The sequence below is a fragment of the Aliikangiella sp. G2MR2-5 genome (assembly GCF_015687155.1).
Classification (GTDB): Bacteria; Pseudomonadota; Gammaproteobacteria; order Enterobacterales; family Kangiellaceae; genus Aliikangiella.
The window spans coordinates 922,744-1,816,076 of sequence record NZ_JADPQF010000001.1 but is presented as its reverse complement, the minus strand read 5'-3'; the positions used below and the strand labels follow the sequence as shown (position 1 = coordinate 1,816,076).

General features: G+C 41.1%; 747 protein-coding genes, 11 tRNA genes, 1 other RNA gene and 1 riboswitch (1 of these 760 running past the window's edge). Of the genes, 425 read left to right on the top strand and 334 right to left on the bottom strand.

Annotated elements, in window-relative coordinates; genetic code table 11:
- Positions 1–119: 119 nt before the first annotated feature.
- Complete coding sequence (locus IYN84_RS07425) at positions 120–479, bottom strand: hypothetical protein (protein ID WP_196138509.1); 360 nt, start codon at positions 477–479, stop codon at positions 120–122.
- Positions 480–585: 106 nt separating this feature from the next.
- On the opposite strand from IYN84_RS07425, the gene IYN84_RS07420 reads away from it, so the two are divergent.
- Both IYN84_RS07420 and IYN84_RS07415 read left to right on the top strand, forming a co-directional pair.
- Complete coding sequence (locus tag IYN84_RS07420; protein WP_196138508.1) at positions 586–876, top strand: GIY-YIG nuclease family protein; 291 nt, start codon at positions 586–588, stop codon at positions 874–876.
- On the top strand, positions 877–1,413 hold the full coding sequence (locus IYN84_RS07415; RefSeq protein WP_196138507.1) for a SprT-like domain-containing protein: 537 nt from the start codon (positions 877–879) through the stop codon (positions 1,411–1,413). It begins immediately after the preceding gene.
- 117 nt (positions 1,414–1,530) lie between these two features.
- Here IYN84_RS07415 and IYN84_RS07410 read toward each other — a convergent pair whose 3' ends face one another.
- A complete protein-coding gene (locus tag IYN84_RS07410; protein WP_196138506.1) occupies positions 1,531–1,842 on the bottom strand; it encodes a LysR family transcriptional regulator in 312 nt (103 codons plus the stop codon).
- Positions 1,843–2,590: 748 nt separating this feature from the next.
- On the opposite strand from IYN84_RS07410, the gene IYN84_RS07405 reads away from it, so the two are divergent.
- From IYN84_RS07405 to lysA, 3 genes are read left to right on the top strand one after another with little or no spacing between them, the layout of a single operon-like run.
- Positions 2,591–3,598: an aspartate-semialdehyde dehydrogenase gene (locus tag IYN84_RS07405; RefSeq protein WP_196138505.1), complete on the top strand. Its 1,008-nt coding sequence runs from the start codon at positions 2,591–2,593 to the stop codon at positions 3,596–3,598.
- A 26-nt stretch (positions 3,599–3,624) separates the two neighbouring features.
- Positions 3,625–4,938, top strand: coding sequence for an aspartate kinase (locus IYN84_RS07400; RefSeq protein ID WP_196138504.1), 1,314 nt, complete (start codon positions 3,625–3,627; stop codon positions 4,936–4,938).
- Positions 4,935–6,083, top strand: coding sequence for a diaminopimelate decarboxylase (gene lysA / locus IYN84_RS07395; protein WP_196138503.1), 1,149 nt, complete (start codon positions 4,935–4,937; stop codon positions 6,081–6,083). Before IYN84_RS07400 ends, lysA begins: the two co-directional genes overlap by 4 nt.
- Before the next feature lie 59 nt (positions 6,084–6,142).
- Here the strand turns inward: lysA and IYN84_RS07390 are convergent, their stop codons facing one another.
- The 3 genes from IYN84_RS07390 to hutC form a co-directional block, all read right to left on the bottom strand.
- Positions 6,143–8,143 carry a urocanate hydratase gene (locus IYN84_RS07390; RefSeq protein WP_196138502.1) on the bottom strand — a complete coding sequence of 667 codons (2,001 nt, stop codon included), beginning with the start codon at positions 8,141–8,143 and terminating at the stop codon, positions 6,143–6,145.
- Positions 8,144–8,153: 10 nt separating this feature from the next.
- Complete coding sequence (gene hutH / locus IYN84_RS07385; RefSeq protein WP_196138501.1) at positions 8,154–9,671, bottom strand: histidine ammonia-lyase; 1,518 nt, start codon at positions 9,669–9,671, stop codon at positions 8,154–8,156.
- An 84-nt stretch (positions 9,672–9,755) separates the two neighbouring features.
- Entirely contained in the window at positions 9,756–10,466 is a 711-nt protein-coding gene (hutC, locus tag IYN84_RS07380) for a histidine utilization repressor (RefSeq protein WP_196138500.1), read from the bottom strand.
- Positions 10,467–10,661: 195 nt separating this feature from the next.
- Here hutC and hutG point away from each other — a divergent pair, with 195 nt between their 5' ends.
- From hutG to IYN84_RS07365, 3 genes are all read left to right on the top strand, one after another.
- The gene (gene hutG / locus IYN84_RS07375) at positions 10,662–11,453 is read left to right on the top strand and encodes an N-formylglutamate deformylase (protein ID WP_196138499.1); all 792 of its coding nucleotides are present in this window, start codon (positions 10,662–10,664) and stop codon (positions 11,451–11,453) included.
- Between the two features lie 61 nt (positions 11,454–11,514).
- A complete protein-coding gene (locus tag IYN84_RS07370) occupies positions 11,515–12,750 on the top strand; it encodes an HD-GYP domain-containing protein (protein WP_196138498.1) in 1,236 nt (411 codons plus the stop codon).
- 65 nt (positions 12,751–12,815) lie between these two features.
- Complete coding sequence (locus tag IYN84_RS07365) at positions 12,816–13,325, top strand: hypothetical protein (protein WP_196138497.1); 510 nt, start codon at positions 12,816–12,818, stop codon at positions 13,323–13,325.
- A 124-nt stretch (positions 13,326–13,449) separates the two neighbouring features.
- On the opposite strand, the gene IYN84_RS07360 is transcribed toward IYN84_RS07365, so the two are convergent.
- Complete coding sequence (locus tag IYN84_RS07360) at positions 13,450–15,150, bottom strand: Zn-dependent hydrolase (protein ID WP_196138496.1); 1,701 nt, start codon at positions 15,148–15,150, stop codon at positions 13,450–13,452.
- 153 nt (positions 15,151–15,303) lie between these two features.
- Here IYN84_RS07360 and IYN84_RS07355 point away from each other — a divergent pair, with 153 nt between their 5' ends.
- Entirely contained in the window at positions 15,304–16,416 is a 1,113-nt protein-coding gene (locus tag IYN84_RS07355; protein WP_196138495.1) for a choice-of-anchor H family protein, read from the top strand.
- 76 nt (positions 16,417–16,492) lie between these two features.
- Here the strand turns inward: IYN84_RS07355 and zapD are convergent, their stop codons facing one another.
- The 11 genes from zapD to IYN84_RS07300 all read right to left on the bottom strand — a co-directional run bounded on the left by zapD (position 16,493) and on the right by IYN84_RS07300 (position 28,144).
- Positions 16,493–17,278: a cell division protein ZapD gene (zapD, locus tag IYN84_RS07350; RefSeq protein ID WP_196138494.1), complete on the bottom strand. Its 786-nt coding sequence runs from the start codon at positions 17,276–17,278 to the stop codon at positions 16,493–16,495.
- 55 nt (positions 17,279–17,333) lie between these two features.
- Complete coding sequence (coaE, locus tag IYN84_RS07345) at positions 17,334–17,963, bottom strand: dephospho-CoA kinase (protein ID WP_196138493.1); 630 nt, start codon at positions 17,961–17,963, stop codon at positions 17,334–17,336.
- On the bottom strand, positions 17,963–18,871 hold the full coding sequence (locus IYN84_RS07340; RefSeq protein ID WP_371734812.1) for an A24 family peptidase: 909 nt from the start codon (positions 18,869–18,871) through the stop codon (positions 17,963–17,965). The genes coaE and IYN84_RS07340 overlap by 1 nt, the downstream gene beginning before the upstream one ends.
- A gap of 58 nt (positions 18,872–18,929) precedes the next feature.
- Positions 18,930–20,204, bottom strand: coding sequence for a type II secretion system F family protein (locus IYN84_RS07335; protein WP_196138492.1), 1,275 nt, complete (start codon positions 20,202–20,204; stop codon positions 18,930–18,932).
- A 30-nt stretch (positions 20,205–20,234) separates the two neighbouring features.
- Entirely contained in the window at positions 20,235–21,950 is a 1,716-nt protein-coding gene (pilB, locus tag IYN84_RS07330) for a type IV-A pilus assembly ATPase PilB (protein ID WP_196138491.1), read from the bottom strand.
- A 156-nt stretch (positions 21,951–22,106) separates the two neighbouring features.
- Entirely contained in the window at positions 22,107–22,865 is a 759-nt protein-coding gene (locus tag IYN84_RS07325; RefSeq protein ID WP_196138490.1) for a WbqC family protein, read from the bottom strand.
- Positions 22,840–23,874: a sulfotransferase gene (locus IYN84_RS07320; RefSeq protein WP_196138489.1), complete on the bottom strand. Its 1,035-nt coding sequence runs from the start codon at positions 23,872–23,874 to the stop codon at positions 22,840–22,842. The genes IYN84_RS07325 and IYN84_RS07320 overlap by 26 nt, the downstream gene beginning before the upstream one ends.
- The gene (locus tag IYN84_RS07315) at positions 23,864–24,859 is read right to left on the bottom strand and encodes a lysylphosphatidylglycerol synthase transmembrane domain-containing protein (RefSeq protein WP_196138488.1); all 996 of its coding nucleotides are present in this window, start codon (positions 24,857–24,859) and stop codon (positions 23,864–23,866) included. The genes IYN84_RS07320 and IYN84_RS07315 overlap by 11 nt, the downstream gene beginning before the upstream one ends.
- Before the next feature lie 59 nt (positions 24,860–24,918).
- The gene (locus tag IYN84_RS07310; protein WP_196138487.1) at positions 24,919–25,662 is read right to left on the bottom strand and encodes a glycosyltransferase family 2 protein; all 744 of its coding nucleotides are present in this window, start codon (positions 25,660–25,662) and stop codon (positions 24,919–24,921) included.
- Positions 25,659–26,336, bottom strand: coding sequence for an HAD family phosphatase (locus IYN84_RS07305; RefSeq protein WP_196138486.1), 678 nt, complete (start codon positions 26,334–26,336; stop codon positions 25,659–25,661). Before IYN84_RS07305 ends, IYN84_RS07310 begins: the two co-directional genes overlap by 4 nt.
- Positions 26,333–28,144 (bottom strand): glycosyltransferase family 39 protein, encoded by a 1,812-nt coding sequence (locus IYN84_RS07300; RefSeq protein ID WP_210330313.1) that lies wholly within the window; start codon positions 28,142–28,144, stop codon positions 26,333–26,335. Before IYN84_RS07300 ends, IYN84_RS07305 begins: the two co-directional genes overlap by 4 nt.
- A 137-nt stretch (positions 28,145–28,281) precedes the next feature.
- Here IYN84_RS07300 and IYN84_RS07295 point away from each other — a divergent pair, with 137 nt between their 5' ends.
- The 3 genes from IYN84_RS07295 to IYN84_RS07285 are packed head-to-tail and all read left to right on the top strand — an operon-like array spanning position 28,282 to position 31,941.
- Entirely contained in the window at positions 28,282–29,292 is a 1,011-nt protein-coding gene (locus IYN84_RS07295) for an NAD(P)-dependent oxidoreductase (protein ID WP_196138484.1), read from the top strand.
- A 1-nt stretch (position 29,293) separates the two neighbouring features.
- The gene (locus tag IYN84_RS07290) at positions 29,294–30,385 is read left to right on the top strand and encodes a DegT/DnrJ/EryC1/StrS aminotransferase family protein (RefSeq protein WP_196138483.1); all 1,092 of its coding nucleotides are present in this window, start codon (positions 29,294–29,296) and stop codon (positions 30,383–30,385) included.
- Positions 30,385–31,941 (top strand): PfkB family carbohydrate kinase, encoded by a 1,557-nt coding sequence (locus IYN84_RS07285; RefSeq protein WP_196138482.1) that lies wholly within the window; start codon positions 30,385–30,387, stop codon positions 31,939–31,941. Before IYN84_RS07290 ends, IYN84_RS07285 begins: the two co-directional genes overlap by 1 nt.
- Positions 31,942–32,098: 157 nt before the next feature.
- Here the strand turns inward: IYN84_RS07285 and IYN84_RS07280 are convergent, their stop codons facing one another.
- From IYN84_RS07280 to IYN84_RS07265, 4 genes are all read right to left on the bottom strand, one after another.
- Entirely contained in the window at positions 32,099–33,835 is a 1,737-nt protein-coding gene (locus tag IYN84_RS07280; RefSeq protein ID WP_196138481.1) for a tetratricopeptide repeat protein, read from the bottom strand.
- A 108-nt stretch (positions 33,836–33,943) separates the two neighbouring features.
- Entirely contained in the window at positions 33,944–34,354 is a 411-nt protein-coding gene (locus IYN84_RS07275; protein WP_196138480.1) for a pilin, read from the bottom strand.
- A gap of 402 nt (positions 34,355–34,756) precedes the next feature.
- Complete coding sequence (nadC, locus tag IYN84_RS07270; protein ID WP_371734811.1) at positions 34,757–35,629, bottom strand: carboxylating nicotinate-nucleotide diphosphorylase; 873 nt, start codon at positions 35,627–35,629, stop codon at positions 34,757–34,759.
- Between the two features lie 42 nt (positions 35,630–35,671).
- Positions 35,672–36,232 (bottom strand): TIGR02281 family clan AA aspartic protease, encoded by a 561-nt coding sequence (locus IYN84_RS07265; RefSeq protein ID WP_210330312.1) that lies wholly within the window; start codon positions 36,230–36,232, stop codon positions 35,672–35,674.
- A gap of 444 nt (positions 36,233–36,676) precedes the next feature.
- On the opposite strand from IYN84_RS07265, the gene IYN84_RS07260 reads away from it, so the two are divergent.
- The 7 genes from IYN84_RS07260 (at position 36,677) to IYN84_RS07230 (ending at position 48,055) form a co-directional block, all read left to right on the top strand.
- A complete protein-coding gene (locus IYN84_RS07260) occupies positions 36,677–38,923 on the top strand; it encodes a DUF1631 domain-containing protein (protein WP_196138479.1) in 2,247 nt (748 codons plus the stop codon).
- Positions 38,924–38,966: 43 nt separating this feature from the next.
- Positions 38,967–39,506: a 1,6-anhydro-N-acetylmuramyl-L-alanine amidase AmpD gene (gene ampD / locus IYN84_RS07255; protein WP_196138478.1), complete on the top strand. Its 540-nt coding sequence runs from the start codon at positions 38,967–38,969 to the stop codon at positions 39,504–39,506.
- A 118-nt stretch (positions 39,507–39,624) separates the two neighbouring features.
- Positions 39,625–40,479 (top strand): regulatory signaling modulator protein AmpE, encoded by an 855-nt coding sequence (ampE, locus tag IYN84_RS07250; RefSeq protein WP_196138477.1) that lies wholly within the window; start codon positions 39,625–39,627, stop codon positions 40,477–40,479.
- Between the two features lie 581 nt (positions 40,480–41,060).
- Positions 41,061–43,736 (top strand): pyruvate dehydrogenase (acetyl-transferring), homodimeric type, encoded by a 2,676-nt coding sequence (gene aceE, locus IYN84_RS07245; RefSeq protein ID WP_196138476.1) that lies wholly within the window; start codon positions 41,061–41,063, stop codon positions 43,734–43,736.
- A gap of 15 nt (positions 43,737–43,751) precedes the next feature.
- The gene (aceF, locus tag IYN84_RS07240) at positions 43,752–45,404 is read left to right on the top strand and encodes a dihydrolipoyllysine-residue acetyltransferase (protein ID WP_196138475.1); all 1,653 of its coding nucleotides are present in this window, start codon (positions 43,752–43,754) and stop codon (positions 45,402–45,404) included.
- Positions 45,405–45,490: 86 nt separating this feature from the next.
- Complete coding sequence (lpdA, locus tag IYN84_RS07235; RefSeq protein ID WP_196138474.1) at positions 45,491–46,912, top strand: dihydrolipoyl dehydrogenase; 1,422 nt, start codon at positions 45,491–45,493, stop codon at positions 46,910–46,912.
- A gap of 57 nt (positions 46,913–46,969) precedes the next feature.
- Positions 46,970–48,055, top strand: coding sequence for a polysaccharide deacetylase family protein (locus IYN84_RS07230; RefSeq protein ID WP_196138473.1), 1,086 nt, complete (start codon positions 46,970–46,972; stop codon positions 48,053–48,055).
- A 26-nt stretch (positions 48,056–48,081) separates the two neighbouring features.
- On the opposite strand, the gene IYN84_RS21660 is transcribed toward IYN84_RS07230, so the two are convergent.
- Positions 48,082–48,219 (bottom strand): DUF3149 domain-containing protein, encoded by a 138-nt coding sequence (locus tag IYN84_RS21660; protein WP_196138472.1) that lies wholly within the window; start codon positions 48,217–48,219, stop codon positions 48,082–48,084.
- Between the two features lie 287 nt (positions 48,220–48,506).
- Here IYN84_RS21660 and IYN84_RS07220 point away from each other — a divergent pair, with 287 nt between their 5' ends.
- Both IYN84_RS07220 and IYN84_RS07215 read left to right on the top strand, forming a co-directional pair.
- The gene (locus IYN84_RS07220) at positions 48,507–51,653 is read left to right on the top strand and encodes an ATP-binding protein (RefSeq protein ID WP_196138471.1); all 3,147 of its coding nucleotides are present in this window, start codon (positions 48,507–48,509) and stop codon (positions 51,651–51,653) included.
- A 91-nt stretch (positions 51,654–51,744) separates the two neighbouring features.
- Positions 51,745–52,911 (top strand): MFS transporter, encoded by a 1,167-nt coding sequence (locus IYN84_RS07215; protein WP_246722605.1) that lies wholly within the window; start codon positions 51,745–51,747, stop codon positions 52,909–52,911.
- Positions 52,912–52,957: 46 nt separating this feature from the next.
- Here the strand turns inward: IYN84_RS07215 and IYN84_RS07210 are convergent, their stop codons facing one another.
- Positions 52,958–53,332 carry an FHA domain-containing protein gene (locus tag IYN84_RS07210; RefSeq protein WP_196138470.1) on the bottom strand — a complete coding sequence of 125 codons (375 nt, stop codon included), beginning with the start codon at positions 53,330–53,332 and terminating at the stop codon, positions 52,958–52,960.
- 581 nt (positions 53,333–53,913) lie between these two features.
- Between IYN84_RS07210 and IYN84_RS07205 the strand changes: the two genes are divergently transcribed.
- The 4 genes from IYN84_RS07205 to IYN84_RS07190 all read left to right on the top strand — a co-directional run bounded on the left by IYN84_RS07205 (position 53,914) and on the right by IYN84_RS07190 (position 57,540).
- Positions 53,914–54,396: a peptidylprolyl isomerase gene (locus tag IYN84_RS07205; protein WP_196138469.1), complete on the top strand. Its 483-nt coding sequence runs from the start codon at positions 53,914–53,916 to the stop codon at positions 54,394–54,396.
- An 88-nt stretch (positions 54,397–54,484) separates the two neighbouring features.
- On the top strand, positions 54,485–55,150 hold the full coding sequence (locus tag IYN84_RS07200) for an SDR family oxidoreductase (RefSeq protein ID WP_196138468.1): 666 nt from the start codon (positions 54,485–54,487) through the stop codon (positions 55,148–55,150).
- 165 nt (positions 55,151–55,315) lie between these two features.
- Positions 55,316–56,326 (top strand): PLP-dependent cysteine synthase family protein, encoded by a 1,011-nt coding sequence (locus tag IYN84_RS07195; protein WP_196138467.1) that lies wholly within the window; start codon positions 55,316–55,318, stop codon positions 56,324–56,326.
- 47 nt (positions 56,327–56,373) lie between these two features.
- A complete protein-coding gene (locus IYN84_RS07190; protein ID WP_196138466.1) occupies positions 56,374–57,540 on the top strand; it encodes a cystathionine gamma-synthase in 1,167 nt (388 codons plus the stop codon).
- 111 nt (positions 57,541–57,651) lie between these two features.
- Here IYN84_RS07190 and IYN84_RS07185 read toward each other — a convergent pair whose 3' ends face one another.
- From IYN84_RS07185 to IYN84_RS07175, 3 genes are all read right to left on the bottom strand, one after another.
- Positions 57,652–57,849, bottom strand: a complete 198-nt coding sequence (locus tag IYN84_RS07185) for a DUF6316 family protein (RefSeq protein ID WP_196138465.1) — start codon at positions 57,847–57,849, stop codon at positions 57,652–57,654.
- Positions 57,850–58,133: 284 nt separating this feature from the next.
- Positions 58,134–58,535 (bottom strand): EscU/YscU/HrcU family type III secretion system export apparatus switch protein, encoded by a 402-nt coding sequence (locus IYN84_RS21655; protein WP_196138464.1) that lies wholly within the window; start codon positions 58,533–58,535, stop codon positions 58,134–58,136.
- Between the two features lies 1 nt (position 58,536).
- On the bottom strand, positions 58,537–60,378 hold the full coding sequence (locus tag IYN84_RS07175) for a flagellar hook-length control protein FliK (RefSeq protein ID WP_196138463.1): 1,842 nt from the start codon (positions 60,376–60,378) through the stop codon (positions 58,537–58,539).
- Positions 60,379–60,822: 444 nt separating this feature from the next.
- Here IYN84_RS07175 and IYN84_RS07170 point away from each other — a divergent pair, with 444 nt between their 5' ends.
- Together IYN84_RS07170 and IYN84_RS07165 are read left to right on the top strand one after the other, a co-directional pair.
- Positions 60,823–61,185, top strand: a complete 363-nt coding sequence (locus IYN84_RS07170; RefSeq protein ID WP_196138462.1) for a hypothetical protein — start codon at positions 60,823–60,825, stop codon at positions 61,183–61,185.
- A 168-nt stretch (positions 61,186–61,353) separates the two neighbouring features.
- Entirely contained in the window at positions 61,354–62,082 is a 729-nt protein-coding gene (locus IYN84_RS07165; RefSeq protein ID WP_246722604.1) for a VacJ family lipoprotein, read from the top strand.
- Between the two features lie 99 nt (positions 62,083–62,181).
- Here IYN84_RS07165 and IYN84_RS07160 read toward each other — a convergent pair whose 3' ends face one another.
- Positions 62,182–62,487, bottom strand: coding sequence for a PilZ domain-containing protein (locus IYN84_RS07160; RefSeq protein WP_196138460.1), 306 nt, complete (start codon positions 62,485–62,487; stop codon positions 62,182–62,184).
- Positions 62,488–62,663: 176 nt separating this feature from the next.
- On the opposite strand from IYN84_RS07160, the gene IYN84_RS07155 reads away from it, so the two are divergent.
- Together IYN84_RS07155 and IYN84_RS07150 are read left to right on the top strand one after the other, a co-directional pair.
- Positions 62,664–63,863: a response regulator gene (locus IYN84_RS07155; protein ID WP_196138459.1), complete on the top strand. Its 1,200-nt coding sequence runs from the start codon at positions 62,664–62,666 to the stop codon at positions 63,861–63,863.
- Entirely contained in the window at positions 63,863–64,345 is a 483-nt protein-coding gene (locus IYN84_RS07150) for an STAS domain-containing protein (RefSeq protein ID WP_196138458.1), read from the top strand. The genes IYN84_RS07155 and IYN84_RS07150 overlap by 1 nt, the downstream gene beginning before the upstream one ends.
- Positions 64,346–64,353: 8 nt before the next feature.
- Here the strand turns inward: IYN84_RS07150 and IYN84_RS07145 are convergent, their stop codons facing one another.
- The 3 genes from IYN84_RS07145 to IYN84_RS07135 all read right to left on the bottom strand — a co-directional run bounded on the left by IYN84_RS07145 (position 64,354) and on the right by IYN84_RS07135 (position 67,548).
- Positions 64,354–65,106, bottom strand: a complete 753-nt coding sequence (locus IYN84_RS07145) for a hypothetical protein (protein ID WP_196138457.1) — start codon at positions 65,104–65,106, stop codon at positions 64,354–64,356.
- 92 nt (positions 65,107–65,198) lie between these two features.
- Positions 65,199–65,885, bottom strand: coding sequence for a sensor histidine kinase KdpD (locus tag IYN84_RS07140; protein ID WP_196138456.1), 687 nt, complete (start codon positions 65,883–65,885; stop codon positions 65,199–65,201).
- A 22-nt stretch (positions 65,886–65,907) separates the two neighbouring features.
- Positions 65,908–67,548: a response regulator gene (locus IYN84_RS07135; RefSeq protein ID WP_196138455.1), complete on the bottom strand. Its 1,641-nt coding sequence runs from the start codon at positions 67,546–67,548 to the stop codon at positions 65,908–65,910.
- Positions 67,549–67,699: 151 nt separating this feature from the next.
- On the opposite strand from IYN84_RS07135, the gene IYN84_RS07130 reads away from it, so the two are divergent.
- The 3 genes from IYN84_RS07130 (at position 67,700) to IYN84_RS07120 (ending at position 70,467) form a co-directional block, all read left to right on the top strand.
- Positions 67,700–68,602 (top strand): 5'-nucleotidase, encoded by a 903-nt coding sequence (locus IYN84_RS07130; protein WP_196138454.1) that lies wholly within the window; start codon positions 67,700–67,702, stop codon positions 68,600–68,602.
- 338 nt (positions 68,603–68,940) lie between these two features.
- The gene (locus IYN84_RS07125) at positions 68,941–69,915 is read left to right on the top strand and encodes a LysR substrate-binding domain-containing protein (protein ID WP_196138453.1); all 975 of its coding nucleotides are present in this window, start codon (positions 68,941–68,943) and stop codon (positions 69,913–69,915) included.
- A gap of 126 nt (positions 69,916–70,041) precedes the next feature.
- Positions 70,042–70,467 carry a hypothetical protein gene (locus IYN84_RS07120; RefSeq protein ID WP_196138452.1) on the top strand — a complete coding sequence of 142 codons (426 nt, stop codon included), beginning with the start codon at positions 70,042–70,044 and terminating at the stop codon, positions 70,465–70,467.
- Between the two features lie 52 nt (positions 70,468–70,519).
- On the opposite strand, the gene IYN84_RS07115 is transcribed toward IYN84_RS07120, so the two are convergent.
- The 4 genes from IYN84_RS07115 to IYN84_RS07100 form a co-directional block, all read right to left on the bottom strand.
- Positions 70,520–73,612: an efflux RND transporter permease subunit gene (locus tag IYN84_RS07115; protein WP_196138451.1), complete on the bottom strand. Its 3,093-nt coding sequence runs from the start codon at positions 73,610–73,612 to the stop codon at positions 70,520–70,522.
- A gap of 3 nt (positions 73,613–73,615) precedes the next feature.
- On the bottom strand, positions 73,616–76,867 hold the full coding sequence (locus IYN84_RS07110; RefSeq protein WP_196138450.1) for an efflux RND transporter permease subunit: 3,252 nt from the start codon (positions 76,865–76,867) through the stop codon (positions 73,616–73,618).
- A gap of 67 nt (positions 76,868–76,934) precedes the next feature.
- Positions 76,935–78,155: an efflux RND transporter periplasmic adaptor subunit gene (locus IYN84_RS07105; protein WP_196138449.1), complete on the bottom strand. Its 1,221-nt coding sequence runs from the start codon at positions 78,153–78,155 to the stop codon at positions 76,935–76,937.
- Positions 78,156–78,540: 385 nt separating this feature from the next.
- Positions 78,541–79,047, bottom strand: a complete 507-nt coding sequence (locus tag IYN84_RS07100; RefSeq protein WP_196138448.1) for a hypothetical protein — start codon at positions 79,045–79,047, stop codon at positions 78,541–78,543.
- Positions 79,048–79,349: 302 nt separating this feature from the next.
- Here IYN84_RS07100 and IYN84_RS07095 point away from each other — a divergent pair, with 302 nt between their 5' ends.
- From IYN84_RS07095 to IYN84_RS07035, 13 genes are all read left to right on the top strand, one after another.
- The gene (locus IYN84_RS07095) at positions 79,350–80,015 is read left to right on the top strand and encodes a TetR/AcrR family transcriptional regulator (protein ID WP_196138447.1); all 666 of its coding nucleotides are present in this window, start codon (positions 79,350–79,352) and stop codon (positions 80,013–80,015) included.
- 2 nt (positions 80,016–80,017) lie between these two features.
- Positions 80,018–82,477, top strand: a complete 2,460-nt coding sequence (locus tag IYN84_RS07090) for an acyl-CoA dehydrogenase (RefSeq protein WP_196138446.1) — start codon at positions 80,018–80,020, stop codon at positions 82,475–82,477.
- A 323-nt stretch (positions 82,478–82,800) separates the two neighbouring features.
- The gene (locus IYN84_RS07085) at positions 82,801–83,490 is read left to right on the top strand and encodes an OmpA family protein (RefSeq protein ID WP_196138445.1); all 690 of its coding nucleotides are present in this window, start codon (positions 82,801–82,803) and stop codon (positions 83,488–83,490) included.
- A gap of 219 nt (positions 83,491–83,709) precedes the next feature.
- A complete protein-coding gene (locus IYN84_RS07080) occupies positions 83,710–84,549 on the top strand; it encodes an ion transporter (protein ID WP_196138444.1) in 840 nt (279 codons plus the stop codon).
- A gap of 151 nt (positions 84,550–84,700) precedes the next feature.
- Complete coding sequence (locus tag IYN84_RS07075) at positions 84,701–85,627, top strand: hypothetical protein (protein WP_196138443.1); 927 nt, start codon at positions 84,701–84,703, stop codon at positions 85,625–85,627.
- Positions 85,628–85,633: 6 nt separating this feature from the next.
- Complete coding sequence (rimI, locus tag IYN84_RS07070) at positions 85,634–86,089, top strand: ribosomal protein S18-alanine N-acetyltransferase (RefSeq protein ID WP_196138442.1); 456 nt, start codon at positions 85,634–85,636, stop codon at positions 86,087–86,089.
- Positions 86,090–86,302: 213 nt separating this feature from the next.
- Positions 86,303–87,952, top strand: coding sequence for a cache domain-containing protein (locus IYN84_RS07065; RefSeq protein WP_196138441.1), 1,650 nt, complete (start codon positions 86,303–86,305; stop codon positions 87,950–87,952).
- 127 nt (positions 87,953–88,079) lie between these two features.
- Positions 88,080–89,651 (top strand): peptide chain release factor 3, encoded by a 1,572-nt coding sequence (gene prfC / locus IYN84_RS07060; protein WP_196138440.1) that lies wholly within the window; start codon positions 88,080–88,082, stop codon positions 89,649–89,651.
- A gap of 288 nt (positions 89,652–89,939) precedes the next feature.
- Positions 89,940–90,719 (top strand): TatD family hydrolase, encoded by a 780-nt coding sequence (locus IYN84_RS07055; protein ID WP_196138439.1) that lies wholly within the window; start codon positions 89,940–89,942, stop codon positions 90,717–90,719.
- A gap of 151 nt (positions 90,720–90,870) precedes the next feature.
- A complete protein-coding gene (locus IYN84_RS07050; RefSeq protein WP_196138438.1) occupies positions 90,871–92,640 on the top strand; it encodes a GspE/PulE family protein in 1,770 nt (589 codons plus the stop codon).
- 246 nt (positions 92,641–92,886) lie between these two features.
- The gene (locus tag IYN84_RS07045) at positions 92,887–94,236 is read left to right on the top strand and encodes an Npt1/Npt2 family nucleotide transporter (RefSeq protein ID WP_196138437.1); all 1,350 of its coding nucleotides are present in this window, start codon (positions 92,887–92,889) and stop codon (positions 94,234–94,236) included.
- A 149-nt stretch (positions 94,237–94,385) separates the two neighbouring features.
- Positions 94,386–96,011, top strand: a complete 1,626-nt coding sequence (locus IYN84_RS07040) for a diguanylate cyclase (RefSeq protein ID WP_196138436.1) — start codon at positions 94,386–94,388, stop codon at positions 96,009–96,011.
- 58 nt (positions 96,012–96,069) lie between these two features.
- The gene (locus IYN84_RS07035; RefSeq protein WP_196138435.1) at positions 96,070–96,720 is read left to right on the top strand and encodes a hypothetical protein; all 651 of its coding nucleotides are present in this window, start codon (positions 96,070–96,072) and stop codon (positions 96,718–96,720) included.
- A gap of 108 nt (positions 96,721–96,828) precedes the next feature.
- Here the strand turns inward: IYN84_RS07035 and IYN84_RS07030 are convergent, their stop codons facing one another.
- From IYN84_RS07030 to pepA, 3 genes are read right to left on the bottom strand one after another with little or no spacing between them, the layout of a single operon-like run.
- Entirely contained in the window at positions 96,829–99,663 is a 2,835-nt protein-coding gene (locus IYN84_RS07030) for a valine--tRNA ligase (protein ID WP_196138434.1), read from the bottom strand.
- A gap of 41 nt (positions 99,664–99,704) precedes the next feature.
- Positions 99,705–100,166: a DNA polymerase III subunit chi gene (locus IYN84_RS07025; protein WP_196138433.1), complete on the bottom strand. Its 462-nt coding sequence runs from the start codon at positions 100,164–100,166 to the stop codon at positions 99,705–99,707.
- A gap of 13 nt (positions 100,167–100,179) precedes the next feature.
- On the bottom strand, positions 100,180–101,673 hold the full coding sequence (gene pepA, locus IYN84_RS07020) for a leucyl aminopeptidase (RefSeq protein WP_196138432.1): 1,494 nt from the start codon (positions 101,671–101,673) through the stop codon (positions 100,180–100,182).
- 290 nt (positions 101,674–101,963) lie between these two features.
- Here pepA and lptF point away from each other — a divergent pair, with 290 nt between their 5' ends.
- The 10 genes from lptF (at position 101,964) to IYN84_RS06970 (ending at position 110,768) form a co-directional block, all read left to right on the top strand.
- On the top strand, positions 101,964–103,124 hold the full coding sequence (gene lptF / locus IYN84_RS07015) for an LPS export ABC transporter permease LptF (RefSeq protein ID WP_196138431.1): 1,161 nt from the start codon (positions 101,964–101,966) through the stop codon (positions 103,122–103,124).
- Positions 103,117–104,184 (top strand): LPS export ABC transporter permease LptG, encoded by a 1,068-nt coding sequence (gene lptG / locus IYN84_RS07010; RefSeq protein WP_196138430.1) that lies wholly within the window; start codon positions 103,117–103,119, stop codon positions 104,182–104,184. The genes lptF and lptG overlap by 8 nt, the downstream gene beginning before the upstream one ends.
- 224 nt (positions 104,185–104,408) lie before the next feature.
- A complete protein-coding gene (locus IYN84_RS07005) occupies positions 104,409–104,894 on the top strand; it encodes a hypothetical protein (RefSeq protein WP_196138429.1) in 486 nt (161 codons plus the stop codon).
- 582 nt (positions 104,895–105,476) lie between these two features.
- Positions 105,477–106,247 carry an RNA methyltransferase gene (locus tag IYN84_RS07000; RefSeq protein WP_196138428.1) on the top strand — a complete coding sequence of 257 codons (771 nt, stop codon included), beginning with the start codon at positions 105,477–105,479 and terminating at the stop codon, positions 106,245–106,247.
- A gap of 42 nt (positions 106,248–106,289) precedes the next feature.
- Positions 106,290–107,468 carry an IscS subfamily cysteine desulfurase gene (locus IYN84_RS06995; protein ID WP_196138427.1) on the top strand — a complete coding sequence of 393 codons (1,179 nt, stop codon included), beginning with the start codon at positions 106,290–106,292 and terminating at the stop codon, positions 107,466–107,468.
- A gap of 201 nt (positions 107,469–107,669) precedes the next feature.
- Positions 107,670–107,745: transfer RNA gene (locus IYN84_RS06990), tRNA-Lys, on the top strand.
- Between the two features lie 195 nt (positions 107,746–107,940).
- Positions 107,941–108,016 (top strand) — tRNA-Lys (locus IYN84_RS06985).
- A 235-nt stretch (positions 108,017–108,251) separates the two neighbouring features.
- On the top strand, positions 108,252–108,725 hold the full coding sequence (locus IYN84_RS06980) for a methylated-DNA--[protein]-cysteine S-methyltransferase (protein WP_196138426.1): 474 nt from the start codon (positions 108,252–108,254) through the stop codon (positions 108,723–108,725).
- A gap of 100 nt (positions 108,726–108,825) precedes the next feature.
- Entirely contained in the window at positions 108,826–109,722 is an 897-nt protein-coding gene (gene xerD, locus IYN84_RS06975) for a site-specific tyrosine recombinase XerD (protein ID WP_196138572.1), read from the top strand.
- A 173-nt stretch (positions 109,723–109,895) separates the two neighbouring features.
- Positions 109,896–110,768, top strand: coding sequence for a DsbC family protein (locus IYN84_RS06970; protein WP_196138425.1), 873 nt, complete (start codon positions 109,896–109,898; stop codon positions 110,766–110,768).
- A 77-nt stretch (positions 110,769–110,845) separates the two neighbouring features.
- Here the strand turns inward: IYN84_RS06970 and IYN84_RS06965 are convergent, their stop codons facing one another.
- From IYN84_RS06965 to IYN84_RS06950, 4 genes are all read right to left on the bottom strand, one after another.
- The gene (locus IYN84_RS06965; RefSeq protein ID WP_196138424.1) at positions 110,846–111,214 is read right to left on the bottom strand and encodes an Mth938-like domain-containing protein; all 369 of its coding nucleotides are present in this window, start codon (positions 111,212–111,214) and stop codon (positions 110,846–110,848) included.
- Between the two features lie 176 nt (positions 111,215–111,390).
- A complete protein-coding gene (locus IYN84_RS06960) occupies positions 111,391–112,110 on the bottom strand; it encodes an exonuclease domain-containing protein (RefSeq protein ID WP_196138423.1) in 720 nt (239 codons plus the stop codon).
- The gene (locus tag IYN84_RS06955) at positions 112,111–114,036 is read right to left on the bottom strand and encodes a putative nucleotidyltransferase substrate binding domain-containing protein (protein WP_196138422.1); all 1,926 of its coding nucleotides are present in this window, start codon (positions 114,034–114,036) and stop codon (positions 112,111–112,113) included. It lies immediately after the preceding gene.
- Between the two features lie 211 nt (positions 114,037–114,247).
- Positions 114,248–115,555 (bottom strand): DcaP family trimeric outer membrane transporter, encoded by a 1,308-nt coding sequence (locus tag IYN84_RS06950; RefSeq protein ID WP_196138421.1) that lies wholly within the window; start codon positions 115,553–115,555, stop codon positions 114,248–114,250.
- Positions 115,556–115,937: 382 nt separating this feature from the next.
- Here IYN84_RS06950 and acs point away from each other — a divergent pair, with 382 nt between their 5' ends.
- Positions 115,938–117,881, top strand: a complete 1,944-nt coding sequence (gene acs, locus IYN84_RS06945) for an acetate--CoA ligase (RefSeq protein WP_196138420.1) — start codon at positions 115,938–115,940, stop codon at positions 117,879–117,881.
- A 150-nt stretch (positions 117,882–118,031) separates the two neighbouring features.
- A complete protein-coding gene (locus IYN84_RS06940) occupies positions 118,032–118,700 on the top strand; it encodes a response regulator (RefSeq protein WP_371734821.1) in 669 nt (222 codons plus the stop codon).
- Positions 118,701–118,739: 39 nt separating this feature from the next.
- Here the strand turns inward: IYN84_RS06940 and IYN84_RS21425 are convergent, their stop codons facing one another.
- Positions 118,740–118,853, bottom strand: coding sequence for a hypothetical protein (locus IYN84_RS21425; RefSeq protein WP_371734820.1), 114 nt, complete (start codon positions 118,851–118,853; stop codon positions 118,740–118,742).
- A gap of 1 nt (position 118,854) precedes the next feature.
- Positions 118,855–119,760 (bottom strand): integron integrase, encoded by a 906-nt coding sequence (locus tag IYN84_RS06935; protein ID WP_256435571.1) that lies wholly within the window; start codon positions 119,758–119,760, stop codon positions 118,855–118,857.
- Positions 119,761–120,039: 279 nt separating this feature from the next.
- Between IYN84_RS06935 and IYN84_RS06930 the strand changes: the two genes are divergently transcribed.
- Positions 120,040–120,261, top strand: a complete 222-nt coding sequence (locus IYN84_RS06930; protein WP_196138419.1) for a hypothetical protein — start codon at positions 120,040–120,042, stop codon at positions 120,259–120,261.
- A gap of 510 nt (positions 120,262–120,771) precedes the next feature.
- Here IYN84_RS06930 and IYN84_RS06925 read toward each other — a convergent pair.
- Complete coding sequence (locus IYN84_RS06925) at positions 120,772–121,746, bottom strand: transposase (RefSeq protein ID WP_196138418.1); 975 nt, start codon at positions 121,744–121,746, stop codon at positions 120,772–120,774.
- 282 nt (positions 121,747–122,028) lie between these two features.
- Here IYN84_RS06925 and IYN84_RS06920 point away from each other — a divergent pair, with 282 nt between their 5' ends.
- The 14 genes from IYN84_RS06920 (at position 122,029) to IYN84_RS06855 (ending at position 142,398) form a co-directional block, all read left to right on the top strand.
- The gene (locus IYN84_RS06920) at positions 122,029–122,907 is read left to right on the top strand and encodes a DUF5050 domain-containing protein (RefSeq protein ID WP_196138417.1); all 879 of its coding nucleotides are present in this window, start codon (positions 122,029–122,031) and stop codon (positions 122,905–122,907) included.
- A 136-nt stretch (positions 122,908–123,043) separates the two neighbouring features.
- Complete coding sequence (locus IYN84_RS06915) at positions 123,044–123,460, top strand: hypothetical protein (RefSeq protein WP_196138416.1); 417 nt, start codon at positions 123,044–123,046, stop codon at positions 123,458–123,460.
- Between the two features lie 603 nt (positions 123,461–124,063).
- Positions 124,064–124,201, top strand: coding sequence for a hypothetical protein (locus IYN84_RS06910; protein WP_196138415.1), 138 nt, complete (start codon positions 124,064–124,066; stop codon positions 124,199–124,201).
- A 169-nt stretch (positions 124,202–124,370) separates the two neighbouring features.
- Positions 124,371–126,572, top strand: a complete 2,202-nt coding sequence (locus IYN84_RS06905) for a tyrosinase family protein (protein WP_196138414.1) — start codon at positions 124,371–124,373, stop codon at positions 126,570–126,572.
- Between the two features lie 11 nt (positions 126,573–126,583).
- The gene (locus IYN84_RS06900; protein ID WP_196138413.1) at positions 126,584–128,776 is read left to right on the top strand and encodes a LodA/GoxA family CTQ-dependent oxidase; all 2,193 of its coding nucleotides are present in this window, start codon (positions 126,584–126,586) and stop codon (positions 128,774–128,776) included.
- Positions 128,766–129,212 carry a hypothetical protein gene (locus IYN84_RS06895; protein ID WP_196138412.1) on the top strand — a complete coding sequence of 149 codons (447 nt, stop codon included), beginning with the start codon at positions 128,766–128,768 and terminating at the stop codon, positions 129,210–129,212. The genes IYN84_RS06900 and IYN84_RS06895 overlap by 11 nt, the downstream gene beginning before the upstream one ends.
- Positions 129,202–130,479, top strand: coding sequence for a tryptophan 7-halogenase (locus tag IYN84_RS06890; protein WP_196138411.1), 1,278 nt, complete (start codon positions 129,202–129,204; stop codon positions 130,477–130,479). Before IYN84_RS06895 ends, IYN84_RS06890 begins: the two co-directional genes overlap by 11 nt.
- A 95-nt stretch (positions 130,480–130,574) precedes the next feature.
- The gene (locus tag IYN84_RS06885; RefSeq protein ID WP_196138410.1) at positions 130,575–131,321 is read left to right on the top strand and encodes a DJ-1/PfpI family protein; all 747 of its coding nucleotides are present in this window, start codon (positions 130,575–130,577) and stop codon (positions 131,319–131,321) included.
- Positions 131,322–131,360: 39 nt separating this feature from the next.
- On the top strand, positions 131,361–136,976 hold the full coding sequence (locus tag IYN84_RS06880) for a hypothetical protein (RefSeq protein WP_196138409.1): 5,616 nt from the start codon (positions 131,361–131,363) through the stop codon (positions 136,974–136,976).
- 219 nt (positions 136,977–137,195) lie between these two features.
- Complete coding sequence (locus IYN84_RS06875; protein WP_196138408.1) at positions 137,196–139,148, top strand: YncE family protein; 1,953 nt, start codon at positions 137,196–137,198, stop codon at positions 139,146–139,148.
- Between the two features lie 6 nt (positions 139,149–139,154).
- The gene (locus tag IYN84_RS06870; protein ID WP_196138407.1) at positions 139,155–139,736 is read left to right on the top strand and encodes an SCO family protein; all 582 of its coding nucleotides are present in this window, start codon (positions 139,155–139,157) and stop codon (positions 139,734–139,736) included.
- A gap of 59 nt (positions 139,737–139,795) precedes the next feature.
- Entirely contained in the window at positions 139,796–141,298 is a 1,503-nt protein-coding gene (locus tag IYN84_RS06865) for a c-type cytochrome (RefSeq protein ID WP_196138406.1), read from the top strand.
- An 85-nt stretch (positions 141,299–141,383) separates the two neighbouring features.
- Positions 141,384–142,034 (top strand): hypothetical protein, encoded by a 651-nt coding sequence (locus IYN84_RS06860; RefSeq protein WP_196138405.1) that lies wholly within the window; start codon positions 141,384–141,386, stop codon positions 142,032–142,034.
- Between the two features lie 109 nt (positions 142,035–142,143).
- Positions 142,144–142,398 (top strand): hypothetical protein, encoded by a 255-nt coding sequence (locus tag IYN84_RS06855; protein WP_196138404.1) that lies wholly within the window; start codon positions 142,144–142,146, stop codon positions 142,396–142,398.
- 40 nt (positions 142,399–142,438) lie between these two features.
- Here IYN84_RS06855 and IYN84_RS06850 read toward each other — a convergent pair whose 3' ends face one another.
- Entirely contained in the window at positions 142,439–146,251 is a 3,813-nt protein-coding gene (locus tag IYN84_RS06850; protein WP_196138403.1) for a NahK/ErcS family hybrid sensor histidine kinase/response regulator, read from the bottom strand.
- Between the two features lie 223 nt (positions 146,252–146,474).
- Here IYN84_RS06850 and IYN84_RS06845 point away from each other — a divergent pair, with 223 nt between their 5' ends.
- From IYN84_RS06845 to recJ, 5 genes are all read left to right on the top strand, one after another.
- Positions 146,475–146,738: a DUF4212 domain-containing protein gene (locus tag IYN84_RS06845; protein WP_196138402.1), complete on the top strand. Its 264-nt coding sequence runs from the start codon at positions 146,475–146,477 to the stop codon at positions 146,736–146,738.
- A 9-nt stretch (positions 146,739–146,747) separates the two neighbouring features.
- Positions 146,748–148,568, top strand: a complete 1,821-nt coding sequence (locus IYN84_RS06840) for a sodium:solute symporter family protein (RefSeq protein WP_196138401.1) — start codon at positions 146,748–146,750, stop codon at positions 148,566–148,568.
- Positions 148,569–148,838: 270 nt separating this feature from the next.
- Complete coding sequence (locus IYN84_RS06835; RefSeq protein WP_196138400.1) at positions 148,839–150,098, top strand: amidohydrolase family protein; 1,260 nt, start codon at positions 148,839–148,841, stop codon at positions 150,096–150,098.
- Between the two features lie 128 nt (positions 150,099–150,226).
- Complete coding sequence (locus IYN84_RS06830; protein WP_196138399.1) at positions 150,227–151,183, top strand: hypothetical protein; 957 nt, start codon at positions 150,227–150,229, stop codon at positions 151,181–151,183.
- A gap of 19 nt (positions 151,184–151,202) precedes the next feature.
- A complete protein-coding gene (recJ, locus tag IYN84_RS06825) occupies positions 151,203–152,978 on the top strand; it encodes a single-stranded-DNA-specific exonuclease RecJ (RefSeq protein WP_196138398.1) in 1,776 nt (591 codons plus the stop codon).
- Between the two features lie 68 nt (positions 152,979–153,046).
- On the opposite strand, the gene yacG is transcribed toward recJ, so the two are convergent.
- A complete protein-coding gene (gene yacG, locus IYN84_RS06820) occupies positions 153,047–153,232 on the bottom strand; it encodes a DNA gyrase inhibitor YacG (RefSeq protein WP_196138397.1) in 186 nt (61 codons plus the stop codon).
- 139 nt (positions 153,233–153,371) lie between these two features.
- Here yacG and IYN84_RS06815 point away from each other — a divergent pair, with 139 nt between their 5' ends.
- Complete coding sequence (locus IYN84_RS06815; protein ID WP_196138396.1) at positions 153,372–153,650, top strand: peptidylprolyl isomerase; 279 nt, start codon at positions 153,372–153,374, stop codon at positions 153,648–153,650.
- 79 nt (positions 153,651–153,729) lie between these two features.
- Here IYN84_RS06815 and IYN84_RS06810 read toward each other — a convergent pair whose 3' ends face one another.
- The 3 genes from IYN84_RS06810 to ispB form a co-directional block, all read right to left on the bottom strand.
- Positions 153,730–155,265, bottom strand: coding sequence for a phosphoenolpyruvate carboxykinase (locus tag IYN84_RS06810; RefSeq protein WP_196138395.1), 1,536 nt, complete (start codon positions 155,263–155,265; stop codon positions 153,730–153,732).
- 365 nt (positions 155,266–155,630) lie between these two features.
- Positions 155,631–156,125: a YkgJ family cysteine cluster protein gene (locus IYN84_RS06805; RefSeq protein ID WP_196138394.1), complete on the bottom strand. Its 495-nt coding sequence runs from the start codon at positions 156,123–156,125 to the stop codon at positions 155,631–155,633.
- 20 nt (positions 156,126–156,145) lie between these two features.
- On the bottom strand, positions 156,146–157,114 hold the full coding sequence (ispB, locus tag IYN84_RS06800; RefSeq protein ID WP_196138393.1) for an octaprenyl diphosphate synthase: 969 nt from the start codon (positions 157,112–157,114) through the stop codon (positions 156,146–156,148).
- Positions 157,115–157,469: 355 nt separating this feature from the next.
- Between ispB and rplU the strand changes: the two genes are divergently transcribed.
- The 3 genes from rplU (at position 157,470) to cgtA (ending at position 159,439) form a co-directional block, all read left to right on the top strand.
- The gene (gene rplU / locus IYN84_RS06795) at positions 157,470–157,781 is read left to right on the top strand and encodes a 50S ribosomal protein L21 (RefSeq protein ID WP_196138392.1); all 312 of its coding nucleotides are present in this window, start codon (positions 157,470–157,472) and stop codon (positions 157,779–157,781) included.
- A 30-nt stretch (positions 157,782–157,811) separates the two neighbouring features.
- A complete protein-coding gene (gene rpmA / locus IYN84_RS06790; protein ID WP_196138391.1) occupies positions 157,812–158,069 on the top strand; it encodes a 50S ribosomal protein L27 in 258 nt (85 codons plus the stop codon).
- A 161-nt stretch (positions 158,070–158,230) separates the two neighbouring features.
- Positions 158,231–159,439, top strand: coding sequence for an Obg family GTPase CgtA (gene cgtA / locus IYN84_RS06785; RefSeq protein ID WP_196138390.1), 1,209 nt, complete (start codon positions 158,231–158,233; stop codon positions 159,437–159,439).
- Between the two features lie 128 nt (positions 159,440–159,567).
- Here cgtA and rpsT read toward each other — a convergent pair whose 3' ends face one another.
- Entirely contained in the window at positions 159,568–159,831 is a 264-nt protein-coding gene (gene rpsT, locus IYN84_RS06780) for a 30S ribosomal protein S20 (RefSeq protein ID WP_196138389.1), read from the bottom strand.
- 351 nt (positions 159,832–160,182) lie between these two features.
- Here rpsT and murJ point away from each other — a divergent pair, with 351 nt between their 5' ends.
- From murJ to IYN84_RS21420, 12 genes are all read left to right on the top strand, one after another.
- Positions 160,183–161,721 carry a murein biosynthesis integral membrane protein MurJ gene (gene murJ, locus IYN84_RS06775; RefSeq protein WP_196138388.1) on the top strand — a complete coding sequence of 513 codons (1,539 nt, stop codon included), beginning with the start codon at positions 160,183–160,185 and terminating at the stop codon, positions 161,719–161,721.
- 129 nt (positions 161,722–161,850) lie between these two features.
- Complete coding sequence (gene ribF, locus IYN84_RS06770; protein WP_196138387.1) at positions 161,851–162,792, top strand: bifunctional riboflavin kinase/FAD synthetase; 942 nt, start codon at positions 161,851–161,853, stop codon at positions 162,790–162,792.
- 114 nt (positions 162,793–162,906) lie between these two features.
- Positions 162,907–165,747, top strand: a complete 2,841-nt coding sequence (gene ileS / locus IYN84_RS06765) for an isoleucine--tRNA ligase (protein ID WP_196138386.1) — start codon at positions 162,907–162,909, stop codon at positions 165,745–165,747.
- Positions 165,740–166,309 carry a signal peptidase II gene (lspA, locus tag IYN84_RS06760; RefSeq protein ID WP_196138385.1) on the top strand — a complete coding sequence of 190 codons (570 nt, stop codon included), beginning with the start codon at positions 165,740–165,742 and terminating at the stop codon, positions 166,307–166,309. Before ileS ends, lspA begins: the two co-directional genes overlap by 8 nt.
- A 47-nt stretch (positions 166,310–166,356) precedes the next feature.
- Entirely contained in the window at positions 166,357–166,794 is a 438-nt protein-coding gene (fkpB, locus tag IYN84_RS06755; RefSeq protein ID WP_196138384.1) for an FKBP-type peptidyl-prolyl cis-trans isomerase, read from the top strand.
- Positions 166,795–166,831: 37 nt separating this feature from the next.
- Positions 166,832–167,761 (top strand): 4-hydroxy-3-methylbut-2-enyl diphosphate reductase, encoded by a 930-nt coding sequence (gene ispH / locus IYN84_RS06750; RefSeq protein ID WP_196138383.1) that lies wholly within the window; start codon positions 166,832–166,834, stop codon positions 167,759–167,761.
- A gap of 229 nt (positions 167,762–167,990) precedes the next feature.
- Complete coding sequence (locus IYN84_RS06745) at positions 167,991–168,470, top strand: GspH/FimT family pseudopilin (RefSeq protein ID WP_196138382.1); 480 nt, start codon at positions 167,991–167,993, stop codon at positions 168,468–168,470.
- A 3-nt stretch (positions 168,471–168,473) separates the two neighbouring features.
- Positions 168,474–169,031, top strand: a complete 558-nt coding sequence (gene pilV, locus IYN84_RS06740; protein WP_196138381.1) for a type IV pilus modification protein PilV — start codon at positions 168,474–168,476, stop codon at positions 169,029–169,031.
- Positions 169,031–169,816, top strand: a complete 786-nt coding sequence (locus tag IYN84_RS06735; protein ID WP_196138571.1) for a PilW family protein — start codon at positions 169,031–169,033, stop codon at positions 169,814–169,816. Before pilV ends, IYN84_RS06735 begins: the two co-directional genes overlap by 1 nt.
- A gap of 11 nt (positions 169,817–169,827) precedes the next feature.
- The gene (locus IYN84_RS06730; protein WP_196138380.1) at positions 169,828–170,328 is read left to right on the top strand and encodes a PilX N-terminal domain-containing pilus assembly protein; all 501 of its coding nucleotides are present in this window, start codon (positions 169,828–169,830) and stop codon (positions 170,326–170,328) included.
- A gap of 61 nt (positions 170,329–170,389) precedes the next feature.
- Positions 170,390–174,586, top strand: coding sequence for a pilus assembly protein (locus IYN84_RS06725; RefSeq protein WP_196138379.1), 4,197 nt, complete (start codon positions 170,390–170,392; stop codon positions 174,584–174,586).
- Between the two features lie 16 nt (positions 174,587–174,602).
- A complete protein-coding gene (locus IYN84_RS21420) occupies positions 174,603–174,992 on the top strand; it encodes a type IV pilin protein (RefSeq protein WP_196138378.1) in 390 nt (129 codons plus the stop codon).
- 59 nt (positions 174,993–175,051) lie between these two features.
- On the opposite strand, the gene IYN84_RS06715 is transcribed toward IYN84_RS21420, so the two are convergent.
- Positions 175,052–175,585: a hypothetical protein gene (locus IYN84_RS06715; RefSeq protein WP_196138377.1), complete on the bottom strand. Its 534-nt coding sequence runs from the start codon at positions 175,583–175,585 to the stop codon at positions 175,052–175,054.
- Positions 175,586–175,723: 138 nt separating this feature from the next.
- Between IYN84_RS06715 and queA the strand changes: the two genes are divergently transcribed.
- The 6 genes from queA to IYN84_RS06685 all read left to right on the top strand — a co-directional run bounded on the left by queA (position 175,724) and on the right by IYN84_RS06685 (position 183,296).
- Positions 175,724–176,788, top strand: a complete 1,065-nt coding sequence (gene queA / locus IYN84_RS06710) for a tRNA preQ1(34) S-adenosylmethionine ribosyltransferase-isomerase QueA (protein WP_196138376.1) — start codon at positions 175,724–175,726, stop codon at positions 176,786–176,788.
- A gap of 2 nt (positions 176,789–176,790) precedes the next feature.
- The gene (gene tgt / locus IYN84_RS06705) at positions 176,791–177,903 is read left to right on the top strand and encodes a tRNA guanosine(34) transglycosylase Tgt (RefSeq protein ID WP_196138375.1); all 1,113 of its coding nucleotides are present in this window, start codon (positions 176,791–176,793) and stop codon (positions 177,901–177,903) included.
- Between the two features lie 129 nt (positions 177,904–178,032).
- Positions 178,033–178,371, top strand: a complete 339-nt coding sequence (gene yajC, locus IYN84_RS06700) for a preprotein translocase subunit YajC (protein WP_371734819.1) — start codon at positions 178,033–178,035, stop codon at positions 178,369–178,371.
- A 109-nt stretch (positions 178,372–178,480) separates the two neighbouring features.
- Positions 178,481–180,373, top strand: coding sequence for a protein translocase subunit SecD (gene secD, locus IYN84_RS06695; RefSeq protein WP_210330311.1), 1,893 nt, complete (start codon positions 178,481–178,483; stop codon positions 180,371–180,373).
- A 13-nt stretch (positions 180,374–180,386) separates the two neighbouring features.
- A complete protein-coding gene (gene secF / locus IYN84_RS06690) occupies positions 180,387–181,328 on the top strand; it encodes a protein translocase subunit SecF (RefSeq protein WP_196138373.1) in 942 nt (313 codons plus the stop codon).
- Positions 181,329–181,457: 129 nt separating this feature from the next.
- Complete coding sequence (locus tag IYN84_RS06685; protein WP_196138372.1) at positions 181,458–183,296, top strand: DEAD/DEAH box helicase; 1,839 nt, start codon at positions 181,458–181,460, stop codon at positions 183,294–183,296.
- Between the two features lie 31 nt (positions 183,297–183,327).
- Here IYN84_RS06685 and IYN84_RS06680 read toward each other — a convergent pair whose 3' ends face one another.
- Entirely contained in the window at positions 183,328–185,415 is a 2,088-nt protein-coding gene (locus IYN84_RS06680) for a M13 family metallopeptidase (RefSeq protein WP_196138371.1), read from the bottom strand.
- 305 nt (positions 185,416–185,720) lie between these two features.
- Between IYN84_RS06680 and IYN84_RS06675 the strand changes: the two genes are divergently transcribed.
- Positions 185,721–186,152: a 7-cyano-7-deazaguanine reductase gene (locus IYN84_RS06675; protein ID WP_196138370.1), complete on the top strand. Its 432-nt coding sequence runs from the start codon at positions 185,721–185,723 to the stop codon at positions 186,150–186,152.
- Between the two features lie 49 nt (positions 186,153–186,201).
- On the opposite strand, the gene IYN84_RS06670 is transcribed toward IYN84_RS06675, so the two are convergent.
- The 3 genes from IYN84_RS06670 to IYN84_RS06660 form a co-directional block, all read right to left on the bottom strand.
- The gene (locus tag IYN84_RS06670) at positions 186,202–189,051 is read right to left on the bottom strand and encodes a TonB-dependent siderophore receptor (protein WP_196138369.1); all 2,850 of its coding nucleotides are present in this window, start codon (positions 189,049–189,051) and stop codon (positions 186,202–186,204) included.
- Between the two features lie 310 nt (positions 189,052–189,361).
- Positions 189,362–191,098: a DUF885 family protein gene (locus IYN84_RS06665; protein WP_210330310.1), complete on the bottom strand. Its 1,737-nt coding sequence runs from the start codon at positions 191,096–191,098 to the stop codon at positions 189,362–189,364.
- 193 nt (positions 191,099–191,291) lie between these two features.
- The gene (locus IYN84_RS06660) at positions 191,292–191,768 is read right to left on the bottom strand and encodes a hypothetical protein (RefSeq protein ID WP_196138367.1); all 477 of its coding nucleotides are present in this window, start codon (positions 191,766–191,768) and stop codon (positions 191,292–191,294) included.
- A gap of 368 nt (positions 191,769–192,136) precedes the next feature.
- Between IYN84_RS06660 and gltB the strand changes: the two genes are divergently transcribed.
- Both gltB and IYN84_RS06650 read left to right on the top strand, forming a co-directional pair.
- Entirely contained in the window at positions 192,137–196,570 is a 4,434-nt protein-coding gene (gltB, locus tag IYN84_RS06655; RefSeq protein ID WP_196138366.1) for a glutamate synthase large subunit, read from the top strand.
- Complete coding sequence (locus IYN84_RS06650; protein WP_196138365.1) at positions 196,567–198,015, top strand: glutamate synthase subunit beta; 1,449 nt, start codon at positions 196,567–196,569, stop codon at positions 198,013–198,015. The genes gltB and IYN84_RS06650 overlap by 4 nt, the downstream gene beginning before the upstream one ends.
- Positions 198,016–198,153: 138 nt before the next feature.
- On the opposite strand, the gene IYN84_RS06645 is transcribed toward IYN84_RS06650, so the two are convergent.
- Both IYN84_RS06645 and IYN84_RS06640 read right to left on the bottom strand, forming a co-directional pair.
- Positions 198,154–200,106 (bottom strand): diguanylate cyclase domain-containing protein, encoded by a 1,953-nt coding sequence (locus tag IYN84_RS06645; RefSeq protein WP_196138364.1) that lies wholly within the window; start codon positions 200,104–200,106, stop codon positions 198,154–198,156.
- Between the two features lie 307 nt (positions 200,107–200,413).
- Positions 200,414–201,094, bottom strand: coding sequence for a MaoC family dehydratase (locus IYN84_RS06640; protein ID WP_371734806.1), 681 nt, complete (start codon positions 201,092–201,094; stop codon positions 200,414–200,416).
- 286 nt (positions 201,095–201,380) lie between these two features.
- Between IYN84_RS06640 and IYN84_RS06635 the strand changes: the two genes are divergently transcribed.
- Positions 201,381–202,073, top strand: a complete 693-nt coding sequence (locus IYN84_RS06635) for a zinc metallopeptidase (RefSeq protein ID WP_196138363.1) — start codon at positions 201,381–201,383, stop codon at positions 202,071–202,073.
- 10 nt (positions 202,074–202,083) lie between these two features.
- Positions 202,084–202,698 carry a hypothetical protein gene (locus IYN84_RS06630; protein ID WP_196138362.1) on the top strand — a complete coding sequence of 205 codons (615 nt, stop codon included), beginning with the start codon at positions 202,084–202,086 and terminating at the stop codon, positions 202,696–202,698.
- A gap of 413 nt (positions 202,699–203,111) precedes the next feature.
- Here IYN84_RS06630 and IYN84_RS06625 read toward each other — a convergent pair whose 3' ends face one another.
- The 9 genes from IYN84_RS06625 to IYN84_RS06585 all read right to left on the bottom strand — a co-directional run bounded on the left by IYN84_RS06625 (position 203,112) and on the right by IYN84_RS06585 (position 213,321).
- Entirely contained in the window at positions 203,112–203,534 is a 423-nt protein-coding gene (locus IYN84_RS06625) for a DUF3617 family protein (protein ID WP_196138361.1), read from the bottom strand.
- A gap of 138 nt (positions 203,535–203,672) precedes the next feature.
- The gene (locus IYN84_RS06620) at positions 203,673–204,353 is read right to left on the bottom strand and encodes a hypothetical protein (RefSeq protein ID WP_196138360.1); all 681 of its coding nucleotides are present in this window, start codon (positions 204,351–204,353) and stop codon (positions 203,673–203,675) included.
- A 150-nt stretch (positions 204,354–204,503) separates the two neighbouring features.
- Positions 204,504–205,709, bottom strand: coding sequence for a tyrosinase family protein (locus IYN84_RS06615; protein WP_196138359.1), 1,206 nt, complete (start codon positions 205,707–205,709; stop codon positions 204,504–204,506).
- A gap of 419 nt (positions 205,710–206,128) precedes the next feature.
- Positions 206,129–207,424 carry an argininosuccinate lyase gene (argH, locus tag IYN84_RS06610; protein WP_196138358.1) on the bottom strand — a complete coding sequence of 432 codons (1,296 nt, stop codon included), beginning with the start codon at positions 207,422–207,424 and terminating at the stop codon, positions 206,129–206,131.
- 10 nt (positions 207,425–207,434) lie between these two features.
- Positions 207,435–208,436 carry an N-acetyl-gamma-glutamyl-phosphate reductase gene (argC, locus tag IYN84_RS06605; protein WP_196138357.1) on the bottom strand — a complete coding sequence of 334 codons (1,002 nt, stop codon included), beginning with the start codon at positions 208,434–208,436 and terminating at the stop codon, positions 207,435–207,437.
- Positions 208,433–209,824, bottom strand: coding sequence for an acetylglutamate kinase (locus IYN84_RS06600; protein ID WP_196138356.1), 1,392 nt, complete (start codon positions 209,822–209,824; stop codon positions 208,433–208,435). The genes argC and IYN84_RS06600 overlap by 4 nt, the downstream gene beginning before the upstream one ends.
- Entirely contained in the window at positions 209,817–210,935 is a 1,119-nt protein-coding gene (locus IYN84_RS06595) for an acetylornithine deacetylase (protein WP_196138355.1), read from the bottom strand. The genes IYN84_RS06600 and IYN84_RS06595 overlap by 8 nt, the downstream gene beginning before the upstream one ends.
- 7 nt (positions 210,936–210,942) lie before the next feature.
- Positions 210,943–212,274 (bottom strand): argininosuccinate synthase, encoded by a 1,332-nt coding sequence (argG, locus tag IYN84_RS06590; protein WP_196138354.1) that lies wholly within the window; start codon positions 212,272–212,274, stop codon positions 210,943–210,945.
- Between the two features lie 33 nt (positions 212,275–212,307).
- Positions 212,308–213,321, bottom strand: a complete 1,014-nt coding sequence (locus IYN84_RS06585) for an N-acetylornithine carbamoyltransferase (RefSeq protein ID WP_210330309.1) — start codon at positions 213,319–213,321, stop codon at positions 212,308–212,310.
- A gap of 577 nt (positions 213,322–213,898) precedes the next feature.
- Between IYN84_RS06585 and IYN84_RS06580 the strand changes: the two genes are divergently transcribed.
- From IYN84_RS06580 to IYN84_RS06565, 4 genes are read left to right on the top strand one after another with little or no spacing between them, the layout of a single operon-like run.
- Positions 213,899–215,179 (top strand): HD-GYP domain-containing protein, encoded by a 1,281-nt coding sequence (locus tag IYN84_RS06580; protein ID WP_196138353.1) that lies wholly within the window; start codon positions 213,899–213,901, stop codon positions 215,177–215,179.
- 12 nt (positions 215,180–215,191) lie between these two features.
- Positions 215,192–215,755 carry an NnrU family protein gene (locus tag IYN84_RS06575; RefSeq protein ID WP_196138352.1) on the top strand — a complete coding sequence of 188 codons (564 nt, stop codon included), beginning with the start codon at positions 215,192–215,194 and terminating at the stop codon, positions 215,753–215,755.
- Positions 215,756–215,781: 26 nt separating this feature from the next.
- Positions 215,782–216,477: a GDSL-type esterase/lipase family protein gene (locus IYN84_RS06570; protein ID WP_196138351.1), complete on the top strand. Its 696-nt coding sequence runs from the start codon at positions 215,782–215,784 to the stop codon at positions 216,475–216,477.
- 8 nt (positions 216,478–216,485) lie between these two features.
- The gene (locus IYN84_RS06565) at positions 216,486–216,938 is read left to right on the top strand and encodes a thioesterase family protein (RefSeq protein WP_196138350.1); all 453 of its coding nucleotides are present in this window, start codon (positions 216,486–216,488) and stop codon (positions 216,936–216,938) included.
- Between the two features lie 47 nt (positions 216,939–216,985).
- Here the strand turns inward: IYN84_RS06565 and IYN84_RS06560 are convergent, their stop codons facing one another.
- Positions 216,986–217,426: a hypothetical protein gene (locus IYN84_RS06560; protein WP_196138349.1), complete on the bottom strand. Its 441-nt coding sequence runs from the start codon at positions 217,424–217,426 to the stop codon at positions 216,986–216,988.
- Between the two features lie 336 nt (positions 217,427–217,762).
- Between IYN84_RS06560 and IYN84_RS06555 the strand changes: the two genes are divergently transcribed.
- Together IYN84_RS06555 and IYN84_RS06550 are read left to right on the top strand one after the other, a co-directional pair.
- The gene (locus IYN84_RS06555) at positions 217,763–220,120 is read left to right on the top strand and encodes a GGDEF domain-containing response regulator (RefSeq protein ID WP_196138348.1); all 2,358 of its coding nucleotides are present in this window, start codon (positions 217,763–217,765) and stop codon (positions 220,118–220,120) included.
- Positions 220,121–220,814: 694 nt separating this feature from the next.
- Positions 220,815–222,182: a DegQ family serine endoprotease gene (locus IYN84_RS06550; protein WP_196138347.1), complete on the top strand. Its 1,368-nt coding sequence runs from the start codon at positions 220,815–220,817 to the stop codon at positions 222,180–222,182.
- 55 nt (positions 222,183–222,237) lie between these two features.
- On the opposite strand, the gene IYN84_RS06545 is transcribed toward IYN84_RS06550, so the two are convergent.
- The 4 genes from IYN84_RS06545 to IYN84_RS06530 form a co-directional block, all read right to left on the bottom strand.
- The gene (locus IYN84_RS06545) at positions 222,238–223,563 is read right to left on the bottom strand and encodes an IS4 family transposase (protein WP_196137805.1); all 1,326 of its coding nucleotides are present in this window, start codon (positions 223,561–223,563) and stop codon (positions 222,238–222,240) included.
- A gap of 156 nt (positions 223,564–223,719) precedes the next feature.
- Entirely contained in the window at positions 223,720–224,121 is a 402-nt protein-coding gene (locus IYN84_RS06540) for a hypothetical protein (protein ID WP_196138346.1), read from the bottom strand.
- 130 nt (positions 224,122–224,251) lie between these two features.
- The gene (gene metH, locus IYN84_RS06535) at positions 224,252–227,944 is read right to left on the bottom strand and encodes a methionine synthase (RefSeq protein WP_196138345.1); all 3,693 of its coding nucleotides are present in this window, start codon (positions 227,942–227,944) and stop codon (positions 224,252–224,254) included.
- An 80-nt stretch (positions 227,945–228,024) separates the two neighbouring features.
- Entirely contained in the window at positions 228,025–229,005 is a 981-nt protein-coding gene (locus tag IYN84_RS06530) for a LysR substrate-binding domain-containing protein (RefSeq protein ID WP_196138344.1), read from the bottom strand.
- Positions 229,006–229,283: 278 nt separating this feature from the next.
- Between IYN84_RS06530 and cysG the strand changes: the two genes are divergently transcribed.
- Together cysG and cysK are read left to right on the top strand one after the other, a co-directional pair.
- On the top strand, positions 229,284–230,708 hold the full coding sequence (gene cysG, locus IYN84_RS06525) for a siroheme synthase CysG (RefSeq protein WP_196138343.1): 1,425 nt from the start codon (positions 229,284–229,286) through the stop codon (positions 230,706–230,708).
- Positions 230,709–230,783: 75 nt separating this feature from the next.
- Positions 230,784–231,722 carry a cysteine synthase A gene (gene cysK / locus IYN84_RS06520; RefSeq protein ID WP_196138342.1) on the top strand — a complete coding sequence of 313 codons (939 nt, stop codon included), beginning with the start codon at positions 230,784–230,786 and terminating at the stop codon, positions 231,720–231,722.
- A 168-nt stretch (positions 231,723–231,890) separates the two neighbouring features.
- Here cysK and metJ read toward each other — a convergent pair whose 3' ends face one another.
- Positions 231,891–232,181: a met regulon transcriptional regulator MetJ gene (gene metJ, locus IYN84_RS06515; RefSeq protein ID WP_196138341.1), complete on the bottom strand. Its 291-nt coding sequence runs from the start codon at positions 232,179–232,181 to the stop codon at positions 231,891–231,893.
- 257 nt (positions 232,182–232,438) lie between these two features.
- On the opposite strand from metJ, the gene metB reads away from it, so the two are divergent.
- The 11 genes from metB (at position 232,439) to IYN84_RS06460 (ending at position 247,145) form a co-directional block, all read left to right on the top strand.
- Complete coding sequence (gene metB / locus IYN84_RS06510; RefSeq protein WP_196138340.1) at positions 232,439–233,635, top strand: cystathionine gamma-synthase; 1,197 nt, start codon at positions 232,439–232,441, stop codon at positions 233,633–233,635.
- On the top strand, positions 233,628–235,091 hold the full coding sequence (locus IYN84_RS06505) for an aspartate kinase (protein WP_196138339.1): 1,464 nt from the start codon (positions 233,628–233,630) through the stop codon (positions 235,089–235,091). The genes metB and IYN84_RS06505 overlap by 8 nt, the downstream gene beginning before the upstream one ends.
- Positions 235,091–236,008 carry a methylenetetrahydrofolate reductase gene (gene metF / locus IYN84_RS06500; RefSeq protein ID WP_196138338.1) on the top strand — a complete coding sequence of 306 codons (918 nt, stop codon included), beginning with the start codon at positions 235,091–235,093 and terminating at the stop codon, positions 236,006–236,008. The genes IYN84_RS06505 and metF overlap by 1 nt, the downstream gene beginning before the upstream one ends.
- A 102-nt stretch (positions 236,009–236,110) precedes the next feature.
- Positions 236,111–238,021 (top strand): ATP-binding cassette domain-containing protein, encoded by a 1,911-nt coding sequence (locus IYN84_RS06495; protein ID WP_196138337.1) that lies wholly within the window; start codon positions 236,111–236,113, stop codon positions 238,019–238,021.
- Between the two features lie 15 nt (positions 238,022–238,036).
- A complete protein-coding gene (locus IYN84_RS06490; protein ID WP_196138336.1) occupies positions 238,037–239,176 on the top strand; it encodes a hypothetical protein in 1,140 nt (379 codons plus the stop codon).
- A complete protein-coding gene (locus IYN84_RS06485) occupies positions 239,173–239,952 on the top strand; it encodes a DUF4922 domain-containing protein (RefSeq protein WP_196138335.1) in 780 nt (259 codons plus the stop codon). Before IYN84_RS06490 ends, IYN84_RS06485 begins: the two co-directional genes overlap by 4 nt.
- Positions 239,953–240,040: 88 nt before the next feature.
- Complete coding sequence (locus tag IYN84_RS06480) at positions 240,041–240,868, top strand: zinc-dependent peptidase (protein ID WP_210330308.1); 828 nt, start codon at positions 240,041–240,043, stop codon at positions 240,866–240,868.
- Positions 240,869–241,177: 309 nt separating this feature from the next.
- Positions 241,178–243,280 carry a transketolase C-terminal domain-containing protein gene (locus IYN84_RS06475; RefSeq protein ID WP_196138334.1) on the top strand — a complete coding sequence of 701 codons (2,103 nt, stop codon included), beginning with the start codon at positions 241,178–241,180 and terminating at the stop codon, positions 243,278–243,280.
- A gap of 15 nt (positions 243,281–243,295) precedes the next feature.
- Entirely contained in the window at positions 243,296–244,576 is a 1,281-nt protein-coding gene (locus tag IYN84_RS06470) for a dihydrolipoamide acetyltransferase family protein (protein WP_196138333.1), read from the top strand.
- Positions 244,577–244,636: 60 nt separating this feature from the next.
- Entirely contained in the window at positions 244,637–246,703 is a 2,067-nt protein-coding gene (gene paaZ, locus IYN84_RS06465; protein ID WP_196138332.1) for a phenylacetic acid degradation bifunctional protein PaaZ, read from the top strand.
- 196 nt (positions 246,704–246,899) lie between these two features.
- A complete protein-coding gene (locus IYN84_RS06460; RefSeq protein WP_196138331.1) occupies positions 246,900–247,145 on the top strand; it encodes a hypothetical protein in 246 nt (81 codons plus the stop codon).
- Here IYN84_RS06460 and IYN84_RS06455 read toward each other — a convergent pair.
- On the bottom strand, positions 247,135–247,722 hold the full coding sequence (locus IYN84_RS06455) for a transferase hexapeptide repeat family protein (RefSeq protein WP_196138330.1): 588 nt from the start codon (positions 247,720–247,722) through the stop codon (positions 247,135–247,137). The genes IYN84_RS06460 and IYN84_RS06455 overlap by 11 nt on opposite strands.
- Positions 247,723–247,873: 151 nt before the next feature.
- On the opposite strand from IYN84_RS06455, the gene paaG reads away from it, so the two are divergent.
- The 6 genes from paaG (at position 247,874) to IYN84_RS06425 (ending at position 255,261) form a co-directional block, all read left to right on the top strand.
- Positions 247,874–248,662, top strand: coding sequence for a 2-(1,2-epoxy-1,2-dihydrophenyl)acetyl-CoA isomerase PaaG (gene paaG / locus IYN84_RS06450; RefSeq protein WP_196138329.1), 789 nt, complete (start codon positions 247,874–247,876; stop codon positions 248,660–248,662).
- Between the two features lie 162 nt (positions 248,663–248,824).
- Entirely contained in the window at positions 248,825–249,757 is a 933-nt protein-coding gene (locus tag IYN84_RS06445; protein WP_196138328.1) for an ABC transporter substrate binding protein, read from the top strand.
- Between the two features lie 3 nt (positions 249,758–249,760).
- Entirely contained in the window at positions 249,761–251,344 is a 1,584-nt protein-coding gene (locus tag IYN84_RS06440) for a HAMP domain-containing sensor histidine kinase (protein WP_196138327.1), read from the top strand.
- A gap of 161 nt (positions 251,345–251,505) precedes the next feature.
- Positions 251,506–253,638, top strand: a complete 2,133-nt coding sequence (locus IYN84_RS06435; RefSeq protein WP_196138326.1) for a TonB-dependent siderophore receptor — start codon at positions 251,506–251,508, stop codon at positions 253,636–253,638.
- Positions 253,638–254,459 carry a citrate/2-methylcitrate synthase gene (locus IYN84_RS06430; protein ID WP_196138325.1) on the top strand — a complete coding sequence of 274 codons (822 nt, stop codon included), beginning with the start codon at positions 253,638–253,640 and terminating at the stop codon, positions 254,457–254,459. The genes IYN84_RS06435 and IYN84_RS06430 overlap by 1 nt, the downstream gene beginning before the upstream one ends.
- Positions 254,449–255,261: a hypothetical protein gene (locus tag IYN84_RS06425; RefSeq protein WP_196138324.1), complete on the top strand. Its 813-nt coding sequence runs from the start codon at positions 254,449–254,451 to the stop codon at positions 255,259–255,261. Before IYN84_RS06430 ends, IYN84_RS06425 begins: the two co-directional genes overlap by 11 nt.
- Before the next feature lie 19 nt (positions 255,262–255,280).
- Here IYN84_RS06425 and IYN84_RS06420 read toward each other — a convergent pair whose 3' ends face one another.
- Positions 255,281–257,086, bottom strand: a complete 1,806-nt coding sequence (locus IYN84_RS06420; RefSeq protein ID WP_196138323.1) for a thiamine pyrophosphate-binding protein — start codon at positions 257,084–257,086, stop codon at positions 255,281–255,283.
- A 160-nt stretch (positions 257,087–257,246) separates the two neighbouring features.
- Complete coding sequence (locus IYN84_RS06415) at positions 257,247–259,730, bottom strand: GGDEF domain-containing response regulator (RefSeq protein ID WP_196138322.1); 2,484 nt, start codon at positions 259,728–259,730, stop codon at positions 257,247–257,249.
- Between the two features lie 273 nt (positions 259,731–260,003).
- On the opposite strand from IYN84_RS06415, the gene IYN84_RS06410 reads away from it, so the two are divergent.
- Positions 260,004–260,879 (top strand): universal stress protein, encoded by an 876-nt coding sequence (locus IYN84_RS06410; protein ID WP_196138321.1) that lies wholly within the window; start codon positions 260,004–260,006, stop codon positions 260,877–260,879.
- A gap of 104 nt (positions 260,880–260,983) precedes the next feature.
- Entirely contained in the window at positions 260,984–261,607 is a 624-nt protein-coding gene (locus tag IYN84_RS06405) for a HAMP domain-containing sensor histidine kinase (protein WP_196138320.1), read from the top strand.
- Positions 261,608–261,671: 64 nt separating this feature from the next.
- Here the strand turns inward: IYN84_RS06405 and IYN84_RS06400 are convergent, their stop codons facing one another.
- The 3 genes from IYN84_RS06400 to pabB form a co-directional block, all read right to left on the bottom strand.
- On the bottom strand, positions 261,672–263,036 hold the full coding sequence (locus IYN84_RS06400; RefSeq protein ID WP_196138319.1) for an L-serine ammonia-lyase: 1,365 nt from the start codon (positions 263,034–263,036) through the stop codon (positions 261,672–261,674).
- Positions 263,037–263,142: 106 nt separating this feature from the next.
- Complete coding sequence (locus IYN84_RS06395) at positions 263,143–263,703, bottom strand: CoA pyrophosphatase (protein ID WP_196138318.1); 561 nt, start codon at positions 263,701–263,703, stop codon at positions 263,143–263,145.
- 51 nt (positions 263,704–263,754) lie between these two features.
- The gene (gene pabB, locus IYN84_RS06390; RefSeq protein WP_196138317.1) at positions 263,755–265,161 is read right to left on the bottom strand and encodes an aminodeoxychorismate synthase component I; all 1,407 of its coding nucleotides are present in this window, start codon (positions 265,159–265,161) and stop codon (positions 263,755–263,757) included.
- Positions 265,162–265,328: 167 nt separating this feature from the next.
- Here pabB and IYN84_RS21650 point away from each other — a divergent pair, with 167 nt between their 5' ends.
- The 5 genes from IYN84_RS21650 to IYN84_RS06370 all read left to right on the top strand — a co-directional run bounded on the left by IYN84_RS21650 (position 265,329) and on the right by IYN84_RS06370 (position 269,874).
- Positions 265,329–265,664, top strand: a complete 336-nt coding sequence (locus IYN84_RS21650; protein WP_371734804.1) for a DUF6122 family protein — start codon at positions 265,329–265,331, stop codon at positions 265,662–265,664.
- A 111-nt stretch (positions 265,665–265,775) separates the two neighbouring features.
- On the top strand, positions 265,776–267,062 hold the full coding sequence (gene aroA / locus IYN84_RS06385; RefSeq protein WP_196138316.1) for a 3-phosphoshikimate 1-carboxyvinyltransferase: 1,287 nt from the start codon (positions 265,776–265,778) through the stop codon (positions 267,060–267,062).
- Positions 267,063–267,103: 41 nt separating this feature from the next.
- Positions 267,104–268,081, top strand: a complete 978-nt coding sequence (tyrA, locus tag IYN84_RS06380; RefSeq protein ID WP_210330307.1) for a bifunctional chorismate mutase/prephenate dehydrogenase — start codon at positions 267,104–267,106, stop codon at positions 268,079–268,081.
- A gap of 87 nt (positions 268,082–268,168) precedes the next feature.
- A complete protein-coding gene (gene aroC / locus IYN84_RS06375) occupies positions 268,169–269,248 on the top strand; it encodes a chorismate synthase (RefSeq protein ID WP_196138314.1) in 1,080 nt (359 codons plus the stop codon).
- Between the two features lie 200 nt (positions 269,249–269,448).
- The gene (locus IYN84_RS06370; RefSeq protein ID WP_196138313.1) at positions 269,449–269,874 is read left to right on the top strand and encodes an SRPBCC family protein; all 426 of its coding nucleotides are present in this window, start codon (positions 269,449–269,451) and stop codon (positions 269,872–269,874) included.
- Between the two features lie 80 nt (positions 269,875–269,954).
- On the opposite strand, the gene IYN84_RS06365 is transcribed toward IYN84_RS06370, so the two are convergent.
- Genes IYN84_RS06365 through arsC form a run of 3 tightly spaced genes read right to left on the bottom strand, consistent with a single transcriptional unit; the run spans position 269,955 to position 271,336 of the window.
- Positions 269,955–270,377 carry a DUF2069 domain-containing protein gene (locus IYN84_RS06365; protein WP_196138312.1) on the bottom strand — a complete coding sequence of 141 codons (423 nt, stop codon included), beginning with the start codon at positions 270,375–270,377 and terminating at the stop codon, positions 269,955–269,957.
- A 15-nt stretch (positions 270,378–270,392) separates the two neighbouring features.
- The gene (gene wrbA / locus IYN84_RS06360; RefSeq protein WP_196138311.1) at positions 270,393–270,983 is read right to left on the bottom strand and encodes an NAD(P)H:quinone oxidoreductase; all 591 of its coding nucleotides are present in this window, start codon (positions 270,981–270,983) and stop codon (positions 270,393–270,395) included.
- Complete coding sequence (gene arsC / locus IYN84_RS06355; protein ID WP_196138310.1) at positions 270,983–271,336, bottom strand: arsenate reductase (glutaredoxin); 354 nt, start codon at positions 271,334–271,336, stop codon at positions 270,983–270,985. The genes wrbA and arsC overlap by 1 nt, the downstream gene beginning before the upstream one ends.
- A 59-nt stretch (positions 271,337–271,395) precedes the next feature.
- Between arsC and IYN84_RS06350 the strand changes: the two genes are divergently transcribed.
- The gene (locus tag IYN84_RS06350; RefSeq protein WP_196138309.1) at positions 271,396–272,631 is read left to right on the top strand and encodes a YihY family inner membrane protein; all 1,236 of its coding nucleotides are present in this window, start codon (positions 271,396–271,398) and stop codon (positions 272,629–272,631) included.
- On the opposite strand, the gene IYN84_RS06345 is transcribed toward IYN84_RS06350, so the two are convergent.
- Positions 272,567–274,315: a hypothetical protein gene (locus tag IYN84_RS06345; RefSeq protein ID WP_196138308.1), complete on the bottom strand. Its 1,749-nt coding sequence runs from the start codon at positions 274,313–274,315 to the stop codon at positions 272,567–272,569. The genes IYN84_RS06350 and IYN84_RS06345 overlap by 65 nt on opposite strands.
- A gap of 225 nt (positions 274,316–274,540) precedes the next feature.
- Between IYN84_RS06345 and IYN84_RS06340 the strand changes: the two genes are divergently transcribed.
- From IYN84_RS06340 to IYN84_RS06220, 25 genes are all read left to right on the top strand, one after another.
- Positions 274,541–275,059, top strand: coding sequence for a TlpA disulfide reductase family protein (locus tag IYN84_RS06340; RefSeq protein WP_196138307.1), 519 nt, complete (start codon positions 274,541–274,543; stop codon positions 275,057–275,059).
- Between the two features lie 301 nt (positions 275,060–275,360).
- Positions 275,361–276,005: an AraC family transcriptional regulator gene (locus IYN84_RS06335; protein ID WP_210330306.1), complete on the top strand. Its 645-nt coding sequence runs from the start codon at positions 275,361–275,363 to the stop codon at positions 276,003–276,005.
- A gap of 28 nt (positions 276,006–276,033) precedes the next feature.
- Positions 276,034–277,938 carry a lipopolysaccharide assembly protein LapB gene (locus IYN84_RS06330; RefSeq protein WP_196138306.1) on the top strand — a complete coding sequence of 635 codons (1,905 nt, stop codon included), beginning with the start codon at positions 276,034–276,036 and terminating at the stop codon, positions 277,936–277,938.
- A 1-nt stretch (position 277,939) separates the two neighbouring features.
- The gene (locus IYN84_RS06325; protein ID WP_196138305.1) at positions 277,940–280,840 is read left to right on the top strand and encodes a tetratricopeptide repeat protein; all 2,901 of its coding nucleotides are present in this window, start codon (positions 277,940–277,942) and stop codon (positions 280,838–280,840) included.
- On the top strand, positions 280,824–281,513 hold the full coding sequence (locus tag IYN84_RS06320; protein ID WP_196138304.1) for a tetratricopeptide repeat protein: 690 nt from the start codon (positions 280,824–280,826) through the stop codon (positions 281,511–281,513). The genes IYN84_RS06325 and IYN84_RS06320 overlap by 17 nt, the downstream gene beginning before the upstream one ends.
- A gap of 19 nt (positions 281,514–281,532) precedes the next feature.
- Entirely contained in the window at positions 281,533–281,937 is a 405-nt protein-coding gene (locus IYN84_RS06315) for a hypothetical protein (RefSeq protein WP_196138303.1), read from the top strand.
- Between the two features lie 452 nt (positions 281,938–282,389).
- Positions 282,390–283,103 carry a MotA/TolQ/ExbB proton channel family protein gene (locus tag IYN84_RS06310; protein WP_196138302.1) on the top strand — a complete coding sequence of 238 codons (714 nt, stop codon included), beginning with the start codon at positions 282,390–282,392 and terminating at the stop codon, positions 283,101–283,103.
- 40 nt (positions 283,104–283,143) lie between these two features.
- Entirely contained in the window at positions 283,144–283,704 is a 561-nt protein-coding gene (locus IYN84_RS06305; RefSeq protein ID WP_196138301.1) for a biopolymer transporter ExbD, read from the top strand.
- A gap of 2 nt (positions 283,705–283,706) precedes the next feature.
- A complete protein-coding gene (locus IYN84_RS06300; protein WP_196138300.1) occupies positions 283,707–284,231 on the top strand; it encodes a biopolymer transporter ExbD in 525 nt (174 codons plus the stop codon).
- 4 nt (positions 284,232–284,235) lie between these two features.
- Complete coding sequence (locus tag IYN84_RS06295) at positions 284,236–285,174, top strand: AgmX/PglI C-terminal domain-containing protein (protein WP_196138299.1); 939 nt, start codon at positions 284,236–284,238, stop codon at positions 285,172–285,174.
- 123 nt (positions 285,175–285,297) lie between these two features.
- On the top strand, positions 285,298–286,269 hold the full coding sequence (locus IYN84_RS06290) for an FAD:protein FMN transferase (RefSeq protein WP_196138298.1): 972 nt from the start codon (positions 285,298–285,300) through the stop codon (positions 286,267–286,269).
- A gap of 159 nt (positions 286,270–286,428) precedes the next feature.
- Positions 286,429–287,766, top strand: a complete 1,338-nt coding sequence (locus tag IYN84_RS06285) for a DUF2066 domain-containing protein (RefSeq protein WP_196138297.1) — start codon at positions 286,429–286,431, stop codon at positions 287,764–287,766.
- On the top strand, positions 287,763–288,338 hold the full coding sequence (locus tag IYN84_RS06280; RefSeq protein WP_196138296.1) for a CDP-alcohol phosphatidyltransferase family protein: 576 nt from the start codon (positions 287,763–287,765) through the stop codon (positions 288,336–288,338). Before IYN84_RS06285 ends, IYN84_RS06280 begins: the two co-directional genes overlap by 4 nt.
- A 14-nt stretch (positions 288,339–288,352) precedes the next feature.
- The gene (gene hda / locus IYN84_RS06275) at positions 288,353–289,036 is read left to right on the top strand and encodes a DnaA regulatory inactivator Hda (protein ID WP_196138295.1); all 684 of its coding nucleotides are present in this window, start codon (positions 288,353–288,355) and stop codon (positions 289,034–289,036) included.
- A gap of 514 nt (positions 289,037–289,550) precedes the next feature.
- Positions 289,551–289,886, top strand: a complete 336-nt coding sequence (locus IYN84_RS06270) for a hypothetical protein (RefSeq protein WP_196138294.1) — start codon at positions 289,551–289,553, stop codon at positions 289,884–289,886.
- Between the two features lie 100 nt (positions 289,887–289,986).
- Positions 289,987–290,313 carry a hypothetical protein gene (locus tag IYN84_RS06265; RefSeq protein WP_196138293.1) on the top strand — a complete coding sequence of 109 codons (327 nt, stop codon included), beginning with the start codon at positions 289,987–289,989 and terminating at the stop codon, positions 290,311–290,313.
- Positions 290,314–290,413: 100 nt separating this feature from the next.
- Positions 290,414–299,077, top strand: coding sequence for a polymorphic toxin-type HINT domain-containing protein (locus tag IYN84_RS06260; RefSeq protein ID WP_196138292.1), 8,664 nt, complete (start codon positions 290,414–290,416; stop codon positions 299,075–299,077).
- 4 nt (positions 299,078–299,081) lie between these two features.
- On the top strand, positions 299,082–299,378 hold the full coding sequence (locus IYN84_RS06255) for a hypothetical protein (RefSeq protein WP_196138291.1): 297 nt from the start codon (positions 299,082–299,084) through the stop codon (positions 299,376–299,378).
- A 366-nt stretch (positions 299,379–299,744) separates the two neighbouring features.
- Complete coding sequence (locus IYN84_RS06250; protein WP_196138290.1) at positions 299,745–300,722, top strand: transposase; 978 nt, start codon at positions 299,745–299,747, stop codon at positions 300,720–300,722.
- Between the two features lie 179 nt (positions 300,723–300,901).
- Positions 300,902–301,468 carry a polymorphic toxin type 24 domain-containing protein gene (locus IYN84_RS21645; protein WP_196138289.1) on the top strand — a complete coding sequence of 189 codons (567 nt, stop codon included), beginning with the start codon at positions 300,902–300,904 and terminating at the stop codon, positions 301,466–301,468.
- Between the two features lie 9 nt (positions 301,469–301,477).
- Complete coding sequence (locus IYN84_RS06240; protein ID WP_196138288.1) at positions 301,478–301,903, top strand: hypothetical protein; 426 nt, start codon at positions 301,478–301,480, stop codon at positions 301,901–301,903.
- A 954-nt stretch (positions 301,904–302,857) separates the two neighbouring features.
- On the top strand, positions 302,858–303,187 hold the full coding sequence (locus tag IYN84_RS06235) for a hypothetical protein (RefSeq protein WP_210330305.1): 330 nt from the start codon (positions 302,858–302,860) through the stop codon (positions 303,185–303,187).
- Between the two features lie 807 nt (positions 303,188–303,994).
- Positions 303,995–306,781: a PKD domain-containing protein gene (locus IYN84_RS06230; protein WP_196138287.1), complete on the top strand. Its 2,787-nt coding sequence runs from the start codon at positions 303,995–303,997 to the stop codon at positions 306,779–306,781.
- A 304-nt stretch (positions 306,782–307,085) separates the two neighbouring features.
- Entirely contained in the window at positions 307,086–307,397 is a 312-nt protein-coding gene (locus tag IYN84_RS06225; protein WP_196138286.1) for a hypothetical protein, read from the top strand.
- Between the two features lie 152 nt (positions 307,398–307,549).
- Entirely contained in the window at positions 307,550–309,493 is a 1,944-nt protein-coding gene (locus tag IYN84_RS06220; RefSeq protein ID WP_196138285.1) for a S9 family peptidase, read from the top strand.
- 140 nt (positions 309,494–309,633) lie between these two features.
- Here IYN84_RS06220 and IYN84_RS06215 read toward each other — a convergent pair whose 3' ends face one another.
- The 3 genes from IYN84_RS06215 to IYN84_RS06205 form a co-directional block, all read right to left on the bottom strand.
- Positions 309,634–311,061, bottom strand: coding sequence for a hypothetical protein (locus tag IYN84_RS06215; protein ID WP_196138284.1), 1,428 nt, complete (start codon positions 311,059–311,061; stop codon positions 309,634–309,636).
- Between the two features lie 269 nt (positions 311,062–311,330).
- On the bottom strand, positions 311,331–312,047 hold the full coding sequence (locus tag IYN84_RS06210) for a YebC/PmpR family DNA-binding transcriptional regulator (RefSeq protein ID WP_196138283.1): 717 nt from the start codon (positions 312,045–312,047) through the stop codon (positions 311,331–311,333).
- A 249-nt stretch (positions 312,048–312,296) separates the two neighbouring features.
- Positions 312,297–314,063, bottom strand: a complete 1,767-nt coding sequence (locus IYN84_RS06205; RefSeq protein ID WP_196138282.1) for an acyl-CoA dehydrogenase C-terminal domain-containing protein — start codon at positions 314,061–314,063, stop codon at positions 312,297–312,299.
- A 212-nt stretch (positions 314,064–314,275) separates the two neighbouring features.
- Here IYN84_RS06205 and tcdA point away from each other — a divergent pair, with 212 nt between their 5' ends.
- Positions 314,276–315,115 (top strand): tRNA cyclic N6-threonylcarbamoyladenosine(37) synthase TcdA, encoded by an 840-nt coding sequence (gene tcdA, locus IYN84_RS06200; RefSeq protein WP_371734803.1) that lies wholly within the window; start codon positions 314,276–314,278, stop codon positions 315,113–315,115.
- A 308-nt stretch (positions 315,116–315,423) separates the two neighbouring features.
- Here tcdA and IYN84_RS06195 read toward each other — a convergent pair whose 3' ends face one another.
- Positions 315,424–315,618, bottom strand: a complete 195-nt coding sequence (locus IYN84_RS06195) for a DUF6316 family protein (RefSeq protein ID WP_196138281.1) — start codon at positions 315,616–315,618, stop codon at positions 315,424–315,426.
- A gap of 498 nt (positions 315,619–316,116) precedes the next feature.
- On the opposite strand from IYN84_RS06195, the gene IYN84_RS06190 reads away from it, so the two are divergent.
- Both IYN84_RS06190 and IYN84_RS06185 read left to right on the top strand, forming a co-directional pair.
- Positions 316,117–318,579 carry a serine/threonine-protein kinase gene (locus tag IYN84_RS06190; protein WP_196138280.1) on the top strand — a complete coding sequence of 821 codons (2,463 nt, stop codon included), beginning with the start codon at positions 316,117–316,119 and terminating at the stop codon, positions 318,577–318,579.
- 65 nt (positions 318,580–318,644) lie between these two features.
- A complete protein-coding gene (locus IYN84_RS06185; protein WP_196138279.1) occupies positions 318,645–320,546 on the top strand; it encodes a hypothetical protein in 1,902 nt (633 codons plus the stop codon).
- Positions 320,547–320,598: 52 nt separating this feature from the next.
- On the opposite strand, the gene queG is transcribed toward IYN84_RS06185, so the two are convergent.
- Positions 320,599–321,753, bottom strand: a complete 1,155-nt coding sequence (gene queG / locus IYN84_RS06180; protein ID WP_196138278.1) for a tRNA epoxyqueuosine(34) reductase QueG — start codon at positions 321,751–321,753, stop codon at positions 320,599–320,601.
- 204 nt (positions 321,754–321,957) lie between these two features.
- Between queG and IYN84_RS06175 the strand changes: the two genes are divergently transcribed.
- Positions 321,958–322,034, top strand: a tRNA-Arg gene (locus tag IYN84_RS06175).
- Positions 322,035–322,067: 33 nt separating this feature from the next.
- Here the strand turns inward: IYN84_RS06175 and IYN84_RS06170 are convergent.
- Positions 322,068–322,430, bottom strand: a complete 363-nt coding sequence (locus tag IYN84_RS06170) for a response regulator (protein ID WP_196138277.1) — start codon at positions 322,428–322,430, stop codon at positions 322,068–322,070.
- Between the two features lie 130 nt (positions 322,431–322,560).
- Between IYN84_RS06170 and IYN84_RS06165 the strand changes: the two genes are divergently transcribed.
- Positions 322,561–322,785 (top strand): YheU family protein, encoded by a 225-nt coding sequence (locus tag IYN84_RS06165; protein ID WP_196138276.1) that lies wholly within the window; start codon positions 322,561–322,563, stop codon positions 322,783–322,785.
- 126 nt (positions 322,786–322,911) lie between these two features.
- Positions 322,912–323,436: a beta-lactamase hydrolase domain-containing protein gene (locus IYN84_RS06160; RefSeq protein ID WP_196138275.1), complete on the top strand. Its 525-nt coding sequence runs from the start codon at positions 322,912–322,914 to the stop codon at positions 323,434–323,436.
- Between the two features lie 110 nt (positions 323,437–323,546).
- Here the strand turns inward: IYN84_RS06160 and IYN84_RS06155 are convergent, their stop codons facing one another.
- The 6 genes from IYN84_RS06155 to IYN84_RS06130 all read right to left on the bottom strand — a co-directional run bounded on the left by IYN84_RS06155 (position 323,547) and on the right by IYN84_RS06130 (position 330,106).
- Entirely contained in the window at positions 323,547–324,611 is a 1,065-nt protein-coding gene (locus tag IYN84_RS06155) for a DUF3108 domain-containing protein (RefSeq protein ID WP_196138274.1), read from the bottom strand.
- Positions 324,571–325,212: a phosphoribosylglycinamide formyltransferase gene (gene purN, locus IYN84_RS06150; protein ID WP_196138273.1), complete on the bottom strand. Its 642-nt coding sequence runs from the start codon at positions 325,210–325,212 to the stop codon at positions 324,571–324,573. The genes IYN84_RS06155 and purN overlap by 41 nt, the downstream gene beginning before the upstream one ends.
- Positions 325,213–325,226: 14 nt before the next feature.
- On the bottom strand, positions 325,227–326,267 hold the full coding sequence (gene purM, locus IYN84_RS06145; RefSeq protein ID WP_196138272.1) for a phosphoribosylformylglycinamidine cyclo-ligase: 1,041 nt from the start codon (positions 326,265–326,267) through the stop codon (positions 325,227–325,229).
- 98 nt (positions 326,268–326,365) lie between these two features.
- Positions 326,366–326,671, bottom strand: coding sequence for a DUF6763 family protein (locus tag IYN84_RS06140; protein WP_196138271.1), 306 nt, complete (start codon positions 326,669–326,671; stop codon positions 326,366–326,368).
- A 204-nt stretch (positions 326,672–326,875) separates the two neighbouring features.
- Positions 326,876–328,822, bottom strand: coding sequence for a transglycosylase SLT domain-containing protein (locus IYN84_RS06135; protein ID WP_210330304.1), 1,947 nt, complete (start codon positions 328,820–328,822; stop codon positions 326,876–326,878).
- Positions 328,823–329,410: 588 nt separating this feature from the next.
- Positions 329,411–330,106 carry an OmpA family protein gene (locus IYN84_RS06130; protein ID WP_196138269.1) on the bottom strand — a complete coding sequence of 232 codons (696 nt, stop codon included), beginning with the start codon at positions 330,104–330,106 and terminating at the stop codon, positions 329,411–329,413.
- 393 nt (positions 330,107–330,499) lie between these two features.
- Between IYN84_RS06130 and pdsR the strand changes: the two genes are divergently transcribed.
- Together pdsR and IYN84_RS06120 are read left to right on the top strand one after the other, a co-directional pair.
- Positions 330,500–331,192, top strand: a complete 693-nt coding sequence (gene pdsR, locus IYN84_RS06125; RefSeq protein WP_196138268.1) for a proteobacterial dedicated sortase system response regulator — start codon at positions 330,500–330,502, stop codon at positions 331,190–331,192.
- Positions 331,193–331,242: 50 nt separating this feature from the next.
- A complete protein-coding gene (locus IYN84_RS06120; RefSeq protein ID WP_196138267.1) occupies positions 331,243–333,291 on the top strand; it encodes an ATP-binding protein in 2,049 nt (682 codons plus the stop codon).
- A 93-nt stretch (positions 333,292–333,384) separates the two neighbouring features.
- Here IYN84_RS06120 and IYN84_RS06115 read toward each other — a convergent pair whose 3' ends face one another.
- The 3 genes from IYN84_RS06115 to IYN84_RS06105 all read right to left on the bottom strand — a co-directional run bounded on the left by IYN84_RS06115 (position 333,385) and on the right by IYN84_RS06105 (position 336,157).
- Positions 333,385–334,044 (bottom strand): HAD family hydrolase, encoded by a 660-nt coding sequence (locus IYN84_RS06115; protein WP_196138266.1) that lies wholly within the window; start codon positions 334,042–334,044, stop codon positions 333,385–333,387.
- A gap of 9 nt (positions 334,045–334,053) precedes the next feature.
- Positions 334,054–334,764: a bifunctional 2-polyprenyl-6-hydroxyphenol methylase/3-demethylubiquinol 3-O-methyltransferase UbiG gene (gene ubiG / locus IYN84_RS06110; RefSeq protein ID WP_196138265.1), complete on the bottom strand. Its 711-nt coding sequence runs from the start codon at positions 334,762–334,764 to the stop codon at positions 334,054–334,056.
- Between the two features lie 73 nt (positions 334,765–334,837).
- On the bottom strand, positions 334,838–336,157 hold the full coding sequence (locus tag IYN84_RS06105) for a TRZ/ATZ family hydrolase (protein ID WP_196138264.1): 1,320 nt from the start codon (positions 336,155–336,157) through the stop codon (positions 334,838–334,840).
- Positions 336,158–336,360: 203 nt separating this feature from the next.
- Between IYN84_RS06105 and IYN84_RS06100 the strand changes: the two genes are divergently transcribed.
- The 14 genes from IYN84_RS06100 to IYN84_RS06035 all read left to right on the top strand — a co-directional run bounded on the left by IYN84_RS06100 (position 336,361) and on the right by IYN84_RS06035 (position 351,213).
- Complete coding sequence (locus IYN84_RS06100) at positions 336,361–337,707, top strand: pepsin-like aspartic protease (protein WP_196138263.1); 1,347 nt, start codon at positions 336,361–336,363, stop codon at positions 337,705–337,707.
- Entirely contained in the window at positions 337,704–338,270 is a 567-nt protein-coding gene (locus IYN84_RS06095) for a GNAT family N-acetyltransferase (RefSeq protein ID WP_196138262.1), read from the top strand. Before IYN84_RS06100 ends, IYN84_RS06095 begins: the two co-directional genes overlap by 4 nt.
- 33 nt (positions 338,271–338,303) lie before the next feature.
- On the top strand, positions 338,304–339,092 hold the full coding sequence (locus tag IYN84_RS06090) for an SAM-dependent methyltransferase (RefSeq protein WP_196138261.1): 789 nt from the start codon (positions 338,304–338,306) through the stop codon (positions 339,090–339,092).
- Positions 339,093–339,237: 145 nt separating this feature from the next.
- Complete coding sequence (locus IYN84_RS06085) at positions 339,238–339,528, top strand: hypothetical protein (RefSeq protein ID WP_196138260.1); 291 nt, start codon at positions 339,238–339,240, stop codon at positions 339,526–339,528.
- Positions 339,529–339,689: 161 nt separating this feature from the next.
- Positions 339,690–341,327: a GGDEF domain-containing protein gene (locus tag IYN84_RS06080; RefSeq protein ID WP_210330303.1), complete on the top strand. Its 1,638-nt coding sequence runs from the start codon at positions 339,690–339,692 to the stop codon at positions 341,325–341,327.
- A 249-nt stretch (positions 341,328–341,576) separates the two neighbouring features.
- Complete coding sequence (gene gyrA, locus IYN84_RS06075) at positions 341,577–344,243, top strand: DNA gyrase subunit A (RefSeq protein WP_196138258.1); 2,667 nt, start codon at positions 341,577–341,579, stop codon at positions 344,241–344,243.
- 42 nt (positions 344,244–344,285) lie between these two features.
- Positions 344,286–345,377 carry a 3-phosphoserine/phosphohydroxythreonine transaminase gene (gene serC, locus IYN84_RS06070; protein WP_196138257.1) on the top strand — a complete coding sequence of 364 codons (1,092 nt, stop codon included), beginning with the start codon at positions 344,286–344,288 and terminating at the stop codon, positions 345,375–345,377.
- Positions 345,370–346,059, top strand: coding sequence for a (d)CMP kinase (cmk, locus tag IYN84_RS06065; protein WP_196138256.1), 690 nt, complete (start codon positions 345,370–345,372; stop codon positions 346,057–346,059). Before serC ends, cmk begins: the two co-directional genes overlap by 8 nt.
- Before the next feature lie 219 nt (positions 346,060–346,278).
- Positions 346,279–347,955 (top strand): 30S ribosomal protein S1, encoded by a 1,677-nt coding sequence (rpsA, locus tag IYN84_RS06060; protein WP_196138255.1) that lies wholly within the window; start codon positions 346,279–346,281, stop codon positions 347,953–347,955.
- A 129-nt stretch (positions 347,956–348,084) separates the two neighbouring features.
- Positions 348,085–348,381 (top strand): integration host factor subunit beta, encoded by a 297-nt coding sequence (ihfB, locus tag IYN84_RS06055; RefSeq protein WP_196138254.1) that lies wholly within the window; start codon positions 348,085–348,087, stop codon positions 348,379–348,381.
- A 149-nt stretch (positions 348,382–348,530) separates the two neighbouring features.
- The gene (locus IYN84_RS06050) at positions 348,531–348,824 is read left to right on the top strand and encodes a lipopolysaccharide assembly protein LapA domain-containing protein (RefSeq protein WP_196138253.1); all 294 of its coding nucleotides are present in this window, start codon (positions 348,531–348,533) and stop codon (positions 348,822–348,824) included.
- Positions 348,825–348,842: 18 nt separating this feature from the next.
- Positions 348,843–350,021, top strand: coding sequence for a lipopolysaccharide assembly protein LapB (lapB, locus tag IYN84_RS06045; RefSeq protein ID WP_196138252.1), 1,179 nt, complete (start codon positions 348,843–348,845; stop codon positions 350,019–350,021).
- Positions 350,022–350,029: 8 nt separating this feature from the next.
- The gene (pyrF, locus tag IYN84_RS06040; protein WP_196138251.1) at positions 350,030–350,740 is read left to right on the top strand and encodes an orotidine-5'-phosphate decarboxylase; all 711 of its coding nucleotides are present in this window, start codon (positions 350,030–350,032) and stop codon (positions 350,738–350,740) included.
- Positions 350,741–350,886: 146 nt separating this feature from the next.
- Positions 350,887–351,213, top strand: coding sequence for a helix-hairpin-helix domain-containing protein (locus tag IYN84_RS06035; protein ID WP_196138250.1), 327 nt, complete (start codon positions 350,887–350,889; stop codon positions 351,211–351,213).
- Between the two features lie 46 nt (positions 351,214–351,259).
- On the opposite strand, the gene rrtA is transcribed toward IYN84_RS06035, so the two are convergent.
- Positions 351,260–351,919, bottom strand: a complete 660-nt coding sequence (gene rrtA, locus IYN84_RS06030) for a rhombosortase (protein WP_196138249.1) — start codon at positions 351,917–351,919, stop codon at positions 351,260–351,262.
- Positions 351,920–352,113: 194 nt separating this feature from the next.
- Positions 352,114–352,190: transfer RNA gene (locus tag IYN84_RS06025), tRNA-Asn, on the bottom strand.
- Between the two features lie 301 nt (positions 352,191–352,491).
- Here IYN84_RS06025 and uvrB point away from each other — a divergent pair.
- Positions 352,492–354,501: an excinuclease ABC subunit UvrB gene (uvrB, locus tag IYN84_RS06020; RefSeq protein ID WP_196138563.1), complete on the top strand. Its 2,010-nt coding sequence runs from the start codon at positions 352,492–352,494 to the stop codon at positions 354,499–354,501.
- An 18-nt stretch (positions 354,502–354,519) separates the two neighbouring features.
- Here the strand turns inward: uvrB and IYN84_RS06015 are convergent, their stop codons facing one another.
- Positions 354,520–354,876 carry a carboxymuconolactone decarboxylase family protein gene (locus IYN84_RS06015; protein ID WP_196138248.1) on the bottom strand — a complete coding sequence of 119 codons (357 nt, stop codon included), beginning with the start codon at positions 354,874–354,876 and terminating at the stop codon, positions 354,520–354,522.
- Positions 354,877–355,150: 274 nt separating this feature from the next.
- Here IYN84_RS06015 and IYN84_RS06010 point away from each other — a divergent pair, with 274 nt between their 5' ends.
- The 4 genes from IYN84_RS06010 (at position 355,151) to IYN84_RS05995 (ending at position 361,769) form a co-directional block, all read left to right on the top strand.
- Positions 355,151–356,872: a pentapeptide repeat-containing protein gene (locus IYN84_RS06010; RefSeq protein WP_196138247.1), complete on the top strand. Its 1,722-nt coding sequence runs from the start codon at positions 355,151–355,153 to the stop codon at positions 356,870–356,872.
- A 235-nt stretch (positions 356,873–357,107) separates the two neighbouring features.
- Positions 357,108–358,379: an HD-GYP domain-containing protein gene (locus IYN84_RS06005; RefSeq protein ID WP_196138246.1), complete on the top strand. Its 1,272-nt coding sequence runs from the start codon at positions 357,108–357,110 to the stop codon at positions 358,377–358,379.
- 138 nt (positions 358,380–358,517) lie between these two features.
- Positions 358,518–360,797 (top strand): carbohydrate binding family 9 domain-containing protein, encoded by a 2,280-nt coding sequence (locus IYN84_RS06000; RefSeq protein WP_196138245.1) that lies wholly within the window; start codon positions 358,518–358,520, stop codon positions 360,795–360,797.
- Positions 360,798–360,926: 129 nt separating this feature from the next.
- Positions 360,927–361,769: a YdiY family protein gene (locus tag IYN84_RS05995; RefSeq protein WP_196138244.1), complete on the top strand. Its 843-nt coding sequence runs from the start codon at positions 360,927–360,929 to the stop codon at positions 361,767–361,769.
- 40 nt (positions 361,770–361,809) lie between these two features.
- On the opposite strand, the gene IYN84_RS05990 is transcribed toward IYN84_RS05995, so the two are convergent.
- From IYN84_RS05990 to IYN84_RS05975, 4 genes are all read right to left on the bottom strand, one after another.
- Entirely contained in the window at positions 361,810–362,466 is a 657-nt protein-coding gene (locus IYN84_RS05990; RefSeq protein WP_196138243.1) for an MBL fold metallo-hydrolase, read from the bottom strand.
- A 34-nt stretch (positions 362,467–362,500) separates the two neighbouring features.
- Positions 362,501–364,696: a GNAT family N-acetyltransferase gene (locus tag IYN84_RS05985; protein ID WP_196138242.1), complete on the bottom strand. Its 2,196-nt coding sequence runs from the start codon at positions 364,694–364,696 to the stop codon at positions 362,501–362,503.
- Positions 364,697–364,768: 72 nt separating this feature from the next.
- A complete protein-coding gene (locus IYN84_RS05980; RefSeq protein ID WP_196138241.1) occupies positions 364,769–365,209 on the bottom strand; it encodes a hypothetical protein in 441 nt (146 codons plus the stop codon).
- Positions 365,210–365,380: 171 nt separating this feature from the next.
- Positions 365,381–365,956 carry a Fe-Mn family superoxide dismutase gene (locus IYN84_RS05975; protein WP_196138240.1) on the bottom strand — a complete coding sequence of 192 codons (576 nt, stop codon included), beginning with the start codon at positions 365,954–365,956 and terminating at the stop codon, positions 365,381–365,383.
- Between the two features lie 228 nt (positions 365,957–366,184).
- Between IYN84_RS05975 and grxD the strand changes: the two genes are divergently transcribed.
- Together grxD and IYN84_RS05965 are read left to right on the top strand one after the other, a co-directional pair.
- Positions 366,185–366,493 (top strand): Grx4 family monothiol glutaredoxin, encoded by a 309-nt coding sequence (gene grxD, locus IYN84_RS05970; protein ID WP_196138239.1) that lies wholly within the window; start codon positions 366,185–366,187, stop codon positions 366,491–366,493.
- A 226-nt stretch (positions 366,494–366,719) separates the two neighbouring features.
- Entirely contained in the window at positions 366,720–368,354 is a 1,635-nt protein-coding gene (locus tag IYN84_RS05965) for an AMP-binding protein (RefSeq protein WP_196138238.1), read from the top strand.
- A 65-nt stretch (positions 368,355–368,419) separates the two neighbouring features.
- Here IYN84_RS05965 and IYN84_RS05960 read toward each other — a convergent pair whose 3' ends face one another.
- A complete protein-coding gene (locus tag IYN84_RS05960) occupies positions 368,420–368,596 on the bottom strand; it encodes a hypothetical protein (RefSeq protein ID WP_196138237.1) in 177 nt (58 codons plus the stop codon).
- A 23-nt stretch (positions 368,597–368,619) separates the two neighbouring features.
- On the bottom strand, positions 368,620–368,874 hold the full coding sequence (locus IYN84_RS05955; RefSeq protein WP_196138236.1) for a hypothetical protein: 255 nt from the start codon (positions 368,872–368,874) through the stop codon (positions 368,620–368,622).
- 438 nt (positions 368,875–369,312) lie between these two features.
- Between IYN84_RS05955 and IYN84_RS05950 the strand changes: the two genes are divergently transcribed.
- The 5 genes from IYN84_RS05950 to IYN84_RS05930 all read left to right on the top strand — a co-directional run bounded on the left by IYN84_RS05950 (position 369,313) and on the right by IYN84_RS05930 (position 375,158).
- Positions 369,313–370,113 carry an SDR family NAD(P)-dependent oxidoreductase gene (locus IYN84_RS05950; protein WP_196138235.1) on the top strand — a complete coding sequence of 267 codons (801 nt, stop codon included), beginning with the start codon at positions 369,313–369,315 and terminating at the stop codon, positions 370,111–370,113.
- Between the two features lie 39 nt (positions 370,114–370,152).
- Positions 370,153–371,982, top strand: coding sequence for a DUF885 family protein (locus IYN84_RS05945; protein WP_196138234.1), 1,830 nt, complete (start codon positions 370,153–370,155; stop codon positions 371,980–371,982).
- A 112-nt stretch (positions 371,983–372,094) separates the two neighbouring features.
- Positions 372,095–372,445 (top strand): PilZ domain-containing protein, encoded by a 351-nt coding sequence (locus tag IYN84_RS05940; RefSeq protein WP_196138233.1) that lies wholly within the window; start codon positions 372,095–372,097, stop codon positions 372,443–372,445.
- 159 nt (positions 372,446–372,604) lie between these two features.
- Positions 372,605–372,985, top strand: a complete 381-nt coding sequence (locus IYN84_RS05935; RefSeq protein ID WP_196138232.1) for a BlaI/MecI/CopY family transcriptional regulator — start codon at positions 372,605–372,607, stop codon at positions 372,983–372,985.
- Positions 372,986–373,028: 43 nt separating this feature from the next.
- Positions 373,029–375,158 carry a TonB family protein gene (locus tag IYN84_RS05930; RefSeq protein WP_196138231.1) on the top strand — a complete coding sequence of 710 codons (2,130 nt, stop codon included), beginning with the start codon at positions 373,029–373,031 and terminating at the stop codon, positions 375,156–375,158.
- Positions 375,159–375,161: 3 nt separating this feature from the next.
- Here IYN84_RS05930 and smrA read toward each other — a convergent pair whose 3' ends face one another.
- Positions 375,162–375,800 carry a DNA endonuclease SmrA gene (smrA, locus tag IYN84_RS05925; RefSeq protein WP_246722603.1) on the bottom strand — a complete coding sequence of 213 codons (639 nt, stop codon included), beginning with the start codon at positions 375,798–375,800 and terminating at the stop codon, positions 375,162–375,164.
- Between the two features lie 80 nt (positions 375,801–375,880).
- Here smrA and IYN84_RS05920 point away from each other — a divergent pair, with 80 nt between their 5' ends.
- The gene (locus IYN84_RS05920) at positions 375,881–376,402 is read left to right on the top strand and encodes a hypothetical protein (RefSeq protein WP_196138230.1); all 522 of its coding nucleotides are present in this window, start codon (positions 375,881–375,883) and stop codon (positions 376,400–376,402) included.
- 36 nt (positions 376,403–376,438) lie between these two features.
- On the opposite strand, the gene cysZ is transcribed toward IYN84_RS05920, so the two are convergent.
- Positions 376,439–377,206, bottom strand: a complete 768-nt coding sequence (gene cysZ / locus IYN84_RS05915) for a sulfate transporter CysZ (RefSeq protein WP_196138229.1) — start codon at positions 377,204–377,206, stop codon at positions 376,439–376,441.
- Positions 377,207–377,542: 336 nt separating this feature from the next.
- Here cysZ and smc point away from each other — a divergent pair, with 336 nt between their 5' ends.
- From smc to IYN84_RS05895, 4 genes are all read left to right on the top strand, one after another.
- Complete coding sequence (smc, locus tag IYN84_RS05910; protein WP_196138228.1) at positions 377,543–381,046, top strand: chromosome segregation protein SMC; 3,504 nt, start codon at positions 377,543–377,545, stop codon at positions 381,044–381,046.
- A 16-nt stretch (positions 381,047–381,062) separates the two neighbouring features.
- Positions 381,063–381,884, top strand: a complete 822-nt coding sequence (gene zipA, locus IYN84_RS05905) for a cell division protein ZipA (RefSeq protein WP_196138227.1) — start codon at positions 381,063–381,065, stop codon at positions 381,882–381,884.
- Positions 381,885–381,944: 60 nt separating this feature from the next.
- Positions 381,945–383,987: an NAD-dependent DNA ligase LigA gene (gene ligA / locus IYN84_RS05900; protein ID WP_196138226.1), complete on the top strand. Its 2,043-nt coding sequence runs from the start codon at positions 381,945–381,947 to the stop codon at positions 383,985–383,987.
- 367 nt (positions 383,988–384,354) lie between these two features.
- The gene (locus IYN84_RS05895; protein ID WP_196138225.1) at positions 384,355–384,543 is read left to right on the top strand and encodes a hypothetical protein; all 189 of its coding nucleotides are present in this window, start codon (positions 384,355–384,357) and stop codon (positions 384,541–384,543) included.
- 99 nt (positions 384,544–384,642) lie between these two features.
- Here the strand turns inward: IYN84_RS05895 and IYN84_RS05890 are convergent, their stop codons facing one another.
- Positions 384,643–386,730 carry a S9 family peptidase gene (locus tag IYN84_RS05890; RefSeq protein WP_196138224.1) on the bottom strand — a complete coding sequence of 696 codons (2,088 nt, stop codon included), beginning with the start codon at positions 386,728–386,730 and terminating at the stop codon, positions 384,643–384,645.
- 236 nt (positions 386,731–386,966) lie between these two features.
- On the opposite strand from IYN84_RS05890, the gene IYN84_RS05885 reads away from it, so the two are divergent.
- The 6 genes from IYN84_RS05885 to IYN84_RS05860 all read left to right on the top strand — a co-directional run bounded on the left by IYN84_RS05885 (position 386,967) and on the right by IYN84_RS05860 (position 392,563).
- A tRNA-Ala gene (locus IYN84_RS05885) sits at positions 386,967–387,042 on the top strand.
- A 75-nt stretch (positions 387,043–387,117) separates the two neighbouring features.
- Positions 387,118–387,193, top strand: a tRNA-Glu gene (locus IYN84_RS05880).
- Positions 387,194–387,550: 357 nt separating this feature from the next.
- On the top strand, positions 387,551–389,077 hold the full coding sequence (locus tag IYN84_RS05875; protein ID WP_196138223.1) for a fumarate hydratase: 1,527 nt from the start codon (positions 387,551–387,553) through the stop codon (positions 389,075–389,077).
- 331 nt (positions 389,078–389,408) lie between these two features.
- On the top strand, positions 389,409–390,311 hold the full coding sequence (gene prpB / locus IYN84_RS05870; protein WP_196138222.1) for a methylisocitrate lyase: 903 nt from the start codon (positions 389,409–389,411) through the stop codon (positions 390,309–390,311).
- Between the two features lie 12 nt (positions 390,312–390,323).
- A complete protein-coding gene (gene prpC / locus IYN84_RS05865; RefSeq protein WP_196138221.1) occupies positions 390,324–391,469 on the top strand; it encodes a 2-methylcitrate synthase in 1,146 nt (381 codons plus the stop codon).
- A gap of 98 nt (positions 391,470–391,567) precedes the next feature.
- Positions 391,568–392,563 (top strand): hypothetical protein, encoded by a 996-nt coding sequence (locus IYN84_RS05860; RefSeq protein WP_196138220.1) that lies wholly within the window; start codon positions 391,568–391,570, stop codon positions 392,561–392,563.
- 90 nt (positions 392,564–392,653) lie between these two features.
- Here IYN84_RS05860 and IYN84_RS05855 read toward each other — a convergent pair whose 3' ends face one another.
- The 6 genes from IYN84_RS05855 to IYN84_RS05830 all read right to left on the bottom strand — a co-directional run bounded on the left by IYN84_RS05855 (position 392,654) and on the right by IYN84_RS05830 (position 398,358).
- The gene (locus IYN84_RS05855; RefSeq protein ID WP_196138219.1) at positions 392,654–394,039 is read right to left on the bottom strand and encodes an Ig-like domain-containing protein; all 1,386 of its coding nucleotides are present in this window, start codon (positions 394,037–394,039) and stop codon (positions 392,654–392,656) included.
- Positions 394,040–394,403: 364 nt separating this feature from the next.
- Complete coding sequence (locus tag IYN84_RS05850) at positions 394,404–394,691, bottom strand: hypothetical protein (RefSeq protein ID WP_196138218.1); 288 nt, start codon at positions 394,689–394,691, stop codon at positions 394,404–394,406.
- 104 nt (positions 394,692–394,795) lie between these two features.
- A complete protein-coding gene (locus tag IYN84_RS05845; RefSeq protein WP_196138217.1) occupies positions 394,796–395,758 on the bottom strand; it encodes a GGDEF domain-containing protein in 963 nt (320 codons plus the stop codon).
- Between the two features lie 209 nt (positions 395,759–395,967).
- Positions 395,968–396,621 carry a high frequency lysogenization protein HflD gene (gene hflD, locus IYN84_RS05840; RefSeq protein ID WP_196138216.1) on the bottom strand — a complete coding sequence of 218 codons (654 nt, stop codon included), beginning with the start codon at positions 396,619–396,621 and terminating at the stop codon, positions 395,968–395,970.
- A gap of 51 nt (positions 396,622–396,672) precedes the next feature.
- Positions 396,673–397,812: a tRNA 2-thiouridine(34) synthase MnmA gene (gene mnmA, locus IYN84_RS05835; protein WP_196138215.1), complete on the bottom strand. Its 1,140-nt coding sequence runs from the start codon at positions 397,810–397,812 to the stop codon at positions 396,673–396,675.
- Positions 397,813–397,866: 54 nt separating this feature from the next.
- Positions 397,867–398,358, bottom strand: coding sequence for an NUDIX hydrolase (locus IYN84_RS05830; RefSeq protein WP_196138214.1), 492 nt, complete (start codon positions 398,356–398,358; stop codon positions 397,867–397,869).
- Between the two features lie 30 nt (positions 398,359–398,388).
- On the opposite strand from IYN84_RS05830, the gene moaC reads away from it, so the two are divergent.
- From moaC to IYN84_RS05805, 5 genes are all read left to right on the top strand, one after another.
- On the top strand, positions 398,389–398,862 hold the full coding sequence (gene moaC, locus IYN84_RS05825) for a cyclic pyranopterin monophosphate synthase MoaC (protein ID WP_196138213.1): 474 nt from the start codon (positions 398,389–398,391) through the stop codon (positions 398,860–398,862).
- Positions 398,863–398,915: 53 nt separating this feature from the next.
- The gene (gene moaD, locus IYN84_RS05820; RefSeq protein WP_196138212.1) at positions 398,916–399,173 is read left to right on the top strand and encodes a molybdopterin converting factor subunit 1; all 258 of its coding nucleotides are present in this window, start codon (positions 398,916–398,918) and stop codon (positions 399,171–399,173) included.
- Between the two features lie 36 nt (positions 399,174–399,209).
- Positions 399,210–399,692, top strand: a complete 483-nt coding sequence (locus tag IYN84_RS05815) for a molybdenum cofactor biosynthesis protein MoaE (protein ID WP_246722602.1) — start codon at positions 399,210–399,212, stop codon at positions 399,690–399,692.
- Between the two features lie 2 nt (positions 399,693–399,694).
- A complete protein-coding gene (locus IYN84_RS05810; protein WP_196138211.1) occupies positions 399,695–400,381 on the top strand; it encodes a pseudouridine synthase in 687 nt (228 codons plus the stop codon).
- Positions 400,382–400,598: 217 nt separating this feature from the next.
- Entirely contained in the window at positions 400,599–401,702 is a 1,104-nt protein-coding gene (locus IYN84_RS05805; protein WP_196138210.1) for a hypothetical protein, read from the top strand.
- Positions 401,703–401,896: 194 nt separating this feature from the next.
- Here the strand turns inward: IYN84_RS05805 and IYN84_RS05800 are convergent, their stop codons facing one another.
- The 5 genes from IYN84_RS05800 to IYN84_RS05780 form a co-directional block, all read right to left on the bottom strand.
- A complete protein-coding gene (locus IYN84_RS05800; RefSeq protein WP_196138209.1) occupies positions 401,897–402,211 on the bottom strand; it encodes a hypothetical protein in 315 nt (104 codons plus the stop codon).
- Positions 402,212–402,428: 217 nt separating this feature from the next.
- Positions 402,429–403,064, bottom strand: coding sequence for an endonuclease III (gene nth, locus IYN84_RS05795; RefSeq protein WP_196138208.1), 636 nt, complete (start codon positions 403,062–403,064; stop codon positions 402,429–402,431).
- An 8-nt stretch (positions 403,065–403,072) separates the two neighbouring features.
- Positions 403,073–404,257 carry a hypothetical protein gene (locus tag IYN84_RS05790; RefSeq protein WP_196138207.1) on the bottom strand — a complete coding sequence of 395 codons (1,185 nt, stop codon included), beginning with the start codon at positions 404,255–404,257 and terminating at the stop codon, positions 403,073–403,075.
- Positions 404,258–404,290: 33 nt separating this feature from the next.
- A complete protein-coding gene (locus IYN84_RS05785; RefSeq protein ID WP_196138206.1) occupies positions 404,291–405,820 on the bottom strand; it encodes a PH domain-containing protein in 1,530 nt (509 codons plus the stop codon).
- Positions 405,810–406,367, bottom strand: a complete 558-nt coding sequence (locus IYN84_RS05780) for a PH domain-containing protein (RefSeq protein ID WP_196138205.1) — start codon at positions 406,365–406,367, stop codon at positions 405,810–405,812. The genes IYN84_RS05785 and IYN84_RS05780 overlap by 11 nt, the downstream gene beginning before the upstream one ends.
- A gap of 231 nt (positions 406,368–406,598) precedes the next feature.
- Between IYN84_RS05780 and IYN84_RS05775 the strand changes: the two genes are divergently transcribed.
- The 9 genes from IYN84_RS05775 (at position 406,599) to IYN84_RS05735 (ending at position 416,798) form a co-directional block, all read left to right on the top strand.
- On the top strand, positions 406,599–407,723 hold the full coding sequence (locus IYN84_RS05775) for a M14-type cytosolic carboxypeptidase (RefSeq protein WP_196138204.1): 1,125 nt from the start codon (positions 406,599–406,601) through the stop codon (positions 407,721–407,723).
- A gap of 212 nt (positions 407,724–407,935) precedes the next feature.
- Positions 407,936–408,337 (top strand): DUF2237 family protein, encoded by a 402-nt coding sequence (locus tag IYN84_RS05770; protein WP_196138203.1) that lies wholly within the window; start codon positions 407,936–407,938, stop codon positions 408,335–408,337.
- A gap of 30 nt (positions 408,338–408,367) precedes the next feature.
- A complete protein-coding gene (locus IYN84_RS05765; protein WP_196138202.1) occupies positions 408,368–408,982 on the top strand; it encodes a DUF2238 domain-containing protein in 615 nt (204 codons plus the stop codon).
- A 105-nt stretch (positions 408,983–409,087) separates the two neighbouring features.
- Positions 409,088–409,879 carry a VOC family protein gene (locus IYN84_RS05760; RefSeq protein ID WP_196138201.1) on the top strand — a complete coding sequence of 264 codons (792 nt, stop codon included), beginning with the start codon at positions 409,088–409,090 and terminating at the stop codon, positions 409,877–409,879.
- A gap of 122 nt (positions 409,880–410,001) precedes the next feature.
- On the top strand, positions 410,002–410,679 hold the full coding sequence (locus IYN84_RS05755; RefSeq protein WP_196138200.1) for a GntR family transcriptional regulator: 678 nt from the start codon (positions 410,002–410,004) through the stop codon (positions 410,677–410,679).
- A gap of 167 nt (positions 410,680–410,846) precedes the next feature.
- Positions 410,847–413,456, top strand: coding sequence for a Fe/S-dependent 2-methylisocitrate dehydratase AcnD (acnD, locus tag IYN84_RS05750; RefSeq protein WP_196138199.1), 2,610 nt, complete (start codon positions 410,847–410,849; stop codon positions 413,454–413,456).
- A gap of 151 nt (positions 413,457–413,607) precedes the next feature.
- Positions 413,608–414,795: a 2-methylaconitate cis-trans isomerase PrpF gene (gene prpF / locus IYN84_RS05745; RefSeq protein ID WP_196138198.1), complete on the top strand. Its 1,188-nt coding sequence runs from the start codon at positions 413,608–413,610 to the stop codon at positions 414,793–414,795.
- Between the two features lie 197 nt (positions 414,796–414,992).
- Positions 414,993–415,595, top strand: coding sequence for a hypothetical protein (locus tag IYN84_RS05740; protein WP_196138197.1), 603 nt, complete (start codon positions 414,993–414,995; stop codon positions 415,593–415,595).
- 120 nt (positions 415,596–415,715) lie between these two features.
- On the top strand, positions 415,716–416,798 hold the full coding sequence (locus IYN84_RS05735) for a c-type cytochrome (RefSeq protein WP_196138196.1): 1,083 nt from the start codon (positions 415,716–415,718) through the stop codon (positions 416,796–416,798).
- A 154-nt stretch (positions 416,799–416,952) separates the two neighbouring features.
- Here the strand turns inward: IYN84_RS05735 and IYN84_RS05730 are convergent, their stop codons facing one another.
- Complete coding sequence (locus IYN84_RS05730) at positions 416,953–417,465, bottom strand: Dps family protein (RefSeq protein ID WP_210330302.1); 513 nt, start codon at positions 417,463–417,465, stop codon at positions 416,953–416,955.
- A gap of 353 nt (positions 417,466–417,818) precedes the next feature.
- Here IYN84_RS05730 and IYN84_RS05725 point away from each other — a divergent pair, with 353 nt between their 5' ends.
- The 4 genes from IYN84_RS05725 (at position 417,819) to IYN84_RS05710 (ending at position 421,633) form a co-directional block, all read left to right on the top strand.
- Positions 417,819–419,207 (top strand): sigma-54 dependent transcriptional regulator, encoded by a 1,389-nt coding sequence (locus tag IYN84_RS05725; RefSeq protein ID WP_196138195.1) that lies wholly within the window; start codon positions 417,819–417,821, stop codon positions 419,205–419,207.
- Positions 419,208–419,418: 211 nt separating this feature from the next.
- Entirely contained in the window at positions 419,419–420,282 is an 864-nt protein-coding gene (locus tag IYN84_RS05720; RefSeq protein WP_196138194.1) for a universal stress protein, read from the top strand.
- A gap of 52 nt (positions 420,283–420,334) precedes the next feature.
- Positions 420,335–420,793 (top strand): hypothetical protein, encoded by a 459-nt coding sequence (locus tag IYN84_RS05715; protein ID WP_196138193.1) that lies wholly within the window; start codon positions 420,335–420,337, stop codon positions 420,791–420,793.
- A 459-nt stretch (positions 420,794–421,252) separates the two neighbouring features.
- Entirely contained in the window at positions 421,253–421,633 is a 381-nt protein-coding gene (locus tag IYN84_RS05710; protein WP_196138192.1) for a VOC family protein, read from the top strand.
- Positions 421,634–422,190: 557 nt separating this feature from the next.
- On the opposite strand, the gene IYN84_RS05705 is transcribed toward IYN84_RS05710, so the two are convergent.
- Positions 422,191–422,589, bottom strand: a complete 399-nt coding sequence (locus IYN84_RS05705; RefSeq protein ID WP_196138191.1) for a ribonucleotide reductase subunit alpha — start codon at positions 422,587–422,589, stop codon at positions 422,191–422,193.
- A 146-nt stretch (positions 422,590–422,735) separates the two neighbouring features.
- A complete protein-coding gene (locus IYN84_RS05700) occupies positions 422,736–423,779 on the bottom strand; it encodes a zinc-binding dehydrogenase (protein ID WP_196138190.1) in 1,044 nt (347 codons plus the stop codon).
- 177 nt (positions 423,780–423,956) lie between these two features.
- Between IYN84_RS05700 and IYN84_RS05695 the strand changes: the two genes are divergently transcribed.
- On the top strand, positions 423,957–424,796 hold the full coding sequence (locus IYN84_RS05695) for a formate/nitrite transporter family protein (protein WP_196138189.1): 840 nt from the start codon (positions 423,957–423,959) through the stop codon (positions 424,794–424,796).
- Positions 424,797–424,857: 61 nt separating this feature from the next.
- A complete protein-coding gene (locus IYN84_RS05690; protein WP_196138188.1) occupies positions 424,858–425,556 on the top strand; it encodes a YceH family protein in 699 nt (232 codons plus the stop codon).
- A 36-nt stretch (positions 425,557–425,592) separates the two neighbouring features.
- Here the strand turns inward: IYN84_RS05690 and IYN84_RS05685 are convergent, their stop codons facing one another.
- Positions 425,593–427,062: an aminotransferase class V-fold PLP-dependent enzyme gene (locus IYN84_RS05685; protein ID WP_196138187.1), complete on the bottom strand. Its 1,470-nt coding sequence runs from the start codon at positions 427,060–427,062 to the stop codon at positions 425,593–425,595.
- Positions 427,063–427,330: 268 nt separating this feature from the next.
- Between IYN84_RS05685 and IYN84_RS05680 the strand changes: the two genes are divergently transcribed.
- On the top strand, positions 427,331–428,506 hold the full coding sequence (locus IYN84_RS05680; RefSeq protein WP_196138186.1) for a tetratricopeptide repeat protein: 1,176 nt from the start codon (positions 427,331–427,333) through the stop codon (positions 428,504–428,506).
- Positions 428,507–428,650: 144 nt separating this feature from the next.
- On the top strand, positions 428,651–431,050 hold the full coding sequence (locus tag IYN84_RS05675) for a DNA polymerase II (RefSeq protein WP_196138185.1): 2,400 nt from the start codon (positions 428,651–428,653) through the stop codon (positions 431,048–431,050).
- 2 nt (positions 431,051–431,052) lie between these two features.
- Here IYN84_RS05675 and IYN84_RS05670 read toward each other — a convergent pair whose 3' ends face one another.
- Both IYN84_RS05670 and IYN84_RS05665 read right to left on the bottom strand, forming a co-directional pair.
- A complete protein-coding gene (locus IYN84_RS05670) occupies positions 431,053–432,090 on the bottom strand; it encodes a hypothetical protein (protein WP_196138184.1) in 1,038 nt (345 codons plus the stop codon).
- A gap of 158 nt (positions 432,091–432,248) precedes the next feature.
- On the bottom strand, positions 432,249–433,640 hold the full coding sequence (locus tag IYN84_RS05665; protein WP_210330301.1) for a M48 family metallopeptidase: 1,392 nt from the start codon (positions 433,638–433,640) through the stop codon (positions 432,249–432,251).
- Between the two features lie 211 nt (positions 433,641–433,851).
- Here IYN84_RS05665 and IYN84_RS05660 point away from each other — a divergent pair, with 211 nt between their 5' ends.
- Positions 433,852–434,085 (top strand): sulfurtransferase TusA family protein, encoded by a 234-nt coding sequence (locus tag IYN84_RS05660; protein WP_196138182.1) that lies wholly within the window; start codon positions 433,852–433,854, stop codon positions 434,083–434,085.
- A gap of 17 nt (positions 434,086–434,102) precedes the next feature.
- Positions 434,103–435,191: an AI-2E family transporter gene (locus IYN84_RS05655; RefSeq protein WP_196138181.1), complete on the top strand. Its 1,089-nt coding sequence runs from the start codon at positions 434,103–434,105 to the stop codon at positions 435,189–435,191.
- Between the two features lie 30 nt (positions 435,192–435,221).
- On the opposite strand, the gene IYN84_RS05650 is transcribed toward IYN84_RS05655, so the two are convergent.
- The 5 genes from IYN84_RS05650 to pyk form a co-directional block, all read right to left on the bottom strand.
- On the bottom strand, positions 435,222–435,416 hold the full coding sequence (locus IYN84_RS05650) for a hypothetical protein (RefSeq protein ID WP_196138180.1): 195 nt from the start codon (positions 435,414–435,416) through the stop codon (positions 435,222–435,224).
- A 215-nt stretch (positions 435,417–435,631) separates the two neighbouring features.
- Complete coding sequence (locus tag IYN84_RS05645; RefSeq protein ID WP_196138179.1) at positions 435,632–437,047, bottom strand: PhoH family protein; 1,416 nt, start codon at positions 437,045–437,047, stop codon at positions 435,632–435,634.
- 96 nt (positions 437,048–437,143) lie between these two features.
- Positions 437,144–437,602: a peroxiredoxin gene (locus IYN84_RS05640; RefSeq protein WP_196138178.1), complete on the bottom strand. Its 459-nt coding sequence runs from the start codon at positions 437,600–437,602 to the stop codon at positions 437,144–437,146.
- A gap of 35 nt (positions 437,603–437,637) precedes the next feature.
- Positions 437,638–438,165, bottom strand: coding sequence for a glycine cleavage system protein R (locus IYN84_RS05635; protein WP_196138177.1), 528 nt, complete (start codon positions 438,163–438,165; stop codon positions 437,638–437,640).
- 154 nt (positions 438,166–438,319) lie between these two features.
- Positions 438,320–439,765, bottom strand: a complete 1,446-nt coding sequence (gene pyk, locus IYN84_RS05630; RefSeq protein WP_196138176.1) for a pyruvate kinase — start codon at positions 439,763–439,765, stop codon at positions 438,320–438,322.
- A gap of 246 nt (positions 439,766–440,011) precedes the next feature.
- Between pyk and htpG the strand changes: the two genes are divergently transcribed.
- Both htpG and IYN84_RS05620 read left to right on the top strand, forming a co-directional pair.
- Positions 440,012–441,928, top strand: a complete 1,917-nt coding sequence (gene htpG, locus IYN84_RS05625; protein WP_196138175.1) for a molecular chaperone HtpG — start codon at positions 440,012–440,014, stop codon at positions 441,926–441,928.
- A gap of 95 nt (positions 441,929–442,023) precedes the next feature.
- A complete protein-coding gene (locus tag IYN84_RS05620) occupies positions 442,024–442,458 on the top strand; it encodes a hypothetical protein (protein WP_196138174.1) in 435 nt (144 codons plus the stop codon).
- 107 nt (positions 442,459–442,565) lie between these two features.
- Here IYN84_RS05620 and IYN84_RS05615 read toward each other — a convergent pair whose 3' ends face one another.
- The 3 genes from IYN84_RS05615 to fabV all read right to left on the bottom strand — a co-directional run bounded on the left by IYN84_RS05615 (position 442,566) and on the right by fabV (position 444,750).
- Complete coding sequence (locus IYN84_RS05615) at positions 442,566–442,847, bottom strand: hypothetical protein (protein WP_196138173.1); 282 nt, start codon at positions 442,845–442,847, stop codon at positions 442,566–442,568.
- Positions 442,848–442,901: 54 nt separating this feature from the next.
- Entirely contained in the window at positions 442,902–443,381 is a 480-nt protein-coding gene (locus IYN84_RS05610; RefSeq protein WP_196138172.1) for a hypothetical protein, read from the bottom strand.
- A 190-nt stretch (positions 443,382–443,571) separates the two neighbouring features.
- Positions 443,572–444,750, bottom strand: coding sequence for an enoyl-ACP reductase FabV (gene fabV / locus IYN84_RS05605; RefSeq protein WP_196138171.1), 1,179 nt, complete (start codon positions 444,748–444,750; stop codon positions 443,572–443,574).
- 222 nt (positions 444,751–444,972) lie between these two features.
- Between fabV and IYN84_RS05600 the strand changes: the two genes are divergently transcribed.
- Positions 444,973–445,815, top strand: a complete 843-nt coding sequence (locus IYN84_RS05600; RefSeq protein ID WP_196138170.1) for an ABC transporter substrate-binding protein — start codon at positions 444,973–444,975, stop codon at positions 445,813–445,815.
- Between the two features lie 82 nt (positions 445,816–445,897).
- Here the strand turns inward: IYN84_RS05600 and IYN84_RS05595 are convergent, their stop codons facing one another.
- Positions 445,898–448,111 carry a M3 family metallopeptidase gene (locus tag IYN84_RS05595; RefSeq protein ID WP_196138169.1) on the bottom strand — a complete coding sequence of 738 codons (2,214 nt, stop codon included), beginning with the start codon at positions 448,109–448,111 and terminating at the stop codon, positions 445,898–445,900.
- A 158-nt stretch (positions 448,112–448,269) separates the two neighbouring features.
- Positions 448,270–448,665, bottom strand: a complete 396-nt coding sequence (locus IYN84_RS05590; RefSeq protein ID WP_196138168.1) for a rhodanese-like domain-containing protein — start codon at positions 448,663–448,665, stop codon at positions 448,270–448,272.
- 154 nt (positions 448,666–448,819) lie between these two features.
- Here IYN84_RS05590 and IYN84_RS05585 point away from each other — a divergent pair, with 154 nt between their 5' ends.
- Genes IYN84_RS05585 through IYN84_RS05570 form a run of 4 tightly spaced genes read left to right on the top strand, consistent with a single transcriptional unit; the run spans position 448,820 to position 453,766 of the window.
- Complete coding sequence (locus IYN84_RS05585) at positions 448,820–451,363, top strand: RND family transporter (protein WP_196138167.1); 2,544 nt, start codon at positions 448,820–448,822, stop codon at positions 451,361–451,363.
- 19 nt (positions 451,364–451,382) lie between these two features.
- Complete coding sequence (locus IYN84_RS05580) at positions 451,383–452,225, top strand: outer membrane lipoprotein-sorting protein (RefSeq protein ID WP_196138166.1); 843 nt, start codon at positions 451,383–451,385, stop codon at positions 452,223–452,225.
- A gap of 31 nt (positions 452,226–452,256) precedes the next feature.
- On the top strand, positions 452,257–453,519 hold the full coding sequence (locus IYN84_RS05575; RefSeq protein WP_196138165.1) for a hypothetical protein: 1,263 nt from the start codon (positions 452,257–452,259) through the stop codon (positions 453,517–453,519).
- 31 nt (positions 453,520–453,550) lie between these two features.
- Positions 453,551–453,766, top strand: coding sequence for a DUF2892 domain-containing protein (locus IYN84_RS05570; RefSeq protein WP_196138164.1), 216 nt, complete (start codon positions 453,551–453,553; stop codon positions 453,764–453,766).
- Positions 453,767–453,792: 26 nt separating this feature from the next.
- Here IYN84_RS05570 and IYN84_RS05565 read toward each other — a convergent pair whose 3' ends face one another.
- Both IYN84_RS05565 and IYN84_RS05560 read right to left on the bottom strand, forming a co-directional pair.
- Positions 453,793–454,116: a helix-turn-helix transcriptional regulator gene (locus IYN84_RS05565; protein WP_196138163.1), complete on the bottom strand. Its 324-nt coding sequence runs from the start codon at positions 454,114–454,116 to the stop codon at positions 453,793–453,795.
- A gap of 199 nt (positions 454,117–454,315) precedes the next feature.
- Positions 454,316–454,531 (bottom strand): bacterioferritin-associated ferredoxin, encoded by a 216-nt coding sequence (locus IYN84_RS05560; protein ID WP_196138162.1) that lies wholly within the window; start codon positions 454,529–454,531, stop codon positions 454,316–454,318.
- Positions 454,532–454,704: 173 nt separating this feature from the next.
- Here IYN84_RS05560 and bfr (IYN84_RS05555) point away from each other — a divergent pair, with 173 nt between their 5' ends.
- On the top strand, positions 454,705–455,169 hold the full coding sequence (gene bfr / locus IYN84_RS05555) for a bacterioferritin (RefSeq protein WP_196138161.1): 465 nt from the start codon (positions 454,705–454,707) through the stop codon (positions 455,167–455,169).
- A gap of 58 nt (positions 455,170–455,227) precedes the next feature.
- Complete coding sequence (gene bfr / locus IYN84_RS05550) at positions 455,228–455,695, top strand: bacterioferritin (protein WP_196138160.1); 468 nt, start codon at positions 455,228–455,230, stop codon at positions 455,693–455,695.
- Between the two features lie 95 nt (positions 455,696–455,790).
- On the opposite strand, the gene IYN84_RS05545 is transcribed toward bfr (IYN84_RS05550), so the two are convergent.
- Entirely contained in the window at positions 455,791–456,336 is a 546-nt protein-coding gene (locus tag IYN84_RS05545; RefSeq protein ID WP_196138159.1) for a DUF2062 domain-containing protein, read from the bottom strand.
- 124 nt (positions 456,337–456,460) lie between these two features.
- Here IYN84_RS05545 and IYN84_RS05540 point away from each other — a divergent pair, with 124 nt between their 5' ends.
- The 7 genes from IYN84_RS05540 (at position 456,461) to IYN84_RS05510 (ending at position 463,389) form a co-directional block, all read left to right on the top strand.
- Positions 456,461–458,827 carry a DNA internalization-related competence protein ComEC/Rec2 gene (locus IYN84_RS05540; protein WP_196138158.1) on the top strand — a complete coding sequence of 789 codons (2,367 nt, stop codon included), beginning with the start codon at positions 456,461–456,463 and terminating at the stop codon, positions 458,825–458,827.
- Between the two features lie 229 nt (positions 458,828–459,056).
- A complete protein-coding gene (locus IYN84_RS05535) occupies positions 459,057–459,671 on the top strand; it encodes a MotA/TolQ/ExbB proton channel family protein (RefSeq protein ID WP_196138157.1) in 615 nt (204 codons plus the stop codon).
- A 5-nt stretch (positions 459,672–459,676) separates the two neighbouring features.
- Positions 459,677–460,093, top strand: a complete 417-nt coding sequence (locus IYN84_RS05530) for a biopolymer transporter ExbD (protein ID WP_196138156.1) — start codon at positions 459,677–459,679, stop codon at positions 460,091–460,093.
- The gene (msbA, locus tag IYN84_RS05525) at positions 460,086–461,831 is read left to right on the top strand and encodes a lipid A export permease/ATP-binding protein MsbA (RefSeq protein WP_196138155.1); all 1,746 of its coding nucleotides are present in this window, start codon (positions 460,086–460,088) and stop codon (positions 461,829–461,831) included. Before IYN84_RS05530 ends, msbA begins: the two co-directional genes overlap by 8 nt.
- An 11-nt stretch (positions 461,832–461,842) precedes the next feature.
- Positions 461,843–462,832, top strand: coding sequence for a tetraacyldisaccharide 4'-kinase (gene lpxK, locus IYN84_RS05520; RefSeq protein WP_196138154.1), 990 nt, complete (start codon positions 461,843–461,845; stop codon positions 462,830–462,832).
- Positions 462,833–462,843: 11 nt separating this feature from the next.
- Positions 462,844–463,038, top strand: coding sequence for a Trm112 family protein (locus tag IYN84_RS05515; protein WP_196138153.1), 195 nt, complete (start codon positions 462,844–462,846; stop codon positions 463,036–463,038).
- A 57-nt stretch (positions 463,039–463,095) separates the two neighbouring features.
- The gene (locus tag IYN84_RS05510) at positions 463,096–463,389 is read left to right on the top strand and encodes a DUF2007 domain-containing protein (protein WP_196138152.1); all 294 of its coding nucleotides are present in this window, start codon (positions 463,096–463,098) and stop codon (positions 463,387–463,389) included.
- 15 nt (positions 463,390–463,404) lie between these two features.
- Here the strand turns inward: IYN84_RS05510 and kdsB are convergent, their stop codons facing one another.
- The 3 genes from kdsB to IYN84_RS05495 all read right to left on the bottom strand — a co-directional run bounded on the left by kdsB (position 463,405) and on the right by IYN84_RS05495 (position 466,501).
- On the bottom strand, positions 463,405–464,136 hold the full coding sequence (gene kdsB / locus IYN84_RS05505; RefSeq protein WP_196138151.1) for a 3-deoxy-manno-octulosonate cytidylyltransferase: 732 nt from the start codon (positions 464,134–464,136) through the stop codon (positions 463,405–463,407).
- A gap of 87 nt (positions 464,137–464,223) precedes the next feature.
- Complete coding sequence (kdnB, locus tag IYN84_RS05500; protein WP_196138150.1) at positions 464,224–465,297, bottom strand: 3-deoxy-alpha-D-manno-octulosonate 8-oxidase KdnB; 1,074 nt, start codon at positions 465,295–465,297, stop codon at positions 464,224–464,226.
- A 19-nt stretch (positions 465,298–465,316) separates the two neighbouring features.
- Positions 465,317–466,501, bottom strand: coding sequence for a DegT/DnrJ/EryC1/StrS aminotransferase family protein (locus IYN84_RS05495; protein WP_196138149.1), 1,185 nt, complete (start codon positions 466,499–466,501; stop codon positions 465,317–465,319).
- A 278-nt stretch (positions 466,502–466,779) separates the two neighbouring features.
- Here IYN84_RS05495 and IYN84_RS05490 point away from each other — a divergent pair, with 278 nt between their 5' ends.
- Positions 466,780–467,262 carry a low molecular weight protein-tyrosine-phosphatase gene (locus IYN84_RS05490; RefSeq protein WP_196138148.1) on the top strand — a complete coding sequence of 161 codons (483 nt, stop codon included), beginning with the start codon at positions 466,780–466,782 and terminating at the stop codon, positions 467,260–467,262.
- A gap of 77 nt (positions 467,263–467,339) precedes the next feature.
- Here IYN84_RS05490 and rne read toward each other — a convergent pair whose 3' ends face one another.
- Positions 467,340–470,102 (bottom strand): ribonuclease E, encoded by a 2,763-nt coding sequence (gene rne, locus IYN84_RS05485; RefSeq protein WP_196138147.1) that lies wholly within the window; start codon positions 470,100–470,102, stop codon positions 467,340–467,342.
- Positions 470,103–471,062: 960 nt separating this feature from the next.
- Here rne and IYN84_RS05480 point away from each other — a divergent pair.
- Positions 471,063–471,353: a DUF1315 family protein gene (locus IYN84_RS05480; RefSeq protein WP_196138146.1), complete on the top strand. Its 291-nt coding sequence runs from the start codon at positions 471,063–471,065 to the stop codon at positions 471,351–471,353.
- Positions 471,354–471,355: 2 nt separating this feature from the next.
- The gene (locus IYN84_RS05475; protein WP_196138145.1) at positions 471,356–472,630 is read left to right on the top strand and encodes an alanine dehydrogenase; all 1,275 of its coding nucleotides are present in this window, start codon (positions 471,356–471,358) and stop codon (positions 472,628–472,630) included.
- A gap of 45 nt (positions 472,631–472,675) precedes the next feature.
- Here the strand turns inward: IYN84_RS05475 and IYN84_RS05470 are convergent, their stop codons facing one another.
- The 8 genes from IYN84_RS05470 to IYN84_RS05435 all read right to left on the bottom strand — a co-directional run bounded on the left by IYN84_RS05470 (position 472,676) and on the right by IYN84_RS05435 (position 485,828).
- Positions 472,676–475,897 carry an error-prone DNA polymerase gene (locus IYN84_RS05470; protein ID WP_371734795.1) on the bottom strand — a complete coding sequence of 1,074 codons (3,222 nt, stop codon included), beginning with the start codon at positions 475,895–475,897 and terminating at the stop codon, positions 472,676–472,678.
- On the bottom strand, positions 475,867–477,495 hold the full coding sequence (locus tag IYN84_RS05465; protein WP_196138144.1) for a DNA polymerase Y family protein: 1,629 nt from the start codon (positions 477,493–477,495) through the stop codon (positions 475,867–475,869). Before IYN84_RS05465 ends, IYN84_RS05470 begins: the two co-directional genes overlap by 31 nt.
- Before the next feature lie 11 nt (positions 477,496–477,506).
- Positions 477,507–478,313: a translesion DNA synthesis-associated protein ImuA gene (gene imuA / locus IYN84_RS05460; RefSeq protein ID WP_196138143.1), complete on the bottom strand. Its 807-nt coding sequence runs from the start codon at positions 478,311–478,313 to the stop codon at positions 477,507–477,509.
- Between the two features lie 217 nt (positions 478,314–478,530).
- A complete protein-coding gene (locus tag IYN84_RS05455; RefSeq protein WP_210330299.1) occupies positions 478,531–479,532 on the bottom strand; it encodes a hypothetical protein in 1,002 nt (333 codons plus the stop codon).
- Between the two features lie 255 nt (positions 479,533–479,787).
- On the bottom strand, positions 479,788–481,935 hold the full coding sequence (locus IYN84_RS05450; RefSeq protein ID WP_196138141.1) for a transporter substrate-binding domain-containing protein: 2,148 nt from the start codon (positions 481,933–481,935) through the stop codon (positions 479,788–479,790).
- Between the two features lie 38 nt (positions 481,936–481,973).
- Positions 481,974–482,900: a lipid A biosynthesis lauroyl acyltransferase gene (locus IYN84_RS05445; RefSeq protein ID WP_196138140.1), complete on the bottom strand. Its 927-nt coding sequence runs from the start codon at positions 482,898–482,900 to the stop codon at positions 481,974–481,976.
- Positions 482,901–482,909: 9 nt separating this feature from the next.
- Entirely contained in the window at positions 482,910–484,142 is a 1,233-nt protein-coding gene (locus IYN84_RS05440) for a serine hydrolase (RefSeq protein WP_196138139.1), read from the bottom strand.
- A 129-nt stretch (positions 484,143–484,271) separates the two neighbouring features.
- Positions 484,272–485,828, bottom strand: coding sequence for a SulP family inorganic anion transporter (locus IYN84_RS05435; RefSeq protein WP_196138138.1), 1,557 nt, complete (start codon positions 485,826–485,828; stop codon positions 484,272–484,274).
- Between the two features lie 554 nt (positions 485,829–486,382).
- On the opposite strand from IYN84_RS05435, the gene rmf reads away from it, so the two are divergent.
- Positions 486,383–486,556: a ribosome modulation factor gene (rmf, locus tag IYN84_RS05430; protein ID WP_196138137.1), complete on the top strand. Its 174-nt coding sequence runs from the start codon at positions 486,383–486,385 to the stop codon at positions 486,554–486,556.
- A gap of 218 nt (positions 486,557–486,774) precedes the next feature.
- The gene (nadA, locus tag IYN84_RS05425) at positions 486,775–487,791 is read left to right on the top strand and encodes a quinolinate synthase NadA (protein WP_196138136.1); all 1,017 of its coding nucleotides are present in this window, start codon (positions 486,775–486,777) and stop codon (positions 487,789–487,791) included.
- Positions 487,792–487,871: 80 nt separating this feature from the next.
- Here nadA and IYN84_RS05420 read toward each other — a convergent pair whose 3' ends face one another.
- On the bottom strand, positions 487,872–489,008 hold the full coding sequence (locus tag IYN84_RS05420; protein ID WP_196138135.1) for a PilT/PilU family type 4a pilus ATPase: 1,137 nt from the start codon (positions 489,006–489,008) through the stop codon (positions 487,872–487,874).
- A gap of 231 nt (positions 489,009–489,239) precedes the next feature.
- Here IYN84_RS05420 and IYN84_RS05415 point away from each other — a divergent pair.
- The 6 genes from IYN84_RS05415 (at position 489,240) to IYN84_RS05390 (ending at position 493,110) form a co-directional block, all read left to right on the top strand.
- Positions 489,240–489,329, top strand: a tRNA-Ser gene (locus IYN84_RS05415).
- Between the two features lie 47 nt (positions 489,330–489,376).
- Positions 489,377–489,473, top strand: an RNA gene (gene ffs / locus IYN84_RS05410) — signal recognition particle sRNA small type.
- A 146-nt stretch (positions 489,474–489,619) separates the two neighbouring features.
- Positions 489,620–491,644: a DNA polymerase III subunit gamma/tau gene (gene dnaX / locus IYN84_RS05405; protein ID WP_196138134.1), complete on the top strand. Its 2,025-nt coding sequence runs from the start codon at positions 489,620–489,622 to the stop codon at positions 491,642–491,644.
- Between the two features lie 74 nt (positions 491,645–491,718).
- Positions 491,719–492,039, top strand: a complete 321-nt coding sequence (locus tag IYN84_RS05400) for a YbaB/EbfC family nucleoid-associated protein (RefSeq protein WP_196138133.1) — start codon at positions 491,719–491,721, stop codon at positions 492,037–492,039.
- Between the two features lie 16 nt (positions 492,040–492,055).
- Complete coding sequence (gene recR, locus IYN84_RS05395; RefSeq protein ID WP_196138132.1) at positions 492,056–492,646, top strand: recombination mediator RecR; 591 nt, start codon at positions 492,056–492,058, stop codon at positions 492,644–492,646.
- Positions 492,646–493,110, top strand: a complete 465-nt coding sequence (locus tag IYN84_RS05390; RefSeq protein WP_196138131.1) for an N-acetyltransferase — start codon at positions 492,646–492,648, stop codon at positions 493,108–493,110. Before recR ends, IYN84_RS05390 begins: the two co-directional genes overlap by 1 nt.
- Before the next feature lie 122 nt (positions 493,111–493,232).
- Here the strand turns inward: IYN84_RS05390 and ansA are convergent, their stop codons facing one another.
- Both ansA and sppA read right to left on the bottom strand, forming a co-directional pair.
- Positions 493,233–494,249: an asparaginase gene (gene ansA, locus IYN84_RS05385; RefSeq protein ID WP_196138130.1), complete on the bottom strand. Its 1,017-nt coding sequence runs from the start codon at positions 494,247–494,249 to the stop codon at positions 493,233–493,235.
- 140 nt (positions 494,250–494,389) lie between these two features.
- Positions 494,390–496,240 carry a signal peptide peptidase SppA gene (gene sppA, locus IYN84_RS05380; RefSeq protein ID WP_196138129.1) on the bottom strand — a complete coding sequence of 617 codons (1,851 nt, stop codon included), beginning with the start codon at positions 496,238–496,240 and terminating at the stop codon, positions 494,390–494,392.
- 287 nt (positions 496,241–496,527) lie between these two features.
- Here sppA and IYN84_RS05375 point away from each other — a divergent pair, with 287 nt between their 5' ends.
- From IYN84_RS05375 to IYN84_RS05355, 5 genes are all read left to right on the top strand, one after another.
- The gene (locus IYN84_RS05375) at positions 496,528–498,561 is read left to right on the top strand and encodes an NADPH-dependent 2,4-dienoyl-CoA reductase (RefSeq protein ID WP_196138128.1); all 2,034 of its coding nucleotides are present in this window, start codon (positions 496,528–496,530) and stop codon (positions 498,559–498,561) included.
- Positions 498,562–498,746: 185 nt separating this feature from the next.
- Positions 498,747–499,091 carry a hypothetical protein gene (locus IYN84_RS05370; protein WP_196138127.1) on the top strand — a complete coding sequence of 115 codons (345 nt, stop codon included), beginning with the start codon at positions 498,747–498,749 and terminating at the stop codon, positions 499,089–499,091.
- A 121-nt stretch (positions 499,092–499,212) separates the two neighbouring features.
- Positions 499,213–500,169, top strand: coding sequence for a 23S rRNA pseudouridine(955/2504/2580) synthase RluC (gene rluC, locus IYN84_RS05365; RefSeq protein WP_210330298.1), 957 nt, complete (start codon positions 499,213–499,215; stop codon positions 500,167–500,169).
- Positions 500,169–500,831 (top strand): HAD-IA family hydrolase, encoded by a 663-nt coding sequence (locus IYN84_RS05360; protein WP_210330297.1) that lies wholly within the window; start codon positions 500,169–500,171, stop codon positions 500,829–500,831. The genes rluC and IYN84_RS05360 overlap by 1 nt, the downstream gene beginning before the upstream one ends.
- Positions 500,832–500,876: 45 nt before the next feature.
- Positions 500,877–501,788 carry a DMT family transporter gene (locus IYN84_RS05355; protein WP_196138125.1) on the top strand — a complete coding sequence of 304 codons (912 nt, stop codon included), beginning with the start codon at positions 500,877–500,879 and terminating at the stop codon, positions 501,786–501,788.
- Here IYN84_RS05355 and IYN84_RS05350 read toward each other — a convergent pair.
- Positions 501,781–502,377 carry a nucleoside triphosphate pyrophosphatase gene (locus IYN84_RS05350; protein WP_196138124.1) on the bottom strand — a complete coding sequence of 199 codons (597 nt, stop codon included), beginning with the start codon at positions 502,375–502,377 and terminating at the stop codon, positions 501,781–501,783. The genes IYN84_RS05355 and IYN84_RS05350 overlap by 8 nt on opposite strands.
- Positions 502,374–504,200: an ABC transporter ATP-binding protein/permease gene (locus tag IYN84_RS05345; protein ID WP_196138123.1), complete on the bottom strand. Its 1,827-nt coding sequence runs from the start codon at positions 504,198–504,200 to the stop codon at positions 502,374–502,376. The genes IYN84_RS05350 and IYN84_RS05345 overlap by 4 nt, the downstream gene beginning before the upstream one ends.
- 165 nt (positions 504,201–504,365) lie before the next feature.
- Here IYN84_RS05345 and IYN84_RS05340 point away from each other — a divergent pair, with 165 nt between their 5' ends.
- The 16 genes from IYN84_RS05340 to IYN84_RS05265 all read left to right on the top strand — a co-directional run bounded on the left by IYN84_RS05340 (position 504,366) and on the right by IYN84_RS05265 (position 517,370).
- Entirely contained in the window at positions 504,366–504,728 is a 363-nt protein-coding gene (locus tag IYN84_RS05340) for a DUF2750 domain-containing protein (protein WP_196138122.1), read from the top strand.
- Positions 504,729–504,752: 24 nt separating this feature from the next.
- Entirely contained in the window at positions 504,753–505,445 is a 693-nt protein-coding gene (locus IYN84_RS05335; protein ID WP_196138121.1) for an aspartate/glutamate racemase family protein, read from the top strand.
- Positions 505,446–505,599: 154 nt separating this feature from the next.
- Positions 505,600–506,124: a YceD family protein gene (locus IYN84_RS05330; RefSeq protein ID WP_196138120.1), complete on the top strand. Its 525-nt coding sequence runs from the start codon at positions 505,600–505,602 to the stop codon at positions 506,122–506,124.
- Between the two features lie 16 nt (positions 506,125–506,140).
- The gene (gene rpmF, locus IYN84_RS05325) at positions 506,141–506,311 is read left to right on the top strand and encodes a 50S ribosomal protein L32 (RefSeq protein ID WP_196138119.1); all 171 of its coding nucleotides are present in this window, start codon (positions 506,141–506,143) and stop codon (positions 506,309–506,311) included.
- 80 nt (positions 506,312–506,391) lie between these two features.
- Positions 506,392–507,426 carry a phosphate acyltransferase PlsX gene (gene plsX / locus IYN84_RS05320; RefSeq protein WP_196138118.1) on the top strand — a complete coding sequence of 345 codons (1,035 nt, stop codon included), beginning with the start codon at positions 506,392–506,394 and terminating at the stop codon, positions 507,424–507,426.
- 158 nt (positions 507,427–507,584) lie between these two features.
- The gene (gene fabD / locus IYN84_RS05315; protein ID WP_196138117.1) at positions 507,585–508,520 is read left to right on the top strand and encodes an ACP S-malonyltransferase; all 936 of its coding nucleotides are present in this window, start codon (positions 507,585–507,587) and stop codon (positions 508,518–508,520) included.
- Positions 508,521–508,575: 55 nt separating this feature from the next.
- Positions 508,576–509,319: a 3-oxoacyl-ACP reductase FabG gene (gene fabG, locus IYN84_RS05310; RefSeq protein ID WP_196138116.1), complete on the top strand. Its 744-nt coding sequence runs from the start codon at positions 508,576–508,578 to the stop codon at positions 509,317–509,319.
- Positions 509,320–509,561: 242 nt separating this feature from the next.
- Complete coding sequence (gene acpP / locus IYN84_RS05305) at positions 509,562–509,804, top strand: acyl carrier protein (RefSeq protein WP_142894082.1); 243 nt, start codon at positions 509,562–509,564, stop codon at positions 509,802–509,804.
- Positions 509,805–509,946: 142 nt separating this feature from the next.
- A complete protein-coding gene (gene fabF, locus IYN84_RS05300; RefSeq protein ID WP_196138115.1) occupies positions 509,947–511,191 on the top strand; it encodes a beta-ketoacyl-ACP synthase II in 1,245 nt (414 codons plus the stop codon).
- A gap of 35 nt (positions 511,192–511,226) precedes the next feature.
- A complete protein-coding gene (gene pabC / locus IYN84_RS05295; RefSeq protein ID WP_196138114.1) occupies positions 511,227–512,081 on the top strand; it encodes an aminodeoxychorismate lyase in 855 nt (284 codons plus the stop codon).
- Positions 512,082–512,094: 13 nt separating this feature from the next.
- Positions 512,095–513,120 (top strand): endolytic transglycosylase MltG, encoded by a 1,026-nt coding sequence (mltG, locus tag IYN84_RS05290; protein WP_196138113.1) that lies wholly within the window; start codon positions 512,095–512,097, stop codon positions 513,118–513,120.
- Positions 513,121–513,190: 70 nt separating this feature from the next.
- Positions 513,191–513,838 (top strand): dTMP kinase, encoded by a 648-nt coding sequence (tmk, locus tag IYN84_RS05285; protein ID WP_196138112.1) that lies wholly within the window; start codon positions 513,191–513,193, stop codon positions 513,836–513,838.
- Between the two features lie 9 nt (positions 513,839–513,847).
- Positions 513,848–514,837 (top strand): DNA polymerase III subunit delta', encoded by a 990-nt coding sequence (locus IYN84_RS05280; protein WP_196138111.1) that lies wholly within the window; start codon positions 513,848–513,850, stop codon positions 514,835–514,837.
- A gap of 215 nt (positions 514,838–515,052) precedes the next feature.
- On the top strand, positions 515,053–515,406 hold the full coding sequence (locus tag IYN84_RS05275) for a PilZ domain-containing protein (RefSeq protein WP_196138110.1): 354 nt from the start codon (positions 515,053–515,055) through the stop codon (positions 515,404–515,406).
- 126 nt (positions 515,407–515,532) lie between these two features.
- Entirely contained in the window at positions 515,533–516,306 is a 774-nt protein-coding gene (locus tag IYN84_RS05270) for a TatD family hydrolase (RefSeq protein WP_196138109.1), read from the top strand.
- Positions 516,307–516,422: 116 nt separating this feature from the next.
- Complete coding sequence (locus IYN84_RS05265; protein WP_196138108.1) at positions 516,423–517,370, top strand: universal stress protein; 948 nt, start codon at positions 516,423–516,425, stop codon at positions 517,368–517,370.
- Between the two features lie 321 nt (positions 517,371–517,691).
- On the opposite strand, the gene IYN84_RS05260 is transcribed toward IYN84_RS05265, so the two are convergent.
- Positions 517,692–518,525, bottom strand: coding sequence for a YiiX/YebB-like N1pC/P60 family cysteine hydrolase (locus IYN84_RS05260; RefSeq protein WP_196138107.1), 834 nt, complete (start codon positions 518,523–518,525; stop codon positions 517,692–517,694).
- Positions 518,526–518,916: 391 nt separating this feature from the next.
- Here IYN84_RS05260 and IYN84_RS05255 point away from each other — a divergent pair, with 391 nt between their 5' ends.
- The 3 genes from IYN84_RS05255 (at position 518,917) to dapA (ending at position 523,623) form a co-directional block, all read left to right on the top strand.
- Positions 518,917–520,092, top strand: coding sequence for an acyl-CoA dehydrogenase (locus IYN84_RS05255; RefSeq protein ID WP_196138106.1), 1,176 nt, complete (start codon positions 518,917–518,919; stop codon positions 520,090–520,092).
- A gap of 317 nt (positions 520,093–520,409) precedes the next feature.
- The gene (locus IYN84_RS05250) at positions 520,410–522,566 is read left to right on the top strand and encodes a carboxy terminal-processing peptidase (RefSeq protein WP_196138105.1); all 2,157 of its coding nucleotides are present in this window, start codon (positions 520,410–520,412) and stop codon (positions 522,564–522,566) included.
- A gap of 142 nt (positions 522,567–522,708) precedes the next feature.
- A complete protein-coding gene (dapA, locus tag IYN84_RS05245; protein ID WP_196138104.1) occupies positions 522,709–523,623 on the top strand; it encodes a 4-hydroxy-tetrahydrodipicolinate synthase in 915 nt (304 codons plus the stop codon).
- Between the two features lie 38 nt (positions 523,624–523,661).
- Here the strand turns inward: dapA and IYN84_RS05240 are convergent, their stop codons facing one another.
- Together IYN84_RS05240 and IYN84_RS05235 are read right to left on the bottom strand one after the other, a co-directional pair.
- Complete coding sequence (locus IYN84_RS05240) at positions 523,662–524,945, bottom strand: ABC transporter substrate-binding protein (RefSeq protein WP_196138103.1); 1,284 nt, start codon at positions 524,943–524,945, stop codon at positions 523,662–523,664.
- Positions 524,935–526,857, bottom strand: coding sequence for a TonB-dependent siderophore receptor (locus tag IYN84_RS05235; protein WP_196138102.1), 1,923 nt, complete (start codon positions 526,855–526,857; stop codon positions 524,935–524,937). The genes IYN84_RS05240 and IYN84_RS05235 overlap by 11 nt, the downstream gene beginning before the upstream one ends.
- A 392-nt stretch (positions 526,858–527,249) precedes the next feature.
- On the opposite strand from IYN84_RS05235, the gene IYN84_RS21640 reads away from it, so the two are divergent.
- Positions 527,250–528,389, top strand: coding sequence for a helix-turn-helix domain-containing protein (locus tag IYN84_RS21640; protein ID WP_196138101.1), 1,140 nt, complete (start codon positions 527,250–527,252; stop codon positions 528,387–528,389).
- A 129-nt stretch (positions 528,390–528,518) separates the two neighbouring features.
- Entirely contained in the window at positions 528,519–529,961 is a 1,443-nt protein-coding gene (locus tag IYN84_RS05225; protein WP_196138100.1) for an amidohydrolase family protein, read from the top strand.
- Positions 529,962–530,063: 102 nt separating this feature from the next.
- On the opposite strand, the gene IYN84_RS05220 is transcribed toward IYN84_RS05225, so the two are convergent.
- From IYN84_RS05220 to IYN84_RS05210, 3 genes are all read right to left on the bottom strand, one after another.
- Positions 530,064–531,845 (bottom strand): amidohydrolase, encoded by a 1,782-nt coding sequence (locus IYN84_RS05220; protein WP_196138099.1) that lies wholly within the window; start codon positions 531,843–531,845, stop codon positions 530,064–530,066.
- 134 nt (positions 531,846–531,979) lie between these two features.
- Positions 531,980–533,260 carry a sensor histidine kinase KdpD gene (locus IYN84_RS05215; protein ID WP_196138098.1) on the bottom strand — a complete coding sequence of 427 codons (1,281 nt, stop codon included), beginning with the start codon at positions 533,258–533,260 and terminating at the stop codon, positions 531,980–531,982.
- Positions 533,244–533,924 carry a response regulator transcription factor gene (locus IYN84_RS05210; protein WP_196138097.1) on the bottom strand — a complete coding sequence of 227 codons (681 nt, stop codon included), beginning with the start codon at positions 533,922–533,924 and terminating at the stop codon, positions 533,244–533,246. The genes IYN84_RS05215 and IYN84_RS05210 overlap by 17 nt, the downstream gene beginning before the upstream one ends.
- A 283-nt stretch (positions 533,925–534,207) precedes the next feature.
- On the opposite strand from IYN84_RS05210, the gene IYN84_RS05205 reads away from it, so the two are divergent.
- The 7 genes from IYN84_RS05205 to IYN84_RS05175 all read left to right on the top strand — a co-directional run bounded on the left by IYN84_RS05205 (position 534,208) and on the right by IYN84_RS05175 (position 541,119).
- Positions 534,208–534,690 (top strand): STAS domain-containing protein, encoded by a 483-nt coding sequence (locus IYN84_RS05205; protein WP_196138096.1) that lies wholly within the window; start codon positions 534,208–534,210, stop codon positions 534,688–534,690.
- A complete protein-coding gene (locus tag IYN84_RS05200) occupies positions 534,683–535,027 on the top strand; it encodes a hypothetical protein (RefSeq protein WP_196138095.1) in 345 nt (114 codons plus the stop codon). Before IYN84_RS05205 ends, IYN84_RS05200 begins: the two co-directional genes overlap by 8 nt.
- Positions 535,002–535,388, top strand: coding sequence for an ATP-binding protein (locus IYN84_RS05195; protein ID WP_196138094.1), 387 nt, complete (start codon positions 535,002–535,004; stop codon positions 535,386–535,388). The genes IYN84_RS05200 and IYN84_RS05195 overlap by 26 nt, the downstream gene beginning before the upstream one ends.
- Complete coding sequence (locus IYN84_RS05190; protein WP_196138093.1) at positions 535,389–537,260, top strand: ATP-binding protein; 1,872 nt, start codon at positions 535,389–535,391, stop codon at positions 537,258–537,260.
- Between the two features lie 176 nt (positions 537,261–537,436).
- Positions 537,437–537,844, top strand: coding sequence for a response regulator (locus IYN84_RS05185; RefSeq protein WP_196138092.1), 408 nt, complete (start codon positions 537,437–537,439; stop codon positions 537,842–537,844).
- Between the two features lie 279 nt (positions 537,845–538,123).
- On the top strand, positions 538,124–539,530 hold the full coding sequence (locus IYN84_RS05180) for an alpha/beta hydrolase-fold protein (protein WP_196138091.1): 1,407 nt from the start codon (positions 538,124–538,126) through the stop codon (positions 539,528–539,530).
- A 299-nt stretch (positions 539,531–539,829) separates the two neighbouring features.
- Complete coding sequence (locus IYN84_RS05175) at positions 539,830–541,119, top strand: alpha/beta fold hydrolase (protein WP_196138090.1); 1,290 nt, start codon at positions 539,830–539,832, stop codon at positions 541,117–541,119.
- A 200-nt stretch (positions 541,120–541,319) separates the two neighbouring features.
- Here the strand turns inward: IYN84_RS05175 and IYN84_RS05170 are convergent, their stop codons facing one another.
- Positions 541,320–542,639: a dicarboxylate/amino acid:cation symporter gene (locus IYN84_RS05170; protein WP_196138089.1), complete on the bottom strand. Its 1,320-nt coding sequence runs from the start codon at positions 542,637–542,639 to the stop codon at positions 541,320–541,322.
- 270 nt (positions 542,640–542,909) lie between these two features.
- On the opposite strand from IYN84_RS05170, the gene IYN84_RS05165 reads away from it, so the two are divergent.
- Entirely contained in the window at positions 542,910–544,247 is a 1,338-nt protein-coding gene (locus IYN84_RS05165) for a magnesium transporter (RefSeq protein ID WP_196138088.1), read from the top strand.
- Positions 544,248–544,343: 96 nt separating this feature from the next.
- Here IYN84_RS05165 and IYN84_RS05160 read toward each other — a convergent pair whose 3' ends face one another.
- The 6 genes from IYN84_RS05160 to gltX form a co-directional block, all read right to left on the bottom strand.
- Positions 544,344–545,357, bottom strand: coding sequence for a succinylglutamate desuccinylase/aspartoacylase family protein (locus tag IYN84_RS05160; protein ID WP_196138087.1), 1,014 nt, complete (start codon positions 545,355–545,357; stop codon positions 544,344–544,346).
- A gap of 92 nt (positions 545,358–545,449) precedes the next feature.
- Positions 545,450–545,806 carry an MmcQ/YjbR family DNA-binding protein gene (locus tag IYN84_RS05155; RefSeq protein ID WP_196138086.1) on the bottom strand — a complete coding sequence of 119 codons (357 nt, stop codon included), beginning with the start codon at positions 545,804–545,806 and terminating at the stop codon, positions 545,450–545,452.
- A gap of 27 nt (positions 545,807–545,833) precedes the next feature.
- Positions 545,834–546,961: a hypothetical protein gene (locus IYN84_RS05150; RefSeq protein ID WP_196138085.1), complete on the bottom strand. Its 1,128-nt coding sequence runs from the start codon at positions 546,959–546,961 to the stop codon at positions 545,834–545,836.
- 167 nt (positions 546,962–547,128) lie between these two features.
- On the bottom strand, positions 547,129–548,145 hold the full coding sequence (astE, locus tag IYN84_RS05145) for a succinylglutamate desuccinylase (RefSeq protein WP_196138084.1): 1,017 nt from the start codon (positions 548,143–548,145) through the stop codon (positions 547,129–547,131).
- A gap of 9 nt (positions 548,146–548,154) precedes the next feature.
- Positions 548,155–549,099 (bottom strand): M23 family metallopeptidase, encoded by a 945-nt coding sequence (locus IYN84_RS05140; protein WP_246722601.1) that lies wholly within the window; start codon positions 549,097–549,099, stop codon positions 548,155–548,157.
- A gap of 105 nt (positions 549,100–549,204) precedes the next feature.
- The gene (gene gltX, locus IYN84_RS05135) at positions 549,205–550,626 is read right to left on the bottom strand and encodes a glutamate--tRNA ligase (RefSeq protein ID WP_196138083.1); all 1,422 of its coding nucleotides are present in this window, start codon (positions 550,624–550,626) and stop codon (positions 549,205–549,207) included.
- A 143-nt stretch (positions 550,627–550,769) separates the two neighbouring features.
- Here gltX and IYN84_RS05130 point away from each other — a divergent pair.
- The 5 genes from IYN84_RS05130 (at position 550,770) to IYN84_RS05110 (ending at position 556,082) form a co-directional block, all read left to right on the top strand.
- Positions 550,770–550,845, top strand: a tRNA-Val gene (locus IYN84_RS05130).
- A gap of 342 nt (positions 550,846–551,187) precedes the next feature.
- Positions 551,188–552,573 (top strand): FAD-binding oxidoreductase, encoded by a 1,386-nt coding sequence (locus IYN84_RS05125; protein ID WP_196138082.1) that lies wholly within the window; start codon positions 551,188–551,190, stop codon positions 552,571–552,573.
- Positions 552,570–553,319 (top strand): hypothetical protein, encoded by a 750-nt coding sequence (locus IYN84_RS05120; RefSeq protein ID WP_196138081.1) that lies wholly within the window; start codon positions 552,570–552,572, stop codon positions 553,317–553,319. The genes IYN84_RS05125 and IYN84_RS05120 overlap by 4 nt, the downstream gene beginning before the upstream one ends.
- 98 nt (positions 553,320–553,417) lie before the next feature.
- On the top strand, positions 553,418–554,719 hold the full coding sequence (locus IYN84_RS05115) for a HAMP domain-containing sensor histidine kinase (protein ID WP_196138080.1): 1,302 nt from the start codon (positions 553,418–553,420) through the stop codon (positions 554,717–554,719).
- Entirely contained in the window at positions 554,712–556,082 is a 1,371-nt protein-coding gene (locus IYN84_RS05110) for a sigma-54 dependent transcriptional regulator (RefSeq protein ID WP_196138079.1), read from the top strand. Before IYN84_RS05115 ends, IYN84_RS05110 begins: the two co-directional genes overlap by 8 nt.
- A 50-nt stretch (positions 556,083–556,132) precedes the next feature.
- Here IYN84_RS05110 and ggt read toward each other — a convergent pair whose 3' ends face one another.
- From ggt to IYN84_RS05035, 15 genes are all read right to left on the bottom strand, one after another.
- Positions 556,133–557,914 carry a gamma-glutamyltransferase gene (ggt, locus tag IYN84_RS05105; protein ID WP_196138078.1) on the bottom strand — a complete coding sequence of 594 codons (1,782 nt, stop codon included), beginning with the start codon at positions 557,912–557,914 and terminating at the stop codon, positions 556,133–556,135.
- A gap of 35 nt (positions 557,915–557,949) precedes the next feature.
- Complete coding sequence (locus IYN84_RS05100; RefSeq protein WP_196138077.1) at positions 557,950–561,180, bottom strand: two-component regulator propeller domain-containing protein; 3,231 nt, start codon at positions 561,178–561,180, stop codon at positions 557,950–557,952.
- 49 nt (positions 561,181–561,229) lie between these two features.
- Entirely contained in the window at positions 561,230–561,802 is a 573-nt protein-coding gene (locus IYN84_RS05095; protein WP_196138076.1) for a lysophospholipid acyltransferase family protein, read from the bottom strand.
- Complete coding sequence (gene purF, locus IYN84_RS05090) at positions 561,803–563,347, bottom strand: amidophosphoribosyltransferase (RefSeq protein WP_196138075.1); 1,545 nt, start codon at positions 563,345–563,347, stop codon at positions 561,803–561,805.
- Between the two features lie 22 nt (positions 563,348–563,369).
- Complete coding sequence (locus tag IYN84_RS05085) at positions 563,370–563,882, bottom strand: CvpA family protein (protein WP_196138074.1); 513 nt, start codon at positions 563,880–563,882, stop codon at positions 563,370–563,372.
- A gap of 119 nt (positions 563,883–564,001) precedes the next feature.
- Complete coding sequence (locus IYN84_RS05080; protein WP_196138073.1) at positions 564,002–564,685, bottom strand: SPOR domain-containing protein; 684 nt, start codon at positions 564,683–564,685, stop codon at positions 564,002–564,004.
- 42 nt (positions 564,686–564,727) lie between these two features.
- On the bottom strand, positions 564,728–565,984 hold the full coding sequence (locus tag IYN84_RS05075; protein WP_196138072.1) for a folylpolyglutamate synthase/dihydrofolate synthase family protein: 1,257 nt from the start codon (positions 565,982–565,984) through the stop codon (positions 564,728–564,730).
- A gap of 115 nt (positions 565,985–566,099) precedes the next feature.
- Positions 566,100–568,688 (bottom strand): bifunctional aconitate hydratase 2/2-methylisocitrate dehydratase, encoded by a 2,589-nt coding sequence (gene acnB, locus IYN84_RS05070; RefSeq protein WP_196138071.1) that lies wholly within the window; start codon positions 568,686–568,688, stop codon positions 566,100–566,102.
- 431 nt (positions 568,689–569,119) lie between these two features.
- Positions 569,120–570,511 carry a Si-specific NAD(P)(+) transhydrogenase gene (sthA, locus tag IYN84_RS05065; RefSeq protein ID WP_196138070.1) on the bottom strand — a complete coding sequence of 464 codons (1,392 nt, stop codon included), beginning with the start codon at positions 570,509–570,511 and terminating at the stop codon, positions 569,120–569,122.
- 257 nt (positions 570,512–570,768) lie between these two features.
- A complete protein-coding gene (locus IYN84_RS05060; RefSeq protein WP_196138069.1) occupies positions 570,769–571,095 on the bottom strand; it encodes a hypothetical protein in 327 nt (108 codons plus the stop codon).
- Between the two features lie 103 nt (positions 571,096–571,198).
- Positions 571,199–571,936, bottom strand: coding sequence for a tRNA (adenosine(37)-N6)-threonylcarbamoyltransferase complex dimerization subunit type 1 TsaB (tsaB, locus tag IYN84_RS05055; protein WP_196138068.1), 738 nt, complete (start codon positions 571,934–571,936; stop codon positions 571,199–571,201).
- Entirely contained in the window at positions 571,936–573,927 is a 1,992-nt protein-coding gene (locus IYN84_RS05050; RefSeq protein WP_196138067.1) for an ATP-dependent DNA helicase, read from the bottom strand. Before IYN84_RS05050 ends, tsaB begins: the two co-directional genes overlap by 1 nt.
- Positions 573,924–574,430: a hypothetical protein gene (locus tag IYN84_RS05045; protein WP_196138066.1), complete on the bottom strand. Its 507-nt coding sequence runs from the start codon at positions 574,428–574,430 to the stop codon at positions 573,924–573,926. Before IYN84_RS05045 ends, IYN84_RS05050 begins: the two co-directional genes overlap by 4 nt.
- A 148-nt stretch (positions 574,431–574,578) precedes the next feature.
- The gene (locus IYN84_RS05040; protein ID WP_196138065.1) at positions 574,579–574,980 is read right to left on the bottom strand and encodes a hypothetical protein; all 402 of its coding nucleotides are present in this window, start codon (positions 574,978–574,980) and stop codon (positions 574,579–574,581) included.
- A gap of 55 nt (positions 574,981–575,035) precedes the next feature.
- Positions 575,036–575,308, bottom strand: a complete 273-nt coding sequence (locus IYN84_RS05035) for a hypothetical protein (RefSeq protein WP_196138064.1) — start codon at positions 575,306–575,308, stop codon at positions 575,036–575,038.
- Between the two features lie 329 nt (positions 575,309–575,637).
- Between IYN84_RS05035 and lon the strand changes: the two genes are divergently transcribed.
- On the top strand, positions 575,638–578,004 hold the full coding sequence (gene lon / locus IYN84_RS05030; RefSeq protein ID WP_196138063.1) for an endopeptidase La: 2,367 nt from the start codon (positions 575,638–575,640) through the stop codon (positions 578,002–578,004).
- 7 nt (positions 578,005–578,011) lie between these two features.
- On the opposite strand, the gene hemH is transcribed toward lon, so the two are convergent.
- The 3 genes from hemH to IYN84_RS05015 all read right to left on the bottom strand — a co-directional run bounded on the left by hemH (position 578,012) and on the right by IYN84_RS05015 (position 581,872).
- Positions 578,012–578,983 carry a ferrochelatase gene (hemH, locus tag IYN84_RS05025; protein WP_196138062.1) on the bottom strand — a complete coding sequence of 324 codons (972 nt, stop codon included), beginning with the start codon at positions 578,981–578,983 and terminating at the stop codon, positions 578,012–578,014.
- A 77-nt stretch (positions 578,984–579,060) separates the two neighbouring features.
- On the bottom strand, positions 579,061–579,714 hold the full coding sequence (gene adk / locus IYN84_RS05020; protein ID WP_196138061.1) for an adenylate kinase: 654 nt from the start codon (positions 579,712–579,714) through the stop codon (positions 579,061–579,063).
- 184 nt (positions 579,715–579,898) lie between these two features.
- Positions 579,899–581,872: a YfiR/HmsC family protein gene (locus tag IYN84_RS05015; RefSeq protein ID WP_196138060.1), complete on the bottom strand. Its 1,974-nt coding sequence runs from the start codon at positions 581,870–581,872 to the stop codon at positions 579,899–579,901.
- 147 nt (positions 581,873–582,019) lie between these two features.
- Here IYN84_RS05015 and IYN84_RS05010 point away from each other — a divergent pair, with 147 nt between their 5' ends.
- On the top strand, positions 582,020–583,570 hold the full coding sequence (locus IYN84_RS05010; protein ID WP_196138059.1) for a DUF3369 domain-containing protein: 1,551 nt from the start codon (positions 582,020–582,022) through the stop codon (positions 583,568–583,570).
- Between the two features lie 136 nt (positions 583,571–583,706).
- Here IYN84_RS05010 and IYN84_RS05005 read toward each other — a convergent pair whose 3' ends face one another.
- Positions 583,707–584,486 carry a hypothetical protein gene (locus IYN84_RS05005; RefSeq protein WP_196138058.1) on the bottom strand — a complete coding sequence of 260 codons (780 nt, stop codon included), beginning with the start codon at positions 584,484–584,486 and terminating at the stop codon, positions 583,707–583,709.
- A gap of 325 nt (positions 584,487–584,811) precedes the next feature.
- On the opposite strand from IYN84_RS05005, the gene IYN84_RS05000 reads away from it, so the two are divergent.
- The 5 genes from IYN84_RS05000 (at position 584,812) to IYN84_RS04980 (ending at position 591,317) form a co-directional block, all read left to right on the top strand.
- Positions 584,812–584,888 (top strand) — tRNA-Arg (locus IYN84_RS05000).
- A gap of 120 nt (positions 584,889–585,008) precedes the next feature.
- On the top strand, positions 585,009–588,473 hold the full coding sequence (mfd, locus tag IYN84_RS04995; protein ID WP_196138057.1) for a transcription-repair coupling factor: 3,465 nt from the start codon (positions 585,009–585,011) through the stop codon (positions 588,471–588,473).
- A 48-nt stretch (positions 588,474–588,521) separates the two neighbouring features.
- Positions 588,522–589,793, top strand: a complete 1,272-nt coding sequence (locus tag IYN84_RS04990; protein ID WP_196138056.1) for a CsiV family protein — start codon at positions 588,522–588,524, stop codon at positions 589,791–589,793.
- Between the two features lie 89 nt (positions 589,794–589,882).
- Entirely contained in the window at positions 589,883–591,019 is a 1,137-nt protein-coding gene (locus IYN84_RS04985; RefSeq protein ID WP_196138055.1) for a saccharopine dehydrogenase family protein, read from the top strand.
- Between the two features lie 52 nt (positions 591,020–591,071).
- Entirely contained in the window at positions 591,072–591,317 is a 246-nt protein-coding gene (locus IYN84_RS04980) for an EF-hand domain-containing protein (protein WP_196138054.1), read from the top strand.
- A 58-nt stretch (positions 591,318–591,375) separates the two neighbouring features.
- On the opposite strand, the gene IYN84_RS04975 is transcribed toward IYN84_RS04980, so the two are convergent.
- Complete coding sequence (locus IYN84_RS04975; RefSeq protein ID WP_196138053.1) at positions 591,376–591,849, bottom strand: DUF4826 family protein; 474 nt, start codon at positions 591,847–591,849, stop codon at positions 591,376–591,378.
- A 708-nt stretch (positions 591,850–592,557) separates the two neighbouring features.
- On the opposite strand from IYN84_RS04975, the gene IYN84_RS04970 reads away from it, so the two are divergent.
- The gene (locus IYN84_RS04970; protein WP_196138052.1) at positions 592,558–594,078 is read left to right on the top strand and encodes an aldehyde dehydrogenase family protein; all 1,521 of its coding nucleotides are present in this window, start codon (positions 592,558–592,560) and stop codon (positions 594,076–594,078) included.
- A gap of 105 nt (positions 594,079–594,183) precedes the next feature.
- Complete coding sequence (locus tag IYN84_RS04965) at positions 594,184–595,227, top strand: Glu/Leu/Phe/Val dehydrogenase (RefSeq protein WP_196138051.1); 1,044 nt, start codon at positions 594,184–594,186, stop codon at positions 595,225–595,227.
- Between the two features lie 66 nt (positions 595,228–595,293).
- Here the strand turns inward: IYN84_RS04965 and IYN84_RS04960 are convergent, their stop codons facing one another.
- Together IYN84_RS04960 and IYN84_RS04955 are read right to left on the bottom strand one after the other, a co-directional pair.
- Complete coding sequence (locus IYN84_RS04960; RefSeq protein WP_196138050.1) at positions 595,294–595,857, bottom strand: YSC84-related protein; 564 nt, start codon at positions 595,855–595,857, stop codon at positions 595,294–595,296.
- 68 nt (positions 595,858–595,925) lie between these two features.
- Positions 595,926–596,402 carry a CinA family protein gene (locus tag IYN84_RS04955; protein WP_196138049.1) on the bottom strand — a complete coding sequence of 159 codons (477 nt, stop codon included), beginning with the start codon at positions 596,400–596,402 and terminating at the stop codon, positions 595,926–595,928.
- A gap of 167 nt (positions 596,403–596,569) precedes the next feature.
- Between IYN84_RS04955 and mutS the strand changes: the two genes are divergently transcribed.
- From mutS to IYN84_RS04940, 3 genes are all read left to right on the top strand, one after another.
- Positions 596,570–599,146, top strand: coding sequence for a DNA mismatch repair protein MutS (gene mutS, locus IYN84_RS04950; protein WP_196138048.1), 2,577 nt, complete (start codon positions 596,570–596,572; stop codon positions 599,144–599,146).
- Positions 599,147–599,251: 105 nt separating this feature from the next.
- On the top strand, positions 599,252–599,575 hold the full coding sequence (fdxA, locus tag IYN84_RS04945; protein ID WP_196138047.1) for a ferredoxin FdxA: 324 nt from the start codon (positions 599,252–599,254) through the stop codon (positions 599,573–599,575).
- Positions 599,576–599,765: 190 nt separating this feature from the next.
- Entirely contained in the window at positions 599,766–600,284 is a 519-nt protein-coding gene (locus tag IYN84_RS04940; RefSeq protein ID WP_196138046.1) for an SCP2 domain-containing protein, read from the top strand.
- A gap of 153 nt (positions 600,285–600,437) precedes the next feature.
- Here the strand turns inward: IYN84_RS04940 and IYN84_RS04935 are convergent, their stop codons facing one another.
- The 13 genes from IYN84_RS04935 to sdhC form a co-directional block, all read right to left on the bottom strand.
- A complete protein-coding gene (locus tag IYN84_RS04935) occupies positions 600,438–601,190 on the bottom strand; it encodes a hypothetical protein (protein ID WP_196138045.1) in 753 nt (250 codons plus the stop codon).
- Positions 601,191–601,889: 699 nt separating this feature from the next.
- A complete protein-coding gene (locus IYN84_RS04930; RefSeq protein ID WP_196138044.1) occupies positions 601,890–602,702 on the bottom strand; it encodes a peptidylprolyl isomerase in 813 nt (270 codons plus the stop codon).
- 405 nt (positions 602,703–603,107) lie between these two features.
- A complete protein-coding gene (locus IYN84_RS04925; protein WP_196138043.1) occupies positions 603,108–603,914 on the bottom strand; it encodes an ABC transporter substrate-binding protein in 807 nt (268 codons plus the stop codon).
- 788 nt (positions 603,915–604,702) lie between these two features.
- The gene (locus IYN84_RS04920; protein ID WP_196138042.1) at positions 604,703–605,602 is read right to left on the bottom strand and encodes a U32 family peptidase; all 900 of its coding nucleotides are present in this window, start codon (positions 605,600–605,602) and stop codon (positions 604,703–604,705) included.
- A gap of 38 nt (positions 605,603–605,640) precedes the next feature.
- Complete coding sequence (locus IYN84_RS04915) at positions 605,641–606,630, bottom strand: peptidase U32 family protein (RefSeq protein ID WP_196138041.1); 990 nt, start codon at positions 606,628–606,630, stop codon at positions 605,641–605,643.
- A gap of 2 nt (positions 606,631–606,632) precedes the next feature.
- Complete coding sequence (locus IYN84_RS04910; RefSeq protein ID WP_196138040.1) at positions 606,633–606,935, bottom strand: chorismate mutase; 303 nt, start codon at positions 606,933–606,935, stop codon at positions 606,633–606,635.
- Positions 606,936–607,035: 100 nt separating this feature from the next.
- A complete protein-coding gene (locus tag IYN84_RS04905) occupies positions 607,036–608,238 on the bottom strand; it encodes a PHB depolymerase family esterase (protein ID WP_210330296.1) in 1,203 nt (400 codons plus the stop codon).
- A gap of 189 nt (positions 608,239–608,427) precedes the next feature.
- A complete protein-coding gene (gene sucD, locus IYN84_RS04900) occupies positions 608,428–609,300 on the bottom strand; it encodes a succinate--CoA ligase subunit alpha (protein ID WP_196138038.1) in 873 nt (290 codons plus the stop codon).
- Positions 609,301–610,467, bottom strand: a complete 1,167-nt coding sequence (gene sucC / locus IYN84_RS04895) for an ADP-forming succinate--CoA ligase subunit beta (RefSeq protein ID WP_196138037.1) — start codon at positions 610,465–610,467, stop codon at positions 609,301–609,303.
- 431 nt (positions 610,468–610,898) lie between these two features.
- Entirely contained in the window at positions 610,899–611,600 is a 702-nt protein-coding gene (locus IYN84_RS04890) for a succinate dehydrogenase iron-sulfur subunit (protein WP_305852093.1), read from the bottom strand.
- A gap of 19 nt (positions 611,601–611,619) precedes the next feature.
- Positions 611,620–613,383 carry a succinate dehydrogenase flavoprotein subunit gene (sdhA, locus tag IYN84_RS04885; RefSeq protein WP_196138035.1) on the bottom strand — a complete coding sequence of 588 codons (1,764 nt, stop codon included), beginning with the start codon at positions 613,381–613,383 and terminating at the stop codon, positions 611,620–611,622.
- Positions 613,384–613,731, bottom strand: coding sequence for a succinate dehydrogenase, hydrophobic membrane anchor protein (gene sdhD, locus IYN84_RS04880; RefSeq protein WP_196138034.1), 348 nt, complete (start codon positions 613,729–613,731; stop codon positions 613,384–613,386).
- Positions 613,725–614,096, bottom strand: coding sequence for a succinate dehydrogenase, cytochrome b556 subunit (sdhC, locus tag IYN84_RS04875; protein WP_196138033.1), 372 nt, complete (start codon positions 614,094–614,096; stop codon positions 613,725–613,727). Before sdhC ends, sdhD begins: the two co-directional genes overlap by 7 nt.
- A 355-nt stretch (positions 614,097–614,451) precedes the next feature.
- Here sdhC and gltA point away from each other — a divergent pair, with 355 nt between their 5' ends.
- A complete protein-coding gene (gene gltA / locus IYN84_RS04870; RefSeq protein WP_196138032.1) occupies positions 614,452–615,741 on the top strand; it encodes a citrate synthase in 1,290 nt (429 codons plus the stop codon).
- A 60-nt stretch (positions 615,742–615,801) separates the two neighbouring features.
- Here gltA and IYN84_RS04865 read toward each other — a convergent pair whose 3' ends face one another.
- Complete coding sequence (locus IYN84_RS04865; protein ID WP_196138031.1) at positions 615,802–616,815, bottom strand: XrtA/PEP-CTERM system-associated ATPase; 1,014 nt, start codon at positions 616,813–616,815, stop codon at positions 615,802–615,804.
- Positions 616,816–616,911: 96 nt separating this feature from the next.
- On the bottom strand, positions 616,912–618,303 hold the full coding sequence (locus tag IYN84_RS04860) for a TIGR03013 family XrtA/PEP-CTERM system glycosyltransferase (RefSeq protein WP_196138030.1): 1,392 nt from the start codon (positions 618,301–618,303) through the stop codon (positions 616,912–616,914).
- Positions 618,304–618,737: 434 nt separating this feature from the next.
- Between IYN84_RS04860 and IYN84_RS04855 the strand changes: the two genes are divergently transcribed.
- Positions 618,738–619,829 (top strand): tryptophan 2,3-dioxygenase family protein, encoded by a 1,092-nt coding sequence (locus IYN84_RS04855; protein ID WP_196138029.1) that lies wholly within the window; start codon positions 618,738–618,740, stop codon positions 619,827–619,829.
- A gap of 119 nt (positions 619,830–619,948) precedes the next feature.
- Here IYN84_RS04855 and IYN84_RS04850 read toward each other — a convergent pair whose 3' ends face one another.
- Positions 619,949–620,428, bottom strand: coding sequence for a GAF domain-containing protein (locus tag IYN84_RS04850; RefSeq protein WP_196138028.1), 480 nt, complete (start codon positions 620,426–620,428; stop codon positions 619,949–619,951).
- Between the two features lie 256 nt (positions 620,429–620,684).
- On the opposite strand from IYN84_RS04850, the gene asnS reads away from it, so the two are divergent.
- Positions 620,685–622,088, top strand: coding sequence for an asparagine--tRNA ligase (gene asnS / locus IYN84_RS04845; RefSeq protein ID WP_196138027.1), 1,404 nt, complete (start codon positions 620,685–620,687; stop codon positions 622,086–622,088).
- Between the two features lie 78 nt (positions 622,089–622,166).
- On the opposite strand, the gene IYN84_RS04840 is transcribed toward asnS, so the two are convergent.
- The 4 genes from IYN84_RS04840 to IYN84_RS04825 all read right to left on the bottom strand — a co-directional run bounded on the left by IYN84_RS04840 (position 622,167) and on the right by IYN84_RS04825 (position 625,058).
- Entirely contained in the window at positions 622,167–622,736 is a 570-nt protein-coding gene (locus tag IYN84_RS04840; RefSeq protein ID WP_196138026.1) for a nitroreductase, read from the bottom strand.
- Between the two features lie 159 nt (positions 622,737–622,895).
- Positions 622,896–622,971 (bottom strand) — tRNA-Glu (locus IYN84_RS04835).
- 160 nt (positions 622,972–623,131) lie between these two features.
- Positions 623,132–623,818, bottom strand: a complete 687-nt coding sequence (lolD, locus tag IYN84_RS04830; RefSeq protein WP_196138025.1) for a lipoprotein-releasing ABC transporter ATP-binding protein LolD — start codon at positions 623,816–623,818, stop codon at positions 623,132–623,134.
- The gene (locus IYN84_RS04825; protein WP_196138024.1) at positions 623,811–625,058 is read right to left on the bottom strand and encodes a lipoprotein-releasing ABC transporter permease subunit; all 1,248 of its coding nucleotides are present in this window, start codon (positions 625,056–625,058) and stop codon (positions 623,811–623,813) included. The genes lolD and IYN84_RS04825 overlap by 8 nt, the downstream gene beginning before the upstream one ends.
- A 277-nt stretch (positions 625,059–625,335) precedes the next feature.
- Between IYN84_RS04825 and IYN84_RS04820 the strand changes: the two genes are divergently transcribed.
- The gene (locus IYN84_RS04820; protein WP_196138023.1) at positions 625,336–625,923 is read left to right on the top strand and encodes a PilZ domain-containing protein; all 588 of its coding nucleotides are present in this window, start codon (positions 625,336–625,338) and stop codon (positions 625,921–625,923) included.
- Positions 625,924–626,004: 81 nt separating this feature from the next.
- Positions 626,005–626,298 carry a hypothetical protein gene (locus tag IYN84_RS04815; protein ID WP_196138022.1) on the top strand — a complete coding sequence of 98 codons (294 nt, stop codon included), beginning with the start codon at positions 626,005–626,007 and terminating at the stop codon, positions 626,296–626,298.
- Positions 626,299–626,357: 59 nt separating this feature from the next.
- On the opposite strand, the gene IYN84_RS04810 is transcribed toward IYN84_RS04815, so the two are convergent.
- The 3 genes from IYN84_RS04810 to IYN84_RS04800 form a co-directional block, all read right to left on the bottom strand.
- Complete coding sequence (locus IYN84_RS04810) at positions 626,358–627,449, bottom strand: mechanosensitive ion channel family protein (protein ID WP_196138021.1); 1,092 nt, start codon at positions 627,447–627,449, stop codon at positions 626,358–626,360.
- Between the two features lie 35 nt (positions 627,450–627,484).
- On the bottom strand, positions 627,485–628,516 hold the full coding sequence (nagZ, locus tag IYN84_RS04805) for a beta-N-acetylhexosaminidase (protein WP_196138020.1): 1,032 nt from the start codon (positions 628,514–628,516) through the stop codon (positions 627,485–627,487).
- Between the two features lie 212 nt (positions 628,517–628,728).
- Positions 628,729–629,316 (bottom strand): chalcone isomerase family protein, encoded by a 588-nt coding sequence (locus IYN84_RS04800; RefSeq protein ID WP_196138019.1) that lies wholly within the window; start codon positions 629,314–629,316, stop codon positions 628,729–628,731.
- A gap of 360 nt (positions 629,317–629,676) precedes the next feature.
- Between IYN84_RS04800 and IYN84_RS04795 the strand changes: the two genes are divergently transcribed.
- Entirely contained in the window at positions 629,677–631,512 is a 1,836-nt protein-coding gene (locus IYN84_RS04795) for a M2 family metallopeptidase (RefSeq protein WP_196138018.1), read from the top strand.
- A 78-nt stretch (positions 631,513–631,590) separates the two neighbouring features.
- On the opposite strand, the gene IYN84_RS04790 is transcribed toward IYN84_RS04795, so the two are convergent.
- On the bottom strand, positions 631,591–632,895 hold the full coding sequence (locus IYN84_RS04790; protein WP_196138017.1) for a hypothetical protein: 1,305 nt from the start codon (positions 632,893–632,895) through the stop codon (positions 631,591–631,593).
- A gap of 526 nt (positions 632,896–633,421) precedes the next feature.
- Here IYN84_RS04790 and purB point away from each other — a divergent pair.
- From purB to IYN84_RS04775, 3 genes are all read left to right on the top strand, one after another.
- On the top strand, positions 633,422–634,786 hold the full coding sequence (gene purB / locus IYN84_RS04785; protein ID WP_196138016.1) for an adenylosuccinate lyase: 1,365 nt from the start codon (positions 633,422–633,424) through the stop codon (positions 634,784–634,786).
- A 76-nt stretch (positions 634,787–634,862) separates the two neighbouring features.
- A complete protein-coding gene (locus IYN84_RS04780) occupies positions 634,863–636,044 on the top strand; it encodes a cupin domain-containing protein (protein ID WP_196138015.1) in 1,182 nt (393 codons plus the stop codon).
- Between the two features lie 7 nt (positions 636,045–636,051).
- On the top strand, positions 636,052–636,489 hold the full coding sequence (locus IYN84_RS04775) for a GNAT family N-acetyltransferase (RefSeq protein ID WP_196138014.1): 438 nt from the start codon (positions 636,052–636,054) through the stop codon (positions 636,487–636,489).
- Positions 636,490–636,514: 25 nt separating this feature from the next.
- Here IYN84_RS04775 and IYN84_RS04770 read toward each other — a convergent pair whose 3' ends face one another.
- Both IYN84_RS04770 and IYN84_RS04765 read right to left on the bottom strand, forming a co-directional pair.
- Complete coding sequence (locus IYN84_RS04770; RefSeq protein ID WP_196138013.1) at positions 636,515–636,934, bottom strand: hotdog fold thioesterase; 420 nt, start codon at positions 636,932–636,934, stop codon at positions 636,515–636,517.
- 36 nt (positions 636,935–636,970) lie between these two features.
- A complete protein-coding gene (locus IYN84_RS04765) occupies positions 636,971–637,480 on the bottom strand; it encodes a TIGR00645 family protein (protein WP_196138012.1) in 510 nt (169 codons plus the stop codon).
- A gap of 176 nt (positions 637,481–637,656) precedes the next feature.
- Between IYN84_RS04765 and IYN84_RS04760 the strand changes: the two genes are divergently transcribed.
- The 3 genes from IYN84_RS04760 to IYN84_RS04750 all read left to right on the top strand — a co-directional run bounded on the left by IYN84_RS04760 (position 637,657) and on the right by IYN84_RS04750 (position 640,636).
- Complete coding sequence (locus IYN84_RS04760) at positions 637,657–638,214, top strand: hypothetical protein (protein WP_196138011.1); 558 nt, start codon at positions 637,657–637,659, stop codon at positions 638,212–638,214.
- 75 nt (positions 638,215–638,289) lie between these two features.
- Entirely contained in the window at positions 638,290–639,072 is a 783-nt protein-coding gene (locus IYN84_RS04755; RefSeq protein WP_196138010.1) for a hypothetical protein, read from the top strand.
- A gap of 205 nt (positions 639,073–639,277) precedes the next feature.
- A complete protein-coding gene (locus tag IYN84_RS04750; protein ID WP_196138009.1) occupies positions 639,278–640,636 on the top strand; it encodes an MATE family efflux transporter in 1,359 nt (452 codons plus the stop codon).
- A 585-nt stretch (positions 640,637–641,221) separates the two neighbouring features.
- On the opposite strand, the gene IYN84_RS20935 is transcribed toward IYN84_RS04750, so the two are convergent.
- The 3 genes from IYN84_RS20935 to IYN84_RS04735 all read right to left on the bottom strand — a co-directional run bounded on the left by IYN84_RS20935 (position 641,222) and on the right by IYN84_RS04735 (position 643,503).
- On the bottom strand, positions 641,222–641,440 hold the full coding sequence (locus IYN84_RS20935; RefSeq protein WP_210330295.1) for a glutathione S-transferase N-terminal domain-containing protein: 219 nt from the start codon (positions 641,438–641,440) through the stop codon (positions 641,222–641,224).
- An 86-nt stretch (positions 641,441–641,526) separates the two neighbouring features.
- Positions 641,527–641,931, bottom strand: coding sequence for a hypothetical protein (locus IYN84_RS04740; protein WP_196138008.1), 405 nt, complete (start codon positions 641,929–641,931; stop codon positions 641,527–641,529).
- A 204-nt stretch (positions 641,932–642,135) separates the two neighbouring features.
- Positions 642,136–643,503 (bottom strand): formimidoylglutamate deiminase, encoded by a 1,368-nt coding sequence (locus IYN84_RS04735; protein WP_196138007.1) that lies wholly within the window; start codon positions 643,501–643,503, stop codon positions 642,136–642,138.
- Between the two features lie 134 nt (positions 643,504–643,637).
- Between IYN84_RS04735 and hutI the strand changes: the two genes are divergently transcribed.
- The 14 genes from hutI to infA all read left to right on the top strand — a co-directional run bounded on the left by hutI (position 643,638) and on the right by infA (position 658,540).
- Positions 643,638–644,870 (top strand): imidazolonepropionase, encoded by a 1,233-nt coding sequence (hutI, locus tag IYN84_RS04730; protein ID WP_210330294.1) that lies wholly within the window; start codon positions 643,638–643,640, stop codon positions 644,868–644,870.
- A gap of 352 nt (positions 644,871–645,222) precedes the next feature.
- Complete coding sequence (locus IYN84_RS04725) at positions 645,223–645,594, top strand: MerR family DNA-binding transcriptional regulator (protein WP_196138006.1); 372 nt, start codon at positions 645,223–645,225, stop codon at positions 645,592–645,594.
- A 12-nt stretch (positions 645,595–645,606) separates the two neighbouring features.
- Positions 645,607–646,767, top strand: a complete 1,161-nt coding sequence (locus IYN84_RS04720) for an isovaleryl-CoA dehydrogenase (protein WP_196138005.1) — start codon at positions 645,607–645,609, stop codon at positions 646,765–646,767.
- A 168-nt stretch (positions 646,768–646,935) separates the two neighbouring features.
- Positions 646,936–648,117: an acetyl-CoA C-acyltransferase gene (locus tag IYN84_RS04715; RefSeq protein WP_196138004.1), complete on the top strand. Its 1,182-nt coding sequence runs from the start codon at positions 646,936–646,938 to the stop codon at positions 648,115–648,117.
- A 148-nt stretch (positions 648,118–648,265) separates the two neighbouring features.
- Positions 648,266–649,405: an acyl-CoA dehydrogenase gene (locus IYN84_RS04710; protein ID WP_196138003.1), complete on the top strand. Its 1,140-nt coding sequence runs from the start codon at positions 648,266–648,268 to the stop codon at positions 649,403–649,405.
- A 151-nt stretch (positions 649,406–649,556) separates the two neighbouring features.
- Positions 649,557–651,164 carry a carboxyl transferase domain-containing protein gene (locus IYN84_RS04705; protein WP_196138002.1) on the top strand — a complete coding sequence of 536 codons (1,608 nt, stop codon included), beginning with the start codon at positions 649,557–649,559 and terminating at the stop codon, positions 651,162–651,164.
- A gap of 101 nt (positions 651,165–651,265) precedes the next feature.
- Complete coding sequence (locus IYN84_RS04700; protein ID WP_196138001.1) at positions 651,266–652,063, top strand: enoyl-CoA hydratase/isomerase family protein; 798 nt, start codon at positions 651,266–651,268, stop codon at positions 652,061–652,063.
- Positions 652,064–652,120: 57 nt separating this feature from the next.
- Positions 652,121–654,115, top strand: a complete 1,995-nt coding sequence (locus IYN84_RS04695; RefSeq protein WP_210330293.1) for an acetyl/propionyl/methylcrotonyl-CoA carboxylase subunit alpha — start codon at positions 652,121–652,123, stop codon at positions 654,113–654,115.
- A 34-nt stretch (positions 654,116–654,149) separates the two neighbouring features.
- Complete coding sequence (locus tag IYN84_RS04690; RefSeq protein ID WP_196138000.1) at positions 654,150–655,052, top strand: hydroxymethylglutaryl-CoA lyase; 903 nt, start codon at positions 654,150–654,152, stop codon at positions 655,050–655,052.
- A gap of 83 nt (positions 655,053–655,135) precedes the next feature.
- Positions 655,136–655,837: a CoA transferase subunit A gene (locus tag IYN84_RS04685; protein WP_196137999.1), complete on the top strand. Its 702-nt coding sequence runs from the start codon at positions 655,136–655,138 to the stop codon at positions 655,835–655,837.
- An 11-nt stretch (positions 655,838–655,848) separates the two neighbouring features.
- A complete protein-coding gene (locus tag IYN84_RS04680; RefSeq protein WP_196137998.1) occupies positions 655,849–656,505 on the top strand; it encodes a CoA transferase subunit B in 657 nt (218 codons plus the stop codon).
- 197 nt (positions 656,506–656,702) lie between these two features.
- Positions 656,703–657,437: a leucyl/phenylalanyl-tRNA--protein transferase gene (gene aat / locus IYN84_RS04675; protein ID WP_196137997.1), complete on the top strand. Its 735-nt coding sequence runs from the start codon at positions 656,703–656,705 to the stop codon at positions 657,435–657,437.
- Between the two features lie 80 nt (positions 657,438–657,517).
- Positions 657,518–658,240, top strand: a complete 723-nt coding sequence (locus tag IYN84_RS04670) for an arginyltransferase (RefSeq protein ID WP_196137996.1) — start codon at positions 657,518–657,520, stop codon at positions 658,238–658,240.
- An 81-nt stretch (positions 658,241–658,321) separates the two neighbouring features.
- The gene (infA, locus tag IYN84_RS04665; RefSeq protein WP_196137995.1) at positions 658,322–658,540 is read left to right on the top strand and encodes a translation initiation factor IF-1; all 219 of its coding nucleotides are present in this window, start codon (positions 658,322–658,324) and stop codon (positions 658,538–658,540) included.
- Positions 658,541–658,668: 128 nt separating this feature from the next.
- Here the strand turns inward: infA and clpA are convergent, their stop codons facing one another.
- Both clpA and clpS read right to left on the bottom strand, forming a co-directional pair.
- Positions 658,669–660,948, bottom strand: a complete 2,280-nt coding sequence (gene clpA, locus IYN84_RS04660) for an ATP-dependent Clp protease ATP-binding subunit ClpA (RefSeq protein ID WP_196137994.1) — start codon at positions 660,946–660,948, stop codon at positions 658,669–658,671.
- A gap of 67 nt (positions 660,949–661,015) precedes the next feature.
- On the bottom strand, positions 661,016–661,336 hold the full coding sequence (gene clpS / locus IYN84_RS04655) for an ATP-dependent Clp protease adapter ClpS (RefSeq protein ID WP_196137993.1): 321 nt from the start codon (positions 661,334–661,336) through the stop codon (positions 661,016–661,018).
- Positions 661,337–661,680: 344 nt separating this feature from the next.
- On the opposite strand from clpS, the gene cspD reads away from it, so the two are divergent.
- Entirely contained in the window at positions 661,681–661,911 is a 231-nt protein-coding gene (cspD, locus tag IYN84_RS04650) for a cold shock domain-containing protein CspD (protein ID WP_196137992.1), read from the top strand.
- Positions 661,912–662,266: 355 nt separating this feature from the next.
- Here cspD and IYN84_RS04645 read toward each other — a convergent pair whose 3' ends face one another.
- The gene (locus tag IYN84_RS04645; protein ID WP_196137991.1) at positions 662,267–664,489 is read right to left on the bottom strand and encodes an NADP-dependent isocitrate dehydrogenase; all 2,223 of its coding nucleotides are present in this window, start codon (positions 664,487–664,489) and stop codon (positions 662,267–662,269) included.
- Positions 664,490–664,746: 257 nt separating this feature from the next.
- Here IYN84_RS04645 and IYN84_RS04640 point away from each other — a divergent pair, with 257 nt between their 5' ends.
- The gene (locus tag IYN84_RS04640) at positions 664,747–665,481 is read left to right on the top strand and encodes a pseudouridine synthase (protein WP_196137990.1); all 735 of its coding nucleotides are present in this window, start codon (positions 664,747–664,749) and stop codon (positions 665,479–665,481) included.
- Positions 665,482–665,643: 162 nt separating this feature from the next.
- Positions 665,644–668,571: a M14 family zinc carboxypeptidase gene (locus IYN84_RS04635; protein ID WP_196137989.1), complete on the top strand. Its 2,928-nt coding sequence runs from the start codon at positions 665,644–665,646 to the stop codon at positions 668,569–668,571.
- A gap of 123 nt (positions 668,572–668,694) precedes the next feature.
- Here the strand turns inward: IYN84_RS04635 and tnpA are convergent, their stop codons facing one another.
- The 3 genes from tnpA to IYN84_RS04620 form a co-directional block, all read right to left on the bottom strand.
- Positions 668,695–669,126: an IS200/IS605 family transposase gene (tnpA, locus tag IYN84_RS04630; RefSeq protein ID WP_196137988.1), complete on the bottom strand. Its 432-nt coding sequence runs from the start codon at positions 669,124–669,126 to the stop codon at positions 668,695–668,697.
- A 175-nt stretch (positions 669,127–669,301) separates the two neighbouring features.
- Positions 669,302–671,386, bottom strand: coding sequence for a M14 family zinc carboxypeptidase (locus IYN84_RS04625; protein WP_196137987.1), 2,085 nt, complete (start codon positions 671,384–671,386; stop codon positions 669,302–669,304).
- Between the two features lie 130 nt (positions 671,387–671,516).
- Positions 671,517–672,659: a GNAT family N-acetyltransferase gene (locus IYN84_RS04620; protein ID WP_196137986.1), complete on the bottom strand. Its 1,143-nt coding sequence runs from the start codon at positions 672,657–672,659 to the stop codon at positions 671,517–671,519.
- A gap of 130 nt (positions 672,660–672,789) precedes the next feature.
- On the opposite strand from IYN84_RS04620, the gene IYN84_RS04615 reads away from it, so the two are divergent.
- The 6 genes from IYN84_RS04615 (at position 672,790) to yegQ (ending at position 677,394) form a co-directional block, all read left to right on the top strand.
- Positions 672,790–673,497 carry a DUF445 domain-containing protein gene (locus tag IYN84_RS04615; RefSeq protein ID WP_196137985.1) on the top strand — a complete coding sequence of 236 codons (708 nt, stop codon included), beginning with the start codon at positions 672,790–672,792 and terminating at the stop codon, positions 673,495–673,497.
- A gap of 97 nt (positions 673,498–673,594) precedes the next feature.
- Positions 673,595–674,197 (top strand): Yip1 family protein, encoded by a 603-nt coding sequence (locus IYN84_RS04610; protein ID WP_196137984.1) that lies wholly within the window; start codon positions 673,595–673,597, stop codon positions 674,195–674,197.
- A gap of 56 nt (positions 674,198–674,253) precedes the next feature.
- On the top strand, positions 674,254–674,418 hold the full coding sequence (ccoS, locus tag IYN84_RS04605; RefSeq protein ID WP_196137983.1) for a cbb3-type cytochrome oxidase assembly protein CcoS: 165 nt from the start codon (positions 674,254–674,256) through the stop codon (positions 674,416–674,418).
- 62 nt (positions 674,419–674,480) lie between these two features.
- Entirely contained in the window at positions 674,481–675,209 is a 729-nt protein-coding gene (locus IYN84_RS04600) for a DUF2057 family protein (RefSeq protein ID WP_196137982.1), read from the top strand.
- 51 nt (positions 675,210–675,260) lie between these two features.
- Entirely contained in the window at positions 675,261–675,950 is a 690-nt protein-coding gene (locus tag IYN84_RS04595) for a sulfite exporter TauE/SafE family protein (protein ID WP_196137981.1), read from the top strand.
- A gap of 109 nt (positions 675,951–676,059) precedes the next feature.
- On the top strand, positions 676,060–677,394 hold the full coding sequence (gene yegQ / locus IYN84_RS04590) for a tRNA 5-hydroxyuridine modification protein YegQ (RefSeq protein ID WP_196137980.1): 1,335 nt from the start codon (positions 676,060–676,062) through the stop codon (positions 677,392–677,394).
- Between the two features lie 61 nt (positions 677,395–677,455).
- Here yegQ and IYN84_RS04585 read toward each other — a convergent pair whose 3' ends face one another.
- The gene (locus tag IYN84_RS04585; RefSeq protein ID WP_196137979.1) at positions 677,456–678,643 is read right to left on the bottom strand and encodes an alginate export family protein; all 1,188 of its coding nucleotides are present in this window, start codon (positions 678,641–678,643) and stop codon (positions 677,456–677,458) included.
- 256 nt (positions 678,644–678,899) lie between these two features.
- Positions 678,900–679,041, top strand: a riboswitch (molybdenum cofactor riboswitch).
- Here IYN84_RS04585 and moaA point away from each other — a divergent pair.
- The 3 genes from moaA to IYN84_RS04570 all read left to right on the top strand — a co-directional run bounded on the left by moaA (position 679,033) and on the right by IYN84_RS04570 (position 681,639).
- On the top strand, positions 679,033–680,019 hold the full coding sequence (gene moaA, locus IYN84_RS04580) for a GTP 3',8-cyclase MoaA (protein ID WP_196137978.1): 987 nt from the start codon (positions 679,033–679,035) through the stop codon (positions 680,017–680,019). It overlaps the preceding riboswitch by 9 nt.
- An 18-nt stretch (positions 680,020–680,037) precedes the next feature.
- Positions 680,038–681,303, top strand: a complete 1,266-nt coding sequence (locus IYN84_RS04575; RefSeq protein ID WP_196137977.1) for a molybdopterin molybdotransferase MoeA — start codon at positions 680,038–680,040, stop codon at positions 681,301–681,303.
- 15 nt (positions 681,304–681,318) lie between these two features.
- Entirely contained in the window at positions 681,319–681,639 is a 321-nt protein-coding gene (locus IYN84_RS04570; RefSeq protein WP_196137976.1) for a hypothetical protein, read from the top strand.
- Positions 681,640–681,715: 76 nt separating this feature from the next.
- Here IYN84_RS04570 and mobA read toward each other — a convergent pair whose 3' ends face one another.
- Positions 681,716–682,303: a molybdenum cofactor guanylyltransferase MobA gene (gene mobA, locus IYN84_RS04565; RefSeq protein ID WP_196137975.1), complete on the bottom strand. Its 588-nt coding sequence runs from the start codon at positions 682,301–682,303 to the stop codon at positions 681,716–681,718.
- A 167-nt stretch (positions 682,304–682,470) separates the two neighbouring features.
- Between mobA and IYN84_RS04560 the strand changes: the two genes are divergently transcribed.
- Positions 682,471–684,435, top strand: coding sequence for a pyridoxal-dependent decarboxylase (locus IYN84_RS04560; protein ID WP_196137974.1), 1,965 nt, complete (start codon positions 682,471–682,473; stop codon positions 684,433–684,435).
- Between the two features lie 50 nt (positions 684,436–684,485).
- Here the strand turns inward: IYN84_RS04560 and fnr are convergent, their stop codons facing one another.
- The 3 genes from fnr to IYN84_RS04545 form a co-directional block, all read right to left on the bottom strand.
- Positions 684,486–685,214 carry a fumarate/nitrate reduction transcriptional regulator Fnr gene (gene fnr, locus IYN84_RS04555; RefSeq protein WP_371734786.1) on the bottom strand — a complete coding sequence of 243 codons (729 nt, stop codon included), beginning with the start codon at positions 685,212–685,214 and terminating at the stop codon, positions 684,486–684,488.
- 142 nt (positions 685,215–685,356) lie between these two features.
- Positions 685,357–686,739 (bottom strand): oxygen-independent coproporphyrinogen III oxidase, encoded by a 1,383-nt coding sequence (gene hemN, locus IYN84_RS04550; protein WP_196137972.1) that lies wholly within the window; start codon positions 686,737–686,739, stop codon positions 685,357–685,359.
- A gap of 178 nt (positions 686,740–686,917) precedes the next feature.
- On the bottom strand, positions 686,918–687,742 hold the full coding sequence (locus tag IYN84_RS04545; RefSeq protein ID WP_196137971.1) for a glucosaminidase domain-containing protein: 825 nt from the start codon (positions 687,740–687,742) through the stop codon (positions 686,918–686,920).
- A gap of 368 nt (positions 687,743–688,110) precedes the next feature.
- Here IYN84_RS04545 and IYN84_RS04540 point away from each other — a divergent pair, with 368 nt between their 5' ends.
- From IYN84_RS04540 to cmoB, 4 genes are all read left to right on the top strand, one after another.
- Positions 688,111–688,752, top strand: a complete 642-nt coding sequence (locus IYN84_RS04540) for a TetR/AcrR family transcriptional regulator (RefSeq protein WP_196137970.1) — start codon at positions 688,111–688,113, stop codon at positions 688,750–688,752.
- Between the two features lie 71 nt (positions 688,753–688,823).
- Positions 688,824–689,543: a dipeptidase PepE gene (pepE, locus tag IYN84_RS04535; RefSeq protein WP_196137969.1), complete on the top strand. Its 720-nt coding sequence runs from the start codon at positions 688,824–688,826 to the stop codon at positions 689,541–689,543.
- 1 nt (position 689,544) lies between these two features.
- Complete coding sequence (cmoA, locus tag IYN84_RS04530; RefSeq protein WP_196137968.1) at positions 689,545–690,273, top strand: carboxy-S-adenosyl-L-methionine synthase CmoA; 729 nt, start codon at positions 689,545–689,547, stop codon at positions 690,271–690,273.
- A 35-nt stretch (positions 690,274–690,308) separates the two neighbouring features.
- On the top strand, positions 690,309–691,298 hold the full coding sequence (gene cmoB, locus IYN84_RS04525; RefSeq protein WP_196137967.1) for a tRNA 5-methoxyuridine(34)/uridine 5-oxyacetic acid(34) synthase CmoB: 990 nt from the start codon (positions 690,309–690,311) through the stop codon (positions 691,296–691,298).
- An 8-nt stretch (positions 691,299–691,306) separates the two neighbouring features.
- Here the strand turns inward: cmoB and IYN84_RS04520 are convergent, their stop codons facing one another.
- Positions 691,307–692,524 (bottom strand): NnrS family protein, encoded by a 1,218-nt coding sequence (locus IYN84_RS04520; protein WP_196137966.1) that lies wholly within the window; start codon positions 692,522–692,524, stop codon positions 691,307–691,309.
- 86 nt (positions 692,525–692,610) lie between these two features.
- The gene (locus IYN84_RS04515) at positions 692,611–693,261 is read right to left on the bottom strand and encodes a 1-acyl-sn-glycerol-3-phosphate acyltransferase (RefSeq protein ID WP_196137965.1); all 651 of its coding nucleotides are present in this window, start codon (positions 693,259–693,261) and stop codon (positions 692,611–692,613) included.
- Positions 693,262–693,866: 605 nt separating this feature from the next.
- On the opposite strand from IYN84_RS04515, the gene IYN84_RS04510 reads away from it, so the two are divergent.
- Entirely contained in the window at positions 693,867–695,174 is a 1,308-nt protein-coding gene (locus IYN84_RS04510; protein WP_196137964.1) for a DUF3391 domain-containing protein, read from the top strand.
- 64 nt (positions 695,175–695,238) lie between these two features.
- On the opposite strand, the gene IYN84_RS04505 is transcribed toward IYN84_RS04510, so the two are convergent.
- Both IYN84_RS04505 and moaB read right to left on the bottom strand, forming a co-directional pair.
- Positions 695,239–697,023: a DUF885 family protein gene (locus tag IYN84_RS04505; RefSeq protein ID WP_246722599.1), complete on the bottom strand. Its 1,785-nt coding sequence runs from the start codon at positions 697,021–697,023 to the stop codon at positions 695,239–695,241.
- Between the two features lie 113 nt (positions 697,024–697,136).
- On the bottom strand, positions 697,137–697,637 hold the full coding sequence (gene moaB / locus IYN84_RS04500) for a molybdenum cofactor biosynthesis protein B (protein WP_196137963.1): 501 nt from the start codon (positions 697,635–697,637) through the stop codon (positions 697,137–697,139).
- A gap of 308 nt (positions 697,638–697,945) precedes the next feature.
- On the opposite strand from moaB, the gene IYN84_RS04495 reads away from it, so the two are divergent.
- The 9 genes from IYN84_RS04495 to IYN84_RS04455 all read left to right on the top strand — a co-directional run bounded on the left by IYN84_RS04495 (position 697,946) and on the right by IYN84_RS04455 (position 705,805).
- Entirely contained in the window at positions 697,946–698,719 is a 774-nt protein-coding gene (locus tag IYN84_RS04495; RefSeq protein ID WP_196137962.1) for an inositol monophosphatase family protein, read from the top strand.
- A 227-nt stretch (positions 698,720–698,946) separates the two neighbouring features.
- Complete coding sequence (gene iscR / locus IYN84_RS04490; RefSeq protein WP_196137961.1) at positions 698,947–699,423, top strand: Fe-S cluster assembly transcriptional regulator IscR; 477 nt, start codon at positions 698,947–698,949, stop codon at positions 699,421–699,423.
- A 32-nt stretch (positions 699,424–699,455) separates the two neighbouring features.
- Entirely contained in the window at positions 699,456–700,892 is a 1,437-nt protein-coding gene (gene sufB, locus IYN84_RS04485) for a Fe-S cluster assembly protein SufB (protein ID WP_196137960.1), read from the top strand.
- 49 nt (positions 700,893–700,941) lie between these two features.
- Entirely contained in the window at positions 700,942–701,685 is a 744-nt protein-coding gene (sufC, locus tag IYN84_RS04480) for a Fe-S cluster assembly ATPase SufC (protein ID WP_196137959.1), read from the top strand.
- Between the two features lie 11 nt (positions 701,686–701,696).
- Positions 701,697–702,989, top strand: coding sequence for a Fe-S cluster assembly protein SufD (gene sufD / locus IYN84_RS04475; RefSeq protein WP_196137958.1), 1,293 nt, complete (start codon positions 701,697–701,699; stop codon positions 702,987–702,989).
- Positions 702,990–703,107: 118 nt separating this feature from the next.
- Positions 703,108–704,331 (top strand): aminotransferase class V-fold PLP-dependent enzyme, encoded by a 1,224-nt coding sequence (locus tag IYN84_RS04470; protein WP_196137957.1) that lies wholly within the window; start codon positions 703,108–703,110, stop codon positions 704,329–704,331.
- 40 nt (positions 704,332–704,371) lie between these two features.
- Positions 704,372–704,737: an iron-sulfur cluster assembly accessory protein gene (locus IYN84_RS04465; RefSeq protein WP_196137956.1), complete on the top strand. Its 366-nt coding sequence runs from the start codon at positions 704,372–704,374 to the stop codon at positions 704,735–704,737.
- Positions 704,737–705,270, top strand: a complete 534-nt coding sequence (gene sufT / locus IYN84_RS04460) for a putative Fe-S cluster assembly protein SufT (protein ID WP_196137955.1) — start codon at positions 704,737–704,739, stop codon at positions 705,268–705,270. The genes IYN84_RS04465 and sufT overlap by 1 nt, the downstream gene beginning before the upstream one ends.
- 124 nt (positions 705,271–705,394) lie before the next feature.
- Entirely contained in the window at positions 705,395–705,805 is a 411-nt protein-coding gene (locus IYN84_RS04455; protein ID WP_371734818.1) for a SufE family protein, read from the top strand.
- Between the two features lie 146 nt (positions 705,806–705,951).
- Here the strand turns inward: IYN84_RS04455 and IYN84_RS04450 are convergent, their stop codons facing one another.
- Complete coding sequence (locus IYN84_RS04450; RefSeq protein WP_196137953.1) at positions 705,952–708,414, bottom strand: RND family transporter; 2,463 nt, start codon at positions 708,412–708,414, stop codon at positions 705,952–705,954.
- A gap of 469 nt (positions 708,415–708,883) precedes the next feature.
- On the opposite strand from IYN84_RS04450, the gene uspE reads away from it, so the two are divergent.
- From uspE to IYN84_RS04410, 8 genes are all read left to right on the top strand, one after another.
- On the top strand, positions 708,884–709,786 hold the full coding sequence (uspE, locus tag IYN84_RS04445; protein WP_196137952.1) for a universal stress protein UspE: 903 nt from the start codon (positions 708,884–708,886) through the stop codon (positions 709,784–709,786).
- A gap of 233 nt (positions 709,787–710,019) precedes the next feature.
- Complete coding sequence (ccoN, locus tag IYN84_RS04440; protein ID WP_196137951.1) at positions 710,020–711,435, top strand: cytochrome-c oxidase, cbb3-type subunit I; 1,416 nt, start codon at positions 710,020–710,022, stop codon at positions 711,433–711,435.
- A 2-nt stretch (positions 711,436–711,437) separates the two neighbouring features.
- Entirely contained in the window at positions 711,438–712,049 is a 612-nt protein-coding gene (gene ccoO / locus IYN84_RS04435) for a cytochrome-c oxidase, cbb3-type subunit II (RefSeq protein ID WP_196137950.1), read from the top strand.
- Positions 712,050–712,054: 5 nt separating this feature from the next.
- On the top strand, positions 712,055–712,234 hold the full coding sequence (locus tag IYN84_RS04430; protein WP_196137949.1) for a cbb3-type cytochrome c oxidase subunit 3: 180 nt from the start codon (positions 712,055–712,057) through the stop codon (positions 712,232–712,234).
- A 4-nt stretch (positions 712,235–712,238) separates the two neighbouring features.
- Positions 712,239–713,120: a cytochrome-c oxidase, cbb3-type subunit III gene (ccoP, locus tag IYN84_RS04425; protein WP_196137948.1), complete on the top strand. Its 882-nt coding sequence runs from the start codon at positions 712,239–712,241 to the stop codon at positions 713,118–713,120.
- A 90-nt stretch (positions 713,121–713,210) separates the two neighbouring features.
- On the top strand, positions 713,211–714,599 hold the full coding sequence (ccoG, locus tag IYN84_RS04420) for a cytochrome c oxidase accessory protein CcoG (RefSeq protein ID WP_196137947.1): 1,389 nt from the start codon (positions 713,211–713,213) through the stop codon (positions 714,597–714,599).
- 42 nt (positions 714,600–714,641) lie between these two features.
- Positions 714,642–715,151, top strand: coding sequence for a FixH family protein (locus IYN84_RS04415; RefSeq protein ID WP_196137946.1), 510 nt, complete (start codon positions 714,642–714,644; stop codon positions 715,149–715,151).
- Positions 715,148–717,589 carry a heavy metal translocating P-type ATPase gene (locus IYN84_RS04410; protein ID WP_196137945.1) on the top strand — a complete coding sequence of 814 codons (2,442 nt, stop codon included), beginning with the start codon at positions 715,148–715,150 and terminating at the stop codon, positions 717,587–717,589. Before IYN84_RS04415 ends, IYN84_RS04410 begins: the two co-directional genes overlap by 4 nt.
- Before the next feature lie 54 nt (positions 717,590–717,643).
- On the opposite strand, the gene IYN84_RS04405 is transcribed toward IYN84_RS04410, so the two are convergent.
- From IYN84_RS04405 to apbC, 4 genes are all read right to left on the bottom strand, one after another.
- Positions 717,644–718,357, bottom strand: a complete 714-nt coding sequence (locus IYN84_RS04405; protein ID WP_196137944.1) for a DUF599 domain-containing protein — start codon at positions 718,355–718,357, stop codon at positions 717,644–717,646.
- Positions 718,358–718,387: 30 nt separating this feature from the next.
- Positions 718,388–719,209 carry a PhnD/SsuA/transferrin family substrate-binding protein gene (locus IYN84_RS04400; RefSeq protein WP_196137943.1) on the bottom strand — a complete coding sequence of 274 codons (822 nt, stop codon included), beginning with the start codon at positions 719,207–719,209 and terminating at the stop codon, positions 718,388–718,390.
- A gap of 197 nt (positions 719,210–719,406) precedes the next feature.
- Positions 719,407–719,970, bottom strand: coding sequence for a dCTP deaminase (gene dcd / locus IYN84_RS04395; protein ID WP_196137942.1), 564 nt, complete (start codon positions 719,968–719,970; stop codon positions 719,407–719,409).
- Positions 719,971–720,025: 55 nt separating this feature from the next.
- Positions 720,026–721,129, bottom strand: a complete 1,104-nt coding sequence (gene apbC / locus IYN84_RS04390) for an iron-sulfur cluster carrier protein ApbC (RefSeq protein WP_196137941.1) — start codon at positions 721,127–721,129, stop codon at positions 720,026–720,028.
- Positions 721,130–721,379: 250 nt separating this feature from the next.
- Here apbC and metG point away from each other — a divergent pair, with 250 nt between their 5' ends.
- From metG to IYN84_RS04350, 8 genes are read left to right on the top strand one after another with little or no spacing between them, the layout of a single operon-like run.
- A complete protein-coding gene (gene metG, locus IYN84_RS04385; protein ID WP_196137940.1) occupies positions 721,380–723,410 on the top strand; it encodes a methionine--tRNA ligase in 2,031 nt (676 codons plus the stop codon).
- On the top strand, positions 723,410–723,781 hold the full coding sequence (locus tag IYN84_RS04380) for a hypothetical protein (protein WP_196137939.1): 372 nt from the start codon (positions 723,410–723,412) through the stop codon (positions 723,779–723,781). The genes metG and IYN84_RS04380 overlap by 1 nt, the downstream gene beginning before the upstream one ends.
- 20 nt (positions 723,782–723,801) lie before the next feature.
- Positions 723,802–724,383 (top strand): electron transport complex subunit RsxA, encoded by a 582-nt coding sequence (gene rsxA / locus IYN84_RS04375; protein ID WP_196137938.1) that lies wholly within the window; start codon positions 723,802–723,804, stop codon positions 724,381–724,383.
- Positions 724,383–724,970 carry an electron transport complex subunit RsxB gene (rsxB, locus tag IYN84_RS04370; RefSeq protein WP_196137937.1) on the top strand — a complete coding sequence of 196 codons (588 nt, stop codon included), beginning with the start codon at positions 724,383–724,385 and terminating at the stop codon, positions 724,968–724,970. Before rsxA ends, rsxB begins: the two co-directional genes overlap by 1 nt.
- A gap of 27 nt (positions 724,971–724,997) precedes the next feature.
- Positions 724,998–726,602, top strand: coding sequence for an electron transport complex subunit RsxC (rsxC, locus tag IYN84_RS04365; protein ID WP_196137936.1), 1,605 nt, complete (start codon positions 724,998–725,000; stop codon positions 726,600–726,602).
- Positions 726,602–727,654 carry an electron transport complex subunit RsxD gene (rsxD, locus tag IYN84_RS04360; RefSeq protein ID WP_196137935.1) on the top strand — a complete coding sequence of 351 codons (1,053 nt, stop codon included), beginning with the start codon at positions 726,602–726,604 and terminating at the stop codon, positions 727,652–727,654. The genes rsxC and rsxD overlap by 1 nt, the downstream gene beginning before the upstream one ends.
- Positions 727,647–728,306, top strand: coding sequence for an electron transport complex subunit RsxG (rsxG, locus tag IYN84_RS04355; protein ID WP_196137934.1), 660 nt, complete (start codon positions 727,647–727,649; stop codon positions 728,304–728,306). Before rsxD ends, rsxG begins: the two co-directional genes overlap by 8 nt.
- Positions 728,303–729,034 carry an electron transport complex subunit E gene (locus IYN84_RS04350; RefSeq protein WP_210330291.1) on the top strand — a complete coding sequence of 244 codons (732 nt, stop codon included), beginning with the start codon at positions 728,303–728,305 and terminating at the stop codon, positions 729,032–729,034. The genes rsxG and IYN84_RS04350 overlap by 4 nt, the downstream gene beginning before the upstream one ends.
- Positions 729,035–729,097: 63 nt before the next feature.
- Here the strand turns inward: IYN84_RS04350 and IYN84_RS04345 are convergent, their stop codons facing one another.
- The gene (locus IYN84_RS04345; protein ID WP_196137933.1) at positions 729,098–729,598 is read right to left on the bottom strand and encodes a DUF3016 domain-containing protein; all 501 of its coding nucleotides are present in this window, start codon (positions 729,596–729,598) and stop codon (positions 729,098–729,100) included.
- A 286-nt stretch (positions 729,599–729,884) separates the two neighbouring features.
- On the opposite strand from IYN84_RS04345, the gene IYN84_RS04340 reads away from it, so the two are divergent.
- Positions 729,885–732,038, top strand: coding sequence for a tetratricopeptide repeat protein (locus IYN84_RS04340; protein WP_196137932.1), 2,154 nt, complete (start codon positions 729,885–729,887; stop codon positions 732,036–732,038).
- Positions 732,039–732,081: 43 nt separating this feature from the next.
- Entirely contained in the window at positions 732,082–732,465 is a 384-nt protein-coding gene (locus IYN84_RS04335; protein WP_196137931.1) for a DUF2288 family protein, read from the top strand.
- A gap of 93 nt (positions 732,466–732,558) precedes the next feature.
- Here IYN84_RS04335 and IYN84_RS04330 read toward each other — a convergent pair whose 3' ends face one another.
- The 4 genes from IYN84_RS04330 to IYN84_RS04315 all read right to left on the bottom strand — a co-directional run bounded on the left by IYN84_RS04330 (position 732,559) and on the right by IYN84_RS04315 (position 734,967).
- Entirely contained in the window at positions 732,559–732,744 is a 186-nt protein-coding gene (locus IYN84_RS04330) for a hypothetical protein (RefSeq protein ID WP_196137930.1), read from the bottom strand.
- Between the two features lie 80 nt (positions 732,745–732,824).
- Positions 732,825–733,742 carry a hypothetical protein gene (locus IYN84_RS04325; protein WP_196137929.1) on the bottom strand — a complete coding sequence of 306 codons (918 nt, stop codon included), beginning with the start codon at positions 733,740–733,742 and terminating at the stop codon, positions 732,825–732,827.
- The gene (locus tag IYN84_RS04320) at positions 733,742–734,596 is read right to left on the bottom strand and encodes an ABC transporter ATP-binding protein (RefSeq protein ID WP_196137928.1); all 855 of its coding nucleotides are present in this window, start codon (positions 734,594–734,596) and stop codon (positions 733,742–733,744) included. The genes IYN84_RS04325 and IYN84_RS04320 overlap by 1 nt, the downstream gene beginning before the upstream one ends.
- Complete coding sequence (locus tag IYN84_RS04315; protein ID WP_196137927.1) at positions 734,593–734,967, bottom strand: GntR family transcriptional regulator; 375 nt, start codon at positions 734,965–734,967, stop codon at positions 734,593–734,595. The genes IYN84_RS04320 and IYN84_RS04315 overlap by 4 nt, the downstream gene beginning before the upstream one ends.
- Positions 734,968–735,140: 173 nt before the next feature.
- Between IYN84_RS04315 and IYN84_RS04310 the strand changes: the two genes are divergently transcribed.
- The 3 genes from IYN84_RS04310 to IYN84_RS04300 are packed head-to-tail and all read left to right on the top strand — an operon-like array spanning position 735,141 to position 737,602.
- Complete coding sequence (locus IYN84_RS04310; RefSeq protein WP_196137926.1) at positions 735,141–736,073, top strand: YeiH family protein; 933 nt, start codon at positions 735,141–735,143, stop codon at positions 736,071–736,073.
- Between the two features lie 24 nt (positions 736,074–736,097).
- On the top strand, positions 736,098–737,069 hold the full coding sequence (nudC, locus tag IYN84_RS04305; protein WP_196137925.1) for an NAD(+) diphosphatase: 972 nt from the start codon (positions 736,098–736,100) through the stop codon (positions 737,067–737,069).
- Entirely contained in the window at positions 737,066–737,602 is a 537-nt protein-coding gene (locus IYN84_RS04300) for a peroxiredoxin (protein WP_196137924.1), read from the top strand. The genes nudC and IYN84_RS04300 overlap by 4 nt, the downstream gene beginning before the upstream one ends.
- A gap of 11 nt (positions 737,603–737,613) precedes the next feature.
- Here IYN84_RS04300 and IYN84_RS21635 read toward each other — a convergent pair whose 3' ends face one another.
- From IYN84_RS21635 to IYN84_RS04275, 5 genes are all read right to left on the bottom strand, one after another.
- The gene (locus IYN84_RS21635) at positions 737,614–738,003 is read right to left on the bottom strand and encodes a TraR/DksA C4-type zinc finger protein (protein ID WP_196137923.1); all 390 of its coding nucleotides are present in this window, start codon (positions 738,001–738,003) and stop codon (positions 737,614–737,616) included.
- A 12-nt stretch (positions 738,004–738,015) separates the two neighbouring features.
- Complete coding sequence (locus IYN84_RS04290) at positions 738,016–738,273, bottom strand: FeoC-like transcriptional regulator (protein ID WP_196137922.1); 258 nt, start codon at positions 738,271–738,273, stop codon at positions 738,016–738,018.
- 4 nt (positions 738,274–738,277) lie between these two features.
- The gene (gene feoB / locus IYN84_RS04285) at positions 738,278–740,593 is read right to left on the bottom strand and encodes a Fe(2+) transporter permease subunit FeoB (protein ID WP_196137921.1); all 2,316 of its coding nucleotides are present in this window, start codon (positions 740,591–740,593) and stop codon (positions 738,278–738,280) included.
- A 23-nt stretch (positions 740,594–740,616) separates the two neighbouring features.
- On the bottom strand, positions 740,617–740,862 hold the full coding sequence (locus IYN84_RS04280) for a FeoA family protein (RefSeq protein ID WP_196137920.1): 246 nt from the start codon (positions 740,860–740,862) through the stop codon (positions 740,617–740,619).
- Positions 740,863–741,039: 177 nt separating this feature from the next.
- Positions 741,040–741,768, bottom strand: coding sequence for a class I SAM-dependent methyltransferase (locus IYN84_RS04275; protein WP_196137919.1), 729 nt, complete (start codon positions 741,766–741,768; stop codon positions 741,040–741,042).
- A 213-nt stretch (positions 741,769–741,981) separates the two neighbouring features.
- On the opposite strand from IYN84_RS04275, the gene IYN84_RS04270 reads away from it, so the two are divergent.
- Positions 741,982–742,773, top strand: a complete 792-nt coding sequence (locus tag IYN84_RS04270) for an ABC transporter substrate-binding protein (protein WP_196137918.1) — start codon at positions 741,982–741,984, stop codon at positions 742,771–742,773.
- 25 nt (positions 742,774–742,798) lie between these two features.
- Here IYN84_RS04270 and IYN84_RS04265 read toward each other — a convergent pair whose 3' ends face one another.
- The 20 genes from IYN84_RS04265 to IYN84_RS04170 all read right to left on the bottom strand — a co-directional run bounded on the left by IYN84_RS04265 (position 742,799) and on the right by IYN84_RS04170 (position 773,008).
- Complete coding sequence (locus tag IYN84_RS04265) at positions 742,799–743,398, bottom strand: hypothetical protein (RefSeq protein WP_196137917.1); 600 nt, start codon at positions 743,396–743,398, stop codon at positions 742,799–742,801.
- Positions 743,399–743,638: 240 nt separating this feature from the next.
- The gene (locus tag IYN84_RS04260; RefSeq protein WP_196137916.1) at positions 743,639–744,580 is read right to left on the bottom strand and encodes an MBL fold metallo-hydrolase; all 942 of its coding nucleotides are present in this window, start codon (positions 744,578–744,580) and stop codon (positions 743,639–743,641) included.
- Between the two features lie 268 nt (positions 744,581–744,848).
- A complete protein-coding gene (locus tag IYN84_RS04255; protein WP_196137915.1) occupies positions 744,849–745,409 on the bottom strand; it encodes a hypothetical protein in 561 nt (186 codons plus the stop codon).
- Positions 745,410–745,679: 270 nt separating this feature from the next.
- Positions 745,680–745,877 (bottom strand): hypothetical protein, encoded by a 198-nt coding sequence (locus IYN84_RS04250; protein ID WP_196137914.1) that lies wholly within the window; start codon positions 745,875–745,877, stop codon positions 745,680–745,682.
- A gap of 258 nt (positions 745,878–746,135) precedes the next feature.
- A complete protein-coding gene (locus tag IYN84_RS04245) occupies positions 746,136–746,732 on the bottom strand; it encodes a hypothetical protein (protein ID WP_196137913.1) in 597 nt (198 codons plus the stop codon).
- Between the two features lie 235 nt (positions 746,733–746,967).
- Complete coding sequence (locus IYN84_RS04240; RefSeq protein WP_196137912.1) at positions 746,968–747,453, bottom strand: GNAT family N-acetyltransferase; 486 nt, start codon at positions 747,451–747,453, stop codon at positions 746,968–746,970.
- A 490-nt stretch (positions 747,454–747,943) separates the two neighbouring features.
- Positions 747,944–749,368 carry a serine hydrolase gene (locus IYN84_RS04235; protein ID WP_196137911.1) on the bottom strand — a complete coding sequence of 475 codons (1,425 nt, stop codon included), beginning with the start codon at positions 749,366–749,368 and terminating at the stop codon, positions 747,944–747,946.
- Positions 749,369–749,813: 445 nt separating this feature from the next.
- Positions 749,814–752,600 (bottom strand): fibronectin type III domain-containing protein, encoded by a 2,787-nt coding sequence (locus tag IYN84_RS04230; RefSeq protein WP_196137910.1) that lies wholly within the window; start codon positions 752,598–752,600, stop codon positions 749,814–749,816.
- A 779-nt stretch (positions 752,601–753,379) separates the two neighbouring features.
- Positions 753,380–754,885: a hypothetical protein gene (locus tag IYN84_RS04225; protein WP_196137909.1), complete on the bottom strand. Its 1,506-nt coding sequence runs from the start codon at positions 754,883–754,885 to the stop codon at positions 753,380–753,382.
- Between the two features lie 304 nt (positions 754,886–755,189).
- The gene (locus tag IYN84_RS04220; RefSeq protein ID WP_196137908.1) at positions 755,190–757,010 is read right to left on the bottom strand and encodes an SLC13 family permease; all 1,821 of its coding nucleotides are present in this window, start codon (positions 757,008–757,010) and stop codon (positions 755,190–755,192) included.
- Positions 757,011–757,137: 127 nt separating this feature from the next.
- A complete protein-coding gene (locus IYN84_RS04215; RefSeq protein WP_196137907.1) occupies positions 757,138–757,575 on the bottom strand; it encodes a hypothetical protein in 438 nt (145 codons plus the stop codon).
- Between the two features lie 77 nt (positions 757,576–757,652).
- Positions 757,653–758,159 carry a GNAT family N-acetyltransferase gene (locus tag IYN84_RS04210; RefSeq protein ID WP_196137906.1) on the bottom strand — a complete coding sequence of 169 codons (507 nt, stop codon included), beginning with the start codon at positions 758,157–758,159 and terminating at the stop codon, positions 757,653–757,655.
- A 597-nt stretch (positions 758,160–758,756) separates the two neighbouring features.
- Positions 758,757–761,357: a M14 family zinc carboxypeptidase gene (locus tag IYN84_RS04205; RefSeq protein WP_196137905.1), complete on the bottom strand. Its 2,601-nt coding sequence runs from the start codon at positions 761,355–761,357 to the stop codon at positions 758,757–758,759.
- A gap of 511 nt (positions 761,358–761,868) precedes the next feature.
- The gene (locus tag IYN84_RS04200; protein WP_256435583.1) at positions 761,869–762,477 is read right to left on the bottom strand and encodes a site-2 protease family protein; all 609 of its coding nucleotides are present in this window, start codon (positions 762,475–762,477) and stop codon (positions 761,869–761,871) included.
- 206 nt (positions 762,478–762,683) lie between these two features.
- Positions 762,684–763,433, bottom strand: a complete 750-nt coding sequence (locus IYN84_RS04195; protein ID WP_196137903.1) for a DUF3667 domain-containing protein — start codon at positions 763,431–763,433, stop codon at positions 762,684–762,686.
- 195 nt (positions 763,434–763,628) lie between these two features.
- A complete protein-coding gene (locus IYN84_RS04190; RefSeq protein ID WP_196137902.1) occupies positions 763,629–765,161 on the bottom strand; it encodes a triacylglycerol lipase in 1,533 nt (510 codons plus the stop codon).
- 99 nt (positions 765,162–765,260) lie between these two features.
- A complete protein-coding gene (locus IYN84_RS04185) occupies positions 765,261–767,441 on the bottom strand; it encodes a patatin-like phospholipase family protein (RefSeq protein WP_196137901.1) in 2,181 nt (726 codons plus the stop codon).
- A gap of 136 nt (positions 767,442–767,577) precedes the next feature.
- Positions 767,578–770,226, bottom strand: coding sequence for a hypothetical protein (locus IYN84_RS04180; RefSeq protein WP_196137900.1), 2,649 nt, complete (start codon positions 770,224–770,226; stop codon positions 767,578–767,580).
- Between the two features lie 442 nt (positions 770,227–770,668).
- Positions 770,669–771,868 carry an alpha/beta hydrolase-fold protein gene (locus IYN84_RS04175; RefSeq protein WP_196137899.1) on the bottom strand — a complete coding sequence of 400 codons (1,200 nt, stop codon included), beginning with the start codon at positions 771,866–771,868 and terminating at the stop codon, positions 770,669–770,671.
- 186 nt (positions 771,869–772,054) lie between these two features.
- Complete coding sequence (locus IYN84_RS04170) at positions 772,055–773,008, bottom strand: MBL fold metallo-hydrolase (protein WP_196137898.1); 954 nt, start codon at positions 773,006–773,008, stop codon at positions 772,055–772,057.
- 476 nt (positions 773,009–773,484) lie between these two features.
- Here IYN84_RS04170 and IYN84_RS04165 point away from each other — a divergent pair, with 476 nt between their 5' ends.
- Positions 773,485–773,976 (top strand): DUF1203 domain-containing protein, encoded by a 492-nt coding sequence (locus IYN84_RS04165; protein WP_210330290.1) that lies wholly within the window; start codon positions 773,485–773,487, stop codon positions 773,974–773,976.
- A gap of 229 nt (positions 773,977–774,205) precedes the next feature.
- Here IYN84_RS04165 and IYN84_RS04160 read toward each other — a convergent pair whose 3' ends face one another.
- Positions 774,206–775,933 carry a hypothetical protein gene (locus IYN84_RS04160; protein WP_196137897.1) on the bottom strand — a complete coding sequence of 576 codons (1,728 nt, stop codon included), beginning with the start codon at positions 775,931–775,933 and terminating at the stop codon, positions 774,206–774,208.
- A 534-nt stretch (positions 775,934–776,467) separates the two neighbouring features.
- On the opposite strand from IYN84_RS04160, the gene IYN84_RS04155 reads away from it, so the two are divergent.
- From IYN84_RS04155 to IYN84_RS04135, 5 genes are all read left to right on the top strand, one after another.
- Positions 776,468–777,406 (top strand): hypothetical protein, encoded by a 939-nt coding sequence (locus IYN84_RS04155; RefSeq protein WP_196137896.1) that lies wholly within the window; start codon positions 776,468–776,470, stop codon positions 777,404–777,406.
- A complete protein-coding gene (locus tag IYN84_RS04150) occupies positions 777,406–778,365 on the top strand; it encodes an ankyrin repeat domain-containing protein (RefSeq protein WP_196137895.1) in 960 nt (319 codons plus the stop codon). The genes IYN84_RS04155 and IYN84_RS04150 overlap by 1 nt, the downstream gene beginning before the upstream one ends.
- 800 nt (positions 778,366–779,165) lie before the next feature.
- Positions 779,166–780,983, top strand: a complete 1,818-nt coding sequence (locus tag IYN84_RS04145; protein ID WP_196137894.1) for a hypothetical protein — start codon at positions 779,166–779,168, stop codon at positions 780,981–780,983.
- A 90-nt stretch (positions 780,984–781,073) separates the two neighbouring features.
- Positions 781,074–782,354 (top strand): hypothetical protein, encoded by a 1,281-nt coding sequence (locus IYN84_RS04140; protein WP_196137893.1) that lies wholly within the window; start codon positions 781,074–781,076, stop codon positions 782,352–782,354.
- 139 nt (positions 782,355–782,493) lie between these two features.
- Complete coding sequence (locus IYN84_RS04135) at positions 782,494–783,207, top strand: DsbA family protein (RefSeq protein WP_196137892.1); 714 nt, start codon at positions 782,494–782,496, stop codon at positions 783,205–783,207.
- A 158-nt stretch (positions 783,208–783,365) separates the two neighbouring features.
- Here IYN84_RS04135 and cysS read toward each other — a convergent pair whose 3' ends face one another.
- The 9 genes from cysS to IYN84_RS04090 form a co-directional block, all read right to left on the bottom strand.
- Positions 783,366–784,790, bottom strand: a complete 1,425-nt coding sequence (gene cysS / locus IYN84_RS04130; RefSeq protein WP_196137891.1) for a cysteine--tRNA ligase — start codon at positions 784,788–784,790, stop codon at positions 783,366–783,368.
- Positions 784,791–784,988: 198 nt separating this feature from the next.
- Complete coding sequence (locus IYN84_RS04125; protein WP_196137890.1) at positions 784,989–785,363, bottom strand: hypothetical protein; 375 nt, start codon at positions 785,361–785,363, stop codon at positions 784,989–784,991.
- A gap of 86 nt (positions 785,364–785,449) precedes the next feature.
- Positions 785,450–788,557: an efflux RND transporter permease subunit gene (locus IYN84_RS04120; RefSeq protein ID WP_196137889.1), complete on the bottom strand. Its 3,108-nt coding sequence runs from the start codon at positions 788,555–788,557 to the stop codon at positions 785,450–785,452.
- A 9-nt stretch (positions 788,558–788,566) separates the two neighbouring features.
- Complete coding sequence (locus IYN84_RS04115; protein WP_196137888.1) at positions 788,567–789,679, bottom strand: efflux RND transporter periplasmic adaptor subunit; 1,113 nt, start codon at positions 789,677–789,679, stop codon at positions 788,567–788,569.
- A complete protein-coding gene (locus IYN84_RS04110) occupies positions 789,676–790,275 on the bottom strand; it encodes a hypothetical protein (RefSeq protein WP_196137887.1) in 600 nt (199 codons plus the stop codon). Before IYN84_RS04110 ends, IYN84_RS04115 begins: the two co-directional genes overlap by 4 nt.
- Before the next feature lie 75 nt (positions 790,276–790,350).
- Entirely contained in the window at positions 790,351–790,704 is a 354-nt protein-coding gene (locus IYN84_RS04105) for a hypothetical protein (RefSeq protein ID WP_196137886.1), read from the bottom strand.
- A 351-nt stretch (positions 790,705–791,055) separates the two neighbouring features.
- A tRNA-Leu gene (locus tag IYN84_RS04100) sits at positions 791,056–791,142 on the bottom strand.
- 252 nt (positions 791,143–791,394) lie between these two features.
- Positions 791,395–792,015, bottom strand: a complete 621-nt coding sequence (locus IYN84_RS04095) for an L-threonylcarbamoyladenylate synthase (protein WP_196137885.1) — start codon at positions 792,013–792,015, stop codon at positions 791,395–791,397.
- 139 nt (positions 792,016–792,154) lie between these two features.
- A complete protein-coding gene (locus IYN84_RS04090) occupies positions 792,155–792,988 on the bottom strand; it encodes a PHP domain-containing protein (protein WP_196137884.1) in 834 nt (277 codons plus the stop codon).
- A 143-nt stretch (positions 792,989–793,131) separates the two neighbouring features.
- Here IYN84_RS04090 and IYN84_RS04085 point away from each other — a divergent pair, with 143 nt between their 5' ends.
- From IYN84_RS04085 to IYN84_RS04065, 5 genes are all read left to right on the top strand, one after another.
- Entirely contained in the window at positions 793,132–793,755 is a 624-nt protein-coding gene (locus IYN84_RS04085) for a cytochrome c oxidase subunit 3 family protein (protein WP_196137883.1), read from the top strand.
- Positions 793,756–793,767: 12 nt separating this feature from the next.
- Entirely contained in the window at positions 793,768–794,070 is a 303-nt protein-coding gene (locus tag IYN84_RS04080) for a cytochrome C oxidase subunit IV family protein (RefSeq protein WP_196137882.1), read from the top strand.
- A 104-nt stretch (positions 794,071–794,174) separates the two neighbouring features.
- Positions 794,175–794,840 (top strand): inner membrane-spanning protein YciB, encoded by a 666-nt coding sequence (locus tag IYN84_RS04075; protein WP_196137881.1) that lies wholly within the window; start codon positions 794,175–794,177, stop codon positions 794,838–794,840.
- Between the two features lie 120 nt (positions 794,841–794,960).
- Positions 794,961–795,260, top strand: a complete 300-nt coding sequence (locus IYN84_RS04070; RefSeq protein WP_196137880.1) for a YciI family protein — start codon at positions 794,961–794,963, stop codon at positions 795,258–795,260.
- A gap of 37 nt (positions 795,261–795,297) precedes the next feature.
- Positions 795,298–795,579: a BolA family transcriptional regulator gene (locus IYN84_RS04065; RefSeq protein WP_196137879.1), complete on the top strand. Its 282-nt coding sequence runs from the start codon at positions 795,298–795,300 to the stop codon at positions 795,577–795,579.
- A 203-nt stretch (positions 795,580–795,782) separates the two neighbouring features.
- Here IYN84_RS04065 and rpoS read toward each other — a convergent pair whose 3' ends face one another.
- The 7 genes from rpoS to ispF all read right to left on the bottom strand — a co-directional run bounded on the left by rpoS (position 795,783) and on the right by ispF (position 801,854).
- A complete protein-coding gene (rpoS, locus tag IYN84_RS04060) occupies positions 795,783–796,748 on the bottom strand; it encodes an RNA polymerase sigma factor RpoS (RefSeq protein ID WP_196137878.1) in 966 nt (321 codons plus the stop codon).
- A 197-nt stretch (positions 796,749–796,945) separates the two neighbouring features.
- Positions 796,946–797,929 carry a peptidoglycan DD-metalloendopeptidase family protein gene (locus IYN84_RS04055; protein WP_196137877.1) on the bottom strand — a complete coding sequence of 328 codons (984 nt, stop codon included), beginning with the start codon at positions 797,927–797,929 and terminating at the stop codon, positions 796,946–796,948.
- A gap of 227 nt (positions 797,930–798,156) precedes the next feature.
- Positions 798,157–798,741 carry a YqaA family protein gene (locus IYN84_RS04050; protein ID WP_196137876.1) on the bottom strand — a complete coding sequence of 195 codons (585 nt, stop codon included), beginning with the start codon at positions 798,739–798,741 and terminating at the stop codon, positions 798,157–798,159.
- Positions 798,738–799,409, bottom strand: coding sequence for a protein-L-isoaspartate(D-aspartate) O-methyltransferase (locus tag IYN84_RS04045; RefSeq protein WP_196137875.1), 672 nt, complete (start codon positions 799,407–799,409; stop codon positions 798,738–798,740). Before IYN84_RS04045 ends, IYN84_RS04050 begins: the two co-directional genes overlap by 4 nt.
- A gap of 4 nt (positions 799,410–799,413) precedes the next feature.
- Positions 799,414–800,160: a 5'/3'-nucleotidase SurE gene (gene surE, locus IYN84_RS04040; RefSeq protein ID WP_371734817.1), complete on the bottom strand. Its 747-nt coding sequence runs from the start codon at positions 800,158–800,160 to the stop codon at positions 799,414–799,416.
- Positions 800,161–800,218: 58 nt separating this feature from the next.
- Complete coding sequence (truD, locus tag IYN84_RS04035; protein WP_196137873.1) at positions 800,219–801,334, bottom strand: tRNA pseudouridine(13) synthase TruD; 1,116 nt, start codon at positions 801,332–801,334, stop codon at positions 800,219–800,221.
- A gap of 40 nt (positions 801,335–801,374) precedes the next feature.
- On the bottom strand, positions 801,375–801,854 hold the full coding sequence (gene ispF, locus IYN84_RS04030; RefSeq protein ID WP_196137872.1) for a 2-C-methyl-D-erythritol 2,4-cyclodiphosphate synthase: 480 nt from the start codon (positions 801,852–801,854) through the stop codon (positions 801,375–801,377).
- A 337-nt stretch (positions 801,855–802,191) separates the two neighbouring features.
- Between ispF and IYN84_RS04025 the strand changes: the two genes are divergently transcribed.
- Positions 802,192–803,385, top strand: a complete 1,194-nt coding sequence (locus IYN84_RS04025) for an amino acid aminotransferase (RefSeq protein WP_196137871.1) — start codon at positions 802,192–802,194, stop codon at positions 803,383–803,385.
- Between the two features lie 93 nt (positions 803,386–803,478).
- Here IYN84_RS04025 and ispD read toward each other — a convergent pair whose 3' ends face one another.
- The 8 genes from ispD to rlmD form a co-directional block, all read right to left on the bottom strand.
- Positions 803,479–804,195, bottom strand: a complete 717-nt coding sequence (gene ispD, locus IYN84_RS04020) for a 2-C-methyl-D-erythritol 4-phosphate cytidylyltransferase (protein WP_196137870.1) — start codon at positions 804,193–804,195, stop codon at positions 803,479–803,481.
- 14 nt (positions 804,196–804,209) lie between these two features.
- Positions 804,210–804,512: a septum formation initiator family protein gene (locus tag IYN84_RS04015; protein ID WP_196137869.1), complete on the bottom strand. Its 303-nt coding sequence runs from the start codon at positions 804,510–804,512 to the stop codon at positions 804,210–804,212.
- Positions 804,513–804,530: 18 nt separating this feature from the next.
- Positions 804,531–805,805 carry a phosphopyruvate hydratase gene (gene eno, locus IYN84_RS04010; protein WP_196137868.1) on the bottom strand — a complete coding sequence of 425 codons (1,275 nt, stop codon included), beginning with the start codon at positions 805,803–805,805 and terminating at the stop codon, positions 804,531–804,533.
- Positions 805,806–805,907: 102 nt separating this feature from the next.
- Entirely contained in the window at positions 805,908–806,744 is an 837-nt protein-coding gene (kdsA, locus tag IYN84_RS04005) for a 3-deoxy-8-phosphooctulonate synthase (RefSeq protein WP_196137867.1), read from the bottom strand.
- Positions 806,745–806,747: 3 nt separating this feature from the next.
- Positions 806,748–808,382: a CTP synthase gene (locus IYN84_RS04000; RefSeq protein ID WP_196137866.1), complete on the bottom strand. Its 1,635-nt coding sequence runs from the start codon at positions 808,380–808,382 to the stop codon at positions 806,748–806,750.
- 261 nt (positions 808,383–808,643) lie between these two features.
- Positions 808,644–809,489, bottom strand: coding sequence for a nucleoside triphosphate pyrophosphohydrolase (gene mazG / locus IYN84_RS03995; RefSeq protein ID WP_196137865.1), 846 nt, complete (start codon positions 809,487–809,489; stop codon positions 808,644–808,646).
- A 31-nt stretch (positions 809,490–809,520) separates the two neighbouring features.
- Entirely contained in the window at positions 809,521–811,773 is a 2,253-nt protein-coding gene (relA, locus tag IYN84_RS03990; protein ID WP_196137864.1) for a GTP diphosphokinase, read from the bottom strand.
- Positions 811,774–811,871: 98 nt separating this feature from the next.
- On the bottom strand, positions 811,872–813,206 hold the full coding sequence (rlmD, locus tag IYN84_RS03985; RefSeq protein ID WP_196137863.1) for a 23S rRNA (uracil(1939)-C(5))-methyltransferase RlmD: 1,335 nt from the start codon (positions 813,204–813,206) through the stop codon (positions 811,872–811,874).
- A 307-nt stretch (positions 813,207–813,513) separates the two neighbouring features.
- Between rlmD and IYN84_RS03980 the strand changes: the two genes are divergently transcribed.
- Together IYN84_RS03980 and barA are read left to right on the top strand one after the other, a co-directional pair.
- Positions 813,514–814,536 (top strand): ABC transporter substrate binding protein, encoded by a 1,023-nt coding sequence (locus tag IYN84_RS03980; RefSeq protein WP_196137862.1) that lies wholly within the window; start codon positions 813,514–813,516, stop codon positions 814,534–814,536.
- Complete coding sequence (barA, locus tag IYN84_RS03975; RefSeq protein WP_196137861.1) at positions 814,533–817,340, top strand: two-component sensor histidine kinase BarA; 2,808 nt, start codon at positions 814,533–814,535, stop codon at positions 817,338–817,340. The genes IYN84_RS03980 and barA overlap by 4 nt, the downstream gene beginning before the upstream one ends.
- A gap of 93 nt (positions 817,341–817,433) precedes the next feature.
- On the opposite strand, the gene IYN84_RS03970 is transcribed toward barA, so the two are convergent.
- From IYN84_RS03970 to IYN84_RS03955, 4 genes are all read right to left on the bottom strand, one after another.
- Positions 817,434–817,745 (bottom strand): hypothetical protein, encoded by a 312-nt coding sequence (locus IYN84_RS03970; protein ID WP_196137860.1) that lies wholly within the window; start codon positions 817,743–817,745, stop codon positions 817,434–817,436.
- Between the two features lie 65 nt (positions 817,746–817,810).
- On the bottom strand, positions 817,811–819,151 hold the full coding sequence (mtaB, locus tag IYN84_RS03965; protein WP_196137859.1) for a tRNA (N(6)-L-threonylcarbamoyladenosine(37)-C(2))-methylthiotransferase MtaB: 1,341 nt from the start codon (positions 819,149–819,151) through the stop codon (positions 817,811–817,813).
- A 57-nt stretch (positions 819,152–819,208) separates the two neighbouring features.
- On the bottom strand, positions 819,209–819,697 hold the full coding sequence (locus tag IYN84_RS03960; RefSeq protein ID WP_196137858.1) for a DUF4442 domain-containing protein: 489 nt from the start codon (positions 819,695–819,697) through the stop codon (positions 819,209–819,211).
- Positions 819,698–819,766: 69 nt separating this feature from the next.
- Positions 819,767–820,861 carry a YhdH/YhfP family quinone oxidoreductase gene (locus IYN84_RS03955; protein WP_210330289.1) on the bottom strand — a complete coding sequence of 365 codons (1,095 nt, stop codon included), beginning with the start codon at positions 820,859–820,861 and terminating at the stop codon, positions 819,767–819,769.
- Positions 820,862–821,117: 256 nt separating this feature from the next.
- On the opposite strand from IYN84_RS03955, the gene IYN84_RS03950 reads away from it, so the two are divergent.
- Complete coding sequence (locus tag IYN84_RS03950) at positions 821,118–822,563, top strand: peptide MFS transporter (RefSeq protein WP_196137857.1); 1,446 nt, start codon at positions 821,118–821,120, stop codon at positions 822,561–822,563.
- Positions 822,564–822,677: 114 nt separating this feature from the next.
- Positions 822,678–823,091 carry a CBS domain-containing protein gene (locus tag IYN84_RS03945; RefSeq protein ID WP_196137856.1) on the top strand — a complete coding sequence of 138 codons (414 nt, stop codon included), beginning with the start codon at positions 822,678–822,680 and terminating at the stop codon, positions 823,089–823,091.
- A 101-nt stretch (positions 823,092–823,192) separates the two neighbouring features.
- On the opposite strand, the gene IYN84_RS03940 is transcribed toward IYN84_RS03945, so the two are convergent.
- The 10 genes from IYN84_RS03940 to IYN84_RS03895 all read right to left on the bottom strand — a co-directional run bounded on the left by IYN84_RS03940 (position 823,193) and on the right by IYN84_RS03895 (position 837,589).
- Positions 823,193–828,112, bottom strand: a complete 4,920-nt coding sequence (locus IYN84_RS03940; protein WP_196137855.1) for a PKD domain-containing protein — start codon at positions 828,110–828,112, stop codon at positions 823,193–823,195.
- Positions 828,113–828,351: 239 nt separating this feature from the next.
- Positions 828,352–829,308 (bottom strand): AgmX/PglI C-terminal domain-containing protein, encoded by a 957-nt coding sequence (locus IYN84_RS21630; protein WP_196137854.1) that lies wholly within the window; start codon positions 829,306–829,308, stop codon positions 828,352–828,354.
- Positions 829,309–829,310: 2 nt separating this feature from the next.
- Positions 829,311–829,898 carry a biopolymer transporter ExbD gene (locus tag IYN84_RS03930; protein WP_196137853.1) on the bottom strand — a complete coding sequence of 196 codons (588 nt, stop codon included), beginning with the start codon at positions 829,896–829,898 and terminating at the stop codon, positions 829,311–829,313.
- Between the two features lie 11 nt (positions 829,899–829,909).
- Complete coding sequence (locus IYN84_RS03925) at positions 829,910–830,410, bottom strand: biopolymer transporter ExbD (RefSeq protein ID WP_196137852.1); 501 nt, start codon at positions 830,408–830,410, stop codon at positions 829,910–829,912.
- A 22-nt stretch (positions 830,411–830,432) separates the two neighbouring features.
- Positions 830,433–831,137 carry a MotA/TolQ/ExbB proton channel family protein gene (locus IYN84_RS03920; RefSeq protein WP_196137851.1) on the bottom strand — a complete coding sequence of 235 codons (705 nt, stop codon included), beginning with the start codon at positions 831,135–831,137 and terminating at the stop codon, positions 830,433–830,435.
- 8 nt (positions 831,138–831,145) lie between these two features.
- The gene (locus tag IYN84_RS03915) at positions 831,146–831,496 is read right to left on the bottom strand and encodes a hypothetical protein (RefSeq protein WP_210330288.1); all 351 of its coding nucleotides are present in this window, start codon (positions 831,494–831,496) and stop codon (positions 831,146–831,148) included.
- Positions 831,496–832,311 (bottom strand): M48 family metallopeptidase, encoded by an 816-nt coding sequence (locus IYN84_RS03910; RefSeq protein WP_196137850.1) that lies wholly within the window; start codon positions 832,309–832,311, stop codon positions 831,496–831,498. The genes IYN84_RS03915 and IYN84_RS03910 overlap by 1 nt, the downstream gene beginning before the upstream one ends.
- A complete protein-coding gene (locus IYN84_RS03905) occupies positions 832,292–835,159 on the bottom strand; it encodes a tetratricopeptide repeat protein (RefSeq protein WP_196137849.1) in 2,868 nt (955 codons plus the stop codon). The genes IYN84_RS03910 and IYN84_RS03905 overlap by 20 nt, the downstream gene beginning before the upstream one ends.
- Positions 835,159–836,970 (bottom strand): lipopolysaccharide assembly protein LapB, encoded by a 1,812-nt coding sequence (locus tag IYN84_RS03900; RefSeq protein WP_210330287.1) that lies wholly within the window; start codon positions 836,968–836,970, stop codon positions 835,159–835,161. Before IYN84_RS03900 ends, IYN84_RS03905 begins: the two co-directional genes overlap by 1 nt.
- A 7-nt stretch (positions 836,971–836,977) precedes the next feature.
- On the bottom strand, positions 836,978–837,589 hold the full coding sequence (locus IYN84_RS03895; protein ID WP_196137848.1) for an AraC family transcriptional regulator: 612 nt from the start codon (positions 837,587–837,589) through the stop codon (positions 836,978–836,980).
- A 782-nt stretch (positions 837,590–838,371) separates the two neighbouring features.
- On the opposite strand from IYN84_RS03895, the gene IYN84_RS03890 reads away from it, so the two are divergent.
- From IYN84_RS03890 to IYN84_RS03880, 3 genes are read left to right on the top strand one after another with little or no spacing between them, the layout of a single operon-like run.
- The gene (locus tag IYN84_RS03890) at positions 838,372–839,019 is read left to right on the top strand and encodes an outer membrane beta-barrel domain-containing protein (protein WP_196137847.1); all 648 of its coding nucleotides are present in this window, start codon (positions 838,372–838,374) and stop codon (positions 839,017–839,019) included.
- Positions 839,020–839,033: 14 nt separating this feature from the next.
- Entirely contained in the window at positions 839,034–839,855 is an 822-nt protein-coding gene (locus IYN84_RS03885) for an SH3 domain-containing protein (RefSeq protein WP_196137846.1), read from the top strand.
- Positions 839,825–840,451, top strand: coding sequence for an outer membrane beta-barrel domain-containing protein (locus IYN84_RS03880; RefSeq protein ID WP_196137845.1), 627 nt, complete (start codon positions 839,825–839,827; stop codon positions 840,449–840,451). The genes IYN84_RS03885 and IYN84_RS03880 overlap by 31 nt, the downstream gene beginning before the upstream one ends.
- A 42-nt stretch (positions 840,452–840,493) precedes the next feature.
- Here IYN84_RS03880 and queF read toward each other — a convergent pair whose 3' ends face one another.
- Entirely contained in the window at positions 840,494–841,321 is an 828-nt protein-coding gene (gene queF / locus IYN84_RS03875) for an NADPH-dependent 7-cyano-7-deazaguanine reductase QueF (RefSeq protein ID WP_196138548.1), read from the bottom strand.
- A gap of 26 nt (positions 841,322–841,347) precedes the next feature.
- Positions 841,348–841,719, bottom strand: coding sequence for a DUF1820 family protein (locus IYN84_RS03870; protein ID WP_210330286.1), 372 nt, complete (start codon positions 841,717–841,719; stop codon positions 841,348–841,350).
- Positions 841,720–841,800: 81 nt separating this feature from the next.
- Between IYN84_RS03870 and IYN84_RS03865 the strand changes: the two genes are divergently transcribed.
- Positions 841,801–842,400 (top strand): class I SAM-dependent methyltransferase, encoded by a 600-nt coding sequence (locus IYN84_RS03865; RefSeq protein ID WP_196137843.1) that lies wholly within the window; start codon positions 841,801–841,803, stop codon positions 842,398–842,400.
- Positions 842,401–843,009: 609 nt separating this feature from the next.
- Here the strand turns inward: IYN84_RS03865 and IYN84_RS03860 are convergent.
- Positions 843,010–844,245: a nucleoside recognition domain-containing protein gene (locus IYN84_RS03860; RefSeq protein WP_196137842.1), complete on the bottom strand. Its 1,236-nt coding sequence runs from the start codon at positions 844,243–844,245 to the stop codon at positions 843,010–843,012.
- A 181-nt stretch (positions 844,246–844,426) separates the two neighbouring features.
- Here IYN84_RS03860 and ttcA point away from each other — a divergent pair, with 181 nt between their 5' ends.
- Complete coding sequence (ttcA, locus tag IYN84_RS03855) at positions 844,427–845,398, top strand: tRNA 2-thiocytidine(32) synthetase TtcA (RefSeq protein ID WP_196137841.1); 972 nt, start codon at positions 844,427–844,429, stop codon at positions 845,396–845,398.
- 429 nt (positions 845,399–845,827) lie between these two features.
- On the opposite strand, the gene IYN84_RS03850 is transcribed toward ttcA, so the two are convergent.
- The 7 genes from IYN84_RS03850 to IYN84_RS03825 all read right to left on the bottom strand — a co-directional run bounded on the left by IYN84_RS03850 (position 845,828) and on the right by IYN84_RS03825 (position 852,088).
- Positions 845,828–846,208 carry a hypothetical protein gene (locus tag IYN84_RS03850; protein WP_196137840.1) on the bottom strand — a complete coding sequence of 127 codons (381 nt, stop codon included), beginning with the start codon at positions 846,206–846,208 and terminating at the stop codon, positions 845,828–845,830.
- Between the two features lie 709 nt (positions 846,209–846,917).
- Positions 846,918–847,076 carry a hypothetical protein gene (locus IYN84_RS03845; protein ID WP_196137839.1) on the bottom strand — a complete coding sequence of 53 codons (159 nt, stop codon included), beginning with the start codon at positions 847,074–847,076 and terminating at the stop codon, positions 846,918–846,920.
- Positions 847,077–847,488: 412 nt separating this feature from the next.
- A complete protein-coding gene (locus tag IYN84_RS03840) occupies positions 847,489–848,205 on the bottom strand; it encodes a MerR family transcriptional regulator (RefSeq protein ID WP_196137838.1) in 717 nt (238 codons plus the stop codon).
- 116 nt (positions 848,206–848,321) lie between these two features.
- A complete protein-coding gene (locus IYN84_RS21540) occupies positions 848,322–848,531 on the bottom strand; it encodes a GDCCVxC domain-containing (seleno)protein (protein WP_305852092.1) in 210 nt (69 codons plus the stop codon).
- Between the two features lie 83 nt (positions 848,532–848,614).
- On the bottom strand, positions 848,615–849,280 hold the full coding sequence (locus IYN84_RS03835) for an HAD-IB family phosphatase (protein WP_196137837.1): 666 nt from the start codon (positions 849,278–849,280) through the stop codon (positions 848,615–848,617).
- Between the two features lie 76 nt (positions 849,281–849,356).
- Positions 849,357–851,669: a TonB-dependent receptor gene (locus IYN84_RS03830; protein ID WP_196137836.1), complete on the bottom strand. Its 2,313-nt coding sequence runs from the start codon at positions 851,667–851,669 to the stop codon at positions 849,357–849,359.
- A 119-nt stretch (positions 851,670–851,788) separates the two neighbouring features.
- Positions 851,789–852,088 (bottom strand): hypothetical protein, encoded by a 300-nt coding sequence (locus IYN84_RS03825; RefSeq protein ID WP_196137835.1) that lies wholly within the window; start codon positions 852,086–852,088, stop codon positions 851,789–851,791.
- Between the two features lie 353 nt (positions 852,089–852,441).
- On the opposite strand from IYN84_RS03825, the gene IYN84_RS03820 reads away from it, so the two are divergent.
- Positions 852,442–853,347 carry a hypothetical protein gene (locus tag IYN84_RS03820; RefSeq protein ID WP_196137834.1) on the top strand — a complete coding sequence of 302 codons (906 nt, stop codon included), beginning with the start codon at positions 852,442–852,444 and terminating at the stop codon, positions 853,345–853,347.
- A 158-nt stretch (positions 853,348–853,505) separates the two neighbouring features.
- Positions 853,506–854,954: a methyl-accepting chemotaxis protein gene (locus IYN84_RS03815; protein ID WP_196137833.1), complete on the top strand. Its 1,449-nt coding sequence runs from the start codon at positions 853,506–853,508 to the stop codon at positions 854,952–854,954.
- A gap of 331 nt (positions 854,955–855,285) precedes the next feature.
- On the opposite strand, the gene IYN84_RS03810 is transcribed toward IYN84_RS03815, so the two are convergent.
- The 4 genes from IYN84_RS03810 to IYN84_RS03795 all read right to left on the bottom strand — a co-directional run bounded on the left by IYN84_RS03810 (position 855,286) and on the right by IYN84_RS03795 (position 858,439).
- On the bottom strand, positions 855,286–856,362 hold the full coding sequence (locus IYN84_RS03810) for a tetratricopeptide repeat protein (protein ID WP_196137832.1): 1,077 nt from the start codon (positions 856,360–856,362) through the stop codon (positions 855,286–855,288).
- 404 nt (positions 856,363–856,766) lie between these two features.
- Positions 856,767–857,306, bottom strand: coding sequence for a manganese efflux pump MntP family protein (locus tag IYN84_RS03805; RefSeq protein ID WP_196137831.1), 540 nt, complete (start codon positions 857,304–857,306; stop codon positions 856,767–856,769).
- A gap of 23 nt (positions 857,307–857,329) precedes the next feature.
- Complete coding sequence (locus IYN84_RS03800) at positions 857,330–858,163, bottom strand: zinc-ribbon domain containing protein (protein WP_196137830.1); 834 nt, start codon at positions 858,161–858,163, stop codon at positions 857,330–857,332.
- Between the two features lie 15 nt (positions 858,164–858,178).
- Complete coding sequence (locus tag IYN84_RS03795; protein WP_196137829.1) at positions 858,179–858,439, bottom strand: DUF5062 family protein; 261 nt, start codon at positions 858,437–858,439, stop codon at positions 858,179–858,181.
- A gap of 301 nt (positions 858,440–858,740) precedes the next feature.
- Here IYN84_RS03795 and IYN84_RS03790 point away from each other — a divergent pair, with 301 nt between their 5' ends.
- The 12 genes from IYN84_RS03790 (at position 858,741) to IYN84_RS03735 (ending at position 872,904) form a co-directional block, all read left to right on the top strand.
- On the top strand, positions 858,741–859,703 hold the full coding sequence (locus IYN84_RS03790; protein WP_371734816.1) for an AAA family ATPase: 963 nt from the start codon (positions 858,741–858,743) through the stop codon (positions 859,701–859,703).
- Positions 859,704–859,717: 14 nt separating this feature from the next.
- Positions 859,718–860,773, top strand: coding sequence for a DUF58 domain-containing protein (locus IYN84_RS03785; protein ID WP_196137828.1), 1,056 nt, complete (start codon positions 859,718–859,720; stop codon positions 860,771–860,773).
- On the top strand, positions 860,770–861,309 hold the full coding sequence (locus tag IYN84_RS03780) for a DUF4381 domain-containing protein (protein ID WP_196137827.1): 540 nt from the start codon (positions 860,770–860,772) through the stop codon (positions 861,307–861,309). Before IYN84_RS03785 ends, IYN84_RS03780 begins: the two co-directional genes overlap by 4 nt.
- A gap of 2 nt (positions 861,310–861,311) precedes the next feature.
- Complete coding sequence (locus IYN84_RS03775) at positions 861,312–862,481, top strand: VWA domain-containing protein (RefSeq protein ID WP_196137826.1); 1,170 nt, start codon at positions 861,312–861,314, stop codon at positions 862,479–862,481.
- Positions 862,471–864,324 (top strand): VWA domain-containing protein, encoded by a 1,854-nt coding sequence (locus tag IYN84_RS03770; protein ID WP_196137825.1) that lies wholly within the window; start codon positions 862,471–862,473, stop codon positions 864,322–864,324. The genes IYN84_RS03775 and IYN84_RS03770 overlap by 11 nt, the downstream gene beginning before the upstream one ends.
- Entirely contained in the window at positions 864,324–866,003 is a 1,680-nt protein-coding gene (locus IYN84_RS03765; RefSeq protein WP_196137824.1) for a BatD family protein, read from the top strand. The genes IYN84_RS03770 and IYN84_RS03765 overlap by 1 nt, the downstream gene beginning before the upstream one ends.
- A 315-nt stretch (positions 866,004–866,318) precedes the next feature.
- The gene (locus IYN84_RS03760) at positions 866,319–868,469 is read left to right on the top strand and encodes an adenosylcobalamin-dependent ribonucleoside-diphosphate reductase (RefSeq protein WP_196137823.1); all 2,151 of its coding nucleotides are present in this window, start codon (positions 866,319–866,321) and stop codon (positions 868,467–868,469) included.
- Between the two features lie 75 nt (positions 868,470–868,544).
- A complete protein-coding gene (locus IYN84_RS03755; protein WP_196137822.1) occupies positions 868,545–869,231 on the top strand; it encodes an NrdJb in 687 nt (228 codons plus the stop codon).
- Positions 869,232–869,416: 185 nt separating this feature from the next.
- On the top strand, positions 869,417–869,965 hold the full coding sequence (locus IYN84_RS03750) for a GNAT family N-acetyltransferase (RefSeq protein ID WP_196137821.1): 549 nt from the start codon (positions 869,417–869,419) through the stop codon (positions 869,963–869,965).
- A complete protein-coding gene (locus IYN84_RS03745; protein ID WP_196137820.1) occupies positions 869,965–870,582 on the top strand; it encodes a PepSY domain-containing protein in 618 nt (205 codons plus the stop codon). Before IYN84_RS03750 ends, IYN84_RS03745 begins: the two co-directional genes overlap by 1 nt.
- Before the next feature lie 77 nt (positions 870,583–870,659).
- Positions 870,660–871,169: a hypothetical protein gene (locus IYN84_RS03740; protein WP_196137819.1), complete on the top strand. Its 510-nt coding sequence runs from the start codon at positions 870,660–870,662 to the stop codon at positions 871,167–871,169.
- Between the two features lie 313 nt (positions 871,170–871,482).
- Positions 871,483–872,904, top strand: a complete 1,422-nt coding sequence (locus IYN84_RS03735) for a GGDEF domain-containing protein (RefSeq protein WP_196137818.1) — start codon at positions 871,483–871,485, stop codon at positions 872,902–872,904.
- A 78-nt stretch (positions 872,905–872,982) separates the two neighbouring features.
- Here IYN84_RS03735 and gspG read toward each other — a convergent pair whose 3' ends face one another.
- A complete protein-coding gene (gspG, locus tag IYN84_RS03730) occupies positions 872,983–873,447 on the bottom strand; it encodes a type II secretion system major pseudopilin GspG (RefSeq protein ID WP_196137817.1) in 465 nt (154 codons plus the stop codon).
- Between the two features lie 168 nt (positions 873,448–873,615).
- Here gspG and IYN84_RS03725 point away from each other — a divergent pair, with 168 nt between their 5' ends.
- Positions 873,616–875,424 (top strand): serine hydrolase domain-containing protein, encoded by a 1,809-nt coding sequence (locus IYN84_RS03725; protein WP_196137816.1) that lies wholly within the window; start codon positions 873,616–873,618, stop codon positions 875,422–875,424.
- Positions 875,425–875,488: 64 nt separating this feature from the next.
- On the opposite strand, the gene IYN84_RS03720 is transcribed toward IYN84_RS03725, so the two are convergent.
- Positions 875,489–877,309: an EAL domain-containing protein gene (locus tag IYN84_RS03720; RefSeq protein ID WP_196137815.1), complete on the bottom strand. Its 1,821-nt coding sequence runs from the start codon at positions 877,307–877,309 to the stop codon at positions 875,489–875,491.
- Between the two features lie 250 nt (positions 877,310–877,559).
- Positions 877,560–878,300, bottom strand: coding sequence for a cytochrome b/b6 domain-containing protein (locus IYN84_RS03715; RefSeq protein ID WP_196137814.1), 741 nt, complete (start codon positions 878,298–878,300; stop codon positions 877,560–877,562).
- 202 nt (positions 878,301–878,502) lie between these two features.
- Between IYN84_RS03715 and IYN84_RS03710 the strand changes: the two genes are divergently transcribed.
- The 3 genes from IYN84_RS03710 (at position 878,503) to IYN84_RS03700 (ending at position 883,011) form a co-directional block, all read left to right on the top strand.
- Positions 878,503–879,003, top strand: a complete 501-nt coding sequence (locus tag IYN84_RS03710; RefSeq protein ID WP_196137813.1) for a LuxR C-terminal-related transcriptional regulator — start codon at positions 878,503–878,505, stop codon at positions 879,001–879,003.
- A gap of 386 nt (positions 879,004–879,389) precedes the next feature.
- The gene (locus tag IYN84_RS21535; RefSeq protein WP_196137812.1) at positions 879,390–881,390 is read left to right on the top strand and encodes a S8 family serine peptidase; all 2,001 of its coding nucleotides are present in this window, start codon (positions 879,390–879,392) and stop codon (positions 881,388–881,390) included.
- Between the two features lie 202 nt (positions 881,391–881,592).
- A complete protein-coding gene (locus IYN84_RS03700) occupies positions 881,593–883,011 on the top strand; it encodes a diguanylate cyclase domain-containing protein (RefSeq protein WP_196137811.1) in 1,419 nt (472 codons plus the stop codon).
- 58 nt (positions 883,012–883,069) lie between these two features.
- Here IYN84_RS03700 and IYN84_RS03695 read toward each other — a convergent pair whose 3' ends face one another.
- The 4 genes from IYN84_RS03695 to IYN84_RS03680 form a co-directional block, all read right to left on the bottom strand.
- Positions 883,070–883,681: a peptidoglycan recognition family protein gene (locus IYN84_RS03695; protein WP_210330285.1), complete on the bottom strand. Its 612-nt coding sequence runs from the start codon at positions 883,679–883,681 to the stop codon at positions 883,070–883,072.
- Positions 883,682–883,866: 185 nt separating this feature from the next.
- Positions 883,867–885,447: a choice-of-anchor Q domain-containing protein gene (locus IYN84_RS03690; RefSeq protein ID WP_196137809.1), complete on the bottom strand. Its 1,581-nt coding sequence runs from the start codon at positions 885,445–885,447 to the stop codon at positions 883,867–883,869.
- 283 nt (positions 885,448–885,730) lie between these two features.
- A complete protein-coding gene (locus IYN84_RS03685) occupies positions 885,731–886,663 on the bottom strand; it encodes an electron transfer flavoprotein subunit alpha/FixB family protein (protein ID WP_196137808.1) in 933 nt (310 codons plus the stop codon).
- A complete protein-coding gene (locus IYN84_RS03680; protein ID WP_196137807.1) occupies positions 886,663–887,412 on the bottom strand; it encodes an electron transfer flavoprotein subunit beta/FixA family protein in 750 nt (249 codons plus the stop codon). The genes IYN84_RS03685 and IYN84_RS03680 overlap by 1 nt, the downstream gene beginning before the upstream one ends.
- Positions 887,413–887,613: 201 nt before the next feature.
- On the opposite strand from IYN84_RS03680, the gene IYN84_RS21410 reads away from it, so the two are divergent.
- Together IYN84_RS21410 and IYN84_RS03675 are read left to right on the top strand one after the other, a co-directional pair.
- Positions 887,614–887,742: a hypothetical protein gene (locus IYN84_RS21410; protein WP_256435517.1), complete on the top strand. Its 129-nt coding sequence runs from the start codon at positions 887,614–887,616 to the stop codon at positions 887,740–887,742.
- Positions 887,743–887,816: 74 nt separating this feature from the next.
- The gene (locus tag IYN84_RS03675) at positions 887,817–889,472 is read left to right on the top strand and encodes an electron transfer flavoprotein-ubiquinone oxidoreductase (RefSeq protein ID WP_196137806.1); all 1,656 of its coding nucleotides are present in this window, start codon (positions 887,817–887,819) and stop codon (positions 889,470–889,472) included.
- Between the two features lie 47 nt (positions 889,473–889,519).
- Here the strand turns inward: IYN84_RS03675 and IYN84_RS03670 are convergent, their stop codons facing one another.
- The 4 genes from IYN84_RS03670 to IYN84_RS03655 all read right to left on the bottom strand — a co-directional run.
- Positions 889,520–890,845 (bottom strand): IS4 family transposase, encoded by a 1,326-nt coding sequence (locus IYN84_RS03670; protein ID WP_196137805.1) that lies wholly within the window; start codon positions 890,843–890,845, stop codon positions 889,520–889,522.
- 148 nt (positions 890,846–890,993) lie between these two features.
- Entirely contained in the window at positions 890,994–892,406 is a 1,413-nt protein-coding gene (locus IYN84_RS03665; protein WP_196137804.1) for a DUF3466 family protein, read from the bottom strand.
- 51 nt (positions 892,407–892,457) lie between these two features.
- On the bottom strand, positions 892,458–893,108 hold the full coding sequence (maiA, locus tag IYN84_RS03660) for a maleylacetoacetate isomerase (protein WP_196137803.1): 651 nt from the start codon (positions 893,106–893,108) through the stop codon (positions 892,458–892,460).
- Between the two features lie 158 nt (positions 893,109–893,266).
- On the bottom strand, positions 893,267–893,333 hold the 3' portion of the coding sequence (locus IYN84_RS03655; RefSeq protein ID WP_196137802.1) for a MarR family winged helix-turn-helix transcriptional regulator. Its footprint extends 479 nt past the window's final position; the window shows 67 of its 546 coding nt (coding positions 480–546); its start codon lies beyond the right edge, outside the window — the gene reads right to left on this strand; it ends in the stop codon at positions 893,267–893,269.

Below are 893,333 nucleotides of genomic sequence, written 5' to 3'. Positions count from 1 at the left end.
TTTATCACAATATTTTGTGCTGTCTATTTCACCAACGACAATTGCTAATTTATTTAAAAACAAAAATAAAAAATCCCGCATAATGCGGGATTCTTACCTAATCAAAAAGTAAATTTCTATTAAGGTAGCTGAATCTTACTTGCTGTGTCCTGTCCGGGAACTACAATTTTAGAAGCCTGTTCTCGTTGGTATTCCTGAATCTCTTTCATGGTTCGTTCCATAGCTGCCTTAGCGTTATCACCAAACTGTTCAAAAGCCTCTTTTAAAGAGTTAACTTCAATTTCGAAATTTAGTGGAAGAGGGCCTGCCTGGGTCATAACCTGGGTCTGACCAAAGTAGATTACATTTCTTGAGTCATCGGTTTCACCATTGGCGTTAACCGGTGTTAACACTCGAACACTTCCGATCTTTTGATCTGTGTAGACGTCTTCTTTGACTAGGTTAGTCATATCGATTTGAATTTCAGGTAATTGTTGCATTTTAAAGTCCAGTTGTTTAACTTCAGCACTAATTATATCGAGCCCTCATCCGAAATACTATGGGCTGGTCTTTTTCCCTTTGATTATCTCGGGATATAACGCTCAAATGGCAAATAACTGGTATGTGTACATCATAAAAGCAAGTGACGACTCTCTTTACACAGGGGTAACAACTGACATAAAACGCAGATGGAAGGAGCACAATAGCGGAACAAAAGGAGCAAAGTATTTTCGGGGAAGAAAGCCCAAAGTTTTGCTATATTTGGCAGAATTTCCAGGTCGCTCAGAATCACAACGTGAAGAATATAGAATAAAAAAGCTAACGAAAAGAGATAAGTTATTGTTAACAAATGCAGGTAACAATCTTACTAGTTCAGTTAAGTTGGATATTTATTAAATGAGTTATTTCGAAGCGATAGAACTTGCTAAAGGTTTGATTGATAACCTTGGTAAAGATTATCCATTTTTAAAAGATTGGCGTATAAAGCTCGATAGTGCGAAGAGAAGAGCTGGGGCATGTAAGCCGGTAGTAAAAGAAATCACGATAAGCCGTCATCACATTGAGCACAATAGCTTCTTGATCGTCAAAGATACGATATTACATGAAATAGCGCATGCTATTAATTACGAATTAAATAAAGATATTTCACATGGTCCAAATTGGAAAACTATCGCAAAATTAATAGGGGCGACTCCAAAGGCTACGGGATTGTTCGATATACCTGAAGCACCTTGGCTATTGGTAAGTGTTTGTTCAAAAACGAAAACACTCAAACTGATTGCCAGAAGATATCGTCGTCGAAAAAATATAAGAAACTTCCATTTGAAAGGAAAACCTGAAACCCTAGGCTCATTATATTATCTCTCCAATGAAGATTATTCTCTTTACAAAAAAGAACTGAAATCATTTAATGAGCTGACTTTTTTTCAATAGTATCAATTATTAAGTGACAAACGAACAATTGAGTCGAGGTTCATTACAAGGTTTACTCTGCAGTGTTTGTCAAAGATACTACACAGAGTAAACCTGTATTTTGCTCACAATCATATATTAAGCCGCAACAGAAAATGATTGAATCGTTAATGGACGACGGTTTGGATTCATTTCATTAGAGAAAGCTTTAATCTGATTTATTTGACTCATTACTGCACTCGCTTTTTCCAGAATGACACGGCCTTCATCGGTAACTCCTACGAGGTTTTTACCATTACGGGCAAAGATCTGAATTCCAAGTTCGTCTTCCAAAAGACGAAGTTGCTTGCTTACCCCTGGTTGAGAAGTGTATAGCTTTTCAGAAGCTTGTGTGATGTTCAGTCCGCTTTCGGCTATTGCGAGGATGAACCTCAGTTGTTGCAATTTCATAGTAGTTTTCCTTCTGTAGTTTCGATTGTTAAAATTAAAAAAGTAAAAAAAACGCCACTGAGCTTTTGGCTGAGTGGCGTTTTAAGGATTCTATTGCTTGTTAAATCATCAAGTCACCACTCTTTCCCTATGTTTCTTAATAAAGAGCATGTGTTTAGACATAGGGAACCACACACATGCACGCACAATCACAGGCTTAATAAAGCGCGCGATTGCGTTGGTATAGGTGTATGTGCAATGGTTAAGTTTCATAGTTACCTGATATCTTCGTTAATAACAGACTGAATCATTTCAATCTGAGTTAGTCTCACTTGTATTTACTTTCTGTGTAATTTAACTATTTATTCCTGGTAGTTATTATTGTCTATATAGGTTCGAAAAAGCCTCTATCGACTCTCCAACCGGTGTGCATACTACAAACCTTTAGGTAGCTGACTAGCACAATTACCAGAAACAAAAATCTTCTAAGAAGGAAAATTTCCCTCGTGTGGTTAGTTTATATCACTCGAAGTTCTAAGCCGTCAACCTGTAGAAAATAACATTTGGTTATAAAGTATGCATTCAATAACTCATGCATAACCAAAAATTATGCGTTATTAAAGACTGACTTGATATATCCTTGCCGCTCGAAAAATATCGAACGATACAAAATTACTCAATATCATGAGGCTAAAACAAGTTTCATGCGTTATTGGGTGGTATACTTTTATTTAAAAATTTTCTTTAATAAACAGAGGCTTTATTAAAAATGTCAGACTTTAATGTAGCGATCGTGGGTGCTTCTGGAGCTGTAGGACAGGAGCTGGTAAGAATTCTGGAAATGCGAAAATTTCCGGTTAAACAATTGACTTTGTTAGCTTCCAAACGATCTGCTGGTAAGACCATTGAATCTGAGTTTGGTAATATAACCATCGAAGAGTTTTCTGTAGAAAAATTTGAAGGACAGGATTTTGTCTTCTTTGCGACTTCTGGCGATCATGCAAAGGAGTTTGCGCCAAAAGCAGCGCAAGCCGGAGCTGTTGTCATCGACAATAGTAGCGCATTCAGGTTAGACGATAACGTACCTCTGGTTGTCCCTGAAGTAAATCCAAAAGACGCTTTTAGTCACAAGGGAATCATTGCAAATCCAAATTGTTCAACCATCCAAATGGTCGTGGCACTTAACCCTATACATCAGTATTCTCGTATCAAGCGTATAGTTGTATCTACTTATCAGGCTGTTTCCGGAGCCGGACAAGATGCAATAAATGAATTAAACGAACAATTAAAAGCTGTATTAGATGGCTCCACAGTCAAGGTGGAGCAGTTCACCAAGCAGATCGCGTTTAATGTCATTCCGCATATCGATGTTTTCCAGGAAAATGGTTATACCAAAGAAGAGATGAAAATGGTTAATGAGACCTGGAAAATTATGGGTGACGATCAAATTAAGATCAGCGCTAACTGCGTCAGAGTCCCTGTTATAAGAGCTCATTCTGAAGCAATCAATATCGAAACCGAATCATTCGTAGGTGAAGCTAAAGCTCGTGAACTTTTCGATGCCGCACAAGACCTGGAGGTCATAGATAGTCGTGAAAATGGCGGATATCCGACACCGATAGAAGTAAGCGAAACTATGAAAACTTATGTGGGAAGAATTCGCGAAGATATTTCCTGCGATAATGGTTTAGCTCTTTGGTGTGTTGCCGACCAGCTATGGAAAGGTGCAGCGTTAAATGCGGTGCAAATAGCAGAGTTGCTAGTAAGTGGCGAGTAGTCAAACGAATAAGTCAGGATATTGAAATGAAAGTTTTAAAGTTTGGCGGTACGTCGTTAGGCGATGCTTCGCGAATGAATAACGTATCTAATATTGTTTCCCAACAAGGAAGAGTTCTTGTTGTTCTATCGGCAGTTGCAGGAACAACTGATTCGCTGGTTAAGATAGCCGAATTTATTAAACACGCTGAATCGACAAAAGCATACGAAGTTGTAGATGTGCTTCGTAATCATTATAAGCGCTATATCGAAGCGCTTTACAACGACAGTGAAAATAAGGAGCTCGCTGAATCATTCGTTGAATCGCAACTAAATGACATTAATGAGTTAGCGCTATCGCCAGCAACGCCTTCAACAGAATTTCACGTCCTGGCAAAAGGCGAGATTATTTCAACTGAGTTGTTTCAACTGTTGCTACAAGAGCAAGGCAAGTCTTCACGGTTGTTATCATCGCTAGATTTTTTGAGATTGAGCAGAGACAGCGCACCGGATGAGAAGTATCTTTCCGAAAAACTCAGTCAGTTAATTTCTGAAACTCCTGATGTCGAAATATTTGTCGCTCAAGGTTTTATTTGTCGAAATGCTTTCGGTGAGATTTCAAACCTTAAGCGTGGAGGAAGTGATTATTCAGCATCATTATTTGCTGCTGCAATCGACTGCGAGGAAGTTCAGATCTGGACGGATATCGATGGTATGCATAATAACGATCCTCGATATATTGAAAATACACATCCAATTCGAGAATTGTCCTTTGATGAGGCTGCTGAGCTGGCTTATTTTGGCGCTAAAATCTTACATCCAAGTAGTATTAAGCCGGCTAGAAAAAAGAATATCCCGGTAAGATTATTGAACACTTTAGAGCCTGAAGCCGTTGGAACTTTGATTTCTCACCAGTCAGTTAGTTCTCAAATTAAAGCTGTTGCTGCAAAAAGCGGAATTACAGCGATAAAAATCCGATCTTCTGAAATGTTACAGGCACCAGGCTTTTTGCGCAGGGTGTTTGAAGTTTTCGAACTTTACCATACATCTATTGATGTAATCACAACCTCCGAAGTAGCGGTCTCTGTGACCATTGATGATACTACCTACTTGGAGCCAATTGTTAAAACGCTAAATGAGTTTGGGCAAGTGGAAGTTGATAGAAATCTATCAATTATCTGTGTTGTCGGAGAGTTTTTAGTGGAGAGCTCGGGGGTAGCGGCTAGAGTGATTAGCTCTTTACGGAATATCCCGCTAAGAATGATTTCTTATGGTGGTAGTGCCCATAACATAACCTTGCTAGTATCGGAAGAGCTCAAGGTCGAAGCGTTAAAAGCTCTTCATGAAGGGGTGTTCTCATGATTAGCAACAGTGCAGTTGAGTTGTTTCAACAGAGAGAAACACCTTTTTACCACTATGATTTAACGCTTTTAAAAGGAACTATCGATAGTGTAAAAAGTTTAGCAAAGCAGTTCGATTTTGATATTCATTATGCGGTAAAAGCTAACAGCAATGAAAGGATTCTTCAGGAGCTTAGAGACGCTGGGTTTGGTGCAGATTGTGTTAGCGGGAATGAAGTTAAATTGGCGGCTGAAATGGGCTTTCCGGTTGACAGTATTTTGTTTGCCGGGGTCGGCAAAACCGATAAAGAAATTAATCTGGCACTTGAGTTAAATATCAAAGCATTTAATTGCGAGTCAATTCAGGAAGTTGAAGTGTTGAATCAACTGGCATTGGCTCAAGACAAAGTTGCGGAGATAGCCCTTCGGATAAATCCGAATGTAGATGCCAAAACTCATAAGTACATTACTACCGGACTGGATGAAAACAAATTCGGGATTAACCAGATCGACTTACCTGAATTTATTTTGAGACTACCTGAGTTTTCTAATGTAAAACTCACCGGATTACACTTTCACATCGGTTCACAAATAACTGATATGAAAGTATTTAAAGGGCTTTGTTTGAGAGTCAACGAAATTCAAAACTGGTTTGCTGACAACGGTGTTCAAATTGAACACCTTAATCTGGGGGGAGGCCTGGGGATCGACTACAATTCTCCCGACAAGAATTCAATACCAGATTTTAAAACCTATTTTACGATTTTCTCAGAGTTTTTAGAGAGAAAAGCGAATCAGAAAGTACATTTCGAGTTAGGAAGATCGATTGTTGGCCAGTGCGGTAGTTTGATTTCAAGAGTTGTATTTATAAAAAAAGGCTTGAATACCAGTTTTGCAATTGTTGATGCAGGCATGACAGAGCTAATGAGACCCGCACTTTATCAGAGCTATCATCAAATAGATAATCTTACATCAAGCGGAGAAGAAGCTGTTTACGATGTAGTAGGACCCATTTGTGAATCTACAGATTGTTTTGGTAAAGCGGTTAAGTTGCCTGAGACTAAAAGGGGAGATTTAATCGCACTACGCAGTGCTGGCGCTTACGGAGAAGTAATGACATCTCGTTATAACTTGAGAGATCAAAATGAGCCGCTTTATACGAATTGATCTGTTTTAGGTTAAGCAACAAAGGGCCTTTATCGCCCTTTGTTTCTTTTGGTAAAGTATTAGAATGTCAGGTTTTCTAATATGTTATCGTCTACCAGATTAGCCAAAGTCACTTTGAGCCTAGGCGTTCTTTCCATTTCGCGTTTAATCGCAAAATTGGCTTCTTCATTTCGTGCCCAGCTACGTCGAGCTATACCATTGTTAACGTCAAACAACAGCATGGACTTGAGACGGCGCTCAGCGTTTTCACTACCATCGAGCAACATACCAAAACCACCATTGATAACTTCGCCCCAGCCAACGCCACCTCCATTGTGAATAGAAACCCAGGTAGCGCCCCGGAAGCTGTCACCGATAACGTTGTGGATTGCCATATCGGCAGTGAAGCGGCTACCATCATATATATTCGAAGTTTCGCGAAAAGGAGAGTCGGTGCCACTTACATCGTGATGATCTCTTCCTAAAACCACAGGCCCAATTTCTCCACGTTTAATTGCATCGTTAAACGCTTTTGCGATTTCCATTCTGCCTTGAGCATCGGCATAAAGAATTCGCGCTTGCGAGCCAACCACCAGCTTGTTTTGTTTAGCGTCATTAATCCAGGTTATATTGTCCTGCATTTGCTGTTGAATTTCTTCAGGTGATTCGGTCATGATTTTATTCAAGACTTGTGCGGCAATAGCGTCTGTCTTATCAAGATCTTCCGGGTTACCGGATGTACATACCCAGCGGAAGGGACCAAAGCCATAGTCGAAACACATAGGGCCGAGAATATCCTGCACATAAGAAGGATACTTAAAGTCGACTCCATTTTCTGCCATCACATCGCCACCTGCGCGAGATGCTTCCAGCAAGAAGGCATTGCCGTAGTCGAAGAAGTAAGTACCCCTTGCGGTATGCCTATTAACGGCAGCTGCGTGGCGTCTGAGAGACTCCTGAACTTTGACTTTAAATACTTCGGGCTCTTCACGAATCAGTCGGTTCGATTCTTCATAGCTGATGTCGACCGGGTAGTAACCGCCTGACCAGGGGTTGTGTAATGAAGTTTGATCAGATCCCAGGTGGACGAAAATTTCTTTTTCATAGAAAGTTTCCCATACGTCGACCACGTTACCGATAAATGCGATGGATACCACTTCTTCATTCGCCTGTGCCTCTCTAACGCGTGTAATCAACTGCTCCATATCGTCAATCAATTCATCGACCCAGCCCTGCTGATGACGTTTAGTTGCGGCCTTTGGGTTAACTTCAGCACATACAGTGATACAGTTGGCGATGTTACCTGCTTTGGGCTGAGCACCACTCATGCCGCCGAGACCTGCGGTCAGGAATATTTTGCCTTTTGGACTTTGGCCCTTCTCCAAAACTTTTCGAAATGCATTCATTACCGTAATGGTGGTTCCATGAACGATACCCTGAGGGCCTATGTACATAAAAGAGCCCGCAGTCATTTGCCCGTACTGGGTAACACCAAGAGCATTGAATCTTTCCCAGTCGTCTGGTTTGGAGTAATTCGGAATCATCATGCCGTTGGTAACCACTACGCGAGGAGCATCTTCAGAAGAAGGGAACAGACCCATTGGATGTCCTGAATAAAGATGCAATGTCTGATCACTTTCCATTTCGCTCAGATACTTCATGGTCAACAGATATTGTGCCCAGTTCTGGAATACTGCGCCGTTTCCGCCATAGGTGATTAGCTCCTCCGGATGTTGAGCAACAGCCGGATCAAGGTTGTTATCAATCATCAGCATAATCGCGGCTGCCTGTTCACATTTGGCGGGATAGTCGTCTATCGAACGGGCTTTCAAGTTATAGTTCGGCTTAAAACGGTACATATAGATACGACCGAAATCCTTTAGCTCCCGGGCAAATTCTTGCGCGAGTTCCTGATGCCACTTTTCCGGAAAATAGCGCAGTGCGTTTCTTACAGCGAGCTGTTTTTCTTCGCTGGACAGAATGTCTTTTCGCTTAGGCGCACGGTTGGCATCCGCTGGATATGGCCTGGCTGGCGGTAGCTCGTCAGGGATACCTTGCTTAACTTGTTGATGGAAATTCATTTATCTCTCCCTATTTTCTTGAGCTGGCTTTATCGGGGTTAACATTGAAAGCTTGTGCTTTAACTAATTCAACCATTGCGTCGATGTCTGGTTTTAAAAGACGATCTTCTTCCAGTTTTGCTACTTTACTTCTAATCAAGTTAAAGTTCTGTTCAATAATGTCTGAGCAGGTATTAGGGCGCCTGAAATCAATTGCCTGAGCTGCATACATCAGCTCAATAGCAAATATCTTTTCCAGATTACCAAGAATTTGATTTAATTTTCTTCCCGAAATACTACCCATTGATACATGGTCTTCCTGACCCATTGAGGTTGGAACACTGTCAGCCGATGGTGGGAAGCAAAGTGACTTATTTTCGGTTACTAGCGCTGCAGTAGCGTATTGTGGAATCATCAATCCAGAGTTGAGTCCACCCGCAGTGGTCAACAGTCTAGGCAAACCGTGTAGTCCTTCCAATAAGAGGTAACAGCGACGATCAGATATATTGCCTAGTTCTGCCGCCGCGATCGACGCATAGTCAAGCACCATAGCTAATGGTTGGCCGTGGAAGCTACCGCCTGAAATTGCCTCTTCATTACTGATTACGATCGGATTATCGGTAACCGAATTCATTTCGATTTCCGCCAGTTCCTTTAAGTGTTCAAAAGCATTTCGTGACGCCCCGTGGACCTGTGGAATACATCGTAAAGAGTAGGGGTCCTGGACACGGTCGCAATCGGTGTGTGCGGCCATATTTTGAGAGTCTTTAAAGAACTCCCGCATGCGTGTGGCGACCTTAATATTCCCCGCAAACGGGCGAGTTTCGTGGAGTTCCGCTCTGAATGGCGAACCGCTACCTTGCATACCTTCAATACTCATAGCTCCGGCCAGGTCTGCCAGGTCCAGCAAGTAGTTCATTTTGGTTAGCGCCGTAATTGCATGCGCCAGTATAAACTGAGTGCCGTTGATGAGAGCGAGGCCCTCTTTGGCATGCAGTTCCATTGGTTGTAAATTGTGCTCTTTTAATACGTTAGTGGCTGGCTTTCGTTCATGGCCTTGCCAAAATTCGCCCTCACCAATCAAGGGAAGGAATAAATGAGATAGCGGTGCTAAATCACCTGATGCGCCCACTGAGCCTTGTTCAGGCACAACTGGTATGAGGTCAAGCTCTATGAATTTTAACATTCTCTCGACAACCTCAAGACGAATGCCGGAAAAACCCTGGCTTAAGGCATGCACTTTAGTGATCAGCATTAATTTTGAAATACTTTTAGCGATTGGTTCACCAACCCCAACAGCATGTGTTATCAACAAGTTTTTCTGAAGCAGATGAGTTTCTTGTGGTGAAATCTGGGTATCACAGAGAGGACCGAAACCAGTATTGATACCGTAGATGGCCTTGTCTGAGTTTGCCATAACCTCAACATTCTGCCGGCTCCTATTGATTTGTTTTAGAGCCTGTTCGCAAAGCTTTGCTTTGATGCTGCCATTGGCAATACCATTGACAATATCGAGATTTAGATGGTCAACACCGTATCTAAATGTCATTGTTGCTTTCCTCATTCTTACATTGATGAATATTCAGCTATCTTAAACTGACGATTTTCTATAAAACCTTCGCTTGCAATTAAGCTAGCCTGTCTTAAATTTGCTTCCTAATCGGTATCTGTTTCCAGGGTGATATAGCTTGGCATAGCTAATCAATTGGTCGTGACACCAGGTTTTTCTTTCCAACGACAAAATGGCTTCGTCTTCACTTACTTTAAGCAATGAGCGAACTCGCATGCTACCAATAATGGCTTCTACCAGATGCTCTGCTTCAGTTACCGGCGCGATACTGCTCAAGTATTCGCTCGGTGTTTCAAGTACAAAGTCTTGTTCACAGTATTCCGGAACTGCCTGTAAATTTACCCAGCGCAGTTCAAGCTGGATTGGATGGTCGTCCTGAAAGTGGAGAATCTGACTATGTCCGACCCCACAACCGTTTTCCACTTCGAGCGCCTTTGCTATGGCAGCGTTGGCGGACTGTTTCTGACAAATAATCAATTCCGCGTGGTGGTCAAATCCTTGCTCTTTTATTTCTGCTGCAATACTTCGAATTTGTATCAGGGAAGACTGTTGTTTCTCTTCAGCAACAAAACTTCCTTTACCTTTTATGCGAACCAGGGTTCCTTCGTTTAAAAGCTCCTGAAGTGCTCGTCTGGCGGTCATACGGCTAACTTTGCAAAGATCGCAAAGTTCGTTTTCGGATGGTACTCTTTCTCCCGCTGTCCAGCTGCCTTGTCTGATTCCGTCGAGAATGTATGTTTTTACTTTTAAGTAGAGACTTTCTGACTTTGCCAAAATGCTTTTCTCTAAAGTTTTATATATATGGTTTTAAATTGGGCTGAATAATAGCCTAGCCTAAAGGTTATAGATTATGCATATTTAAACTTGTATATACAAGTTGTTTTTTCTCTGACAGAGAGATAAAATAAATTTGATTTTATCCTCTGTTAAATCGCGTTAGTATTTGATATACGCAAAAGGATGTTATAAATGATTGATGTTTATAAGCTTTCTAGGGGGAAGTTCCCTATTTTAGTGTCTATGCCACATAACGGCAGTCTTATTCCAGAGTCTATTAGTAATAAGATGACCGAATCGGCAAAAATGTCGAAAGATACTGACTGGTTTCTTGATAAGTTGTATAACTTTTGTACTGAAATGGAGCTCAGTATCATTGAGCCAATATTTTCACGCTATGTTATCGATTTAAACCGATCTGAGGATGATGAAAACCTGTACCCCGGAGCGGATACAACAGGGTTATGTCCAACTTCTCAATTCGACAAAACCCCAATCTATTTACCCGGAAATGAGCCGACTGCTGAGGATATAGAGGCAAGAGTTGAACAATTCTGGCGGCCATACCATAACGCGCTAAAAGCCGAGCTTGTTCGCCTGAAAGAAAGGCATGGTCGAGTATTACTTTTCGAAGCTCATTCAATTAAGTCAGAGGTGCCTCGTTTTTTTGATGGCGTTTTGCCCGACTTCAATTTTGGTGATAATAGTGGAAAGTCAACGTCTCATAATCTGCATAAAAGGATTAATGACTGGCAACCAGAAGCGTACAGCAAAGTATTTAATCAGCGCTTTAAGGGAGGATACATTACTCGCGAATATGGTGTACCTGACGATAATATGGAAAGTCTTCAACTGGAGCTTTCTCAGGCAACCTATATGAATGAGGATGAATTAAGCTATAATGATGAAAGAGCGAAACAGGTACAGGTTGAATTGAGAGCTTTATTTAACAACCTTAAGGAATACGTCGCATCAAAATTTTGAAAGTAAAACCATTAATGGAAAATATTATTCGAGCTCTGATGAAATGGAATCGGGATGAGCAATGCAGCATTTAAAACGAGTTAAAGTTCAATGTGAAGATCTTGTTCCCGGGATGTTTGTGGCAGAGCTGGATAGGCCTTGGGAAGAAACCAGTTTTTTGCTACAAGGTTTCAAGATAGAAACAACTGCTGATCTCGATGCGGTTCGCAGTGTTTGCGACTACGTCTATGTTGATTTTCGAAGCGATGAAGAATTCAAACGTTACAAACTATTGACTTCACCATCGAAGAGTTACAAAAAGAAGTTAGAAAGTTCTGTCAATCTAGAAGGCGGTCACTACAACCTTCGAAAAAGATTAAAACCTGCCTTGGCGACGAGGAGAAAGTCTACCAAGCTTTTTAAGACTGTACTGGACAAGATAGCTCTCGGACAGGACTTTGAAGTGAGTGCCGTTCGTGACTCAGTTAAGGAAAATGTGAAAGCGATTCTTGAGAATAGTGAAGCTATGCTCATGATGACAATGTTGGGCCGAACGCATGAAGATATTGCTGCGCACAGCTTAAATGTTAGCATCTTGGCGATCGGATTTGCACAATCTTTGGGATTCGATGAATTTCAGTTAGAAGATATCGGAATGGCTGCGATGCTGCATGATATTGGTCAGGTTCGAGTACCTTCTAATATTGTCAACAAAAAGGGCCGACTCAATGAGAATGAGAGAGTCGAAGTGAGTAAGCATACTCAATACGGCTTTGACATTTTGGCTTCTAAAAAAGGCTTGACTCAATCTTGTGTGGATGTGGCCTTATCTCATCATGAAAGGCTAAATGGGCAAGGGTATCCTAGAGGGCTTAAAGACTCCCAGATAAGTGATGTAGTGAGAATTGTTTCTATCGTTGAAGTCTTTGAGTCACTTACCAGCCACCAAAGTTACAGAAAGGGGATGGCGGTAATGGATGCTTATAAGGTGCTTATGGCAGGCAAAGGAAGCCACTTTGACGAAAGTCTTGTCCTGAGGTTTATTCAGTGGCGAAGTATATTTCCTCCAGGTTGTATTGTCGAAATGGACAATGGTCAGGTGGGTATAGTGATCAAAACAAACCAGAAGCACAAACTTAGACCCAAAGTACTCATCGTAATGGATGAATACAAGCAACCTTGTAATGAAAGAGTTGTTGACATGTCAAAGCTTGATTTGGATGCAGAGTCTAATCCTTATAAAATTAAGAAAGCATACGAAAATATGGCCTTTGGCATCGATATTCAGGAATATGCCGAAAAAGGTCTGAAAATATAAGCCCCGTATTACTATTAACACCTCGAATTACACCTTTTAATTTACAATATTTTAAGTAGAACACTATGAATAATATGTTAGGCCAGATGATAGCCAAGTTATCAGATGAAGATAAATTAATTTTTAATGATTTAGCTGAAAAGTTAAAAAAGGTTGATGGGAAAGTAGAGCTTCTTAGTGAAGACGATCTTTTGTTGATACGTGAAATGGAATCAAAATATGGAAGTGAAATTAACAAGGTACATGAAGAAGAGTCTTCAACGCCGGACGAAATAGATCTATTGAGAACCGGATTTGCTCAATTTGTCAGGCAAATTTTGGCTCGAGATCTGGTAAAGGAGTTTCCAATGGAAGGCGATGCTGTCGGTTTTGTTTTTGAAAATAAATGGTTACCGATTGATTGTCAGGATGATAGTCTGGTATCAGATGTGTTTGAGAAATATCGAGAAGATATTATTGAAGCTAATCAATGGCGTGACGAATTGGTCTCGGTCGATGACGATAAGAAAATGGCTGTAGGCTTAGCCTGGTTTATGGTTGTGTATCAACTAAACAAAAGATTAAATGAAGAATAGACTATCGGTTGTTTTAGCGGGAAAGGAGCTAGTTTTAAATACAGCTCCTTTCCGTTGAACCAATAGCATTAAGGCTGTGCACTAAGTTGTAAGTATAATTTCTGAACAGCCATACTGCCGAAAACTATTGAGGAAGACCCAAAACGGCTTTTCCTTGTTCGAAAATAATGTCGACAGGAATATTCGCTTCGGTTAATTTATCAAGTTCAGCCTGTAAGTCTGCGGTTATTACGCCTTTAGTTTCCAATAGTTTTTTGGCTCCTTCGTAATCGCCATTCCCTTGCAGCGTTAACAGCAGGTTTGTGAGGTCATTCATTGCGACGGTCATTTTTTCAAAGTCAACACTATATCGACCGGTGGCGGGATCGACCTTAAAGGCTCCTTTTTCTTTAAAAAAGTTAAACCTGACCATGTTGGCTTTTCCGTGTGCAGAAGAGGCTCCAAATCTTACTGAGCGGAAAATTCCGGCAAGAAATGTGACGTAATTGTCCATTAGTTTACCTTCGGTAATTTCGCCTTTTTCAAAAAGTGATTTCACCATATAAAGTCCAAGAATGTCCGCTTTGCCTTCTTCTAAAGCTGATGCCGTTTCCTTAAGTGCTGTACGAACAGCGCCTTTATCATTAATTGTATTTTTGATTCCGAGTCCATGAGCGACTTCATGGAACATGGTATTGCCGAAGAAAGCATCAAAGGTAATGAATTGCTGTTGTTCTTCTGCGATTAGTTGTTTTGAAATTGGCACTAAAATCTTGTCGAATTTTGCTTTCATTGCATTCTTTAATTGCAGACGACGAGTCCCTTTTTTGAGTTGAACTTCTTCATCATTTGGCAAATTAATGGCAATGGTTTTGGAACCAGCATTGCTATGCCCTGCATAGTAAATGACATCATAAGCATTTAAGTCGGAGTCCGTACCAGGAGTTTCCTGTTTATACTTTGCTTCAACCGGTAAGCCTTTTTGCAATTCCGGCAGAAAAGCTGCGTATTTGGCAAGCTTTTCGCTCCAGGCCAGATCTTTTATCAATACATAGGCTTCATATGACGCACGATAGCCAAACAGGAGATCTTCATAGGTTTCAATAGGTCCTATAACCAGATCAACAGGATTGGTCTTCATGTCCATCCAGGCAAAGTCGCTAGGTTGGAAGTTATCGGTAATTAACGCATCTGCTCTCATTTTCAAGTAGTTAGCAAATTCCTTATTGACTGCAAGTTCAGATGCTTCAATCAGTAATCTCGCAGCCTCTTGAAGCTCTGCCTTATATTCCTGATGGAAAGGGACGATATAAAGTTCTCCCTGCTGTTTGCGCTTGATAACTGAATATAGACCGGCTTTGCCTTGCAATTCCAGCGATTCAAACTCTTGCTTGGTCATATCTGACGGATAGAATTGTGCGCCTAGTGGCTTTTCCTCAAACGAGGCCAAAAATGGTTTGTCGCCGTCCAGTCTATCCCAGGGGCCATAATTGATGTCAGCAAATTTACGCGCCTTGGGATCATCTATTGCACTTAAAAATGCTTTTTTGTCGCCAAAAGACTGTTTCCAAAATAAATCATCCATTATTTTGGATGCGTCGATTAGCTTGGATAGCATGGCTTTTTGATTGTCGCTAAGGTGACTAAGATCGCTTGTCAGCTTAACTGTTTCGTAAATATCGAAGCGAGGGTTAGCGAGGGCTTGCTCCGCAATTGCCATTTCCTTCTTTTCTATTGTGGATTCAGCCGTTGCTCGCTTTTCTTCTTTGGGGAGTTCTACCTCTTTTTGTCCACATGCAGAAATTGTGATGCCCATAACCAGGTAGCTAATTAGCTTCAGTTTCATTGTTCCTCCAGATTGGGTTTATCGTTATTTGCTCAGCATATTATCACTTACAACCTGTAAATTCTCAGTTTTCTTTGGTTCAGGAATAATTCATTTAAGCTGTTGTTTAATAGAGTCATGTATATATCAGGGGACAGATAGCAAGGTGAGGCTATGAAAAAATTACTATTAATTTCGTTATTTGTATGTTTTGGAAGTTTGCCTTTATGGGCGAGTGAGCGCGTGAGTGCAAAAGCGGGCGGTACAGGTGTTCAGGTAAAGTCTGAGAGAGCAGCAATGACTGCTAAATCACTGCCTTCAGGAAGTGTCTCGGTTGTCAGGAGTACCAAGGAAAAAGTCAGTGATTCTCACAGGGCTACTGCAAAGTCAGAGAAATCTTCAGAGATTATTTATAGACCAGAAAAGTTGAACTCATCGCAGCGAGCTGGCTATTTTTCAATATATGACGCCTGGGTTACGCTGGACTATGATGGAGACTACGATGGTTTCCACAGTGAGTTTACTGTGACTTTTGATGCGGATGTGTCTACAGGATCAGCCATTGTAAATGCCGATATTTATATTGCCATGCCTGGAGGAGAGTGGGAGTACCTATACACAACGAATGATTTTTCAATATATGAAGATGATACAGACCCATATAGCGTTAGTTTTGTTGTCCCTCAAAGATTCGCTACCAACGACTACGATATTCTGATTGATTTGTATGAATCTGGTTACAGTGGTCTGGTAGCAACCATTGATAATACTGACGATAGCGATCTCTATAGAGTGCCACTTGAGAGTCCTCGTTATGATGGTGAAACTTTAATTACCTATGTCAGCTCCGTTTTGTCAGATGATTATGATCATGATGGTTTCTATACCGAACTTAGACTCGAGTATGATATTGAAACGCTAGATGTGGGAAGAAACGTTTATGTTTTAATTGATTTGATTGATACTCACAATAACGAAAGAATCAATGTATCGCATGTAGACTTTGTATTGGGAAATCAGACCGAAATACTGGACTTGAGCTTTGTGTCAAATATTTATGGCGATTGGTATGATGTCGAAATTAGAATTATGGACGCATATTCTAACGAAGAAATTACCTATGCTGGTTACGAGTTTTCTGCACTAAAAGGGTTGCCAATAGAGTCCTATGACTACGATGATGATGTTGAAGTCGTGGTTGTCGCAGAAGGTGGCGGCAGTTTAGGAATGTGGCTAGGTGGTATCGCTGGATTACTCTTTATCCGCAGGAAAAAAGGGAAAGCGTAGAAAAAATATCTTTAGCAGGGTATCGAATTTAGGGGCTGTTTTAGAAAAAACAGCCCTTTTTAATTTGTTCCCGAGTTTACTGACAACAGGCCAATTCAAACTCAACGGGATACTGGATTGCAATCTTTTTGTGAAATTCATTGAAACGCATAAAGTGAATATTGCTCCGATGTTTTCCACAGCTAAATTCTGGAAATAATTGACTTTCAGTTGAAAGGCGAACTCTTAATAGCTGGAAGGTAACTTCAGAGGTCTCTAGCATAAAACTACCAAGTGGAGCCGTGCGATCTTCCCAGCATCCATTGTCTCTTGTAATTCTTAGGATAACCTCTATACTCGTTTTCACTCCTTGAATATCATCTATCCAGTTTTTTAGCTGTTGTTGTCGCACTTGAGAAGATTGATTCAAGAAAAGAAATAAATCAGGACAGTCAAATTGACAAGTGCCTCCGGGAATGCTCGCGCGGTATTTTACTGTTTCAATAAGAGGATCTTTTCTTAATTTGTCTCCAAACTTTCCTTCATAATTTAATACCCATTGATGCAGCTGTTTTATTTGTCCCAGAAAATTAGTTAACTTTGATGAGTCAACATTGGGGTTCTCCTTAAGATTGCTGAATAAAAGTGATAACCGGGAAAGCTCTTTAATTAATTCAGAGCGAGTATCTCCTCGTTCAAGAATTTCAAGAATTTCAAAAAGAAGCTTTAAAGCGTGCAGGTGATTGTCCGGATGCACAGCAATTCGACTACGCTCGAATAAACTAAAAAGAGATTCGAGTCTTAGAAAGCTCCTGATCTGCTCACGCAGCGGATACTCAAAAATTACAGGGGTATTTTGTGATTGTTTAGTTTCTTGTATCACAAACGCTCCATGTCTTTGCAAAGTGTTCAATCGGGAATATCAGGTTAATTGTAGCTCAATTTTTGATTGTTTGAGCCAAATTCAGGTATCTTTGATGGAGTTTCTCTACTTGAGTAGAAAGTGCAGAGATGTCACTGTTATTATCAATTATATCATCAGCTAGTGCCAGTTTTTGCTTGGTTGTTGATTGATTTAACAAAACTTTCTTAGCCTGTTCAACAGAAATTTTGTCTCGTTCAACTAACCGCTCGATTTGTCTTGATTCATCAATATCGATTACGAGAACTCGATCAATGAAAGGCTTAAGGTGAGAAGGAACTCTCCCTACTTTATTTATTAACAATGGAATATCGAAGACGACATAAGCACTGTTGCTTGATTCAAATTGCTTGTGCATTTCTTGTGCGACTTTCGGGTGAGTAAAGTTATTCAGCCACTGAAGAGCATCTTTGTCACTAAAAACAATATTTCTGAGCTTTCGTCTATCGAGTACTCCTCGCTCAGTGAATATTTCGTCACCAAACTTTTCCCGTAGATCTTGTAGCAGGGGAGAGCCATCTCTAAACAGCTCGCGCGCAATTTTATCAGCATCGATAACATCAATGCCATAACTGGAAAAAAGTGAACATACTTTTGACTTACCGGAAGCTATTCCTCCGGTTAGGCCTATTTTTAAGGGAAGCATTACTTAAGACCTGCAAACTGCAGATACTGATCAAGCAAATAGTCTCCCCATAGAAGAGTAATCCATCCCGCAATAGCCAGGTAGGGGCCAAAAGGAATTTTCGTCTGCGAGCTTTTGTTCTGTAAAATCATCATTCCTCCTCCAATCAATGCTCCTGCGCCAGCGGAGAGAATGATGACTAAACCTAATTTTTGCCAGCCGACTAGAGCTCCTATGGCTGCGAGTAACTTAAAATCTCCGTGACCCATGCCTTCTTTTCCAGTAAGCAATTTAAAAAGCCAATAGACTGTCCAAAGAGCTAAATAGCCAGAAATAGCTCCAATAACTGCTTGCTCAAGAGGAATAAAAAGATCATCGAGTCCCGCAATAAGTGCCAGCCATACAAGGGGAAGGGTCATATTGTCGGGGAGAATTTGGTGATCAATATCGATCATACTCATAGAGACAAAGTATGCTGAGATGATAAGCGAAACTAATAGCTCCAATCCATATCCAAATTTCCAGGCGCATAAGCCAAAAATAGCACCAGTTAAGGCTTCTATCATTGGATATCGAATCGATATAGGCGTTTTGCAACCACGGCACTTTCCTCCTAAAGCTAAATAGCTTAATACAGGAATATTCTCCAATGCTGTAATTTTATGTCCGCAATTGCGACAAGATGAACGAGGGGTAACAATTGTATAAGTTTCAGGATCTTTATCTATTGGAGACTTCTCTGGCGAAATAGTGAAACCACGTTCACTAAGAACATCTTTTGCCATGCTTTCCCACTCTCTGTAGAGCATAACCGGATATCGATAAATCACAACGTTCAAGAAAGAACCAAGCATGAGGCCAAAAATAGCAACAGCAATAATTAATGCTGAGTGATTATTTTGGAAGAACAGAAAAACATCTTCAAACACTAGATGAAACCTTAACTAAGAGATTCGGCCTTCCCAGATTGAAAGGCCTTAAGAAGCATTAGACAACTTGACCCATTTGGAATATTGGTAGATACATCGCAATGATAAGGCCACCAACCAATACACCGAGGACAGACATTATTAAGGGTTCTAACAGGGCACTTAAGCCATCGACGGCATCATCTACTTCCTGTTCATAAATGTCAGCGATTTTGGAAAGCATTGCATCGATTGAGCCAGACTCTTCGCCTATAGCAACCATCTGAACTACCATATTAGGGAACACGCCAGATGATTGCATGGCAAGATTCATTTGCATACCAGTAGTTACTTCGTCCTTAATTTTCAATATTGCATCACGATATAATGCATTACCTGACGCGCCAGCTGCAGATTCGAGAGCTTCTACCAAAGGTACCCCTGCCGCAAATGTTGTGGAGAGAGTACGCGCAAATTTGGCTACTGCTGCTTTATGAAGCAGTTCTCCAATTACAGGAAATTTTAGAAGTACTTTATCTTGTCGATCTCTGGCATCTTTTGAGTTTTGCAAAAGCCTTGAATAGGCTACAACTGCAACGACAGTGGTCGCTAGCATATAGAACCAGTTAGCTACCATGAAGTCCGATATGCCAATCACAAAAAGTGTGAATGCTGGTAAATCTGCTCCGAATCCCTGAAAAATATCTCTAAATTGGGGAACCACTTTGACAAGAAGAATTGCTGTAACAACTACTGCAACAACTACTACAGCAACAGGATAAGTTAGAGCCTTTTTGATTTTTGATTTTAACGCTTCAGTTTTTTCTTTGTAGGTGGCTATTCGATCCAACATATTTTCTAAAGCACCAGATTGTTCACCTGCTTCAACCAAGTCACAAAATAGATCATCAAATTCTTTAGGGTGCTTTCTCAAAGAGTCAGCCATTGTATTACCTGCTTCAATGTCTGCTTTGACGCTCAGCAGTAAATTTTCAACTGAAGCTTTTTCATTCCCTTTCCCTATGATATCAAAAGATTGGACGAGTGGAACACCTGCCTTCATCATCGTCGCAATTTGTCTCGAAAACATTGCAATATCCTTAGGCTCTACAGGCTTTCCTTTACCTCCGCCAAAAAGCGGTGCCGCTTTTTTCTGCACCTTAATCGGGCTTATTCCTTGTTTTCTTAGATGGGCTTTGACAAGAGCAGGTGTCTCCGCGTACATTTCACCCTTGACTTTTTGACCCTTTTTATCAGCGCCTTCCCAGCCATATTGATTTTGTTTGGGGGCCTTAGCTGCTTTTGTACTTTTTTTCGCCGCTTTTGCATTCTTGTTAATCGCTTTAACAGCCATTAGTCTGTCCTATTAATCTTATCCAGAGCTTTAATGTTGTGTAACGCGGCTAACTTCTTCTAAAGAAGTTACTCCTTGCATTACTTTTTGAAGGGCCGAACGGTGTAAGTCATTTACGCCTTCCTTCGCTGCCTGATCGCCAATATCAATAGCATTGCCGCCTTCCATGATTATTCTACCCATCTCTTCCGACATCTTCATTACTTGATAGACGCCGACTCTTCCTTTATAACCGTTTGTACAACTATCACAACCAACTGGTTCAAATATTTTAAATTTCCCTATTTCTTCTTCTTTAAATCCAGCATCCTTAAGTACTTCTTTGGGTAAGTCTACTTCAGTTTTACAGTTCTCGCACAATCTTCTTGCTAGGCGTTGTGCTATCACCAAATTGACGCTGGTAGCCAAGTTAAATGGAGCTACCCCCATATTAACCATTCGAGTTAGAGTTTCTGGTGCACTATTAGTATGCAGTGTAGATAAAACTAAATGACCTGTTTGAGCTGCTTTTATTGCGATTTCTGCGGTTTCCAGATCTCGAATTTCCCCAACCAGAACCACATCTGGATCTTGGCGAAGAAACGCCCTTAATGCCGAGGCAAAAGTTAGGCCGGCTTTAGGATTGACATTAACCTGGTTAACGCCCTCCAGGTTAATTTCTACAGGGTCTTCCGCTGTTGAAATATTCCGTTCAGGTGTATTTATAATATTGACAGCTGTATAGAGTGACACGGTTTTACCGCTTCCAGTCGGACCTGTAACGAGAACCATTCCCTGAGGTTTATGGATTGCTTCCATAAATAGATCTTTTTGCTCCGGCTCATATCCAAGAACATCAATTCCCAGTTGCGCGCTGGTGGGATCGAGAATACGCATTACGATTTTCTCGCCAAAAAGTGTAGGAAGAGTACTTACACGAAAGTCTATTGCTTTATTCTTCGAAAGCTTCAGTTTAATACGCCCATCTTGGGGTTGACGCTTTTCAGAGATATCCAGCCTGGACATTACTTTTAAACGAGCTGCAATTCTAGTAGATAAATTAATCGGAGGGGCTGCAACCTCTGTCAAAATTCCATCAACTCGGAATCTTACACGGTATCTTTTCTCATAAGGTTCAAAGTGGAGATCTGAAGCTCCTTTCTTGATAGCATCTAGCAGAATTTTGTTAACGAACCTTACTATAGGTGCATCATCAGCCCCTGATGCATCATCGTCTTCCTGCTTGTCATCATCAACTGACTCAAGATCCAGGTTTTCTAGGTCCGCATCATCAAAATCACCTAACTCTTCGCTTTCTTTTTCTTCAATTATCTTTTCTATTGCACGAGTTAGCTTTACTTCTTCAACTAATATAGCTTCAGTTGTAAGCCCGGAATGGAACTTAAACTCGTCTAGAGCAACTAAATTAGTGGGATCTGAAACCGCGACATAAAGCCGCTTTCCTCGCTTAAATAAAGGAATCGCGTGATGTTTACTGATTAGCTTTTCGCTGATTTCTGAGCCTGGTATTTGTTCTACGTCCATCGCATCGAAATCAAACAATGGAACTCCAAATTCATTGGAAGCAGCGTTTGCTATTGATGCGGAGTCAACCAGTGCATTTTCAACAAGGTATGGAACTATACTTTTTTTTGTTTTTTGCGCTGCAACAACCGCTTCGACTGCAAGATTTTCTTCCAGAAGTCCATCAGAAATTAGTCTGCGAGCAAGCCCGCTTAATACAACGTTTGTTTGTGCAGTAGCCATATTATTTAAGGATTAATTTACGCAAATGAAAGTTTAGGCCAAAAACTGGCAATTATCAGCTTTTTCGTCAATCATTTCAGTATAAGATGCGAATTGCAATTTGTCACTTTTTATTTTAAAAAACAACTAGATATGTGATATTGTTCATAACATACATCAAATATAGCTTGGTAGGCTTTCTATTGATGTGCAGTCACTAATGTCAAGCCATTTGCGACCTTGTTTAAGAAAAGCGAGAGAACTTGGGCCTTCGTGAAAAAGCAAATCTATAATTGACGCAAAACTGTGGAAATTTGCAGAATCTTTAAATTGTGTATATTTGGGGTGCTGATAGTCCTGCATATAAAATTTAATTTCTTGTTCTTTGAACTGATAAGGTGCATAAAGTCCACTGAGTACGCCATTTCTAAAGTTATAGTAGGATTTCGCCCCGACTAGTTTGGCTGTAGACAGAATTTTATCTTGAGGGGAATGGTGAGGCGGCAAATTCAATTCAGAGGAATAAATAACTTCGATTTTTATGCCTAATATTTGACAAATAGATTTAATGATCTGGGTGTTATATTTTGAAAGTAAAAATTCACCTTCGGGGAGTAGATTAAATAATCCATCTGAGTATTGAGAGAAATATCGGGCTTTTCTATAGTATGCGCACAGTTTGTTAACGATAGAGTTTTTCCACTTACTGTCTACGTGGATAAAGGTTTCATTGATATTTTTGCGGTGATACTGCTTAGCCACGTTTAAGGATAGCCAGCTAGGCTTGCCCGTCTTATCGACTACTCTGTTTCTAACGACAAAAGAGCGCTTTGTTAGTTGCACGTCGTCTAGACAAACCCATAAGTCCACGGTATCAAGTAAATCAAAATATCCTATCCATGGTAAAAAATTAGGTTGTGTGATAGCTACTTTCATATTTTCGCCTAAGTTGTTCGAATTTCTGTTCCAAACTATTGTTCATCCATCCTTTCGATGACTTTGAGACTATTTGTTTTTTAAGAATGTTTGATTGAATTTGAGATTTAATAGAAAATTTCTTAGAAATACTAATTAAACTAGCTTCGGGATCTTCAATAATTTGAGAATAATCCAACGTTAATTTCTTTTCTGGCGGAAGTTTTTCAAGTTGACTATATATTTCATATTCACAAATAAGATATTGATGAAATATCTGCTCCCAAGCAGACAATTCTGATAACTCTTTTTTCGATTTTGGACGGATACTCCACCAATTAATATCACTTCCATACTCTCTAATACGAGCATTGTATATGGAGCTACATACATCTGCTGGATTACGAGTTATGTGAATAAATTTTGCATCTAGTTTTTCATAAATACTGGAAATTTTAAAATTTATATAGTTTAGATTTTTTAATAATAAAGGAGAACCAAAATTATGGGCTAAATAATTTAGAGTCTTTGAGAGGTTTGGCCAATCAATTGTGGTTAAGTCGTTTTCTGAAAGTTGATCATGGTCTTTATGGTTTAACCAGTATTGCCAAAAATATCCAAATTCACTTGGAGAGTTTTCACCGCTAGTTCTACCATAACTCGAGGAGAATCTAGATTCACTAATGCTAGATTTCGATTGGTTATCTAAAAGAAATTGTTTTGCATAATTTGGTGCCATCCAATATTTTGACAAGGCATTTGATATATAGGCGATATCTAGATGTTCAGCTAAAAGCTGATGGAGAAGCGTGCTTCCCGATCTTGGAACTCCAACAATAAATATCAGATCAGGGGCTCTTCCTATGAAAGAATTTAACATTTTCTTTTCTTTGTGAACTAGTGATTTATTTAGAATATATTGCTTTACATCTTTAAAAAGACTACGTCTATTAGATATTCTCAATCCATTATCATGGTAGATTTTTTCAAAAAAATCTCTCATATCTGGTTGTACTAGCCTATTTTTCATCGATGTTTTTATAGTGAGATAATATAAAATGTAAGCATAATGGAATAAAAAGAATTGTAAACGGAAATATTGAAATTGCATGTCCAATTATAGCAACTGAAACGGCGGTATCATTGTTTACACCTAACATACTAAGAGCAAAAGCAAGAAAATAGTGGTATGTGCCTATATTACTGGGGGCTGAAGGTAAAAAATTTCCAAGAGAAACAAAAATAAGAACAACGATTGGTGCAAACCATGGTAATGATAAGTTGAAGGCGATCAGCCATATATAGACAGACAATATTTGAGTTAACCAGTATCCGAGCGAAAGCAGCAATGCTAGTAGCAGTCTACTTGGAGAATGGATCATTTTTATTGCATCTATAATAGAATGAATTGTGCTGGTTAGCCTGGACGATAATTTTTCAGGAAATTTATTTATGACTATATTTGCTATTGATTTTGTTTTTGACGGCGACTTAGCTACTAATACTAGACATATATAAAAAACTGAAATGCCTGAGCAAAGAAGAGATAGGGCTATAAAGTCAAATTTCGCATTTACAAGATATGGGACCGCAATGAATACTAAAATCATAAGGCAGGTTGCATCTAACAATCTTTCAAATATTAGAACAGGAAAACACTTACTAAATCTTGCGCCAGATTTATGCGAGAAAAACTTTGTTTTTAACAGTTCCCCAATTCTAAAGGGTAAAATATTGTTTCCAGTAAAGCCAACGGCGACACCTGTAAATGAGTCTAAGAATTGAAACTTATAAATTGGACGAAGAATAGTTCTTATTCTTTCCGTCATAAAAATAAAACCGAAAAATTTAGATAATAGTGCGATTGACAATATATAGATATTAGCCTTGGTAATCTCTTCAATTATGGTTTTCCAATTGGTATCCTTTAAAAAAAGAAAAATGAATATGGATGAAACCAATAGACCTGTGATGATTATTTTCTTATGGGATGATTCAGTACTTTGTTTATTCATTTTGGCTTATTAGAGTCACGCTCATTATATTGCTGAATATGCAATTAGATAATATATAGCTAATAATCTTGGCTTTCTATTACTTTCTTTCTAAATTGATTCACAGAACGGTAGCCTCTAAAAACCTCGGATATGGCTCTAAAAATTGATTTGACCGAGAAGGCTTTTGAGTTTCCTGTGTTTCTTCCTCTTGCTAAAAATGGAGACTCACCGATCCTGATAAATGGATTTCTAAGCTTTGCTTTGGCTATGAGCTCTGCATTGAAAGCATGACCAGAACTTATTATTTCTATATCTTTGAAAACATGAGCTCTGTAAAGTTTAAAACCGTTAATATATCTAAAGTGGAAACCATACAAAAACTGTATTGTTTTCGTAAACATACTAGAAGCTAATCTGCGAATAAGTGGTCTAATTAACTCATTGTCAACATAACCAAGTATTAGATCATATTCGTTTCTAACTTTTAGGTGGTTTCTTAGAGAGTCAAAAATGAATTCGTTATCTCCAGGGGTGACTGTTACCCATGCTTCATCAGGAAGTTCATTGATCGTATTTAAGACAGTTCTTCCTAGACCAAGATTCCTATGGTTTTTAATTACCTTACAATAGCTATTTTCTTCTTTGAGCTGTTCCATTTTTAATAAAGTTCCATCCGTTGAGCCATCATCAATAAGAATAATTGTAAAATTAAGCTCGTCTACTAGTGTCAACATGGTATTCATTACTGATTTTACAGTGCTCTCAATATTCCGCTCTTCGTTTAAGCATGGGATCAGAATATATATATGCTCTTTATTCATGGGATGATTAAGCTCTCTATTTGATTTTTTATTTCATCTAATTCTTGAAACATTAATAGATGTCTGGCTATTTTATTTCTTGCTTTTTTATCGGAGTTGAAAACGTATGTCTCGATTCCAGCGCTTAATGCTGATTTTATTCCTGTAGTTGAGTCCTCTATTGCAATACATTCGCTCCTATTTAACTCTAGCCTTTTAAGTACCTCTAAATATACATCTGGATCTGGCTTTGCTTTAATTTCACTTGATGGAAAGCTAATGTACGAAAAGTATTGGAAAAGCCCAAGTCTTTTAACTATGTCACAAGCCATCATGCTCGAGCTTGCAAGCGCAATCTTAATATTGTTTTGATGAATATATGATAAAAGTTCTCTGGCTCCTGAATGAGTATGAACTAGTTGTTCTATTTTATTTTGGGAACTGTTTCTAAGTAACTGTTTAAGAACTATTCCTTTATTTTTCGCAATACTTTCAAGAAGTTCATTATCTTCCTCAGTTATCAAAGAGCGTATAACGGCTTCTCGCGAAAGGCCTTTGCTGACAAATTTCGTGATGGCTTCACGACTGAATGAATATCCATGCATTTCAAATGCCCTTTGAAATGAAGTTGTATGAAGCTGAGATGACTCAATGATTACGCCATCTAGATCAAATATAACGCACCTTAATCTCATTTCAAATTTTTATCTAGTTTTTCAAAGTTTAGTTGGCAACTTTTTTCTTTCCAGCTCATAATATAAGCATTATGATTTGGAAAGTTACTAAGAAATTCACTATTTAGCTTATCTGAAACATAGTTTACCCAAAGAACATCAGTCTCTATAGAAGGGAGGCTTACAGGACGGTTAAACATTGACAGTCTCGAGGGTAAAGATATGCAAGGATGAACAAATGGTCTAGGCGAAAATATGATTGCCGGTTTTTTTACTAGCTTATTCGCAGATATTATTGGAAAGTTAGATGATTGCGCTAACTTGATTGTGGTTCCCAGTCGAATTGGAACATAAAATAAATACGATAGTACAACCAATGAGAGAATCAGATTTGGGATTATGTTTACCTGACAAATTTTACTCGAATTCCTGGCGAGTGATTTGATTGATATATTAGCTGTCCGTAGACCACTAACTACAAGAATAATCCATACCCATGATTGCTCAAAGAAATGAACCGGCGCAATAGTACCAAAACCTGCGTCATCAATACCTAGGTGAAAGATTAGATAGCTAAATACCATCAGCCATGGTAGTAATAATTTTCGTCGAACAGATAGTAGAGCAAAAATTAAAAATATTGGCCAGCCTGATATTGAAAAATTATGTCTTATTGTTGCTAAACTAACTGTTTCTAATACTGAGTCAAGAGATTTGAAACTTAAATTAGCAACTTTATCCGGGGCTATACTTTTGTTACGACCAGAAAATCGGAAATCATTCTCTATGTCGTACTCGATAGAGCGTTGATATGCTACTTTAGTAACTAAACCATTCTGGTAATAATTTATTGCGAAGAATATGGATGAAAAAAACAGCGAGGTTACACCAAAAGATAGAATAGTACGGAGTTTTAAACGACCTTTTATCGCGATTGATAACCAAACACATAAAAGAGGAAGTAACAATCCAAGAGTAGATAATGGTCTTATTAAAAAAGCTATAGCGAAAAAAGCGGCAAATAAAAAGTGGTAGCGACTAAGGTTCGGCGCATCAAGTAGTCTGTAAAAATAGTATGAGCACCATAAAAGAGCAAAAGTACAACTAGTATGAGACAATTTAGTTGCTGCCATAGTTATAATTGAAGGAGATGAAAGAAAAATAAATATAACCAATATGCTCCAATTTTTTCCTAGATAACGCAGCGATATTTTGTAAAGCGGATAAACCGATAATGCAAGTAGTGTAGGATTTACAAAGTGTTCAAGGTCTAATAGGATTCCTATGGCAAAAAAGAATGGCCAACCCAGGAAGTATTGTGAATAAAATTTACCGTCATTAATCATGAATGCTCGGTCGAAAAATATCTTGTTTTCCGGAGAGTCGAAGTAAAGCTTTCCTTGAGCCAGAGCCCTTGCACTATATTCATAAGCTGATTCGTCATCAGTGAAATAGGCGTTGTTGAATAAAAAATGACCTGCAAGGGAAGGAATGAGAAATGCCAACAAGGAAGCTAATACTATGAATGTCTTTTCATTAAAATAATAACGCTGCATTAGCGCGGAAGGGTTTAACCCTAGTATTGACAGTCCTTTCGCCGAAAGTAATGCTCCCAATCCGCCATAGATCATCCAATAGTGAGTAAAATATGTGTAAAAAATATCAGGAATGTTAAAAAAGAATAGACTTTGTTGAAAGTTATTGAGATTTTGCTTACCTACTTGATAAAAAGCTACAAGACAAACTGCGCCAGCTAACAAATAAGCATAGCCACTAATTTTAGAGGAAATTGAGTGGCTAATTGAGAAAAGTCTATCATTTTTGAGCATTATCTTCATATTAGAGACTAAAATATATAGATTTTGGTTATACTATCCACATTGCATTGAGCTGTCTATTAAAGATGCATTTAAGGACACAAATTTGTTTATTCTAAACCAATCTACGATTAATCGGAGTACCCGTAATGAGTAAAAACAAATATTCTATTTTGGTAACTGGTGGAGCAGGGTATATCGGTTCAGTATTGTGCCCTAGGCTAATATCGCTAGGACACGATGTTACTGTTTTAGATACGATGTTCTTTGGTAACAACTTTGGGAGTGAGCTCAATAGTAATAGCCGTTTTAGCATTGTAGAAGGTGATATTAGAAACTATTGCTTGATAGACCAAGTTCTTAGGGCGGGAAAATTCGATAGGGTTATACATTTAGCTGCTATAAGCAATGATCCATGTTCTGACTTGGATGAGGAGTTAACAACTTCTGTGAACCTGGAAGCGACAAATAATTTAATGCATGCTGCTAAAAAGCATGGTATTAAAAGATTTATATATGCCTCGTCAGCAAGCGTTTATGGGATTAAAGACACTAAAGATGTAAATGAAACATTGTTGTTAGAACCTATTACTCTTTACGCTAAGTATAAGGCTCGAGGAGAGGTGATTCTTAATAATCTAATTGATGACCAGTTTGAAGGGGTCTCAGTACGGGCTGCAACAGTTTGTGGTTTCTCTCCGAGATTGCGTTTAGATCTAACTGTTAATATTTTTACTTATCAGGCTGTTTGCGAAGGAAAAGTTAGAGTTTTTGGTGGGAGCCAAATGAGACCTAATATACATATTCAAGATTTAGTTGAGTTCTATGTTTCTCTTCTTGATGCACCTAACGTCAGTGGACAAGCTTATAATGTTTCCCATTCAAACTCTTCTGTCAAAGAGTTAGCCGAGCTAGCTGTCAAGGTAACCGATCAAGAAGCATCTTTAGAGGTAGAAGAATCCAATGACAACCGTTCATATCATCTATCCTCTGAAAGGGCTCAAAGGGAGCTTGGTTTTTTTCCAAAGTTTACTATAGAAGATGCGATAGCCTCTGTCGAAGATGCATTGAAAAGTCGAATACGAATTCCTGATCCTACTGCAAAGGTTTACAGAAATGTTCAATATATGTGTGAGAATTTAGGAGCTTGGAAAATTTAGTATGAAAATTCCTTTCTTTACATTAGATCGACAAAGCCGTGAGATAAAAGATACCGTCTTAGATGCAATAGGAACTGTTATTGACAGTTCTATGTTCATTCTCGGAACAGAAGTGGAAGAGCTTGAAAAAGCATTATCAAATTACATCGATTCAGCTGAGTTTGTTTCAGTATCATCTGGGACCGAAGCATTACGGCTGTGTTTATTATTGAATAATATAGGTTTTGGCGACGAGGTAATAACTGTTTCTAACTCCTACTTCGCTACTGCAGCAGCTATCGCAATGGTCGGCGCAACTCCTGTATTTGTTGATATAGAGCCAGACTCCATGTTGTTAGACCCTACTAGAATTGAAAAAGCTGTGACAGCCAATACTAAAGCAATTATTCCTGTTCATTACAACGGCTACCCTTGCAATTTAGAACTTATTCATGCAATTGCTGACGCCTATAATGTTGTTGTTATCGAGGATTGTGCTCAGGCGTTCGGAAGTAAAACGAAAAACAGACATGTGGGAAGTGATGATTTCGGATGTTTTTCATTTCACCCGTTAAAAGTTTTTGGTGGGTATGGAGATGGAGGCGGTGTCAGTCTTAGTTCTGTTGAGTATATCGATACTTTGAAACAGTTGAGAAATAATGGGCTAGTAGATAGGGACAACGTTGCTCATATATCCGGTAACTACCGTTTAGATACTTTACAGGCGGCGGTGTTATTGCAAAAATTGAAGTATATTGATTCTTGGTTAATGAGGCGCAAAAAAATAGGACAATATTACTTGGAAAATTTGAAAGGCATTCGGCTTCCTGTAGTTGAAAAATATGTCGACTTTAACTTTAGTTCATTTGTGGTAAGGCATCCGAAAAGAGACGCATTATTAAGACGATTGAATGATAAAGGTATAGATTGTAAAGTACAGTATCCTATAGCGATTCATCAACAGCCTCCTTATAGTAAGTTTTCCAAAACTAGTTTGCCAATAACTGAAAAAGTTGTTTCCGAAATTATTTCAATCCCAATTTCTCAGGACTTGACCGATATCGAAGTCGAGTTTGTAGTAGACTCGATAAATTCTATAGCGAGCCTAGTGTGATGCAAAAAATTAACAAAAAAATTTTCGTAGTAAATGAGCTGGAAAAAAAACTAAAAGCAGATAGAGGCGCGGGCAAGTCTATTGTCCAATGTCATGGTTGTTTTGATATCGTTCATCCAGGACATATACGCTATCTACAGTTTGCTAAAAAACACGGTGACATACTCGTTGTAACAATTAGCTCTGATAACAGTGTTTTCAAAGGGGTAGGGCGGCCCTACATTAACGAGAAACTAAGAGCTGAAAACCTTGCTGTTCTAGAGTTTGTTGATTATGTTGCAATAGATGACAACGAGTGGGCTGGTCCTGTTTTGGATAAATTAAAACCTGATATATATGTGAAAGGGAAAGAGTACGAAACCAATCAAGATCCGCGTTTCTCCAAGGAAAGAGCTTTGGTGGAAAGTTATGGCGGAAGTGTTATATTCGGTTCAGGTGATGTAGTATATTCTTCGACAAAAATTATTAATACTTTTTCTCAAAAGTTTGATTTGGAACATCAAAAAATCAGCTACTTTTGTGAAAGAAATCAACTGACTTATGATAGGTTGATTAAAGTCATTCGAAATTTTTCTGACTTTAGAATTCTTGTTGTTGGAGACTTAATTTCGGATCTTTATATCAGTTGTGAAGATATGGGGTTAGCTAGTGAAAGTCCAATGCTATCGGTTAGGCCTGTTAGAGAGGAACGATATGTTGGAGGGGCTGGTCTAATAGCCTTGCAATTGGCTCAGCTAGGTGCAAAAGTTATCTTCTTAACAGCAGTAAACAAAGATAGCCCAGATGTTTGTATGGCTGTTGATATTTTGGAGGCTGGCGGGGTAGAGGTCGAAGTTCTCCATTGCTGTCGCCGCGAAATATACTTAAAGAAAAGATATGTAGCGCAAAATCAGAAACTATTAAAGGTCGATTATGGTTCTCCTATGCCACTAACTCCTGCAGAATCACAAGAATTTATCTATAAGTTAAATGATTTGACGGAAGGTGTTGAGGCTGTTGTTGGAACGGACTTTGGTTATGGGTTGTTTAGTCAGTGTCTGCTAAGTGAGTTATCCACAATAGGAGACAAAAAAAAGCTGTATTTTGATGTAAGCAGCAGAGCAAGTTCAAATCTGCGCAAGGTCAAAAATACTCGCTGCGTGATGCCCACTGAGACAGAAATTAGAGCTGCCTACGGAGATTTTGAAAGTGGGTTATCCAATTTGGCAGCTCGTTATTTCAATGAAACAGATGGTGAACAAATAGCCATCACTTTAGGTGAAAAAGGAGTTGTTTATTTTGAGAACAATGAACAAGATCATCCTTTGAGAACTGAGTACTTACCTTCTTTAGCATCAATGGTAATTGACACTGTTGGTGCTGGAGATGCTTTTCTCTCTGGTTTTGTCCTTGCTGATCTTGTTAATGAAAATGCCTTTTCTATGGGGTTTTATTTTGGAAGTTGCCTTTCTGCAATGCATTTGTCTAAAATGGCAAATTCTCCTGAAAGTTTAATACAGCTAGAAGAGTTTCTGAAGAATAGATCGGAGCTAGTATTAAATAGCTGTGCAGAGTAAATAATTTAGTTATCCTTTTTTGGAAAAACTGTATTTCCTATTAGCTATAAAGTATGGAATAAATAGCCATAAGCGTTGTCAAAAGATAAGTATTTAATTCAGGAATTTGCTTCTAGAGTTTGAAAACGAACCTGGAGAATTATTAAGCCTTTTATACTCATTCCGATAAAAACTGTTCTGTAAGGAGTTGTGTGTAATAGGACTTCTGTTCTCCATATGATAGTGAGATTGCTTTTTCTAGACTAGATTTGGCAAGCTCTTGGTTTTTCTCTTGAATGTAGTACTGGTAGTACCTTAAGTAAAGTGAATGAGAGTATGGTGTGATTTTTTTCGCCATTCCTAGCAATTTTAATACGTCTTCTTTTTTATTCTGCTGTAACTGAGCTGTAGCTATTTTTTGAAGAGTTAATGCGTAGTCTTTAGGATGCATTAAATAGTTTAGAGAGTCTTTTAAGGTTATTTCAGCTTCTTTGTTATTGCCCATATTTCCAAGAATTGTGCCTTTTATCGTTAGGTACTTAGCAATTTTCTTTTTGTCCAAAGCTTTGTCAATATACTTGAGAGCTTCATCATACTTTTTATAATTTGACAATGAAGCTGCCAAATTTGCATTTGCTTCCGAGGAGTTCGGTTTTGCGCTCACTGCCCAACTCCATAACGCGAGGTTGTTGGTCCAGAGAGGAATAGTGACTTTGGTGTTTAAGATATTAACTAGAAGTATGAGCAATACCATTGCATTTATTGGTCGTTTGATGCTTTTAAGCAAGGTCTCATCATTTTTAGCAAGTAAAAATATAGTTGCTAATATTATCCAGGCAAGAGGAAATACTAAGAATCTTCCTTGGACGATATTTTCGCCTATCGTCATACTAATGAAGTGTAATACCGGGAATAAAGAGAGAATAAATAGAGAAAGCAATAGCCCTAGGCTTTTAACATTTTTGAAGAAAAAGCTTAAAATTAGAACTAAAACTAGTAACGCTATTACAAATATTGCTAGCGGATCTTCATTTGATATTGGAAGGGATTCTGCATGAATAGGACTCAAATTGGTAAAAGGTATTATGAGAATTTGTAAATACAACCCCAATGATTTGGCGCTTAGCATAATACTGTTTATTAAGTCATGGTTCGCTGTATTTGAACTCGGAAGGTAAATATAACCTAGCGCAAATTGTCTGATAGAAAGGTATACTAACCCCGATATGAAAATCGCTGAATAGACAGCAAATTGTTTGGAATGAAGAAATCTTTTTATGTTTTTTATTTCGAGCTGTGGAGCGTAAACAATTAAGTGCCAAATTGGTAGCGCCAGAGCAAAACCTAACGCCATTTCTTTACAAAGGGCTGCTAGTAAAAAGCAAACACCAACAGATATAGCTCTAGCTACTTTGTTAATTATTTTCAAATCCAAAACTAGCGCAATTAGTAAGAATGTTGTTAAAACTAAGTCAAAACGGCCAGATATCCACGCAGCTACCTCAATTGTAGCTGGATGTAAGCCAAAAAAAATGCAGCCAATCAAAATAGTATGTGAATTAATTTTTTTGTTAATATGAAGATATAACAACTTTATTAGATAGCCAACAAGAGCAACATTTAAGCAATGAAGAATTATGTTGGTTAGGTGCATAGATATTGTACTAGTATTAGTTAGATCTGCCTCAGCATATAACCACAAAGTGACTAACGGACGATAGTAATTATGAGATACCAAAAAGGGTTTTGTTAGCGCGTCTAAATTGTAGTCAGGGTTAAGATGTGTTGAAGTAATGTTAAAATAAGTCACATCGTCCCAAACAAAATCGAAAAATATCGCGGGATAGAAGAAGAAGAAAACTGAGCTTACTGCAATGCTGATAGCTATTACGGGGGTGATTTTGATCTTGGCCATATTCGACTTTTAAGAGGTACGAGCAAAAAAATAAATAAAACTAACTAAGAAGGACGTAAAAAAGCAGCCTAAAAGGCTGCTTTTTTACAATAGAAAGAAAATTTAACTCTATTGACGACACTCTGCAGGAACATATTCGGTATCACTTGCGTTATTGCAATCCCATGCTACACCACCAAGTGTATCTAGTGTTCCAACCAAGTCGAAAGTCACGGTAACATTGTTTACACCTGTAGCGACAGTTGCGCTGATTGTACCCGCAGCAGTAGTCCCAGCACATTGAAGAGTAGTCATACCAATTTGGGTTCCTGCACGTACACCTGAACATGCACTTACACCGTTTGCCAAGTTTTCTGAAATGGTCGCTTTAGCGCCGCTTGCCTGAACAACACCTTCAGAAACTTTTGCACGGATTGTGTAATCCTGATAAGCAGGAAGTGCGATAGCTGCCAAAATACCGATAATCGCAACAACGATCATCAATTCAATCAATGTAAAACCTGATTGTACTTTTTTCATATTAATAACCTCGGTTAGTTAGTTTTGATTAATCAAAAATAGGCTCTTGTATGTCTTTAAATATAAAGTAGTCCATTTTTCAGAAATCACAAGAATCAGTCCATTTAGTCCTCAGACGATACTAAAGCAATCATGATGCCAGTTAAAATGGATGTTTATGTAATATGTGACAAATATCACAAAAATATTCAAAGAGAGATTGGTTTTCTTGATTATTTTCTTTATAAATCAATGAGATGTAAAGTTTGGCAGAAAATAACTAAATTCAAAAATTATTTTTGAGTTTAAAAAACTTAAAATATCGAAAATAAAGATTTGAGTGACTTTTCACCAAGAGTGACAATTTTTGTCAATCAGGGGCCCATTCTATGACAAAATGTTACATGCAGCATGGATTGGCTGCTAATTTAGGTCAATTCGCATAGAAAGATCGAGTGCAGTGACATTTTTGGTCAGAGCTCCAACAGAAATATAGTCGACTCCCGTTTCGGCAATTTGGGCCAGCGTTTCGAGGCTCACGTTGCCGGAAGCTTCAAGTTTTGCTTTATTGACGTGTGAGTCTCGTAGTTGCGTCGCTGACTTCATATCTTTCAGAGAAAAATTATCAAGCATAATAACCTGCGCCTTGCCGTCTAATGCCTGAACTAACTCATCAAGACTTTCCACTTCGATCTCCAGTAATTTCTCCGGATTATTGTTAATGGCTGTGGCAAGCGCCTGAGCTATCCCTCCACAGGACATAATATGATTTTCCTTGATCAGATAAGCATCTGAAAGTCCGAGTCTATGATTACTGCCACCGCCACAAGTGACCGCATATTTTTGACCAAAGCGCATTCCCGGTATTGTTTTACGGGTATCTAGCAGCTTGCAGGTTGAGTTGCCAAGCTGTTCAACGTATTGATTCGTCAGGGTAGCGGTAGCGGAAAGGGTTTGCAGGAAGTTCATTGCGCTTCTTTCACCAGTGAGCAGGGCGCGAGCATTGCCTTTCAGTTTACATAATATTGAACCAGCTGCGACTTTGTCCCCATCTTGATACTGCCAGTCAATTGTTACCTGGCTATCAACGAGTTCAAAAACCTTATTTACCCAGTCAACGCCACATAAAATACAATCTTCTCTGGTTATTAGTGTTGCTGAAGCATACTTTTCCGCCGGAATGAGAGCGGCTGTTATATCCTCGTTATTTTCTCCCGCGAGATCTTCAATTAGAGCTAAGCGACACATTTGCTCAATTTCTCGAGCGAGAAGGGTGTTGAACTGCTGCTGGTCCACAATTATTGCCTATGTTATTTAACTGCGCGGCTATTTTAGCAACTAATAAGCCTGCCGCAAGGTTAATACACCGGCTTTTTGTGTATATTCCAGTTGTCCCAGAGCAGACATTCCCAAGAGAACCTCATTTCCAGCCATATTGGGTGCTATAGATGCTTTAACATTGTAAAGAGTGATCTCGCCGATTGTTAGTTCATCGATTGTTGTTAGGTAACCAGTTGATACTCCGTTTGCAGTATAAAATTTCTGTTGTGCACCTCTCCTTAGTCCGATATCACTAGCAAGGCTGCCTGGCACAGCGACTGATGTAGCTCCCGTATCAACAAGAAAGGTTACCGGAGTCCGGTTGATATTTCCTGATACTACATAGTGGCCGCCTCGATTTTTTTGCAGTTTTACTTCGATGACTTCTCCCATTCTTAGAGAGTCGGGTGTCTGGTTGGGGTTATACTGTTTCTCTTCCCATCCGCCAAAGATCCAGGTGAGAAGGCCTATCGCTATAATCCAGGCTACAAATATCATGTTTTTGCCGATTTGCGACTCAATGCCGCTCTCGGCATCTGGCCCAGACTGATTAGGTGATTGAGAGTTGTCTGTTTGCATATATTAGAGAGTTCTATTTAAGACTGTTACAAAGTAGTAGTTTGAATAAGAGTCACTTCAAATTGAGGCTATTATTCATTTTTAACAACCACTGATCAATGTGACAATACCTTTTATCGCGAAATCTGAAAATGTGGATTATTACCAGAGAAAACGCAGAGAAAAGCTCCTTCAAAGACTATACTAAATAGATGGAATTCGGCCAAATTATTAGTAGTACATCAACGTCGATAGTGGGATCGAGGAAAGTGAATACAGTCTCTGTATCTCGGATGGTGATAAATTGTTCGGTTTTGTGATGAACTCGTCAAATATTCCGGGACACTCGGGTCGAGGTACAGGTATGGACTATATTATCAACAATAGGTTGCAATATTTGTTGCGGGTCCCAGTTGTCAGATCTGGACTTTTTTGTCCATTTCTTATCTTTAACAGGTAAGCGTTGTGGGAAATTCCAATAAAATAGTCGAGCTTTCATCCAAGCAGGAGTCTTCTCTCTCGAAGAAATCTAAGTTGTCGACTTCAATTGACCAGGTTCTATCAATCTATCTGGACGAACTTAACGGCAGGTTAGAGGAGCTTTTCTCTGACACCGATGACCACCTCTTTGATAAGTCGAGTAAAAGCGATGATAGCCGGCATTTTGCTGCTATGCGTACTCTTCGTATGAAAAAGCTGGAAGTTCTAAAGTCTTTTTCTCAAGGAGTTAGAAACGAGTTTGTTGACTCTATTGGTAAGATTGAAGGCGCTGCGTTATTTGGTGAATGTGAGGAAGAGATTTCTTTTGAAAATCTGGCGCTTGTCGAAGAAGATGATCTGGAAGAGCGAATAGCTCTTGAGTCAATGACAAATAAGGCGCAAAAGGCTAATAAACAAGCCTTAACTAATATTCGCCAGCGCCTTGATGTACTTGTTCCTTCCGTTGCTGTAACCGATGAAATTAACCCGTTTGATCCTTCATGTATCTGTACCGCAATAAGCCAGTCTCTTTCCTCCATTGATTTAGGAACTGAATTTAAGTTAGTGCTTTATAAGTTCTTTGAGAGAACAGTTATTGATGAAATGGATTTGATTTACGATAAAGTTAATCAGTTCTTTATCGAAAATGGAATACTTCCTGATTTAAAGTCAGTGGCGATAAGCCATGATCGAAGAAGAAGGCGCACTCAATCTTCTGATAATGGACAGGAAAAAAGTGAGCAAAGCACAAAAGATAGTGATGAAATTCTCAATTTATTGGGAGAACTCCTGTCTCAACGTCGAGGAGAAGATAGCCAAAGAGTGAGTCAACAAGTCGATACTGGCCAGCTGGTTGCTGTGTTATCCAATTTGCAAGCTCATACCGGTACAACCTTAGAAAATGATTTAAGAGATATCCGTAGTCAAATAGGGGCACTGCTTCCCGGAAATGTCGGCGGACAGGTAACTCAAGGCGCTCTGGGTCAAGCAAATGACGACATGATTGATGTGGTCACCATGTTGTTTGATTTTATTCTAGATGATGATAATTTACATGCTGAAATCAAAGCTGTCATAGCCAGACTACAGATTCCCATCTTAAAAGTTGGCCTGACTGATCGTACGTTTTTCTCAAATAGAAAACATCCCGCTCGTTTGCTCTTGAATGAGCTGGCACATGCAGGCTTGTCGTGGGAGCCTGACGATAACAGCGCTGCTCCAATGTTAAGTAAAATACAGGGCGTTGTCGAAAAAATTTGTAATGAGTATACAGAGCAACCAAATTTCTTCGAGCAGTTGCTGGAAGATTTCATAGCCTTTAAAAATGACTTTAGACGTCGCGCGAATATTTTTGAAAAGCGTACAAAAGAAGCGGAAGAAGGGAAGGCAAAAGCTGAGACCGCCCGTTCGAAAGTTAATGAACAAATCAAGCGTATTTGCGCGAGAAAGAATGTACCTGAAGTAGCAAGGCAAATCCTGAAAAACGTCTGGGTACATGTGATGTTTCTCGAGAGCTTAAAAGAGGACAAGGAAGGCTGGGAGAAGGTTAGCAAAATAGCACAGATGCTAATTTGGAGCTTACAACCTGTTAAGGACCAGGCTCGTCTGGACAAATTAATTAAAGTTGTACCGGTACTGGTTAAAAATATCAAACTGGGGTTTGACAAAATCTCTTTTTCTCAACTTGATGCCTCTGCTTTAATGGATAAACTGGAAGACGCACACCGGACGATAATCTCTGAAGGTAAAGTCTATATTGAAGAAAGTCAAAAGGATGAAATTATTCGTTTGATGCCTGTTGATCCATTCACTCAAGGTTCTGCAACTCAAGAAACAGTGTCGACCAGTGAGGCCGAAGAAGAAATTGAAGAGGTTGTTGTTGAAGAGATTGCATTTTCCGAGGAAGAAATTGGTAAATTACACACGCCAAAACCGAAAGTAAAAATTACTGAAGACAGCAAGGCTACAGTAGAAAATTTCTCTGCAGGCAGCTGGTTTGATCTGAAAATTGATGAGGAGTACCGTCGTTGCAAACTGGCAGCTAGAATTGTGTCGACAGGAAAGTATATCTTTGTAAACCGAGCCGGAGTAAAGGTCTCAGAGTTTTTTACAGATGAACTGGCAGCGGCGTATCAGTTAGGGGAAATAAAAGTATTGGATGATGAAGCCTTGTTTGACCGGGCGTTGAAAGCGGTCATTTCTAACCTACGAGACATGAAAGCAGAAGCCTGATATTCTTGCTGGCTTGTTTGTTAACTGACTCATGGATTGCTGAATGCAAGTCGTAGATGGCTGGTTGTCTACTGCCGAAAAAGTAGTTTCTCCCCACTTTAATGAGCGACCTGATGGCTGTTCAATTCGCTTACTGGTTATTCATAACATCAGTTTACCTCCATACCAGTTTGATGTTGACTGGGTCGAGCCATTTTTTGTAGGACAACTGGATACTCGAGCTCATCCGTATTTTTATCAACTCGAAGGACTTAGAGTTTCTTCACATCTATATATCAAGCGAAATGGCAAAATTATTCAGTTTGTGCCGTTTGAAAAAAGAGCCTGGCATGCAGGCCAATCTGAATTTATGGGGGATGCTGACTGTAATGACTTTTCTATTGGTATAGAAATGGCTGGTGCTGACAGTTTACCTTACACAAAGCTTCAGTATGAGGCTTTGATTGATGTCACCAGAGTTTTACAGAAGAATTATCCTTTGATTAAGAAAGAGCATATTGTAGGTCATTGCGATATTGCTCCTCAACGCAAGACAGATCCTGGCATCAGCTTTAACTGGTCACGTTACCTGGATGCTCTTTGAGAATTTTAATGACTATTAGCTGGTTGGATGAGGACTTTTAGCTAATAGTATTAATATATTGTTTTTTAAGCTAAAATCTGACAAAAACCAAATAAAAATAACTTTCCTGGACGATAATATGATTCTAATCCCTGTATTGATTGCACTGTCGTTGGAGTATTACTTTCACTGGGGAGCTGAGCTTCGCCAATTCGGATGGTTTAACCTGTATATTAAGAAAGTTGAATCCCAATTTGAAAAACATTCTTTCTATGTTAGTTGGATTGGTGTGCTTTTAATTGTACTGGGTCCTGTCTTCTTGCTTTATTTTATTGTTAATTTATTTGATGGTACTAACTACTTTATTTTGCTTTTTTTAGTATCTGTGGGGGCCTTATTTTATTCATTAGGTCCGAAACCATTAGCCGAAACTATGGCTGGCTATTTTAGTGCGATGGAACGGGGTGATCAGGAAGCTGCATTTTTGAGACTTAAAGAGGAAATAGATAACGATGATCTGCCTGAAAGCCAGGAATTCGTCAGGAATGTTACCAGGTTCGTGCTAGTTGAAAGTAACAAGCGTTACTTTGGTGTCATATTCTGGTTCATCATTTTGGGGCCTTTTGGTGCTTTATTTTATCGTCTGGCCTATTTGTATCATAAGGAATGCCAAAAACAGGTAAACGAACATCTTATCCAGACAACTCAGCTCATTCACTGGATTGATTGGTTACCTGCGAGATTAACCAGCTTCCTCAACCTTTTAACAGGGGATTTTCTTGCCGGCTTTTATCGATTAAAGGATTATCTGACAGACTTTCAATCGAGTAATAATCAGGTTCTTAGTGAAACTGGAATTTCCGCTTTGGGTTTAACCATGGGGCTTGCCGAAGATGGAGTAAAAGAGAACCGAGACGCTATGGATATGGTACAAAGAACTGGAATATTCTATTTAGTTGCTGCAATTTTTCTAAGTCCACTAGCCTTGTGGTAGTCCTCCAGGCTGTACTTCTTTGTAAGGGCCTCTGCAAAGACTTCCTCAGCCAGGGCTGGATACAAATATCATTTCGAAATTTCCCTAGTTAACTTCTTTATTTTAATTAGTATGGCTAAGATAAATGTCGGAGTTGTCACAGGATATTTTTCTTACTTTTTTGTTGTGCCGTGGCCGCTCCAAAATTTAATTAAAAGCTATATGTTTAATAGTAAGTATGGCTAAATATTGAATCTTGTCCAAATAGTTGCTATTTTGTCGCAGCACTGCTCGTTGGAATTAGATCCATTTTCCTAGAGAGACAATTAAATTCTGCTGAAGATATAAGTTAGTTAGGCAAACTAAGTCTGTTTTCACCTAATGCAAATCTCTCAAGAAACCATGTAGATAGCAGCCGAAAGCATAAATACAGTAAAAGTTATTGCTGTTGCTATACTTGGCGTGCACATCAACAGCAATATTGATGAACTAGAGCCTGAGCTATCACCGGCAGATAATTATGAGCATTTGAATTATCTTTGAGAGCAACTTTTTTAATGTTGGTCTTGAAACAGAATCAAAATGATCCCGAGAGGACAAAAATGACCGATCTACAACAAGATATTGATCCGATTGAAACCCAGGAATGGCTAGATGCACTGGAGGCCGTACTGGAAGAAGAGGGCACTGATAGGGCTCACTTTTTATTGGAGAAGCTTATCGATATGGCGCGCCGCTCAGGCGCTCACTTGCCTTATAAGTTGACAACCGCTTATTTAAATACAATTCCGACTTCGAAAGAAGCCCTGATCCCGGGTGATCAGGAAATGGAGCAGAGGCTTCGTTCTATTATCCGCTGGAATGCAATTGCCCTGGTATTGCAGGCGAGTAAGAAAAATCAGGAGCTGGGCGGACATCTATCCAGTTTCGCTTCTTCGGCGACTCTCTACGATGTTGGTTTTAACTATTTCTTCCACGGTACTAATGAAGAAAGAGAAGGTGATCTGGTTTATTTCCAGGGACACTCTTCTCCTGGGATATATGCGCGTGCATTTTTAGAAGGACGATTAACTGAAGATCAGATGAAGAATTTCCGTCAGGAGGTCGATGGTAAAGGGTTGTCTTCTTATCCGCACCCTTGGTTGATGCCCGATTTCTGGCAGTTTCCGACTGTTTCTATGGGACTGGGTCCTATTCAGGCTATTTACCAGGCGCGCTTCCTGAAATATCTGCAAAACCGTGAATTGGCGAATACACAAGATCGAAAAGTATGGGCTTTCATGGGTGACGGTGAGATGGATGAGCCAGAGTCATTGGGGGCAATATCACTGGCCGGTCGTGAAAAGCTGGACAATCTGGTATTTGTTATCAACTGTAACTTACAACGCCTGGATGGTCCGGTCCGAGGAAACGGAAAGATTATTCAAGAATTAGAAGGTGATTTCCGTGGCGCTGGTTGGAATGTAATCAAAGTTATTTGGGGCCGCTATTGGGATCCGCTTATCGCTCGTGACGTAGAAGGTAAGCTGCTCAAGATCATGGAAGAAACCGTTGACGGCGAATACCAGAACTACAAATCTAAAGGTGGTAAATTTACCCGGGATTATTTCTTCGGTAAAGATCCCGCTTTGCTCGAAATGGTTGCTAACATGTCTGATTCAGATATCTGGCGCCTTAATCGAGGAGGCCACGATCCAACCAAGGTATTTGCAGCCTATCATGCGGCTGTAAACCACAAAGGCCAGCCTACCGTTATACTGGCAAAGACTGTCAAAGGTTACGGTATGGGAGAAAGTGGGGAAGGAAAGAACATTTCTCACCAGGTTAAAAAAATGAATCTGGAAGCACTAAAACAGTTCAGAAATCGGTTTAATGTGCCTATATCTGATGAGCAGTTAGAAGATGCGCCTTTCTACCATCCTGGTGATGATAGTCCTGAGATTAAGTATCTGAAAGAGCGTAGAGCTGCTCTGGGAGGCTATCTGCCGGCCAGAAGAGCCAAGTCTGCTGATTTAACTATTCCACCGATGAAAGCATTTAGTGCGATCACAGGAGGCTCTAACGGAAGAGAAATTTCTACCACTATGGCTTTTGTCCGCATTCTTAATGTTCTGATCAAAGACAAAGAGATCGGGCAGCGTATCGTTCCGATCATTCCTGATGAAGCGCGGACTTTTGGTATGGAGGGGATGTTCCGTCAAGTTGGGATTTACTCTTCAGTTGGGCAACTCTATGAGCCGGTAGATTCTGATCAGGTCATGTATTATCGCGAAGATAAAAAGGGCCAAATCCTTGAAGAAGGTATTAACGAAGCGGGAGCAATGTCGTCCTGGATTGCAGCTGCAACCAGTTATTCCAATAATAACCTGCCCATGATTCCTTTTTACATTTACTATTCAATGTTTGGCTTTCAGCGGATAGGAGATCTGGCGTGGGCTGCGGGTGATATGCAGGCCAGAGGTTTCCTTATTGGCGCGACTTTCGGCCGAACTACGCTTAATGGGGAAGGCCTGCAGCATCAGGATGGCCATAGCCATTTATTAGCTTCTACAATTCCTAATTGTATTAGCTATGATCCGACTTACGGATATGAACTGGCATTGATTGTTCGCGATGGTATGCGTCGTATGTATGAAAATCAGGAGAATGTTTTCTATTACATTACTACCCTGAATGAAAATTACGTTCATGCTGAAATGCCAAAAGGTGCCGAGGAAGGAATTATCAAAGGAATGTATTTGCTGCGGGAAGGCAAAAAGTCCAAAGCCAAAAATAAACCCGCAAGAGTACAGTTATTGGGGTGCGGTGCGATATTGAATGAAGTGATTGCGGCAGCAGAACTGTTAGAAAAAGATTTTAATGTGGTTTCCGATATCTGGAGCGTTACCAGCTTTAATGAGCTGGCCAGAGACGGTCAGGAAGTGACTCGTCAAAACCTGCTAAATCCTGAAGCCAAGAAGCCGGCAACAAGCTTTGTTGAAGAATGCCTGGCTGGACGAGAAGGTCCGGTAATTGCGTCAACAGATTCAATGAAATCATATGCTGAGCAAATTCGAGGCTATATTCCTGCTCGCTATAGTGTGCTTGGGACGGATGGATTTGGGCGTAGTGATAGCCGAGAAAACCTGCGTCGATTCTTTGAAGTTGATCGCCACTACGTCGCGATCGCCGCTCTTAAGGCTCTCGCTGATGAAGGGACAATTAACGCGAAAGATGTGAGCAAGGCTATCAAGCTTTATAACATCGATATCAACAAACCTAACCCGCTATTTAGCTAATCGGAGGCATTGACCATGAGTAATTTAATTGCAGTCAATGTTCCCGATATTGGGGATGTAAGCGACGTTGATATTATCGAGGTACTGGTTTCTGTCGGTGATACTATTGCCAAAGAAGACTCACTTATTACTTTGGAGACCGATAAAGCCACCATGGATGTACCGTCCAGTGAGGCTGGAGTAGTAAAGGCGATTCACGTAAACGTGGGTGATAAAGTTTCCCAGGGAGACTTAATTTTAGAAGTGGAAGCTTCTGGCGCTTCTCAGGAAATCTCTCCGGCGCCGATTGAAGCATCTTCAAATGACACTGTTATTGCGGAGAAAGGAGAAACGGAAACGGTTAACACTGAAACTGTCAACACTGAAATGGTATCAGGTGGTGAAGTTGAAGAAAAAGATCTGGTTGTTCCTGATATTGGGGATGCCAGTGATGTTGATGTAATCGAGGTCCTTTTCAAGGAAGGAGACGTTGTTGAGAAAGAGCAGGGCTTGATTACCCTGGAAACAGACAAGGCTACCATGGATGTACCTAGCTCAGACGCTGGGACCATACTTTCCGTGTCAGTTAAAGTGGGTGACAAAGTTTCACAAGGAGATGTGATAGGCCGTATTAAAGTTAGCACCGCGACAGCGCCTGCTGATAAAACTGCGATAGATACTAAAGCTGTTCCGGTGCCCGCTCCCGCTCCAAAGAGCGCGCCTTCCAATCGTACCGCTCCGGTTCCAGAACATCCGCAAATGAAGAAAAAGTCTTCTGGTGGTGTTGTACATGCCAGTCCTGCGGTCAGACGATTTGCCAGAGAGCTGGGGGCTGATCTAACTCAGGTTAAAGGTTCAGGACCGAAAGGTCGTATACTGAAAGAAGATGTACAAAACTTTATCAAGTTTGAGTTGTCCCGTCCGAAAGCGACAGCTGCAACAGGTGCATTCGCGACGCCTCAGATGCCGGAAGTTGATCATGAAAAATGGGGGAATGTTGATACCAAACCTCTAACCAGAATACAGAAAATTAGCAGTGTTAACCTGCATCGAAACTGGATAAGTATTCCTCACGTTACCCAGCATGAGGATGCCGATATTACTGATCTGGATGATTTCAGAAAATCTCTAAAAGAAGAAGCTGCCAGAGATGGAGTTCGTCTGACACCTCTCGCTTTTATCATGAAAGGGCTGGTATATAGCTTAAAAGCATTTCCTAAATTTAATGCTTCTTTGGCAAATGACGGAGAAAATCTGATTCTTAAAAACTACTACCATATCGGGGTGGCGGTTGATACACCGAACGGGTTGACAGTTCCTGTGATCCGTAACGTCGACCAAAAGGGTATCTACGAACTGGCGAATGATTTGGCTGAAATGAGCGCCAAAGCCAGAGATGGAAAATTATCCGCTGATGATATGCAAGGCAGTAGTTTCACTATTTCCTCTCTGGGGGGAATAGGTGGTACTGGCTTCACGCCTATTGTAAAATGGCCCGACGTTGCCATTCTGGGCTTGTCTCGAAACAAGATGCAGCCGGTATGGAATGGTAAAGAATTTGTACCAAGGCTAATGCTGCCTATGTCTCTGTCATATGATCATCGAGTAATCGATGGCGCTGATGCGGCAAGATTTGCAGTTCACTTAGCTGAGACGTTGAAAGATATTCGACGAGTTCTATTAAAATAATTCAACTTTTCGAGAGAAAGTAAAAGGAAACATCGGGCTTTTGATTGCTTAAAGCCTGATGAATAAATTTATAAGGTGAAAGCACTATGAGTAATACTATTCAAGCGCAGGTTGTTGTAGTTGGCGCAGGTCCTGGGGGATACACCGCCGCATTTCGCGCCGCAGACTTAGGTTTAAACGTTGTTCTTGTTGAGAAATATTCAACCCTGGGTGGCGTTTGCTTAAATGTTGGCTGTATTCCATCCAAGGCATTGCTGCATTCAGCTAAAGTAATCGACGAAGCGAAGAGTATGGAGTCTCATGGTGTTTCTTTTGGTGAGCCTACTATCGATGTAGACAAAATCCGCTCCTATAAAGAAGGGGTTGTCGGCCAGTTGACCAAAGGCCTGGCGGGTATGGCAAAAATGCGCAAAGTTAAAATTGTGCAAGGTGTTGCTAAATTTACGTCTAATAATTCTTTATCTATAGAAGGAGACGAAGACGTTTCAGCGATTAACTTTGAAAACTGTATTATCGCTGCCGGCTCTCGCGTTGTACAACTTCCTTTCTTACCACAAGATGATCGTATTATCGACTCAACTGGTGCGCTAGAGTTAAAAGATGTGCCCGAAAAAATGTTAATTCTGGGGGGCGGTATTATCGGTCTGGAAATGGCAACCGTATATCGTGCTCTGGGCAGTGAGATAGATGTTGTTGAAATGTTTGACCAACTGATCCCCGCTGCAGATAAAGACGTTGTCAAAGTTTTACAACGTTATGTTAGCAAGCAATATAACAAAATCATGCTAGAAACTAGCGTGACTAAAGTCGAAGCGAAAGACGATGGTCTCTGGGTGACTTTTGAAGGTAAAAAGGCACCTAAAGAGCCTGTTCGCTATGACAAGATTCTGTCAGCGGTAGGACGTCGTCCTAATGGTGATCTACTGGACGTTGAAAAAGCCGGTGTTACCGTTAATGAGAGAGGTTTTATTCCGGTTGATAATCAATTAAAAACCAACGTTCCAGGCATTTATGCTATTGGCGATATTGTCGGTCAACCAATGCTTGCACATAAAGCAACGCATGAAGCGCATGTCGTTGCTGAAGTGATTGCTGGTAAAAAGCATGCTTTCGAACCTCAATGTATTCCAAGTGTGGCATATACAGATCCTGAAATTGCATGGGTTGGAATGACCGAAAAAGAAGCCAAGGAAAAAGGTATTGATTATGGTGTTGGCACTTTTCCCTGGGCAGCAAGTGGACGCGCTATCGGAGCGGGACGCACAGAAGGATTTGCAAAGTCTATCTATGATAAGTCAAATAACCGAATTATTGGTGCCGCGATTGTCGGGATTAATGCGGGAGAGATAATTGGCGAAGCTGGCCTTGCGATAGAAATGGGTTGCGATGCTGAAGATATTGCTTTGACCGTTCATGCTCACCCGACACTTTCTGAGTCGCTCGCTTTTTCTGCCGAAGCTTATGAAGGAACCTGTACTGATCTTCCTCCGGCACGTAAAAAGAAATAGACTATCGTTTATATCCAAATATTGCTCCCTCTCTCAAGAGAGGGAGAGATGCTAACAATGCGCTTTTTTACGATTACTTGCAAACTCATTCTAAGCCTGGTGGTTTTATCGGGCCCCCTGTCTCTAGCTCACTCAGCTGTAGTTATCCAATATCATCACGTCTCAGATAGCACTCCTCGTCAAACTAGTATCAATCCAAAGCTGTTTCAGGCGCATATGGATTATCTTGAAAAGAGTGGGTTCAAAGTCATTTCGTTGGAGTCTTTTGTAAAACAAGTCGAACAGGGTATTGATTTCGATGATAAGACTGTTCTGATAACTTTTGATGATGGCTATTTGTCGGTTTATGAGGATGCGCTACCGATTCTGGTTAAAAAGCAGTATCCATTCACTGTATTTGTTAATGCAAAACCGATTGAGCAGGGATTAAGTCAGTGGATGACCTGGGAGCATTTACGAGAACTAAAGCGAAAAGGCGCAACTATTGCAAATCATTCCTATTTACACCAACATTTAATACGAAAACAAGAGGGCGAATCCGATGGTGACTGGCTAAACAGAGTCAGTCATGACCTTGCCCTGAATCAGCAAAAACTCGACAAAGAACTAGGAAAGTCTGTCAAAGCATTGGCTTATCCTTATGGCGAGTATAACTCAAATATTCAAAAGCTTGTCCGTCAGTTGGGGTATGTAGGATTTGCCCAACATTCAGGAGCGGTAGATAAGTTCGTTGACCTGTCAGCAATTTCAAGATTTGCTTTTGGCGGAGATTACGGCAACATTGAAGATTTTGCCGTGAAAGTAAATACATTGCCATTACCTGTTATAAAGTGGAAGTTGCTCGACTCTCAGGGCGGAGAATTAACCGATCATGTATTGCCTGAAGGTGAATTCAGACCGAGACTTAAACTATGGCTGGAAGATGGGGACATTATCAAACGGCTTAACTGTTATTTTTCGGGGCAGGGTAAAACGGGCAAATTAACCAGCAAAGATAGCGTTGTTTTTGAATTGAAGGCCAACATCAAGGCTGGCCGTTCACGCTTTAACTGTACTGTAGCAGCTGACAAGGAAGGCAGGTTTTACTGGAGTTCTTATCCGGTAATTAAAGGCCTGCCTAATGGTCAGTGGTATAAAGAGTAGGCTTGGGAAGAAAACTTAAAATTCCTTCATCTGGATTGCGGTCCTTCATTTATTTTTTGTTTAACCATCTTGAAAATATAAATAGCAATTACAAAAACAAAAAATATTACACCAAAACTCATTATTCCTTCTGGGGTTGAAAAAAGCTCTTGTAGTAATCTCATATTGACTCTCCGATTAGATAACCTTAGTCATTCTATGGATATTCTAAAACTGATCCTTTGATCGGGGTCAACTCTCTGTGATAGCGACGCAAATTGTAGAAATAAGCGCTAATTCTTCGCTTTGGCGAACCGATCATTGCTCGTTGCCACTGAGCCAATAGAAAGGATTATCGGTATCCTGTGGAAATCCCCGTTTTTTTAAACTATAACAATAAGATAGGTGACTATTTCTATGTAAATAGGTCATGGATATTTAAACCAACCTTTTCAACCATTTAGTATCCTCAATGAAAAAAGCCAGTCTTGGACTCAAGGAAACTCTCGACAATTTTGATGTGCTCGAATTTGCTGAGTTTGAAGATGTGGCTATCTCTCCAAACTATAAAGTTTCTATTAAGAAAATAGGAGCATCAATTGTCTATGTGAAAAGCTCCGGTCCGTTAGAAGAAGTGACAGTTGAAGCAATGTATCGCCTGATAAATCAGTTTATCTCCGTGGCAAATGTGGAGCGACCTTACGTCGAAATTCGTGATGTTTTGAATACAACTGGTCGTCTTTCTGGTAAAGAAGTTGTTCATCAAAAAGAATACTTGTCAAAAAATGCAAGACATTTTAGAGCGTGGATATTGGTTAGCAACTACCGTTGGATGACGGTGTTTGCAAAAATAGCTTTTTTGACTATGAGAGTGGGGTTTCCTTTTATTTCGACTCACACGAGTCAAGAGGCAATATTGAAGGCACAAGCAGTCATCAATCAGGATTTCAAGGCTATAGAAAATGACAGGTCAGAGTTAAGTCAGGAGTTGTTCATAACCAAGCCTGACTGGGAGTACAAGAAAGATAAGACTCTGTATACAAATGCGGCAATTCCAGGGAAAATCCACTATTCAAAACTGAGCGGCTATTTTGACTTCGAGGAGTTAGAACTGGTTCGCGTTTGTCTCGAAAATTTTTTTAGTTCAGGAATTATCCCTCCAGGTCAATATATTCGAATTGCTGACTATTCCAGCGTTGTTGACGCTTCTTTTCAGGTGAGAAGTCAATATGGAGTAATTCTCAATGAGATGAATCATAAATACCACTGTTTTCCCGAAATTACCTATATCATAGGAGCGACAATTTTTGCGAAAACTTCGCTAAAAATTTATGCGGCATTTTCAAAAACAAAAATAGTGTTTGTTAACTCGCTCGACGAGGCATTCCAGAAAATTAATTATCATCAAACTGAAAAAGAGGCAAAAGGCAAAATACTGGTTTCCCAACGAGATATTGATGAGGTTAATGCTATTTGTGGACAGTTGCTCTGGGGGGCGTCTATAAAAGTAGAAGAGCCTTTAGTATCTGATGATAATGCACTTGCCGACCTGGTCAATTCGGTACTTGTTCTTAAAGAAGATATTGCGTCTCTAAGATTAAGAGATGTAGAACAAACTCGCGCGTTGGAAAAAAGAACCAGGCAACTCAATAACCTTTTAGAGGAGTTGTCTTTTGGTATAGTCATCGTTAGTTTTGATGATAGCAAAATATACTTCGCTAATAGAACAGCAGCAGATTATCTTAGAAGTTCAAAAGAAGAATTAATAGGTAGTTGTTGGAAGGAGTTTCTGTTCGAAAGTAGTCTAGATTATCAAGGCTTTATCTCTTCAAAGCTTCTTTATGAAAATATAGAAAAAACTATCAGGCGAAGAGATGGTAGTGAAATTGCTGTTTTGCAAAGTTCAAAGCCTTTTGAATACAACATGGAAAATTGTGTGCTCGAGACTTTAGTCGATATTTCCGAATTAGCTGATGCTCGACAAAAAATGGCCGACTATCTACATGAACTAGAACGAAATAAAGTTAAGATATTGACAGCGGTAGAACAGGCCGAAAAAGCGAGTAAAGCTAAGAGTGAATTCCTTGCAAACATGAGTCACGAGATTCGCACTCCGATGAATGGCGTTATCGGAATGACAAACCTATTAGCTGAAACGGAACTTAGCGATGTTCAGAGTGAATATGTTGATGCAATAAATACATCAGGTAAGGCATTACTCCACTTGATCGACAATATTTTGGATTACTCCAAAGTAGAAGCTGGCAAAGTAGAGCTAGACTCGGTTGAGTTTGATTTACGAGAACTAATTGAGGCGACAACACAAACGTTTAAACTGTCGAGTGCCAGAAAAAATCTTGACTTCTATCTGCATTTTCCAATCGGTTCAATCCAGTGGGTTATTGGTGACCCGGGTAGAATTCGTCAAGTTATTAGCAATATTCTTGGGAACGCTTTCAAATTCACAGAAAAAGGGGAGATAAATGTCGTTGTCGATTCTAAAGAAACTAACGACAGACAGGAGGCAATAATTGCAATTAAAATAAGAGATACAGGTGTTGGTATGAGTATGGAACAGCAAAACCGAGTTTTTGAAGCGTTCACTCAAGCTGATGCTTCAACTACAAGAAAATTTGGTGGTACGGGGTTAGGGTTATCGATTAGCAATCAACTTGTTGACTTGATGGGGGGAGTGCTGTCGGTGGAAAGTGAGACAGGAAAAGGAACTCAATTCAATGTGACCATGTGTTTGCCAATTGCCAGGAGCAAGCAGGAAAAGCTTCAACATCTAGTTAAAAATGTTGCTGATAATCAGTTCAAATCTAAAAAGGTTCTTTATTGGGGCGGAGGCAGGCACACCGAAGATATTAAAAGGTCTCTGCTAGGCTGGGGCTTTAGTATTGTGCCTGAAAGCGGGACCTTTGACATAGTATCTTATTTAAATGAGAAGAAGGCAGAAGATATTGCTTTGATTATTCTGGATGAGGCTAAAGAGCTAGAGCACCTAGTCGATGAAGTTGTAGAAATTAAAGAGAAAAAATACCCAGACTGTCAATTAATAGTTGTCACCACACAATTGATGGATGATTTGAGAAGAAAGTTCCGAGCAAGGAAAGTCTTTTTTGTTTCAGCACAGCCTCTTAGGATTATGGTTTTGTTTGATTGCTTGAGAAAGATGTTTGGAGGGATCGCTGATGACCAACTTTTAACCAATATTAACTTATCAAAAGATTATCCTGATATTTTCGGTAAACGAGTTTTGGTTGTGGAAGACAATCAGGTTAATCAACTAGTGGCTTCCAGAGTTTTGGAAAAGCTTGGGATTAGAGTTGGGCTTGCTGAAAATGGAGCAATAGCAATTGATGAAGTAAAAAACGGAAATTATGATCTGATTCTCATGGACTGTGCAATGCCTGTGATGGATGGCTATCAGGCAACCGCAAAAATTCGCTCGCTCTCAACTGATAAAAGTAATGTACCTATCATCGCTATGACAGCACATGCTATGCCCGGAGACAGAATGAAAAGCCTGGAAGCGGGAATGAACGACCATATCACTAAGCCTATCAGATTAAGCGAAATTGAACGAGTATTGCATAGTTACCTTTTAAAAAGCTAAATTAAATAGCACGAAACTATTAGACAATCGGTCAATATTTAGTGAGAATTCATTTTCTCCTGAATCAACAACAATAGTTTTGAGTATTCTCTTGAATTTTCTTTCACGTCTGCAAACCAAACAGAATTTTTTAGCCGTTACAACCATTCTAATGGCGATCACTTTTGCGGGCTGGTTGGCCATGTTAAATAATTTTGCTATCGAAAAGGCTAATTTTACTGGAGCCGAGATTGGGATGTTGCAAAGCCTAAGAGAAGTTCCCGGCTTTTTGGCGTTTACGGCTGTATTTATATTGTTAGTTGTTAGTGAGCAGACTTTGGCTCTTGTCGCTCTTTGTCTCATGAGTATCGGTGTAGCTGTGACCGGCCTGTTTCCGTTTGAAATTGGACTTTACGCCACGACGGTATTGATGTCGATAGGGTTTCATTATTTTGAAACGGTTAACAACTCTTTGGCGCTACAGTGGTTAAGTAAGGAAGAAGCTCCTGGCGTGTTGGGGAAATTAATATCAATACGCTCTATGGCATCTCTTGTTACCTATGCCCTTGTCTGGTTTTTCTTTTCTGTAATTATGATCGACTACTCTACTGCGTATTTAATTATTGGTAGCATTGGCTTCTTGCTTTTTCTATTTTTATGGACTTCCTTTCCAGCATTTAAGCCAGAAGTAGTCCAGCATAAAAAGCTTATTTTAAGAAGTCGCTATTGGCTCTATTATTCGCTGACTTTCCTCAGTGGTGCCAGACGACAAATTTTCATGGTTTTCGCAGGTTATCTGATGGTGGAAAAGTTTGGCTATTCAGTATCAAATATTGCGACGCTCTACATTATTAATCATATTTTGAACTGGTTTTTGGCACCCAGAATCGGTAAATGGATTGGCAGAATTGGTGAAAGACGCGCGTTAACTATTGAATATTCAGGATTGATTCTTGTTTTTGTTGGCTATGGTCTTGTTGAAAATGCTGAGTTTGCTGCTGCATTGTATGTGATTGATCATGTGTTTTTTGCCATGGCTATCGCCATCAAGACATTTTTCCAAAAGATAGCTTTTCCCGAAGATATAGCTTCGACTTCTGGAGTAAGTTTTACCATCAACCACATCGCGGCAGTGGTTATTCCTGCCAGCTTCGGATTACTGTGGCTCATCAACCCATCGATGGTGTTCTTCGCTGGCGCAGCTATGGCTTTTGGGTCATTGCTTTTGTCACAGTGGGTAGACAAAGAGTTGAGTTTAAAGGAAGCCGTAACTTCCTGATTGAAGTCATCTAATTTCCGAGATTTATTCTAGTAGTCAAGAAACATTAATCTTCCAGGTAATACATACCTGGGATCCAGCTCTTCTTGAAGGCTTTTGTTTGAGCAAGTTCCTCATTTTCGGCATCAATGAACTTAAAGTGTTTGGTGCCAATATTAATTAAATCCTGATCCGATAAAAGGTGAGTTTTAACTTCCTGATTATTCACAAAAGTATGGTTGGTACTTTCCAGATCATGTAAAAAGCAAACATAGGCGCCATCGGTAAGTTGCTTGAGCTCTATTTTGGCGTGCTTTTGACTGACAGATGGGTCATCAAGGAAAACATCATTACTAACTGATCGGCCAACAGTTATCCCTTTCTCGCTTATCTCGAACTTATTTAAAACTTCGCCGTCTACAAGTTGAACTAAAACTGCCATAGTCTTCTCTGTGGTAAATTATTCCAAAGCTATTTGGACAATTTTAAAATGTTTAATCGCTTTAATGAAACTTTTCTTTGTCGAATGCATTAATTTAACGATGTTTTGGGGCAGAGTTGGCACATTTGACTTCTACTGGCTTGCTCTGACAAGGCTATTCCGGTTTTTGTTGTAACACAGTGAATTCCCAGAAGAACCAAGCCTGCCATCAATAAAATCATGCATGTTAAATGTTTGGCTGTTCGCGCACTGCTCATTTTTGTTTACTCGATAATAATCTACCTTATTAGTGAGTAAGGCAATAGTTGTGCCTGCTATTTCAATTTCATACAACATATTGAAAATTAAAGAATTATTGTTTTTTTTTGCTACAGCCGTTCGAGACAGTGTCCGTAAATGGGAAAGGTACAGTCTTTGGTGTCCGTAAATGAGACTTCCGTAAATAATGCTTTGATAGTTAGGGTGAGCTTACTGGTCCATCGTCTTCTAGAACACGAACCCTTCTATATACAAAATTTGCGCTTTCAATTTGAGTTATCAGGTATAATTCTTTCGACAAAACTGACCTCATAAGGATAATTATGAAAATTGAAGAAAACAAAGTTGTTCAGTTCAAGTATAGGCTTTCCGATGTTAATGACAATTTACTGGAGGAAAGCGATGAAAAGGTTCCAATGGCATATTTGCATGGGCATGGAAATATTCTAAAAGCTCTTGAAAAAAAGCTGGAAGGAAAGGGCATAGGTGATTCATTTTCAGTAATTCTGGAGCCAGACGAAGCTTACGGAGATGTAAAGCCGGATGCTGAGCAAAGAATTCCTGTAAAGCATTTACAAGGAGCCAGGAATTGGAAAAAAGGGATGATTGGTGTAGTCCAGACAGAGCAGGGAAGGAAACAGGTTACAGTGGTGAAAGTCGGCAAGTTTATGGTAACTGTCGATTTCAATCATCCATTTGCCGGTAAGACGCTCAAGTTTGACATTGATATCCTGGATATTCGCGACGCTACCAATGAAGAAGTTGCGCATGGTCATGCTCATGGACCGGGCGGACATCATCATTAATATTGAAGGTTCATAAATTTAAATAATTTGTAAAAACAAAATCACTTGGTTGCATTTACAAATTGCAGCTGAGCTGATTGGAGGTGCTATGTCTGAAACAGTATTGATCACCGGTGCTAATCGGGGAATAGGTCTTTCGTTGGTAAAACAATACTTGTCGAGAGGAGACAAAGTTATTGGTGTTTGCAGGACAACTTCTGCAGAGCTATCTGCTTCTGGAGCTGATGTTATAGAAGGCGTTGATGTTTCAAAAGACACGGGGATCGGTCTTTTAGTTGAAGCTATGAATGGGAGACAGATAGATGTCCTCATCAATAATGCTGGTATTTTGCTTGGTACCAGTTTTGATGAGCTGGATTTCGACGCAGTCTTAACTCAATTCGAAGTAAACGCGGTTGCTCCTTTGAGAGTTGTTGTAGCTCTCAGCGATTGCTTGAAGAGAGGAAGCAAGGTTGCCATGATAACAAGCCGAATGGGATCTATTGAAGATAACTCATCCGGTGGCTCCTATGGTTACCGGATGTCCAAGACTGCGCTAAATGCAGCCGGAAAATCACTCGCGTTAGATTTAAAAGCAAGAGGTATTGCCGTTGCTCTTATTCATCCGGGTTGGGTTAATACTGAGATGGTTAATTTTAATGGCTTGATTGAACCAGAAGAGGCTGCCGAGGGAATTGTTACTCGAATTGATGAGTTGAACCTGGAAAGTACGGGGGGGTTCTGGCATTCCAACGGTGAGCCACTGCCTTGGTAAGTTTTGAATAAATTTTAACTAGTTAACTAATATTCTGTCCGGCCAACAACTTATGAACTAAGAGTTTGTCAGTAGGGTAATTGTCAGAATTATGGTAGAGTACGCGACTTTACTGCTCAGATTGAAGCAAGCTAACGTTTAAATCAGTACCATTCTGGAGAATTTATGTCTCATCAAACTGGAGAGTTCAGGTCTAATCAGACTTATAGCCATGTTGAAGATAACATCCTTAACATGATTGGCAACACGCCGATGATTGAATTGAGCAACCTCGACACCGGATGTTGTCGGCTTTTGGTTAAGCTGGAACTTGCAAACCCAACTGGTTCCGTTAAGGACCGTATTGCACTTGAAATGATAAACACTGCCGAGGCTGAAGGAAAGTTAAAACCAGGAGATACTATCATCGAAGCCACGGCAGGGAATACGGGGTTGGGACTTGCCCTGGTTGCCGGGCAACGAGGCTATCCGCTGGAAATTATACTGCCTGACAAAATGAGTAAAGAAAAAGAGTTCAACCTTACTGCCATGGGCGCTAAGGTTACCAGGACTCGATCAGATGTTGAAAAAGGGCATCCCGAATACTATCAAGATCTTGCAGAAAGACTTTCAAGAGAAAACGGTTATTTCTATGTCAACCAGTTTGGCAATCCGGCGAATGTTGCCGCGCATTATAAGACTACTGGCCCTGAAGTTTGGACTCAAACCGAGGGTAAAGTCGATGCGTTTGTTTGCGGGGTTGGATCAGGAGGAACTCTATCTGGAGTGGGCAAATATTTGAAAGAACAAAACCAGGCAATTGAAATGGTCCTGGCTGATCCCAATGGTTCTATTCTTGCGCCGTTAATTGAAACTGGCGAGGCTCCTCCGGCTGGAAAATGGCTTGTCGAAGGAATCGGCGAAGACTTTGTTCCTAGTATTTGTGATCTTGACCTTGTTAGCAAGGCATACACAATAACAGATAAGGAAGCTATGCTGACAGCACGAGAGCTATTGTTAAAAGAAGGTATTATGGCCGGATCTTCAACGGGTGTTTTACTTAAAGCCGCTCTTAAGTACTGTCAGGAGCAAACTGAGCCAAAAACAGTAGTAACACTGGTATGCGATACTGGAAACCGCTATCTTTCCAAACTTTACAGTGATGACTGGATGAGAGAGCAGGGTTTCTTGTCCTGAGCCGGGTAACAATTGAAATAGTTTTAAATGTGGAATCGAGTAAAACAATGAGCGAAAACAAGAACCTTAAATTTGATAGTTTGGTTATTCATGGTGGGCAAAGCCCCGATCCATCTACAGGGGCGGTAATGCCCCCAATTTATCAAACCTCTACCTATGTGCAGGCTGCGCCTGGGGAGCATCAGGGGTATGAATATTCTCGTTCTCAAAATCCGACGCGTTTTGCCTATGAGCGATGTATTGCGAGCCTGGAAGGTGGTTCTCGAGGGTTTGCGTTTGCGTCAGGAATGGCTGCCACTTCTACAATTCTGGAGTTGATAGATTCAGGCGATCACGTAATCGCCATGGATGATCTTTATGGTGGCACTTTCAGACTATTTGATAAAGTCCGAAAGCGCTCTGCAGCAATAGAGTTTGACTTTGTTGATATGACAGATATAAATGCATTGAAAGCGGCGATTAAGCCAAATACGAAAATGATCTGGGTTGAAACGCCGACAAACCCAATGCTCAAGTTAGTCGACTTGAAAGCAGTTGCCGCTATTGCTAAAGAGCACAATCTCATCGCTGTTGCCGATAATACATTTGCCACTCCCTATAATCAGAAACCTCTCGCATTAGGTTTCGATATCGTAATGCATTCGGCCACTAAATATATTAATGGTCACTCTGATATGGTAGGTGGTGTCGCGGTAGTTGGAGATGATACTGATTTAGCCGAAAGACTGGCATTTTTACAAAATTCATGTGGCGCGATCGCCGGCCCATTCGATAGTTACCTGGCCTTGAGGGGGCTCAAGACCCTTTCTCTGAGGATGCAGCGGCATAATGAAAGCGGTATTCGTATTGCTCAATGGTTGACCGCTCACCCTAAAGTAGAGCGCGTTTATTTTCCTGGATTACCTGAACATCCGCAATTTGATTTGGCGAATGAGCAAATGCGTGGTTATGGTGGAATGATTTCCATATTAGTTAGAGGTGGACAGAAAGCTGCTAGCCAGTTTATGCAAAACTTGAACATTTTTGCGCTAGCAGAGAGTCTCGGCGGCGTTGAGAGTCTGGTTAATCATCCCGCGATAATGACTCATGCCTCAGTACCAAAGGAGGTTCGCAAAAAGCTGGGGATCGAGGATAACCTTGTACGTTTGTCAGTAGGGATTGAAGATGTTGAAGATTTGATCGAAGATATTCGACAAGCCTTGGACTCTCTCTAGGAATGAGTATACAAGGCTAGATTTAAAACTAGCCTTGTATCAATTTTTTCATATGAATTTTTTACACTGCTAAACTGAATAAAGCAGTAAAATTTGATGCAAAAGGTGAAGCTAACTCGCCTTTGACAGTTTTATCATGCTTCTAAGGTAAAACGATATTTCGTGCTCTGCAGAACGTTTGCTGGGAAAAGGGCCCATGTCGAGTCCCTCTCTGGTCGCAAAAAACCAGCCATTTTTCTTTTTGAATATGCGGTCATTTCTTTGAGAGTGAGAATGGCTAAATTCCTGTGGTATTGCATCTTGCTGCATGGTACTTGTCCTTTTTCTTCCTCCGTATGTTTGAATTCTAGGAAATTTGTGACGATAAGCCTAGAGGAGATCTACTCATCCTTTTGTGAGATATTGTCCATTCCTGGTTAATTGAGCTCTGTATACTCAATCGGACAGACAAATTTAGTTAAAGGTGACGGATTAGATACAAGCTCAAAGTTTTTGAAACACTAAAATAGTCGTTGTTGGGCAAGCAAGTTGAAACTAGGTAACCAGGTTGTAACTAGGAAGCCAGATTGTAGAGGGTTAATCACCAAGGGTACTTACTCTTCAGAGTCAGATTTTTCGTGGTTCAAAAACTGTGTAGAAGAATTGTCGTTAGAATTGGGATCTATTATGTTGTCAGGCTCTACCGAGTTAAGGATGGAGGAAGTCGGCGTATGGTATCCATCTGACTTTTGACTTTGCAGGAAATAAGCGAAAGCGATGATTTTTGCAACAGTCAAATAGAGTTGCTCAGGAATCTCCTCTCCCAACTCGAGACGGCTCAAAACACTTACCAGCATTGGGTCATTATGAATATGAACATTGTTTTCCAACGCTAACTGGATAATTTGTTTCGCCTGTTCTCCACTTCCTTTGGCAACTAGTTTGGGTGCATTAATACCGTCAAATTTGAGGGCCGCTGCTTTGTTTTCTGGTTTGTCTCTGTTTTTGGATTTCATATCATGCTTTTAAATCAATCTTTTGCTCATCATCAACCAATAGCTTTTCAGGCACAATGCCAACTTGACCTTTTAACTCATCGACTTTTACACCGGCTAGATTGAGGCTATCTTTCAGTTTATCAAGGTGTTCTACTATAAGCTTTGCAGTTGATTCATCTTGTGCAAAAAAGTGGGCACTTATCCTTTCTCCCGCTAGTTGTACTCGCGCGAACATCGGACCTAGTGGTTCCAACTCGAAACGAATGGTGACGCTCCAGTTTTTTTCTATTTCTTTTTTCTTTTTTGTTCTATTTCGTTTAAAAAGAACTTCAAATGAGTCAACCGCTCCAGCATGATAGATCGGAAGGTCGAAAAGAAGCTGTTGAATACCAACGGATTCCGAGCGAACTGACAGTAATTGATTTGTTTCAATTTTATGAGTAATCGCTTCACTGCTTGTAAGTAGTCGGTTCAATATCGATATTTGCTGAGATTGCACTGATTTTTCCGCAGCTGCGGCACCGACGCGGTCATTGGCTTTAATGTAGGCTCCTGTCAACAGATTAACCAGAGTATTGAGCCCTAGAGAACCTAGTTGACTGAGTAAAAAGTGCTGGGGTGTCTGAGGCACAGAACCAGGAATCGCTACATTTGTAAAATGGCTACTCTCCAATACCGGAGGCGAAAAACTTGTTGTTGTAGTCCAGTTTCTAAGCGCTGGCAAATTGGCAATCTCGCGAATAATATTCTCAAGTTGCAGAGGCTGAGATTTCGTCAGCATCATGTTGTGCAACAAATTTTCGGCGAGCAACTTCAGTTTCCCTGAAATTGCCTTAAGATCAAGTTGGTTAGGTAGAATTAACTCTCTATCAGTAACAGGAGAAACTTGACTACTAAAGGCTGAAGTGGATTCAAATTTCAGGTTGCTTGAAGCAACTTCTGACGGACTGGATGAGTTAGTACTTGTCGCAATGTTACTCATTCTTGACTCCATAAAGTTACCACTAAAAGTAAGGCGGTGACCAATGGATAGCCGATCTTGTTTGTCTAGAGGCCTAATTATTTGTTGAAGCGCTTGTTTCAGATCCAATAGCGAGACCAGCTTGTTTGCAAGCTCCAATACTGTCGCTTTCTGTGACTGTGATAGGCTCGAACCGGAAGGTGACTCCTTGATGACCTGATTTTTAAATAGTTCCAATAGTCCTCGAATTTGCTCTAATTGAGAGGTGATACTTTTAGTTTGCGAATGGCTGACAAGAGAGTCTCTTAGCTCTTTCAACAGTTTCAGCGTCTGGCTGATGGGTTCTGCTACAGGTTGTGTGTCTCTTGGAAGCCTGGTTAAAGCCAACTTTATGATCTGGCGTATATTGTCACTGTGAGAAGAAGGCGTTTTATTGGCTTGGACAGTTAAAGAAGAGTCTGTGAGTTTTTCAGTTGTGCCTGAGTTGATTTTTAGCCAGCTTTGCAAGTTTGCACTGGGTACTAATTGGGTCAGGTTCAGCGTTTGTCTGGGCCCGACAGACGCTTGTCGAAATTCAAGAGGAGGCAGTCTGGTTTCTTTTGTGCTGAAATTATCGTTTAAAAATTCTAGTTTAATAAGGTTGCCACTTTTGGACAGTCGGATTTCCCAGGGAGATTGAAGCATAGTTGCGCTCAGGCTTTTGTCTATCTGAGGCATTGCTATTTTCGAAATAAGAGCATTCGACTCTAGTGTGAGCAATAAGCTACCGCTGCCTTGTACAATTATCCCCTGTATAGCCAGGATTTTATTGTCCAGTTGAGATATTAGACGGTTCAGATAATCTGAATTGATCTGTAACTTACTGTTGGTGTTCGCTATTTCGTTAGGGGTGACTTTCATCTGTGTCTGTAATTTTTAAGCCAAAGTTTTCAATATACCTGTTTTAATTATAGTCACAGATAAGGAATCTTAAGCAAAGGACTTGAGTATTATAGAAACATTGCTCGAAATATTCTTAAAGCATAGTTAACTCATTGTAAAATATTGAATTTTAAGAAAAACTCTGCATTTGAGGTTAGATTGTGAGTTATTCCGCAATTTTAATTTGCAAATAGTGTCCCTTTGATGCATCTTAGGGCATACAAGGCTGATGGCTTTGTTTTTGTTTGGTTCAGGTTTAAGGTTTTGCTGTACTTGAGCGCCTGGCTAAAGCTTGATGTGTTGAACTCATATACTAAAAGAAATTTTGTAAACTGTGGGTGTAACAATCTAGATAATAATGACTCTATAAGATACCCAAAACAAATTCGGGTTATTATTTAAATTAATAGGAGCAAAACTCTCATGAAAAAACTAACTAAAATCGCTGCAATTATCAGTTCTTTAATGATGGCTGCATTGTTTATGAATACAGCATCTGCAGACGCCAACCCTTTTGCACAGAATGATCAGATTCAAACTATTGCTGGTGATGATGGCAAATGTGGTGACAGTAAAAAAGAAAAGAAGGAAGGTAAGTGCGGCGAAGGCAAATGCGGCGAAGGTAAGAAAGATAAAAAAGAAGGCAAATGCGGCGAAGGCAAATGCGGCGAAGGTAAAAAAGGCCACAAAGAAGGCAAATGCGGTGAAGGTAAAAAAGAACGCAAAGAAGGTAAATGTGGTGAAGGTAAAAAAGAAGAAAAAGAAGGCAAGTGCGGCGATCACTAATTAGCTAAACTTCGTTCTTAATAAGACTCCGCTTTCCATATTAATGGAAAGCGGAGTTTTTGTTTGTGTGTATGATTGGTGTGGAAAAAGAATTTAATTTAAAATACCGGCTTTGTTATTTATCTCGACTGAATAATGGTTAAGAAATTGTATTTTAGGGAATTGTTAATGTTCAAATTACTCAAAGAAAGCTCGTTGTTTATAGTGCTTTTGATTATTAGCGGGTGCGCTAGTAAAGGTAGTCATCCGGATGACCCATGGGAAGGTTGGAATCGCGGAGTGTATAAGTTTAATAAAGCTATTGATAGCGCGATTGCAAAACCGGTAACAAAGGGATACAAAGCTATCACTCCAGATATAGTAGAAGAGGGGGTTAGTAACGTATTTTCAAATATCGGTGATGTACCCACAATGATTAATAATTTGTTGCAAGGCAAAATTGTAGACTCAATGTCTGATCTGGGACGTTTTATCGTTAACTCAACTGTTGGTATAGCAGGAATCTGGGATCCTGCTTCAAAAATTGGACTTGAGAAACACGATGAGGATTTCGGCCAAACTTTAGGCAAGTGGGGGGTTGGGTCCGGACCATATTTAATGCTTCCTCTTCTAGGTCCTTCAACACTAAGGGATACTTCCGGCCTGCCAGTGGATTCTTATCTGGATCCTTTAAATCAGATTGAGCATATTCCGACAAGAAATCAAGCTAAATTACTTCAATTAATCGATAAGCGTGCCCAGCTAATGAAGTTTGAAGATCAGCTAGAAGATGCGAACGACGAGTACTTGTTAATTAGAGATGTTTACTTGCAAAACCGTCGCTATAAGGTACTGGATGGGGATATTCCCTTTGATGAAGAATGTGATCCTGAGTTCGAAGAGGACTGCGATTTTTAAGTCCGATAAACAGTTAGATAAAAGCAGCGTTTTTTCGCTGCTTTTTTAATCTCTTTAGGTTTGTATGAAAAATGTACAAGGGAGAAGTTTTGCTCATCTCTATTTTACACTGCTGATTTTACCCGCAACTTCATATTCGCCTCCATTTACCGGTTTTACACGGACAACTTCAAACTGAGCACTTAGTGGCGCTAGCTTACTTTGTTCTGAACGAATATCAACATTAAGTATTTGATTTTCTTTAAATTGCTGTTCAGTGATGAACATAACGCCGTCACCGCTCAGATTTTTGCTATCACCTTGATATGTTTCGCCCGTCTCTGGATCGGTTATCACAACCTGAGCATCTACAAACATGCGGATAAAGTTTCTTTTTTCTTCATAATCGTTATTTGCCGACGACATCAAGGTCCTCCTGAATCATGAATGCTTCTTCTACGAAGTCATACTAGAAAATTAACGAACAGTCGTCAATTAAAAACCTCAAACAATTCCCTTGTGATTATCTATAGTTATGCTATAACGTTCTACGAGAATAACGTTATTATAACGGCGCCCTTTCGCCGAGTCTGGAGAATACGTTGAACAGACAGGAAGCCTCGTCAACACAAACAAGAATTCTGATAATTGACGATGAAAAACTAGTAAGGGAAAGTATTGCCATTTATCTAGAGGATAGTGGTTATCTCGTTTTAGAAGCCGATGATGGAAGAAAAGGTGTAGAGCTCTTTTGTGAGTTTAATCCAGATCTGGTTTTATGCGATTTGAGAATGCCTGAAATTGATGGCCTTGAGGTTCTTAAAAGCATTTCGGAACTATCGCCTAAAACTCCAATTATTATTGTTTCTGGGGCGGGACAGATACATGACGTTGTAGAAGCTCTTCGCTTGGGTGCCAGAGATTATTTGGTAAAGCCTGTTAGTGATCTTGCTGTTCTGGAAAATGCAGTATGTAATGCGCTTAATCAGCAACAACTAGAGAAAGAAAATCAGCTTTATCGAGATGAACTGGAAGCAGCGAATTCTGAATTAGAAAGAAACCTGGAACTTCTCCAGCAAGATCAGGAGGCAGGAAGAAGAGCACAACTACAGTTACTGCCAGAGCCTGATGCTAGTCTTCAAGGTTATAAATTTCGTCACGTCATCATCCCATCATTAAACTTGAGTGGCGACTTTATCGATTACTTCAGTATTTCTGAGAGATATCTAGGCTTTTACATTGCCGATGTTTCGGGGCATGGCGCGGCTGCCGCTTTTGTTACCATGACTTTGAAGAGTCTGGTTAATCAACCATTAAGACAATTTCGCATCGGTGAAAATGAAATTGTTATTAGCCCTTCAAAATTCCTTCATTATTTGAATAAAGAGCTTATAGATGCAAATCTGGGCAAACATATTACCATTTTTTATGGTGTTTTAGACTGCGATAGTAACCAGCTGACTTACTCTGTCGCTGGACAATATCCGGCACCGGTCGTTATTAACAATCAACAGGTTAGTGTATTAAATAGTTGTGGCTTTCCTGTTGGATTGTTTGAATGGGCAAACTTTGAAAATGAAACTATTACTGTTGGTAAAAATTTTAAGCTGGTCATGGTTTCCGATGGTTGGCTTGAACTTGTGTCAGAAGAAAACGGTCCAGCGGGGGAAGAGTTTTTGGTTAATTATCTGCACACAAACTCAATTACTATTGACAACTTAATGAAGCCTGTCAGGCAATATCCTGAAGATAATTTGCCTGATGATATCACTGTTTTTATCATCACCAAGGAATCACAATAATGGACGGGGCAATATATTCATCAAGAGTGGATGATATAGAATATATCAAGTTTTGTGGAACGGTACGCTATTCCCATTGTAGTGGCCTTGAGGCTCATATAGACAAAATTTTTGGTGAAAATGAATTTGCTGAGATAGTAATTGATCTGAAAGAAGCCGATATTTTAGATAGTACAGCGCTTGGCTTAATGGCTCGAATTGCAATTGAGTTTAAAAAGAGGTCGGAATTACAGCCTGTTGTTTTTGTTAGGAAAGGAGAGTTATACAATATCTTGAAGCGCGTATGTTTTGATCAGGTATTCAGATTGATCTGTGATGAACCAGGAGTAGATTCTGCGGACAATTACCAAGAACTGGAAAGCGTTTCTCAAGATGAACAACAAGTGCTCAATCGCGTCATTGAAGCGCATCGATATCTGGCGCAAATTGATGCCAGTAATGAAAAGCTATTTGAAGATATCACTCAGGCGTTAAAAAAATAGGGGGCCATTTACCATTTTTTACGAGGGCCAAACAAATTATCGTGCTCTTCTTCGCCTTTTGACTCTTCATTGAAAGAAAGCTCCTTATTGGCAGCATCCGCCGGAGAGCTTGTAATGAGTTGAACTAATTCTTGTTCAAGCTTTTTTAAGCGATCGTTCTTTTCTGGAATTTTAAGCATCATTTGTTGTGCCATAATAAAGCTTCTTTGCGCTGGGACGTACTCATGCCTGCTTAAGTGCTCTTTTCCTTGTTGAATATAAGCACAAATTTTAGATTCAGAAATCAATCCCATGACTCGCCGAACCGCTACTGACACTATGTTAGGATCTGCCAGATTTGATTTATTTATTTTTAGAATGAGCTTGGCTAAATTGGAGAGTTGATTGACTTGTCGAGTTAAAAGTGTCATATCATTGGGAATAGACAAACGTTGTTTGTCTGCTGGAGCCCCGGGATTTTTTAAACTATGTTCGACCGATTCTATTTGTTTCACTATATTCGGATCAGAAGGGGACAATCCTTTTATCGCTCTGAGATTTGCTAAACAATATCTGAGCAATACCAGTCTGGCCTCAGGGCCGATTGGTAGTTGGCTGAAATTACTCAATATCGCTGAAGCATTGTTTGCCCGATATCTATATTGAGCAATTTTTTGTCTGATAGCTGCTTTTTCTTGCTCGCGCTTTTGAATAATCGTCAATGCGGCTACGCATGCCACAAGGACAAGTAATATGATAATTATTGCGCTCAAAGTGCTCATAGGCCTAATGCAAAGTTCCCCGACACTATAATTGCCAATCTCTGACTAGTAGACTTGTTTAAATAATATTTAATCATAGTTTAGCGTACTTTTTATGGAATAGTGATCTTAAATATGCCTCCATTTAGTGGCCCTCCATTTTCTAGGGCTATTTTTCCTCTTTTATCGCCGTGTTGATGCATTCCTGCAACTTTATCAGCAAAAAATAACCCCAGTCCGGTACTTCCTGTGCTCTGGTTTATCCCCAGTAAGTAATTTCCAGCCATATCGATCATTGATTTCGGATATCCAGGTCCGTCATCATTAATTAGAATTGAGTGACTCTCCTCGTGTTCATAAGTAACCCTGATTTTCTTATTAGCGTATCGAATTGCATTTCCAAGTACATTAGTAATGATCAACGTCAGGAGCGAGTCATCGAAAAAAAGTTCGATTTCATCATCGATATCAATCTCTACTTCAAAACCTTTCGCATCTAGCAGCGGAGAATGACCAACAACTTGTTCTTCTATAAAGTCATACAAATTATGATATCCAGGGTTAAAGGGAAGTTTCTCATTTTCAATTTTGTATATTGCCAATAGTTGCATCAATGCGTTATTAACCCTGGATGACTCATATTGTACTACTCCAAAATGATTTGCAGATTTGACCCTTTGTTCATCGGGTATAGAAGAAAGGATCGAATTTAGTGCATCAAGCATCATTCCCAGTGAGTTTTTCATATCATGAACAGTTGATGCGAGAATTGTACTGAAAGTATGGGCTTTTTCTGTCATAACTGTATCCTGAGCTAAAAGCTTATAGAGATTGCATCATGAGTTGAGTTAATCTTGATAATTCCGAGTATCTTTCATATCTGGGGTCACTGTATGCCAGTCGCGTGATATTACTCAGTAACTCTTCTGCCTTATGCAATATTTCAGGCTTTTTCTCACCTGACTGATAACGTTTTAAAAGTGTTTGAACATTATTGAGGTTAATGTTGACATTGTTAGGTGCAATTTCCAGGGCTTGTCCAAAATATTCACAAGCTTTTGTATATTCTTTTTGTGAAAAATGCTTAATAGCTTTGTTATTTAGCTTATTAGCCTTCTGACTATTGGCTATCAGATTTTTGTTAGTGGTTAGTTTTTTTGCTTGCTCAATGAATTTTGGATCGTCAAAGTATTGTTCGACCGCTTCTTCAAGAATACTTTCTGCAAGTTCAGATTGCCCTAGATGTTTCAGAGACTCAGTAATTTCCAGGCTCTCTTCACATCCTATATGTTCTTCAATGCGATCATAATACTTGTTAGCAGCAGCGAGGTATTTTTCTACTTTTTGCTGATCATTGGTAATGGAGCTGAAGTCCGCATGAGCTACAGCACTTCGAAATTGAGTTCCTGCGTCGCTTTTAAATCGGCTATCAAGTTTACTAAACACCGATTCGGCTTCGTCTAGTAGCTTTTGCCGGTCGACATCCGAGTTTCCTTTAAGTTGTCTACCGATTGATTTGGTTAATTTGACGTACTCATCAGGACTGGCAAATACGGAGTTTTTACCATATTTTACTGCCTGCCTGAAAGCCATGGTCATTGTATCGACATCGTCATTTTCTTCGGCGACATCTCCCAGTAATTTCTGTCGCTTTAATGCTTTTGGCGAGCGCTCGATTGCACGCTCCAAAGTATGCTGCGCCTCTATCGGGCGGCCGAGAACTCTTTGAGTCTTAGCAAGCCAGTCATAGCCTTCTAAAACCATAGGGAATTCATTTGTCATATCTGTAAAAAGGTCAATCGCTCTTTCATACTCTTTCTTTGCGAAAAAAACTTCGCCGACCCCGAGCATAGCCCAGGGGATAGGACGTTCATTTACTATTTTCGTGGTCAACTCCAGTGCTTTGTCGTATTGTCTTAGTGCCATTAAACACTTGAGTTTTTGCCGCTCGCAGGCCATCCGAAACTTGGGGTTCTCTTCTTCGATGAGCTCACATTCTTTGAGTGCGTCCTTCCATTTCTTTTTACGGATATTACGCAGCATGGGGGCTAATACGTCCTTTTTATGGATTGCTTTGTCGAGTCTGGATTTGAGAATATGACCGTTAAATGGCTTTGTCAGGTAGCTGTCAGGCTGGTATTCTAGCGCTCCCATCACCATTGCTGTTGTATTTTCTGCGGTTACCATGACAAATACAGTCGTTGACTTTAAAAGATCAAACTCGATAAGCTCCTCCAGCATTTGCTGACCATCTTTGGAATCACCTAAGTTGTAGTCAGATAAAATGATGTCATACTTTCTCTCCTTACAAGCTTGAATAGCGTCTTCTCCATTGTAAACGAGGTCGATTTTCTTGCTACCCATTGTCGACATCATGCCTCGGAGAGAGCGAGCAAATTCTGCAAAATCTTCGACGATTAATACCGTCTTTTGAGAATAGCGAACCAAAGGCTTTTTCATCATAGGCTAAAGTCTTGCTTTTTATTTCCGAATGTACATACTGTGCTTGATAGCGACTTGATTAATTCCTTGTAGATTCAATTCGCTATATCTATTAGATGAAGTATAGAATGTATTTGAAATAATTCAGTTTTTATTAGTTTAAGGAAATTTGATGCCGGGGAAATTAGGAGACAAGTTGGTTGTTGCTATATCGTCTCGTGCTTTGTTTGATTTAGATGAAAGTCATCATATATTTGAAAGCCAGGGGATAGAAGCTTATTCTCAATATCAAATTGAACATGAAGACAAGCCGCTAGCGCCCGGAGCGGCCTTTTCTCTGGTTAAGAAACTGCTTGCCCTCAATTCAGACAAGGCGGATAACCCTGTAGTCGAGGTAGTATTGCTTTCTCGGAACAGCGCCGATACCGGGTTGAGGATCTTTAATTCTATCCAGCACTATCAACTGGATATTAGTCGGGCTGCATTTACAAGCGGCCGTAGCCCATATGGATATGTTTCAGCTTTTGCGAGCCACCTTTTCCTGTCAACGGATCCAGAAGATGTAAGGGCCGCTTTGGACGATGGTTTCGCGGCCGCAACGATATTGTCGCAGCCAGGCAAAGATACCGACGATACGACTGAACTTCGATTTGCGTTCGACGGTGATGCAGTCATTTTTTCAGACGAAGCTGAGCAAATATATAAGTCCAAGGGACTCAAGGCTTTTACCGAAAGTGAGACTGCTTCGGCAAATAAGCCCCTTGCAGGGGGCCCTTTTAAGAATTTTCTGGCAGCATTGCATCGCTTGCAAAAAGAGTATTCTGTTGAGCAGTGCCCGATTCGTACGGCTCTGGTAACCGCGAGAAGCGCCCCGGCTCATGAAAGAGTTATTAAAACTTTGAGAGAGTGGCAAATTCGAATAGATGAAGCATTGTTTCTGGGAGGGATGCCAAAAGGGCAGTTTTTACGTTCTTTTAAAGCCGATGTATTCTTTGATGATCAGACAACCCACTGTGATGATGCTTCAGAGCATGTTGCCACAGGTCACGTTCCCCATGGTGTCGCCAATAACTAGGTATGGCAAGTCATATTCGGTCGCTAATTGAGGCTTGGTTGCCTATTTCTTGCGCTTGTATAACCGCCTGAAAATAGGCACTTTTCCCTGTCTCATCGGATGCCTCCGGTAGCGGCTAGTAATAGTTATAGTCAGTAATGATACTCCAATTATTAGATTTTCTTGTGAAATACCAAATTGGGTCTATGCTTATAGGAAAATCGAGTTTTAAAAGTTTTGACTATAAGCGCAATTTTAGAGCTGGATGGAAGCGTCGCGCCAACAGGATGTCTCATCGACTATTTTGTTGAAGGGATTATTTTTGGAGGTTGCTTGTTATTTTATGATTGGTATTCACGATGAAGCTTCAGCAAATTAAGTATATTTTTGAAGTGGCCAGAAACCAACTGAATGTTTCTGCAACAGCCGAAAGTCTCTTTACTTCCCAGCCTGGTATAAGCAAGCAAGTCAGGCTTTTGGAGGACGAACTTGGTGTAGAAATATTTGTGCGAAGTGGGAAGCACCTGACCAACATTACTCCCGCTGGGCGAGAGATTCTACCGGTTGCTGAGCATATTTTGAAGCAGGTCAGGAAAATTCAGGATATAGCGGCGAGTCACGTAAATCACAAGGAAGGGCGACTTAACCTATCTACTACACATACTTTTTCGCGTTACTTTCTGCCCGAAGTAGTTGAAAGTTACCGTAAAAAATACTCGAAAGTTGCAATGCATATTTTTCAGAGTTCCGGACAGCGAACTAACTCTGATCTTGATGAAGGCAAGCTAGATTTTGCACTTGTGCACGAAAGTGAATCTGGATTTGTTGATAAAATCCATCTTCCCTGTTTTTACTGGAAGCGCTGCATTGTTGTTCCCGGGAATCATCCTCTGGCTAAGAAAGAAAATATTAATTTTGATATTTTGGCTCAGTTTCCACTTTTAACACATACTAGCTCCGGAGGCGATCGCAATCCAATATTGCAAAGATTTAAGGAAAACGGGTTTTCTCCGGAAATAGTGTTTAGTGCTACTGATTGTGAGGTCATCAAATCTTATGTTCGAATGGGGCTTGGCGTTGGGGTGATTGCCAATATGGCATATGAAGAACATTTGGACTCCGATCTGGTCAGAATTCCGATCGATCATTTAATCGAACCTTCACTCGTCAATGTGGTTTTTGACAGGAATCTATATTTTCGAGAGTATATTTTTGCTTTCATTGAAGCTCTGGCTCCTCAATTATCCAAAGATCTGATATTGCAAGCTCAGCAGACGAAGTCATCTAATAAAATTGCAAAGCTAGTTGATAAAGAGTCAATTCCCGTATTGTAAATTCAGCACCATCATTCACTTAAGAAGACAGACGGACTTTGTCTGTCAATTTCTATTGTTTTGTTTGATGCATTTACTGGTAGAATATCGTAATTTCTTATTTTTATTCCGTGAAATAATCAGTTAATGGACTCACTTCAACCCAATAAAAAGAAAGAGAAGAGTGAACCGCTTCTTTTCGAACACCATCCAGTTAGAAGACTTCTACTATTTCAGTTAAAACTTGCACTGGATGCTTTAAGAGACATTCTTTTAAGCCCTGTATCTATCGTAGCTACACTGCTCGATTTGGCCCAGAAAAAGCATGGGAAAAACAGTCACTTTGAGATTATGTTAAAACTGGGAAGGGAAAGTGAGCGCCGTATTAACCTGTTTGATCAAAACCGAGCAAGTAAGCAATCTAAAACTGTAGATTCCGTGCTAAAGCAGGTAGAAGATATTCTGGTTAAAGAATATAAAGAGGGAGGTATCTCTGAAAAAGCGCGATCTGCACTCGAAAAGTCATTGAAAATAAAAGCATCCAAAAGCGTTAATCTTGATAAGATGAAATAAACAAGGTTTTGGACACGGAAAGGGCCCGAAATTCGGGCCCTTCTGATTAGCGTTAGCGAGAAGATATTCTAATATTAACAAATGACCAACGACTTCCTCTTTGTCCAGTTGCCCGCCACAACATAGCAAAGAAATTTCTTGTATAGTCGAGGAACAGATAGATAACCGGCAAGCAGATTAACGTCGTTATTGTAGAAAAACCCAGTCCTCCGATAACTGCTCTAGCCATTGGAAAGTAGGGTGGACCACCACCTCCCAGTTGAGTATCACCAAGACTTAAGGGTAGCAAGCCTAAGATAGTTGTAAGTACGGTCATTAAAATCGGACGAAATCTGTCATTTGCTGCATGCAAAACAGCTTCCTGTTTAGCCACTCCTTGCTTCCTGTAATAGATGATTCGATCCACCAGTACAATTCCATTGTTTACCACCACTCCCATTAAGACCAAAATACCGATAATGCCCATTAACGAAAGCGTGGTATTAGTGAAAAGGAAGTACCAGAAAACACCTACAACTGCATACAAAATTGAAGTGATAACAGCTAACGGGAGTATCAGGGACTCAAACAGAGCAGCCATAACAATAAAGATCATCAGAATCGCCAATGCCATGTTTGTTAGCATAATACTTTGAACTTTTTGTTCGCGATCTGTACTGCGGCCGAACCCCCAGCTATAACCTTCTGGTAGCGGTACATTTTTCATCAATTGATTTGCTGACTTCCTTATTTCTTCCGCAGTTGTATCTGAATAATCCATTTTCATGCGAATCGAGGTTCGTCTGTCAAACCGGGTAATTTGTGGTAATGATTGAGTGACTTTCATTTCAGCAATCGAGTCGAGACGAACTGTGCGGTTATTGTCGCTCAGAGGGTTGGGAAGTTCTATCGGTAATCCTGCCAGATCTTGCATTGAGGCTCGCTTATTACCGACAAAAGTTACCGTAATATCAGTTTCACCCATGTCAGAACGGAATGTTTTTAGTTGCTGTTTGCGTAAAGCAATAGATATCGTGGTGGCGACACTCTGTGGTGATAACCCTAGTTGATTTAAACGTTGTGAATTCAACTTTATTCGTACTTCCTGACTTCCATTTTGAGAGCTAGGAGTAACCTTGGTAACTCCTTTAATGGTTGCTAAAATTGGAGATACTTGTTCTGCAAGTTCTAGCAATGTTTCTGTATCTTCGCCATTGATACCGATCGTTAAAGCATCTTGTCCACCACTTCGCCGACGTTCAAAACCAGGTGATCCTATAGCAATTTTGGGGATGTTTTTTTCAATAAACTCTCGAATTTCTTTGTTGGTTTTGGTTCGCTTTTCATCCTCAACCAGAAGAAGGGTAGAACCGGCAGAGTTGTTGACATAAAAAGAGTACACGTTCTGGATGTCCAGCTCTTTTTGATGCGCGTATAAAAAGTCTTCGATATGGCTTACCGCCTTTTCGACCTTTTCCAGTTCATAATTTCCCTTGATATGATAGTCAATAAAAAGTCGTGTACTTTCTTCATCTGGAAACATGTCTTTTTTTACAGCTCCCATAGGAATAACTCCGGAAAAGAGCAGCGAAACAACAATAAGCCCAGACCAGACCGGATGTTTCATCATCCAACTGAGAAAAGCTGAGTAACGACCATGTTCTTTAATTGTATCAGTATGACTAACCTCCATTGACTTTGGCTTTAACTTACTTAAGCAAAGTGGAATTATGGTGGTGGCTATAAACAAGGACGCTACCAGCGAGATAATAATGGTAATCGCTACGTGGCTGAGAAAAACTGTTATATCCATTTTTTCACCAATAATATTTGGCAAGAAAACAATGGCCGTTGTTAATGTTCCCGCCAGTACAGGAATACCAACGTCCTTAACCCCAAGTAGTGTTGCTTGTACAGGTTTATCCGGCATTTGCTGTCGGTAACCAAAAATACTTTCGCTAACCACCACCGCATTGTCGACCAGCATACCTATCGCCAACATTAGTCCCATCATTGAGAGAAGGTTGATACTGACATCAAGAAAGAACATGGCTGCGAAAGTAATCAACAACGAAAAAGGCACAGCAAGCGAAACTATCAACGTTAGTCGAATGTCTCTCAGGAAAATAAAAAGTACAATTGAAGAAAGAATAAAGCCAACAAGTCCAGAGTTGGCAATATCTTTTAGGGAACTTACCACTCCGTCGGCTTGATTTTCCATAATAAAAAGCTTGATACCTTCAAAGTCAGGCAAGTCTTCAATGGTTTTCATTTCTTTTACAATAGCATCTGCTGTTTCAACCAGATTGGCATCGGCCTCTCGAGTAATTTGAATGCCGACTGCATATTTTCTATCTAAGTGTCGCCCCACTTCTATTTCATCTTTGCTATAAGATATTTTCGCAATGTCGGAAAGTTTTAAGCCGCGCTCATCAACAATAAAATTCTCAATATCTTCTTGAGAGGTAAACTGCTGATTAAGCGTAATTCGTATACTTTCTCTCGCGTTTTCTACCTCTCCAGCCGAGACAAGACTATTAGCCTGACGAAGTTTTGCCAATAGCTGGTTAGTATCAATATGGTAGGCGGCTATTCTCTCCGGGAGTAACTCTATCTGGTAAGTTTTGGCTGCAACACCATGAATATTGACCTGTGAAACTCCTGGAATTCTTTCCAGACGCTGTTTTAGCTGACGATTAAGAACCTGATATGAGTCGCTAAGATCATTTTCAGCGGACAAGCGTGCTTCAACAATGGGCTGGTCGTTTGTACTACCAGTAAAAATGAATACTCTTCTTAAATCATCTGGTAGTTCTGACTTAATTGCATCGATCTTTTCTCTGGCTTCGACACCTTTTAATTTGGCATTCACTCCCCAGTCAAATAGCATGAAGACCTGAGACTGGTTTTGAGTTGTGAACGATTGCATTTGCTCTACAGAGCCGATGGTAGAGAGAGCCTTTTCAAGAGGTTGCGTAATATTCTTTTCTATCTCTTCCGGGGTTGAGCCTGGGTAATTAGCCTGGACAAAGACTCCTGGAAACTGAACGGTTGGAAAAAATTCCAGTGGTAGCAAACGACTTGCTGCTAGCCCCATGACAACAGCACATACAAATACCATGGAAACAGTTACCGGTCGTTTTAATGCAATTTTTGTAAACCACATTGATTAGGCCTCCTGTTCGATTTGAGTACTAGTTTCAATTTCCATTTTCCGGGAATAGTCTTTGCGATCGAGAATCTGATACATCACAGGTATAACGATCAGAGTTAAGAATGTTGAAACTAACAAACCTCCGATTACCGTAATAGCCATAGGCGCTCTCATTTCTGCTCCTTCTCCTATTCCCATTGCTAAAGGAAGCATACCCAAAGTAGTCGTCAAAGTGGTCATTAAAATTGGTCTGAGTCTGGATTCGGCAGCTTGCTTTATCGCTGCTAACTTTTCTTCTCCGGCTAACCTGAGTTGGTTAATTCGGTCAATCAGGACTATTGCATTATTGACTACGATACCTGCAAGCATGATAAGCCCAAGGAAAACCACAACACTTAATTCGGTGTTTGAAATTATTAACGCACCAACAGCACCAATAATTGCTAGAGGTATGCTTAGTAGAATAATAAAAGGGTGAAGTAAAGACTCAAACTGGGATGCCATGACAAGATAAACCATGAATACAGCTAGCCCAAGAGCCATTAGCAGTGATTGATAACTGCTTTCCATCTCTTCACCTTGACCGCCATAAAGCATGCTGACACCTCGAGGTAGTACTACTCCGTCTAATTTGTTTTGCGCATCGAGTATTGCTTCATTGATTCCGCCATAAAGGATTTGACCTTCAACCAAAATTACTCTTTGCTGATCTATACGCATTATTTCACTAGGCCCCTGAGTTTCAACAATTTCCGCTACTGCATGTAATGGAATAGGGCGACTTGAAGTTGGGTTGATTATCAAATTTTTCACATCGTTGATTTCGTCTCGTGAACTATCATTTAACCGAACCAATACGTCAATTTGACGATCTCTAAGACGATATCTGGTGGCTTTGTTGCCGCGAATAGAGTTAACAACCGCGGTGTTAGCCTGCTCTATTGAAAGGCCAAGAGAAGCCATTTTTTCCTGATCGAAAATAACTTGTGCTTCAGGGTATCCGCTTTTCATGTTGGTATGTAGATCAACGAAGCGATCGGACTTAGATAGTTTTTGTATTACCAAATCCGCTGACTCTTTTAGCGTGTCGATCTCAAAACCATAGATTTCTATGCTGATTGGCGTAGAAAAACTAAACAATTGGGGGCGTTCAGCGTCTGCATTTAGTCCTTTACTTTCTTCTGCAAGAATTCTTCTTATTTCGTTTAGAAGTTGGTTTTCGCCTTCACGAGAAATTCCCTTATTTAGAAGCAAAGTAAACTCGGCCTGATTTTCTCCTTCCTGCTCAGGATTTGCGGTAAGTTTATTACCTGCACCTGCGGTTGCGAAAACTTCCTTTATTCCTTCAAGGCTAGACAGCTTTTTGGATAGATCGATAACTTGTATGTCTGTCATTTCTATTGCTGTTCCTGGCGTATACTGAACCTTAACGACAAGTTCTCCTTGAGCCATTTCTGGAAGAACAACTTTGGGAATTTGTTGAACTGACATCAAACTTAGTCCAAGCAGTCCAAAGGCAACCACCAATGTCAACGTTTTTGCTTCAAGTGCGGCGCTAAGCAGACGATCATAGAGTGCCGGAACTGGTTTGAAAATCGTTTGTAACACTCTTTTTAATAAGCGGAAAAGGTTTCCAAACGTTAGCGAAATAAATCTTCCAGATAGTTTGAATAGTAAGAATATTAATGCGAAAACTGCAATGATTAATTCTATCGGCAAAAGTAATAACCTTAACCAAACAGGTTTTTGGGACCTTTCTAATACTGCTTTTTCTAACTTTCTTTCTTTCATGTGAGCAGCCATAGTCGGGATTAAGGTTAATGCGACAGCGAGTGAAACAATAAGTGAGAAGGTAATCGTTAATGCCTGGTCTTTAAACAATTGTCCTGCAATTCCTTCAACGAATATTAATGGCAGGAAAACGGCGATTGTCGTTAATGTGGAAGCAGTAATAGCTCCAGATACTTCTGTCGCTCCTTCGAAAGCCGCTTGCGAGGTCGAAAGCCCTTGTTCTTTTTTTCTGGATATATTTTCAAGAACTACGATAGCATTGTCGACAAGCATACCCACCGCGAGTGCCAGTCCGCCCAGAGACATTATATTCATGTCGATATGAGCACTAAACATCAGGTTAAATGTGATGATAACAGACAAAGGAATTGTTGCTGAAATAATAACGGTAGGACCAAACTCTCCTAAAAAAAGGTAGATAATTATCATCGCTAGAAGGCCACCAATAATCGCTGACGACACTAGTTCAGAAATAGCCTGGTCTATAAATTTTGAAGCATCAGTTAGTACGGTTAATTTTTTCTCTTTTCCAATTTCTTTGATGAGGCTCTTTAACTGGCCATTGACGGCTTCAGCTACTTTAACTGTATTAGCGTCCCCCTCTTTGTAAATGGCAATTTCTACTGCTTGTTCTCCGTTGTGACGAATGATAGCGGTAGGATCTTTGTATGTAGCTTTAATCTCTGCAATATCTTTTAGTCGAACTACTCGTCCCTGACTTGAAATCACAATTGTATTGGCAAAATCATCAACGCTCCTATACTCATTAAATGTTCTCACCAGAAGCTGTTGTTGGCCATTGCGAATTTGGCCGCCACTCATATTTATGTTTTGAGTTCTTAATTTGTTCGCAATATTTTCGACTGTAATATTGAGTTGAGCTAGCTGGTTTTGGTCGAGTAAAATTTGAATTTCGTCTTCAAGACCTCCACTGGCTTTTGTTGCAGCTACACCTTCAATCGTTTCCAGCCGTCTTGAAAGCTGCTGATCTGCGTAACGTCTGAGCGAGGCTAAAGATGCTTGAGGATCGTCCCCCTCATTTAGTTTTTGACTGAGACTCATACGAATAATTGGAGCGCTATTCGGGTTGAAGCGCAATAAGGAAGGAGGGGATACCTCCAAAGGTAATTGTACCTGCTCCATTTTCTCTCGAACATCAAGGCTTGCCAGATCAATATTTGTTCCCCAATGAAACTCCAGGTAAATATCACTTCGACCGGCTTTTGAAACCGAACGTAACTGCTTTAGCCCCTTAATTGTGCCTAAAAGTCCTTCTAACGGGCGAGTAATAAGGTTTTCAACTTCTTGTGGTGCCGCTCCCTCGAAATCAGTACGTACAGTTAACGTTGGATAAGACAATTCTGGAAGCAAGTTAAAACCGAGGCGATTGACTAACACTAAACCAAAAACCAAAGCGGCGAGAGTGAACATTGCTACAGTTACAGGGCGTCGTATCGCTACCGCAATAATATTCATAGAGTTTCCTTCTGGTAGTGCGCTCTAGAGAGTATAGAGCGCATGGGCAATTATATATTAATGATGATTAAGGGTTCGAAGCAATAGAGTCGCTATTAGGAGTATTTTCTTTTTCTTCTGTCTGTTTTTTAGCAACTTGATCTCTTACATTGACATCATCAATTGCAACTACTTCAATTTTTGACTCATGTTTTAATATCTGCTGGCCTGTGCTAATAACTTTATCTGATTCAGTAACTCCCTCTAAAATTTCAACCTTTCCATTATGTTTAATACCAATACTGACTGGAGTTTGAATTGCTTTGTTATCTCGCACCACAAAAACGTGTGAACGGTTGTCTTGAGTGATTACTGTTTCTTGAGCCAGAACAAGAGAGTTTTCATGCACGTCAAAAACAACTTCAACTTTTCCAAACATGCCCGAGCGTAGTAAGCCGGTTTTATCGTTAAGTTTTGCTACTACTTTAAAAGTGCCTGTTTGCGTATCAATCGACGGACGAATTCGTTCGATAGTTCCTTCAATCACCTGGTTCCTCATTGCGTCAACGGTTAATAGGATTGCTTGTTCCTTTTTAACATGTTGAAGTTCTTTTTCTGGTAAGTGAAGAACCGCTTTTAATGACGCCGGATCAACAATTTTGAATAGAACCTGATTATTAGCGATTAAGTTACCCGGCTTTACAAGTCGCTCTGTAATAACGCCATCGATCGGAGCTCTAATGGTTGCGTAGTCCAGTTTTAGTTTAGACAATTGATATTGAGCGCTTTGTGCTTTGTATTCAAATCTAGCTCTATCGAGTGCATCAGAACTAGCTAGCTTCTTATTGAAAAGGGCTTCCTGTCTTTTTAATTCTTTTCGCAATTTATTTGAAGTTGCTTCTAATTGTGCAACTTCCAGGGACAATTGTTCAACGTCCAGTTGAGCCAACGCCTGACCTTTTTTAACCTGGTCACCTTCCTCAACGAGGATATCTTGCAGTATTCCGGTAGAACGGGCAACAACATCTGCATCCGACTCTGCTTCCAGGGTCGTAATTGTAGTGTAGGTTTGTTGTATATTGCTTCTTTTAACTGTAACGACTTCAACAGGTATTGCTGCTTTTTCTTTCTCTTTAGCAACGACTTTTTCACCGTCTTTCTTCTCAGTTTGTTCTTGCTTGGCTTGTTTGTCATCTTTAGCTGAATCATCTGAGCAACCAGCAGTAATCATCGATAACCCCAATAAAGAGGAGATCAGTGTTGCTTTAACTAGTCCTGAATTTGATTTTGAGGCTGAAGTTTTCATCATGTACCTTCGTTTTTAAAAGTTACAGTTATCGGTTAACCGTTATTGATATCGGGTAACCGGATTTTGCAGAATGCGTGCCAGGTTGCTCTCGTTTGCTTTAATACCCGAAACTTTCTACTCAACGCCCATAATTCCTAAGGGGTATGCTGTATTATATGACTATAACACCTTTCAATTTGTGTGCGATTTGTAACAAAAGGTTATGATTGGCTGAAATGAATGGTTTAACACCTTAAATTTTAGTAAATCACGCCATTCTATTGAACCAAAATTAAGGAAGCTTATATTCTGAAAGTGTTTCTATAGAGAAGCATGCGGTGTTTATGCTCAAGGTTTAAAGGGGCTTGATATCAACTTTAAACAGGTAATGTTGACTCAAAAATTTTTAAAAAAGCTCAATATCAGGCTCAATAGCCTCTTTCTGGGTCGTTTTCTCAATCAGACTCTTAACTGCTGTCTCGAACCCTTGCCCCTGTTTAATTGCCAGATACAGGTCTCGTTCCTCTCTCATGGTATAGCTTTGCTCGATTCTATTGAAAATCTGTTCCCATCGGGACTCATCTCTAAATGCTTCTGCATCACCCAGTACTAAAATAGCTTGCTGAATATTGCTCAGAATATGCCTTAAACGTTGACTCATGCGGTCATAGAACTGGAAATCTACAACAGAGACTTTGACTTTTTCTTCAGTCTGCTTGTGTAGCTTATGGAGTTTTGCAATATCCGGGACAGGCTTTTGCTGCAAAAGCTCATCAATTTTTCGGTGGTGCTCCACTATTTCAAGGAATAACCTGGTTAGATCGGTAAAAGGTTTTTCTGTTTCTTCAAGAGACAACGCAAGTTGGGCAGCTGCCAGCTGCAGAAGCATTACCTGGTTTTCCGAGTTATCCATTAATTTCCTTGTGATATTAGTTGGATATTAGTTGGCGACTTTTGTTTTTTTAGAGTATAGCCAACTCTCACTAGATTGCTGTTTTTTATTGCGATTTCATCTGACTAAAACGGGCTAAAAAATGAACACCTTGTCTAAAATTTAAGATGAGAAGGTAGCTTGTACTTTTTCGAATAAGGGGAGTAGAGACTAGGAGTTGAATAGAGTTGACTGTTAATAGCGTATTTAGCGACTTCCACTTGACAAAAATTTAATTTGAACGTATGTTTCAAACAAGTGTTTAACTTTTGGTGCCATAATTTATGTCAAATAAATCTCAGACTAAAGCAAAAGTGCTTGATGCTGCTGAATTATTATTTGCTGAGCATGGTTTTGCGGAAACTAGTTTACGTGAGATTACTGCACGAGCAGAAGTTAATCTGGCATCGGTCAATTATCACTTCGGCTCTAAAAAGTCATTAATAGAAGCTGTATTTGATCGTTTTATGGAAAGTTTTACTAACCAGTTGATTACCGAGATGGCCGAACTTGATAAGAATTCTGAGCAGGTTACTGTAAACCAGGTTTTGGGAACTTTAGTTAAGCCTTTAATTTATATAGACGAAATAAGACCAAATGGTTCTTCGGTCTTTATGAAGTTACTAGGCCGGGCTTATGCTGAAACTCAAGGACACATACGCCGTTTTGCTATGGAAAGATATTCTCATGTATTAGCCCGCTTTACTCGACTTTTGCATAAAGCTTCACCAAGTTTAAGTCCGGCAGAAATGTTCTGGCGACTCCATTTTATGCTCGGATCTTTTATATTTACACTGGCTGGGCATGAAGCTCTCCAGGAAATATCAGAAAGTGACTTTAATCAAGCTGTTACAGTTGAACAAATTATTAATCGTTTAATTCCATTTTTATCCGCCGGTTTCGACTCAAATGAAGCTCCGGCTAAAATAATGTCTGCGGGAGAAGCATAGATATGATTACCCTTACCCAAATTCTGGTTCTCATTGGCGTGACCTGGGGGGCCGCATATATGCGGGCTCGCATGGGAATAGCGCTGGCGATTGCCGGAGCTGCTTTAGCGATCATGTCAATCCATGGCGAGTTCAAACTGATTCCTTGGTTATTGTATGGCGCTGTAGCTTTGTTGTTCTTCGCTGATGACCTGCGTAAAGACAGAATTACGCGTCCGATTTTTAAAATGTTTAAAAGTGTATTGCCACCCATGAACCAAACCGAGAGAGAAGCGCTTGAAGCTGGTGATGTTTGGTGGGATGGAGAGCTGTTTAAAGGAAACCCTGACTGGAAAGAGATGCTTTCCTATGAAAAACCTGAGCTGAGTGCTGAAGAACAGTCGTTTGTCGACAATCAGGTCGAAACTGTATGTAACATGTGTAGCGACTGGGACATTAATTTTAAAGATAAGGACTTGCCTTCGGAAGTGTGGGAGTACCTTAAGAAAGAAGGTTTCTGGGGACTTATCATCCCCAAAGAGTACGGGGGGAAAGGTTTCTCCGCTCTTGCTCATTCGACTATAGTCACCAAGCTGTCCACTCGAAGTGGTGTTTTAGGAGTCACAACTATGGTACCTAACTCGTTAGGGCCGGCGGAACTCCTATTGCACTATGGAACTGATGAGCAGAAAAATTACTATTTGCCCCGGTTAGCAAAAGGCGATGAAATTCCTTGTTTTGCATTAACGGGTCCTAAAGCAGGTTCAGATGCTGGCGCAATTCCAGATACAGGTATTATCTGTAAAGGAGAATATGAAGGGGAGGAGGTACTCGGAATCCGCTTAAATTGGGACAAGCGTTATATCACATTGGCACCAGTTGCAACTGTATTGGGCTTAGCCTTTAAGATGTATGATCCTGATGGTTTGATTGGAGATAAAGAGGATATTGGTATTACAGTTGCCCTTATTCCTACCAATCATCCAGGCGTGGAAATTGGTGACCGCCATTATCCGATGGGACAAGCGTTTATGAATGGTCCTACTCGCGGAAAAGATGTATTTATTCCATTGGATTGGATTATTGGTGGTCAAGATTATGCCGGTAAAGGTTGGCGTATGCTGGTTGAGTGTTTGTCTGCAGGTCGAGGTATATCATTACCTTCTTCTTCAACCGCTACAGGAAAACTTGCCTACCGTGCTACCGGCGCCTATTCAGTGCTGCGAGAGCAGTTCAAAACTCAAATTGGTAAATTCGAAGGTGTAGAAGAAGCGCTCGCTCGTATCGCGGGAAATACCTATCAGCTGGAAGCGGCTCGTCTAATGACTGCCGGCGCCGTAGATATGGGCGTTAAGCCATCGGTAGTGACCGCAATCGCCAAATATCACATGACCGAAGCTGCCAGAAATCTGGTGACAGATTCTATGGACATACATGGCGGACGAGGAGTAATAATGGGAGAGCGTAACTACCTATCTAGTGGTTACATGTCAATGCCCATAAGTATTACGGTTGAAGGCGCTAATATTCTGACACGTAACCTGATGATCTTTGGTCAGGGAGCTGTGCGTTGTCATCCGTTTGTGTTCCGTGAAATGCAAGCCGCAAACAATCCAAACGAACAACAAGGTGTTGACGAGTTTGACTCGTTATTTTTCCGCCACATTGGATACGGGCTGAGTAATTTTATTCGAACTCTCACGCTTGGTTTGACTTCAGGTCGCATTGTTCCTAAACCGGTTACAGGTCCTACTGGTCGTTACTACCAGCAGTTGACCAGAATGAGTTCAGCATTGGCATTGGTATCGGACTTATCGATGGCAGTGTTAGGTGGTGATCTTAAGCGTAAGGAAAGGTTATCTGCTCGTCTCGGTGATGTTCTAAGCTATTTATATTTGAGCTCAACTGTACTTAAATATTATGAAGATCAGGGCTGCCAGGAAGCTGACCTGCCTTATGTTCAGTGGAATTTGGAGAACAACTTATACTTGATGCAGAAAGCGTTTAATGAGTTTTTTGACAACTTCAAACCTTCCTGGTTAGGAAAAGTTCTTAAGCGAGTCGTTTTTCCATTTGGTAGCTGGCATAAAAAACCAAGTGACAAACTTGACCACAAAATTGTTGCGCCAATGTTTAACCAGAATGAGTTACGTGACCGTTTAACCAGGAATATCTTTATCGGGAACGAAAATGATCCTATGGGGCGAATCGAAAACGCCTTTAACAAAGTGTTGGAAACTGCACACATAGCAGAAACTCTCAAGCGAGCGATAAAAGAGGGTAAATTAACACCTGCCAGAGAGCTAGGGGAGACAATTAATACTGCTGTAGCTGCAGGGATACTTACTCAAAAAGATGCAGATGATTATCTTGAGTCTGAAAGGCTCCGTTTGGATGCAATGCAGGTTGATGAATACAGTAAGGCCTATGTTGCGGGAGACTTTGCGAAAAGTGAGCAAGCCCAGGCAGGTAAAGCTGCATAATCTTTGTTCACTTTAGAGTAAACTACTTAAAAGGCTGCTAATTGATTGGCGGCCTTTTTTCATTGTTATGTGCTGTTGGCATTTAAAACATGTGAATTATCATTCATAAATGTGTAAAAATCATTTGGCAATTATTATTGTATGCTAGAATTCCCATCAGGGTTCAATTCAGTTAGCGTTAATGTTGGAAGGTTGATAATCTCTCCCTGTAAAGCGTCAAGATTACTATGGCTGTATTTTTATTTTCCAACTAACAGGCAAAGCTATACACTGATATTTAGTTTTTCTTCAGATCTAATACAAATGAAAAAGGGTTTTTCATCATGGCTATTCTAAAAAAATCACAAGTGAAATCAGGATTGGGTAAAGTCGCAACAGGATTACTTGCGAGTGCGTTAATTCTAACGACGGGATGTAAGAATCTTGATCCATACACTGGTGAAGAGAAAACCAGTAATACCGTTAAGTATGGTGCAATTGGTGCCGCGATTTGTGGCATTATAGGCGCACGAGATTCCGGTCAGCATGCGCGAAACGCTGCTGTAGGCTGCGGTATCATCGGAGCTTCTATTGGTGCCTATATGGATAATCAGGAAGAAAAACTACGTCAATCATTAGAAAATACAGGGGTAAGTATTAAGCGAGAAGGCGATCAGATTCGTCTGATCATGCCTGGCAACATAACTTTCGCTACAAATAGCTCCGATATTCAAGAGGGCTTCAAGCCCGTTCTCAATTCAGTAGTAACCGTTTTAAGAGAATACGACGAGACAATTGTTGAGATAGAAGGCTATACCGATTCCACTGGTTCGCTATCATACAACTTACAGTTGTCGCAAGCGAGAGCACAGTCTGTATCTAATTATTTGCAAGTAGGTGGAATTATCACGCAGCGTCTGGTGACTTCCGGTAAGGGGCCGAACAACCCGATAGCAAATAATGCAACACCAGAAGGACGAGCAATGAATCGTCGTGTTGAGATTCGACTGAGAGCGATTGAAGCGAGAGGCTAATAACTCTCCAATTGAAAAAGCCGTGCGCATGCGCGGCTTTTTCATTTAGTTTCCAATGATAGCCAACTCACTTTGTTAATAACTCCTCGTTGTTTTATTCGGGGATTAGTCATCATACGGCAACAAACTTAAGTTTGTGACTTCCAACCATTTGCAATAGCGCTTAAAATTGTCATTCCTGACTTTTCGGCAGGAGTAATTGATTATTATGATTGAGCAATGAGAAAACCAATAAAAAAATACAGTCAAGGAGAACCCCTTTCTCCCTGGAGAGAAAAGCTTCACGAAATTATATTTGAAGCGGATACGCCAGCAGGTAAGGCTTTTGATACAGTATTAATCATAGGTATTACTTTGAGTGTGATTGCCGTTATGCTGGACAGTGTCGAAACCATCAGATTAGGCTTTGGCCAAATCCTCGATATTATCGAATGGGGGTTTACTCTGATTTTCCTGGTTGAGTATATATTGCGCCTGATTTCTGTGCGTAAACCGTTACTTTATGCCACTAGTTTTTTAGGTGTTGTTGATCTGGTATCAATATTGCCCAGCTTTATTGGGCTCGTATACGCAGGTGCGGAAACTTTACTGGTTATACGGGTATTGCGAGTACTTCGGGTTTTTCGTGTTTTCAAGCTAGCCGAGTATCTCGGGGAAGCTGATTATCTGATGAGAGCGCTGCGCTCCAGTCGAAAAAAAATAGCTGTTTTTTTGTACACGGTTTTTATCTTTGTGGTCGTGTTCGGTTCTATCATGTATTTAGTTGAAGGCGCTGAAAGCGGTTTTACCAGTATTCCCAAAGCTGTATACTGGGCTATTATCACGCTGACCACCGTGGGGTATGGTGATATTGTACCACAGTCGCATCTCGGGCAAATGATCGCATCAGCCGTTATGATCATGGGTTATGCAATAATTGCTGTGCCCACGGGGATTTATGCCACTGAATTGTCTAAAGTCTACAAAGATGATATGACAAATATTGCGTGTATTAATTGTGGTGAAGATGGTCATGACGCCGATGCTGTTTATTGTAAGTACTGTGGTGGACAGCTCTGAGAGCCAGGAGCAAGAGTGCCAAGAGCAAGAGAACTAAGAGAACTAAGAGAACTAAGAGAACTAAGAGAACTAAGAGAACTAAGAGAGTGTTGCACTATCTAGTTTAACTTTTGATATGTAGTTACGGAAACCAGGAAAATAACTATTCATTATGCGAGAAAGATTACCGCAGCAGCTAGAAGATAGCGCTCGAAGTCAATATCTAGAGGCGATGGGTATTACCTGGTGGGTGCCCAAAGCACATCCTGAAGCAGACAAGTCGATTGAAACCTTTATTGATGAACGTGCACAAAGCAACTCTCTTGAAGATTCGGATTCCAGTAGTGGTCAAAAAACTTTTTACCCAAATGAGGTAGAAAGAGAAGATAATAACAGCCACCTTTCCCATTCTGAAAGTTCTAAACCTGCTAGTTGCATTGATAGAGACTTGGAGACGAAACCGGTTATCGGCGATGAACTTGACAGCAATTGCGATGGTCAGAGTTTGCTTTCTAATACAGCCGATAATTTAAAAGCACTTGAATCTAATGAAGGTCATTTAGTGACTGGTGATACTGGTTCTTCCAAAAAAGACACGCTTGAAGATTTTACAACGGAGTTAAAACTTAAAGGCTATCTAAAGTTAGTGAACTGGAAAGGAGGAGATTTTGCTGGAAAGTCGGTGATGGTCTTGTGTCGACATGATACCGAACAACCCGCTCAGAGTTTTGCTCGTCCGCATGGACCAAGCCAGTTTATGTCGGATTATTTAGATGCGTTTAAAGGAATGCTCGTTAATCAGGAAGTTCAGTTTTCCATGGGGCACCTGGCTGAAGCTGGTTTAGGTGAAAATAGTGTTCTCCTGAGCGATAGTTTGTCAGAATTAAACCCCGACCTGGTTTTGTTGCTTGGTGATGAAGCCGTGAAGTTACTTTTAGGTGAACAACAATCATTAGCTGAGTACAGAGGACGAGTAATTCAGCTCGCTGATACATTTCCAACAATTATTAGTTACCATCCTTATTCATTAATATCTGAGCCTTCCCTTAAGCGATTAGCCTATGAGGACTTAAAGCTGGCTGCGAAAGTTTTTAGTTAAAGCTATATGATAGTCAGAAGTGTAAGACCTGCAGATCTTCCAGCTATTTGGAAAATAGAAAAAGAATCTCATCCTTTTCCGTGGAGTGAGAAAGCACTGAAAGACAGTATGAATGGTCAAATTTTTAATTGTCTGGAAAAGCAGGGAAATATCATTGGTTTTTATATTTTAGCTCAAGTCCTCGACGAGCTTGAGATTCTTAATATTGCAGTATCGCCTTCACTTCAGGGCAAAGGACTCGGAACTCTTTTAATGAAAGATATCAGGTCATTGGCTACCAGGCGCGAAGTTAATACTATTTTTCTGGAAGTTCGGTCTTCAAACCTTAAGGCGATTTCTCTATACAAAAGAGCTGGTTTTGAAAGTATAGGGATAAGAAAACAATATTATCGCTCTGATAATGGCAGAGAGGATGCGATCATGATGAAATTGTTGTTAGAGCAGAAGGCAGAGAACTTCTAGAGAGCAGCATAGCGATTAGTGCTATTTCTCTGCCATAAAGTAGATGGCCGAAACATCTAATATTGACTAATCTTTGACTATATGCCGTCAGCAACTGAAATTGTTCTTTGGCGACTAACTATTGCCTGTTTTATCCAGAAAAATGACATATGCAGAAATTATTTTAGAGACGTTAAACTCAGTAAATTGATGCAAGAATAGCAAGGATTCGAGGTGAAAGCAGAATTTTTTATCAAACACATTAAGCTCTTTTTAACATTAATTATTCTGGCTGCAGTGACAATTCCTTTGTTGTCGCTTGCATTATCATCAATGGATTTTATTCGAGAACAAGCAAAGAGAGCTTTTCAAAACCAGTTTAACGGTGAAGTCAAACAAATCGATCGAGGGTTTAGTCTCTATTTCAACAAGATAGAAAATGATGTTGAGTATTTTGCCGGTAATGGGCTGGTGCTTAATGCCGGAAGTGATATTCAGACCTATATGGAATCTGAGTATCGACAAATGGAGCCAGAAGAGGGGAGTAGTCTCGAAAAGCGACTTTATAGTCTGTTTGAGGATTATGGAAAAACACATGAAAATGTTTCCTACATTTACTTTGGAAATTATGAAGGCGGCTATGTTCAGTGGCCTAAAGGTCCTGTGGTTGCCAACTATGATCCAAGGATTAGACCGTGGTTTGTGACTGGAAAAAATGCAAGAGGCAAAGTTGTACGAGCTGATGCGTATTATTGGGTCGGTGATGATACTACTATTGTTTCAACCGTGAAGAGAGTTTCTGACGCTGAAGGACGTCCGGTTGGAGTTATTGGAATAGATGTAACTCTTGATCAACTAACGTCAATGCTTGATTCCGTAAAATTGGCACCCGGGAGTGCCATGATGTTGATAGAGCAAAATGGACGCGTAATTGCTGACACAAGAAACAAAGATAATAACTTCAAGTTTATCCACGAGATAGAAAAAGGACGGCTAGCTTCGATTAACTATCGAGACTATAACCTCGAAGTTTTGTCGATTGATGGCATTGAATACATGGTCTCCAATTATGATTCATTGGAGTTGGGGTGGCGGTTTGTAAGCTTCGTCCCCGCACATATTGTTGAGGATAGAGTTAAACAAGCGGTTGATGAGTTTATGTTGATTACTCTATCAAGTATTCTCAGTTTTGTGCTTATCTCATTTATTGTTGCTTCGGTTATCTCCAGAACAATCTCTCACTATATACGTCAGGTAGAGTTCCATCAAAAAGAGACCGAAAAATTGGCCGCTACACGCAGTCACTTTTTAAAAAATGTATCACATCTATTGCGAACTTCGCTGAACCACATACACGGTTACTGTCAGTATTTATTGACCCGAACCTCAAAAGATGCTGACGACAAAGAAGCCTTGGCTGTCCAACGGATTTTTGATAGTAGTAATACACTAAAGCAACATATTGATGATATTTATACATTAGTCGAGCTTGAGACTGGCTCACCCTCGTTAGAAATGGCGTCTCTTCAAAGCTTTAGAGCTGCAATGTCTCAAGTAGATATTCAGGTGGATTTTGCTGGAAATGTGATAGACGAAGGCTCTCTCTCTATCGAGTCCAGGCACCTTGAAGTTCTGGTTTCAACTCTGGAAAGAATTAAAAATCAGCTCGTTAAAGGTGGAATTTCTTGCCTGATAGAAGCTAATAGTGGGCAAAGGCAATTGTTAATTAATATCGAAAGTATGTCATTGATTGGTATGTCTGACACTCAAAACCGAGATTCAAAAGAGTTACTACTTAATGGATTTGTCGATCTTTATGGTGGGGCTTATGAAGAAAAAACGGAAAAAGACAGAGTTTCCATATTAGTCACAATACCTTGCTAAACTTCCTCTTTTTCGAGTCAAATCGATAAAAAACGCCTGTAATATCGTCAAATTACGGTGGCAAATTAGTGGTTGATCATGGATAATCCGCCCTTGATTTTTGAAATGCTAACTGCCGGGTTTAGTCGTGAGCACAGAATCTGATTTAAGACGTACATTTGCAATAATTTCCCACCCTGATGCGGGTAAGACAACCATTACTGAAAAGCTGCTATTGCTGGGACAAAAGATCCAGGAAGCAGGAACGGTGAAAGGAAAGAAGTCAGGAAAGCACGCGACTTCTGACTGGATGGAAATGGAGAAAGAACGTGGAATTTCGGTTACTACCTCGGTAATGCAGTTTCCTTACAATGGGCGTGTTGTTAACCTGCTTGATACTCCCGGCCACGAAGATTTTTCTGAAGATACTTATCGAACTTTAACCGCGGTGGATTCTGCTCTGATGGTAATCGATTCCAGTAAAGGGGTAGAGGACAGAACCGTAAAATTAATGGAAGTCTGCCGTTTACGAGACACGCCTATTGTGACCTTCATGAATAAGCTTGACCGTGATATCAAAGATCCTATCGAGTTGATGGATGAGGTTGAAGAGGTCTTGAATATCAAATGTGCTCCGGTCACCTGGCCGATAGGTATGGGTAAAGAGTTTAAGGGCATCTACCATCTACATCAGGACAGGATTTATTTCTATCGAACCGGTCAGGGGCATACTATTCAGGAAGTTGACACGCTGGATGGAATTGATAACCCTGAGCTAGACAAAAGAATTGGTTCGCTAGCGCAAGACTTACGTGATGAGTTAGAGCTTGTTTTAGGTGCAAGTCATGAGTTTGATCTTGATGAGTTCGGTAAAGGTGCTTTGACTCCCGTCTTCTTTGGAACCGCTCTGGGAAATTTTGGAGTCACTCAGATGCTCGATGGATTTGTTGAATGGGCGCCAAAACCTTTAAGCAGACAAACGGACAAAAGAGAAATCAGCTCTTCGGAAGATAAATTTTCCGGCTTCATCTTTAAAATTCAGGCCAACATGGATCCACAGCATCGCGACCGTATCGCGTTTATGCGAATTGTTTCAGGAAAGTACAATAAAGGTATGAAAATGCGGCATGTGCGAATTAACAGAGACATTCAGGTTTCGAATGCGGTAACTTTTCTGGCTGGAGATAGAGCGAACCTTGAAGAAGCTCACGCCGGTGATATTATCGGGCTGCACAATCATGGAACGATTCAGATTGGCGATACCTTTACCGAAGGTGAAGAACTGAAGTTTTCAGGGATACCAAATTTTGCTCCGGAGCTGTTTAGAAGAGTTCGACTAAAAGATCCGCTTAAGAATAAGGCGCTCTTAAAGGGGCTAATTCAGCTGTCCGAAGAAGGTGCTACCCAGGTTTTCAGGCCTATGAATTCAAACGATCTGATATTAGGGGCTGTAGGTGTACTGCAGTTTGATGTTGTTGCGCATCGCCTTAAAGATGAGTACAAGGTAAGTTGTATTTTCGAGCCCGTATCCGTGAATACTGCTCGTTGGGTCGAGTGTGATGATGAGAAAATGCTTGATCAGTTTAAGAACAAAGCGTCTGATAATCTCGCACTTGATGGAGGAGACAACCTGACCTATCTCGCGCCAACTCGAGTAAACTTAAATCTGACAGAAGAACGTTGGCCAGATATTCGGTTCACTCATACCAGAGAGCATTAGGCTAGCGTTTTTAGAGCTGTACAGAAAAAGAGTAGCCGAGAGAGAGCCGCCTTCGGCTATTTCCAATTTCGCTTTAATTTTCGCCTATACTTAAACAGAACAATGCAGCAGTTGATGACTTGGTGCTCGAACAACCTGAAGTAATTCTGGACTACATTTCATTACCTGGCACCAGCTTCTGTGAAAATGTATTGTTGAACAACAAAATATTGTTGCATAAGTCGCATTCTACCTATAAAGTGAACGCGCAATAAAAATAATTAAATGAGATATTTTCGCAGGTCACGAATGTCTACCCAAATTACACTTTTTGACTCGCATTGCCATTTAGATTTTCCCATATTTGACGGTAAGCTGGATGCTATCGTGGAGAAGTGTGGGCAGGTGGGTATTGGTGGTATTTTAATCCCCGGAGTGAATCGCGATGGCTGGCGACGTATTCGTCAGATAACTGCGCGCCTGCCAATCTGCCATACGGCCCTTGGCTTACATCCGATGTATATCGACTCCCACCAGGAACAACATTTACACGATCTCGAAATGGCACTTTCTGTTGGTCCTATAGCTGCCATTGGTGAGATAGGCTTAGATTTTTATGAAGGACGTAAATCAGAAAAAAAGCAGCTTCAGTTTTTCCAGGCCCAAATAGATATCGCCAAAACAGCTCGCTTGCCAGTTATTTTACATGTTCGTAAGGCTCATGATCAGGTTTTGCAAATATTGAATCAATCCCATTTTGCTTTTGGTGGCTTCGTGCACGCATTTAACGGTAGTGAAAACCAGGCTGAAAGATATACTCATCTAGGATTTAAACTCGGATTCGGCGGCGCTATGACCTATCCGCGTGCAGCTAAAATTAGAAAACTGGCTAGTAGTTTACCAATAGAGTCAATCGTACTGGAAACAGATGCTCCGGACATGCCTCCTATAACCTGCAAGCAAAAGCACAATACACCGTTTCACCTGATCGATATTTTGAAATGTATGGCAGAATTGCGTGGAGAAAACGTTGCGCAAATTGCGAGACAAACGACACGTAATGTACATTCTGTCTTAAATCTTGATTAGTCCCATGCTTTAAACAATATGTGGCGCTACTTTGCGCGGAAGGGTTCGCACTTTGTGAAGTTAGTATAATTTGCTAAAACAATTCTATTTGCTATTTAAAATCAATGCATTAGACTTAGATCTTACTTTAGTTTGTTAATAAAATAGTCGCATGCAAACCACTGTCTCGAAAAAACTAGATTTGGTCAGTTTTCTTACACTCCTTGAAAAAGGTGGTGTCTTATCACCTGAACAAGCAAAAGAAGCCTTGATCGAGTTAAGGCCCAAAAAAGGGCGAGAGCATCCGATCAATCAGGTTGCCAGTCTCAAACTAAAGTCGAAGGCGTTACGAAATAAAGAACTAGGCGCTGAGTTATTGTCTGAATGGTATGCCAAGCACTGCAAATTGCCCTATGTCCGTCTAGATCCTCTCAAAATTGATGTTGACGCCGTAACTGCAGTCATGTCCAGAGCGTTTGCTTTACGCCACAATATTCTTGCTTGTGAAGTGCATCATGATGGTGTCGAAATTGCGGTTATTGATCCTGAGGAGACGAGCTGGGAGTCTGGACTTTCTCACATTTTAAGGAAGCCGATTCAACGTGTATTTGCTAATCCTGAAACCGTCAAACGGCTTCAGAGCGAATTTTATAGTCTAAGTAGCTCAATGAAAGGTGCATCAGGAGAATCGCTGCAAAATGTTAAACTTAGCAACCTTGAGCAGCTTCTTGAAGTTGGCAAGGGAGCTGATGTAGATGCTAATGACCAACACGTAGTCCAAATTGTTGACTGGTTATTACAGTATGCTTTCAGTGAAAGAGCAAGTGATATTCATATTGAACCTCGGCGCGAGAAGGCCAATATTCGGCTTAGAATCGACGGTGTATTGCATAAAGTTTATGAAATGCAGGCCAATATTGCTGCAGCTGTCATTGCGCGACTCAAGATTCTAGGAAGGATGGATGTCGCGGAGAGACGCAAACCGCTGGATGGTCGAATAAAGACAAAAACCCCTAATGGGCTGGAAATTGAACTACGACTATCGAGTTTGCCGACCGCCTTTGGTGAAAAGCTGGTGGCTCGTATTTTTGATCCCACTGTATTACTACGCGACTTTAAAGAATTGGGGCTGGACGAGAAAACCGAGAAGAGCTGGCTTGGTATGGCACGACAACCTAATGGCATTGTTCTATTGACAGGACCTACCGGTTCAGGAAAAACAACTACGCTATATACCACGCTTAAGCTGATTGCGACGCCGGAAGTCAATGTATGTACTATTGAAGATCCGATCGAAATGGTAGAACCCGCTTTTAATCAGATGCAGGTTCATCATGATATTGAGCTTGATTTTGCCAGTGGCGTCAGAGCATTGCTGCGCCAGGATCCTGATATCATAATGATTGGTGAAATCAGGGATAAAGAAACCGCGAATATGGCAATCCAGGCATCGCTGACCGGTCATCTGGTTATTTCGACACTACACACCAATGATGCTTCTTCAGCAATTACACGATTGCAGGATATTGGAGTTCCTCATTATCTGATCAACGCTACCTTGTTAGGTGCCATGGCGCAGCGACTGGTTAGAACGCTTTGTCCACATTGTAAAAAAGCAGTCGAACCGAACAAGGAAGCCTGGAGCGAACTGACTCAGGGATTTGACCTACCGGCTCCTAAACTCATGTTTGAGCCTTCAGGGTGTGATGAGTGTCGTCAGTCAGGTTATTTAGGAAGAATCGGTATCTATGAGTTACTCGAGTTTGATTCAGAGATAAAGTCGCTGGTGACCGAGAAATGTGAAGTATCACCGATTAAAAATAAGGCGGTCGAAAAAGGAATGAGTCTGCTAAGGATGAGTGGCGCGAGGAAAGTTGCAGAAGGGAAAACTACCATTGCAGAGGTAATGAGAGTTGCTTCTCCTGCAATGGAAGAGTTTTAACTGGGTTGTAAAGCTATCCTTCTTCCTGCGATATTCTTTTAAATAGCATCATTGCGAGCTAGACAACGGAAATCTCAATTTGTGAGTAAGGCATTTTTCATTTTGAGTGGTCCAGTAAATAGTTTTCAAGAAAGTGTCCTTTCAAGAAGGTGTCCTTTCAGTCATTAATTTAAATCTTGCTCAGGCGTCTGATAGTCTATGCTATTAGGAGCAGCTTATGTTCAAGCAAATCTCCCGGAGAGGGAAATGAGTATTCGATTTAAACTATCTTCTCTTATTTTAATCCTGTTTATTGCAGCTATTCTTAATTCTGTTTTCTTTTTCAGAATCGAACATCTCGGGCAGGAAAAAATAGCCTGGATCGATCATACCCACAGTGTTCTCTATTCGACGGAAAAACTCCTCAGTGCTATAAAAGATGCAGAAACCGGCCATCGAGGGTACTTGCTGACGGAAGATATTGTCTACCTAAAGCCTTATTATGATGGTTTAACTTTCGCTAAGGAAGAGCTTAACCGTTTAACTAGCCTGACCTCTAACAAGCCTTTGCAACAAAATGTAATGATGAAAATCAGTGAACAGTTTCAGTTGATGTTTAAAGGACTTGCCAATTCAATATCATTAGTACAGGAAGGAAAGCGAGCAGAAGCCTTAAAACTAGTCTCTCTGAATGAAAGTAAGGCATATATGGATAGTATTCGAGACTATTTTTCTGATTTTACGAAAAATGAGCTGATCTTGCTGGAAAAAAGAAAAGGGGACTATAGAGAATATAGAACTCAAATCACAACAATTATTGTGATTGAAGTTGTTTTGTTTATTGGACTTGCGTTGATTACATTTCAATATCTTAACAAAAGTTTATTTTCGCCACTAAAACTATTGGTAAAAAATGCAGAAAAAGTTAAGAAAGGAGAAGCGATAAAAACAGTAGATATTGTTGGTCAGGATGAAATGGGGAGTCTTTTGTCTACGTTTTATGATATGGGGGAAAAAGTTTATCAAAGAGAACAGAAGCTGGCGCACGAAGTAAAACATGATAGCTTGACCGGGCTTAAAAATAGAAGCACCGTTCTTCCCGAAATTGAGGAATCTATTTCCAGAACAAAAGTATCTAAAACAAAAACAGCAATCCTTTTTATCGACCTGGATTCATTTAAACAGGTTAACGATACTCTGGGACATGAAATAGGGGATCTTATTCTCAAGCAAACTGCGTCAAAACTGGCTTCGTCGGTACGTTCGAGAGATAGCGTTTTTCGTTTAGGAGGCGATGAGTTTCTAGTGATTGTGAAAGATCTGGAAAGTACTGAAAATGTTATTACTATTATTCAAAAAATACGCAACGCGACAAGTGAACCATTGGAAGTTAACGGAAGTTTTATTGATACCTCTCTCAGTATCGGTGTATCAATATCTCCAGATGATTCTATATGTAGCACAGAGTTGATTAAATATGCTGATATAGCTATGTACGCATCGAAGAAAGAAAACACCGACTATAAGCTCTTTAGGCGAGATATGCTGAAAAGAGCCAGTGATATACCTCTTTCCGAAAGTCTGGGTCATTTAAAAGAACAAACTTCCTCACAGTAAGCGCTATAAAAGTGACTAAATCGTTTTTTAGGATTATTCCATAAAACACTCTAGTATATCTGCGATTGATGCTGTATATCCTCAGCGTGATTCTACAAATTGATATGATTTTGACTATACTTATTGGATAGTACTTTCAGGGAAAGTTGATGCTTTTCAATGTTATAGCCAGAAGTTTGCGACTCAAGTTGCTACTTGTTTTTATTTTACTTTTGTTCGCATTCATTGCGATACATGCCTTTATTCGAGTCTTTTGGATTCTTCCTCAGTTCAGCGCTCTTGAAGCTGCCAGCGATCTTAAAGACGCACAACGAGTGGTAGCTGCATTTGACAGGATTTATGACGAGTTGGAAACAGTTGTTTATGACAATGCGGTTTGGGATGAACTTTATCACGTAATCAAAAAGGAAAATAAGCATTATCTGAGAGAAAACTATTTTCTCGCCGAATCTTTTTCTTCCTTAAAAATTAATGGCATGCACTTTTACTCTCCTGAGTTCGAGTCTATTGACTATTTAATCTTGGATAACTTGCAAAAGCCTCTGCAGAATTCAATCTTCATTAATCCAACAGAAGAGATCAAAAATAGCGCTTTGATATCTTCCAGTGACGTGCTCAATAATCAGAGAGCTCCCGTATTCAAACGTGGTCTGATCAATGATGAAAGCAATATCATTATGTTTGTTAGTGGGAGCGTGATGCCCTCTAATGAAAAAGGCGATATCGCCGGAACCATGCTCGTTTGGCGCTATGTTGATGAAAGAGTTACCAAACTACTCAGGCAAATCTTGCAAAGTGAAATTTCCTTACTTTCGTTAACAGGGGAGGGCTCTATTCCAGAGACTGCTTTTCATGTTCGTGAGCTTGAATTGGGAAAAAACTTTCGAAATAGGGATAATAATGTTTATTTATTGTTTGATGATCTGGAGGGGATTCCGTCTTTGATGGTCAGCTATCGAGCTCCGAAACGGATGTTTGAAGACTCCTGGCTTGAAAATTCACTAGTAGCGGCAATCCTGGCTTCTTTCACTCTACTTATTTTTCTATTCTTTTTACTGAATGAAATGCTGATTTCTCCACTAAAGCGCTTAAGAAATACGATTAGAAAAGTAATGAATGAAGGTGATTATGAGGGAACAACTAGTATTCACCGGCAGGATGAGATCGGGAGACTAGCGCATCTGATCGATATTCTATTCGAGAAGGTTTTGAGTCAGCAAAAACAGTTAGTGGCACACAATATCGAGTTGAGAGAGCTAAGCGATACTGACGAATTGACTGGAATTGCTAATCGTCGAGCACTGAAAAATTATATCGAAAGAGTTGGACGTGAGCTAGATGAATCCGGTATCAAGTTAAGCTTTTTAATGGTCGACGTTGATCATTTCAAGCTGTTCAATGATGAGTATGGACATAAAGCCGGAGATCAGGCATTGCGTGCAGTTGCTCAGACTATGACAGAATACACTCGAGAATCTATTGATTTGGTTGCGCGCTATGGCGGAGAAGAGTTTGCTGTACTGTTAATGAATATTGATCAGGACAAAGCTGTTAAAGTTGCAACCAAGTTGTGTAGAGCGATTGAAAATTTAAAAGTCGAAAACCGAGCTTCGCCAACTTCCCATTATTTAACGATATCAATTGGAATAACCTTTAGCGACTCAGTAAGAAATTGCTCCAGTGAAACGATGTTTCAAATGGCTGACAGAGCATTATATCAGGCAAAGAAAGAAGGCCGGAACCGGGTAGTCTATTTACCTTGTAAGATAGACTGAGGCAAGCTACGCGATAGCATTTTGAAGGGGGTATTTATCTATGTTAGCGGGGTACCAGATGAAGTTAGCCCTCAAAATAATGCTACTCTTTTCCAGTATGATAACCAGTTTCTGTTTTGCAGAATCTTCTTTGTCTGGCTATTTAGGATTTAGTTCAAAATATATTGATAGGGGGGTTATAATCAAGACTGGTTCCGCCAATCTGGGATTGGACTGGCAAATTAATAATTGGTCCACTGAGCTATGGGTTGCTGACCTTGGTACCGGATTAGAACAGGAAGTTTCGGGAAGTTATTCTTTTGATATTAATAGTGACGGATTTCTATCTTTAAGATATGGATATACTACTTACACAAATGAGTATGACCAACCTTATGAAGAATTCTCGGTTTTTACTGGTACAGGTAAATTTTTCATTGAATTGACTCAAGGTTATTGGCAAGGAGACAATGCGCAAGAGGATGAATACTCCTTTTATTCGATTAATTATACTCCGGGTAATTTTCTACTTAGTTACGGAGTATTTGGAAATGAATATGAAGGAGATTACCTGGAAGTAGGCTACAACTTTGTTTTTCAAACATTTGATTTGAACTTTTCAGTTGTAGTTAGTTCTGAAGAACTCTCAGACGATATGTATTTTCCAGAAGACGCCGAAACGAAAACTCATCTGGTGTTGTCCATCTATAAAAACTTCGATGTGTTCTAATTGATCGGATACGTTTTCTACAAGATGTTGTAATAAAATCAGAATAATAAAAAAGGCGCCGTTAGACGCCTTTACCAGAAAGTTAAACTTCGCAATAAATGAAAATATTTAACTTCCAATATTTTCAAGTTCAGCTTTTTGCTCTGTGAGCTTTTTAAGCGCTGATTCTGCATCTGCCAGTTTTTCTTTTTCTTTAGCGACAACAGCATCTGGTGCTCTCTCAACAAAATTTGCATTATTAAGTTTGCCGGACAAGCGCTGTGTTTCTTTGGTCAGCTTTTCAATTTCCTTATTTAAACGATCAACTTCTGCAGTCACATCAATCAGTCCGGCCAAAGGAACCAATACTTCCATTTCCCCGGCTAACGCAGTAGCTGAGGGTGGAGTCGATTCGCTGGCTTCTTCAAGAGACTCAAGCTTGGCGAGTGCTGAGATAAAACCTCGATACTCCTGCATACAGCGACGATCATTATCATTGGCATTTTTAAGCAGAACATTGACAGGTTTTCCTGGTGAAACGTTAAGTTCCCCACGAATATTACGCACACCGACAATCAGCTTTTTTAACCACTCCAGATCCGTGAGCGCTTTATCGCTAACTTTTGATGCATCGAATTTGGGGAAAGCCGCCAGCATTATTGAATCTGTTTCTGTATTGACCATCGGCTTCAAGCGTTGCCAGATTTCTTCTGTGATGAAAGGCATCATCGGATGAAGCATTCGCATCATATTTTCCAGAACATTGACCAGAGTATGACGAGTACCACGTTTTTGTTCATCACTATAGGCGTCACCATAAAGTATTGGCTTTGAAAGCTCCAGGTACCAGTCGCAGTAATCGTTCCTACTGAATTCATAAAGTGTTTGAGTCGCAAGGTCAAAACGGTATTCATTGACATGTTTTTCGTATTCAGTAATCGCCTTTTGTAAGCGACTAATGATCCATTCATCAGCTATACTAAGTTCCATATTGCTGTTTTCTTTCCCGCAATCCTCGCCCTCAGTATTCATCATTACATAGCGTGCAGCATTCCATAATTTGTTGCAGTAATTTCGATAACCTTCAACTCGACCAAGATCGAAATTGATATCGCGACTTGTGGAAGCAAGCGCACAAAAAGTAAACCTTAGCGCATCGGTTCCATAAGCTTCGATACCATCGGCAAATTGTTTGCGCGTGCGTTTTTCCACCTGTGAAGCTATTTTAGGGTTCATCATCCCGCTGGTTCGCTTGGTTACAAGAGAGTCCAGATCGATACCGTCGATCAAATCGATAGGATCAAGAACATTTCCTTTCGATTTTGACATCTTGTCGCCGTGTTCGTCGCGAATAAGCCCGGTAATATAAATTTCTTTAAACGGAACTTTGCCGGTGAACTTCATGGTCATCATGATCATTCGAGCAACCCAGAAGAAAATAATATCAAAACCGGTTACCAGTACACTCGATGGGACAAATTTTTCCAGCTCAGGAGTTTCATTAGGCCAGCCCATAGTCGCAAATGGCCAAAGTGCAGAGGAGAACCAGGTATCCAATACATCATTGTCCTGGCGCAAAACTACATCTGCAGAAAGCCCATTGGCTTCTCGAGCTTCCTGCTCACTTCGAGCCACATATACTTTGCCATTTTCATCATACCAGGCGGGAATACGGTGTCCCCACCAAAGCTGACGACTAATACACCAGTCTTGAATGTTTTCCATCCAGTGATAATAGGTTTTATCCCAGTTTTCAGGGACAAATTTGATGTCTCCATTTCTAACCGCTTCAATTGCCGGTTTAGCCAGACTTTCTACTGCGACATACCACTGGTCTGTCAACAGAGGCTCGATAACGTCGTTACTTCTGTCGCCCTTTGGCACTTTCAGGGCGTGGTCGTCAATTTTTTCTAAAAGACCATTTGACTTAAACTCTTCAACAATTTGTTTTCTAGCATCAAATCGATTCAGGCCTGCATAGTTTTGTGGCAATGAGTTATCAATATCTTCTCGCGGTTTGCCTCCAAACTCGTAAACTTCAGCTTGCGCTAAAATGTCTGCCTGTGGAGACATAATGTTGATTAATGGGAGGTTGTGACGTTTACCAACTTCGTAATCATTAAAGTCATGCGCCGGGGTGATCTTCACGCAGCCGGTTCCAAATTCCATATCAACGTAATCGTCTGCAATAACTGGAATTTTACGATTCACCAATGGCAACATAACAAACTTGCCAACCAGATCTTTATAGCGTTCATCATTCGGGTTTACCGCTACTGCAGAGTCACCCAACATGGTCTCTGGTCGGGTTGTTGCTACCACCAGATAGTCTTTTCCTTCCGATGTTTTAGCGCCTTCAGCCAGCGGATAACGGAAATGCCACAAAAAACCTTTTTCGTCATGATTTTCAACTTCCAGATCCGATATCGCGGACTGAAACTTGGGATCCCAGTTGACCAGGCGTTTACCGCGATAAATGATACCTTCTTCAAACAGTTGAATAAAAACTTCCTGAACCGCATTGGACAGATCTTCATCCATGGTAAAAGCTTCACGATCCCAGTCAGGGGAGTCTCCCAGTCTGCGCATTTGCTGACTAATGGTTCCTCCAGAAGTTTCTTTCCACTCCCAGACTTTTTCGACAAATTGTTCTCGGGTGAAATCTGTACGTTTTTTTCCTTCGGCGTCCAGAAGTCGTTCCACTACCATCTGAGTCGCAATCCCCGCATGATCGGTTCCACATTGCCACAAGGTATCGTCACCTTTCATACGATGATAACGAGTCAAAGAGTCCATTATGGTATGTTGAAAAGCGTGTCCCATATGAAGACTACCGGTGACATTGGGCGGCGGAATCAGAATGCAGTAGGGTGAACCTTCTCCCGAAGCTTTAAAATAATTGTTTTTTTCCCAGGTTTCATACCATTTGGTTTCGATATTTTGGGGAGTGTAGGACTTGTCCATGACTAAAATAACTCGGTTGTGTTGAATTTAAAGGTACTAAATTAAGATTGAATCTGACGGTGATTTAATGGGTAACCTCTTTCGCGGTAAAAGCGAAAACGACTACGTGCTTTTTCTTTGCTCTCTTCATCGCCATAAGCATATTCAAAAACCCATTGAAAATGGCTAAAAAATAATGGCACGTCTTGTCCGAGGTTGACCAATACATCAGGTCTGACGGAAGGTTCCTGACCGAAGCCGATCTCAATCGGTGGTACAGATTCGGTATCTTCTCCCGCCAGGTGATGTGGTAAAAAACTCTTGCTATCATTCGACCAAAGTAATTCATCAATTCTCTCTGCAAGTCTGCGGTTATCGGTATGAATAAAAACTTTTTGGCCTTTTCTATAAGCACGTTTGATTACTTCACATAAGTGGTTATATGGAAGTTTTGAAGGAAGGGGAGAGTCTGGCTCTCCTTCCGTCTTTATATCGGCTACTGAGTAAAACTCTATCTGAGTCACGCAGACAATCCCGCTAACTTTCGCAACGATTGATCAAGTATTGGCTTAACAAGGGGACAGGTCTTCCTGTCGCGCCTTTCGCCTTACCTGATTGCCATGCGGTTCCCGCAATATCCAGATGTGCCCAGTGGTACTTTTTGGTAAAGCGAGATAAGAAACAGCCTGCGGTAATTGTGCCTGCTCCTTTGCCACCAATGTTAGCCATATCAGCAAAGTTTGACTCAAGCTGTTCTTGATATTCGTCCCAGATAGGCAGGCGCCAGACTCTGTCACCACAAAGTTCTCCCGCATTGAGGAGATCATGTGCGAGCGGGTTATGGTTACTCATTAAGCCGGAAGCCTGATTACCTAAAGCTATAATGCAAGCTCCGGTCAAAGTGGCAACGTCGATTACGATTTCTGGTTCATATCGCTCTACATAAGTAAGCGTGTCACATAGAACCAAACGTCCTTCGGCGTCGGTATTAAGAATTTCGATCGTCTGTCCAGATAGCGAAGTTACAATATCTCCAGGACGACTAGCTTTGCCGCTTGGCATATTTTCGGCGGCCGCAATAGTCATAATAAGATTAATCGGGAGCTTCATTTCAACTGCGGCTACAAAAGCGCCGAAAACTGCCGCAGCACCGCCCATGTCGTATTTCATTTCATCCATCCTTTCACCTGGTTTCAATGAAATACCGCCACTATCAAAAGTAATACCTTTACCGACAAGTACGACAGGTTTTTGTTCTGCTGAACCTCCGTTGTATTTCAGGATGATCAATTTTGCGGGTGTATCCGAGCCACGTGCAACCGAACAAAACGCTCCCATGCCCATCTCTTCCAGCTCTGATTCGTCGAGAACCTCACAGTCGACACCTTCATTATTCACTGCGAAAGTTTTCGCTTCTTCTGCCAGGTAGGTTGGGTTAGCTATATTGGGGGGAAGGTTCGCTAGATCTCGAGCCTTATGCGCCCCCTTAGCAATCGAAAGGCCTTCCTCAATTGCTTTTTCGCCAATCGTTAATTCTTTTCGAGTGGTTACATTGAAGGTAAGTCGACGAAGAGGGCGGCGAGTCGAGTCTGTTTTGCTCTTAAACTCATCAAACGCATACAGAGTATCTTGAGCCGCTTCTACCGCGTGGCGAACTTTCCAGCGGGTATCGCGTCCTTTGACATTCAGTTCACTCAGGAAGCAAACGGCTTCCATCGAGCCAGTATCATTCAGGGTTGTAATGGCTTTGGCGATGACTTTGGTGTATGACTTATCACCAAAGTCTCTTTCTTTACCACAACCAATTAACAGGACTCGGTCCGATAAGGTGTTAGGAACATTGTGCAAAAGTAGAACTTGACCCAGCTTGCCTTCCATGTCTCCTCGGCGTAGCAAGTTACTCAGATAGCCTTCGCTTACCTGGTCCAGCTGCTCACCCATAGCAGACAATTTTCTTGATTCGAATACTCCAACGACAACGCATGCACTACGTTGTTTTTCAGGATTACCACTTTTTACATTAAATTCCATCAAGCAAACCTTATTTTTAATATGATCTCTGTTTCTTTTGTAACCAGTTTTCAGGTATGAGCTTCAGATAAATAATATGAGAACTCACATCTCTAGTAGATTAAATTGAAGTCCAAACATATTGGAATGTCTGGATTTCTATGTTTAATTGTTAGTGGCAGCTATGTTATATTGAGCCCCCAGCAGTGCCCAAGCAATAGGCCTATCAGCTACAAAAGCTTATAAAATGGAAGTTTAACGTAAAAATAACGAATTTTTAAGTAAAAGTAGCAGTTTTCTGAGTAATTAGTTTGATTCTTAGACGATATATTAATAGTGAGATTCTTAAAACCAGTCTGGCGATTTTAGTCATTCTGGTGTTGCTATTCGTTAGCAGTCGTTTTCTTAAATATATTCAGTTGGCTGTAGATGGAACTATTTCTTCCTCGGCAGCATTCTACTTGATGGCTCTCAATATACCCGCAGTAACCGGCTTTCTGTTGCCTATGTCCTTTTTTATTGCAGCTCTCACGACTATGGGTAGGCTTTATGCGGAAAATGAGATGGCCATAATTCATAACGCAGGCCTTAGTGATTATCAGATAGCCCGCAATATATTGCCTTTGGCGACGATAATTGCTTTAGTGTCTGCAGCTTTATCTTTTGCGCTCAATCCGTGGGCAAACTACGAGGCAAAACAGGTTAGTGCGCGCGAGGGGGCTCAAATCCAGTTGGGTGGAGCCATCGAAGGCCGGTTTCAGGAAACGAGAGATAAAAATGGGGTAATTTTTATCGAGCGGAAAGGAGAGTATGGCCAAATTCATAAGCTTTTTACTGTAAGCGGTCTTGACTCAACTGACGACTCATTCACTCTTCAAGTTGCCAAACGAGGATATCTCGAACAATCGGTTGATGACAACTCTTCTGCTTTACAATCGGCTACGATGCTCTCTAACCCAGAGCGTAAAACAACTGATTACCTGGTTTTAAAAGATGGCGTTAATTATCAATTTGACAGAAATCTGGGGCGTTGGCAGATAACAGAATATGAAAGTTATTATATGCCGGTAAAGCGAGTCGAGCTTGAAACGGTCGAAAGGCCTCTGCGTACATTATCAACAATCGATTTGATAGCGGATGATTCAATCGAAGGATCTGCTGAGCTTCACTGGCGTTTATCTGCACCGATTTCAGTATTTATAGTGACTTTTATGGCAATTCCATTGGCTAGAACTCAGCCGCGTAAAGGAAAATTTTCAAGACTCTTTCCTGCCATCATGGTCTATATGGTTTATGCGCTATTTATGATGAATGGCAGACAGTTAATAGAAACTGGAAAAGTCCCTGCGGTTCTGGGGTTCTGGTGGATTCATGCGCTGGCCGTTGCTTATACTTACTGGATTTACAAGCGTGGGAGTAAATTAAAACCGAATAAAAAGAAAGTTAAGTTGAGGAAGCTGGCTCATGGTTAATTTACTGGATCGTTATATATCTCGCCAATTAATCATCAGTAGCATAATGATATTACTATTGATTAGTCTGCTTAGAGCACTATTGAGCTTTCTGGGCGAAGTTGCTGAAACTGGTGAAGGAAATTATCAAATTAGTGATGCGTTACTCTATACCCTGCTCATGATTCCTTCACGAATACTTGAAATGTTTCCAATGAGTGTACTTATCGGATCGCTGGTATCTTTAGGGAACATGGCAACCAATAGTGAAATTACGGTTATGAGAGCGGCTGGAATGACGACATGGCGTATTGCCGGAGCAGCCATTAAAGGTTCAATCGTTTTAATGCTGGCAGTGATATTTATTAGCGAGTGGATGGCTCCGCCTGCAACGAAAGCAGCACAACAGTTAAAATCTGCTGCAAAAAGTAGCGAAGATTTAAGCATTTCAAAAGGTGGACTCTGGCTCAAGAAAGGAAGTCAGATTTTGCATATCGACCAGGTTCTCAGTGATGAACTGTTAGAAAATATCAGTATTTATACCTTTGATAATAACGATAGAATTCACAAAGTGCTGAATGCAAATAAAGCCAAAATGAACGATGGTGTCTGGGAATTGTACGATGTTGAAGAAAGCCTTTTTGAACTCGAGCAGATAAAGGTAAGTCGATATACCTCAAAAATATGGATTGATCCGATTGAACAAACTCAACTTGATACCCTTAGTGTGGCCCCGGAAGCTCTCAGTATATTTGGTGTTATCGAATATTTATCCTACTTGCAACAGAATAGCATGGAAACCAACGTTTTTGAGCTAGCGTTTTGGCGAAAACTTTTCCAGCCCTTTTCAATCGCGATAATGATTTTCCTTGCAACGTCATTTGTTTTCGGTCCGATGCGTTCAGTTAGTATAGGCGCTAGAATTCTGACTGGTGTTGCTCTGGGGTTCGGCTTTCACCTGGCCAGTCAGTCTTTTGGCCCTATTAGTCTGGTTTATAAATTTCCACCTTTATTAGGGGCGTTTATACCTCTGGCAATATTTGGATTCATTGCTTACTATCTGATGAAACGTTCTGCCTGATGATCGCGAGCTAGTAGAGTAGGTTGTAAGCTTACCGTCTCTAAACTTAACAACATCTTTTTATCGAAAATCTATATAAACACTTTATTCTGCTATACTTTTAATGGATAAGTAGCGGACTGGCATAAATTTTCGAAAGCGGCTATTGATTGCTATTAACGGTTGATAAGATCATATCGCGGTAATTTATTGTCACGTTTTAGAATAAATATAGAGAAAAGGGTATGCTCAAATTAAGTGATTTTTTCGGCCTGTCAATTGATGAAGATGTGTCCGATATCAGACCCTTGCTTGAAGCTTTGTCTATTAACAAGGAGATAGAAAAGACAAAGGTTGTTACCTCTTTAAAAAAGAAAAATGGTACCGATGCTGCAATTGTAAATGTTGGGCGAAGGCAACAAGTACTCAAGCTTATTCAACCATTGGTAAACAGCGACATGCTGGATTATGAGGCCAACTATTACGATAAGGAAATCAACACTTCCAGTGATCACGATCGCCGCTATGGCGCAGAGGATAAGCTTCTGATGTTTTCCATTATTGTTGCCTCCACCAAAAGCTTAAAAATAGCGAGAGATGATACCAATCTTCCTACCATAAAGTTGTTACGTGAAGCTAAATTTAAAGAAACTCGTTTTGACAGGCTTTGGGATGTATTGTCGGACGAAACAAGTCATATCGTGAGCGCTTATCGAAAATCCAAAAAATAAGCTGCATCAAGTCTATAGTTCCCTATCTAATCAACAAGATAAGGCAATAACTCACCAGAAATTGAGATTCACTAACTTTCACTTTTGACCAGGCAAAAAAAATCCCGGTCAGATTGGCAGATCAGGCCGGGAACAGGCTCCATGACAGGAGAACTACTAGGGAACTGTATGTTTGATTAAATCCACCACCGGTTCTTAAATATAGACGTCAAAAAGTTCAAATAGTTTGCTTGCCTTATTAAATTTTATCGCCCGGTTATTGATTTTCTTTAACTGAGTGAAAGTATAGAACAGGCCAATTTTTAAACAGCTATCCTGCTGAGATATTGCTAATCCCCAGATCACCCATAGGACGGGGAATAGCTCAAAACTTAGCCATCTTGACTGTTTTTTTGTGTTATAAAAACAAACATTTATATTTAAAAATATTCTATAAAAAGAGGGGGATTATTGATTTTCAGCTTTTCACTGATGGGCAGACGGGCAGGTATTGCTCTGTGTGGCTATTATTGACGGTTTTTTGCTTCAGCTTCTAGTGTTAAACTTCGCATCCAGAAATTTTTTGTCCTGGCTGTAGCCGTAATGCTTGATCAGATTCGAACCGTTTTATCCCATACAACTCACCCCGGTAACGTCGGCGCAACAGCGCGAGCACTTAAAGTTATGGGGTTAAGTCAGTTAGCTCTAGTTAATCCCAAAGACTATCCTTCTGCTGAAGCTACACGGAGAGCCTCGCGAGCGACGGATATACTTGCTAACGCGACGATTCACGACAATCTTGATTCAGCGATTGCAGATTGTCAGCTCGTCGTTGGTACCAGTGCACGAACAAGAACCTTGCCAAGTAAGCTTATTTCACCTCGAGAGCTTGCCGAGGAAATCAAGACGACCCCAGACAGAGTGCCGGTTGCAATACTATTTGGAACAGAGAATTCGGGACTGACCAATGAAGAGTTGCATAAATGTCACTATCACGTGTGTATTCCGACCAATCCTGAATACTCTTCACTCAATCTTGGCTCGGCAGTTCAGTTGATTGCCTATGAAATGCGCCTGGCACTATCTGAAGAGGCAGTGTTACCTGAACAAAGAGTCGTTGACAGCGAGCAACATATTACTCATGAGCAGTTGAGCGGTCTGCTCCAGCACTTTGATAAGGTTATGCAGCTAACAGGATATAAAATACCCAAGCACGCCAAATATCTTGATCTTCGACTGGAGCGCTTACTATGCAAGGCGGAAGTCACTACAAGCGAATATAATATTCTGAGAGGCTTTCTAAGTTCGGTTGAAAAGTACTCAGAGCGACTTAGTTCCGGTGTATTGGAAAAAATTGAACAGAGCCAAAAGTAAAATCCTTAACAACACTAAAGTGCTAGCACTAGAAAACTGTCTATGAAAAAAGTTATTTATCTGGATTACGCCGCAACGACGCCTTGTGATCCTGCGGTTGCTGAAAAAATGATGGCCTGTCTTACGATGGATGGTGACTTTGGAAATCCTGCTTCTCGCTCTCATCGCTATGGATGGCAAGCTGAAGAACTGGTTGATATTGCCCGTAATCAGGTCGCGGATCTGATTGGCGCTGATCCTCGTGAAATAATATGGACTTCAGGAGCGACCGAAGCTGATAATTTAGCCATTAAGGGGATTGCTGCCTGGCAAAAAAGAGGTCATATCGTTACTAGCTCAATTGAGCATAAAGCTGTACTAGATACCTGCCTGGCGCTCGAAAAAGAAGGCTTTCGCGTGACCTATGTTAAGCCTGACGCAAGCGGTGTCATTAACCCTGAAGACGTCAGTGCTGCAATTTGTGAAGATACAATCTTAATATCGATAATGCACGTTAATAATGAGCTGGGAACAATCCAAAAAATAAAAGAGATTGGTCAGATAGCACATAATGCTCACATTCCATTCCACGTGGACGCAGCACAGAGTGCTGGCAAGTTGCCCATTGATGTGAGTGAGTTACCTGTAGACTTTATGTCTTTGTCAGCCCACAAAATTTATGGTCCCAAAGGTATCGGTGCGCTTTTTGCCCGGCGCAATCAACAGCCACATATAGAAGCGCAGATCCATGGTGGTGGGCATGAAAGAGGACTACGCTCGGGGACTTTGCCAACTCATCAAATTGTGGGAATGGGGGCTGCTTTTGAAATAGCGAGAAATAACTTAAAGCTTGAAGCGGAAAAGATTCAGTTACTTAAAGATAAGTTCTGGCAAAAACTAGGTAATATCACAGGTGTTTTCGTTAATGGTGATATTGCTCAATCAATACCGGGTATCATCAACATTCGGTTTGACTATGTTGATAGTGAGACTTTGTTAATGGCGTTTAAAAATCTGGCCATTTCTTCCGGTTCTGCGTGTACATCGGCAAGCGTGGAGCCATCTTATGTATTAAAGCAGCTGGGTTTAACTGACGAGGAAGCGCATTCTTCTTTACGTTTTTCTTTCGGTCGATTTACCAGCGAAGAAGATGTTGATAAGGCGGTTGAAATAGTGACTTCTGGACTGGACAAGTTGCGAGCCATGTCGCCTGAATGGTTGGCTCTGCAGGAAAACTCCTGATTTATAAGAATATATTTATTGATACAAATATATTTGGAAAATGAAACTTCTTTTTTGCAACAAGTTCGGTGAAGATAGCGAGCAAAAATTAATTTTATTGACTAAGATTTATACGGTTTTTAGTAAAAAAGAAGAATTCCAAAGTTTTTTTTAAAAAATGCTTGTATTTTTTCTGAAAACCCGCATAATGCGCTCCGCATCGGGTCGTTAGCTCAGCCGGTAGAGCAGTTGACTTTTAATCAATTGGTCGGGCGTTCGAATCGCCCACGACCCACCATATTCGATACAGAAAAAGCTTCCTAAAAGGAAGCTTTTTTTTTGCGCTAAATTCATCCTGAATCACATCAATTTTAAATAAGGGCTTGAAATCCTCGAGCCAAGTCTGTACTATCCGCGGCTCAAATTTTTGCGATAGCTATATCTCATAGGTCTTCGAAAGCCCCTGTGAAGCAGTTTCGCATTTATCTGCATCGGGTCGTTAGCTCAGCCGGTAGAGCAGTTGACTTTTAATCAATTGGTCGGGCGTTCGAATCGCCCACGACCCACCATCTTTAAAAGCCGCTTAAACAGCGGCTTTTTTTATGACTTCAATAATCTGGCTATACTTAGCCTATCTGAATTCCATTGTCCGAGTATCACTAGCGGAATATCAGACAAAAGTGATTTTGGTTAAAAAGCCTACAATGATATGGCTAATTTAGTTTCCCACTTGAATTTTCTTTGCTGGAATCAATCCGACTCTATTGGTAGGATGGGATTAAGCAGAAGGAGAAAATAAAAATAATGCATGAAACTGCGGTTATTGAAACCCCTGTTGGAAAGTTAAAAATCAGCATTCAGCAAAACTGTCTTTATGAAATTACCTTGAATACTGAACTAAGTGAGAGCCCTCCAATCACTCGAATGGGAAAGCGAGTGGTTGATCAGTTAGCCGATTATTTTCGTTCAGCAGGTAACAGCTTTCAAATTCCATTAGTGCCCAGAGGCACCGAATTTCAGACAAGAGTCTGGATTGCTCTTTGTGATATTCCTCCAGGTAAAACCGAAACCTATGGCGAGCTAGCTGCAAGAATTGGCTCAAATGCCAGGGCTGTGGGGAATGCGTGCCGGCGAAATCCGACACCAATTGTGGTGCCTTGCCATCGAGTTGTCGCTCAAAAAGGCCTGGGTGGCTATGCCGGAGATACAGGCGGAGAGTTAATGAATATTAAGCGATGGTTACTTTCGCATGAAGGTATCGACTTATCCCGGATTTAGGCTGGTCATGTTAATAAGCAAGGCCATGTGTGGTTGAGCTTATTGGCACAGGTTTATCTCATTAGTGAGCCAAAGTAGAGTGAAGCAAAAGAAAAACAAGGTGTCAGCGGAACACGAAGACTTAATCTGCTTGTTCATCGACAATATCTGGATGCACGATGGACTTAGTCAAAACACGCTAAGTAGTTATAAGACCGATCTTGTTCAATTTGTCATCTGGTTGGAGCAAAGTAAGAACACTCTGGTAAAAGCCTCTTCAGCCGAAGTCGAAGATTATTTGAGTTTTCGATATCAGAAAAACTATTCTGCACGCTCGACCGCCAGAAGCCTTTCCTGTTTGAGGCGATTTTATGCTTATGCTCTTGAACAGGGAATCTGTGTAAAGGATCCCACTTCGAAAATCGAGTCTCCCAAGCTGGGACGCCCATTACCTCATACATTGTCAGAGTCAGATGTGGAAGCCTTGTTGTCTGAGCCTGATACCGATGATGCGCTGGGGACTCGTGATCTGGCAATGCTGGAGCTGATGTATGCCAGTGGTCTCAGAGTCAGCGAGTTGATCAAGTTAGAGTTTTCGCAGATCTCAACTGTTCAGGGGGTTTTAAGAGTCAGCGGAAAGGGAAATAAAGAGAGGTTAGTGCCCTTCGGTGAAGCTGCAGGTGAAGCTATCGAGAATTACCTAAAGTATGGACGTGGCGAATTGCTGGGAAACAAGCAAAGCGATCTCCTGTTTCTTTCCAAAAGAGGGCAGGGAATGACCAGACAAACCTTCTGGTATCGGATAAAGCATTATGCTTCGATGGCCGGGATCAAAAAACATCTGTCGCCACATACTTTGCGGCACGCTTTTGCTACTCATTTATTGGCTCATGGTGCTGATTTAAGAACTTTGCAAATGCTGTTAGGTCATAGCGATCTGTCAACAACGCAGATTTATACTCATATTGCCAAGGAAAGGCTCAAAAGTTTACATGCTACGCACCATCCAAGAGCCTGAATATCACGTTTTGTCCAGTGAGAACTACCGTCTGTCGTTGAGTTTGCAAAACTGATATAGTCTCTGATTAACTAGGTGCAAAATTAACAATGCGGGTTTTGCTATTCAATGGTAGATTATTGAGTCACCAAAGCTGCAAGCCCGAAATTAACATAGAGTTCAGGATTAATTAAATGTCACTAAATCGTAAAATAGGTGTGCTGAGTGCTTTAGTTGCCTCTGGTTTTATACTTTACCAGGGAATAAGTAACCGTCAGGCAATGAACCAGCAAGTTCCACTTAATGAGGCGCAAACTCCGGAAGTTGCAGAGTGGCAACTGGAAAGTATTCCGGGGGCATTAACTGCTGATGAGGTTAAATCTCAACTGGAAAAAAATTTACAGGGGATTGAAATATCTGATATTGAGAAGAGCCCGCTTAAAGGTTACTACCAGGCATTTTTGGGTGGAGAAGTACTTTATGTTTCAGTTGACGGTAGATTCCTAATGACTGGAATGATGCTGGAAATTGATGAAGGCGCACCAATAAACCATACCCAGCTGGCTTTAGCCCGACAAGACCTGAAACGCGCACCGATGCGAGCCAAACTAATTTCAGGAATTGACGAATCTGATATGGTTGTCTTCAAAGCCAGTGATGAAAAGCATGTAGTCACTGTTTTTACCGACGTTGATTGCGCCTATTGTCGAAAGTTGCACAAAGAGATGCCTATGTTAAACGAGAATGGAATCACTGTCAGGTACATGGCTTACCCGAGGGCAGGTATCGGCTCATCGGCGTATAGGAAACTGGTATCTGTCTGGTGTGCGGATGACAAACAGGAAGCAATGAATATTGCCAAGCTTCAGAGACAGTTTTCTGATAAAACATGTAAAAATCCGGTTGCCGCACATTATAACCTTGTTCGTTCACTCAATTTAAGTGGTACGCCAGCGGTAATTACGGAGACTGGAGAAGTCATCGGAGGTTATTTGTCGGCTGATGATATGTTGTCACTACTAAACAAACTGAAATCGGAAAAACTGTCAATGAATAGTCAGAATTAATATTTTTCGAGTTTTAGTTCTCATACTTTATTATAAAAGAGCGCCTTCGGGCGCTTTTTTATGTGGTGGTGAGAGCGTTAAGGAAATAACAATGCAACTACTATTCGGTTGTCATGAATTAGTACTTGCAGCGTATGGCAAGCTTGTCGCGTTGCCATAACCTCAACGGCTATCCCTTTTTTATTGAGTTCGCGCATTGTATTCGCTGGCATCAACTTATGCGCAGGTCCTGTTCCAATAAGCAAAACTTCTATGTCATCAGGAAGCGCTTCAAGCAGGTGTTGATAATCGACTTCTTCAAATTCTTTTGCCTGAAGGTATAAGTCGACAGAATTATTGCTCACCAGAACAGGCTCCGAATAGATGCCATTAAAAAAGACAATTTCACCTGGTTTGTAAGCTTTTATTGCAACTGGACCGGCATTGTTTTCTTTTTGAAATTGCATTTAATTTGATCTTTGAAACTATATAGATATGGTCAGTATTTCCATTATATAGCCTTCTTGGTATGAAGGTAAGTTTAGTTTAGTTTAGTTTAGTTTAGTTGTTATCAACTTTACCGCTTTAAGTGTTTTCACTGGTGATTGTTTCTAAAAGCGGGTTATTATATTAAAAACTCCAATTAAATCTGAATTAATGAAAGGTCTCTCAGACGAATTTCTTGCAGAGGGCGGTTGATTGAAGCCAGTTGGGCAAGAAATAGCTCTGCAGTAGAGATAGCATCTTCCAGCGCGTTGTGTGCATTATATGCTGGTAACCCATATTTTTTTCGTAGATTGAAAAGCCTCAGGGATGTTGCTGATATGGCTTGTTGTCTTCTGGCCATTATTTTCTCCTCAATGATAAATGTATCCAGAAAAAAAATGGGAATTTTGTTTCCGGTGATATGCATTGCAAGCTTTTGCAGGAATTTCTTTTCTACCGGATGATAATGAACAAGTAGCAGTGAATGATGACAGTAATTTAAAAACTGTTTGAATGCGGAAATCGAATCAATTCCTTTTGCCATCTGATCATGGGTGATTTTATGAATGACTACGCTGTCTTTTTTTAACGCTGAGTCAGAATTAACCAGAAAGTGGCGACATTGTACCAGCTTGATCGATAAATTCTCAAAAGGGCAAATTCCCATGCTGACAATATTATCATCGTCATTGAGACCGGAAGTTTCCAGATCGATTGACACAATGGGTGTATTGATTAAGTAATCATCACCTGAAAAATAGCAGTTTTCAAGATAATTTTTGAGTTCGGGGCGAACCTCCTCAGGCGAATTATCGAGTATTTTCGCCGTATTGTATGCTCTGCCTTTCAGCCAGCCTGTTATTGAAGATATATCCATCTAGCCAATTCTTCCGGTCTGATAACGAGAGGCAAGGGCGCTTTGATAGGTTCTGACGACTTCGAAGGTATCCTTGAGATGACGTCTTTCAAGAGATGATATTTCTTCCGGGATCAGATAGTTGTCGGGCGCTTTTCCTTGCTCTATATTTTTGGCTTGATGTTGCAAACGTAGCTCGCTTAAAAACTCAAAGGCATCTGTTAAATCCATTAATCCGGGTTCACTGATTGAGTTGGACTGTCTTGCTGCTATCAACCGTTCCAGAGTATTGATTGGTCTGGCACCGCAATCAAGCGCATAGACTCGGCTTAAGTCAATGATGGGAACGACTCCTCGCTTTTTAAGATCAAGAGACTTCTCTTCGCTTCCGTGTCTTTCGAGGACAAAATTGCGAAATAATCCCAGAGGAGGAGTGTGATGAAGTGCATTTGCCGCCATAAAATTAAGAAACATTTTATTCTGAACGATTACTTCTTTTACATGAATATTTAAAGCTGCAAGCAGACTATGTTCTCCGTGAAGTCCATTAAGATCAAAAAATATGCTGGCATACATTAATGATTTGGGCTCTGGAGATAAAATCCATTGAGAAAAATACTGTTTCCACTGGCTCAATGGCTGTCGCCATTTTGGGTTGCTGGCCATAACGTCACCGGGACAATAGATATACCCACATTTGTTTAAACCATCACACACAAATTTTGATAGCTTTTCAAAATAAGTGCCATGTAGTGCTTCCTCGTAATCATCACTTAAAATAATCAGATTATCCTGATCGCTTTTTGCCGTTTGCTCGTTTCTGGCCAGTGAGCCTGCGATTACCCATACATAGGGGATTGGAGGTTTCCCCAATTCTAATTCAGCCAGATTTAGTAATTGCTGGTTAAATGCACGACCGATGGAACTGATTGTATAGGCGACGTCATTGGCGCTTAATCCCTGTTTAACTAACTGCAATAAAGATGGTTGTATTTGGTGCGACAGGCGAATCAGTGAATCAATCTGCAGAGTTCTATGGATCTGATTTATCAGGTAAACGGGGTTATTGCTTTGCCGGTGAATTAAATCCGTTGCAGTTAATACACCCAGGATTTTTTCATTTTCTATTACCGGCAAATGACGAATATTATTTCTTGCCATTATCAATAATGCTTCGGAGGCTGTTGCATTTGATTGAATAGTTAATAAACCTTCACTCATTATTACGCCCACAGGCGTCTGGTGAGAAATATTTTCAGCTACCACTTTAGTGCAAAAAGCTCTGTCGGTTACAATTCCTTTTACCCGGTTGTTCTGGGTTATAAGAAGTGAGGTACTTGCGGTTGACTGCATTAGTTGCGCGCATTCGGAAACCGTTTTTGTGTGGTCAACCATTAAAGGTTTATCATGCAACAAGGCACAGACTTCTACCGAGCTAAGATTACCTGAATGTTGAGTTGATGTTTTTCCAATATTCCTTTTTTGTTCGGCACTCATTGGTAAAAAGTCGTTTCTTTCAAAGTAGAATCTGAAATAGGGTTCTTCCTGGAAAAACGCTTCAAAAGTTTCCTTGGGGATTTTATAGAAAAGAGTATCTTCCAGTGCTTTGATTTCTCGTTTTACTTCTCCACCACGGCGGATAGAAGCATGTCCAAACATGTCATTTTCGGCGAACCTTGCAGCTACTGTACCATCAATTTCCAGTCTTTCGACTGCACCACTTCTGATAATAAAAAGCCATCTATTTTGAGCTCCGGGCTTAAGTATTATTTGCCCGCGCCTGGCGTAATCAATTTCTATAGAAACTAATAATTGTTTTTTTCGGGAGTCGGAAAGCCTGGATATTGGTTCAATTGAGCTCAGGTAATTGAATATTTCAAGACTCTCTACTTCTAACAGGTCGAGGTCAGAATTTTTACTCTCATTATTTTCGAATTTGTTATTCAAAGACTAGGCTCCAGAATCAAAATTATTCAGGTAGTCGCATACCTGCCGACTTCAGTCAGTGTGTTTGATTATAGTGCGAATTGAGTCATCTTTCAGTTAGCAAATCGTATAACCGTGATCAGAGTCAGGCGATTCCAATTCTTTAATACCAGTAAAAACGGCTGATGGATGACCATCAGCCAAATCAAGGCACTTTGAACAGTTTATTCATTTAGAACCCGTATTTCGCAGTAAAAATCAAGCGGTCCATTTTTCCTTCCTGTCCGTTTTCGAGCTCTCTGGTCGCATCCAGATAACCGACACCAATGGTCATTTTCGCAGTCGGACTATACAATAGGTTGAGCTGATAGCTGTTAACTGATTCGGTAACGCTGGTACCGGTGAGTTGAGTGTCGTTGTCAACGCTTGTCCCTGAAACAATTAAGTTGCTGCGCCATTGAGAGTTCCATTTATGCTGATAGGCGATCGCATAAAGGTTTGAATCGATCGCGTTTAGCTCACCTGTCGCATTTAGGACGGCACCATTGCTGGTATTGAGTGCTACATATCGTCCAAGGCCCGAGCCACTGGCATAATTAAATTTTATGTTATCGCCGTTACTGAAAGCATATTTACCGGTGAGACTGAAGCCGGCTGCAGATTCTGACTCATCGCTTGAACCGTTATTATAAGCAAGGCTACGTAGCAGTGCTGCTGCGCTAATATGTCCCCAGTCGGCTTTGTAGTTATAGCGAAGAACAAAATCCGGGGTGCTGTTATCATCCGTAACGATTCGACCACCACCGCCGAAAGGCGTTATCGTTGTTTCCGGATTTTCTAGCGAAAACTGCCACGCCCCTGAGGTATAGCGAACCTGTGGTTGACGGTCGAAAACAATTCCATCCGGTGCGGCAAGAAAGTCTACCGATTCTGGAAGTGCCCCGACATCCTGAAAGGTCGACCAGGTTTGACCGAAAAGCCAATTATCGTAGGTAAAAAATGCATGTCTTAATCGCGGGTTATAGGAATTGCTTACCCGCTCGTTACCGCCGGGGGGGAGCAGGAAATCCATTTCCAGATAGGTTTTAACGGTTTTGCCATTATCAAGCAAATGGGTTGACTTAAAGTTGATTCGAGTTTCCTTGGCGGAGAAATCGAAATCACCGGCTTCTCCTTCACCGCCAACAGGTATTGCTCCGGGAATATAAAAATCTCTTAAACCACTATTGGCATCCAGATCACCGTCGCTGTAATCGCTGAGCGTGGCCGTTGCCTTAATAAAACCGCCAAACTGGTAAGTGTGCTTGCTATCCTTTGCTGTTGAGTTTTGAGTTTGCTTATTCTTTTGTTCTTGCTGTGCAATTCGTAAAGCTTTGATTTGCGCTTCCAGCTGATTGATGCGTTCATCGACGCTTTCTTCGGCCTGAACTGGTGAAGTAGTCATTAGTAGCGGAATGATAGCCAGGGAAACGGCTAAAATTTTTGCAGTTTTGCTAATGGTTGTTGTCGCGTGCCTGTATGTTTTTGTTGCTGTTTTCATAGGTCCCTCACCAATTAATCAAGCGGTTATTTCTGGTTTTACTTTTATCTCAGGGTTACTTTTAAATTTTTATTGGATATGGCGCTTAGTTTGCGGCGAAATTTTCTGGAGTGTTATTAGCCATTAGTCTAATTGTTGGCCTCATACCGTGGAGAAATGATCCGGTATTTCATCGCCGGAGATCTCACTGCTGTTATCAAAGCGCGAAAACTGGCGGCTTGTTCGGAAGTTTGAGTAACAGGTAACAACAATAGAGCGCTCAATAATCTTTGGTTTTATTAGACTAATGTCTAATGGTTCCGACATAGTTTTGAGGCTTCATATTTCATAGAATCAGATGATTCAATAAAAATCACAAAATTCAGCCGAGTAGGAAGGTTTTATGTCAAAGGTTTATCCAGTCAATGCGGTGTTTAAGGAAAAGGCGTATCTCAATGAGTCGCAGTACAGAGAGATGTATCAGCACTCAATCGAAGACAATGAGGGATTCTGGCGCGAGCAGGGGAGTCGGCTCGACTGGATAAAGCCTTTTACACAGGTAAAAGACGTTTCTTACGATAAAGATGATCTGCATATCCGTTGGTATCAGGACGGAACTTTGAATGTTGCCGCCAATTGTATTGATCGCCATCTGAAAGACAAAGCGGATCAAGTTGCTATTATTTGGGAAGGTGATGACCCCGGGGTTTCAAAAAACATCACTTATCGGGAGCTCTATGAGGAGGTATGTCGATTTGCCAATGTACTCAAGAGGCGAGGCATTGGTAAAGGAGACAGAGTGACCCTCTATATGCCAATGATTCCTGAGGCGGCGTATGCAATGTTAGCCTGCGCCAGAATCGGCGCAATTCACTCAGTCGTTTTCGGCGGCTTTAGTGCTGAAGCGCTTGCCGGTCGAATTGTTGATTGTCAAAGTAAGCTGATTATCACTGCAGATTTTAGCCGTCGTGGCGGTAAGAAGATCCCGCTCAAGCAGAATGTCGATGCAGCGACTGAATTGGCAGGAGTAAGAGATTATCTGGAGTCTGTGCTGGTTGTCCGGAATACCGGCGATGAAGTTGCATGGAATAATGAGCTCGACTACTGGTATCACACAGAAGCTCAGAATGAATCCACCGATTGCATTGCCGAAGAAATGAGTGCTGAAGATCCGTTGTTTATTCTTTATACATCGGGTTCTACCGGTAAACCAAAAGGTGTGTTGCATACTGGTGGAGGCTATCTGGTATACGCCTCGCTAACGTACCAGTATGTGTTTGACTATCATCCTGGTGATATATTCTGGTGCACCGCCGACGTAGGCTGGATTACCGGTCATAGCTACATTGTCTACGGCCCGCTGGCTAATGGCGCCACCACATTGATGTTTGAAGGTGTTCCAAACTATCCTGATTGCAGCCGATTCTGGCAGGTATGTGACAAACACAAGGTGAATACCTGTTATACGGCGCCGACAGCAATCCGCGCACTGATGCGCGAAGGCGATGAACTGGTTAAATCCACTTCCAGAAAATCGCTAACCTTGCTGGGCAGTGTCGGTGAACCAATCAACCCTGAAGCCTGGCAATGGTATTTTGACGTGGTTGGTGAAGAGAGGTGTCCAATTGTTGATACCTGGTGGCAAACTGAAACAGGGGGGATTTTAATTTCACCGCTGCCCGGGGCAACACCACTAAAATCCGGGTCGGCCACTCGACCTTTGTTTGGTATTCAACCAGCGCTGGTGGATGGTGAAGGTAATGAACTGGAGGGCGCAGTGGATGGAAATCTGGTGATTAACGACAGCTGGCCTGGGCAGATGAGAACCGTTTACGGTGATCATCAACGATTTATAGAGACTTACTTTAGTACTTTTAAAGGTCGCTACTTTACCGGAGACGGTGCGCGTCGGGATGACGATGGTTACTACTGGATAACGGGAAGAGTCGATGATGTTCTTAATATCTCGGGTCATCGCATGGGTACCGCAGAAATTGAAAGTGCCATGGTTGCCCATCATGATGTTGCCGAAGCCGCAGTGGTTGGTTTTCCGCATGATATTAAAGGGCAGGGCATTTATGTGTTTGTTACGGTTAATGCCGGAGTTAATGCAACTGACGAGCTGGAAAAAGAATTAGTCCAATGGGTAAGAAAAGAGATTGGTCCGGTAGCGACACCGGATCATATTCAGTTTGCCCCGGGTTTGCCTAAAACGCGTTCAGGTAAAATCATGCGCCGGATTTTACGTAAAATCGCCGAAAATGAATTTGGAAATCTAGGGGATATTTCTACCCTGGCTGAACCGGCAGTGGTTGATGATTTAATTGAAAACCGTAAGAATCGGTGATATTAATCTAGCTATAAAGCCATGCTTTTCAGATTGAAAAACTTTCAATAAAGCATAAAAAGCTTAAAAGAAGCAAAGAAAGCACTGAGAAAGCACAGAGAAAGAAAATATGTCTGGCTTGTCTTTGAACAGGAGAATGTCATTAATAATATTTCGATCAACAAGATCATAATTGCCGATGATCATCCATTATTCAGAAGTGCTCTGGTACAGGCCTTAAAAACGAATATGCCGGATGCAAGCTTTTATGAAGCGGAGAGCATTTCGCAGTTGGAAGAGATCTTGTCGGATGATAATGCTGATGCGGATCTTTTGTTGATGGATTTACACATGCCGGGAGCTAATGGTTTTGCCGGACTTTCTCATGTCACTCGGCGTTATACTCAGCTTCCGGTTGTGATGATTTCAGCCAATGAAGACTTATCCATTGCCGCAAAAGCGCGGCAATATGGAGCTTTAGGATTTATTCCTAAATCTTCCTCCATTCCAATGATGCAGCAGAGTATTGAATCGGTGTTAATAGGGGATACCTGTTTTCCGATTGGGGTTGAATCAGTTGAGTTGCAAAAAGACAATGAGCTGGAAAACTATATCGGTAAAGTTTCTGAACTGACGCCGAAACAGCTAGAGGTTTTTAATCTTCTGGCTGACGGATTACTTAATAAACAAATTGCTTATGAGCAGGATGTTACCGAAGCCACGGTAAAAGCGCATGTTACCGCTATTATGCGCAAGCTCGGGGTGAATAATAGGACTCAAGTGGTTTTAATTGCTAATAAAGTGAATCTTGATGAGAGTTTTGGTGAGGTTGGGAGCTAAAATTAATTCTTATATGAATTAACCCTAACATTAATGCATCTAAAGTTTATCCAATGGACTTAGCGTACCTGAAGGATTTCGATTGAGTACATGCGTATAGATCTGTGTTGTGCGCACATCATTATGCCCGAGTAATTCTTGGACTGTTCTGATGTTATCTACAGGGAAGTAGTGTATGCAGCTTTTGCAGGAGCAAAAAGCTGTCGGAACCGGATTCTAGTAAGTGTGTAGCAAAAGAATGTCGGAAAACATGCGCGGTGACTTTCTTATTTATTTCTGCTTTCTCAATCGCTTTCTTAACATGCTTTGCAAAAACTGTTGGATGAGCGTGGTGTCTTCGTACAATAAATGTTCTAGGATCGGTGCTAATGCGTAAGCTCGGAAATATCCATTGCCAAGCGAGAGACTTCCCTGCATTGGGTTCCTTTCTTTCGAGGGCGTAAGGTACTTCTACTCCATTAACATTTTCTCGGCGATCTTTTAAATGAAGCTGTTTGACGAATGCTAGTTGCTTTAACAGTTCTTCTTTACACGACTGCGGTAATGGCAGTGGTCTATCTTTGTTCCCTTTGCCTCTTTTTACAATGATCTGATTTCGTTCAAAGTCAATATCCTTAACTCTCAGCCGGTGAACTTCACTTTTTCTTAAACCAGTGCCATAAATAATTTGAGCCATTAATTTCGGTAAGCCATACATATTACTAAGTAAACGTTTGACTTCATTCGTCGAAAGTACAACTGGCAGATTCTTATGATATTTTGCTCTCACCGCATTGACTGTGTTTTCGCCCAAAGGGGAGTGGAGAACTTGTTTATAGAGAAAAACCAAGGCGCAAAGTGCTTGATTTTGAGTCGCAGGAGATACCTTCAAGTCTACAGCAAGATGGGTGAGGAAAAGTGTAACCTCTTCAGCTCCCATATCCTTTGGATGGCGAAGGTTGTAGTAATGAATGAATCGTTTGATCCACTGCGCGTACGAACGCTCAGTTTGGTAAGAGTAATGTAATGCTCTAATCTTACTTCTGACCTGCCACATTAATTTGGGTTTTCTATTTTCCATTTTGACGCTCCTTGTCTTAATAAAAAATATACTACCTGTACAAGTGGTTTTTGGTCAAGCGATAATGTTCTTACCACGCTTCATTATCTAACTATGTAATTGATTTTAGTAAATATTCTGTTTTTGAGATGTGTTTTTATCGTCAGTAAATCACGATAATAACGAGACTTTACTTTAACTTTCATACCTAACTTGTCGCTACGAGAGAAAAAGCTCTTTTACTTACAAAAATATTTCCGTATTATCGTGATTTACTGAAGATAATAAGCTGTTAATGCTATGGAACCCAACAAAGTCCAGTTTGCCCTATACTTTTTAATTGCTACGCTCATGGTGATTTTTTTGTCCGCGGGAGCGATGAACATGGTTAAGCAGGATGAAACTATTAAAGAATATTCTGGAGTCTATGTTCGTGAATTCGAAAGCCACTTATTCTATGAGTGCAAGAACACTGAGTATTGGTGGGTAAGCTCAGGACATTCGACTGACGTAGATTTGTGAGTTAAGTATAACTCAGTAAAAGATCATGATTCTAAGTATGTATATTTACGGATTCGGGCTGAGCTAAGTGAGCCAGGAGAGTTCGGACACTTTGGAATGAGCAATAGAGAAATATTTGTCCATGAAATTCTGGAGCTGAGACCTGAAATACCAGAGGTTTGCATGGATATTGAGTATGAGCATTAACAAGACAATGAAAATTGAAGCAAGAAAAACGCTCAATTTATTTGGGCGTTAAGTGTAAAAAACATATGGACCAATATAAGATATGGGATGTCGCATCATACGCTTGGACAGAGAAAAAATAAAAAGACACCCTAAAATCCAGATTCTAAGCTTCTCAAACGAGAGCGAGACTCTCGCGAACTAAAAAAGCAGGAGTTGAGGATTTAGAGCTCTTGTTTTTGATGACTAGCTTCAGTTTAGCTTTTTAGACAAAGGTTTTTTTCCAAGTATCAGATATTTAGAAATACCTTCAGAAAAAACTGCAGGAATGGTGAAAAATTGCACCTAAGATTGATACAGCAATTTGGCTTGACCTATACCTTTGACCCATCGCTTCTTTATAGTTTGAGCTTTTTCTCTCAGCTTATCTATCGAGCCCATCATCGTCGGGTTACTGTTGCAAAGCCGTTGGATTTGGTCAAGCCAATGACCTTGTTGCAAGTTAAGTCGCTGAATGATTGAAGAGATATGAGGTGGTATCGATGCTTTATTTGGATGAACAATAGCCCGTCCTGTCCAGTCGACTAATGCCAGATAATCATTCAAATTAAATGAGTAAAGTGAATTATCACTTGACTGATTAACAGGTGTTAATGGCTCGCCCAATTTAATTGGTGCAGATTGGAGTTTATCGATCCGTTTTTTAATCGATGTATGAAATGCGTTTTCGAGTGTTTGTGTGATACCGGCTCGAATTGGATTTAAATCAACGTACGCCATACAAGCTAATACCGCTGTTTCATCCAATAGCGGGATCGATTGATAGCGAGATTCCCAAAAGCGTCCCTTAACACAATCTTCTAAGTTACTTCGTTTAGCCAAAGGCTCATTCAATCGAGACATAAACCAAGACAACTGGCCGAGCCTTTTACGATATTTAGCTAATTTGGTTTTATCCGCCAAGATTGCCTGCTTCTTCATTTCTCTCAGCTTGGCATGTTCCGGTTTATCGAGTCTACCAGGGTAAGCCAGCAACCAGCGTTCGGCTATCTCAGTATCAGACCAAGTCAAAGGCGCTTTGGGATCAATTTTTAAGACGAGATGATAGTGATTATCCAGCACTGCATAGGCATAAAGTGACACCGCGAAAATATCCGCTAGTTCAAACATGCGTTTTTCGAGCCAAGCTTTTCGATGGTTGCAGTTCCGACCTGAAACCGGGTCATCACCACACAGATAAGCGCGGCGCACGCAACGGGAAATACAGTGATAAAAGCCAGCCGATTCATTATCAACCAGATACTTTCGAGGTATGGCCATTGATTCTCATCCTTGAGAAGAAAGTCCTGAGTTGATTCTACTGAAGCCAATAAATAAGCCAATCAGTTAAATCCAAACCTGTTGTAGGAAATTATGGATTGATGTTGTAGGATATTGGATTAAATCAGGGTGTCTGAAAATATTTATCGGCGCCAGAGCAAAATCATCTAAAAGTCATAACAACGTCAGGTATTTGGAATCCAGATTGGTTAAGGTGACCGCGTATTTAATCCAACTTAAGTGGCGTCAATTAATTCGTTGATTTCAAAATAAGGAAAAACCATGAAATCTATTTACCCTTCATTGTCTCTATTACTGACCCTGTTGATGATTGGTTGCACAACTCATAATCATGATGGCTCTCCAGCGCTCGAAAGCTCCCATACAATTGCTGTTAGTGGTGCGGGAGCAAAAATTTATTTAACTGATAGAGAAGGTCAATCAAGTATCCAAGTTTCAAATGTGATAGGTGATTACGTAACTTGGTCACCAGACGGAAAAAAACTTGCTGTTCGACAATATCATGATGATGGAAAGACTTGGTCTATTCATACAATGAATAGTGATGGTACGAATTGGAAACGATTAACCCATGCCAAAAATAAATTGGATAGTGTTCCTGCATGGTCTCCAGATGGAAAAAAAATTGCTTTTGCAAGAGAGTATCAGGATTCGGAAGGCGTTTGGCAGGCTGAAATTTGGATGATGAACTCCGATGGTAGCGAACAGACTCAAATAGAATCGCTAAAAGGGAGTAACCCTCATTTTACGCCAGATGGGAGAATCGTCTATTCTTCGGAATACAAAGATAAAAAAAGTGAGATAAGCATAGCTGATATTGATGGTAATAACATTATTCACTTAACAGATACTGAAGCTGAAGAATGGCACCCTGAGGTTTCTCCTGATGGCAAGCACATCGCTTTTATGTCCAAACAAGATGGAAATTTTGAAATCTATGTAATGGATATCGATGGTTCTAATCGAAAACAATTAACATTTGGTGATATTGATAATTGGCAACCATCCTGGTCTCCTGACAGTTCCGAAATATTATTTTCACACCACGCGGATACAGGGTGGGATATCTATATTATGAATAAAGATGGCTCTTCCCCTAGGAAACTTATTTCTGGCAGAGATGCGATGTTTAAGCGATAGCCAGATCCAAATAGTGAACATATAACAATCGCAGCCAGTAAAATCAGACATATATGTCTAAAAATATATGTCCACATTAGATAACGTCAATAAGCGGCGTGACTGAGTTTAAGCGCTAACTACCTCGAGGGAAACTATGCATTTATTAAATACCTTTTTATATGGAGAGCCAGGAGATTGGTGCAGAGAAAAGGTTTTTGAGTTGATTAGAGATTATTTTTCCAAAAATGCTGATGTTAAGTTCGCAGAAGAAATAGTTCCAATTGGAAATTTACCACCAAAGCTTAGGGTGAGTTTTGGAGACTACTTTTTTAAGGTGAGCGTTATTGAAAACGAAACAATTAATGAGAGTATCCGATATATAAAAGATGTGACGGGGGAAAAATTAGAGTCTCAAAAACAGTTGTTATGCGAAGTGCGTACTACATTTGCCAATGATAAAAATTCTGACTATGACTATATTGCAATCAATATGTATCAATTTTTAGAAGATTTACCATTTTCACTTGTCTACGACGATAATCATAAAAAAATTCTATACAAAAGTATTTAACAAAAAATAACCCAGCACAGGCTAGACGCTGACGCACACTTTAGATGCTGTGTTAGAAGTCAGAGCGTTGCAAAATCAGCAAACATTGCTCCTGGCCAGAATAAGTCTCACCATTGAGGCGAAAAGTATCCAAATAAAAATCTCGTTAATAGCGGTCATGAAAATAAATGGTTCTCTCATCTGAACAATTATTTTGAGTTTATCTCGACACGAATTAAGCATTAACATGCTATTCCAATTTGTCTCTGATGGGGCTTTGACTTTCTAGATGAAGCTGTCGAAACACTATGCGCTAAGTGGTCCAATGTAGCTCAAAAGAACCTGGCTCTAAGAATTCAACACAACAAATAACTCTCCGACTTTTCCTGCAAACATAGAGAGTAATCGAAAAAATAGTGGCGCCAATAACTGCTGGTCTGACTTTACTTGCAAGTAAAAAATATTTGCTATACTGGATACTATTTGCTTTTTATTCCACACTGTTTTTTTTTCAATATAACTACCAATCATATTCTTCTAATTATCTCAAGCTGAGTGTTGCTCGAGTCAAGTCTATGGCGTATAAGTCTTACAGGGTTACGATAAATTTCCCCAACAGTTAGCATGCAGAAAATATTGTTATCAGGTTTTAAAGCTAAAAGTATGCTCGATGTTAATCATGCAGAAAAGCTAAAGCTGAAAGCTGACATTCCTTATAAGTTTCTGGTGATTCAGAATGGAAATCTAAGATTGGTAAAGTAAGAGTAAAAGCGACAGAGTAGAAAACACAAAGAAGAATGACAATTTCATTACCTCAAGTTCCCGGGTTAGGTTAGTAGCAATATTTTGAAAAACAGCATGTTTAAATTTGTGCGCAGTTAATCAAACTTGCTTACCCCAACTACTTGAATAAAAAACGAAAGGAATAATAATGAAAAAGACGGAGAAGTCTAGTTCTGCTTACGATCGAGTCAAGCAAATCCTCAATGATATTCAAGGTGATCGCGTACCAGACTACCAGGGTTACAAAGCATTTTGGCTTGCGATAGAAACATTTGAAACGGTAGAGCTATATGGGCAAAGGATGATCAGTCCTCCCATTAGCGGCGATAACACTGACAATAACTTACCCAAAAAGAAAAGCTGTTGTGGTGGCTCTAGTGGCGAAGAGCCGAATGAAGGCGAGGACCGCTCAGCTATTGCTGAAGACGATGCAGTGCAGGCGGTCAATACCGAGCCAAGTGGACATGCCGATCCCGATTGTTGGCCTTCCGGCGGTAGCACTGGAGGCGGTGCTGGTGGAGGTGAAAAGCGAAGTGATCGTTCGGGGATAATTAAAGGACTCAAAGGTGAATATCCTTTTGATGGTTCTATTTTTCCGCCATTGCTCTGGGATGCAAAACGTCGAGCTACAGCCTCCGAGATTCAGTTTATTGCTCAATGGATAGATGACGGTTGCCCAACTGAATCAGAGTCGATTAATACGGAGTCAGAGAAAAGTCTTTCGGCGAAAAATATTAGCGTAGAGCGAAATGAATTAGTGGCTTTAGCTTGTGGAGAAAAAGCCCATAAAGTTTCTAACAAGTGTAGTAATGTTAATCGCAAAGCTAACAAAGGCCTCAATGTTCGAAAAGAAGTTAGCACTCTAACAGATACTGAAGTTCAACGACTACGTAACGCGCTGTCCTGTATGTATCAGTACAACGACCATTGGATGGATGAAAGAAGCTTTGACTATTGGGCAAGAATACACACCAATTCCTGCCAACATGGTTGGGAACAGTTCTTGCCCTGGCATCGATTGTATCTGTACTTTTTCGAACAGACATTACAGGACTACGATGAGTACATTACTTTGCCTTATTGGTCCTGGGCTGACTACGCCGATGCGAATACTCGTACTTTCAATACCAACAAACTTGACCAGGGTGTGATTCCTGAAGCTTATCGTTGTTGGCTAACACAAAAAGCATACAATCGACTTGAGGCTTCAAATTTATTTTCTGAAAAAGAGCTGGCTGGGTTGCAAGCCCTGGCGAAAAGTGGCGCGACTTTTAACTCAGGACTTAGATTTCTAAAGGCTGCGTGCATTCCTTATCAACTGATAAAAAATCCTGATACCGGCAAAGCAGCCTGGAGCGATAAAACACGGTTGATTTACAACGAGCTTCGTCTGATCAATCCGCTGTGGTTTCCTAACCGTTGGCCCGGAGCGATGGTTTCCCCGATGCACTATCCGACTAAAGCCAATATTAATCAGCTGCTTTCAATCAAGAACTGGAGTGATTTTGCCGGCGGCCCTGAGAATGACCACCATTTTGGAAAATTGGAAGAAGTGCATAACGGCATGCACAATTTTTCTGGTGGTCAAAATCCGCATTATCCACCCCCCAAGTCACTCAAAATTCTCGACCCTGATATTCAGAATACTGAAAATCCTCCCTATGGCTGGATGACTGATAATCGTATAACAGCGTACGATCCGATTTTCTGGGCACATCATTCGAACGTTGATCGGATATGGGCTCGTTGGCAGGAACTTCATCCCGATGTGAAGCCTGAAGACATGGACGGCGTTTTACCCCCCTGGTCGCTAAGTATTAAAGATACACTCAGTGTCAAAAAGCTTGGTTATGAATACATGCGTGATAGCTATCACTATGAAGCCAGTTCATCTGTTTCTTTTAGCAAATTCAATTCAGAAAAAGCGGGTGTCAAAGGTGATGTTCTGGACACTTACCGAAAGGCGGATATTCGCCTTCATCGAGTTCAGCTAGGCAACATGTTTAATACCACAATTCGAATGTTTCTCAACGCCCCTGATGCCAGCGCAGATACGCCGATTGTCGATAACGAACATTTTGTCGGTGAAATCACCACTTTTCACGGCACCTGTTATGGCGGACCGGGTCATTGTAATTTGCCTCTTGATAAAACACGACAGTTCGATCGACGAAGTCTGCATCATCATGAGCCTCGCAATTATCGTGTCGACGCCAGCGATGCTGTTCGCCGTATGCTGGCTAAAGGAGAAGAAGATATCAGCGTCCATTTAGTTGCAGTCGGATTAGATGGTAAACCCATCGATAATGCTTTGTTTTTCGACGGCGTATCATTGAACTTTATGGATTAGGGAGCAGCAAGATGAAGGAAAATTTATTCAAAATACACCCGGCGATCGGCATTGCGCGCCTGGGAAATAGTGAAGATTTCTATCTGTCACCCGAGCAACCCGGAGCACTCCCGATTGAATGTGACTCTGACGGGGTCGAAATAAGAGAAAAAGGAAAGCCTAAGAGAATTCAATCTTTCAAAGATGAAAGTGATTTGTCAAAAGTTAAACGACAAGCCGCTCGGTTTCGAATTTTCGTTTATGAAAATGAAAGTGATCTTGTTGGAAAAGAAATTAAAATTGGTGGTGTTTACAATATGCAGCTGGTCGCCAATGCTGCAACCGTTGTGCAAACCGTTAAAGGCACTGTGACAGATATTCAATGGACAGTCCACGTGGCCAATAAAAAGGCCTCATGGTATGACTTTACGGAAAACTCTGGAATGCACGGGTACGCTTCTGATCATCCTTTACGTAATCCTGAAGTCACTGAGCCTGCGCTTCGTCGACAGCTAATCATTGATCCGGGTCCGCAGACAGTATCATCCAAGAATTCCTGCGCAAAATTTAGCAAAGGACAGAATCCCGGTTACCCGCAAACATTTCCGCCGGTTAACATTTCTCCCAATCCGATTGATACTCTGGGCGAATTAAAGACCAATGTTCAGGACGATCATCCACGTTTGATTTTCCTCGGCGGTAACGGCAACTCTGGTTCAAGCAAAACTCCGGTAATCACCAGTTTTGTCAATAACGATGGCTGGTTTGATGATATATCTGATGGTCCGGTGACCGCTTCGATTATTTATAACTACACTCAAGAGTCTTACGACAAAAAAGGCAAAAAGGTTAAGACTGTAAAAAGCGGCAGCATGGATGTACAAATCCCTGCCTGGGTTGTAGTGGGTTATCCCCGATATGTCCCCCAAATGATGGACATGATTACCCTTGATGAAGCAATGTTTGATCTTTTTGTACGCAACAAGGCATATCAACCTCAGCTATTTGGGGTTCCGCCATTTGAGCCGGAAAATAATCAACCAAAATCAGAACAAGAACTGGATCTATGGCTTAATGAAGCGCATTTTAATCCCGGCTTTTACCCTCAGTTCTATCGCGATATCTGGCCAATTTTAACGCGGCCCGACTGCTATCGTTATACCTATGACTTCGACTATTTTGGCGGAGCTGATCCTCATAACCGGGGAACCGGCGGTAATCTTGATATGAACGCGCTATCAAAGCCTCCGTCCCATGGTGATGATCCTAACTTTGAACATCGTCAGTTTATTTATAACATCATGCGCAAGAGTGGTCAGGAGAATCTGTTTACCGCTGAAGGTGCAGCCAGCAAGTCCAACCCCAACTATAAACCCCGACTAATGCCGATGCTCTGTGGAAATAATCCAATAACGAATATATCCCCGGACAAATTTCTTGCGATGACGCCAACACAATTATTTTTTCTTAAACAGTGGGCTGATGGGAAATTTGTGAATGAATGTCAGGAATGGGGGGAGGGAAGTAATAACTGTAATGATCCCTGGGCTAATCCGCCAGTTACTGGTGAAGCCATTGATCGAGGTGTTCTTAGCAACATGCTAGGTGGAGCCTTTTGTCCTGGTGGGGAACTTAGCTGGATTATGATGAATCCGGCAGTCTATAGCGAACCTTACCGGGTGAAGCACGCTGTTTACCAAGCGGGTTTGCTAAGTTTACCCGCACCAATTGCCAATCTTGACGGAAGTCCTGCTCCCGATTTGGCTAAAGGAATGGAGCCGGGAGATTTAACTAAATATATTGGCATTCCATGGCAGGCCGACTTTCATGAGTGTACCTATCAAAATATCGACATTACTTACGATAACTGGAACAACATTGAGCTTGATTCAACCGGTGACCCAGCGAAGCAAAAAATTGCATACAACATTCCCTGGTGGCCAGCGCATCGACCAATTGTCGTTTATGACAAATCGATGAGTTCTCAGGTTTATTGGGCTTCTGGTATTCCACCGAATTTATCGGGTGACCTACAAATGGTTGAAGCCTGGAAAGACCTTGGATTTTTGGCTTCCAGCGGAACAGGTATTACTCGTTCATTCTATCAGGTTGAGCGAAATAACTCTGCACTGGGAGAGCCGGTGAAACCGGGCGATAGGCAATTGGGTCAAGTAACGGGAGTGCAGTCTTCTGTAGGCAAAAAGCGAGATCGAAATGACAGATAAAATAGTAACAGGTGAAATTCCACAGATTTTACTTGGACAGTGGACCTATCGCAGCTTTGTCAGCGATACCGATGTTAACGCAGAATTTAATTCACTTGAGTTTGGTCGCGGTACGATAGAGATTGACAATGGCCCGATGCAATTGTTAACCGGCAGAATCTTTGGACCTGGTTGGGAACTCGATTTAAAGGGATCAATTGGTTACGGCGATCCCTTCGCTTTGCGATTTCAGGGAGCAGGGATTGTCGGCGGGGCGCAGTGGATTTATGACTATAGCGGTTATCTGGTTCCACAATGGCCCAATGGTATTGCTCAGGTTCCTGCCTTAGTAGGCTCGATTGTTCGAGCAATTCCGCATCCAACTGGACCGAATGGAAAATCTACAGCGCCCGCGGGAATAGTTGCACAGTGGATTGCGGTGAAAAGTGAATCCTAGAAAATCAGTCCACTACGACCTGGTCATACTCGGTGCAGGCGTCGCTGCTTGCGCCGCCGCGATAGCTATCAAAAACCTCAATCCTGAAATTAAGATAGCGCTATTCGAACGGCGCCAGCTTAATGCCCAACAAAAATATTCGCTATTAATCAAGCAACGTATTGGTGAAACTTTACCGGGACATGTGGTTGTTCCATTGAAGCGACTGGGACTTTGGCAAAACTTTGTTCAATGTGGATTTATGGCTGCACATGGTACTTCTGCCTGTTGGGGGGATGAGCATTCGTTTAGTAATGAGTTTATCGCTTCGCCGTATGGCAACGGTTGGCATCTGGATAGACAAAAATTTGATAGCTGGTTACTTCGAGAAGCGTGTGAACGCGGTATCGAATTAAAGTCCGGATGGACATTACAGAAAACTCAAAGACTGTCCGTGAAATCCCAAATTGAAAAATGGCAACTAACATTTAGGCGCGAAAAGCAAGAGGACTTAACTGTCAGTAGTGCATTTGTCATCGACGCGACGGGACGTAATGCTAATTTTGCACGAAAGCAGGAAGCAATCATTCAAAAGACGGATCAGCTGGTGGCGATTTATCGTTTCTATTCGATTTCTCCGTTTATTAGTCAACGGCCTTCCTGTTCAGAGAGAAAAGGTGCAAATCAGTCAAACCTATTTCGAGAAACGGATTCTTTGGTAGAGAGTCATGCTTTGGGCTGGTGGTATAGCGCGCTGCTTCCCAATCGCCAATGTGTGGTTTCTCTTATGACAGACGCTGACCTGGTCAAGCAAAGTCAGTTAAAAGATGAAAACCAATGGCAACGTTTGCTGGATGCATCTGCTGCGACTAAAAAACGAGTTAGTCGATTTACCACCTTTGCCGAAGCATTCAGTTCCAGTAGAGAATGTGAAGTAAAAACAGTGCCCGAACAAAGTCAGTTGATGTTGATAGCTGCGCACAGTCAATGTCTGGATAAGCCAGCGGGAAAAGGGTGGTTGGCTGTTGGTGATGCGGCGTCAACTTATGATCCATTATCTTCACTCGGGATTTTTAAGGCGCTCAGACATGGATTATTGGCTTCTTTTGCCCATGCTGACTACCTGTCAGAAAAAGATTTATCTTTGTCAAAATACCAGCAGGTGATAACAGCCGAATACCAGGATTATTGCAGCAAAAAAAGCGACTACTACGCACAAGAAAAAAGGTATCAGGATTCACTTTTTTGGCAACGTCGTCATGATAGTCAACTACAGCAGGCCAGTTAAATGATACGCGAATCCAGTTTGTGTAACTGGATTAAAATAAATTGAATTGAATTGAATCAAACTAAATTAAAGAGAAATAAAAGGACACTTGCAACATGGAATCTTTAGACAAGAAAAGTGAATCGATAATTGTAGGCTTTCCGTTGTATCCAGGGTGTACGCTATTGGACTTTGCAGGAGCCAGTCAGGTGTTTGGTATGGCGGAGGGGTTCAAGGTCGTCTGGCTAGCAGAAACATGTGGAAGTGTAATGACCACCGAAGGCGTTGAGGTACACGCAAGTTGTAATTTTGAAGATACTCAAACATTAGATGTTCTTTTTATGCCTGGGGGAGGAGGTCCGGGAGTTAGCGAAATGATGCTTAACCAGGCAATGCTTGATTTTGTGAATCGTATTGCAGCAAACCCTCAAACATCTTGGGTTGGTTCAGTTTGTACCGGAGCATTTATTCTGGCTGCGGCAAATCTTTTCAAGGGGGCAAAAGTCACGACATACTGGAGCCAGCTAGATAATCTTGCTTTGTTTCCAGAACTGAGTGTCGAACGAGATGCTTATCCAAGGTCGGTATTCGACGAAAAATTAAAACGTTTTAGCGGCGGCGGTGTTTCTTCCTCTATCGATCTGGCATTGGGGTTGGTTGAAAGAATTAAGGGACGAAAACTTGCCGAAGAAACCCAACTCAAAATTCAATACGCACCCAATCCGCCTGTTAGCACTGGTGACCCACATCAGGCAAAAGACTCTGGATGTTCGAATATTATTCAACCCATTCTGGAGCAACAACAGGCTTTTATTCAAACTATTCGAGAAACGGTAGAGTGTATTTTGTCGGCGCGCTCTTAAATCAGAATCACAAAAGTGGCAACTCAAAGGTAGCTTCTTATGCAAACTAAAAAAATGAGTGTTAGTGTTATAGCCTTGGTATTTTTGATTTTTACATTTCCTGCTTTAGCCGAATTGATAGCAGCAAATACTTATCAGGGCGCAACTGATCGAACGATTCATGTTGATATGGTGGTGTTAAATCAAACTATCAAAAATAATCGCCTCGGTGCTGAAATCAGTAATGGACAGATTTATGCGCTAGCGCGAGATGTTACTCACATGAAGTTGCCGCGGGCTGGTGGTGAAGACCTGGAAGTTGTTAAAGTTAAAAATATGAAACCAGGTCAGGTCAGGTTGAAGTCTTACAAAAGACCAAGACCCATTACGATTAGGGCTAATGTGGGTGATCGTTTAGAAATTCGATTAACAAACCTGTTAACGCCGAGTAAACAATCTCAACAAAATAATCTTGATAGTGCCGGCGTGCAAATTATGGGACTGGACTGGGGAAAAGACCGTAAAGGAAATGCTGCGGATAATAGTAAGCGAATTAAGCCAGGTGAGTCGCACACCTACCATTATATCGCTAATGCCGAAGGCGTTTTTATGCTTTATTCTCCTAACGGTAATAGTTTTACTACGAGTCAACTCGACTATGGGCTATTCGGTGCAGTTAATGTTCAGCCTCAGGAAGCGGAATGGTATCGTTCTCAAGTTACCGAAGCCGATCTAAGGCTTGCAACTTATCGCACTTCCCGACAATTTTTAGAAAAGTACTGGGGAACAAACGACAAATCCATTTGTGAAAAATCATTTGATCACAAAGTGACAGGTTTACCTCGCGCGGTACGTTTGCAGAGAAAATTAACCTACAAGAATTCCAAACTCGTTTGCCCGGATGGTAGTGAATCAACTATCTGGGAAATGAAAGTGGCAACGCTGAAACATAATGAAACGACGAAGATTTCTGAAGTTGTCATTGACCGAGACGGGCTCATTAAAACCCAGGCCGGGCAACCAGTCGTCAATTATCAGGCGATATACCCTGATAAACATGCCAGAGCGGGACTTCCCATTTTGAACATGCTGGCGAAGGACAAACGGAAAAATCGTTATCATCTGGTTCATAGTGATTTGACTGCAATTATAACCGGTCCTCAAGCTGGTAGATTTCCATATTACCTGAACAGTCCTACATTTACTGAAAATCCAGCAACGCCTGATCGCAGACAGCCATATCGAGAGTTCACCATTAATTACCACATATCGCCTAACACAACTCAGGCTTTTGACTCATTTACCAGTGGTCCGTTGGCAAGTACTTTAGCTGCAGGTAAGGATGCTTTTGCAGTGAACTATGGTATTGCCGGGATCGCGCCTGAAATTTACGCTAATCGTATTAAAGTGGGTCCGATGGGGATCAACGGGGATGAAGTTGATTTATTGTTTGAAGAATTTTTTCTGAGTGCCTGGGCTGTAGGTGATCCGGCAATGATCGTCGATGTACCGGCCAATATTCAAGGGAGAGCCAAAAAGTCTCTTTATCCGGACGATCCATCTAATGTTTACCACAGTTATATGCGTGATCATGTCAAGTTTCGAGTTATCAATGCTGGTTCGGTTGCGCCGCACATTCATCATCAGCATGCTCATCAATGGTTACATACGCCAAATAGTGACAATGGGCACTATCTGGATAGTCAAATGATTAATCCGGGTTCAACCTACACGCTTGAAATGACTTATAACGGTAGTGGTAATCGAAACCAAACTGTCGGCGATTCGATTTTTCATTGCCACATCTATCCGCATTTTGCACAGGGAATGTGGGGTATGTGGCGAGTCCATGATGTATTCGAAGAAGGTACCAAACTCGATCAAAAAGGTTTTCCAGCGAAAGGTTCACGAGCATTGCCTGACGGAGAGATCAAGCTGGGTACACCCATTCCCGCACTCGTGCCAATGCCAACAATTGCAATGGCTCCTATGCCGGCAAAAATAAAGTTAGCGGAAGACGGTAGAAGGGTGATTGTTGAACAGTCTGGAACCGATACGAACGGAATGCCAATTTATGAGAATCCGGGATTTCCATTTTTTATTCCGGGTCTTGCTGGTCATAGAGCGCCGCACCCGCCCATGGATTTTGCCTGGAAGGAAGATCGCAACCTGGAGCCTAAACGTTTAACGGCAAAAGAAGCTGCAGCCAATCCTTTTAGAAAAACTGGCGATATTGATTATCTTGATGGCGGATTACCTCGACATCTGGTACTTGGTGGCAAAGTCGAAAGTGAGTTTCATACCCGTTGGGACTTTACTAAAAAGCTCAACGCAATGAGCGCACTGGAATTGCCGGAAGAGGGCACTGCGGTGGAACAGGCTGCAATGAAAGCACATGCAACACGTACACATGCATCTTTCTTACCTGATGGACTGCCGGGTAATTTTATTTTAAATGGACTGCCGCCAGCGCCAGGAGCGCCTTATGCTGCGCCAGAAGTTAATGATGATGGCAATTCAACCTTTGACAAACGTCGTTATAAGGCGGCAGTTATTCAGACTGATGTCGTCTTCAACAAAGAGGGGTGGCACTATCCACAACAACGATTCATTACTCTTCTGGATGACGTTAAAGAAACCGTCAAAGGAACCAAAGCGCCCGAACCATTCTTTTTCAGAGCTAATACCGGAGAAACCATAGAGTTCTGGCATACCAATCTGGTACCTAATTATTATGAGCTTGATGATTTTCAAGTGAGGACTCCGACCGATATATTAGGTCAGCATATTCATCTGGTTAAATTTGATGTGACCTCTTCAGATGGTGCGGGAAACGGTTTTAATTATGAAGACGGAACCTTCAGTCCGGATGAAGTTCAGGAACGGATTGAAAACATCAATAAAACAGGTGGACTTTATCATTTCGATCCCAAAACTCAGTTCAAAAGTAATCAGCAGTCGCAACTAACCCTGTCGAACTATGTAGACGATTATGGCAAAAGTTTAGGAAAGCCGCCGGCGGGTCAAAACTGGAATGGTGCACAGACGACTATCCAACGATTTGATACCGATCCGCTCCTCAATAATCAAGGAGAAGACAGAACACTGAGAACCGTATTTACCCATGATCATTATGGGCCTTCAACTCATCAGCAAGCAGGATTATACGGTGCGCTTCTAGTTGAACCTGCCGGTTCGAAATGGTTTGATTCAGTAACAGGCAAGCCCATGCCAAGTGTTGAGCGTACTGATGGTGGGCCAACCAGTTGGCAGGCGATGATTGAAACTGAAGATTCAGAAGAAAGCTATAGAGAATTTGCGTTAGCTATGGGAGATTTGCAACTCGCCTATACTGCAGACAGTATTCAACATAAAAAATCGATCAAGGATCAGGTGCTATTTACTTCATCAAATGGTGATACAGGTAATGCTAATCAGAACCTGACTCGCGCTAAAAATAAAGGAGTCGATAAAAATAGCGCTAACGAACCGAGGAAAGCTGAAAATATCAACACTATTTGTCCAGACGTTGCAAAAACATCGAATTACCAGACTGCACTAGACCAAAAAATAATTCCTTTTGGCCTGTGTCGCGAATTTTATCAAAACGGGATTGTTCTTGGCGATCATTCTGTTGTTACAGTCGTTGAGCCGGGCAAGCACTGGCTCATCGAAAGAAATTCTCACGATATCTTTAAACTCGATCTGATTAACAGCAAGAATATTGATATAAAAATTGAAACGATGCAGCCTGGGTGGGCAGATACCCGCAACGCAATTTATCCGCCGACTACGGCTTTTCCTGCCGAAGGTCCTGCCAAAAAATATGAACCATTCCCAACGGTTATTTCGGATCCCGGTGGTGGTGGAAATATTGGTACCTGGGTGACCAACTACCGTAATGAGCCGTTGGACCTTCGGATTCAGAAAAGTCCGGATAATAAAGTTTCAAAAGGCATAGATGCGGAAAAAGCGATTGATCCTGCTTTTGCCTTTAGCTCGATAAAACGACTGAACAAAAAACTGAACGAGCAGCCAGATCTATATGATAAGCCGCTTGTTCCTCTGGGTAAGGATGGCGTTAGAAAAACAGATCCTTACACGCCCATGCTGAGAGCATACGCAAATGACAAAGTTGAAATTCGTACTATTGTTGGCGCGGTTGATTCTGTTCACTCTATGCGAGTACAAGGCGTAAACTGGGACGCAGAGCCTTCGTATTCCGATTCAGGAAAGCGAGATACGCAGGGAATGGGGATCTCTGAACACTTCGAGTTACTATTTCAGCTACCTCCTGCCGGAAAAGAAAAGCAGGTCGACTACCTTTATTCTCCTTCTACTTCAAATATGGGCCTGGCGAAAGGGGCGTGGGGAATAATGAGAAGTTATAGTGAACCGGTGAAAGGACTTAAAGCTTTACCTAATAATAAGCCCGGAAAGATTGTAATTGATAATCTTTACCAGCTGCCTCAAAAATCTGACCTTGCTATTCGACATTTTAAAATAGAACAAAACGTCAACGCTCGCGGGACCTGCGCGCAGTATACGATTCCTGGCACTCAGCAAACTGATTGCGAAGTGCAGTGCAATGTTTTACAGGGAAGTTTACAAATTTGTGGAGAGAATCCGGCTAAGACTTGTGATAATAGAAATGGTTGTAGCAATGTCGCATTGAATTTCGATCAAATGTCGAACTGTGCGGCAAAAAATTCGATTGGATTTCCTGCGCAAGCGGCAAAAGCCAATCAGAATCCAGAGTGCTCTTTGACTATGACAAACAACCCTTTGATTCTTCGAGTAGCGGCAGGCGACTGGGTTAAAGTTTCGCTAACAAATAATTTGACCCGTCAACAGACTCAAGGTTTTGTTACTCAATGGGGCTTGTTTCAAGGGACTCAGGGATTCGGAGGAAATGGTCAGGGAAGTTACACTTCTATAGATACTGTCAAACCCTACAGTATGTCGTCACAAGCAGGAATCAACCCGCAATTAATTGCCTATGATGGGGCGACGAGTGCTGGTTTTAATATTGGTTCGAATCAGACCAGTTCTGTGGCTGCTGGTGAGACTAAGGATTTTATCTGGTACGCGGGTAATATAGCGGTGGACAAAAGTGGCAACAAAATTTATACGCCGGTTGAATTTGGCGGGGTCAATCTGATTCCTTCTGATCCTTTACTTCAGCAATCCTGGGGCTTATACGGCGTATTGGTTGTAGAACCTGAAGGTGCGACCTGGGATAGTTCTGAACAGCACAAATTTGCCGCACAAATTAAAGATGGCAAAGGAAACCTCCTGTTCAGTGAAGTTATTGTATTGGGCAACCAGTCTTCCGATCTGGATGCGATTGCAGGAAAAGAAGTGCGTCTAAGAGTGCTTAATCCAAATAGCGCTCCGCCTGGTACAGTTAATAACAACACCAACCTCATTACTATTGAAGGTCATGGCTGGCCGGAGGAACCCTATCGTTCAGATTCTACCGTCATCGCCAATAATCCAGTTTCGCAGTGGATGGGAACACAGCAAGTGACGCCGATCGAAACATACAACATGCTATTGCCTTCAGCGGGAGGTGAAGAGGGACTGCAGGGAGATTACGCCTTTTACTATTATCCTAAAGGACCTTATTCAACAAACGTGCTCGGCACTTTGAAGGTTCGAAAGGAAAAAAAATAAAAACTTACAGATCTGGTTTTTAAAAGATAGTAATGAAGGCAATGAAAATCCTTTGTGAGTTTTTTGCCATGGTAACGCTCTCCAAATAGCTACCATGGCGAGCGTTAATCTGATGTTGGAAAAATGTAACCAAGTTTCTATAGCTGTCATGTATTAGAACAAAAAGGGACCAGAACGAAAATGATAAAATCGATACTAGCTCAAAGGAAGTTCACACTAATGGAAAGCTTTTTGCGTATATTGCTGTTTCTTTGTTGTTCTGTGGCCTGGGTTGAAGTATCTGCAACCGATCGTTTGAATTTCAGGGAGAATGCACAAAAAAACTCGGTTATTGAAAGAGCTGAGTTTGACGGAGTTTTTGTTGAACTGGCTCTTGAAGAAATCGATTCGAAAAATCAGGAAAGCAGATCGACAGATCATGATAAGAACTTTCTTTCTGAAGGAGAACTAGCCCACATCCGATTTTTTGTACATGACTCAAATCAGGCCGGAGTCAGTGGTGGATATCCTGCAGCATGGATTCATCCGCGTCTTACTGATGATATGAATGATACTAAAAGCTGTCAGAACAAAGCTCAGAAGTTTATCGGTAGCAGTTTGTTTTCCAAAGCCGAACTTGATCTCAATGTTTTTTATGTAGTTACCTTGAATGACGATGCTACTTTGTCAGTCGTTGATCCTTTATTTGGCTTTGGCGGGTCTAAACTGCTTTCAATGGTTTCCTTGCCGGCTCCCGGTTACGACTGGGCGAAAAATGGTTCGCAGTCACACCTTTATATTTCTGTGCCTGCGACCAATGATATTGTGAAGCTGAATACGCTTGACTGGCAATTAGAGAAGCTGAGCGGTAATATTCCAACAGACACCGAAAAGCATTCATCACCAGTCAGTAAGGTTAAGTGGCAAAATCCGAAACGAGTTGCTTTGCAAGCGGATGACAGCTTTTTATGGGTTGCTGTTGATGAAGGGGTAGCGGTAATTGATACCGAACCATTTGAGTTAGTCAAAATCATCAAAGTTGGCAAAGGGGTTAAGGACATTGTATTTTCAGAAGATGGCCAATACGCTGCTGTTCTAAACGCAGAACTCGAAAGCGTTAGTTTGATTGATACTTTAACCTTCGAGATTGAAAGAACCATTAAAACAAATGCTGAGCCAATCAGTATGGACTATTCTAGCCTCGCACAGACACTCTATGTAGGTCATAAAAAAAGCGGAAATATCCTCGCTATCGACTTAAAAAGTCATCGATCGATAAAAACGATTCAAACAGAGTCAGGACTGGTAAAAATAGCGACTAGTCCGGATCAGCGACTGTTATTTGTTATCAATATAGAGAGTCATCGTCTATCAATTATCGATACAGCCTCGAATCGGATTATTCAGTCGGGAATCGTTGAAGCCAAGCCCTTTGATATCCATTTTTCAAAAGAGTTTGCTTATATTAGCCATCAGAATAGTTCTACTCTACTTATGGTTCCGCTGGCTGACAAAGACGTCGGTAGAGAAGGTGCTACTATTCCAACTGTTGATACGCCGGGAGGTGACGCTTCGCCTGCGGTTAAAATTTCTGCCGCACCAAGAACGATTGTAAGGGCACCTGGCAGCAATGCTGTTTTAATTGCTAATTACTATGATCAGGCAGTTTATTTTTTTAAAGAAGGAATGGCTGCACCAATGGGACAGTTTAATAATTATGGACGCTCGCCACGAGCTGTAAAAACGATTGATCGTAGTTTGAGAGAGCTTCATAAGCCCGGTGTGTATGAGACATCGGCAAAGTTACCATCTGCCGGCATTTATGATGTTGTGTATTTTATGGACAGCCCAAGAATTGTTCACTGTTTTACACTAAATATTGAAGCAAAAAAAAGACCATCTGTAGTAGCTGAAAAGATAATCGCTTCCGTTGATGAGCAGCAGTTCCTTAAGGTAGGTGAACCTGCAAAATTATTTTTTCGCTACTCTCAAGTTGCCAACGATGAAGTGCCTCATTTTCTTAGCGGTACAGTTGCATTGAGCTCCGGAGTTTGGCGTGATCAAAAAGAACTGACATATCATTATGATGATGTCTATAGCTTTACCTTTACGCCCCCGATTAATGGTTTTTACCAGCTAATGGTCGCGGATGCGAACGGGGTAAAAAAGAGATTTGTCTATCAAGCGGAGTAGTCAACCTTGAAAACTAATTTGACAGTGAATTTACGCAGTGCCTTATTCTTGGTGTTTACACTATTGGGGAGTTGGTCATTTATTGGTGATGTCCTCGGAGAAGAATACTCTTCCAGATACAAGGTTCCAGACATTGAGGTTTTAGATCAGTTTGGAAATCATCACAGGTTTTACTCTGATCTGGTGAAAGGAAAGACGGTGGTAATCAACTTTATTTTTACACAATGTCAAATGACTTGTCCATTGCTGGGATACAATTTCGGCCAGTTAAGGGAGTTGCTGGCAGCTAGCGCAGGTGAAGAAATCCATTTGATTTCTATCAGTATAGACCCGACAAATGACACGCCTTCTCGACTTAAAGCATGGTCTGACAATTTCGGTAGCGGCAAAGGTTGGACCCAGATAACTGGTGAAAAAGTCGAGATTGATCGACTCGTTAAAGCGCTTCAAGCGTTTACCCCCGATATTGGTGACCACAGCACTATGGTGTTAATTGGTAGAGAAGATAAGAATGAATGGGTAAGACTAGATGGCTTGAGTTCAGGAAAAAAGCTCTTTTCTGCGATAAAAGCTAATTTCCATGGATAGAAAGTAATGTTTGATGAAAAACAAAATCAAGCTTATTTGATCAATGTAGTTGCTGATTGATGAAATACCTAAAGTCAATAATATTTTCAGTCATAGTTGTTGCTTTAACTATGACACCAAAATATTTGATTGCAAAGGACGTCAATAAAAATTCAGCCATAGAATTTGTTGGTAAAAAAATTTATGAGACAGGACAGACTCTTGCACAAAAAGTGACTTTTAATGACTCGAAAGCACCTTCAACGCTTTTTGCCTGTAAAAATTGTCATGCTAAGAATGGTAAGGGGAGTAGTGAAGGTGGTGTGAGTGCTCCGGATATTCGCTGGACCCGTTTAATTAGAGATAGTCGAACAATAGTTCGTCGAGAACAATTGGTGGGGGAGAAACGTCGACCCTATGATCGAAATTTATTGAGTATATTGTTAACACAAGGTATTGATTCTGAAAATCAAAAAATCTCAACTGTCATGCCCAGATATCATCTGACCGAAAAAGAAATCGATAGTTTAATCGCCTATCTTAAGGTTGTTGATAAAAAACAGGCGGTAGCGGTAAGTGATAATAAAGTGGTTATTGGACTTTTACTACCTGAAGTTCAATCACAAAAGTCAATGGTCGCGCTGCAAACAATTCGGTCCTTTTTTGATTACCTAAACTCTCAGGGCGGAATTTACCAGCGACAGGTCGAAACATATGTCGTTGATACTGCTAGTCAAACTGATCAATCTGCTTGCTGTTTCATGTTTCTCGATTTAAATGTAGAACAAAAAGAACATATTAAACTGAAGGAAATCTTAGACGAACAGTTGGTTATTTCGATTTTTCAAAGTTCCGAAAGCAGTTCTGAAAATACAAACTTTCAAAAAAGTGAAAGTATTTCTGATATGCATTTTTCGCTCTACTCGAGCCAGGAATATTCACGATACTGGCTATATAATTATTCAAAAAAGGTGAGTCGAATAGAGAAGTTAAACTCAGATTCGACTCTTTTATCAGCGGGTATAGACGAGTATAGTCAAGATTCGGGGTTTAAAGCGAATCTAACCAGATTTTCCCGAAATAGAGAAATGGTGGTAGTTGAAGCAGGGGAACTTGATGAGTTTCTCGACGTTGAAAATGTCAGTAAGGAGTTCGAGAGTTTGCCTGACCTGTATATATCTGGCCCTCTATCAAAAAGCGATATTATATCTCTTAATAAGCTATCGAGAGTTACTGTACGCGTGATGCCGCCGTCGCCACGACTAATGACTCGAAATGGATTAATACAATACAAAAAGCTGGTAAGTTCGCAGCGACTTCCACAAAAACAGTTAACCAGCCAGGTTTGGACACTCGCATTAGCCAATCTGACCACTCATTTATTACAGGAAGCGGGAGCGAAACTGGATAAGGAGCTCGTCCTTAAAAATTTGAGACAACTCCATCGATTTCCAACAGAATACGGTCCTGTATTGAGTTTTGTAGGCGGGCGACGCATCGGGGCCAAGGGGGCTCTGTTTGTCCCAATAAAATTGCAAGAAAACGACAAAGACTCTACGGCGAATTGGATTGAGTTTAACTAATATCGACTCAATTGAATTTATTGGAAAAAAGCAAAGATGGCTGAGTAGATGCAGTTAGACAATAATTAATATGGAGAGTAGCTCGTTGGTAGAAAGAGTTAAGAAAATTCCTGGTACCAGTTTGTTATTGCTAAACATAATTGCTCTGATTTTTCAATGGCTAGTGTTGACTTCAATCTGTACGCCACTGGAGCTAACTTTTTTTCTCGGTGTAATTTTTTTCTTGTGGCATCAATGGCATCGTACTGAGAAGCTGTCATATTGTATGAGCGTAATAGCAATGTCATTTGGCGGGCTGGGAATGATTATCGGACACTTTAATTTAAGTCTGGCTCACTTCTTTAATGCAAGAGCAATTAGTTCTCAGCATGGTCATCATGTTCCTTCTATTGCAGGAGAGGTTTCAGCGTTGGAATTTCAATTGCAAGATGCCATGCAAGTGGTTGAACACTGGGGATGGATGATCGGTTTTTGTTTTGTTGCTTGCAACCTGGTTTGCAAACGCTATTCATTTAAGTGTAGTATTTGCGATTTACACTGGAGTTTGCACCTGTGTGCGATGCTCCCCATGTGCTTGGGAATGTGGGCTTTAATGTCAGTTGCAAGTTTACTTTCTTTGTCTCCTTCTTTATCATTTTTCTTTTCTCTAGCAGGAATGACGTGTGGTACCTGGCTGGCCTATAGAGCGCTCGAGCTTGGATACGAATATCGACAGAGAAGAGGCGGTCATCTATAGTTTTGTTTTTGCTTTTGCTTCGTTTTCCAGAAGAGAAGTGTGAGTATTCCAACTGCTAATAAATAAGCTATTCTGATCTAAAATCACTCAAATATGAGCTAGCGCCAAGATGGAAAAAGTCATATACGGAAAAATTAGCCTGAGCACTATACAAATCGTCAAAAGAGACGACAAGTTTTACATTCGTTACGATGCCGGCGCGCACCAGATTGTGTGGCGCGAAGATGAAATAACTGAGTCAGAAGTTGTTGCAATGCTTAATGGGCAGGCAAGTGAGTCACAGGTTCTATCAAGTTTACAGCAAAGGTTACTACAAGTCGGCGTTAAACCTTATGTGTCTAACTGGAGCCCGAAGCATAGCTAGCCTGTTATCAAAGCAGAATGTTTAGCTCGTAACTTTATATTTACCGCATTAGATTTCCAATAGTTGCTCTTAGAACTGCGGGTTTAACTGGTTTGTTCAACAAGATAAGTCCGGCATCATTAATTTCCTTTTTAATCTCTGCAGAGTGATCTGCTGTCACCACAATCGCTGGAATTTCAATACCGGTCCTAGAGCGAATTTTCTGGATAAAATCAATACCGGTTTTTCCATGATCAAGCTGATAGTCAACCAACATAACTTCAGGTACAAACGAATCTGTTAGTATAGGATCTATTTCACTTTCACCTCTTGCAGTTTTAACATCACACCCCCAACGTTCAAGTAACATTGACATTGCTTCGACAATCTGCTGCTCGTTATCAACACATAATGCTTTGACATTTTCTAAATTAGCTACCCTGGTCTTAGAAACTTGTGCAGGAGAATTCGTTGGTAGTTCCACAAGATCTGCTAGCTTAACGTCGACATAGAATACACTGCCGCGTCCATATTCCGATCTGAACTGAATGGGATGATTCAACATGTTTCCTATCCTTTCGCTTATGGAAAGTCCAAGTCCTAATCCTGATTCGGAGTTCTTAATGTTTGGGTCAGATAGCCGTTTAAATTCATTAAATATTTCCTGGCGATTAGTTTCGGGGATTCCTATTCCGGTATCCCAAACCGAGAGTCTGACAAAATTATTTCGCTTCTGAGCAGATATCAGAATTCCGCCATTTTCTGTGTAGCGAATAGCATTGCTAACAAAATTTTGCAGCACACGATAGAGTAGTTCCGGATCGCTATCTACCTGAACGTGTTTTTTCATTACCTTAAATTTGAGATGTTTATTCTGTGCAAACCTTGAAAATTGTTGTTCGATTGAATTTAAAGTTTCAAACAAATCAAAGCTTCTTCGTTTGGGCTGGATAGTACCGCTGTCCAGCTTTGAAATATCAACCAGTGAGCGAATGATGTTTTCTGCGACGACCAGGCTTTGATCGGTTTTCTTTACTAGTTGAGCTTGAGTCTCTGTCATATTGGACGATTCATTTTTAAGCATTTCAGCAAATAGTCGTGCTGCATTAAATGGTTGCAACAAATCGTGGCTGGCGGCTGCTAGAAATCTAGATTTACTTTGATTGGCCTGTTCCGATTCCTTTTTTGCTACCTCCAGTGCTCTCACTGTGGCATGAAGTTCTTCAGTCCGCATCTCGACACGCTCTTCCAGAGTAATATTAATTTCTTTTAGTGCTAGCTCTGCCTTTCGTCGATTAGATATGTCCTGTGAAATGGTATAGACGCCAGTCACATCTCCCTGGCTGTTAACATTTGGAATATAGGTAATTAGATAATAGCGGCTATTATTTCCTTCGCTGGCGTATTCAAATTGTTGCTTCTTGTTTTGCAACGCGAGTTTTACATAGGGTAACTTAAATTCCATTTCCCCGGGCGAAAGTACTTCATATGCACGTTTGCCAAGTATTTCAGATTTCTTCAGATTGAGACTGTCGGCAAAAGTTCGATTTACAAATCGATAAATTAGTTGTGTATCGAGATAAGCCAGAAGGGCAGGAGAGTTATCGGTGTAGAGCGCAATATTTCTCTCGTTTTCCTTTAATGCTGCTTCGATTTTCTTATATTCAGAGATGTCTGTATAGGTTGTTACATAGCCTCCCTGCGGAAGTGGATTGCCAACAATTTCAAGGGTGATGCCATCACTTCTTTCTCGTTCAAATCGATAGCTCAATCCAGATTCGAGGTGAGCTAAGCGCTTGGCAATATGTTCGTCTGTGTCACCTGGTCCACAGTAGCCTCGCTCAGCGTTATAGCGAATTAATTTCGCAATCGGCATACCTGTCTGTAAAAAGCCCTTGGGGTAGTTTAGAAGTTTTTCATAGCGGTTATTCCAGGCCACCAGATTCTTATCAGGGTCACTTACACTGATACCCTGAGTGATATTATCCAGTGTAACTTCGGTTAAATGACGATTAAACTTGAGGGCTTGTGAAGTTGAACTGAGCAGGTTGATAACATCATCTACCGCAATACCTTTATCTTTTAAGGCCGACAGAATAACCACTCTGGCGGATGAAGAGCCTATGGCTGCTGAAAGCACTCGTTCGGTCTGATTTAATAATAGTTGGTCGGCTTTATCGGTGTCTTTAAAATTTCGATCAAAATTTTCAAAAGCAGAGATCATTCGTTCTGAACCAACAATTGTTGCGGTGAGGTTTTTGAGATCTTTGACCAGCAACTCTGAATTAGTTTTTATTGCTTTTTTCAGATTCACTTCTTTTATTCTGCGTCTTGTGTAAGCGTATGCCTGAATTTTCTCAGTAAGTGACTGTTCCGTTGAAAAGGAAATCAAAACTGTCGCCAAAATATTGATGACAAGAGAGATGAAAACTGACTCGGTCAAAATTGAATAACCGAAATAGCTTCCTTTGTTTGCTAAAAGATCAGCGCCGTTAATACTCGGAATCCAGGTCAAAATGAACCAGCATAAAATTCCGCAGAGCAGGCCAGCAATAGCCCCTTTTTCATTTGCTCTATTCCACACAAGACCAAGAAGCAGGGCAGGAGAAAACTGCAGTACCGCAGTAAATGAGAGATAACCAATGGCGGCCAGCGATTGGCTTTTATCAATGAGCCGGTAGAATGCGTATGAAAGTAAAAGACAAAATGCAATAATAATTCGTCGCGCCAATAGTAGCTGTTGAGCAAACTTTTTATTTTTAAACTGTTCGCTTCTGGCTCTTTTCAGGAAAAGCGGCAACACCAGATCATTACTCACCATCGTACTTAGTGCAACGGTTGCAACAATCACCATTCCTGTTGCTGCCGATAGTCCGCCAATAAACACCAGTGCGCTGAGTGCGCTTTGATTTTGGGCGATGGGAAGTGCAAGAATGTATGTATCGGCCGGCACGTTGCCACCACTGAACTGCTTCATTCCAGCCAAAACAATCGGAATGACGAAGAACGAAATTAGAGTCAGATAAATGGGGAATATCCAACGCGCAAAAAGCAGATCTTTTTTCTGATGAAACTCTACAACAGAAACATGAAATTGACGGGGCAGACAAAATATTGCACTTGCTGCCAATATTGTTTGAGTAAAAAAATTTTCCCAGTGAATATTAGAAATCCAGAGTTGTTCTGCAGGTATCGTTGTTTCTATGGCTTCCAGCATTTCAGATGGGCCGTCAAATACAGAATAAAGTGCAAAGTAGCCAACAGAACAAAATGCAATTAACTTTACGAATGACTCAAAAGCGATCGCATTCATCATTCCGTGCTGATGCTCAGTCACATCAATGTTTCGTGTACCAAATAGAATCGAGAAGACAATTAACATTAAGGTGATATAGAAGGCACTGCTATATTGTTCTGTAAACAGGTTTTGTTGTGCATCAAATATTTCAATGCTGGCGGTTATCGCTTTTAGCTGAAGTGCTATGTAGGGAATAATAGCTATGACCGCAATAATAGTGACAATGGTCGCGATAATTTGTGATTTACCATATCGAGCAGCAATAAAATCAGAGATGGAAGTGGTATTTTGTTCGTGTCCGACACGAACAAATCGTCGTAGCAGAGGAAAGCCCAGAGTGTAAACCAGTATCGGTCCGAGATATATTGGAAGGTAACCCCATCCATTTTCAGCGGCGCTACCGACTGCCCCGTAAAATGTCCATGAAGTACAATAGATTGCTAAAGAGAAACTGTAAACCAGCGCTTTGCGTGTCGGATTAATTAATGGCTTTTTGTATTTATCGCTGTAGTAGGCGATCAGAAACAGAGCAAAGACATAGGAAAAGGCGATAGCAATAATCTGGATAGTAGTCAAAAGCGTTTCCCAAAAAATATAGAAATAAGTCTTTGTTTTTGTTTAAGGTATTGCTAATTTATGTTGCTGTCAAACGGCCGTACAGTTTTATAGACTAAAGTCGAAAGGAAATAGGCCAGGATTTTGGTTAAAGTCAAATGGTCGAAATTTACATAGGACTAGATATCCAACCTGCACTTTTTAGGTCAAGTTTGCCGGTTGAGATTGGATTGGGGAGAATGCGATGAGTAATAGCAATAATGATAATCATGATTCGTACTGGCGAGCCAACATCAAGCTTGTGTTGATGTGTCTGGTGGTCTGGTTTGTGGTGTCATTCGGTTTCGGTGTGTTGCTGGTGGATCAGCTAAATACCATCCGTTTGGGCGGTTTTAAACTGGGCTTCTGGTTTGCACAGCAAGGCTCGATTTACACTTTTCTTGCACTGATTTTCTTTTATGTTCACCAAATGAACAAACTTGATAAAAAATATAACGTCCACGACTAGGGGGAAAACATGGAATTGCAAACCTTAACTTTCCTCTTTGTAGGAATCTCTTTCGCCGTCTATATTGGTATCGCTATTTGGGCAAAGGCTGGTACCACAGGAGAATTTTATGTTGCCGGTGGTGGGGTAAAGCCGGTATTTAATGGTATGGCAACAGCCGCCGACTGGATGTCAGCAGCATCTTTTATTTCAATGGCTGGATTAATCGCCTTTTTAGGTTATGACGCCTCAGTCTATCTGATGGGATGGACTGGTGGATATGTGCTTTTGGCCATGTTGCTTGCTCCCTATTTGAGAAAGTATGGGAAATTTACCGTGCCCGAGTTTATCGGTGAGCGTTATTATTCGCAAACAGCAAGAATAGTCGCGGTGATCTGTTTAATATTTATTTCGTTTACCTACATTGCCGGGCAAATGCGGGGGGTCGGTATTGTCTTCTCCCGTTTCCTCGAAGTCGATATTATTACCGGTCTCATGATAGGTATGGCGATTGTTTTTGTTTACGCAGTTCTCGGCGGTATGAAGGGAATTACCTATACCCAGGTGGCACAATATTGCGTTTTGATTTTTGCCTACACAGTGCCTGCAGTCTTTATCTCACTTCAAATCACGGGAAATCCGCTTCCGCAAATAGGCTTTGGTAGTACACTGGCTGCCGATCCCTCCACCTATATGCTGGATAAACTTGATCAGGTGGTTACTGATCTTGGGTTCACTGCCTATACCGATGGAACCCAGACAACCACCAATCTGTTTTTCCTGACAATGGCACTAATGGCGGGGACCGCAGGACTACCCCATGTGATTGTGCGTTTCTTCACGGTGCCCAAAGTATCCGATGCGCGTAAATCAGCCGGATATGCTTTACTTTTTATCGCATTGCTTTATACGGTTGCGCCTGCCGTCGGTTCTATGGCTCGTTTTAATTTAATTAACACAATTAATGGCGAAGATGTTACCGGAACTGAATACACTAAAATGCCATCCTGGTTTAAAACCTGGGAGAACTCGGGATTATTGGCCTGGTACGATCATAATGGGGACGGCAAAATTCAATATGCTAAGGGAAATCCTCTTGAAGGAAAGAAGCCTGTTTTTGCTGAAGAGCGTGGCCAATATGGTGAAAAAGTAGTTACCAATCCGGGTAAAGGAGAGGTGGCTGCAGGTGCTCCCTTTGCTAATGAGGTTTATGTTGACCGAGATATCATGGTGTTGGCCAATCCTGAAATTGCCGGGCTTCCAGCCTGGGTGATTGCTTTGATTGCTGCTGGCGGTATTGCGGCTGCGCTATCGACTGCCGCAGGCTTATTACTGGTTATTTCGGCAGCGATTTCTCACGACTTGCTAAAAAGTACTTTTGCACCGGAGATTTCTGAAAAGCAGGAGTTAATGTATGGACGTATTGCGATAACCGTGGCCATATTGATTGCAGGATATCTAGGCGCTAATCCCCCTGGATGGGTGGCTGAAACGGTGGCAATGGCATTTGGTCTAGCCGCATCTTCGTTGTTCCCGGTTATTCTTCTTGGCATCTTCAGTAAGCGAGTCAATCGCAAAGGGGCGATAGCTGGAATGCTCACCGGATTAATTTTCACTTTTTGCTATATTGTTTACTTCAAAGGCGTATTTTTCGAGCCAATTGGAGTCAACGCGCCGGAAAACTGGCTGTTTGGGATTACTCCGCAAGCCATCGGAGGGTTGGGAATGGTATTTAACTTTGTTGTAGCCCTTACCGTTAGCCATCTGACCGAGGAGCCGCCGCAGGAAGTTCAGGAAATGGTCGCCAGTTTACGGATTCCGCGTGGAGCTGCGAGCGCGACAGCGCATTAACTTTAAGTCATTCATTTTACTGGGGGCATCACTAAGATGTCCCTGTTTTGATCTTCAATAAAGTGTCGACGTTTAATTGTCTATTCTCTAGCGGTCTATTCATTACCAGTCTACTTATTAGCAGTCTATTCATTCCGGTCTACTTATATTAGTTTAGTCATTCCACTAAAAACTGAAACGCCTCTTTTTATTCGTCTGATTTGTGTTTATTCTAGAGCTAATCATGGGAGCGAGCTCCCGCTGTTTTTTCAGGTGAAATAAGGAATTCAATTGGATAGACGACGATTTGTAAAGTCGCTTACCAAAGTGGGAGCGTTTGGCCTGGCTGGCGTAGCCGCCAGTTCTTTGGCCTGGTACAACTATTTTGACGGGCCGGTGTTTAACCCTTGTATGAGCGGTAAGCTTCCGCAACATTTATGGGATCACGAGCTAATGCAGTTGGCATTTGAAAATGTTGACCCGACAAACCTGTGGGACTGTCATTTTCATCTAATTGGCAACGGACTTAAACCATCGATCGATAGTAAACCCAGTGGTGTCTGGCTTAGCCCCAATATGAGTAGCTACTCCAGTCCATTGCAGCGACTTCAGTATAGTTTTTATATGAATGCCGGTTGTATTCAGGAGCCAGAACATGCAGATAAGATTTACCTCCAAAATATCAATCGCTTAAACAAACAACTCCCTGCGGGAGTGCGCTTTATGCTTCTCGCGTTTGATTATCACTATGATGATAACGGACAAGTAGACCGTGATATGTCCACTTTTTATGTGCCGAATGAATACGCGGCTCGAATTGCCGGTCAATTTGAACATTTTGAGTGGATAGCATCTATTCATCCTTATCGTGAAGACGCGCTGGAGGAGCTGGAGTGGTGCGCTGCACACGGTGCCAGGGCGGTAAAGTGGCTTCCTCCCGCAATGAACATAGACCCTTCATCAAAGCGTTGCGAGAAGTTCTATGACAAGTTAGTTTCGCTGAATATTCCGCTGCTGACTCATGCGGGAGAGGAAAAAGCTGTGCATAGTGAAGAGCTGCAAGTTCTTTCAAATCCTTTGCTTTTGAGGAAGCCTCTGGATAGGGGGGTTAAGGTCATCGTCGCCCATTGTGCATCCCTTGGAGAAAACGAAGATCTGGATTCCAAATCCAGAAAGATGACGTCTAATTTTGAGTTATTTTCCCGTTTGATGAATGAGCCGCAATATGGAAACAATCTAAAGGCTGACATTTCAGCTATTAATCTGTTCAATCGTGATATTGATGAAATTAGAAAATTGCTCAAGAATCAGCACTGGCATTCAAGGTTACTCTACGCTTCCGATTTTCCGTTACCAGGCGTCATTCCAATTATTTCGGTTAAAAACCTGGTGAGTCATGGGTTATTGAAGCCTCAACAGGTATCTTTTTTAAATGAAGTCAGGCAGTATAATAGCTGGCTGTTTGACTTTCTGGTGAAAAGGTTTATGGCCGCGGATGGTGTTCGATTTGCCGATGAGTGTTTTGCGACCAGAGGCCACTTTGTTGATTAATAAATACTAGTGAATAGTACTAGTTATGAGTATTGGTATTGAGTACTATTGATGAGTGAATACCATTGATATAATTAGTATTGATTTAAGTCCCTAACGATAATAATTACAAAATCAAGAATAATTAAATGAAGTCATCTTTTACATTATTTCTTCCTCAGGCATCTCTTGCACAACTAAGTCAGGTTGGACTAAGCGAAAGCGAACAGCTTGAATTTTCTCCTTTGCAGAAAGACTGGCAGGAGTATTTTGCTGAGAGAATCGGATATCCTCAGAATGAACTTCCCTGGAGCAGGCTCAGGCAGGACCAATTTGGTCAGATGTCGAGCAAAAAAATGGTTTGTTGCTGCGATCCGGTAATTATGCAAATGACTCATCGCGGTGCCTATATGACCGGCCAGTCTCAACTACGGCTTTCCGCTAATGATGCCATTCGAATTGTAACCCGTATTAATGAAGAATTAATGCACGAGGGAGAGCAGATCAATGTTATTGATCAATTCGCCTGGCTGTATACCAGCGAAGATAACAAGAAATTCGAGATGCCTTCGATCGGAGCCCTTACTGGAAAAGACATGTTTAACTTTTCCTATCAGGGAGAGGATGGAAAATATTTTCAACAATTGAGTATGGAAATTCAAATGTTGATGAAACAGATGGTTGATAGGGGAGAGTTAGAATCTTTGCCACCGGAAACTATTCTGCATGTACACTTTTATGATCCAGTTAATCTGGGTGAACGGCAGCATATTCCATTTATAAAAGATAAAGGCCAGCTATTGGTTTCAGATAATGAATTAATGAAATCTTTCGCTAAAAATATTTTCATGTCTCATTCTCCTGTTAGCGAATTTTTTAGCTGGGAAAAGTCGACGAAAAGCACACCTGAAATTCATGATATTTATTTAATATGTTTCGAAAGTGAAAGAGAGCAGTATTCTGATGCTATTGATAGCTGGTATCGCTGGCTTGAAAATTATCCAAAAGATAATCTATATCTTGTGTGCCAGGATGGCGTAGTTCGATCTAAAACTAAAAACAGTTTGCTCAAACGAATATCATCCAAAGTGTTTGCTGGTAACTAGACGGCTGTGAAGTATTAAAATGATTAAACGAAGTATTGTTCGCCGTAAATATGTAGAGCCTGAAGGTTCGCTATCCTATCTTCCTGAAAAAATACAACAGCTGTATGCAAGTCGAGGTATTTCACAGTCGAGTGAACTGGAATATGAACTGAAAAATTTACTAGCGCCAACTGGATTAAAAGAAATTGATGTTGCCTGTGAGATTCTATTCGATGCAATCACCCGCAATAAGAAAATATTGATTGTAGGTGATTTCGACGCTGATGGAGCGACCAGTTCAAGTATTATGATGAAAGGCCTCGCTTTATTGGGGGCAAATAATATCGATTTTCTGGTTCCTGATCGTTTTAAATTTGGTTATGGTTTATCTGTAAAACTGGTGGAACATGCTAGTCTTCGAGAGCCGGATCTAATTGTAACCGTCGACAATGGTATTGCTAATATTGAAGGTGTCGCGAAAGCGAATGAGCTAAATATTCCTGTATTGGTTACCGATCATCATCTGGCGGGAGAGCAACTCCCAGACGCTGTAGCAATCGTTAATCCGAACCAGCCTGGTTGTGAATTTGAAAGCAAAAATCTGGCAGGCGTAGGTGTCGCTTTTTATTTAATGTTGGCGCTGCGTAGTTTTATGCGTAATAAGGGATGGTTTGAATCACAGCAAATTGAAGTACCTAACCTGGCAAATTTGCTGGATATTGTGGCACTAGGCACAGTCGCCGATGTAGTACCGCTTGATCGCAATAATAGAATACTGGTTGAACAGGGACTAAGGCGGATTCGAAGCGGTTTAGCCTGTCCAGGCATAAAAGCTATCTTACATGTTGCAGGTAGGGATGAAACAAAATGTCAGTCGTCTGATCTTGGTTTTGCGCTAGGGCCGAGAATAAATGCTGCTGGTCGATTGGATGATATGACGGTCGGAATAGAGTGCTTGATGGCAAAAACTTTTGAGCAGGCGCTTCCTATTGCGCAAAGACTTGATCAGTTAAACCGTTCCAGAAAGCAAATCGAGCAGGATATGTTAGTCCAGGCCAATCTTGATATTGACGCGTTTCTGGAGAGCAATCTTGAGGAAATAACAGATTCTTTTGCTAGTGAATCACTATCTGAGCAACGGCCTTTTTCACTCTGTCTGTTTGATCCTGAATGGCATCAGGGAGTTATAGGAATTCTCGCCTCGAGAGTGAAAGATAAAATTAACCGACCGGTGATTGTATTTGCAAAAGATGACGATTCAGCAGAACCAACAATTAAAGGGTCCGCTCGCTCGGTTAAGGGAGTCCATATTCGTGATGTATTGGCATTTCTTGATGCAAAACATCCTCACCTGATTGAAAAATTTGGGGGACACGCTATGGCTGCTGGACTGTCAATCAAACAAAAACATTTTCAGGAGTTTGCTGAATATTTTTGTGAAGCTGTCGAGTCTCATCTCAATGGTGAAACTATCAAAGATGAAGTTATTACCGATGGTGAGTTAGCACAATGCGAACTTAGCATTAATTTTGCGATGGAGTTAAGAAAAGCCGGACCATGGGGACAGGGATTTCCTGAGCCGCTTTTTGATGGCGAGTTTTCTGTTGTTACCAGCCGTATAGTTGGTGAAAATCATCTGAAATTGATTGTGGAAAATCAAGGGCTCCAGCTCGATGCAATTTATTTTCGCTGTCCTGAATACTTGCAAGCTCAGCCCGGAGAGCGAGTGAGAATAGTTTATAAGCTCGATATCAACGAATTCCGAGGAAATATTTCCGTTCAGATGTTAATTGAGCAGTTGGAAATTGTCGACTAGTTAGAGGGTGACTGAAGACTCTCTAACTTAACGTTGAAAAAGCATTAAGCTGACAGATTTACTACACACTATTCGAAATCATGTTCTTCTGGCGAGATAACTGGTTCACCGGCGATGGCATGATTTTCATTTGCCCACTCGCCTAAATCCGCTAACTGACAGCGCTTAGAGCAGAAAGGGCGGTGCTCTTCTGCATCTTTCCAACGTAGACTTTTTTTACAGGTAGGGCACGAAATAATCAGTTCTTCATTCATTTATACAACTCCAAAATACCATTGGTATTATCCTTGATTCGTTGTTTGATAGCAAAATTTGGTGTTAAGAACTTCATTTTATCTTTCGAGCTGTCTATACTTGCTGCCAATATGAATCCAGTCAGATAGGAGACTAACAATGGTGACTGCAACTGCAAGACATATTCTTGTATCGAGCGAAGAAAAATGTAATGAACTAAAGCAGCAAATTGCTGAAGGAGCGGATTTTGCAGAATTGGCAAAGTCTCACTCATCTTGTCCATCAGGTAAGAGTGGTGGTGAGCTTGGCGCTTTTGGTCCAGGTATGATGGTCAAAGAGTTTGATGAAGTTTGCTTTAATGAAGATGTTGGCGTGGTACATGGGCCGGTAAAAACACAGTTTGGTTATCACCTTGTTGAAGTAACCAGCAGAACTTAATTTTACAGTTAATATTATGTCCGAATAAAAAAACGGAAGCAAAAGCTCCCGTTTTTTTATTGCATTTATAGTCGATTGACTAAGCTTGAGGTCCTGCTGCTTTAATTGCATCAGAAATTTCAAACTTGGCAATATTCTCCTGGAAGAGCTTGGCTAATGCTTTTGCTTCTTCGTCATATGCAGCGTGATTATCCCAAGTTTTCTTTGGTTGAAGTAGTTTGCTTTCCACTCCGTCAATTTCAACAGGAACGTCCAGATTTAACTCAGGGATATGGACTGTTTCCGCGTCCGCCAGCTTGCCTGACTGAATAGCTGAAATAACTGCACGGGTTGTAGGGATGCTGAAACGCTTGCCGCCATTGGCATAAGAGCCGCCTGTCCAACCAGTATTTACCAGGTAAACTTTTGCGTTATTTGCTTCGATACGCTTCATTAGTAGTTCAGCGTATACACTAGCAGGACGAGGGAAGAAAGGAGCGCCGAAACAGGTTGAGAAGGTAGACTCAATTGCCGCGGTTGAACCAATTTCGGTAGAACCAACTTTGGCGGTGTAACCACTTAAGAAATGGTAAGCAGCCGCTTCTTTTGACAATATTGAAACGGGCGGTAGAACGCCGGTAAGGTCGCAAGTAAGGAAGATAACCGCTTTTGGCTCGCCAGCGCGATTTTCTTCAACGCGCAGATCGATATGCTCGCGTGGATAACCGGCACGACCATTTTGACTCAAAGAAACGTCGCTGTAGTCAGGCGTTCCATTTTCGTCCAGTACGACGTTTTCAATAATTGTTCCGCGCTTGATAGCGTTCCAGATTACGGGTTCATTTTTTTGCGAAAGATCGATAGTTTTCGCGTAGCAACCACCTTCGATATTAAATACTGTGCCAACACCCCAGCCGTGTTCGTCGTCACCAATTAATTCGCAAGAAGGATCCGCAGACAAGGTGGTTTTACCTGTACCAGACAAACCAAAGAATAATGTAACGTCACCTTTTTGATCTTTGTTTGCTGCACAGTGCATAGGTAATACGTCTTTTGCTGGAAGCAGGAAGTTTTGGACAGAGAACATGGCTTTTTTCATTTCACCCGCGTAACGCATACCAGCCAGAAGAACTTTACGTTGACCAAAGTTGATGATTACGGTTCCGTCACTATTAGTCCCGTCACGCTCTGGATCGCACTTGAAATGAGCACAGTTTAGAATTTGCCACTCGTCTTTACCCGCTGGGTTGTATGCGTCAGGACGAACAAACAGGTTGCGGCCAAACAGGTTTTGCCAAGCTGTTTCGGTGCGTACATTGACCGGCAGGTAGTGTTCAGGATCTGAGCCTACGTGCAGTTCAGAAGTGAAGTATGCATCTTTCTCGTTCAGGTAGTTTTCAACCCTTTCCCAAAGCGCGTTAAATTTGTCTTCGTCGAAAGGACGGTTTACGTTGCCCCATTCGATATCTGCTTCAGTAGAAGCTTCTTTAACAATAAAACGATCTTTAGGTGAACGTCCTGTTCTGATTCCTGTTTCCACGCTTAAAGCGCCATTTGAAGCTAAAACGCCTTCGTTGCGTTCAAGCGCCAAATCGACAAGCTGATCACTTGTCAGGTTGAGGTGTTGCGTCGCCATTTATCTCCACCATTTTTAGGGTTGTTTTTGCCTTCGTTGAGTGTTTTTTCTGCATACGAATGCAATAGGGTAAAAATTGGGCGCGATTTTAGCAAATATGACCCAGCTAAACTACCTCAAAAGTGAATAATTACAAGGATATTCTCGGTTAATTTTAGGTAACCGATGTCATTTTTGATAAGTTTCCTCATAGATTTATCGATTCTGCTAGATTAATCCAGCGATTTGCTTGTAGATTCAAGTAGTTGCTTGATTAAACAGGGTTGGCAGAAAGAGAGGGAAGCTTCCTCTTATTGCATTTGCTACTAATAATATAGAAATGATAACTATCGTTTTGAAAAAGCGAATTTTAATTAGACTTCTTTCTAATTTTTTGAAAATCGGTTGTCCCAGCTTTTAAATTTTCCACGGCAGTACTGGTCAAGTGAATGATAATCACGGAAATAAAGATCACAACCTTCATCGTGGCGAGCATTAAATTCGCACTCCTTGTTATCATGTTCTCGACAAATAAAGGGGCGCTTTTCGTAGATGGAGCATCTGCCAGTGGACTCGAGATGCTCACATTGCTGGTAGACAATTAAATACCAGCCACCTTTGTCCTTGAATATATGAATATTTCGATGGGATATCTGCCAGAGCAGAAAGTCATAATCGCGAATAGAGCGAGGGCTATCAATTGAGCTGGTAATGTATTGGCAGCATTTGCTACCGGTGCAAAAAGAACATTTGTTGTCGGTTGTTATCTTGACAGGTTTTTTCTTTTGGTTGGCAGAGTCTCTTCCGACCTTAACGGCAATAGTTTTGACTCTGGTTGGGACTTGGGCAATATCGATAAAATCCTGTTTTGGTCGACTCATCGCTTTCCCTTATCTGATATTTAACTTTTTCGCTCAACCGCAAGTTCAGCTAATCTTGCCAAAGCATCGGTATATGGGTTCTCAGGCATTAACTTCAGTTCAATTCTAGCTTTTTCAACTTCTTCTTTGGCTTTTGAGAGGGTGTAATCAATTGCTCCAGTTTGCCTGATTAGCTCCTGTATTTCTTGCAAATGCTCGAGCCCTCCGTTTTCGATGCACTTTCGTATCAGCTTTTCACCTTCAGCATTACTATTTTGTTTGGCGTAAATCAAAGGTAAAGTAGGTTTTCCTTCGGCGAGATCATCGCCAACGTTTTTACCAAGTTCTTCACTATCCGCGAAATAATCAAGCGCATCGTCCATTAGTTGAAAAGCCAGGCCCAGATGAAGACCAAAGCGATGCATTGGCTCTGCCAGATCATCTCTATCACTAATGATTGCACCCAAACGGCAAGCTGCGGCAAACAAAATAGCGGTTTTATTTTTGATTACTTCAAAATAGCTATCTTCGGTTGCATCCGGATCATTGCAGTTCATTAACTGAAGAACTTCGCCTTCCGCAATTTGATTGGTAGTATTAGCCAAAATTTGCATTACCTGCATTTTGTCCATGCCAACCATCATTTGAAATGAACGAGAATAAAGGAAATCTCCAACAAGCACGCTCGCGGCGTTACCAAATAAAGCGTTAGCTGTTTCTCGCCCGCGACGCCTGTCGCTTTCGTCAACTACATCATCATGTAATAAAGTTGCCGTGTGGATAAACTCGATGATTGCTGCAGTAATATGGTGCTGGTTACCGCAATAGCCGAGTGCTTTGGCTACGATCAACACGAGAAGCGGTCTCAGTCTCTTACCACCAGCAGAGACTATATAATGGCCTAACTGGTTGACCAATACGACATCTGATTTCAACTGGTCTAAAATGACCTGATTGGTTGCATTAAAGTCGTCTTCAACCAGCGCAGTAATACTTTTAATATCTGACATTGATTTTATTTTGTTGATATGAGAAGTGAAAAAAGGCCAATGCCTTCTTTTTCTTAATATTTATGGGCGAATGCTAGGGCTTGACTCGGGGATGGTCAAGAAAAAACTCATAGAAAAGTCGAGGTATTAGTTTGATTGGTGTAAATAGAGCATAAATCACCAATTTTCTTGTATTTAGGCTTGCTACAATGAGGCTAATGGCTTAAAATGCGCGCCCTCAAATAGGAATCCCCAGTGTTTCAGAATGCTTTCGAGCTACCTAGGGGGCCTGACTAAAATGTAAAACTAAACCAGTATATGTCTAGTTTTCTAACGAAAATCAAGAGTATACAATTAAGTGACGGAGAGTTTCACTATGTACGCGGTGATTCAAAGTGGTGGTAAGCAACACCGAGTTTCTGAAGGTCAAGTTGTTCGCCTTGAGAAAATTGACGCTGAAAAAGGCGCAACTATCGATTTCGATAAAGTATTATTAGTAGGTGAAGGTGCTGAGTTAGCACTGGGTGCACCATATTTGGAAGGCGCGAAAGTCTCCGCTGAGGTTGTCGAGCACGGTCGTGGTAAGAAAATCAAGATCGTTAAATTTAGACGTCGTAAGCACCATCGTAAGCAGATGGGCCATCGTCAATGGTTTACTGAAGTTAAAATTACTGGCATCAGCAAGTAATAGAACTGATAGAGATTTTGGAGAGATAAAATGGCACATAAGAAAGCTGGTGGTAGTACCCGTAACGGTCGCGATTCCGAAAGTAAACGCCTTGGTGTAAAGCGCTTTGGCGGTGAAAAAGTTTCTGCAGGCAGCATTATCGTTCGTCAACGTGGAACTCATTTCCACGCAGGCACAAACGTTGGTGTTGGCAAAGATCATACTTTGTTTGCAAAAGCAGACGGTGAAGTAAAATTTGAAGTTAAAGGTTTACGTAACCGTCGCACTGTTAGCATTATCGCTAATTAATTGCGAATAACAGCTGGTTGGTTGGTACTAGTTACGACCAACAGTTGAAAAAGAATAAAAAAGCTCCGATGTTCGGGGCTTTTTTTGTATTGAGCGTTTCTTCTAATTTTCTGCGATAATCACTTATCGCATTTGTTAGGATTATTTAAACAGGTTTTCCGATGAAATTTGTTGATGAAGTCACCATCAAGGTTAAAGCTGGCAACGGCGGAAGCGGTATTGTGAGTTTTCGCCGAGAGAAATATATCCCTAAAGGTGGACCTGACGGCGGGGACGGCGGTGATGGCGGAAGCGTCTATCTGGTCGCTGACAGTGAGTTAAATACACTGGTTGACTATCGTTATGTGCGCTTCTATGGCGCGGAAAATGGTGAGAAGGGCGGTCCTAAAAATATGACTGGCGCTAAAGGTAATCATCTCTTTTTACCGGTTCCGATAGGGACTAGAGTAACCAACAGTGAAACAGGTGAACTAATAGGTGATCTGAAAACTGTCGGCGAAAAGCTGCTAGTGGCCAGAGGAGGGTTTCACGGTCTGGGTAATACCCGTTTTAAAAGCTCAGTCAACCGCACGCCTCGTCAAAAGAGTCTGGGAACAGAGGGCGACCTGAGGGAGCTGAGGCTAGAACTTAGAGTTCTTGCAGATGTAGGCTTGTTGGGACTTCCTAATGCTGGGAAATCAACTTTTATCCGCAGTGTTTCTGCTGCCAAGCCAAAAGTAGCGGATTACCCGTTTACTACTCTGGTGCCAAATCTTGGTGTTGTCGCACCAGAACCCCACCGAAGCTTTGTCATTGCCGATATTCCTGGAGTTATTGAAGGTGCTGCTGAAGGCGCCGGACTAGGTGTTAGATTCTTGAAACACTTATCAAGAACGCGCCTTCTGTTACATTTGGTGGATCTAAAGCCATTTGATGAGTCTGATCCTTTGCAAAATATCCAGGCGATTCATGAAGAGTTACGTCGTTATTCGGAAGAGTACGAAAGCAACCTGATGGAAAAGGAAATCTGGTTAATTTTCAATAAAGTGGATTTACTTGATGAGGATACTGTTGCTCGAGAGAGAGAGAGAATTCTAGAAGCGCTAGATTGGCAAGGGCCATACTACACCATTTCGGGATTGAAGAGTGAAGGAACCAAAGCATTGTGCTTTGATATTCTCGAACACATTGAAGGCATGTCTGAGCAAATGAATGAAGAAGACAAGGCTGATTTTCTGGAGTCGCTTGATGAACCATTTGAAGTGCCCACTCCGATGGATGACGAGGATATTGAAGACGAGTTGGTTGAAGATGACTTTTATGACGATGACGATGACGATGATGATGATGATGATGACGAGGACGACGGAAACTGGGAGTATGTTCGCTAAGGAGGAGTTTTAACTCAAGCTCCGGAGTTGAAGCTGTAAGCAACGGGGTCTAAAAACAGAATCTAACATCAATAAAAAACCCGCTAGAAGCGGGTTTTTTGATATCTGGTAGGTCAATAATCGAGCGATTATGCCATTGCCTTGATTTGCGCATTGAAACGGCTCTTATGACGAGCAGCTTTGTTTGCGTGAATAAGACCTTTACCTGCAGCAACGTCCATTACAGACACTGCTTTAGTGTATGCAGCTTCAGCTGCAGCTTTGTCGCCAGATGCAATCGCAGCAACAACTTTTTTCATATATGTGCGCATCATAGAACGACGGCTAGCGTTATGCTGGCGACGACCTTCAGCCTGACGTGCACGCTTCTTTGCGGATTTGATATTAGCCAAGGCTTTGCTCCTGAAAATTAGGCATTAATTTAAGGTGCGGCAATATACCCGTTTTTATTAGGGATATCAAGGCATAATCCGTTAAAAATAGCAGGTTGAGGGAATTTTATCATTTAGAGGAAGTCTCAGCTGCCGACAGACAAATTAATTGACTGAAACACCTTATATGGCTAATCTAGCGGGCTCCTGTCGTTTGGTCATAACTTCAAGTCCAAAAATGGCGTTTAAGCCGAAACCAGCATAATCTGATGGTAGATGTGGCAGTTTTTATCTTTTCGTTCTCCATTATAAGAGAATTTTCCATCACTAATACATGGTTGCTTCACAATAAGAACGGAGAAAAGTAACTAGATGTCAAAGCAACTGTTAAAGTCGGGCATTATTGTTAGTGCAATGACCTTCATTTCTCGTGTGCTGGGGTTAGTACGCGATATTGTCGTTACCTTTATTTTGGGGGCAGAGGGAGCCACAGATGTTTTTCTGGTCGCGCAAAAGATCCCTAATTTTCTGAGACGCCTGTTTGCTGAAGGCGCCTTTTCGCAAGCATTTATTCCTGTATTATCTGAGTATCAGACGAATAAGACTCTCGACGAAGTAAAGCGCTTGATTGCTGAGACTTCGGGAACACTGGCTTTGATTTTAGTGGCTGTAGCGATCGTGGGAGTCGCAGGCTCTCCTGTACTGGTAACGCTTTTTGGTCCGGGCTTTGTCGGAGAGCCTGAGAAGTTTGACCTGGCATCATTGATGCTGAAAATTACTTTTCCGTATATTCTGTTTATTTCACTCACTGCCTTTTGTGGTTCAATTCTCAATAGTGTCGGAAAGTTTGGTATACCTGCTTTCACACCGGTGCTTCTTAATGTTTCCATAATTTCCGCTGCAATTATCGTAACTCCTGCTGCGACTGACGCCACCGCAATTGCGCTAGCATGGGGGGTATTTGTTGCCGGAGTTGTTCAACTATTGTTGCAGCTACCTTTCTTGTGGAAAGAAGGATTGCTAGTCAAACCAAAATGGGGGTGGCATTCGCCCGGTGTACAACAGATATTGACCCTGATGGGGCCGGCTCTGTTTGGGGTTTCCGTTGGCCAGATTAACCTGCTATTGGATACGGTACTGGCATCATTTTTACAAACCGGCAGCATTACCTGGCTTTATGTCTCAGATCGTATGCTGGAATTTCCTTTGGGAATGTTTGCCATTGCCATATCTACGGTCATTCTACCTTCGCTTTCCAGACAACATGCTGAAGATAATAAAGAAGAGTTTAATCAAACCTTTAACTGGGGATTAAGACTGGTCTTCTTAATTGGCGTGCCTGCGGCAATCGGACTATTCATAATGGCAGAGCCAATCATCTTAACGGTGTTTCAACACGGTAAGTTTCTGATTTCAGACGCCTATTTGGCCTCCCTTAGCCTTAAAGCCTATATTGTTGGATTACTTGGGTTTATGCTGATAAAGGTGCTTGCAACAGGCTTTTTCTCACGCCAGGATACTAAGACCCCGGTTAAGATTGCCATCAAAGCAATGGCTACTAATATGTTGTTTAATTTGATACTGTTTTTCCCGCTAAAGCATGTCGGTTTGGCTCTGGCGACTGCCATATCCGCAACGGTAAACGCCTCTCTCTTGTATTTTAATCTTCGCAAACAGGATATTTTCACTCCAGATAGTCAATGGAGAAGCTGGTTTTACAAGCTTATACTTGCAAACTCGGCTTTGATTGCTTTTATCTTCTTGCTGATGGCACCAGTCACTGAGTGGCAAGCGTGGGGACTTTACCAGAGGGTCTGGAATATGCTCATTCTGGTTTTTGGTTCTATAGCTGTGTACGCCGTTGCTTTAGTAGTTTGCGGCGTCAGGTTCAAAGATTTGAAGCACGCCTAAACTATTTGATTGCTGTGCTAATCAAATGGCTACACCCAACTCATTGACTAGTATATAATTCTGTCTTCGAAGAGACCTGCTTTAGGCAGGTCTTTGTTTTTATAAGTTAAGTGATTCTTTCTGAGCCCTATGCAATTAATTCGAGGACTGATTAACTTAAAACACCAGAAACAAGCCTGTGTTGCCACCATTGGTAACTTTGATGGTGTACACAGTGGTCATCGTGCGATAGTTGACCGGGTTTTGGCAAAAGCCAAATTACTCGGGCTACCTTCCTGTGTGCTTTTATTCGAGCCTCACCCCAAAGAGTTCTTCATGAAGGAGCAGTGTCCGCCGAGACTTGCCTGCTTCAAAGAAAAGTACCAGCGACTAAAAAAGCTCGGGATCGACAAGCTGGTTGTGCTTCAATTTAATCAGCCGTTAAGAGAAATGGAAGCGGAAAAATTTGTTCATCAGGTGTTAATAGACAAGCTTCAGGTCAAGCATCTGGTTGTCGGTGACGATTTTCATTTCGGCCACAGGCGCAAAGGAAACTTTCAGTTATTGGAGCAGCTATCCACTAACCAATATACTTTGGAGCCTACTCCTAGCGTATTGGTCGATGGACAAAGAGTTAGTAGTACTCTGATTAGGGAGGCTCTGGCAAACCAGGCTCTGGACCTGGCAGAAAGCTACTTAGGTCACCGTTTTTCGATGACCGGAAGGGTTGGCTATGGCGAGCAACTGGGGCGCCAAATTAAATTTCCGACAGCCAATGTTGCGATAAAGCGTCGTAAATTGCCGGTTAGTGGCGTCTATCTGGTTAAATGTCACTGGCAACAAGGTGGAAAAAAATATAGTGCCTGGGGAGCTGCAAATTGTGGAAAGCGGCCCACGGTCAACGGTCTGGATTATCGTTTGGAAGTACATCTTTTAGGTGTTAGTCCCGAGCTTTATGGGATAGAATTGGCGGTCGATTTTTATGCACCTATCAGGGCGGAAAAGAAATTCGAGTCGCTTGATGCTTTAAAAGCACAAATCAACAAAGATATTGAACAAGCTGAATTGCTTATTGAAAAAATAGAAAGCTGAAGCAAATAACCGCCTACCAGCGGTGAATTCTGTTTTTAACTGACAGAGTATTAAAAAATTTCAAAGAACCTTAATTAGTAGAACAAACATTAATAGAGAACTGGAAAGAGAATAATGACTGACTACAAACCGACACTTAACTTGCCGGATACTGATTTTCCGATGCGCGGCAACCTGGCTCAAAATGAGCCCAAAATGTTGGCTAACTGGACTAAAAATGGTTTGTATCAGAAGATTAGAGAGGCCTGTGCAGGCCGTCCAAACTACACTCTGCATGATGGTCCTCCTTATGCAAATGGGGACATCCATATCGGTCACGCGGTCAATAAAATCCTTAAGGATTTTTGCATCAAGAGTAAGACTCTGAGCGGTTTTGATGCCCCTTATGTACCAGGTTGGGACTGTCATGGGTTGCCTATCGAAAATCAGGTAGAGAAAAAAGTAGGTAAAGCGGGCACAAAAGTTCCATTTGGAGAGTTCCGCCAGAAATGTCGAGATTATGCGGCTAAACAAGTCGAAGGCCAGAAAAAAGATTTTATTCGTTTGGGTGTATTCGGTGACTGGGATAAGCCTTATCTGACCATGAACTATGAAACCGAAGCCGATATCATTCGTTCGCTCGCCAAAATCGTTGACAATGGTCACTTACATCGTGGCTTCAAACCTGTTTACTGGAGTGTGGTTGGTGGTTCTGCTTTAGCTGAAGCTGAAGTTGAGTACCATGACAAAACGTCTTTCTCGATTGATGTGCGTTATGCTCCAGAAAATGAAACACAAGTACTCGATAAGTTCAATGCCGTTGATTCCGGTCTGGGTGAAGGGCCAGTTTCAGCAGTTATCTGGACAACAACGCCGTGGACGCTTCCTTCCAGCCAGGCGATTTCAGCCAACGCCAATCTGGACTATGCATTGGTTGAACTGGATGTATCGACTGAAGATGATGAGCGTCTGGGGCAGGGTAAGGAAAGAATTATCATGGCAGAAGCCATGGTGGAAGTCATTCTGCAACGCTGGGGCGTTGAGGACCATAAAGTAGTCGGTCGCGCCAAAGGCAGCGATCTGGAAAACCTTGTCTTCCAGCATCCTTTTGCCAGCAGAAAAATCCCGTTGATCCTTGGCGAGCATGTTACTACCGATGCAGGTACCGGTCTGGTCCATACTGCGCCAGACCATGGTATGGAAGATTTTGTAGTCGGTAAGGAATACGGCATTGGCACATTAAATCTTGTTGGCCCTAACGGTGTTTTTGCCGAAGAAACGCCTGAAGTGGCTGGCGAACATGTTTATAAAGTCGACGAACCAATTACTGAGATGCTGGCTGAAAAAGGGCGTTTGATCCGTCAGGCTAAAATCAGACACAGCTACGCTCACTGTTGGCGAACCAAGACTCCTTTAATCTATCGAGCGACGCCTCAATGGTTTATCTCGATGGAACAAAACGGCCTGCGTGAAAGCGCACTTGAAGCAATCAAAGGTGTTCAATGGGTTCCAGGTTGGGGACAAGAACGTATTGAGGGCATGGTTGACGGCCGCCCTGACTGGTGTATTTCTCGTCAAAGAACCTGGGGCGTTCCACTTTGCCTGATCGTCAATAAAGAAACCGAAGAGCTTCACCCTCGAGCGACAGAATTAATGGAGTCAGTTGCCAAACTTGTTGAAGAAAAGGGAATGCAGGCATGGTTTGATCTGGAGCTAACTGACCTACTAGGTAATGAAGCGGATGATTATGTAAAAATCGACGACACTCTGGATGTCTGGTTTGATTCTGGAGTTACTCATTCTGCGGTAATGGGGCGACGTGAAGAACTGAGTGAGCCTGCTGATCTCTATCTTGAAGGTTCGGATCAGCATCGTGGCTGGTTCCAGTCTTCTCTATTGACCGGCATTGCAATGAATGGCCATGCGCCTTACAAAGCTGTTTTAACTCATGGCTTTACCGTTGATGCCAATGGTAACAAGATGTCCAAATCTTTGGGTAATGTAGTTGCACCGCTAGATGTTATTAATAAACTGGGAGCAGATATTTTGCGTTTGTGGGTTGGTTCAACCGACTATCGCTCGGAAATCACTGTATCTGATGAAATTTTAAAGCGTACCGCTGATAAATATCGTCGTATGCGTAATACTGCCAGATTCTTCCTGGCTAATATCAAAGGTTTTGATCCCGCTACCGATATGGTTGCTCCTGAAGATATGTTGCCACTTGACCGTTGGGCGGTTGCCAGAACCTTACAGGTTCAAAATGAAATTAAGGCTGCATTTGAAGACTATAACTTTATGGTTGCCACCAATGCAATGCATCACTTCTGTTCGTTCGATATGGGAAGTTTCTACCTTGATATTATCAAGGACCGTCAATATACGGCGAAAGCCGGTTCATTGGCACATAAATCTTGTCAAACTGCCCTTTATCATATCGTGCAGGCTGTATGTCGCTGGTTTATGCCGGTACTATCCTTTACTGCGTATGAAATCTGGCAGCAGATTCCGGGACAGCAGGGCGATGAAATTTTCTGGCAGACCTGGTATGAAGGACTGTTTGAAAACGCGCAAGATGCAAAAATTACCGAAAATGACTGGAGGGTTATCGATTCGGTAAAAACTGAATGTAATAAAGCGCTTGAGTTGATGCGTAAAGACGGCAAACTGGGCTCTTCACTGGAAGCTGAAATTACTTTGTACGTTAATGACGAGCTGGCCAATGTTCTGGAAAAGCTGGAAGATGAGCTACGTTTCGTACTTATTACTTCACAAGCCAAAGTCGTTCGTGATAGCGAAGGTAATGCAACTGAGCTGGAAGGACTTAAACTTGCTATCGTTGCTTCAGAGCATAAAAAGTGTGATCGTTGCTGGCATCGTCGTGAAGATGTTGGAACCAACGAAGCGCATCCTGATTTGTGTGGTCGTTGCGTAACAAATGTTGAAGGAGAAGGGGAAGTTCGTCTTTATGCCTAGTAATTGGATAAAGCCCAGCCACTGGATTAAACATGATTTAAAGCCCTGGCAAACAGGGCTTCAATGGCTTTGGGTTACTTTAATTTTCCTGATTATTGATCAGGCGACCAAGCAGTATGCTGTCGCTTATTTCACTGAAGTGGGTGTTTATGAAACGGTTGAAGTGATGCCGTATTTCAATTTTATACTCCGCTACAATACCGGAGCTGCTTTTTCATTCCTCGCTGATCAAGATGGGTGGCAGGTTTTCTTTTTTGGAGCGATTGCTGCCAGCGTTTCGGCAGTTTTGCTCATATGGCTATACAGTTTACCGGCTAAAAACCGATGGCTGTCTATTGCGCTTTGTTTAATTATTGCTGGCGCATTAGGAAATCTCTATGACCGTATTATGCTGGGTAAAGTCGTTGACTTCATTGACTGGTATTACGGAGATTATCATTGGCCCGCGTTCAATATCGCAGATAGTGTCATAATGCTAGGTGCGGTAATGATGCTTCTGGATGGTTTTTTTGGCAGTGATGCTGAAAATTCTGAACAGAAGGCAGGAGCTTCTCACAATTAATGTTTTTCCAATTTTTTTGAAATTTTAGTTTAGTCCTAGTTTAAGTCATGTCTGAAACAGTGTTAGATAATAGTCGTGTACTCGCTGACGTCACGATCAAATTAAAAGATGGTAGTGTTGCTGATTCTACCAAAGTCAGTGGCAAACCCAGCTGGTTAGTTCTGGGCGATGGCAGCTTTAGTCAGGCTTTTGAAGAGTATCTTGTTGGAAGTGCTGTTGGTGATGAACTGACATTTGAGTTAGAGCCAAAAGATGCTTTCGGCGAGTCAAACCCGGATAGTATTCACTTTATGGACATCAGTCAGTTTCCTCAGGATTTAAAGCTGGAAAAAGGTGCGATAATTGGATTTGAACAACCTAATGGTAGTCAGCTTCCAGGAATCATCAGAGAGGTTCAGGGTGGCTCGGTAAAAGTTGATTTCAATCATCCTCTGGCCGGCGAAACCGTTATCTTTGAAATCGTAATCAAACAGATTTCGGAATAATAATTTCAACTTAAAGCAGATACAGGAATTTGCATCAATGAAAATCTATTTGGCCAATCCTCGCGGGTTTTGTGCAGGTGTAGACAGAGCTATTGAAATAGTAAATAGAGCATTGGATTTGTTTGGTGCACCTATTTATGTCAAGCATGAGGTTGTACATAATAAGTTTGTTGTTGACGGACTAAAGAAAAAAGGCGCTGTTTTCATTGAAGATTTGGCCGAGGTGCCCGAAGGCTCTACTCTAATCTATAGTGCGCATGGTGTTTCACAGGCAGTCAAAGATGAGGCAAAGGAGAGAGGGTTCAGGGTTTTTGATGCGACCTGTCCTCTGGTCACCAAAGTTCATATGGAAGTTGTTCGAAAAAGTAAAAATGGTGAAGAGGGTGTCCTGATTGGCCATAAAGGTCACCCTGAAGTCGAGGGGACCATGGGGCAGTATTCCAATAAGGAGGGGGGAATGTACCTAATTGAAGACTCTGATGACATTAAATCGCTAGAAGTTAAAGATGAAAGTAAACTCTTCTTCGTATCGCAAACGACTTTATCAGTTGACGAAACTAAAGGTTTGATTAGTGAACTAAAGGACAAATTTCCGGCAATTCAAGGTCCCAAAAAGGACGATATTTGTTATGCGACACAAAACAGACAAGATGCTGTCAAGCAGTTAGCCAAAACCAGCGAGCTGATACTCGTGGTCGGCAGTCGTAACAGCTCAAACTCAAATCGACTCAAGGAATTAGCAGAAAAAGAAGGTAGAATAGCTTATCTCATTGATAATGCAGAGGAAATTAAGGATTCGTGGCTAAAAGGAGTGTCGAGTGTAGGTGTTACTGCAGGAGCATCGGCGCCAGAAATACTTGTTGAAGAGGTTTTGGACAAACTCAAAGAAAATGGCGGGGAAATGGCTGATTTCAAGACTGAAAATCCTGAGAATATGTACTTTCCTGTACCAGCTGAACTCAGATAATTCCACCAACTATTTACTGTAATCGAAGTGGCTATTAGTGGTATAACACTTCGCAGCAAGCCCTGTCCGGTCTGATTAATTTTAAAGGATTATGTGACTCTGATCACATTAGTAGAAGCCTTAAGTCCATTTATCTAGTATTCGCGTACTACTATCGGACTCTAGTTGATATATTGCCCGCTTCACACGATAGTTACATTGAAAGTAACTGTTTTTCATGTATCAATTCTTGAGTACTATTTCTATGCTATCAGGCATCAAAAAACAAATAGGCTTCACTCTGGTAGAGCTGTTAATCGCAATAGCTCTAATAGGCATTTTGTTAAGTCTGGCTTTGCCTGCCTTTAATAATACGGTGGCAAACGCTAGCCTGACTTCCAATGTTAATCTTCTGGTTGGCGCAATTAATTTAGCTCGCTCTGAAGCCGTTGAAAGAAATGCTTCGATTACGTTTTCAGTTTCAGGTGACGGCAGTCAGTGGCAGATTACAGAAGGGGCTAATTTAATCCAGACTTACTCCCCCGATCAGAAGAGAATGTCTTACGACGGTAATGGATTTACTTCAATGGTAATTTTGCCCACTGGCTTTAGACAACTACCGGCAAGTGCAGTGCAACTGGACTTTTGCAATGAAGAGATTAATAGTGGCCGAAGGGTCACCATTAGTGTTAGCGGTAGTCCTTCTGTTAGTACTTTGGGAGGTTGTTAATCAATGATTTCAAAAGTTAAACAGGCCGGCGTTTCTTTGTTGGAAATTTTGATAACTGTCCTTGTTCTAGGAATCGGTCTACTTGGTGTCGCCGCACTTCAGGTTTCCAGTGTTGCGAGTAATCAGGAAGGTTTTTTTACAACTCAGGCAACATCTATCGGGGAGGATTTTGCTTCGCGTATAAGGAATGCAAAAATGGCGTCGGCAATTAGTGACATGACACTTGATGGGGTTCTAACTGCCTATGATGTTGAAGGGGCATTTGACTGTGCTAACCCACCGACGATGTGCCGGGTAGATGGTAACTCTGCAGCTCAGTCCTGTACTTTGGCTCAATTAGCCGCTTTTGATCGTTGGGATGTTTGTCGTGCAGCAGAAGAAACACTCCCTCAGGGACAAGTGAGAGTTGAACGAAGTGGTATTCGAATGACAATTGTAGTGGACTGGAACTCTGCAGCGGGAAACTCTACTACCGGCATTAAAAAGAGTATCAATACTGCTTGCACTGGGATAAATAACAACGCTGACAGGAACTGTGTCATATTGGAGGTGGTGCCATAATGACAACTCAACGTATGCATTTACAACTTTCTTTTAAAACCTCAAAGGGCTTCACTATTGTGGAGTTAATGATAGCTTCTGCTCTAGGATTGATACTACTGGCTGGGGTCATTCAGTTGTTTCTGGGCTCTAATCGTAATCACTCCCTACAGACTGAGTTGGCTTCAATTCAGGAAGATGGTCGTTTCGCGTTAACTTTGCTCGAAAGAGAGATTCAGCGAGCGAGTACGTCTAATGATGCAGCAGACACACCCAGACCGATAGATTTGTTGCTATCGAGTGAAGGCACCAGTAATGCGAGTGATGGTGTCGCTTTATTGCGAATTGAAGATACAGATGGAGTATCCAATATAGATTGTAATGGCGCCGAAGTAGCCGATGGTAGAGTTATCAATCACTTTTATGTCGATAATGGTAGCTTGATGTGTCAGGGCAATGGTGGCGGAACAGCTCAGCCTTTTATATCAAATGTAGAGTCTTTTCAGGTACTTTATGGTATTGAGACCGATGCCTGTACTGACGGTGTTGTTAATAGTTACGTTAAAAGAGATAGCATTTCTGCAAGTACCGGGGTGTTTGCGGTTCAGGTGGCACTTTTATTGCGAAGCCAAAATGCGGTTAACCAGACAAGTGAGTCTCACGAGTTCGACATTTTAGATCAAACATACACATCTCCGTCTGATAAATTTATCAGACGATTATTTAAGAGAACCGTCTATATGCCGAATGCAGTGTTTGTTCACAGTAGCATTCAATCTTCAGATGGCGCGTGTATTTCATTTTAGGGTGGTAGTAGATGAAAAATTTTAACAGCTTGAAAAGTCAACAAGGTGCAGCACTGTTTGTAAGTTTAATCATGCTACTTGTATTGACCGTTTTGGGGCTTTCCTCCGCGCAAAGGAGTGGGTTACAGGAAAAAATGGCGGCTAATACCCATATGCAACATATGGCATTTAATGCTTCAGAGGCTGCAGTAGGCGCATTTTTTTACGAAATGAATACTAATGAAACAACCATGTCCACTTTGAGGGAATCAGGCAGAATTTCCGGACAGTGTTTTGACGAGTCAGGAACTCGTATGGATTGTGGCGATGTATTTCTTGATGGGGATAAGAAAAGTGTGGTAACTGCCGAAGCTAGTGCTGTTGTAGAAACACAATGCGCTGCTGTTTGTCCAGGATATAGTGTGAATGAATCTGTCAGGTGCCGCTATTTCAGAATAGATGGTAAAGGAACAGTTGGCGGTGTTGAGGCAAATACTAGTTTGTGGGCTAGTGAGAAGCGAGTATGCCTCTAAGTAGTTTTTTTATAGATACTAAGTGAGTGTAAACAAAAGGTTTTCATCCGAGGTAAAGGTTATGAAGTTGTTTGGTTTAAAAGTGCGGTTGTGTCTGGGAGCGTTTATATACAGCGCGCTAGCATTAAATACTGCTATAGCAGACGATACAGAAGTATTTTTCGCAAATAATTCACAAAACAACGGCAGAATAAAACCGAATGTTTTGTTTGTTTTTGATACGTCTGGCTCTATGAGCAATTCGGTAAGAATCGAAGATGAAGATGGAAACTCTGTTAATGCATCCAAGATGAGTATTGTTCAGGATGTAATGACCGACGTTTTGGCCAGGTTAGACGGTATTAAAATGGGAATGGGGCGTTTTAGTGTGCCTGGAGGTCCAATTTTATATCCGGTTAAAGATCCCGATGAGCAAATGTCTCCATCCATTGTAAGGGCTGTTATTTCTGGTAATGACGATGGCGTTGAAAGTAATAATCAGGTTTCTCTGTCTGATTTTTATCTTGATGATGGAAGTTTAAGTGATGGCGATATCATCGCAGTTAGATTTCAAAATGTAGGAGTTCCGCAAGGTGCCGTTATAGAAAATGCACGAGTAATTTTTGGCGCTGATAGTGATTCTTTGTTAGATACCGGTTATGAAATCTATGTTGAGCAAACGCCAAATGCTTCTGAGTTAGTTGAGTCAGCAAAAAACTTTTCAAATCGCATATCCGGAACCGCAGTTAAATGGGTGCCTGAAGCATGGGACGCAGAGCCTATTATTGATCCCGAAAATGACGGACCAACAACTTTTGAAACTCCGAATATAAAAGATGCACTTCAATCGGTGATTAATCTAAAGGGCGGAGATTTTACCGACACTGCAGGATGGTGCGGTGGAAATGACCTGGTTGTATTGTTCAAAAAAGTGGGCGATGCACCACGTAAAGCACTGGCCTATGAACAAAGCCCCGACTTTGCTCCGCGGCTGAAAGTTGATTTTAGTGCCGATATTCCTGATGGTATGAATGGCTGCTACGAAAACACAATTGTTAAAACTGTCGGAAGTGGCCAGGATGATACTGTAATGTACAGCGATGGAACATTTTCCTATGGTCCTGGTAGCTGGTATACCATGATTTCTCCGCAGCTGAAGAGTACGGTACTGACTTTCCGGGATTTATTGATTCCTCAAGGTTCCGTTATTACTTCTGCCTCTTTAAGTGTGATTTCTGCCAGTACCAGAACCAGCGGAAACAAAGTATCTTCTATTTACACTTATCGCGGCACTTCAATTGCTGACAACGACAACTGGAATATACATAACTCCAGTAGTGTATACGGTCCTGTATCCTGGTCTATTGGCGCCTGGGAGTTTGGTGTACCTTATGATACTCCTCAAGTAGAGGATATTGTTCAGCCTTTGGTGAGTTCTGGTGGATGGGTTAGTGGTGAAAGTGATATAGCCTTTGTGCTTACCTATGATAGTAACAGTAGTAACCGCGTTTTTTATTCCTATGAAGGTTCTGCAGCAAGAGCTGCGACGCTTGAAATAAAATATATAGGTCGTTATGAACCATCTAGCTCGACTCGTAGAAGTGGAATGGTCAATACCGTTATCGACTTTAAGTCTAATGGTAATACTCCGATTAGTGACACATATGCGGAAGCAATAAAGTACTTTAAAGGCGAAGAAGTTCTGTACGGCTTGCAAAGAGGTAGCCCGGAGAAAAGGGACAATCGCGTTAGCCATTTTGAGTCGATGGTCGAGGGGACAGGTTCGATAGTGACCCCACCAGGTTGTACCGAGAGTAATCCAAGTGCGACGGTATGTAAGGATGAAAAAATTGTCTCCGTGGGTTCGAATAAGCCTACATATGACAGCCCTATTGAAGATGCTTGTCAGTCCAATCACATCGTTTTGATTACCGATGGTGAGCCGACAAGTCATGACACACAAACAAGCGACCTTTATGAAGCCTGGGTTCAACAGCTTTATCAAGCAAGAGGTGAAACTATTCCAGATGGAGAGGTCAGTTGCGCGGACAATGACAACGGAAAAGACTGTACCGAGAAACTTGCTGGTCTGATTCATGCTAACGACGCACTGCCCAGTACTTCCGGTGATGAAAGAATAACAACCCATACTATCGGTTTTTATTCGAGTCAGGATTTTCTGCAACGAGTGGCTAACAAAGGCGGCGGAATATACGCGACAGCCTATAGTAAAGATGCGCTGGAAAAAGCGATTACAGAGATTCTGGAATCAATTCTAGATGTCAATACGACCTTTACTTCAGCGGGTGTTACGGTTAACCAGTACAACAGGTTGACTCACAGTGATCAGATGTATTTCTCGCTATTTGGACCGTCTTCGAAAACCGTTTGGCCAGGTAATTTGAAAAGGTATCGTTTACTTGATGGAAAAGTGGTTGATCAGAATAATACTGCTGCGGTAAATCCTTTAACCGGAAAATTCAGGACAACAGCACAAAGTTTCTGGTCTACAGATATTGATGGTGATGAAGTATCACTGGGTGGCGCAGCCTCTAAACTAACGAACTCACGCAATGTTTACTCGAACTTATCAGGTGATGTTAACGCTGACCTGACCGGAACTAGCAATGTTATCTCTGCGTCAAATCCATCAGTTACAACAACCTTGTTAAATGCAACCGATGACGCTGAGAAGAATAAAATTGTGAAGTGGGCACTTGGGCAAAATGTTAATGACGCGAGTGACCCAACGGCCGCAAGATATGAAATGGGCGACCCTCTGCACTCACAACCGACGCTTATTATCTATAAAGATACAACGGCTACCAGTGGCTATCGTACGTCGGTTTATGTGGGAACCAACGAAGGTTATTTACACTCAATTGATTCTGATACCGGAAGTGAAAACTGGGGCTTTATTCCTCGAGATCTGATGGGTAGATTGAAAGAAGTAATGAATGAAACCGCTGGAAATCATACCTATGGTGTTGATGGCTCTGTATCCGTATTGATTGTGGAAGATGACACTACGGGTACTCCGGGAGTTGTGGAAGCGGACCTTGGAGAGAAAGCCTATATTTACTTCGGTATGAGGCGAGGCGGTACCAGTTACTATGCACTGGATGTGACTGATCCTGCTAAGCCTATTTTGAAATTTAAGATTACTCCAAGTAGCCTGGGGATAACAGGTAGTAGACAGCTTGGTGAAACCTGGTCTCAGCCGGTACTCCGCAAAATGAAGTTCAACACTAATGAGCATGTTATGATTTTTGGTGGAGGGTATAGTACTGTACAGGATACTGAAGGTACGGCTACTCAGAATGATACCGAAGGTAGAAACGTTTTCATTGTTGATGCATTCACCGGAAGTTTATTGTGGAGTGTAGATGATGCAGAGGATGTATCGTCAACAACGAGTGCAGGCAGCTTGTCGACCATGAATGCAATTCCTGATCAGATTACTGCATTTGATATTGATGATGACGGTTATGTTGATCATTTCTATGCCGCTGATACCCGAGCTCAGATATTCCGTTTTGATGTTGATTTTGCCAATACAAAGCCAATTCGTGGCGGCAGAATTGCTCATTTGCAGAATGTAGCTGACGCCGATAATAATCGACGATTCTATAATACGCCTGATGTTGCATTGATTCAGTCTGATCAGGGAGCCTTTATGTCAATAGCCATTGGCTCCGGTTATCGCGCGCATCCTCTTGATGAAACGGTTAATGATCATTTCTATATGATTATGGATAAGGGCGTTCTTAGTGAAGAATTTGACATGGACGCTGGTTTGAGTGACCTGGCTGATGTGACTGACCTGGTTGGTGACACAGATGGTGATGGTCAATCTGATGCGCTGGAAGCGATTCAGGATCCAACATCTCCGAAAAAGGGTTGGTATATTCGCTTTACTCGCTCAGGTGAAAAAGTGATAACAAGCTCAGTTACATTTAATAACCTGATTTACTTTACTACTTATGAGCCGCCAGATCTGACTGGTGTGACTTGCGAAGCTAAAGCAGGGAACTCAAGACTGTATTTGATGAAGGCTGTCGATGCTAGTCCTGTAATAGATACTAACTCGGACAGTTTGATAAATCAGGACGATCGAGCGATGGATTTGCAGATTCCGGGTATTGCGCCACCACCACAGATTCTTCTGGAGAGTACATCTGGAGGAGTGAAAGCCAGGGTTTGTGTGGGTAACCAGTGTGAACTGCCAGCTCCTGATGATGATAATAAAGTTAAGCCATTCCGCTGGCGCGTAAACTAAATTGGAGAAACAGATTATGAATCGTAAGGTAAAGGCCTTTACCCTTATCGAGTTGATGATTGTTGTAGCAATAGTCGCGATTATCGCGGCTATTGGCTATCCCTCTTATCAAACCTATGTTGTTAGAAGTAAGGAAGCTGATGCAACGGCCGCTCTGATGAACGCGGCGCAGGCAATGGAAAGATATAAAGTTAATAACTACACCTATGAATTGCCGAGTAGCGGCACAGATCTCAGCGCGGTGTTTGCTACCCAGGTCCCGGTGGATGGGGGCGATGCCTATTATAATTTGACGGTGGCTTCTACTGCTACCACATATACTATTACTGCAACTCCGACTGGAAGCATGAGCGGAAAAGGCAGTACCCTTACTATTTCTCAGGATGGCAGCAGGACAGGTTGGTAAACCTGTCCTTTTTTCTTAAATGGTTTGATGTTATCAAATAGAAGCATTCCTTCTTTCGGTTAACCCTGTTGGTAGCGGCTTTCTATACTTGCTACTTGTATCATTGTTTTTCCATTCCATTGAAGTATTTGAGTTGTTTTGTTTATACGATTGATAGCAAGAACAAAGCTGACACCTTCAGGAGCTTTGGGAGAGTTAGTTTTGAATAATTCAAACTCTCTCAGTGTAATTTCTTCCAAATGGATTTCTGTAGGAGGTTTGTCATATTCCCAAATATCGACGAGGGAGTAAGTATTTCCATTGCTGAATATCCCGCTGAGCAAGATTTTTCCATCTTTTTCTACCAGTCCAATCCAGTCCTTACGTCTGTCACCAGTAAAATCCTGTGATATCTGCCATGGGCAGAGAATTTCATAAGCATCCATCCGATGCGCCAACTCATCGTTAGGTGTCATCTTGGCTAATTGCAAATCAATGGTAGTTCTCTTTTTGATATCGTCCAGCGCGCTGTTTTGACACCTGTTTTGCGCATTGGTGGCCGAAGCCATTGTAGTTGCAAGTAAAATAGCAGGTAGAATGGATTTAATTTTCATAGGTTGAGTCCGTTATCAGTGAGATTGTTACAAATATTAGTCATTAAACAGCTTAAATAAAGACTTATATATAAAATCTTTTAACCAGTTCTGGTAAAATCGCCACCACTTTAAGTAAAGGTAAAAAGTTTTTAATCAGTGCGTAAACAAGACTTTCACTTTGAATTACCAGAACATCTAATTGCGAATGAACCGGCAAAGACGCGTTCACTTAGTCGTTTAATGGTACTCGATCCTCTGGAAAAAGACATTCTGGATAAGCAATTCTTTGAATTAGTTGACTTTTTGCAACCTGAAGACTGTTTGATTTTTAATAATACTAAAGTCATTCCTGCACGCTTGAGTGGCAAGCGTGAGACAGGGGGAAAAGTTGAGGTATTGATAGAAAGAGTGACTCCCGGAAATGGCGGGCAAGCCGATACTTGCATTGCTCAATTAAGGGCAAGTAACTCTCCCAAGACGGGAGCCCAGGTTATAGTCGCCGAGGATCTCATATTAAATGTGGTAGGAAGGGAAGGAACTTTTTTTCGATTGGAATCAGCGAATGACAGACCATTGCTCGAGTTAGTAGAGCAATATGGCTCAATGCCGCTTCCTCCCTATATTCAACGAGAGGCTGGTGAAGACGATAAGAGTCGCTATCAAACCGTTTATGCCGTAAAACAAGGAGCCGTAGCCGCGCCTACTGCTGGTTTACACTTTGATGATGAGGTTTTTGCAAAGATAGCAAAGAAGGGGATTTCATACGACTTTGTTACTCTCCATGTGGGAGCTGGAACATTTTCTCCCGTTCGAGTAGATAACATCAAGGAACATCAAATGCACTCAGAGTGGTTTGAAGTGCCAGAGTCAGTTGTCGAGTTGGTGCGAAAAACTCGTGATAAAGGTGGTAGAGTTATTGCCATTGGTACAACAAGTGTACGCTGTCTGGAATCTGCTTCTGTGTCAGGTGAGCTTGAGCCGACCTGTGGTGAAACCAATATATTCATTTATCCTGGTTATGAATTTAAATCAGTGGATGCTCTGGTCACTAACTTTCACCTGTCAGAGTCTACATTAATAATGTTGGTCAGTGCTTTTGCTGGTAAAGATTTTATCCTGGAAGCATATAATCATGCGGTATCTCAGAAATATCGCTTTTTTAGTTATGGCGATTCGATGTTTATTCAGAATCGAATGCCTGCAGAAAACAACGGTTTATAGAAATGAAATTCGACTTAAAAGCAACTGATGGTCAGGCTCGACGTGGTCAGATTGAGTTCAAACGTGGAACAATTGAAACGCCTGCATTTATGCCGGTAGGTACTTATGGTTCGGTAAAAGGGATGTCGCCAGAACGCGTTAAGGCAACTGGCGCAGAAATTATCCTCGGAAACACATTTCATTTAATGCTACGTCCCGGCACAGAGATTATTTCCCAGCATGGAGATCTGCATGACTTTATGAACTGGGAAGGCCCCATATTAACTGATTCTGGCGGTTTCCAGGTGTTTAGTTTAGGTGAGCTACGTAAAATTACTGAAGAAGGGGTCACTTTTCGCTCACCGGTCAATGGCGACAAAGTATTTCTGGGGCCTGAAGAATCTATGGAAGTTCAGCGCGCGCTTGGCTCCGATATTGTAATGATCTTTGACGAGTGTACACCTTACCCTGCAACCTTTGAACAAGCCAGGTCATCAATGGAGCTGAGCCTGAGATGGGCGAAACGATCGAAAAAGGCGCATGCTGATAATCCTTCTGCTTTATTTGGTATCGTTCAGGGAGGCATGTATCCGGAGCTTAGAAAAGTCTCTTTGGAGGGACTAACTGAAATTGAGTTTGATGGATATGCCATAGGCGGGCTTTCTGTCGGTGAAACCAAGGAAGAAATGCGGATGGTGCTTGATAATCTTACGCCTGAAATGCCCAAAGATAAGCCTCGTTATTTGATGGGGGTTGGCAAACCCGAGGACATTGTGGAGGCTGTTCGGCGTGGCATAGATATGTTTGACTGTGTGATGCCAACACGAAATGCAAGAAATGGCCATCTATTTACCTCCACAGGAGTTGTAAGATTGAGAAACAGTCCCAATAAAAAGGATACTGGCCCTATTGACGCCAACTGTGATTGTTATACCTGCCAAAACTATAGCCGGGCGTACCTTCATCACATGGACAAGTGTGGCGAGATGTTTGGTGCTGAACTTGCGACAATACATAATCTGCATTACTACCAAACTTTGATGAAGGGTTTGCGTGGAGCAATAGAAACGGGTAAATTGTCGGACTTTGTCGAAAACTTCTATCAGGCACGAGGGATGGAAACGCCTCCGTTATAAATACTGTTCAGAAAATAGATGCTTACATAAGTTTTAGTCTGGACAAAACTAGAGGCTGGTATGTCGATGAGTAAAAACATCGGGATAGTTAACTAAGAATTAATTGTATTAAATATAAATTACGGGGAAATTAAAATGTTTATTAGTAATGCTATGGCTGCAGAAGCTGGTGGAGCGGCTACAGGTAGCGGAATGAGCTCAATCATTATGATGGTGTTGTTTGCACTGGTTTTTTACTTCTTGCTCATTCGACCTCAAAGCAAGCGTCAGAAAGAACATAAAAGTATGATTGAATCTATCCAGAAAGGAGATGAAGTAGTAACCAGCGGTGGCATTCTGGGAAAAGTAACCAAAGTAACTGACAACTTTATCGTGCTCAATGTTGCTTCAAATGTGGAAATGAAGTTTCAGAAACATGCTGTAACTGCGACCTTGCCAAAAGGAACCATTAAAGCCGTTAATGAATAGAAAGAATACCCAGCTTTGCTGGGTTTTCGTTTTTTGAATACAGCGGTTTAAAGAAATAATAAGGCGCTTCTAATTTGAAGCGGAAAAATAAACAACAGAGTTAATCAAGATGTTTTCAAATCAAGCTAATATGAGACCCATAAACTCTTACCCTAAATGGGTTTATGGTTTTTTATCCGTCCTGCTTGCACTGATGGTGTTATACGCTTTACCTAACATGTATGGTGAAGATCTAGCGCTGCAGGTGACAGGAGAGAAAGGTGAGGCGATATCTGAGCCTTTGTTTAAAGAGATTGAACAGCACCTGACTGATAGTGGATTAGTTATTAAAAAGTCATCTAATGATGAGTCCAAGGCCTTGTATCGCTTTAATGATTCTGAATCTCAGTTGAAAGCGAAAGATCTCACTCAAGCATTGTTACGAGCCAAAAATGCCGGAGACTTTAGTGTGGCGTTAAACCTTGCTCCTGCTACGCCAGATTGGTTGAAGGATTTTGGTGCAAACCCGCTGAAATTAGGTCTCGATTTGCGCGGTGGAGTCCACTTTTTGATGGAAGTGGACATGAACGTAGCGCTCAAGAATCGGGAAGAACAGTACATTGCAGATTTGAAAACCAAGTTTAGAGAAGCCAACGCGAGATACGCATCAGTTGTGCGCTCGGCAGATGTGGGGTTAGTTGCTAAATTTAGAAATGAAGAGTCACGTGATAAAGCCGATGTAACAGTTCGTCAAAACTTTCCGGAGTTGCAAACTCGTACAAGAGAGCAAGGTGAAATTTTTGAGTTGGTCATGACCATCAGTGAACAAAAACTCAAGGAAATTAAAGATTACGCAGTTAAGCAAAATACGGCAACTTTAAGAAACCGAATTAATGAACTGGGTGTAGCTGAACCATTAATCCAAAGACAGGGAGCTGATCGAATTCTTGTTCAATTACCAGGTGTTCAGGACTCGGCACAAGCCAAACGTATCTTGGGAACTACTGCTACTTTGCAATTCCGCCTTGTCAATGAATCCGGCGGAATTAATCCACAAAGAGCGCCTGCAGGAGCTGAGCTTTTCAAACAGCGTGAAGGCGGAAATATTGCGTTAAGAAAGTCTGTGATTGTTGACGGCAGTCACTTAACGGATGCGTCGGTTGGATACGATGAACGCAGTATGCCACAGATTAATGTTCGTCTGGATGCTGAAGGCGGCAGCAAAATGTTGGCAGCAACATCTAAAAATGTTAACAAACCAATGGCCATACTGTTAATTGAAACTAAGGGTGTTTATGAAACAGTAGATGGTGAACAGAAGCTGGTTGATACCTATGAAGAGGCTGAAGTAGTTAGCGCACCGAATATACAAAGTGCTTTGGGTAGTAGTTTTAGAATTACTGGTCAGTTCACTCCCGCTGAAGCCCATGAACTTGCATTGATTTTACGCTCGGGTTCATTGATCGCACCAATTTATATTGTTGAAGAAAGAACTGTAGGACCTAGCCTGGGTAAGCAAAATATTGAATTAGGCAAGCAATCAATTCTTGTTGGTTTCGTCGCTGTGCTCATTTTTATGCTGATTTATTATCGTATGTTTGGACTAGTTGCCAATATTGCTTTAATCAGTAATCTTGTTTTTATTATTGCGATTATGTCTATGGTGCCGGGAGCTGTGCTTACATTGCCCGGAATTGCAGGTATTGTCTTGACTGTTGGTATGGCAGTAGATGCCAATGTATTGATTTTTGAGCGGATCAGAGAAGAGCTGAAAGAAGGCACTGCACCCGCCCAGGCGATTCACAATGGTTATGACAAAGCTTTTTCAACTATCGCTGATGCGAATATTACTACTTTAATCGCCGCATTAGTCTTGTTCGGAATTGGAACTGGTCCGGTTGCCGGATTCGCAGTAACCTTGTTTATCGGAATTATGACCTCTATGTTTACTGCCATTGTCGGTAGTCGAGCTCTTGTAAACCTGATTTATGGTGGCAAGAAACTAACTAAAATTTCGATATAAGGATAAGAAACATATGAAAATTTTAAAATCAGGTCTAAATATCGACTTTATCAAGTTTAGAGTTCCAGCAACTTTTTTGTCCGCGATGCTTATAATTGCTTCGATTGTAAGTATCAGCTTTAACAGTTTGAACTTCGGTCTGGACTTTACTGGAGGAACTTTAATTGAGGTTGGTTATGAAAAAGAAGCTAATCTTGACTCTATTCGCTCTGATCTGGCTGGAGCCGGTTATGAGAAAGTAACCGTCCAATATTTTGGTACCTCCAGAGATGTCATTATTCGTTTAGCGCCAGTTAAAGGTAAAAAAGCGAATGAGGTGGGTAACCATGTGCTGGATACGCTAAAAGCAACAAGTGATGATGTTGCTATGCGAAGAATTGAATTTGTTGGTGCAAGCGTTGGTGAAGAGCTAACCGAACAAGGCGGTCTTGCAATTTTGGTTGCGCTCATCGGAATTCTTATCTATGTATCTTTACGATTTGAATGGAAGTTTGCATTGGGCTCAGTAGCCGCATTAGCTCATGATGTCATTATTACTTTAGGCTGGTTTTCTTTAATCCAGATGGAGTTTGATCTGACTGTGTTGGCAGCAATTCTAGCGGTAATAGGTTACTCGTTAAACGATACTATCGTTGTGTTTGATCGTATTCGTGAAAACTTCCTTAAATTGCGAAAGCAGGAGTCATCTGATGTTGTCAATACATCTCTGAATCAAACGCTTGCTCGAACGATTATGACTTCATTAACAACCTTATTGGTATTATTGGCTTTGTTCTTTTTAGGCGGCGCAACCATTCATGGATTTGCTACAGCTTTGATTGCCGGTGTTTTAGTAGGTACTTATTCTTCGATTTATGTCGCATCAAATGTTGCCCTAGCCCTGGGCATTACTAAAGAAGACTTGATGCCACCAGAAGTTGAAAAAGAAGGTGCAGATCAAGACGCCCTAATGTAAAAACATGCATTTCATTTTTATTTACGAAAGCTCTCACTTTGGTTGAGAGCTTTCTTTTTAGCGATAAAAAATTATTCAGCTATACTTAACTTTTTATCGCATTCTTAATCATCCCACTCGGTAATATAAATGTCTCAAACAAACTCAGATGATGCTTCATCTAATATTTCTTTCGAACAACTTAGCTTAAGACCAGAAATCTTCAAAGCAATTCAGGAGCTCGGCTACGAATCTCCATCTCCTATCCAACAAAGCAGTATTCCTGTTCTGCAAAGTGGAGCCGACCTTATTGGTATGGCACAAACCGGGACTGGAAAAACAGCGGCTTTTGCATTACCTACGTTAGGTAAAGTCGACCTGGAAAACTCTAATCCTCAAGTTCTGGTTCTTGCGCCTACCAGAGAGCTGGCAATTCAAGTTGCAGAAGCTTTTAAAAGCTATGCCAAGCATCTGGAAGGTTTTAGAGTGCTTCCTATCTATGGTGGCCAGTCTTTTTCAGTTCAGTTAAAACAGTTGAAAAGGGGACCTCATGTCATCGTAGGGACACCTGGAAGAATTATGGACCATATGCGTAAAGGAAAGTTGATTTGGGACGATCTTCATACCTTGGTACTTGATGAAGCAGACGAAATGCTGCGAATGGGATTTATTGAGGATGTCGAGTGGATTTTGGAACAAACTCCGGAATCGAGGCAGGTAGCTTTATTTTCAGCAACGATGCCGAAAGAAATTAGAAGGGTTGCCGATCAGTTTTTAAAAGAGCCACAAGAAATAAAGATTAAGACTAAAACGACAACCGCCGTTACGATTGAACAACAGTACTTAATGGTTAGTCAGCAACAAAAACTCGATGTGCTTACCCGCATTTTAGAAGTAGAAGAAACTGATGCGGTTATTATTTTCGTACGCACTAAAACCGCAACTTTGGAAGTTGCTGAAAAATTGAATGCGCGTGGTTATTCAGCTGCTGCTATCAACGGTGATTTGCAGCAGGCGGCCAGAGAACAGACTATTGAGCGACTGAAAAATGGAAAACTTGATATTCTGGTTGCTACCGATGTTGCCGCTCGTGGTTTGGATGTTCAAAGAATTTCACATGTCGTTAACTACGATATTACACAGGACGTAGAGTCATATGTTCACCGAATCGGAAGAACTGGTCGAGCTGGTCGAGAAGGTAAAGCAATTCTTTTTGTAACGCCTAGAGAAAAAAGAATGTTGGCACTGATTGAACGTGTTACCAAGAAAAAAGTAGAGCGCATAGGTTTGCCCTCGACTGAAGCAATCAATGATCAAAGAGTAGAAAAGTTTAAGCTTAGTATTACCGAAAAAATTGATTCTGGCGACCTCGATCCTTATTTGGAGATTCTTCAAGATTACCAATATGAGTCAAGTCGTACAGGTATTGAAATTGCAGCTGCACTAGCGAGTCTTGCGCATGATAGTTCGCCGTTATTACTTGAGGATTTACCGTCTCCTAAAGAAAATCGAAGGGAACGGAGAGAGAATGACTCGGGTAACTATGGAAGGGAAAGAAAGCACAAAAGAAAAGGTCATGAATCTAGAGACGGTAAAGATTTTAATCGAAATGCTGAGAAGCTCGAAGAGTTTCCTGAGATCGAAATGGAACGGTTTGTCGTTATGGCTGGGTTTCAGGATGGTATCAAGCCAGGAAATGTTGTTGGAGCTATAGCCAATGAGATTGAAATTGAGAGTAGATACATTGGTCATATCAAAATTTATGACGACTTTTCAACCGTAGATTTACCTCAAGGTATGCCTAAGTCAACATTGACTCATCTTAAAAAAGTTCGAGTTTGTGGTAAGCCTATGCGCTTGACGAAAGCTAAGGATTTTGACGAGTCTAAAGGTGTCCCTAAAGGAGAAGGGGATAAAAAGAGAAAAAATGTTGAAAGCCGTAAAGGTCGGAATAATCGATCTGACAAAAAGAAAAAAGGGAAGCAATAAGCTTCCCTTTTTAATTGGCTGGAGAAAGCCTTTACCAGATTTTTACTCTTTCTTCAGGCTTTCTAAACATACCATCTCCTTGCTTGACGTCGTATGCATCCATAAATTCAGGCATATTCATCAAGGTTCCATTTGCACGATAAGGTGCTGGTGAGTGAGGGTCGGTTGCTAATCGATTACGAAGCGCTTCATCACGGAACTTGTATGCCCATACCTGAGCCCAGCCCATAAAGAATCGTTGTTCGCCAGTTAACCCGTCGATAGTAGGAGCATCTTTTCCTTCAAGCGATAACTTGTAGGCTCGATGTGCAATAGTTAGCCCGCCCAGATCACCAATGTTTTCACCTAAAGTCATTTCTCCATTGATGTGCTCACCAGGTAAGGGTTCAAATGCTGAATACTGCTCAGCCAGTTTGCCTGTTCTTAACTTAAACTCTTCCAGGTCCTTTTCGGTCCACCAGTTTCTGAGAACACCATTACCATCTGACTTGGCTCCCTGATCGTCGAAGCCATGTCCCATTTCATGACCAATTACACCGCCGATACCGCCGTAGTTGACTGCATCATCAGCTTCCATATTGAAAAATGGTGGCTGTAAAATAGCTGCCGGGAATACAATCTCATTCATAACCGGGTTGTAGTATGCATTTACCGTCTGTGGTGGCATAAACCATTCGGTTTTATCAATTGGTTTTCCTAGTTTGTTGATTTGACGATTGTAAGAGAACAATGAGGCTCTTCGATAGTTTCCTGCTAAATCGTCTGCACTGATTTCTAACGAACTATAATCTCTCCATTTATCGGGATAACCTATTTTAGGAGTAAACTTGTTTAGTTTATCGATAGCTTGTTTTTTGGTCTCTTCACCCATCCAGTCCAGATCCAGAATTGCCTGGCGATAGGCTTCTCTTAAATTTTCAACCAGCTCAACCATTCTGGCTTTAGCCTCAGGTTTAAAGTGTTTCTTAACATAGATTTTACCGACGACTTCACCTAGTAGACTATTTACTGAGGAGACCGCTCTTTTCCAACGAGCTTCTTGTTCTGGCGTACCATTAAGCGTTTTACCATAGAATTCAAAGTTAGCCTGATCGATTTCTGTGCTAAGAATATTGGCAGTATTATTGATGAGTGACCACTTGAAGTAACGCTTCCAGTTATCAAGTGTAGTTTGCTTGAATAACTTGCTGAAACCTTCAAGATAAGTAGGCTGTCTGACAATGACTTCTTTTTCGTTGGCCACACCTGCGTGAGAGAAGTAGTTCTGCCAGTTAAAGTCACTGGCCAGCTCTGCAAGTTTGGATATTTCATATTTGTTGTAAGTTTTGTCGCGATTTCTGTTATCGACACGACTCCAGTGTAATTTGGCAATCTCGGTCTCAAGTGCCATGATTTCCTTGGCATCGTTTTCCGCAGTCTCAATGCCTGCCAGCTTTAGCATTCTGGCGATGTGAGCGACATATTTCTCGCGTAACTCGACCGATTTTTCATCAGTTTTAAAATAGTATTCTTTATCAGGAAGTCCCAGACCAGACTGAGTCATATACATGATATAGGCTGTTGGGTTTTTAGAGTCATTGTTAACCCAAAAGCCAAATGGAGTTGTCAGGCTCAATTTCTCTGCTTCGGCAAAGTAGGTTGAAAGTTCGTCATGATTTTTAAGTGCGTCTATTTTTTCCAATTCTGGTTTAATCGGCGCAATACCAAGCTTATCGAGAATTTCAGTATTCATGTAACTGCGATACAGATCGCCTACCTTCTGTGCATCGGAGCCATGCTCAACATTTTCCAGTTTTGCTGTTTCTTCAATAATACTTTTAACATCTTCGCGAGATTTATCTCGTAATGCTGTAAATGAGCCATAAGAAGACTTATCTGCAGGTATTTCGGTTTTGTCCAGCCATGCTCCGTTTACATGTCGGAAAAAGTCATCTTGAGGACGAACAGACTTGTCCATGTTGGCAAGTTCAATTCCAGAGTTTAAATCAGTCTTTTCAACTATCGATTTTTCTGACTTCTGGGGTTGAGCTTCATTCGAAGTGTTCTTAGCGGGTTCTTGTTGCCCACAAGCAGTAACCAGGGCAAAGCAGACAGCGCTTGCGATTAAGGTTTTTTTCATTGGGTTTCCCTCAAATTATTCTAATAATGAATTGATCGGCCTGGACCTAAACTATTGTTATTGGGTTAGCTAACAGCGAAGCTAGCTTTTATGCGACAACCGATTAACCTGTAATAAGAACATATTCATTTGGTCGGGTACAAGTCCCAGTAACAGAAAATCGTTACTGAATATGAATTTTGAGGATGAATTCCTATACTTTTAGTTAGTGGATTGACACCAAAATAGTGAATTGACACCAAAACTTCGACATTGTCCTATAGTTAAAAGGCTCAATTAACCCGACAATTGATTAAGGAAACCAGATGGCCGTTAAAACTTATGAAGAAATTGATGCCAGCATATTAGTGGCGCTTCCCAATCCTTCTCAACAAGCATACGAGATCAATATTAAAATACCTGAATTCACCTTTTTAGGCGTTCAAGAACAACCGGACTTTGCCACTATATACCTGACTTTTTATCCGAAGGATAAGATTATTGAGCTAAAAGCATTGAAGCTCTATGTCTATCAGCTACGCAATATTGTCGTTTCTTATGAGCGTCTGATTAATATATTTTATGACCATTTGATGCAGGTTTATAAACCGGACCGGTTAAGAGTAGTGATGAATTGTAATCCTCGTGGCGGGATTAGCTCTCGGTTGACAATAGATTCTGACTGGAAAAGCCGAGGAGGAGAGGAAAGGTACAAGGACTGGATGCCGGATGTCGATGAGTGGCAAAGGTTGGAATGACAAGCCCTGCCTAAACAGGGCATGTCACTAGCTTATCGCTAAGCTGGTGTTAGAACCGATAATTCAAAGTAAGGAAGTATTCGGTGCCTACGCCGCCATTGGTGTAAGCATAAGAGTTATAGAAAGGCCATGACTCCCACTTTGCTTTCTCTGGAGGTCTGCTATTAGTCAAGTTAGCAACTGTTAGACTGGCATCGAAATCATCAGAATAGCGATAAGCCAGGTGCAAGTTTGCTTTTGTATAGGCTGGTGTGCGGGTGTCGCCATCCCAGGTTAAAGTACTGCCAACTCGATTAAAGTACAAAGTCGTGGTCCAGTCAGAATACTCCCAAGAGGTGGTCAATGTTGCTCTATGTCGGTACGGATATTGATACCAGCTAGTGTCGCGAGCTTTTTCGTCTACGGGTTCGGTTTTTAGTACCTGGACTCGAATTTCGTCAACATAGCTATAATCAAGACCGATGTAGAACTTGCCAAAATCTGACACTTCCCATTCATAGTCGACTCCCAAATCAAGACCGGTTTGCTCCTGTAGGCCCATATTAATCGAACTAAGGAAAACTTCGCTAATAGGATCTATATCGGATGGAACTGGCCCTTGTTGCCTTTGAATACGACTATAGAGTTCCTGACAGTATTCAGAATTACTGTCTACGGGATTACCTAGCATATCAAATCCAAGGCGACATTCCGCTTCCAGTTGCGAATAAACTGAAGCACTTAATGTAGTGACCATGTTCTCGATATTTATTCGATAAACATCTAATGTAATATCTAGATCATCAATGGGTGACCAGACAATTCCAAAGTTTGCCGAGAACCCTGTTTCTTCTTCCAGATTGAGGTCTCCCTGAGTATTTTGTCGAGTAGTCACAGCATCGGCTTCTACACTGCATTGTTGGAAGTTGGCAAAAGCAGTTTCTGCCGTAGTCCCTAAATCAGATAAGCAGGTGTAGTAGTCCGTTGTCGAGCCAAAATACTGGTTATTATCCGCAAATAATCGATGCAAGTCTGGAGCACGGAATGTTGTGCCATAGTTGGCTCTAACCAATAAGTCATCTGTTGGTCGCCACGCGAGTCCAAGCTGAAAAGTTTCTGCTCCGCCAACATTGGAGTCATCCTGATAGTCGTCATAACGAGCAGCAACCGTTGCTTCTAGAGTATCAGCTAATGGAATCAGAAACTCCGCGCCAACAGCATAGTGATCTCGATCTCCGCGTCCACCGACACCTGACCAGCCAACGTATTCTCCAGCATCGGTAACCGGATCAATATCAAGGTTATATCCCTGCTGGTTATACTCAATCACTGTTGCAAAACTGATTGGGCCGGCGTATGTTTCTCCCAGATCGCCCGAGACTTCAAAGCTCACGCTACGAGCGTAACTGCCTCCTTCTGCGGTGGAGAATCCATAAAGTCCATCGAGCTCTCCACTATTATAGTATCCGTATAAATCTAGACCGTTAGCGGAAGTGAAACCGTCTGCCTGGAAGTCGGAGGGCTGCATAAGATAAGTGTTCCAGCTATCCAGGAATCGGTTTCGATCTGGGTCATTACCGTCTACCCCGAAAAATGCCGCCAGACCACCGAGTCGACTAAACTTGGCAATTGACTCTTTGTAATCATAGTCTGATAAGGAAAAGGCCAGTTTGTAGTCGAACTCTTCGGTTAAAGCGCCTTCAAATCCGAAGTTAATCATCACCGCATCTTCATCAAAAGCTTGTTCGTTAGGAACTTCTTCTGGCGCAAAAGTCCGCTGGTAATAGATATCATATAACCAGGAAGGGTTTTCTGCAGTAATATCGTCAACAACTGATACCTGTTGCCACCAGCTGGTATACCAAAGCTCTGCATCAGCCTCACTTTGCCAGAAAATTGCGGAGGCAAAAAATTCGGTATCATTGTTGATTTGCTGAGTATAGTGAGCAAAAGCACTTAATCTATCCCTGGGGGCTCTGAGGGCCCGGTCTCCGGTACTATCATGACCGCAAAAGTTGCCTCTCTCTGGTCGATTGGAATAGTCAAAATTAGGATTTGTTTGACAGGCTGTTGCGCCAGGATCCTGGTATGTCCAGTTATCTAACCAGGTGGAGCTAGCTGAGTCCCAGCGCCCCCAGGGGTAGGCGACTAAAATATCCCTGTCATTGACCAACCATGGATCTTCTGCCGGCGAGTCACTTGCTTCGTCAAGCCAATCACGGTCATGGCCGAACAGGCCGTTGCGTTTGTCAATTTCAATGCCATAGAATAGGTTTGAAGACTCCCAGGAAACACCACCCATAAAATTCAGTCGGTGGGTTGAACCTCCGCCGTCTTTAGTGTCTGTGTAGCGATAGGAAATCTGGTTTCCTTCGTAGCTGTCTTTCAAGATAACGTTAATAACACCAGCGATGGCGTCGGAACCATAGATAGCTGAACCGCCAGTTGAAAGATATTCCACCCGATCAACGGCCGTTGTAGGGATCAGGGCGAGGTTAACAAAGTTATCTTCACCACCGTAGGGTTTTGGATTGCTTGGTAAACGATTGCCATTAAGCAATACTAACGAGCGTCCAGGTCCGAATCCCCTGACATTGACGGCTTGTGCAGCTGCCGTAAAACTGTTGGTTTCCTGTTCGTCAAGCACTCCGCCGGTATTTGCAGTCATGCTCCGAATCGCTTCATATACATTGGCATGACCCTGCCGTTCAATTTCAGCTGCGGTAACCGTAATAACCGGAGCTACGCCTTCAATATCTGTTTTTTTGATCCGAGAGCCGGTAATAACGACTTTATTCTCTTTTTCCTCATCATTGTTTTCCAGTGCATCTTCTGCTGCGATGATGCTAAAACTGGTAGATAGCAATGTCGATGAACCTAAAATTAGCGCTATCGACTTTGCTAAAGTCTTTGGTTTCATAAGATTTACCCCTTTTAAAAGCTTATAAATCACTTAGTTAAAGTTTTTGCTGTGGCCCTGTTTGTTACTTCAGGTGTGGGAGAGATAAGTCAGACGTAATTTGTCTAAAGTACGAGCTAAGAAGCTGACTATCTCATGCATAAATAAAATACATTAAAATTATATTGCGCACAATATATTGTATGTGGGATTCAATGAATTTAATTGTCAAAGAATGTTGCAACCTATATTTCTTGTAGCGACTGGCCACGGACTATTAGCCTTTGGGTGGGAGTGCCAAGTAGGTTCAGCAGGTGTTTTGTGAGCTAAGTTATCGGGTAAAACTCTTTGAATTAACCCAGGTTTTCAGTTTTCGTTCGAGGATTGGAAGAGGAAGGCTTCCATCGATGAGCAATTCTTTATGAAAAGCTCGAATATCAAAGTCTTTGCCTAGCTTGCTGGATGCATAGGTTCTCAATTTTTGGAAGGTACGCTCGCCCAGTTTATAAGCTAGTGCCTGCGCGGGAATAACCATATATCTTTCTACTTCGGCAACAACGTCTGATCGTGCCATCGAAGAATTTTCCATCATATAAGCAATTGCTTTTTCTCTAGACCAGCCTTTGGCATGGATTCCGGTATCAACGACGAGCCGCATTGCACGAAGCTGTTCGTCAACCAGTCTTCCATACCACATGATAGGATCATTAAACAGCCCTAATTCTTTTCCCAGACTTTCAGCGTAAAGTGCCCAACCTTCTGCGAAAGAGGTGTAGCTGTTAAATCGTCGGTAACTGGATAAGTGCGAAGACTCTTGCTGAATTGCAATTTGAAAGTGATGTCCGGGAGCGGCTTCATGCAAGGATAAGGTTTCCACCAGAAATCTTGGTTGGGCTTTCAGGTTGTAACTATTAATGTAAAAAATGCCTGGAACTTTGCCATCCAAAGAAGGACTCTGGTAGTAGGCTCCCGGAGCCGCTTGTGCACGATAGGACGGGATGGTTTTAACAACATAGGATGCCTGTGGAGCAAAGCTGAATAGCTTGTACAGTTGCCCGTGAATTTTTTCTTGAATGCCCCTATAGGCGTTTAGTAATTCTGCTTCAGAGTTGAAATAGTAATCATTATTTTGTCTCAAATAGCTAAAAAATTCTGCCAGGCTTCCTTCAAATTCTAGTTGTTCTTTCACTTGAGTCATTTCATTTCGAATTCTCTTGACTTCCTCTAGCCCCAACCGATGGATCTCTTCTGTTGAGAGCTCACTGGTGGTGTATTGGCGTACCAAAAAGCGATACCAATTTTGACCATTCTCAAGTTGGCCATAGCCTGCAGTTTTTCGAGAAAGCGGTAAATATTCTTTTACCAGGAAGTGATAAAGCTTTTGATAGCTGGCTATTATCGTATTTTCAACGGTGGCCTGGTATCTGCTAGCAAGTAAGTATTTTTCGTGGACAGACAAACTCCGAGGAAGATTTTGAAGCGGTTGATAGAAAATATTTTCAGATGGCGAGTAGCTTAAATGAGCTGCTAATTGCGCTGCAATTTTTTTTACAATTGCTTCCGGATGAGTCGTGCCTTTTTGGGCTCCTTCTCGCATTGTATTAATTGCACTATCGACCCATAGTGAAAAACCCTGGGCGCGCTGAATAAATCTTTCGTAATCTCTAAGTGTTCTGAAGGGCTGGGCGGACTCTCCTGATCCTAGCAGAGCAAACGCATTGTGCGCTCCAAAAATTTGGTTGAATGGCAAATAGTGTGAAGGGTAATCAAAGCTTTCGATCGCAATCTCTAGATCATGTTTGAATAACTCGTAAGTTAGCTGTTCTTGATAAGTCAGCTTCTGAGGAGATATGTTTTTTAGTTGCTTAAGATACTTTTTTAAAAAATCGACTTCTTTTTGGCGATTGGTCAGGGTTATTTCGGGAAGAAAAAGGTGATTATAGTCACTGACTCCGAGCAAGGTTGCTTTTAGAGGGTTAAATTTAAGCGATTCACTGGAGAAAGCGGCTATTAAGTTATTAACATCAGGAGGCTGGGCTTTTTCACTTTGCGATACGGAGTGAGTCATGGAAGCACAACCTGCAATACACAAGCTCAATATTATCAGATAAAGTTTAAAAATTAGATAAAGCCTGGAGGTGCAACTTTGCAGATGACTTGTTTGAATGTGACTTGCGCTATAGTCGTCCATACTCTAAGTATAGACAGCGAAAAATTGATTAGGCGGAAAAGTTTTCCGATTTGAGATAGATCATTAGCTATCAGTGCTTGGTAACGCTGTAGGTGTCTTTGCTTGAGTGTTCTCGCTTAAAAGTGGTTGTTACCACCGGCGATGTTGATATGTCGATAGCGACTTGATGGAAGTACATTTCCGTGTTGTCAAACAGGCTGCTCATCTTCACAGATCGGAAAAGTGACATAAGGACAAACTTGATTATTGAGTTGTCAGCAATTCGTGACAAAATCGCAATCTGTTCTTCATCGGTTACTGAGTGGTAATGCTTAAAATGAGGAATAACTTTAGACTCTGCGCCGACAGTGACATCCAGCTTCTCCATCATAAAGCCGGACTCTTTAAATAGTGCATCGGAATTATTAAGTTCAGAAATTACTGCTTTTATCCGATCGGTATTCAATGAAGAGCTATCTGGTGCGGCCTTGGCTGATTCGTCGGAGTCTTCAATTGAAGATTTTTCACCCGTTTTTGGTCTAAAGTGGTCAAGTAGTTCTTTGAACATTGAGCAGATACCAGAAATTAATGTGTAAGGTCGATACCTGCTCTAGTGTAACAGGCCAGTATTAATGTTCAATGATTTATGTTCCGTGCCAATAGTTGGTTTCCAATATCATGTTTGAGAGATTGCATATAACGACAAAATCTAAACGGGCGTTTGAATTTTGCTGCCAACATGGCCTAATCTAGAGGAAACGCGGCCAGGTCACTGATTATGGAGGCTGTTAAACCAATTAAATATAAGACAGCTGCAGTAAGACCAATTAGTATCTACCGAAACAATCGAAAGAATTGTTCATCTATAAAAATAATAACGATAAAGAAGAAAGGCGGCACATCCGAATAAATATTTAAGTCACACAAGGGGGACAAATGACCTTATACCAGGCATCTCAGGCTAAGGATAACTGTGGATTCGGTTTAATCGCTCAGCTTGATGGTCATCAAAGTCACAACTTGATTCAAACAGCAATTACCGCTCTGGAGCGAATGACTCACCGTGGTGCAGTTCATGCGGATGGAAAAACTGGAGATGGTTGCGGAATTTCCATTCAGTTATGCGAATCCTATTTTCGAAAAGTAGGCGAGTCTCTCGGCTATAGTCTCGGCGCCAAATTTGCTGTTGGTCAGGTATTTTTAAACCCGGATCAAGCAGAAGCCGCTCATAGCAAAAAGATTCTTGAAGAAGAACTTGAAAAAGAAACGCTGACTATTTGTGGGTGGAGGAAAGTGCCCATAGATACCAGTGTTTGTGGAGAAAATGCGCTAAAAACTTTGCCCGTAATAGAACAGATCTTTGTTAGTGCACCGCCAGGCTGGGGTAAATACGATCTTGAAAGACGACTTTTTATGGCCCGTCGACGTGCAGCCGATCGTATTAAGGATGAGCATTATTATGTGGTATCGCTATCCAACTTAATGATTGTCTACAAAGGGCTGGTCATTCCCAGGTATTTAAATCACTTTTATCCTGATCTGGCTGACAAGGCTATGCAGAGCGCTATCTGTCTGTTTCATCAACGCTTCTCAACTAACACGGCGCCTTTATGGAAGTTCGCGCAACCATTTCGCTTTCTTGCCCACAATGGTGAAATTAACACCATATCAGGTAATCGTCGCTGGGCGAAAGCACGCCAGCCAAAACTCTATACACCATTGTTACCCGATCTGGGGAATCTGGAGCATCTGGTCAATCAGACTGGTTCTGATTCCTCGTCTCTGGATAACATGCTGGAAGTGTTGCTTGCTGGAGGTATGGATATCTTTAGAGCACTTAGAATGCTGGTTCCGCCAGCCTGGGCCAACCGAAGTAACATGGATCCCGAACTGAAAGCGTTTTATGAATTCAACTCAATGCATTCAGAACCTTGGGATGGACCAGCGGGAATCGTGATGTCCAATGGACAACAAATCGCGTGTACTTTGGATCGCAATGGTTTAAGACCGGCCAGATATGTGATCACAAAAGATCGAATTCTCACCGTAGCCTCTGAAGTTGGTGTCTGGGATTACGACGAAGCGGATGTAATCGAAAAAGACAGAGTTGGTCCTGGAGAGATGCTTGCGGCTGATATTTCCACCGGAGAGATCTGGCGTACCAATAAAATCGACGATATGCTCAAAGGTCGTCATCCGTATCTTGAGTGGTTAAGAGAAAATACCATTCGATTGAGGAGTAATCCCTGGTTAGAACGTCAGGGCGCGCAAAAATATATTGATGAAAGTCTCAAGAATTTACCGCGATTTGAAAAATTTTTCGACGTTTCCATTGAAGAAAAAGAACAAATTATACGCGTCATGGCTAACCAAAGTCAGGAGGCGACTGGTTCTATGGGAGACGATACTCCAATTGCAGTGTTATCCAATAAACATCGAAGTTTATTCGATTATTTCCGACAACAGTTTGCCCAGGTAACAAATCCTCCAATCGATCCGTTACGAGAAAAGGCTGTCATGTCGCTTGAAACCTGTTTCGGGCGTGAACACAATGTTTTTCAGGAAACCAATGGGTTGGCATTTCGGGCGATTATTGGCAAACCTATTCTTAATTACGCAAAATTAAAACAGCTTGAAGAGCTGGATCAAAGGTATTATCGACAGGAAAAACTGTCGCTCAATTATGATGAATCTGACAGCCTTGAAATTGCCATTCGAAAGCTGGCTGATAGAGCGGTTGAACTGGTCAAGGATGGAGCTGTCATTCTTCGATTGTCAGATCGTGCTATCACTCAGGGGCAACTTGTAATTCATGCCGCTCTGGCAACTGGTGCGGTCCATAATCGATTGGTTGATGAAGGATTGCGCTGTGATGCAAATATCATTGTGGAAACCGGTACTGCCAGAGACCCTCATCACTTTGCGGTTTTAATTGGCGTAGGTGCAACAGCAATCTATCCTTATTTAGCGATTCAAATTATTAATAATCTTCATCTTGAATCACAGCTGGACTTCGATCTGATCGACGCCAGAAGAAATTATTTTATCGGTCTGAATAAGGGCCTGTTAAAGATAATGTCAAAAATGGGAATTTCCACAGTAGCCAGTTACCGAGGTGCGCAATTATTTGAAGCCGTTGGACTGGATCAGGAAGTGATTGATCTTTGTTTTAAAGGTGTTCCTTCTCGCATCGGTGGCGCCCGCTTTGAAGATTTACAGGTGGATAGTCAGATTTGCGCGCGCAATGCCTGGAGAGACTCTGTCAAAACACAGCGTAATGGCCAACTAAAATACGTGCATGGAGGAGAGTATCATTGTTACAACCCCGATGTGATTCAAACGCTTCAACGGGCTGTTTCTTCTGGTAGTTACGAGGAGTACCTCAGCTATGCGAACACTGTCAATGAGAGACCTGTTGCTACTCTGCGAGACCTACTAAAGCCAAAACTTGCAGAATCAGCACTGAGTGATGCACAGGTAGAAGCTAAAAGCGAAATTATGCGTCGTTTTGATTCCGCTGGAATGTCAATCGGTGCATTGAGCCCGGAAGCTCATGAATCATTGGCAATTGCTATGAATCGCATTGGCGGTCGTTCAAATAGCGGGGAGGGAGGAGAGGACCCTGCAAGATACAACACTGAGCGAGTTTCCAAAATTAAACAAATTGCTTCAGGACGATTTGGGGTAACCGCAAGCTATCTGGTTAACGCCGAAGTTTTACAAATCAAAATTGCGCAGGGAGCCAAGCCCGGTGAAGGAGGTCAATTACCAGGCAATAAAGTAACGCTGGAAATTGCCAAATTGAGAAATGCGACACCCGGCGTCACGCTAATTTCACCGCCGCCGCATCATGACATCTACTCTATTGAAGATATAGCGCAATTGATTTTTGATCTGAAACAGGTTAATCCAGATGCACTCATTTCAGTTAAGCTGGTTTCTGGACCCGGTGTCGGCACAATCGCCGCCGGTGTTGCCAAAGCCTATGCTGATATGATTACCATAGCCGGTCATGACGGCGGCACTGGCGCCAGTCCACTTACATCGGTTAAGTATGCTGGTACTCCATGGGAACTGGGGTTAGCAGAAGCCCATCAAGCTCTGATTGAAAATGGTTTGCGCGACCGAGTCTGCCTGCAGGTAGACGGGGGACTTAAAACGGGACTGGATGTAATCAAAGGTGCAATTTTGGGGGCAGATAGTTTCGGTTTTGGTACCGGTCCCATGGTGGCGCTGGGGTGTAAATATTTAAGAATCTGTCACCTTAATAATTGTGCAACAGGCGTAGCCACTCAGAACAAAACGCTTCGCAGCCAACACTATCTCGGTTTACCGGAAAAGGTCATTAATTATTTTGATTTTATTGCGACAGAAACACAGGAGTGGTTAAAAAAACTTGGAGTAGCCAGTTTAAATGAGTTGGTTGGTCGCACTGATCTGTTAGATGTTGTTGAAGGAAATACGCGTAAACAGAGTCGCTTGAACTTGCAGGTGATTCTGGACTCAGCCAAACGTCCGAGTTCAGGTGCACCTCACTACCTGGGAACCAAAAATACGCCCTTTGACAAAGGAGAGCTCAACCAGAAAATTCTGCAAGATGTTAAAGCCAATATTCACCTGGAGAGAGAACTTGATTTTACTTATACAATTAAAAATCATGATCGCTCAGTTGGTGCAAGTATTTCAGGCTATTTTGCCAAGCAGCAAATTAATAAAAGCCTAACGCTTAACTTCAAAGGAATCGCGGGTCAGTCATTTGGTGTTTGGAATCAGGCAGGTATCGATATTAACCTGCAGGGAGACGCTAATGACTATGTTGGTAAAGGAATGTCTGGCGGGAGTATCGCTATATATCCGCAGGACAATATTCAGTACGTCGCCAGTCGTGGTGCGATAATTGGCAATACCTGTCTTTACGGTGCCAGTGGCGGACAATTATTTGCCGCAGGGCAGGCTGGTGAGAGATTTGCAGTTCGCAATTCCGGCGCTGAAGCTGTCGTAGAAGGTGTTGGCGATCATGGCTGTGAATATATGACCGGCGGGACTGTAGTCGTTCTCGGTCCGGTAGGGGAAAACTTTGCTGCAGGAATGACAGGTGGAGTTGCCCTGGTGCTTGACTTACGAGAAACACTGAATAAACGAACCAACTTCGAGCATGTCGAATTGCTCTCACTGGTGGAGCCAGAATGTGAATCTTACAAAGATGATCTGATTCGATTGATAGATCGTCATATTGAAACAACGCACAGTCCTCAAGCTCAAAAAATTCGCAACAATCTCGCTCATTATCTGGATTATTTTATGGTGGTTGTCCCCAAAACAACCGGGCATGTGATGACGGAAGTGACACCTTTGAGGATTGTAAAATGAGCCAGCAGGAAAACAGTGTGAAGAAAATAGATCCGCTAGAGTTCTTGAAGCGGCCTCGCAGTGAAAACAAAAAAAGAGACGTCTGTGAAAGGAAAATAGACTTTAAAGAAATTTACATCGGCAAAGAAGAAGCTGAACTAACCACTCAAGCAGCACGTTGTCTAGACTGTGGAAATCCCTATTGTGAGTGGCGCTGTCCATTACATAACTATATTCCTAACTGGCTGGAATATGTGAGAACGGAAAAGTTTGAAGATGCTGCAGCACTAATGCACGAAACTAATCCGCTGCCAGAAATTTGTGGAAGAGTTTGTCCGCAAGATAGACTTTGTGAGCAGGCATGTACTTTAAATACCGGCTTTGGTGCAGTGAATATTGGTGCGATTGAAAAAAATATTTCTGATAGAGCACTTAAAAATAACTGGCGTCCGGACTTATCCAAACGTTCTATGACTGATAAAAAAGTGGCCGTTGTCGGAGCTGGACCTGCCGGGCTAGGGTGCGCGGAGCTGCTAGCCAGAAACGGCGTTAAGCCTGTAGTGTTTGATCGATATCCCGAAATTGGCGGACTTCTTACTTTTGGCATTCCAGGATTCAAACTGGAAAAATCTGTTATCAGAAAGCGACGAAAGTTTCTAGAAGATATTGGTGTAGAGTTTCAACTTAATACGGAAGTTGGAAAAGATATTTCTGAAAAGCAGTTAAAAGAAGACTATGATGCACTGTTTCTAGGGATGGGGTGTTATCAAAGTGTGACCGGAAAATTACCGGGCGCAGACGCTCAGGGGGTCCTTAAAGCGTTAGATTTTCTGATCGGAAACGTGAATAAACAGGAGTCCTATGCAATGGATGAATTTCCATTCCAGAACTTGAGAGACAAGAAAGTTGTTGTTCTGGGGGGCGGTGATACAGCAATGGATTGTGTGCGATCAGCGATACGTCAAAACTGTCATTCTGTCACTTGTATTTATCGGCGGGATCAAGAAGCGATGCCGGGTTCTCCTTCTGAAGTAAAAAATGCTATGGAAGAGGGAGTCAATTTTGAGTTCAATCAACAGCCGTTGAGAATTATCGTTGAATCGGGGAAAGCAACAGGTGTTGAAGTCGCTCGGACCCGACTGGTAGAAAAAGAAGGTAGCGATAGGATGTCGTTTGAAGTAGATCAAACTGATACTTCAATCATTGAGGCGGATATCGTTATTATGGCGTTTGGCTTTAATCCGAGTCCGGCAAACTGGTTTAACGAATTAGGGGTTACTTGCGATGACCGGGGGTTGGTAAAGACAACTCAGCCTTCAACCAGTAACGAGGTTGGTATACAGCAAACGGAAGCTGAAGGAATATTTGCCGGAGGTGATATGGTGAGAGGCGCTGATCTGGTAGTTACCGCAATCGCGGAAGGGAGGCAGGCTGCTAAAGAAATTCTGGAGTTTTTAGAGGTTTGAACGAGTAGCTTGATTGTGTCTAGCTATGTCCTAAATGTTTTGTAATTTGATTTAGTTTATTTATCTAGTATTCGTCTGTTTTGATAGACGAATACTAGAGAGTTAATTTTACTATTTTTTCGTCGAGTCCTTGCTTTTCTACGCTTCAGCAGGTGGGATATAGGGATTTTTTTGAGAACCCTGTTTGACCTTATACATTGCCAGATCAGCTGTTTTTAACAATACTTCTGCCTGCTTTCCGTGCTCTGGATATATTGAAGCTCCGATTGAAGAGTTGATCACAATTGTATTATGATCATCTAGTTCAATCGGTTGAATAAGTTCGCTGAGTACTTTTATAGAGATGTTTTGCACGGCATCCCGCCCGTTTACATCATATAGCAGAACGACAAACTCATCCCCTCCGATACGAGCAATGACATCACTATCTCGACATACCTTGATAAGTCGTTCTGCAATTGATTTTAGTACGATATCTCCCGACTCATGACCGTAACCATCGTTAATATCTTTAAATTTATCCAGATCAATAAAAAGGAGACCAAGCTTGTTATTGTTTCGTTTAGCTTGTTTCAAGGCGTGATTGAGTTTTAAATAGAAAACACTTCGATTATTCAGGCCGGTCAATGGATCGGTGTAGGCTCTGACTTTTAGTTTTTCTTCGAGAAGTTTCTGTTTGGTAATGTCGACTGCAGTTGAAATAATATAGGTTTCACTGGATGTTTTATCATTCACCAGAATATTTTTCCATTCACATAAAATTCTTTCGTTATTTTTATTTAGATTCCATTGCCTGGTAGTTGTTGGTCTTTTATCGTTGAATGAACTCTCTACAAAATTTTTAACTTCCGCAATTTTTTCTGGTGGCAGGAGAAGACTGTATGCACTTGCACCGATAACTTCAGAAGATTGCCATCCAAAAATAATTTCGGCTTGATGATTCCAGCTCTTGATAATGCCATTATTGTCACTGACAATTAACGCACTTGGTGAATTATCTACAATGCTCTGCAGCTTTACCTCTTCAGCGAGTAGCTTTCGAAAAAGAGAGTAGACGAAAATGCCAAGGAATATTAGACAAATAATAAAAACAATCGCAGAGGCAAACCAGGGACGGTATTCATCCAGATCAATTTCGCTGACCGGGGAGTAGATAAAATTGTCAAGCTGGTAAGTCATGTCGAGCAGTCCCTGACTTTGATAGGTCTTAATGATGTGCTTCCAACGGCCCTGATGCATATAACCTGGCTCGACAAGTTCCGGTTGCATCAGTCTTCTCATTTGACTCGCTTCAAACCTTAAGTGATCAATACTGTGACGCTGACTGTATCGTTGATATATTAGCTGGATTATTTCTTCCGGATTTTCCATTGCGTAACGCCAGCCTTTAAGTGTGGCCTGGCGAAAAGCTTCAACTCTTTCAGGATGAGATTTTATTTCATTTTTGGTGGTAAACAGATTGTCACCATAGAAGTCTATTCCGCCCAGTCTTGGTTCAAAAAGTATATATTGATGCCGTTTTTGATTAAGTATGAATGGTTCGTCCGTGACATAGACAGACATTGCTTTAACTTTACCTGAGACCAGATCATCGGTATTGAAGGTATGGTTAATAATATTCAGAGCAGATTTGTCCAGTCCTTCAAGCTTCAGGTAAGCAAGTAGCTCTGCTGAATTAAGTTCGATCATTATTGGCGAGTTGGCTATGTCGAGAAGGGTCGTCAGCTCGCTATTTTTGCTAACAGCTATGCCAAGGGGAGAGTGTTGAAAAATGACCGCAAGCACAACTACAGGGTCACCATTGGCATGATTAAGTATGAGCTCGCTGGTGCCTACTCCATATTCGGCATTACCGCTGGTGACTTCTTCAACGGGATCAACCCCTTGTCTGGCTTCTTTAATAACTACATCCAGTCCGGCTTTCTGGTAGAAGCCTTTTTCACGTGCAGCGTAGTAGCCTGCAAATTGAAATTGATGCTTCCATTTCAATTGCAAAGTGACGGTTTCTGTTGAATGGGAAAAGCTGGAAAAAAGCGACAGGCTCATGACAAGCGTAATAAGGATATTATGCAATAGGTGACGCGTTTTCACTAATTACTCTTGAGAAATATTTTGGCTATTTTATTGTTTTATAAGTACTTTTCTTGAAGTTCAGTAAAAATTGGGGTCGAACTGCTGGCAAATCACTAATTGGAACACATCTGTTCAAGTCATATTTTCTAGCCAGTTTGTTCTTTTAATGACCATATTTTATAGCATTAAGAATAGTATAAATTATTGGAATTAATAGTTTTTGTTTCTCAGAATGAGTTATATGAGTGCCTTAATTGGCTGGCTAGAGGGAATAGACTGGACTGATGGAAAACATTAAAAGCGGAGAATTCTCCGCTTTGTAGTGCTAAAAATATAGTCGTAGCACAGTTTCTGCAACACAGGCCAGGCGTTTACTGTTCTCTACTTCGATACTAACTTCATTAACCAGCTCTATGCTTTTGCGCATTGGACTGAGTTCAACCAGCTTGGTTCGGGCTCTGACTCTTGAGCCAGCTTTGACTGGATAAGGGAAGCGAACCTGATTAAGACCATAATTCACTGCCATCTTGGCTTCAGGGTAGGGGTTATTGTTGTCATCAACGGTATCCGTCAGTTTAGGCAAGAGAGACAGTGTTAAAAAACCATGCGCAATTGTTGACTTGAATGGGGATTCCTTCTCTGCTCTTTCTGGATCAGTGTGGATCCATTGTTTATCTCCGGTAACTTCGGCAAATTGGTTGATGCACTTTTGGTCAACAGTGAACCATTCGCCAACAAAGGTCTCTTCTCCGAGTTGCCTCTCCAGCTTTCGATACATTTCCGCTGCAGCAGGGACTAACACCAATGGTTGAGGAGGCTTTTCTTCTTCTTCTTGCTCTTCGAAGGGGTTAAATCTGGATATCCAGGGATTATTCAACGTATTGGATATAGTTTTCGTGATCAGGTCGGATAGATTTTTAAATTGGGGCTCAATTTTTGCCCTGAACTCAGCATTATTTTGCTGAAATCGCTCTTTTTTCTCCCTAATGAACTCAACTACATTCACTATTACGACTCCTTTGGATCGGATCCTTAACTTTACTTCTTAACTGTTGCAAACAGGAATTGTGACTAATTTAAGTTGGTAAAATAGTCTGTTTACTAACATATGGAAATCAGGTTGAACTGAAATCATGACTAAAAGTCAGTCATTATTTGATTGTTATTATACATTGCCTGAATTAGCTTGTAATATTTTATTGTGAATATGTGAACAATTCATTAACGCGATAGACATTTTCAATAAGTATTGAAAATTCTTGTAAGCTTCAGGTTGAATGGTGACTAGTTAGATGGGAATTTTAATTGTTGTTTTACTGCTTCTTGCACTTATTCTTGCACCCCAGTGGTGGGTAAGATTCGTGTTGAGAAGGTATGACAAACAATTGGAAGGTATGCCCGGTACCGGCGGCGAGCTAGCCAGGCATCTGCTCGACCGTTTTGATTTAAAGGCGGTTGGGGTAGAGGTCACAGAGGAGGGGAGCGACCATTATGATCCCGAGGAAAACATGGTTAGGCTGAGCCCTGGATATCTTAACGGAAAGTCTTTAACCGCCGTAGCCGTTGCAGCACACGAAGTTGGACATGCTATTCAATTCAACAAAAATGAGCCGGTTAGCTGGCTACGCAAGAAATACCTCCCCAAAGCAATTAAAATGCAGCGCATAGGCGCTTCTATTCTGGTTGCTCTACCATTAATAGCCGTTATTATCAAAGTTCCCCATTTAATGGTTATAACCGGGCTGACAGGCCTGGCGGTTCTTTTTTCTTCAGTTTTTGCTTACGCAGCTATTTTACCGGAAGAGTGGGACGCCAGCTTTAACAAAGCTTTGCCCATATTAGAAGAGGGGGAATATATACCTGATATCTATTTGCCTGTGGTAAGACGGATATTGAAAGCCTGTGCATTAACCTATGTTGCTGCTGCTTTAGCAGACGTACTTCGACTTTGGCGCTGGCTAGCCCTGTTGAAAATGATCAGGTAAATATCAATAAATGAAAATCTCTGGTCTTCTGAATTCTGCCATTTTATTCGGCATCAGGCATCTACCGCAGATAACCTGGATGCTAGAATTGTCAGTATTCAGGTTGTACTTCTTGGTAACTATGTGCATGCTGCTCACCGCCTGCAGTTCGATGCCCTTTACTTCTATTTTGAGGTTTTCTGATTTTGAACATAGCGATTTACTTTCAATACATGGAAGAGATGTTCGAGCCAGAATTAGTCTGGACTCTCCCTTGAAGCTGGAGTTGAAAAACGTCCAGCTTGCTCTTCAATTTCGATACGCTGGTAGTCGAGTTGATGAGTACCGCTTTCAGCTGCAACCGACGAGTGAGAAACAGGTTGAGATGAGTCACTGGGTTTTCTCTACTAGACTCGTTAATCAATATACGTTCCGTATTGACGAAAATTCTCTGGCTGAATTTAGAAAATTTCAAACAGAGTTTCTACGACGAGATAAACCTGCTTACTACCATTGGACCGTGTATTATCATTTACAGGAAAAGTCAAAAAGCATCGACAAAGCCTATCTTGATCTTGAGCTAAAGTTTAAACAAAAGGAAGCGTTCTTTTATCTGTTGAAGGGAGCTGAAATACAAATTAATTGAGAGTGATATTTTTATCCAGTCAATGCTCTTTTGTTAGTGTGAAATATTCACTCTGTAACTATTTAACTATTTTTTTCTAGTCAAGCTCTATATATTACACCCAGAATTAGCTTCCTTTAACTACAACTCAACCTTGGTAGAATGATAGACAGATGTACAGCTCTACTTTAAACAAACATTATAACTCTTTGAAAAATAAGGTTGAATTGAAAAAAGTGCAGGCTCGTAAAGGGCAGCAATACAACATTCGCTTACCGTTTTGGCGAAAAGCATTACCTTTCGCTGTATTAATGTCGGTGTTATTTCAAGTCTACTTAATCGTCTTCTTGTACTAGTTTAAAGGTCTTGAGTCGGGAGCCGCCTGTTAGCGACTCCAACTGTGAGAGGTTAATTGAGCTAACTTTTTAAGCAAATTAGCAGTCGCCAAGTCTTTCTGATTCCCAGTCCAGTTTCATTTGCATGGACATTCCCTGAACTTCAAATTTCATATCCATATGGCCGTTACCTTTTTCTTCTTCGGCAGTAAACTGACCATTGATTGACGATTTGCCACCGTTCATATCGCATTCCATTTTGAACGACACAGTCTTACCGTCAAGTTTATTATCTAACATTTTACAGCCTTGTGCTTCTTTTAATAACTCTTGTGGATCAAATGACTTTTTCTCTTTAATGCATTCCTGTTTTGTCTCGGTCACTGGTTGATTGGAAAAAGAATTGGTAATCGTTGAGGTACTTTTCCACAGACCCGGATTAACGCTCAGCTCTTCAGCAATTGTCGCCGATGTGGTGGCGGCAATAAGCGAAAGCGCGATTGAGCATTTTAGCATTTTCATATTTTTCTCCATTTGGGTTGTTCTGTATGTTTGAATACGCTCATAGGATAATTTCAAATAATGTTCCAATGCAACAGTTTGTAATGAGTAAGTGGCCCTCAATCGAAAAAAGAGGGCATTTAATTGAAACAACGCCAACTAGTCCTCAAATTCTAGCTGTGGTAGTGATGCATCAGCCCTCGACAGGTAAAGCACCGCAGAGTTAGGCGTTGCATCGTAGTGAACAAAGCTATCACTACCGAGTATACTGCCGGCATTAAGGATAAATGGTTCCAGCTTTTTATAGTCATTAACTGAATGGTAGGATAGATTGAGTGCACAAATACTTTCTCGACAGTCGGTTGATTCTAGTTCAAGTGGCTTTATACCAGGAAGCATCTGACTCATTGCATTATATTTTCTTGTTAGCTCATCTGCCCAGGCAGGGTTTTGATTTTCCTCATCCATTTTCCGAATGAGTAACTCAGCTCTGGCGACTCTTCTTTCTGCATATTTTTGACGGACTAGCTCAGGATTACCTGAATTAATATAGCTCGCCATTATTTCGTCCTGGGTAGCCGGAGTGTCTTCCACGTCAATTTTTTTCTCTTTTTTAAATGTAATTCCAGAATTTGAATCTGACTGCTTTAGAGGAGGCAAAATGCCTTTAGCCAGATTAGCTTCCGGCAACTGTTTTTTATTTGAGAGCGTTGCTACCTTTTCGGAAACGGTTGCTTTAGAAACGCCAATCAAGCTTTTATTTTTGTCAGTAACTTGCAGGCTTAAAAATAGTAAGACGGTAGCAAAACTTGCGGCAAGAAAAACTATCCATTGTTTCATTGTTTTCTCCTTGTTGTGAATGAGCAACTAGTACTTTATCTGATCTATTAGAAACGAAATTTCGGATTAGCTCTCATCAAGATAAAACCTAAAGTCAAAGGAAGGACCTGCCTGTTATAATACAAGTCCTTCCGACTAAAACCTGTTTAATCAGGGACAAGCCTTATAGTCTAACCAGACATCATTTATTGCGTTATGCCATGTGAAAAACAGTGGGTTTGCCGGAGAGTCGAAAGTGCCGAAGTGACCACCAGTCAAAACATGACCGTTACCGTGCCAGCCATTCGAAGCTGCTGCAACGTCGTCAACGGTTGCGTAGTTACAAACGTTTGTTGGAGAAATCTGGCTTGGTTTGGATGCATTCGGTGTTGAGTCCGTGATCGCGTCTGAGCGCCAGCCATTACAGGTCCAGCTGTTACAGCTACCATTTGGAGAGACTTCTGCATTCTGAAACTGAGTCGGGATCCAGGTACTTCCATTCCAGGCTGGAATCTTGCCGACAGGCATCCATGGGTAGTCGTAAACCATTACATGTCTTTCCATACGACGAATATAGCGTTCATGTCCACCAAAAAATCCGCCTAGTTCACACATGCCATTATTTCCAGGCTGACGGCCACAGGTGTTGGAGGTATCGTTGCCAAGTTGATTTTTTGAGTCAGCATTAGCGGAGTTGTGGTTGATTTCGTAATGCAGCAAGATCATGTTTTCGTCAATTTTTTCTCGCATATGATCACTAATAATCGTGCGCGCGCAAGACGGGATCTGGTGCATCATGTAGTGCTCATGAGTTTTTGCAAGTGTTGCTGATGGCGTAGGACAACTGGCTGCCCCTTCTCGATAGTTAGCGGTATAGATATAGGCTTCTCCACGATGAGAGAAACAATTGTCCAGCATATAGTTTAGCGTGTTACCTTCATTGTTGTAGTTTTCGGTAAAGCAAGTTAGCCAATCTTTTCGCGATACCAGTGTGTTATACCATGAACCGTTGCTAAGCCACTGGGCCCTTAATCGTGCGTAGTTACCGCCAGTGCCAGAATACCAGTAGGCTGCTGGAATCGTCATATTGCCTGCATCCCAGAAGAACAAGTCTGTACCATCTTTTGTTGTCCAGCTTTTTGATGCACTGATACTAATGTTGCTTTTTAACGTCACCCAGCCTCCGGTTGAGGCATTCCTTGCCTGTATTCTTACCATATCCCCTGAAACAGGAGCTTTTGTTACATAGCCTGTCGGTTTGACTGTGCTGCCGGTATTGTTGACTCGCATTCCATCTTGAACACCAACGGTACAGCCACCTGCAATAAATGTGGCTAAAACGATAAGAAACAAATAGAGTTTCCTTGATAATTTCATTACTGTCTCTCCTTGTGGAAAATTTCCATTTTATTTTTAAGCCCATAGAGGGAACTATGAGCACTAAACACGCTACGAAATAAATCATAAGCGCTTCGCCAAACAACTATGACGAATCCTTTTCTGTGTAATGATTTTTAATTTTTTTCAGATATTTGTCTTGTTAATCTGGAGAAGATTCTAGTTTTTAAAATAGATAATTGATGTAGAAAAAATACTTAAACTCGTCGAAGACTATGTTGCATTTTTCTGTGAGATAAAGACCATAGCTTTTCTGAGATTTCATGGTCTTTATAAAAGGTTGACGCTACGGAAAGAAGATTAGCAAGCAGGAAAAAATTAATCTAAATATGTTAATAAATTATGACCAGATTATTTCATTTTGAAATAGTCTGGTCATATGCTGCTAAGGTATTCGTCTACTCAATACTTCTAAACCGCTCTTCAATGATGTTTAGACCTAAATTAGCTGAGCCGCCCAGAGATATTCTTTTAGCAAGGCTTTCTTCCGGACTTGCTCTTTCTAATTGCTCATAATGATTTGCGGTCTGTTTGTAGGCTTCTCTGAAAGGGACGCCTTCAGCTGCCATTTGTGTTGCCAGGTCTGTGGCGTACATAGGCGCATCAATGGCTTCGCGTAGTTTACTTTCATTAAACCTTGTTGCTCGAACAAGCTGAGGAAATAGCTTCATAGTCTCCAACGATTTATTGACTCCACGGATAAGTGGTGATTTGGTCAGTTGCAGATCTCGTTGATAACCTGAAGGAAGCGAAAGAACTGATTCTAACTCGACCTTGGCAGCTTGCACTATTGAGTAAGCTGCTCTCATCAGTTCTACAAGATCCGGGTTGCGCTTGTTGGGCATGATCGAACTTCCGGTTGTCATTTCATCTGGAAGAGAAACCATGTTAAATTCTTGCGTCATAAATAGTGATAAATCCCAGCAGTATCTCCTTATATCGAGTAAGCAATTTGATAAAGCACTGAGTAGATTGAGTTCGAGTTTTCCACGGCTATTTTGCGCATAAATAGGATTGACTTGAATTCTGGAAAACCCGAGTTTTTCAGTAGTTAGTTGACGATTCAAATTCAAGTTAACACCATAGCCAGCAGCTGTCCCCAAAGGGTTCGCGTCGATCAGCTCTAATGATGATTTTAAAGGTATTTTGTTGTCTAGCATGGATTCAGCAAAAGCGGTAAACCACATCCCACAGGAAGAGGGAACTGCGCGCTGCATGTGGGTGTAACCAGGCATAGGTATAGTTTGTGTTTCCTTGGCTTGAACAAGCAAGGTTTCAATTGTCTCGTTGGCTAATTCAAGAGCTTGCTTTATAGCGTCTTTCATATATAGACGAGTGGCGACCAGCACCTGGTCATTTCTCGAACGTCCTGTGTGAACCTTTTTACCGAGATCACCAAGTTTTTCGGTCAGATAGAATTCAATTGCAGAATGTCCATCTTCAAAGCGTGAATCCAGTTGAAACTGTTTGTTTTTAAGGGCTGTGCAAAGTTCATTAAGATTTTTAACTAGATTTTTAGCTTCTTGCTCGGTAACGATATTGATTGATGCCAGCCCTTGCACATGGGCTATGCTGGCCTGAATGTCATATTGAATAAGATGCTTGTCAAGAAGGCAGTCTTCTCCAGCCATATAATTCATTATTGATTGATCAATTTTTGCTTGCTTTTGTTTTTGCCAGATAGGTGAACTCATTTCAATTCCTCTATGCAGTCAGCTTGAATGAATTTGTTTCAGTAGAAAGTCCCAGAGTAGGTGATAAACCTAATGCCAGGTTTATGTTTTGTATTGCCTGGGAAGCGGCTCCTTTTAACAGGTTATCAAGCACACAATTTAGGTGGAGGCGTTTGTTATCTTGCGCGAGAGAAAATCCACCGATTACTGCGCAATGAGTATTTACAACCTGTTGAATAGTCGCTGCTTCTTTCTGTATTTTCACTAGCTCTGAATCAGAATAGTAGTTCTGATATAAAGATAATAGAGTGTGATAAGGAACTGATTGCGCCAATTCCAATTGAACTGTCATACTTATTCCGCTAAAAAAATCAGCTACATGTGGAGTAAAGCTAATAGGTGTGTCGAGATGAAAACTAACTTCCTTTTCATGGAAGTGATTTATAAGCTGGTAAGGAATAATATTATTTTCCAGATTTTTTTGGTTGTTGGTTGCGCAGGGGGTTGTTCCCGCGCCACTGTATCCAGAGACCCCGAAGCAGCCAGGTCTTGATTCGATCAAGGGTAAAATTGGGGCAAGTGCCAACTGCATGGCGGTAGCGTAGCAACCCGGATTGCTTATCTTTATTGTCTTCCCTTGTGATTTCTGTGAGACAAATTTTTCACCATTAATTTCCGGTACTAAATATTGCCATTCATCATTAAATCGATAGTCGGCCGAGAGGTCAATGACTAATTTATAGTTTAAATGTCTAACGTGATTAACATAGTTGTTAGCAAGTCCATTAGGTAACGCCAGAATCAAAATGTCGCAAGGGTTATTTTTTAAATCGGTTGGTGAAAAACAATCTATAGTCAGTGGAGGGTGTTCTGGTTCCAAAGTTGAAAGGCATAAACCCTTAAGCTGTCTAGAGCTAATCCATTGCAACGAAAGCTGTGGATGATGGTTGATTAATTTAACTATTGCTCTACCAACGTATCCTCTAACCCCAAGCAAGCCTACGGTATAGTTTTGTTTGAGCTCTGTTTTCATGATACAACTCCTACCTTGAGAGAAAAACTTTCAGGTGCGACAGTATCTGCCGTAATAAAGCTGGCGGGTTTGTTCTTTGCTTTGGCTACACATGAACTTATTTCGTCAAATTTATCTATACCCTTCCAGAATACAAACCACTTCTTACTCTTTTGCATTCCGCTCGCTTTATTAAAGTAGAATGGGTTAATAGGGTTACTGACTTTTGAACGCCAATAGAATGCTGGTGTATCTGAAGTTAACTTCTCCCATAGTACTTTGCCAAGACCTTCGCCTTTTGCTTCATCGGCGACAACGAATTTATCAAGATAGTGATGCTGTCCATCAAAAGTTACTACTGCTGCAGCTCTGTAACAGTAGGTTATATACGCCTTACTGATTTTCAGTGCTTCAAAATAGTCGTTTTCAAGTTGTTGTTTAAAAGATGATTCGATTAGATTCTTCAGTTTTTTTAGCTTGATACTCTCTATAGACTCGTGTGTCATAATTGACTCACCTTTTCTAACCAGTGTTCCTGAGCCTTTGTGAGTAAAAAGTTCTTTTGCCAAATTAGCTGGTTTGGTGATCGATACAGAAGCCGTAGAGGGTAGTTGACTAAGTATTTCTGCTATTTGTGTTAGTTTTAGTTTCATACCTCCGTTTAACCAGGGCTGCTCGACAAGATAGTTGAAGTCGGTCACAAGATTAATAGAAGAGATTATTTTATTGTGTTCGTCAAGAATTCCTCCTGTACCGGTTAAAAATATTATTTTGTAAGGTTTTAGTGCTATTGCAAGTTGGTTTGTAGCCATATCTGCATTGATGTTGAGTAATTGTCCGTCAAGCGTTTCACCAAGGGAGGAAAGTATGGGAATCGAACCATTTTCAATTGCAGTTTTTATTGGTGATAGATCGATATCTACGATTTCTCCGACTAGTCCCATTTTTTTATCCTTACTTGGACTAGCAATAAATACTCCCGAAGTAATTGAACTAGCCCTGACCCCGAGAGATTGCAGTCTATTGGATAGCTTCAGGTTTTCGTGAGTGAACACCTTTTTTGCATTATGTAAAACCTCACTGGATGTAACTCTTTGGCCTTCAATGAATTGGCAGTCAATATCCTGCTTAATAAGTTGCTCGCTAAGCTGTGGCCCGGCACCATGAACAATGATTGGAAATAAACCAATTTGCTCCAGGAAAGCAAGAGATGAGCATAGACTATCTATTTCTGTTTTTAATATTGAACCACCAACTTTGATAACCGCAAAATGAGTTTTACCTGCACCGACAAAACGTTTTAGATATTGTTCAATCTCTTTTGGGTTAGCCAGGTTTGACAATAACTGAATAATGGTTTCTTTAGCTTTTGTCTTTTTTTCTCTGGACTGTGAAATTACGTTATCCATTTTTCTGTCCTGTATTTTCGATAATTTCAATATACTGATTGGTAACTTCTTCTAACTGCTTTAGTTCTACCCATTCGTTAGCGGTGTGAGCCTGATTGATATCTCCTGGTCCATAGACAATTGAAGTTAATCCAGACCTGGAAAAAAGGCTGGCTTCTGTCCAGAAGTTTACTGGTTCAGCTAAGGGCAGATTCAGTGAGTTAATCAAAGCTTTTGCTTTTCTCACTTCTTCGTCAAAGAGAGAGTGGGTAGCGGGGAGTGCAGGACCACTAAATGAAGATTTAATGGTAACTTCTGCATCATTCGGGGCTGCTATTTTCAGCTGATTAATCAGTGCTTCTACATTCGTCCCGGGAAGTGGTCTGAAGCCAAAAGAAACTTCACATTCAGAAGCCACCATGTTGGCTTTAATTCCGCCATTAATTTTACCTGCATTAAATGGAAGACCCTTCAAGTTTTCAAATTGAAAAGCCTGTGCTGCTATCCAGTCAATTGAGTTACTGATCCATTTGGATGCATGGTGTATGGCGTTAAATTTAAGAGCATCAAGCGAAGATGCATGTCCTGATTTTCCCTGGAAAGTAATGGTGGCAGACTCAATTCCTCTGTGTGCACAAACGGCGCCCCCATTAGTTGGTTCGGCAACAATCACACTTTCGAAGTTGTGTTTAAATGATAGGAAGTGTTTTATGGCTGCACTTGAACCAAACTCCTCATCACTTGAAAAGAGTAGTGCTAGATCAGAGTTGGTTGCGTTGGCTGCGGTTAGCATACAGGCTGAAGCACCCTTAATATCGCATGCTCCGAGACCATAAGCCTTATTGTCTCTTACTTTCAGTATAAACGGGTTACTTTGCCACCCGTCCGCTATTGGTACAGTATCAATATGAAAATTGAAAAGTAGCTTTGGATTCCCCCTTACCGCCAGAAGTGCAATACAGCCATCGCCAGCGTCATAGATTTTGAAATCAAATTCTGGTAGGTTTTCCTTTAGAAAACAAAATATGGGTGATGAGCTGTCAACTCTACGTGGCGGGTTTTGTGTGTCAGATCCCACCAAAGACTCCAGATAAGTAAGAGTTCTCGATAAAAGTGTTTTTGAGTTATTCATAATAGAGCTAACCTGCTTGTTCACATAAGTTGCTATTATTTAAAACAATGCTGTTTTTTGCTGCAAGCACACTGGATTGTCCAAACAATTTGATAAATCCCTGCGCTTCATCGATTGTCCAGCTCGCCGATTGTGCGTATACCGCTGAGTCATCTTTAAGGATGTTGCCGGACTCGATGCTGACTGCAAACGCTTGGCCAGTGGAGAGAGATAGAGTGACTTCTCCGGTAACATTAACCTGTGTTGAACGAATGAATGCTTCCAGATCGACTTTTAGGGGCTCGTAAAAGAATCCTTCATAGACTAGCTCAGTCCACTTTTGTGCGACGAGATTTTTAAATCTGTTTTGTGCTTTCGATAGTACGGCCTGCTCGAGCGCAATATGAGCCGTGTGTAAAATTTCAAGAGCAGGAGACTCGAAAACAATTCTACCTTTTAGTCCTATTGTAGTGTCGCCAGTGTAAATACCTCTTCCTATAGCATAATCACCACCAATTTTATTGAGAAACTGAATGACCTTTTCACCATTGAATTGATGATGCAATTTTTCGTTGTTTACAGATACTAATACGCCTTGAACGAATCCAAGTTTTAGATTGGTAGTTTTTTTTTCCGTTAGGTGTGGTTCTTGAGTTAGAACGTAGCTACCTTTCCCGGGTGTCTGCCATAAATCAATTTCCGAACCAGAAATAGTAGCGCCCAGAAGGTTTTCGTTAATTGAATATTGCGATGCTTTGTCTGACACAGTAAAACCTTTATTTTTCAGATACTCGATCTCGTAGTCTCTGACTTGACTTGTTTTTCTCTGAATCTCTCGAATTGGAGAAATTATTTTGTAGTCTCCAAGACTTTTTACAGCCAAATCAAAACGAACCTGATCATTTCCCATTCCGGTACAACCATGGGCGAACAGATTTGTTTGTAGTTGATCACAAAGCTTTAAACATTCTTCAACAATTAAATATCTGTCGGAGCAAAGTAAAGGATATTGATTCTGATACCAGTGGCCTGATTGGATTAATGGAATTACCACCTGTTTCCATAGACTTTCACCGATTGAAACTTCATGATGTTCGGTTGCACCCAGTTCCATCGCTCTACGTTTAATATTTAGCTTTTCTTCATTGCTAACGCCGCCAGAATCAACAAAGATAGTGTGTACACTGTAGCCTTTCTCCAAGAGGTAAGGAACGCAAAAACTGGTATCGAGTCCGCCAGAAAAGGCTAATACGATTTTAGAGTTAGAGTTAGAGTTAGAGTTAGAGTTAGAGTTAGAGTTGTAGCCAGTATCGTTGCTATTGTTATTTAAGTTTTGTGTATCACTTTTTTGGTTTTTCATTAGATTAATCCTATCGAAGTTGAGTCAATATATTTACTGTGTAATGAGTTGACTCATTACAGCTTTTTGTACGTGTAATCTGTTTTCAGCTTCGTCAATGGCGAAACAATAGTTTGAGTCCATCACTGCATCTGTTGCTTTGACATTTCTTCTAAGTGGTAGACAGTGAGAAAATAAACCATCATTTGTTAGCGCCATTTTTTCTTCGTCAACAATGAAGTGTTTGTATTGGTCGCGGATCGATTTTTCAGCTTCCCACTGACCAAAATAGGGGAGTGCACCCCAACTTTTGGCATAAACGATATCGGCTCCCTCATAAGCGCTGGCGATATCATGACTTACCTGCAAACTGCCACCAGATTCTTCTGCGTTTTGTTTGCTTAAAGACAGGTATTTTTCGTCAAGAAGGTAGCTTTCATTAGGGCATAATAAAGTTATATCCATACCAAACTTTGAGGCTATAAGTAGAGACGAGTTAGCTACTGCAGTATTAAGTGGTTTTGGGTGATAGGTCCAGGTCAGTAGGTATTTCTTATTTTTCTGGTGTGTTTTATTCACCTGAGAAAGCTGTTCCTGAATAGCCATCATATGAGCCAGTTCCTGACAGGGATGGGTGATAGTTTCCATATTTATTACAGGAACAGAGGCATATTTGGCAAAAGCATTGATAACATTATCCTGTTTGTCTTCGTCCCAATTTTCAAACTTAGGGAATGCTCTTATCGCAATCAGATCACAATAACGGGATAAAACTTGAGCTGCTTCAATGACATGTTCTTCTGCGAGTCCATTCATTTCTTCACCAAATTTAAACTCAAGCGGCCATGCGCTTTTACCAGGCTCCAAAACAACTGCATGCCCTCCCAGTTGCCAGCAGCCGAGTTCGAAAGAGGTTCTGGTTCTTAAGCTTGGATTGAAAAACAATAACGCGACCGATTTGTTGTGTAGTGCATTGCTTTGCATTCCACTCTTGAAAGCATTTGCCTCATCTATCATGTTTTGAAGTTCGTTTTGACTCCAGTCTGTTGTCGTGATGAAGTGTTTCATTGGTATTCCTGTTGGTTGTTGAAATTAATTGGGTCGAAAATCAGGCATAAAAAAACCCGGCGCGATGGCCGGGTTTTTCGAAAGTGTTTTTTAAAAAATACTATACACCATCGCACCCAGCCCAGTAGGTACGGCGGCGGCGACGGATTACAGCGATACTAGAAGAAGTTATTAATAATGCACAGCCTGTTGCAGCCGAGAAAGCTGAATCAGTTGATAGTTTAGGCTGTGGTCTAATATTCATAGTCTGCGATAATTAATTAAAAAATGAAATTTTTATCGGTAGCGATTTATTCTCACTTCTCAACTTTTGCAACATTAGACCGGGGAAATATTACCTGAGCTATTGTTACAAAGAAGTTCTGTTTCCAGAAAAATTGCTACAAATTAATGGCTAGATTTTTAACACAATAATATTCCTTTTAGCAAGCGTCTGGCTCAAAACTATTAGTTATAAACTCTGGCTGGCGCAAATACAGGCGATATTTACGGTAGAAGTTCGATTTATGAGATTTATGGTATAATTTCACAATTTCCCTCAAGCATATTTTTAACTTATTGATTTTATAGACATTAAATGAAAGAGTATACCTATATAAAACGCGTTGAAATGGATGTCACTCGTCTGGAAGTCGGTATGTTTGTCGGTCAGCTGGATAAACCCTGGGAAAAGTCTTCTTTCGCATTTCAGGGATTTCCAATTGAGAATCAGGAACAAATTGAGCGACTAAGAAAAGAATGTCGTAAGGTTTATGTCGACTTCAAGAGTCAGCAAGCATACGATGTTTACTTGCTAAAAGCGGGCAGCGAGGTCGTTGTAGAACATACAGAAAGCGATATAGAGCTGGTTAAAGAATTACCGATGGCTAGCGAGCTTAACGTTAAGCTACTGCAAGCTCTCGTTGGAATAAGCAAGCAGGTCTTGGCCGATCAGGTTGTAGAACTTGAGAGTTTAACAGGCTATGTGGAACAAGCTATTACCAGCCTGAAGCGTTGTCCTCAGGCATTGTTACTCGTTATCGCCAGTAAGTCGAAGCGTCTCTATCATTATCAGCATTTAATAAGAGTTGGCGTTATCGCAATAGCCTATGGGATAGAACTTGGCTTAAGTGAACAGCAGCTGGTTAAGCTGGGGCTAGGAGGGATGTTGTTTGATATCGGTAAACTAAAAGTTACTCCTGGCATACTAAATAAAGCAGGAAAAATAGATAAACATGAAGCTTTGGTTTTGAGAGAGCACCCCAGAGAAAGCTTTAATATTTTATCTCGAGTTGTCGGTATTAGCGATACTGTTCGAGAAATTGCGCTCTCTCATCATGAAAGAGTTGATGGAAAAGGCTACCCAAGAACGATCCACGCAGAGCGGGTATCTCGATACGCTAAAATTATTTCAATCATCGACTTTGTTGATGCAGTTATGAGTGACAGACCATACTCTTCTGCCAGGCCGGCTCCTGAGGCGATAGGTTTACTCGAGAAAAATAAAGGCAGCAAATTTGATAAAAATCTGGTTGACTCTTTTACAGGCTGGATGGGAAAAACTCCCGTTGGCAGTTTGGTGGAAATGAGGACTGGGGAAGTGGGCATTATCTTGAACTATCGTAAAGACTTTCCCGAACGTCCCAGAATTATGTTAGTTTCGGATGAACTAAAGCAACTTGGAGTTACTAAAGTGATCGATTTACGGGACACAGCAGTACATTCGAGTGGAAACTTGTATCGGATTGCTAACAGCCTGGCTAGTGGTAGTTTTCAGGTTGATGTTAGCCAGTATATTAATAAAGATTCGTTTGATGTACCTGAATGGATAAAAAAGAGCAATATCACTACAAATTCACCTTTTGCCAAATTTCTTTAAAGGAGTAGAACAATGTTTTTACTGGTAGCCGGCATTGTTTTATGGGCGTTCACTCATCTGGTACCTGGAATGCTTCCAGATTTAAAAAAACTAGTCATTAAAAAACTCGGAGTGATTGGATATAAAGGCGTTTTTTCACTTTCGATTTTAGTCGCTATATTAATGATTGTTTTTGGTTGGAAGTCTAGTGATACTGCTCATTTATTTTATCTAGGGCCTGAAGTACATAAAGTTTCCTTGCTATTGATGATTATATCTGTGTACTTATTATCGGTTGCCAATTTTCCCAGTAAAATAAAGACCCTGATCCGTCATCCAATGCTGGTTGGCCTTATTTTGTGGTCGTCGGCACACCTATTAATGAATGGAGATATTCGTTCGCTAGTATTGTTTGCTGGTTTTTTTCTCTGGTCCATTGCAGAGATTATAGTAATCAACCGACGAGATAATAAGTGGATAAAGCCTGAGCCTCCAACATTTATGCGAGAGCTTGCTAATATTGTAATTGCCATAGGTGTTCTGATGGCATTGGTACACTCTCATATTTACTTTGCGGGTATGCCGGTACATAGCTAGTTCGATAGCCTGGAAAAAGAAAGCATATGATCAACGTATTTTGCTTTGGTGATAGTGTTACTGCTGGCGAAAAAGATGAAGAACTGGGTGGATGGGTTAATAGATTACACATTGCCTCGATACGATATCTTGTCAAATCCAATCTTCAGTCACTTCGTATTTTTAATCTTGGTCTAGGCGGGGAAACGAGCGATGGACTTGTTAGTCGGTTTGAACAGGAAGTCTCTTCTCGCTATTTCAAAAAAGAAACGAATTTAGCTATTCTCCAATATGGCCTTAATGATGTAGTAATTCATAAAAATAAGAATATTGCACCGATTGAATATTATCGTAGAAATATTCAAACTTGCATTAAAGTTGCCAGAGAAATGAATTTAACACTGCTATTGTTGGGTAACTATTATGTCAGTGAGAAAAACAATGGCGTGATTGATTGTCACGGTAAACTCCGTTTTAACTCCCATATTGAATTATACAATCAGACATTGGAAAAGCTGGCGAATGATTTCACTCTTGATTTTCTGGATCTAAATAAACTATTAAGTTCGAAAATTCACTCTGAAGCTAACGATAGAAGATTGATAGATAATGATGGCGTTCATTTAGGTCGTTATGGACATCACTTACTTTCGGTTTACGTTGCTAAGTGGATTTCTGATAATTCTGAAGTAGACCAAATTGAATTTACAAATATGGTTTCTAGCTTGTCGCAAAATAATTGAGTAATCAAATGACTAATCAACAAAATAATACTAATCAGTTTTCTTTTTCAATCGAACAAGATTTGATTTGGGGTGATATGGATGCTTTTAATCATATTAACAATACAAAATACTTTCGATATTTTGAGAATGTAAGAATCGAATACTTTCAAAAAGTAGGCATTAACCAGTTTATGGCAAAAGAAAAAGTAGGGCCAATACTTGGGGAAACCAGCTGCCGTTATCTTTCGCCTCTCACTTACCCCGATCGAATTACTATTCGAACAGGAGTGACGATACTCCGAGAAAAGCGTTTCACCATGAATTACGAAATACTAAGTAAGAAGCAAAATAAAGTTGTCGCTACCGGCTCAGGTGAAGTTATTTTTCTCGATTATAAAACTGGAATTACCTGCCCGATTCCTCTTGAAATTACTAAACAGATCAAAGCTTTAGAAAAGCAGGCCGGTAAGGTGCTTTGAACCAGTGAATCGAAAAATGTTTTATCGTCAAATGTCGCTTTATGAATCTACTTTGTGATTTTATCCGTCTGATCGATGACGAGTGAAACTTGCTGATTGAGTCCCTGGTCAAAGCTGACTATCCGACTGAAGCCAATTAAATCCTGTTCGCTTTTTTTGTGAGGATCAGTGCTTTTGCTTATCTTTGCTACTACAACTACTTGTTTCGCATCTTTTAGAGTTAACTCTGGTAGAAGATACATAGATTCATCCAGAGTAATACTAATTGGCAGATCACTGACTTTGCCTTTGTAAGAGGATAGTGGAAGCCTGGTATTCGGACGTGCAGCGTAGATATAAAGAGGCCAGCCATCCGATTTTTCAGGCAGTAGATTTTGCTTAATGGAGACTGATACTTTGATCGTTTTGCCCGTCGGACTTAAAGTATATGCTAAAAATGGAAAAGCGAGTGCCGTACCTATACATAGTCCCAACAATATTCTCTTCATTTCTCTCTCCCAGGTATATTATTTTTAGCCTTGACCGAGAGAGTATAATTCCAGCAGAGCCGGTAAAGCCTGAGTTAGATCAAGTCTTTTAACCTTAATATAATACCAATAATTACATAGAGTTACGCCAGCTAATTTGTTCGTTTGTTCCACTATATCGGTAATGGCGAGAACTTGTGTTCACTTTTTAACTAATTGACTGAAATAATTAATAATTTTGCTTTATTTTGGACGAATGGCCTAAACTCTAGATAAAGCAATTGTCAGAGCATTCTATTTAATTGTTAACTAGGGTATTCTTTCTTAAGAAATATTAAGTCGGGGTGATAGGTATCTGTGATACTGGCTCTTATAAGTGATTCCAAAAAATTTGCTCACCTGTTAGAAGAGGTGAATCAGCATCATTCAAAGGTACTCTTCTTTGATACGATAGCGCATGCCCAGCAATGGCTAGAACTTAACCCTCAGCCTGGTGGGCTGATTGTTGATCTGGTTTTACCCACTTATCAAAGCTTTTTAACTCGCTTTTCATTAAGATATCCTCAAGTGCCCATCTTTTGTTTGAAAGAACAACCGGAGACGCAATTTAAGCTTAGATTAAGGGCTTTTTGCAATCGAATCGGCACAGCTGATGATGAGATGAGCCAAAGTAAGGCTAAAATTTTGTTGGTGGATGATTCGAAAACGATTCAGGTTAAATATAAAAAGATATTGCAGCGGCAAGGCTATCTGGTTGATTTAGCGGGGAATGCTGAAGAAGGGTTCAGCAAGATGAAGCAAAACCAGTATGATCTTGCCATTATTGATTACTATATGCCCGGCGACACCGGAGCAGAACTTTGTGCCAAAATGCGCGCTGATGACGAGGTATATGAGCTCGAAGCAGCCATTCTGACTGCGGAATACAAGGCTGAAGTTGTTGATAAGTGTATTCGAGCGGGCGCTCGCGAGTGCATGTTTAAAAATGAATCAGAGGAATTGTTCCTAACTCGTGTTCGCACACTGGTAAAAAGTGTAGAAAGTAAAAGACAAATTTCCAGTGAACGCTCAAGGTTAATCGGTTTACTCAATTCTGTCGCAGAAGGTGTTTATGGAATTACCCCTGATGGCAGGATTCAGTTTGTCAATCCGGCTACCATGAAGTTACTCGGTCAGTCGCTTGGTGAACTCATGGGATGCTACCCGCATGAAGTGATTCATCCTACAGATAATAGTGGCGAACAAACGTCGTTCGATCACTGTTTTTTACAGCAGGCCTACTTGTTGGGAGACGAGCTGAGGGAGTGGAGAACCTTGTTCCAACGTTCGGACGGCTCTCTATTTCCTGTAGAGTGTAACTTAACCAACCTTGGTGATGGCACTTCCAATTTAGGATCTGTGGTGGTGTTTAGAGATATTTCCGAGCAACAGAGGCTTGAAAAGAACTGGCAGTGGCAATTAAGTCATGATCATCTCACTGGATTGCTAAATCGAAGTGCCTTTGAAGATATGTTGAATCGAGAACTGAATCGTGTGAGGCGCACCAAAGAATGCTCATTACTTTTATTCATCGATCTTGACCGATTTAAGTTGATTAATGATGAGCTCGGCCATGCTGCAGGTGATCAGCTACTTATTAACCTCGCCGAAAACCTTAAAGAGAGATCAAGGGGGACAGATTATCTTGGGCGAATGTCCGGAGATGAGTTTCTGGCTTTATTGACTCATGTGAGCAAAGAGGAATTTGCTGAAGTCATCGAGAGTTATCGGTTGTTGTTGGAAGAGACGCTGCTACTCTGGGAAGGTAAGAGTTACAGCGTAACAGGCTCTATTGGTGCGGTGGTTCTTGATCAGCATGCTGATTCAATCGGAGAATGTCTTGCTCGAGCGGACAGTGCCTGTCAAAGAGCAAAGCAAAAGGGCAAAAATCAGTGGGATATTTATGAAGAGCAGTCAGCCGTGCACATGGAACAGGGGAACTGGTATCAGCGCCTGACAAATGCGATGAAAGAGCAACAGTTCACACTTCTTGAGCAACCTGTATATTCGACTTTTGATAGTCGAAAGATTGGAGCCAACTGTCTTTTGCGGCTAAGAGAAGGCGCCGCATTGATATCTCCAGCGGTATTTATGTCGAATGCAAAGCGATTTGGCGTGATTACAAAAATAGATGAAAAAGTCGTAGACATGCTGGTTTCCTATGCGAAAGAAAATCATGATAGTCACCTCGCCTGGTACTCCTTGAGTCTTTCGATTGAGGCAATGTCGGATGAAACCTTTCTGATTAACATTTTAGACAAGTGGTACAACTCCGGGCTGCTGCCCAAACACTTACGGTTCGAATTTGCAGAAGAAGATTTGTTTAATTTTCCGCAATGGAAATCTCGATTATCAAGTCTTAGAGCAAAGGGATTTGGTATTATCATCAGCCATTTCGGTATGAACTCTTCTTCTGTACTAGCTCTCCCGCAAATGCCGGTCGATGCAATTAAATTGGATACTTCACTCACTCGTGAGCTCGAAACCAGTTTACCTCGATGTAATTTGATTGATGCCATTGTTAAAACTGCAAGACAGAACTCGATCGAAGTTATTGCCACGCATATAGAATCGGCGGCAGAGTTAGAATTACTTCAGGCGCGTGATGTTGATATGGTACAGGGGTTTTATCTGGCTAAGCCTGACTCTCTTGTAGAAAAGTGCGATATAGACTAGTTAGCCAATAAAAGATTTTGTTCACTGGCATTTTTCTCTTCTGGTTTATGGTTTATTCTCTTTTCTTTGATGATTGAATCGTAAAACGGTCCGGACTTTGTTGGCTTTGAAAAGCGATATGACCTGTAAGTCAAAGACTCGCCCGGAAACTATCTCAACGACTGTCTCAAAGCTAATACTTTAAATAGAGAAAAGATGCCGATACCTCTCATGTATAGAGAAGAACTTTTTCATCTTATTTTTCTTTGAATCGAACCTGGCAAAAAATTATGTAAAATCTCTTTTGGTATAAGTTGGTGAAAATTTAGACGGACTAGTATTGGTCGTCACAAGCCCACAGAAGATTGTCTGCTATCGGCGTGCATGTAAAATGTTACGATTTATTAATGAAACAGGATAAATCGCTGCAGTGTCAAATAGCCAGGTGTTCTCAGGTGTAATTCAAGGGGAAAAGTAGTCGTCCCTTGAAAATTAGAAAGTAATCCCTATTTTAGGGATATCAACAGCGGTGTGTGAGTACTGATGGATTATATTCGAGCCTTAATTGAGCTGTCCTAATCTAGCTTGAGCACGGTATCCGAGGTTGAAAACTATATAGTAGAAACGATTGAACCGAATCAACCCATGGCTGAAGTGAACCAAAAGGTTTTACTATGGTCATAGCAGCGAATAATCATAAATTGGAGGATACTCAATGAGAGCTGTTATTCAATCCTTGTTTGTACTCTTGAGTCTTAGTGCACTATCTCTTAATGCCGGAGCATCTTTGCCGCAAAAAGATAGTGAAGGTCGAGAGCTACCGTCGCTTTCTGGAATGCTGAAGGAAGTCAACCCTGCGGTGGTCAATATCGCAACATTTTCCGAACAGCAACAAGCTCAAAACCCATTGTTTAACGACCCATTTTTTAGACGGTTTTTCAATATACCGGAACAGCCTCGTCGAGATGAAAGACCCAAGAAGCGACAAATGAGCGCAGGATCAGGTGTCATTGTCGATGCTAAAGAAGGAATCGTGCTAACCAATCACCATGTGATTAAACAGGCGGATGAAGTCAGGGTGTCATTGATAGATGGTCGCCATTTCAATGCCAAAGTTCTCGGAAGTGATCCTGAGCTTGATGTCGCAGTACTAAAAATCGATGGCAAAAATCTTTCATCCGTGAAGCTGGGAGATTCGCAAAAATTGGAAGTTGGTGATTTTGTTGTAGCTATCGGAAACCCATTTGGTCTGGGACAAACAGTGACAACAGGAATTGTCAGCGCTCTAGGTCGCACGGGATTGGGGATTGAAGGGTATGAAAACTTTATCCAGACGGATGCTTCAATCAACCCGGGAAATTCTGGCGGCGCATTGGTGGATTTAAAAGGCCGGTTGATAGGAATTAATACAGCCATTATTGCTCCTGCTGGTGGCAATGTAGGAATTGGTTTTGCAATTCCGGTTGATATGGTTAAAGCATCCATGGAGCAAATTCTTGATGCTGGTGAGGTTCGTCGAGGGCAGCTGGGCATTGGAATCCAGGAAATTGATGTGGATCTGCAAATCGCATTTGAGCTTAAAAATGGTCAACAGGGTGTCTTAATAACCAGTGTAAGTGATGGTTCTCCTGCAGAAAAGGCCGGGTTGAAGCCAGATGATATTATTGTTGCTATTGATGGTAAGAAGATTACTTCTTCCGGTCAGCTGAGGAGCCAAATTGCCAAACGTAAAATTGGAGATGAGGTTGAGGTGACAGTATTACGTGGCGAAAAAGAGAAAACCTATGATGTCGAAATCGGTGAGCCTGGTGATATTGCAGCCTCCAGCGGTGAATTCCATCCGTTACTTGAAGGAGCGCGATTCGAAAACGCTGAAGATGGTAATGGTATTTTGGTTGCGTCAGTTGAACAGTATTCTAATGCCGCCTATGGCGGATTACGTCCAGGAGATCTCATCTTGAGTGTCAATAAACGCCGAGTTGATAACTTGAGAGATTTTGCCAAAGCGCTGAGGTTGGATAGTGACAAAATCTTGCTACGGATTAAGAGAGGACGAGCAGCCTTTTATATGGTCATACGCTAGCAGAATATGTCATTTGTAAGAAACCAAAAAAAGCCCTCAGTAGAGGTAATGCCAGTCAGTTAAGAACTGACTGGCATTTTTTTTGCGCATAGCGTTGCGGTCTTTTCTTGACGACTCGCGGATAACTCCGCTGTCGCCTTGGTTCATTCACTAGACTTTTTGATAATTCGTAAAATGTCTTAAGTTGTCCAGGTATAGCGCCGGGAGACGAAAACGGTAACCCAACTAATAACCTGACGATATGGGCTAAAGCACCATTAAAGCTAAGTTGATAAGGCAGATAGTCTCCTTTTAGATGATGAGTCATTTTAACCATCTGAAATCGAATCATATTGTAAGTCAGTAGTATTCCCCATAGCTCCTGACGGGCCATTTCCGGAAGCTTGCTGCGTAAGGTTAAACGATTGCCGAGCATATACTGTTTTTGCTCTCGAAAACCGAGCTCAATTTCCCAACGGTGACTGTATAAATCAGCGATATCTTCAACTGGATACCTCTGTACATTGGTCATCGATGTGAGCACTTGAGTGAGTTTCCCATTGATTTTCTTGCTCACTAACCGAGCTTCTATCGTTTCGGGGAGGTTCGGCCAAAGCTTTCTGGCTCTCGGATTACTCGTTAAGCGGACAATGCTTTGAGTACGGCCAAGTTTTCTCAGCACTTCATATTGTGTGCCTTTTCTAAGTGGAATTAGCCAGTGGCGTTCAGTTCCCTCAGATTGCCAATGGTGGAGTAATCCAAGTGAGTAAAACCCCCGGTCAAATAATGTCAGACTATGATCGGGCGTATTGATAATCAGCCGCTCAGCGAGCTTCATTTCATTAACAGAGTAATCATCAAAAGCACTGGCGGTGATTAGGTGGCTGCTGAGTTCCATCTGGCAGACCATACGAACTTGGGGGTATTCACTGTTTGTTTTATTCGCGTTGATATGGCGGCTATACGCGGCTTTATTTTCATCGCTGTCCGGTAAGCGCCAGACGACACCGTCTACGCCCAATAAAGTCAAACCATTCCAGTGGGGATGAAGCGCTTGGTCATTCCAGTGTCGTTGAGTCAGTTCAAACACGGCTTTTATCGCGTCTTCACCTAGGGCTTGGCGTCTTTGGACTATGGCACTTGGTGCAACAAAAGGCTTTCCTTGACGGTTTACTATATCCAGCATGTTAACCACTTGAGAGAGTGGTTTATCGTTGTAGATAGCCATTCCTATGGTGAGCCACACCATCGACTCTAACGAGAGTTTACGCTTTCTCAATGTCACCGTTTCGGTTTGTTCAAGGGCTTGATTGATTAAATCAAGGGGTAGCAAGTCACATAAGGTGTCTATTTTGTTCGGTGCGAAATGATTGATGGCATCTAAAGCTTGGGCGAGTTGCATAAAAAAATCCGGTGATCATCGATCACCGGATTTTGATCTCATTGCCGAAAAAATCAAGCGGTTTATGCTTAACTGATCGGCATTACCTCAGTAGAGGGCTTTTTATTTAATATCAGGATTGCTCCAAAAATGAAGTTAACTTTAAATCCGCGTAGGCTAGTATTCTTCTGCTGCAACTAGTAATGCAATGCTTCCGCCGATAATAAGAAGGGGGAGCAGAAGGATACTTCCGATTACTGCTAAAGTTGTCTTACCACCATCAATTTCTTCCACCTCAAGCGCTGCAACCTCATCAAGATGAATGGAGACCGAGTTAAGCGGGTTGGCAACAAGAGCCCCCGTGATTTGTTGTTTGTCGTAAGAAACGACTGTCAACTCGACAATTCTTCCGGTTTTGAGGTAAACCTTAATTTTGTCTTTGATTTTTAGTATCGGTTTGACTTGTTTTGGCTCCGACTGTAACTCAGTACTAACAATCTGGCGTGGTTGAAATGTGGTGCAGCCAGCCAGAGCGAATAGCGTTAAATAGATAATGATTTGCTTAAGATTTTGTTTCATTGAGCTAGAAAAATAACGGAATTAATCTTAGTTTAGCTCTAGTGTCGGCGTTTTGCGAATGCCGATAGCAAGTTGCTGACAGGACTTGGACACACGAATATTAGGATATGCAAGTCCTGTTAAATTCTAGTCAGTAGTCGTAAGCCAGATTAGGCGCGAGCCACCGCTCGGCTTCTTCGAGCGACCAGCCTTTGCGTTTTGCATAGCTTTCCACTTGTTCTTTGGAAATTTTACCTACACCAAAATACTGTGATTCAGGGTGTGCGAAATACCAGCCTGAAACAGCCGCAGTAGGGTACATCGCAAAACTTTCTGTAATTTTAAGTCCGATATTCTCATCCGGCTTAAGCAAAGACCAGAGAGTTGCTTTTTCAGTGTGATCGGGACAAGCGGGATAACCTGGAGCAGGGCGAATACCTTTGTACTTTTCATCAATCAGTTCTTCATTGCTCAGGCTTTCATCCGAAGCATAACCCCAGAACTCTTTACGGACCAGCTCATGCATTCTCTCTGCAAATGCTTCTGCTAGTCGATCGGCTAGTGCTTTAAGGAGAATTGCAGAATAGTCGTCGTGATTTTTTTCGAATCTTTCAACATGTTCATCTATTCCTATGCCAGCAGTTACCGCGAAAGCCCCAATATAGTCACTTACTCCAGTCTCCTTTGGCGCAACAAAATCAGAAAGGGCATGATTTGCTTTTCCCTCTCGAGTCTGCTTCTGTTGTCTTAAAAAATGTAACCTGGTTAAAGTGGATTCACGTGATTCATCTTGATAAATTTCAACATCATCGTGATATACAGAGTTGGCTGGATAAAAACCGATAACGGCCCTGGCTGTTAGCCACTTTTCCTCTACAAGACGTGCAAGCATATCCTGAGCATCCTGATAAAGTTTACGCGCTGACTCGCCTACTACTTCATCTTCCAGAATTCTCGGGAATCGTCCAGCCAGTTCCCAGCTGCGAAAAAATGGAGTCCAGTCAATACGCTCAAGCAAATCTTCCAGAGGGTAGTCATCAAATATTTTCTCTCCAAGAAATTGAGGTTTAGTCGGGGTGAAGTTCTGCCAGTCTATTTGAGCTTTGAAGGAGCGCGAATCATCTAGCGCTGTAGCTCGGATCTTGGTAGTTTTGCTTTCTCGCGCAATACGCAAATCTTCATATTCCAACCTCACCTGATTTACATAGTCACTTTTATGCTCCTCACTAAGAAGATGCGTTGCCGCTGTGACCACTCTTGAAGCATCCGTAATATAGATAACCGAGTGTTCATAGTTTGGCTCAATTTTTACCGCAGTGTGAATCTTGGAAGTAGTCGCTCCACCAATTAGAAGTGGAATTTTTAATCCGCTACGCTGCATTTCCTTGGCGACAAAAACCATTTCATCCAGAGACGGAGTAATTAAACCTGATAGACCGATAAGATCACATTTTTCCTCTTTGGCAACTCGAATAATTTCTTCGCAACTTACCATTACACCCAAATCAATTACCTCATAGCCATTACATTGCAATACAACGCCTACAATATTTTTGCCGATATCATGAACATCGCCTTTAACCGTCGCGAGCAATATTTTACCTTTGGCTTTATCTTCTAGATTAAGTGTTTTTTTCTCTTCTTCCATGAATGGTTCAAGATAGGCAACTGCTTTCTTCATAACTCTTGCAGATTTAACAACTTGCGGCAGGAACATTTTTCCTGAACCAAAGAGATCGCCCACAACATTCATTCCGTCCATCAAGGGACCTTCAATCACGTTAAGCGGTCGTTCGACTGCTTGTCTGGCTTGCTCAATATCTTCATCGATAAATTCAGTGATTCCCTTGACCAGTGCGTGACCAATTCGCTCATTCAGCGGAAGTTCTCTCCAGGCAAGGCGGTTATCTTCTTTTTGGGCTGTCGTTCCGGGTCGGAAGTTTTCAGCAATGGTAACCAGCTTTTCTGTCGCTTCAGGGTGACGATTTAATACGACATCTTCAACTGCTTGCTTAAGTTCTGGCTCTATTTCAGAGTAGACTTCAAGTTGCCCTGCATTGACAATCCCCATGTCCATACCTGCATTGATGGCATGGTAGAGAAACACCGCATGAATGGCCTCTCGGACAGGATTGTTACCGCGAAATGAAAATGAGACATTGGAAACGCCACCAGATACCATTGCTCCAGGCAGGTTCTGCTTAATCCATCGAGTCGCCTCAATAAAGTCCACCGCGTAATTGTTGTGTTCTTCAATTCCGGTTGCAATTGCAAAAATATTGGGATCGAAAATAATATCTTCAGCCGGAAAATTGACTTTTTCGGTCAGTACATTATAGGCGCGTTCACATATTTCAATTTTTCTCTCATAAGTATCTGCCTGACCTTTTTCATCGAAAGCCATGACAATAACGGCTGCTCCATAGCCCTTAGCTTTTCTCGCTTGTTCAATAAAAGCCTGTTCACCTTCTTTCATCGAAATCGAGTTAACGATACCTTTGCCCTGAATGCATTTCAGGCCTGCTTCAATTACTTCCCACTTTGAAGAATCGATCATAACTGGAACTCTAGATATGTCGGGCTCTGCGGCTATCAGATTTAAAAATCGTTGCATGCTGGTGACGGAATCCAACATGCCTTCGTCCATGTTGATATCAATTATCTGGGCACCATTTTCCACTTGATCTCGTGCAACATCCAGCGCGGTTTCAAAGTCTCCTTCTTTTATCAGCCGCAAGAATCTGGCTGAACCAGTAACATTGGTTCTCTCTCCTACGTTAACAAAGAGACTGTCTCTATTGATAGTTAACGGCTCTAGTCCAGACAAGTGGCATGCCTTATCGGAGGGTGGAATTTTTCTGGGAGAGTAGTTATCTGTTAATGCTTTTAGGGCTCGAATATGATCGGGAGAAGTACCGCAACAGCCGCCAACAATATTTAACAATCCCTGTTCTGCCCATTGAGAAAGCTCCTCAGCCATATCCTGTGGCGTTTCGTCATAGCCACCAAATTCGTTGGGTAGACCAGCATTCGGGTGAGCCGATACATAACAGTCGGCAACTCGGGATAACTCGGCAATATATTGTCTAAGTTCTTTTGCTCCTAAAGCACAGTTAAGTCCAATACTAATTGGTTTTGCATGTTGTAGTGAGTTGTAGAATGCCTCGGTGGTTTGGCCGGTAAGAGTACGACCTGATGCATCAGTAATAGTACCCGATATCATTACCGGAAGTTGAATGTTTTCAGTTTCGAAAAGCTCTTCAACGGCGAATACCGCGGCTTTGGCGTTTAAGGTGTCAAAAATGGTTTCGATCAAAATAATATCTGCGCCACCATCTACCAATGCTTTGGCTGACTCATAGTAAGCTGTTTTTAGTTCATCAAAGTCGATAGCTCGAAAACCGGGATCATTTACATCAGGAGATATGCTGCTGGTTTTATTGGTCGGGCCGAGTACACCAGCGACAAATCGCGGTTTATCTTCCGTTGAAAATTCTTCTGCAATTTCTTTGGCAATACGGGCTGACTCAAAGTTAATTCGAGCGCTGATACTTTCCATAGCATAATCGGCCATCGCGACCTGAGTCGCGTTGAAGGTATTAGTTTCAATAATATCGGAGCCAGCTTCCAGATAAGCGCGATGGATAGATTTGATCGCCTCGGGTTGGGTCAAACTTAACAGATCATTATTGCCTTTCAAATCGCTAGGCCAATTCTTGAATTCTTCACCGCGATAATCATCTTCCGTAAATTTGTATGACTGTATCATGGTTCCCATGGCGCCATCTAAAAGTAAAATGCGCTCTTCAAGAATTTCTTTTAATTGACTGGTTTTATTACTCATGGAATTTTTTTCAACTTTTTTAACAGGTAACTATCAAGGCCAAGAAGTCAGAGGTTGCTCTGATTTCAATTCACTAAATATCAATGCATCGGCAACGGACTTTTATTGTTCGCTTGTATAAACCGATTTTCGTAAGCTGCATCTTTATTGATGTAGCTTTCGAGCCACTCTCTGGTTATATGTGGTGCGAAGAGCTCGATGAAGCAATACATATAGCGACGAAGCAAAAGGTTTTTGTTAAAAGCTAACCAGGTTGTACAGCGGGGTAATATTCCTTTCGCGGAATAGCCAATCAAGTCCTGATCTTCCTTTGGGTTAAAAGCCATGCTGGCGACAATGCCTATCCCCATACCGTTCTGAACATAAGTTTTTATCACGTCTGCATCTCTGGCAGTAAAAACAATATTCGGCTTCAAGCCTTTAGCTTTCATGCTTTTTACCAGACTGGATTCACCAACTGTTGGCTCTTTATAGGTAATGATAGGATACCTGGCAAGATCTTCCAGCGTTGGTTTAGTTAGATCACCCAAAGGGTGATCTTGAGGAAAGATTATGACTCTGTCCCAGTGATAACAAGGGACTTTGATGATGTCCGGTGATAATTGAGTATTATCTGAAGCAATTGCAAAATCGATCTGCTTTTTATCGAGTTGATCGCTCATTTGCTCAGCGGAACCATGTTGAATGTCGATTTGCAGATTAGGATAGCGAGCATGAAAACGCTTAAATACCTGAGGTAGCACATATTTGGCCTGAGTTTGTGTTGTTGCCAGACTAAAACTGCCAGACTCTACCTGGTTTTTGTCCTGAGAAATCCGTTTAATGTTTTCCACTTCCTGTAGGGCGCGGCGCGCATGTTTTACAACATCTTCACCTAAAGCTGTCAAGCCTATTAGCTGTTTTCCGCTTCGCTCAAATATTCTCAGGTCGAGTTCGTCTTCCAACAAGCGCAGTTGTTTACTGATACCCGGTTGTGAGGTGTAGATCTTTTCTGCCGCGGTTGTAATGTTGAAATTATTTTCGACGATTGCGACCAGATATTTCAATTGATGTAGTTTCATTTCATTTTCACACGGGTTTATACCCTAATCTCTATATTTCATTTGGACGTCCAGACGTCAAGATGGCGCAAATTTAACACCCTTTGAAGGGAATAGCAATACCTTATTAATAATAGGTCTGATAGTCGAAAATAACCATCTAGCCCTAATGAACAGTGGGTATTTCTGCTGGTTATGTTCCAAGAGCAAATGCCTATTTCTTAAATTTGTGCGCTCATGTTCTGATGTTGTCTGGATAAAGTTTGATCAAATAACCAATGATTTGAAGGTTAATACTTATGGATTATTTGCCAATTACCGTCGATATGAAAGAGCGACTCTGCCTGATAGTTGGTGGAGGTGAAGTTGCTGCGCGTAAGCTGAAGCACCTGTTAAAAGCGAAAGCAATGGTTAAAATGGTTAGTCACGAGTTCAATACCGAAATCATTCAATTGGCCGAACAGGAAAAGATAGAATTAATCAAAGGTGATTTTACTATCGAACTGTTGAAAAATGTTTATCTGGTGATTGCTGCTACCGATGATAACCTGATTAACAAACAGGTCAGTGACTCAGCTAAGACTCACAATATTTGGGTTAATGTTGTCGACAGTCTTGAGTTAAGCACTTTTATTATGCCCGCGATTATCGACCGTTCGCCTTTGTTAATAGCCGTATCCAGCTCAGGGGTTTCCCCCGTGTTAGCGCGCAAGCTGAGAGAGAAAATAGAGTGGTTGCTGCCCGCAAACTTTGGACAGCTAATGGCGAACTTAAAGCGACTTAGACCGCTGGCTAAAAAAAAATTCAACTCGATGATTGAGCGCAAGCGTTTTTCAGAGTGGTATATTGAAAAAGCAATGACAAAACCTGAGTCTTTGGAGTCTGGCGTTGAAGGCGCGATTGCTGACTATCAGGATAGAGACCAGAAGTCAGGCAAAGTCTATCTCGTTGGTGCAGGTCCTGGTGATGCTGAGTTGTTAACCGTCAAAGCACTTAAAATCTTGCAAAAAGCAGATGTAGTATTGTATGACGCCCTGGTATCGCGGGATATTCTGGATTGTGTGCGCAAAGATGCGACTCTGGTTCATGTGGGGAAGAGAGCGAACAGGCACTTTGTAACTCAGAACAGAACTAATGAGTTATTGGTCGAATTTGCCGAACAGGGAATGGATGTAGTTCGCCTTAAAGGTGGCGACCCCTTTATTTTTGGGCGTGGAGGAGAAGAAGCGCAAGTACTGGTACAAGCAAATATTGAATTTGAAATAGTTCCGGGAATTACTGCCGCTATTGGTTGCGCCGGCTATGCTGGTATCCCGCTGACTCATCGTGATTTCGCCCAATCGGTCAGGTTTATTACCGGACACGAGCAGGGAGAAGCGTCAAGCCTTAATTGGGTGGATCTGGCAAAACCAAATCAGACACTGGTGTTCTATATGGGATTACTTAAAAGTCAACGAATCGCTGAACAATTGATTGGTCATGGTCGTGCCGGTTCAACGCCAGTGGCTATTATTGAGAAGGGGACAACTAGTGAGCAACGCGTAATTCTCGGGAAAATTTCTGAATTGCCTGAACTAGCCAAATCTTATGATGTTAAGTCTCCTGCTTTGATTATTGTCGGAGAGGTCGCTTCACTGGCAAATGAGCTACAATGGTATTCAAGAGGAAGCATGATCGACTCCTGTTTTTCTCAGCCTGACTTGAAAAAAGTAGTCAATTTGTAATTAATAGCTCGTTAAATAGTAAAGAATTAAATTTAACTTAAAATAATATCTATTTAATTTATAAAGGAAAATCCAATGAAATATAACTCGATTCTCGAGACTATCGGCAACACGCCAATCATTAAGGTTAATAAGCTGGCACCAAAGCATGTCACTGTGTATGTCAAAGCAGAGTTCTTTAATCCGTTGTCTTCGGTTAAAGACCGGTTGGCGTTTGCTATTATTAATGACGCAGAGCAAAAAGGACGTTTGAAACCTGGTCAGACGGTAATCGAAGCGACTTCAGGTAATACTGGTATCGCCCTGGCGATGGTTTGTGCTGCCAAAGGCTATCCTTTCGTGTCAGTCATGGCTGAAAGCTTTTCAGTAGAGCGTCGCAAAATTATGAAAGCACTTGGTGCCAAGGTTGTTCTTACTCCGGCTGCTGAACGAGGTACAGGAATGGTTAAGAAAGCCGCTGAACTCGCTGAAGCTAATGGTTGGTTCCTGGCACAGCAATTTGAAAACCCAGCAAACCCTGAATACCACCGTAATACAACTGCTCCGGAAATCTTGCGAGATTTTGCCGGTGAGCGTCTGGATTACTTCGTCAGTGGGTACGGTACAGGTGGAACCATTACTGGTGTCGGTCAGGTACTCAAGGCCGCTCGACCTGAAATTCAAATCATCGGAACTGAACCTGAAGGTGCAGCATTACTCCACGGAAAAGAATGGAATCCCCATAAAATCCAGGGTTGGACTCCTGATTTTATTCCTGAGGTGCTAAATCGTGATGTTATCGACGAAGTGTTGACTATTTCAGATGACAAAGCCATCGAAACATCACTTGCTCTGGCGCAAAATGAAGGCATATTCTGTGGAATTTCGGCTGGTGCTACTTTCGCAACGGCCTTGAATGTTGCCGAAAAAGCGGCTGAAGGATCGGTGATTCTGGCTATGTTGCCGGACACTGGAGAGCGTTACCTGAGCACTCCATTGTTCGAAGGCATTACTGAGGCTTCTGACGAAGTTTAGTGGCAATTGTCTGTACCCATGCTCGCGATGTTACGAATTTCTCTTCGAGTCTTAATGAAGAGTGACGAGCCAGGGTATGCGAGAGGGCGCTAACAGCGCCTTTTCGTTGCGCAAAGTGAATAACTTTTGGTTATGTCCTGGCGCTGTGGTTATGGCCTTTAAATTTACTTAAGATTCTGATTCCTGCTCGGCGTAGGCCAAAACATAATCTTCTTTTTCCTTGCTTAAATCTTCATCGGTCGGTAAAGGTTGCCCCGTGTAAGCATGCAGAAAAGCCTCACATAATAGCTCGCTATTCGTTGCGTGGCGCAGGTTTGAGACCTGACGGCGAGTTCTCTCGTCAGTTAAGATCTTAAGCACCTTGTATGGAATTGAAACCGTAATTTTCTTTACATTTTCTTTCTTAGAACCGTGTTCTACATAGGGGTTAATGAACTCCCCATTCCACTCTTTAGCCATAGAATCCTCTAAATCTTAATAATTCGTGGTTATTTTACACCATTTTAGCCATCTAACCATCTTGACATATGAAAAAACCCAAATATACTTCTAGGCATATAGACGTCCAAACGGCTCTATGGGTGGTTCGGTCATATGACAAAACCTGAGAAGAGGTCGGCGTGTGGATATACGCCACCTGATCAGAATTCTTTCCCGCGAGCCAGTGGAACCAGAAAAATCCCTTAATGGGAAACGAGTTAATCGAGGAACACAAAATGACTAAAGTAGTAAACCATTTCGCTAGCGATACCATTGCTGTCAGGGCGGGTATCGAGACCGATACTCAGCATGGTGCAATTACACCGCCGCTCTATTTGTCGAGCAATTACAGCTTTGCCGGCTTTGATGAGCCGAGGGAGTTTGATTACACTCGTTCAGGCAATCCTACAAGACAAATTTTGGGACAAGCTATAGCTGATCTGGAACAAGGTGTGGGCGGCGTCATTACCTCGAGTGGCATGTCTGCAGTTTTTCTGGTTTTGCAGCTACTTAAAGCCGGCGAACGTGTCTTAGCGCCTCATGACTGTTATGGAGGATGTTTTCGATTATTTCGCTCATATAATGAAAAAGGCATTATTAGTGTAGATTTTGTTGACCAAACAAATGATGAGGCTTTACTCGCGGGTCTGGAAAAAAATCCGAAAATAGTCTGGATAGAAACACCCAGTAATCCTTTGCTAAGGGTGGTGGATATTGAAAAAATTTCGCGACTTGCCAAAGAGAAGGGCGCACTTGTAGTAGTCGATAATACTTTCCTTTCGCCCGTTTTACAGAAACCTTTATTACTTGGTGCTGACATTGTAATCCATTCCGCTACCAAATATATTAATGGCCACAGTGATGTCGTGGGCGGAGCTGTTGTTGCCAAAGACGCAGCCGTATATGAGGACTTGAAATGGTGGGCGAACTGTACCGGGATAACGGGCGCTCCTTTTGATAGTTTTTTGACTCTTAGAGGCTTGAGAACGCTGGATGTTCGTATTAAACGCCATTGTAAAAATGCGCTTCGAGTTGCTGAGTACCTACAGGCACATCCTCAAGTAGAAAAAGTTTATTTTCCTGGTCTTGAAGACCATGAAGGCCATGAAATCGCCAAGAAACAACAGAGTGGCTTTGGTGCAATGATTTCCTTCAAGCTGAATGGTGATGTTGAGGATGCTAAAAAATTCTTGAGCGGACTTTCTGTGTTCTCTCTTGCTGAGTCTTTGGGGGGCGTAGAAAGCTTAATTTGTCATCCTTCAACCATGACTCATGCCGCAGTAGCAATTGAAGATCAAATAACTGCTGGTATCACACAAAACCTGTTGAGACTTTCAATTGGTATTGAAAATGTTGAAGATCTATTGACTGATTTGGATAGTGGATTCGAACAGTGTCGCTTGCACGAAGTCAAGGAAGTTTCAAATGGCTAGCTTGATTGGTTGCCGGTTTGAAAATCAAGTGAGTGAGCAGCAGAAAGTTGCTGTTCACAAGTTTGGCGGTTCAAGTTTGGCGAGTGCGAAACGGCTTAACAATGTTGTTAATATAATTGAAAAATATTCGAGCAATGATGATTATATCGTTGTATCGGCAAATGGTGATATCACCGATTTTCTTGTAGAGTTGAGTGAGGGGGGAAAGCAGGCATTACAAGCCATAAAGACTTATTACCAACCGTTGATTGAAGATACTTTGACCCAGCCAGAAGAAACCTTAGGTTTGTTTGAAAAAGACCTTGTTGATTTACAAAGTCAGAATAAAACACAGGATGAAATACTATCCTATGGTGAGGTCTGGTCGGCAAGGTTACTTGTCGCTTTGCTAAAAGAAAGACATATCAGTGCTCAGTTTATTGATGCGAGGGAGCTTTTTATAACCGGCAGCATCGATGATTTTAAAAGCTTTGACGTTTCATACTTCAATTCCGGATTGACCAGAAATACTTACGGTAATTATGGCAAAAGAAAAATAATTACCGGTTATATTGCGAAAAACATTGCCGGAAAAACAATTACTTTGGGACGTAATGGAAGTGACTATAGTGCTTCACTAGTTGCCAGGTTTGGCCAGGCCGAAAGTGTAAATTTATGGACAGATGTTAAAGGAATTTATTCTGCAGACCCCCGGTTGGTTGACAAGGCCTTTCCAATTAAGCACCTCAGTTATGAGGAGGCCAATTCTCTTGCTTCTGTTGGAACCAATGTGCTCCATCAAAAAGCGATCGCGCCGTTAGTTGACAGGAATATTCCGCTATTTGTTCGTTCGTCGTTGGCACCAGATTCTTCCTGTACTCGGGTTAGCCTGTTTTCAGAAACAGAGTTTTCAATTAAATCAGCTGCTCTAAAAACAAATTTGAGCACAATAGTTTTTGATTTCGAAGAAAAAGTATTGCTTGACTGGATTATTCATTCCTTATTTGAAAAACATGTCGTTGTACTTAACTGCGAAGTTGAACAGAGAGAAACAATAGCAGATGCCAGGCAAAGGGCCTCATTGCTCATTGATACTTGCCATCTTCAACAGGCACTAGATTGTTTTTCGAGCCACGGCAGTATAAGCAAAAAACTGGATATTAGTGTATTAAAAGAAGAGTGTAGTGTAATTGCTTTGGTCGGATATAAAGCTTCAGAAAATAATCAGTTGACTCAAAAAATATTGAGTGGCATTCAAGAAAAATCGCAACTTAAATTTCTGAATAATAGAGATGAACATTCAATCTATTTGGCAACAAATAGTCCAACACCGGAAGTGTTACTGGAAAAAATATTCGCAATCTGTTTTCAGCCGCAGTTAACTTTTGATAGAACAGCTTCCACTGTCTATAGCAATAATAGAACTTACAATAAACAAGATGAACTAACAGGTTCACAAGTAGAGGCAATCATATAATGGGATTTAATCACGCTCAGCAGGTTGAGATCCTGAACCAAAATTTAAACGACCTTGAAGGCAAGGTAAACGTGTCTTTTGAGTTTTTTCCACCGAACTCACCAGAGATGGAGCAGACGTTGTGGCAATCAATCCAAAGACTGGAAGGATTACAACCAAAATTCGTCAGTGTTACTTATGGTGCAAATAATTCGACACGTGAAAGAACGCATCGCATTATTAATAAGATTCAAAATGAAACTTCACTGACCCCGGTTCCTCATCTAACCTGTATTGGTGCGAGTCAGGAAGAGCTTGTAGATATTGCTCAAAACTATTGGGATTCGGGTATAAGACATATTGTTGCGCTGCGTGGAGACTTGCCGGAGCAAACTCAAACACAGCCTAATATGTATGCGCTCGATCTGGTGAAGCTACTTAAGTCAGTTGCCGATTTTGAAATCAGTGTCGCGGCTTATCCGGAAGTTCACCCGGAAGCGCCCAATTCGCAGTTTGATTTGATAAATTTGAAGAGGAAAGTCGATGCAGGTGCGTCTCGGGCAATCAGTCAGTTCTTTTTCGATACTGAGACCTATTTAAGGTATCGGGATCGCTGTCTGGCATCAGGGATAGAAGTAGAAATAGTTCCGGGAATTTTGCCGGTAACCAATTTTAAACAACTGCTTAAATTTTCGTCAATGACCAATGTGACAGTTCCACAATGGATGCATCGTCTTTATCAAGGTCTGGATGATGACCCCATGACGCGTAACCTGATCGCGGCTAATGTAGCCATCGAGCAGGTTAAGGTTCTCGCCAAGGAAGGAGTGCGAGATTTCCACTTTTACACCCTTAATCGCTCCGATTTAACCTATGCGATCTGCCACTCTCTGGGGGTTCGTGAGCGTTCTTTGGTCCCTCAGGCGATAGCTGTTTAAGTTTATCTCCACATTAAGGCTCTGAAAGCGACAGAGCCTTATACAGCCGAATACTAATTTGCTAGAATGCTGCCAGTTTTTATTTCTTTGGCAAGGTATAGCATGTCTTTAATCCGCGGTGATAAGCTCTCACTCGCTTATGGTCCACAAATTCTTCTCGATAACGCTTCTTTTGCTCTCGAAGAAAGGCAGAAAGTCTGTCTGGTAGGACGTAACGGTACCGGTAAATCAACTCTGCTAAAAGTTATCAACGGTGAAGTGGCACCAGATGATGGCGTGATTAACCGTTCTCGTAACCACCTGATTGGATTCCTGCCGCAAGCACTGCCTGAAAAGTCTGCTTTGACGGTCAGGGAATTTGTTGAAACCGGACTGGCGGAAGTTCAAGAGTGGGTGGAGCAATACCAGAAACTCATCATGGAAGATATGGACTCGCCGAAAGTCGCTGAACTGGAGAGTCTGATCAATGCTCATGATGGCTGGACTATTGAAACAAGAGTTTCACAGACCTTGTCCCGTTTAGGACTGGATGGCGCCGTACAAATGTCCGAGCTCTCTGGAGGTTGGCGTCGCCGTGCTGCTTTGGCAAAAGCTCTGGTTCAGGAGCCAGACCTGCTCATTCTTGACGAGCCGACCAATCACCTCGACCTTTCCAGCATTCAATGGCTTGAAGAACAGCTAGTAAAGTTTAAAGGGGCATTGTTGTTTGTATCGCATGACCGCCAATTTGTGAACAAAGTCGCTGACACCATCATGGAGCTAGACCGTGGTCACATCAACTTCTTCCCTGGAAACTACCAGAAATATACCGAACTTAAAGCGCAACAACTCAAAGAAGAAGAGAAGGTCAATTCCGAGTTCGATAAGAAACTGGCTCAGGAAGAAGTCTGGATAAGACAAGGCATCAAGGCTCGAAGAACACGTAATGAAGGTCGCGTCCGTGCGCTCAAAAAGATGAGAGAAGAACGATCACAAAGACGTAATCAAGTCGGCACCAGTAATATTAAAGCCAGCGTGGAAACTGCCGGCAGTAAAGTCGTCGCTAAACTCGATGACTTACAAGTGGGTTACGATAAAGCCCTGAACCTGCCATTCTCGACGATTATTCAAAAAGGCGACAAAGTCGGAATACTGGGTGATAACGGTAGTGGCAAGACGACCTTTATAAAAACGCTTTTGGGTCAAATAAAACCTTTCGCCGGTGATATTCAAGTCTCAGATACACTGGAAATTGCCTATTTCGATCAATTGCGTGAAGCCATCGATTTAAATAAAACGGTTTCAGACAATATTGCCGATGGTAAAGATTTTGTGGTGGTTGATGGGAAGGAGCTTCACGTAATCAGTTATATGGCTGATTTTAATTTTACCGCTGACAATGTTCGTGCTCCCGCCAGCTCACTTTCGGGTGGGGAGATCAATCGTTTATTGCTTGCTAAATTATTCACTCGACCGGCTAATCTGTTTGTACTGGATGAACCTACCAACGATCTGGATGTTGAAACGCTGGAAATTTTGGAACAAATGCTGGTTGAAATTAAGGCAACGGTCATCATTATTAGCCATGACCGTTTATTCCTGGATAACTGTTGTTCGGAATTATTGGTATTTGATAACCAATTACCCCCGCTGCGAGGCGAAGACACCAAGCTCTATCAGATTATTGAAATAGTGGGAGGGTATCAGGAGTGGCAGCATTATTTTGAAAATGCCAAGCCCAGAGAAGAAAAGAAAAGTGAGGCAAAAAAGGAAAAAGCCAAGTCTAAGCCAAAACCTGCCAAGCTTTCCTATAAAGAGCAGCGAGCGCTTGATGAATTGCCAGCGAAAATTGAGGCTGCTGAAGAAAAAATTGGTGAAATAGAAGAAGCCATGTCACAACCGGATTTTTATCAAAATAGAGAAAAAGCGGATGGAATGGTTAAAGAGTTTGAACGTTTACAGGAAGAGCTGGCTAAAGACTATGAACTTTGGGATGAGCTGGAAGAAAAAGTGGCTAATTTGAAGGAAAACTAGGCCAGGAAAAAATCAATGGTAAAAACAGGAATTGCAATTTTATTTTTTTTCGCCTTTGTAGGGTTGGCCTATTATTCTTGTAGTATTTACATCGAGCCAGTAAAAAATGAGGAATCAAAAGTAGAGCACAATGAAGGCAAAAGAGAAATAGTTAACAAGCCTGTTACTAATGAGAAACTTAATAGCGAAAATAATGAGGTGATGACAAGGAGCGGGGTTACTACTCCAACTGGCGACGGATATATTATCGAATGTATTGATGATGGAGGACACGGTTCTGCTAGAACAAGTTTTTCTGTCGAGGATATGATCCAAGACTATAAAGATTACTCTCGAAAAAAATCTGCGTTGCTAGAGATTTTTGAATGGGAGTCAGATTTGCGCAATGAAAAAGTTGAAAAGCTTGGTTGGTTATTACCTTACGTGGAAGATAAAGAACTTCTTTATTGGGAAATACTAAAAAATTGCTCGATCGAATTGACTCCTTCTTGTGAGGATAACCTCATCGCGGAGTCATTAAGTGCACACAAGGATAATGCAAAAGCTTGGTTGCTCTACTCCTCGTTACAAATTCAAAAAAATGACGTAGTTCAGGTTGTTGAATCGTTAAAAGCCTTTCTTTCCGCACCCGATTACCGAGATTATTTGGGGGAGAAGCTTTCCCTTTATAGTCGAGCGATGAATGATTTGTCCAGATATTCAGAAAATGAAATTGGACTGACTGTATTGGGCGTTCATGCAGCAAACGAGCTTCCAGCGTATCAATTTGCAAACTGGTGTAAAGAAAACTCTAGTATAAATGTTGAGTTCTCTGAACTATGTTTACGAGTAGGAGAGCGCATAGCCGCTGATTCGACTAGTGGTATCGAGAGAGTATTGGGAAACAACCTGCAAAATGATATTTATGCCACGTTAGGTAATCAGGAGATGGCAAATAGCTATAAAAATAAGGCCGAGGAAGTGTTGGCTGCCATTTCAGGAGAAGATTACTCAAAAGTGTTTAATCTGGCATTGTATGATCATTCACTATTTCAATACTGGTCACAAGCTCTGATTAATTACGGTGAGATTGAAGCGCACGCACTTTTGGTAGAAGAAGCCGTGAGGCGTTCCAGTGATCCTGCCTACAATCCTTGTCCAGGTGGCAAAAAATGATATGGTCAAAAGCAGAAAAAATTGCTATTTCAGCAAAAAATTGTGGATCATTGTTCCCGATAACGACAAATGCGAAGCAGTTAAGTCAGGACTCGATTGATTTTGAGTTACGCGTAATTAATCAAAATATTCATACAAAAATATCCACTTCCAAAACTCAAGGTAACCCGTTCTTACCCTATGATGACGACATGTATGTGTGCGATATCGGTGATGAGCATGTTTGTCTGTTAAACAAGTTTCCAGTGTTAACACCCCACATTCTGGTTTGTAGTAAAACATTTGTCGAACAGCGCGAAGCTTTAACGCTGCAGGATTTTGCTGCATGGATTGAATGCTTCCAAAATGGAGATGAGCTGGGCTTTTATAACGGCGGAAGAGATGCCGGGGCAAGTCAACCACACCGTCACATGCAGCTTGTTCTAGGAAAAGCACCACTGGAGACCACAATTCTTAAGGGGCAATTGCCATTTGAGCACAAGCTCTATCGGTTTGATGAATTGAATGCAGAGGATGTTTATTCTTGTTATCTTGCAGGTATGAAGGAGTTAGCACTTTTAGCGAAACCCTATTGCAAAGCTAATAATCTTCTTCTAACTAATCGCTGGTTTTTGATTGTTCCTCGTTCCAAAGTTAAACATGAAGATATCTTTCTCAATGGTTTAAATTATGCAGGATACTTCTTGTTAAAATCTGAAGAACAACACACTTATTTGAAAGAAAACTCCTGCTTGTCGGTGTTGACGGAATGTTCTTTTGCCGTGAGCGGCCGCTGACGATTATTTTTGGCTTCAGGCTTGAAAAAGCAGTTTTCGCCTTCAAATAAAGTCTTATTGCCAACTCTAATAATCGAGCGCTTCTCAATTGCAAATAGATACTCCAATAGTTTTGCTTCTCCTTATTCCGGCTGCATTAATTACTTTTATTGTTTTTCGTCCCAAATGGGATAAATGGAGACGGCAGAAAGTTGCAGAGACTCCATTTCCAAAGTCCTGGCGGCAGATTTTGCGCAAGAATGTGCCTTACTTCTATCGGATGCCTGCCGATTTGCAGCTACAGCTTAAAGACAAAATTCAAATATTTCTCGATGAAAAGGAGTTCTATGGATTCGAAGGGCTTGAGATCACCGATGAAATTCGAGTCACTATTGCTGCGCAAGCCTGCCTGTTGATTCTTAATCGAGACATTGAATTTTATCCTAAATTAAAGTCGATCTATGTGTATCCCATGGCGTTTGTAGCAAAACATAAAGGAGTAGATTCAGCGGGTGTTCTTCAGGAACATCATAGAGTCTTAAGTGGTGAGTCGTGGGAGCTGGGAAAGGTCATTCTTTCATGGAAAGATTCAAAGGAAGGTGGACTGGATCAGGAGGACGGCCACAATGTGATCATTCATGAGTTTGCCCATCAACTGGATCAGGCTACAGGAGCGGCCAATGGCGCTCCTTTTCTTGCGAATAATTCAATAAAAAGATGGTCTGAAGTCTTCCAGAAGGAGTTTGAGAATCTTGAGTGTCAAATCAGAAAAGGCCATAAAACACTAATTGACCCTTATGGAGCCACTAATCCGGCCGAGTTTTTCGCTGTTTCTTCCGAGGTTTTCTTTGAAAGAACCTTCGAATTAAAACAACAACACCCTGATCTATATAAGGAGCTGAAGGATTACTATCAGCTGGATCCTTCTGTATGGTAAGGACCATTGTTTTCGCAATTACTACAATTATTAGATTTTCGTAATCTGTTTGAAATATCACAATAAAGATTGCAGCTGCAAATAAGTTGTTGAAAGCTCAATTCAAGCTAAATTATAATTAGCTACATATCATCAAGCACCAGCTAAAATTACACTAGCCCGTTTTGTAGCAGGCCAGGGGCAGGTTCAAATACCTGCGCTAGCGGCTCAAACGCTGTTTATCAAGATGAAGCTAGAGGTGAAACATCAAGTAATTACAATCAACTGGTGCCAATTACCCGCAAGATAACAGGTACAGGATAGAGACATATGGCAATCGAAGCAGTCGACTCAAACGCACCAAGCCCGGATTTTGATTGGAAGAAAGTGGTATACACCATGTTGCTCTCCCGCGCGATGGACGATATCGAAGAGCAGGAACTGGTTCCGGCAAAGCTGGTGTTTAACCAGTTCTCCGCCAGAGGACACGATCTGGCTCAGATCCTTATCGGCTCTCTGTTAACTCATCCTCATGATGGTGCTACCGGTTATTATCGCTCAAGACCTTTTGTTCTATCTTTAGGACTGGATATTGTCGATGCTGTGGCTTCACCAATGGCTAAGTCAGGCGGCTATAGCGATGGTCGAGACATCGGTGTCGTTTGTAACTATCCCAATGTTAAAAGAGAAGGCGCCATGCTTTTCCCTATGTGTGGCGGGGTAGGTTCACAATATTCGCCTATTTCAGGCTGGGCTCAGTCAATTGTGTATTATCGCGATGAATTGAAAGACGATAGTTATCGAGGTGCAATAGGTGTTTCTATGGGCGGTGACTCTTCCATGTCTACCAGCGGATTCTGGGCAGCACTTAATATTTCTACCACAAATAATCTACCGCATCTTTTCTATATCGAAGACAACGGTTACGGAATTTCTGTTCCTCAGGAAGTACAAACGCCGGGTGGCGACCAGGTGGCCAATCTTAAATCCTACAAAAACCTTAAAATTGTTGATGGTGACGGCACCTGCCCAATTGAAGCGCCACGCTTGATTAAGGAAGCCATCGATTACACTCGTGCCGGACTGGGAACCTGCTTGTTAAGACTCAGGGTACCTCGTCTGTGTGGTCATACATTTCAGGATACGCAGACTTATAAGCCCGCCGAGCTGGTGGCAGAGGAACAGGCGAACGACCCACTACCCAAATTGAAAGACCATCTGGAAAAATACGGTGTTGTGACGGCTGAGCAATGGAAAGCGATTGAAGAAAAAGCCTATCAGGAAGTCAAAGATGCGGTTGACCAGGCGAAACAACGTCCGGAGCCGGATACCTCGAAATTAACTCGCTATGTTTACGCTGAAAAAGATGCTTTTGGTAATCCTGAAGTTCAACTGCGTGGTGGACTACATGCTGACGATTTCAAATTTCCAAAAACGTCGGTAGAAGCCAAACCCGAAGGCCCGAGATTAAACATGTTGACAGCTATTCGACAGACTCTGGACTTTGAGCTGGCCAATAATGATCGAGTACTTGTTTTTGGTGAGGACGTTGGGCCAAAAGGGGGGGTTCATGCTGCAACCTTAGGGCTAAACCAGAAATACGGTAATAACCGGGTGTTTGATACCAGCTTGTCTGAAGAGGGTATTATCGGTCGTTCAGTGGGAATGGCGCTTGCCGGACTGATGCCGGTACCCGAGATACAGTTTAGAAAATATGCGGAGCCAGCAGCAGAGCAACTGACTGATACAGGAATTATGCGCTGGAGAACCAATAACCAGTTCGCAGCACCTATGGTTGTTCGTATTCCCGGTGGATTTGCAGGTCGTGGTGATCCCTGGCACTCAATGTCAGACGAAGTCGAGTGGGCTCATAAAACTGGCTGGCAGGTGGTTATGCCATCAAATGCCGAAGATGCGGTCGGTCTTTTAAGAACTGCCTTACGAGATAACAACCCGACAATTTTCTTTGAACACCGCTTCCTGTTGGATAATCGCTGGGCACGACGTCCTTATCCAGGTGATGATTTCGCACTACCGCTGGGGAAAGCAAAAATTCTGACTCGTGGAAACAAATTAACCGTTGTTACCTGGGGCGCGATGGTTGAGCGCTGCGAAGGCGCTGCCCTGGAGCTTGCCAACGGCGTTGAAGTTCTCGATCTGAGAACGATTCAACCATGGGATAAAGAAGCGGTACTTGAGTCAGTTAAGAAAACTGGGCGTTGTCTGATAGTTCATGAAGATAATTTGACCGCCGGTTTCGGTGCAGAAATTTCTGCAATATTAGCCAAAGAAGCTTTCTTTGATCTGGATGCGCCGATCGAGCGTTTAACTATGCCGGACACACCTAATCCGCATAATATTCATTTATTGAATGCAGCAGTTCCTACTCAGGAAAAAATCATGCAGGCAATGAAAGACTTAATAGAAGTTTAGGGCTGGAGAAAATCGATGAGTAACTTAATTGATATTGTTCTGCCTGAAGGGCAGCTAGAAGGAACTTCTGCAACCTTGTCTGCCTGGTTGGTAAAAGAAGGAGACTCGGTTAAGAAAGGCGATCCTTTGGCTGAGCTGGAAACAGATAAGGTTGTCATGGAAGTTTGTGCCGATGCAAACGGCGTTATTTCCAAATTGACCGCTAATCTGGGTGACGATGTGGCGCCTGAGCAAGTATTGGGTCAGTTGGCAATCGGTGAAGTGAATGCTGTTGTCACATCTGGCGTCGGAGCGAGTGCCGAGAAAATGGTTGAAATGTCAGCAACTACTGAAACCGCTGAGGTAAGCACAACCGAACTATCCGGTGATGAAAGCGCGCGCGCATTTATCAGTCCTGCTGTCAGACGATTGCTCAGAGAAAATGACCTGACTATCGAGCCTATCCCTGGAACTGGTAAAAGGGGAAGGGTGACCAGAGATGATGTTATTAATTATCTCAAAGATCCTAAACCTCGCACTATCGAGACAGCACAGGAAGCTGCACCGGTAAAATCGCCGAGTCCTTTGGCAAGTATCGACAGACAAAGTCGTCCTCTTAAAGGCGAAATGGTTGCGCATTCACAAATGCGTAAATCCATTGCCAGTCATATGGTGGAAAGCCTGTTGGAAACATCACCCCATGTGACCAGTGTGTTTGAAATGGATATGACTAATATTATGGAACACCGCAAATGGCATAAGAAAGAATATGAAGAGTTGGGTGTTAAACTGACATTTACCTCTTACTTTCTTGCAGCAATGGCTAAAGCGGTCAAAGAAGTGCCACAAACCAATGCGCGCTTTCATGCTGATGCATTGGAAATATTTACTGATGTAAATATCGGTGTCGGTACCGCCTTGGGTGATGCCGGTTTGGTTGTTCCTGTTATTGAACAGGTTCAGGAAATGAATCTGTTTGAAATTTCAAAACGTCTTGGTGAAATGACCACCAAGGCGAGAAATGGTAAGCTGACTGCGAACGATATGAAGAATGGTACAATCACTATTTCCAACCATGGTGTGAGTGGAAGCTTATTTGCAACGCCCATCATTATTAATCAACCACAAGTGGCTATACTGGGGGTTGGTAAACTTGAAAAGCGAGTTGTGGTTGAAGAAGTCAATGGTGTAGATACAATGGTTATTCGTCCTAAATGTTACGTTTCTTTAAGTATTGATCATAGAGCGCTGGATGCGCACCAGACGAACCTGTTCTTGAGTCATTTTGTAAATGTCATCGAGAACTGGGGACAGTAGTTAATATTCATTATTAGTTAAAGTCATAGCAGAACAAAATAGAAAATTCTGGAAGATAAAATGAGCAACAGTGAAAATTTAATTAAAAGTTATGTCGGCGGCGAATGGGTTTCTGGTGACGGACGTAGCGATGTTTTAGTCAACTCAATTAATGATGAAGTTATCGGTGAGGTAAAATCTTTAACCAGTGGTTTTGACGAAGTTCTTGCCTACGGACGAAATGTTGGTGGGCCTGCTCTGCGTAAATTGACGACTCATGAACGAGCAGAAAAATTAAAGCTTGTCGCAAAATATCTGATGGATCGAAAAGATGAGTTTTACCGAATTTCCTATATGACCGGTGCGACAAAAGCCGACTCCTGGGTTGATATTGAAGGCGGTATCGGTACTGTATTTAGCTATACCGGTATTGCTCGTCGAGAGCTGAATAATGATACATTTGTTGTTGAAGGTAACGTTGAGCCTTTGTCAGCCGGTGGTACTTTTGTTGGTCAACATATCCTTACTTCAAAGGAAGGCGTTGCTCTTCACATTAATGCATTTAACTTTCCTGTCTGGGGCATGCTGGAAAAAATTGCACCGACGTTGATTGCTGGTGTACCGGTTGTTGTTAAGCCTGGAACCGTTAGCTGTTATTTAACCGAAGCTGTCGTTAAAGCAATCGTTGAATCTAAAATTCTACCAGAAGGTTCACTGCAATTAATCTGTGGTAGTGTCGGCGATATCATGGACCACCTCAACGAGCAGGATGTTGTGACTTTTACCGGTTCGGCATCAACGGGTCAAATGTTGAAAGCGCATAAAAATATTATTGCCAAAAGCATTCCATTTACTATGGAAGCGGATTCCCTTAACTGTTGTATTTTGGCTCCCGACGTTTCAGTCGAAGATCCAGAATTTGATCTGTATATCAAGGAAGTCGCGAGAGAAATTACTACCAAAGCGGGACAAAAATGTACAGCTATTCGCCGTGCAATTGTTCCAACTGATAAAATTGATGCCGTTACTGAAGCGCTGATCAAGCGATTGACGGGTACCGTAATTGGAGACCCAACTCAGGAAGGTGTTCGAATGGGCGCGCTGGTAGGAAAGGCTCAACGCGACGATGTACTAGCCGCAGTAGAGCAACTTAAACAGGCTAGCGAATGCGTACTTGATGGTTTCGAACAGTTTAAAACGATTGGGGTTGAAGGTGATAAAGGAGCGTTTATGGCGCCAACCTTACTGCACTGTAAGAATCCATTAACTTCAACAACTCCTCACGAAGTAGAAGCTTTTGGTCCGGTTAGCACTTTGATGCCTTACGACAATCTGGATGATGCAATTCTGCTGGCGAAAATGGGTAAAGGATCGCTCGCCGGATCGGTATTTACCAGAAGTAGAGAAAACGCGCGTGACATTATTTTGGGTACGGCTTCTCACCACGGGAGAATGCTGGTAATTGATGCTGAATGCGCAAAAGAATCGACTGGACATGGTTCTCCTTTGGCTCCACTTGTTCATGGTGGACCAGGCCGGGCCGGAGGTGGTGAAGAGTTAGGTGGCGCAAGAGCTATTAAGCACTATATGCAGCGAACCGCAATTCAAGGTTCACCTACTTCTATTATGGCAATTACCAATCAATACGCGCCGGGAGCACAAGTAAAGAATGATCCTGTTCATCCATTTAGAAAGTATTTTGAAGAGCTTGAAATTGGAGAGTCATTAACGACACATCGTCGTACGGTAACCGAAGCTGATATTGTTAATTTCGGCTGCATCTCCGGCGATCATTTCTACGCACATTTTGATGAAGTTGCAGCTAAAGATTCATTCTTTGAAAAACGTGTTGCACACGGTTACTTTGTGATTTCTGCGGCAGCAGGCATGTTTGTTGACCCTGGTGTAGGGCCGGTAATTGCCAATTATGGTATTGATAACTTGCGTTTTGTTGAGCCAGTGGCAATAGGTGATACGATTCAGGTAAAACTCACATGTAAGCGTAAAATCAATAAAGGCAAGAAGCCGGATGATAAGTTCCATACTGGTGTAGTTGCCTGGGCTGTTGAGGTAACGAACCAGCATAACGATCCGGTAGCAATTTATGACATTTTAACTTTGGTGGAGCGTAAAAACTCCGACGCTTAAAAAGCACGCTGTTTTCACTTCCCTCTCTTTTTCGAGAGGGAAGAAGAAAGCAAGTGACTTATGTGGTGGAAAGTATTTTTGCTAACCTAAAATTTTTTGCCATTCTGAAAGCCATTCACTAATGAAAGCTTTTGGCTAACCAGGAAATTCTTATCCACATATTTTTGATTTTCTTTTTCACGGACAGGATATTAAATTGGATTTATCTTTAGCCGATTTGTCAATTCTTATCGAATTAACCGAAAGAGAGATGATCGAATTGCAAAGCTTGATCGACAATTCGCCGAGCCAGGAAATTGTTAACGATAGTGGAGAAAGTCTGGTGACGGTGAGTATCACCGCTTCCAAACTCAAAAAGTTATACGAACAAAAGTGGAGCCCTGACTGTAATTATTGCTCGTATAAAGAGCTAGTAAGAGCTGCGCACTCATTTAAGACTTAGTTTTGTGTTCTGAATCTTGAAATCGAGGTCTGTTTTCCTGAACTTCTGAAAGCGGTTCGATGACTCGCATACTGCTTAAAGCGCGCTTTGTCAGTTCGATGTATTCCTGAGTGCCTCTGGATTTCCAGGTGACTTCTTGTTCACTTAATTCTCGCGCTATTTTGGCGGGTGTCCCCATAACCATGGAACGAGGAGGGCATTCAAATTTTGCACGGACAAAGGAGCTGGCAGCGACCATTGATTCTTTACCGATCACTGCATCATCCATTACTACTGCATTCATTCCTATTAGCGAATTTTCTCCAATACGACAACCATGTAATACCGCAGCGTGACCAATATGGCTGTAGGGCTCCAAAAAACAATCTTTGTCGGGAAAACTATGAAGCACACAGTTGTCCTGAACATTGCTGTGATGGGAAATATGAACACGTCCGAAATCGCCTCTTAACACTGCACAGGGCCCGATAAAGCAGTTTTCTTCGATGATAACATCACCGATAATTTCCGCACTTGGATGAACATAACTATTGGCTTTAATAACCGGGATAAAATTATCGATGGCATAGATTGGCATTGGCGACTTCCATTAAAACTTAATTATTCAATGGGCGATTTATCGAACCATATAAAAACGGTATACTAGCGCCCATAACAAGGTAGTAATTGAGAAACTACCACCTACTGAAAAAGAATTATTGAAAACGAATTATAAACGAGGCTCTCCTATGTACCAAACAATCGAGTTAGAAAAAAACAATGGCGTTGCCAAACTGACTTTAAATCGACCAGATCGCTTAAATAGCTTTAATGTAGAAATGCATGAAGAATTGCAGGTTGCGTTAGATGATATTGCAACGGATGGCGAAACTCGTTGTTTGTTGATTACAGGAGCAGGAAGAGGTTTTTGTGCTGGTCAAGATTTGAACGATAGAGCTGTGAGTGCCGATCAAAAGGCACCTGATCTCGGAATGTCGGTTGAGAAGTACTATAACCCGTTAATTCGTAGAATCACCAACTTAAAAATGCCGGTTATCTGTGCTTTAAATGGTGTAGCTGCTGGCGCCGGTGCAAGCCTTGTTATGGCGTGTGATATTACTATAGCTGCGCGTTCCTCAAGTTTTATCCTTTCATTTGCCAAGGTGGGATTAATCCCTGATTCAGGTAGCTCATGGCACTTTGCTCGAGCAATAGGTCTTCCCAGAGCAAAAGCTATGGCAATGCTGGGAAATAAAGTTAAAGCGGAACAAGCCGAGCAATGGGGATTGATATATCAGGTTGCTGATGACGAGGCATTTCTTGAAGAAGCACAAAAAATGGCTGATTATCTGGCAACTCAACCTACTGAAGCATTGGCCAACATTAAATCACTGGTTCACAATGCTTTTGATTTCAGTCTGAACGATCAATTAGAGAAAGAACGTCTTGCAATGCAACATCTTGGTCGTAGTCATGATTATCGTGAAGGCGTGGCGGCATTCATTGAAAAACGTGAACCAAATTTCAAAGGAAGCTAATCATTAGCACTGATCGCCAGATTAATAATTAGACAATGAGTAGGCGGCTTGGGATTCTGGGTCGCTTGCCGCTGTTGGCTTTTACTACTTGCTTTCAATCTTGGTAAAAAACTTGCAAAAAGATGTATACTCAAGATTGAAGCTTTTCCGGGTCAATATTATTTGGGAACAATTACTCGCATAATAATAACCATTTTTATTCTGCTCAGCGGAAGTCTTTCACCCGTCTCTATTCTTCATGCCAATCAGAAAAGCAAAGTCGCCGTTTTCTATCCTGAAGTTCGTGAACCCTATAAAACTATTTACCAGGAGATTCTGCAAGGAGTTAAAACTTCAGCGGGGACTGAGGTGATCGAAAATGTCTTACCAAAAGAGTTTGATGTTTCTGAAATTACTCAAAAGCTCGAAGTCCAGGGAATAAAAAAAGTTATCGTTTTGGGAAGAGCTGGGTATCAGCTGGCGAAGAAGCTTCCTGCTGATATTACCGTCGTTTCCGGAGCACTTCCAATACACCCAAACGGAATATCCGGGATCAGTTTGATATCCGATCCGGGAAGTTTATTTTATTATCTAAAACAAGTAGCACCAGAGGTCGCCAGAATTCATGTTGCCTATAGTCAAAGAAATGAGTGGCTGATCGAATTAGCGAAACAGGCTGCTATCGAGCATAAACTGGAATTAAATGCGAAGCAGGTCGAAAGCACGGGAGATGCAATTGCATTCTACAATCAGCTTTTTGATTCAGATATCTCAAATGTTGATGCGATTTGGTTGCCACTCGATAAAGTGTCTTCTCATGACAAGGTCACATTACCTTTGATACTTGAAAAAGCCTGGTCCAAGGAAGTTCCTGTCTTTTCCTCAAAACCTTCGCATGCCAAGCGCGGTGCTCTTTTTTCAACTTATCCTGATAATGTTGCATTGGGCAGTCGGCTCGCGATTATGGTGAACGAGTTAGCCGACCAGTCTACGCAGGAAAAGTTCGCAGCGCTTAAATCGCTTCAACTTGCTGTCAATTTGAGAACCGCAGCCCACTTAGGGTTGAAGTATTCAGACGAGCAGCTCGATACATTTAAAGTAACGTTTCCGGAGTAAGCGATGGTCGTCAGGAATATTACTTTTAAATCTGAATCAGCGCTAAAGAAACAGCTTATCAGTTTCTTTGTTTTTGGGGTCGTTTTACTTTCTTTATCGACTTCAATAGTAACCGCGTGGCAAACGAGCAAGAATGTAAGAGAAGAAGCAATCAAAACGGGTCTGCAGATAGCGAATAGCTTTGCACAACAGTCGGTAGTCGGCTTGTTGACAGGCAGTCAGGAAAACGCGAAAGAGGCAGTTGATACCGCGTTAGGTTTTGAGTCAGTAGATGCTGTTGCTATATATGGACAAAGTAATCAACCTTTGTTGGCCGTCAGCAAAAAAGGCGGTTCCGAAATAGAAGAACAACTAGAGAGTGAGTTACAACAACCCATTCTTGTCAATGAGTTTTCTGAATACTGGGTGTTTGCTGCGCCGGTCTTGTTTGAAGAAGAAGTTGATGATGAGGCATTTTTTGAGCCGGATGAAGTGCAGCGCTCTGTCCAGTATCTTGGTTATGTTCTTCTAAATTACGACAAGAGTGCACTCGCTCAAATTCAACGTTCCATATTTATCAATAATATTCTGATTGGTGCGCTTATTACCGCAGTTCTGGTTGGTTTGATGAGCTGGGGCATTAATCGTTTAATGGCGCCACTATCGAATCTTTCGACAACAATGAAAAATGCAGGCGATTCCGGAGATTATCTTTTTGCGGAAGTCTCTGGCGCCAAGGAAATCAGAAGAATTGCGGCAGTATACAATCAAATGATGAGTCGTCTGGCAAAGCAGAGGGCGGAACTGGAGAAACATCGAGCGAATCTGGAGTCGGAAGTAGAAATTAGAACTCAGGAGTTAAAAGCGGCACGAGATACGGCTTTAACCGCGAGTAGACACAAATCCGAGTTTTTAGCAAACATTAGCCATGAGTTAAGAACACCACTGCAGGCAATTATTGGCTATGTTGATCTGGTGCGAGAAGACTTAATGCTTGAATGTTTGGACGCACAGGTAGAAGACTTAACGAAAGCAATTCGTAGCGCTCATATTTTACTTGGATTAATCAATAATATTCTTGATATCGCAAAAATAGAAGCGGGAAAAATGGACCTCTATATTCAGTCGGTCAGCATGCATTATCTTGTCAGTGATACAATTGAAACTGTGACTCCTATGGCCAATGCCAATGACAATAAGTTGGTTTTGGAGAAGGGAGAGTTGGCGGAATCATTGAATATTGATCGTCAGAAGCTGATGCAGGTATTTCTCAACCTTTTAAGTAATGCCTGCAAGTTTACCAAGCATGGCACAATCACTTTTAAAATAGAGAACGATGATAAGGCATTACGTTTTTCTGTTGAGGATACAGGGATTGGAATTCCAAAAGATAAATTGAGTTACATATTCGAGCAATTCACTCAGGTTGATGGCAGCCAGTCACGTAAGTTTGAAGGCACGGGTCTTGGGATGGCGATTACACAGAATTTCTGTGAAATGATGGGGGCAGAGATTACCGTTGAAAGTGAGGAGGGTGTTGGTACCGCATTTAGAGTTTCCATTCCTCTACAGTTAGAAGGTCAGGTTTTAACCGTTTCAGCGCAGTAATTTGTACATCAAATCTTGCTAATTAACTGATTTTTTTAAGAATATTCGTCGTTATTGCTTGAGAATATTTTGATTTAAACTAGACTCTATTAAAATAATTCGAACTAAGTCGCTATTTAATTATTAACCGCAGTAAAAAAGATTATAAGAAGGTGGTTTAAATGTCTTATCGCTTGAAATTCGTTGCGCTCTCAATTTCTCTGGCTTTATCAGGAATAATGGCTGTTCATGGTCAAGAAGAGGAGTTTGATGAAAGTCTGGGAGACTTTTACGGTGACGAAGAGTTTGTAAGTATAGCGACAGGGAGTAAACAGCCAATAAGAAAAGCCCCGTCTGTGGCATCGGTAATAACATATGAAGAAATTAGGCAGCTAGGTGCTAGAAATTTAAAGGGGGTTTTGGAGTCTGTTCCGGGTATTCATGTTGCGCCTTCCTCATTATCTCGCATGTCTCCCGTATACTCAGTAAGGGGAATTCATACAGGATTAAATCCTCAAGTTTTATTACTATTCAACGGGTTACCATTTCAACATCTGGCTACGGGAGGTAAGCCTACACTGTTCACTATGCCTGTCGAAAGTATAGAAAGGATTGAAGTTATACGAGGACCAGGCTCTGCTGTTTATGGTGCTGATGCTTATGCAGGCGTGATTAATATTATTGCTAAGAAAGATGAAAATAGTGAAAGAAGTATAGGTGGTCTAATAGGAAGTTTCGGTACTCATGAGCTTTGGTATCAAAAATTTTTAAAGCTGAATAGTTGGAACGTATCGTTATCGCTAGAAACATATGAAACGGATGGAGATGAAAGCAGGATCGCAGACTCAGACCTGCAAACAATATTTGATTCCATATTTATGACCAGTGCATCTTTAACTCCCAGTTATCTGAGAACAAATGACTCTGTTCAAAATATGCATGCTAATTTTAATAATGAAAATTTTGATATTGATTTTTGGTTCTGGAATCAAGATAAAGTAGGAATAGGCTCTGGCGGCGCACAAACGATCGATCCTGTAGGTTTCCAAAATGCCTCCCAATCCATTCTGGATATTAGTTATAAAAGTGAAAGCTGGTTTGACGGTTGGGATTCAGAGTTATCTTTTAGCTATAAATATTTGGATGACGATAGTAAATTTGTTTTGTTTCCTGCTGGAGCAGTACTCCCAATTGGTGGGGATGGAAACTTAAATCTTACAGCTCCGGTAGGTGTTAGTCTATTTAGTGAAGGTTATATAGGAAATCCTAAAGGAATAGATGAGGCGTCGAGATTAGAGTTTACTTTGACGACCAACAATCTTGAGCAACATAAATTAAGAATAAATTTAGGAGCAAATAATCAAAGCTTGGATACAAGCGAGTTCAAAAATTTTGGGCCGGGTGTTTTAAATGGAACTGAATTGGTTGTCTCTGGTGAATTAGTTGATGTTTCAAATACGCCTTTTGTTTTTGTGGAAGATGTGGAAAGGGATATTTGGTTCTTATCTGTTCAGGATGAATGGCAAGTTGCTCCTGATTGGAGTCTGACTTTAGGCGCTCGTTACGATGATTATAGCGATTTTGGCTCGACGTTTAATCCAAGAGCATCATTAGTATGGGCGACAAATTTAAACTTAACTACAAAACTACTTTATGGTAGTGCGTTTAGAGCACCTTCATTTCAAGAGTTATATATAAAAAACAATCCGGTTTCTATAGGTAACGCGGGACTTAATCCTGAAACAATTGATACTCTTGAACTTGTTTTTGATTATCGTTCTTCTGGAGATAGCAGCTATATATTAAATCTTTTCAGCTATAAAGCTGAAGGATTAATCGAGTTTATTCCAGACGGTACAGGAAATAGTATTGCCCAAAATGCGAGAGCTCAAGATGGATATGGTATTGAGTTAGAGGCCAAGTGGAAGCTAAGTGAATCTTTGAAACTTAACGCGAACTATTCGATGCAAAATTCTGAAGATAGCGATACCAATTCAGAAATATCTGAAGCGCCAGGAAGACAGTTGTTTGTCAAAATTGATTGGAAAGCTTCAGACTCTTTGGTTTTGAATTCAACAATTAATAGGGTGATGGATAGAAAGCGACGAGAAGGTGACGTTAGAGCCGCGGTGGATGATTATACTATGATAGATCTGGGCTTAACATATTTGACTGGTCGTGAAGGAATAGAAGTTGCTTTGAAATCTAAAAATGTCCTAGATGAAGACGCTTACGATCCAAGCGATGGATTAATTCCTAATGATTTTCTTAAAGAGGGTCGTAGTGTCTGGCTTGAGTTGAGGTATAAATATTAATGGGTTCTAAAAAGCATCTAAATGTCGAAAAAAGGGCTGAAGAGTTTGCAAGCCGTTTTTCTACAAAAATCTTTATGGAAGAGCCATCTAAAGACAACCCTTTTGTGGCATCCAGGCAATATTGTCATGGGTATGATATTACAGAGTTAATGGAGAAAAAAGATAGTACAGACATGTTATTTCTACTATTTTTAGGGGATCTTCCTAATGAAAAGCAAAAGAAACTATTTAACTATTTATTAATTTCATGTATGAATCAAGGCTTAAGAAATCCAGGGGCCAGAGCTGCTATTTGTGCTGGAGTAGGAAAAACAGATCCATTACATATATTACCTATAGGGCTTTCTGCTTTTTCTTGTGAGCATCAAGGAGCTGGGCTCACTTCTCAAGTTATGCAAAGTATTAGAAAGCTTTCTAGAGTTGAACCAAGAGACGTTGCAGTAGAAATCAACTCTGACTCTAACACTGAAGAATTAGAGATACACATTATTCCAGGCTTCGGGAGAATCTATAACTCTATTGATGAGATGAGTGTTTCGATTGGAAAGAAAATAATCGAAGATATAAATGATTTAAAATTTTTATCTTGGTCTTTAGAATTATCGGATAGGTTAAAAGGGGTAAATGCGGGTATTCTTCGTTCAGGTTTAGTTTCTAGTATACTTTTAGATTTGGGAATTAATTATAAATATGGCAGTGTAATTCACCAGTTGATTTCAGCTCCAGGTATACTTGCGCATGGGATGGAATATGCGTCAAAACCTCTTTCTTCAATGCCATTTGTCCCAGATGCAAATTACGAGATTATCAATGACAAATAAATTTCAATATTGGCAAGAGCGGAAAAACAAAATCGTTAGTCACACCGGTGGTTGGAAAATAGGTGAAGGAGTATTTTGTCACGGCTTCTCCATGATGGATGATTTAGTAGGTAAGAAATCATACATGCAAGTTTTAATTCTTAACGCTACAGGAAAATTGGTAAGTGAAAATTTAGCAAAGTGGTTCGAAGCTGTTTTCATCTGTTTAAGCTGGCCTGATCCTCGTATTTGGTGTAATCACATCGGAGCTCTTGGGGGGAGTTATCGAAATAGCATAGTTGCGTCTACTTGTGCAGGAATACTCGCAGCAGATTCTAGAACTTATGGCTCTCGACCAATATTGGAAGGAGTAGATTTTATTAAAAGAGCTGTGGAGTTCAAGACTAAAAGCGAAGACATAGAATCTTTTGTAAAATTGGAGCTAAAAAAGACTCGAGGTAAACCTCAGTTTATGGGGTATGCTAGGCCAATAACAAAGGGAGACGAACGTATAATTGCCATGGAGCCTTTTACAAAATCATTAGGTTTTGATTTTGGCGAGCATATGGAAGCCGCTTATGAAATAGAAGAGATCCTTATTCGAGATTTTAATGAAGGAATGAATATAAATGGATACGTGAGTGCGTTTTTAGCGGATCAAGGAATATCTCCAGAAGAAGCGTATTCAATTTTTACAATCGTCGTTAACAGTGGTGTTTTAGCATGTTATCTCGACTCCTCACATCAATCACAGGGGGCTTTTCTACCAATTGCTTGTGGTGATATTGAGTATATAGGAAAGCCAAAGCGCTCAATTGAATAAGTTATAAATTGTATTAATACTACCCTCCCGGCGTAGCCGACTGATCAGCCAGCCCTTTAACTCTTTGCCCCATCGGAGGCATTTCTTCTCCGTCAACGATGATATCAATCATTGTTGGACCTTTCTTATTTCCTAGCCTGGTCCAGTCTATCGCCAGCAAGTCTTCAGGCGTTTCAACCCGGATACCTTCAATCCCCATTGATTCAGCCATTTTGGCAAAGTCTATTTTAGGTAGTTCAAATCCGACTTCTTCAGCACCACCGAGTCTTTGACCATGTTTTACCATGCCAAGAGATGAATCATTAAAAATAACCATGATGACTGGCAGGTTATGCTGAAGTGCGGTAGTGATTTCCTGCCCGGCCATTAAATAACTACCGTCTCCGGTAATACACACACTTGGTTCTTTGCTGGCAATCGCAGTTCCAACTGAGGCGCCAATCGCCCAACCCATTGAACCGAATCCCATGGCAATATGATAGTGACCTTTAGCGCTTGCGCGATGGAAATAATGAGTGAACCAGGACCAGACGTTTCCTGCATCAAGATGAATTCTAAAAGAGGAGGGGATAAGCTTCGCAAACTCTGTGGCAACTCTTTGCGGCTTCAGAGGAACTTCATCTGAATGACATTTCTCAGGATCTCTAAGTCGAATCTGGTAACCATGATCTGTGCTCGGGGTGTGGTGATCAAGAAAATTCTGTTTAACCGGGTCGACAGCATCCCAGGTTCGTCCCCATTTTTTGCCTAGTCTGACGTTCACGTTTAGTTGGTTAAAAACTCCTTTGATATCACCACATACATGAAGCTGAGCCATCGGAGAGCGAGAGAAATGCTCAATAGTTGAATCAATGTGTACTAATCGATCACTTAAAAGAGACCCCTGCCATCCACCCGTACCTAGTTCCGTCATTGGCGTACCGACAGCCAATAAAAGGTCGATAGTGTCATCTTCCATAGTCATATCTGCACTTTGATGACCGGCAAACCCAAACACTCCCCGGTAAAGTGGATGAAAACCGTTAATCCAACGTTTACCGGCTGGGCCGGTCATAATCGGAGAGCGAGTTAATTCCGCAAACTCCATAATTTCATTAATCGCTGAGCCACAGCCTTTTCCCAGAAATAATCCAACGCGCCATGCACTTGAAAGCATATCCGTTAACTGCTCAACAGCATTGTTGTCAGTGAGAACAAACTCCTGCTTCAGGCGGTCAGCCTTGACTTTTGTGGACGAGCAAACCGGTTGTCTGAGAATATCGGAAGGGATACTGATATGGGCCGGACCCGCAGGCACTTGTTTTACATGCATTAACGCACTGATTAGTTTGGTGTTTAGTTGATCAGAATGCGAGATCAGCGTGTTATAACGGGTGCAATGTCGAAAAATCCCGACGGTATCAATTGCGGTACAAGACGACTCCTGAAGCGCATTACGCCCAAACTTGGGCAGTGGAGTTTGGGCGGTAATAACAAGCATCGGAATATTATCGGCGTAGGCGGAAGCGACACCGGTCAACAGGTTTGTCGCACCAGGTCCTGTCGTAGCAATACACACACCGGTCTTTCCAGTTTCACGGGCGTAGCCCTCAGCCATAAAAGCGGCGCCAGCTTCATGTCTGGCGACGACTATTTCAGGTCCGCCGTTAGCCATGTTTCTGGAAATTGAATTAAACAGCGGCTCTATCGCTCCTCCCGGAACGCCAAAAATATAATCGATATCAAGGGCTTTAAGGTAGTCGATAATCAGGTCGCTGTTGTCACGGCAGGGACTACTCTGATTTGAAACTCCAGGATGGATTTCTGATACTTTTCTAACTGACATGAACTACCTCATAACGCTCGTTATTCTTATTTTTATATCATAAGGAGATTAAACGGGCGCTTATAATCTCATATCGTATAAGTGTAGTTCAAATATTAATCAATGTTTAAGATAAAAAATTATTTAAAAGAATGAAAAACCGATATTTAGCATTAACGCGTTAGAATATTTCGGAGACCGGTTTCGGTTTATCGATATGATACCCTTGAGCGTAAGATACCCCGATCTCTTGTAGCAATAATAAAGTTTCTTCGTTCTCTACAAATTCAGCAACGGTTTTTTTCTTAAGTGCAGTAGCAACTTCATAAATCGCTTTTACCAGAGCCTGATCAACTGGGTTATCCACCAGATCGACCACGAAAGAGCCGTCAATTTTTACCGAGCGGGCCGGTAATTCTTTTAAGTAGTTGAATGTACTGAAGCCTGTACCAAAATCATCGATGGAAAATTCACAACCGAGCTCCTCGATTCGGGAGACAATGCGTCGGGTCGCTGAGATATTGGAAAGACTCGCGCTCTCGGTTAGCTCAAAAATAATTTGTCGTCCATCTACTCCGTATTGTTGAAGCTTATCTTTTACCAAAGGGACTAAACGATCATCACTAAAACCCTGAGCTGACAAATTCACTGCAATCCTGTTCAAGGCAGGGTAGTCCTTTAAATATTTTATGGCTTTGCTCACAACTTGTCGGTCAAGCAAACTCATATCTCCCTCTCGCTCAAGGGCAGGAATGAACTCTCCGGGTGAAACAATACGATTTTCAATTCTTAATCGAACCAAAGCCTCATAATAAACCGTTTCTCTGGTTTTAATATCGATGACCGGTTGAAAAAATAGTTCGAGGTTATCGTCGGCAACCGCCTGGTGTAATTTTCTCGCCCATTCCAGGCTCGCTTTTAAAGCCGCACTGTGCTCATCATTGATATCATAGATATGTGCAAGATTTCGTCCCTGTCTTTTTGCAGCATAAAGTGCAATATCTGCTTGTTTCATATATTCATCAGCGTTGATTTCTTCTCCGGTAATTTGCGAAATACCGATAGAACCACTGATCTTGAATATTTCTCCTTCGACCTGGCATTTGTATTGATCGAGTAACTGACAAATGTCTTCAGCAATAGACAGGGCTGTTTCCTGCTCGGTATTAGGTAGCAACAATGCGAACTCATCTCCGCCAATGCGAGAAAAAATATCGGACTCTCTTAAACGGCCGGAAATCAGTTCAGCAATGTTTCTTAAAACAGCGTCACCCTGATGATGTCCGAGTGTGTCATTGATCACTTTGAAGTGGTCAAGGTCAATATAGAGTAAAGAGTGAGGTCCATTTCCTCGTACTGCCATTGCTGAAAAGTGTTTCAGCTCTGTCTCGAAATAGTGGCGGTTAAACAGGCCAGTTAAAGCATCATGCATTGCCAAATATTCAAGATCCCTTTGCGCTTTTTTACGATCAGTAACATTATCAATAGTTCCAGAAATGCTACGGCTTTTATGATCTTGAGAAGGAGATATTTCAAGGCGCGCTTCTACCCATAGTTCCTCGTTGAATTTATTTTTTAGTCGAAACTCAAAGCGGTGAGATTTAACACTTCCGGACAAAAGACCGTTTAATTCGTCGGAAATGTAGACTCCAGGATTAAGCGGCTTTTCGATGAAATCAAGTAAGGATTTTTGCTGGCTCTCATCTATCGCATACCCGGTTAGCTTTTCCCAGGCTTTATTTAGAAAGCAGATATCTCCGTTAGCGTTTAGTTCTATTACCACGCTACCAAGCTGGTCCAGGAGGTGCTGATGAGCATCCAGTATTCTTTTATACTCTTTACGGCTCTTATTCAGCGAGTCGACTTTATCGGCAAACTGCTCGTTGCTTATCATGAAATCTTCTCTTCTGGCAGCTGTTTCGCATACCTGGCGCAGTTGTTCAGCTCTGAATGGCTTAGTAACAAAGTCCGCGGCGCCGGCCAGCATCAACTCTTCAGCCAGTTCTGCATGATGATTTGCTGTCATAATTACGACCGATTGACCTGGCTTCTCAGCCATTATTTTTCTGAGTATTTCATTGCCGGTCATTCCGGGTAACATAACATCGAGTAGTACCAGTGCAAATTCAGATTCTGACCAAAGTGCTAAACCCGAGGTACCGTCTTCTGCGCCGACAATTTCGAATCGATTTCCCAGAATGCGAGAGACTAAATGACGTGTATCGGGATTGTCTTCTATAACGAGTAACTTTTGCTTCTGATTGGTGCTGTTTGTTTTTTGCTCAACGAGTGTAATTAGCTGTGGCAATTCGTTTCTTTGATCGTAGGCTGTTAATGCATTGATATCGAACTCGCGTGCGGTAGTGTTGGCTATATGCTCACACCAGGTATTGGCGACAATAATAAAAGGGGTGGTTGCTTCACATCTCAAAACGCCTGAGCGGACGAGTCTGGCCAGTCGCCAGCCGTCAAGGTCTGGTAACTTGATATTACTGATAATTAAATTGATCTGTTCCGATTTTAGCCAGTCAACTGCTTTTTGTGCGGTAGTGGCTGTTAATATTTGGTAATCAGTTTCCGATTTAAGCAGTTCTTTGAGTACTTGAAGTCTTTCCTCATTGGAATTGACCAATAATAATTGTTTTTTTAATGCTACTTGAGTCATAAAACTCCTAGTTTACTGACTTCAATAAAATCCCCAAATACCGAATGCGCCAGAGCACAAGTGGTCTATTGTGCTTACCCTGGTCGATATTGTCTAGAGTATAGACTATTTGGTATCGAAAATGGCAGCTTTCCATTACTTATTTTTATTAGTCGACTAGCTCAAAGTTATTAAAAAATAAGAGAAAATTCTTGAATTGGATCATGATTTAGTCAAGAAATGTTGCTAGAATGGCTTGAATATAAAAGGCCATAAAATTTCTTGGAGTCAGAAATGCGCGAATTACTTGTTATTGCCGATAAGGAAGGTGGAAAGCAGTCTGCCTTTTTCCATGCTCTGGAGATCGCAGAAAATACCGGTGCGAAGATTGAATTTGTCGGTTTTGTTCATGCGCCAGGTGTAGATAGTTCAGAGATTCTATCTCATGAAGAAAAGCGTAAAGTTCACCATTCTTATATCGATAAGAAACAGGAAGAGATAGACAACTTTCTGAAAGGCGTTGATATAGGCAATGTTCATGTTCATGTTGATGTAGTTTGGGAAAAGTCATTTGAATCCTGGGTAATCTCCCGTTGTGATCAAAAAGCTTTTGATATGGTATTTAAATCCGGTCATCGATCAGAAACTTTCCTGTATACGCCTTCCGACTGGCAGCTAATGAGACAATGCCCTGAACCGGTAATGATTGTGGGAGATAATCCATGGAAAGAAGGGGGCGTAATACTGGCAGCACTCGACCTGGGTTCTACAAGTAAGCGAACTCTGGATTTGAATGAGGATATTTTGCGTCAATCTATCAAGTTAGCTAATGCGACAAATAGTGTTGTTCACGCTTGCTATTCGATTGCAGTGCCAAAGGCATTGGCGGATCTCGATCTGATTGATCCTAAAACTTACGAAGAAAGAATGAAGTCTACTTTGGATCCAATGATTAGGAAGCTGGTTGAAGAAGCCGGTCTTGATCGAAGCAAACTTCATCTGGTTTCAGGTAAGCCGGCGAAAGAGATTTGTCGTATTAGCCAGAATATTGATGCTGACGTTGTTGTTATCGGCAATAAGACTCGCACCAGTTTGCGTGGACGTTTGCTCGGTAACACTGCTGAAAATGTATTGCATAGTGTTGCTTCAGATGTAATGGTTATAAAGTAGGTTCTACTAGCAAATACTATTTTAAAAAGCGGGATATTATTCCCGCTTTTTTGTGTCTGATATATAGTTAGTAGATTCATTGGGTAAAGCGGTGAGAAATAAAGATGGATAAAGATACTATCGGCCTTCTGGTGCACTCATACAATAACTACCTTGCCGGGATGATGGGATTTACCGAGCTGTCATTAATGGAAGTTGAAAACGAAGAGGTGAAAGACAGATTGGAGCTGTCGCTAGCCTCCGGGAAAGAAGCGGTGGTATTTGGCAAACAGCTATTATCGATGATTTCTCGTCTACAGGCACAATTTAAACCGGTAGATCTGGTACCCATTCTGAAAGAAATTGCCAATGGGAATGGGTTCAGTTTTGAAACTGAGCTTTCCAAAGCTGAAGTAGCATCTGATGTGCAATGGTTCTGGTATTGTCTGGAATCGTTGTGTCGATTTTGTCGAGCGTTTAGTCCGGAGTGCCAGTTGTGTTTCCGCCTAACACAAGAAGAAAAGCATTTTTATTTGCAGCTGGAATCAGCAGGCGTCAGTTTTAACGAAGAGCAGAAAACGAAACTGTTTGAGCCTTTTTATTCCAGTCGCATGCTTTTGGGCAGTAAAGATGTGGGTCTCGCATTTATCAAAGGTTTTGTAGAGCAAATGAAGGGAAGATTAGAATGGCGCGAAGAACAAGGTTTCGAGTTTTATCTTCCTCTGTTTGAAGAAAAAGGCTCCGTGTAAACGGAGCCCGATGTTTCAAGGTGAAACCCGATATTTTTAATAGAAGAGAATGTTTCTGTTCGAACTAACATTCAATTATATTAACAGCCAGCCCTCCACGAGCAGTTTCTTTATATTTGGTTTTCATGTCTGCGCCTGTTTCGCGCATCGTCTTAATGACTTTGTCGAGTGATACCTTTTGGTCGCCGTCGCCCTGTAAAGCCAGACGAGCGGCATTAATCGCTTTAACTGCACCCATCGCATTACGTTCTATACACGGAACTTGAACCAGTCCACCTACCGGGTCGCAAGTTAACCCCAGATTATGCTCCATACCAATTTCTGCTGCACATTCGACTTGCGCCGGTGAACCGCCAAGTGCTTCCGCTAGTCCTGCCGCGGCCATTGAGCAGGCAACACCGACTTCACCCTGACAGCCAACTTCTGCACCGGAGATAGAAGCATTGATTTTATACAGAATACCAATTGCAGCCGCGGCTAACAAAAATCTCTGTGTGGTTTCCTGGCTCTGTGGCTTGTAGAAGTGTTGGTAGTATTTAATTACCGCAGGGATAATGCCGGCTGCTCCATTTGTAGGGGCTGTTACAACTCGACCGCCTGCAGCGTTCTCTTCGTTTACTGACAAAGCATACAGATTAACCCAGTCCATTGCTGAAAGCGGGTCAGCGTTTTCGGCGCGCGAAAGCAGTTTCTTGTGTAAAGCCGGGGCACGGCGTTTAACCTTTAAACCGCCAGGAAGAATTCCTTCAACTCTCATGCCTTTCTCTATGCAGTCGTTCATTGTCTGCCAGATACCGTCTAGTCCCTGCATGATTTCTTCTCGTGTGCGCCAGGCTTTTTCATTTTCCATCATCAAACTACTAATGCTCAGGCCACTCTCTTTTGTCATTTGCAGCAGTTGTTCTCCAGTTTGAAAATCGTACGGAAGCTTAAGATGGAGATCTTTGATTGGTTGTGTATCTGTATCTTCTCCAATGACGAAGCCACCACCAACAGAATAATAAATTTTCTGTAGAAGCAGGTTTCCTGATTCGTCAAAAGCCGTGAACATCATACCGTTTGCATGGCCAGGTAGTGTTTTTTTACGATGAAAAATCAGGTCAGATTTGTCATCGTAGCGGATAGCCAGTTTACCATTGAGTTTGAGTACTCCCTGGCGACGAATGGTATCCATTCTTTCTGCGACAGAGTCTGTATCCACCAGATGAGGACGCTCACCTTCAAGACCCAGTAGTACTGCAACATCGCTACCATGGCCTTTACCGGTATGACCCAGCGACCCATACAGCTCTGATAAAATACGGTGCGGTGGAGTCTCCAGAGTTAAAACCTGTTGAATGAATTTTTTGGCCGCACGCATCGGGCCTACAGTGTGTGAGCTACTTGGACCTATGCCAACAGTAAATAAATCGAAAACAGAAACAGCCAAGCGATACCTCGGTTTATTGTAGTGAGTTAAATGCTAAATTCGAGACTAATATACAAGAGCCATGATTCAGGGCTCTGTCGAGTCCGACTGATTTTCAAGTTGTGCTTTACCGGCTGATACGGCGGGTAAAATTGACCAGAATTCTAGCAGTCGCGCCCCAGATATTATAATGCTTATATCGAATAACGTAGAAGCTATATTGGTGCCCATTGATGGTTTCGGTGACTTTTTCCTGATTGGTCTGATCAGTTACAAAGGTCAGAGGTGCGGTAAAGACTTCTTCTACCTCGTTTCGATCAATTGTCAATTTATAATCTGAATCTACGATGCCTACGTAAGGGGTGACATTATACTGAGAGACTGTTTGTTGTTGAGGGAGCCTGCCGATAAGCTGTATTTTATTGTCAGGGATTCCTATCTCTTCATAAGTTTCCCGGGTTGCTGTTTCAGATAGCGAGTCGTCCTTGTCCTCATATCCACCGCCGGGAAAACTGATTTGACCCGGGTGGTGCTTCAAGTGCTCCGCACGCCGAGTAAGAATAACCTCCCATAAATCGTCTTGTCTGTTAAACACCAGGGGTAACAAAACAGCGGCGCACTTTAAAGAATCCTTTATATCAGGTTGTTCGTCTAAAGGAATGAGATGTTGTTTAATCGTATCTATCATTGGTAACACTTTATTCCGGGTTGAGGAAAAATTCAAAGTGCTCTCGGGCTCTTATTCGCTCTTTGCAAGCACTGGAAGAATTTTAGCCAACTTATCAAAGGTTTCCTGATATTCTACTTCCATTTCAGAGTCGGCGACTAGTCCGCCGCCAGCCCAGCAATAGAGTTGATTGTTTTTTGCTATTAACGTGCGTATACAGATATTGGTGTCCATATTGCCGTTAAAATCGAGATAACCAATGACGCCGCAGTATAAATTGCGTTTGCACTTTTCCAGTTCCTCAATGATTTCCATTGCTCTGATTTTAGGGGCGCCGGTAATCGAGCCTCCAGGCAGAGTTGTGGCTAAAAGATCAAAGTTATCAAATCGCTCATCAAGTTTTGATTCGATAGTTGAAATTAAGTGATGAACTGATTCGAATCGATAGTGGCCAAAGAGTTCGCCTACTTTTACACTTGCTTTTGCCGCGGTTCGACTTAGGTCATTACGTAACAGATCGACAATCATCAGATTTTCTGCTTTGTCTTTTTCACTGTTTTTTAATGCCTCTCCCAATTTCTTATCTTCCACCGGATCGGCGGAGCGGGGTCGAGTGCCTTTAATCGGCTGAGTGGTAACTTTGCCCTGATGCGACTCAATAAATCGTTCCGGAGATAAACTGAGTATCTGATGCTCTTCGCATTGCATATAAGCTGAAAAGGGGGCTTTATTTGCCAGCGAGAGCTTACAATAGGCTTGATAGCTATTGCCCTGATAACGGCATGAAAACTGTTGGGCATAATTAACCTGATAACAGTCTCCGGCGTGAATATAGTTCTGGATTTTATTAAATGCTTCGGCGTACTCTGTTTTGGAGGTATTACTTTCCCACTCTCCAACCAGCGAAAAGTTCTCTGACTGCTGACTATCGGTTTGTGCATGGTAAATGCGTCTGACTAATTCAACATTTTGCTGCCATAGCGAAGGTTTCAAACCAAAATTGTAAACTCGAGTGGTTTTTTGTTTGTGGTCATTTATTAGCACCCATTGATAGAGTCCCATTTTAAGCCATGGCAGGGCTATAGCATCATCGGTTGTATCAGGCAGCGTTTCCAGATGTCGCCCAAAATCATAACTAATGTAGCCTACTAGTCCGCCGTTAAAAGGAAGCTTCAGATTAGTCTCATTCGACTGCTGGTGGGATTTTTTCTGGTAGAAAGACAATATTTTTCTCAGACTTTCCAGCGGTTTGTTTTCATTAATCTCAGGGAGTGAATGGTCGGCAAAATTGTTGATTGAGAGTTTTCCATTCGAAAAGTTGATGCCCAGAGTTGGTTCGCATACGACTATGTCATATCGGTTGTAATTCAGATCATGGCCGGCACTATCAAGCAGGGTAAACCAGGGTCGGTGTGACAGTGGTTTGAGTTTTTCTAATTTTTCTGCCGGCTGGATATAAGGCAGCTCAATAAATTGCATAGTTTCTAAACAACGACTTATTATCAGTTGCGATATTTTAACTTATTTCTCTGACTTAGGCTTCCTGACTTAATTTTGGTATCATTTATCCAGATTCAAACATCACCTGGCGAGCAAAAAAATCTCGTCGTAAACTGGTGAACTAATAAAACGGAAATTACTTTTTCGTGCTCCACATACTGTTACACTTTGTTCTGCCTGCATTAATTTCACCCTTGTTTGGGAAGAAGCGTTGGCTCAGAAACTGGCTTATTCTGTGCGCCACAATGCTGGTCGACCTCGATCACTTGTTGGCGACACCGATTTATGATCCTCTGCGCTGTAGCATAAATTTTCATCCACTTCACACTTATTGGGCAATAGGGGTATATATTGTTTTTCTAGGCTTCAGGCCAACACGGATTGTTGCTACCGGATTGATAATACACATGCTTCTGGATTGGCAAGACTGTTATTATAAAATTACTTTTACTATGATTTTCAATAGTTTAATAATGTTCTAAAAATTAGATTTAGAATATAAAATATTGTTATATAGTTAAAAGTGAATTTACATTGTCCGATCATCAAGGTTTAATCGATGATTATATGTTAGCAATAACGGAAAGCAGGCATTGCAAAGAATTATACAGCCAACAAACCAGATTGACGCACAAATTAAACTGCCGGGTAGCAAATATGTGGCTAATCGCCTGGTACCATTGTGTGCTTTGGCAAGCTCAAGGTCGCAACTGACAAACCTGGTTGAAAACGATGATATTAATCACGCCATCGACGGGCTTGGTCAACTAGGTTATCAATTTAACAGGATTGAAGGAGGACTTGAGGTCCTACCCAGAAGTCAGGCGCTTGCTGAAGCTGCAACTATCTATACCGCCCATAGCGGAACCTTTTCACGCTTCGTTGCTGCTATAGCCGCCTTAGAGACAGTACCGGTGACTATTAATTGCTCAGAAAAAATGGCTACTCGGCCAATGCAAGAGCTATTTGAGACATTAAGGGCTTTATCCGTTGATGTAGACAGTCCGAATGAATGCCTGCCTGCCATTATTACCGGTTCGCTAAAAGGGGCACAATGTCGGTTAGATGCCTCAAGAAGTAGCCAATATTTAAGTGCTTTACTCATTGTTGCTCCTTTTCTAAAAGATGGGTTGATTATTGAGCTGGAAGGGGAGCTGGTTTCCAGAGCCTATGTCGATATGACCATCCAGCTAATGTCAAAAATGGGAGTTGAGGTCATAGAAGAGGGTCATTGTTTTATTGTAAAACCTGGTCAGGTGTATCAGGGGATTGATTACGATATTCCTTGTGATCCCGTTTCTTCAACTTATTTTATGGGCGCGGCAGCAATTGCTTCCGGCAGAATAAAGATTAAGGATTTCGATTTTGATTCGACACAGGGAGAAGCCAGGTTTTATCAGGTTTTGGAGAAGATGGGAGTAAAAGTTAGCAAAAACAATGATGCGCTGGTTATTCAGAGTAACGGCGTTTTGAATGGGGTTGAAGTCGATATGGGCGGGATGCCTGATGCGGTTCAGACTCTCGCGGTAGTGGCGTGTTTTGCTGAAGGAAAAACAAGAATTAACAACATTGCGCACCTGGCCTATAAAGAATCCAACAGAATTGAGGATACCGCCACCGAACTCCGTAAAGTCGGTGTAACTGTGAATTCAGGCTTGGATTTTCTGGAAATTGAAGGTTTAGGCCGAGAGACGGAGCTTCTTAAAGGTGCAAAAATTGAGACACACGAAGACCATCGAATGGCGATGAGTATGGCTTTGCTGGGGATAAAAATTCCTGAAATAGAAGTCCTTAATGCCGAAGTTGTCGCCAAGTCCTTTCCTACCTTTTGGAAGGCAATGGAAAGTATTGGTGTTAATAGTCTGGAAATATCCGGCTAGGTTCAATTTCTAATTGCTGAAATCGCGTTAAATAAGACAGAATGATGATGGAAAACCATACAATAGCACAATTGTCTTTAGAGGAGATTGAGTCTGCCATTGACCGTTTGAAAGAACGAAAGGCGTTTCTTTTATCGAACAATAAAAGGGAAGTAGAGCCATGTTTGATTCCTCGCAAAATTGTTGTCATCGGTGGCGGAGGCCGGTTAGGAAGTCGATTTGTGCAGGCATTCAAAGCTTGTGGTCATAATGTTTCGACTCTGGAAAAAGATGATTGGATTGATGCTGAAGAAATACTGGGAGAAGCAGAACTGGTTTTAATATCTGTGCCTATTGAACTGACCAATGAGGTTATCCATAGTGCAGCCAGTTTGCTCGAAAAACTTGGTCGTAGTGATTTTTGTACGCTTGCGGATATAACCAGTATTAAACAAAGTCCATTGCGAGAAATGATGTCGCGTCACGATGGGCCCGTTTTAGGGTTACATCCAATGTTCGGTCCGGACATTCAGAATTTTGAAGATCAAACTATTGTTGTTTGTCATGGCAGAGGCCAGGAAAAATATCAGTGGGTTATCGATATCCTGGCCAAAATGAAAGCACGGCTGGTCAATGTTGAGGCTAAGAAGCACGATTCAATAATGGCCTTCGTTCAGGTGTTGCGCCATTTTTCAACAGTAGCTTATGGAGCTCACCTGGCGAATGAAAATCCCGAACTTAAGGAGATACTTGCTTTGAGTTCTCCTATCTACCGACTTGAATTGGCCATGGTTGGCCGACTTTTTGCTCAAGCGCCAGAGTTATATACCGAAATTATTTTTGCCAATCTGGAAAATGTTAAAATGATGAAGCGTTACCTCGATATATTCCGCCAGCTATTGGAGTTGATCGAGCAAAACGATAGGAAAGAATTTAAGCGCGTGTTTCTTGCAACACGTGAATGGTTTGGTCGTTATGCAAGTCAGTTTATGAAAGAGAGCAGTGAAATGCTTGCCGCAGCGCACGAGATTAGAAACTAGTAGTTAAAACTAGACAGAACAACCAGAGTATTATTTTTATTCTGCAATTTAAATTAATACTTGTGAAACTTGATAAAGGGTTTAATTATGGCTGGTGATAGCCTGGGAAAAATTTTTAGAATCACTAATTGGGGCGAGTCTCATGGACCAGCTGTTGGTTGTGTTATTGAAGGCTGTCCTCCAGGGATTGAACTTTGCGAAGATGATATTCAACCTTATCTGGACAAAAGGCGTCCAGGACAAAGTCATCTGGTAACACAGAGAAATGAAGCTGATAAAGTTAAAATTTTGTCAGGTACAGTAGATGGAAAAACGACCGGGACAGCGATTAGCTTGTTAATAGAAAACAGTAATCAGAAATCTAAGGATTATTCAGAGTTTGCAAAGCTTTACCGACCGAGTCATGCTGATTTTACTTATCAACAAAAATATGGAATTCGAGATGTGGCCGGTGGTGGTCGAAGCTCTGCCAGAACGACTGCTGCAAATGTTGCTGCAGGTGCTATCGCGCAAATTGTTTTGGCAAAACAGGGTATAGAAATCATATCCTGGGTAGAGTCGGTTGGCGAAGTGAAAGCAGGTATTGCAATCGATTCAGTAACGACTGAACTTGTTGAAAGCAATCCTGTTCGTTGTCCCGACAATGTTGCTGCTAAAAGTATGGAAGAAAAAATACTTGCGATCCGAAAACAGGGAGATACCATCGGTGGAGTGGTTCGCTGTGTGGTGAGAAATATGCCTGTCGGATTAGGTGAGCCATTGTTCGATAAGTTGGAAGCCGATCTGGCTAAGGCAATGCTTTCAATTAATGCCAGTAAAGGATTTGAAATTGGTTCAGGTTTTGAAGGTACAAAAGTACCGGGCAGTCAACATAATGATCTTTTCTATAAAGATGCCGATGGTCAGGTTAGAACTCACACCAATAATTCAGGGGGTGTACAGGGAGGCATTTCCAACGGTATGGATCTTGATTTCAAAGTGGCGTTTAAATCTGTTGCAACATTAATGCAAAACCAGACGACGATAGACAAAGAAGGAAATCTTGTTGAGTATCAAGGGAGAGGGCGACATGATCCTTGTGTACTTCCTCGAGCAGTACCTATTGTTGATGCAATGACGGCCCTGGTTTTAATCGATCATTATTTACGGGATCGCGCTTACCGCTAGGTCAAGGCGTTGGGTAAAAGATATAGTCATCTTCGTTTTATTCGCAGCAGGTATAATCTGTTGCGAATTTTCTAATTTTTCATTATAAACTATCGATTTTAAGGTATTCGCACGTCTGCTGAATTGTTCTCTGGTTTGTTTGCGCTATAGTCAATTGGTGAAGCTTTGAAAGCGTCGTTAATTTGATGGAGGATAGTGCGATGACCGGTTGCTACAACAAGATTGAACTTGATGAGGCTATTGATAAAGTCTGGCAAAGATTTACTAATTTTCACGATCTTAGCTGGGCACCAGAAGTAGTCACATCAGTGGAAAAAGTGGGAGATATCGAAGGTGATCAGGTTGGTGCGAGGAGAATATTAAATGACGTTTTTCATGAAACCTTAACTGAGTTGAATCCACAAGAATATTCTCTTTCCTATACCATCGATGATGGTCCCGGACCGGTAGCCAAGGATACGGTGAAAAACTATGTTGGCAATGTAAAGCTTTCAGCCAATGGAGACGGCACCCTGGTGGAATGGAGTTCTACCTTTGAGTCGCAGGATGAAAAGCAGGTTCAGGATTTTTGCAATCCAATCTACCGCTCGCTCTTGACTGCGCTTAAATCTAACGTCGACGGATAGTGTTTTAAATACGAAAAAGGGAGCAGATATGGCTCCCTGTAGCTTTCCGTGCCTTTCGATCTTTGATGAATCCAGAGTCGCTATTTTTTTTTCTTTGGCAGCTGTAAGCCCAGTTGTTCTCCTCGCCATTTTGCAAAGTACATTCCACCAAACAAAAACATATTCGCCAGGATGAGTTCAATAACAATTGCGGGCCACTCTGCTAGATGAGTGATAAAGCTTGCCAAAGCATGGCAAACATAGATAACGGCAATAAAGCCTGACCAGGCATGAGTATAGGCTTTGCCTTTGACCAGTCCTATCAGCGGAAAAAGTAACGGGACTAACCAAAAACCAGTAATTACACTGTTGTTGAACTGCGGTGAAGGAAACCATATTAGATTCCAGAAAGGAATAAATACAATTAAACCGAAATAGCCGGCCAATGTGACACGGTGAGCAAACAGCATTTGTTCGGTTGGCGCTTGAATTGTCTTATTATCCGTTGACTCAATTTCTGACATTTGAAAGGCTCGAATTTAGTTTTTAAGTTTTTGGGCAACAGCTGCAATACGTTTACCCTGGGCTATTGCAAGTCGTTTTTCAGAGTCACTGATCGGACGGTTGTTATTGCTTCCGTCCCAATGGGTGACACCATAGGGAGAGCCGCCACTCTCGGTATGAAGTAATTCTGTTTCACTATAAGGTAAACCACACACCAGCATGCCATGATGTAGAAATGGAATCATCATGCTAAGCAAAGTAGATTCCTGACCGCCGTGCATTGAACTACTTGATGTAAAAAAGCTAACAGGTTTGTTGGCAAGCTTTCCTCCCATCCACATGTCGCTGGTTTGATCGAAAAAGTATTTCAGTGGAGCGGCCATATTACCGAACCGGCATGGACTACCCACCACCAGAGCGTCACACTTCAGTAGGTCATCGGTAGTCGCGTAGAGATCGCCTTGCTCGGGAATATCTGATTCGGTGGCTTCACAATTTGTTGATACTCTTGGAACTGTTCTTAAAACTGCCTCTGCGCCAGTTTGTTCCACGCCACTGGATATAAGTTTTGCCAACTGGCGAGTGGCACCACCCGCCGAGTAATAGATGATTAGGACTTTAAGCATTAGTCAATTAAGTCCAGCACATTCTCAGGTGGGCGACCAACGACAGCCTTATTACCTTTAACGACAATAGGACGCTCAATTACTTTTGGATAAGCAATCATTTTTTCAACTTGTTGTTCGACAGAAAGGCCTTCCTGATCCAGGCCTGCTTCTTGATATTCTGCTTCTTTTTTACGCATGATGTCACTGGGTGTAACGCCCAATGCTTTGATTACTGCGGTGAGTTCACTTTTACCCGGAGGGTTTTTCAGGTATTCCACAATTTCTACGTCTACACCTTTTTCATTTAAAATCTCCAGAGTTTGTCGAGATTTTGAACAGCGCGGGTTATGGTAAATTTTATACTCAGCCATTTGGTATTCATCCTGTGCTTGGGGTATATTGCAAGAAAGCGTTATTTTAGGGCGAAGCCGTGGTAGAGGAAAGGATAAAATACCTCAAAGCATTTGTTTTCCATATATTTAAACAATACTCAAAGGACCGGTGCTCTTCGATCGCAGCTGAGCTTACGGTTACCAGCTTGTTGGCGTTGGTGCCACTAAGTGCCGTTATATTTGCGCTGCTGGCCTTTGTCCCCAGCTTTCAGGCCCTTGGTGAGGAAATGCAATCGTGGCTGTTCAAGTATTTCGTTCCCGGCACGGGAGAAACCGTAAGGCAATATATTAATGAGTTTGTGGGCAAAGCGAGAGAGCTTTCTACTGTTGGAAGTTTAATGCTATTAATCACTGCATTGCTGATGATGCGGACAATCGATACCAGCTTAAACAAGATCTGGCATGCCAGATCCAATAAGTCCTTTATTCGAACATTTCTTGTATATTGGGCGGTCCTCACATTAGGCCCGCTGCTACTGGGTTCGAGTCTTTTTATTACTTCCTATATCAAGTCAATACCGGTTGTCTCTGACGTTGTTGAAAATCATAGCCAATGGTTCACCTGGTGGTTGCCGTTTCTAATGGAGTCTATTGCCTTTAGCCTGATTTTTTACGTTATTCCGAACAGGAAGGTTCCGATCACTCATGCGCTAATATCTGGTGGTTTAACCGCAATTTTGTTTGAGGTAGCAAAATGGGGCTTCGGTGTCTTTGTCACCAGCTTTTCGACCTATCAGCTGATTTTCGGGGCACTGGCGGCGGTCCCACTGTTTCTTATCTGGATATATCTAACCTGGAGTATCTTGTTATTTGGTGCGGAAATATGTCATGGCATTGAAGCATTCGAAATGGAAAGGGACAAAGCCAAAGAGCATCCCTTTATTGAAATAGTTAACCTGATCTTGCTGTTGGGGGATTTTCAAGATGCTGGTAAGACTATAGATGAAGAACAGTTGAAATTAATTTCGAAAAAAGGTAAACGACAATCTAATGTTGACTGGCTGGAAAAGCTGGTAGAAGCCGGGCTTGTGGTAAAGACTCAGGAGCAGAGTTACTGTTTGCTGAAAAGTCTCGATAAAATCGATTTTCTCTCTATCTACCAGGTAGCCGGAAACCAGTTTCCGACACAGTTCCAGGTTAACCAGTCGCAGCTGCCGGAAAATACACAGAAGCAACTGCTGGCTTTTTCACAAAGTATGACTGAGATGCTTAGTGGTCACCTGGTAAGCGTACATTGTCCAGAGAAATCTCCTCGCCAGCTTCCTGTTCGTTAAAAGCATCATCAATGTTGCCTTTTTCGTGTGGAATAGCGGTCCACGGAATTATATCTGAGATTTCTTCCTGGACTTCCTCGGCAAGTTCGTCTCGCAACTCGTAAGTCTGGAAAAAGAAACGTTCAATACAAGGAGTGATCTCCACTTTAACCCGAGGTCTGACTTCGACAGGATTATCAAGCCCTATCATAGCGTAAACGCGATCCCCTTGTGACGACCCTCTATGGGTAATAATTGTTGCCGCATTACTACCCTCAACCATAGTATCCGATATGACCAGACCCGGCTGTCCGCCTTTCTCATTTTTACCCTGATAAAGAATGAGGCGCACCGGAGTGACCTTACCGTCGATATATTTCAAACCCATCATGGTTCCATTATGCTTGTCGCCGGTGTACCAACGACAAACCGCCAGGCGCCAGTGCGGAGCCGGCTTGCCATCCATATATTCTCTAACCAGCACGATATCACCTAATGAAATACTAGGGAGCAGGTAGTGTCGCGTACATAGTCCTATCCCGCCAGCACTCACGTTAATTGCATCCCAGGTCAGTTCTTCCCGGCTTTTAACGGTCGTGAGCTTGGCAATATCTTCATATTGAAGGGCTTGCCTGCCAAGTTGCTGGGCTCTGCTTGCTACCTTGGTAACATTTTGCATACCCCAGACTACGTCCACTTTGGTAACAATCGGATAGCGGCGAGCATTCCGCTCTATGCGTGATCGCCAGTGTTTTGACAGGTGCTTCCATAAATAATTAGCTGAGTCGATAGATATGGAAGGGTGAAATGACTTCTCTGGCAGATTGTCTGTCATTTCAAGGTTCTCACGGTCATAATTAATCTGTCTTAGCAGATCAAAGGTGAGAAGCAATCGAATCTTTGGATCTTCAGGATCATCAAGTTCGCTAGTAACAAAATTGGGTTTATTTTCGCTGGTGACATCTATAATGAAGCATTCCTCTTTTCTAAAATCATCAGGATCTTCTGAGATGTAGGCGAGGTGTATCCAGTTCTGGAGGTAGTAGAAGACATGCCAGTGATCCCCTTTATCGAGGTGATAGGGATCTGCCAGTGCAATCAGACAGTTCCTGACATAGTTTTTCTCGACGGTATTCAGGCAAAGCGTTTCGCAGGTATCAAATTCAGTCTTTTCAAGTTCTTCCTTGCCTGCATAAGCAAAAAGCGCATTAATTTCTCGCCACAGATAAATTGGAACCGGGGTATACAGTTGATACTGTTCAATCAGCATTATGCCAAGATAGAATATCGCGTAACCGATGGCTTTGTGTTTGTGCTTGTTTTTATTCCAAAATAGCTTCTTGTGTTGACTGTCATTAATAATAATTTTGTGAGCGAAAGCCATTTCACGGGTCAGGTTATGAAGCTTTTCCAACACTTCTTCACTCTGACGGTTTCCTACCATTTTCAGTGTTCTTTGTGGTCGAAAGTAATCATGAATAAATCGATAGGTCTTATCAAAAAGTTCCACCAGCTCGGCGCGTTGTTTGTAAGGAAGCTCGGTACGATTAAGACTGGATATTGCTCTGGTAACTTCCGGCAATGTTTTTGACATGTCGGCAAGCGGCAGTGACTTAAGCCAGATCGCCAGTTTATTTCGATCTGTCTCGACTAATATATGTTGGCCTTCCTGTTGAGAAGGGATGGTAAGTCTCAGGCTTTCCATGTTTGCTACTACTCTCTATAACTCAGACAGTTCGGTACTTCCCCCCGAAACTCTCTATTTAATCCTTTATTCGCTTCTAACTGACTTGTTTTTTTACTTGTTTGAACTTGTCTTTGTCGGAGTTACTGCTTATTCTGCACTGTGCAAATTTTGCAGTGTCTATCATTTCGCCGCCAAGATATCATTATATTGGTGAATTTTGAATCTTAGCAAACAAAAAACAACATGATTATCAAGTCAATTAATACCAAGTTGATGAAAACTATAGCATATTTGCTGCCCAGAGTTCTAATTTCCTGTGTATTGTTTTTGCAGGCTTGTAGCCAAAATGGAGACTTCTACTTGCTTTCCGGGGAGCGAAAGTCACTGGACGATTATCGCGGGCAATGGCTATTGGTTAATTTCTGGGCTGAGTGGTGTTCCCCTTGCCTGGAGGAATTTCCTGAATTAAATCAACTGGCTCAAGCAAAGTCTGAGCAAGGCATTCAGGTGATCGGTATCAGCTATGACCCACTGAGTAATACTGATTTAAAACAGAAAGTAGAGGATTTGAATATATTGTATCCAGTAATGGCGACTGATCCGGTTCCTGTACTACCATTTGGTTTGCCACCGACGTTGCCGACAAATTATCTGATAAGCCCCCAGGGAGAGGTTGTCGCGAAGCTTGTCGGAAAGCAGAGTGCTCACTCAATCAACAAAGTTATTCAGGAATACCGCGCTAATTCTGGTCGGAAGGAATAAGAGATTAACCAGATTCTGACGCTCACTCGCATCGTTAGGGTGTGAAATGATAATATTGAATCACGCAGAAGACGGTTTTTATTACACTTGAATTTAAATTGAATTGTTTGCCTGTGATATTTTACCTCAATTAAAATGAGCACTGGTCGGGATTTTTCACCTTGAGTTTAGGATAAAATCCGTGGAAGATATAACACTGTCCAATTTTAGAATAATTAATTGCTAAACTCTTAATATTTAAAGAGTAATCATAGGGCGTGTTCGAGTAGAGCTAACTAATTTTGCTCTCATGCAGGGAATAATGAATAAAATGCAACAGAATTGTATGGCCTTGGCCGCAAAGCCGGCCTTAAAATTTGGTAAAACTGGTCAAAATCGGAACTATCGCTCGTTAAGGGTGAAAAGTCGTCAAACTTTTTTACGAAAGAGGCTTGCGCGACTGTTACAACTGATCATTGTTGGCTGTATGATATTTACCGGTGGTTTTGTCAGCGCTGAAGAGGGACAAACAACAGCCTCTAAACTCGAAGCACTTAAGAAGGAAGTTTTAAGTGTTAATCGTGATCTTTTTATTTTGGAAGAAGATCTTCTTTTTCCAGCTTCAACCCAAGTCGCTGTTTACCTGTCGATAGATGTCGGCCAGTTTTTCGCCCTGGATAACGTAAAGCTAAAAATCGACGATAAGGAAGTGACTCATTACCTGTACACAGAAAGAGACGTTGATGCACTTCATCGCGGAGCAATTCAAAAACTTTATCTTGATAATTTGAGTGCAGGTACTCACCAAATAGTAGCGATAATCCTCGGTACAGGTCCTCATAATCGAGAGTATCGAAACGCGATTGCCTTTGACTTTGAAAAGGGCAGTGAAGCCAAAGCTTTAGAGATTCAGATAAGAGACGATACTTCAAAGCTCCAACCTCGTTTAAATGTGGTCGAGTGGTAGTCTGAATTATATGGTTATCGCACGGAATATGCGTAAGTTTGGATTGCGTTTAATTAGCATTGTTTTATTTTCCGGAAGCCTTGTCGCGGCAGAAGGCGATAATGCAGTTAAGGAAGATCTTAATAAGGAAGATCTTAAAAAGCCTGTCGTGATTGAAGACCTGGCCTATGGTCACATTCTTTTTGAATATTATCGAGGAAACACGATAGAAGCGCTGAATGCTATCCTGGTAGCACAAAAGCGTAATCAACTGGCCAATCATAAACAAAGTGCAAAACTTTTGTCGGGCGTGATTTATCTGGATTTAGGAATGCTGGATCATGCGCAGTCTATATTTAACGAGCTACTTTCCGAAGAAGAATTAAAAAGTACTTTACTCGCAAAGATAGAGTTCTATCTTGCCAAAGTTCATTATCGTCAAGCTGACTATGCTCAAGCAGAGTTTCGATTATTGCGCGTAATGCCGTCGTTGAAACGCAGCTTAAAAGATGAAGCCTTGATCATGCTGGCGAATATTGCAGTTTATAAAAACGAAAAATCAAAAGCGGAAGAGTTTCTCTCACAAGTTGAAGCGGACTCCGAGTTATTAGCTTACAGTCGATATAATCTAGGTATACTGTTTTTGCGTGAAACCAATCTTGAAAAAGCATTACCATTTCTTGAGAGGGTTAATCTGGAGTTTACCGATGATCGAGTGGTGAATAGTCTGCAGGATAAAGCTTTTACCGCGCTTGGTTTTTTCATGCTTTCAAGCAAAGAATACGATAAAGCCCGTAGCTACTTGCAACGTGTTCGCTTGTCGTCTCCCTCTGCTAACAAAGCCCTTCTCGCTATGGGGTGGAGTTATCTTGAGTCTCATTCACCTAAACGCGCACTTTCTCACTGGTTAGCATTAAGAGAAAGAGATATTCGAGATCTGGCCGTTCAGGAAGCGCTCGTTGCTATTCCATACGCTTACCAGAAACTCGACTCTATGCAGGAAGCACTGGACGGCTATATTCATGCGTCGAATGTTTTTCAGCAACAGATTGAAATGATTGACGAATTAAAACGAAAAATCAGGGAAGACAATTTAATTGAAAGTTTTCTGGACAAACTAATTCTTGCTCAAACAAATGAGATTGACGATGACGGTGTGCAAGATTCGAACTTGTTTGGCGATGAGTTTGATTATTACCTGTTTGAACTGGTGTCACAGCATCAATTTAATGAAAGCTATCGTAACTATCAAAAGCTTGGCAAGCTGGCACAAATTCTTAAGCATTGGGAAGGTCAGCTTCCTATTTTTGATGAAATATTAAATGCAAATCAAACTCGATTTAATGAAAAGCTACCCTTGGTAGAAAAGTATCTGGCGCAAGGGGCATTTGAACAGTATGAGAATGAGCTTGAAGTTATCAGAACTGATATTGCTGCACTAAAGACAAATAAAAAACTTCATCTGTTGGCAAATGAGGAACAACTTGACCTTTATGCAAGAATAGAGCGAGTCATAGAGAAAATTTCTCGTTTACCAGAAGGCATGATTTCAGAAGAACAAAAACAAAAAGCAAGACGAGCGCAAGGGGTATTACAGTGGCAGCTGGAAACCAATAAAGTTGAAAAGATCTGGCAACTGGAAAAGCTTGCTAAAACTATTGGAGAAACAATTGACCAAATCCGGCAGCGAAAATCCAAGCTAGCATATTCGCGGGACATCGCAGAAATCAGATTTGCGGGATTTGAGTCAAAAGTGGAAGATGGAAAAGCCGGACTTTATGGACTTCGGGATAAAATTCATCAGCAAATAGCAAGAGAAGCATTCGATTTAAAAGAGCAGATTATTAGTGTGCTGGATCAGCGACGCGCGACGCTGGACCATTATTTACTACAATCAGATCTTTCGGTAGCGAGGCTGCATGATCAGGCTGTCGAAATTCCGGAGGCTGAGTAGTATGCAACGGCAAATATCTATTGAAGGTAGAAAGTACCTGAATACGCTCAGAACATCCTTAACAAAAAGCCGAACATTAAAAGTTGCTTTGTCATGGCTGGTGGTGACCGGTTTCCTCGCGTCGTGTGCCAGTATCAAGCCGATAATTCCAATTAAGCCGGTTAATCCTGCTGACCTTGAGCCCAAAGTAGAGTTTATTGATCAGCAGGAAGTCGAAGTGAAAACTTCACAAATACAAAAAATTAACGCTGAACAAGTGGTTCAGAGCTATGAAAGGCTGCTGACCAGGGGAAATCCCATTGTTCGACAGGAAGCTCTGCATCGATTAGCTGATATTACTTTACGTCTGGCCGAGGCTAAGATGGAGTTTGTTGAGTCAGGGCAGGCAGATAAGATGACGCCTGCGGTCAAGTCGGCTTCATTTGAAAAAGCGGTGGGTCTTTATCAAACCCTGCTCGACGAATTTCCCCAGTACGCTTCAGCGGATGAGGCTCGCTACCAGTTAGCACGGGCACATGCGCTCAATAAGAACCCCGAAGCTTCTTTGCAACTTCTCGACAAAATCGCAGTGGTTCATGATGAATCGAATTCTTATGTAGAAAGTCAGTTTAGAAGAGGCGAGTCATACTTTGTTCGCAAGCAATATGCAACAGCTGAAAAAGCTTATGGTGAAGTTATTAAAAATGGTCAAAATACCGAGTACTTTGACAAAGCTTTATATAAGAGAGGTTGGTCTCGTTTTAAACAAAGTTTTTATATGGAAGCCCAGGAAGACTTTTTTACGCTTTACGAACGCCTCCTATACCAAAAGAAGAGCCGCACAGGTCTGGTGCAGTTAACCGATGACTTGCTCGCCGATACGCGTCGCGTAATTGCGCTCGGATTTTATAATCTGGAAGGCGCCGATTCTGCGAAAACTTATTTTGCCAAGTTTGGTAGCAAGTCCTTTGAAAATGAGATCTATCAAGCCCTGGCAGAACTTTATGTTGAACAGGAAAGATATCAAGATGCCGCGGATACATATTTTGCTTTTATCGACGGTCATCCGCTATCTTTGTCATCGCCGGAATTTCACACACGGATTATTGAGATTTATCGAGTTGGCGGTTTTCCGAGTTTGATTTTGCCAGCAAAAGAAAAATTCGTAGTTAACTACGGTCGTCAAAGTGCATTCTGGCAAAAGTACTCCGGCAAGGTTATAGAAGACCTATTACCGTTTTTGCGAACTCACCTGGATGATATTTCACGTTTTTATCACGCTCAGGCGCAGAGCACAAAAAAGCCCGGGGATTATCTGATTGCAGCGAAATGGTATCGAGAGATACTCTATACATTTAATGACCCTTCTGTTGATTCTCAATATCGTTTCCTATTAGCTGAAGCTCTTAGTGATGGTGGACAGTTACTGGAGTCAGCCAAGGAATATGAAGTTGTCGCCTATCAAAACCCTGCGTCCAAATACTCCAGAGATGCTGGCTATAGAGCTTTGGTTGCGTACCAGAATGTCAGCTACCCGAAAAATATTTCTACTTCACAAAAACTGGCCAGTGTAATTAAGAGCGGGCAAATGTTTGTTAAAGCATTTGCTTCAGATGAAAAAGCTCCGGAAATACTTGCGAGGGTTGCTGAACAACAATTGATGATCAAAGATGTTGCTGGCGCTATTGCATCGAGCGAACAGCTATTGCTATTACCCAGAAAACCAACGCAGAAGCAGGCAAATCGTGCAAGAATCATAATTGCCAATGGTCTGTTTGATTTGAAACGCTATGCAGAAGCGGAAGTTGCGATTACCGACCTTCTGAAAAATGCCACTTTAACCAAGAAACAGCGTCAGACCTTTCGAGAAAGAAGAGTTGAGGCGGTATACCAGTTAGCTGAAGGGGCAAAGTCTGAAGGAAAAAGTGAACTTGCAGTTTCTCTTTACTTGAAAGTTACTCAGTTAGAGCCAGGCTCTGCTGTAGCGATCAATGCTCACTATGATGCAGCAACCTTGTTACTGGTTGGTGAGCAGTGGGGGGAAGCTGGGAAGTTATTTGAATCATTTAAAGTGAAATACCCCAAACACCGATTGACCCAAACTATACCTGAGAAATTAGCTTTAATTTATGAGAGCAAAGGTGACTGGAACAAAGCAGCACAAACACATTTAGCCATAGCTGAGAGCCAAAGCGATCCTAAGCTTGCGCGTGAAGGATACTGGAGAGTTGCTGACTATTACCTTAAAGCTAAGAATAATAAGCAGGCAATAGCCAGCTTTAAGAACTACGTGTGGAAATATCCATCACCTTACTTACTGGCTCAGGAAGGACGCAACCATCTGGTGACCTTGTATGAGCAAGCTGGCGATAAAACTAAAAGTTTGTTCTGGCGCCAAAAAATTGTTGATTTCTACTATAAACATAAATCAGAAAATAACAGTCGAACAACATTTTTGGCTGCGGAAAACAAATTTTTATTGAGTGAAGATTTATTTAAACAGTTCCAGGCGATCAAGTTAAACTTACCATTAGCCAATTCGCTAAAGAAAAAGCGTGCTGCCATGAAGACTGCGCTGCAAGCTTACAATTCGATCGCACAGTTTGGCGTCGCCAAGTTTACGACTGCAAGCACGCATAAAGTGGCGGAAATCTACCATATACTTTCAAAAGACCTGCTTTCATCACAAAGACCGAAAGGACTCGATGAGGATGAACTTGAAGAGTATGGATACCTTCTTGAAGATCAAGCATTGCCATTTGAAGATAAAGCAATTGAGTTTTATGAAGTGAATGCAAGACGAACGGCTGAGAAGATATACGATGAATCCGTCAAAAATAGTATTAGTGAGCTGAAAAAACTGAAGCCAGCGCAATACGATAAAAACGAAGTATTGGAGGCCCTGAATGAAGTTCAATTTTAGTCGTTTAAAGTGGCTACCGTTATTCAGTGGATTTGTACTGCTTACTTCTTGTTCTTCAATGAAACCGGGCGAGTCAGATTCTTCTTCGGCACCGGATCAACAAGTTACTGCAAATAACCAAAACGAAGCAGCACAGGATAGCGCGCAACCAAGAATTAAAGCAAAAGACCCGATGAATGGTATTACGGCTCCTTTGTCGCTCATCAAAATTTATGCTGAAGTTAATACTCTGCTAGAAAACAAAAATTTCGATAAAGCCGTGGAGGCTTTAAAGAAAGCGCAGGTTGACCATCCTGAGTCTTCAGGCCCTGGTTATCGACTGGCAAGAGTCTATATGGTGCAAGGTAGGAATGATCTCGCTCTGGACTCGGTAGAGACTGCACTATCAATCAAGCCCGATAACTATGTTGCGCTAAATCTCAAGGCTATTCTGCTAAAGGAAAACGGAGAGTTTGACAAGTCTTTATCTGCTTATCAGAAAGCACTCGAAGTTTACCCTGATTATTTGGCTGGCCATTTGAATTTGGCGATTCTGGCTGATATTTATTTGTACCAGCCTGAGTTGGCTTTAAAGCATTTTGAAACATATCTTATGCTAAAATCTGAGACTGAAGAGCCTGAAGATAAAAAGGTGACTGGTTGGGTTGCGGATCTAAAGCGCCGCTTACAATGAGTAATGGTGGGAAATACAAATGAAGTTAAAAACATTGCCAGCACTTTCAGCCATCGCTAAACGGGGATTCCTGCTTTTGCTCGTTTTTAGTTCCAGTAACTTGATTGGAGCTGAGTCTGCCCAAGAGCAAGAACAGAATATGCCAGAAAATGAAGCTGCGCCTGCGCAAGAACAAAAGGCAAATCCAAGAGCAAAAATACAGGAAACTGTTTTAGGGATGAATATTTCCGGAAATAAAGAGCTACCCAACGTACTCTACATTGTCCCATGGAAATCGAATGCCGTACCGGCGGCTTTGCCTAAAGTTAATCGATTAGTGGACGAAATTTATGCCCCGGTCGATCCGGATGTATTTTCTAAACAGGTAAATTTTTATTACCAGTTAACTGAAAATAAAGCAGAAAAAGACGGTGAAGCCGAATAAGCTGTCAATAAGGCGTTTATATCAGGCATCTCATTATGTGAACTGATTAGGCTTTTAGAGGATGGCTGTTAGAGTCTACTTGCACGAGATCGAGATTCTGTTATGTTATTCGAGTCATTCGCATTTTGAGCAAGCAGACGAGTGTACACTAAACCCGTAATGTAATGCTTAACAACTCTTGTGATAGAGTCGCCGAGAGAAAAGCAGGAAAAGTAGTAAATTAATCTATTGGAAAAGGATATATAGGTTAATATAAAGGCTTTATATCTAACCCGACTGTTAAACGGGATAATAAATCATTTGCTATTTGGAGCTCACAATTTGGAGTTCACAGTAGTGGGCTATAAATAGGAAACAAAGAAGTTATCATCAGGATACGGCATAACTTTAAACGCCGTCTCCTTATCATTTTTAGTTTTTAGAGATTAGTTAATATTAAATAGAGAATGACCATGGCTGAATCGAATCTACCACTTCCATCCGCAGAACAAGCTGATCCAGGCTTATTTTCGACGATTATTAGTTTCTTTCAGGATGGTGGTGCATTTATGTACCCCATTATGATCGTATTTATTCTGGGATTAGCTATCGCACTCGAGCGATTTATATTCCTGAATATGATGAAAGCAAAAAATAAGAGCGCCTGGAAAAGGTTACTGCCTATTTTGAATCAGGGTAATTTCCGTCAGGCACTGGAAGTTGCCAGTAACTCAAAGTCTGCGATTGGTAGAATTTTGGCGTACGGTTTACATAAAGTTGGTAAAGGACGTCGTCATGACGATCTCGAAATGGCGATGGAAGAAGGTTTGATGGAAATTCTTCCTCGGCTAGAAAAGCGCACACCTTACCTTGCAACATTCGCTAATATTGCAACCTTGCTTGGATTATTAGGGACCATTTTAGGTCTGATCAAAGCATTTACCGCTGTTGCCAATGTTGATCCTGCCGAGAAGGCAAATATTCTGTCTGCCAGTATTTCTATTGCAATGAATACAACAGCATTCGGATTAATGGCAGCGATTCCGCTGTTACTGGCTTTCACTTTCTTACAAACCAAGACAACAGAAATAGTTGATAGCATCGAGATGGCTTCGGTTAAATTCGTTAACTTGATCAGAGATGCAAGACCAGCTGAGCCTAAAGCTCCAGCTCGACCAAAGAGCTAGTTTTTAGGGCATAAGGTAAATTTAACTAAGCGGGTCTTTTATGTTCCGAGAAAGAAAAGCAAGACGGAGTAAAGAAACTAACGCGGAGCTGAATATTACAGCTTTTATGAACCTGATGGTGGTGTTAGTTCCTTTTCTGTTAATTACAGCAGTATTTTCACAGGTTTCAATTCTGAATCTGAATTTACCTGCAGGGGTAAGTGAAGAAATTCCAACTGAAGAAGAGCCTCCTAAAGCATTGGAAGTCGTTATTCGTGCAGATCGCTTCGATGTACTTGAAAGAAATTCAGGTTTGTTAAAGCGTATTCCAAATCTTGAGTCAGGATATGATTATCAGGGACTCAATGCGTTTTTGCAGCAGGTAAAGGCGCACCCGGAATTTAATACCGACACTGGCGTAACCTTGTTGATGGAAATGGATACTCATTACGATATTATGGTTCAAACTATGGACGCTGTTCGTCTTATAGAACGTGAAGAAAGAGAGCTGGATGAGTACGGTAATGTGATTCAGGGGGAGCTCTTTCCTAATATTTCGATGGGCGATGCTCCGCCTGATGATAGCGCTGGTGCAAATAAATCTGCGACGGGGGCAAATTAATAATGAAAAAGTCCTATCGCGCAGTAAGAATGGAAAGACACCACAAGCGGTTTGGTACCGGCGGATTAAATCTGGTTTCACTGATGGATATCTTTACCATTCTGGTGTTCTTCCTATTGGTAAACTCGTCGGCTGTTGAGCAGTTACCGAGTAGTAAAGCGGTTAAGCTTCCCGAATCAACGGCTCAGCAATTGCCCAAAGAGACTGTAATTGTCCTGGTTAACAATGATCATATTCTGGTGCAGGGGCGAGCAATTGCACGAGTAGCAGACGTTCTTGCTAATGAAAAACTGATTATTCCTGAGCTTCTGAAGGAAATGAAAATTCAGGCAGCCAACAGCTGGGCGGGTCTTTCTGCAGAAGAAGTGGCAGAAGACGAAGGCCTGGATGTAACGGTTATGGGAGATAAGACCATTCCTTACAAATTACTTCGAAAAATTCTGTCGACTTTAAGTCAGGCTAATTACACCAATATTTCTATGGCGGTAATGAAGCGCGGCAGCAAAGATTCTGGAAGAGCGGGGTAGTTAGATGGCCAGTTATTTATTCCGCTCAGTCTATGATCCGATTTTGCCCTGGGATGTTGATGAACAGGAGTCGTCACGTTATCGTAAAATTCTTGTTGTTTTACTCGTTCTCAGTTTGCTTTTCAGTATTGCGGTACCTTTTATTGAAGTCGAAAAACCGGACCGCAATCGACAAACGACAATACCACCTCGACTAGTCAAGATGGTACTGGAACAAAAGAAAAAGGAAGTAAAGCCTCCTCCACCGGTGGAGCAACCCAAGGAAGAGGAGCCTAAACCGGAAGAAAAGGAACCGGAAAAGCCTAAAGAAGAGCCTAAGCCTGAAGAAAAGAAACCGGAAGAAAAGAAGTCTGCAAAGGAAGTCGCCAAAAAGCATATCGCTGTTTTTGATGCGCTGGCGGATTTGCGTGACCCTGATGATATGCAAGACTTGAAAAAGAACCAAAGCATGTCAAATGATTCGGGACAGGCTGCTAAAGTGGAAAGGTTCCAAATCACTAAAAATGCCACCAAAGGCAGTGGAGGGCGAAAGGTTGCTCAGGCAAGCTCCTCATCAGGGACGGGGCAGTTGGCAGGACAAAATACCACGAATATTAAGAGTGAAATCGGTGACGCGGTTGAAAACACCAAGCGTCGTACAAAAAGCGGAGCCTTGAAGCGAAGCGACGAAAATATTCAGCTGGTATTTGAAAAGCATAAGCCCGCGATTTTTGGTTTGTATCATCGAGCTTTACGCAAGAAGCCAACTTTGCAGGGCAGAGTTAATTTCCGAATTACCATCCAACCTGATGGTAGTGTGACCGATGTTGTAGTTGTATCCAGCGAGTTGAACGATCCTGAGCTGGAAAAAAGAATAATGCGAAAAATTAAGAAGATTAATTTTGGTGCTATGGATGTTGCGGTGTGGAAAAGTACCTACTTGATGAACTTCTTCCCAAGCTAAGTAGCCAAAATTATAGGTTAAAAAATAGCGCCGTCTGTTGAACATCAGGCGGCACTACTTTTATAAACTCAAACTGCATCAATATTACTTTTCCAAGAAAACGCTTTGGAAACTGCTTAACTAATGAAAACATCAATACCCTTAGCTTTCATTCTTCTCATACTAAGCTTTCAGGTTCACGCAAAGTGGTTTAGCCATCAGTTTGAAACCATGGGAACTTTGGCGAAAGTGGAATTTGAGCTTTCCGACGAAAAATCTGGACAGAAAATAGTTAATCAGGTCGTTGCCGAAATGGAGCGTATTAATCAGGCAATGAGTCCCTATATTGAGTCCAGTGAATTATCAAAGCTCAATCGCTCCGCTGCAAAGGCTCCACAGAAAGTCTCGAAAGAGCTGTTTGATCTGGTCGCGCGTTCACTTGAAATATCCGAACTGACTCACGGTGCTTTTGATATCAGTTTTTCCAGTATTGGTTATTTGTATGATTATCGACACTCTAAAAAACCCTCGGAAAGTCAGTTGGCGGAATTGAAATCAGCCATTAACTATCGCAATATTCACTTAGATAAAGAAAAACAGACCATTTTTTTTGATGATAAACGATTAAAAATTGATTTGGGCGGGATCGGAAAAGGTCACGCCGTCGATCGTTGCATTCAGCTTTTGCAAAGAGAAGGAATACACAATGGTTTTGTTAATGCTGGAGGGGATACCAGAATTATCGGGCGAAAAACAGACCGTCCCTGGTATATTGGAATTCGTCATCCGAGAGATGAAAGTAAACTGATCGCTAATTTACCATTGGAGGATGTTGCATTATCAACATCCGGAGACTATGAGCGATTTTTTGAAGCCGATGGTATTCGTTATCACCATATTATCGACCCCAAAACCGGAGACTCTGCACGAGCTATACAAAGTGCGACCATTCTGGCTGACGACTCAACTTTTGCCGATGCCTTGTCCACCAGCATTTTCATTCTTGGAGTAAAAGACGGAATGGCACTGGTTAATCAGTTGGAAAACGTTTCTGCGATTATGGTGGATAACAAAGGAAAAATGTTTTTATCCAGTGATCTTACTCAAGCCAATTAATGGCAGCAGACAAGTTTGAGCAAGAAGTCTCAAAACTTGTCACAATAGTGAGCAAACTTCCGTAATAACTATCTGTCTGATTTATAAGCTATTTTAAAAGCCTTGGCTCACCTTCCAACATAGATTATCATTGGCATCAGACAAAAGTCAGAGATACATATGATTAAAAAAGCAATATATCGTACGATTTTTACCCTGTTTACACTTGGAATCGGTTTCCCGGTAGCCTGGGCTGTAGAAGTTGAAAATTTGTACCAGGTTGAAGTCGCAGTTAAAGACCAGTCGCAAAGCGCACGCTGGAAAGCTGCGGTAACCGGATTTAAAGAAATTATGGTGCGTCGTAGTGGGAGTGAACAAGTCCTTTCAGCGCATGAAGTGCAAAAAGCCTATTCAAAGGTCACTGCCTACTTACAGCGATTTGAATACGAGGCCATTGAAAGTGACGATCCTGAGCAGGTATTTAATCTGGTTCTCCATTATGAGCCACGGCTTATCGATCAGTTGATTCAGGAAGCAGGAATGCCTATCTGGAGTAGTAATCGTCCATTAACCATAATGTGGTTTGTGGTAGAGGAAAGTCTTCAGCGGCAAGTGCTCAAAGGAAATGAAGAAGTTCAGCCACAGGTTGAAATGTTACGCAGCGAAGCAAGGCGCAGAGGTTTGCCTGTTATTTTTCCTCTGATGGATCTGGAAGATCAGGTTAATATATCGCAAAGCGATATCTGGGGAAGGTTTAGTATGCCGATAGCTGAAGCAAGTCAGCGATATGCGGCGGATGCTATTATCTTTGGTCGTATCGCTCAGCTTGGAGAAGGCTGGGAAGCGAGAGTAACCTACTATAATGAAGGCGAGGAAGAGAGCCTTGATCTAAATGAGTCCAGCATAGAGTTGCTCTATGCGAGTCTGACAAATCATCTGGCTGAGATGCTCTGTACTAAGTATTGCGTAGTGGAGCAGCTACAAACGAATCAATTATTGATGCAGGTATCCAATGTTGGCAGCTTTGCCGCTTATAAATCGTTGCAGAAATATCTGGATGGACTGTCTTCAGTACGCAGTATTGAAGTAAGTCGTATTGCTTCTAACCATGTTGAACTTAAAGTCAGCTTGTTAGGAGAGTTGATTAATTTGCAGGAAGAAATAAGACTAAGCAACGATTTAATTGAAGAGACTGCTCCTCAGATCAATCCCTTTGCGGTAAAAAAGGCGGGGGAAGGTGACTTTATTAATCCTGAGATTGCTGCTCAGTTAAAAGATGGCCCTCTGATAGAAGATAGCGCTCTGATAGACGGTAGCTCCCAGATAGACGGTAGCTCCCTGATAGAAGAAGAGCAGGCTAACGCGAACCAAACTAAAACAGAACAGCAAGAGCAGAATGCCGAAGCAGGCCTTGAGCTACCTGCGCCAGTAGAATCTATAGCCGATAATGAGCAAGTGAGCGCCACGGATAATACTGAGGCGCCTCCCCAGATCGTATATTATCGGTGGCAACGATGATTCTAAGGTACCTGCCCAATTTCATTACAATTTTGAGAGTGGTTCTCCTGTTTCCACTCTCGTTTTTGCTGATTGAGCAGCAGTATCAGCATGCACTCTACATTTTCCTGATTGCCGGATTTTCCGATGGCCTGGATGGATTCCTCGCCAAAAAATTTAACTGGGTGAGTCGATTCGGTGCAATCCTGGATCCTTTAGCTGATAAAGCGCTTCTGGTTATTACCATGGCTATTTTGACCTATAACGGCGAAATCAGCTGGCTGCTGTTCGGTGTGGTCGCGGCAAGGGATATCTTTATTGTTTCCGGCGCTTATTATTATCATTATCGACTGGGCCCCTATGAAATGCATCCCAGCTATTTCTCTAAATTCAATACATTTATTCAGATCCTGCTGGTTTTTAGTATTCTGGTTTCCCTTGGTTATAAAACACTTCCAGCCTTGTTTCTTGAAAGCCTCGTATATTTAACCTTTTTCACCACTATTGGCAGTGGTATTCATTATGGTGTGCTGTGGGGAGGAAAGTATCGGCAAGAAATGAAAAAACGAAAAGGAGAAGAGAGCGACTCTTAGCTTTTGCGTTTACCATGCGACAGATCCCACTTAAAGTTCAATTAGACGACAATGCTACTTTCGATAATTTTTTTATTGGTAGCAACAGGCAGTTATTGTCCAGAATGAAGTCAGCTGCCCAAACTCGAAATGAATTTATCTATATTTGGGGAAGTATTGAAAGTGGTAAAACTCATCTTGCTCAGGCTCTATGCAGTGAATTTAATAAAGCGGGTTTGAGTAGTGCCTATCTGCCGCTGGGAGATTCTAATTTAACCTCTGAAATACTACAGGGCATGAACTTTATGGATCTGGTGTGTATCGATGAGCTTGAGAAAGTAGAAGGCAATAGTTCCTGGGAAAATGCTTTATTTGATCTTTATAACAATCTAAAAAATGAAAACAGATCATTGGTGGTTTTTAGTGATAAGGCTCCAGCTCAGACCCAGTTTTCGCTAGCCGATCTTAAATCACGACTTACTGCCATGGAGGTTTATAAACTAGAGTCTATGGATGATGAGCAGAAGGTTGAATTATTTATCAGTCGAGCTTCACATCGAGGACTGGAAGTCCCACCTGAAGTGGTTAAATTTCTGATTACACGAAAAAGCCGTTCGGTGGCCGCTCTAATGGCGATGCTGGAACAAATTGATCATTCCAGTATGGCTCTGCAAAGAAAAGTGACTATCCCTCTGGTTAAAGAGTTGTTTGATCTTTAATCTGACTCCATATTGACGCAGAAGCCTCCCTATTGATGAATACCGAGAACAATTAAAAGAACGCTTTTATATTATTTGTGAAAATTTACATTTTTTCCAATCCAGCCTTGAGATTTACTTTAAATTCAATTATCGTATCGCCGTTTTAAATTGGTGCAAAATTTAAGCAGGTTATTTGCCCTCTAGTAGCTTAGTTGGAGTAGTAGCTTAGTTGGAGCTTTGAATAAGGAAATTCGGCTAATTATTGACCACTCTTTAATTTCATTTCTCTTTCTTTAATACGTCGACTGAACAATTTTTGAACATATTAGGGTGTTTTAACAATACCGGTTGATCTCTATCAATATGGCATTTGTTCAATTAACGAAGATGCGGCTTTAGTAGGAAGGCTGCGAATTGCTAGACGGTAAATATCGGTTAAAGCTTTATTAGGCTTGGGCCTGTTCATGTGTAAGAAATACTCAACGGTTGTAAATAATCGTAAAAGGTAAAGTTATAATTTGGGAGAATAAAAGTGAAAAAGTCTTTGTTAACAATTGTCGCTTTCCTGATGTCAGGAAATGCACTTGCACTTGATTGTACTGCAAATGTTTTAGCGGTCAGAGTAACCAAACAAGGAATGCTTGAGCTAAAAATGGACGGTCCTGTAGAAAGTAACTATGCCAACATATGCAATGTTTCACAAACCAGTTCGAGCGGTATAACAGTAGAAACCTGTAAATCCTGGATGTCATTGGCGCTTGTCGCGCACTCAAATAATAAAAAGCTTAAGTTTTGGGATGTGAGCAATACTTCCTGTGCAACAGGTTCTACGTTGAATTTCGACCGAGTCAGTCTTGCCGAAAATTAATGCTGATTTTTAGAAAATGACCTGAAGTCGAAGTTAGGTCGATGAAGTTGCTTGTTCGTTTAGTGCGAGTTGAAAAAATAAGAGAAATATAGAGTTTAATATGAAAAAGGTTTTACTAGTTTTAGTTGCTGTTATAGCGTCCAGTAATGTTTTTGCGGAAACCTGGATTAACGATACGAAAGTAAAACGAATTTACACTTACGGCGTGGAAACATCTTCTGCCAAATGGGCTTGTTTTACCGTTGAAAATGGACCGGGTCGACCACTATGTTTTGATCATACATTACCCGGTGGGAATATTCAGTTTAGCCTGTTAATGACGGCAAAAACTAGTGGTGCTTCAGTTCAAGTTTCGTATAACGAGAATGAATCGGCGAGCTTCTGGGTTTCTAACTACAAGGCGAAGCATATCTACCTTATAGAGTAGTGATAGCAGTCGTTCAGACTAGTTGTCAGCGTTAAAACGTTAGTTTTACCAGGTTAGTTTTAAAAAACACAGAATAGAAATATTTATTTTGGGGAAAATAATGAATAAATTTTGGATGTCCATTACATCTTTGATGTTACTGGCTGCGTCAGGCTCTGTATCTGCCTTTGGCGACCCTTATATTAATATAACCAGTTGTCAGATACCGCAAAACAGTGCGCAGACTACCTGTAGTATTCAGGTAAGCTGGCATGGACATTCAGTTAGCACAGGTTTCAGTGAAGATGATTTATCTCCAATAGACAGACCGCCTTGTCTTTATTACTTGGGAGAGAGCCAAGGGTGTAAAGAAAATGGCTCTATAACTCTTAATGTATCGGCTGGGGCTCACACTTTTAACCTTAAGGTTTTGGGACAAGTCAATGAGTCACAAGCACTAAAAAGTACAAAGGTTTTATATGAAGCATACGCAAAACCTTTTAACTGGAGTGGTTCAACTCATACAGAAATTACAGGTGATTTTAATGGAGACCAGAGCAGTACTTTTTTTAGCAATGGCAATTTAGATATTCTTGTTCAGCCAATTAATAAAGGTGATCAAACCGGACTCTTTCCCCAAAGTCCAAATGATCAATATATTTCCCCTTATCATAGAGCCTGGTCAACGACTCATTCAGATATTCCCCAAATCGAAGATTGGAGTCAGGAAAGTTACGGAATTTTTGTCGGTAATTTTAATAGTAATCCGGGTGATGAGTTATTAATGCTCGGTAAGAAAAAAATTATCATGTTGCATGGTGATATCGTTACACCAATTGTCACTTTCCCTGCGGTTAACAATGCCATTGTTTCCTGGAATGCAAATCGTGTTGCGCAAATGGGTGCTTTTGAATTTGATGCCAGCCCGGATAATTTTGAAGTGGTTATTGGAGACTTAACCGGTGACGGTTTTGATGAAATCTTTTTACAAGGTAAATCGAAAGGTGCGACTTCTTACATATTAAGTAATACCGGAGAACTTGTTCAAACACTGGAAAATGGTTTTCTGAATATTGACTGGAGTGCAGCGGCTTATAAGGCGGTTATTTCTGGCGGGAGTATTCAGCTGACGGCTTTGACTTCGGCGGACGATGATAATGTGACTAATCATAATTCATCAGGTGCTGTGACTAGTTTGCAGACGCCGGTGACTAAGCCAGAGATTTTTGGCAGCCCTAAGCTTTACTATTACAAAGGAAGTCAGTACGAGTTCACCCCATCAACGATACAACAAGCTACTTTACTTTTTGATGTTGCTGGCGAACCTGATTGGATGGAGCAAGACAAAACTACAGGGAGAGTTTCTGGAACAACATTAAACTCTCAGGGTAATCAAAACTATGTTATATCAATAATAGCAATTGAAGATAAAAACTATTCTGTTCCATCTAGTATGAGCTTTAATTTAGCTGTATTAGAGGCCTTTACTATTGAAGAAAAAAGTTATCAGGTTTATGTAGATAATGCTGGAAATATCTATTTAGTAGCCAGTGACGGAAATGCATACTTCAGACTTGTTAAAAATGGCGGGCAACAATGGCTTGAGAAGATTACTGAGTCAGAGTTTAACAACGCATTGGCAACTCTGACTGATAACTATAAGTATTTATTTAAGGACTTTGACGGTGACGGTTCCTTGGATTTGATTATTTACGATGAAAACTTTGAGGAACAGTCTATTGCAATAACATCAATCAACTCGACCGAACACTCAACTTTCATAGGCAATCCTTTTGAATTTGTTATTGCTGATTCTCCTTTAGATTCACAAACAGTCCCTGAGCAAGAATCAATAGGTGCTTTGGAAGGTGGCGCTAGCGTTTCTGGAGGAGCATCTACATATAATATTCCCATAGCTATTCCTCCAGGAAGAAATGGAATACAACCGAATGTTTCTTTGAGCTACTCTTCACGAGGTGGTAATGGTATTGCTGGTATAGGATGGAGTTTAAATGCTAGTTCAAACATTCACCGTTGTGCAGCGACTACAGCGCAGGATGGGTTTACTTCTTCTCCCCAATTTGACTCTTCTCGTGACAGGTTGTGTATCGATGGCCAAAAGTTAATTCTGGTAGAAGGATCTGAGTACGGGGTTAGTGGAGCTAAATATAAAAGCGAATTAGATAGCTTTATAACGGTGACGCAGCATGGAAACATAAACGGGAGTTCAACCTATTTTCTCGTGGTCGATAAGCAAGGAAAGTCCAGCTGGTATGGAGATGCTTCGAAGTCAGCTAACTCTTTTCAGAAGCTTGAAAACAAGAGCATGGCATTGACCTGGGCCATTTCAAAGACTCAAGACTTGTCTGGTAATAACATATTTTATTACTACAACTATCATGGCAAAGGTGAATATACCTTAAGAAAGATTTCTTATACCGGATATGGGCCTAGTGAAGGTGACCGCCATCTACTATTTGAGTATGAGAATAGAGTAGATTCAGAGGGAAATACTGATTATAGAACTTCTTATCTTGCGGGAGGGAAATCTCGTATTACTAAGCGACTAAAATCGATCAAGACTCTATATAAGGGTACTAATATACGAAAATACTCATTGGTATATGGAAAAAGCAGTCTTTCTTCAGGAAGAACATTGCTGAGAAGTGTACAGGAGTGTGCGAACAATAGTGGGTGGAAATGTCTTCCGGAAACCTCATTCGAGTGGCAGGAAGCTGCTCCAAAATATGTTTTAGAACCGGTTGAATTTAATTTTAATGGTAGCACTGTCGCAGCCAATGTCGCGGACAAAATTAGTTGGGTGGTTCCAAAAGCTGACATAGACGGCGATGGTGTTAGAGACTGGCCAGGATTAGATACTAATAGCGACAATATTCCAGACGTAGCTGGTTATATGGTAAATGCAGAAGGCCAGGTTACCAATACACATATGAGCCCAACAGACGGCTGTTTCGTCCGTGCGAATTTGAAATTTGGAAAGCAGTGTCTTACTGTCGATTTTAACCAAGATGGAAAAACCGATTTCTTTAAGTTATCTGACAATACTAGTGGAGAGTTCCTTATCAAGTTGAATGGAAGTTCTTCTTGGGTTACTGCGCCATTCTCATTAGAGTTTTATCAAGATAAATTAATTAATATCAGCGATTATAATGGTGATGGTTGGCCTGACGTTATTGTTCAGCTCGTAGAATCGCAATGGGAGTTGCCAAAGCTGTATGTTTATCCACACACAAAGAATAACTCTCAGCCGTACACAACTGCTTCGAGGTTATTCTTATTTCAGCTGTCTCAAAACGATCCTAGCGTGTTATTTGAATATGCTGAACAAGTACAAGTAGCCGGAGATATGGATGGCAACGGTATGCAAGACTTGCTTATCTCACTATTGCCTCGCCCGGGTGAAAATCAACCTGGAATGCCTTACCCCGATCGTCTCATATTGTTTAAAAACTCAACCGGCGGTCAGCTGCAATATGACACATACGAGTTTTCAGACTATCTGGTACCACAAGACAGTTTAAACCTAGGTGATGCGCACTTTTTTCATGATATTAACGGTGACGGATTAGATGACTGGTTGAGCATGAACTCTGGCAATTCACAATACTGGCTGGAAGCGAAGCTCAATACTGGTGGAGCTTTCACTGGTAATTGGATTAACTTGGGAGTTAACGTACCTACTCGAGTTCAATTTTATTATCACACTTCAGGAGAGCCCGAAGGATATGTTTTTCCGGTAATTGAAAAAACGATGTCGATGGACTACAACGGCGATGGCAAAGCTGAACTCCTTTTTGCAAGCGACGTTGTTGCTTCAGCATGCTCGCTAGTATTTCACTTTCAACCCGGGTCAACCGCTCGGATTGAAGAGTATATGTGCGATGATGAACTATGGGGAAATACGTACTTCAATTCAATGAGTAACCGGCGTTCACCGATAGACGGAAATCGTAAAGATGTTTCAGCGCGTAATTTTAAGGCTATTTATTTCGATGAAGCACTAGATGGCTCCATCTCCACTCGTGTTGAAGACACAGATATTGTTGCAGCTTCAGTTGAGCGAATAGCATTAGATGCTACCGGCAACGGATTAACTGACGTCGTAACAACCTTTGAATGCCAAATTGAAGGTTGTGCATGGAATACCGAATCACAGCAATACGGTGGTAAAGTCGTCGACCCATCATTGGTCGCAAATCGAATTTATATCAATAGAAATATTGGCGCTTCTCCAAGTGATAATGGTTATGAAGCAATAGATGTGATTAAACGTGTTAACCAGGGGCTAGGTGTGGTGGATGAATGGACCTACCGTCCCCTTGGTAGTGATGAGTACAACACTGACAATGGTGATTTCTACAAACCCGATCATGACTATGTTAGTGGTGATATTCAATCAAATGATCAAGCCTATTTCCATTTTGGTTCTAGCATGATGGTAGTGGCAGAGCATCGCAGCAGTAGTGGTATAGCTCATGAAATGAATCCTACTCAATACAAATATCGCGGGGCAGTATTTAATAACCAGGGGAGAGGCTTTCAAGGATTTAGAACGATTATTGTTGATAGTCCATCCAAGCTTGATGAAAATGGAAATTTGGAATTCCTGCGATCTGTTACGGATTTTCATCAAAAGTTTCCAAAGTCAGGAAAAATTGAAGAAATAAGAACTTGTATTGAAAGTAACAATGATGAGTATTGTGAAAATGATAAGTTGAATCATCAATCGATAACTTATCATATTAAAAACACCGCGACAGAATCTAACTATTGGATAGTGCCGAAAGAAGAAACTAATACTCACTATCCGTTAGAAGGAGGCGCAAGGTATTTGTCTCGAACAATGAATACTATTGCTTTTTCCGACTTGGATAATTATGGAAATATCAAAAAAGTAGTTAGTGACATCAACAGTGCTTTCAATACTGTAACAATCACAAAAGAGTTCGATTTTGATACTACTAATCCGGATTGGAGAAATAAATTAAATTTCACTACAGTCCAATATGAAACTAAAACTGGTTTTACTGTTCACGACTCGACGCTGGATCCGATTAAGAAAACAAAATCGACCTTTACCTGGACAAATGAGCGTCTACCAGATCTGATAACAACCGAGTCATTGCTGCCTGTTAATGACAGCAGTAAAACGATTGTTGTTGATACTGACTATAACGCTTATGGTTTACCGACAACGGTTTCTACTTATGAGTTAGGACATGAAAATGAAGCTCGTGTAACTTCAACCCAATATTCAAATAACGGTCTCCATCAAGCCAACGATGGTTATTTTCCATTTGAATTAACTAATTCAGAGGGACACAAGACCAAAATTACCAGTGCCCCTGTCCATGGTCAGCCTCTATCTGTTACTCAAAACGGAGTTACTTCCTGGACAGAGTATGATGCATTTGGTCGAGTAGAAGAAGTCATTCCGCCAACTAATACTGGGCAAACGACCTATAAAAGATACTCAAATTGTAGTGGTGGTTGTGATGGGATCGCTGATAGTAATGTTCGTTACAAAATAACGACATATCAGGTGGGAACCCCGGTGTCGACTGTGTATATGGATATGTTTAACCGGGCGAAATATTCAAGGGTTGAAGGTTTTGACGGTACAATTTCTTATACTAAAGTTATTTACAACAGGCTTGGGCAAAAAGTTTTCGAATCCATTCCAAGTTTAGATATCGATGAAGTTAAAGGCGTAAGTTTTGGAGAGTATGACTTATTAGGCAGGCCACTGACCAAGTCAATTAGTCAGCCATACGATCAGTCAATGGAAGTTACCTACAGTTATGAGCAGCATACGACAAATATTATTGTATCTGGAGGTTCTAAAGTATTGAATATGAGTCGAATCCATAGTGGTGATGGAAAACTGGTGCAAACGACTCAAAATGACGGTACTCAGGATATTGTGACTCAGTACGCTTATGATGCTATGGGTAATCCCATTGTATTACAAGATGCAAAAGGTAATTCGATCCGAGCGAAATATAATGCATTGGGGCAAAAAGACTTCGTCGATGATCCTAATATGGGTGTTAAGTATTTTACTTATACGCCATTTGGAGAAGTATATAGTGAGTCAGATGCTAACGGTGATGTCTATTATTACCTTTATGACGATTTGGGCAGGCTTACATACCGATATCTTAACCAGGAGCCAACTGCTAACAACTTCAACCTGGCAGAAGCTTTTTTCAGTTATGATGCTCAATGTGAAGGAGCGATAGATACAGAAACTCGTCTTGATTTAATCGAAGGAGAATCTTTTTCTAAGGAGTACCTCTATGACTCTTTTTGCAGGCCTTCTGAGACGATAACAAATATTGATGGTTCTAGTTACAAAACAAAGACTTTCTATGACGGAAATTATGGACGAGTCAAAGGCGTTCTCTATCCGAATAACCTGTTGGTTGAAACTCAGTATAATGCTAAAGGTTTCGCTACGAAAACGCAGAATCCGTTAACAGGTTATGTTTACCATGAAGTTACTAACATGGATGTCCGAGGGAATGTGCTTTCTGCTAAAAAAGCAAATGGTGTTCTGGCAGAAGGTTTTGAATATTGGGCAGAAACAGGACAAATGAAAACGGTCTATGCTCAGACCGAAAATGGAGGACAACAAAGACATCGTATTGAATATACCTACGATAGTTTTGGGAATCTTGAAACCCAAACAGTAGAGAATATGCGCTCTTCAGTTATTACTTCAATTGAGTCTTATACTTATGATGACCTCCACCGACTTAAAAATTCTACTAGAGTTGTCAATGGCGTTTCCTTGGCAGATATTAATTATGATTATGATGTGGTCGGAAACTTATTGCTTAAAGACGATTATGCAAACAATTATATTTATGGCAATAAGGAAAGGTCATCTGGTAATGCTGGGCCCAATGCTGTTTATTCAATAGAAAAAGTTGGTGTAGGTACGCAAACTTATACTTATGATAACAATGGAAACCTGTTAACAGGTGACGCGAAGTCTCTTAGCTACAATGCGCAAAATAAACCAGTCAGTATTAGTCGCAATGGTATTACCAGCGATTTTTATTATGGTTCAGACCATATGCGCTACAAGCAGGTTAAAAAAGGAAAGTCTCTAGGAGATGAGGTCACTTTATATATCGGTAAAACATTTGAAATTATTAGTTACGCTGGTGAAACTCAGAAAAAGCTATACCTTGGCGACACTATTATCACTGACACATTAGCTGGTGGTCTGTCTACAAGTAAAATGAGTTTTGTTCATCGTGATCGTCTCGGTTCTGTTGTAACCATTACCGATGAGAATGGTGATGTTGTTGATAATAGAAGTTACGACCCATTTGGGAAGCCTCGTAAAGGAACTATGGAAGATGTGCAGCCGGCCACTTTAAGGGATGTTGCGTATCAGGATAACTTTATATCTGTAGTTGATGATCTTAGACTTGAGACACGGCGAGGCTATACAGATCATGAGCACTTGGATGATGCTCAGCTCATTCATATGAATGGACGGGTTTACGATTATAACCTTGGGAGATTCTTGTCGGTTGATCCGTTTATTCAGAGTCCTGGGAATTCGCAGAGTATGAATCCTTACAGCTATGTGCTCAACAATCCACTAGTATTTAAAGACCCTTCGGGATACTTCAGAGAACCGGGAGAAAGCGCTGCTCATTTAGGTTTAATGCTTGCAGTAGCTACTGGTGGCATATCAGCCGAAAATGCACAGAAGATTGCAGATTTTGAGTCAGCTGTTGGTAATCACGCGCTTCAAGGGGCTGCTGAAAATGGAGAAACAATTAGGGTTGCAATCGCTACCGGGAGTGTAGAGGCTGCAATCATATACGTTGCAGAGAAAGCGAAGAATGGAGAGATTGGACCCAAGGGTAAGCGAGGGAAGAATAAAAATACTCAACAGGCTACTCAAAACGGTCATAAAAACAATAACCAAGGAACCACTGCGAATAAGACTGATTCTCCAGAAAACACGGAAAGTCAATCTCAAGTAAACAAGCAAAGTAATACCGGAGGGTGCAGCTTCATAGCCGGAACTTTAGTTGCAACACCACTTGGTTTCCGAGAGATTCAAGACCTTAAAGCTGGTGATTTAGTTAAAGCTAAGAACGACCAAACTGACGAAGTTAAAGACAAGAAAGTCAACGCAGTGTTTGATGAGCTTCATAAGGAAGTGATTGAGTTAACCATTAAGTTACCTGATGGTAAAATAGAAGTTATCACCACTACAGCAGAGCATCCGTTTATGTTGTATGATGGTGAATGGTTACCTGCGGGTGAGCTTGAGGTCGGAGCATTTGTTGAGACTATAGGTGGTCTTAAGGCTGAAGTTGTTGGCTTTGAGATTATTAAGGAGCAACAGGTTGCTTATAACTTTGAGGTTGATGAGTTCCATACTTATGCTGTTGGTGAAGGTGAGCTTTGGGTTCATAATGAGTGCGGTGATGATGAAGTAAGAGTTCGCCATTACACTAATAAATCATCGGCAGACAAGATTAAAGAAGATGGAACCATTAAAGCAAGTGACAATAACCGAGTCTATTTCGAAGATGCCAAAAAGAAGCCTTTATCTCCCAAAAAAGCTGAAGCAAAGCATAAAATAAAAGAAGGGAAGGGCAATAGTTATGTAGAAACTAACGTAAAGAAAAGCGATATTGAAATGGTCAAGAACCCTTTAACCGGTAAAAAAGAAATGACAGTTAAAGGTGATGTAAAACTGAAAGACGAAGAAGTCGTTAACAGGAAATAAACAGATGGTAGATAATACAGAAATTTCGTATTCAACTTCTGACATTGTTGATATTTTAAAAGACCTTAATCTCATGGTTGTTTCGTTTAACAATATAGCTATGGCAAGTGTTGACAATGAAGAAGTGAAGTTGGCTGAGGATATTCTCAAATTCATGCAAGACAAAGAGATACTAGATAAACTCGCCTCTGCGAGGTTAACTCTATCGGCTCCTTTTGAAGAACTTGAAGATGAAAGTTCAATAAATCTTGAAGAAATAATGAGTAAACTTCCTTACTGGAGCCAACCAAAAAACAGATGAACACAGGCGGCTACCCAAAGTAACCGCTAGTTCGACCTTAAGTCCAGCCTGAGGTTCCCCCTCGGGCTTTTCTTTGTCTACAAGATAGCCAACGCTAGGAGTGCTCCAGATAGACCAGAGCAGACCATAGTTAGAATCACGTAGTTGATTGTTGATAGCTTATCGAGGATGTTGAGTTGAGCTTCGAGAGACTTACAGTTGGAGCAAAAGTACCGGAAAAAAGTACCGGGACACCCAAAATAAATTAATTTTACAAAGATCAAGGACACCCACAATAAATTAATTTTATATCTCAAAATCGATTTGACTATAGCTACTTGTGTGAGTAGTCTTGCTTTATGTGCTGCTTGAAAAGGAATTTCAATCATGACCCGAGCGCGTGAAAGCATTATCGATTTGGAATCGACGCCTTATTACCACTGTATTTCTCGTTGTGTGAGACGAGCCTTTCTTTGTGGTGAAGACCATTTTTCCGGTAAAAATTATGAACATCGCCGCGACTGGATAGTTGAACGCATTGCCTATCAGGTCGAGTCATTCGCCATTGAAGTCGCAAGCTATGCGGTGATGTCCAATCATTATCACCTGGTACTCAGAGTGGATGTTGAAAAGACACGCAGTTGGAGTGAAGCCAACATTATTCGACGCTGGAAAAGACTCTATAAAATCCCCGAAGTTGTTAAACAGTATCAAAAAAATCCACAGGCAAATGGCATTGCACAAGTCGCGCAAGATATCATTGAAGAATGGCGAAATCGATTAATGGACATCTCCTGGTTTATGCGAGGCTTGAATGAATATTTAGCCAGAGAAGCGAATAAAGAAGATAACTGTAAGGGGAGGTTCTGGGAAGGACGATTTAAATCCCAGCCGCTGCTCGATGAAGCCGCGGTATTAACCGCAATGAGTTACGTTGACCTTAATCCTGTTCGTGCAAAAATGGCGAAGACTCCTGAGCAATCCGACTACACATCCATACAGCAACGTATAAAAAAATTGCTCAACACCAAATATAGATTGCCAATCCCATTAATCAAACTTACCCAATCAAAACAACAACACAAAAACTCGATAGCTTTCACACAATCAGACTATATTGAATTGGTTGACTGGCTAGGTCGCGCAATGCTTCCGAATAAGCGCGGTTCGATTCAACAAGAAATTCCGCCTGTTTTAGCAAGACTTAACTTGCAAAGTAGTGAGTTTATAGAACTGATGAAAAGTAAAGATGACCTGTCTGGACTTAGCGCTATTGGCTCTCCGAGTATATTAACTCTCTACTCAGAAAAACTAGGTAATAAAAGAGTTAGAGGAAAGGCTCTCACCCAAAAGCTTTTTGCTTAATCTTATACAAATCTACACATAAAAAATTCGTTTTTTCTGACGAGGTTTTGTGCAACCTAAAATTAACGTATTCGCTTTGCTCGACAATCCAACCTGCATACTCAACGACGCTGAATAAAGCAGTCATTTATATTTCTTGAATAGTTTAAATTTGCTACTATGGCTTAATATTTGGATGGGTGTCCTTTTTATCTTATAATCCTGGAGAATTTACTTATGATTCAGTTTTGACCGTAGCCGATGCGGTAAGTTATTTTCCTGAAATGCTCTTTGGCTGGGCCGGATATCCTGAGGGAGCAAAACGTAGAATGGATGCTAGAATAGATGGTGTTCTAGGCGATATGAAGGCTAATGGAAACGCTGCGCTTGAAGCTGCTGCAAGGAATGACGCTCAGGCATTTGGGAAGCATGGTGGAATGCTGTTGTTAGCAGTAATGCCTAAGCCTAGGGTTACAAAGAGAGAAGCTCCTTCTATAAAAGAGCAAGCTCTTGAATTAAAATCACTAAATAACAATAAAAATTCAGTACGCATTCAGACACAGGACAAAAAAATCCATTATGACTTGGATGGAGCTTCTCACAAGGGGGTAGAGACACCGCATGTTCAAACGAGTTACCCCAATACTAACCCTAACACTGGGCAAACCTTTTGGAATAAAGATAACTCTGCGGCTGGTGTTAAACCGATGACTCAGCAAGATATACGAACTGTTCGTAAGTATTTAGAAAAGAAAGATAGTAATTAGAGGTTGGATATGGTCGAAATTAAAGAAACTTGGTCTGATTCTGACTTTGAAAATATGGGGTGGCATGATTGCCGCCTATATGACCTAGCTTTTCCAGATGAAAACTTTGAACTTAAGCTAGATATTGATTATATCTTTGAGTGGCTAAAGGATAACAAGGGTGATGTGTCTGGGTTTTTAGTCTCTCCGTGTGAATTAGTTTTTGAGAATGTGTCTGCATTTAAGGTCGATGTGGACTTCAATGATTCTATGTTTTTATTTATTGAAAACATTATGCGCTTCAATGAGCGACTGACACCCAACAAAAAAATGACTATGTGGGACTTCAAAATTGAATGTGAACACGGTTACATTTCTTTTTCTGCAACAGGGTTTAAACAAAAAATTATGAAGCCTCCAGTCCGCTCTGAAACACAAGATATTAAAAGAGTTTAATCCAGAGCCCTTCGGGGCTTTTTTCTTTGCCCACAAATCATTAATAAAACGGATGTTTATTAGAAAGGCTAATAATCTGCCTGTTTTTTAGGCTAAAAAAATTGCGTTTGCTGTATTAGGAATTTTTATAATCGCCTTTTTTTGACGAAATTTGCAAAAAAATGAAAAAAAATTGAAGTTTTTTTCTGAGTGAAAAGTGAACGATTTTTCGCTGATTTTTTAGGGAAGGGGTCGGGTTAGTTTTACAATAAGGTGGTTAACACTGAAGAGTTGATAGTGTCAGAGTATTTGATTTCGTGGAGTTAAGGGCTAAGAAGTAAAGGAGATGTTCAGGCCTTAAGAGTGGTTCCGCAATATAACCAAAAGTTAAGAGGACACCCATAATAAATTATTTTTACATCTCAAAATTGATTGAATAAAAGTTAAGGGGCAAAAGTTAAGAGGACACCCATGATAAATTGTTTTTATATCTCAAAATTGATTGAATAAAAGTTAAGGGGAAAAGTTAAGGGGACACCCATGATAAATTGTTTTTATATCTCAAAATTGATTGAATTAATTGTTCAGGGAAAATATGCCATTAACGAAGGTCTTTTTTTTTGTTACTTTACAGAAAAAGTGAAAAATCCATTCCGGGTAGAATAATTCGAATCGATATTCGAGAAAGATAGAGTGCATCCAATAAGTAATAATCAATGGGGTCAGAGTATTTGATTTCGTGGATTTAAGGGCTAAGACGTAAAGGAGATGTTCAGGCCTTAAGAGTGGTTCCACAATATATAACCTGTTTGCTTTAAAATTAGCGCCGTTAGGCCTTGCTTTTCCCGAATTTTGACAGACGGCTGAAAGAGGGTGGTTCGGAAAAAAAGGCTGTCTAAAAGTGTTTATTTTTATATCAGGATATTGGTATTGAAATTAGTTAACTAAAAAGTATCGAAATTATAGGATTTAAAAGTGAAAAAATATCTTGCAATGGCTATTTTGCTATTTTCAGCAAACGCATATTCAGAGAATGAATCAACTGATTTGACTAAAATCAATAGTGTTATTTCTTACAGCACCTACGGTAGTGGAGATGTGATTTTTAAAGTAGAAAATCCATCTACTAATTGTTACGGCTATTGGATTAACAAAAATGATATGGGTTTTAATGCAAACTTAACGATAATTATTGCTGCTTATCAAGCTAAAAACACAGTGGTAGCAAAAGGCCTCACCGATGAAAAGTGGGCAGGTAGTAGTAAAAACTGGTGTAAGTTATATTCCATTTCACTAGCAAGTTAGCAAGGTTAAAGGGGGGGGGCAGAGCACTGAACTGATCTCCCTCTGTTTTGATAGTTGATTACTTACAAAGAAAACAACAATAACTCAACTCACAATATCTATTTGCTGATTGCATAATCGCGTTTTAAATACAAAAATGAACAAACCAAACATTTCAAGGATGAAATATGGCTCGCTTACCAAGGCTCAATTTGAGTAAGAATTCTGACCCTTGACCAGAGAGTCGGAGAAAAGCAACATATTTATTAGAGTCAATTGAGTTGGTGAAAATTGACATTTTTCTCAATCGAACCTTGAGATTTTTGTCGAAGTCAATTATTGTACCGCTGTTTAAAATTAGACGGAAATATGACCAGCAAATAAGTTGCTAATAGTCATATTTTAACTTTGAATAAGGATATTCAGCTCCAGCGCTATTTATAATATCAGTGCCTGACTACCTCCATAATTCAAGATTCCACCTGACTTTACTGATTTCGTTCTAATCACTCTTTGCTGATTAGAATCAATTAAATCGAGATAAAAGTTAGAGATACTTGGCACTTTGTCGTTTCATTGTGATTAATCCTTGGTCTGAAGAAAAGTGTCAAGCTCAGATGGATTTGTCCACATACTCAATGAGTTGCGTGAGAGTCAGTGAATATTGAGGCTTTCTTCGGCGGTCAGCTCCTCAAAGAAGCTTGCTACATCAGAGAGTTGAATTGAATATCCTCGTTTTTTTAGATAAAAATTATTTTCGAAGAATATGTAGATGACTTGGTTAAAGTCATCAAAAAGTTGGCCGTGATTTGTTGTTGGAGTACTGCTGTGCGTTTTTTTTCTCTTATCTTCGCTATTTCACTCGTTTATATTGTTGGCTGTAGTAGCAGCGCGGGCGAAACAGAATCATTGACCCCTCGAGTTATGGGACTGTCTTTTAATAGAATGCCTGTCGGAGAAACTCGATCGGTAGATATCAATTATGGTAGCTATGGAACAGGTGTTACCTTTCTGACTGAAATAGTAGGTGTTCCAAATGGAAGCTCTCTACTGGGTACGAAGTTTACGGATAGGCGTTTTGACTTGACCTTAGATAGAGTTGGTGCCTTTCGATTTGATATAACTGTAAGTGATAGCGAAGGGACCAGGACGCAAAGCGCTAAGATTGACGGTATTAATACAGCACCAATCATTAATATTACCAGTGACTACGGAGGTGTTTTTGTAAAGGGAGTGTTTGATGCTAGCGAATCGTATGATCCCAATGGAGATGTGATTACATTTAACTGGGAGTTACTTAGCATGCCTGCAGGGAGTGCTGTTTCGCTTGATTCAACGACTTCCGATATTGTTTCATTTGTTCCTGATAAAGCGGGTGATTACATGTTACAACTCACGGTGACCGATAACAGTGGAGTGTCAACCGTAAAAGAAATCAGTATAAATGTGCATCGCTTCAGGTTAGTTGAGCTAGATACCGATATTGTAAAGTCAGAGTTTATTCAGTCAAAAGATACCTTGGTTTTTCTAGGCGAAAATAACAATTTATATTTCTTTGAAATCTCTTCGCAACAACTCAAAGTCATTGAGCTACCAAAAGAAAGTTTTACGTTTGGTGTTTCTAATGACGCTTCTAGAATTGTTGTTGGTCATTCTGACTTTGTAAGTATCATCGATATTGAAAAAGGGGTAGTCGAAAAACATTTTCAGACTTCGGCTTCGGAACTAAAACCTCAAAGTATAGCAATGGTCGACGAGTCTATATATCTACTTGTTAATTCAAACCTGTACTCATTTGACTTTAATACAAGTGAGCTCTTTGATCGGAAAAGTCTAGATAGTAGTTATCGTAATATAATCGTCATTCCTGATAAAAAAGATATATTATTAACTAGTGTCTACAATTCTTACCCACTTAAAATTGAACGATTTGATGTGTCATCTTCTGTGCCGATGCCTGTTAGTTCGAATGAAGAATACAATAGCGGTACCTGCGGTAGAGCTTATCTAAATAGTGAAGCAACTGAAGTTATTTCTAGTTGCGGTAATATTTTTCAGCTTTCGGACAGTCCTAGTACTGACTTGCATTCTTCAGACAATTTTCCATTTGAGTACTCGGCGACTTCTATATCAATGCTTAACGGACAGATTTCCTTGATCTACAACTCTTATGACTCAAGCTCCGACGAAATTGTCTATTTTGATCGAGAAACACTTTCAGAGACTTCTCGTGAAGAGTTACCTTTTGATTCGAACTTTTTAGGACGAAAAGTTTTCTATCGAGCTAACGGAGAAACGTTATTCTGGGCTAGAGATCAATATCACTATGAAGGTACGAAAAGAATCATTATCGGTTATACGCCTGACATTGAGGTTTATTCAGCCCTTCCTCCTGTAGCAGTAATAACCTCTGAGATAGAAGCAAATATGGGAGAAAGTCTAGCATTGAGCGCAGTTAATAGCTTTGATTTCCAAGGTCTTGCTTTGAACTATTTTTGGGAAGTTAAGCAGGCTCCATCAGGAAGTCAGGCGGTGTTATCTGAACCTGAATCAGCATCAACAAGTATAACTCCTGATGTCAAAGGTGAATATACTATCGACCTAATTGTAAACAATGGTTTGGCGAGCAGTACAGCAGCGAGTGTATTGATTCAAGTGTCAAGCGATGAAGATTATTATATCGAACCACTCGAATATTCAAATTTCCGCCATATTGACTATTCAGAGAGTCTAGACTCTATGATATATCTTACCTACGAAGGTTCACTTGTTGCGTTTAATTTGCAAAGTCGCGAGAAAAGAATTCTTGAGGTACCTGCAGATGCGATATATGTAAGTCTAAATCCAGCAAAAGATAAAATAGCGCTGTCATCGTCAAGTCAGCTGTTGCTGATTAACCTGATCGATATGGCTGTTGAACAGATTTACTCGATTAACGCTGATAGTCCGAAAATAGCGTTAGCTGACAACGATACGGCTTATTTGTTTTATGTGAACGACTACACGCAATCATATGACTACCTGGACCTATCAAGTGGAAATCAAATAAGCGGAATCGATACTGGGCTCTCGCCATTTCGACAAGTTAGAGCTTCATTGGATAGCAATTGGTTGGTAGCTATCTCTATGGGAGGGACTATTCACTTATACGACATCTCACAACAAAGTCCTCAACTCATGGAGTCATTTGAATTTAGTGATTCTTCTAGTCGCTGCTTTGATATGTGGGTCTTAGAAGATATAGATTCAACGATTAATAAATGTGGTCAAATAAGCAAACTAAACACCAATAGCGCTGACACTATTGAAGAAATCGGAAGATTGCCAGTGAACAACTATCTATCTGATTCACATGCTGATGGTAATCGAATTGCTGTACTGTTTTCTAGCTCCTTCGCGGGAGATAGTGGCTCTCTGCTATCTGCTAATCACTTATTTCGCCTATATGATGCTGAGTCTCTCGAGGTTAATGCGAATGTATTCTTACCAAAGGTTGAGAATTCAAGGCTAGAAAGCTACAGAATCTTCTATAACGATGAACAGAAAAAAGTTATAACTTTCGCTAGAGCGCAGCGAAGCAATCAATATTATTTATTTGTAACCACAGAAATCTAATTAATGTCGGGGAGGAACATCTCCGATATTTTCTGTTTTCGGTAGATGCTTTTTCTGAGGAAGATAGGGTGGGATAATGGGCTGCGAATCAATGAATAATAGGGCGGAGAGTGAATCTGCTCTGATTTGATGGATACTTTAAATCAGAGATTCAAAGTATCCAAGGAGGATGTAAAGTGTCTCCTCGAACAAGAATGAGCTAGCAAAAGTAAAAATTGATGTAAGCGAGATTCAAACTATTTGGCAAGTTAGTTGGAGTTTGAACTTTTACTAACGTATTAATCAATGAAAGGTTGAAAATCAAGTGAAAAAATTCATATCATTAATTGTGTTTTACTCTTTTGTAACGACAGCATTTGCCGAAACCGGCGCTGGAGAAGTCGCAAGAATCTATCCAAATAGCGGGGGAGTGTTTTTTAAGCTGAAAAATGATCCCTGTGCAGCCAAAGGACCTTCGAGTCGATACTATTACTTTGATCATGACAATGTCAGTGCTGATAAATGGTTTTCGTTATTGCTGGCTGCTGCTAATACTAAGGCTGTTGTCAAAGTTGCTGTACCTGATTGCACTAGCGTTGACCATGTGAAAGTGAATTATGTATATCAGGATTTTTAGTTAGCGCCAATTAGTGCGTATTCCAAACCTTAGTCTCTGTTAAAACTGTCTGTGACTATTGAGTTTGATCGCGGTTTTTCCGATATGATAGCGTAGCAGATTAAGCTCAGGATCTAATAAGTAATAGAAGACGTTGTAAAAGTAGAAGTGTTATGAAGAAGTATTTGTTGTTTTTTTATTTATTTATTCTTCCATTAAGCCTGGTTCAGGCGAAGGAGATTCCAATTGAAAACTTCGTCAAGGAAGCGCAGTTTAAAGATGCAAAACTTTCACCCGAAGGTGATTATCTTGCGGTTTCTCTTCCACTTATTGATAGAACCGGACTAGTTATTTTAGACCGACAAACGATGAAGCCGAGTTATGTATATCGTTTTCCTGAAAATAACCATGTCGATGAGTTTTATTGGGTCAACAACGAGCGACTGGTTTTTACCAGAGTGTTTAAAGAGCCCTGGCGAGAGCAGCCGGTAACCAATGGCCAGATATACGCTGGTAACTATGATGGTTCGAAAGGCGATGTGATTTTTGGTTGGTCTGCTGGTACTAATCGAACAGGCAATCTAAGAATGAAAAAGAACAAAGGGCCTGATCGTTCATTTGGCGAAGTATTACATATTCTACCTGATGACCCAGAACATATAATAATATCAGCGCGGCATATGGATCATGATTATGATTCTCCGCTAAGAATTTTAAAACTTAATGTCTACACGGGTAAGAAAAAACTAATTACACGAACGCCCTACGGAAATATGCATATCAACCTTGATAGTGCTGGAAATCCTGTTTTCGCAAATGGAACTGATTCAAAAGGTAAGTTCCGTTCATTTTTTTATGTTGATAGAGAGTGGATTGAAATCAAAGAAGATGAGCCACTAAACGACTATCGTCCTGTTGCATCGGATTCTTCTGGTAAAAAACTGTATATGAAGTCACATCTGCAAGATAAAACCGATGCACTATTTGAATACGATATGGCTAGTAAAAAAATCAAAATGATCTTTAATCACCCCGAATCAGATATTCACTCTCTTATAAGAGAACCATCGACTCAAATTGTTGTTGGTGCGGAAGTAATGCCCGATTATTTTGAATATCACTATTTTGAGCCAGATAACGAGTTTGCTCAAATCCATAACTCGCTGGCTGGAGTGTTTGCCGGAGAAGACATCACAATCACTTCAAGAACCAATGATCTGAGTGAGATGATAGTGTTGGTGCAAAGTGATAAAAACCCCGGAGACTTCTATCTTTACAATCATAAAAAGAAACAAGTCGGTTTGATGTTAAAGCGAAAGCAATGGCTAGCTTCCCAAGATTTAGCTGATAGACAGCCGATTAAATTTAAAGCAAGGGATGGCAAAACAATCTATGGTTATTTAACACTGCCGAAAGAAATTTCAAAACCTGTGCCATTGGTCACTTACGTGCATGGAGGCCCCTATGGGATGCAAGATACCTGGTTCTACGACACGGACGCACAACTGTTGGCGAATAGAGGGTTTGCTGTGTTGCAGGTAAATTATCGTGGTTCAGGTGGGTATGGCTGGGAATACGAAAAAATAGCTTATAAAAAACGTCATTCTCTTATTCAACAGGATATCATTGATGGCACTAAATGGGCGCTTTCTCAACCGGAAATTAGTGATAAAGCTTGCATAATGGGCTGGAGTTTTGGAGGCTATTCTGCACTAATGTCTCCTTTGATAGAGCAGGATCTTTTTTCATGTAGTATTGCTGCTGCCGGTGTATATGATGCAGTTTTACAGGAAGAAGAGGCTGATTATTCGGAAATCAGCTCAGTGGCTTTAGGGGCAGCTGCAAAAAGGTATGGTACTGATGAAAAATTGCTTACCGAAGAGTCGCCTTTAACCTATATTGATAAACTTAGAACGCCTATCCTGATTGTTCACGGTGGCAAAGACAAACGTGTCCCGCCCGAGCAAGCCTATTTGCTAAAGGAGGCACTGGATAAGAGAAACATGGAATATGAATGGCTTTTTAAAGAAAAAGAAGGTCATGGTTTCTATAAGGAAGAGAATCAGATCGAATTCTACGAGAAAGCAATTAAGTTCTTAAATAAATATTTAAAGTAGCCATAGCATTTCTAGTATCCGTCAAGATTATATCAAGTCAAGATGACTGAGAATCAAACTAGAAAAACTATAGCTAGAACTATTAACTAAAGATAAATCTGCAGGTAAAAATTATTTTTATTTACCTGCAGATGATGCTACTAGTTTTTAATGTTGATATTGCGGCTTTGAGTGTTTCCGCGAGCATCTCTTCCTGAAACAGTCAAAGAGTCACCACTCACAGTAGCAGAATTCACAGTTACCAAATGGATGTTGTTTGGTGATGTTGCCGCCAGCTTTAAAGTATCAATTATTGAAAAATAATAAGTTATTTGATTATTAATCAGTCCTTTTAGTAGTAACGCAATATATTTATCTTTTGCCTGCCCCATATTCGCGAAAAATGTTTGATTGGAGATGGATTGAATCAGATAATTTTGAGGGTAAAATACTGATTTTAAGTATTGAAGCTGCCCGTTAATAGCTTTTGAATGCGAATAAATGTGAACGCCATTGACTTGTTCTGCTCTATGTCCTGAGGGAACTGTATTTGTTCTAATGAAATGAATAAGAAGATTGTTTAACGAACTTGAATAAACCTTTCCGATAGATGTTGTGGTATAGCCGTTGGGGTTAGCATAGCTATCGATACTTTTGCTCAAGCGGCACTGATGCAAATCATAAAAATCGAGGCGGAAGAGCGAGTAGTAGCCTAACTTAAGAGGAAAGCCTGTGTTGTCCCACTTTTCCCTTTTAGCAACCACCAGCGCCCAGGTTAAGTCCTTGGAATAGTATACGTCTCTTGCTTGTAAACTGTATCCTGGTTTACTTCTCTGATGAACATAGCCAGGCAATCTTGTTTGACCGGTGGACGATTTTAAATAAACTTCATAAACATCTTTTTTTTCGATCGTACAGTTAGCCTGACGAGGTTTTTTAACATTGATTGTTAAGCTTTTGATTAACTGGTTAAAGGGGTTTTTGACAAGCAGATTATATTGCGTCGTCTGGCTCGGACTAACTACCTGACTACCATTAAGATTAACATTGTTGCCATTGAGTGTGACGCTTTTAGCATTGGTTGTCGTCCAGGTGATTTTGCTCGATTCTCCTGCGTAAATATCCTTTACTGATGACTGAAGAGTTGCCGCGACATTATCCCACGCTGATATTTTTAGCATAGGAGTTGAGCTTGAAGTGATTGAGCCATTACCGCTATCAAATGTTGCTTTTGCCTGAGCTTCGATAGTTTCTCCTGCTTGTATGGCTTTGAGCATTACGGTATCAGTTGAAAGCGATTGTGTACTTTTACTGGCGAGTTTTTCAAGCTTTCCGCTATCGACTTTTGCTCCTTTTAGTTCAAGCTTTACCTTTTTAACACCTTGCTTATAACTACCAATTCCTACCAGCCGGTATTTTCTTCCAGGTCGAATATTAATTTCTTTGTTCTGATTTTTGTCACTTGTGACAACCAGTGACTGATTATTACCATTTGAGTCATCCCAGACGGCCATGAGTTTTACATTAGGAGAAGCGCAGGCGCTTAAAACTAAAAAAATGCAAAGTAGAAGAGGAAATCTGATTATCATTTTAAATATCCTTATAAAAAATGGTGTTCTGTCTATTTTCATCTAAAACATAGGTAGTGCTTACAACCTTGTCAAACACAAACGTCAGTCTTATTTTTTATTGAGATATCATTTTTGGCGATGAAGCTGTGAATGAAATGCTTTGATGTCAATTGGTATTGAAAGGAGTTGTACGGAGAGGTGCTGGACGGAGAGGAGTTAAGTGGTCTAAAAAAACGCCCTCCAGAGAGGGCGTTGAATAAAAATAGAAATTTCAAATCGGTTTAAGATTATGCTTCGGCATTATGGTAAACGTTCTGAACATCATCCAGATCATTTAGCATATCCAGAAACTTGTCGAACATTTCCTTGTCTTCATCAGCAATTGCGACAGTGTTTTGTGGCACAAATTGAATTTCATCAACTTCAAATTCAACACCTTCAAAAGCATCCATCAATGCTTGCTTTGCTTTAAAGTATTCGGTTTGAGGAGCAAAAACGGTAATCTTGCCATCTTCACATTCAATATCAGTCACATCTACATCGGCCATCATCAGTGCATCGAGAGCTGCTTCTTCATCATCGCCCTTGAATACAAAAATGGCGCTGTGGTCAAACATGTGGCTAACGCTACCCTGAGTACCGATTTTGGCTTTAGTTTTGGTAAAGCAAACACGAACATCACCAAAGGTTCGGTTAGGGTTGTCAGTCAGGCAGTCAACAATGACCATACAGTTACCTGGCCCAAATCCTTCATAGCGAGCTACAGCAAAGTCTTCGCCGCCGCCGCCTTCAGCTTTTTTTAGTGCTTTTTCGATAACGTGAGCGGGTACCTGATTACGTTTTGCTCGGTCGAGTAGAGAGCGCAGAGCCAGGTTGCCGTCAGGATCAGTACCGCCGGATTTGGCGCAAACATAAATCTCGCGACTGAATTTACTGTAAACCTTGGCGTTTTGATCCGAGGTTTTTGCCATTGATTCTTTTCTGTTTTGAAACGCGCGACCCATTTTTGATTTCTTGTGGTGATTAAAATTGCGCAGATTTTACCACTATCTGACGACTTGAAAAAGTTTGATATCTCTAATTTGTAAGACTCAAGGAAAAATTCGAACTGAGAGCTTGTCGGTTTTGCATCTATTGTTAACTGCTACTCTGTAGATAGCTAATAATGTATAAGGTGCCGGAAGGCAGATAAAAGGCCCGGTAAATGGGCCTTTAAATAGCGAGTCTTTAAAACGCCACTGAAAAAATAAAAGCTAAAGCTCAAAATCTTCACATTGAAGCGTTTCGTTACCACTCAATAGCGAGGCTTTGTGTGTTTTGATTCGTGGTAAAAGACGAGCAAAATAGAACTTGAGCGTTTGCCGTTTAGCCTTTTTAAATGATTCACTTTTATCTGAACCGGTGACTACCTGAGCCTGCTGCAATAAAATATGAGCCACTGACAGATAGCCTGAATACATTAGAAAATCAAAGGCCGCTGCACCGACTTCGTCCATATCCTGCTGCGCTTTGGCGCCAATTTGCTGGGTTAATCCTAGCCACTCATCACAGTACCTGAGTAAGGTTTCGGCATAAGGTTTTAACTCATCATTCACAAGTGCTGCTTGTTGTTTAATTTCACTTACCCAGCTAACCAGTGCTGCGCCTTTATCTCTCAGAACTTTTCGGCCAAGAAAGTCGAGGGCCTGAATACCGCTCGTACCTTCGTATATCAAAGAGATGCGACAGTCACGAACTTGTTGTTCCATTTCTGATTCACAAATGAACCCGTGACCACCAAAGACCTGAACGCCATGATTAGTACACTCAAACCCGGTTTCAGTCATAAAAGCTTTACAGATCGGGGTAAGCAGACCTAGCCTTGCTTCTACCTGGCCGTCATTGTCATTGCCACTTTCCACACTGTCCACCAGGCTTGCAGTGTAATAAGCCAGTCCTCGATTTCCTTCGACCAGAGCTTTTTGTGTAAATAACATTCTTTTTACATCGGGGTGAACAATGATTGGATCTGCTGGTTTGTCCGGTGCTTTGACTCCACTGAGCGAACGCATTTGCAGGCGGTCTTTGGCGTACTCCAACGAGCCCTGTAAAGATAGCTCGGCGATAGCATAACCTTGTACACTGGTGGCCAGTCTTGCGGTATTCATCATGGTAAACATGCAGGCTAGTCCCTTGTTCGGCGGACCAACCAGATAGCCAATGGAGTCTTCAAAATTGATTACGCAGGTAGCAGAGGCTTTTATTCCCATCTTGTGCTCGATTGCACTACAGGTCACCTGATTGTCTGTTTTACCCTCAGCCGTTTCAAGATTCATTATTTTGGGAACGACAAACAACGATATTCCTGCGCTGCCTTCAGGTGCATCCGGCAAGCGAGCAAGTACCAGATGGATAATATTCTCCGACATGTCGTGCTCGCCGGCTGAAATAAAAATTTTAGTACCAGTGATCGCGTAACTGCCATCTTCCTTAGGAATAGCCTTTGTTCTCAGCAAACCGAGGTCAGAGCCGCAGTGAGCTTCGGTCAGACACATGGTACCGGTCCATTCGCCAGAGATAAGCTTGGGAAGGTATCTTTGCTTTAGCTCATCAGTGCCGTGATGACTGAGCGCATTAATCGCTCCATGTGTTAGGCCGGGATACATACTCCAGGAGGTATTGGCTGAAGTGTTCATTTCCGCAGTGACTACAGAAAGAGAGTGCGGTAGCCCCTGGCCGCCAAAATCCGGGTCAAATGCCAGAGCACCCCAGCCGGCTTCGCAATATTGCTTATAAGCCTCGGCAAACCCTGTCGGAGTGGTCACTGCGCCATTTTCAAGTTTGCAACCCTGTTCGTCGCCGGGATAATTCAATGGAGAAAGAACTTCACTGGCAAATTTGCCAGACTCTTCAAGTATTGCATTGACCATCGATTTATCGGCCGCATCTTCGAATCCAAGCTTTTGATAATGTTCACAAATATTAAGACAGTCATGCAGAATGAATTGCATATCCTCGAGTGGTGCAATGTATTTTGGCATTTTAAGTAGCTCCGTAAATGTTATCTTTTCTAATCTAACTGGTCAGATGAGTTGGGTCAAGTTTCATAAGCTAAATTTCTCCTGGTTAAATCAGAAATTTTTGGAATTAAAGCTTTTGTCTTGCCATTAACCCAGTGTTTCACCAATATTTACTTCCAATGGTATACTCCGCACCTGTTTTATTTGGTTTTAGATCGGAATTTTTGACACAAATGCCTGAAATGTCAGAGCAAGACGTCCTTGCTAGTAATACAAATGCTGTTAACCCTGAAAACCCTGCAAAAGATGAACGCTTCGGTGGGACTCGTCGTCTGTATGGCAGCAAAGCAATCCAAAAACTGACTGACAGCCACGTTGTGGTAGTTGGTATTGGCGGAGTTGGGAGCTGGATTGTTGAAGCTTTGGCAAGAACCTCGATTGGAAAGTTAACCTTGATCGACCTGGACGATATCTGTGTTACCAATACCAATCGCCAAATCCATGCCATGCAGGGAAATATTGGAAAGCTTAAGGTTGAAGCAATGGCTGAGCGGGTTCGAGCAATTAATCCAGGCTGTGATGTTGATCCTGTTGCTGATTTTATCAGTGAGAAGAATCAGGCGGAATTACTTTCCATGAAGCCAGATTTCGTTGTAGATGCTATCGACAGTGTACCTGCCAAAGTAGCCCTAATTGCTTACTGCAAAAGAAATAAAATAAAGATTATTTCGATCGGTGGAGCAGGGGGACAGACCGATCCACTCAAAATTACTGTCGGTGACCTGAGCCGAACCATTCAGGATCCCTTGGCCGCGAAAGTCCGTAGTGAATTAAGACGTAAGCATCAATTCAGTAAGAATCCCAAGCGAAAGTTTGGGGTTGAGTGTGTATATTCTACAGAGCAACTCGTTTATCCGACGCCTGAAGGTGAGACCTGTCAACAGAAGCAGTTTGTCGACGGCAGTGTCAAACTTGATTGCAGTGGCGGTCTGGGAGCGGCAGTATCTGTTACCGCCACTTTTGGTATGGTTGCAGCTTCAAGGGTAATAGATAAATTAACCCGGATCATTTAGGGCGCTTTAGCATAGCCGGAGAGCGCAACAAATGCTCATTTCTGGTAGCAACGAGTATATTACTTGATAGTAACCTGTATATTTGATAGCAACCTGTATAGTATTAGCGAGCCTTGCTGCTGATTGCGACAGATATTAAAGTCTCGTTTATATCCTGATCTCGTTTATAAACAGGCCTCGCAATATATCCAGATCTCGCAGATGTCACTTTGACCGGTCTTTAAAAGCTATTTTAGAAAAGTGCTATTACATCAACTTTTTCAAAACATGACAGACCTGGTTTTTGAAAGTGATTACAAAGCTAAGCGTTAGCTCGTGGGATAGTTTCCAACCTGGTTAACTTTTCTAATATATAGAGTCAGCTCGTTCTCAGCTTCAGATTGAGAGTCGAAAGGACCTTCTTCGGTCTTTTCCCGAGTGAGAAACCACCAGCCTTCATTAGTGTGGTAATAACGGTTCGTCCTGAACCAGGGTCTTACAGCTTCGCCTGTTCGTGTACGCATCTTAATCTCCCTTGCATTCGTTAGCATTTTGATACTACAACGACTTGATACCTTCAAAACTTTAAATAATAAGCTTTAACAATATTTATAAATCAATGAGTTGCCTGGCATTTCCGGTTAGACCCGTGCTTAATAACCGCTAAAGTCTGCTGGATTTGCCTTGTTTCGCTCAAACATCCTGAAGTTTAGTTTAACCGAATTATTGCTCTGCGCCAATAAATGACACTGATATTGCGATAAGAGATTGTTTGGATAGGCTAAAATTAACTAGCTAACTGCAATTATTTGTGAACTTGGCGGGATTATTGAGATGTTTTTAAGCTAAACTTTGCTAGGAGACCGATAGTTATTCACAGTAATTAGGGGATTTGTTAAGATGCCGTGATAACTTACTGATAATTAAAATGAAAATCTTGTTTATCAAATAGACATTTTGACAATATAGATTAGCAGTTAAATAAAATAATAATTCTAACAACAAATGAACGGGATGACTTCGTGAGCACAGTTGATATTCCAGGATATAAAATAGTAAAAACTCTGGGAGTAGGGGGACAAGCGACAGTCTATCTGGCAATCCAGAAAGGATTCGATAGAGAAGTTGCATTAAAAGTGATGTCGCCTGCGTTGGCGGCTGATCCCACTTTTGGCGAGCGTTTTATTCGGGAAGCCAAAATTGTAGCCAAACTTTCCCATAAAAGTATAGTGACCGTATATGATGTCGGGGAGAGCGGTAACTTTTATTATCTGGCAATGGAATATCTGCCCGGGGGAGATTTAAGAAAACGTATTGAAGAGGGAATGAAAGCACGCGAAGCGCTGACGATTATTGAAAAGCTCGCCAGTGCGCTTCATTTTGCCCATGAGAAAGGGTATATCCATCGAGATGTAAAGTCTGAGAACATTCTTTTTAATTTAGATGGAGAGCCGTTATTGACTGACTTTGGCATTGCCAAAGCCTCAGACTCGTCCACCCAGATGACACAAACTGGAAAACTGATTGGTACACCGGAATACATGAGTCCTGAGCAGTGTCGTGGTAAAACTGTCGACGGGAGAAGTGATTTATATAGCCTTGGCGTAATTTTTTATGAAATGTTGACTAAAACTGTGCCCTATAAAGGAGAAGACTCGGTTGCTGTCTGCATTAAACATGTTACCAAGCCGGTTCCACAACTACCTGTCAGGTTAAAACATTTCCAGTGGCTTATTGACCTGCTTCTTGCAAAAGATCCTGAAAAGCGCTTTCAAAATGGAATCGATCTCGCTAAAGCGATTAATGAGTTCAAGTCTTCAGGTAAACAGGGAAAGAGTACGGCTACCAATCAGTCTCCGGGGTCTAAGTCCAGGCAACCTTCAAGAACGGTCGTTCGCAATAATCCGCACGATGATATTACAGATGAAGATATTGCCAAGTTTGATGATTTGCATACAGAAAGAAGGGTTTATAACGAGCCAGAGAAGAAGAGTGGTATTGGCCTATACGTTGCTTTCATCACGTTAGTTCTTGTTGGTGTCGGAGGTTATTTCTCTAAAGAGAAGTGGCTGCCATATGCACAACCGTTGATTGCGAAGATAACTGGAGACACTTCGCAACAGGAAGCTAAACCGGATTTAGGAAATAGTCAAAAAGATGCAAACAATGACGCGGTTAATAAGCAGGAAAACAAACCAGTAGAAAGTAGCAATAGTTCGTCTCAATCTGAACCGCCAAGCCCCGAAACTTTGCTGCAAGAGGCTGATGCTTTAGTTCAGTTTTTGCCTCAAAAAATTGAAGATATTAAAAAGGCATTAAAATTAGTTGCAACTGTCAAGACTCTTGATGAAACGAATACAAATGCGGAACTTGTTTACCAGAATATTATTAGTGTGAGCTTGAGTGAAGCAGTAACTTTGGCTGAAGCGAGTGAGTTTGAAAAAGCCGAAATCTGGCTAAAGTTAGTAGAAGTTGAGAAGCCTGACCATCCATTGCTTGGCGCAACACAACAAAAAATTTCAAATCTTAAGCAGAGTTATCAAGGTCAACAGGATGAGATAGCCAAAGAAAAAGCACAGCTTAACCAATGGTTAACAGATGCAGCACTTGCATTGCAAGAAAAGCGGTTATCTTCTCCGGTACGAAATAATGCAATCTATTTTTATCAGGAAGTTCTTAAACTACAGCCAGAAAACGGAGAAGCCATTGAAGGATTGGAGAAGGTTTCTGAAGAGTTTGAAAGTTTAATCGCCGAGGCAATAAAACAAAACAGTTATGCCAAAGCGAAAACAATGTTAACGCGCTACGGAAGCATTTCTGATAATGAAGCGAAGAAAAATGCATTGAGACAACTGATTAATCAAAGTGAGACTCAATATAAAGAAGAGCAAAAGGAACGTCAAAGAAAAGAAGCTATCGCAGAGAAAAAACGAAAAGAAGAGCAAGCAAGGAATGATCGCTTGAATGATCCTCTGGTTCAAATGTCAATTAATAGTCGTTTATTATCGGCAAAGACTTTAGAGGAGCAAATGGTGCTAGTTGAGCCTGCCGGAAATAATGCCTTGGACAAATACAAAAGCGTGCTTGAAATAGATGATCGAAATCAGGATGCGAAAGATGGGATTGAGCGTATAGAAGCGAGAATTCTGGCAGAATTAACTGAAAAAATTGCAGCAAATAATAAAGATGATGCTTTGCTGTGGTTGAATAAACTCAGGATTTTAAATAGTGAGCATAGTCAGTTGAGCTCATATGAGGCTGCAATTAATAATATTGTTGTACCTGAACCGGAAACGAGCACAGAAAGCGATGAATCGGCGGGCATACAAAATAGCGAATCTTTAGATGCTGTGAATGCAGATGATTCAATTGAGCAGTCACCTGAATCTATTGATAACCGCGTTGAGCAAAAAGAAGATGTTAACGGCAATTCTTTATCTGAGCAGACAACAGATTCTCAGGATGATTCAGATAAGGTTTTTTAACCGACTGGTTGGTGCCGAACCAATATTTAGCATATAAGAAATATAATTAAGTAAAGGTTTATTCCATGAAAACAACTCATTTTCAAATTTTGACTGCAGCGTCTTTGGCGTTTTTTCTTGCCTGCGGTGGCAGCAATAAAGCGCTTATTACCCAATCAGAAATTGATTCGGCAAGGCAATCTGGAACACTCTCAGCTTTATATGATAAGGCGACAAAATTAATTTCAGAATCTGGTGGGAGTAGTAAAAAGGAAGCGATTGCTTTGCAGTCAAAGATAGCTGGGTTACTAACTGCCAAGCACTCTGGTGAGGTTGAAGCACTTTTATCACGTGATGAGTCCGCTCAGCCGATTACACGAAGTGAACTATTGTCTTCAAAATCAGCGATTGCAGATATGCAACAATGGTCGGCAACCGATTACACAAAACTTGCTTCGAAGCTTGACGCTAAAATTGCAGAACTGAACAAGAAAATTAAAGTTGAAATTGATAAGTCTGAATTACCAGGCGTGTCTTTGGTCGACAAAGTGCTTACATTAAAGCGGGCTGCATTATTGGCCGGTACAGGAGAGCCTGAGACATTGCTTTATGAAACTGAAAAGCAAAAAGCAATTGAATATTATCAGTATGAAGGTAGTGACGGTTTGCAAAAAGGGTTGTATAACACCGCGATGAAAGCCGCAGAGTCTGGCTTGATGTTAGATGAAGGGAACCTTCAATTTGAGTCGATGTTGTCACAAGCGCAAGCGGGAATGTTCCAGAAAGATTTCAGTTATGCGCTGGAAAATGGTAAACCCGAATCGGCTTATCTATCTCTGATGCAGGTAGCAGATAAGCCAATATTTCTTCAACTGAAGAAGTCAATGGGAACCAATATGCAGGTTCTAGCTAACTACTTTGCGGGGTCGGCAGCTAAAAATTATCAAAAGGAAATGCTGGATGCCGCCTATAATGATTTCAGAAAAGGCCGGGATATTCAGGAAAAACTCGGGATCAGTAATAAAGGCTTTATCCAGGAAAAGCGTTTTTTGGACTTGGTGATGGCGAGAGCGAAAAACAAGCAATCCGGCGTAGGAAAAAGACAAGCTTTGCTCAGAGTGATTCAGTCATTTGATCCTAATTATCCGCGCGTTCAATCAGAATATAATAAGTTAACAGAAGAAATTAGAGCGCGGGCATTAACTAAGCTTTCCGTTGACAGCTTCAAGGAAGTTGCGGCCGCGGATCCTGTGGTGACTTCTGTTGGGCGTCGCATAGGTAGTAAACTAGAAAAATACTTATTTGAAAACCTGGGAAATGAAGTGTTAATTGTCGCTGAAACAAATGGTCAGGCCGGGAATGGGTATCAGGGTTTGAATTTGAAAGTAGATGGTGAAGTACTGCAGGCGGCTATTGAAACCAAAGTTAATAAAGGGCAACGTTCGCAACAAGTTCAGATTGGCGTTGATAAGCAATTAACTGAAGCCTACCAGAAATGGTCAAAAAGAAAGCGTGGTGAAGCGCCAAAGCAATATATTGAAAATCCGATCATGGATGAAGTGATCCTCACGGTAGAACATATTAGAAAGCAAGCGATCGCAGAAGTTGCTTTTAGAATCATTGAGCCTTCTTCAGGAAAAATTTTATTGACGGATAACTATGTTAAAGAGGCGCAGTATTCTGGTGAGTCTATTAACGAGTTTAAAAAGGGAGATTTTCATCAGCCCTATTTACCAGCGGATATGCCGACGGATATTAAAATAATGGATTCTCTGGCGAGTGAGCTGGCTTTGACTCTGGGAGAAAAACTAGGGACATATTTGGCTAAACCAGAAGAAGTTTTTTATAGGAAAGCCAATGAATCTAAAGCTCGTGGAAACCTTAATGCTGAAATTGAGTTGCTGGCGAATGCTGTTTTTATTGCTGAAAGTAAAGGCGTTGATAGTGACCAATGGTTGGAGCAATTAAAAGAGTTATCATTGCGCTAGTATTTGAGTTGGGTAGTTTATAGGCCCGCCTAAGGCGGGCTTTTTAGTAGAGTTAGGCATCTCGCGGATGCATATTGACTACACAGTTAATTAGCTTTTTGGTTTTGGATAAAAGTTTACTTCGGGTATTATTGAGGGCATGTTTTTCGCCAAGTGTTTTTATCGCCCAAAGAATATGTTCAGTTACCATAGCATTGGCATCCGGTAATTTTTTTTCAAGTAATTCTATATAATCCGGGTTTCCAGTGTTCCCGATAGCTACAGCAAGGTTTCTTAACCAGTTCTGATAACCAATACGCCTTACAGGGCTGCCTTCGAAATTGGAAAGAAACATATTTTCATCCCATAGCCATAGGTCCTTAAGTTCAGAACTTTCAAGGCCATGTCTAGGATAAAAGTCCTTGTCTTCAGAAACTGATGAATAACGATTCCACGGGCAGGCGAGCTGGCAGTCGTCGCAACCGTAAACTCTATTGCCTAATGATGTTCTGATGTCTTCGGGAATTGGGCCCTTGTTCTCAATTGTTAAATAGGAAATGCAACGTCTGGCATCAACCGTTTTTCCGTCAATGATTGCATCAGTTGGGCACAATGAGATACAAGCAGTGCAGCTACCACATTTATCCTCGACTGGAGCATCAACCTGAATGGGTTGATTGATAAAAATTTCGCCTAGAAAAAACCAGGATCCACCTGACTCATTGATGATCAAGCTGTGTTTACCTTTCCAACCTAGTCCTGATTTTTCTGCAAAAGCAGTTTCAAGTACTGGAGCGCTATCAACCAAAACCCTGGCTTCAATAAATTGCTCAAGATTTAGCTGGTTAGCTGCTTGCCTGACAATATTGGAAAGTTTTTTCCGGATTAGTTTGTGGTAGTCTCGGCCCAATGCATAGCGCGAAATGTTTGCCATGTCTGGATTTTTAAGCGGTGCTGAGAACTGCGCATTTGTCGGTAAGTAGTTATATCGAAAAGATAGAACACGACAGGTACCAGCCTGCAACGAGTCGGGATGCTGCCTTAGTTCCTGATTACGTTCCAGAAAAGACATTTCACCATGATAGCCATTATTTAACCAGGATTTAAATTTTTCAAAGTAACCTGAAGTGTTGATATCAGATACCCTCATATCTTGAAAATTTTCTTCAAGAGCCAACTGATAAATTGTTTCTTTCAGCTGCGAAAGCTGGCTTTCCGATAGTGTCATCGATAGGAAGATATGAGGATTTGGAAGAGATATTATCCAATAAAATAGTTAACGAAACCAGATAATAGGCAAGGTTGGTTACGAATTAATCGATGATAAGTAAAATTAATAATTTATTGGCAATAATCAGGAAAATTGCTTGAGTCTTATGGGTTCATCGGTTAGATTATGCGCCATTGGCTGGTTGTTACCGCTGATAATTTTGCGCCATTAGCTCAGCTGGATAGAGCATCAGGCTTCGAACCTGAGGGTCGGGCGTTCGAGTCGCTCATGGCGCGCCAGATTAAAAAGCCACCGAAAGGTGGCTTTTTTGTTTATTTCATCACTTTGTTAACTGTTCTAATCAGCGTTTCAGGATTAAAGGGTTTTACTATCCAGCCTGTAGCTCCGGCATCTTTACCTTGAGTTTTTTTATCGTCAGCAAACTCAGTAGTCAGTAAAAGGATAGGAGTAAATCGATATTCGCTCATTTCTCTTAAGCTTTTTGTTAATTCAAGTCCGTTCATTTCTGGCATATTAACGTCTGAGATAATCAGATCGATATGGTTTTGAGAAGCAATTTCTATGGCTTGCTTGCCATCTTTTGCTTCCTCGACTTCAAATCCTCCAGCTTTTAAGGTAAAACTTACCATCTGACGAATGCTTGCTGAGTCATCGGCAATTAGTATTTTGGGCATAAACACTCCGAAATAGTCACGATATCTCTAAGGTAGAGATTAGGTACCTCTACTAAAAAAGCATAGCCTATCTATGTATTATTTGGAGCCATTTTTGTTATGAAGTCGAAAAAAAGCGAGAACAATTATTATGTTAATTGATTATCAGGAATTAACAGCGGATGCCTTGTACGGTCTTTGCAGGGAGCACGTCATATCTCATTTGACAGATTCCGATGTTGAAGTAGAGCTTGAAAGCTGGATTCAAATGGTAGTTGATAAAGTGAAGAGCGGGGAGTTAGTTATTGAGTTTGCTGAAGTAAACCAGTCAGTTGTCATCAAGAATCGTGATGAGGTCGCTTTCGATGAACAATAGTTGTGTGGGCTTAGTTAAAACTTAGAATATCCACTATATTAGTAATTGCTAATTTCATGTTAGCATATGGACGGTTAATAAGATGATTTATAACAAATATAGAAACTCACATAACGGAGTCAATCAATGAAACGTGTTTACCCTAACTTTTTGCTTCTTGCTTTTGTCCTGATATCTCCATTTTGTTTGCATGCGATTGCCTGGGATCTAGAAGAGACCGTTTCATATGAGATGAAAAATGCAAGAGTTCAGAACGAGAAGCTGATGACTGGCGGGCAGCCATCCCTTAAGGACCTGGGACTTTTAAAAAAGAACGGTTATAAGGTAATTATCAACTTGAGAGGAGAAGGCGAGTCGGCAGGGTATAATGAAAAAGAAGAAGCCGAACGTCTTGGTATGGCCTATGTATCAATACCTGTTGAGGGGGCTTCAGGCGTTAATCTGGAAAACGCGCTGGCTTTAGACAAGGCGCTCAAAGAGAACGAAGGAAAAGTGCTCATACATTGCGCGAGTAGTAATCGTGTTGGGGCGCTTATGGCTATTATCGCTAACAAAGTGGAAGGAAAGGCGATTGAAGAATCACTAGAGATCGGACGTAAGGCTGGTATGACTCGGCTGGAAGAAAAAGTAAAGGTTTTGTTAGAGAAGTAACCTGCAAAATGCCCCTGTTCTATTGTTTTACTTAGGGGCTTTGCACCCAAATCCTCAAAAAACTGATAAAAGTTTGTTTTGCAGGCTTCCAGTAGCAGTTAAATACTGATTTAGTTTATGTATTCGAACTCAACAAGTGACATGGTGACATCGGGCTTATCTTGTTCAACCTGTGCTATCTGAACTGGTAAATAGTTTAATTCGGGGCTCAACCACAGAGAGAATCGGCTCTCGTCGCCTTTGATACGATCAATACGAATAGTTTCCAAGTTACCCAGATTGGATTTTAATGTTTCCTGTCCTGAAATTTGATACTGATAAAGCTTGTGTCGTCCCTTATAACTTACATTGTACAGGAGGTTTTCTGTGCCGTTTAGTAAATCTGCTCTAAGCTGAATAAGGTGCGACATTCGGTCGTAAATTTTACACTCGAATGAAAGTTCCCATTGTTGTTTATCTCGTTTTCCAGTTTCTTTTCTGGCTTGCCAGTCAAATGACTGTTCTATTACCCTGGGTGATTTGAAAGTAACTTTTGACGAAGTATAGAATTTCCTGGTTTTGATCAAAGAGTTAGCTGGAACAAACTCGGTAAATTCATTGCTTCTTAAGGTAAGCATCCATTTTGATAGTTTACTTTGAATCTGAAGTTTCCAGATATTGTTAACTTCTGTCAGGGTTCTCGTTGCTTTACCTAGCTCTTTACCATCAGAATTGACCGAGTAAACCGCTCTGTACTGACGGAGGAAACGCCATTGGGTATCAGGTTGTGCATCAGGTTGTGCATCAGCGGTTATGCCTGAGTCACAATCACTAGCCGTCCCGGCAGATAAATCAACACTGAGAGTTGCTGATGGGATCTCTACATTTTCATCTAGAGCAGACTCATTGATAGGTGGAGTGCTGAGGCTGTTATCAAGGTCCTGTAAGTTCTTTCCTGTTAAAGTCGCTGATTCTTGAGCTTCTTCCTCAGTAATGCGTGGTTCAAGTATTTTTTCTCGAGAGACTGTTGTTTTTTCTAAAACAGGAGCAAGATCTGATTCGGTGTCTTTGTTTTTTTCGCTGGCAATAGACTGCGAGCTAAAAAGGATTGCAAGAAGCAATAAAAGCAAAACGCGCCGAAAAGGCGCGATCATGCTAGTTAAGTAATACGGGATTATCCATTTTCTTTCCGTCAAGATAGATTCCTTCCGCTTTAAGTTCGAGTCGGCCGGTCAAAAACCACTGAGCTACTTCTGGATAGAGCTGGTGCTCTAAAGTTTGTATCGCTGTTTTGACATTATCTTCGTCGCTGTATGAACTCAAACTTAATCTGGCTTGAGCTATAACTGGACCACCATCCAACTCTTCGGTCACAAAGTGTACGCTGGTCCCGTGGAATTCATCCCCATTCTCCATTGCTCGACGATGTGTATGCAGCCCCTGGTACCTGGGTAGTAGAGAAGGGTGAATATTTAATAGCCTTCCACTAAATTTTTCCACAAAATAGGGAGTCAGTATTCGCATAAAACCAGCAAGAATAACCAGATCGGGGTTAAAACACTCAATTGATTCGGCAAGCGCGATATCAAAAGCTTCTCTGGATTCAAAACTCTTATGTGAAATCGTTTTTGTTTCAATACCTGCTTTTTCCGCTCTGGTTAGGCCGTAGGCATCTTCAATATTACTGATAACCCCTACAAGCTGTCCCCCGAGCTCTCCTGCGTTTGCTCTTTCTATAAAAGCCTGCAGGTTAGAGCCACTACCTGAAATAAGAACTACTACGCGCTTGTCGTTCATCTACCAAACTCTCGTTAACTAAAGCTAACTTGCTCTGAGCCATCTGAATCAACAATTTCTCCCAGATGCCATGCATGCTCACCAGCTTCGTTAAGAAGTGAGATGGCTTTATCCAGTTGTTCGCCAGAAACAACGATAACCATTCCAACACCACAGTTAAAAGTACGATACATTTCGAGCTGCTCAACGTTGCCGTGTTCTTGTAGCCATTTAAAAATTTCTGGAAGTTGCCAGCTTGAGGTATTAATTTGTGCACAGGCATTTTCAGGTAAAACTCTCGGAATATTCTCGAGTAAACCGCCGCCGGTAATATGAGAAAGCGCTTTTACTTCTACTGATTTGATGAGCTCAAGAAGTGGTTTTACATAAATCCGAGTCGGCTCCAACAAAGTTTCAGCCAATGTTTTACCGTTGAAGTCTTGTTCGAGGTTTGCGCCACTGACTTCAATGATTTTTCGGATTAAGGAGTATCCATTTGAATGAGGTCCACTGGACTTAAGCCCGATTAGCTGATCTCCGGTTTTCACCTTAGTGCCGTCGATCACTTTGGACTTTTCCACTATGCCGACACAAAAGCCAGCCAAGTCGTAGTCATCGCCCTCATACATACCGGGCATTTCAGCAGTTTCCCCGCCAATCAATGCACAATTGGATTGTTTACACCCTTCACCAATGCCGGTAACTACGTCGGCTGCAGTATCAACATCAAGTTTTCCTGTCGCGTAGTAGTCAAGGAAAAATAGCGGTTCGGCGCCTTGTACAATAAGGTCGTTTACACACATGGCGACAAGGTCGATACCTACTTTATCGTGAATACCTGCATCGATCGCGAGTCTTAGTTTTGTACCTACGCCATCGGTACCTGAGACTAGTACTGGCTCTTTGTATCCTTTAGGTAGCTCAAACATTGCTCCGAAGCCACCTAGATTAGAGACTACCTCGGGGCGACTGGTTGCTTTGGCAACGCTTTTAATGCGGTCAACCAGCTGGTTTCCAGCTTCTATGTCAACGCCAGCGTCTTTGTAACTAAGGGATTGTTTATTCGAATCGGTCATCGGAAATGATCTCGTGCTGCTAGTGCCTTGAAATTGCGCGCTATTCTACCACGGCTATCGTCGAGATCGAGGATTTTAGTAGGCAAAAGGATGATTTTTTAGTTTTCTGAAGAGAATTCCTGGGATAGTTCAATCGACATCAAAGCTTCATTCATTGCATATTCATTGAACGCCGGGTCTTGTCGATCTATTTCAAAGGGGCCGGTCCAATCTTCAGGAGGAGGTGTTTCCCTTGGAGCCAAGGTTTTCCAGCCTCCGAAATCCAGCTCATCAATCTCGCCATCAAAGTACTGAATTTCGACGGTTTGATCATCATAATCAATAGCGACTACCTCGAATAGACCGTCGCCTAATACCGGTCGATACCAATGGCCTATTTCGGCCGAAATCTGTCCAGACATCATAACCCCGCACCCCACATTATTAGGTTTAAAGCTCTGCTTTTAATCCCCCTGACTTAACTGCAATAGGCCAGCGAATAGTCTGATGACCTGTTAGTTTTACCCTTATAATCGTTCATAAAGTGGTATTTTCAAAGGACCAATTTGTTCGTAGTAAAAGTGGTTTTAGAATGATTTTCTATTAATGACAAAGCTTCATTGACATGCCTAGTTTTCAGGTGGAACTGCAACTTCCTGAGGGTTCGCGGTAGCTGAGGAGCCTTCCAGCTCTGTATTGTTGAGAGGCTGAATTGGAAGAAGGGGATTGTTATTGTTTGATGCGATGGAGAGCTGCTCGATTTGCCCGATGAAGCTTTCCGGTTGTCTGGTTAATTGAGCATAAATAAGCTGATAGGTGAGCACATTCTTCACATATTCACGAGTTTCTTTATAAGGAATCTGTTCAATCCAGTGGATAGGATCACTGGTGGTAGAATTTTCAATCCACTTGACCACCCGGGTTCTTCCTGCATTGTAAGCCGCTGTAGCAAGGATTGGATTATTGTTAAAAGAACGGTACATTTTGGCCAGATGCGCGGTTCCAAGCTTGATATTGGTTTCAGCAGTATAGAGCTGTGAAGGAGACCTGTAACCACTGCTGTGCATAGAAACCTGCTTTGCAGTCGCAGGTGTTAACTGCATTAAACCGCGGGCGTTAGCGCTAGAGCGTGCATCAGTTTTAAAAGCGCTTTCCTGCCGAGTAACGGCAAAGGCCCAGCTGAGCGGGATATTATGTTTTTGAGTATTTTCTACGTAAGTATCGAGATAAGCCAAAGGAAAGCGTTTTTCGACGTCATCGATTTGCTTGCTTCTGGCAAAAGCCAAAATCGCTTGATGTTGCCAGCCCCATTTGTATGCGAGCGCAGCTAGCTTTATCTGTTGATCGTTAGAAGTTTTCGCAACAAGATGGTTCCATTCTCTTCTCGCGTCACCAAGACGGTTCATTTGATAGAACTCAAAAGCTCGCTGAGCGGCCGGTTCTTGCGCGATTTGCGATAACTCTGAAAAAGTAAATTCGACGGGCTTTTGACTTAGGCTAGCCTTCTGGTTGAGCTGTCTGGCAGCGAGGAAACCATAGTAGCTTCGTTTATGGGCAATCTTACTGAAAGTTGCGCGAGCCTCTGTCAAATTACCTAGTTGAGTTTCAGCCACTCCGAGCCAATAGTTCCATTTATGTGTATCTTTGTCTTTGTCACTGAGAGCCCTTGAGTAATAAGCGACCTTTTCCCAGTCGCCATTTTCCAGCGCTGTCGATAAGAACCATTGATTTACCGACTCATCTTTTTCCACGCCCAGGCTTTCAAGCCAGAAGGAAGCCGCGGGTTCTTTGTCAATAGCCAGGCTAAGTGCAATTATCCTTCTTAACTCATTGCTGCTGGTATGATAATCAAATTTTTCTCCAAGTCGCTGCCATATCTCGATAGCTTTGTTGGGATTTTTCCATGCCAGTCTGGAAAGACCAAGAGTAATGATATCTTCTGCTCGAGATGTTAGTGGTTGACGAAAGTCCGTTGATTCAAGGATATCGGGGTTTTTAACTGTTTTGGCCAACAAGGAGGCCGCACCTTTGCTTTTGCTCGAAAGTCTGGATGTGAGGTATTTGGCAAGCGAGTTGTTGTTTTTCTTATACGCAAGCAAAAGTCGACGCCAGATCAGGTTATCGTCAACAGGGCTAACCTTGTTCCAGGATGTAAATAGTCTGTCACAAGCTTTAGGTAGTGAACTACCGGTAAGCCACAAGTTGGAAATCTGACTATTGATATCATTGTTCAGCCCAGTTTGCTTTAATTGAAATTTCAGATAATGGCATTTCAGGGTGATACTACCAAGATTTTGATAGTGTCGCAGAAAAAGAGAACCATGGTTGTTTTCTGCTAACCAGTAAAGCCACTTATATCTGAGTTTTCGACTAACAGGTTGATCGCCGTGCTGTGTGAGAAAAGTGGATATAGCTTCAGAATGCTTTAGTGACAAGTCATTCAATAAATAGTCTCTCTCAAGATAGTACTTGAGTGGATAGCTCTGTAGCTCCTTTCTCAGTTGGTTGAAATGTACGAACTGCTTTTTATTGAGGGCTTCTTCTGCCTGTTGAAACAGCTTTCTTTCTTTCGCCAAAGAGATGCCTGTTAATGTAGTAGTATCTATTTTGACCGCTGGAGATTGGCTTCTAATAGTCCTGCCCGAATCATTTGAGGTTGTCGAAGGCACTATATTTACGGAAGGTGACGAAGTTGCTGTGAGGCTAATTAAACATGACACAATTGCCGAAATGCCTATGAACACTCGGTTTTGTATGAGCTTTTTAATTGCCATTAATATCACTATCTTTTAGATAAATATTTTCTCTGTTGATAACTTCTTGAAAATAAAGCTTTTTAAGCTATTTCTTCAAACGACGACAGCAACCTTTTTTATCTGGCTTCTACTTATTATCGTAGCTTATTCAAATAAGTTTAGCTGTTTATTTCATAACGCCTGATTTTTGAAACAATATCAGGTTTTAACACTTTATTTCCAGCTTAAAGCAACCAAAATTTTCACCACTAGTATCACCCTGTAAACAATTACAGTAGTTTTTCCAAGGTTAACCGCCAGTAAATTGGTCTGCTGTGTTTTAAAACATTTACATTGTAAAAAAGACGCTCCGAAGGAGCGCCAATGGGGTGGAGGTAGGGAAATAATTTGGATAGGACAAATCAGGAGCTAGTTTTGCGCAACTTTTTCTACCGAGTCAGTAGTAAAGTTCACACTAACCTTGCGTGCCATTGCATAAGAATCAGGGTTAGCATCTGTCTGCATACCAGCCAGTTCACCATGAGCTTTAATTTGGACTCTTTTACTTTCAATCCCAAAACGCTCAAAAGCCTGTTGAACTGCCTCGGCACGGCTTCGAGACAAAGCAAGGTTATAGTCCTGACTTCCGCGTGGGTCCGCATATCCGTCAAGCTTAATTGACAGACCTGGGAATTCATTGAGTATTCCGGCTAACTTTTTTATGGCCCCCATATCCATATCAGACAGAGTTGTCGAGTCAGTAGTGAACATGACATTCATTGTTAAGCCTTCGCTTAACCACTCAGCATTCATTTCTGACTTTTGTTCGAACTCTAATGTTTCTTGTAGCATCGCAAACTCCTTTTCTAATTTGATCTTCTGATTTTTGGACTCAGCTAGCTGAATTTTGGCATCTTCTAATTCGTTAGCTTTTTTGACCTGGTTGCCAAAGATTGCGCCAGTTGCTGCTCCGATAATAAAACCTACTGGTCCGCCAACTGCTGCTCCCGCAACTGCTCCAGAAGCAAATCCTATGTTTTCCTCTTTGCTTGCCTCCGCACTAGCTTGTGAGATATTGAGGGCAGCTGTAGCGATTAATGTTGAGATTACGATTGCTTTTTTCATGATATTTCCTCTATGAGATTAAGTTTTAAGTTTGTAACTTCTAAAAAAATTAAATAATTTGTTTCTACCTGCTTTAAAAGTTGCCTTCCTTGGCACGACACAAGCTGCATAATTGAGTGTCGCTTCCATTCTTCGTTTGGTCAGTTCATCCAGGGTGTAGGTCCTTTAAGTTTTAACTCTTCGGCCTTCTATTCAACTAAGGTGGGTTGCTTGTTTCACCTTGTTTGCCTTGGGTGATTCCATTAAACCTTCTTTATCGGGCAAGTAAGGGGAGTAAAAAAGGAGAGTCAGCGGAAGAATATGGCAAAAAGATGGCTTTGAGTCTAAATCGCTTTTTTTCCAGAATAATTCGAGTACTATTGCATTTAGTGAAAATGAAGAGGATATCTATCGATGGCAAAAAGAATCGCGCTTGTAGAAGATGAAAAGGCGATCAGAGATAACTACGCTACCTCGTTAAGAAAACAGGGCTATGAGGTAATTACCTACTCATCCAAACCTGAAGCCTTGAAGGGATTCGAAACCAGGCTGCCTGATCTGGCTATTTTAGATGTAGGCCTTCAAGATGAGCCGGAAGGGGGGTTTGAGCTATGTCGATACCTCAGAGCTCAATCGACAACTTTGCCGATAATTTTTTTAACGGCGCTTGATAGTGAGTTTGATACAATTTCCGGTCTGAGATTAGGCGCTGATGATTATTTGACCAAAGATATCAGTCTGGCCCAGGTTCTGGTAAGGATTTCTACTCTTTTTCGGCGTGTGGATGCGATGAAAGCCACTGAAGCTTTTGAAGAAGAGTTAATAGAAGTTAGTAAACTAAAACTTGATATAAATCGTTTTGTTGCAAGCTGGAGTGAACAGCCTTTAGATATTACTTTAACGGAATTCTGGATTTTGCATGCGCTGGTTAAACGACCCGGGCATGTTAAAAATAGAGATCAGTTGATGGAAGCTGCCAAAGCAGTTGTAGACGATAGTACAGTTACCTCGCATATCAAAAGACTTCGTAAGAAGTTTGTGGCGCTTGACGAGACTTTCGATCGTATTGAAACTGTATACGGTATGGGATATCGTTGGAAGGCATAATCACTATTTGAAAAATACGTTGCCAGAGGCCAATAATTAGTTAAAACATAATGATAAAACTAAATCCGGCCCATTGGCCCCTAAAAGGTAAGTTTATTTCTATTTTACTACTGGTGTTTTTAATACCGGTTGCAGCTATTCTGGTGTTAAAAGAAGTCGAAAAAGCACTTCTTGATAATCTACTTAAGAATCTTCGGTTGCATAGCGAACTAATTGCAAATCGACTACAGTCACACCAGGACTGGTTTGAAGAAAGTCTTTTGCCAGACTCAGAAAAATTTATGGCTAAAGAGCTATTTGTGTTCCCGCTGAGTGATTCGTTTTTGTTAGATGGATATTTTGATGACTGGAAGTTACTAGAAAGGTTTAGAGAATATTTTGGTAATAAGGATAATCGATTCGGTATACTGCTTGGTGAATCTGAAGGAGCTTTATATTTGTCTTTGCGCGTCGAGGATAATGGAATTATTTATCCGGATGTGGCCGAAAATTCAAAAGCGGATCAGCTGGAAATTAACTTCCTGGATGAACAAGGACTATATCACCAGATTTTTGTTTCCCCCAAAGCTCCAGGGAAAATTCCAGTTAAAAGAAAGATTGGAAAGCAGTTTCGTATTGACTGGCGATACAACGCAGTCTGGGCTGAGTACTCAACAGGATTTAATCTGGAAATCAAATTTCCCTCCGGCAAGAAGCCCAGTCAGCTAAACGTCCTGCATTATGATGTGGACTCTCCGCAAGATTCTTATACCATTGTTGCGACAAATCGTTACGAACTGAGTCCGGTTGTCTGGCCATCTGCGAGTTTGACGGCTTTTACAGAAAGCCTGGATATTAGACCAGGACAAAGAGTGTGGTTACTTGATTTAAAAGGGCGAGCGCTTGCACAAAAGGATCGTTTCAAAGAAGTGAACTGGAAGCAAGATGATAATCCGCTGATTAACTGGTTACTGATGAATCAGGATAGTGAGCTGAAAGACAGGCGTGCGTCAGCATTACGGTTAGATTCAAGTGTTATTTATCAGGCTCTTCAAGGTCAGGCGGCGACTTCGGTTGAAAACACCATGAATAAGGAAAACTCAATTGCTTTGGCAGCGACACCAATTGTTCACAACGATAAAAAGCTCGGCCTTGTTTTTATTGAAGAAAATATAGCAAGTGTTCAGTTAATACAACAAAAAACGTTGTTGCAAATGATCTATTATTCTGCAATTACCATGTTTACTATTTTTACCATTTTACTTTGGTACATATCGCGCTTAACTCTGAGAATTAGTCGTTTAAAAAATCAGATCAACGAGGTTGTCGATGACGAAGGAAGAATGAATACACCTATTGTCATTGAATCGAAAAAAGGTGATGAGCTTGATGAGCTGGGTAATGCTTTTGCTCATATGAGTAATAGGCTTTACGAATATAATGATTATCTTGAGCAGCTGGCGTCCAGGTTGTCTCATGAGTTGAGAACGCCAATCGCAATTGTTCGCAGCTCATTGGATAATTTGTCTTTGATGGAAAATGAAGAGCAAAAAGAAGTACTACAAAGAGCTATAAGCGGAACTGAGCGACTAGGAGAAATCATAACCAGAATGCGTCGTGCAACAGGAATCAGGCAGGCAATGCAGAATGCGGATTTGGAAACCATCGACTTAATTGAAATGCTTGGTTTTTTGGTAGAGGGTTATCGCTCATCCTTTCCTGATTTCAATTTTCAGTTTCTGGCAAAAATTGGTAGTTGGAAAAAAGAAGTGTCTGGCGAATTATTTGCTGAGATGCTGGACAAACTGGTTTCCAATGCTATGGACTTTTCCGAGAAGGAGCAACCCATTGTGGTTAGAGTCGAGGAAAATAATACCGGCTATGTGCTAAGTGTAGAAAATAAAGGTCCGCAAATTCCTAGAAAAAATTTAAAGAAAATATTTAACTCTCTTGTTTCTATTCGTGATTCAGTGAGCAGTTCTACAACTCAACGTGGTGCAAACTTGGGGCTGGGATTGTTTGTGGTCAAGTTGATTGCCGAGTTTCATGGTGGTAAGGCTTTGGCCAAAAACCTGGCGGACGGTTCTGGTGTTGCAATACAGATAAAGTGGGATAAGTAATCTGACGGTAAGTAGTCTGAAATAAGTCGGCCGAAATTTTACTGCAAGGCCTTGTCGTTGAACGACGTCAATAAAATTTTTGTTGCTGTTTCGCTAGAGAAGTGATTTCAGAAAAGGTTGCAAATCACTACTTGCATTTAAGTGATACTTGGCTTGCCAATCTAACGGATTTTTTTCTCCGGGATATCCCCAGCCAACAGAAACACTGAGCATTTCTGCGGCCTGAGCAGCAACAATATCTCGGTGGTCATCACCAATATAAAATGTATGTTGCGGCTTAACATTGATAATTTTACAAGCTTGCAATAACGGAAAAGGATCTGGTTTTTTTCTATCATAGGTGTCTCCACTAATGGTTACAGCACTACGATGTGAGAGGTTCAATACTTCCAATAAAGGTTTAGTTAAGTAATCTGGTTTATTGGTTACTATTCCCCATTGAATTTCATTCGTTTCAAGAAAAGTTAAAGCATCAAGAATTCCATTGAAAGGCTTGGAATAGCGACAAAGATTCTGCTCGTAATAGTCTAAAAATGCTTGCTTAAGCGAGGGGAACTCTGGATCTTCCATTTCATAGCCAAAACCCAGTTTGATTAATGCTGGAGTACCTCCAGATACAAATGGACGAATGCTTTTATCTGCAAGAGGTTCTCTTCCTGATTTTATCAGCAGATAGTTGAGAGCATTACCGAGATCTAATGCGGTATCGACAAGAGTACCATCTAAATCAAAAAGTACTGCAGAGTAAGGCATAAGCTATTCTTATATTAATGGTTTTAAATGCATCAGGTAGTTGACATCAACACCGGGTGCAAGCTTATAGGTTTTAAGCAGCGGGTTATAATGCATTCCAATCAGGTCTTTTACTTCTAGCTCTGCATCTCTGGACCAGCTTGCGAGCTCAGATGGCTTGATGAATTTTGCGTATTCATGTGTGCCTTTAGGTAGCATTTTTAGTAAATACTCGGCTCCCACTATGGCGAAAGCGAAAGCTTTGGCTGTTCGGTTAATAGTAGAAAAGTATAAGTCTCCGCCAGGCTTTACTAATTTTGCACACGCAGTAACCACCGATGACGGATCTGGGACGTGCTCCATCATTTCCATACAGGTTACTACATCAAATTCTCCTGCATGTTTTTCTGCCATAGCTTCAACTGTTGTCTGGATATAGTCAACCTTTTGACCTGATTCTAATTGATGAAGTCGGGCAACAGACAGGGGGGCTTCGCCCATATCGATACCAGTCACTATTGCCCCTTTAGCAGACATTGAGTCGCTCAGAATTCCACCGCCACAACCTACATCGATAATTTTTTTGCCGCTTAAGCCATCACTATTTTTTTCGATATAACCTAATCGAAGTGGGTTGATATCATGAAGCGGTTTAAATTCACTTTCCTTGTCCCACCAACGAGACGCGAGGTCTGAAAATTTTTTAATTTCACTGTGGTCAACATTTTCGGTGTAGGTCATCTTACTTCCTGAATTAAATGATATTTCCCAAATAATGAGCGTTATCTATTTCATTACCCATTAATTGCTTCTTTTATCGATTAATAATCTTGTTCCGCCAATGCCTGGCATTTTGCAAAATCAAATCGCTATTTAACGTTTTCAGTTTACGGTTCGACATTAATTGCTTTCCGTTGACCCAGACATTGCTTACTTGTTCTCTACCGGCAGCATAAACAATTTGTGATACCGGGTTATAAACTGGTTGTGTTTCGATACAGTTTAAGTCAATAGAAATAAAATCGGCAAGCTTGCCCGCTTCCAATGATCCAATGCTTTCCTGTAACCCTAAAGCTTTCGCTCCACCCATGGTAGCGGCGTACAGAGATTCATAAGCAGACATCGCAGTTGGATCAAGATAGTCGAGTTTGGCTAGCAGGGCAGTTGAGCGAATTTCATCAATCATATCAAGATCGTTGTTACTCGCTGCGCCATCGGTTCCTAGTGCAATATTTACTCCAGCTTCGAGCAGTTGTTTTGTAGGACAAACACCGCTGGACAATTTCATGTTTGATTGCGGGCAGTGGATGACGTGGCTCCCGCCGTCAGCTAACCATTCAATTTCGCCTTCATTCAATTGAGTCATGTGGACAGCATTAAGTAACGGACTTATCAGGCCTATTTCTTTGAGTCTGGTAAGTGGCCTGACACCGTGCGCTTCAATAAAAGTTTCAACTTCGTAAGCCGTTTCGTGTATATGCATTTGTAGCGGCAAACTCAACTCGTTAGATAACATTCCTAGCTTTTCGAGAGTTGTTTTTTCAACGGTATATGGGGCATGGGGTGCAAAATTGAAGTTAATTGTCGGGCTGTGTTTAAACTGGTCAAATACGTCCAGTCCCTTATCAATACAATCTTGAGCATTTTGTGCCCAACTTGTTTCAAACTCGACAACAACCATTCCAATGGAAGCCCGGATACCTGACTCCTTGACGGCCTTGGCCGCTTGATCAGGCATAAAGTACATATCCTGGAAGCAGGTGGTACCGGAACGTAGCATTTCGGCAATAGCATGCTGAGTGCCTTGATAGACAAAGCTATTATCAACGAACTGAGCTTCAACGGGCCATATTGCTTCTTCGAGCCACTGCTTTAATGGTAAGTCATCCGAAAGGCCCCTAAGTAAGTTCATTGCTGCATGACAGTGACTATTGATGAAACCGGGGAGCAATGCCTGGCCTTCCAGATGGGTGTGTGAAACTTCCGGATACTTTTCAGTTAATATGTCTAACTTGTCCACAGCAATTATTTCTGTGCCTCTTATTAAAAGACCAGCATTTTCTATCCAATGATCGGCCTGGGTCATAGGTATTAGCCAATCGGCGGTTATTATTTGCTCAACTTTAGTTTCCATAACTTGAGTACCTGAAGATTAATTGTTATTCACCTATATATCGCAAGAAGATAATCTTGTATGAATTTTGCCCTTCAATGAACAAAGCTTGCGTCACGGTTAAGTGGCTGATATTTTACCTGCTTTTAGATTGCCGCTAAAGCTATTTACCGGCAATTGTCAGGATCAAAATCAATTTATTAGTCTTATAAGAATAAAAATTCATGGAAAGTCAAAAACAAGAAGCTAACGAGTCGTTACAAAAAGAAAAAAAGCTGTGTGGCGCCAGTACAGATACTAGCCAAAACGGAAGCCGCAAAACCTTGCGAATGCCGATAACTAATGTCCATGCCAGAGGAGGCTTCTCGGTAACAGTTGCTTTTGGCAGTGAAACTGATACAGCTGAATTGGTTCTGGATAGTGGTAGTAGTACTCTGGTAGTAACACAAACTGCCTATGAATCAAAAGTCGATCGTGAGCTGGTGCCGACATCCTTTGCTCAATATGTTCGCTACGGTGTTGGTGGTTGGTACGGACCGGTCGTTAAGACTGGTGTTGACATGATATCTCACAATGGGAAGATGCTACTGGACAATACACATGTCTCGATCGCTGCAGAGTTTCAACAAGGCATGTTTGCTGATGCGGACGGGATATTGGGGTTGGCATTTTATGAACTGAATGATGCCCATTGTCTACAGGATTACCTAAAAGAGCAGGGTATTGCTCCGGAAGTCACTTATCCCTGGTCCAATACTGGTATTGAGAAACAAAGTGTTAAATCTTTCCGATCATTTGTGAAAAACAAACCTAAGAGCGAACTTAGACCCTATTTTACCTGTTTGGAAGAACAAGGTGTTTCAGCCAATAAATTTTCATTTGTTACTCGACGCTCCAGTATTCATCATGCTGCGCCAAATTTGTCTAAAGAAGACCTGAAACAAGACCCTCTTAATCAGGGGCTATTTATCTTGGGAGGTGGCGAAGAAGATCAAGACCTTTATGAAGGCGAATTTACTCGAATTAAAGTTGTTGATGATGTTTACTACAATGTCAGGTTGCTAAAAGTAAAAGTCGATGGTTTCGAAGCCTTTGACGTACCTGTTCTCGAAGGAAAAGAACTGGAAAAGCATCACTCGAATGCTTTTATGGATACTGGTGCTACCTTGCTCGTATTGGATAATGTTGTCTTTAACTATATTATCGAATGCATGGAAAAGGTTGATCCCAAGTTTAAGGATATTTTGGAGCCATTCTTGTCATTTGAATATAAGGAAGAAGGCGTTGACGCCAGTTTGGTAAATCTGGAGGAATGGCCGGATATTGAGTTTATCTTTGAGGCTTCAGTCGATTCAGAGGAAGAGGAAGTCAGTCTCATTTGTAAAGCGGATGACTATTGGCAAGTTAACGCTCCACAGCATGGACAGGCTTCTTTTAAAATTATTTCGCAGCTTCCTGGGTGGCCTGATCAATCAATTTTGGGGTTACCTCTGATGTCTGATTATTATGTGATATTTGCTCGATTTGAGAATGAGTTCGGGGACATGAAGTTTGCGAAAGCGAAGTTTTGAATAAAGCAATGTCCAGTAAAAAACTTCCCATTTTGGAAACGGATGAGTTTAGGTTGGTTCCTCTGAGCGGAATACATAAGCCGATTTATAAAAAAGCGTTCTTATGTAAACGAACGACAAGATATATTGATAGGGCTTTCTCAAAAGATGAAGTTGATAAAAATTTTGATGTGGCTTTAAACTCCTTGAGTAGTATCAACTACTTGATCGTCTTGAAACGAGATAACCTGGAGGTAGGATTTATTGGCGTTCAGGTTTGTAGTAAGCAGATGACAGCAGAGCTTGGTTTTATGTTAATGGCAAAAAAAGCCCCAAAAGGAACTGCCAGGCTGACCGCTATAATGTTAATAAATTACTTATTCAACTATTTGGGATTAAATAAAATTGTTTTTGTTACTTCTATTAGAAATAAAGCGGCAATACGAGCTTGTTTAACTATAGGAACAGATTTTTCTGGCTCTCCAATCAAGCAAAATCCCCAAATAGGCGTTATTTTGAAGAAAAACTGGCAATTTTCGGATGTCGCCTGCACTGTTAGAATGGACGATTCTAAGTATCTTTGATTGTCAAAATATCGGTTTTTAAGGAAATAGAGATTGACTAATACCACTGAAGGAAGCCTGGTTTGTGTCGGAACCGGGATTCAAATAGGCGCTCAATTGACGCCTGTTGCACGTCGTTGCATTGAGGAAGCAGATGTAGTGTTTATGTCTGTGTCGACACATATTATGGAAGAGTGGGTGTCGAGCATGAATAGCGATGTAAGAAATTTACAGTCGTATTATGAAAAGGGACTTCCTCGAAACAAAACTTATAAGTCTATGGTTGATGTTGTCGTTCACGAAGTCGAATGTGGAAAGAAAGTATGTCTTGCTCTTTATGGTCATCCAGGGATGTTTGCGATCGTTGCACATAAAGCGATAGAAAAGACCAGGGAGATTGGGTTTAAAGCCCGAATGGAGCCTGGAATCTCTGCAGAAGACTGTCTTATCGCCGATTTGGGTTTGGATCCCGGCACATGCGGAATACAGCAGTTTGAGGCAACGCAATTTATGTTGTATCAAAGATTGATTGATCCTAGTGCTTACCTTTTACTTTGGCAAATTGGCGTTGCCGGTGACTTAACATTGACCAGCAGGACTCCAAATAAAAAATCGCTTTCGATTCTATTGGAGCTACTTTTTGAAATATATCCGGAAAGTCATCAAGTTGTGTTATATGAGGCACGTACAACACCTTTAACCCAATCCAGAGTTGAATATCTGTCACTTAATGAACTTTCAAAGGCACAGCTGCATGATTATACAACTTTAGTTATACCTCCCTGCGAAGTGATGAAGAAGAATACAGATATTGAAAAAAGACTTAAATTGATTTTTACCTGATACATAACATAAGCGTTTGATTTTAAATATTTATAGCGTATTATTGTCGAACGTGATAATAAGTATATTTTTTGAATAGACTAGGATAAAAGTCGTACTCTTTTACGACTGATCTTGGCTTGATTAGCTGAAAGGAAACAATAAAATGAAAAACTATATCGAAGCTATTGAAAGAATTTCTCTTTGTCCAAATTTTGAACAAGGTGAGCTGGATATTGATTCTCTGGTGTCTGATCTAAATCTTTCTGAAGAAATGATTACTGTACTTAAGTCTAAAGATAGTTCTCAGATGGAATCTATCCTGGGAAGCCAGCACAAGATTGTATGTATGCTTGTACCTGCCAAAGATGACGATGATAATGAAGATGAATCCGAAGATGACAAGTCTGACGAAGAACAAAGTGAGTCATCAAGCCTCGTAGCTGTAAGCTTCTAACCTGAATCCTTCAAATTTATACCTAATAGGTGTCTGATCTAATGAACAGGCCGTTTTTTCTTTATTTATTTTTTAGTGTGGTCTTAATGATCACACATAGCGCAAAGTCTGGAGAAGCTAGATCCGAGGACAGCCCAATGCCGGCGATTAAAGTGCTGCGGATGGCTGATAAAGTTAAATCTTCAGACAGTGCCCGGTTTGTATCGCTTTTGCGGCAACTAGAGCCTCAGTTTCAAAACCTTTCGATAAATGAACGCTATTTCTTTTTATATCTAAAAGGGTATGAAAGCGCTTTAAAGGGCTTGGTGGATGAAGCTGAAAGATCTTATTTGCATGTTTTCAAAAACGCACAAAGTGTAGAAATTCGATACCGTGCAGCGCTTTCACTGGTTAACCTGTACGCTTTTAGTCGTAAATGGGGAGCGGGATTAGAGTTCATCAGATTTATCGAGATAAGCAAAGAAAAGATTATCGATACTAATATTCGGCATCAAGGTTTGATTGCCGCAGCGATTTTTTATGATGAGATCGAATATCATAAAGTTACGATTACTTATTTAAGTGAGGTTCTAAAAGAAAGTAACGACAAGCGCTCTATTTGTTTGGCCCAGGGAATGAATCTTAAAGCACAAAGGTTAATCGGAGCAGAGTTGGACTTTAGGAAAGAGTTTAATAATGCGATTGATATTTGTGCTCAGGCTAACGAGCAGATAATCGCTAACGTTATTCGAATTCATTTAGCGCACTTTCTTTTGAAGGAAGGAAAAGCAAAAGAAGCTTCAGATCTTATTTTAGAAAATTTGCCCAATATTGAAAAAACACGATATCAATTAAATATTGTTCAATCCTATTCTATTCTATCGAGAGCTTATTGGAGTCTTGAAGATATATTAAATGCCAAAAAATATGCTCAGAAAGCGGTGGATAGTGATGCTCAGGTAAATACCACGCGTTCAGTGGCTGAAGCCTATAACATACTCCACTTAAGCAGCTTAAAGCAGAATAATCTTGAAGATGCAATTCGTTATTTAAGGGATTACTTTGAAGCCGAAAAGAAGCACTTTCAGGAAATTAATGGACGTCAGTTAGCTATAGAATCCGCAAAAAGACAGTCTGCGGAAAAAGATGCGGAAATTGACTCACTCAATAAACAAAATAGTATTCTTCGGTTGCAGCAGGAACTGGCAAAGGAAGAAGCAGAAAATAATCGCTGGATCATTAGCTTGCTGGTGTTTTGCGTGGCGATACTCATTGCCTGGATATTGTATTTCAGAAGTTCTCAAAGAAAGTTGAAGTATCTAGCTGAGTATGATGGCCTAACTGGAATTTGTAATCGCGCACATTTCACGCGAAGTGCTGAGGATGTTTTGCAAATCATGACCAAGTCTGGGCGAAATGTAAGCATGGTCTTGTTCGATTTGGATAACTTTAAGAAGATTAATGATGCTTATGGGCATCCGGTTGGAGATATTGTTCTACAGTTGGCAACTAAGGCTTGTTCTCAATGTGTTCGCAAGGTCGACGTTTTCGGTCGTATTGGAGGAGAGGAGTTTGCCATTCTTCTACCTGGATGTGAAATAGAGCAAGCGCAGAAAATTGCTGAAGACTGTAGAAAACGAGTTTCAGAAATTGATACTAGCAGTACCGGCTTCGAGTTTGATGTTTCGGCCAGTTTTGGTATCGCCAATACCCGGTCAACAGGCTATTTACTAAAAGATCTGATTTCTCACGCTGATGAAGCTATGTATCTGGCTAAGCGCCGTGGTCGCAATCAGGTTGTCGTTCAACCCACCGAATAAAAGTTTTATTGAATAGGCTTCAATTGTCAGGACCAAACGGTCAAAATTTGACCGTTTGGCAATAGTGATATTTTATCCCCTCTTAAACAAAATAAACTCACCAATTATCCCTGCTTTTATGCTACAATCGGCCGCTTGATAGCGCCTCGTGCGCAACTATAAATTGAACGTTTTTTAAACAGTTTTCTTGCCAAAATAAAAGGTTTAAAAAACGTATAAAATCAATAAGATAAGGAACGATTGTAGTTTATGGGTGAGTTTGCAAAAGAAGTCCTGCCGATTAACATCGAAGACGAGTTAAAAGTTTCCTACCTTGATTATGCCATGAGCGTTATTGTTGGGCGTGCATTGCCTGACGTAAGAGATGGTTTAAAGCCGGTTCATCGCCGAGTGTTATACGCAATGAATGAGCTGGGTAATGATTACAATAAAGCTTATAAAAAATCTGCCCGTGTTGTCGGGGATGTAATAGGTAAATACCACCCGCATGGTGACACCGCTGTTTACGATACTATTGTTCGTATGGCTCAGCCATTTTCTCTTCGTTACATGCTTGTGGATGGTCAGGGGAACTTTGGATCTGTTGATGGAGACTCTCCTGCAGCGATGCGTTACACAGAAGTTCGCATGGACAAAATGGCCCATCAGTTACTATCGGATCTAGAGAAGGAAACTGTTGACTGGGCTGAAAACTATGATGGCACAGAATCAGAGCCGACAGTTTTGCCGACCCGCATTCCAAATCTATTAGTTAATGGTTCTGCTGGTATCGCGGTTGGTATGGCTACCAATATTGCGCCGCACAATCTAACTGAAGTTATCGACGGTTGCTTAGCCGTTATGGAAAATCCTGAGATCGATATTGATGGATTGATGGAATATATTCCAGGCCCGGATTTTCCTACCCAGGGTATTATCAATGGCCGGGCGGGTATTGTTCAAGCATACAAGACCGGTAGGGGGCGTATTTATATTCGAGCTCGTCATCATATTGAAACAGATAGTAAAGGCAAAGAAAGCATTGTTGTTACAGAAATTCCTTACCAGGTTAACAAAGCTCGCCTGATTGAAAAAATTGCTGAGCTAGTAAAAGACAAAAAAGTAGAAGGTATTACCGGACTTCGCGATGAGTCAGACAAAGACGGTATGCGCATGGTTATTGAGCTTCGTCGCGGCGAAAATGCCGAAGTGGTGATGAACAACCTATACGCCCAGTCGCAGATGCAGACGGTGTTCGGTATTAATATGGTGGCTTTGGAAAATGGTCAGCCGAAGCTTTTCAACCTCAAGGAAATGATTGAAGCCTTTATTAGACACCGTAGAGAAGTTGTTACTCGTCGTACAGTATTTGATTTACGCAAAGCTAGAGAAAAAGCTCATGTTCTTGAAGGCCTGGCTATTGCTCTTGCTAATATTGATGAAATTATCGAGTTGATCAAAAAAGCACCGACACCAGCTGTAGCAAAAGAGCAATTAGTTGCAAAAGGCTGGGAAGCTGCTGCGGTATTAAGCATGCTAGAAGGAGCCGGCGCTGACGCATGTCGTCCAGATGACCTGGAGCCTCAATATGGCTTAAAAGATGGTTTATATCACCTTTCACCAGTTCAGGCACAAGCAATCCTTGACTTGAGGCTGCATAAGTTGACAGGTCTTGAGCATGAGAAAATCATCAATGATTATAAAGATTTAATCGCGTTGATTGCAGAGTTGTTGGCTATTTTGGGAAGCACCGAGCGGTTGATGGAAGTAATCAGAGAAGAACTGGTGGAAGTTCAGGAAGCTTTCGGAGATGAAAGACGAACTGAAATTACCAATAGTTCTGCAGATCTAATGATCGAAGATTTGATTCCAGAAGAAGATGTTGTAGTGACTCTATCTCACCAGGGATATGTAAAATACCAGCCATTAACTTCTTACGAAGCACAAAGGCGTGGTGGTAAAGGCAAGTCTGCCACCAAAATGAAAGATGAAGACTTTATTGAGAAGTTGCTGGTTGTGTCGACTCACGCAACAATCCTTTGCTTCTCGAGCATCGGTAAAGTCTACTGGTTAAGAACCTTCCAGCTTCCACTTGCAAGCCGAGGCTCACAGGGTAAGCCAATCGTTAACATTCTGCCTTTAGAAGAAGGCGAGCGAATTACTTCTATTTTGAATGTTAAAGAGTTTGATTCTGAGCATTATGTGTTTATGGCAACTGCTAGTGGAACGGTTAAAAAGACTTCACTTGAAGCGTTTTCTCGACCACGCTCAAACGGTATTATCGCACTAAGATTAGATGACGGTGATGAGCTCATTGGTACTGTTGTAACAAACGGACAAGATGAACTTATGTTGTTCAGTGATGCAGGAAAAGTTATTCGATTCCACGAGGAAAATGTTCGTGAGATGGGAAGAACTGCTCGCGGTGTTCGCGGCATGCGAATAAGCGAGGAACAGGAAGTGATTGCATTAGTCAGAGCCGATGAAAACAGTCAGATTTTGACTGTTACTGAGAACGGTTACGGTAAGCGAACCTGTATGAGTGAACATCCTGTGCGTGGAAGGGGTGGTCAAGGGGTTATCTCTATCCAGTTAAGTGAAAGAAATGGTAAAGCAATTAGCGCAGTACGTGTTGCTGATGGTGATGAAATTATGCTTATCAGTAAAGGTGGTACTTTAGTCCGTACTCGTGTTGATGAAATTCGTACTATGGGCAGAAATACTCAGGGCGTGCGCTTGATCCGATTGCAAGAAGGTGAAACCCTTGTGGGACTTCAACGAATCGATGAACTCGAAAGTGATGACGAAGTCGAGGGCGAAGAAGGTGCTAGTCAAGCAATAGATAACGAAAATAATGAAAACCAGGCTTCAACAGAAAGTGAATCGGGTGATAACTCAACCGCAGAAGACGCAACTAGCGACGATGGGGAAGAGTAGTTAATTCAACAAAATAACTCACTTTTAATCTGAGGTAATCAGGTGACTAATCAAACCTATAATTTTTGTGCGGGGCCTGCGGCCCTGCCTGTACCCGTAATGCAGAAAGCACAACAAGAGTTGCTTAACTGGCGGGGGCTTGGCGTTTCTGTAATGGAAGTTAGCCATCGTTCGAGCGAGTATCAGGAGCTGGCTAACAAAGCTGAGTCTGACTTGCGCAAGTTAATGGGGATTGGAGAAGAACATGCTGTATTGTTTATGCATGGTGGAGCGTCACTTCAATTCTCCAGTATTCCTATGTCTCTTTTGTCCGAAAACAAGACCGCTGAATATATTGAAAACGGAATCTGGTCATCCAAAGCCGCTCAGGAGGCTGCACGTTACGGTAAGATAAATTCAATTCCGGCTTTACAGATGGATGATAGTGGAATACGTTCACTGTCTTCACCTTCAACCTGGACTAGAAGCGAGTCACCGGTTTATACCCATTATACGCCGAATGAAACAATAGAAGGGATCCGTTTTCCTTTCCTGCCTGAAACCAACGGTTCTTTAATTGCTGACTTGTCATCTTGTATATTATCCGAAAAGCTCAATATGAGTGATTTCGATATGATCTACGCTGGTGCTCAAAAAAACATTGGTCCCGCAGGGATGACCATCGTCATTGTTAAGCATGAATTGATGGACAAAATGGACTTTAGTCGAGTCCCCAAAGTTTTTAATTACAAGGCGCAGGCTGAACAGGGCTCAATGATCAATACGCCACCAACCTATGCCTGGTATCTGGCTAGTCTGGTTTTTGAGTGGTTGCTCGAGCAAGGTGGTGTAGAGGGAATGGAAAAACTTGCTCATCAGCGGGCAAATCTTCTATATAGCTACCTGGATTCAGACGACTTTTACCACAACCCTATCGCTCCAGAATATCGTTCACTGATGAATGTACCTTTTATACTTAAAGATGAAAGTCTTAATGATAAATTCTTGAAGGAAGCTAGATCTGCTGGCTTGGTTGGCCTGAAAGGACACCGAAGTGTTGGTGGTATGCGGGCAAGCATCTATAACTCCATGCCAATTGAAGGCGTTGAAGCATTAATTGCCTTTATGAAAGAGTTCAAGCAACAAAATGGATAATCAATTTATTATTACTGTTGATGGACCTTCTGGAGCAGGTAAAGGTACCGTCAGTCAGTTGCTTGCAGACAAGTTAGGATGGCATATGCTCGACAGCGGGGCTCTATACCGTGTGCTGGGGGTTGCTGTTGAGAAACATGGAATCGACATTAATAATGAGTCTGAAGTTACTGATTTAGCAAGAAATCTGGATATTGACTTTATTTCAAATAAAGATACAGGTGAAATAGAGCCTCTTCTTCAGGGAGAAAATCTTGGCGCAATGATACGAACCGATCAAGCAGGCCAGGCCGCTTCGAAAGTCGCAGCAATTCCAACCGTGAGGGATGCTTTGCTGGCGCGACAAAGAGACTTCTATCGATTACCAGGTCTGGTTGCGGACGGTCGGGATATGGGGACGATTGTTTTCCCCGACGCTCCTGTAAAAATATTTCTCACCGCTAGCGCAGAGTGTCGCGCTGAAAGACGCTATAAACAGTTGAAAAATAAGGGCGTGGATGCTAATATGCGCGCGCTTTTAGATAGCATTAAAGCACGCGATGAGCGTGACCAAACGCGTTCCGTGGCACCATTGGTTCCTGCGGAGGGCGCTTTTGTTGTTGATAGCTCGAATCTTTCGATATCTGAAGTGCTTACGCAAGTGCTTGATTTCGCTTCTAAAAGCTTTCCGGAACTGGCTTAACTGCAAGTCCATTTTTCGTTTACTCGAGTAAACGTTGGTCTTTCAGGGAATCAAAAAGTTCCAAATAAATTTAAAGTATTAATCTGGATTGCTAAAGGATTGGCGAGCCACTTTTTAATAATCCCGAACTAACTGGACGTTATTCGGAGTTTTAGACAACGCGTATTGATTTAAGGTTAAGAAGAGCCATAGATCGTTACGTTTATTCAGGTACTTAAGATGAGCGAAAATTTCGCAGAACTGTTTGAACAAAGTTTAAATGAAATCGAAATGCGCCCAGGTGCGATTGTTAAAGGCACTGTGGTAGCGATTGATAACGAAACCGTAATTGTTAATGCTGGTTTGAAATCTGAAGGTGTTATTCCACTTTCACAGTTCATCAACGAGCAAGGTGAAGTTGAAGTAGAAGTAGGCGACGAAGTTGATGTATCGCTTGACTCACTGGAAGACGGTTTCGGGGCGACTCAATTGTCGCGTGAAAAAGCCAAGCGTTTTGAGACTTGGTTAGAGCTTGAAAAAGCTTGTGAAGCAAATGAAAGCGTTATCGGTATCATTACCGGTAAAGTTAAAGGTGGTTTCACTGTAGAAGTCAAAAATGTTCGTGCATTCCTTCCTGGTTCTTTGGTTGATGTACGTCCAGTTCGTGATACTACTCATCTTGAAGGTAAAGAGCTTGAATTCAAAGTTATCAAGCTTGACCAGAAGCGTAACAATGTTGTTGTTTCTCGCCGCAGCGTAATCGAAGCTGAAAGTTCAGCTGAGCGCGAAGAATTGTTAGCTCGTCTTGAAGAAGGCGCGAAAGTTAAAGGTATCGTTAAAAATCTTACTGACTATGGTGCATTCGTTGATCTTGGTGGTGTTGATGGTCTTCTTCATATCACTGATATGGCTTGGAAGCGAGTTAAGCATCCTTCTGAAGTTGTCCAGGTTGGTGATGAAATCGATGTTAAAGTCCTTAAGTATGATCGTGATCGTTCACGTGTATCACTAGGTATGAAGCAGCTTGGCGAAGATCCATGGGCAGACCTTAACCGTCGTTATCCAGAAGGCGCGCGTCTGTTTGGTCGTGTAACCAACCTGACTGACTATGGTTGCTTTGTTGAAATTGAAGAAGGCGTTGAAGGTCTTGTTCACGTTTCAGAAATGGACTGGACTAACAAAAACATCCACCCAAGCAAAGTTGTTAATCTGGGTGATGAAGTTGAAGTTATGGTTCTTGATATTGACGAAGAGCGTCGTCGTATCTCTCTAGGCCTTAAGCAGTGTGTGCCAAATCCGTGGACAGAATTTGCGAGCAAATTTAACAAGAACGATAAAGTTACAGGTAAAATCAAGTCGATCACTGACTTTGGTATCTTCATCGGTCTTGACGGCGGTATTGATGGTCTTGTTCACTTGTCAGACATTTCCTGGACTCTTACTGGCGAAGAAGCCGTACGTGATTACAAGAAAGGGGACGAAGTTGAAGCGGTTGTTCTTTCTGTTGATGCAGAGAGAGAGCGTATTTCTTTAGGTATCAAGCAAGTTGATTCTGACCCATTTGCGCAATTCCTTGCTGAAAATGGTAAAGGTACGGTTGTTACAGGTACTGTTACAGAAGTTGAACCTCGTGGCGTTAAAGTATCTTTGGGTGAAAACGTTGAAGGTTACTTAAGAGCTTCAGAAATCAGTGATGATCGTGTTGAAGACGCTGGCAAGCACTTTGCTGTTGGCGACTCAGTTGAAGCAAAGTTCACTGCAGTAGATAAGAAAAACCGTGTAATTACTTTGTCTATTAAAGCCAAGCATAAGCAAGAAGAAGCTGAAGCTATTGCCGAGTTTAGCAAAGATAGTGACACTGCAGCAGCACCTGCAACCTTAGGTGACTTGTTGAAAGAGCAGATGGATCGCGATTAATTCTGCTAAATCTTAAGAAAATGCCCTTAATCTATTGATTTTGGGCATTTTTTTTTGCTTTTTATAAATAAATTGTCTATTGTATAAGTCATTGAATTAATGGCTATTTATGACGAAAGGAATGGATTGATGACAAAATCCGAGTTAATTGAAAAATTAGCTGCACGGCAGACTCAGTTATCGTTGAAAGATGTAGAGCTGGTCGTAAAATGTATTCTAGAGCATATGGCTCAGTCACTAGCCAAGGGTGAGCGAATCGAGATTCGAGGCTTTGGAAGTTTCTCGCTTCATTATCGTGCACCCAGAGTTGGCCGTAATCCGAAAACCGGCCAATCTGTTGAGCTAGAAGGCAAATATGTACCCCACTTTAAACCTGGAAAGGAACTCAGAGAGAGAGTTAATTCTGCTTTGGAGGAAAATGGTTAGCCGTCCTGTTTAATCTCATGTAGTTAAAAAGCATATCATTGATATGCTTTTTTTGTGTCAGTGGAACTCATATTTTATTTTCGTCGACTTATCGACCTGCTTATTTAATCTAGGATAAAATAAGCTCTCTGTCGGCGTGGGGAAAGAAATTGCGAAACTTTATTACAATCATAATAGCGTTACTAATTTTTGTCGCATCTGCGCTTTTCTTTGCGCAAAATGACTCGATGGTTATGATTGACTATTTTAGTGGTCAAGTAGAGTGGCAGTTAAACTGGGTAATGGTTCTATGTATTATTGTCGGTTTTCTTCTGGGCGTTGCATCTTTGTTTGGAAGCTTAATGAAAACTAAATTTCTCCTCAAGCAAGCCCGAATTAAACTCGACAAGCATCAGAAAGAGCTTAATAGTTTACGCTCATTACCACTTAAAGATGATTATTAGGTCAAGGGACAGGATTTAATGTCAAACGAAATTCTCATTATATTCGCCCTCTTGTTTCCAATTGCATGGTACTTTGGATATCGCAATGGAAAACAAAGCGGCAAAAGTGAGGTTAACGATAAGAGTGCCGGTTTATCCAGACAATATTTTACCGGACTAAATTATTTACTAAACGAACAGTCTGATAAGGCTATCGATACTTTTGTCAGTTTGTTAGAGGTTGATTCTGAAACAGTAGAAACACATTTAGCGCTTGGTAATTTATTCAGAAAAAGAGGTGAAGTTGATCGAGCAATTCGAATTCATCAAAATCTAATAGCCAGACCCTCTCTTTCGGCAAAACACAGAAAGATGTCACTATTGGAGCTGGGCGATGACTATATGGCTGCCGGACTACTTGACAGAGCAGAGCATATTTTTAAAGAGTTGGTTCTAGACCCTCAACACAAGCAAGCAAGTCTCTCTCAACTTTTGCAAATTTATCAACAAACAAAAGATTGGCAAAACGCAATTAAAGTGGCTGAGAAACTTCATCTCGGCGATGCTCCGGAGAGAAGAAAAGAGATTGCCCATTTCTACTGCGAGTTGGCGGAAGAGTTTATCTTTGAACAGTCGATGCGTGAAGCGGTTAACCAGGTCAAAAAGGCGTTAAGTATTGATCCATCATGTGCCAGAGCAACTCTGATTAGCGGGACGATACACTATAATAATGGCCGCTATAAAAAGGCGATTAAATCATATCGTGACTTGATGCATCAAAATATTAACTTGCTCCCTGAAGCTATTGATAATATCAGAGCTGCATTTATACAACTTTCAGACCAACGCGGCTTCATTAAGTTTCTAGAGCAGTCTATAGAAGCCGGTGCCGGAATTTCAGTTATTCTAAGTTATGCCCAAGAGCTACAAGTAGAGCAGGGCGACAAGGTTGCAGCAGATTTTATTGCTCGTCAAATGGTAAAGCATCCGTCTATTAAAGGGCTTTTAAAGCTGATCAATCTGCACTTGAAACACGCAAGTGAGACAGCCAAGCCAAGCCTTCAAATGCTACATGATGTAGTTACCAAATTGTTAAAGAATAAGCCTGTGTACCACTGTAACCATTGCGGTTTTGATACAAAAACTTTGTTTTGGCAGTGTCCCGGCTGTAAAAGCTGGGGAAGTGTAGAGCCAATACAGGGAATCGAAGGAGAGTAGTTGTCGATATGTCAGTTAATAAAGATTCGAAAATTATAGTTGCACTAGATTTTAGTGACCTTGATAACGCAAAAGCACTGGTCGATAAACTTGATCCTGAATTATGCAAATTAAAAGTGGGTAAGGAAATGTTTACAGCTTTCGGACCCGACTGGGTTCGTCAATTGGTGGAACAAAAGTTTGACGTTTTTCTTGATCTAAAGTTTCATGATATACCCAATACGGTCGCCAAGGCTTGTGTTGCCGCTGCGGAACTAGGCGTTTGGATGGTCAATGTTCACGCCTCTGGAGGTCAAAAAATGATGTCTACGGCATTAGATGCTTTGACCGAGTATGGAAACAAACGGCCACTACTTACTGCAGTGACTGTGTTAACAAGTATGGATGAAGCTCAATATTCGAATATAGGGTTTCAAAAAAGCATTGGGGAACAGGTTTTACACTTGGCTGAACTGGCAAAATCCAGCGGACTTGACGGAGTGGTTTGTTCCGCGCAGGAGGCTGAAGTGCTCAAAAAGAAACTAGGATCGTCTTTTAAACTTGTTACTCCGGGAATTCGTCCCTTGGGTAGTGACGTAGGTGACCAGTCTAGAGTAATGACACCTCAAAAAGCGATAAATGCTGGTTCGGACTATTTGGTAATAGGTCGACCAATCACTCAAGCGGAAGATCCGCTTAAGGTTGTGTGCGAAATATCTGAATCTATTGCGAGCTTGTAGTTTTTGCTTTTTTTTTGAAGTAAATTAGCTCTTGTTCGAGGATAACTACATTTTGAAATCTTTGAACATTAACTGGGATGCCCGGTTCTGGTATTTAACGAAGATCAGAGTATGGAGTAGGGCAAATTAAATCTAAGGAGAGAAAAATGAAAAAATTTGCAATATTGTTATTGTCGTTTACCTTGTTTGGCGGTTTTAATCAAATGCTTATGGCTAAAACTGAAGTTGTGAAGCCTGCTAGCAAAGTTGTTAAGGTTAAAGACATAAAGCATACAACCAAAGTTAACCTGAATTCAGCTGGAGCGAAAGAAATTGCGGAAGCGTTAACTGGGGTTGGAATGAAGAAAGCCAGTGCTATAGTCGAATTTAGAAAACTTAACGGCAAATTTAAAAAAGTCGAGGATTTAGCGGCGGTTAAAGGCATTGGTGTCGCAACAATTGCAAAGAACGAAAGTAGGATTCTATTGAACTAGTTCAAGAAATCCCGATAGTTAAAAGGCGCTAAGAATAAGCGCCTTTTTAGTTTTTGAAAAAAATATGGTAGAAAGAGGGATAGAAAATCACAGCCAGTAAAGCTGCTATCAGTCCGGATAAGTGGGCTTCTGCGAGCACTTGAGTTCCAATTAGTTCTGCAGTCGATTGATTAATATTCCAGTTCAGTTCAACAAATACTTTCGCGACAACGCCAATCGATACAAGTCTAAAGATAGGCTTTACGTTGAAGCAAAGAGACTTAAAGAAGAGAAATAGTTCCGCTTTATCTTTAGAGTTCCAGAGCAGTAAGCTCCCACCCAGAAGATATCCATGCAATGCTCCAGAAGCCCCAACATACCAGTCCAGCTCTTTAATGAAGTGAAGAACTATCACATTGAGAGCAAAACAGAATATGAGCAGGTAGGCGCGTTTTGCTACTTCTATGAATTGTCCCAGTAGCCGATCGATAATAACTAAACCTGCTAAGTTTAGAAGAGCATGGTTCCAGTTGCTATGGGTAAAATTGGCTGTTATTAGTCTCCATAGTTCTCCCTGATTTACCGAATGAGTTTCGTATCTTAGCAATAATATTGAATCCGGAGCCAATAGCATTACAAACAAGCAAATGAGAATAACAGGGAAGGTCAAGATTAACTCTCTGGGCTGAAATAGTTCATTAATATGGTGTGTTAAATTTTTTAACATCTACTATTTGAGTCTTCTAAAACTATCGGATTAAACCATTTTATCATGTAAGAGCGAGGATAAAGATAGATCAATGAAATAAAGCTTGGCGATCTAACTTGAAAAGACTAATTATTGTTGTTTTTCGGGTGAAATAAAATCTGGACAAAAAAAAGGCCGCTTAGCGGCCTTTTGGATGGTATAAATACCAAATTTGGCTCCCCCTCCCCGACTTGAACGGGGGACCTGCGGATTAACAGTCCGTCGCTCTAACCAACTGAGCTAAGGGGGAAGAGTGTCTCTCCTTGAGAGCGAGCGCAATAATAAATAAGAATTTCCGGTCGGTCAACAAAGAATTTAAAAAAATTTTAAATAGTTTAGTAAATGGCTGATTTTAGTTCGTTTTATAACCTTGCATGGTTAAAATGTGCTCACATTTGCGTCGGGATAGGGATTTGCCTGTTTAAAATAATGCTAGTTTTGCTTCTAAAGGGCGTTTTTGTTTTAGAAATCTAAAAGTAGCACTGGTAGCTGTTTTATGGATCAAATATGATGTGAAACTATCGAAACCGAAAAAGCATACTTACTTATTTATGAGTGATCTTGAGTTTAAAATTAGCTCACAATTCGCACCGTCAGGTGATCAACCTAATGCGATTAGCAGTCTGGTTGAAGGACTGTCAGACGGCCTAAGTCATCAAACCCTATTAGGTGTGACGGGATCGGGCAAGACTTTCACAATAGCAAATGTTATTCAGGAAACCAGAAGACCTACAATTATATTAGCTCCAAACAAAACCCTTGCAGCTCAATTATATGGAGAGATGAAAGAGTTCTTCCCAAATAATGCTGTTGAGTACTTTGTTTCCTATTATGACTACTACCAGCCAGAAGCTTATGTTCCTAGCAGTGATACCTTTATCGAGAAAGACGCTTCAATAAATGATCATATTGAACAAATGCGACTTTCCGCCACAAGAGCTTTGCTTGAAAGGCGAGATGCAATAATTGTCGCTTCAGTCTCCGCTATTTATGGCTTGGGTGACCCTAAGCAGTTTCATAGTATGGTGATGCACTTAAAGCCAGGAGATGAAATTGATCAACGGGAGATACTGAGAAGGTTAGCAGAACTTCAATTTACACGTAACGATATGGAACTTCAAAGGGCTACTTATCGCGTTAGAGGAGATGTGATCGATATATTTCCGGCAGAGTCTGATCGATACGCTATCAGAATTGAGCTATTTGATGATGAGGTCGACTCAATAGCGAGCTTTGATCCGTTAACTGGAGAGGTGTTAAAAAAATTGACCCGGGTAACCATTTACCCTAAGTCTCATTATGTTACCGCGAGGCAAACCATACTTGATGCTATTGAATTGATTAAAGTAGAACTCAAAGAACGTTTAGACTACCTCAAGTCTGTTAATAAGCTGGTTGAGTATCAGCGACTTGAGCAAAGGGTCCGGTTTGATATCGAAATGATGCAGGAATTAGGCTATTGCTCCGGGATAGAGAATTATTCGCGTTTTTTATCAGGGCGAGGTGCTGGAGAGCACCCGCCAACACTTTTGGATTATTTGCCTGATGATGCTTTATTAGTCATCGATGAGTCGCATGTCATGGTGTCTCAAATTGGCGCTATGTATAAGGGTGATCGTTCTCGGAAAGAGACGCTAGTTGAATTTGGTTTTCGCTTACCCTCTGCACTTGATAACAGGCCATTGAAATTTGAAGAGTTTGAACGATTGGCTCCGCAGACCATTTTTGTTTCTGCGACGCCTGCAGACTATGAGAAAAGCCATTCGGGTCAAATAGTCGAGCAAGTAGTAAGGCCTACGGGGTTATTAGATCCTGAAGTCGAAGTGAGGCCGGTTTCAACTCAGGTTGATGACTTGCTGTCAGAGATTACTGATAGAGCAGACAAGAATGAACGTGTGTTGGTTACAACGCTAACAAAAAGGATGGCAGAAGATTTAACAGAATATCTAAATGAGCATGGAGTGAGAGTCAGATACCTTCACTCAGACATAGATACTGTAGAGCGAATGGAAATTATCCGCGATTTGAGAAAAGGTGAGTTCGATGCGTTAGTAGGAATCAACTTACTGAGAGAGGGCCTCGATATGCCAGAAGTTTCCTTAGTCGCGATACTTGATGCGGATAAAGAAGGTTTTCTGCGCTCTGAGCGCTCATTGATTCAGACCATTGGGCGTGCTGCTCGAAATTTGAAGGGTAAAGCCATTCTTTACGCAGATAAGATAACCGGTTCGATGGAAAGGGCTATTGGTGAAACCAACAGACGAAGAGAAATTCAACACCGGTTTAACCTGGAAAATAATATTACGCCTAAAGGTGTTAGCAAGTCGATTAACGACGTGATGGATACCGGAGAAAAAAACAGAGCAAACAAAACCAAAACACGTAAAAAGATTGCTGAACCTGAAACCAGCTATGATGCCAGTTCAGCAGCAAAAGCAGGCCAAACTATCGCAAAGCTTGAGAAATTAATGATGGAGTCTGCCAAGAACCTCGAGTTCGAAAAGGCCGCAGAATATCGCGACCAGATTGCCGAACTCAGACAGATGTTATTTAAGTCGTAGAAAGTATGCTGTAGCCGGTTAGCTTTCTAACTGCTCTGCAAACAGGAAATCGAGACTAGATGCTGCGTGGCGGGCGTGAGGAATAACAATTGAGCCTCCGACGAGAATAGCAATACCAATTGCTTCGTCTATTTCATCGCGAGTCAGACTTTCCTTAACACAGGTTTCCAGGTGATAGTCGATGCAGTCGTTACAACGTAGAACCATTGAAGCAGTCAGAGCCATTAGTTCTTTTGTTTTCTTGGGGAGAGCGCTGTCCCCATAAGCCTGTTTATCCAGTGACATCAGCCTTTTGGTTACCAGATTATTCGTTTCCAAGAGCTTTTCGTTGCCTTGCAGGCGTTTTTCTCTAAATTGCTCGAACGGGTGTTGCATTCAATGCCTCTTTGAATAAAAAACGGGTTGCTAGTTAAAGTAACCTATTTCGTCGCGTAATAGAATATCCAGAAGTAGAAAATCTAGTAAATATTCAACAGTAGGGATGTTAGCATTTATTCTCTATTTAATTTAAAATTCCGTTGCCTTATTAAAATATCTGAACAATGTCAGATTCCCGGCTGGAAGTGATTGAATTAGGGAGTATCACTAACAGCTGTGGTAAAACAGGTTGTTGATTTATCAAGCAAAGTAGCAAAGTTGGAATGCATTTATGAATCAAGCTTTAAGGGATCCAGTGTTTTTTACCAAACCGGATAATTGGTCGCGGTGGAAAGCTTCACATGGCAATCAGCCTATCGTTATTAAAGATTTAAGCTTTAAGTCATTTGACTTTGATGAGCTGGATTTCTCAGGTGTTTCTTTCGTTAATTGCAAATTCAGTGACTGTAAATTCAGACGTACGAATCTGATTTCTTCTAACCTCAGCTACAGCCACTTTAGCTGCTGTGACTTTGATTCTGCAAAGCTGATTGCTGCTAATTTAAAGTCTAGTGAATTTATCAGGTGCAATTTTGCTGGTTCTAACTTGTTAACTGCAATTACAGAGAATACTGCGATTATTGAATCTGATCTTTCAGGATTGGACTTGCAAAGTTTTAACTTAATCGGTATTCGACTGGAGTCATGTGATTTAAGAAATCAGAATCTGTCAAATAAGAACCTGTCAAGGTCATGTCTTAAAAACTCAGATTTGCGAGGAGCAAATCTGGAAAGAACCCAGTTGAATGAAGCTAATCTGGAAGGCGTTCTTCTTGCGGGTTGCAAAATCTCTCATACTTCATTTAAATCCGCTAACTTGAAACGAGTAAGCTTGGCTTCAGCTAATTTGTCTAAAGTTAATTTCGATAACGCAGATTTACAAGGGTGTGATCTTCGTGGAGCAGATTTATGTGGAGCCTGCCTTAACGGAGCCAAGCTAACTGGCGCGAAGTTATTCAATATAGAAACAATAGGTTGGGAGATACGGAAGGTTGAATGTAAGTTTGCTTACTGGGATCAGGATACTTCTTTAAAAACGGACTACAAAAGGGGAGAGTTCGAGCGAATCTATGCCGACTCATTAATCATTGACCTAAAATATGACTTTCGCCTCACTGCAAATGAAATTGCTACCCTGCCTATTATGATCGAACACTTACAGGCCTGCCACTGGGGGACTTCGCTTAGGCTAAAGTCAGTTAAAGATGTTGCGGGAGGTGCTTTAGTCCAGTTGGTTGTGGAAGAGGCCGGTAATTATTCGCTTGATGAACTGGAAGACTCCCTCAAGGAGGAAGCGAGTAGATTACAGTACGCACAGCTCACTTTAAGGGCTGATAGAAAAATGCAAAAGCGCCTAAAAGAAGCCGTTGCTGGCATCAAGGAGCAGTTTTGGCCGCGTCTTCTTGAGCTGGCGGCAGAACACGAAATCGATCAAATTAGAAATTTTTGCGTACTATTTATTGATCTTAAAGGTTTTACCCAATGGAATGAACGGGTTATTTCTGAAAAGCTTTCGCTATTCAGAGGGCTACTAAAGCCTGTTCTTGAAAGGTGGAACGCTAGTTATCCCAATATGGAGGGGGATTCTTTAAGAGCCACTTTTAGAAGTGCTAAGAATGCTGTGGAATGTGCCTGCATGATTCGCGATGTACTTATGGCCGCCGGCTTTGAGCTGAGAATAGGGATAGATCTGGGACAAGTAAATATTGTGCATAATGAAGTGACCAATCAATCTGATCTAGAGGGTAGTGCTGTAAGTATGGCAGCAAGACTCGAGGCCATGGCGGACACAGGTGATATTGTCGTATCGGAAAAGGTCAAGCATTACGCGGAACAGGAGTCTGACGCTTTTGCCTTTTATCCTCAGAAAGGCCAGCTAACTAAAGCCATTGGTGATAAAAAAGCAGGTGACTGGATCCATGTATATCATGTATATAGGGATTTAACAGATTGATATAAAAGGATAAATATATAGGTGCGCGTGTTTAAGTTAGTTACCTTATTAAGTTCCTTTAATACCTTATCCTCAAGGCTTACTTCGAGTCTGGAAAATAATTTGTCAATATTGATATATTGTACAAAAACACCTGTCTTTGGCGGCCGCCCGAATAATCGTCTAAATTAATGTAAAGGATTTACCTGATTGGGGCTAATCGAACTTCAGCCCAACGACTTCTAAGTGGTTCAATATGATCATTGAAAGAGATGTTTCCCAGCTAACTGTTGGTTCATATATTGTTGATATAGTTAAGCAGAAGGGAAAAGTTAAAATAAAAACTTCTGGTTGGATAAGAGATTTTCATCAAATAGAAGCACTTATTGAGCAGGGAGTCCAGCGAGTTTCTATTGACACTACAAAGCATTTGGACTCGCTTGACGTTGATTCGGTGGAACGGACCCCAGTTACAGATGATAGTGAAGCATCTCGCGAGCAGTTAGTTAAGGAAAAAACTGCCACTCAATCAAGCAAATCACAAAGTAAACCTCGGAACAAAGTCAACATTAACAAACAGAGTTTTGCCGAACGACTGACAGATGCTAAGGGGGTTTTTGATGAAGCTAAAAGTATCCAGGAAGGGGTTCTAAGAGACATTCAATCTGGCCGAGAAATTGATATAGAGGCAGCAAGTCTGGTGGTTGATAAATCCCTGGAAATTATATTTCAGAATCCCGATGCCCTGGCATGCGTACTCTCTATACGAACTAAAGATGCTTATCTTTTAGAGCACTCTGTTTCAGTATCCATTTTAATGGCAATATTTTGTCACTACATGGGGTTTGATAAGACATTGGTAAAGTCTTTATCATTGGGGGCTTTTTTACATGATGTAGGTAAAATTAGAATTCCGGATAAAATACTGCACAAGCCGGGAAAACTCACGCAAGAAGAGTTTGAAGTAATTAAAATGCATGCCGTTTATTCCAAGGAAGTGGTTGATTCAGTTGACGGCTTGCCAGAAGTGAGCAAACAGATTGTAGCTAACCACCATGAAAAACTTAATGGAAAGGGGTATCCTCAAGGTTTACGTGAAGACAGCTTGACTGTTTATGACAGGATGATAAGTATCTGCGATATTTTTGATGCTCTGAGTGCAGATCGAGTTTACAAAAGTGGTTTTCCGCAGCTTAAAGCCTTCGCCATATTAAGAGAACTAGCACAAGCAGGAGATTTAGACGTTTCATTGGTAGACAATTTTATCCATTGCATGGGCGTATACCCGGTAGGTTCTTTGGTTCAATTACGCTCTAATAGACTGGCCATGGTAGAGAAAAGAAATGAGGAAGTTCCAACTAAGCCTGTTGTAAAATGCTTTTTTAACTTGACTCAAAATGCCTTCACTGAAATTAGAAGCATTGACCTTGCCCAACAGCCAAACGAAAAGATAGAAAAAGCAGTGAGAGCAAATGACTTTGATTTAGATATAGGCAAAATATCAGAGTTTTTAATGATGCAAGGTTAAGTTCTGCTAATCTCTCAATGTGATATATATTGGGAATTTGTCAAATTATAGCGATTATTAGATTGAATATTTTGGTTTAATTGTTGATCATTGTGGCTGTGAAGCTATTTGCATAATAAAGATAATAAAGAAATATTAATGAATTGTCGTTTACACTCAGATAACCCACTTTTTTTAGCAAATCTACAGTTTTTTGTATTCATATTTCTACTATTTTGCTTTCAGAGTACGATTCAAGCGAGAGATGGTCGAGTCGTAAAAGAAGAAAAATTGCTTGGAGATATTCCTTTTTTGAAGGGCCAGAACTCGCTTGATGGCAAGCTGAGTGAAGTTGTATGGAAAAATGCTCTCGAAATTCCTTTATTAATTGAGACCGAGCCAGCAGAAAACCAGGTTGCAAGTGAAAAGACTATTGCCCGAATATATCAAGATGGTGAATATCTCTATATTGGAGTGATCGCATTTGATCCGAATAAAGACCAAATAAGAGCATTTCATACCGATAGAGATAAAATTTGGGCTTCTGACTATATTAGCGTCAAATTAGACACTTTCGATAACTCGCGACAAGCTTACCAGTTTTTTGTGACACCAACTGGAATTCAAGCTGATCAAATTCTGGACGACAACATCGCTGAAGAAGACTTAACTTGGGACGGTATCTGGTATTCTTCTGGAGAAGTTAATGACACTGGGTATACAGTAGAATTTAAAATTCCTTTTAATACGCTTAGATTTAATAATGGAGGCGATGTAAAACAGTGGGGAATAGAGGTGATTAGGTATCGCCCCAGAGAACTGGATCATCGTTATTCAACCCAACCTCGTGAACGAAATCAGAGTTGTATGGTTTGCGAGCTGAATAAAGTAAGAGGTTTAAGCCAGATAAAGCCGCCTCTCAATGCGACCTTGATTCCTTCATTGATCGTAAATAGTCAAAAAGAAAGAGATATCGACGGTGCAGAGGCTTGGTCAAATAGTGAGTCAGAAACCAGATCCAGTTTTGATTTACGCTGGGGAATTAATGAACAAAATTTCTTAAATGCAACCATTAACCCTGACTTTAGCCAGGTTGAAGCTGATGCTTTTCAGCTCGATGTGAATACTCTGACAGTCCTCTATTTAGCGGAAAAGCGACCATTTTTTCAAGATGGGGCTGATTACTTTAATCACTGGGGAAACCTTATTTACACCAGAATTTTTGAAGAACCAGACTACGGTATAAAGTTTACCGGAAAGGATAACCATCATAGTTATGGGGTCATGCTTCTAAAAGACAAGGTAACTAATTTTCTTGTTTCACATAGTCAAGGTGCTTATCTGGAATCGAGGGCTGTTGAAAGTAATAACTTTGTCGGACGTTATCGTGTTGATCTGGGAAAAAGAAATCATTTGGGACTCACCTTAACCAATCGAGACGGTGATGGCTATAAGAATATTGTTTACGGCTTAGACTCTAAGACATGGGTAAATGATACAGACTATTTTAAAATTCAGTCTTACTGGTCTGAATCGACTTATCCCGACGATGTCCTGGCTGATTTTAGCGGTATCGAAGACGCTGGAAAAGCATTGGTCAGGCCGAATATGAATGATAATTCCTTTTCTTTAAATTATACCCACTCCAGTCGGGATTGGCGTTGGTATTCGACATACCATCAATTCGGTGAAGATTTTAGAGCTGATGCTGGGTTTATTTCGCGAAGCAATTGGCAACGAATTGCCGGGGGAGTTTATCGTTATTGGTACTCAGATGATAAAAATAAGTGGTGGCAAAATGCGTCAGTTTTTATCGGTCATGCTGATACCGCTGAAATGAATGGTGATGCGTTAGAAAAGCAAAGTAATATCAATTTTGAGGTTAATGCTACTCTAAGTTCATCCTTTGGTCTGGATAGTGTTAACAAGGAAGAGCACTATGACGGCCAGGTATTTTCAAAAGACGAAAATATCTTATGGTTTGAGTTGACCCCATTGTCAATGCTTGAGATTACCGGTGAAGTGAGCCGCTCTGATGCAATTTATTACACTGAAGCAAGAGCAGGTGAAACATTTACCACACAGCTTGGCTTTAACTTTCAGGCTACGGAAAAGCTCAATATTGAATTAGAGATGATCAGTCAAACCTTCGACTTGCCTGAGGGAGAGCTGTATCAACTCGACTTATTGAACAGTTCCCTGACGTACCAGTTTAATGAAAGAAACCAGTTAAGAGTTAGTGCTCAATACCGAGAACTGGAACTTTCGAGTGTGGAGAAATATATCGGTAGCCAAGTACTCTATTCTTACAAAGTAAACCCGTTCACGCTCATCTATATAGGCTATTCCGATAAAGCCAATACAACCAGATACTCGATGTCTCCGCTCATTTTTGAAAAAACTGCATTTGCCAAGTTTTCTTATGCTTGGCAGCTCTAATTCTATTTGCCTCTATTGCACATAAAAAATACTTAGAAAGTATTCTTAATAGCCGTCAACACTGGTATCATGGCGGCTTCATGCCATTTATTGGTTGGTTATTAATTTTTCCAAGGGTATTACTAAAAGATGGGTTCACTTTTTAAGGTAGTTAATGCTTTTATATTCAGCGTAATGTTTGCGTTCCCTGCAGTTGGCGACGACTTCTGGATGGGAAGGCCTTCAGATGAAAGTGATGAAGAGGTTGTGTGTGAACCAGGAAAGGAAGACTGTGATGCGAAATGGGAAGGAAGTGTCGAGTTCGGATATGTAGCTGTTTCTGGAAATCAGGAAACTGACTCCTTGAATGGAAGGTTTGCTTTGAGTTATGAAGTTGAGAAGTGGCGTCATGGTGGTTTTGTTGCCACTCAGTCTAGCTCTACCGATGACAAAATAAACGATATTCAGACCGAAGCTAGAAAGTTAGTCGCACAGTTAAAATCACAATACAAATATAGCGACAATGCCTACGCATTTGGCATATATGACTTTGATGATACCAAAGATTCCGGCTTTGACTATCAGTCTTCCATTGCATTTGGTGCAGGTTATAGCTTTCTGAATTCTGAAGAGCATACTCTAGAAGCCGAACTAGGTTTGGGTATCAGGGAAACTAAAAATACTTTCGTCGCGGATAATCCTGATACAGTTGAAAATGAAGAGGTACCTAGCGTAACTTCAAGTGAACAAATAGCGAGATTGGCAGGACTTTATAAGTGGAATATCAGTGAAAACTCGAATTTTGAACAGACTATCTCTGCCGAAATAGGTGAAGATAATGATGTATACAAGTCTTACTCTGCTATTTCAGCTAATATCATTGAAAATCTAGCGCTTAAAATTTCATATACGGCAAAATACCAGTCGGAAGTCCCAGAAGGAAATGAAGATTTAGAAACGGTTAGCTCTTTCACCGTAGTGTATTCATTTTAGTAAGCGTCAGTCTTTCAAATGGCCGCCAAATTGGCGGCTTTTATTTTTCTAGCAGAGCTGAATCTGAAACAAACGGATTTGACTCTCTTTCAACACCAAAGCTTGATAACGGACCATGTCCTGAGACGAACCGAGTTTCATTACCTAGTGGCCATAATTTTTGAGTTATTGAGTTAATCAGGGTATTGAAATCTCCCCTTGGAAAGTCTGTTCGGCCAATACTCCCCTTAAACAAAACATCGCCAACAAAAGCAAGGTGTGACTGTCTGTGGAAGAAGATCACGTGGCCTGGAGTATGTCCAGGACAGTGGTAGACTTCGAGCGTTTCGTTGCCTACATCAATTCTATCGCCATCGTTTAGCCACTGATCGGGATGGCATATTTCGACTCCGGCGAAACCGTAACTTTGCGCTTGCTTTTCCATTCCTTCTAGCCAGAACTCATCTTGCTGGTGCGGGCCTATAATTTTAACTTCGAGTTCTCGTGAAAGAGCTGCTGCACCACCAGCATGATCGAGGTGTCCATGAGTCAAAAGTATCTTCGACACCCTTAGCTGATTAGACACAATAACTTTCATAATTTGATCGATATCTCCACCAGGATCAATTACTGCGCCCTGTAAAGTTTGTTCGCACCAGATTACTGAGCAGTTTTGCTGAAAAGGTGTAACTGTAACTACTTCAACCCTTAACCCCATGGTTAACCTCTAATTTTTTGATGATTCTATAATTTTATGATGACGCCAGCTGTTGAGCAACAATTTCCCTAAGCCATTGTTGAAGCTGCTTTCTGCCGGAAAGTTTATATGTGGACAATATTACGTCGTTGTCCTTTTTAAGAAATAATAGATCGATTAAAAATGCAACTTCATTCTTTCCTATTAGCGGTGGGATTTTCGTGAACTTCTCTGATGATAATGCCAGTGTATTGCCCAGCCAGAAGTAGAGTAAGTCACTTACCATCGAAAGAGAACGGTACCCTTTAGAGAAGTTAAGTAGTTCCTCTTGTTCGCATGAGGTAAGCTGAACTTCATTAAAAACAGGCTGGTTGGTGACAATTGTTACTATGAGTTCTGAATCTAGCGAGCGATACTCCGTTGTAGACTTAAAGTTAAGCTGATTCTTGAATCTGCATTTTAGTATTGAGTTAATTGCATCTGCTTTTGGAGACAGGGGATAAATCATTTCAGCATTGTATGCTCCAGAAGAAGAATCCTTGCTACTACCGATTCTATAAATAGAGAACCGATTTTTGAACCAAAAATTTAATACTTCAGCTGTCATAGCAAAGCTGGTAGAAATTGCATCGACTTCCTTCGCTTGCCGAATAAGGCTTTCCACCATAAAAGAGCCCAGACCTTGGTTCTGCAATTGAGGGTGAATCGCAATTCGCATGATTCTCAAATAGCTTAATGGGCCGGCTTCTTTTAGACCCAGGTGCGAAATGATTGATTGAGGTGTAAATTGTCCGGCCATACTTTTTCGGCCTTTATAAGCACTTTCAATCTGTGAAGCTGAGAAATCACCTTCTTTAACAGCGAGTATCACTCCCAATATTTTTTCTTCTGGCTGCAAGACGGCTACTTGCATAGCAGGGTTTGAAAGGATTTGCTCAAGATCTGCTGGACGAGTCTGATAATGTGCATTGATTAATAAAGCGATGATTTGTGTTAATAGCTTCTCATTTGTTTTTAATTCACTCTTAGTTAGAAGCCGGAAACAGTCGTCATATTGAAATAACTTGGGCTCTAATTCATTTTTACTTAATGAAAGAATTGAAGAGTTCAGTAGGAACCCTTTGAACATAGCGCTCTCGATTAGATCGCTACTTGACCATCTGATAGGTTCTATGAGCTTCGTGAAACGGGTCTGGGGAAAGACATCAATAAGATGTTTCTTAAAGCGAATTTCAAATCCTTGACCATTACCTTCGTAACCGTGCGTTGTTGTCGAAAATACCATTCGGTTAAATCGTGTGCACAATTTTTGTAAAACAGATACAGGAAGCGCAGCAGCTTCGTCAATATATATTGTATGAGCTTGTTCGTCTGAACCAATTACTTTGTCACAGGGAAAAAACTTTAGTTCTGAGCCATTTGACAAGACAGCATGGAAGGGATGTTTTTGCTCCGGTTTTACTGACAGAGCTTCGCACCGACGATAAAAATGTTCAAATATTTTTGTGGTATTGCTTTTACTTCTCGAGGTCACAATGATCTTTAACGACTTGTGACTGAGTAGATTGGCTGCTGCGATACCCAGAGTGGCCGATTTGCCTCTACCGCGATCGGCAGTTAACACAAGAGGCCGCCTGGCGTGACCTGTGGACACTCTCTCAACCTGTGACACTACAGATTGTTGCTGTTCAAGTAGGTCGATAGTTTGCCGCAAACAATCACTTTGCTGCGCTATTTTTCTTGCAGAAATACTTTGAGTTAGAATACAGCCGGACTGTTTATCAATGATAGTCAAATATGGCAGGGGAGAGTTTAGATTTTCCATTAATTCAGACAAAAAACGAGACAGTACCGGACTAAAATGCTCCACTTCTATCTTTTTTAAAGATGAATCAGAAATATGATTTTTTATAGACTCAATAGTTTTTGACGGCAGAATTAAGCTGAGAATACCTCCCCCAGGTACCAGTCCGCACACTGTAGCGAACAGGTTTGGATCAAACTTGCTATCACATTCAAACTCAACAAACCTGTATTCGCTGCCAAGAAGCCCTACTGCTTTGTTCGTATGACTGACATAGTCTTTTGCAGAGAGAGAAGGGGAGAGAGCGTTATTTAAGCGTTTCTTAATTGAGTCGTAAAGTTGATCTTCTCTGGCTGTGATAATACACCCTCGAATATTAAAACGCTCGAGTGACGGAAGCCATTCATCGAGGAAATATTCGGTATTGACAGGCTGAAAAGTAGGCATCTAGAGAGAGGTTCTATTCTGATTGATTCTCTATTATATGCTGAAATCTGAATCAAGCCAAAGCTCAATACCTTAGCAGCGTTTTCTCTTTTCCCATCTTAATTTGAGTAGCTTGTCTTTAGTCCTGTCAAAATCTTGAGCTGGTAGTCGTTGCTCGAGTTTGGACATCGCCTTAGCGAGCTTTTGCTCAATGCGAAGGCAAAACAATGCGTTTTTATCGGTTGAGGAATCATTTAGTTTGCTTCTTACCGAACTGTTTAGGATTTTTGTATTACGGCGATTTACATTGGGAATCTTGGCCCACTTCGTGGTTTCCTTCTTTGGGAGTAGAATTTCCTGGTATTTTTTAGTTGCAGGTTTAGTTTGGGAGTAGACCTTGTACCCGTTGTGGTCGAGATACACATAGAGCTTATTTAACTTAGGTTCTTTGGCGAAAATAGTCCTGGTACCAAGGCCTGAATTCAGAATCAGAAAAACGGTGATTAGTAGCACGATGTTGGACTTGCGACTCATTTGACCTCCTTGTCAAACTTATCAACTCTGGAATGGAGAATAGTGTAGCGAATAAAGTGTTATTTCAGAATGAGTCAAAAGAGAGTTGTCGTGTAAGAAATTGTCTATTTATAGATAGCAAAAAGTAAAAAAGCGGCAATAGCCGCTTTTTTACTTCGATACTTTAAACGCTTACGAGAAGTTCTCAGAAACGAAATCCCAGTTGATAATTTCCCAAATAGATTCAAGATATTTAGGGCGAGCGTTTCTATAGTCAATATAGTAAGCATGCTCCCAAACATCGATGGTTAATAGTGGAGTGTAATCTTCTGTTAGGGGGCAACCAGCATTACTGGTATTGACAATTTCCAGGTTACCTTCAGCGTTTTTGACTAACCAGGTCCATCCAGAACCGAAATTAGTTGCAGCAGCAGTAGTGAATTTTTGTTTTAGCTCTTCCATAGAGCCGAATGCTGTGTTGATTGCTTCTTCCAGGCTAGCAGAAGGTGACGTTGAGTTAGGGGTCAGGCAATTCCAGTAAAAAGTGTGGTTCCAGATTTGTGCCGCATTGTTAAAAATTCCACCATCTGATTTTTTGATGATTTCTTCAAGGCTCATAGAAGCATAATCTGTATCAGCAACCAGGTTATTCAGGTTTACAACGTAAGTGTTGTGATGTTTGCCGTAATGGAAGTCGATAGTTTCTTCAGAAATTGTTGGTGCGAGTGCATCTTTGGCATAAGGTAATGCCGGTAGTTCAAAAGACATGTTAGCTCCTACATGTTTAGAATTGTTGTGACTAAAGCTGTATTTTAGACTTTTTTCGGGTAATGTATCAAAGAATTATTATATTCTAACTTAGAGTTAATAGATTACAGCTATTATCATCATAGCTTGATCAATATCATAGTAAATTGGTCGGATATTCATGGCCATTGAAAAAGAAGAAGGGTAGAATTGCGCCATTCTCTATTAGGTATTTTATTGAGGTATTAGATGGATACTATTGACAAAATCAAGCAACAAATCGACGAAAACAAGATTCTCATTTATATGAAAGGATCTCCAGAGGCGCCTATGTGTGGGTTTTCGGCACAGGCATCACAAGCGTTAATGTCATGCGGTAAAGAGTTTGCGTACGTAGATATCTTGCAAAACCCTGATATAAGAGCCGAACTGCCTAAATATGCAAACTGGCCGACTTTCCCGCAACTATGGGTTAACGGAGAATTAATTGGTGGTTGCGATATTATGCTGGAGATGCATCAAAGTGGCGAACTAGCTGAAGTCATCAATAATGCCTGAGGTTTGAAATAGATTTATCGTTTTTCTTACCTATTCTAAAGCGCTCTCTCGAGCGCTTTTTTGTTGATTACGACTTTACAAGCCTGTCAACTTAGCCCCGCGAGATATAATACAATTCAGGTGACAGACTAGGTTACTGCTCGTTTGTGCAGAATATCTCTGTATGCTTAACTTTATGTCGTAAGATGTTTCTGTTTGCACAATTAATCTACAACTGGAGGATTCGTTGCCATTTATCAGCCCTCATCAGATGCTTCTTGATTCAGGTAAAAAGCGCGGAAAAAAGGTTTTCCTGCACCAACCAATCGGAAAAGGTTATAGGCTTACAACCTGGGCTGATGCATATCAGCAAGTTATGTCTATGGTCAGTTATCTTGTAAAGTTCCCAAAGGGAAGCAAGATAGGTATTTATTCACTCAATTGCGACCGCTGGATTATGGCTGACCTGGCAATTATGATTGCTGGGCATGTAAGCGTACCTATATATCCGACAGCAAGCGCGAGAACAATTTCTTTTATTGAGAAACATGCTGAATTGAAGCTTGTGTTCATCGGAAAGCTCAATGAAGCTATTCCTAAAGGAGCGTTTACCTCGCAAATAGAGAAAGTCTCTATTTTTACACAAGATTCAGATTTACCTTTTTGGAATGACATCATTAATCAAAATTCCCCGGCTAAAAGCATAGTCATGCCTGATCCGCTAGATGTTGCGACTATTGTTTATACTTCTGGAACTACAGGAGAGTCAAAAGGAGTTGTCATCAGTTATCTTGCTCTATATAACGCGTTTGAGTCGATAAGGAACACCTTTAATGTATCAAGTGAGGAGAGATTCTTTTCATATTTACCTTTGGCGCATGTTGCAGAAAGGGTCGCAGTTGAGATGGGAGCTGTATTTTACGGAGCCTCCATCTACTTTGTAGAGAAGCTGGATACTTTTGCAGAGAACCTAAGATTTGCTCAACCATCTATTTTTTTCGGTGTACCTAGAATTTGGCTAAAACTTAAACAGAACATCGAATCCAGGCTCGGCGGAGAGCGAATCCTGTCGTTACTCTTGAATCTTCCTGTGATGGGTATTTGGCTTAAAAAAAAGATTGTAGCAAAACTTGGATTGGAGAATGCCTGGCTCTGTTTAAGTGGTGCGGCATCGATTTCCAAGGAAGTAATAGAGTGGTATGAAGAGTTAGGCATAGTTATTTATGAGGTTTACGGTATGTCTGAAACTTTGGGTATCGCTACGGCAAATGCCGTTGGTAAACGAAAAGTAGGAACAGTTGGAAAGCCTTTGCATAACTGTAAAATCCTCATCGCAGATAACCAGGAGATACTATTGCAAGTGCCATCAATGATGAAGGAGTACTACAAACTTCCGGAGCTCACCCAAGCCGCAATTCAGGATGACTGGTTTAGAACGGGAGATCTTGGAGCTGTTGATGAGGAAGGTTACTTACGGATTACTGGTCGAGCTAAAGATCTATTTAAAACCTCCAAAGGAAAATATATTGCCCCGACTCCAATTGAGCAGAATTTAGCTTCGTTATTTAAGTGTGACAATGTGTGCGTGATGGGAGAGGGGCTGGCACAACCCGTTGCTATAGTTTCGATGCAAGCCACTACTCTTTCTCAGACCAAAAAAAATGGTAAACAAATAGCTTCCAAGTTGAATTTATTAAATCAACAGCTTGAAAAACATGAGAAGCTTGGCTTTTTGGGCCTGACTAGCGAAGAGTGGAATTCGGATAACGAATTATTGACGCCCACATTAAAAATTCGCAGACAGGCAGTCGAAACATACTATAAGGCGGACGTTGCCAAATTAATGAAATCGGGAAAGCGTTGGGGGATTCTGGAAAAGTAGTCGGGTTATTATCTTTGAGTAACAAAAAAGGCCCTTTCAGAGCCTTTTTTTGAATTACGAGAATATTATTCTAACCAGGACGTCACCTGCGTATGCCCGGCTTCTCTGTAGCTATTGACTTCTGCCTCTATGGCTTCAATCGCTATTCCCAGGTTTTGATCTTTGTCTTCATTTGTTAATTCTTTGATGAACTGTTTTTCTTTAAGCGTTCCATGCTCTACTTTCGGTTCATTTTTGTACATAAATTCTCCTGACTGAGTAGAGTCTAAGCGGTCAACTGAGTTAATGAGCTTTTGTTTAATCCAAAATAATGTTTGGCGATCTTGTTGATCTTGCTGTCAATGTCATTGTCGTTGAACCAGTCTTCTGGGTAAGAGCCAATAAGTTCGACGTGTTCTGGAAGTAGAGGTGTAGTTATAGGCGAACTTAATACAACATCGGTTGCCACATGAAAGTTAGCGTATTGGCCAGATTGAGTGCCCAAGCACAGGCGTCCATTATCAATGGTGTACCACTTCATAATAATAATAATACCTTAACTATTTTCCCCAAAAACACATGGCTGATAAATCTTTTACCAATTCAACCCATCCAAATTTAAGGTGAGATTGAATATTTCATCGAAGTTGATTAAATATCAGCCACACATCATCTTAACAGATACTTGTGGTGAATTTGTGACTTAGTTCACGCTTCGATTTTATTTTGAAAAAAAACAAAAATTCTTTAAAAACAATTATATAAGTCAATAATATCAATCTATTTCTAAGATAAATTTAAAAGATACAGTATTTTTTATTGCCAAAAAGAATAAGTAAGGTAAAAATTTGGCTGGATATCGTTTGTTACAGTTATTTAATCCATAGGACTTTGTTTCGATTTAATCGCTAGATATACTCGATATTTAACTGGAAGTATTAAATTCTATAAAAAAACAATAATAGAAAAGGGCCGTTTTTTGGATTATCTAAATAAAGTAGTCTGGGTTACCGGGGCGTCGTCAGGAATTGGAAAAGCTTTGTGCGAAAAGCTTGATGCGTTGGGGGCTCGCCTAATTCTGTCATCAAGAAAAGAGCAAGACCTGCGAAGTGTATTGAATACTCTTGGCAACCCCGCCAAGCACCATATTTTGCCATTCGATCTATCTCACGGCGATCAAGCGAGATCCTGGGTCGAAACTGCATGGCAATTCAATGGAGGCATTGACATTTTGATAAATAATGGAGGGATTAGTCAGCGAGGATTAGCAGTAGATACCCTTTTACCTGTTGACCGAAGGATTATGGAGGTTGACTATTTTGGTACGATTGCATTGACTAAGGCGCTGCTCCCTTACTTTATTGAGCGAAGAAGTGGCACCATTGTCAATATTGCCAGTATCGCAGGAAAGGTTGGTGTTGGTATGCGTACAGCCTATTGCGGTGCAAAGCATGCTCTGGTTGGGTTTATGGATTGTTTACGAGCAGAAGTTGCTAGCTCAGGTATTAAGGTTTACACCGTGTGCCCGGGGTTTGTGAGAACAAATCTTAGTAGAAATGCACTTAAAGGGAATATGAAACCTTATGCCAAAATGGACAACGAAATTAATAACGGCATGTCGACAGACAAATTTGTAAGGCTAATGTTATCAAAGATTGGCGGATGGAGAGGAGAAATTATTATCGCCGAGGGCCTCGCTAAGTTTGGGTATCAAGCTCGTAGATTTGTTCCAAACATCTACCACTGGATGTTGCCGAAAATTTATACACGAAAAGACTAATTATATAAGCCGGATACATGGCTAAAGGATGCAGTTGGAATGAAAAAAATTGTTTTATGGGGGATAGCACTTCTATTTTGCCTGATAGTAATACCTCTGGGGGCGTTTGCGGCACATGAATGGTATGGACGTCCATTTTTTATTAATAACTTTTTTAACCGCTTTGCGCTAAAAATAGCGCTTGATAGTCCTGAAACACTAACGTCATTGAAAGTTTTGGAACAGTTTGGTATCGATGGCCACAATGGTGAATTAGATGATGCGAGTCCTGAGTCAACTGATGAGTTTTTCAAGTTCATTAGCTCTGAATATGAAGTTTTAAAAACCTATTCAAATGAAGAGTTAACAAAAGAAGAAAAGCTTTCAAAGCGTATCGCAGAATACTTGTTCCAGTTTGCAAAAGAAGCAGAAGAGTTCAAATATCATAATTATCCGGTTAATCAATTGTTTGGTGTACAAAATGGCTTCCCTACCTTTATGGAGTCACAACATCAAATTAATGATCTTAAGGACGCGGAGTATTATGTTAGCCGTTTGCATAAGCTCCCTAGAAAGTTCTCTCAAGTTGTAAGAGGGCTAAAACTGCGCACTGAAAATGGAATTATCCCGCCACAATTTGTAATTGAACGAGTAGTAGAAGAGATGCAAGGGTTCACAGAAACCAAGGTTGAAGAGAATATTCTCTATGCTTCTCTCAAAGAAAAGCTGGAAAAGGTAGAAGGTATTGCGCAGGAAGATAGAGATGAAATTCTAGCAAAAGCAAAGTTGGTGATAAATGAGGAAGTATATCCAGCTTATATTGAGTTAACACGTTATTTCAGTGGGCTTTCTGATAAAGCTGATCATCGAGATGGGTTCTGGAAACTTCCGAATGGCGAGAAAGCTTATCGGCTAGCGTTAAAGCTATTTACATCAACCGATTACTCTCCTGATTATCTACACAATGTAGGAATTCAGGAAGTCGCCAGAATTCAGGCCGAAATTTTGGAAATACTGCAAGCAGAAGGCTTTGATACTACAGAAGGCTTTACGCAAAGTATGAAAGCCTTATCTGAACAGGAGAGATTCTTTTACCCTGATAGTGATGAGGGTCGGCAACAAATTTTGGATGATTACCAGACAATAATCGATGAGATTGATGCGGGTTTAGCGAGCGCTTTCAATGTCAGGCCTACAGCAAAAGTTAAAGTAGAGAGAATTCCAGAGTTTAAGGAGAAAACAAGTCCAGGTGCCTATTACAATGCTCCTTCTCTAGATGGTTCTCGACCGGGTATTTTTTATGCGAATCTTTACGATATCAAAGCAACCCCCAAGTACAGTATGCGAACTCTGGCTTATCACGAGGCCATTCCTGGACATCACTTTCAAATAACAGTCGCTCAGGAGTTAGAAGGACTACCGATATTCAGGCGGTTTTCACCTTTTACCGCATATGTAGAAGGATGGGCTCTTTATGCGGAAAGGCTCGCGTGGGAACTTGGGTTTCAAGACAACCCTTATGACAATATCGGGCGGCTTCAAGCTGAGCTTTTTAGAGCGGTAAGGTTAGTCGTGGATACCGGAATTCATGCTAAACGCTGGACGCGTGATGAAGCCATAACCTACATGATAAAGAATACCGGAATGGCTGAGTCAGATGTCGTGGCGGAAATAGAGCGCTATATTGTTATGCCTGGTCAAGCTTGCGCATATAAAGTTGGAATGATAAAAATACTTGAATTAAGAGCTAAAGCGAAAGAATCTTTGGGCGATAGATTTGATTTAGCTGAGTTTCACGATGTCGTCCTAAAAAATGGTGCGGTTCCTCTAGACATTTTAGGGGAGCTGGTTGATGAATATATAGAATCCAAGGCATATTTGAGCGAATAGGTCTGTATTGCACTGGTGGACTATGATTGATAGCAATATAGTCCACCCTAAACTATAATTTGTAGGCTAGAGCTTGAATCTCTCAAATAGGTTATCGGAGTAGGTTTTTCTTATGTCAGATGAAAAACGGAAAGACAGACGACACAGTCGCGAAGAAAAGATCTTCATTGAAGTTCTAGCTGCTTCCAGTGACACAGCTTCCGACAACTTGATGCTGGAATGCTCAACTCGTGATATTTCAAAAAATGGGTTAAAAATTCACGCCAGATTTCCGTTTATACAAGGCTCTATTTTAGAATTACTACTGAACTTTGAGTCGGGTGGATACAAGTTTTTACTGACCGGAGAGGTCAAGTGGGTGGAAAACATCTCTGATGAAGACTATCTTGCGGGCTTTGAACTTGTGGATGCCGAGCATTCTGACTACATGGTGTGGCAGAAAATGTTTGCGGAAGCTAGTTAGCGCCACTCTGCGGCAAACTTATGTTAGCGCCCTAATGTTAAACGCCCCAAAATATTGAATTTTGTTTAAAAATGTTGAATCCCTTGATTTTATAGAGAGCTTCAGGATAAGCTCAGCCAGGATATAGGAGTCGTAAAACAATATTTTTGGGGGAGTTGTATGGCGACCAGTCAACAGCCTACAAAGGCGGAACTTCAGGTATTGCAAGTACTTTGGCAGAAGGGAGCTTCTACAGTAAGAGAAGTTCATGAGATCTTATCTAAGTATCAGAAGACGGGATATACGACCGTCTTGAAAATTATGCAAATTATGTACGATAAGTCTCTTGTCGACAGAGATGAATCTGCAAGGGCGCATGTGTATTCTGCTAAAATTACCGAAGCTGATACTCAGGGTGTGATGGTTCGTGACATGATTTCGAGAGTATTTAAAGGCTCTACTTCTCAGATGTTAGTCAGTGCTTTGAATGGGAAAACTAGCAGGCAGGAAATCGCAGAAATAAGAAAAGTTTTGAACGAACTCGAAAATAATAATAAGTAAGCGAGTTGTTTGAGTTTGGATATACCAATTCAGGATCAGGGGTATGGACTTAGGGAACTGGCTAGTTGATGGCGTTCTAATAAAAAGCTTAGCACTAACAATTCTTCATTTTTCCTGGCAGGGGCTCATCCTTGCTGTTCTATTGAAGTTGTCGTTATTTTTTATTGATCAACAGAAATTCTACTTAAGATATAGAATAGCTACAGCCACCTTATTAATCACAATCGCTGCACCAGTAGTGACCTTCTACTGGTATCTTAGCGCGCGTACAGGTACCGGTATCGACTTGACTTTTGTGCCGGTGGAATCTGTTGTTCCCTTAGGAAGTATTCTAACCGGAATAGATGTGCAGACTTCCGACTTGTCATTTATCCAAAATGAATCTGGGGCGACGCCCCTAATTGGTGATTTTGAAATCGTTTTATTATGGGGCATAGGTGTAATAGCTGCGCTATCCAAATTTCTGGTAGATGTTAACAAGACCTACCGTTTAACTCGGGTTGGAGTGAGATCATTAGGAAGCTCGATTGAATCAATGGCTGGAGCCATAAAAGTTAAAATGCGGGTTGGACAGACGGTTACTTTCCTTAAATCGGATATTGTTAATGTTCCAGTGGTTGTCGGCTTCCTGAAGCCAGTTATCTTGCTTCCCGCAGCTGTTGCAATAGGCCTGGATAGAGAACAATTAGCCCTTATTCTTGCTCATGAGCTTGCTCATGTTAAACGCCGAGACTTTTTAGTTAACATTTTACAGGGTGTTGTTCAGGTTATTTTCTTTTACCATCCATGCGTTTACTGGATTAACCGGGTGATTCGTGAAGAAAGGGAATTCATCTGCGACAAAATGGCGATAGAAGCTCAAGGTGAATCTGAAGAGTCAAGATTGGGTCTGGCGAAGGCGCTATTGAATACTGCCGAATTAAAGCAAGGCAATTTTTCGCTGGTTGCTGTGTCCGCTTCCGGAGGCCATCTCAGAAGACGGATTTACCGTATTGTCAGCAAGGAATACAGTCGATTTCCATCAGCTAACGGGATAGTTGTACTGCTAAGCGCCATAGGATTTAGCTTTGCTGCAATGGCTGCTACTTCCCAAATGACTGATGAGACAAGTTCTATCACTCAAATTTCAGATAGCAGCCTTGTTTCGGATAGTAGCCCTGAAACTTCGAAAAATATTGAATTAGATAGGTATTTTGAGGCTGGAGCAAATCGACAACAGTTGAAGAAAGTTGCTGAGAAATTGCCTGTTTTTGATCTGGAGCTGGAAAAGCAGGACAATCTGAGGAGCTTGAACAGGAGCCAGGATAGATTCAGTCAAAAAGAAATGGCGAAACAACAAAAAATTAAAGTGAATTCAGAAGAAAAGGTTGGCGAACAAGAAAATGGCGCTTTAGTAACTGGTGGACAGGAAGCTGAGCCCCTGATTTTGGTGGAGAGTGTTGAGAAAGAAGATGCAGAAAGCGAAACCGACAAAGAAATTATTGAAAATTCGAACAATTCAGGTAGCTTAAGCAAGTTAAGTAGCAATGTTGATTCAATGAGTGCAAATACTTTTGTACAAGAAAATGCTTCAGCCAAGAAGAAAGAGACATTAAGAGTGGCTGTTATCTCTCCAGGCGTTTCCAAAGTTAAATCAGCTATAGAGTCTACACCCGTTCTTGAGTCTAAACCTGTTCTCGACCATGGTTTTGCCAACACGAGTGGTTCCATCTCCTCAAGTGCTATCAAAAAAGTAGATAATGAAACCGTTATTTCAAGACTGTTACGAACTTCCAAGCTGGAGAGGATTGATTCGGTTGTCTCCTCAGATGACATCATTAGAGAAGTCGAAGTAAAAGACTTGTATACAGAACCAAGGGCCTTGAATACCCCTTATCCTAGCTATCCTGCGGAGGCCTTCTTGCAAAAGCTTAAAGGAAAGGTAAAGGTTGATTTCATTATTGATGAAAATGGTAATGTTGATGATCTTGAAATATCTAATTCGATTTCAAGAGTGTTTGTCAGGGAGATAAAAAATAAGCTTCGACGGTGGAAATACGAACCCGCCACTAAGAATGGTGTGAAGGTGGCACATCAGGCTAGCATGCTTTTTGAGTTTGATGTTCCTGAGCAAAGGCCTTACTACAAGCGGGTTACCGGATCTCGACTAAACTATAGAATTCGAACTCTTTAATGATTAGTCGAATTTATTGCGATAAAAAGAGTCCTCTTTACTAGGCTTTTTCAGAAGAACGTATACAGACCCGGCTCCGCCATGGTTAGGCTGGGCTGAATGGAATGCTATTACGACATCCACCTGTCTGAGCCAATAATTTACATAACTTTTCAGGCGAGCCGGTGGTGTACTCATGATTCCTTTGCCGTGAGTTATTAGCAAGACTCGGCGGTTGAGGGAGTTTGCAGTGCGTAGTAGATGATAAACCTCGTTTCGAGCCTCTGCGACAGTTTTTCGATGTAAATCAAGATGGAAGTCGAATCCATACTTACCTTGTCTTAATTTTTTGTATACGCCCGGTTGTACGCCATCTAGCTTGAATTCCAGTATTTCTTCAGGCTCCACTGGCGGCACTTCGCCATCGGTTAAGAAGTTTTTATCTTTGCGAGCAAATGATTCAGCAATTTTTTGCCTATAAGGAGTGTTGATATCTTCCCCTGGCTTTTTCAATTGGTGGACTTTATCTTGCTTAATTGGCCTGACTCCAGCCATTTCACTTAAAAAGTCACTATTTTTATTGTCATTCGACATTAACAATCGACCCAGTAATAACTCTGATTCTACGAATACCCAGTATTCTAAAAAAATATCTCCTCGCATGGTAGATGAAACTCATTGGTAATTTACCTATAATAGCTATAGCGGTAGTCAATTCATTGGAATAGTGACGGAATATCAATATGATAGATGGCAAATTTGATGTGGTTTTTCGCGGTCAAATAGTAAAGACTGCAGAAATTGGAGATGTAAAGGCCAAGTTGGGACAGCTGTTTAAGTCAAGTCCAGATGCAATTGACCGTTTGTTCAGTGGTACAGAAGTGGCTATTCGCAAAAACCTGGATTACCCAGCAGCTATGAAGTACCAGTCGGCAATGAAACAAGTTGGTGCGTTAGCTCTGATCAAGGAAGTAGAAAGTACCGATTCTGAATCAGAAGTTACAGAAAACAAGAATAGGGTAGCAGAGGGTGCTACAGGCTCGAATACACCACCACAGGAAAGCGAAAAAGACGCAGAGCATGAAGATAGTGGAACACTTACAATTGCCGAAACTGGAGCCCAAATCTTGCCGCCTAAAGTCTACGAGAAACGAGAAGTAGATACGAGCAACTTATCCCTGGCTGCGGCAGGAGAGCGAATTCTGCCTGAAAAAGAGCCTGAAAAACAAGAAGGCCCTTCAATTGATCATTTAAGTCTTGAGTAGCAACTGAAAACGCTGTCCTAATATAGCATTGTCTGATTAATTCATGTTTGGGCGAGGATAGTGGTCTACCCATAAATTGGTCGCTCCAGCTACCGCTGCAGGCATCACAAGAATATTGAGGCCTGGAATCATAGTAAGAAGCATCACCATGCATCCGAATCCCATCGAGCCGGAACGTCGTTCCTTGATTTGATCAAGCATTGCTGAGAATGGGATTCGATGATTGTCCATTGGGTAATCAATATATTGAATGGCAGCCATCCACGAATTGAAAAAGAACCAGACTATAGGCGAGATAAAGAAAAAAGGGGTCCAAAATGTCAGTAAAAAGAGTAATAGACACCCTATAGCTCTGGGTAAAAAGTAGACAAGCTTTCTCCACTCTCTGCCAAATAGTCGGGGAATGTCGGCAAAAAAGTTTTTCCAGCTAAACGAATCAGTTTTATAATTTTCCCCTCTTAGATTCTTTTCCACTGCTTCTGCCAGCAAGCCATTGAAAGGGGCTGCAATCCAGTTAGCAATGAAGGCAAAAATAAAAAACACTACTATGACAACCCCGATAACTATCAGGGGCCAAATCAGCCACTCAAGATTTTCGACAGTCCATTGAACCCAGCTGTATTCGCTTTGCTTTAGCCCAGCGAACCAGTCTCCTATCATGTTAAAGGCCCATAAGCTGGCAGCACTTAACAATATCAAGTTAATTGTAAGTGGAATCAAAACAAAGCTTCTTATACCTGGCTTAAGAATGAGACGAAATCCATTGCTCAAATAATGAGCGCCACTGAATGCGTTGTTTGTCATATTTTAGAATTAACCTGTTTTTGTAGTGATTTTTGATGTGTTTTACAGGTGAAATAATTTAAACTAATGCGTTTGTTATCACCACCGGTAAAATGTAAAAAGTTTTGGTTATTTTTGTAGCTTTGACTTTGTAATATGATTACAGGCGGTTAAATAATGTACAGTTTTCATCAGCTAGATTCTAAAAATGGATTGTTCAGAGAGGCGATGATAGTACATTTAATACCTGTTTTTGGGTTGAGAACACTGGCTCAAAGATTGCGTTAGAATTCGAGATAAAGCCCGTGATTATGGGCTGACGTTGTGTAGATAGTAATAATTAGAAGACCTTGATAGATGCGCTTAAAACAAATAAAACTCGCAGGCTTTAAATCATTTGTTGATCCAACTACGGTACCGTTTCCTGAAAATCTTACCGCAATTGTTGGCCCGAATGGGTGCGGTAAATCCAACTTAATCGACGCCGTACGTTGGGTAATGGGGGAGTCTTCCGCCAAGCACCTTCGTGGTGACTCAATGACGGACGTAATTTTTAATGGTTCAACCTCTCGTAAGCCAGTGGGCCAGGCCAGTATTGAACTTGTTTTTGATAATAGCGACGGCACTATTACCGGAGAGTACGCAAATTATGCTGAAATTTCGATTCGAAGAAGTGTTACCAGAGATGGAATTGCGAGCTATTTTTTAAACGGTACCAAATGTCGTCGTAAAGATATTACCGACATATTCCTGGGTACCGGATTAGGTCCTCGAAGCTACGCCATTATCGAACAAGGTATGATTTCTCGTTTGATTGAATCTAAACCTCATGAGTTGAGAATTTTTCTGGAAGAAGCTGCCGGTATTTCGAAGTACAAGGAAAGAAGACGAGAAACTGAAAACAGGATCAGGCATACGCGTGAAAATATGGAGCGTTTGAGCGATATTAGAGAGGAGCTCGGTAAACAGCTTGCGCACCTGCAGAGACAGGCAAATGCCGCCACAAAATACAAAGAGTATAAACAGGAAGAAAGGCAGCTGAGAGCTGAGTTATCAGCACTTAAGTGGCAAAAATTTCATGGTCAGGCTGAATCATTGTCTCTTGAGATTAGAAAGCTGGAAGTTGAACTGGAAGCCAGAATCTCTGATCAGCGCTCTGCTGATAATCAGATCGAACAAACTCGTGAAAAGCATATTGAACTCACCGAGTCTTTTAATGGAGCACAAGGTCGTTTTTATGGTGTAGGAGCTGACATTGCTCGTCTCGAACAAGGTATTGCCCACCGAAAAGAGCGAAAGTCTCAGCTGAGTGATGATTTGCGTCAGGTCAGTGGCTCATTAAAGCATCTTACTGAGCAAATGGGTGAAGACGAGATTCAGTTAGAAACGCTTCAAGCTAGGCTTCTGGAGAGTGAGCCTGAGCTTGAGTTACGCCGCGAAGCAGTTGAGCAGGCGCAGGAGAGTTTGTCAGAAATAGAGTCCAGTATGCTTGATTGGGAAGAGCGCTGGGACTCTTACAACAAACAAAGTTCTGAAAATAATCAGAAGATGGAAGTAGAGCGCACCAGGATTCAGCACTTTGAAAAGGTTATAGAAAACCTGGTAAAGCGAATTGAAAAGACCGAAGAAGAGATTGCAAAATTAGAAGCTGAACCGCTAGAAGACAGTATGGTAGAGGCTTCGGTTGAGCTTAGCAAAGCTGAAGAAGAGACTGAAACACTTTCCGAAAAAGTTGATTCATTATTGGATGAAATCTCTTCACTGCGTCAAGAAAGAAGAGAGGAGCAAAGTGAACTCGATCAGTGTCGGAAAGAGGTACAATCGGTTCAAAGTAAGCATATTTCTCTGTGCGCTATGCAGAAAGCTGCATTAGGTGCAGACAGCGAGCACGTCAATGAATGGCTCGAATCTAATGGTCTTAAGAACAATCAGAAAATAGCACAAGATATCAAGGTCGACGAAGGTTGGGAAAGAGCTGTTGAAGTTGTTCTGGGGGATCAACTTGAAGCCGTGTGTGTCGATGAGCTGGGGAATTTGATTGAAAGCTTTGGTCAGATACAGGAAGGCAGGTTAACTTTACTAGAGAAAGGAGTCGTACAGGAGTTATCTGCCAAATCTGATAGTTTACTTTCTAAGGTTTCAAACGGTGAAAGATTGGCTCATTTACTGGCCAATATCAAGATTTGTAATTCGGTAGAAGAGGCTTTATCCATAAGGGGGGAGCTTGCTCTATATGAGTCAGTAATCACAAAAGACGGATTATGGCTTGGCAGAAACTGGATCAGAATTTCGAAAGCATCTGTTAATGAGAGTAGCGTTTTAGAAAGAGAATCTGAAATTGAAGCACTAGCTCAAGAACTGGAAATTTTGGAGTCTAAATATGAAGCACTTTCTGATAAGTCAGATCTCAGTAGAGAAAAGCTTAAGGATTTAGAGGCTTCCTGGGAAGAAAAGCAGCGTTTATTGAGTGCTGCGAACAAACGATATAGTGAGTTGCGTGCGAAGGTGGGGTCTCACCAGGCTAAAATGGAACAAATGTCAAAGCGCAAAGAGTCCCTAAGCAAAGACCTGGTTGAATTGAATCAACAATTAGAAACTGATGAAGAGCTTTTGTCAAAAAGTCGTGCCAGTTTAGAATCTCTGGTCGACGCGATGGCTGATGACCTGGAAAAGAGAGAAGAGTTAACCCAGTTTAGGGAAGATAAAAGAAATGCTATAGAGCAGGCAAGAAACCAGGTGCACAATGCAAAAGATTTGGCACACAAAATTGAGCTTGAAGTAGCTAATATCAAGTCTGAAATTAATTCCGTTCAATCGACGAATCAGCGTATGCACACACAGATTGCAGAACTGCAATCTAGAAAGGTTTCGTTAGAAGATAATTTGATGACAATTGATTCTCCCGATGATGACTTGCAGGTTGAATTGGAAGAAGCGCTTGAAAAAAGGCTTGAGTCGGAGACTGAGCTGGCTAAAGCAAGAGAAGCGCTGGAAGAAGTTGATAAGCATATCAGAGAGTATGAAAAGAAACGTCATGATGCAGAGCAAGCTGCGCAAGGCGTGCGTAGTAGACTCGAAGGCTTACGAATGAAGTGGTCAGAAAATACTACGATGCAAAAAAATCAGGCAGAAAACCTTTCTGAAGATGCAGAGAATATTGAAGAAATTCTTGCAAAAATGGAGGAAGGGGCAACTGAGAGTGAGTGGGAGTCTAGAATTGAAAAGGTAGTCGCAAGGATCCAACGTCTTGGAGCGATCAATTTGGCTGCAATAGAAGAGCATGAACAACAGTCAGAACGCAAAATTTACCTGGATGCTCAATTCGAAGATCTGGAAGAATCTTTAAATACTCTGGAAGGAGTAATCAAGAAAATCGATAAAGAAACTCGTACGCGCTTCAAGGAAACTTTCGATAAAGTGAATTCCGGAATGAAAGAACTATTTCCAAAAGTATTTGGTGGTGGTCATGCTTACCTGGAAATGACAGGTGAAGATCTTTTAGATACCGGTGTTGCAGTTATGGCTAGACCTCCTGGAAAGCGAAATAGTACTATCCATTTACTTTCTGGTGGAGAAAAAGCCTTGACGGCGTTGTCGTTAGTATTCTCTATTTTCCGTCTAAATCCTGCGCCATTTTGTATGCTTGATGAGGTCGACGCGCCTTTAGATGACGCTAACGTTGGACGATTTTGTAAGCTGGTTAAAGAGATGTCGGAAACAGTTCAATTTATTTACATCACGCATAATAAGGTGTCAATGGAAATGGCTTCTGCACTTGCGGGAGTTACCATGCAAGAGCCAGGTGCTTCGAGACTGGTAGCTGTTGATGTTGATGAGGCTGCGCAATTGATTACCCAGTAAGGAGACTGAATTAGTTATGGATTGGCAAATCAGAATTGCACTAATTGTTCTTGGTCTGGGACTAATTGGCTATATCGTTTATGACTACAAGCGTCGTCAAAAGTCTAATCAAGAAAAAGAGTTTTTAATAAAAAAAATGCGGGATTCTGCTGAGCAAGTGGACTCCGCCGGCTTTGATTATACCGGCGTAGGAAATGTCAGAAAGGTTGTTAAGGAGCCTACATTTTCAGAAATAGATAGTGAACCAAATCTTGCAAGTAGACCAGATCATGAAGATATTTCCTCCGAAGAAGTCAACCAAACAGAGTCAACTATTGAAATCATGGGTGAGATAGAAACTCATGACAAAGTTTCAATAACAGAAAAAGCTATGCCGTCAGAACAGCTGAGTTTCGATGAGCTATCTGAGCCTGATATGGTTTGCTCGCTTATTCTAAGAGCAAAGGAAGGCGAAGCATTTAAAGGTGGTGAGTTTTTGCCATTGTTACTTTCTCAAGGATTAAGACATGGTGATATGGGGATTTTTCACCGGCATGCAACTCATAACGGCAAAGCTGGCCCCGTGATATATAGTGTCGCCAATGCTGTTAAGCCTGGAACTTTTGATCTCAAAAATATTGAGAGGTTTGAAACACCAGCTTTTGCATTTTTTATGACTTTGCCTGGACCGAAAGAGCCTGTTTCTGCATACGAAGGAATGGTTAAAACTATTCGGATGATTCAATCAGAACTCGGCGGGCAGATTTTGGATGAGTCTAAAAGTGTCTATACCGAACAAACACACCAGCATCAACTAGAGCTAATTAGAAGTTATCTAACAAAAAAAATTACTAGTTAGTTATTGTCTATAAATCATTTCAATTTAAATAATTAAATTTTAAGTTAGAGCGATCGTTTAATGAATCAATCGATAGTCGAAAAAATTAATCAATTGCGGACTCAGATAGAAGAGCATAATTATCAGTATTATGTCCTGGATAATCCAAGTGTTCCAGATGCCGAATATGATCGGCTAATGCGTGAGTTACAGGCGCTTGAGAATTCCAATCCTGACTTGGTTGATGCCAACTCTCCAACACAAAAAGTTTCAGGAAAGATGGACGGTGCTTTCCAGCCAGTTAATCATTTGACGCCAATGCTGTCTCTGGATAACGTCTTTTCTGAAGAGGATCTTGAAAGCTTTATTCAAAGAATTAACAGGCGTTTACACAGCGAACAGGAAATTGAATTTACATGTGAACCCAAGCTCGATGGATTAGCTGTCAGTATAGTATATCAAGATGGGGTATTAGTTTCAGCGGCTACAAGAGGAGATGGACAAACAGGTGAAGATGTAACCCAAAATGTCAGAACCATAAAAAGTGTGCCACTCAAACTTAGAGGAAACTATCCTTCGTTACTGGATGTACGCGGTGAAATTTTTATGCCCAAAGATAGTTTTGATAAATTGAATGAAACAGCAATTGCTAAGGGTGGTAAAACATTTGTTAACCCGAGAAATGCTGCTGCAGGTAGCTTAAGGCAACTTGATCCTTCAGTTACAGCTGAACGTTCTCTTGCTGTTTATTTTTATGCAATTGGCAGTGCTCAAGATGATGAGGGAAAATCAGAACTAAAACAGAGCCATTTTGATAGATTACAGCAATTAAAAGATTGGGGATTGCCAGTTTGTCCAGAGATTGAGGTCTGTATGGGCAAAAAAGGGTGCCTCGACTTTTATAGCCGCATCCTGAGGAGGAGAGATTCTCTTGCCTATGAAATTGATGGGGTGGTGTTGAAAGTAAATTTAATAGAATTACAAGACGAGTTGGGGTTTGTTGCAAAAGCTCCAAGATGGGCAATAGCGCATAAGTTTCCTGCGCAAGAAGAAATGACTAAGTTGCAAGCGGTCGATTTTCAAGTTGGAAGAACCGGTGCAATAACGCCTGTAGCCAGATTAGACCCTGTTTTTGTAGGTGGCGTAACTGTATCCAATGCAACTTTGCACAATATGGATGAAATTGATCGATTAGGCGTAATGGTTGGCGATACTGTCATTATAAGACGGGCTGGAGATGTTATTCCTCAAATTGTCAAAGTCGTTAACGAAAGGCGTCCTGACAATGCAAGAATGGTCACCATACCATCTCATTGTCCGGTATGCGGTTCGCCTGTTGAGAAAGAAGAAGATCAAGCCATTTACCGGTGTACAGGTGGACTTTTCTGTGACGCTCAGAAAAGGGAGTCAATAAAACACTTTGCTTCGCGCAAGGCGATGGATATAGATGGATTAGGTGATAAGCTCGTCGATCTACTATGCGAGCAGGGGCTCCTGAATAGTGTTGCAGACATTTTTATACTTAATAAGGAGACTATAGCTTCATTGGAAAGAATGGCAGATAAGTCTGCAGAAAATTTAATCTCTGCCATAAACAAAGCTAAAACTACTACTTTTGCCAAGTTTATCTACAGCCTTGGTATTCGAGAGGTCGGTGAAGTTACCGCCAATAATTTGGCAAATCATTTTTTAACGATTGAAAAGTTACTCATGGCAAATCATGATGAGCTAGTCCAGATCAAGGATATCGGTGAAGTTGTTGCCCAACATATAGTAGCGTTTTTGGGAAATGAGCATAACCTCGATGTGATTGATAAACTTCTGGACAGAGGAGTTCATTGGCCTGAAGTAAAAATTATGTCCTTGGAGGAGCAGCCTCTGATTGAGCAAACCTGGGTACTAACTGGCACTTTAAATAGAATGAAGCGAAATGATGCCAAGCAAATATTGTTAAGCTTGGGGGCTAAGGTTAGTGGCAGTGTTTCCAAGAAAACTAGTATTGTTGTTGCGGGAGATTCTGCTGGATCTAAATTAGCCAAAGCCAATGAGCTTGGAGTTTCGGTCATTGATGAAGACACTTTTATTGAAAGACTTTCATCTCTGGGTGTCAAAGTAACAGACTAGTATCTAGAGATTAGTAATATTTATTAGTTTTATATGGAATAATGAAACTGGTTTTTATGTTTTTTTAAGTTCTTATTAGTATTGTTAAGCTATCTTACGCTAGAGCGCAATATTTTAGTTGTAAGCAATCATTTTGCGAAGTGAATATTTGAAAGTTGGGATTCTTTAAAATAAACATGGAGCAAAAATAGGGTTTTTAGAACTAGAACGAATTTCGGGTTTTTTTCCTATACGTAATGAGAAATCTCTCACAAAAAATTACGATAAATCGCCATACATATTTCAGATTTGTGTCCTATGCTTACTCTTAAGATTTGTAGAAAATATTTCTACAAGATGTTAAAGGAGTCGAGCAGAGGAATACATTATGGTTAAAGTTAAACATCAATGGGCAACTTTTCACAAGGGCAGAATGAAAGTGAAAGCTTGTGCTTGCTGTGGAGAACTTCATCTTCCTAGTAATACTGAAAAATTTTGTGAAAGTAGCGATGTGCTTGATAGCCAAATTGTTAAAGCAGGTTATCGACTCTATGGAGGACATGCTTCACTACACTAGCATGGATAGTTAGCTAATAAAGAATTTAGAATAAAAAAGCCAAGGCTAATTCGCTTTGGCTTTTTCTTTTTGCTATAGAGTTCCAATGTTCAGTCGGGCCTAGAATAAAAATTCTTTTAGCCACTTATTAACTTCGTTGTGCCATTGAATACTGTTAGCAGGCTTTAAGACCCAGTGATTTTCATCTGGGAAATATAGAAGCTTACTTTTAATTCCTTTTCGCTGTAGAGCGGTAAATGTTGCAAGAGCTTGAGTGACGGGAATTCGATAATCCAGTTCTCCTTGAATCACCAGCATAGGTGTTTTCCAGTTTCTCACATAATTTGCCGGATTATATTTTTCGTGGTTTTGAGGTACGTCAAAATATGTTCCCCCATTCTCCCATTCAACAAACCAAAGCTCTTCTGTGGCGTAATACATCATACGATTATCAAAAACACCATCATGATTAACTAAACATTTGAATTGTTCGGGCCAATTTCCGGCAATCCAGTTAATCATATAGCCTCCATAGGAAGCTCCTAATGCACAGCTTCTTTCTTTGTCGATAAAAGAATATTTATTCTGAGCATAAGCTAAGCCTTTTTGTAAATCTTCGAATGGTTTGCTTCCCCAGTTTTGAGAAATTGAGTCGGTGAACGCCTGGCCGTATCCTGTTGAACCATGAAAATCGATCATCACGGAGACAAATCCCTGGCCTGCATAGGTTTGTGGATTCCAACGGTAATGAAAATGATCTCCAAAGCTACCCTGTGGTCCTCCATGTATCAAGTATGCCAATGGATATTTCTTCTTTGGATCAAAGTTTACAGGTTTAACTATATATCCATAAACAGTTTCGTCATTCCAGCCCTTAAAACTAAATTGTTCATATTCTCCAAAAGCAATTTTTTCTAATTTATCCTTATTGGCAAAAGTGATTTGCTTTTGATTTTTTCCATTGAGGTCACTGGAGAAAAGTTGTACTGGAGAAGTCAGTGTGTCTTTAGCAAAAACAACTTTATCCTGGCCTACGGTTACTCCGACGACAGCACCATTTTTATTAAAGAGTGTTTTTTGCCCGGTGGCAATTTCGTATTTCCACAGAGCTTTTGTACCTAAATGATTGCCGGTTAAAAAAAGAAATTTGTCGTCTGTAGAAAATTGCAAGCTACCAAAAGAACGGTCCCAGGTCTCGGTAATTCTCTTACTTTTACCGCTTCGAAGATCTCTCAACACAACATCAAATTTATCTGCCTCAAATCCAGGACGTTTCATTGCAAGGTATGCGAGAGTTTGTCCGTCGTGACTGATAACGGGAGAAGTATCCCAAGCCTTATTTTGTTTTGTAAGATTTTGTGGACTCTTTGTGTTACTAAAATTGACACGGTAAATGTCAAAATTTGTTGAGGTCGGTTCAACTGCATCTTGTAGTCGAGCAGAGAAATAGACGGCGTCTCCGCTTTTGGAGAGCGTATACTCTTCATCACCACCGAAAGGATCTGATGGAATATTGGCATTGACCGACGATGTAATAGAGACGAGAGACTTGGCAATAGAATGACCTTTGTTGTCAAGTCTTACTAGAAAAAGTTGAGATTGTTTCTTATCTACCCAGTGATCCCAATGGCGTACAAACATTTTGTCATAAACAACACCGGAGGATTTCTTCAGCTTTTCCTTCTTATCAATTTCTACAGTACATTGGAAGTTTTCACATTCCGGATAAACACTAGAGGAAAAGACAAGTTTTTTACCATCTCTTGAGAGTTTAAAGCTGGTCACATCGATTGGAAAGTCAGTAATTTGTTCAACTTTTCTATTCTTTGTATTGACGCGCCAAACCTGCGTTGAACCAGAGCGAGTCGAGAGGAAGTATATCCAGTTAGTTTCTGCGTACCATTTTGGAGCAAAGTCAGAAGACTTATCTGTTGTTAGCTGAATCGCCTCGCCTGACTTCACCCGACTTAGCCAAATATCTGTTCTGCCTTTATTGGCGTCCAGATCTGTTTTCCTTAAAACGTAGGCAACTTCTTTGCCGGAAGGGGAGAGGGTAGCACTTGATATTCGATCCAAAGTCACCAGGTCTTCGACTTTAAAGGGGGCTTTGCCATTTGAGGTGTTCGAGGGTGTCTCTTTCGATAATGTTGAGTTGGAAATAGAAAAAGCTAATCCTGCGAACACCGCTATGAAATGAGTTTTTTTCATTTGATCTCTCTTTTTTATTGTGGTGTTTGTTTTTAGATTTATCATTTTAATCGCTGTCTGTATTTTGCGCTTTCAGTTTAATGAATTCAACATGAGAATTTAGCGGTAATTTGTCTAAAGATTGAGCGAAAATAAAAGTCATTGAATGCAAATCAATCAAAATTAAAAAATCTTTCAGTTTTTAAATAAAAGCGGTTGACAGGCAAAGTCAATCTCCATACAATGCCCGCCAATTCGGGGCTATAGCTCAGCTGGGAGAGCGCTACACTGGCAGTGTAGAGGTCAGCGGTTCGATCCCGCTTAGCTCCACCAGTTACTTTTTTCTATTCAATAGAAACAAGTCGAGTTTGCTAAAAAGTCTTACGAGTTTTTGAGCATTCAAGTCCAGTCCCCTTCGTCTAGTGGCCTAGGACCCCGCCCTTTCACGGCGGTAACAGGGGTTCGAACCCCCTAGGGGACGCCATATTAGAAAACCAGCCTGCCACAGGCTGGTTTTTTTCGTTTTAAGCACCTATCTAGTTTATTTGGTATAAGGTCACCCTCGTTACCTATTGAAATCATTAACGATTTTTATCAGATATAAGCATAATATTGAACTCCGACTACTGAAGTTAGCTCGCGCTTGAGCTATAATACGCACACCATTTATCGGTGATAAAATTTCGCTAATTTCAACATGGTATTTCCCTTACGCTAAGCCATTTCTTGCATGGGAATGATGACTTGGTGTATCGTCTCAACTAGCTAACTGGACAGACCAGTTATCTCATTATAAGAAACGGGATTGATTGGGTCGATCAATCACCGCTGGAGATAATAAATGACAGTAATTAAGAAATCAGATTTTATCGATAGTGTAGAGAGTGCTCTACAGTATATTTCTTATTACCACCCTAAAGATTTCATTGACTCGCTTTTTGAAGCCTATAAACGTGAAGAAAACCCAGCCGCAAAAGATGCTATGGCGCAGATGCTAATTAATTCGCGTATGTGTGCCGAAGGTAAACGACCAATTTGCCAGGATACTGGAATTGTTACTGCTTTTGTCAAAATTGGTATGGAAGTGCAGTGGGACTCTGATATGACGGTTCAGCAGATGGTGGATGAAGGTGTGCGAAGAGCATATCAAAATCAAGACAACCCACTCAGAGCTTCCATAGTCCAAAATCCAGTTGGACCAAGAGTTAATACCAAAGATAATACTCCCGCTGTAGTGCACGTTGAAATGGTGCCGGGAGACAAGGTAGATGTCACCGTTGCGGCCAAAGGCGGTGGATCAGAAAACAAGTCGAAGTTTGTCATGCTAAACCCAAACGATTCTATTGTCGATTGGGTACTTAAAACTGTACCGACGATGGGGGCTGGATGGTGTCCTCCTGGTATGCTTGGGTTAGGAATTGGCGGAACGGCTGAGAAAGCCATGGTTATGGCAAAAGAGTCGTTGATGGATCCTATCAATATTCATGAGCTAATAGAAAAAGGGCCGGAAACCCCGGTTGAAAAGTTGAGAGTAGAGTTATACGAAAAAGTTAATGAGCTGGGAATAGGGGCCCAAGGACTAGGAGGGCTGACTACAGTGCTCGATATCAAGATTAATGATTGCCCAACTCATGCTGCCTCTTTGCCTGTAGCAATGATTCCAAACTGTGCAGCAACTCGTCACGCCCATTTTGAATTGAACGGGTCCGGACCTTCATTTATTGAAGCTCCAAGCCTTGCTGACTGGCCGGTTATTACTCAGGAAAAATCTGACAATATTAAGGAAGTTAACCTTGATAATATTTCTCAGGATGAAATTGAAAGCTGGAAACCTGGTGATACATTGTTGTTGTCAGGCAAAATTCTTACCGGACGCGACGCTGCGCATAAGCGGATCAAAGACCTGCTAGATAGCGGCGAAAGCCTTCCTGAAGGTGTTGATTTTGAAAATCGCTTCATCTATTACGTAGGCCCGGTTGACCCTGTACGGGATGAAGTTGTAGGGCCTGCTGGACCAACAACTTCGACGCGGATGGATAAGTACTCTGAAATGATGCTTAACTCAAAAAGCGAAGGCGGTTTGGGACTTATGGGAATGATCGGCAAAGCAGAGCGTGGAGATACTGCTTTGGCCGCCATCAAAAAGAATAAAGCTGTTTATTTAATGGCTGTAGGCGGTGCTGCCTATCTCGTTTCCAAAGCCATCAAAGAGTCTCGAGTTGTCGCGTTTGAAGAGCTCGGAATGGAAGCAATTTATGAGTTTGAGGTTAAAGATATGCCTGTAACTGTAGCCGTAGACACTAATGGCGACTCAGTACATAAGACGGGACCTCAAATTTGGAAAGTAAAAATTCAGGAATCTAAATAAAGACTTTTGAGTTACGGGCAAATTTGCCCGTACTCTTTGTTGCTGGTGATTCGGTACTAAAGCCTGATTGCCCGCGCTTGCTTCACAAGTTCTAATGGGGAAATAGCGGTTGAATTAATAGTCATGCTTTTGTAATGACTATTATGGAAACTAGCCAGATTACCTTATTGATTTTAGCACTATGGAGCGAATTGGAGATGAGTCCTTAAAACTACAAAAATCAGATTCATCGAAATTAAGGATAAATCGCTCTGACAGAAAGTGTTGTTGAGGAATTCGATGCACTGAGTATGAGCAAAGTCCAGATTAACTAAATGAAGAGAGACTGTGTATGAGCACAAATTTGACTCCAGGCGCAAAGCTTCGCCAGGCAGTGGCTGATAGCAAGCCATTGCAATTAGTTGGAACCATCAACGCCTTTACTGCGCACATGGCGAAACAGTCGGGCCACAAAGCAATTTATCTTTCCGGTGGTGGCGTTGCTGCGAACTCACTGGGTATGCCCGATCTTGGTATCAGTACCATAGACGATGTGTTAACCGATGTTAGACGTATTACCGACGTTTGTGATTTACCTTTGATGGTCGACGCTGATACAGGGTTTGGCGGTGCTTTTAATATTGCTCGAACAATTCGTTCACTTACAAAGTTTGGTGCTGCTGGTTGTCATATTGAAGATCAGGTTGCCGCAAAGCGATGTGGTCATCGTCCCGGTAAAGAAATCGTTTCTCAACAGGAAATGGTCGATCGGGTAAAGTCCGCTGTTGATGCCAGAACAGATGAATCGTTTGTCATTATGGCAAGAACTGATGCATTGGCTGTAGAGGGGATGCAATCAGCTATCGATAGAGCCAATGCTTGTTTGGAGGCTGGAGCGGATATGATTTTCCCTGAAGCCATGAATCAACTCGAGCAATATGCGGAGTTTAGAAAGTCGGTTGACGCTCCTATTTTAGCCAATATTACCGAGTTTGGTGCGACACCTCTGTTTTCAACTCCCGAGCTTGCTGAAGTTGGTGTCGATATCGTCCTTTACTGTTGTGGAGCTTATCGTGCGATGAATAAAGGTGCGGAGACTTTCTATAAAGCATTAATCAACGATGGTCATCAGCGCAATGTTGTAGAAATTATGCAAACACGTGAAGAGCTTTATGGCTATTTGAATTACCACGAATACGAGCAAAAGCTGGATGCGCTATTTGCAAGTCAAAAACAGTCTGAAGAAAATGAATAAGGAGAAGTGAGCATGAGTGAAACAGTTTTACCGAAGCCAAAAAAATCCGTTGCGCTTTCAGGTGTAGCGGCAGGAAATACTGCTTTGTGTACCGTAGGTCGAACCGGTAACGATTTAGCTTATCGTGGTTACGACATTCTCGATTTTGCTGAGACTGCAGAGTTCGAAGAGATCGCTCACCTTCTGATTCATGGGCGTTTACCAACAAAAGCTGAGCTAAAGAATTATAAACGTAAATTGAAAAGTTTACGTGGTCTTCCTGCCCCGGTAATGGATGTTTTGGAGGCTATTCCTGCGGCAGCTCACCCTATGGATGTATTAAGAACCGGTTGTTCTGTGCTTGGCACGGTACTGCCAGAAAAAGACGAGCAAGCACCGGCTGACGCGAGAGATATTGCAGATCGCTTGATGGCTTCTTTCGGATCAATGTTGATGTATTGGTACCATTACAGTCACAATGGGAAAGTAATTAATGTTGAAACTGATGACGATTCTATCGGGGCTCACTTTCTGACCTTACTTCACGGTGAAAAACCTAGCGAGTTATGGGAGAGAGCTATGCATACTTCATTAATTTTGTATGCTGAGCATGAATTCAATGCCTCAACTTTTACTAGCCGAGTTATCGCAGGCACAGGCTCAGATATGTATTCTGCCGTGAGTGGTGCAATCGGAGCACTTCGTGGTCCTAAACATGGCGGTGCAAATGAAGTCGCGTTAGATATTCAAAAACGCTATTCTACTCCGGATGAAGCTGAAGCCGACATCAAAGAAAGAATTTCTCGAAAGGAAATCGTAATTGGATTTGGCCATCCAGTTTATACTGTGTCAGATCCGCGCAATGAGGTTATCAAGAAGGTCGCCAAACAGCTTTCTGAGGAAGAGGGAGATCTGAATCTTTACAATGTTGCAGAGCGTTTGGAGACTGTTATGTGGAACGAAAAGAAGATGTTCCCAAATCTGGATTGGTTCTCAGCTGTTTCGTATAACAAAATGGGAATACCTACTTCAATGTTTACCCCGATCTTTGTAATGTCTCGAATTACCGGTTGGGCGGCACATATTATGGAACAACGTGTTGATGGTAAGATTATTCGACCCAGTGCAAACTATACTGGCCCAGAAGACCTGAAGTGGGTACCAATTGAAGAAAGATAAGACTGAAATTTTTATTTCATTTTGAGAAAAGGAGCCATAGGCTCCTTTTTTTGCTTATACTTTAGTGAAATAAAGCAAAGTAACTAAAGGCTGGTTGTATGGCTAAAGATGATAATTCGAATGAAGTTGATATAGTCGAACACAATTTGGCTTTAGCAGGAAACATTGCTTATCTTATGTATGACGCTGAATTCGAAAATGAAAACTATTTGTTAACTGAAAAATTAAAACTACTTTTATTACTGGCAAATGCGTTTCAATCAGTCAGCAGTCCTGAATGTAGAGCTTTACTAGGAGAGGGAGGGGCTGCATTCAAAGTTACAGGTAATGGAGAGAGCGTTAGCCAATATAGTACTTTGGCACATAAGGTAGCATTCGACCTGGGTTGTATGTTTAACTTTTTGGATGAGAAAGAGACTGATAGTCATCAGAATTTTAGTCGAAATTCCTTCAATAAATTTTCCTGTGCAGTCAGATTTTCATGTTTACTCGCTTTAGCTGAACGCTTGTCTTTGTTAAGGATCAAAAATGGTGTTTCCTCAATTAGCATGAAGAGGTTATTAAGCATTTCTGCAAGGTGCCACGCAGTCGAATGCTTATTGCGAGATTCAATAGTATGCGAACAGTCTTCCAATGAAAATACAAACCGGAAGTTTTGTGCAAAACTATCGTCTTTGGTCGGAGGTCTAATGCTAAATAGTGCAGATGAAAACTTTATCCTGCCTGCTTTAAAGCTCTCGCTTAGTGACGATTGTCAGGGCTGCTTATCGGAAAGTGAACTTACAAGATTTTGGTTGGCAGGAGATTTAAGCCGTAGAGTACATCAGTTGCTAGATTTTTTGCTGGTAAATAAAGACTTTGAGTTAACCGCCGAAGAATTAATATCTACTCCTTTTAAAGCATCCAGGGTGGAGAAGAACTACATGCTTGTTGCGGATGATATTTTTGATAAAGATCTGGTGTTTGCATATTTTACTAAAAAACTGGAAATATGTTTTAACAAAACTCGTAGTGAGTCTATTCTTGAATTTGTAAAGAGTGACCATTTTTTTGATTATTCGGTAAACGAGTTTATATTGGCTACCGCGCTGTAATACTTATTGAACGTATATTTTTTTGAAGTTGAGTAAAGAGTGGCTCCAGGATTTGAATAGCTAACCTGGAGCCTGCAATAGATTTTTGGTTTACTCCTCTGAAGGAAATACTATAAATGTGATTTCCACTGTTTCAGAATCGGCCTTGCCATCATTTACTTTTATTCTCATTGAGTCAACTCCCGCAGCTCCATCTATTGGCGTGTAAATAAAGTCTGGTCCACTACCGGTAATCTCTCCGGACAAAGGATAATCTACGATAATGTAGGTGAGGGGATCTCCGTCGGCATCGAAGGCATCAACAATAAATTCTAAGGATGAAAATTGAGGAAGTTCGTGGGTTGCCGGCTCTATCGTTGGTGCGGTATTGGCTGCCGGGTTTACCTGTATTGAAACCGTTGCAATGTTGGAGTCGTCAGTTCCATCGTTAGCCAAAAACGAGAAAGTATCCGTTCCGACAAAACCAGCGTTTGGTGTATATATGTAGTTAGGCCCATCACCGGTAAGTATGCCATTGGTTGGAATATTGACAATTTCGTAGGTCAATGGGTCCATATCTGGGTCATTTGCTTCAACTACTACATCAAAAGCTATCGACTCAGTCGTTTCCAAAGAAGCATTGTAGGCAACAGGAGGGTTGTTTTCGAAAGGAATAATTGAAATTGACACAGTCGCAATATTTGAATCATTGGTCCCATCGTTTGCAATGAATTGAAATTCGTCCAAACCGGTAAAGCCTGAATTAGGTGTATAGGTGTATTCGGGGCCTTCTCCATTGTCGCCGTTGCCCACTAATAATCCGTTTTGCGGAGGCTGCACAACTATATAGTCGAGAGGATCAAGATCGGGATCTTCAGCTGTTACTGTGAAGATAAAACTGGTTGATTCAGTTGTTTGTAGCGATACGCTGAATGCCTGTGGAGGAGAGTTTTCTGCACAAGAAGTATCGCCATGATAAATAAAAGATATCCAGCCTTTGCCATTTAGCTTGTAGTCAGTTAGTTCTATTGTAGCAAAACTTGATACCAGGTAGTCGAATTGGCTACCCTGACCAAGGTTTTCAGACCAAACAGGGATCTGAATAGGCACGTTAAGAAGCACATCAAGATTTGCCCGGATACTACTGCTGTTTTTTACTCCCGGGCGTCCCTGCACCCAGTCATTCGGATCAAGTTGGGTGTCTTGCGCATCGTTGGGATTGATATAAATATGGCTATTGCCCGGACGAAGCAGGCTTTCTGCAAGAGACGGTGAATCGTTACGACCATCCCAGCTTAACCAACTATAGTTCCCTTTACCTACACCTAACGGAATCTGATGAAAAGCCTGGCCATCACTGATTTCAGAAAATAATTCGGTTGAAACTGTTATAGGGTACAGCTCACATTCTTCCGATTTTACAGTCGTGACTGAAAAGATATGCAAGATTAGCCCAGCAAAAATAGACATCTTTACGTTGTTAACTACAAATTTCATCGTTATACCTCACTTAATTACTACAAAAAATAATAACGATAGTCGTGATTTTTAGGTCTGTGTCTTTAGACTTGGAGTTGCAATATGCTTTGTTTTTATTTGATAGGAATAGTCTGGACAGCTACACAATGTTCATTCAACGAATGCCAGGTACAATGTGGAACTTCAATAAAAACCAGCTGCCGTTCATGACTAGATTAGGGAAGTTTTCAGCGATTAAAAATATTAGTTTGAGATGATTTATTCTTAATTAAATAAATATTATCAGAAGAGATGATTAGCCGAAGAGTTTGAGATTTTCTATTACTTTTCTAACTGTTTGACACAGGAGGGTTATAAAAATAACTAATAAAGGCCAGGTAAGTTAAATTCTGGATATCCGCTGTGATTTTCTTAAAAGAAAACCTTTAACTACAAATAACATAAATAGAGAAACACCCAGAAAAGCGATTAGTTTAATGGTGTTTTGCATTAAACTCACACCTTTTAAGATGTTTTCTCTTTCTTTGGCTGCTTCTTCGCTCACTTGACCAAGCAGAACCAGAACTTCGACACCTGCGCCTTTAGCGCAGGCCATATTAAGAATGATCAGAATAAAGCCGGTGATTAGCAATGAGCGAATTGCATTTCTGAAATAAGATTTGTAAGGCATGAGCTATTAATAGTCGATATCAACTTTTTTGTCTGAAGGTTTAATATAGATTGTAAGTATCAATATAACAACACTTGTCAAACAGAAAGCGTCTTCAGCGAGAGCTAGTTCTCGCAATTTACACAATTACGACCAAGATCTTTAGATCGAAGCATTGCTTTTTTGGCTTTCATAAATGCCTTGTCGAAAGAACCCTGGCCACTAAACTCTGCTACGCCAACAGATACTGACGCTTTTACCGGTGTCATACTGCTTTTCTTTTTAAGCGAAATTGCGAGTACACGTTTTCTAAGATTTTCGGCGACTGCTACTCCTGACTTTAATGGTGTTTTGGGTAGAAAAACAGTAAATTCATCTCCCTGGTATCTGGAAATGATATCCTCCCCTCTAAGTTGAGCATTAAAAGCTTTGGCCAGGCTTTTAAGCACTGCATCGCCCATAACTTTGCCATTTTGATCATTCAGCTGCTTAAACTTATCGAGGTTGATTCGCAAGATGCTGACTGGAAAGTTTTCGCTATCTGCCAAAAGGCATTTGATAACGGTAAAGGCGCCCTGATTGTCGAGAAGCTCAGTTAATTTATCGTAAGATAGAGGTTTAGCGTCAACATCGTTACCCTTGTTCAAAGCTTTGACTGCGCTTTCCAGGTTTGCCGCTGCTGTTCGAGCTTTTTGGGCAAGCGCCTGATCGACTTCAGAGTCTCTATTTTCCTGACTTTCGCTAAGTTTTTCTGAGATATGCTGAACATCTTCTTTTGTTCCTAATAGCAGAGAAAGGGCTGCGGCTGCATACTCTTCAGTGTGCTCATCATGCATGCTCAACTCTTTGTAGCTCTTGGCGATGATATGTTTATTGTAGATTTGTTTTATTTTATCGTGCTCATCATCATCCGAGAGTTTGAGGGCATCAATGTCCTGTTTAAGTTGTCTGTTTTCGGTGAAAAGATATTCGTAAGCAAGCGTGTAGCATATGGGATCTGCTGGTAGATGGTTATCACGAAGCCAAGCCATTGCAGCTCGCGACTTTAATCCCGCTTCTTTTATATCTTTTTGCCTTTGCGATGTCATGCTAATTATTCTGGACTGGTTTTACCCGAAAAATGTTAAAGGAAATATAGTTTCATTGCAGTCTTTTGAATGGCTGTTCCTTGTATTGCCTTGTATTGTGTATTGGTTAAATTATAGGACAAAAATCAACAGGAAAGTGACAATATTTGAGAGGATGAGAGGACCTGTTCATAAGGATGAACAGGTTACTTGAAGTACATCTGAAGAGTCTATTTGCTCACCGGGCTGGCAATTAAATTCTTAATTGCTGAGAGAAGTTGGCGCTTTTTAAAAAGGAAGTGCCAGCGAGTTCCCCCTGATTGACGCCAGAGGAATATCGCGCGAATAGCTGCTAGTAGAGAGGCTCTTATCTGAGCTTGAATCATAGGCTGTTGGAGAAATTTCGGTTCTCCCTTTACCTGAATTCTTAATGGCATTTTTGAAAGCGTTTGCTTATAAATCTCTGAAGCTTCATTAATGAATTGTTGGTAGCTTTCTTCGTTTTCGGCAATATCCGAACCTGAAAAGCGCTGCGCAAGCTGGTCTATTTTTTGAGTAAGAGTGGTTAAGATGTCATTGTTCTTATTTAGCTGGGCCTGGAGAGAAATCAAGTTGATTGCCAGATTTACAAACTCAGGGTCTTTGTCTTTATCTTGTGGATCGATTTGCCTGGCGAGAAGACGTAATCCGTTATTCAGTTCAAAGCTCCCACCATAGATGTCGACCGGACTACCCGCATCGATTTCAACTAGACTACTGACTACAGCCCTAAGGTCGCTCAGGTTTGTCTGTCCTTTCCAGGCCAGGTTTTGGACTGAACGAATAGCTTGAGATAGTGCTCCCAAACCAATGCATTGGCCTAACAACTGATTATTTTTACTCATAATTTTATAAATGCTGGGTATAAAGTGAATATTTTGTGTCATCTGAAGGAATCATTGACATATTTGATCAATAATTCCACCGCCAAGACACTTGTCTCCGTTATAAAACACGACTGATTGCCCTGGAGTAACGGCTCTTTGAGGCTCGAAAAAGTCGACCTTCCAATCTGTTTCGTTAACGCGGATTACTTTGCATTTGAAATCTTCCTGACGATATCGGCTCTTGGCAGTACATTCAAACTCAACTGGCATCTCATCTGGCTCGACCCAATGCAGTTGAGTTGCAATTAATCCCTGACTCATTAGAAGAGGGTGGTCGTGACCCTGACCTACAATTAATACATTGCGTTTCATATCTTTTTTCAGTGCATACCATGGGGCATCATCTGCACTCGCCATACCGCCGATACCGATTCCTTTTCTTTGGCCCAAAGTATGATACATCAAGCCGCTATGCTTTCCGATTATATTACCTTGATCGTCTTCTATATTACCTGGTTGCGCCGGTAAATATTTCTGTAAAAAGTCTTTAAACTTTCGTTCACCAATAAAACAAATACCGGTACTGTCTTTTTTCTTGGCGGTTACAAAACCTTGCTCTTCCGCTATTCGTCGGACTTCAGGCTTTTCCAGTTCGCCAACCGGAAACAGAGTTTGACTCAGTTGGGCTTGCTGTAGTGTGTAAAGGAAGTAGGTCTGGTCTTTATTGGTATCAATTCCACGCAGCATTTGAGAGCCTTGTTCACTATGCAGCACACGCGCATAATGACCTGTTGCAATGTAATCTGCGCCGAGAATTTTGGCGTAATCAAGAAATGCCTTAAATTTTATCTCTTTGTTACACATGATATCCGGGTTAGGTGTGCGTCCATTTCGGTATTCCTCCAAAAAGTACTCAAACACCCGGTCCCAATACTCTGCAGCAAAGTTTATTGTCTTAAAAGGAATATTAAGCTTTTCAGCTACTGCTCGAGCATCAGCCATGTCTTCGGCCGCCGCACAATAGTCATCGGTATCATCTTCTTCCCAGTTTTTCATAAAGACGCCTGTCACCTCGTAGCCTTGCTTTTTTAGCAAGTAGGCTGCGACAGACGAATCCACTCCACCGGACATTCCAACGACAACTTTGATTGGTCGCTTTTCAGAAGTGTCTGCATCACTTTGATTGTTGTTGATGACTATATTGTTCATTTAACTATATATACCGATACTTAATTTGGGGCGCAAAACTAGAATAATTGGCACTTATTTTAACTCTTTCCAGCATTCGTTGGCTAAATGGAGCTCATTATTGGAAAAAACAAGTGACTCCAGTGGAATTCTTTTTCCTTGAAGGTAGTCTGAAAGGCACTGTAATACCAAGGCACTTCTCAGCTGCTCCTTGGGTAATTCACTAACTTCATCTTTGGTGAACCACAAAGCGTCCAGAATATCTGGATCTTGTGGAGAGGGGTCTTGATTTTCAGGTACATCACCCACGAAGCAAAAGCGCAAGTATGTTTTTCCGTTGGTAGCCGGGCTTAGCAAATAGGTACCTGTTAGTCCTGTCGGGGTAAAAGAGAGACCTGTTTCTTCTTCTACTTCTCTGATAACGGCTTCCTCAAGAGATTCCTGCAGCTCTACATGACCTGCAGGCTGATTGAATACTATTTGACCACTGCTAGCTTTTTCTTTTACTAACAAATATTGGTCTTTTCGCCTTATAATAGCAGCCACGGTTACGTGGATTGAATCCATTTACTTTTTCCATTTTACAGCTTAAAGATTATGACGCATTTTACCCATTTGAATGAAAAAGGCGAGGCCCAAATGGTCGATGTGACCAAGAAAAGCCATACTGAACGCTCTGCCACTGCTACCGGCTTCGTCAAAATGCAGCCGGAAACTCTGCGAATGATTGTTGAAGGCGAGCATAAAAAAGGCGATGTTTTGGCAACCGCACGTATTGCTGGTATTCAGGCGGCGAAAAAGACTTCTGATTTAATACCCTTGTGCCACCCATTAATGTTGACTTCGGTAAAAGTTGATCTAAGTCCAGATGAAGATGCTGGAGGTGTTAGAATTAGTGCAACTTGCAAGCTGTCCGGTCAGACTGGCGTTGAGATGGAGGCATTAACAGCTGCTTCTGTGGCTGGATTAACCATTTATGATATGTGCAAGGCAGTAGACAAAGGCATGGTTATTTCGAATATCCAGCTGGAGGAAAAGAAAGGTGGCAAGTCAGGGTATTGGAAGCGCTAGAAGCTCTTGTAATATTTAGCACTCAGATCGAATAAACATTAAAAGGTAAATGAATGAAGGTAGAAGTTCTATTTTTTGCCAGCTTTAAGGAGCAACTGGATTGCTCAAGGCTCTCTATTGATTTAGCTAGTGGCGATCATGTGAGCGAGCTTTGCGAGCTTTTAAGCCAGCGAGGTCCTGAGTGGTTGGAGCTGTTTGGTAACCCGGCAAATATGGTAAAAGTTTCAGTTAATCAAGAAATGGCGGAGTTTAACAAAAAGCTTAATGAAGGTGACGAGGTCGCTTTTTTCCCACCAGTGACTGGCGGTTAGTTTGCTAGCCTATTATCAACAGGATCTTCAAAGGGGATGAAAGTGTCTTCCCAATCAAAATTTTATGATGCGATATCTATTAGCGATGTAGCGCTCGATATGGACGAGCTGATTAAGGAAGCTCATGCAAACAATGGAGAGAGTGGCGCTGTTGTTACTTTTACCGGGGCTGTTCGAGTTTCAGATGAAGAACAGGGATTAACAGGGATGACATTAGAGCATTATCCGGGAATGACTGAATCCCAGTTAGCTTCGATTTTAGAGGAAGCAGAAGAGCGCTGGCGGTTAACCAGAATGTTAGTATCTCACAGAGTCGGGTATCTGGCTCCTGGCGATCCAATTGTATTTGTCGCCACAGCAGGCCTTCATCGAAAGGAAGCTTTCGAAGCTGCCGAGTTTATTATGGATTATCTTAAGAAAAAGGCGACTTTCTGGAAAAAGGAGCATTATGGCGATCGAACGCAATGGGTTGAAGCAAAAGAGAGTGACGAGCAAGCAGCTGCGCGCTGGGAGCGATAAATTTGAGGCTCGACAAGTACCTTTCTAAAGGGCTAAATATTAGCCGAACAGACGCCAAAAAAATTATTAAATCCAATTTAGTTCGTGTCGAGAGTATCACTAAACCCAAAGCCGATTTAATTGTTAAAGGACAGACCGTACTTTATAAAAATGAGCCTGTTGTTTTACCCGGTAATGTTTATATTTTGCTAAATAAACCGAGCGGTTATATCTGTTCGACTCAAGATGAAGTCTATCCTAGCGCACTCAAATTAGTTGACTCCATCAATTGCAATCAACTTCACTTTGCTGGTCGGCTTGATGTTGATACGACTGGACTTGTTCTAATCTCCAACGATGGTGAATGGACGCATAGAATTACTTCGCCTCGGAAGAAGTGTAGTAAGCAATATAATGTGGAATTGGCAGACCCTGTTTCAGATGAGAGCATCAAATCTCTTGAAAACGGTATTCTTCTCAAAGGGGAAAGCAAAGCAACACGAAAATGTGTAATACAGAGGCTTGCGGACAGCAGGGTGTTGATCGAAATTAGTGAAGGAAAGTATCACCAGGTTAAAAGAATGTTTGCGGCAGTAGGGAACAGGGTTACTGCTTTGCAGAGAATAAAAGTTGGCGGGTTAGATTTATCTGAACTTGAAGTTGGAGAATGGCGCTATCTAGAAAAAGATGAAGTGAAATCTTTTGAGTGATTCATTTTCATTGTTAGAGTAGCCTGGATTGAATAAGTATTATTCCGCATGCCCATTGAATTTGGCATTAAAATGCTATCGCTTTATAGATTACTTGAGATAGAGATTTGATTAGTGGTGATTTGAGCGTCTGTGTACAATATGCTTACTTGGTAAGATGAGCTGTAAAAGCTAATGCATAAAGTAACTATTTAATATGGATTAAAAAGGCAGGTTAATGAGAGTTCTCGGTATTTTAGTTTTATCGCTTCTAATCGCTGGATGTGCGACTTACGCTCGATTGTTACCTAAAGATTACAAGGGGGCAGTCGCTTCGATAGACGATAGCTTTCAAAGGCAGAGTTTAAGTAACGCGAATTTTTTCTATATTAAACTAATAGATGGCAAGCCAATCTATCATGCGCTTGTTGCTTCTTCTCAGGCATCGGCTGGAAAAGGTTCCCGCTTGATTACTATGGGAGAGTCAAGGAATGTCCCTGTTAGACCAGTAAAATTATACATTGTTGGTCAAGTCCATCATGCAGCTATAATTGGATCTATTCTAAATTCCGAGACAAATTATATAGTCGAAGGAGAGTTTGAATTTACACCAGAAAAAGATGCTAAGTATCTTGTTAATGGAAGTTTGAGTAAGGATTATTCAGCGGTATGGATTGAGGATGTTAATGGAAATGTTGTATCAAATATTATCGAAAAAAGCTCCTCATCTTATGTTCCCAAGGCTAGAATGAAAGACCGGTCGGAGAAGAAGAAGCCTTCAAGAAAAGAGCTATTTCACAATCTAACAGGCGGAGAAAGTGAAAGATTAGTGGTCTCAAAAATTGGAAATCCTGATAAAGTTTTTAAAAACGAAGGGAATTTCTTTTCAGGAAGAGCTCCCAATGTTACTTATGAGTATGATTCTCTCGGTAAGATTCAGTTTAGTGCCCGAGATGACATCCCACTTTTTATCGACAAAGTCATACCTATAGTTAAGTGGTCAGGTAATATCTCATCAATAAAAACGCAGTTGAAAAGTTCCGGTGAGGCTCTTCAGCGATATGCTAAAAGTTACTATCAGCAAAGCGAGCTTCAAACAGATATATTGGATTTAATTGCAGCCAAAATTTGGGAAGCCAAAGACACTCAATCTCCCTATAACGTCGATGCAATTTCATGGCTATGTAAAGTCCTTGGAAAAAGCCATAACTCTCGCTACAGAACGCTGTTAGAAAATGTCGCAAGGATGGCAAATTCAAATAAACTACGAAAATATGCAAAGAGTAGTCTGGACTTATTACCAGAGACAAAAGTAGAGCAGTTTAGTGTCGTTAATAAGTGAGTTGGTGTTTTTTCTTTGAAACCAATAGCAAACTACTTAATCGAAGAGTAGTCACTATGAAGGCGTATCAAAAGGAATAATTCAGAAGTTCTGCATAGTTTATATAGCTTGAGATGGGCACTATTACGTCTGCCTGAGAGGTTGAAGCGAATACAAAAAATAATATAGAAAAAATGTTTGGTTGAGTTGCTGAATTAGTTTTGATGAGTTATCAACTCGCATTTTCCATCACTCTGCTTAATTAATCTGGCTTTAGAAACTTTCAAGCTAGCAAATCCAACCAGAACTTCGACATTACCCCGAAACTCGACGGAGTTTTCCAGTTTTAAAATTTCATCCGCTGTGACATTCACTTTACAACTATTGAGCTGAAGCTTGGAAATGCTGCTCTGTTTGAGTTCTCCGGCTGATACATTAACGGATAAAAAGTAGAGTGAAAATAAGGCAGATAAGGCCAATCGTCCAACATTGTGAATCGGTTTCTTATGGATTGGTCTTGATGTTTTCATTTCAGCAGCCTTTGTTGTTTTAGTCGATTTAGATAACTGCAGTAGCCGTTCGAGTATAGCTGAGTAAGATGTTCCTGTTAAGCTGAAAAAGATTGAATTTTAGAATATTGGCACCATTTTCGCTGAAAATGGTGCCAAATGACTAGATATACGCTAGATGAATAGAAAAGTATTATTGACGAGGATATTATTTTTGAATAATCACTTTTCTTGGGTGTCAAACCTCTGTTTTCTGTTTAAATTCGCATAAATCTTCAATGATACAAGAACCACATCTGGGTTTACGGGCAACGCACGTGTATCGACCATGCAAAATGAGCCAATGATGGGCATCCATCAGATATTCTTTGGGTACTAATCTTAACAGGCGCTTTTCTACTTCAACAACATCTTTACCTTTAGCTATTGCTGTTCGATTAGAAACCCTGAATATATGAGTGTCAACGGCCATCGTTGGTTGGCCGAAAGCCGTGTTTAAAACAACATTTGCAGTTTTTCTGCCCACACCGGGAAGTGCTTCGAGAGCCTCTCTGGTTTCGGGAACCTGAGAGTTATGTCTATCTATCAGGATTTTGCAGGTTTTTATGACGTTGGTTGCTTTACTGTTAAAAAGCCCAATGGTTTTTATATAGTCTTTTAACCCTTCAACGCCTAGTTGATATATTGCTTCCGGTGTATTTGCAACAGGGTAAAGCTTTCGCGTAGCCTTATTTACCCCGACATCGGTTGCCTGAGCTGACAAAATAACCGCTATTAGTAGTTCAAATGGGGTCGTGTATTCCAGCTCGGTTGTTGGATTTGGGTTTTCGGCTCTGAGACGAGCAAAAATTTGTTGTCTTTTTTCTTTATTCATTTTTACGACTAAATTTCAGTCAGTGATAGTTTAAGCATTTCGGTAATTTGTTCGACAATTGCTCGATTGGTTTCTTTGTCGAACTCATAGATACGCGGTGTATGAATGTGGCCCGTTGGAATTTTCGAGCCTAATTCATTGCGAAGGCGAATACTACGATAAGATATTTCGTTGGACAAGTATCCGCCGCCAGAGCCTTTGACGGCTATTTCTCCTGTCAACTCTTTGATATGTAAAGGTCTAAATGACTTTGTCAAAGTTGTTACCTGAGGGTTGTCTATAACTCTGAACTTTCCAGAAGCCTTAGTCATGCTCCTGACTGGCAGACTGAATTCTACAAACTCATTACCTTTGAGTTGGTTCCCATTCAAACTCGGGATTACTGGCTTTTCCAAGCTTCCGTTTCCATACGCATTATGGTTATCAGGAGCAGAGGCGCTTCGTCTAAGACCGGGAAAACGTTCGAGATCAAAGTCTTGCCTACCCATGCTTACTGTAGTCACCAGATCGACATTATTGGCTAGATAAAAATCTTCTAAAATACTTTCGATTAAACCATTGTCGAAATCACTGTATCGAACAGGTACAAGAAAAGTTTGAATTTCTGCTTTTTCGCCGTTCAGCTCGATAACTTGTCCGTCCAGTGACATTGCTGTTACGCCTGACGGGTTACTCTGAGCAATATTATTGTCCAGGAGAAAGGGGTCAAATCCGCTGAGCAATATCTTTTTAAAGCCGTTATTTCTAAATTTCAAGTCAAGTAGTCCGCGACTACCTTTTTCTATGATTTCCTGTAATAGTTTTAATTGCTGTAAAGATAAGTCTCTCTTTTTGGCATGAATTCGGACTACTGAAAGTAGCTTTAGTCTTTGCCAATAAAGGCTTCGATCATCGAAGGAATGACTGGTATGAAGTTGTTCTTTTGCTTGTACCCACAAAGCAGAGGCTGCTTTTTTAGCTACTGCTTTCGATTGTTCAAAGCTGTTGCAAGCACCTAGCTCCTGTTGCAAGACCTTAAAATGATCATCCAGTCTATTAGCCACCTCTTTTAGCTCTGATTGTGCAACATTAAGTCTTTCCTCTTCAACTATTGATGAATTGAAAAATAATCGAGCTTCTTTTGCATTTGGGGCCATATTCGGATAACAGCTAATCAAAAATATAAGGCTGACTAGCAAAAATGATTTTTGCATTACTACAGGTCCTGAATTAATTTTTTGTCGCACCTAGAACCAATTTTCGTTACGAGTTTCTATTTGTGTGCTGATTTTATCGAACCATTCTACCGCAGATCGCATAGGGATATAAGGTATCGTAATAGATTCGGAAGCCATATACAAAGTTAAAGTTGCTAAATTATTGCGTTTCTGTAGAAATGACTGGCTGATACTCACTCTTTGTACTTTGAACAAGGGAAGACAGGTATATCTGTATCCAATCACTCCTTTCCTGACGAAGCCAAAGTGACTTGTGATTTTATAACCAAGTTGCTTCCATTTCTGTCGATAAAATAGCCAAATAAGTGGTGTCAGGCTTAAAGGTAGTAAAGAGAGTAGACTCGAGCTATTTATCCATAGAATGATACTAAGAATAAATACCGGAACAGAAAGAATTAGAGTGTTCTTCCGGATGTAGCGACGGTCGACAGAGTCCAGCAGGTCGGGTAGTTTGTTTACACCGAGAAGTCGCTTTAACAATTCAATACTTTCCTGTCTGACTCGCGACGGTATTATGAAAAGGTTAGAGCGACTGCTTTCATTATTCACTTGAGTCGAAGCCTGTTTAATAGTGATATTTTCAGCTTTTAGCCAGAGCCCGATAAAATTTGTCTGAAAAGTCATAGCTTGAATTTTTGAGAGCTTTAATGATTCTTCGTGAGTTGAAATCAGCCCGCTATGTCTTCTTAAGGTATCTTTCTCTTGCGTTAAATGATATTTGTAAAAGCGTAATATTGAACCCGTAATCGAAAACAGCAGCATCACGAAAAGCAGTGAAAATAGAGCTACTGCAATTAATACCAGGCCACCTTTTAGGCCGCCACCGAAACTATTCACAAAAGCGTCAACGGTTTCGTCACCAATCCAATTTTCGATTACATCATCCAGCGCGCCAAACAAAGGGGCCAAGAAAATGAGAAACCAGAACATTGCGTTGCTGGTGAGCCCGTATTGAACCAATTGATTCAAATTTGCAGTAGCCAGGGTAGATGTCGAGGCAGATTCGATGGGCTCTGAGTTTTCAACAATACTATCTTCAAATTCAGGAGCTTTAGCTAGAATATTTTGCTTAATTTTTTCTGCGCTTTGTCTACTAATGCCTGCCAGATTCGCTTCATTACCTTTTGAACCGGCAGTTTCCAGGTTCAGTGTAACCAGATCAAATATTTTGAAGTAAACAGGCTGAATAATGTTAACGTTTTGGATCCGATCATGCTCAAGTGTTCTTTGCCTTTTCTTAAAAACGCCATCATTAATTAAAATCTTATCTTCTTGTAAACGATACTTAAAGAAAAGATACTGTAGGACGGCACTAACTATAGTGAGTAGGACAATGCCGGCGATGACCAGCCCAACAACCCAGGTCTTATTCTCGGAATTAAATATGAGTACACCTAAAGGTGCTAATCCGGGAAGAGCATCTTTGAGAATGCTGGAGATAGACTTTCCCAAAAAAAATAAAACCGATATAGGCGAGAGTCTGGACCATTGTTCTTGTGATTGATCAACGCTACTATCGACATTCTGACTAGTCTTCATAGATTGTCTCTTGCACTTTATTCAACGGGATTTGCTTTTCAATAGATTCAAGAGCCTTCGAGCGGAGCTTTTCAGTTATCTCGACAGGTAACCCAGAAATTTTTAAGTCAGCGTGTGAACCACCGGCCGTAAAAAACTTAATACTTCCTAGCCCGAAATATCTTTCAATAGGGCCATTCGAAAGGTCGATATGCTGAACTCGTTTAAAGCTCACGCCTGTTTGTGTTTTCCAAAAAATCCCTCGTTTATAAAGTATATCCTTTTCTCTCAGGGCGTAGCCCTTTGCCTTGGCACCCAAATAGGTTATTACCAATGACAAAATAAAAATGGGAGCCAGCAGAAAGTACAGCCACAAAGGTGGCGTTACTGATTTAAATAAAGTTAACAAGAAAGCACCACCAGCCAATATTATCCATAATAACAAGCTTTCCAATACACTTAAGATCGCATATTTGTTCGCCAATGGAGAAAAGGCAATGTTTGCTATCGATGGAATAGTGTCCAGGTCTATCGGTCTGTTCATTAAAACCACTTCGGAATCACTCATTTTAAATCTCTACGGCTCTATAGGTAAAATGTTAACGTTTTATTGAAACCTGATATTCCCGAACTCACAAACTGAAATTGACCAATTTTAAAATAAGCTGGGTCTATCAATGGTATATTACGCAATCTTTGTTGGATATGGTAGAGTGCGCATTAGTCGGGCCTGAACCTCTGTTTGATTATTCTGGGAGGGCAGGTATCTTTCCGTTTATAGAGGTCAAAAAACAACCAAATGAATATCAATAGCAATTTTGATGGTGGAAATATTCGTGTAGTTAATAGCCAGGATCCTTCAAATATTGAGCTGGAAATTAACAAGGATAATAATAGTGAGTTTTATCAATGGTTCTATTTTCGATTAACCGGAGCTGAAGGTATTGATTGTCGCCTAAATATTACTAATGCAAAAGGCGCAGCCTATCTGGATGGTTGGAATGGCTATCAGGCCGTCGCATCTTATGACAGACAATTTTGGTTCAGAGTACCTACAAAATTTGAAAATGGTGTCCTGACAATTGAACATATGCCAGAGTATGAGTCTGTCTACTATGCTTACTTTGCTCCTTATTCAATGGAAAGACTCGCGGATTTTATCAGTTGGACATTGTCAGATTCAAAAGTTCGTTTGAAAACTTTAGGTCAATCTCTCGATGGTCAGGATATCGATCAGTTGGTGGTCGGCTCTGACGACGCAGGTAAGAAAAAAATCTGGATTCAGGCTCGTCAGCATCCAGGTGAAACTCAAGGTTCATGGTGGATGGAAGGGTTTGTTCAACGTTTACTCGATGAAGATGAACCGATTTCCAGATATCTGTTGGATAGAGCTGTTTTCTATATTACTCCAAATATTAATCCTGACGGGAGTCGACGCGGACATCTTAGAACCAATGCTGCCGGTGCTAACCTGAACCGAGAATGGATGGAACCATCGATGGAGAGAAGTCCTGAGGTATACTTGATGCGTCAGCAAATGGAGAAAATCGGAGTCAATTTCTGTCTGGATGTACATGGAGATGAAGGACTACCTTATAATTTTATTGCCGGGAGTGAAGGAACTAGCGTCTGGAATGAACATTTAGCCAACTTACATGATACTTTTGGCGAGACCTATATGGCTGCAAATCCAGACTTTCAGACTGAGTTTGGTTATCCAAAAGACAACCCCGGAGAAGCTAATATAACGGTTTGTACCAACTATATTACTGAGACCTTTAAATGTTGTGCCATTACACTGGAAATGCCATTTAAAGATACTGCTGATACGCCTCAACCAATTCAGGGCTGGTCTCCAGAAAGATGTATTAAGCTGGGGGAGAGTGCAATCGATGCAATTTATGCGATTGTCGATGACCTATAGTCGCGGAATATTTATACTCCTAAGAGATATTAAAGTTGTAAAGCATATATTCAGAAGTAACTGACACACTATTGTCGGAAATAATTGATGAAACGCTGGAAAGGCCGCGAAAGCGGCTTTTCTTTTATTAGAGATGATAGTAGTGAGCTTTTGAATGTAAGCTTAACTTAGTATACATTTAGTAACTAAAATAAATGGAAAAGAACAATCGGATGGCTGATAACAACTCAACACAATATGATATGGATGAATCACTCAATGTATTTAATGAGCCACTTATTCCTTGCTCTAATGATCCTGTGACCGGTTTTTTCAGGGATGGTTGTTGTAATACCAACGAGGAAGATGTCGGTTCTCATACTGTTTGTGTTGAAGTTACTCAAAAGTTTTTGGAGTATTCTCGCTTTAAAGGCAATGACCTGTCGACACCAGTTCCTGAGTTTGGTTTTCCCGGTTTAAAGCCCGGTGATGCATGGTGTTTATGTGCTGCCAGATGGTTGGAGGCATATGAAGCAGATATGGCACCTCGGGTTTTTTTACAAAGAACACATAAACGAGCGCTTGAAATTGTTCCGATGGAAATTCTAAACCAATACGCAAAAGATCTTAATTAGTTTCTTTATCGATTCAATCAGGGAGGTTGGATGAGTACCAAAATTACTTGGTTATCCGTGTTTTTCGTTACTCTGATATGGTCTGGGATTGGCCCAAAAGATCAACTTACCTGGTTTTTGGAAGTCTTGCCTGCAATTATAGGGCTAGTGATCATATTGGCTACTCGGGCTCGATTTCCTCTCACATCCTTACTCTATTTTTTGATCCTGGTTCACTCGCTGGTACTTATGGTGGGTGGGCATTATACCTACGCTGAAGTTCCACTTGGAGAGTGGTGCAAAAGCTGGTTTGGATGGGAGCGTAATAATTACGATAAACTGGGGCATTTTCTACAAGGTTTTGTTCCTGCAATATTGGCGCGGGAATTGTTCATTCGACATAATGTCGTCAACGGGAATGGCTGGCGGCATCTTTTTATTATCTCAGTTTGTCTTGGCTTTAGCGCTTTTTATGAATTAATCGAGTGGTGGGTCGCGTTGCTATCAGATGAAGCGGCTGATTCATTCCTTGGAACTCAGGGATATATATGGGATACCCAGTCGGATATGATGTACGCTTTGACTGGCGCAGTAACGGCGCTGCTAACCTTATCTCAATTTCACAACAGGCAATTAAGTCTATTGAAAAGAGCTGATTTTGAATGAAGCCTGCTAAACTCGATAGGTAAGCTGTCTTAATCCACAAGCCGTTTAGGTCGAATGTTGTTGATAGCCGGTCACCTTCATCTTTAATTGAAAAGAGGGTATGTAATGGGTAAACGAAGTGAATACAAAAACGGAACCTTTTGTTGGCCTGAACTGGCCACCAGCGATACCGATAAAGCCAAAGAGTTTTATAGTGAAGTAATGGGGTGGACTACAACAGATATGCCACTGGAATGCGGTGGCTACTACTCAATGTGGCAATTAGGTGAAGACGTTATTGGCGCCATGTATAAACTTGTGGATGATCAAATCAAACAAAACATTCCGCCGCACTGGATTGGATATGTCTCTGTCGACTCTATCGAAGAGACAATCAAAAAAATCAATTCGCTCAATGGCAAAATACTAATGGGACCGGCTGATGTTGGTGATGCTGGTCGTATGGCATTTGTTCAGGATCCTCAGGGTGCAAACTTTGCGTTATGGCAAGGGCTCAACAATAAAGGGGCAAGCCTGGTTAACGATCCAGGCTCTTTATGCTGGAATGAGTTGGCAACCAAGGATATCGAAGCTGCGAAAAGTTTTTATTGCGGTGTATTCGGCTGGACTGTGCAGACCGATGACTCAGTTGATCACCAATACACAGTCTTCTATAACGGTGAAGCCATGGCTGGCGGTATGATGGAAATGACTGAAGAGTGGGGGGATATGCCACCGCACTGGATGATATATTTTTCAGTCAAAGATACCGACAGGCAATGCGAGGTGATTGAAAAGTCAGGTGGTAATGTTTGTGTGCCACCTATGGATATAGATAATATTGGTCGTTTCGCAGTTGTAAACGATCCACAGGGAGCAACTTTTTCAATTATCGACCTGAACTCTCCAGATCCTTAAGTTTTATGATAGAGCATTTAAATAAAAAATGCTATTTTGTCGACAATTTGGCTGCATATCATTGACTGGATATTAAATATTGCTATTATTGTCGACAATTTCGGTATCTTAAGTCTCTCAATATGGTTCAAGCCGTACAACCCATAACTTCAGCAGATAAAACTTTTATCCAGCTAAGACGAGATATCGTCGAAGGCGAAATTCCTGCATCATCCAAGTTAAGCGAAGTCGAACTGTCGACAAAATATGAAGTTAGTCGTGCCGTAATCCGGGAAGCGATAAACAGACTTGAGTCTTGCCGACTGGTGGAGCGAAAGCCCAACGTGGGTGCCAGGGTCGTATCATTAACACCTCAAGGGTTGAAAGAGCTTTATCAGGTCAGGGAATCGCTTGAAGGGATGGCGGCCAGATTGGCCGCGGTTAACATGTCTGAGGAAGAAATAGATGATTTAAGAGCGCTGCTTGATACCCACTTTAAAAATGTTAAAGAGGCTGAAAATTATTATCAGGAAGCGGGAGATCTCGATTTTCATTACCGTATTATTTTGGGCAGCAAGAATGCACAACTCATGTCCATTTTGTTTGATGGAATTTACCACTTGATTCGAATGTATCGAGTACAGCTGGGTATGGCCGGACCAAGGATAACGACTGCTTTTGATGAACACAGAAATATTGTCAACGCCATTGCCAATCGAGATCCGGAGCTCGCTGAAATGCTGATGCGCAGGCATATTCAATATAGCGGAAATGTACATCAAGAGAACCTGACCAAAAATTCGGCTAAATCCATAAGCTGATTTAAGTGTAAATGGCCAAGAGCTAAGAGCCCTACACAATGAAATATTAACAAAAAGCTATATTTAAGACCTTGATACATAAATAAGATTATTGTTTAAGTAAAATTTTTCAAGTATCGAATGAGTAAAGATTAATCCCGTTTTAAATTAACCGTTTGGACAAAAATATGAATCAAAATTATAGAAAATCATTAGAAGGTAGTAATCTCGACTATTTCGACGTAAGAGCTGCTATCAATGATATCGCTGATGGTGCTTACCAAAGTTTGCCATATACTTCACGTGTTTTAGCTGAAAACCTCGTCCGTCGTTGCCAGCCGGAGTCTTTGACTGACTCATTGAAGCAAATTATTGAACGAAAGCGCGAACTGGACTTTCCATGGTTCCCGGCTCGTGTTGTTTGTCATGATATTCTGGGGCAGACTGCTTTAGTTGATTTAGCAGGGTTGAGAGATGCTATTGCAGATAAAGGAGGAGACCCTTCCAAAGTTAATCCAGTAGTTCCGACACAGTTAATTGTGGACCATTCTCTGGCCGTCGAGCACGCCGGTTTTGAAAAAGATGCGTTTGAGAAGAATCGTGCTATAGAAGATCGACGTAACGAAGATAGATTTCACTTTATTAACTGGACAAAAACGGCATTTAAAAATGTTGACGTCATTCAGCCAGGCAACGGCATTATGCATCAGATTAATTTGGAGAAAATGTCTCCGGTAGTGCACGCTCGTGATGGTGTTGCTTTCCCCGATACTCTGGTTGGTACAGATAGTCATACACCCCATGTTGATGCTCTCGGGGTTATCGCGGTCGGAGTTGGAGGGCTGGAAGCTGAAAGTGTCATGTTAGGACGAGCTTCCTACATGCGTCTACCCGATATTGTTGGCGTAGAACTGACTGGCAAGAGACAGCCAGGGATTACTGCTACTGATATTGTTCTTGCCATTACTGAGTTTTTAAGAAAAGAAAGAGTGGTGGGGGCCTATCTTGAATTTTATGGTGAAGGAGCGCGAGATTTAACTTTGGGAGATCGTGCAACAATTTCTAATATGACGCCCGAATTTGGCGCGACTGCAGCGATGTTCTATATCGATGAGAAAACCATTGATTATTTAAAGTTGACAGGACGAGATGATGAACAAGTCAAACTCGTTGAAAACTATGCAAAAACTGTCGGTTTGTGGGCAGACGATCTGGAAAATGCTGAATATGAGCGTGTTTTAAAGTTTGATCTTTCTAGCGTTTGTCGAAATATTGCCGGCCCTTCAAATCCTCATCGTCGAGTGGCAACTTCTGAACTGGGCGCGCAAGGAATTACCGGTTCAGTTGAAATGCCGAGTGATGAAAACTGGAAAGGCAGTATGCCCGATGGAGCCTGTATTATTGCCGCGATTACCAGCTGTACCAATACATCTAATCCGCGTAATGTTATCGCAGCCGGATTACTAGCGCGTAATGCCAACGCCAAAGGTTTGTCTCGTCGTCCCTGGGTAAAAACATCTCTGGCTCCCGGCTCAAAAGCGGTACAGCTTTATCTGGAAGACTCAAATCTTCTGCCTGAACTTGAGAAGCTTGGTTTCGGGATTGTTGCGTTTGCCTGTACTACCTGTAACGGTATGAGCGGCGCGCTTGATCCGGAAATCCAGAAAGAAGTGATTGACCGCGATCTGTATGCAACAGCGGTTCTTTCAGGAAATCGAAATTTTGACGGTCGTATCCACCCTTACGCCAAACAAGCATTTTTGGCGTCACCTCCATTAGTAGTCGCCTACGCAATTGCCGGTACCACACGCTTTGATATCGAAAAAGATGTGCTGGGACATGATGAGCAGGGCAACCCGGTAACGCTTAAAGACATCTGGCCTACCGATGAAGAAATCGATGCGGTAATTGCTGAGCATGTAAAGCCGGAGCAATTTAAATCTGTTTATGAGCCAATGTTTGATTTAAAGGTTGATTACGGAGCAGACAACAATCCACTTTACGACTGGCGTGAAATGAGTACCTATATTCGAAGACCCCCGTACTGGGAAGGTGCATTGGCTGGTGAAAGAAGCATGAAAGGAATGCGACCCTTAGCTGTGTTAGGCGACAATATTACAACGGATCACCTGTCGCCTTCGAATGCTATTTTAGCCAGTAGTGCGGCAGGTGAGTACCTGGCAAAAATGGGGCTGCCGGAAGAGGATTTTAACTCTTACGCGACTCACCGCGGCGATCACTTAACCGCGCAAAGAGCAACATTCGCTAATCCGAAACTGTTTAACGAAATGGTTAAAGACGAAAATGGGGAAGTTAAACAGGGCTCGCTTGCTCGGATAGAACCGGAAGGTGAGGTCACTCGTATGTGGGAAGCGATTGAAACCTATATGAACCGAAAACAGCCGCTTTGTATCATCGCTGGTGCCGATTATGGTCAGGGTTCTTCGCGAGACTGGGCTGCGAAAGGCGTGCGTCTGGCCGGGGTCGAGGCTATTGTTGCTGAAGGTTTCGAGCGTATTCACCGTACAAACCTGATAGGTATGGGTGTTCTTCCACTTGAATTTGTTAATGGTGAAACCCGTCACACCTACAACATTGATGGTACTGAAACTTTTGATGTAGTGGGTGAGCCTGCACCGGGTGCAATGCTAAAAGTTGTAATTCATCGGAATGACGGCGAAGAAGTAGAAGTGCCTGTTAAGTGTCGTCTGGATACCGCGGAAGAAGTTTCAATTCATGCCGCTGGCGGTGTTTTACAAAGGTTTGCTCAAGATTTTCTTGAATCTGAAGGTAAATAGTAAAAGCTAAGAAGTCTGAAAGACTTTAAATAGTATGACTTTTGGTGATCAGAACCTATAACATCTGATCTGATAAGGTCAGATCTAGTCCAATTCTCTTTTGGATAGAAGGGAATTGGACTTAATAATCAATTTTTTCAGGAAAAATCACATGACTTCCGAACAGAAACTTCATGTACCCCAAATTAAAGTGCCGGCAACTTATATGCGTGGCGGTACCAGTAAAGGAGTGTTTTTTAAACTGACTGATCTGCCACAATCTGCTCAGGTTGCCGGTGATGCGAGAGACAATTTGCTGCTTCGAGTTATCGGCAGCCCTGACCCATATGGAAAACAGACAGATGGTATGGGAGGTGCGACTTCGAGTACCTCGAAAACGGTCATTCTGTCGAAAAGTGACCAACCAGGTCATGATGTCAACTATCTTTTTGGCCAGGTCTCTATCGATAAGCCCTTTGTCGACTGGAGCGGTAATTGCGGTAACTTGACTGCGGCAGTTGGCTCATTTGCAATCTCAAATGGTCTGGTTGACGCAGCACGTATTCCAGAAAATGGCATTGCTGTTGTACGTATATGGCAGGCTAATATAGAAAAGACGATCATTGCTCACGTACCAATAACTAATGGTGAAGTTCAAGAGACTGGTGATTTTGAACTGGACGGCGTGACATTCCCTGCTGCAGAGGTCAAGGTAGAGTTTGTTGACCCGACTGACTCGGCATTATTTCCCACCGGAAATTTAGTCGACGATTTGGAAGTGCCCGGAATTGGAACCTTTAAAGCGACTATGATCAATGCCGGTATTCCAACAATATTCCTGAATGCAGAGGATATCGGGTATAGCGGTTGTGAGTTGCAAGATGCCATTAATAATGACGAAGACGCATTAGCCAGATTTGAGTCTATTCGTGCCCATGGCGCAATAAAAATGGGACTTATTGAAACGCTTGAAGAAGCTGCCAGTCGTCAACATACTCCCAAGGTCGCTTTTGTAGCTGCACCGATGGCTTATCATTCTTCGAGTGGTAAAGCTGTTGCTGAAAAGGATATCGATCTTAATGTTCGAGCGCTCAGCATGGGCAAGTTACATCACGCAATGATGGGGACCGCGGCTGTTGCTATTGCTACTGCATCGGCCATCCCGGGAACATTAGTAAATCTAGCTGCTGGTGGCGGAGAGCGTGATTCAGTGGTTTTCGGACATCCATCGGGCACTCTTAAGGTTGGCGCTGAGACTCTTGAAGAAAATGGCGAATGGCAGGTTAAGAAAGTTGCAATGAGCCGTAGTGCAAGAGTATTGATGGAAGGATGGGTTCGAGTACCTGGAGACTGTTTCTAGTTTTTGAAACCATAGAATTAAATAAGCTTTTGTCAAACCACATAAAGCTTCAAGATCATAAATAATGAAATAAGCTCTTTAAAAGTCCTGAATCAATAGTGAATCAGGACTTTTAGTTTATTTTTTCGGTTTTACCAACTTTTTCTAATCGCCTGTCGACTTAAGTATCAGAACACAATAATTGACAGGAGATTTTAATGAATCCTTTTCGCAAACCCGTTCTTAACAAATTTGCCACGTTTGGCGCTAGCCTGGTAGTAGTTCTTGGGACTCAGCTTTCAGTCAATGCTATGTCAAATACTGACCTTGCTGCTGAAAATAAGTCCACCTCAAAAGAAGTCTCTGTTCATCGCTTTGGTCACGGCGATAGAACGCTAATTATTGATGGTAAAGTCATTAAGTGGGAACAACTATCAAAAGAACAACAAGATAGAATCATTACTGCTGAAAAGAATCTGGAAGCAGTTGAAAAAAAGATTCAAATCGATGAAAAGAAAGTCGAGGAAATCAGCAGGAAAATGGAAGAAAGAGCAAGGTTTATTGAGGCTGAAGTGGAAAAGCTGGAAGCCGTTACAGTTCAAATGGAAAGCAAAGAAGTTTCTTTACGTGACCTTAGTAGACTTTCTGCAGAATTGAGCGAAAAAGTAAAAGTAAATGAAGAGGCAATGCGCGAAAAAGAGAGAGAAATGCGTAAGCTCGGCGAAGAAATGGAAAAACTGCATGATTTTGACTTCACTGAAATAGAACAAAGAGCAAAAGAGCTTGAAAAAGTTGTTGAAGAAATAGCTGCTGAGTTTTAAATATTTTTGTCTGTTTCTAACATTTCTCATTACATTTTTGTTCGATAAAAGCCCGCCTTTATAGTGGGCTTTACGAGTTATAGGGAGTATATTAATTCTTTTGCCTGAACGGAGATAAAATTGAAAACTATCACTTTGTTGTGCTCTGCATTAGTTCTTTGCTTTTCATCCAGTTTATTTGCTAAAGAATATGAATATGAAAAGCTTGGACCACCAAGAAAATTGACTAAAGAGCAAGCAAAAGTTGCCGAGGCAAATTACAAAAAATATTGTACTTTATGTCATGGTGAAGACCGGCAGGGACATGTAAATGACCACGCTCCGTCTTTAAAAAGTAGAAGTCTTTTCGAATCGGGAGTGCCTCACGCGGTTTTAAGGCCTTTGTCTTATGGAAGAGAAGGGACTGCCATGGGTGGATATCTCGACGAGGTCGGCGGGCCATTGACCTTGGATGAAACCTGGAATCTAACTTACTGGCTCTTTGAGCAGTCTGGAGCAGAGAGGGTAAAGCTATCAACTGAGCCTGTATCTGGTGACATCAGGCGAGGAGAGCAGGTCTATCAAAAAGAGTGTTCATCCTGTCATGGCAAGAATGGTGAGGGGGTTACCGCTCCGGCTCTGGGAAATCCTTCAGCGCTAGCCCACAATACTGATGAAGTGATTCGATACGCGATACGCCATGGTCGTCAGAATACTCCAATGCAGGCTTTTGCCGATAAGCTCTCTGAGCAGGATATCGATAATGTCACTGCTTTTTTAAGAAGTAAGGCAAGTGGCTGGACTTATAAAAAAGCGGTCCTCAAAGAACTACCCAAACCTGAGGAATATATTATTAATCCAGAAGGTGGCGATCCCGGGTTTGAGTTAATGGATGGACTCTATGTCTCTGCTGAAGACCTGAATCAAGCGCTTGTCGCAAAAAGGAAAATGGTATTACTGGATACCAGGGTCCCATCAGTATGGCAAACGGCTCATATTGAAGGATCTGTGCCACTGCCGTATTATGCGGATCTTGATGAAACTGTGAAAGATCTTCCGCGGGATGTACAGATTGTCGCTTACTGTTCTTGTCCCAGAGCTGCTGCTGATCATGTCGTTAAACAACTACGTGATAAAGGCTTTGATAACACCGCAGTATTGTATGAAGGCATTTTTGGCTGGATGCATTTGGGTTATCCAGTGACCAGAAGAGACATCAAGTAACCAGCATACCTTAATTTGTAATAGATTTCAGAAAATGAAATGAGTAAATGAAATGAACTGTTAATCTATATGCGTTAACTTTGAGCAGAAAAAGGCGCCGGTGGCGCCTTTCTGTTAGTAGCGCAATACAAGACCTTTGATTGGCCCTCAGAGCTTAAGAAACCAGTGCATTCAGCATCCAGGCATTCTTTTCATGCTGACCGATTCTATCACTAAGAAGCCCAGCGCTTTCTACATCTTTAACCATTTCAGCTTCTTCCACTGCACTTCTCAGGATTTTGGCACAGTACTCGTTATCTCTAGCCAGTTCGCGTACCATATCCACTGCACCCAGGTTCTTTTTAAAATCCCGGATTGACGCGTAATGGCGTAGTTCATCAAAGTTAATTGGCGTAACAAAGCCAATTGCACGAATTCTTTCAGCAATGTTATCTATAGCGCTGTTCATATCCTTATATTGTTGTTCTGTGATTTGATGGACTGCATAAAATAATGGCCCCGAAATATTCCAGTGAACAACCTGAGTCTTCAGATTCAACATATAACTATCTGCCAGCACTTCTGAGAGTTTGACCGAAAGTAACTTGCGGTCGCTTCGGATGACACCATTGTCCATTCTTGATTCATTGGTGTGAGTATTCAGAACTGCCTTTATTGGCGTATTCATTGTTCCTCCTGTGTTGTGTGGGTTAAGTTTATAATTACAGTTGTTATTGTTACTTCTAGTTAGTGGCAAAATAGAACAACTGCACTAAATGACGATCTGATTCGCCAGTATTTTGTATCAAGCAGGATAGATGCCAGCTTTATTAATTTCTAATATCAGGAAAATTTGAATTAAACTATACAGAGTTCGGTTGGTTTGAACCGCAGACATGTCAAATCAACCGACTGTGCCTGTATTTCAACTTTGCTTCGATTCTGCGGTTTGATGCTGGTTAGAAAGCGAGCCTTTTGAGTTTTACTTTCGTTCAAGTAGAATGTCCTACAAATTAAAAAGAAAAGGATGCTGTTATAGTCGTGGCTAAAAAACGGTTGTTAATAATAGGACAAGATAAAGATACCTTATCGGGAATTCAGAGTGTTTTTCCTGTAAAAGAATGGCAGCTGCTTTCTACGGAAAATTTTCTGTCTGCCAGGGAGGTAGTAAAAGATGGAGCAGAGCCTCAAGTGATCATTGCTAAACTGGAGGATTCTGAGGAAGTCTTCCTTGACTATTTAAAGGAGTTACATGCCGATATTCCTTTTGTTGAGTGGATTATTGTGACAGCCACACAAGAAAAGGAATATTCAACTGAAATTGAAGAAGTAGCTTTCGACTTTGTCAATCAACCGCTTGACCTGAAAAGAATACAAAAACTTGTTAAGCGCGCGTTGAGAGCATCATTACTACGACAACGGCTCAATAGTTATTCTGAAGCAGATAGTTCGCGTTACTCAATTAAAGCGTTTCTAGGAAAGAGTGAACCTGTGAAAAAAGTTAAGGGACTACTCGAACAATTAAAAAGTGTTCCATTAACGAGCATGGTGATAACCGGGGAAACAGGTACCGGTAAAGGTCTTGCTGCAGGAATAGTGCACTACTCGGGACAGCGAAAAAACGGACCATTTATTGAGCTAAATTGCGCTGCATTGCCTAGAGAACTTCTCGAATCTCAACTTTTTGGTCATGAAGCCGGGGCTTTTACCGGGGCAAAATCTCGACATAAAGGTTTGTTCGAGCAAGCTGACGGCGGAACCTTGTTTCTGGATGAGATTGGCGATATGGATCTTGAATTACAATCCAAATTACTCAAGGCAATCGAGGAACAAAAAATTCGCAGACTCGGTAGCGAAAAAGAAATTAACATAGATGTACAAATTATTGCTGCAACTGGACTCGACTTGCAACAGGCCGTTATTCAAGGCGATTTCAGAGATGATTTATACCACAGGCTCAGTGTTTTTCATGTTGAATTACCTGCACTTAGAGAGAGAAAAGAAGACCTGCTAGACTTGGTGCCTCACTTTATCGCAGAGTATAATTCCAAAGCCAAGAAAAATGTTAATTATATTTCTGATGAAACCTGGGAACTATTGCTCGAGTATGATTGGCCGGGTAATGTCAGAGAACTCCGTAATGTATTGGAGCGTTGTGTTCTTTTATCACAGTCAGATGTTTTACCGGTTGAATGGCTTCAACTAAAGCAAGAGATGGCTGCGAATATCGATAGAGAGAAAAGTGCATTTGATGAAGATGCTTTAATAATTCCTCTAGATGGCTCACTGGCTTTAGATGATATGGAGAAAATTATTATTGAAGCTGCTCTCGATAGAACCCAGTTTAATGTAGCTGAAGCGGCTCGGTTATTAAAAACAACGCGTCAAACATTACGCTATCGAATAAAAAAGTTTCACATAACTTCTTAAGACCACTGAATAGAGTGGCTCATATGAACAGGTGCGGTTGTTTTGAGCCGCAATTATCAAATACTATTTCGAAAAGTGATGAATTTTAAAGATTATTGGACTGGTATACCTTTTGCAGTTCTACGAATGACTTAGCTCCAAAGGGAAAGTTGAATTTCCTTCAATGAAATTGAATTGAGCTGATGTATTAACTTTATAAAAGGCGAAAAACATGTCCATAAAAAGAATCTTAGTCCACGTTGAAGATAGCGAAAGTAGTCGTGTCAAGTTGGAAACAGCAATTGGAATGGCAAAACATTTTAATGCAGTTGTATCGGCGGTTTATATAAAAACTCTAGGAGAACAGTCGTTGGTCAGTGCTCTGGCAAATCCGCCGGGCATGATTGCACCTGCTATCACTGAAGAGCTTAAGAAAAACGATGATGTGGCTGTTGAAAGCTTAAATAATGTTTCCCATATGGTAGGGCAGACGGAGAGATTATACCATTTTGAAATCGAATTTCTTACCTATACAGGAGACACCAAACACCTGCTAGCAGAAAAAAGTCATTGCTATGATCTTTTGATCGTTAACTCGGAACTGGAATCTGATTTTGGTGTTGGTCAAATTAGCTCTCCAAGTAATACTCTGGCTACAAAAGCAGGATGTCCCATTTTGGTTCTGCCAGGTGATAGCAATAGTGTGTGTCAATTTGAAAAGCCTTTAATTGCGTGGAACGGAACTCCGGAATCTGCCCGTGCCATATCTGATTCTATGCCAATTCTTGAAAAAGCGAAAAGGGTTTCGGTCGTCAATATGCAAAAAAGACATGCAAATTTTACAAGCAGAGACGAGCTAAATGAAGAGTTGATGCGTTATTTGAAACTGCACAAAATAGATGCTCGATTGCTTAACAAAAAAAACGGGGCAGCAATTAAAGAAAGTGAAGATATTAATAAAGTTATCAACAAGAACAATAGCGACTTGTTGGTACTAGGCGCTTATGGATACTCGCAACTAAGGGAATTGTTTTTTCATAGTCAAACTAAGGAACTACTTAATATTGCGAAGGTTCCTGTTCTATTGTCCAAATAGTCGAAATTCAAAATATGCGAGGTATTTTACCGATAAATACTGGAGGTAAGAGATGAAATTTGTCAGTAATGGAAATCAGATTGAATGTATCAGGAGAGTTAGAGATCTGAGCGATGGCGGTATGAATGACGTGTTAATCGTTTCCTTTGATCAGGAGCAAGAGAGTATCCCTCCCCATGTAGCGGCGTGCCTGTCACCTTTCGAGGTTAAGAAACTAAAATCCTGGCTACATGAAAGGGTAGAGCTTAACAGAAAGTTGGAAAATGAAACAATGGAAGATACTATTTTGGACACTCTTCCTCAAATGCTGAGTATTGCGAAGGAAGCATTAAAGGATATCGATGTAATTGATATTGGACTATTTAAGCAGTTGAAAGTTGAATTGAGGGAGTTTGACGAAATGCTCAGCCGTTTTAGGAACATTTCGAAGACTGATACAATTGAACTCGATAAAATGCAGGATAGTGAGGTTTTAAAAGAAAAACTGTCGACTATTCAGGAGCAACTTTAGTTAAAAGGGCTGGTAACCAGAAAAAATGAGAGCAACTGGCTTGCCGGCTGCTCATTCTGATATTGAGAGAGATAGGGATATCTCTTAATTCATTGATTTTTTTTGCCTATCGTTACTAGTGTCTCGCAATTGTGTGCATTTCGACTCAAATACTAACGCTTGAGAATCTTGTTCGCTTCTGTAAGATAATAATTTTGATGTTATATTTCGCTTTTACGGTTAGACAGTACAGCTATTTAGGAGCTAGGGGGCAAGGAGAGGGATAACATGTAAAACATAAAGTCTCTTATTCCTTTATAATCAATTTGACTGTTTTGTTTAGCTTGGGCAATAAAACCTGATGCTAACATGACGATCAAACTCAACAGGATAAATCGTCACTATGTAGCTAACGCAACGCTCATATTTTTCGAGGCTATTTTTGGTGGCAGTACAATGCTTATAACAACTGGAGTTTAGATGAACCTCAATCAGATAACTTTGCCAGTCAAAGATATGGACAAAGCCGTTGAGTTTTATCTTTGTCTGGGACTTACCCTGATAGTGGACACACCACACTATGCCAGGCTTTCTTCTCCGGAGGGTAACTCAACACTGTCACTATCACTAGTAGACCACGAATTTGAAAACCATTCTGTGATTTATTTTGAACACGAAAGTCTTGAAGCGCTGTGCCAAAATCTTGCAGATAAAGGCATTATTTTTGAACAACAACCAACAGAGCAGAGGTATTTGTGGAAAGAAGCGATTATCAGAGATCCTTCTGGCAATAAGATTAAACTCTATTGGGCTGGAGAAAATCGTTTGAACCCACCGTGGAAAGTTGAAAAACATGTTTAACAGTCCAAATTCTTTGAATAGGAAGTGGACATCCAGTAGGGAAACTATATCTGTTATTTCGCCTACTTTTTTTGAATTTCGTATATGCTTTATAGAGAAAGCTAAGTGTCAACTAACTATTTGAAATTGCTCGGTTCAACTTCAAGTTATGTTAGCGTTAATCTATTTATGAAAGGTGAAATTGACTAGTCGTTTGGAGCAGGGCAAGGTGATGACGATTTTGATTTTACTTCCGCTAAATTTAAATATCGAAAGGATGGAGCCTGGCAGGAGAAAAGGTAAAGCCTGATTGCATGGTAATGACCAATGCTTGATTGTTGTCGGTCTTTATTTTTGAGGATAATTCAGTTGTCTTTACTCTTTAATTATTTGAGCCTATAGTGTTTGGATTTACACTATGGGCTCAAATATAATCAATACAGATAGTTAAATCCAGATATATCAAAGAACAGCATTAGCTGAACTGCACTTTATAAGTGTTATCAATATAAAACTGGTAGTTTCTATTTAAGCTCTGCGAGGCGAATAAAGCTGTGCGTAAAACTTAACAGACGATACTATTCAGCCATCAGCTCAACCATCTCATCATCGCGAGTGAGTATTAGGTATCGCGACAAGTCCGCTGCAGAAAGCAAATCACTGGCCATTTTTTCTAATAGTGGAGCCGCATCTTCTGTGGAGGGGGCAATCTCGTTTTCCCCTGACATTCCTGCGATAAAAACCATGTCCCAGTCAGTGGTGATCTGATCTGCCTCTTTAATAAAATCCATGAGGTTAGTTAATTCCTCGGGCAGCTTATCGACACAGGCTACTGGAGAAATTGTTCCTCGAGCTTTTGATTTCTTAGCCTTGTTATCTCTTTCGCTCTTCGCGAGTAAAAACAAAAGCCTTTGTGGTTTTGATTGTGCTTTTGCAGCTTCGAGCAGGTGTAAAAAATTGGAGTTTGTTTTGGTCATAGTTACGTTTAGTCTTGTATCAGCTGTTGCAAATTGGCCTATTGCCGCTAAAACTAGTCTCTTTTCTCGAGAGATACTCGGTAAAATCGCCGCCAGCAATATTAAGGGTATTATATCTGGAGTGAAACACGAGATAGTGATCGTTATCAATCTTTTGCAGGTGGAGTGAGCAATACTTTACCATCGCTTTTGTTCTCGGCGTAATGTTCAAGTCCATCGAGAAAATCACTAAACCCGTAACATCCAAAAATATCAGTACTAAAAATACCCTGAGCGAAAAGCTGCTGGACCTTTCGGGTCAACACCAGCGTCGAGAACAGGGAAGAGCGTTTTATGTGGGTTGCGAGCCAGAAACCCTCAAGCTTGATGTCGCGAAATATCAGGTCCGAAACGCTGAATTGTCCGCCGATAGGATCATGTGTATCTGTTAACCTTCCGTAGACTATGGCTGTTGACCCTGCGGGCATGCAGCCTAATACTGTCGGCGTATCAATGTCAGCAACGGCATCCAGAAATACCCTGGCATCCAAGGTTGTGCAAGCTTCCTTTAACTCCTGTTTATACTCTTCATTTGTGGTCAACAGAACTTTGTCTGCACCCAGTGATTTTAGCGGTTCAATATTCTTTGGGTTTCTTACTGTAGCGATTGTTTTTATATTATTTAACCTGGCATAACGTATAACGCCTTTTCCGACCTGACTCGCACCGGCATTTATTACTACGGCCTTTGAGCCTAAAGCCATTGCTCTATCAACAAGGCAGACCGATGTACAGGGATTAACTACCAGGGTGGCTGCCTGTTCATCGCTTAATGTGGACTTTACCGGAATAACAAACGCGGTTCTAGTAATCGCATACCTGGCCCAAACACCATCGTTGCCAGGAGTTGCAAACAGGGCCACTCTTTTGCCTTTTAACCATTTACCATACAACCCAGCATTGGCATCAATGACTTCCCCACAAGCTTCAAAGCCAGCGTATGCACCATCAATTGGTGGAACACCATATTTGCCCATTAAATACACAAGATCGGAAGGATTTATTGGAGCCGCCAGAATCTTTACCAGCACTTCGCCGCGTTTAAGTGATGGAATATCTTTTTCAATCAACTGCAACCTCTGAGAAAGAGATATTTCGTCGGAGTCCAATTCCGGTGGAACGAGTTTGAGAGCAAAGCCTTTATTTTTCATATAATTATACTTGTTCAAGTTTTAATGTTTACTCAGGTCAGACCACCATATCTGATAAAAATGATCTTGTAAATTGTATTGCGCTTTTATTATGTTTTATAAAGAGAGAAGATAAATGTTCTGCAGGATTATCGACACAGGCAAGAGCTTCCAATAAACCGAATAACAGGAGATGACATGGATAATTTCTCGATAGATGCCTATACGCCGAAAGAAATTGCCGCCCGAGTGGAAAAGGTTTGTATCAGCAAGACAACAACTAGCCCATTCAAGGTATTCGTTCTTGGAATACTTGCAGGGGCGTTTATAGCTCTCGGTGCAGCGCTCTATACTTCAGTTATTCATGACTCTCAAGGAGTTCCTCTGGGTCTGTTAAAGCTGATAGGGGGACTTAGTTTTTGCCTTGGTCTGGTTCTGGTGGTCGTGGCCGGGGCCGAGCTATTTACCGGTAATAATCTTCTGGTAATTGCTTGTATTGATGGCAAAATCAGTCCAGGACAGCTTCTGACAAACTGGCTTGTGGTGTTTGTTGGCAATTTTCTGGGAGCGTTAATCATTGTCGCGCTTGTATATGTGAGTGGTCTTTGGCAAACCGGTAATGGTATGCTCGCAGAGAAGGTTATACTGCTGGGAGCGGGCAAGGTAGAGTTGAGTTTCTTAGAAGCTTTCAGTCGGGGTGTACTTTGCAATCTCCTGGTGTGTCTTGCTGTCTGGCTTTGTTTTGCTGGACACACGGTAACCGATAAAATTCTTGCTATATTATTTCCTATTACGGCCTTTGTTGCACTTGGCTTTGAACATTCAGTTGCTAACATGTATTTTATTCCAGCCTCAATCATTGCAATCAACGATCCGGTTATTACCCAGTCAATTTCCAGTGATGCCATACTGGTACAGTCAAGTTCGCTTAATTTTAGCGGTTTGCTTGCGAACCTGGTTCCAGTAACACTGGGAAATATTGTCGGCGGAAGTTTATTTGTTGGTTTGGTTTACTATTTTCTTTACGTGAGAGACTAGTAATGCTTCCTCGGCTATTAAAAGTAAATGTTAATCTAACTTAAGGAACAAATACGAAGAAATGAAAATTTTGCTAAATCCAGTTGAACAAAGAATTATTGGTTGCCTGATTGAAAAATCGATTACAACACCGGATCAGTATCCGCTTTCTTTAAACGCCCTGACAAATGCGTGCAATCAAAAGACAAATAGAGAGCCTGTAATGAGTTTGTCAGAAGGGGAGGTTCAGGACTGTCTCGATCAGTTAAAACAAAGGCATCTCGTTATGACTCAGGCAGGTATTTCAAGTCGCGTTGCCAAGTATAATCATCGGTTCTGTAATACTGAATTCGGCGATTTGCAGCTGACAGCACAGGAGCGCGGCATTATCTGTGTAATGTTACTTCGTGGGCCACAAACGCCGGGAGAGTTGAGGGCTCGAACTAATCGTCTATGTGAGTTTGATAATGTCGTCGAAGTGGAGTCTTTATTGCGTGAAATGGCTTCGGTTTCCAAAGGGTATGTTGTTGCCTTGCCCAGAGAGCCAGGAAAAAGAGAGATCAGATATCAGCATTGCTTTCAAGATCTGGAAAACATGGGGGAGATCAAAAGCGAGAAAATGGCCGAACAAGCTTCAGAAAATTCCGGCGTCAAAAGTAGCGATACGATAAGTGGGGATAGCATTGCTGGCGACAGAATTACTCAACTAGAAGAAAGAGTCGAAATGCTGGAGCTCGAAATTCAGGAAATTTACGAGAAACTAAACTCACTTAGTCAATAAACTGTTATTCAGTTAGTTGAAGTACACTTTAATGATTTATTGGCTGTGTGTCATTTCTTTGCCTATTCTGATTACAGCATTGACCAGGCCCTCAACTTGTTCCAACTCCGCCCTTGCTCCAATATAACAGGGGCGTATTGCAAGCTCACCATTCACTTTAGTTGTGCTTGGTAAAAATTGATTTTCTCTAATGAGTCGCCTGTGTAAGACTTGAGTAAACTGATTTAAATCTTTAATTGAAGCATCAACGTATCTGAAGCAGCAAATTGAAAGCTCGGCAGGACTGAGTACTTCCAGGTTAGGATGAGCGCTAGCTAGTTTTTCGAGCAGTCGGGCCATCTCGTTGTGTCGAATGATTCTCTGCTTTAATCCATAAAGGCCTATTTCTTTCAGAATTGCCCAGACAGCAATTCCGCGACAGGGAGCGCTTAGCTCAACACCATAGTCGAAGTAGGGAATACCAAAGTCATCCATTGAATGAGCGGGTTCCTTGTCTGATGAGTGATTATCTTGCTGGGCAAGTGCAGAGCCCTCCAAATAATCGGCCGGTTCTTGAGTAAAGGCTCGCTGTAACAATTCTCTGTCTTTAACGAATGTTGCTGCGACACCTACGGCAGCGCCTAGCCACTTGTGCGGGTCTACGATGACAGAGTCTGCATGTTCAAGGCCTTTGTATTTTTCCTTTAAACGATCATCAAGAATGCCTGGAAGTCCATATGCACCATCAACATGGAACCAGATTTCGTGTTCTCTAGCGATACAGGCTATCTCGTAAACAGGATCGATCATTCCTCTGTTTGTGGTCCCTGCATTTGCCACAACTGCGACCTGACATCTATTCAGAGTAGCGTTCGACTTAATCGCCTGGGACAAGGCTCTCACATCCATCCTTCCCAGTTTATCGCAAGGAATTATCTGAACGTTTTTCCGTCCCAAACCAAGCACTCCGGCCGAACGTTGAATCGTGTGGTGACATTCTTCACTCGCATAAATAATACCTGGACTCGTTAAACCGTCAGCGGCTGGATCATAGCCCAGCTTTTCATAAGCACTTTGTCTCGCTCCGCCAAGCGCAATCAAGTTTGCCACTGAGCCCCCACTGGAATAGACGCCTCTCAGATTTGCCACACCACAAAGCTCAGCTAGCCAAAGCAAACTTAGTTCTTCAATAAAATTAAAGGCGGTTTTTAAATAACGTTGAGGTGAAGCGACGGAGGCTGCCGTGGTAGCCAGCACTGAGCTTGTGGTCGCTCCGGTTGTTATGAAAGCGCTAAAATTTGGGTTCGGAACGGGAGAACCATTTGGGATGACTAGTTGATTGAGCTCTTGCACAAGCTTATCTATGCCGATTCCGTCTAATGGTAGAGGTTGTTCAATTTTGTGTTGCCAGTTTTGACTGTCAGTAAGGGCGTCGGGGTGTTTGAATTTGAGAAAATTATCCAGCGAATGACCTATTTCTTGAAGGTATTTTGCAAGATGATTTATTTCTGCTTTGTCTGTTTTCATTGAAATATTTCCTGCAGCCTGGTTGTCTGTTGCAGCTATCGGGAACTAGCAGCATTATTCTCAAAGTCTTTTCTTATGTTTCAATTTAGTTCGCAGCTATGGTTTCAGCAAACTAATTTGAAAAATAATTTATGATGCATTTTTCTATGGGAACGAGTTGAACTTCTGAAAATAACAATTGAGACTGTTTCATTAATTATTAAATTCAATCTTTTTATACCGTTATTGATTGGAAATCAAACCAAATAAGGCTTAAACTAATGTTGTTATGCGATGTATTGTTCTGATTCTAGCATTGTTGATTAGTGCTTGTGCAAACTTTTCTCATCAGGTAAAACCTTTTAACCTGAATGATATTCCTTCACCCCCAATCAGCTCCCAGCTTTTCATTGATAGTAGTAATGTCGTTGTTGAAATAGATGATGTATTTCGATTAACAAAAGCACAGCAAGAAGACTTTTTTAAATATTATAATCGTCCTAAAAATCGAAATTTGTACCCCAATAAAAGGATCTATCAATATTTGACAGAAAAAATGAAAGGATTTAATTTCTATTCAGATACTCTAACCGCAAATGAAGCTATCTCGCAAAAGCTTGGTAATTGTTTGAGTTTGGCTATAGTAACTCATTCACTTGCAACACTTGTTGGAGTTGAAGTTCAGTATGAGCTAGTGGAAACTCCTCCGATATATCAGAGAGAAGGGGAGTTTGTACTTAGTTCGCAGCATGTCCAGACGCTACTGTTTGAACCTGAACCGGGAGATTTTTATGGCCAAGCGCCTCTATGGCGTGGGTTTATTAGAGTCGACTATTATCCTGCACAAGGTACGGAGACCCTGCGTAAAGTTTCGACAAAAGAATTTTACGCCATGTTTTATAGAAATAAGGCTGCTGAAGCTATGACGAAAGCTGATTATGAGGTGGCTTTTCAATATTTACGCAAGGCGTTAGAGCTAATAAAAAATGACAATCAGGCTATCAATATGATGGCAATAATTCATGAACGCAAAGGTCATAGCGAGAAGGCTGAAGAGTTATATCTTTACGCGCTTGAGTACGGAAGAAAAGACGAGCAGTTTGAACTGCTATTTAATTATCATCTTTTCCTAGAAAGTCAAGGCCGTCATAGCGAAGCGCTTGAGATACAGAGAAAAATTGCTTATCAACAAAATAAGAACCCGTACAAATGGGTAAATTTGGGGGATAGCGCATTTGCTCATAAAGATTACTCTAGTGCGTTAGGTTTTTATCGAAAAGCATTAAAGCTAGCTGATTATTTGCATGAGCCTTATGCTGGTATAGCAAAAGCTCAGTATCAGCTTGGCAATGTGAAAGGCGCACTTAGAAATTTTAAGAAAGCAATCGACAAATCACATGATGATAGTATTAAAAAATTGTATTTTTTAAAGTACAACTTACTTAAAAAAAGAGTGAGTAGCTAGCAAGGCTAGTATGGTCTTTAACTCATTTTTTGCCAGTGTTTCGCCCTGTTTATAGATAAACACGCGTGGATAATATAATATACCGGTCTACCTCAATAGTATTCCCCAATATATAGAGCTTTCGTGCTCTTTCATTTTTTATTTATGTCAGAATTTGAATTGAAGTCAGGTTTTATCTTAAGCAAGAGGAGCTTTGACCTAAACAAAAGAGCGGCTATCAGATATTGGTTAAGTACAGCTGATGGTCCGCTTCAGATTGTTATCGAAACAGAAAAGCCTATGTTTATGGTGGAGTCAGTGCAATATAGGTTTCTTGTGGACGAGCTTAAGCAGGAAGGGATACCTTTTCTCCATAAAGAACCAACGCTTAAAACCTTCAAACAAGAACCGGTGACAGTTGTTTATTTCTATTCATATAAAGATTTTTATAATGCAAGGACAATAGCGGAAAACATTAGTGTGACTACCTATGAATCGCATATAAGAATGGAAGACCGGTTTTTGATGGAACGATTTATTTACGGCTCTTTAAACTTGCAAGGATGTATTGAGAAAAGAAAGGGCTATTTTTATTGTTTGAATCCGCGAGTCAAACGGGCAGACTATACACCTGAACTCAAGAAACTTTCTATTGATATAGAATGTAGTGAAGATGAAGAATTGTTTAGTATCGGCTTCTATTGCAACTCAGATAATGTGAGCTTTGAAAAAGTATTGATGATAGCAAGCGCTGCGCAAGCAAGTTGTTACACCATTATTCCCGATTTTGTCGAGTGGGTTGCAGATGAGAAGGTACTATTAAAACGTTTTGTTGAAATAGTTTCGGTTATCGATCCGGATGTTATTGTTGGATGGAATGTGATTAATTTTGATTTCAGAGTCCTACATTTTAGGGCTCTGAGTCTAGGTCTCGATTTAAAGTTGGGCAGGAATGGAGGCAGTGCGACATGGGTTGATAGTAAAACGAACAAGGGACAAGGATATATTGATATTCCTGGGCGAGTTGTTGTTGACGGGATTTCAGCATTGAAGGCAGAAAGCTACTTGTTTCCTAACTATTCTCTCGAGAATGTTGCTCAATATTTTTTAGGTGAAGGTAAATCGATTGATAATGTAAATGAAAGATTAGAAAAAATCATGAGAAATTTTAAAGAGAATAAAGTGGAGCTTGCCACATATAATCTTAAAGATTGTGAGCTAGTATGGCGAATTTTCGAAAAAACCAATGTTTTGGATTTCTTGATTTTCAGAAGTAAGTTAACCGGGTTGGTTCTTGATCGAGCAGGCGGTTCAGTTGAGTCATTCAATAATTTATATTTACCTAAACTTCATAGAAATGGTTACGTGTCTCCAAATCTTCCTCAAAGTGGTGGATTGGTCAGTCCGGGCGGATATGTTATGGATTCAAAGCCCGGGCTCTATGAGAATGTAATTGTACTGGATTTCAAAAGCCTGTATCCCTCTATAATCAAAACCTTCAAGATAGATCCATACGGTCTCGTTGAAGGTACGGTTAATGAAACTAACGCAATAGAGGGATTTAAAGGAGCAAAATTTGATCGAGATGAGAATATTCTACCCCAGATAATTGCGGAGTTATGGGAACAAAGAGAGAAGGCAAAAAAAGCGAAGGATAGCGCCAAGTCACAAGCAATAAAGATATTAATGAATTCTTTTTATGGGGTACTTGGTTCTGGTGGGTGTCCATTTTACGATCCTAAACTGGCTAGTTCTATTACAATGCGCGGACATTGGATTATGAAGTGGACTGCACAATGGCTGGAAAAAGCCGGATACGAAGTACTTTATGGCGATACGGATTCAATCTTTGTATTGCTTGATAGTGGTTTAGCTAGAGAGAACTGCATTGAGATTGGCGAGCGTTTAAAAATGAACATTGATGCTTTCTGGAAAGCAAAACTGGAAAAGGAGTATCAGATAGTATCTTTTCTTGAAATCGAATTCGAAACCCTCTTTAGTAAGTTTTTTATGCCCACTATTCGTGGTGCTGAAAAAGGAAGTAAGAAGCGGTATGCGGGGCTAACTCGAAACGGCCGAGAAAATACTCTTATTTTCAAGGGACTGGAAAATGTCAGGACTGATTGGACGCAGATTGCAAGAGAATTTCAATTTCAACTTTACTGGACAATATTTGAGGGTAAAAGTCCTGTTGAGGTTGTCGAAGAAACCGTGAATGCAATTTATAGTGGACAAGTCGATGAAAAACTGGTTTATCAAAAAAGATTGCGGAAGCAATTAGAGGAATATAAATTGAGCGTTCCACCTCATGTTAAAGCCGCTTTAAAAACTGAGGTTTTAAGAGGAAAAGAGGGTAAAAAGCCTCTTTATACAAATTTAGGAAGTATCCATTATTATATTACGATTAATGGACCCGAAGACATAGCTTATGTAAGCTCACCTATCGACTATCAACATTATATCGATAAACAGATAAAACCTATCGCAGATGCTATTCTTCCATTTGTTAATTTGGAGTTTGATGAAATAGTAAATCGTCAATACACACTGTTTAATGATGTATAACTCTACAGAATTTTTGTCGCTCTAATCAAAAAATCGCCAATAATGCCTCTGTCACCATCCACTGTATTATAACTTGATGTGGACTGAAGCAAGTTTTTTCCATAATAGCTCTGACTTTCCTCAATGCTATTTAAAAGCAATTCAGTTATTCCAAAGCTGGATAGCTTCTGTAAAGAGATCGCTTCTGTCGCTTCAAGTGATGTAAGAGTCAATCTCTCATAGACAGGGTCATTTTGATCAATTTTCATATTGCCGTCTGCATCATATTTTGAAAGTTCATGAAATCCGTCTGACGCGCCATTTTGGTCGCCAAAAAGCTCCTTCCCACTGTCAATTACCCCGTTTTCATTTAAGTCCAGAGCAAGGAAATAATTACCATTAGCTAACGCATCAAACTTGTCTGCAATACCATCACCGTCAAGATCAAATACAATATCATGATCGCTTTTAAACACTGATTCTGAATTGTTAATGCTTAATATTAGTGGATCAACCATTTGTTCTTCTTCAGACATGAGTGTGGTGTTTACAACTGAAATCTCCAGATCAATAGTGAACACTTCATTAAAAGCAGTAACTTCAACGTCTTTGTTGGTAAGTTTTACAAAATCTAGTTCATAGCTTAACGAAAAATTGAGTTCAAAAACTGAAAAGGTTTGCACCGAGGTGCTGCTCGTATGAGAAGATTTGTAGAATGAAGCTGCATAGCTTTCAATAGTTAAGTCGATTTCCACAGAGTGCATGAATAAATCGCTTTTTCTGTGCTCTTTAATGGCTGATGCTGTAATGCTCTCTTCCGTTTTTAGTCCTTTTCTTGCAATTCTTTCAATCGCTCTTAGCAGTTGATAGGCAAGGTTCTTCTGCTTTTCTCTTATCAAATTATCGCTTATGTCAAGCCCTTCTTTTTCTATATCAACCTTGTTGTTTTCTCTGATCTGTTGTTGTCTGTCAGGGAAGGGCTTGTGAGTTTTGGTTAATGATGGTTTTTGTGGGCCAAACGATTGACGAGAAAAATTAGAGTGGCCTGGCATAATATCCACTGTAGATCTCCGATAATTTAAAGCGCTGTCGTACCTCATCTATCGGATATTCTAATGATGACTTTAAAAACTGCTCATTAAGGTATTACAAAGAGCTCAGTTATAACGATGTTATTTAAGCCGTCCGAATACTTTGGACTTGATAATTTAGGCAAAGCCTAATGCCGTAAACTTCTTTGTCTGATAAATTCTTTAATTTTGGTCAAGTGAGAGTTTATTCTGGCCCTTGCATATGGGTCATCGGTATGAACATTTAGGGCTTGCTCAAACTGAATCCTTGCACCGACAAGATCTCCCATTGCAAGAAGGTAGTTTCCCTCAGTTTCAAACACCTCGGATGGATGTCCTGAACCGTCTTGAGCTTCGGACAAAAGTTTTAATAAATATGGGGCGTACTCGGTCATGTGGATATTGGCGAGCAGTAGCTCTCGGGCTTTAGAAAATTGTTCCGCAGCCAAATATAGCTCTGCCAGAGTTTCTACTAGCGCTTGATTTCCTGGAGATTGAATTAACAGTTGCTCTATCTTTTTTATTGATTTTTCTGGTGTTTTTCGTTCGATATCCAGTTGAGCAAGTGCTATTGTATAAGAGGGTTGCTGTGGATCTTTAAAGCGTAAACCTGCTAGCAATTTTTCAGCAACTTCAAACTTTTTGGCTCTTATCATGAAAATTGCATAGCCGTATTTTTCAGCATCTGATTTATCTTTTTCGCTGGCAAATTTCTTAGTCATTGAATCAATAGTTACAGGATTGATTTTCGCAGTGAGTGCTGCAACTTTCTCCTTCATTAGTTGATATATAACTCTGTTGTTACGATAACGCCTTGGATATTCTCTGGCTCTTAATCTTGCATCCGTTATACGAGAACGAGAAAGAGGGTGAGTTCGTAAAAACTCAAAGGCGTTTGAATAGTATCGCGAATTCTCTTGCATTTTTTCAAAAAAGCTTATTGCGCCGTTCGGGTCAAAGCCCGCCTCATATAGGGTAGCGATACCAATTCTATCTGCCTCAGCCTCATTTGAGCGGGTGTGGTTGATCATCGCTTGCTGAGCTAATCCTTGTGCTCCGGTAAGTGCTCCGACTCCCGCTTCGGTACTTTTACTTTGACTCGCAATCAAAATTGCAGCAGCAAATGCGGCAAGAGAAGGGAGGGTTAACTGGTTTTGTAATTCAAGCCTTCGAGCCAGATGCCTCTGGGTAACGTGGGCCACTTCATGCGCGATGACAGATGCTAGTTCACTTTCATTTTCTGAACGGGTAATTAAACCAGTATGAATTCCGATATAGCCTCCTGGCAAAGCAAAAGCGTTGATTGATTCATCCAAAATTACAAAAAAGGAAAACTTTCTGTCTTGAGCAGATGTGTTGTGCTCGACCAGTTTGAAGCCAAGGTGTTGAATGTAGTCATTGATCTCTGCATCATTGATTATTGGCGCAATTGCTCTAATTTGTCGCATATAATCGTCGCCAACAGCTTGTTCTTCGCTAATACTTAAAATACGAGAAGAACTACTGCCGATGTCTGGAAGCTCAGCTGCAACTACAGACATAAACAGGAAACTCGCGCTCAAGGCTAGTGTAAGCAGTTTTTTCAAAATAGTACTAATCCACAGTTAATTGATATTGGGGTAAAATAGTTAAAGAAAACAATAAGATTTCGAATTAAACGTATTTGCTTATGAGAACACATTCAGTATTATTAGTTCCATAAAGCTTTCAGATAAAATAAGTCTATCACTAATGACAAAGCTAGAAAACAGCATGGCAAATTACGACCAATTATTGGATGCCTCAGGACTTTCGTGCCCTATGCCACTGCTAAAGATGAAGCAGGCGTTACATAAGCTTTCGGCTAACGAAACACTCTTAGTAAAAGCCAGCGATCCTGGCTCTTTGAGGGATTTTGAAGCTTATATTAAGCTGACCCCTCATCATATGACTCATGAGTTGAGAGATGGGGTCTACTTATATCTAATCACTAAGGTAGAGCAATAAAAAGGAACTATAGTCCTATGACAAAGTTGTTCGTTCGTTGGTTTAAAAGAAATTTTTCTAACCCTCAGGCCATCATTTTAGCTGTATTGCTTTTAATATTGTTTACCGGGATATGGCTTGTTGGTCCGATAATTATGCCTCTTTTGGTTGCAATAGTAATTGCATATTTGCTTGAGTGGGCCGTTACCGCTTTACAGAGCTATAAAGTGCCAAGAGGTGGGGCTGTGGTTATTGTATTCTTGGGGTTTGTGACCTTGAGCCTTACTGTATTGATTGGAATATTTCCACTGATTGGTAAACAAATAGAAACGCTTTTTTCTGATTTGCCATCTATGGCTGAACAAATGAAGTCTATGTTATTAAAATTGCCTGAAAAATATCCTCAGTTGGTAAGCAAGGAAAAGATAGAAACAACATTTCAGCTCGAAATTTTACTAGAACAGTTTAAAGGAAGCCTGGGGAATATTGTCTCCTTTTCCCTGGCCAGCTTTAAAAATATCGTATCGGTTATGATTTATATGATCCTGGTGCCCTTATTAGTTTTTTTCTTACTGAAGGACAAGGAAAAGATATTAAACTGGTTTCTTCGCTGGCTACCTGACGAAAGGCAACTTTCAACGCGCGTATGGCAGGAGGTCGATGGTCAAATCGGCGCATATGCTCGTGGTAAGGTGATGGAAATAATTATCGTAGGAGTCGCTAGTTACATTGCTTTTGCATTTTTTGGGCTAAATTACGCCTTATTACTTGCAGTGTTGGTCGGTTTTTCTGTTCTTGTGCCATATATTGGAGCTACTATAGTAACGATTCCTGTCGCTTTGGTAGCCCTTATTCAGTGGGGACCTAGCGAAACCTTTGTCTATTTACTCGTCACCTATTTAGTTATTCAAGCTTTAGATGGAAATATTTTAGTTCCATTGCTTTTTTCAGAAGCCAATAATCTTCACCCGGTAGCCATAATTGCAGCAGTTCTGTTTTTTGGTGGCATTTGGGGGTTTTGGGGAGTATTTTTTGCCATACCGCTGGCTACGCTTGTTGTAGCGGTTATGGAGGCATTAGATGAAGCGAAGAAAGAGCAAAAGCTGACAGATGAATTAACTGAATAATTTCTGTCAGCTCATTAACGATTGGAATATTTAGTCAATTTTTACCTTTTTTCTAGGCGGATTTACCCATACCGTTTTAATTGAGTGAGGGCTAGACATGCTAGCCTGTTCGATCTTTTTCATTTTCTCTTTATCAACGACTATTCGATAATCACCAGGTGTATTATTACTGGCACAAGCCGTTAAAGTAAGAGATAAAACTAACGTGAAGAGCTTTGCTTTCATAATTGCCTCCGATAGAGTTGCCTTTGCAGCAATAAAAATAATCTTATTATAAAAACGAGATTATTTTCCTGTGCTTACTATTAGACTAGGTTAAAAATTGAACAGATCCAAGCGAAAAGTTGTTGAATTTTTATTCCATTTCCTGATTAGATTTTGAGATATTATGAAAGGACCAGTGAATAGATTAATGCTGGTCCTCGAGCTGGAAGGCTAACTTAGAGATTATCTGAAGCAAAATCAGCTAGTCTGGAGCGTTCTCCTCTGTGAAGTTTTATATGGCCGCCATACTGCCAGTTTTTAAATCGGTCTACCACATAGGTAATGCCCGAACTGCTTTCTGTAAGGTAGGGAGTATCAATTTGAGCGACGTTGCCCAAACAGACCATCTTAGTCCCAGGTCCGGCACGTGTAATCAAGGTTTTCATCTGTTTTGGTGTCAGGTTCTGAGCTTCATCGATGATTACGAACTTATTGATAAAAGTCCGTCCTCGCATAAAATTCAGCGAGCGAACTTTTAGCCATTTTTGCAGAATATCCTGGGTTGCTTGTTTACCCCATTCATCATTAGATTGGGAAGGAGAGAGGACTTCAAGGTTATCGGTAAAAGCCCCCATCCAGGGATTCATTTTTTCTTCCTCTGTTCCTGGTAGAAAACCTATATCTTCCCCTACGGGTACCGTTACTCGGGTTACGATAATTTCATTATATATCTTTGTTTCTATGGTTTGTTCTAACGCTGCTGCGAGTGCTAACAGCGTCTTACCTGTACCTGCAGGCCCTTGTAGAGTGACAAAATCGATTTCTGGATCCATCAACAAATTTAGCGCAAAACTCTGTTCAGTATTCCTCGCAGTGATTCCCCATACATCATTAGCAGGAGAAGAGTGGTCTTTAGCAAGTTCAATAGTCGCAGAATCTTCTTCAATCTTTCTTACAATAGCAACAAAGCCGGAGCCATCATCCATATAGATAAACTGGTTAGTTACCCAGCTTTTTACTAAAGGTCCGGAAAGTTTGTAGAAAGTACGTCCTTCTTCTTGCCACGACTTCATTTCTTTATCGTGCGACTCCCAAAAGTCAGCAGGCAATTCGCTTTGGCCGGTAAACAGTGTTTCGAGATCATCTAAAACTTGATCATTAAAGTAATCTTCTGAATGAACGCCCAGGATTTTTGCTTTTATTCGAAGGTTGATATCTTTTGATACCAGTGTGACCAATTTGTTCTTATTATCTTGCTGTAGCCTATGGGCAATACTAACAATGGTATTATCGACTTTACTGGAAGCCAGGCCAGACAACATTTTTGTTGGTTCAATGTCGCTGGTCTGAAAGAAAAGCAAACCGTCGGTGCGATCTTCTTTGGGTAAATAAGGAGAGTTACCTAAAGGTAGTCCTTTGCTTATTTCCTCTTCGCTTGCTTGCTCCATTAAGGTATCAAAATAGCGACTTACCTGACGTGCATTGCGTGCGACTTCTGACATACCTTTTTTGCCATTGTCGAGCTCTTCGAGAACAACCATCGGTATGTAGACATTGTGTTCAGCGAATCGAAATATAGAAGTTGGATCGTGAAGTAATACGTTTGTGTCTAACACAAATAGGCGAGAACCAGAAAACTTCAATCTTGGCATCGAGTATTCCTTATTTTCAAGGAAGAGGTAATTTAAGACGAACCTGAAACTTTAATTCAGCATTCGCCTATGCCTCTTTGTTAAGAATATGAGGTCTTACAATTGCCTTACAGCCTCTAAAACCTCGTCTACGTGGCCTTTGACGCGTACTTTCCTCCATTCATTTGTCAGCTTGCCGGTTTTATCGAACAAAAAAGTGCTTCTATCTACTCCGAGATACTCCTTTCCGTAAAGTTTTTTCAGCTTGATCACATCAAACTTTTTACACAGTTTTTCTTCTGGATCTGAAAGAAGGTCAAACGGGAATTCCTGTTTTTCTTTAAATCTCTCATGAGATTTAATTGAATCTCTGGAAACTCCGAAAATTAAGCAGTCCATGTCAACGAACTCTTTATACAGGTCTCTGAAGTTTTGACCTTCCGTAGTGCAGCCAGGGGTGCTGTCTTTGGGGTAAAAGTAGACAATAACGTTATTGCCTTTTAGTTTAGATAAGTTTATTTTTTGTTCCCCGGTTGCCTCGACAACCAGGTTAGGCAGTTTTGAGCCGATTTTCATTGGTGATGATATCCCTCGTTTAATTTAAGTATAGATTATTGTGCGATAGGATCCATAGTCCCATCTAAATTTGTTGTTGCACAGAAGTCATTGAATTTGTCTTTTATTTTGGATACAGATTGATCGGTGTTTATCCCTATAGTCAATTTTATAGCGCCAATCATTGCTCCTGTCTGCTGAGCAGGATAGGTATTGCAACTCATCTCTTGAATATTAATGTTCAATTTTGCAAAAAAATTAGTGATTTCTTTGGTGATTCCTGGATTGTCTAATGCGATTATTTTAATTCGATAGGGGAGTTCTTGTTTGGACTCTGCCTTATCGGTTCTTTGCATCATTGTGGTCATTCCCAAAGCCGAAGCCTTTTGGGGGAGAATATGCTCGAGCTTTGCAACCGCGTTCCACTCTCCTTCAGCCATCAAAACCAGGCTAAAAGTATTTCCCATCGCTTTCATTTTGCTTTCAATAATATTGCAGCCGCAATAAGTCACCAATGAGGTCACCTCATGTGCTATGCCTGGTGTATTTGGGGCAATTGCGGAAATGATTAGATAACTGGCCATTTTTTGTTCTATTCTTCTATAAATGCTAAACCACTTAGGGTTGAGTATAAGTGGTTTAGACAAAAGAGTGAATAGCTAAAAATGCTTAGACTTTGCTCAAAAATATCTCAAAGAGATAGTTAATCGCAGTTACTATAGAAATATAGAGCAGGGTCTAAACTATTTTACCGACCTTGAGTATTTTTAAAGCGTTGGTTCCCCCAAGAATCCCCATGTGGTCGCCTTTGGTGAGCAGTATTAAATCACCTTCTTTAACCACATCACGTTTAACTAATTCATCGACCGCCAGACGATTAACATCATGTCGAGCTAACACCGTAGGGTCGAAGCTGATTGCTTCAACACCTCTATATAGAGCCATTTTTCGTTTGGTTTCTTTTAAGCGAGTGAGTGCATAGATAGGCATACCACTCCTTATACGAGACATAAGAAGCGGGGTAGAGCCTGATTCGGTTAAGCAAACGATGGCTTTAATATCGGAAAGGTGGTTTGCAGCAAACATTGCAGCCATAGCAATTGTTTCATCGATTTCAGTCCACTGAAGCTCGACCCGGTGGCCAGAAATTTGAGTAGACTTCTGGCGTTCTGCGCCAATGCAGACTCGCGACATTGCTTCTACAACCCTTATCGGGTGTTCACCCATTGCGGTTTCAGCAGAGAGCATCACTGCGTCAGTACCGTCAAGTACGGCATTAGCTACGTCAAATACTTCGGCTCGAGTAGGAATTGCGTTGGTTATCATTGACTCCATCATTTGGGTTGCAGTTATTACTGCTCTATCTAAAGCTCTGGCTCTTTGAATTATTTTTTTCTGTACGCCAATTAATTCAGCGTCACCGATTTCTACGCCCAGATCGCCTCGAGCAACCATTACAGCCGATGATGCCTTGATTATTTCATCTAAAGTTTCATCGCATGATACTGTTTCTGCTCTTTCTATTTTTGCAACGATTCCTGCGTTACTGCCAGCGGCTCGCGCTAATTTTTCGGCGAAACGTATATCTTCTGCTGTTCTTGGAAAGGAGACCGCTAAATAGTCGACCCCCATTTGGGCTGCTAACTTAATATCTTCCATATCTTTATTCGTTAACGCCGGTGCTGACAGTCCACCGCCCTTAAGGTTAATTCCTTTATTATTAGAAAGCTGTCCGCCAATGATAACTTCAGTAATCACCTTGCTGCCATCAATCGCTGTAACTTCAAATTCGAGCCGTCCATCGTCAAGTAGCAGAATATCCCCAACTTTGCAGTCGTTCGGGAGTTCCTTATAATCTATGCCTACCTGTTTTTCATTTCCAGCGTCATTCTCCAGCTTACCGTCGAACACAAACGGCTGGCCCTGTTTTACCTCGACTTTGGTGTTTTTAAAGCGCGCTATCCTGATTTTAGGCCCCTGTAGATCGCCCAGGATGGCGACGTTATGGCCAATTTCTTTCGCCACTCGTCGAACCATCTCAGTTCTTTTTAAGTGGTCATCCGCAGAGCCGTGTGAAAAGTTCATTCTTACCACATTTGCCCCGGCTATAAACAACTCGCGCAGCGCGTTTTCGTTATCGGTGGCAGGACCTAATGTAGTGACAATTTTGGTGCGACGTTTCAAAATAGACTCCGTTTGACTAATTCGGTTAGCAAGCTTGGTTAATATTTAGTCGTTACTAGATGGTTTATAAAAGTTTTATAATTTTTAGTAAATTTTAACCTTGAAAAGGGCAAGATGTAACCCAATTGTTAGGTCAATAAGTAATTTTTGTCCTGTAGTTTGCTTCTGAGGCGACTATACAGGAGCATTATTCGGTCGTTTTTAACGAAAATTTATTAATTGGTCAAAATTTGATAGGAAGAAGCCATGTCTGAAACTGTGACAAAAGAAACCCATAGTTTTCAAACTGAAGTAAAGCAACTACTTCATTTGATGATCCACTCTCTATATAGCAATAAGGAAATATTTTTAAGAGAGCTCGTTTCAAATGCTGCTGACGCTGCAGATAAGCTGCGCTTTGAAGCCTTGTCTCATGATGATTATTTTGAAAATGACAGTGAATTGAAGATCCGCATTACCTCAGATAAGGATGCCGGTACTCTTACTATTTCTGACAATGGTATTGGAATGAGTCATGATGAAGTCATGTCAAATCTGGGTACCATTGCTCGCTCGGGCACTGCTGAGTTTTTAAAAAGCCTAAGTAAAGAACAACAGTCGGATAGCAATCTAATCGGACAGTTTGGTGTAGGATTTTATTCTGCTTTTATCGTAGCCGATGAAGTCGAAGTTAGAACTCGTCGTGCCGGCTTAAAAGCTGATGATGGCGTTAGCTGGCGCTCAAAAGGAGAAGGAGAGTTTACTGTTGAAGGTATCGAAAAGCCCGAGCGTGGGACTGAAATCATTCTTCATTTGAAGGATGACGAGAAAGAGTTTCTAGAACCATGGCGCTTACGCTCTGTTATTTCCAAGTACTCCGATCACATTTCGCTTCCGGTAGAAATGGAAAAAGTGAATATGGGAATGCCGGAAGAAGAAAAGAAAGAAGAGGATGAAATTGTCGTTCCAGAATTTGAAGTAGTCAATAAAGCGACCGCTTTATGGACTCGTCCAAAGTCTGATATTAAAGATGAGGAATACAAGGAGTTTTACAAGCATATTTCTCATGACTTCAGCGAACCATTGACCTGGGCACACAATAAGGTAGAAGGTAAACAAGAGTACACTAGCTTACTTTACTTGCCGAAAAAGGCGCCTTTCGACCTTTGGAATCGAGAAAAGCCTCGAGGTGTCAAGCTCTATGTACAACGTGTGTTTATTATGGATGATGCTGAACAGTTCTTGCCGGTTTATCTTCGAATGGTAAGAGGTGTACTAGATAGCAATGATCTGCCACTAAATGTTTCTCGAGAGATTTTGCAAGACAGTGGTGTTACTCAATCTTTAAAAAATGCATGTGTTAAACGAGTGCTTAGCATGTTGGAGAAAATGGCTAGAAGCCAGAAGGAAGATTACCAAGGTTTTTGGAATGAGTTTGGAAGTGTTTTAAAGGAAGGTCTGGCAGAAGATTTTGCGAACAGGGAAAAGATTGCAGGTTTGATGCGCTTTGCTTCAACCAACGATAATAACGATTCTCAAACTGTATCCTTGGATGATTATATCGAGCGTATGAAGCCTGAACAGGATAAAATTTACTATCTGGTAGCTGATAACTTTGCAACAGCCAAGAATAGTCCTCATCTGGAAATTTACCGTAAGAAAGGAATTGAAGTCTTACTTCTTTCAGACAGAATTGACGAGTGGGCTATGGGTCATTTAACGGAGTTTAAGGATAAGAAACTACAAGCAGTAACCCATGGTGAGCTTGATCTTGGTGGCCTTGAAACGGAAGAAGATAAAAAAGCTGCAGAACAAGCGAACAAAGACAATTCAGATTTGATAGACAAAATGAAAGAATACCTTGGAGACAAGGTGGAAGATGTTAAAGTTTCTTCCAGACTACATGAGTCTCCTGCTTGTGTGGTCGCAGGTAAAGATGGAATGAGTTTGCAAATGGCCAGGATGCTTAAAGCTGCAGGACAACCAGCGCCCGATTCGAAGCCTGTGTTTGAAATCAACATCGAGCATAAATTGGTAAAGCAGTTGGCCCAGGAAATGGAGCAATCAGAATTTGAGGACTGGGTTGCATTGTTATTTGACCAGGCTGTTCTTGCAGATAGTGGTCATTTAGATGATCCTGCTTCTTTTACGCAAAGACTAAACCGTCTACTTCTAAATAAATAAATTTGAAGCCATAAAAAGGGAGCGTAGCTCCCTTTTTTATTAATGTCAGAAAAAATGCTAATCTTTGGTTATGCCTGAGTCAACTAAGCGAATTCATGAGCCCCAAAAATAGATTACTTCAATTAGTGGATCGAAATCTTTTGGCTGTTATCAGTCTAGCTGTAGCTATTGCAGCTTTGAGCTATAACTCATGGAGAAATGAACATAGTGAAGACAATAGGAATCATAGAGCGGCAGGTTTCGAAATCATGCGAGAAGCTGCACATTTGCAATTGACTGTCGATCGAGCGACCTATGCATCAAACTTTAAAGATGATGACGCTATTCAAGGTTGGGTGAGAGTGAATTTGATAGTTTCGCTTTCCAAAACGACTACAAAAGAGATAAAGGAGAAAGCGTTGGCTCTGAAAAAAGTATGGGAGGAAAACTGGAGTCAGCTTTATCAAAGCGAAGAAGCAAATAAAAAAGTCACCAAGTCTATTAATTTACTTGTCGAACAAGTGAGTTTTAATTTGAAGTCGCTCAGATAGTAAGCATCGATGAATATCATAAACAATAACAGGCTTAATAGAGCCAGTTGAGGAAAAGTTGCTAACCGCAATTATATACGGCTAGCGTTACATAGTTTGTCATCTAACTAAACATTAATATCCAGTTGGCTTCCCAGAGTATCGTCAGCGTTTGCATTTTGAGGTTGTTGGGTCTGCTGCTCTCTTGACTCATTTCTTACCTGATTGTTAGTTTCACTTGATTCAGAGTTTGCTGCAACGGTTTCTGTTGAGTTGTTGAGTGTTTCGTTGGTCGTCTGACTCTCGTTAACTTGACTCTGCTGTAAGTTTTGTTCAACTTGTTGTTGATCATTATTGGTTGGCCTCGGGGCGTTAAGGTTTTGACTGGTTGGTGATATATTAATCGCCATTATTGCCTCCTATAATGAATGTTGTTTCGGTTAAACTATTTAACAATATTAATCTTAAGCGCTAGTGTTAATTAAGCTACCAACACTTGCCTGTTGCCTTAATTTCAATTTTTTTAAAGCTAATTCTGACTCGCGTTTTTCCAGTTGTAGAATTTCCTTTTCTATACTTTGCTGCTCTTCAGTTAACTGTTTCTTTTGTTGTCGAACGCTACGTTGCTGTTGATCAACATTCGCAATTAAACTGCTTGTTTCATTCCTTTTCTGGGAGAAATTCGCTTCAGTTATATCCGGTTGTCGTAAATCATTCACCTCTTGTGTAATATCAACAAAGGGTGCCTGTATAAAGTCGTCCTGGTTGACTGATACCAGCGGCTCAGGCTTCAATAGATTCACTGGGCCAGTGGTATTAATCTGTATGTTTTGAGTCGAACTGCCTGTTTCTGGCTCAGTTGTTAAAGCGCCGGATATTCTCGGTTGCAAACCTCCGACTGAGCCAGTCAAACTTGTATTTTCGAAACCGACCGAAATTGCCACGACAACACCTGTATAGTTATTAGTTAAATACTATCAGTGTTTTCAACTACTTATTAAACATTTGTGGCTTTAGGATTTTATTATTACTTAAAATATGATTATTGTAACTCTGGGTTATATGTTGGAAATTCCCGAGGAATAAAAAAGGCGACCAGTATGGTCGCCTTTGGAGATGACAAGGTAGTTAAATCTACCAGTCTGCTAATGGGCTTACGTCCTGGTCATAATCAACAGAGTCAAAGGCGAAGCCAAAGAGTTTTAGAAAATCCTCGTGATAACCTGCATAGTCACCTAATTCAGGGAAGTTTTCGGTAGTAACTTTAGGCCAGATAGCCTTGATCTTATCCTGGATTTCATCGCGAGTTTCTACAGTGTCCATTCGCAAACGGTTAACTTCATCTGTCACAGGGTTCTCAGTAAGTAACAGCTTGCGGAAAAGACCATCTATCTGTTCAATGACTCCTTCATGACAGCCTTCATCTTTCATAACCTGATACATAAGGGAAATGTATAGAGGCATCACTGGAATCGCTGAACTAGCCTGAGTGACTACTGCTTTTAATGAAGTCACGTATGCTTTGAGGTTAATGTTCTTGTAATTTTCATTAATCGCGGCAGAAGCTCTGTCAAGGTCTTCTTTGGCTTTGCCGATAGTTGCGTGCCCATAAATTGGCCATGTTAATTCTTTACCTATATAGGTGTAAGCAGTAGTTTTTGCATTTTCTGCTAAAACTCCAGCTTCGTTTAGAGCCTTCATCCATAGCTCCCAGTCTTCTCCACCCATTACCTTGACTGTATTGTTAATTTCGTCTTCTGTTGCAGGTTCAAGTGTTATTTCGTGAACAATCTGTTTACTGGTATCGAAGGTTTTAGTTGTATAGGTATCACCAACGGGCTTCAAGCTTGAAATGTAAGTTTCTCCTGTATCCGGGTCGGTTCGTCTGGGAGAGGCAAGGCTATATATTACCAGGTCTACCTGACCTAAATCTTTCTTAATAAGGTCGATTACATCGGCTTTAATCTGGTGAGAAAAAGCGTCTCCGTTTATTGTGTTGTAATAAAGACCTGCCTTTTCAGCTTCTTTATGAAAAGCTGCGGTATTGTACCATCCTGCAGTTCCTGTTTTACGCTCACTTGGTTCCTTTTCGAAACAAACGCCCAGAGTTTTCGAGCCAGCACCAAAAGCCGATACAATTCGAGACGCAAGTCCATAACCAGTGGAACATCCAATAACCAGAACGTTTTTAGGCCCGTTTTCAATAGGTCCTTGATTTTTAACGTATTTTATTTGCTCTTCTACGCTAGCAGCGCACCCTGAAGGGTGAGCATTTGTACAGATAAAACCTCTGACTTTTGGCTTAATTACCATAGGAGTTTTTCCTTGTGTTATTAATCAATTTAGCGGTTTAATTTATAATTTTAATCCGCTATTACAAAGCATGCGGCATGTTACCTCGCATTGTCGTGGATTGAAAGGGGATTTGAAGAGGTCGGCGAAGTTGTTTTTTTGTGGATATTTATTAACACGGCTGCAATTATCAAATACTTGGCTAATATTATTTAGAGAGATATTTACCAAGGCATAGAAGGGATGACTGCAGCTATTGAGGCTTTAATGACAAGATTGTCTAGTGTTGTACGTACACTATTGGTAGTGGTCTGGTTACCATTGATGTCTATGCAATCGGCTGTGGTTACAGCTAGCGAGATGGTGGCAGATGGACAATGTGAATTAGTTTTTGGGTGGGATGTGGTAAAGCCATACCAATATTGGGGAGAAGATGGCAAGGTCACAGGCCTTCAAATTGATTTAGTCAAAGCGATTGTCAGTAAGAGTGGCTGTAGGATTAAATTCAGGAATGGTACCTGGCATACACTTCTTGGGGATTTGAAGCAAGGAAACATTGATTTTATGGCTGACATGACTGTCAGTGATGAAAGAAAAGAATATGGCATTTTTTCTGATGCCTATCGCAGGGAGTCTTATACCCTTTATGTCAGGAAATCAGATTACCTCAAATACATAGAGATGGATCTTGAAACAATGCTGGAAGGTGGTTTCAGAATAGGGTTAACGCGAGGATATTTGTATAACAACAAAATTGAAGAGCTTAAAATACAGCCGAGATTCAAGTCTCAATTTAGCTATGTAGATAGTAATTTTAAAAATTACGAAAAATTACTTAATGATAAAGTTGATGGTTTTCTTGAAGACTCAATGGTAGCCGGTTTTACTTTAAGAGATAGGAAAGTACAGGAATTGGTTAAAGGGATGCCTTTCGAGTTTTATACGGGAGAGATTTCATTCCTGTTTAGTAAAAAAAATGTTTCACTCGAGTACGTTAAAAGATTCAATGAGGCGATGGAAAAGGTAAAGAAGACCGATGAATATGAAAAAGCCTGGATTAGAGGTTTACAGACCCGAGATGACTGACGGTCGAGTGTACTAATTCGGGCGCTATAAAAAAGGTAGCTCATAAAAAGAGCTACCTCTATTAGTGACAAGGCTCTAGCTTTTATTTTGTAACTGGAAAACCTCGATCTCTCATTAGTGCCTCAACTTTTGCATCTCTTCCTCTGAAAGCTCGATAGGCTTCTGCAGGATCGACTGCGTTACGTACACTAAATAAGTGCTCGACAAGTTTTGCTGCGACGTCTTTATCGTAGAAACCGCCAGGGGCTTCAGAGAAAGCTTCAGCAGCATCAGAGGTCAGGACTTCAGCCCACATGTATCCATAATAGCCTGCAGAGTAGCCTTCGCCCGAGAAAATATGACTAAAATGTGGTGTTCTATGGCGCATCACTATCTCTGATGGCATGTTCATCGCGGTAAGAGTGTCTCGCTCGAATTTGTCTGGGTCTATACCTTCAGGGTCCATAGTATGAAGCTTCATATCGATTAATGCAGAAGCTAAATACTCTGTTGTCTTAAAGCCTTCATTGAAAGTTGATGCATTCTTTATTTTGGCTACCAGTTCTGCAGGCATAGGCTTACCTGTTTGATAATGAGTAAGGTACTGATTAATGACCTCATCAGTGGATAACCATCTCTCTAAAAGCTGGGATTGAAACTCGGTATAGTCCCTTACCCCGTCATTTAGGGTTGGATAGGCGACTCTTGACGAAAGTGCGTGCAGGGCATGTCCGAACTCATGGAAGAATGTTTCTGCATCATCCCAGGAAATGAGCACGGGCTCACCAGGCTCACCTTTAATAAAGTTTGAGTTGTTTGATGCCAGGACGTTCTTCTTACCCTGAAAAGTAGTATGGCTACGATAACTGGTTGCCCATGCGCCAGAACGTTTTCCCTGGCGTGCAAAAGGATCAAGATACCATAAGCCAACATGCTCTCCTGAAGTTAAGTCGGTTACCTCCCAAACTTTCACATCTTCGTGAAATACAGGAACACTGCCTTCTTTTACAGGGGTGAATTTGAAGTTGAATAAACGACCGGCCACATAGAACATAGCTTCTCGAAGCTTATCCAGCTGCAAATATTGTTTGACTTCGTCAGAATCAAGTGAATATTTTGCTTTACGAACTTTTTCCGCATAGAAGCGGTAGTCCCAAGGCTTAATATTGTCTTCCATACCTTCCTGAGTAGCGATTGCCTGCATATCTGAAACTTCCTGCTTAACTCTCGCAATTGCTGCAGGCCAAACTTGTTCCATTAGTTTGATCGCATTTTCAGGCTTTTTGGCCATGCGATCTTCGAGGCGCCAGGAAGCATAATTTTTGTAGCCGAGCAGGTTGACTCGTTCATGTCTGAGCTTAAGAATCTCTGCTATTAGCGCATTATTATCATATTCATCACCGTTGTCACCGCGGTTATAATATGTTTCCCACACTTTCTTGCGAAGTTCTCTTTCGGTAGAGTAGGTAAGGAATGGATCCATTGAAGAGCGGGTATTTGTTATTGCAAATTGACCTTCCTTGCCTCGTTCTTTGGCCGCTGCTGCTGCCGCCTTCACTATAGAGTCTGGTAACCCTCCTATTTGCTCCTGGTTTAGATAAAGAACATAATTTTCTTCATCAGCTAACACGTTATTAGCAAATTTGGTATGAAGTTCGGCCAATCGCTGGTTGATATCGGCGTAGCGCTGTTTTGCTTCTCCATCGAGGGTTGCGCCGTTTCGGGCAAATCCATTATAGGTCAATAGAACCAGTCGCTGCTGATCTGGTCTCAAGGACTTGACTTCATCACTCTGATAAACAGCTTGAACTCGTTTAAAGAGTTTTTCATTTTGATTAATTTGTGAAACAAAGGCTGATAATTTGGGCGCCATCTCTGCTTGAATCGCTCTAAATTCTGGTGAGGAACGGTTATTGCTCCATATACCCCAGAAAGTAAAGATACGGTTTAATGACTCACCAGCTTTTTCCATTTCAACAATTGTGTTTTCAAAAGTTGGTGATTCAGGGTTGTTGGCGACTGTTTCAATTTGCGCCAGGTTTTCCTTCATGGCGATTTCCAGTGCCGGTTTTAAATCCTCCAGCTTTACTTTGTCAAATGCTGGGACACCTTGAAAAGGACCTGTCCATTCCGCTAGCAGGGTATTTGTGTTAGATATCAAATCTGCATTACTATTTTTGTCGCTAGTATCACTAGTAACTGACACATTTTGTTCATCTTTTTTGCTGGCAGTGCTAGCTGCTTTGTCATCATTGCTACCACATCCTAAAAGGAGGGTAGAGACAACCGAAGCAATTAAAAGCTTTTCAAACTTCATGAAGTTATTCCCCTTAAGTTAAATTATCTAATTCTATTTATATAAAGCGTTTCTACCATACACAGCGAACTAAAAAGAAACTAGATAAAATATGTAATATTTCCTTTATGTCGACAAAAACAGTAAAAAAATCAACTTCTTGTCGACTTCGCGCAAACTTAGTAGTGATAATTTTCTTCTTTCGAAATCTGATATCCTTCCGCTTCCCAACCCATGATGCCTCCTTTTAGGGAGAAAACCTTGTTAAATCCGAGTTTGTTCAGGGATTGAGCCGCTAAAGCAGAACGTCCACCGCTTTTGCAATAGAGGTAAATGGGGGTTTCGGATATATTGTCACATAGGAGAGGTTTAACCTTTGGGTGTTCGAAAATTGCGAACTCGATCAATCCACGCGGAATATTGATAGCATGCGAAATAAAACCCTGGCTGTATTCCTCGCCTTCGCGAACATCAATTAACAATGCTTTGTTATCGATTGCGCTGCACAGGTCTTTGTTTTCTATCTCTTTTATTTCACTTCTTGCCGTTTTAACCAGATCTATTGGTGTTTTCATATGACCGGACTACCTGTTGTAATTAAGTTTCTTCAATATATTTACCAGAGTTTATATTAATATTCTATTAGGATTTTTTAAATTAGCTATTGCTAATATAATGTCGATTGAATATTATATTAAACAATTAAAAGTGACTGGAACTATTTCTCGAATGTCAGAAAGACTGATTAATTTCTCCCTATCCAGACCGGTATTGGTATATTGGCTACTCCTTGTGCTCACTATAGCCGCGGGCGCACTTATCGTAAATATTGAAGTCGATACTGATCCTGAAAATATGTTGTCACCAGATGAGCCTGCAAGAGTTTTTCATAACCAGGTTAAAAGTGACTTTATGCTAAGCGATATCATTGTTGTCGGGGCAGTTGCCAGGGAGCAAAAAAGTATCTTCAACCAGAAATCGCTAGCGGACCTAAAGCGATTAAGCGACTCAATATTGAAGTTAGAAGGGGTAAAAACTGAAGATGTTAATAGCCTTTCTACGATTGATAATATAGAGCAAGCTGATCAAGGGACTATTCGCTTTGAGTGGATGATGCCAGAAGAGCCTGTGTCTGAATCGCAAGCACAAAGCATCGGTAATAAGTCATTACGACTACCTTTTGTCGTCAACAGTCTGGTCTCCGGAGATCAGAAAGCGGCAACTATTTATGTACCAATATTGGATAAAAACGAAAGTTACCGTATTGCTCAGGACATACGAGGAGAGGTAGCAAAGCTCTCTAATTCAAATGACTATTACATAACCGGTTTACCAGTCGCTGAGGACACCTTCGGTTTTGAAATGTTTGTTCAAATGGGGATTTCAGCACCTCTAGCCGCTGCAGTTATCTATCTATTAATGCTTTATTTCTTTAGAAGTGCATCTTTAGTCGCAGCGCCGATGGTTGTCGCAATGTCTTGTGTAATTATCATTATGGGCGCGATGATTGGATTGGGTTATACAGTCCATATAATGAGCTCAATGATTCCTATATTCCTTATGCCTATTGCAGTAGTAGACTCGGTTCATGTTATGTCTGAATTTGCGGACCGGTACAAGCCTGGCGAGAGAGCAGAAAAGGTTATTCGAGAAGTGACCGGACACCTTTTCCAACCAATGCTCTTTACATCGGTAACTTCAGCTGCTGGCTTCTTCTCGTTGGCAATAACGCCTATTCCTCCTGTACAAATCTTCGGAGTATTTGTTGGATGTGGAATATTGTTGGCTTTTTTAGTTACCATTTTCTTTGTACCTGCGTATGTTTCTCGTATGAGCGAATCGGCGTTAGTCAATATGCAGAGCAAGCTGCACAGTGGCAATGAGTCAAAAAGCTTAATTGCTAAAACCCTTCCGTCATGGGGACGATTTAGTGTTAAGAATAGTAAGCTGATTGTATTGTTCTGCTCAGTGACGGTAATCGTTTCTGTTTATGGGATTTTTAAGATACAGATAAATGACAACCCGGTACGCTGGTTCAAACAAAATCATGAAATACGAATAGCGGATCGAATATTGAATCAGCATTTTGCCGGAACCTATGATGCTCATCTGGTTTTTGATTTCGAGGAGAAAAAACGGTTACAGGAAAGTTGGTCGGAATCAATTAAACAGCTGGCTAATTCGACTTCGTTGGATACAGAAACTGTGAAAAGGTTGAATGAAGTTCTTAAAAATATTTTAGTTTCGCCTCATCAAGTATTAGCTGTTGCAGATGACCTTGCATTTGAAGCAACTGAAAAAGAAATGCATATTTTGGAAAAAATTATTCTGGAGTCGGAGAAAGCTATAGTTGGCCTAAAAAAGTTTACTGAACCCGAAATGTTGGCCTATATTGAAAAACTACAAGCTTATCTTTTGACATCCGGGTATGTTGGTAAATCTAACTCTGTAGTTGATTTGATAAAGACTGTAAATCGTGAATTAAGAAGTGGTGATGATAGAGATTTTATTATTCCTGATAGCCAGGCTGCAGTAGCTCAAACTTTGTTGCAATTTCAGTCCTCACATCGACCACAAGATTTATGGCATTTTGTGACACCTGATTACACAAGCTCGTTAGTCTGGCTGCAGCTTACCAGTGGCGATAATCAGCACATGGCGCAAGTTGTTGAAACGGTAAACCAATATATTGTTGACCACCCCTTACCATCCGGAGTTTCAGTAAACTGGGCGGGGAAAGCTTACTTGAATTTGATATGGCAAGATAAAATGGTAAGCGGCATGGCAGACAGCTTAATGAGTGCGTTTGTTATTGTATTGGTAATGATGATATTCCTATTTCGATCTGTGATATATGGTCTTCTCGCTATGCTTCCTTTATCGATCACCATCGTCTTTATGTACGGAATGATTGGTTGGACAGGAAAGTATTATGATATGCCGATTGCTGTTCTATCTGCTTTGACTCTCGGGTTATCAGTCGACTTTGCAATTCATTTTATCGAAAGAACCCGTACCTATTATCAGCAGACGGGTAGCTGGAATGAAACTCTAAGTCTAATGTTTAAGGAACCAGCAACCGCAATAAGTCGTAATGCACTAGTTATTGCTTTGGGATTCACTCCTCTTCTTTTAGCGCCTTTAGTTCCCTATATTACGGTCGGAGCATTTTTAGCTACCATAATGGCTGTTTCTGCGATGGTTACTATTATCGTTCTTCCTGCGAGTTTTAACTTGCTGAAAGTTTTTTTGTTTAAAACAAAAGCTTCTTGATTTGTCTAAGGAGACGAAAATGACTAGTCAGAAAATTTCTACTCTAAAATACCTATCTAGCCTTAAGTTTTTACTGGTGTTAGTTGGCTGTATTAGCAGTCCCATATTGTTTGCGAAAAACATCAATGATGACGAACTTACTGCGGATGAAATTGTTGTCAAAGCTTCGCTTGCTTCTTATTACGGTGGTAATGACGGTAGGACGATGGCTCGAATGAAAATTGTCGACGCGAACGGAAGAACTCAACTTCGACAGTTCACTATATTAAGAAAAGATGTCGAAGAGGGAGGAAAGCAAAAATTTCTAGTTGTGTTTTCTCGTCCCACAGATGTGGCCGGTACCGTTTTTATGGTGCATAAAAAACCAGGTTCGCAGGATGACCGTTGGCTTTATTTACCTGCTCTGGACCTGGTTAAACGCATTTCTGCGGGAGATAAGAGAACAAGTTTTGTTGGTGCACACTACTTTTACGAAGATGTTTCAGGGCGTTCTCCTGATGAGGATAAACATGAACTTGTAATGGAAAGTGAAGCATTTTATCAGATGCGTCATACGCCAAAGGAACCCACATCTGTTGAGTTTTCGTATTATTTGACCTGGATAGATAAAAAAACTTTTTTACCGGTCAAGATCCAATACTTTGATGCTAGCAACAAAGCAACTCGCTTAATTGAAGCCGTTGAAACAATAAATGTCCAGGGAATTCCAACCGTTGTGCGAGCGAAAGTAAGTAACTTGACTGACGGTTCCTATACGCTGATGGAGTTTAAGAAAATGACTTATGATCTTGGCATTGATGAGGACGTATTCACGGAAAGTGCTTTAAGAAACCCTCCAAAAAAATGGCTAGATTTTAATTAAGATTTATGTGTCGGGCTGGAGGCGCTAACTGTTGAAAACCTTGTTGCTTATTTTCAGTATCATTGTATCGATGAATGTTCATTCTGCGGAAGAAGATGAATGGAGCGATAGCTGGAGCGAAGAAGAGTGGGGAGAAACCTCTCCCTGGTTTTGGTCGAACAAAGTTGATTATAGCTATGGAGGGCTATTGAAATCTTCTGCAGCTAATATTAATGACTCAACTTTAGATGAATTCAGGTGGCGTTCAAAACTTGACTATGCTGGTAGTAGTTTCAAATTAGAGACAGAAATTGAAGGTTTGTCAGATAAATTCAATAAAGAAGAGCTAAAAATAACTCGTTTTTCTTTGTACAAAAGACTCGGAAAAAACTGGGAAGCTAAAGTTGGAAGACAGGTAATAACCTGGGGAACTGCGGACTTACTTTTTTTAAACGACCTGATGGCCAAGGATTGGCGTTCGTTTTTCAATGGTCGAGAAGACTATCAGTTAAAACCAGAGGTGGATGCTATTCGGCTTAGCTATTATGGACTTGTTAATTTTGAAATTGCATATTTGCCGGAGTTTGCTCCCGATATTACGCCCAACGGTGAGAGGTATTCATTTTATATACCAGGTTCAGGAATTATCCAGCCGCAGCCTGAGATTGTAAGTCTTGTTCCCGACGAGCCAGAGCTATCCGCGAGAGTTTTTACTACTTCTGGTGGAATCGAATGGAGCCTTTACTATTATCAGGGATTCTTTAAATCACCAACAAAATATACCGTTAAAGGGTTCGGTTATGCCGAGATGGATTCTCTGGGTGCAAGTCTAAGATTGCCTGCATTTGGTGGATTGTTTAACGCAGAGATTTCTTACTATAACAGCAAGGAAGATCCTGATGGGACCAATGCACTTATTCCAAATGATCAACTTAGATTTTTAGTTGGCTACGAAACTGAAATTGCAAACGATATTTCTTTGGCGACACAATTCTATCTGGAGAAGACCGGAGATTACCAGTCATTATTGAGTAATGCGCCGAGTAGCCAGGTCTTACCTGAAGAAAACCGTACAGTAGTAACAATGCGTTTAACTCATTTAGCTCTGCAACAGCGTCTGGTGAATTCATTAATGTTTTTTTATTCTCCTAGTGATGAGGATCATTATTTACGTTATAGCTCAACATACAAGATTAGTGATAGTTGGCGCACAGCTTTTGGAGTCAATTTATTAAAAGGAAAAAGGGATGAAACTTTCCTTGCCCAAATGAAGGATAATTCTAATTTGTTTTTTAGAGTCCATTACAGTTTTTAGTGACTGATTGTAAACGATGGGGAGATTGATTATGTCGGTAGAAAGAGCGGTACTAGCATTTGCTGGTTTTATGGTATTGCTGTCAGTTGTGTTGACCTTAGTTGTTCACTCAATGTTTATCTGGTTTACGGCTTTTATCGGAGCAAACCTCTTTCAAAGTGCTTTTACCGGTTTTTGTCCGGCAGCAATCGTGATGAAAAAGGTATTTGGACTTAAGAGTGAGAAAGAACAAGCTCTCGGTTTTTAATCATTGGAGCCGGTTAAAATGTTGTTTTATCCGGCACAATAAAAATCGTGGAGGGTATTAATAATATTCTTTGCTACCCCTTCCTTTAGAGAGTAATAAATTGTTTGAGACTCTCTGCGTGTATTGACCAGATCATCGGCTCTTAGTTTGGAAAGGTGTTGGGAAAGAGCGGATTGAGATAGATCGATCATTTCATTAAGTTCACTGACTGATAACTCTCCTTCTGAAAGAATGCAAAGAATCATCAAACGATTAACATTTGCCAGTGCTTTTAGTTGCTTTGTTGCTGAGTCTGCATGCTCTCTTAAGTCTTCAGCGCTTTTTTGACGACAACTTTGGACTTCATTCATAAAAGAAATAATCAGAATTAATATAAGATATTTCTAATGTAATAAATTAGAGACGGCGTGTCTAGTCCAAGAGTGTATTTCAAAACCTGTATAATTCATCATTTACTGGTGGAGGGCAGGTTCACCGATAGAACCCGGTGGTCTAGCAAAAATAAATCAATTTGCTAATATCAAGGTTAAAATTGAGGGAAGGGCAAGTTTAAGCTGGAACCAAAGACGGGTTTTCTGCCATTTGGGGAATGAACTTCCGTACCCCAGAATTCTCAGCAAGAACTTCTTTTGCAGTTTCTACGCAACGTCCACAGCAATTACCTACACCGAGGTGCTCGGTAATTTGCGCCATCGTTTTTAAGCCATTTTGTTGTGCTTCAATTATTTGCGTATCAGTTACTGCGTTACAAATACATACGTACATAAATAGGTGCTCGTAAAGCGGATTTGAATTTGAGAATAATTATAGGAATCATTCTCATTTAAGTCAATACGGATTCGGAATAAAACGAGTGATTTGGATCAACAAATGTCATAAAAACACGTATACTAGTGCAATTGACCAAATGTTATCCCGCAAACGAAAAGGACAACTCAATGAAAGGTGATAAGCAGATTATTTCTCAACTAAATCAAGTACTAAAGTCACTTTTAACAGGTATCAATCAGTATTTTCTACACTCGAGGATGAGTGAAAATTGGGGGTTTAACCACCTCAAAAAGAAAGATTACGATTATTCTATCTATTTAATGAAAGCTTCAGACAAAGTTATTAAGCGAATTTTATTTCTAGAAGGGTTGGCGAATCTACAGGACCTGGGAAAGCTCTATTTGGGAGAAGATGTTCCGCAAATCTTGAGTGGTAACATGCGTTTTGATTTAGAGTTAAGAAAGTTACTGGTTGAAGCCATTGAGTTGTGTGAAAAGGGGAGTGATTACATTAGTCGAGAAATGTTAGAGTCAATATTGCACGAGTGTGAAGAACAAGTTGACTGGCTGGAAGCCCAGCAATATCTAATAGATCATACTGGACTTGAGAACTATCTGCAGTCGGCAGTCTAGCTAATTTCAGAATAATTCAAGAATCTAATATCATGAATTCGCAATAGGATATTTAAATATGCAAGGTAGTCAGAAAGTTATTGAGCAGTTGCAAAAGCTACTCGAATCAGAAATGAGCGCTTTTGATCAGTACTTCATTCACGCAAGAATGTACGGAGACTGGGGACTGGGTAAGCTTGAAGAGCGTATTTCACACGAAGCTGAAGAAGAAAGGGAGCACGCGCAGCTTCTGATTGATCGTATGTTGTTTTTAGAAGCCACACCTGATTTATCAAAACGTACGCCTCTGAAGATAGGAAAAGATGTTCCGGAAATGTTAAAAAATGACCTGGACTACGAATACCATGTCGCAGATGCCTTAAAAGTCGCAATTAGTGTATGCGAGCAGGAAAGAGATTACCAAACTCGTGAAATTCTACTCAAGTTACTAGCGGATACAGAAGAAGATCATATGTATTGGTTAGAGCAACAAATGGGGTTGATTGATAAAATGGGGTTAGAAAATTTCATTCAAAGCCAACAATAACCAAGTTGAATCAAGTTGAACAAAAAAGCGCGCCTCTAAGGCGCGCTTTTTAGTATGTAAATATTTTAAATAGAACTAGTACACCTAATCTCGAGTTATGAATTGCTATTTGTATTTGCCTCTTGCTTAGCTTTTTCACGCTTTTTTACCCTTTCTTGCCAGGCACTCAATATATGGAGTCTCCAGAAAAGTCGTATACCGAGATAGCCCAGAATGGCACAAATCGTACCGCATAGGAAACAGCCCCATAAAAATGGCGCCCAGAAGTCATTTGCTGCAAGCCAATCCCAGCTTAATTCAAATTCAGCATTTGAGGTGTCCTGACCAAGGGTCCATAGGCCGACTAAATAGGCGAAGCCGAATATTACCGGCATAGTGAGCGGATTGGTAACCCAGACCAGAGCGATAGATATCGCTATGTTGGCCCTGAAGACAATAGCGCCACCGGCTGCTAATACCATCTGGAAAGGTACTGGAATAAAGGCACAGAAAAGCCCAACCAGAAAAGCATGTCCAACAGAATAGCGTGTCAGGTGCCAAAGTTGCGGGTCGTGTATGACTTTACCGAATACCCTTAAAAATCGATTTTCTTTTATCGCGTCTGGATCTGGCAGATAGCGCTTGATGAGTTTGCGCGGCATAATTACTTATCTAAAGTGGTTTTATTTAATCTAGCGGCAAGATATAGTAAAAGCCAGCAATAAACAATTGTTAATAGTCAATGTAGAAGAATTTGACTAGTCCTTATTATCCAGGGAAGAGATAATGCTTAGGCTTGGAATAGCTTATTTAGCGGGATTTTGTTCGCTGCTGATTATAGAAAATCATAGGCAGGCGGAGTACCTTTGTATCTTTTCCTGTCTTTACTTTATATTTTTGTTCGTCTACTCGAAACTCTTTTCTAATAAGCTGAGTTGTGCTCGTAAGATATATTTCGATCTGCTTCGCTCTGCTGCATGCAAAATATTCATTTCCGGACTCTTATTATCCAGTGCCGCTGTCTTATTTTGGAAATACTATTCTGGACAATTATTACAGGCCCCTAGAAAAACAGTTGCTCTGGGATATGTTTGTTCAATACCTCACCTTCAATCAGAGTATAGGAAGTTTGATTTCTGCATAACAGAACTAGAGGGAAAAAAGGTTGGTTTTGCCGTCAGGTCAAAGTTTCAGCTAGGTTGGGGAGCTTACTCAGAGCCTCCATCTGAAGAAATAAAAGCAGGTCAGTTCTGGTCACTGGAATTAAAGTTAAGGCCGGTACACGGGCGTTATAACCCAGGCGGCTTTGATAGTGAAAAGTGGCTAGTGGCACAAGGTTATGCCGGCAAAGGCTCGGTAAGAGGTGGGAAGAAAATAAGTTTGAAGCCTAGTCTCAGTAGCTCTTATCATGGTTTTCGGCAGCATATCTTTGAAAAAATTAGTCGTGCGAGTCAAAAATCTGAGAATCTGGGACTCATTCTAGCAATAACTTTGGGTGAAAAATCTTATATTTCAGATGCTCAATGGGAGTCATTCAGACAGTCAGGGACCTCTCATTTATTGGCTATATCCGGATTACATATCGGGATAGCGGCGCTATGGAGCTACTGGTTGTTTTCGCTTTTATGGAGAGCTAGTAGTCGATTGTGCACTTGGCTGCCAGCTCAAATAGCCGGCCAGATAATGTCTTTATGCGGTGCTGCATTTTTGTTGAGTATGAGCGGCTTTGGACTGCCTGGTCAGAGGGCATTTGTGATGTTGTCTGTTTTTATTATGGCAAGTTGGTCAAGTCGCCACTTTAAGCTAGGCAATGTACTTGGATTAGCAATAATTATCGTTTTAACATTACACCCATTTGCGATTCTTTCAACCGGGTTTTGGTTGTCTTTTATTGCAGTATTCATAATTAGCTGTGTTATTCAGCGCCAGTCTTTGCCTACCAGGAAATTGCAGGGCTATATTATAGTCAATTGGTATCTTTTTATCGGACTAGTGCCGATCAGTATCAGTGTTTTTGGCTTCTACAGTTTTGCTAGTTTAGTAGCAAACTTGATATTGATTCCTTTTACCAGTTTTGTGTTAACCCCTGTGACTTATCTTGGACTTGTGCTGGCATTAGTCTGGGAGTCGGCTGCGGTATTGGTACTCGCTGTAAGTAGTTTTTTGATGGATTTTGTCATTTTTACTCAGAGTCTGGTCAATGCTGCTTCCTTTCTGCAGGTACATATAGATATTTCAGGTATACAGCTAGTTTTGGCGTCGCTTATTGGTTTAGTCTTGCTAGTTCCTCAGAAGATCATTTCGAAAATAGTCATACTACCTTTAACTCTTATATTTATCGGTGTCCATGAGAGCAAACCTGAACAAAGTTTACTCGAAATGGCGGTCTTTGATATTGGACAGGGATTATCCGTCTACCTTGAAACGGAGAAGGGTAATGTTCTATTTGATACTGGATGGGGGAACGAAAATTATGCAACGGCTCAAAGTAGTGTTCTACCATTCTTAAAGGTAAGGGGGGTAACAGGAATAGACAAGTTCATTGTGAGCCATGCAGATAGCGATCATGCTGGCGGGGTTAAGCAGATAGTGGAAAATTTAGCGGTAAACTCGATTATTAAAGGGGAAAAGCTAAGGCCCTGGGCAGAAAAGATAGTCAAATCCAGACAATTGCCATCAACTCTATGTAGCGAAGATGCAAGTTGGAGCTGGGGAAATGTTAGTTTCAACTTTATGGAGCACCTTGGCTGGCCGGAACGTATAGGCAATAATGCATCTTGCGTTCTCTACATCAAGGCTGGAGATAAAAAGATTTTAATCACGGGAGATATCGAGGAAAAGGCCGAAAGAGCGCTTTTAAAGCAGTTGGGTGATGCGATGGATGTTGTAGTTGCACCTCACCACGGTAGCAAAACAAGCTCGACTCAGGCATTTGTGGATCAATTTCGACCTCGGCATGTTATATTTTCTACCGGGTACGATAATCAATGGCACTTCCCTAGAAAAGAAGTTGTTCTCCGATATATTGAAAGGGGGAGTCAAGTCTGGACAACTCATGTTGATGGAGCTCTTCTGGTAAGCGTGTCGCCAGACTCTGGCCTAAAAGTTAATAGTTGGCGACAATTAAACCAGCACTTCTGGTTAAATCCTTGAAAAACTGGGAAGAAATCACAAAATAGAGGGCCAGCAATTGAATGCCTTGATATAATTCTTGTCATAGCTAAAATCGACTGGACTATATCCCGTTGGTTAGCCGTCATCTAATAAGATGGCCGTTCGACTGATTAGATAACAATCAATATAAGCTTGAACCCAACAAAATAAACTGGGTGAAGGCACAATAAATAGAAAAATTTTTCTAATTCATAGGAAGTTTACAATAATGTTCGAATTATTCAGGGCCGGTGGTTGGCTGATGTACCCAATCGCTCTTTGCTCAATAGCTGCTTTAGCTATTTGTGTTGAAAGAGGCTGGAGCTTAAGACGCTCCCGAATTACTCCAAAGCACCTCGTTGCGCAGGTGTGGACTTGGATTAAGAATAATCAACTGGATAAGAGCAAGCTTAAGCTACTTAAGTCCAGCTCACCGTTAGGTGAAATACTTGCAGCCGGTCTTGTTAATCACGTGCACGGCAGAGAAACGATGAAGGAAAGTATCCAGGAAGCAGGGCGCCATGCCGTATTGTCTCTTGAGCGCTACCTGAACACATTGGGTACCATTGCACAGATTACACCGCTTTTAGGCTTGTTGGGAACGGTAATCGGAATGATTGATGTATTTACCGTTATTACCATTCAAGGAACAGGAGATGCTAATGCGCTATCCAAGGGAATTTCAGAGGCATTGATTACTACTGCGACGGGATTGACGATTGGTATTCCAGCTTTGATTTTTCATCGACACTACGAGAGAAAAGTTGAAGAGTTGGTGACTGCGATGGAGCAGGAGGCGCTTAAAATGGTTGAAGTGCTTCACGGTGAGAGAGAAAAAGGATAGCTCAAGTGTTTTATCGAAAGCAAAAACAAGATGTGGCCATAAACCTCACGCCTTTAATTGATGTCGTTTTTTTACTATTGATTTTCTTCATGGTGTCGACTTCCTTTACCAGAGAAACTCAGATCAAGTTAGAGTTACCCAAGGCCGATACTGAGCAGATGCAGGCTGAGCCTAAAATGATAGAAATCAGTGTTGATCGCGAAGGGCGTTTCTTTGTTAATGGAAAAGGTTTGGTAAACTCGCAAGTTGAAACTTTAAAGAAAGCGGTACAGCCCTTGTTGGCAGATGACCCGGAAATACCTGTCGTAATCAGTGGTGATAAAAACACTCCCTATCAATCGGTTGTGTCAGCAATGGATGCTGCTTCACAATTAGGCGTTACCAACCTGAAAATGGCTACACAGAAAAGTACCGATGACTGATAAGAAACAACAATCTAACGGCAGGAGCTATCGTCGACTGCTTAGTTATTTAAGAGATCTCAAAACGCCTTTTATCATTGCAATTTTAGGAAATCTTCTTTATGCCGCAATGGATGTTTGGTTTATTTCACTGACCGAAGTACTTACAGATGAAGGGCTAATTGCTGGTAAGGTTGAAGTTCTTAAATTAGCACCTGTTTTTATAGTAGGAATTATATTTGTCAGAGGGATTGCTTCCATTATTTCAGTCTATTGTATGGACCGAGTTGGTCAAACAGTTGTTCAAAAACTCCGAGAACAATTAATTGAAAATTATATTGGATTGTCATGTTATTTCTTCGACAAAAACTCCTCCGGTGAGTTAATTTCCAAAGTAACATTTAATACGCAGCAAGTAGCAAATGCGAGTTCAGATGCTATTACTAAAATGGTTAGAGAAGGCGGATCCATTATCGGCGCAATTGGCGTTATGTTTTACACGAATTGGCGCTTGGCGAGCATATTCTTTCTATCAATGCCTGTGATCGCTATTTTGGTTGGATTTGCTAGTAAGCGCTTCAAAAAAGTCAGCAGAAATATACAAGATGCAATGGGAGGAGTAACACAAACTGCACAGGAGATAGTTGAAGGATATAAAGTAGTGAAGACCTTTGGTGGTGAAGCCTATGAAACTAAAAGATTCAGTGTCGCTGCACAGACAAATCGCCGTCAACAATTAAAACTGACGCTTGCCAAAGCTGTTAGTGTGCCTTTAATTCAACTCATTGCTGCGTTTGCCATGGCTGGGGTTATTTTTTATTCAGCAATAGAAATGGAGGGGAATAGTTTAACGCCTGGTGAATTCGTGGCTATGATGCTTCTGATGATGTTTATTCTGAAACCGCTAAAAGTAATTTCCAATGTTAACGTAGTATTGCAACAAGGAATTGCTGCCGCAGAAAGTATTTTTGAGATTTTGGATTTTGAGAAGGAGAAAGATGAAGGAACTAGCGATCTATCTTCGATCTCACAGAGTATTAATTTCAGCAATGTTAGTTTTAAATATCCTGAGAGCGAACAACTTGTCTTAAAAAATATTAGCTTCGAAGCAAAGCAGGGAGAAACTGTCGCTTTTGTTGGCAAGTCTGGAAGTGGTAAATCAACATTGACAAATTTGCTGCTCCGGTTTTATGAAGTCTCTGAAGGCGCTATAGAGTTTGATGATAAAAATATCAACCAGTTCAAACTGGCCTCCCTCAGGAATCAAATCGCCTACGTTTCTCAGCAGGTTGTTTTGTTTAATGACACGGTTAAAGCAAATATTGCCTACGGCGAAAAAGAAATTGATGAACAGCGTTTGATAGAAGCTGCTAAAAAGGCACATGCACTGGAATTTGTAGAAAAAATGCCCAATAGATTTGACACTTATATTGGAGAAAACGGTTCCAAGCTTTCCGGTGGCCAACGACAGCGACTAGCTATCGCAAGGGCAATTTATAAAAGCGCACCTATTATTATTTTGGACGAAGCAACCTCGGCTCTTGATACAGAATCTGAGCGACATATACAGGCAGCATTAGATGCACTAACTGAAAATCGAACTACCTTTGTGATCGCACACAGGCTTTCAACTATTGAGCGCGCAGATAAAATAATAGTAATGGAGGAAGGTGAAATAGTGGAGCAAGGCGATCACCGGTCTCTTTTAGAAGAAAATCGTGTTTATGCGAAATTACAAGCAATGCAATTTTCTGAGTAGTTGAAATACCGATGTCAAGTTCAATCGAAAGGTTTTGGTATAGAAAAGACGTTCTACGCTGGTTCTTCTGGCCTTTGAGTTATCTAATATCTTTGTTTGCCAGGCTTAAAAGGTTAATGTTTATCCTCGGCATCACTCGTAACTATAAAAGCCGACTTCCTGTTGTTGTTGTTGGAAATATTTCAGTAGGTGGTACAGGTAAAACACCATTTATCCAGTTTCTTGTTGCTGAACTTGCTAAAAAAAATATAAAGGCTGGTATTGTCAGCCGAGGCTATGGGGCGAAGATAAACAACTTTCCACACCTTGTGGATGAAAGCGATAACGCTAAGATGGTAGGTGATGAAGTATATATGCTTTATAGACAAACTGGTGTTCCAATCGCAATTAGTCCGAAACGTTCAGAAGCAGTTAAGCTAATTGAAACAATTTCTGACTTGGACCTCATAATCAGTGATGATGGGTTGCAACACTATGCAATGGATCGTCAGTATGAATATGCCTTAGTTGATGGACAAAGAGGTTTGGGTAATCGGCTAATGTTACCTTTTGGTCCGCTTCGTGAACCGGTTTCAAGGTTAAAATCAGTTGATCAGGTCATTGTGAATGGTAAAAGTGAGGAAGCTCTATCTGGACTGACAACAAGGAACGTGCAGATAGAGGTCGTTGGTCTGGTCCATATTAAGTCGGGAGAGCAAGTAACTCTGTCCAACCTGTCTGAACACTCAGTTACGGCGGTTGCGGGTATCGGGAATCCAGATCGTTTTTTTAAAACATTGGCGGAGCATAAAACGAGTTTTAACTCGATGGTCTTTGATGATCATCATGATTTTTGTGCAGAAGACTTTGATAAAATAAGCTCCGAGATTGTAGTAATGACTGAAAAGGATTCAGTAAAGTGTCTGCCTTTTGCTAAAGAAAATTGGTATTTTCTCAAAATTCGAATGAAAGGTGGTGAGCAGATAATTCATCAGTTAATTAACCGAATATTAGAACACTAGTAGGGATTAGAATGGATAAAAAACTTGAAGAAATACTTGTTTGTCCAATGTGTAATAGCAAATTAACTCACTTGGTTGAAAAAAAATTATTGATATGTCGGTTCGACAGGGTCGCCTATCCAATTGATGATGGGGTACCGGTATTACTGCCAGAGGAAGGAAAACCGCTAACTGGAGACGAGCTGGATAACTTAATTGAAAGTTAAATTGTTGTGGAACAAGAATTAGACTAATCGTAAGACTCAGAAAGGAGAGCTATTGTAATGGAGTTACTGTATAGAAATGAAAATCGATTGGTCGTCTATAACATAAAGAACCTACTTGAATCAAAAGGAATACCGTCAGAGCTAAGAAATGAGTTTGCGTCGAATGGAGCTGTCGAGGCTCCACAAATTTTCGTAGAATTATGGGTCGATAAAAACCAAATAGAATCTTGCAGAGAAATATTGGAGAGTATTGAAAGTAAGAACCTCAAAGATTGGATATGCTCTCAATGTGGGGAAAGAAATGGCGGAGCTTTTGAGTTATGTTGGAATTGTCAGAACGAAAATGGCTAGTTTTCACTAGCCTGGTTATGCAAGTTTCGACTCGCAAATCTCTATATCTTCCTTAGTGTCCACTTCAGGGGAGTCATATTTTGATATTGCCGTCATAATCTTCATGCCATTCTCTAATGCGCGCAGCTGCTCAAGTTTCTCAAGCGACTCTAAACGGCCTACAGGGAGACTGGAAAAACGTGATACAAAGCGTTTTGTATAGGCATAAATTCCCAAGTGCTTATAAACCGGGTAATCACTGGTGTCTCGGCCATAAGGTATTTTTGCTCGGGAAAAATAAAGTGCATATCCTTTGTCATCAAAAACCATTTTTACATGTTTAGGATCATCAAGTTCTGATTCGTCAGTAATTTCGTAGCCGAGGGTTGCCATTTCAAAATCGCAGTCCGGACGATCGAATAGCTCAACTATTTGTGAAATAGTCTCAGGATTGACTAATGGCTGATCTCCTTGAAGATTAATAATAAGATCATCCTCCACAAGACCTAATTGAGTGCTTGCATCGTCAATTCGATCTGTTCCTGATTCGGCTTCGGCTCCTGTCATTACAACTTGACCACCAAAATCTTCAACAGCTGCCTGAATTCTTTCATCATCAGTAGCTACATAGACATTGTCAATGCCACTCGCTTGTGAAGCTCTCTCATAGACATGCTGGATCATTGGCTTACCTTTGATTAGCGCTAATGGCTTACCAGCAAATCTTTGTGAACCGTATCGTGCAGGAATTAATAGAGTAACGCTCATTTTGAACCTGAATTATTGTAAAACTGAAAATTAAAAAAATTAGTAAAACTCAGGCTGCTAAACCAGCCTGAGTTAAATTGTATTAGCTTAGATACGACGATACAATTCGGTTAGCATTTCGTCAGTTACTTTTTCTTCCCAGCCATCTCCGTAAACATTGTGCCACAGAGGCCCCATGCTCTTGGCAACTTTAACCATTTTTTGAATAGTCTCGTCTGGAAGGTCTTTACAAATATTTTTAGGTAGGGTGACATTGTGCTTTTTCAGCATTTGACGGAACTCTTTAACGCCTTCAGGATAGAATTCATCTAGCACATCAAAAGCAATACAGTTGCCAATACCGTGATGGTATCCCAGAACATATCCCAATCCATAAGAAACTGCATGGCAGGCCCCAACCTGGCTGTAAGCGATACTCATTCCTCCCATGAAAGAAGCCATCATCAATTTGTCATCTTTTTCCGGGTGATCCTCAAGGAAGACCTGACGACAAAGTTCTAAAGACTTTTCTCCGTAAGCTTTAGAAAACTCATTTAAATAGGTGCCCTCAAGCGATTCGATACAATGGATGTAGCAGTCCATTCCAGTGTAAAACCACTGATCTGTAGGAACTGAAGCAATAAGTTCTGGATCCATAATGATTTGATCAAAAACGGTATAGTCAGAGTTGAGCCCTAGCTTTCTTTCCGGTCCACATAATACCGCAGTGCGTGAAGCTTCGGCCCCGGTACCCGATACTGTCGGGATTCCGATATGGTGTACCGCCGGGTTTTGGATAAGATCCCACCCCTGATATTTGGCTGAACCACCAGGGTTGGTCAGCATTAAAGACACCGCTTTAGCGAGATCCATTGCTGAGCCTCCACCAATCCCAACCACACTGACCGGATTATTATTCGAGTGAGCTTTAACTTGATTGGTTAACTCATCGACCTGCTTAGTGGTAGGCTCTTCTTCATCAACATAGACCCAGAGAGTCAGGTCCTGCTCTTTTTTTGGAATTCTATTTTCAAGTTCTTTACCTTGGTGAACTTTGTCGACAACATAAACGACAAAATCATTTTCTGATTTTCTTTCCTCTGCCAGTACTTCATCTAGTTGAGAAAAAGAACCTCGACCGAAGATTAGCTTGGGTACGACTTTAAAGTTTTTGAATGACATAAAAGTTACTCCTCGGCTTTTAGGCGAAAGCCCGTTTAATATTTTCAATTCGCTGTTGAATTTCTTCTTCTGTCCAGGAAAGTTTAATCAGCATAGAAATAGTTCGACTCATAATATCATCCGATTTTGGGGTATTGACCTGAGTATAGTCCGGTCTGTCCTCAATCAAATGGATTGGCAGTCGAGCAGGGGAGCGCAAGTTTTGAATATGGTCCCAGTTTTTCAAATAGTGCCAGTTGTTAACATACCAGTAGAAACATCCATCCACACCTTCTTTCGCAAGACATTTATTGATTTCGATGGTCTTCTCTTCAGTAGGCAACATGAATGTTAAAAAGCCAGCTGAATCACCTTCTGGATCAGGGATCTCTCTAAAGGTGACTCCTTCAATTTCGCTCATAGCAGCTTTGATTAGACTTTTATTTTTGCGTTGTGTCGCAATAATATCATCAAGTTTACGTAGTTGAGCCAAACCAAGAGCGGCGTTTAATTCTGAAATTCTAAAATTCAATCCCATTATCGGGTGGCTTTCTGCTCCACGATCATTTCCTTCGTGGTCGTGTCCGTGGTCGGTGAACTTGTGAGAGTGCTGATAGATGGTGTCATCGTTGGTTATCACCGCGCCACCCTCACCACAGGTAATCGTTTTTACCGAGTCAAACGAGAAGCATCCGACATGACCGATACTTCCAAGAGCCTGGCCTTTATATGAGCCACCAACGGCCTGGCAAGCATCCTCTAACAGCACAAGGTTGTGTTTATCGCATATCGCTTTAATCTCGTCCAGTTTAGCCATAGAGCCACACATGTGAACCAGGTTTACTGCTTTTGTTTTAGGTGTTATAGCGGCTTCGATTCCTTCTGGTGAAAGACACAGAGTTTCATCAATTTCTGCAAATACAGGCACTGCACCAGCCATTATGATTGCTTCAACAGACGCGACAAAGGTAAAAGGAGGAACTATCACTTCATCACCAGCGCCAATTCCGGCTGCTGCCAGTGCAGTTTGGAGAGCCGCAGTACCGCTGGATAACAGATGCGCATATTTTACACCCATTTTTTCACATAACATGGCTTCCATTTCTTTTGCTTTCCAGCGGCCATTTCTTACAGGATCAAAGTTGTATCGAAAAATAAAACCATTTTCCATTACATCGGCGATTTCCTGTTTTTCTTCCGGCCCAAAAATTTCAAAACCTGGCATTTATGCTCTCCTTAAGGCGAATATTCTGCATTTCACGGGTTCAGTCGGTAACTTGCTTTATTCATTACCAAGCAACGTTAAATTGGCCGAATTATACCGTTTCTTCATTGGTATCGCTAAGGTTTCTTGAATAGTTTGCGTGTTTTCATAAGCTTAGCGATAGGAGGCGATTATAAAGGTCTGGTCATTGAGAAATTGTTTTACAATTGCTCAATCGAATATAATTGCAGGCCAAGGCTCTTTGATTATTGAATATAGGCTAATTCCAGGGATTTAACATGGCGAATTCAGTTCTTTTTGTTTGCATGGGTAATATTTGTCGATCACCTACTGCTGAGGGGGTTTTCAGACAAATGTTTGAAAATTCGGATATCGAACGCTCAATTCTGATCGATTCTGCCGGAACTATAGGTTACCACGCGGGAGAGCATGCAGATCGACGGGCCATTGCAGCTGCTAAACGACGAGGTTACGATTTGAGTGCGATTATTTCAAGGCAGGTTGAAAGCTGTGACTTCGAAAAATTTGATTTAATAGTTGCTATGGATTCGGAAAATTTTACCAATTTAAAAACTCAAGCTGAGCGTTCGGGACATGGAAAGAAAGTAGACAAGATCAAAATGTTTTTGGAGTATTCGACTCAGACAGAATATGATGAAGTTCCCGATCCCTATTATGGTGGAAGCAGCGGTTTTGACTTGGTGATTGACTTGATAGAAGATGCGAGCGAAGGGTTAATTGAGCATTTGAAGAATGTATAAAAGTCTTAGAAAAAGTTTATAAAAAAGCCTCCATACGGAGGCTTTTTTATAGGCATTAATTACCTGTCAGAGATAGACTATTCAACAAAAGACGGCTTTGTCATTGGTGCGTAACTAGAGTCTTTGTGATTTCGTGCCATATCTGTCGTTACTTTTTCATCAGAATTAAAAGTTGGGTAATTAATACTGATTTTTAAAGGTTCAATCGCTTCCGCCGGCTCAGGTTTTGTCATTGGAGCAAAAGATTTTCTCATTTCTACAACTACCGCTGCTTCCTGCTTAACAGGCTCTTCTTCACTAGCACAAGAGCTGTCTTTAGACTCAGTGAAAGCTTGGTCATTAGCTTCAAGCTGAACAACTTTTTCGTTTTGAACTGTTAGTTCCTGTGAAGCAGGGCTTTCAGGTTCCTTCGATATTATTACATCTTTCTCTTGAGCTTGTTCTACGACCCCATCTGATTCTTGCTTCACAGCTTCAGGTGACTGGTTAGCGACTAATGAGTCATTTGACCCAGAGCTACTCTGTTCACTTTTTACCGCTACAGTTTCATCAACTGGTGAGTCAATTTGTTTAGTCGCTTCTTTTGGAGACGTATTTTCAGTCGTCGCCGCCGGTTCACTGGAAACAGGCTTTACTATTTGATTAGTAATCTCTGTATCAGAGGCTATCTCAGTCTTTACAGCTTCAACTGACTCTGTTTTTTTATTGGACTTTCTCTCTTGTTGAGTCGTTCTTTCCGGACGATTTCCAGAAGTTGTTCTTTTTTCAGCTCGCTGTTTGTTCTTTTGGCGGGCTTCAGCTTGCACTTTCTGACGTTCTTCGCGAGATTGGCGCGGAGAGCGTTCAGCTTGAGTTTCTGCTGCCTGGTTACCTTTGTTTCGGTTATCTTTGGCGCGATTGTCGTTGCGTCTATCCTGGTTACTTCCACGTCGACGGTTCTGTCTTTGACCATCCGCTTTGTTTTTGTTGCCTTGTTGATCTTTATTTTGATCTCTATTTTGCTCCTGTTTCCCATCTTGCTTTTGGACATTAGAGCGGTTGGACTGTTCATCTTTACGCTTGCTTGGACGTCCACGTCTGTTTTGATTTCTCTGACGTTTATCGTAGCGGTTGCCCTTGCGACCCTTAGCGTGACGCTTACTCTTGTTATTCTTTGATTTTTCTTCTTTTCCAAATAGCGCCTGCCATAACTTTGCAAAGAAACCTGGCTCCTTAGTTTCTTTCTTCACGTGCACCGGTGCAGACGGCGCAACAATTGAGGTTACTGCGGCTTGCTCTGTTTGCAAAGGTGTCTGTGGATCGCTAGCGGGCGTAATAATTTCAAGTTGAGGCTGCACAGGGATTTCATGTGTCGCCTTTTCGAGTTTTTCACTACCGCGCATGCGCACAATTTCATAATTCGGTGTTTCCATGTACGGATTAGGAATTATAAAAATCTGAACTTTTTGTCTTCTTTCAATCGCATGGATTATTTTGCGCTTTTCGTTTAGTAAGAATGTCGCAACTTCAACCGGGAGCTGGGCCTGAACTGATGTTGTAGAATCTTTTGTGGCTTCTTCTTCAAGTAGACGTAAAATTGAAAGTGACAGTGACTCTACTCCACGAACCACACCGGTTCCCGTACAGCGTGGACATACATGATGTGCAGATTCGCCTAAAGAAGGTTTAAGTCTTTGCCGTGACATTTCGAGCAGTCCAAAGCGAGAGATTTTGCCAACTTGTACTCTTGCTCTGTCTCGAGTTAAAGCTTCTTTTAATACAGACTCGACTTCACGCTGGTTTTTGACCGGAGACATGTCGATGAAGTCGATAACTATGAGACCTCCCATATCCCTTAAGCGCAGCTGGCGGGCAATTTCCTGGGCAGCTTCTTTATTAGTTTGTAGTGCAGTTTCTTCAATATCCGCACCCTTGGTCGCTCTAGAGGAGTTGATATCAATCGATACTAATGCCTCAGTCGGATCAATAACTATCGAACCACCTGAAGGTAGTCGGACTTCTCGTTGATAGGCTGTCTCAATTTGTGACTCTATCTGATAGCGATTAAACAATGGAATTTCACGATCTTCATTGAGTTTAACTCGATTGACAAAAGTCGGACGAATAAACTCAATTTGACGTTTTACTTTTTCAAATACTTCTTTTTTGTCGACGATAATTTCGCCGATATCAGAACGCAAATAGTCGCGTAAAGAGCGGATAATGACATCACTTTCCTGATGAATAAGGAATGGAGCAGGGCGTTCTTCGGCCGCTTTTTTGATTGCAGTCCAAAGATTCTGCAAAACGGTCATATCCCATTCTAGTTCCTCTGCATTTCGGCCAACGCCAGCAGTTCTAACAATGCACCCCATGCCTCGAGGAGTGCTAATGTTACGCATGGCTGCTCGTAGCTCTTCTCTTTCTTCGCCTTCAATACGACGAGAAATACCACCTGCACGAGGATTATTTGGCATCAATACAAGGTAGCAACCGGCCAGGCTAATAAATGTGGTTAACGCTGCGCCTTTATTGCCTCGCTCTTCTTTGTCAATCTGAACAATAACTTCCTGACCTTCCTGAATAGCGTCCTTAATGTTAGGACGTCCTTTAAAATTCTTTTCCGCAAAGTATTCGCGAGAAATTTCTTTTAAAGGAAGAAAACCATGGCGTTCAGCACCATAGTCAACAAATGCGGCTTCCAGGCTGGGTTCTACTCGAGTGACCTTACCTTTATAAATATTGGCCTTTTTTTGCTCTCGACCGATGAGCTCGATATCCAGGTCAAACAATCGCTGACCATCAACTAATGCAACGCGAACTTCTTCAGGTTGAGTCGCATTGATTAACATACGCTTCATATTTTTTATCTCTCGTTATTATGAGGCGAAGGCTTGAGCAGAGGGGAATTTTGGCCGGCTTTTGACCGTTTTGACTGAATGGTATTTTCTAACAAGCTAGATTGTTTAAAGTCTATATTGGCAAAATGCGAGCCAAGATAGAGTGTTGATAACTTTTTTCTTTAGTTATCAAACAGTTAGTTCGGTCTCGTCTTGTACTTCACCTGGGGCGCTTGAGCCTGGAGGTTTGCTTTGAAATGTCTAAAAGCCTGACGGCCGTACTTTTTCTTATAATCTATCGCTACAAAATCTGTAGCCCATTGTCTTATTTCAATACATTCAGGTCATATGACCTTCAAAAATTCTTTTCTGTTGCTTGGCGTTCGCCTAATCTCTTTCTTGCTAAACAGGGCTAATTTGTGCCCTTTAATCTTTCATTATTTACGCCAGTAGTTATTATCCAGTGTAAACAATGCTAAAAATCTTTTAACTTACAATGACAAACTAACCAGGGTTATTTGCCTATAAACTATGGGTAAACTCGGATTAATATGGGTCTTATCGGTACATTTTAGAATACAACCTTTCGGCCGAATTATTCTAAAGGAGGTCGATTTAACTCATTTTCTGAAATAAGTACCTAAAATGGTCTATTCAGCTATGGTTTACCAGTGGCTGAACTATAGCAATTATTATTTAAAGCATCAATTTTTAAGCGTGTTTTCTTTGTAAAAACCGTCATTTAGCGACAAGTTGAATAGAATTTAATCGAATTTCATTCGTTTTGTCGCAATTGCAGTCTTTTAGCGGGGTAAATATTGAACAAATGCTTCAGGTCAATTGCTTGAAATAGGCAGATTACCTATAATTCCGGCGCTTGTGGCGAGTCTTGTATTGAAGACAGGTTTCAAAAGAATTCGCCAGTTAGTACGATATCCCCTTTAGCAGCGACATTCAGGTCGTAAAACTGGAGAACCCCAAGTGAATTATCAACAAACTGTATCCAACCTGACACCGGAAATGATTAGCAAATTAAAAACAGCGATCGAGCTCGGTAAGTGGGAGAGCGGTGAAAAGTTGACATCAGAACAGGTCGAGTCAGCTATGCAGGCGGTGATGCTTTGGGAAGCTAAAAATAGAGGCAACCAGGATAATGAGCCATTTGTTGTAGGAAGTAAAGGGGAGTTGTTCACAGGAAAGGGCGAGAGTCACAAGGTGGCATCTTCTCCCAAAGTCGATGATGCAAGTGTCATCGCAAAAAATAAGGTCTAGGTATGTTAAACACTGTCATTAGGAAAGAGCATAAGAATGATTGGGAAAAACGCACCGCGTTGACTCCATCGGATGCTGCTGAACTGGTCGAAAAAGGTTTCCCGGTCAGCGTTGAGCCAAGCACTATTCGTATTCATAAAGATAATGAGTATGAATCAGCAGGTGTATCATTGTCGGGATGTCCCGAAAAAGCAGAGTTTGTTATTGGAATTAAAGAACCTCCGGTTTCTTCTATCCGCGCCGGTCAGGTTCATTTGGCATTTTCCCATACAATTAAAGGACAAGATTATAATATGGGATTACTGCAAAAGTTTATCGACCAAAAGGCAACGCTGATCGATTATGAACCAATTGTCGACGATAGCGGCAAGCGTACTATTGCTTTTGGTCGGTTTGCAGGTATAGCAGGAGCAATTGATAGTTTTTTTATCGCTGGCAAAAAATATGCTGCTAGAAATGAAGAAAGTTGTCTGAGAGCAGTTAAGCAGACATGGGAATATGGCTGCATTGAAAAAGTTAAGGAACATTTTGCTGCTATCGATGTTGATGCCGGTGTTCCCGTTCAGGTTTTAATTGTCGGTACTGGTAATGTCGGTAAGGGTAGTGAAGAGGTTTGTCAATGGTTAGGGTTACCAAGAGTTGACATTCAACAGCTACTGGATGGCGATGCTCCTGAAGGAAGCTGGTATGCGGTTGCAAGTAGTCGACATATTAATGCTCATATTGAAGGCGAAGCTTTCGATATGGATGATTTCGTAAAATACGGAGTTGAGAAGTATAAAAGTACTTTTGATCAATTATTGGGCAAGTTTTCAATTTTGCTACAGACTCCTTATTGGACTGAAAAATATCCAAAGCACCTGGATCAGGCAAGAATGGAAGCTAATAAAGAAAGACTTCCACTGGTTGTTGGCGATATTAGCTGTGATATTAATGGCTCGTTGGAATGTACGACCAAAGCTTCAGATATCGATACTCCAGCTTTTACTTATGATATCGACTCAAAAACTTCAACTGATGGTGTTATCGCTGACGGTATTACGGTGATGTCGATTGATAACTTACCGTGTGAGTTATCACTGGATGCGTCCAGACATTTCTCTGCTATTTTGAAAGGCTATATGGAGAATATGATGTCAATGGACCTTTCAAAATCATTTGAAGAGTGTGGTTTGATCCCCGAGCTTGCCCGTGCGGTTATTGTTTATAATGGTCAATTGACACCCGCGTATCATTACTTGCAGTCATTTTTGGACGAGTACAATTCATCTAAATAGTTGACTTTCTGGTTAGGCAGAAGAGGTGGTGATTGCCGCCTCTTTTTAATGAAAATCTCGAGAGTGTCTTCTAAAGTCTGGTAGCTTATCACTAATATCTTTGATGAAACCGGCTATTACATGAACGACTTTTCTTTCTCTTTCGATAAGACCTTTAACCATTAAAAGTTTACTGGTTAAAATTTCTTTTTTAAATTTATCCAAAGTATTTTTCCACACAATAATATTCATATTGCCTGTTTCGTCTTCGAGTGTCAGGAATAAAACTCCGGCAGCTGTTCCGGGGCGTTGTCGACCAGTGACTACTCCAACAACTTTAACAAACTGACCCTGGCGCATTGTTTTTAGGTCGCAGGCTTTCTTGCACTTTTCAATCCATTGATTTTCTCGCATTATAGCTATAGGGTGTTTTTTTAATGTTAGTCCGATCGATTTGTAATCGGTGATCATATCTTCAACAACCGTTGGAGAAGCCAATGATAGCTCTGTCTTTGAAATTTTTCTCTGGCTGGTGTCCAGTGGATATAAAAGTGGCTTTTCTGCTTCGATTGCCAAAGACTGCCATTGTGCCTGATAACGATTTTTTGCCAAGCCTGGTAGGGCATTTGCCTGAACTAAAGCACTTTTCTCTGTAGCATTAAGTTTTGCTCGGTATACCAGGTCTTTTATATTTTTAAAATAGCTTATTTCTCTTTGTTCGATAATTCTTTCGGCCGCATTTTTGTTAAAACTTTTTACCAGATGAAAACCGAGTCGAATTTTTTGTGGTGCTTTCTTTGAACCTTGCTTTTCTACAACAATATGAGACTCCCACAAGCTAAATTCAATATCGATAGGTAATATTTTAAGGCGATGCCTGATTGCGTCCTGAACCAGTTGAGAAGGAGAGTAGAATCCCATAGGTTGACTATTAAGTAAAGCACAATAAAAGGCCGCACTATGATGACGTTTTAACCATGCTGAAAAATAGGCGAGTATGGCAAAACTGGCTGAGTGAGATTCGGGAAAGCCATAACTGCCAAAGCCTTTCATTTGTTCGAAAACTCTTTCTGCATAATCCTGGCTATAGCCTCGTTTTAACATTCCATTGATGAGTTTTTCTCTGAATTGAAAAAGGTCGCCATTGCGTCCCCAGGTTGCCATTGCCCGACGCAGTTGATCTGCCTGGCCACCGCTAAAACCTGCAGCAACCATGGCGAGTTTGATGACCTGCTCCTGAAAAATAGGAACTCCCAGGGTTCGCTTCAAAACCTGACGAATTTCTTCATTGGGATAAGTCTCTTCAATTTCTCCATTTCGCCTTTTTAAAAATGGATGCACCATATTTCCTTGAATAGGACCTGGGCGAACTATGGCTATTTGAATAACCAGATCATAAAAACAACGAGGCTTTAATCGGGGAAGCATGCTCATTTGGGCGCGAGACTCTATCTGAAAAACACCAACCGTATCGCCATTGCATAACATATCGTAGGTTAGTGGATCTTCTTTTGGTATATCGGCCAGAACTTTGATGGGGGAATAGGTTTGAGTCATTTCCAGACATTTACGAATCATGGTCAACATGCCCAGTCCCAATACATCCACTTTGAGTAATCCTAAAGTTTCAATATCATACTTATCCCACTGAATCACTGTACGTTCGGCCATTGTTGCGTTTTCAACAGGAACTAGTGTAGACATCGCTCTACGAGTAATGATAAAGCCACCCACGTGTTGAGAAAGGTGTCTGGGAAAGTGCAGGATTTCCATAACAAGCTGATAAAAGTTCTGAGTCAAGTTAGCAGACAGAGACAAATTCATTTCTTTCAGGTAAGAATGCAAAGAGTCTGGCTTGTCCCACCAGGCTAGAGACTGACTAAGGTGTTCAAGCGTGGTCTGGTCAAAGTCCAGCGCTTTACCAACATCACGTATAGCGCTCTTTAAGCGGTAGGTAATTACGGTTGCGGTAAGTGCTGCTCTTTCTCGGGAGTATTTTTTGTAGATATATTGAATTACTTCTTCTCTGCGTTGGTGTTCAAAGTCAACATCAATATCTGGTGGTTCATCTCTTTCTTCAGAGATAAATCGTTCAAATAGAAGTTCGCTGTGACTCGGGTCTACCTCTGTGATAAACAGACAATAACAAACCGCAGAATTAGCGGCAGAGCCTCTTCCTTGACAAAGAATTTTCTGTTTACGGGCAAACTGGACTATGTCATAAACGGTTAAAAAGTAGTGTTCATATTTAAGCTGTTTTATTAGTGACAGTTCATGGTTAAGCTGCTTTTTCATTTTCTCCGGAATTCCATCAGGCCAGCGTATTTTTGCTCCGTTAAAACTGAGTTGATGTAAATATCGGGATGGAGACAGACCTGGAGGCAATATTTCATCCGGGTATTCGTATCTAAGTTCATCGAGTGAAAAGTGACAGCGAGAAGCAATGCTCTCTGTTTCAGCCAGCAGCTTGTCAGGATAAAGTTGTTTGAGTCGGTTTAAGCTCCTTAATCTTTGCTCGGCATTGGCGCAAAGCTGAGAGCCAAGAGTTTGAAGCGCTTTATTTTGCTTTATTGCAGTTAGGCAATGTTGCAGCTTTAGACGTTTAGCGGAATGCATCAGAACCTGATTTTGTGCTACCAGAGGAATTTGCAAATGCTGAGTCAGTTCAAGTGTTTGTAAATATAATTGATAATCAAAAGAGCATAATAACCTGGGATAACCTATCCATAGACGATCAGAAAATATTGATTTTAAGGCTTTAAGCTGAGTAAAAGCCGATTGAAATTTGATAGGAGGCTGATTGCTATAAGTTGTACTTTTTTTGCTTGTCCCTGGTAGCCATATGCAGAGACAGCGCTTGATAAGCCGGATTAGATCTTTAAGTAGAATTTGATAGTTGCCTTTTTCTGCACGACGTCGACCAAGAGTAATTAGAGAAGAAAGTTCCGCATAACTTTCGCGGCATGGACAGAGTAGAATGATCTCCAGGTCTTTTTCTGCATGAAAATCAATTCTTAAGCGGGAGCCAATAAGTAGTTTGAAAGGCGGTGATGGCCGGTTTTCTTTATTATATCTTTTAGCAACTGCATGAGCACGAACAATACCGGCAAAGCTACATTCGTCGGTAATTGCGATTCCGGCATAACCTAATTCGATTGCACGTTCTACCAGCTCTTCGGGATGGGAAGCTCCGGTCAAAAAGGTAAAATTAGTTGTCGTATTTAATTCGTAGAAAAGCATCGTTGAGTGGATACCTGTTACCCGTAGATACCATGCAAAAACCAGCACTGTTTTAACTGATCAAAGAATACCCAGTAAATTGTGCCGTCTTCATGTTCCGCAAGGTAATAGTCTCTTGCGATTTCTTTTTTCCACCAGTACTGGGTAACTTTTTCCTGTGCAGATATGATCTTCATTTTCCCCTGATATAAAAGACTGGTCTGGTTAAAATTAATTGGTTTGGGTTTTTCTAGTAGCCAGGCTGGTCTTGATGGTATGGTTTGATGAGAAAAATCAATCGCTGTTGAACCACCATAATTAAAATTTGGTGATTGAGGATAAGTGTATGTTGCTTTATTAGTCTCCGTACTTTCATTAAAATGTTGTGCTGTCTCAGTAACAACTTGAGTAGCTAACTCGGGAACATGTTCATTATGTACTGATATTTGATAGCAGCTACTAGCACCGAGTTTAGCTTTTATTTTGCTAATAAAGTGAGCGTCCTGTTTAAAATCTCCATATTCATCAAACAGATTTTTATTGTCAGTATTTAAGCTGTAGAGCTGGTTCACTGATAACGCGATAGCTTCAATTGGTGCATGTAAACTGTAACGTTCGAGATTGAGCATTGTTAATTCAAGATAAATATTTTCATCAATATTGCTTTCGGATAATAAAACATCAAAGCCAATAATGTTTTTTTCTGAGTCATATAACTCCCAATATAAACACTGACATTGCTTTTGTTTTAATCTTAGAAAGTAAGCCAGGTCTTTAGTCAACCGCTTTATAGGATAAGAGAGAGCTGCCCTTTGATGAATCACATCAATAAATTCAATTTTCTGATGAAAGCTTTCAGGTGGAGTAAATAATTTTATTGGTGCTTTTAGAGTGTCAAAAAGCTGCATAAGGTAATTACACAGAGGGCGACCAAAGCGTTTTGTTAAAGTGGCTTGAGGTATGCGGTACAGATCATTAATGCTGCGAAATCCGACAGAAGACAGCTTTTCTATTGTTGCAGGATCCACTTCCATCAGTCCAATAGGTTGTTCACATATCAGTTGGAGCAAGGCTTTTTGAGCTGGCTCATCACAGATGTGTTGAACGCCACGACTTAGGCAGTTGAGAGATTTTTCGAGAGGTACCTGTGATAATAATCTGGCGCTTTTTTCATTGTAACCAATACCGAATTGATATTTTGTCTTTTCATTATCCAGCTGTTTACCTATTTCAGAGAGAAGGTTGTCAACTCCCTGGTAAAGTTTAAGGCTGCGACCAATTTCTAGCGTCAGTAAATGATCCTGAATAGATTCATTTTTTCCTGTTACAGGGTAGTTAATGCTTAACGTTGATGAAAATTGATAAACTAAGACTGCCAGATTTCTCAGGCGCTGCTTTTCCTGAGCAATTGATCTTTCACAGCTTTTAAGTTTTTGACAAAGTGCAAGTGCATTACTCAAACTGTGACCAGAGCGAATACCGCATTCATAGGCCGACTGGTTAAGACAATAAATTACACTGTTCTCAATAACAACCTGTGGAGAGTCTTGTGGAGCCTTCTGCAGGGCGTAATCATTTTCTGTATGTTGTTTTACTTCCTGAGTTATCTGCTCCGATGTATACAATGTTTCCAGAGGTAATAAGGGAAAACGAACTGTTAACCACATAGTGAGCTGCCTTAGTGGTACATCGATAGGTTATGGTTATTGAAAGTCGAAGGTGAGCTTTGAATTTGTGAGTTATTTTGAGCTCGAACTTCTTGTTTATGTTCAGTAACACAAGTGGGACGGATGTTTTCCTTCGAATTCAAATTTATCTGAGGCCAATCAGTGGCAGCCTGATTAGTCCAATAAAGACTTTCTGGAAAAAGTTCAAGGGTTATTTCTTGACCTGCCCAGCCTCCAGGCTGCTTTATGATTGATAGTTGTCGCTTTAGTTTTGTTGTATTCTCAAGAGTAATTCTTAAAGCGGCCGGACTTGGTTGGGTATGCATTTTGTAATGTCGCAAAATAAATCCCCAGCAATTGCCAGATTTTACTGCCAGAGATAGCTTGCGTATTTCACGGTTAAGGCTTTGTGCTGGTAACCAGCAAAGAACCGCTGAGCAGGCATTTGACGACATTGCTTGCTGAGCTGTCCATATAGTTTGTTGTGTCGTTTGTGTACGAATAAAAATCAGTTTTTCTATCTGTATTTGCTGTTCGAACAAGGCTGTAGCATTAGGTAAAAAAGGTGGATTTATCCAGCAGATATAGCCCGGTTTCTGACTTAGTTGTGAGAGCAGGGGAGACAGCAGGCGAATTTCTCCTATTCCATGCTGAGGTAGTAAAATTTCACTCAATACTGCTTGCGGCCAGCCGCCATAGTGAAGTGATTGATCCAATTTTCGGTAGCCACTGCTCATGCTTGTCGTTTTAGACTTACGACAGGCAGCTTGCCAGATAGACTGGTTTCTAAGTAATTGCTTGAGTGCACTGGAAGACATGAGAGCTTAAAATAACCTGATCAAAACAAACTAATGCTACTTATATAAGTAGCATTAAAATGAGTGGTTATCCAGTGCTTTTTTGGGGGATTTTGCTAAGTTTTTGAATTTGTGGGATCTTTATTTTTAGACGGAGAATAAATAGTCAATTTGGAACAAGATAAAAAGCGAAAAGTCTCACTAACTATAGTGAAAGTCAGATAAGATAAAAGACTGGCTAAATACAAAACCATTCCTTTTTAAGCTGATCTGTTTTACAAAGCTTTTCGGCAACAATGGCTACATCGACCGTATAGTAGAGAGAAGCAAGTCCCAGTTCCTGTCTACCCATATTATGAAAGATGATGCCTGTGGCTATATCCTGTGCAGTATATTTACGAGCATGACTGGCAAAATATAAACTAGCTTTATTAAATTCGGAATTGGTTAGCAAGTTAAGGATTCGTCCGATACCGCTGTGGTAGCTTTGTGTTAGTAATAGTGAAAAAAGTGTATCTCTTTTTTGTGCAGGCAAGTGGCCGAAAACTTGTTTAAAAGCGGGTTTCAGATTTCGATAGTTTTGTTGAAAGAGTCGAACCGCGCAATCAACCTGTGCCATTCGGTGTCGATAGAATTTTTCAGGAATTTGACAGTCGCTCAATACTTCAGGCCTAAGTTGCAAAAGGCCTATGGCATTTGCAGCTGAGTGACTATGTTTTTGAGCTCCGCTTTCAATGATTATCTGTGCAAGAAAATGGCGAAATTCAGAAGCATTTATCGATTGTTTGGTAATTTGGGATTTTGCTTGATAAACCTGATCGACTAACTGAAAAAGTGGAACCGGATTACTTTTTGTTCCTGCTGATAATCCATCCCAGGTCCCCCAGAGACGATCTTCTTTATTGATACCATTTAAGCGGCTTATAGCCGCGTCAATGTCAGCATGAGGCTGATTACAGTTAAGTGCGAACGGATATCCAGATTCATTACTGGTGCCACTAACAAAATGATTGACTTTATTTGTTCTATAAAGTTTTTCACGCACAGTATTTAGTTTCTTTTGTGTTGACAGAGGGCTTTCCTGGTTGTCGATATAACCTAAAAATTGGCCCCGGGTATTATAGAAGATATGACGCTTGCGTTCTTCGCAGAAACTGCGTTGAAACAATACCCATTGACGGATTTGGCTGAGATTAGCATGAAAATTCTGACTTAGGTGATAGGGCGAACTTCTGATCACCTGCAACCAGTGATCGGGCGAGTTTAGTTTGAAGCCAGTTAGGTTGCTAAGCAAGAAGGTAATTAAAACAATTTTTTTAATAAACATGTTATCAGGATAAAAATTATTCAGATCAACAAAAAATCAATTTAGCGCATCTCAATAATGACGGGCCCTTAACAAAGTTATCCCCAATGATATCCACTAAATCTGGGGATAAATAAAACACTTTTCGATCAGAAATTGATCAATAGAGAAAACTATACGCTGTCTTTTCTACATGATATTTAAATAGCTTAAATATCTCTGATTAATTTCTCGAACATATTGGACCGGCTCACTACCTCTACAATAGCCAAATCTTGCTTTTTTATAATATTCGGGACGCTGTAATAACAGCATGGCTTTCTCAACATGGTTGAACCACTTGTCATCTCTCCATCCTTTTTCTCTGGCAAGTCTTTGTGCGTCTTTAACATGACCATAACCTGCATTATAAGCTGCTAACGCAAAAAGAATCCTTTCTTGAAGTGGTAGCTCGTCTGAAAAGCGTAGTCTTGTCCAGTTTAAATAGTCGACACCAGCTGCAATCGCTTCTTTAGGATCGAAAAGGTTCTGATAACCAAGCTCTTTCGCTGTTCTTGGCAGAACTTGCATTAATCCTAAAGCCCCTGCACCTGATTTTGCCTCAGGGTTAAATCGACTTTCCTGATACATTTGTGATGTAATTAAACGCCAATCGAAACCATAAGGCTTAGTTTTTTCTTTCACAAGTGAGTCATATGGAGAAAGAGCAGAACCATCAGTGATTCGTTTTTCACGATATTTTTGCTTGCGCTTGTCATTACTAAAATATTTGTTTTTGACTACGTTATAAAAAGTGTTGCGGTATTCTTTCTTAATAAAGGTATTGAGAGAATTCAGCAATAGAGGGTTGTTTTTGCGAACGATATAGGCATATGGAATATCTTCTTTTAAAGTGAGAGGAGAATTAATTTCTTCTCGAAAGCTTTCTTCAATACTGATTAGGTTACTATCAGCGATCGTTAAATCGATTGACTTTCGAGCAACCTGATCGATTAATAGTTCAGTTGACAGTAATTCATCTGCAGCCTCGACCTTGACGCCATATTTTTCCCTTAAACTAACAGCTGTACTCCAAAATGCGCTAGATTGGCGTACACTAATAGTTCGTCCTTTCAAGTCATCTAATCTTTTCAGTGGCGGCGAATTCTTGTGAGCAACAATCTTTTCAGAGACACGGTTGTAGCGAAAACTGAAGTTTAAAGATTTCTTTCGTTCTTCTGTTCGAGATATTCCAGCGGCAATAAAATCTCCTTTTCCTTGCTCCAACATGTCGAGCATTTCCTGATAGGTTTCTGCGACTATCACAGAAAGTCGTAGTCCATTTTGTTTCGCAAACTCCCTGGCCAACTCATACTCAAACCCCATTAGCTCTCCTTTCCATAGAAAGTAGGTTTCAGGGCTATTGCGAGTGATCATGCGTAGGCTCCTCCCTGAATGCTTAATCTTATCCAGATCATAAGTCCTACTTTCATTTGAGGTTTTTTCAATATGATGTAACGCGACAAACTGATTTAACTTATCTTTTAACTCGATATTTCCTTTGGCGAGAGCCCATGCATAAAGTTTATTTTGCGGAAGTTGTAATATTGAAATTATGTCGCTTCGATATTCTCTTAAGGATCTATATTGAACTTGATCGATGATTGAAAATTGAAACTCTTTACTGGCAACTTTATCGGCAAGCTCATCAGAGTCCAGAGCTTCAGTGAACTTGGATATTTTCCAGGATGGATAATTTTGGGAAACAGTATCAAGATAGGAAGATTTCTCAGGCAGAAATAACATTAGATCTGATTCGATTATGTTTTTCGAGTCTATCGAAGACTGATTGCTGGTCGCAGTAATTAGTACTTCTTTTCCGTTAGCTAGTGGGGATGTGAAATCAAACTTCTCTTTTCTGCTATCAGTAACAGTCAGGTGCCTGGGAATAATATCTATTTCATTATTTTCAAGAAGTGCGAGAAGCTCTCCCAAATTATCAGCGCTTATCCAGTCAATTGCCAGATAATGTTCCTTTGCGAAAGACTGTACTAAATCGAAGTGAAATAGACTCGATGTACCTGCTCTAGGAAGCTGATTTTCCTCTTCCCAGACCAGCTTACCTAATCGCAATTTTCCGGAAGCTTTAATTTGTTCCCAGTTTTTCATTGAACGAGCAGGTGAATTTCCCCGTAATTCTTTATTACTTATTTTAAGCTCTTTTGCTTCAACCTTCTGAGCTTCAGCCTGAGCTGTTTGTGGAGAGGATTCAGGTTCCTTTTCTGAACATCCTGAATTAAAAGCCCAAATTAATAAGGACAGTAGAAAATGTGTAAAAAATTTTTTATGTATAGACATCTTTATTCCCTGTAAGATCCTGATCAGTACGATTGTCGTTATTTTTTGGGAGGGTAGATAGGCGGTTCTCCTTCCGGTCTTGTGCGAAACCTTTGATGTATCCAGAGATAGTTAGCAGGATGCTGTTTTAAAAAACTTTCCAGAAACAGGTTGATTTGTAAGGCATCTGCTTCAGCATTTTCTCCTGGGAAGTTTTCGAAAGCAGGGTGAACTTCGATTTCCAGTCCTGCGTAGTTATTTGTACGGACATTGGTTACAGGCAACACTGAGGCGCCAGACATTTTTGCAAATTTAGTAATGGCAGTTACTGTTGATGCTTTGATACCAAAAAAAGGAACAAAACTGCCTTTTTTATTTCCAAAATTTTGATCGGTAGCATACCAGATGGTTCCGCCGTTCTTGAGACATCGAATCGTTGCTCTGGCATCATCCTGAGTTAAAAGTCCGTGGACATGTCTTAGCCTTCCATTACGCATCATATATTCAATGAGTGGGCTTTTCTTGTTGGGTTTATACATTGCGAAAAAATCAATTTTCTTACCCATTAGACAACCTGAAACTTCCATGGATGTAAAGTGAAAGAAAATCATTATGACGCCTTTACCATTAGCCTTGGCTTTATCTACATTTTCCAGTCCTTTATATGTTGTATTTTTTTCCATTCTTTTTAGATCGGAAAACCAGCTTGTTGCTGTTTCTATTATTCCCAGAGCTGTCATAAACAGGGTTTCTTTCACAAGTTCCTTACGTTGGTTCTCTGTATACTCGGGAAAGCAAAGTTCGATGTTTATCTCGGCAATCTTACGGCGTTTATGCGCATACTTTTCCAGTAGCCAGGCAAGCGCTTTGGCTAACTTAAGTTGAATATAAAAAGGTAGTCTGGCGATAAGCCAGGCAAAGCCCATAAATACTAATCCGGCCCAATGTTTCGGCCTTGCAAAAAAATAGGAAAGGGATTTATCCATAGTAACTTCTTAATTTAATACTTGTCTAAAATTTGAGTTTAATTTTTGGGCAATATACTGAAACATTGCGGTTGTCTTATAGTTCTCTTCACTACCGGAACGCCATAGAGGGTCAGCAGAGTTTTTTACTATGACTATTTTTTGTTGCGGATTAACATAAATGTATTGCCCGTAAACGCCGCGTGCCATAAAGTCATTTTTAGATGAGTCTGGAACCCACCATTGATAGCCATAACCAAATTTACTTGATGAGTAGCGGTTATCACCAGGCATCAAATGTGGTTTGTCTGGAGTAGTTGATCGCAAAAACCAGTCTTCAGGAATGATTTGTTCGCCAAGCCAGTTGCCTCTATTTTGAAAGAGTAGACCAAAGCGCGCGTAATCACGTAAAGTCACATTAAGCGTACCAAAGGCAAGTTCCATACCTGTATCATCAACTAGCCATTTTGCATCACTTCGCATTCCAAGTTTTGACCAAATTTTTTCATGGAGGTATTCACTTGGTGATTTTCCAACCGCATTTTTTAAAACTACTCCAAGCACCTGAGTATCCATGCTTACATAGTGGTGAAATTTACCTTGAGGCTTATGCGCTTTCAAAGTAGCAGCAAACTCGTTGATAGATGCCCCTAAAGCGATAACTCGTCCCATGCGATTTATATCGGAATAAAAGTCAGCATAGTCTTCATTAAATGATACGCCTGAACTCATTTGCAATACATTCTCTATCGAAACACCGTCATAGCCACTCTCAGTAAACTCTGGGGCATAGCGAGTAACCGGTTGGTTAACATTGTCAATATATCCCTCAGAAATAGCGATTCCAATCAAGGCGGACACAATTGACTTGTTGACTGACCAGGAAATATGGAGCCTGTCTTTGTTATGGCCTGAAAAGTATTTTTCAAAAACTATCTGACTATCTTTTAGCACAATAAATCCAGTGGTTCGTGTTTGCTCGAGATAGTCCTGTATATTGAATTTTTGGTTATTAAATTCAAATTCGAGGGGAAGCTTTAAAGGTGAATTGACAAGTTTGAAATTTGGTTTTCCTTTAGCAATAGTACGATAGGGAAAAATATCACTCATATGCTGAAAATTGTAACTTATTTGGTCAGCATCAAACAAAGTAACGACTTTATAAAGACGATAGGCTTCTCGGTGGTAGAGGCCCAACCCTAATAAAAAGAAGAATATTGACAAAAAAGCTATAAAGCGTTTTTTTCCAGAAAGTAGCTTCATTATTTAGCGGAATAGTTATGTTTATCAACTGATTATATGCAGCTGAGCGATTAATGTCATTGATTTAATTCTTCCGTATAGATAAAAGAAAAGCCCGTTGAACGGGCTTTTCTTTTGTTCTATCTAAATCTAGGCAAGAGAACTGTCAGCCACGTGGTAGTTGGGATCTTCAATTACATTAACTTCTACCAGGTTGCCAGCCTTTCTTAGGAGTTGTTTACATTCAGGACTTAAGTGCCGGTAGTGCAGCGTTTTACCTCTACGCTGGTACCTTTCGGCCAGTGTGTCGATTGCTTCGACTCCTGAGTGGTCGTAAACCCTTGCATCTAAAAAATCAACAATAACGTCGTCGGGGTCGTCTTTCGGCGTAAAAATATCCTGAAAATTACGGGCGGAGCCAAAGAAAAGGGGGCCGTGCACTATATAGACTTTGGAACCACTTTCATCAATAGTCTTTTTCGCATAAATATTTTTGGCATGTTTCCATGCGAAAACAAGAGCTGAAATTACAACACCTATTATCACCGCTATTGCCAAATCAGCTATTACAGTAATAGCTGAAACTGCAACAATAATGAATATTTCTGATTTTTGTACTTTATTTATCATTTTGAAACTGGCCCACTCAAAAGTGCCTAATACGACCATGAACATTACGCCAACTAGCGCTGCTAATGGAATAACTTCGACCCATTCCGAACCAACCAGAATAAACAGTAGTAGAGCAACCGCAGCCGTTATACCCGAAAGTCTGCCGCGACCGCCTGAGTTAATATTAATCATTGATTGACCGATCATGGCGCAACCGCCCATGCCACCGAAGAAGCCGTTGACTACATTAGCAGTACCCTGACCAATACATTCCCGATTACCTTGCCCGCGGGTTTCGGTTATCTCATCAATTAAAGTCATTGTTAGAAGTGATTCAATCAGGCCAACACCTGCCAGAATCAATGAATAGGGTAAAATAATTTGTAAAGTTTCAAAGTTGAACGGGACTGACGGTATTGAAAAACTCGGTAGGCCAGCTGCGAGTGTTGCATCAGGATTTCCAGAATTAGAGCGAACATAGTCAATGACATTAGGTATCGGGAGATCTGCAGCTATGACGATGCCGGTGACGACTAATATTGCGACCAATGAAGAAGGAACTGCTTTTGTTAATTTTGGTAGAAAGTGAATAATCAGCATCGTCAAAGTAACCATTGCTGCCATCCAGACCAGCATTTCCCCCTGCATCCATTGAGCTACATTACTTTCATTAATGACTTTAAACTGACCTAATTGTGCCAGGAAGATAACGATAGCCAGACCATTTACAAACCCTAACATCACTGGAAATGGAACCATCCTTATGAACATTCCAAGTTTAAAGACACCTGCAAGTATTTGAAAAATGCCTGTTAAAACAACAGCTGCAAAAAGGTATTCTACGCCATGAACCGCTACCAGACTCACCATAACAACGGCCATGGCGCCTGTTGCGCCGGATATCATGCCGGGACGCCCACCTATGACCGATGTGACTAAACCCACCATAAAAGCTGCATAGAGTCCTATCAGGGGATCCACTCCAGCGACAAAAGCGAATGCAACTGCTTCTGGAACTAGCGCTAGCGCCACTGTTAGTCCGGAAAGCACGTCATTTTTAATACTATTGGTTGAATAGGAGTTTAGATCGAACATTGCAAGTCCTTCAGTTATGAGCTCCGCCCAAAAACTTTGTAGGTTAAAAGGGCGCGAATACTACACGATGAGATACTTATGTCAATCCAACAGCTTCAACAGATTTTGAGGTAAATTATTGATAGTCAGTGTTTTACAACAAATTAATAAGTAGCTCACAAAGAGTGTAGTCGAACATTTAGTGAGGATAAGTCGCAAGAAATATTTAAATATCTTCATCCAATAATGATCGAATGAGACAAAAGTCATAAAATGGATAATAAATGGTTATTAAAGTATCTTTAATAATGCTTTTCTTAGCTATTTTATATTATCGTTATAAGAAATAATTTTTTTTAAAAACAATTGGTTAGGATAAATAAGTTAAGTAAGACTTTAACTTTAGATATATTTCGAAATCGATTTGGTTATTTTAATGCCAAAATTTTATTTGCGGAACTAATCCGATCCTCCTAAGGTCTATAGGTGGCCAACGGAAAATTGGACAGGTTACTAAGAAAACGCAAAAACACAGTTTTTGTCGAACACCTACTAACTCAGAGGTAACTGCATATATGAAAAGACAGAAGCGCGACCGATTCGAGAGAGCCCACAATAAAGGATTTGCAGCCGGTATTAGCGGTAAATCCAGTGAAGCTTGCCCATTTACCACCGCGGACATTAAAGAGCAGTGGCTTGGGGGCTGGCGAGAAGCTAGAGCTGAAATTAGTCGTGGTTATTTTACTTAAGCAGCAATTTTTGAAAGTTTGTCCAAAATCCGTGTAGTTGAATGTAAGGGGAAGCCCACTCAAGCTTCCCGGCGGTGGCCCACCGCTAGAATCTCCCCTAAAGCCTCCTATTGGAGGCTTATCTTTTTAAATAAGATCATAAAGCATCAAAAGCTATTGCCCTTTTGCCCAATGTATTTGATATAATCACCGCAACGATTTTGCATTCATCAAGTATTATGTTTAACCCACAAACTGTTGATTTCCCTTTCCCCAGACCCCCAAAAGTACTATCCAGCGACGAGTCAGAGCGTTTGCGGGAGATATGTAAGCAGAAGCTAAAATCTAACAATGCGGTTTTAATCGCTCATTATTACACTGACCCCGAGATTCAACGGCTAGCAGAAGAAACTGGTGGTTTTGTTGGCGATTCACTTGAAATGGCCAAGTTTGGCGCAACTCATCCTGCTGATACTCTGGTTGTTGCCGGGGTAAAATTTATGGGTGAAACTTCTAAAATGTTGAGTCCTGAAAAGCGGGTTATTATGCCAACACTTGAAGCTACGTGTTCATTGGATCTGGGCTGTCCCGCGGAGGAGTTTGAGAAGTTTATCCAACAGCACCCTGAAAGGACTGTTGTCGTATATGCGAATACGTCTGCTAAAGTCAAAGCATTAGCAGACTGGGTAATAACTTCGAGTATTGCAGTTGACGTGATTGAGTATCTATCCGCAAAGGGAGAACAAATTCTATGGGGGCCTGATCGTCATTTAGGAAGGTATATTCAGCAAAAAACTGGAGCGGATATGGTCCTGTGGAAAGGCCACTGTATAGTTCACGATGAATTCAAACATATTGCATTGGAGAAAACCAAAGCTTTGTATCCTGATGCGGCAGTACTAGTTCATCCAGAGTCTCCAGAATCCGTGATAGCGCTCGCAGATCATGTCGGCTCAACTTCACAACTCATTAAAGCCGCACAAACCTTGCCGGAAGAACAGATCATAGTCGCTACAGACAAGGGCATATTCCACAAAATGCAACAGGCGGCGCCTGATAAAGAATTAATCATAGCTCCAACAGCAGGTGAGGGTGCGACTTGTAAAAGCTGTGCTCATTGTCCCTGGATGAAAATGAATGAGCTAATCAATTTATCAGAAGTGTTCGAACAGCAGAATAATGAAATATTTGTTGAACAGAACTTAATTCAACGAGCGTTGAAACCTTTGGAAAGAATGGTGAATTTCAAGAAATAACTTTCCGATTAATATTTAGCATTATGCAGAAATAGCAAAAAAGGGGGAATAGATAACCCCCTTTTTTTAATTTTAAAGAGTTAAAGCTTAGTAGAAAAGTTTGGGCCACTTGGCTTTTTCTTTTCGCCCGGCATATCCATACTGGCGGTTTTTTGTCCGCTTTCGGATAATCGCATTTGAAGGTTCAAATCGGTTCTCGATTCAGCAAATCGAAGCGCATCCTCTCGGGTAATAGTTCCAGCTTTATATAGCCTGAAAAGAGATTGATCAAATGACATCATGCCATCCATCTGATGTTTCTCAATCGCCTTTTTAAGTTCTTCGAGATTACCTTTTTGAATAATTTCCTGAATATCAGGAGCTTTAAGCATTATTTCTAGCGCTGCAACTCGTTTTCCTTGCTGGCTCATAACCAACCTTTGCGACACAATACCTTTTAAAACACTGGAAAGCTCTTTCATAACTGAAGGCCTTTGTTCTGAAGGTATCATGTTACGGATTCTTTCAAGCACTTGTTTGGCATTATTCCCATGAAGTGTGGCCAGACAAAGGTGACCCGTTTGTGCATAGCTGATCGCATATTGCATAGCTTCTCTGTCTCTTATCTCACCAATTAGTATGACATCTGGAGCTTCGCGCATTGCATTTTTCAGAGCGTTGTGGAAACTTTTTGTATCTACACCGATTTCACGTTGGTCAATAATTGAGAGTTTGTGTTCATGGAGAAACTCAATAGGGTCTTCAATTGTCAGGATATGACTAGTATCCTTGCGATTGCGGTAATCAATCATTGCTGCTAGTGTAGTTGATTTCCCACTGCCCGTTGGTCCGCAAACCAAAACAAGTCCAGCTCTTTCCATAACCAGTTTTGCAGTTTGTTTGGGAAGCTTGAGTTCTTCAATACTCGAAATATCCGACTTAATATGGCGCATCACCATACCGACTTCACCCCGTTGAAGAAATACATTTACCCTGAAACGGCCTATGTCGCCTACAGATATAGCAAAATTTTGCTCCCACTCTTCTTCGAATTCTTCTATTTGCTTCTCGTCCATAAGCCCGTAAGCAATATCTTTAATAGCGCCGGGAGGCATTGCGCCTTGTCCCATTGGTGTAGAAACGCCTTCAATTTTCATATGAGGAGGAGCGCCTGTGCTAAAAAACAGATCGGAAGCATTTTTTTCCGCCATCAAACGAAGTAATAATTTGATATCCATCGGTTACCTTTTTGGTTTTATCGTAAACATTAAGTGAATGATTTTACGACTAAATCGTGAGTTGGACTTGATCTAAAGCCATTGAGTTATCATAGACTGAAATTAATCTTTTATAAAGCATTGCCATTTAATTCGAATTTGTATAATCTACGCGCCTCAATTCAAGAGGAATATTTATCAGATTATCCTCAAGAATTTTGTGAAATTGGTTAGTAAATTAACAATTTCCTAGGTGAGGTGTCCGAGTGGTTGAAGGAGCACGCCTGGAAAGCGTGTATAGGTTAACACCTATCGAGGGTTCGAATCCCTCTCTCACCGCCAGATCAATGCAGTTTTTTCTGGTTAACCAGATGACACAATGGTGGCCCTATTGGTCCTCCCGCAACGATAGGTTGTAAACCCCGCCAGGCCCGGAAGGGAGCAACGGTAGCAACTGACTCGTGTGCCGGGATGTGGCTGATAGGGCCGCTTCCATTTTAACAACCCCTCGTTGAATTTCGTTTTTTACTAGGGCGATATTTGATGCTCTAAATATCCTGCATTTTACCCTGTGACTCGAATGCTTGTTGCATTATAATGATATTCAATAATCAACAGCTTAGAGGCAGTGAATGAGTTATCAGGTTCTTGCGCGCAAATGGCGTCCCGGTAATTTTAACGAATTAGTTGGTCAAAAGCAGACGGCTCAAGCTTTGAGCAATGCTTTGCAAAGCCAACGTTTGCATCATGCTTATCTATTTACTGGTACTCGTGGCGTAGGTAAAACAACAATAGCTCGAATTTTAGCCAAGAGCTTAAATTGTGAAAAAGGAATTACCGCTGAGCCATGCGGTCAGTGTGGGTCATGCATTGAGATCGCTCAGGGAAATTTTGTCGATCTGATGGAAATTGATGCGGCCTCAAAAACGAAAGTAGAAGACACTAGAGAGCTTCTTGACAATGTTCAATATCGTCCAACCCGTGGTCGTTATAAAGTTTATTTGATTGATGAAGTCCATATGCTTAGCGGGCATAGTTTTAATGCGCTGCTCAAAACTTTAGAAGAGCCTCCACCACATGTAATCTTTCTATTGGCGACAACTGACCCGCAGAAGCTACCAGTAACAGTATTGTCTCGCTGTTTACAGTTTCATTTAAGACGTATGGACGCAGTTGAAATTATCAATCATCTGTCCAATATTCTACGGGCGGAAAACATCGAGTTTGAAGAGGGGGCCCTTGTTACTATTGCAAAAGGTGCTGATGGTAGCATGCGTGATGCATTGAGTTTGATGGATCAGGCGATAGCTTTTTGTGGTGGAAATATTTCACATGCACAGGTACTTGATATGTTGGGTACCATAGACAGATCTTATGCGGTTAAGCTTTTGAAGGCAGTGATCTCTGAAGAGCCGATAAATTTAATCCACTCGATCAATGAAATAGCTGAGTTCTCACCGGATTTTGATGAGCTTATGTCTGACTGGTTAACACTGTTACACCAAATTGCAGTGTGTCAGGCTGTAGGCTCTTCAAATGATAGTCAAGTAGAAGAGATGGCAGAATTAGTATCTCCAGCTGATTTGCAATTGTTTTATCAGTTATCCCTTCATGCAAGAAAAGACATGCCATTTGCACCAACCCAAAGGCAAGGGTTCGAAATGGCCATGTTGAGAATTATGGCCTTTAAACCAGATGGTCAATCACCAAAGAGACAATTACCATCTAAAAAAAAAACCAATAGAGAGCCAATTGAGTCGTTAAATGCTGGAACAAGCACTACTTCTGATGTGACTAGTAATGCCAAGGCGACTAAAGTTGACAAAAATACAGAGAAAGACAATACAGATACATCTTTATATCTAGAGCCGGGCTCATACAGCAATCAGCAGTTTGCACTTAAACAGCAGGCTGAAGCTGAAGAATTTGTTCAGCTAGACGTTAGTCAGGAAAATATTGAGGAAAAAAAAGCAAGCTTGCGTGTCGTTGTTGACAATAAGGTTACCGAAAGCGGAGTCCTGTCTGATGAAGTCGGAAATGAGAATGCAGACGATGCAAGTGTGTTGGAAGAATACGATGCTGAACTGAGCGACAAGCTTGGCGAACAAAAAGTAAAAGCCATAATGCAGTCGATACAAGAGCCAATTGTTAATCCAGTGTCTACTGCCTCGCATGAGAATAAAAGCCAAAAGCGGCAAGAAAACATATCGCCAATTAGGGAAGAGTATGATCCGATTGAATTGCAGGACGTTAACCGCGAGTCATGGTATCAAGTAGTTAACGCCCTGGCTATTGAAGGTAATGGCAAACAGATACTTTTAAACTCAGTCGCCGAAACTGAAAATAACAAAATTACGATCAAAATTTTAGAAAAAGTCGAACCATTATTAACCAGCTCAGCGAAAGAAATGATTCTTGAGCAGATTAAAAGTTATTTTTCTGCAACAGGTCTTTCAATTGAATTTGTAGCAATTAAAGATGATGATGAAATTTTAAATGGAATTGAAACGCCAAAGGAAAGACAAGTTAGGCTGTTAGAAGAAGCGATAGACAAAGCTGAAGAAAAGTTAGCGTTACATCCGCAGGTGAGCTTATTGCTCGAACAACTCGGTGCAAAGATTATTCGTGAGTCGATTGAGTTTAAGGCGCCTTTTTAAGACGCCAAATGAATTTAATTGTCCATTTATCGTTAAATTGAAATAGAAGATCAGTTGTAAGAATAGAGGTAAGTATGAAAGGTTTAGGCGGCTTGATGAAACAAGCCCAGGAAATGCAGGAAAAAATGCAAAAGGCACAGGAAGAAGTAGCCAAACTTGAGGTTACTGGACAGTCAGGAGCCGGAATGGTTTCCGTTACTATGACTGGCAGGCACGATGTTAGACGTGTTGAAATTGCCGATGAACTTCTAAATGATGACAAAGAAATCCTGGAAGATCTTATCGCTGCAGCAATTAATGATGCAGTTAGAAAAGTTGAAAGTGAAACACAGGAGAAAATGTCTTCTGTCACTTCAGGACTTCCAATCCCTCCAGGCTTTAAAATGCCGTTTTAATGGTTAGTTAATTCCCTTGTCGAATACATTACTTAATCAATTAATAGAGCGCCTGCAATGTTTGCCGAGCGTTGGAAAGAAGTCTGCACAGCGCATGGCTTACTATTTGCTTGAGCATAATCGATCGGGCGCGATAGCTCTGTCTGAGATACTATCCCAGGCAATGACAGATATAGGAAACTGTTCCAAATGCAGAGATTACACGGAAGCAGAGCTATGTAGTATTTGTGCTAATGAAAAACGTGATCCGGCTTTGTTGTGTGTTGTTGAGTCTCCATCAGATGTTGTGGCGATTGAATCAACAGCGACTTATTCAGGTCGGTATTTTGTATTAATGGGAAATCTTTCTCCACTTGACGGAATAGGACCAGATGAAATTGGCTTGCCTAAGTTAAAACAGCTTGTTGAGCAGGAATCTTGTGAAGAAGTCATAATCGCAACCTCTGCTACCGTCGAAGGTGAAGCCACTGCGCATTACATCCGTTCTCTGCTCGATCCGTCAATCAATGTATCACGTTTGGCGCAAGGAGTGCCTATCGGTGGTGAGTTAGGCTACCTTGATGGTTCAACACTTTCATTGTCTTTGGCCAACCGTCAACGTATTTAATGGAAGATCTAGTAATACCGGAAATCAAAGAGGTTGACGGAAATTCATTGCCTCTATCTCTATTGGCTATCGCAGATCCTTGTGAAGATAAAATTCGCAAATATCTGAAAAACGCTATTTGTTTTGGCGCTTTCACTCACGGTCAAATTGTTGCAGCGTGCGTAACTAATTTCAATAGCGCTGACGAAATTGAAATCTATAATCTTGTTGTTACACCTGACTACCAAGGTTTGGGAATTGGTACAATTCTTTTAACCTTTGTTATCGACGAATTTAAGCGAAGGCCGGTTTCAAAGCTTGTGTTAGGAACAGGTACATTTGGTTATCAGCTTACATTTTACCAGCGTCTTGGTTTTCGAATTGAAAGTGTTGATAAGAACTTTTTTACGCGAAACTACGCAGCTCCCATATTTGAAAATGGAATGCAACATCATGATATGTTGAGGTTAGCGCTTTGCTTGTAATGCTTGTAAAAAAAATTACTTGGCGTAACACGAGATAACGCTATATACGATTTCGTTTTATATAGGGCTGAGTTAGTAATAAAAAATAGGATGAGAGCCTCCATGCTCGATGACAATAGAGGCTAGGACCGAGTTAACTCTCCACGCAAATTTAGCTGCATTTTTTGTTTAACTTCTTCCAAGGTTAATTCGCTGCTCAACAGGTAGCTAAGTTTTGTTAAAGTTGCTTCGGGAGTCATGTCATAACCACATACGACGCCAGCATCCAGTAAAGCGTGGCCTGTTTCATATCCGCACATATCGACCGTTCCTTTGTAGCACTGGGTACAATTGATAACTACAACACCATTATCTGAAGCCTTTCTAAGTACTGAAAGAAAGTTTTTGTCGTCAGATGGTGCGTTGCCCATACCATAGGTCATAAGCACCAAGCCCTGAATATCGGTATCCAGAACCTTTTCTAGCATGTCAGCATCAAAACCGGGAAATAGCGATAATATAACTACCTTTGGTGGAGCGATCCTTTGGATTTTTAAAGGTTTGGCAGGCTCTTTAAGTAACAGGTGCTCTTTTATCTGTATTCTAGTTCCAACCTCTGCAAGTGCCGGGAAATTCGGAGACTGAAAGGCGTGAAAGCCACTTGCATCGAGCTTTCGCGAGCGGTTCCCACGGTAGAGTCTATTATGGAAATAGAGTCCTACCTCGGGGATATCGTAATTTCCCGCTAACATTAAAGAGGTTATCAGATTGTCCCGAGCATCTGTCCGCATCTGTGACCAGGGTATCTGGGAACCAGTAACGATAACTGGTTTGGATAAATCCTCCAGCATAAAAGATAATGCCGAAGCAGTGTATGCCATGGTGTCGGTTCCGTGTAACACAACAAAACCGTCAAATTCATCAAATCTTGATTCGATATCTTGAGAAATCTGGTACCAGTGCTCAGGAGTTATATTAGAAGAGTCAATTAATGTCTCATATTCATGCATTTCGATCTGAGGCATGTCTGGCGACATAAACTCAGGTAAACGGGAAATTTGATCAGAAAAGTAACCATACTCGGGAATGAAACCCTTTTCACTTGGCTTCATACCTATAGTTCCGCCTGTATAGGCAACATAGACTTTCTTATCATTCATGCTGAGATTTCTTGATTAAATTTAAAGTGTCGGTTAATGACGAGTGACGACAAAGAATAATCGATCTGAAGTGGGAAAACAAAGAATAAAAAAGCGGTGAAAACTCACCGCTTTTGCTTTCAGTCTGTTTAATTCAAAAACTACTGTATCGAACAGAAACAGGTTGCATAAGCATTATTTGGATCGTTCCACTTATCCAGCTCTGCAAAAGTATCTTTTAACTGTTTCATTAACTCTGATTTCATTGTTTGTTGCTTACTTTCAGCTCCAACAAACTCACGAAGTTTATTTTCCATATCAGCTTGACCAAATAGCTGTTGCATGAACTTCTCTTGTTCGGTTAATTCGCGCTTAACTTCGAGTCGATCATATTTTTCCAGACCTGCCAGTTTGGCTGCTGATTCTACCGCCTGGTCCAATGAGCCGAGCTTGTCTACAAGCCCTAATGCATGAGCTTGTTTACCGGACCAAACTCGTCCCTGGGCGATCTTATCGACTTCATCTCTTGTCATACCGCGGCCTTCACCCACAATTGTCAGAAATTTTTCATAGCCTGATTCGATGCTTGTTTGAATAATTTGAGCTACCTCATCTTTTAGAGGCTGTCCGGTATCAACAGGGTTAGCAAATTTAGTTGTTCCTATGCCGTCTCTAAAGATACCGTATTTATTCATTGGCTTTTCGAAGGTCGGAAACATTCCGAAAATACCAATTGAGCCTGTAATTGTTGATGGACGTGCCCAGATTTCATCAGCGTTCGCGGAAATCCAGTAACCGCCTGATGCAGCTACATCTCCCATAGAAACAACTACCTTGATCCCTTGCGCTTTTGCCTGGAGTAATTCTTCTCGTATGATTTCTGAAGCAAATGCGCTTCCACCACCACTATCAACTCGCAATACGATAGCTTTAACTTTTTCATTTTGGCGAGCTTTTCGAATCAACTTGGAAACAGTATCACCACCGATACTGCCTTCCTTTTGTGCGCCATCTACGATAGTTCCTTTAGCAGTAACAACCGCTACCTTTGAGGTATTTGGGTTAACATAAGGGAATGGGCCTCTGATTGCTTTAAGATAGGCCTGATGAGTCATTTGTTTGTAGCTTTTATGTTTTTCGTCCTGTCCAACCAGCTTTATCATGTAATCCCTGAACTCTATGCGAGTCATCAATTGATTAACAAGGCCTTTTTCCACAGCCATTTTTGCAGAATCACCCTGATAATTTACCAGCTCATCTTTATAGTTGCTGATATACGCACTTATGTCGTCTGCCTGAAGCGAGCGGTTATTAGCAATATCTTGTGTAAAGTCGTCCCACAAATCTCCTAACCATGCGCGATTTGCCTCCTTTGCTTCTTCCGACATATTGTCGCGAATAAATGGTTCAACAGCAGACTTATAAGTTCCTACTTTGAAAACATGCATATTAACACCTATCAGGTCGAGGAAAGACTTAAAATAGGTTCCTACCCGAGCAAAACCAGTCAGGAATACACCGCCTTGAGGACCCATGTAAACTTCATCTGCTGTCGAAGCCAGGTAATACTGAGACTGAGAAAAATTATCATCATAGGCAATGACCTTTTTTCCACTTTCTTTAAAGTCCGAAATTGCATCTGATAAATCCTGTAGCTTGGTTACTCCAGCTCCCCACATGTACTTCGGATAGATAACAAGTGCAGTGATTCTATCGTCTTCTTTTGCATTCTTAATCGCATCAATCATGTCGTATAAAAGAGTTTCTGGTGGCTCTTCGTTACCGGTAGCTTCTTGCATAGCAGCTTCTACTGGATCACGGTAAGTTAATTGTTCGACAATATAACCTTTGGGCATTAGTACCAGAGCGACTCCTTTGTCGACGCTTGATTTATCTCCCGAGCTGAGCATTACCGCAATCAACCAAAAAAATAGAATGAAGAAAATAATGTTCAGAAGTATCTTTCGAGTTAAATCGAGCCCGAACCACAGATTTTTAAATAATTTAGTCATGAATGTCCTTGATTACCTAATTAATTTAAGCACTTAGCAATAACAACGATATTTTAAACCATGCAAAAGGCAAGTGTTAGTACAAAAGTCACTCAGTTAACAGGTTACCTTCACTCTGAATACTATGTTTTTGAAATATAAAGAAAAAAAACAAGAAATAAAGTGTTAACAGATTTTTCATTGGAGTGTTAACCATGAAACTCAATCTGATCAGACATAATAATTTACAGCAACTGGTCTAATCTGTTATAACTAGCGGCTTCTAAGAATTAATACCTGGTATGACAATGCAGAAGAACGCTTTCTATCCATCTTTATTTGAACCAATTCAAGTCCACAAGCATAAGTTAGCTAATAGAGTCATTATGGGGTCTATGCACACTGGATTAGAAGAGATGCGTGGCGGATTTGATAAACTGGCTCAATATTACAAAGAAAGAGCAGAAGGCGGAGTGGGTCTTATTGTTACCGGAGGAATAGCGCCTAATTTTGCGGGAAGAGTTTCCCCGCTAGGTAGTCAGCTAAGTTATTTCTGGCAAGTAAATAAGCACAAAAAGATTACTGATGCTGTTCATTCTGTCGGAGGAAAAATTGCAATGCAAATATTGCATACAGGCAGATACGCTTATCATCCGTTCTCGGTTGCTCCTTCTGCTATAAAGGCTCCAATTACTCCCTTTAAGCCAAAAGCGCTATCAAAGCGGGGAATTCAGAAAACGATTAAAGATTTTGTTAATTGCGCAAAAAAAGCCCAGCAAGCCGGTTACGATGGCGTAGAGATTATGGGTTCTGAAGGATATCTAATTAACCAGTTTATTGTTAGCAAAACGAACAAGCGAACTGATGAATGGGGCGGCTGTTTTGACAATCGGATGCGTTTTCCTGTAGAGATAGTCAAAGCTGTCCGTCAGGCCACAGATGAAGACTTTATTATTATTTTTCGCCTATCAATGCTCGACCTTGTCGACAACGGTAGTAACTGGGATGAAGTAGTTGCTTTAGGCAAGGCAATTGAAAAGGCGGGAGCTTCAATCATTAATACCGGAATAGGTTGGCATGAGGCACGGGTACCAACGATCGCCACATCGGTACCTAGAGCTAACTTTACCTGGGTAACTGAAAAAATAAAACCGCACATTTCAATTCCGGTAATAACCACAAATCGAATTAATACACCTGAAGTAGCTGAACAAATTCTAAAATCTGGTGCCAGTGATATGATATCAATGGCGAGGCCATTTCTGGCAGATCCTGAGTTTATGATAAAAGCAGAGCAGGGAAAAGCTGACCGAATTAACACCTGCATTGCTTGCAATCAGGCTTGTCTTGATCATATTTTCGAGCACAAGAGAGTAACTTGTCTGGTTAATCCCAGGGCTTGTTATGAAACCGAGTTGAACTTTATAAAGACCTCGAAACAGAAAAAGCTGGCTGTTGTAGGCGCGGGTCCTGCTGGCCTTTCTTTTGCTACTTATGCTGCAGAAAGAGGCCATAAAGTTACATTGTTTGACCAATCCGACAAAATAGGAGGGCAACTCAATGTAGCGAATCAAGTACCAGGGAAAGAAGAGTTTTTCGAAACTTTAAGATACTTTGCAAAAAGGATTGAAGACACCGGTGTTGAAGTTAAGCTAAATCAAAAAGTTGATTTGGCGTTGCTTAGCTCTGCTGAGTTTGATGAAGTGATTATTGCCACGGGTATTTCTCCAAGAACTCCAAACATTGAAGGGGTAGAACATTCAAAAGTTCTAACTTATCTTGACGTGCTCAAATACAAGAAGCCTGTTGGAGATCGGGTTGCCATTATCGGTGCTGGAGGCATAGGTTTTGATGTTGCTGAATATTTAACTCACCAGGGAGAATCGTTAAGCGTAAATCAAGAGCTTTGGTCTAAAGAGTGGCAGGTTGATCTCGACTATGAAAATCGAGGCGGACTACTAACAAAACCTGAAGTTGTTCCTTCTCCACGCGAAGTCTTTTTATTGCAGCGTAAGCCAACAAAAGTTGGCAAAGGTTTAGGTAAGACTACCGGCTGGATACATCGTGCAAGTCTCAAGAATAAAAAGGTAAAAATGATTGCTGGCGCTGATTATAGAAAGATCGATGACGAAGGGTTGCATATCATAGTTAACGATAAGGAAGAGAACCTTAAAGTCGATAATGTTATTATCTGTGCAGGCCAAAATCCGTTGCGAGAACTTTTCGATCAGTTAATAGAGAATCAAATAAAGGCGCATTTAATTGGTGGTGCTGATGTTGCCGCTGAGCTGGATGCTAAGAGAGCAATAAGGCAAGGAGCAGAATTGGCTGCTGAGATATAATTCTGTGAACTAGTTATTTTTTTTAGGAATATTTGGTGTGTCCTTAGTAAGACTTGTCACTAAAAGGTTATAACTTAATGCCAAATTATTTCTAAATTGGCATGTGAAACCCATAATGCGCTGCTATATTTACAGTAATAGTAGCCAAATGGAGTCAGTGTAGACTGATTTACAGGTGTAGTCACATGCTGGTTTATAAAGGTTTCATCGGTCAAATAGACTATAACAGCGAATCTCATAAGTTAGTTGGAGAAGTTGTTAATTCCGTAGACCTCATCGAATTTGAGGGTGAGAGTGCGGCGGAGATCAAGGAAAATTTCCAACAAAGAGTAGATGAATATTTGGCTTTTCAAAATGAAGTGGTCGGAAATCGACCAACTCCATTTGTTGGCAATTTCACTATCTGCTTAACAACAGAAAAACAGAACAAAGTTATTCAAGCCGCTCAGCAACAAGGACAAAGTGTTACCCACTGGCTTAATCAACAAATTGATCTTCACCTCAGTCAATACTTCGATAAAATTGCTTAAAAAACTATCTGTTTATAAATCAAGTTAGGGTTTAGAGTATCTCGCCTTTATCTCAAAAATAAAGTTAAAGAAATATTTTTCTCCAATCTGGTATAATTGCCTATCTTTCAATCAAGACATTATGATCGCTGTGCAAGAATTTAATCAGGTGCATTTCATTGAAATTGATGAAAATGCTGATGGTCAAAGAGTAGACAACTTCTTACTTAAAACACTTAAAGGTGTACCCAAAAGCCGTATCTACCGAATAATTAGAAAAGGTGAGATTCGACTAAATAAAAAGCGAGTTAAAGCTGAGAGCAAGTTAAGGACAGGTGATAGCTTACGCATTCCACCAATTCGGCTTCAGCAGGAAGATAAGCAAGTGGATCTTAGTAAATTTGATAAGGTTCAGGCTTTGGAGTCGTGCATAATTGAAGAGACTAATCAGTTTATTTTACTCAATAAACCTTCAGGCTTGGCTGTCCATGGTGGCAGCGGTTTGTCATTCGGAGTGATTGAAGGGCTAAGAGCATTGCGACCAAAAGAGAAATTTTTGGAGTTAGTCCATCGATTAGATAGAGATACATCCGGCTGTTTACTTATTGCAAAACGCAGAAGCTTTTTAACGAGTTGTCATGAGCAACTTAGATGCAAAAAAATGCGTAAAGAATATTTGGCCGTCGTTTCAGGGGCTTGGAATAATCAATTTAATCAGGTTACAGCCCCACTCAAAAAGAATCAGCTACGTTCAGGTGAAAGACACGTAACTGTTGATCCGGAAGGAAAAGCCTCTGATACTCGCTTCAAATGTTTGAAGCGATTTAAGCGGCATAGCCTGGTAAGGGCGCTACCACAAACTGGAAGGACACATCAAATTCGGGTTCACGCACTTTACGCAGGTTGCCCTTTATTAGGAGATTTTAAGTACAACGACAACCCTGATGAGGAAAAGGTTGCGATTGAGCTTGGACTTAAGACATTTCTATTACATGCAAACAAGTTGACGTTCAATTTACCTGACAGTGATAAAAGGCTAACTTTCGAAGCACCGATTCCTCCACAAATGAATAATGTTATTGAGAAGTTGAAAGATTAATGAGTATTTTAAAAGAACGTTATTCTCTCGTTATTTTTGACTGGGATGGTACATTGATGGACTCGACCGGACGAATTGTCTCTGCGATGCAAACGACGGCCCGAAATCTGTCTTTACCAGTACCGTCTGTCGAAAAAGTAAAGTCGATAATTGGACTGGGTATGGATGAAGTGTTGGATGTCATTATCCCCGAGGCTGATTTGGACACACGGAATAAAATGCTCGTAGAATATCGTTACCAATATATCGAAGGTGACAATACTCCCACGCCCCTGTTTCCTGGAAGTCGAGATTTGATCAGCTGGCTAAAAGAGCAAGGGGTTATCGTGACTGTTGCCACAGGCAAGGCAAGAGCGGGATTAAACAGAGTTCTGGGAGAAGAAAACCTTTTGGATTTCTTTCACCATACAATTTGTGCCGATGAAGCTCAATCCAAACCCAACTCGGAAATGGTGGAACGACTTATAAACGTATCAAATAGCACTAAAAGTGAAACAATTGTGATTGGCGATAGTGTTCATGATCTTGCCATGGCTAATAATGCCAGAGTAGATTCTATTGGTGTAACAAGCGGAGCAAATTCTAGACAAACACTTGAGTCCCATAGACCAATCGCTATTCTTGACAGCGTTTGTCACTTAAAGGATTGGTTCAAACAATAAAAGCATATAAGAAGATAGCCAGAATTTAAACAGGATATAAATAAATTGAACTCTCACAATAAAGCGGTACTCATGTTATTGGGGACGCTTGCGGCTGTTTCACTGGTCACTGTTCTTGCCAAGAATACGTTAAAGTCTGTCGACTTTCTTTCGTTCGTCTGGTTACAAATGGCCTTTGCCAGTTCATTTATGTTAATAATCGGTTTAACAAACAAGCAGCTCGGTATTAAAAATATTGACCTTAAAGTGATGAGTATTATCTTTGCCATAGGAATCCTCAACTTTGCTATTGTTAGAGGTATATTTATTTACGCACTCGATTTGTTACCGGCAACCACTCACGCATATGTAATTAATTTTGTCGGTATAGTAACCATGTTTTTGAGTACTCTAATACTGCGAGAGCCGCCAAATCTAATTCAGATTCTGGGTGCCGTTTTAGCACTTATTGGTGTTAGATTATACTTTTGGGAGTTGCCGGACGGAGCAGAATTAAGAGCTCTATTATGGTTGATGGGCGCCGTTATTTGCCTGGCACTGACCAATATCTTAATGCGTTATTTGCATACCATTAACCGAAATAAAATATCTAATCATCAGATATCCACACTTTCTATACTATTTGGTTCAATACCATTAATATTGCTGGGGATTGCCTCGGGGAATGATATAGAAGAAATTAAAGCTTACGACTGGCTGATTATTGCTTTAAATGCGATTGTTGCAATTTGTATCGGAATGATTGTCTTCAATCATGTATTGAAGACATTAAAAGCTTTTGAAGCCAGCATTCTCGCTTCTAGTGGAGTGATTTTTACCGGTATATTTTCTGCTTTGCTGCTTGAGGAAGTCATCAGTGCAAATGAAGCAACCGGGATTGTTATAATGATTGCAGGAATCTTTATTGTTCAAAAGTTTTCCAAGTCTTCAGGCTGGAAAAAATCTCCAGCTAAATAGTTGACCTGGAAAGGCTCAAGAGATCAATTCCTGCATTTTCAAATAGATTAGTCAGAGCAATTAAAGGAAGCCCTTCAAGAGCAGTTGGATCTTTAGTTTCAACCGAGTTAAACAGGCAGATTCCAAAGGATTCAACTTTGAATGAGCCTGCGCAGTCATAAGGCGTATCAATGGCTAAATATTGAGTTACTTTCTCGGTAGATAGTTTTTTAAAGTGGACTTCAGTGATATCCGAATGATACTCCTGAAACTGGCTGTTCAAGTGAATAAGTGAGACTCCTGTTATAAACTCAACTTTTTTGTCTGAAAAACTAAACAACTGTTGTTTAGCTATCTCAAGAGTTCCCGGCTTTCCTAACACTTTACCATCAAATAATGCAACCTGGTCTGAGCCGATAACCCAGGCATCGGGATATTTCCTGGCAATTGATTCCGCTTTTTGTATGCTTAGTCTCATTGCCAGTTCTGATGGGGCTTCATTTGTTTGAGGTGTTTCATCGATAGCAGGAGAGACACATTCAAAGTCGTTCAGTATTCTTGAGAGTAATTTCTTACGGTAGCTCGAACTGGATGCGAGGATAATCTTCATTTTTCATGATCCCCCTGTTTTCTTTGTGCATTCCACAGCTGCGCATAACGGCCATCTAATGCCACCAGTTCACTGTGTGTTCCAGACTCGATGACCCTTCCTTTATCCATAACAATGATTTTATCAGCTTGAATTATCGTCGATAGCCTGTGGGCAATTACCAAACTTGTATATTGGCCGGTGATTTCTTTAATAGCTTCAAGAATAGCTTGCTCTGATTCACTATCCAAAGAAGAAGTAGCTTCATCGAAGATCATTATTGGAGGCTTTTTAAGAAGGGCTCTTGCAATTGCTACTCTTTGCTTTTCACCTCCTGATAATTTTAGTCCTCTTTCTCCCACCAGTGTTTCCAGTCCGTCAGGCAATTGCTCGATGAAATGACTCAAATGCGCCATTCGGATAGCATTTTCGACTTCTTGCCGAGTAGCACCCGGATTGCCATATAGGATATTTTGGTAGATTGTATCATTGAAAAGTACAGCATCTTGGGGAACAACCCCAATGGAGCTACGAAGAGAGTTTTGAGTGATCTTTTTAATGTTTTGCTGACCAATGGTGATAACGCCATTGGTCGGGTCATAAAATCTTAATAAAAGCTTGGCTATAGTTGACTTACCAGCGCCACTACTACCGACGATTGCAACGGTTTGTTGTGCTTTAATATCGAAAGAAATATCGATTAAGATGGGGCGGTCATGATGATAAGAAAATGAAACATTATTAAATCTAATGGGCAGAGGGTCAGTAGACTTTAAAAGCTCTTCTTTCTCTGGATCCACTATCGCCGGTTTTTTATGCAACAATGTAAACATGTTTTCGATATTGACCAGTGCGGTTCGAATCTCTCGATAGACAAAACCGAGGAAGTTGAGAGGCATAAAAAGCTGCATCATAAACGCATTGACTAATACCAGGTCACCTACGCTCATATTGCCTTTGATTACATTGTGAACAGTCAGATACATTAATGCTGTAATTGCCAAGCTAATGATAAGCGCCTGACCGGCATTCAATGCGAACAAACTAAAGCGATTTTTCAGTTTGGCGTTTTCCCAAACGCTCAAGTCTACGTCATAACGTCTTGCTTCGTAATCTTCATTAGTAAAATATTTTACGGTTTCATAGTTTAACAAGCTGTCGATAGCTCTGGTGCTGCTCGCAGAGTCTGCATCATTCGCTGCGCGGATATACTTGTTTCTCCAGTTAGTGACTAACACGGTAAATATGCCGTAGCAAATCACTGAACCAAAAGTAACCAAACCGAACCATAGTCCGTACTGGGTTAATAAAATACTGATAACCATCGAAATCTCGATAATGGTCGGAATAATATTGAATACCATAAAACGCATCAGAAAGTTAATACCGTGGGTGCCACGTTCTATATCTCGCGCCAGTCCACCTGTTCGTCGATTTAAATGGAATCCGATATCCAGTGCATGAAGATGTCTAAAAACTTTGAGGCTTACCCGCCTGATTGCTCGTTCAGTAACGCGGCTGAAAATAGTATCTCTTAACTCGCCAAATAGAACATTACTAAAACGAAAAAAGCCGTAGGCAATCACCAGCGCAAATGGAGCCATGACCCATTCTGGTAAATAGGCTGGTACCTCTACCGAGCCCGTTGTTTCCGAATTGCCTAAAATATCAACCATGTACTTAAGCGCGAATGGCATAACAATTGTAGATAATTTAGCCAGGATCAAGCACAAAAGAGCAAAAGCTATCCTTAATTGGTACTCTTTAAGAAAGGGGATTAACTCTCTTATAATCGACCAGTTTACCTTCACGCTGGAATCTACAGTATTTCCACTTCTTCTCATGATTGTCTATTTTTATCGGTGGGTTTTAAGTTGATTTGTCTGTAGCATAATGTGGCAATTATCAGGCTTCAAATAAAAATTGTTTATTCAAAGTTTAAATTCAACGATAATCCCTGACTAATGACCAGGCTATATAGAGTAGCTGACTGTATTTGAGGCATTACTATGAGTGATAAATCTGAATTTTCCATGCGCGCGGCTTATGAGCAGTTCCTGGAAGAGGTTATTGGAACTGATATCGTCTGGGGAATTAGCGATGGAGAAATTTGGGCTACGTGTGATTCGGAAGATTTCGATGAAAGGGAAGTAATCCCTTTTTGGTCAAATGAATATTTGGCTGCAAAACTTTGTACGGATGACTGGGCTGCTTTTAAGCCGACGCCGATCAGGTTTGATGAATTTATTGATGACTGGCTTCACGGCATGCATGAAGACAATGTCTTAGCCGGAGTTAACTGGAACGAATCGCTCGAAGGCGCTGAAATAGAGCCAGTGTTATTGATCGATGATTTACTGGATGAAGAATAACTTAGTAGCCAGGGAATATTGTTTTTGAAAACTATTGGTATTCTCGGCGGAATGAGCTGGGAAAGTACACAGACTTACTACCGTTTAATCAACCAAGGCGTAAGAGACAAGCTTGGTGGTAATCATTCTGCTGAGATCATTATTAATAGCCTTGACTTCGCACCAATAGAGAAGCAACAAGCAGCTGGTCAATGGGACGATATGGCCAATGTGCTTGCCCAAAAATCCAAAGGTATAGAGGCTGCAGGTGCAGACTGCCTTTTGATTGCGACCAATACCATGCATAAGCTATATCCTCAGGTACAGTCATCAGTGAATATTCCTGTTTTACACATTGCGGATGCGATCGGAAAAAAATTAGAAAGTGAAAGTATACAAAAAGTCGGGCTTTTAGGGACCGCGTTTACTATGGAACAGCCTTTTTACCGAAAATGGTTAATTGATAACTTTAATATCGAAGTGGTTATCCCGGGGGATGAAGAAAGATCCTTAATACATCGAGTCATCTACGAGGAGCTTTGCCAGGGGAAATGCTTCGCCCAATCCAAATCTGCTTATCTGAAAATTGTTGATCAATTACACGATCATGGCGCAGAAGCAGTGATATTAGGGTGTACCGAAATTGGCTTGCTCATTAACCAGAGTGATACCCAGGTACCTTTGTTTGATACTACCGAGGCTCACACCGCTGCGGCGGTTGAATTCGCTCTATCCTGAAGATTGAAACCGAGCATTAAATTAGCTGGTTTCACGAACATAAAGAGTAGATTAGGCTAAATTTTAAACCACCAACTAGAAAATCAGCCCATATAATCTTAAATCAATGAAATACTTTGCGTTTTTGGGATGATTTGGGTAGAATCGCGCGCCTATGCGAGAATCCAAGCAAAATAGTAGTATACAGCCTTATAAGTTAGCCAATAAAGAAGGTGAACTCAGACACCATTGGCAGGTTAGCGAGTTTAAACGGCTGTCTGAAATGCTAATAGATGATTCAGGCAGGGTAGAGGTTATCGTTCAGGCTTATTTTGACGATAGACGCCGATGCTTGCTCAAGGCCAATATTAAGGCAGAGCTAAAGTTGGAGTGTCAAACGACGTTTGAAGCCATTACCCATAAACTGGATAAAGTAGTTGTTTTTTGCGCAGTTAATGCGGAAAGCCAGTTTGCCGAAGTCGAAGAGGAATTTGAGCCGGTATTGATGGAAGACGGTTTTCTGGATATGGCGGAAGTCATTGAAGATGAAATTATTTTGTCAGTACCGATAGTGGCAAATAAGTCACTTGAAGAGATAGATAAGAAGATGAGTTACGGAGAGCTTGATGAGGAAGCTATTGCCGCAGAAAAGGCCGCAAGTAACCCATTTTCTGTTTTACAGAATTTAAAGAAAACTTAAGTTTAGGAGTATAGTCATGGCTGTTCAACAAAATAGAAAGACTCGTTCAAAGCGCGGTATGCGTCGTTCTCACGATGCACTAGTAGACAACACATCTTCTCTTTCAGAAGACCAAACTACTGGTGAATTACACCGTCGTCATCATATGACTGAAGATGGTTACTACCGCGGTCGTAAAGTACTTTAATTAAAGTACTGTTAGTTAGGTTTTTTGTAAACCGAGCTAATTGATCTATTACAATACGCGTTATTCGTATTGGAGCTAAATTGACCGACGTCATATTAGCAATCGATTGCATGGGGGGCGATTACGGCCCCCCAGTTACTATTCCTGCCGTTAAAAAGGCCCTCACTAAGTACCCTAATGTCACGTTCAGGTTATTCGGTGATATCCAGAAAATTGAATTTCATTTAAAACAAAACAGAATCGACAATCATCCCCAGGTTAGAGTGCATGGTTCGGAAGATGATGTTTTGATGACTGATTCACCAGCGCTGGCGTTAAAAAACAAAAAGCAATCTTCTATGAGACTTGCATTGGAGTCACTTAGAGATGGCCGTGCAACTGCCTGTGTTAGTGCCGGTAATACGGGTGCGCTAATGGCGATATCTCGGTTTGTACTGAAGATGTTGCCTGGAATCGATAGACCGGCAATCATTTCAGCGATACCGACATTACAAGACAGTCATGTATATTTGCTGGATCTAGGGGCAAATGTCGAGTGTGATGAAAAGCGACTCCTACAATTCGCAATAATGGGGAGCGAGCTGGCTAAGTGTGACAACCTTCGTCCTGATCCCGTTGTAGGTTTGCTGAACGTTGGTGCTGAAGAAATTAAAGGCTCACCAATCTTGAAGAAAGCATCTGATATGATGGCTTCATTCGATAGCTTGAATTATCAGGGGTTTGTCGAAGGCAATCAGATATTCAGTGGGAATTACCAGGTTGTTGTTACTGACGGCTTTACCGGAAATAATGTGCTTAAGGCTTCCGAAGGATTGAGCCATTATCTAACCTACAAGATAAGAAAGGCGTTTGAACGTAACTGGTGGACCAGATTCCTCGGAATCTTATCAAAGCCAATCCTTGCGGCCTTCAAGTCTGAAGTTAATCCCGAAAAATATAATGGCGCCTGCTTGATAGGATTACGGGGAATCGTCATAAAAAGTCACGGCAGTGCAAATATCAATGCAACATTTTGTGCTTTTGAAGAAGCAATATTACAATCAAATCAAAAACTGACGCACAAAATCCGCCAGGAACTTGAAAAAGCCGCTGAAAAAATGGCCCAGGTTAATTAACATTTGCTTCCGATAACTGGTTGGCTTTGTTTACAGTGTTTTCAAACAAGTAAAGCGTATATAATTCGGGCCAACTATGGCCTCAGCCAAATTAAGATCTTGTTTAAAATCTCAATATAATAACTGATAATCTAGTCCTAATAATTAAAGGAAACTTCATGTCAGATTCAAAATTTGCATTTGTATTTCCCGGTCAAGGTTCCCAAGCTGTTGGAATGCTTGGTGATTTTGCAGATAACTCTGTTGTAACTCAAACATTTGAAGAGGCATCGGATGTGCTTGGCTACGATATGTGGAACCTGGTAAGTGAAGGCCCGGCGGAAAGTCTTAATGAGACTCACAGAACACAGCCTGCATTGTTAACTGCAAGTACAGCGTTGTGGAGAGTGTGGTGTGAAAATGGTCCTAAACCCGACTTTGTTGCAGGACACAGTCTTGGTGAGTATTCTGCTCTGGTCGCTGCTGGCAGCCTTGAATTTGCTCAAGGCGTCAAATTAGTTGAACAGCGTGGACAATTTATGCAACAAGCAGTACCTGCAGGTACAGGCAAGATGGCTGCAATAATCGGATTAGATGATGATGCAATTAAGGCTGCTTGTGAAGAAGCTGCACAAGGAGAGGTTGTCTCTCCGGTAAATTACAATTCACCCGGACAAGTAGTTATTGCAGGTAGTGCAGCTGCTGTAGAGCGTGCCATGGTAGCCTGTAAAGAAAAAGGCGCGAAAAGAGCATTGCCATTGCCTGTAAGCGTACCTTCTCACTGTTCTTTGATGAAGCCAGCGGCCGATTCTCTCGCTGCGGTTCTAGAGTCAATTGAATTCCAAGTGCCAACTATCGAGCTAATTAATAATGTTGATGTTGCAATTTGTAATGAGCAACAGGCTATAAAGGAAGCCTTGATCAGGCAGTTATACAGTCCGGTACGCTGGACCGAAAGTGTGCAAAAGCTAGCCGCAAGCGGAGTCAGAAAGCTGATAGAATGTGGTCCAGGAAATGTGTTAAGTGGCTTGGCGAAGCGCATAGATCGTAGTCTAGAAAGCTCGCAAATTTCAAAGAAAGAGTCTATAGAACAAATAGTTAAAGAGCTTTCTTAAAGTATTTTATTAAGTTATTAACTAACCAAGATTTTATAAATTGGAGAAATAAACAATGAGTGATAAAAGATTGGCTTTGATTACTGGTGCATCTCGAGGTATCGGCAAGGCAATCGCTGAGTCTCTTGGAAAGTCGGGATTTATTTTAGCGGGTACTGCAACTTCGGAGGCGGGAGCGGAAAAAATTAGTGCCGCTTTTGCAGAAGCAGGCCTCGAGGGTAAAGGATTTGTGGTTGATGTATCCAGCGCAGACTCTATTGAAAGCTTAATGGCGTCTTTAAAGGAGCATTTTGGAAAGACGCCAGAAGTCCTGGTCAATAATGCCGGTATTACCCGTGATAACCTGTTGATGCGAATGAGTGATGATGAGTGGGACTCTATTTTGAATACCAATCTGACTTCGATTTTCCGTCTGTCAAAAGCTTGTTTACGCGGAATGATGAAGTCTCGTTGGGGTAGAATCATCAATATAGGTTCTGTTGTCGGTACAACCGGCAATCCGGGACAAACCAACTATTCAGCGGCAAAAGCTGCAGTTATAGGCTTTAGTAAGTCATTAGCTAAGGAAATTGGAGCACGCGGAATTACGGTTAATACTGTTGCGCCAGGCTTCATTGATACAGATATGACACAGGCGTTAGACGATAACCAACGTGAGGTACTGTCGAAGACAATTCCTCTTAATCGCTTAGGCCAGCCCGAAGAGATTGCCGCCGCTGTAGCTTTTCTGGCATCAGAAGGTGCAGGTTATATCACAGGTGAAACTTTGCACGTAAATGGCGGAATGAATATGGCCTAACGGCCTTCATACACCTATTCTAAGTGAGATATACGGCAGTTTGCCATATTAAGCCTTTATTTTTAATCAAATTTTGTGTTTAATATGGCTTCGCCAAATTTGGGCAGTTTAGTTTAGATTTTGGTTGTCATGCTGGTCCGACCTTAAATAAAGGCCAGAGCTCAACTTGAAACTTTTTACAAAATCAATAAACTACACGCCTCAGCGTTTGCTGGATTAATTTTTAGAGGAAAAAATATATCATGAGCACTATCGAAGACCGCGTTAAGAAGATCGTTGTCGAACAACTAGGCGTAAATGAAGAGCAAGTTACAATGGAAGCGTCTTTTGTTGACGATCTCGGAGCAGACTCACTAGATACAGTTGAGTTGGTCATGCTACTTGAAGAAGAATTTGACACCGAAATCCCTGATGACGAAGCGGAAAAAATCAACACTGTTCAAGCGGCTGTTGACTACATCAAGGCGAACGTAGAAGGCGCGTAATCAGGTCTCTGTTACGGTTTGCAAGAGCTGCGATGGTTATACTATCGCAGCTTTTTTGTTTCTGGAATATTGCTAATTATATGTCCGGTTAACTTATCTTAACTGGCATTGTATCTAACTTATATTATAGACAGGCAGTTATATGAAAGGCAGAAGAGTAGTTGTTACTGGATTGGGAATGCTGACGCCATTGGGCAATGATGTTGCTTCGACTTGGGGAGAAGTTATTAAAGGCCAAAGTGGTGTTGCTACAATTGACTCTTTCGAAACAGAAGGATTATCGACTAAATTTGCCGCAAGTGTTAAAGGTTTCGATGTAGAAGCTTATATGCCCAAGAAGGAAGCTCGTAAGTTTGACCGGTTTATCCAGTATGGGGTGGCTGCATCTATTCAGGCAATTAACGATTCTGGTCTGGAAATTACTGAACAAAATGCTCATAGGGTAGGCGTTTGCGTTGCTTCAGGTCTTGGCGGGATGGAGACAATTGAGTCTAATCATGCTCAATTATTAAACCGTGGTGCCAGAAGAGTATCTCCTTTCTTAATCCCAGGTTCGATCATTAATATGGTTGCGGGTCAGTTGTCGATAATGTATGGCATGAAAGGGCCTAATATTTCTATAGTAACGGCTTGCACGACAGGGGTCCATAATATTGGTCATGCTGCTCGTATGATTGCATATGGAGACGCTGATGCAATGGTCGCTGGTGGCGCAGAAATGGCGACAACTCCACTGGTTATTGCTGGATTTGCTTCTGCAAAAGCTCTCTCAACCAGAAATGAAGATCCGCAGGCTGCGAGTCGTCCCTGGGATAAAGACAGAGATGGTTTTGTGTTGGGAGATGGTGCCGGTGTGGTTATGTTAGAGTCACTTGAGAGTGCTCAAGCGAGGGGGGCAAAAATCTACGCAGAACTCACTGGATTTGGAATGAGTGGGGATGCCTATCACATGACTTCTCCTCCGGACGATGGTGCTGGTGCCGCCGCCGCGATGGTAAATGCGCTAAGCGATGGAGAACTGAATAAGGAAGATGTTCAGTATATTAATGCTCATGGAACTTCCACGCCTACCGGTGATATCGCCGAAGTTCAGGCAGTTAAGTCAGTGTTTGGTGAGCACGCACACCAGTTGTGCGTAAGTTCAACCAAGTCCATGACAGGACACCTATTAGGAGCGGCAGGTAGTGTTGAAGCAATATTTTCGATCCTGGCCATAAGAGATCAGGTTGCTCCACCAACAATTAATCTGGAAAATCCTGATGAAGGTTGCGACCTGAACTTTGTTGCCAATCAAGCCCAGGAGGTAGTGATTAATAATACTCTCTGTAACTCATTTGGCTTTGGCGGTACAAATGGTTCTCTGTTGTTTTCCCGGTACAAGAATTAGCCTGGTAAGGAAAGTAAAACGTCGAGATCTAGCAGGTGAATTTTTATTTTGACAATGCCATGTCTGAAGCAGATGAACAGTCTGCTTCTCCTGCTCGACATTTAGAGGACGAAACGCCTCAAAGCTACATTGAAATTGAAGAGTTTGCCCAAAATAGGGGAATGCTTTTTGGGGATGGCTTTTTTACTACCGGTATTGTCAAAAATGGAAATATCGAACTTTTACCCAGCCATTGTAAAAGATTAAACGATTCCATTAGTCGTCTTAAGTTCGACGAATTTTCTATTAAATCACTCATTCATTTTCTTGAAATATCTACAAACGCTGTTGCTTTAGCTGGTTTCAGATTAACAGTTGCTAGAAGGCAGAAGGAAAGAGGTTATTCAATCTCAAAAAATCACTCTTATGATGTACTGTTGCAGCTATTCGACTTGCCTCTGAAAAAGATCGACTTCTGTCGGTTGAGCTTTGCCAATACTCCAGTCTCTCTCAATCCCGCATTGGCTGGAATAAAGCATTTAAACAGACTCGACAATGTGTTGGCTTCCTCTGAAATTGATTGTCCTGAAGCTGAGGTCATAATGTGCTACGGTGATCAGGTTTTCAGTGGAAGTAAAAGCAATATTTTTATCAAGAAAGATGGTGTATGGAAAACTCCTGAAATAAATTTGGCTGGAGTAAACGGAATTATGCGACAGAGAGTTATTGAGTATTTCCGGGCAGAGAATATTCCTTTCGAAGAAACCAAACTGTTTAAAAGTGACATTCTCAGTGCTAAAGAAGCTTTTGTTACTAATTGTATAATCGGGGTTTGGCCAGCTTCAAAAATAGAAGATAAAAAACTTGATACCAAGGAATCTTGCACCATAAAATCCTACTTTATCAAATAAGAAATATGTATCCATGTCTTTAAAAGCTTTTCTATCATTTCGATTTATTTTTGGTGCTTTGCTTTTGGCCATATTTTTTGCTGTTTATTGGCAATATTTCTCCTATCAACGCTTTCTTTCAGAGCCTCTTAAAATTGATAGAAATGCTCAGGTTATTGTTAAAAAAGGACAAGGCTTATCCTCTTTAGCAAAAGAGCTGACCCAGAAAAAAATTATTTCAAACTACTACTATCTACGCCTTTACTGCTACTTAAATCCTGAGCGAAGCAAATTGAAATTGGGAGAATACCTGCTTGACGAATCAGATACCCCGGTATCTTTAATGGAAAAAATAAGTAAAGGAAAGGTTATCCAGTATCCCTTTACCATCGTTGAAGGAGCCAACAGTTTTCAAATATTAAATAAACTTGCTGAGGAAAGTAAGCTGGAGCAGGACTGGGGAGAGTCAGAGGCTGACTTACTGAACAAACTGTCTATTAAACACGATAAATTAGAAGGCTGGTTATTTCCGGATACTTACTATTATACAAAAGGCGCTTCGGCATTGGCTTTGCTAAAGCAGGCAAACCAGAAGATGAATAATGTACTTAACGAACTGTGGCAAAATCGTTCAGAGGGCTTGCCTTATGAATCTGCCTATGAAGCGTTGATAATGGCTTCAATAATCGAGAAAGAGACCGGAATAGCCTCTGAAAGAGATATGATTGCAGGTGTTTTCGTGAGAAGACTTCAGAAGAATATGAGGTTGCAAACCGATCCCACAGTTATTTATGGAATTGGTCCTGAATTTGACGGGGATATAACTTACAAACACTTGAGAACGCCGACTGCGTATAATACATACGTTATCAGAGGGTTACCTCCGACACCAATAGCTATGCCGGGAAAAGAAGCTATTCACGCCGCTTTAAACCCAGCGGGTGGTGAGTGGCTTTACTTTGTCGCTACCGGAGATGGTGGACATAAATTTAGTGAAACGCTTGAGGAACACAACAAAGCAGTTAAGGCTTATCTTAATCGGCTAAAAAGTTCAAATTGAGCCTCGACAGCCTTTTATCGGATAACGTAAACTAACACTCGAATTCATAATCAAGGAATAGCTCACCTCAATGTCAGATAGTAAAGGTTTCTTTATAACGCTAGAAGGTAGCGAAGGCGTCGGAAAAACAACCAGTCTAAGATTCGTTAAAGAAATAATAGAATCAAAAGGTCATAAAGTGCTAGTCACGCGAGAACCTGGTGGTACTCCTTTGGCGGAAGATCTTAGAGCTACTCTGTTAGCAAACAGAGAGGAAAAAATAGAAGCTGAAACCGAGCTTTTATTGATGTTTGCAGCACGTTGTCAGCATGTTAATCAAGTAATCAAGCCTGCTCTCGAATCTGGAACCTGGGTTATTTGTGACCGCTTTGTCGATGCAAGTTACGCCTATCAGGGAGGTGGTCGAGGCATAGGAAATAGCAAGATCAAAGAGCTAGAAGACTGGTGTCTCGATGAGTTTCAACCAAATCTGACGATATTGTTGGATATGTCTGTAGAAGAAGGAATGGCGAGAACGAGGCAAAGAGGAGCGCCAGACCGCTTTGAATGTGAGAAAATTAACTTTTATGAACGAATTCGTAAGGCCTATCTGGCAAGAGCTAATGCCAACCCTGAGCGAATAAAGATAATAGATGCTTCGCCCGATATTGAAGAAGTCCAATCTTCTATCAGGGCTCTATTGCAAGAGCATTTGCCACAATTTTCCAAAGCTAGTTAATTTATTGATATGAATTGTTACGCCTGGTTTGAGAAGGCCTATTGCACCTTACAAAAAGCTGCAGACCAGCAAAGACTAGCTCACGGACTTCTAATTGCTGCTCCCTATGGGAGCGGAAAGCTTGACTTTGCCTACTATCTCGCTAAATCTCTCTTGTGCGAAAAGCATCCGGATCGTCTAACTTCTCCATGTTGTGAATGTAAGTCATGTTTATTGATTGATGCAGAAACCCATCCTGATTTTTACTTTATAGATACGCTAGTTGATTCTAAGGGAAAGAAAAAGCAGAGTATTGGAGTCGATCAGATAAGGATGCTCAATGATAGTCTATTAGAAACTGCTCAACTTGGTGGTTGGCGAATAGCAGTTATCAGTTCAGTTACTGCAATGACAACTTCATCATTTAATTCATTATTGAAAACACTGGAAGAGCCCAAGAGCCGAACAATGATAATTCTGCTAACAGATAGCGCTGCCAAAGTACCTGCGACGATTAAGAGCCGTTGTCAGATGGTTATCCCGGACTTAAATAACGGCTTGGTCAAGCCTTGGTTAAAAGTACAAACTAGCGCCTCTGATAAGGTTATTGATGATGCCCTTGTATATAGCGACAATTCTCCAATCCGGGCAATGAAAGCCATACAGGATAATGAACTTGAAGAGGTTAGGACTTTCCATGAGTCTCTTGACTATCTGCTTAAAAACAAAAGAACTCCACAAGAAGTTTTGGATGATACTGATCTGGAGAACGAACAAGTTTGGAATTGGTTAGCTTCCTATTTTTACCAGATTAATTTTGGGACGGCCTCCGCAGGAAAACCTGTCGAGCAATATAAACATCTCGATATGAAACATACGTTCAAGCTTTACGATAAGGTCTTGGCATATCAAAAAGCGAGATTTTCTGGTAGCAATTTGCAGTCAAAACTTCAATTTCAAGCTATACTCATACAGTGGTTTGAAATTGGTCGCAAAATAATACATATTTCAAATAGTTAAAGAATAAAGTTAAAGTTAATAATGTGATGTGACAAGTTGCTTTTTCTAGCTAATTAAGATAGTTTTAATGCGATAGTAATGGAAGGTTTGCAAACCGAGATATATTTAGGGCCGCGATTTTCCGTTTTAGTCTCATTCAACTCTAAAGAAATCCAGACAAAGTTGAATAATGAGTAAATTACACAACTGAATAGTCATAACCTGTAGCCTAAGTAATGTCAGCACCTAATGCACCGAAACACGGTATATTACAGTTAACGATAAAAGACAAAAGCGCCTTGTATGCTGCGTATATGCCGTTTGTTAAAAATGGTGGACTTTTTATTCCTACTAATAAGCAGTATAACATTGGTGATGAAGTTTTTATGTTGCTTACTCTCATGGATGAAAAAGATCGACTTCCGGTTGCTGGTAAGATTGTCTGGGTGACTCCAAAAGGCGCACAGGGCAATAAAGCTCGCGGTATCGGTGTACAGTTCAGTGAGCAGGATAAAGGCGTAACCAGAGGTAAAATTGAGACTCACTTAGCCGGTATTCTTGAATCTGAACGTATTACCCATACGATGTAGTTTTTTGCCTGGAGCAGAGCTGAGCTTTATCAATATTGTTATTGATTGAGCTAAGCTATTGGTATCCTGCCTTTAAAATCAGATACAATTCATCCCCACTCATACTCCCTAACAGATTTAATTAAAATGCTAGTAGACTCGCACTGTCATCTGGATCGACTAGATTTGTCACCATTCAACGGTAATCTTGATGAAGCTCTTCTTTCAGCCAGGAATTCCGGTGTAGAAGAGTACTTATGTGTGGCTATCAATAAGGAAAACCAGCAGGCAGTAATCCAATTGGCAGAGCAATACGAAAGTGTATATGCATCAGCCGGAATCCATCCTCTCAATACAGAGGGACAGGATGCGGATGTTGAATACCTGTATGAAATTTCAAAGCATCCTAAGGTAGTTGCTATTGGTGAAACCGGGTTAGATTACTACTATGCAAAAGACACAGCTACGAAGCAAAAGTCTTTATTTCACACTCATATTCAGGCTGCTGTAAAAGCTGATTTACCGCTGATTATTCATACTCGCGATGCACGCGAAGATACGCTTAGAATTCTGAAAGAAGAGGGTGCTGAAAGAGTTGGAGGTGTACTTCACTGTTTTACAGAGTCGTTGGAAATGGCTATCACAGCAATTGAAATGGGGTTTTATATCTCCTTTTCTGGCATAGTTACTTTTAGAAACGCTGAGTCATTGCGAGATGTCGCACGCCAAGTACCTCTTGAACGCATACTTGTGGAAACAGATAGTCCTTACCTTACACCAGCACCTCATCGAGGGAAACCTAACTCCCCACGACACGTTGTAGACGTCGCACGTTGCTTGTCAGAACTTCGCGGACTGGACTTTGATGAGTTTTGCGCTCAAACAACAAGGAACTATAAAAAACTATTTTTTAATAAATGATAACCAAATGTCCCAAGTCAACAAGTTGTATAACATATTGTCTATAATTGTACTAAGCCTGTAGTTGATCCACTGCGATTAAGGTCCAAATTAATCAACGATAAGGGGTAGTTACGATGCAATCACTAGACAGGATTCTAGTTTGCCTGGATCCGGATAGAGAAGAACAACCAGCTCTCGCCAAGGCAATTTATTTAGCCAAAGAATTTGATAGTCATATCGAGCTATTTTTGGCGGTATATAACCGAGGTCTTGTAAGCAATTTGTTTTTTAGCAGTGAAGAGTTTGAAGCTGCGAAGCAAGGTTTTATCAACTCACAAAAGCGATGGCTCACGACTTATCAGGAAGAAGTTGCTAAAGAAGGAATTGGTTGTGACATTGATATAGTCTGGCACAAACCTTTATATGAAGCAGTCATCCAAAAAGCAAAAGAAAGCAAGGCTCAATTAGTTATAAAGTCGACTCACCATCATCCGACAATCAATAAGGTTTTCTTCACGCCTAATGACTGGCAGTTGTTAAAAGCCTGTCCCGTTCCTTTGATTCTTGCAAAAAAAGAAACTGGGCCGGCATATTCAAATATATTTGCCGCAATTGATCCGTCTCATCATCATGACAAGCCAGAACAGCTTGACTCACATATAGTGTCGAATGCTGTGTCATTGTCTAATAAGCTAGGCGGCAAGGTAAAGGTAGGCCATTGTTATGATCCTATAGGATACCAACTGTGGAGTGATATTGGCTTTGGAATGGGAGTCGGAATGGGACCAACCGACTTTACAATGGGTGAAGAAAATTACGAAGCTTACGTCGAGCAATTGCACAAAACACAGAAGGAAGCTTTCGATAAAATTGTTGCTCCTTTTTCTCTCCCTGATGGTGACAAGGTCTTAGAAGAAGGCTATCCGGAAACTTTGCTTCCCGAGATGGTGGAGCGATTTGATATAGACTTACTGGTTCTGGGGAATGTTTACCACTCAGGATTAGTGGGAAGTACATCTGAGAAAATTCTGGACCAGGTTAATTGTGATGTATTGTCCATTAATATGGAAAAGCACGACTAGCAATTAAAAGCACCTATATTGCCGGCATTATAGCATTGCCGGCATTTTTATGGATTTTGTGAGATAAAAAAAAGCCCAGGCTCTTTCGCAGATTACCTGGGGTAGGGGAAGTAGAAGAAGAAAAATTTCCTAAAGTTTGAGTACACTCTCTAACAAAACTCTTAATTTAAATGTAGTCCAGCCTGAATTAATTTCAAATTTTTTTTCGAAAACTTTAATCTTTATATCATTTTCCAATAAAACTTATTCGTGCTTAGTTTTACACTTCTGGAAAGGGCCAATAGATTGTGAGTTGATAGCTGCAATTTAAATGCTTTTGCATTAAATTTTAGACTTTCTCGAGAATGATTTATGGTAGACATCAAAGTCCTGTTCACCATGGCCTACGACGCCGTCTTTATTCCAGGGTAAATTTCTATAGGGACTAACACCGGAAGTGCCGAAGAAAGGATACTTTTTGATATCAAAGTATGGAGAGTAATCAAAATCTGCAGGCGTATACAGCCGAGTGTTCCTCGGAATTAGTTCAACTCCGTCTTTTCCAATTCTTCTAAATAATGGGAGTATAGGGTATTGAACAGAATAAAAAGCCTCGGCAATTAGCGAAGAGCATACGGTCTTAGTCAATATGTCCGGGTTACGCGTGAACAGGGAGCTTCTCCATTTTCTGGGCAATATTCTCCAGGGAAAGATAAAGCGAGCGAGATCAAATAGCTGCCTTACATCATATCCAACGCCCAAACGATCAATCGTGTAGTTAATCACTGCCTGGGCATCAGAAGCTGATAAGCTGGAAGGGCGACAGATTCGCAGATTGTCTTTTGCATAGTCAGTTAATGGTGTAACTATCATTCCTTTGCCTAAAATCCCCTCAATCAATAGTTGCTGGTCAGGTGTCGCGTTGAAATGCTCCAGTAATTGATTCCGCCTCGATTCATCTCGAATATCGTGAATACGGCCAACGTAAAGGGCTGAGTGTGACCATCGACTCTGGGTAATAACCCTGATGACGTTGGCTACTCGGCTCCTGCCTTCGACCAGAACGACATCGCCTGGCCTAACGCCATAACTTAATTTGCCAAAATCGCAAATCGGAAAGCGCGCAGGTGGTCGTTCATAATTTAACCAACTTTCAAGTTTACTTTTTATACGCATTGTGTACTTCTTAAATAAGAGTCGTTTTATATAGAGTTTGTTTTATAACTAAATAGCTCAAACATTCATAGATTTCATATATTTAAATTATAGCTTCAATACCAAACTTGTCGACTAACTTTGAATATATGACGAGTACTCTGTTTCTTCTGTAAGAGTTGTTAACAAAGCTTTGTATACAGTCAGGTCTGGGTTTAAGAGGAGATTCATCGCGGGATTTAAAACGTAAATCGGATTTGTATGACTGAAGTCATACAAATCCGACCTTAAATTGCCTTCTTTCACTGGTGTATTTCACCAAATTTGGCTAGACTTAGCGCTCTTTTCTCCCCCAGAAATTAGAGCAATAATTAAATGGGGACTGGTTTTATTATCATGAGTGGCAACGACTATGAGTTTGGATATCTGGGATGATTTATTCCTATTAGATCAGCAATTAAATGAAGACGAGCGAATGATTCGAGACATGGCTCACGGCTACGCTCAGGAAAAACTTCTTCCTCGCGTACAGGAAGCTCATCGAAACGAAGTATTTGATACCGAAATAATGCGTGAAATGGGGGAGCTTGGACTTTTGGGCTCAACAATTGACGGGTACGGCTGTGCTGGTGTGAGCTATGTTTCCTATGGTTTGGTCGCAAGAGAAGTGGAGCGAGTAGATAGTGGTTATCGCTCAGCTCTTAGTGTTCAATCGAGCTTGGTAATGCATCCGATTAATGCATATGGTACAGAAGCACAGAAAGAAAAGTACTTGCCCAAATTAGCGACAGGCGAATATATCGGCTGTTTCGGTTTAACTGAACCTGATAGCGGATCAGACCCGGCGAGTATGAAAACTCGAGCTAAAAAGGTTGATGGAGGCTACATTTTAACAGGTAATAAAATGTGGATTACAAACTCTCCTGTAGCGGATGTATTTGTGGTCTGGGCCAAGAATGAAGCAGATGACAATCGCATTTGTGGTTTTGTTCTAGAGAAAGGGATGAAAGGGTTAAGTGCGCCAAAAATCGAAGGAAAATTTTCATTAAGAGCTTCTATAACTGGCGAAATCGTGATGGATGAAGTCTTCGTTCCAGAAGAAAATATGTTCCCCGAAGTCAGAGGTTTATCTGGGCCATTCGGCTGCTTGAATATGGCTCGATATGGTATTGCCTGGGGGGCGCTTGGAGCGGCTGAGTTTTGTTGGCATTCAGCAAGACAATACGGACTCGATCGCAAGCAGTTTGACCGTCCATTGGCTGCGACTCAGTTGTTTCAGAAGAAGCTGGCAGATATGCAGACAGAAATAACCATCGGTTTACAAAGTGCTTTGAGAGTCGGTCAACTCATTGATGCTAAAGCATTCAAGCCAGAAATGATCTCTTTAATTAAGCGTAATTCTTGCGGTAAAGCGCTTGAAATTGCACGTACCTCGCGTGATATGCATGGCGGGAATGGTATCAGTGATGAGTTTCATGTTATCCGTCATATGATTAATCTGGAAGCGGTTAATACCTATGAGGGAACGCATGACATTCATGCGTTAATATTAGGTAGAGCACAAACCGGGATCCAGGCCTTCAAGTAGCTTGTTTCGTCTAATAGCTGTGAAAAAGCCGGTGAATGATGTTACCGGCTTTTTTATTCCTTTCTAAACTCTCGCGTCTGTTTTTTGTGCAATATTCAATAAAAACTCAACTAAAGACACATTATTTTACAATGGTTGTTGATATTGGGCTCGTTTTCCTTGAGTTTTGCTGACTTTGGCGTTATTAATTTACCTAGAAAGTGAACGATGAACACCAAAACAAGTCGATAATATTGGTTAGTTGTTCAAAACGCATTCGTAGCAACTTTAAGGCTAAAGGCAACTATACTTAAAGTATCAGTTATACGGAGTTACGAATGAAGCTGCAAAATTGTCGCAATATCAGGACCAAGAAGTTAATGATTAAACTAAAGTCTCTTTGTAAAACGGGTTTGCTCTCTGTAGCGCTAGCTACTTCATTTACTGCAATTGCAAGTAAAGATATCGATAGGCGAATAGCGGCGTTAGACGATATCAAGATGGCTAATGTCTCGCCAAAGTCGGTGCATCACCAGGCAAGTCGTTATATTTCCTGGTTCATTCATGACTATCACTATAAAAAGCCTAAACTCGGGGATAAAGAGTCCGCTCAGATATTAGACGCCTATATTGAAATGCTGGATCCTAATAAAAGCTATTTTCTTGCAAGCGACATAGATAGTTTTCAAAAGTATCGGGACAAAATGGATGATTCTATATCTTACGGTATGTTGAGTCCTTCATTTGAAATATACAGTGTTTTTCAGAAACGTTGGTCTGAAAGGAATAATTTTGCGATAAGTATGTTAGAAAACAAAATGGACTTTACGGTCAAAGAGAGTTTTGAAATTGATCGAGAAGATGCCAACTGGGCAACCAGTGAACAGGAGATTAATGATTATTGGCGAAAAAGAGTTAAAAATGACGCGCTTAATCTTGTGTTAGCTGACAAGACTTTTGAAGAAGCGAAAGAGATTTTGACCAAGCGTTATAAAGTAGCGATGCGCAGGGTTGCTCAAATAAATAGCGAAGATGTTTTTAGCTATTTTATGAATGCTTATGCGAACACTGTCGATCCTCACACGTCATACTTTTCTCCTCGTACAGCCGAGAATTTTAATATCGATATGAAGCTATCTCTCGAGGGTATTGGGGCTGTGCTACAAACTGATGATGTTTACACAAAAATCAACAGGATTGTAGAAGCCGGACCAGCAGATAAGTCTGGAGAGCTAAGTGTCGATGATAAGATCATTGCTGTCGGTCAAAATAATGAACCCCTGGTTGACGTTGTTGGTTGGCGCCTGGATGATGTAGTAGACCTGATTCGCGGAGATGCCGGTAGCGTCGTTCGACTCGAGATCGAACCAGCCAATAGCACAGTCACCGGCAAAACTAAGGTTGTCTCGATTGTCAGAGAAAAGGTTAAACTTGAAGAGCAAGCGGCTAAGTCTGAGGTTATCGAAATTAACGACAAAGATAGTGTGCACAGAGTCGGCGTGATTGACTTGCCCAAATTCTACGTCGACTTTAAAGCTCGTTACGAAGGAAAGAAAGATTACCGAAGTACCACTCGTGATGTAAAAAAGCTCATCGAAGAAATGAAAGAGAAAAATAAGATAGATGCTTTGATTATCGACTTACGCTCGAATGGTGGTGGTGCACTTTCTGAAGCCACCTCGCTTACTGGCTTGTTCATTGATAAAGGACCTGTGGTTCTGGATCGTAATAGGAGAGGACAAGTTGAAGTTCTGAAAGATACAGATCCTGGTACTGTATGGGATGGACCGCTTGCAGTATTAGTTAATGGGTCGAGTGCATCCGCTTCTGAAATCTTTGCCGGGGCTATTCAGGACTACGGTAGAGGATTGATTGTAGGAGAACAGACTTTTGGTAAAGGGACTGTACAAACCGTTCTTGATCTCAATCAGCAGGTACGTTCGGAAGAGTCTGGTTTCGGTGCGTTAAAACTGACTGTTAATAAATTCTACCGAATTACCGGAGAAAGTACCCAACTAAAAGGCGTTGTTCCAGATATAGCTTTTCCAGACCCTTATTCGAGAGAAGATTTTGGAGAGCAAAGTTATGATTCTGCTCTCGAGTGGGATGTTATCAAACCTGCCAAATATGAGAAAGCGGGAGATGTAGAGAACTATGTGGAAGTTCTCACAAGGAAGCATAAAGAAAGGATCGTTAAAGACAGAGAGTTCAGCTATCTGATTTCAGACATTAATATCTTAAATGAGCGTCGTGCTAAAAAGACAATCAGCTTGAATATTGATGAAAGAAAGAGCCAACGAAAACAGGACAAACAGAAGCGTCTGGAAAGAGAAAATGAGAGACGAGCAGCCTTGGGCAAGAAGCCAATCCTGGAAATTGATGAAAACACGGAGTTGACTGAACCGGAAGACAGTAAACTGAATGAGACGGCAAATATTCTTGTTGATTTAATTAGTTTAGAAAAATCTGCGAGAGTTGCAGAAATAAAGCACTAGGTCAAAGAGTTTATAGCAGTGCCCCCACGGCGATTCGTGGGGGCATTTTTATACTTGAGATACGGCCATAACATCAAATTATTAGGAAAATTTTTCTTCGACGCTAAAATTACGCCATTCTTATAAAACTCAGCATAGAAAAATGACGACACAGCGTATTTTAGACTCCAGCGTTATCACTGCAATAAAAACTCCGTTCAAGCCTAACGGTGAGATTGATCTAGACACCTATGACAAACTTGTTGATGCGCAAATAGCAGCGGGTTGTGATGGTTTAGTGGTTGGTGGAACAACCGGGGAAGGCCATCTCCTTAACTGGGAAGAGCATTTAATGTTGATTGCTCACAGTGTGAGTAAATACGGCGATAAGCTGGTCATAATTGGAAATACCGGCAGTAATAACACAAGAGAAGCCATTAAGGCGACTGAATACGGTTTTGCTTCAGGCATGCATGCGTCACTTCAAATCAATCCTTATTATGGTAAAACGACTCCCGCTGGTGTCGAAACTCATATCGGCAAAACTTTGCAAATCGGTCCCGCCATCGTCTACAACGTAGAGTCGAGAACCGGTCAGGATATTTCAAAAGATGTAATGCAAAAACTAGCAGAACACGAAAACTTTATTGGGGTTAAAGAGTGTAGTGGTAACGAACGAATTAGCTTTTATGAAAGCCGAGGTATTGCCTGCTGGTCTGGAAATGATGACGAAGCATTTTTAGGTCGACACGAATATGGCAGTCACGGCGTTATTTCTGTGACATCAAACCTGGTACCCAAACTGATGGTTCAGTTGATGAATGAAAAAGATGAAGAACTGAACAAAAGACTACTTCCTTTGTTCGCATGGTTATTTTGTGAACCGAACCCTATCAGTATTAACACTGCGCTTTCGATGACTGGAGCAATTGAGCCGGTTTTTCGCCTTCCATATTTACCTTTATCAATGGAAAAAAGAGAAGAGGGTATTGCTATTCTGGAAAAGCTTTCTTCTAGAGAAATTATCGGCAGTGAGCTTAACCTGTTGGATGATGCAGATTTTAAAATCGTAGTCTAAGGTAATGCTTTATTTGAGCAGTGTATCTACCAGAAATTTTAAGGAAAGGCAGCTTCACGAATTGTATCAAATGTGAGTTGCCCATTTATTTCGATTATTTCCCAAGCGATGTAGTTACCTGAAGTAACATCTCCAAACTCATCAAAATTAATGCTTCCGGCAGCACCTTCAAGATCAAGATCTTGTGTCAAATTTTCGAGTGCAATTTTATATCCTTGTGAGCCTACGTTTATAACTACCGGATTTATGCTATCTGCTTTCGATAAACTTCTAAGGTTATTTTTGATAGCTGCCGAAGAGTTTTCACCAGCTACGGCCATGGACAGAGCGAGCAGGTAAACAGCATCATATGTTGACTCGGTAAATACCGGAGGCGGCTTGTTAAAGTACCTTTCAAAATTTTGAGCAAAGGCTATATAGTTCGGTGAAGTAGCAGGAGCAGTGGGGGCACTTCCTTTCATTCCCAATAGCAAGCTCTTTGGTGCATTTTCTAAAAGCTCTTCTCGTTTATTTCCATCAACACCATAAAGTATAGGCATTGGAGATTGACTGCTATTGGCCAAAGATACCATAATATTTGCCCCGTCAGTCACGAAACTGATAATCACAATCGCATCAGGTTTTCCGCTGGCAAACAAATCGCTTACCTGGCTATCAAAGTTGTTTTCTTTATTTGCCGGATAGGGGACTTCGGCGAGAACCGTTCCTCCCTGCTGAGTAAAAGAGTCTATTAAACTTTGCTTTAAACCTATTCCATAGGCATCTCCTCGATAGATCACGGAGATCGAATTAACCTGATCCAGAATAAGCTGCTCTGCAAGGAATTTTCCTTGAAAGGCATCTGAAGCTACGGTACGCCAGACCAAATCTGAATCATCAAGCTCGGTTAAAGCTGGAGATGTTGCTGAAGGAGAAATTATAGGAACCCCGTTAGCGATAGCTGTTGGCGCAATTGTAATTGTAGTGCCGCTTCCTGCTGGTCCGATAATGCCTATTACTCCAGATTCAATCAACTCCTGTGTAGCTTGTAGAGCGGCCTGCTCAGAATCTTCGCGACCCAATCGACTATCTCTCACTATAAAGCCGATTGATTGCCCATTTATTCCTCCGAGCGCATCTATTTCATTCGCAGCCATTCTGGCAGTGTTTTCAAAGTCTTGTCCAAAACCAGCCAAAGGTCCAGTAAGTGGTGCAAGGATACCTATTTTTACCTGAGAGTTTTTTACTTCCGGATGACGATCATCAACTTCGGTATTGCACGCCAATAGCCAGCAAAATATGAAGCTTGAAAATATGATGTTTAATTTGCTGTTAAAGTTCATAACCAAATTTAAGATACCAGTTTCTTGACATTCCAGGGACATCGATACCACCAAAGCCCGGCTCATCATAACTTTCGTTCAAAACGTTGTTTAAGTTTAAATTGATTGAAAAATTATTCCACTTTTTGAGAAATGAAAAGTTAAGCAAAGTATAAGATTCCAGCGAGTAGGGGACAAAAAAGTTTTCCCTGATATTCTGGTTAGACGCTCGTCTTTCGGAAGCGTATTGCACAGAAAAACCAGCCGAGGTAGCCGGGCCAATCTGGTAGCGGTATTTGAGGTGAGCAGTTAACTTGGGATAAAGGTTAGTTGGTAGCACTTCGACGGGCTGGAATAGAAGATTTGTTTTATTCTTCATATTCTGGAAGGCGCTATTGATAGCCAATGAGTGTGGTGCCCTGATCCATCGGTATTCGACTTCTAACCCGCTGCCTTCTTGCCTGCCTGAATTCTGTGGTTGAATATTTGGTCCATTCGGCAACAATTCTACTTTGTCAGTGATTTCATTCGCCCAGATATCGAGAATTAATACCTGTTGCTGTGATACCCTCCAGGTTAATTCTGTTTCAACAGTTTTACCTTCTTCTGCTTTTAGCTCACTATTGCCAATGACTTCTCCTGGATATAAAGGTTGCGCATATAGTTGCATTGCTGCGGGAGCTTTGTATGATGTGCCATAAAGTAGCTTGGCGGAAAAGGAAGGGCTAAATTTTTGGACCAGGCCCAGTCGATAATTATGATGATTACCGTAGATATTATGATTGTCATTTCTGTAGTTGAGTGTAACGCGTCTTTTCTCACCAAAAGGTCGAGTATATTGGAGATAAATTCCAATATTCTCCAGAGTGCTACTTGTAGAGTCGGGTGTTAATCTGGTGACCTCGCCGGAAGATGAGTCCACCGAGAAAATCTCAATTAAAGACTCCCTATCTGACGTAATGTCCAACCCTAGAATGTAACTAGATTCTGCAGAGGTCTGATAGTGATACTCCGTCATAAGCTCCAGAGTCTGAGAATTAAATTCTCGTTTGGGATAGCTATTTTCAAGGTTAAGGCTCAGTCTTTCATCACTTCCTGGTTTTCCATTAGTATAAGCGGCCTTCATCTTTAGTTCGCTTTGTTCATTAAATTGCCAGTCAAGTTTGTAGGAAAGATTCCAGTTAATTAGTGATATTTTGTTTTCGTGGCTCAAAGTTCCAAAGTCCAGAAATTCTGACTTGCTTTTGAGGTGAGAATAGATTCCGGTTATAGAGTGTTGGTATTCCCCAGAACCAAAGCTTAAATTTGAGTATAGTGATAGAGGTGAAAACTCTGAATTTTGCGAGACTTTGTCCTCATAAAATCCATAATTAGGTGAAGAGAGAGGAAGTTGCAAACCATCATATTCTGAATAAGTTTTATGGAGGCCCACTTTATATCTCCAGTCACCCAGATCACTAGCGGTAGAAGTTTCAATACTAGTGTAATCATAATCGCCCACAGCAACCGAGACTTCAGTTGGAAGCTGCTTTGTGGACTTAGTAATGACATTAACCACACCAAGAAAAGCATTCTCTCCGTATAGTGCGGAAGCTGGCCCTCTGACCACTTCTATTCGCTCTACAAGGTTCATGGGAATCAATTCAGGCCCAAAGAAATTGGTGGAGTCTGCTCGAAAAGGGATTGCAACTCCGTCAATCATCACTTTCATGATTCTTGAGTAAGCTCTTTGACCGCCATTGATGCCTCTAATGCCGTAATTGAACCCTGTGTAATCGAAGATTCCGTAAAGCCCCGGAACTTGTGCCAGAGATTCACCAACGGAGCGATACCCCCAGTTTTTGATATCAAGCTGGGTAATGATTGAAACAATCGCGGGAGTCTCCTGAAGAGTAGAAGCTTTCTTGGTGGCAGTCTGTACTGTTAATCGCATTAGCTCTTCCAGGCTAATGTTTAGAATATCCACATCATTCTGGTTTTGCTGTGAACTAGCCTCAACCTCGGAAGAGAACGCATGAAAAGAGCTTATACTAATGAAAAAATTGACGAACAAAAGGCAAAAACTTTTTGAGTAGCCTGAACGAAACTTCTTTAAAAGCGCTCTGTAATATTGCGGCATAAGGTAACTTTCTGATTAATATGGTTTTATTATTATTTATCTACACCTTTTGATATTAGAACATATCAAGATTTATTCAACAAAAATCGTAGTAGTGTAAAAGCTGTTGTATCTCTGCGTGAGAATGTCTTTCTTGGCGTGTTAGTTTGTACACAATCGTAATGGCTAATGGTGTACAATTATTGTAAACGCAATATACAAAAGTAGTGCGAGTAATTTTCTTTGTTGGTTTGGTAATATTGCTACAAAGCAACGCGCAACAAGAGCTTCTTATTCAGGTTCCTAAACAGTTTCCTATGCAGTTTCAAATTATTAATGTTGTACAAGCAGTTTTTGTATTCCAGGCGGGATTTGGAATATTGCTGTTGCTAAATCATCGAAGGTTTCGAGGCCTTATGCTCCTACTTGTCATGTGGTTAATATCTATGGCATTTAATCTTCTCGAAGAAGTTGGTAATAGTCGAGAGGTATATTTGATAACGCCGATATTTACTCTTGCTTGTGGTCCGCTTATATTCTTTTTTGTGGAGGGGTTGGTATTTAAAAGTGACTTGTCCAAAAGACGCGTATTGCTTCATTTAATTCCCATGGTGATCGCCTTGCCATTTACTGAATGGCCACAGGCCGTGATCGCTTTAGGAACCTTTAGCCAGCTTATTTATTTGTATTTTTCAGTAATGCTTTTAACGCGATATAAAAAAGCATCATACGCCATGTCATCAGCGGCAGATACTATGCAGATAACCTGGGTATATTACGTATTAGTAATCCTGGTAACTTCAAATCTACTTGATTTGGTCAGGCTTAATTTGCAGCCCTATATTTCCTTAGTGACTAATCAAGCCGGCCAGCTTGTAAATAATTTTGTCGGATTATTAATAATTAGTTCGTTAATATTTAAAGCATTACGTCAGCCCGTACTGTTTGACGGGCTTGCAAAGTATGAAAAAGAGGTGATTGATAAAGCTTCGCCGGTTTGTCCTTCAGGCGAAGACGATTATCATTCTATATTTGAAGAACTTGAAAGATTAATTCTCAGCAAAAAGCTATATACGCAGCCAAGACTATCATTAGATGACCTGGCGAAGGAAACTGGCCTCAATATCAGAGATATATCGGCTTCATTCAATCAGACAGATAAAGGCGGTTTCTGTAATTACATTAATAGACTTCGTGTGCAAGCGTTAAAAGATAGTCTTAAAAAGCAGGGCAGAAATGCTCGAATACTGGATATCGCATTAGAAACAGGCTTTAATTCTAAATCAAGTTTAAATTCGATTTTTAAACGGGAGGTTAAAATGACACCTTCTCAGTATTTGAACTCCATACTCAGCGAACAAAAATAGAAGCCTTCATTTATTGATTGATTAATAAACAGAAATTCATCCAAAAAGGTCCATAATCAAGAAACTGGACGCATTTGTGAGCGTTTCATTGAAAAATACTCTGAAATTGAACCCGTATGGAGCAAACTCATGAGTATTAACAGAAAAGCTCGTTTCACATTAAGGCTAATATTGGTCTTCATTTCTTTGGTATTTCTTACCGCAGTTTTTCCAATTTTATCTGCCAGATTTGAGTCAGCGAGATCGATGCTCGCGGTGAATCATGAAGTCGCGTTGGCAATAGACAATGTCAATATAATAAGCATGAGTGACTCCCAAGTACTTCGAGCTAAACAGCTATTGCTTAAAAACGGAAAGGTTTGGGATATTAGACCCGCAGGATCCCGCATAGCCGCAGAATTTAAATTGGTTGATGGACAGGGCGCATTTATCTTACCTGGTTTGATTGACATGCATGTGCATATCCTTGATCGGTCTTATGCCAAAAGTACTCTTGCATATGGCGTGACTACCGTTAGAAATATGGGGGGCTTTCCCATGCACCTTCGCTGGAAAGATGAGCTCAGAGAAGGGGAGTGGTTAGGAAGTGATATTGTGACTGCATCGCCAATTATTAATGGCATTGAGTATTCGGATCCTTATTCTCAGAAAATAGTTACGAATACAGAAGAGGCCAGAAAGCTTGTCAGGCGCTATAAAAAAGAGGGATACGATTTTATTAAAGTATACGAATCACTGAGTTCTGAAGTCTACGCTGCGATATTGGAGGAAGCAAAAATTCTATCGTTCCCTGTGGCAGGGCACCCTTCTTACGATTTATTAAAAACAAAACCGCAGCTTATCGGTGAATTATCGAGTTTTGAACATGTCGAAGAGATTTATGACGGATATCTGCAATGGAAATTTGACGAGCTAAAGCTCAAACAGGCGGCGAGAAAGCTTGCAGAAATGAAGGTAGCCTTAACACCTACGTTAGCGGTATACGACCACTTAACTAAAATGAGTGTTGATAAGAACGCTTATATTACCTCGTTACAACTAGAGTATATTAATCCTTTATTTCAAAGCTATGCGCGAAGAAATTCCGTCGAGAGGTGGTTGTCTGCTGATAGTAACATGGCGGAGTACAACCTTAGAGTAAATCAGTTTCTCACACGTATTGTGAAGGTACTGCAGGAAAATAATGTCAAAATGATTCTTGGTTCAGATACCGGAGCTATTTTTACAATTCCTGGTCAGGCTACGCATTGGGAGCTTCAGTTATTGCAAGCATCTGGTTTATCGGCATTTGAAGCTTTAAAGTCTGCAACCATTAATGCCGCTCAAGTTCTTGGTAGAGATCAAACTATCGGAAGTGTCGAGAAAGGTAAAAATGCTGACTTGATCATCGTGAAATCTGATCCGTTAGACAATCTGGCTGCGTTAGAGTCTCCATTCGCCGTTATTAAAAACGGACAATGGCTCGGTAGTAAGGAACTACAGCTACTTAAACAAGAGGGTGCAAGACATTCCAGTAAACTCAACACTTTTGGTCGCTTATTGGAGTTTTATCTATTAGAGTCGCTTTTCTAGCAGGCTATGAAAGTGCAAGCTTCGATAGCCAACGAGTCCATAAGGCTGGATAAAATCACCATTGATTTATGGCGAGCCAAAAAGTAGCTACAGGTCTAATGATTAAAAATCACTAGACCTGTAGATCTCTCTGCCGTCGAGTAAAGTTTGCAGAACTTTGGTTTTGCCAATACTATCTGGATTGATTTCGAACAGGTTTTGGTCTATGACAATCAAGTCCGCTTTTTTTCCTACTTCAATACTACCGACACTATTTTCCTGTCGTAAAACATAGGCGGAGCTGAGCGTATATGCCTCTATGGCTTCAGAAAGTGTCAGGTTTTGAGGGAAGCGCGTGACAGCATTTTGCATGCCAATGAAAGGGTTAAAAGGACTAACGCTCCAGTCACTACTAAGAGTTATTCGAGCGCCCGCATCTTTCAAATCTCGGAGTGGAACTATATTGTCTGACTTTGTATCTCCGATAAGTTCAGAATATTCATTCCAATTTTCGGGATGGGTAAAGTTTCCCGCGACCTGAGCATCGACAGTAACATTAAGTTCAGCAAATCTCGAGTAGTCATTTGGATCAACAATTTCAACATGAGTTAAGCGGTGTCGGCCTTTTCCCTGGCTTGCTCGTTGGATTGCATTCAGTGATTCAAATATTCCGCGCTCGCCAATAGCGTGAATGTGAAAATCAAAACCAGATGGTTCAAGTGCTCGAATATATTTTTCAATTCTCTGTTCAGAGAAATAATTCAGCCCCAGGTTACCGGGAATGTCCAAAAAATCTACCAGGTAGGGGGTATGCAGTGCTGCCGTTGTGTTAGATGGTATACCATCACTATACAGCTTGATTTGATTAATTTTTAAAAGCTTATCTTTATCATTTGATAATAAGGATTTAAACATATTGATTTGAACTTCATCATCATGTTCTGGGTAGGCCCACAAGCCTAATACTACCCTGGCTGTTAAATATCCATCCTGCTCGACTTTTTTCCATGTTTCGTGATGCTTTCTTTTCCAATATGCTCTGGCGTCCGCAATAGAGGTAATACCCACTTGAGCTAACGCTGGTAGTGTATAGTGGACTAATCCCTTATAGTCGTTTTGTAGCGTTTCTTCAGTCGGAGCCATAGCTATATCCATTGCCAGGTTGCCGGCATTATCGATTAAAATGCCGTTTGGCTCTCCGTTTGAATCATTCTTCATAATGACCCCGCCAACGGGATCGGCAGTTGCTTTACTGAAGCCGATGACTTCCAACGCTTTTGAGTTTACCCACATAGAGTGAGAGGTTTGCTCCATTATGATTACGGGACGATTTGGTACTGCCTGGTCGAGAATATCTAGTGGAGATCTTTGGGAATCAAGCAGGGTATAAAGGTCATGTCCGTAACCAATTAACCAATTCTGTCCGGGGTAATCGCGTGCCGCCTTTCTGATAGTCGGAATAAAATTTTCAGCATTGGATTCCAGAGGACTAAGTTCAAAATGGGTATTGTTGGAACCTGATTCAAGAGGATGAATATGAACATCATGCAGCCCTGGCAAAATCATTTTGCCTTTTAGATCGACTACTTTTTTTGCTTTTTCCTCAAATTTAATAGCGTCATTGCTACTACCTACAAAACGAATGATGCCGTCCTTAATGACCAGAGCCTCTGCCCAAGGCTGATTTTTATTAACCGTATAGATACTACCGTTTTTGTATAGGATTATTTCTTCCGATTGCGAAAGGTTGTCAGATTGTAGGTTATCAGCTACTGATTCCTTGTCTTTACTGTTACAAGCCGAAAGTCCCGCTAACAGAATGACCAAAAAAATAGTTGTAAGGGATTTTGCTTTTATCGCCTGCTTTCTTTCTTGTTTATTTCTAAACTTGATCTTCTCTTTCATATAAACCTTCTAGTACTTATGCATGGTATTATTATGAATAGAGACTAACATCCTCAAAGTAACAGAATGGTCACAAGTAAAAAACTGAATATGCTGTTCTTATCAAAAAATGAATCCTTACCTGGGTTAACGGGCTAGCACCGGACTTTTAAAGATGCGCGAAAAAGCTTATCGTCGCTGGTCAAATCAAAAGACCAGTGTTGCTGAGTACAGATTTCGTTGACAAGAAACAGACCAACTCCGTAACCATGGTCGAAGTTGAAGTCAATCGATTCGTTATTCCGGGTTTGGCTTGAGTTGGGGGATGGATTGATGATTTCAAGCATTTCAGATGATGCTCTAATCTCGATAGTACCATCCGCGGTGTATTGAAAGGCATTACGAATCAGATTGTTTGTAACCATAAATAATAGTTTTTGTTCTGCTGTGAAAGTGAGCTCAGGCTGTATTTCGAGCGATATGTCTACTGATTTCCCTCTTAACAGGTATTTGTTCTTGCTGATACATTCTTCTATTAATCGTGAGATAAGAATACTTTCTTTATTCATTATTACTTTTTTACGTTTCCATAACCATAATAAACACTCGTTTGTAGAAAGCATATTGTTGCTGGCATTTTGAATTTTTTCGAGCCAACCTTGCTGTTTTTCGTTGATGAAATCTCCGTTCATTTTTATGAGTTCAAGAGCAGCATTGATTACAGTAATTGGTGTACGTAATTCGTGACTTAATGATTGTAGAAAGTTAACCTCTTTTTTGGTTAGTTTTTTTATAGTTACAATTGCAGATTCTAGACGCTCGGCCACAATCGTCAACTCAGAAAACTTTAAATTGGGTAGGGCGACCATATAGTTTTGCTCTGTGCTCGACTGAATTGAGTTTGCCCACCGGGTTAGGGAACGAATTGGCGCGATTATACCGACTACAAGCATTCGAACTAACAAAACAAAGATAAGTAAAATTAATATGGCAAGCATCAGCAATAGCTCTGGAATATCAATTTCAACCTCATAGCTATCGAGCGACTCATTGTAAATATTAACGATATAGAAAAACTCATCGCCAATTGGTGACTGTGTAGGCAATAGATAAACAACCAAACCATCAACTTCCTGCACCAGAAGCTCACCTTCTTTATGCTTTTTTCGTGGAAATAATTTGCCAAGGTTTTGTGGAATATCACTAAAATCCAGATAGTAGTCTGTATCAGCTAGTATTGGTTGAGGAAGTTTTCCATGCTTTTCCAGGTATTTTGCAAGCCTTTCTGCATCAAGGCTCATATAGTAGTGGGTGGTATCAAAGGTTCCCCAGTTATAAACCCTGCTGATAGTAAATGAGTAAACAGCTATTAGTGAAACGATCAACAGACCAGTATTAATTCCAATGTAGCGAATGACACTAGTTTTTGGATTCATCACTGCTCCTCAGAGTAATACCTGCTCCTCGTATAGTATGAATTAAAGGGCGGTCACTATTATTGTCAATTATTTTGCGTAGCCGGTATATTAAGGTTTTCAATGCATTGGTAGAGGGTTCTCCGTCGGGCCAAATCAGAGTTTCCAATTGACTACGTGGTACTACTCGGGGGCTATTGCGCATTAAGAACTCTAGTACTTTCCATTCATTAGGACTTAGTGTTAAGAGTTTTTCATTTCTGAAGGCCTGATGTGTAGCTGTATTAATAAAAAGATCGTCTACTGTCAGCTGATTGGACGGATTGATGTAACGCCGACTGAGTGCTTTTACTCTAACAAGAAGCTCCTTGAGCTCAAATGGCTTCACAAGGTAATCGTCACTACCACTTTCAAACCCTTTGATTTTGTCATCAATAGTATCACGCGCAGTGAGCATCAGGATTGGTGTTGAAATCCCGTTGTTACGACATTCGGAACAGAGCGACAATCCATCAAGGCGAGGCAAGTTTAAGTCCAGAATTATGACATCGTAACTATTTCGCCTGATAAGCTCTAATCCCATAACACCATTAAATGCGGTGTCACATTCGATTGACTCTGACTCGAGAAATTCTGCGATCAACTCGGATAGATCAATATCATCTTCAACAACCAGTACTATCATAATAAAACCTTGAATATGCTGCTAACAGGATAATATATGAAAAGTCACAATAAGGTCACAATCTCTAATGGAGATGCGTGCTTTTGATTGTGCCAAAAGACGATACTTTAATTAACCCTGTCAAAAAAATTGCATGTTCCGAAGTAGAAAATCTATATAACCACTTCTATACTAAAACAAACTTTTAATACTAAATCCCATTTAATGATAAATCTCATTTATTACTTAAGCTAGCACACCCTCCAGCCAATTAAAAAGGCTAACATTAGATAAGGAATTCTTTATGAGCAATAAGAAAACTACTGGTGATTCTGATAAGACTAATAAAATTCAATCGCAACAAAAAGAAATCGATGGCCTGTATGACCAAATAGAATCCTCACGCTTCGACCTTCCGATGCTGAAAATTGCGGAGCGCGTACTAATGGTTCCTTTGGTGGGCGCAGTTGATTCGGTAAAGTCACAAAAGATAATGGAAGATGTGCTTGACAGTATAAAACCAATGTCCTTAAGAGTGGTAGTGCTGGACATTGCTGGAATTAAGGTCGTGGATAGTGCTGTCGCCGCTCACTTAATAAAAATTGCTAAAGCGACTAAATTAATGGGATGTAAAACTATAATTACCGGCATTTCGCCAATCATTTCACAAAATATAGTTAACTTAGGTGTGGATGTACGCGATATTGATACAACCAGCACGTTACAGGATGGTATGCAGAAAGCTTATGAAGCAGTTGGATTAAAGCTGGTTCAATTTAATGAATAGTCTTAACAGCTCTGTAGTGGTGATCGACAATGTAGCAGTAATTGGTCTACAAAGAGATGATCTCGAGATAGCAAATTGCGGATTTCTTGTCAGCAAAAGAATTAAGGAAGAAAGTATCTCGAAGACTGCTATCAATATCGAGTCTTTCGAATATATCACCAGTGAAAATGTTTACGCATTGCAGAAGCTTATTGATGTGTTGGAGATTAGTGGTATTAGCGTTTGTGTTTGTGGATTCGATGCGGTTAGTGCTTCGATTATATTTACTTTTGTAGACGACATTTACTTCTCTACTGCGTTAGATGTTAGAAATGCCATACTTGAACTTAATAGTTGATAAAAATATCAGTATTGATGGAATTATTAGTCGAGCAGAGCACTTTGCTAAGTCGATCACTGATGATGAAATTAAGACAACTGAGATAACAACGATAATATCGGAGCTTGCCTATAACATTATTAAATATTCATCAGAAGGGGTGATTACCCTTTCAGTGGACTTGCCAAACAGCCTTCTGATTATTGCCGAAGACAATGGTCCCGGATTTGTTAATGATTTTGAAGCTGCTATGCAAGATGGTTATAGTAGTTCAGGTAGTCTTGGGCTTGGAATTCCATCACTAATTCGTATGTGTGATGATCTGGATATTACGACTTCTTCATCTGGAACAAAATTAACTTGTGTAAAGGAACTATAAATGCTTCATGTCGGTCAATTTTGTCAACCGTTTAACCAAAAGAGTGGTTGTGGAGATTTTATTATCCATGTGGAAGAAAATGAAAATCATCTATTGGTGGTGGGCGATGTAGGGGGGCATGGGCTACGAATTGCCGGTATGATAGCTGATGAAATTCAGGACGTGGTAATTCAAAATGCCTCACTGCCAATTACCAGACTTTTCTCCATGATATCTAAATTGCCAAGTTTAAAAAAGCAAGGGTTGGCATTATTTGTAGGTCGTATTAAGAAAAATATTCCAATGCTTAGCTACCAGTGTGTTGGAAATCTCCAGTTGATTATCTGTCGAAATGAAAGTGTGATTCAGTTAAAGAGACAGGAGGGCTTGCTTGGTTTGCTTCCTCCAGACACAATCCTCTCGAATGCCACAAAGCTAAAGCATAACGATTATATTTTTCTGTCAACTGATGGTGTGAAATCAGCAATAAAAAATGCCATTGCAAGCCTTACTTCTATTGACGATGAAAAACTAATTGCTAAAAAGATTGTTGAAGACTATGGAACGCCTAATGACGATGCCGCCTGCCTTTTTGCTAAATACTCTATGCCCGGTACTATTGATTCGGTCATTAATTATCCATCAGAAAACAAAGAAATATTGCCAATTAAAGTCATAAAACCGGTAATAGCCGAATCTGGAAGAAGTATCAGACTCGAACAGGAAAATGCTCAAAAAGTGGTAGTTCAGGACTTGGATTTTATCTTCAAAAACTATTCGAAAAATTCTTCTTTAGATAATGAGTTGATAAAAAGTGAATGTTTTTTAACTTTACACTACTCACCATTAATCGACCGTAGACTCAACGATATATTTGATTTTTTGGACTTATCAAAAAAATTGAAATGCAAATTGATTACGGTACTAATAGAGGTGGCCAGAGATTTTGATATGGAGATACGGCTTTATCTGAAAGGAAATTACTTATATCTCCAATTTTCGCTTGAAGAGAATATGGCTAAGAAAATATTCCCGATTTTTGGCAAGGGGGCCTTCTTTTATCGTCAGGACAGTAAACAGTGTGTAATACAAGTAAGATTAGAAGAATCAGTTGATACTTCCTCCAAAGAGCTTGAAAACATCAGAGAAATGGTTCAATTTGGTCTGGATAAGAAAAGCTATTCGAATTTTAAGGATCACCAAAAAAAAGACAAGTTAATCAGCCAGCAGGCAAAGCTGGCGTCGATGGGAGAAATGATCGGTGCAATTGCACATCAATGGCGTCAACCTATCAATGAAATCGCCATAAGAATTCAAAAAGTAAAGTATATGTATAAGCATCAAAAAGTTGATGAGGCCTATATTGATGATTTTGTCAGTAGTAATCTAAAAACAATTAATTTTATGAGTAAGACGATAGACGATTTCAGAAATTTTTTTCGCACTGATAAAGAAAAGGAACTTTTTAAAATTAGCGAGGCAATACAAAGTGTAATATCAATGCAGAGAGCTCAGCTGGCTCGACATAAAATATTGGTAAATTTGGACGCAGATAATTTTCAGTTGAATGGATATTACTCTGAGTTTCAGCAGGTAATTTTAAATCTTATTTCAAACGCGAAAGACGCATTTATCGAGAATAATATCGAAGAGCGCAGAATAGATATACTGTCCCGGCAAGGTTTAGTCGTCATCGAAGATAATGCTGGCGGGATCCCGGAGCTTGTTGCAAACAGAATATTTGAACCCTACTTTACAACAAAAAGCCATGGCAACGGCACAGGAATGGGACTCTATATTTCTAAAACCATAGTTGATAAAAATATGGGCGGCAGTTTAACCTACGCGCCGATAGATAATGGCACCAGATTTTCAGTAAACCTGGTGGCTTGATTTTTTATAGTATTTAAATGTAATAAAGTTTATTGAAATATCCGATAATTTTATTAAAGCACTTTGTTTTGCAATTATTGGAATTAATTGCGACTGCGTTCTAAACTTCTAGGTGAATTATTCCAAGGATTCATAGCGTTCAAAGATGTCGGAGAATCTCTGATTAAGGATGAAATATGTCTGCATTTAATGAGATAAGTGAGCCTGCTGAGCAAGTGCTAAAAGGCTTAAATGTGTTAGCTGTTGACGATGAGAATATGACTTTAGGGATGTTGGAAGATATTCTTGAAATGGAAGGTGCTATAGTAGCAACGGCTACCGATGGCAAGTCTGCATTTACTTTGGCTTCCACTCAGCCTTTTGACGTCATTCTAATGGATTATCAAATGCCTGAATGGGATGGGGTTAGAGCGACTCAGGAAATTCGCAATATAGGCATTACAACGCCAATTATTGCGTTAACGGCAGCATCTGAAGCTGAAAAAGACGAATTATTAAGTCTCGGTATGAATGATTATTATCAAAAGCCTGTCGAATTTGACTCATTACTGGAACTGATTGCTAAGTGGGGAGCATCAGCCTAATCGTTGTAGCTATTCTGGATTCGTTAACCTGTTGCTAGTATTTAAATGAAATACTAAGCTATTAGATATAAAAATAGAATTTTTGCCACTCAAACATTGGAATTACCAATGAGCTCTAACTTGCTGATATTAAAAGATTATTAAGGTGAACTCCGCTTTTTACGCCAAGTAATTGCATCCACCCTGTCTTATCTAATTCAAGATAAAGTAAAAATCAGCTAAAGACCCAAACTATTTATGAATTTTTAGAGACTTATTAGTTTTGTAAGGAATAGTGAAATGATTAGAGTGATATTATCTTTGTGCATGTTTTGGTCGCTGAGTGTGCAGACATCCGAGGAAAGTCCGTTTGTAGAAAATTTAGAAGTTAAATCTAATATCTTACAGAAAAGCTTATCGATAAAAGTGACTTTGCCATTAGGTTATAATGACTCTCTACATGAATATCCTGTAATGTATTATTTGGATGCGAATCAGAATTTTCGGCATATTTCAGGCGCTCTGGATGTGCTAATTCGTTCCGGCAAGGTACCACCTATAATTGCTGTTGGCATAGAAAGTGACAACCGAGACTATGACTTCAAGCCACTTTTTGATAATGAAGAGAACTTGATAAAGCGTGGAGCTGTTAGTTTTCACGATTTTATTACTAGTGAATTAATGCCGGTAATTGAAAAAAAATATAGAACTCATGATTTTAAGGTACTCCAGGGTCATTCGCTAGGTGGACTTTTTGCCGGCTTTTCATTAATTAAATATCCTGGTGATTTTGACGCTTATATCATAAATAGTCCTGCTTTTTGGTGGAATAATAATTGGTGTATTAGAGAAGCCAGCAAACGGTTCAAGCTAGACTCTAATTTTGACTCTTCAGTATATTTTTCAATTGGTAGTGAGGAGGGCGTTGGAATGAAAAATGAGCTCAAGTCTTTCTACGATGCTCTTCCTGCTAAAGCGAAAGAACAAAAAATTGTTAAGCATGCAATATTAGAAGGCGAAGGTCATATGTCTGTTCCATTGCTTGGCAATTACCATGGTCTTGCTCATATATTTCAAGATATGCATTTATCAGATATAAAAATTGAAGACTTTTCAATTGAAAAATTTGAAAAACATGAGAAACTAATGACTGAAAAGTATGGAACTGCCGCGAAGCAAAAAGAAGAAAGCTACGCCTTTTTAGCAAACGATCTTCTAACCCGTCAAGATTATAAGAGCGCACTCTCTGTTAGTGGATTTTTGGTAAATCACTACCCAAAAAACCACTATAACTTCCAAATCTTAGCTCAGTCTTATGAGCTTAATGGTCAAATTAATGAAGCCATATCTGCTTATAAAGATGCTTATAGACTTTCTAGTAGCAAAAATAATGGCAGCTACAAGCCAGAAATATACCTCTACAACATAAAGATTCTAAAAGCACCGATTACACAAAAAGTCCTGGAAGATTACGCTGGAGAATACAAGTCACCAAATACATCGATAAAGATTCGAGCTGTGGGTGGCAGACTGAAAGGAGATATTCAAGGGCTAGGCGTGTTTGATTTATTTCCGCAAAGCGAGAAAACTTACGACTTAAGAGTTGCTCCGGCGTTTTTCGAGTTCGTACAAAATGATGAGGGTAAAACATTTAAACTCAATATTCATCAAGGCGGAATTACTGAAGCTATTAAGATCTTTAAATAATGCCTTGATGACATATTCTGCGGCTTAAATATTTCGTAAAGCTATAGCTTCATAAATCCAATTGAACTGATTTAATATAACTCTTAACATGAAACGCTTAACTTACGAAGTGTTTCAGGGTGAAAGTTAGTCTGGAAATACCTCATATAAGATTAAGTCTTGAACTCGGTAATATAATGGACGGATTCAAGCCTGAACATTTAGATTTTGAATAAGCAAAGAATACAAAGTGGAAAGACGATGAGTCTGAAGGAAAAGAATGAAGGCCAAGTTTAAAACATCAATCACTAGGGCGTAGGATGAAACGATTTATACTCATATTTATCGGTGTATTAACATCAACTATTCTTCACGGAAAGGAAGTGAAGCAAGATTGGACATCTTACGCACAAAGCGTAAATGTTAAGCAATATATAGGTAAGAGATTTGCGGTATCTGCTGCAATAAGAATGAGAAAGGTTAGTCCAGCATCGAAAGCTAGCCTTTGGGTTAGGATCGACAAAAATGATGGCTATAACTTCTTCAAGAATGATGCGGGATATGGAAAGGTTGACGAAGACTGGAAGCACTTTAAGATCGAAGGCGTTATTCAGGAAGAGTCTTCTACACTGAATTTCGGGGCACTATGTTTTAACAATGGGGACTATTTCTTTGATGATTTCGAGCTTAAAATCGAGAATGATTCAGGTCAGCTAGTACCTGTTGAGATTAAAAATGAAGGCTTTGAGGGCTCAAAAAATGAAGAAGGCTGGAACGAAGGAATTGTAAAACGCAAGTTCACAACGAGCAATTTCAAAATATCTTACTCTTCTGAAAACCCTTATAAAGGTAACTTCTCGCTAAGAATTCAAGCAGACTCGATCCCGGGTAACATGAAGAATGGAAAGTATGTCAAAGTAAATGGTGTACGGCTATATTACGAAGAGTATGGAGAGGGTGAACCTCTACTATTAATCCACGGCAATGGACAGTCGATTAGTGCATTTATAAACCAAATTGATATATTTTCAAAAAAGTACAGAGTAATAGCACTGGATTCTCGTGGTAGAGGAAATTCAAGCATCAACGAAAGTGAGCAGCTTACATACACATTACAAGCCAAGGACACAAAATTATTCTTAGATAAAATTGGCATAGAAAGCGCCCATATTGTTGGATGGTCTGACGGTGGCATTATAGGGTTAATTCTCGCTATGAAGTATCCGGAAAAAGTAAAAAGCTTGGTATCTATGGCAGCTAATGTTTTTCCCGAAGGACTAGTTGACTTAGATGGTTTAAAAGAAATTGTTGCCAAGGAAGATACAAAGAAAACAAAAAAATATAGTATAGGAAGTGAATTAATTCGTATGATGATTCATTATCCCCAATTGAAATTTGAGGACCTGTCTACAATCAAAGCGCCAACACTGATCATTGCTGGAGACAAAGACCAAATAAAAACCTCACATACTGTAAAAATAAGTGAGGCTATAAAAGAGTCGCAATTAGCTATACTGCCAAATACAGATCATTACATGCCTAGGTCAAGTCCGAAAATTTTCAATGAAACGGTACTAAGATTTTTAGAGACTGTGAATATATCTCGGTAATTCATGTGTATAGAAAAATAGTGCAGAAAATTTATTAGTAAAACACACCCAATGGCTTTGACTTGATATAGACCTTATAAATCAATCAATTAGAATATATGTGTGCGCATAATGTATATTATGTTAAATAAAGTGTTTGGTTAACTGTACCCTTATCAGTAGCTTCCGGCTATCTATAGAAATTTGAAGATCAGGTGGTATTAATTCTTACCTCTTGTGAAGTAACTCACCGTAGAACATGCAACAACATCACCTAATACATTGACTGAAGTTCGGCACATGTCAAGAATCCTGTCGACTCCGAGTATTAAAGCAATACCGGCAGCGGGAATGCCAACACCCTCAAGCACCATACTTAATATTATTATTCCGGCGCCTGGTGTTGCCGGAGATCCTATTGAGGCTGCTACTGCCATGGTTACTATAAATAGAAAGCTGGAAATATCCAGATTAACGTCAAAAACCTGGGCCAGGAAAACTGTCGCTATTCCCTGATAAAGTGCTGTTCCTGTCATGTTGATAGTCGCTCCAAGTGGAATTAGAAGTCTGGCGATTTCTGTTTTGATGTGCAACTTATCTTCGACTATTTGAAGAGATAAAGGCATTACGGCTGCCGAACTACTGGTGGAAAATGCCAGCAATAGCAGCTCGCGTATACTCTTCAAAAAGCTTGTAAAATCTTGGTTTAAAGTGATTCTTGCGGTAACCAGGTAGATTATGGCGATCAACAAAAGTCCTAAAACTACGGTTAATACGTACACTCCCATTCCAATGAGTACTTCTAGGCCCAGATTCGCGACTAGACGAGTTATTAAGCCAAATACTGCAAGCGGAGCCAAAATCATCGCCCATGATACAATTCTTAATGCGACTTCCTGTAAAGCTCCGAGGAGATCAAAAAGTGGTCTTGATTGTTCTTCAGGAATTGAAATCAGGGCCGCACCGAGAACTATTGCAAATAAAATTACCTGTAACATCTCTCCTGAAGCCATCGATGCCAATGGGTTTTTAGGAATTATCGCGGAAACTTTTGCCGGGAGTTCCGATGCTTCAGGAAATCCTTTGGCTACACTTTCACTGACAGTAGCTAAGCTGCTATCCATAAGAAAAGAAGCATCGACTAACTCTCCAGGTTGGATATAGAGGGCTAAACTAATACCTATAACTGCAGCCAAAGCGGTAGAAATAAAAATGAATATTAATGCGATAACCCCATTTTTTCTAAGAGACGAAATATTCCTGTTCGATGCAAGTCCCCTCACAACTGAAGCAAGGACAAGTGGTACTACAATCATTTGAATAATTGCAAGAAAGATCTGTCCGGGTAACGCTAGCCAAGCAGTAATGACTTTTACAGTAGATGAAGACACAAGGTTAACGTCGGGTCCAAGTATAACCCCCACGATGATCCCGGCAAGAAGGGATAACAGTACTTTTAACCACAACTTCCCCTTTATCATTTTTGAAAGATTAACAACAAGTGCTTTAAGGGGGGTAAAAGGCTGATTATTTTTTTTCATTTTACCTCCAGGCTCAGAGTCGATTGGTTGTTACGTAACTATGTTTGTTATGAAGTCTTTAAAATAGACTGGATGGCTTTTAATTATAGACGAAATTTAGTTTATGAAGAGGCGGTCTCGCTGTATGATTATTAAAATCAAAACGCAGTGGGCAAGCATCATCATAAACGGATTTAGCATCTTTTGTAACCAGGCTAACTCCCCTGCTTCACCGATAAATAGTATTAATCGTCACCAACTATTAAGAAATAAAAATAAAGGCGCCGAAAGATGAGCCAAGATCTACAAGACCTTATTGAAGATTACGCCGAAACAGACTCAGAGAATCTAGCTGACAAGGTGGAAGCTATCGTTTCCGTTTACGATCCTGAAGAGATCGCACTTTTTTTAGAATCTCTTCCATTAGAACAGCGGCTAGAATGCTGGAATAATATCGAAACCGGACAACAGCTCGAAATACTTCTCGTGATGAGAGGCGATCCAAGGGAAGCTATAATTGATAGTATGAGCCTTGAGTCGCTTGACGGAATATTTCGTGATATTAACGCAGAAAAGCTGGTTGAATTATCGGAATCAATGCCTGGTCGATTAGTAGAACGGGCTTTTAATGCGATGGACCAGCAGCAGCAGAAATATTTTGAAGGCGCACAGCAATATGACAATAAATCTGCCGGTCACTGGGTCGATCACAATGTACTACTATTACCACCTAATGCAAAAGTTAGAGATGCACTTCGTATATTGCGTAGAGAAACGCCTGATTTTTCTGACCTTATTTATCTGGTAAGCCGATCCGGCCATTTAACAGGAGTTGTCGAAGTTAAGGAAGTTATCAGAGCGTTGGAACATATATCAATAGCAGACCTGGTAGATAAAGAAATAGAGTCATTAAATGGTGAAGAAGATGCGTATAAGGCCGCCCAGCGGGTACAAGTTGCAAGAGTGTCAGCATTGCCGGTTGTGAGTGAAAATAATCAGTTTTTGGGGCGTATAAATATTTATACTGCCTGCGAAATTGTTAATCAGGATTACGAATCAAAACTTATGGCGAGCGCAGGTTTAGATGAAAATGAAGACTTATTTGCACCGGTAATTAAGAGTGCCAAGAGCAGGATGATTTGGTTAGGGATTAATTTGATCACAGCATTTCTAGCTTCCTGGTTTATTGGCTTATTTGAAGCTACTTTACAGGAAGTCGTGGCCCTGGCGGTTCTCATGCCTGTTGTTGCGAGTATGGGAGGTATTGCAGGATCACAAACTCTGACGCTTATTATTCGAGGATTAGCATTGGGGCAAGTTAGTAAATCAAACTTTTACCCTTTACTAAAGAAGGAATTGAGCGTTGGTGCATTAAATGGTGTCGTCTGGGCCATTGTAATTGGTATTACAGCCTATTTTTGGTTCGATAGCTATATGATTGGTGCGGTTATCGCATGCGCTATATTAATAAATATTTCAGCAGCGGCTCTATCTGGTGTCTTTGTTCCTGCTGCATTAGATAAATTGAAGTTGGACCCTGCATTATCTGGTTCGGTTATTTTGACAACTGTAACCGACATAGTCGGCTTTGTCGCTTTTCTGGGTCTTGGCTCTTTATTATTAATGTAAGCCGGGGATGATTAAGGAGAAATCTGGTTTTTACACAGTAATCAGGTTTTTACATAGTAATCAGGTTTTTACACAGTAATCAGGATTAGTCAGTTTTTAGTCATTCATTTCTTCTGGAAAATGTTCTTCTTGCAGTTGCTCGATATGGCTAACGACATCATCCGGATCATTAAAGTATGCAATGTGATATATTGCTTCACCTTCCTGTGCCAGGGGAATATTTTGTTTTCCGATTATCACCCCGGATAAAGCAGCTTTAATAACGTCAATTTGCTGGCCGAAAGGATCATGGATCTCTGCGATTACCTGCCCTTTTCTAACATGATCGCCAAGCTGAAAAAGATGGTTGATAATACCGCTATCGGTAGCTCTGACCCAGAGGCTCTTATCAGCTCGAAATGGTTCGATTACTTTCTTTACTCGATTAGACTTAGACATTCCCAAGTGTTTTAAAACCTGCTTGATGCCCTTAATTCCGATTCTTATCGATAGCTCATCGAAACGGAGCGCCTCCCCTGCTTCATATAAAAGAATTTTAGTCCCAATTTCTTTCGCTGCATTGCGCAGAGAGCCATCTCTTAAATTTGCATTTAGTATAACCGGTGCTCCAAATGCTTTCGCTAGCTCCAGAGTCTCTTCATCGTCCAGATCGGCTCTAATTTGAGGCAAGTTACTTCGATGAATAGCCCCGGTATGAATATCGATACCGTAGTCGCATTTTGAAACTACTTCTTCAAGAAAAAGATTAGCTACTCTTCCTGCGAGAGAACCTTTTTTTGTCCCGGGGAAAGAGCGATTTAGATCCCGTCTGTCAGGCATATATCGATTTTGATTTAGTACGCCGTATACGTTAACCATAGGTACAGCGATTAGTGTACCCTTTTTTAATACAAGCTTCTTACTAATAAGACGTTTGATGATTTCGATACCATTCAATTCATCACCATGAATTGCCGCACTTATCATTAATACAGGTCCCGGTTTTTTCGAGCGAGCAACAAAAATTGGAATTGAAATCTCTGTATCGGTGTAGAGTTTGGCGACAGGGAGTTGAATTTGTCGTTTTTCGCCAGGTAATATAGATTCCCCTGCTATTATAAGTTCATTCATATCATAGTTCCGCGGCGATTACTTTGCTTGACTCTCAAACTGTCTTGTATTTAACAATTAATTCTAGTAGAAGAAAAGTAAAAATTATTACCTCAGCTTTTTTCAAGAGATTCGATTTTTGACTTCGGAAGTGATTGATAAATAAGTTTGTAAGAGTTATCTATCATTCTTTCTAACTCTCCAACCGGAACATCGCCGTCTAATATTACGGTATTCCAATGTTGTTTGTTCATGTGGTAGCCAGGAATAACAGATTTAAAAATATCACGTAGGGCGGCTGCTTCGTCAGGATCACATTTCAGGTTAACTCTTAAAGGTGTTTCTTTTAATGAAATTAACGCAAACATTTTTCCGCCAACTCTAAATACATGAACGTCCGGTCCGAACGGAAAGTCGTTGGTAGAAAATGGTTTTGACTCAAGATATTGTTGAAGATTTTTATAGTCCATCAGAAGAGCTAAATCAAAAAGTTGTGGCTATTCAAGTGACCATCTTAATCCCAGAGAAAGCTTTCTCTGTTCATACTCAAACAAAGGATCGGGACTATCGAAAATCTTTGCTTCTAAATTTACATAAAACCCAAGGTTGGTTTCGAACATAGTAGCAAGCACCCAGGTATAACCAAAGAAAATGTCAAAACCTCTCTGTTCGACCTCTGACTCTTCGAAAAATTCGTATGGCTGATTGAGATCTTCGTCGTAATAAAAAGTTCGATAACTAAGGCTTCCTTCGATAATATGGTAATCGGCGACCTGGTAAAACGCTTCTATATCGATACTGGCGCTTTGCGTATCGTAAAATGTTGTGCCCTGAGAATAGCGATTGATGTAGCGGAAAACATAATCCCATTTAGTATCTTCGTCTGGTTGATAAACGTATCCCAGACTTGATATCACTCGATTAAACTCGAGCTGACTTCCGATGACATACTCACCCTCTTCATCTCTGTCCATACGATCCAGATAAACTCTGTTGTCAAAAGCTACATCAGCGTAAAACCGTCCTTGATTAGTCGTGTTTAAATCTAATCCAACCGCCAAAGTTGTCGAATCATAATCCAACCTGTCGACTCCGGTGACAACATAATCGGTAAAGTCTCTGCTTGACTGAGAAAGTTTGAAACGGTAGTTAAAGGTTTCGCTAGATGCAAAATCTAAATGCAGATAATAGCCTTGCCCTTGGTAGTCAAAGCGATTAGCTAACGATGTATCATCCAGCGTTGCAACTAGCCCGGTTTCACGAGACACAAAAGTCTTGTCCTGCTGTTGGTATTCAACTCCAATACCATAGTGGTAGATGATGTCTGAAAGCTCGAAATCGAGAGAAAGTTTGACGTCAGCATCCACTGTGAACCGGTCTGCACGACCATCATCCGGAAAGACTTCCTTTATTGCATTCACGTCCCAGTAGATAATATCCCGGAAGTTGGATTCGCTCTGAAGACTAGTGTGAGCAAACAGCTCATTTGAATAGCTGTGTTGCTCTGAAAGCTGATGCGGATTACTGTCAAAGCCGACGTAGGCTAGTGTTTTGAACTGAGCGCCATAGCTATTGGCTGATAGTAGCGCAAAAACGCTTGTTGTTACAGATAGAAACTTCCTCATACGCTTCTTATTTTTCCCTGAAATTCCCTAGAAATATGGCTAATTTGTTGGCGTTGACACTAGTTTTGCCCCTGCCAGGAGTTTGCAGGGGCAACCTAGTTTAATCTATCTGCTCAATTGCGCAATGGTAAGGCTTCACAATATCTGTAAATTCTACTCCCTGATATCTAATCTTCTGATATTCGAGTAACCATTACAGCCACTCTTTGTCCTATAGGTACATTGGGGTTTGGAAACACAACCGCTTCTTCAAAATAAGCGACCCGATAGTTGTAGTTATCATCTTCGGCAATTAAGTATCCTTGTGGAAATGCAGTAAAATTAGGAACATCTTCTGCCACATTAAATTTAAAGTTTTCAGATTGTTTGATCACTTCTGCCACAACTTTATATTCGATGATATCTGTAGACGAAGCCCCGCCGATAGCTTTGTCCTGTACCAGATTATCAAGACATTCAATTGCTTTGCAGAAATCTTGCATGTCGTTCTCACCAAAGGGCTTTACCTTCCCAAGCTCCAATGTGTAAGCCTCCGCATCGAAAGTCTCAACTGAAAAAGCAGAAAAAGTATTTGAAGGCTTATTGTGCTGTAATACTGCTTCAATACCCATTGATGCCAACAGTTTTTTAGACTCTCTCTCCATCGGCATATTGTTATATGGCCTGATAGCAAAAGTTTTGTGAAACGATGGTTTGATAGCTGTATGCAGGTCAAAATGCTGCTTGCTTGTCGTGTTGTAGCGCTCATAGAAGTCGCTTACAGCATTTTCCAGTACGATAGCTCTTTCTATTTCATATCGAGTTTTCTCATTCAATTCGTAGTTTTGATGAGCTTTGTTGAAAAGCCTGTTCATGTTGATCTCGACAAACCTTTGAGAAATCAGCATTGACTCAGGGTTGCCTAATATAAACAATAAATTGACTTTGGGCTCAATTGAACCAGTGACTATTCTGCTGATCAAACCGGAAACTATTTCTATGGGAGCGGTTTCATTACCATGAACACCGCAAGATATAACTACACTTTTCTTTGCAAGTTGAGCTGGTTTAACTTCCAGAATGCCCTGACACAGGTACTTTAACGACACCTTATTCGGAAGCTGAAGCCATTCTGGCGCTATTTCTGCATTTTTCTTTGAAGAAAGCTCAATAAAACCATTGTTTACTTCTAAATAACTAAGCACTGTTTACCCTTACTCGTTAAAGTTGTTTGTTGATCTGACTTCCCGACTTTTAGCTTTTGCTAAAAGAGTTTTCTCATTAATTTTAAGTGGTCTATCTCTTAAAAGTAACCCAGGATCGAGTCTTACATTGTACCAGTTTAAGCGCCAATCCAGGTGTGGCCCAGTCGCTCTACCGGTAGCGCCTATACTCCCAATTTTATCTCCTTGTTTAACCTCTTGCCCATTTTTTACATCAATAGAATTTAAATGTATATATGTCGAGCTAACACCAAACCCATGATCAATAATCAGAGTGCCACCAGAATAGTACATGTCAGGATGGGTAAGGGCTACAACTCCGTCTGCTGGTGCCACAACAGGAGTACCTGTTTCATTAGCAATGTCTAAACCAAAGTGCGGGCGTTTGGGTTCTCCGTTCAATATTCTTTGAGATCCGTAAACCCCTGATATGCGTCCTTGAGCAGGGTAAATAAATTGCTGAGCAAAGGACTCGTGGCCGCTTGCTCTGTTTCTGGCCTCTCTAACCAAAAGCGCTTCTTCACGTATTCTTCTTAAAACTTCTTCACCTTTGGGGGTAACTTTTGATGGTGGTAACCCATCGACCTTTTCTATATTCCAGTCTCTTTTTCTGACTTTTAATGTAACCGTTTTTTCCTGTCCCAATGAGCTAAGTTTGAGTTTGATACTTTCAGGGGCTTCTCGGCCTACACCGAAAACAACCAGCCCTGCAGGACTTTTCTCTAGTGGTTGGCCTAAATAGCTAACATCGGTGTGTTTGTTGACTTTGGCAATTATCAAACTTCCTTGCTGAGGATGCTTTGTTATCAGCTCGAAAGAGGGTTCATTATGATGAGATTTTGTTTTTTCGATGGACTCTGCTTTATGAGTGAAACAAAAAGCTAAAGCGACAAGAATTGTATGAAGTAAAAATCGCGACATTTGTGCGTGTAACATTTACTTAGGTCATTCCTCTTAAGGTTAGTCCAGATTATCTCTGTTTATCGGATATTCGAGATAATCTGGAGCTTGAATTATGTTAGGGATTTAAAATTAAAGCTATCAATTCTGAGCTTGCTCTCTTTCGGCAATAAATTCAAGTGCTTTATTTATTCTTGATAATGCTCTGTCTTTGCCAACCCACTTTAATGTTAGGTCGAGACTAGGAGACATACCGATTCCGGTTACAGCAACTCGAAGCGGCATCCCAACCTTGCCCATTCCAATCTCAAGTTGTTCTGCGGTGGCGTTGATCGCATTATTCAAGGCTTCTGGCGACCACTCCGTCAGAGCTGACAGTTTTTCTTTAACTAGGACTAGTGGCTCTTTAGCAACTCCTCTCAAATGCTTTTTAGCCGCCTTCGCTTCGAATTCTTCGAATTCTGAATAGTACGGACGAATGCTTTCTACTAATTCTTTAAGAGTCTGTGCTCTTTCAGCAAACTCGGGAATTAATTCTCCTATATCGGGGCCGCCTTCGAGAGAAATACCAGCCTTTTCGAGGTGCCATTGTAAGTGGGGCAAGATTTCGCTAACAGGCAGTGTTTTCAGATATTGCTGGTTAAGCCAGTTAAGCTTCTGAGTATTAAATGCTGACGGTGCTTTGTTGATGTCGTTAACATCAAATAGTTCGATCATTTCGTCGATAGAAAAAATTTCCTGATCGCCATGTGACCAACCTAGTCGCACCAGATAGTTAAGTACCGCTTGAGGTAAATAGCCATCATCACGATATTGCATCACACTCACTGCACCGTGACGTTTTGAAAGTTTCTTCCCATCGTCACCCAGTATCATGGGAACGTGGCCATAGTCAGGAATCGGGGCATCCAGTGCTTTAAATATATTAATTTGTCTTGGCGTATTGTTGATGTGGTCATCTCCACGAATAACCTGGGTAATCTGCATATCCATATCATCTATAACTACAGTGAAGTTATAGGTAGGAGAACCATCAGTCCTTGCAATAATCAGATCATCTAGCTCACTATTGGAAATTGTAATCTCCCCTTTTACTACATCCCTAAAGGTAACGGAGCCATCTTTGGGGTTTTTAAAGCGAATTACGTGATCTTTTGTAAGGTCTATATCTTCTTTGGCTAAATGCCTGCATTTTCCATCGTATCTCGGCTTTTCTTTATTCGCCATTTGCTCTTCTCGCAAATCGTCGAGCCGCTCGCGACTGCAGAAACACGGATATGCTTTTCCTTGTTCAACCAGCTGATTGATCACTTCTTTATAGCGATCAAAACGTTTAGTTTGATAATAAGGGCCTTCATTCCAATCCAGGTTTAACCACTTCATACCATCAAGAATAGCTTCGACTGCCTCTGGCGTAGAGCGTTCAAGGTCGGTATCTTCGATGCGTAATACAAATTGACCATTGTTAGCTTTCGCATGCAACCATGAATATAACGCAGTGCGCGCACCGCCAACATGAAGATACCCTGTCGGAGAAGGGGCAAATCGAGTTTTAACAGACATCTAGTGTTCACTTATTAATCAATTGAAATCAGGTGCAATATTTTAACAAAATCGGTTCTTAAAAAAATATTTAATTTAGGTGTTGACCTCGAATAATTTTGTCTCTAGAATGCGCCCCAGATTCGAGATGAGTCATACGACATGGGCGCTTAGCTCAGTTGGGAGAGCATCGCCCTTACAAGGCGAGGGTCAGTGGTTCGAGCCCACTAGCGCCCACCATGTCGTCCTTTCTTTTCCACGCAAAACCCGCTACCTCACTTCCTGCTAGCTGCCGCTAAGCAATAAACGCAGAGAAAAATTTACTTCTTAAATTTGAACCATATCGATCATTCGATTCCATTAATTATTTTCATTCGGTAGTCCAAAAACTCGGTTAATTAATCTCGAAAAACATCTTAGTAAAAATTATAAAAAAGATACTTGAACCCTGCTATCGCTAAGGTCACAATACCGCCATAAGTGAATTACATAATAATTGCGCCAAATATAAGAGCTACCGAGCTAATTGTGTTGGTAAATCGGAGCTCATTAATGCAATTGCACTAAAGGTAATATATATCCATGCAAGACTTCCTGGAACAACTGAAAGCCGTTGTAGGTGAATCCTATTTGTCGACTCAAGCCGATGACCTGGAAACCTATGGCCAAGACTGGAGCAAGTTATATGAAGCCAAGCCGTTGGCGGTTATCAGGCCAGCAAATACATTGGAAGTGGCAGAGACGGTAAAACTTTGTGCAAAAAATAACGTTGCGCTAGTTCCCTCAGGAGGAAGAACCGGCTTAAGCGGGGGAGCTTATGCGACTAATGGAGAGCTGGTTCTTTCACTGGAGAGACTTAACGATATTAGCAATTTTAACCCGGTGGACAGAACCGTAGAGTGTGGTGCGGGAGTGATCACCGAGCAACTGCAAAATTTTGCTACTGAAAACGGACTCTACTATCCGGTGGACTTTGCCTCTGCTGGTTCCAGTCATATAGGCGGAAACATTGCAACAAATGCAGGCGGAATTAAAGTTTTGAAGTATGGCTTGACCAGAGATTGGGTATCTGGACTTACAGTAGTCACCGCTTCCGGCGAGACTCTGGAGTTGAATAATGGGTTGGTTAAAAATGCAACTGGCTACGACTTGAGGCATCTTTTCATCGGTAGTGAAGGAACTCTCGGAATTATTACCAAAGCAGTAATGAAATTGACTAATCCGCCCGTCGAGCCCACAGTCATGTTGTTGGCCGTTGAAGACTTGGCGAGTGTTTCTAATCTGCTGAACCATTTTCAGTCTAGTATCGAGTTGATGGCTTTTGAATTCTTCTCTCAACAGGCTTTGGAAAAAGTACTTGCGCATAGAGAGTTAAAGAAACCATTTGACCAGGAAAGCGCCTTTTATGTTTTAATCGAGTTTGAAGCAAAGTCAGAAAGCTCGATGGATGAAGCTTTTGCTGCGTTTGAATCTGCTGCTGAAAATGGATGGTTGGTCGATGGCATTATTAGTCAAAGTAACCAACAGGCAGAAGAGTTATGGCAATATCGCGAAGGAATTTCAGAGTCTATTTCACACTACCCTCCCTACAAGAATGATATCGCGGTCAAGCCTTCTCAGGTTGGAGAGTTTCTGCAACAGGTGGACGCTTTTGTTACCGCCAATTACCCGGAATTTGAAAACATCTGGTTTGGTCATATTGGCGACGGAAATCTCCATCTGAATATTCTAAAGCCGGCGGCAATGCCTCTTGAGGAATTCAAGTCCGCTTGTGCAGAAGCTAACCCGGAAATTTTTACAATTTTGAAAAGTTTCAACGGTTCCATCAGTGCAGAGCATGGTGTCGGGCTTCTCAAGCGACCTTATCTTGAGTATTCCCGCTCGGTGGAAGAGATTGAACTTATGAAGTCGGTCAAAAAGGTATTTGATCCAAAAGGAATCATGAATCCTGGCAAGCTTTTCGAATGATTGCCCTGGTAGCCAGTTTCTTTTCATTATTTGTAGGGCCATTAGTTTACCAGACTTTTGGTCCCCTGAGACGAACCGACAAGATTGTCGGGGGTATGGTATTGGTAATTATTTCAGGCGTAATACTGCTCGATATATTACCTGATTCCTATAAAAGTATAGGAATCATCGCCCTGCTCCTCGCTGCTGCAGGTTTTGCCGGACCGACTCTTATTGAGAGAACTTTCCGCGGCGCTGCTGATACTACGCATAAGATGACGCTTTACATCGGTCTTTTGGGGCTGATGTTGCACGCTCTCATGGACGGCGCAGCTATACAATCCGAAGCTAGCCATGGCGCTAATGGATTAACTCTGGCCATCCTGGTGCATAGATTGCCGGTTGGCTTGACTATATGGTGGTTATTAAAGCCGATTTTGGGAGAACGTTACGCATTATTGATGCTTCTTGGTATGGGGTTATTTACCTTTGCCGGTTACTTTCTGTATCAAACGATAGGTCAATATGACGATAGAGCTATTTTCGCGGCGGTGCAGTCTATAGTTGCAGGCTCGTTACTTCACGTAGTTATATACAAACCTCATGCAGATGGTTGCATGCATACTAGTGAAAGTCATCATGATCACTCTCACTCCTCCAACTCAAATCATGAAAAGGTTGAAAGCAGGCTTTCTCTTTCCCGATGGGAATTACTTGGCATTGCCTTAGGAGTGATCGTTCTGATTTTCATGCACTTCACCCATTAACAGAGACTTTAATTTACCGATTATTAAGTTGGCATGATCCCTGCTAAAATTCTACAGTCTGTGTATTCGAATTTAATTCGGGGTAAATTTCAACGCTTATGTCTTTTAGAAAATTAAGTCTCTTATTTATTTCCGGCTTACTAACAGGAGTCTTACTGCTTCAGTGGTGGTCTATTACCCGATTTACTCAAGACGTAGCGAAACAGATTGGAGAATCAGCCTTTGAAGTTAGCAGAAATACCGCCGAAAGCTTGATGTTCGACCAACCGAGAGTTGAGTTTCAAAGTTTCGCCTATGCATCTCAAAATGGAAAGCTGGATAAAGACAAAATTCATCAGGTATTGTCAAGTTTCAGGCAAGATGTAACTATCGAGTTGTACGACGAGCAGCGTGATGAGTACATAAAACTTAATGCCGATGGTACTCTGTATGAAATTCCAATACCTCGTACCGGTATACATAAATCTTTGGAAAATTTTTCTGAGAATGTTTTATTTTCAACATTAGCCTTACTTGTCGCAGGTATTATTCTTGCCGTTTACTTTACCCACAAACTTACACGACCTCTATTTTATCTTCAAAAAGCCAATGAAAAAATTGGCCACGGCCAATTCGGGCATCAAATCAAAATGGGGAAACATTGGCAAAGCCAGGAAACCAAGGCTACGGTTGATTCCTTCAATCAAATGTCCAGACAAATTGCTGAATTAGAGAATCAAAACCGTCATCTTCGAGAAAGGGTCCATTTAGCCGAGCTTGCAGAAGTTGCCAGAGGGATGGCGCACTCTATTCGAAACCCATTAAATACATTAAATCTTGCTATTGACCAATCTGAGTCCAGTGACAACAGCGAAGAGCGTAAAAAGCTCGCGACAATTGCTAAAGAACAAATTAAGCGAATTGATTCCTGGATTAAGTCGCTAATGGATGTTATGAGCGATGATAGTGATATATCGAAAGAAATTAATATCAACGACTTGATCCAGAACGCGATCCATGACGTTAAACTGTCAACAAATAAATCTGTTAATATCAATTTTTTAACAAAATCTACCGACTGCAGATTAACTGTTGTAGAGCCGGAGATTAAAAGCATTTTTTTAAGTATTCTGAATAATTCAATAGATGCTTCGGAAAACAATGACGTAATCAAAGTTTCTGTTTCTAAAGATGGAAATGCCATACGAATAGATATTGAAGATCAGGGGAAAGGTTTTCAACAGTCAGTTCTTGAAAAGCTTTTTACTCCTCATAATACCAACAAAACATACGGTGCGGGAATGGGTCTATATCTCGCTCATAGAATTATTACACACAAGTATCATGGTGACATTAACATTAGAAATAATCAGACCCGTGGTAGCCTGGTAACGATACATCTAAGGGACAGAAATGCCTGATTTAAAGATTCAAAGTGCAAATATTTTGCTAGTTGAAGATGAGACGGACCAAAGAGACATCATCAAGTCTATTCTGGAATCAGCTGGGTACAGGGTTAGTGATTGTGCGACAGCCGAAGAAGCCTTCAAATATATAGAGACTAACCCGTTTGACCTGGTTATCTCTGACTGGAAATTACCAGGAGTTAATGGTGACAAGATACTGGACTTTTTAAAAGAAAACTCTCCTCAAACAGGGTTTATTCTGATAACAGCTCATAGTGACGCATCTCATGCAATTCGTATTATTCGTGCCGGCGCTGACGATTATTTACCCAAACCATTTGACAAAACCAGCCTGCTTTTTACCATCCAGAAATTACTCTATACAAGGTCGATCGAAACGGAAAATATCAAGTTAAAACAGCAGTCAAAACATAGGACTGAATTGCTTGATATGATTGGTCAATCAAGAGAAATGAATAAGCTGTTTCAAAGAATTGAAAAAGCAGCGCCGACGAATGCGACAGTTCTTATTAGCGGTGAGAGTGGGACAGGAAAAGAACTTGCTGCACGAGCAATACATCAACTATCTAACCGTTCTGAAAATACATTTTTACCGGTTAACTGTGCTGCAATTCCTGAATCTTTGGCCGAGTCAGAATTATTTGGCGCAGAAAAAGGTGCCTATACCGGAGCAAATAAGAAGCGAATCGGTAAAATTGAAGCGGCAGATGGCGGTACCATTTTTTTAGATGAGATTGGAGAGCTTCCATTAATATTACAGAGTAAATTGCTGCGCTTCCTACAAGAGGGAAAAATAGTACGGGTAGGCTCAAACGAAGAAGTGAAAGTTAATGTGAGAGTTGTTACTGCTACCAACAGAGAGCTCCAGGAAGAAGTAAAAAATGGTAACTTCAGAGAGGACCTATACTATCGTTTAAATGTAATACCGGTAAACCTTCCCCCGTTGAGACAGAGACAGGAAGACTTGTTGCCACTCATTAACCATTTTGTTGAATATTTTTCAAGCTTTCATAATACTGAAAGTAAAGCTCTCGCCCCGGCAGCCCTGAAAGTTCTATTACGCTACTCCTGGCCCGGAAATGTGAGACAGTTAAGAAATAGTATTGAACGACTGGTACTCTTATCCTATGGAAACAAAATAACACTTGAAGATGTAAATGATCTTGAATTAGCAAATGAAAAACAAGGTGCAGGCTTTTCTCTTCCGCATCAGGGAATTAATTGGGAAGATCATGAAAAAGACTGCCTGTTGCAGGCACTTAGTTATTGTGCAAACAATCGTACTCAGGCCGCGAAACTTCTAAACTTAAACTACAAAGCCTTTTTATATCGGCTGGAAAAATACGGAATCAAGTAACTACAAATCCCGAAATAAGGAATGTTTTCCTATTTCGGGATTTAAACAAGTTATTTAACACCTTGTGAAAATGCTCCAGGACGCCGCGTATCGGAATAGCCTAAAAACTTGCCGTCCTGAAACTCGACGGTTTGCAAACTACCCCAGGCTCCCTGAACAACTACATTGTGCCCCTTTTGCTTTAACAGCTTGATAGTATCGAGTGGAAAACCATTCTCAACAAATAGTTTATCAGGAAACCATTGGTGATGAATTCTTGGCTCTATGGTCGCTTCAGCAATATTCATATCATGAGCGAGGCGATTAAGTATAAGATTTAGAACCGTAGTAATAATTTTGCTTCCTCCGGGACTGCCCGTAGCTAACCATGGTTTGTCTTTTTTTAAAGCGATCACTGGGGTCATTGAGCTCAAAGGTCGTTTGTGTGGTTCTATAGAGTTTGCTTCGCCTCCAATCAGACCAAACCCGTTTGGGACGCCTGGTTTTGCAGAAAAGTCATCCATTTCATTATTTAATACTACCCCAACTCCCGGGATCGATATACCGGAACCAAAACTGAAATTTAGAGTATAAGTATTGGATACAACGTTACCGTAACGATCCATTATCGAATAATGCGTCGTTTCGATGCTTTCACTACTCAGGTTTTGTCCTGGCTTAATTTGGTTGGAAGGCATTGCTTTATCAGGGTTGATATTGGCAGCGATGCGCTTGGCATATTGTATGGAAGTCAGCTTTTCGACCGGAACTTTAACATAGTCAGGGTCGCCTAGATAAAAGCTTCTATCAGCATAGGCATATTTCATCGCTTCTGCTTTGATATGAGTGGTATAGGCTGTGTTGGACCCAAAACCATTGATAGGAAACTCTCGAATAATATTTAATAATTGAATTAAGTGAATACCTCCAGAACTGGGTGGTGGCATCGCATAGATTTTATAGTCGCCATAAACGGCAAATACAGGTTCACGCCAAATCGCACGGTAGCTTGAAAGATCGTCCAGTGTAATAATTCCACCTTTTCTTTCGAAAAAGCTGGCAATCATTCTCGCAGTTTCACCTTGATAGAAATCGTCACCATAAGATTTCTGGATGCGTTCGAGTGTATTTGCCAAATGCTTCTGGACTAGCGTGTCGTTAAGAGACCATAAAGTACCATCAGGCTTTACGAACAGCTCCCTGCTTGTATCGTCACGTGAAAGAAACTCTCGCTTTAGATTGAGCGAGTTCATCAACCAGGGCTCCATAGGTAATTCTTTTGCAAGCTTAATCGCAGGCTCTAATAACTTAGAGAAAGGCATACTTCCGAATTTCTTATGCGCTTCTACTAAACCTGCTACAGTACCCGGCACTCCTGAAGACAGTATGGAATATCTGGCCAGTTTCTTGTCGACGTCCAAGGATTTATTCAAAAACATATCTCTATAGGAAGCCTTGGGTGCTTTTTCGCGATAGTCCAGAGCCTTGATCTGATCTGTTTTCGCGTCATAAATCATCATGAAGCCACCACCACCAATATTACCTGCTCTTGGTAGCGTTACTGCAAGCGCGAACCCCACTGCCACCGCAGCATCAATGGCATTACCACCCTGCTCTAGTATTGATACTCCAACCTGAGTAGCTCGCTTTTCCTGAGTCGAAACCATTCCTTTTGATGACGTCTCAGGAAAAATCCTGCTCTCGAACTGCAGTAGAGGACTATTTTTATTTTGAGGCTTACTTTGCTCTTGATGAATGTTTTTGGAGTTTGAATTAGAAGCAGCGTAGTTAGTCGCTAACATCAAAAATGTGGTAAAGATTAGTAGTGCAAAATTGTATAGGAATTTTTTCATCTTCAAAAAAGGTTATTTAATTTGTTTACCAGCTATTAAATGAAGTTTACCGAGACCAGGTGTTTTACAGTTTCTGACGCTTCATTGTTACTTTGTAAATAGTAATTTAGTTTTTCATTCAAACTAACACGCATGACATCTTTATCTATCTTGTTATTTTCGGCTTTATGAGTGTTAAAGAGTAATTTCGAAAGTCTCGTTAATAGACTCATATCCTTAATATTATCAGGGTAGATTTCCAGATAACTGACTCTGAGATTTATCTGAATATGGATATCGTTTGCGATCCCCATATGAGTTCTCGAAAGTTCATTCTTAACATTAAATATTACATTCGTAAGATTTTTATATTCGACTGTATTCCCAAAAATTAATATTGTGCTTGGGTTATAGCTTGATAACCTGACATTTGAAGGAAGTGCCTTGCCTATATACTCTGCAACATGAGCTCTTACCTCAGCTATTGACACAACACCATATTTGCTTCTAAGCGATTCGAAGTTATCAATTTCAAGCAAGACTATTAGGTTAAATGCCTGAATCAGCTGGCTTTCTAGCTCACTGTCTCCGACTAATCGATTGATACTTTCGAATTTAACAAGCTGGGTTACAGGGTCTCTGAATTCGAATTCATCAATGATTTGCTGTTTGTCTTTAATATTGGATTGTAACAGCCTTACTTTCTCTATATTAGTCTCCAAAAGCTTGCTTAGTTCATCATTTTGTCTTTTAGATTCTTTAAGTCTTACAGTTTCTACTTTTAATCGATTAATATGCTTTAGGATTTTGCTGTTAAACCTGAACCTTAAAAGTAGAAAACTTGATAAAACTAATATTAGCGCGATAAATCCTGTTAAATAAATTGCTGCTTCGCTACGCCAGAAGTTTTCACTAACCACAAGTCTTATTTCAAGAGAGTCCTTTCCCCACTTTTCTTCTCCAACTCTGGACTCAATCATTAATAGATAGGTTCCCTGACGTAAGCCTGCTAGCGTTATCTTTCTGTCTCTTCCAAGGTAGACCCAGTTATCATTAAGCTCAGGTATTTTATAACGGTAGGCTTGAGTTCCTAGCTTGCGAAAATATAAGTCACTAACTGTAATCTGGATCGAAGCATCTTGAAAGCCAGCGGTTATTGTTGGTCTACTGGCACTGATGATTTTTTCAATATTGAGATCTTTCTGGCCAACTTTAACTGCTCTAATGGTAAGGTTTGTCTTTCTCTCTTGCGGGGTGATTTGCTCACTATTGACTAGTGTTATTCCGTTAATGCTTCCAAAATACAATAGTCCATTTTCATCAGCGTAATAGGCACTCCGATTAAATTCGTTACTAGATACTCCATCCTTGCGTGTGAAGCTTTTGATTGAGTCATTAAAGTTTGAGTATCTGACTAGTCCAAGATTAGTTGATAACCATATTTTTCCACTGATATCCTCCAAAATTCCATATATCGCATTATTTGGCAGGCCATCTTTTTTGGTAATTCTTTTGAAAGAAATCTGACCATCTGCTTTACGCTCGACACGATTTAGTCCATTAGAGGTGCCAGCCCATAGAATCCCTCTACTGTCCTCAAATAGAACCTGCACATCATCATTCGACAGCGAATGAGGGTTTTCCTGTTCATACTGAAAATGCTGCCATACATCTTTCCCATTTGGCTTCATTAGTAATCCACTAGATCCACCTAGCCAGAGAGCCCCATCTTTAGTTTGCATTATGGTTGTTATACTCAAACTTCTGTCTCTGAAACTATGTGGAATACGCTTATCGTCTTTACTAAAGTTTATCTGCGCTAAGTTATTGTCATATATAAACTGGGTTAAGCGATAAAGACCGTTACTTGTCGCCAACCAAATATTTGCATCATTGTCCTGGTAAATTTGAAACACATAGGCGTCTACTACTTCAGCTTTATCATTAACTGTTGTTTTCACAGGAATGACATTTTCGGTAGCTAGATCGAGTATAAAGAAACCTTCATTTGTACCAACCCACAATAGGTGGTTATGATCGACAAGTAAGCTATATGCATATTTGTCTTTGTGGGGCTCAAGTATTTCCGGTCTCGATATCTCTCCACTCATCAAATTAAGTTTTAGGACACCGCTACTAAAAGCTGCGATCCATAAATTTTCGTTGCTGTCTTTTGCTATTCCATGAACCGTATTTTCACCATCAAGTTTGGACATATCGGACTTGGACAGGATGTGCAAAAAGCCTTCCTGGGTAGGATCCAGAATGTTTACTCCTCCGGCATAGGTACCAAGCCATACCAAACCACTAGCATCAACATAGATTGACATGATGTCATCGGAGGTGAGTCCTTCTTTGTCATAAATACTTTTTTCGTATCTGTAAAAAGCATTATGTTTTTTTGAGAAGCGATTGAGTCCTGCTGCGGTTGCAACCCAAAGATCGCCATCAGGTGATCTTTGTAGGTCTTGAACCCAGTTGTTACTTAATGAGCGTCTATCATTATTTTTGTGCACGTGGTGGGTAATTTTATATGAGCTTAACTCAACCTTATAGAGACCATTGGTCGTTCCTAACCAAACTGCGTTTTCATCTTGAACGACAATTTTCAAAGAAACTTCTTTAAAATTCGACCAAAAATCTTTTTCACAGTAGTTTTCTATAGAGGAAGTTTCGATTGATACATGGTAAAGGCAGGTTTCTGATGTTGCCCATAAGTAATTGTCGGACAAATGTAAGGATGTTATTTCATCTTCTATTTTTTCACCCGTTAGCGAATGAAAAAGCTTAACTGAATGTCGCTGTGGTTCTAATACAAATAATCCATTTTCGGAACCAATAAATAGCTCTCCTGTGTCGGATTGGGCAAGAGCAGTTGTTGATGCTAGTCCGGTTTGTCCGGTTGAAGTGAATGCAGTAAATTTGTGATTTGATGGACTATAATAACTTAATCCGTTACCGGTTCCTAACCAGAGTCCTTCCTTGTAATCTTCGAGTATGGTGTACACCATATTATCGTGAATTGAATCAGGGTTATCATGTTCCTGTTGGAAAACCTCAAATTCATACCCATCAAATCTATTTAATCCATCTTCTGTAGCAATCCAGACGAAGTGGTCTTTATCCTGGACAATATCGTTGACCACACTTTGAGATAAACCATCTTCAATTGATAGAGGTTGAACACTAAAAGCTTTTTGAAAGCGATAGTCTATGGCGTTGGCATTTAAAAGGAAACTGGCCAATCCGATTAAAATAGTGCCTATTAAGAAAATTCTTTTAGTCAATCATGATTCCCTGATAGTAGAACTTTGCTATAACACGACGCGCAGATAATTATTTAATCTTTTTATTTTCCTTGAACTTAATATCACTAAAAAGCTCCTGCCGAATACCTCGCTTATCGTGATAAAAGTCTCGAATACTTGCTAAATCTTTTTCCTCATCCCCTGTCAATTTAATCAAAGGACCAAACCCAAGTTTTTTAGTCGGGGCATCCAGATAACAAAACTGAACCGGAACTTCGGCGCTTAAAGCAATATGATAAAATCCTGATTTCCAATGATCTCGATAACTTCTTGTGCCTTCGGGCGCAAGGGCAAACACCATTTCTTCGCGCTGTTTAAATGCGTTGACAATTTCATTAACAATATTGTGACTTGCACTACGATTGACTGGAATTCCTCCCAGTTTTTTTAAAAACCAACCCACGGGTCCTACAAAAATTGTATGCTTTCCTATGAAATTAACTTTCATCCGTAAACCGAATTTCATTAATACAAATATAAAGAAATCCCAATTAGAAGTATGAGGCGCGACGATAGCCACATACTTCTTAACCTCTGGTGGTTTACCAACTATTTCCCAACCAAATAACGACAGTATTTTTCTGCATAGCCAGGCAAACATCTAAGCGCCACCGACATTGTGAAGCTCCATAATGTTGTCATCACCACCTTCCATATCGTCATCAACATTTTTGACGGTCTTCCCACTTTTAGCCTGATCGTTTCTTTTATCATCCAACGCCTTGAGATAAGCCTCATCGACATCGCCTGTGATGTAATTTCCATTAAATACCGAGGTGTCAAAGCGTTTAATTTTTGGGTTACCTTCACGACAGGTTTCAATGAGATCTTCCAGATCTTGATAGATTAACTTATCAGCTCCTATTAGTTTTTCAACCTCTTCTTCTGTCCTGTCGTGAGCAATCAGCTCTTTGGCTGAAGGCATATCGATTCCGTAGACGTTTGGATACCTTACTGCTGGTGCTGCTGATGCAAAATAAACTTTTTTAGCACCAGCCTCTCTCGCCATCTCTACTATTTGTTGACTAGTCGTTCCTCGGACAATCGAATCATCCATTAAAAGAACATTTTTACCTCTAAATTCGAGATCTATCGCGTTAAGTTTTTGTTTAACTGACTTCTTACGCATTTGTTGTCCGGGCATAATAAAGGTGCGACCAATATATCGGTTCTTAACGAAACCGTGTCTTAGCTTTACATTTAGCTTGGAAGCCAATTCAATTGCTGATGTTGTTGATGTATCCGGAATAGGAATTACGACATCAATGTCATGATCTGGCCAAACACGCATGATTTTGTCAGCCAGTTTCTCTCCCATACGAAGTCTTGCTCGATAGACTGAAACATCATCCATAAATGAATCTGGTCGAGCAAGGTAAACATGCTCAAAAATGCAAGGGGCAAGTTCACTCTCTTCTGCGCAATGTCGAGAATGAAAATTTCCAGATTCATCAATAAAGATTGCTTCGCCTGGCTCAATATCTCTGACTAGTTCAAATTCAAGCGCATCCAGGGCTACACTTTCTGACGCAAACATATACTCAGTTTTACCTTCAACTTCCCTTTTGCCGAACACAATTGGGCGAATGCCATAGGGGTCTCTAAACGCTACCATGCCATGCCCATTAATCATTGCTACCGCAGCGTAACCACCCTGACAACGTCGGTATACGGTTTCAATCGCGCTGAAAACCAAGTCGGATGATAATGGTTGATCACAAGTCTTCTGTAACTCGTGAGCAAATATATTTAACAATATTTCGGAATCTGAGCTGGTGTTGATATGGCGACGGTCTGTTTCATATAGTTCTTTTTTAAGATCGTCTTGATTGACCAGGTTGCCGTTGTGGGCAAGTACTATTCCGTATGGAGAGTTTACATAAAGAGGTTGAGCTTCTGCCGAACTGGAACAGCCGGCGGTTGGGTAGCGCACATGGCCAACTCCTTTATTACCCTGCAAGCGTCTCATATGACGAGTGTGGAACACATCCTTTACCAGCCCGTTCGCTTTTCGAAGGAACATTCTTCCTTCATCTTCAGTGACAATCCCTGCCGCATCCTGTCCTCGGTGCTGAAGCACTGTTAGCGCATCATAAATCCCCTGATTTACTGGAGTCGCACCAATAATACCGACAATACCACACATAACTTGCTTTACCTTCTTAACTCTAGGATTGATTTTTTAAGGGCAACCTTTCGCCCACTTCAGGAATTGTATCTTTGAGATGATCGTAGAACCAATTGCCAATGATTTCAACGTGAGGGATTAATTGTGACCTCTTCCACCAGGGATCTTGTGCAACAGGAGTGAATGCACGTAAGGCTATTATTGCAAATGACACAACCAAAATACCCCTCAAGGCCCCAAATGCCATGCCCATAATACGGTCCATCCCACTTAAACCAGCCTTCTCAACTAGTTGCCCTATAATGTAATTAACAAGGCCGGCGGCGGTCAATGTGATGAAAAATAATGCAGCCCAGGAGACAGCTAAACGTAAACTGGGAGTTTCTATATGAGATTCTAGTAAAACCGCAAAATCCTGGTAAAAGCCTTTGGCAACAAAGAAAGCCAGTATCCACCCGGCTAAAGACAGAGCTTCCCGGACAAAACCACGTAACAAACTTATCCCGGCAGACAAGCCGATTACGATCAGGATAGCCCAATCAATCCACTGCATTTGCGATTAATCTCATTATCAAAAGATGTGCGCATTCTACCAATTACCTTATAACAAGTCAGCATTGAATTATTGGTGATAATATGATTATCAACTAATAATCTCTTATACGTACAACTTTAGTGCTTTGTTGGGTCAAAAGGCAGCATTAATCCTTTGGTCTGGCTGATGCTGTTAACCTTTTCAAGCGACGCTTCAGCTTGAGTTTTCTTGATGTAGGGGCCTGCATAAACCCGGTAAACAGGATTCCTGGTATTTTTATTGGCATCCCGTCGGTAGGCTTTATGCCCGGCGAGTTTAAGCTTTTCTACCAACCTTATTGCGTTTTCCTTACTGGAAAACGCTGCAACCTGTATTATCCAAGCTGCTTGAGTGTATTCCGGACTTATTGTTTGTGGCTGCTCAACAGGCTTATCATTTAAACTTTGTTGGCTCTTAGTACTAATAACCTGGCTTTGTGCCGGCTTTTGCGGTGGCTCGTTTTCATTTTTAGGAGTAGTGCTATCTTTCGAAGATAAGCTATTCCGTATCTCGACATTCGGATCTTTGCTTGATGTCTTCTCCAGTTCTTTTCTGCTTCTATCGGTTTGCTCAAGCTTGTCCAGTGCTTGTCGAGTCTTTTGGATTTCTTGCTGCGACTCTTTGCTCAGGCTTCTATCAACTAATACTTCTGGTTTGGCCGGAATCTGAGTTTGAAATGGTTCTTGCTGAGACTTTTCCTTGAGGATTGATGGAAGGAAAATAACAGCGAGTGCAATTAAAACTATAGCACCGACAATTCGTTGTTTTAGTGTATTTTCCATAAAAATCCCTAAATCTTTAAATGATAAAGTAATACGTTTTATTTAGTTATTATTCTTCGCTAGATATTCAAGCAAATTTCCGACAGTAATGAAAGACCCAAATACGAGCAAAATGCTTTGCTCATCGAGTTTTGTCTGCATTTCGGAAAACGCATTTTTAACAGATCCAAAAAGTTTTACTGACTTAAGAAGCCCTGCGTTTTCATAGATTGCTTTTAACTCTTTGGCCTTGGCTGCTCTTGGTACAGGAAGATCTACAAAGCCCCACTCGTCCACCAAGGGATCCAGAATAGAGACAACCTCGACAATAGACTTATCTGCCATCATACCACAAATCGCAACAATCCTTGTGACCGGCTTTTCGCTATTTCTGCTGCGTTCAAGCATATTTATCAGTTGTTCTCTAATCTGACCGGCTGCTTGTGGATTGTGGCCGACATCAACAATGGTCGTTGGCTTATTGGCAAGGCGCTGAAATCTACCGTTAAGCCGTATTGTTACAAGTGCCTCTTTTTGAGTTTTTAGATCAATTGGTTTAGCGAAGAGCAAGGTTAGTCCCTGACAGGCCAGAGCTACATTTTGAATCAACAGCTGGTAAGGGTTAACTGTGTCCGATTTAATAAAATCGATAAACTCTTTTTTCGGGGAAGGTAGCAAACTGACGTTTTTGGCGTCAAATTTCAGGTTGTCGCAAACCAGATCAAAGCTTCTTTTATCACCAACAAGGGCTGGAGTATCTGGTCTTATAATACCCGCTTTTTCAAAAGCGATTTGATTGAGATCGCTACCAAGCCAATCGGTATGGTCAATATCAATTGTGGTAATGATGGAAAGATCGGGCTCAACAATATTGCAAGCATCTAACCTACCGCCGAGACCAATTTCCATTACTATCAAGTCAAGATTATGTTGTTTGAAAATCCATAATGCGGATAAAGTAGTAAACTCAAAAAAAGTCAGTCTAATGTCTTTCTGCGCTGATGATATTACTTCAAAGGCTGTAACCAGTTTTTCATCTGAAACCTCTATACCGTTTACTTTGATCCGCTCATTGAACCTGACAAGGTGTGGAGAAGTATATTGGCCGACGTTCAAACCTTCGATTAATGCCAGCGACTCTAACATGGCACAACAACTACCTTTACCATTTGTTCCGCTAACTAAGACAGTTTTAGCGGTGGTTTCTAACAAATCAAGTGATAGAGCAACCTGTCGTATTCTATCAAGTCCGAGTTCAATATCAGCCGGATGAAGGCTTTCGATATGCTCTAGCCATTGATCTAGGGATTTATTTTGCATGCTAAATTTTTCTTAATGAATAAGGTTTGAATTATAATTAGGCAAATACTTTTCATCTAGCGAAAAAAAGGCACCTGTTTAAAGGTGCCTTTTCAGATACAAGCTTCTCTGCTGATTATTGAGCAACGTAAACCTTGTTTTGAACAGGTATAGTTACTTTTGCAGCAGATTGCTTAAAGTTTTCAATTTCATGGAAGTTGAGGTAACGATAAACGTCTGCAGCCATAGTATCAAGGTCACTTGCATAACTCATATATTCTTCTACTGTTGGAAGCTTTCCTAAGATGGAAGCTACGGCAGCTAACTCGGCTGATGCCAGATATACATCCGCGCCATTACCCAAACGATTCGGGAAGTTTCTAGTTGAAGTAGAAACTACAGTTGAATTAGGAGCAACACGAGCCTGGTTACCCATACATAGTGAACATCCTGGCATTTCTGTTCTCGCTCCGGCTGTCGCAAAAATGTTGTAGTAGCCTTCTTCCATCAATTGATGCTCATCCATTTTGGTAGGAGGAGCAATCCATAATCGAGTCGGGATACCATCTGTTTTCTGGAGTAATTTACCAGCTGCGCGATAATGACCAATATTAGTCATACAACTTCCAATAAAGACTTCATCAATTTTGGCGCCCTGAACTTCCGAAAGTAGCTTAACGTCATCAGGATCATTTGGACAGGCCAAAATCGGCTCCTTGATCTCGTTCAGATCAATTTCTATAACCGCTGCATAATCTGCATCTGCATCAGCTTCAAGAAGTTCTGGTGCTTCTAACCATTTTTCCATGGCTTCGATACGACGGCTGATTGTTCGGGCGTCACCGTAACCTTCTTTGATCATCCACTTGAGCATGGTGATATTTGAATTTAAGTACTCGTTGATTGGTTCCTGGTCAAGTTTGATAGTACAGCCGGCAGCACTACGCTCCGCTGAAGCATCTGACAGCTCAAATGCTTGCTCTACTTTAAGATGCGGGAGCCCTTCGATTTCCAAAATGCGACCAGAGAAGATGTTTTTCTTACCAGCCTTCTCTACAGTCAATAAGCCTTCTTGAATCGCAGCGTAAGGAATTGCATTTACAAGATCACGTAAAGTTACACCGGGTTGCATTTCACCTTTGAAACGCACTAACACAGATTCCGGCATATCGAGTGGCATTACTCCGGTAGCGGCAGCAAATGCAACCAATCCGGAACCCGCCGGGAATGAAATACCTAGCGGGAAACGAGTATGAGAGTCACCGCCGGTACCAACAGTATCTGGTAGTAGCATACGGTTTAACCAGCTGTGAATGATACCATCGCCTGGGCGAAGAGAAACACCGCCTCGGTTCATGATGAAGTCAGGCAATGTATGTTGAGTTTCTATGTCGACTGGTTTCGGATAAGCCGCCGTATGACAGAAAGACTGCATTGTTAAATCTGCAGAGAAGCCTAGACAGGCCAAATCTTTTAACTCATCTCGAGTCATAGGACCGGTAGTATCCTGAGAGCCTACAGTAGTCATTTTAGGTTCGCAGTATTGGCCTGGGCGAATACCTTCAACGCCGCATGCTTTACCAACCATTTTCTGGGCTAAAGTAAAGCCTTTGCCGCTGTCTTCGATTTGCGCAGGTAAACGGAAAAAGTCTGCTGCTTCCAAACCAAGGAACTCACGCGCTTTTGCAGTGAGACCACGTCCGATGATCATAGGGATACGACCACCTGCTTGTACTTCGTCCAACAAAACTTCAGTTTTAAGTTGGAACTCAGCAATTACTTCGCCATCTTTTTCAATTTTGCCCTGATAAGGGTAGATATCAATAACATCTCCCATTTCCATTTTGCTCACGTCTACTTCTACCGGAAGTGCGCCAGCATCTTCCATGGTATTGAAGAATATTGGCGCGATTTTTCCGCCTAAGCAGAAACCGCCAGCACGCTTATTGGGAATATGGGGAATATCTTCCCCCATCAACCATAGAACCGAGTTGGTTGCTGATTTTCGTGAAGAGCCCGTTCCAACAACGTCACCCACGTAAGCAACCGGATGTCCTTTTTTCTTAAGTTCTTCAATCACTTCAAGAGGATTACCTTCCAGACCTTCGCGAGGATTTTTGAGCATGGCAAGGGCGTGTAAAGGAATATCTGGACGTGACCAGGCATCTTGTGCCGGAGAAAGATCGTCAGTGTTTGTTTCGCCAGGAACCTTGAAAACAGTTAATGTAATTTTGTCTTCCAGGGCAGCACGTGATTTAAACCACTCAGCATCAGCCCAGCTCTGAATAACTGCTTTTGCATTTTCATTTCCTTCTTTCGCAAGATCGGCTACGTCATGAAAAGCGTCAAACATTAGTAAAGTGTGCTTTAGTTCTTCTGCAGCCACAGAACCCAGCTCTGAATCTGTTAACAGTTCTACCAAAGTAGCAATATTGTAACCACCCAGCATAGTTCCCAGTAGCTCTACCGCCAACTTTTTGTTTACGATTGGAGAGGATAACTCACCTTTAGTGACAGCAGTCAGAAAACCCGCTTTGACGTAGGCTGCTTCGTCTACACCCGCAGGAATTCTATTCGAGAGAAGATCCAGCAAGAACTCTTCCTCTCCGGCTGGTGGAGCTTTCAATAACTCAACAAGATCAGCAACTTGCTCTGCTGAGAGTGGCTTAGGGACAATGCCTTGCTCGGCTCTTTCCTGGACATGCTTACGGTAATCTTGTAACACTCTGTAAATCCTCGTTATATCTGAAAGTTAAGACTTTATCTGCGAGCTATTGCTGCGAGTAAATTGTCTTTAAATATTAGATTAAGACTGACGTTCTTACTTTATTATTGTTATTGTGAGATTTTTGGACGATAAACGTCGGTGTCCTTGTCGATCTGACCGAAAATATAGACTTTCTGAGCTATTTTACCGATCGAACATCAGAATTGGCGCGAATTATAACGTTATTTGAGGCAATAATAAATCCACAAAAGCTATAAGATAACAGGAATAACTTATTGAGAGTGTTATCCTTTAGTTTAAAATGGTTGTATTTTGAACAGCAGATATAACAGATTTAATGGAATGAGCTTTTAGTTTAAAGCAAGCACTCCAAAGGAACCTTTGATCCCTTTGAAGTTAAGTCTGATATTTCTAAATTCATTATCAAGTTATAAACGGTTCAGGCCGTTTAATGCCGCTACTCGATAAGCTTCAGCCATTGTGGGGTAATTGAAGGTATGAGTCGCAAAGTATTCAATCGTATTGCCACCCTCTTTTTGCGCCATAATGGCCTGACCGATATGCAAGATTTCTGCTGCCTGGTCACCAAAACAATGAATGCCCAACAACTCGAGTGTTTCGCGGTGAAATAACAGTTTCAAAACGCCGGTATCTTCTCCGGTTATTTGAGCTCTCGCTGTATCCTTGAAGTAGGCTTTCCCAACTTCATAAGGCACTTTTGACGCGGTTAACTCACTTTCAGTTTTTCCAACGCTGCTGATTTCAGGAATTGTATAAATACCGGTTGGAATATCTTTGATCAGTAATGGATGTTCTCGATTAACGATTCTCGAGGAAGCACAACGTCCCTGGTCGTATGAAGCACTTGCCAGAGCAGGTGCTCCTATTACATCTCCTACCGCATAAATGCCCTGAGTACTAGTGCGGTAGTACTGATCAACATCCAGTTGACCTCTACTGTTAGCTTCCAGTCCAACGGCCTCCAAATTGAGTCCCTCGGTGTTCCCTGCCCTGCCGTTGGCCCAGAGAAATATGTCTCCTTTAAGGACTTTGCCGCTTTCCAGGTTAATGATCACTCCAGAATCCTCGGCTTCAAGAGACTTAAATTTTTCGTTATGTCGGATTAACACACCCAGGCTTCTCAAGTGATAACTCAGGGCGTCGGAAATTTCATCGTCCATATAACTTAGTAGTCGTTCACCAGGATTGACCAGATCGACCTTACAACCTAGCCCGTTAAAAATTGAAGCGTATTCGCTGCCGATGACTCCAGCACCGTAAATAATGACTCTCTTCGGTGTATCGATTAACTTAAGTATCTTGTCTGAATCAAATACTCGAGGATGCTTGAAGTCAACATTGGTTGGACGATAAGGTCTGGATCCTGTGGCAATTATGAATCTCTCAGCAGTCAGAATAAGATCCGAATCTTCTTCTCTTTTCACTACAATGGTATTTTTATCATGGAACTGGGCAAAACCATGAAACAGTCTGACATCATTTCGACTATAGAAGCGGCTTCGCATCTGCACCTGCTTTTTGATAACATCTTCCACGGACTGCATAACTTGTTTGAAGGTCAACTGCTTCGGTTCACTGATTGCACGAAAAAGCGGATTACGATTGAACTTCATCATTGAGTGAACCGAGTGACGCAACGTTTTTGAAGGGATAGTGCCCTGATGAGTACAGTTTCCTCCAACAATTTGTCTCGCGTCCACTATGGCTACAGACAATCCATGTTTTCTTGCATTTATTGCAGCACTTTCACCGGCAGGTCCGGAGCCGATAATAATCAGGTCAAAATGTTCTTGTGTCATTATTAGGTAAGCTATTGATTTTCTGTGAATTACTGTCGCATTTCCAAGTAGCGGTCAGGCCCTGGAGGCAAAGTGTTTTTGAATAAACTCTGGCGCTTTTTGAAGTTGTTGTTATCGCCGATAACCCTACTTGCATTAAGGTGGCGTATTATGATGAAAACTAACCTAATAATCCAGTAGTCTTAATTAAAAATTCATGCGTAAGAGCAATTATGTAAACAGCATCAATTAAAGTACTCGAAAGCTGTAACTCGGGTTTAAACATATATATCGACTGAAAAAACATTCGACAAAGCCTCCTTTCGCAACAGCTCTTCGGTTTGCTGGTACTGATTAGAAGGAGAATTACGCCTGGCTAATGGCGTTGATAATGTGTCGTTGGTACGATTACCAAATTCAGAAACCTCTACCCCATTCTTTGCGACTCTTATAACACGAACAGGATTGGCCTCATTTCTAAGTTTGAAAGTTTGCTGAGGGCTATCGGTACGAGGTCCGTTTTCGGTGCGCGGTGAGTCCTCGCGCGTTTGCCTTGGCTTGGGATACCCGAGACTGGAATTAAATAAGGGGTCAATTAAGTTCATGAATACCTCAACAGAAAAAACAGTATAGCTTAAATCTTGAGGTAATCATTAAAAACCTATATTCACCAATTAATATAGTTGCTAATCAAAACCTTGACCTACTTCACGCAGTCGCCTTTTTCTTGGCGACATTATTTCGCAGATAGACAGGCTGAAGTTCGTTCGGCTGCGATACTTCATTGGCATTAAAGCGCTTTACAGCAAGCTGCAGACTATGTTTTGCTCTTGGATAACCGTCAGCGAAAAGAAAAGATGGGGTTAATCCACTTTCGTCCGAAAAAAGCTGGTCTTGGTAGGCCTGCCATCCACTCCCGATTAAGTTAAACCGGGCTCGACTTTCCTGATTACCAATTTTAGACCAGTCCACGGCTTCAGGGGAAATGACGCAAGGCTCGAATATGCAGTTAGCCTTTCCCTCAGTTGAGACGCTATATGCTGCCATATAAATTTCATTCATTCTGGCGTCAATCGCGCATATCCAGTGCTTGTTTGAGTTCTGTCCGGTATTTGAACTGACAGACGCTTGAGAAAAACCTGTATAGGCCATATTTTCGAGGCTCGATATTCCTATAGTTGGCAGCTGAGCGCCAAACGCCAGTCCTTGTGCGACCGCCACTGCAATGCGAATACCAGTAAACGCCCCGGGCCCAAGATTGCAGGCAATCGCATCTAGTTGAGTCAAAGTAAGTCCTGAGTCAGCTAATAACATCTCAACCCGGGGGAGAAGCAGTTTCGCGTGCTCTCTTGGCGCTAACTTATAGAACTCAGTAACCTCTCCCCTATTATAGAGAGCTACAGAGCAGGCTTCAGTTGAAGCATCGAGGGCAAGAATTCGTGTCATCAGGCTTTTTCTTCTTGTGGAATGTTTTTACTCACGTCAATAGGCGCGATTATATCAGCCAAAAACTCTGCAACCAATTGCTCATCTCGAGTTCTGCGCATCTCAGGTAGGCTATTTATGAATATTTCACCATAGTGACGAGTAACCAGTCTTGGGTCGCAGACGCAAACAACTCCTCGGTCTTTAACACTCCGAATCAGGCGGCCAACACCTTGTTTTAAGCTGAGTACAGCATCGGGGATTTGTAACGACATGAATGGATTTTCACCATTTTTCCTCGCTCTTCTGATTTTAGCGTTTAGTACTGGGTCGTCTGGCGGTGCAAATGGGAGCTTGTCTATAATTACAAGAATCAGATCGTCTCCACTTACGTCAACACCTTCCCAGAAGCTGCCTGTTGCCAGAAGAACACTATTTTTTGTCCTTAAAAACTTATCCAGTAAGGCCTGTTTACTTGCTTCACCTTGTACCAGTAGATTAAAACCTTCGAGTTGTTTAAGCTTTTCCGCCCCTTCTTTTAGCGCTCTGTGACTGGTAAAAAGCACAAAAGTCCTACCGCCTGCTTTTTCAATCATCGGGTAAAGACGCTCAATCAATTCTGCACTTCGGTTTCTATTTCCGGCGGCAGGTAGATAGCGAGGTACATAAAACAGAGACTGTTCGGGGTAATCGAAACAGGAAGCTAGCTCCAGAGTAGCAATATCTCCCCATCCAAGCGCTTCAATATAGTGGTCAAATGACTTGTTAACACTCAGAGTGGCGGAAGTCATTATCCAACTCGAGTTGGCGTATCGGCTTCTGCTGTTTTGAAACAGGTTGTCTACATCTATTGGTGTACTATGAAGACGAAAGCCACTTTTCATTGTCTCGTACCAGTTTATTCTGCCGAGTAACCTGTCTTCATTGCCGGAAGAACTCATCTGGGTTCCTAGGAAGTAAGTCAATGCGTTTTTAATTGATACTATCCGCTCAAAACAGGATTCCAATACCTTTGTCCTGTTCGAATTAACTTTAACAACATCAAATAATCTATTGACTTTATGATATAATTCTTGCGTAGCGTCTAGTAGTTTAGAGTCAGGTTTCCAATCTTCCTTAACATCATATTCTGGCAGTGCCAGGCGAAACTCTTTAACTTCCTTGGCAAGCCGCTGAGCGTCAAGCATTAGATCGCGGCAATCGGTAACCTGGGTTCTGTACTCAAGTTCTAACTCTCGGCAAAGTTCGGTAATCTGACGGCTGCTAACCGAGTCGCCATAGAATTGATAGGCCGTTTTCACGAGGTGGTGAGCTTCATCCACTACAAATACATCTGTATCTGGCAGTAACTCCCCAAAACCATCTTCCTTTAACACAAGATCTGCTAACAGCAGGTGGTGATTAACCACCAGTATTTTAGCTTTTCTTGCTCTTTCTCTCGCAGCCGCCAGAAAACACTTTTCGATAAAGGGGCAATCCTGACCCAGGCAGTTATCAGTGGTACTGGTTACAAATGGAATCACCGCTGAGTCTTCCGGTAGTGGTGATAGTTCAGCTAGATCACCTGTCAAAGTCTTCTCTCGCCAATTATTAACCAGATTAAGGTGCTTAACCGCTTTAGGATCTGGCAGCCGGCCGGCCGCAAGTGTATTTTCCAACCGGTATTCACACAGGTAATTATTTCTACCTTTAAGCTGGGCGATCAAGGGAGATTTTCCAAGCATTTTTAGGACAGCCGGAAGATCTCGCTTGAAGAGTTGATCTTGTAAATTTTTTGTTCCAGTAGATACTACGATCTGCCTTTCCGATAATACCGCAGGGACAAGGTAAGCGAAGGTTTTTCCCACTCCGGTGCCGGCCTCTACCAGCAAGTTGTCAGAGTTTTGAATTGCTTTATTTATCGCCCTGGCCATCTCCTGCTGTTCGGGACGAGCCTTAAAATTTGGATTGTTTTCAGCAAGTGGGCCATGATCTCCAAGAATCTCGTCGACCTGATTTTGTGTTATTTTCAAGAGTCAGCGGCCCATACTAAAGCCCCAATAGCCTTATACTTTGCAACAGTCATTGAGCCTCGTTTATCCTTTTGAGTATTTTCCAGTTCCTGCTCAATTATTTTTCTGTCAATTTTATAGATTTCACTGGGTTGATAATCAGCATCATAGATGACCATTAGTAATTGGTTCCAATCCGACTCAAGATTTAGTTGTCCTAATTTTTGCCGCGCCTTGCCGCCTTTAAAAATCACTCTTCCTTTAATTTGATAGCGCACATTGGCATCTTCAGGATCAAGCGCGTCAACCCCTTCGTCCTGACTTACCTTCTTTAAATGCAGTTTATCAACCGCATCAAATCGTGCTAACTCAGCTGTCACCGGGAGAGCGTTACCAGTCGTATTACGATAATCTGCTGCCACCAGCCTGGTCTGTTCCATTATCAGCCCGATTTTATATGCTGATGTAGGAGCTTTTGACTGTTTAGTTTGAGTAACGTCAGCCTGATCGTTTTGGGAGCTCATGAAGTTATTTGTCTGATGGCTATGAGTTAATTGATTTACGCATTCTAACGATTACAGTGTAAAGGCTCAAATTTCCTTTATAAAAAATCCAAATTATATCAGAGCCCTTGCTTATCCAGGCGAGGTCGCATTAGTTAATGATTTGCGCTTAGGTGTGTTTGTCGGTTTCAAGCTGACTGATTATAATGAAAACAATGCCTAGAACGAGAACCATTGCAGTTATTACAGACCAAAAAGAGTGATAGCCAACTTCCCTGGCGGTTAAAACCAGATGAGACAGGTAGAATGCATTAAACACTATGGCACAAGGTATCGTTAGAATACACAATAATACTCCGCCTTTTAAAGGATGATAAAAAGCATAAACAATATTGAATGCAGTAGATAGTAATACGACTACAACCGCTGTATTTTCTAATGATTTGCTTTCTGGGATATCTTGAGATAGCAGTGTTGCGCTCCCTAAAAATAAAAATAAAGCGATGACAAGCCCTCCTAAGGTCCTGGCTACAAGCTTTAGTAAATAGACTGTTTGCGGGCCTGATTTCATTGGCTAGTAGACACTTTGATTGTGCGTTTGAAGGTATGCTGACAACATCTTATATCTATACCTTGACATCAATGTGGCCATCAAAGTCATCATTATCATTACCATTTGAAGTTGTTCGTTTTCCCCCTTCAACACCTTGGGCATCGGATTTCTTTTTAACGGCTTCCTGCTTATTTTCTTTCCTGGAGCGTCTGGTTGACTCATTAACTTTCCGCGTTGCATCAATCGGCTCTGTCTTTTCTAACTTATTTGAAGCATCAGCCTTGCGAGATGGACTCCCGCCTTTTGTGCTGACGCTCGGTTTTGATATATCGGCGATATTGATCATTTAATAGCTCCCTTTTAAAGTTTATAAATTTCCTGAAACTACTCCGCTGAAATCTTAATTGTTCCACAAGCTGCCAAATTAAAGGGCTTGTCTTGCTCCTGAGTTTTGTTTGGCGGAAAATCGAACTTGATATACAGCAATATAAATTCGATCATCTCTAGTTAATATATCGGCATTTTTATAATTAAATTAAACTTATTATTAAAATAATCAATATAAACAGCATGCTATCTATTTAACAAGTTTATAAGGTAACCGCTGCTTGAATTAACGGAAACGGCATCTTAATTGCTATAATAAAGCTGAATCTTCCGACAGGAAATAACTCTATGGAAAACCACGAAAAACAGATTTCGAAGATACGTAACAGTGATAAAAAAGCTGACTATTTGCCCACCAGAATTTGCTTACTTCCAATTAGCGAGAGACCATTTTTCCCTCCTCAGACGCTACCGATACTAATGAATGAGGATAACTGGCGGGAGACGATAGATGTTATTAGTGATGATTATAAGGATACAACGGGGTTGGTGCTGGTAAGAAACCCCTCTGCTGAAGACGCAAAACCGGAAGAGTTCTTCAAAGTTGGCACCTTGGTTAAAATACATCATCCTGTTTTGTCTTCAGGTAAAATTCAGTTCATCGCGGAAGGATTGCAACGCTTCAGAATTAAAAAGTGGATTAGTAAACAGCCACCCTTTGTTGTTGAAGTCGAATACCCGAAAGAGCCTGCCTACAAAGAGAGTGATGAGCTTAAGGCTTACGCAATAGCAATTATCAATACTCTGAAAGAGCTGGTACCGCTAAACCCTCTTTACAACGAAGAATTAAAGTTTTTCTTAAATCGTTTTGATCCGAATGAACCTTCTCAACTAGCCGACTTTGCTGCAAGTGTTACTACAGCAACCAGAGAAAATCTTCAGGAAGTATTGGAAACTGTTCATCTCAGAAGGAGAATGGAAAAGGTTCTTGTATTGATTAAAAAAGAGCTCGAAGTGGCATTGCTTCAAAAAGATATCCATGATCAGGTAGAAGAAACCCTGAGTGAGCATCAGAGACGATTTTTTTTAAGGGAACAATTAAAAGCCATTCAAAAAGAGCTGGGTATAGCTAAAGATGACAAAACAGCAGATATGGAGCGCTTCGAACAAAATGTTTTAAATAAAACTCTGCCTCTTTCTGCTCAGGAAAAGTTTTATGATGAGCTCCGCAAGCTTTCAATTCTGGAATCGGGCTCACCTGAATATGCAGTGACAAGAAACTATCTGGATGTATTTTCAAAACTACCCTGGGGAATTTACACTAAAGACAATTTAAAACTTAGCTCTGCAAAGCGCTCGCTAGATAAAGAGCATGCCGGTCTTAATGATGTTAAACAGCGAATAATCGAGTTTCTGGCACTCGGAGCGATGAAAGGAGAAATTTCAGGTTCTATATTGCTTCTAGTGGGCCCTCCAGGTGTCGGCAAAACTTCGATTGGGCGCTCTATCGCTGGAGCATTAAAAAGAGAGTTCTTTCGATTTTCTGTTGGGGGAATGAGAGATGAAGCGGAAATCAAAGGTCACAGGCGCACTTACATTGGAGCGATGCCAGGAAAAATTGTTCAGGGTTTGATTGAGACTGGCTCTGCCAACCCGGTCATTATGCTGGATGAGATCGATAAAATAGGTAGTAGCTATCAAGGCGATCCGTCATCAGCGCTTCTCGAAGTCCTCGATCCGGAGCAAAATAATCAGTTTCTGGATCACTACCTAGATGCCAGGGTTGATTTATCGAAGGTGCTCTTCATCTGTACCGCCAACCAACTTGATACCATACCTCGCCCTTTGCTGGATCGTATGGAGATGATCCGTTTAAGCGGATACATTCTGGAAGAAAAAGTTGCCATTGCACAAAAGCATTTATGGCCAAAACTACTGGAAAACGCGGGAATTAAATCGTCCCGAATAAAACTGTCTGATTCAGCACTGAAATGTCTGATTGACGGTTATGCTCGAGAGGCTGGTGTCAGAAGCCTGAATAAACTACTCGCAAAAATAATCCGAAAGTCTGCAGTTAAACTAGTTGCCGACAGTAAGGCCAAAATATCCGTCACTCAGAAGAATTTGGTAGATTTTTTGGGAATGCCTCACTTCTCCAAAGAATCTCTGATGAGTGGCGTTGGAATTTGTACCGGATTGGCATGGACATCCTTAGGAGGAGTAACACTCAGTGTCGAAGCTGCAATGATTCATGGAGGCTCGCGCGGATTCAAGTTAACCGGTCAGCTAGGGAACGTAATGAAGGAGTCAGCCGATATCGCTTATAGCTACATCGCTGCTAACCTTGAGAAATATGGCGCTACTAAAGATTCTCTGGACAGAAAGTACATTCACTTGCACGTACCAGAGGGCGCTACACCAAAAGATGGCCCTAGTGCAGGTATAACTATGGCTAGCGCCCTGCTCTCATTAGTACTTAATCGAAAAATTCGGCCCAAATTCGCGATGACGGGAGAATTGACTCTTAGTGGAAGTGTTTTAGCGGTAGGAGGTATTAGAGAAAAAGTGATCGCAGCTAAAAGGGAAGGAATCAACAATATCATACTTCCCAAGTCTGTAGAGGGTCGGTTCAACCGTTTCCCAAAACATATCCGGGATGGGTTAAATATTTATTTTGTCAGTCATTACAACGAGGTGTTTGGACTACTTTTTTAGTCGTAAACTATACCGTTTCCATTTTTGTGATCAGAGACAACATCATCTCGATGTGTCTCTCCCGATCATTGAGCGCAGGGATATAATCAAATTTTTCTCCGCCATTCTCTAAAAACAGAGCTTTATTTTCCATGGCGATTTCCTCTAGTGTCTCAAGACAATCTACCGAAAACCCGGGACATATAACCGCAATTTTACTTGTTCCTTCCGCAGCAATTTCTGGCAAACGCTCATCCAGATAAGGCTTCAACCACTCTTCTTTACCTACTCTTGATTGATACGCTACTTCCCACTGATTTTCGGCTAACCCTAGTTCCTTAGCAAGTAATTCTGCGGTCTTTTCACACTGCTCCTGGTAGGGATCTCCGCTAGTTACATATCGCTTGGGGAGTCCGTGAAATGACATGACCAGTTTATCTTTACCTTTTATCGAATCTCTGGCCGAGGCGGCCAATGCCTTTATATATGAGCGGTGGGAGTGATATTCCTGAATAACATTCATTTGAAAAGAATAGTCTTTCTCAAGTAATTCGAGCTGGTCTGTTACCGGAGCCGTTGTGGTTGTTGAATATTGCGGATAAAGAGGCAAAATAGTAACCTCATCAGCGCCCCACTCCGCGAGCTTGTCTAGACCTTGTTTGATACTTGGCTCAAGATAGGTCATTCCTACAACGACCTTAAATTCAGTACTACCAACTAGTGAATTCAATGCGGTTTGTAATTTTTCCTGTTGCCGTTTAGTTAGCACTAGAAGCGGAGAACCATTTTCAGTCCAGATTTTGCGATAGTTTTTTGCGACTTTGGCTGGGCGAAAGTTTAGAATAATCCCATACAATATTGGGAGCCATATCAGACGAGGCAAATCTACTACCCGCCGGTCACTCAGAAAAGCCTTTAAAAATCGACGAACTGCCTCGGGCGTTGGTTCTGAAGGCGTGCCCAGATTAACGAGTAAAATACCGCGTTTTTGATTTTTCATATCTTAGAGATGATTTGTTTAAGAAGAGAACTCGCCATTTGCTAAGCCCTGCTCTGCGGCAGGACTTAACATTTTAGTTAACTCAGTGCTGAAAAAATAGCTTCTCTGATAGAATCGAGATCGCCAACACCCGGGACTGTTACATACTGAGGAGCACCTTCTCCTCCCTTATCGGCCCAACTTGAATAATAATCCACCAATGGCTTTGTTTGAGAGTGATACACAGCTAGCCTGTCTTTTACGGTATCTTCAGAGTCATCTGGTCTTTGTATCAAATCTTCACCGGTTTCGTCGTCCTTGCCTTCTACTTTGGGCGGATTAAAAACCACATGATAGGTTCTTCCAGAGCCCGGATGCACACGTCTTCCACTCATTCTTTTAATAATTTCTTCGTCATCTACGTCAATTTCTACAACGTAGTCAACGTCAATACCATTCTCTTTCATTGCGTCAGCTTGTGGAATCGTGCGTGGAAAACCATCTAACAAGTAACCGTTTTCACAGTCCTTTTCCGCCACTCTCTCTTTTACCAGACCGATAATGATATCGTCCGAAACTAATTTTCCTGCGTCCATGACTTCTTTTGCCTGTAAACCCAGAGGTGTGCCCGCTTTAACGGCAGCTCTAAGCATGTCCCCGGTTGATATTTGCGGGATTCCATACTTCTCTTTAATAAACTGTGCTTGAGTCCCTTTTCCGGCCCCCGGCGCTCCCAACAGAATGATACGCATTTTATTCTCCAAATTGCGTTGAATAGTCATGTCATGAGGGTGTCATTATAGACAGCTGGTTATTTAGTGCAAACCTAATTTTGATGAAAGTAGAAACCTCACTATTTGGCGCTAATTAACCAAATATTAACCTTGCTATAGAGCTAGAGATGAGAATCTTACTGCATTGGTGCACTTGCTCAGTTTACTCTACTTCTGATGGTTGCAGCTTTTTTATATCTATGGGCATTTGTAGGCTAAAATGTGCGCCACTATCACTGTGCAGGCAGCGTATTTTTCCTTTAAGCTTTTGATGCATCAGGTTGAAGCAGATGTTTAGTCCTAGCCCTGTGCCTCCGTGAGCTCTATTAGTAGTAAAAAAAGGGTCAAAAACTTTTTCGACCTGTTGATCCGGAATGCCTTTTCCGTTGTCTCTGTATTCTATAGTAATATTGTCACCTTCGACCCGGCAGCAAATTGATATTTCCCCGTCGCTAATTGCATTTCCAAAACCATGTAATAAGGAATTTACTATCAGATTGGTTATAATTTGAGCGAAAGCTCCTGCATAGGAAGTTATTTTTATTGCTTCGTCGCAATCTATTTTAACCCGATGATTCCCCTGCTTAAGTTTGTGACGCAAATTCTGACATATCTCGCCGAGGTATTGCTCTAACCCAAAGGTACGGACTTCCTCTGTCGTCTGGTCAGTAGACACCTGTTTAAAACTTCGAATTAGCTGACTAGCGCGGAGAAGATTTCGGTCGAGTATTTCACCGGATTCATTTAAGTCTTCGAGAAGTAGTTCGAGCTCTGACTTTTTGAGCTGGCCCTTCTCGTACTTTCTTTTGAAGTTCTTAATCGATTCCAAAAGGTGAGATACTGAAGTTACACCAACCCCTATAGGAGTATTGATTTCATGTGCTACACCAGCCACCAGTCCACCCAACGCGGCCATTTTTTCAGATTCAACTAACTGGTCCTGGGTTTCTGTTAACTGGGCATGAATTTCTTCCAGTTGACGATGCTTTTCCTCAAGCTGGCTATGTGAGCGTTTTTTTAGCCGGTAGCTTCGATAGATAACGACTACACTGAAAGCCACTGAGACAATCAATAATATTGAGCCATATAGCGCGATAGTTTGGTTCTTAATTATTGAGCTTTGCTCCAGGAGTGTTTCTTTTTGAGTTTCCAGTTGTAATAACGAGTCTTTCAGCTCTTCCTTTTGTTTATTGATCTCTTTCGATTGTTCAAGTAAGAGTTGCTTATTTCTTTCGATCAGTGTTGCCAGGTCATCAATTGCCGCTGACTTTTGTTCCAGCTCTTGTTGTTTAGTTCCAAGGAGCTGATTGTTTTCAACTAGCTCTTTTCTAGAAAGATTGAGGGATGCGTTTAATCGCGAATATTCATCTTTTAGTTTGTCGTATGAGTCTTTTTGCGCCTTTATCGTAGTATCCAAAGTTTGCAGTCGTTTTTCCTGAGCGCCAATTTTCTGCGATTGTGATGCCAGGACTTCACTTTGCTTATCAAGCAGCCCCTGTTTACGGTCAACTTCTTTTTGAAGCGCTCTTAGCATTGATTGACTTTTGACCATATCCGCTTCTAAATCCTTTACTAAACTGGCAATATCAATTTCAGTACCACCAAGGATTACGAAATCAGAAGAGACTTTAAGGCCTTGATATATCAGGTTATAGCGGTTTAACTCAAACCCGATTCGGTTTCTGGACTCGTAAAGAAAGTTAATTCCAAATAGTTGTTTTTCATCAATTTCCTGAGTTACCAGTAGCACTGGCTTATCCTTAATTAGCCCATTTAGCTGGCGGAGCTGATCGGCGGAGGATTTTTCCAGAAATATCAAATCAGCAGGTAGTAGATCTGCATGGCTTTTAGCATATCGAATGGTAATTGACAGGTTACGAACTTTTACTTTTTTGAGCTTTTCCAATGCTTCCAGTTGCTTGCGATTATCTCCTAAATAAACAACCTTGATTGATTGCATACTTTTTTCGTCAGGCCATTCGATATAGCGTATGAAATTAACTATAAAGGCTGCTTTGAGGTCTTCTGCTGTTGACTCTGCTGCCTGCAACACCGGTGATAAGTAAAAGCAGCAAAGGAAAACAGTGGCTAATGCCATTTTGAATGCAGAATGAGTACCTTTTTGTACATCAAACATCAGGTAACGCCTGTGAAGTTACATAAAATCAATAGGTTAATTATAGAAAAACTATTGATAACTCGCATAAAAGTTGAGTAAAAAATGGCTGTTTTGCAAAATTATTACTATAACTTAAAGATAGGTATCAGAGATTACTATTAGCTTATGAGTGATAATGACGAATTAATTTTTGCGGACGAAGACGACGGCTTAGAAGAGGTCAGTCAGCCCCCTCGAAGCGAAAAGCACTGGCATTTGCTAGTTGTCGACGATGAGCCTGAAGTCCATCAGGTTACTCGACTTGCACTCAAGAACTTTACATTTCAGGATCTTCCGCTTGAAATAGACTCCGCTTTTTCTGCAAAACATGCCAAGCAAGTACTTGAAGAGAATGATTATGCAATCATTTTATTGGATGTTGTTATGGAGACAGACCATGCAGGACTTGAATTGGTAAAATGGATCCGAGAGGTACATCGAGATCAGCATGTGAGAATTATTCTTCGAACAGGACAGCCGGGGCAAGCGCCTGAAAGAGAAGTCATCCGGGACTACGATATTAATGACTACAAAGAAAAAACCGAACTTACCTCTAACCGCCTTTTTACTTTGATGTACTCAGGATTAAGGTCATATAGAGACATCATCAGCCTGCACCGAAATAAAAAGGGGCTCGAGACTATTATCAAAGGGACTGCGAAGGTTTTCGCGCAACATTCACTTAAAGAGTTAACTCAAGGCGCTCTGGAACAGCTAACCGCCCTGCTCCAAATCAGCGAAGGTGCAATTTATGGGGAGTTAGAAGGGTTAACTGCGACACAAAGCGGTAACGAAAGCCAGGTAGTCGCCGCTACAGGTAAATACAGCAATTACATTTCTAATAATCTTGAAGTCGCGGTCAAAGATTTTCCCAAACCTAATTTACTTGATAATTTAAGGCTGGGGCGTAATCAGTTTGAAGAAGATTACTTCATAGGCTTTTATGAGTCTCATCTAAAGAAAAAGAATATTCTTTATCTTGAAGGGCTTCCTCCATTAAGTCAGCTTGATAAACATCTTATCCAGATATTTTGTAATCACATTGGTATTGCTTTTGATAACACTTCAATGTTTGAGGAACTTGAAGTTACTCAAAAGGAAATTGTTTATCGGATGAGTGAAGCTGTTGAGAACCGCTCAAAGGAAACTAGTCATCATGTAAAAAGAATGGCCGAGATCTGTTTGCTGCTAGGCAAAGCCATAGGACTTGGTGAAAGGCAACAGGAAGTTCTCTATATGGCGGCTCCACTGCACGATATAGGCAAAGTAGCGATTCCCGATGCGATACTTAACAAGCCCGGAAAGTTAGACCCTGAAGAATGGGAAATTATGAAGAATCATGCAGCCATCGGCAGGGATATTCTTGCGGGCTCTAAACTTGAAGTGATTCAGGTCGGATCATTGATCGCAGGCGAACATCACGAACGATGGGATGGTAACGGTTATCCCAATGGAAAGTCCGGAAAAGACATTTCCGTTTATGCAAGAATTGCAGCTCTGGCAGATGTAATTGATGCTTTGTACAACGAAAGGTGTTACAAACCAGCTTGGCCATTGGATAAGATTCTCGACCTGCTAAAAGCTGAAAAAGGTAAACAGTTTGACCCTGAATTAGTAGATATAGTACTAGACAAAATCGATGATATCATCGCTATACAAAATCGATTCCCAAACTAATTTTACTCAAAGCTTGGCCATCTTTCATTTTGTATGAGGCTTTATATAGGAGGCTTTGCAAATGTACAAATTCTCCTACTATATGAAATATGTCAATCCTATCTGGTCAACTGTTTTGAAGCTGGTTGCCTGGTTTCTAGTTTGATTGCCAAAGCGTAGCATCATGACCCGAAGTAATATCCGTGCTTAATGGCAACATCGGTCCTGGATTATAAAGCCTTTCCTGTGGTTCCTTGAATCCGCTTTTACCCGGCCAGCCCGGCCCAACTATTCTTGCTCTCCGAATTTTTAGCGGCTTTTTACCTATCGATTCGAAAAACTCAAAACATTCAGGTTTGGTAGCCGTATCGAGAAAAATAACTAGCACTTGATACTTCCAACCTGTTTGCTCTGGTGTCGTTTGCGGACGAATGCTTTTTGAAAAAGAGCAGGAAGCTGGCTTGTTTTTTAGTAAGTCGCCAGTATCAAGAGTAACATGAAAAGTCCAGCCGTCTCTTCCTGTTCCAGTTATTAAACCTTCTCCATGTACAGTACCGCTTACAACAACGTAGGAGTTCTGTTCAAACTCATAATAACCTTCAAATGGTGTTTGATTATTCCATTTGAGCCCTTCTATTCTGGCTCCGCCCACAGGGTTAAAATCAACGTTATCGAGTACATAAACACCTGTTCCGCCGTGTACTTCTTCGTTTGTCTGATTCTCACCTGGTGAGCGGCTTTGAATCACTTGTTTTAACTTCTTTGGATCAACTCTAATTGTATTCTTATCCTGAACGCGTGATATTTCTTTCGAAATGGTTTCCTTTTTTAATTCTGCCGCCAGTGAAAGACTACTAAAGAGATACAAAATGGCGGTGCCCAGAAATGTAGAATAAAGTGCCTTTGTTTTTAGGCCCTTCGACAGATTTGCGTTCATATCAACCTCCTCCGATGATTTCCCTGTATACCGGGTTATTTTTTCTTCTCTTTTTGTGCTAACCTTCATTATCCAGACTAGCAGATTGGGTGTTTTTTCGCCTTATCTAGATCACAAAAACTGGCAACTAAATAGATTTATCCAAGAAGTATGTTTGTCGCTGTTAAGATTAAGACACTTTCAATCTGATTTTGGCTAATAATTAACCGATAAATAAACTATCTTGCTTATTGGTTAAAGAATAATTTTAAAATAGAGACTTTTATCCTGCAGGACTATTTATTTTTTTTCTCAGTTCTTGTTAAAATCCCCTCTCTCATATTTAGCGCCTGTAGCTCACTTGGATAGAGCGGCCCCCTCCTAAGGGGCAGGTAGCAGGTTCGACTCCTGCCAGGCGCACCATAGAAACATCCACTTGTGAAAATATAGATTTCACGCTTATTCCCCCTCCACCTTATGAGCAGGCTAAGGTATAATCTTGCGCCTGAAAATGTAACTTAACTACCTATCTGCGACAGACCTTTGAAAGATCTATCAAAACTTCTACGTTTAAAGCCTGGTTTCCAAAATCACTGCCATAATGTCTATGGAAGCTCTTTTGCTCTGACGATTGCAGAGACTGCCAAGCTACATAATGGGCTAATTATAGTTCTACTTCCCAATGCGTTAAGCTATCTTAGCCTCAAACGAGAAGTAGAGTTTTTTCTGCACGATCAACAACCTGCTGGACCAGTTAGCGCTGGTTCAAGCAAACAGATACCAGTGTTTACTTTGCCGGACTGGGAAACACTGCCTTATGACTATTTTTCACCCCATCAGGACATAATTTCGGAGCGTTTAAAAACGCTAAACCAATTACCAGGAATTAATAAAGGTGTTTTATTATTGCCGGTTAGTTCTGCGCTTCAGAGACTTCCCTATCGACAGTTTATTGAGCAACAGTGCCTGTCTTTGTCAGTTGGACAAAAAATAGATCTCAAAGCGTTACGTAAAGAGCTGGACGACAATGGTTACGCTTTTGTTGCCACTGTTATGGAGCATGGTGAGTTTGCGGTAAGAGGGTCAATTATAGATCTCTTCCCAATGGGATCTGACGAACCAATAAGGATAGAGCTGTTTGATGATGAAATTGAGTCCTTACGCTTTTTTGATCCAGAAACACAGTTAACCAAAGTAAAAGTAGATTCAATAGACCTGTTAGCGGCTAAGGAATACCCGACCAATGAGACTGGGATAGCAACTTTCAGACAAAAATGGCGAGCACTATTTGATATCAGTGAGTCATCGATTTATCGAGACGTTAGTAATGGAGTTTTCCCTGCCGGGATTGAATATTATTTGCCTTTGTTCTTCGATCAGCTGTCAACAATTTTTGATTTTATTAACCTTGAACAATCTCTTGTTGTCAGAGGAGAAGATCTTTCGCAAGCAACCAGAAGTTTCTGGATTGATTTAAAAGATCGGTACGAACAGTACCGGCATGATATCGAGAGGCCGATTATGCCTCCGCAAAGCCTTTTCATTGAAGAGAGCGAATTCAATTCATTTTTAAAAGGGTTACCTCACTTATCGCTTGAGCAGGATGTATCAAGAGCAGAGAAATCGACCAGCCTGAACTTTGGGCGCTGTCCACAAGTAACTGTCGAACACAAACTATCCGACCCAACCGAAAAGCTCAAAAATACGGCCAAGAACTACTCCAAGATACTGATATGTTCGGAGTCGTCAGGACGACAGGAAGTATTGCGGGAACTTCTCACTAAACACAAGACTTCACCTGTTATTATTGAAACGTGGCAACAGTTCCTGGAATCCACCGATTCAGTCAACTTAACGACGGCTCCACTTCAGCATGGTTTTAGTTGTGATGAGTATCTTGTTGTATGCGAAAGTGATCTTTTTGGTAGCCAGGTGTTGCAATCCAGAAGGCGTCAAAATAAAGAAGTTTCTCCCGATCAGTTAATTCATAGTCTGGCAGAGCTAAAACACGGCGATCCTGTTGTCCACATTGATCAGGGGGTTGGCAGGTATCTTGGGCTTCAGACATTAAATGCAGGCGGTGTAACAACAGAGTTTTTGACTCTCGAATATAACGGCGGTGATAAACTCTATGTACCTGTACAAAGTTTACACCTTATTCATCGCTATAGCGGTAGTAGTCCGGAAACAGCTCCTTGGCATAAACTAGGAAGCGAATCATGGACTAAAGCCAAGCACAAAGCGATCGAAAAAGCGCGTGACACTGCGGCAGAACTTCTAGACCTTTACGCAAGAAGAGCTGCAGAAAAAGGCGTTAGCCATAAGCTTGATCAGTTAGATTACGTTAAATTTGCTAGCGAATTTGAATTTGAAACAACTCCTGACCAGCAAGACGCTATTGATGCTGTTATCAAAGATATGAAATCGAGCACTCCTATGGATCGATTAGTTTGTGGCGATGTCGGGTTTGGAAAAACAGAAGTAGCTATGCGCGCAGCCTTCATTGCTATCCAAAATGGCATGCAAGTGGCAATGCTAGTTCCTACGACACTGTTAGCGCAGCAACATACAAACTCTTTCCAGGATCGATTCTCACAGTGGCCGGTTAATGTCGGCTCATTATCCAGGTTTCAGACCAAATCTGAGCAATTACAGGTACTGGAGCAATTGGAAAACGGAAAAATCGATATTGTTATTGGAACTCACCGTCTTCTGTCCGGTAATCCTAAGTTTAAAAATCTGGGTTTATTGCTCATTGATGAAGAACACCGGTTTGGAGTGCGTCAAAAGGAAATTCTCAAATCTTACCGGGCGAAAGTTGATATCCTGACCCTCACTGCTACCCCAATTCCGCGGACATTAAACATGTCAATGTCCGGAATGCGAGACCTATCAATTATTGCTACTCCACCAGCAAAAAGATTAGCCATTAAGACTTTTGTTCGTCAGCATAATGCTCCACTTATTAAAGAGGCAATCCAAAGGGAGATCAGACGTGGAGGCCAGGTCTATTTTCTGCACAATTCAGTAGAATCGATCGAACGAGTGGCACGAGAATTAAAGGATATGCTCCCAGAGCTGGAAATCGGTGTTGCCCACGGCCAAATGCGCGAACGTCAACTCGAAGACGTAATGAAACAGTTTTATCATCAGCGTTTTCATGTACTGGTTTGCACTACTATTATTGAAACCGGTATTGATGTACCAACCGCTAATACCATTATCATGGATCGGGCTGACAAGCTCGGACTTGCACAGCTGCACCAATTAAGGGGGCGAGTCGGTCGGTCGCACCATCAGGCGTATGCCTACTTGTTAACACCAGGTCCAAAATCCATGACCAAGGATGCTAAAAAACGTTTGGAGGCTATTGAAAACCTGGATGATCTAGGTGCAGGCTTCATATTAGCAACCCACGACCTTGAGATTCGAGGGGCTGGAGAGTTACTAGGTGAAGAGCAAAGTGGTCATATGCAGACCATTGGTTTCAGTCTTTACATAGAGTTACTGGAAAAAGCTGTCGAAGCGTTGAAATCAGGCAAAGAACCCTCTCTAAAGGTAGCTCAGGAAGAACAAACAGAAGTTAATCTTGGCCAGTCCGCACTGTTACCAGACAATTATGTACCTGATGTTGGGCTAAGACTATCTCTTTATAAGAGAATTGCTAATGCCAAAGACAGGGAGACCTTGAAACAGCTGCAAATTGAGTTGATCGACAGATTCGGATTACTTCCTGAAGCAACCAAGTCACTCTTTGTAGCTGCCGAACTTAAGTTAAAACTAATCCCGATGGGTATTACCAAGCTAGAAGCTGATGAAAAAGGACTAACCGTTGAATTTAGCGCTGAACCCAATATAAACACCCACAAGCTGATAGAGCTCATACAAACAAACCCTACCGGCTACCAACTCGTTAAAGGAACAGTTCTTAAAGTCAAGTGTCCAAATGAAAGTCTGGAACACCGTAGACAACAAATTGATTCTTTGATTGAAACGATTAGCTTGTAAAGGTTAGTATTCAAGTGAAAATATAACAATTAGCTGTATCTCAACCCGATGATTTTATTTAAAAAAGCCAAGTATATTAGTTTAGTTCTAGCAGGAATTGCCTCTAGTGCTATTTCCGCTGAAGAAAGTGACCCAGTTCAGGATGGCCCTAAGTGGTATCAGGTAGAGGTTGTCTTATTCAAATCAGAAAGCTTGAACGCTTTAAGTGATGAGTCGTGGGACCCGGAAACCAAACTGGAATTGTCTACTGATTTTCGTGATTTTCTCCAACCCTACCGTGTGATCAACGGTCAGCCTTCTGCCGAGTTCGAAGATCTGATAGAGCAAGAAATTGTGAGTCAGCCAGTTTCAAGTGACTCTTCTATTGCAACAAATACCGACAATAATTTAGCTTTCGACGCTGACGCCGGGGAGCTTGAAGTTCCTTTTCAATTGTTGCCTGAATCACAGCTGTCTCTAAATAATGAAGTTAAGAGCTTACAGAAAAATCCCGAGTATAACGTTTTATTTCACATCGGATGGAAACAGCCTGTCTTGTCCTCAAATGAAGCTCGTTCTATCCGAATAGCTGGCGGGCGCGACTATAGCTTAGATTATTTGTACGATGGAGAAAAAAGGCAAGCGGGTTTGAACCTGTTCTCATCCCCAACGGACTCTGACGATTTTACTGCATCAGATGAAAACTTTTTGACAAATAATTCCGGCTCAGATTTCAACGAGTTTTCTTCGAATAATGAGAGCAAAGAGGAAGAAGTTCTTCCAAGTATGGACACAATTGAACCGACCTTATGGGTTCCAGAAATTGATGGTGATATTAAGATATATGTTGCCAGATATTTACATGTTAAAACTAACCTTTATCTGAGACGTCCGGATAAGTTCGAAATTGAAGCGATTGATCTGGACCTCTTCAAAAATGATGAGTTCAATGTTTTAAAGGAGAGCAATCCTGTCAGTACTTCTCTGAGTGATAATCAGTCTGTCTTTACTTCCGACACGTTTAACGAAGCAAGTCAGTTAGACAAAACTAAAACGGTTAGCGACAATTTAGCTTTACTACAAAGCCAGGCGGAAAAACAGGGAGTAATGTCTGATATTAACCAAAACCACAAGTTTTCTTGGGAAATTGACGACGACTTTTTAAACAGCGAGTCTCAAAAGCTGTACAAAGAGCGCCTTTTTAATTATTCAATGAAACAGGCGCGGCGAATGAGAAGCGGAGAACTCCACTATTTTGACCATCCGTTATTTGGTATGTTGATATTAATTACGCCGATAGAATTAAATGAAGAAGAACCATCGGTTCCCCCTTCCTTTTAAAAATAAAAGTGGACTTTAGTTTAGGCTCAAGTTTTAAAATCAAGCGCAGGTTTATGGCGTAAAGTACGCAATTATAATTGGAGTGTTATATGGCAAAGATTGTAGTATTAGGTGCAGGGATGATTGGGAATGCCATGGCACTTGATCTCGCTGGTGAGCACCAGGTTACCGCCGTCGACATAAACAAACGATCTCTAGAACGTATAAGAAAAGCAAACTCGTCTGTAGAAACTGAACTGTTCAATCTTAAAGAAAATGACGACTACAATGACTTACTTTCTGAATTTGACTTAGTAGTTTGCGCAGTACCCGGCTTTATGGGTTTTGAAACGTTAAAAAAGATTTTAAACGCGAAAAAGCCTGTTGTTGACATTTCTTTCTTTCCGGAGAATTGCTTTGATCTTGATTATCTAGCAAAAAAGAATGATGTCTTTGCTATAGCTGACTGTGGGGTAGCTCCTGGAATGTCCAATGTGATACTGGGACATATTGACAGCACCATGGAAGTAAAAAAATATGAATGTCTGGTTGGTGGTCTGCCGATAAAACGGGAGTGGCCTTTCAATTATAAAGCGCCTTTTTCACCAATTGATGTTATTGAGGAATATACTCGCCCTGCTCGATATGTAGAAAATGGTGAGCTCGTTGTTCGCGCGGCTTTATCAGACTGCGAGCTTATGGAAATCAAACGGGTAGGTACACTTGAAGCCTTTAATACTGATGGCTTGAGAACACTGATCCACACAATGGATCATATACCTAATATGAAGGAAAAGACTCTTAGATATCCTGGACACGCGGAATATATTGGCGTTTTGCTAAAGTCGGGATTTTTCTCAACTCAGGAAATGGAAGTTGAGGGCATGGCGTTCAGACCGATAGATGTAACAGCTCGCATTCTAAAAGATAACTGGAAGTTAAAACAGTCAGATGAAGAGTTCACTGTTTTGAGAATTACCATTGAAGGTGATAGAAATGGTAAACAGAAAAGATATATCTACCGAATGCTTGATCATGGCTGTCAGCAAAGTAAAACATCTTCCATGGCAAGAACAACAGGTTATACTGCTACGGCTATTGCCAACTATGTGTTACAAAATAAACCGGAGTCCGGGGTGCTTGCCCCCGAAACAATTGGCGCGCAAGAAGGTGCATATGCTTATGTTCTGGACTATCTAAAAAGCCGTGGTGTTGATTATAGAATTGAAGAATTCACTTTAGATTAAGTATACAACGTGTTGAAATATATAATTTTTATAAGTAATTTAAGGAATACTAATGACTGATAAATCACTCTCTCAAGAGAAGTTGAGCGAAATCAAAGAAAACTTCGCATTTTTTGATAGCGATAATAACAACGAAATAGATAAGGATGAATTTCTGCAGTTACTGAGAGTCATTTCGCCCAAAACGACAAAAGAACAAGCAGAGTCAGGCTTTGCTATGGTCGATGAAAATAATGATGGCCATATAGATTTTGAAGAGTTTATCGACTGGTGGCAAGCCTGTTGGTGGGAATACTAGTTCTTTATGCAAAAAAAAGCCTGCATCGCAGGCTTTTTTTTACCGATAATTCTTCACTTTAACTGGCTTTTAGCCCTGTTTGAGCCCAAAGCTTTTCATCACTATATATTTGATAAAGTGCTTCGGCTTTTGAAACCAGTTCTTTTGCAAATGCTTCTTGTGTGTTTTTGTTTTCGCCAGTAAATTTTCCTTCAGCGATTGCATCTTCTATGTTCGCAGCTTTGAGTTGCCAGTTCATAGAGAAATAACGAAGAGCTTCTCTGGCATGGTTTGCAACTTTAGCTGGCGCGAGGTCGGTAGGCAGTTGTCCACTGAGCACCCAGTAGTCTTCACCTTTAGTCGTTGAATTTACATACCAAACGCCTAAAACTGGCGGTAAACACTGTGTTCTACTTTGCTCTATTTTCTTCGGTTGAACACCTTTTGATACGCAAAACTTTTGAACCTTTACAAATTCTTCCTGATTCCAACGCTTGATTTGTTCTTCTTTTTCTTGTGCGCTCATTGGTTCCTGTTGGACTTGCTCTGTCATATGACTCCCTCTTAATGTATCTACAACAGCGTTTCCGGTAGTTTTACGTGGATATTTACTAATGTCGTGCAGTTAAAGACATAAAAGAGTCCTAAACCAAGCAAAATAACAACATTGCTTTGACCGGAAATGCAACGAAGGCGCTAAAACTAAGTGATTTAAAGGGATAGTTCAAGCAAATTCGCCACCAAAAATGTAAATATTTTACAATTTTCTACTATACAAACGTTTAAATTATCCCCATAACTGCTTAATTTTTAAGCCATTTACGGCCATCGCAAAAGCGCATTGCCCCTGTTTCTTATTTTGCTAGTCCTGTTAATAATAGTTGGCTGAACTGGTCAGATGTGCTTTTACACCACGAAATGCGCCGAATATGAAGGTTACTTCCGCTAAATCACTTGCAAAATGCACGATTAAACTGGCTATTCTCTCCCTTCAATGGTATCTTTGCGCCAAATTTTCAGGCAGCCCGGGCAGCTTTTTAGCTGGCAACAGAGCCGGTTTTTATTGTCTGCTTTGCCTGACAGCAAGTTAGAACAGGTCCACTTGCTGAAAATGGGGAGGAACTTAATAAGGAATCTGATGATTCTAATCATAATAAGAGCGGTCTAAATCGCTATACTTACGACACCAAGTGGTTGTTTCAATTTCATATGAACAAGTAACTTGGGCACTAGGCACGACAATTTATTTTTGAGGAATCCAATGAAACTCTTAGACGATCTAGGTATTAAGTCAATCAACTCCGGTGCTTGCTGGGGTGTCGACCAGTGGTCTACTGCACAAGAAGAAGTTATTACTTCTTTTAGTCCTGCCAACGGTGAGGAAATAGCCAAAGTTTATGCTGCGTCTGAATCAGACTATGACACCATTATTGAGAAAGCGGAAAAAGCGTTTGAAGAGTGGCGTGCTATCCCTGCTCCAGTGCGTGGAGAACTAGTTCGAAAGATGGGTGACGCTCTTCGTGAAAAAAAGGACGCTCTTGGCAGTCTGGTATCACTAGAAATGGGAAAGAGCAAGGCCGAGGGAGACGGTGAAGTACAGGAAATGATTGACATGGCAGATTTTGCAGTTGGTCAGTCAAGAATGCTGTACGGCAAAATGATGCATTCTGAGCGTCCTCAACACAGAATGTATGAACAATGGCAGCCACTTGGCCTTGTTGGAGTAATCTCGGCATTTAACTTCCCTGTAGCAGTCTGGTCATGGAACGCATTTATCGCAGCAATTTGCGGTAATGTAACTATTTGGAAGCCTAGCCCTAAAACTCCACTTACCGCTGTCGCTGTACAGCATATCTGTAATGATGTTCTTAAGGCGTCAGGATACTCCCCTATTTTTTACATGTTTGTAGATGGCGAATCTAACAAGCTAGCCCAGAAATTTATTGAAGATAAAAAAGTCAAGAAGATGTCTTTCACCGGCTCTTCCGTTGTAGGAAAAATGGTTGGTGTTAAAGTTGCTGAACGAATGGGTAAATGTCTACTTGAACTTGCAGGAAACAATGCGTTAATTGTTGATGAGACAGCAAATCTTGAGCATGCAATTCCTGCAATTGCTTTCGGAGCTGTTGGAACTGCAGGGCAAAGATGTACAACCACCCGCCGCTTGATTGTTCATGAGTCGATTGCTGAAAAAGTAACTAATATTCTGGTAGATGCATATAAACAAGTAACTATTGGTGACCCACTTGACACCGCTAACCTGATGGGGCCTCTGATAGACGAGACGGCCGTTAAAAACTTCGAAGATGCTGTAGCAAGAGCAAAAGAGCAAGGTGGCGAAGTGTTATTTGGTGGGAATCGTATCGATCGCCCTGGTCATTATGTGGAACCTACGATTATTCGCGCCGAAAATGATTGGGAAGTAGTTCAAAATGAAACATTCGCTCCGATCCTTTATGTTATGACCTATAAAACAATCGAGGAAGCGATAGCACTCAACAACGGCGTACGCCAAGGATTGTCATCTGCGATGTTTACCCAAAATATCAGCAATGCGGAAAAGTTCCTTTCCTATGCCGGCTCTGACTGTGGAATTGCAAACATCAATATCGGTACCTCTGGTGCTGAAATTGGTGGTGCATTTGGCGGTGAAAAAGATACAGGTGGAGGCCGTGAAGCAGGCTCTGACTCCTGGAAAGCATACATGCGCCGTCAAACCAATACCATTTTCTGGGGTGATACCCCAACTCTGGCTCAAGGTATCACCTTTAACATTGGTTAATGGTTAAGGCTATTGCCTTGAGACTAATCTTTACGACAACTATGTCAAAGCAGCTGGCAGAATCGCTGGCTGCTTCTTTCAGTTCAATCTCATTAGGAGAATAACATGGCTGTATTTAACTTACGCGCTTATGATGACCACGAAAAAGTAGTCTTCTGCCGTGATCCTGAATCAGGCCTAAGCGCTATTATTTGTGTTCACTCTACTGCTTTAGGTCCTGCAGTTGGCGGATGCCGTATGTGGGAATATAACTCAGATGAAGGAGCGCTTATCGACGCACTTCGTTTATCTCGTGGTATGAGTTACAAGAATGCATTAGCCGGTCTGAAAATGGGTGGTGGTAAATCAGTAATCATTGGTAACTCTAAAACAATGAAATCTGAAGCGCTTTTTGAAGCATTCGGTAAGTTTGTAAACAACTTGAATGGACAATATTACACCGCAGAAGATGTTGGTATAAACCCAGATGATATGGCGATTGTACACCGCAAAACCGAGTATGTTTTAGGTCTCGAAGGTCGTAGTGGCGATCCATCACCAGTTACTGCTTATGGTGTCTATAAAGGTATGAAGGCTGCAGTTAAGCACCGATTAGGACGAGATACTCTGGAAGGCGTTAAAGTCGCAGTTCAAGGTCTGGGCCACGTTGGCTACTATCTGTGTGAACATTTACGTAATGAAGGCGCTGAGCTTTTCGTTACCGACATCAACAAAGAATCTATTGATCGAGTTGTTGATAATCTGGGCGCTACTGCAGTTGATAAAGATGATATCTACTCTCAGGATGTTGATGTTTATGCGCCGTGTGCTTTAGGCGCAACCATCAATGATACTACTATCAAGCAGCTTAAATGCTCTGTTGTTGCTGGTGCAGCTAACAACCAGCTGGCAGAAGATCGCCATGGAGATGTATTAAAACAAAAAGGTATTCTTTACACTCCAGACTATGTAATCAATGCTGGCGGTATCATTAACGTTTCTTTCGAAATGGAAGGTGGTGAATACAAAAAGCAAGATGCGTTGAATAAGGTCGACGAAATCTATGGCACACTCCTTGAAATCTTTGGCGCTGCTGAAGCTGAAGGTAAAACAACAAATGTTGTAGCTGACGAGCTTGCCAGAAAGCGTATAGCTGCTGCAAAAGCATAATAAAAAAAGATACGCTGAAATGAAAAAGGCGAGCCATAAACTCGCCTTTTTTGTTCTCCAAAAAGTCTAATTGAGTTCACTATCCTTCCAGTATTTAGTACCCTTTAAGGTTGCTTGTAATGCCAGGCCACTTTGAGTTAGCTGATAAATTGTTACGTTATCAATGATCGCCTCTCCCGCAACAGCTGCCCCTTTATCGCTTGCTTTTGCCGCTGCATCTGCCTGACCACCAAATGCCCAACCATGTTCTATAAAGCGGTTATATGCATTATCTGTGTGAAATACGAATACTGCTCTGAAATCTTTTAATCCGGCACCTAATCCGACACCTATTTCCCCCATTTTCATATAAGTAACCTTGCCAGTATTATTGTTCTTAGCCATGCCATACCCTCCGCCAAAGCTGGCGAATATAATATTTACATTAACATTGCTAAAGACTGCATAGCCCGGCGCGCCACTCACCTGGTGGCGAGTATCTGGTTTTAGATTAAATAATTCGGTAAGTACTTCGTTTTTCATATTTTGCACGGACTGACGCTTTTGCGCCGGAGTTGTTCCATTCATCGTTGCACAGCTTGAAAGAATAAAAATACTAAACAGTGCAACAATCAGAGTTCTATATCCCATTAAAAATCTCCACGAACTTTTAGAGTTTATGTGCTTTTCATATCAGTCATTTGCCTGCTTGAAAGCAATTATTGGTTTTCTATCGCCGACAATACCATTTCTAACGCTTTTTCCACAGTTTGTTCTCTAACTTGATTACGGTTTCCCTCAAACAGATATTGTTTAGCAATAACCTTGTCGTTAACACAGGTGGCGATACATACTGTGCCTACCGGCTTCTCTCTACTTCCCCCATCTGGACCAGCAATTCCACTAACGGCTACTGTTATAACTTTATCGAAATGTTGATGAGCACCTCTTGCCATTGCCTCTACCACTTCAAGAGATACTGCACCATGCTGGTCTATTAGTTCTGCAGGAACACCGGCTAAACGCGTTTTGCTTTCATTACTGTAAGTGATGAGTCCCCCGGCAAACCAATTGGAAGAACCGGCCTGGTCGGTTAATGCCTTACCTATCCAGCCACCTGTGCAGGATTCGACTGTTACTACTCTAAGCTGTTTAAATAGCAGCCTGACAGATAATTGAGAAACCAGTTTTTGCATCTTAAATTAGACCTTGAGTTTGAAATTAATCAGTTTGGTTTGGTTGATAATTCTAGTAGAATTCGACTCATATAAGATCATTTTCATTTAGTTTTTTATCAAACTAATCCACAGAAAACGAATTTATCTATTAATCCAATTAATTAACAAATAAAAACATAAAGTCCATGAGCAACAACCATACTCCAATGATGCGTCAATATCTGGATATTAAGACCGAATATCCGGATATTCTTCTTTTTTATAGAATGGGCGATTTTTATGAACTCTTTTACGAAGATGCAAAAAATGCTGCTGAATGGCTAGGGATTACATTAACTCATAGAGGAAAGTCTAATGGTGAACCAATCCCTATGGCAGGTGTACCCTTCCATGCGGTTGACAATTATCTTTCTCGATTAGTTAAGCAAGGGCGTTCGGTCGCTATTTGTGAGCAAATAGGAGATCCGGCCACAAGTAAAGGTCCGGTAGAGCGAAAGGTAGTGAGAGTCATAACTCCGGGAACACTTAGCGAAGATAGTCTACTTGAAGCAGACAAAGAAAATCTTCTTACAGGCGTATACTTTCTAAAATCGTGTAAAAATGGATTTCCATACGGATTAGCCTGGCTAGACCTGGCCGGTGGGCAGTTTTACTGTAACGAATTTCGAACAGAGACTGAATTATTTAGCGAGATCGCTCGTTTAAAGCCAGCAGAAATCCTGGCTGAGTCCAGTTTTTATGAAAGCCTGTGTAATATGGGTCATACAGTCAAATTGCTCGATGACTGGCAGTTTGACTACGGACAGAATTATCAGTCTTTGCTTAAACACTTCGGGGTTAAAAATCTCGATGGCTTTGGGTGTGATGAAATGCAGTCTGCGATTTGTGCCGCAGGTGCTACCCTCAATTACGCCAAGCTAACCCAGCAAAGTTTACTCGGTCACTTAAATCAAATTAAACCTTTTGATAATCGCGGAATTTTGTTCTTAAATGCTCATACGCGAAAGCATCTGGAAATTACTGAGAATTTATACGGAGAATCCGATAAATCTCTATTTAATGTAATCAACCGGACAAAAACAGCGATGGGCTGTCGACTTCTTAAAAACTGGTTACATGCGCCGCTTGTCGATAAAACTTCGATTGAGAGACGTTATAATAAGGTTGAGTCACTTCAACATAGCGGTAACCTGGAAGAACTACGCGCTCTGCTGGCTCCAGTTCGCGATATGCAGCGCATCTTGACACGTATTGCTTTATTATCCAGCCGACCAAGAGACTTAACAGGTTTGCGCGAAAGCCTTGGTGTTTTACCATCACTTATTGGCTGGCTCAAAAAGCAAGATGATCAGCGTCTTTATGAACATGCTGAAAGCTTAAGCGAACATCGAGAGATCTTCGAATTACTGGAACGGGCTATTTTTGACAATCCGCCAGTGGTTATTCGTGACGGTAATGTAATTCGTGATGGCTTCAATGAAGAGCTTGATCAGCTTCGTTATCTCTCAACAAACGCTAGCGATCTTCTGGCTGATATGGAAGAAAGAGAAAAGGAAGCGACCGGGATAAATACCTTAAAAGTCGGCTATAACAAGGTTCATGGGTTTTTTATCGAGATTTCTAAAGCGCAGTCCGACAAAGCACCTATACATTATACACGACGCCAAACTCTGAAAAATGCAGAGCGATTTATTACCCCCGAACTTAAAGAGCTGGAGGAGAAAGTGCTCTCCAGCCAGGCAAAAGCCTTAGCACTTGAAAAACAACTGTACCAGTCATTAATTGAGTCATTATTGCCATCAGTTCCTGCGCTCCAATTTACTGCAGAACAAATTGCAATCCTTGATGTACTGCAATCTTTTGCTGAAATAGCCGAACAGGAAAACTATGTTCGCCCGGTGCTTATGGAAACTACCGGAATTAACATCACCTGTGGTCGTCACCCGGTAGTTGAAGCTTATCAAAATGACCCTTTTATTCCGAATGATGTAGTTATCGGTGAACAGCAAAAGTCTTTAATTATCACCGGTCCTAATATGGGGGGTAAGTCAACTTATATGAGAATGACCGCGATTATTGCCCTACTCGCTCACGCAGGTTGCTTTGTACCGGCAGAATCTGCCGAAATAGGTTTGCTTGATGCTATCTACACTCGAATTGGTGCGTCGGATGATTTATCCGGTGGCCGTTCTACTTTTATGGTGGAAATGAGTGAAGCTGCTAATATCCTTAACAATGCAGGAGAAAAGAGTCTGGTAATTCTCGATGAAATAGGTCGAGGAACCAGTACCTATGACGGTATGGCTCTGGCCTGGGCGACGCTTGACTATCTTAATCAACGAATTAATCCTTTGGTGCTGTTTGCCACTCATTACTTCGAGTTAACGCAAATAACGCAAAAAAACCAGAGTATCAAAAATATGCATTTCGGAGCCATTCAACATGGAGAGAAACTCATACTGGATCACCGAATTCATCCGGGACCGACGAGCAAAAGCTATGGTATTCATGTCGCCAAACTGGCCGGTGTACCTGATGGCGTGCTTAAACTGGCACAGGACTACCAAATGCATCTTGAGCAAGGTAAACACCATCAGGATAGCGAAACGGTGCCTCAACCTTCTGTAAACTCTACAAGAGAGGTACAAACTCAAGATCCAAGAATCGCACTGCTGGACTCGTTGAACGCTGATGAACTTACCCCAAAACAGGCCCTGGATCTGGTTTATAAATTGACTCGACATTCTATCTTAACTGAGTAAAATAGCGCCCAATGTGAAAAACTGGCGAATCAGTCCAGTTAGATTAATATGAGAGAGTTAGTCGATAGTATAAATATCGACAATTATGTACTCGGGAGACCAACAATGGCATTTGTAGTCACTGATAACTGTATTCTTTGCAAATATACTGACTGTGTAGAAGTTTGTCCGGTAGATTGTTTCTACGAAGGTCCTAACTTTCTTGTAATCGATCCTGATGAGTGCATAGATTGCGCTCTGTGCGAGCCTGAATGCCCTGCTGAAGCAATTTTTGAAGAAGATGACGTGCCTGCAGACCAAAAGCATTTCATCGAACTTAACGCTGAGCTAGCACAAAAATGGGACAATATTGTCGATAAGAAAGACCCACTACCTGAAGCAGCTAAGTGGGATGGTGTTAAGGATAAAATCAAACACCTGGAAAAATAATAATTAACGAAACATACTAATTGCTACTTGTACGAAATTGCCGCTATATAGCGGCATTTTTTGTATTGCACTTCCTGTTTGCTAAGTAATGATAACCGCCTTATTATTTGATCTAAATCACCGCTCTCCTTAAAGCGTTAATTATAATAAACTCCCCTATATAGAGTACTGATTATAATTAAAGCGAAACATGAACGCGCCGATTTCTGCATTGAAAATTGAACAAAAAACATTATCAATTTTAAAGTCACTTTTAGCACCCAGTGCAATTGGCAAATTTGTGTTGACAGCCCCGGCTAGACTGAATCGATTCGCAGTAGAACAAGCGGCCAACTTCGCGCTCAGGGACAATCTGACACAAGGGGATTTTGATTTTCTGGATAATCGTCTTTTAAAAATCGTTATTCTGGATGCAGATCTGCAAATAGGACTAACCACTAGTCAGCAAAAAATTCGATGCACATTTTTCCGGAAAGTTGATAAAGAAGCAGCGGATGCAACGCTTTCAATTGATACTTCCAATGCAATCAAATTGATTCAACAGAAAGTTGATCCAGACACACTTTTCTTTCAAAGAAAGCTAAAAATAAGTGGAGATACAGAACTCGCCCACCATGTTAAAAATACGATTGATAATCTTAGTCCTGACTTGCTTCCTGATATTTTAACTAGTCTTCTTGCGAAATACGACAGTAAAGTTTTAGGCTAGAACAAGCTTAGATTTGCCTAGGCTGGTTTGTAGGAATTACGCTTTTTAACATTTGGACACCTTTAAAGACTACTAAAGCTCTTATTAAAAGTGTCCGGTATATCTTGTCAATACTACTTGCCTAGATTGTCCGCTCTACCCTTTGGATTCGATTTATACCCAGAATGGAAGTGCAACAGGAGAAGCCGTATCGACAAACTTTAGAAATGGCTTGGCTTTAAACATCGCTATTTCTTCTCTCCTCAGATATTCTTTTTCGTACCTTTCAGTGTTTGGCTTGAAACCCATCATTTGCATAGATCTTGCGATGGGGTCTTTGGGCGGCTGTCCTTGTTCAACTGCTCCGAAGGTAATATGCTTAGTTGCTACCGGTGTGAACAAACTCAATTCAGCCGCGTCGCCGCTAATCATACCCAAAACTTTATTGTCTTTGCTGATAACAAATTCGGCTTTACACATTTTCATCATATTCTGATCCCTGTCGGTAGCTTTTTGCTTTAAATTAAGCCGATCACGCAACTCATCGAGCGCGTCTATTCCGTCCTTATAGCTATATACATCCATTGAGGGAGTTGTGAATTGTGTTTGCTGGCCGCAGTAGGTAGAATTTCCAGGCATCGCCCACGACAATAAGCCTGCGGTATTGGAGCCTGTATGGGTTCTGATTAAGCCTGGTTCCAGTGCAAACCCTCGCATCATTGCCACGCCTCTGTAGTAAAACCAGTTTTCATTCATATTGGGACATTGACAACCCATGACCCCTTTCTTTTTCTTATCACAGGCCAGGAAGCCTCGAAATCGACCTTTATGAGCGTTTAATCCGAGTTTCGGAACCAAACCACCGGCATCAATAATATCCTGCTTGGTACGCGAGATCTCACCACGCTTAACTGTATATGTTGTCATTCCTTTTCCTTGTTTGAGTAATCGTAAATTATGTTCTTACTTTCATTTCTATATTACAGCTAGCCCCTTTTACTAAAGCGGAACATAAGACTAGCTGAGCAACACTTACCAAATCGCACACAATACTTGAATGCAACAATCAATTTTAATCTAGGATAAACCATTAACCAGGATCATAAATTGGTATTAGATCAGATAATAGTTACCCTTGCTTTTCCTTGCGCACGCATAATGTGCGGAGGTTATCATCTGAAAAGAATATAAAGGAATAACCAAATTTGAGTATTTAGCTTTTTGATTACAAATCGAGATAGATATTGTTAACTTCTATCAACATAGCGTCAGGTCAATCAATAAATGAACAAGTTCTTGGGTGAAAGGTTTTATATTGTGCAGTGAAATCGTGGCTATTTGTATACAGTGTCTGATTCAACTAATAAAATACGTATCAACTGAAAAATTAGATTTTAGCCTCATTTATCTCGTAGTCGATGTAGAATACAGGTTGAAGATCATCCAGCCTTTTATTCTGGCGATTTCTGAATGGTATTGCCATGCATTTCGGTTGATAAATAATTGCCGTCGTATAAAATAATTCAGAAGGGAGTCCCTGCTATTGCTATTAACAGCAATGCCTTTTATTGCAGAAACTCCTTTAGTTAAAATAAATTAGTACTAGATCAAAATATTCTTGCCAATTTATTTTAAGTTGCCTGACCTATCGAGTCGCTTTCTTTTAGTGAGCACCAAGCTCCAAAGACCGATTAATGAGAGTATCGAGGTTCCAAATACGCCACCACCAGAAGATTCTGCTGATGGAGCATCTACTTTAAGGCTTGTATTACGAACAGGATTTAATCCTGCAGCCGTATCAATTGCAGCGTCGATAATAGAAATCCTTTGGATTATTATTAACTGAGTATCATCCGGCGTTTGACCTTCATCAAAGTTCTGCAATGGTAACTCTCCTAAAGCAGAAATCGTTCCACTAAAATCATAACGTGGCAGAGCCGCGATCTGTTCGAGAATAGCAATTCCATCGTTAGTAGTTTCTCCAAAAACTGTAAAGCCAGAATTCTGAATATCTAATGCAGCTCCTGTTGTACTGTTATCTATGAGGTTAAAAAACCATTGATTAGTTGCACTATCAGCCTGTCCTGCAACCTTTGCCATAGCAATAGAACCTTTGACGTTGGAATAGACAGGCTCATTATTTACTGGTGAATCAGCGGGTACTGCCGTAACAGGCCACTCGCTGTTGTACTTAAAACCTCCACCTTGAATCACAAAACCGGGAACTGAACGGTGAATAATAACGTTTTCATAAGCTCCCGAGTTTACATAATCAAGGAAATTAGCTACTGTTTGCGGTGTTTCTTCATCATATAAATTCACCTCAAAATTACCTAAAGAAGTTTCAAATTGTACGATAGTCGCGTTAACAGGGTTAGATGAAAAAGCGACAGCACCAATAATAGCGATGCTTAAAATAGTATTTTTTAGTGCGTCCATAATTTTAGTCTTTGTTGGTGTTGATGTTCAGCTGTAAATCTTAATAAAGTTTCCGCCTTTTGGAATTTACAGAGAATACGTACCTAATCTTCATTGAACAAGCAAAAATCCTGTAATTTTTTGTAAAAATCACCATTTTAAACTGACTATTAAAATGGAGGCCGAAATGGCTAGGCTTTCTTAAAATATTGTAGCTCAACTAGTTAGACTAGATATCTTATCAAGTGAGCTTTTACTTGTTATTTGTTAGAAAGAAGAAATTAATTCACGAGATAACGAAAGTCGTTTTCTGTTATACAGGAGAATCAATGCCGCCTATAATCTTTACTAGACCATCTGAACACTTGGGCAGCTTAAGATTATTAATGACTGATAACGTAAACAGGTTTATAAAAGACAATGTTTCTACCAAACCCATTCTTTTTGATAAGCTCTGGTATTTTGAATTTTTCTAATTGCTCGATTGAATTTATCAACAAGTTCTCTTGATACTGTTTTTTTACTAAATATTAGTGAAATAGGAGACTCGGAAACCACAATAGAACAAGCGCTTAAAGTGTCTCCTGTTACATTTTTAGTTGAACGATACGAAACAACTATAGGATCGTCAACTACACCGTCAAGATTTTTCTGCTGAACTAGTTGAACATGTTGAATATTGGTATCGACGTAATAAATCTTACTATTTAATTCTCTATTTTTTTGAATACGAGTCAACTCGGGACCATAAACCAGTCCCTTCTGTAAACCCAGCTTAAAGCCATCTTTAATCAAAGCTTCCAAATTCATCGTCTGGCATTTATCAAGATATTTAGACGTGGAGTAAAGTAATAGAAACTCTTTACGATAAGGGATCGAAAAATAGCTATAGCTCTTTCTTTCTTCTGAAACTGAAGCATTCATCTGAAAATCTACCGTTCCATTTTGAAGTTCTATTAAACCTTGAGGGAAGGACATGGACTTATAGGAAAGTGAACAACCTACTTCTTTGACTATTTGCTGTATCAGCTCTACTTGTTTACCTGTTGGCTGTCCGTTTTTTGTTAAACCTTGATAAGGCATCCAATCCGAAATTCCCAAAGATAAATGACAATCTTTTTGTTCAGACAATTCTTGAATTGAGCTAAGTTGTACAGGCGCAACCTTATCTCCGGCGAGCGGAAGCTGGGTAATAAACAAGAATATCTGAATTAATCGATTAGTATTAAACATACAAAACATAGAGTAGCGACTAGATTTTATTCTACTTGTAAACTTCTCCAGTTGCGATAACTAGCAGTCAAAGTGATTTTATTATGACAACTTCATCACAAAAGTAATCAATACTTAATGCTCGAGCTGGTAGTAGCCCCGATATGCCGAACTTTTTTATTAAAAATAGTTATAACAACAAATGCGGTTATTATCAAAAATAATTTCAAGCTCTAAGAAATCTCACTACAGGATTTTTCTGCTTTTGGGGGAGTAACTCAGAAAATCCAATAGACACATTTTTCATGGGCGAAAGGTATTCATTCTGAGAAAAATACCAGCTGTTATTTACTTCGTAAAAGAATACTACCAAGCCGAAACTCTATTCTACTTATTATTCGTCATCAGATTTTTTTCTATTCCCTGTTAATGTTCTCTTGTTGAGAATGTCGTCTTCTGTTGGATATGTCGATTTTCTTTGCAGGCTCTCAGATACTTTATCTAGGAGATTGAATACAGAAAATATTTTCTATGGAAGACCATTTTTTTAAAGCATATATATAGAAATAGCCAATGACCAATGAGAGAAACAATTATTCTGGTCAAGAAAATATACAAGTAAAGCTGAATATTCGTTTCTACAAAATGATGAGATTAAACAAAAAAACTATCAGCAATTATTCTTAAATCTAAACTTCTTAAAAGTTCGGAAACTTGATTTATTTTTTTAAGACTTTTAGTCTAATCCTAAACAGCTAATTAAAGCATTGTTGATGTAAATAAGGTTCTTCGAATTATTGGACAAAAAATTACGGAGCAACCAGCTTCATCCCTTCTATTTGTAACCAGTAACCATTACAGTATTCATAGTTTCCAGTTAGGCTATCCAGATCCTGTTTATCGCTTACATCATCATGAACATTGATCACATTTGCAAATAACTCAATGACCTTGAGCGTATCTTCTGCTCTGACAGGAACAATGCGAGCTATATCAACCCCTGTTTCTTTGAGATCTTTTAAACGATCGATAAGGTTGGTAACTTTGGAAGACTGTGTTTGAATGCCATTTATCTGAGCAAAGCTGTCACCTTCCTGTGTTTTAACCAAGATTCCATCTTCGTACTCCTTACACATAAATTGGCAATCATCTTTAGGAAGCTCGTGATGTCTGGCTGTAAAACAACGCGCTGAATAAGCTAGCGGCATACGTCCAAAAACCTGATATTCTACTTCGATGCCCTTTTCCTTTGCTACTGAAACTAAAGGGGCTAAATCATCTTTACCTAATTCAACAGGTACCGACCAACGCCTCATCCCTAATCTATATAGTCGATTCATGGTACGACTGTTATAAAGATTAATCGCACATCCGGCAACAAATGAATTTTGGTTTTCACTTGCTATCTGAATAGAAGACATATCGTTTGATTCAATTAAGAAATCTTTCTGTTTGGAAATGTTGCTTAAATACTTCAATTCCGACTCGGCTTCTAGTAAGGTCATAGTCGAAAGCACAACTTCTTTGCCCGCAATTACTAGTTCCTCGGCAATTTTAATCCAGTCAGCCAGCTTCATACTTCTTCTTTTTGAACAGACTGTTTCACCTAGATATACGATGTCGACAGGTGAGTTTACGACTTTTTGATAAAAATCGAAATAGGCTTCTTTTGACCAAAAGTAAGGAACGGCTGCTAATGATAGTTTCATGTTAATTCGTTATTTTTAATTCTTGGTTTAGTAAAGGCCTATTGCCAGCTTCGCTCGTAAGCGCCAATGGTTGTTTGTTTTCCTTCGGCAAACTCGGCGAGCTTGTGGATAGTTTCTTGCCCTACCTTCTGGTTTTGTTTGACTACCTGATCAATTGCCTGGCGCCAGGCTTTGGTGACCGATGCGACGTAGGCGGGACTTCTTTGTCGTCCTTCCACTTTAATCGCCGCAACATTGGCCTGGTAGAGTTCAGGGAGAATGTCCATGGTGTTCAGGCTGGTAGGTTCTTCCAGTGCGTGCTGAATTTTTCCTCCGACGTCAAAACGACCTTTACATAAGGTTGGGTAACCAGCGTTTTCATTTTCGCCAAAGCGATCAATCAAAAGACCGTTCAAACGTGACTCTAACACATCGCCTCTGTCTTCCCATCGAACGTGGGATGCCGGAGAGCAAACTCCTTGCGTGTTTGGGGATTCGCCAGTCATATAGGAGGATAAATAGCAACGTCCTTCAGCCATAATACAAAGACTGCCAAAGCCGAACACTTCGATTTCAACCGGCGCAGTTTGTGCAAGCTTTGATACTTGAGCCAGAGACAGGACTCTGGGTAGAACTGCCCGACGAATAGCGAATTGCCGATGATAAAAGTTCAGGCTTTCAGGGTTGGTGGCTGATGCCTGGACTGATAAATGGATAGGGAAACTGTCTGAACGCGAGCGAATGTAATCCATCACGCCTATGTCTGCGACGATTAGTGTATCTATGCCCAGGTCCATTGCCTGGTCAACCGAATAGGCCCACTTATGCCATGAGTTTTCTCTGGGATAGGTATTGATCGCGCAATAGACCTTACTGCCTTTTTGATGGGCATAATCTATCGCCTGTGAGATCTGTGCTTCAGTGAAGTTCAGGCCCGCAAAATGACGAGCATTGGTTTCGTTTTTTAAGCCAATATAGACGGCGTTTGCGCCATTATCGACTGCTTTAATCAGGGATTGATAGTTACCTGCCGGACACACCAGCTCCACAGCTAATCCTCATGTTCAGATCGGTATAGTAACTGTTGGTTTAAACCTGCTCGCAAAATCGCGTGGAAAATATTAGCCAAATCAACTGACTGATAAAGTGTGGGATTATTCTGTGTTTTCTCTTCCAGAATCTTATTTTCTCTTTCACTATCGTATATCGATAGTTTGCCTTCACACTTTATTTTTGCAATTTTTTCAACACACTCTGACCGCTGTCGCAACAAGTCAATCAAAGCCTGGTCAATTTTGTCTATCTCTTCGCGGACTAGAGCTAGAGATTGTTTTGAGGTGTTTAAATCAGTCATACTAAACCTATGTTAAAGGTGGACAACATTGTAGAAATTGAACCCGGAATACAAGTTGATATAAATCAATATACCATACATTATCATTACTCTGAGCCGGCTAACTGCTCACTTTAAACTCCATTTGTGCAACAAATAGCCTTTGAGGGTCTTTATCTTTAGCAGCCCAGTTTAGAAGCGTCTTGATATCCGGGGTTAGATTTCTGGAAACTATCAAGTGATCATTGTGGAAAATACGAACGGGTTTATCAAAATTAAACTGCTCTTTTGAAAAAAGAAGCGTGAACGAGCCGATCCCTTTTGTGTAAGTATAAATATCATTATTTTCTGCTCTTACTTCGATCAAGCCACTTTTTTTCTTACTTTCTAAAAGACCTTTTACGGGACTACCTTTTTCTTTCTGTGACAAAGAGTTCACAACTACCCATCCTGAGCGCTTTCTGTTAAAACTTTCGTCGACTTGCAACACCAGATGTTTTTCGGTTGTTTGTCTAATATTTTTACTAAAAAATTCGAGTATTCTATTTAGCTCATTCTTGAAAGGTTTGAAATTATGATACCCGCTGGTTACCACGAACTGGATATTTACTCCAATATGTTGAAAGTACCTGATGTAGGGTTCAACGTCTTTTGGTTTATAAAGCGTATCCTTGTCCGCTGAAATAGATAAAAATGGCGTGTTAGTCAGGTTTACCGGATATGTCTCTTCACTAATTCCGTTTTTTTTGTCAGCTAAGACAGACGGTGAACCAATTACCGGCGCCACAGCTGCAAACAAGTCAGGTAATCTGGATGCGATAAAATAACTTCCCGACGCGCCATCAGATAAGCCGCTTAAATAAACCCGACTTGTATCAACGTTGTAGCTTCTTTTGACTTCGGCGAGAATCTCCAGAATATTGTCTACCTGCTGAGGAGACCACCACAAAGACTTGTGCCACCCTGTCGGGTAAATTTTTATATAGTCATCCAATCCATTAGATACGTCACGGGGCCACCAGGTTTGACTCATTTTCCACTTTTGACGTCTAACGCCGCCATGGAGTAGAAAAACTACCGGGTAGTTTTTTTTTGCATCGTAATTTTCAGGTATTTCAATTGCGTAAAGATAGCTCAATCCGTCATTCCGTTTGCTGGCCTTTTTATAAAAGTGCTTTGAAATAGGAAAAGCTTTGGGTTTGTAAGCTCTCAACAGCGGATAAATTTGCTCTAACCCGTGAGCTTCAGCGATGATTGAGTCTGCTATATTCAGAGATTCTTTTACATCATTTGCTTGGTAAAAATTTTCGATTAAAGACTCCAAACCGGCTTCCTCAGCTACTGCTGTAAAGGAAAATAAAGCGTATACGAAAATGAGCAGCTTGTGCATAAAGGTGATAAATCTGAATATGAATTTGAATATTTTCCAGGCAATATATTAACTTAATCTTTATGCCTTAGAATTTCAAACATAAAAAAACCAGCCGAAGCTGGTTTTTTTATTAAAAGCTGATTACCAACCGGTAATTTCTTTTAGCGCATCGCCGATATCGGCCAGGCTTCGAACTGTTTTAACACCGGCATCTTCCAGTGCTGCAAACTTTTCATCCGCTGTACCTTTGCCGCCTGAAATGATCGCACCGGCATGGCCCATACGCTTTCCTGGAGGAGCAGTAACACCAGCGATGTAAGAAACAACAGGCTTAGTTACATTAGCTTTAATGTAAGCCGCCGCTTCTTCTTCAGCTGTACCACCGATTTCACCAATCATAACAATTGCTTCGGTTTTAGGATCGTTTTGGAACATTTCCAATACGTCAATAAAGTTAGTACCGGGAATCGGGTCGCCACCGATACCAACACAAGTAGATTGACCAAAACCAGCGTCAGTCGTTTGCTTAACTGCTTCATAAGTCAAAGTACCAGAGCGAGAAACGATACCTACTTTACCAGGCTTATGAATGTGGCCTGGCATAATACCAATTTTACATTCTCCCGGAGTGATAACGCCCGGGCAGTTAGGTCCGATCAAACGAACACCCAACTCGTCACACTTAACTTTTGCATCCAGCATATCTAGCGTAGGAATACCTTCAGTGATACAAACGATAAGCTTAATACCGGCATTGGCCGCTTCCAGAATAGAGTCCTTACAGAAAGGCGCTGGAACATAGATTACAGATGCTTCAGCACCGGTTTCTTCTACAGCTTCTTTCACTGTGTTGAATACAGGAAGACCCAGATGTTTTTGACCACCTTTACCAGGAGTCACGCCACCAACCATTTGCGTACCGTACTCGATCGCTTGTTCTGAGTGGAAGGTACCTTGTGAGCCAGTGAAACCCTGACAAATTACTTTAGTATTTTTGTCGATTAAAACGCTCATTTATTTACCCTCCGCTGCTGCAACAACTTTTTCTGCTGCATCTCTTAAACTGGTCGCAGCGATAATATTTAATCCACTGTCAGCTAATACTTTTTGACCCAGTTCTGCGTTATTACCTTCAAGTCGAACAACAACAGGAACTTCAACGCCTACTTCTTCTACTGCACCGATGATACCTTCAGCGATAAGGTCACAACGAACAATACCACCAAAAATATTAACAAGAACGGCTTTGACATTGTCGTCAGTCAAAATGATTTTGAATGCTTCAACAACGCGTTCTTTTGTCGCGCCACCGCCTACGTCAAGGAAGTTTGCAGGAGAGCCACCGTGCAAGTTAACAATGTCCATGGTTCCCATAGCAAGACCGGCACCATTAACCATACAACCGATGTTACCGTCTAGTGCAACATAGTTAAGGTCGAAAGAAGCTGCGTGTGCTTCGCGCTCATCTTCCTGACTTGGATCGTGCATATCGCGAAGACGCGGGTGACGGTAAACTGCGTTGCCATCAATATTGATTTTTGCATCCAGACAGTGAAGATCTCCGCCAGTAGTAATAACCAATGGATTCACTTCCAGGAGTGCCAGATCCATATCATCAAACAATTTGGCCAATTGCATGAAAATATGAGTAAACTGTTTAACATTTTTGCCTTCCAGCCCCATTTTGAAAGCTAACTCACGGCCCTGATATGGTTGTGCACCAACTAAAGGATCAATGATAGCTTTGTGAATTTTTTCCGGGGTTTCTTCTGCTACCTTCTCGATTTCAACACCACCTTCAGTAGATGCCATGAAAACGATTCGACGAGTCGAACGATCAACAACCGCACCAAGATATAATTCCTGGTCAATGTCAGTGCAATCTTCAACCAGAATTTTAGTAACTGGCTGTCCTTTTTCGTCTGTTTGGTATGTAACCAGGTTTTTACCAAGCCACTGCTTTGCAAACTCTTTAACTTCTTCTTTGGTGTCAACCAGCTTTACACCGCCAGCCTTTCCGCGTCCACCTGCGTGAACCTGTGCTTTTACTACCCACTTATCACCGCCGATTTGTCCAGCTGCTTCAAAAGCCGCCTTTGGAGAATCAACAGCAATACCATTTGATACCGGCAAGCCATATTCTTTGAATAAAAGCTTACCCTGATACTCGTGTAAGTTCATGATTTACTTTCCACTTTTGGTTGAAATTAAAGAGATCATCGAAGGCATGGATTAAGATAATCAAATGCCCTAAAAATTTGCGCGTATTATAGTGACTTAATAGATAAAAGACTACCCGCCTGGATCAATCTTTAGACGATTGTATATACCGAATTCTAATTTGAGGGTGTTATTTGCCTGGATCAGTCCAAATAACCAGCCTAATTAGCCAAACAGATTAAAATAAAAAAGCCTCCAGCATAAAACTAAAGGCTTTTTTTATCTAAATTAACCACTATTCAAGATGACAGTCCGTTAAGCCCAAGCTCCTTCAAAGCTACCATCTTATATTTCCGCAAAGCCCTGTATAAGCAATTTTAGTCTAAAATCGATTATTCTCCAGCCGATTACCTAAAGAGAATCAGCTAAAAACGGGGCTCTGCTTTGATTAATTATACCCCTTGCTTCAATAGCATTGAGCGAATATGGCCAATGGCTTGAGTTGGATTTAAGCCTTTTGGACAAACATCAACACAGTTCATGATTCCACGACAACGGAAAACGCTATAAGCATCGTCCAAATCAGCCAGACGAGACTGAGTTTCAGTGTCACGGCTATCGATCAGGAAGCGGTAGGCTTGCAACAAACCGGATGGTCCGACAAATTTGTCAGGATTCCACCAGAACGAAGGACAAGATGTGCTACAACAAGCACAAAGAATACATTCATAGAGGCCGTCCAGTTTCGATCTGTCTTCAGGAGACTGCAGATGCTCTCGAGCCGGTGGCTCGTCATTGTTAATAAGATAAGGTCTTACCTTCTCGTATTGACGGTAGAACTGAGCCATATCAACAACCAGGTCACGAATTACAGGAAGACCCGGTAATGGACGAATGACAACAGTGTTGCCTTTAAGCGCGCTCAAAGGAGTAATACATGCCAGTCCATTCTTGCCATTCATATTCAGACCATCCGACCCGCAAACACCTTCACGGCAACTACGACGGAAAGCCAGAGTCGAATCTTGCTCTTTCAATGCCAATAGTGCGTCAAGCACCATCATGTCCGAGCCTTCTTCTACTTCAAGCTCATAGTCCTGCATACGAGGTTTTGTATCGGTATCAGGATTATAACGATAAATTGAAAATTTCATCTTCATCTCAATACATCCCCTAGTATGTTCTTGCTTTTGGTGGGAAAGCTTCTACTGTCACCGGGCTCATATTAACAGGACGTCGGTCCATTTCATGAGTTTCCGGATAGTAGATAGTGTGAGTTAACCAATTCTCGTCATCACGATCCGGGTAATCTTCACGGCTATGTGCGCCACGGCTTTCTTCACGATAGTTAGCTGCTTTTGCGGTTGCTCTGGCTGTCGCCATCAAGTTATCCAATTCAAGGCATTCGATACGCATGGTATTGAAGGCTTTGGATTTGTCTGACAAGCCGGCTGATTTTAGTCTATCTGCGACTTTTTCCAGCTCAACCATACCTTTAGCCATAAGCTCTCCAGTACGGAATACGCCAAAGTGATTTTGCATGATTTGTTGCATTTCCTTACGGATTGCAACTGGGTCCTCACCACCTTCAGAAGATTCCCAACGGTTGTAGCGCGCCATAGTCGCGTCAACATTTTCGTCGGTAAAGTCACTTTGCGGCATACCCTCAGCCAGTGCTGTCTCAAGATGCATACCTGCAGCGCGACCGAATACAACCAGATCAAGTAAAGAGTTTCCACCCAGACGATTTGCTCCGTGAACCGATACACAGGCAATTTCGCCGACAGCGTATAAACCGTCGACAACATATTCTTCCTGACCAGATTTCTTACCGATTACCTGACCATATTTATTAGTTGGAATACCACCCATCATATAGTGACAAGTTGGTACTACCGGAATCGGCTCTTTTACTGGATCTGCGTGAGCGAAAGTTCGAGACAATTCGCATATACCTGGCAATTTTGACTCCAGAGTGTCAGCTCCCAGATGATCGAGCTTAAGGAATACGTGATCACCATTTGCACCGCAGCCGCGACCTTCAAGAATTTCTTTGGTCATGGAGCGTGCAACCACGTCACGACTTGCCAAATCTTTAGCATTTGGCGCGTAACGCTCCATGAAGCGCTCACCGTCTTTATTGATCAGGTAACCACCTTCACCACGACAACCTTCAGTAACAAGTACACCGGCGCCGGCGATACCGGTTGGGTGGAATTGCCACATTTCAATGTCTTGAACAGGAATACCAGCTCGAAGAGCCATACCAACACCGTCACCAGTATTGATTAATGCATTAGTAGTCGATTGGAAAATACGCCCTGCACCACCTGTTGCAAATACTGTAGCGCGTGACTTGAATAGCGCAACTTCGCCCGATTCGATAGACATGGCGAAAACACCGCAACACTGGCCTTCGTCGTTCATTAGCAGATCAATCGCATACCATTCATTGAAGAACTGGGTTTTTGCTGCCAAATTCTGCTGATAAAGCGTATGTAAAAGCGCGTGTCCGGTACGGTCTGCTGCAGCGGCGGTACGAGCAGCTTGCTCACCACCAAACTCTTTAGACTGACCGCCGAATGGTCTTTGGTAAATTTTGCCATTATCCAGGCGCGAGAAAGGAAGGCCCATATGATCTAGCTCTAATATGGCATCAGGACCGTTTTGACACATGTACTCGATAGCATCTTGATCGCCGATATAGTCTGAACCTTTTACAGTATCAAACATATGCCAGCGCCAGTCGTCATCATGAGAGTTGCCAAGCGCTACCGTAATACCACCCTGTGCAGATACGGTATGAGATCGAGTTGGAAATACTTTTGAAATTAATGCTACTTTTTGACCGGATTTGGCTAACTGAAGCGAGGCACGCATTCCTGCTCCGCCGCCGCCAACGATTACCGCATCAAAAGTGTAAACTGGAACACCCATTTATACACCCCAAAGAATCTGAGCGCCCCAAATCAGGCACGCAAAACAAAATAGAATAACGAAGGCTTGAAATACCAAGCGGATTCCTGTCGGCTTAATGTAATCTGTCGAAACGATCCACATTCCAATCCAGGCGTGAAATACAATTGACGCTAGAGCCAGTAACGAGAATACCTTAAACCAAACTTGCGAAAACAAATGCTTCCAGACAGAAAACTCAATAACTTCTGCTGAGAATATGAAGCCAAGGAAATAAATGACATAGGCAGCCAAAACAACCGCGGTAATTCTTTGGATTATCCAGTCGTGCAGCCCACTTCTGCCCAAACTTGTTGCTGAAGTTACCATAGCCAAACTCCTATCAATGCTGCAGAAAGTACGCCAAGTACTAATACGGTATAAGAACCGCGGCGACCACCTTCTAATGTTTCACCAATTCCTGCATCCATTAATAAATGGCGTACACCCGCTACGATGTGGTAAGCCAGCATTGAAAGCAGCAGCCACGCGATAGCTTTGGCAATAATTCCGCTTAATAAGCCTTTTACATAGACAAATCCGTCAGCGGTAAAGCTTTCTTGTAAAGCCCAAAGCCAGAAAGGGATTGATAGAAATAACAGGATGCCCGTAATACGGTGCAGCCCAGACGATATAGCCGTTATCGGCCATTTGAACGCCCCAAGGTTGAGGTTAACCGGTCTATTTTTGTTCACGATATCTATTCTTCTCGATTTGTGAAAATAAAGAGTCTGAGTGATTGTTATTTTAAGCAGAATTAATTGAGTCTGCTAAACTTTTGTTGTTACGAGCCGAAGCCCGTCGGATGCGAATTATATAAGCCTGAGCCACTGATTACAACGAATCGCTGACTTTTACTGATTTATATCAAAATAAACTATCGTTATACACATATAGACTAAAGGCTAGGCCAAATTTCATTGACAAAAATCTTTCTCGCATTATAGTAGCGCGCTCGTAGAAAAATAAAAATTGAACGTGAAATAGCGACTATTTGTCATTAAGTCGCCGCAAAGTACAGGCAAATTGAATAAACAGGAGCTAACAATTATGACGGATAAGTCCGCCAAACTCACCCTTCCAGGGGGAGAAGAATTAACCCTGCCAATGTATTCTCCCAGTGAAGGTAATGACGTTATCGACGTCTCCGGTCTAGTAAAAAGCGGAGTTTTCACTTACGACCCAGGTTTCATGTCAACGGCTTCCTGTGAGTCGCGAATCACCTATATCGATGGTGGGAAAGGAATACTTCTATATCGAGGCTATCCTATTGACCAGTTAGCCGAAAAGTGTGACTTCATGGAAGTTGCGTATTTATTGCTTAACGGTGAGCTTCCAAACGAATCTGAAAAAGAAGAGTTCGTTGATAGAATAAACAATCACACCATGGTGCATGAGCAATTGGCTATGTTCTTCCGCGGATTCCGTCGAGATGCACACCCTATGGCTATCATGGTTGGAGTTGTTGGTGCCTTGTCGGCTTTTTATCACGATTCTCTAGACATCAATAATCCGGAACACCGGGTTAAAAGTGCCTTCCGCTTGATAGCTAAGGTACCGACTATAGCTGCAATGTGTTACCGCTATTCAATGGGACACCCTTTTGTTTATCCGCGTAACGAAATGTCCTATGCAGAAAATTTCTTAAACCAGATGTTTAGCATGCCATCGCATGACGAGCGTCCAAATCCCGTACTTGTTAAAGCAATGGACAGAATTTTTACACTGCACGCCGATCATGAACAGAATTGTTCTACTTCGACGGTTAGACTTGCAGGCTCTTCTGGCGCTAACCCATTCGCCTGTATTGCAGCGGGTATCGCATCACTTTGGGGGCCTGCTCACGGTGGCGCAAATGAGGCTTGTCTCACAATGCTTAAGGAAATTGGTGATGTAAGTCGTATTCCGGAGTTCATAGCGCGAGCAAAAGATAAAAGTGATCCTTTCCGATTAATGGGATTTGGTCATCGTGTTTATAAGAACTTCGATCCAAGAGCTAAGGTCATGCGCGAAAGTGCTCATGAAGTTTTAGAGGCTACTGGTAAAAAGGACGATCCTATCTTAAAAGTAGCAATGGAGCTTGAAAGAATCGCTCTTGAAGACCAATATTTTGTTGAGAAAAAACTTTATCCAAATGTTGATTTCTATTCAGGTATTATTTTGCAGGCAATAGGCATACCAACCAATATGTTTACTGTAATTTTTGCACTAGCTCGAACAGTTGGATGGGTGTCTCAATGGAGTGAAATGATCGCAGAGCCAACGCAAAAAATCGGTCGTCCGCGACAGTTGTATACGGGTAGCTCCCAGCGTGATGTTCAGCCTATCGAAAAGCGCTAAATAGCAATTCAAAAATAAAAAAGGCTCCAATAGGAGCCTTTTTTTTGCCGCCAATTAATGTTAATCGTCGAAATTAAGTGATATCTGAACCACTTTACGCATAAATTCTCGTTCTTTTCTAAATTGAGTACGCATATCTTCGAGCTCTTTTTCCAGGTGATGCACTCGTACTTCCAAAGAAGATGCATCGGCCGGTAAAGCAGTATCACTCGCTCGTCTAAGTGGCGTTTTGGATTTAGAAGCGGCATCCTTACCTGCATCGTTTTCTTCAGTAATTTCAGTTGTAACAATTTTTACTACTTCACCATCGATTCTGGTTTTTTCTTCGAGGAATCCGTAGAGTAATAATCGATCACAGGTGGTATTTATTTTTCTAGGAACACCTTCGGTAAATTCGTATATCAACTGAAACGACTCAGCGGTAAAAGTTGGCATATCAGTCCAGCCAACTTTTTTAAGTCGATGCTCGATATAGGCCTGAGTTTCCTCGACATCCAGGTGAGCGAGATGATAGGAGGCTGTTACTCTTTGGCGTACTTGTTCAAGACCTGGGTCCCTTAGGTGCTCTCTAAACTCCGATTGCCCTAACAGGAAAATTTGAAGTAACGTTTTGCCATCGTAATATAAATTGGACAGCATTCGTAACTCTTCTAGTGTTTCAAAAGGAAGATTTTGGGCCTCATCAATAACCAGCATGCACCGCTTGCCTTCTCGGCAGCGTGCGATAAAAAAGTTTTCCAGATTTTTCAGCAGAGAGGCTTTTTCTACTTCTTTGTGCGCCAATCCAAAGGTTGCCGCGACCATTCGTAATATATCAGTAGAGTCGAGCTGAGTATTGATAAGTTCCGCAGCAACAACATCGTCCTTTCCTTCAAGCGAGCCGAACAATGTTCTTACAAGCGTACTTTTTCCTGTTCCAACGTCACCGGTAACTACAATGAACCCTTCTCCCTGCGACAACCCATATTTTAAATAGGCTAATGCTCGCTTATGAGTACTACTACCGAAGAAAAAGAAGGGATCTGGCGCTAATTGGAAAGGTTTGCCTGTTAACTTATAGTATGACTCGTACATATTTATCCTTGTGTGTTATTTCCGTATTATTTGTATGTCTCTTACCTGAGAACACTTTCAAAGCCTTGAATCTTCAAGCCTCTTAAACCAAAATTTCTACCTTGCGCCTTTCTGCCACATTATAACCTGAGCGGTTTGAGCAAGAATGGTCAAATCCAAAAATACACTATAGTTTTTAATGTAGTATAGATCGTATTGTAATTTTTCTTTGGCATCTTTCTCATCATCCCCATAAGGATAGCAGACTTGTGCCCAGCCCGTGATTCCGGGTTTAACTCTGTGTCTCATTCGATAGTAGGGAATATTTTCTGCAAGTTTTTCGACAAACTCCGGACGCTCTGGCCTTGGACCGACAAAGCTCATGTCCCCTTTTAGTACATTCCACAGCTGAGGCAATTCATCTAATCTGGTTTTACGCATGATTGCGCCGACTTTGGTTACCCGTGCGTCATTTTTAGATGCCCATTGTGCGCCTGACTTTTCTGCGTCGACAACCATGCTACGAAACTTAAAGATTGTAAAATTTTGCTCATCCTGGCCCACCCGGATTTGACTGTAAAAAACGGGTTCTTTCCATCCGGACTCTTTCTTAATCAGAAATATTAGAATTGGATAAATTGGTGCGGTTATGATCAGCATAAAGATACTCATCACAATATCGACAATGCGTTTAACAACTATTCGTGAGTAGTCCTGATTGAATCCTTCGATAAAAATAAAACGTCCAGGATGAAGAGTATCAATTTGTAATCTACCAGAACGTTTTTCGAAGAAATCACTAATCTCGGTAACCTGAATCCCTTTCATCTTGCAATTGATAATTTCATCTACCGGGTAGTTCTTACGATGTTCATCAACTGCAACAATCAATTCATCAATTCCATAGTCTGCTACAATTTTTGTTAAGGGGAGCTCGGAGCGAATAATTTTCGCTTCGTCAACTTCATCCTTGTCTCCTTTGATATGCAAGTAGCCAACTAGCGTCATTCCCCTCCAGTCACTTCTCCTGCGAAGAAACGATAACTGATTTGCCATAGCGCCTGTACCAATTACCAGGATTCTGGAATTCATTAACCTTGCATCTATTAATGAATCATAAATAGAGCGCACAGTGATTAGTGCGACAAACGTGATTGACAGTGACAGCATAAAAACGCCACGTCCAACAAACCAACTGGGCGCGATGTAATAAAGCGTAACTAACGCGAAAAAGGCAAGAAACACACAAATGAGTAGTTTTATAACTACCTGAATAAAGCCTTCGCGCATACTTCTCGAATATAGCCCAACCGCTACCATAGATAGAAAGACAGCTGCAGCGAACACTATCGCTTTGGTATGAAGAAGATCCTGAAACTCAGGTGTGATTTCATCATTGGAAAATCTAAGTGCTACACCGGCATAAAATGCAAGTACGACAACAATAAACTCGATGAATGCTAAAGTTGTTAAGCTGCGCGGTACATAGTGACCAAAAATACGACTCATTAAAGCTCTTCCTTGTTTTCCCTTTAACCCCACCACCAGGTGAATTCGCTCACAAGTAACTGCTGATTAGCGAATTTTTCTGCTGCTGTTACAATTAAATCCCGGTGGTTAATGTTCAGTAATTTTTGAGGCGCCGATTATACGCGAGATTCAGTTCAAATTCATGCACTTCTTGGCAAGAATTTACAAACTTAAAAATTACCGAAGAAAATAATAAAGTTATTTCAAATCAATATGTTAAATTATCGTTACTTATAAACAGTCTTGTTAGTGGCAGAATTTTACAGATTGAACTACTACTCATTTAAGCATTAAATCCTGATTCTTTTTTTAATTTGACTAGGGTACCCAATATATTAGATTATCTGAATATTACGATTATTTTATCCCCGGTTTAAACAGGGGGAGCTCATGAGGAAGAACAGATGTGTGCGATGCAAAAGAACCAAGAACCCTGCTATTACGGTGAATATCTTCAACTCGACAAATTCCTCGACACACAACAACCTGTGAGTGGAAATTATCAGGAAAAAGAAGCTCACGACGAAATGTTGTTTATCATCGTACACCAAGCCTATGAGCTCTGGTTTAAGCAGATTCTTCACGAATTAAGATGGATACACCGGACCTTTAACCAACCGCTGTTAAATAGTCATAAATATGGTCGTATTGTTCAACGCCTTGACCGCGTTATTCAAATTCAGAGATTGCTAAATCAACAGATTAACATACTGGAGACTATGACTCCTCTGGATTTCCTCGATTTTCGTGACTACCTGGTACCTGCAAGCGGCTTTCAAAGCATTCAGTTTAAAGAAATAGAAATTTTGCTTGGCCTGAAAATGAAATACCGGATCAATTTCGATATAAAATCATTTTACAATCGTTTAAATGAGAAGGACCGTGCCCACTTAATGCAAATGGAGGCAGAGCCAAGTTTATTTGATCAGGTAGAAGCCTGGCTGGAAAGAATGCCTTTTCTGGAAAAAGATAGCTTTTCCTTTGTTAACGCTTATCAGGACGCCGTGAGTAAGATGCTGGAAAGTGATCTTGAAATTATTGAAAGCGTGGACTACCTGAGCGACTCTGACCGTGAATTTCAGCGTAAAGATTTAAATAAGACTAAAGAGCAATTTGAAGCTCTTTTCGATGAAAAGAAATTTAATCAGCTTAAACAGGATGGGCATGTGAGAATGAGCCAAAAAGCGGTTTTAGGTGCTGTATTTATCAACCTCTATCGAGACGAGCCAGCATTCCAGCAGCCCTTTCAATTACTTGCAAAGCTTGTTGATGTAGATGAAGAGTTTACTCAATGGCGATATCGTCATACGATTATGGTACACCGTATGTTAGGTTCAAAAATAGGTACTGGTGGTAGCTCTGGGCATGACTATCTTAGGCAAACAACACAAAACAACCGATTTTTTAAAGACTTGTTTAATCTTTCTACCTTTCTAATTCCTCGCTCTTCTTTGCCGGAACTACCTAAAGACATGGTGAAATCGATGGGGCTAAGATCAGAGTAATCAGGAGTTGTATAAGCATTATCCCACTGATTAGCATGGTTGAATCGGGCTAAGGTTTAGATTTGTGCAGGTATCGTTTCTGTGTAGAGTTATACGATACCTGTGAGAAAACAATTTTCTCAGTTAGCTGGCCAATCAGTCATTTCTATCAGCAAACTTACTAAAGTTTCCAGGCCTCTGGCATCTTCATCATTAAACCGGCCTATTTCCGGGCTATCGATATCCAAAACACCGATAAGCTGTCCCTCTTTAACAAGCGGACAAACTACTTCGCTTCTTGATCTTGCATCGCATGCAATGTGACCATCAAACTTATCTACGTCTTCAACGACTATAGTCTTTCTGGACTCAGCCGCGGAACCGCAAACACCTTTACCTAGGGGAATATTGATACATGCAACATTTCCCTGGAAAGGCCCAAGCTTTAAATCTCCGGAAGAGTTCGCTAAATAGAACCCGACCCAGTTGATTCTATCCAGATTCATATTTAATAGAGCCGAAAATTGACTCAAATTGGTTATCCAATTCCTTTCATTTTCTAGCAACCCCTCGAGTTGAAGGCAAAGTGAACGGTAAAACTCACTAGTATTTGCGGACATCAGATCAACTACTCCTTAATTAATGAATGCGGCAAGAATAAATGAATGACAGAGCCTTTAAAAGCTTTTAGAGAATAAAAAGGTGTCAAATATTAGCCCGTATAACCCTTTTTTATAGGTAGTGTGACTTATTGGTGTTATTAGGCTGGAAGTTAAGCTTATTCAAGGTTAACATTGCCGACTTGCCTGGTATCCGGACCTGCTGGAAGACAGGAAACAATACAATAAACACTAAATATGTGATTGGAGTTAGCAAATGAGCACACATTGGTCAATTTCAGACCTTTTAGGCGGAAAAGTTGCCGCCGACTCACAGGTGACCGTAAAAGGTTGGGTAAGAACTCGTAAGGATTCTAAAGCCGGCTTTTCATTTATAAATTTGCATGACGGTTCTTGCTTTAATCCCATTCAGGTTATTGCTCCTGCTGAACTCGAAAATTACGAATCTGATATTTTAAAGGCCACTACTGGCGCTTCGATGATAGTTACAGGGAAGTTAGTTGAAAGTCAGGGACAAGGCCAGTCTTTTGAAATTCAGGCCGGCGAAATTGAAGTAACAGGACTGGTTGAGGATCCATCCAGCTACCCTATCCAGCCTAAGCCACACACTATGGAATTTTTACGCTCAGTAGCTCACCTGCGTCCTAGAACTAATGCGATAGGCGCAGTGACTCGCGTACGAAACTGCCTGGCACAGGCAATCCACCGCTTTATGCATGAAAAACAGTTTAACTGGATTCACACCCCAATAATTACCGCCAGTGATTGTGAAGGTGCCGGTGAAATGTTCAGAGTGAGTACGCTGGATCAGGCCAACTTACCACTAACAGATAAGGGTGAGGTCGATTACTCTCAGGACTTCTTTGGAAAAGAAGCCTTCCTGACCGTTTCCGGACAATTAAATGTCGAAACTTATTGTAGCGCTCTATCACGCGTCTACACTTTTGGCCCGACTTTCCGTGCGGAGAACTCAAATACAAGTCGTCACCTTGCTGAGTTCTGGATGGTAGAGCCGGAAATTGCATTTGCTGATCTCAAAGATGACTCAGATCTGGCCGAAGAAATGCTTCAGTATATATGCAGGGCCGTACTCGATGAACGCGGTGATGATTTAGCTTTCTTCAATCAACGGATTGATAAGACTGTGATCGATCGCCTTGAAAGTATTGTGAATAACCAGTTCGAACGAATGGACTATACTGACGCAATTAGAATTCTAAAGGAAAGTGGCAAAAAGTTTGAATTCCCTGTCGAATGGGGTGTTGATCTGCAATCTGAACATGAACGCTACCTTGCTGAAGAAAAAGTAGGCAGGCCGGTGATTCTGATGAACTACCCTAAAGATATCAAAGCTTTTTATATGCGCCTCAATGACGATGAAAAAACAGTAGCTGCGATGGACGTACTAGCGCCAGGCATCGGTGAAATTATTGGCGGTAGTCAGCGAGAAGAACGACTGGATGTACTTGATCGCCGTATTGATGAGATGGGGTTACCCAAAGAAAACTACTGGTGGTATCGCGATTTGCGACGCTACGGCACTGTTCCTCACGCAGGTTTTGGTTTGGGCTTTGAAAGAATGGTAGCTTATGCGACTGGTATGCAAAATATCCGAGACGTAATTCCGTTCCCACGAACGCCTGGTAGTGCAGAATTTTAGTTACTTATTAAACTGGGCAAAAATTAAAGTAGCGCTTTCTAGCGCTACTTTTTTTTATCAGCGAAATTGAGGCAATGCTTATTCTGTTATATAAAAAATATGCTCTTCATGAGGTGTTGGTTTCAATTTTCTCTTGTCCCCTTCTTCTTTTCCCAGGTAAACAAAACCGACAATAACTTCATCTTGATCGAGTCCAAGTAAGTCCATTAAACAATGATTGAAAGCTAATCCCCCTGTTCTCCACATTGCCCCTATCCCTTGAAAGTGAGCTGCCATCAACAGGTTTTGGACACTCGCTCCAGTGGACAGGATTTGCTCAACGTGAGGAACTTTTGGATGCTCTTTCAGTACTGCGGAGGCAATAATTACCATTGGTGCGCGATGTGGCTTATTTTTAATTTTTTCAAGTTTCGCTTCGCTAAGTTCAGAGTTTTCCTCTAATGAAGCTTTAACAAATAACTCACCAAGTCTATCAAGTGATTTTCCTTCAAATACCCTAAAACGCCAAGGCTTCAGTAAGGCATGATCGGGAGCTCTTAATGCAGCCTTAAACATATTACTAAGCTGTTCTTTGGTTGGCGCCGGAGCAACAAGCTTGTTATGCGATTGCCTGCTATGCAACAACTCTAGACAGTCAGAAGTATTCATTCGTTATACCGTTAGTGAAAAGTGAGTTTAATGCTATCAATATTTATCAGTGACAACAATTAGAGTGACAGGTTATTGACTTTATTTAATAAGTTTTCATCATTAATGATTAAAACTTATAGGCACAAAAAAGCCGGCTTTAAGCCGGCTTTTTAAATATGGCGTCCCCTAGGGGGTTCGAACCCCTGTTACCGCCGTGAAAGGGCGGGGTCCTAGGCCACTAGACGAAGGGGACGCAGGACCACTTGAGTAGCATTTTTTGAAGTGCTCCCTCAAGAGCGCGCTATTCTATAGAGGCTTATTTAGGTTGTCAAAGTCTATTTTCGATTTTTTTAACTTTTTTTGTCAAAAGGACTCTATGGGTAAAAAATAGCTTACTAATCAACCAATTAAGCTTAAGATTTAATCAATTCTATTTCCCCATCCGTCATCTGGTAAGTTTTCTGCATGCTTTCCGCCAGTTTTAGGTCGTGAGAGACAATTAAGAAGCTGGTTTTCTCTGAGCGATTTAGTTCAAACATTAATTCGTTAATCGAGTTTGCTGTCAAAGTATCCAGATTACCGGTAGGTTCATCTGCCAATATACAAGCTGGCTTTGTTACCATTGCACGGGCAATAGCTATTCTCTGTCTCTCTCCGCCGCTGAGTTCGGATGGCTTATGTGTGATACGGTCTTTGAGTCCAACTTTGACTATCATTTCTTCCGCCAATCTCAGCGCTTCTTTATAACCCATTCCTCCAATAATCAGGGGCATCGCGACATTTTCCTTTGCATCAAACTCCGCTAACAAATGATGAAACTGATACACGAAACCCAAATATTTGTTTCTAATGTCTCCCTGACGTTTAGCGCTAGCCGTATGTATATTCTGGCCAGCAATTTCAACTATCCCTTCATCTAAAGAGTCTAGTCCTCCGAGGACATGAAGCAAGGTGCTCTTGCCTGATCCTGAAGCACCTATAATGGCGACCATCTCGGCTTCGCCGATGCTGAGATCAACACCTTTTAATACTTCAACTTTGTTTTTACCATCTCTAAAAGATTTATAGATATTTTTACCCGAAATAATCGTACTACTCATATCTTAGGGCCTCTGCTGGGTTTACTCTTGATGCCTTCCAGGCAGGATAAAGTGTTGCTAGAACAGTTAAAGCAAGTGCAAGACTAGTTACCAGAAATACATCATCCCAATGAAGCTCGGATGGTAAAAAGCCGATAAAATATACGTCTCCCGGTATCACATTTACTCCGAAAAGCCCTTCTACAAAGGCAACCACATCAGCCAGGTTAACCGCCAGTGATACGCCTAATACTACGCCGATTAATGTTCCAAACACCCCATATAGACATCCCTGTATGATGAATATCTTCATAATTCTTGCTGGGCTAGCCCCGAGGGTTCTTAAAATTGCAATATCGGACTGTTTATCATTAACGACCATAACTAAGGTCGAAATAATATTAAAAGCCGCAATTACTACAATAAATGTTAGTAACACTCCCATCATGGTTTTTTCCATTTTAATCGCCTTGAATAAAGTGCCATGGGTGTAGTTCCAGTCACTTACAAAATAATCATCCGGGAGCATGCTTCGAAGCTCATAGGCAGTCCACTGAGCGTTGAGAACATCATTGGTCGTAACTCTGATAGCCGAAACCTTGTCCCCTTTTCGGGTGAATACTGAGGCATCATCAATATGTATCATGGAAATCATACTATCTGCTTCAGCTTTAGTCTCAAAAATGCCGACTACCGTAAAACGCTTTTGACGCGGCGCAAATCCCGCAGGAGAAACTGTTCCGCCGTCTGCGATAAGTAAGGTTACCTTGTCACCCATGCCTACTCCCAAATTCCTCGCAACCCCTATTCCCAGAATTATTCCATAAGCCTTGGGTTTTAAGCTTTCGAGAGAACCAGAAACGAAGTAATCGTCAATAATTGATACTTCTTTTTCCTTGGAAGGCAAAACTCCCTGAACAAGACCGAAACGAGTATTCCCTCGTGCTTTAAACATTGCTTGTGAATCGATTAACGGAGCGGTAGCAATAACGTCTTTATGTTTAATAATCTCTTTTTCAATCTTGGGCCAATTGGCTAATCCGCCTCCTCGCTCTCCAACAACCACATGCGGCACCATCCCTAATATTCTATCCTGTAGCTCAGATTGAAAACCGTTCATTACAGACATTACGGTGATTAATACAATCGTTCCCATAGCAATGCCAATCATCGCAAAAAAAGCGACAATCGAAATAAACAAGTTGCTCTTTTTTGCCCGGGTGTACCTTAGCCCGACCATAAAAGCGAAAGATTTTTTCATAGTGGCCTTATGTTCCTTGAATTATTGGGGCAGACATATTTTTGTATTTGCACTGCCTATTATGGAGTTGGGATTGGATGAACAAGAAAGTTGGCTGATTTCTGCTACTATCTATTTAATACCCATCGCGATTCTAACAACCTATTTGTATTAGAAAAAGGGAATACTGTAATTATTTGACAGCAAAATCTTGATTGGTTCACTAGTATGATTTGAGCGAAGATAGTCTAATACAGGAATTCAATTATTAGTGAAAACATAGTTAACAGGAGTGTTTATGGCGGATCCAAGTGATACAGATGACCGCAGGCAATATTTCAGAATCAAGAACTGGATCTTTCTACATTACGATCTCGTAGAATCGATTGACGAAGATGAAGAGTCAAAGACCGCTAGTCATTCCCATATTGCATTGCTGCAAAGTATTAATAAGCTTGATACTGACAACCGAAAATATCTAAATAGCTTGAATGAAAAGCATAGCCAATTAGGTGATTACCTGCTGAATATGAACAGGAAATTCGAGTTGCTAACACAGTTCGTTATACAGTCAATGACAAACAAATCACAAGAGTTGCTAGAAGTGGATATCTCTGGTGGGGGGTTGAGATTCCAGTCTAATAAGCCTCTCAAAATTGATCAGCTAATCAGAATCGAGCTGATATTAGTCCCTGAATGCGCTGGAATTATTGCATATGGTCGAGTCGTTGACAGGAAGGAGCTTGAGCAGAACAAATACGAAATTGCTCTGGTTTTCGTAAAACTCAAGGAAACAGACAGAGATGCGATTGTCAAACATGTGTTTCAGGTTCAATCATCCCAATTAAGAACAAAGGCCGAAAAAACAATCGATTCTGATAATTAGTTCCCGATTTTATTGATTATGACTTTAAATCAGTAAGTTAGGAGAGTATATTAATACTAATTCTACATTGGAGAGTTAATAATGAAAAAACCAAGACTGAGTTTAAGCCGACTAGGTCTGATTGCTTTGCTATCCTGGTTAAGTTTGGGAGCCCATGCACAAACTCAACCAGTGAAAGTGACACAACAGTCGCAAAAATCGGTATCAAAGCCAGGTCACGGTCAGTCCATGGAGCAAGTGGAAGCTCAGTTTGGGGAGCCGCTTGAAAAGTTCGCTCCTGTGGGAGAGCCTCCGATTATACGCTGGAGATATAGTGAGTTTACCGTCTATTTTGAACATGACAAGGTTATACATGCTGTAGTGCATCAAAGTTAGATTCAAAAGCCTATTAAAAAAGGGAGCAATGCTCCCTTTTTTGTTTTGTGATCTGTTAATCAGGCTTTGGCTTCTGACAAAGTAATCAATTCGTCAATTTGTAGTCTCTGAGTAGGATAAGCTATTTCAGCGCCGTTGGCAGTTATAATATTTGAAATCTTAAGCAACACATCTTGTTTTATTTCGTGAAACTTTATCCAGTCAGTTGTATGAGTGAAGGTATAAACAAAGAAATCGATTGAAGAAGCCGAAAACTCATTAAAATTCACAATCATAGTTTGATTATTGGCAATTTCAGGGTGTGATTTAAGCATTTCCTTTACTTGCTCGACTATTGTTTCCATTACCCCAATATCATCATAACGTATGCCGATGGTCTCATAGATCCTGCGGTTCAACATACGAGAAGGGTTTTCTACAGTAATACTATTAAATATTGCGTTGGGTACATATAACGGACGTTTGTCAAATGTACGTATTCGAGTTTGCCGCCAACCAATGTATTCTACCGTACCCTCAATATTTCTATCCGAAGATCGAATCCAGTCTCCAACAGAAAAAGGTCTATCAAGATAAATCATTAAGCCACCAAAAAAGTTGGCGAGTAGATCTTTTGCTGCAAAACCTACCGCGATACCACCTATTCCCCCAAATGCCAAAACCGCACTGATGCTTACACCAAGAGTCTGCAAAATAACCAAACTGGTGGTGATACTGACAGAGACTCTGAGTAATTTACTAATCGCCTCAATTGTTGATTGATCAATCCTGTCTTCGCCCTTTTTATTTTTGTTTGAAGCGAGAAGATTGCTTTCTGCTTCTCTAATGAAACGAATAGCAAACCAACTTACCAATACAACCAGAATGATATCTTTAAATTCTTCATTAATTTGGTATTTAAAAAGGTAACGAATGATAATCCAGGAGCCAATGACCCAAAGCAAAACATTAAATGGTGATGATGCGGAAATAAGGAGTGCGTCATCCCAATTGTTTTTCGTTTTTATTAATTGGCGATGCAGCTTTTCGTAAATTTTTTTCCAGATATAATTCGCGATTAGTGTTAGAAATACCACTGCGAACACTTTGACATATAAAGTTGAATCGCCAAAGTTATCTTTAAACCAAATGTCGATCTGTGCCAGATCCATCGATTCCTCCGTTTAATAAATTACAAGTCGGATTATTATAGTTTTAGTCTCTTAAAAGACTCTAATTGATTACTTAGCCTCATCCACTCTTGTGATTCTTTCAAACTATTTAGACCTTTGGGCTTAGTCGCCATCTTTAATTTTTTCAAACGGTTAGACGAGCTATCACAAACACTTTGATTAGCCAGGTGGAGAAGCACTTCATCTGCTGCCGAAAGGTTGTTGCAAACCAATACCATATCGCACCCAGCAGCTAATGCAGCATCTGCTCGTTGCTTAAAGTCGCCTGCGGTTTCAGCGCCCTTCATTGAAAGATCATCTGAAAATATAACCCCGTCAAAGTTTAGTTCCTGTCGTAACATGTCTAACCAAATCTTGGAAAATCCAGCAGGCTTTTCGTCAACTTTGGGAAATATTATATGTGCAGGCATTATCGCTCCTAGCTCTCCAGCTAGTGCACAAAATGGCTTTATGTCTGACTGCTTAATTTCATCAAGCTCTCTCTCATCGAGCGGAATTTCAAAGTGTGAATCGGCTTCAATGCTTCCATGCCCCGGGTAGTGTTTTCCAGTCGCAGCCATTCCAGCTTCTTTCATACCGCTAATATAAGCACCACCCAATTGAATAATGTGTTCAAGGTTTGTAGAAAAAGCTCGATTTCCGATGACTCTACTTGAGGATAAACCTAAATCAAGAACCGGGGCGAAACTAATATCACAACCGACTGACTGAACTTCCAGGGCCATCAGCTTTCCAATATCACGAGCATAGACTTTTGCTAATGAAAGATCTTTTTCGGCAAGCTTTCCGAGTTCGCCGAGTGCAGGCAATGTTGAGAACTCACCAATAAAACGTTGGACGCGCCCACCTTCTTGATCAACTGCGATTATTATTTCGGGATTGATGCTACGAATTTCGCTGGTTAAAGCCAAAATCTGATCTGCGTCGACGAAGTTTCTACTAAACAGTATTAAACCACCCACTAAAGGGTTAGAAATTCGATTGCGATCAGTTTCGGTAAGGTGAGTTGAATCAATATCCAGCATTACCGGACCAATTTGTCCCATAGTTTTACTACTCTGCTTATTTTTGGAATTGTGAATTTAGAATAACAAGAACCGAACGTATCGGTTTGGCGGGCCATTTTACTCTTTCAATCAGAGTAGATAAAACAAATTTGTTTATATTTTGCTTAGTTTAAGAAATTATTAACCAAAATTAGGCAAAACCAAAAAAAAATCCTGCATATGCAGGATTTTTTCGTCATATTAAAGAATGTTTAACTACCAAGAATTTGTTTCTTCATTGAGGCATTTAGCGGCTTGCTGCCCAGCCATGTTTTAAGAAACGCATCATAGAAAGTTTTTCCTGGAATCAAACCTTTCGCTTCACCATTTATTGAAATCTGGGTCCCCTCTCCTGGTAGAAAATCAATCCAGACTTTATCACCCTGGTGGATCTCTTCGCTCCAGATTTGATTAAATTGTTTTACCATTGGTTCGAGCTCATTAAGTTCCTCTTCCGTATGATTGGCGGTGATCCCAAGGTTAAGTGCTCTGATCAGAGCTTCTGGCTTAATAGTCGAATTTTGGCAATATAGAACAAAGCGCTTGGCGCCTTCGCTTGAAACGATATCTTCAACGGTTTTTGCTTTTTGCGCTTCATCCTGCAAGTATAGGCCTCCAACGTAAATAGCCTGTCTTGCATTACTTTTAATGGCGGCTCCCTTTAGACGTAATGGCTCGCCACCTGGAGAAACGGTAACAACCTCTTCAATCGTTACGCCTGCAAGCTCTTTTGCGCAGCATAGACTGCTTACACCCAGAAGAGCTACTACAGATATTAGTATGGATTTTGTACTTTTCACGGCCTACCCCAGAAATTGCACTACTCAAAAAGCCAATCCTTGCGACCCTTTTTCTTATCTTCCCTCAAGCTTAGCTTGCTGAGACTACAGTAAGAAAGATCCATATGCAAACATGTTAGCGTATTTTATAACCAATTAATGGAATGCCTGTCACAAAAATGTAAGTCCTTTAATATTCAATAATATCGATTAGGCCAATATCTTCTATTTCTTCGCTGAAATTGATTATCATCACTTGATGGGGGCGCCTATCAAGTATATTCTGCTGTCGACTACAAAAAGCGATACCAAGAAAACCAATAACTTTCTAGACTAGGCTGTTTTGTTTAGAATAATTCGATATTAAACAAGGACTTTATAATGAATAAAATCCATAAGCTATCCAAGCTATCGGCAGCAATTGCCTTAACGGCAACAATACTGGCTTGCCAACCCGAGCAAAAAGTCGCTCAAGAAGCAGAAAAGCCAAAAGCGCCAACTGCAGAAGAAGCTCGAGCTTTCATTGCTAAAGCGGAATCCATGCTTGAACAGGATTACGAATATCAAGCGAAAACTGCCTGGGTACAAGCAAACTTTGTAACTTCTGATACTAATGAGCTCGCCGCAAAAGCCGCAGAAGAAGCGACCAAGATGGGTGTATCTCTTGCTATGCAAGCCAAGAAGTTCAATGGTGTTGAAGTTGATTATGACACTCGTCGCAAACTTGAAATTCTCAAGGCTGGTCTTGTTCTACCTGCACCCGAAGATGACAAGTTGACTAAAGAACTTGCGACCATATCTTCCAATCTTGACGCTACATATGCGACGGGATGCAGCGCTGACAAAGAATGCTTTAATTTAGGCGAACTAAATGCGACCTTGGGCGACAATACCGCAAGCCATGAGGAAAAGCTGAATGCCTGGGTTAATTGGCGTAAAGTCAGTCCACAGATGAGAAAAGACTATCAGCGAATGGTCGAAATCGCCAACCAGGGTTCAAAAGAACTTGGCTTTAACGATACTGGAGCATTGTGGCGCTCTAAATACGATATGCCAGCAGACGATTTCGCAAAAGAAATGGATCGAGTTTGGGGACAGGTAAAACCGCTTTATGATTCTCTCCAGTGTCATGTAAGAGCGAAACTCAACGAAAAATATGGCGATCAAGTGGTTGCAAGCTCCGGTCCAATACCTGCTCACCTGCTTGGCAATATGTGGGCGCAAAGCTGGGGTAATGTTTTTGAAGATGTTGCGCCTAAGTCAACCGCCTCCTCTACTAATATAGGTGAACGGTTAAAAGCTAAGGATTACAGCGAAAAAGAAATGGTCAGAACCGCCGAGAACTTCTTTACTTCGCTTGGATTTGAGCCGCTTCCCGATACTTTCTGGACTCGTTCGCTATTTATTGAACCGCGCGACCGTACTGTTCAATGTCACGCGAGCGCATGGGATTTAAGTCTCGATGACTATCGAATTAAAATGTGTATTAAGGTTAATACAGAAGATTTTGTCGTAATTCATCATGAGCTTGGACACAATTTTTACCAACGAGCCTATAACTTGAAACAGCCCAAGTTATATCGTGAAAGTGCTAACGATGGCTTTCATGAAGCCATTGGCGATACTGTCGCATTATCAATAAATGATAATTATCTTAAAGAAATCGGGTTAATTGACGAAGTTTCCGACGAGTCTGGAGACCTGCCTTATTTGATGCGCATGGCACTTGATAAAGTTGCATTCTTGCCTTTCGGATTGATGGTAGACAAGTGGCGTTGGGGTGTGTTTAACGGCGAAATCCCGGCAACTCAATATAACAAAGCCTGGTGGGATCTGCGCGAAAAGTATCAGGGCGTTAAAGCTCCGGTAGCAAGAACTGAAAACGATTTCGATCCGGGTGCCAAATACCATGTGCCTGCTAGCGTTCCTTATTCTCGTTACTTCCTTGCACATATCCTGCAGTTCCAGTTCCATAGAGAGCTTTGTAAGGTCGCTGGCAACACAGGTCCGCTGCACCGATGTTCTATTTACGGTAATAAGGAAGCCGGTGCCAAACTTAAAGCGATGTTAGAAATGGGCTCAAGCCGTCCATGGCAGGAAGCTCTGAAAACCATGACTGGTCAGGAGCAAATGGATGCTTCCGCAATCATTGACTATTTTGCCCCACTCAAAGCATGGTTAGATGAGCAAAACAAAGGCCGACAATGCGGCTGGTAATTGTTCAGATGCTTACTCTCAAATAAAAAGGACGCTTTTGCGTCCTTTTTCAATAATATTGCTAATTTTACTACAGGCTCAATAACCGTCTGAAAATAGTACAAGCTGTACACCCTGTATTGACCATGGAGCGCGGCCACCAGTTGGTATCGGCATTGGCTCATATTTTAGACTGCCATCTCCGTTTCTCTCGTTATTTAACACTTCAACCATCAAATTGACAAATCTTGACGCTGCGATCTGAGTTTTCCAGCTGCGATAGCCATCTGGCCACTTCAGGGTTGTTTCTCGAGGTCTGGTCCCCCCAACGCCTGGAACAGTTCCTATGTTGGTAAAACGGTCTTCCAGCGTTGCATAACCCGCTTCGACCAATAAGAAATCAAGCCTGGAGATAACTGCATTAGATACCCTGCTGTTCCAACAAACCATAGGCAAGCGATCTTCACAATTATTTAACCAATGAGAAGCGAATGATGCCAGGAGACTCCAGCCGCTATTCATTTTTGCTGTTGAGTTTTCATCAGCTTGAATCGCTGATTTCATCACTGCATAAACATTCTCCCAGGTCACATCACGTTGAGGTACACCCGCTTGCAGGAATATTTCATTTGCAGTTTTAACGGCAAGTTCTCGATCCTCCTGGTTCCATTCGACTCCCCTCTCTATTCCGCGAGCCAAAAGCTCAGAACGATACATCAAAGCGTCCGCTGTGTGAGATACCTGCATCAAACCGTTTCTTGGTTTTGGCCAGAAAAACCTTTCCAACCTGTCATGCCAGCTACTGACAGCTTCGCCAACGGCCTGCCTTTGGTACATTGGCGTAAACGGATCTTCTTCTATCCAGGCAACCATTGCTCGGGCAAAATCAAGGTCAGAGGCATCCTTTTCTGGGACTATTGGTGGGTATATATCCTCACCAATTAGCTCCAACCCATGATCATCAATAACTACTGGTTGAGGGCTAGGTGTTTCAATGTCAGCCTGAATCCTGGCTTCGGCGTACGCTGTAAACATATCTTGTTCAAGGAAGGTTAAACTATCCCAATAGTCTAGTGCTCTGTCAGTAAGCCTGACGAAAGATTCACCTTGATCATCATTCACCTCATGAACTTCATCTCTGTTCAATTTTAAAAATGCTGAGCAAACCTGGCTAGAATCTCGATAAGACCATGGCACCATCAATCGGTTTACCACTTCTAAACTGAATCTTTGTTTTTCTTCAATTAATTGATATAGCTTAAGCTCACTTGGCGCAGCTGGCATAACACCATCTCGCCATGATTCATGGTCGGCAAATCGCTTAAACCATACCTTCCATGCCCCTATAAATAATCCTCGAGGAATCTGGTAATGGTCGGCATTTGGAAAAGTTGTATATTTCATTTGTTTATCCTGAACAAATTGTCGTTTTGAGCCTTACGCGAAAATCAACTTCAAGAATTAAAAAGTTAATTCCTGCCGTGAGATACTTAATCTCTGCGGCTCCCCCCAAGAATATCAGCTCTTAGCATATTATATGATTGTTGTTAGATTTCAATTAATTAAAAGTATCGAATCATCCAAGTATGACCCTGGTCAAAGGAATTAAGAATCATATCAGCCTGAACTTAAATATAGACCAAACGCTGAATAGTTTTTGTAATTCATGGGGTATAAGCGATGTTAATCGAATCGGCGTTTACTATAAGTTAACTAAAATCGATAATACTCTTGAAAAAATCAGCCTAAGCCGGCAGCTATTAAGTGATGATTGTTTTTTTACTAACTCAACATGGTTAAATAGCTGGGGAATCTTTAGCCTAAACTATGTGCATAGTCGCTGATTTCAGTTAAAATAGCGCCCTTTCTTATATGTCCCTATTTTATTGGCTCTTTTCAGCCAAAATCTAATTCAAGCCGAGGAGCACACATGGAATTATCTGCGTTAACCGCAATCTCCCCTACTGATGGTCGATACGGTAGCAAAACTGAAGAACTTCGCCCCATTTTTAGCGAGTTCGGTCTTATCAAATATCGCGTGATAGTTGAAGTTCGCTGGTTACAAGCGCTCTCAGCCAATGACAAGATTAAAGAAGTTGTGACTTTTTCAGACGAGGCTAATCAGTTACTCAATTCTATAGTAGATAATTTCTCCGAGGCAGATGCTGCACGAGTAAAGGAAATTGAGGGGACAACTAACCACGATGTTAAGGCTGTTGAGTATTTTCTCAAAGAAAAAACAGCCGATAGTGCGGAAATCAGCGCAGTAAGCGAATTCATACATTTTGCGTGTACATCTGAAGATATCAACAATCTATCTTATGCTCTGATGCTCAGGGACGCTGCTGTTGTAATTTGTGAGTCTCAAGACAAGATCGTTGACGCTATTGCGGATCTGGCGCACCAGTATGCTGAGATTCCATTAATGTCTCGTACACATGGCCAACCAGCTTCACCAACCACCCTTGGCAAAGAAATGGCTAATGTTGTAGCTCGCCTGCAAAGACAACAGGCGCAATTTGGCCGGGTACAATTAATGGGAAAAATTAATGGTGCTGTCGGTAATTACAATGCCCATATATCGGCCTACCCGGAAGTAGACTGGCCTGCTTTTGCGCAAAACTTTGTAGAAAGTCTTGGGCTTACCTGGAATCCTTACACGACTCAAATTGAACCACACGACTATGTAGCCGAATATTTCGATGTAATCACTCGATTCAATACGATTTTAATCGACTTTGATCGAGATATCTGGGGCTATATTGCATTAGGTCATTTCAAGCAGAAGACTATTGCCGGAGAGATTGGCTCATCGACAATGCCACATAAAGTTAACCCTATTGACTTCGAAAATTCAGAAGGAAATATTGGAATCGCGAATGCTCTCTTCACACATCTTGGTCAAAAGTTGCCCATTTCTCGCTGGCAGAGAGATCTTTCCGACTCTACAGCTCTAAGAGCTCTGGGTATGGGAGTTGCTCACTCGTTAATTGCTTACAAGGCCACGCTTAAAGGTATTTCTAAACTCGAAGTCAACGAAGCCTCTCTAGCACAAGAACTCGATCAAAATTGGGAAGTTCTTGCTGAGCCTATTCAGACAGTGATGCGTCGTTACGGAATTGAAAAGCCATACGAAAAACTTAAAGAACTGACTCGTGGTAAGCGAGTTGATCAAGCAGGAATGCAGGCATTTGTAGATCAACTTGACCTGCCTGGTGAGGCTAAAGAACAGCTTAAAGCATTAACGCCGTCCAATTATATTGGTAATGCTATAGAACAGGCTAAACAAGTCTGATTACTAAAGAGCCCGGTATACCCGGGCTTCTTTTTAGTACTTACTCAACTAACCTGCTTACTACTGCCTGATTAACATGACAAAGCCACTTGTTCTAAGACATTTCGATAAGGACAGTTTTTTATCTAATTATTGGCAAAAAGCACCGTGCCTTATCAAAGCTGGTCTTTCTGAAATACCCGAGTTTATATGTGCAGACGAGCTCGCTGGACTCTCTCTTGAAGAAGAAGTTGAGTCCAGAATAATATGTAGCCCTACGGATAACAGCGCCGAACATGGTAAAACACAAGATGGCTGGAAGTTGCAGCATGGTCCTTTTGACGAAAATACATTCGCTAAACTGCCCGAAAGAAACTGGACTCTCCTTGTGCAAACCATCGATTTCTGGATTCCTGAAACACAGCAATTAGTGGATCTGTTCAATTTTATTCCTCGATGGCGCTTTGATGACCTTATGGTCAGTTACGCTACTCAAGGAGGCGGCGTTGGCCCGCATTACGATAATTATGATGTGTTTCTAGTTCAGGGCGCAGGAGAAAGAAGGTGGCAAGTTGGTGCCAAAGGAAAAATACCTGAAGAGCAAAAATACATTGACGGGCTTAAACACCTCAAAGCCTTTAAACCCGAAATAGATGTAATTATGCAGCCTGGTGACATTCTCTACATTCCACCCGAAACGGCACATTGGGGAGTATCCGTAGGGGAATCCTTAGGATACTCTGTTGGTTTCAGAGCCCCTCAATCCCGAGACTTGTTTGCGATGATAGCTAATTATCTGGAAGAAACTGAAAGTAATGAGTTTTTCGAAGATGTATATAGAAAAAAGACTAATAACTCGTCATGTCTAGAGCCAGAGCTAATCAAGTGGGCACAGGATAAGATTAATAATTTATCTAAAAATCAAGAGGTTATCAAACAAATTTTGAGTAACCATCTGAGTCAGCCGAAACTAGAATCTTGTGCGCGACCACCAGAGCTCCCCTTCCCAAAATTTTTAAAAGAAACTCTCCTTCCTGATCAGAAGCTGACATTAAACCCTGGTTCATATTTTAACTGGGTCATGTCAGAAGGCAGACTTATCTTTAGTATTGATGGAGAAACTTTTAGTTGTCCTGCGACATTCAAAGAGCCAATCGAGCGGCTTTTTAGTGGCGAAAGCCTCGAAGTAACTGACATTGAAGCTGTCAAGGAAAAATTTGCTTTTTCTGATCTATTAGCTAGTCTAGTTAATAAGGGGTACTTAATTGTAACAGCATAGCGATTTTATGGATCGGATAGACAATTTGCATTTTTACGAAGTTGACTGGTCAACTTCAGCCCACAGCATTATGGCTGTACGACATAAAGTGTTCATTATCGAGCAACGATTTAATCATAAGATGTTGAAAGACAGACACGATCCCTACTGCCACCATATCCTCGTGTCAAATCAGCAAGGCGAAGCAATAGGTTCAGGCAGGCTTAATCAGGATGGAAGAATCGGACGGATAGCAGTTTTAATGAATTATCGCGGACTAGGGGTTGGTACTCGGATTTTGTCAGAACTCATCAAGATAGCACAACAAAGCCATATCCCCAGGCTTTCACTCAACGCAGAAACAGACCTTAGCCACTTTTATGACCAACAGAATTTTTCCGCCGATGGTCCTGTCTATATGAAACAGGGTGTCCCTTACCAGAGAATGACTAAGAGACTAGCCTGAAGAAAGCGATGTTTATTTAAGCCCACTACCTCTTCAACACAGCCATCGTTAATCTGGATATACATACTTTTCGACCTTGTTCATCCCTTATTCGAATATCCCACACTTGGGTTGTACGTCCTAAATGGAGCGGACTCGCGGTTGCGAATACCCTACCCGATTTAACCGAACGCAAATGGTTGCCATTAACTTCGAGACCAACGCAGTAATGCTCCTCGTCAACGGCCATATTTGCGGCCATGCTTCCCACTGTTTCAGCAAGGGCTATGGAAGCACCGCCATGTAAAATCCCCATTGGTTGATGCGTCCTATTGTCTACTGGCATAGAGGCTGTCATATAATCATCGCCGACTTCAACAAGCTCTATCCCAAGATGTTCAACCATAGTATTACGTCGACGTTCTTGCAAATGCTCTAGTGATACGGGCTTTTTCCAGATAGGCATTAACGACTTCCTCAATGAATCAGGTATTTTAATAGATTAGTTTTTAGATTGACTATTAATCTTATCAACCCAAGCCATACCGAGGGCAGACAGGACAAATGTCAAATGGATAATTACATACCACATCAATTGATTCTCGGTTGGCGCTTTCTCCCCGGCAACATTCATAAACTTTTGCAGCAGGTGGATTGATGATATGGCAACGATTGAAGCAGCCACTTTTTGCTTCAATGATCCTGAGTCAAGCTTGCCTAACCAGGAAAGTTTTTCACTATTATCATGGATATCAAGTTGAGACACAAAATTCTCATAACCTGAAAACATAACCATGACGATCAAACCGCCAACCAGAGCCATATCTACCAGTGAAAGAATAATCAATATCAATTCAGCTTCACCTACCGATAGTAAAACAGGCAGTGTATGAATGACCTCCTGAAAAAACTTTACACCTAGCATCAATAGGCCCAGGCTGAGGCCCAAATAAATAGGTGCCAACACCCAACGACTGGCGTACATTAATTGTTCAAAATATTTTTCTACCATTATTTGTTATCTTTTCTAAACAGATGTAGGATTATCAATAGAGGCCACAGTTTGGCACAGGTTATGTTGTTAAAACAAGCAAAGATCGACCCTTTAAATTGCGAGAGTTGACTGAAACAGACTTGCCATCTCTTTGCGCATTAGTACCTCTTTCCAGAATGAACAACGAGTATAGAATGATGCCTGAAGAATCCGAATTAGAAAATCATAATTCCGAGACTGATGAACACCAGTTTGAGCTATCCCAGGAAGCTTCCAAGGAAACATTAAAAGTTGAATCTCTGAGCGACTTACAAAAGATTTGCCTATCGTTAATTGCAAATGCAAAATACTCGCTTCAAATTTATTCGCCTCTGCTGGATCCAAGGGTACTAAATAATAGAGATATAGAGCGTCGGTTAAATTTGGCGATAAGAAACAATAGAAATTTCCGGGTAGAGATTCTCATTCGTGATGAAAAAGCGGTACAAGGTCAGGATCACAGGTTGGTTTCACTTTCACAAAACTATACAAGTTTTGCCAAGATTAAGTTAATCCCGAAGGATTTCTACGAAAACCCCTTTGCGTTTTATCTAATAGACGGTCGTTTGCTAATTTATAGGACTTACGCAGATCGATATGAATCAAGCATTCATGAATTACCTGACAGCAAAATAATTGAAAAGGCCAAGTATTTTAAGGAAGTTTGGGAGCAGGCATCACCTGCAGTCCACCTCAGAGCACTTCATCTTTAAATTGAAATGAACTCGAGTTGTCTATTTATCTCTAAAAGTTTTTGAATTGTAGCCCTTTAGCGCAGGAACACTTCAGTGATTTATAAATCGATCCTATACATAATAATCGTCTTAAACCTGTCTATGGGTAATCTGAAAGCCGAGATTTTTGTACATCAGATGCACTATTTAAAAGCAGAGCAAGTTATTCCGACAATAAAGCCGCATTTAGATAATAATACTCTGGTCACAGCAAAGGACTATCAGCTTATTATCAACGGCTCTCAGGAAGAGTACGAGAAAATCAAATCGTTACTCACTCAACTCGACAAGAAGCCATTAACATTAATGGTTGAAGTACGTATCCTCGATCGTAAACTAGATAACTGGGAGCTTTCTAAAAGTGAAATCAAGATTATCAATAAAGAAAGTTCGGTAAAAATCGGTCAGACATATCGAGTTGGACGGAACAATTTCGATCAAACTTTTCGCGTTCGGACTTTGGAGGGTTATCAGAGCTTTGTTTCAACAGGGATTGCCTTTCCAGTGCATCAGCTGGTAAGCCATTATGGTGGATTCATTCCTCAAACCAGACAGCGAGAGGCCAAAAGTGGTTTTTACGTTAACATCAATAAGACACCGCAAGATGATTTCCGCATTGCGATCAGTGCGCAACAACAAAATAGACAATCACGCTATTCGCAAACCACGAATACCGCTAAGGCTGCTACCGTTTTTAATGCCAAAGAAGGAAACTGGATACTTATAGCTGCAAGTGAATCACAACCCAATAGTTCTGCTAAAAATCGCCATAGCACCCAGGGAATGATGAGCGAAAAGCGCTGGTTCTATTTGCGTGTACTCTCTTCAGCAGAATAATTTCACTCAACCTATGAGACCAAACTAAAAGTTAGGAGATTCTGAGCTGGTTTTTCTGGAGAGGCAGTTTAAAATCACGTATATTATTTGGTCCACTGAACCTCTAAATCAGCTATAGAGACTTCAGTTTTTGCTCGCATCGATGCGCAGTTAACGGTCTAACTTGTTGGACGCATCCCTTGAAATATTTCCAGGCCACTTATAAATGAAAATTTTCAGCTCTGCCTATTCAGAGTTTAAACAGCTCATGCCAATTGCCATTCCAGCAGTGCTATCTCAACTGGCACAAATGGCGATGGGTGTCATCGATACTTTAATGGCTGGTCACTATTCCAATGAAGCCCTTGCTGCAATTGCAATCGGTACCAGTTTGTTACATCCGGTATTAGTATTTTTTCTTGGCTTGTTTCTCGCATTTAATCCAATTGTCGCTCATTTTAAGGGGGGCAACACCGAAGAGAAAATTGCCAGCCACTTCAGGCTGGGAATTTTTCTTGCGGTTATCTTTTGCCCTATTGCGATACTGATTTTACTTAACGCTCAATATATTTTGGTCTTCCTCAATGTTAACCAACAAGTTGCCGAGCTTGCTACCGGATATCTGCATGCAACTGTTTGGGGGATGCCCGGCCTTTTAATATTCCTTGCCCTACGCTTTTGTAATGAAGGACTATTTTCGACAACAGCTATCATGATAGCGACGCTCATATCCATTCCCTTTAATATCGTTTTTAACTACTGGTTTATGTATGGTGGTACGTTCATGGGCATTTTTCATGTAGAGGAAATGGGTGCAGTCGGTGTTGGCTACGCAACCAGTCTCGTTTGGACCATGATGTGTATAGGTCTTTGGCTTTATACTGCTTTCACTCCCAAATATAAAAATCTGGAGATCTTTACACATAAAACATTACCGGGCTGGCATGAAATTAAAGACGTACTAAAGCTTGGATTTCCGATGGCAATTACTTTAGGCTTTGAAATAACCATGTTTGCTGCTGTCTCTTTGATGATCGCAAGATATCCAACCGAAGTAATGGGCGCCCATCAGATAGCAGTTAATATTGCTTCTATCAGTTTTATGATCCCACTGGGCATTTCTCAGGCAATTACCGCGCGTGTCGGATATTTCGCAGGTAAGAAAGACCCCCTAAAAACTCAACTGGCTGGTTTTACTGGTATCGGTACTTCAGCGTTAATTTCCGGATTTTCAGCGACAACTATGGTCGTCATCCCTGCATTACTGGTTGGATTTTATACAAGCGATATTAGAGTCTCTGATATCGCAGTGAGCTTGCTTTTCTTTGCAGCGATCTTTCAATTTTCGGATGCACTACAGGTTTCTTCTGCCGGAGCGTTGCGTGGTGTAAAAGATACGAAAATCCCAATGATAATTACTGCAGTTTCTTACTGGCTAGTTGGTTTTCCGGTAGGTTATTTGCTGGCAGAAAATTATCAGATGCAGGCAAGCGGTTATTGGATTGGATTAATTGCAGGTCTCTCAACGGCAGCTTTATTGTTATTCCGTCGATGGATGCATATGTCAAAATTTTTGAACACTTGAGCCATTTCTCACGTTTGCGGATTTTTTATTTCCTCTCCACTCTTCAAATCTGAGCACTAGAACTTCTGAACCTTGTGTAATGGAGAGTTTTACCCCCAGTATTTTTAGGTGGCTAATTGAACTCGTTTTTTATAGTTTGAATCTAAAAAATGAGGTTTCTGACCTTTCAAGATTTTAGTCAAAACCATAGAGAAAGTTCGTGTTATATTTTGTCCCATTCTTGACAAGTAGAAATAGCATCAATTAATAAAGGCCAGTCAAGAAGGCATTGTTGATATTCGCCAGCCTTGCCTTTCAATCGAATACCATACAAATCTAGCCTATATGCGAGAATGGAATAGAAAGCGTCAACCGCACTCGGGCGTTCAAACATAAATGGGAGCTTTGCATTATTAAAAATAGACTCTATTCTTTTTAATTCGTTTACGAGATCTTGTGAAAAGATCTTTACTGGTTCTACGGAACCAGTACTAAAGGGACACAATGTCCTGATTTTAAAAAGCCGGAATGTAACTCGGCACAGAAACTTCTTGATAAAGCGCTTTGACTATTATCCTGCGGATAGAGTTGTCCACTCGAAAGCTCCTAAAAATATTCAGCGATGGACAAAGAATCGTGTATGGAAACATTGTCAACTTTCAAACATGGGACTTTTTCTGAAGGTGTTAATTTTGAAAGCTGTAACTTTGCATCGTTACGCTCTAGATTAATAACAATAACCTCTACAGAAACATCGACTAATTGCGCGCAAATCCATGCTCTAAGAGACCAGGTCGAGTTGGTTCCTACTATTAGTTCAATCAAAATAAAAAGCCCCTGCTTTATCGGAAATTCCTGCTAAACAGCTATTCATTTCGGTAATCACTTAAGCTCTAGAATAGACATCATTGCTAATTTGGGAAAAAATTCATAATATACGATAAATCAAACTCCTCTCCATTCCCAAAGTTCATTTCCTGAATAATTCCACAAATTTTTTCGGCTGTTACTTTCATTTGTTTATCTTTGACTTTTGGTACACAACTTGTAACAAGGCCATTTTCTAAAACATGGATAATAAATTCTATTCTCCCTTTTAATCCTGGGTTAGTGCTGAGATTCAATTTATAAATCTCAAAAATCTGTACCTTATATTCTTCTATGGTTTCTGCATAACGTAAATTTGCTCTACCACCTGTTATCGTTGATATGGCACTTGAACTCTTCTTGGCTACTAAACTAGTTTTTACTAACTCTGTACAAGCTGTAAGGAATAAAATAAAAACAAACGAAACCCTAAAAACAAATTTATTCATTCTGTTCAAATCTAATTTGTAGGCTATTGAGAACGAGATAATAATTTTAAAAAATCAAATTCATTGGGAGTTTACCTCGCTCCTGAAACTCAGAGCGATAGTAAATCACAAAATTCAAAGGATGAGGCTAATAATACCTTTACAATAAAAAAGTCGAGCATCCAATTTTAGTCATAAACTATCTCCAAAATACTGACAGATCGTTTATTGAGTAAGCTTCTTGATCACTTGTAAATAATCATTAACTATAGTCGCTTCATCAGTATGATTACCATCGATAATTTTCCATTGCCCACTGACCATAACATCCTTCACTGGTAAGCTATCACAGGCGAAAATCGCGGCATCAAGAATAAAGCTCTCTTCTTTTAAGAATAAAGTCGGGTGATTGCTATCCAGAACAACCAGGTTCGCCTGTTTTCCAGCTGCGATTTCACCAACATTTTGATTTACCGTTTTAGCACCCTCTCTTGCACAATGGGAATAAAGGTACTGACCTACTGATGATGAGTCTTCCCCGGTTAATACCGCTCGTTGATGGCTGGTCAACCTTTGACCGTATTCCAGAGTTCTCAATTCATCGGCAACATTAACCGCTATGTGAGAGTCAGAACCAATCGCAACTTTACCCCCCTGAGCCATAAAGTCTTTTGTTGGGTAAATGCCGTCGCCGAGGTTTGCTTCAGTCGTCGGGCATATACCGGCAACCGCAGGACTCTTTGCCAGTCGGGAAACTTCTTCATCAGTTAAATGCGTTGCGTGGATAAGACACCAGTTCTTGTCCATTTCGACATTGTTCAATAACCATTCAACAGGGCGTTGCTTGTAGAAATCAATACAATCTTCGACTTCCTTTAATTGCTCAGCTATGTGGATATGAATTGGCGCATTAGCATCCAGATTGTGGATAAAAGGAACCAAAGCTTTTAGCTGATTTTCACTTACAGCGCGCAATGAGTGTGGCGCCACTCCGATTTGCACTTGTGGATCGGAACGATAGCTGTCGAACAAGGTTTCTATTAATTGCTGATACTGATCCAGCTGATGAATAAAACGTCCCTGCCCTTCGCTAGGAGCTTGCTTACCAAAACCCGCGTAGGTATATAAAACCGGTAAATGGGTAATTGCTATCCCGGCGCTTTTTGCTGCATTAATCACCTGCTCCGACATCTCGGCAGGATTATCGTAAAACTTGCCGCCCACCTGATGATGCAGGTAATGAAATTCGGCAACACTGGTATATCCGGCTTTCAACATTTCAAGATAAAGATATCTGGCGACTATATGAGCGTCCGCCGGTGACATTTTGGCAACAAAGCGGTACATGATATCCCGCCAACTCCAGAAACTATCGGCTTCATTAGCACGGTACTCGGAGAATCCGGCGAAGGCGCGCTGAAAGGCGTGCGAGTGGCAGTTGACCATGCCCGGGATTACGGCTCCTTCTATTATTTCAGCACCGTCGGCCATTCCGGGTTCAATTGCCGTAATAACCCCTTTATTGTCAATCGATATGGACTGATTCTTCAACCATTGGTTTTCAACCAAAACCTTTTCTGCGTATAATTTCACTTTCTTTCAAACCGTCGGGTTATCTTGCCAAATAAGATGGCAACGATACCCAGCGAGTAGTCAAATATCAAGCAGAATTCAGCTGGTATAACCGATTGAAATCTGCCCCAAGTATTTAGGTAATAAAGCAGACTATGTCGATTGTCTATGACCTTGTGATCCACAATATTAATCTGGCCACTATAAATGATAGTGACGACAGTTACGGCGTGATTAAGAATGCTGGCATTTGTATTAAAGACGGGAAAATCGCCAAAATCATTCCCAATATCACTGAAGCCGCTGGCGAGCTGGAAACTGAAGAAGCGATTGATGGTCAGGGAAAATGGATGACCCCCGGCTTGATTGATTGTCATACTCACCTGGTGTACGGCGGAAATCGGGCAAATGAATTTGAAATGCGCCTCGAAGGAGCCAGTTATGAAGAAATCGCTAAAGCGGGTGGTGGAATTGTCTCTACCGTAAAAGCAACTCGGGAAACTGGTAAGAAAGAGCTATTTAATTTAGCCGCCAAACGTCTTAGCTACCTGATTGACGAGGGCGTAACAACGGTCGAAATTAAGTCTGGTTATGGCCTGGATCTTGAAACCGAGCAAAAAATGCTCGAAATTGCCAAGGAACTAGAAGACTTCTCGCCTGTTGAAGTCAGCAAAACCTTTCTCGGCGCGCACGCTGTACCTGTCGAATATAAAGACAAAGCTGACGATTACATTGAACTGGTTTGTGAAACCATGATGCCGGTACTGGCAGAAAAAGGCTTGATAGATTGTGTTGATGCATTTTGTGAAGGGATAGGATTTAGCGAAGCACAGACTCGTCGTGTTTTTGAAAAAGCTAAAAGTCTGGATTTACCGGTTAAGCTGCACGCTGAACAACTTTCTGATCTGGGCGGTTCAAGACTGGCCTGCGAGTTCGACGCCTGGTCGGTTGATCATCTTGAATTTTTAAATCCCGAAGATGTCGCCAAACTCAAAGAAAAAGACGTTGTCGCCACCCTGCTACCTGGCGCCTTCTATTTCCTCAGTGAAACCAAACTGCCCCCTATCGAAGCGTTACGACAGCAACAAGTTCCTATCGCCATTGCAACCGACTCAAACCCTGGAAGCTCCCCTTGCCTGTCACTTCTGTTAGTCATGAATATGGCCGCGACCTTTTTTAAACTCACCCCGCTAGAAGCATTAAAGGGAACAACTATCAATGCGGCAAAAGCGCTCAATCGTGATGATAGAGTTGGTAGCATTGAGGAAGGTAAACAGGCGGATCTGGTTATCTGGGATATTGATTCACCTGCAGAGCTGGTTTATCGAATTGGAGGAAACCCTTGTAAAACAGTTATCAAAAATGGTGAAGTGGTTCTTTCCAGATAAAGTTTCATTCCAGGCCTGCTTGAACTTACATTATATGGCGGGCCTCAAGTTCAATCGCTTTTTTCAAATAGAGATAATCTTTTTGCCGTCTACATAAGAAGCCAATTTTAAGTAGAAATTAACTTTGGAAATGACTCATCACAACCAGAATAAAACCTATTAGCAGACGATTTTCTCGTGCCAATGACCAGTAGGTCAATCTTAGTACATTAATAAATATCACAATTACAATAGGTTATGGATTGTAATTAATGTGGATTCTCACCATCGCTCAAGTTTTAATCTGGTCTAACCATATAGATATCTCACCACAGAGCTTTACGTTAACGTAAAGGGCAACTAAAATACTCCCATGAACGATATAGATACCACATACAGCATTAGCGACCTCGCTAAAGAATTCGGGATAACACCCCGCTCTATTCGCCATTACGAAGATGAAAAGCTGATTTCTCCCGAAAGAAATGGCTCCCAACGCATCTATCGCAAGGGTGATCGCATACGCTTGCAGCTGATTTTGCGTGGAAAGCGCATCGGCTTTTCCCTGTCTGAAATCCGCGAAATTATCAGTATGTATGACGAGCCAAGCGGCGGCGAAGAAAAACAGACCGAGTTTCTTCTGACTAAAATCGAAGAGCGTCGCGAAGCCCTGTTTCAACAACAACAAGACATAAAAACCATGTTGGCCGAACTGGACCGACTGGAAGCACGACTAAACCAATAATAGAGGAACACCATGTATTCAGGCTTAAATTTCAACCTTGGTGAAACTGCAGATATGATCCGCGATACGGTTCGCGCATTTGCAGCAAAGGAAATCGCTCCTATTGCTGAGCGCGTTGATCAGGAAAACGAATTTCCTAATGACCTTTGGCCAAAACTTGGCGAAATGGGTCTGTTAGGTATGACGGTAGAAGAAGAATTCGGCGGGTCCGGACTGGGTTATCTTGAACACGTCGTTGCGATGGAAGAAATAAGCCGCGCTTCTGCGAGTATTGGCCTAAGCTATGGAGCGCATTCAAATCTTTGTCTGAATCAGCTTCGTAAAAATGGTACTCACGAACAAAAAAGTAAATATCTTCCAAAGCTCTGCAGCGGTGAACACATTGGCGCTCTGGCCATGAGTGAGCCTGGCGCAGGTTCTGACGTTGTCGGCATGCGTTTAAAAGCTGAAGATAAAGGCGACCATTTCTTACTTAATGGTAATAAAATGTGGATCACCAATGGTCCTGACGCGAATGTTCTCATTGTATACGCCAAAACCGATCCGCAAGCCGGCTCGCGCGGTATTACCGCTTTTATTATCGAAAAAGAATTTGAAGGCTTTTCAACTGCGCAAAAACTGGACAAACTGGGCATGCGCGGCTCTAACACCTGTGAACTGGTTTTCGATGACTGCATCGTACCTAAGGAAAATGTACTGGGCGAAATTAACGGCGGCGTTGCCGTTTTAATGAGCGGTCTGGACTATGAGCGCGTTGTTTTATCCGGTGGCCCAACCGGTATTATGCAAGCCTGTATGGATATTGTTGTTCCTTATATTCACGAGCGTAAGCAATTTGGTAAAGCCATAGGTGAGTTCCAGTTAATGCAAGGCAAACTGGCAGATATGTACACCACCATGAACGCCTGTAAGTCATACGTGTATAACGTTGCCATGGCATGTGACAGAGGCGAAACAACCCGTAAAGATGCGGCTGGAGTTATCCTCTACTCTGCCGAAAAAGCAACCCAAATGGCGCTTGAAGCGATTCAGTGTCTCGGTGGCAACGGCTACATTAATGAATTTGCTACCGGACGTTTACTCCGCGATGCCAAGCTTTACGAAATTGGCGCCGGTACTTCAGAAGTTCGACGCATGCTGATTGGCCGCGAGTTGTTTAACGAAACCAGATAATTCGTCTATCGCAAGATAAATTAAAGAGCCATTTTAAGAATGGTTCTTTATATTGATTCAAAAGAAGCCGGAGACGATGTTAAATCTGTGCTATCAGGGCTATTATGACGGCACCAGTTTTTGTCTCCTAATCTATTAATAAATATTATCGAAATTGAGGAAATTATTATGTCTCAGGATCCAATTGTAATTGTTGGTATGGCGCGTACTCCAATGGGCGGTTTTATGGGTGAACTTTCTTCACTGAAAACTACCGAGCTGGGCGCGACGGCTATAAAAGCCGCGGTAGAGCGTGCGGGCATTTCAGGCGAAGACGTTGAAGAAGTTATCATGGGCTGCGTACTTCCTGCGGCTTTAGGTCAAGCTCCAGCTCGCCAAGCTGCTTTAAGTGCAGACTTGCCTCTTTCTGCCGGTTGTACCACCATTAACAAAGTTTGCGGCTCCGGCATGAAATCAGTGATGTTAGCAAACGACCTGCTAACAGCAGGGACAAATTCTGTAATGGTAGCCGGTGGTATGGAAAGCATGAGCAATGCACCGCATATGTTACCAAAAGCACGTGTCGGCTATCGTTTTGGTCACGTTCAAGCGCTTGACCACATGGCATTCGACGGATTGGAAGATGCCTACGAAGGTAAAGCTATGGGCGTTTTTGCCGAGTCTTGCGCTGACAGTTATTCTTTCTCTCGTGAGCAACAGGATGAATTTGCTATCACCTCGTTAGCAAGAGCAAAAGAAGCTGTTGAGAATGGCTCTTTCAAAGAGGAAATCGTACCAGTTTCTATCAAATCACGTAAAGGCGATTTGTTGGTTGAAAATGACGAGCAGCCACTGAAAGGTCGTCCAGACAAGATCCCACAATTGCGCCCTGCTTTCAAAAAAGACGGGACAGTTACCGCTGCAAACGCTTCTTCAATTTCTGATGGTGCAGCAGCAGTAGTCCTGATGCGTCAATCAGAAGCTGAGAAACGTGGCTTGAAACCTTTAGCGAAAATTGTCGGACACTCGACTCACGCTCGTAAGCCAGCCGAATTTACTATTGCGCCGGTAACTGCGGTTAAAAATCTACTCGAAAAAGTTGAATGGTCAGTTAATGATGTAGACCTCTTTGAAATTAATGAAGCTTTTGCAGTTGTCACTATGGCAGCGATTAAAGATCTTGAACTGGATCCGGCCAAAGTTAACGTACACGGTGGCGCTTGTGCTTTAGGTCATCCTATCGGAACCAGCGGAACTCGTATTCTGGTTACCTTGATTGCCGCTCTCAAAAAGTATGGCAAGTCAAAAGGTGTTGCATCACTTTGTATCGGCGGTGGTGAAGCAACTGCAATGGCGATTGAACTAATTTAATTTTTGCAATTTTATTAGCTAATTTTTGAAGCCTTTTCTGTAGAGAAGGCTTTTGAAATCAAGCTGAGTATTTATTTTAGAATTTTAAAACACTCTGATATTTTTCAGTAGTGTACGAATCAAAGACTTTAATCAAAGAGAATCATTTATGTTGCTAACCGAAGAACAATCGATGATAAAAGACGCTGCGCATCAATATGTGCAAGAAGTTATCGCGCCTAATGCCGCCGAATGGGATAAAAACAAAACCTTTCCGGCCGAAGCACTTCAAGGTCTGGGTGACCTAGGTTTCTATGGAATGCTGGTGCCTGAAGAGTGGAACGGATGCAACATCGGATATTTTTCTACTGCTTTGGTTCTTGAAGAAATTGCTGCTGGCGATGCGGCCTGCTCAACAGTAATCAGCGTAACCAACTCTGTTGGTTGTATGCCAATTTTAAATTTTGGTAACGACGAACAGAAAGAGAAGTTTTTGAAGCCGCTGGCTGCCGGAGAAAAACTCGCAGCTTTTTGTCTGACCGAGCCTCATGCAGGATCTGATGCTTCTGATCTGAGAACTAAGGCTGTTAAGGATGGTGATAACTATATCATTAATGGCGTTAAACAGTTTATCACTTCAGGTAAACATGCAGACGTAGCCATTGTTTTTGCTGTGACCGATCCTGACGCCGGTAAAAAAGGCATTTCCGCATTTATCGTCCCGACAGATACCAAAGGTTATATTGTAGCTAACATTGAAGAAAAGATGGGGCAGCACGCATCGGATACAGCACAGATTGTTTTTGAAGATTGCGTCATTCCGAAAGAATACCTTTTAGGTAAGGAAGGCGAAGGATACAAGATCGCCCTTTCCGGATTGGAAGGCGGACGAATTGGTATTGCAGCGCAGTGCGTTGGTATCGCCCGCGCTGCTTTGGAAGCAGCAAAGCAATACGCAGAAGAACGAGAAGCTTTCGGTAAGCCGATTCATATGCATCAGGCAATTGGATTTAAGATCGCCGATATGGCAACACAGCTGGAAGCCGCTCGCCTAATGGTTCACAACGCAGCCAGATTGAAAGATGCCGGCAAGCCCTGTTTAAAAGAAGCCTCAATGGCAAAACTTTTTGCATCAGAGGCGGCTGAAAAAATCTGCTCCGATGCCATTCAGGTATTCGGGGGATATGGTTACCTGAGAGACTTCCCTGTCGAGAAATATTATCGAGATGTTCGAATTTGCCAGATTTATGAAGGAACTAGCGAAGTCCAAAAACTGGTTATCAGTCGTTCGGTAATGAATGAGCAATGATTTTTTGCTCTGTTATCGAGGATATATTTCTCCCTTAGTGGCTAAGGAACAAAAAATAATTTCAGTGCTAAAATTTGAGTCTTATGCAAACGTAATACTAAATAGTCGATTGCATTAATACTCTACTAATAAAAATTGTACGGATAAAACTATGCCAGCAATAAAATCAAAGTTAAACGCGCGAAGCGGTGACTTTCAGGCGAACGCAGAACAGATGCAATCACTGGTAGATGACCTGAAAGATAAAATGCAACGTATCGCACAAGGCGGTGGTCAAGAGAGACAAGACAAACATACCAGCCGCGGAAAGCTATTACCAAGAGAAAGGATTCGTCAGCTTTTAGATGTTGGCTCCCCTTTTCTAGAGTTTTCTCAATTTGCTGCCTACGGAATGTATGATGATCAGGTTCCGGCAGCAGGCATTATTACCGGTATAGGCCGAGTTAATGGTCAGGAATGTGTCATTGTCGCTAACGATGCAACAGTAAAAGGCGGGACCTATTTTCCAGAAACGGTAAAAAAACACTTGAGGGCTCAGGAGATCGCGGAACAAAATCATTTGCCTTGTATCTATCTCGTTGATTCCGGCGGTGCGAACTTGCCTCAACAAGATCAGGTTTTTCCGGACCGCGATCATTTCGGACGAATTTTTTTCAATCAAGCGAATCTTTCTTCAAAAGGAATCGCTCAAATTGCGGTGGTTATGGGAAGCTGTACTGCGGGTGGCGCTTATGTTCCGGCAATGGCTGATGAAAGTATCATCGTTAAAGAACAAGGTACTATTTTTCTCGGCGGACCACCCTTGGTAAAAGCTGCAACCGGTGAAGAAGTAAGCGCAGAAGATCTTGGTGGTGCGGATGTTCACTGTAAAATTTCCGGCGTAACGGATCATTACGCACAAGATGATAAGCATGCTTTAGCACTTACACGAAACGTTGTTTCTCGTTTGAACAAAAGTAAACACATGCCCTGGGATATTAAAAAGCCGGTTCAACCGCTTTACCCGAAAGAGGAAATTTACGGCATTATTCCAACTGACTCGCGAAAGCCCTTTGATATTCGTGAAATTATCGCGCGCGTTGTCGACGGTAGTGAGTTTGACGAATTCAAACCTCTTTACGGCAACACACTAGTTTGTGGATTTGCTAGAATTTGGGGTTACCCTGTCGGCATTATCGCTAATAACGGTATCCTCTTTTCTGAATCAGCACTAAAAGGCGCACACTTTATTGAGCTTTGCTGTCAGCGAAATATCCCGCTGGTATTTCTGCAGAATATCACCGGATTTATGGTTGGTCGCAAATATGAAAATTCAGGTATCGCTAAAAACGGCGCCAAAATGGTAACCGCTGTGGCTTGTGCAAAGGTTCCTAAATTTACGGTAATTGTTGGCGGAAGTTTTGGCGCAGGAAACTATGGAATGTGTGGACGCGCCTATAGTCCGCGTTTTCTCTGGATGTGGCCAAATGCACGAATTTCGGTAATGGGTGGAGAACAGGCTGCAAATGTTCTGGCTCAGGTTAAAAGAGATAATTTTGATCGTAAAGGCGTCGAATGGTCTGCTGAAGATGAAGCAAAGTTTAAAGCTCCCATTCAAGAGATGTATGAGACTCAGGGTCACCCCTACTACGCCAGTGCCAGACTTTGGGATGATGGCATTATCGATCCGGCTGATACGCGTCAGGTTCTGGGGCTTGGACTTTCATCGACCTTAAATGCTCCGGTTGAAGAAACCAGGTTTGGCGTATTTAGAATGTAGCTTTCAAGTAATAAGTAATAAGTAATAAAAAGATAATGATTCCAATAACACATGCTAAATGAGTGCATTGTGTTTTTGTAGAAAATATCAGGACAAAAGATATGTCAGAAGCAAATTTATTAGTCGAAAAAAATAGCAATGGTATAGCAACCATTACCATGAATCGAGCAGAACTTCACAATGCTTTTGATGACAAGCTGATAGCTGAATTAGTCAAAACTATCCAAAAAGTTGACTCGGATAAAGAGATCAGAGTGATTGTGTTAGCCGCTAAAGGAAAAAGTTTTTCTGCTGGCGCTGATTTGAACTGGATGAAAAAAATGGCCGGTTATAGCTGGGAGCAAAATTATCAGGATTCACTACAGCTTGCCAGCTTGATGCAAACCCTGCACGATTGTAGTAAAACAACTGTTGCTCTGGTTCAAGGCGCGGCTTTCGGCGGTGGTGTCGGTTTAGTTGCCTGCTGTGATATAGCGCTGGCGAGCGAAAAAGCACAGTTTTGTTTATCTGAAGTAAAACTTGGGTTAATTCCCGCGGTTATTTCACCCTATGTAGTAAAAGCAATCGGCGAACGAAATGCAAAACGTTACTTTGCAACAGCAGAACGCTTTAACGCCGAAGAAGCGAAACACATGGGCCTGATTCATACAATTTACTCGTTGGAAGACTTCGAGCAGAAATGTCAGTCATTTTTATCCGGGCTAATTGCCAATGGACCGAATGCTGTCTATCAAGCAAAAAAGCTGATTAATTTTGTTCATAACCAACCGATTAACGAAGATCTTATTCGGGAAACCGCACAGAGAATTGCGGATATTCGAGCTTCACAGGAAGGCCGTGAAGGAATTACAGCATTCCTTGAAAAGCGTCCTGCTAACTGGAAAGGTCTGGACCTGTAACTCGCTGAGAAAATTATCGAATTTTAGGATAAGAATCGAATTATTAGGAATAAAAAAATGGCTCAAATGAGTATACATAAGCTACTAATTGCAAATCGTGGAGAAATTGCCTGTCGTGTCATCAGAACAGCGCAAAGAATGGGTATCGAATGTGTCGCAGTTTATTCGGACGCAGATAAAGATGCGCAGCATGTAAAGTTAGCCGATGAAGCCTGGCATATTGGTGGATCTGCGGCGAAGGATAGCTACCTTAAAGTCGATACGATTATTAATATTGCCAAAAAGTCCGGCGCTAACGCAGTTCATCCCGGTTACGGCTTTCTATCCGAGAACGCTGATTTTTGTCGCAAATGTAGCGAAAATAACATCATTTTTGTTGGCCCTCCGGTTTCAGCGATTGAGGCAATGGGCTCAAAGAGTGAAGCCAAATCGATTATGGCTGACGCTGGAGTGCCATTGGTACAAGGGTATCATGGTGATGACCAGTCGGCAGACTTGTTACAGCAGGAAGCGGATAAAATAGGTTACCCTCTTCTCATCAAAGCTACAGCAGGCGGCGGCGGTAAGGGTATGCGCGTTGTCGAAAGTAGCGAGCAGTTCATAGAGTCGCTTGAATCCTGTAAGCGTGAAGCTATTTCGTCATTTGGTGATGACAAAGTTCTCATAGAAAAATATCTAACTAAACCTCGCCATGTTGAAATACAGGTTTTTGCAGATTCTCATGGAAACGCTGTTCATCTGTTTGAAAGAGATTGCAGTGTACAGCGTCGTCATCAAAAAGTAATTGAAGAAGCTCCTGCTCCAGGGCTTAGCGAAGATACTCGTGAAGCTATGGGACAAGTTGCTATTACTGCCGCAAAAGCAATTGGTTACACTGGTGCAGGTACGGTTGAGTTTTTGTACGACGAAGATGGCTCTTTCTATTTTATGGAAATGAATACCCGCCTTCAAGTTGAGCACCCGGTAACAGAAATGATCACAGGTCTCGACCTGGTTGAATGGCAGATTGTTGTCGCCAATGGTCTTACACTACCACTATCGCAGGACCAGTTGGAAATCAATGGCCACGCATTTGAAGCTCGAATTTATGCAGAAGATCCAACTAATGACTTCTTACCTGCTACAGGTAAAATCAATTATATGGGCTTGCCTGTAACTAATGCTAATGTTCGAGTTGATTCAGGTATCGTTTCCGGCGACACAGTCAGCGTTTATTACGATCCGATGATCGCGAAACTGATCGTATGGGATTCAGATAGAAACAGCGCTCTCGCCCGTCTGCGTGGTGCTTTGAGTGACTTCCACGTTGCAGGTTTAACAACCAATATCGAATTTTTACATCAACTAGCAAGTAATGATGATTTTATTCAGGCCGATCTGGATACTCATTTCCTCGATAAGCATGGTGAAGAGCTAACCACCAGTGATCCAAGCCTTAGCGACGATATTATTGCCGCAGCTACTTTATACGTTATGATAAAACAGTCTTCACAAAACACTTTTGATGAAGCCGATCCCTACTCTCCATGGAATGAAAGTAGCGGCTGGCGACTAAATGAAGACAATCACCATATCGTTGAGCTTGTATTCCAGGGACAACATTACTTAATCACCGCTCACTTTAGAAACGGTCATTTTTTGCTTGAATTAGATGGGAAGGAATTAAAGGTTTGCGGCGAGTTAAAAGGCAATAAACTTCAACTCGATCTTGATGGACATAAATCAACTGTTTCTTTAGCTGAGCAGGAAAATGGTTTAGTTCTATTTAAAAACGCTCGTTCCTGGGAAATCGAAATCAAGGACAACTCACTGGTGAATCTGGATTCAGATTCTCAAGCGAACCTAACCGCTCCAATGCCTGGCACTGTAATTGATGTTTTGGTTAGTAAGGGCGATAGCGTTGAAGAAGGACAAGCGCTCATCGTGATGGAAGCAATGAAAATGGAACACACTATCAAAGCTCATAAAGATACAGTAATTGCTGAAGTCCTCTATCAAGTCGGAGATCTGGTCGACGAAGGCGCTGAATTAATTGCGTTTGAAGAAGAATAATTGGTGTAATAAATCTATAAAAGGCTTCGGAATTATGACTGAACAGGTGAAAATAATTGAAGTTGGAGTACGTGACGGGTTACAGAATGAAGCTACCCCGGTTCCGACTGAAGTTAAACTAGAGTTAATTAATCGTTTAGCCGCGAGCGGACTTAAGTCGATTGAAGCGACCAGTTTTGTTTCGCCCAAATGGGTTCCACAAATGGCGGATCATAAGGAAGTCCTGGAACAACTACCTAAAAATAGCGATATAAGCTTTCCGGTACTCACGCCCAATATGAAAGGCTTCGAAAATGCTGTTGCCGCAGGTGCTAAGGAAGTTGCTGTATTTGCGGCCGCTTCAGAAAGCTTCTCACAAAAAAACATTAATTGTTCCATCGACGAAAGCATTGAACGCTTTAAACCCATTTTTGAAAAAGCCCAGTCATTAGGAATACGTGTTCGTGGTTATGTATCTTGTGTACTTGGCTGCCCTTATGAAGGCGAAATTGAGGTTAACAAAGTCGCCAAAGTTGCTCAAAAGCTCTATGAATCAGGTAGCTATGAAATATCTCTAGGAGACACGGTCGGCGTCGGCACCCCTGGAAAAACTAAAAGTTTGATCGAATCTATCAAAAATTTGATTCCAATAAATCATCTCGCAGTTCATTTTCACGATACATATGGTCAGGCTTTAGCTAATATATACGCCGCACTGGAAATGGGCGTGCGTAGTATTGATTCATCTGTTGCCGGTCTTGGAGGCTGTCCTTATGCAAAAGGCGCATCAGGTAATGTCGCAACAGAAGATGTCGTTTATATGCTTAACGGGCTTGGCATGAATAGTGGTATCGATTTGAATAAATTGGTAGCGGCTGGAGATTATATTAGTAACTTTTTGAAACGAACAAACAATTCTAAAGTTGCAAATGCCTTGCTGGCGCAAAATAAAAACTAAGAGCTCAGCTCGACAAGCGTGTAATCAATTTTAAATATTAACACAATCTTTTTAATCAAAAGAACAATATAGAGGAGTATCTTATGGCCGGCTTTAACAAGGTCGTCTCAAGTTACGAAGAGGCAATGCAAGGACTCGAAGACGGCATGACCGTAATTGCCGGAGGCTTTGGACTGTGTGGAATTCCTGAAGGACTCATTGCACAAATAAAAAAGATGCAAACAAGAGAACTGACTTTCGTTTCAAATAACTGTGGCGTTGATGATTTCGGTTTAGGTCTGCTCTTACAAGACAAGCAGATTAAGAAAATGATTTCCTCTTATGTTGGCGAAAATGCGGAATTTGAAAGACAATTTCTTTCAGGTGAACTTGAAGTTGAATTAACTCCTCAAGGTACTTTAGCGGAGAAAATGCGCGCCGGTGGAGCAGGAATTCCTGCTTTCTACACTGCAACCGGTTACGGGACGCCTGTAGCAGAAGGTAAAGAATCGAGGGAATTTAATGGTCGTCATTATATTCTCGAAGAATCTATAACTGGTGATTTCGCAATCATTCGAGCATGGAAGGCAGACAAAACAGGTAATCTTGTTTATCGCGATACAGCAATGAATTTTAACCCTATGGCTGCTACAGCAGGAAAAATTACGGTTGTTGAAGTTGAAGAGATTGTGGAAGTCGGTGAGTTAAAGCCAACCGAAATCCATACTCCTGGTATCTACGTTGATAGAGTCATTCAAGGCAGTTTTGAAAAACGCATTGAAAGACTAACTCTGGCTAAATCATAAGGAGAATAACAATGGCTTTAACTAGAGAACAAATTGCAAAGCGTGTCGCTCAAGAGTTAAAAGATGGTTATTATGTTAATCTTGGCATCGGTATTCCAACGCTCGTCGCCAACTATGTGCCTGACGGAATTGAAGTTATGCTACAGTCTGAAAACGGTTTGCTTGGGATGGGCCCCTATCCAACTGAGGACCAGGTTGATGCGGATATGATTAATGCAGGCAAAGAAACTGTTACCGCCATAAAAGGCGCATCAATTTTTTCCTCAGCCGAAAGTTTTGCAATGATTCGAGGAGGTCATGTCGACTTAACTGTCCTTGGCGCTTTTGAAGTAGATCAGCAAGGAAATATTGCCTCTTATATGATCCCAGGTAAATTAGTAAAAGGAATGGGTGGCGCTATGGATCTAGTTGCCGGCGCGCAAAACATTGTCGTTACTATGACTCATGCGGACAAACATGGTAATTCAAAGTTATTAGAGAGTTGTACTCTTCCGTTGACTGGTGTTGATTGTATTAGGAAAGTCGTTACAGATCTGGCAGTGATGGAAATCAGAAATGGCGCATTTTATTTGATAGAAAGAGCACCGGGAGTTTCAGTGGATGAGATCAAGGAAAAAACTGCTGGAAACTTGATTATAGAAGGCGATATTCCCGAAATGGAATTCTGATATAATAAACCAATATTTATATTTTCTAGTTAAGGCGCGTAAAGCGCCTTATTTTTTACTAACAATCCCTGAACATTTGGAACGACAGGAAAACGCTCATAAGTTAAATTTTTCTTTAAGTATTTATTAAAGTGATATAATTAAATAGAAGGCTTTAAATTTTCCTCGTAAAGCCCAGTTTTGGTCATAGTATTTAGATGTTGCCGTATTTATCAACCAATTGCCCATTTCCCCCCGTAGATAAAGCGTTGGAAGATCCAAACGGTTTGTTGGCGGCTGGAGCTGATCTATCCCCTCCTCGTTTAATAGATGCATACAGAAATGGAATCTTCCCCTGGTATTCTGAAGGAGAGCCTATTCTCTGGTGGTCACCGAATCCTAGAACCGTGTTTGACATCGACAGTTTTAAAGTTAAAAAAAGTGTTAAGCAAACTCTCAAGCGAAAACTACCAATCATTACAGTCAACCAGGATTTCGACCAGGTTATAAGGCGTTGTTCGCTTCCACGGAGCGATGACAACGGTACCTGGATTACCGACGAAATGATTGAAGCCTACTCATTGCTTCACCAGTTAGGGTACGCTCATTCGCTCGAAGTATGGATAGACAAGCAGCTAGTCGGAGGGATTTACGGAGTTGCTTTCAATGGCGTGTTTTGTGGCGAATCGATGTTTAGCGAGATCTCCAATGGCTCTAAAATCGCCCTTTCTTGCCTGATCAAGTATCTCTGGCAATTTGATTACAAACTTATCGACTGTCAGGTTGAAAATCCGCACCTGACCAGTCTGGGTGCAATCAACATTCCAAGAGAGCAATACTTAAAAATACTTCAACAAAAAAATCCGCACGCTTCACAACAAATGATATGGAGAACACAAAATCTGGACTGGGCTCAACTAATCTTCAATGATAAGACTTGCTCAAAACTATAAGTAGGTTCGAGTTAACTGGATAAGCTGCTACAAAGCCGCTATTATTTTATTGGTTCGAGCAAATTTTCATTAAGCGAGATATGACCAGTCCAATAAATCCTTCACAATTAAGCTTCTTTATTACACCGCCACATGACTGCCCATATCTCATTGAGCAAAAATCCCAGACAATTTTTCTTTCTCCGGAAATTCATGCAGATACTTTGCTTTACACAGCTCTAATTAATCAGGGATTTCGTCGTAGTGGTGAGCACATTTATAGACCACAGTGCAATAATTGCCAGGCATGCATTTCTGTTCGTATTCCGGTAGATCACTACTCTTACTCCAGAAGTGAAAAAAGAATTTTAAAAAAAGCAGGAAAGTTTAATATATCCGTCGAGCCTGCAAAATTTGATCAGAAGCATTACTTACTGTTTGATCAATACATCAGCGCTCGCCATCGTGATGGTGACATGTTCCCTACCAGCCCACAGCAGTTTAAAGAATTTTTGCTCAGTGACTGGTTAGAAACCAATCACCTTAACTTCATAGATATACAAACCGGTAAACTTTCTGCCTGTTGTGTATTTGACACGGTCAACGACGGACTATCAGCCGTCTACACATACTTCGATGTCTCACTGGAATCCTACAGTCTAGGCAAGTTAGCTATCTTGAAACTGATCGAAAGAGCAAAGCAACTGAAGCTCCCCTATGTTTATCTCGGCTATTGGATAAAAGAATGCAGCAAAATGTCCTATAAAGGTAAATATCGCCCTCTAGAGTGTTTTGTTAAAAATCGATGGGTGGAAATCAGCTAAAATCAGAAATTTGCTTTGATTATTGCTTAAATTTAAGGCATCATAACGCGCGTTTTTATCATTCAACAGATTAAAGAGAGTATGGCTAAAGAAGATTGTATTGAATTAGAAGGTACGGTTCTAGAAACCTTACCAAATACTATGTTCCGAGTGGAGCTAGAAAATGGTCACGTAGTTACCGCACACATTTCAGGAAAAATGCGAAAAAACTACATCAGGATTCTAACTGGGGACAAAGTTACTGTCGAAATGACACCTTATGACTTAACTAAAGGTCGTATTACGTTCAGAGCCAGATAACTCCTTTGCGCTGTTTTGATTTGCGCCAAGTTAATTACAGAATAAATTTAGTAATAAAAAGCAGGCATTAAGCCTGCTTTTTATTACTTAGAAACTTTCCTTTAAATACAAAAGCCCCCTTGAATTGTTTAACTTTTAATCACTATCTCTTGTTTTTTCGATATCTGAAAAGTTAACTTCTCTGCATCCTTGTCAAAACCAACAACAACTTGCCCACCATTTGCCAGACGACCGAAGAGCAACTCTTCTGCTAGTTCTTTCTTAATCTTCTCACGCATAACTCTGGCCATAGGACGTGCTCCCATCGTGGCATCAAAGCCCTGTTCAGCTAACCAATGTCTCGCATCTTGAGTTACCTCCAGAGACACGCCTTTCTTATCCAGCTGGCTTTGAAGCTCAACGATAAACTTGTCTACGACCGAACATATGACATTCATGTCCAGAGACTTAAACCAAACAATCGCATCAAGTCTATTTCTAAACTCTGGACTAAACACTCGATTAATCACATCAAGATTGTCCTGAGTGTTATCCTGCTTTTTAAAACCAATGCTCGGGCGGGCAATTTCAGCGGCACCTGCATTGGTAGTCATGACCAGTATTACATTTCTAAAGTCTGCTTTTCGCCCATTGTTATCGGTAAGAGTACCGTGATCCATAACCTGCAATAACAGGTTATACACATCGTTATGAGCTTTTTCGATTTCATCCAAAAGGACAACCGAATAAGGGTGTTTGGTTACAGCTTCAGTTAATAACCCGCCCTGATCATAGCCAACATATCCTGGAGGAGCACCAATCAAACGAGACACCGTGTGAGCTTCCATATACTCGGACATATCAAAGCGAATGAATTCTATTCCCATGATTTGAGCAAGCTGTTTTGTCACTTCTGTTTTACCAACACCTGTTGGCCCGGCAAACAGGAAACTACCAATAGGTTTATCTTCTAACCCAAGACCAGAACGTGAAAGCTTTATTGCATTTGCTAGCGTCTCTATTGCCTGATCCTGACCAAATACAACCATTTTTAGATTGCGTTCCAGGTTTTCCAGAGATTTTTTATCTGAGGTAGAAACCGTCTTTGCTGGAATTTTTGCCATTTTGGCAATAATGCTTTCGATATCTTTCACTGATATTCTGTTGTCTCTTTCCTGAGAGTCCACTAATTGGCGATTAGCACCAGCCTCATCGATTACATCGATAGCTTTATCTGGTAAATGACGATCGTTTATATAACGAGCAGACAGCTCGGCTGCAGACTGCAATGCTGCCTCAGAATAGGAAACGCCATGATGCTTTTCATAACGACTTTTTAATCCTTTCAGAATATCAATTGTATCCCTGACGCTTGGTTCCTCAATATCGACTTTCTGGAACCTACGAGCTAAAGCTCGGTCTTTTTCAAAAATACCGCGATATTCCTGGAATGTGGTGGATCCCATGCACTTAAGTTCACCATTTGCCAACATTGGCTTAATAAGATTTGAAGCATCCATCACACCGCCAGAAGCACTTCCAGCACCAATAATGGTATGGATCTCATCGATGAACAGTACCGCGTGTTCCTGCGCTTTTAATTCTGCGAGGACAGCCTTTAACCTTTTCTCAAAATCTCCTCTGTACTTTGTACCGGCAAGCAGAGCTCCGAGGTCTAGTGAATATACATGACAATCTTTTATAACATTTGGTACTTCTTCATCAACAATACGTTTTGCTAATCCTTCCGCGATTGCCGTTTTACCAACACCAGCTTCGCCAACAAATAGAGGGTTGTTTTTGCGACGTCGGGACAAAATCTGAATGGTTCTTTCTAACTCCAGATCGCGACCAATGAGGGGATCAATCTTTCCATCCTTTGCCATTTGGTTTAGATGAACCGTATAGGCTTCTAGTGCCGTGGGCTGTTTAGTTGTCTGTTCTTCCCCGGGATTATCAAACTCCGGACCTTCATGCTCGCCTTCCTCTCCTGGAATTTTTGAAATACCATGGGAGATATAGTTGACGATGTCCAGCCTTGAAATATCTTGCTGTTGGAGGAAATAGACAGCCTGACTTTCCTGTTCACTGAATATAGCGACCAGAATATTAGCTCCAGTAACCTCTTTTTTACCAGATGATTGAACATGGAAAACAGCACGCTGTAAAACTCTCTGAAATCCCAGTGTCGGCTGAGTATCAACCTCGCCAACATCTTCAGGTAGTATGTGACTGGTTTCTTCTATGAAATTGGCCAGCTGGCGGTGTAACACTTCAATATCAGCGCCACAAGCTCTAAGTACAGTAACTGCATGAGCATTATCGAGTAGAGCTAAAAGGAGGTGTTCTACTGTCATGTATTCATGACGTTTTTCGCGAGCATCGGTAAATGCCAGGTTAAGGGTTAACTCTAAATCTTTACTTAACATCGTGGTCACACCTTATTTACTACTGGTTGAACAAATTGCCGAACAATCCTTACTGTTAAACTCTCCATCATTCCTCCTCCATTGTACACATTAGAGGATGATCATGTGCTCTGGAAAAATCATTCACCTGAGCAACTTTAGTTTCTGCAATTTCGGCGGTATAGATACCAGCAACCCCTTGTCCTTCGTAATGGACTTGCAACATTACCTTTGTCGCCGCCTCTGTGGATTTGTGGAAAAACTTTCTCAGTACCTGAACCACAAAATCCATCGGTGTATAGTCATCATTTAACAACAATACTTTATACATTCGCGGTTGTTTAATTTCCGGTTTAGCTTCGGCGACCGCAACGCCATGTTCTTTATCGCGAGTATTCTCGTCGCTCATATCTTAATTCTAGTCAAAGGTTTGAAAAATGCCTCATTTATAAAAAAAGCTTTGGAATAACAGCCTTTCTATTATTATCGGCGCGTATCTCTATTCTATGAGACATGTATGGGGTCATACCAGACTTTTTTCAATACCAAATCTCAAGTACAAATTGTTGCTTATAAAACTTCGCTATTAGGGTTGACATTAATTAGGTTTTATGAGATTCATTGAACCGCTCTTAATCGGGTAGTAACAGTTGAAGTAAGAGGATGATTGAGTCGATGGCTTCTTCATTCTGATAATGGCATCTGTTTAGCCGGTTGTTTATCACTGAGTAAGGGAATTAAGAGGAGTATAAAATGGCGACAGGCACAGTTAAGTGGTTCAATAACGCAAAAGGCTATGGCTTTATCCGTCCTGATAATGGTGGGGATGACATCTTCGCTCATTATTCAACCATAGAGATGGATGGCTACAAAAGCCTTAAAGCGGGACAAGAAGTATCCTTCGAAACTTGTGAAGGTCCCAAAGGATTACATGCACAAGCGATTTCTCCAGTAAATTCAATTTTGGACGAATCGGAAAGCTAGAAACGATAGGCCTGCAGTTTAGGCTCTGTTTCGCACCTGTAATTCACTTATTGCGATGTCTCGCAATTTTCGTGTTCGACCCCAAAAAGTACGACTCTCTTCTATCACTAATCGCTATACCGCTCCAGCTAGTTTTCATGTTGCTACGCACAAATTAGAAACCTGATTCTGCCAAGCTTTATACTGAGCTAATTCCGCACAGGTTGATAAAGCTGTTGCTGATTTCATTTATTTTTGAGGAGATCTAATGGATTAGTCCAATAGGAAGCTTTGTCATTAACTAATATTCATTCCGACAACAAAAAAGGCAGCGACTTAATAAGCCACTGCCTTTTTAACAATTTTAGCAAATTTTCTAAAGTGCAGTTAAAGCTGCATTTAGTGTTTGGCTAGGACGCATTGCTTTTGAGGCTAAATCTTCATTCGGCATATAGTAACCGCCGATATCCATCGATTGTCCCTGCACGGAGTTTAACTCATCAATTATTCTGGATTCATTTTCTAATAGTGTATTCGCCAAATCGGCAAATCTTTCTTTTAACTCAGAATCTTCTTGCTGATTAGCCAGAGCTTCAGCCCAATATGAGCAAAGATAAAAGTGACTACCACGATTATCCAATTCTCCAACTTTTCGAGATGGCGATTTGTTGTTATCTAAAAACTTTCCTGTCGCTAAATCCAGGGTGTCAGCAAGTACTTTTGCTTTTGCATTCCCAGTTGTATTTGACATATGCTCTAGCGAAGCTGCAAGAGCCAAAAACTCACCGAGAGAGTCCCAGCGTAAATGGTTTTCTTTTTCAAACTGTTGTACATGTTTAGGCGCCGAACCACCTGCTCCTGTTTCAAACAACCCTCCACCATTCATTAGCGGCACGATAGATAGCATTTTCGCACTAGTACCTAATTCAAGGATTGGGAACAAATCGGTCAGGTAGTCTCGAAGTACATTTCCGGTAACGGAAATTGTATCTTCACCGTTCTTCATTCTTTTCAATGAAAAGCGAGTAGCTTCAACCGGCGACATTATGTGAATCTCAAGTCCATTTGTATCGTGTTGCGGAAGATATTGGTTTACCTTCTTAATTAATTCCGCATCGTGTGCGCGCTCTTCATTTAACCAGAATACTGCTGGAGTATTACTCAAACGAGCTCGAGTAACGGCTAGTTTGACCCAGTCTCTGATTGGTGCATCTTTTACCTGGCACATACGCCAGATATCGCCTGTTTCAACTGCATGTTCCATCAAAACTTCACCGGCTTGATTAGTGACCTTGACTGTCCCATCAAACGGAATCTCAAATGTCTTGTCATGAGAGCCATATTCTTCAGCTTTCTGAGCCATCAAGCCTACATTTGGAACTGTCCCCATAGTTGATGGATCAAAAGCGCCATTCTCCTTACAAAAGTCGATAGTTTCCTGATAGACCCCGGCATAACAGCGATCTGGAATAACTGCTTTAGTATCCTGCTGTTTTCCTTCAGCATTCCACATTTGACCTGATCCGCGAATCATTGCTGGCATAGAAGCATCAACGATTACATCAGACGGAACGTGAAGATTAGTAATGCCGCGATCAGAGTCAACCATTGCCAGCGCAGGTCGGTCATTGTAGAGCGCATCAATATCAGCCTTGATTGAAGCCTGTTTATCTTCGGGTAATGAAGCAATCTTGGTGTAAAGATCTCCAATTCCGTTGTTAACATCAACTCCCAGTTGTTCGATTACATCAGCATATTTTTCAAGTATCTCTTTATAAAACACGGATACGACATGACCGAAGATTATCGGATCTGAAACCTTCATCATGGTTGCTTTCATATGAAGTGAGAATAGGACTCCGTTGTTTTTCGCATCAGCGATTTCATTCTGGATGAAAGCCCTTAGTGCTTTCACACTCATTTTAGTCGAGTCGATAACCTCTCCAGCCAGTACAGGAGTAGATTCTTTTAATACTGCAACGTCACCATTCTGACCATGTAACTCAATTTTCAAGTCATCAGCGCTTTCCAGCGTTACAGATTGCTCATTTCCGTAGAAATCATCCACAGACATACTGGCAACATGTGACTTTGAATCATTTGCCCAGGCGCCCATAGAATGTGGATTTTTCTTGGCATAATTTTTAACAGATGCAGGTGCACGTCTATCAGAGTTACCTTCACGCAATACGGGGTTGACAGCACTGCCCTTGATCTTGTCATAACGAGCCTTAATCTCTTTCTCTTTATCGCTAGCAGGCTCTTCAGGGTAATCTGGTAATTTGAAGCCCTTGTCCTGTAATTCTTTGATGGTCGCCTTCAATTGTGGAATTGACGCACTGATATTAGGCAGTTTAATAATATTTGCTTCAGGCTTCTTAGCAAGCTCTCCCAACTCAGCTAGAGCATCAGAAATTTGTTGCTCTTCAGATAAGAAATCAGGAAAGTTAGCAATTATTCTACCAGCCAGAGAAATATCTCTCGTTTCTACCTCTACTCCCGCTGCTTTGGTAAACGCCTGAATGATAGGCAGAAGTGAGTATGTTGCTAATGCTGGAGCTTCATCGGTTTTGGTATAGATAATCTTTGAAGTAGTCATTTACATTCCTAATTTTATTACTATGAATAAGTGAAAGTTAACTTGCCTGGCCAACGTGGGATACTGCAAAACGCAGTATGCTGAATAATAGGTGCCTTTCTTTTGTTGCGCGAATTATACGCTATCAAGCCTTCGAAATCCTAGCCGATAGCGCAATAATCATAGCATTTCTTGATCTAGCTACAATTTCGATAAAGTTTAGATTAAAATTCAGACAACATCTTAGTACTTCAACCTGGTCAATTTGCCGCCTTCTCATGACTGCCAAAAATAAAAAGAATCTATCTCAGAAGAATAGTGCACCTAGACAAAACAAAGTCAGTCGCCTTTTTCAAGGAAAAGGTGCAAGCAAAAACAATGTAATGCGCTCCAATAACGCTGGTGGTCGCCTGACAAGAAAGAAAGCCTCAGTAAAGCTAGAGGATACACTGGTTGTACTTTTCAACAAGCCTTTCAATACCTTATGTCAATTTACCGGAGAGAAAGCGGATACTACCCTAGCCGACTTCATTAAAATAAAGGATATTTACCCAGCAGGACGACTTGACAAAGATTCTGAAGGTTTATTGGTGCTGACCAATAATGGTGCACTTCAAGCCAGAATAAGTCACCCCAGGCATAAACTGGAAAAAACTTACTGGGTACAGGTTGAAGGGAGCGTATCTCAGACTGCACTTGAGTCTCTTTGCAAAGGCGTTCTGTTGAAAGATGGTATCACCAAACCCGCTAAAGCCAGGCTAGTTGATTTGAGCAAAGAAGACTTCAAACTGTGGCAACGTAACCCACCAGTTAGAGAAAGAAAAAATATTCCAACAAGCTGGTTAGAACTAAAGATTACTGAAGGTAAAAACCGGCAAGTACGGCGAATGACTGCTGCAGTCGGCTACCCAACCCTTCGCTTAATAAGGGTCGCAGTAGGCCGCTGGTCTCTCAAGGATTTGAAGCCAGGGGAAAATCGAGTTTCCAGTGCTAATCCAAAGGACCTATTCTAACTGTTTGTTTCAATTGTAAATAACTATGAGGTTTTATTGACCGACTTATATGCCGATGTTAATGTCGGCTAGCTCGGAGTATATTATTAAAAATACACAGCATCTTACCAACCTCAAAAAAACACGCATTTAAACAAACAACTGATAATAAAGGGTCGTAACATGAGAGGTTTAAAAAGCTTTTTAATCCTTAGTCTGGTTATTTATACGGTATCTACATCCTTTGTAGCCAATGCAGCATTCCTGATGAAGCCAACACCTTTGCCTGGGATCGATTATAAAGGACAACTTTTAGATGGTCCGTTCAGGCCGGAAATAACAAGTCCGAACAAATTACTCAACTTTCCAGTAGGACAAAAAACAGCTACTCCTGAACAAATAGTACAGGTAATTAAAACTTGGGAAAGTCAAAGTAATAACTTAAGACTAGTCGAGTACGCCAGAAGCCATGAAGGTCGTCCTCTCTATTACGCAATCATTTCTTCTAGAGATAACTTGGAAAAAGTTGATCGTATCAAGTCAGACCTGGCAAAGCTGGCTAACCCTGTTGGATTAAGTAAGACTGAAGGAGAAAACATCATTGCCAGGCTTCCAGCGGTAGCCTGGATGGCCTACTCTATACATGGTAATGAATCATCAGGCTCAGATGCCTCGCTGGCAGCCATTTACCACCTTATTGCCTCCCAAAAGCCGGAAACGCTGAATCTGTTAAATAGCTCGGTAATAGTGATCGACCCTTCTATGAACCCAGATGGGCGCGCTAGATTCACCAAAGCTCTACAACAAAATCGTGGTGTTGCGCCTAATATTGATGATCAGTCGCTTTTGCATGCAGGTATCTGGCCTTATGGAAGAACAAACCATTACCTCTTTGATTTGAACAGAGACTTTATATTGGGAGTCCACCCGGAGACCAGAGGCCGTGTAAGAGCAATAAATGAATGGCACCCGCAGCTAATGATTGATGCACATGAAATGGGTGCCCAATCAACGTTTTTATTTGCACCAGCCCGAGAACCAATCAATAAGAACCTTGCTAAAGCATTTAAAAAATGGGGAGAGAAATTTGCTCAAGATCAGGCCAACGCTTTTGACCGAAAAAACTGGCCTTACTTTACTGGTGAGTGGTTCGAAAACCTGTATCCAGGTTACTCAAGTTATGCAGAGTTCAGAGGCAGCATTCATATACTTTACGAACAGGCTCGAATGGCTGAAGATGGTGTAAGGCAAACTAATGATCGGATTTTAACCTACCGTGAATCTGTTCATCATCAATTGTTAAGCACACTTCAAAACCTGGACACACTAGCTAAACATTCCAAAGCGATTTATCGCGAATACCTGGAAGACCGCAGAAAAGTTATTTCTGCCGATAGTCCCTACGCAGACACAACTTTTGCCTTCCCTCCTTCAAAAAATTTAAAACGATGGAGAGAATTTGTTGCTCTACTCCAATTACAGGGCTTTGAACTCCACGAATTAACTAAAGATTCAGCTTTCTCAAATGCCGTTAATCAACTTGGAGAAAAAAGAAGTATTGGTCTTCCAAAAGGAAGTTTAATAGTACGTAACAGACAGCCTGAAGCCCGATTGCTATCAGCTATACTCGAATTTGACGCAAAAATAGAGGATGCTGTTTTGGTTGAAGAGCGACAAAGAGTATTAAGAGACGGTTCGAGCCTAATGTATGACACTACAGCCTGGAACCTTTCCATGATGCATGGAATTGAAGGTTATACCTTGAATCAATATATCGACAGCAATATTCAACCCTACTCGGAAACTAAGACTTCTAACAACCTTGAAAAAAGCAAAAATGTAATTGCCTATAGCGTAGATGGTGATGATGATGCATCGGTTGCTTTTGCAGCTCGACTTATGGAGCAAGGCGTACAGGTTAGAATTTTAGATAAACCAACCAAGCTTGCTGACTTATCTCTTTCTCGCGGCTCAATTATCGTCAACAAATACGATAATGAGTTTTTTAGCGGCAATCTCGAAGCGTTGGTTGAGCAAACAGCAAAAGAGGTAAAAATAAAAGCAAGTACGATAACCAAGGGATTAGGTGACGGCGACTATCCCGACATCGGTGGTGCCCACTTTAACATATTAAAGAAGCCGCAGATTGCATTACTCACAGGCAACGGCATTAGTACCTATGACTTCGGAGCAATCTGGCATACCATTGATAAAAATCTTGGAATAAGACACTCACACCTCGACAGTGCGACCTTAACTTTTGCTGATCTTCGGAGATACAACACTCTTGTAATTCCGGATCGTTTTTACGGCAATTTTGGAGAAAACGAGTTAAACGCAATCGAAGATTGGGTTAACACAGGCGGAACGCTAATATTAATCGGACACTCAGCTTTAGACTTTGTAAAGTCTGAAAAAGGAATTTCTCAGATAAAACAGTTATCCGACGTCTTTCCGGAAATCGATAAATACAACCTCGATCTAACTCGCGAATGGTTAGCCGGTAATGAAAAATTTGAACAAGTAGATCAAGCGTGGCAACACAATGCTTTCGAAAAAGTCGATTTTCCGTGGGACAAGGACTCCTCTCAGTTAAATACTGAGGAACTTCAGAAGCGAGAGTCCTGGCAATCTCGCTTTATGCCTTCGGGCGCGATCGTTTCAGCTCGTATGGATCAGAAGCATTGGCTAACTTATGGGACACCTGAGTTTATCCCTGCACTGGTCCAAAATGTACCGATATTAATGTCTGGTCAGGGTTCACAAGCGCCAGCCAGATTCGGCTACTATAAAGAAATGGACAAAAACGTCTGGCAAAAAATTTCAGCTTCTTTTAAGGATAAAACTAACTCACGAAAAATTGGATGGGCCAGCATGCCGGATGGATACGAGCTCAAATTAAGAATGAGTGGCTTATTATGGCCTGAAGCTAGTAACAGAATTGCCAATGCTGCACTTTTAACCAGAGAAAGCAAAGGTAATGGACAAATCATAATTTTTGCTACTCAACCGGCTTTTCGAGGCTCAACAAAAGCAACTAATCGCCTATTTCTAAATGCTTTAGTTTATGGCGTAGGACTAGGCACAAGTCAGCCAATTACAAAACTGTGATTAGCAAAATAAGTCAATAGTAAAAATCCACCTTCTTAGAAGGTGGTCTTGCACTAAGCCCCCTAAAAGGGGGCCATGAGAGTGCCATCTTAGAAGGCACTCATCGTTATCCCTATTCAGCCTTCATTTCAACTCTAAACTCTGTTGAAGTTCTTCCTGTTTCTGTTGGTACTTAACGTACTTTCGAATCATCTCCGAATCCACACCTACCGTATCTACACAATATCCTTTTGCCCAAAAGTGATTGCCCCAAAAGGGCTTCTTTCTCAGATGAGGAAACTTGTTAAATATCCTTATCGCCGAACGCCCTTTTAGCACGCCAACTAACTTTGAAATACTCAGTTTAGGTGGCACCAGTACTAACAAATGCACATGATCTACTTGTACATTTAACTCTACCACTTCACAACCTTGCTGCTCACAGAATATAATTATCGAACCATAAACGGCTCGGCCCATATTGCCTTTTAAAATTCTGAATCGGTATTTTGGCGTCCACACTATATGATATTGGCAATGCCATAGCACATGTGACGCCCTCTTGAATCTGCTCATGTATTTTCCTCTTGTTTAAGTTATGGGGATAACTCAACAAAGGATTGTGCGTGAGCAGTCATTCTTATGGCAGGCTAAGCCGACCATAGATGACCACGTCCTCAGGACGTGGTTTTCTGTTGGCAATAAAAAAAGCGCGATTGTTTCGCGCTTTTTTCCTTTTACTAAAAATTTTCTATTTTAATATTCTGCGAAAATAGGTAAAGGCAAACATAGCGATTAACCATCCACCCAAAGAACCTCCACCACTTGAAGAACTCACATTTTCTTCTTCTGGCTCGTTTTCTTCTTCCTCGTCTTCCTCTTCTGTCGACTCTTGTTTAACATCAAATGACTGTGCAGTAGATGCTCTTGCTCCTTTATCGTCATAGACGGTTAACACGACCTCGTAACTCCCCTCACCAGGATACGTATGCTCAATGATTTCGCCGTATCCTTCAACACCATCTCCAAATTGCCATTGAAAATTTGTAATATCGCCATCACTATCGGAACTATTTCCGGCATTAAAGCTGCAACTTAGCTCCTGGCAACTATATTCAAATGATGCTGCCGGCAAACTATTTTCGCCAATTGTAAAAAACATTGCAGAAACAACTCCGGATTGGCCACTCTGATTATAGGCTCTAAAATAAATGGTATGTCTTCCTTCACTAAGTTCAGCAGTGTTTATTTGCCCAGAGAACTCCTCAACACCAGTTAAATTTCCGTCATTATCGGGTAGCTCGCTCACTGTCGACTGAGCATCGTTAAAGTGTTTGTCAATAGAGTATTCGACCTTGCTCACACTTCTACCCAGGCTACTTTTCTTGGTATTTATCGCGCTCGCTTGGGCAACGATATCCAAATTAGCACCTCGAGCAACAACCACATTTTCACTACTACCATTGAGCTTTATCAACTCAACTTCCGGCCCGGAACTTAACAAATAAGGAGCCTCAGTGACTTTCGCCGCATAAATTAAAGAACGTAAGTTATCAGGCTTTATTTTAGATGTATAATCATTACAGGCTTGAAAAAAATCTGTTCCAAGCTCATAGGTTATTGCCGCGACCCCAAGCTCGCCATAACTAACATCATCGCTAGTACCATCGGTCGGGTAAAGCCCTACACTTTGCTGCGGAGTGTAATTGTTGAACCATGCAAGTTTATTCCCAAGTTCTTCAAATCCGTTAGCATTTGGTGATGGAGTATCTGTGTGACCATAGGGCCATAAAATCAACTGGCTATAACTATGAATATCCAGGTGCATGCCTGATGTATCAGCCGGAGCAGCATCACTCTCATTATCACCCCGGCTATCTGCAAATAAACTGCGAATGTAATTGGATACAGCCTGAGTTTCTGGCTCTGACTCTGCAGATTTTCCTCGATAAGTTTGATCGCACTCGTTTCCGCTCGAACCATATTCCGTAGTATTCCAGAAATAGGCAAAATTTCTATTCAAGTCTACCCCGACATTGCCACCCGGACAGTGGTTGCTGTTGGCGTTTTTACGTTGGTACTCTCCTGTTTCGGCAATCTTTCTTCCGTCTGGATTCATATGAAACAAAATATGAATTTCCCTTTCATCTAAAAGCCATTGAATGTCTGCGTCGGTATCTTTTTCATTTAAAAGTTTTTTAGCAAAGTCCAAAGTCAACGCAGCGGGAGTCAGTTCTCGAGCGTGCATCGCGCTATGAATAAACAGAACGGGTTTTTCTTTTTCGATATTTCGGTTGGTGATTTTCAAGACCATTAAGTCATAGCCGCCCGAACTATTTGCCTTTTTCCATGAATCCCCGATATCGATCCACTCTGCATATTGATCGTTTTCACTTGCTAACAACGCTCCCTGTTGCATCGTTTCTTCTACTGTAGGATAGCATTCAAAACCTGGGATGCCTGCAGACTTATTAACCGAGTTTTCCAATTTCTTTTGTTGAATACTTAACTGATAATCACGAAACTTAGTTTCCCATTCAGTACTGTACTTTACCTGAATGCCATGAAATCTTAATTTCTCTACCTCATCAGGCGTCAAGTCGATAACAAGCTGTTTGTTTTTAAAGTCGGTTTTAAGTATGCCGTGATGGTAGGATATAGCGACCTTTCTTGCGACATCAGAACTAGGAGCCGTAACTAGATAAGGGGATACAGAATCCGACAATGTAGCGGCTGCTCCGGATGACGCGGAAGTTATTGCAAGAGCGGCCAAAACGGCTTTCCTGACAGAGCTGTAGATTTTTGTCTTTGGCCCCTTGATTAATTGCTTGTTCATTGACTTTGCTAGCTCCAAAAAAATACATCTATTATTATCTTCAAAAATACTAATACCTTCGTAGAGCCAATAACAAGGTAATATTACCGCCCTGTAAATATTAAACAGCTTTAGTAATACTCAATACCTATTATTTATTTTCATTTTTAAACGGCAATCTCGATTCAAGTTGGCTAGACATTGCCTTCAAATACCGGTTTTCTTCTCGTAGAAATTTAGCAATCGGTGCTTGCAGGCATTCAAGGCCTATATGATGAAACGAAGAAGTCATTACAGGTTTGAACCCTCTAGAAATCTTATGCTCACCCTGCGCTCCAGCATCCAGCTTTTTTAACTTGTTTTTGATCGCAAACTCTATTCCCTGGTAATAGCACAACTCAAAATGTAAAGAGTCATACTCTTCTAAGGCTCCCCAATATCGACCGTAAAGCGAGTCACTGTCGTGAAAGAATAATGATGCAGCAACAAGCTTTTTACCTCGCTCTGCTGCTACTAACAATGTATTTCCCGGCAAATCGGAATATAGTTGAGTGAAAAATTCCTTTTTTAAATATCCCAGATGCCCACTTCGTTTCAGATAGGTTAAACGATAAAAATCAAATAGTTTACTTGCCATCTCTTCAGTTACATCGTGTCCGTGAATGCGCCTGATTTTTAAGTTTTGTTCGACAACCTTTTTACGTTCTCTTTTAATGTTTTTCCTGTTTTTCTTTCGGCAATCATTCAGGAAGTCATCGAATGAGTTATAGCCTTTGTTAAACCAATGATATTGAATTCCAGTACGTTTTAGTAAAGGAAGCCTATCACTGATTTTCTCCAACGGCTGACTTTCAAACAATAAGTGCCAACTGTGAAAACGCTCCAACTTAATTTCTTTATTCACAGCTTCGAATATATAATTAAATACTTCAGCTCTATTCACTTCACTGCAACAATAGATACGTTTCCCTGTAGCAGGAGTAAATGGAATAGCCGTTACCAGTTTCGGATAATAGGTAAAGCCGAGTTGTTGATAAGCTCGAGCCCATTGATAATCGAAAACATACTCTCCGAAACCATGATGCTTTATGTAACAAGGAGCAAGCGCGACTACCTTTTTTCCGCTTTCAACAACGATATGACAGGTCTCCCATCCTGAGTCAGAGCATACCGAGCCTGAACTCTCTAAAAGGTGAAGAAACTCGTACTGGATGAAGGGATAATCAGTATCTACGACAGAATTCCATACCTCCTTTCCAATCTTCTCAATACTTTCGACAAACCTGACTTCCACAAAAATCGCTCGCCATTAGGTTGCAACCTCTAATGTTAATGAAGATAACACCCGAGCTAGTCAACGACAATCTTTCTGCTAGAATACCCGTCTTAATTTTGATTACTGTTTTATGTGTTAAGGAGTTGTTTTGAATAAGAGCTTAATAACAAATCTAGTATCTTTTGCCTGCTGCATTCTAGGACTGTTTACTCAGAGCGCGTTGATATTAAATATTGGCCTTTTCTCATTCTCAGGCGCCATTACCAACTGGCTAGCCGTTCACATGCTTTTTGAGAGAGTACCCGGTCTTTACGGCTCTGGCGTTATTCCAGCTCGCTTTGAGGACTTTAAATTAGCGATCAAAACGATGATGATGGAACAGTTTTTTACTGATGACAATATAGATAAGTTTCTTTCTACCAATGAAAATACACAGGTTAAATTGAATCTGGCTCCAGTTATCGAGAAAGTAGATATGAGCCCTGCTTTTGAAAAGCTTCTTAAAACCATTATGGAGTCTTCATTCGGCGGCATGCTTAATATGTTCGGCGGTCAGGAGGCGCTCTTACCGTTAAAAGAACCTTTCATGGAAAACATGAAGTTTGCACTAATTGAAATGACTGAAGAAGAAAGCTTTTCACAACTTGTTAAAGATGAAATAGAAAGTCCAGAGGTACTTTCTGATATAAAGTCCAAGGTAGAATCAATAATTGCGGCTCGCCTGGAAGAACTAACTCCCTCTCTGGTCAAACAGATTGTTCAAGATATGATTAAAAAGCATCTTGGCTGGTTGGTAGTCTGGGGAGGTGTTTTCGGCGCCGTTATAGGATTGTTGTCAACATTTGCTCTATCTTAACTAATTCGCGTTGGTTCGACATATTTCTGAAATTGATAATTCCTAGACAAGGTGTATTATTAACCCTAGGACCTAATATAAGAACAAGGGGAATAAGATGTCTTTAACCAACGCAATAGCGCTACTTTACGGACCATCTCAAGAGTGGCAAAAGATAAGTGAACAAAAACAGAGCATTAGTCACATCTATTTGACCTTTTTGATTTTTTTCGCAGCCATACCCCCAGTATCAGCCTTTATTGGCGCAACATATGTCGGCTGGTCAGTTGGTGACGGAGCGACTCATAAGTTGACTTCCGATAGTGCTCTTTATCTTTCAATTGTTGCCTATTTTGCAATATTAGTAGCAGTCTTTGTAATATCGGCCTTTATCCAGTGGATGGCGAAGACCTACGGCGCGGCTCCATCACTGGCAGAATGTGTCAATCTGACAGCCTATAGTTGCACGCCTCTCTTTCTAGTCGGCATTCTTGGAAGCTTCCCAATTTTATGGCTCGATATGCTTTTTAGCCTGATAGCTATTGCTATGGCGGTAAACTTACTTTATAAAGGCGTTCCGAAGATCATGGGGATTAACCAGGAAAAAGGTTTTTTATTTGCCAGCTCCATTCTCACAGTTTGCATGGTAAGTCTGGTTGGAATGTTAGCCATAACCATTGTCTTCTGGGGCTCGGGTCTTTCTCCAGTATTCACTTCATAGTCAAATACAGGGGAATATAACTTATTAGGCGAGTGTTTATATAGGTAGGTAATCTCTTGGATGTAATATATTGGTTAATTCCCCTTTCCGTTCTAGTTCTAATTGTTGCCATAGCCATTCTATTTTGGGCTGTACGTAATGGACAGTTTCAAGACCTGGACTCCCCCGCTGTCGATATTCTGTTTGACGACGACGAGGTTCAAAACGACAAAAAGGAATAGCTAAAAGCTATTAAAATAAGCAGCAACCTTTTTTGTACGAGCAGTAGTGTAAGGATTCCAAAATGCAATTCCTGTATAATTTAACAAAAGTGATTATTCTTCTGGTTAGTATGAGTATTGTTAACATCATCCCTTTTGCACAAGCTAAAACAACTTTGTCAATTGCTGAAGAATTCAACATTCTGGCGGTTAATGGCGAAGCTGCTAAACAGTTTTTTTTTGGGCAAAACCGAAGATTGGAGTTAAAATCGGGTTTGAATCGCATTGTACTGCAATTCGAAGCTGTCTACGAAGGCGATACTGAAGATGACTTTGATATAGTAAGATCAAGCCCCTATTTACTTCAAGTGTATCTGAACAAAGACACCTCATATATGCAAAGCCTGGTTAAACCAGGTGATGCAATTTCAGCTCGAAAGTTTATCAAGAATCCATTATTCAGAATACGCCGTTTAAACTCAAAAAAGACTGACGTGTCATCTGATATTGTAAATATATCTGACAAAGATATCCCTTTCAATTTTTCTTTATTGCAAAGTGACAAACAAGATTATCTCGTTGCCAGCACCAAACTAAGGCCAAATGCATCGATTGACTTATCCTATTCAAAGGATGACGCTAGCAAACTTTCTAGCTTGCAACCAATTTCTGGTCCCGAAAGCGAATCGGCTCCCCCTACTTCCAAAGTTTCTAATAGTAAATCTCGTGCACTTGATATGCTGGTTTATTGGTGGGCTCAAGCTTCAGCTGAAGAAAAGGAAGCCTTTCTTAACTCAATTAAAAAGCAATAGCTTGTTACTGAGCCTAACGCTTTACTAGCCGACTTCAGTTAAGGTTGTAGCATGCCCTTTACAAACGATTTCAGCCTGTTTTCTATGTTTATTCTTGGCCTGATGGGGGCTGGACATTGTATCGGCATGTGTGGAGGTATTATTAGTGGCTTGTCGGCTGCAACGGAAAACAGAAATAATCAGTGGCGCAAAATTATTGGTTATCAGTTCGGTAGAGTGAGTAGTTATACTATCATCGGCCTTATTTTTGGTCTGTTCAGCGAACAAGTTAACAACCTGCTTAAAATACCTGTCCTTCCTGTAATATCTGCTGGTTTGTTAATTTTGATGGGCCTATACCTGTCCCGGCTTTGGATGGCGCTATCTTACTTCGAAAAACTTGGTGGTTTTCTCTGGAAACGAATTAGTCCACTGTCCAAGCCTTTCCTACCGGTCAGGTCACTCAGGCAAGCGATTGGACTAGGCGCTGTATGGGGCTGGCTTCCCTGTGGTCTGGTATATACCGCTTTGGGCTACTCAGTATCAACAGCATCAGCACTTGCTAGTATGAGCTCTATGCTGGCTTTCGGGCTGGGCACAGTTCCAGCGACTCTACTCGTAGGGGCTGCCAGCCAGAAGGCAAAGGCTATTCTGAACTCTTATTGGCTCAGATACCCAATCGCAGTCTTAATGATCGCCTATGGAGTCTATATTCTGTGGGGACTCTTCTTCGCCGAGCAGGTAGTTCATCACCATCACTAAATTGAATAAAACTGTTCTGATTTAACATTTCGTCTACTTTGCTGGGATTTTAAGCAAATATCCTCTATAATCGCGCACCTTTTAATTAGTTTATTGACCCGGAATCAGTATGCTAAAGCCAGAACTACTAGCCCCAGCGGGCTCTTTAAAACATATGCGCTATGCGTTTGCCTATGGAGCAGATGCGGTTTATGCAGGTCTACCACGCTATAGCCTGCGCGTACGAAATAATAGCTTCAACATGGAAAATATCGACCTGGGAATTAAAGAAGCCCAGTCGATGGGAAAGCAGTTTTTCGTTGCTGCCAATATCGCCCCACATAATAGCAAAGTAAAAACCTTCCTCAAGGACATAGAACCGATTGTTAATATGCAACCTGACGCTTTAATAATGTCAGATCCTGGGTTAATGATGATGGTCAAAGAAAAGTGGCCTGAAGCAGTTCTTCACCTTTCTGTTCAAGCAAATACAGTCAATTATGCTGCAGTGAAGTTCTGGCAGTCCTTCGGGATTAAGCGAGTTATCTTGTCGCGAGAGTTATCTTTGGATGAGGTCGCTGAAATCAGGCAACAATGTCCGGATATCGAGCTCGAAGTTTTCGTCCACGGCGCGCTTTGTATTGCTTATTCCGGACGCTGCTTATTATCTGGTTACTTCAATCACAGAGATCCAAATCAAGGTACTTGCACTAATGCTTGCCGTTGGGGATATAAAGTTCACGAAGCTGAAATGCAAGAAACCGGAGACATTCAGGTTGTTAAACCTGAGCCTCAAATTGGGATTGGTGAGACCAGTGACAAACTTGTGCTTCTTGAAGAAAATCAACGCCCTGGCGAATTTATGCCAATGTATGAAGACGAGCACGGCACTTATATCTTCAATTCCAAGGACTTACGTGCGATACAGCACGTTGAAAAGTTGATTGAAATCGGAGTTGATTGTCTTAAAATCGAAGGCCGAACTAAATCCCACTTCTATGCAGCGAGAACCTCTCAGGTCTATCGCAAAGCTATCGATGATGCGATGGCTGGAAAACCATTCGACATGGGTCTTATGGATACTTTACAAGGCATGGCGAACCGTGGTTATACCGAAGGCTTCTTTAGACGTCATGTACATGACGACTATCAGAATTATCTCAATGGAAGCCCTGAGCGCCATAACCAGTTATTTGTCGGAGAAGTACTGGAAACTGAAGACAATAGACTATTAGTGGATGTCAAAAATCGCTTTCAAATTGGAGATGAACTGATATTTATGTCACCGCAGGGCGATATTCAGCAAAGACTTGAATGGATGACTAACCCTTACGGTGGTGAAATGATCGTTGCTCCTGGCTCTGGACATCAGGTATGGATACAAAAACCCGAAGGCTATGACAGTCAAATGGGGTTAATTGTCAAAGAAAATGCCGCACAGCCGCAAGTAGTTAAAGCTGGCTGACGCTTTTTTCTGTTCAATAAAAAGGGGCTCGATGAGCCCCTTTTTTTAGTAGTAATAATGTCTAAAGCTTATAAGTAAGCATAAACCACATTTTATCTCTAGAAGAGTAAAGTAATTCATTGTCACTATCAAAGCTAGCGTACTTTATTAACATAGAGGTCTTTTTGTTGATTTTTCTTGAGAGCGCTAAATCAAATTCCGTACCTAAATCAACACCACCTTCATCTGTAGCAAATGTGTGATAAACAGCTTTCAAATTGAACTCACCTAATTTGACAGAGCCGTTAAGGTACATATCTTCTATACCGGAAGCTGGCGTTCCAAGAAAAACGTCTGCCCAACCCTGGAATTTATGAAGCGTTGCTAAAGAAGTAGTAAACCCCTGGCCATTTGCTGAATCGCCGCCAAGCACTTCGATCCCGGCGCCTATTGAATAGCCATCCGGCTTATATGCGCCTTCCAATAAGTAGTAACTAGCATCATAGTCATTTGGATTATCACTTCCGGCAGACTGAGTAGCTAGCTCTGCGGTGTAGGCAAAGGTGCCAGCCTTACCAGAGTAACGAACCCCAAAGGTATCATTTGAAGCCCCCTGGGCGGTTTCATTTTCTATCGCAAAGTAGTAACCTGATAATTTTCCATCACCAAGCTTCATGTCAGCATTGATTAAGTGTGTATTGTGCTCATGATCGCCTGCATCAACATCTTCACCAAAGATTCGGTTAACATTTGACACATAGGCGTAGTTGAAATTGACTTCACCAAACTTCGTATTAACTGTCAGGCCATCATAAGTCTGCTCGTTTTGTCGCCAACCAACTCCACCTACAAACCGCTGGTTTTCAATCAGGATTCTTTGCCGACCGTAGGCAACTTTGGTACTGTCACCATTGTAACGTACGAAAGCTTGATTTACTTCCGTTCCTTCTGGATCAGCAACCACTGGATATTGACTTCTATCTGGAGTATTTCCTTGGCCGGCATTAAATTCATCCATCCCGATTTCGGTCACATCATCAAACTCTAGAACCGAGTCGAACTTATCATTCCACTTGGTTTTTATCGTTGCACGGGTTCTCAAGGTGGACGCTTGCGCATCTTCAACCATGCTTTCTTGATCAACAGTTTCAATTCGATACCGGAAACTTACATCGACAGTGCTGCTAACACCTTCTTCAGCATAAACCCCAGTTGAACCAGCCGCAATTACTGCTGCTGCAACCATACTCATTTTGAATTGATTCTTCATTATTCATCCCCTTAGCAGGATCGTTCGCTTTAAGTCGCGTATTAAAATGTTAGGCATGTACCGCCCGGGTACGCTGCCTAATCTACTCTTTCACAAAAGAAATTTCTTGATCCATATCAACAAAAATTTGCGTCAATTCAATAAAATGGAAACCATCAAGATAGGGTAATTAGCGAATAAAAATGATTATTTACGATTTTTACCTTGTTTAATTCAGGAGAGTGATTTATCTATATAGGTAATTACTCTAAAATAGACTTATGTGTTACTCCGAGCAATGTTTAGCTAAGTTCAACCAAGAATAGGCTTGCATTGCCGCAGCAATCAAATGGCTGCCAGGGTTTGATGAGAAATTGTCATTCCTCCCGTATTTGGAAAGGAGATTTGAATTGAATAATCAACTCGTCGACTCTCAAGGTCGAAGCTTCCCATACCTGAGGCTTTCGTTAACTGACGTTTGTAATTTTTCGTGTAGTTATTGCCTGCCCGAAGGTTATCAATGTGATTCTCCCAAGAACTATTTATCTATTGATGAAATCCGCCGATTAGTTACCGCATTTGCCGAGTTGGGAACATGGAAAATCAGATTGACTGGTGGCGAGCCCAGTGTTCGAAAAGATTTTGTCGATATAATTAAGTCGCTCCGTTCTGTCGACGGCATTAAACAAATCGCTATGACGACCAATGGATACAAGCTCAAAGAAAAGATTGGTCAATGGGTTGATGCAGGTTTAACTAATCTAAATGTAAGTGTTGATAGTCTAGATCCTCGCCTATTTGCAGATCTAACCGGACACAATCGTCTCCCCCAGATTCTTGAAGGGATAGATTACGCACTTACCCTTAACAATCTTAGAAGTGTTAAACTCAACGCAGTACTACTTAAAAATATTAATTCCCACCAAATAGATCAGTATTCACAACTTTTAAAAGATAAGCCTATAAGTATGCGTTTCATCGAGCTAATGCAGACCGGTGATAATCTAGAATATTTCAATCAATATCATGTGTCAGCTAACGATCTGAAAAACTACCTAAAAGCTCAGGGCTGGAGTGAAAAAATAAAAAGTCCTGGTGCTGGCCCAGCAGTAGAATTTGTACACCCTGAGCATAAAGGAAGCTTTGGAATAATTGCTCCCTACTCTAAAGATTTTTGCGATAGCTGTAATCGCCTGCGAATATCGTCGACCGGAGATTTTCATTTATGTCTGTTTGGTGAACAGGGGTTTAGCATCAGACATTTACTTAAAACAGACGAGCAAAAAACTGAGCTGAAAGAGACATTGTGCCGTCTGCTTGGCAAGAAAAGAAAACAGCATTTTTTACATGATGGCGATACCGGTATAACACCACATTTAGCATCGGTTGGTGGTTAGATTTACGAGAAGTCAATAATGAATGATAATAGAAATCAATACACAAACAACTATATGATCGAGTTTAAGCAGGGGCAAGAGCTTATCATGGAATCAGCTCAACCAGTAGAGCCAGAGTGGATAGATACTCATGACTCTATAGGAAGAGTTCTTTTTTCTGACATCCATTCTCCGAGCTCTTTACCTCCATTTAACAACTCGGCAATGGATGGCTATGCGGTCAATGCCGCCGACTTGCTAAACGCAAGCCCAGACTCCCCCGTCACGTTGTTACTTTCCGGAGTCACTGCAGCGGGTGATGAATCGAACGAAATTTCTGACTCTCAAGGAAAGGCCTGTAAGATTATGACTGGCGCACCTGTAGCTGGTGGTTTTGACAGCATCATACCAGTGGAAAACACCCAGCTTGATGGTAACAATGTGATCTGTTTCTCTTGTGTCGACCAAGGTGCACATATTCGGAAAATTGGCGAAGATTTTATTGAGGGCGAGACAGTTGCGTCTAAGGGAGAAGTCATCAATACGAATGTTATTACCGGATTAATCGCGATTGGAGTACCCAAGGTCCAAGTTTATAAAAGAGTTAGAGTTTCCGTTTTTTCTACCGGCAAAGAACTGGTTGATGATCTAAACACACCTTTAAAACCTGGACAAATTAGAAATTCAAACAAACCTTTTATCTTAAATTGGCTGTCGAATCTTCCGGTTGAATGTATTGATGCTGGAACAAATTATGACGAAGTCGGTAAATTCGAATCCGACTTAAAACGCGAACTCGAACTTGGTAGCAAAATAATTATCAGTAGTGGCGCTGTATCTATGGGAGATTTCGACTTTATTCCACAGACGATTATTAAACTCGGTGGCACCATCGTTTTTCATAAAAACAGAATTAAGCCAGGAAAACCAATTTTATTTGCGACCTTTCCTAATGGCAGCTTCTATTTTGGATTGCCTGGTAATCCGATATCTGCAGCAATCGGTCTTAGGTTCTATGTTTCAACATTGTTGCGAACTATTCTTGGACAACCGCCAGAAATGCCTTTGAAAGCGATTGCTTCAAATAACATGAACAAAAAACAGGGTTTTCGCTCCATCTGGAAAGCTAGTGCTGAAGTAGATAGTGCTGCAAGCCTACAGGTAAAAATTCTAGATGGCCAGGAATCGTTTAAACTCAAGCCGCTAATGCGTTCAAATGGCTGGGTGATGATAGATGAAAATAAAGTTTCAGTGAAGCCTGGTGACGTTATAGATTTCTATCCGTCGAAACTAACCTGGCAATAGAAAGGTATCCTAAATATGTATATTAGAATACAGGATAATCAGATCCGCTTCAGAGTATCACAAGATGAAGCAAAGTCCCTTATTGATGGATATCTATGCTCAGACTCGATTAAATTGAATGACAAGTTTTTACTAACGTATCAGATCAAGTCCACTTCTAATGAGAGTTATCTGCAATACAATGAGGATTCTCACCAAATTATTTTATCTGTTAATAAAACAGAAATAATCGAAGAAATATCTGCGAGACCAAGCAAACAAGGCATTAAAATTAATTCGAACAGTGAGGTTCCTGCTGCCTTTTTGGAAATCGATTTAAAGAAAGTAAGAAAGTAAGAAAGTAAGAAAGTAAACTTCAATATAAGTAACCCTTTTAAATTTCGCTAACTTCTTATCATCAATCTACTTAACTCTATTTTGTAGGGAAATCATACTGCTCAAGATTGTTCAAGTTGCTAAAATATACTTCGTCTAAACCAAGATCGATCGGTACAGCATCAGCAGAACTCAGAAAGTCCCTTACTCGGAGTCGACCATGGTCACATGCTTTTTCAAGTAATCCTATTGAAGATTTATTAACGAGCATATTCAAATAATGGTCTCGTGTATTTGTCTTTAAGTAGCCCACCTGTGCCCTGCAACCAAACTCATTGAAGAACTTGGTAAGCAGATCATCAGGCAAGCAGGGAACATCAACAGGTGTGGTAAATAACCAATCATTGGTACAATTTTTTAAACCTTCAAGAATTCCCGCTAATGGTCCGTTAAAGTTTTGGTCGCTGTCACTAACAACCGGGTAACCAAAGCTTTTATAATGTTCGAGATTTCGATTCGCCGAGATGAGCAGTTCATCTACCTGTGGTGACAACCATCTGACCTGATGTTTAATCAACTCATCACCTTTAAACTTAAGAAGCCCTTTATCAAGACCTCCCACACGACGGCCGCGTCCACCAGCGAGAATTATTCCACTTACACTTTTCACCTTTATATCACTCAAAATATCTCTATTTTCCATTTTTTCAGGTTAGTAAACAGGGAATTTGATAACTTCCCCGTTGATTCAGATCAAGAGCCCATTATGCGAATCCTGAGAAACTCTGTCTATCAAAATTGTCTGACGCGATGCTTAAAAATCACTAATTTATTATTTTGAGAGAGTCATAAATGAAAAAAGCAGCAGCTAACAGCTTGTACTCAAAAGAAGATCGCTTGTTTATCTCTTCCCTTTTTCTTGGCTCTAAAGGTGAGAATACAGAACTGGTTAAGTCACTTTTATCCAACAGCATTAATGAACACTTGGCATGGCGAACAAATTTCCACCCGGAAGATGACCAAATTAAGGAAGCATTAGATTTAAATTTGCATAGTCCTACTGCAGAAAAAATAAGAACTGAGCTGGAAGAGTTGACTAAAAAGCTTCAACATTCGGCACCAGTATATAATCCACGCTACTTAGGGCAATCGGCATCAGATTTAATGGTTCCATCTTTACTGGCTCAACTAATTACGACGTTTTACAACCCGAACAACAGTTTAAATGATTTAGGCGAAACAGCCATTAGAATGGAATTGAAAGTCGGCTTAGAGTTCGCCAAGCTTTTTGGATTCAATACAGATCCAAACCAAACACCTTGTGCCTGGGGTCATGTTACTAGTGGCGGTTCTGATGCTAATTATGAAAGCCTATGGAATTTTAGGACAGTAAAGTATCATCCTGTTGCCGTAGTAGAGGCACTCAAGGAAATGCGACTCAATATTTCACTCAATGATAGAGTTTTAAAAGATCCATTTGAATATTCAGCGTGGGAGCTGGTTAACCTGTCGATCGATGAGGTTCTTTCCTTCAGATCGAAGGTGTTTGAGAAAATCAAATCCAAACTAGGAGTTGATAGCGTAAGGGAGTTCTATCGTCTTCTTCAGAAAAGTCGTATAGAAACTATTGGACCCTCGCAGTTTTTCGCAGAACACTATCGATTACATCAACCGGTGGTTTTAGTACCTTCTACTGCTTTTGATTTTTGGACCAAAGCGATGCGTCTTATGGGATTTGGCAGTGCTTCCCTTATTGAAGTCCCTATTGACCAACATATGCGTATGGATATCGGCGAGCTAGATCGTATTCTTGGCAAGCTTTTATCACAAAACATTCCTGTATTATCCGTAGTTGGAGTATTAGGCACTACTGAATTTGGATCAATCGATCCAATACACAAAATAGTAGAACTTAGGGATAAATATGCCAAGAAAGGACTTTGTTTTTACATCCACGTTGACGCCTCCCAGGGGGGCTACCTAAAAACATTGTTTGTTGATAATAATGGCAGACGTGTCAGTAGAAATGAAGTAATCAGTGAAAACAGCGACTTTCCTTCTACTCTTGTATATCAGGCATTTGATCAGTTGGGAGAAGCTGACAGCATTACAATAGCTCCACATACTCTAGGCTACTTACCTCAAGGTATTGGCGGATTTGTAACTCGTAACCGAGAAATTGTAAAACTGCTCAATCCTAGAGAAAAGAACATTGTTGATAATAAGGATCAACTAGATCTGCTCCAATTAAGTCACTATATTCTAGAAGGAACAAAACCAGGAGCAAATGCAGCGTCGCTATATGTTACCCACCGGATTTTGCCGCTAAACTCTGAGGGCTTTGGTAGAGTAATAAGGGGATCAATAATCGCCGCTCAATATTTTGCTTACAAAGTGCAAGAGCTAGAGCATCGTCTTAAAGATTTAGTAAGCGTGACCTTACCTTTTGAACCTGATAGTTTTCTCGTTTGTATCGCGTTAAACCCAAAAGCAAATAATCAATTGAAAGCAACGAATGAATTCGTTGATAGTATATTTAAAAGGCTAGCACACGACACACAACAATCGGTTCAAATTAAAGACTACCTTTGCTCAATTAGTGAAATGGATATGAGAAAGCTCTCGGAAGCAGAAGCCAACAGACAAATGGAAAGCCTCGGAATCAAGGAGCCTGATATTATAGGCTCGCAGCAATCGTCACTAAAGGTCTTAAAACATTCATTGATGAATCCCTGGTTACTTACCGGCGATACCCCAACAGAACATATCGATGAGTATTTTCAATTTCTTGAAAAGATAATAAAGGAAAATTGCTAAAAAAAAGCGCATTTAAAAATGCGCTTTTTTTAATTATAAATAGAGGATTATCAGGTATGACAAGCCGTGCCTGCAAGCTCGCTGAGCTCATCCATATTGGTAATTTGAATGTAACGATCCTGAATAGAAATAAGTTCTTTCTTTTGAAGACGAGTAACCAGTCGACTAACTGTTTCAACCGCAAGTCCAAGATAGTTTCCGATATCTCCACGCGTCATGGTAAGCTGGAATTCTTTTTCACTAAGACCTCGTCGCCCAAAACGAGCAGAAAGATTCATAACAAATGCGGCGAATCTTTCGTCTGCATTCTTCTTACTTAACAGCATCATCAACTCCTGCTCATCGCGAATTTCTCCGCTCATAACCTTGAATAACTGCTTCTGTAATCCCGGAATATCTCTCGACAATGTTTCCAGTTTATCAAAAGGGATCGAGCAAACTAAAGAGGTTTCCAATGCCTTGGCAAAACTCGGGTATTGAGTACTACTAATTGCATTGAGTCCGACAATTTCACCCGGCAAATGAAATCCGGTAATTTGCTCTGTACCATCGGAACTAATGGTATAGGTTTTTAGGCTGCCGGAACGAATTGCATGGATAGCATCAAAATCGTCACCAGCATGAAAGAGAAATTCGCCCTTTTTCAGAACCTTCTTTCTTTGAACGATATTTTCCAAGTGTTCGATTTCAGAATCGGCAAGCATTACTGGCAAGCAGAGTCTACGAATACTACAGGTTTGACACCTGATTTCACTGTGCAGAGAGCTGTTAGCAGACAATTTCAATCTTTCATCCAAACGGTCATTTTAAGATATTATACTCGAATTTTCTAAAAACGGGAGTCAAAAATCTTAAAATTTGAATTTAGCCGACTTCTGGTGTCCATGTAGAAGACTGGCAAAATTAACTAGCTTGCTAGCTTTATATCACTTTAGAGAAACTGGTAGTGACCTGTAATTCGTTAAGATAAGCGTCAAACATCATACAAATATTCCTTATCAATAGCCTGCCCTTTCCAGTTACCTTTAGAGCTACCTCATCTTCGGTTAGCAAACCATCATTTTTGAATTCGTCGAGTAGTGAGAGCTCCTTACTGAAATAGCTGTCAAAATTGATGTCGAACTCCTGCTCCACTTCTTTCTTGTTAGTCTCAAAATGACAAATAAGATCAAATATCACTTTCTTTCTTACCTTGTCATCGAAAGTCATACCAACGCCCCTCCAACTTGGCAATCGGCCGGCATCGAGAGCTTCGTAGTAATCTTCCAGATCACGCACATTCTGGTGATACTGCCCATTCATCGAGCCGATTGAAGACACGCCTACACCAATTAATTCATATTCTTCATGAGTCGTATAACCCTGAAAGTTTCTGTGTAAACAATTGTTTTGCTGTGCAATCGCTAGCTCATCATCGGGTTTAGCAAAATGATCCATACCTATATAGAGGTATCCATCCTTTTGTAAGGTTTCTATTATGTACTCAAAGATTGAAAGCTTTACAGAGGGAGATGGTAGCTGCGCAGCGATAATTCTTCTCTGTGGTTTAAACCGATGAGGCAAATGCGCATAGTTAAACACAGAAATTCTGTCCGGAGAAATCTCGATTACTTTCTCCAGCGTATCTTTAAAAGTTTCGCGGGTTTGCAGTGGCAGACCGTAAATTAAATCAAGGTTGATTGACTGGAAACCATATTTACGAGCTTCAACAACCATATCTCTGGTCATTTCGTAAGGCTGAATACGATTAATAGACTTTTGCACATCAGGATCGAAATCCTGGACTCCCATGCTCATTCTATTAAAGCCCATGTGGGCTAATGTTTTTATATCCTCAATCCTTAATGCCCTCGGATCGACTTCAATTGAAATCTCAGTTGAACTCTCATCCGGAACGATGAAAGATTCTCTTATTGTCTCCATTATTGCCGCTATCTGTTCCATCAGCAGAAAAGTTGGAGTTCCCCCACCCCAATGAATCTGGCGCAATACCTTCGCCGGTGATTTGGCGGCCACCATTTTAATCTCTTTTATCAGGTTACTTACGTAACGTTCTGATTTAGAATGATCTTTCGTGATAACCTTATTACAAGCGCAGTAATAACAAATATTCTGACAAAAAGGGATATGGATATAGAGTGATAAAGATTTATCCTTATCAATCGACTCTATGCATGACACATAGTCTTCCAGCTGATAGTCACCTGAAAACTCTAGTGCTGTTGGATACGAAGTATATCTTGGACCTGAAACATTGTATTTTTTTAGAATGGATTCATCCCATTCAAGTTTGGTAGCTTTCAATTGTTAGCTTCCTGTGTTGGCCGAATTGGTTTAATTATTGGAAGCTAAGATACCATGATGGTAGCAAGTTGAAATGATCTGGATCACCTATGGATACAAGACCGACTTAAAAAGGCCAATCTTATTGAGCTTAAGCTTAGTTTTCGCCGCACTCCAGACTATTTTACTCCAGACTATTTTACTCCAGACTATTTTGTCGAATTAATGTTGTGATTTCGTCAACATACTCCTGACGTCTTTCAGAGTAATTAGTCAGTCCTTGCGCTAAAGCGATACCACTTACCACGCTTCCTTTTTGTTTGAGTGCTTTTCTTAATGACCTGAGCTCTTCATACGCGGGGTGGCTATTAATATTTTTCATATAACTTGCAACGGATTCAACCGGATCTTTAAAGACTCTAACCTGGTGCTTAGCCCCTTGCGAACGTCCACTCGGAATAATTCCGCAGTTCTTGCTGTAACACCATTGGCCAAATAGATTATTTGCTTCCTTTGCAAATCGAGACGTTCCCCAACCTGACTCATTTGCCGCCTGAGCAATAACCAAAGACTCAGGAATCTCGTCAATCTTAGTTTCAAGCTCTTGTAGGATCCTCGATATATCTGTCGCATTCACACGATAAGACTTTGCTAGTCGTTTAAGCTTTTCCAGAGCCGATTGTCGGTGACTTCCCGAATTTGACAAGTCATTTCTAAGTTTTTCCAACAGGGCTTTCTTTTCTTTGTTCTTTAAGTTTTCCATTCTGACGATGGGTCTTAGGTATTCGATAAAGGCTTGTTTCTTCTGTTTGGTATTTTGAATTTGAGCAAAATCGGGTAAATGGAATACGACCTCAGTCGTCTTTGCCAGATTTATCGGAGTCCTGGAAATAGTTGTCTGCTTGGAGCCCAGCAATATGCCGGTAAAAATTATAGCTAAAAATAGCGCTATGATCAGTTCAACTTTTTCCTGCTTAATCAGCTGCTTACTTAACTCATTTGCCAGCTTATCTTTTCTATACAACTTAAATCACCTTTTTGCCCTTACCATCGGGCGCCAAAGGATATCACAACTCTTTTATGACACAAGCACTTCTGACTTATGACATATTAGCGGCTATCCCTTCTACTATGCTCGACATTATTTTAGAACATACTAATAAAGACCAAGCTAATACAAGTCCGTAATTTCTCATTCAGACCTAATAAAGTTATTTCATACAATATAAAACCAATACTTTATTATTGCCTATGCACTTATTTTGAGCGTTTTTTGTGCAATGTTTGTAAAAAGTGTGTCAAATTTACGTTTAGCTGCCAGTAGCCTAAGCGATATAATTGTTTCTGAACTAATCGGATGGTTGAAAATAAAAACAGCTTGGGGAATGAGTCGTGGCAGTAACGAAAAGAAAACCGGGTAGGCCCTCTCTATCAGAGGAACAAAGACAAGAAATTCGTGACAATATAATCTCAATTGCTCGCGAGCTCTTTATTAATGAAGGTTACGAAAACACCAGCATGCGAAAAATTGCAGCGCAGGCCGGGTTCGCTCCTACCAAAATCTACTACTATTTTGAAAATAAGAAAGCGATTTTGCGTCATTTTTGGAATGATATTGCAGAAGAGCTATGGAGGGCTTGTAAACCGCCTCAGGAAGTTCTTGAAGGTCCCGCCATTGAAGTAATTCGCTTTTTAATGAATAAAAACGTTAATTACTGGTTAAGCAACCCAAAAAGCTACCAACTTGGCATTGCCACTCAAGATTTCAAAGCAGACAAATGTGAAAATTTTGACGTCTACAAAGCACCTGGGACCAGAGAATATATCGATCTCATGCATGAAAACGTACAAAAGTGTATTAACGAGGGCGTTTTTAGAATTGACGACATGCTAATGGTTTCTCAATTGATTGGCTTAAGTGTTTACGGCATTTACGGGGCTTTTTATAGCTTGCCTACCGTGGACTGGAAAGAAAAACAGTCTTTAATCAGCAACGCGATTGACAATACACTTCTTGGGTTACAATCCAAATAAATCGCTTTGCGAACAACCTGCAATACCGGTTAAAATAGCGCTCAAATAAAACTAGCGACTAATTAACCGGTATGAACCTACTACTCCTGTCCAGCTCCAGAGTTGACCAAACAGAATACCTTGAACACGCACGACAACTTATTCAGGATCACCTAAAGCAAAGTGTTAAAAAGGCACTTTTTATTCCTTTTGCCGGGGTTAGCGTTGACTACGATTCCTATGAAAAGATGGTTAGCAATGCTTTTAACTCTTTTGGATATCAGGTGAAATCAACCCACCATTATGAGGAGCCTGTTAAAGCGATTAAAGACGCCGAAGCAATTTTAGTGGGGGGTGGAAATACTTTCGCTTTACTTAACCAGTTATACAGTCAAAACTTGGTTTCGACAATCCAACGAAAGATTAATGAAGGAACGCCATATATTGGATGGAGTGCCGGTTCAAATATAGCTTCGCCGACAATAAAAACAACCAATGATATGCCGATCATTGAGCCACCCAGTTTTAATGCCCTTAACCTTGTTCCCTTCCAAATTAACCCGCACTATATTGATGGCAACCCTCCTGGGCATAACGGAGAGACGAGAGAACAAAGGCTTTTTGAATTCCTTCAACTCAATCAGAAAACAACAGTTATTGGTATTCCTGAAGGAACTGCACTCAAGTGCGATGGTAGACAGTTAGAATTCCTTGGACATAAGAATGGTTTCTGTTTTACTTATGCTGAAGGAAAAATCGAAATCCCGCCTGGAACTGATTTGAGCGCACTGATGAACTTGTCGGAAAATTAAAATGGCGAAGAAAGAAGATAAAATATACTCCGCCCCGGTTGAGCAGCAACCTTTCGTTTTTGATGCAAACGTCGCAGAAGTTTTTCCTGACATGATCGAGCGCTCGGTCCCAGGTTACCAAACTATTCTAGACAATTTGTCCAAATTTGCTGAACGTTTCGTTCAACCCGGCACCCAGTGCTACGACTTAGGCTGTTCACTTGGAGCGGCGAGTCTGGCAATCAGTTCGGGTATAAAAACAGAGAATACTCGTATCATTGGAGTCGATAATTCCAATGCAATGCTAGTTCGCTGTAAACAACACATTAATGCATTTAAACATAGGGTACCAATTGAGTTAGTTGAGTCAGATATTCTTTCCCAGGAGATTTCCAAAGCATCCCTGATAGTGCTTAATTTTACACTACAATTTATCTCGAGAGAGAGTCGGCATCAGCTCATTGAAAACATCTACAATGGAATGGTCGTTGGTGGTGCACTCGTATTGTCAGAAAAAATTTGTTTCGAAGACCAGCAAATTGATGAATTGATGATTGACCTTCACCATCAATTCAAAAGAGAAAATGGTTATAGCGATCTAGAAATTAGTCAAAAACGAAATGCACTGGAAAATGTTTTATTACCTGAGCCCCTCAACAAGCATATTGAAAGACTGAAAAGTGTAGGCTTCAAACATGTCACCTGCTGGTTGCAAGAATACAACTTTATTTCACTGTTAGCCGTCAAGTAGCATAAAAACCTTATAATTAACCAGAATAATATTCCATGATTGATTTCGAACAGTTAGCAAACGATCTTCAGAGTACACCTATTGTTGACATCAAAGACAATTTAATTAGCGCTGTAAAATCTCGTCTAGCGAGCTATACACATGGGGAGCTCGATGAGTGGGATGATTTAATTAACCGATTACCGGCACTAAAAACAGATGCTATCGATCTTAAATCAGGTGTATCTGTGGGCAGTTCAGACTCGATTGAAAAACAACTGAGTTCAAATCAAAAACAGGCATTTATAGATGACTTAAAAATTTTGCACCCTTGGCGCAAAGGCCCTTTTAATCTATTTGGTATTCATATTGATACTGAATGGCGATCGGACTGGAAATGGGAAAGGCTCTTACCTCATATCAGTAGTCTTTCAAACAGAACTGTTCTCGATGTAGGGTGTGGCAATGGATATCATTGCTGGCGAATGCTAGGTGAAGATGCAAAATTTGTTTTGGGAATCGATCCATCACAAAAATTCCTTGCTCAATTTAGCGTTATAAAAAAATACGTGGGTCCTGCGCCAGTACACTTACTCCCTATTGGAATTGAAGATATGCCAAACGAAATGGGGAAAAAAGGTTTCGACACGGTATTCTCAATGGGGGTCCTCTATCATAGAAAGTCGCCTATTGATCACTTGTTAGAGCTCAAAAATATGCTTGGCAAAAAAGGTGAATTAATTTTGGAAACGCTTGTCATTGACGGCGACGAAAATCAGGTGTTGGTTCCTAAAGGACGCTATGCACAAATGAGAAACGTATGGTTTATCCCTTCAGTTAAAGCTCTAGAGCTTTGGCTCCTTAAATGCGGATTCACTAATATCAGAACAGTTGATATTAACCAGACATCTCTGGATGAGCAAAGAGCCACGGGTTGGATGCATTTTCACTCTTTGGCAAACTACCTCGATCCAACCGATAAAACTTTGACCGTGGAAGGCTATCCGGCACCTAAAAGAGCAATCTTAGTTGCTAATAATCAATAAGAACCACTTTAACCAGGAAGACCGTCAATACGACTTCGAATAAGAATTGGCGTGAAAATCCACAACCAAATTAGAAAGGCCAGGATCCATAAAATGCCGGAAATAAGGTATGCATATACAGGACTTTCGAAAATTGCGAACTCTACCAACAAACTACGTATAATTGCAGATAAAATCACTAAGACAAAAGCCAAAGTAAGCAACCTGTCAGCTACGATTTTTCTACCTGTATGACCCAGACTTACTCTACAACTCATACTAACTATCATTAAACCGATAGCGCCAATGGTAATCGAATGAAGGCTGGCTGAAAGATTGCTGAGTACTTTAAGGTGATACAGCCCTAGTAATAACCAGCCTATGATCAGTAAAAAATATCCAGCATAGAGCGACCACAAAAGTGAGTTGCTCAGTGTTTTTTTGATTGGCCAACGATACATTCTGAATAAACTGAACAGGACAAGAGTCAAAAACAAAACTGCGAGAGTTTTTGATGGATTGCGAATTCCAACAACAAGAGCTCCTAACACTAAACTAACTGTAAGAAAAATGATTGGCAACTCTATATAGGACTTACCATCAACCTTTTGACTCGACGTCGCGGAGGCGGTGAAAAATGGAATTATTCTTCCGCCAATGATGGTTATCGAGAGACTTAATAAGAGGATCGCAGAGTGAAAGCTGTGTTGATATCCATAGCTAGAGACAGGAAGGTATTTTTCAATACCAGGAACACTTAAAAAGCTTAACGCTGCCATAAGAATCAATACTAATGCAAAAACACCATTCCGCCACATCTTTTTAACGATGATCATACGTGAAAAGAAATGACAAGCAGTTAACCAAAAAAGAGTTTCAATGAACACCCCAATCCAGTTAAGAGCCTCGCTTGAAGTTAAATATACTAACCTGGGAATCAGCCACAGTACGAACAACGTTATTAACTTTACTCCTCCCAATCCTTGTAGTCCTGTCCAGTTTTTTACTGCAGTCAGTAAGAAACCAACAAGTACTGCACCTGAAAAACCAAATATCATTTCATGCCCATGCCACCACATAACACCAAACGCGGGTGAAATAGTTTGAACCTTAGACCAGAAAAGTACCCATATTCCAATAGCAATAAAAGAAAATATGCCTGCCCCTAAAAACAGAGGACGAAAAGGTAAACGAAAAACGGGAATAGCAAATTCTTGAGGGTTAGTAGAATTATCGAGAATATTCATCGACGAACGACTTCATAGTGATTACTGAGAGTAAGCCAATTCTATCAGTAATTTAGCAATGAAATAACCATAGATATTTTAAGGTGTTATCTTTGCTCCTGCTTAGGAACTCGATGAGCAAGCCGATGGTTCAGGTCTTTTACTAACTTACTTTTAAAGTCTTCAAAATTAACATTGCCAATACTTTTCTTGTATTGCGCAATATTGAGTACTTCCAAATTGACTCTAACCTGTTTAAACAGCTTCGGTAGTTTTTGTCCGGGAACCTGAATGTGATGCAGACCTCCACTATAGATGAACAATGCACTTCCCTCCTTTAGCCTACTTAAAATATCGGCAATGCCTCCGCGTACACTCATTTGTTTTCCTGATTTATCTAAGCCATTGGGCCTCATCATTCTACCCTCTGGCAAAATCGCTACGATTGATTTGCTATTAATCGCTTCAAGGAAGCTACGCCAGCTATGATCTTTCTTACGAGTTATCGGAATCACACCAGGCAATAGAAAATGGAAAAAACGTCCTACTAATGGTCGCTTTAAAGTAATATCTGCTCCTGGAATAATCAGTTGCTTAGAAGCTTTCCAGAGAAAGTGGTTGGGCGCAAGGCGCAGAAAAATAGGTTCAAATAAACTGGTGTGATTCAAAAATACAATTAACTTAATCTGTTCCCAATCTACATCTTTACGCGAAGTATTAAGCCATCTTTCATCGTAACGATAAAACAAAGCCGACACATACTTCACCAGATTAAGCAATAAGTAACTTAGGAAACGCGCCAATTTCAACCCAACCCTGGTTAACTCAATATAGGAGCCAGATGCTATTCTGCAAGTTTAGCAAAGTCACATTTTATTCAACAGAAAACAGATATCTCATTAAGTAATATTAAATTAAATATTTAAACCAATTTAGCCCTAAAATCACCTTCTAAGCTATTGAAATATTTATTCTTATTGCAGGTTTTACAAGTTATGATAGTATTAGTTTTAACCACTTCGTTATTTTGCGTAGTGACAGGGAGCTAGCTAAGAATAAATATAGTTGAAGATGGAGAACTCTAAGAGCAAGGATAAGCGTTAACCTTCTGCCATTATCTCTAACTTCAATATATCCATTAAAAAGAGCTATTAACTATTTGAATTTAATAAATTTTTGTGATGGCTGAACAGTATTAGTATTAGTCGAACAAAAATTGAAAATAGACAACAATTGTTAAATAGTGTGATACTGTTCTAATAATTAGTGTGAATATTTCGCTATTCTTACATTAACACTATTATAGGGATTGTATTGTTGTTCGGGATGAATTACACATAGATTTAACAGCAGAGGCCCGTTAATGCACCTAACCACGCAAGAAATACCGGTACAAAATCTGGAGATAGGCATGTATGTCTCTCGCCTGGATATACCGTGGGTGCAAACCCCCTTTCCTATTCAAGGTTTTTATATAACCAAGCAAGATGAACTTGATCTGCTTGCGCATTATTGCAACTTTGTGTACGTCGATTCTTTTTTAAGCAAAGTAGATGTATCAGCGAAGCTTCTCAAATCCACTCCTCCTACCAGTAAGAAAAACCGATCAGAAGTAGATGCTCGAACAGCAAGGCTGATGTCTGAAAAGGCGAGAATGAAGCCTCGAGTAGAAGACTATCCGGTCAAGACCAAGATGAAGAAAGAAGTGAAAGTTGCTTCGACGGTATTTACTCGTGTTACTTCGCAAATGGCAGCGGCTTACCGCAACATGGATCAAACAGGTTTCATTAATGTCAGCGAGTTCCGAACTGCTGCTAACGATATGGTAAAAAGTATCGTAAATAACCCTAATGCCCTGGCGTGGTTATGTCGTCTCAGTAGCGATAACAAAGCATTACATCAACAGGCTGTCAGAAGTGCAGTTTGGGGGATTATTTTTGCTCGGCACCTGGGCCTTTCCAAGCATGACTTGCGCGATATTGGAACGGCTTTATTATTAGCTCCGATAGGAAAGAGTAAACTCCCTAGAGAGCTTCTTTACAGCCAGCAAAATCAGGAAGAGGTCCAGCTTTATCAACAGCATATAACCTTAACGCTAGAAGAAACTCAAAAGATATTCTCATCTAGCCACCAGGTAAATTACATCCTTGGAGCCTACTGCGAAAGAAATAACGGTAGCGGTTATCCAAAACAGTTAGTCGGTAATAGAATTCCGTTTTTGGCGAGAGTAGCTGGCTTGGCCGATTATTATGAGAGCTTAATTAATCCTTTTGACCACAATGAGGCAAGAACTCCAGTAGAAGCGATTTCTCATCTCTACTCTGAAAAAGGAATGCTCTTCCAGGTTGAGTTAGTTGAGCAATTTATTCAGGCTGTAGGAATCTATCCCACTGGCAGTTTAGTGAGACTATCCAATAATTCTGTTGGGGTTGTAGTCGAACAACCTGAGAAATCAAGACTCAGACCGCGCATTGCAATTGTAAAAGATGGGCTAAATAACGCCGTAGAAAAGTCGAAGATTATCAACCTGGCAGACAACCCAAAAGACGAATATGGTTTGCCACTGCAAATAGATAAGAGCCTGAAAAGTACGAGCCTGGATGTCAGTTCTGAAGAGCTGCACGATAAACTATTTGGCGGCGAAGGGCTCTTTGGGTTTCTAAGGGCCTAGTTTTTACGTTTAATCACTATAAAAAACGCCCTATTCGGGCGTTTTTTATATCACTTTCTTTCTATCATTTATTTATCTTTTCTCTTTCTACAAACTCTATAATTTTGTTTTCGAGAATAGATAGTGGAATCGATCCATTTTCAAGTACTGAATCATGGAAACGTCTTAGATCGAATTTATTTCCGAGAGACTTCTCAGCGAAGGCTCTCAACTCTCTAATTTTAATCTCACCCAGCTTGTAGGAAAGAGCCTGACCAGGCCAACTAATATAGCGATCAACTTCAGTCCTGATATTATGAGTTGATAATGCAGAATTTTCTTCTAATAATTTGATTGCCTGCTCTCTACTCCACCCCTTAGCATGAATTCCGGTGTCAATAACTAGCCTGGCTGCACGCCACATTTCGTAAGTTAGCCGCCCGAAGTTACTATAGTGGTCTTTATAAAATCCTACTTCCAATCCTAATCGCTCACTGTAAAGCCCCCACCCTTCGCCAAAAGCAGAAATATACGATCCCCTTCTGAACTCTGGTACATCCGTTAACTCTCGATTAAGCGCTGTTTGTAAATGATGACCAGGAACAGCTTCGTGAAGCGTCAATGCTTCAAGAACATAGAGAGGCCTTTTATCAAGAGCATAGGTATTGACCCAGTATTCTCCTGCTCTGTCGCTGTCAATTGGTGCACCTGAATAGCGCCCAGTCGTATATTTTGGTGCTATTTCGGCAGGCACCGGTTTCACTGTATAAGGCTGTCTGGGTAACCTGGTAAATAGTTTTGGTAATTCTCCATCCATCCTTTTAGCGATGTAAGAAGCTTCCTTGATTAAATCTTCCGCCGTTTTTGCATAAAACTGAGGAGATTCTCTGAGAAAAGACAGGAATGACTTAAATGAGCCTTGATGGCCGCTTAGCTTAATGACTTCCTCCATTTCCTTACGGATTCTTTTAACCTCAGCCAGTCCTATTTCGTGAATATCTTCTGCGTTAAGACTCAAAGTTGTGTAATGATTTATCTGGGCCTGGTAGTAAGACTGCCCATTAGGCAAAGCATGGGCAGCTAAGGTTTCTCTGGTTTGAGGAATGTAGTAGTTATCAAAGAACTCCGCCATACTTTTGAGAGCCGGAAAAACCTCGTTGTTGATGACAAGTTTTGCGCTAGATTTCAATGAATCCTGCATCTCCTGACTAAGGTGAGCAGGCATTTTTTTAAATGGTAAATAAAAGCTGCTTTTATCATACGGCTTCTCATATGCATTTCGTAATACGTCAGTAAAACCATGCATAACAATCTTTGGCATTGAAAAACCACGGCTTATCCCTGCTTTCATGTTCTCTTTATTCTGCTCAAAAAATCGAGGGATTGCTGATAGTCGCTTCAGGTAATTTTGAAAATCCTTTTGCTCTCTGAACTCTACAAGCTGGTCCAGCCTTAAAATAGAAGTGTGAAAACCTGAATCTGAAAGAAACGGTATTTCATACGACTTGAACTCTATCTCAGAAATACGTCGTTTCAACTGAGACTCAAATATTTGGTAGTTTATTTGATTCTCGTGAGTTAGCTGTTTAAAGTCTATTTCCTTTAGTTTCTTGAGAAACTGCTCTGTTTGTTTTGCCCATGCCTGATACGCTACTGGACTAACATCGAGTAGTAGGTGGTCTTTGCCCTTTTGTCTCATTTGTGACGCTAATGCAGGATCTCGATCTATTCGGGCTTGCCACTCTCTCTCAAACAATGACTTAAGCTTATCATTTTCTGAAACACCAGGTTCCGAGGCCTCAACCGGAAACAGCCCTCCACCAATACACATCAACACTATCACTATTACTGTGCTTATTTTTTTTTTCATTTCTCTACCAAATTTAAATGTTGCCGGTCACGACATCTGAACTAACGGAAACCTTATTGTTATGAAACCATACTGTTATAAAGACTTTATGCTTGTTTATCTAAACCTTTATGTCAATGAATTCCGGTTGTAATCAATTTTACAAAATTGCAGGGCTTAAAATTGACATCAAGTTGTTGTTTAATGATCATTTCCCATCCGGTACGACAGGCACCGGTAGACCCAGGCATACAGAAAACAACCGTATTATTTGCAAAACCGCCAATTGCTCGGCTTTGTATAGTCGAAGAACCTATTTCCTGAAAAGAAATCTGGCGAAACAACTCTCCAAACCCTTCCATATTCTTGTCAAACAAGGGGGCAACAGCTTCCGGAGTCGAGTCGCGACCATAGAACCCGGTTCCCCCAGTGATCAGAATTACATTGACTTGAGGGTCTGCTATCCAGCGCGACACAACGGCTCTGATATCGTAGATATCGTCTTTAACTATTTGCTTCTCTGCCAACTGATGCCCTTCTTCCAATACCCCACTAACCAAAAAAGCACCAGATTTATCGGTAGACTCCTCTCGCGTATCGGATACTGTCAAAACAGCGATGTTCAATTTAGACACTCAAAACCTCCAAAAAATAATCCGAGAATATCCCCGGAACACTGCATTAAGCCTGAATATCAGGGGAAATTTTTGCTCAAGAGCATACACCAATTAATCGGCAATAGAAATCATCGATGTGGTACAACCTTAATCTAGATCAATAGTCGAAATTCCTGTTTATCCCCTTTCTTATTTCCTATATACTTGCGCCCGCTTAGTCCTTGGGCTAGCTTGTGTATAGTTGGGAAGTTTTAAACGCTCACATAACAAGCTGTATACGCTCTTGAGCACTAAATCGCTTTTAAACAATTTAGGTATCGTTAATTATGCAGGCTTTTTTGACCATTGCTGTTCGTGCTGCACGCAAAGCAGGCGACTACATCATTCGTGAATCAGATAAAATCAGAAGCGTTCAGAATAAATCCCCTGGCGACTATGTGACCAATGTCGATCAAACGGCTGAAGCTATTATTATCGACACCATAAAGCACTCATATTCAGACCATTCATTTCTGGGTGAAGAAAGCGGACAATCCGGAAGCAGCGACTACCAGTGGGTGATAGACCCAATTGATGGCACCTCAAACTATATCCAGCAAATTCCTCACTGGGCTATTTCGATTGCCTGCAAGCACAAAAACCGTACCGAGATCGGACTGGTATTTGATCCCGTTAGAGATGAACTATTTACCGCAGTCAGAGGTGGTGGCGCCCAGCTAAACGGACGCAGAATTAGAGTCGGCAGTTCAAATGGACTAGAAAATGGTCTATTGGCAACGGGCTTTCCGTTTCGCCACAAATCTCGAATAGACGATTATCTTGATATTTTTAAACGCCTCTTCCCACACTGTGCAGATATGCGTCGAGCAGGCTCAGCAGCTCTGGATCTTGCTTATGTTGCCTCAGGCCGAATTGATGGTTTCTGGGAGTATGACTTAAACGAATGGGACACAGCAGCTGGAGCACTACTCGTGCACGAAGCAGGCGGAATGATTTCAGACTTTAAAGGGAATCCAGATTTTGCATCAAGTGACTCGATACTTGCTGCAAACCCAAAAACCTTTAAAGGTATGTTAAAAGCGATCAATCAAAGGGTATAGGCAATACCCAAGGTATTAAGCTGGGGCCCCTTTTGGCCCTAAAGCCGTCATATTGAACTATACCGGGCTACTGTATAGAAAAAACCTATAGTAGTGCACTAAAAGCGTAATATGCTGATCAAGATCAAGATGATTACTTGACCAAAATAGTAGGTTATTAGACAATATGACCGGCTTCAAATGAAAGCCCATAATCGAGTCTAACGACTCTGTTTAAGAGGTAATCTATGCGACTTACAACAAAAGGAAGGTACGCGGTAACAGCAATGCTGGATTTGGCTATTAATGGCCTTAATCACCCAGTAAATTTAAACGATATATCCGAGAGACAAGCAATTTCTCTCTCGTACCTGGAACAGCTTTTTTCCAAATTACGTAGAGAAGAACTAGTGAAAAGTATCCGCGGTCCTGGCGGCGGATACCAGCTTAACGGCTCCAGTGATGATATTAGCGTAGCGAACATTATTAATGCTGTGAACGAGTCAATTGATGTTTCTCGTTGTGAAGGACGGGCCAACTGTCATGACGGAAAACAATGCCTTACCCATAATTTGTGGGTTGATTTGAGCGATAGAATTAACTCTTTTCTAGATAATATTACTCTGGGTGAGCTAATCAGACAAAACCAAAGACAAGCTCAAGTCAGAGAAGAATCAGATAACAGCACCCATAGACAGGAAATCGAGTTAAAAACCGTTAATTAACTCATTTGCCATAAAACGAGAGAAACGAATTAATGTCAGAAGTTATTGACCAGTATGTAAAGACCGAATACGAAGCTGGATTTGTAACAGATATTGAGTCTGAAACACTACCTCCTGGATTGAACGAAGAAGTCATTCGTTTTATTTCGGCTAAAAAGAATGAACCTGAATGGTTACTTGATTGGCGTTTAAAAGCTTACCGTCAATTTGTCGAAATGGAAGAACCTGAATGGGCACATCTGAACTACCCAAAAATAGACCTAAACGAAGTGTCTTTCTACTCTGCGCCCAAAAGCATTAATGATGCACCTAAAAGTTTGGACGAGGTTGACCCTGAGTTAATAGAAACCTACAACAAGTTAGGAATACCACTGCACGAGCAAGAAGTACTTGCCGGGGTTGCTGTAGATGTCGTTTTCGACTCGGTTTCGGTCGCTACTACATTTAAAGAAAAACTAGCTGAAGCAGGTGTTATCTTCTGCCCTATTTCTGAAGCTGTTCACCAGTATCCTGAGCTAATTCAAAAGTATTTAGGAAGTGTTGTCCCACAAAAAGACAACTATTTCGCGGCACTTAATTCAGCTGTGTTTAGCGATGGTTCATTTGTATACATTCCAAAAGGTGTTCGTTGCCCGATGGAGCTTTCAACTTACTTCCGAATAAATGAAGCTAAAACGGGACAATTTGAGCGAACTTTGATTATCGCTGATGAAGGCAGTCACGTTAGTTATCTGGAAGGTTGTACAGCCCCGATGCGAGACGAAAATCAACTTCATGCAGCAGTTGTCGAACTAGTCGCTCTAGATAAAGCGAATATTAAATATTCTACCGTTCAAAACTGGTACCCTGGAGACGAAAATGGCAAAGGGGGTATTTATAACTTTGTTACTAAACGTGGTATTTGTCACGACAACGCTAAGATTTCATGGACTCAAGTCGAAACCGGCTCAGCCATAACCTGGAAATACCCGTCAGTAGTGCTCAGAGGTAATAACAGTGTAGGAGAGTTCTATTCGGTTGCTCTCACTAGAAATTACCAGCAGGCCGATACTGGAACAAAGATGATTCACCTGGGTAAAAACACTAAATCAACCATTATTTCCAAAGGTATTTCAGCCGGAAAAAGTCAGAATGCCTACCGAGGCCTGGTTAGAATGAGTCCCCGCGCTGATGGAGCTAGAAACTATACGCAATGTGATTCGCTGCTAATCGGTGATCAATGCGGAGCTCACACCTTCCCATATATTGAAAGTAAACATCCTAATGCAATTGTTGAACACGAAGCGACGACTTCCAAAGTGAGTGATGATCAACTGTTCTTATGTCAACAAAGAGGCATTGATACAGAAAAGGCTGTTTCAATGATTGTTAATGGTTTCTGTAAAGAAGTCTTCAAAGAACTTCCCATGGAATTTGCTGTAGAAGCAGGCAAATTACTGGAAGTTAGCCTTGAAGGTTCAGTTGGCTAATATCACCTGCAATATATAACTTATAATTTTTCTATATACGAGAATCTCGATGCTTAAAATTAATAATCTTCATGCAAAAGTAGAAGACAAAGATATTCTTAAAGGACTTAGTCTGGAAATAAAGCCGGGTGAAGTTCACGCAATTATGGGTCCAAATGGGTCTGGTAAAAGTACTTTTGGATATGTCCTGTCTGGCCGAGAAGGATACGAAGTGACCGATGGTGAAATTGAGTTTGAAGGAAAAAATATCCTCGAGCTTGAAGCTGATGAAAGAGCAAAAGAAGGACTATTTCTGGCATTTCAGTATCCAGTTGAAATTCCTGGCGTTAGTAATATGGAGTTTCTTAAAGCCAGCATTGATGCGACCAGAGAGTATCAGGGAAAAGAGCCTTTAGATGCAGTTAGCTTCATGAAGCTAGCCAGAGAAAAGTGCCAACAAGTGAACCTGGATCAAAACTTTCTCAAGCGCGGAGTAAATGAAGGCTTCTCTGGCGGAGAGAAAAAGCGAAACGAGATCATGCAAATGATGCTTCTCGAACCCAAGCTGTGTATTTTGGATGAAACAGATTCAGGTCTAGACATCGATGCTCTTCAAGTTGTAGCAGATGGCGTTAATGCGTGTCGCGACGGAAATCGTTCTTTTATCGTCGTAACTCATTACCAGCGACTACTCGACTATATCGTTCCTGATTACGTTCACGTTTTATCGAACGGTAAAATTATTAAATCAGGTGGGAAGGAGCTTGCACTTGAGCTCGAAGAAAAAGGATATAGCTGGATAGACAAGCTGTAGGCGAGCAAAAAATGAATTATCAAATTGATCTACAAAACCGAGAGCAGCTTAGTTTAAACTCGAGCGAACTTAGTGATATCAAAGAGTTATACCAACAACGAAATGACTCTTTGGACGCGTTTAAACAAGCAAGCCTACCAAGCCGAAAAGTTGAGCACTGGAAGTATAATGACATGACTTTCCTGAAAGAAGGAGAGTTTGAACTTGCTACACAAACCAGGCCAATGCCAACTAGCTATCCTGCAATTGCTATCGAAGATGCCATCGAGCTGCATTTCAATAATGGCGTTCTAGCCAATGATTTGGCAGCGCTAGATCTCCCTCAGGGATTACGCATACGCAAACTGCAAGAGTGTTCAGCTGACAAGATCAGTCTGCTTGCCAAAATGAATCAGGTCAATGAAAAGAATATGCTTCTAAATCTGAATCAGGCGTTGTGTGATAACATCATAGTAATTGAAACATTAGACAATGTTCAATTAAATCAAATGATCTATATAAAGCACCTTACAAGTGATCTGCAAAATAATGCGATTGCCAGCAGTCAGATTTTTGTAATGGTCGGACGAAGTAGTGAACTTAGTATCCTTGAACAGTTTGAAAGTGAACTAACAAACGCTATTACTTTGTCTTTACAGCAGTCTTTTTTTCAGCTGTCAGAAAATAGCCATGTAAAACACTATAGACTGAATGTCGAAAAAGATTCAGCACACCAGGTTGGTCAAGTAAAAGCCACATTAGAAAAAGACGCTGTATTCGATAGCTTTTATCTGGGCTTGGGGAGTAAGCTTAACCGTACTGACATTGATATTCTGCACCAGGGGAACAACGCCCATGTTGAATTAAATGGTATCTATTTACCTGCAAATGAGCAGCGCATCGACTACCATTCAAATATCGAGCACCAGGTCCCCCACTGCACCAGCAATGAAATTTTTAGAGGTATTATTGCTGACAAGTCCAGTGCTGTTTTTAACGGTAAGATTCATATTTTCAAAGATGCCCAAAAATCTGATGCATTTCTAAATAACAAAAACTTATTGTTAACTAATCAGGCTGAAGTTAATACTAAACCCGAGTTAGAAATTTACGCAGATGACGTAAAGTGTGCCCACGGTGCAACAGTCGCTCAGCTGGATGATAAGTCAGTATATTACCTTCAGACTCGTGGAATTAATAAAAAGCGTGCTCGTAAGATGTTAAGCATTGCTTTTATCCAGGAACTAGTCAATAAGGTTAAGCAAGATGCCGTCAGGAAACACCTGGTTTCATTGCTCGATGACTATATGTCACATATCGACTGATGAGAGATAGAGATTTCGAACTGGCATAGTACTTGTGAACTGTCATAGAACTTTTGAACAATAGATTAAGACAGATAACTGTCGTTTAAGAAATTACTAATATCAGGTCCTGATTAAAATGCGCGAACTAGATATCAAAAAAATTAGATCTGAATTCCCAATTCTGGATGAAATTGTACACGGAAAGCCCTTAGTATATTTCGACAATGGTGCGACCTCTCAGAAACCACGAATGGTTATTGATGCTATTGATAATTACTACGAACATGTCAATTCAAATGTCCATCGAGGAGCACACGCTCTAAGTGATAAAGCGACCGAACTATTTGAGAATGCCAGACAAAAAGTCCAACACTTTATCAGCGCGAAACATAGAGAAGAGATTATCTGGACTCGCGGTACTACAGAGTCGATCAACCTGGTTGCTCAAACCTGGGGTGAGAAAAACATATTTGAAAATGATGAGATCATCGTATCAACTCTTGAGCACCACTCAAATATTGTTCCCTGGCAGCTACTGTGCCAACGTAAAAACGCCAAACTTTTGCCTATTACGGTAAAACCTAACGGTGAACTAGATCTTGCTCACTTTAAATCTTTGATTTCGTCCAAAACAAAGCTTGTTGCTATAGGGCATATTTCTAACGCTCTTGGCGTTATTAATCCAGTAGAAGAAATCATTCAGGTAGCACATGAAAATAATGCCAGAGTTCTCGTTGATGGAGCTCAAGCGGCTCCCCATCTGAAGATAGATGTTCAACGCTTAGACTGTGACTTCTATGCTTTCTCCGGACATAAAATGTTTGCTCCGACTGGAATTGGTGTCTTATATGGAAAGAAGGAATTACTCGACTCTATGCCTCCATGGCATGGTGGTGGAGAAATGATTGAAAAAGTAAGTTTCGATGGCACGACATTTAACCAACTACCCTACAAGTTTGAAGCAGGAACACCAAACATTGAAGGTTCTATTGCGTTGGGCGCTGCAATCGATTATCTCAATCAGTTTGACCGTAGTGAACTCGCCAATTATGAAAAAGAGTTGATTGAGTATGCCACAGAAAAAGCAAAAAGCATTCCTGAACTAAAAATCATTGGAAGCGATTGTAATAAAACATCTGTATTAAGTTTTATAATGGAAGGCATGCATTCTCAAGATATTGGTATGATACTTGATCAACAGGGTATCGCGGTAAGGACTGGACATCATTGTGCCATGCCACTCATGCAAGCGCTTGGGCTATCAGGTACTATCCGAGCGTCCTTTAGTTTCTACAACACTAAAGAAGAAATTGATTTATTATTCGAAGGACTGGAAAAAGCCAAAACTTTTTTAGTTTAAACAAGGTCCAACTAGTAAGTGGAAGAATTTAGAGTATTTTATGACGGTTACAACTTTTAATCCCCAAAATGTTAATCCTGTTTCATTTACTGAGAAAGCGATTAAACATTTAAGCGCGCAAGTCGAAAGTAAGGAAGCGGCCGGTATTCAATTCAACGTGAAGGAAAGTGGATGTTCAGGCTTCAAATACCTGCTTGAGCTTGCCTTTGAAGTCAGCCCTACTGACTTATGCTTTCACTTAAATGATAGCCTGAAGCTTTATATTTCTCCTGAGGCTCTTCCTCTAATTCAGGGAACTCAGGTAGATTACGTTCAGGAAGGCGTTAATTTTCGACTAGACTTTAACAATCCTAATGCCACTGCTTTATGCGGTTGTGGTGAAAGCTTTGCGGTGGAGAAGCAGTAATGCAAAAAAAGATGGTCGTGGCATTAACTGACTGCCCTGCTCGTCTTGTTCCTGTCGGAACACGGATAACGATACCAAAAGATACTTTTGTAACCATTACCCAGTCTCTAGGTGGAAACTATACAGTTGTAGTCAACGGTAATATGGCTCGAGTTGACGGGACAGATGCAGCCGCTCTCGGCTTGAAGGCTGAAGTTCTTGAGTTTAGCAGAAGTGAAGAAGGATTGATTCTTGAGGACCAGGTTTGGAAAGCTTTAAAAAGTATTTATGATCCAGAAATACCTGTTAATCTGGTTGATCTTGGCCTCATTTACGGAGTTGATATTAATCAGGATGACTTCTCGGTTAAAATTACCATGACGCTAACGGCACCTGCTTGCGGAATGGGACCTGTTTTAGTAAGTGACATTAAATATCGTGTTGGTAAAGTCCCGAATGTGTCTTCAGTTGAAGTTGACCTGGTATTTGATCCTCCCTGGACACGAGATATGATGAGTGACGAAGCCAAGCTAGAAACTGGGTTGTTTTTCTAGTCAAGAACTGACGACACTGGCGGTAATCACTATCAGGTTGAATATTCTTCAATTTTATCGCATTATTCGTTCAAATTAGTTTCCTACGACTGATACCATCATCTCATCTAACCATTTGCATTTTATTATTATGACTACAACTGAAGAAATAATTGATACACTTTCCTTTTTCGATTCCTGGGAAGATCGCTATAAATATATGATCGACCTAGGCAAATCATTGCCTGCTATTGATGAAAATTTAAAGACAGATGAACGACTGGTTCCAGGTTGCCAAAGCCAGGTTTGGATTGAACCACATTTGTCTAATGGAGTTTTCAGCTTTGAAGTAGATAGCGATGCACATATTGTACGTGGGCTACTAGCTATCGTTATGGCAGCCTATAACAACAAAACCGCTGAAGAAATTTTGAATTTCGATATCGAAGATTATTTTTCAAAACTGGATCTGGTAAAACACCTTAGCCCCACTCGCGGAAATGGATTAAAAGCAATGGTTGAAAAAATCAAATCATTGGCACAAGCCAGTATCTAATTTGCTTTTAACACAACTTATAACTTAAAAATCCCCTTTCCTCAGTCATCTGGATGAGATCCTGTTGTTCCAAGACTAATACGAGAAAGCACTCTTGTTAGAGTGCTTTCTCATGTGTCAATACTAATAATAATCATACTGAGCACTTAATCAACCGCTATAGACTTCTTAATATTCGAGTCTCTCTCAGATTCGGTCTTATTATCAATAGAATCTAACACTTCTTGTTCTAGATTTAGCGGCTTTATGATTAACAACAATACAGGTAATAAGGTAAGGTTTGCCATCAGTGCGATTAGCATTGCTAAACTGGTAAACAATCCAAAATAAATCGATGGCATAAAGTTCGATAGAACTAATACGGAAAATCCGGCAATAATAGTTATAGATGTAAAATACATTGCTCTTGCAATGGTATCGTGACAAGCATACATAGCCTGAGTGTAATCACCTAAACGCTTATACTCCATTTTAAATCGGTGGATATAGTGAATAGTATTATCTACAGCAATACCAATACTAATAGCTGCAATGGTGATCGTCATCATATCAAGGGGTATCCCAGACCAACCCATCAGTCCTAGTACGAAACAGGCACCGACTAAATTTGGAAACATTCCCAATATTGCTAGCTTAAGCGAGCGGAATAATACTATAAACATTAGCAGAATAATTCCAAAAACAACGCCTAGTGTAAGTATTTGTGACTTAAATAAACTTTCCAACATATTGTTATATAAGATCAACATACCGGTAAAATGGAAGCTTTCCTCACTAAATTTTAACTCTTCCTTAAAAAATTTTGTAATGTCGGCGAGGAGCTTATTTCTATCCAGATCAGGATCGGTCTCTTTAACTCTTACCAGAAAACGAACCTCATCATTTTCCTTATCATAAAAAGGAGACATCACCTGCTCTCTCAAATCGGCAGGAATTTTTTTCTCCAGTAATGCTAGCTCGAAATCACTTAACCTTTGATTGTCATTAATTTGTTCAACAATTTGTAAACCGGCGGCAAGCGATAACGTTTTACCTGTGACACTTAGACTATCTAGAAAATTTTGAATTTTGTGCAGCTTATTGATTCCATGCGATGTCATCCATAAGCGAGGAGTTTCTTCTTCACCACTAGCACTTTCACCTTCCCACTCATCTTCCCATTCTTCCTCTTCACTTTCCTCTTCAATAAATGCAAAATCAGCTTCAATCGCGGAACGCTCAATTATAATTTCAAGCGGCGTCGTACCGCCTAGTTCCGTATCAATGACCTTCATGCCTCGATGAATTTCAGTGTCAGACTTAAAATATTCGATAAAACGATTATCTACAGACAGATAACTAATTCCCCATGCACTAGCAACTGACATTGCTACAGCGACCAAGGCTACTTGCCATCTCCAACGGTCTGAAACTATTGCAAGTTTATTTGTAAATGTGAAAAAGCCGGTTTCTTTTCTACGATCGAGTCCTGCCTTCTTTTTCAGCTTCATAAGTAGAGGAAACATTGTGAAAGCAACAACAAATGCTAAACTAACACCCATAATCATCATTTTTCCAAAATCAATTACAGGGCGAATATCACTGACCATCAACGAACCAAATGCAACAATTGTCGTTAGTGCTGTGTATGCGCAAGGAGTAAACATTGATGATATTGTTAATAGAACTTTTTCGTCATAGTCAGCATCCATGTTTTCTCGCTCAACTTGACGGAACCTTACTATCAGATGAATGACAAGAGACATCGTTATTATAAGAAGTAGTGCCACAAAGTTGGAAGAGATAACCGTAACCGGCCAATCAAAGATTCCGAGGATCCCCATACTCATAACTGCAGTAATAATACAGCAACCAAGTGTAATAACTATCCAGCGAATTCTCCTGAAAATAAAAGCCTGAATTAATATCAGTAAAAGAAAAACCCCTAAGCCAAATACAACCAGATCACTTTTGACATATTCAATCATGTCATGAGCAATCATAGGGATACCACCTAAATAGACTGTTCCAACATTCTGGAATCCCTTTTTAATATCTCTTATTTGATTAATCACACGTTCGTTGCGTTTAGCATCTTCGTCAGCAAGTAGTCGTAATTCTTCTCTAAGATTTCTTTCTGCCTGAGCTTCATAAGCAGTCAAAGGTTCCTTATTAATTCGTTTCCACTGTAATTTTCGAAGCTCATCATTCAGTTTAAAGTAGTTTTTATTGCCTTTTAAATTAGCTTGAATTGCAGTAGTTTCACCATCGCTACTAATTAGTAAATTGCGATAAAGCGGGATGTTGAGTATATGCTCTTTTGCTTTAATCAAATCTACATTTTCATCACCAATAAAATAAAGATCATTTTCAATATTGGTCAAACTAACATTCTCGGGATCGAATATAGGTGCATCTACCAAAGAAATAACAGTTTCGACATCGGGTAAAGCCGCTAATTGATCTTTGAGAGTTTTGAGCTGTTTTATTGAAGCCTTGGAAAACAAAGGCGCATTTGGTTGAAACGTAACAAAGAGATAATCATCTGTTCCGTATGTTTTTTTAACTTTACGGTAAAATTCCAGGGAGCGATCGTTTTCCAAAATCAGGGAATCCGCAGATGCATCCATTCGAAAGTCTACAACGTAAGATCCGACCGCGCTGATAACAGCCATGACTAGCAATGCAGTCATCCACGTGTGCTTAAGTACATAGTCTTTATATAACTGTAGTAGCCAGTTTGGCATTTTCTTCCCTTAATTCCTTAATTCTCGATAAAACTTAATGATTAAATTCTTTCAGTAGACATTTAAACAACATTACTATTCCGGCGATTTAGCCTGTCGCGCCACTGTGCTGGTTCATTAAGGCTTTCGCCGTCTATAATAAATCCTACTCACCTCAATTAGAACAATATTTAACCAGCATCATGGCCTTAATTCAGAAACCACTCTCTTCTTAGTTCGACTCAGAGTTGATTTTCACAAAAATTCATAGTTTTCAATCAGTAAGTATTCTATACTGGTCGGAGCTTTACTTGCTATTAAAAATTACGTTTTTAATGACTCAAACTAGTATGAAATAGTTCCGGAGAGACAAATGAAGTTTCCACAAAATATCCTGGTAATTGTAAGTGGTAAACGCCGAAACCATATTGCATTGGCTAGAGCGCTTCAATTTGCCGAATTTTACGATATAAAACTAACCCTGTTAAGCTGTGTTTTTGACCCCGGCACCGAATTATCTCCACTATTATCAAGCAATCATAAAAAACAAATCAAAGAACAGAAGATTCAGGAAAGACAAGAGTATCTGGAGCAGCTCAAGTCTAATATTGAATCTAAAAATATCCCAGTCCAGGTTATGGTTAAATGGAACCGCAAAATTCAGCGAGCCGTTATGGAAGCTTGCGATGAATTAAAGCCCGATCTGGTCGTAAAACGCATTAGCGAGTCAGCTAATAGCGTCAATCCATTCACCATGCCCATGGACTGGCAACTCTTGCGCTATTGCCCAGCGCCGCTATTGTTAGTTAAGTCAGCTGAATGGAATATGAACGCACCGACATTGGCTGCGATTGATGCAGCTAGCGAAAATCCTAAAGAACAGGCATTCAACAGGGATATCATCAACTTTGCAAAACTCATTGGCAGATTGACTAACGCCCCTACTCATGCAGTAACTACCCATATATCACCTATGATAGACAATGCGATAACTATCCCTGGCTTTGACCCAAACCAGCTAAAAGAGGAAGTTAATGCTCTTAATAGGAAAAAGCTGGCCGAACTTGTCAGCGATATGGGTATTCAACCACAAAACCAGCACGTTATTGAAGGTTTAGCAGAAAACCGAATTCCTGAACTTTCAAAGCAGATCAACTCCCAAATTGTTGTAATGGGCACAATTAGCAGAGATGGTATTAAAGGGGCATTTATGGGAAACACTGCCGAAAGAGTATTAACCCACCTTCAATGCGAGGTACTGGCGCTTAAACCTTAATCAGTTAGAGTCCGAAAAATAATCTAACACGCAAAGAAAAGGCAAATTTCATGCATTTTTAGTCTTAGCTCGCGTATGCAGAATAAGATCTTTGCACTATAATTACGCCTAAGTTCAAACCGGTAAAAACCACAATTTTTTTATTGATATAGATCAACCGTTCAAATTCTCCAATCGGGCAAAATTAGCGATGGCAAATTACGCCCGTTTCTTTGATAAAAATAGGATATAAAATGTCTGAAAATTCATCTCCGACCTATAACTATCGTGTGGTCAGACAGTTTTCTATTATGACTGTCGTGTGGGGTATCGTAGGTATGCTCGTCGGATGCATCATAGCTGCTCAGCTGTTTTGGCCTGACCTAACCTATGGTATCGAGTTTTTAACCTATGGCCGACTACGTCCATTACATACTAATGCGGTAATTTTCGCTTTCGGTGGTAGTGCGTTAATGGCTACTTCGCTATATGTTGTACAACGAACCTGCCAAACGCCGCTTATTAGCAACGCTTTGGCTGCCTTTGTATTTTGGGGCTGGCAGCTAATTATTGTTTTAGCAGCAATATCGCTACCCATGGGCTGGACAAGTGGTAAAGAGTACGCTGAACTGGAATGGCCAATCGATATTTTGATTGCTGTGGTTTGGGTTGCTTACGCAATTCTGTACTTTGGCACCATTATCAAGCGTAAAACAAAGCATATCTATGTTGCAAACTGGTTCTACGGTGCATTTATTTTAACCGTTGCGATCCTTCATATTGTTAATAGTGCTGCAATACCAGTATCTCTTACCAAGTCTTACTCCGCATATGGCGGCGCGATAGACGCGATGGTTCAGTGGTGGTACGGACACAACGCGGTAGGCTTTTTCTTAACCGCAGGTTTCCTTGGAATGATGTATTACTTTATTCCTAAACAAGCAGAAAGACCGGTCTATTCTTATCGCTTATCGATTGTTCATTTCTGGGCACTTATCGCAATTTATATGTGGGCAGGACCTCACCATCTTCATTACACAGCCCTTCCTAGCTGGGCGCAATCACTTGGTATGATATTCTCGCTTATCCTCCTCGCACCTTCCTGGGGCGGTATGATTAACGGAATCATGACCCTTTCAGGTGCGTGGCATAAACTCAGAAACGACCCTATTCTCAAATTTTTGATTGTTTCCTTGTCTTTCTATGGTATGTCGACGTTCGAAGGTCCGATGATGTCAATTAAGACTGTTAATGCATTATCACATTATACCGACTGGACTATCGGACACGTTCACTCTGGCGCACTAGGCTGGGTTGCTTTTGTTTCTATTGGCGCACTCTACTATCTGATTCCAAAAGTATTTGGAAGAAAGGATATGTACAGTGTAGACCTGATCAACACTCATTTCTGGGTGTCTACAATTGGTGTCGTACTTTACATCGCTGCAATGTGGATTGCGGGTGTAATGCAAGGATTAATGTGGCGTGCAGTGAATGAAGACGGTACGTTGACTTACAGTTTCGTTGAAGCAGTGCAAGAAACTTACCCCTACTACGCGATTCGATTAGTTGGCGGTATTTTGTTCCTTGGTGGCATGTTAATCATGGCGTACAACACGATCAAAACAGTTCAGGCAGGTCCTGATACAGATACAGCGAAAGAGGGCTAATCATGCAACACGAATCAATAGAAAAAAATATTGGCCTGATGGGAATTCTGATCATTATCGTGATCAGCTTCGGAGGCCTGGCTGAAATAGTGCCCTTGTTTTTCCTGAAAGACACAACCAAACCAATTGAGACTTTAAAACCATACACCGCGCTGCAAATGGAAGGACGCGATATATATATTCGAGAAGGATGCAGTACCTGTCATTCTCAAATGATTCGTCCTTTCCGCGCAGAGACAGAGCGATATGGCCATTATTCAGTAGCTGGTGAACATGTTTGGGAACACCCATTCCTTTGGGGTTCTAAAAGAACAGGACCTGATCTCGCTCGAGTCGGCGGCCGCTATAGTGATGATTGGCATAGAGCTCATCTACTCAACCCACGTGATGTTGTTCCTGAGTCGAATATGCCCGCTTTTCCGTGGCTTGAACAAAAAACGCTTGATGGCAACTTAACCGCAAGCAAATTGAAAGCTTTTAAAGATCACTTTGGTGTGCCTTACACTGAAGACGATATCGCTAATGCGAAAGCACAAGTCGAAGGTAAAACGGAGCTTGACGCTGTTGTGGCTTATTTACAGTCACTAGGTCATGCATTGAAAGAAAATAGGTAACTACTGTGGATATCAACTTAATAAGAAGTTTGATTACGCTTGCTCTTTTCGTGCTGTTCATCATTTTGATTTACCAGGTGTTTAGCAAGAAAAACAAGCGCCACTATGAGGACGCGGCAAACATAGTCTTTGAAGATGGAGACGAGCGTTCTGAACAAGTAACCCCTGATAAAAGTAAGGTATAAAACCATGTCAGATTTTTGGAGTTGGTGGGTAATTATTATAGTCGCAATCAACATTATTGGTTGCTGGGCGCTGCTTCATTGGACCCGCAAAATTAAAGGCGGCGCGGAAAACGAAACAACAGGCCATGTTTATGACGGCATCGAAGAGTATAACAACCCTCTTCCTCGCTGGTGGCTGAATATGTTTTACATCACGTTAATTTTTGGTGTTGTATATTTAATCCTTTACCCTGGTCTGGGCAATTTTGCAGGCTATCTTGGATGGACGCCACAAAAACAACATACCGAAGAAGTGGAAGCAGCAAAGGCAACCTATCAACCTCTGTTTGATAAGTATAAATCTGTGCCTATAGCTGAATTGGCAAAGGTAAAACAAGCAACAGAAATGGGTAAACGTATTTTCGTAAATACCTGCTTTGGTTGCCATGGCTCTGATGCAGCCGGTAATCCCGGATATCCTGACTTAACTGATAACGACTGGTTATGGGGAGGATCTCCAGAGCAGATAGAGCAAAGCATATTACACGGTAGAATGGGAGCCATGCCGGCGTTTGGTACAAGCCTGACAGCGGAGCAAATTGATCAGTTAGTTAATTATGTTGGTCAACTTTCCGGCAATAAAGTCGACGAAGCCAAAGCTAATGCTGGTGAAGCTATTTTTAATACCCAATGTTTCGCTTGTCATACAAAAGAAGGTACCGGCAATATTGCGATGGGCGCACCAAACCTGACAGATAATATCTGGTTATATGGTGGCTCCAGGAGCACAATTGCAGAAACCATCAGAAATGGACGTAATGGAAATATGCCAGCACATGCTGACATCCTTGGTGAAGCCAGAGTTCATCTGGTTGCAGCTTACGTCTATAGTCTTTCAAACAAATAGAAAGTTTGAATAATCGGCCGAAATAGCGCTTATTAGAAGCCCTTTTTCGGCCTCTTTCATAGTTTCAAAACATACAATCCGGACAGTCCGATGTCACAAAAGCAGTCTGATACCTACGTCATCCGCGACTTATATGCAAAACCAGAAAAGATTTATCCCCGTCAAGTTCATGGCCGTTTTGCTCGGCTCAGAATACTGTCAGTTTTATTACTTCTCGGTATCTACTATATTTCTCCCTGGTTAACCTGGAATGGCAACCAGGCCATTCTGCTTGACTTACCTGCACGAAAGTTTCACCTTTTTGGGGTAACATTTTGGCCACAGGATTTTGTCTACTTAACACTTTTACTCGTTATTTGTGCGGTCGGGCTATTTCTCTTTACCGCTATCGCGGGCCGGTTATGGTGTGGGTATGCTTGTCCACAAACGGTGTGGACTGAAACATTCCTTTGGATTGAGCAGTTTGTTGAAGGTAACCGAAATAAACGAATGAAGCTTGACAAGCAGCCGCTTGGACCCGAAAAAATAATCAAGAAGACCTTAAAACATACTCTATGGATAGTATTCGCACTATTCACAGGCTACACCTTTGTTGGTTACTTTTCTCCAATTCGTGAATTATGGGATGGAATATTAACTCTGTCACTAGGCCCCTGGGAGTGGTTCTGGATAGGACTTTATTCCCTTGCCACCTATGGTAATGCCGGAAAATTACGTGAACAGGTTTGCTTGCACATGTGTCCGTATGCCCGCTTCCAAAGCGCAATGTTTGATAAAGACACATTAATTATTTCTTATGATGAAACGCGCGGTGAATCCAGAGGCAAGCGGAAGAAAAATTCTGACTATAAAGCCAAGGGGCTAGGTGATTGTATCGACTGTAATCAGTGTGTACATGTGTGCCCTACTGGCATTGATATTAGAAATGGTCTGCAATATGAGTGTATCGCCTGTGCTGCCTGTATTGATGTTTGCGACAATGTAATGGATCAGATGGGATACTCCAGGGGGCTCATTCAATACACGACTGAACATTCCGAGGAAGGTAGAAAGACTGAATTAATTCGACCACGCTCAATACTTTATACCATGCTTTTTAGTGGTCTGATTCTCACCTTTATCTTTCTTATTGCTACTCGTACACCTTTGGACGTCAATGTAATAAGAGATAGACAAAATCTTTTCACTGAAAATTTTGATGGTAGTATAGAAAACACTTACCAGCTTAAAATTCTTAACATGTCGCAAGACAATCACAATTACAAGCTTTCAATCGAAGGGCTTGATAAAAGTGAAATACATGGTGAGACTGAGTTTGAGATTGAAGCAGGAGGTGTACTGACAGTTCCTTTAAGAGTTAGTGTACCGCCAGAAGAATTGAATAAGCGAGCGAATGATATCGTATTTAAGATTTCAACCCTCGGAGAAGACAAAAGTATTTATTACACCAACGCAAAATTTCTTGGTCCAAAGAAATAAATATTTGCATTGAAGTTAACAGAATAGTGACGAGAATATCTAATGGAAAACAATAACGAACTTCCCCGCCCATGGTATAAAGAGTTTTGGCCCTGGCTGGTTTTCTCGATCCCATTTTTAACAGTAGTCGCAGGTGTTGCCACCTACTTCATCGCCGCAGATCAGCCTCATAGCATGGTGAAAGATAACTACTTTAAAGAAGGATTAGCGATCAACAGAGCAATTAAGAAAGTAAATGCAGCAAAGGAGCTTAATTTAGTCGCAGAAATTAAGCTGGATAGGTCAAACGGCCTTATCAGCGCTAAACTCAATCAGGACATTCAGTCTAATCAGATCACCATCCTTTTATCTCATCCGACACGAAGCGAAAGAGATCATCAGATACCACTCGACGGCATTAGCCAAAGTGAATACATAGGACAATTGCCCGAGCTTTCCAAGGCTTACTGGTACATTCAAATTAGCCCGAATAGCGAACAATGGATACTGAAGTCACGTTTTCATTATCCCGAAAGCGAGAATTTGACCATTAATGCCTCCGATATGAAATGACGAGCACTCATTGTTACCACTGTGCCTTACCCACACCGGCAGGCGACCAGTTTCAGTATCAGGTATTAGGACAGCAACGCAATTTTTGCTGTCCAGGCTGCCTCGCTGTTGCCCAAACAATCTGCGAATCGGGACAACAGGACTTTTACCGATTTCGTTCGACAAATAACAGCAAGATAGAAGAAATTCTCCCTGAAGAGCTTGAACAGCTCAAAGCGCTAGATACCCCTGAAATCCAGTCTGAAGTAGCTGAATCCATCGGCGACCAACTAAAGATTGTACTTGGTGTAGAAGGTATTACCTGTGCAGCCTGTGGATGGTTGATAAAAAAACAACTGGGCAAATTAGAAGGTATCACCTCAGTCGAGGTAAATGTTTCCACTCGAAGAGCCACTATTCTTTACGAGAAAAGCACTTCGCTTACCATGATTCTTACCACGCTTAGAAAGCTTGGATATCGTGCATTTCCTTACAGAGACGACCTTGAGGAAGAAAGCGCCCAAAAAGAAGAACGAGCCTATATTCGGCGTTTGATTGTTGCCGGACTTGCGACTATGCAAGTCATGATGTTTGCCACTGGACTCTATCTGGGGGACTACCAGGACATGGCAAAATCTCATGCTTACTTTATGCACTGGGTAAGTGGTTTTCTAGCGACTCCGGTTGTTTTTTACTCCGCATCCCCATTTTTGAAAAGCGCATGGAAAAATTTAAAATTTCGCCAGCTCGGAATGAATCTACCTGTATCAATAGCGATACTCGCAGCCTACTCGTCCAGCGTTTTCTCGCTCTTAACTGATGGTAAGGTTTATTACTTTGACTCAGTCGTTATGTTTACTTTTTTTCTTTTGCTCGGACGTTATTTCGAGCATAAAGCGCGATTAACATCACTCCTAAAACAACAAAATTTTAGACGTCTTATTCCTTTGTCAGTTACCAGAATATCTAATAAAGGGAAAAAAGATAGTGTTCCGATAAAGAAAATAAAGCCTAATGACAAAGTACTGGTAACCTCCGGTGCCATTATTCCTGTAGATGGTAAGTTAATTACTTCTAAGGCTAGCCTCAATGAATCTGTTATTACAGGCGAGTCATTTCCTGTTGAAAAAGAATCTGGACAGACAGTATATAGCGGTTCCACTAACGCTGGTGGAGCGATTGAAATCCGAGTTGTAAAACCTTTAGCAGAAAGTCGGCTCCAACAACTGGTAGACTTGCAGCAATCAAGCGAAAACATCTCTTCAGATAGAGTTTCCATGGCAGATAAGATTGCTAGTTGGTATGTGGCGATTCTTTTTTTAATTGTCATAATCGCTGTTTATTATTGGTACCATTTACTTGCACAGCCTGAAATGGTTTTCCCTGTCGTTTTATCGCTACTCGTTGTTAGTTGTCCCTGCGCACTATCGCTGGCAACTCCCGCTGCTATTGCCTCAGCTACCGCGACTATGACTGATCTGGGTTTAATGGTGCGAAAGAAGAACACTTTATCGCGTTTAGCCGAAGTTGAACGAGTTATATTCGATAAAACAGGCACTCTTACTCTCGGGAAATATCGAATAGAAAAAAACCATATCTTTGCTAAGCTGTCCAAAGATGAGGTAAAGCTTATTGCTTGTTCGATGGAGCGTATTTCAAATCATCCAGTTGCACAGGCATTTAAACTCAGTTCAGATCTTCAACCTTTGGAGTTTGATCAAATTGAAGAAGTGATAGCAGGAGGAATTAAAGCAAACAAAAAGGAAACAGAATATCTACTAGGCAGTAAGAAGTTTGTATTAGCGGAAATTACTTCTGAACAGGCGATTCAATTCGAGAGTCAAACTTCCGCCCTGCAGAGTTCAAGTCACTCCAGTTCAACCAGCTATCTGTTAAAAAATGGAAAGCTTATTGCAGCTTTTGAATTAGAAGATATTTTGAACACCTCAGCAAAGATGGCAATCGATAGCCTTGATAAATCCGGTATATCACAGGAGCTGCTAAGTGGAGATGCCGAGTTAACATGCCGCACACTTGCTAATCAGTTAAATATCAAAACAACAATCAGTCAGGCTTCCCCTGAAGACAAACTCCACCACATTGAAGTGCTTAAAAATCAGAGAGTAAAGACACTGATGGTTGGTGATGGCGTTAACGATATTGGCGCATTGAAAACATCCTACGTCAGCGTTACCATGGGAGGCGCATCTCACCTTTCACAAACGGCTTCAGATGCAGTACTTATCAGTCAGGATTTAAACGTCTTACCCACAGCAATTAAGCTTTCGAAAAAGCTTAATAAGATAATCAAACAGAACTTGTCCTGGGCGGTGATTTATAATCTAACAGCAATTCCATTTGCTTTTGCGGGCATGATTCCTGCCTGGCTAGCAGCTATAGGTATGACCTCAAGTTCTCTGATCGTTGTTCTTAACGCATTGAGATTAAGAAAGATGTAAGACAGCCACCTGCCACTATTAGAAGTTCTTACTTTTTATAGTGGTTCTCACTTTTTATAGTTCTTGCTGCTGATAAATCTTATTGATAGCTTTATCAGCAGATTTCATAGCAGATAGAGTTTTTGAAAGAAATTCTCTACGATACAAAATTGCAACTACCCAACAGTTACATACAATAAATACCAACGGATGGATAAACCAGGCTATGGTCGCCATAGAAAACGTATAAGCTCTCAAGCCGTAATTAAATGAGTTATTTGCTGATGTAAGTAGCTCATTTGCACAACGTATAAAATCTTCAATATCCTTGTCATCCTTTTCTGGCGCCGCCCCAAACATGACCAAAGCAAAGTTGTACTGCCTGACCGACCAGGAAAACTTAAAAAATGCATAAACAAATATTAATACCATCAGTAAAATCTTTAATTCCCACGCTCCCTGACTATGCTCGGCAACAAAAGGTAGTGCGTGGGCAAGCTTTAAAGCTTTATCTGATGCTCCCAGAATGGCGAATAAACCAGCTAATATAAAAATCGTAGTAGAGGCAAAAAAAGTTACTGTTCTTTGCAAAATACCAAGTGCGGTAGTATCAGCTATTCGAGTCTCTCGCTTCAACATTTGGGTCATCCAGTGACCTCTAAGCGTAGTGAGACTTCGAGAAAGATTAATATTTCCCTTCATTTGTCGATTCGCAAAATAGGTATAGCCGGTCCAGCTCACAACGAAAATACTTAATGCCAACCAATCGAGAAAAGAAAAAATCTGCATGTGACTCCTTGCCAGCTTTAACCGAAAAAACTAATCACTAAAACCTGTCAGCCAATCCGGGAAAACTTTCATCAATCTTTTATGTTTTTTGTCTCTAGGGCTCAGTTTGATAAGTGCTTTCAAGCAGCTTGCACTTCCTGAACTCCGACTATCATTAATATTAGCATCAGAAGGCGAATAAATCCCACCGACTTCTCTTTTACTACCAATACCAATTATTTTCAGGTTGTTACTATCAAGCCATTTCTCCGCCAATGAGCGGTCAACTCCTGCAGCAAATACATCCTTATGTAATAAAAGACTTAACGCTCCAATATGATTTCCACTAAACATTATATTACCAGAGTCAACTATTATTTTGTTTCTACCAAGTAAGTCCATTTGATCGTTATAGCCAGTTTTAGAAGCAGGACTGACAAAACTAACATGCGATCCCCTAACTGTATCCAGTTTGTCCCCGGCATTTTTGCGTACGACTATAGCTGACTGAGTATAGTCTCCGGCTTGAGAAACCGCTTTTAATAGTCGAATTTGCTTGCCCTGTTTGCCTTCTATCAATGGCATAAAATATAGGTCGGTTGCGTTACTAACAGTATTCAAATTCCCTTTAATATTGTTGAATACTTGCACTTTGAGGTTGCACTTATTTTGTGACAGATACTCTTCAAATTTATTAATAAGTCTTGGATTATTGGAGCCACCTTCAGATTGTTCAATAATAAACGATCCACTCGAGATTTCAGGAAGGTCTTCCACATTCTCTGCCACAGAAAAGCTCGTGTAGAAGATCCCGTAAGATAGTATCAGCTTAAATTTTAAAAAAGGTTTTAAAATCGATAAAATTTTTGCCATCTGGCTCTCCGTAGCAGACAATCTTCGAAAGTTTTCTATTTGAAGATTTATCGTAGCGCAATAAAAAAGGCAGTTAGTCTGAGCATAACTGCCTTTGGTATATCACGTCTTGATTGGTATCAAGCAAGCTGAAAAGACCTCAACTAAGCGAAATCTTTAATCTTAACTCTTACCTCTCAGGTTTTATGTCTTGGGATTTAAGTCTTAGGCAAAGTCACTCCGGTTTGCCCCTGATACTTTCCACCTCTATCAGCATAAGAGGTCTCACATACTTCGTCAGACTCATAAAACAGCATTTGCGCCACCCCTTCATTGGCATAAATCTTGGCCGGTAACGGGGTTGTGTTAGAGAATTCCAGTGTAACGTGCCCTTCCCACTCGGGCTCAAGAGGAGTGACGTTAACGATGATACCGCAGCGAGCATAAGTCGATTTACCCAGACAGACTGTCAATACACTACGTGGAATACGAAAATATTCAACCGTACGTGCCAAAGCAAATGAGTTTGGCGGAATAATGCAAACGTCAGACTGAATATTTACGAAACTCTGATCGTCGAAATTTTTCGGATCGACAACAGCCGAATGAACATTGGTAAATATTTTAAACTCATTGGAACAACGAACGTCATATCCATAGCTCGAAGTGCCATAGGAAACGATTCGCTTTCCATCAACATGACGAACCTGTTCTGACGCAAAAGGCTCAATCATTCCCTCAGCCGCCATACGGCGGATCCATTTATCGGACTTAATACTCATCTATTATTCTCTCTGTACACTGGTTCGCTCAATAAACCATTAACTTGACTACTTATCACTCACTGGGCGACCAAGTCTTGATAGCAATACTATCAGCCCCCTTGGAATAGTCTTTGCCTAACTGACTCAAATTAGCGGTCAGGTTTCTTGCTATTTCTCGATATGTCAGGCTTATTTTGCTATTTGGGTCATCAGCGACCGCTGGCTTCCCCTCGTCTAACTGTTGTCGAATTGACATAGCTAGCGGTAATTGCCCTAACAGCGGCATATCATAATCTTCTGACAGAATATTTCCACCTCCTTCGCCAAAAATTGCTTCCTGGTGACCACAATTGCTACATATATGAGTTGACATATTCTCAACTACGCCCATTACCGGGATCTTAACCTTTTCGAACATGGTAACAGCTTTCTTTGCATCTGCTAACGCAAGATCTTGAGGAGTGGTCACGATTACGGCCGCTGTCACGGGGATCTTCTGAGAGAGCGTTAATTGAATATCTCCGGTCCCTGGTGGTAGGTCAACAATAAGATAATCTAGCTCTCCCCAACGGGTATCTCTGACAATCTGCTGGAGTGCAGAAGATGCCATAGGCCCACGCCAAACCATTGCCTGCTTTTCATCGACCAGAAAACCGATGGACATAGCCTGAATATTATGCGCCTCAAGCGGTAAAATCGTCTTTTTATCTTCAGACACAGGACGAGCATCGGGGATACCTAGCATAATCGGCACACTCGGCCCGTAGATATCGGCATCCAGAATACCTACTTTTGCGCCTTCAGCTGCAAGCGCAAGCGCTAGATTGACGCTGGTTGTAGACTTACCTACTCCGCCTTTACCAGAAGCGACAGCAATAACATTCTTAATTTTTGCCAAAGGAGGGACACCGGCTTTCGTCTCATAAGCCGCGACATGGCTTTTTATTTCTACAGCAATTTTATTCGTCTGTGGCCAGTCTTTACGTATTACCGCCTCAATTTCGTCTGCCAGGGCCAATTTTACACCATCACATGGAAAAGGAAGCATTATCTGTAAAGTAACGTGATCACCATTGACTCGACTATCCTTGATAAAGTCAGCCAACTCCACCGCTTCGGGCAGACTTTCAAAATCGGTGCTTTTAACCAGGTCTAAAATAGCTTGTTCGTCTAACATTGAATCTCAGTTTTAAGTTAAAATCATTTGCGGGGATTATACCCCAATCAATCACTCGAATACTCGCTTAATTTGTAAGGTTTTCAGTGGTTTTTAATGAAAGCACCGCCAAAAAAAGGTATAGTTGCGCCAATTTTATTGTGTCTGGCCAATGACTTGCTCAAACAGTTCAAAAAGCGAACTTACTGAGAGCTGATTGGGTAAAAACCAGGCACATACTAGTACTTAATGATATTCAGGTAAAAGTTTCGTGAACTCTCAGACTAATAACAATCAACGACGTATTCTGGTTACCAGTGCCTTACCATACGCTAACGGTTCGATTCATATAGGCCATATGCTAGAACACATTCAGACAGATATCTGGAGTCGTTTTCAAAAATTACGCGGTCACCAGTGTATCGCGGTATGCGCTGACGACACTCATGGAACGCCAATCATGTTGCGCGCACAAAAGGAAGGCATGTCTCCCGAAGCCTTTATCGCGGCAACGCAGGAAGAGCACGTTAAAGATTTTGAAGATTTTCTGGTGAGCTATGACAATTATCACTCAACTCACAGTAAAGAGAACAAGGAACTCTGTGAGCTAATTTATACGCGATTGAGAGATGCTGGGCATATCGCAAGGCGTACTATTTCCCAGCTATATGACCCGGAAAAAGAGATGTTCCTTCCTGATCGTTTCGTCAAAGGTGAGTGTCCAAAGTGTGGCGCCGAAGATCAGTACGGCGACAACTGCGATAATTGTAGCGCAACCTACAGTCCGACTGAACTTAAGAACCCAAAGTCAGCAGTGTCAGGCGCTACCCCTGTTGAAAAAGAGTCGGAGCACTACTTCTTTAAATTGACTGATTTTGAATCAATGCTCAAAACCTGGACACGCCAGGGACACGTACAAGAGCAGATCGCAAATAAATTGGACGAATGGTTTGATGCCGGGCTTCAAGAGTGGGATATATCTCGAGATGCACCTTACTTCGGATTCGAAATCCCGAACGCTCCTAATAAATACTTCTATGTCTGGGTTGATGCCCCGATGGGATATATGGCAAGTTTTAAAAATCTGTGCGATAAAACTGGAGGCCTTAATTTTGATGACTTCTGGAGTCAAGATAGCGATGCGGAGATTCACCACTTTATTGGTAAGGATATAGTCTATTTCCACACCCTATTCTGGCCTGCAATGTTAGAAGGAAGTGGTTTCAAAAAACCAACCAAGGTTCACTCTCATGGCTTTCTGACCGTTAACGGAACCAAGATGTCAAAATCCAAAGGAACATTCGTTAAGGCTAGAACTTACCTTAATCATTTGGATCCAGAATATCTACGCTATTACTTCATGGCTAAATTAACCGGTCGGGTCGATGATTTTGATCTTAATCTTGAAGATTTTGTCGCGAGAATTAATTCAGACCTGGTTGGAAAATACATTAATATCGGTAGCAGGGTCGCTAAGTTCATTACCAAGAATTTCGATTCAAAAATCTGTGGTGGCGTAGCTGACCATCCATTGGTAAAAGAATATCAGGAAGCTGCGGACACCATTGCAAAATACTATGAAGATAAAGAATACGGCAGAGCAATCAAAGAAATAATGCAACTGGCTGCAAAAGCTAACCAATATGTTGATGCAGAAGAACCCTGGGTTAAAATAAAGGATGAATCGACACAAAAAGACGTGCATTTGGTGAGTTCTGTTGCGTTAAACCTATTCCGAATTCTGACAATTTACCTTAAGCCTGCAATTCCATCGATTGCAGCTAAGGTTGAAGGCTTCTTAAACGTAGCGCCTCTTCAGTGGCAAGACGCATTCAAGGTACTGGAAAATCACGCTATCAACAAATTCAAGCCAATGGTTCAACGAGTGGATCCAAAAAATCTCGAAGCGATGATTGATGAATCAAAAGAAGAAGCTGAAGCAGCCGCCCAGCCTCAGTTAGCCGAACCACTAAAAGATGAAATAACTTTCGCTGACTTCGAAAAAATAGACTTAAGAATTGCCAAAATTGTCAAAGCAGAGTCGGTAAAGGAAGCCGACAAACTGTTAAAATTACAATTAGATTTGGGTGGCATTACCAAGCAGGTATTTGCCGGCATTAAATCTGCGTACTCTCCTGAAGACCTCGAAGGAAAGTTAACCGTTGTGGTGGCAAACCTTGCTCCCCGAAAAATGCGTTTTGGCTTATCAGAAGGTATGGTGCTGGCGGCAGGACCTGGCGGAAAGGATTTGTGGATACTAAATCCAGATGAAGGTGCTGAACCAGGAATGCGGGTGAAGTAATGACGACATTTAGTTTATATCCTCAAGCCTGGATTGCTTATATCGCTTTGGGACTCGTTCTTTTGTTTTTGCTCGATCTTAAGTTGAGAAAAACCCATTTTGCTATCAGAGCGAGTTTGTTAACTTTAATTGCGACCGGCGCATTTACACCAGAAATTGTAAGAGATTCGGAAACCTATGCGCCTTTATTGCTAACCAGTTTATTTAATGCTGAGCTCGACGGTATATCAGCAATTTATCAAGGGCTTATAACCCTTCTTATAGTGTGGGGTATTTTGCTTTCATTGGTGCTTGCGATTCGTCACTTTATTTTTGTTGGCAAATCCAAGCAAGAACCTCGAACTAGCCACGAAAAAACAAAAGATAACTAAGTCGAATTGACTCAAGCATTATGTCAGAAATATTTCTTCTTTTAGTTAGCACAGTACTCGTTAATAACTTTGTTTTGGCAAAGTTCCTTGGCCTTTGTCCTTTTATGGGTGTTTCAAGCAAGGTTGAAACTGCCGTAGGTATGGCTGCCGCAACAACTTTTGTGCTAACCCTGGCATCGGTAGCCAGTTATTTAATTAATAGCCTGATACTACAACCACTAGGATTGGAATATCTTCAGATATTATCGTTTATCCTGGCCATCGCTGTCGTCGTACAATTTACCGAGTTGGTGATTCAAAAAACAAGCCCAATGCTCTACCGGGTGTTAGGAATCTTTTTGCCACTAATCACGACAAATTGCGCTGTATTAGGTGTAGCGTTACTCAATGTTAATCACGCGCACAACTTCATCGAATCATTTGTGTATGGATTTGGCGCAGCTCTTGGCTTTTCTCTCGTATTGATTTTATTTGCTGCAATGAGAGAGAGGATAGCCGTTGCCGATGTTCCTAAACCATTTCAAGGCGCCGCTGTAGCTCTTATTACTGCTGGACTGATGTCGCTCGCTTTCATGGGCTTTGCCGGATTGGTTAAACTGTAATGATTGAGTTTATTGTTGCGACACTAACACTGATAATCATCGCCTATCTATGTGGCGGCTTACTAGGCTATGCCTCGGTCAAATATCGCGTCGAAGGTAATCCGATTGTTGAGCAAATCAATCAGGTTCTTCCACAAACCCAGTGTGGTCAATGTGGCTACCCTGGCTGCAAGCCATATGCAGAAGCGATTGCTGAAAAAGATGAAGCTATCAACCGCTGTCCTCCAGGAGGAGAAGCTGGCATTAAAGCTTTGGCAGAACTTCTCGATGTTGAAATTATTCCTCTTGACCAATCATGTGGCGAAGAAAGCAAGCCTAAAGTCGCAGTAATACGAGAAGATGAATGTATCGGATGTACAAAGTGCATACAAGCCTGCCCGGTCGACGCCATTGTTGGCGCAGCCAAACATATGCATACTGTTATTGAGTCTGAATGCACTGGCTGTGACCTGTGTGTACCACCTTGTCCGGTAGACTGTATAGACATGGTCGAGATTGAAGAAACCTTCGATAACTGGAAATGGCCGAACCCTCTTGAATTACAAAAAAAGCCTGAACAGGAAATCCCTGTAAAGCTTATTTCATGATATACAGACTTGGTGATTAAATTGACTATGAACTCAATAATACAAAAAGCACCAGGACATTTTCATGGTGGAATACATCCTCCGGAATTTAAATCCTTATCGAATCAAAAAAGTATTGAAAGAATTCCTCTCCCTGAGTTTTTATTACTCCCTTTAAAACAACATATTGGCAGTGTAGATGAAGCAGTAGTTAGTGTGGGAGACAAAATTTGCAAAGGGCAACTGGTTGCAATCCCTACACAATTTGGCGCAGCGATTCATAGCCCCGCCGATGCTACCGTGGTAGCAATAGAACCAAGCTTGGTTGGACACCCATCGGGTAAACCAGTTATGGCTTTGAAACTTCAAGTATCAAAGCGCAACTCAAGCGAGAGCTTCGAGGAATTAAAGTCTACGGAAAACTCTGAGTGGAAAACATTACCTCTTGAGCAATTAATAAATAAAGTACAGGAAGCTGGCATAGTCGGCCTTGGCGGCGCGACATTTCCAACAGCGACAAAGCTCAGAACCCAGCCGGTAGATACTTTGATTATTAATGCAATGGAATGCGAACCCTACATAACTTGTGATGACAGACTACTACAGGAAAAGGCTGACGAAGTTTTGCAAGGAGCCTTGATCGCCTCGCACTTGCTTAATGCAAAACAGATTATTTTTGCGACAGAAGATAATAAACCAGAGGCAATCGAGTCACTTAAAAAAGCGATACTCGACTCGCAGGCAAAAAATGTAAAAATTGTAGTAGCTCCGACAAAGTACCCGAGTGGTGGCGAGAAGCAAACCATCGAACTGGTTACCGGCAAACAGGTTCCTCATGGGCAGTTACCAGCAAGTCTTGGAATTGCCGTCCAAAATGTAGCGACAGTTAAGGCAATAAGAGACGCTATTTTGTTTAACCAACCGCTAACGGAGAGAGTGGTTACGTTAACAGGCGATCTGGTAAAAACAGCCGGTAACTATGTTATTCCTTTCGGAACACCTGTTTCACACTTAATTGAATTATTGAAAATTGACAAAAGTCAGCTCGAAGCAGTTATATTTGGTGGCCCTATGATGGGGCAAAGCATTCGAGATTTCGGTGCGCCAGTTACTAAGTCGACCAACTGCATAATTTTTAACAAGAAGAAAAGCAATCAACATGACTGGGTAATAGAAGCAAAACAACACAAATCATGTATCAGGTGTAGTGAGTGTCAGCAAGCCTGCCCTGTTGATTTACTACCACAGCAATTATTATGGTTTAGCCAAAGCGAACAGTGGGAACCTCTTGAAGAACATGGGCTGCTGGATTGCATTGAGTGCGGCGCTTGTGCCTATGTTTGTCCGAGCGAAATACCACTGGTTCACTATTTCAGGTATGGAAAATCTGAGATTGCAGATCTAAAAGCGAATAAGAAAAAGTCAGAAAAAGCTAAAGAACGATATGACTTTAGAGAAATGAGACTTGAGCGGGCAAAGGCAGAACGTGCAGCAAAGCATAAGAAGGCGGCGGAGGCCCGTAAAAAAGCAGCTCAAGACGCAAACAAAGATCCTGATGGCAAACAGGCTGCCATTAATGCTGCGCTTGAGCGGGTTAAGCAAAAGAAAAACAAACAGACATCAGACAACAAATCAAGTGAAGGAGAAAATTAATGCGACTCTCTTCTCCCTTCTTTCACCATGCGTTATCGACAGATAAAGTAATGCTATTAGTCATAGGTGCGCTAATTCCTGGCGCAGCCATACAGTGTTTTTATTTCGGCTATGGTGTGCTAATCAATCTTGTTCTTTGTGCACTGGTAGCCAATTTAAGTGAACTATTATTCTTGAAGTTCAGAGGCCGTGCTCTGGACGCGCTCAAGGACAACTCGGCTACTTTAACCGGGATCCTGTTGGGACTTGCTATTCCGCCAACGCTTCCATTCTGGATGAGTATTGTTGGTGTGAGTTTTGCGATTATTTTTGCTAAACAGCTTTATGGAGGTCTGGGATTCAACCCGTTTAACCCGGCAATGGTGGGTTATGTACTACTATTAATTTCTTTCCCGGTTGAAATGACAGCCTGGCTTCCTTCAACTGAAATAGCCAGTCACTTTCCGAATTTCACTGAGTCTTTACAGTTAATTTTTTTATCTGAAACCAGTCGCGGCCTGACGGTGGCTGACTTTAGAACAGTTGCTGATGGCTTTACTATGGCTACGCCTCTTGACCATGTAAAAACCGCGCATACGATGGGAAAAATTTCATCTGAAATAGTTACCGACCCAATGTACAACACAAACCTGATTGGTTGGAACTGGGTCAATTACGGATTTCTATTCGGCGGATTACTGCTTTTGGCAACCAAAACTATTCGTTGGCAAATTCCCTTCGCTGTATTGGCATCAATCATTGTTACCAGTGCATTGCTCAACTGGTTCGATGCAGAGCGCTTCAGTACTCCAGTTTTCCACCTTACAACAGGTGCTACAATGTTGGGCGCATTTTTTATTGCTACCGATCCAGTTTCAGCTTCAACAACACCAAAAGGTCGCTTAATCTATGGAGTACTAATAGGTTTTTTTGTTGTGACTATCAGGACTTTTGGCGGCTATCCAGAAGCAATGGGTTTTGCTGTGCTATTGTTAAATCTCGCGGCTCCAACTATTGATCATTACACCAGGCCAGTAATCTATGGCCATCGGCAAGGAAACACTAATGTCTGACCAGGCTGACAACGTTTTAAAAGCGAGTAACCGTAACGGTCTGATGCTGGCTTTATTCGCAGCGGTTTCCACTGGACTGATTGCGCTGGTTCATTTAATTACAAAAGATAAAATAGCCGAAGAAATCGAAGCGGCTATGGCAAGACGGTTGAATGAAATAGTCAACAGGACAGAATACGACAACGATGTATATCACGACTGCAAATTACTAACTGACGTTCCATTACTCGGACCGCAGTCTGAAGTAAAAATCTACCGGATGCGCAATGCTGGTCAGAACCATGCGGTATTTTTAACAAGCGTCGCACCTGATGGATACGCAGGTAAAATTAAAATGGTGATAGGCATTTATAAAGACGGCACCCTTGCTGGAGTTAGAATTACCGAACATCAGGAAACACCGGGCCTGGGTGATAAGATCGAAATAGAGAAGTCAGAATGGATTGAAGGCTTTCGCGGGAAATCTTTGATTATTCCAGAGGATAAAAGCTGGTCGGTAAAAAAAGATGGCGGTAAGTTTGATGCGCTCACAGGCGCAACAATTACTCCCAGAGCAGTAATTAAAGCGGTAAAAAACGCACTGCTTTTCTATCAACAAAATCAAACAACTCTGTTTGATGCAAAGAATCAGTGTTCAGCTAGTAAATCATGAAACTAATTGAAGAAAATCGAAAAGTTATCCGAGACGGGCTTTGGGACAATAATGCGGCTCTTGTTCAACTATTGGGACTTTGTCCCCTTCTAGCGGTTACCGGAACATTAATAAACGGTCTTGGTCTGGGTATTGCAACTACATTTGTCCTTATAGGTTCAAATGTCACTGTTTCCATTATCCGCAAGCATATCCCCAAAGAAATCCGTATCCCCATTTTCGTTATGCTAATAGCGTCTTTTGTAACCAATGTTCAACTCCTAATGAATGCTTTTACTTATGAACTCTATTTGATTCTTGGTATATTCATTCCTTTAATAGTGACCAACTGTACCATTATTGGACGGGCTGAAGCTTTTGCCAGCAGAAACAGTCCGATACCTGCATTTATGGATGGTTTATCACAGGGAGTAGGTTTTACTCTGGTACTAATGTTACTTGGTGCGATTAGAGAATTTGTAGGCCAAGGTACAATTTTGGATGGAGCCCACCTGCTATTTGGGGAATGGGCTAAAGATCTGACTTTGCATTTTTACCTGACAGATCAGAAGTTTCTGTTCGCGATACTTCCACCAGGCGCTTTTATTGGCCTGGGAATATTAGTAGCCATAAAAAACTATATTGATGAAGGTATCAGCCAAAAAGGGTTTGCAAGTGATGACGAGGTGCAAACATTAGATGAGGTACAAACATTAGATGAAATATCCTCGCACCAAACTTCGCCTTAACTATTTAAAGCTAGCGTAAATATTTTCTCGTTCATATATCAGTATTAGCAGAACCTGAAAATCTCATCTAAGCGACTTAATCCATTTTTCAAGATGCGGTTTGAAGTAATAGATACTACTGTATTTGTTTATTCCGATTCTTGTAGCGCGTCCATCAAGAAACTCTTTAATTGAGTACTCTCCTTCTGTAATCAACTCTCCCGAATCAGAAGTTAATCGGAATTTGAATTTCATCTTATATATCGACATATCCTTTATAATTCGAATATCTCTATTTCCATCTCCACGCATATAGTCAATATAGCCGGGTAAGTCGATATTAATTATTTTAATATCGACGCCTATTCCCTCATCCAGAAGCGGATTCATAACTTCACTAAAAAGAGCATTAACTTCTTTGCCAATCTGTTCAATACTTCGCTTTTTGCTTTTTCCGCTTACATAAATATCAGTAAATCCTTTAGCTTCAATAAGCTCGATATTCAATTCTGATGCCTGCGCGGTTGTCACGCCACAGCCACCAGAACTTAAAACAATCAACACTAATAGAAGTGGTCTGAACATACTTATTTTCCTCATCGAAACCCGAATGATAAAAAAAGCCTCCTGGTTTATTCAGGAGAGCGTGATATGAGTAGTTACCCCTTTTCGCTTATTCAAAATAGAGATATCATCCCTGATTGAATTCGTACTAAACTAGTAGGATTGCACCATTATTTGCTTTTCCGGCATTTTTATCGAGATCAATATCTATAATAAGTAATATCACAGACTCTGAGCCCAAAAAGCGATAACGTTAAAACAAGGTGTAACCACCGTCATTATTACCATAGACACGATAGAGGTCAATTTGGTCACTTTAAATTTTGAGAATACCAGGAATAAGTCTACTGCAAAATTATTTGTCTGTTTTCTAACTAGTTTTCTGCTAATAGTGCCATGTCCCAGGCTTAAAGCAATCCCCTACTCAGATAACACGCCACCGGCCAGTCTTGAACTCACACTCAATCAAAAGGCTCAAATCTATGACAAGGAGCAAAACCTTGAGAAAAAGCTTAAGCTAGGTAATGAAATAATAAGTCAACTTTCTGCCGAAGAAGAGTTTGAACAACTGGCAAACTTTCTGATTTCGCAGGCAACAATATATCTTGATTTAGAAAAGTATGATCAGGCAATTATTACTGCAAACCGCTCACTAAGCCTGGCAGAGAAGTATAATTTGGCAAAAACTCAAATGACAATTTATAGCAGAATAGCCGAAGCATACTGGTTTCAGGGGAAGCTCGACCTTGCTTTGATCAATCTAGAAAATAATTTGAAGATCGCTGAGAAGCTAGGATTAAAAAATGATATTTCGTCTACACTACACAATATCGGACTGATGTATCGTCATATGGGGTACCCGGAGAAAACTTTAGACTACTACACACAGTCTATTCAGATAAAGGAAGAGCTCGGTATTAAATCTGAGAGCCTGGCAAATGCCTACAACAGTCTTGGAGTTATTTACAATGATCTTGACAAAATAGAACTCGCTGAAAAGCAGTATAAAAAAGCGATAGTTTTAATGGAAAACCTTCCAAATAGCAACCTCGCAGCACCACTTCACAACCTTGGTCAACTACATGAAAAAAAGAAAAGTTTCGATACAGCCCTCGATTTCTACCTGAGTTCATTAGAATATGAAAAAAGAAATGAAAATAAACATGGAATCGCTATTTCTCATCGAGAAATTGGTAAGCTATATTTGAAACAGAAAAATATTGATAAGGCTGAAGAATATCTTCTAGAATCTCAAAAAATCACTAATCAACTTGACTCTCTTATCTTAAAGGCTGATATCAGCCTTGCGCTGGCCAGACTATATCTTGCCCAGGAAAAAATTCAGAAAGCTAAAGATTTCTCTCAACAAGGCTTGCAACACTCTATCGAAGCCAAAGAGAAACAAACTCAACTAGAAAGTTACCTTCTATTATCGGAAATTTACCAACGCTCCGGCGAATATCAACTGGCCTATGATAATTTCAAGCTATATCATCAAACGCAAGCCGAAATAAGCGCAGAAAAAGCGAAACAGCAAATTCGCAATCTTGAAGCTCAAAAATCAATCGAGCTTCACAGGCAAGAAGCGGAAAAGCTAATACAGGAAAAGGCTCTACAGCAGGAAATACTGAACAAAGAACTTTCGTTAAGTCGCATTTGGCTTGTGGTCGCTTTTGTTATATTTATTACCGTAATTCTTGTTCTTATTGTCTTTATAATGAGACGTAACCTAATTCAAAAAGAAAAGGTTAATCAGGAACTGGTAGAACTCGACAAAATGAAAGATAACTTCCTTTCAAGCACTTCACATGAACTACTTACACCAATTAATGGAATTGTAGGATTAACACAAGCGATCGAATTCTCTGAACCCTCTCTTTCTCAAGAATCAAGGGAAAGCCTTAAAATCATTACATCCTGTGGTATTCGTCTTACTAGTCTGCTTAAAAACATTCTGGATATGTCCTCTTTTAATCGAGGACAGCTTTCATTAAATAAAAACAATACCGATCTCGGCCGCTTAATAACTTCTGCAGTATCTCAAATAAAACCACTTACGCAGGAGAAAGGACTATATCTGAAAACGAATATTCCCGAAAACCCTGTCATACTGTCCCTCGATCAATCAAAAATCGAGCAGGTTTTATTTAATTTAATTGGAAACGCGATAAAATACACCAAACATGGGGGTGTCTTTATCCAACTAAAAGATTGTGAAAATGATATAGAAATAAATGTCATCGATACTGGAGTAGGAATTCCGCCAGAACAGGAAAAATACATTTTTGATACGTTCTCACAGGTCGGCGGTCAAAATACCGAGTATGGCGGAGCTGGTATAGGACTGAGTATTAGTAAGGCATTGATCCAGCTTCATCAGGGCACACTTGAATACGCACCGGGCGTTAAACAAGGCAGCATTTTTTCAATCCGTCTTCCCAAAAGTAAAAATCTGGTATAATCAGCACGTTTACAAATGCATATTCTGACTTTAGGAGCCTGCTGTGTCTAAAGAAAGTGAAACTCAACAATCTAGTGTTTCCAACATCCAATCTACTACTCATGCACCCGAGGAAAATATTGGCGATGTAGAAAGCCCGGTAGAGCTTACTAATTTTGAAAAACTTAATATGGAAACAGCCAAGCTGAAATGGAAAGAGCTTGAGCTTTTCTTTGCTAAAGGAAATTTGCTTAGGGTTGCCAAAGAAGCGGATCTGGTAAAAGTTGGTGCACTAATAGCGGATAATAACCACCAGGAAATTGAAGTACTGATCGCGAACAAACAAATCGAGTTTGCAACACCTGCCTGGGTAAAGAAGAACTGCTCCGCAGATACACTGTTTTGGACTCTTGTGGTGGCGCCCTACGTGCTCTGCCAACCGGCATAGGTCCAAACCAGGATTAATTAACCGAAATTTTTGTTCAACCATAAAAAAAGCGAGCAATGCTCGCTTTGGTATAAATTATATGGTCTCCAGAGCTTACCAGAGCATTGCTCCTAAAAACTCAATAAAACCCGTTTTACACATCTGCACACCATTTTCAGCCAGATGATCCATTGGATAACCTTGCGTTTGTAGTACTGCAGCAATAGTTGTAAGCATTGTTACAGCTACTAACAGGCTGATTTTACTTGTTTTCTTTGCGCTTTTTCGGTTTAAGACCATTTTTTTATACCTTTTCGTAGACTGGTCAATCATCACATAGATTGACCAGAAAATCAAGTTACGAGATTATAACTTTTAAACTAAGCCTCATCCCGGTAACGTCGAGTGTAGATAGCTCCGGCCAAAAATATGGCTGCAACGCCCAACCCAACCCAGAAAGGTGCTCCGCCCAGAACTTCACCAGCGGTATAAGTGATACCGTCAAACATATCACCACCTAACAGATTATTTATTGGTGAGTTCTGAATCATCACACTCTTGCCTATCCGCTCTGCGAACATCTCTGCGAAGCGACTAGTCTGAAATATCCAGCCCTCAGCAATGATAATCATCAGGATTGGTAAACCACCCCACAGAAATGCAACTTTCTTCGCCCAAGCAGAAGCTAACATCAACCAGGCCCAAAGCGGTGCTAACCACAAGCTCGCCAACACGAGGTGTAGCAAGTTATTGAACATCACTCCGAATAAATTGGAAGACGCCCATAAGGTTATTCCAGAGCTACCGCCAAACCATGAGAAAACCGTAAAATACAGTAAGAAAAACACCTGAAATATGGTAATCACTATGAAGTAACTCACAGGTACAAGTAAGGTGATAGACACAAACTTACTCAACACCGTAACTGTGTCTGACACAGGAAGCGACTTCCAGAAAAGAATGCTTCTATCTTTTCGTTCATCGTATAAAGAACCCAATGCATAAAACAGGCAGATGACGAGAGATACTAGAGAAAATACCAGACCTGTACCGTGTAAGCCTATCTGGACCCCCTTAGATCGCTCTTCATCAGGAGTAGCTTCAAAAGTCTCAACAACAGTAGGTAACTTCTGACTAAAGTCTATCTTATGCTCTCCGTTCAACACGAAGTGGTCACCACTAAACCCAAAGACAATCATCATTGTCGCAAATACCGCGGCCATGATCGCTGGAGTATAGAAGATTCCACCTTTGTGCTCCCAGAACTCTCTTTTCAATAAGGCTTTAAAGGTTCTCATTATTTGCCCTCCTTCATTTTCGCAACGAAAAGATCTGCTACGCTTGGAGAATGGATTTCACCCAGTTCTTCTAGCTGACTTCTATCAACACCTTCAAATAAGAATACTTTTCTTCCAAATACATCTCTTTCGATTAACGGGTTGAGTGACTTTGCTTTTTCAGCATCATCGCGGCTTACCATAACTTCAAAGTATTTATCAGCAACTTCATCCATCGAGGAATCCAGAACAATCTCACCATCTTTAATGAAGATTAGATCAGTCAGTAAATTCTCTACCTCCTCAATTTGGTGAGTGGTGACTAAAATACTTCGACCTTCGTCAAAAAATTCCGCTAGCAGCTGGTTATAAAACTCTTTGCGATACAAAATATCCAGACCCAATGTTGGCTCATCTAAAACCAGAAGCTCGGCTTCGATAGACATTACCAACGCCAGATGTAGCTGAGTTACCATTCCTTTTGATAGCTCTTTAACCTTGGAATTCCAGTTAATCTTTGTCTTACCAAGAAAGTGCTTTGCTCTTTCCAGGTTGAAATGTGGGTGAACCTCTGTAACAAACTCAACCGCTTCTTTAACTTTTAACCACTTTGGCAGTAAAGCCACATCAGCAATAAAGCAAACTTTCTGCATTAACTGATGGCGTTGTCTGGAGGGATTCAGACCGAGAACTTCCAGCTCACCGTCGAAGGAGGTCAAACCCAAAATAGCCTTCAAAACCGTAGTTTTTCCAGCACCGTTCGGCCCTACCAGTCCGACAATCCGGCCACGCTCAATTGAAAAGTCGACTCCTTTGAGCGCGTCAAACGAACCATAGCTCTTGGAAAGACCTTTAGCTTTAATAATGGTACTCATGCTTGCCCTCCATTTGACGGAACATTTTGTGGCAATTCATTTAATGAAAGCCCCAAGCGTTGAATTCTAGTCATAATCTTTGGCCACTCTACTTGCAAGAATTGACGTTTCTCTTCGTCCAGTAACTTAGATTTTGCTCCATCTGTCACAAACATCCCCAACCCCCTCTTCTTTTCCAAAACCTGTTCATCGACTAATTCCTGATAAGCTTTTGAGACCGTCAATGGATTAATCTGATAGTCTGCAGCAACTTGTCGTACCGAAGGAACCGCCTCCCCCTCGGCGACCTCACCATCGATTATCAACTCAACTACTTTTTCTTTGAGTTGACGAAAGATGGGAGTTTGGTCATTCCACTTCATCGCGTTCATAAGCCCTCTCATCGTTTTTGGTTTTTAACGCCGCTTGGTGTTGTATTTAACTATAACACCACATCACCTTGACGCAAAATCTAAAATGTTTCAAACCGTTAAGAGATAACTTACTGTATTAAATAGCTTTTCGGGATTATAATAGGCCTTTACTCACACTTGTTAACACTTCTATGGCACGTTTTTCAGAGAAAATTTCGCTGTTTTTCCTGGTTTTGTCACTATTTGCCATTGCGAGTGGCCTGATTAACTTTAGCTTTAGTCTGATTCTTGGCTTTTTCTACGCTATTGTTCTAGGTAACCCCTATCAGTTAAAAACCCAATGGGCATCTGGTCATATTTTAAAAATAAGCATAGTACTTATGGGGTTTGGCCTGAATATCCAGGAGATCGCGGAAACGGCAAGAAGCAGTTTCTGGATTACAATCATTACAATTTCTTTCGCAATGACTGCAGGCCTTATTCTGGGAAGACTGTTTAATGTCGACTCAAGGCTTTCATTTCTTGTCTCCGGTGGTACTGCCATTTGCGGAGGTAGCGCGATCGCGGCGCTAGCACCTGCAATAAAAGCCAGGCCCACACACCTACTTATATCTATATCCATTGTCTTTTTATTGAACGCAGCTGGCCTGCTCGCCTACCCATATATTGGAGAATGGCTTGAGTTATCACAATCAGAATTTGGCCTCTGGGCCGCGCTTGGTATACATGATACCAGTTCGGTTGTTGGTGCCGCTGCGGAGTATGGCGAAGAATCATTAAAAGTAGCTACCACAACCAAATTGGCAAGAGCATTGTGGATAATTCCTCTTGTTTTCATCGCTGGATATGCCTTTCGACATGAGCAAAGCAAATCAAAGCTTCCTGTGTTCATTCTGTTTTTCGTCGGCGCAAGCCTCATCGCCAGTTTTGTACCCAGTATTTCGACTATCAGTAGCTACGCCCCGGTTATCGCAAAACGAGGAATGGCGATAAGCCTGTTTCTTATCGGTTCTGGCTTTAATCAACAAACACTTAAAGAAATTGAATCAAGCGCATTCTGGCAGGGATTGCTTCTTTGGATACTGGTATCTGTATCCGCCCTCGCATTGATTAAATGGCTGTAATCACTTATCTAGCACGGAGAGTACATGTTCAAATTTCAATCACCAATTGACCGGCATGCACAAATTAGAAACAACCCGGAAAAAATCCTTACCTGCCTGTCGCATGAAGACAGTCGATTTGTGTTGCTCTTCAAAGGACAGATTGTTACCAGTGGCCAGACGGAACTTTTTTTCAAGCAGAGCGATGTTAAGAACCAACTATCGAAGACTGTAAACAAAGAAAACAAATGTTTAGAGCTACACCTCGAACAGACTTCCATTTATCTGGGTCATATCGACTTAACTCATTATTTTGCTATACAACTCGATGACCTTATTCCTCCTTTATCGCATAAAGATGTGATTAATCTTCGTCAGGCCAGTTTAACCTGTGATGCTGACCAGATAGGTTTTTTATTTCACGCGCAAGGATTAATCAACTGGCACTGGAATCATCAATATTGCGCCAAGTGCGGCGGCAAAACCCAAATGGCAAATGCGGGGCACTCACGAATTTGTTCTGACGAAAATTGCCAAAAAGAACATTTTCCCAGGCTCGATCCAGCTGTAATTTTCTCAATCAGTAACACCAGAGCATTTCCGTCAAAACTACTTCTAGCTCGTCAGGCAAACTGGGACGAAGGGCGATATTCGGTTATTGCCGGTTTCGTAGAGCCGGGCGAAACCCTGGAACAAGCTGTGGCTCGGGAAGCCTGGGAGGAAGTCGGTCTAAAGCTTGATCAAGTCGTCTATTTAAGTTCTCAACCCTGGCCTTTTCCCTCTTCACTCATGGTTGGTTTTGAAGCCGAAACGACTGAAGAAAATATTCGCCTGATCGATAAAGAAATCGAGCACGCTATGTGGGTTACTGCTGATGATATAGAAAGCCGGGTGAAATCAGGAGAATTGAAACTCCCTTTTTCAGTTTCTATTTCCTGGAGTTTGGTAAATCGTTGGTTTCGGAAAGAAAAAGGATACTCAATCAACGAGATTGGCTGTGATGAACAAAACCAATGAATACTCAGAATAAATCCAAACGGCTAAAAAGCATTTCAAGTTGGATTCTACAGGCTTTAGTACTGATTATTATTTTTGTCATAATAACCTGGTGGCAACAAAAAGAAATGCTTTCGAGTAACGAATCACTGCCCGCCCCGTCATTTGTTTTGCCATCGCTTGCGGGTGATACGGTGTCATTTCCGGCTATGGACAGCAAAGGAAAAACGCTTCTCTATTTCTTTGCTCCATGGTGTAGAGTGTGCCACCTTTCTGTTGGTAACTTACAGGATGTTTATGAGCGAAATAGTGACAAAGACCTGTCTATCTATTTAATTGCTCTAGACTGGAAAGAACAAAATCAAATTGATGATTTTGTCAGACAGCATAGTCTTACTATTCCTGTACTTCTTGGCACCGATAAAATTTCCAATGCCTACAAAATTCAGGGTTTTCCCAGCTATTATCTAATTTCGGAAGAAAATAAAATTATTGCAAAAGATATGGGGTACTCAACTGAGGCAGGTATCATCATTCGTTTACTTGCCAACTAGATTTGCTAGTGTTACTCCTGTTCCTCTAGACATGACACACAACTCAAAGACTCAGGTTTTACCTTTAAGCGCGCGAGTGGAATATCTTCACCACAATACTCACATACGCCAAAGTATTCTTCATCGATTCTTGCTAGTGCCCGTTCAAGCAAAGCCAACTGTTTTTGCGTACGCTCTAACCCTGCTGACGCCATTTTTTGTTGTTGAATTGCATCGATTCGAGAGACTCTACCTGCTAATGTTTGGTCCAACTCTACGGTTTGACTAGATTCCTTGGCGAGAGCTATTTGCGAATTCAGTTCATCTATTTTGGAAAGTATGGCTCTATTTAACATGTCTTTTTGACTATTCGACAAAGCCATTTCAGGATATTCCTTTTGTTGTTGTGATATAAGTGACACAATCAGGTTGTTCTATGCCTGCTGTGTATAAATTCCTTTTTGAGCGACTTTTTTCCAACGATATAAAATTTTTACTTCGCCAGCTTCATCACAGCTCCCACAACTAGAGCCACATAACCCGGAAAGCTCTACTTTTTCAATGCGACCTTTACGTATCCACTGGTCAACCATACTTTGCATCACATTTTCAGAAACATAAAAATGCCTTGCAAGATCAGTAAGTGTCATCTGATCACGCTCTTCCAGCAGTTTTTTGATCTCCATTAACATCAGATTAGACTCTTGCCGGCTCAGGTTGAGAAAGAATACGTTTACGCCCAAAAGATTTAAGCATGTAAATATTGAGCAAATGAAGCGTAATGAAAAATCCTATCCACAAACTGGCACTAACAGGAGTCTTCATTAGTTGCCCAGCTTGATAGACAATTGTTGAAAGACTGTAAGCAAGGAAAGTACTCCACAGCACGATAAATAGCGTCCAGCGACTGCCGGTTTCTTTCATTGTTGCCCCAAGGGCAGAGACGCAAGGTGAATAGAGCAGTATAAAAAGTAAAAAGCTGAATGCACCTAAGGTTCCGTCAAACGAAGATTGAAGTAATTCGAAAAGCCCCCTATGAATTTCTTGCGATTGGGCAACTTCATCCAGACTTTTTACGTCAGCTTCTCCAATACCTACCGGATCAGACCAGGTATTCGGTATTTCACTCAAATTATCTGGAACGGTTTGCCAGGCAGCATATAACTTGTCAGATAGTGAAAGAGAGGCTTCTTCCTCATCGCCTTGTAATTGTATTGAGTAAAGACTGTCGATAGTTCCAACAACGACTTCTTTTGCAAAAACACCGGTAAATATTCCAACTGTTGCCGGCCAATTGTCCTCTTTAATACCCATAGGAGCGAACACTGGTGTAATTGTCTTTCCTATGTTCGATAACACTGACTTTTCAGTGTTCTCATTACCGAAGGAACCATCACTTCCAAGGGAATTAAAAAAGCTGAGAACCATGACCACGATAACAATAAGTTTACCTGCACCCAAAATAAATGAACTCAGCTTTTCCCAGGTTTTTATCAGCACATTGCGCAAATTAGGTAAATGGTAAGCGGGAAGCTCCATAACGAAAGGCGTATTTTCTCCGACAAGCAAAGTATGCTTTAGTAATAATCCAGTCAGTATGGCGACCGCAATACCAGTTAGATAAATAGCAAAAACCAGGTTTTGTGCATTTTCCGGAAAAAAGGCTGCGGCAAACAAAATATAGACAGGCAACCTGGCACCACATGAAATAAACGGGCTCATCATAACCGTCATAATTCTATCTTTCTGGTATTCGAGTGAACGCGTGGCATAAATTGCAGGTACGGTACATCCAAGTCCTACCATGAGTGGAATAAAGCTTTTACCTGGCAAGCCTATAGATTGCATAAAGCGATCCATAACAAAGGCTCCTCTGGCTAAATAGCCGGTATCTTCCAGAACAGCGAGAAACAAATACAAGGTGGCAATTATCGGAATAAAAGTGGATACAACCTGAATTCCCCCTCCGATACCATTAGCTAGTATGGTAACAAGCCAAGCCGGCAAACCGAGAGAAGTCAACCACTCTCCTCCGGCGTCGACTAATACTGCGCCAGTAGCCTGATCGAAAAAGTCGATGAAAGCACCACCAAAATTGATGGTAAAAACAAACATTAAATAGGTGACAGCGAGAAATAGTGGTATGCCAAGAAACTTATTGAGAAAGACTTTATCCAGCTTTGCAGAGATACTTCTGGATACCTCCCCATTTTTACTAACACATGAGTCGATCCAGCTTAGAATTTTGTTAAAACGCGCATCAGCTATGGCTATATCCAGATCTTCGCCATATGCCGCACTCAATGGTTTCGCTATTTTGCCAACCTGCTCACTCAGCTGACCCGGGAGTTTAATACTGTTATCTTCTAATAGCCGCAATGCAAGCCACTTTGCTCGCACTCCCTGTTCCTCCGCGTAGGGAACCAGGATCTCGGTCAACTTGTGATAGACAGTGCTTAAGGGTTCATCAAACTCCAGTTCAAAGTCCACTAGATGCTCAGGCTTTTCGAGAAGAGAAACCAGCTTTTCCTTAATTTCATAAGGCTTTCTGGTCTTACTTGCCGTGAACGGAATAATTGGGCAGCCAAGCAAATTCTGCAACTCTTCAACATCAATTTGAGTTTTTTGCTTCTTGGCCACATCCATCATATTTAATACGACCAGAACAGGCTTGCCCACTTCCAGAAGTTGAGTAGTTAAATATAAATTCCGTTCGATGTTTGAAGCATCGATAATATTTACGATTAATCCTGCGTCTTCGGAAAGGATATAGTCTCGCGCTACCTTTTCATCTAAAGCAACCGATTCATCAACTACATCCAGAGAGTAAGTCCCTGGCAAATCAACTATGGTGTAGTTTTCACCTGCAAACTGAAAACTTCCGGACTTTTTCTCCACTGTTACGCCGGGCCAGTTTCCAACTTCCTGGCGAGCGCCTGTTAACAGATTAAACAGGGTTGTTTTTCCACAGTTAGGATTACCGCACAGGGCAATAGTGGCAGATTTACTCATTGAACAAAAAGCTAGATATTGGGTTAAGAAGAGGTTCCAAGCAATTCCACCTGGATCCCTTGCGCTTCATTTTTTCTCAGGCTTAGAGAGAAGCCTCGAAGAGAAAGCTCTAATGGTCCACCCATCGGAGCTTTTCGCGTGACATTAACTTCTATTCCAGGTGTTAGCCCCATTGATAACAATTTACGCCGAAATACACTCCCGGCAGCGCCAAGACTAACAACTTTGACTCTCTGCTTTGCTTTTGCGTCGGCTAAACAATAGGACATGAACCTTCTCCGGAATAGTACTCTAAACCTGAGTACTATTAACAAATATTCGATGTCCCAATGTTAGTTTAAATGCGAATCGTTTGCAACAAGATTTACCTCTGCAAGCGATTATTATCCTGATCCAGATCAGAATGCCCTTAAAAAGACCAAACGACTACCGGGAAAGACATCTTCCTACTGCTTTTCAAACAATAATGCGAAGCGACTAGTGTTTCTTTTCAATGACTTATCAAAAGCAGAAATATTTAAGGGATCTTTCGAGTTTACCAATATTTCACTTTCACCTAGCAGATGAAACCCGTAATGTTTGAGCTTTTCAATAACAAATGCTTTTTCGATTCTATGCATATCCTGAGCACTCTGCTTGCCAGAGCCAACAGGGGCGTTATGGTCAATTACGAGTAATTTCCCTTTGGTTTTTAGTGCAGCGCGTAACTGAGGTAATACTTTTTCTTCTGTTACGTCCCAGCCAGGAGAAGTATGATATAAATCATGAAATCCCATGACAAAAAAAGCTGAATCAAACCGGTCCATCCCGAGCTTTAGTTCATCAGCTTCAGACATAAGCCTCTCTACATTTTTTAACTCATTGTTTTTGAATCGTTTTTCTAGATCTTTACCGACATAAGGAAGGTAGGCTTTGTTGTTGTGTAATACAACTAGTCCATTCTTACCTACCTGATGCGATAACAAATGTGAGTAATAGCCTCCACCACCAAGCAAATCCAGGACTTTTTCACCGGCTTTAACTCCGACGAACTCGATGACCTCCTCCGGTTTACTACGTTTGTCCCTTTCAAGATCTGAGACTAACCGCCCTTTTGAATCGACTGCACTAGCAATACTGGAACTAAAAAAGCACAAAATAGCTATTAGTTTCAATGTTTTAAGCGCTACTCTCATAATATTACTTCCTCTATTTTCCAAGTTATTTTAGTCTAAACCAGAGCTGAATAGATTGATGCTTGAAAATGGTTGAATAAATATTTAAACATATTTCAAATTAATTCCGGGACTAATAGTTTATTCAGATATCTCTAAAACTAATTACTATTAGATTTTTAGCTGAATGACGCATACCATTAAGCTATGTTAAGGCCATTATGGTCACTTTAGATGCGCAGTCGTTCACCGCTAATATCAATAGCACTATTCCTCACTTTGTGGACGACCAATCTGTACCCAAACAATCAACTCGCACAAACCACTGAACATGTTTGTTCCTTAACTCTTGGCTGGGGAAACTGGCCTCCCTACCAGCATTCCCTCAATGGTGATATACCTTACGGAATTCAGATCGACCTGGTTCGTAAGGTGGCATCAGAGGCAGGATGTACACTTAAGTTTAAAAAGCAGACTTTCAGTGAGAACATCAGCGCAGTTAAAGATGGCACAGTCGACTTTATAATGGACACTTCGATAACCAAGGAGCGCGAGGAATTTGGTTATTTTTCCGATCCTTATCGTCTCGAAGTACTGGTTCTGTACTTAAAACCGGAGTTTAATCAACAGTGTAACTCTATGACACTACCCGAATTGATTAAGAAAACAGGTGCTCGAGTCGGTTTGAATCAAGGTAATATTTATGGAAAATCAGTCACTGAGGCACAATCAGATGAAGGTTTGAAACAACAGTTTGTCTACGCAGATAATAATGACCAACTCTATCAACTTTTTTCTAGCGGAAAAATTGATGGTTTCTTCGAAGACCCGATGGTGTTGTCTTATACCTTAAAAAGAATGCAGCTTCGAGGAAAACTGAAAGCCTGCAAAGTAACCCAGAAAGCCAGCACTGTTTCGTTTATGTTTAGCAAAAAAACGGTAACCAAAGAGCTGGTGAGCAAGTTTAATGAAGCTCTTGCACGAATAAAGCTAACAAAAGATTATCGCGCCAACTGGGCCTGGTGATTTTTCTTAATTAGCTAATTTAGACTTAAAGTTTTTTAAAAACAAGCGTTCGCCATTCTAGAAGTTGTAAGCCCTTATCTTCTAACGACGTATTTCTATCTACTATCTGAAGAGAATATGCTAATGCCTGGTCATTTAACAGAGACTCTCTCACCGGATACGAGGAAGGGTCATTACGCAAATTACTGCAAAAAGTGAAAACAATATAGGTACCTGTCGCAACGAGAGAAGATAAACGCTCTAATAACGCAACCTGATCAAAATTGTTAAGCTCAGTCAGAAGTTCATTAACCAATATGGTTGAGTAAGAACCTTCCACTTTAGCCAATTCAACAAGATTATCATGACGCCAGTTAATAGACGGGTGACATACAGGGCGTTTCTTTCTAATCTGCTGTGCCTCCTGCTCAACAGTCGTGACCAACCAGCCTTTTTTTGCAAGCCAATCGGCAATCTCATCGTTTGCCTTTCCCAAAATTAGTGCCATCGCAGGTGACTCTGGCAAGTATTTTAGCCAGGTATTATTAATGTGTTTTTGAGTCGTTGAGTTTGCTAACCCTTCAGCAAGGGCGATCTGGGAGGGGGTTTCTCGTTCCATTAACCCGATTGAGCTGCCGCTATACATTTAGTATTACTCCTTCAAAGTATTCGGGTTTAACAGGGTCATCCTGAAAGCCCTGACCTTAATACTATACCCTTCTAGCCGTATAATATTTGCACAGCGTCACAAAAATTAGATATTTTAGTATCGCGTTCTCATATTCGTATTTTTACTCCAAGGTTCACACCAAAGGCACAGTTTATGCTGGCTCAATATCCTCGACTAACAGATGACATTCAAATACAAACAGTATTAGGTGTGCCGTTACAAAAACAAACGCACACCTTCCTTTGCAATATTAAATCCTTTACTCCTTACCAACAGACTTTGCTGGCTCCCCTCCTCCAATAGCGGGTTAGAATGATTAAAATGAATAAACCAGATCTTTGCTTTGTCCTCGTTCGATAATTTTTCAAAAAGGTCCATGCTTTCAACAACAAATGGATGCGGCACTTTTAACATATCCCTACCCGGTAGCTCGGTTCCGTCAAAAAATGTTGCGTCGATAATCGCATAGTCAACCTCTTTGACTAAGTCGGATATATTAATATCCCATCTGGACCATTTATCTATATCAGGAATAAAAATCGCGGTTTTGCTCGGACCTTTAATTCGAAAGCCTACAGCCTCTGAATATTCTTCTCTGTGAGGTACGCTGAATGGCGTTACCTCTATATTCGAAAACTTTTCGGGCCTGGAGTCCTGAAGAGGATATAGCATGATATTTTTGTAATTCACCAATTGACTCCAGGGTCCGTTACTCCGCAAAAATTCGCTCATTCTTGGCATGGCAAACACGGGAACTTCACTCGCCCCCATCGACTCGTGGCCAAGATACATTAGCCCTGTATAATGACCTATGTGTGCGTGTGTAAGGAATATACCTTTCAAGTCAAACTCTTCAGACGAGACAATTTTTTCAAGTTGATACAACTGTTCAGGAAGATCAGGTGTCGCTTCGAACAGGTATTTAGATTTGCTAACGGTATCCACCAGACCTAATGAGACAACACTTCGTCTATACTCAGGCTTTTTCCAACCTTTAAGACAATGAGGTCGATAGCAACCAGCCTGAGGATAGCCTGCATCCTGAGCAACACCCAGTATCTCGATAAATGTTTTTTCATTTTTTGCAGAAAGCGAATTCATGGTAAATACCAGAAATATCAAAGCAACTCTTGTAATCCACTTTGCATAACTGCTCATCATTTTCCCCTTCAATTAAAAATCTTTTTATTTTAAATTCCAGTCGGCTACTTGTATCGGTTTAACATTAGCTATTTTTTTTCAAAAGCGAAAAACAAGACCTTTTGTAAAACATTTAATTATCTTTTAGAAATTAAATACTTTTAAGGCAATTGTAAATACTACAGCAGTTTTCAATATAAACTATCTGGATATCGATAACTGCTTGCATACTCAACTAGTCACCTGGTCAGCTTGTAGCAGTCGAAATTTCAATCCTGAACTAGCATTAGAAAATAGCGTGCCCCAGATCACCACGCCATATAACTTCAGCAAGGTCACCAAAAGTCGTTCCATTGACACACTGAATAATTGATTTATCCGGTAAAACAGTATTGTTCACACTTCGATAAGCCCCAGGATGTGCACTCAAGGTTATCACGACTCTGGAGCCCTCTATATTTCTTGCGAGATTTCCCACTTTTTGAGCTTTGCTTGCCGACTTCCGATAAATGTAGCTATATAGCGGCACTAGTTTCCCTGCCTTCCTCAGATAATTAACGCCTTTTAAAACAGAGCTTCCCGAATGAGATAAAAGAGCCCCGCCATAAGCTTCTCGAAACTCTTCTGCCACTGTTTTTGCTCTGTCGCGGTAAATGACGTAGAAGCTTCGCGAATTGAAGGCAGGGTTGCTAATAATCGGCGTTTGAGCATTTTCTAACAGGAAATTTATTATTGAGTGCTTTAACCCTATTAATTTCCAGTCAGCAGATCCACAAACAATCTGCGGTAGTAAAAGACGATTATTTTTATTGTAATCCAGGTGGTTGGCGGTGTTTATAAACTTCATCAGGAGTAATTATATGTGAATGCAAATGGGAGACGAATTGTAGTGATGATTGCGAAACACAAAAAGGTCCGACCAGAGATATTTCAAATGATATCTCAATTTTTTACACAAAAATAAAGCGTTTATTGACAGGTTTTATAAAAGACACATCAGGATAAAAATGTGAGAGGCCCACCATGGGCATCTGGACGCCACTTGAATATTGGTGGCGCCTAGCGAATACAAGCAGTAGAAAATACTGTTTATTCCCCGAGGACAAGCAAACAGGAGTTACACGTTTTCAGCCCTGCTTGATTTAAGTGGGGCAAGCAATAAATAGAAGATCCAGGCAAACCAGGATATAAAAACCATCCCCAATAGCCAGGCAACCTTTTCAGATCCGCTTGTTTTATCGGACGTTGCAACCGCAATAAAAGGCGCTAACCATATCAAAAAGACAATCACAAGAGCCCATATAGAAATTCCCATAAATCAATTTCCTCAAATTTTATATAATATCTTATTAGGTAGTCTGTATAAGAAAACGTGGAGGTTGGGATTTTATTCCAATCTTCTAATTCCAATCTTCCAACACACCAGTGGTCAGATTTTCTTCTATTGTTGATCTGAAAGTCAACCAGCATTCACTACCTGCAAAGCATTAATCAATTGGTTTGGACTGGACAGGATTGAATAAAAACCACCTTTCCTGTCCAGCGGCTTGCGGCTAGCTTTACTGTGAATCCTCTAGTCATTTGGCTCAGAATACCAACTACACACTGCAAACGACGTCATCTCCGGGTATACTTGTCCGATAAAGTCCTGTAGAAAAGCTTCAAGATTTTCACCTCTTTGCACACAGGCGCCCTGATTCGGATCGTAAATTGCTATCGCTCCAGAAGGAAAACGCCAAACACCAATTGCGTGACCAGAGCCTTCCTCCTGATATAAAACAAGGATATGTAATCCGTCACGACTATTTAACGGATCATTGAGTAGATATTTTGAGGGTGTGTCGCCCATGATATTTTCTTTCTGATCGGACTTCCACCAGAAATTCTTTGCAATAACTTCCTGACCTTTCGCAGCGACCGTTTCAAAACCTCTCCAGTCAGACTCCATTTCACTCTGCAAATTACAGGCTCTGGTTTTATTTCTAATTCCAGCGAGCGGACTTGTTTTGGAAGTATCTTGCGCCAACCACATCATTACCAATGCCAGGCACACGCCTTCATAACTTTCAATTTGAGGTCCACCAAGAAATTCAATTATAGAATCTTGAGATGAGAAAAATATCATTTCTCCATTGTGATCTGTGGTTATTTGCGAGAAGTGCTTTGGCATCTCCGCTCTCCATAATATGGTTGTGTTTATTAAAACTATTGATGAAAAACCCACGATCTTGAGATAGTTTTTTAATTTCTGATCCCAAATGCAATGATCGAAAACTAAGTTTAGGCACAATCCGAATTTAATTCATGAAATATATTTTATGACAAGGAATTGTAAATCGTTCAATACAACTATCTCACCGAACATTACGCAAAAAGCTTCCGTTAGAGATAGACTTTAGTGACATTTAACATCGACTATTTTGATGCTTGATATTTGCTTTCATCAATATCGATTCAGTCTCTGCGGCTTCAGCAACATTGAAGTATCCTTTACCATATTCAACAAAACCTGCTTTACGATAGAAACCGACAGCATTTAACGATGACTCTACGTAAAAATGATCGTTAGCATTTTTGTCTGCCATATCAAAGACAAAATTTACTAATTCCGATGCAACCCCTCTGCCCGAGAAATCCGGATCGACAAACAGGCCTTCCAGCAAGCACTCCTGCCAGTTAACAGATACAAATCCAGCAATTCGATTATCACAAACATAGACATAAAATTCACATCCAGACTGCTCCCGTTTTCGATATTTCTCAATTTTAGGATTGCTAACCCAGGCAGAAATAAATTCGGCTGAATAATGATTTCTGCAAAGCACAGAGATTGAACGATTGTGTATTTCTGCCATAACACCATAATCATCAACTTTAGCTTTTCTAATCATGTCGCCCCCCTTAGCGCATATACCATAAAATACTAGTGTATTTCGTTAACAACAAATTAATACTACAGAAACTGAAAACCTTTTGATACTACTCAATATGTAGTCATGCACTACAAATTCTGTAGTTAAGTTTTATCTTATAAATCGATAATAACTGTTCTCACTTAACGGTCTTTATTTTAAGGGTAACGACAAGCAATTAGCCACTCATCTGAACCGGGCAAAACACCAGCAATATAGCGCTTAGAATCAGGAAATAACAACAATGAGAAAAATGGAAAAATACTAAAAAACAGTTACTTCACTGCTAAAGAACCGAGGGTGATACTTGAAACAAATAGATCGAACGTCTAAAGGAAAGCCTATAGTCATTTTTGGCTGGCGAGTCGCGCTCGCCAATTTGATTTCGTTTTCCCTACTCTAATTTTGCCTAAGCGCGAATTTTAAGCTCATATCCGGAACTCAAACATTACTTTATTAAGTATCTGGACTAGTTAGCTGAAAGACCAAACTGTTCTATCAGTCCATTTCTGAGTACTCTTAAGTCTATCCTTAATGAATCGTTTTTAAAGTTCGCATCGAAAGCGTAGTAAGACATACCGCCTCTATGGCCCGTCGCTTTTTCTTCGACCGACACCAGCTCCCCCAATCCTTTCAGGCTTTCAGCAAAATCTGCGACAACTTCCTTTTGAAAATAGAAGTTCGCATTTTCAGAGAAAAGCGCTCGTTCAATACGACCGGCCTGAAACGCTTTCAGTATTTTTTTTACTTTTTTGTTGAGAGCGACCTTCGAATCATCTTTATCATTATTTTTCTCCAGATCAGATAAGATAATCTTTTCTATTTTGAATATTGCTCCAAATTGCTCACTGCTGGTGCCTGGATACGCGGCAAAAAACATTATAATTGAAGTGTTTTTCTCAGGATAAATTCGATTCATTGAAATCGAACCTGAAACAGCTCCCGAATGAGAAATCAATTTCGTTCCCATTGTCCTTGAGACTGCAATTCCTAACCCATAGCTATTCGCAATTCCGTTATTATTAATAAACTGTGAAGTAAATTGTTTCATTGAAAATTTACTGAGTAGCGACTCATCAATTAGCGCCTGATTCCATTTTGCAAGATCTCTGGCAGACATAGCCAGGTCGCCCGCCGAATACAACCAGCCTTTACCTTCTTCGGGAGCATTTCTAATCGGACCGATAGCATTGCGAAGAAAGCGAGGCGTATCTATATCGGCAAGGCTTGTATTATTTACGCTTATCGCAGTATCCATTTTTAGTGGTTGAAAAATATATTTTTTCATAAAGTCATATAGCGGCAAGCCACTAACTTGTTCAACAATTCTGCCAGCAATAAGATAATTTGTATTGCTATATTCGAACTTCTCTCCGGGGTAGAAGTCTGCAGAACGCATTGCATATTTTTTTATAACCCGGCTGTTATCAACATCTGAAAGCATATCCTTATAAACATAATCATGAGGCCAATAATCCGGATAACCAGAAGTCATTGAGAGCAAGTTTGCGATTGTTACCTTGTCGGCATTTGTCAATTCAGGAAACCATTTGGCTACCGGATCCTTAACACTCAGCTTGCCCTGGTCTTGCAAAATCAACAAAGATGCAGCAGTAAACTGCTTGGAAATTGAACCAATTTTATAACGAGGATTTGAATTTTTCGGAAGTTTTACCTGGGTTTTAAAGTTGGGATCGACCAGCGTATTTTTGTATACAACCTCTCCCCTTTGCACAATTAGAACAGAAGCAACAGGCGCACCTTTGCCATCCATAACATTTTCAATCTCTTGTGTTATTTGCGCTTTTTGTTTTTCACTGATTGCTCCCCATGCACTGCTCGTTGTTAAAAGAAGAACAGTTATTATTTTGAGTGAAGCTAGATTTAATTTCATTGACTGGAATCCCTGTTTATTTTTTTTGATTGATAGCAAATCATTCAAAATGACAATTAGCTTAGATTACCTGAATTCTATATTATCGACTTTAAACTCATTGCAGGTATTTCGGGGAAGCATTATGGGGCAGCTTTTCTTACATTACAATGCACGCAATTGTCGCGAATGACAACCAGTTAGCTATTTAACGCTTGGAGTTCGTAAAAATAGTGCAAAAACAGGTAAGTGCGTAAAAACAGGTAAGTGTGATAAATTGTCACAATGTATGTATCTTATATAATCCAGATCTTCAGATATGATTGAAATCTTTAAATTACCAGTTCCAGGTCAAACTCCATTAGCCCTCACTAAATTAGTAACCGAATAATTTTAAATTAAGAGCTGCATTCAAGTTAGATAAACGCCCACACTGTGGCGGACGCTTTATTTAGGTGGGACTATATCAATTGACTGTAATCCAGTTTGAATAATTGCTGCTACCACACTGGTTAGTGGCACGTACCCTGACATACTGTGTTCCGGAAAGTCCCAGCTCATATGAAGTCGATGCGGTGCTACCATGATCAGTCCAACTACCTGTCCAGTATTGCACATCGTATCTGCTTGCCGTCTCTGCTGCATTCCAATAAATTCGATTACTATTGCCTGCCAGACCAGTAGGAACTGACGGTGCGGACGTACAACCGCTTCCATTACTTGCTGCTGTATAGGTGTAATGCATTTGTGACCACGAGCCATTTGTCTTCGACCAGAAAGTAATGTAAACCCTTGAGCCATCGGTCGGTAATCCTGTTACCGTGTGAGAAGTCCCACTCACTTCACTGCCACTGCTAAAATAGTCTTTAGCTCCTTGAGAGGAACCGGCATAGAACCAGAATACCGATGCTCCTCCCGGATTCCAGGTAAATACCTGAGACGAACCATCAAGCACAGAACCTTCAACAGGACTGGTAATGCCCAGTTCACCACTATTGCTATCATCATAAGCTACATAAGTGTAATGCTTCTGTGACCAGCTACCATCCGTTTTTGCCCAGAATGTAATATAAACTGTTGAGCCATCCGTCGGTAACCCGGTAACCGTATGTGAAGTACCTGTAACTTCGCTGCCGCTATTAAAGTAATCCTTAGCACCTTGCGATGAACCAGCGTAGAACCAGAATGCAGACGCACCGCCAGGCTTCCAGTTAAACACCTGTGAAGCACCATCGAGTATACTGCCACTAACTGGACTGGTGATCTCGGCTTCTCCACTCGTACTGTCATCATATGCGGTGTATTGATAATATGCCTGTGACCATTGCTGGTTCATAAAATAATGCAGGGTTACATAAACTAGAGAACCATCGGTGGGCAACCCGGTAACCGTATGAGAAGTGCTTGCCGAAGCAGACGACAATGGATAGTAATCCTCACCACCTTGTGATGAGCCGGCAGAAATTCTAAAAGATTCTGCACTTCCGCCATCCCAGCTGAAAAGTTGCGATCTTCCGCCTAACCTTGCGCCATCAGCAGGACTCGTCATTTGCGGTATCACGTCGCTATTGCCTGCCCCGGTAATACTTCCTTCGATCTGGTAGTAGCCCAAAGATGAGTAATTAGAAAACCCCCAGCCTGGTGTTCCTTCCGCTCCGCCACTAATCTGCAGGGTGTAGTTACCAGCAGCAAGGTTTACATCAAACGAAGCCGAACGATCAACCGAATGATTTGACTGCTCAATAGTCGCTCCCGAAGCATCTTTAATATAGGCTTGAACATCGAGCATTCCGCCGCCGATATGCTCCGCACGATCGATCGTTAGATTTACTCGACCACCACTTGAGCCAATGGTAAAACTATAGTTATCATAATCGGTATTACGCTCAATCAAACCGACGTTATCACTCGCGTTTACGTTTCCATTGGCGTCAATTACTAATCCTTTACTACCCGGAATATCATCTGACTTAAACGGAATGAAACGCGTCATCTGTACAAAATCATCTTCTCGATTCGATGCGCCGTTATACTCTCCCTTACTCCACTGGTACAATGCATTTGGCCAGTTATTCCCCATCCAGATATTTCCCATCACAGGTACCCACTGATAATCGGCAATACCGTTATAGTATTCTCCTCCCGGGTTCCCACCATCATGACTAAGATGCAGTAGATGCCCCAATTCATGAGCAGCGATACGACCCTGACCATAGGCATCGCTTTCTTTATATAAAGTACAGAAAGTTGAAGTACCAAATGCGAAATGGCAGGAGGAGCGACCTGATTGTCGATACATGGTTGCCCCACCTCTCCGACTCGCCGCTGCATTGTCATAAACTGCACGATTGGTGGTTACATTCACATCAAACATCGAGAAGCTGGCAGCAACTATTTGCCATGTGGTCCAGATAAATTCTTTGGAGACGTCATAAGGTACTCCGTCACTCATGATTTTACTGGTGTCAAGCAAGATGACATAACTGGAACCAGGCTTGCTTTCCAGTCGTCCAACATGAGTTCCCGGATAAGGACCTATATGAGGAGGAGCTACTGCAAGTTGCGCGCTATTAAGTGACAGTCCCCGAGTCTCTTGTGTTTGAATCTGCGACTGTGAATGAATTTGCCAAATATCTGAACGACTATGAGTTTTAAAATTACAAACCGGGTGAACATCGGTGATTTCTATTTGTCTGATGTTGAGTTCTCCATTGTGGGTTCTATACTCATACGCAACATCTTCATCCCTTAAGATAACCCATCCGTAAAGCTTTTCATCATCGCCTTGCAAAATAAATTCTGAGTCAGGCCTGCCAACCAGGTGACCATCTATTGACAAGCCCCCATCCCCGGTTGAGTAAAAACTTTGGGTCTCTACATCAATGTTAGCTCCGGTAATATCCGGCAAAGTAAGCAATTGACTACTGTGAGAAAACTCTACCCGAACGTTTAGCTGATGCGCGCTTCGGTCCCTTTTCACAACAGACTTTGCACCAATCTGTTGCAGAAACGAAGTCGGTGTCCCCAGAGATTTCTCAGGTCTGGTTAAATCACTAGAGAGAGGATTAATATCGTTCGGATGTTCATTAAATGCATGAGACGCAGCGCCAAATAGCAGAGTCACTAAAAGGGCAAACTGCATCGCTTGCTTTATTTGTTTTACTATTATCTGTGAGAAGTTTTTCATTGTTTTGTACCATCCATTAAACGACATACCATAATTCTTATTACTAGCGCGTTTCTGATGATTCAAAATTTCTCTTTTCGTCCCAGACCATAAAAAACTGAAAGAATAATTTCAGTCAGAAACATTAGTCAGCCCATGGAATTATTCTGATTCCTGAGTGGAGAAAATTTAGAATGGAACAAAGTAATCGCCATAAGACTCACAGTTTATCGGTTTAATTATCGCTGTTAATTATTATTCGTGAGACTAAGATTTACTAATGCCTTTAGCAGTACATTATTGTTAGCCTTTTTTGTGGCGTCACAGGAAAGCTGAACAAGTTTTCACCAACACATCGAGTCTATCAGCAAAATATCAGAGGTTCTAATTAACCGTAGCGTCTCCTTGACGTTTTGAATACTTCTGAAGCGAAACAATGAGAATTATTTCACTTTTAAAATGTAATTAATTTACAAAAAAACATACTCCTTAATGCATGAAAAATAAAAAAACAAGTATTTTCATCACGCAATTAATTTAGTAATTGAGATAAGATAATCGATTGTAAGGCGTTGAATTAATTTTATTACTAAAAATAATTAAAAAGTGAGATAGTTCAATACTATTGAAGAAGATAATAATATTATGCAGCTTTAGTTTCTATGCGTATACAAAACAAGTAACTGGTAGAATGAGTTTATTACTAAAAGTTCTATTTCGATTTGAGAAGGTATGGTGAATTATTGCGACGAACCAGATTCATCGCATAATCCACCTCAAAATTCAGATTTGAATTTGAAATTTAAATTGAATTCACTATTAAAATCGGGTTACTTAATATACACAACCCTTCCCAAAAATCCGGTTCAATACTTCTGTTCACTAGTCCGTATCACATAGCATTGTGTATAAAAAAAACCTTCCTTCAACTCATATACCCCAACAAAGGGTTTTACCTTCCGACCAGGAGTAGAGGCCTTAACCAACACATTATAGTCGCCCGGTAACAACGAAAACTTCGCGAGATTACTCTTTGCTTTACAACTGTCTTCAGGCTTTACACAGTTAATGCAAGGAGAAATTTTCTGTTTAACCGTTTGGGCACCAGTCATGGCAATAGTCAAAGTTGAGTTAGAGCCGTTAATCAGGATTACCTGTGCGGGCCCGCCTGCGGCATAGCTCTGGCCTTTGATTGGTGAAAGGCTTGCAGCTCTCTCACTTTTCGCAATTTCTATATCACTAAGAACCTGATATTTACTAATCTGTTCAAAAACATCTTTATTAGCGCCATCAGAACTAATCTTATCCAGTATTTTTTTAGCGTCTTTATACTTTTTATTTTCAAAAGCAACCTTTGCCCTGTTCAACATAGAGTTTGCGCAGCCAGAATAAAGTGCTTTTAGTTGAGACTGGATATGAGGTAGCCATTCACCATCTTTTCCTACTCGTACTTTTTCAGTGGACTTTGATCCTAGAAAGATTCTATCAGCATTTGGCTTCTCTTTTAATTGCGAACAAAATACTTCATGCATTGACAAGAAGTTAACCAACAAACTATTTGCGTGAAAAAGCTGTTGATTACTGGAAGAAGCATTGATAGCCATTTTTATCAGATCATGCGTAATAGAAGGCACATGCCCATACTTGATATTAAAAATCGATACATATGATTTGTCCGGATTATACTTTTTGAGAATTTCCTGGACACACAAGATGTTGGCTAGCGGCACAGCTCTTTTGACCTCACGCTTAAACGCAGCCATAACATCCTTTACGCCATTTGAACCGAAGCTATTATTCTGGATGTAATATAGGTTTATGCAGAATTCTGGAGATGGTTTTTCAACATTCAACTGTTCGGAAAGTTTATCCCCCGCATTGAAAATTGTACGGATACCGGCATTTGCAAAAAGTTTAATTCTCGCATTATTCGCAAGTACTATATCTTCATCAACCTCAGGGAGAGAGGCGCCATGAAAATCCTCCGGATATTTTAATGTGAGCATTTCTTCATAAATATTTCGAATATTTTTCGCTATCTGGTTAAGTTTCTCTGGTAACGAAACTTCATTTTTCAGTTTATCAATCTGCTCGCATTCCCTTTTAAGTTGCCAGCTCTTCCGATAGGATTGAGCAACGTCCTCCAATGGTAGTATTTTAACCACAGAAACAATCCCTCCGTAACTATCTTCAATTTTCTTCAAAGCGTTTAACGCACTTGAACAGTCTTCTTTTTCGATAAGTTGGTAAACTTCACGCATATCACCAGTGAACTTAAAACTCATTCCTAAAAGAAACAATAAGATTACTGTAGCTACGCCAGCCACTTTAAAGCCATATTTCTGCAAAGCCGTTTGCTCAGGGGTTTGCATATGCTCCTCCTTAACATATACCGAGAGGGTTCAGATAGATAGCTACCTGCAACACTAGAGAGGTTTTGTTCGAACCAACCGAATCCACAAAGTATAGACAAATAGTAATAGTTGTTCCAACCTGTATATATTCGTTAAGATCTTTATCTATTTGAGGAGTATTCAGCCAGGCTAGTAAAACAAGGTCACGAAACCTGAAGACTCTATGAGGTGTGTTCAAGAGCGCATTGTTTGTCTCAGTTTTATCTCTTGGCACTTAGCACTTAGCACTTAGCACCTAAACCTGGCACTACCTTCTCAGCATTCAAGCAATCCAGAAAGCATACAATCCGAAACTTGTGACGATCATCAGAATAAAATTTAGAGGCGCGCCAACCCTGGCAAAATCACTGAATCGATATAAACCTGTACCATAAATCATGGTATTGGTCTGATAACCAATAGGTGATAGAAAACTGGTTGAAGCGGCAAACATGACAGCCAGTACCATTGGCAATATGTCTATGCTCAGGCTCTCAGCAAGTGCTATCGCAACTGGAACCAGTATAACGACAGAAGCATTATTGCTGACCATTTCTGTCAATAAAGTTGTCACTGCATATAGTGCCATCAACACCAGGATCGGATGCCAGTCCGAAGCAAATACTGCGAGCAGGCCGGCGATCCAATCTGCTCCACCCGATTTGGTCATAGCAATACCCAGAGGTATGACACCGGCTAACAAGAAGATCACATCCCAGGAAACACCGGAATAGATATCATGCTTATTGATACAACCGCTCATTACCATCGCAATAATTCCAATAAGTGCAGTCACAACAATTGGCAAGGGGGTAAGCGCGGCCCCGAGAACCACCGCTGAGACGATACTTCCAGCCCAGAGCATTCGTTTCTTATCGAAACTGTCCTCATGTTCTTCGAGCAAAATCACATCCGTTTGTCGTCGTAGCTTGCTTAAAGAAGTATTTGATAGTTGTAGCAAAACAACCTCGCCGATATTGAGTTTTTCATCACTCAAAAATTTTTCTCGTAGCACTTCTGTTTCAATTCCTATAAGACGTGCCTGATTTTTTTTCCAAAAGCCAGCCTCACTTGCTTTTCGACCACTAAACCGCTGACGATCGCGTAGCAGAACTCGTACCAACTGCCCATCACTGCGTGCTTTCCGCGAAGGGTCAGTGTCAAACAATACATCGATATCATTACTCTTAAGTAGATCGAGTACCTCGCGTATTCGCGCACGAATCTGAATGATATCGTTAGCTCTGATTGAAGTCGTTTGAGCGCGCTTGATATAGTTTGAGTCGTCGCGGATTAGCTTTAATATTTCAATATTCGCGACTTTGGCAAAGCCTGATTCATCCAGCGTTTTATTAACAAGCTGACTATCCTCTGAAACTTTCAGTTCGATAATAAAATGTCCTGCATCTTCATCATGCAATTTGATCCGATCCTTTTTCGGTAATAGTAGTCGGCCAATGGTCATAAAATAAATCAAACCAGAGGCCAGCACGATTAACCCCAGATGAGTAAACTCAAACATGTTAATTTCACGTCCAAACTCTGGACGATCTTTGAGAATAGTCGAGGCCAGAATATTGGTTGAAGTCCCAATTAATGTCAGCGTTCCTCCTAACATACCGAAGAAGCTGACAGGAATTAACATACGAGAAGCCTGCATCTTTAGCCCTTTGCACATGCTTAAAACCAACGGAATTGCAACAGCAACGGCGGCAGTGTTATTGATAAAACCCGAAATCAAGCCAACCAATAATGCAATAATTAACATTAGTCTCAATTCCGAGTTTCCTACCAGCGGAAACAACTTTTTTCCTAGCACATGAATTAGTCCCGAGCGTTGGATACCTGTAGAAAGTATAAACATCGCCAAGACTGTTACTGTAGCTGTGCTAGAAAGTCCGCTTAGACCTTCTCTGACGGTAGGAAAAGCAGATTCCAGGTCGATCCCCCTATCCAGCAACCAGGAAGAATGACCTACCAGGGGAATGACCAGTAGCGTAATAAGAATAAGTAAGGCAGTGACATCCAGTGGGAGTTTTTCGGATGCAAATAGATAAAGCGCGCTTGCGATGACAAGAAAGACGATGAAAATTTCCACAGTCATACAAACATTTGCCTCTGCTAATTGATAGTAGTAATTAACAGTATGGCATAAATTTTAATCGATTTAGGTACGGTAACCAGGAGAAACGTTTAGCTCATCCGGGTCAAAATGAAATGAAATTTTTAATCTATGAGCTCGTTAACCTTTGTTTTTTACGAAAATTAGGCAGTAAGACTAATATGAGCGAGCCTACGAGCATTCCCGGCACAATTTGAATAAGAGAGCCATAAAATAGTTGTCCAATTAATGCCTGACTCCAATTATCGAATATATTGTAATGGGTACCTAGCTCCCAGGTTTTAGTGATCCACCACAAAATAAACACTGGAACTCTTGAAATCGGTGAAAATATTGCCAGACAATACATTAGAGTTCTGTAGGGATGTTGATGATCGATTAACTTAACAGCCCAGTAAATTGAACTGGCCAGTGTTAGCCAAAGCAATCCAATTAGAAAGACGTATATATCAGGAACTCCCGCTAGTTCGAGAAAGAATCGGGTTGGAGTTATCAGTAAGGCAAATAAGATGGGGTATCTACACAGCCTTAGGGCCAAATTAAACATAATAGGAAACCAGTTGTTACAGCAAGAATTTCCTCTAAAAGCGGCTCTAGCTAGCAGTCTTGAGCGATTTTGGTTGGTTAGTTTTTGGCAGAAAATGCCTCATGAAAAGTCACACTTCCTTTAGGCAAGCTACCACTTAAGACTAAAACTTGAAAATATTCCGGTGGTACTCCTGGAAATACCAGACTATTCACTGACATAAAGCCAAAACGATGATAGAAGCCAGGATCTCCAACCAAAACACAGCCCTTGGCGTCAATGTTCTTTAATTCCTGAATGGCTGCCCGCATCAGCTTAGAGCCTACCCCTTGGCCTTGTTTCTCGGGGAGTACCGATATGGGTCCCAAACCATACCAGTTATCTGTGTCATCAGAAATCGTAACAGGAGAAAGAGCTAAATGCCCAACAATAATACCTTCATCTTCAGCCACAAGAGAAATAGTTAATACTCCTGACTCACGTAGTGCTTTAACAATAAACTGCTCTGTATGAGCGGTATGTGGTGCCTCAACAAATGCAGCAACAGTAACCTCATGAATACTTTTAATATCCTCAGGGTCCTCTTTTCGAATATTAATGCTCATCGAAAATCTCCTCAAAGTGATAACACCAGAATAAATCGCGGAAAGCTTTTTGTAAATCCTGAACAGGATATTCAATGTATTTTGTTACGTTGGAATTCTAGTCAATTTCCACCCACACCAATCAGCTATATATTTTCAATCGCTCGTTTTATCTGGCAGATTCAAGCCCATAAAACTACAGAGGATGCTGGCGTATTTCATCTCTATCACTATTTAGATTTAAACTATAGGGATTTTTGAATGATGGCGGCGATAGTTGAGAGTAATTAACCGGAGAGTATTGAGTGATGAGTCGTCTGAATATTGACAATAACTCTGAATTTTGACAAGAACTCTAAATGTTCACAAGTCATCTGAAACAGGAAAGAACGATATGAAAAATCGTGAGCCCGCCAATAAACATTAGGGATCCGCCTTTGAAAAAATCCATTTCCACAAAAGGCGGACTTATTTTTACAGTCCAGCTTCTACAGTCCAGTCTCTATAATCAAGTAGATAAAGACTGAACTCAACAGCTTGAGCTAAACAGCCAGAAGTGCGCTGCCAAGAGCCTGCTGTTAAGACTTAACTGTTAAGAATCTACTGTTAGCAGTCTGTCTATTCCCAGACTGCATTGATATCCACATTGCTATACGTCGAGTAGGCTCGCACACTGATGTACCAGGTTCCAGCCTGCGGATTACTGATACTACAGTTTTCCGTATTGCCCCAACGATACGGACGGCAATCGTACTGAGATGTGCTGGGCTCACTGCCCTGGCGCACGTATAAGTCTGCATCACCACTGCCCCCGGACATATCAATGTCGAAAGTCGACATTCCTGCAGCAAGTTCAACGCTAAAATGTTTCCATTCGCCCTGCGTCGCAGCCAGATCATTTTGAGCAAAAGATCCACCGGTACCGCCGACAGTATAAGAACCCGTTAATGAAACGCCACTGTAACTGCTATATGCACGCAGCATCACATAATAGGTTCCCTGTTGTACGTTTGAAATCGAGCATTCTTCGTTATTACCATTGCGATAGGGACGACAATCGTACTGTGAAGTTGTGGGCTCGGCAGCAAATCGTACATAGAGATCGGCGTCACCACTTCCACCGCTTATGACAAATTTCAAGTTCTTCGCATTTTCCGGTACCTGCATAATAAAGTGTACTTCTTCTCCCTGCTGTGCAGACAGATCGGTGACAGGAATACCATTTTCCAGAGCACCATCGCCAGAATCGGAAACACTAACCTGACTGGAAGTCGTGTCACTATTATTATCGCTATCGGTGACAGTTAGCTGGACCGAATAATCTCCAGCAGTAGCAAATGTGTGACTCACCGGACTGCCTGATCCAACATTGCTGTCGCCAAAATTCCATTGATAGCTATCGATCGCTCCGGTACTGGCACTAGCGTCGAAACTACAAGTCAGTTGTTGGCAATTAAAAGTAAAATCTGCATTAAGTGGTGGTGGCGTACCATCGGTAATTTTCAGAAAAACTGCGCTCACTGCGCCAAAAATATTTGAAGTATCTTTCGAGCGTACATAGACGATATGTTCTCCTACCGACAGGTTACTGGTATTGATTGCCCCAGTTACTGATTCAGTTTTGTTGTTGTAACTACCGTCACTCGCATTCAGGCTATAAGCGACCGCGCCCGATTGCCAAGGTGGCGTATCGATAGTGTACTCCGCCCCGGAAATATTTTGTGTTGCTTCCGTTCCGTTTCTGCTACTAAATCGAGTGTCAGTTGCACTTGCACTCAAAGTTACACTGGTGCCAGCCGGTACGCCTGCGCCCGATGCATCATCGCTTAAATTCACGTTTAAAGTATCAGGACCAGAAGGTGTAACATAAGGCGCACCTGCAACTTTTGCGGCATACACCAAAGCCGGTAGATTATCCGGTTTAATGGTGTTGGTAAAAGTCGAACAATTCTGGAAAAAGCTGGTGCCCAGTTCAAAGGTAAAGGCAGGAACACCCAGTTCGCTATAACTCACGTTGTCACTGGTGCCATCGGTAGCGTATAAACCAATCGACTGCTGAGGCATATAGCCGTTAAAGTAGGCAAACTTTCTACCCAGAGCCTGAAGCGCGTTGCCGTTTGGCGCTGGCGAATTTTGATCGCCCCATGGCCACAATACCAATTCACTATAACTATGTAGATCGATATGCATTCCAGTAGTGGATAGCGGTGCAGCGTCACTATCGTTTGGACCTCTTAAATCCGGCCACAAACTTCTCACATAAGATTCTATTGCCTGAATCTCTGGCTCTGACCCAGCCGATGGACCGCGATAGGTTGCATTACATTGACTACCACTTGAGCCGGAACCATTAGTAATGTTCCAGCGATCAGTAAAGTTTCGATTCAAATCTGCACCGCGACTACTCGAAGTACTACCACAATAGTTCTGGTTAGTATTTTTTCGCCAGCTACTACCCGCTTCCGCCATTTTACGGCCGTCAGGATTTGTTTGTAGCATAAGGTGAACTTCATGATAGTCAAGAATCCAACGCGCATCGGCGTTGCTTGCATAGCCTTCAACTAACCACTTGGCAAAAGCCAGATTCAGTGGTGCTGTAGTATATTCACGCGCATGAATTGCACTATTAATAAAGAGCTTCGGCTTATCAAAAGTATTTGATTTATTGGTTAACACCAACACTCTGATATCATACCCTCCCTGATTGGTCGTTTTTTCCCAGGAATCACCCACGTCGATCCATTCGGCCAGGTTGCTGTAGCTGGTCACCAGATTTTGTGCTTCTCCAAAAGTTTCTTCGACAGTCTCATAACAGGAATACCCCGGTATAGCCGTAGGTTCCACTTCATTGTTAAGTGAAAAAATTTGTGATTGACGCTGACTCAACCTTTGGTTGCGTTGCTGAATATAGTCTTTCGCAGGTTTTAGAGACAGATTCAATGATTTGAGTTTTTTTCTGTCTTCTTCCGATAACTCAATAATCAGATAACCCCTATCGTGATGGCTTTCCATTAGCTGATTGTGGAAGCTAATCGCTAATCTGGTTGCCATTGACTCGCTGCCATAGTAAACACGGTAAACCTCAGTTACCTGTTTTTCCTGTTCAAGTATTTCAATGATTTGTTGATTTTGTTGGATAGAATTGGCTATTGATTTAAGAGGAATGCTACTGATAGACCCGAAAATCAAAACACCAAGCATTATTTTAGTTACTTTCATGTTTTGGTCCTCGTTATTATTTTATGGCAGCCTTGTATTGGTTTTTAAGATATACGGATTTTATATTTCAGAAACTCTAAATTTCAGAGACTCTAAATTTCAGTGAACGTTAATTCAGTACCTGCGAATTAAACTCTGAAAGCAACGACTATCCGAATATCAGTTTTTGAGCAGCCAAACAAAGCCTAGACACAAATATCAGATGCAATTGAGATAAAGTTGAATACTTAGACAGATGAGATAAATATGTTTTTCAAAACGCGAACATTTTTCAATCCGAGATGTTCTAACAGCTATACTGCAGCGAAACGAAATTTTGTCTGGTTTAATGTTTGCTTTATTGGCTTCGAGGAAATAGTTAATACTAAGCAGCCTTCTTTCCAATCAAATCAAATCAAATCAAATCAAATCAAATCAAATCAAATCAAATCAAATCAAATTAAATTAAATTAAATTACAGAGGCAAACTAAATAGCATAAGTAAGACAAGTCTACAATCAATATTGATTGACTACTGAATAAAGTAAAATACCAAAGCCACAAGCCAACTGCCCAGGAAAAGCAATAATGGCCAGAGAAGCCAGTTAGCTAGTCTTTCCTGCCAGTGACTTTCCGTTTGGTCAGATGTAATAACAGTAAGAATCAATTGAAAGCCTGTAGTTCCGGGAAACGGAATTAGATTCAGCGCCGACACTTTAACCAATACCAGGCCACAAACTATCAACAACGGCTCCTGGTCTACCGCTAATTGAGCTTGCTTCAGATAAAGCTGAGCTTCACTCAAAGGGCTTACAGCACCATTAAATGCCTGATAAAAGGTACTAACAAATGCGTTTCCTGCCGGGCTTCCGAGTATAAAGTAAGCTAATGTTATTGTTGTAATAGGCCCTAACAATGGAATTATTAGTCTTGCACCAAGGCTTTGCTGTCCAAAGCCCACTTCAACCTGCTCTAATGGTTGATCACTACTGTCTGCCAATTTAACAAAACTACCTAGCGGTACCATCGACAACTGGACCTTACCGAGCCTCATCAATTTACGACCAAGTCCAAACGAAATTGTTTTAATGGTCACACCAAACATACTCGCTCCAATAGACATGGCTATTACATGAATCATTGAGGCAAAGAAAAACAATACATAAATAGTGATCATAGACTGAATGAATTATTAGTTGGGGTTAGTCAGGAGTCAACGCCTGAGTAAAGCTTGACGCCTACATCTCCATAATAATACTCCATGCTATCATGGCTTTGCGTATTTGCCCAACCAAACGAACCGCTAAACTGTCAATTAATGAAGCTGTCAGACTGAATAATCAAACTTTATAGCGGCAAGGTTTCTACTAGCGCAATAACTACAATCATCAACAGCAACAGTTGCAATATGAAAACTGCATAGGTGATTAAAAATAATAATATTCGGATGTAAGGTTTTCTTGCATTAAAAAATTGATAAAACACATAGAAGTTAAAAAGCATACCAAAAATTAGTGGTAAAGTTTCCGAAAAGCTCCCTTTTGTTACAGCAAAGCTAACAACCAGATAAATCACCATTTGCTGGCCAGCTATATACATATTCAAAATCAAGTGTTCAAAATAGTTATATTTACACTGGAAAAATGCAAGATAAGATCCGAGAGAAAACAGAGGCAATGTAAGCAAAAGTGTAAAAGCATGATTGCTCGCAAGCCAGTTCAAAACCATTAGCACGCCGGAAACATCTCTTTCGTTACTATCGTTAATACCGGTGCTAAACCCTTCGGCAAAATCTTTCGAATAGGTATTTAGTTCTAGCAAATGAGCGATAATAATATAGAGAGACGAAGTTAATAGTAAGTAGGCCAGAGGTTTGGTATATTGCTGTCGCTTTCCATCAAGAAAATTCCTAATGCATTTGCCTGGTTCGAAAAACAGCTCTTTGAGTGTAAACAGAAAGCCTCGTTCTATTTGAAAAATGCTGTTTAAAACTTCTGAAGCTAAATATTGAAAATTAATTCTTCTGGTATTGGCATACTGCCCACAGGAATTACAATACATTCCTTCGAAGTTGAACCCACAATTCTTACATTCCACAATTCTTATACTCCATAACTTTTACTCTCCACCGTTATCAACGGCCCAAAACTCTACGACTCTAGAATTTTCAATTGAATTTCTATCCTTGTAATTTCGAACACTGGACCCGAGAATGAGTTTAAATCAAGTCCAGTGTTTAAACGCGATATCAACCAGCACCACCAGTACAGAGTTTCCAGTCTGCAGCCAGATTTACTGAACTATTTCTTCACCGGGTTTAGTCTTATTGAACGGCTTCTGTGCAGTTCCTTTGTCCAGTCGCATAACATTCTTGTGAACTACCCTGCGCAGACAGATATCGATCAAGGTTGTTGAATTAGGTTTTAAGGCACGTTCGAGTAACTCTTGCGATGCACTAATCTCACAAGGCAAATAATGGACAAAACCTTCACTGGGCCGCGGTAAGATTTTCAGCCCCAACCGCTGTGCGCCGACAGTTCCTTTTCTGATAATCTCACCGTCATGTTTTATTTCGCCACTACCAATCATTATGTCGTAGTTAAAATAATAGGTAATTGTATTGCGAGAAACGCTGTTTCTTTGTTTATCTTTAAAGAATCCCTGCGGGAGCATATTAGGGTCGCTGTTTACTCCTGCGGTCAGGATCAGATCAAAATCTTTTACCGGGTAACCTTCATGGTCAGTCACCCGAAAAACCACCATTGAATATCTATCATGAATAAAGTGAGTATCGGAAAACAACAGGTGCTTGACTGATTCCAGGCGTTCCAGCTTTTGAACCTTACTGCTCTCTTGTTCAAATTGAGTCGCAAGTTTATTGTACTCAGATTTATTGCTGACTTTAATACACTCGAGGATCGCTTTCACTGTCTGTTGACTACTCTTATCATTGGTGCCCTTTTTCACGCTGCGCATAATGCCCATATCTTTTCCTGAATGAGACTTGCCGGCAATCACACCGAGTGCCGTGACTGGTGCTTCTGTTCGACTGATAAACTGCAATTCAGGTGCATCCCAGCAATCGACCATTTTATTACGTATTTTCTTCTTTCCCTTTATCGGCTTTTGTTGTTGCAGACGAATCAAACGTCCCTGCAGATTTGCGGCGGCCACTCTAACTACGCCGTCGGAGCCGCTTTCACCGGTGTAGGTATTCAGGTTGTCATATATTGCCCGATCGATACTTTGACCGGTTAGTACAAACGGAAAAATCCCGTTGACACCAATATGCTTTTCTTCAGTGCTAATCCAGTCTGAATTTAATCCCCAGCTACCTTCGCTGCCAAGTTCAAGCCAGTCGAGTACACCTTGGCCAGGCTCTACCCCACCAAACCAGGATTTCATACGGCTTAACCGTCCCTTGCCCAGTTGTGCAAGCGCAGAGCCATAATTGGCTGGTGCGAGCATTATCAGATGACTCATCGGGCATTTTCCGCTTTTCGGGGAGTTTAAATAATATCGATGCCACCAGTCTCGAATTACTGGGCCTCCGGTTGAATGAGTAATACAAACAAATCGGATATTTTGAAAAGTCTGAGTAGTCAATTCGTCTTTTACAGCGGTGTCGAAGGCGCGTGAAATATCAGGAAGCCTGACTTCGTCATGAAAGCTGATGTATCGACCCAGGAATATGTCTTTAACCAGCACATCCATACCAGCCGCGAAAAGTTCGGCTTTAAGCCTTTCTGGCAGGCCACCATAGGTATCAGTATTGGTAACACTCCAGCCATGAACAAATACCAGAACTATTTTTTGTTTTGTCATTGTGCGCTCCATTGCTATGATTTTTCTTCTCTGCTGGCATTGATAGTAAGACGAGACTAGCTCCTACTTATTACCGATATAGCCTATTTCACTTTACAATTAAAAGAGTTTATCAAGCATGATATATAACGATTTTGATTCTTCATTTTTTCCATAGCCGATATAGAATGGACCTAACTTTGTATCGATTCCAAAAAAAATACTATAGCCGTCAATATGATTATCCCAGTCAAATTCTTCCGGTTCGTTCCAGACTTGCCCCTGTTCATAGGAAAAACCCAGATACATGTCCAGAAAATCAACAGGTTTTATTTTTCTCATATAGACCGCAAAAACAGAAGCGACATTTTCACTTGAAATCTGGTTAATTTCATAGCCGCTGAAGTTGAGCAGGCCTCCGCTGCGATGGAAAGCATTTAAAGGAATGCTCTGCCCTTTACTACGTAAATAGCTTAAACCAAGAGTTACTGAGTTCTCATTCCATTCAAAAGCTTTAATCATTCGAGTTTGATTTTGCTGGTACTCAAATTCCGAACTTAGTGTATTTGAACTCCTTGAATATGAGGACTGCAGTAAAAATCCATCCCTTGGGAAATAGAGGCTATCCAGTGTATCAATTTCCAGCTTGATATATTCCGATGCATCTTTATAGCTCAACTCATCGATAATTGCTTCTCCAACCTTATGTTTAACTTTTCCATCAATATAATGAGCACCCAGGCGCACTTCTCCCCAATTATCGAATTCAAATCCAACGGCCAAATCACTTACAATGGAATCTCCATTCAATTCAGCTACTAACTCATTTTCCCGGAAAAAATTAAACTGATTCGACAAGTAGGCTACCTGGGTATTGATAAAGGGTGACCATCGACTATCAAGCGGTTGATACCATTCGGCACCAATTTCTCTATCGTTCCCCAACTTTAGTCCAAGCGATAATTCTCCGTTCAGTTTATTAATGTTGGTCATCAGGTAGTTGGCAGATACATTAAATTGATTATCGATATTTTCCGACGCACTAAAATTAAAGCCGAGTCGAAGATAGTTCGGCCCCCAGCTTTTTTCAGTAACATGATAGGTAACTACAATTCCAGTAGCCTGTGGCTGTAAAGAGTATTGCACTAAATTAAAATACCCCATACCATAAATTGCACCGATATCTTTCTCGAGTTTTTTGAAGCTGAACTTACTGTTGGCCTTTGTATGAATTTTATTTCGAATTCGCTCGGTCGAAATACTGGTTTGATTATCAATGATTACTTCGACAACTCGTTGATGATCAATTTCAACCCTGGATAAATCCTTTACGTTTGTTACAACTTGCGAAGTGACCTCTAATCCACTGAATTTTTCAGCCAGTCGTTTTAACTTCTGATTTTGCTGAGCAGCTTTTAACCCTTTCGGGATTGCTTGAGACGCTAACGGAAAGTCTGTTGTCGAGATTTCACCGAGCTCAGGCACGATAAGAACATCTGAATCTTCAAGCGAGGTAATCTGCAATTCGGTATTTTTTCGAGTTAACAAACCGGTAAGCTGGTCGGCTACATCAACGACGTCTTTAATATCCTTGCGCTTGATCAAAGGCGTACTTATGTCAACGGCAATAACGACATCAGCCCCCATATTTCTCACTACGGATACCGGTAAATTGTTGGCAATTCCCCCATCAACCAGAAGCTGTTGCTGTTTTTCGACCGGGATTAAAAATCCGGGAATCGACATACTGGCGGTCACGGCTTCGGCAAGCGAGCCCTGTTGCAATACAACTTCTTCTCCAGTCGCCAAATCAGTTGCTACTGCGTGAAACGGGATTTTTAGCTGATTAAAATCACGGATATGAGACACAGGAGCAAAATATCGATTTAGCATCAAACCGATAGACTGGCCGGAAACGATCCCCGCCGGTAACTTGATGCCGTCACTATCTAACCCCAATTGAATATTGGAGACAAAACGCCGGTTGTCCAGCTTACGGCGGTAGCTACGCTGGTTACGCGCAACCTCATCATCGAATGCGGCCTGCCAGTCCATGGTGATCACAATCTGTTCAATTTCATCCGGTGTATAGCCACTTGCGTATAAGGCACCAATAATGGCACCCATGCTGGTGCCTGCGATGTAATCAACAGGAATATTGAGTCGTTCCAGTTCACGTAATACCCCGATGTGTGCTGCACCACGAGCACCGCCGCCGCTTAGCGCCAGGCCAATCTTAGGTCGTTCCGCCAGTAGATAATTTGAGAACAACAAACATGAAAAAACTAAAAGAATTCGCATTTTATAGACCAGTTTTCAATTTTTTTGGTAGTCAATTAGCTCTGAAGAATACATTGGCTGTATATTGCAGACACTCCGAATTAGAATTTACCTTACTTCATCAATAATCAACAGCTTCACTGAATATTAATCACTATCAAGATTCCGCAGCTGGTTGAAGCTTGGGCAATCTCACCACATTTCTGTCTAAAAAGATTTTACTCTCAGTTTGAATGCAATCTTCACCACCTATCTTAAACTCAAACCACTCATGACTATTTGCTGACTTCTGAAGTAATCCTTTGTCTTCATTTATAATAATCAGTGATTCATTGGTTGTTACGCCGTTACAAATCAAGTTATTCCCTTTCAGAGAATAAGTAGTAAACTGAAGCTCTTCCCTATTTGTCACTGCGACTGCATCTAATCCACTAACCCACAACTCATCAGAACCTGAAAGGTATTTGACCGATCGAACTTGAGAAAACGGCACCGTATCAACCTGCCAGTCTGAGCCGGATCCCTTGTTCAGGTAGATCTTGTTATCGAATATAATCCAGATCGCACTATGACTAAAACTGACTTCAACTAAGGACTCTTCATTAAAGTATTCAATATTTTCTTCATTCAACTCAAATGGAAGTGTCAAGATTTTCTTTGCGATAAAGGCTTCACCTTTTTTCTCCAGTTGAAACAAATATTGGTTATCGCTTATCAGACAAGCATCAGAGCAATGCAGACTCTCAATTTTCCCGTGAAATTCCAATTGTTGCCACGTTATGCCATTATCCAAAGTGTAGTTAAGCTCGTTTTTGTCAATCAAAGCAAAGGCGACACTTAGATCCCGAGGTGTAGACAACTGAATATTTCGATACTCTCGTATTTCAATGCTTTTTGTCGTCTTAAATACGGGCGATAGCGTATTACTTTGCCTACTATAGAAATAGATGCTATTTTCGTTCGCGACCAATGCACCTGTTGTTAAAACAATAATATTCGACTTATCTGTACAGAACTCTTGCAATTGCGCTCTGGAGTTGGGATTGGAGTTGGAATTTGAATTTAAATTGGAGAACCCTACTTTATTCCAGGTCCATCCATTATTCTCACTAACTAGCAGCTGACAATTGAATGAGCCCAAAACCCAGCCATCATCTTTTGCAGCATACAATTCAAAGCCGTACATACGATTTTGAATCGTATGCCACACCTTCCCATAGTCTTCAGTGTATTTTAAATTTCCATCATAGAACCAAAACGTTTCTCCTTGTCGATCATAATGAAAGGTTTTGATCTTCGTGTACTCTTCCATTACTCTCTTTCCAATATACTCATTATTAAGAACCTTGCTTTTAATCAAATCAAAATCCCGATACAGCTTCATTGTCTGCTTAGAAGAAAGTTCTGGTGTTTCCATCTCCTCACAGCTTTTTTCATTTTCTGTTTTTCTAAAAAGACTGGGCTTGGACACAGTGCAGAAGTAATCCCAACGACCACTGTTTTCAGAATATTTCCAAAAACTATCCAGCAAGTCTCCATTCATCTGATAACTCTGAAGCCATTCCAGCCGGCCTTCTTCGTCCAGATAGACCATGGTTGCGCATTGGCTATTTCTTTGTTCTAAAAATGTTGTGTTAACTCTCTTCCAGTTTTTTAGCTCAATATCGCCTTGCCAAACTTCACAGGTAAACACAAAGTAGAACTTTTCTTCCGCTGCTGAGTACTTAACATCTGTTATGTTATCATTCTCAAAACGTTTTGATGCACCACTCACATTTAGCCAATTGATCTTCTTCCACGAGCTACCATCCTCAGCTAAAACCAAGCTATCTCCATATTGTCCTACCAAAATAATTCTTTGATTTCTTTCATCAAATACGGCGTGGCTGGCATAATTTTCGGGAATGGGCTTGAAGATAAAGGTTTTTCCTTTGTCATTGGATACCCCCATTTTGTTGTAATCTATCAGACGAACCCTGTCTTCTTTTGCAAAAAATAAACTACCACTTAAAAGCGCTTTTTCATAAATAACTTTCGAAGAGCCATCAATTAGCTTTACGGGATTACTTTCGGACAAAGTAACCTCATCTGCCTGTTCAGTATCATTCAGCTGCTCAGTTACCTCATTATAGTAAGTCCATGGGAGAAAACTGGCCACCGTTATAGCGCACAGAAAAATCGTCCCGCTCAATCCGTATGTTAAAATTTTGGATAGCGAATAAGGTGTGTTCGCTTCTTGCTCCTCTGTACTACCAGCAGCCTTTGAGAGGAGCATCAGTTCCAAAATGCCAAGGTAGTAGTTAGTTAGAATAGCGATGAACGATAAAAATCCTGTCAGTGCCAGAATACCGCTCCACAAACAAGTAATACCAATACTTTTTTTAAGACCCCATAGATTATGAGGCGTTTCCTTTATCTTTAATCCTGCAAGTATTTGTAGAACGGGCTGATAGATAGAAATAAATATAAATACCACAACGCCAACCGTCATAGCCAAAAAAGTTGTTAATATATCCAAGTAATAAAATAGCCACGCAATCGCCAATAACCCAAAAGCAATAACGGTCCCATAGATCGAGAGTTGAAAAAGTTTATCAAGGCCGTTGTAGTTTACCTGCCCCTTAAATAATAGCCTTACCTGATTAATGAATACTGCGAAAGAGATAGACAACAGATTGCAATAAACTACAAAATAGAGAACCTTTTGAGCTGAAAATTGAAATACCGTGAAAATTGTTAGAGCGATAAATCCTGCATTCAACAATAAGAAAACAATCCCGGACAAAATTCCAATATTTTTATTCACATTAATCCCGTTTTTATTTTTATAACAGACTTGAAATGAACGAAGTGTTCATACTATTTAGGAGAATCCTTGTAACCAGCCTCCGGGTTTTGAGTTAATACCCTACCTTTATTGCCTTGCACTTCTAACCAAACCAATCAACTTCGCTAGTAACCTGGAGTCCCAACGACAGTTAATTCATGTTCAGAAATGCAGTTTTGTCGGCCTGATTAATTTAATCTGTTATGTTTTTTAAGGTGATATGTCTTCAAACACCCGAATTTCGCTTAACATCCTACAACATCATTCAGTAATCTCATAGCAGTTGAATGGCAGTTAGTCTATTGTCCTACATCTATGAGTTGATAATTGGTTGGACTAACAGATTTGATAATCGAAATAGAATAACGGGCCAAAGCATAGCCATACATGCCTTCAAATACTCTGACCTATTAACTAATGTTTACTTTCCAAATTGTTGAGAAATCAACTCAAAAGCTTTCATGTCTTCTGGATGATACTTTTCAGCAAGCATTACTGCTTTATCATTTGCTTGTTTTGCTAATTTTTGCTGACCTTCCTTTTTGTACGCCTCAGCAAGTTTCATATATAAATTGGCAGAATTAGGATAATAACCTATCCCAAGCTTTAACACTTCGATCGCCTGTTTGTTTTTCCCAAATCTTGAACTATTGTGGGCCAGGCCTGATAAATGACTCCCATAGTTATGGCCGTCTTCAATCGGATAAACATCAAATCCATAGAGTTTTGATAGCCCCTCATAGTGACGTTTAATCTTTTCAACAGGTTCGTCCTTCCAGGAAAAATTGAAATCTGTCCACTTTTCACGAGGATAAATCAATTCAAATCCATTTTTAATTCCTGGCAAGGCCATCGCGTAGTGCTCTTCGTCTTTCAGGATTTCAATTTTATAGGTAACATTTGTTACCGGCTTTTTACTTAATTTATCCGCAGCCTCTTTATAATACTTTTGATATGATGGATCTTCTTGTAGATCGAGTCCTGCTCTGCCCATATAAATGGTCGTCTTTGGGTAATCTGGTTTAGTAATAGTGTCTATAAATTTATCAATTAGTTTGACATTTTTTACCGGATCCCACTCCAGATGAGCGGATAACGCAATATATCCTTTAAACAACTCAGGCTCAGCCCAGAATGCTTCGAATATGAGCCCATTAGTCGGTGATAAGCCCACTATAGTTCGGTGTGAATTGGCTCTGTAGTTTTTCTCAATATGTGGGATTAGTTCATTTTTCAGGAACTGTAGATGTTTCTCCGGCTTGCCGCCATGCGTCGGTAAATCCATATCGAATCGTTTGCTGTAGCTACCGTTTGCTATCCCGACGATTATACTTTGAGGCATGTGACTTCTCGTCGCCATAAGCTTTGCTATCGAACGAACTGAATCAAATAGGTATTCGGCTTCCAGAACATAAATAACGGGATAGTCATGAACGCGCTCATCATATTTGTGAGGTAGAGAAACATAAATTTCTTTGTCCTCACCAAGAATTTTCGAGGTGATATTAAACTTGGATCCAATAACAATCGGCCGATACTCAGTAGAAGAAGATTCTGCCCATCCGTTGAGTGACAATATTCCAATCAATATTCCAACTAGTAATCCAACTAACCTTTTCATTTTAACTCCATTTAAATTTTTGATTCATTATGATTTAAAATTTTTCTATCGTACTATTAAGCCCACCAGAGTCTAGATCCAGAGTTGATTTATACTATTTGACCCAGAGTCGATTGATAGCAGAGTACAGATAAAATACAACAAACTTCACCCATTGGTTAAACGCTTGCTTTAAGATAAAACCAGCTACCTGGCAATTCCCCCTGCTCTAACACCATCTTTCAAACTAAAACTATCCCCAACTGAACCAACAACCATATGCTCTCGATCTGAGTTTAACAAACGCCTCAAGGTGTAAAGCGAGTTGACACCGGTACAATGCGCGCCCATCATGTTTTTTAAACCAAATAGTTTGAGCTTTTCTGCGGTCCACTTAAGATGCCGATCATCAGCACTCACCAGATGAAAACCTCCGATGGCGGTGGAGATTTTTCCGGGATGTATTTTATTCACGATATGCTCCATGGTGTTGATGATTCCCGCATGACCGCAGCCAGAGATTAGAATAAAACCCTGCGCAGTGTTTACCACCAACGACAGATCTTCTGGAATATTATCTTCAATCTCACCATCAGCGGTGACGATCCTTCCGTTACCACTCCAGTTTCTTTCAGGATGAACACGAGGAACGCTGCCGGTTAGCCAGACTCCGGGATAGATTTCTTTCACATCCATATATTCGCTAAAAACAACGTCTTCTTTCTCAAGCTTTTTTTTCATTGCCAGCATTCGGTTTTCTCTTCCAGCGCGCTGAGCAAAGATTCCTTTCCCAACATGAACACGACTTAATGCATTGTTATTTTTCTCGCTGTAGTGCTGACGCAAAGTTTCCAAACCGCCGGTATGGTCTCCATGGTTATGACTTAAAATGACATCTTCAACCTCAGACAAATCCACGCCTAGTTCTTTGGCATTTTGTAATACGGTTTGAGGACGATAACCGGTATCAAATAAAATTTTGCGTCCATCGACTTCTATCAGGGCAGAATACCCCCACTCTCCAATCCCGCGATTAGCCAACATGGTAGACAGTGTGGTCACTTTTAATTCGCTAACCTGATTCAGGTTTTTATCGTCAGCTTTTATGGTCTGGGTGAATGGTAGAAAGATTAAAGCTATTAGAGAGCTTATTAACTTCATGTTGATTATTCCCTGTTATTAATTGATCCTGGTCTCACTCATACAATACCCCTGGGATCGGTAAACTATTTAACGAAGAATACCCCAATCTTATGGGCTTTGACGAGGTTGAAGACTATTAATTTTCTGACAAACTAAGTACTCAATACCGCTGCCTGTCATTGACTACTCTGACCTCAGTCTTTTTTTGGCGCCTGGAATGCTGGCTACCGGAGTAGCCCCGAGCCGTTACTTGCCTTGAATCTTACCGGTTTAGCGTCTGTTTTGACGCTGCTTTTAGCGCTGTTTTTAACGCCGTTTTTAACGCCGTTTTAAAATTGCTCGTCCATTTTTCGGTAGAGCCAATCATTCATTCCACTAATATTGATAACTCATTTACCCAATTTATTGCTTTTATGAATGGGCTAGCATAATAGAAATAGCGCAACCATAATAGAAATGGCGCTAGTATAATTGATAATTTCTGGAGTAGAAAAATGAGTGGTCGAACTCAAAAACAAATCGGTTTTAAAGTTAGCGGGCTAGATAGCTCACTATTCGACTCGTTAATGAATATGAGCGATGAAGAACTAGCTGAACTGAATGCGTGCTGGCTTACCGCCGATAGTTATCCTGGCTATCCTTGTCGCGTTTCGCTGCAAGATATTAAAAAAGGCGAAAAGGTTCTTGCTTTAAATTATCAGCACCATGATGTGAAATCGCCCTACCGTGCTTCAGGCCCCATTTTTGTTGGTAAGCATTCTCGGCCGGTGGAATGGTCGGAGAATCAAATACCCGATGTTATGGTGTCTCGATTACTTTCTTTACGTGGGTATGATAAGAACGGCGATATGCAGGAAGCTTGCGTTACCCAGGGAGAGGCACTTACAGGCGATATTATTAAGATTTTGTCCAATCCACAGATTGCCTATATTCACGCGCACAATACCATCCCTGGTTGTTTCGCTTGCCGGATCGACCGGGTATAAAATGGTGATTTGCTCTTGCCATTTTCTTCTTGCTTAAAGAACCATTTTTTCGCCTCAAGATCCGTTTTTAAGGCGCTGTAGACAAGGGCTGTGAGGCACAACATCGCTTGTTTACAATAAGTTACCTTGGTCCAACCCGCTATTTCTATTTTATGTTTACCCTTATTCAGACAGGGGGCTTTGTTAGCTGTGTGACTCACACGAAATCGTATGAGCCGGTATTTTTTTGCTATTTCCATGGGCCTAGAGTGATGGTGTATGGCCCTGCGCCGTTATAAATAACGGTACCGTCCATTTTTGAAGGAACTTCAGGGTCGGCAGTGTTTGGCACCTGAGGGGTGGGCTTTTCATCATTGCTGAATCCATAAGCCATCCCCATTAATGTTCCGCCTGCGCTTGTTGCGGCATTGGGTGGCTGTACAAATAAGGGAATGTTTTTTGTATTGGCAGCGGTGTGCATAAATTGGGAGTATAAATTTTGTGTCACGCCACTTGCCTGGGTGGGATACCAATTGGTTTGCAGGTTTAAGCAAGTCCAATCATATCCTTTCCATTTTTTATTGGTCCCTTTACATTGTGAAAATGCGCCATGATTTAACGCTTGCGTCATGATTAACCCCAGTCTCGCAACTTGCGATGCATAGCTGCCAACGCCATATTGTGTGGTGTCTTTAGGCAAGAGGTTGGCTTTTCTACCCTGAATTCTTACCATGTTGTTGTATTCGGTTGTGGCGGTGGTACCAAAAACGCCTGCACCACTAAATACCTGGTTACCGCTACTGGCAATACTGCCTGCCGGGCATCCGGTTATTGTGCCTGCTGCGCAACCGGATGCGTAATCAATGGGGCTAAACATGTATGCCACATATTTTGATGTTTTTCCCACAAATTTAATGGCGCGCACGGTTGGACAGCCTACGCCTGTCTTATTGCAGGGATAGATCATGCTCACAGAAGTTCCGACAAAGGTGTCTTGTGGAGCAGAGCCTTGTATACCGCCATTCGCAAGTGTGATGCTCGGCGCTTTATCTTTCCATAATTCAGCAAGAATCGTATCGAAGGCTTTTTGTAATTTACTGTTTTGTGCGGCACTGGTATTGGAATTTAAAAAGCCGCCCGGGTTAAGCAGTATAGAATAGTTCCCATAGGGAACGGCTAAATCCAGGTAGGGACAGGCTACGGATGTTGGGTTGTTTTTGCATCCGCCGGTTCCGGCAAGGCCATTAATAAAAGTGGTGTAGCTGCTGTTATCGCTAAAACTTACTGTTTTTGTTGGTGTTGTAGCGTTGTACGAATTACCAATTACACCTGGATTTCCCGTTAATACACTGGCTTCAATGGTGACGGGAAAGGAATATAAATCGACTTGAGAAACATCGATAGTGCCGTTGGATGGGCCCGGGCCTATCTCACTAAATGAGTATAAAGGAATGCCTGTGCCTGGCGCACCAATGCTGGCTTGTGTAATACCGACAACGCCAAACGTCGAGGGAGATGTCCATGTATAGGAAAAATTATTGGTGCCAAATATTCCGTTCTTTTGTGTAGTCCCTGTACCTGCTGAAGTGGTGCCGTTATTACAGGTTCCGTAGGTGCCCTGGTCGTCTGCAAAAAAATACACTCTTGCGCTTAACGTGGTTTGTGACGAATCTATTTTGACTTTATTAATTTGTCCTTTATCTGTGCCTAATTCAAAGCAGGGAATTTGTCCGTTGGCTTGTTGTGTTAATGGCAGCCATGTGCCATCTGAATTTAAGTAGTAACCAGGGTTTGACGAGAATCCGAGAACGTAAATTTTGTGATTTTTTCCGAGTCCTGTTTTGTCTTGAAGGGTGAAAGTTGCTACAGGTGTTGAAGTTTGTGTGGGGGTTGGTGTTGAAGCTGCGCGTGCCGTAAAACTCAACAAGAGATTAACAATGCAAAGTAGTTTAAAGAGCATACCAATATATTTTTTCATGGGTTCCTCATGTGGGTTAATTTGGGTATGTGATAATAATTATGGTAGCTCAAAAATGATGCGATGTTCTTTTTCTGTATTTTTGCTGGCATGAAGTTCTCGTGCCGAAACAAGGATTTTAATGAGTTGTTGGTTTTATTCTTGTGATGTTTTTAATTTTTGAATACAGGCATTCCTTGTCTGTATTTTTGTTTAATAGAAATGGGGCAAGCTCGACTTTTGTATCAATTCTAAATATTCGTCTTTACGGTTTAGTACGAATGCCGAAATGATAGGCTTTTTGATACAGGCAACAACTCTAAACTCTCAACAACTCAAGAGTTCTTAATAAAACTAGCGAATACGTCAAATATGAATCTGGGTGTCTGTTAAATCTTCATTAGTTTAAAGTAGCTTGTTTTGGTCCTATCAACGAATTCCTCGAAGCTGGGCTGGTAATAAAAATGGGAGTAAGCGATAAAGTGCTAACTTATTATAAAGCTGACTTTTCTCCTTTTTTCTTTTTCTCTACCAGCTATTTCTATTGGAAAATTGTTGGGTTATAACCCAACCTACCTTGCTGTAAAACCTGATACCAATTGGACACTGGTTGGTATTGGAATCGTTATGACAGTAATGACTGCCGGTCAATCAGCACCTGTGTTTCTCCAAATGTATGTTGGTGGCATGGTGGCATTGATTAATGGGGGCAATTTTGCTGCTGGGGCATTAACCGCAGGTATGATGAACTATATCGGCGGACAAACAGAGTGGACGGTAGGACAAAGGTATACTGCACATCTTTTTGCAGGGGGTATTAGTAGCGTTCTTCAAGGTGGCAAGTTCGGACATGGCTTTGCTAGCTCTATGATGTCTTCTTTGGCAACCCCCCTAATTGAAAGTACACCTACCAATTTCGGGAAGATTACAGTTGCTGCAATTGTTGGTGGTACTATGTCAAAGTTATCTGGTGGGAAGTTTGCAAATGGGGCTTTGACTAATGCGTTTAGATGGGTGTTTAATCATTTGAGTCACCCAAACGGGCCAGACTATTATGGTGAAGCAAAAAAGAGATATGAAGCAAAAAAATTAAGGTTATTAGAAAAATATGACAAATTGTCACTTGAATTAAGACAAGCTGAAATGAGATTAGAGTCTCTTCTGGAAGCGCATGGAATAGAAATAGCTTTCGAAGAAGAGAGTGCAAATATGTTAAGATATGATACTACAATCGAGAGAGACTTTGTAAGTAGTTTAAAGCGTTTAGATTTACGAAAAGAAGCTCTTAAGTTAACTGTAGAAGTCGTAGCTAAAGAGCTTTTAATATCCTATACAGAGCATGCATCCGAACTGAGACGCGGTCGCGAGTGGTTGAATCAGTATAGTAAGATTATAGATATTCATAATGAAATGGGGCAAATAAGAGGCGATCTTAGAATGTTAGATGCTAGTATGATACGCTGGAATATATATAAACGTAGGTTTTCTCACTAATGAAGTTATTAAGAAGAATTTTTAGTCTAGTATTTATAGGTCTGTTTGTAGTAGTTTTTCCTGTAGGCAATTTAGTCGCAGAGAATGAAGAGTTGAGCGAATTAACTGAGCATGAACGAGAACTTGTTTTGTTGGTGGCCGCTAAACAAGGAAGACTAGATTTAGTAAAAGAACTTGTTGAATTTTATAAAGTAGATGTTGATTTTAGCTATGGAGGCGCAGCAGCTATTCATTATGCTGTATCTAACGAATATGAAGACATTCTTAAGTTTTTAATAGATAAAGGCGCAAACATCTACCAAAAGACTTCGCAAGGGCTATTACCGATACAGCTAGCGATAATCGTCAGATCATTGAAGTGTATGGAGCTTTTATTAAAAGCAGAAAAGAAAATTGTGCACATCAACAATTCGGAAGAGACTTTAAGGTCTGCATATATTGCTAAAAACCTACAAGCGATTGCTCTGTTATTGTCATATAACTACGACCCAAACACCATTATTGATGGTTATAGCCTTTTATACTTAAGTATTGCAACGAAACAGATTGAGCTTTTTGATGAACTTTTAAGGTTTAAGACAGATGTGAACTTGATTTCGGAAAACGGTAGTACTCCACTAGTTATTGCCACCGTCAGTGGTAATGAATATGTTATCAAGACGCTTTTGGAGAAAGGAGCAGATCCGAATATAAAGGATATAAATGGCTTTACGGCTTTAATGCACGCGATAAGATTAAATAATTTGCAAACCATAAAATCTCTTGTTAGAAACGGAGCGGATATAAACATAAAAGATGAATCTGGCTATACAGCTTTACATCATGCAGCTTTATTAGGTGAGATTAGTATTGTTGATTATTTGCTGAAAAATGGCGCAGATGCTGCGGTTGTGGGAGATGATGGAGCTTCAGCACAGGAATTTATTGATGTCTTGAAAGAAAAAATTAAGGAAAATTAAGGGAGTAAATAAGCAGAAATAAGCAGGACACCCGTCCAAAATAAAACCACCTCCCATCCCGCCCTCACTTCGAGGGAAGAAATTAAGGGGACATCCTCAGAATCAATGGGGTCAGAGTATTTGATTTTGAGCAAAAGCAAAAAATCACTTGTTTCCTTGCAGAATAAAATCATAAACAAATACACTCTAATCACCCCCACCACCTCTTTTTTCTAACTAGCCATCCAGAAGGGGCAGCTTTATAGGTGTAGCGATCTAAACGGCAATTAATATAACGAATCAGCATTTATCTGCCCACCCCAACAATTGACCTAAAACACTATATTTATCAATATCCTAAAGCTTTCCTCAAAAAAACATCTCAGTTATTGGAAATTACTAGCAAGTAACACGCGTCAAGTTTCGAGAAAAAGCGTTAAACAACAAGCCTGCAAAGCCCCCACCAAAAAAAACGCATTTATCTCACCACAAGATTTTATCTCTATTCTATACCCCCTCACTTTGCTTTGCCCGACCTTCTTTACTATATTTCCCTCAAGGTATGAACCAAACCAATCACCTTTTTCTTTAAACACTAATCACCTTATATTTGCGCTTGGTTTACAAACCTTTTTAAACATCCCAATCCAGCCAAACCGCATGGAAAACCGTTCAATTGAAAGACCATTAAGCAGGAAGATCGTTAAATAGGAAAGACGTTAACCAAATATCAACTCTTAGCTGCGTTGCCTGTTTGAAAAAGGCTTAATCAAAAACGCGAAATAAGACTCCTTCCTACTTGACTATCAACATGAATTAACATGAATCAACAGGGAGGAAGAGTCATGCGCGTGCGTAACTCAAAAAATATCGTCAGCCTTTACCGCCCCGATATATTTGCAAACTACCTCAGAAAAATTGGCGTAGCCAAACTATCCGCCGATCGAGTAGCAATCTCAATTCCAGGACTGGAACTGCAAAAAAACAGAGCAGAAATCACCACAAGGGAATTGAAACAAATTGCCGAGGAAATTCTGCAAACCGGCAAGATCACCATCGAGAAATTCACTTTTGATAATAAAGATAACCTGGAGCAAGAAGCGGAATTAAACGCAGAAGCACCCGACAAAGAGATCCTGGGCGAGCGCCTGTTTGCCCAACCCAAATCTGTATTTGAACTACCGCTGATCGGTCTTACTGCAGAAGCCAAAATGGTTTCAGAGATTAACCCTGAACTGGCGGAATTTATGGAAGCGCTGATTCTTTATGTCCGTACCTCTGCCGAAGAATCTTTGCGTGAAAACTCGGCGCTAATCCGGGAACCATTACAGGAAATGGGGCTAACCGAAAAAGCCATCGACGACATCATCAGCCGACTGCTGGCCAACCACTTCCCTCTGCCGTCAGAATCACTAGTCGAACACCTTGCCGGATTACAGGAAAAACTGACCGCCAAAGGCGACATGATTTTTGAAAATCCCGCAGGAAGTCTGTGTTGCTCACTGCTTATCGATGCCTATACCGTCCATAATGACACGCCCAGAACCATCACCCGACGTTACTGGCCCGCCGGTGCCGACATTAAGGAAGTTCCCGAACAGTTCATCCCTGATGACTGGCTTTATATTAATGAACCGCCTAAAGATTTTGGCGCGGTAGCCGTTGCTTCGGTGGAGCGTCCGTTTCAAGCCAGCGGTTCGAACTTTGCGGCGCAATGCATTACCCCGGTCAGCTCGACCAACGACGACCTCAGAGCCAGTGACAGCACCTATTTAAATACGGTGATCGAAGTTTATAGCGGCGACAACTTGAGACATTACAGCTCGCCAAGCCCGGTGATCCCGCCTCAATATCATCAGCCACCAAGGGACGAAATTATGCCGCCCGGCTGGACTGAAAATATTGAACCGGGATTTAACGTATTTGTGTATACCTTTTCACTCACAGAAAAAAACCAGTTTCCCTACGCCGACAAACTAAATGAGCTAATCAAAGACAACGACGAAAAAATCAAAGATAAAATTGAAGACCTGGCTGATCAGGCCGGAGACGCCGCCAAGGGCGCTTTGTCGACAACACCAGCCGCGCCGCTGGCCGATCTCGGTGGAAAGTTGGTCAAACAAATTGCAAAGCAAGGGCTTAAAACCATTTATGATCTGGTCAAAGATGCCTTCGGAGACGGCTTCTTTCCGCCTGCGCGTATTGTGCATACGGTGAACTACAATCCGCCTGCGCTGCCTCATTCGACATTTATCGTGGTGGTCGGCGATAAAGTGGAAAACAACCTTTACGCCATCACCCGCGATCAGAATAGGCCGAATATCAAAGCGAGCCTGAATCAGGACCCCAGAGGCAATCCGAAATATCCTATCGGAAATAACAAGAGCAGGCGTTTTCAAACTTTCGGCAGAACCATGCTAGGTTACTCACAGACGCCTCCGGGCGTGGTTCCATTACATTTATGGAAACAGGTTGGCGATAAAAAAGCGATTGCCGAATGGGCTTCAGCTGCTGACAGGCAGGGATTTCATATTATCGCTTCACTTCCCCAGCAAGATGGCGACGGTAATTATGTATGGGCACTACGTGCCGATGTTTTTTCTGTCGACTCTGACGGAAAGCGAGTGAGTCTGGTCTGAAAAGGTAACCCGCAAAAAGCAGCGGGAGAGAAACCATCAAGTGAAGCAAACTCTGTTCAAAATGATGCGAGAAATCAAACGGTAATCAACATGAATGAAAACGGACGGAAAAAGAACAATATCGAATCGATGACGGCTGAAGCCATCGCTTTTCATCTGGGCGTCGATTCACAGCTGGCTTCACTGCTAGATAAACACAAACCCTACAGCATGCCGGAAGATGCACTGCGCGTTGCCGATATCTATGGTAATGCCAGTATTCGCGAGCTCACCCGTATCCTGGATTTGATCGATGAGTCATTAGGCGGCGTCCCGCCGACGCCGATTGAAATAGAAGCTTTAACCTATGAAAAATCCGAGATGACTTACGGAGTAAAGAAATTTAAAGGCGGCATTCAGCGAATATTTATCGCATCCGAATTTAATTTTGAAATTATCTCCGCTGAAATCGATGCGAGTGGCGAACTCAATATTGCGACCTTAAGAATACTGTCTCGTTTGCCGCACCAGTTTGCCGCTTTAAGTAATAAAACCCTGAGCGCGCTTGCTGAGTTCTCAAACAACGCACTGTTTTCCAACGCCGGATTACTTGCGCCCTATTACGCGTTAGAGGGATTTCCCAAGGCGACGCTAATGAATATTTCAACGCTGGCAGACCTGGCCGCTGCTATCGGACCGACAACCATTAATGGCTGCGGTCCCGAAGGTTTTATTGGCATTAATCCCAGCTTCAAAGAATGTTGCTACGCACACGATATTTGCTATGGCAGAGGTGGCACCGAGGAAGATCGGCTAGAGTGTGATAGCCGACTTTACGATTGCATCAAGGAAAAAACAGGACCGCTCGATCCAAGAGCCAGACTTTTTTACTGGCTGGTGTTAGCCTTTGGACGCTTTGCATTTGAATACAAAGGCGGAGGAAAGCCTGTAGATATGGACGTAATCTCTACCACGGTTAATTCCACAGGAAAGAACTGTCGCTGGGATGCCAGATTAATGTCAGTTGAGTACTCCTCTTCCGGTGAAAATATCGGCGAGCTAACATTGGATGTGGTGAGAAACCTGGAAAAACAGATGCGGGAAAATCCCAACAGCGTTCGTCGTAATCGATTCCCCAAAGGCCGGATAAAATACGGCAAAAAAACTGATATGAATCTGCCACAAGGTTTCCCGCTTTTCTGGGCGGATACAACCTGTGGCGCGGTTGTAAAGTTACCGATATATTTTGGTGACTCAAGCATCGGTTCGGGACAAAACGTCAGCGTCCGATTTATCTGTAATGGCTTTACCTATGAAAAAGAAATCACAATTAAAATTGATGATGCAATAGTTAAGTTTAAAATCCAGATCAATACGACTTGCGCAAGTTAATATAGAACTAAAAAAGTCAGGTAATAAGTGATAAGAAAGAATAACTGAAAAAAACGAAACATTAGAACCAGGATCAATGAATCCTCCCCAAACTGCTATATTATTAATAATTTCCAAAACAGCTATAGAGTGCTGAGCTATGAGTGAAAATCGCGCCCCTGTCCACCTCTCCTACTTTTCCGATGTTCTCTGTATCTGGGCATATCTGGGTCAAATCCGCCTCGATGAACTCAAACACAACTTCGGCAACAAGGTGGCTATCAACTACCACCATGTCACCCTGTTCGGCGACACGGAAACCAGAATAGGTCTGGGCTGGAAGAAAAAAGGTGGGTTTGAAGGTTTTACCAGGCATGTACTGGAAGTGGCCGAACAATTTCCCCATATCACGGTTAATCCGGAAATCTGGAAAAGCTGCCGCCCCAAAACCTCGGCTCCTGCTCATTTGCTGTTAAAGGCCGTGCAGTTACTGCAGCAATCCGGTGAAATTTCCCACCAACCACAGTCCGACTTTAACAACAAAACCTGGCTGGAGATAGTCGACTGGCAAATTCGTCATGCATTTTTTCACGAAGCGATCGATATCAGCCAGATGGGCAACTTATTCGAAATTACCGATGAATTCGGGATTGATAATCGAGCGCTGCAACAACTAATTAGTGACGGCTCTGCAATGGCGCTGTTATGCCGTGATATGCAACTTAAAGAAACCAATAAACTCGACGGCAGCCCGACTTACCTACTAAATGAAAGCCGTCAGAAACTATTCGGCAATGTTGGTTATAAAATCATCGAAGCTAACGTGATTGAGTTACTGGAAGTGGGTAAAGAAGGACAGGCTAGCTGGTGTTGAGCACACTGCTTTAAAAACTGAGATAGGACTGAAGGCTTTTATTAATTGAGCAGGAATTTATTTCGACCTAAAAGATCAATATAAAAAGTTTAATGATTGAAGACGAGCCAATTGACTCGTCCTTGAAAATCCCCGACGTAGGTTACAGCTAATCGCAACTAGTCTAACCTGGAAACTAAAGTTCCTTCTCTGGTATCTTCAATGCGATAACCCAGGACTTCAATTTCATCTCGAAGCTTGTCAGATAAAGACCAGTCTTTATTGTTACGCGCAGCATTACGCTGTTCTACAAGTGACTGAATGTTTGCTGGTACTTCAAGACTTCGACTGGTGTCGACCAGCTCAAGACTGACTCCCAGCACACTGTCGACAGCAGTAATCAATTCAAGTTTTGCATGACTATCAATAGAATCATCTTTAAGGATATCCCAAAATGCAGCAATCATTTTAGCAGAGTTGAGATCATCCATTAATGGTTCAAACACTTGTGGAAACTTCTGCATTAACTCACTGAAATCAGTTTGTCGATCTTGCGCTTCACTAGTTCCTTTTACATAGCCAAATTTCTGACATAGTGCTCTAAGTCTTTTAAGTGACTTTTCAGCAGCCTGTATAGCTTCTTCGGTGTAGTTAAGAAAATTTCTATAGTGCGCGGTTAGGCATAAATAACGGTATGCCAAAGGATCGATTCCTTTATCTCTTAGACCATCTATGGATAAATCATGACCCAGCGATTTTGATATTTTTTCTCCCGAAGGAAAAACCAGGAACTGGCAATGCATCCAGTAACGAACAAAAGGATGTGTTCCATTGGCACATTCACTTTGCGCAATTTCGTTGGTATGGTGGATCGGAATGTGATCGGTGCCACCAGTATGAATATCAAAACTTTCTCCCAGATAGCGACAGGACATCGCACTACATTCAATATGCCAGCCGGGAAAGCCTTTTCCCCAGGGTGAATCCCATTCCATATCTCTTTGACTATCTTTCGGTGAAAATTTCCATAATGCAAAATCGGTTTTACTTTTCTTCTGGCCGATATCGACTCTTTCCCCTTCTCTCAGACCTTCAATATCCAAACGAGCGAGTTTGCCGTAGTCATCACAACGGCTAGTATCAAAGTAGACCCCATCATCGGTAAGATAGGTAAATCCTTTTTCCTCCAACCTGCTGATCATATCAATCTGTTCCTTGATATGGTCTGTCGCTCTGCACACGATATCAGGTCGCCTGATATTCAACGCTTTACAATCAGCGAAAAACAGGTCTTCATAACGAAGCGCTAATTCCCAGGCAGTGACTTTTTCTTTCTTTGCTCTTAATGCAAGCTTGTCATCACCATCATCAGCATCGTCGGTTAAATGACCGACATCGGTGATATTCATTACATGGTTAACCGAATAGCCGGACAAAAGCAGTGTTCTTTTCAATAGATCGGCAAAAATATAAGCTCGCATATTTCCCAGATGGGCTCGACTATAAACCGTAGGACCACAGCTGTAGAAACCAACAGAGTCTTGATTTATGGGTTTAAAAGTCTCTTTTTCGCGCAACAACGTATTATATAAGCTTAATTTCATTCTTAATTTTCTATCAATCTGACAAATCAGGACCTATTTTACCTTGAATGACCTGCTCTTGTAATAACTTTTCTTTTGAGGAAAACAACGGATTTGTATGTTTTGTATAAGAATGAACCCCAAAATCCGCCATTTTTAAAAGACGCTGGAGCAAAGGAAAAGCCTCTATTTGGGATAGAGGCAATAGCAGGGCTACTGTTAAAAAGCAAACCTGACAGTCACTGAATGATGACCTTCTTCTTTTACTTTTACTAAAACCTTTGCGCCATCCGGAATTTTCACTTCAGCTGTCATTTTGTTATTACCTGCGGCAATCAGGCTGGAGTCTGACTTCTTACCGTTGGCAAGAACAACCAAACTACCTGTTAGCTTCTCTGTTGAATACGGCTTTCCATGGTCGCGTAAATAGATACTGGCGCCCGCCTCCTCTCGAACTAGCTCAAATACCATTTCATGCTCGATTTTTACGATACCGCCATGCTTAGGTTCGGTATCGCCATGTGCAGAAACAGACGCATTGAATGCCAGTAAAACGAATGCGATTATTGCTACTTTCAAAAATGACGTTTTCATAGTTCACTCTCTTTATGTTGTTTAAATATTTAACAGATAGTGTACCTGTTTTTTGTAAAACGCTAAGGTATCACTGCATATCTCTTTTAAATCAATTCTGCTGAATTTGTGCTTAACCACTTTTCTGTTGGTTTTTTACCAAATCGCCAATACAGCAATGGCGTAAGCAAAGTGTCCAGTAGCGTTGAACTCATTAATCCGGAAAAAATAACGATTGCTACCGGATGTAAAATTTCTTTTCCCGGCTGGTCTGCCGCCCAAAGTAATGGCGTGAGCGCAAAAGCGGTTACCAAGGATGTCATCAACACTGGCGACAACCTTTCTTTTGCACCTCGAATAATAAGCGTTTTGTTAAAAAATTCTCCTTCAAAACGAATCAAGTTCAAGTAATGACTGATCTTCAAAATACCATTTCTAGCAGCAATTCCGGTTAGAGTAATAAAGCCAACAACAGATGCGACAGACAATGGAGTACTCGTAATCCACATGGCAACGACCGAACCGATTAGCGCCATGGGTAAACTGCACATGATGATTGTGGCGAACACCATCGATTGATATCGAAGATACAACACCAGGAAGATCAACGCGAATGACAAAGCTGACAATAGAATCAATAATCGCATCGCTTGTTCTTGTGCCAGGAATTGACCTTCTAAACTGATGAAACTGTCTTCATCTGGTTTTTCTTGAGCAATAACTTGTCGGATAGAGGCTAACAACTGTTTGACATCCACATTTTCGCTATTGGCATAAAGCACAAGCCGGCGACGGTTATTTTCTCTCAAGATCTGATTTGGACCATCGAGCAATTGAATCTCGGCAATATAGGATAGTGGAATTGCACCCGCAGGAGAATCAATTAATACATTTGCTAATTGCTCCGGTGTGCGATTTTTATCATCCAGTCGAAGTACCAGCTGAAAACGCTTAACGCCATCAATCACATCGGTGACTCTGATACCTTCAGTTAACACATTTAACTGGCGTAATGCAAACCCTGGCGTTAAGCCGTATTTAGCGAGTTCATCATACTTCAAATGAACGCTTAACTGCGGAATCAATACCTGTTTTTCAATGTTAATATCAACGAGACCGGGAATGCTTTCTAGCTTGCTCCGTATAGACTCCGCATTTACTCTCAGGCTATCCAGATTATCGCCAAAGAGCTTAATCGCGAGTTGCGCTCTTACACCGGAAAGTAAATGGTCCAGGCGATGAGATATCGGCTGACCAACCGCAACTTGACCCGGTATCACAGATAACTTTTCACGGATCTCCGCTAATACCTCTTTGCGACTGCGCTTCGATGGTCTCAAATCCACATCTATTTCTGATGAATGAACCCCTTCTGCATGCTCATCCAGTTCTGCTCGTCCTGTGCGTCGTCCTACCTGTGTGACTTCGGGAACCGACAACAATAACGACTCTGCTAAATGCCCCATCCTGTTAGATTCTTTCAATGATGTGCCTGGTTCAAAAATCATTCCGAGAACCAGTGAACCTTCATTAAATGAAGGCAGAAAAGCTCTGGGGATTTGTATGATACTTGCCGCTGTCACCGTTGCGGCCAAACCCGCTACCGCAATTAATAATTTCGATTTTGGTAATGCCCATTCAATCCACAAACTTTGCCAGTTTTTTAATTTGGTTACCAAGTAGCTATCTTTTTGACGAACAGCCTTCGCCCCGGGCAGCAAGTAATAACACAACACCGGAGTAACCGTCATGGAAACAATCAGCGAGCCAAGTACTGCGACTATATAGGCAATACCCAATGGGGAAAATAAACGACCTTCAATACCAGGCAATGCAAATAACGGCAGAAAAACCAGAATGACTATTGTTGTCGCATAAACAATTCCAGACCGAACCTCAATACTCGCTTGCCACACTACATCAAATATCGATTTAGGTTGCTTTGCTTGTGCATTCAGCCTAAGACGTCTTAGAATATTTTCTACATCAACCACCGAGTCGTCAACTAGTTCACCAATGGCAATTGCCAATCCTCCCAAGGTCATGACGTTTATGCTTTGACCTAACCATTGAAAAGTAAGTAGGGTAACGGCTAACGATAGCGGTATGGCAAATAGAGAAATGACAGTGGTTTTTGCTGATAACAAAAACAGGAAAAGAATAATGGTTACCATGATTGCGCCATCTCGAAGCGCTTCAGTCACATTATCAATCGATGAATTAATAAAATCTGCCTGTCGGAAAAGAACTTTGGGTTCAATCATCCCGTCTGGTAATCCGGTGACCAATTCTTCTAAAGCCAGTTCAATTTGCTCCGTTAGTAACACAGTATCGGCATTCGGTTGTTTTTGAACATTAATTACAACGGCAGGGCTTCCGTTAAATCCGCCATCTCCTCGCTTAACAGCAGCCGAGTAATTGACAGAAGCGATTTGCGACAACAGGATTGGGCGCTGCTCATGCCAACCAACAGCCAAATTTCTCAAATGGTTGATATCTAGCGTACGGCCTTTATGGCGGATCAAATATTCCTCGTTATTGAGATCAATAAAACCTCCGCCGAAGTTTGCTGCAAAATCCTTGAGTGAAGCATGCAGCTGTTGCAGATCGATATTAAAGTGGCGCATACGAATTGTATCTGGAGCAACACGAAGCTGCCTTACTTCACCGCCGATAGGAATCACTTGCGATACTCCAGGAATAGAAAGTAGTCTCGGTCGTAATACAAAATCTGCGTATTCCCTCGTCTGCATCGCATCGACGTTACTCTGAGGATCAACAGGCAAGGCAATCAACATCACTTCCCCCATAATCGAGGATATTGGCCCCATTACAGGAGTGATTCCGGAAGGAAGCTGTTCTGCAGCGAGATCAAGACGTTCTGAAACTAACTGTCTATTTCTATAGATATCCGTATCCCATTCAAATTCGATGTAGACAATTGATAAACCAATACCTGACGTCGAACGTATTCTAGTAACTCCTGCGACACCATTGAGTAAATTCTCCATTGGAAAAGTGACGAGCTGCTCGACCTCTTCTGGAGCCATTCCTCCCGCTTCTGTCAGTACTGTGACCAGGGGTTTATTTAAGTTTGGGAAAACATCAATGGGCAGTTTTTGTCCCTGTATTAAACCATAAGTCATCATTACAAATGCAACTAACAGCACTAGCAAACGATTTTTGAGACTGAATTTAACTAACAAATTAAACATGCTGTTCGCCTACCTGACCTGATTCAAAAGCGAAGCGCCCTCTACGACGACTCGATTATCTGCACCTAAGCCATTGGTAACGACAACAACGCCGGGCTCCTGCGGTTGATATTCAACAATCTGTGGCAAAAAACGCTCAGCGGAGAGCTTGATCCAAACTTGAGGCAGGTTATTTGGACTCAATACAATGGCCTTAGACGGTAGTAAAATACCTTCGATTTTTTCATCGATTGGAGCCTTGATGGTAACGGTTTGATTGAGTAGTAAGTTATTTTTCTTTATCCTGGACTGGTTTTCAAAATTGGTGTGAACTAAACCGTTTACAGATTCTGGAGAGTGGCCCAGATAATTCAGGCTTAACCCGGGTACTTGCATAACTTCAGCAGTTGACAATTTATTAACTAATTCAATATCACTAGTGACACCTTCAAAAATAAATTTTTCTGGGGAAACAATTTCGAATAGTGTTTTGCCAGCTTCAACCCACTGACCTCTACTAACAGAGTTATTAATCAGAATACCGGAAATCGGAGAGACAAGCGCTTCGGATTTTTCCAACCCTTTTTGCAATACTTTTTCTTGCTGTTTAAATATAGTAAGTTGAGTTTGAAGTTGTTCCAATTTTTGTCTGGAAGCAAGATCACCAAGACGAGTCAAACGATTTACATCACGATTAGTTTGCTCTATTTGATTTCGCACGGCCACTAGTTCACTAGTTTGATTGGTAAGATCAAAGGCTGTATATTGATATCGAATGAAACCAAGAATATCGCCTGCTTCTATTTTGGTTCCACTAGTTGGTAAACCATGCGTTGTTGCATCCAACCGACCATCACTACTAGGTTGAATGATTGCGTAGCCCTCCGGATGTGGCTTTACTACCGCATCCATTTGAACATATTTATTGGCAACAGTCAGACTAGCAAATTGAGTTCTAATATTGAGTAGAGCCTGGTGTTTCATTGGCATAAGAACAGAACCATCAGCCTGCCTTCCAATTTCGCCGTTACTTTTATTGTTTTGTTCCAGGTGTTCGCCGTTAGGCCCATGAGCACCAGGCGATGCAATCAAAGACACAGAAAATAGACCAAGATAAAGAAAGAGAGAAAGTTTTAATTTCATCCTCTTGTCCCCTTATGTGTACGCCCCAGAAAATATCCAAAACCAAATACAATGATTAACGAGATAAATATCCACCATGAAAAGTGGAAATGCTGCTCGTCCATACGATTACCAATATTTTCGTGCTCAGAAGAAATATTTAAATTAGCACTCATAAGATCGTCATTTTTGTCAGCGATTACGGTGAGAACAATTTCGTGCTCACCTTCGTTGTTTAGTAATTTGATCATTTCCTGATTAGTTACAATATATGCCTTTAACAATTCTGAATATTCGGCAGACGCTAACAGCTCTCCGGATTCAAGCTCGATATTTGCACGCGGGACTGGAACGTTTGACTTAAAGTCATGCAAGTAGATAACCAATTTGTTTTCAAATACTTCACCCAACAACTCAAATGACTCGGTAAAACTTTCAAATTTGGGGTTTTCAGAAAAGGCTATTTTACCTGACTCATCTAAATGTTCTCCATTAGGCCCGTGCGCGCCAGGGGAAGCGTTTACCAATTGCGACAAGGCAAGCAAAAATGCAACTGAAAAAAATACAGGAGCAACATTACGCTGCCAGTATTGCAGCGATAAAATTCTATAAGGCATAAAAATATCCAGAAAAACAAATACGAGAAATCCCCGCTCATTTCTGAGAACAGAGATACGATAAGTTATTGGAATTTAGTTTTCGGGGGGCGGCTTAATATATTGCAAAAACGGTGGAGACCAATTAGTAACTATTGAACTCACCGCATTAGATGGATCTCGCGCAGATACATTGGCCGAGGACATTTCAAGTAAGCCGACTACACAGCATTCACTATCTTCGTTAATATGCTCAAAGGCTTCATCAGAATAAGAAAGTGTAAATTGACTTTCATCATCATGCTCATGGCTATGTGGTTGACCAACCTCATGCATCAGGCTGTGGACATCACCCTGAGTACTATGCTGTTCATTCTCATAGGCAACGCTTCCGAGTACCTGGGCACTCAGAACGCAAAGCAACATTGTTATGAGAATAATTTTCTGCATTGGTATCTTAAAGCGTTAAAACCGCCAAATACTAACATTGAACTTTTACAGCTGCAATAAAATCGGTTGTGTCTACTGGCTTTTCTAGAAAGTTCAATACTTATCGCTCAATTTTGGTGATATTCGTCTGGAGCACTGGAAAAACAATTCCCCCGGCAAATTGCTGCTGCAACCAGAGTATTTCGCATTCAACCAATTCTTAGTTCATGTAAAGCCTACGCGAATAAATTACAAACGTCGCTGGTGTTGTACCAGATATATGCAACGAACGACCTTCTTGAAAGCGCTACAAAAAGGAAATTCAAAATCAGGAAAAGAAAAAGCCTTGCTATAAGCAAGGCTTTTCGAAGATGGTACCAGAGGACGGACTCGAACCGTCACACCCGCAAAGGCGGGGGATTTTGAATCCCCTGTGTCTACCAATTCCACCACTCTGGCATCATGAAACTAAAATCATACTAAACTCATAATATAACCATTTCATCTCAATTCGGTGTGGACAAGGTTGCGGCCGAATTGAGCGAGCAATTATATCCAAAGTTTCTACGATTGCAATAATTGATAGTAATAAATTTCAAAATTTATTTTTCTGTTTAAAATCAAAAAGTAATTTGGACAAATTTCATGCGATTAGAGGCTCTGGTAAGTCCGTAACAACAACCTCCCAGACCATAAGCCGACTATTACAGGCTATTCAAACAAGGAAGGATCCCCTGCTCCTTCTCGCAGAACCTTTGGATATCCATCCATCAGATCCACCACTGTAGTAGGCTGGTCACTGACATAGCCTCCGTTAATAACAAGGTCAACCTTGCCCTTGAGCTGCTCGTAGATCTCTTCCGGATCGGCCAGAGGAATATCACTATCAGGCAGTATCAGACTGGTACTCATCAATGGTTCTCCCAAAGATTCAAGCAGTGCCAGTGCAATTGGCGTATCCGGCACGCGTATGCCAATGGTCTTTTTCTTCGCATGCTGCAATCGGTTGGGGACTTCTGGAGAAGCTCTTAGAATAAAGGTGTAAGGCCCCGGGGTATGATTCTTTAGCAGTCGAAATGAAGCATTATCGACTCTTGCATAGATAGCCAGCTCAGATAAATCACGACAAACCAGGGTGAAGTTATGCGACTTTTCCAGCTTACGAATTTTGCGAATCCGATCCAGTGCTTTCTTGTCACCAATATGACATCCAAGCGCATAACCAGAGTCAGTAGGATAAACTATCAACCCACCGTTACGAACACTTGCGACAGCCTGAGTGATCAGTCTAGCTTGTGGATTTTCTGGATGAACTTCAAAAAATTGGGTCATGTTTTAGCCTTGCGCAGCACTGAGAATTGATTAAATATTAATCAAATCAATTAATTAGCTTTCAAACAAATGATAGCATGCGTATCGGCGACTTACCTAACCGGTTTTCGAATTTCTTTATCCTTGCGATTCAGAACAACTAGTTAACCAACTTCTCAAGCACATGCGGAAGGCTCTGATCGAGAAAAGGAAAACGTCCAAGATCAGTCCATTTTAAATTTGGGTAATGAAAGTCCGAGCCTGCGGAAACCATCAGGTTGTGCTTTTCCCGATGGATGGAAAGCCACTGCATTTTATCTTTGTTCAGACTGGGATATGACATTTCAATGGCATCTCCTCCTTCTGCAGCAAAGGCTTCGATTAAATAACTCAGCTTTCTGTTGGATAGTGGATAACGCGTGGGATGGGCTAAAACAGCCATACCCCCGGCTCTGTGAATCAACTCGATAACCAGTTCTAAAGGCAACCATTCCTGTGCAACCTTTGCCCGCCCTTTACGGCCAATAAACTTTTTGAACGCCTGCTGCATATCACTGACTTTTTCCAGTTCAACCAAAGCTTTGGCAATATGAGTTCGTGTAACGACTTCGACTACGTTGGCCTGTAGCCAATCAAAAACACCTTCAATGCCACAGCGAACAAGTTTGCTATTGATTTTCTCCGCTCGTTGCCAACGTGCCTGATTTTGTGACTTCAGGTTATTAATTAGCGCTTCATTTTGCGGATCGACACCTAATCCGACGATATGGACTTCTCCAAACTCAGACATGGCCGATACCTCTACACCATTTATTATCCGAATTTCTTTATCGCAACTTTGTGCTGCCGCTATAGCTTGTTCAAGTCCAGAAAGAGAATCGTGATCAGTTAATGCAAGGTGAGTGATTTCGTTATCCGCCGCTCTTTGCACCAAAGCATGCGGTGATAATGCACCGTCAGAAAAGTGTGAATGGCAATGAAAATCGTATTTCATTAATCTCGGTCGCGAAGAGTTTTTAGATAGAATGTAAATACACAGCTCAGAGCTATTTGCAGAGCCAGTGTTGATTAAGATCAGATGCACTTTAACATTTATTTGTTAGCCTTGCGTCAGTTGTTTCACTAATTTGTTTACTCATGCTTCAGCAACTGGCCTCCGAGCCGAACGACGATATTAATGACACCTGTCAAAATTCTAAAAATACCGGGCGAAGTCTGCCCGGAGACCTGGCTATCTGGTTTTTTATTTACGCGGAACTCGCAGTGTTCGGCATTTTATTTATTGCCTACGCTATTTCCAGAGTGAACCACCCCGATATTTTTGCTGACGGTTACCAACATTTAAACCGAACTGCAGGATTAGTTAATACAATAGCATTAATTACCGCAAGCTATTTTGTAGTTCTCGCCGGTCACTTCATCAAGTTGCAACAAAGCAAGCCTGCCGCCTACTCTCTATTAGCCGCGATTGTGGCTTCCCTGCTCTACGTTGGGGTAAAACTCTTCGAGTACGAAACAGCTTTTAGCGCAGGGTACGATCTGGATACCAATGTTTTCTACACCTTTTACTTTTTGCTCACCATGTTTCATTTTGCCCATGTACTGCTGGGGATGGCTATTCTTTCGGTAATGCTGTTCAACACTTGCAAGGGCTACTACAGATCTAACAGTTTAAGTGGATTCGAGTCCGGCGCTTCTTACTGGCATATGGTGGATCTGGTATGGGTCATACTTTTCCCGATAGTATATGTTATTCACTAGAGATTATTATTGATGAAAGATATCAGCGTCAGGCATGACTCCGTACAACCCCGACCGGAACCGGCTCACACTGCAATCAGGAAAGCTACCGGTATCTGGCTGGCTTTAATTATTCTGAGTGTCGCTGGTGCCTGTTTCGGCGAAGTCAAAGCCTTAACTGAAGAAATACTGCTAGCTACCCTGATAATCCTTGTGGTTAAAGCTCAACTTATTGTTGACTATTTTATGGGAATCAAACAGGTCAGGCCGCTGTGGCGACTCACAATGAGTGGTTTTGCTATATCAATCAGCTTTATTGTTTGGCTGGTTTATTAATGTAGTTTCCAGAAAGATATTCTAACTCTATGTTTTTAAGCGATTATCTACTAAAACTGATTTAATTGATTTTAAATATAGGACTATCAGCAAGCCATCAGGTTATGATATCTTCCAATAGTTTTAGAATTGACCATTTAACCATTATGAAGTTTTTACTCGATTACTTTCCACTTATTGTCTTTGTCGGAATCTATTTCTTCTCCGGAGTCGAGGAGCCTATGTATCCGGCTGTTCAAGGGTTGATAATAGCATCAGCAATCCAGACCATCGGCTATCGAATGGTATCCGGTAAATTTGAAAAAATGCATGTGTGGACATTTGCCATTACTCTGGTATTTGGTGGACTTACACTCATTCTCAGAAATGCTGAATTTATCCAATGGAAAGCCAGTATTATTGTCTGGTTCTTCGCGGGCTTTTTCCTGTTTCGCCAATATATATCCAAGAAGCCGGTTGTCAAAGAATTAATGGATAACGTATCCGAGCAACCTTTTGAAGCACCAGAGTCCGTTTGGAAAGTAATCAACCTGGTTTGGCCGATAGGCTTTACTCTTTTCGGAATACTCAATCTTTATGTTGCTTACAACTTCTCTGAAGCATTCTGGGTGAACTTTAAGCTGTTCGGAATGTTTGCGATGAATATAGTACTTCTCATCTTTACTATTGTGAAACTATTCCCCTACTTTCCTGAGGAAGAAGAAGACGCAACAACTGCTGACAAAAAAGCCGAGTCAGCAACGTCCAATGCGTTGGACGGTAAAGACTAGCAAGAGCTTATGGTCGCCGGCACTCTTCTTTAATGCCGGCTATCTGAAATTCGTCTTGTCTAATTCGAATATATTTCTCTATTTTACAATGCATTAATCAACCAGCAATCGGAAACAATTATGTATTACGCCATTATTTCACAAGATGTTGAAAACAGCCTTGATATGCGCAAGGGTGCACGCGATGCTCACCTTAAACGTCTGCAAGATTTAAAAGATCAAGGGCGCTTACTTATTGCAGGTCCTCATCCGGCAATTGATAGTGAAGATCCAGGTGAAGCCGGTTTTAGTGGTAGTCTGGTGGTCGCAGAGTTTGACAGTTTGCAGGATGCGGAAGATTGGGCAGCAGTTGACCCTTACATTGACGCAGGTGTATATCAGTCGGTGACGGTTAAACCTTTCAAGAAGGTTCTCCCTTAATTCACCAGGTCCCGCAAAAGCCAGATACAGGTTACAAATGAACGATTTATCAAAAACAAACCAGCAAAGAATGAAAAAAATGGAAGAGCTACTTCGAGCAGCTCTCTCACCGACAGAAATAAAAATTACCGACGATAGTCACTTACACGCAGGCCATGCGGGCGCAAAGTCTGGTAAAGGCCACTTTACGCTTGAAATCAAGAGTGCGGAATTTGAAGGTATTAGCCGGGTCAAACAGCAGCAGCTGGTATATCAGGCATTGGGCGAGATGATGCAGACAGACATCCATGCGTTGATTATCAAGGCCGCTATCAGTTGACAGCTCTTAATGGCTCTATTTCAGAGTCTAAAAACAACTAAACCCAACGAGCGCTTGAGGTGGAGAAATCAAGTACTTGTTGGGTTTCGCATTGATAAATACAGCTTACGCCGGATTCACCAATTCGCTGGTAAATCCGATTTCCGGCTGTTTTTGAGTGACAGGCCGCAATCCGATTTTGAGGCCCTATCTCAAGTCAGTGATCAAACGTTAAAAATGCTGGATAAGGTCAATCCCTGGCGTTCAAGCATAAACCTCAATCGACGTAGCGCTTCAACCTGAATTTGGCGAACTCTTTCACGAGTCAAACCGATTTCCATGCCGACATCTTCAAGTGTTGCCGCCTCGTAATTCAACAGGCCAAAACGACGGGCTAAAACTTCTTTCTGCTTTTCACCGAGCTGATTTAACCAATATTCGATACTTTGTTTCAAATCCTCTTCCTGAAGACGGTTAGAAGGGCCGCATTCTCTTTCATCTGCAATGGTATCAAGTAAAGGCTTATCATTGTCAGCACCGATAGGCGTATCAACTGAAGAGATCCTTTCATTTAAGCCCAACATACGCGCTACAGTTTCCACCGGCTTACCCAGCTTTTCAGCGATATCTTCTGCGGTTGGCTCGTGATCAAGCTTTTGCGCCAATTCCCGCGACGCTCGTAAATAAACATTGAGCTCTTTTACCACGTGAATAGGCAGGCGAATGGTGCGAGTCTGATTCATTATCGCGCGTTCGATGGTTTGTCTGATCCACCAAGTTGCATAAGTTGAAAAGCGGAATCCGCGCTCAGGATCAAATTTCTCTACTGCTCGAATTAATCCGAGGTTCCCCTCTTCAATCAGATCGAGTAACGCAAGTCCTCGGTTGTTGTATCTGCGTGCAATCTTGACCACCAGTCTAAGATTGCTTTCAATCATTCTTTTGCGTGAAGCTTCGCAGCCTTTTAGCGCCTTTCTCGCAAAATATACTTCTTCTTCCGCTGTTAATAATGGTGAGGCACCAATTTCGCCGAGATACATTTGAGTCGCATCAAAATTACCTTCTCTTCGCGAGGCGGTACTTTTGCACTTCTCCTGGAAATCAATTTCGGCTAGTTGCGCTTCATTTGGTTCTTCTACATCAAGGTCAGTATGATCGGGGCTTACTTTCTTTGTGTTTTGTTTCGCCATGTTTTGCTCTCCACCATGAGGACAATAATGTCCCAAAAAAACGAAATCACTGGGTCTGAAAGGCTCAGCAATCCCTATTACCAACGACTGCGAATATTGGACTAAGTTACATTTTTTTATACAGTCGTAATACAAAATATCGACTGTTTTATTTATAACTTTAGGTTTTTAAAAAAAAATTATTAAATTTTTTCAATTCACCTTTCTGGTAAGTAGTTGAGCGGATCAACCGGCTTACCCTTGTAGCGAATTTCAAAGTGTAACTTCTCACTTTTTGTCCCACTACTTCCAATATCAGCTATTCGCTGACCGGCTTTTACAACTTCGTTTTCGGAAACGTAAACCTTGTCATTATGGGCATAAGCACTCAAATAATCGTTATTGTGTTTTATGATTACCAGATTGCCATAACCCTTAAGGCCATTTCCTTCATAGACAACTTTCCCCGGTGCTGAAGCACGTACTGGCTGTCCCTTAGCGCCCGCAATATCCAGACCGCGACTAGCATTAATTTTGCTAGAAAAGCGGGAAAGGATTTTGCCGTCGGTGGGCCAGATCCAGTTGAGTGAGTTGTTATGATTGGTTTGAGCTCGACGAGCAACTCTGCTGCTGGACGACCTAATTTTTTGAATTTTTGAAACTCGTGGCTTTTTAGACTGAGTTGCATTTCGAACGCTTATTCGCGCCTGCTTTATATCTGGTTTGTCACTGGCTGCACCTGGCGCTTTTATTATGACGCCGGATACAGGCTGATTCAGCACTTCCTCGTTAAGTGCGGCTATCAATGAGTCCGAGTCAAAATAAAGCTGATTTTGAATACTCTTCAGCTTAAGTTTTTGTCCCGGATAGATAGTGTTGTTTCTGATGCCATTAATTTTTGCCAGTTCTTTGTGATCTTTAGAGTAATACCAGGCAATGGAAAAGAGAGTATCACCCGGTTTAACCACATAAATATCCGGAATATCAACACTAATAGATTCTGCTCTCTCGAGAGTTAGTTCTGCGGCAGTTGTTTGAGTGGATGGTGAATGGCGACTTGTTAAATCAAAGACAGGCGCAGGCGGTTTGCTGCCACAAGCAACCAGCGTCAGCGCCATTGCTGCGAGCATTAAATGCAGTTTCCCGATACTTGATGGGGTCTTCACGTATACCTTCGCTCTAAGTCGTAATCTACGAAACATCCCAATCAACAGTAGCTACTTTCGGAATTACATCGAGCTACTATTGAGCTTCCGAACTATTGTTCCGGAACTGACACCAAAACACAGAATGAATAAAAAGGATCGTAATTTTATAATTATTCTCTACCGAATTTAGTCGTATTAGCTTGATTAAATTTCGGTCAGTTAACGCACTATCTCAAAAACGAACTCAAGAAAACGCGTTAAATCATTGTTTTGGAGTGGTCCTAAGCGTATTTGTACATTAAATAACCTAAAATAGCAACTATTACCACTATCCAACCGACAACATCGATAGTTTCGTGCAATTTTTTCTCCATTTTTTCGCCGCCAGCCCTCATCAAGCCTGCAACCAAAAAGAATCGGCCGGCGCGTCCGAACAAAGAAGCGATGACAAATGGAAGTAGCGCCATATTGAGTGCGCCAGCACTAATGGTAAATACCTTATAAGGTATCGGTGCAAACCCGACCACAAAAACAACCCACACACCATAGGCGTCAAACCACTCTGTCGCTTTGTGATAAGTATCCATGTAGTTAAATTGAACGAGTAAAGGCTCTATCAAGGTATCAAAAAATAGCAAGCCCAATAAATACCCGAAAATACCGCCTAAGACACTGGTCATTGTGGCTATAAGTGCATAGCGCCAGGCTTTCTCCAGACGAGCCAGACACATTGGGGCTAGCATGACATCGACAGGTATTGGAAAGAAGGTTGACTCGGCAAAACTCATCGCGCCAAGATAGTAGCTCGCGTGCCGATGCTTTGCCCAGCGCAGACAGGTTTCATACATCTTGGAAAATATTTTCACTTAACGACTCCTCCCAGCAAGGGTACAAACTTGACTTCTTCAACTTGCATCGAGGAAATACCTTCATCGGTCTTTTCTAGTAAATGAAGTTGTTGAACCCCGGGAGATGAAGTAACCGGGATTACCATTCGTCCACCAACAACGAGCTGATCGAGCAGCGGTTGTGGAACCTGATCTGGTGCTGCGGTAACAATAATGGCATCAAAAGGAGCTTCTTCCTCCCAGCCAAGGTAGCCGTCACCGTGACGATAGTTCACATTATGCAGCCCTAATAACTTAAAGCGTTCTATTGCCTGCTTTTGTAAGGGCTGGATTCTCTCAATGCTATAGACCCATTTGGAAACACCAGCCAATACACTTGTTTGGTAACCACAGCCGGTTCCAATTTCCAGTACATTATCCATCTTACCGCTCATAACCAGTAATTCGGTCATACGCGCTACAATGTAAGGTTGAGAAATAGTTTGCCCCATTCCGATGGGTAAAGAGGTGTCTTCATAGGCACGATGAGCCATTGCCTCATCGATAAAGATGTGTCGTGGTAGCTTTTCCATTACAGCCAGCACCGACTCTTCAATTATTCCTTTATCTCTTAACCTCTGTATCAGTCGACTTCGTGTTCTTTGAGAAGTCATGCCGATCCCGCTCAGGTTTGTTGTTATATTCATTAATTTACAATCTCGATATCCACTCTTTTACTGAATTGAAACTTTCATAAGCAGTAAAATCGACTACCAGGGGGGTCACCGAAACATAGTCATTAGCAATAGCGTCAAAGTCTGTCCCTTCCCCAATATCTTGCGGCTCACTAGGGGGACCAATCCAGAAAATCTCCTTACCCCTCGGATCTTTTGCTGGAATGATTGTGTCCGCACGATGTCGACAGCCCAACCTGGTTAATTTATAACCTTTTATTTTTTCTTCCGGCAGGTCGGGTACATTGACGTTTAAAATAATATTCGACTGTAAGCTATATTCGCGTAATCTATCAAGCATTTTTGCCATTACTGAAGCTGAAGTCTGGTAATTTTTTGCTTCAAAGCTGGCTACAGAGATGGCCACCGCAGGAAACCCCATACTCCTGCCTTCCATAGCCGCAGCCACCGTACCTGAATACATGACATCATCTCCCAGATTAGCGCCTCGATTAATACCCGATATAACCATATCCGGCTTATTGTCCATTAACCGATGCGATCCAAGGTGAACACAATCGCAAGGAGTCCCGTTCACAGAATAAAAACCATTATCCAACTGCTCGCACTTTAACGGTATCTCAAGCGTCAGAGCACTGCTGGTACCACTTCGATTTTTGTCGGGTGCCACCACTGTGACCTTATGCTTTTTGGCAATTTCTGAAGCGAGTATTTGAATACCTGGTGCGTATACACCGTCATCATTACTGATCAGAATATTGATGGGATCCATTTTAGCGCCCTGCCCTTTTAGTTACCGTTGCCTGGATATTTCGGCTGCTTCAAGACTCGCCCCCAGATTCCATGGGGTTGTCATTTGAATCAGGTTTAACAAAATTTCTTTCAATATTTGCTGCATCATTGATTTCGAAGATTTCTCTCAATACGCTTGTAGCAAAACTTCCACCAGGAAGCTTAAATGATAACACTGCCTGGTTATCATCCATTTGTTCAAAGCTAAGTTGTTGTGGGATAACCCTGTTTGAGCGACGCGAAGAATCCAGCCTGAATTTAGCCAGTTTTTTCTGAAGCGACTCGACATCATCAATCACTTCCTGTTCGATAGCCATGGCCTGATGACTAGCTTGAGAAGGCTGTCGCCCGGCGAGCCATCCGCTGGTGTGAATATCTCCAGATTCGAGTCGTTGCCTTATTTCATCATCAATCACTTCCGGTTTAAAAGTCGATTGACTATTGTTTAATCCGAAACAGTCACCATTGAGTGCTTTATCCCAGTTTCCCAGCGAAACTCGTCTGGCCAGAAAAAGGTTAAACCAATAGGAGCGTACCGCAGAAAGATAGAGACCTTTCTTATTACGATCTTTCACTTTGATCAGACCATCGATTAACTTCAAGCCTTTATCAATATTATTCCCGTCATGACCGAAGCGTTGGTAACCAAAGTAATTTGGTACTCCCCGTCTGGCGATCAATGCCAGTGAACTTCTATCGACAGGACCTTTAAGGTCAGTCAATCTAAGTACAAACTCATTACACTTAACAGCGCCTTTTTTCAGCTTTTTATTATGTCTGACAGCTTTCAGCAGTTGGTAGTCATCACAGTCAAATCCATCAAGATTACCCTCTTTTCCGGGCAAATAAACACTAAACCATTGGACTGACTCACTATAACGGTCTTTCTTTCCCGCATAACCAATGTCTCTCTTGCTGACACCAAAGTGACAAGCGATTGATTTTGCGACCCAATCAGTGTTGATACCTGTCTTCTTTACCTGTAGAAAAAGATGTTCTCCCTCACCGCACGGCTCAAAAGATAAAAGCTCATTAACTTTAAAGTGAGCATTTTCAGCTCTGATAGTTGCTCTGGAGACAGGCAAACCAAGCGCGCGTGGTAGCGATTTATTATGCTCGGCGAATGAAATGTCATCATTTATCAAAGTAGCTAATTCCTGCTTGGCTAAAATGTTTTATCTAAAACTATGCTTTTTGCATCAATAAGCAAACACAGTGAACGGCAATACCTTCTTTACGGCCAACATATCCGAGAGCTTCGGTGGTAGTCGCCTTAACATTAACCTGATCAAGGCTTATCGAGAGGTCCTGCGCAATATTGGCGCGAATAGACTCTATCTTGGGTGACATTTTTGGCGTTTGTGCAACCACAGTGATGTCCAGATTGCTGACTTGATAACATTTTGATGATACCAGCCTGACCACTTCCTTTAGCAACACTCTGCTGTCAGCACCGCTAAAAGCAGGATCATTATCAGGAAAGTGCTTGCCAATGTCGCCGAGTGCCGCGGCTCCTAATAGCGAATCGCAAACGGCATGCAGGACGACGTCTCCATCTGAATGAGCTAACAGCCCCTGATGGTTTTCAAATACAACGCCTCCCAAAATGAGAGGCTTGTCACCACCAAAAGCATGCACGTCAAAGCCATGGCCGATTCTAATCATCAATTATCCTTTAATTATACTCTTCTGGTCGATATTCGACGGATTGCGCTATTTTAAGTAGTTGTAGTATGTGATTCAACAAAGCTGAGTGTTAACGTTGCAAATAACTTAATTAACAACATAATCCGAACACAATCGATTTTCTTCAAGGCAATAACTTTTAGTTTAAAGCCCGCCTATTTATGGCTGAAGACTGGTTTTATACCGCCCACAAAGAGTACAATTGCCCTATAAACTAATACTTTCACCAATAGAAAATAATATTTTCGATGACTCGAGTTAATCAGGACATTTTCGATGATTCTTACTCAGTCTGTCGATAAAATGGAGTTGCACAATGTTTGACCGCTTAAATGCATTACCGGCTGATCCGCTTCTCGGCTTGATTACCATGTTCCGTGATGATCCTAACCCAAGCAAAGTTGATCTCGGGGTTGGGGTCTACCGTGATGAAACCGGACATACCCCGATTATGACAGCTGTTCAAAAGGCAGCCAAACACCATATGGAAACTGAAGATAGCAAAACCTACATTGGTCCTGGAGGCGTTGTCGGTTTTGTAGAGGGTATCAAGTCTTTGGTTCTTGGTTCTGAATCCTCAGTGTTGAAAGATAATCGAATTGCAGGCTTACAATGTCCAGGTGGGTGCGGTTCACTGCGTGTTGCCGCTGAACTACTGGTGCGACTGAAAGACGAATTAACAGTGTGGGTCAGTGATCCAACCTGGGCAAACCATATTCCTCTAATTAGCTCTGCTGGATTGCCGATCAAAACTTACCCCTACTTCGATGCCGAAACTGGTGGTGTAAATTTCGAAGCAATGGAAAGCCAGCTAGCAAAGCTAGGGCCAAAAGACATTGTGTTACTGCACGGCTGCTGTCACAACCCAACCGGCGCAGATTTATCTTTTGAAAACTGGAAAAGAGTAGCCGAGCTTGCTGTAGAAAAAGGTTTCATTCCATTTGTTGACATCGCTTATCAGGGACTCGGTGATGGACTGGTAGAAGATGTGGAAGGTGTTCGTTATCTTTCAGAAAGAGTCGAAGAAATGATTATCGCAACATCTTGCTCCAAAAACTTTGGTTTGTATCGTGAACGAGCAGGAACTTTATTAGTGCAAACCAAAGATTCTGAAAATGCGCGTGCAATACAAACGCAAATCCAGGATATCGCGCGAGCTATTTACTCTATGTCTCCTGCCTATGGCGGGTTCCTGGTTGATATTATCTTGTCTGATAATGCGCTCAGAACCGAGTGGGAAAACGAATTGAATGCAATGGCGGCCAGAGTTAAAAGTTTAAGAAGTGGTTTGCTGGAGAAGATTCAGGCTAGAGGGATAGACAAAGATTTTAGCTTTATCACGACTCAGAAAGGTATGTTTAGTTATCTCGGTATTAACAAAGAGCAGGTTGCGCGCATGCGTAACGAATTTAGTATTTATATGGCAGATTCAAGTCGTATAAATGTAGCCGGGCTCAATACTCATTGTCTGGATTACGTTGCCGACGCACTAAAAAAAGTCTGCGAATAAAGTATTTCTATTCAAAAAAACCGGTACACGTGCCGGTTTTTTTTTGCCTGTCATACTCAAATTCCAGTAAGTTCGAAGTCTTATCTTCTGATCTCACTTTTCCTGTTTAAGATAATATTCAGCTAAAGGTAAATCTTCAGGGTGAGTAATTTTGATGTTATTGCTTTGACCAATTACTGCCTTAACCTTATGTCCTGCAGAAGTTAGCGCAGAGACTTCATCGGTTACAGGTACCCCCTCATCTCTAGCTTTGATTAAAGCTGTTTTCAGGTCGATAAATCTAGCTACCTGAGGTGTAAACGCTCTAACCAGCTTATCTCGGTCGACTACTCTTTTGACATCTCCTTTGGCGTTAACCTCCTGAAGCGTATCAACCACCGGGGCCGCTAGTAAGCAGGGTTGTTTGCTTTTTCTAAAAGTATCGATTAGCTTTTGCAGATCAGATTTTGAAACACAAGGCCTGGCTGCATCATGAACTAATACGGCAACATCATCAGGAAGTCCGGCGTCATATAAAAACATTAAACCGTTAAGTACTGAATCCGTTCTGCGCTCTCCTCCATCGATCACATATACGTTTTCTTTTTCTGCAACAGGTAACTGATAACAGTCCTGGTCATTTGGAGGAACAATTAACACTACACACTCTATTCCTTCAAAGCCGAGAAATTTTTCAACGGTTATTTCGAGTACTGTTTTACCAGCCAGGGGTAAATATTGCTTAGGCTTATCAGCTCCCATTCGGGTGCCGGCGCCTGCAGCGGCAATCACCGCAACAGCACCTTTGACGGTAGATAAGTCTACTAACATAAAAGCTCCAGGCGTTACTTGTCTTCTTTGGGAATGATGCGGTAAAAGGTTTCTCCGGACTTGATCAAACCTAGATTTTCTCTGGCTTTTTCTTCAAGTACATCCGGGTTGGTTCTCAAAGCCAATACTTCTTTTTTCAACTGTTCATTTTGCGCTTTTAATTGTTCATTCTGAGCTTTTTGCTCAGCGATTTGGACTTTGAGCTGTTTAATCTCGCGATAGCTACCGTCACCCAACCAAATGCGATACTGGATGATACAAATGATGAGTGCAAAAATTATCGCTAGAATTTTCATAAAGGAAAGTGGGCGATCCACTGGATCGCCCTTGTATTACTAGAAGCAGTTAAAAGCTTTTTTGCCTGGATAAATCGCTTTATCACCAAGCTTTTGCTCGATACGCAACAGTTGATTGTACTTGGCAACACGGTCGCTACGACATAAAGAGCCAGTTTTGATTTGTCCGGCAGAAGTCGCAACAGCCAGGTCAGCAATTGTGCAATCTTCTGTTTCTCCACTACGGTGAGAAACAACTGCTGTGTAGCCTGCTTCGTGAGCCATTTCTATTGCCGCCAAAGTTTCAGTCAATGAACCAATTTGATTCACTTTAATCAAAATCGAGTTAGCAATTTTCTTTTCGATACCTTCCGCAAGAATCTTGGTATTAGTCACGAACAAGTCATCTCCAACCAGTTGGACACGATGGCCGAGCTTTTCAGTCAAAATTTTCCAACCTTCCCAATCTCCTTCGTCCATGCCATCTTCGATTGAAATAATTGGGTAACGATTTACCCAGTCTTCGAGATAACAAGCAAATTCCTCAGAAGTTAACACTTTGCCTTCACCTGACAAGTGATATTTACCATCCTTGTAAAATTCAGAACTGGCAACATCCAGACCGAGATAGATTTCTTCGCCTAACTTATAGCCGGCTTTTTCTACCGCTTCAACGATGGCCTGAACAGCTTCTTCGTTTGAGCCGAGGTTAGGTGCAAAACCACCTTCGTCACCCACAGCAGTGTTTAAACCTTTTGCCTTTAATACGCTTTTCAGTGCGTGAAAGATTTCAGCGCCATAACGCAGAGCTTCAGAAAAAGTTGGAGCGCCAACAGGCAAAATCATGAATTCCTGGATATCAATATTATTATCAGCGTGCTCACCACCGTTAATGATGTTCATCATCGGAACCGGTAGAGTTACACCATCACCGATTTGTGCATAAAGAGGTTTTCCATTAGACAAAGCAGCTGCTTTTGCTGCCGCCAAAGACACTGCTAAAATCGCGTTCGCGCCCAAGGTTGACTTATTATCAGTTCCATCAAGATCAAGCATGGCGTTATCTAAAGCAACTTGATCATTTGCATCCATACCAACGATAGTCGACTTGATTTGTTCATTAACATTGGCGACTGCTTTTAGTACACCTTTTCCAAGATAACGAGCCTTATCGCCGTCGCGCAATTCCAAAGCTTCCCGCGAACCTGTTGATGCCCCGGAAGGAGAACAAGCTACACCGATAGAACCATCTTCTAATATGACTTCTGCTTCTACAGTCGGATTACCACGAGAATCTAAAACTTCGCGACCTATAATATCGACAATTTTACTCATTCCTTTTTAACCTCTATCACACTAAATATTAAAAACCAAAAATCTAAATAATTCTTTCAGTAAATTACCGGTAGCAGTATATTCCGGTTTCCATTTCTGCTATCACCCAAGCTCAGACTCTATAAAACCATTTTGTTTGACAACAGTATCTATTGCTTTGAGTGTCGCCAGCAGCTTCTCGATTTCGTACATCGGCCAGGAGTTTGGTCCGTCACTTTTCGCATTTGCCGGATCAGGATGAGTTTCCATAAACAAACCTGAAATTCCCGCAGCAACGGCAGCTCTGGCAAGAACCGGTACGTGTTCTCTTTGACCTCCCGATGAACTACCTTTTCCACCCGGCAATTGAACTGAGTGAGTCGCATCATAAACAACCGGTGCCCCAGTTTCTCGCATTACAGCGAGGCCACGCATATCAGATACCAGATTGTTATATCCAAATGATGCTCCGCGCTCACACACCATAATATTTTCATTGCCGGTCGCACGCGCTTTACTCACCACATGAGTCATATCCCAGGGCGCAAGAAATTGACCTTTTTTGATATTAACCGGAATTCCCGGCTCACAAACGCGCTGAATGAAGTTAGTCTGACGACACAAAAACGCTGGCGTTTGCATGATATTGACCACATCTGCAACTTCCTGCATTGGTGTGTCTTCATGCACGTCTGTCAAAACCGGCACTCCTATCTGCTCTTTTACTGCTTGTAAAATTTGCAGCCCTTTTTCCATCCCCGGACCACGAAAGCTGGTGTGGGATGATCGGTTAGCCTTGTCGAAAGACGACTTATAGACATAAGGAATTCCGAGCCTGTCAGTAACCTCTTTCATATAACCAGCGGTGTCCAACGCAAGTTGCTCGCTCTCTATAACACAGGGACCAGCAATCAAGAAAAACGGTTGATCGAGACCTACTTTAAAGCCGCAAATTTCCATGAACTACCCCTCTTGCGCGACTCTGAATTCTCGCGCAGCTTTGACGAATGATGTAAACAAAGGATGACCATCTCTTGGTGTAGAAGTAAACTCAGGATGGAACTGAACACCAATAAACCATGGATGATCTTTACGCTCGACGGTTTCTACCAGGTTATTCAAACTTGAGCGTCCAGAAATAACCAAGCCGGATTCTTCCAGTTGGGAAACGTAGTTTTCATTAACTTCATATCGGTGACGATGACGCTCATTCACTACCAGGCTACCGTATATTTCGGCAAGCTTTGTACCTTTTACCAGTTTCGCCGGTTGCGCACCAAGTCGCATGGTACCGCCAAGGTCCGATTGCTCTGTTCTCGTTTCTACAGTTCCGTCTTTGTTGACCCACTCGGTAATCAGACCGACAACTGGTACCGGACTGTCTTTGACAAATTCGGTTGAATTTGCGTTTTCAAGTTTGGCACAATTTCTGGCGTGCTCAATAACAGCGACCTGCATACCCAGACAAATACCCAAATATGGCACCTGATTTTCTCTGGCGTAGGCGACAGTCTGAACTTTTCCTTCAACACCACGTTCACCAAATCCACCAGGTACCAGAATAGCGTCAGAATTATCTAGCAAGCCAATGCCTTTCTTTTCGATGTCTTCGGCATCAATAAAATCAATATTCACTGTGAGTCGATTCTGCAACCCGGCGTGCTTAAGAGATTCAATTAGTGATTTATAGGCTTCAGTCAGATCCATATACTTACCGACCATTGCTATGTTGACTTCTCCATTGGGGTTAGCTTCAGCATATAGCACCTGCTCCCACTCAGACAGGTCAACTTCCTGCTCAGGCAAGTTAAATCTTTCACTAATTAGTCTTTCCAGTCCCTGGGAGTTTAAAATAGACGGAATCTTGTAGATTGAATCAACATCTTTAAGAGAAATTACCGCTTTCTCTTCAACATTCGTAAACAGCGCAATTTTTGCTTTCTCTGAAGGTGGTAGTGTGCGGTCTGAACGACAAATTAATATATCAGGTTGAATACCGATTGAACGTAATTCTTTTACCGAGTGCTGAGTTGGTTTGGTTTTTAATTCACCCGCCACCGCAATATAAGGCAGAAGCGTCAAATGCATAAACAAAGCTCTCTCTCGACCTAATTCGTAACCTAGCTGACGTATGGCCTCCAAAAATGGTAATGACTCAATATCACCTACCGTTCCACCAATTTCAACCATTGCGATATCAGCGTCTCCCGCGCCCTCAAAGACTTTGCGCTTGATCTCATCAGTTATATGCGGAATAACCTGAACTGTACCGCCTAAATATTCGCCTTTACGTTCTTTTTTAAGTACATCGGCGTAAACACGGCCTGTTGTGAAGTTATTGGCCTGACTCATACGAGTACGTACGAAACGCTCATAATGGCCTAAATCCAGGTCTGTTTCTGCACCATCATCAGTAACAAATACTTCGCCGTGCTGAAATGGACTCATGGTTCCAGGGTCAACATTGATATAGGGATCGAGTTTAAGGAGAGTAACCTTTAAACCTCTAGACTCAAGGAGCGCGGCTAAAGACGCAGCTGCAATGCCTTTTCCGAGTGAAGAAACAACACCGCCCGTAACAAAAATAAACTTAGTCATGTATATACGCCAAAATCGTTTAAAAACAGTTAGTTAGAGACTATTCTTCCAGTAGCATCTTAACGATAAGATCTGCATTACAAAGGGTAAAGCAACAACCCGTTATTTGAATGACTGGCTGGCTTATCGTTGCTCGACTTACTGTGCATAGGAAGCTATCAGGACGGGAAGGTATTGTAACAAATTATTCTGAACGAATCACGGGTTAAAAAGGTTCGAATTAAAATAATTACTCTATGTTACTCCTCCTTGGAATTATTCTCAGCTTTTTGACTCCAGCGACTTGGCTTTCTGCCAAAATTCTTCTAATTCTTCCAGTGGGTATTCATCCAGAGAGTTTTGCGCTAGCCGTTCGACCTGCCTGAAACGACGTTCAAACTTCTGGTTAGCTTTTCGTAAAGCGATATCTGCATCTAAGTTGTAGTGTCGACATAAGTTAACTGTAGCAAACAGCAGATCGCCAAGCTCTTCTTGCAGAGCCTCGGAATCATTCTTCCTTTCAGCTTCTCTTATTTCCAGAGCTTCTTCTTCGAGCTTTTCCCAGACCTGGTCCACACTATCCCAGTCAAAACCGACCTTTGCCACGCGCTTCTGTATTTTTAAAGCTCGCTTGAGCTCAGGTAAAGCTCCAGGTATATCATCGAGCAGACTTGAACTCTCATCATTGGCTCTGGACTCTCTTTCTTTTTGTTTAGCTGTTTCCCATGCGTTCTTTAGCGCCGCTTCATCTGTAAACACCTGGTCAGCAAATACATGAGGATGCCTGCGTACAAGCTTGTTGCAGATTCCTTCAACTATCTGATAAAAGTCGAATCGCCCCTCCTCTTTGGCTATTTGAGCGTAAAATACTACCTGAAAAAGTAAATCTCCAAGCTCATCTTTAAGCGAGTCGAAATTTTTTTGCTCAATCGCTTCAGCTACTTCATAAACCTCTTCAATAGTAAAAGGGAGAATTGAGTCATAGGTCTGCTCTATATCCCAGGGACAACCGCCCTTTGCATCGCGTAACGCAGTCATTACCGCAATCAGTTTGTCTATCCCGTCTGCTTGCTCTACTGCTGCCAATAGCCGTTGTGCATGCGGATTCACGGTTTGCTTATCAGTCATAGAAATATCCGTAAATTAGCGAATAGAAATATTACTTACGTTGAACACTGACAATAGTCGGTAACTGCTCTAATTTGGTCATTATTTTGCTTACGGTACTAACGCTTGGCACTTCAATCTGAATATTTATACTTACCATCAATCTCTTTTTATTCACATGAGTGTTCAGTGAAGTGACACTAACTTTTTCGTCTGCCATCAAGGTAGTGACATCGCCCAATAACCCTTTGCGATCATAAGCCTTGATCAACAAATCGATCAGGTAGTTCTCGTTAACGGCATGACTCCATTCAACGTCGAGTATTTTTTCCGGGCTTTTAGCGCGGGAATTTAACAGATATCGACAATCTGCACGATGAATCATTATGCCTCGCCCCTGACTGACAAAGCCACAAATCTCATCGCCGGGAACAGGCTTACAACATCCCGCCATTCGCGTGAGCAAATTGCCAACACCTTCAACCAGAATATCGCTGGAGGCAGTACGTTTACCTACTTTCGGCGTCTTTTTAATAACAGTATTGCGATCAATTTTAGGCTCATTCGACTGCAATGAGCGGATCTGGTTCAGAACCTGATGCAGACCTTTGTCGCCACTACCTATACCAGCATACAACTCATCCACTTTATTGTAATTAAAGTGCCGGGCCACCTGGTCGAAATCTACATTTTTAATATTATGCTTTTGTAGTTCTTTCTCAATAAGCTGTTTTCCAGCGGCAGCATTCTTATCTTTATCCTGGTGACGAAACCATTGATGAACCTTTGAGCGCGCACGCGATGACCGAATGTATCCTTTGTGTTCACTTAACCAGTCGCGGCTTGGTCCCCCCGACTTAGCAGTAAGGATTTCGATCCGCTGTCCTGTGTCCAGAGGCTCGGTTAATTGTATTATACGTCCATTCACTTTAGCCCCACGACACCGGTGGCCTACTTCTGTGTGCACTCGATAGGCAAAGTCGACTGCGGTGGATCCTTTTGGTAAATCAATCAACTTGCCTTGAGGCGTAAAAACGTAGATTCGCTCTTCGAGAACCTGGTTTTTAAACTCTTCTACCAGATCGGCTGACTCGGTTAATTCGTCCTGCCACTCCAACAACTGTCTCAACCAGGCAATTTTTGCTTCATAACCATCACTCGGAGCACCTTTACCCTCTTTGTATTTCCAGTGTGCAGCAACCCCTAATTCGGACTCCTGATGCATATCGAAGGTTCTTATTTGAATCTCGAGCGTTTTACCTTCAGGTCCAACGACAGCCGTGTGCAAGGAGCGATAACCATTCTCTTTGGGAGTAGCGATATAATCGTCGAACTCTTTTGGAATATGTTTCCAGAGTCCGTGAACGACGCCTAATACCGAATAACAATCCTGAACTTTAGGTACGAGTACTCTCACTGCTCGAACATCGTAGATTTCTTCAAAGCCCACATCTTTTCTTTGCATCTTCTTCCAGATAGAATAAATATGCTTTGCCCGACCTTGAAGGTCAGCTTCTACGCCCAGTTCATCCAACGATATTTTTATAATCGATAGAACGTTCTTAACATAAACTTCTCGATCAGTTCGTTTTTCTGCCAGGTTCTTAGCTATTTTCTTGTAATCATCTTCACGCAGAATTCTAAAAGCCAGATCTTCCATTTCCCATTTAATCTGACCGACTCCAAGTCGATTCGCCAGAGGCGCATAAACGTCACTTACTTCACGTGCAATTAAATAACGGTTTTCTTCAGAAGATTTAGCTGCCTTTCGCAATAAATACAAGCGCTCAGCCAACTTGATCAACACGACTCGAACATCATCAACCATGGTAAGCAACATCTTTCTCAGGTTGTCGATATGCGATGCATCCTGATTGTGACTCATATCGCTTTGCAGTGAGCGGATTGCATCCATAGTCGCAACCCCTTTTATTCGCGTCACTATTCGAGGTGGACAATGATTGCTTACTTGATCGAGAGTCAGCAATGAATGCTGAACCAATGGGTAGAGAATAGCCGAAATAAGTGTTCCGCTGTTGGCATTAAGCGATGAAAGAATATTGGCCATTTCAAAACCTTCCGCCAACAGTTCTTTTAAGGTTTTATGAGTGGTTTTCTCTTTTTTATTTTCTGCGTCTACATTTGCCTTGTCAGTATCATGTTTGATCTGTGCAATAAGTTTAACCATCGAAGCCCAAAGCTCATCTCGGTTTGGCTCACTTTCAGGTCTGATTGACTGACACCAGGTGTCAAAGTTTTCATCTTCTATACCGACTGGTGTTTTGATATCGTAGACTTTAACCATTTGTTTCTGGACTGCCTCTCAGTAACGTTAGACTTTTGATGGCATTGAGCTTTGAGAAGTAATTGGTTTGCTTATGCCCGGTTACTTCTCAAATCCGGTTACTTCTCAAATAATGCTATTGACTCGACATGCGTAGTATGGGGAAACATATCCATTACCCCGGCCTTTTTCAACTTGTAACCCCGATTAACCAGTTCGCCGGTATCTCTTGCGAGTGTTGCCGGGTTACAGGAAACATAAACTATTTTTTCCGGATTAAACTTCACAATATTTTCAATTACTTCCAGCGCACCACTACGAGCCGGATCAATCAATACTTTGTTGTAATCCCGATTCACCCAGGTTTCTTCCTCCAGGTTTTTAGTCAGATCCGCCTGATAAAACTCAACGTTGTCCAGCTGATTGTGTTTAGCATTTTGTTTACCACGAGCAACCATTTCATCAACACCTTCTACACCAACAACCGTTTTTGCACGAGTTGCTAATGGAATAGTGAAATTGCCTAATCCACAAAATAAATCGAGCACTCTATCTTCTGGTTGTACATCGAGTAGTTCAATCGCATAAGGGACCATCTTTCGGTTAATACTTGCGTTAACCTGTGCAAAATCCAGAGGCTCCTGAAGTAATTCAACATTAAACTCAGGAAGACGATAGCTTAGCTGTGATTCTTCATCATCTAACGGCCATATTCGGTGAACCGTTTTTGGCCCCTTAGGTTGAAGATAAACGACTAAACCGTGTTCTTTAGCAAATTCAACCCACTTTACGCAATCTTCTTCCGGCATAGGCTTTAAATGGCGAACGATTAGCGCGGTTTTGTCGTCACCGTTCGCGACCTCAATCTGAGGGATAAATTGCCTGATCTGCAAACTATCGATAAGCTCACTCAATGGCATTAGAATATCTGATACGCGCTTAACCAACACCGGACAATGGTCGATATCAGCCAGGAAATTTGAGTACTTTTCTCTAAAACCAATTAAGGTACGTTCCTTTTTCATTACATAGCGAACACCCAGGCGAGCTTTTCTACGGTATGCCAGAAGCTCTGCCTGTAAAGGTTCTAACCATTCTTCTGGTTCAGTTTTCGCAAAATGGGCAAGCTGTTCCTTTAAAATCGATTCTTTATGCTGAATCTGTGCTGCACTAGACAAATGTTGCATGCTACAACCACCACAAACCGCAAAATTCTCACACGGAGGCTCAACTCTGTCAGGACTGGCTGAAATAACGTTAAGGGTTTTCGCCTCATCAAACTTTCCCCTCTGATATATGTATTGCGCTTCAACGGTTTCACCTGCCAGCGCGCCGTCAACGAATATGGTTTTACCATTTATTCGACCTACACCACGCCCTTCATGCGACAGGCTTTCAATTTCAACGGTCACCGGTTCAGTAGGAACTTGTTTTCTACGATTTCTTCTAGCCATGTTTTACTACAATCATTAATTTGAATTCAAAATGGGAGATTATCCCTATATCAGGCGCGCCATTATACTGACTTCTGGGCAAAAAAGTTGAAGAATTCATTCATACAAAGAAAAAAATCAAAACATTAGATTGATTTCCTGTCCTAGCTTAGTATAGTCGATAACAAAATGTGCAATAATTAAATAATCTATTGATTTATAATCATTATTTCGCACAAGATACAACTTCTGAAGAAACCTTTACCGTCAGAAGAATCCGGCTACTAACTTAACATTAAAGACGTGTTTTTGAAGAGAATCCCGATAAATGAGAAAAACTGGTCGTTTTTTGAGCTATCTCTGCCTTTTATTACCTCTCTTTATGTCTGCATTTTCCGCGGAGGAATCGCATGCCGCTGACCAGCAACCTGCGACTAACAGACTTCTTCTTGTATTGCATCAAGAACTGAGCGATGAGCAAATCAGATTCCTTGAAAATTTTAAGCAGCAGAGTAGCGACAGGCTATCCGAGTTAAAAATTGAAACAGTTGATATCCGTCGATTTTCCCCTTACCTGCTGGAAAGCTTGCTCGATACCGATATAAGTTGTGTTATGACAATTGGCACCAATACTCTCTCCAGAACGATGAAAGCAAGAGCAGAAGTTCCCGTTTTTGCAACTTATGCTCCTGCACATCTGCTTGAGAAATACCATCGAGTCTATGCAAATTTGTCTCTCTATATTAGTGGCATTTACGAAGAGCAGACTTTCCAAAGACAGCTTACACTCGCACAAGTAACCAAACCCGGACTAAAAAAGGTTTTGAGACTGTTTAATAAGTCAGATATGTATTATCTACCAGAATTTAGAAAACAGGCTAAAAGTATGGGGTTGTCACTGGATTTCAAGTTACTTTCTGCTCACGATCCGACCGAGCAGTTTATCACCAACTTGCAAGACCCTGATGAACATCAGGTGTTGTTACTTAGCAATAACAATGCACTTTTTGGAGAAAAGCATATTGCAGGTGTAGTACTGAAAGCGCATAAACAAAATATGATAATGATTGGTAATCAATTAAAAAGTGTCGAACAAGGTGCTTTTGCTGCTATTTACACGCCAACAGTTACACTGGCAATTGAGGCTGCATCTGAACTAAAATCAATTTGTCTCGAGGAAAAAAGACCTGAACCTCATTTTGCCACCGGCTTTGATGTAAAGGTAAATAAGCATATTGCCAATATGTTGGGACTTACCAATATTGACGCAAATACTTTGAAAAACAGGTTGGACCGAGCAGAATCAGCTCGCACTCACGATTCGAAAACAAAACTTAAAGGAAGAGAATGAATAACTGGGGGATACAAGCACGAGTCATTCTGCTCGCCTTGATACCAACCGGGTTGGTAGCCCTGGTCATGGGCATCTATTTTATTGCAACTCGCATGCATGACTTAGACGTATCGCTCAAGGAGCGAGGTCAGACAATTGCCAATTACCTTGCGCAAACGGCGGAGTATTCTGTTTTGTCTGCTAACTCGATAGCACTTGATCGACTTGTTAGTAATGCACGTGATGGAGATGACGATATTCTCGCAGTTGCAATTTACGACAAAAGCAACATGATGTTTGCCAAGTCCGGCACTCCCAAACTTATTGACCTACTCGCATACAGGTCTGATAGTTTGCCAGAGCAAACATTAACGGAAGAGCTGGAGAGCGGAATTATTGTTCGCGCCCCTATTCTGACACGACCAGATCCCGGAGAAAACCTTCGCTACGGGTTGGCCCCCAAAGCCTCACCAAAGCTGGGCTATGTAGCGGTTTATTTGACTGTTAAAAACGCCAAACTACGACAATATCAAACTGTAGCAACCGCGCTGGTTATTCTGGTAATTGGACTTGGGCTTGGCGGTGCTCTCGCACAAGGAATGGCGCGCTCGATAACAATTCCTATTATTCAACTAGCATCAGCGGTAAAACGAATAAAAGAAGGTCAGCTTAAAGTAGCAATTAAATCTCAAGCGACAGGCGAGCTTAAAACGCTGGTTGACGGTTTTAACGACATGAGTCAGTCCATTTATGAAGCGACTGAAGAAATGCAACAAGCGGTCGAACAAGCGACAGCCGATCTTCACGAAACCAATGAAGCTCTTGAGCTACAAAACGTCGAGCTGGATATGGCGCGAAAGCAAGCATTGGAGGCTAGTCGAGTTAAGTCAGAGTTTCTTGCCAACATGAGTCATGAGATCCGAACGCCAATGAACGGTGTTATTGGATTCACCAATTTATTACTTCGCACTGATCTGACTGATAAACAAACGGATCACCTCAATACCATCAAGAAATCCGCTACCAACCTTCTTTCTATTATCGATGACATTCTCGATTTCTCCAAAATCGAAGCAGGCAAGATGGCTTTAGAAAAGCGGTCTCTTAATATCAGCGATTGTGTTGATGAAGTACTAAACTTTCTGGGGCCGGCAGCACAAGCTAAAAGTGTCGAACTAATAGGTATCATCTATCAGGATGTTCCTGAACACCTACTGGGTGATTCAGTCAGAATTTCTCAGATTCTTACCAACTTAACCAACAATGCAATTAAATTTACCCAACAAGGAAGTATTCAAATCAGGGTTATGCTGGAAGACGATACTCCACAATCGGTAACTCTCAAAATAAACGTAACCGATACTGGCGTTGGTCTGTCAAAACAACAACAAAAGGTACTTTTCCAGGCATTTACCCAAGCGGATACTTCTACCACCAGACGATTTGGAGGCACAGGCCTTGGTTTGGTTATCTGTAAGAAGCTTGTAGAATCAATGAACGGCAAAATAGGACTGGAAAGTGAAGAAGGCGTTGGCTCAACCTTCTGGTTCACTCTTCAGCTTGACAAGGATAGAGACGATAACAAGAAAGTCGACTTTGGTTTCCCCGGTAGACGAGTACTCCTACATGATTACAACCGCGTTTCCCAATTAGCGACACAACATCTTCTTACTCGATGGAATTCAAAAGTTGAGACAGCAGATGACTTACCTTCACTGATAGAGCTGGCGAACTTAAATAATCGTCAGAATAAAACAGTTCATCTTATACTAATCGGTGGATATCCTGCAAACGAATACCAGGCTGAGTTCTCTCAGTTAAGAGAAATATCAAGTGCTCTGGATTGTCCGGTAGCCATACTAATTAATAGCTCAGACGACTCGGTCATTCAGCAATACTCAAAGCTGGGTATTGATAACTATCTATGTAAACCCATCATTAGAAAGAACTTTTATAGTGCGCTATTCGACTGGTTTGAAATCGGCAAACACAAAAGTATTAGCTTCGATGACAAAGAGAAACAGCTCAATAATCTGGAATCAGGTAACTCCAGCATATTGTGTGTAGACGATAATGAAGCCAATCTTAAACTGCTTGCCGAGTTATTGTCGGAATACAATGTAGAAACCACTTTGGCTTCTAACGGTAAGGAAGCGGTAAATGCCTGCGAGAAAGCAGAATTTGATCTTATTTTTATGGATATACAAATGCCTGAAATGGACGGCATAGAAGCGACTCGTCATATCAGGAAAATGAAGAACAACAAAGCACGAACACCAATAATCGCTTTAACTGCACACGCTATGAAAGGCGAGCGAGAAAAATTATTGGCGGAAGGTATGGACGACTACCTTACCAAGCCTATCAGTCAGGAGCAGCTTGAAGATACCATACAGCAGTGGACACGTAAAAGACTTATACCAAATGCCTCCCCAGTTAAGAATAATGATAAAGAAACAGTTGAAAAGAAAGCGATAAAAAACTCTAATTCTGCAATTGATTGGGAGTTAAGTCTTAAGGCTGCGAACCAGAAAGAAGATCTGGCGAAAGACATGCTAACAATGCTTGTTGCTAGCTTCGACGAAGCAAGGGATAAAACCGACCTTGCATTGGATGGTAATGACCTGGAAACGCTTAAACAACAAGTCCATAAACTTCATGGCGCAACAGCCTATTGCGGTGTTCCGCGATTGAAGAAAATTGCTTTTGACTATGAGACTCACTTGAAACAATACGGAATTACAGAAGAAACAGGCAAGCTTCACCAAAGCTTCTTAAAAGAAATGATGGACGTTGAAAAAGCTTCATCTCAATATGTTTAAACGTCCACTAACGGCGAAAACCAATTGAAGTGGCGATAAAGCCTGCTGATTGATTAACAATACTGAAATAACTGAAATAACTGAAATAATAGGCTAGCAAGCCGAATTAATAGAGGTTTCCATATATAATTTATTGGTCGCTTTCTTCAATTCCGCTTCAGGTAAAAACTGATCAGAAATCATCAGGATTGCATGAAGGTTGTTCTTGAGCTTATCGAGCTCAATATTTCCAGGCTTAATTGCTGTTTGTAATAAATGAATAGCCATATCAGCCAGGAGTATTCTTTGTTTTTCAAGCCAGTCGTCATCTCCTTTACTTGACGGATGACTCAGGTAGCTTTCTTCTACAATATGATGAACTTCCCAGCTGGTATTGATAATTTCTTTCCTAGTAGTCTCATTCATTATTAAATCCCGATAGTCGCAAACTACAATAAATTAATCATTATGCTTAAAAGCTGGTGGTACGATTATTCAACTTGAGTGATAAATAACTGATCGCTTTGAATTGACTCAGGATTTACCAATGTAGCAACTAAACAGTTTATTTCCTCGCTAAAGCCTTCAATTTTACATTCAGTGATTTGATTCGCAATATTGATCGGCTGTTCCAGCTCAAGCATAATTTTGTGATAATTTTCAGTATGTCCAAAAACGCGATAAACTCCCTCTTCGCTTCTTTGAGTCGTTCCTTCCCATAACACCTGTTGTACGTCACCAACTACCGATTTCATCGATTTGATTTTTTCGATAGTTGCCAACTGATGTAACTCTCGACTACGCGCCTTTTTGGTTTCGTTGTCAATTTTATCGGGCAATCTGGCGGCTTTGGTACCTTCTCTGTCCGAATAGGAAAAAATATGAACATGTCCAAAGTTTGCCTGACTAATAATCTTTTTTGAAAGTTCAAAATCATCTTCAGTCTCTCCGGGGAATCCGACGATGATATCAGTTGTTACATTGAACTCAGGAACGACCTTTCTCGCAGCTTCAACAAGAGATAAAAAAGTTTCAGACTTACAGCGTCGAGACATTTTTTTTAATATTCGATTACTTCCACTTTGTATAGGCAGATGCATATGTGGCATCAACCGCGGATTTTTGAATAGTTCGAAAAAATTTTCTGGCAGGTCCCAGGGTTCTACCGAGGCAAATCGAATTCTAGGAATTTGAGTCTGTTCGAGAATAGCCTTAACCAGTTCATACAACGAAACTTCCAAATCAGAACCATAGCCTCCAACGTGAACGCCGGTAAGCACAATTTCCTGTACGCCGCTGGTTTGCAATCGATTAACTTCAGCAACGATATCATCAATGGTTCTGCTTTGTTCATCTCCTCTAGCTACCGTGACAATGCAATATGTACATCTATACCGGCAACCATCCTGAATTTTTATAAAGGCTCTTTCCTTATTTCGAACAAAAAGAGCTGTCTCTTCGGGCTCTGTCGCCGCATAAGGCATTGAAGACCACTCAACAATTTCTTTAGCAAGTTCTGGAAGCTTTTTCTTGTCCGCGTTGCCAACCACCATATCGACACCCAATAACTCTTGTGCCTGCTCTTTTTCCAAAGATGCATAACACCCGGTGACGACAAGTTTTGCCCTGGTATTTTTTCGATGAAGCTTGCGAATTGTCTGTCTTGACTTACGCGCTGCTTCACTGGTGACTGCACAGGTATTAATCACCATTAAATCTGCGGTTTGTAAATCATTGGTGATGTGGCCGCCAAAGGCTCTAAACTCGTCAGCCCATGTTTGTAACTCAGCTTCGTTTAAACGACAACCTAGAGCGGTTAAATATACTTGCATCTGCTTACTTCTTTCAAACCAATTACTTGATGATTAAGGTTTATTACTTATAACTTGTTACTTTCTAACTTTAGGCACCCATGCCCAGATCATTTGACACTCAACTGGCTCTACACCTGCATCGTCGGTAACAACTACCTTGATAACAGTATCGCCTTTCTCTTCCATGTGCAGCTTTTCTATCTGTTCTTTACTGATCGAAGCAACAGCTCTAAGGTTTCCCGTCGAACGTTTGACATAATCGATATGCATTGTTTTAAGTACCGGAATTTTATCGTCAGGAATATTCATTCCCACTACCATACCGCTAGCAGTTTCCGCAACCAGGCTGGTTGCCGCAGCATGCACAGTGCCAATATGATTTTGAACTTTCTTTCTGTTCTTCAGAAAAAAAACTGCCCTTTCCTGAGTCAGCTGTTCACAATGCAAACCAGCGGTACCGATAAATTTGATAGTTGAGCCCAACGCAAAATCTAACAACCAACCTCTAAGCCATTTAGGTTTAGATTGTAACTTGTCGACAATAGTCGCTAACTGATTTTTCATAATTACACGCTTATATTTATTCAAACTTTATTAATAGGAAAACAGTAAATGATGCACAACAAGTTCAACTTAACGACAATCAATTACTATTCGACCATGTTTTTGTCTGTCAAGTAACGCATCGAATACCGAGGATACATCTTTGAGGGCTACCGTCTCAGTTAATATTTTATCCAGGTGCTTTGGCTTCAAACTATCACCCATTTTATTCCATATGGCTCTTCTTAATGGCATTGGACAATTTGTTGAACTCACACCGAGAACACTGACGCCTCTTAATATAAATGGAAAGACAGTTGTGTCTAACCGATGCCCGCTAGCTAGTCCAATACTTGCTACATTACCCCATAAATTAGTATGTGCAATCAGTTGAGCAAGCAATTCGCCACCGACATTATCAATAACTCCTCCGAAGAGACCTTTTTCTAATGGACGTTTCCCCAGTTCCAGACTTTCGGGAGAACAAACCTTGCTTGCCCCCAGTTCCGATAAATACTCGTCAAACTCTCTTCTACCGCTCAGAGCAACCACCTCGTATCCTAATTGAGACAGCATATCGACAGCGATTGAACCTACACCACCGCTCGCACCAGTAACGACTATCGGGCCTTTATCAATGGATTGATTGTTCTCCTGCATTCGATGAATCGCAAGACCTGCGGTAAAGCCGGCAGTACCTAACACCATGCACTCTTTCATTGTTAGTCCATGTGGTACCGGAATAACCCAGTCCGCAGGGACTCTTGCCATTTCGGCAAGGCCTCCATCGTGGCTCTCACCCAGACCGCAACCATTAACCAACACTTCATCTCCTGGCTGAAAACGAGCGTCAACTGAGGTTTCTACGACTCCAGCCAAATCAATTCCGCCATTGAGCGGAAATTGCTTAAGAATCTGGCCTCGTCCGGTAGCTCCCAGTGCATCCTTATAATTGACTCCGGAGTAATGGACCCGAATAACTACCTCACCTTCACACAGGTCTTCCAATGGCATCTGCACCAGCTGATGTTTCACACCATGCTCTGTTTTGTCTATTCTGCACGCAAGAAAAGTCACTATTTTGTCCCTTCTGATGAAAATGCCGGTATTGTACCTTAAAAGATCATATTTTCCTTCGAATTTTGGGTCAAAATAGATGTTCTGAGCAATTCTTACAAAATTCAATGTTCCCTAATTCTGGCCGGACAAGCTTGGAAATAATCATACTTTTCATAAGGTTAATAGAAATTTTAGTGCTTCTTCGTCAAAACTTCACTTGTCAGCGGCCCCCTATTCGCGGTATAAAAGCCGCTGAATAACTTTCTGGAGCCAGGCCTCCGGGTTTAGCAGGCCTGTTGGCCAATTATAAGAATCTGTTACATATAACGATAAAAATGGACAGACAGAATATAAAAACACGATTAGATAGGAGTCTTAATTAATGTCGACTAATGTTCCAAAGGGGGAATTCCTCGGACATCCGAAAGGGCTGTTCTTGCTCTTCACTACAGAGATGTGGGAGAGATTTAGTTATTACGCGATGCGCGCTATTCTCGTACTTTATCTGACAGATACCGCACAAGGTTTGGGTTGGTCAAATGCCGATGCGCTTGAGCTTTATGGTACTTTTACTATGCTGGTTTATTTGACCCCTCTTATTGGTGGTTGGATTGCCGATAATGTTTTGGGTCAAAGAAAGTCGATTATTCTTGGTGGTACCTTGATGGCAGCGGGCCAGTTCACACTTGGTACTCCTCACGCCTGGTTCCCGGGTATGGAAGAAACAGTGTTTTATATTGGACTTGCCCTACTGATTGCAGGTAACGGACTTTTCAAGCCCAATATTTCAACAATGGTTGGCGATCTTTATCAAGAAGGAGATCACAGAAGAGATGGCGCCTTCACCATTTTCTATATGGGTATAAATGTCGGAGCCTGGGCTTCTGCTATTGTTGTGGGTAGCGTTGTCGCAGCTTTTGATGGTACCTGGCAAGTAGGCTTCATAACTGCCGGTATTGGTATGCTTTTGAGCTTGGTGATCCAGCTAGTCTTTGCTCAAAAACTTCTGGGTAATATTGGTAAAGTTCCTGCAGCAGCATTAAGCAAGCAGCGACAAGTAGACTCAAGTAAGAAAGAACCTTTAACAAAAGAAGAATTTGACAGAATCAAAGTTATTCTAATTTTAGGTGTATTTACCATCATTTTCTGGGCAGGCTTTGAACAGGCTGGCGGATTAATGAATATCTATACTAATCAGTTTACAGATCGAAGCATTGATATGTTTGATGGCTGGGAAGTTCCTACTACCTGGTTCCAATCTTTAAACCCAATGTTTATAGTGATTTTAGCGCCAATCTTTGCTGCTTTGTGGGTAAAAATGGGCCCGAAAGAACCTAATTCACCAGTTAAATTTGCACTAGGCCTTATCCTTCTCGGAGTTGGCTTCTTGTTCATGGTTGGTGCGGTATTAGAGCAAGGCGGCGACCCTTCAATCAAAACAAGTATGTTTTGGTTAGTAGGCGCATATTTCTTCCATACAATGGGCGAACTTTGTCTATCTCCTATTGGACTTTCTATGGTGACTAAACTAGCTCCCCTTAGACTCGCTTCATTATTGATGGGTGTTTGGTTCTTCTATACTGGGCTGGCAAACTATGTTGCTGGTTTTGTTGGCTCGCTTGTTGGTGGTGGCCATGGCGCCGGAACTGAAGCAGATATGATCAATAATGCAATGTCTATCTTTTCGGGCATAGCCATAACTTCAGTAGTTTCTGCGATAATTCTCTTTTTGATGGCGGATAAGCTTGTTCACTGGATGCATGGTGCTGAGGGTGACGATCATACGACTATGAAGGAAGAGCTAGAAACAGCTTCTCAATCAGCGTAACTTTCCAAAATTGTAAAAAAGCCGGCCACTAAGCCGGTTTTTTTATATCTGTTCTATACTTAGTTAAATCTTAGCCCCTTACTGGGACAAGCTCCTGTCAAACGGAACGGCGAAATGATTAAGATAGAAACAATAATGACCCGTAATCCTATATTCACTTCTCAGCATGCGAATGTGAATAAGGCAAGAAATCTCATGTCAGAGCATAAAATCCGTCACTTACCTGTCAAAGACATTGACTCCGGCAAGCTAATAGGAATGATCACTCAGAAGTCACTTCTGGCCAACGCAATCAAAATTATAAATCGTCGAGGCTTTGACAAACTAGAGCACTTTGAAAAGTCCCAGGATGTAGAGTCCTTAATGAGTGCCAATCCTGCCACCTGCTCTTCTGACGACAGCGTCGGAGAAGCAGCAAGGTTACTCCGAGAAAATAGAAATGGGTGTATCCCCGTAGTTAAAGACGAACATTTGGTCGGTGTCGTTACCTCGAGTGACTTCTTAAAGCTACACCTTGATGAAAGTTAAGCAATAAAAAATGCCAAACCAGCCTTAAACTGGCTAGCAAACCTCGAAACCAAAACCGGGTGCGATTGCACCCGGTCTTTTATCTATCGAAGGCTCTCTGGCTAGAAACCTTTTGGTCCTATTGGAACACTCTCACCGTGTTTAACAAAGTCTGAAGGTGCTGCGCTAAAGGACCTACAATATTCAACCGCTTCAGCTGCTTGAGCACGAACATCTGCGATATGTTGCTGACTAATACTTTTAGGTACGACTACTGCATTACAGGCAAAGCCTACAGGCACACCATTATTGCTAACACGAGCAATCACCAGATAGACGCGGCCATCTTCATTTCCTTGTCGTTCAGCACGAAGATAAAGAAGACCATCGCCTTCGATATAATCTGGAGCAAAGCGACCACTGCTATCGCCGGTATCAGACTGCTCTGCTTCATCCGACCAAACTTCTATGGTACCGCTGGCTACATTACAACCTCCGCTGCATACACCGGTGATTAAAGTATAATCAATAGCATGCATTTTGTGATTAGGCGGCCACAATTTGTCTTTTGACAGAACAATATCGACGTCATCATTGTCGTCACAATCATCTTCGGCAACAACAGTCACCACAACTGTGTCCGGCTCACTATAAAGTACACCATCATTAACTATCAGCTGAAAGACGTAGGTTCCGGCAATTTGAGGACGGAGCCAGGCTCTTACCGCTCCTGTATTCATCAGCACTTCCTGATTTCCTTCCGGCGCAGAGAGCATTGACCACTGATAGTGAATGTAGTCTCCATCCGGGTCATAACTGGCAGAACCATCTACGATAATTTTATTGCCTAACGTAACCTCAAATGGCAACCCGGCTATTGCCACCGGTGGTAGATTTTTACTGGTAATCAGAAGCGTATCGGCAACACTATCTAACTCTCCATCATTTACCACTAACTGGACAACATAATCTCCCAGCTTGTCGATAAATATTGAAGGGGTCGCACTGGAACTGGAAGAAAGAGTAGCTTCACTACCATCAGGCTTATGAATTAAGTCCCAATGATAGGTAATAGCATCGCCATCTGGATCATAAGAAGCATTTCCATCCAGCTCAACCTTGGTGTTAGCCCCAACGCTTACATCATTTCCGGCAACAGCGATCGGCGCATGATTAATTGACTCATCCGAAACAGTTATACTTTTTATTGATACATCACTATCCATTAAACCATCGTTTACTATTAGTTCAAACGTATAACTGCCCGCTATATCAAAAGTGACCTCTGGCTGTACTTCGGTCGCACTCGACAAATTAGTCTGGCTATCATTCGGCTTTTCAACAATTGCCCAGTGATAAGTCAGCGGATCACCATTAACATCAAAACTTTTTGAGCCATCAAGGGTAATCGTTTGTGCAATTTCAGCAACCGGTGAAGCTTCGATAACTGCAACAGGTTTAATATTTGACGGACTTAACTCTACAAAATCTTCAGATTCACTAACACCATCACTAACCACCAACTTAATGACATAGATTACGTCTTGAGTTATTTTTACTTCAGGCGCAACAGCATTGACATCAGAGAAATTTAAACTCGCATCAGCAGGTGAACTTACCGACCAGGTGTAGCTTAGATTATCGCCATCAGGGTCATAACTGCCCGAACCGTCAAGCTTTAATGTGTCATCCACACCAGAGTGCAGTTGATCAGCTCCGGCATCAGCAACAGGTGCATGATTATCAACTTCAACATTTAAAGTCATATTGTCGGGCGCACTTGAGTTCTGACCGTCATTAACAATAAGCTGAATGACATAGCTTCCCACTCTGTCGGGAGTAAATAAGGGAGCGTCGCTTGTTGGGTCGGTTAATGCAGCCACACTACCTTCTGGCGAATCGATGATCGACCATTGATAAGTCAAAGAATCACCATCAGGATCATGGCTTCCAGAACCATCGAGAATTGCAGAGTCCGCCAGTTTAATGGTTTGGTCTGCACCAGCGTCCGCAACAGGAATAGAGTTTTCCACCTGCTCTACGGTAATGGTCACGCTATCAGGCTCACTATCAAGGCTTCCATCATTAACTGTTAATTGAGCAACATAGTTACCGGCTACTGTTGGCACAAGAGTTGGATTAACTGTATCTGCATTATTAATGACTGCTACCGTCCCTTCAGGAAAATCAGTTAATATCCAGCTGTAAGTCAGCGCATCACCATCGGGATCGCTACTACGTGAACCGTCAAGAGAAATGACATCATTAACTTTACCGCTGATATCCACCCCGGCGTCGGCGGTTGGTTTCTGGTTCAACTTTTCAGCTTTAACTAAAGCTATATCTGTTGAAGAAAACTCTCCATCGCTCACTGTTAACTGAACCTGGTAATCACCTTCAACATCAGCAACCAGAGTTGCACTGACACTGTTTGCATTGATCAACGAGCTATTGCTGGTGGCTGGCTTGGTCATTAACATCCAGGTAAAAGTAAGCTGGTCTCCATCAGAGTCTGAGCTTGCGCTTCCATCAAGAACAAAAGTATCTCCCTTAACACCACTTTGATCCGCACCCGCATTGGCGGTTGGCGCGTGATTAGTTTTGCTCGCAGATATCACCGTAGTATCGAGGTTACTATCAACCTGTCCGTCATTGACTATCAATTGAATAACATAGTCACCCTCAACATCCGGAGTTAGACCCGGACTTACAGAATTCGCATTGACTAGCACTGCGTTACTACTTCCCGGCTTGGATTGAATACTCCAACGATAAGTTAATGCATCACCGTCAGGATCACTACTAGCGGCTCCGTTTAAGGTAAATACAGTTCCTGGTTCACCCGACTGATCCCTACCTGCATTAGCGGTTGGTGCCTGGTTAGGTGGCGTATCAACATTTATATTGACTGTATCTGCGGCGCTATCCAGCTTGCCGTCATTGACGATCAACTGGACTTGATAATTGCCCACCATATCAGGAGTAAAAGCAGGATTGCCTGATGTCGAATTATTAAGCTGAACATTGCTATTGGCAGGCTTCTTCAGGAAAGTCCATTGGTAGCTTAAAGAGTCACCATCGGGGTCGCTACTAGCAGTTCCATCCATATTTACCAGAGATCCAATAGTGACATTTTGATCATTTCCTGCGTTAGCCACTGGAGCCCTGTTATTGTCAATGGCTGTCAATACAAGATAGTCCGGTTCACTATCCAGTTTTCCATCGCTTACAATTAATTCGAACTGGTACTGTCCGATAGCATCCGGAGTAAAGTTAGGGCTCATGCTATTCGCATTGACTAATTGAGCTGAGCTTGAATCAGGTTTATCAACAATCTTCCACTGATAAGAAAGTTCATCACCATCAGGGTCGATACTCTGCGAAGCGTTAAATGTATACTGAGTTTCAATTATGCCATTGAGATCATTGCCGGCGTTGGCGACTGGCGGTTTATTATCAAACTCACAAACTATTTTTGTACCATCGGCATTGTCAATGAAGTTGGCATTAAATGGATTTAAAGTAAGGTCTGCTGATTGTTGCGGTAAGCTAATGGCTATTTCGCTAAACACCCGGTCATTTCTCACCTTTACAACCGGTAAGCTACTCTCATTTGATGGATCGTACATCCAGATACCATACGCTATGTCCATTTCGCCGTTAGCGACAGGATCATTACAGAAATAACTGACACCTGAGTTATCAACCATCACACATTGAGCTTTGCTCACTAAAAATCGAGAAGAGCTATCGCGGTAAGGAGCAAAAGACGCAAACCATCCACTATCGGATAGTTGGCCTGGATAAAGGTCTACTTCCGGTGTCATCATTGACTCTGGAGAAAACTCTGAGAAGATTGAATCTCCGGAAACACCCTGTACGGGTCGATGCTTTATTATTCCTCCTCCCAGCACAGGATTAAAAGCATGAGAAACGATCGAATAAAGATTACCATCTTCTCCCTGAAGTAAATGATCCAGAGAAAGAAATGCCTCATCCGAAGCACTCGCGGTCGAAGTCTGATAAAGCTGCTGCATCGCTTTACTATTGGCATCAATCGTTAACAATTTGTAGTGATGAGTCACCATGACCGAACCTTGTTCAGTTTGCTTTGTTAACTCGCAATAAGTAGAGCTTCCCCATAAAGTAGCCTGCTCAATACCACTCGTTTTGCTTTGAGTGTAGTTCTTCAGGATCGATTTACTTGCGCTATCATCACACTGACTAGCAAGGTTGGTCGTGGTCTCCCAACGTAGAAAAGCAATTCGTCCATCATTCAGACGAACAGGACTAATATCATTGTTTGTGGAACCATAGGTTAACTGAATAATATTGTTTCCGTTACTTTCCATGCGATGCAAAAGAGAAGGATTGGCCACCGGATCGATTTTTTCACAAGTGTCGCCAATTAAGTCTTCATAACGTCTGGGGTTGGCAGGGTCGCCTGCGTCACGATCCGAAGAGAATACAATATTGCCATCATGAGTAAAAACAGGATTAGTATCCTCTCCAGCGTTAGCTATCGCGTCATTTGCAATAACTCGACGTAATGATTTGTTTGTAAAATTATATATATAAATATTCCAGGTGAAATCAGTAGCGCTTGTCTCAGGTCCATGAGCGGCGAAAATTAACTGCGTTCCGTCTGGAGAAACAGATAAATCCTTAACGTCATAATCTGAGGAACCGAAGTAACTGTTTAAAATTTCCGACTCCTCGCTATTACTTTCCAGCCCAGTTCGAACGATTAGTTTAGCTCCCGAAAATGAACGATACGGTGATAGCAATTCAACAGGTGACTGGTAAATATCCGACGCCATGTCCGTATAAATATTTTCCAGCATTGTAGAATGAGCTTCGACGGAACGTGAAACAAACGCAAATGGTACCTTGTCCCCCGATTGCTCAATAGTTGAACTCGAACCATTTGAAGCCTGCTCTGCTTCGGACTCATCGTCAGAACTCGTCTTACAGCCAGAAATCACGACTGCTAGTAACGCGACGGATATTAAAGTTCGGATTGTTAATTTTATTGATTTCATTTTAAACACCCAAAAAAATCTGAATTGCTTCAGATGCTATTTTCTTTCTTTGTAAATGTATTTTCTGGAATGAGTTCGCAGATCGCATAAAATGATCAAACAATGTTCAATTTATTCGCAAAATGAGAAGTGAGTTGTGACTAGAAATTAATTTTATTATCGCGATACATAAAAAACTAAAACACCATCCACGAAAATAATTTTAGATGGTGCTAATTTGGTGTGGTTTCAGATAAAGCCTAACCTAAAGGAAAAAATGTAAACGTATAATCGGTTGGTGTCGGAGAAACTTCTTTCGCCCCGAAATCTATTTTCTCAATCAGATTTAATATTTTCTGCTCAAGCTGATTCATTTCCAATTCGCTTGCAACAAGTTTCAAATTGGTTACTTTTCCATCAGGCTCTATAACAAACCTGAATACAAATTTACCATTTGCTTCCGGGTTCAGCTCTAACGCTTGATAATATAATAAATAAATTGGACCCTTATTTTTTTCAAGTGTTAGTTTGATACTTTCCTTATCTCTTAATCCAGTTCGGAAAGTTCGTTTTCCTTCAACTAGTCCATCAGATACCCCGTCTCCCACAACTCCGGCAACTTCAGTGGTAGAATGGTCGGCCAAATCAGCGCCATTTCCTTTCATTGCAGCCTCACTGATACTAATACCAGTGGTTGTCTGCGCTCCTTTATTTTCACCCAATAGTTCGTGATCTGCGGTGGCTACTACGCCGGCCCTGTCTGTGGTTACTTTTTTTGCTTTCATTCCAGCCACATCAAGACTGCCTGCTAACGCAGCTAGCTCGCTAGAAACTGAATCCAGACCATGAGAGCTCTTAGCTCTTGTTTGAGACTTGGTATTTGACTGTTTATCAGCTCCACCTAGCTTCGCTTTTTCTGTCGGGTTTACCTTTGGTTTAACTTGTTCCTTGGGCTTGGGTTTTCTATTGACCGGAGTCGCTATCTTTTTTGTTTTGACTACTGTTTTTTCAAAAATAACTTTGGTTTTAACCAGCTTTTTTTCTGGCGCTTCATAGGACTGTTCCAGTACAGGTAAAAACGGCATCACAATAAACATAATAACGGTGATTATTGCGGCCCTTTTCGACCATTTCTTAAACTCTTCTTCCTGTTTTGATAAAGGCTTCCAGGGGAGTTCAAGTTCTAAAGCTAAAGGCTGTAGTGTGGTAGTCGTCACAATTAACCTCCTGCTTTCTGATTCTGACTATTAGCCAATGCTTTTTGATCGACAAGGCTATCTGCCGCCTGGCTAGTGCTACCCAATAAGAAATCCTGCGGTGCAACTCGATTCACTGCTAATGAGATATCACGATAATTTGATTCGTTGCACGTTGTCATCACTGTCTTTAATAGACTAAATGAGACATTTTTATCGCCCATAATCGTTACCGGAAGGCCATTTTCTTTTTCATAAACCGACAACTCACCTTTCTTTTCAGTAAAACTGTTCAATGCTTCGAGTAACGGCGTAATAATTTCTTCTTTCGAATTCAATACTTCTTCAACTTCAACTACCTTGTCCTGGTTCAACCATATTGCGTCTTCGTCCAGCATAATAATTGCTTCAACGTGAGGAGCCGCCTTGGCACTCGATTCGGGCAATTTAATGAACTTCGCATTTTCCAGGCGATCACTATCACCCGCATTTAGAAGTAAAAAGAAAACCAGAATGGTAAATATATCCATTAAAGCCACCAAATTAAGCTTGGTTGCAAATACCGGCTTTCTGATTTCATCAAAATTTAAGTTTGAATGTTCTAAGCTCATGCAATGGACTCTTACTTGATACTACTATCGGCTAGCGAAATTTCAGGAAATAACTCCACTTCTACCATACTGGCAGCAACTACTGTACGATATGATTTAACCACATCCATGGCTGAAACCAACGATTGGTAATCCACACCGGGATCCGACAAAAGTAAAAGATCACGCTTATCCTGGAGTTGTAGCTTAACTTCTTGTAAAACCAATGATAGCTGAGCAAAATCAAAAGTTTCCCCCTCTTCTGCTTCTATCATTGGAATATCTTGAATCATCACATTTCCCGGATAGAAGACTTTGATTCCATCTTTATCCAATAACACTTCCAACTGCGATGGTTTTTCATCTGAGCTGATATTGCTTGCAGACAAATCAGGTAAATTTATTTCATGAACGGTAATCTGTGTAAACGTTAAACTCATTAACATTACGGGCACCAATACTATCATCAGGTTCATGAACGAGGTGATATCAATATCCGCATCTTCTTGTGGTTTGTGTCGAAACTTCAGCATGACGATTACCTATAAAAACTTTCTATTGTTCTTTTGAGCTTTCTTTAGTTGATGCGTCATTAGATTCAACAACCTGTGCGCCTGCATAAATCGCTCTATTGTACGTCATGATGTTTAGAAATTTGACTGCAGCCATTTCGATGCTCCTTACAATAGAAGCTGTTTTATTTTGCAAAAGAGCATGGAACACCAACAAGGGAATTGCTGCAATCAACCCAAAAGCAGTCGTGTTCATCGCCACCGATATTGCTTGTGAAAGCATCGTGGATTTTTGCGCTGGATCAGCACTGGCGACCGCGGTAAATGCACTTATCAAACCTATGATTGTTCCCAAAAGACCAAGCAAAGTCGCTACGTTGGCCAATACAGATAAATATCCTGTTCTTGTTTCCAGACGAGGCAAGGTTTCGAGCATACCTTCGCTCATTGAATTCTCAATATCAGCACGATGCTTACTCGCTTTCATCATATCAATACCACATCCGATAACTCTGGTAACAGGTGCGGTGCACTCACGAGTATATAACTGCATTTTCTCTATGTCAGAAGTTCGTAATAGAGGTAAAAAACTATCAAATGACTTAATATTTCTGGCTTTTTCTCGTGATAAAAATATCCAGCGCTCAATAGTTATCACTAAGCCGATAATCAATACAATAGCAATCGGATAGATAAACAATCCACCTTCCTGAAAAAATTTGACAATGGTACTATATACTTCAGTCATAACTAGCCTCATTTACTCGCAGTAATATTCTTTTCTAAATTCATTTCATGGTACAAGGTTGTTGAGCGTATAAAAACATTTCGGTCAACCAGGTTTAATGTTCGATCAATTTTATCGGTAATTTGCCATTGCAGTCTTTCAGGTGTTCCAACACCCTTCCATGGAACAAAATAGCTAACTGCCGGCTGCTCCTTATCACCAATAAAATTTGTTTCAAGCTTAATAACTTTGGGCTCTTCTTTGTGGGTATTTTCTTCATTGCTTTGTGCACTCACTAATCCACCAATTACAAATGAAAGAAACAAAACTACACCAGCAATCATCCTGTTTTGTTTTAATAGAAAATTGCTAACAGTCATTATTTACTCGCTTCCGTTTGCTTCACGCTTTCTAATTGAGCTTTCCTTTCTTCTTCCAGCCGTGCAAGTACCACTTGTTGTTTCTCCTTGAAATCGACCTCAAGATAACTCATTTTTTGAGTTCTTTGTCGCAAGTTTGCCAGCCAGCCATCTATTTGAGCCGGTAAACTGGTAGCCAGCAACTGGTAAGCTTCCATATGCTTTTGAGCTAGTTCGGTTTCATTAAGATAATTGTCGAGTAATACCGACAAATTAAAGTGCGCTTCCGGAAAATCTGGCCAAATAACCAATGCATCAATTAGCGCAGCCCTGGCACTTTCAAACTGGCCAGACTCCTTAAGAACCAGAGCAAGCTTAATATATGCGTTAACATTACTTTTATTAATAGCAACCGCTTGTTTATAATACTTTATTGCGACATCAAGCTTGTTCTTCTTTTTCGCGATATCCCCCAGAAGCAAGTAAGGTCCGGATAATTCGTCTGTCTCTTTTGTCAGTTCTTGCAGAACCTTTACTGCATCATCTAGTTGTCCGGTTCTAATCAAATTTCTTGCTTGTATAAACAAATTAACAACTTTATGTGAAAGAGGACCTTTCTCCACCAGATAAGGGTTTTTAACGGGCTTATAAGCCAACTTTTCACCATTTAGGGGGTTCACTTTCAAATAAGGAAGAAATTCCGACGAAGAAATCTTGGTCGTATTAACTCCACTACTAGAAAGAGGCTGGTCTTTTACCACCGTCGTCTTGCAAGCAGACAATAGCAAAACGGCGACAATAACTGTAAGTACAAAGCTACCAAATCTGATCGCCATAACTCACCTCTAATTCTTTCTTCGCGTACCTTTGTGGCTTTAACTTAGCCATTTCTACAAAACTCTTTTCTATCCACTCGTTATACTGACCATCCCAGGCACGCATAACATTTCCCTCATGCAATTCAACTACAGCGTTCAAAAAAGGTTCTACTTTCGCTTCAATTATCTGTCGATAACCTTCTTGATCACTTGCTGACAAACCGGACGGAATTGGAGCCGCCTTTAATTCAGTGACTAGTTGCTGATACATCTGCGCCATTTTATAACTACTCATAGTCACAAATTCCAGAATTCCGTAATTTGCAGCTCTTTTGTATCGATCCGTGGCATTCTTTAAAGCTTCATTTTTACGAGGCAAACTCCTGGATAGAGGTAACCTCAATTTTTTACGATTAAACTCCCACGCGAAATAGTCTCCATATTTTATATTCGCCCAGGCCGCTAACCACTGACTTCGTTCGGTTCTTTCGCTACCGGCTTCGGAATCACCGTCAATAATTCTTCTCAACCAGAAGAGATGTTTAGACATCTCTTTGTTCTTCTCATAAAGTTCAGCTAAGTGGTACCGTGCTTCCATTCGAACATCAAAAGGCTGTTCATAGGCTCTAGCATAATCTCTGAATAATTTAATTGCCGTGTCGTAGTTCTTACTTTTTTCATACATCGTTGCCGCCAGAAAGAGCGTAGTGCGACGAACGTCAGCATCCTTGTCTTCTCGACTTAAACGGTAATAATGAGTTGCGGCAATATTCCATTGTTCGGTCTTTTCGTAGGCAAGAGCTAAAGTTCGAGGCAGCTCTTCAGCATTTTTGAAGTTAGGAAATAGCTCTATCATTTGCTTAATTTCAGGAATGGCTTTTAACCATAAGTTAGCACCCGTCAAAAGAGCAATAGCATCATATTGAGCTGTACTTCGAATTTTTGAATTTGGAGACAACTTCTTAATTTCAAGTAGCTTCTCTGCAGCCTTCACGCTTTGCGATACATCAATCATCGACTCAGCATTTTTATACATTGCTGCAGCTAGACGTTCCGAGATCTCGCCATATTCGTTACTATCTTTTTGAGTATACTCTCTTTGGACCAGATACGATTTTTCCGCACTTGCAAAATCATTTAACTTGAAATGCGAGTGAGCAATTATTCCATAAGCAGTTTTAGCTAACTCCCTGTCAATATTCTTCTCGTTTTTAACCAGCTCTCCAGCAACTTTTAGAGCTCTGAGGTAGTCTTCTAAACCAAACAGATATTCGGCAGCATTTGCCAATACCGCCGGAGATCTTTTGTCATTTCTAAATTTTGCAGCAAACCTTAACATGCTTTCTACCGCCTGAGACTGCCACTTGTCTTTGACCTGCTGATTACTCTGATTTTCCTTAATCAACTTCTGATAGGCGACTATAGCGGCGTAGCCAGCATCATTCTCGTACTGCTTACTTTGCTGTTGATTAATTTCGTAAGCGACAGCTTCATAATCGGCAATTGATATTGCATAGTTTTCTGCGAGATAATTTGCTTCCGCTCTAAGATAGGTAACTTCACCTTTACGATCATCACCAGGGAAAGTTTCCAGATAATCTCCATAAAATCCAGCTGCTTTTCTCAGTGTGGTATTTCTTTTTTCCAGTTGTTCAGCCGCTTTGGCAAATGCTTTGCCGAGAACATATTTTTCTCTGGTTTTTTGATGCTTCTGTCCAAGATTATGGAAGTGTCTTGCAAGTTCATCGTAATAGGTCTTCAACTTGCTTCTAATCTCTATACTTAATCCACCAACATTTTTCGCGTAACGAGAGTGGATATTGTAGTAATTCACATAGGTTTCTTTTTCATTCAAGGCCTGAACTGGAAAACCGCCCTTAATATAAGTATCGATTAGCTTGCTATGCAGTCTGGGAGCCTGTGCTGCGTAGTTATACTTATTGACATAAGTTCTGTATGTTTCAGCGGAGTCTTCAAATCTCTCTTTAGCCAGGTAGTATTCTCCGAGATTATCATAGAGCATCCATATATAATCTCTTTCCTTAAGTGACTGAATCTTTTCAATTCCTGCAGCTCCGCCGTTCTTAGAAACACCAAGACTTATGGCATCCAAAGTATCCTTAACAAGTGGCTTCTCTGCTTTTGATAACTCTCCTAATTTTCTTTCTTTCTCAATTAATTTGTTGAATACGTAAGCAAATGAATCCAGACTCGGATTGATATTGTATTGTTTGTATTGAGCCCATCCCAGCATATAGTGTGAATAGATATCCAGCTTCTCTTCTTGATACTGGGTTACCATAAAGAATTCTTTTTCTGCTTCTCGGTATTTTTTACGTAAGTAGTAAATATCACCTAACCTGAAATGGACCTCTGCACTGCTTTTAAAATCAGGATGATAGCGTGTTAACTGTTGTAGTGTTTCCAGAGCTTTATCCTGGTTTCCTTCCAGTTCGTAGGCTCGCGCTAACTGATATAGAACATCAGCGTTATTTGGAGAACCTGGATATTTCTTAAGGATTTTTTCGTAATTTTTAATAGCTTCGATGTAATAGCTTTTCTGTGGCATTTCTTCTAATTGCTTTTTCTCTCCTTCAATCATATAAACATCAGCAATACGACGCTCGATTTCTTCTTTGAGTTCGTCATCCTTAAAATATTTTAGAAGATCCTGATATTCCTTACGAACATCCTTAAACTCCATTTTTTCCAGAGCAACTTCCCTATTTTGTTTGGGTTGATAGCGAAGGTCGCCAAGAGTCTTTTGGGATGCGCCACAAGACACCAACAAAAGTGAAAACGCGGTAGCTATAAACAAGCGCACTTTAATTGAAAAAGATACAACTAACATCATATTCGAGCGCATTAACTACTACCCTCTTTGTCTTTGTGTTTGGATTTTTCGATTCTTTGTCTTTTTGACTTATCCAGTTCCATCAAAGTCGAATCGTACAACCGGGCCTTAGCTAGACGAGACTGAGCCCAGTAGTAGCGCATTCTTTCTTCATGCTTGTCCAGCTCTTCATTAACCAGTAGGCGTACTACCGGCTCGAGTTTTGCGATGTAAAACTCTGTCTCTTTTAGTTTTTGCTGAATCTCTTTATGCTTACTTTTAATCAGAGGTAGCATATCTTCGGGCAACTGATATGGCTTAATTGATTGAGTAAGATTTCTAATCCGCCCCTCAAGTACCGAAAGCTGTTGCTCAGTATTTTCCACCAAAGCCTGTAGTTTTTTTCTATCGGATTTAGATAAAGTCAACGAATGAAGCCTAAGATCAGTTTTTTGCTCTTCAAGCTGTTCTTTTAGACGCCTTGCGGACTCGATAACCACTTTTTCGCTATCCGAAAACTGTTTTTTCTTTACGTTTTGTATGATCAGCTGATGCTGTCTGGTTTGAAACTGCCAATTTTGCAGGTTTCTCTGAATTGAATACAATTCAGAGAGTTCTTTAAGTGTTTCATTCATCACTTTACTTGCAGTCAGGTCAACCATAAATGGGGTTAACTTGGCATAATCCACTGTTGGTTGAGTACCAAACCAATCACTATCCTGAATAATTGCTTCAAGATTAAGAACAAACTCTTTTGGAACTTCTCGCTTGGCAATTATTCTTCTGGCTTCAGCAACCTGGCTAATTCCCTTTTCAAAATCTTCAATAGCCATCAAGTTTGCTTTAAGCGCTTTTCTTTTCGCTCCCTCTTGCTCATACAGATGTGCCAATAGTACTTTAGCCTCTTGAACTTCAGGCATAGCAATCGATCGAGTGTTTAAAATTTCCAATGCAGCAACCGCATCCTGGAATTGCTTTAATTTAATTGCGGTCCATGCATATGTTAGCAACGCTCTATTGGAATAAAGACCTGTTGTCCGGATGGAGGTTAAAAACAACCAGGCAGCCTGATTTTGACCTTGTTGTAAGAATAATTGTGCCAACCCATGCTTTGCTCTATCTGCAAGATTTGCAAATTCTGAATTAACTTCCGAGTACGCTGTGACTTTTTGAAGTAACTCCGATGCTTTTACCGGATCCCCCCCTCTTAAAAACTGAATCGCCATATTAAATAATATATAAGGGTAATAGTGGCTTTCACTGTCTACGCTATTTAGTAATGTTTCTTTTTGCAAATGATTTGCAGGGTTTTCCACAAGCGTTGCCAGGTAGTGATACTCTGAATGCAAATCAGAAGGCAACTGCCCTTGAATATTATTCAAAGCTTCAAAAGCCTTTTCTTGATTAGATTTATGATAATAGAGGTTGGCCAGATAGTACCAAACCCGATTCCTAACTATTGGCTCAGCATTCTCTTTAAGCGCTCGATCGAATATTTTTTTTGACTGGTCGGCAAGTCCAAAAGACAATAACATACCACCATTCAACAATTGCCCTTTTGCACTTTTAGCGATGGGATTGCCATGCGAAGCAGTATAATCATACTCAATTAAAGATTTAAAGTAGTCTTTTTGAAAATATTCAAATAATACCGCCCCCCATTCGAGCTCTGATTTTGACTCGGTCTGAGTATTATCTTCTTGCGCATAGACCTGGCTTATCTGAACGAGAACTAGTACGCAAATAATCGCCACTTTCTTGCCAACGCTTTCTAATCTGGTGATTTTCCTGGCGGTCATCGCAAAGTTAGTCATCGCAAAATTAGTCATCGCAAAGTTAGTCATCGCAAAGTTACCAGCGTTTCATCTTGAATTCAGGTTCCTGGGTATTGGCATTGTCCAGGATTGCAATTTCCAGATATTCTCCGGCTGTTCCTTTTTCAAACTCCAGGCTTTTGGCTAACTTGTAAGCTCGACCATTGACCCCAACGCCCGTAAAAAAAGCAGTTACCTGATGCTTGCCGGGACTAAGGTTTGTAATATGAAGTTTTTGAATTCCGCCTCTGGCCATAGCCTGGCGTTGTTTTTCTGCGTAAAGGTGACTAGCCACCTGCTGTCCGTCAATTTTAAGCTTAATACTCTCTAGACTGAAAAATTGTCCTCTTTTAAGCGAAACAAAGACGGTAAACTTGGTTGACGATGGGTAAAGCAGCTTTTCTTCAACTTTTCTCAAGTCACTATTTAAGGTTACGGCTTCTTTTTTCAGCTTCTGCAACCCTGACGAGATTTTCTTTAGAACTTCAACTGCGTTTGCTTCACCCTCAGATGTCTCACGCTTTTCTCCTACATTCTTGTTTGCCGTAGCATCATGCTCTGTCGGCAAAGCTTCACCATTAACGGCTCCGCCTACCAATAAAGACAGTATTAGCACTTTTATCAAAAATGAGATTCTATCGATTTTCAATTTTGTTTAACTCGTTTAATCCTATTGAAGACTCTACAACAGTATGCAGTTATCAAACACATCCGCACACTTCTATTACCTTTCACTTGTTCTGATATCAAATGTGCTGATATCAATCTTTTGATTTCTAGCAATTTATTCTGCAGTAATTAATATTGCTGCCTATACAGGTATCGCAAAAAGTAATTATCGTTTAACACCAAAGCATAAATTCTCTTGGCTTTTTAAAATTCAACTAAAAAATAATAAGCTGAAAGTTATTCAGTAATTAAAACCAGGTTCCTAGCTTGCTGATTTTGAACCAATTGATGATTAACATGTCGATAAGTTTTACTCGCCATAGCGTATCAAGAGTATTCGAAAATAAACTAATGGGTGCGCGGAAAATCAACTTCATGGTTTTATAGTGCGCGACTAAAAACTCCGATTTACTAGCTAATGGCGAAAGGTATCAGATAATCAGATTAAGAATTTGAGGCCCGTCACAAGTTGACCCAAACGGTTTCTTTTTCTTAAGAAAATTTAGACACATGTCCCATTTTACTCAAATCTGCGGTGCATAAGCTTTTCTTCTCTGGCAAACTTCCACCCAACTCGACCGTCCATTCAATTATTAACCAATACGGTGTTTTGCGAATAAAATGCCTCTGGTTCTGAAGTAGTTGGCGACTGAAGACTATCATCAATATAGAAATCCGATAAGTTCAGGGTCATCTTTTTTGCTATGCAGAATCGCTTGATATAGCGTTTCTTCAGTTTGATTTGTGTGAAAGTGCAAAACAATGAATTTAAAATTAAGTAATACGATAAAACCATTTTGTCTCGCTATGATCGCCTCAGTGACTTGTGCCAGTGGCGTTTTTGCTGCCGAGCAAGAAGTCCAGATTATCAAGCCTGACGAACAGGACACAGCCCCAAAAGGTGCCCTCCTGGACAGTGAAAAATTTGAAATAGGCTTTTCGTTAGGGCAAGTTGCTGTTGAAGACTTTAATAGCCAGGGTGCTACAAATATTAATATTACTTACCACATCAATAGTGACTTCAGCTTACTATTTGAGTCTGGAAAAGCAGATATTGACCCGGCAACTTTTGAAGAAGTGCTGGGCAGAAACTACCTTTCAGAGAGCGACAGAGAGTTTAACTATCAAACATTAGCCGGTGGTTACAAATTAACCCATGGACGTTCCTTTTTGGGCGCCAGTAGTAAATACGAGTCAAACATATACCTGTTATTTGGTGTGGATCGGATTGAATTTGCGCGTAACGATGAAACCGGGTTTATGCTTGGAGCTAAATACAAAACGGTTTTAACCGACTGGTTAACCTGGGATCTTTCAATTAAAAACCACTTTTTTGAAAGAGAGTTTAATGGTGAAAGCAAACAAACCCAAAATACCGAGCTTTCCTTCGGCCTTAATGTAATGTTCTAACTGGCGATTTCTCTATGCAACGAATAGATAACCCTGATTTCAAATTGAAAAGCCCGAACAAATTTAAAAGAGCAGCCTTTTATGGCGTGCTACTCTTTTCGACTAGCGTTTTCAAAGTGCCTTTTGCAGTGGCAGAATCACAAAACGACTCAAATAGTAGCGTCGAACTGGAAGTAATTGACCCTTATCTGGAAGTTCACACCGGACCCGGCCAGGGTTATCCAGTTATCTATACCGTCGAACAGGGTGAAAAGATTTTTATTTCAACCAGACGACCCGATTGGTACGAAATTTCAACCGAAGATGGTCATTCGGGATGGGTTAAAGCATCGCAGATCGCGAGAACATTGCTTCCCACAGGTGAACCCGTTGACCTACCGTCTGTGTCATACGGTGATTACCTGGAAAGAAGCCTTTATGTTGGCTTAAATGTGGGTCAATTCTCCAGCGGAGAACTTGAGTCATCTGATACTTTTAGCTTTCTTGCCGGCTTCCGTGCATTTTCCTGGGGTGCCGTGGAGATAGAACAAAGTCAATTTTACAATGCCGACTACCGAGGACAATATTTTGGTATCAATTTCAAGTTAGAGCCGTTTTCGGATTGGGTTGTCTCTCCCGTGCTGACTCTGGGAGGCGGTGAAATGGAAGTAACAGTTCAACCTAAACAGCTTCTTAGTATCGAGCAAGATGATTATTTTCATTACGGAATTGGTGCGAGTTATTACCTCGGTAGAAACTTCGTGATGAATATTAATTTCGATAAATATGATATTTCAACTGAACAAAGTGATAAGAGTGCAAATCGATGGAATCTCGGATTCAACGCTTTCTTTTAATAGGTGCAAGCCTTTCTATTTTTCTAGCTCAACCCGCCCTGGCAGAAGAATCTAATGGACAAGGGTTAGATAATACCGCGAGTCACTCGGGACTAGAGCTGGACAATGAACTATTTGAGATAGGTTTTACAGCTGGGACAATCAATATACAGGATTTTACCAGCGAGTGGTCCACCGGGATCAATGCGACCTTTTTGGCGACAGAAAATGCTTTTCTTCAGTTCAACTATTTGAAAGCTGATGTGGGTCTTTCCTCTTACGAGAAGTCTCAGGGTCAGCTAATTGCAGGCGATGACCGAGAGTTCAAACACTATGACTTTCTTGTCGGCTATGATCTATACCAGGGCGAACAGTTTTTCACTGGTAACAAAGCACAGCTTTCCGCTCTGTACGCGCTTTTTGGCGTCGGCGATACTAATTTTGGTGGTGAAAAAAGCTTTACCTATACAATGGGAATTGGATATCGGGTTGCTTTGACTCGAAAGTTTAATCTAAAGCTGGATTTTAAGAACTACCGCTATGAGTCCAACCTATTGTTACCGGAGCAAACCAACAATAGCCAGGGGTTATCGCTAAGTATTAACTACTTGTTATAAAACCTGATTACTTGCCGGGCCCGATAAAATTCGAGCCCATATCTATTGTCTGATCAAACGTGTATTGGCGACTTTGTCTTCATTTTCAATATCGCTAAAATCACTACGATACGGATTGATATCCAGCCCGCCTCTTCTTGTATATCTGGCATAAATAGACAATTTTTGTGGTCGACAGTACTGCTTAAGATCACAAAACATGCGTTCAACACACTGCTCGTGAAATTCATTATGAGATCGAAATGAAATGATATAACGTAGCAAGGCTTCGCGATCTATCTTTGGACCCTGATAGCGTATCTGCACACTAGCCCAATCAGGCTGGTTGGTAATCAAACAGTTACTTTTAAGTAAGTGACTAACCAATATTTCCTCAACGGGTGGTGTTCCTATTGCGGCAGTTAGAAGCTCAGGAGAATATTCATAACACCCAACCTCGATATCTTGAGAATCAAGTAACTCTCCACAAAGCTTTTCGACCTGAAGCTCGTCGGCTTCTTCTGGTCGATAAAGTTTGAGTTCTACACTACCCTGCGCAGCCTCGGATAAATCTTTTACTATTACATCCTGAACTTTCTGCCAACTGTCGAAACGCGTCTGATTTAAGGAATTCAAATAGAGCTTAAGCGATTTTGACTCAATGATATTTGGCGTATCGGCAGCTATACGTATCTCTCCTAGCGCAACCTGAGGTAACCCTTTTGGGTTCAACCAGCTCAACTCATATGCGTTCCAGATATCAACACCTGAAAATTTGAGAAACAAAGCATTAAGCTCTTGCCTTTTATCATTGCGCGCAATCGGATAAAGGAGGCCTGGAGAATACTCACTTACATACGCCGTACTCTTACCGAGAGGATTTTCTGCCATCTTTTTCACTACCTTTTCTCTTTTAACTAACCTTTAGAGTCAGGCTTAGGTATTGGGAAGGCAGTTACTACAGAGCCCTTTGCATCGCCAATTTTAGCTGTACCCTGCTGCTTGACTTCATCAATTCTTATCACCGAATGCATCGGAATACTTGTACGAGTAACGCCTTCAAATTCTGCCTTCAGCTTTTCTTCCCCAGGATCGACCACCAGACCCGAACGCTCGCCAAACAGCAAGCCTTCAACCTCAACAAAACCGTAAAGGCTTCCTTGATAAACGCTCTCAGCGTAAACTTCATAGGTTTTCCCGTTATTTACAAAAACGATTCGAAAAACAGGCTTCTTATCCACGAAATCCTCAAAAATCAAGTTAAACAACAATAAACTGAATTTTATCATATAATAGCGCTCACAACTCAAGTACTGTAAATCGTAAAACCGAATATCAGGCCTCAACCGTTTATTAATAAAGAACAAATTATGTGTCCATCACCGATAGCAGAAGCACAGAAAATAAGACAGCCACTATCCATTGAAGCCAGCTTAAATGGTGAAAACCTTGTGTTTGAAACCAGCTTCGGCGTCTTTTCACCGAAAGAAATTGATGAGGGTACTCGCCTCCTGCTCCATTACCTGGAGGTAGAGCCAGGCTTTGACTGCCTCGATTTAGGCTGCGGTTACGGCCCAATCGGAATTTGGATGGCTCGAAAGAGCAAAACTGGCAAAGTACTTATGTTTGATAAAGACTTTGTAGCTATAGAACTTGCGAAATCGAATATTAAGAAAAACAGAGTAGAAAATGCAGAAGCTAGACTAAGCAACGGGCTTTCCGCGCTGAATGATGAAAAGTTTGATCTAATTGTTTCTAATATTCCAGCAAAAGTAGGAAATGAAATGCTTTATCTATTCCTCTACGATGCATTTCATCACCTGAAACCAGGCGGCAAATTTGTGGTAGTGACCGTAAATGGCCTCCGACAGTTCTGCAAAAGAACCTTTAACGAAGTATTCGGCAATTACAAAAAAGTAAAGCAAGGCAAGACCTATACTGTCTCTTCTGCGACAAAAGCAGATGACTAGTCATTTTGCCAGTTTAATTTGAGATATTTTCGATTAAGGTAGTAAAAAAGCGGACACTTTTGTGTAATAAACGGCCTGTTAAAGTATTCCACAGAAACTGTGGATAACTTTGGGGAAAAGAATTACAAAAGTGCCGCGACCCCCTATTTTTACGCATGCTTTAACAAATTGGTCATATTTTAACCACACACAAAGAAATCCTTTTAAATCAATATGTTAGGATATTCATTAAAAAAATCAGCAAGTTACCGACACTGGTTTATTTTTGTGCAGGGCGCAACAATTCAGCTCAATTTTTTCTGTGGATTTTTATTGACACTCACTGAATTTTTAGTTCTCGATGACAGAATTATTACGAAAAACAGGCGACAACCAGCTTTTATCGAAGCTAGAGCGTAAAGTACTTACTTACGTGACCAAATTTGTCCATTTTTATTCGAGAAAACTGCTTAAAATCTATACTTGAGATGCTCAAAATTCATACCAATTCTTATGCAAATAGAATAAATTTTACACAGTCTTAAATAATCCTATTTATTTTTTAGCTATCAATACCAAATTCTGTATTTGAGCAGGTGATCTCCTTATCCGAGCTTCGATAATTCCGGATTAACCTTGACTGAAAAACCAATAGCTAACCAGAATAGCCATAACAATGCCGGTCAAATCGGCAAAGAGCCCGCATCCAATTGCGTGCCTGACTTTCTTAATCCCCACTGCACCGAAATAGACAGTTAGAACATAGAAAGTTGTCTCAGTGCTACCTTGCATAACCGCCGCGATTTTTGCGACAAAGGAATCTACACCATGAGTAGACATTGTTTCTAGCATCATGGCCCTGGAACCACTCGCGCTAAAAGGTCTCATCAATGCAGTCGGAAGTGCCTCTACAAAACGCGGATCGAGTCCAACAGCTTCCATTAACCAACTCATGGCGGAAACAATCCCACCTAAAATCCCGGAAGCGCGTAGGGCTCCAATAGCAGTTAGCATAGCCACCATGAACGGAATAATCTTAACTGCAATCTCAAAGCCTTCCTTTGCGCCATCAACAAACCCGTCGTAAATTTCAACGCCTTTCCGATAAGCGGCAATCAGGATAACAATGATGGTGGTAAATAGAAGTCCGTTTCCTAGCGCGGAAGAAACCTGTGCCATTTCTTCACTTTGAAGCGCGGATAACCAGTAGACCCCCAGCGCTACTAGTGCGCCGACAACCAGTCCGTAAAAGGCAACGACACGATTGAGCAGGTTTAGTTTCTGTACCACAGATACAGCCAGAAGGCCGGCCAGTGTCGAACAAAGGGTGGCCAGTAATATGGGTAAGAACACCTCGGCCGGTGAAGTAGCCCCCTGCTGTAGTCGGTACATAATGATAGTGACAGGAAAAATCGTCACCGATGAAGTATTGAGTACCAGAAAAAGAATCTGCGCGTTTGACGCAGTGTCTTTTACCGGGTTGAGCCGTTGCAGGCTCTGCATTGCTTTCAGACCAACCGGAGTTGCAGCATTATCCAGGCCCAGCATGTTAGATGCCATATTCATGGTGACATAACCTAATGCTGGGTGGCCTTTGGGTACCTCCGGCATAAGTTTGGCAAACAAAGGTGCCATTATTCTAGCCAGTTTTTCCGCCAGACCAGATAGCTCTGCTAGCTTCAAAATCCCGCTCCAGAATGCCAGAACACCAATCAGGCCAATAGCAATCTCAACGCTAAGCTGACTCATACTAAACAAACTATTAACAATTCGGTTGAAGACGTCGAAATCAGACAGAAATAACCATTGATAACAAGCAGCGACAAAAGCGGTAACAAAAAATGATAGCCAGAGTTTATTTAGCATGAGGGGAACATCTGTTTATTCATGTTATTTTGCCATCATAATAGCGCAATTGGTGGCTACCGTCCGCAAGTAGCCTCTATACAGACAAAATGTCAGACATTTTACTAACGAGAATTGAATATTTTGGGTATAATCGCGCAGCATTTAACCAGTAGTAGCAATTTTTAAGTATTTTCCGAAAATGACCAGTGTAAGCAGCCAAACTCCCTCTTCCGCAGAATCTGTCGATGCCATTGAAACTTCATCAGCAGCTGATACTCTTGATAAGAAACAAAAGGTTGAATATAACAAGCTGCAAAAAAGACTACGTCGAAATGTCGGTCGAGCCATCGACGATTTCAAAATGATCGAAGATGGCGACAAGATCATGGTCTGCCTGTCCGGCGGAAAAGATAGCTATGCGATGCTGGAAATTCTGATGAATCTTCAGAAAAGCGCACCTGTAGACTTTAATATAGTTGCAGTTAATCTGGATCAAAAACAACCGGGCTTCCCGGAAGATGTTTTACCAAACTATTTGTCTTCTATTGGCGTTGACTACCATATTATTGAAGAAGACACCTACAGCATTGTTCGTGAAAAAATTCCTGAAGGCAAAACCACCTGCTCTCTCTGCTCTCGTCTAAGACGCGGCATTATCTATTCCTGGGCACAGGAAAATGGCATCACCAAGATAGCCCTGGGCCATCACAGAGAAGACATTATGGAAACCCTCTTCCTGAATATGTTTTTTGGTGGAAAACTCAAATCAATGCCGCCAAAACTTTTAAGTGATGATGGCAAGAACACCGTTATTCGTCCCATGGCTTATTGTAAGGAAGCAGATATCGCTCGATTTGCCGAACTAAAGGAGTTTCCGATTATCCCCTGTAATCTTTGCGGCTCTCAGGAAAACTTGCAAAGAAAACAAATCAAACAAATGCTCAAAGCATGGGAAAATCAATTTCCAGGACGTATTGAAAATATTTTCCGTTCAATTGCCAATGTCGCCCCTTCTCACCTAATGGATAGAGAGCTTTTTCCTTTTGCTGACTTGAATAAGAATGTCGATGTCAAAAGAGAAGCTGAAACGCTATTTGACGAACCTGAAATAGAAAAGCAGCAAGAAAAAGATAAGCCTAAAGGCGACGTTCTTTTTAAGCAGCTGGTATAGAGATTTGTGAGCGGAAAGCAATGTCCATTTTATCAATTGAGACGCTATCAGAAATTATTCTCCCCAACACTCAATTAAAATGAACCGTGTTTTGTTTTCTAACCTTTAATTGCAACCTAGCCTAGGAGCTTCAATCAATTTAAATGTGCTCCAGAACATTTTTATTTGGCAAGCAATCATCATAACTTCGTTTGTGTAAATTTTGATGAGGACAAGCTTGAATATCTGAATGAGGGTACCTACCCCAAAACTTCCTATACAGTTCAGGTCTCATTATATGAGAATGGAGTCATTAAAAAATTTATACCCGTTTCTACAGAGAATCAAAATACTTGAAATAAAGCGTTGTTCCTTGTCTTTCTGACTCCTAACGCCCTATGCACGCGAATGTAGCTTTATTCCGCCTGCCTTTACTTGATAACGAGATGGTTAACTTTTTACACAGCTTACGGTTAGCTTTGCTTGCGCTTCACCTTCTACCAACGTGGTAACACGCTCATCATACTCGACACACACTAGTTGACGACCAGCAAATTTATAGCCGCTCTTATTTTCATTTAGTTCAATATTACAATCGAACTGAAATAACCCAGAAGGCAATAAAGTTACCAGTACGGCAATCGTTACCATGTCGTTTTGAATCATTACCTCTTTACCAGTAATTACAGGTTGTTCTACCTCAACAAAAACATTGTCATCAAATTGGAAATCAACATGTACATTTAATTGAACTTGTTCCCCTTTCTCCAGTTCAGATTTATGTACTCTATTGTATGCGGCAATATATGGTCCTCCCAGTGGACTACTCAAAATTACATACCTCCATAAAGTTAGCGCCGCTAACGCCAGAAAATAAAGAGCGTAGCGAGCAATTAACCCGAGTGCCAGGCCTTATTAGTAGCCATAGCGACGATTTTCTTTTTTCAGGGTTGTGAACCAAAACATTGCAACCACCTTTCTTGGTATATATTTTACCTAGATCAGTAGTAATTTTCACCTGACACATTGAGCGCTTCCCACCAAGTCTAGAAGTCCAAAACTGATACTTTTATTGATACTCAGTTTTAAAGGTAAAGATTACTTTTACATCCTTTATACAAAAATCGGATATTTCCACCGATTCTAGATCACGTTGGAACATACATAACAATAGCTCGATGGCTTTCGAAAATGTTACGCACACGGCTTCATTTGGCACATAGACGCATACAAGATTGATTACAAGTTCATTAGCACCAATTTCTTAATTTCTTCCGTGTAGGCATAGAGCTAACCAACATTCTTGTAGCCTTGGTGGTCAAAGTTTCTACTCAAGCACCATTGTACCGTATTTCCAGCAACGCCCTTAAGTTGTTTTCTTCGTGCTATCTCGAAGTACTTCTAACGCTTGGCTAAGAAGCGCCGTTATTCATAGCGCCTTTATTCTGCGCCTGGTTATGTGCGAGTTTATGTAGGTTTTCTAAAGCCACTCAATTTCCTATTAGTCTTCTTCGAAGCTCTCGAAGATATCTTGAAGCGACTAGAAATGATGATCAGCAATATTTGCGTTTTTCTCCATAAAGTCGCTACACATAAATAAGTAATATGTGTTTTCGCCCAATAAAGCTTTGCAGATCTTTATTTGGGTTCCAGCATCTTCACCGGATTTCAGGAGACCTACTTTATCTGGTTCTAGCATTTATCGCCTTTTGCTCATATGCTGATTGAGTGATGCAAATCACGCTAAAACGAAACTTGCTCTGCACTTTTCTTAAATCCTTAATTAATTCAGTATGTTACTAGCGGCAAGAAATTTCGCAAGCGTTTTTATGGTTATTTTGTACAAATAAACATCAAAGCAAAAATAAAAAGCTATAAAATCAACAGGTTAAATTTTACTCAAGCTCTAAGTAGAAAACGTCCGACAGACACTACTCTTTCCGTCACTATAAACTAGCGCAGTTATTTAAGGAAGATAAGACTAGTAGGTTAACTCAGCTGAAACTAAGGATAGAGAATATCAATGTCGGTAGAAACCGTCACAACTAAATCAATGTGCCAAATCAATTTAGTTGCGAAGGGCTAATAGTTAATTTCTTACCTATTAGACGTTAATGGCCTTTGGAGGCTTTTGACATAAATTCGAAAAGCTCATCGCTAATGCCATGCTCTTTTCTTGCTTGCGGCTCATTATACAGCAGCTCATTAAATGCATTTAATTTTTTCTTATCGTTTTGGGTAATGGCCCTGGTCATTTCCTGCCAATGCCCCATTAAATCCTGAACTTGTTTTGAATCAGGTTCGAGCCCAGAATCTAGTGCCAACTGCAATTGTTCAAGCCACCTTCCCCAGACATCATCAAAGGTTTCATTGCTGTCCTCTAGATGCTCTCGATTGTGAATTTGATCAATTTCGTTTTGATTAAAATATTTTTCATACATTGTCATACTCTCCAAAGTTTTGAATATAAAGTCGTCCAAATCATCAGAAGGTATTGACTCTGTTTCCAGCTTTTCAAGTAGTTTGAAAATTCTGTCTTCAATCTGCTGAATCACTTTTCTTTGCTGTTGAAGCCCATGCAATTGCTTTTTTAATTGAGGTACCAGATTTTTCTCATTATTTAGCATTGCCGGCATTTCAGCCAAGGCTACTCCCAGTTGTCGAAGAGTCCCTATTTGTTGCAGTTTCAAAAGGTCTGAGCTTTTATAGATACGATGTCCCGCGTCATTTCGAGAAATAGGACCAACAAGTCCCTGCTCTTCATAAAAATGTAGTGCTCTCGCGGTTAACCCTGTTCTTTTAACAACCTCACCAATTTTCCATGCCATCGATTGACCTCCCGATAATGGACAACAAACAGTCTAAGAGCTCACCTAACGTGAGATGCAAGTATTTCTTTAGTGCTTCGAAAACTCGATAGTTATTTGTGCTTTTGATCCCATTGCTAGCAACAAGAATTGCCCAATTGAACAGGTGGACATTTAACGGTTCCATAAGAACAGAAAACACAGCAATCCCCTTGCTTGGGTTTTAGAAGCTGTTTGCAGTATTCACACTCGTAGTAATAGACACAGGCATCTGTCGGCATGCTTTCAATTTTGCGGTGACCGCAATTAGGGCAGGTAATTTCTGACTTCAAAATTTCATTCGTCATTCTGAACTATTCCTCTAATCAGGTTTTATTTAGAACAGATGCAATAAAAACAATATATAAAGCTGACTTTTAACTTCTTAAATTTAACTCCAAATTAACACTTTTGCATCTTGGCCAAACGATTTTTGAAATCGTTTCAGGCATCGCTTGTTTGGATTAACCAGATATTTTTGAGAGCAAAGTGAAAGTAGCGGTACATCATTCGAACTGTCAGTATAGCCGGTGATACTGTTAAAGTCCTTAATAGTGAGCTTTCGCTCCAGTTGCACCAGCTTGTTTTGTGCAAAACAATGAAATTTGCTTACCATTCCGCCTAAAAATCTTGTCTCGTTTGATCCAATAAGAGTCAAACCTGAATATCCGATTTTTTTGAATATTTTCTCCAACATCCATTGCGACGAACCGCTAATAATAACGACCCGCTCATTTTCAATCTGATGCATATCAATCCTTGACAATGCTTCCTGGTATATGACGACCTCGTCGATTGATAGAAAAGTATCAATAAATGCTTGTCTCAACTTTTCGATTCTAACAGGCGATAAACCAAAGGTTGAAATCCACAAATAGACTGAGTTTCCTAAATAGCGCGTTCTATTTGAAGTAAACAAAGGCAAAATAAGAGGAGTCAGCAGGATAGCTAAAATTGTGCGAAGGTAGTTTCGTTTTAGTGAATAAAGAATAAAACAAAATCCTGTGTCTTTATTGATAATTGTTTTGTCAAAATCAAACAGGGCTGCTGCGTTCATGAGTCTATTAGGGGTTTGGGGTGGTCATAATTCAAAATTAAGGGCTTTTCAAAAGCCCCTAATTTAATAGCTCATTCTAAAAAGAATATCTAGCTCCAATAGTGAAACTACGACCAGGTCTAGGTGCCAGATCTTTTAGAAACGAAGAATGATCGCGAGCCTCTTCATCCAACAGGTTCTTTCCTTTAAAGAAAATAAAAACTTCATCGGCTCTGAGCGGCATTCGATAAGCAAGCTCCAGATCCAGTAATTCAAATCCTTCTGTTACTAACTCATTTTCAGCTAAACGATCCTGAGTGTCAAAATGAGTCCAGTTGAGCTCAGCGGAGAAGGCTCGATAATCGTGATGAAGGCTGACGCCTGATTTCATTGGTGGAATTCTGGGGACATAGGAACCATCATCCAGTTCGGCTTTGATATAATCTGCTAATATTCCCAGTTTAAAGCTATGTTCTCCAATTTCTCCCAACTGGTACTCCAGTTGAAATTCAGCGCCGGAAAAGTCAGCATCTTGCTGTTGATAGCAAACTAACTGGAGGTCTTCAGCTTCGGCTTCTGTTGCCGCTTCCTCAGATACACAGGAGTCAATGGCAGTTACATTGGCGCCATAGATAAAATCATTAAACTGATTCCAGAAAAGATTAAATTCTCCTGAAAATTTCTCGCTTTCAAAGCGATAGGAAAGATCCAGATTGTTAGACGTTTCTTTATCAAGATTGGCATTGCCTATTTCAAAAGATCGAGTAGCCACATGCGGACCAAAAGAAAAAAGTTCCTCTACACTGGCAAAACGAGAAGCCTTGGAAAAGTTAAACGCAAGCTTATTATGATTACTGATCGAATAGACAACGCCTGAAGAAAAGCTCAGGCCAGATTCAGAAACTTCGGGCATTCCGAATGCATCGACTTTTTGAGAATCAAATCTGGCACCAAGCTCCCACTTTAAATCACCAGACTCCCTTTCCTCCACCCAAAACAGAGCCCGTGTTTGGGTTGTAGAAGGCGGCACGAAAGCTTCTTCGCCTATCGCAACAAAGTCTCTTTCAGTAACCTGCAAACCAACAATTCCAGTCCATCCCATTAGCGAATTGTGTTTAAGGTAACTTTTAAGCTCCCAGGCTTCATTTTCAAACCGGGTTCCAGTCTCCTCTCCTTCCAGCTCACTATGTTCATAATCGGTTAACGCATAACCGATAAACCATTGGTCGACAATATCTGAAAGTTCAACAAAGCTGGCCTGGAGGTCGTAGCGTGTCTGCGACATATCGATTTCCACACCTTCATGTGCAGCTTCCTCTATAACTACATTCACAGGCTCTTCTTCATGTTCAGCATGGCCCGGGACGCCATAAAGTTTGTCTACCTTTGAAACCGACGCACCAACGTAGCCCCACTCGCCAACCCGGGTTAAACCAAAACTCCCGCCGCGGGTTTCGCTTTGACTTCCTTCTAAAACACCACCAGCTTCTTCTTCATGGCCGCTTTCTTCTTCACCCTGCTCCGCTTCATGCAGGGCTTCGGACTCTGCAGGTCCGGGAATTTCAATTTCGTCTGACTCATTACTGTAGCCGTCAAGGTGCCAGTTCCAGTTTTCATTGCCACCATCAAGAGTAAACACCAGTGACTCTTCCCCAGTGGCGCTATCACCTGCACGAACCTCTATTCCACCAGTCAGTTCGGTTACAAGGTCATCATTAATTTTTCTGTCGGAAGTATTCACAATACCGCCAATCGCACCGCTGCCGTAAAGTAGTGTTGCCGGACCTTTAACGACTTCAATCTGTTCCGCTAGCAATGGTTCAACGCCAACATCGTGATCGGCACTAGTGGTGGACGCATCCTGAACAATCATCTGGTTGTTGGTAATCTGCACACGTGCACCTCCCAGCCCCCTGATAACCGGCCGGGCTACCGCCGGGCCAAAAGAAGACAAACTTAAACCTGGCTGTGATTGTAGGATTTCGCCAAGCGTAGTTGCTCTTTTCATGACCAGCTCTTCACCTGACATTACGATCGTTGGAGTGGCCATGTCCAGACTGGTGTGCTCCAGAGGATTGGCGGTAACAACAATCTTGTGAGTTGGTTCATCTTCCAGGGTCAGTTCAACCAGCTCATTATTTCCTTCATTTACCTCAACCTGTTGATGGAAATGAGCCTTGCTACCTCCTTCAACATCTAAAATATGAATGCCAAGCGGTAAATCCAGACTAAATTCTCCATTCTCGTTGGTAACAGCGCTAACTAATTCGCCTCGAACCTTTACTTCTACTCGTTTCATAGGTTCGCCACTGGCATTTTTAATCACACCCTGAATAACTTTTGCCGGAGTGCTCAACGAAGTAACACAAAGCGCTGCAGCTACGGCAGCAACACAGATATTCTTGTTCATTTCTAATCTTCCACTATCTAAAATCTGATCGATTGACCTGAGAAATACGCCGACAAATCGAGATTTCTCGAAACACGACGAATTAAAACCAAATTTTTAAGCCGGCAGAAATGCCTGCTTTAACCAAAGTTGAAGATTGATGGTGGAGCTCTGGAAAGGTAGAGGTTGAAGGCTCGTTGGACAGGCTGTTTAAACTCGGAGAGAAGTTCAAGACGGGCCTCTTCGACTAATAGGACAGTTTTAACTGCGTCATGCGAAGTGATAATGTCATCCAGGTGAGCAACCTGAGCGATACAGACGTGGTTCTTTCCAGAAAAGAAGTGATCCGCGCTAAACTCATGATCCACCACCGCTGCCTGGACCAGAATCCAGCCAAGCATCAAGGGTAACAATGAGTATTTACGTAAGTTTTTTCGCATTAACTTCTTAAACAGAAATAATTTCGCCAGTAAACGGAGCTTATTCTGTAATTTTCCGAGGAATAGTTCAAGTATAAGTTTCTCCCATATCGCAGATACAGGCATTTACCGCAGGCGACAACGACAATGCCTTTAACTAATTGTCCTTACCTACACGCCTTTGACTGCGAACCTTTGACGGCATACATTTTGGCACTTGGATCTTTCAAAACCTTGCTTTAAGTGTCAGCCCTTCTTCTGGCTTTACCGCTTATATTGACTATATTTATCTGTATTCAAACATAGAGCCTGCGGTATTTCTTACTTTTTAGACACATCAGCGTACTTTACCAGACTAACTCAGGAGTCAGATCATGGTAGTTAACTATTCAAGATTTGCATCATTTCTTCTTTTAACCTTAATCGCTTGTGGTGGAAATTATCATAAGAGCTGTTGGGATGACGTTTGCAAGATCGTAGATAATGGTGTTGTAACTTATGAAGGCAACCCCGAAAAGATCGCAGAAATAAAAGCTCGTGAACAGGTTTACATTGATCGTCTCCAGGCAAGAGAGGCCAAAATAGCAGCTCGTCAGGCAGCAATTTCAGAACTACCAAAGCGAGGCCCAAACGAAATTATTCGAGTCGGAATCATTATGCCCGAATCTTATCATTTCAGTCTGGATAAACATAAGGGAACCTTTTACCGATGGATTCTGCAACCGTTACAAAAGGATCCAAAAATTAGAGTCATTCCGCATAAAAAGATGAGTAGCTATCTTTCTGCTGTCTATCAAACTGTACCGGTAAACAAAGGCTGGAATGAAAGTGGTCCAAGAGAAAAACAGGCCTTCGTACCGGATGAATCAACGTTTCATAAACTGCGTGATTTAGGTCTGGATGTTGATGTTTTAATCTACACCAGCCTCTCGGTCAAAACCCAAAGCGGTCTGGTGGGGGGACGTGGCCAGGGAGTCGGAGTAATTAGCGCTAGCAAAGTAGAAATAAGTGGCCTCGCATCGTCAATATTTCAATTTAATGCACACAGACATTCGGTTCTGGGAAAAAGCGTGGGCAAACTTGATATTCAGGGTGTCGACAAAGAGGGTGAGGTCAAATCTGCCTCTCTCGGTAATAATCAACGAGATATCAAAAAAGATGAGGCCGCAGCCCGTTCTTATGGGCGATATCTGGCCAGTGTTATCAAATCACAGATTGCGCCTCACCTTCCATCTTTAAAAGCGCTTAAAGATTTCGAAGCGAAGCAACCCCGTCTATAACTCGCCGCCCACTATAATTGTGCCACACTATAATTGTGCCATGCAGGTTAACTAAGACCGGCATGGCGACCGACATTACCAAAGCCATGAGTACTGGCAGAAAACCGATGTTTTTCTATACTTTATACCAGTTATTCAATAATTAATGTGGTAATGATATGGCGCAGGAAATCCAATTTCTCGACTGGCTACTACCTGATACCAGCAAGATGTCGACTCAGAAGAAAATGCGATTCAACGCTTTAGTGTTCTTCTTATTTTTTGCTTTTCTAGTTGGTGTTTACAGCCTGATCAAATGGGGAAAGCTGGAAAATCAAGCGCTGGTAGCTACCTCTTCTATTTTGCTTGTCATTCTTTTCATTTGCTTTAGCCTTATAAAAAGCGGTGGAAATCCTATTCTTACCGCCAACCTGGCAATACTTGGAATGTCAGTACACAGCTTTAATATCAGCTATCAATTGGGCGGCATTCAATCAGCACATATTTTCTGGATACCGGGAATAGTCGTTTTTGCCTATTTGCTCGCCAATGCCCGCTCGGGAAGCTTCTGGTTTTTCGCCGGTTTGCTACAGACTGTCTATTTTATTTATAGCTTTCACTCGGGCGGCCAACCGGCAGCTTTTCCACTCGACTCTTCAGCCCAGAAAATCAATGATTATTCCGGCTATATATTACCGCTTATTATGATATGGGTCGCACAAGCCTACTTACACAGACTGCGAGCCATTACGCTGGAAGAAGTCTATGCGTTTAAAGAAGCGGCAGAAAAATCCGCCGACAAAGCACAAATTCAGACAGAACAACTCTCTTCTCTAGTTGATGAAGTTAGGGACGGTATACACACCTTAAATGATCTCAAAGGTCGTCTCCAAAGTATGGTTCATGAAAATAGTCAACACGGAACTCACATCACCGACGAATTAGATGAGCAACAAAGTTTAACCAGAGAGATGCAATCCCAAATAACTCAAACTCTGGAAAGCGTTGAGCAAACCAATAGTCTTTTCAGTGCTCTTGGTCAATTGTCTTCAGAAGCTTCACAAGTAGCTGAAAATGCAAATGACAATATGAACAAAGCGGTTAAAACTATCACCCAAACGAGAGAACACAGTCGCAATATACTAGACTCTGTATCGGTTATTACCAGTATTGCAGAGCAGACCAATCTTTTGGCATTAAATGCTGCCATCGAATCAGCCCGAGCCGGTGATGCGGGCCGTGGATTTGCGGTGGTTGCGGATGAAGTAAGAAGTTTATCAATAAAAAGTAATGAGTCTGCCAATCAGATTGGTGAATTGCTGATGAAAAGTTCTGAAAATATGGAACAAGGTTATAATCAGGTAAACAGTGCCGAACAATCTGTCCTGGATGCATTGCAGAAAGTCTCAGATATGACCTCTCAAATTGCTCAATTGACTCAAGTGATCGGCGCTCAAACAGGACTCATTCAAAGTGTTGCAGAACGTTCAGACTCTGTAGCCAGATTGTGCGAATCGAGTACTGGAGCAGCTCATGGACTATTAAGTGCGAACCAGCAACTAGAGGACATTGTGAATACTCTTTCAGAGCAATCAGACAAGCTGGAACAACAACTTGCCGGGCATTAGAGTATTGTAACTTAGTGCAATCTGCGTTCACTTTTCCTTATGTAAGAGCGACACTCAAAATCAAATACTCTGCCCCTTTTGATTTTGAGATGGAACTCAGGCTGGACATAAGGTGGAACTAGCGGTTACTTAGGGTGACCGCCTGTGGTCATCTGTTTTTATTTGGATGGGTGTCCCGGTAACTCCGGTAACTTGAGGATAAGTTTTGTAGGGCTTACGTTTTCGTACCATTGGGACACTCCTTGGAGACTGTTAAATCTCTGATTAAAAGTGTCCGTCAAATCGGGGTAGGTTCAGTCCCCTTAACTTTCCCCTTTAGATAATTTCTTGCCTATTTACGCTTAAGTTCGTATTCCTGAGTGGTCTTTGAAATCATGATATTTAAGCGATTTTGCAAAGCCTGATTCTTGTCTTCAACTTGATTTCTATAATCCTTCGCTTTTATTAAGTAACTATTATCTTCTGTTGTCAGAAACATTGCTAGCTGGCTCTTAACCAACAAAACATATGCTTCTTCAACGCCAGATTCAGCTGCTTTTTCTAAGTAATAAACCGCATCATGGTAATCTTTTCTTGATTTCATTCTCTTTAACAAATGAGAACCAAGCTTAAAGGAAGCAGCTTTTTCTCCATTCATACTAGACTCTTCCAAAAGCTTAATACCTACAATTTCGTCTGAATTAAGATGTATTAGACCTAATAGATAAGAAGCTTTACTTAAATCTCCATGAAGTCTGGCCTTTACTAGCAGCTCTTCAGCCCTTTTAATATCTTTAATAACTCCTCTTCCATAAAAATAGTTGGCCCCTAAAGGATAGTATGCAAAAGACTCGGCATTATTTTCGGCAAAGATAAGAAGTTTGTTTGCCTTAAAAAACTCCCCCTTAACAGAATAATAATTACCCAAAAGCGCTGCTGCAAAGCTGTTATTATTCTCAACGTAGAATTGTAATATTTGTATAGCGGCATTCTCGTCAATCTTATTCCTTAGCTGTATCCACGCTTTAAATATTTGTGGAAAGGGTTCATTAATTTCTGACAAAATATTAATAGCTTCCTTAACTTTTCCTTTTTCTTCGAGGTATAGTGACTTTAGTAACTTTGCCTCAGTGAGGTTTAGTGCACCTAAGTTATTTAAATCTTTAGCATCAAGCTCGTTATTCAACACTAGCAGTTTGTAGTAAACCTGAAAATATTCTCTATAAACATCGATATTTACTTTTGATATTTCTTCACTTAGTACCTCTTTACTAAGCTCGCCAATCAAAAAGCGTTTAAAATACTGATCAACAGTTAGTACATATGTAATATCACAAGATGTTTCACTTTTAATTATCCCTACATATTCTAACCAGCTAGCCCAATAAACATTGGCCGCGATTAAAAAAGCTATCAAATTTTTGTACATAACTTAAGAAACCTGTTAATTAGAGTTACTCATAGACTTCAGCCCCGTTTTATATTCACACTCAAACTACTCTGGAACAGCTCTAAATGGATAATGACTATTTGTCAACAATCAAAAAAATAAAACAGTCCCTCACCATACATATCGACTTTACTTATTCAAATACGAATTATCGAACCATTTTCAAATCAAATTTTATTCAAAGATTAAAAACCTCTTTAAGCAGAGACTAAATCAATTTTCTTTGGAGACCATACAGGAGTGATCGATTCATTTAAGAGAAGAAAAAATGCTCTAAATATTTTTGTTCTACCAACAATTCGAAGCATTCCATGATTTCTTCTTTCATTCTCAGTTCGAATTTTTATACATTCGAACAAAAACAACGATTTTTTCTTCTAGATCTAAAACACCAATATCTTGAGACCAATCAATATCAGTACAACCCCTCCCAGAAATTCAGCCTTACTTTCCAACCAGACACCACTCCTTGCGCCGATATAAACACCAGTCCAACTGAACGCCATGGTTGTGATACCAATAATCGCACAAGACCAAAACGGATTAACATCGATAAGGGTCAAAGTAAACCCGGCAGCCATAGCATCAATACTGGTGGCAATAGCAAGAATGAGCATCACTCTATGAGTAATCAATGCGATATCTTCTTCAATTCCCTCAGTAAGCGCTTCATAAATCATTTTGCCACCGACCAACAATAAAAGAATAAACGCTATCCAGCTAGCATAACCTTCAACCCAGCCAAGTACCCCCTTCCCGCCCAGATAACCAAACAATGGCATTAGTGCTTGAAACAGACCGAAATAGATTGCAGAAGTTATTGCAAGCTTTCTGGTTTTCTTTAGATGTTTTGAACCAAGACCGATAGATACGGCAAATGCATCCATACTCAGTGCGATTGCTAATAAAATGACTTCTATCATCGATTATTTTCCGAGTACCACCATCAACGTCTTTGCTTTAAATCAAACTTTTTAAATTCGAATAGTTGTTCCGAGCTTTCGATCAGTTCCCTTAACTCAGGGGTCACTAATACTGTCTCATTCTTATAAAGAAGCAAACGATTACCGCATAGACTTGTATCAAGCAGACTCCTTTTATCGTCAATCCTCTCTACTTCCAGTCGCTCAAATCCTGTTATCTCTCGACTATTGAATCGTTCAAAGATTATTACCGGACTAAAACTGACGTTGATTATTTCCAGTGATTTTAGAATATTAGCCATCATAGTATTAGCTATTACATATTCATGACCGACCATAAGAGCATCTAGTGGCTCCCTGTTAATTGGCTGATACCGCCCGTCAGCCATTTTATAGAAACGATTCTTATTGCGTAGTATTAACTCAAAAAGCCTGGTGTTTTTTGTGCAATTATTATCCGTTGTTTTCGTTAATCCAATCAGACGATGCTCCATCCCCAAATCATATTTATCCGTATACTTCTTGTATTCCTGAATAGCATCAATCCATTCCTGAATATAGGGGGCGTTTTTCTTGCTACTTTCTGTTTCCTTTTCCCTCTGTTCCTTAAAATATCTGAACCTTGACTTTAGCGCGTTATATTTATGAAAACATTGATTGCAAAGCGAAGAGACCCCTCGTAACTTTTTGAGAACTTCAAAGTGGTGCTTCTGCTGTTGTGCAGTCCAGACCTCATCTAAACCGCACCCTCTGCACGTATATGAATAGTCATAATAAAAATCAAACTTTGGGTCGTAGTAATCATACGAGCGCTTGAGCTCGTCTGCCCACAAGTCCTTATTGGCAGCAATTTTCATAGGTGTGATTACTCCCTATTTCAACAAAGGATGATCTTCCGGTAATTGCTTGGCAATCCACAAAGCCAGTTTATGTTTCATATTGAGTTGATTCTCCTGGTCTTTGGCTAGAGGCTGGATAAGTTTGTCATGAACCAACAAGCGATATAGGGCTTCAATCTTCTCTTTGGCTGAATCTGTCGCCCCAAAGCCTTTATACCCGCGATTTCTGGCATACTTCTCACCAATTTCTACGGCTTTTTTTAATAATGCGCCTTCATTTTTTATTTTCTTCATCGCCATTTCCTTTCAAGGCAGAGATTGCTAGCATTCTGAAGTATTATCCAGCCGCTAGTGGAAGTGTCGATTGTAACGCTGGCAAGCTCCCTTGTCGCGACGATTTAATAACCTTGTTCGATTTTTGTTGATTGGACAACAATTGAACAGGTTTAATATTTTGTTGCATTTCACGGGAAACTTTTGCCTCTTTATCTGCCTAACTACTGGAAATAAGGGGTATTATCGGTTAAAAATGCTTCCCGACGTTAAAAATACAATGAATGAAAGGCTTAAAGCTATGTCGAACAATGATACCAATCTGTCTCTCAATGAAAAATTTGCGGTCTTGAAGGATGATCTCTGCCAACAGATCATTGGACAGGAAGCGCTGGTTGATCGCTTGATTATCGCTTTACTTGCCGATGGCCACTTAATCGTAGAAGGAGCGCCGGGGCTCGCTAAAACCCGAGCAATTAATGCACTGTCCAAGGGGCTGGAGGGTAACTTCCACCGTATTCAGTTTACCCCAGACCTTTTACCGGCGGATCTAACGGGTACTGAGATTTACCGCCCACAAGATGGCACCTTCCGCTTTGAAAAAGGTCCCCTCTTCCACAACTTGATACTTGCTGATGAGATAAATCGTGCACCGGCCAAAGTTCAGTCAGCGCTTCTGGAAGCTATGGCGGAGCGTCAGGTCACGGTTGGCAGTCAAACCTATGCACTACCTGACCTCTTCCTGGTTATGGCCACACAAAACCCGATTGAGCAGGAAGGTACCTATCCATTACCTGAAGCTCAGCTCGACCGATTTCTGATGCACGTCAAAGTCGACTACCCTAGTGCTGAAGCTGAAGCCAGGATTCTAAAACTTACACGAAAAGAGGCACACAAGGCGTTTGAGGATTCAAAACATCGTGAACTGATGCAGGAGGATCTCTTTACAGCTCGCGATCAGGTATTAGATATTCATATGTCGCCGCAACTGGAAGAATATGTCATTCAGTTGGTAGTCAATACACGGAATACTGCCCAGGTGGATAAAGATCTTAATCGTTGGCTGGATTACGGTGCAAGTCCACGAGCAACTATCTCTCTGGATCGTTGCGCACGAGCGCGGGCCTGGCTAAATCAAAGAGATTACGTCACACCTGAGGACATTCAGGAAATGGCTTTTGATATCTTCCGTCATCGCCTGATTCTGACCTATGAAGCAGAAGCAGAAGGTATCACAAGTGATGATGTGATCGAAAGATTAATTCAAGTAACACCATTAGCTTAATTGAGATAGCCTGAATGACTGTCTGGTCCAAACCTGCTCATCAGTTTGCTCAAAGTAGCCATGAAGATCTTCCAGGCGACTTTAAGTTTGGAATTGATCTGACCCTTGGTCAGCTAATAGAAACCAAAACACAACCTATTATTCAGTGGTTAGCGCCTGAGTCGAGAGTAAAAACCAACCGTGTAGGCGGGTTTCGTTCTCGCTTTAAGGGGCGTGGAATGGATTTTGATGAAGTTCGCCTCTACCAGATAGGAGATGATATTCGAAATATCGACTGGAAAGTGACCGCCAGAACTGGTGATGCTCACACCAAACTATTTAAAGAGGAAAGAGAAAGGCCTGTATTCGTTGTGTTGGACCATATGCCTAGCATGTTCTTTGGAACTCGATCAGTCTTCAAATCGATACTAGCCAGTAAAATAGCAGCTCAGTTAATGTGGAATACCCTAACCAATGGTGACCGGTTCGGCACTTTAATTTTTTCAAATGACCATCATGTTGAAATGAAACCTTCGAGCAATCGCAGAAACTGTATGCGATTACTTAATCGTGTTGTGGAAAGTCATCAACAGACACTCAGCAGAACATTTGCAGACGATACCAGAATTGAGTCTACTCCAGATAAAACCACTGAAAATGACGCAGATTCGGGTAATCCATTTGCGGATACATTGAAACGACTACAATTTCTCGCCAAACCGGGAACCCTGATTCACCTGGTAAGTGACTTTTATCTGTTTGATGAAAAGTGTCAGAGACACCTGAGCAAACTTTCGCAACATGCTGATGTTCACTGTATTTTGATTCACGACCCGATTGAACAGGCTCTCCCTCCGGCTGGACTTTATGGAATAACTGACGGAGTTAGTGACGGACTTCTGGACACCAGCAACGGCCAGTTGCAAAAAGAGTATCAGCAAAACTTTATACAAAAAGTTGAACAAATTAAAGATTTCTCCTTGAGCCACAAGGGTGTATTCACTTTGATCGATACCGATTTTAAACAATATTCTATTGGTCATCACTCGGCTTCAGGAGGTATCAACAGCTCAACAGGAGGACAGCAATGAATCAGGCTGAAAATCCTCTAAATCAGTTAAGAGACATTCATCTCCCGGAACAAATAAATCAGTTTGAACTTGCCCCGGGTTGGTGGTTAATAATTTTTCTTCTGTTTTGCTTCTTAGGATATCTGGTATACCGTCAACTCGAGAAGAACAAGATTAAAGCTAAGCTGGCGCCAGCCAGGAAAGAAATTGAGAACTTAACAAAATCACCTGCAGACTATCAAAGCGTCAACCTGCTTTCCGCCTTGTTAAAAAGAGTCTCGTTACTCCATTTTGAGCGAAAAGCGGTCGCCTCTCTTTCTGGCAAAAAATGGGGTGAGTTCTTAAACGGTATTACTCCAGATTATCAATTTAGTGAAAGACAAATTGAGCACCTGACAGATTCAAACTACCGCCCGAACAATTCAATTGCTATCGACGAATGGCATTCAATGCTTGAGATAGCGGATGGAATAATAGAAAGTATTATTCTAAATGGAGCATCAAGGACTTCTCAGTCGGATGTTGTGAATAATGCGCCGGATGGAGTCAGGAGCTAGTTATGCTGGAACTTAAATATCCACTCGCCTTAGCCTTGACTGTTATACCTTTAGTAATCTGGCTGCTTCAAAAGAAACAGCCGCAGCAGGTATCTCGAATCAGAACGCCTCTTTTTGCCAGTTGGCAGGCCATTCAAACTAGCCATCACGCTAGCGGCAAAGCGTTACTGACAAAGATTTTGTTATTTTTAACCTGGTCATTACTTGTATTAGCGGCAGCCAGACCGCAATGGATCGATGAACCCATTAAACTACCGATCAGTGGAAGAGATTTATTACTCAGCATTGATGTTTCAGGGAGCATGGAAGAAGAAGACCTTAAACTCGGTGGTCAACCAGTTAATCGACTGGTTGTTGTTAAGTCGGTTATCAACGAATTTCTTAAAAAACGTGAAGGAGATCGTGTTGGTCTGGTTTTATTCGGTGAAAATGCATACCTGCAAACGCCACTGACTTTTGATTTAAAGACAGTGACGCACATGCTTAATGAAACTGAAATAGGCCTGGCAGGAGCCTCGCGCACGGCAATTGGTGACGGCATAGGTCTTGCAGTTAAAAGACTAAGAGAAAGACCCGAACAAAGCCGGGTATTAATTTTGCTCACAGATGGAAGAAATAACTCGGGTGAGCTGGACCCTATTGAAGCTGCAAAACTCGCCAAGCACGCCGGCGTAAAAATATATACTATCGGTGTCGGGGCTGATGAAGCTTTCCGCCAGTCACTCTTGTTCGGAACAACTCGATTTAACCCTTCAGCCGAGCTGGATGAGCAAACATTAACACAGGTCGCTAACTATACTGGTGGTAAGTATTTTCGCGCAAGAAGTACTCAGGAGCTTGCACAAATCTATAATATTTTAGACGAGCTAGAGCCTGTCGAAGACGAGCCTGAAACCTATCGCCCTGTCCAGGAGCTCTATTATTATCCAGCTCTATTAGCTTTAATAATTTTTGTTCTTCCAATGCTGTTCCGAGCTTTGACAGTTATATCAGCCAGGAAAAATTACTCTGATTCTTCAAACTATGGTTCACCGCTCACTCTTATTCAAAGTGCTAAGCAAAAAGATTTTTCTGGTGTACAAGCTGACTCAGGCAATAGAGTTGTATCAGCTAGCCAAAATAGTTTAGATAGCCAGGAAATGAAATCAGGAGGAAGTGGACATGTCAGTTAACTTAGAACATTTTCACTTTATTCGCCCACTACTGCTATTGTTGATCCCGGCAGTGTTTTTAATTGTTTATTTTCTTAAACAAAAAGCTTCAGCACAGTCGGCATGGAAAAGTGTTATTTCGCCACATTTATTAAAATTTCTGACTGTCAGTGCGCAGAATGGTCATGCACAAAAACTTAACTCTGGTCTATTACTGACCTTAATAACGATACTTGTCATTGCTGTCAGCGGTCCTTCTTTCAGACAAAAGCCAGTTCCCGTATTCAACTCAGAGAATGCACAGGTTGTTCTTCTGGACCTTTCACTGTCAATGGATGCGACCGACATTAAACCTTCGCGTCTGGAAAGAGCAAAGTTTAAACTAATTGATCTACTTAAACGCACTGACGAAGGGTCTATAGGATTAGTAATTTACGCAGGAGACGGTTTTGTTATAAGTCCTTTGACTTCTGATGCAAATACGATTGCCAACATGGTACCGACTTTATCGACCGCCATTATGCCCGTTCTCGGCAGTCGACCAGACAAAGGTATTGAAAAAGCCATAGACCTTCTTAAAAACGGACGACATTCTAACGGACAGATTATCTGGCTTACTGACGGCGTGGATGAAGAATATGTTGATCCCATTGTAGATTCGGTTGAACAAAGTGGATATCAACTTTCCATTTTGGCAATTGGCACCGAGCAAGGAGCTCCTATTCCTCTCCCTAATAAAAATGGATTCCTCAAAGATGGTTCAGGTGGAATAGTTGTACCTAAACTGGAAGTAGAATATCTTCTTGATATTGTCGAGCCTCTTGATGCTAGTTTTGTAAAAATGACAGCCGATCAAAGTGATATTGACTACCTTGAATCACAAATTGACTGGCAGGCAGAAAAAGACAACCCAGCAGATGAGCAAGAACAAAAAATTAGCAAATGGATTGATGATGGCTACTGGCTTATCTGGGCTGTCCTATTATTATTCACCTTCAAACTATTAAGAAACTCTGGCCAGGCAATGCTCGGAATTTGTTTAGTTTTGCTGACCAGCGGCTTATTACCTTCTTCTAACTCGTACGCAGCAGAAAGTCCCCCTGGAAGTTCTAATAGTGATGCGACAGGTGTTGAAACAACATCAGAAAACCAATCAGAACCACCGGCCTCACCTTCACTGACTGAACAGTTGAGCCAAGGCTGGAAAGACTTCTGGTATACCGATAACCAACAGGCCGTATCAGCTTTTCGTGAAGGCGACTATTCAACTGCCGCCCAAAAATTTGAAAATGAACAATGGCGAGCAACGTCCGAGTTTAGACAAGGCCGGTTTGAAAGTGCTGCGCAACAGTTTTCTTCGGGAAAATCAGATAAAGCGCTTTACAACCAGGCTACTGCACTTGCCAAAGCCAATAAGCTGGAAGAATCTCTAAAGACTTACGAAGAGCTGCTTAAGAACAATCCAGAACATGAAGATGGTTTATATAATAAAAAAATTGTCGAAGACCTACTAAAGCAGCAGCAGGAAAATAAAGAGCAACAGCAAGACAAGGAACAGCAGGAAAAAGATCAAAAAGACTCCGAACAACAAGGTGAACAAGATAAACAGAATCAGCAGGAAAAGGAATCCGAGCAGGAAAAGGAACAACAAAATCAGCAGCAGCAAGAACAAAACCAGCAAAAACAAGAGCAAAAAGAACAAGCAGAGATGCAGGAAGATGACCGTGAAAAATCGGAAAAAGATCAAGCTCTTGAGCACTGGTTACAAAAGATTCCGGATGATCCTGGCGGTTTGCTAAGAAGAAAAATGTATCGCGAATATCAACGTCGTGGCCGTAAACAGAAAGAAGAGAAACTGTGGTAATGCGATTAAAATACTTTAAACAAATTTTATGCTTTTGCTTCGCTTTAGTGTTTACAGGCACCTTGTCTGCAAAAGTTACGAGAACAATTGATCGCCAGGAAATATCGGTCGGTGAAACTTTCGTCCTGGATATACGCACTGACGGAGAGCTGGACAGTCAACCCGACTTATCTCAAATACCTGGTGACTTTACAATTGTTTCTACAAGTCAATATCAACACACCCAGATTATTAATGGTGAAACTTCCGGGATAAAAGGCTGGAAGATAAAGCTGAAAACTATGAAACAGGGAGAAATTACCATCCCTTCGATCGATGTCGGAAGTGAATCTACCCAGCCAGTTAAACTCTTCATCAAAGACGCGTCCAATCAGGTAGATCTGGATGGTCAGGCGAAAGCCATCTTCCTGGAGACATCAGTTGATGTTGAATCTCCTTACGTTCAACAACAGGTGATCTACACGATAAAACTCTATCGAGCGGTTAATACCCATTATGCCAATCTGACTGACCCTGTCGCGGCAGATACAGTCGTCGAAAAGCTCGGTGAAGATGTTCAATATGAAAAAGATATCGGTGGCAAACGCTACTTTGTTTATCAAAGAAAGTTTGCGATATTCCCGCAAAAAAGTGGAAAGATTAAAATCAACCCGGTTAACTTCACGGCTGATGTTGCCGATACCCGTAATCGTCGTAGCGTTTTCCTTAACTCAACCCGTCCAGTTAGTATTACAAGTGAAGCTATTGAGCTAGACGTGAAAGGAATTCCTGCACAGGCATCTACCCCATGGATGCCAGCGCAGATGGTGTCATTTACTCAAAACTGGACGCCAAATACAGGCGAACTAAAAGTTGGTGAGCCTGTCACCTGGACTTTAAAGCTGACTGTTAATGGTTTAAGCGAATCACAACTTCCGGAAATTAAACTGCCGGAAATGCCGGGCATACAGCTCTATCCAGATACACCGAGTAAGGAAAGAGATACAACCCCCGAAGGTATTGTAGGCCAAAGAACAGAAAAATTTGCAGTTATCCCTTCGGTTGAGGGAGAAATCACCATTCCGGAAGTAACCGTTAAATGGTGGGATATCAATAGTGACTCAGAGAAATCCACAACAATTCCTGCAAGAAAGTTTAAGGTACTACCAGGTGCGCAGACAAACAACACGCTGGTTACCACTCCGGCCAAGCAAACATCAAATGAGCAGAATCAGAGTTTGGTCGTTAGCGAAGACTTATTACCGTGGCAAGTTGCGTGCGGAGTATTATTTTTAGCCTGGCTTTCAACTTTGATCGCTTATCTAAGGAAAAAGCCCAATACTCACTCAGTTTCAGGACACAATACTAGCGAGTACTCGGAAAGTAGCAAAGACGCGATCAAAGCAAGCAAATCTGCAGCCAGCCAAAAAGATCTACAACAGCTTGAAGCAGCGTTAATAAGACTGGCTTACAGTTGCGGTTACACCAAGGTAAAATCTCTCGGTGCGCTAATGCAAATGATTGAGGATTCTTCGCTAACTGAAAAATTGAGTAAAATTCAGTCAGCGCTTTATTCTGCTGAGCAACATAGCCCTGATGATTGTTTAACCAATGGAGATATTGACGAAATTTTTCGCCAGGTTTCTTCCAAACGAAGAAATAAGGGCTCCAGCGACATTCCTCCCCTCTACCCCTCATAACACCGTTAATTGGCGCAATTTGTGAGTGTGATTTTTTCACATTTTGCGCTTTACTTTAGCGTCAAGCACCTATATATTGTGTCGCATATACGAGATATGACACCAGATATAGTAATTCTTTGATTTTCAAGGTGTTTCTCGTTATGCACATTCAACTAACAGTTTTCACCCCTGTTAGACACAAGTTATACAAGAGTTTTACAGAAGTTATTCACATTCATCGACTCCCAAACGGAGATTTGATGAACAACAATCGAGTTGAATAACGTTTTATTTAAGCAGCAACCAAATAATAACGAAGGATTGAGGGACTCCATGACCGCTTCTTTGAAAAAAGCTCAAACCACCGAAAATTTTCAAATAGACTTTCAAGATACTTCCGTCGACATCTGGCAAACTAAATACCAACTAAAAACAAAAGAAGGCCAACCTGTCGATAAAACTATTGATGACACGTATGAGCGAGTTGCTCGTGCGCTGGCCGATGTTGAAAATAAAGATAAGAAAGAAACCGTCTATAAAGACTTTGTTTGGGCGCTTCGCCATGGTGCTATTCCAGCAGGTCGAATTATGTCAAACGCTGGTGCCCTGGCACACAAACCAGCCACTTCTACAATCAACTGTACCGTTTCAGGAACCATATTAGACTCAATGGACGACATTCTGAGTAAAGTTCATGAAGCAGGCCTAACTTTAAAAGCAGGCTGTGGTATTGGCTATGAGTTCTCAACTTTACGACCAAAAGACGCCTATGTGTCTGGCGCCGGTGCCTACACTTCTGGTCCTTTGTCTTTCATGGATATTTACGACAAGATGTGTTTTACCGTATCTTCCGCTGGCGGTCGTCGTGGTGCACAGATGGCAACTTTTGACGTTAGCCACCCGGATGTTATGGAATTTATCAAAGCCAAAAGAGAAGATGGACGCCTTCGTCAATTCAACTTATCTTTGTTAATCACAGACGAATTTATGCAGGCTGTAATCAATGATGCTGACTGGAATTTAATCTTCCCTGTTTCACAGAAGGAAATTGAACTGGACAATATCGATATTGCTGACAGCAGTAAGATCGTTTGGCGCGAGTGGCCGACAACTGAAGACTACATCACCAATGAACATGGTTTGGTAGCCTGTAAGATTCACAAAACTATTAAAGCAAAGAACCTGTGGAATTTGATCATGTCTTCTACTTATGACTTTGCTGAGCCTGGTTTTATTTTAATTGATCAGGTTAACGACAAAAACAATAACTGGTTCTGTGAAAATATTAGAGCAACTAATCCTTGTGGTGAGCAACCTCTTCCTGCTTATGGATCTTGCCTGTTAGGTTCAATCAACCTGACTCGTTTTGTTAAGAACCCATTTACTGAAAAAGCAGAGTTTGACTGGAAAAAATTCCGCAAGGTAGTCAATATTTTCACTCGTATGCTGGACAATGTGGTGGAAATCAATGGTCTTCCATTAATCGGTCAAAGAGATGCCATTCATAACAAACGTCGTCACGGCATGGGCTATCTTGGGTTAGGCTCAACCTTAACCATGTTACGTAAAAAGTATGGTTCTGCAGAGTCCATAGACTTTACCGACCAGGTTACTCGAGAGCTTGCAGTTGAAGGCTGGCGAGCAGGTTTAGAGCTGGCTAAAGAAAAAGGTCCGGCACCAATAATGGAAAAAGAGTTTGAAGTAACCGGAGCTATGCTTTACAAACGTCCAGAGATGAAAAAAGACGGATTTAAAGTTGGTGACAAAGTTAAAGGTAAGGTCCTTCATGCCAGATATAGTCGCTATATGCAAAATATTGCTGAAGTTGAGCCTGAGCTAGTAAAAGAGCTAGCAGAAATCGGTGCGCGTTTTACTCACCATTCCTCCATTGCTCCAACAGGAACGATTTCACTCTCGTTGGCCAATAATGCCAGTAATGGAATTGAGCCGAGCTTTGCACACCATTACTCTCGTAATGTAATTCGTGAAGGCAAAAAATCCAAAGAGAAAGTTGATGTATTCTCTTACGAGTTACTGGCTTACCGTGCATTAGTTAATCCTAAAGCGATGCCTTACTCAGACAATGCAGAGGAGAAACTTCCGGATTACTTTATTACTTCGGATAACATTACTCCGACACAACATGTTGATATTCAGGCCGCAGCGCAAAAGTGGATCGACTCGTCCATATCAAAAACGGCGAATGTTCCGACTGAATTCCCTTACGATGAGTTTAAAGATATCTATCTTTACGCTTATAAAGAAGGCCTTAAAGGTTGTACTACTTTCCGTTTTAATCCTGAAGTATTCCAGGGCGTTCTGGTTAAAGAGCAAGACTTGGAAAACACCACTTATCAGTTCACTTTGGAAGATGGTACTCAGGTTGAGCTTAAAGGAAATGAAGAAGTTGAGTATGACGGTGAGATTCACACCGCTGCGAACTTGTTCGATGCGTTAAAAGAAGGTTACTACGGGAAGTTCTAAACTTCCCATTGATCAACAGACGATATTGGATCAAATAGATATTGGATCAAATAGATATAGATTACGGAAAAGACCATGCCAAAAATTATTAATCAATCTATCGTTGGCTACAAAGTCAAAACAGCTGAAGACAAAAAACTCGAAGAGAAAAAGCCATCGGCTGAAATCGTTCACATGCATGAGAGCGTCAAGCGCCCTGAAATGCTTTTGGGTTCGACTTACAAGGTAAAAACACCTTTGTCAGACCATGCGCTTTACATGACGATCAATGACATTGTTCTAAATCCAGGTACCGAACACGAACTACGCCGTCCGTTCGAAATTTTTATTAACTCGAAAAACATGGATCACTTCCAGTGGGTTGTTGCTTTGACGCGAGTTATTTCGGCAGTATTCCGCAAAGGTGGCGACTGTACTTTTCTGGCCGAAGAGCTTAAAGCGGTATTCGACCCTAAAGGTGGCTATTTCAAACCAGGTGGTAAATTCATGCCTTCACTAGTTGCTGAGATCGGTGATGCAATTGAATCACACCTGAAAATGATCGGCTTGCTAAAAGATCCAGAACTTGATCAGCACCAGCAAGCACTTGTCGATGCTAAACGTAAGGAGTATGAAGCACTGCAAACTGGTGGCAAAGCCGAGTATAACGGTGGCGACTACCCGGAAGGAGCCCAAATGTGTAGCAAGTGTATGACCAAGGCAGCAGTATTGATGGATGGTTGTATGACCTGTTTGAGCTGTGGCGACTCTAAGTGCGGATAATAAAAATTAAGTGGTAAGAAATTTGAGTTGGTTGCCTTTAAGTGGCCAACAAAAAGTTTCAGGGGAGCAATAATAAAATAAACACTATCTTTTCAGGCAACTGAAAACTTAAATCCACCATGACAGCCCGGTACGCTCATACCGGGCTTTTTTATTAAATCAATTTAGAATATTCTAGAGTTTAAATGATAAAAATCAGGCCAGCCATTTCATCTGACTCAGCTACGCTATCCAAACTAGCTGAAAAAACATTTCGAGAAACCTTCTCTCATGAAAACACAATTGATGATATGGATGATTATTGTGCTAATAACTATAGTGAAGCCATCCAGTCTTCGGAACTCGCAAATTCAGGGTATTACACCTTTGTAGCGGAGAATGAGCAAATCGAAGAAAATAAAAAACTAGTCGCCTATACGCAAATCAAATGGGATAGTATTCCTTCAAATATGGAGCTCGAACATCCCGCAGAAATAAAAAGAATATATATAGAAAAACATTATCATGGCAAAGGACTGGCTCAGAAGCTTATGTTTCAGTGTCTTTCCAAAATGAAGGAAAATAATGTTCAAACTGCGTGGTTAGGAGTATGGGAGAATAACTTTCGAGCGATCACATTTTATAAAAAGACAGGCTTTACTGAAATTGGTGAACATATTTTTACTTTAGGTAAGGACAAGCAAAGGGATATAATCCTCGCCCTTAATCTCGAGGAGTGGGAACAACAGCGATAATGAAAAGTCAAAAACTTCACCGTTATATTGGTTTAGCAATGCTTATCCCCATGCTTTGCTGGGCCGCGACCGGCGTGGTATTCTTCATTAAGCCCGGTTACAAAGGTGCTTATGAAAGACTCAATCTTAAAACCTACCCAATTGAAGAGACTGTCACACTTCCAAAAAATTCCGGCTGGACCGAGGTTCGATTATTAAAATCGATTCTAGGTAGTCACCTTCTGGTTAAGTCTTATGGAAAAACACTTCATCTGGATCCCGATACGCTTGAATTAGCGCCAATACCAGGTGAGTCCGAATTAAAGTCATTGTTTGAAGATATCACTTCGCACAATTTGGAAAGGTATGGTTCTATTGCGAGAGTAGAAGGAACTAAAGCTTATACGAGCAATGATATAGAAGTTGCACTAGACTGGAATACTTTAAGCTTCACCCAGAAAGGAAAGGACAGAGAAATTATCGGCATTCTTTATAAAGTTCATTATCTACAATGGACACCGTGGGACGGATTAAATCAAGTCATTGGAATATTGGGGTTAATTCTACTTACGATATTGTCGGTCCTCGGTATTAAGCTCTATATTTCAAACAAGCGCCAAGTTAAAAAAAAGACTTGAAAGAAAAGTCCTGGAAAGAGACGAGACAGGAATCACATTAAGCGCCAATACACTTTTAATGAACCGGGAAAATAGCAATGACGCATAGAAATATACTGGTAACAACAATAAGAATCGCAGCCATATTTTTGCTAATCCGAATACTCGAAAATTTTCCTCAACAGTTTTTCAATTCCGTCGCTTTAAACAGTGAATACGCGACTACAAGTTTCTTAGTCTTTACGGTCTTCGTTCCCAACCTTGTAACTCTGATTTTCGCCGTACTCTTCTGGTTTTTTCCTAATAAACTGATTAGAAGCATTGTTCCTGACTCTGCTCAAAGTGAACAAACGCCAGAATATTTCAATAGCCTGAACTCTGCTTTGATATCAGCGATTGGCGTCTATATTATAGCTTTCAGCCTTTCGGATATAATTTTTTACTTCTCGTTAAAGCTGGAGCTTACCAACGAGTTTGGCAGCACCCCTATGCAACCTGTTGATCAAGCCTCCTTTTACGCAACGATTGCCGAAGTCGTCATTGGCTTGTTGCTAATTATTGGAAATCAAGGTGTATCCATTCTTATAGCAAAACTCAGAAATCGCTAAACAGCGAGTAAGTGTGGCAGGTCCTTGTAACTGATATAGAAGGATCTGTTTCACCCACTCAATCTGCCACAATAAATGAATAAGCAATCCCTCCAGCAGAACTAATCACATAAAAGGGTAAATTCAACAAGATTACGGCCTTATTATCTATCTAAAATAATCCAGATATTAGTAATTTAGGCTAAACTTAAACAAGTATGATTTCAATGCAAGTCATCTTATTGCAAATCGTTTTCACAACGAGGGAAGCGTATAAAATGCGTCAAGCACTGACTGGAAACAAGTAAATAATAAACCAGGTACTACCAGCTATATGTCAAAGTTCGTTAGATTGATCATATTATTATTTTATTTAATAGCATTCACTACACCGTGCAAGGCATTTTTTCAGGAAAGAGCCCTCTCCTCTTCTAGTCCATCGCTTTCTTCCACAGGAATTTTTACTCCTGCAGAAAAAGCACTCATTGACAGTGGAAAGATTTTTAAAGTATGCAATGTCATACAACAGGCCAACAACAATGCAAGTATTGGGATTGTTCGCCTCATCGCGAATAAAAGTGGTCTGAAATTCGTAGCGACTCCATTGATGTCCTGGGCAGACTCTTTGGCGGCATTGCAGCAGGGAAAATGCGATATTTTGCCGTGGGCCACCAAAACGGAAGAGAGAAGTAAAACAATGAACTTCACTCGCCCATATGTTCGAATTAAACGCGTTGTTATCAGCCGTAAAGAAGAACCCTATTTCAGAGATCTGTATGAAGTTTCTGATAAAGTATTCGCTATGTTAAAAAGTAACTATGCGGTTACCCAGATTAGAAATAACCACCCAAATGTGCAGTTCGTTTATGTTGATACTGTACAAGAAGAACTGGACTACATACTTCAAGACAAAGCCTACGGCACAATCGTATCTCTATACTCCGCAGCGAACCTGTTTAACAATGAACAGACCAGAGAGTTAAAAGTAGTCGGAGTACTCCCGCCGGTTTATGACGATATTGCTTCACTGGCGACCCAGAAAAAAAATCAGCTATTGCACGATATTTTGGAAAAATCTCTAATCGCTACCGATCCCAGACAAATTGAAGAGTTTATGAGTGAGGGAGCAGTTGTCAGTTATGATCCTGATATCGATTACCAGAAGTACTGGATAATCACCTTTGCTATCATACTTATCGTCAGCACTCTCATCTGGTGGAATCGCTACTTGAAAATGCTGAACGCAAAATTGAGAGAATCCCAGATCAAACTTGAACAGCTATCCATTACGGATCCTCTGACAAAAGTTTTCAATCGGGTAAAAATGGATCAGGTTTTCATACAGGAAATTGAAACCTGTAAACGCTATCACTCCCCACTTTCTATCATTATGCTGGATATTGACTATTTTAAAAAAATTAACGATGAACATGGCCATACGGTTGGTGACAATGTCCTGAAAACAATCGCTCAGTTAATAAAATCCAATCTACGCACCAATGATTTTCTTGGTCGCTGGGGAGGTGAAGAGTTCCTGATTATTTGTCCTTCAACCAGTTTGGATAATGCCGAACTAGTCGCGGAAAAGCTCAGGCTAGCTTTAGTTAATGCCCAGATACGGCCTCTTAAAAATATATCCGCAAGCTTTGGTGTTGCTCAATGGAGAGACGAAGAAAGCCAGGAATCGCTTATTTCCAGGGCAGATTCAGCGTTGTATCGAGCAAAAGACGGCGGTAGAAATCAGGTTTCACTTTAAGCTAGTAACCGTCAACCAATTTTCCATTCTCCTATTTGCATTATCTGCTTTGCAAATGCGATCCTTTTTTATCTTTTTTCACTGACTATTTTTTAAATTTCTAATCGCCTCATCAATATTCCAGTTTCCAATGTCAGCGTCTTCCCCTTCACCACCAGGCTCCCCATCGCGCCCTAAGGAATAAATATCATAGTGGGCAAACTCGCCCGGAAAATTATATTGATATGGATTTCCCCAGGGATCAAGCCCCAGCTTAGGCAGGTAGCCCATCGTAGGATAATGCCTGGGATGTGGATGAATATCAGGCCTGCTTACTAGTGCTTGTAATCCCTGTTCAGTTGTAGGAAACATGAAATTATCAGCGTGATATTGTATAAGTGCCGACTCAAGTACAGATAGATCGCCTTTTAACTTTTGAAAGTTTGCCGTACCAATTGAATTCCAATATTGTCCTACCATAATGCCACCAATGATGGTCATTATCGCCATTGCAATTAGAATTTCCAAAAGTGAAAAACCGTTGACTTTTGAGTTATGCTCCATATGCTTTTCCTGATTAAATACAATGTTTCAATAGATAAACGAACATCCAGACAATCAGGGTTAAACATCTGGCAAGGAAAAAGTATTGAATATTTGCAACTTGCCTTCTAATAATACCTGTTATGCGATAGACTCGATTGAACAAAAAACAAACTACTCGTCAGTAATATGCGAACAATAATAACATCAGGACTTACGGCACTTATTATCGCAACCATTATCGCGTGTGGTTCTTCAAATAGTGATTCCGATGACTTAGAAAATGCACCGCCAACATCATCATCAGCGCTCTCCGCCCCGACAAATAAAAGAGACTGGTTAACCGCAGCCCATTTAAATGAACCAGATTATCCGCACTCATCTCCTATTCACAATAGCTACTTTTTACCCATTGGAAATACCTCTGCTGAACTACACAAATTTTCAGGCCGTATTCAAATTAACTCTCGGCGACTGCTGGGTAACTTTTCCGAGTACTATATAGGCGGAGATGAAAGTTTTAAAAACTTTCCAGATATCAGCCTGGAGTTTATTAGTGATAGCGGGAAACTCATCCCACTCCATCGAGATCGTCAACTGAAAGCAGACGACAACAGTTTCTGGGGAGTGATTCTCGATCCGGGCCTTGTCTGGTCAGAAGATAGCGATGACGGGTGGTCTCGAGCAAGCTTTCCAATATCTTTTATCAGTGCGAGAAGAAACCAGGTACATAACGGCGTTGCCAGCTTTATTTATAATGACTCGCAAATGAGCCATTTAAGAGTTCAGTTTACTCAGGAAACCACTTCCTGGTTTAGAAATGACATCTATGCGCATCTGGATGCAAGTTACCAGCCAAAGACTTTTAGCAACGAGTCTCAAATAATCGAAGCCTTCAAGCAGGAAGAATCAAATACAGTAACTATCCACCCGTGGAGTACTCTTACAAATTTAAGTCAAACAATTAAAACCTCACAGTTTAATAGCAACCTCCCCCAGTCCAGCATTTCTGCAACAGGAATTATCATCGATGGCGAAGTTTATGCGCAGCCCTGCTATACACGTTACGGAAACTATCCTTTTTGTCGCTGGATGAGAAATGGGGCCTACTCAGTCACAAAATCGCTCGGTGCTTCATTAACAATGATGCGCCTCGCACAAAAATATGGAGAACAGGTTTACCAATTAAAAGTCATTGATTATCTGAATGTCACAGCTCCCCACTCTGGCTGGGACAGTGTCACCTTCGGAGATGTTCTGAACATGGCGGTGGGAGTGGGCGATAATGGAGACTCACTCAACTCCGGAGATATATTTGCTGACGAAAATACTGCAAAAATGGAATCCTGGCTAGTTAAACCCTCACTGGCAGAGAAGCTTGAAATATCCTTTAGTTACCGCAATTATTCCTGGGGTCCCGGAGAAGTCTTTCGATATAACTCAGCCATGACAATTGTACTTGCTGCTGCAATGAACGCCTATTACCAGTCAATCGAAGGAGCTGAATTCAATATCTGGCAGATGATGAGAGATGAAGTTTTTACTCCTTTAGGAATACAGCATGTTCCTATATTGGCTACAGACGAACCCTCTGAACAACCAGGATTACCTGAACTCTTTCATGGGCTTTATCCCAATATTGATGATCTGGCTAAGCTCACAATGTTATTGCAAAACAACGGAAGTCATAATGGAGAGCAAATACTTCATCAAGGCAAACTGCTAGAGTCTCTTTTTCAAACCAGTAATATCGGACTACACAGTTGGTGGGAAGACAATGAGTATGGTGAATCGCGCTACCTTTATTCCTTTTGGACTTCCCCTTATAGCGACAATAACGGCTGCAATTTGCAACTACCTTATATGAGCGGATTTGGCGGTAATATAGTGGTAGTTTTACCCAACAATGTTTCTCTATTTCGATTTGCCGATGCTGATAGCTATAGCCCTTTTAATATGATTCAGGCATCCGTTTCTGAAAGAACTATATGTCCTTAATTTGATACTGCGATTACACATTTAGATATTTCACACAAAACCGCTGATATCCACATATAGAAAATTATTGCTCGACCGTTTCCATAAGCAAAGACAAAGGCTCAGGCTTGTGTAAATAAAATCCCTGTAGCCAATCTGCTTCCATAGAGATTAGCATATCTCTCAACTCTTTGGTTTCGACACATTCAGCGACGACACTCATATTTAGCTCATGAGCAATATCAATCAATGAAGCAACCATCTTTTTATCAACACTTTGCTTAGTGATTTCTTTGACAAAAACACCATCGATTTTAAGAATATCGAATGGTACTGACTTCAAGTAGGCGTAGGACGCTTGTCCGGTACCAAAATCATCCAGAGCAATTTTGCATTGTGTATTAGTTTTCAAATAGTCGATAAAATTTCTCGTAGAAGATAAATCGTGGAGTGCCGATGTCTCTGTAACCTCAAAACATAATTGACTTCCATCCAGCCCATAGTTTTTCATCCGCGCTATCAAATCCTTAAGAAACTTGCGGTTGGAAACACTCTCTCCCGACAAATTTACACATAGTTTCTCAAACTGACATTCGTGGTTTGCTAAATATTTGCACGTTTCCTCTACAACCCAGGAATCTATTTTTTTTATTAAATGAAATTTCTCGGCAACACCAATAAAGTAACTAGGTAATACTTTTTCACTTCCCGCAGAAGCTTTCATTCTCAACAGAATCTCAGCTTTCTTTTTACCGGTTAAATTCGATGGAACTATTTCCTGAAAGTGAAGTTGAAAATCATTGTCTTTGACAGCTTTGTTTATTTGGGGGATCCAGCTTAGTTCCAGTCTCTTCTCATCACTGGTTCCCTCTAACGAGTCATATACTTCAATTAAATTTCCACCCTTCAACTTGATATCAAAGATCATTGTATCGGCCATTGACAGCATATGTCCTGAAGAAAGCCATTTATCTGTAAAGCAAAGCATTGCTCCTGAAGCCGAAAAATAAAAGGATTGGTCCTGCCACTTAAATTCATAGTTGTTAATCTGGTCAGCAAGCCTCAAAACTTTCTTATAGGCCTTGTCTTTGCTTTCTGCATTAAAAACAATCGCAAATTCATCCCCTCCGACCCTTGCTACCAGACTTTCTGGCTGAGCAAACCCAAGGAGTTGCTCTGAAATTTGTCGCAACAATTCATCGCCAGCAAAGTGACCAAAATGTTCGTTAATTATTTTGAACTGATCCAGATCCATGTAAAAAAGAAAAGTTGTTAATTCAGCATTTTTGTCGTTCGACAAAATAATTTCATCAAGATGTTGCTCCAGCTTTGAACGGTTAAAAACACGAGTTAAAAAGTCATGCGTTGCTATGTATCGGAGCCGGTCCTCGAGGAATCGTCGCTCATTGATTTCATCTCTCAACTGGGCATTTTTAAGTGCAATTTCCTTGGTTCGTTGCTCTACTTTAAATTCCAGAGTCTTAGACCACTCACTAAGTTTTTCATTCGCCATTAACAATGCTTTGGAGTTTCGAGCCGCGGCAATATGAAATTCTACTCGCGGAATATGCTTGGAAGGATCAAAGGGTTTTTCAATATAGTCGTTAGCGCCACTTTCAAATGCGTTTCCTACATCATTATCCGACGAAGTCATGATTAAAACAGGCACATCATTCCAGGAATCATCTTCTCTAATTTTTCGACAAAGAGAAATACCATCGAGTCCTGGCATATAAATATCGATGAGCATCAAGTCAGGTTTGTCTTCACTGTCACGAGAGAGAAAAGTCTCAGCACAATTAAATGGCAAACAGTTGAATCCACTGTTGTCCAGAATTGAACAGGCTACTTCCAGCGATACACTATCGTCGTCAATGACTACTACAGATAATCTTGAATCTTTCAATTAGATGTCCTTGCTTTGATTCGCTCGTCGGTGAAAATTCGCGGAGATTTTTCTGATCGAGCAAGCAGCATACCTCCTAGTAGGTACCCTAATTAAGCGTTCTAATAACTAATATAGTAAAAGCTGAAAGATTTTGTAAAAAATTGAACAAATTACAAAAAACATTGGTATTTGTAATAATTTTGCGAAATATACGTAAGAATAGGTATCAAACGAGCCTTATCTACTCAAAAATATCAATAACTTAGAATCATTCTTTAGTGTTATTTTTGTATCCTGTAATCATCGATTGGACCAGGTTTTCATTTTGTTTAAAGGAAGAAAGAGCGACACCGAAAATATGTACAAAAACCAATAGCAAAGTTAAATTAACAAAGAATTCATGAATTTCTTCCAGAAACTCCTCCCTCTCTTTACTCTCTTTACTCTCTTTATTCTTATTGCTCTCTACAGTCTCCTTTTCCATATGTAATTCTTCCATTTCATCTTTTATATCCAATTCATCTTTCTTATCCGTTTTCAGAAAAGCCTTGTTTTTATCCATACTCGTTGAAGTCCTTGCAGGTGTTTCAAATGCATCTGCAAAAGGCCCATAGCCTTGAGAGCCATAAACAGCCATACCTGATACACAGGTCAATAATATGCTTATCATCAGCGCAATAACCATTAGCCCTCCTGCTGGATTATGTCCCAAATAATGCTTACTTTGCCTTAACCTTTTACTAAGCTTCTTTTCGCTTTCATCTGAATGAAATAAGTTTTGCAAATAGGCCAAGGCCAATCTCGGCGCATAGACAAAATCAGAGAACCTGGCGTACTTTGTACCGACTAGCCCCCAAATAGCCCGTGATAAGATTAATGCTGTTATCAGATATCCTGAATAGAAGTGAACCTGATACTCTCCTTCTGTGATGTAGCAAAGAATAAATGCTGCTAACAACGACCAGTGAAATATGCGGACAAACCTGTCCCAGACGTAGATTCGATTCATTGTATTAACTCCGCCGCTTGCTCTATTATTAAACTTATCTGTGATAACCGATAATTTAAATATGATATATGTCCTAAGAACTTAATGCTTTGAAAGTAAAGGAATAAATTGCTTGTGAAAACCAATTGGACATATGTCCCGAAGTATTGGCTGTATCTACCAGGCTAGAATGAATCCTATTTACAGTGAGACGAAAAACCCAATGAAGTTTGACAAACAAAGTCTATTTCTCATTCTCTTCTTGTCAGCTATAGTAGTAGCCAGCGTCGGCGATATCATTGTCGATCTGGGACATGGCGCCAAAGTTTTTCATTTAATACAAGAGTTGGTTATCGCCACTTTAGCTACTCTTTTGATTCTGTTCTTAATCAAAAAACAAATAGTCTATAGTGAGCAAATCAAAAAACTGAAAATCGAGTTAAAAGAAACTTGTCAGGCTAATCAAAAGGTATCCGATGCACTCGCAAGTGCCAGAAAGGCGCTTTCAGAAGCGATCAAAGAACAGTTTAACAATTGGCGTCTTACCGATACAGAGCAGGAAATTGGTATATTGATTCTCAAAGGGTTTTCCCATAAGGAAATCGCCTATTTCAGAAATGTTACAGAGAAAACAGTAAGAAATCAGTCGACCAATATTTACCGAAAAGCTGGCGTAAACGGAAAACATGCTTTCTCAGCATGGTTTATTGAAGATTTATTATAATGCACCGACGAGACGCTAACATTGACATTAAGTAAGACTTTGTGAAAGCGCTGCGCTAGGATTAATACCGGCAAATCAACATCTCTATTCGCAATTAATAATATTGCACTGCAGTAACCTTTATCAAGGGATTGTGTCGAATAATTCACAACTACCTGTCTTTGAATTTGAAGTTTGAGCCTGGAAATAAAGCCTTAAATATCTCTAATAAAGAATAGATTTTTTCAAGTTGGCGTATTTGTACTAATTTCTGTCGGAATTTACATAACACCCTTTTAAATATTGTCCAATACTTATATTCGGTAAGAAAGGATTTAAGCCGTACCTGATGGTTCTTACCCTACATGGAAAAATAAACTATAACTAAGTCACAAAAGGACCACTCTATGATTCGTAAAAACAATCCTTTGATTGCTTCTGCCATATTGTCTGCTTTAGCTTTAACTAATTCAGTCCAGGCAGAGGATGAATCTCAGCGCTATATCGTAAAATTCAAGCAAGGCGCTAAATCTTCGATAATAAATGCAGTTAAGGCCAATCGCGGCCAAATCAAACGAGAGCTGGACAAGCATCAAATGATGTCAATCTCTTTGCCCTCAAAAGCTGCGCAACAACTAAAGAACAGAAGCGATATCGATATCTTTGAAATCGACCCCAAACGCTATCTGATGGCAGAAGAAACTCCTTACGGCATTACGATGGTTGAAGCACCACAAGTAAGCGATTCGCTTACCGGAAATATGACCGTCTGTATCATGGACACCGGCTATTCATTAGGGCATGAAGATCTTCCTAGCACCGGAGTTACCGGTGATGACGGTTACGGTAGCTATGACACCGGCAACTGGTACGAAGACGGCCATGGCCACGGAACTCATGTATCAGGTACCATCGCAGCGCTGGGCAACAACGGTGTAGGTGTTATCGGAGTAAATCCGAACAACAACCTCAAAATTCACATGGTAAAGGTTTTCAATAACAGTGGTAGCTGGGCTTATGGTTCAGATTTGGTTGCTGCAGTAGATCAGTGTACCGCGGCGGGCGCAAAAGTTATTAGCATGAGTCTGGGTGGAGGCGCATCAAGTAGCGCTGAACAAGCTGCGTTTGACAATGCTTACGCCAGCGGTGTTCTGTCAATTGCCGCCGCGGGTAATGATGGAAACAGTAGTCTCTCTTACCCTGCATCTTACGACTCAGTCATGTCTGTAGCAGCAGTTGACTCTAGTGGAAATAAAGCGAGCTTTTCACAATATAACAGCCAGGTTGAAATCGCAGCACCAGGAGTAAGCGTAATGTCGACCTTACCGAATAACTCCTACGCGGCCTGGTCAGGAACCTCCATGGCAACACCGCATGTATCAGGTGTTGCAGCCTTGGTCTGGAGTCATTTCTCAAGTTGTACCGCTGAACAGGTAAGGATTGCAATGTCAAAATCAGCAGAAGATAGAGGTAGTGCTGGCCGAGATAACAGCTATGGCTGGGGAATAGTAAAAGCCAAAGCAATGTACGATCTTTTTGCAGCGAACGGATGTGATGTTGGAGAACTACCTCCACCGCCAGAACCTACCGATCTGGTCAATGGTGTTCCCGTCGATAACCTCTCAGGCGGCAGTGGTGATGAACTAGAGTACAAAATGGATGTTCCATCCGGAGCATCTAATCTGGTTTTTGAAATGTCTGGCGGAAGCGGAGATGCAGATCTCTATGTCAAATTCGGTTCAAAACCAACTGGTAGCGATTATGATTGTCGTCCCTACTCTTCCGGGAATAACGAAAACTGTAGCTTTGCCACTCCACAGACTGGAACCTATTATGTCATGGTTCGCGGTTACTCCAGTTTCTCAGGAGTCTCATTGTTAGGAAGCTACGAAGGAGGTTCAACTTCCAATAATCCTCCAACCAGCAGCTTTACTTTTAACTGTAGCAATCTTGTGTGCAGTTTTGACGGAAGCCTGAGCAGTGACAGTGATGGAAGTATCGTTTCCTATACCTGGGATTTTGGCGATGGCAACTCGGCCAATGGCCAGTCGGTAAATCATACTTTTGCTGCAACAGGGGATTACGTTGTAACACTTACCGTAACTGATAATGATGGTGCTAACGATAGCTCAAGCCAGACAGTTTCAGTGAATGACGGAGGAGCAGGCAGTATCAACCTTTCAGCAAATGGCTATAAAATCCGCGGTCGTCATCATGTCGACCTGTCATGGGATGGCGCCAACGGTTCAGACGTTGATATTTATCGTAATGGTTCAATTTTAACAACGACCTCTAACAATGGAGCCTATACCGATGCAACAAATAATCGAGGTGGTGCAACCTACACTTATAAAGTCTGTGAAAGTGGAACCAGTGACTGCTCCTCTGAAGTTAGTGTTGTGTTTTAGAGAATCAACTCTCGTAGTCAATAACTAAAAATCATATCGATTTTTCGCGGGCCCTTCAGGCCCGCATTTTATTTTTCATTCACTATTTATGCCATATGCTAAAATTATCGGATACCGGTTTTGTTTTTATTGCTATTTATCGATGTCGTCGACCTATAGGTACTTAATAATTTTTCTATTTTGCGTTTACGCAAAAAACCTGTTGGCTAATGAAACGACCGCTATTTCTGCTCCTAGTAAAATATCTCTTTCTGATGAAGAAAAAAGATGGCTTGATTTACACTCGGAAATAATAATCGGGATAGATCAACACTGGTATCCTTATGAATTTGTCGACAATGAAGGAGCCTATTCAGGAATCTCGGCCGATTATTTGAGCGTTGCGGAGCAAAAGCTGGGGATTAAATTTCGAATACGACAGACCCAATCCTGGCTTGAAGCTTTTGATCTTTTTAAACAAAATGAAATCGATTTGTTGCCGGGAATAATCGCAACAGAAAGCAGAAGAAAAGAGTTTTTATTCACTACCTCCTATTTTACAACACCTACAGTCATTGTCAGCAATAAAAAAGGCTTTTACGCTAGCAGCATTGACTCTCTTTCTGAACGAACTGTTGCTTTGGTAAAAGGATTTGCTATTGTCGAATATATTCAAAATAATAAACCTGATATCAACCTTAAGCTGGTAAAGTCTATCGAAGAAGGATTGTCGCTAGTAGACCAGGGGAAAGCAGATGCATATATCGGCGCGATTGCGGGAGTTAACAGCAATATTATTCGGGGAGACTTTCAACAGCTTATCATATCCGCATTTACTCCTTTTGATTTAAAGGTTTCGATGGCAGTGAAAGATGAACTTGCTCCACTTGCTCCTATCTTAAACAAAGTATTTGAATCAATTGGAAATCGAGAAAGAACAGCAATTACCAATACCTGGCTTTCGGTGAAGGTGGAAAAAGGAATATCCTTCAATAATATTGTATTGTGGGGCACGCCGCCATTTTTGCTATTGTCGATCATCGTTTTTATTATCTTTCGACTCAACAAAGGTCTTAAAGCCGAAATTATTCGTCGCAAACACGTTGAGAAAAAACTGAAAAGACAAGCACAACATGACCCTTTAACAGATCTACCAAATCGACGGCTTTTCAAAGAACTGGCATACTTCTCACTAGCAAAAGCGCAAAGAGACGCAGAAAAACACGCAATACTATTCATTGATATTGACGGTTTTAAAAAAGTAAATGACGAATCGGGACACCAATCTGGAGATATTTTACTTCAGCAAATTAGTCATCGATTAAAAAACTGTATTCGAGATTCCGACATCATTGCACGATATGGTGGTGATGAGTTTATCGTATTACTCAATAATGATGCTCATAGGGAACTTTCTGAAAAAGTAGCCAATAAAATAATTAAGGTAATAAATGAACCATTCGAACTAGGTTCTGGCACTAAGCAAGTAGGAGCAAGTATTGGTATTTCAACTTTTCCAGATGATGGAAAAGAATTGGAAAGCCTTATCCGGTTAGCTGACAAAGCAATGTATATTGCCAAAAGCAAGGGGAAAAACCACTATAAATTCCACAGTTCTCTATTAGAAAAAAGTTCTTTCTAGAACAATCGATGAGTTAAAAGACAGAGTTGTAGATAATCAAGATAGAATAACATTTCTTTTAAACTTGCCCATCAATCCGTTTGGATAATTCTTCTCTCAATTTAGTAACAGAAAAATATTTTCCTGGACAAAGTGTCATTTCATTTTTCACCAGTCCGTGGCCATTTATATTTTCAACCGGTATGTTGTAATCAATCATTAATCTGCTGCACAAATTGATCAGGGATTCAAATTGTGCGGAGGGAACTTCATATTTTTCGAAATTACCTATCATACAGATACCAAGCCCCAAAAAGTTGCGATATGAGTTTCTTGAGGATACATGAGCACCCCATAAATTGTGTTCTTTACGCCAATCGCTGGCCACTTCTCCCATTCTCATTCCATTCCCATTTCCAATAATGAAATGGTATGGAATTGCATCAATCGGATCTCCTGCCTGTCTTTGCCTGTGAACCCTCTGCAAAAACTCTATGTTGCCGTAGTTACCTGCCGAATGATGTATAACGATATATTGCCATCGATTAGGCCAGTATAAGTATCCCGCCAATCCTGCTAAAGCCCCCGCGGCAAAAAAACCTTTCAGAAGTCTTCTGCGTGATTCTTCAGGCACACTAGAACCGACGGCCAGCCTGTTTTTCTTAAATTCAAGCTTTTCTAACTTCAGCATCCGACCAAATTCTCCTGTATTTTCCTGGGTATTATTTTCGACCATAAAACCGGATAATTTATCCCTGGAAAATTGTAAAAAAGAAGAATTTACTAACTGGGTAATAGCAATTAAACAAGCATGCAGGAGTTCCCAGCAAAAAAAAGCCGGTGACCATCACCGGCATTTTAGATGCACGTACCTAACTATTGCCAGTCGGTTTGATTTTCATGTGAACCAATATCACAGTGACTGGGGTCACCATTAATCGGATTACGATCAGGACGAGGCTCTCCCCTTTGATCTATTTTCAGAACACATTCGGTAACCGCTGCATCTCGGGAAGGGCTCGCAGCGGTCAACGCATGAGTTTGAGTACTCGCATTATAATAATCTAGCGGGCGTAAACCTGGAACAGAGATAATTTTATTGGCTCCTCGATATCCGACTTTTAATGCACAGTTATCCTCTGAGCCAAATAGACTATCTCCCCGGTAGTGAACGGTTCCAAAGCAATCGAGCCCTGACGAAGCGCTATTTTGAGCTACAATAGTGTTCCATGCGATGACTTCTTTATTCGGAAACATTATCGAAGAAGTGTAATCAGAATGTATTCCTCCTCCCTGATTGAGGGCAACATTGTCGGCAATGGTCGCATGATGCAAAGTTAGTTTAACTCCGCCCCTTGCAGGTTTACTAATTGCGCCACCATTTCGTTCAGCTTTGTTTCTGGAAAATGTCGAATTAGTTATAGTTACATTGCCAGTATTTTCGTCAGTAATAAGTCCAAACTGAATCGCTCCGCCATCAATTCTGCTGTAATTGTCAGCAAAAGTCGAAGAGCCTATTCCAACATTTACATTATCTTGCAGCCATATAGCTCCCCCAAATCCTGAGCTATCATTGTTAACGAATTCAGAGTTACTGATAGATGCCGTTCCTGCATGACTGATTTTTAGCGCACCTCCATATCCCCGAGTATTGTATGTTGACTCATTGTTACTAAATCGAACGCTATTCAGGATTAGTGTGTTCGCCCTTTCACCGGAAAAACCGACAGCCCCAGTATGGGCACCAGAATTACGATAAAAAGTTGAGTTCGAAATATTTAAATCAAACCAGTGGACGCTAACTGCTCCAGTTGAATCAGTCACTATAGATGACGGAGAAGCAGAATTAAGCGAAAAATAAGAATCTCGAATAATTACACTATGTCGATTGTATGCTGTGCCAGCGTCAATTGCGCCACCGTTAATTCCAGCTCTATTCAATTGAAATTTTGAATTAACAATTTCAAGGGGGCCTATCGAATGAATAGCGCCACCTTCATCTGTTGCAACGTTATTGACAAATTTACCATTAATTACAGTAACCTTTCTGGCATCATTCGGGTGCGCATAATCATTTTGAATCGCTCCACCTCTTCGGTCATCATAGGTACCAGTTGAAGCAGTCTTTCCATTAACAAAATGCAAGTTTCTAAATGTCACTCGGCTTCGCTGTACTTTAAATAGTCTAGACTGACTTTGACCGTCAATAATAATCGAGCCTGGAGACTGAGCATTGATTGTTAAATTTTTATCGGCAATAGTTAACTCGCCCAAAGTCAGTTTGATTCGCCCTGTTACTCTGAACTCTATCGTTTCTCCTGAACGAGAGTTATTAATGCAAGCGCGAAGAGTACCCCATCCATTTCCGTCATTTAATGTATAAACGTTACATGTTGCATTTGCAGAAAGTGATAAAAGTGTAAGCAAGAGAAAACTAAAAGGTTTTATTATGTTCATCATCCCATCCTTTGATTTATAGTTATTTGTGATTCCGAGTGAAAAAAAACAACTTAATACCGAATTCATCTACGAATAAAAGTTGTAACACTCCACACTATATTAGATGAATTAATAAAAAAAGTTACCTGGACAATCACAATTTTTGAAAAACTTTTAAGATTTTTCTTATAAAAAATTAATGAACGCGTTAACGATTTACTGTTTTAAAAATCAATACTAAGAAAGGCATAAGAAATAAAAAAGGCTTCCGAAGAAGCCTTTATAAATAGATCATGTTTAATTAAAGAGCTTCTTTTAATTCAGGGAGCACTTTAAATAAATCCGCAACCAAACCATAGTCTGCTACCTGGAAAATTGGTGCTTCTTCATCTTTGTTGATGGCTACAATAACTTTACTGTCCTTCATACCTGCAAGATGTTGTATAGCGCCAGAAATACCAACAGCAATATAAAGTTCGGGAGCTACAATTTTACCTGTTTGACCGACCTGATAGTCATTAGGAACAAATCCAGCATCAACAGCAGCTCTTGAAGCACCAACCGCCGCACCTAATTTATCAGCAATTTCTTCCAACATATGGAAGTTGTCACCACTTGCCATACCACGACCACCAGAAATAATCACTTTAGCTGCAGTCAACTCGGGACGTTCTGACTTGGTCAGCTCTTGCGATTCAAACTTCGAATTGGCAAAAATTTGAGCAGAAGCATCGATGGCTGAAATTTCAGCACTACCGCCAGTTGTATCAACCGCGTCAAAGGCAGTACCGCGAACTGTAATAACTTTTACGCTATCACTAGATTTAACTGTCGCTATCGCATTACCAGCATAAATCGGACGCTTGAAAGTATCTTCCGATTCCACACTGATGATATCAGAGATAGGCTGAACGTCTAATTTAGCACCGATTCGCGGCATAAAGTTTTTACCGAAAGTCGATGCAGGCGCCAGAATATGGCTGTAACCTTCGGCATTAGCGACAACGATATCGGCAATGCTTTCTGCAGTCGCATGTTCAAGGGCTTCATTTTCAGCATGAAGAACTTTAACCACTCCATTGCAGGCAGCAGCTGATTCAGCAACGGACTGAGAAGCATTGCCAACGACGAGCACGTGAACTTCACTTCCTAATCTTTGAGCCGCCGCCAATGTTGAAAGCGTTGATGCACCTAAATCCTGATTATTGTGTTCTGCAATTACTAAAATAGCCATTAGATCACCTTCGCTTCGTTTTTCAGTTTATCGACAAGCTGTTCAACGCTTTCAACTTTGATCCCGGCAGTTCTTTGTGCAGGAGCTTCAACTTTAAGCGTTTCAGTACGCGCTTCAACATTTACCCCCAAATCAGCGGGAGCGATTTCTTCAAATGGCTTGCGCTTGGCTTTCATGATATCCGGAAGCTTGGCAAAACGAGGCTCATTTAGTCTAAGATCGGTAGTTACTACAGCGGGAAGTGTTAGGCCGACTGTTTCCAGACCACCATCAATTTCTCGAGTAACTGCAACCTTTCCATCAGCAACATTGACTTCAGATGCGAAAGTTCCTTGTGGCCAGTCAAGTAGTGCCGCTAACATTTGTCCAGATTGATTGTTATCTCCATCAATAGACTGTTTACCCATGATGACCATCTCGGGAGATTCTTTAGCAACGATTTCTTTGAAAATCTTAGCTACACCAAGAGGCTCAACATTTTCATCGGTTTTAACCAGTATTGCGCGATCCGCGCCAAGCGCCAAAGCTGTTCGAAGCGTTTCTTGAGCTTGCGCTGGACCAATAGAAGCGACAACGATTTCGGTTGCAACGCCTTTCTCTTTGAGGCGCACAGCTTCTTCTACAGCGATTTCACAGAAAGGATTCATCGACATTTTAACGTTAGCGGTTTCGACACCAGAATTATCATCTTTAACACGTACTTTTACGTTGTAATCGATAACTCGCTTAACGGTAACTAATATTTTCATCTAGACACCTGTTGCGGTTGGTTGGGCTTTAACTAGTTTAGACACTTTCGGCCAATAGGCTCTAAAAGCTCTCTCTTATGCTAGCAAGGCTTTTAAACTATTGAAAAAGAAAGCGGGATCTTGCCGCTTTACGCGTTTAACGTCAACCAAAATCGGGTATAATGCGCTACTTTCCGGCTATACCCGATATGGGAATGACTTATGTCACAGATTTTCATTTCTATGGCATACTATGCGGCCCGAAAAGCAGCTAAATCAAAGCCCGATAGCATTCCGCTACGGCTAAGCGCTGTAAATGACATGATTCAAGATTTGATTGCGCTATTTTGACTATTATTTGGTCAAAACCGTTGAAGCAGTCAATCCAACAGGCAACTGAAAGTAAAACAACAAAGGGGGTATCCATGGAACGCGAGTCTATGGAGTTTGATGTAGTTATTGTCGGCGCAGGTCCAGCAGGATTATCTGCCGCTATACGCATGGCGCAAATTGCGCAAGAATCAGGCGAAGAAAGAATGATCTGTGTCGTCGAAAAAGGTTCAGAAGTAGGAGCTCATATCTTATCAGGGGCTGTTTTCGAACCGACCGCACTAAATGAATTGATCCCTGACTGGAAAGAAAAAGGCGCACCTCTCAATACAGAAGTTGCAGGCGACGATATATTACTGCTACCCAATGAGCGCAAGGGTTTAAAAATCCCGGGATTTTTTGCGCCCAAGACTATGCACAATGAAGGTAACTACATCATCAGTCTGGGCAACCTTTGTCGTTGGCTAGCAGAACAAGCGGAGAGCCTGGGGGTAGAGATTTTCCCTGGATTTGCTGCAGCAGATATCCTTTACAATGAAGATGGCAGTGTTAAAGGAATATTAACCGGAGATATGGGCGTTGCGGAAGATGGAAGCGAAAAAGACGGCTTTATGCCTGGTATGGAGCTTCACGCCAAATATACCTTATTTGCAGAAGGTTGCCGTGGCCATCTGGGCAAGCGCTTAATTGAAAGATATAAGCTTGACGAAGGTAAAGATCCACAACATTATGGTATTGGAATCAAGGAATTGTGGAAGGTTCCTGCAGAACAACATCAACAAGGAAAGGTTGTTCATAGCGCTGGTTGGCCGCTAAAAGAAAGCGGTAGTGCTGGAGGCGGCTTTTTGTATCATATTGAAGATAACCAGGTGGTTGTTGGGTTAATTACCGATCTTTCATACTCTAACCCACATGTCAGTCCATTTGACGAGTTCCAGCGCTACAAACATCATCCGATGATTAGCCAATACCTGAAAGGGGGCGAACGTATTGCTTATGGTGCGAGAGCAATCACTAAAGGAGGCTTGCAGTCTCAACCTAAAATGACTTTCCCGGGAGGTCTTTTGATTGGTGATGATGCTGGCACCCTTAATTTTGCCAAAATTAAGGGCTCACATACTGCAATGAAGTCGGGTATGTTAGCCGCAGAAACAGTAAGTATGGCTCTTGCTGAAAATCGAGCAAATGACGAACTCAATGAATATAGCGAAGCCTATAAAAACTCATGGGCTCATAAAGAGCTACACATCCAAAGAAACTTCGGGCCGGCTCAACATAAATGGGGAAACATTCTTGGTTCCGCTTATGCCTTTGTTGATATTAACTTATTCAATGGCTCCCTCCCCTGGACGTTGAAGGATCCAAAACCTGATCATGCTCAAATGAAAAAAGCTTCAAGCTGTGCAAAAATTGATTATCCAAAGCCGGATGGCGTTTTGTCGTTTGATAAACTGAGTTCGGTATTTATATCAAATACCAACCATGAAGAAGATCAACCGGTTCACCTTCAGTTAAAAGATAAGAATATTCCTATCGAAGTTAACTTAAGAGATTTTGACGAACCAGCACAAAGGTATTGCCCTGCTGGGGTATATGAAGTCATTACCGATGATGATGGTAATAACCCCAAGTTTCAGATCAATGCTCAAAACTGTGTTCACTGTAAAACCTGTGATATCAAAGATCCAAGTCAAAATATTAACTGGGTTGTACCAGAAGGCGCAGGCGGGCCCAACTACCCCAACATGTAACCTCATCTTTACACAAATAAAAAAGCCGCTTTAAAAGCTAATGCCAGTCAGTTAAGAACTGACTGGCATTTTTTTTGCGCATAGCGTTGCGGTCTTTTCTTGACGACTCGCGGATAACTCCGCTGTCGCCTTGGTTCATTCACTAGACTTTTTGATAATTCGTAAAATGTCTTAAGTTGTCCAGGTATAGCGCCGGGAGACGAAAACGGTAACCCAACTAATAACCTGACGATATGGGCTAAAGCACCATTAAAGCTAAGTTGATAAGGCAGATAGTCTCCTTTTAGATGATGAGTCATTTTAACCATCTGAAATCGAATCATATTGTAAGTCAGTAGTATTCCCCATAGCTCCTGACGGGCCATTTCCGGAAGCTTGCTGCGTAAGGTTAAACGATTGCCGAGCATATACTGTTTTTGCTCTCGAAAACCGAGCTCAATTTCCCAACGGTGACTGTATAAATCAGCGATATCTTCAACTGGATACCTCTGTACATTGGTCATCGATGTGAGCACTTGAGTGAGTTTCCCATTGATTTTCTTGCTCACTAACCGAGCTTCTATCGTTTCGGGGAGGTTCGGCCAAAGCTTTCTGGCTCTCGGATTACTCGTTAAGCGGACAATGCTTTGAGTACGGCCAAGTTTTCTCAGCACTTCATATTGTGTGCCTTTTCTAAGTGGAATTAGCCAGTGGCGTTCAGTTCCCTCAGATTGCCAATGGTGGAGTAATCCAAGTGAGTAAAACCCCCGGTCAAATAATGTCAGACTATGATCGGGCGTATTGATAATCAGCCGCTCAGCGAGCTTCATTTCATTAACAGAGTAATCATCAAAAGCACTGGCGGTGATTAGGTGGCTGCTGAGTTCCATCTGGCAGACCATACGAACTTGGGGGTATTCACTGTTTGTTTTATTCGCGTTGATATGGCGGCTATACGCGGCTTTATTTTCATCGCTGTCCGGTAAGCGCCAGACGACACCGTCTACGCCCAATAAAGTCAAACCATTCCAGTGGGGATGAAGCGCTTGGTCATTCCAGTGTCGTTGAGTCAGTTCAAACACGGCTTTTATCGCGTCTTCACCTAGGGCTTGGCGTCTTTGGACTATGGCACTTGGTGCAACAAAAGGCTTTCCTTGACGGTTTACTATATCCAGCATGTTAACCACTTGAGAGAGTGGTTTATCGTTGTAGATAGCCATTCCTATGGTGAGCCACACCATCGACTCTAACGAGAGTTTACGCTTTCTCAATGTCACCGTTTCGGTTTGTTCAAGGGCTTGATTGATTAAATCAAGGGGTAGCAAGTCACATAAGGTGTCTATTTTGTTCGGTGCGAAATGATTGATGGCATCTAAAGCTTGGGCGAGTTGCATAAAAAAATCCGGTGATCATCGATCACCGGATTTTGATCTCATTGCCGAAAAAATCAAGCGGTTTATGCTTAACTGATCGGCATTAGCTTTAAAAGCGGCTTTTTTATTTAGGGGGTCCCGTCAACCTATTCTAAGACGGGACAGGGTTTTAGCTCTTTTTTCTAAAGGTTGTTAACAATGGGAACAACAAAAGACTTATAAATGGAATACTTCCGCCCCCACTTTCATCTTCGTCATCAATGACCGGGCAAGCTACAGGAACCTCTCCTTCCTTTGGTCTAAGCATTACCGCTCTAAGCTCAGCAACAGGCTCTCCATTCACATAACGGCTAAAGATACCGCTGCCAACTATCACTCCCTCATCATTAATACTTCGTGCCTCAACGATTTCCCAATCTCTCTCTCCGACAGGCTCGTTACCTTCCTGGACACAGTCAATTAAGTCATTAATATCTTTTATTTCGCCATTATCATATACGAATGCATGATAAACATTTGGGTAGATACTATATATTGACCGCCCTACAACTTGGCCAGAATTATTAATATCGTATGCTTCGGACTCCTGTCCATTAACCGAGGTCGTATTTAAAAAGCCTAAACTATTAGTTTCGCCAGTGTTAATATCGTGCGTATATGCTGTGAAATGTCCTTCATCAGGACGATAAGCTCTACCTACCACGACATTACTGTCATTTATTGCTGTCGCAATAGCAATTTCATCTTCTGAACCATAAACTTCCAAATTTACCAAATTATCGGAAATCGTTGAATCATAGTAGACAGCTCTGGTATCTGACGTAGAGTTTTCTGTTGAGTGCCAGCCTACGGCAACACCTGTGTTGTTAATATCTCTAAAGCTTGAGGTAACAGCAACAGCGGTGTTCTCAGGTAGGATAGCAGTAAGAAGTTCATTGCTGCTATCGTATATAAAAGCATGCTTCATGTAGACGGAAGTACTATTGCCATTCCCATCTACATCATCCGGACGATCATAAAATGCGGAACCGACTACAATTCCATCATTATTAATGGCCGCAGCGCTGCTACCCGAACTTAACTGTCTTTCAGTAGCATCTTCGAAAAAGGGAATTTTTACGATTGTTCCATCATTTTGAAAAATAGTAGCTCTCTCAGCCGACAGGTATTCTATTACAGGGTCTCCGTTAGAATCTAACACGACTTCATCGTTATCATCTAATTTATCTCGAGAGACAATTTCTTTCGATAGCCCTGCCGATGCTCCAATATCATTGATTGCGAAAGCTATGCTGAAGTCTTTTGCATTGAGAACAAAGGCTTCACTTGGATCTTCATTGACTATCGCTCCAGAATCGGTCATAGAACCCGATAAATATTTAAAAGCATGCAGTGAATCTTCTCCATCAACGGAAATGGTCGAATAGCCCACGACCTCCCCGGCATTATTAATTCCATAAGCGAAACTCGTAGCTTTATCGAGTTCACCCAGGTCTATCAGTTCATATGCGTCGGCGGCAATCGCGTTATTTACAGCTAAACTCACTGCTGAAACCGCAAGCAATTTATTAAATCTATTCACTATTCTTTCTACTTCTTTAATTTGTTTTAGTTTATACAAGTGGTCCAGCAGTTACTTCACAGCATCAGGCTGGTTTTCAGGAACTGCATTTTGAAAGCGTTCAAGCTTTAGACAGTTCTCGTTAATTGTACTTATACGCTTAAATTTGCCCATCGGAAAATCAAAGCGGTTTGCATTGTAAATCTGCGGAATAAGACAGGCATCAGCGATGGAAAGTTCCTCACCTAAGGAATAAGGTCCAATAATATCGTATTTAGCTAGCAATTCTTCATAGGCATTGAAGCCTTTTTCCAACCAATGATGATACCATTTAGTTTTGGCTTCCTCGGTTACAGAAAGCTCATTAGTTAAATACTGTAACACCCGTAGATTGTTTAGCGGGTGAATATCGCAAGCGATAAGTTGACTTAGCTGTCTGGCTAAAGCTCTTTGCCTAATATCCTTGGGCAACAGTGCCGGAGAAGGATATTTATCTTCCAGATATTCGAGTATCGCCAGAGACTGCCCAATCGCAACACCATCATCTTCCAGTGTAGGGACCAGCGCTTGAGGATTTAACCGTAGATACTCGGGCTTATGCTGCTCTCCACCCTCTTTAACCAGGTGAACAGAAACTTGAGAATAAGAAATCTGCTTGAGATTAAGTGCGATACGAACGCGGTAAGCCGCAGTTGAACGCCAATAGCCGTATAGTTTAATCATAGCCTTCCCTCAATTGCTAAACCAAATGGTTGTTCTCTACAAAGTTGAATACTCCATCAAGCGCAGAGCATTTTACACAGCCCATGCTCCATCACAAAGCGGTTTTACATTCATTAACCTTTAATAGGTTGTTTTGTGACCAATTGTTAGACTTAAACCTATTCCCACTCGTCTTCCTGCTCATTCTCCATATGTTCCAGATGACGATCGAGTTTGTTAAGAAGA

What these genes read in the sequence shown, in the direction of transcription:
- IYN84_RS05450 (WP_196138141.1), bottom strand. Translation starts at nt 481,935, where the DNA reads ATGTCTATACATAAAAAATTTTTTACACATTTTCTACTGTCCTTATTA.
- IYN84_RS06875 (WP_196138408.1), top strand. Translation starts at nt 137,196, where the DNA reads ATGGAAAGCTTTTTGCGTATATTGCTGTTTCTTTGTTGTTCTGTGGCC.
- ribF (WP_196138387.1), top strand. Translation starts at nt 161,851, where the DNA reads ATGCAATTAATTCGAGGACTGATTAACTTAAAACACCAGAAACAAGCC.
- IYN84_RS04645 (WP_196137991.1), bottom strand. Translation starts at nt 664,489, where the DNA reads ATGACTACTTCAAAGATTATCTATACCAAAACCGATGAAGCTCCAGCA.
- cysZ (WP_196138229.1), bottom strand. Translation starts at nt 377,206, where the DNA reads ATGACAAACAACGCATTCAGTGGCGCTCATTATTTGAGCAATGGATTT.
- IYN84_RS07415 (WP_196138507.1), top strand. Translation starts at nt 877, where the DNA reads ATGAGTTATTTCGAAGCGATAGAACTTGCTAAAGGTTTGATTGATAAC.
- iscR (WP_196137961.1), top strand. Translation starts at nt 698,947, where the DNA reads ATGCGACTTACAACAAAAGGAAGGTACGCGGTAACAGCAATGCTGGAT.
- IYN84_RS03750 (WP_196137821.1), top strand. Translation starts at nt 869,417, where the DNA reads ATGATAAAAATCAGGCCAGCCATTTCATCTGACTCAGCTACGCTATCC.
- prpC (WP_196138221.1), top strand. Translation starts at nt 390,324, where the DNA reads ATGAGTGAAACAGTTTTACCGAAGCCAAAAAAATCCGTTGCGCTTTCA.
- IYN84_RS03930 (WP_196137853.1), bottom strand. Translation starts at nt 829,898, where the DNA reads ATGAGCTTAGAACATTCAAACTTAAATTTTGATGAAATCAGAAAGCCG.
- IYN84_RS07335 (WP_196138492.1), bottom strand. Translation starts at nt 20,204, where the DNA reads ATGGCTGTTAAAGCGATTAACAAGAATGCAAAAGCGGCGAAAAAAAGT.
- IYN84_RS05040 (WP_196138065.1), bottom strand. Translation starts at nt 574,980, where the DNA reads ATGAAATCAGGCCCGCAAACAGTCTATTTACTAAAGCTTGTAGCCAGG.
- IYN84_RS07290 (WP_196138483.1), top strand. Translation starts at nt 29,294, where the DNA reads ATGAAAATTCCTTTCTTTACATTAGATCGACAAAGCCGTGAGATAAAA.
- IYN84_RS03785 (WP_196137828.1), top strand. Translation starts at nt 859,718, where the DNA reads ATGACTGTCTGGTCCAAACCTGCTCATCAGTTTGCTCAAAGTAGCCAT.
- IYN84_RS07190 (WP_196138466.1), top strand. Translation starts at nt 56,374, where the DNA reads ATGAGCGAAAACAAGAACCTTAAATTTGATAGTTTGGTTATTCATGGT.
- mazG (WP_196137865.1), bottom strand. Translation starts at nt 809,489, where the DNA reads ATGACTGATAAGCAAACCGTGAATCCGCATGCACAACGGCTATTGGCA.
- aroC (WP_196138314.1), top strand. Translation starts at nt 268,169, where the DNA reads ATGGCTGGTGATAGCCTGGGAAAAATTTTTAGAATCACTAATTGGGGC.
- sufB (WP_196137960.1), top strand. Translation starts at nt 699,456, where the DNA reads ATGTCAGAAGTTATTGACCAGTATGTAAAGACCGAATACGAAGCTGGA.
- rsxB (WP_196137937.1), top strand. Translation starts at nt 724,383, where the DNA reads ATGATTGAGTTTATTGTTGCGACACTAACACTGATAATCATCGCCTAT.
- sucC (WP_196138037.1), bottom strand. Translation starts at nt 610,467, where the DNA reads ATGAACTTACACGAGTATCAGGGTAAGCTTTTATTCAAAGAATATGGC.
- IYN84_RS05445 (WP_196138140.1), bottom strand. Translation starts at nt 482,900, where the DNA reads ATGGATAAATCCCTTTCCTATTTTTTTGCAAGGCCGAAACATTGGGCC.
- IYN84_RS06880 (WP_196138409.1), top strand. Translation starts at nt 131,361, where the DNA reads ATGCAAACTAAAAAAATGAGTGTTAGTGTTATAGCCTTGGTATTTTTG.
- IYN84_RS06250 (WP_196138290.1), top strand. Translation starts at nt 299,745, where the DNA reads ATGACCCGAGCGCGTGAAAGCATTATCGATTTGGAATCGACGCCTTAT.
- IYN84_RS05615 (WP_196138173.1), bottom strand. Translation starts at nt 442,847, where the DNA reads ATGGCGATTAATATATCACCAACCAGTCAAAACCTTAACGCCCCGAGG.
- IYN84_RS03710 (WP_196137813.1), top strand. Translation starts at nt 878,503, where the DNA reads ATGAAGTTTGACAAACAAAGTCTATTTCTCATTCTCTTCTTGTCAGCT.
- IYN84_RS07420 (WP_196138508.1), top strand. Translation starts at nt 586, where the DNA reads ATGGCAAATAACTGGTATGTGTACATCATAAAAGCAAGTGACGACTCT.
- lysA (WP_196138503.1), top strand. Translation starts at nt 4,935, where the DNA reads ATGATTAGCAACAGTGCAGTTGAGTTGTTTCAACAGAGAGAAACACCT.
- IYN84_RS07080 (WP_196138444.1), top strand. Translation starts at nt 83,710, where the DNA reads ATGAGAAAACCAATAAAAAAATACAGTCAAGGAGAACCCCTTTCTCCC.
- IYN84_RS04790 (WP_196138017.1), bottom strand. Translation starts at nt 632,895, where the DNA reads ATGAAATATACAACTTTTCCAAATGCCGACCATTACCAGATTCCTCGA.
- IYN84_RS06960 (WP_196138423.1), bottom strand. Translation starts at nt 112,110, where the DNA reads ATGGATATATCTTCAATAACAGGCTGGCTGAAAGGCAGAGCATACAAT.
- IYN84_RS04150 (WP_196137895.1), top strand. Translation starts at nt 777,406, where the DNA reads ATGAAGTTATTAAGAAGAATTTTTAGTCTAGTATTTATAGGTCTGTTT.
- imuA (WP_196138143.1), bottom strand. Translation starts at nt 478,313, where the DNA reads ATGTCTTCCAGTGCACTCAAGCAATTACTTAGAAACCAGTCTATCTGG.
- IYN84_RS06540 (WP_196138346.1), bottom strand. Translation starts at nt 224,121, where the DNA reads ATGAAACAAAATCTTAAGCAAATCATTATCTATTTAACGCTATTCGCT.
- IYN84_RS06630 (WP_196138362.1), top strand. Translation starts at nt 202,084, where the DNA reads ATGAAAATCTCTGGTCTTCTGAATTCTGCCATTTTATTCGGCATCAGG.
- IYN84_RS06900 (WP_196138413.1), top strand. Translation starts at nt 126,584, where the DNA reads ATGAAGGAAAATTTATTCAAAATACACCCGGCGATCGGCATTGCGCGC.
- IYN84_RS06255 (WP_196138291.1), top strand. Translation starts at nt 299,082, where the DNA reads ATGGTAGATAATACAGAAATTTCGTATTCAACTTCTGACATTGTTGAT.
- IYN84_RS04135 (WP_196137892.1), top strand. Translation starts at nt 782,494, where the DNA reads ATGAGTGAAAATCGCGCCCCTGTCCACCTCTCCTACTTTTCCGATGTT.
- IYN84_RS06930 (WP_196138419.1), top strand. Translation starts at nt 120,040, where the DNA reads ATGGAACCCAACAAAGTCCAGTTTGCCCTATACTTTTTAATTGCTACG.
- IYN84_RS04090 (WP_196137884.1), bottom strand. Translation starts at nt 792,988, where the DNA reads ATGAAATACGATTTTCATTGCCATTCACACTTTTCTGACGGTGCATTA.
- IYN84_RS03840 (WP_196137838.1), bottom strand. Translation starts at nt 848,205, where the DNA reads ATGGCATGGAAAATTGGTGAGGTTGTTAAAAGAACAGGGTTAACCGCG.
- IYN84_RS04125 (WP_196137890.1), bottom strand. Translation starts at nt 785,363, where the DNA reads ATGAAAACGTCATTTTTGAAAGTAGCAATAATCGCATTCGTTTTACTG.
- IYN84_RS04240 (WP_196137912.1), bottom strand. Translation starts at nt 747,453, where the DNA reads ATGATTAGAAAAGCTAAAGTTGATGATTATGGTGTTATGGCAGAAATA.
- IYN84_RS04075 (WP_196137881.1), top strand. Translation starts at nt 794,175, where the DNA reads ATGATATCTTCCAATAGTTTTAGAATTGACCATTTAACCATTATGAAG.
- metH (WP_196138345.1), bottom strand. Translation starts at nt 227,944, where the DNA reads ATGAGTAATAAAACCAGTCAATTAAAAGAAATTCTTGAAGAGCGCATT.
- IYN84_RS04280 (WP_196137920.1), bottom strand. Translation starts at nt 740,862, where the DNA reads ATGTCCTATTGTTTAGCCGACGCAAAAGCAAAGCAGAGAGTCAAAGTT.
- IYN84_RS06895 (WP_196138412.1), top strand. Translation starts at nt 128,766, where the DNA reads ATGACAGATAAAATAGTAACAGGTGAAATTCCACAGATTTTACTTGGA.
- IYN84_RS05845 (WP_196138217.1), bottom strand. Translation starts at nt 395,758, where the DNA reads ATGACATCGCAAAGGCAAAAAGATATAAAAGAAGCGGGATTAAAGTCG.
- IYN84_RS05185 (WP_196138092.1), top strand. Translation starts at nt 537,437, where the DNA reads ATGTCTGCATTTAATGAGATAAGTGAGCCTGCTGAGCAAGTGCTAAAA.
- IYN84_RS06215 (WP_196138284.1), bottom strand. Translation starts at nt 311,061, where the DNA reads ATGATAATCAGATTTCCTCTTCTACTTTGCATTTTTTTAGTTTTAAGC.
- IYN84_RS07205 (WP_196138469.1), top strand. Translation starts at nt 53,914, where the DNA reads ATGAAAATTGAAGAAAACAAAGTTGTTCAGTTCAAGTATAGGCTTTCC.
- IYN84_RS03980 (WP_196137862.1), top strand. Translation starts at nt 813,514, where the DNA reads ATGAGAAAAACTGGTCGTTTTTTGAGCTATCTCTGCCTTTTATTACCT.
- IYN84_RS06425 (WP_196138324.1), top strand. Translation starts at nt 254,449, where the DNA reads ATGACAAATAAATTTCAATATTGGCAAGAGCGGAAAAACAAAATCGTT.
- IYN84_RS04520 (WP_196137966.1), bottom strand. Translation starts at nt 692,524, where the DNA reads ATGAATATTCTCGATAATTCTACTAACCCTCAAGAATTTGCTATTCCC.
- rrtA (WP_196138249.1), bottom strand. Translation starts at nt 351,919, where the DNA reads ATGTTAAAAAATTTAACACACCATATTAATGAACTATTTCAGCCCAGA.
- IYN84_RS04380 (WP_196137939.1), top strand. Translation starts at nt 723,410, where the DNA reads ATGACGACATTTAGTTTATATCCTCAAGCCTGGATTGCTTATATCGCT.
- IYN84_RS06935 (WP_256435571.1), bottom strand. Translation starts at nt 119,760, where the DNA reads ATGGAAAATAGAAAACCCAAATTAATGTGGCAGGTCAGAAGTAAGATT.
- hutG (WP_196138499.1), top strand. Translation starts at nt 10,662, where the DNA reads ATGATTGATGTTTATAAGCTTTCTAGGGGGAAGTTCCCTATTTTAGTG.
- IYN84_RS03835 (WP_196137837.1), bottom strand. Translation starts at nt 849,280, where the DNA reads ATGAACGCAGCAGCCCTGTTTGATTTTGACAAAACAATTATCAATAAA.
- IYN84_RS04320 (WP_196137928.1), bottom strand. Translation starts at nt 734,596, where the DNA reads ATGAGTACCATTATTAAAGCTAAAGGTCTTTCCAAGAGCTATGGTTCG.
- tmk (WP_196138112.1), top strand. Translation starts at nt 513,191, where the DNA reads ATGTCAGATAGTAAAGGTTTCTTTATAACGCTAGAAGGTAGCGAAGGC.
- IYN84_RS04225 (WP_196137909.1), bottom strand. Translation starts at nt 754,885, where the DNA reads ATGCAAACCCCTGAGCAAACGGCTTTGCAGAAATATGGCTTTAAAGTG.
- apbC (WP_196137941.1), bottom strand. Translation starts at nt 721,129, where the DNA reads ATGTTAGACGAACAAGCTATTTTAGACCTGGTTAAAAGCACCGATTTT.
- IYN84_RS03845 (WP_196137839.1), bottom strand. Translation starts at nt 847,076, where the DNA reads ATGCTAGAACCAGATAAAGTAGGTCTCCTGAAATCCGGTGAAGATGCT.
- IYN84_RS05785 (WP_196138206.1), bottom strand. Translation starts at nt 405,820, where the DNA reads ATGAAGACTAGTCAGAATGTCGATAGTAGCGTTGATCAATCACAAGAA.
- IYN84_RS04065 (WP_196137879.1), top strand. Translation starts at nt 795,298, where the DNA reads ATGAACGATTTATCAAAAACAAACCAGCAAAGAATGAAAAAAATGGAA.
- eno (WP_196137868.1), bottom strand. Translation starts at nt 805,805, where the DNA reads ATGAGTAAAATTGTCGATATTATAGGTCGCGAAGTTTTAGATTCTCGT.
- maiA (WP_196137803.1), bottom strand. Translation starts at nt 893,108, where the DNA reads ATGATTAAACTATACGGCTATTGGCGTTCAACTGCGGCTTACCGCGTT.
- IYN84_RS06430 (WP_196138325.1), top strand. Translation starts at nt 253,638, where the DNA reads ATGGGTTCTAAAAAGCATCTAAATGTCGAAAAAAGGGCTGAAGAGTTT.
- IYN84_RS07305 (WP_196138486.1), bottom strand. Translation starts at nt 26,336, where the DNA reads ATGAGATTAAGGTGCGTTATATTTGATCTAGATGGCGTAATCATTGAG.
- sufD (WP_196137958.1), top strand. Translation starts at nt 701,697, where the DNA reads ATGAATTATCAAATTGATCTACAAAACCGAGAGCAGCTTAGTTTAAAC.
- IYN84_RS06925 (WP_196138418.1), bottom strand. Translation starts at nt 121,746, where the DNA reads ATGGCCATACCTCGAAAGTATCTGGTTGATAATGAATCGGCTGGCTTT.
- IYN84_RS07000 (WP_196138428.1), top strand. Translation starts at nt 105,477, where the DNA reads ATGCTTGATCAGATTCGAACCGTTTTATCCCATACAACTCACCCCGGT.
- IYN84_RS07175 (WP_196138463.1), bottom strand. Translation starts at nt 60,378, where the DNA reads ATGAAAGTCACCCCTAACGAAATAGCGAACACCAACAGTAAGTTACAG.
- IYN84_RS03755 (WP_196137822.1), top strand. Translation starts at nt 868,545, where the DNA reads ATGCCAAAAATTATTAATCAATCTATCGTTGGCTACAAAGTCAAAACA.
- argC (WP_196138357.1), bottom strand. Translation starts at nt 208,436, where the DNA reads ATGAAAACAGAGCTCAAACAAAACTATACCGTAGGCTTGCTTGGGGTT.
- IYN84_RS06365 (WP_196138312.1), bottom strand. Translation starts at nt 270,377, where the DNA reads ATGTCAGAAATTGAGTCAACGGATAATAAGACAATTCAAGCGCCAACC.
- IYN84_RS05345 (WP_196138123.1), bottom strand. Translation starts at nt 504,200, where the DNA reads ATGAGAAGAAGTGGAAATACTGTAGATTCCAGCGTGAAGGTAAACTGG.
- tgt (WP_196138375.1), top strand. Translation starts at nt 176,791, where the DNA reads ATGAAATTCGACTTAAAAGCAACTGATGGTCAGGCTCGACGTGGTCAG.
- IYN84_RS04985 (WP_196138055.1), top strand. Translation starts at nt 589,883, where the DNA reads ATGGCAAAGATTGTAGTATTAGGTGCAGGGATGATTGGGAATGCCATG.
- ispH (WP_196138383.1), top strand. Translation starts at nt 166,832, where the DNA reads ATGAAAATCTATTTGGCCAATCCTCGCGGGTTTTGTGCAGGTGTAGAC.
- IYN84_RS05595 (WP_196138169.1), bottom strand. Translation starts at nt 448,111, where the DNA reads ATGAAGTTTGAAAAGCTTTTAATTGCTTCGGTTGTCTCTACCCTCCTT.
- IYN84_RS03920 (WP_196137851.1), bottom strand. Translation starts at nt 831,137, where the DNA reads ATGACTGAAGTATATAGTACCATTGTCAAATTTTTTCAGGAAGGTGGA.
- sdhD (WP_196138034.1), bottom strand. Translation starts at nt 613,731, where the DNA reads ATGGTAACTTCAGCAACAAGTTTGGGCAGAAGTGGGCTGCACGACTGG.
- fdxA (WP_196138047.1), top strand. Translation starts at nt 599,252, where the DNA reads ATGGCATTTGTAGTCACTGATAACTGTATTCTTTGCAAATATACTGAC.
- IYN84_RS04560 (WP_196137974.1), top strand. Translation starts at nt 682,471, where the DNA reads ATGAAAAAAGCAGCAGCTAACAGCTTGTACTCAAAAGAAGATCGCTTG.
- IYN84_RS06685 (WP_196138372.1), top strand. Translation starts at nt 181,458, where the DNA reads ATGTCTCAAACAAACTCAGATGATGCTTCATCTAATATTTCTTTCGAA.
- IYN84_RS05985 (WP_196138242.1), bottom strand. Translation starts at nt 364,696, where the DNA reads ATGCCTACTTTTCAGCCTGTCAATACCGAATATTTCCTCGATGAATGG.
- IYN84_RS05540 (WP_196138158.1), top strand. Translation starts at nt 456,461, where the DNA reads ATGCTTAGGCTTGGAATAGCTTATTTAGCGGGATTTTGTTCGCTGCTG.
- lpxK (WP_196138154.1), top strand. Translation starts at nt 461,843, where the DNA reads ATGTCAAGTTCAATCGAAAGGTTTTGGTATAGAAAAGACGTTCTACGC.
- IYN84_RS04260 (WP_196137916.1), bottom strand. Translation starts at nt 744,580, where the DNA reads ATGAGCAGTTATGCAAAGTGGATTACAAGAGTTGCTTTGATATTTCTG.
- IYN84_RS04110 (WP_196137887.1), bottom strand. Translation starts at nt 790,275, where the DNA reads ATGCCTTATAGAATTTTATCGCTGCAATACTGGCAGCGTAATGTTGCT.
- IYN84_RS04695 (WP_210330293.1), top strand. Translation starts at nt 652,121, where the DNA reads ATGGCTCAAATGAGTATACATAAGCTACTAATTGCAAATCGTGGAGAA.
- IYN84_RS04235 (WP_196137911.1), bottom strand. Translation starts at nt 749,368, where the DNA reads ATGAAATTAAATCTAGCTTCACTCAAAATAATAACTGTTCTTCTTTTA.
- murJ (WP_196138388.1), top strand. Translation starts at nt 160,183, where the DNA reads ATGTCAAAGCAACTGTTAAAGTCGGGCATTATTGTTAGTGCAATGACC.
- ligA (WP_196138226.1), top strand. Translation starts at nt 381,945, where the DNA reads ATGAATCAATCGATAGTCGAAAAAATTAATCAATTGCGGACTCAGATA.
- rsxG (WP_196137934.1), top strand. Translation starts at nt 727,647, where the DNA reads ATGTCTGACCAGGCTGACAACGTTTTAAAAGCGAGTAACCGTAACGGT.
- IYN84_RS05780 (WP_196138205.1), bottom strand. Translation starts at nt 406,367, where the DNA reads ATGAGTGATTCCGAAGTGGTTTTAATGAACAGACCGATAGACCTGGAC.
- IYN84_RS03820 (WP_196137834.1), top strand. Translation starts at nt 852,442, where the DNA reads ATGGTAGTTAACTATTCAAGATTTGCATCATTTCTTCTTTTAACCTTA.
- IYN84_RS05250 (WP_196138105.1), top strand. Translation starts at nt 520,410, where the DNA reads ATGAAGCTGCAAAATTGTCGCAATATCAGGACCAAGAAGTTAATGATT.
- IYN84_RS05980 (WP_196138241.1), bottom strand. Translation starts at nt 365,209, where the DNA reads ATGAGTCGCAAGTCCAACATCGTGCTACTAATCACCGTTTTTCTGATT.
- IYN84_RS05175 (WP_196138090.1), top strand. Translation starts at nt 539,830, where the DNA reads ATGAAACGATTTATACTCATATTTATCGGTGTATTAACATCAACTATT.
- IYN84_RS05675 (WP_196138185.1), top strand. Translation starts at nt 428,651, where the DNA reads ATGTCAGAATTTGAATTGAAGTCAGGTTTTATCTTAAGCAAGAGGAGC.
- IYN84_RS05935 (WP_196138232.1), top strand. Translation starts at nt 372,605, where the DNA reads ATGGCGACCAGTCAACAGCCTACAAAGGCGGAACTTCAGGTATTGCAA.
- IYN84_RS05155 (WP_196138086.1), bottom strand. Translation starts at nt 545,806, where the DNA reads ATGGACTATAAAAATCTTCAACAATATCTTGAGTCAAAACCATTTTCT.
- IYN84_RS04715 (WP_196138004.1), top strand. Translation starts at nt 646,936, where the DNA reads ATGTCTCAGGATCCAATTGTAATTGTTGGTATGGCGCGTACTCCAATG.
- IYN84_RS06675 (WP_196138370.1), top strand. Translation starts at nt 185,721, where the DNA reads ATGGCCGTTAAAACTTATGAAGAAATTGATGCCAGCATATTAGTGGCG.
- IYN84_RS04185 (WP_196137901.1), bottom strand. Translation starts at nt 767,441, where the DNA reads ATGCGAATTCTTTTAGTTTTTTCATGTTTGTTGTTCTCAAATTATCTA.
- IYN84_RS05560 (WP_196138162.1), bottom strand. Translation starts at nt 454,531, where the DNA reads ATGTACGTATGTATTTGTAACGCAGTAACTGATACGCAAATAATTGAA.
- IYN84_RS06170 (WP_196138277.1), bottom strand. Translation starts at nt 322,430, where the DNA reads ATGCCCAAAATACTAATTGCCGATGACTCAGCAAGCATTCGTCAGATG.
- sucD (WP_196138038.1), bottom strand. Translation starts at nt 609,300, where the DNA reads ATGAGCGTTTTAATCGACAAAAATACTAAAGTAATTTGTCAGGGTTTC.
- IYN84_RS03805 (WP_196137831.1), bottom strand. Translation starts at nt 857,306, where the DNA reads ATGATAGAAGTCATTTTATTAGCAATCGCACTGAGTATGGATGCATTT.
- uspE (WP_196137952.1), top strand. Translation starts at nt 708,884, where the DNA reads ATGAAGTTTCCACAAAATATCCTGGTAATTGTAAGTGGTAAACGCCGA.
- lon (WP_196138063.1), top strand. Translation starts at nt 575,638, where the DNA reads ATGGAAAACCACGAAAAACAGATTTCGAAGATACGTAACAGTGATAAA.
- IYN84_RS03925 (WP_196137852.1), bottom strand. Translation starts at nt 830,410, where the DNA reads ATGCTGAAGTTTCGACACAAACCACAAGAAGATGCGGATATTGATATC.
- IYN84_RS04680 (WP_196137998.1), top strand. Translation starts at nt 655,849, where the DNA reads ATGGCTTTAACTAGAGAACAAATTGCAAAGCGTGTCGCTCAAGAGTTA.
- IYN84_RS04600 (WP_196137982.1), top strand. Translation starts at nt 674,481, where the DNA reads ATGCAATTCCTGTATAATTTAACAAAAGTGATTATTCTTCTGGTTAGT.
- dapA (WP_196138104.1), top strand. Translation starts at nt 522,709, where the DNA reads ATGACGACACAGCGTATTTTAGACTCCAGCGTTATCACTGCAATAAAA.
- IYN84_RS05340 (WP_196138122.1), top strand. Translation starts at nt 504,366, where the DNA reads ATGAGTGATAAATCTGAATTTTCCATGCGCGCGGCTTATGAGCAGTTC.
- IYN84_RS06580 (WP_196138353.1), top strand. Translation starts at nt 213,899, where the DNA reads ATGAAAGAGTATACCTATATAAAACGCGTTGAAATGGATGTCACTCGT.
- IYN84_RS07315 (WP_196138488.1), bottom strand. Translation starts at nt 24,859, where the DNA reads ATGAATAAACAAAGTACTGAATCATCCCATAAGAAAATAATCATCACA.
- rsxD (WP_196137935.1), top strand. Translation starts at nt 726,602, where the DNA reads ATGCGACTCTCTTCTCCCTTCTTTCACCATGCGTTATCGACAGATAAA.
- IYN84_RS06285 (WP_196138297.1), top strand. Translation starts at nt 286,429, where the DNA reads ATGATTAAAAAAGCAATATATCGTACGATTTTTACCCTGTTTACACTT.
- IYN84_RS06210 (WP_196138283.1), bottom strand. Translation starts at nt 312,047, where the DNA reads ATGGGTCGCGCGTTTCAAAACAGAAAAGAATCAATGGCAAAAACCTCG.
- IYN84_RS06315 (WP_196138303.1), top strand. Translation starts at nt 281,533, where the DNA reads ATGAAGTTAAAAACATTGCCAGCACTTTCAGCCATCGCTAAACGGGGA.
- IYN84_RS05005 (WP_196138058.1), bottom strand. Translation starts at nt 584,486, where the DNA reads ATGAACGCAAATCTGTCGAAGGGCCTAAAAACAAAGGCACTTTATTCT.
- IYN84_RS05940 (WP_196138233.1), top strand. Translation starts at nt 372,095, where the DNA reads ATGTCAGATGAAAAACGGAAAGACAGACGACACAGTCGCGAAGAAAAG.
- IYN84_RS03950 (WP_196137857.1), top strand. Translation starts at nt 821,118, where the DNA reads ATGTCGACTAATGTTCCAAAGGGGGAATTCCTCGGACATCCGAAAGGG.
- lapB (WP_196138252.1), top strand. Translation starts at nt 348,843, where the DNA reads ATGTCAAACGAAATTCTCATTATATTCGCCCTCTTGTTTCCAATTGCA.
- rpmA (WP_196138391.1), top strand. Translation starts at nt 157,812, where the DNA reads ATGGCACATAAGAAAGCTGGTGGTAGTACCCGTAACGGTCGCGATTCC.
- IYN84_RS06530 (WP_196138344.1), bottom strand. Translation starts at nt 229,005, where the DNA reads ATGAAACTACATCAATTGAAATATCTGGTCGCAATCGTCGAAAATAAT.
- IYN84_RS05170 (WP_196138089.1), bottom strand. Translation starts at nt 542,639, where the DNA reads ATGAAAAAAAATAATCAGCCTTTTACCCCCCTTAAAGCACTTGTTGTT.
- IYN84_RS03765 (WP_196137824.1), top strand. Translation starts at nt 864,324, where the DNA reads ATGCGATTAAAATACTTTAAACAAATTTTATGCTTTTGCTTCGCTTTA.
- IYN84_RS04575 (WP_196137977.1), top strand. Translation starts at nt 680,038, where the DNA reads ATGAATGATAATAGAAATCAATACACAAACAACTATATGATCGAGTTT.
- IYN84_RS05740 (WP_196138197.1), top strand. Translation starts at nt 414,993, where the DNA reads ATGAATCCTTTTCGCAAACCCGTTCTTAACAAATTTGCCACGTTTGGC.
- IYN84_RS06015 (WP_196138248.1), bottom strand. Translation starts at nt 354,876, where the DNA reads ATGCAACACCCGTTCGAGCAATTTAGAGAAAAACGCCTGCAAGGCAAC.
- IYN84_RS04720 (WP_196138005.1), top strand. Translation starts at nt 645,607, where the DNA reads ATGTATTCAGGCTTAAATTTCAACCTTGGTGAAACTGCAGATATGATC.
- IYN84_RS03675 (WP_196137806.1), top strand. Translation starts at nt 887,817, where the DNA reads ATGGAACGCGAGTCTATGGAGTTTGATGTAGTTATTGTCGGCGCAGGT.
- IYN84_RS07370 (WP_196138498.1), top strand. Translation starts at nt 11,515, where the DNA reads ATGCAGCATTTAAAACGAGTTAAAGTTCAATGTGAAGATCTTGTTCCC.
- IYN84_RS06310 (WP_196138302.1), top strand. Translation starts at nt 282,390, where the DNA reads ATGGCTGAATCGAATCTACCACTTCCATCCGCAGAACAAGCTGATCCA.
- IYN84_RS06625 (WP_196138361.1), bottom strand. Translation starts at nt 203,534, where the DNA reads ATGAAAATGCTAAAATGCTCAATCGCGCTTTCGCTTATTGCCGCCACC.
- IYN84_RS05205 (WP_196138096.1), top strand. Translation starts at nt 534,208, where the DNA reads ATGAGCAATAAGAAAACTACTGGTGATTCTGATAAGACTAATAAAATT.
- IYN84_RS04980 (WP_196138054.1), top strand. Translation starts at nt 591,072, where the DNA reads ATGACTGATAAATCACTCTCTCAAGAGAAGTTGAGCGAAATCAAAGAA.
- IYN84_RS07210 (WP_196138470.1), bottom strand. Translation starts at nt 53,332, where the DNA reads ATGGCAGTTTTAGTTCAACTTGTAGACGGCGAAGTTTTAAATAAGTTC.
- IYN84_RS21655 (WP_196138464.1), bottom strand. Translation starts at nt 58,535, where the DNA reads ATGAAATCCAAAAACAGAGACAAACCAGAAAACAAAGCAGCGGCCCTC.
- IYN84_RS03900 (WP_210330287.1), bottom strand. Translation starts at nt 836,970, where the DNA reads ATGACTAACTTTGCGATGACTAATTTTGCGATGACTAACTTTGCGATG.
- IYN84_RS04300 (WP_196137924.1), top strand. Translation starts at nt 737,066, where the DNA reads ATGAATACTCAGAATAAATCCAAACGGCTAAAAAGCATTTCAAGTTGG.
- grxD (WP_196138239.1), top strand. Translation starts at nt 366,185, where the DNA reads ATGGATACTATTGACAAAATCAAGCAACAAATCGACGAAAACAAGATT.
- IYN84_RS03870 (WP_210330286.1), bottom strand. Translation starts at nt 841,719, where the DNA reads ATGATAAAATTCAGTTTATTGTTGTTTAACTTGATTTTTGAGGATTTC.
- IYN84_RS04215 (WP_196137907.1), bottom strand. Translation starts at nt 757,575, where the DNA reads ATGTTTAATTTGGCCCTAAGGCTGTGTAGATACCCCATCTTATTTGCC.
- IYN84_RS05475 (WP_196138145.1), top strand. Translation starts at nt 471,356, where the DNA reads ATGTTAAACACTGTCATTAGGAAAGAGCATAAGAATGATTGGGAAAAA.
- IYN84_RS04350 (WP_210330291.1), top strand. Translation starts at nt 728,303, where the DNA reads ATGAAACTAATTGAAGAAAATCGAAAAGTTATCCGAGACGGGCTTTGG.
- IYN84_RS04025 (WP_196137871.1), top strand. Translation starts at nt 802,192, where the DNA reads ATGTTTGACCGCTTAAATGCATTACCGGCTGATCCGCTTCTCGGCTTG.
- IYN84_RS06840 (WP_196138401.1), top strand. Translation starts at nt 146,748, where the DNA reads ATGGAATTGCAAACCTTAACTTTCCTCTTTGTAGGAATCTCTTTCGCC.
- IYN84_RS05920 (WP_196138230.1), top strand. Translation starts at nt 375,881, where the DNA reads ATGATAGATGGCAAATTTGATGTGGTTTTTCGCGGTCAAATAGTAAAG.
- IYN84_RS06130 (WP_196138269.1), bottom strand. Translation starts at nt 330,106, where the DNA reads ATGAAAAAAGCAATCGTAATCTCAACATTAATCGCTACAGCTGCCCTC.
- IYN84_RS05270 (WP_196138109.1), top strand. Translation starts at nt 515,533, where the DNA reads ATGCTAGTAGACTCGCACTGTCATCTGGATCGACTAGATTTGTCACCA.
- IYN84_RS04760 (WP_196138011.1), top strand. Translation starts at nt 637,657, where the DNA reads ATGATGCCTGAAGAATCCGAATTAGAAAATCATAATTCCGAGACTGAT.
- IYN84_RS06865 (WP_196138406.1), top strand. Translation starts at nt 139,796, where the DNA reads ATGAAATACCTAAAGTCAATAATATTTTCAGTCATAGTTGTTGCTTTA.
- IYN84_RS06080 (WP_210330303.1), top strand. Translation starts at nt 339,690, where the DNA reads ATGGCTGATAAAGTTAAATCTTCAGACAGTGCCCGGTTTGTATCGCTT.
- cysS (WP_196137891.1), bottom strand. Translation starts at nt 784,790, where the DNA reads ATGAAATTAAGCTTATATAATACGTTGTTGCGCGAAAAAGAGACTTTT.
- gyrA (WP_196138258.1), top strand. Translation starts at nt 341,577, where the DNA reads ATGGGTGAGTTTGCAAAAGAAGTCCTGCCGATTAACATCGAAGACGAG.
- cmk (WP_196138256.1), top strand. Translation starts at nt 345,370, where the DNA reads ATGGATAATCAATTTATTATTACTGTTGATGGACCTTCTGGAGCAGGT.
- IYN84_RS07095 (WP_196138447.1), top strand. Translation starts at nt 79,350, where the DNA reads ATGTCAAATAAATCTCAGACTAAAGCAAAAGTGCTTGATGCTGCTGAA.
- rpmF (WP_196138119.1), top strand. Translation starts at nt 506,141, where the DNA reads ATGGCTGTTCAACAAAATAGAAAGACTCGTTCAAAGCGCGGTATGCGT.
- IYN84_RS04400 (WP_196137943.1), bottom strand. Translation starts at nt 719,209, where the DNA reads ATGGCAAAAATTTTATCGATTTTAAAACCTTTTTTAAAATTTAAGCTG.
- IYN84_RS05700 (WP_196138190.1), bottom strand. Translation starts at nt 423,779, where the DNA reads ATGAAAAATAAAGGCTTTGCTCTCAAACTCGTTCCACCGGAATTGGAC.
- IYN84_RS07185 (WP_196138465.1), bottom strand. Translation starts at nt 57,849, where the DNA reads ATGCAGCAAGATGCAATACCACAGGAATTTAGCCATTCTCACTCTCAA.
- IYN84_RS06305 (WP_196138301.1), top strand. Translation starts at nt 283,144, where the DNA reads ATGTTCCGAGAAAGAAAAGCAAGACGGAGTAAAGAAACTAACGCGGAG.
- IYN84_RS05490 (WP_196138148.1), top strand. Translation starts at nt 466,780, where the DNA reads ATGGCGAATTCAGTTCTTTTTGTTTGCATGGGTAATATTTGTCGATCA.
- tnpA (WP_196137988.1), bottom strand. Translation starts at nt 669,126, where the DNA reads ATGAGCAGATTCAAGAGGGCGTCACATGTGCTATGGCATTGCCAATAT.
- rsxA (WP_196137938.1), top strand. Translation starts at nt 723,802, where the DNA reads ATGTCAGAAATATTTCTTCTTTTAGTTAGCACAGTACTCGTTAATAAC.
- IYN84_RS04820 (WP_196138023.1), top strand. Translation starts at nt 625,336, where the DNA reads ATGGCGGATCCAAGTGATACAGATGACCGCAGGCAATATTTCAGAATC.
- IYN84_RS06995 (WP_196138427.1), top strand. Translation starts at nt 106,290, where the DNA reads ATGAAAAAAGTTATTTATCTGGATTACGCCGCAACGACGCCTTGTGAT.
- IYN84_RS04765 (WP_196138012.1), bottom strand. Translation starts at nt 637,480, where the DNA reads ATGGTAGAAAAATATTTTGAACAATTAATGTACGCCAGTCGTTGGGTG.
- IYN84_RS04330 (WP_196137930.1), bottom strand. Translation starts at nt 732,744, where the DNA reads ATGGTCTTAAACCGAAAAAGCGCAAAGAAAACAAGTAAAATCAGCCTG.
- IYN84_RS05685 (WP_196138187.1), bottom strand. Translation starts at nt 427,062, where the DNA reads ATGAAAACAGACAAAGCAGAAATAAATCATCTTGCAAAATACCTTCAA.
- nadA (WP_196138136.1), top strand. Translation starts at nt 486,775, where the DNA reads ATGTTTAACCCACAAACTGTTGATTTCCCTTTCCCCAGACCCCCAAAA.
- IYN84_RS05060 (WP_196138069.1), bottom strand. Translation starts at nt 571,095, where the DNA reads ATGAACTTAATTGACCCCTTATTTAATTCCAGTCTCGGGTATCCCAAG.
- IYN84_RS06335 (WP_210330306.1), top strand. Translation starts at nt 275,361, where the DNA reads ATGAATAAAATGCAACAGAATTGTATGGCCTTGGCCGCAAAGCCGGCC.
- IYN84_RS07115 (WP_196138451.1), bottom strand. Translation starts at nt 73,612, where the DNA reads ATGTGGTTTACAAAAATTGCATTAAAACGACCGGTAACTGTTTCCATG.
- IYN84_RS04690 (WP_196138000.1), top strand. Translation starts at nt 654,150, where the DNA reads ATGACTGAACAGGTGAAAATAATTGAAGTTGGAGTACGTGACGGGTTA.
- IYN84_RS05585 (WP_196138167.1), top strand. Translation starts at nt 448,820, where the DNA reads ATGTCAGAAAGACTGATTAATTTCTCCCTATCCAGACCGGTATTGGTA.
- IYN84_RS05995 (WP_196138244.1), top strand. Translation starts at nt 360,927, where the DNA reads ATGGGTTCACTTTTTAAGGTAGTTAATGCTTTTATATTCAGCGTAATG.
- coaE (WP_196138493.1), bottom strand. Translation starts at nt 17,963, where the DNA reads ATGCTTCCCTTAAAAATAGGCCTAACCGGAGGAATAGCTTCCGGTAAG.
- IYN84_RS07285 (WP_196138482.1), top strand. Translation starts at nt 30,385, where the DNA reads ATGCAAAAAATTAACAAAAAAATTTTCGTAGTAAATGAGCTGGAAAAA.
- IYN84_RS07150 (WP_196138458.1), top strand. Translation starts at nt 63,863, where the DNA reads ATGGACGGGGCAATATATTCATCAAGAGTGGATGATATAGAATATATC.
- IYN84_RS05945 (WP_196138234.1), top strand. Translation starts at nt 370,153, where the DNA reads ATGAAAAAAATTGTTTTATGGGGGATAGCACTTCTATTTTGCCTGATA.
- IYN84_RS03830 (WP_196137836.1), bottom strand. Translation starts at nt 851,669, where the DNA reads ATGAACAAGAATATCTGTGTTGCTGCCGTAGCTGCAGCGCTTTGTGTT.
- acpP (WP_142894082.1), top strand. Translation starts at nt 509,562, where the DNA reads ATGAGCACTATCGAAGACCGCGTTAAGAAGATCGTTGTCGAACAACTA.
- IYN84_RS07170 (WP_196138462.1), top strand. Translation starts at nt 60,823, where the DNA reads ATGAAAAAACTAACTAAAATCGCTGCAATTATCAGTTCTTTAATGATG.
- IYN84_RS06160 (WP_196138275.1), top strand. Translation starts at nt 322,912, where the DNA reads ATGAAACGTGTTTACCCTAACTTTTTGCTTCTTGCTTTTGTCCTGATA.
- IYN84_RS06650 (WP_196138365.1), top strand. Translation starts at nt 196,567, where the DNA reads ATGAGCCAGCAGGAAAACAGTGTGAAGAAAATAGATCCGCTAGAGTTC.
- mltG (WP_196138113.1), top strand. Translation starts at nt 512,095, where the DNA reads ATGTCTTTAAAAGCTTTTCTATCATTTCGATTTATTTTTGGTGCTTTG.
- IYN84_RS04710 (WP_196138003.1), top strand. Translation starts at nt 648,266, where the DNA reads ATGTTGCTAACCGAAGAACAATCGATGATAAAAGACGCTGCGCATCAA.
- yegQ (WP_196137980.1), top strand. Translation starts at nt 676,060, where the DNA reads ATGCTAAAGCCAGAACTACTAGCCCCAGCGGGCTCTTTAAAACATATG.
- IYN84_RS05115 (WP_196138080.1), top strand. Translation starts at nt 553,418, where the DNA reads ATGTCTTTTAGAAAATTAAGTCTCTTATTTATTTCCGGCTTACTAACA.
- IYN84_RS03725 (WP_196137816.1), top strand. Translation starts at nt 873,616, where the DNA reads ATGCGAACAATAATAACATCAGGACTTACGGCACTTATTATCGCAACC.
- kdsB (WP_196138151.1), bottom strand. Translation starts at nt 464,136, where the DNA reads ATGAGCGTTACTCTATTAATTCCTGCACGATACGGTTCACAAAGATTT.
- IYN84_RS05370 (WP_196138127.1), top strand. Translation starts at nt 498,747, where the DNA reads ATGCTGGTTTATAAAGGTTTCATCGGTCAAATAGACTATAACAGCGAA.
- IYN84_RS04610 (WP_196137984.1), top strand. Translation starts at nt 673,595, where the DNA reads ATGTCTTTAACCAACGCAATAGCGCTACTTTACGGACCATCTCAAGAG.
- IYN84_RS05360 (WP_210330297.1), top strand. Translation starts at nt 500,169, where the DNA reads ATGAGTATTTTAAAAGAACGTTATTCTCTCGTTATTTTTGACTGGGAT.
- IYN84_RS04975 (WP_196138053.1), bottom strand. Translation starts at nt 591,849, where the DNA reads ATGACAGAGCAAGTCCAACAGGAACCAATGAGCGCACAAGAAAAAGAA.
- IYN84_RS06670 (WP_196138369.1), bottom strand. Translation starts at nt 189,051, where the DNA reads ATGAAACCAAAGACTTTAGCAAAGTCGATAGCGCTAATTTTAGGTTCA.
- rimI (WP_196138442.1), top strand. Translation starts at nt 85,634, where the DNA reads ATGATAGTCAGAAGTGTAAGACCTGCAGATCTTCCAGCTATTTGGAAA.
- IYN84_RS06660 (WP_196138367.1), bottom strand. Translation starts at nt 191,768, where the DNA reads ATGTTCAAAGAACTACTTGACCACTTTAGACCAAAAACGGGTGAAAAA.
- ileS (WP_196138386.1), top strand. Translation starts at nt 162,907, where the DNA reads ATGACTGACTACAAACCGACACTTAACTTGCCGGATACTGATTTTCCG.
- IYN84_RS06000 (WP_196138245.1), top strand. Translation starts at nt 358,518, where the DNA reads ATGAATTGTCGTTTACACTCAGATAACCCACTTTTTTTAGCAAATCTA.
- aceF (WP_196138475.1), top strand. Translation starts at nt 43,752, where the DNA reads ATGAGTAATTTAATTGCAGTCAATGTTCCCGATATTGGGGATGTAAGC.
- paaG (WP_196138329.1), top strand. Translation starts at nt 247,874, where the DNA reads ATGTACCAAACAATCGAGTTAGAAAAAAACAATGGCGTTGCCAAACTG.
- IYN84_RS05580 (WP_196138166.1), top strand. Translation starts at nt 451,383, where the DNA reads ATGACTAGTCAGAAAATTTCTACTCTAAAATACCTATCTAGCCTTAAG.
- IYN84_RS05200 (WP_196138095.1), top strand. Translation starts at nt 534,683, where the DNA reads ATGAATAGTCTTAACAGCTCTGTAGTGGTGATCGACAATGTAGCAGTA.
- cmoA (WP_196137968.1), top strand. Translation starts at nt 689,545, where the DNA reads ATGGCGAAGAAAGAAGATAAAATATACTCCGCCCCGGTTGAGCAGCAA.
- IYN84_RS21535 (WP_196137812.1), top strand. Translation starts at nt 879,390, where the DNA reads ATGATTCGTAAAAACAATCCTTTGATTGCTTCTGCCATATTGTCTGCT.
- IYN84_RS04740 (WP_196138008.1), bottom strand. Translation starts at nt 641,931, where the DNA reads ATGAATAAATTTGTTTTTAGGGTTTCGTTTGTTTTTATTTTATTCCTT.
- IYN84_RS04255 (WP_196137915.1), bottom strand. Translation starts at nt 745,409, where the DNA reads ATGAAGTTTATAAACACCGCCAACCACCTGGATTACAATAAAAATAAT.
- pabB (WP_196138317.1), bottom strand. Translation starts at nt 265,161, where the DNA reads ATGCAATTTATTGAGCTGCCTTATATCCAGCCGGCAGAAAAATTAGAA.
- IYN84_RS07300 (WP_210330313.1), bottom strand. Translation starts at nt 28,144, where the DNA reads ATGCTCAAAAATGATAGACTTTTCTCAATTAGCCACTCAATTTCCTCT.
- IYN84_RS06240 (WP_196138288.1), top strand. Translation starts at nt 301,478, where the DNA reads ATGGTCGAAATTAAAGAAACTTGGTCTGATTCTGACTTTGAAAATATG.
- IYN84_RS06965 (WP_196138424.1), bottom strand. Translation starts at nt 111,214, where the DNA reads ATGCAATTTCAAAAAGAAAACAATGCCGGTCCAGTTGCAATAAAAGCT.
- IYN84_RS05680 (WP_196138186.1), top strand. Translation starts at nt 427,331, where the DNA reads ATGCGATGTATTGTTCTGATTCTAGCATTGTTGATTAGTGCTTGTGCA.
- IYN84_RS06320 (WP_196138304.1), top strand. Translation starts at nt 280,824, where the DNA reads ATGAAGTTCAATTTTAGTCGTTTAAAGTGGCTACCGTTATTCAGTGGA.
- IYN84_RS06950 (WP_196138421.1), bottom strand. Translation starts at nt 115,555, where the DNA reads ATGAAAACAGCAACAAAAACATACAGGCACGCGACAACAACCATTAGC.
- IYN84_RS04685 (WP_196137999.1), top strand. Translation starts at nt 655,136, where the DNA reads ATGGCCGGCTTTAACAAGGTCGTCTCAAGTTACGAAGAGGCAATGCAA.
- kdsA (WP_196137867.1), bottom strand. Translation starts at nt 806,744, where the DNA reads ATGGAAATTTGCGGCTTTAAAGTAGGTCTCGATCAACCGTTTTTCTTG.
- IYN84_RS04325 (WP_196137929.1), bottom strand. Translation starts at nt 733,742, where the DNA reads ATGAGAACCTTTAAAGCCTTATTGAAAAGAGAGTTCTGGGAGCACAAA.
- IYN84_RS04700 (WP_196138001.1), top strand. Translation starts at nt 651,266, where the DNA reads ATGTCAGAAGCAAATTTATTAGTCGAAAAAAATAGCAATGGTATAGCA.
- IYN84_RS04290 (WP_196137922.1), bottom strand. Translation starts at nt 738,273, where the DNA reads ATGTTAATGGAGATCAAAAAACTGCTGGAAGAGCGTGATCAGATGACA.
- IYN84_RS03685 (WP_196137808.1), bottom strand. Translation starts at nt 886,663, where the DNA reads ATGGCTATTTTAGTAATTGCAGAACACAATAATCAGGATTTAGGTGCA.
- tyrA (WP_210330307.1), top strand. Translation starts at nt 267,104, where the DNA reads ATGATGATGGAAAACCATACAATAGCACAATTGTCTTTAGAGGAGATT.
- IYN84_RS04960 (WP_196138050.1), bottom strand. Translation starts at nt 595,857, where the DNA reads ATGGGATATAGAACTCTGATTGTTGCACTGTTTAGTATTTTTATTCTT.
- IYN84_RS04120 (WP_196137889.1), bottom strand. Translation starts at nt 788,557, where the DNA reads ATGTTTAATTTGTTAGTTAAATTCAGTCTCAAAAATCGTTTGCTAGTG.
- IYN84_RS03960 (WP_196137858.1), bottom strand. Translation starts at nt 819,697, where the DNA reads ATGAAAAATCAGTTAGCGACTATTGTCGACAAGTTACAATCTAAACCT.
- ccoP (WP_196137948.1), top strand. Translation starts at nt 712,239, where the DNA reads ATGTCAGATTTTTGGAGTTGGTGGGTAATTATTATAGTCGCAATCAAC.
- IYN84_RS05770 (WP_196138203.1), top strand. Translation starts at nt 407,936, where the DNA reads ATGGCTGATAACAACTCAACACAATATGATATGGATGAATCACTCAAT.
- IYN84_RS05125 (WP_196138082.1), top strand. Translation starts at nt 551,188, where the DNA reads ATGCAAGACTTCCTGGAACAACTGAAAGCCGTTGTAGGTGAATCCTAT.
- IYN84_RS06495 (WP_196138337.1), top strand. Translation starts at nt 236,111, where the DNA reads ATGTCTTTAATCCGCGGTGATAAGCTCTCACTCGCTTATGGTCCACAA.
- hutI (WP_210330294.1), top strand. Translation starts at nt 643,638, where the DNA reads ATGTCGATTGTCTATGACCTTGTGATCCACAATATTAATCTGGCCACT.
- rpoS (WP_196137878.1), bottom strand. Translation starts at nt 796,748, where the DNA reads ATGGCGAAACAAAACACAAAGAAAGTAAGCCCCGATCATACTGACCTT.
- yacG (WP_196138397.1), bottom strand. Translation starts at nt 153,232, where the DNA reads ATGAATGAAGAACTGATTATTTCGTGCCCTACCTGTAAAAAAAGTCTA.
- IYN84_RS06595 (WP_196138355.1), bottom strand. Translation starts at nt 210,935, where the DNA reads ATGAATAACTCAAAAACACTTTTATCGAGAACTCTTACTTATCTGGAG.
- IYN84_RS04105 (WP_196137886.1), bottom strand. Translation starts at nt 790,704, where the DNA reads ATGCAGAAAATTATTCTCATAACAATGTTGCTTTGCGTTCTGAGTGCC.
- IYN84_RS04310 (WP_196137926.1), top strand. Translation starts at nt 735,141, where the DNA reads ATGGCACGTTTTTCAGAGAAAATTTCGCTGTTTTTCCTGGTTTTGTCA.
- IYN84_RS05235 (WP_196138102.1), bottom strand. Translation starts at nt 526,857, where the DNA reads ATGCGATTAACAGTACAGACTGCCACCAAGAAAGCTTCTACTCTTCAG.
- IYN84_RS05150 (WP_196138085.1), bottom strand. Translation starts at nt 546,961, where the DNA reads ATGAGGAAGTTTCTATCTGTAACAACAAGCGTTTTTGCGCTACTATCA.
- IYN84_RS03760 (WP_196137823.1), top strand. Translation starts at nt 866,319, where the DNA reads ATGACCGCTTCTTTGAAAAAAGCTCAAACCACCGAAAATTTTCAAATA.
- IYN84_RS03940 (WP_196137855.1), bottom strand. Translation starts at nt 828,112, where the DNA reads ATGAAATCAATAAAATTAACAATCCGAACTTTAATATCCGTCGCGTTA.
- IYN84_RS06330 (WP_196138306.1), top strand. Translation starts at nt 276,034, where the DNA reads ATGCGTAAGTTTGGATTGCGTTTAATTAGCATTGTTTTATTTTCCGGA.
- IYN84_RS03880 (WP_196137845.1), top strand. Translation starts at nt 839,825, where the DNA reads ATGGAATCTCGGATTCAACGCTTTCTTTTAATAGGTGCAAGCCTTTCT.
- cysK (WP_196138342.1), top strand. Translation starts at nt 230,784, where the DNA reads ATGAAATATAACTCGATTCTCGAGACTATCGGCAACACGCCAATCATT.
- rpsA (WP_196138255.1), top strand. Translation starts at nt 346,279, where the DNA reads ATGAGCGAAAATTTCGCAGAACTGTTTGAACAAAGTTTAAATGAAATC.
- nth (WP_196138208.1), bottom strand. Translation starts at nt 403,064, where the DNA reads ATGAATAAAGAAAAAAGACAACAAATTTTTGCTCGTCTCAGAGCCGAA.
- ispB (WP_196138393.1), bottom strand. Translation starts at nt 157,114, where the DNA reads ATGTCAGATATTAAAAGTATTACTGCGCTGGTTGAAGACGACTTTAAT.
- IYN84_RS05240 (WP_196138103.1), bottom strand. Translation starts at nt 524,945, where the DNA reads ATGAACTTTAACAGCAAATTAAACATCATATTTTCAAGCTTCATATTT.
- IYN84_RS05790 (WP_196138207.1), bottom strand. Translation starts at nt 404,257, where the DNA reads ATGCAAAAATCATTTTTGCTAGTCAGCCTTATATTTTTGATTAGCTGT.
- IYN84_RS05755 (WP_196138200.1), top strand. Translation starts at nt 410,002, where the DNA reads ATGGTTCAAGCCGTACAACCCATAACTTCAGCAGATAAAACTTTTATC.
- IYN84_RS05085 (WP_196138074.1), bottom strand. Translation starts at nt 563,882, where the DNA reads ATGCAGTGGATTGATTGGGCTATCCTGATCGTAATCGGCTTGTCTGCC.
- IYN84_RS07400 (WP_196138504.1), top strand. Translation starts at nt 3,625, where the DNA reads ATGAAAGTTTTAAAGTTTGGCGGTACGTCGTTAGGCGATGCTTCGCGA.
- IYN84_RS06140 (WP_196138271.1), bottom strand. Translation starts at nt 326,671, where the DNA reads ATGATGTCTGGACAGATTTCGGCCGAAATAGGCCATTGGTATCGACCG.
- IYN84_RS04860 (WP_196138030.1), bottom strand. Translation starts at nt 618,303, where the DNA reads ATGAGTCGTATTTTTGGTCACTATGTACCGCGCAGCTTAACAACTTTA.
- IYN84_RS06100 (WP_196138263.1), top strand. Translation starts at nt 336,361, where the DNA reads ATGGAAAGTCAAAAACAAGAAGCTAACGAGTCGTTACAAAAAGAAAAA.
- cmoB (WP_196137967.1), top strand. Translation starts at nt 690,309, where the DNA reads ATGATTGATTTCGAACAGTTAGCAAACGATCTTCAGAGTACACCTATT.
- bfr (WP_196138160.1), top strand. Translation starts at nt 455,228, where the DNA reads ATGCAAGGTAGTCAGAAAGTTATTGAGCAGTTGCAAAAGCTACTCGAA.
- IYN84_RS05210 (WP_196138097.1), bottom strand. Translation starts at nt 533,924, where the DNA reads ATGATAGTACTGGTTGTTGAAGATGATATTGATCTATCCGAGTTGATC.
- IYN84_RS07090 (WP_196138446.1), top strand. Translation starts at nt 80,018, where the DNA reads ATGATTACCCTTACCCAAATTCTGGTTCTCATTGGCGTGACCTGGGGG.
- IYN84_RS05600 (WP_196138170.1), top strand. Translation starts at nt 444,973, where the DNA reads ATGACTGCAGCTATTGAGGCTTTAATGACAAGATTGTCTAGTGTTGTA.
- IYN84_RS06195 (WP_196138281.1), bottom strand. Translation starts at nt 315,618, where the DNA reads ATGCGTACACGAACAGGCGAAGCTGTAAGACCCTGGTTCAGGACGAAC.
- IYN84_RS04165 (WP_210330290.1), top strand. Translation starts at nt 773,485, where the DNA reads ATGAGTGGTCGAACTCAAAAACAAATCGGTTTTAAAGTTAGCGGGCTA.
- IYN84_RS05035 (WP_196138064.1), bottom strand. Translation starts at nt 575,308, where the DNA reads ATGATCAATATCGCCGATATATCAAAACCGAGCGTCAGCACAAAAGGC.
- IYN84_RS04170 (WP_196137898.1), bottom strand. Translation starts at nt 773,008, where the DNA reads ATGAAGTTAATAAGCTCTCTAATAGCTTTAATCTTTCTACCATTCACC.
- rsxC (WP_196137936.1), top strand. Translation starts at nt 724,998, where the DNA reads ATGAACTCAATAATACAAAAAGCACCAGGACATTTTCATGGTGGAATA.
- IYN84_RS05710 (WP_196138192.1), top strand. Translation starts at nt 421,253, where the DNA reads ATGAACCTCAATCAGATAACTTTGCCAGTCAAAGATATGGACAAAGCC.
- IYN84_RS04625 (WP_196137987.1), bottom strand. Translation starts at nt 671,386, where the DNA reads ATGAACAAGCAATTAATCAAGGGGCCAAAGACAAAAATCTACAGCTCT.
- queG (WP_196138278.1), bottom strand. Translation starts at nt 321,753, where the DNA reads ATGACACTATCGGAAAGCCAGCTTTCGCAGCTGAAAGAAACAATTTAT.
- IYN84_RS05860 (WP_196138220.1), top strand. Translation starts at nt 391,568, where the DNA reads ATGGCTAAAGATGATAATTCGAATGAAGTTGATATAGTCGAACACAAT.
- infA (WP_196137995.1), top strand. Translation starts at nt 658,322, where the DNA reads ATGGCTAAAGAAGATTGTATTGAATTAGAAGGTACGGTTCTAGAAACC.
- IYN84_RS05855 (WP_196138219.1), bottom strand. Translation starts at nt 394,039, where the DNA reads ATGAAATTTGTAGTTAACAACGTAAAGATGTCTATTTTTGCTGGGCTA.
- cspD (WP_196137992.1), top strand. Translation starts at nt 661,681, where the DNA reads ATGGCGACAGGCACAGTTAAGTGGTTCAATAACGCAAAAGGCTATGGC.
- IYN84_RS05665 (WP_210330301.1), bottom strand. Translation starts at nt 433,640, where the DNA reads ATGTCTGTAGTTGCAGCTGAGCTTCCAGACATCGGCAGTAGTTCTTCT.
- moaD (WP_196138212.1), top strand. Translation starts at nt 398,916, where the DNA reads ATGAAGGTAGAAGTTCTATTTTTTGCCAGCTTTAAGGAGCAACTGGAT.
- IYN84_RS03690 (WP_196137809.1), bottom strand. Translation starts at nt 885,447, where the DNA reads ATGAACATAATAAAACCTTTTAGTTTTCTCTTGCTTACACTTTTATCA.
- IYN84_RS05650 (WP_196138180.1), bottom strand. Translation starts at nt 435,416, where the DNA reads ATGAAAGCAAAGCTCTTCACGTTAGTTTTATCTCTTACTTTAACGGCT.
- IYN84_RS06855 (WP_196138404.1), top strand. Translation starts at nt 142,144, where the DNA reads ATGGAAAAAGTCATATACGGAAAAATTAGCCTGAGCACTATACAAATC.
- uvrB (WP_196138563.1), top strand. Translation starts at nt 352,492, where the DNA reads ATGAGTGATCTTGAGTTTAAAATTAGCTCACAATTCGCACCGTCAGGT.
- IYN84_RS05815 (WP_246722602.1), top strand. Translation starts at nt 399,210, where the DNA reads ATGAAAGTGTCTTCCCAATCAAAATTTTATGATGCGATATCTATTAGC.
- IYN84_RS04495 (WP_196137962.1), top strand. Translation starts at nt 697,946, where the DNA reads ATGCAGGCTTTTTTGACCATTGCTGTTCGTGCTGCACGCAAAGCAGGC.
- purF (WP_196138075.1), bottom strand. Translation starts at nt 563,347, where the DNA reads ATGTGTGGTATTGTCGGTATTATTGGTGCGACTCCAGTAAATCAGGGG.
- lspA (WP_196138385.1), top strand. Translation starts at nt 165,740, where the DNA reads ATGCCTAGTAATTGGATAAAGCCCAGCCACTGGATTAAACATGATTTA.
- IYN84_RS06805 (WP_196138394.1), bottom strand. Translation starts at nt 156,125, where the DNA reads ATGAGTCGACCAAAACAGGATTTTATCGATATTGCCCAAGTCCCAACC.
- acs (WP_196138420.1), top strand. Translation starts at nt 115,938, where the DNA reads ATGTCAAAGGTTTATCCAGTCAATGCGGTGTTTAAGGAAAAGGCGTAT.
- IYN84_RS06665 (WP_210330310.1), bottom strand. Translation starts at nt 191,098, where the DNA reads ATGACTCACTCCGTATCGCAAAGTGAAAAAGCCCAGCCTCCTGATGTT.
- hflD (WP_196138216.1), bottom strand. Translation starts at nt 396,621, where the DNA reads ATGAGTAAAAATAATCAGTTGTTAGGCCAATGCATTGGTTTGGGAGCA.
- IYN84_RS05730 (WP_210330302.1), bottom strand. Translation starts at nt 417,465, where the DNA reads ATGAATACGCCAATAAAGGCAGTTCTGAATACTCACACCAATGAATCA.
- IYN84_RS03780 (WP_196137827.1), top strand. Translation starts at nt 860,770, where the DNA reads ATGAATCAGGCTGAAAATCCTCTAAATCAGTTAAGAGACATTCATCTC.
- IYN84_RS04270 (WP_196137918.1), top strand. Translation starts at nt 741,982, where the DNA reads ATGCGCAGTCGTTCACCGCTAATATCAATAGCACTATTCCTCACTTTG.
- IYN84_RS05160 (WP_196138087.1), bottom strand. Translation starts at nt 545,357, where the DNA reads ATGAATGAACTTATAATAGCAGGGGAATCTATATTACCTGGCGAAAAA.
- IYN84_RS07040 (WP_196138436.1), top strand. Translation starts at nt 94,386, where the DNA reads ATGCTTTTCAATGTTATAGCCAGAAGTTTGCGACTCAAGTTGCTACTT.
- IYN84_RS04465 (WP_196137956.1), top strand. Translation starts at nt 704,372, where the DNA reads ATGACGGTTACAACTTTTAATCCCCAAAATGTTAATCCTGTTTCATTT.
- IYN84_RS06845 (WP_196138402.1), top strand. Translation starts at nt 146,475, where the DNA reads ATGAGTAATAGCAATAATGATAATCATGATTCGTACTGGCGAGCCAAC.
- IYN84_RS07050 (WP_196138438.1), top strand. Translation starts at nt 90,871, where the DNA reads ATGCAAACCACTGTCTCGAAAAAACTAGATTTGGTCAGTTTTCTTACA.
- IYN84_RS04070 (WP_196137880.1), top strand. Translation starts at nt 794,961, where the DNA reads ATGTATTACGCCATTATTTCACAAGATGTTGAAAACAGCCTTGATATG.
- IYN84_RS04780 (WP_196138015.1), top strand. Translation starts at nt 634,863, where the DNA reads ATGACAAAGCCACTTGTTCTAAGACATTTCGATAAGGACAGTTTTTTA.
- IYN84_RS03905 (WP_196137849.1), bottom strand. Translation starts at nt 835,159, where the DNA reads ATGCGCTCGAATATGATGTTAGTTGTATCTTTTTCAATTAAAGTGCGC.
- IYN84_RS21420 (WP_196138378.1), top strand. Translation starts at nt 174,603, where the DNA reads ATGAATCGTAAGGTAAAGGCCTTTACCCTTATCGAGTTGATGATTGTT.
- IYN84_RS06205 (WP_196138282.1), bottom strand. Translation starts at nt 314,063, where the DNA reads ATGCCAAAATACATTGCACCACTCGAGGATATGCAATTCATTCTGCAT.
- IYN84_RS05570 (WP_196138164.1), top strand. Translation starts at nt 453,551, where the DNA reads ATGTCGGTAGAAAGAGCGGTACTAGCATTTGCTGGTTTTATGGTATTG.
- ttcA (WP_196137841.1), top strand. Translation starts at nt 844,427, where the DNA reads ATGACCAGTGTAAGCAGCCAAACTCCCTCTTCCGCAGAATCTGTCGAT.
- IYN84_RS05260 (WP_196138107.1), bottom strand. Translation starts at nt 518,525, where the DNA reads ATGCGTATAAAAAGTAAACTTGAAAGTTGGTTAAATTATGAACGACCA.
- IYN84_RS07325 (WP_196138490.1), bottom strand. Translation starts at nt 22,865, where the DNA reads ATGAAAGTAGCTATCACACAACCTAATTTTTTACCATGGATAGGATAT.
- rlmD (WP_196137863.1), bottom strand. Translation starts at nt 813,206, where the DNA reads ATGGCTAGAAGAAATCGTAGAAAACAAGTTCCTACTGAACCGGTGACC.
- IYN84_RS03970 (WP_196137860.1), bottom strand. Translation starts at nt 817,745, where the DNA reads ATGAATGAGACTACTAGGAAAGAAATTATCAATACCAGCTGGGAAGTT.
- IYN84_RS05375 (WP_196138128.1), top strand. Translation starts at nt 496,528, where the DNA reads ATGCAGAAGAACGCTTTCTATCCATCTTTATTTGAACCAATTCAAGTC.
- IYN84_RS04920 (WP_196138042.1), bottom strand. Translation starts at nt 605,602, where the DNA reads ATGAAACTATCATTAGCAGCCGTTCCTTACTTTTGGTCAAAAGAAGCC.
- IYN84_RS05190 (WP_196138093.1), top strand. Translation starts at nt 535,389, where the DNA reads ATGCTTCATGTCGGTCAATTTTGTCAACCGTTTAACCAAAAGAGTGGT.
- IYN84_RS05800 (WP_196138209.1), bottom strand. Translation starts at nt 402,211, where the DNA reads ATGAAAACATCAAGACCAATCCATAAGAAACCGATTCACAATGTTGGA.
- IYN84_RS07355 (WP_196138495.1), top strand. Translation starts at nt 15,304, where the DNA reads ATGAAAAAATTACTATTAATTTCGTTATTTGTATGTTTTGGAAGTTTG.
- IYN84_RS03890 (WP_196137847.1), top strand. Translation starts at nt 838,372, where the DNA reads ATGAATTTAAAATTAAGTAATACGATAAAACCATTTTGTCTCGCTATG.
- IYN84_RS03795 (WP_196137829.1), bottom strand. Translation starts at nt 858,439, where the DNA reads ATGAAGAAAATAAAAAATGAAGGCGCATTATTAAAAAAAGCCGTAGAA.
- IYN84_RS06455 (WP_196138330.1), bottom strand. Translation starts at nt 247,722, where the DNA reads ATGCCAATCTATGCCATCGATAATTTTATCCCGGTTATTAAAGCCAAT.
- IYN84_RS07075 (WP_196138443.1), top strand. Translation starts at nt 84,701, where the DNA reads ATGCGAGAAAGATTACCGCAGCAGCTAGAAGATAGCGCTCGAAGTCAA.
- IYN84_RS05515 (WP_196138153.1), top strand. Translation starts at nt 462,844, where the DNA reads ATGGATAAAAAACTTGAAGAAATACTTGTTTGTCCAATGTGTAATAGC.
- IYN84_RS04175 (WP_196137899.1), bottom strand. Translation starts at nt 771,868, where the DNA reads ATGAAAAGGTTAGTTGGATTACTAGTTGGAATATTGATTGGAATATTG.
- IYN84_RS06370 (WP_196138313.1), top strand. Translation starts at nt 269,449, where the DNA reads ATGACCGGTTGCTACAACAAGATTGAACTTGATGAGGCTATTGATAAA.
- tcdA (WP_371734803.1), top strand. Translation starts at nt 314,276, where the DNA reads ATGCCTGAAATGTCAGAGCAAGACGTCCTTGCTAGTAATACAAATGCT.
- IYN84_RS04085 (WP_196137883.1), top strand. Translation starts at nt 793,132, where the DNA reads ATGCTTCAGCAACTGGCCTCCGAGCCGAACGACGATATTAATGACACC.
- IYN84_RS06265 (WP_196138293.1), top strand. Translation starts at nt 289,987, where the DNA reads ATGAAAAAGGTTTTACTAGTTTTAGTTGCTGTTATAGCGTCCAGTAAT.
- IYN84_RS04810 (WP_196138021.1), bottom strand. Translation starts at nt 627,449, where the DNA reads ATGGATCTGGCACAGATCGACATTTGGTTTAAAGATAACTTTGGCGAT.
- cgtA (WP_196138390.1), top strand. Translation starts at nt 158,231, where the DNA reads ATGAAATTTGTTGATGAAGTCACCATCAAGGTTAAAGCTGGCAACGGC.
- IYN84_RS05120 (WP_196138081.1), top strand. Translation starts at nt 552,570, where the DNA reads ATGATTGCCCTGGTAGCCAGTTTCTTTTCATTATTTGTAGGGCCATTA.
- IYN84_RS06220 (WP_196138285.1), top strand. Translation starts at nt 307,550, where the DNA reads ATGAAGAAGTATTTGTTGTTTTTTTATTTATTTATTCTTCCATTAAGC.
- cysG (WP_196138343.1), top strand. Translation starts at nt 229,284, where the DNA reads ATGGATTATTTGCCAATTACCGTCGATATGAAAGAGCGACTCTGCCTG.
- IYN84_RS05635 (WP_196138177.1), bottom strand. Translation starts at nt 438,165, where the DNA reads ATGGCCAGTTATCTAATCATTTCCGCAATTGCCCCAAATACACCAGGC.
- IYN84_RS07035 (WP_196138435.1), top strand. Translation starts at nt 96,070, where the DNA reads ATGAAGTTAGCCCTCAAAATAATGCTACTCTTTTCCAGTATGATAACC.
- IYN84_RS06680 (WP_196138371.1), bottom strand. Translation starts at nt 185,415, where the DNA reads ATGAAAAAAACCTTAATCGCAAGCGCTGTCTGCTTTGCCCTGGTTACT.
- IYN84_RS06325 (WP_196138305.1), top strand. Translation starts at nt 277,940, where the DNA reads ATGCAACGGCAAATATCTATTGAAGGTAGAAAGTACCTGAATACGCTC.
- IYN84_RS07005 (WP_196138429.1), top strand. Translation starts at nt 104,409, where the DNA reads ATGCTCAAATTAAGTGATTTTTTCGGCCTGTCAATTGATGAAGATGTG.
- lolD (WP_196138025.1), bottom strand. Translation starts at nt 623,818, where the DNA reads ATGAGTAGTACGATTATTTCGGGTAAAAATATCTATAAATCTTTTAGA.
- IYN84_RS04275 (WP_196137919.1), bottom strand. Translation starts at nt 741,768, where the DNA reads ATGAGAGTAGCGCTTAAAACATTGAAACTAATAGCTATTTTGTGCTTT.
- IYN84_RS06615 (WP_196138359.1), bottom strand. Translation starts at nt 205,709, where the DNA reads ATGAAATTATCAAGGAAACTCTATTTGTTTCTTATCGTTTTAGCCACA.
- IYN84_RS07135 (WP_196138455.1), bottom strand. Translation starts at nt 67,548, where the DNA reads ATGATGAAAAAGCCTTTGGTTCGCTATTCTCAAAAGACGGTATTAATC.
- IYN84_RS05565 (WP_196138163.1), bottom strand. Translation starts at nt 454,116, where the DNA reads ATGAATGAAGTCCAAAGTTGTCGTCAAAAAAGCGCTGAAGACTTAAGA.
- IYN84_RS04505 (WP_246722599.1), bottom strand. Translation starts at nt 697,023, where the DNA reads ATGAAAAAAAAAATAAGCACAGTAATAGTGATAGTGTTGATGTGTATT.
- lpdA (WP_196138474.1), top strand. Translation starts at nt 45,491, where the DNA reads ATGAGTAATACTATTCAAGCGCAGGTTGTTGTAGTTGGCGCAGGTCCT.
- ispF (WP_196137872.1), bottom strand. Translation starts at nt 801,854, where the DNA reads ATGATTAGAATCGGCCATGGCTTTGACGTGCATGCTTTTGGTGGTGAC.
- IYN84_RS04840 (WP_196138026.1), bottom strand. Translation starts at nt 622,736, where the DNA reads ATGAATACTTCTGACTGTCTAGAGTTGTTGCATAGCAGGCAATCGCAT.
- arsC (WP_196138310.1), bottom strand. Translation starts at nt 271,336, where the DNA reads ATGGCTGAGTATAAAATTTACCATAACCCGCGCTGTTCAAAATCTCGA.
- IYN84_RS04865 (WP_196138031.1), bottom strand. Translation starts at nt 616,815, where the DNA reads ATGTACGAGTCATACTATAAGTTAACAGGCAAACCTTTCCAATTAGCG.
- IYN84_RS06970 (WP_196138425.1), top strand. Translation starts at nt 109,896, where the DNA reads ATGTCACTAAATCGTAAAATAGGTGTGCTGAGTGCTTTAGTTGCCTCT.
- IYN84_RS04595 (WP_196137981.1), top strand. Translation starts at nt 675,261, where the DNA reads ATGCCCTTTACAAACGATTTCAGCCTGTTTTCTATGTTTATTCTTGGC.
- IYN84_RS04850 (WP_196138028.1), bottom strand. Translation starts at nt 620,428, where the DNA reads ATGTCCGCAAATACTAGTGAGTTTTACCGTTCACTTTGCCTTCAACTC.
- fkpB (WP_196138384.1), top strand. Translation starts at nt 166,357, where the DNA reads ATGTCTGAAACAGTGTTAGATAATAGTCGTGTACTCGCTGACGTCACG.
- pilV (WP_196138381.1), top strand. Translation starts at nt 168,474, where the DNA reads ATGATTTCAAAAGTTAAACAGGCCGGCGTTTCTTTGTTGGAAATTTTG.
- gltB (WP_196138366.1), top strand. Translation starts at nt 192,137, where the DNA reads ATGACCTTATACCAGGCATCTCAGGCTAAGGATAACTGTGGATTCGGT.
- rluC (WP_210330298.1), top strand. Translation starts at nt 499,213, where the DNA reads ATGATCGCTGTGCAAGAATTTAATCAGGTGCATTTCATTGAAATTGAT.
- IYN84_RS06905 (WP_196138414.1), top strand. Translation starts at nt 124,371, where the DNA reads ATGAAAAAGACGGAGAAGTCTAGTTCTGCTTACGATCGAGTCAAGCAA.
- IYN84_RS07310 (WP_196138487.1), bottom strand. Translation starts at nt 25,662, where the DNA reads ATGAATAAAGAGCATATATATATTCTGATCCCATGCTTAAACGAAGAG.
- relA (WP_196137864.1), bottom strand. Translation starts at nt 811,773, where the DNA reads ATGGTTAAAGTCTACGATATCAAAACACCAGTCGGTATAGAAGATGAA.
- IYN84_RS05620 (WP_196138174.1), top strand. Translation starts at nt 442,024, where the DNA reads ATGAGCCCCAAAAATAGATTACTTCAATTAGTGGATCGAAATCTTTTG.
- fabD (WP_196138117.1), top strand. Translation starts at nt 507,585, where the DNA reads ATGTCAGATTCAAAATTTGCATTTGTATTTCCCGGTCAAGGTTCCCAA.
- ccoO (WP_196137950.1), top strand. Translation starts at nt 711,438, where the DNA reads ATGCAACACGAATCAATAGAAAAAAATATTGGCCTGATGGGAATTCTG.
- IYN84_RS07360 (WP_196138496.1), bottom strand. Translation starts at nt 15,150, where the DNA reads ATGAAACTGAAGCTAATTAGCTACCTGGTTATGGGCATCACAATTTCT.
- wrbA (WP_196138311.1), bottom strand. Translation starts at nt 270,983, where the DNA reads ATGCTTAAAGTCCTAATCATCTATTACTCGGCGGGTGGTGCCACTCGC.
- IYN84_RS05960 (WP_196138237.1), bottom strand. Translation starts at nt 368,596, where the DNA reads ATGTACAAAAATGAACCGAAAGTAGAGCATGGAACGCTTAAAGAAAAA.
- IYN84_RS04940 (WP_196138046.1), top strand. Translation starts at nt 599,766, where the DNA reads ATGAACGCGCCGATTTCTGCATTGAAAATTGAACAAAAAACATTATCA.
- tsaB (WP_196138068.1), bottom strand. Translation starts at nt 571,936, where the DNA reads ATGACACGAATTCTTGCCCTCGATGCTTCAACTGAAGCCTGCTCTGTA.
- queF (WP_196138548.1), bottom strand. Translation starts at nt 841,321, where the DNA reads ATGGCAGAAAATCCTCTCGGTAAGAGTACGGCGTATGTAAGTGAGTAT.
- IYN84_RS06115 (WP_196138266.1), bottom strand. Translation starts at nt 334,044, where the DNA reads ATGCCTTACTCTGCAGTACTTTTTGATTTAGATGGTACTCTTGTCGAT.
- IYN84_RS05875 (WP_196138223.1), top strand. Translation starts at nt 387,551, where the DNA reads ATGACAGTAATTAAGAAATCAGATTTTATCGATAGTGTAGAGAGTGCT.
- aat (WP_196137997.1), top strand. Translation starts at nt 656,703, where the DNA reads ATGTTGCCGTATTTATCAACCAATTGCCCATTTCCCCCCGTAGATAAA.
- IYN84_RS06105 (WP_196138264.1), bottom strand. Translation starts at nt 336,157, where the DNA reads ATGGAAACTAAAGTTGAGCAAATAATAACCGCCGATTGGCTAATACCT.
- IYN84_RS05400 (WP_196138133.1), top strand. Translation starts at nt 491,719, where the DNA reads ATGAAAGGTTTAGGCGGCTTGATGAAACAAGCCCAGGAAATGCAGGAA.
- mnmA (WP_196138215.1), bottom strand. Translation starts at nt 397,812, where the DNA reads ATGAACAATATAGTCATCAACAACAATCAAAGTGATGCAGACACTTCT.
- IYN84_RS04080 (WP_196137882.1), top strand. Translation starts at nt 793,768, where the DNA reads ATGAAAGATATCAGCGTCAGGCATGACTCCGTACAACCCCGACCGGAA.
- IYN84_RS04770 (WP_196138013.1), bottom strand. Translation starts at nt 636,934, where the DNA reads ATGCCTATCTGGAAAAAGCCCGTATCACTAGAGCATTTGCAAGAACGT.
- IYN84_RS06565 (WP_196138350.1), top strand. Translation starts at nt 216,486, where the DNA reads ATGACTAATCAACAAAATAATACTAATCAGTTTTCTTTTTCAATCGAA.
- IYN84_RS05165 (WP_196138088.1), top strand. Translation starts at nt 542,910, where the DNA reads ATGAGCCAAGATCTACAAGACCTTATTGAAGATTACGCCGAAACAGAC.
- IYN84_RS04750 (WP_196138009.1), top strand. Translation starts at nt 639,278, where the DNA reads ATGAAAATTTTCAGCTCTGCCTATTCAGAGTTTAAACAGCTCATGCCA.
- IYN84_RS07425 (WP_196138509.1), bottom strand. Translation starts at nt 479, where the DNA reads ATGCAACAATTACCTGAAATTCAAATCGATATGACTAACCTAGTCAAA.
- IYN84_RS06715 (WP_196138377.1), bottom strand. Translation starts at nt 175,585, where the DNA reads ATGAAAATTAAATCCATTCTACCTGCTATTTTACTTGCAACTACAATG.
- bfr (WP_196138161.1), top strand. Translation starts at nt 454,705, where the DNA reads ATGAAAGGTGATAAGCAGATTATTTCTCAACTAAATCAAGTACTAAAG.
- IYN84_RS04510 (WP_196137964.1), top strand. Translation starts at nt 693,867, where the DNA reads ATGCACCTAACCACGCAAGAAATACCGGTACAAAATCTGGAGATAGGC.
- IYN84_RS05510 (WP_196138152.1), top strand. Translation starts at nt 463,096, where the DNA reads ATGGAGTTACTGTATAGAAATGAAAATCGATTGGTCGTCTATAACATA.
- IYN84_RS03865 (WP_196137843.1), top strand. Translation starts at nt 841,801, where the DNA reads ATGTGTCCATCACCGATAGCAGAAGCACAGAAAATAAGACAGCCACTA.
- IYN84_RS04890 (WP_305852093.1), bottom strand. Translation starts at nt 611,600, where the DNA reads ATGAAATTTTCAATTTATCGTTATAATCCTGATACCGATACAAAACCT.
- IYN84_RS06185 (WP_196138279.1), top strand. Translation starts at nt 318,645, where the DNA reads ATGAAAACAACTCATTTTCAAATTTTGACTGCAGCGTCTTTGGCGTTT.
- IYN84_RS04405 (WP_196137944.1), bottom strand. Translation starts at nt 718,357, where the DNA reads ATGCAGATTTTTTCTTTTCTCGATTGGTTGGCATTAAGTATTTTCGTT.
- IYN84_RS07105 (WP_196138449.1), bottom strand. Translation starts at nt 78,155, where the DNA reads ATGATGAAAACTTCAGCCTCAAAATCAAATTCAGGACTAGTTAAAGCA.
- IYN84_RS06395 (WP_196138318.1), bottom strand. Translation starts at nt 263,703, where the DNA reads ATGATAGATACGATTAAACAACATCTCATTCCTTTAGACGAACAACCT.
- IYN84_RS03885 (WP_196137846.1), top strand. Translation starts at nt 839,034, where the DNA reads ATGCAACGAATAGATAACCCTGATTTCAAATTGAAAAGCCCGAACAAA.
- rplU (WP_196138392.1), top strand. Translation starts at nt 157,470, where the DNA reads ATGTACGCGGTGATTCAAAGTGGTGGTAAGCAACACCGAGTTTCTGAA.
- IYN84_RS05955 (WP_196138236.1), bottom strand. Translation starts at nt 368,874, where the DNA reads ATGAAGTGGTACACCATTGATAATGGACGCCTGTGCTTGGGCACTCAA.
- IYN84_RS06440 (WP_196138327.1), top strand. Translation starts at nt 249,761, where the DNA reads ATGGTCGTCAGGAATATTACTTTTAAATCTGAATCAGCGCTAAAGAAA.
- sppA (WP_196138129.1), bottom strand. Translation starts at nt 496,240, where the DNA reads ATGACTAAATTATTTAAAAATCTGTGGTTCGGGCTCGATTTAACTCGA.
- IYN84_RS05095 (WP_196138076.1), bottom strand. Translation starts at nt 561,802, where the DNA reads ATGTTTGCCTGGCTATGCAGAAAAATACTGTCGTTATTTGGTTGGGAA.
- IYN84_RS04795 (WP_196138018.1), top strand. Translation starts at nt 629,677, where the DNA reads ATGAATAAAATCCATAAGCTATCCAAGCTATCGGCAGCAATTGCCTTA.
- aceE (WP_196138476.1), top strand. Translation starts at nt 41,061, where the DNA reads ATGACCGATCTACAACAAGATATTGATCCGATTGAAACCCAGGAATGG.
- clpS (WP_196137993.1), bottom strand. Translation starts at nt 661,336, where the DNA reads ATGAGCGACGAGAATACTCGCGATAAAGAACATGGCGTTGCGGTCGCC.
- IYN84_RS05225 (WP_196138100.1), top strand. Translation starts at nt 528,519, where the DNA reads ATGAGTATTAACAGAAAAGCTCGTTTCACATTAAGGCTAATATTGGTC.
- IYN84_RS03695 (WP_210330285.1), bottom strand. Translation starts at nt 883,681, where the DNA reads ATGCTGAAGTTAGAAAAGCTTGAATTTAAGAAAAACAGGCTGGCCGTC.
- prpB (WP_196138222.1), top strand. Translation starts at nt 389,409, where the DNA reads ATGAGCACAAATTTGACTCCAGGCGCAAAGCTTCGCCAGGCAGTGGCT.
- nudC (WP_196137925.1), top strand. Translation starts at nt 736,098, where the DNA reads ATGTTCAAATTTCAATCACCAATTGACCGGCATGCACAAATTAGAAAC.
- IYN84_RS04815 (WP_196138022.1), top strand. Translation starts at nt 626,005, where the DNA reads ATGAAAAAACCAAGACTGAGTTTAAGCCGACTAGGTCTGATTGCTTTG.
- IYN84_RS07145 (WP_196138457.1), bottom strand. Translation starts at nt 65,106, where the DNA reads ATGAGCACTTTGAGCGCAATAATTATCATATTACTTGTCCTTGTGGCA.
- IYN84_RS07410 (WP_196138506.1), bottom strand. Translation starts at nt 1,842, where the DNA reads ATGAAATTGCAACAACTGAGGTTCATCCTCGCAATAGCCGAAAGCGGA.
- argG (WP_196138354.1), bottom strand. Translation starts at nt 212,274, where the DNA reads ATGAAAAACCAAAAAAGTGATACACAAAACTTAAATAACAATAGCAAC.
- IYN84_RS05110 (WP_196138079.1), top strand. Translation starts at nt 554,712, where the DNA reads ATGCCTGATTTAAAGATTCAAAGTGCAAATATTTTGCTAGTTGAAGAT.
- IYN84_RS04250 (WP_196137914.1), bottom strand. Translation starts at nt 745,877, where the DNA reads ATGGGAATTTCTATATGGGCTCTTGTGATTGTCTTTTTGATATGGTTA.
- IYN84_RS05265 (WP_196138108.1), top strand. Translation starts at nt 516,423, where the DNA reads ATGCAATCACTAGACAGGATTCTAGTTTGCCTGGATCCGGATAGAGAA.
- sufT (WP_196137955.1), top strand. Translation starts at nt 704,737, where the DNA reads ATGCAAAAAAAGATGGTCGTGGCATTAACTGACTGCCCTGCTCGTCTT.
- IYN84_RS07200 (WP_196138468.1), top strand. Translation starts at nt 54,485, where the DNA reads ATGTCTGAAACAGTATTGATCACCGGTGCTAATCGGGGAATAGGTCTT.
- IYN84_RS04725 (WP_196138006.1), top strand. Translation starts at nt 645,223, where the DNA reads ATGAACGATATAGATACCACATACAGCATTAGCGACCTCGCTAAAGAA.
- IYN84_RS04470 (WP_196137957.1), top strand. Translation starts at nt 703,108, where the DNA reads ATGCGCGAACTAGATATCAAAAAAATTAGATCTGAATTCCCAATTCTG.
- IYN84_RS03860 (WP_196137842.1), bottom strand. Translation starts at nt 844,245, where the DNA reads ATGCTAAATAAACTCTGGCTATCATTTTTTGTTACCGCTTTTGTCGCT.
- IYN84_RS03715 (WP_196137814.1), bottom strand. Translation starts at nt 878,300, where the DNA reads ATGAATCGAATCTACGTCTGGGACAGGTTTGTCCGCATATTTCACTGG.
- acnD (WP_196138199.1), top strand. Translation starts at nt 410,847, where the DNA reads ATGAATCAAAATTATAGAAAATCATTAGAAGGTAGTAATCTCGACTAT.
- IYN84_RS07165 (WP_246722604.1), top strand. Translation starts at nt 61,354, where the DNA reads ATGTTCAAATTACTCAAAGAAAGCTCGTTGTTTATAGTGCTTTTGATT.
- IYN84_RS05330 (WP_196138120.1), top strand. Translation starts at nt 505,600, where the DNA reads ATGCGAGAATCCAAGCAAAATAGTAGTATACAGCCTTATAAGTTAGCC.
- IYN84_RS06830 (WP_196138399.1), top strand. Translation starts at nt 150,227, where the DNA reads ATGAAGTCATCTTTTACATTATTTCTTCCTCAGGCATCTCTTGCACAA.
- IYN84_RS04190 (WP_196137902.1), bottom strand. Translation starts at nt 765,161, where the DNA reads ATGACAAAACAAAAAATAGTTCTGGTATTTGTTCATGGCTGGAGTGTT.
- IYN84_RS05465 (WP_196138144.1), bottom strand. Translation starts at nt 477,495, where the DNA reads ATGTGGTTAACAGTTCGTTTTCCCTTATTACCTCTGGAAACATTGTAT.
- hutH (WP_196138501.1), bottom strand. Translation starts at nt 9,671, where the DNA reads ATGACATTTAGATACGGTGTTGACCATCTAAATCTCGATATTGTCAAT.
- IYN84_RS07045 (WP_196138437.1), top strand. Translation starts at nt 92,887, where the DNA reads ATGAGTATTCGATTTAAACTATCTTCTCTTATTTTAATCCTGTTTATT.
- IYN84_RS03910 (WP_196137850.1), bottom strand. Translation starts at nt 832,311, where the DNA reads ATGGCGATCAGATTTGGTAGCTTTGTACTTACAGTTATTGTCGCCGTT.
- nagZ (WP_196138020.1), bottom strand. Translation starts at nt 628,516, where the DNA reads ATGGGACAAATTGGTCCGGTAATGCTGGATATTGATTCAACTCACCTT.
- pdsR (WP_196138268.1), top strand. Translation starts at nt 330,500, where the DNA reads ATGGCAAAAAGAATCGCGCTTGTAGAAGATGAAAAGGCGATCAGAGAT.
- IYN84_RS07160 (WP_196138460.1), bottom strand. Translation starts at nt 62,487, where the DNA reads ATGTCGTCGGCAAATAACGATTATGAAGAAAAAAGAAACTTTATCCGC.
- fabG (WP_196138116.1), top strand. Translation starts at nt 508,576, where the DNA reads ATGAGTGATAAAAGATTGGCTTTGATTACTGGTGCATCTCGAGGTATC.
- IYN84_RS03825 (WP_196137835.1), bottom strand. Translation starts at nt 852,088, where the DNA reads ATGCGAAAAAACTTACGTAAATACTCATTGTTACCCTTGATGCTTGGC.
- IYN84_RS05765 (WP_196138202.1), top strand. Translation starts at nt 408,368, where the DNA reads ATGAGTACCAAAATTACTTGGTTATCCGTGTTTTTCGTTACTCTGATA.
- IYN84_RS06290 (WP_196138298.1), top strand. Translation starts at nt 285,298, where the DNA reads ATGAAAACATCAATACCCTTAGCTTTCATTCTTCTCATACTAAGCTTT.
- IYN84_RS06635 (WP_196138363.1), top strand. Translation starts at nt 201,381, where the DNA reads ATGGGAATTTTAATTGTTGTTTTACTGCTTCTTGCACTTATTCTTGCA.
- IYN84_RS03740 (WP_196137819.1), top strand. Translation starts at nt 870,660, where the DNA reads ATGACGCATAGAAATATACTGGTAACAACAATAAGAATCGCAGCCATA.
- IYN84_RS06920 (WP_196138417.1), top strand. Translation starts at nt 122,029, where the DNA reads ATGAAATCTATTTACCCTTCATTGTCTCTATTACTGACCCTGTTGATG.
- IYN84_RS07055 (WP_196138439.1), top strand. Translation starts at nt 89,940, where the DNA reads ATGTCTACCCAAATTACACTTTTTGACTCGCATTGCCATTTAGATTTT.
- IYN84_RS06735 (WP_196138571.1), top strand. Translation starts at nt 169,031, where the DNA reads ATGACAACTCAACGTATGCATTTACAACTTTCTTTTAAAACCTCAAAG.
- IYN84_RS06570 (WP_196138351.1), top strand. Translation starts at nt 215,782, where the DNA reads ATGATCAACGTATTTTGCTTTGGTGATAGTGTTACTGCTGGCGAAAAA.
- metF (WP_196138338.1), top strand. Translation starts at nt 235,091, where the DNA reads ATGGGATTTAATCACGCTCAGCAGGTTGAGATCCTGAACCAAAATTTA.
- IYN84_RS04990 (WP_196138056.1), top strand. Translation starts at nt 588,522, where the DNA reads ATGATTTTATTTAAAAAAGCCAAGTATATTAGTTTAGTTCTAGCAGGA.
- IYN84_RS03945 (WP_196137856.1), top strand. Translation starts at nt 822,678, where the DNA reads ATGATTAAGATAGAAACAATAATGACCCGTAATCCTATATTCACTTCT.
- IYN84_RS05690 (WP_196138188.1), top strand. Translation starts at nt 424,858, where the DNA reads ATGAAAATTTTGCTAAATCCAGTTGAACAAAGAATTATTGGTTGCCTG.
- IYN84_RS05655 (WP_196138181.1), top strand. Translation starts at nt 434,103, where the DNA reads ATGACAAAGTTGTTCGTTCGTTGGTTTAAAAGAAATTTTTCTAACCCT.
- IYN84_RS06550 (WP_196138347.1), top strand. Translation starts at nt 220,815, where the DNA reads ATGAGAGCTGTTATTCAATCCTTGTTTGTACTCTTGAGTCTTAGTGCA.
- IYN84_RS04910 (WP_196138040.1), bottom strand. Translation starts at nt 606,935, where the DNA reads ATGACTGATTTAAACACCTCAAAACAATCTCTAGCTCTAGTCCGCGAA.
- IYN84_RS04965 (WP_196138051.1), top strand. Translation starts at nt 594,184, where the DNA reads ATGGCTGTATTTAACTTACGCGCTTATGATGACCACGAAAAAGTAGTC.
- IYN84_RS06085 (WP_196138260.1), top strand. Translation starts at nt 339,238, where the DNA reads ATGAAAAACTATATCGAAGCTATTGAAAGAATTTCTCTTTGTCCAAAT.
- clpA (WP_196137994.1), bottom strand. Translation starts at nt 660,948, where the DNA reads ATGTTAAGTAAAGATTTAGAGTTAACCCTTAACCTGGCATTTACCGAT.
- IYN84_RS04640 (WP_196137990.1), top strand. Translation starts at nt 664,747, where the DNA reads ATGACTGCCAAAAATAAAAAGAATCTATCTCAGAAGAATAGTGCACCT.
- htpG (WP_196138175.1), top strand. Translation starts at nt 440,012, where the DNA reads ATGTCTGAAACTGTGACAAAAGAAACCCATAGTTTTCAAACTGAAGTA.
- IYN84_RS05280 (WP_196138111.1), top strand. Translation starts at nt 513,848, where the DNA reads ATGAATTGTTACGCCTGGTTTGAGAAGGCCTATTGCACCTTACAAAAA.
- IYN84_RS06810 (WP_196138395.1), bottom strand. Translation starts at nt 155,265, where the DNA reads ATGGCGACGCAACACCTCAACCTGACAAGTGATCAGCTTGTCGATTTG.
- IYN84_RS07230 (WP_196138473.1), top strand. Translation starts at nt 46,970, where the DNA reads ATGCGCTTTTTTACGATTACTTGCAAACTCATTCTAAGCCTGGTGGTT.
- ubiG (WP_196138265.1), bottom strand. Translation starts at nt 334,764, where the DNA reads ATGACCTACACCGAAAATGTTGACCACAGTGAAATTAAAAAATTTTCA.
- IYN84_RS05590 (WP_196138168.1), bottom strand. Translation starts at nt 448,665, where the DNA reads ATGAAAACACCAATAGATCTGGTTAAAACGGCAAGAAGTGAAATAAAA.
- IYN84_RS03770 (WP_196137825.1), top strand. Translation starts at nt 862,471, where the DNA reads ATGTCAGTTAACTTAGAACATTTTCACTTTATTCGCCCACTACTGCTA.
- IYN84_RS05080 (WP_196138073.1), bottom strand. Translation starts at nt 564,685, where the DNA reads ATGGAAAATACACTAAAACAACGAATTGTCGGTGCTATAGTTTTAATT.
- pepE (WP_196137969.1), top strand. Translation starts at nt 688,824, where the DNA reads ATGAACCTACTACTCCTGTCCAGCTCCAGAGTTGACCAAACAGAATAC.
- IYN84_RS06575 (WP_196138352.1), top strand. Translation starts at nt 215,192, where the DNA reads ATGTTTTTACTGGTAGCCGGCATTGTTTTATGGGCGTTCACTCATCTG.
- IYN84_RS04775 (WP_196138014.1), top strand. Translation starts at nt 636,052, where the DNA reads ATGGATCGGATAGACAATTTGCATTTTTACGAAGTTGACTGGTCAACT.
- IYN84_RS04955 (WP_196138049.1), bottom strand. Translation starts at nt 596,402, where the DNA reads ATGCAAAAACTGGTTTCTCAATTATCTGTCAGGCTGCTATTTAAACAG.
- IYN84_RS05545 (WP_196138159.1), bottom strand. Translation starts at nt 456,336, where the DNA reads ATGCCGCGCAAACTCATCAAGCGCTATCTGCCAGATCCAGACGCGATA.
- IYN84_RS05350 (WP_196138124.1), bottom strand. Translation starts at nt 502,377, where the DNA reads ATGAAGATTATCCTCGCATCCAGTTCGAGCTACCGTAAGAAATTACTC.
- IYN84_RS03680 (WP_196137807.1), bottom strand. Translation starts at nt 887,412, where the DNA reads ATGAAAATATTAGTTACCGTTAAGCGAGTTATCGATTACAACGTAAAA.
- IYN84_RS06260 (WP_196138292.1), top strand. Translation starts at nt 290,414, where the DNA reads ATGAATAAATTTTGGATGTCCATTACATCTTTGATGTTACTGGCTGCG.
- IYN84_RS06600 (WP_196138356.1), bottom strand. Translation starts at nt 209,824, where the DNA reads ATGGATAACGTAATTTCACAGTCCAGAGAAAAAAAGACAAAAGCTAAA.
- barA (WP_196137861.1), top strand. Translation starts at nt 814,533, where the DNA reads ATGAATAACTGGGGGATACAAGCACGAGTCATTCTGCTCGCCTTGATA.
- IYN84_RS03745 (WP_196137820.1), top strand. Translation starts at nt 869,965, where the DNA reads ATGAAAAGTCAAAAACTTCACCGTTATATTGGTTTAGCAATGCTTATC.
- IYN84_RS04585 (WP_196137979.1), bottom strand. Translation starts at nt 678,643, where the DNA reads ATGAAGAATCAATTCAAAATGAGTATGGTTGCAGCAGCAGTAATTGCG.
- IYN84_RS05255 (WP_196138106.1), top strand. Translation starts at nt 518,917, where the DNA reads ATGAGTTTGGATATCTGGGATGATTTATTCCTATTAGATCAGCAATTA.
- adk (WP_196138061.1), bottom strand. Translation starts at nt 579,714, where the DNA reads ATGCGTATCATTCTGTTGGGAGCGCCGGGGGCCGGAAAAGGGACTCAA.
- gspG (WP_196137817.1), bottom strand. Translation starts at nt 873,447, where the DNA reads ATGGAGCATAACTCAAAAGTCAACGGTTTTTCACTTTTGGAAATTCTA.
- IYN84_RS06730 (WP_196138380.1), top strand. Translation starts at nt 169,828, where the DNA reads ATGAAAAATTTTAACAGCTTGAAAAGTCAACAAGGTGCAGCACTGTTT.
- IYN84_RS03800 (WP_196137830.1), bottom strand. Translation starts at nt 858,163, where the DNA reads ATGAAAATTGCTGCCAATAAGGACTTGTGGGCAGACGAGCTCAAGCGC.
- IYN84_RS05975 (WP_196138240.1), bottom strand. Translation starts at nt 365,956, where the DNA reads ATGTCTTTTGAACTACCGGCATTACCTTATGCCAAAGATGCACTCGCA.
- IYN84_RS04345 (WP_196137933.1), bottom strand. Translation starts at nt 729,598, where the DNA reads ATGTTCAGACCACTTCTATTAGTGTTGATTGTTTTAAGTTCTGGTGGC.
- pilB (WP_196138491.1), bottom strand. Translation starts at nt 21,950, where the DNA reads ATGGCTACTGCACAAACAAACGTTGTATTAAGCGGGCTTGCTCGCAGA.
- IYN84_RS04000 (WP_196137866.1), bottom strand. Translation starts at nt 808,382, where the DNA reads ATGACTAAGTTTATTTTTGTTACGGGCGGTGTTGTTTCTTCACTCGGA.
- feoB (WP_196137921.1), bottom strand. Translation starts at nt 740,593, where the DNA reads ATGAGTAAATCTGCCACTATTGCCCTGTGCGGTAATCCTAACTGTGGA.
- IYN84_RS04410 (WP_196137945.1), top strand. Translation starts at nt 715,148, where the DNA reads ATGACGAGCACTCATTGTTACCACTGTGCCTTACCCACACCGGCAGGC.
- IYN84_RS05440 (WP_196138139.1), bottom strand. Translation starts at nt 484,142, where the DNA reads ATGAAGCTACTTTCTGGAAAAAAACGCTTTATAGCTTTTTTGTCAATA.
- IYN84_RS05890 (WP_196138224.1), bottom strand. Translation starts at nt 386,730, where the DNA reads ATGAAAAAAACTCATTTCATAGCGGTGTTCGCAGGATTAGCTTTTTCT.
- moaC (WP_196138213.1), top strand. Translation starts at nt 398,389, where the DNA reads ATGACGCATTTTACCCATTTGAATGAAAAAGGCGAGGCCCAAATGGTC.
- prpF (WP_196138198.1), top strand. Translation starts at nt 413,608, where the DNA reads ATGACTTCCGAACAGAAACTTCATGTACCCCAAATTAAAGTGCCGGCA.
- IYN84_RS05220 (WP_196138099.1), bottom strand. Translation starts at nt 531,845, where the DNA reads ATGAAAGAGAAGATCAAGTTTAGAAATAAACAAGAAAGAAAGCAGGCG.
- IYN84_RS07195 (WP_196138467.1), top strand. Translation starts at nt 55,316, where the DNA reads ATGTCTCATCAAACTGGAGAGTTCAGGTCTAATCAGACTTATAGCCAT.
- IYN84_RS07125 (WP_196138453.1), top strand. Translation starts at nt 68,941, where the DNA reads ATGAAGCTTCAGCAAATTAAGTATATTTTTGAAGTGGCCAGAAACCAA.
- msbA (WP_196138155.1), top strand. Translation starts at nt 460,086, where the DNA reads ATGACTGATAAGAAACAACAATCTAACGGCAGGAGCTATCGTCGACTG.
- ccoN (WP_196137951.1), top strand. Translation starts at nt 710,020, where the DNA reads ATGTCTGAAAATTCATCTCCGACCTATAACTATCGTGTGGTCAGACAG.
- pepA (WP_196138432.1), bottom strand. Translation starts at nt 101,673, where the DNA reads ATGGAATTTAATGTAAAAAGTGGTAATCCTGAAAAACAACGTAGTGCA.
- IYN84_RS04855 (WP_196138029.1), top strand. Translation starts at nt 618,738, where the DNA reads ATGCAAAAGAACCAAGAACCCTGCTATTACGGTGAATATCTTCAACTC.
- IYN84_RS06295 (WP_196138299.1), top strand. Translation starts at nt 284,236, where the DNA reads ATGGCCAGTTATTTATTCCGCTCAGTCTATGATCCGATTTTGCCCTGG.
- IYN84_RS06915 (WP_196138416.1), top strand. Translation starts at nt 123,044, where the DNA reads ATGCATTTATTAAATACCTTTTTATATGGAGAGCCAGGAGATTGGTGC.
- fabF (WP_196138115.1), top strand. Translation starts at nt 509,947, where the DNA reads ATGAAAGGCAGAAGAGTAGTTGTTACTGGATTGGGAATGCTGACGCCA.
- IYN84_RS04825 (WP_196138024.1), bottom strand. Translation starts at nt 625,058, where the DNA reads ATGAAAAAATCTTTCGCTTTTATGGTCGGGCTAAGGTACACCCGGGCA.
- IYN84_RS21660 (WP_196138472.1), bottom strand. Translation starts at nt 48,219, where the DNA reads ATGAGATTACTACAAGAGCTTTTTTCAACCCCAGAAGGAATAATGAGT.
- recJ (WP_196138398.1), top strand. Translation starts at nt 151,203, where the DNA reads ATGATTAAACGAAGTATTGTTCGCCGTAAATATGTAGAGCCTGAAGGT.
- sdhA (WP_196138035.1), bottom strand. Translation starts at nt 613,383, where the DNA reads ATGGGTGTTCCAGTTTACACTTTTGATGCGGTAATCGTTGGCGGCGGC.
- IYN84_RS05390 (WP_196138131.1), top strand. Translation starts at nt 492,646, where the DNA reads ATGGAAGATCTAGTAATACCGGAAATCAAAGAGGTTGACGGAAATTCA.
- IYN84_RS05660 (WP_196138182.1), top strand. Translation starts at nt 433,852, where the DNA reads ATGGCAAATTACGACCAATTATTGGATGCCTCAGGACTTTCGTGCCCT.
- IYN84_RS05010 (WP_196138059.1), top strand. Translation starts at nt 582,020, where the DNA reads ATGAGTGATAATGACGAATTAATTTTTGCGGACGAAGACGACGGCTTA.
- IYN84_RS05850 (WP_196138218.1), bottom strand. Translation starts at nt 394,691, where the DNA reads ATGCCTTACAAATCTTATTTCAGAAATGCAATTCGCTCATTGCTAATC.
- IYN84_RS06585 (WP_210330309.1), bottom strand. Translation starts at nt 213,321, where the DNA reads ATGAAACACTTCATCACGACAACAGACTGGAGTCAAAACGAACTTCAA.
- IYN84_RS04265 (WP_196137917.1), bottom strand. Translation starts at nt 743,398, where the DNA reads ATGTATAGCGGCAGCTCAATCGGGTTAATGGAACGAGAAACCCCCTCC.
- IYN84_RS05830 (WP_196138214.1), bottom strand. Translation starts at nt 398,358, where the DNA reads ATGGATTCAATCCACGTAACCGTGGCTGCTATTATAAGGCGAAAAGAC.
- IYN84_RS21410 (WP_256435517.1), top strand. Translation starts at nt 887,614, where the DNA reads ATGTCACAGATTTTCATTTCTATGGCATACTATGCGGCCCGAAAAGCA.
- sufC (WP_196137959.1), top strand. Translation starts at nt 700,942, where the DNA reads ATGCTTAAAATTAATAATCTTCATGCAAAAGTAGAAGACAAAGATATT.
- IYN84_RS06280 (WP_196138296.1), top strand. Translation starts at nt 287,763, where the DNA reads ATGATTCTAAGGTACCTGCCCAATTTCATTACAATTTTGAGAGTGGTT.
- IYN84_RS04670 (WP_196137996.1), top strand. Translation starts at nt 657,518, where the DNA reads ATGACCAGTCCAATAAATCCTTCACAATTAAGCTTCTTTATTACACCG.
- IYN84_RS07365 (WP_196138497.1), top strand. Translation starts at nt 12,816, where the DNA reads ATGAATAATATGTTAGGCCAGATGATAGCCAAGTTATCAGATGAAGAT.
- IYN84_RS04145 (WP_196137894.1), top strand. Translation starts at nt 779,166, where the DNA reads ATGAATCAACAGGGAGGAAGAGTCATGCGCGTGCGTAACTCAAAAAAT.
- IYN84_RS06010 (WP_196138247.1), top strand. Translation starts at nt 355,151, where the DNA reads ATGAATCAAGCTTTAAGGGATCCAGTGTTTTTTACCAAACCGGATAAT.
- IYN84_RS04115 (WP_196137888.1), bottom strand. Translation starts at nt 789,679, where the DNA reads ATGAAATTAAAACTTTCTCTCTTTCTTTATCTTGGTCTATTTTCTGTG.
- IYN84_RS04220 (WP_196137908.1), bottom strand. Translation starts at nt 757,010, where the DNA reads ATGACTGTGGAAATTTTCATCGTCTTTCTTGTCATCGCAAGCGCGCTT.
- ampE (WP_196138477.1), top strand. Translation starts at nt 39,625, where the DNA reads ATGATTCTAATCCCTGTATTGATTGCACTGTCGTTGGAGTATTACTTT.
- IYN84_RS07030 (WP_196138434.1), bottom strand. Translation starts at nt 99,663, where the DNA reads ATGGACAAGTCCTACACTCCCCAAAATATCGAAACCAAATGGTATGAA.
- IYN84_RS06420 (WP_196138323.1), bottom strand. Translation starts at nt 257,086, where the DNA reads ATGTCAGTTAGAAAAGTATCAGAAATCCATCCTGGAGTTTCAAATCAG.
- IYN84_RS04705 (WP_196138002.1), top strand. Translation starts at nt 649,557, where the DNA reads ATGCCAGCAATAAAATCAAAGTTAAACGCGCGAAGCGGTGACTTTCAG.
- ispD (WP_196137870.1), bottom strand. Translation starts at nt 804,195, where the DNA reads ATGTTAGTAGACTTATCTACCGTCAAAGGTGCTGTTGCGGTGATTGCC.
- IYN84_RS04245 (WP_196137913.1), bottom strand. Translation starts at nt 746,732, where the DNA reads ATGCCAAAGCACTTCTCGCAAATAACCACAGATCACAATGGAGAAATG.
- IYN84_RS04570 (WP_196137976.1), top strand. Translation starts at nt 681,319, where the DNA reads ATGTATATTAGAATACAGGATAATCAGATCCGCTTCAGAGTATCACAA.
- IYN84_RS04160 (WP_196137897.1), bottom strand. Translation starts at nt 775,933, where the DNA reads ATGAAAAAATATATTGGTATGCTCTTTAAACTACTTTGCATTGTTAAT.
- IYN84_RS07120 (WP_196138452.1), top strand. Translation starts at nt 70,042, where the DNA reads ATGGACTCACTTCAACCCAATAAAAAGAAAGAGAAGAGTGAACCGCTT.
- IYN84_RS05075 (WP_196138072.1), bottom strand. Translation starts at nt 565,984, where the DNA reads ATGCAAAATAAATCCCTAGATCAATGGCTAGAGCATATCGAAAGCCTT.
- IYN84_RS07320 (WP_196138489.1), bottom strand. Translation starts at nt 23,874, where the DNA reads ATGAAAAATAGGCTAGTACAACCAGATATGAGAGATTTTTTTGAAAAA.
- IYN84_RS06910 (WP_196138415.1), top strand. Translation starts at nt 124,064, where the DNA reads ATGCAGAAAATATTGTTATCAGGTTTTAAAGCTAAAAGTATGCTCGAT.
- IYN84_RS05695 (WP_196138189.1), top strand. Translation starts at nt 423,957, where the DNA reads ATGGATAATTTCTCGATAGATGCCTATACGCCGAAAGAAATTGCCGCC.
- IYN84_RS21540 (WP_305852092.1), bottom strand. Translation starts at nt 848,531, where the DNA reads ATGACGAATGAAATTTTGAAGTCAGAAATTACCTGCCCTAATTGCGGT.
- purN (WP_196138273.1), bottom strand. Translation starts at nt 325,212, where the DNA reads ATGAACGACAAGCGCGTAGTAGTTCTTATTTCAGGTAGTGGCTCTAAC.
- IYN84_RS07265 (WP_210330312.1), bottom strand. Translation starts at nt 36,232, where the DNA reads ATGCAAACAGACAACTCTCAATCACCTAATCAGTCTGGGCCAGATGCC.
- IYN84_RS06620 (WP_196138360.1), bottom strand. Translation starts at nt 204,353, where the DNA reads ATGAAACAATGGATAGTTTTTCTTGCCGCAAGTTTTGCTACCGTCTTA.
- IYN84_RS04055 (WP_196137877.1), bottom strand. Translation starts at nt 797,929, where the DNA reads ATGTTTCGTAGATTACGACTTAGAGCGAAGGTATACGTGAAGACCCCA.
- purM (WP_196138272.1), bottom strand. Translation starts at nt 326,267, where the DNA reads ATGACCGATTCGAATAAACAATCCCTTAGTTACAAAGACGCTGGCGTT.
- IYN84_RS04970 (WP_196138052.1), top strand. Translation starts at nt 592,558, where the DNA reads ATGAAACTCTTAGACGATCTAGGTATTAAGTCAATCAACTCCGGTGCT.
- smrA (WP_246722603.1), bottom strand. Translation starts at nt 375,800, where the DNA reads ATGCGAGGAGATATTTTTTTAGAATACTGGGTATTCGTAGAATCAGAG.
- IYN84_RS05715 (WP_196138193.1), top strand. Translation starts at nt 420,335, where the DNA reads ATGAAATTTGTCAGTAATGGAAATCAGATTGAATGTATCAGGAGAGTT.
- IYN84_RS04935 (WP_196138045.1), bottom strand. Translation starts at nt 601,190, where the DNA reads ATGACAACATATACAGTTAAGCGTGGTGAGATCTCGCGTACCAAGCAG.
- IYN84_RS06545 (WP_196137805.1), bottom strand. Translation starts at nt 223,563, where the DNA reads ATGCAACTCGCCCAAGCTTTAGATGCCATCAATCATTTCGCACCGAAC.
- IYN84_RS05180 (WP_196138091.1), top strand. Translation starts at nt 538,124, where the DNA reads ATGATTAGAGTGATATTATCTTTGTGCATGTTTTGGTCGCTGAGTGTG.
- IYN84_RS03815 (WP_196137833.1), top strand. Translation starts at nt 853,506, where the DNA reads ATGGCGCAGGAAATCCAATTTCTCGACTGGCTACTACCTGATACCAGC.
- paaZ (WP_196138332.1), top strand. Translation starts at nt 244,637, where the DNA reads ATGAGCAACAGTGAAAATTTAATTAAAAGTTATGTCGGCGGCGAATGG.
- IYN84_RS07405 (WP_196138505.1), top strand. Translation starts at nt 2,591, where the DNA reads ATGTCAGACTTTAATGTAGCGATCGTGGGTGCTTCTGGAGCTGTAGGA.
- IYN84_RS05805 (WP_196138210.1), top strand. Translation starts at nt 400,599, where the DNA reads ATGAGAGTTCTCGGTATTTTAGTTTTATCGCTTCTAATCGCTGGATGT.
- secD (WP_210330311.1), top strand. Translation starts at nt 178,481, where the DNA reads ATGTTTTCAAATCAAGCTAATATGAGACCCATAAACTCTTACCCTAAA.
- IYN84_RS05720 (WP_196138194.1), top strand. Translation starts at nt 419,419, where the DNA reads ATGTCCATAAAAAGAATCTTAGTCCACGTTGAAGATAGCGAAAGTAGT.
- IYN84_RS06725 (WP_196138379.1), top strand. Translation starts at nt 170,390, where the DNA reads ATGAAGTTGTTTGGTTTAAAAGTGCGGTTGTGTCTGGGAGCGTTTATA.
- IYN84_RS06415 (WP_196138322.1), bottom strand. Translation starts at nt 259,730, where the DNA reads ATGACTCAAGTAGCATTAAAAAAACAATTATTATTGGTCAATTCCAAT.
- IYN84_RS04415 (WP_196137946.1), top strand. Translation starts at nt 714,642, where the DNA reads ATGGAAAACAATAACGAACTTCCCCGCCCATGGTATAAAGAGTTTTGG.
- IYN84_RS05215 (WP_196138098.1), bottom strand. Translation starts at nt 533,260, where the DNA reads ATGAATCCAAAAACTAGTGTCATTCGCTACATTGGAATTAATACTGGT.
- IYN84_RS06300 (WP_196138300.1), top strand. Translation starts at nt 283,707, where the DNA reads ATGAAAAAGTCCTATCGCGCAGTAAGAATGGAAAGACACCACAAGCGG.
- IYN84_RS03735 (WP_196137818.1), top strand. Translation starts at nt 871,483, where the DNA reads ATGTCAAAGTTCGTTAGATTGATCATATTATTATTTTATTTAATAGCA.
- ansA (WP_196138130.1), bottom strand. Translation starts at nt 494,249, where the DNA reads ATGAATGATAAGAAAGTCTATGTTGCCTATACAGGCGGAACTATAGGT.
- IYN84_RS04140 (WP_196137893.1), top strand. Translation starts at nt 781,074, where the DNA reads ATGAATGAAAACGGACGGAAAAAGAACAATATCGAATCGATGACGGCT.
- IYN84_RS05195 (WP_196138094.1), top strand. Translation starts at nt 535,002, where the DNA reads ATGCCATACTTGAACTTAATAGTTGATAAAAATATCAGTATTGATGGA.
- IYN84_RS05015 (WP_196138060.1), bottom strand. Translation starts at nt 581,872, where the DNA reads ATGTTTGATGTACAAAAAGGTACTCATTCTGCATTCAAAATGGCATTA.
- IYN84_RS05435 (WP_196138138.1), bottom strand. Translation starts at nt 485,828, where the DNA reads ATGTTCGATCTAAACTCCTATTCAACCAATAGTATTAAAAATGACGTG.
- IYN84_RS04210 (WP_196137906.1), bottom strand. Translation starts at nt 758,159, where the DNA reads ATGAGCATTAATATTCGAAAAGAGGACCCTGAGGATATTAAAAGTATT.
- IYN84_RS06345 (WP_196138308.1), bottom strand. Translation starts at nt 274,315, where the DNA reads ATGGAAAGCCTGAGACTTACCATCCCTTCTCAACAGGAAGGCCAACAT.
- IYN84_RS05495 (WP_196138149.1), bottom strand. Translation starts at nt 466,501, where the DNA reads ATGCCAGGTTTTGAAATTTTTGGGCCGGAAGAAAAACAGGAAATCGCC.
- IYN84_RS03775 (WP_196137826.1), top strand. Translation starts at nt 861,312, where the DNA reads ATGCTGGAACTTAAATATCCACTCGCCTTAGCCTTGACTGTTATACCT.
- kdnB (WP_196138150.1), bottom strand. Translation starts at nt 465,297, where the DNA reads ATGTCATTCAAAAACTTTAAAGTCGTACCCAAGCTAATCTTCGGTCGA.
- fabV (WP_196138171.1), bottom strand. Translation starts at nt 444,750, where the DNA reads ATGGTAATTAAGCCAAAAGTCAGAGGTTTTATCTGTACAAATGCTCAC.
- IYN84_RS06120 (WP_196138267.1), top strand. Translation starts at nt 331,243, where the DNA reads ATGATAAAACTAAATCCGGCCCATTGGCCCCTAAAAGGTAAGTTTATT.
- IYN84_RS05045 (WP_196138066.1), bottom strand. Translation starts at nt 574,430, where the DNA reads ATGAGCTCCCAAAACGATCAGGCTGACGTTACTCAAACTAAACAGTCA.
- IYN84_RS05760 (WP_196138201.1), top strand. Translation starts at nt 409,088, where the DNA reads ATGGGTAAACGAAGTGAATACAAAAACGGAACCTTTTGTTGGCCTGAA.
- IYN84_RS04635 (WP_196137989.1), top strand. Translation starts at nt 665,644, where the DNA reads ATGAGAGGTTTAAAAAGCTTTTTAATCCTTAGTCTGGTTATTTATACG.
- IYN84_RS06885 (WP_196138410.1), top strand. Translation starts at nt 130,575, where the DNA reads ATGGAATCTTTAGACAAGAAAAGTGAATCGATAATTGTAGGCTTTCCG.
- rmf (WP_196138137.1), top strand. Translation starts at nt 486,383, where the DNA reads ATGAAAAGACAGAAGCGCGACCGATTCGAGAGAGCCCACAATAAAGGA.
- mtaB (WP_196137859.1), bottom strand. Translation starts at nt 819,151, where the DNA reads ATGCAAGTATATTTAACCGCTCTAGGTTGTCGTTTAAACGAAGCTGAG.
- IYN84_RS07100 (WP_196138448.1), bottom strand. Translation starts at nt 79,047, where the DNA reads ATGGATAACTCGGAAAACCAGGTAATGCTTCTGCAGCTGGCAGCTGCC.
- lptG (WP_196138430.1), top strand. Translation starts at nt 103,117, where the DNA reads ATGGTTAATTTACTGGATCGTTATATATCTCGCCAATTAATCATCAGT.
- ccoG (WP_196137947.1), top strand. Translation starts at nt 713,211, where the DNA reads ATGTCACAAAAGCAGTCTGATACCTACGTCATCCGCGACTTATATGCA.
- IYN84_RS06340 (WP_196138307.1), top strand. Translation starts at nt 274,541, where the DNA reads ATGATTATCAAGTCAATTAATACCAAGTTGATGAAAACTATAGCATAT.
- IYN84_RS05895 (WP_196138225.1), top strand. Translation starts at nt 384,355, where the DNA reads ATGGTTAAAGTTAAACATCAATGGGCAACTTTTCACAAGGGCAGAATG.
- IYN84_RS06035 (WP_196138250.1), top strand. Translation starts at nt 350,887, where the DNA reads ATGAAAAAATTTGCAATATTGTTATTGTCGTTTACCTTGTTTGGCGGT.
- IYN84_RS07280 (WP_196138481.1), bottom strand. Translation starts at nt 33,835, where the DNA reads ATGGCCAAGATCAAAATCACCCCCGTAATAGCTATCAGCATTGCAGTA.
- gltA (WP_196138032.1), top strand. Translation starts at nt 614,452, where the DNA reads ATGACGGATAAGTCCGCCAAACTCACCCTTCCAGGGGGAGAAGAATTA.
- IYN84_RS06490 (WP_196138336.1), top strand. Translation starts at nt 238,037, where the DNA reads ATGGTAAAAACAGGAATTGCAATTTTATTTTTTTTCGCCTTTGTAGGG.
- IYN84_RS06475 (WP_196138334.1), top strand. Translation starts at nt 241,178, where the DNA reads ATGGCAATCGAAGCAGTCGACTCAAACGCACCAAGCCCGGATTTTGAT.
- IYN84_RS05535 (WP_196138157.1), top strand. Translation starts at nt 459,057, where the DNA reads ATGTTCGAATTATTCAGGGCCGGTGGTTGGCTGATGTACCCAATCGCT.
- IYN84_RS07140 (WP_196138456.1), bottom strand. Translation starts at nt 65,885, where the DNA reads ATGACAGAAAAAGCCCATACTTTCAGTACAATTCTCGCATCAACTGTT.
- IYN84_RS07390 (WP_196138502.1), bottom strand. Translation starts at nt 8,143, where the DNA reads ATGAATTTCCATCAACAAGTTAAGCAAGGTATCCCTGACGAGCTACCG.
- sthA (WP_196138070.1), bottom strand. Translation starts at nt 570,511, where the DNA reads ATGACACAAGAACATTTTGACCTGATTATTATCGGCTCCGGACCTGCC.
- dcd (WP_196137942.1), bottom strand. Translation starts at nt 719,970, where the DNA reads ATGAGTATTAAGTCCGATAAATGGATCCGCCGTATGGCGGCTGAGGGA.
- IYN84_RS07110 (WP_196138450.1), bottom strand. Translation starts at nt 76,867, where the DNA reads ATGAATATTATTGCGGTAGCGATACGACGCCCTGTAACTGTAGCAATG.
- asnS (WP_196138027.1), top strand. Translation starts at nt 620,685, where the DNA reads ATGAGCACACATTGGTCAATTTCAGACCTTTTAGGCGGAAAAGTTGCC.
- IYN84_RS06410 (WP_196138321.1), top strand. Translation starts at nt 260,004, where the DNA reads ATGCGCGAATTACTTGTTATTGCCGATAAGGAAGGTGGAAAGCAGTCT.
- IYN84_RS07275 (WP_196138480.1), bottom strand. Translation starts at nt 34,354, where the DNA reads ATGAAAAAAGTACAATCAGGTTTTACATTGATTGAATTGATGATCGTT.
- ampD (WP_196138478.1), top strand. Translation starts at nt 38,967, where the DNA reads ATGCAAGTCGTAGATGGCTGGTTGTCTACTGCCGAAAAAGTAGTTTCT.
- IYN84_RS04205 (WP_196137905.1), bottom strand. Translation starts at nt 761,357, where the DNA reads ATGAAAGTAACTAAAATAATGCTTGGTGTTTTGATTTTCGGGTCTATC.
- IYN84_RS05275 (WP_196138110.1), top strand. Translation starts at nt 515,053, where the DNA reads ATGTCAGCACCTAATGCACCGAAACACGGTATATTACAGTTAACGATA.
- IYN84_RS06505 (WP_196138339.1), top strand. Translation starts at nt 233,628, where the DNA reads ATGGCTAGCTTGATTGGTTGCCGGTTTGAAAATCAAGTGAGTGAGCAG.
- IYN84_RS07085 (WP_196138445.1), top strand. Translation starts at nt 82,801, where the DNA reads ATGGCTATTCTAAAAAAATCACAAGTGAAATCAGGATTGGGTAAAGTC.
- IYN84_RS06405 (WP_196138320.1), top strand. Translation starts at nt 260,984, where the DNA reads ATGGATAAAGATACTATCGGCCTTCTGGTGCACTCATACAATAACTAC.
- IYN84_RS04315 (WP_196137927.1), bottom strand. Translation starts at nt 734,967, where the DNA reads ATGAACGCGATGAAGTGGAATGACCAAACTCCCATCTTTCGTCAACTC.
- IYN84_RS06485 (WP_196138335.1), top strand. Translation starts at nt 239,173, where the DNA reads ATGATATGGTCAAAAGCAGAAAAAATTGCTATTTCAGCAAAAAATTGT.
- IYN84_RS06470 (WP_196138333.1), top strand. Translation starts at nt 243,296, where the DNA reads ATGAGTAACTTAATTGATATTGTTCTGCCTGAAGGGCAGCTAGAAGGA.
- smc (WP_196138228.1), top strand. Translation starts at nt 377,543, where the DNA reads ATGCGCTTAAAACAAATAAAACTCGCAGGCTTTAAATCATTTGTTGAT.
- IYN84_RS05640 (WP_196138178.1), bottom strand. Translation starts at nt 437,602, where the DNA reads ATGAAAATCGGCTCAAAACTGCCTAACCTGGTTGTCGAGGCAACCGGG.
- IYN84_RS06980 (WP_196138426.1), top strand. Translation starts at nt 108,252, where the DNA reads ATGCATGAAACTGCGGTTATTGAAACCCCTGTTGGAAAGTTAAAAATC.
- gltX (WP_196138083.1), bottom strand. Translation starts at nt 550,626, where the DNA reads ATGTCTGTTAAAACTCGATTTGCCCCTTCTCCGACAGGGTATCTTCAT.
- IYN84_RS07130 (WP_196138454.1), top strand. Translation starts at nt 67,700, where the DNA reads ATGCCGGGGAAATTAGGAGACAAGTTGGTTGTTGCTATATCGTCTCGT.
- metJ (WP_196138341.1), bottom strand. Translation starts at nt 232,181, where the DNA reads ATGGCTAAAGAGTGGAATGGGGAGTTCATTAACCCCTATGTAGAACAC.
- dnaX (WP_196138134.1), top strand. Translation starts at nt 489,620, where the DNA reads ATGAGTTATCAGGTTCTTGCGCGCAAATGGCGTCCCGGTAATTTTAAC.
- IYN84_RS05775 (WP_196138204.1), top strand. Translation starts at nt 406,599, where the DNA reads ATGAATATCAATAGCAATTTTGATGGTGGAAATATTCGTGTAGTTAAT.
- ggt (WP_196138078.1), bottom strand. Translation starts at nt 557,914, where the DNA reads ATGAAAAAATTCCTATACAATTTTGCACTACTAATCTTTACCACATTT.
- IYN84_RS03670 (WP_196137805.1), bottom strand. Translation starts at nt 890,845, where the DNA reads ATGCAACTCGCCCAAGCTTTAGATGCCATCAATCATTTCGCACCGAAC.
- IYN84_RS06435 (WP_196138326.1), top strand. Translation starts at nt 251,506, where the DNA reads ATGTCTTATCGCTTGAAATTCGTTGCGCTCTCAATTTCTCTGGCTTTA.
- rne (WP_196138147.1), bottom strand. Translation starts at nt 470,102, where the DNA reads ATGAAGCGTATGTTAATCAATGCGACTCAACCTGAAGAAGTTCGCGTT.
- hda (WP_196138295.1), top strand. Translation starts at nt 288,353, where the DNA reads ATGCGACAGATCCCACTTAAAGTTCAATTAGACGACAATGCTACTTTC.
- secF (WP_196138373.1), top strand. Translation starts at nt 180,387, where the DNA reads ATGAAAATTTTAAAATCAGGTCTAAATATCGACTTTATCAAGTTTAGA.
- IYN84_RS05930 (WP_196138231.1), top strand. Translation starts at nt 373,029, where the DNA reads ATGGACTTAGGGAACTGGCTAGTTGATGGCGTTCTAATAAAAAGCTTA.
- IYN84_RS04095 (WP_196137885.1), bottom strand. Translation starts at nt 792,015, where the DNA reads ATGACCCAATTTTTTGAAGTTCATCCAGAAAATCCACAAGCTAGACTG.
- zipA (WP_196138227.1), top strand. Translation starts at nt 381,063, where the DNA reads ATGGATTGGCAAATCAGAATTGCACTAATTGTTCTTGGTCTGGGACTA.
- IYN84_RS03810 (WP_196137832.1), bottom strand. Translation starts at nt 856,362, where the DNA reads ATGTACAAAAATTTGATAGCTTTTTTAATCGCGGCCAATGTTTATTGG.
- IYN84_RS06815 (WP_196138396.1), top strand. Translation starts at nt 153,372, where the DNA reads ATGGTGACTGCAACTGCAAGACATATTCTTGTATCGAGCGAAGAAAAA.
- IYN84_RS05705 (WP_196138191.1), bottom strand. Translation starts at nt 422,589, where the DNA reads ATGACCAAAACAAACTCCAATTTTTTACACCTGCTCGAAGCTGCAAAA.
- purB (WP_196138016.1), top strand. Translation starts at nt 633,422, where the DNA reads ATGGAATTATCTGCGTTAACCGCAATCTCCCCTACTGATGGTCGATAC.
- IYN84_RS04200 (WP_256435583.1), bottom strand. Translation starts at nt 762,477, where the DNA reads ATGATTCATGTAATAGCCATGTCTATTGGAGCGAGTATGTTTGGTGTG.
- mutS (WP_196138048.1), top strand. Translation starts at nt 596,570, where the DNA reads ATGAGCAACAACCATACTCCAATGATGCGTCAATATCTGGATATTAAG.
- IYN84_RS05420 (WP_196138135.1), bottom strand. Translation starts at nt 489,008, where the DNA reads ATGGATATCAAATTATTACTTCGTTTGATGGCGGAAAAAAATGCTTCC.
- IYN84_RS04450 (WP_196137953.1), bottom strand. Translation starts at nt 708,414, where the DNA reads ATGGATGCATCTGCGGATTCCCTGATTTTGGAAAACGATCGCTCCCTG.
- IYN84_RS05645 (WP_196138179.1), bottom strand. Translation starts at nt 437,047, where the DNA reads ATGCCAAGATTGAAGTTTTCTGGTTCTCGCCTATTTGTGTTAGACACA.
- argH (WP_196138358.1), bottom strand. Translation starts at nt 207,424, where the DNA reads ATGAGTTCACCTATCTGGCAAAAACAAAAGCAAGCAAAAATTGATCAA.
- IYN84_RS04045 (WP_196137875.1), bottom strand. Translation starts at nt 799,409, where the DNA reads ATGAATATAACAACAAACCTGAGCGGGATCGGCATGACTTCTCAAAGA.
- IYN84_RS06560 (WP_196138349.1), bottom strand. Translation starts at nt 217,426, where the DNA reads ATGAAGAGAATATTGTTGGGACTATGTATAGGTACGGCACTCGCTTTT.
- IYN84_RS07295 (WP_196138484.1), top strand. Translation starts at nt 28,282, where the DNA reads ATGAGTAAAAACAAATATTCTATTTTGGTAACTGGTGGAGCAGGGTAT.
- IYN84_RS04930 (WP_196138044.1), bottom strand. Translation starts at nt 602,702, where the DNA reads ATGGACGCACTAAAAAATACTATTTTAAGCATCGCTATTATTGGTGCT.
- IYN84_RS05990 (WP_196138243.1), bottom strand. Translation starts at nt 362,466, where the DNA reads ATGGGGTTAAGGGTTGAAGTAGTTACAGTTACACCTTTTCAGCAAAAC.
- metB (WP_196138340.1), top strand. Translation starts at nt 232,439, where the DNA reads ATGACTAAAGTAGTAAACCATTTCGCTAGCGATACCATTGCTGTCAGG.
- IYN84_RS06165 (WP_196138276.1), top strand. Translation starts at nt 322,561, where the DNA reads ATGTTAATTGATTATCAGGAATTAACAGCGGATGCCTTGTACGGTCTT.
- IYN84_RS06005 (WP_196138246.1), top strand. Translation starts at nt 357,108, where the DNA reads ATGATCATTGAAAGAGATGTTTCCCAGCTAACTGTTGGTTCATATATT.
- IYN84_RS05140 (WP_246722601.1), bottom strand. Translation starts at nt 549,099, where the DNA reads ATGTTACACGCACAAATGTCGCGATTTTTACTTCATACAATTCTTGTC.
- pyrF (WP_196138251.1), top strand. Translation starts at nt 350,030, where the DNA reads ATGTCAGTTAATAAAGATTCGAAAATTATAGTTGCACTAGATTTTAGT.
- IYN84_RS03915 (WP_210330288.1), bottom strand. Translation starts at nt 831,496, where the DNA reads ATGACTGTTAGCAATTTTCTATTAAAACAAAACAGGATGATTGCTGGT.
- ihfB (WP_196138254.1), top strand. Translation starts at nt 348,085, where the DNA reads ATGACAAAATCCGAGTTAATTGAAAAATTAGCTGCACGGCAGACTCAG.
- IYN84_RS04925 (WP_196138043.1), bottom strand. Translation starts at nt 603,914, where the DNA reads ATGTTTAATACTAATCGATTAATTCAGATATTCTTGTTTATTACCCAG.
- IYN84_RS07220 (WP_196138471.1), top strand. Translation starts at nt 48,507, where the DNA reads ATGAAAAAAGCCAGTCTTGGACTCAAGGAAACTCTCGACAATTTTGAT.
- hemH (WP_196138062.1), bottom strand. Translation starts at nt 578,983, where the DNA reads ATGAAAAATCAAAAACGCGGTATTTTACTCGTTAATCTGGGCACGCCT.